793 protein-coding genes, 15 tRNA genes, 3 rRNA genes, 4 pseudogenes and 5 riboswitches (2 of these 820 cut by a window edge) are annotated in these 922,746 nt (G+C 62.5%); of the genes and pseudogenes, 312 read left to right on the top strand and 503 right to left on the bottom strand.

The window, feature by feature from the left end; genetic code table 11:
• Positions 1 to 683, bottom strand: partial view of a carbohydrate ABC transporter permease gene (locus ACZ5J0_RS08680; protein WP_142939411.1) — the 5' portion only. 286 nt of this gene lie to the left of the window's left edge; the window shows 683 of its 969 coding nt (coding positions 1-683); its start codon is at positions 681 to 683; the stop codon falls past the left edge of the window.
• A gap of 20 nt (positions 684 to 703) precedes the next feature.
• Positions 704 to 2,056, bottom strand: coding sequence for an ABC transporter substrate-binding protein (locus ACZ5J0_RS08675; protein WP_142939412.1), 1,353 nt, complete (start codon positions 2,054 to 2,056; stop codon positions 704 to 706).
• Positions 2,057 to 2,261: 205 nt separating this feature from the next.
• Here ACZ5J0_RS08675 and ACZ5J0_RS08670 point away from each other — a divergent pair, with 205 nt between their 5' ends.
• Positions 2,262 to 3,182, top strand: coding sequence for a helix-turn-helix domain-containing protein (locus ACZ5J0_RS08670; RefSeq protein ID WP_142939413.1), 921 nt, complete (start codon positions 2,262 to 2,264; stop codon positions 3,180 to 3,182).
• A gap of 1,038 nt (positions 3,183 to 4,220) precedes the next feature.
• Here the strand turns inward: ACZ5J0_RS08670 and ACZ5J0_RS08665 are convergent.
• From ACZ5J0_RS08665 to ACZ5J0_RS08650, 4 genes are all read right to left on the bottom strand, one after another.
• Entirely contained in the window at positions 4,221 to 4,889 is a 669-nt protein-coding gene (locus ACZ5J0_RS08665; protein ID WP_464094596.1) for an MBL fold metallo-hydrolase, read from the bottom strand.
• A gap of 104 nt (positions 4,890 to 4,993) precedes the next feature.
• Entirely contained in the window at positions 4,994 to 5,779 is a 786-nt protein-coding gene (locus tag ACZ5J0_RS08660) for an amino acid ABC transporter ATP-binding protein (protein WP_284705570.1), read from the bottom strand.
• Between the two features lies 1 nt (position 5,780).
• Positions 5,781 to 6,515 (bottom strand): amino acid ABC transporter permease, encoded by a 735-nt coding sequence (locus ACZ5J0_RS08655; protein WP_464094595.1) that lies wholly within the window; start codon positions 6,513 to 6,515, stop codon positions 5,781 to 5,783.
• 109 nt (positions 6,516 to 6,624) lie between these two features.
• Positions 6,625 to 7,362, bottom strand: a complete 738-nt coding sequence (locus ACZ5J0_RS08650; protein ID WP_250821627.1) for a transporter substrate-binding domain-containing protein — start codon at positions 7,360 to 7,362, stop codon at positions 6,625 to 6,627.
• 221 nt (positions 7,363 to 7,583) lie between these two features.
• Here ACZ5J0_RS08650 and ACZ5J0_RS08645 point away from each other — a divergent pair, with 221 nt between their 5' ends.
• Positions 7,584 to 8,453, top strand: a complete 870-nt coding sequence (locus ACZ5J0_RS08645; protein WP_179017327.1) for an Lrp/AsnC family transcriptional regulator — start codon at positions 7,584 to 7,586, stop codon at positions 8,451 to 8,453.
• Positions 8,454 to 8,539: 86 nt separating this feature from the next.
• Here ACZ5J0_RS08645 and ACZ5J0_RS08640 read toward each other — a convergent pair whose 3' ends face one another.
• Both ACZ5J0_RS08640 and ACZ5J0_RS08635 read right to left on the bottom strand, forming a co-directional pair.
• Positions 8,540 to 8,764, bottom strand: coding sequence for a hypothetical protein (locus tag ACZ5J0_RS08640; RefSeq protein WP_250821626.1), 225 nt, complete (start codon positions 8,762 to 8,764; stop codon positions 8,540 to 8,542).
• 138 nt (positions 8,765 to 8,902) lie between these two features.
• Positions 8,903 to 9,490, bottom strand: a complete 588-nt coding sequence (locus ACZ5J0_RS08635; protein WP_464094594.1) for a hypothetical protein — start codon at positions 9,488 to 9,490, stop codon at positions 8,903 to 8,905.
• A gap of 218 nt (positions 9,491 to 9,708) precedes the next feature.
• Between ACZ5J0_RS08635 and ACZ5J0_RS08630 the strand changes: the two genes are divergently transcribed.
• Positions 9,709 to 10,578, top strand: a complete 870-nt coding sequence (locus ACZ5J0_RS08630) for a carbohydrate kinase family protein (RefSeq protein WP_464094593.1) — start codon at positions 9,709 to 9,711, stop codon at positions 10,576 to 10,578.
• Here ACZ5J0_RS08630 and ACZ5J0_RS08625 read toward each other — a convergent pair.
• Positions 10,575 to 11,804 carry an ROK family protein gene (locus ACZ5J0_RS08625; RefSeq protein ID WP_179017330.1) on the bottom strand — a complete coding sequence of 410 codons (1,230 nt, stop codon included), beginning with the start codon at positions 11,802 to 11,804 and terminating at the stop codon, positions 10,575 to 10,577. The genes ACZ5J0_RS08630 and ACZ5J0_RS08625 overlap by 4 nt on opposite strands.
• Positions 11,805 to 12,375: 571 nt before the next feature.
• Here ACZ5J0_RS08625 and ACZ5J0_RS08620 point away from each other — a divergent pair.
• Together ACZ5J0_RS08620 and ACZ5J0_RS08615 are read left to right on the top strand one after the other, a co-directional pair.
• Positions 12,376 to 14,424 carry a carbohydrate binding domain-containing protein gene (locus tag ACZ5J0_RS08620; RefSeq protein WP_250821622.1) on the top strand — a complete coding sequence of 683 codons (2,049 nt, stop codon included), beginning with the start codon at positions 12,376 to 12,378 and terminating at the stop codon, positions 14,422 to 14,424.
• A gap of 696 nt (positions 14,425 to 15,120) precedes the next feature.
• A complete protein-coding gene (locus ACZ5J0_RS08615; RefSeq protein ID WP_464094592.1) occupies positions 15,121 to 16,152 on the top strand; it encodes a DUF4192 domain-containing protein in 1,032 nt (343 codons plus the stop codon).
• Positions 16,153 to 16,361: 209 nt separating this feature from the next.
• Here the strand turns inward: ACZ5J0_RS08615 and ACZ5J0_RS08610 are convergent, their stop codons facing one another.
• Positions 16,362 to 17,351, bottom strand: a complete 990-nt coding sequence (locus tag ACZ5J0_RS08610; protein WP_464094591.1) for an NAD(P)-dependent oxidoreductase — start codon at positions 17,349 to 17,351, stop codon at positions 16,362 to 16,364.
• A gap of 117 nt (positions 17,352 to 17,468) precedes the next feature.
• The gene (locus ACZ5J0_RS08605; protein ID WP_464094590.1) at positions 17,469 to 18,539 is read right to left on the bottom strand and encodes an isocitrate/isopropylmalate dehydrogenase family protein; all 1,071 of its coding nucleotides are present in this window, start codon (positions 18,537 to 18,539) and stop codon (positions 17,469 to 17,471) included.
• A 331-nt stretch (positions 18,540 to 18,870) separates the two neighbouring features.
• On the opposite strand from ACZ5J0_RS08605, the gene ACZ5J0_RS08600 reads away from it, so the two are divergent.
• The 6 genes from ACZ5J0_RS08600 (at position 18,871) to ACZ5J0_RS08575 (ending at position 27,218) form a co-directional block, all read left to right on the top strand.
• Entirely contained in the window at positions 18,871 to 20,103 is a 1,233-nt protein-coding gene (locus tag ACZ5J0_RS08600) for a CaiB/BaiF CoA transferase family protein (protein WP_464097220.1), read from the top strand.
• A complete protein-coding gene (locus ACZ5J0_RS08595; protein WP_464094588.1) occupies positions 20,103 to 20,975 on the top strand; it encodes a hydroxymethylglutaryl-CoA lyase in 873 nt (290 codons plus the stop codon). Before ACZ5J0_RS08600 ends, ACZ5J0_RS08595 begins: the two co-directional genes overlap by 1 nt.
• Positions 20,976 to 21,110: 135 nt before the next feature.
• Positions 21,111 to 22,490 (top strand): 2-hydroxycarboxylate transporter family protein, encoded by a 1,380-nt coding sequence (locus ACZ5J0_RS08590; protein WP_464094587.1) that lies wholly within the window; start codon positions 21,111 to 21,113, stop codon positions 22,488 to 22,490.
• A 91-nt stretch (positions 22,491 to 22,581) separates the two neighbouring features.
• Positions 22,582 to 24,267 (top strand): thiamine pyrophosphate-binding protein, encoded by a 1,686-nt coding sequence (locus ACZ5J0_RS08585; protein ID WP_464094586.1) that lies wholly within the window; start codon positions 22,582 to 22,584, stop codon positions 24,265 to 24,267.
• A 21-nt stretch (positions 24,268 to 24,288) separates the two neighbouring features.
• On the top strand, positions 24,289 to 24,951 hold the full coding sequence (locus ACZ5J0_RS08580) for an IclR family transcriptional regulator (RefSeq protein WP_464094585.1): 663 nt from the start codon (positions 24,289 to 24,291) through the stop codon (positions 24,949 to 24,951).
• 197 nt (positions 24,952 to 25,148) lie between these two features.
• Entirely contained in the window at positions 25,149 to 27,218 is a 2,070-nt protein-coding gene (locus ACZ5J0_RS08575; protein WP_464094584.1) for a glycosyl hydrolase, read from the top strand.
• 5 nt (positions 27,219 to 27,223) lie between these two features.
• Here ACZ5J0_RS08575 and ACZ5J0_RS08570 read toward each other — a convergent pair whose 3' ends face one another.
• Complete coding sequence (locus tag ACZ5J0_RS08570; RefSeq protein WP_464094583.1) at positions 27,224 to 28,429, bottom strand: ROK family transcriptional regulator; 1,206 nt, start codon at positions 28,427 to 28,429, stop codon at positions 27,224 to 27,226.
• Between the two features lie 59 nt (positions 28,430 to 28,488).
• Between ACZ5J0_RS08570 and ACZ5J0_RS08565 the strand changes: the two genes are divergently transcribed.
• Positions 28,489 to 29,397 (top strand): LacI family DNA-binding transcriptional regulator, encoded by a 909-nt coding sequence (locus ACZ5J0_RS08565; RefSeq protein WP_464094582.1) that lies wholly within the window; start codon positions 28,489 to 28,491, stop codon positions 29,395 to 29,397.
• On the opposite strand, the gene ACZ5J0_RS08560 is transcribed toward ACZ5J0_RS08565, so the two are convergent.
• Positions 29,394 to 31,565 (bottom strand): alpha-galactosidase, encoded by a 2,172-nt coding sequence (locus tag ACZ5J0_RS08560; RefSeq protein ID WP_464094581.1) that lies wholly within the window; start codon positions 31,563 to 31,565, stop codon positions 29,394 to 29,396. The genes ACZ5J0_RS08565 and ACZ5J0_RS08560 overlap by 4 nt on opposite strands.
• Before the next feature lie 17 nt (positions 31,566 to 31,582).
• Positions 31,583 to 32,854, bottom strand: a complete 1,272-nt coding sequence (locus ACZ5J0_RS08555; RefSeq protein WP_464094580.1) for an ROK family transcriptional regulator — start codon at positions 32,852 to 32,854, stop codon at positions 31,583 to 31,585.
• Positions 32,855 to 33,004: 150 nt separating this feature from the next.
• Here ACZ5J0_RS08555 and ACZ5J0_RS08550 point away from each other — a divergent pair, with 150 nt between their 5' ends.
• From ACZ5J0_RS08550 to manA (ACZ5J0_RS08510), 9 genes are read left to right on the top strand one after another with little or no spacing between them, the layout of a single operon-like run.
• Positions 33,005 to 34,705 carry an ABC transporter substrate-binding protein gene (locus ACZ5J0_RS08550; RefSeq protein ID WP_464094579.1) on the top strand — a complete coding sequence of 567 codons (1,701 nt, stop codon included), beginning with the start codon at positions 33,005 to 33,007 and terminating at the stop codon, positions 34,703 to 34,705.
• A gap of 3 nt (positions 34,706 to 34,708) precedes the next feature.
• Positions 34,709 to 35,698, top strand: a complete 990-nt coding sequence (locus tag ACZ5J0_RS08545) for an ABC transporter permease (RefSeq protein WP_178995636.1) — start codon at positions 34,709 to 34,711, stop codon at positions 35,696 to 35,698.
• 13 nt (positions 35,699 to 35,711) lie between these two features.
• Positions 35,712 to 36,707, top strand: coding sequence for an ABC transporter permease (locus ACZ5J0_RS08540; RefSeq protein ID WP_464094578.1), 996 nt, complete (start codon positions 35,712 to 35,714; stop codon positions 36,705 to 36,707).
• Entirely contained in the window at positions 36,704 to 37,621 is a 918-nt protein-coding gene (locus ACZ5J0_RS08535) for an ABC transporter ATP-binding protein (RefSeq protein ID WP_178995633.1), read from the top strand. Before ACZ5J0_RS08540 ends, ACZ5J0_RS08535 begins: the two co-directional genes overlap by 4 nt.
• Positions 37,618 to 38,532, top strand: a complete 915-nt coding sequence (locus ACZ5J0_RS08530; protein ID WP_464094577.1) for an ABC transporter ATP-binding protein — start codon at positions 37,618 to 37,620, stop codon at positions 38,530 to 38,532. The genes ACZ5J0_RS08535 and ACZ5J0_RS08530 overlap by 4 nt, the downstream gene beginning before the upstream one ends.
• 5 nt (positions 38,533 to 38,537) lie before the next feature.
• Positions 38,538 to 41,072, top strand: a complete 2,535-nt coding sequence (locus ACZ5J0_RS08525; protein ID WP_464094576.1) for a glycoside hydrolase family 2 protein — start codon at positions 38,538 to 38,540, stop codon at positions 41,070 to 41,072.
• Positions 41,073 to 41,081: 9 nt separating this feature from the next.
• Positions 41,082 to 41,567: a glycosyl hydrolase 2 galactose-binding domain-containing protein gene (locus tag ACZ5J0_RS08520; RefSeq protein ID WP_464094575.1), complete on the top strand. Its 486-nt coding sequence runs from the start codon at positions 41,082 to 41,084 to the stop codon at positions 41,565 to 41,567.
• A 15-nt stretch (positions 41,568 to 41,582) separates the two neighbouring features.
• Positions 41,583 to 42,524 (top strand): BadF/BadG/BcrA/BcrD ATPase family protein, encoded by a 942-nt coding sequence (locus ACZ5J0_RS08515; RefSeq protein ID WP_464094574.1) that lies wholly within the window; start codon positions 41,583 to 41,585, stop codon positions 42,522 to 42,524.
• Between the two features lie 36 nt (positions 42,525 to 42,560).
• The gene (manA, locus tag ACZ5J0_RS08510; RefSeq protein WP_464094573.1) at positions 42,561 to 43,751 is read left to right on the top strand and encodes a mannose-6-phosphate isomerase, class I; all 1,191 of its coding nucleotides are present in this window, start codon (positions 42,561 to 42,563) and stop codon (positions 43,749 to 43,751) included.
• A gap of 96 nt (positions 43,752 to 43,847) precedes the next feature.
• Here manA (ACZ5J0_RS08510) and ACZ5J0_RS08505 read toward each other — a convergent pair whose 3' ends face one another.
• Positions 43,848 to 44,861, bottom strand: coding sequence for an Lrp/AsnC family transcriptional regulator (locus ACZ5J0_RS08505; protein WP_197493610.1), 1,014 nt, complete (start codon positions 44,859 to 44,861; stop codon positions 43,848 to 43,850).
• A 142-nt stretch (positions 44,862 to 45,003) separates the two neighbouring features.
• Here ACZ5J0_RS08505 and ACZ5J0_RS08500 point away from each other — a divergent pair, with 142 nt between their 5' ends.
• The 11 genes and pseudogenes from ACZ5J0_RS08500 to ACZ5J0_RS08450 all read left to right on the top strand — a co-directional run bounded on the left by ACZ5J0_RS08500 (position 45,004) and on the right by ACZ5J0_RS08450 (position 57,758).
• Positions 45,004 to 46,560, top strand: coding sequence for an ABC transporter substrate-binding protein (locus tag ACZ5J0_RS08500; protein ID WP_464094572.1), 1,557 nt, complete (start codon positions 45,004 to 45,006; stop codon positions 46,558 to 46,560).
• A 32-nt stretch (positions 46,561 to 46,592) separates the two neighbouring features.
• Complete coding sequence (locus ACZ5J0_RS08495; RefSeq protein WP_464094571.1) at positions 46,593 to 47,660, top strand: ABC transporter permease; 1,068 nt, start codon at positions 46,593 to 46,595, stop codon at positions 47,658 to 47,660.
• Entirely contained in the window at positions 47,647 to 49,356 is a 1,710-nt protein-coding gene (locus ACZ5J0_RS08490; protein WP_464094570.1) for a dipeptide/oligopeptide/nickel ABC transporter permease/ATP-binding protein, read from the top strand. The genes ACZ5J0_RS08495 and ACZ5J0_RS08490 overlap by 14 nt, the downstream gene beginning before the upstream one ends.
• Positions 49,349 to 50,185 (top strand): ABC transporter ATP-binding protein, encoded by an 837-nt coding sequence (locus tag ACZ5J0_RS08485; RefSeq protein WP_464094569.1) that lies wholly within the window; start codon positions 49,349 to 49,351, stop codon positions 50,183 to 50,185. The genes ACZ5J0_RS08490 and ACZ5J0_RS08485 overlap by 8 nt, the downstream gene beginning before the upstream one ends.
• Entirely contained in the window at positions 50,182 to 51,411 is a 1,230-nt protein-coding gene (locus tag ACZ5J0_RS08480; RefSeq protein WP_082924722.1) for an amidohydrolase, read from the top strand. The genes ACZ5J0_RS08485 and ACZ5J0_RS08480 overlap by 4 nt, the downstream gene beginning before the upstream one ends.
• A gap of 164 nt (positions 51,412 to 51,575) precedes the next feature.
• Positions 51,576 to 53,261 carry an ATP-dependent acyl-CoA ligase gene (locus tag ACZ5J0_RS08475; protein WP_464094568.1) on the top strand — a complete coding sequence of 562 codons (1,686 nt, stop codon included), beginning with the start codon at positions 51,576 to 51,578 and terminating at the stop codon, positions 53,259 to 53,261.
• A 49-nt stretch (positions 53,262 to 53,310) separates the two neighbouring features.
• The gene (locus ACZ5J0_RS08470; RefSeq protein ID WP_464094567.1) at positions 53,311 to 54,483 is read left to right on the top strand and encodes a thiolase family protein; all 1,173 of its coding nucleotides are present in this window, start codon (positions 53,311 to 53,313) and stop codon (positions 54,481 to 54,483) included.
• A pseudogene (locus ACZ5J0_RS08465) lies at positions 54,483 to 54,602 on the top strand (hypothetical protein); the annotation flags it as partial. The gene ACZ5J0_RS08470 and the pseudogene ACZ5J0_RS08465, both read left to right, overlap by 1 nt.
• A gap of 381 nt (positions 54,603 to 54,983) precedes the next feature.
• Positions 54,984 to 55,226 (top strand): hypothetical protein, encoded by a 243-nt coding sequence (locus tag ACZ5J0_RS08460; RefSeq protein WP_464097223.1) that lies wholly within the window; start codon positions 54,984 to 54,986, stop codon positions 55,224 to 55,226.
• Between the two features lie 67 nt (positions 55,227 to 55,293).
• Complete coding sequence (locus ACZ5J0_RS08455; protein WP_464094565.1) at positions 55,294 to 56,085, top strand: cyclase family protein; 792 nt, start codon at positions 55,294 to 55,296, stop codon at positions 56,083 to 56,085.
• Positions 56,082 to 57,758, top strand: coding sequence for a thiamine pyrophosphate-binding protein (locus ACZ5J0_RS08450; protein ID WP_464094564.1), 1,677 nt, complete (start codon positions 56,082 to 56,084; stop codon positions 57,756 to 57,758). Before ACZ5J0_RS08455 ends, ACZ5J0_RS08450 begins: the two co-directional genes overlap by 4 nt.
• 204 nt (positions 57,759 to 57,962) lie before the next feature.
• On the opposite strand, the gene ACZ5J0_RS08445 is transcribed toward ACZ5J0_RS08450, so the two are convergent.
• From ACZ5J0_RS08445 to ACZ5J0_RS08430, 4 genes are read right to left on the bottom strand one after another with little or no spacing between them, the layout of a single operon-like run.
• On the bottom strand, positions 57,963 to 58,787 hold the full coding sequence (locus ACZ5J0_RS08445) for an SDR family NAD(P)-dependent oxidoreductase (protein ID WP_464094563.1): 825 nt from the start codon (positions 58,785 to 58,787) through the stop codon (positions 57,963 to 57,965).
• Entirely contained in the window at positions 58,784 to 60,016 is a 1,233-nt protein-coding gene (locus ACZ5J0_RS08440; RefSeq protein ID WP_464094562.1) for a glycoside hydrolase family 1 protein, read from the bottom strand. The genes ACZ5J0_RS08445 and ACZ5J0_RS08440 overlap by 4 nt, the downstream gene beginning before the upstream one ends.
• Before the next feature lie 59 nt (positions 60,017 to 60,075).
• Positions 60,076 to 62,799 carry a family 78 glycoside hydrolase catalytic domain gene (locus tag ACZ5J0_RS08435; protein WP_464094561.1) on the bottom strand — a complete coding sequence of 908 codons (2,724 nt, stop codon included), beginning with the start codon at positions 62,797 to 62,799 and terminating at the stop codon, positions 60,076 to 60,078.
• Positions 62,800 to 62,819: 20 nt separating this feature from the next.
• Entirely contained in the window at positions 62,820 to 64,169 is a 1,350-nt protein-coding gene (locus ACZ5J0_RS08430) for an MFS transporter (RefSeq protein ID WP_242703581.1), read from the bottom strand.
• Positions 64,170 to 64,353: 184 nt separating this feature from the next.
• Between ACZ5J0_RS08430 and ACZ5J0_RS08425 the strand changes: the two genes are divergently transcribed.
• Positions 64,354 to 64,980, top strand: a complete 627-nt coding sequence (locus ACZ5J0_RS08425) for a TetR/AcrR family transcriptional regulator (RefSeq protein ID WP_464094560.1) — start codon at positions 64,354 to 64,356, stop codon at positions 64,978 to 64,980.
• Positions 64,981 to 65,219: 239 nt separating this feature from the next.
• On the opposite strand, the gene ACZ5J0_RS08420 is transcribed toward ACZ5J0_RS08425, so the two are convergent.
• The 8 genes from ACZ5J0_RS08420 to ACZ5J0_RS08385 form a co-directional block, all read right to left on the bottom strand.
• Positions 65,220 to 66,506, bottom strand: coding sequence for an ATP-binding protein (locus ACZ5J0_RS08420; protein ID WP_464094559.1), 1,287 nt, complete (start codon positions 66,504 to 66,506; stop codon positions 65,220 to 65,222).
• Positions 66,507 to 66,536: 30 nt separating this feature from the next.
• Complete coding sequence (locus ACZ5J0_RS08415) at positions 66,537 to 70,004, bottom strand: NAD-glutamate dehydrogenase domain-containing protein (RefSeq protein WP_464094558.1); 3,468 nt, start codon at positions 70,002 to 70,004, stop codon at positions 66,537 to 66,539.
• Positions 70,005 to 70,048: 44 nt separating this feature from the next.
• Complete coding sequence (locus ACZ5J0_RS08410) at positions 70,049 to 71,101, bottom strand: DUF4392 domain-containing protein (protein WP_464094557.1); 1,053 nt, start codon at positions 71,099 to 71,101, stop codon at positions 70,049 to 70,051.
• Positions 71,102 to 71,105: 4 nt separating this feature from the next.
• Positions 71,106 to 72,392, bottom strand: a complete 1,287-nt coding sequence (locus ACZ5J0_RS08405) for a PLP-dependent aminotransferase family protein (protein ID WP_464094556.1) — start codon at positions 72,390 to 72,392, stop codon at positions 71,106 to 71,108.
• Positions 72,382 to 73,509, bottom strand: coding sequence for a glutamate cyclase domain-containing protein (locus tag ACZ5J0_RS08400; RefSeq protein WP_082924725.1), 1,128 nt, complete (start codon positions 73,507 to 73,509; stop codon positions 72,382 to 72,384). The genes ACZ5J0_RS08405 and ACZ5J0_RS08400 overlap by 11 nt, the downstream gene beginning before the upstream one ends.
• 2 nt (positions 73,510 to 73,511) lie before the next feature.
• Positions 73,512 to 74,825: an MFS transporter gene (locus ACZ5J0_RS08395; protein ID WP_464094555.1), complete on the bottom strand. Its 1,314-nt coding sequence runs from the start codon at positions 74,823 to 74,825 to the stop codon at positions 73,512 to 73,514.
• Positions 74,826 to 74,961: 136 nt separating this feature from the next.
• Positions 74,962 to 76,434 (bottom strand): aldehyde dehydrogenase family protein, encoded by a 1,473-nt coding sequence (locus tag ACZ5J0_RS08390; RefSeq protein WP_464094554.1) that lies wholly within the window; start codon positions 76,432 to 76,434, stop codon positions 74,962 to 74,964.
• Entirely contained in the window at positions 76,434 to 77,333 is a 900-nt protein-coding gene (locus tag ACZ5J0_RS08385) for an NAD(P)-dependent oxidoreductase (RefSeq protein ID WP_464094553.1), read from the bottom strand. The genes ACZ5J0_RS08390 and ACZ5J0_RS08385 overlap by 1 nt, the downstream gene beginning before the upstream one ends.
• A gap of 390 nt (positions 77,334 to 77,723) precedes the next feature.
• Between ACZ5J0_RS08385 and ACZ5J0_RS08380 the strand changes: the two genes are divergently transcribed.
• Positions 77,724 to 78,668, top strand: a complete 945-nt coding sequence (locus ACZ5J0_RS08380; RefSeq protein WP_464094552.1) for a LysR family transcriptional regulator — start codon at positions 77,724 to 77,726, stop codon at positions 78,666 to 78,668.
• Between the two features lie 417 nt (positions 78,669 to 79,085).
• Here ACZ5J0_RS08380 and ACZ5J0_RS08375 read toward each other — a convergent pair.
• A tRNA-Leu gene (locus ACZ5J0_RS08375) sits at positions 79,086 to 79,167 on the bottom strand.
• A 188-nt stretch (positions 79,168 to 79,355) separates the two neighbouring features.
• Between ACZ5J0_RS08375 and ACZ5J0_RS08370 the strand changes: the two genes are divergently transcribed.
• The gene (locus ACZ5J0_RS08370) at positions 79,356 to 79,961 is read left to right on the top strand and encodes an ANTAR domain-containing response regulator (protein WP_011774540.1); all 606 of its coding nucleotides are present in this window, start codon (positions 79,356 to 79,358) and stop codon (positions 79,959 to 79,961) included.
• 148 nt (positions 79,962 to 80,109) lie between these two features.
• Here the strand turns inward: ACZ5J0_RS08370 and pyk are convergent, their stop codons facing one another.
• The 11 genes from pyk to hisI all read right to left on the bottom strand — a co-directional run bounded on the left by pyk (position 80,110) and on the right by hisI (position 95,344).
• On the bottom strand, positions 80,110 to 81,603 hold the full coding sequence (pyk, locus tag ACZ5J0_RS08365) for a pyruvate kinase (protein ID WP_142939414.1): 1,494 nt from the start codon (positions 81,601 to 81,603) through the stop codon (positions 80,110 to 80,112).
• Positions 81,604 to 81,657: 54 nt separating this feature from the next.
• A complete protein-coding gene (locus ACZ5J0_RS08360) occupies positions 81,658 to 83,115 on the bottom strand; it encodes a glutamate synthase subunit beta (protein ID WP_223942335.1) in 1,458 nt (485 codons plus the stop codon).
• Positions 83,108 to 87,721, bottom strand: coding sequence for a glutamate synthase large subunit (gene gltB / locus ACZ5J0_RS08355; protein ID WP_223942334.1), 4,614 nt, complete (start codon positions 87,719 to 87,721; stop codon positions 83,108 to 83,110). Before gltB ends, ACZ5J0_RS08360 begins: the two co-directional genes overlap by 8 nt.
• Positions 87,722 to 87,980: 259 nt before the next feature.
• Positions 87,981 to 89,135 (bottom strand): prolipoprotein diacylglyceryl transferase, encoded by a 1,155-nt coding sequence (gene lgt / locus ACZ5J0_RS08350; protein WP_166842029.1) that lies wholly within the window; start codon positions 89,133 to 89,135, stop codon positions 87,981 to 87,983.
• Between the two features lie 21 nt (positions 89,136 to 89,156).
• Positions 89,157 to 89,969, bottom strand: coding sequence for a tryptophan synthase subunit alpha (gene trpA / locus ACZ5J0_RS08345; protein ID WP_166842028.1), 813 nt, complete (start codon positions 89,967 to 89,969; stop codon positions 89,157 to 89,159).
• Positions 89,969 to 91,345: a tryptophan synthase subunit beta gene (gene trpB / locus ACZ5J0_RS08340; protein ID WP_166842027.1), complete on the bottom strand. Its 1,377-nt coding sequence runs from the start codon at positions 91,343 to 91,345 to the stop codon at positions 89,969 to 89,971. The genes trpA and trpB overlap by 1 nt, the downstream gene beginning before the upstream one ends.
• Positions 91,346 to 91,458: 113 nt before the next feature.
• Complete coding sequence (gene trpC / locus ACZ5J0_RS08335; protein WP_187697230.1) at positions 91,459 to 92,277, bottom strand: indole-3-glycerol phosphate synthase TrpC; 819 nt, start codon at positions 92,275 to 92,277, stop codon at positions 91,459 to 91,461.
• Between the two features lie 2 nt (positions 92,278 to 92,279).
• The gene (locus tag ACZ5J0_RS08330; protein ID WP_142939421.1) at positions 92,280 to 92,552 is read right to left on the bottom strand and encodes an HGxxPAAW family protein; all 273 of its coding nucleotides are present in this window, start codon (positions 92,550 to 92,552) and stop codon (positions 92,280 to 92,282) included.
• 131 nt (positions 92,553 to 92,683) lie between these two features.
• On the bottom strand, positions 92,684 to 93,289 hold the full coding sequence (locus ACZ5J0_RS08325) for a Trp biosynthesis-associated membrane protein (protein WP_142939422.1): 606 nt from the start codon (positions 93,287 to 93,289) through the stop codon (positions 92,684 to 92,686).
• Complete coding sequence (locus ACZ5J0_RS08320) at positions 93,286 to 94,869, bottom strand: anthranilate synthase component I (RefSeq protein WP_464094551.1); 1,584 nt, start codon at positions 94,867 to 94,869, stop codon at positions 93,286 to 93,288. Before ACZ5J0_RS08320 ends, ACZ5J0_RS08325 begins: the two co-directional genes overlap by 4 nt.
• Positions 94,870 to 94,927: 58 nt before the next feature.
• On the bottom strand, positions 94,928 to 95,344 hold the full coding sequence (gene hisI, locus ACZ5J0_RS08315; protein ID WP_464094550.1) for a phosphoribosyl-AMP cyclohydrolase: 417 nt from the start codon (positions 95,342 to 95,344) through the stop codon (positions 94,928 to 94,930).
• Between the two features lie 89 nt (positions 95,345 to 95,433).
• Between hisI and ACZ5J0_RS08310 the strand changes: the two genes are divergently transcribed.
• On the top strand, positions 95,434 to 96,078 hold the full coding sequence (locus ACZ5J0_RS08310) for a TIGR03085 family metal-binding protein (RefSeq protein WP_223942616.1): 645 nt from the start codon (positions 95,434 to 95,436) through the stop codon (positions 96,076 to 96,078).
• A 58-nt stretch (positions 96,079 to 96,136) separates the two neighbouring features.
• On the opposite strand, the gene hisF is transcribed toward ACZ5J0_RS08310, so the two are convergent.
• The 16 genes from hisF to ACZ5J0_RS08230 all read right to left on the bottom strand — a co-directional run bounded on the left by hisF (position 96,137) and on the right by ACZ5J0_RS08230 (position 108,077).
• The gene (gene hisF, locus ACZ5J0_RS08305; RefSeq protein WP_166842024.1) at positions 96,137 to 96,913 is read right to left on the bottom strand and encodes an imidazole glycerol phosphate synthase subunit HisF; all 777 of its coding nucleotides are present in this window, start codon (positions 96,911 to 96,913) and stop codon (positions 96,137 to 96,139) included.
• Between the two features lie 39 nt (positions 96,914 to 96,952).
• Positions 96,953 to 97,813 (bottom strand): ATP phosphoribosyltransferase, encoded by an 861-nt coding sequence (gene hisG, locus ACZ5J0_RS08300; RefSeq protein ID WP_142939426.1) that lies wholly within the window; start codon positions 97,811 to 97,813, stop codon positions 96,953 to 96,955.
• 84 nt (positions 97,814 to 97,897) lie between these two features.
• The gene (locus ACZ5J0_RS08295) at positions 97,898 to 98,161 is read right to left on the bottom strand and encodes a phosphoribosyl-ATP diphosphatase (RefSeq protein ID WP_018778638.1); all 264 of its coding nucleotides are present in this window, start codon (positions 98,159 to 98,161) and stop codon (positions 97,898 to 97,900) included.
• 104 nt (positions 98,162 to 98,265) lie between these two features.
• Positions 98,266 to 98,751, bottom strand: a complete 486-nt coding sequence (ribH, locus tag ACZ5J0_RS08290; protein WP_223942331.1) for a 6,7-dimethyl-8-ribityllumazine synthase — start codon at positions 98,749 to 98,751, stop codon at positions 98,266 to 98,268.
• A gap of 17 nt (positions 98,752 to 98,768) precedes the next feature.
• Positions 98,769 to 99,473 carry a GTP cyclohydrolase II gene (gene ribA / locus ACZ5J0_RS08285; protein ID WP_142939428.1) on the bottom strand — a complete coding sequence of 235 codons (705 nt, stop codon included), beginning with the start codon at positions 99,471 to 99,473 and terminating at the stop codon, positions 98,769 to 98,771.
• Positions 99,470 to 100,165, bottom strand: a complete 696-nt coding sequence (ribB, locus tag ACZ5J0_RS08280) for a 3,4-dihydroxy-2-butanone-4-phosphate synthase (RefSeq protein WP_166842022.1) — start codon at positions 100,163 to 100,165, stop codon at positions 99,470 to 99,472. Before ribB ends, ribA begins: the two co-directional genes overlap by 4 nt.
• Complete coding sequence (locus ACZ5J0_RS08275; protein ID WP_166842021.1) at positions 100,165 to 100,791, bottom strand: riboflavin synthase; 627 nt, start codon at positions 100,789 to 100,791, stop codon at positions 100,165 to 100,167. The genes ribB and ACZ5J0_RS08275 overlap by 1 nt, the downstream gene beginning before the upstream one ends.
• Entirely contained in the window at positions 100,791 to 101,885 is a 1,095-nt protein-coding gene (gene ribD / locus ACZ5J0_RS08270; protein WP_208096814.1) for a bifunctional diaminohydroxyphosphoribosylaminopyrimidine deaminase/5-amino-6-(5-phosphoribosylamino)uracil reductase RibD, read from the bottom strand. Before ribD ends, ACZ5J0_RS08275 begins: the two co-directional genes overlap by 1 nt.
• Before the next feature lie 41 nt (positions 101,886 to 101,926).
• Positions 101,927 to 102,631: a nicotinamide riboside transporter PnuC gene (gene pnuC, locus ACZ5J0_RS08265; RefSeq protein ID WP_464094549.1), complete on the bottom strand. Its 705-nt coding sequence runs from the start codon at positions 102,629 to 102,631 to the stop codon at positions 101,927 to 101,929.
• Between the two features lie 89 nt (positions 102,632 to 102,720).
• A riboswitch (FMN riboswitch) is annotated at positions 102,721 to 102,876 on the bottom strand.
• A gap of 78 nt (positions 102,877 to 102,954) precedes the next feature.
• Positions 102,955 to 103,629 carry a ribulose-phosphate 3-epimerase gene (rpe, locus tag ACZ5J0_RS08260; protein ID WP_142939433.1) on the bottom strand — a complete coding sequence of 225 codons (675 nt, stop codon included), beginning with the start codon at positions 103,627 to 103,629 and terminating at the stop codon, positions 102,955 to 102,957.
• A 46-nt stretch (positions 103,630 to 103,675) separates the two neighbouring features.
• Positions 103,676 to 105,244 (bottom strand): RsmB/NOP family class I SAM-dependent RNA methyltransferase, encoded by a 1,569-nt coding sequence (locus ACZ5J0_RS08255; RefSeq protein ID WP_464094548.1) that lies wholly within the window; start codon positions 105,242 to 105,244, stop codon positions 103,676 to 103,678.
• Entirely contained in the window at positions 105,241 to 106,161 is a 921-nt protein-coding gene (gene fmt, locus ACZ5J0_RS08250) for a methionyl-tRNA formyltransferase (protein ID WP_464094547.1), read from the bottom strand. The genes ACZ5J0_RS08255 and fmt overlap by 4 nt, the downstream gene beginning before the upstream one ends.
• Positions 106,158 to 106,730, bottom strand: coding sequence for a peptide deformylase (gene def / locus ACZ5J0_RS08245; RefSeq protein ID WP_142939436.1), 573 nt, complete (start codon positions 106,728 to 106,730; stop codon positions 106,158 to 106,160). Before def ends, fmt begins: the two co-directional genes overlap by 4 nt.
• A 70-nt stretch (positions 106,731 to 106,800) precedes the next feature.
• Positions 106,801 to 107,673 carry a cytochrome gene (locus ACZ5J0_RS08240; protein ID WP_464094546.1) on the bottom strand — a complete coding sequence of 291 codons (873 nt, stop codon included), beginning with the start codon at positions 107,671 to 107,673 and terminating at the stop codon, positions 106,801 to 106,803.
• Between the two features lie 12 nt (positions 107,674 to 107,685).
• Positions 107,686 to 107,853 (bottom strand): hypothetical protein, encoded by a 168-nt coding sequence (locus tag ACZ5J0_RS08235; RefSeq protein ID WP_223942326.1) that lies wholly within the window; start codon positions 107,851 to 107,853, stop codon positions 107,686 to 107,688.
• A gap of 152 nt (positions 107,854 to 108,005) precedes the next feature.
• A tRNA-Val gene (locus ACZ5J0_RS08230) sits at positions 108,006 to 108,077 on the bottom strand.
• Positions 108,078 to 108,327: 250 nt separating this feature from the next.
• On the opposite strand from ACZ5J0_RS08230, the gene ACZ5J0_RS08225 reads away from it, so the two are divergent.
• The 9 genes from ACZ5J0_RS08225 (at position 108,328) to ACZ5J0_RS08185 (ending at position 112,358) form a co-directional block, all read left to right on the top strand.
• Positions 108,328 to 108,400 (top strand) — tRNA-Gly (locus ACZ5J0_RS08225).
• 46 nt (positions 108,401 to 108,446) lie between these two features.
• Positions 108,447 to 108,517: transfer RNA gene (locus tag ACZ5J0_RS08220), tRNA-Cys, on the top strand.
• Positions 108,518 to 108,556: 39 nt separating this feature from the next.
• Positions 108,557 to 108,631 (top strand) — tRNA-Val (locus ACZ5J0_RS08215).
• 57 nt (positions 108,632 to 108,688) lie between these two features.
• Positions 108,689 to 108,761: transfer RNA gene (locus tag ACZ5J0_RS08210), tRNA-Gly, on the top strand.
• 23 nt (positions 108,762 to 108,784) lie between these two features.
• Positions 108,785 to 108,859 (top strand) — tRNA-Val (locus ACZ5J0_RS08205).
• A 57-nt stretch (positions 108,860 to 108,916) separates the two neighbouring features.
• Positions 108,917 to 108,992, top strand: a tRNA-Gly gene (locus ACZ5J0_RS08200).
• A 179-nt stretch (positions 108,993 to 109,171) separates the two neighbouring features.
• Positions 109,172 to 110,626, top strand: a complete 1,455-nt coding sequence (locus tag ACZ5J0_RS08195) for an amino acid permease (RefSeq protein WP_166842016.1) — start codon at positions 109,172 to 109,174, stop codon at positions 110,624 to 110,626.
• A gap of 95 nt (positions 110,627 to 110,721) precedes the next feature.
• Positions 110,722 to 110,955 (top strand): antitoxin, encoded by a 234-nt coding sequence (locus tag ACZ5J0_RS08190; RefSeq protein ID WP_014921420.1) that lies wholly within the window; start codon positions 110,722 to 110,724, stop codon positions 110,953 to 110,955.
• Between the two features lie 185 nt (positions 110,956 to 111,140).
• Complete coding sequence (locus tag ACZ5J0_RS08185) at positions 111,141 to 112,358, top strand: benzoate/H(+) symporter BenE family transporter (RefSeq protein WP_464094545.1); 1,218 nt, start codon at positions 111,141 to 111,143, stop codon at positions 112,356 to 112,358.
• 19 nt (positions 112,359 to 112,377) lie between these two features.
• Here the strand turns inward: ACZ5J0_RS08185 and zapE are convergent, their stop codons facing one another.
• Positions 112,378 to 113,418, bottom strand: a complete 1,041-nt coding sequence (gene zapE / locus ACZ5J0_RS08180) for a cell division protein ZapE (RefSeq protein WP_142939458.1) — start codon at positions 113,416 to 113,418, stop codon at positions 112,378 to 112,380.
• A 209-nt stretch (positions 113,419 to 113,627) separates the two neighbouring features.
• On the opposite strand from zapE, the gene ACZ5J0_RS08175 reads away from it, so the two are divergent.
• The 3 genes from ACZ5J0_RS08175 (at position 113,628) to ybaK (ending at position 115,644) form a co-directional block, all read left to right on the top strand.
• A complete protein-coding gene (locus ACZ5J0_RS08175; RefSeq protein ID WP_464094544.1) occupies positions 113,628 to 114,554 on the top strand; it encodes a sulfurtransferase in 927 nt (308 codons plus the stop codon).
• An 89-nt stretch (positions 114,555 to 114,643) separates the two neighbouring features.
• Positions 114,644 to 115,105, top strand: coding sequence for a SufE family protein (locus ACZ5J0_RS08170; protein WP_187697232.1), 462 nt, complete (start codon positions 114,644 to 114,646; stop codon positions 115,103 to 115,105).
• Positions 115,106 to 115,137: 32 nt separating this feature from the next.
• Positions 115,138 to 115,644, top strand: a complete 507-nt coding sequence (ybaK, locus tag ACZ5J0_RS08165) for a Cys-tRNA(Pro) deacylase (RefSeq protein ID WP_166842014.1) — start codon at positions 115,138 to 115,140, stop codon at positions 115,642 to 115,644.
• Between the two features lie 73 nt (positions 115,645 to 115,717).
• On the opposite strand, the gene ACZ5J0_RS08160 is transcribed toward ybaK, so the two are convergent.
• Positions 115,718 to 116,992: an alpha/beta hydrolase family protein gene (locus ACZ5J0_RS08160; protein ID WP_142939443.1), complete on the bottom strand. Its 1,275-nt coding sequence runs from the start codon at positions 116,990 to 116,992 to the stop codon at positions 115,718 to 115,720.
• 134 nt (positions 116,993 to 117,126) lie between these two features.
• On the opposite strand from ACZ5J0_RS08160, the gene ACZ5J0_RS08155 reads away from it, so the two are divergent.
• The 9 genes from ACZ5J0_RS08155 (at position 117,127) to ACZ5J0_RS08115 (ending at position 127,308) form a co-directional block, all read left to right on the top strand.
• Positions 117,127 to 117,618: a hypothetical protein gene (locus ACZ5J0_RS08155; RefSeq protein ID WP_026005514.1), complete on the top strand. Its 492-nt coding sequence runs from the start codon at positions 117,127 to 117,129 to the stop codon at positions 117,616 to 117,618.
• A 14-nt stretch (positions 117,619 to 117,632) separates the two neighbouring features.
• Positions 117,633 to 118,091: a peptide-methionine (R)-S-oxide reductase MsrB gene (msrB, locus tag ACZ5J0_RS08150; protein WP_142939444.1), complete on the top strand. Its 459-nt coding sequence runs from the start codon at positions 117,633 to 117,635 to the stop codon at positions 118,089 to 118,091.
• Between the two features lie 129 nt (positions 118,092 to 118,220).
• The gene (locus ACZ5J0_RS08145; RefSeq protein ID WP_142939445.1) at positions 118,221 to 119,588 is read left to right on the top strand and encodes a DUF6421 family protein; all 1,368 of its coding nucleotides are present in this window, start codon (positions 118,221 to 118,223) and stop codon (positions 119,586 to 119,588) included.
• Positions 119,588 to 120,385, top strand: a complete 798-nt coding sequence (locus tag ACZ5J0_RS08140; RefSeq protein WP_464094543.1) for an SDR family NAD(P)-dependent oxidoreductase — start codon at positions 119,588 to 119,590, stop codon at positions 120,383 to 120,385. The genes ACZ5J0_RS08145 and ACZ5J0_RS08140 overlap by 1 nt, the downstream gene beginning before the upstream one ends.
• Positions 120,386 to 120,448: 63 nt before the next feature.
• Entirely contained in the window at positions 120,449 to 121,540 is a 1,092-nt protein-coding gene (locus tag ACZ5J0_RS08135; RefSeq protein ID WP_464094706.1) for a threonine aldolase family protein, read from the top strand.
• Between the two features lie 67 nt (positions 121,541 to 121,607).
• Positions 121,608 to 122,267, top strand: a complete 660-nt coding sequence (locus ACZ5J0_RS08130) for a DUF3000 domain-containing protein (protein WP_142939448.1) — start codon at positions 121,608 to 121,610, stop codon at positions 122,265 to 122,267.
• 80 nt (positions 122,268 to 122,347) lie between these two features.
• Complete coding sequence (locus tag ACZ5J0_RS08125) at positions 122,348 to 123,709, top strand: HRDC domain-containing protein (protein WP_166842008.1); 1,362 nt, start codon at positions 122,348 to 122,350, stop codon at positions 123,707 to 123,709.
• A gap of 186 nt (positions 123,710 to 123,895) precedes the next feature.
• A complete protein-coding gene (locus ACZ5J0_RS08120) occupies positions 123,896 to 125,167 on the top strand; it encodes a thiolase family protein (RefSeq protein WP_142939459.1) in 1,272 nt (423 codons plus the stop codon).
• The gene (locus ACZ5J0_RS08115) at positions 125,164 to 127,308 is read left to right on the top strand and encodes a 3-hydroxyacyl-CoA dehydrogenase NAD-binding domain-containing protein (RefSeq protein ID WP_223942321.1); all 2,145 of its coding nucleotides are present in this window, start codon (positions 125,164 to 125,166) and stop codon (positions 127,306 to 127,308) included. Before ACZ5J0_RS08120 ends, ACZ5J0_RS08115 begins: the two co-directional genes overlap by 4 nt.
• Before the next feature lie 136 nt (positions 127,309 to 127,444).
• Here ACZ5J0_RS08115 and ACZ5J0_RS08110 read toward each other — a convergent pair whose 3' ends face one another.
• From ACZ5J0_RS08110 to dxs, 5 genes are all read right to left on the bottom strand, one after another.
• Positions 127,445 to 128,422 (bottom strand): aldo/keto reductase, encoded by a 978-nt coding sequence (locus tag ACZ5J0_RS08110; RefSeq protein WP_142939461.1) that lies wholly within the window; start codon positions 128,420 to 128,422, stop codon positions 127,445 to 127,447.
• Positions 128,423 to 128,489: 67 nt separating this feature from the next.
• Positions 128,490 to 128,708, bottom strand: coding sequence for a helix-hairpin-helix domain-containing protein (locus ACZ5J0_RS08105; protein ID WP_062068055.1), 219 nt, complete (start codon positions 128,706 to 128,708; stop codon positions 128,490 to 128,492).
• A gap of 31 nt (positions 128,709 to 128,739) precedes the next feature.
• On the bottom strand, positions 128,740 to 129,300 hold the full coding sequence (locus tag ACZ5J0_RS08100) for a hypothetical protein (protein ID WP_464094542.1): 561 nt from the start codon (positions 129,298 to 129,300) through the stop codon (positions 128,740 to 128,742).
• Entirely contained in the window at positions 129,297 to 129,866 is a 570-nt protein-coding gene (locus tag ACZ5J0_RS08095) for a DUF402 domain-containing protein (protein ID WP_223942320.1), read from the bottom strand. Before ACZ5J0_RS08095 ends, ACZ5J0_RS08100 begins: the two co-directional genes overlap by 4 nt.
• Positions 129,863 to 131,836 carry a 1-deoxy-D-xylulose-5-phosphate synthase gene (dxs, locus tag ACZ5J0_RS08090; RefSeq protein WP_142939464.1) on the bottom strand — a complete coding sequence of 658 codons (1,974 nt, stop codon included), beginning with the start codon at positions 131,834 to 131,836 and terminating at the stop codon, positions 129,863 to 129,865. The genes ACZ5J0_RS08095 and dxs overlap by 4 nt, the downstream gene beginning before the upstream one ends.
• Positions 131,837 to 131,859: 23 nt before the next feature.
• Between dxs and ACZ5J0_RS08085 the strand changes: the two genes are divergently transcribed.
• On the top strand, positions 131,860 to 132,012 hold the full coding sequence (locus ACZ5J0_RS08085) for a hypothetical protein (protein WP_464094541.1): 153 nt from the start codon (positions 131,860 to 131,862) through the stop codon (positions 132,010 to 132,012).
• Positions 132,013 to 132,036: 24 nt separating this feature from the next.
• Here the strand turns inward: ACZ5J0_RS08085 and acnA are convergent, their stop codons facing one another.
• The 3 genes from acnA to ACZ5J0_RS08070 form a co-directional block, all read right to left on the bottom strand.
• Positions 132,037 to 134,844 carry an aconitate hydratase AcnA gene (acnA, locus tag ACZ5J0_RS08080; RefSeq protein ID WP_142939465.1) on the bottom strand — a complete coding sequence of 936 codons (2,808 nt, stop codon included), beginning with the start codon at positions 134,842 to 134,844 and terminating at the stop codon, positions 132,037 to 132,039.
• 243 nt (positions 134,845 to 135,087) lie between these two features.
• A complete protein-coding gene (locus ACZ5J0_RS08075; RefSeq protein ID WP_464094540.1) occupies positions 135,088 to 136,470 on the bottom strand; it encodes a class I SAM-dependent RNA methyltransferase in 1,383 nt (460 codons plus the stop codon).
• The gene (locus ACZ5J0_RS08070) at positions 136,471 to 138,444 is read right to left on the bottom strand and encodes an APC family permease (RefSeq protein WP_166842776.1); all 1,974 of its coding nucleotides are present in this window, start codon (positions 138,442 to 138,444) and stop codon (positions 136,471 to 136,473) included.
• Between the two features lie 114 nt (positions 138,445 to 138,558).
• On the opposite strand from ACZ5J0_RS08070, the gene ACZ5J0_RS08065 reads away from it, so the two are divergent.
• Together ACZ5J0_RS08065 and ACZ5J0_RS08060 are read left to right on the top strand one after the other, a co-directional pair.
• On the top strand, positions 138,559 to 139,230 hold the full coding sequence (locus ACZ5J0_RS08065) for a potassium channel family protein (protein WP_142939468.1): 672 nt from the start codon (positions 138,559 to 138,561) through the stop codon (positions 139,228 to 139,230).
• On the top strand, positions 139,230 to 139,967 hold the full coding sequence (locus ACZ5J0_RS08060) for an NAD-binding protein (RefSeq protein ID WP_166842775.1): 738 nt from the start codon (positions 139,230 to 139,232) through the stop codon (positions 139,965 to 139,967). Before ACZ5J0_RS08065 ends, ACZ5J0_RS08060 begins: the two co-directional genes overlap by 1 nt.
• On the opposite strand, the gene ACZ5J0_RS08055 is transcribed toward ACZ5J0_RS08060, so the two are convergent.
• The 4 genes from ACZ5J0_RS08055 to dut all read right to left on the bottom strand — a co-directional run bounded on the left by ACZ5J0_RS08055 (position 139,934) and on the right by dut (position 142,518).
• Positions 139,934 to 140,734 (bottom strand): DUF3159 domain-containing protein, encoded by an 801-nt coding sequence (locus ACZ5J0_RS08055; RefSeq protein WP_142939470.1) that lies wholly within the window; start codon positions 140,732 to 140,734, stop codon positions 139,934 to 139,936. The two genes, ACZ5J0_RS08060 and ACZ5J0_RS08055, sit on opposite strands and share 34 nt — an antisense overlap.
• A complete protein-coding gene (locus tag ACZ5J0_RS08050) occupies positions 140,731 to 141,111 on the bottom strand; it encodes a hypothetical protein (RefSeq protein WP_208097145.1) in 381 nt (126 codons plus the stop codon). Before ACZ5J0_RS08050 ends, ACZ5J0_RS08055 begins: the two co-directional genes overlap by 4 nt.
• Positions 141,104 to 141,862, bottom strand: coding sequence for a DUF3710 domain-containing protein (locus tag ACZ5J0_RS08045; RefSeq protein WP_142939471.1), 759 nt, complete (start codon positions 141,860 to 141,862; stop codon positions 141,104 to 141,106). Before ACZ5J0_RS08045 ends, ACZ5J0_RS08050 begins: the two co-directional genes overlap by 8 nt.
• A gap of 116 nt (positions 141,863 to 141,978) precedes the next feature.
• On the bottom strand, positions 141,979 to 142,518 hold the full coding sequence (gene dut / locus ACZ5J0_RS08040) for a dUTP diphosphatase (protein ID WP_464094539.1): 540 nt from the start codon (positions 142,516 to 142,518) through the stop codon (positions 141,979 to 141,981).
• Between the two features lie 142 nt (positions 142,519 to 142,660).
• Here dut and ACZ5J0_RS08035 point away from each other — a divergent pair, with 142 nt between their 5' ends.
• The gene (locus ACZ5J0_RS08035; RefSeq protein WP_142939474.1) at positions 142,661 to 143,158 is read left to right on the top strand and encodes a DUF3093 domain-containing protein; all 498 of its coding nucleotides are present in this window, start codon (positions 142,661 to 142,663) and stop codon (positions 143,156 to 143,158) included.
• On the opposite strand, the gene ACZ5J0_RS08030 is transcribed toward ACZ5J0_RS08035, so the two are convergent.
• Positions 143,155 to 143,454 (bottom strand): DUF4193 domain-containing protein, encoded by a 300-nt coding sequence (locus ACZ5J0_RS08030; RefSeq protein ID WP_024820531.1) that lies wholly within the window; start codon positions 143,452 to 143,454, stop codon positions 143,155 to 143,157. The genes ACZ5J0_RS08035 and ACZ5J0_RS08030 overlap by 4 nt on opposite strands.
• Positions 143,455 to 143,754: 300 nt before the next feature.
• Between ACZ5J0_RS08030 and sepH the strand changes: the two genes are divergently transcribed.
• On the top strand, positions 143,755 to 145,092 hold the full coding sequence (gene sepH, locus ACZ5J0_RS08025; RefSeq protein WP_223942312.1) for a septation protein SepH: 1,338 nt from the start codon (positions 143,755 to 143,757) through the stop codon (positions 145,090 to 145,092).
• Between the two features lie 69 nt (positions 145,093 to 145,161).
• Here sepH and ACZ5J0_RS08020 read toward each other — a convergent pair whose 3' ends face one another.
• The 4 genes from ACZ5J0_RS08020 to ACZ5J0_RS08005 are packed head-to-tail and all read right to left on the bottom strand — an operon-like array spanning position 145,162 to position 150,609.
• Positions 145,162 to 145,920 carry a thymidine kinase gene (locus ACZ5J0_RS08020; protein ID WP_142939476.1) on the bottom strand — a complete coding sequence of 253 codons (759 nt, stop codon included), beginning with the start codon at positions 145,918 to 145,920 and terminating at the stop codon, positions 145,162 to 145,164.
• Positions 145,913 to 147,142, bottom strand: coding sequence for an alkaline phosphatase family protein (locus ACZ5J0_RS08015; protein ID WP_142939477.1), 1,230 nt, complete (start codon positions 147,140 to 147,142; stop codon positions 145,913 to 145,915). The genes ACZ5J0_RS08020 and ACZ5J0_RS08015 overlap by 8 nt, the downstream gene beginning before the upstream one ends.
• Positions 147,139 to 147,864: a DUF5998 family protein gene (locus ACZ5J0_RS08010; protein WP_142939478.1), complete on the bottom strand. Its 726-nt coding sequence runs from the start codon at positions 147,862 to 147,864 to the stop codon at positions 147,139 to 147,141. The genes ACZ5J0_RS08015 and ACZ5J0_RS08010 overlap by 4 nt, the downstream gene beginning before the upstream one ends.
• A gap of 57 nt (positions 147,865 to 147,921) precedes the next feature.
• A complete protein-coding gene (locus ACZ5J0_RS08005) occupies positions 147,922 to 150,609 on the bottom strand; it encodes a bifunctional acetate--CoA ligase family protein/GNAT family N-acetyltransferase (RefSeq protein ID WP_250820934.1) in 2,688 nt (895 codons plus the stop codon).
• Positions 150,610 to 150,664: 55 nt separating this feature from the next.
• On the opposite strand from ACZ5J0_RS08005, the gene ACZ5J0_RS08000 reads away from it, so the two are divergent.
• Entirely contained in the window at positions 150,665 to 153,181 is a 2,517-nt protein-coding gene (locus ACZ5J0_RS08000; protein ID WP_142939480.1) for a DNA gyrase/topoisomerase IV subunit A, read from the top strand.
• Between the two features lie 109 nt (positions 153,182 to 153,290).
• On the opposite strand, the gene ACZ5J0_RS07995 is transcribed toward ACZ5J0_RS08000, so the two are convergent.
• Entirely contained in the window at positions 153,291 to 153,674 is a 384-nt protein-coding gene (locus tag ACZ5J0_RS07995) for a VOC family protein (protein ID WP_142939481.1), read from the bottom strand.
• Between the two features lie 128 nt (positions 153,675 to 153,802).
• Here ACZ5J0_RS07995 and ACZ5J0_RS07990 point away from each other — a divergent pair, with 128 nt between their 5' ends.
• Positions 153,803 to 154,321 (top strand): DinB family protein, encoded by a 519-nt coding sequence (locus ACZ5J0_RS07990; protein ID WP_166842766.1) that lies wholly within the window; start codon positions 153,803 to 153,805, stop codon positions 154,319 to 154,321.
• Positions 154,322 to 154,325: 4 nt separating this feature from the next.
• On the opposite strand, the gene ACZ5J0_RS07985 is transcribed toward ACZ5J0_RS07990, so the two are convergent.
• The 4 genes from ACZ5J0_RS07985 to ACZ5J0_RS07970 are packed head-to-tail and all read right to left on the bottom strand — an operon-like array spanning position 154,326 to position 161,499.
• Positions 154,326 to 155,336, bottom strand: a complete 1,011-nt coding sequence (locus tag ACZ5J0_RS07985; RefSeq protein WP_464094538.1) for a GNAT family N-acetyltransferase — start codon at positions 155,334 to 155,336, stop codon at positions 154,326 to 154,328.
• A 9-nt stretch (positions 155,337 to 155,345) separates the two neighbouring features.
• Positions 155,346 to 158,792: a thiol reductant ABC exporter subunit CydD gene (cydD, locus tag ACZ5J0_RS07980; protein ID WP_464094537.1), complete on the bottom strand. Its 3,447-nt coding sequence runs from the start codon at positions 158,790 to 158,792 to the stop codon at positions 155,346 to 155,348.
• 7 nt (positions 158,793 to 158,799) lie between these two features.
• Entirely contained in the window at positions 158,800 to 159,882 is a 1,083-nt protein-coding gene (gene cydB / locus ACZ5J0_RS07975; protein WP_166842763.1) for a cytochrome d ubiquinol oxidase subunit II, read from the bottom strand.
• A gap of 18 nt (positions 159,883 to 159,900) precedes the next feature.
• The gene (locus ACZ5J0_RS07970) at positions 159,901 to 161,499 is read right to left on the bottom strand and encodes a cytochrome ubiquinol oxidase subunit I (RefSeq protein ID WP_464094536.1); all 1,599 of its coding nucleotides are present in this window, start codon (positions 161,497 to 161,499) and stop codon (positions 159,901 to 159,903) included.
• A 281-nt stretch (positions 161,500 to 161,780) separates the two neighbouring features.
• Here ACZ5J0_RS07970 and ACZ5J0_RS07965 point away from each other — a divergent pair, with 281 nt between their 5' ends.
• Positions 161,781 to 162,167 carry a BlaI/MecI/CopY family transcriptional regulator gene (locus tag ACZ5J0_RS07965; RefSeq protein ID WP_142939487.1) on the top strand — a complete coding sequence of 129 codons (387 nt, stop codon included), beginning with the start codon at positions 161,781 to 161,783 and terminating at the stop codon, positions 162,165 to 162,167.
• A gap of 5 nt (positions 162,168 to 162,172) precedes the next feature.
• Positions 162,173 to 163,195: a M56 family metallopeptidase gene (locus ACZ5J0_RS07960; protein ID WP_142939488.1), complete on the top strand. Its 1,023-nt coding sequence runs from the start codon at positions 162,173 to 162,175 to the stop codon at positions 163,193 to 163,195.
• 49 nt (positions 163,196 to 163,244) lie between these two features.
• On the opposite strand, the gene ACZ5J0_RS07955 is transcribed toward ACZ5J0_RS07960, so the two are convergent.
• A complete protein-coding gene (locus tag ACZ5J0_RS07955; RefSeq protein WP_464094535.1) occupies positions 163,245 to 165,353 on the bottom strand; it encodes a DNA gyrase/topoisomerase IV subunit B in 2,109 nt (702 codons plus the stop codon).
• Between the two features lie 255 nt (positions 165,354 to 165,608).
• Between ACZ5J0_RS07955 and ACZ5J0_RS07950 the strand changes: the two genes are divergently transcribed.
• Positions 165,609 to 165,830, top strand: coding sequence for a DUF7455 domain-containing protein (locus ACZ5J0_RS07950; RefSeq protein ID WP_018778705.1), 222 nt, complete (start codon positions 165,609 to 165,611; stop codon positions 165,828 to 165,830).
• 214 nt (positions 165,831 to 166,044) lie between these two features.
• Here ACZ5J0_RS07950 and ACZ5J0_RS07945 read toward each other — a convergent pair whose 3' ends face one another.
• The 4 genes from ACZ5J0_RS07945 to ACZ5J0_RS07930 form a co-directional block, all read right to left on the bottom strand.
• Positions 166,045 to 167,358, bottom strand: a complete 1,314-nt coding sequence (locus ACZ5J0_RS07945; protein ID WP_142939490.1) for an RNA polymerase sigma factor — start codon at positions 167,356 to 167,358, stop codon at positions 166,045 to 166,047.
• A gap of 246 nt (positions 167,359 to 167,604) precedes the next feature.
• Positions 167,605 to 168,891 (bottom strand): DUF4192 domain-containing protein, encoded by a 1,287-nt coding sequence (locus ACZ5J0_RS07940; protein ID WP_464094534.1) that lies wholly within the window; start codon positions 168,889 to 168,891, stop codon positions 167,605 to 167,607.
• 89 nt (positions 168,892 to 168,980) lie between these two features.
• Positions 168,981 to 170,336, bottom strand: coding sequence for an MFS transporter (locus ACZ5J0_RS07935; RefSeq protein WP_464097219.1), 1,356 nt, complete (start codon positions 170,334 to 170,336; stop codon positions 168,981 to 168,983).
• A 35-nt stretch (positions 170,337 to 170,371) separates the two neighbouring features.
• Positions 170,372 to 171,310, bottom strand: coding sequence for a proteasome assembly chaperone family protein (locus ACZ5J0_RS07930; protein WP_250820927.1), 939 nt, complete (start codon positions 171,308 to 171,310; stop codon positions 170,372 to 170,374).
• A 273-nt stretch (positions 171,311 to 171,583) separates the two neighbouring features.
• Here ACZ5J0_RS07930 and ACZ5J0_RS07925 point away from each other — a divergent pair, with 273 nt between their 5' ends.
• From ACZ5J0_RS07925 to ACZ5J0_RS07905, 5 genes are all read left to right on the top strand, one after another.
• The gene (locus ACZ5J0_RS07925; RefSeq protein WP_166842757.1) at positions 171,584 to 173,107 is read left to right on the top strand and encodes a leucyl aminopeptidase; all 1,524 of its coding nucleotides are present in this window, start codon (positions 171,584 to 171,586) and stop codon (positions 173,105 to 173,107) included.
• A gap of 292 nt (positions 173,108 to 173,399) precedes the next feature.
• A complete protein-coding gene (lpdA, locus tag ACZ5J0_RS07920) occupies positions 173,400 to 174,782 on the top strand; it encodes a dihydrolipoyl dehydrogenase (RefSeq protein WP_166842756.1) in 1,383 nt (460 codons plus the stop codon).
• A gap of 111 nt (positions 174,783 to 174,893) precedes the next feature.
• Positions 174,894 to 176,648: a 2-oxoglutarate dehydrogenase, E2 component, dihydrolipoamide succinyltransferase gene (gene sucB, locus ACZ5J0_RS07915; RefSeq protein WP_464094533.1), complete on the top strand. Its 1,755-nt coding sequence runs from the start codon at positions 174,894 to 174,896 to the stop codon at positions 176,646 to 176,648.
• Between the two features lie 147 nt (positions 176,649 to 176,795).
• Positions 176,796 to 177,149 carry a hypothetical protein gene (locus tag ACZ5J0_RS07910; protein ID WP_142939497.1) on the top strand — a complete coding sequence of 118 codons (354 nt, stop codon included), beginning with the start codon at positions 176,796 to 176,798 and terminating at the stop codon, positions 177,147 to 177,149.
• A gap of 200 nt (positions 177,150 to 177,349) precedes the next feature.
• Positions 177,350 to 177,778 carry an OsmC family protein gene (locus ACZ5J0_RS07905; protein ID WP_142939498.1) on the top strand — a complete coding sequence of 143 codons (429 nt, stop codon included), beginning with the start codon at positions 177,350 to 177,352 and terminating at the stop codon, positions 177,776 to 177,778.
• Between the two features lie 87 nt (positions 177,779 to 177,865).
• Here the strand turns inward: ACZ5J0_RS07905 and ACZ5J0_RS07900 are convergent, their stop codons facing one another.
• On the bottom strand, positions 177,866 to 181,396 hold the full coding sequence (locus tag ACZ5J0_RS07900) for a S41 family peptidase (RefSeq protein WP_464094532.1): 3,531 nt from the start codon (positions 181,394 to 181,396) through the stop codon (positions 177,866 to 177,868).
• A gap of 85 nt (positions 181,397 to 181,481) precedes the next feature.
• Between ACZ5J0_RS07900 and ACZ5J0_RS07895 the strand changes: the two genes are divergently transcribed.
• Positions 181,482 to 182,381 carry a TIGR01777 family oxidoreductase gene (locus ACZ5J0_RS07895; RefSeq protein WP_223942300.1) on the top strand — a complete coding sequence of 300 codons (900 nt, stop codon included), beginning with the start codon at positions 181,482 to 181,484 and terminating at the stop codon, positions 182,379 to 182,381.
• 43 nt (positions 182,382 to 182,424) lie between these two features.
• Here ACZ5J0_RS07895 and ACZ5J0_RS07890 read toward each other — a convergent pair whose 3' ends face one another.
• The gene (locus ACZ5J0_RS07890) at positions 182,425 to 184,053 is read right to left on the bottom strand and encodes a serine/threonine-protein kinase (RefSeq protein ID WP_464094531.1); all 1,629 of its coding nucleotides are present in this window, start codon (positions 184,051 to 184,053) and stop codon (positions 182,425 to 182,427) included.
• A 149-nt stretch (positions 184,054 to 184,202) separates the two neighbouring features.
• Between ACZ5J0_RS07890 and lipB the strand changes: the two genes are divergently transcribed.
• From lipB to ACZ5J0_RS07875, 3 genes are all read left to right on the top strand, one after another.
• Entirely contained in the window at positions 184,203 to 184,871 is a 669-nt protein-coding gene (lipB, locus tag ACZ5J0_RS07885; protein WP_142939502.1) for a lipoyl(octanoyl) transferase LipB, read from the top strand.
• Positions 184,868 to 185,887: a lipoyl synthase gene (gene lipA, locus ACZ5J0_RS07880; protein ID WP_250820924.1), complete on the top strand. Its 1,020-nt coding sequence runs from the start codon at positions 184,868 to 184,870 to the stop codon at positions 185,885 to 185,887. The genes lipB and lipA overlap by 4 nt, the downstream gene beginning before the upstream one ends.
• A 101-nt stretch (positions 185,888 to 185,988) precedes the next feature.
• Complete coding sequence (locus ACZ5J0_RS07875) at positions 185,989 to 186,750, top strand: DUF4191 domain-containing protein (RefSeq protein ID WP_464094530.1); 762 nt, start codon at positions 185,989 to 185,991, stop codon at positions 186,748 to 186,750.
• 96 nt (positions 186,751 to 186,846) lie between these two features.
• Here ACZ5J0_RS07875 and ACZ5J0_RS07870 read toward each other — a convergent pair whose 3' ends face one another.
• Positions 186,847 to 187,284: an RDD family protein gene (locus tag ACZ5J0_RS07870; protein ID WP_142939505.1), complete on the bottom strand. Its 438-nt coding sequence runs from the start codon at positions 187,282 to 187,284 to the stop codon at positions 186,847 to 186,849.
• 311 nt (positions 187,285 to 187,595) lie between these two features.
• Between ACZ5J0_RS07870 and glnA (ACZ5J0_RS07865) the strand changes: the two genes are divergently transcribed.
• Positions 187,596 to 189,020 carry a type I glutamate--ammonia ligase gene (gene glnA, locus ACZ5J0_RS07865; protein WP_142939506.1) on the top strand — a complete coding sequence of 475 codons (1,425 nt, stop codon included), beginning with the start codon at positions 187,596 to 187,598 and terminating at the stop codon, positions 189,018 to 189,020.
• 80 nt (positions 189,021 to 189,100) lie between these two features.
• On the opposite strand, the gene ACZ5J0_RS07860 is transcribed toward glnA (ACZ5J0_RS07865), so the two are convergent.
• From ACZ5J0_RS07860 to glnA (ACZ5J0_RS07840), 5 genes are all read right to left on the bottom strand, one after another.
• Complete coding sequence (locus ACZ5J0_RS07860) at positions 189,101 to 189,451, bottom strand: hypothetical protein (protein WP_142939507.1); 351 nt, start codon at positions 189,449 to 189,451, stop codon at positions 189,101 to 189,103.
• A 103-nt stretch (positions 189,452 to 189,554) separates the two neighbouring features.
• Positions 189,555 to 189,770, bottom strand: coding sequence for a hypothetical protein (locus ACZ5J0_RS07855; protein WP_026542533.1), 216 nt, complete (start codon positions 189,768 to 189,770; stop codon positions 189,555 to 189,557).
• A gap of 78 nt (positions 189,771 to 189,848) precedes the next feature.
• Complete coding sequence (locus tag ACZ5J0_RS07850; protein WP_374206992.1) at positions 189,849 to 190,361, bottom strand: GNAT family N-acetyltransferase; 513 nt, start codon at positions 190,359 to 190,361, stop codon at positions 189,849 to 189,851.
• Positions 190,362 to 190,437: 76 nt separating this feature from the next.
• Entirely contained in the window at positions 190,438 to 193,449 is a 3,012-nt protein-coding gene (locus tag ACZ5J0_RS07845) for a bifunctional [glutamine synthetase] adenylyltransferase/[glutamine synthetase]-adenylyl-L-tyrosine phosphorylase (protein ID WP_250820921.1), read from the bottom strand.
• Between the two features lie 9 nt (positions 193,450 to 193,458).
• On the bottom strand, positions 193,459 to 194,799 hold the full coding sequence (gene glnA / locus ACZ5J0_RS07840; protein WP_142939511.1) for a type I glutamate--ammonia ligase: 1,341 nt from the start codon (positions 194,797 to 194,799) through the stop codon (positions 193,459 to 193,461).
• 190 nt (positions 194,800 to 194,989) lie between these two features.
• Here glnA (ACZ5J0_RS07840) and panB point away from each other — a divergent pair, with 190 nt between their 5' ends.
• Positions 194,990 to 195,895 (top strand): 3-methyl-2-oxobutanoate hydroxymethyltransferase, encoded by a 906-nt coding sequence (gene panB / locus ACZ5J0_RS07835; protein ID WP_142939512.1) that lies wholly within the window; start codon positions 194,990 to 194,992, stop codon positions 195,893 to 195,895.
• A gap of 3 nt (positions 195,896 to 195,898) precedes the next feature.
• Here the strand turns inward: panB and ACZ5J0_RS07830 are convergent, their stop codons facing one another.
• Entirely contained in the window at positions 195,899 to 196,063 is a 165-nt protein-coding gene (locus tag ACZ5J0_RS07830; protein WP_142939513.1) for an SPOR domain-containing protein, read from the bottom strand.
• Between the two features lie 108 nt (positions 196,064 to 196,171).
• On the opposite strand from ACZ5J0_RS07830, the gene map reads away from it, so the two are divergent.
• From map to ACZ5J0_RS07815, 3 genes are all read left to right on the top strand, one after another.
• Complete coding sequence (map, locus tag ACZ5J0_RS07825) at positions 196,172 to 197,050, top strand: type I methionyl aminopeptidase (RefSeq protein WP_142939514.1); 879 nt, start codon at positions 196,172 to 196,174, stop codon at positions 197,048 to 197,050.
• 71 nt (positions 197,051 to 197,121) lie between these two features.
• Entirely contained in the window at positions 197,122 to 197,925 is an 804-nt protein-coding gene (gene ppgK, locus ACZ5J0_RS07820) for a polyphosphate--glucose phosphotransferase (RefSeq protein WP_142939574.1), read from the top strand.
• A gap of 7 nt (positions 197,926 to 197,932) precedes the next feature.
• On the top strand, positions 197,933 to 198,712 hold the full coding sequence (locus tag ACZ5J0_RS07815; protein WP_464094529.1) for an SDR family oxidoreductase: 780 nt from the start codon (positions 197,933 to 197,935) through the stop codon (positions 198,710 to 198,712).
• Positions 198,713 to 198,787: 75 nt separating this feature from the next.
• Here the strand turns inward: ACZ5J0_RS07815 and nrdR are convergent, their stop codons facing one another.
• From nrdR to ACZ5J0_RS07800, 3 genes are all read right to left on the bottom strand, one after another.
• Positions 198,788 to 199,288 carry a transcriptional regulator NrdR gene (nrdR, locus tag ACZ5J0_RS07810; RefSeq protein ID WP_142939515.1) on the bottom strand — a complete coding sequence of 167 codons (501 nt, stop codon included), beginning with the start codon at positions 199,286 to 199,288 and terminating at the stop codon, positions 198,788 to 198,790.
• Between the two features lie 209 nt (positions 199,289 to 199,497).
• Positions 199,498 to 200,871 carry a histidinol dehydrogenase gene (gene hisD / locus ACZ5J0_RS07805; RefSeq protein WP_464094528.1) on the bottom strand — a complete coding sequence of 458 codons (1,374 nt, stop codon included), beginning with the start codon at positions 200,869 to 200,871 and terminating at the stop codon, positions 199,498 to 199,500.
• 4 nt (positions 200,872 to 200,875) lie between these two features.
• Positions 200,876 to 201,409 carry a hypothetical protein gene (locus tag ACZ5J0_RS07800; RefSeq protein WP_142939517.1) on the bottom strand — a complete coding sequence of 178 codons (534 nt, stop codon included), beginning with the start codon at positions 201,407 to 201,409 and terminating at the stop codon, positions 200,876 to 200,878.
• A 114-nt stretch (positions 201,410 to 201,523) separates the two neighbouring features.
• Between ACZ5J0_RS07800 and ACZ5J0_RS07795 the strand changes: the two genes are divergently transcribed.
• Entirely contained in the window at positions 201,524 to 202,024 is a 501-nt protein-coding gene (locus ACZ5J0_RS07795; RefSeq protein ID WP_142939576.1) for a flavin reductase family protein, read from the top strand.
• A gap of 79 nt (positions 202,025 to 202,103) precedes the next feature.
• On the opposite strand, the gene dnaE is transcribed toward ACZ5J0_RS07795, so the two are convergent.
• From dnaE to dinB, 23 genes are all read right to left on the bottom strand, one after another.
• Positions 202,104 to 205,661 (bottom strand): DNA polymerase III subunit alpha, encoded by a 3,558-nt coding sequence (gene dnaE, locus ACZ5J0_RS07790; protein WP_142939518.1) that lies wholly within the window; start codon positions 205,659 to 205,661, stop codon positions 202,104 to 202,106.
• A 57-nt stretch (positions 205,662 to 205,718) separates the two neighbouring features.
• Entirely contained in the window at positions 205,719 to 206,645 is a 927-nt protein-coding gene (locus tag ACZ5J0_RS07785; RefSeq protein ID WP_142939519.1) for an RluA family pseudouridine synthase, read from the bottom strand.
• Entirely contained in the window at positions 206,638 to 207,246 is a 609-nt protein-coding gene (lspA, locus tag ACZ5J0_RS07780) for a signal peptidase II (RefSeq protein WP_142939520.1), read from the bottom strand. Before lspA ends, ACZ5J0_RS07785 begins: the two co-directional genes overlap by 8 nt.
• Before the next feature lie 98 nt (positions 207,247 to 207,344).
• On the bottom strand, positions 207,345 to 208,043 hold the full coding sequence (locus ACZ5J0_RS07775) for a DivIVA domain-containing protein (protein ID WP_142939521.1): 699 nt from the start codon (positions 208,041 to 208,043) through the stop codon (positions 207,345 to 207,347).
• A 156-nt stretch (positions 208,044 to 208,199) separates the two neighbouring features.
• Positions 208,200 to 208,487 carry a YggT family protein gene (locus tag ACZ5J0_RS07770; RefSeq protein WP_024820479.1) on the bottom strand — a complete coding sequence of 96 codons (288 nt, stop codon included), beginning with the start codon at positions 208,485 to 208,487 and terminating at the stop codon, positions 208,200 to 208,202.
• A gap of 106 nt (positions 208,488 to 208,593) precedes the next feature.
• On the bottom strand, positions 208,594 to 209,130 hold the full coding sequence (locus ACZ5J0_RS07765; RefSeq protein ID WP_142939522.1) for a cell division protein SepF: 537 nt from the start codon (positions 209,128 to 209,130) through the stop codon (positions 208,594 to 208,596).
• Positions 209,131 to 209,215: 85 nt separating this feature from the next.
• Positions 209,216 to 209,974: a YggS family pyridoxal phosphate-dependent enzyme gene (locus ACZ5J0_RS07760; protein WP_464094527.1), complete on the bottom strand. Its 759-nt coding sequence runs from the start codon at positions 209,972 to 209,974 to the stop codon at positions 209,216 to 209,218.
• Complete coding sequence (locus ACZ5J0_RS07755) at positions 209,967 to 210,734, bottom strand: purine nucleoside phosphorylase YfiH/LACC1 family protein (RefSeq protein WP_464094526.1); 768 nt, start codon at positions 210,732 to 210,734, stop codon at positions 209,967 to 209,969. Before ACZ5J0_RS07755 ends, ACZ5J0_RS07760 begins: the two co-directional genes overlap by 8 nt.
• 27 nt (positions 210,735 to 210,761) lie before the next feature.
• Complete coding sequence (ftsZ, locus tag ACZ5J0_RS07750; protein ID WP_024820475.1) at positions 210,762 to 211,982, bottom strand: cell division protein FtsZ; 1,221 nt, start codon at positions 211,980 to 211,982, stop codon at positions 210,762 to 210,764.
• Between the two features lie 217 nt (positions 211,983 to 212,199).
• Positions 212,200 to 213,117 carry a cell division protein FtsQ/DivIB gene (locus ACZ5J0_RS07745; RefSeq protein ID WP_142939525.1) on the bottom strand — a complete coding sequence of 306 codons (918 nt, stop codon included), beginning with the start codon at positions 213,115 to 213,117 and terminating at the stop codon, positions 212,200 to 212,202.
• Entirely contained in the window at positions 213,110 to 214,480 is a 1,371-nt protein-coding gene (murC, locus tag ACZ5J0_RS07740; protein WP_142939526.1) for a UDP-N-acetylmuramate--L-alanine ligase, read from the bottom strand. Before murC ends, ACZ5J0_RS07745 begins: the two co-directional genes overlap by 8 nt.
• Positions 214,477 to 215,595, bottom strand: coding sequence for an undecaprenyldiphospho-muramoylpentapeptide beta-N-acetylglucosaminyltransferase (murG, locus tag ACZ5J0_RS07735; RefSeq protein ID WP_223942286.1), 1,119 nt, complete (start codon positions 215,593 to 215,595; stop codon positions 214,477 to 214,479). The genes murC and murG overlap by 4 nt, the downstream gene beginning before the upstream one ends.
• A gap of 6 nt (positions 215,596 to 215,601) precedes the next feature.
• Positions 215,602 to 216,903 carry a putative lipid II flippase FtsW gene (ftsW, locus tag ACZ5J0_RS07730; RefSeq protein WP_142939528.1) on the bottom strand — a complete coding sequence of 434 codons (1,302 nt, stop codon included), beginning with the start codon at positions 216,901 to 216,903 and terminating at the stop codon, positions 215,602 to 215,604.
• Positions 216,904 to 216,905: 2 nt separating this feature from the next.
• Positions 216,906 to 218,495 carry a UDP-N-acetylmuramoyl-L-alanine--D-glutamate ligase gene (gene murD, locus ACZ5J0_RS07725; RefSeq protein WP_142939529.1) on the bottom strand — a complete coding sequence of 530 codons (1,590 nt, stop codon included), beginning with the start codon at positions 218,493 to 218,495 and terminating at the stop codon, positions 216,906 to 216,908.
• On the bottom strand, positions 218,477 to 219,586 hold the full coding sequence (gene mraY / locus ACZ5J0_RS07720) for a phospho-N-acetylmuramoyl-pentapeptide-transferase (protein ID WP_142939530.1): 1,110 nt from the start codon (positions 219,584 to 219,586) through the stop codon (positions 218,477 to 218,479). Before mraY ends, murD begins: the two co-directional genes overlap by 19 nt.
• The gene (locus ACZ5J0_RS07715; RefSeq protein ID WP_464094525.1) at positions 219,583 to 221,073 is read right to left on the bottom strand and encodes a UDP-N-acetylmuramoyl-tripeptide--D-alanyl-D-alanine ligase; all 1,491 of its coding nucleotides are present in this window, start codon (positions 221,071 to 221,073) and stop codon (positions 219,583 to 219,585) included. The genes mraY and ACZ5J0_RS07715 overlap by 4 nt, the downstream gene beginning before the upstream one ends.
• A 6-nt stretch (positions 221,074 to 221,079) precedes the next feature.
• Positions 221,080 to 222,726, bottom strand: coding sequence for a UDP-N-acetylmuramoyl-L-alanyl-D-glutamate--2,6-diaminopimelate ligase (locus ACZ5J0_RS07710; RefSeq protein WP_250820916.1), 1,647 nt, complete (start codon positions 222,724 to 222,726; stop codon positions 221,080 to 221,082).
• 102 nt (positions 222,727 to 222,828) lie between these two features.
• Complete coding sequence (locus ACZ5J0_RS07705; protein ID WP_142939533.1) at positions 222,829 to 224,625, bottom strand: peptidoglycan D,D-transpeptidase FtsI family protein; 1,797 nt, start codon at positions 224,623 to 224,625, stop codon at positions 222,829 to 222,831.
• 42 nt (positions 224,626 to 224,667) lie between these two features.
• Positions 224,668 to 225,336 carry a cell division protein FtsL gene (gene ftsL, locus ACZ5J0_RS07700; protein WP_166842742.1) on the bottom strand — a complete coding sequence of 223 codons (669 nt, stop codon included), beginning with the start codon at positions 225,334 to 225,336 and terminating at the stop codon, positions 224,668 to 224,670.
• Entirely contained in the window at positions 225,333 to 226,331 is a 999-nt protein-coding gene (rsmH, locus tag ACZ5J0_RS07695) for a 16S rRNA (cytosine(1402)-N(4))-methyltransferase RsmH (RefSeq protein ID WP_166842741.1), read from the bottom strand. The genes ftsL and rsmH overlap by 4 nt, the downstream gene beginning before the upstream one ends.
• 168 nt (positions 226,332 to 226,499) lie before the next feature.
• The gene (mraZ, locus tag ACZ5J0_RS07690) at positions 226,500 to 226,931 is read right to left on the bottom strand and encodes a division/cell wall cluster transcriptional repressor MraZ (RefSeq protein WP_142939536.1); all 432 of its coding nucleotides are present in this window, start codon (positions 226,929 to 226,931) and stop codon (positions 226,500 to 226,502) included.
• 483 nt (positions 226,932 to 227,414) lie between these two features.
• Complete coding sequence (locus ACZ5J0_RS07685; protein WP_142939537.1) at positions 227,415 to 227,783, bottom strand: DUF3040 domain-containing protein; 369 nt, start codon at positions 227,781 to 227,783, stop codon at positions 227,415 to 227,417.
• A 240-nt stretch (positions 227,784 to 228,023) separates the two neighbouring features.
• A complete protein-coding gene (gene dinB, locus ACZ5J0_RS07680) occupies positions 228,024 to 229,286 on the bottom strand; it encodes a DNA polymerase IV (RefSeq protein WP_464094524.1) in 1,263 nt (420 codons plus the stop codon).
• A gap of 72 nt (positions 229,287 to 229,358) precedes the next feature.
• Here dinB and ACZ5J0_RS07675 point away from each other — a divergent pair, with 72 nt between their 5' ends.
• A complete protein-coding gene (locus tag ACZ5J0_RS07675) occupies positions 229,359 to 229,937 on the top strand; it encodes a hypothetical protein (RefSeq protein WP_166842738.1) in 579 nt (192 codons plus the stop codon).
• The gene (locus ACZ5J0_RS07670; protein ID WP_464094523.1) at positions 229,934 to 231,028 is read left to right on the top strand and encodes a polyprenyl synthetase family protein; all 1,095 of its coding nucleotides are present in this window, start codon (positions 229,934 to 229,936) and stop codon (positions 231,026 to 231,028) included. Before ACZ5J0_RS07675 ends, ACZ5J0_RS07670 begins: the two co-directional genes overlap by 4 nt.
• Before the next feature lie 180 nt (positions 231,029 to 231,208).
• On the opposite strand, the gene ACZ5J0_RS07665 is transcribed toward ACZ5J0_RS07670, so the two are convergent.
• Positions 231,209 to 231,562: an Rv2175c family DNA-binding protein gene (locus tag ACZ5J0_RS07665; protein ID WP_166842736.1), complete on the bottom strand. Its 354-nt coding sequence runs from the start codon at positions 231,560 to 231,562 to the stop codon at positions 231,209 to 231,211.
• 255 nt (positions 231,563 to 231,817) lie between these two features.
• Between ACZ5J0_RS07665 and ACZ5J0_RS07660 the strand changes: the two genes are divergently transcribed.
• Both ACZ5J0_RS07660 and pknB read left to right on the top strand, forming a co-directional pair.
• A complete protein-coding gene (locus ACZ5J0_RS07660; protein WP_464094522.1) occupies positions 231,818 to 233,155 on the top strand; it encodes a lytic transglycosylase in 1,338 nt (445 codons plus the stop codon).
• 75 nt (positions 233,156 to 233,230) lie between these two features.
• Positions 233,231 to 235,294, top strand: coding sequence for a Stk1 family PASTA domain-containing Ser/Thr kinase (gene pknB, locus ACZ5J0_RS07655; protein WP_464094521.1), 2,064 nt, complete (start codon positions 233,231 to 233,233; stop codon positions 235,292 to 235,294).
• A gap of 63 nt (positions 235,295 to 235,357) precedes the next feature.
• On the opposite strand, the gene ACZ5J0_RS07650 is transcribed toward pknB, so the two are convergent.
• Together ACZ5J0_RS07650 and ACZ5J0_RS07645 are read right to left on the bottom strand one after the other, a co-directional pair.
• Entirely contained in the window at positions 235,358 to 236,761 is a 1,404-nt protein-coding gene (locus ACZ5J0_RS07650) for a class II 3-deoxy-7-phosphoheptulonate synthase (protein WP_166842733.1), read from the bottom strand.
• Between the two features lie 66 nt (positions 236,762 to 236,827).
• Positions 236,828 to 237,619 (bottom strand): lysophospholipid acyltransferase family protein, encoded by a 792-nt coding sequence (locus ACZ5J0_RS07645; RefSeq protein WP_166842732.1) that lies wholly within the window; start codon positions 237,617 to 237,619, stop codon positions 236,828 to 236,830.
• A gap of 111 nt (positions 237,620 to 237,730) precedes the next feature.
• Between ACZ5J0_RS07645 and ACZ5J0_RS07640 the strand changes: the two genes are divergently transcribed.
• From ACZ5J0_RS07640 to ACZ5J0_RS07630, 3 genes are read left to right on the top strand one after another with little or no spacing between them, the layout of a single operon-like run.
• Positions 237,731 to 238,519: an alpha/beta hydrolase gene (locus ACZ5J0_RS07640; RefSeq protein WP_142939546.1), complete on the top strand. Its 789-nt coding sequence runs from the start codon at positions 237,731 to 237,733 to the stop codon at positions 238,517 to 238,519.
• Positions 238,516 to 239,319, top strand: coding sequence for an alpha/beta hydrolase (locus ACZ5J0_RS07635; RefSeq protein WP_166842731.1), 804 nt, complete (start codon positions 238,516 to 238,518; stop codon positions 239,317 to 239,319). Before ACZ5J0_RS07640 ends, ACZ5J0_RS07635 begins: the two co-directional genes overlap by 4 nt.
• Positions 239,306 to 239,860 carry a hypothetical protein gene (locus ACZ5J0_RS07630; protein WP_142939548.1) on the top strand — a complete coding sequence of 185 codons (555 nt, stop codon included), beginning with the start codon at positions 239,306 to 239,308 and terminating at the stop codon, positions 239,858 to 239,860. The genes ACZ5J0_RS07635 and ACZ5J0_RS07630 overlap by 14 nt, the downstream gene beginning before the upstream one ends.
• A 3-nt stretch (positions 239,861 to 239,863) precedes the next feature.
• Here the strand turns inward: ACZ5J0_RS07630 and ACZ5J0_RS07625 are convergent, their stop codons facing one another.
• The gene (locus ACZ5J0_RS07625; RefSeq protein ID WP_464094520.1) at positions 239,864 to 240,922 is read right to left on the bottom strand and encodes an ROK family protein; all 1,059 of its coding nucleotides are present in this window, start codon (positions 240,920 to 240,922) and stop codon (positions 239,864 to 239,866) included.
• A 187-nt stretch (positions 240,923 to 241,109) separates the two neighbouring features.
• Here ACZ5J0_RS07625 and ACZ5J0_RS07620 point away from each other — a divergent pair, with 187 nt between their 5' ends.
• Positions 241,110 to 242,921, top strand: a complete 1,812-nt coding sequence (locus ACZ5J0_RS07620; protein ID WP_464094519.1) for an AMP-dependent synthetase/ligase — start codon at positions 241,110 to 241,112, stop codon at positions 242,919 to 242,921.
• A 65-nt stretch (positions 242,922 to 242,986) separates the two neighbouring features.
• Here ACZ5J0_RS07620 and ACZ5J0_RS07615 read toward each other — a convergent pair whose 3' ends face one another.
• Complete coding sequence (locus tag ACZ5J0_RS07615; protein ID WP_464094518.1) at positions 242,987 to 246,382, bottom strand: pyruvate carboxylase; 3,396 nt, start codon at positions 246,380 to 246,382, stop codon at positions 242,987 to 242,989.
• A gap of 303 nt (positions 246,383 to 246,685) precedes the next feature.
• Here ACZ5J0_RS07615 and ACZ5J0_RS07610 point away from each other — a divergent pair, with 303 nt between their 5' ends.
• A complete protein-coding gene (locus tag ACZ5J0_RS07610) occupies positions 246,686 to 247,495 on the top strand; it encodes a ParA family protein (RefSeq protein WP_223942276.1) in 810 nt (269 codons plus the stop codon).
• A gap of 117 nt (positions 247,496 to 247,612) precedes the next feature.
• Here ACZ5J0_RS07610 and ACZ5J0_RS07605 read toward each other — a convergent pair whose 3' ends face one another.
• The 6 genes from ACZ5J0_RS07605 to ACZ5J0_RS07580 form a co-directional block, all read right to left on the bottom strand.
• On the bottom strand, positions 247,613 to 248,206 hold the full coding sequence (locus ACZ5J0_RS07605) for a MerR family transcriptional regulator (protein WP_142939553.1): 594 nt from the start codon (positions 248,204 to 248,206) through the stop codon (positions 247,613 to 247,615).
• Between the two features lie 234 nt (positions 248,207 to 248,440).
• Positions 248,441 to 248,944 (bottom strand): bifunctional nuclease family protein, encoded by a 504-nt coding sequence (locus tag ACZ5J0_RS07600; RefSeq protein ID WP_017200817.1) that lies wholly within the window; start codon positions 248,942 to 248,944, stop codon positions 248,441 to 248,443.
• On the bottom strand, positions 248,944 to 249,660 hold the full coding sequence (gene ftsR, locus ACZ5J0_RS07595; protein ID WP_166842729.1) for a transcriptional regulator FtsR: 717 nt from the start codon (positions 249,658 to 249,660) through the stop codon (positions 248,944 to 248,946). Before ftsR ends, ACZ5J0_RS07600 begins: the two co-directional genes overlap by 1 nt.
• 20 nt (positions 249,661 to 249,680) lie before the next feature.
• Complete coding sequence (locus ACZ5J0_RS07590) at positions 249,681 to 250,157, bottom strand: FHA domain-containing protein (RefSeq protein ID WP_464094517.1); 477 nt, start codon at positions 250,155 to 250,157, stop codon at positions 249,681 to 249,683.
• Between the two features lie 136 nt (positions 250,158 to 250,293).
• Positions 250,294 to 250,680 (bottom strand): glycine cleavage system protein GcvH, encoded by a 387-nt coding sequence (gcvH, locus tag ACZ5J0_RS07585; RefSeq protein WP_011774387.1) that lies wholly within the window; start codon positions 250,678 to 250,680, stop codon positions 250,294 to 250,296.
• A 291-nt stretch (positions 250,681 to 250,971) separates the two neighbouring features.
• A complete protein-coding gene (locus ACZ5J0_RS07580) occupies positions 250,972 to 252,180 on the bottom strand; it encodes an MFS transporter (protein ID WP_250821543.1) in 1,209 nt (402 codons plus the stop codon).
• 173 nt (positions 252,181 to 252,353) lie between these two features.
• On the opposite strand from ACZ5J0_RS07580, the gene ACZ5J0_RS07575 reads away from it, so the two are divergent.
• On the top strand, positions 252,354 to 252,800 hold the full coding sequence (locus tag ACZ5J0_RS07575) for a MarR family winged helix-turn-helix transcriptional regulator (protein WP_166842727.1): 447 nt from the start codon (positions 252,354 to 252,356) through the stop codon (positions 252,798 to 252,800).
• Positions 252,801 to 252,864: 64 nt separating this feature from the next.
• Here ACZ5J0_RS07575 and ACZ5J0_RS07570 read toward each other — a convergent pair.
• The 10 genes from ACZ5J0_RS07570 to ACZ5J0_RS07525 form a co-directional block, all read right to left on the bottom strand.
• Positions 252,865 to 252,941, bottom strand: a tRNA-Pro gene (locus ACZ5J0_RS07570).
• A gap of 141 nt (positions 252,942 to 253,082) precedes the next feature.
• Positions 253,083 to 254,633, bottom strand: a complete 1,551-nt coding sequence (gene der / locus ACZ5J0_RS07565) for a ribosome biogenesis GTPase Der (protein WP_024820440.1) — start codon at positions 254,631 to 254,633, stop codon at positions 253,083 to 253,085.
• Entirely contained in the window at positions 254,630 to 255,379 is a 750-nt protein-coding gene (locus ACZ5J0_RS07560) for a lysophospholipid acyltransferase family protein (RefSeq protein WP_464094516.1), read from the bottom strand. Before ACZ5J0_RS07560 ends, der begins: the two co-directional genes overlap by 4 nt.
• Positions 255,369 to 256,082, bottom strand: coding sequence for a (d)CMP kinase (cmk, locus tag ACZ5J0_RS07555; protein WP_464094515.1), 714 nt, complete (start codon positions 256,080 to 256,082; stop codon positions 255,369 to 255,371). The genes ACZ5J0_RS07560 and cmk overlap by 11 nt, the downstream gene beginning before the upstream one ends.
• Positions 256,082 to 257,188, bottom strand: coding sequence for a prephenate dehydrogenase (locus ACZ5J0_RS07550; protein WP_250821545.1), 1,107 nt, complete (start codon positions 257,186 to 257,188; stop codon positions 256,082 to 256,084). The genes cmk and ACZ5J0_RS07550 overlap by 1 nt, the downstream gene beginning before the upstream one ends.
• Positions 257,189 to 257,191: 3 nt before the next feature.
• Positions 257,192 to 258,406 (bottom strand): pseudouridine synthase, encoded by a 1,215-nt coding sequence (locus ACZ5J0_RS07545; RefSeq protein WP_062067812.1) that lies wholly within the window; start codon positions 258,404 to 258,406, stop codon positions 257,192 to 257,194.
• A gap of 151 nt (positions 258,407 to 258,557) precedes the next feature.
• Entirely contained in the window at positions 258,558 to 259,223 is a 666-nt protein-coding gene (gene scpB / locus ACZ5J0_RS07540; RefSeq protein ID WP_223942269.1) for an SMC-Scp complex subunit ScpB, read from the bottom strand.
• Positions 259,207 to 260,145, bottom strand: coding sequence for a segregation and condensation protein A (locus ACZ5J0_RS07535; RefSeq protein WP_464094514.1), 939 nt, complete (start codon positions 260,143 to 260,145; stop codon positions 259,207 to 259,209). The genes scpB and ACZ5J0_RS07535 overlap by 17 nt, the downstream gene beginning before the upstream one ends.
• A gap of 6 nt (positions 260,146 to 260,151) precedes the next feature.
• Positions 260,152 to 261,051 (bottom strand): ParA family protein, encoded by a 900-nt coding sequence (locus tag ACZ5J0_RS07530; protein ID WP_024820433.1) that lies wholly within the window; start codon positions 261,049 to 261,051, stop codon positions 260,152 to 260,154.
• 254 nt (positions 261,052 to 261,305) lie between these two features.
• Positions 261,306 to 262,652 carry a cation:dicarboxylate symporter family transporter gene (locus ACZ5J0_RS07525; protein WP_142939562.1) on the bottom strand — a complete coding sequence of 449 codons (1,347 nt, stop codon included), beginning with the start codon at positions 262,650 to 262,652 and terminating at the stop codon, positions 261,306 to 261,308.
• Positions 262,653 to 262,790: 138 nt separating this feature from the next.
• On the opposite strand from ACZ5J0_RS07525, the gene ACZ5J0_RS07520 reads away from it, so the two are divergent.
• The 6 genes from ACZ5J0_RS07520 (at position 262,791) to ACZ5J0_RS07495 (ending at position 269,530) form a co-directional block, all read left to right on the top strand.
• A complete protein-coding gene (locus tag ACZ5J0_RS07520; protein ID WP_464094513.1) occupies positions 262,791 to 264,437 on the top strand; it encodes a sensor histidine kinase in 1,647 nt (548 codons plus the stop codon).
• Positions 264,434 to 265,147 carry a response regulator gene (locus ACZ5J0_RS07515; RefSeq protein ID WP_223942267.1) on the top strand — a complete coding sequence of 238 codons (714 nt, stop codon included), beginning with the start codon at positions 264,434 to 264,436 and terminating at the stop codon, positions 265,145 to 265,147. Before ACZ5J0_RS07520 ends, ACZ5J0_RS07515 begins: the two co-directional genes overlap by 4 nt.
• A gap of 75 nt (positions 265,148 to 265,222) precedes the next feature.
• Complete coding sequence (locus tag ACZ5J0_RS07510; RefSeq protein ID WP_166842722.1) at positions 265,223 to 265,864, top strand: GntR family transcriptional regulator; 642 nt, start codon at positions 265,223 to 265,225, stop codon at positions 265,862 to 265,864.
• 23 nt (positions 265,865 to 265,887) lie between these two features.
• The gene (locus ACZ5J0_RS07505; RefSeq protein ID WP_464094512.1) at positions 265,888 to 267,408 is read left to right on the top strand and encodes an MmgE/PrpD family protein; all 1,521 of its coding nucleotides are present in this window, start codon (positions 265,888 to 265,890) and stop codon (positions 267,406 to 267,408) included.
• Positions 267,409 to 268,314, top strand: a complete 906-nt coding sequence (prpB, locus tag ACZ5J0_RS07500; RefSeq protein WP_464094511.1) for a methylisocitrate lyase — start codon at positions 267,409 to 267,411, stop codon at positions 268,312 to 268,314.
• 76 nt (positions 268,315 to 268,390) lie between these two features.
• Entirely contained in the window at positions 268,391 to 269,530 is a 1,140-nt protein-coding gene (locus ACZ5J0_RS07495; RefSeq protein WP_464094510.1) for a bifunctional 2-methylcitrate synthase/citrate synthase, read from the top strand.
• 85 nt (positions 269,531 to 269,615) lie between these two features.
• Here ACZ5J0_RS07495 and ACZ5J0_RS07490 read toward each other — a convergent pair whose 3' ends face one another.
• Positions 269,616 to 270,113, bottom strand: coding sequence for an 8-oxo-dGTP diphosphatase (locus tag ACZ5J0_RS07490; RefSeq protein ID WP_464094509.1), 498 nt, complete (start codon positions 270,111 to 270,113; stop codon positions 269,616 to 269,618).
• A 56-nt stretch (positions 270,114 to 270,169) separates the two neighbouring features.
• Between ACZ5J0_RS07490 and ACZ5J0_RS07485 the strand changes: the two genes are divergently transcribed.
• Positions 270,170 to 270,928: a hypothetical protein gene (locus ACZ5J0_RS07485; protein WP_464094508.1), complete on the top strand. Its 759-nt coding sequence runs from the start codon at positions 270,170 to 270,172 to the stop codon at positions 270,926 to 270,928.
• Positions 270,929 to 270,934: 6 nt separating this feature from the next.
• Here ACZ5J0_RS07485 and xerD read toward each other — a convergent pair whose 3' ends face one another.
• The 9 genes from xerD to ACZ5J0_RS07440 form a co-directional block, all read right to left on the bottom strand.
• Positions 270,935 to 271,894, bottom strand: coding sequence for a site-specific tyrosine recombinase XerD (gene xerD, locus ACZ5J0_RS07480; RefSeq protein ID WP_142939571.1), 960 nt, complete (start codon positions 271,892 to 271,894; stop codon positions 270,935 to 270,937).
• A gap of 2 nt (positions 271,895 to 271,896) precedes the next feature.
• The gene (locus tag ACZ5J0_RS07475; protein ID WP_142939572.1) at positions 271,897 to 272,559 is read right to left on the bottom strand and encodes an NUDIX domain-containing protein; all 663 of its coding nucleotides are present in this window, start codon (positions 272,557 to 272,559) and stop codon (positions 271,897 to 271,899) included.
• A 27-nt stretch (positions 272,560 to 272,586) separates the two neighbouring features.
• Positions 272,587 to 274,332 (bottom strand): CTP synthase, encoded by a 1,746-nt coding sequence (locus ACZ5J0_RS07470; protein WP_166842716.1) that lies wholly within the window; start codon positions 274,330 to 274,332, stop codon positions 272,587 to 272,589.
• Positions 274,333 to 274,480: 148 nt separating this feature from the next.
• Positions 274,481 to 276,220 (bottom strand): DNA repair protein RecN, encoded by a 1,740-nt coding sequence (gene recN / locus ACZ5J0_RS07465; protein ID WP_223942264.1) that lies wholly within the window; start codon positions 276,218 to 276,220, stop codon positions 274,481 to 274,483.
• 3 nt (positions 276,221 to 276,223) lie between these two features.
• Entirely contained in the window at positions 276,224 to 277,264 is a 1,041-nt protein-coding gene (locus ACZ5J0_RS07460; RefSeq protein ID WP_166842714.1) for an NAD kinase, read from the bottom strand.
• A 12-nt stretch (positions 277,265 to 277,276) separates the two neighbouring features.
• Positions 277,277 to 278,089: a TlyA family RNA methyltransferase gene (locus ACZ5J0_RS07455; RefSeq protein WP_464094507.1), complete on the bottom strand. Its 813-nt coding sequence runs from the start codon at positions 278,087 to 278,089 to the stop codon at positions 277,277 to 277,279.
• Between the two features lie 3 nt (positions 278,090 to 278,092).
• Positions 278,093 to 278,353, bottom strand: coding sequence for a hypothetical protein (locus ACZ5J0_RS07450; RefSeq protein ID WP_142939581.1), 261 nt, complete (start codon positions 278,351 to 278,353; stop codon positions 278,093 to 278,095).
• A gap of 9 nt (positions 278,354 to 278,362) precedes the next feature.
• On the bottom strand, positions 278,363 to 279,349 hold the full coding sequence (locus ACZ5J0_RS07445) for an HAD-IIA family hydrolase (RefSeq protein ID WP_464094506.1): 987 nt from the start codon (positions 279,347 to 279,349) through the stop codon (positions 278,363 to 278,365).
• Positions 279,342 to 280,157: a hypothetical protein gene (locus ACZ5J0_RS07440; RefSeq protein ID WP_464094505.1), complete on the bottom strand. Its 816-nt coding sequence runs from the start codon at positions 280,155 to 280,157 to the stop codon at positions 279,342 to 279,344. The genes ACZ5J0_RS07445 and ACZ5J0_RS07440 overlap by 8 nt, the downstream gene beginning before the upstream one ends.
• A 51-nt stretch (positions 280,158 to 280,208) precedes the next feature.
• On the opposite strand from ACZ5J0_RS07440, the gene ACZ5J0_RS07435 reads away from it, so the two are divergent.
• The gene (locus ACZ5J0_RS07435) at positions 280,209 to 281,405 is read left to right on the top strand and encodes a hypothetical protein (protein ID WP_464094504.1); all 1,197 of its coding nucleotides are present in this window, start codon (positions 280,209 to 280,211) and stop codon (positions 281,403 to 281,405) included.
• Positions 281,406 to 281,677: 272 nt separating this feature from the next.
• Here ACZ5J0_RS07435 and rrf read toward each other — a convergent pair.
• From rrf to ACZ5J0_RS07405, 6 genes are all read right to left on the bottom strand, one after another.
• Positions 281,678 to 281,794 (bottom strand): 5S ribosomal RNA (rrf, locus tag ACZ5J0_RS07430).
• Between the two features lie 161 nt (positions 281,795 to 281,955).
• Positions 281,956 to 285,096: ribosomal RNA gene (locus tag ACZ5J0_RS07425) — 23S ribosomal RNA — on the bottom strand.
• 563 nt (positions 285,097 to 285,659) lie between these two features.
• A 16S ribosomal RNA gene (locus ACZ5J0_RS07420) occupies positions 285,660 to 287,180 on the bottom strand.
• Together the 16S, 23S and 5S rRNA genes form the textbook arrangement of a ribosomal RNA operon.
• An 889-nt stretch (positions 287,181 to 288,069) precedes the next feature.
• Complete coding sequence (gene tyrS, locus ACZ5J0_RS07415; protein ID WP_142939583.1) at positions 288,070 to 289,380, bottom strand: tyrosine--tRNA ligase; 1,311 nt, start codon at positions 289,378 to 289,380, stop codon at positions 288,070 to 288,072.
• A 38-nt stretch (positions 289,381 to 289,418) separates the two neighbouring features.
• Complete coding sequence (locus ACZ5J0_RS07410) at positions 289,419 to 291,647, bottom strand: HelD family protein (protein ID WP_464094503.1); 2,229 nt, start codon at positions 291,645 to 291,647, stop codon at positions 289,419 to 289,421.
• Positions 291,648 to 291,778: 131 nt separating this feature from the next.
• Positions 291,779 to 292,447 (bottom strand): DNA-3-methyladenine glycosylase, encoded by a 669-nt coding sequence (locus ACZ5J0_RS07405; RefSeq protein ID WP_464094502.1) that lies wholly within the window; start codon positions 292,445 to 292,447, stop codon positions 291,779 to 291,781.
• An 83-nt stretch (positions 292,448 to 292,530) separates the two neighbouring features.
• Here ACZ5J0_RS07405 and ACZ5J0_RS07400 point away from each other — a divergent pair, with 83 nt between their 5' ends.
• A complete protein-coding gene (locus ACZ5J0_RS07400) occupies positions 292,531 to 294,021 on the top strand; it encodes an AlkA N-terminal domain-containing protein (protein WP_464097218.1) in 1,491 nt (496 codons plus the stop codon).
• 47 nt (positions 294,022 to 294,068) lie between these two features.
• Here ACZ5J0_RS07400 and ACZ5J0_RS07395 read toward each other — a convergent pair whose 3' ends face one another.
• The 9 genes from ACZ5J0_RS07395 to argC all read right to left on the bottom strand — a co-directional run bounded on the left by ACZ5J0_RS07395 (position 294,069) and on the right by argC (position 303,646).
• A complete protein-coding gene (locus ACZ5J0_RS07395; RefSeq protein ID WP_464094501.1) occupies positions 294,069 to 294,806 on the bottom strand; it encodes a maleylpyruvate isomerase family mycothiol-dependent enzyme in 738 nt (245 codons plus the stop codon).
• Between the two features lie 76 nt (positions 294,807 to 294,882).
• A complete protein-coding gene (gene argH, locus ACZ5J0_RS07390) occupies positions 294,883 to 296,298 on the bottom strand; it encodes an argininosuccinate lyase (RefSeq protein WP_166842790.1) in 1,416 nt (471 codons plus the stop codon).
• Positions 296,298 to 297,503 carry an argininosuccinate synthase gene (locus ACZ5J0_RS07385; RefSeq protein WP_166842791.1) on the bottom strand — a complete coding sequence of 402 codons (1,206 nt, stop codon included), beginning with the start codon at positions 297,501 to 297,503 and terminating at the stop codon, positions 296,298 to 296,300. The genes argH and ACZ5J0_RS07385 overlap by 1 nt, the downstream gene beginning before the upstream one ends.
• A 68-nt stretch (positions 297,504 to 297,571) precedes the next feature.
• A complete protein-coding gene (locus tag ACZ5J0_RS07380) occupies positions 297,572 to 298,111 on the bottom strand; it encodes an arginine repressor (protein ID WP_142939589.1) in 540 nt (179 codons plus the stop codon).
• Positions 298,111 to 299,136, bottom strand: a complete 1,026-nt coding sequence (gene argF / locus ACZ5J0_RS07375; RefSeq protein ID WP_166842792.1) for an ornithine carbamoyltransferase — start codon at positions 299,134 to 299,136, stop codon at positions 298,111 to 298,113. The genes ACZ5J0_RS07380 and argF overlap by 1 nt, the downstream gene beginning before the upstream one ends.
• Positions 299,133 to 300,473, bottom strand: a complete 1,341-nt coding sequence (locus ACZ5J0_RS07370) for an acetylornithine transaminase (protein ID WP_208097201.1) — start codon at positions 300,471 to 300,473, stop codon at positions 299,133 to 299,135. The genes argF and ACZ5J0_RS07370 overlap by 4 nt, the downstream gene beginning before the upstream one ends.
• The gene (argB, locus tag ACZ5J0_RS07365) at positions 300,470 to 301,429 is read right to left on the bottom strand and encodes an acetylglutamate kinase (RefSeq protein WP_250819926.1); all 960 of its coding nucleotides are present in this window, start codon (positions 301,427 to 301,429) and stop codon (positions 300,470 to 300,472) included. Before argB ends, ACZ5J0_RS07370 begins: the two co-directional genes overlap by 4 nt.
• A gap of 10 nt (positions 301,430 to 301,439) precedes the next feature.
• A complete protein-coding gene (gene argJ / locus ACZ5J0_RS07360) occupies positions 301,440 to 302,606 on the bottom strand; it encodes a bifunctional glutamate N-acetyltransferase/amino-acid acetyltransferase ArgJ (RefSeq protein ID WP_142939592.1) in 1,167 nt (388 codons plus the stop codon).
• The gene (gene argC, locus ACZ5J0_RS07355; protein WP_142939593.1) at positions 302,603 to 303,646 is read right to left on the bottom strand and encodes an N-acetyl-gamma-glutamyl-phosphate reductase; all 1,044 of its coding nucleotides are present in this window, start codon (positions 303,644 to 303,646) and stop codon (positions 302,603 to 302,605) included. Before argC ends, argJ begins: the two co-directional genes overlap by 4 nt.
• A 167-nt stretch (positions 303,647 to 303,813) precedes the next feature.
• On the opposite strand from argC, the gene ACZ5J0_RS07350 reads away from it, so the two are divergent.
• The 4 genes from ACZ5J0_RS07350 (at position 303,814) to ACZ5J0_RS07335 (ending at position 311,374) form a co-directional block, all read left to right on the top strand.
• A complete protein-coding gene (locus tag ACZ5J0_RS07350; protein WP_142939594.1) occupies positions 303,814 to 304,902 on the top strand; it encodes a fatty acid desaturase family protein in 1,089 nt (362 codons plus the stop codon).
• An 85-nt stretch (positions 304,903 to 304,987) separates the two neighbouring features.
• Positions 304,988 to 305,953 carry a quinone oxidoreductase family protein gene (locus ACZ5J0_RS07345; RefSeq protein ID WP_142939595.1) on the top strand — a complete coding sequence of 322 codons (966 nt, stop codon included), beginning with the start codon at positions 304,988 to 304,990 and terminating at the stop codon, positions 305,951 to 305,953.
• A gap of 118 nt (positions 305,954 to 306,071) precedes the next feature.
• On the top strand, positions 306,072 to 310,028 hold the full coding sequence (locus ACZ5J0_RS07340) for a Pls/PosA family non-ribosomal peptide synthetase (RefSeq protein ID WP_464094500.1): 3,957 nt from the start codon (positions 306,072 to 306,074) through the stop codon (positions 310,026 to 310,028).
• Between the two features lie 11 nt (positions 310,029 to 310,039).
• Positions 310,040 to 311,374, top strand: a complete 1,335-nt coding sequence (locus tag ACZ5J0_RS07335; RefSeq protein WP_223942252.1) for a M1 family metallopeptidase — start codon at positions 310,040 to 310,042, stop codon at positions 311,372 to 311,374.
• 3 nt (positions 311,375 to 311,377) lie between these two features.
• Here the strand turns inward: ACZ5J0_RS07335 and ACZ5J0_RS07330 are convergent, their stop codons facing one another.
• The 5 genes from ACZ5J0_RS07330 to ACZ5J0_RS07310 form a co-directional block, all read right to left on the bottom strand.
• On the bottom strand, positions 311,378 to 312,016 hold the full coding sequence (locus ACZ5J0_RS07330) for a 4'-phosphopantetheinyl transferase family protein (RefSeq protein ID WP_464094499.1): 639 nt from the start codon (positions 312,014 to 312,016) through the stop codon (positions 311,378 to 311,380).
• A 133-nt stretch (positions 312,017 to 312,149) separates the two neighbouring features.
• Positions 312,150 to 313,016, bottom strand: coding sequence for a trypsin-like serine peptidase (locus ACZ5J0_RS07325; protein WP_142939603.1), 867 nt, complete (start codon positions 313,014 to 313,016; stop codon positions 312,150 to 312,152).
• A 183-nt stretch (positions 313,017 to 313,199) separates the two neighbouring features.
• Positions 313,200 to 315,743, bottom strand: a complete 2,544-nt coding sequence (gene pheT / locus ACZ5J0_RS07320; RefSeq protein ID WP_464094498.1) for a phenylalanine--tRNA ligase subunit beta — start codon at positions 315,741 to 315,743, stop codon at positions 313,200 to 313,202.
• Positions 315,744 to 315,745: 2 nt separating this feature from the next.
• Complete coding sequence (gene pheS, locus ACZ5J0_RS07315; protein ID WP_464094497.1) at positions 315,746 to 316,807, bottom strand: phenylalanine--tRNA ligase subunit alpha; 1,062 nt, start codon at positions 316,805 to 316,807, stop codon at positions 315,746 to 315,748.
• A 203-nt stretch (positions 316,808 to 317,010) separates the two neighbouring features.
• The gene (locus ACZ5J0_RS07310; protein WP_166842799.1) at positions 317,011 to 317,958 is read right to left on the bottom strand and encodes an LppM family (lipo)protein; all 948 of its coding nucleotides are present in this window, start codon (positions 317,956 to 317,958) and stop codon (positions 317,011 to 317,013) included.
• Positions 317,959 to 318,059: 101 nt separating this feature from the next.
• On the opposite strand from ACZ5J0_RS07310, the gene ACZ5J0_RS07305 reads away from it, so the two are divergent.
• Together ACZ5J0_RS07305 and ACZ5J0_RS07300 are read left to right on the top strand one after the other, a co-directional pair.
• Positions 318,060 to 318,512 carry a hypothetical protein gene (locus ACZ5J0_RS07305; protein WP_166842800.1) on the top strand — a complete coding sequence of 151 codons (453 nt, stop codon included), beginning with the start codon at positions 318,060 to 318,062 and terminating at the stop codon, positions 318,510 to 318,512.
• Positions 318,509 to 319,138 carry an SIMPL domain-containing protein gene (locus ACZ5J0_RS07300; RefSeq protein WP_166842801.1) on the top strand — a complete coding sequence of 210 codons (630 nt, stop codon included), beginning with the start codon at positions 318,509 to 318,511 and terminating at the stop codon, positions 319,136 to 319,138. Before ACZ5J0_RS07305 ends, ACZ5J0_RS07300 begins: the two co-directional genes overlap by 4 nt.
• Here ACZ5J0_RS07300 and pcp read toward each other — a convergent pair.
• Positions 319,135 to 319,776 carry a pyroglutamyl-peptidase I gene (gene pcp, locus ACZ5J0_RS07295; RefSeq protein ID WP_464094496.1) on the bottom strand — a complete coding sequence of 214 codons (642 nt, stop codon included), beginning with the start codon at positions 319,774 to 319,776 and terminating at the stop codon, positions 319,135 to 319,137. The two genes, ACZ5J0_RS07300 and pcp, sit on opposite strands and share 4 nt — an antisense overlap.
• 91 nt (positions 319,777 to 319,867) lie before the next feature.
• Between pcp and ACZ5J0_RS07290 the strand changes: the two genes are divergently transcribed.
• Positions 319,868 to 320,959: an Rv2578c family radical SAM protein gene (locus ACZ5J0_RS07290; RefSeq protein ID WP_142939610.1), complete on the top strand. Its 1,092-nt coding sequence runs from the start codon at positions 319,868 to 319,870 to the stop codon at positions 320,957 to 320,959.
• A 10-nt stretch (positions 320,960 to 320,969) separates the two neighbouring features.
• Here ACZ5J0_RS07290 and ACZ5J0_RS07285 read toward each other — a convergent pair whose 3' ends face one another.
• Positions 320,970 to 321,404 carry a (deoxy)nucleoside triphosphate pyrophosphohydrolase gene (locus ACZ5J0_RS07285; protein ID WP_142939611.1) on the bottom strand — a complete coding sequence of 145 codons (435 nt, stop codon included), beginning with the start codon at positions 321,402 to 321,404 and terminating at the stop codon, positions 320,970 to 320,972.
• A gap of 134 nt (positions 321,405 to 321,538) precedes the next feature.
• Between ACZ5J0_RS07285 and ACZ5J0_RS07280 the strand changes: the two genes are divergently transcribed.
• Positions 321,539 to 322,783, top strand: coding sequence for an MFS transporter (locus ACZ5J0_RS07280; RefSeq protein WP_464094495.1), 1,245 nt, complete (start codon positions 321,539 to 321,541; stop codon positions 322,781 to 322,783).
• A gap of 131 nt (positions 322,784 to 322,914) precedes the next feature.
• On the opposite strand, the gene ACZ5J0_RS07275 is transcribed toward ACZ5J0_RS07280, so the two are convergent.
• The 4 genes from ACZ5J0_RS07275 to infC form a co-directional block, all read right to left on the bottom strand.
• Complete coding sequence (locus tag ACZ5J0_RS07275) at positions 322,915 to 323,826, bottom strand: TrmH family RNA methyltransferase (protein WP_142939613.1); 912 nt, start codon at positions 323,824 to 323,826, stop codon at positions 322,915 to 322,917.
• Between the two features lie 26 nt (positions 323,827 to 323,852).
• Positions 323,853 to 324,521, bottom strand: coding sequence for a 50S ribosomal protein L20, sunset domain variant (gene rplT, locus ACZ5J0_RS07270; RefSeq protein WP_011774325.1), 669 nt, complete (start codon positions 324,519 to 324,521; stop codon positions 323,853 to 323,855).
• Between the two features lie 119 nt (positions 324,522 to 324,640).
• Complete coding sequence (gene rpmI, locus ACZ5J0_RS07265; RefSeq protein ID WP_011774324.1) at positions 324,641 to 324,835, bottom strand: 50S ribosomal protein L35; 195 nt, start codon at positions 324,833 to 324,835, stop codon at positions 324,641 to 324,643.
• Positions 324,836 to 324,952: 117 nt separating this feature from the next.
• Positions 324,953 to 325,990 carry a translation initiation factor IF-3 gene (infC, locus tag ACZ5J0_RS07260; protein WP_464094494.1) on the bottom strand — a complete coding sequence of 346 codons (1,038 nt, stop codon included), beginning with the start codon at positions 325,988 to 325,990 and terminating at the stop codon, positions 324,953 to 324,955.
• Positions 325,991 to 326,384: 394 nt separating this feature from the next.
• Here infC and ACZ5J0_RS07255 point away from each other — a divergent pair, with 394 nt between their 5' ends.
• A complete protein-coding gene (locus tag ACZ5J0_RS07255; RefSeq protein ID WP_464094493.1) occupies positions 326,385 to 326,783 on the top strand; it encodes a DUF1844 domain-containing protein in 399 nt (132 codons plus the stop codon).
• 74 nt (positions 326,784 to 326,857) lie between these two features.
• Here ACZ5J0_RS07255 and ACZ5J0_RS07250 read toward each other — a convergent pair whose 3' ends face one another.
• The 7 genes from ACZ5J0_RS07250 to ACZ5J0_RS07220 form a co-directional block, all read right to left on the bottom strand.
• The gene (locus ACZ5J0_RS07250) at positions 326,858 to 328,162 is read right to left on the bottom strand and encodes an MFS transporter (RefSeq protein ID WP_464094492.1); all 1,305 of its coding nucleotides are present in this window, start codon (positions 328,160 to 328,162) and stop codon (positions 326,858 to 326,860) included.
• A 51-nt stretch (positions 328,163 to 328,213) separates the two neighbouring features.
• Positions 328,214 to 329,125 (bottom strand): SseB family protein, encoded by a 912-nt coding sequence (locus tag ACZ5J0_RS07245; RefSeq protein WP_464094491.1) that lies wholly within the window; start codon positions 329,123 to 329,125, stop codon positions 328,214 to 328,216.
• On the bottom strand, positions 329,125 to 329,868 hold the full coding sequence (gene priA / locus ACZ5J0_RS07240; RefSeq protein ID WP_142939619.1) for a bifunctional 1-(5-phosphoribosyl)-5-((5-phosphoribosylamino)methylideneamino)imidazole-4-carboxamide isomerase/phosphoribosylanthranilate isomerase PriA: 744 nt from the start codon (positions 329,866 to 329,868) through the stop codon (positions 329,125 to 329,127). Before priA ends, ACZ5J0_RS07245 begins: the two co-directional genes overlap by 1 nt.
• Before the next feature lie 209 nt (positions 329,869 to 330,077).
• Positions 330,078 to 330,821, bottom strand: coding sequence for an imidazole glycerol phosphate synthase subunit HisH (hisH, locus tag ACZ5J0_RS07235; protein WP_142939620.1), 744 nt, complete (start codon positions 330,819 to 330,821; stop codon positions 330,078 to 330,080).
• Complete coding sequence (gene hisB / locus ACZ5J0_RS07230; RefSeq protein WP_142939621.1) at positions 330,818 to 331,444, bottom strand: imidazoleglycerol-phosphate dehydratase HisB; 627 nt, start codon at positions 331,442 to 331,444, stop codon at positions 330,818 to 330,820. The genes hisH and hisB overlap by 4 nt, the downstream gene beginning before the upstream one ends.
• Before the next feature lie 47 nt (positions 331,445 to 331,491).
• On the bottom strand, positions 331,492 to 332,610 hold the full coding sequence (locus ACZ5J0_RS07225) for a histidinol-phosphate transaminase (protein ID WP_464094490.1): 1,119 nt from the start codon (positions 332,608 to 332,610) through the stop codon (positions 331,492 to 331,494).
• Positions 332,611 to 332,687: 77 nt separating this feature from the next.
• Positions 332,688 to 333,047 (bottom strand): LysM peptidoglycan-binding domain-containing protein, encoded by a 360-nt coding sequence (locus tag ACZ5J0_RS07220; protein WP_024820374.1) that lies wholly within the window; start codon positions 333,045 to 333,047, stop codon positions 332,688 to 332,690.
• A 348-nt stretch (positions 333,048 to 333,395) separates the two neighbouring features.
• Here ACZ5J0_RS07220 and lexA point away from each other — a divergent pair, with 348 nt between their 5' ends.
• The gene (gene lexA / locus ACZ5J0_RS07215) at positions 333,396 to 334,139 is read left to right on the top strand and encodes a transcriptional repressor LexA (RefSeq protein WP_142939623.1); all 744 of its coding nucleotides are present in this window, start codon (positions 333,396 to 333,398) and stop codon (positions 334,137 to 334,139) included.
• 64 nt (positions 334,140 to 334,203) lie between these two features.
• Here the strand turns inward: lexA and ACZ5J0_RS07210 are convergent, their stop codons facing one another.
• Complete coding sequence (locus tag ACZ5J0_RS07210) at positions 334,204 to 336,264, bottom strand: ATP-dependent DNA helicase (RefSeq protein WP_166842807.1); 2,061 nt, start codon at positions 336,262 to 336,264, stop codon at positions 334,204 to 334,206.
• Positions 336,257 to 337,819 carry a GTPase HflX gene (hflX, locus tag ACZ5J0_RS07205; protein ID WP_142939625.1) on the bottom strand — a complete coding sequence of 521 codons (1,563 nt, stop codon included), beginning with the start codon at positions 337,817 to 337,819 and terminating at the stop codon, positions 336,257 to 336,259. The genes ACZ5J0_RS07210 and hflX overlap by 8 nt, the downstream gene beginning before the upstream one ends.
• A 512-nt stretch (positions 337,820 to 338,331) precedes the next feature.
• On the opposite strand from hflX, the gene ACZ5J0_RS07200 reads away from it, so the two are divergent.
• Positions 338,332 to 338,946, top strand: a complete 615-nt coding sequence (locus ACZ5J0_RS07200) for a class I SAM-dependent methyltransferase (protein ID WP_142939626.1) — start codon at positions 338,332 to 338,334, stop codon at positions 338,944 to 338,946.
• Here ACZ5J0_RS07200 and dapF read toward each other — a convergent pair.
• The 6 genes from dapF to ACZ5J0_RS07170 form a co-directional block, all read right to left on the bottom strand.
• A complete protein-coding gene (dapF, locus tag ACZ5J0_RS07195; RefSeq protein WP_464094489.1) occupies positions 338,927 to 339,895 on the bottom strand; it encodes a diaminopimelate epimerase in 969 nt (322 codons plus the stop codon). The genes ACZ5J0_RS07200 and dapF overlap by 20 nt on opposite strands.
• 47 nt (positions 339,896 to 339,942) lie before the next feature.
• The gene (gene miaA, locus ACZ5J0_RS07190; RefSeq protein ID WP_464094488.1) at positions 339,943 to 340,869 is read right to left on the bottom strand and encodes a tRNA (adenosine(37)-N6)-dimethylallyltransferase MiaA; all 927 of its coding nucleotides are present in this window, start codon (positions 340,867 to 340,869) and stop codon (positions 339,943 to 339,945) included.
• An 18-nt stretch (positions 340,870 to 340,887) separates the two neighbouring features.
• Positions 340,888 to 342,453, bottom strand: a complete 1,566-nt coding sequence (miaB, locus tag ACZ5J0_RS07185; protein ID WP_464094487.1) for a tRNA (N6-isopentenyl adenosine(37)-C2)-methylthiotransferase MiaB — start codon at positions 342,451 to 342,453, stop codon at positions 340,888 to 340,890.
• A complete protein-coding gene (locus tag ACZ5J0_RS07180) occupies positions 342,453 to 342,995 on the bottom strand; it encodes a regulatory protein RecX (protein ID WP_142939630.1) in 543 nt (180 codons plus the stop codon). The genes miaB and ACZ5J0_RS07180 overlap by 1 nt, the downstream gene beginning before the upstream one ends.
• Complete coding sequence (gene recA / locus ACZ5J0_RS07175) at positions 342,985 to 344,028, bottom strand: recombinase RecA (protein ID WP_142939631.1); 1,044 nt, start codon at positions 344,026 to 344,028, stop codon at positions 342,985 to 342,987. Before recA ends, ACZ5J0_RS07180 begins: the two co-directional genes overlap by 11 nt.
• A gap of 257 nt (positions 344,029 to 344,285) precedes the next feature.
• Complete coding sequence (locus ACZ5J0_RS07170; protein ID WP_142939632.1) at positions 344,286 to 344,510, bottom strand: DUF3046 domain-containing protein; 225 nt, start codon at positions 344,508 to 344,510, stop codon at positions 344,286 to 344,288.
• Between the two features lie 41 nt (positions 344,511 to 344,551).
• On the opposite strand from ACZ5J0_RS07170, the gene ACZ5J0_RS07165 reads away from it, so the two are divergent.
• Complete coding sequence (locus tag ACZ5J0_RS07165) at positions 344,552 to 345,091, top strand: MarR family winged helix-turn-helix transcriptional regulator (protein ID WP_374206969.1); 540 nt, start codon at positions 344,552 to 344,554, stop codon at positions 345,089 to 345,091.
• Between the two features lie 91 nt (positions 345,092 to 345,182).
• Here ACZ5J0_RS07165 and ACZ5J0_RS07160 read toward each other — a convergent pair whose 3' ends face one another.
• From ACZ5J0_RS07160 to ACZ5J0_RS07125, 8 genes are all read right to left on the bottom strand, one after another.
• Positions 345,183 to 345,617, bottom strand: coding sequence for a helix-turn-helix domain-containing protein (locus ACZ5J0_RS07160; RefSeq protein WP_024820363.1), 435 nt, complete (start codon positions 345,615 to 345,617; stop codon positions 345,183 to 345,185).
• A 137-nt stretch (positions 345,618 to 345,754) separates the two neighbouring features.
• Positions 345,755 to 346,267 carry a CinA family protein gene (locus ACZ5J0_RS07155; protein WP_464094486.1) on the bottom strand — a complete coding sequence of 171 codons (513 nt, stop codon included), beginning with the start codon at positions 346,265 to 346,267 and terminating at the stop codon, positions 345,755 to 345,757.
• Positions 346,264 to 346,866 (bottom strand): CDP-diacylglycerol--glycerol-3-phosphate 3-phosphatidyltransferase, encoded by a 603-nt coding sequence (gene pgsA / locus ACZ5J0_RS07150; RefSeq protein WP_142939634.1) that lies wholly within the window; start codon positions 346,864 to 346,866, stop codon positions 346,264 to 346,266. Before pgsA ends, ACZ5J0_RS07155 begins: the two co-directional genes overlap by 4 nt.
• 24 nt (positions 346,867 to 346,890) lie before the next feature.
• On the bottom strand, positions 346,891 to 349,758 hold the full coding sequence (locus ACZ5J0_RS07145) for an FtsK/SpoIIIE family DNA translocase (RefSeq protein WP_464094485.1): 2,868 nt from the start codon (positions 349,756 to 349,758) through the stop codon (positions 346,891 to 346,893).
• Positions 349,759 to 349,832: 74 nt separating this feature from the next.
• Complete coding sequence (locus ACZ5J0_RS07140) at positions 349,833 to 351,524, bottom strand: ribonuclease J (protein ID WP_142939636.1); 1,692 nt, start codon at positions 351,522 to 351,524, stop codon at positions 349,833 to 349,835.
• 6 nt (positions 351,525 to 351,530) lie between these two features.
• On the bottom strand, positions 351,531 to 352,463 hold the full coding sequence (gene dapA, locus ACZ5J0_RS07135) for a 4-hydroxy-tetrahydrodipicolinate synthase (protein ID WP_142939637.1): 933 nt from the start codon (positions 352,461 to 352,463) through the stop codon (positions 351,531 to 351,533).
• 202 nt (positions 352,464 to 352,665) lie between these two features.
• Positions 352,666 to 353,001 carry a hypothetical protein gene (locus ACZ5J0_RS07130; protein ID WP_166842814.1) on the bottom strand — a complete coding sequence of 112 codons (336 nt, stop codon included), beginning with the start codon at positions 352,999 to 353,001 and terminating at the stop codon, positions 352,666 to 352,668.
• A gap of 112 nt (positions 353,002 to 353,113) precedes the next feature.
• Positions 353,114 to 354,097, bottom strand: coding sequence for a GDSL-type esterase/lipase family protein (locus ACZ5J0_RS07125; protein ID WP_223942235.1), 984 nt, complete (start codon positions 354,095 to 354,097; stop codon positions 353,114 to 353,116).
• Between the two features lie 50 nt (positions 354,098 to 354,147).
• Between ACZ5J0_RS07125 and ACZ5J0_RS07120 the strand changes: the two genes are divergently transcribed.
• Entirely contained in the window at positions 354,148 to 355,383 is a 1,236-nt protein-coding gene (locus tag ACZ5J0_RS07120) for a heparan-alpha-glucosaminide N-acetyltransferase domain-containing protein (protein WP_464094484.1), read from the top strand.
• Here the strand turns inward: ACZ5J0_RS07120 and ACZ5J0_RS07115 are convergent.
• From ACZ5J0_RS07115 to ACZ5J0_RS07075, 9 genes are read right to left on the bottom strand one after another with little or no spacing between them, the layout of a single operon-like run.
• On the bottom strand, positions 355,359 to 355,847 hold the full coding sequence (locus tag ACZ5J0_RS07115) for a hypothetical protein (RefSeq protein WP_014921283.1): 489 nt from the start codon (positions 355,845 to 355,847) through the stop codon (positions 355,359 to 355,361). The two genes, ACZ5J0_RS07120 and ACZ5J0_RS07115, sit on opposite strands and share 25 nt — an antisense overlap.
• A 4-nt stretch (positions 355,848 to 355,851) precedes the next feature.
• Positions 355,852 to 356,610: a 4-hydroxy-tetrahydrodipicolinate reductase gene (gene dapB, locus ACZ5J0_RS07110; RefSeq protein WP_464094483.1), complete on the bottom strand. Its 759-nt coding sequence runs from the start codon at positions 356,608 to 356,610 to the stop codon at positions 355,852 to 355,854.
• A gap of 51 nt (positions 356,611 to 356,661) precedes the next feature.
• Positions 356,662 to 357,117 (bottom strand): molybdenum cofactor biosynthesis protein MoaE, encoded by a 456-nt coding sequence (locus tag ACZ5J0_RS07105; RefSeq protein ID WP_142939642.1) that lies wholly within the window; start codon positions 357,115 to 357,117, stop codon positions 356,662 to 356,664.
• Positions 357,107 to 357,604 carry a MogA/MoaB family molybdenum cofactor biosynthesis protein gene (locus ACZ5J0_RS07100; RefSeq protein WP_464094482.1) on the bottom strand — a complete coding sequence of 166 codons (498 nt, stop codon included), beginning with the start codon at positions 357,602 to 357,604 and terminating at the stop codon, positions 357,107 to 357,109. Before ACZ5J0_RS07100 ends, ACZ5J0_RS07105 begins: the two co-directional genes overlap by 11 nt.
• Positions 357,601 to 358,131 (bottom strand): cyclic pyranopterin monophosphate synthase MoaC, encoded by a 531-nt coding sequence (moaC, locus tag ACZ5J0_RS07095; protein WP_142939644.1) that lies wholly within the window; start codon positions 358,129 to 358,131, stop codon positions 357,601 to 357,603. Before moaC ends, ACZ5J0_RS07100 begins: the two co-directional genes overlap by 4 nt.
• Positions 358,119 to 359,345, bottom strand: coding sequence for a molybdopterin molybdotransferase MoeA (locus ACZ5J0_RS07090; RefSeq protein WP_166842821.1), 1,227 nt, complete (start codon positions 359,343 to 359,345; stop codon positions 358,119 to 358,121). Before ACZ5J0_RS07090 ends, moaC begins: the two co-directional genes overlap by 13 nt.
• Positions 359,346 to 359,404: 59 nt before the next feature.
• Positions 359,405 to 360,985, bottom strand: a complete 1,581-nt coding sequence (locus tag ACZ5J0_RS07085; protein ID WP_223942228.1) for a molybdopterin-dependent oxidoreductase — start codon at positions 360,983 to 360,985, stop codon at positions 359,405 to 359,407.
• Positions 360,982 to 362,244 carry a sensor histidine kinase gene (locus ACZ5J0_RS07080; protein WP_464094481.1) on the bottom strand — a complete coding sequence of 421 codons (1,263 nt, stop codon included), beginning with the start codon at positions 362,242 to 362,244 and terminating at the stop codon, positions 360,982 to 360,984. Before ACZ5J0_RS07080 ends, ACZ5J0_RS07085 begins: the two co-directional genes overlap by 4 nt.
• A complete protein-coding gene (locus ACZ5J0_RS07075; protein ID WP_166842824.1) occupies positions 362,231 to 363,031 on the bottom strand; it encodes a response regulator in 801 nt (266 codons plus the stop codon). The genes ACZ5J0_RS07080 and ACZ5J0_RS07075 overlap by 14 nt, the downstream gene beginning before the upstream one ends.
• A gap of 150 nt (positions 363,032 to 363,181) precedes the next feature.
• Here ACZ5J0_RS07075 and moaA point away from each other — a divergent pair, with 150 nt between their 5' ends.
• Positions 363,182 to 364,321 carry a GTP 3',8-cyclase MoaA gene (moaA, locus tag ACZ5J0_RS07070; RefSeq protein ID WP_223942225.1) on the top strand — a complete coding sequence of 380 codons (1,140 nt, stop codon included), beginning with the start codon at positions 363,182 to 363,184 and terminating at the stop codon, positions 364,319 to 364,321.
• Positions 364,322 to 364,325: 4 nt separating this feature from the next.
• Positions 364,326 to 364,592, top strand: coding sequence for a MoaD/ThiS family protein (locus ACZ5J0_RS07065; protein ID WP_142939649.1), 267 nt, complete (start codon positions 364,326 to 364,328; stop codon positions 364,590 to 364,592).
• A gap of 30 nt (positions 364,593 to 364,622) precedes the next feature.
• Here the strand turns inward: ACZ5J0_RS07065 and ACZ5J0_RS07060 are convergent, their stop codons facing one another.
• From ACZ5J0_RS07060 to truB, 8 genes are all read right to left on the bottom strand, one after another.
• Positions 364,623 to 365,084 carry a DUF1579 family protein gene (locus ACZ5J0_RS07060; protein WP_142939650.1) on the bottom strand — a complete coding sequence of 154 codons (462 nt, stop codon included), beginning with the start codon at positions 365,082 to 365,084 and terminating at the stop codon, positions 364,623 to 364,625.
• 88 nt (positions 365,085 to 365,172) lie between these two features.
• Positions 365,173 to 366,516, bottom strand: coding sequence for a M16 family metallopeptidase (locus ACZ5J0_RS07055; protein WP_250819902.1), 1,344 nt, complete (start codon positions 366,514 to 366,516; stop codon positions 365,173 to 365,175).
• Positions 366,517 to 366,597: 81 nt separating this feature from the next.
• A complete protein-coding gene (locus ACZ5J0_RS07050; protein WP_464094480.1) occupies positions 366,598 to 368,850 on the bottom strand; it encodes a polyribonucleotide nucleotidyltransferase in 2,253 nt (750 codons plus the stop codon).
• A 243-nt stretch (positions 368,851 to 369,093) separates the two neighbouring features.
• Positions 369,094 to 369,363: a 30S ribosomal protein S15 gene (rpsO, locus tag ACZ5J0_RS07045; RefSeq protein ID WP_142939652.1), complete on the bottom strand. Its 270-nt coding sequence runs from the start codon at positions 369,361 to 369,363 to the stop codon at positions 369,094 to 369,096.
• Between the two features lie 120 nt (positions 369,364 to 369,483).
• Entirely contained in the window at positions 369,484 to 370,506 is a 1,023-nt protein-coding gene (locus tag ACZ5J0_RS07040; protein WP_142939653.1) for a bifunctional riboflavin kinase/FAD synthetase, read from the bottom strand.
• An 88-nt stretch (positions 370,507 to 370,594) separates the two neighbouring features.
• The gene (locus ACZ5J0_RS07035) at positions 370,595 to 371,029 is read right to left on the bottom strand and encodes a hypothetical protein (RefSeq protein WP_223942222.1); all 435 of its coding nucleotides are present in this window, start codon (positions 371,027 to 371,029) and stop codon (positions 370,595 to 370,597) included.
• 20 nt (positions 371,030 to 371,049) lie between these two features.
• Positions 371,050 to 371,403, bottom strand: coding sequence for a hypothetical protein (locus tag ACZ5J0_RS07030; protein ID WP_142939655.1), 354 nt, complete (start codon positions 371,401 to 371,403; stop codon positions 371,050 to 371,052).
• A 2-nt stretch (positions 371,404 to 371,405) separates the two neighbouring features.
• Positions 371,406 to 372,323, bottom strand: coding sequence for a tRNA pseudouridine(55) synthase TruB (gene truB, locus ACZ5J0_RS07025; RefSeq protein WP_223942221.1), 918 nt, complete (start codon positions 372,321 to 372,323; stop codon positions 371,406 to 371,408).
• A 34-nt stretch (positions 372,324 to 372,357) separates the two neighbouring features.
• On the opposite strand from truB, the gene ACZ5J0_RS07020 reads away from it, so the two are divergent.
• Entirely contained in the window at positions 372,358 to 373,518 is a 1,161-nt protein-coding gene (locus ACZ5J0_RS07020; protein ID WP_250819901.1) for a pyridoxal phosphate-dependent aminotransferase, read from the top strand.
• Positions 373,519 to 373,525: 7 nt separating this feature from the next.
• On the opposite strand, the gene ACZ5J0_RS07015 is transcribed toward ACZ5J0_RS07020, so the two are convergent.
• The 4 genes from ACZ5J0_RS07015 to ACZ5J0_RS07000 all read right to left on the bottom strand — a co-directional run bounded on the left by ACZ5J0_RS07015 (position 373,526) and on the right by ACZ5J0_RS07000 (position 377,969).
• Positions 373,526 to 374,008, bottom strand: a complete 483-nt coding sequence (locus ACZ5J0_RS07015; protein WP_464094479.1) for a nucleoside deaminase — start codon at positions 374,006 to 374,008, stop codon at positions 373,526 to 373,528.
• Positions 374,009 to 374,095: 87 nt separating this feature from the next.
• Positions 374,096 to 374,599, bottom strand: a complete 504-nt coding sequence (gene rbfA, locus ACZ5J0_RS07010; protein WP_024820333.1) for a 30S ribosome-binding factor RbfA — start codon at positions 374,597 to 374,599, stop codon at positions 374,096 to 374,098.
• A gap of 77 nt (positions 374,600 to 374,676) precedes the next feature.
• Positions 374,677 to 377,562, bottom strand: coding sequence for a translation initiation factor IF-2 (gene infB, locus ACZ5J0_RS07005; RefSeq protein WP_166842829.1), 2,886 nt, complete (start codon positions 377,560 to 377,562; stop codon positions 374,677 to 374,679).
• Positions 377,563 to 377,714: 152 nt separating this feature from the next.
• Positions 377,715 to 377,969: a YlxR family protein gene (locus tag ACZ5J0_RS07000; RefSeq protein WP_464094705.1), complete on the bottom strand. Its 255-nt coding sequence runs from the start codon at positions 377,967 to 377,969 to the stop codon at positions 377,715 to 377,717.
• Between ACZ5J0_RS07000 and ACZ5J0_RS06995 the strand changes: the two genes are divergently transcribed.
• Positions 377,958 to 378,152, top strand: a complete 195-nt coding sequence (locus tag ACZ5J0_RS06995; protein ID WP_243753398.1) for a hypothetical protein — start codon at positions 377,958 to 377,960, stop codon at positions 378,150 to 378,152. The two genes, ACZ5J0_RS07000 and ACZ5J0_RS06995, sit on opposite strands and share 12 nt — an antisense overlap.
• A 100-nt stretch (positions 378,153 to 378,252) precedes the next feature.
• Here the strand turns inward: ACZ5J0_RS06995 and nusA are convergent, their stop codons facing one another.
• Positions 378,253 to 379,233: a transcription termination factor NusA gene (gene nusA / locus ACZ5J0_RS06990; RefSeq protein WP_142939661.1), complete on the bottom strand. Its 981-nt coding sequence runs from the start codon at positions 379,231 to 379,233 to the stop codon at positions 378,253 to 378,255.
• On the bottom strand, positions 379,233 to 379,844 hold the full coding sequence (gene rimP / locus ACZ5J0_RS06985) for a ribosome maturation factor RimP (RefSeq protein ID WP_166842831.1): 612 nt from the start codon (positions 379,842 to 379,844) through the stop codon (positions 379,233 to 379,235). The genes nusA and rimP overlap by 1 nt, the downstream gene beginning before the upstream one ends.
• A gap of 30 nt (positions 379,845 to 379,874) precedes the next feature.
• Between rimP and ACZ5J0_RS06980 the strand changes: the two genes are divergently transcribed.
• From ACZ5J0_RS06980 to ACZ5J0_RS06965, 4 genes are read left to right on the top strand one after another with little or no spacing between them, the layout of a single operon-like run.
• Entirely contained in the window at positions 379,875 to 381,044 is a 1,170-nt protein-coding gene (locus ACZ5J0_RS06980) for a DUF4439 domain-containing protein (protein ID WP_464097217.1), read from the top strand.
• Between the two features lie 51 nt (positions 381,045 to 381,095).
• The gene (locus ACZ5J0_RS06975; RefSeq protein WP_250819898.1) at positions 381,096 to 381,824 is read left to right on the top strand and encodes a VIT1/CCC1 transporter family protein; all 729 of its coding nucleotides are present in this window, start codon (positions 381,096 to 381,098) and stop codon (positions 381,822 to 381,824) included.
• 34 nt (positions 381,825 to 381,858) lie between these two features.
• Positions 381,859 to 382,881 carry an aminoglycoside phosphotransferase family protein gene (locus ACZ5J0_RS06970; RefSeq protein ID WP_464094477.1) on the top strand — a complete coding sequence of 341 codons (1,023 nt, stop codon included), beginning with the start codon at positions 381,859 to 381,861 and terminating at the stop codon, positions 382,879 to 382,881.
• A 4-nt stretch (positions 382,882 to 382,885) separates the two neighbouring features.
• Positions 382,886 to 383,662, top strand: a complete 777-nt coding sequence (locus tag ACZ5J0_RS06965; protein ID WP_464094476.1) for an aspartate dehydrogenase domain-containing protein — start codon at positions 382,886 to 382,888, stop codon at positions 383,660 to 383,662.
• A gap of 17 nt (positions 383,663 to 383,679) precedes the next feature.
• On the opposite strand, the gene ACZ5J0_RS06960 is transcribed toward ACZ5J0_RS06965, so the two are convergent.
• Positions 383,680 to 384,477, bottom strand: coding sequence for a sulfite exporter TauE/SafE family protein (locus ACZ5J0_RS06960; protein WP_166842835.1), 798 nt, complete (start codon positions 384,475 to 384,477; stop codon positions 383,680 to 383,682).
• The gene (locus tag ACZ5J0_RS06955) at positions 384,474 to 386,285 is read right to left on the bottom strand and encodes a proline--tRNA ligase (RefSeq protein WP_464094475.1); all 1,812 of its coding nucleotides are present in this window, start codon (positions 386,283 to 386,285) and stop codon (positions 384,474 to 384,476) included. Before ACZ5J0_RS06955 ends, ACZ5J0_RS06960 begins: the two co-directional genes overlap by 4 nt.
• A gap of 507 nt (positions 386,286 to 386,792) precedes the next feature.
• Between ACZ5J0_RS06955 and ACZ5J0_RS06950 the strand changes: the two genes are divergently transcribed.
• Genes ACZ5J0_RS06950 through ACZ5J0_RS06940 form a run of 3 tightly spaced genes read left to right on the top strand, consistent with a single transcriptional unit; the run spans position 386,793 to position 388,911 of the window.
• Positions 386,793 to 387,542: an ABC transporter ATP-binding protein gene (locus ACZ5J0_RS06950; RefSeq protein WP_223942213.1), complete on the top strand. Its 750-nt coding sequence runs from the start codon at positions 386,793 to 386,795 to the stop codon at positions 387,540 to 387,542.
• A gap of 8 nt (positions 387,543 to 387,550) precedes the next feature.
• The gene (locus ACZ5J0_RS06945; RefSeq protein ID WP_142939669.1) at positions 387,551 to 388,294 is read left to right on the top strand and encodes an ABC transporter permease; all 744 of its coding nucleotides are present in this window, start codon (positions 387,551 to 387,553) and stop codon (positions 388,292 to 388,294) included.
• The gene (locus tag ACZ5J0_RS06940; protein WP_142939670.1) at positions 388,291 to 388,911 is read left to right on the top strand and encodes a TetR/AcrR family transcriptional regulator; all 621 of its coding nucleotides are present in this window, start codon (positions 388,291 to 388,293) and stop codon (positions 388,909 to 388,911) included. Before ACZ5J0_RS06945 ends, ACZ5J0_RS06940 begins: the two co-directional genes overlap by 4 nt.
• A 24-nt stretch (positions 388,912 to 388,935) precedes the next feature.
• On the opposite strand, the gene ACZ5J0_RS06935 is transcribed toward ACZ5J0_RS06940, so the two are convergent.
• The 6 genes from ACZ5J0_RS06935 to dxr form a co-directional block, all read right to left on the bottom strand.
• On the bottom strand, positions 388,936 to 389,667 hold the full coding sequence (locus ACZ5J0_RS06935; RefSeq protein ID WP_464094474.1) for a hypothetical protein: 732 nt from the start codon (positions 389,665 to 389,667) through the stop codon (positions 388,936 to 388,938).
• A gap of 78 nt (positions 389,668 to 389,745) precedes the next feature.
• Positions 389,746 to 390,624, bottom strand: coding sequence for a GNAT family N-acetyltransferase (locus ACZ5J0_RS06930; protein ID WP_142939696.1), 879 nt, complete (start codon positions 390,622 to 390,624; stop codon positions 389,746 to 389,748).
• Positions 390,587 to 391,753 carry a flavodoxin-dependent (E)-4-hydroxy-3-methylbut-2-enyl-diphosphate synthase gene (ispG, locus tag ACZ5J0_RS06925; RefSeq protein WP_011774258.1) on the bottom strand — a complete coding sequence of 389 codons (1,167 nt, stop codon included), beginning with the start codon at positions 391,751 to 391,753 and terminating at the stop codon, positions 390,587 to 390,589. Before ispG ends, ACZ5J0_RS06930 begins: the two co-directional genes overlap by 38 nt.
• Positions 391,754 to 391,800: 47 nt before the next feature.
• A complete protein-coding gene (locus ACZ5J0_RS06920) occupies positions 391,801 to 392,094 on the bottom strand; it encodes a YciI family protein (protein WP_142939672.1) in 294 nt (97 codons plus the stop codon).
• 85 nt (positions 392,095 to 392,179) lie between these two features.
• A complete protein-coding gene (locus ACZ5J0_RS06915; protein ID WP_142939673.1) occupies positions 392,180 to 393,511 on the bottom strand; it encodes a M50 family metallopeptidase in 1,332 nt (443 codons plus the stop codon).
• 32 nt (positions 393,512 to 393,543) lie between these two features.
• Complete coding sequence (dxr, locus tag ACZ5J0_RS06910; RefSeq protein ID WP_223942210.1) at positions 393,544 to 394,728, bottom strand: 1-deoxy-D-xylulose-5-phosphate reductoisomerase; 1,185 nt, start codon at positions 394,726 to 394,728, stop codon at positions 393,544 to 393,546.
• A 103-nt stretch (positions 394,729 to 394,831) separates the two neighbouring features.
• On the opposite strand from dxr, the gene ACZ5J0_RS06905 reads away from it, so the two are divergent.
• A complete protein-coding gene (locus tag ACZ5J0_RS06905; RefSeq protein WP_223942209.1) occupies positions 394,832 to 396,310 on the top strand; it encodes a lipase maturation factor family protein in 1,479 nt (492 codons plus the stop codon).
• Here the strand turns inward: ACZ5J0_RS06905 and ACZ5J0_RS06900 are convergent.
• On the bottom strand, positions 396,281 to 397,408 hold the full coding sequence (locus tag ACZ5J0_RS06900; protein ID WP_208097237.1) for a LacI family DNA-binding transcriptional regulator: 1,128 nt from the start codon (positions 397,406 to 397,408) through the stop codon (positions 396,281 to 396,283). The two genes, ACZ5J0_RS06905 and ACZ5J0_RS06900, sit on opposite strands and share 30 nt — an antisense overlap.
• Positions 397,409 to 397,646: 238 nt before the next feature.
• On the opposite strand from ACZ5J0_RS06900, the gene ACZ5J0_RS06895 reads away from it, so the two are divergent.
• From ACZ5J0_RS06895 to ACZ5J0_RS06870, 6 genes are read left to right on the top strand one after another with little or no spacing between them, the layout of a single operon-like run.
• On the top strand, positions 397,647 to 398,966 hold the full coding sequence (locus tag ACZ5J0_RS06895; RefSeq protein WP_142939677.1) for an ABC transporter substrate-binding protein: 1,320 nt from the start codon (positions 397,647 to 397,649) through the stop codon (positions 398,964 to 398,966).
• 4 nt (positions 398,967 to 398,970) lie between these two features.
• A complete protein-coding gene (locus ACZ5J0_RS06890) occupies positions 398,971 to 399,909 on the top strand; it encodes a carbohydrate ABC transporter permease (protein WP_142939678.1) in 939 nt (312 codons plus the stop codon).
• Positions 399,909 to 400,808 carry a carbohydrate ABC transporter permease gene (locus ACZ5J0_RS06885; RefSeq protein WP_464094473.1) on the top strand — a complete coding sequence of 300 codons (900 nt, stop codon included), beginning with the start codon at positions 399,909 to 399,911 and terminating at the stop codon, positions 400,806 to 400,808. The genes ACZ5J0_RS06890 and ACZ5J0_RS06885 overlap by 1 nt, the downstream gene beginning before the upstream one ends.
• A 30-nt stretch (positions 400,809 to 400,838) precedes the next feature.
• The gene (locus ACZ5J0_RS06880) at positions 400,839 to 402,059 is read left to right on the top strand and encodes a Gfo/Idh/MocA family protein (RefSeq protein ID WP_464094472.1); all 1,221 of its coding nucleotides are present in this window, start codon (positions 400,839 to 400,841) and stop codon (positions 402,057 to 402,059) included.
• 32 nt (positions 402,060 to 402,091) lie between these two features.
• Entirely contained in the window at positions 402,092 to 402,793 is a 702-nt protein-coding gene (locus ACZ5J0_RS06875; RefSeq protein WP_142939681.1) for a ThuA domain-containing protein, read from the top strand.
• Complete coding sequence (locus ACZ5J0_RS06870) at positions 402,778 to 403,917, top strand: Gfo/Idh/MocA family protein (RefSeq protein ID WP_464094471.1); 1,140 nt, start codon at positions 402,778 to 402,780, stop codon at positions 403,915 to 403,917. The genes ACZ5J0_RS06875 and ACZ5J0_RS06870 overlap by 16 nt, the downstream gene beginning before the upstream one ends.
• 105 nt (positions 403,918 to 404,022) lie before the next feature.
• Here ACZ5J0_RS06870 and ACZ5J0_RS06865 read toward each other — a convergent pair whose 3' ends face one another.
• The 7 genes from ACZ5J0_RS06865 to ACZ5J0_RS06835 are packed head-to-tail and all read right to left on the bottom strand — an operon-like array spanning position 404,023 to position 411,953.
• Entirely contained in the window at positions 404,023 to 404,892 is an 870-nt protein-coding gene (locus ACZ5J0_RS06865) for an HpcH/HpaI aldolase/citrate lyase family protein (protein ID WP_464094470.1), read from the bottom strand.
• 40 nt (positions 404,893 to 404,932) lie between these two features.
• Entirely contained in the window at positions 404,933 to 405,418 is a 486-nt protein-coding gene (locus ACZ5J0_RS06860; RefSeq protein ID WP_464094469.1) for a MaoC family dehydratase, read from the bottom strand.
• On the bottom strand, positions 405,415 to 406,167 hold the full coding sequence (locus ACZ5J0_RS06855; protein ID WP_142939685.1) for a CoA transferase subunit B: 753 nt from the start codon (positions 406,165 to 406,167) through the stop codon (positions 405,415 to 405,417). Before ACZ5J0_RS06855 ends, ACZ5J0_RS06860 begins: the two co-directional genes overlap by 4 nt.
• Complete coding sequence (locus tag ACZ5J0_RS06850; protein WP_142939686.1) at positions 406,164 to 406,982, bottom strand: CoA transferase subunit A; 819 nt, start codon at positions 406,980 to 406,982, stop codon at positions 406,164 to 406,166. Before ACZ5J0_RS06850 ends, ACZ5J0_RS06855 begins: the two co-directional genes overlap by 4 nt.
• Before the next feature lie 20 nt (positions 406,983 to 407,002).
• Positions 407,003 to 408,166: an acyl-CoA dehydrogenase family protein gene (locus tag ACZ5J0_RS06845; protein WP_142939687.1), complete on the bottom strand. Its 1,164-nt coding sequence runs from the start codon at positions 408,164 to 408,166 to the stop codon at positions 407,003 to 407,005.
• The gene (locus tag ACZ5J0_RS06840) at positions 408,163 to 410,340 is read right to left on the bottom strand and encodes an acetyl/propionyl/methylcrotonyl-CoA carboxylase subunit alpha (protein WP_464094468.1); all 2,178 of its coding nucleotides are present in this window, start codon (positions 410,338 to 410,340) and stop codon (positions 408,163 to 408,165) included. Before ACZ5J0_RS06840 ends, ACZ5J0_RS06845 begins: the two co-directional genes overlap by 4 nt.
• 2 nt (positions 410,341 to 410,342) lie before the next feature.
• Positions 410,343 to 411,953 carry a carboxyl transferase domain-containing protein gene (locus tag ACZ5J0_RS06835; protein WP_464094467.1) on the bottom strand — a complete coding sequence of 537 codons (1,611 nt, stop codon included), beginning with the start codon at positions 411,951 to 411,953 and terminating at the stop codon, positions 410,343 to 410,345.
• A gap of 139 nt (positions 411,954 to 412,092) precedes the next feature.
• On the opposite strand from ACZ5J0_RS06835, the gene ACZ5J0_RS06830 reads away from it, so the two are divergent.
• From ACZ5J0_RS06830 to ACZ5J0_RS06820, 3 genes are all read left to right on the top strand, one after another.
• The gene (locus ACZ5J0_RS06830; RefSeq protein WP_142939697.1) at positions 412,093 to 412,725 is read left to right on the top strand and encodes an SACE_7040 family transcriptional regulator; all 633 of its coding nucleotides are present in this window, start codon (positions 412,093 to 412,095) and stop codon (positions 412,723 to 412,725) included.
• Between the two features lie 72 nt (positions 412,726 to 412,797).
• On the top strand, positions 412,798 to 415,125 hold the full coding sequence (locus tag ACZ5J0_RS06825; protein WP_464094466.1) for an HNH endonuclease signature motif containing protein: 2,328 nt from the start codon (positions 412,798 to 412,800) through the stop codon (positions 415,123 to 415,125).
• Between the two features lie 479 nt (positions 415,126 to 415,604).
• Positions 415,605 to 416,477 carry an NAD-dependent epimerase/dehydratase family protein gene (locus ACZ5J0_RS06820; protein WP_223942195.1) on the top strand — a complete coding sequence of 291 codons (873 nt, stop codon included), beginning with the start codon at positions 415,605 to 415,607 and terminating at the stop codon, positions 416,475 to 416,477.
• Between the two features lie 147 nt (positions 416,478 to 416,624).
• On the opposite strand, the gene ACZ5J0_RS06815 is transcribed toward ACZ5J0_RS06820, so the two are convergent.
• From ACZ5J0_RS06815 to pdhA, 3 genes are read right to left on the bottom strand one after another with little or no spacing between them, the layout of a single operon-like run.
• The gene (locus ACZ5J0_RS06815; RefSeq protein WP_142939699.1) at positions 416,625 to 418,094 is read right to left on the bottom strand and encodes a dihydrolipoamide acetyltransferase family protein; all 1,470 of its coding nucleotides are present in this window, start codon (positions 418,092 to 418,094) and stop codon (positions 416,625 to 416,627) included.
• Complete coding sequence (locus ACZ5J0_RS06810) at positions 418,091 to 419,101, bottom strand: alpha-ketoacid dehydrogenase subunit beta (protein WP_464094465.1); 1,011 nt, start codon at positions 419,099 to 419,101, stop codon at positions 418,091 to 418,093. Before ACZ5J0_RS06810 ends, ACZ5J0_RS06815 begins: the two co-directional genes overlap by 4 nt.
• Complete coding sequence (pdhA, locus tag ACZ5J0_RS06805) at positions 419,101 to 420,270, bottom strand: pyruvate dehydrogenase (acetyl-transferring) E1 component subunit alpha (RefSeq protein WP_464094464.1); 1,170 nt, start codon at positions 420,268 to 420,270, stop codon at positions 419,101 to 419,103. The genes ACZ5J0_RS06810 and pdhA overlap by 1 nt, the downstream gene beginning before the upstream one ends.
• Before the next feature lie 195 nt (positions 420,271 to 420,465).
• On the opposite strand from pdhA, the gene ACZ5J0_RS06800 reads away from it, so the two are divergent.
• From ACZ5J0_RS06800 to ACZ5J0_RS06780, 5 genes are all read left to right on the top strand, one after another.
• Complete coding sequence (locus tag ACZ5J0_RS06800; RefSeq protein WP_024820292.1) at positions 420,466 to 420,936, top strand: Lrp/AsnC family transcriptional regulator; 471 nt, start codon at positions 420,466 to 420,468, stop codon at positions 420,934 to 420,936.
• 148 nt (positions 420,937 to 421,084) lie between these two features.
• A complete protein-coding gene (locus tag ACZ5J0_RS06795; protein ID WP_238703456.1) occupies positions 421,085 to 421,813 on the top strand; it encodes a hypothetical protein in 729 nt (242 codons plus the stop codon).
• A 128-nt stretch (positions 421,814 to 421,941) separates the two neighbouring features.
• On the top strand, positions 421,942 to 422,349 hold the full coding sequence (locus ACZ5J0_RS06790; protein ID WP_062067466.1) for a DUF4383 domain-containing protein: 408 nt from the start codon (positions 421,942 to 421,944) through the stop codon (positions 422,347 to 422,349).
• 64 nt (positions 422,350 to 422,413) lie between these two features.
• Entirely contained in the window at positions 422,414 to 423,019 is a 606-nt protein-coding gene (locus ACZ5J0_RS06785) for a hypothetical protein (protein ID WP_142939701.1), read from the top strand.
• Between the two features lie 76 nt (positions 423,020 to 423,095).
• Positions 423,096 to 424,115, top strand: a complete 1,020-nt coding sequence (locus tag ACZ5J0_RS06780) for a PHP domain-containing protein (RefSeq protein WP_464094463.1) — start codon at positions 423,096 to 423,098, stop codon at positions 424,113 to 424,115.
• 79 nt (positions 424,116 to 424,194) lie between these two features.
• On the opposite strand, the gene ACZ5J0_RS06775 is transcribed toward ACZ5J0_RS06780, so the two are convergent.
• Together ACZ5J0_RS06775 and ACZ5J0_RS06770 are read right to left on the bottom strand one after the other, a co-directional pair.
• Positions 424,195 to 425,814 carry a solute symporter family protein gene (locus tag ACZ5J0_RS06775; protein ID WP_142939703.1) on the bottom strand — a complete coding sequence of 540 codons (1,620 nt, stop codon included), beginning with the start codon at positions 425,812 to 425,814 and terminating at the stop codon, positions 424,195 to 424,197.
• The gene (locus ACZ5J0_RS06770; protein ID WP_142939704.1) at positions 425,811 to 426,191 is read right to left on the bottom strand and encodes a DUF485 domain-containing protein; all 381 of its coding nucleotides are present in this window, start codon (positions 426,189 to 426,191) and stop codon (positions 425,811 to 425,813) included. Before ACZ5J0_RS06770 ends, ACZ5J0_RS06775 begins: the two co-directional genes overlap by 4 nt.
• Positions 426,192 to 426,399: 208 nt before the next feature.
• Between ACZ5J0_RS06770 and ACZ5J0_RS06765 the strand changes: the two genes are divergently transcribed.
• The 5 genes from ACZ5J0_RS06765 to ACZ5J0_RS06745 are packed head-to-tail and all read left to right on the top strand — an operon-like array spanning position 426,400 to position 430,904.
• Positions 426,400 to 427,596 carry a sensor histidine kinase gene (locus ACZ5J0_RS06765; RefSeq protein ID WP_142939705.1) on the top strand — a complete coding sequence of 399 codons (1,197 nt, stop codon included), beginning with the start codon at positions 426,400 to 426,402 and terminating at the stop codon, positions 427,594 to 427,596.
• A gap of 21 nt (positions 427,597 to 427,617) precedes the next feature.
• Complete coding sequence (locus tag ACZ5J0_RS06760) at positions 427,618 to 428,337, top strand: LytR/AlgR family response regulator transcription factor (protein WP_142939706.1); 720 nt, start codon at positions 427,618 to 427,620, stop codon at positions 428,335 to 428,337.
• A complete protein-coding gene (locus tag ACZ5J0_RS06755) occupies positions 428,334 to 428,696 on the top strand; it encodes a hypothetical protein (RefSeq protein ID WP_464094462.1) in 363 nt (120 codons plus the stop codon). The genes ACZ5J0_RS06760 and ACZ5J0_RS06755 overlap by 4 nt, the downstream gene beginning before the upstream one ends.
• Entirely contained in the window at positions 428,693 to 430,159 is a 1,467-nt protein-coding gene (locus ACZ5J0_RS06750) for a sodium/solute symporter (protein ID WP_464094461.1), read from the top strand. Before ACZ5J0_RS06755 ends, ACZ5J0_RS06750 begins: the two co-directional genes overlap by 4 nt.
• Before the next feature lie 49 nt (positions 430,160 to 430,208).
• Positions 430,209 to 430,904 (top strand): hypothetical protein, encoded by a 696-nt coding sequence (locus ACZ5J0_RS06745; protein WP_142939709.1) that lies wholly within the window; start codon positions 430,209 to 430,211, stop codon positions 430,902 to 430,904.
• A gap of 19 nt (positions 430,905 to 430,923) precedes the next feature.
• On the opposite strand, the gene ACZ5J0_RS06740 is transcribed toward ACZ5J0_RS06745, so the two are convergent.
• The 6 genes from ACZ5J0_RS06740 to rpsB all read right to left on the bottom strand — a co-directional run bounded on the left by ACZ5J0_RS06740 (position 430,924) and on the right by rpsB (position 435,829).
• Entirely contained in the window at positions 430,924 to 431,508 is a 585-nt protein-coding gene (locus tag ACZ5J0_RS06740; protein ID WP_142939710.1) for a DivIVA domain-containing protein, read from the bottom strand.
• A gap of 21 nt (positions 431,509 to 431,529) precedes the next feature.
• On the bottom strand, positions 431,530 to 432,465 hold the full coding sequence (locus tag ACZ5J0_RS06735; protein WP_142939711.1) for a phosphatidate cytidylyltransferase: 936 nt from the start codon (positions 432,463 to 432,465) through the stop codon (positions 431,530 to 431,532).
• The gene (gene frr, locus ACZ5J0_RS06730; RefSeq protein WP_011774219.1) at positions 432,465 to 433,022 is read right to left on the bottom strand and encodes a ribosome recycling factor; all 558 of its coding nucleotides are present in this window, start codon (positions 433,020 to 433,022) and stop codon (positions 432,465 to 432,467) included. Before frr ends, ACZ5J0_RS06735 begins: the two co-directional genes overlap by 1 nt.
• Before the next feature lie 116 nt (positions 433,023 to 433,138).
• Positions 433,139 to 433,876, bottom strand: a complete 738-nt coding sequence (pyrH, locus tag ACZ5J0_RS06725) for a UMP kinase (RefSeq protein ID WP_014921238.1) — start codon at positions 433,874 to 433,876, stop codon at positions 433,139 to 433,141.
• 121 nt (positions 433,877 to 433,997) lie between these two features.
• A complete protein-coding gene (gene tsf, locus ACZ5J0_RS06720; protein ID WP_062067427.1) occupies positions 433,998 to 434,834 on the bottom strand; it encodes a translation elongation factor Ts in 837 nt (278 codons plus the stop codon).
• Positions 434,835 to 434,956: 122 nt separating this feature from the next.
• On the bottom strand, positions 434,957 to 435,829 hold the full coding sequence (gene rpsB / locus ACZ5J0_RS06715; protein ID WP_142939713.1) for a 30S ribosomal protein S2: 873 nt from the start codon (positions 435,827 to 435,829) through the stop codon (positions 434,957 to 434,959).
• A gap of 407 nt (positions 435,830 to 436,236) precedes the next feature.
• On the opposite strand from rpsB, the gene ACZ5J0_RS06710 reads away from it, so the two are divergent.
• Positions 436,237 to 436,731, top strand: coding sequence for a M23 family metallopeptidase (locus ACZ5J0_RS06710; protein WP_464094460.1), 495 nt, complete (start codon positions 436,237 to 436,239; stop codon positions 436,729 to 436,731).
• Positions 436,732 to 436,770: 39 nt separating this feature from the next.
• Here the strand turns inward: ACZ5J0_RS06710 and ACZ5J0_RS06705 are convergent, their stop codons facing one another.
• Entirely contained in the window at positions 436,771 to 437,961 is a 1,191-nt protein-coding gene (locus ACZ5J0_RS06705) for an acyl-CoA dehydrogenase family protein (RefSeq protein WP_464094459.1), read from the bottom strand.
• Positions 437,962 to 438,203: 242 nt separating this feature from the next.
• Here ACZ5J0_RS06705 and ACZ5J0_RS06700 point away from each other — a divergent pair, with 242 nt between their 5' ends.
• Positions 438,204 to 440,978: an AAA domain-containing protein gene (locus tag ACZ5J0_RS06700; protein ID WP_464094458.1), complete on the top strand. Its 2,775-nt coding sequence runs from the start codon at positions 438,204 to 438,206 to the stop codon at positions 440,976 to 440,978.
• 54 nt (positions 440,979 to 441,032) lie between these two features.
• On the opposite strand, the gene ACZ5J0_RS06695 is transcribed toward ACZ5J0_RS06700, so the two are convergent.
• From ACZ5J0_RS06695 to ACZ5J0_RS06675, 5 genes are all read right to left on the bottom strand, one after another.
• Positions 441,033 to 441,106: transfer RNA gene (locus ACZ5J0_RS06695), tRNA-Ile, on the bottom strand.
• 84 nt (positions 441,107 to 441,190) lie between these two features.
• Positions 441,191 to 442,387, bottom strand: a complete 1,197-nt coding sequence (locus tag ACZ5J0_RS06690) for a glycosyltransferase (protein ID WP_142939717.1) — start codon at positions 442,385 to 442,387, stop codon at positions 441,191 to 441,193.
• 95 nt (positions 442,388 to 442,482) lie between these two features.
• On the bottom strand, positions 442,483 to 443,400 hold the full coding sequence (locus ACZ5J0_RS06685) for a DMT family transporter (RefSeq protein ID WP_142939718.1): 918 nt from the start codon (positions 443,398 to 443,400) through the stop codon (positions 442,483 to 442,485).
• Complete coding sequence (locus ACZ5J0_RS06680; protein WP_142939719.1) at positions 443,400 to 444,023, bottom strand: CDP-alcohol phosphatidyltransferase family protein; 624 nt, start codon at positions 444,021 to 444,023, stop codon at positions 443,400 to 443,402. The genes ACZ5J0_RS06685 and ACZ5J0_RS06680 overlap by 1 nt, the downstream gene beginning before the upstream one ends.
• A gap of 45 nt (positions 444,024 to 444,068) precedes the next feature.
• Positions 444,069 to 444,917 (bottom strand): phage holin family protein, encoded by an 849-nt coding sequence (locus tag ACZ5J0_RS06675; protein ID WP_142939720.1) that lies wholly within the window; start codon positions 444,915 to 444,917, stop codon positions 444,069 to 444,071.
• 172 nt (positions 444,918 to 445,089) lie between these two features.
• Here ACZ5J0_RS06675 and ACZ5J0_RS06670 point away from each other — a divergent pair, with 172 nt between their 5' ends.
• From ACZ5J0_RS06670 to ACZ5J0_RS06650, 5 genes are all read left to right on the top strand, one after another.
• Positions 445,090 to 446,319 carry a multidrug effflux MFS transporter gene (locus ACZ5J0_RS06670; protein WP_142939721.1) on the top strand — a complete coding sequence of 410 codons (1,230 nt, stop codon included), beginning with the start codon at positions 445,090 to 445,092 and terminating at the stop codon, positions 446,317 to 446,319.
• 50 nt (positions 446,320 to 446,369) lie between these two features.
• The gene (locus tag ACZ5J0_RS06665; protein ID WP_464094457.1) at positions 446,370 to 446,549 is read left to right on the top strand and encodes a hypothetical protein; all 180 of its coding nucleotides are present in this window, start codon (positions 446,370 to 446,372) and stop codon (positions 446,547 to 446,549) included.
• Positions 446,550 to 446,692: 143 nt separating this feature from the next.
• Positions 446,693 to 449,191 (top strand): bifunctional lysylphosphatidylglycerol flippase/synthetase MprF, encoded by a 2,499-nt coding sequence (locus ACZ5J0_RS06660; protein ID WP_142939723.1) that lies wholly within the window; start codon positions 446,693 to 446,695, stop codon positions 449,189 to 449,191.
• 22 nt (positions 449,192 to 449,213) lie between these two features.
• Positions 449,214 to 450,497, top strand: a complete 1,284-nt coding sequence (locus tag ACZ5J0_RS06655; protein WP_464094456.1) for an alpha/beta hydrolase — start codon at positions 449,214 to 449,216, stop codon at positions 450,495 to 450,497.
• 44 nt (positions 450,498 to 450,541) lie between these two features.
• Positions 450,542 to 450,949: a hypothetical protein gene (locus ACZ5J0_RS06650; RefSeq protein ID WP_464094455.1), complete on the top strand. Its 408-nt coding sequence runs from the start codon at positions 450,542 to 450,544 to the stop codon at positions 450,947 to 450,949.
• 50 nt (positions 450,950 to 450,999) lie between these two features.
• Here ACZ5J0_RS06650 and ACZ5J0_RS06645 read toward each other — a convergent pair.
• The 9 genes from ACZ5J0_RS06645 to ACZ5J0_RS06605 form a co-directional block, all read right to left on the bottom strand.
• Positions 451,000 to 451,072, bottom strand: a tRNA-Asn gene (locus ACZ5J0_RS06645).
• A 116-nt stretch (positions 451,073 to 451,188) separates the two neighbouring features.
• Positions 451,189 to 451,261: transfer RNA gene (locus ACZ5J0_RS06640), tRNA-Asn, on the bottom strand.
• A gap of 53 nt (positions 451,262 to 451,314) precedes the next feature.
• Entirely contained in the window at positions 451,315 to 453,177 is a 1,863-nt protein-coding gene (gene dnaG / locus ACZ5J0_RS06635; protein WP_142939726.1) for a DNA primase, read from the bottom strand.
• Between the two features lie 59 nt (positions 453,178 to 453,236).
• Complete coding sequence (locus tag ACZ5J0_RS06630) at positions 453,237 to 454,553, bottom strand: deoxyguanosinetriphosphate triphosphohydrolase (protein WP_142939727.1); 1,317 nt, start codon at positions 454,551 to 454,553, stop codon at positions 453,237 to 453,239.
• Between the two features lie 64 nt (positions 454,554 to 454,617).
• On the bottom strand, positions 454,618 to 455,799 hold the full coding sequence (gene dusB, locus ACZ5J0_RS06625) for a tRNA dihydrouridine synthase DusB (protein ID WP_464094454.1): 1,182 nt from the start codon (positions 455,797 to 455,799) through the stop codon (positions 454,618 to 454,620).
• Positions 455,800 to 455,912: 113 nt separating this feature from the next.
• A complete protein-coding gene (locus tag ACZ5J0_RS06620) occupies positions 455,913 to 457,418 on the bottom strand; it encodes a YibE/F family protein (protein WP_464094704.1) in 1,506 nt (501 codons plus the stop codon).
• A gap of 115 nt (positions 457,419 to 457,533) precedes the next feature.
• Entirely contained in the window at positions 457,534 to 458,496 is a 963-nt protein-coding gene (locus ACZ5J0_RS06615; RefSeq protein WP_464094453.1) for a GNAT family N-acetyltransferase, read from the bottom strand.
• 2 nt (positions 458,497 to 458,498) lie between these two features.
• A complete protein-coding gene (locus ACZ5J0_RS06610; RefSeq protein WP_142939731.1) occupies positions 458,499 to 459,884 on the bottom strand; it encodes a glycine--tRNA ligase in 1,386 nt (461 codons plus the stop codon).
• 111 nt (positions 459,885 to 459,995) lie between these two features.
• Positions 459,996 to 461,000: a DMT family transporter gene (locus ACZ5J0_RS06605; RefSeq protein ID WP_142939732.1), complete on the bottom strand. Its 1,005-nt coding sequence runs from the start codon at positions 460,998 to 461,000 to the stop codon at positions 459,996 to 459,998.
• Between the two features lie 23 nt (positions 461,001 to 461,023).
• Between ACZ5J0_RS06605 and ACZ5J0_RS06600 the strand changes: the two genes are divergently transcribed.
• Positions 461,024 to 461,251 (top strand): RNA-binding S4 domain-containing protein, encoded by a 228-nt coding sequence (locus ACZ5J0_RS06600; RefSeq protein ID WP_062067368.1) that lies wholly within the window; start codon positions 461,024 to 461,026, stop codon positions 461,249 to 461,251.
• Positions 461,252 to 461,318: 67 nt separating this feature from the next.
• On the opposite strand, the gene ACZ5J0_RS06595 is transcribed toward ACZ5J0_RS06600, so the two are convergent.
• On the bottom strand, positions 461,319 to 461,969 hold the full coding sequence (locus ACZ5J0_RS06595; RefSeq protein ID WP_142939733.1) for an alpha/beta hydrolase: 651 nt from the start codon (positions 461,967 to 461,969) through the stop codon (positions 461,319 to 461,321).
• Positions 461,970 to 462,039: 70 nt separating this feature from the next.
• On the opposite strand from ACZ5J0_RS06595, the gene ACZ5J0_RS06590 reads away from it, so the two are divergent.
• The 3 genes from ACZ5J0_RS06590 (at position 462,040) to ACZ5J0_RS06580 (ending at position 464,639) form a co-directional block, all read left to right on the top strand.
• A complete protein-coding gene (locus ACZ5J0_RS06590) occupies positions 462,040 to 462,903 on the top strand; it encodes an SGNH/GDSL hydrolase family protein (protein WP_464094452.1) in 864 nt (287 codons plus the stop codon).
• A gap of 29 nt (positions 462,904 to 462,932) precedes the next feature.
• Entirely contained in the window at positions 462,933 to 464,108 is a 1,176-nt protein-coding gene (locus tag ACZ5J0_RS06585) for a winged helix DNA-binding domain-containing protein (protein WP_464094451.1), read from the top strand.
• 81 nt (positions 464,109 to 464,189) lie between these two features.
• Positions 464,190 to 464,639, top strand: coding sequence for a hypothetical protein (locus ACZ5J0_RS06580; protein ID WP_464094450.1), 450 nt, complete (start codon positions 464,190 to 464,192; stop codon positions 464,637 to 464,639).
• Between the two features lie 54 nt (positions 464,640 to 464,693).
• Here ACZ5J0_RS06580 and metX read toward each other — a convergent pair whose 3' ends face one another.
• Positions 464,694 to 465,815, bottom strand: a complete 1,122-nt coding sequence (gene metX / locus ACZ5J0_RS06575; protein WP_223942153.1) for a homoserine O-acetyltransferase MetX — start codon at positions 465,813 to 465,815, stop codon at positions 464,694 to 464,696.
• Positions 465,816 to 465,830: 15 nt separating this feature from the next.
• A riboswitch (SAM riboswitch) is annotated at positions 465,831 to 465,947 on the bottom strand.
• Positions 465,948 to 466,109: 162 nt separating this feature from the next.
• Positions 466,110 to 467,426, bottom strand: a complete 1,317-nt coding sequence (locus ACZ5J0_RS06570; RefSeq protein WP_223942152.1) for a bifunctional o-acetylhomoserine/o-acetylserine sulfhydrylase — start codon at positions 467,424 to 467,426, stop codon at positions 466,110 to 466,112.
• Positions 467,427 to 467,650: 224 nt separating this feature from the next.
• Here ACZ5J0_RS06570 and ACZ5J0_RS06565 point away from each other — a divergent pair, with 224 nt between their 5' ends.
• Positions 467,651 to 468,289 (top strand): VOC family protein, encoded by a 639-nt coding sequence (locus ACZ5J0_RS06565; RefSeq protein WP_043469963.1) that lies wholly within the window; start codon positions 467,651 to 467,653, stop codon positions 468,287 to 468,289.
• Between the two features lie 85 nt (positions 468,290 to 468,374).
• Here the strand turns inward: ACZ5J0_RS06565 and ACZ5J0_RS06560 are convergent, their stop codons facing one another.
• The gene (locus tag ACZ5J0_RS06560; protein ID WP_166843058.1) at positions 468,375 to 469,148 is read right to left on the bottom strand and encodes a CPBP family intramembrane glutamic endopeptidase; all 774 of its coding nucleotides are present in this window, start codon (positions 469,146 to 469,148) and stop codon (positions 468,375 to 468,377) included.
• A gap of 89 nt (positions 469,149 to 469,237) precedes the next feature.
• Here ACZ5J0_RS06560 and ACZ5J0_RS06555 point away from each other — a divergent pair, with 89 nt between their 5' ends.
• Positions 469,238 to 469,918, top strand: coding sequence for a histidine phosphatase family protein (locus tag ACZ5J0_RS06555; RefSeq protein WP_142939740.1), 681 nt, complete (start codon positions 469,238 to 469,240; stop codon positions 469,916 to 469,918).
• A gap of 20 nt (positions 469,919 to 469,938) precedes the next feature.
• On the opposite strand, the gene ACZ5J0_RS06550 is transcribed toward ACZ5J0_RS06555, so the two are convergent.
• The 5 genes from ACZ5J0_RS06550 to ACZ5J0_RS06530 are packed head-to-tail and all read right to left on the bottom strand — an operon-like array spanning position 469,939 to position 474,419.
• Positions 469,939 to 470,730, bottom strand: a complete 792-nt coding sequence (locus tag ACZ5J0_RS06550) for a DeoR/GlpR family DNA-binding transcription regulator (RefSeq protein WP_166843056.1) — start codon at positions 470,728 to 470,730, stop codon at positions 469,939 to 469,941.
• A gap of 24 nt (positions 470,731 to 470,754) precedes the next feature.
• Positions 470,755 to 471,609, bottom strand: coding sequence for a class II fructose-bisphosphate aldolase (locus ACZ5J0_RS06545; protein WP_142939742.1), 855 nt, complete (start codon positions 471,607 to 471,609; stop codon positions 470,755 to 470,757).
• A complete protein-coding gene (locus ACZ5J0_RS06540) occupies positions 471,591 to 472,559 on the bottom strand; it encodes a 1-phosphofructokinase family hexose kinase (protein WP_464094449.1) in 969 nt (322 codons plus the stop codon). Before ACZ5J0_RS06540 ends, ACZ5J0_RS06545 begins: the two co-directional genes overlap by 19 nt.
• Positions 472,556 to 473,491, bottom strand: a complete 936-nt coding sequence (locus ACZ5J0_RS06535) for an ROK family protein (RefSeq protein ID WP_142939744.1) — start codon at positions 473,489 to 473,491, stop codon at positions 472,556 to 472,558. Before ACZ5J0_RS06535 ends, ACZ5J0_RS06540 begins: the two co-directional genes overlap by 4 nt.
• A gap of 10 nt (positions 473,492 to 473,501) precedes the next feature.
• Complete coding sequence (locus tag ACZ5J0_RS06530) at positions 473,502 to 474,419, bottom strand: SIS domain-containing protein (protein ID WP_142939745.1); 918 nt, start codon at positions 474,417 to 474,419, stop codon at positions 473,502 to 473,504.
• A 275-nt stretch (positions 474,420 to 474,694) separates the two neighbouring features.
• On the opposite strand from ACZ5J0_RS06530, the gene ACZ5J0_RS06525 reads away from it, so the two are divergent.
• Positions 474,695 to 479,083 carry an endo-alpha-N-acetylgalactosaminidase family protein gene (locus ACZ5J0_RS06525; RefSeq protein ID WP_464094448.1) on the top strand — a complete coding sequence of 1,463 codons (4,389 nt, stop codon included), beginning with the start codon at positions 474,695 to 474,697 and terminating at the stop codon, positions 479,081 to 479,083.
• A gap of 67 nt (positions 479,084 to 479,150) precedes the next feature.
• On the opposite strand, the gene hutI is transcribed toward ACZ5J0_RS06525, so the two are convergent.
• The 4 genes from hutI to tdh form a co-directional block, all read right to left on the bottom strand.
• Positions 479,151 to 480,380, bottom strand: a complete 1,230-nt coding sequence (gene hutI / locus ACZ5J0_RS06520) for an imidazolonepropionase (protein ID WP_464094447.1) — start codon at positions 480,378 to 480,380, stop codon at positions 479,151 to 479,153.
• Positions 480,381 to 480,391: 11 nt separating this feature from the next.
• Complete coding sequence (locus ACZ5J0_RS06515) at positions 480,392 to 481,489, bottom strand: NAD(P)/FAD-dependent oxidoreductase (RefSeq protein WP_464094446.1); 1,098 nt, start codon at positions 481,487 to 481,489, stop codon at positions 480,392 to 480,394.
• 202 nt (positions 481,490 to 481,691) lie between these two features.
• The gene (locus tag ACZ5J0_RS06510; RefSeq protein ID WP_142939751.1) at positions 481,692 to 482,885 is read right to left on the bottom strand and encodes a glycine C-acetyltransferase; all 1,194 of its coding nucleotides are present in this window, start codon (positions 482,883 to 482,885) and stop codon (positions 481,692 to 481,694) included.
• A 36-nt stretch (positions 482,886 to 482,921) separates the two neighbouring features.
• Positions 482,922 to 483,968 (bottom strand): L-threonine 3-dehydrogenase, encoded by a 1,047-nt coding sequence (tdh, locus tag ACZ5J0_RS06505; RefSeq protein WP_142939752.1) that lies wholly within the window; start codon positions 483,966 to 483,968, stop codon positions 482,922 to 482,924.
• Between the two features lie 107 nt (positions 483,969 to 484,075).
• Between tdh and ACZ5J0_RS06500 the strand changes: the two genes are divergently transcribed.
• Entirely contained in the window at positions 484,076 to 485,005 is a 930-nt protein-coding gene (locus ACZ5J0_RS06500) for a LysR family transcriptional regulator (RefSeq protein ID WP_250820966.1), read from the top strand.
• 11 nt (positions 485,006 to 485,016) lie between these two features.
• On the opposite strand, the gene ACZ5J0_RS06495 is transcribed toward ACZ5J0_RS06500, so the two are convergent.
• From ACZ5J0_RS06495 to gatC, 11 genes are all read right to left on the bottom strand, one after another.
• Positions 485,017 to 486,210, bottom strand: a complete 1,194-nt coding sequence (locus tag ACZ5J0_RS06495; protein WP_250820967.1) for a Gfo/Idh/MocA family protein — start codon at positions 486,208 to 486,210, stop codon at positions 485,017 to 485,019.
• Between the two features lie 16 nt (positions 486,211 to 486,226).
• A complete protein-coding gene (locus ACZ5J0_RS06490) occupies positions 486,227 to 487,279 on the bottom strand; it encodes a LacI family DNA-binding transcriptional regulator (RefSeq protein WP_142939755.1) in 1,053 nt (350 codons plus the stop codon).
• Positions 487,280 to 487,337: 58 nt separating this feature from the next.
• Positions 487,338 to 488,996: a type 2 periplasmic-binding domain-containing protein gene (locus ACZ5J0_RS06485; protein ID WP_464094445.1), complete on the bottom strand. Its 1,659-nt coding sequence runs from the start codon at positions 488,994 to 488,996 to the stop codon at positions 487,338 to 487,340.
• A gap of 69 nt (positions 488,997 to 489,065) precedes the next feature.
• Positions 489,066 to 489,989 (bottom strand): carbohydrate ABC transporter permease, encoded by a 924-nt coding sequence (locus ACZ5J0_RS06480; protein ID WP_464094444.1) that lies wholly within the window; start codon positions 489,987 to 489,989, stop codon positions 489,066 to 489,068.
• Positions 489,990 to 490,031: 42 nt separating this feature from the next.
• The gene (locus ACZ5J0_RS06475) at positions 490,032 to 491,066 is read right to left on the bottom strand and encodes an ABC transporter permease (protein ID WP_166843046.1); all 1,035 of its coding nucleotides are present in this window, start codon (positions 491,064 to 491,066) and stop codon (positions 490,032 to 490,034) included.
• A 280-nt stretch (positions 491,067 to 491,346) separates the two neighbouring features.
• Complete coding sequence (locus ACZ5J0_RS06470) at positions 491,347 to 492,348, bottom strand: IS3 family transposase (RefSeq protein ID WP_464093937.1); 1,002 nt, start codon at positions 492,346 to 492,348, stop codon at positions 491,347 to 491,349.
• Positions 492,348 to 492,578: a hypothetical protein gene (locus ACZ5J0_RS06465; protein WP_464094443.1), complete on the bottom strand. Its 231-nt coding sequence runs from the start codon at positions 492,576 to 492,578 to the stop codon at positions 492,348 to 492,350. Before ACZ5J0_RS06465 ends, ACZ5J0_RS06470 begins: the two co-directional genes overlap by 1 nt.
• Before the next feature lie 366 nt (positions 492,579 to 492,944).
• A complete protein-coding gene (locus ACZ5J0_RS06460) occupies positions 492,945 to 493,502 on the bottom strand; it encodes a DUF5666 domain-containing protein (protein ID WP_464094442.1) in 558 nt (185 codons plus the stop codon).
• 79 nt (positions 493,503 to 493,581) lie between these two features.
• Positions 493,582 to 495,090 carry an Asp-tRNA(Asn)/Glu-tRNA(Gln) amidotransferase subunit GatB gene (gene gatB, locus ACZ5J0_RS06455; RefSeq protein ID WP_091323187.1) on the bottom strand — a complete coding sequence of 503 codons (1,509 nt, stop codon included), beginning with the start codon at positions 495,088 to 495,090 and terminating at the stop codon, positions 493,582 to 493,584.
• Positions 495,090 to 496,658, bottom strand: a complete 1,569-nt coding sequence (gatA, locus tag ACZ5J0_RS06450) for an Asp-tRNA(Asn)/Glu-tRNA(Gln) amidotransferase subunit GatA (RefSeq protein WP_166843044.1) — start codon at positions 496,656 to 496,658, stop codon at positions 495,090 to 495,092. Before gatA ends, gatB begins: the two co-directional genes overlap by 1 nt.
• A gap of 5 nt (positions 496,659 to 496,663) precedes the next feature.
• On the bottom strand, positions 496,664 to 496,960 hold the full coding sequence (gene gatC, locus ACZ5J0_RS06445; protein ID WP_017199363.1) for an Asp-tRNA(Asn)/Glu-tRNA(Gln) amidotransferase subunit GatC: 297 nt from the start codon (positions 496,958 to 496,960) through the stop codon (positions 496,664 to 496,666).
• A 176-nt stretch (positions 496,961 to 497,136) separates the two neighbouring features.
• On the opposite strand from gatC, the gene ACZ5J0_RS06440 reads away from it, so the two are divergent.
• Complete coding sequence (locus ACZ5J0_RS06440) at positions 497,137 to 497,532, top strand: DUF6507 family protein (protein WP_464094441.1); 396 nt, start codon at positions 497,137 to 497,139, stop codon at positions 497,530 to 497,532.
• 11 nt (positions 497,533 to 497,543) lie between these two features.
• On the top strand, positions 497,544 to 497,933 hold the full coding sequence (locus ACZ5J0_RS06435) for a hypothetical protein (RefSeq protein WP_464094440.1): 390 nt from the start codon (positions 497,544 to 497,546) through the stop codon (positions 497,931 to 497,933).
• Here ACZ5J0_RS06435 and ACZ5J0_RS06430 read toward each other — a convergent pair.
• Positions 497,912 to 498,133: a hypothetical protein gene (locus ACZ5J0_RS06430; protein ID WP_464094439.1), complete on the bottom strand. Its 222-nt coding sequence runs from the start codon at positions 498,131 to 498,133 to the stop codon at positions 497,912 to 497,914. The two genes, ACZ5J0_RS06435 and ACZ5J0_RS06430, sit on opposite strands and share 22 nt — an antisense overlap.
• Here ACZ5J0_RS06430 and ACZ5J0_RS06425 point away from each other — a divergent pair.
• Positions 498,132 to 498,470, top strand: coding sequence for a hypothetical protein (locus ACZ5J0_RS06425; protein ID WP_464094438.1), 339 nt, complete (start codon positions 498,132 to 498,134; stop codon positions 498,468 to 498,470). The two genes, ACZ5J0_RS06430 and ACZ5J0_RS06425, sit on opposite strands and share 2 nt — an antisense overlap.
• A gap of 311 nt (positions 498,471 to 498,781) precedes the next feature.
• On the opposite strand, the gene ACZ5J0_RS06420 is transcribed toward ACZ5J0_RS06425, so the two are convergent.
• Entirely contained in the window at positions 498,782 to 500,284 is a 1,503-nt protein-coding gene (locus ACZ5J0_RS06420) for a CitMHS family transporter (RefSeq protein ID WP_464094437.1), read from the bottom strand.
• Positions 500,285 to 500,482: 198 nt separating this feature from the next.
• On the opposite strand from ACZ5J0_RS06420, the gene ACZ5J0_RS06415 reads away from it, so the two are divergent.
• Together ACZ5J0_RS06415 and ACZ5J0_RS06410 are read left to right on the top strand one after the other, a co-directional pair.
• On the top strand, positions 500,483 to 502,183 hold the full coding sequence (locus ACZ5J0_RS06415) for a sensor histidine kinase (protein ID WP_464094703.1): 1,701 nt from the start codon (positions 500,483 to 500,485) through the stop codon (positions 502,181 to 502,183).
• On the top strand, positions 502,176 to 502,835 hold the full coding sequence (locus ACZ5J0_RS06410) for a response regulator (RefSeq protein ID WP_250820971.1): 660 nt from the start codon (positions 502,176 to 502,178) through the stop codon (positions 502,833 to 502,835). Before ACZ5J0_RS06415 ends, ACZ5J0_RS06410 begins: the two co-directional genes overlap by 8 nt.
• A gap of 70 nt (positions 502,836 to 502,905) precedes the next feature.
• Here ACZ5J0_RS06410 and ACZ5J0_RS06405 read toward each other — a convergent pair whose 3' ends face one another.
• Together ACZ5J0_RS06405 and ACZ5J0_RS06400 are read right to left on the bottom strand one after the other, a co-directional pair.
• A complete protein-coding gene (locus ACZ5J0_RS06405; RefSeq protein ID WP_144652068.1) occupies positions 502,906 to 503,286 on the bottom strand; it encodes a RidA family protein in 381 nt (126 codons plus the stop codon).
• Between the two features lie 57 nt (positions 503,287 to 503,343).
• Positions 503,344 to 503,856: a GNAT family N-acetyltransferase gene (locus ACZ5J0_RS06400; protein ID WP_142939765.1), complete on the bottom strand. Its 513-nt coding sequence runs from the start codon at positions 503,854 to 503,856 to the stop codon at positions 503,344 to 503,346.
• Positions 503,857 to 504,152: 296 nt separating this feature from the next.
• Here ACZ5J0_RS06400 and ACZ5J0_RS06395 point away from each other — a divergent pair, with 296 nt between their 5' ends.
• Complete coding sequence (locus tag ACZ5J0_RS06395; RefSeq protein WP_464094436.1) at positions 504,153 to 505,520, top strand: LLM class flavin-dependent oxidoreductase; 1,368 nt, start codon at positions 504,153 to 504,155, stop codon at positions 505,518 to 505,520.
• A 48-nt stretch (positions 505,521 to 505,568) separates the two neighbouring features.
• Here the strand turns inward: ACZ5J0_RS06395 and ACZ5J0_RS06390 are convergent, their stop codons facing one another.
• The 18 genes from ACZ5J0_RS06390 to ACZ5J0_RS06305 all read right to left on the bottom strand — a co-directional run bounded on the left by ACZ5J0_RS06390 (position 505,569) and on the right by ACZ5J0_RS06305 (position 542,968).
• Positions 505,569 to 506,777 (bottom strand): AAA family ATPase, encoded by a 1,209-nt coding sequence (locus ACZ5J0_RS06390; protein ID WP_142939767.1) that lies wholly within the window; start codon positions 506,775 to 506,777, stop codon positions 505,569 to 505,571.
• A 6-nt stretch (positions 506,778 to 506,783) separates the two neighbouring features.
• Complete coding sequence (locus ACZ5J0_RS06385; protein ID WP_142939768.1) at positions 506,784 to 507,608, bottom strand: inositol monophosphatase family protein; 825 nt, start codon at positions 507,606 to 507,608, stop codon at positions 506,784 to 506,786.
• A complete protein-coding gene (gene ligA, locus ACZ5J0_RS06380; protein ID WP_464094435.1) occupies positions 507,605 to 509,896 on the bottom strand; it encodes an NAD-dependent DNA ligase LigA in 2,292 nt (763 codons plus the stop codon). The genes ACZ5J0_RS06385 and ligA overlap by 4 nt, the downstream gene beginning before the upstream one ends.
• Before the next feature lie 46 nt (positions 509,897 to 509,942).
• Positions 509,943 to 514,397 carry an FtsK/SpoIIIE domain-containing protein gene (locus ACZ5J0_RS06375; protein ID WP_464094434.1) on the bottom strand — a complete coding sequence of 1,485 codons (4,455 nt, stop codon included), beginning with the start codon at positions 514,395 to 514,397 and terminating at the stop codon, positions 509,943 to 509,945.
• The gene (locus tag ACZ5J0_RS06370) at positions 514,394 to 515,098 is read right to left on the bottom strand and encodes a hypothetical protein (protein WP_141283662.1); all 705 of its coding nucleotides are present in this window, start codon (positions 515,096 to 515,098) and stop codon (positions 514,394 to 514,396) included. Before ACZ5J0_RS06370 ends, ACZ5J0_RS06375 begins: the two co-directional genes overlap by 4 nt.
• Positions 515,099 to 515,143: 45 nt before the next feature.
• Entirely contained in the window at positions 515,144 to 516,931 is a 1,788-nt protein-coding gene (locus ACZ5J0_RS06365; protein ID WP_464094433.1) for a serine/threonine-protein kinase, read from the bottom strand.
• Positions 516,928 to 518,898, bottom strand: a complete 1,971-nt coding sequence (locus tag ACZ5J0_RS06360) for an FHA domain-containing protein (RefSeq protein WP_464094432.1) — start codon at positions 518,896 to 518,898, stop codon at positions 516,928 to 516,930. Before ACZ5J0_RS06360 ends, ACZ5J0_RS06365 begins: the two co-directional genes overlap by 4 nt.
• Positions 518,885 to 519,811, bottom strand: a complete 927-nt coding sequence (locus tag ACZ5J0_RS06355) for a PP2C family protein-serine/threonine phosphatase (protein WP_250820979.1) — start codon at positions 519,809 to 519,811, stop codon at positions 518,885 to 518,887. Before ACZ5J0_RS06355 ends, ACZ5J0_RS06360 begins: the two co-directional genes overlap by 14 nt.
• On the bottom strand, positions 519,808 to 521,487 hold the full coding sequence (locus ACZ5J0_RS06350; RefSeq protein WP_464094431.1) for an RDD family protein: 1,680 nt from the start codon (positions 521,485 to 521,487) through the stop codon (positions 519,808 to 519,810). The genes ACZ5J0_RS06355 and ACZ5J0_RS06350 overlap by 4 nt, the downstream gene beginning before the upstream one ends.
• Positions 521,477 to 523,981, bottom strand: a complete 2,505-nt coding sequence (locus ACZ5J0_RS06345; protein WP_464094430.1) for a transglutaminase TgpA family protein — start codon at positions 523,979 to 523,981, stop codon at positions 521,477 to 521,479. The genes ACZ5J0_RS06350 and ACZ5J0_RS06345 overlap by 11 nt, the downstream gene beginning before the upstream one ends.
• Complete coding sequence (locus ACZ5J0_RS06340; RefSeq protein ID WP_223942132.1) at positions 523,978 to 525,381, bottom strand: DUF58 domain-containing protein; 1,404 nt, start codon at positions 525,379 to 525,381, stop codon at positions 523,978 to 523,980. The genes ACZ5J0_RS06345 and ACZ5J0_RS06340 overlap by 4 nt, the downstream gene beginning before the upstream one ends.
• 71 nt (positions 525,382 to 525,452) lie before the next feature.
• Positions 525,453 to 526,424 carry an AAA family ATPase gene (locus ACZ5J0_RS06335; protein WP_142939779.1) on the bottom strand — a complete coding sequence of 324 codons (972 nt, stop codon included), beginning with the start codon at positions 526,422 to 526,424 and terminating at the stop codon, positions 525,453 to 525,455.
• Between the two features lie 77 nt (positions 526,425 to 526,501).
• Positions 526,502 to 532,606, bottom strand: a complete 6,105-nt coding sequence (locus tag ACZ5J0_RS06330) for an Ig-like domain-containing protein (protein ID WP_464094429.1) — start codon at positions 532,604 to 532,606, stop codon at positions 526,502 to 526,504.
• A gap of 250 nt (positions 532,607 to 532,856) precedes the next feature.
• Complete coding sequence (locus ACZ5J0_RS06325) at positions 532,857 to 538,991, bottom strand: Ig-like domain-containing protein (RefSeq protein WP_464094428.1); 6,135 nt, start codon at positions 538,989 to 538,991, stop codon at positions 532,857 to 532,859.
• A gap of 286 nt (positions 538,992 to 539,277) precedes the next feature.
• Complete coding sequence (locus ACZ5J0_RS06320) at positions 539,278 to 540,456, bottom strand: adenylate/guanylate cyclase domain-containing protein (protein WP_464094427.1); 1,179 nt, start codon at positions 540,454 to 540,456, stop codon at positions 539,278 to 539,280.
• Complete coding sequence (locus ACZ5J0_RS06315; protein ID WP_166841385.1) at positions 540,446 to 541,039, bottom strand: PH domain-containing protein; 594 nt, start codon at positions 541,037 to 541,039, stop codon at positions 540,446 to 540,448. The genes ACZ5J0_RS06320 and ACZ5J0_RS06315 overlap by 11 nt, the downstream gene beginning before the upstream one ends.
• The gene (locus tag ACZ5J0_RS06310) at positions 541,032 to 541,997 is read right to left on the bottom strand and encodes a biotin--[acetyl-CoA-carboxylase] ligase (protein ID WP_464094426.1); all 966 of its coding nucleotides are present in this window, start codon (positions 541,995 to 541,997) and stop codon (positions 541,032 to 541,034) included. The genes ACZ5J0_RS06315 and ACZ5J0_RS06310 overlap by 8 nt, the downstream gene beginning before the upstream one ends.
• Positions 541,998 to 542,077: 80 nt before the next feature.
• Positions 542,078 to 542,968 carry an SDR family oxidoreductase gene (locus ACZ5J0_RS06305; protein ID WP_166841387.1) on the bottom strand — a complete coding sequence of 297 codons (891 nt, stop codon included), beginning with the start codon at positions 542,966 to 542,968 and terminating at the stop codon, positions 542,078 to 542,080.
• A gap of 216 nt (positions 542,969 to 543,184) precedes the next feature.
• Here ACZ5J0_RS06305 and ACZ5J0_RS06300 point away from each other — a divergent pair, with 216 nt between their 5' ends.
• The 7 genes from ACZ5J0_RS06300 to ACZ5J0_RS06270 all read left to right on the top strand — a co-directional run bounded on the left by ACZ5J0_RS06300 (position 543,185) and on the right by ACZ5J0_RS06270 (position 552,420).
• Positions 543,185 to 544,768, top strand: a complete 1,584-nt coding sequence (locus tag ACZ5J0_RS06300; RefSeq protein WP_464094425.1) for an acyl-CoA carboxylase subunit beta — start codon at positions 543,185 to 543,187, stop codon at positions 544,766 to 544,768.
• A complete protein-coding gene (locus ACZ5J0_RS06295) occupies positions 544,765 to 545,010 on the top strand; it encodes an acyl-CoA carboxylase epsilon subunit (protein ID WP_166841389.1) in 246 nt (81 codons plus the stop codon). The genes ACZ5J0_RS06300 and ACZ5J0_RS06295 overlap by 4 nt, the downstream gene beginning before the upstream one ends.
• A 66-nt stretch (positions 545,011 to 545,076) precedes the next feature.
• A complete protein-coding gene (locus ACZ5J0_RS06290) occupies positions 545,077 to 546,759 on the top strand; it encodes a DUF885 domain-containing protein (RefSeq protein ID WP_464094424.1) in 1,683 nt (560 codons plus the stop codon).
• A gap of 288 nt (positions 546,760 to 547,047) precedes the next feature.
• Entirely contained in the window at positions 547,048 to 548,481 is a 1,434-nt protein-coding gene (locus ACZ5J0_RS06285; protein ID WP_464094423.1) for a dicarboxylate/amino acid:cation symporter, read from the top strand.
• Between the two features lie 92 nt (positions 548,482 to 548,573).
• Complete coding sequence (locus ACZ5J0_RS06280) at positions 548,574 to 549,032, top strand: YbjQ family protein (RefSeq protein WP_464094422.1); 459 nt, start codon at positions 548,574 to 548,576, stop codon at positions 549,030 to 549,032.
• Positions 549,033 to 549,167: 135 nt separating this feature from the next.
• A complete protein-coding gene (locus tag ACZ5J0_RS06275) occupies positions 549,168 to 549,893 on the top strand; it encodes a TetR/AcrR family transcriptional regulator (RefSeq protein WP_464094421.1) in 726 nt (241 codons plus the stop codon).
• A gap of 1 nt (position 549,894) precedes the next feature.
• Positions 549,895 to 552,420, top strand: coding sequence for an MMPL family transporter (locus ACZ5J0_RS06270; protein ID WP_464094420.1), 2,526 nt, complete (start codon positions 549,895 to 549,897; stop codon positions 552,418 to 552,420).
• Positions 552,421 to 552,495: 75 nt separating this feature from the next.
• On the opposite strand, the gene ACZ5J0_RS06265 is transcribed toward ACZ5J0_RS06270, so the two are convergent.
• Positions 552,496 to 553,712 (bottom strand): IS3 family transposase gene (locus ACZ5J0_RS06265; RefSeq protein ID WP_464094185.1). Its coding sequence is split into 2 segments (ribosomal slippage): positions 552,496 to 553,448 and positions 553,448 to 553,712, totalling 1,218 coding nucleotides; the frame shifts between segments, so codons are not numbered across the junction.
• A gap of 171 nt (positions 553,713 to 553,883) precedes the next feature.
• Here ACZ5J0_RS06265 and ACZ5J0_RS06260 point away from each other — a divergent pair.
• Complete coding sequence (locus tag ACZ5J0_RS06260; protein WP_464094419.1) at positions 553,884 to 554,567, top strand: Maf family protein; 684 nt, start codon at positions 553,884 to 553,886, stop codon at positions 554,565 to 554,567.
• Between the two features lie 60 nt (positions 554,568 to 554,627).
• Complete coding sequence (locus tag ACZ5J0_RS06255; RefSeq protein ID WP_464094418.1) at positions 554,628 to 556,499, top strand: acetyl/propionyl/methylcrotonyl-CoA carboxylase subunit alpha; 1,872 nt, start codon at positions 554,628 to 554,630, stop codon at positions 556,497 to 556,499.
• 68 nt (positions 556,500 to 556,567) lie between these two features.
• On the opposite strand, the gene ACZ5J0_RS06250 is transcribed toward ACZ5J0_RS06255, so the two are convergent.
• Positions 556,568 to 557,977 (bottom strand): MFS transporter, encoded by a 1,410-nt coding sequence (locus ACZ5J0_RS06250; protein WP_223942121.1) that lies wholly within the window; start codon positions 557,975 to 557,977, stop codon positions 556,568 to 556,570.
• 293 nt (positions 557,978 to 558,270) lie between these two features.
• Here ACZ5J0_RS06250 and ACZ5J0_RS06245 point away from each other — a divergent pair, with 293 nt between their 5' ends.
• Genes ACZ5J0_RS06245 through ACZ5J0_RS06235 form a run of 3 tightly spaced genes read left to right on the top strand, consistent with a single transcriptional unit; the run spans position 558,271 to position 563,441 of the window.
• Positions 558,271 to 559,683 carry an MFS transporter gene (locus ACZ5J0_RS06245; protein WP_464094417.1) on the top strand — a complete coding sequence of 471 codons (1,413 nt, stop codon included), beginning with the start codon at positions 558,271 to 558,273 and terminating at the stop codon, positions 559,681 to 559,683.
• Complete coding sequence (locus tag ACZ5J0_RS06240) at positions 559,684 to 561,882, top strand: molybdopterin oxidoreductase family protein (protein WP_464094416.1); 2,199 nt, start codon at positions 559,684 to 559,686, stop codon at positions 561,880 to 561,882.
• Positions 561,879 to 563,441 (top strand): FAD-dependent oxidoreductase, encoded by a 1,563-nt coding sequence (locus ACZ5J0_RS06235; protein ID WP_142939797.1) that lies wholly within the window; start codon positions 561,879 to 561,881, stop codon positions 563,439 to 563,441. The genes ACZ5J0_RS06240 and ACZ5J0_RS06235 overlap by 4 nt, the downstream gene beginning before the upstream one ends.
• 134 nt (positions 563,442 to 563,575) lie before the next feature.
• Here the strand turns inward: ACZ5J0_RS06235 and ACZ5J0_RS06230 are convergent, their stop codons facing one another.
• Positions 563,576 to 564,985, bottom strand: coding sequence for an NAD(P)H-quinone dehydrogenase (locus ACZ5J0_RS06230; protein ID WP_142939798.1), 1,410 nt, complete (start codon positions 564,983 to 564,985; stop codon positions 563,576 to 563,578).
• Positions 564,986 to 565,107: 122 nt separating this feature from the next.
• Between ACZ5J0_RS06230 and ACZ5J0_RS06225 the strand changes: the two genes are divergently transcribed.
• The 5 genes from ACZ5J0_RS06225 (at position 565,108) to ACZ5J0_RS06205 (ending at position 571,529) form a co-directional block, all read left to right on the top strand.
• Positions 565,108 to 565,908, top strand: a complete 801-nt coding sequence (locus ACZ5J0_RS06225) for a purine-nucleoside phosphorylase (protein ID WP_187697247.1) — start codon at positions 565,108 to 565,110, stop codon at positions 565,906 to 565,908.
• A gap of 253 nt (positions 565,909 to 566,161) precedes the next feature.
• Positions 566,162 to 566,293: a hypothetical protein gene (locus ACZ5J0_RS06220; protein ID WP_274595841.1), complete on the top strand. Its 132-nt coding sequence runs from the start codon at positions 566,162 to 566,164 to the stop codon at positions 566,291 to 566,293.
• Positions 566,294 to 566,369: 76 nt separating this feature from the next.
• Complete coding sequence (locus tag ACZ5J0_RS06215) at positions 566,370 to 567,968, top strand: glycoside hydrolase family 68 protein (protein WP_142939800.1); 1,599 nt, start codon at positions 566,370 to 566,372, stop codon at positions 567,966 to 567,968.
• Between the two features lie 93 nt (positions 567,969 to 568,061).
• Positions 568,062 to 569,681, top strand: coding sequence for a glycoside hydrolase family 32 protein (locus tag ACZ5J0_RS06210; protein WP_464094415.1), 1,620 nt, complete (start codon positions 568,062 to 568,064; stop codon positions 569,679 to 569,681).
• A 102-nt stretch (positions 569,682 to 569,783) separates the two neighbouring features.
• On the top strand, positions 569,784 to 571,529 hold the full coding sequence (locus ACZ5J0_RS06205; protein ID WP_464094414.1) for a phospho-sugar mutase: 1,746 nt from the start codon (positions 569,784 to 569,786) through the stop codon (positions 571,527 to 571,529).
• Between the two features lie 5 nt (positions 571,530 to 571,534).
• On the opposite strand, the gene nirD is transcribed toward ACZ5J0_RS06205, so the two are convergent.
• The gene (gene nirD / locus ACZ5J0_RS06200; protein ID WP_166841400.1) at positions 571,535 to 571,897 is read right to left on the bottom strand and encodes a nitrite reductase small subunit NirD; all 363 of its coding nucleotides are present in this window, start codon (positions 571,895 to 571,897) and stop codon (positions 571,535 to 571,537) included.
• Positions 571,898 to 572,179: 282 nt separating this feature from the next.
• On the opposite strand from nirD, the gene nirB reads away from it, so the two are divergent.
• The 3 genes from nirB to ACZ5J0_RS06185 are packed head-to-tail and all read left to right on the top strand — an operon-like array spanning position 572,180 to position 577,024.
• Positions 572,180 to 574,810 carry a nitrite reductase large subunit NirB gene (gene nirB, locus ACZ5J0_RS06195; protein WP_464094413.1) on the top strand — a complete coding sequence of 877 codons (2,631 nt, stop codon included), beginning with the start codon at positions 572,180 to 572,182 and terminating at the stop codon, positions 574,808 to 574,810.
• A gap of 9 nt (positions 574,811 to 574,819) precedes the next feature.
• Positions 574,820 to 575,854: a uroporphyrinogen-III C-methyltransferase gene (gene cobA, locus ACZ5J0_RS06190; protein ID WP_166841402.1), complete on the top strand. Its 1,035-nt coding sequence runs from the start codon at positions 574,820 to 574,822 to the stop codon at positions 575,852 to 575,854.
• A gap of 12 nt (positions 575,855 to 575,866) precedes the next feature.
• Entirely contained in the window at positions 575,867 to 577,024 is a 1,158-nt protein-coding gene (locus ACZ5J0_RS06185; RefSeq protein WP_142939807.1) for a uroporphyrinogen-III synthase, read from the top strand.
• A 28-nt stretch (positions 577,025 to 577,052) separates the two neighbouring features.
• On the opposite strand, the gene ACZ5J0_RS06180 is transcribed toward ACZ5J0_RS06185, so the two are convergent.
• Entirely contained in the window at positions 577,053 to 578,351 is a 1,299-nt protein-coding gene (locus tag ACZ5J0_RS06180; protein WP_208096494.1) for a Y-family DNA polymerase, read from the bottom strand.
• 290 nt (positions 578,352 to 578,641) lie between these two features.
• Positions 578,642 to 579,073, bottom strand: a complete 432-nt coding sequence (locus ACZ5J0_RS06175) for a LexA family protein (RefSeq protein WP_223942112.1) — start codon at positions 579,071 to 579,073, stop codon at positions 578,642 to 578,644.
• A gap of 177 nt (positions 579,074 to 579,250) precedes the next feature.
• Here ACZ5J0_RS06175 and ACZ5J0_RS06170 point away from each other — a divergent pair, with 177 nt between their 5' ends.
• Positions 579,251 to 579,682 (top strand): hypothetical protein, encoded by a 432-nt coding sequence (locus tag ACZ5J0_RS06170; protein WP_166841405.1) that lies wholly within the window; start codon positions 579,251 to 579,253, stop codon positions 579,680 to 579,682.
• A 102-nt stretch (positions 579,683 to 579,784) separates the two neighbouring features.
• On the opposite strand, the gene ACZ5J0_RS06165 is transcribed toward ACZ5J0_RS06170, so the two are convergent.
• Both ACZ5J0_RS06165 and ACZ5J0_RS06160 read right to left on the bottom strand, forming a co-directional pair.
• A complete protein-coding gene (locus ACZ5J0_RS06165) occupies positions 579,785 to 580,381 on the bottom strand; it encodes a hypothetical protein (protein WP_464094412.1) in 597 nt (198 codons plus the stop codon).
• A complete protein-coding gene (locus ACZ5J0_RS06160) occupies positions 580,378 to 580,983 on the bottom strand; it encodes a dihydrofolate reductase family protein (protein WP_166841407.1) in 606 nt (201 codons plus the stop codon). The genes ACZ5J0_RS06165 and ACZ5J0_RS06160 overlap by 4 nt, the downstream gene beginning before the upstream one ends.
• Positions 580,984 to 581,190: 207 nt before the next feature.
• Between ACZ5J0_RS06160 and ACZ5J0_RS06155 the strand changes: the two genes are divergently transcribed.
• The 4 genes from ACZ5J0_RS06155 (at position 581,191) to ACZ5J0_RS06140 (ending at position 584,330) form a co-directional block, all read left to right on the top strand.
• Entirely contained in the window at positions 581,191 to 582,096 is a 906-nt protein-coding gene (locus ACZ5J0_RS06155) for an FAD-dependent oxidoreductase (protein ID WP_464094411.1), read from the top strand.
• Between the two features lie 115 nt (positions 582,097 to 582,211).
• On the top strand, positions 582,212 to 582,904 hold the full coding sequence (gene deoC / locus ACZ5J0_RS06150; protein WP_166841409.1) for a deoxyribose-phosphate aldolase: 693 nt from the start codon (positions 582,212 to 582,214) through the stop codon (positions 582,902 to 582,904).
• Positions 582,905 to 582,956: 52 nt separating this feature from the next.
• Positions 582,957 to 583,184, top strand: coding sequence for a hypothetical protein (locus tag ACZ5J0_RS06145; protein ID WP_142939818.1), 228 nt, complete (start codon positions 582,957 to 582,959; stop codon positions 583,182 to 583,184).
• Positions 583,185 to 583,382: 198 nt separating this feature from the next.
• On the top strand, positions 583,383 to 584,330 hold the full coding sequence (locus ACZ5J0_RS06140) for a right-handed parallel beta-helix repeat-containing protein (protein ID WP_464094410.1): 948 nt from the start codon (positions 583,383 to 583,385) through the stop codon (positions 584,328 to 584,330).
• A 12-nt stretch (positions 584,331 to 584,342) separates the two neighbouring features.
• Here ACZ5J0_RS06140 and ACZ5J0_RS06135 read toward each other — a convergent pair whose 3' ends face one another.
• Both ACZ5J0_RS06135 and mfd read right to left on the bottom strand, forming a co-directional pair.
• A complete protein-coding gene (locus ACZ5J0_RS06135; RefSeq protein ID WP_142939820.1) occupies positions 584,343 to 585,152 on the bottom strand; it encodes a metal-dependent hydrolase in 810 nt (269 codons plus the stop codon).
• A 4-nt stretch (positions 585,153 to 585,156) separates the two neighbouring features.
• Complete coding sequence (mfd, locus tag ACZ5J0_RS06130) at positions 585,157 to 588,789, bottom strand: transcription-repair coupling factor (RefSeq protein ID WP_464094409.1); 3,633 nt, start codon at positions 588,787 to 588,789, stop codon at positions 585,157 to 585,159.
• Between the two features lie 109 nt (positions 588,790 to 588,898).
• Between mfd and ACZ5J0_RS06125 the strand changes: the two genes are divergently transcribed.
• The 4 genes from ACZ5J0_RS06125 (at position 588,899) to nhaA (ending at position 592,682) form a co-directional block, all read left to right on the top strand.
• Positions 588,899 to 590,425, top strand: coding sequence for an SDR family oxidoreductase (locus ACZ5J0_RS06125; protein WP_464094408.1), 1,527 nt, complete (start codon positions 588,899 to 588,901; stop codon positions 590,423 to 590,425).
• Between the two features lie 47 nt (positions 590,426 to 590,472).
• Positions 590,473 to 590,970 carry a DUF2505 domain-containing protein gene (locus ACZ5J0_RS06120; RefSeq protein WP_142939823.1) on the top strand — a complete coding sequence of 166 codons (498 nt, stop codon included), beginning with the start codon at positions 590,473 to 590,475 and terminating at the stop codon, positions 590,968 to 590,970.
• 1 nt (position 590,971) lies between these two features.
• Positions 590,972 to 591,193 (top strand): SCO4848 family membrane protein, encoded by a 222-nt coding sequence (locus ACZ5J0_RS06115; protein WP_142939824.1) that lies wholly within the window; start codon positions 590,972 to 590,974, stop codon positions 591,191 to 591,193.
• A gap of 157 nt (positions 591,194 to 591,350) precedes the next feature.
• Entirely contained in the window at positions 591,351 to 592,682 is a 1,332-nt protein-coding gene (gene nhaA / locus ACZ5J0_RS06110) for a Na+/H+ antiporter NhaA (protein WP_464094407.1), read from the top strand.
• A 22-nt stretch (positions 592,683 to 592,704) separates the two neighbouring features.
• Here nhaA and sufU read toward each other — a convergent pair whose 3' ends face one another.
• The 10 genes from sufU to ACZ5J0_RS06060 all read right to left on the bottom strand — a co-directional run bounded on the left by sufU (position 592,705) and on the right by ACZ5J0_RS06060 (position 607,512).
• The gene (gene sufU / locus ACZ5J0_RS06105) at positions 592,705 to 593,157 is read right to left on the bottom strand and encodes a Fe-S cluster assembly sulfur transfer protein SufU (protein WP_142939826.1); all 453 of its coding nucleotides are present in this window, start codon (positions 593,155 to 593,157) and stop codon (positions 592,705 to 592,707) included.
• A 69-nt stretch (positions 593,158 to 593,226) separates the two neighbouring features.
• Entirely contained in the window at positions 593,227 to 594,552 is a 1,326-nt protein-coding gene (locus ACZ5J0_RS06100; RefSeq protein ID WP_464094406.1) for an aminotransferase class V-fold PLP-dependent enzyme, read from the bottom strand.
• Between the two features lie 89 nt (positions 594,553 to 594,641).
• Positions 594,642 to 597,194: an ATP-binding protein gene (locus ACZ5J0_RS06095; protein WP_464094405.1), complete on the bottom strand. Its 2,553-nt coding sequence runs from the start codon at positions 597,192 to 597,194 to the stop codon at positions 594,642 to 594,644.
• A 471-nt stretch (positions 597,195 to 597,665) separates the two neighbouring features.
• Entirely contained in the window at positions 597,666 to 600,326 is a 2,661-nt protein-coding gene (locus tag ACZ5J0_RS06090) for an AAA family ATPase (protein ID WP_250821494.1), read from the bottom strand.
• Between the two features lie 41 nt (positions 600,327 to 600,367).
• On the bottom strand, positions 600,368 to 603,100 hold the full coding sequence (locus ACZ5J0_RS06085) for a helix-turn-helix transcriptional regulator (protein ID WP_250821495.1): 2,733 nt from the start codon (positions 603,098 to 603,100) through the stop codon (positions 600,368 to 600,370).
• 141 nt (positions 603,101 to 603,241) lie between these two features.
• Positions 603,242 to 603,826, bottom strand: a complete 585-nt coding sequence (pth, locus tag ACZ5J0_RS06080; protein WP_142939831.1) for an aminoacyl-tRNA hydrolase — start codon at positions 603,824 to 603,826, stop codon at positions 603,242 to 603,244.
• A gap of 119 nt (positions 603,827 to 603,945) precedes the next feature.
• Positions 603,946 to 604,521: a 50S ribosomal protein L25/general stress protein Ctc gene (locus tag ACZ5J0_RS06075; RefSeq protein ID WP_142939832.1), complete on the bottom strand. Its 576-nt coding sequence runs from the start codon at positions 604,519 to 604,521 to the stop codon at positions 603,946 to 603,948.
• 319 nt (positions 604,522 to 604,840) lie between these two features.
• Positions 604,841 to 605,821: a ribose-phosphate diphosphokinase gene (locus ACZ5J0_RS06070; RefSeq protein WP_011774071.1), complete on the bottom strand. Its 981-nt coding sequence runs from the start codon at positions 605,819 to 605,821 to the stop codon at positions 604,841 to 604,843.
• 2 nt (positions 605,822 to 605,823) lie between these two features.
• Positions 605,824 to 607,317, bottom strand: a complete 1,494-nt coding sequence (gene glmU / locus ACZ5J0_RS06065; RefSeq protein WP_464094404.1) for a bifunctional UDP-N-acetylglucosamine diphosphorylase/glucosamine-1-phosphate N-acetyltransferase GlmU — start codon at positions 607,315 to 607,317, stop codon at positions 605,824 to 605,826.
• Positions 607,318 to 607,440: 123 nt separating this feature from the next.
• Positions 607,441 to 607,512, bottom strand: a tRNA-Gln gene (locus ACZ5J0_RS06060).
• Positions 607,513 to 607,801: 289 nt separating this feature from the next.
• On the opposite strand from ACZ5J0_RS06060, the gene ACZ5J0_RS06055 reads away from it, so the two are divergent.
• On the top strand, positions 607,802 to 608,401 hold the full coding sequence (locus ACZ5J0_RS06055; RefSeq protein ID WP_464094702.1) for a TetR/AcrR family transcriptional regulator: 600 nt from the start codon (positions 607,802 to 607,804) through the stop codon (positions 608,399 to 608,401).
• Positions 608,402 to 608,601: 200 nt separating this feature from the next.
• Positions 608,602 to 609,018, top strand: a complete 417-nt coding sequence (locus tag ACZ5J0_RS06050) for a VOC family protein (RefSeq protein WP_223942099.1) — start codon at positions 608,602 to 608,604, stop codon at positions 609,016 to 609,018.
• 179 nt (positions 609,019 to 609,197) lie between these two features.
• Here the strand turns inward: ACZ5J0_RS06050 and ACZ5J0_RS06045 are convergent, their stop codons facing one another.
• From ACZ5J0_RS06045 to ACZ5J0_RS06025, 5 genes are all read right to left on the bottom strand, one after another.
• Positions 609,198 to 611,027, bottom strand: a complete 1,830-nt coding sequence (locus ACZ5J0_RS06045) for an ABC-F family ATP-binding cassette domain-containing protein (protein ID WP_464094403.1) — start codon at positions 611,025 to 611,027, stop codon at positions 609,198 to 609,200.
• A gap of 51 nt (positions 611,028 to 611,078) precedes the next feature.
• A complete protein-coding gene (locus tag ACZ5J0_RS06040) occupies positions 611,079 to 612,071 on the bottom strand; it encodes a 4-(cytidine 5'-diphospho)-2-C-methyl-D-erythritol kinase (protein WP_464094402.1) in 993 nt (330 codons plus the stop codon).
• On the bottom strand, positions 612,068 to 612,949 hold the full coding sequence (rsmA, locus tag ACZ5J0_RS06035) for a 16S rRNA (adenine(1518)-N(6)/adenine(1519)-N(6))-dimethyltransferase RsmA (RefSeq protein ID WP_464094401.1): 882 nt from the start codon (positions 612,947 to 612,949) through the stop codon (positions 612,068 to 612,070). The genes ACZ5J0_RS06040 and rsmA overlap by 4 nt, the downstream gene beginning before the upstream one ends.
• Before the next feature lie 26 nt (positions 612,950 to 612,975).
• Positions 612,976 to 614,145, bottom strand: a complete 1,170-nt coding sequence (locus ACZ5J0_RS06030) for a resuscitation-promoting factor (protein WP_142939838.1) — start codon at positions 614,143 to 614,145, stop codon at positions 612,976 to 612,978.
• A gap of 291 nt (positions 614,146 to 614,436) precedes the next feature.
• Positions 614,437 to 615,333 (bottom strand): TatD family hydrolase, encoded by an 897-nt coding sequence (locus ACZ5J0_RS06025; RefSeq protein WP_142939839.1) that lies wholly within the window; start codon positions 615,331 to 615,333, stop codon positions 614,437 to 614,439.
• A gap of 197 nt (positions 615,334 to 615,530) precedes the next feature.
• Between ACZ5J0_RS06025 and ACZ5J0_RS06020 the strand changes: the two genes are divergently transcribed.
• The 3 genes from ACZ5J0_RS06020 to ACZ5J0_RS06010 are packed head-to-tail and all read left to right on the top strand — an operon-like array spanning position 615,531 to position 620,603.
• Positions 615,531 to 616,619 (top strand): AAA family ATPase, encoded by a 1,089-nt coding sequence (locus tag ACZ5J0_RS06020; RefSeq protein ID WP_464094400.1) that lies wholly within the window; start codon positions 615,531 to 615,533, stop codon positions 616,617 to 616,619.
• 13 nt (positions 616,620 to 616,632) lie between these two features.
• Positions 616,633 to 618,096 carry a DUF58 domain-containing protein gene (locus ACZ5J0_RS06015; RefSeq protein ID WP_464094399.1) on the top strand — a complete coding sequence of 488 codons (1,464 nt, stop codon included), beginning with the start codon at positions 616,633 to 616,635 and terminating at the stop codon, positions 618,094 to 618,096.
• Complete coding sequence (locus ACZ5J0_RS06010) at positions 618,093 to 620,603, top strand: transglutaminase TgpA family protein (RefSeq protein WP_464094398.1); 2,511 nt, start codon at positions 618,093 to 618,095, stop codon at positions 620,601 to 620,603. The genes ACZ5J0_RS06015 and ACZ5J0_RS06010 overlap by 4 nt, the downstream gene beginning before the upstream one ends.
• A gap of 137 nt (positions 620,604 to 620,740) precedes the next feature.
• Here ACZ5J0_RS06010 and ACZ5J0_RS06005 read toward each other — a convergent pair whose 3' ends face one another.
• On the bottom strand, positions 620,741 to 622,222 hold the full coding sequence (locus ACZ5J0_RS06005) for an NAD-dependent succinate-semialdehyde dehydrogenase (protein ID WP_464094397.1): 1,482 nt from the start codon (positions 622,220 to 622,222) through the stop codon (positions 620,741 to 620,743).
• Positions 622,223 to 622,382: 160 nt separating this feature from the next.
• Entirely contained in the window at positions 622,383 to 623,252 is an 870-nt protein-coding gene (gene rsmI, locus ACZ5J0_RS06000; protein ID WP_208096577.1) for a 16S rRNA (cytidine(1402)-2'-O)-methyltransferase, read from the bottom strand.
• 133 nt (positions 623,253 to 623,385) lie between these two features.
• On the opposite strand from rsmI, the gene ACZ5J0_RS05995 reads away from it, so the two are divergent.
• Complete coding sequence (locus ACZ5J0_RS05995; RefSeq protein WP_464094396.1) at positions 623,386 to 625,239, top strand: phospholipid carrier-dependent glycosyltransferase; 1,854 nt, start codon at positions 623,386 to 623,388, stop codon at positions 625,237 to 625,239.
• 13 nt (positions 625,240 to 625,252) lie between these two features.
• Positions 625,253 to 627,085 (top strand): AMP-dependent synthetase/ligase, encoded by a 1,833-nt coding sequence (locus tag ACZ5J0_RS05990; protein ID WP_464094395.1) that lies wholly within the window; start codon positions 625,253 to 625,255, stop codon positions 627,083 to 627,085.
• Positions 627,086 to 627,138: 53 nt separating this feature from the next.
• Here ACZ5J0_RS05990 and ACZ5J0_RS05985 read toward each other — a convergent pair whose 3' ends face one another.
• Both ACZ5J0_RS05985 and ACZ5J0_RS05980 read right to left on the bottom strand, forming a co-directional pair.
• On the bottom strand, positions 627,139 to 628,305 hold the full coding sequence (locus tag ACZ5J0_RS05985) for a TIGR01906 family membrane protein (protein ID WP_250821461.1): 1,167 nt from the start codon (positions 628,303 to 628,305) through the stop codon (positions 627,139 to 627,141).
• 139 nt (positions 628,306 to 628,444) lie between these two features.
• Positions 628,445 to 629,440, bottom strand: coding sequence for a stage II sporulation protein M (locus ACZ5J0_RS05980; protein ID WP_464094394.1), 996 nt, complete (start codon positions 629,438 to 629,440; stop codon positions 628,445 to 628,447).
• A gap of 106 nt (positions 629,441 to 629,546) precedes the next feature.
• On the opposite strand from ACZ5J0_RS05980, the gene ACZ5J0_RS05975 reads away from it, so the two are divergent.
• Positions 629,547 to 630,350, top strand: a complete 804-nt coding sequence (locus tag ACZ5J0_RS05975; protein WP_464094393.1) for an RDD family protein — start codon at positions 629,547 to 629,549, stop codon at positions 630,348 to 630,350.
• Between the two features lie 45 nt (positions 630,351 to 630,395).
• On the opposite strand, the gene ACZ5J0_RS05970 is transcribed toward ACZ5J0_RS05975, so the two are convergent.
• From ACZ5J0_RS05970 to ACZ5J0_RS05950, 5 genes are all read right to left on the bottom strand, one after another.
• On the bottom strand, positions 630,396 to 631,217 hold the full coding sequence (locus tag ACZ5J0_RS05970) for a pentapeptide repeat-containing protein (RefSeq protein ID WP_464094392.1): 822 nt from the start codon (positions 631,215 to 631,217) through the stop codon (positions 630,396 to 630,398).
• A 187-nt stretch (positions 631,218 to 631,404) separates the two neighbouring features.
• Entirely contained in the window at positions 631,405 to 632,625 is a 1,221-nt protein-coding gene (locus tag ACZ5J0_RS05965) for a L,D-transpeptidase (protein WP_464094391.1), read from the bottom strand.
• Between the two features lie 131 nt (positions 632,626 to 632,756).
• The gene (gene ahcY, locus ACZ5J0_RS05960; RefSeq protein ID WP_166841427.1) at positions 632,757 to 634,235 is read right to left on the bottom strand and encodes an adenosylhomocysteinase; all 1,479 of its coding nucleotides are present in this window, start codon (positions 634,233 to 634,235) and stop codon (positions 632,757 to 632,759) included.
• 42 nt (positions 634,236 to 634,277) lie between these two features.
• On the bottom strand, positions 634,278 to 634,496 hold the full coding sequence (locus ACZ5J0_RS05955) for a Trm112 family protein (protein WP_142939858.1): 219 nt from the start codon (positions 634,494 to 634,496) through the stop codon (positions 634,278 to 634,280).
• Between the two features lie 154 nt (positions 634,497 to 634,650).
• A complete protein-coding gene (locus tag ACZ5J0_RS05950) occupies positions 634,651 to 635,028 on the bottom strand; it encodes a DUF3499 domain-containing protein (protein WP_250821481.1) in 378 nt (125 codons plus the stop codon).
• A 164-nt stretch (positions 635,029 to 635,192) separates the two neighbouring features.
• Between ACZ5J0_RS05950 and ACZ5J0_RS05945 the strand changes: the two genes are divergently transcribed.
• Positions 635,193 to 635,711, top strand: coding sequence for a metallopeptidase family protein (locus tag ACZ5J0_RS05945; protein WP_142939859.1), 519 nt, complete (start codon positions 635,193 to 635,195; stop codon positions 635,709 to 635,711).
• Between the two features lie 116 nt (positions 635,712 to 635,827).
• On the opposite strand, the gene ACZ5J0_RS05940 is transcribed toward ACZ5J0_RS05945, so the two are convergent.
• Genes ACZ5J0_RS05940 through ACZ5J0_RS05930 form a run of 3 tightly spaced genes read right to left on the bottom strand, consistent with a single transcriptional unit; the run spans position 635,828 to position 641,458 of the window.
• The gene (locus ACZ5J0_RS05940; RefSeq protein ID WP_464094390.1) at positions 635,828 to 637,516 is read right to left on the bottom strand and encodes a DUF5719 family protein; all 1,689 of its coding nucleotides are present in this window, start codon (positions 637,514 to 637,516) and stop codon (positions 635,828 to 635,830) included.
• Positions 637,509 to 640,904, bottom strand: coding sequence for a glycosyltransferase family 2 protein (locus tag ACZ5J0_RS05935; RefSeq protein WP_223942087.1), 3,396 nt, complete (start codon positions 640,902 to 640,904; stop codon positions 637,509 to 637,511). The genes ACZ5J0_RS05940 and ACZ5J0_RS05935 overlap by 8 nt, the downstream gene beginning before the upstream one ends.
• Before the next feature lie 11 nt (positions 640,905 to 640,915).
• A complete protein-coding gene (locus ACZ5J0_RS05930) occupies positions 640,916 to 641,458 on the bottom strand; it encodes a WhiB family transcriptional regulator (protein ID WP_250821467.1) in 543 nt (180 codons plus the stop codon).
• 376 nt (positions 641,459 to 641,834) lie between these two features.
• Between ACZ5J0_RS05930 and ACZ5J0_RS05925 the strand changes: the two genes are divergently transcribed.
• Complete coding sequence (locus ACZ5J0_RS05925) at positions 641,835 to 642,530, top strand: TIGR03089 family protein (RefSeq protein ID WP_223942086.1); 696 nt, start codon at positions 641,835 to 641,837, stop codon at positions 642,528 to 642,530.
• 2 nt (positions 642,531 to 642,532) lie between these two features.
• Here the strand turns inward: ACZ5J0_RS05925 and ACZ5J0_RS05920 are convergent, their stop codons facing one another.
• Positions 642,533 to 643,099, bottom strand: coding sequence for a GtrA family protein (locus ACZ5J0_RS05920; RefSeq protein WP_166841431.1), 567 nt, complete (start codon positions 643,097 to 643,099; stop codon positions 642,533 to 642,535).
• A 180-nt stretch (positions 643,100 to 643,279) separates the two neighbouring features.
• Between ACZ5J0_RS05920 and ACZ5J0_RS05915 the strand changes: the two genes are divergently transcribed.
• From ACZ5J0_RS05915 to ACZ5J0_RS05895, 5 genes are read left to right on the top strand one after another with little or no spacing between them, the layout of a single operon-like run.
• Positions 643,280 to 644,467 (top strand): 5-(carboxyamino)imidazole ribonucleotide synthase, encoded by a 1,188-nt coding sequence (locus tag ACZ5J0_RS05915; protein WP_223942085.1) that lies wholly within the window; start codon positions 643,280 to 643,282, stop codon positions 644,465 to 644,467.
• The gene (gene purE, locus ACZ5J0_RS05910) at positions 644,464 to 645,027 is read left to right on the top strand and encodes a 5-(carboxyamino)imidazole ribonucleotide mutase (protein ID WP_166841433.1); all 564 of its coding nucleotides are present in this window, start codon (positions 644,464 to 644,466) and stop codon (positions 645,025 to 645,027) included. The genes ACZ5J0_RS05915 and purE overlap by 4 nt, the downstream gene beginning before the upstream one ends.
• 14 nt (positions 645,028 to 645,041) lie before the next feature.
• The gene (locus tag ACZ5J0_RS05905; protein WP_166841434.1) at positions 645,042 to 646,664 is read left to right on the top strand and encodes an LCP family protein; all 1,623 of its coding nucleotides are present in this window, start codon (positions 645,042 to 645,044) and stop codon (positions 646,662 to 646,664) included.
• Positions 646,665 to 646,717: 53 nt separating this feature from the next.
• The gene (manA, locus tag ACZ5J0_RS05900) at positions 646,718 to 647,968 is read left to right on the top strand and encodes a mannose-6-phosphate isomerase, class I (protein ID WP_250821472.1); all 1,251 of its coding nucleotides are present in this window, start codon (positions 646,718 to 646,720) and stop codon (positions 647,966 to 647,968) included.
• Positions 647,969 to 647,971: 3 nt separating this feature from the next.
• Positions 647,972 to 648,907 (top strand): lipid II:glycine glycyltransferase FemX, encoded by a 936-nt coding sequence (locus tag ACZ5J0_RS05895; protein ID WP_464094389.1) that lies wholly within the window; start codon positions 647,972 to 647,974, stop codon positions 648,905 to 648,907.
• A 171-nt stretch (positions 648,908 to 649,078) separates the two neighbouring features.
• On the opposite strand, the gene glpX is transcribed toward ACZ5J0_RS05895, so the two are convergent.
• Positions 649,079 to 650,101, bottom strand: coding sequence for a class II fructose-bisphosphatase (gene glpX / locus ACZ5J0_RS05890; protein WP_187697249.1), 1,023 nt, complete (start codon positions 650,099 to 650,101; stop codon positions 649,079 to 649,081).
• A gap of 200 nt (positions 650,102 to 650,301) precedes the next feature.
• Here glpX and ACZ5J0_RS05885 point away from each other — a divergent pair, with 200 nt between their 5' ends.
• The 5 genes from ACZ5J0_RS05885 to ACZ5J0_RS05865 all read left to right on the top strand — a co-directional run bounded on the left by ACZ5J0_RS05885 (position 650,302) and on the right by ACZ5J0_RS05865 (position 655,740).
• Positions 650,302 to 651,003, top strand: a complete 702-nt coding sequence (locus ACZ5J0_RS05885) for a DUF4245 domain-containing protein (protein ID WP_464094388.1) — start codon at positions 650,302 to 650,304, stop codon at positions 651,001 to 651,003.
• Positions 651,004 to 651,071: 68 nt separating this feature from the next.
• Entirely contained in the window at positions 651,072 to 651,686 is a 615-nt protein-coding gene (locus ACZ5J0_RS05880; protein ID WP_464094387.1) for a carbonic anhydrase, read from the top strand.
• A gap of 87 nt (positions 651,687 to 651,773) precedes the next feature.
• On the top strand, positions 651,774 to 653,201 hold the full coding sequence (locus tag ACZ5J0_RS05875; RefSeq protein WP_464094386.1) for a class II fumarate hydratase: 1,428 nt from the start codon (positions 651,774 to 651,776) through the stop codon (positions 653,199 to 653,201).
• Between the two features lie 185 nt (positions 653,202 to 653,386).
• Entirely contained in the window at positions 653,387 to 654,073 is a 687-nt protein-coding gene (locus ACZ5J0_RS05870; RefSeq protein ID WP_142939874.1) for a TetR/AcrR family transcriptional regulator, read from the top strand.
• Positions 654,070 to 655,740, top strand: a complete 1,671-nt coding sequence (locus ACZ5J0_RS05865; protein ID WP_142939875.1) for an MDR family MFS transporter — start codon at positions 654,070 to 654,072, stop codon at positions 655,738 to 655,740. The genes ACZ5J0_RS05870 and ACZ5J0_RS05865 overlap by 4 nt, the downstream gene beginning before the upstream one ends.
• 2 nt (positions 655,741 to 655,742) lie before the next feature.
• Here ACZ5J0_RS05865 and ACZ5J0_RS05860 read toward each other — a convergent pair whose 3' ends face one another.
• Together ACZ5J0_RS05860 and ACZ5J0_RS05855 are read right to left on the bottom strand one after the other, a co-directional pair.
• Complete coding sequence (locus ACZ5J0_RS05860; protein WP_142939876.1) at positions 655,743 to 656,219, bottom strand: NUDIX hydrolase; 477 nt, start codon at positions 656,217 to 656,219, stop codon at positions 655,743 to 655,745.
• A 126-nt stretch (positions 656,220 to 656,345) separates the two neighbouring features.
• Entirely contained in the window at positions 656,346 to 656,897 is a 552-nt protein-coding gene (locus tag ACZ5J0_RS05855; RefSeq protein ID WP_142939877.1) for a prepilin peptidase, read from the bottom strand.
• A 61-nt stretch (positions 656,898 to 656,958) separates the two neighbouring features.
• On the opposite strand from ACZ5J0_RS05855, the gene ACZ5J0_RS05850 reads away from it, so the two are divergent.
• Both ACZ5J0_RS05850 and ACZ5J0_RS05845 read left to right on the top strand, forming a co-directional pair.
• Positions 656,959 to 657,720 (top strand): hypothetical protein, encoded by a 762-nt coding sequence (locus ACZ5J0_RS05850; RefSeq protein WP_142939878.1) that lies wholly within the window; start codon positions 656,959 to 656,961, stop codon positions 657,718 to 657,720.
• A 32-nt stretch (positions 657,721 to 657,752) separates the two neighbouring features.
• Complete coding sequence (locus ACZ5J0_RS05845; RefSeq protein WP_464094385.1) at positions 657,753 to 658,397, top strand: GNAT family N-acetyltransferase; 645 nt, start codon at positions 657,753 to 657,755, stop codon at positions 658,395 to 658,397.
• Positions 658,398 to 658,524: 127 nt separating this feature from the next.
• On the opposite strand, the gene ACZ5J0_RS05840 is transcribed toward ACZ5J0_RS05845, so the two are convergent.
• Positions 658,525 to 659,919, bottom strand: a complete 1,395-nt coding sequence (locus ACZ5J0_RS05840) for a PhoH family protein (protein ID WP_142939880.1) — start codon at positions 659,917 to 659,919, stop codon at positions 658,525 to 658,527.
• Positions 659,920 to 660,156: 237 nt separating this feature from the next.
• A complete protein-coding gene (locus ACZ5J0_RS05835) occupies positions 660,157 to 660,918 on the bottom strand; it encodes an isoprenyl transferase (RefSeq protein ID WP_142939972.1) in 762 nt (253 codons plus the stop codon).
• 150 nt (positions 660,919 to 661,068) lie between these two features.
• On the opposite strand from ACZ5J0_RS05835, the gene trhA reads away from it, so the two are divergent.
• Positions 661,069 to 661,710 (top strand): PAQR family membrane homeostasis protein TrhA, encoded by a 642-nt coding sequence (gene trhA / locus ACZ5J0_RS05830; protein ID WP_223942080.1) that lies wholly within the window; start codon positions 661,069 to 661,071, stop codon positions 661,708 to 661,710.
• A gap of 47 nt (positions 661,711 to 661,757) precedes the next feature.
• Here the strand turns inward: trhA and ACZ5J0_RS05825 are convergent, their stop codons facing one another.
• Together ACZ5J0_RS05825 and mca are read right to left on the bottom strand one after the other, a co-directional pair.
• Positions 661,758 to 662,042, bottom strand: a complete 285-nt coding sequence (locus ACZ5J0_RS05825; protein WP_464094384.1) for a hypothetical protein — start codon at positions 662,040 to 662,042, stop codon at positions 661,758 to 661,760.
• 106 nt (positions 662,043 to 662,148) lie between these two features.
• Positions 662,149 to 663,054 (bottom strand): mycothiol conjugate amidase Mca, encoded by a 906-nt coding sequence (gene mca / locus ACZ5J0_RS05820; RefSeq protein WP_464094383.1) that lies wholly within the window; start codon positions 663,052 to 663,054, stop codon positions 662,149 to 662,151.
• Positions 663,055 to 663,127: 73 nt separating this feature from the next.
• Here mca and ACZ5J0_RS05815 point away from each other — a divergent pair, with 73 nt between their 5' ends.
• The gene (locus tag ACZ5J0_RS05815; protein ID WP_142939884.1) at positions 663,128 to 663,586 is read left to right on the top strand and encodes a DUF4307 domain-containing protein; all 459 of its coding nucleotides are present in this window, start codon (positions 663,128 to 663,130) and stop codon (positions 663,584 to 663,586) included.
• Between the two features lie 154 nt (positions 663,587 to 663,740).
• Positions 663,741 to 664,235 (top strand): transcription elongation factor GreA, encoded by a 495-nt coding sequence (gene greA / locus ACZ5J0_RS05810; RefSeq protein WP_142939885.1) that lies wholly within the window; start codon positions 663,741 to 663,743, stop codon positions 664,233 to 664,235.
• Positions 664,236 to 664,388: 153 nt separating this feature from the next.
• On the opposite strand, the gene ACZ5J0_RS05805 is transcribed toward greA, so the two are convergent.
• The 4 genes from ACZ5J0_RS05805 to ACZ5J0_RS05790 all read right to left on the bottom strand — a co-directional run bounded on the left by ACZ5J0_RS05805 (position 664,389) and on the right by ACZ5J0_RS05790 (position 668,599).
• A complete protein-coding gene (locus ACZ5J0_RS05805; protein ID WP_142939886.1) occupies positions 664,389 to 665,006 on the bottom strand; it encodes a rhomboid family intramembrane serine protease in 618 nt (205 codons plus the stop codon).
• A gap of 14 nt (positions 665,007 to 665,020) precedes the next feature.
• Positions 665,021 to 666,259, bottom strand: a complete 1,239-nt coding sequence (gene ilvA / locus ACZ5J0_RS05800) for a threonine ammonia-lyase (protein WP_142939887.1) — start codon at positions 666,257 to 666,259, stop codon at positions 665,021 to 665,023.
• 3 nt (positions 666,260 to 666,262) lie between these two features.
• Positions 666,263 to 667,543 (bottom strand): AI-2E family transporter, encoded by a 1,281-nt coding sequence (locus ACZ5J0_RS05795; protein WP_464094382.1) that lies wholly within the window; start codon positions 667,541 to 667,543, stop codon positions 666,263 to 666,265.
• 105 nt (positions 667,544 to 667,648) lie between these two features.
• Entirely contained in the window at positions 667,649 to 668,599 is a 951-nt protein-coding gene (locus ACZ5J0_RS05790; protein ID WP_464094381.1) for an aldose 1-epimerase family protein, read from the bottom strand.
• A 98-nt stretch (positions 668,600 to 668,697) separates the two neighbouring features.
• Here ACZ5J0_RS05790 and galT point away from each other — a divergent pair, with 98 nt between their 5' ends.
• The 3 genes from galT (at position 668,698) to ACZ5J0_RS05775 (ending at position 672,305) form a co-directional block, all read left to right on the top strand.
• The gene (galT, locus tag ACZ5J0_RS05785; RefSeq protein ID WP_464094380.1) at positions 668,698 to 669,846 is read left to right on the top strand and encodes a galactose-1-phosphate uridylyltransferase; all 1,149 of its coding nucleotides are present in this window, start codon (positions 668,698 to 668,700) and stop codon (positions 669,844 to 669,846) included.
• Positions 669,843 to 671,003: a galactokinase gene (gene galK, locus ACZ5J0_RS05780; protein ID WP_166841448.1), complete on the top strand. Its 1,161-nt coding sequence runs from the start codon at positions 669,843 to 669,845 to the stop codon at positions 671,001 to 671,003. The genes galT and galK overlap by 4 nt, the downstream gene beginning before the upstream one ends.
• Before the next feature lie 63 nt (positions 671,004 to 671,066).
• Positions 671,067 to 672,305 carry an acetyl-CoA C-acetyltransferase gene (locus ACZ5J0_RS05775; protein ID WP_464094379.1) on the top strand — a complete coding sequence of 413 codons (1,239 nt, stop codon included), beginning with the start codon at positions 671,067 to 671,069 and terminating at the stop codon, positions 672,303 to 672,305.
• 103 nt (positions 672,306 to 672,408) lie between these two features.
• Here the strand turns inward: ACZ5J0_RS05775 and ACZ5J0_RS05770 are convergent, their stop codons facing one another.
• Positions 672,409 to 673,320: a Bax inhibitor-1/YccA family protein gene (locus ACZ5J0_RS05770; protein ID WP_250821302.1), complete on the bottom strand. Its 912-nt coding sequence runs from the start codon at positions 673,318 to 673,320 to the stop codon at positions 672,409 to 672,411.
• 312 nt (positions 673,321 to 673,632) lie between these two features.
• On the opposite strand from ACZ5J0_RS05770, the gene ACZ5J0_RS05765 reads away from it, so the two are divergent.
• Genes ACZ5J0_RS05765 through ACZ5J0_RS05750 form a run of 4 tightly spaced genes read left to right on the top strand, consistent with a single transcriptional unit; the run spans position 673,633 to position 677,758 of the window.
• On the top strand, positions 673,633 to 675,030 hold the full coding sequence (locus ACZ5J0_RS05765) for a branched-chain amino acid ABC transporter permease (protein WP_142939894.1): 1,398 nt from the start codon (positions 673,633 to 673,635) through the stop codon (positions 675,028 to 675,030).
• A 9-nt stretch (positions 675,031 to 675,039) separates the two neighbouring features.
• Positions 675,040 to 676,008: a branched-chain amino acid ABC transporter permease gene (locus ACZ5J0_RS05760; protein ID WP_142939895.1), complete on the top strand. Its 969-nt coding sequence runs from the start codon at positions 675,040 to 675,042 to the stop codon at positions 676,006 to 676,008.
• Complete coding sequence (locus ACZ5J0_RS05755) at positions 676,005 to 676,988, top strand: ABC transporter ATP-binding protein (RefSeq protein ID WP_142939896.1); 984 nt, start codon at positions 676,005 to 676,007, stop codon at positions 676,986 to 676,988. The genes ACZ5J0_RS05760 and ACZ5J0_RS05755 overlap by 4 nt, the downstream gene beginning before the upstream one ends.
• Entirely contained in the window at positions 676,985 to 677,758 is a 774-nt protein-coding gene (locus tag ACZ5J0_RS05750; protein WP_017198706.1) for an ABC transporter ATP-binding protein, read from the top strand. Before ACZ5J0_RS05755 ends, ACZ5J0_RS05750 begins: the two co-directional genes overlap by 4 nt.
• A 79-nt stretch (positions 677,759 to 677,837) precedes the next feature.
• On the opposite strand, the gene ACZ5J0_RS05745 is transcribed toward ACZ5J0_RS05750, so the two are convergent.
• The 25 genes from ACZ5J0_RS05745 to ACZ5J0_RS05625 form a co-directional block, all read right to left on the bottom strand.
• On the bottom strand, positions 677,838 to 678,776 hold the full coding sequence (locus tag ACZ5J0_RS05745) for a lipid kinase (protein WP_464094378.1): 939 nt from the start codon (positions 678,774 to 678,776) through the stop codon (positions 677,838 to 677,840).
• Positions 678,777 to 678,899: 123 nt separating this feature from the next.
• Complete coding sequence (locus ACZ5J0_RS05740) at positions 678,900 to 680,255, bottom strand: ABC transporter substrate-binding protein (RefSeq protein ID WP_142939898.1); 1,356 nt, start codon at positions 680,253 to 680,255, stop codon at positions 678,900 to 678,902.
• Between the two features lie 223 nt (positions 680,256 to 680,478).
• Positions 680,479 to 680,552, bottom strand: a tRNA-Leu gene (locus tag ACZ5J0_RS05735).
• Between the two features lie 21 nt (positions 680,553 to 680,573).
• The gene (locus tag ACZ5J0_RS05730) at positions 680,574 to 681,494 is read right to left on the bottom strand and encodes an N-acetyltransferase (protein WP_464094377.1); all 921 of its coding nucleotides are present in this window, start codon (positions 681,492 to 681,494) and stop codon (positions 680,574 to 680,576) included.
• Positions 681,495 to 681,599: 105 nt separating this feature from the next.
• The gene (locus ACZ5J0_RS05725) at positions 681,600 to 683,054 is read right to left on the bottom strand and encodes an NAD(P)/FAD-dependent oxidoreductase (RefSeq protein WP_142939900.1); all 1,455 of its coding nucleotides are present in this window, start codon (positions 683,052 to 683,054) and stop codon (positions 681,600 to 681,602) included.
• Between the two features lie 38 nt (positions 683,055 to 683,092).
• Positions 683,093 to 684,499 carry a S8 family serine peptidase gene (locus ACZ5J0_RS05720; RefSeq protein ID WP_464094376.1) on the bottom strand — a complete coding sequence of 469 codons (1,407 nt, stop codon included), beginning with the start codon at positions 684,497 to 684,499 and terminating at the stop codon, positions 683,093 to 683,095.
• Positions 684,496 to 685,461, bottom strand: a complete 966-nt coding sequence (locus tag ACZ5J0_RS05715) for a Ppx/GppA phosphatase family protein (protein WP_250821300.1) — start codon at positions 685,459 to 685,461, stop codon at positions 684,496 to 684,498. The genes ACZ5J0_RS05720 and ACZ5J0_RS05715 overlap by 4 nt, the downstream gene beginning before the upstream one ends.
• On the bottom strand, positions 685,458 to 686,141 hold the full coding sequence (locus ACZ5J0_RS05710; protein ID WP_223942070.1) for a DUF501 domain-containing protein: 684 nt from the start codon (positions 686,139 to 686,141) through the stop codon (positions 685,458 to 685,460). The genes ACZ5J0_RS05715 and ACZ5J0_RS05710 overlap by 4 nt, the downstream gene beginning before the upstream one ends.
• Positions 686,142 to 686,210: 69 nt before the next feature.
• The gene (locus ACZ5J0_RS05705) at positions 686,211 to 687,017 is read right to left on the bottom strand and encodes an FtsB family cell division protein (protein WP_464094375.1); all 807 of its coding nucleotides are present in this window, start codon (positions 687,015 to 687,017) and stop codon (positions 686,211 to 686,213) included.
• Positions 687,018 to 687,165: 148 nt separating this feature from the next.
• A complete protein-coding gene (gene eno / locus ACZ5J0_RS05700) occupies positions 687,166 to 688,446 on the bottom strand; it encodes a phosphopyruvate hydratase (protein WP_142939905.1) in 1,281 nt (426 codons plus the stop codon).
• Between the two features lie 116 nt (positions 688,447 to 688,562).
• Complete coding sequence (locus ACZ5J0_RS05695) at positions 688,563 to 689,252, bottom strand: MazG nucleotide pyrophosphohydrolase domain-containing protein (protein ID WP_464094374.1); 690 nt, start codon at positions 689,250 to 689,252, stop codon at positions 688,563 to 688,565.
• The gene (locus tag ACZ5J0_RS05690; RefSeq protein WP_142939907.1) at positions 689,230 to 690,372 is read right to left on the bottom strand and encodes an adenosine deaminase; all 1,143 of its coding nucleotides are present in this window, start codon (positions 690,370 to 690,372) and stop codon (positions 689,230 to 689,232) included. Before ACZ5J0_RS05690 ends, ACZ5J0_RS05695 begins: the two co-directional genes overlap by 23 nt.
• Before the next feature lie 28 nt (positions 690,373 to 690,400).
• The gene (locus tag ACZ5J0_RS05685; protein ID WP_142939973.1) at positions 690,401 to 691,093 is read right to left on the bottom strand and encodes a DedA family protein; all 693 of its coding nucleotides are present in this window, start codon (positions 691,091 to 691,093) and stop codon (positions 690,401 to 690,403) included.
• A 192-nt stretch (positions 691,094 to 691,285) separates the two neighbouring features.
• Positions 691,286 to 691,936 carry a DedA family protein gene (locus ACZ5J0_RS05680; RefSeq protein ID WP_142939908.1) on the bottom strand — a complete coding sequence of 217 codons (651 nt, stop codon included), beginning with the start codon at positions 691,934 to 691,936 and terminating at the stop codon, positions 691,286 to 691,288.
• 89 nt (positions 691,937 to 692,025) lie between these two features.
• Positions 692,026 to 693,336, bottom strand: a complete 1,311-nt coding sequence (locus ACZ5J0_RS05675) for a thymidine phosphorylase (protein ID WP_464094373.1) — start codon at positions 693,334 to 693,336, stop codon at positions 692,026 to 692,028.
• Positions 693,333 to 693,737: a cytidine deaminase gene (locus ACZ5J0_RS05670; protein ID WP_142939910.1), complete on the bottom strand. Its 405-nt coding sequence runs from the start codon at positions 693,735 to 693,737 to the stop codon at positions 693,333 to 693,335. The genes ACZ5J0_RS05675 and ACZ5J0_RS05670 overlap by 4 nt, the downstream gene beginning before the upstream one ends.
• A gap of 2 nt (positions 693,738 to 693,739) precedes the next feature.
• Positions 693,740 to 695,029 (bottom strand): ABC transporter permease, encoded by a 1,290-nt coding sequence (locus tag ACZ5J0_RS05665; protein ID WP_166841456.1) that lies wholly within the window; start codon positions 695,027 to 695,029, stop codon positions 693,740 to 693,742.
• Positions 695,026 to 696,381, bottom strand: coding sequence for an ABC transporter permease (locus ACZ5J0_RS05660; RefSeq protein WP_166841457.1), 1,356 nt, complete (start codon positions 696,379 to 696,381; stop codon positions 695,026 to 695,028). Before ACZ5J0_RS05660 ends, ACZ5J0_RS05665 begins: the two co-directional genes overlap by 4 nt.
• On the bottom strand, positions 696,374 to 697,891 hold the full coding sequence (locus ACZ5J0_RS05655; RefSeq protein WP_142939913.1) for an ABC transporter ATP-binding protein: 1,518 nt from the start codon (positions 697,889 to 697,891) through the stop codon (positions 696,374 to 696,376). The genes ACZ5J0_RS05660 and ACZ5J0_RS05655 overlap by 8 nt, the downstream gene beginning before the upstream one ends.
• A 134-nt stretch (positions 697,892 to 698,025) precedes the next feature.
• Positions 698,026 to 699,132: a BMP family lipoprotein gene (locus ACZ5J0_RS05650; RefSeq protein WP_446698065.1), complete on the bottom strand. Its 1,107-nt coding sequence runs from the start codon at positions 699,130 to 699,132 to the stop codon at positions 698,026 to 698,028.
• A gap of 244 nt (positions 699,133 to 699,376) precedes the next feature.
• Positions 699,377 to 700,396 carry an NADP-dependent oxidoreductase gene (locus ACZ5J0_RS05645; RefSeq protein WP_464094372.1) on the bottom strand — a complete coding sequence of 340 codons (1,020 nt, stop codon included), beginning with the start codon at positions 700,394 to 700,396 and terminating at the stop codon, positions 699,377 to 699,379.
• The gene (locus tag ACZ5J0_RS05640; protein WP_142939915.1) at positions 700,393 to 700,824 is read right to left on the bottom strand and encodes an organic hydroperoxide resistance protein; all 432 of its coding nucleotides are present in this window, start codon (positions 700,822 to 700,824) and stop codon (positions 700,393 to 700,395) included. The genes ACZ5J0_RS05645 and ACZ5J0_RS05640 overlap by 4 nt, the downstream gene beginning before the upstream one ends.
• Positions 700,825 to 700,878: 54 nt before the next feature.
• Positions 700,879 to 701,313, bottom strand: a complete 435-nt coding sequence (locus ACZ5J0_RS05635; protein WP_464094371.1) for a MarR family winged helix-turn-helix transcriptional regulator — start codon at positions 701,311 to 701,313, stop codon at positions 700,879 to 700,881.
• A 123-nt stretch (positions 701,314 to 701,436) separates the two neighbouring features.
• Positions 701,437 to 702,642 (bottom strand): amidohydrolase, encoded by a 1,206-nt coding sequence (locus ACZ5J0_RS05630; protein ID WP_166841459.1) that lies wholly within the window; start codon positions 702,640 to 702,642, stop codon positions 701,437 to 701,439.
• Between the two features lie 110 nt (positions 702,643 to 702,752).
• Complete coding sequence (locus ACZ5J0_RS05625; protein ID WP_142939918.1) at positions 702,753 to 703,886, bottom strand: mannose-1-phosphate guanylyltransferase; 1,134 nt, start codon at positions 703,884 to 703,886, stop codon at positions 702,753 to 702,755.
• 299 nt (positions 703,887 to 704,185) lie between these two features.
• Here ACZ5J0_RS05625 and sdhC point away from each other — a divergent pair, with 299 nt between their 5' ends.
• The 5 genes from sdhC to ACZ5J0_RS05600 all read left to right on the top strand — a co-directional run bounded on the left by sdhC (position 704,186) and on the right by ACZ5J0_RS05600 (position 708,607).
• A complete protein-coding gene (gene sdhC, locus ACZ5J0_RS05620) occupies positions 704,186 to 704,521 on the top strand; it encodes a succinate dehydrogenase, cytochrome b556 subunit (RefSeq protein ID WP_014921082.1) in 336 nt (111 codons plus the stop codon).
• Between the two features lie 3 nt (positions 704,522 to 704,524).
• A complete protein-coding gene (locus ACZ5J0_RS05615) occupies positions 704,525 to 705,001 on the top strand; it encodes a succinate dehydrogenase hydrophobic membrane anchor subunit (RefSeq protein WP_142939919.1) in 477 nt (158 codons plus the stop codon).
• Between the two features lie 100 nt (positions 705,002 to 705,101).
• Entirely contained in the window at positions 705,102 to 706,901 is a 1,800-nt protein-coding gene (gene sdhA / locus ACZ5J0_RS05610) for a succinate dehydrogenase flavoprotein subunit (RefSeq protein WP_142939920.1), read from the top strand.
• On the top strand, positions 706,901 to 707,683 hold the full coding sequence (locus tag ACZ5J0_RS05605) for a succinate dehydrogenase iron-sulfur subunit (protein ID WP_142939921.1): 783 nt from the start codon (positions 706,901 to 706,903) through the stop codon (positions 707,681 to 707,683). The genes sdhA and ACZ5J0_RS05605 overlap by 1 nt, the downstream gene beginning before the upstream one ends.
• Before the next feature lie 147 nt (positions 707,684 to 707,830).
• Positions 707,831 to 708,607: an alpha/beta hydrolase family protein gene (locus tag ACZ5J0_RS05600; RefSeq protein ID WP_142939922.1), complete on the top strand. Its 777-nt coding sequence runs from the start codon at positions 707,831 to 707,833 to the stop codon at positions 708,605 to 708,607.
• An 81-nt stretch (positions 708,608 to 708,688) separates the two neighbouring features.
• Here the strand turns inward: ACZ5J0_RS05600 and ACZ5J0_RS05595 are convergent, their stop codons facing one another.
• Entirely contained in the window at positions 708,689 to 709,990 is a 1,302-nt protein-coding gene (locus ACZ5J0_RS05595) for an ABC transporter substrate-binding protein (RefSeq protein ID WP_464094370.1), read from the bottom strand.
• A 112-nt stretch (positions 709,991 to 710,102) separates the two neighbouring features.
• Between ACZ5J0_RS05595 and ACZ5J0_RS05590 the strand changes: the two genes are divergently transcribed.
• The 3 genes from ACZ5J0_RS05590 to ACZ5J0_RS05580 all read left to right on the top strand — a co-directional run bounded on the left by ACZ5J0_RS05590 (position 710,103) and on the right by ACZ5J0_RS05580 (position 714,793).
• The gene (locus ACZ5J0_RS05590; RefSeq protein WP_250821291.1) at positions 710,103 to 710,999 is read left to right on the top strand and encodes a glycoside hydrolase family 43 protein; all 897 of its coding nucleotides are present in this window, start codon (positions 710,103 to 710,105) and stop codon (positions 710,997 to 710,999) included.
• A gap of 324 nt (positions 711,000 to 711,323) precedes the next feature.
• On the top strand, positions 711,324 to 713,420 hold the full coding sequence (locus ACZ5J0_RS05585) for a hypothetical protein (RefSeq protein WP_464094701.1): 2,097 nt from the start codon (positions 711,324 to 711,326) through the stop codon (positions 713,418 to 713,420).
• Positions 713,417 to 714,793 carry a Gfo/Idh/MocA family protein gene (locus ACZ5J0_RS05580; protein WP_464094369.1) on the top strand — a complete coding sequence of 459 codons (1,377 nt, stop codon included), beginning with the start codon at positions 713,417 to 713,419 and terminating at the stop codon, positions 714,791 to 714,793. The genes ACZ5J0_RS05585 and ACZ5J0_RS05580 overlap by 4 nt, the downstream gene beginning before the upstream one ends.
• Positions 714,794 to 714,883: 90 nt before the next feature.
• Here ACZ5J0_RS05580 and ACZ5J0_RS05575 read toward each other — a convergent pair whose 3' ends face one another.
• From ACZ5J0_RS05575 to ACZ5J0_RS05530, 10 genes are all read right to left on the bottom strand, one after another.
• Positions 714,884 to 716,527, bottom strand: coding sequence for a type 2 periplasmic-binding domain-containing protein (locus ACZ5J0_RS05575; RefSeq protein WP_250821288.1), 1,644 nt, complete (start codon positions 716,525 to 716,527; stop codon positions 714,884 to 714,886).
• A gap of 13 nt (positions 716,528 to 716,540) precedes the next feature.
• Complete coding sequence (locus ACZ5J0_RS05570; protein WP_250821287.1) at positions 716,541 to 717,512, bottom strand: carbohydrate ABC transporter permease; 972 nt, start codon at positions 717,510 to 717,512, stop codon at positions 716,541 to 716,543.
• The gene (locus ACZ5J0_RS05565) at positions 717,509 to 718,489 is read right to left on the bottom strand and encodes an ABC transporter permease (RefSeq protein ID WP_165450211.1); all 981 of its coding nucleotides are present in this window, start codon (positions 718,487 to 718,489) and stop codon (positions 717,509 to 717,511) included. The genes ACZ5J0_RS05570 and ACZ5J0_RS05565 overlap by 4 nt, the downstream gene beginning before the upstream one ends.
• Before the next feature lie 153 nt (positions 718,490 to 718,642).
• Entirely contained in the window at positions 718,643 to 720,568 is a 1,926-nt protein-coding gene (locus ACZ5J0_RS05560; RefSeq protein ID WP_464094368.1) for a polysaccharide lyase family protein, read from the bottom strand.
• Between the two features lie 257 nt (positions 720,569 to 720,825).
• A complete protein-coding gene (locus ACZ5J0_RS05555; RefSeq protein ID WP_142939928.1) occupies positions 720,826 to 720,978 on the bottom strand; it encodes a glycine zipper domain-containing protein in 153 nt (50 codons plus the stop codon).
• Positions 720,979 to 720,991: 13 nt separating this feature from the next.
• Positions 720,992 to 722,077, bottom strand: coding sequence for a YihY/virulence factor BrkB family protein (locus ACZ5J0_RS05550; protein WP_464094367.1), 1,086 nt, complete (start codon positions 722,075 to 722,077; stop codon positions 720,992 to 720,994).
• On the bottom strand, positions 722,004 to 722,681 hold the full coding sequence (locus ACZ5J0_RS05545) for a 2'-5' RNA ligase family protein (protein ID WP_166841463.1): 678 nt from the start codon (positions 722,679 to 722,681) through the stop codon (positions 722,004 to 722,006). The genes ACZ5J0_RS05550 and ACZ5J0_RS05545 overlap by 74 nt, the downstream gene beginning before the upstream one ends.
• A 4-nt stretch (positions 722,682 to 722,685) precedes the next feature.
• On the bottom strand, positions 722,686 to 723,810 hold the full coding sequence (trpS, locus tag ACZ5J0_RS05540; RefSeq protein WP_223942061.1) for a tryptophan--tRNA ligase: 1,125 nt from the start codon (positions 723,808 to 723,810) through the stop codon (positions 722,686 to 722,688).
• Between the two features lie 20 nt (positions 723,811 to 723,830).
• Positions 723,831 to 724,664: an exodeoxyribonuclease III gene (locus ACZ5J0_RS05535; protein WP_142939932.1), complete on the bottom strand. Its 834-nt coding sequence runs from the start codon at positions 724,662 to 724,664 to the stop codon at positions 723,831 to 723,833.
• 10 nt (positions 724,665 to 724,674) lie between these two features.
• A complete protein-coding gene (locus ACZ5J0_RS05530; RefSeq protein ID WP_142939933.1) occupies positions 724,675 to 725,241 on the bottom strand; it encodes a hypothetical protein in 567 nt (188 codons plus the stop codon).
• A 130-nt stretch (positions 725,242 to 725,371) separates the two neighbouring features.
• Between ACZ5J0_RS05530 and ACZ5J0_RS05525 the strand changes: the two genes are divergently transcribed.
• Positions 725,372 to 725,821 (top strand): pyridoxamine 5'-phosphate oxidase family protein, encoded by a 450-nt coding sequence (locus tag ACZ5J0_RS05525; RefSeq protein ID WP_142939934.1) that lies wholly within the window; start codon positions 725,372 to 725,374, stop codon positions 725,819 to 725,821.
• A gap of 52 nt (positions 725,822 to 725,873) precedes the next feature.
• On the top strand, positions 725,874 to 726,362 hold the full coding sequence (locus ACZ5J0_RS05520; RefSeq protein WP_142939935.1) for a pyridoxamine 5'-phosphate oxidase family protein: 489 nt from the start codon (positions 725,874 to 725,876) through the stop codon (positions 726,360 to 726,362).
• Between the two features lie 5 nt (positions 726,363 to 726,367).
• On the opposite strand, the gene ACZ5J0_RS05515 is transcribed toward ACZ5J0_RS05520, so the two are convergent.
• The 5 genes from ACZ5J0_RS05515 to glyA all read right to left on the bottom strand — a co-directional run bounded on the left by ACZ5J0_RS05515 (position 726,368) and on the right by glyA (position 731,480).
• On the bottom strand, positions 726,368 to 727,201 hold the full coding sequence (locus tag ACZ5J0_RS05515; RefSeq protein WP_464094366.1) for an ABC transporter permease: 834 nt from the start codon (positions 727,199 to 727,201) through the stop codon (positions 726,368 to 726,370).
• Complete coding sequence (locus ACZ5J0_RS05510) at positions 727,198 to 728,037, bottom strand: ABC transporter permease (RefSeq protein WP_464094700.1); 840 nt, start codon at positions 728,035 to 728,037, stop codon at positions 727,198 to 727,200. Before ACZ5J0_RS05510 ends, ACZ5J0_RS05515 begins: the two co-directional genes overlap by 4 nt.
• Before the next feature lie 16 nt (positions 728,038 to 728,053).
• Positions 728,054 to 728,983 carry an ABC transporter ATP-binding protein gene (locus ACZ5J0_RS05505; RefSeq protein ID WP_464094365.1) on the bottom strand — a complete coding sequence of 310 codons (930 nt, stop codon included), beginning with the start codon at positions 728,981 to 728,983 and terminating at the stop codon, positions 728,054 to 728,056.
• Between the two features lie 158 nt (positions 728,984 to 729,141).
• Positions 729,142 to 730,035, bottom strand: a complete 894-nt coding sequence (locus ACZ5J0_RS05500; protein WP_250821281.1) for a bifunctional methylenetetrahydrofolate dehydrogenase/methenyltetrahydrofolate cyclohydrolase — start codon at positions 730,033 to 730,035, stop codon at positions 729,142 to 729,144.
• 149 nt (positions 730,036 to 730,184) lie between these two features.
• Positions 730,185 to 731,480, bottom strand: coding sequence for a serine hydroxymethyltransferase (gene glyA / locus ACZ5J0_RS05495; RefSeq protein ID WP_142939938.1), 1,296 nt, complete (start codon positions 731,478 to 731,480; stop codon positions 730,185 to 730,187).
• Between the two features lie 116 nt (positions 731,481 to 731,596).
• A riboswitch (ZMP/ZTP riboswitch) is annotated at positions 731,597 to 731,682 on the bottom strand.
• A gap of 35 nt (positions 731,683 to 731,717) precedes the next feature.
• Between glyA and purU the strand changes: the two genes are divergently transcribed.
• From purU to ACZ5J0_RS05480, 3 genes are all read left to right on the top strand, one after another.
• Positions 731,718 to 732,569, top strand: coding sequence for a formyltetrahydrofolate deformylase (purU, locus tag ACZ5J0_RS05490; RefSeq protein ID WP_223942057.1), 852 nt, complete (start codon positions 731,718 to 731,720; stop codon positions 732,567 to 732,569).
• 21 nt (positions 732,570 to 732,590) lie between these two features.
• Complete coding sequence (locus tag ACZ5J0_RS05485) at positions 732,591 to 733,256, top strand: class I SAM-dependent methyltransferase (RefSeq protein WP_464094364.1); 666 nt, start codon at positions 732,591 to 732,593, stop codon at positions 733,254 to 733,256.
• A gap of 82 nt (positions 733,257 to 733,338) precedes the next feature.
• On the top strand, positions 733,339 to 733,857 hold the full coding sequence (locus tag ACZ5J0_RS05480; protein WP_089594121.1) for a gamma carbonic anhydrase family protein: 519 nt from the start codon (positions 733,339 to 733,341) through the stop codon (positions 733,855 to 733,857).
• A gap of 75 nt (positions 733,858 to 733,932) precedes the next feature.
• Here the strand turns inward: ACZ5J0_RS05480 and ACZ5J0_RS05475 are convergent, their stop codons facing one another.
• Positions 733,933 to 735,633: a flavin monoamine oxidase family protein gene (locus ACZ5J0_RS05475; RefSeq protein ID WP_464094363.1), complete on the bottom strand. Its 1,701-nt coding sequence runs from the start codon at positions 735,631 to 735,633 to the stop codon at positions 733,933 to 733,935.
• Positions 735,630 to 737,060, bottom strand: a complete 1,431-nt coding sequence (locus ACZ5J0_RS05470; RefSeq protein WP_464094699.1) for an amino acid permease — start codon at positions 737,058 to 737,060, stop codon at positions 735,630 to 735,632. The genes ACZ5J0_RS05475 and ACZ5J0_RS05470 overlap by 4 nt, the downstream gene beginning before the upstream one ends.
• A 194-nt stretch (positions 737,061 to 737,254) precedes the next feature.
• Between ACZ5J0_RS05470 and alr the strand changes: the two genes are divergently transcribed.
• The 3 genes from alr to ACZ5J0_RS05455 all read left to right on the top strand — a co-directional run bounded on the left by alr (position 737,255) and on the right by ACZ5J0_RS05455 (position 740,509).
• The gene (alr, locus tag ACZ5J0_RS05465; protein WP_464094362.1) at positions 737,255 to 738,487 is read left to right on the top strand and encodes an alanine racemase; all 1,233 of its coding nucleotides are present in this window, start codon (positions 737,255 to 737,257) and stop codon (positions 738,485 to 738,487) included.
• On the top strand, positions 738,477 to 740,093 hold the full coding sequence (locus ACZ5J0_RS05460; protein ID WP_464094361.1) for a PucR family transcriptional regulator: 1,617 nt from the start codon (positions 738,477 to 738,479) through the stop codon (positions 740,091 to 740,093). The genes alr and ACZ5J0_RS05460 overlap by 11 nt, the downstream gene beginning before the upstream one ends.
• 149 nt (positions 740,094 to 740,242) lie before the next feature.
• Entirely contained in the window at positions 740,243 to 740,509 is a 267-nt protein-coding gene (locus tag ACZ5J0_RS05455) for a hypothetical protein (protein WP_464094360.1), read from the top strand.
• On the opposite strand, the gene ACZ5J0_RS05450 is transcribed toward ACZ5J0_RS05455, so the two are convergent.
• Positions 740,506 to 741,345 carry a carbon-nitrogen hydrolase family protein gene (locus ACZ5J0_RS05450; protein WP_166841473.1) on the bottom strand — a complete coding sequence of 280 codons (840 nt, stop codon included), beginning with the start codon at positions 741,343 to 741,345 and terminating at the stop codon, positions 740,506 to 740,508. The genes ACZ5J0_RS05455 and ACZ5J0_RS05450 overlap by 4 nt on opposite strands.
• A 305-nt stretch (positions 741,346 to 741,650) precedes the next feature.
• On the opposite strand from ACZ5J0_RS05450, the gene ACZ5J0_RS05445 reads away from it, so the two are divergent.
• The 6 genes from ACZ5J0_RS05445 to ACZ5J0_RS05420 all read left to right on the top strand — a co-directional run bounded on the left by ACZ5J0_RS05445 (position 741,651) and on the right by ACZ5J0_RS05420 (position 749,318).
• On the top strand, positions 741,651 to 742,841 hold the full coding sequence (locus tag ACZ5J0_RS05445; protein ID WP_142939947.1) for an ROK family transcriptional regulator: 1,191 nt from the start codon (positions 741,651 to 741,653) through the stop codon (positions 742,839 to 742,841).
• 129 nt (positions 742,842 to 742,970) lie between these two features.
• Positions 742,971 to 744,527 carry a multiple monosaccharide ABC transporter ATP-binding protein gene (gene mmsA / locus ACZ5J0_RS05440; protein ID WP_142939948.1) on the top strand — a complete coding sequence of 519 codons (1,557 nt, stop codon included), beginning with the start codon at positions 742,971 to 742,973 and terminating at the stop codon, positions 744,525 to 744,527.
• Between the two features lie 44 nt (positions 744,528 to 744,571).
• Entirely contained in the window at positions 744,572 to 745,843 is a 1,272-nt protein-coding gene (mmsB, locus tag ACZ5J0_RS05435; protein ID WP_024820035.1) for a multiple monosaccharide ABC transporter permease, read from the top strand.
• 53 nt (positions 745,844 to 745,896) lie between these two features.
• Complete coding sequence (locus tag ACZ5J0_RS05430; RefSeq protein WP_142939949.1) at positions 745,897 to 746,994, top strand: substrate-binding domain-containing protein; 1,098 nt, start codon at positions 745,897 to 745,899, stop codon at positions 746,992 to 746,994.
• A 192-nt stretch (positions 746,995 to 747,186) separates the two neighbouring features.
• The gene (locus ACZ5J0_RS05425; RefSeq protein WP_464094359.1) at positions 747,187 to 748,623 is read left to right on the top strand and encodes an ABC transporter permease; all 1,437 of its coding nucleotides are present in this window, start codon (positions 747,187 to 747,189) and stop codon (positions 748,621 to 748,623) included.
• A 2-nt stretch (positions 748,624 to 748,625) separates the two neighbouring features.
• A complete protein-coding gene (locus tag ACZ5J0_RS05420; RefSeq protein WP_464094358.1) occupies positions 748,626 to 749,318 on the top strand; it encodes an ABC transporter ATP-binding protein in 693 nt (230 codons plus the stop codon).
• Here ACZ5J0_RS05420 and ACZ5J0_RS05415 read toward each other — a convergent pair.
• Positions 749,296 to 749,436: pseudogene (locus ACZ5J0_RS05415) on the bottom strand (ABC transporter permease); the annotation flags it as partial. The gene ACZ5J0_RS05420 and the pseudogene ACZ5J0_RS05415 overlap by 23 nt on opposite strands.
• Positions 749,437 to 749,564: 128 nt before the next feature.
• Here ACZ5J0_RS05415 and ACZ5J0_RS05410 point away from each other — a divergent pair.
• Positions 749,565 to 750,635: a Gfo/Idh/MocA family protein gene (locus ACZ5J0_RS05410; RefSeq protein ID WP_464094357.1), complete on the top strand. Its 1,071-nt coding sequence runs from the start codon at positions 749,565 to 749,567 to the stop codon at positions 750,633 to 750,635.
• 135 nt (positions 750,636 to 750,770) lie between these two features.
• Here the strand turns inward: ACZ5J0_RS05410 and ACZ5J0_RS05405 are convergent, their stop codons facing one another.
• Positions 750,771 to 751,211 carry a DoxX family membrane protein gene (locus ACZ5J0_RS05405; protein ID WP_166841477.1) on the bottom strand — a complete coding sequence of 147 codons (441 nt, stop codon included), beginning with the start codon at positions 751,209 to 751,211 and terminating at the stop codon, positions 750,771 to 750,773.
• 197 nt (positions 751,212 to 751,408) lie between these two features.
• Between ACZ5J0_RS05405 and ACZ5J0_RS05400 the strand changes: the two genes are divergently transcribed.
• Positions 751,409 to 752,518 carry an FAD-dependent oxidoreductase gene (locus tag ACZ5J0_RS05400; RefSeq protein ID WP_142939954.1) on the top strand — a complete coding sequence of 370 codons (1,110 nt, stop codon included), beginning with the start codon at positions 751,409 to 751,411 and terminating at the stop codon, positions 752,516 to 752,518.
• A gap of 103 nt (positions 752,519 to 752,621) precedes the next feature.
• On the opposite strand, the gene ACZ5J0_RS05395 is transcribed toward ACZ5J0_RS05400, so the two are convergent.
• The gene (locus ACZ5J0_RS05395) at positions 752,622 to 754,841 is read right to left on the bottom strand and encodes an NADP-dependent isocitrate dehydrogenase (RefSeq protein ID WP_464094356.1); all 2,220 of its coding nucleotides are present in this window, start codon (positions 754,839 to 754,841) and stop codon (positions 752,622 to 752,624) included.
• Positions 754,842 to 755,057: 216 nt separating this feature from the next.
• On the opposite strand from ACZ5J0_RS05395, the gene ACZ5J0_RS05390 reads away from it, so the two are divergent.
• Entirely contained in the window at positions 755,058 to 756,167 is a 1,110-nt protein-coding gene (locus tag ACZ5J0_RS05390) for a trypsin-like serine peptidase (RefSeq protein WP_464094355.1), read from the top strand.
• A 107-nt stretch (positions 756,168 to 756,274) separates the two neighbouring features.
• On the opposite strand, the gene purH is transcribed toward ACZ5J0_RS05390, so the two are convergent.
• Positions 756,275 to 757,945, bottom strand: coding sequence for a bifunctional phosphoribosylaminoimidazolecarboxamide formyltransferase/IMP cyclohydrolase (purH, locus tag ACZ5J0_RS05385; RefSeq protein ID WP_464094354.1), 1,671 nt, complete (start codon positions 757,943 to 757,945; stop codon positions 756,275 to 756,277).
• Between the two features lie 409 nt (positions 757,946 to 758,354).
• The gene (locus tag ACZ5J0_RS05380) at positions 758,355 to 758,894 is read right to left on the bottom strand and encodes an endonuclease domain-containing protein (RefSeq protein WP_223942046.1); all 540 of its coding nucleotides are present in this window, start codon (positions 758,892 to 758,894) and stop codon (positions 758,355 to 758,357) included.
• 627 nt (positions 758,895 to 759,521) lie between these two features.
• Between ACZ5J0_RS05380 and ACZ5J0_RS05375 the strand changes: the two genes are divergently transcribed.
• The 3 genes from ACZ5J0_RS05375 to ACZ5J0_RS05365 are packed head-to-tail and all read left to right on the top strand — an operon-like array spanning position 759,522 to position 762,792.
• A complete protein-coding gene (locus tag ACZ5J0_RS05375) occupies positions 759,522 to 760,466 on the top strand; it encodes an N-acetylglucosamine kinase (RefSeq protein WP_166841483.1) in 945 nt (314 codons plus the stop codon).
• Entirely contained in the window at positions 760,441 to 761,388 is a 948-nt protein-coding gene (gene murQ / locus ACZ5J0_RS05370) for an N-acetylmuramic acid 6-phosphate etherase (RefSeq protein WP_464094353.1), read from the top strand. The genes ACZ5J0_RS05375 and murQ overlap by 26 nt, the downstream gene beginning before the upstream one ends.
• A gap of 51 nt (positions 761,389 to 761,439) precedes the next feature.
• Positions 761,440 to 762,792: an MFS transporter gene (locus tag ACZ5J0_RS05365; protein WP_464094352.1), complete on the top strand. Its 1,353-nt coding sequence runs from the start codon at positions 761,440 to 761,442 to the stop codon at positions 762,790 to 762,792.
• Between the two features lie 70 nt (positions 762,793 to 762,862).
• Here ACZ5J0_RS05365 and ACZ5J0_RS05360 read toward each other — a convergent pair whose 3' ends face one another.
• Together ACZ5J0_RS05360 and purN are read right to left on the bottom strand one after the other, a co-directional pair.
• A complete protein-coding gene (locus tag ACZ5J0_RS05360; protein ID WP_464094351.1) occupies positions 762,863 to 763,798 on the bottom strand; it encodes a hypothetical protein in 936 nt (311 codons plus the stop codon).
• 153 nt (positions 763,799 to 763,951) lie between these two features.
• Entirely contained in the window at positions 763,952 to 764,521 is a 570-nt protein-coding gene (purN, locus tag ACZ5J0_RS05355; protein ID WP_166841486.1) for a phosphoribosylglycinamide formyltransferase, read from the bottom strand.
• 11 nt (positions 764,522 to 764,532) lie between these two features.
• On the opposite strand from purN, the gene ACZ5J0_RS05350 reads away from it, so the two are divergent.
• Positions 764,533 to 764,982, top strand: a complete 450-nt coding sequence (locus ACZ5J0_RS05350; protein ID WP_142939963.1) for a hypothetical protein — start codon at positions 764,533 to 764,535, stop codon at positions 764,980 to 764,982.
• Between the two features lie 28 nt (positions 764,983 to 765,010).
• On the opposite strand, the gene ACZ5J0_RS05345 is transcribed toward ACZ5J0_RS05350, so the two are convergent.
• The 4 genes from ACZ5J0_RS05345 to ACZ5J0_RS05330 form a co-directional block, all read right to left on the bottom strand.
• Positions 765,011 to 766,342: a cell division protein PerM gene (locus ACZ5J0_RS05345; protein ID WP_464094350.1), complete on the bottom strand. Its 1,332-nt coding sequence runs from the start codon at positions 766,340 to 766,342 to the stop codon at positions 765,011 to 765,013.
• 328 nt (positions 766,343 to 766,670) lie between these two features.
• Positions 766,671 to 767,048 carry a hypothetical protein gene (locus ACZ5J0_RS05340; RefSeq protein WP_142939965.1) on the bottom strand — a complete coding sequence of 126 codons (378 nt, stop codon included), beginning with the start codon at positions 767,046 to 767,048 and terminating at the stop codon, positions 766,671 to 766,673.
• Positions 767,045 to 767,434, bottom strand: coding sequence for a J domain-containing protein (locus ACZ5J0_RS05335; RefSeq protein ID WP_464094349.1), 390 nt, complete (start codon positions 767,432 to 767,434; stop codon positions 767,045 to 767,047). Before ACZ5J0_RS05335 ends, ACZ5J0_RS05340 begins: the two co-directional genes overlap by 4 nt.
• Before the next feature lie 228 nt (positions 767,435 to 767,662).
• Positions 767,663 to 768,085 carry an Hsp20/alpha crystallin family protein gene (locus tag ACZ5J0_RS05330; RefSeq protein WP_142939967.1) on the bottom strand — a complete coding sequence of 141 codons (423 nt, stop codon included), beginning with the start codon at positions 768,083 to 768,085 and terminating at the stop codon, positions 767,663 to 767,665.
• Between the two features lie 143 nt (positions 768,086 to 768,228).
• On the opposite strand from ACZ5J0_RS05330, the gene ACZ5J0_RS05325 reads away from it, so the two are divergent.
• Positions 768,229 to 768,690, top strand: coding sequence for a MerR family transcriptional regulator (locus ACZ5J0_RS05325; protein ID WP_464094348.1), 462 nt, complete (start codon positions 768,229 to 768,231; stop codon positions 768,688 to 768,690).
• A gap of 78 nt (positions 768,691 to 768,768) precedes the next feature.
• Here ACZ5J0_RS05325 and ACZ5J0_RS05320 read toward each other — a convergent pair whose 3' ends face one another.
• Positions 768,769 to 769,317: an excalibur calcium-binding domain-containing protein gene (locus ACZ5J0_RS05320; RefSeq protein ID WP_223942040.1), complete on the bottom strand. Its 549-nt coding sequence runs from the start codon at positions 769,315 to 769,317 to the stop codon at positions 768,769 to 768,771.
• A 335-nt stretch (positions 769,318 to 769,652) separates the two neighbouring features.
• Between ACZ5J0_RS05320 and ACZ5J0_RS05315 the strand changes: the two genes are divergently transcribed.
• Both ACZ5J0_RS05315 and ACZ5J0_RS05310 read left to right on the top strand, forming a co-directional pair.
• Complete coding sequence (locus tag ACZ5J0_RS05315) at positions 769,653 to 770,822, top strand: glycosyltransferase family 4 protein (RefSeq protein ID WP_142939980.1); 1,170 nt, start codon at positions 769,653 to 769,655, stop codon at positions 770,820 to 770,822.
• Positions 770,819 to 772,204, top strand: a complete 1,386-nt coding sequence (locus ACZ5J0_RS05310; protein ID WP_464094347.1) for a UDP-glucose dehydrogenase family protein — start codon at positions 770,819 to 770,821, stop codon at positions 772,202 to 772,204. The genes ACZ5J0_RS05315 and ACZ5J0_RS05310 overlap by 4 nt, the downstream gene beginning before the upstream one ends.
• 9 nt (positions 772,205 to 772,213) lie before the next feature.
• Here the strand turns inward: ACZ5J0_RS05310 and ACZ5J0_RS05305 are convergent, their stop codons facing one another.
• Positions 772,214 to 773,467 carry a plasmid pRiA4b ORF-3 family protein gene (locus tag ACZ5J0_RS05305; RefSeq protein ID WP_464094346.1) on the bottom strand — a complete coding sequence of 418 codons (1,254 nt, stop codon included), beginning with the start codon at positions 773,465 to 773,467 and terminating at the stop codon, positions 772,214 to 772,216.
• Positions 773,468 to 773,573: 106 nt separating this feature from the next.
• Between ACZ5J0_RS05305 and ACZ5J0_RS05300 the strand changes: the two genes are divergently transcribed.
• On the top strand, positions 773,574 to 773,987 hold the full coding sequence (locus ACZ5J0_RS05300; RefSeq protein WP_142939983.1) for a hypothetical protein: 414 nt from the start codon (positions 773,574 to 773,576) through the stop codon (positions 773,985 to 773,987).
• Between the two features lie 229 nt (positions 773,988 to 774,216).
• On the opposite strand, the gene ACZ5J0_RS05295 is transcribed toward ACZ5J0_RS05300, so the two are convergent.
• From ACZ5J0_RS05295 to ACZ5J0_RS05280, 4 genes are all read right to left on the bottom strand, one after another.
• Positions 774,217 to 775,479 (bottom strand): APC family permease, encoded by a 1,263-nt coding sequence (locus tag ACZ5J0_RS05295; protein ID WP_464094345.1) that lies wholly within the window; start codon positions 775,477 to 775,479, stop codon positions 774,217 to 774,219.
• Positions 775,480 to 775,500: 21 nt separating this feature from the next.
• The gene (locus tag ACZ5J0_RS05290; RefSeq protein ID WP_464094344.1) at positions 775,501 to 778,056 is read right to left on the bottom strand and encodes a helix-turn-helix transcriptional regulator; all 2,556 of its coding nucleotides are present in this window, start codon (positions 778,054 to 778,056) and stop codon (positions 775,501 to 775,503) included.
• Positions 778,057 to 778,445: 389 nt separating this feature from the next.
• Positions 778,446 to 778,649: a transcription antiterminator/RNA stability regulator CspE gene (gene cspE / locus ACZ5J0_RS05285; RefSeq protein ID WP_011773907.1), complete on the bottom strand. Its 204-nt coding sequence runs from the start codon at positions 778,647 to 778,649 to the stop codon at positions 778,446 to 778,448.
• 302 nt (positions 778,650 to 778,951) lie between these two features.
• Entirely contained in the window at positions 778,952 to 779,152 is a 201-nt protein-coding gene (locus ACZ5J0_RS05280; protein ID WP_464094343.1) for a hypothetical protein, read from the bottom strand.
• A gap of 135 nt (positions 779,153 to 779,287) precedes the next feature.
• Between ACZ5J0_RS05280 and ACZ5J0_RS05275 the strand changes: the two genes are divergently transcribed.
• Positions 779,288 to 779,611, top strand: coding sequence for a hypothetical protein (locus tag ACZ5J0_RS05275; protein ID WP_464094342.1), 324 nt, complete (start codon positions 779,288 to 779,290; stop codon positions 779,609 to 779,611).
• On the opposite strand, the gene ACZ5J0_RS05270 is transcribed toward ACZ5J0_RS05275, so the two are convergent.
• Positions 779,598 to 779,777 carry a hypothetical protein gene (locus tag ACZ5J0_RS05270; RefSeq protein WP_238703472.1) on the bottom strand — a complete coding sequence of 60 codons (180 nt, stop codon included), beginning with the start codon at positions 779,775 to 779,777 and terminating at the stop codon, positions 779,598 to 779,600. The genes ACZ5J0_RS05275 and ACZ5J0_RS05270 overlap by 14 nt on opposite strands.
• Positions 779,778 to 780,015: 238 nt before the next feature.
• The gene (locus tag ACZ5J0_RS05265; RefSeq protein ID WP_464094698.1) at positions 780,016 to 783,132 is read right to left on the bottom strand and encodes a DEAD/DEAH box helicase; all 3,117 of its coding nucleotides are present in this window, start codon (positions 783,130 to 783,132) and stop codon (positions 780,016 to 780,018) included.
• A gap of 304 nt (positions 783,133 to 783,436) precedes the next feature.
• Here ACZ5J0_RS05265 and ACZ5J0_RS05260 point away from each other — a divergent pair, with 304 nt between their 5' ends.
• A complete protein-coding gene (locus ACZ5J0_RS05260; protein WP_250821517.1) occupies positions 783,437 to 783,769 on the top strand; it encodes a hypothetical protein in 333 nt (110 codons plus the stop codon).
• 57 nt (positions 783,770 to 783,826) lie between these two features.
• On the opposite strand, the gene ACZ5J0_RS05255 is transcribed toward ACZ5J0_RS05260, so the two are convergent.
• Entirely contained in the window at positions 783,827 to 784,204 is a 378-nt protein-coding gene (locus tag ACZ5J0_RS05255) for an EamA family transporter (RefSeq protein WP_250821533.1), read from the bottom strand.
• A gap of 440 nt (positions 784,205 to 784,644) precedes the next feature.
• Between ACZ5J0_RS05255 and ACZ5J0_RS05250 the strand changes: the two genes are divergently transcribed.
• Both ACZ5J0_RS05250 and ACZ5J0_RS05245 read left to right on the top strand, forming a co-directional pair.
• Positions 784,645 to 784,911 carry a MarR family winged helix-turn-helix transcriptional regulator gene (locus ACZ5J0_RS05250; RefSeq protein WP_250821516.1) on the top strand — a complete coding sequence of 89 codons (267 nt, stop codon included), beginning with the start codon at positions 784,645 to 784,647 and terminating at the stop codon, positions 784,909 to 784,911.
• Between the two features lie 3 nt (positions 784,912 to 784,914).
• Entirely contained in the window at positions 784,915 to 785,505 is a 591-nt protein-coding gene (locus ACZ5J0_RS05245; protein WP_464094341.1) for a hypothetical protein, read from the top strand.
• Positions 785,506 to 785,544: 39 nt separating this feature from the next.
• Here the strand turns inward: ACZ5J0_RS05245 and ACZ5J0_RS05240 are convergent, their stop codons facing one another.
• Both ACZ5J0_RS05240 and ACZ5J0_RS05235 read right to left on the bottom strand, forming a co-directional pair.
• Complete coding sequence (locus ACZ5J0_RS05240) at positions 785,545 to 785,739, bottom strand: hypothetical protein (RefSeq protein ID WP_464094340.1); 195 nt, start codon at positions 785,737 to 785,739, stop codon at positions 785,545 to 785,547.
• 592 nt (positions 785,740 to 786,331) lie between these two features.
• A pseudogene (locus ACZ5J0_RS05235) lies at positions 786,332 to 787,204 on the bottom strand (IS3 family transposase); the annotation flags it as partial.
• A gap of 256 nt (positions 787,205 to 787,460) precedes the next feature.
• On the opposite strand from ACZ5J0_RS05235, the gene ACZ5J0_RS05230 reads away from it, so the two are divergent.
• Entirely contained in the window at positions 787,461 to 788,510 is a 1,050-nt protein-coding gene (locus ACZ5J0_RS05230) for an IS110 family RNA-guided transposase (RefSeq protein WP_464094339.1), read from the top strand.
• A gap of 20 nt (positions 788,511 to 788,530) precedes the next feature.
• Here ACZ5J0_RS05230 and ACZ5J0_RS05225 read toward each other — a convergent pair.
• Positions 788,531 to 788,806, bottom strand: a pseudogene (locus tag ACZ5J0_RS05225) (transposase); the annotation flags it as partial.
• Positions 788,807 to 789,005: 199 nt separating this feature from the next.
• Here ACZ5J0_RS05225 and ACZ5J0_RS05220 point away from each other — a divergent pair.
• A complete protein-coding gene (locus ACZ5J0_RS05220) occupies positions 789,006 to 789,524 on the top strand; it encodes a hypothetical protein (RefSeq protein ID WP_464094338.1) in 519 nt (172 codons plus the stop codon).
• 174 nt (positions 789,525 to 789,698) lie between these two features.
• Here the strand turns inward: ACZ5J0_RS05220 and ACZ5J0_RS05215 are convergent, their stop codons facing one another.
• The gene (locus tag ACZ5J0_RS05215; RefSeq protein WP_464094337.1) at positions 789,699 to 790,004 is read right to left on the bottom strand and encodes a winged helix-turn-helix domain-containing protein; all 306 of its coding nucleotides are present in this window, start codon (positions 790,002 to 790,004) and stop codon (positions 789,699 to 789,701) included.
• Entirely contained in the window at positions 790,001 to 790,444 is a 444-nt protein-coding gene (locus ACZ5J0_RS05210; protein WP_464094336.1) for a hypothetical protein, read from the bottom strand. Before ACZ5J0_RS05210 ends, ACZ5J0_RS05215 begins: the two co-directional genes overlap by 4 nt.
• 181 nt (positions 790,445 to 790,625) lie before the next feature.
• On the opposite strand from ACZ5J0_RS05210, the gene ACZ5J0_RS05205 reads away from it, so the two are divergent.
• On the top strand, positions 790,626 to 791,813 hold the full coding sequence (locus ACZ5J0_RS05205; RefSeq protein WP_464094335.1) for a TerC family protein: 1,188 nt from the start codon (positions 790,626 to 790,628) through the stop codon (positions 791,811 to 791,813).
• A 20-nt stretch (positions 791,814 to 791,833) separates the two neighbouring features.
• Here ACZ5J0_RS05205 and ACZ5J0_RS05200 read toward each other — a convergent pair whose 3' ends face one another.
• Genes ACZ5J0_RS05200 through ACZ5J0_RS05190 form a run of 3 tightly spaced genes read right to left on the bottom strand, consistent with a single transcriptional unit; the run spans position 791,834 to position 794,350 of the window.
• A complete protein-coding gene (locus tag ACZ5J0_RS05200) occupies positions 791,834 to 792,436 on the bottom strand; it encodes a TetR/AcrR family transcriptional regulator (protein ID WP_142940000.1) in 603 nt (200 codons plus the stop codon).
• 45 nt (positions 792,437 to 792,481) lie between these two features.
• The gene (locus ACZ5J0_RS05195) at positions 792,482 to 793,327 is read right to left on the bottom strand and encodes an alpha/beta fold hydrolase (RefSeq protein ID WP_464094334.1); all 846 of its coding nucleotides are present in this window, start codon (positions 793,325 to 793,327) and stop codon (positions 792,482 to 792,484) included.
• A gap of 27 nt (positions 793,328 to 793,354) precedes the next feature.
• On the bottom strand, positions 793,355 to 794,350 hold the full coding sequence (locus ACZ5J0_RS05190) for an NADP-dependent oxidoreductase (protein WP_464094333.1): 996 nt from the start codon (positions 794,348 to 794,350) through the stop codon (positions 793,355 to 793,357).
• Positions 794,351 to 794,440: 90 nt separating this feature from the next.
• Between ACZ5J0_RS05190 and ACZ5J0_RS05185 the strand changes: the two genes are divergently transcribed.
• On the top strand, positions 794,441 to 795,643 hold the full coding sequence (locus tag ACZ5J0_RS05185; RefSeq protein ID WP_464094332.1) for a hypothetical protein: 1,203 nt from the start codon (positions 794,441 to 794,443) through the stop codon (positions 795,641 to 795,643).
• 38 nt (positions 795,644 to 795,681) lie between these two features.
• Here ACZ5J0_RS05185 and ACZ5J0_RS05180 read toward each other — a convergent pair whose 3' ends face one another.
• The 3 genes from ACZ5J0_RS05180 to ACZ5J0_RS05170 all read right to left on the bottom strand — a co-directional run bounded on the left by ACZ5J0_RS05180 (position 795,682) and on the right by ACZ5J0_RS05170 (position 798,277).
• Positions 795,682 to 797,046 carry an MFS transporter gene (locus tag ACZ5J0_RS05180; RefSeq protein WP_464094331.1) on the bottom strand — a complete coding sequence of 455 codons (1,365 nt, stop codon included), beginning with the start codon at positions 797,044 to 797,046 and terminating at the stop codon, positions 795,682 to 795,684.
• Positions 797,047 to 797,167: 121 nt separating this feature from the next.
• Positions 797,168 to 797,428 (bottom strand): SHOCT domain-containing protein, encoded by a 261-nt coding sequence (locus ACZ5J0_RS05175; RefSeq protein ID WP_142940005.1) that lies wholly within the window; start codon positions 797,426 to 797,428, stop codon positions 797,168 to 797,170.
• A 114-nt stretch (positions 797,429 to 797,542) separates the two neighbouring features.
• Positions 797,543 to 798,277: an ANTAR domain-containing protein gene (locus ACZ5J0_RS05170; RefSeq protein ID WP_464094330.1), complete on the bottom strand. Its 735-nt coding sequence runs from the start codon at positions 798,275 to 798,277 to the stop codon at positions 797,543 to 797,545.
• A 268-nt stretch (positions 798,278 to 798,545) separates the two neighbouring features.
• Between ACZ5J0_RS05170 and ACZ5J0_RS05165 the strand changes: the two genes are divergently transcribed.
• Positions 798,546 to 798,956: a hypothetical protein gene (locus ACZ5J0_RS05165; protein ID WP_464094329.1), complete on the top strand. Its 411-nt coding sequence runs from the start codon at positions 798,546 to 798,548 to the stop codon at positions 798,954 to 798,956.
• A gap of 140 nt (positions 798,957 to 799,096) precedes the next feature.
• The gene (locus ACZ5J0_RS05160; protein ID WP_464094328.1) at positions 799,097 to 799,597 is read left to right on the top strand and encodes a GNAT family N-acetyltransferase; all 501 of its coding nucleotides are present in this window, start codon (positions 799,097 to 799,099) and stop codon (positions 799,595 to 799,597) included.
• A 144-nt stretch (positions 799,598 to 799,741) separates the two neighbouring features.
• Here the strand turns inward: ACZ5J0_RS05160 and ACZ5J0_RS05155 are convergent, their stop codons facing one another.
• Together ACZ5J0_RS05155 and ACZ5J0_RS05150 are read right to left on the bottom strand one after the other, a co-directional pair.
• A complete protein-coding gene (locus tag ACZ5J0_RS05155) occupies positions 799,742 to 800,431 on the bottom strand; it encodes an SDR family NAD(P)-dependent oxidoreductase (protein ID WP_464094327.1) in 690 nt (229 codons plus the stop codon).
• Positions 800,428 to 801,117: a hypothetical protein gene (locus tag ACZ5J0_RS05150; RefSeq protein ID WP_223942008.1), complete on the bottom strand. Its 690-nt coding sequence runs from the start codon at positions 801,115 to 801,117 to the stop codon at positions 800,428 to 800,430. Before ACZ5J0_RS05150 ends, ACZ5J0_RS05155 begins: the two co-directional genes overlap by 4 nt.
• Before the next feature lie 81 nt (positions 801,118 to 801,198).
• On the opposite strand from ACZ5J0_RS05150, the gene ACZ5J0_RS05145 reads away from it, so the two are divergent.
• On the top strand, positions 801,199 to 801,630 hold the full coding sequence (locus ACZ5J0_RS05145) for a VOC family protein (RefSeq protein ID WP_464094326.1): 432 nt from the start codon (positions 801,199 to 801,201) through the stop codon (positions 801,628 to 801,630).
• Positions 801,627 to 802,142: a DinB family protein gene (locus tag ACZ5J0_RS05140; protein WP_464094325.1), complete on the top strand. Its 516-nt coding sequence runs from the start codon at positions 801,627 to 801,629 to the stop codon at positions 802,140 to 802,142. Before ACZ5J0_RS05145 ends, ACZ5J0_RS05140 begins: the two co-directional genes overlap by 4 nt.
• A 299-nt stretch (positions 802,143 to 802,441) precedes the next feature.
• Here the strand turns inward: ACZ5J0_RS05140 and ACZ5J0_RS05135 are convergent, their stop codons facing one another.
• The 3 genes from ACZ5J0_RS05135 to ACZ5J0_RS05125 all read right to left on the bottom strand — a co-directional run bounded on the left by ACZ5J0_RS05135 (position 802,442) and on the right by ACZ5J0_RS05125 (position 804,908).
• On the bottom strand, positions 802,442 to 802,726 hold the full coding sequence (locus ACZ5J0_RS05135; protein WP_464094324.1) for an acylphosphatase: 285 nt from the start codon (positions 802,724 to 802,726) through the stop codon (positions 802,442 to 802,444).
• Positions 802,727 to 802,819: 93 nt separating this feature from the next.
• Positions 802,820 to 803,731, bottom strand: coding sequence for a pullulanase X25 domain-containing protein (locus tag ACZ5J0_RS05130; RefSeq protein WP_464094323.1), 912 nt, complete (start codon positions 803,729 to 803,731; stop codon positions 802,820 to 802,822).
• A gap of 145 nt (positions 803,732 to 803,876) precedes the next feature.
• Positions 803,877 to 804,908: an adenosine deaminase gene (locus ACZ5J0_RS05125; RefSeq protein ID WP_464094322.1), complete on the bottom strand. Its 1,032-nt coding sequence runs from the start codon at positions 804,906 to 804,908 to the stop codon at positions 803,877 to 803,879.
• Positions 804,909 to 804,991: 83 nt separating this feature from the next.
• Between ACZ5J0_RS05125 and ACZ5J0_RS05120 the strand changes: the two genes are divergently transcribed.
• The 3 genes from ACZ5J0_RS05120 to ACZ5J0_RS05110 all read left to right on the top strand — a co-directional run bounded on the left by ACZ5J0_RS05120 (position 804,992) and on the right by ACZ5J0_RS05110 (position 807,394).
• Entirely contained in the window at positions 804,992 to 805,912 is a 921-nt protein-coding gene (locus tag ACZ5J0_RS05120) for an MSMEG_6728 family protein (protein ID WP_223942002.1), read from the top strand.
• A 136-nt stretch (positions 805,913 to 806,048) separates the two neighbouring features.
• A complete protein-coding gene (locus ACZ5J0_RS05115) occupies positions 806,049 to 806,411 on the top strand; it encodes a DUF1622 domain-containing protein (RefSeq protein ID WP_142940015.1) in 363 nt (120 codons plus the stop codon).
• Entirely contained in the window at positions 806,408 to 807,394 is a 987-nt protein-coding gene (locus ACZ5J0_RS05110) for an alpha/beta hydrolase (protein ID WP_464094321.1), read from the top strand. The genes ACZ5J0_RS05115 and ACZ5J0_RS05110 overlap by 4 nt, the downstream gene beginning before the upstream one ends.
• 48 nt (positions 807,395 to 807,442) lie before the next feature.
• On the opposite strand, the gene ACZ5J0_RS05105 is transcribed toward ACZ5J0_RS05110, so the two are convergent.
• From ACZ5J0_RS05105 to ACZ5J0_RS05095, 3 genes are all read right to left on the bottom strand, one after another.
• A complete protein-coding gene (locus ACZ5J0_RS05105) occupies positions 807,443 to 809,902 on the bottom strand; it encodes a Tex family protein (protein WP_464094320.1) in 2,460 nt (819 codons plus the stop codon).
• Positions 809,903 to 810,066: 164 nt separating this feature from the next.
• The gene (locus ACZ5J0_RS05100; RefSeq protein ID WP_142940018.1) at positions 810,067 to 810,501 is read right to left on the bottom strand and encodes a CBS domain-containing protein; all 435 of its coding nucleotides are present in this window, start codon (positions 810,499 to 810,501) and stop codon (positions 810,067 to 810,069) included.
• A gap of 131 nt (positions 810,502 to 810,632) precedes the next feature.
• Positions 810,633 to 811,085 carry a nucleoside deaminase gene (locus ACZ5J0_RS05095; RefSeq protein WP_142940019.1) on the bottom strand — a complete coding sequence of 151 codons (453 nt, stop codon included), beginning with the start codon at positions 811,083 to 811,085 and terminating at the stop codon, positions 810,633 to 810,635.
• 145 nt (positions 811,086 to 811,230) lie between these two features.
• Between ACZ5J0_RS05095 and ACZ5J0_RS05090 the strand changes: the two genes are divergently transcribed.
• On the top strand, positions 811,231 to 814,833 hold the full coding sequence (locus ACZ5J0_RS05090; protein WP_464097216.1) for a TM0106 family RecB-like putative nuclease: 3,603 nt from the start codon (positions 811,231 to 811,233) through the stop codon (positions 814,831 to 814,833).
• On the opposite strand, the gene ACZ5J0_RS05085 is transcribed toward ACZ5J0_RS05090, so the two are convergent.
• The 12 genes from ACZ5J0_RS05085 to ACZ5J0_RS05030 form a co-directional block, all read right to left on the bottom strand.
• The gene (locus tag ACZ5J0_RS05085) at positions 814,820 to 815,617 is read right to left on the bottom strand and encodes a triose-phosphate isomerase family protein (protein WP_464094319.1); all 798 of its coding nucleotides are present in this window, start codon (positions 815,615 to 815,617) and stop codon (positions 814,820 to 814,822) included. The two genes, ACZ5J0_RS05090 and ACZ5J0_RS05085, sit on opposite strands and share 14 nt — an antisense overlap.
• Positions 815,618 to 815,623: 6 nt before the next feature.
• On the bottom strand, positions 815,624 to 816,973 hold the full coding sequence (locus ACZ5J0_RS05080; RefSeq protein ID WP_464094318.1) for an MFS transporter: 1,350 nt from the start codon (positions 816,971 to 816,973) through the stop codon (positions 815,624 to 815,626).
• A gap of 156 nt (positions 816,974 to 817,129) precedes the next feature.
• The gene (locus tag ACZ5J0_RS05075) at positions 817,130 to 817,894 is read right to left on the bottom strand and encodes an SDR family NAD(P)-dependent oxidoreductase (protein WP_017197721.1); all 765 of its coding nucleotides are present in this window, start codon (positions 817,892 to 817,894) and stop codon (positions 817,130 to 817,132) included.
• A 19-nt stretch (positions 817,895 to 817,913) separates the two neighbouring features.
• Positions 817,914 to 818,903, bottom strand: coding sequence for a 3-hydroxyacyl-CoA dehydrogenase family protein (locus tag ACZ5J0_RS05070; RefSeq protein ID WP_142940023.1), 990 nt, complete (start codon positions 818,901 to 818,903; stop codon positions 817,914 to 817,916).
• A 2-nt stretch (positions 818,904 to 818,905) separates the two neighbouring features.
• Positions 818,906 to 819,388 (bottom strand): ribose-5-phosphate isomerase, encoded by a 483-nt coding sequence (locus tag ACZ5J0_RS05065; protein WP_223941996.1) that lies wholly within the window; start codon positions 819,386 to 819,388, stop codon positions 818,906 to 818,908.
• Entirely contained in the window at positions 819,385 to 821,139 is a 1,755-nt protein-coding gene (locus tag ACZ5J0_RS05060; protein ID WP_464094317.1) for a dihydroxyacetone kinase family protein, read from the bottom strand. Before ACZ5J0_RS05060 ends, ACZ5J0_RS05065 begins: the two co-directional genes overlap by 4 nt.
• Before the next feature lie 3 nt (positions 821,140 to 821,142).
• Positions 821,143 to 822,144: a sugar phosphate isomerase/epimerase family protein gene (locus tag ACZ5J0_RS05055; protein WP_464094316.1), complete on the bottom strand. Its 1,002-nt coding sequence runs from the start codon at positions 822,142 to 822,144 to the stop codon at positions 821,143 to 821,145.
• 279 nt (positions 822,145 to 822,423) lie between these two features.
• Positions 822,424 to 823,122, bottom strand: coding sequence for a GntR family transcriptional regulator (locus ACZ5J0_RS05050; protein WP_142940027.1), 699 nt, complete (start codon positions 823,120 to 823,122; stop codon positions 822,424 to 822,426).
• 153 nt (positions 823,123 to 823,275) lie between these two features.
• The gene (locus ACZ5J0_RS05045; RefSeq protein ID WP_166841556.1) at positions 823,276 to 824,346 is read right to left on the bottom strand and encodes an alkene reductase; all 1,071 of its coding nucleotides are present in this window, start codon (positions 824,344 to 824,346) and stop codon (positions 823,276 to 823,278) included.
• 108 nt (positions 824,347 to 824,454) lie between these two features.
• Positions 824,455 to 825,075 carry an SIS domain-containing protein gene (locus ACZ5J0_RS05040; protein ID WP_464094315.1) on the bottom strand — a complete coding sequence of 207 codons (621 nt, stop codon included), beginning with the start codon at positions 825,073 to 825,075 and terminating at the stop codon, positions 824,455 to 824,457.
• A 23-nt stretch (positions 825,076 to 825,098) separates the two neighbouring features.
• On the bottom strand, positions 825,099 to 825,614 hold the full coding sequence (locus ACZ5J0_RS05035) for a hypothetical protein (protein ID WP_142940029.1): 516 nt from the start codon (positions 825,612 to 825,614) through the stop codon (positions 825,099 to 825,101).
• Positions 825,615 to 825,751: 137 nt separating this feature from the next.
• Complete coding sequence (locus tag ACZ5J0_RS05030) at positions 825,752 to 826,009, bottom strand: hypothetical protein (RefSeq protein WP_446698067.1); 258 nt, start codon at positions 826,007 to 826,009, stop codon at positions 825,752 to 825,754.
• A gap of 236 nt (positions 826,010 to 826,245) precedes the next feature.
• Here ACZ5J0_RS05030 and ACZ5J0_RS05025 point away from each other — a divergent pair, with 236 nt between their 5' ends.
• Both ACZ5J0_RS05025 and ACZ5J0_RS05020 read left to right on the top strand, forming a co-directional pair.
• Entirely contained in the window at positions 826,246 to 827,421 is a 1,176-nt protein-coding gene (locus tag ACZ5J0_RS05025) for a zinc-dependent alcohol dehydrogenase (RefSeq protein ID WP_464094314.1), read from the top strand.
• Positions 827,422 to 827,534: 113 nt separating this feature from the next.
• The gene (locus ACZ5J0_RS05020; protein ID WP_142940032.1) at positions 827,535 to 827,720 is read left to right on the top strand and encodes a CsbD family protein; all 186 of its coding nucleotides are present in this window, start codon (positions 827,535 to 827,537) and stop codon (positions 827,718 to 827,720) included.
• A gap of 160 nt (positions 827,721 to 827,880) precedes the next feature.
• On the opposite strand, the gene ACZ5J0_RS05015 is transcribed toward ACZ5J0_RS05020, so the two are convergent.
• Entirely contained in the window at positions 827,881 to 829,608 is a 1,728-nt protein-coding gene (locus tag ACZ5J0_RS05015; RefSeq protein ID WP_464094313.1) for a purine-cytosine permease family protein, read from the bottom strand.
• Positions 829,609 to 829,803: 195 nt separating this feature from the next.
• On the opposite strand from ACZ5J0_RS05015, the gene bioB reads away from it, so the two are divergent.
• From bioB to ACZ5J0_RS05000, 3 genes are read left to right on the top strand one after another with little or no spacing between them, the layout of a single operon-like run.
• Positions 829,804 to 830,829: a biotin synthase BioB gene (gene bioB, locus ACZ5J0_RS05010; protein WP_142940034.1), complete on the top strand. Its 1,026-nt coding sequence runs from the start codon at positions 829,804 to 829,806 to the stop codon at positions 830,827 to 830,829.
• Positions 830,826 to 831,098, top strand: a complete 273-nt coding sequence (gene bsaP / locus ACZ5J0_RS05005; RefSeq protein WP_464094312.1) for a biotin synthase auxiliary protein BsaP — start codon at positions 830,826 to 830,828, stop codon at positions 831,096 to 831,098. The genes bioB and bsaP overlap by 4 nt, the downstream gene beginning before the upstream one ends.
• 41 nt (positions 831,099 to 831,139) lie before the next feature.
• Positions 831,140 to 831,580, top strand: coding sequence for a very short patch repair endonuclease (locus ACZ5J0_RS05000; RefSeq protein WP_223941988.1), 441 nt, complete (start codon positions 831,140 to 831,142; stop codon positions 831,578 to 831,580).
• Between the two features lie 69 nt (positions 831,581 to 831,649).
• Here the strand turns inward: ACZ5J0_RS05000 and ACZ5J0_RS04995 are convergent, their stop codons facing one another.
• A complete protein-coding gene (locus tag ACZ5J0_RS04995; RefSeq protein WP_165450215.1) occupies positions 831,650 to 831,826 on the bottom strand; it encodes a hypothetical protein in 177 nt (58 codons plus the stop codon).
• A gap of 188 nt (positions 831,827 to 832,014) precedes the next feature.
• Between ACZ5J0_RS04995 and ACZ5J0_RS04990 the strand changes: the two genes are divergently transcribed.
• Complete coding sequence (locus ACZ5J0_RS04990; protein ID WP_166841561.1) at positions 832,015 to 832,401, top strand: Hpt domain-containing protein; 387 nt, start codon at positions 832,015 to 832,017, stop codon at positions 832,399 to 832,401.
• A 49-nt stretch (positions 832,402 to 832,450) separates the two neighbouring features.
• Here ACZ5J0_RS04990 and ACZ5J0_RS04985 read toward each other — a convergent pair whose 3' ends face one another.
• Positions 832,451 to 833,194, bottom strand: coding sequence for a response regulator transcription factor (locus tag ACZ5J0_RS04985; protein ID WP_142940038.1), 744 nt, complete (start codon positions 833,192 to 833,194; stop codon positions 832,451 to 832,453).
• A 99-nt stretch (positions 833,195 to 833,293) separates the two neighbouring features.
• On the opposite strand from ACZ5J0_RS04985, the gene ACZ5J0_RS04980 reads away from it, so the two are divergent.
• A complete protein-coding gene (locus ACZ5J0_RS04980) occupies positions 833,294 to 834,964 on the top strand; it encodes a sensor histidine kinase (RefSeq protein WP_223941986.1) in 1,671 nt (556 codons plus the stop codon).
• A gap of 3 nt (positions 834,965 to 834,967) precedes the next feature.
• Here ACZ5J0_RS04980 and ACZ5J0_RS04975 read toward each other — a convergent pair whose 3' ends face one another.
• The 14 genes from ACZ5J0_RS04975 to speB all read right to left on the bottom strand — a co-directional run bounded on the left by ACZ5J0_RS04975 (position 834,968) and on the right by speB (position 855,869).
• Complete coding sequence (locus ACZ5J0_RS04975; RefSeq protein WP_464094311.1) at positions 834,968 to 835,219, bottom strand: PLDc N-terminal domain-containing protein; 252 nt, start codon at positions 835,217 to 835,219, stop codon at positions 834,968 to 834,970.
• 33 nt (positions 835,220 to 835,252) lie between these two features.
• The gene (locus ACZ5J0_RS04970) at positions 835,253 to 836,461 is read right to left on the bottom strand and encodes a 5-methylcytosine restriction system specificity protein McrC (protein WP_464094310.1); all 1,209 of its coding nucleotides are present in this window, start codon (positions 836,459 to 836,461) and stop codon (positions 835,253 to 835,255) included.
• Positions 836,462 to 836,612: 151 nt separating this feature from the next.
• The gene (locus tag ACZ5J0_RS04965; protein ID WP_142940042.1) at positions 836,613 to 838,847 is read right to left on the bottom strand and encodes an McrB family protein; all 2,235 of its coding nucleotides are present in this window, start codon (positions 838,845 to 838,847) and stop codon (positions 836,613 to 836,615) included.
• A gap of 96 nt (positions 838,848 to 838,943) precedes the next feature.
• The gene (locus ACZ5J0_RS04960) at positions 838,944 to 839,546 is read right to left on the bottom strand and encodes a DUF1349 domain-containing protein (RefSeq protein WP_464094309.1); all 603 of its coding nucleotides are present in this window, start codon (positions 839,544 to 839,546) and stop codon (positions 838,944 to 838,946) included.
• Positions 839,547 to 839,633: 87 nt separating this feature from the next.
• Positions 839,634 to 841,571, bottom strand: coding sequence for a DUF5107 domain-containing protein (locus ACZ5J0_RS04955; protein ID WP_464094308.1), 1,938 nt, complete (start codon positions 841,569 to 841,571; stop codon positions 839,634 to 839,636).
• Position 841,572: 1 nt separating this feature from the next.
• Complete coding sequence (locus ACZ5J0_RS04950; RefSeq protein WP_464094307.1) at positions 841,573 to 844,686, bottom strand: glycoside hydrolase domain-containing protein; 3,114 nt, start codon at positions 844,684 to 844,686, stop codon at positions 841,573 to 841,575.
• 185 nt (positions 844,687 to 844,871) lie between these two features.
• Positions 844,872 to 845,636, bottom strand: coding sequence for a copper homeostasis protein CutC (locus ACZ5J0_RS04945; protein WP_464094306.1), 765 nt, complete (start codon positions 845,634 to 845,636; stop codon positions 844,872 to 844,874).
• Positions 845,637 to 845,716: 80 nt separating this feature from the next.
• Positions 845,717 to 846,133, bottom strand: a complete 417-nt coding sequence (locus ACZ5J0_RS04940; protein ID WP_166841664.1) for an acyl-CoA thioesterase — start codon at positions 846,131 to 846,133, stop codon at positions 845,717 to 845,719.
• A gap of 56 nt (positions 846,134 to 846,189) precedes the next feature.
• Positions 846,190 to 848,268, bottom strand: a complete 2,079-nt coding sequence (locus ACZ5J0_RS04935) for an ABC transporter ATP-binding protein (RefSeq protein WP_464094305.1) — start codon at positions 848,266 to 848,268, stop codon at positions 846,190 to 846,192.
• The gene (locus ACZ5J0_RS04930) at positions 848,265 to 849,998 is read right to left on the bottom strand and encodes an ABC transporter ATP-binding protein (protein WP_250821011.1); all 1,734 of its coding nucleotides are present in this window, start codon (positions 849,996 to 849,998) and stop codon (positions 848,265 to 848,267) included. Before ACZ5J0_RS04930 ends, ACZ5J0_RS04935 begins: the two co-directional genes overlap by 4 nt.
• Before the next feature lie 307 nt (positions 849,999 to 850,305).
• A complete protein-coding gene (locus ACZ5J0_RS04925; RefSeq protein WP_464094304.1) occupies positions 850,306 to 852,405 on the bottom strand; it encodes an MFS transporter in 2,100 nt (699 codons plus the stop codon).
• An 8-nt stretch (positions 852,406 to 852,413) separates the two neighbouring features.
• Positions 852,414 to 852,896 carry a MarR family winged helix-turn-helix transcriptional regulator gene (locus ACZ5J0_RS04920; RefSeq protein WP_142940049.1) on the bottom strand — a complete coding sequence of 161 codons (483 nt, stop codon included), beginning with the start codon at positions 852,894 to 852,896 and terminating at the stop codon, positions 852,414 to 852,416.
• A 202-nt stretch (positions 852,897 to 853,098) separates the two neighbouring features.
• Complete coding sequence (locus ACZ5J0_RS04915) at positions 853,099 to 854,802, bottom strand: thiamine pyrophosphate-binding protein (RefSeq protein ID WP_464094303.1); 1,704 nt, start codon at positions 854,800 to 854,802, stop codon at positions 853,099 to 853,101.
• The gene (gene speB / locus ACZ5J0_RS04910; RefSeq protein ID WP_464094302.1) at positions 854,799 to 855,869 is read right to left on the bottom strand and encodes an agmatinase; all 1,071 of its coding nucleotides are present in this window, start codon (positions 855,867 to 855,869) and stop codon (positions 854,799 to 854,801) included. The genes ACZ5J0_RS04915 and speB overlap by 4 nt, the downstream gene beginning before the upstream one ends.
• A 217-nt stretch (positions 855,870 to 856,086) precedes the next feature.
• Here speB and ACZ5J0_RS04905 point away from each other — a divergent pair, with 217 nt between their 5' ends.
• Entirely contained in the window at positions 856,087 to 858,060 is a 1,974-nt protein-coding gene (locus tag ACZ5J0_RS04905; RefSeq protein ID WP_464094301.1) for an APC family permease, read from the top strand.
• A 153-nt stretch (positions 858,061 to 858,213) separates the two neighbouring features.
• On the opposite strand, the gene ACZ5J0_RS04900 is transcribed toward ACZ5J0_RS04905, so the two are convergent.
• Entirely contained in the window at positions 858,214 to 858,789 is a 576-nt protein-coding gene (locus tag ACZ5J0_RS04900; RefSeq protein ID WP_024819844.1) for a helix-turn-helix domain-containing protein, read from the bottom strand.
• A 266-nt stretch (positions 858,790 to 859,055) separates the two neighbouring features.
• On the opposite strand from ACZ5J0_RS04900, the gene ACZ5J0_RS04895 reads away from it, so the two are divergent.
• Both ACZ5J0_RS04895 and ACZ5J0_RS04890 read left to right on the top strand, forming a co-directional pair.
• The gene (locus ACZ5J0_RS04895; protein ID WP_187697267.1) at positions 859,056 to 860,573 is read left to right on the top strand and encodes a sodium:solute symporter family protein; all 1,518 of its coding nucleotides are present in this window, start codon (positions 859,056 to 859,058) and stop codon (positions 860,571 to 860,573) included.
• Between the two features lie 225 nt (positions 860,574 to 860,798).
• Positions 860,799 to 860,996, top strand: a complete 198-nt coding sequence (locus ACZ5J0_RS04890) for a hypothetical protein (RefSeq protein ID WP_250821017.1) — start codon at positions 860,799 to 860,801, stop codon at positions 860,994 to 860,996.
• Here ACZ5J0_RS04890 and ACZ5J0_RS04885 read toward each other — a convergent pair.
• The gene (locus ACZ5J0_RS04885) at positions 860,993 to 861,184 is read right to left on the bottom strand and encodes a hypothetical protein (protein WP_142940054.1); all 192 of its coding nucleotides are present in this window, start codon (positions 861,182 to 861,184) and stop codon (positions 860,993 to 860,995) included. The two genes, ACZ5J0_RS04890 and ACZ5J0_RS04885, sit on opposite strands and share 4 nt — an antisense overlap.
• 226 nt (positions 861,185 to 861,410) lie before the next feature.
• On the opposite strand from ACZ5J0_RS04885, the gene ACZ5J0_RS04880 reads away from it, so the two are divergent.
• From ACZ5J0_RS04880 to ACZ5J0_RS04870, 3 genes are all read left to right on the top strand, one after another.
• Positions 861,411 to 862,568 (top strand): VIT1/CCC1 transporter family protein, encoded by a 1,158-nt coding sequence (locus ACZ5J0_RS04880; protein WP_142940069.1) that lies wholly within the window; start codon positions 861,411 to 861,413, stop codon positions 862,566 to 862,568.
• 143 nt (positions 862,569 to 862,711) lie between these two features.
• Entirely contained in the window at positions 862,712 to 863,548 is an 837-nt protein-coding gene (locus ACZ5J0_RS04875) for a matrixin family metalloprotease (protein ID WP_223942601.1), read from the top strand.
• 66 nt (positions 863,549 to 863,614) lie between these two features.
• Entirely contained in the window at positions 863,615 to 864,616 is a 1,002-nt protein-coding gene (locus ACZ5J0_RS04870) for a matrixin family metalloprotease (RefSeq protein ID WP_142940055.1), read from the top strand.
• Positions 864,617 to 864,620: 4 nt separating this feature from the next.
• Here ACZ5J0_RS04870 and ACZ5J0_RS04865 read toward each other — a convergent pair whose 3' ends face one another.
• Positions 864,621 to 865,754, bottom strand: coding sequence for an LOG family protein (locus ACZ5J0_RS04865; RefSeq protein ID WP_464094299.1), 1,134 nt, complete (start codon positions 865,752 to 865,754; stop codon positions 864,621 to 864,623).
• 191 nt (positions 865,755 to 865,945) lie between these two features.
• On the opposite strand from ACZ5J0_RS04865, the gene ACZ5J0_RS04860 reads away from it, so the two are divergent.
• Positions 865,946 to 868,864: a chitobiase/beta-hexosaminidase C-terminal domain-containing protein gene (locus tag ACZ5J0_RS04860; protein WP_464094298.1), complete on the top strand. Its 2,919-nt coding sequence runs from the start codon at positions 865,946 to 865,948 to the stop codon at positions 868,862 to 868,864.
• Positions 868,865 to 869,002: 138 nt separating this feature from the next.
• Here ACZ5J0_RS04860 and sucD read toward each other — a convergent pair whose 3' ends face one another.
• From sucD to ACZ5J0_RS04835, 5 genes are all read right to left on the bottom strand, one after another.
• On the bottom strand, positions 869,003 to 869,905 hold the full coding sequence (gene sucD, locus ACZ5J0_RS04855; protein WP_062070672.1) for a succinate--CoA ligase subunit alpha: 903 nt from the start codon (positions 869,903 to 869,905) through the stop codon (positions 869,003 to 869,005).
• 12 nt (positions 869,906 to 869,917) lie between these two features.
• Positions 869,918 to 871,087: an ADP-forming succinate--CoA ligase subunit beta gene (gene sucC, locus ACZ5J0_RS04850; protein ID WP_011773779.1), complete on the bottom strand. Its 1,170-nt coding sequence runs from the start codon at positions 871,085 to 871,087 to the stop codon at positions 869,918 to 869,920.
• 264 nt (positions 871,088 to 871,351) lie between these two features.
• On the bottom strand, positions 871,352 to 872,050 hold the full coding sequence (locus ACZ5J0_RS04845) for a hypothetical protein (protein ID WP_464094297.1): 699 nt from the start codon (positions 872,048 to 872,050) through the stop codon (positions 871,352 to 871,354).
• 14 nt (positions 872,051 to 872,064) lie between these two features.
• Positions 872,065 to 874,611 carry a DNA helicase PcrA gene (gene pcrA, locus ACZ5J0_RS04840; RefSeq protein WP_464094296.1) on the bottom strand — a complete coding sequence of 849 codons (2,547 nt, stop codon included), beginning with the start codon at positions 874,609 to 874,611 and terminating at the stop codon, positions 872,065 to 872,067.
• Between the two features lie 78 nt (positions 874,612 to 874,689).
• A complete protein-coding gene (locus tag ACZ5J0_RS04835; RefSeq protein WP_464094295.1) occupies positions 874,690 to 875,535 on the bottom strand; it encodes an inositol monophosphatase family protein in 846 nt (281 codons plus the stop codon).
• Positions 875,536 to 875,568: 33 nt separating this feature from the next.
• Between ACZ5J0_RS04835 and ACZ5J0_RS04830 the strand changes: the two genes are divergently transcribed.
• Positions 875,569 to 876,195, top strand: coding sequence for a hypothetical protein (locus ACZ5J0_RS04830; protein WP_166841578.1), 627 nt, complete (start codon positions 875,569 to 875,571; stop codon positions 876,193 to 876,195).
• Positions 876,196 to 876,274: 79 nt separating this feature from the next.
• On the opposite strand, the gene ACZ5J0_RS04825 is transcribed toward ACZ5J0_RS04830, so the two are convergent.
• On the bottom strand, positions 876,275 to 877,072 hold the full coding sequence (locus ACZ5J0_RS04825; RefSeq protein ID WP_464094294.1) for a DUF998 domain-containing protein: 798 nt from the start codon (positions 877,070 to 877,072) through the stop codon (positions 876,275 to 876,277).
• Between the two features lie 108 nt (positions 877,073 to 877,180).
• Between ACZ5J0_RS04825 and ACZ5J0_RS04820 the strand changes: the two genes are divergently transcribed.
• From ACZ5J0_RS04820 to ACZ5J0_RS04810, 3 genes are all read left to right on the top strand, one after another.
• A tRNA-Arg gene (locus ACZ5J0_RS04820) sits at positions 877,181 to 877,253 on the top strand.
• A gap of 1 nt (position 877,254) precedes the next feature.
• Positions 877,255 to 877,713 carry a DUF6314 family protein gene (locus tag ACZ5J0_RS04815; RefSeq protein ID WP_464094293.1) on the top strand — a complete coding sequence of 153 codons (459 nt, stop codon included), beginning with the start codon at positions 877,255 to 877,257 and terminating at the stop codon, positions 877,711 to 877,713.
• Positions 877,710 to 878,123 (top strand): NUDIX hydrolase, encoded by a 414-nt coding sequence (locus ACZ5J0_RS04810; RefSeq protein WP_464094292.1) that lies wholly within the window; start codon positions 877,710 to 877,712, stop codon positions 878,121 to 878,123. The genes ACZ5J0_RS04815 and ACZ5J0_RS04810 overlap by 4 nt, the downstream gene beginning before the upstream one ends.
• Positions 878,124 to 878,132: 9 nt before the next feature.
• Here the strand turns inward: ACZ5J0_RS04810 and ACZ5J0_RS04805 are convergent, their stop codons facing one another.
• The gene (locus ACZ5J0_RS04805; RefSeq protein WP_464094291.1) at positions 878,133 to 880,046 is read right to left on the bottom strand and encodes an ABC transporter ATP-binding protein; all 1,914 of its coding nucleotides are present in this window, start codon (positions 880,044 to 880,046) and stop codon (positions 878,133 to 878,135) included.
• 3 nt (positions 880,047 to 880,049) lie between these two features.
• Positions 880,050 to 881,711, bottom strand: a complete 1,662-nt coding sequence (locus ACZ5J0_RS04800) for an ABC-F family ATP-binding cassette domain-containing protein (RefSeq protein ID WP_464094290.1) — start codon at positions 881,709 to 881,711, stop codon at positions 880,050 to 880,052.
• A gap of 209 nt (positions 881,712 to 881,920) precedes the next feature.
• On the opposite strand from ACZ5J0_RS04800, the gene ACZ5J0_RS04795 reads away from it, so the two are divergent.
• The 7 genes from ACZ5J0_RS04795 to ACZ5J0_RS04765 all read left to right on the top strand — a co-directional run bounded on the left by ACZ5J0_RS04795 (position 881,921) and on the right by ACZ5J0_RS04765 (position 887,817).
• Positions 881,921 to 882,643, top strand: coding sequence for a hypothetical protein (locus ACZ5J0_RS04795; RefSeq protein ID WP_464097215.1), 723 nt, complete (start codon positions 881,921 to 881,923; stop codon positions 882,641 to 882,643).
• Positions 882,640 to 883,347: a hypothetical protein gene (locus tag ACZ5J0_RS04790; RefSeq protein WP_223941968.1), complete on the top strand. Its 708-nt coding sequence runs from the start codon at positions 882,640 to 882,642 to the stop codon at positions 883,345 to 883,347. The genes ACZ5J0_RS04795 and ACZ5J0_RS04790 overlap by 4 nt, the downstream gene beginning before the upstream one ends.
• 228 nt (positions 883,348 to 883,575) lie before the next feature.
• Positions 883,576 to 884,391 (top strand): amino acid ABC transporter substrate-binding protein, encoded by an 816-nt coding sequence (locus tag ACZ5J0_RS04785; RefSeq protein WP_142940073.1) that lies wholly within the window; start codon positions 883,576 to 883,578, stop codon positions 884,389 to 884,391.
• On the top strand, positions 884,392 to 885,051 hold the full coding sequence (locus tag ACZ5J0_RS04780) for an amino acid ABC transporter permease (RefSeq protein WP_166841587.1): 660 nt from the start codon (positions 884,392 to 884,394) through the stop codon (positions 885,049 to 885,051).
• The gene (locus tag ACZ5J0_RS04775) at positions 885,038 to 885,844 is read left to right on the top strand and encodes an amino acid ABC transporter ATP-binding protein (RefSeq protein WP_142940075.1); all 807 of its coding nucleotides are present in this window, start codon (positions 885,038 to 885,040) and stop codon (positions 885,842 to 885,844) included. The genes ACZ5J0_RS04780 and ACZ5J0_RS04775 overlap by 14 nt, the downstream gene beginning before the upstream one ends.
• A 51-nt stretch (positions 885,845 to 885,895) precedes the next feature.
• Complete coding sequence (locus ACZ5J0_RS04770) at positions 885,896 to 886,807, top strand: hypothetical protein (protein ID WP_464094289.1); 912 nt, start codon at positions 885,896 to 885,898, stop codon at positions 886,805 to 886,807.
• Positions 886,808 to 886,809: 2 nt separating this feature from the next.
• Positions 886,810 to 887,817: a hypothetical protein gene (locus ACZ5J0_RS04765; RefSeq protein WP_464094288.1), complete on the top strand. Its 1,008-nt coding sequence runs from the start codon at positions 886,810 to 886,812 to the stop codon at positions 887,815 to 887,817.
• A 31-nt stretch (positions 887,818 to 887,848) separates the two neighbouring features.
• Here the strand turns inward: ACZ5J0_RS04765 and ACZ5J0_RS04760 are convergent, their stop codons facing one another.
• From ACZ5J0_RS04760 to ACZ5J0_RS04715, 10 genes are all read right to left on the bottom strand, one after another.
• On the bottom strand, positions 887,849 to 890,878 hold the full coding sequence (locus tag ACZ5J0_RS04760) for an alpha-mannosidase (RefSeq protein WP_464094287.1): 3,030 nt from the start codon (positions 890,876 to 890,878) through the stop codon (positions 887,849 to 887,851).
• 127 nt (positions 890,879 to 891,005) lie between these two features.
• Positions 891,006 to 891,917, bottom strand: a complete 912-nt coding sequence (fdhD, locus tag ACZ5J0_RS04755; RefSeq protein WP_166841591.1) for a formate dehydrogenase accessory sulfurtransferase FdhD — start codon at positions 891,915 to 891,917, stop codon at positions 891,006 to 891,008.
• Between the two features lies 1 nt (position 891,918).
• A complete protein-coding gene (locus ACZ5J0_RS04750) occupies positions 891,919 to 894,225 on the bottom strand; it encodes an FdhF/YdeP family oxidoreductase (protein ID WP_464094286.1) in 2,307 nt (768 codons plus the stop codon).
• 51 nt (positions 894,226 to 894,276) lie between these two features.
• Complete coding sequence (locus tag ACZ5J0_RS04745; RefSeq protein WP_464094285.1) at positions 894,277 to 895,635, bottom strand: molybdopterin molybdotransferase MoeA; 1,359 nt, start codon at positions 895,633 to 895,635, stop codon at positions 894,277 to 894,279.
• Positions 895,632 to 896,555: a DUF6457 domain-containing protein gene (locus tag ACZ5J0_RS04740; protein ID WP_142940081.1), complete on the bottom strand. Its 924-nt coding sequence runs from the start codon at positions 896,553 to 896,555 to the stop codon at positions 895,632 to 895,634. The genes ACZ5J0_RS04745 and ACZ5J0_RS04740 overlap by 4 nt, the downstream gene beginning before the upstream one ends.
• A gap of 42 nt (positions 896,556 to 896,597) precedes the next feature.
• Positions 896,598 to 897,098 (bottom strand): HNH endonuclease, encoded by a 501-nt coding sequence (locus ACZ5J0_RS04735; protein WP_142940082.1) that lies wholly within the window; start codon positions 897,096 to 897,098, stop codon positions 896,598 to 896,600.
• Between the two features lie 216 nt (positions 897,099 to 897,314).
• On the bottom strand, positions 897,315 to 898,100 hold the full coding sequence (locus tag ACZ5J0_RS04730; RefSeq protein WP_464094284.1) for an NlpC/P60 family protein: 786 nt from the start codon (positions 898,098 to 898,100) through the stop codon (positions 897,315 to 897,317).
• 98 nt (positions 898,101 to 898,198) lie between these two features.
• Positions 898,199 to 898,942 (bottom strand): C40 family peptidase, encoded by a 744-nt coding sequence (locus ACZ5J0_RS04725; RefSeq protein ID WP_238703480.1) that lies wholly within the window; start codon positions 898,940 to 898,942, stop codon positions 898,199 to 898,201.
• Positions 898,943 to 898,946: 4 nt separating this feature from the next.
• Positions 898,947 to 899,108: riboswitch (cyclic di-AMP (ydaO/yuaA leader) on the bottom strand.
• A gap of 145 nt (positions 899,109 to 899,253) precedes the next feature.
• Positions 899,254 to 900,090, bottom strand: coding sequence for a M23 family metallopeptidase (locus tag ACZ5J0_RS04720; RefSeq protein ID WP_142940085.1), 837 nt, complete (start codon positions 900,088 to 900,090; stop codon positions 899,254 to 899,256).
• A gap of 4 nt (positions 900,091 to 900,094) precedes the next feature.
• Positions 900,095 to 900,306: riboswitch (cyclic di-AMP (ydaO/yuaA leader) on the bottom strand.
• A gap of 211 nt (positions 900,307 to 900,517) precedes the next feature.
• The gene (locus ACZ5J0_RS04715; RefSeq protein WP_142940086.1) at positions 900,518 to 901,213 is read right to left on the bottom strand and encodes a metal-dependent transcriptional regulator; all 696 of its coding nucleotides are present in this window, start codon (positions 901,211 to 901,213) and stop codon (positions 900,518 to 900,520) included.
• Positions 901,214 to 901,506: 293 nt separating this feature from the next.
• Here ACZ5J0_RS04715 and serC point away from each other — a divergent pair, with 293 nt between their 5' ends.
• A complete protein-coding gene (serC, locus tag ACZ5J0_RS04710) occupies positions 901,507 to 902,637 on the top strand; it encodes a phosphoserine transaminase (protein WP_166841597.1) in 1,131 nt (376 codons plus the stop codon).
• 81 nt (positions 902,638 to 902,718) lie between these two features.
• On the opposite strand, the gene ACZ5J0_RS04705 is transcribed toward serC, so the two are convergent.
• The 3 genes from ACZ5J0_RS04705 to ACZ5J0_RS04695 are packed head-to-tail and all read right to left on the bottom strand — an operon-like array spanning position 902,719 to position 905,021.
• Positions 902,719 to 904,026, bottom strand: coding sequence for an MFS transporter (locus ACZ5J0_RS04705; protein ID WP_142940088.1), 1,308 nt, complete (start codon positions 904,024 to 904,026; stop codon positions 902,719 to 902,721).
• 43 nt (positions 904,027 to 904,069) lie between these two features.
• Complete coding sequence (locus ACZ5J0_RS04700; RefSeq protein WP_142940089.1) at positions 904,070 to 904,630, bottom strand: DUF3027 domain-containing protein; 561 nt, start codon at positions 904,628 to 904,630, stop codon at positions 904,070 to 904,072.
• A gap of 7 nt (positions 904,631 to 904,637) precedes the next feature.
• Positions 904,638 to 905,021 (bottom strand): cold-shock protein, encoded by a 384-nt coding sequence (locus ACZ5J0_RS04695; RefSeq protein WP_026543217.1) that lies wholly within the window; start codon positions 905,019 to 905,021, stop codon positions 904,638 to 904,640.
• Positions 905,022 to 905,281: 260 nt separating this feature from the next.
• Between ACZ5J0_RS04695 and ACZ5J0_RS04690 the strand changes: the two genes are divergently transcribed.
• From ACZ5J0_RS04690 to ACZ5J0_RS04670, 5 genes are all read left to right on the top strand, one after another.
• Positions 905,282 to 905,497, top strand: coding sequence for a hypothetical protein (locus ACZ5J0_RS04690; RefSeq protein ID WP_142940090.1), 216 nt, complete (start codon positions 905,282 to 905,284; stop codon positions 905,495 to 905,497).
• Positions 905,498 to 905,550: 53 nt separating this feature from the next.
• Positions 905,551 to 908,016, top strand: a complete 2,466-nt coding sequence (locus ACZ5J0_RS04685) for a helicase-associated domain-containing protein (RefSeq protein WP_464094283.1) — start codon at positions 905,551 to 905,553, stop codon at positions 908,014 to 908,016.
• Positions 908,017 to 908,029: 13 nt separating this feature from the next.
• Positions 908,030 to 909,688 carry a DNA repair helicase XPB gene (locus ACZ5J0_RS04680; RefSeq protein WP_166841601.1) on the top strand — a complete coding sequence of 553 codons (1,659 nt, stop codon included), beginning with the start codon at positions 908,030 to 908,032 and terminating at the stop codon, positions 909,686 to 909,688.
• Between the two features lie 209 nt (positions 909,689 to 909,897).
• Positions 909,898 to 910,371 carry a hypothetical protein gene (locus ACZ5J0_RS04675; RefSeq protein WP_142940093.1) on the top strand — a complete coding sequence of 158 codons (474 nt, stop codon included), beginning with the start codon at positions 909,898 to 909,900 and terminating at the stop codon, positions 910,369 to 910,371.
• A 12-nt stretch (positions 910,372 to 910,383) separates the two neighbouring features.
• On the top strand, positions 910,384 to 912,501 hold the full coding sequence (locus ACZ5J0_RS04670; protein ID WP_464094282.1) for a multicopper oxidase family protein: 2,118 nt from the start codon (positions 910,384 to 910,386) through the stop codon (positions 912,499 to 912,501).
• Between the two features lie 42 nt (positions 912,502 to 912,543).
• Here ACZ5J0_RS04670 and ACZ5J0_RS04665 read toward each other — a convergent pair whose 3' ends face one another.
• Both ACZ5J0_RS04665 and ACZ5J0_RS04660 read right to left on the bottom strand, forming a co-directional pair.
• Entirely contained in the window at positions 912,544 to 912,765 is a 222-nt protein-coding gene (locus ACZ5J0_RS04665; protein WP_142940095.1) for a hypothetical protein, read from the bottom strand.
• 68 nt (positions 912,766 to 912,833) lie between these two features.
• Complete coding sequence (locus ACZ5J0_RS04660; protein ID WP_464094281.1) at positions 912,834 to 913,817, bottom strand: LysR family transcriptional regulator ArgP; 984 nt, start codon at positions 913,815 to 913,817, stop codon at positions 912,834 to 912,836.
• A 68-nt stretch (positions 913,818 to 913,885) separates the two neighbouring features.
• Between ACZ5J0_RS04660 and ACZ5J0_RS04655 the strand changes: the two genes are divergently transcribed.
• The 4 genes from ACZ5J0_RS04655 to ACZ5J0_RS04640 all read left to right on the top strand — a co-directional run bounded on the left by ACZ5J0_RS04655 (position 913,886) and on the right by ACZ5J0_RS04640 (position 917,187).
• Entirely contained in the window at positions 913,886 to 914,521 is a 636-nt protein-coding gene (locus ACZ5J0_RS04655) for a LysE/ArgO family amino acid transporter (RefSeq protein ID WP_464094280.1), read from the top strand.
• 78 nt (positions 914,522 to 914,599) lie between these two features.
• The gene (locus ACZ5J0_RS04650; RefSeq protein ID WP_024819794.1) at positions 914,600 to 915,310 is read left to right on the top strand and encodes a response regulator transcription factor; all 711 of its coding nucleotides are present in this window, start codon (positions 914,600 to 914,602) and stop codon (positions 915,308 to 915,310) included.
• Positions 915,311 to 915,313: 3 nt separating this feature from the next.
• A complete protein-coding gene (locus ACZ5J0_RS04645; protein ID WP_464094279.1) occupies positions 915,314 to 916,777 on the top strand; it encodes a sensor histidine kinase in 1,464 nt (487 codons plus the stop codon).
• A 119-nt stretch (positions 916,778 to 916,896) separates the two neighbouring features.
• On the top strand, positions 916,897 to 917,187 hold the full coding sequence (locus ACZ5J0_RS04640) for a WXG100 family type VII secretion target (RefSeq protein ID WP_142940099.1): 291 nt from the start codon (positions 916,897 to 916,899) through the stop codon (positions 917,185 to 917,187).
• 131 nt (positions 917,188 to 917,318) lie between these two features.
• Here ACZ5J0_RS04640 and ACZ5J0_RS04635 read toward each other — a convergent pair whose 3' ends face one another.
• The 5 genes from ACZ5J0_RS04635 to ACZ5J0_RS04615 form a co-directional block, all read right to left on the bottom strand.
• Entirely contained in the window at positions 917,319 to 918,398 is a 1,080-nt protein-coding gene (locus ACZ5J0_RS04635; RefSeq protein WP_223941954.1) for a ribonuclease HI family protein, read from the bottom strand.
• 211 nt (positions 918,399 to 918,609) lie between these two features.
• Complete coding sequence (gene groL, locus ACZ5J0_RS04630) at positions 918,610 to 920,235, bottom strand: chaperonin GroEL (RefSeq protein WP_142940101.1); 1,626 nt, start codon at positions 920,233 to 920,235, stop codon at positions 918,610 to 918,612.
• Between the two features lie 297 nt (positions 920,236 to 920,532).
• Positions 920,533 to 920,736 (bottom strand): cold-shock protein, encoded by a 204-nt coding sequence (locus tag ACZ5J0_RS04625; RefSeq protein WP_011773737.1) that lies wholly within the window; start codon positions 920,734 to 920,736, stop codon positions 920,533 to 920,535.
• 171 nt (positions 920,737 to 920,907) lie between these two features.
• Positions 920,908 to 921,540, bottom strand: coding sequence for a LytR C-terminal domain-containing protein (locus ACZ5J0_RS04620; RefSeq protein ID WP_464094278.1), 633 nt, complete (start codon positions 921,538 to 921,540; stop codon positions 920,908 to 920,910).
• Positions 921,541 to 921,589: 49 nt separating this feature from the next.
• On the bottom strand, positions 921,590 to 921,925 hold the full coding sequence (locus tag ACZ5J0_RS04615; RefSeq protein WP_024819788.1) for a DUF3263 domain-containing protein: 336 nt from the start codon (positions 921,923 to 921,925) through the stop codon (positions 921,590 to 921,592).
• Positions 921,926 to 922,035: 110 nt separating this feature from the next.
• On the opposite strand from ACZ5J0_RS04615, the gene ACZ5J0_RS04610 reads away from it, so the two are divergent.
• Positions 922,036 to 922,746 carry the 5' portion of a uracil-DNA glycosylase gene (locus tag ACZ5J0_RS04610; protein ID WP_464094277.1) on the top strand. Its footprint extends 57 nt past the window's final position, so only the first 711 of its 768 coding nucleotides appear in the window; the start codon lies at positions 922,036 to 922,038; its stop codon lies off the right edge, out of view.

The following is a 922,746-nucleotide window of genomic DNA, read 5'->3' as shown; positions in this document are numbered from 1 at the left end:
GCCCACGGTGTAGCTCCGTCCATCTGGGCTGCCTCCACGGTATCCATGGGCCGGGACTGCAGCCCGGCCAGCAGGATGAGCATCATGAACGGAGTCCACTGCCACACCAGCGAGATGATGACCGCCATCAGCGGCGCTTGGGACAGCAGGTCCAACTGCGGAGGAGTGTCGCTGCCGAACAGGGACCAGATCCACGTCAGGACACCGTTGATCAATCCGTAGGTGGGGTTGAGCAGTGCGTGCTTCCAGATCAGGGCTGCGGCCACGGGCACCACAAGGAACGGGGCAATCAGCAGCGTCCTTGCCAATCCGCGTCCGATGAATTTCTTGTCCAGCAGCAGGGCCAGGCCTAGGCCGACGACCAGGCTGGCCAGGACCACGGCAACTGTGAGGAGGATGGTGGTGAAGATGGCTTGGCGGAGGTCGGGATCGGTGAGGACCGTGACGTAGTTCTCGAAGCCGGCGAAACCCGTGGTGCCGGGGCTCAGGCTGTTCCAGTTGAGGAACGAAATGATCAGTGTCACCACGAACGGGAGCTGCGTGACGATGATGAGGAAGATCAGGGCTGGAAGCAGCGGCGCACGCCGGGCCCAGGCCAGGGCGCGTTCCCGCGATGCTTTGCTTCGTGAAGGTTTTGGTGTGGCATGTCCCGGGCGGGAGATGCGCGCCGTTGCGGTAGTCATGATGTTCTCCTGCGGTTCGGTTATTGCTTGTTCTTGTACTTGTCGCCGACCTTTTGCGCGGCTTCCTGGCCCTTGGCCAAGGCATCAGCCACACTGCCTTGACCGGCAATGGCAGAGCTGACGCCCTGGGAGACGTTGGTGCCAAGAGCGGCGAACTCGGGGATGCCGACAAACTGGATGCCGACGGCGGGCCGCTCTTGGACGCCGGGGTTCTTAGGGTCTGCATTCTCGATGGCAAAACGTTCGGCTTCAAAGAACGGGGCAGCGTCCTGGAACTCGGCGTTCTCGTACGTGGAGATGCGCTTACCTGACGGCACCTTTGCCCAACCGAGCTTGGAGGCCACCAGTTCTTCGTATTCCTTGGAGCTGGCCCAAGCGATGAACTTTTCCGCCGAATCTGTCTTCTTCGACGCCGCCTGCAAAGCCCATGACCACGTCCACAACCAGCCGGCGGATGAGGTTTCCTTCACCGGAGCCTGCGCATAGCCAATCTTGCCCTTCACCGGGGAGGCCTCCGCCTCCAAGGCGCCGGCGGCCGAGGTGGCGTCGTACCACATGGCCACTTTGCTTTGCGTCAGGTTGTTCAGGCATTCGGTGAAGCCTGCCTGGGCTGCACCGGCCTGACCATGTTCCCGGACCAATTTGGTGTAGAACTCCGTTGCTTCCGTGAACTCGGGCGAATTGACCTTCGCGTTCCAGTCCTTATCGAACCAGGTACCGCCGAAGGTGTTGACCACGGTTGTCAGCGGCGCGAAGACCTGCCCCCAGCCCGGCTGGCCCCGAAGGCAGATGCCTTTCATCCCGGGTTCCGCCCCGTCCACCCTTGCGGCGAGCTCAGCCACTTCAGCCCAGGTGGGCTTCTCCGGCATGCTCAGGCCATTGGCGTCGAAGACGTCCTTGCGGTACATCAGGAAGGACGATTCACCATAGAACGGTTCGCCGTAGAGCTTGCCGTCGGTGCCAGTGAGGGACGCGGTGTAGGCCGGCAGAATATCGTCTTGCTTGAACTCAGGATCCTTGGCCACGTTGTCCAGTGGCGCCAACCAGCCATTGGCCGAGTAGAACGGGATCTCGTAGTTGGACAGCGAAGCGACGTCGTACTGGCCTGCCTGGCTGGAGAACTCCTGGCTGATCTTCGCCCGGACGTCGTTCTCCGGCAACACCGTGTAGTTCACGCGGATGCCCGTCTCCTTGGTGAAATTATCCGCAGTGAGCCTCTGCAGGTCTTCCATCTGCGGGTTGTTCACCATCAGGACGCTGATGCTGTTCTGGTCACCAGCTCCGGTTCCGCCCGCTCCGGCACAGGCCGTGGCGGATAGCGCGATGCACAGGGCGCCGGCTGCAAGGGCTGCCGCACGTGTTTTTGGGCGCATTGAGGACTCCTTCGTTCTTCATGGGGGTGCGCAGTCTCCGCACTCCTACTACTGCGTGGAAGTACAAGACCGGAGCGGGGCAATCGTCCGGGAATCCGGGGCGCCTCGCCGTCTTCGTCAACATTAGGCGTGTGGGGTGGGGCACAACTAGCGTCCTTGATGACGCATACTGATACTTATTTTCCCTCTCCCATCGGAGGCCCCCATGAGTTCCACCCCTCCGGGCGACGGCGCTGCGGCGCGGCTGGCCCAGCGGCTTATTGGGATGCGCGCCAACCGCGAAGTGATCCCCGAAGATCCGAACCATTCGGTCCGTTGGCACCAGCATGACTACCCCAGCCCGGTAGCTCGCTGGAATTATCACCCCGAGTACGAAATCCACCTCATCCGAGAAGGATCGGGAAAATTCATCGTCGGTGACCATATCGGCACCTTCGAAGCCGGGCACGTCTCCCTGATTGGGTCCGGGCTCCCCCATGATTGGGTCAGCGATCTCGAACCAGGGGAACTGCTTCAAAATCGCGATGCCGTGATCCAGTTCGACGGGAAGTGGGTGGAGCAGGCAGCCGTTCTCATGCCTGAACTGGCTGAAGTAAGGCCGTTGTTGGAACAGTCCGCCCGGGGCATCGAATTCTTTGGCCAGACGGCACAAGTGGCAGCCGACTCCATAGAAGCCATGGGCACCTCCACCGGATTGGAGCGTCTGCATCACCTGCTGGCATTGTTTGCCACGCTTTCCCGGGCGCCGGAGCATGATCGTAAATACCTCGCCGATGAATGGTTCCGACCTCAATTGGACGGCCAAGCAGAAGCAGTCGTGGACATCGTTCTCGAGTACGTCTTCACCAACCATGCCGGCAGCGTCGCCATGGCAGAAGCAGCAGCCATGGTGGGTATGGCCGAGCCCACATTCTCCAAATACTTCAAACGAGCCACCGGGCAGAACTTCACGGACCTGGTTCGGAAACTGCGACTGGCTCACGCACGGCGCCTGCTGGAACGCAGCGAGAAACCGGTCTCGGACATTTGCTACGAGGTGGGCTTCAGCAACCTTTCCAACTTCAACCGGCAGTTCCTCAGGGAAGTTGGTGAGACGCCACGGCAGTTCAGGCAGCGCGTCATGTAGCGAGGGCCACTCACATGCATGAGCAGACGTAAGCCGAGGGAAAGAAAGCCCATGGATGCAAGCAGCCCTGATAAAGGAGATTTAAGTCTGGACAGCGTCCACACTTAGTTTGGCCTGACAAAGCATCGGCCAGCCCGGTCTTCTCACGCCAAGAATATGCCGAAGCCAGACGTTATCTACGCAGTTTCTCGGCATCACGTCGCACTCACTCTCCCTACCCATAAGGAGGTGTAGGCCAACCAGGACCGACCGGACGCACCAAGAAGGGAACGAATAACCCCAGTGCAGAGCCAGCGGAGGGCCAACCAGCCACGACCCTGAACCCGCTCCCCCACAAGTTCACAGGTGACCCGCGGCGCCAGGCACACCCCGCGGCCAGTGTCAGAGGGACCTGACCAACCAGAATGTACACCCGTTAAAGCAAAAGCCCCCTCTGACGAGGGGGTTTGCTGTGCCCGAGGAGGGACTCGAAGGCGATTCCGGGCCTTGGGAACACTGGGAAGTGGCGGAAACATGCGGAATCCGGGGCAATCCGGAGGGAGTACGGGCCGGTCCGAGGCGGAAAGTGTGAACACTGTCCACACGCCTTTTTGCCCACGCTCCATCGACCCCTGCCCAAACGACACTGCCGTCCGTCGGGCAGTCATCCACCGTCGCCGCTACAGATTGGCCGTTCAGTATGAATCGAATCCTTTCACCGCGGCCGAATCGGGGAGGCGGTTCAGCTGAGGCGCCTGGGGCATTGAACGCCGGCACCCAAGAAATCTCTCCCGAAGCTTCGATGGCTATTCGTCTCATCCGCTGCTCGCCGTATGGAATGGTTGTTAATGGGCATATTCGCTTTCTGGGTGTCGCAGGTCATGGCTCCCGGTCAGGGCCGCCTCAGCTTGGGTGTTGGCGGGCGTCGCGTACTCAACACCTGTACGCGGGGTAGCAAGTCCCTTATTAGGGCACAGGAATGACGGGGTCGGCGGCGTCAGGAGCCGGCCAAGTTGATTCGGATCCGGCACATCATCACCACCCATGTCCGTTCCGCGGCTACGGGCGTGCCAGGTAGTCGATCGCAATGTCTTTCAGCGCTTGAAGGCTTAGCTCAGGTCCGTGGCCCGCGAAGATCGAGGCCGCTTCCAGATCCCGTAGCCGTTTCATGGTGTGTCGGTAGTCGTCCCGGTCAGCTCCGGTGATGGTGTCCAGCAGCTGTCCCTTATAAATGGTGTCTCCGGTAAAGAGCCAGTTTCTTTCAGGGTGGTAGATGCAGATGCTTCCCGGAGAGTGGCCTGGGGTGCCGATGACTTCCAGCGGGGTTCCGAGAGTGTCAATGACGTCTCCGTCCCTGAGGAGTCGTTGCGGGATAGCCCGTGAAATCTCGTATCGGCCGGGGTCGTAGTCAGGGTGCGGGACCTTCTGGAGCATGGAGTCCGCTTCTCCGTCTGGAACATCGATTCCGAGTATGCCGTAGAGGGTGCGGGTATCGAGGGAAACCGGTCCCGGGTTGATCAGCGCGTTGGCTTCGGCTTCGTGAACGGCGACGTCATCAAATTCGTACGCTCCGCCCACATGGTCCAGGTGAGTGTGCGTGATGATCAACTGGGGATCCCGTTCAAACATCTGGGGTATCTCCTGCCGCAACGGGACAATACCGAGGCCGGCATCAATGACCACATCCCGGTCTGGCCCCCGTAGCCACCAGATGTTGGACTGCAACATGTCATGAACGTACGGTTCGGTGACTTTTATGAGCCCTGGCCAGACTTCTTCGAGTTTGAACCATGCTTGCGAACGGGCAGCTTCTCTGCTCGGGATACGGCGGCTCAATGGATGTGCCTTAGGAAATCGCGGGTCCGCTCGTGCTGGGGGTTCTTGAAGAACTCTTCGGGAGGAGCCTGCTCGACGAGTACGCCTTGGTCAAAGAGGGCTACTTCCGTCCCGACCCTGCGCGCGAACTGCATTTCGTGGGTCACGACTACCATTGTCATTCCGTCCGCAGCAAGTTTCTCCATGACGGCGAGGACGTCGTTGACCAATTCCGGGTCTAGCGCTGATGTCGGTTCGTCGAAGAGCATTACTGACGGGTTCAGGACCAGAGCCCGGGCGATGGCCACCCTTTGTTGCTGTCCGCCGGAAAGCTCACTGGGGTAATGACGCAGGTGCGAGCCCAAGCCAACACGGTTCAAGATCTCCGCTGCCTGCTCTTTTGCTTGTGCGGCGTGCACCTTTCTGCTCAACCGCTGGGCCAGTGTCACGTTCTGGAGGACGTTGAGGTGGGCAAAGAGATTGAACCGCTGGAAGACCATACCGATCTCAGATCGTTGGTGGGCCAGGGTTCGCTCGCGTGCAGGTCGGTTGCGGGCGTCTACTCCGATGCGGTTGCCTTTGAAGATCACTTCTCCGGCGTCGAGGGGCTCCAGTAATGCCATCAGTCGGAGCATCGTTGACTTCCCGGATCCTGAACGGCCCAGAACAACTTTGACTTCACCGGAAGCAACGGAGAAATCCACTCCTTTGAGGACCTCTTGGTTTCCATACTTTTTGTGGAGGTTCCTGACCTCAAGCACGGTCTTTACGGTTGGACGCACAGGTGCGATGATCTCGGACATATTAGAGTCCTTTCAGCGTCGACGGGACAGGTTTGGACCAAACTTGGGACCTGTCTGGTTTGGAGACCCACCGGTATCGCTTTTCAACTTGGTGCTGCAACGCCATGACAGCACTGACGATGACCAGATAGTAGACCAGTGCCGCGGTGTAGTACTCGGCGTACCGGAACGTAGTTGCAACTTGGACCTGCGCCGTGGTCATCAACTCCTGAAGTGAGATGACTGAGGCCAGGGATGTGTACTTGATCATTCCAATGAATTCGTTGCCCGTGGGAGGCAGCGCGACCTTGATCGCTTGGGGAAGTTCTACCCTGAGGAAGGTCTGCGCCGGGGTAAGTCCCAGTGCCCTGGCTGCGAGCTTTTGTCCGCTATCAACACTGAGCAGCGCGGAACGGAGTATCTCTGCCATGAAGGCACCTTCGACCACCGAAAGCCCGATGAAGCCTGCCAGGAAGGGTGAGTACCAGCTGTCCCGAAGTGCCAGGATGATCTGGGGGGCCGCGTTCCAGACGATGAGAAGCAGCAACAGCGTCGGGACCGAGCGGAAGAACCACACGTAGGCCCACGCCAGGCTCCGCAAGGTCTTCTTCTTTGAGATCCCGGCCATGGCAACACCGAGGCCAATCAGCGTCGCGGCTATTTGGGAAACTATCGCCAGCTGAAGGGACAAAGCCGCCCCGGTCAGGAACTCCTTGGATGTCAGGGCCTGAAGGAAAATCCTCTGGTCAAAATCCATTATTTCCCCGCATCAGTGAGCCGGGTGGGGTCCAACCCGTACGTCTTGGCGATCTCGGCAAGCTTGCCTTCGTCGGAAAGCTTCTTGAGTCCGGTTCGGATCTCCTCAGTTAGAGCAGAACCTTCTTGGCGTACACGCCGAAGACAGCGTCGGTTTCGAAGATGCCGGGAACAGCTTGCAGTTTCCCGCCGGTCTTTTCCACGATTTCACCAACCGAGACGTCGGTATCAATGAGGGCATCAGCCTTGCCGTTCGTCACCGCAGCCGTGGTTTGGGTGTTCTGCGGGTAGGACTGCTGGACCAGGTCTGCCAGGCCTTTGCTCTTCAAGGTGTTCGACAAGTCTTTGAGGTTCGCCTCATAGGCTCCGCCGGCAAGAACGGCAATGGTCTTTCCGGCCAAGTCGTCCACGCTCTTGATGTCCGACCCCTGAGGGGCAATGATGACCGAACCTGTCTTCAGATATGGGACAGCATCGGCAACCTGCTGCCGCGCGTCGTTGACGTAGAGGCCGGACCAGACCACATCGCAGCGGCTGGCTTGCAGGGCGGGCATCAAACCGTCAAAGGCAACATCGGAAAACTTCGCCTTCACACCCCGCGACTCGGCCAAAGCGACTGCGGCATCAGCATCAAACCCGATCGGCTGACTGCCAGTGTTGCCATCTTTGTAGAATTCCAAAGGCTTGTACTGCGGCGTCATGCATACGCTGAACTCACCGGCTTTCAGAAGCGCCTTGGGACCACTGGCGGCTGACCCAGGCGCGGAAGCACCGGCGCCTCCGGAACACGCGCTCAACAGTACAGCCGCACCTACAGCAGCTGCGGAGCTGAGAAACATTCTTTTCATGATCTACCCTTTGCCTCGAACAAGTTCGCCATTGTGGCGCTTCTCACATGGTAGGCCCTTCATTTGGACAAAAAATTAGACAGACCGCCCACTTCTGCTGATATGCAAAGTACGATGTGATGATTGATTATCATCACATGTTTTTCCCCTTATTTTTCTGAAAATGAACGACTTGGGATTGACCGAAAAAACTTCTGTAACGAAAACACAGGTGCTGACTCATGGATGAAATCGACGAGCAAATACTGGCCGAGCTCCTGCGGAACGGGCGCATCACACTCACCGAACTCGCCACAACACTGGGCCTCAGCCGGGTGTCCGCCGCGCGACGCTTAAACGCACTCCTGACCGAATCCGGGCTCCGGGTCATAGGGCTGGCACACCCTGCTGTTGTCGGGCTTCCAGTCATGGCCCACGTCTCCATCGATGCCGCCGTTCCAGTCCAGGATCTGGCCGAGCAGATCGCCCAAGATCCTCGCGTGCCGTTCGTCTCCATCACCGCAGGCGTAATGTCCTTGATCGCCGAAATCCGGGCCAAAAACCATGAAGACCTTCAGGCCTGCATCGACGACATCCGCCGCATACCGGGAGTGACGTCCATGCGAACAAGCATCTACACCGAACTGCTGGTCGACATCCTGAGCCCTGCCCACATAAAGAACCCCATCCTCGACAAACTCGACCTCGCCCTCATCGACGTGCTCCGCCAGGATGGACGAGCCAGCTACGCAACCATGGCATCAACGCTTGGCGTATCAACCGGAACCGTACGCACACGCGTCATGCGCATCCTGGACAGCGAAATCGTCAAGATAGGTCTCAGTTGGCGACCCGCTTCGCAGGAACGCGTCACCCGCATGGGCTTGGGAATCAGGATCACGGGCACGGCCCTGGACCTCTCGAAATCCCTTGAAGGAATTCCAGGGTTCACCTTCCTGGCTTCAAGCATCGGTCAACACGACGTCATCGCAACCATCCACGGATCCGACGCAAACTCGGCGCTTATGGCTGTCGATCAAATCAGAGCACTCCCCGAGGTCCTAAACATCGAGTCGTGGATCCATCTCAAAGTCATCAAGGAAGAACACTAGAAGCCAGGCCATCCCAAGCAAGACGACATGAGCTGCACCCACTAGATGCAGCGCAAAAAAGACAGCCTCTTGTCCTCCTGTTGGGACTATGCAGTGTCGTCAGGCAAACGATGATTTTGACGCCGGAGGTGGAGGATTTGTCCTTGGGCTGCTGCGACGGCGGCTTCGAGTTCGGCGATCCTTTTCCGGTTGGTCGAACGTTCATGGGCGAGTTTGGCGATGAGTGTCCTGACGATGCTGCTCGTGTCGGGATATGGCGGTTCGCGCCGTGAAGCGGAGTGCGTTCGTGCGGTGGTGTTGGCATGGTCCACAAGGGCCGCCCTTCCGCTGATCGGCTCGGCGGCGGCCCGGAGCAGGTCAGGGTGGTGGCGCTTTCGGTCATCCAGGCGTGGGCACCTTGCGCGCCACCTCGGCCGCTTGCATCGAGCTTTTCTTTGCTGAATGGCAGCCTATTTCCGGGTCATGGTGACGCTGGCGTTGTGGCGACCATCGGGGCTGTCACCGACGCAAATCTCGGTCATGCTGTTGCTGTCGCGGTTCGTCATGCAGGTTTCGCCACCATATCCTTCGGCTTTGAACTCATCGATGTTCTTACCAAGGCGTGAGGCGATCTCGTCAACCGTTATCTCATGATCAACGGCCCACGCAACTTCCAGCCTGAGGCAGTGGCTGTCGATGGAAACGCAGCCGGGGTCAACCTTCCGCTCAAACCGATGAGTTTCAGTCCAGCCCTCCTCCCGTACGTTGTCAGCTGCAGCCCTCATGGCCGCAGCTTTCTCAGCCTGGCTTCCGCCGCCTCCGTTGATCTCGCTCACCAAGGCGGAGCAACCGGCGAACAGGAGTATTCCGCAGATCGTCAGGGAAAGAGCGATGATGCCGAGAATCCATCCAGCCTTGCTTTTCCTGGGTGGAGGCGGAGCCCACTGCTGGGGCTGGCCGTACTGGGGAAAGCGCTGAGGATTTTGTTCATAGTACTGCTGGTGCGGATAGGAAGGCTGATTTGGGTGCCCCGGTCCCTCACGTCTCTGCGGCTCCATACCGCTACCCCCAATATTCTCTTACCCGGTCTTTTGAAGGACGATGATGCGTTTCTCTCCGAGACGATCATGTCATGTCGAACCTGCCACACCGTGAGTAGGGTCGCCGTAACGACCTGTGGAGACCAGCGGACTCGAACGACCGACCAAGCACACGTTCTCCGGTCCGGGCTGTGGCGCTCTGGACCACTGCACTCACGGAATGGTTGGATATGGTCATGCCTGCGCCTCCCACTGTCGCTATCTGCGGCCCCGCGTCGTGGAACCACCTCATCCTCCTGAACCACCTTCCGGAGCCTGCCCCCCACATGCAATTTGCCCGCCGTTCGTGGGAGACGATAGGTGGGACATCCGCCGGTAAGGCCCTGCATCTCGCAGACCTAGGTGTCACCGTTCGGTTGAGTTCTCTACTCGGAACTGACATTGAAGGCCAGCGGGTCCGCAGCGCCCTCACCGCGGCCGGAGTCGCCGTCGAGGCCTTAACGACCGGGCAGACGGAACGCCACGTCAATTTGATGACCGACGGCGGCCAGCGGGTGTCGCTGTACGTTGCGGTCCCGACCACTCCTCTCCAGCACGAGCTCCGCATCACGGCTGAGGCGGTTGCCGCAGCAGATCTCGCCGTGATTGACCTCAGTGAACTCGGTGCGCTTCTGTTGCAGCGCCTGGACGCCCATCAGACGCCTATTTGGGCAGACCTTCACGACTATGACGGATCGTCCGAATTCCATGAACCATTCGTTCGCGCCGCCACTACAGTTTTCATGAGCAGTGATAGCACGGAGGACCCATGGGAACTTATGCGTTCCTGCCTCGAACGCGGTCCTCGCTTGGCCGTTTGCACCCTCGGAGCAGACGGGGCCATTGCGCTGGAGGCTTCCGGGGCGCGACATGAGGTCAGTGCCCCTCCCGCCGATGTGGTGGACACCAATGGTGCCGGTGACGCCTTCATGGTCGGATTCCTGGCAGCGACGCTCCACGGCGCCACAGTTGATGATGCTCTCAAGGCAGCAGTAGCACAGGCTCGCATTGCGATAGAAAGCGAGCATCTGCACCCGAAACTCTCCGAGGTGCTGACGGCTCCTTAGTACAGCTCGATGTCCAGGGTTTCCTCTTCAACAAAATCCAGAGCGCTCCTCACAGCACCCATGGTCACCACGGAATCACCTAAGGGTGAAACGGCCAGCCGCGGAGGAGTAGCGGTGAATTCAGGCAGGCGCTCAGCAATGGGATCCAGCAGCGCGCCCGCCGATTTGGCTACTGCGCCCCCTATCACCACAAGCTCCGGGTTGTGGATGGTGGCCACAGCCCCGATAACCCTCGCCATGCGATCGGCCAGCCGATCCAGAATCCGCCGTGCCACAGCGTCACCCCGGAGTGCGGCGGCGAAGACGTGTTTTGCTTCGATGGCCTCTGGAGGATATTCACGGAGTAGCGTTTCGTCATTTCCAGTGATGGCCTCGGCAGCCCAGGTGCGTGCCATGAGAGCTATCCCAAAGGTGTCCCCCACCCCCTCAACCTGCTTGAGGAACGCCAGCTCGCCGGCGCCTCCGCCGCAACCATGCAGAAGCCGGCCGTCGTCGATCACTCCGGAACCAAAGCGCTCACTGGCGAGGATAACCACGACGTCGTCCACCCCCACTGCTGAACCGCGCCAACGCTCGCCCAGGGCCGCCAAGTTTCCGTCGTTGGCCAGCAACACCGTCCACCCATGAAGATCCTTCAGAGCCGATTTCAAGCCAACGTCCAGAAGAGCCCAGAAGGGTTGAGTCGTCAGTACATTGCCGTTACGGCCCACCGGGGCCGCAATTCCGGCGCTGACTGCGAGAACCGCGTCGGAGGTGACGCCAGCCTTGCGAAGGGCATCACATGCCGTACTGTCAATGGCCGATACACGCTCGCGGGGACTGATATCAGAACCCGGAATACGGTCATCAGCCGTGATCTGAACTCCACGAAACTGCTGACTCGCCCTGCCCACAATTTCACCACGAAGGTTGGACGCCACGGCCGTCACCTTGGAGACCCCCACATCCAGGCCAATGACGTACCCGGCGTCCTGGTTTAGAACGAACCGTCGGGCAGGACGTCCTTTGAGGTACTCACCAAACTCGCGTTGGTTTTCAAGCTCCAGAATCCAGCCCCGGTCCATGATCTCTTCACATACAGAAATGGCAGTTGCACGGGCTAGCCCCGTGCCCTCCATAACGTCCGAGATTGTCACGATGGTGGAAGCCCTCATAAAGTCCAAGACCGATCTAAGGCTTGCCCGCCGAAGCATCTGCGGCGTCGGCGAGGATGAAGGGGCGCTCATCGGGTCTTGACCTCTCTGTAGCTCAGGTCACATAATACTTCAGGCACTAAATTTTGAATCCAAATTAACTTCGGAGACACAATGAATGCAGCCCCGGACCATTCAGAATCCCCCGCCCCCAGCAACTCCGCCCTGGATCGATGGAACACCCTCTGGGAGCCCGCCGCGCGCCGGTACCAGCCGATCCTCGATCATCCGACGCCGGCCTCCGCTTCCACAGCCACCCCGTCACCAGAGGCGACCGCCCAGCTTTAGCGCCGAGAGCCTCTCGTCCCGCCCCTTCGGAACTACCAGGCAACCATCTTTGTGCGCTTGGCTTTTTGAGGCCACAGTCGCGCCCGCTTCCATCTGCAAGCGCTTCCAGTTTATGCTCTTTTGCTCTTGTTTAATGTCTAGACTCCGCCTACCTTGATGGGTAGCCGTCATCGTGACGCGGCCGCCGATCAGTAGGGCGGCGTCAGTCGCTGCCTAGGACTCCCGGCCTGCAGCGGCTCCATCATCGAGGAGACTCACCTCCATGCCAGCACACGACGAGGACGTCGCAGTCCACTTTCCTCACAAAAGGAAACGCTTGCAATTCTTAGCCACGTTGGTCCTTCTTACCGTCTTCGGCACACTGTTTACCTCCACGCTTTCAGCTCCCCTGGCCCAAGCCGCGGCTCCCGGACCCAAAGACGCCACCGCGGTGATGTTCTCCTGGACATGGAACGCAATAGCCCGCGAATGCACAGAGAACCTCGGGCCAGCCGGATACGGATTCGTACAGACATCTCCCCCGCAAGAACACGTACAAGGCCCGGAATGGTGGACCCACTACCAGCCGGTCAGCTACAAGGTGGAGTCACGGCTGGGCACGCGTACGGAGTTCAAGCACATGGTGGACACCTGCCACACCGCGGGTGTGAAAGTGATCGCCGATGCCGTGATTAACCACATGTCCGGAAAGAGCACCGGGGGAACGGGTTGGGCAGGAACCACATTCCAGCACTACGACTATCCCGGAAACTACCAAGGGCAGGACTTTCACTCGTGCCGAAGGGACATCGCCAACTACCAAAACCGATGGGAAGTCCAGGAGTGCAATCTGGTCAACCTCTCCGACCTCAACACGTCCTCCCCCTACGTTCAGGGAAGAATTGCCGAATACCTCAACGATCTGGTGACCTTGGGAGTTGACGGGTTCCGGATTGACGCCGTCAAACATATTGCGGCCAGCGACATGCAAGGAATTCTCTCCAGGGTCAATGACCGTGCCAGGCTCTACGTAGTCCAGGAAGTTATCCGGGCCAACGAACCGGTACAGCCGGAGGAATACACCAGCAACGGTGATATCCACGAGTTTGCCTTCGCCCGCAAACTCAAAGAGGCCTTCAACGGCGGGAACATCAACTGGCTGATCACAGGTAATGGCATCGGCTCCACCTGGGCCGGTTTCCTTCCTCAACAGAACGCCGCAGTCTTCGTCGACAACCATGACACAGAACGAAACGGCGAAACGCTCACCTACAAGGACGGGGCAAACTACGATCTCGCCCAGATCTTCACAATGGCGTGGAACTACGGATCCCCCTCGATCCATTCAGGTTATTCCTTCTCCAACAATGAGACAGGACCGGCTGTTGCCTCGAACGGGGAAGTCATAGATCCCGTGTGCGGCCGGAATGGCTGGACTTGCAAGCATGCGCAAACCAACATCGAAAACATGGTGGGCTTCCGCAATACGACATATGGCGCCCCGATCGTCAACAAGTGGGACAACGGCTCGAACGCCATCGCCTTTGGTCGTGGCGATAAGGGCTATGTGGCGATCAACCGCGGCAATGCCATCACCAGGACTTTCCAGAGCTCCCTTCCCGCCGGCCGCTACTGCAACGTGGTGGCGGGACTGCCCACCGCTACCGGCTGCTCAGCGGGTGACGCGGTAACCGTGGACGCATCCGGGACTTTCCAGGCCACTGTCGACCAAAATGCCGCCCTCGCGTTGCACATCAACGCAAAAGCAGGCGGGCAAACAGAGCCGGGGGCAATCAACCTCAAGGTGTACTACTCCACCGCCAAGGGCTGGAGCGACTACAAAATGCACTACCGGGTGGGCGCCGGCGCCTGGACAACCGCACCGGGCGTCACCATGACCGCCGCCTGCCCTGGGTGGCTCTCGTACACCATCCCCGCCGGCTCAGCCGGTGCAACGGCTGCGTTCAACAACGGAAACGGCGTATGGGACAACAACAACACCAGCAATTACGCCTTGAGCGGTGGGATCGCAACCGTGAACGGCAATGTGGTTAGTCATACCGATCCTTGCAGCGGTTCATCTACCCCTGGACCGACAGACACCACAGTGCTGTTCTACTCAACCAACAAGAATTGGTCCGCCTATTACGCCCACTATCGGGTGGGGACCGGTGCATGGACCACGGCCCCGGGCATAACCATGACTGCCTCATGCCCTGGTTGGGTAACCACCTCCATCCCCCTCAACGGAGCTTCCGGAATTACCGCTGCATTCAATAACGCGGCGGGCACCTGGGACAACAACGGAGCAAACAACTACGCTGCTGGACCCGGTTATCACCAAGTGAAGGACGGAACAGTCAGACAAGGAAACCCTTGCGCCTGACACACAAAGACCTCACGTACCCGGGCCTTCCGGTCACGTGAGCCGGGAAGGAGGCGGCGCCGGATCCCGGCGTCGCCTCCGTTTGCAGCCTCATCGTCGAAGCCGCGGTGAGCAGGTCTCCAAAGGACCCACAGAAGTACCTGGCAAGCGAAACCGTTTCTTGCGCAGTCTGCATGGCTCGCAGTCCGAGAGTCGCCACGACCTCCAGGGCCGTCTCCCTCCGGCCGGTAGAACCGTGGTCTGGCCGGGGAGTCAGCCATCCGCCACGTCCAGAACTGTATGTCTGACTCCCTCTGGCCGATAACGGCGTATATGTCGGGACTGAAAGCAGTCCCCGGCCCGTCCGGCACAACCATCCCGCCAAGCGATGGCACATGCCGAAGACCAAGTCCGCTCACGTCATGACGCCCCACCCCCACCTGCCCATGAATAACCAGAAGCAACAACGCTTTTGTCATTCTGATATCCCGATCATCGCCGGATGGGGCCTCCGCGCAACCAGTGCACTGACATGCCTGTGCCAATCTGAAAACTCCGCTCGACGCGCCTACGCCACTTCTCCCCTTCCGATCTTTCCGGACCTGCCCCGTCCCCCTGAGTTGCACTCCAGCCCCTAACCAGCGAATTGGTCCCTAACAGAACGACCCACCAGACCAACGACCGCAGGACGACAGACAAGGGCAAAGGAACAGGACAATGAATGCGCTCACCATCAAAGACCCGGCAGACCTGCTCAGCTTCATCGGGCACACCCTAGGGTTCTGGCCCCAAGAGAGTCTGGTCTTCATCACCCTGGACAAAGGCAAGGTCGGCGCCACCCTCCGCATCGACCTCCCCCGATACCCCGGCACGGAACTTTCCTACGCCCGAACCGTCAGCAGCTACCTCACAAGCGACACCAGCGCCACAAGCATCGTCTTCGCCCTCTACACCTCAACCCACGGCGAACCAGGCCGGCCCAAACCACATGCAGCTACCATCGCCGCCCTTACCGGGGTCCTCGCAGAGAACGGCATCACCATACGCGACGGAATCTTCGTCAACGACGAAACCTACTCCCCCTACGACAGCGAACCCGGCCAAGACATCAGCCTGCCCATCAGCACCACTGAATACAGCCGAGTCAACGCCGAATTCATCTACCGCGGCAGCACCATCGAACCCACCAACCTCATCGTCCTCCCGACGCCGACCCACGAAGCAGACCACGCCACCGGCGTCGAAAACTGCATCAGCACCATCCGCGCGCAGGCACCTCATCAAGCCGCGGAACATGCCAGCCAGCTCTGGACAGCGATGCTCGACAGCAACGACTTCCCCACCGACGAGGACTGCGCCACGCTCATCGCGAACTTCCAATTCCCCCACATCCGCGACCGGCTTATGGCCGACATCCCCGGCATCGACGAACCACCCCAACACATACTTTTCGCGCTAACGGAGACTGCACCTCAGTGGTCGCGCGTCGAATGGGCAGAACAACTCCTCATCCACGCCTATACCAGAACCAGCTCACAACACGCAGCTCCCATCCTCACCACTATCGGCTACATCAATTGGTGGGAAGGCCGAGGATCCAAAGCACACCAATACCTCCAACTCGCCCTCGACACCGACCCCGGCTGCCGCTTCGCACGACTCACCGACCAAATGCTCGGAGCCGGCATCATCGCAGGCTGGAACACCATCAAAAACACCGCCTACAAAACCCAACTCGACATACCCTGAAAGAGGGGCAGACAATTTGTGCCCTGCTTCGTACCAATAGAGGGCGTCCTCATCGTGGCCGGCTGGAACACAAGTAGAGGCGACACCTACACCACGACCTCCGGCGCACAGAAAAGGAGGCGGTGGCCAGTAGTAGCCCGACGAGCGTCTACAAACGCCAAACAGCCTTCGAGCTGGTTGAGACTGCCCACGCGGGCCCTTGGACACCCCTACGCGGCGGTACAGGCAGCCCCCTTCTTCACCGTCGTAACAACGCCTAGAGGCGTGTCGCCGCGCAGGACCGCATCGAAGTTCTGCCACACGGTTTCGATTCTGCGCTGGACATTTTCCCAGCCGACACCTGCCATGTGGGGCGTGCAGACAACCTGTTCCATATTCAGTAGTTCACTGGCTGTGTCGAGCGGCTCCCTGTCGTAGACATCAAGCCCGGCTCCTGCGATGCGTCCCTCCCGAAGTGCGTCAATAAGGGCGTTCTGGTCTAGGACTTCGCCACGGCCGACGTTCACCAGAACGGCGTTCTGCTTCATCAGGGCAAGTTTGTTCCGGCCGATCAGCTTGTTTGATTCCGCATTCAGCGGCAGTGCCAAGCAGACGACGTCGGACACTTCCATCAGTTCTTCCAACGCGACGGGGCGCGCGGGAATGAGTTCCGAAACGGTGAGTGGAATTTCCCCGTTGTCGTAAAAGACTACGTTGGCGCCAAAACCATGGTGCACTATTTTCCCGATCCACCGTCCGATGTTTCCCAGCCCGACGATCCCGACTGTTTTGTTGTAGAGCTCCGAATAGGACGTCTCGTCCAGGTCTTCGCGCCACTTTCCCGCACGCAATAGCTGAGCGGAAGCCGGGATCCGCCGCATCACGGTTAGCAGGAGGGTGAGCGCGTGCTCGGCGACTGAGATGGAGTGGGTTTTCATTTGTGCGACCGGGACCCCGAGTTCGTTCAGGGTATCGATGGGAAGCTGACCGTAGCCGGAACTCATGTATTGGATGAAATGCACGTTCTTTGCGGAGCGGAAGACTTCTTCGGGCACATCAACTCCGGAGATGAGGAAGTCGGCATCCTCGGCTTCACGGCAAATCTCAGAAATATCCCCTGTCAGCGGCATCACTTTCACCTCGAACCCCTCGGGTGCCGACTCCAGAAGGCGGTCGATGTAATCCTTGAGTGGGTTAACGAACAGGACTTTGTAGGTCATGGGTGCGTATCTTTCTTGAGGACTGCCCTGTCGACGGTGACGTGGCAATGTATACGGGTTTGCGAAGGGTTGCTGGCGGGTACGGACGATGGGCCGGTTGCCCGGCTCCGCGCCGACCTACGCTGGCAGGGCTTTGATGATCGTCTCGAGTACTTGCTGTGTTCCTGCTGTTCCGCCGAGGTCGCGTGCCAGAGGTCCTGATGCCAGCGCTGCTTCGACGGCAGCCTGTATGTTCTGTGCTACGCGGATGCAGAGATCATCGTCGTGTTGCCCGCCAAGCCATTCGACCATCATGGCGGCCGACAGGATCATTGCGATTGGGTTTGCGATTCCCTTGCCTGCGATATCCGGCGCGCTGCCGTGGGATGGCTGGAACACGCCGTGTGTAAGGCTGACATCGGCGGAAGGTGCCACGCCCAGGCCGCCGACGAGGCCAGCTGCGATCTCGGAAATGATGTCTCCGAAGATGTTCTCTGAGACCACTACGTCGTAGCGTTCAGGGTCGGTCACCATGTACATGGAGCCGGCGTCAATGTAGTACTTCGCGCTTCCAACATCAGTGTTTCTTGCTGCAACCTCGTCGAACACCTTTTCCATCAGGACGTTGCTGCGGAGGGCATTGGACTTGTGCAGCAGGGTGACATGACCTGGGGTACCCCGCTTGCGACGTGCCCGTGCCTGGGAGAACGCGACATCGAACAGCTTCTCGCAGGTGGCCCGGGTGATCGTCATGCGATCGCTCGCACTCTCGTCACTGGGCTCATGATAATCCGACAATCCGGCGAACATCCCTTCAGAGGTCTCCCGGATGACGAGCATGTCGATGTCCTTCGCTTTCACGGGGCTCTCGACACCCGGAAAGAGCCGGACCGGGCGGAGACTTGAGAACAGTCCGTAGTGTGCACGCATCTCTACCTGGGCGCCAAGTTCGAGGCCTTCGGGTCCACGGACGTCTGGGAGCCCCATTGCGCCGAACAGCACTGCGTCCGCTTCGCCGATTTCATCCATGTCAGCGGCGGTAATTTTTCTTCCGGTGCGGCGGTACAGGTCAGCACTGAAGTCGTAGAACGCGTAGTTGATCGTAAGCCCGTATCGGGCTTGGCATTCCTTCAGGACGGACAAAGCCGCGTCAACGACTTCCGGCCCGATGCCGTCTCCCGGCATGACGGCGATGTCATAGTGAGCCATGGTTTACTGCCTTACTGGTCGTGGGGGGGGTCGTCGCACCGTCAGGCCTTCCAAGCCGCAGCCGTCGTTGGCCACGACCGGATTGGCCCTGATCCCACTGGGTGGGATGAGATGCTTGTTTGGTGGGAAGACGCTAGCAGGGCACGACGCGGGACGCAAGGTGCCGCCCGCGCCGGCGGGCCAGCGAGTCACCGCTGGGCGTCATCATTTGAGACTGTTGCGTGCGTCACATGAGGCTGCTATCGTCTATCCGCTTGATGACAAGGAATTCCCACTGGGTGGGAAACTTGATATCAGGTCCGGCATTCAAAGACGCAGGCAGGAAGAAATGATGAAGCAACCTCAACTGGAAGAGAACGCCCTCCCCCTACAAGGCATCCGCGTGTTGGAGCTTGGCAGCTTCATCGCCGGGCCATTTGCGGGACGCCTTTTCGGGGACTTTGGCGCCGAGGTCATCAAGATTGAAAAGCCCGACGGCGGGGACGAACTGCGTGATTGGCGGAAGACCCGTGGTGCCACGTCCATGCTGTTCCGCACTATCGGCCGAAACAAGAAATCCGTGGCCCTCGATCTACGTTCGGCAGTGGGACGCGAAGCAGTCAAGAAGATCGCTGCCCAGTGCGATGTGGTGATCGAGAACTTCCGACCCGGCACTCTCGAAAAATGGGGACTGGGCCCGGACGTCCTCCAGGAACTCAACCCCGACCTGGTGCTGGTGCGCATTTCCGGCTACGGACAGACAGGCCCCTACAAGAACCGTGCCGGTTTTGGCAGTTCGGCCGAGTCCTTTGCGGGTCTTAGGTATGTCACGGGCGAGCCGGACCGACCTGCAGGCCGCGCCGCTGCCAGCATGGGCGATACCGTGGCCGGACTCTATGGTGTGATCGGAGCGTTGATGCTCATGCTGCAGAGGGCCCGCGGCGTGAACACCGGGGCATCAAGGATCGTGGATGTTGCACTCTACGAAGGTATCTTCAGCCTTTTGGAGTCCCTCGTCCCCGACTACGACGCCTACGGCATTATCCGTAAACGCACCGGTGGCGCGCTTCCCGGCGTCGTTCCTACCGGCTCATACCTGTGCCAGGACGATCTGGAGGTGGTCATCGGGGGCAACTCGAACTCCGTCTTCATCCGCCTCATGAAGGCCATCGGCCGAGACGACCTTGCGGAGGATGAAACCCTTCTCACCACCGACGCCCGCGGGGCGCGCGAGGAAGAACTCAACGGCGCCATCGCAGCCTGGACCGGCAGCATGCCCCTCACAGACGTGCTCGACAAACTGGACGACGCCGGCGTCCCCGCCGGACCGGTCTACGACGCACCCAGCATCGCCGTGGACAAGCACTATCTGGCCCGCGACATGATTCAAACCCACGAGGTAGTGGTCGACGACGAACCCGAGCTCATCCGGTTCCCGGGGGTCGTCCCGAAGCTGCCCGGCCACCAGGGACAGGTCAACTGGATCGGTCCCGATCTTGGCCAGCACACCGAAGAGGTCCTGCGTGAGCTCGCCGGTATGGATAATGACGAGATCGCGGCACTGGGACCACAGGAGGTGCGCTGATGCAGGTCGAAATTACGGACGTCTTCCTGCGCGACGGACTACAGGATGAAGAGGTCATCGTCGCAACAGCGCACAAACTCGAGATAGCCGAAGCCCTGGTCGAAGCCGGAATCAAACGCATTGAGGCGGTTTCCTTCGTCAATCCCCGGCGGGTACCGCAAATGGCCGACGCGGCGGAGGTCATTGCCTCTTTGCCCACCATCGACACCGTTAGCTACACCAGCTTGGCCCTCAACGGAAAAGGCATCGAAAGAGCCGTGGATGCAGGAGCCAGGGATATCCAAGTCGTCGCCTCTGCCAGCCAGGCGCACAGTAACGCCAACGCAGGGCAAAGCATCGAGGATGCCCTGGCAGGAATCGCCGACACGGTGGCGCGTTTTCCGCAGATCCGCTTCTTCGCCGGCATCTCCACTGCCTTCACGTGCCCTTTCGAAGGCCCCGTCAACATCGACCATCTGCTTCGAGTCATCCGCGCTTTCAAGAGTATGGGCATCAACAATATCGGCCTGGCCGATACGTTGGGCACCACCTCCACGGAGCAGGTGATCGCCAGCCTGGCCCACGTGCGTGATTCGGAGCCGAACATGACCTACTATCTCCACCTGCACAATGCACACAGTCAAGCACTGGCGACTGTGGGCGCAGCGGTGACTGCCGGCGTCGTGCGTTTCGACGCTGCGCTGGGCGGCTTTGGCGGCTGCCCCTTCGCTCCGGGCGCCCATGGCAACATCGCCACTGAAGAGCTCGTCAAATATCTGCACGGTATCGGCCACGAAACCGGAGTCGACGAGGAGCGCCTCGCGGAAGCCGTCAGGCTCGCGCGGGATATCGTCACGCACTCTCCCGCAGCGATCCTCGATCCCGCCCGCTAACCACCCCACTGACAGCAAGAAGCCTCACCACCAGAGACCAAGCACTGATAACGATTCCTACTCACAGTTTTGGAGACGATGATGTCTACAAGCCCACGCACAACAGAACCCACCAGCGAACCAACGGACACGGTTATGAGCGAGAACAGTCCCGGCCCTGCCGGCGGCATCAAGCACCCCGTCACAAAAACGGCGGGGGCTCGCCCCGGAACGCACTACCCCGGTCGGCTCGGATCCAGCATTGCCAGCATTCCTGCTCCCTTGTACCTAGTCCTGGCGGCGTTGGTTGTCACCGCGTCGCTCACGGGCAACCTCCCCGACACCATGGTGGTCGGTTTCGCAACCACTATCCTTCTTGGCGGTCTTTTCATCTGGATCGGGAACCTCTTCCCGGTAGTCCGTGACTTCGGCCTTCCTACCATCCTGTGCACGTTCGCCCCCGCCACCTTGGCCTTCTTCGGCGTCATGCCCGGGAATCTGGTGACGGTGGTCCAAAACTTCATCGAAGGCCATGGCTTCCTGGACTTCTTTGTCATCGGCATCATCGCGGGATCCATTCTCGGCATGCCCAGAGCATTACTCCTCAAAGCAGGTCCGCGCTTCGCGGTGCCGGTGGTGGGCTGCCTCATTGCAACTTTCGTCCTCGTTGGATTGCTCGGCTTGGTGACGGGCTTCGGTTTCATCGAAGGCATCCTCTTCATCGCCGCCCCGATCATGGCCGGCGGCCTGGGAGTGGGGGCCTTGCCGATGTCCAAGATGTACGCCTCGGCGACCGGAAGCGACTCCGCCGCGTTTATGGGCGACCTGATGTCCGCCGTCGTGATGGCGAACGTGGTCTGCATCCTCATCGCAGGTATCTACAACGGCCTGGGCAAGCGTAAAAAGCAGCTCTTCGTTGGCTTCAACGGCCACGGACAGCTGATGCGGATCAAGGGCCGCTCTGACGAACTCACCCTGCCTCCCAAGCGCGACGCATCCTCTTTCATCGCCTTGGGCAAGGGTCTGCTCATCGCTGGCAGCCTCTTCGTTTTTGGCAACTTGATGGCAGCTTTCGCCCCGGGCCTGCACCCCTACGCCTGGGCCATCATCGCGGCGGCCGCCGTGAAGATCTTCGGCCTGCTTCCCAAGGACATCGAGGAATCCACAGCCGACTGGGGCGACTTGATCGGCGCAGTCCTGGTGCCGGCCCTCCTCGTCGGCGTCAGCCTGACCTACATCGACATCAAGGACGTCATCGCCTCACTGAGCAACCCGCTGTTCATCCTGCTCACCGTCTGCACAGTGGTCATCGCCACCGTGACCTCCGGCATCCTGGGATGGCTGGTGAAGTTCAACTTCGTCGAAGCCTCCATCACCCCTGGACTGGTCATGGCAGACACGGGTGGAAGCGGCGATGTGTCCGTGCTCAGCGCGGCCAACCGCATGCACCTGATGCCGTTCGCAGCACTCACCAACCGGCTCGGCGGCGCACTTGTCCTGTTTGTGACATCACTCATTGTGCCGCTGCTGGCCTGACAGGCGTCCGACGACAGCAATAATTGCGACGGCGGTGCCCCGCCCCCTTTTCGTGCAGGGCACCGCGCAACCCCACAGACTTGGAGAGAACATGACCAGTACCGACGCACCGCCTGTCGGGACGACCAAGCTTCCGGATGAAGGCAATGTAGCGGCGATCGTCGGCGACGTTGTGGCAGAGCGCGCCGGGCACCTGTTCGGCCTCATGGGCAACGGGAATGTCCACCTCATCAGCCGGCTCACACGTCGCGGTTTTCCCTTCACCTCCGCCCGCCATGAATCGGCGACAGTGGCCATGGCCGACGGATACTACCGGGCTACCGGGGACATCGCTGCTGCAACCACCACCTACGGCGCCGGCTTCACCAACGCCTACACCACTCTTGCCGAGGCACGCATCGCCCGTATCCCCCTGGTTCTGGTGGTCGGCGATGCACCCTCCACCGGCCCCCGGTTCTTCGACATCAAGCAATCCAAAGCAGCCGACGCTGTGGGAGTAGTGACGCTCGTCGCCACTCCAGACAACGCCGAAGCCATTACGCATCGTGCCTTCGACCTGGCCCTTCAAACCGTCCAGCCAGTGGTTCTGGCCATTCCGTACGACCTGGCGACAGCGCCGCCAGCGGAAGCAGCGACCTTGGAGCCTCTGCCGGTAAAGCCGGCGTGGCCTGCTGAGCCTGCCCATGTGGAACGCGTCGCTGGATTGCTCGCCACCGCGAAACGGCCACTGATCCTGGGCGGCCGCGGCGTGCTGTTGGCTGATGCCGTCGCTCCCTTACGTGACCTGGGTGACCGGCTCGGCGCACTCTTCATGACCTCAGTCATGGCAGTCAACGCTTTCGCCAGCCCTTGGGACCTCGGCATCGCAGGCGGTTTCACCAGGCGACACCGCCTCGAGGTCGCCCGACAGGCCGATGTGGTCTTGGTTGTCGGAGCCAGCCAGAACCTCTTCCAAACCCGTTACGGAAACCTGTTTCCTCCGACAACCACCATCATCCGCGTCGACAACGAGCCAGACCCCGGAAACCTGCCCTCAGCAGAGTACATCCGCGCAGACATCCGGCCATTTCTGGAAAGTCTCCTTTCACGCACCGTGGCTGCGACAACGCTGACCTGGCGCGATCAGGCTCCGGAAGTGGCAAGTCCCGCCTTCCGTTCGTCCCGGCCTAGCGAAGATCCCGCGGAGTTCGGTCCTGATGGTCGACTCAACCCACGGGCCGTCGTAGCAGCCCTGGACCGGATCCTACCCGCCGAACGCTCAGTAGTGATGGACGGCGGGCACTTCATCGGCTGGGCGCCGATGTACCTCTCCGTTCCCGACCCGCAGGCGATGATCCTCGTAGGCACCGCCTTCCAGGCCATCGGTATGGGCTTCGGTTCCGCAGCAGGCGTCTCGGTGGCACGCCCCGAGCGCACCACCGTGCTAGTCAGTGGCGACGGCGGCGGACTCATGGGTCTAGCCGACTTCGAGACATTCCTGCGGGCAACCCGGAGAGGCGTGATTGTGGTGCTCAACGACTCTGCCTACGGCGCAGAGCTCCACCAGTACGCCGTCAAGGGCCTGCACGAGGAGGCAATGCTGATTGACGAGGTCGACTTCGCTGCCCTCGGGCGTGCTCTGGGGTCATATGGCACCAAGGTCCGCACCCTAGCTGAGCTGCAGCAACTCCAAGACTGGCTTGCGCACCATGAGGAAGGCGTATTCGTCCTGGACATCGCCATCTCGCAGAAAGTGGTGGCCGACTACATGTCCGAGTCAGTGGCCGCCAAGGGCTAGCCAGCATCATAGGCTACTGACATGCCCTCATCTGAAACCAACGGAAGCAACCGCACCTTGGAGCGCGCCGCCGCCATCCTCGATGCCGTCGGCCGGTCCGCCGTGTCAGCCAGTGAACTGGCACGGCAGACCGGCCTATCGGCGTCCACTACACACCGGCTGGCCCTGCAGATGGTGGACTATGGTTTCCTGCGCCGCACCGACGGCGGCGCATTTCGGCTGGGAGACCGGTTCGTGAGATCCGCACTGGAAAACGCCGGTTTGCCAGTCCTCCGCGAGCTACGCGACCAAACCGGCGAAACCGCACAACTATGGGTGAAGCGAGGAGACGAACGCGTATGCCTGCTCAGCGCCGACAGCCAGCACGAACTCCGGGCAATCCTGCCAATAGGAGCGCGGCTTCCACTCCCCCAAGGCTCCAGCGGCAGGCTGTTAGCGGCCGACGAGGAAACTCTCACCGAACTTGCCGAAGTCGGTTGGATCGAGTCGGTCGGTATCCGAACCCCGGGTCTGGGGTCGATCAGTGCCCCGGTGCAAACCGAGGAAGGAATCATCGCAGCCGTCTGCTTGGCCATGCCCCTTGCCCGTGTGGTCAAATCACCCGGCCAAGACTACGGCGACCAAGTGATTAGCGCAGCACTAACAATCGCGGACGCCGTTGAGCGAAGAAGACAGACTCTATAAGTCGGTGGGCGCGCCCCCGACGCCAGCACGGCTGGTTTGATCCGTCATTTGGGAAGTACCGGCCTCGGCGCTCTAGAGGCTTGCAATGAGATAGCTCCAAATATTCCAGCCGGTGAATTACTTTACCAAGTTAATTTAATCACATACTGTGGTCCGATGGTGATGCATTGCAGCATCCCTGAGAAGACAGGACCACTTTGAAATCTTCACGTGAACCCCTTCGCCGCCTCCGTATGGGGGCCGCCATTGCCCTGATTTGCCTACTCGCGACGTCCACCGCCGTCACAGCAACGGCCGCACCACCGCTGGAATCAACCAGATCCGGCCCGCCAGAACGAGTGTCCATCGTGGACCCCCAAGCTACCTCCCGAACGGCCTCCCTTTTCTCTTATCTGCGATCCCAACAAGGCCAAGGGATACTCTTCGGGCATCAGCAGGACACCGAGTTCGGACTGACATTTGACCCGAATCAAGCAGATGGGTTGCAATCCGATGTGAAAGCCGGAACGGGACACCACCCTGCCGTGTTTGGTTGGGACTTTGGTCATGACGGCTTCGGATCCGCCCCCGGAAGCCCCGAGCCCGAGCAGAATTTCCAACACACCCTGAACCTCGTTAAGGCAGCTGACAGGATCGGCGGCATACAGACCTTCTCGGCCCACATGGACAATTTCGTCACCGGCGGGGCCTTCAACGATACCGACGGCGGCGTTGTCCCCCGCATCATGCCTGGCGGGGACAAACACCAACAGTTCACCGACTACCTTGACCGAGTGGCACGGCTTGCGAAGGCCGCAGTAGACGACGACGGTGATGCCATCCCCATGATTTTCCGGCCATTCCACGAGAATGCCGGCTCATGGTTCTGGTGGGGTGCAGCCCACACCTCGTCCTCACAGTACATCGAGCTGTTCCGGTACACCGTGGAGTACCTGCGCGATGTCAAAGGCGTGCACAACTTCCTCTATTCCTACTCCCCTGGCGGCGGGTTCGGTGGAACCAGCGATGTCTTCCTTCGAACCTATCCAGGAGACGCCTTTGTGGATGTCCTGGGCATCGACAACTATGACAGTTCCGGTGGTTCACGGCAGTGGCTCGATGGGCTCGTGGCGGATCTGGGCATGATTTCCCGAATCGCTGATGAGCGGGGAAAGGTTGCCGCCCTCACTGAAGTCGGCATCAGCGGAGCGCTGAAGGCCAACGGCCAGAATCCCAATCCGGAGTGGTACTCACAAGTCCTCAATGCCATCAAGGCTGATCCCGACGCACGCCGAATGGCGTGGATGCTGACATGGACCAACTACAGCACGGAACAGTTTTTTGTTCCCCATCCGGCGACAGGCCAACTCACCGAGCACGAAATGTTGGAGGACTTCCGTGCCTTCGAAGCTGATGACTTCACTGTGTTCAGCTCAGACTTGACCAAGAGCAACATGTGGAAGCGCAAAGTCAAGACTGAGGCTCACGCACCTGCTGTGCACGTAGTTTCACCAGTGGATGGAGCGCGCATCACAGGGACGGCCACCACCGTCCGTGTTCGGGTGAGCGACGTTAAACCGAAGGCCGTGTGGTTCACGCTCGGAGATGACTCCCGCAAGTATCCCCTGAATTTCGACGCCGCATCCGGCTACTACGTGGGGACTCTGGCTGTAGCCGAGGCCGTTTTAGTCAACCAACGTACCGCTCTCACAGTGACTGCTGAACTCCCAGGCAAGCACAGGCTCACGGCAGCTCAGCATGTGGTCCTCGGGCAGAAGCCAGCCAACGCCCCGGGCGTAGTCGACGACTTTGAAGCCTATGCGGACGACGACGAACTCAGGGCGAGCTACAGCACAGTAGGCGCCAATGCCATCTCATTGGCTGACGCGCCGGTCGGAAGCGGCCAACGATCCCTGAGTTTCAAATACGATTTCAGCCTCCAGAACTACACAGGTATCACTCGACGAATAGACGGAGACTGGTCCAGTTTCAGCGCGTTTTCGCTGTGGTTACAGCCGGACGGTTCGCAGCACAAGCTCGTGCTGCAACTGGTTTGCGGCGGCGTTGCTTACGAAGCCTACCCATCCCTTGCCAATACACAAGGCGACAACATCAGCATCCCGTTTACCGACTTCAGGCCAGCACCATGGGACACAGCCAACGCTGACCGGCGTATTACCCCCGAGGACCTTCAGGACCTTTCCCAGTTCAATATCTTCATCAACCAGACATCCGAGGGAACCTCCACCAGTGGCACCGTTTACCTGGACGACCTGAAAGCGCAGTAGGGCCGTCAGGTCATCGGCGGTTGATTGAAGTTCTGCTGCAACATCAGCGCTGCGGCCCCTACAGAGGCTGCATCAGTGACCTGCGTAGACAGCCGCACGGTTACTGGGTGTTTTGGGGATGCAAAAGCGTCCGCCCGGAGACGCCTGTCAACGAAGGGCAGGTAGAGGGAGCCTGCGGTGGTGAATGAGGGTCCAGCTAGGGTTACGGAGTCCAAATCGAGGATGTTCACCACCGCCAGAACCGCGTCGGCTATGTGGGTGGCCGACTCCTCGATGAGAGCCAGTGACAAAACATCACCGTGAACCGCCGCAGTGGCAACTGCGGCGAAATCGCTGAAAGGGTCGTTGTCGAGAGACAGCTTGGCCGTGGTTGACCGACCGGCGGCCACAGCCTTCCTGGCGCGTTCCGCCACGGCCCGCGGTCCGGCCACTTCCTCCAGATTCAGTCCGGACCGCTGACCCCCTTGGAAATGTACGTTTCCAAGGGGGCCAGCGTTCGAGCTTGCACCGCGGTACAAGGACCCGGAGAAGAGCAATCCGACACTAATGCTTGCCCCCATGTAGAGGGTGCAGTGAGCCGTGGCGTTGGGAATAGCTCCACTCCAGAAGTCTCCCATGGCAGCGGCCGTGGCTACGTTATCCAGCAGCGTCGGGATCCCGGTGGCCTCAGAGACGGCTTCCCGGACGGGAAATCCCTCCCACCGGGGCATGCTGGGCGAGGACAGGATGGATCCTTCATCCAGATCAAGTGCGCCCGGGGCGACCAGCCCGATGCCAGCCACAATTCCGGCATCAACGCTGGCCAGTCTCAGCAGCGCCTTAACGTGGTTTGACACCTCAGCAACAACCTCTGTGGGAGGCCTGGAGCGGGCACCGCGAACCCTTGTTCTCGCCATCACGGAGCCAGCCGCGTCAGTCACCAGAACCACAATCCAGTCTGCACCCAGCTGGATTCCCACACTGCATCGCGCACGGGGGTTCAGCCCAAGCAGGACACGGGGCTTCCCTTTGGCACCTGTGTAAGTGCGCTCACCCGTCTCCTGGAGGAGTCCCTCCTCCAGGAGAGACCGGACCAGATTGGAAATGGAAGCCTGCGTCAGACCGGTGCGCTCGGCAAGCTCGACGCGGCTGACAGGACCCTCAGCCCGGACTCGGTCCAGGATCACTGCCCTGCTTGTCGGCGTTATCTTGGGTGAAGGAATGACGGTCATGGACGCTTGGGGCCTCGGCTCATGTGCTAAGTATTGCTGGTCAACGCCATACTTAGCACATGGACAACGTCGCAACCCAAAGCTCCAGGCCGCCCCGATTCGGAGTCGCCGTGCAAAGCAGGAACGGACCACATGGAACCGATCCGTTCTTTGAGGACCTGTTGGCAGGCATGGAAGAAACACTGGATCCCCACGGGGCTTCGGTCTTCCTTCGCCGGTTCAGTTCATACCAGCAGGAACTGGACACGTATCCGTTGTGGGCAGAAAGCGGGGAGGTAGACGTGGTCGTCATCGTCGACTCCCAGGAGGCCGACGACCGGGCTGAACGGTGCAGGCAGCTTGGATTGCCAGTGGTCATCCTAGGAGGTCCCCGGCACGAGGGCGCGTCGTTGGTGGATGTCGACAATTCCGGCGCCATGGAGATGGCAGTGAAGTACCTTGCCGGCTTGGGTCACGCCATCATTGCCCGCGTGTCCGGTCCTGGGCATCTTCACCATACGAAGGCCCGAAGCATTGCCTATGAACAGGCCCTTGCCAGTCATAGCGTCGCAGGCTATTCCGTTGAGGGCGACTACTCCGCCGAATCCGGCTCCCAGCGAACACGCGAGATTCTGTCTGCGCATGTAATTCCTACGGCAGTCGTCTACGACAACAGCGTCATGGCCGTGGCAGGACTGGCGGCAGTCCACGACCTTGGTCTGGTGGTCCCCCGGGACTTATCGATCCTGGCTTGGGACGACGGTCCGGACTGCCGGCTTTCCACGCCTCCTATCTCCGTCGTCAGCCTGGATGTGTACGAATTGGGGCGAATACTGGCCGAGGTCCTGATGCGAACATTTGCCGGAGCGGTGCAGACTGTGGTTCATGTGCCGACCGGCCAGATCATCCAGCGTGGCAGCACGGCGAAGTGGCCGAGTGCGGGATCCGGGCAGTCGCCACCGGACCCCGCACTGACCTCGGCGGTCTAAACGCTTTGTACGTGGAGGACGAGAGCCTGCGCCGGCCACAGCACAGGGATCTGCAGTCCGTCCCTGGCTAGAATGCTGCCCGGAACGGTGATCTCTCCGGAAGAAAGCCATGGCGGTGTTATCCATCCATGACGGACGTCCCCCAGTTCCTTGCGTACGCGAACGCGGTACCGTTTGCCCTCGTCCAAGCCATGCAGGTGCACTTTTTCAGGCAGGGCATCTTCGAGAGTGGCCACCGAAGCAATGGTCCACACTCCTTCGGTCCGGTCTGGAAGAACTGCCCCCGTGACTCGCAGAGCCGGGTCGCCGACGTCGGCGTGAACCGCCGTTCCTGAATGGATAATGTGGCGCAACTCCTTGTAGAGGGCTGCGAATCCTGCCACCGCCTCAAGCTCTTGCGGGCTGCACTCCAGAATGTTCCATTCAAATCCGGCCGATCCCATCAGACTTGTGGCGGCACGGTAAGAGAAGTCCAAGGTCCGGCCGGAGCTGTGTGAGGTTGTGGGGCCAACATGGCCTCCCACCATCTCGGGCGGAAGCAGCAACTGTGTCCACCGTTGAATGTCCTGCCGTTCCACGGCGTCGTTGGAATCCGATGCCCACACCCTGTCAGCGAACTCGAGAATTCCCAGATCCGTGCGAGCGCCACCGCTGGAGCATGACTCGATCTCCAGACCGGGATGGGTCTCCTTCAGCTCACGGATCAGCCTGTACATGGCCAGGGTATGCTCGTGGACACCGGGGAGCCCCGAGTGCACGGATTCCACCAGGTCACGGTTGTGGTCCCATTTGATGAAGTCGATGCCAAGTTCCTTGATCAACGCACTCATTTGGTTCCGGACGTGCTCATAGGCCGCGGCGTTGGCCAGGTCCAGGACGTATTGCGTCCGCCAGGACAGTTCGTCAGGGGAAGACCAAACGTGGTCCGGATTGTGAAGCAGCCAGTCTGGATGCGCCCGAGCAAGGTCGGAGTCCAGGTTCACCATCTCAGGCTCGAACCACAGGCCGAATTGCATGCCAAGGTCATGGACGCGTTGCGCCAAAGGCCCCAGACCCTGGGGCCACACGGCAGGATCCACCGTCCAGTCCCCCAGCCCCTTGGTATCGTCGCGGCGTGCCATGAACCAGCCGTCATCCAAGACGAACCGCTCAACTCCCACCTGGGCTGCACGTTCTGCCAAGCGCGTCAGAGTAGCCGGGTCATGGTCGAAGTAGACCGCCTCCCAGGTATTGAGCACCAACGGCCTGGGGCTTCTGGGGTGTTGATCGCGTGAGCGCAGTGCCACATGGAACCGGGCAGACAAACCGTCGAGCCCCGTATCGGACCAGGCGAACCAGGCTTTGGGGGTGCTGTAACTTTCACCGGGCGAGAGCCTGATTTCACCGGCCCGCAGCAGCTCGCCGGCTCCCAGGAGCGTTACGGTGTCCGTCATCCGGTCCGTACGGTAGGTGCAGTCGGCACTCCAGCCCAAGTGGACGGACCACATTTCGCCGGCACGGTTCCGAGGCTTGCCGATGCTCGCAATTTCCAGGTGGGGCGCATCGTGTCCGCCCCTGCCGCGTCGTGTTTCGCGGCTGACCGCACCGCGGGGCATTTCCGTGGTGAAGGGAGCTTTTTCCCTGGTCCAACGCCCGGTAAAGGATGTCAGATAGTCAGCCGTCTTCGGCAGCGGCAGGGTCGCTTCCACCCAGTGGACGTCCAGCGGAGTTGTTCCTTGGTTGACCACGCGATGCGCCACCGTGAGGACACCGCCGGGCGTCAGCACGAATGAGCTGTGGATTTCCAGGCCGCTGCCGGCATCGGAGCCAGTAATAAAAGCCTCGTGTTCGTCGGCGGTGACCTCGCTGACGGTCCATCGCGGAAAGACCGGCCTTCCCTCTCGAGTCACTGCGAGCCCCGGACGCCCTGCCCAGCCATCGCCTTCCTGAGGAAGGATGCTGAGCTGCCATGCGGCGTCGAGCGTTCCGGGCGCCGTTTGGCGGCCACTGGCGAGGACCATCGCGTTGAGATCCTCAGTGGACAAGGGGCCGACGTCGGCGCCCCAGTGCAGCACGGAAGGAAGTCCTGTGGGCAGGTGGCGCAGGACGATGCTGACGCCGTCGCGGCGCAGCACCGTGAACGGCTGCACCTGCTGGATGGTGGCTGAGGGCTGAAGGGATTGGGACATGCTGTTCTCCGGATCTTTCAGGGGTTAAGGCTGGCAAGTTGGGGCTGGTTGGGTCGAGTAAGGAACGACGGCGGAACGGTTCTTCGGTCTTTGGTGTCACCAACCGTGCGGAGTACCTGTAAAGAACCTCCAATCGCTGCTGCGAGCGAACCATGTGAGGACAGGACGACGTTGATAGGTTGCAGCTCCCGGTTGAAGGCTGCGGCATTAACCGTCGCTGAGATGTGGTCCCGCAGGAGAGTACCCGCAGTGGAGAAGGCAGGCCCAGCCAGCACCACTGTGCTGAGATCGAAAAGGTTCACCAGGGTCACTGCGGCCTGCCCCAGACCGCGTGCCGCGTCCTCCAGCAGAAGCCGGGCGTCGAGGTCCCCGCCCACTGCGGCGGACGAAATGCGTTCAAAGTCGCTCAGCGTTTCCGCCCGGTTGTCTTTGAGGCCCAGCCTGTCGCGAAGCGGACCATCCCGGACAGCGCGGGCTACCACTGCTTCAGTACCGCAAATATTCTCCACGCAACCCCTATTGCCGCACTCGCAGGGCGGACCGGACGCGTCCAAGGAGATGTGTCCGATTTCTACCGTGTTGGAGCCTCCGCCTCGGTAAACCTCCTTGTTCACTACAGCCCCGCCACCGAGGCCACTTGCCATGTAGATCACTCCGAAGGACTCTGCGGAGACGTCCCCCAGCCATTGCTCACCCATGGCTGCGGCGGTGGCATCGTTCTCAAGAATGACAGGCAGCCCGGTCAGCCGCGACAGCGCGGGCACCAGCGGATAGCCGTACCACTGGGGAGTGGGACGTGGTGCCAGGAGAGTTCCTTCAATGCGGTTCTGGGGCCCATGTGTGACCAAGCTGATGCCAAGGACACTTTCGAACGGCACTTTCTGGTCTTCAAGCAGGTTGTGGATCTGGGCGGCGAGGATCTCCAGCATCGCCCCTGGGGCATGGCTTCCCGAACCTTGGAGTGTCTTCTGTGCCACGAGGCGACCGGTGAAATCGGCCAGGACCACCGAACTCGTACATCGGTCCATCTGAACTCCCATCGCGTAGTGGGCTTGGCCGCGGAGCCGGAGGAGCCGCCTCGGCTGCCCTCCAGTGGAGCGCGCCTGCCCGGCTTCCTGAACCAATCCGTCGTCGAGCAGTTCACGGATCACGTTGGTGATGGTTCCCGGCGTCAAGCCGGTAGCGCCAACAAGTTCCACCCTGCTGACTGTTCCGCGGGTGCGCATGATGTCCAGCAGCCTTGCCTTGGTGGAGGCCGTGGGCGGTGGATGCGTCGTGATGGTGGTCACCGTTTTCCTTTTCGGTTGGTCATCCTGGATTCTTATTTAATAATAACTTGACTCACTTAATTTAATCACCTAACTTTTTCATAGGTCGTGATCCACGGCACACAAACCCCAGCCGGTCACAGCGGTCCGGCTAGATGAAAGGGACCAGAGATGCTCCTCACCTCTCGAAACCGGGCTGTCAGCTTCCGGCGCAGCACCCTCGCTTTAGCCGCCGGTGCAACGGCTCTCGGCCTCCTCCTCAGTGGTTGCTCAGGCGGCGGAAACACTGCGGCAAACGACTCAACGCTGATCGCCTACACCGGCCAGGCCGGCGATTACCAAGTCAACTTCAACCCCTTCTCCCCCTCGCAGGTTGCGGGGCCTGGAGCGATCTTTGAGCCGCTCTTCTACCAGAACAAGGCCTCGGCAGATGCCAAGCCCGAGCCGCTGCTGGGCACGGAATTCGCTTGGAATGCGACCGGTACGCAGCTGTCGGTGACCCTCAGGGAGGGTGTGAAGTGGAGCGATGGCGAAGCTTTCACAGCGGATGACGTAGCCTTCACGTTCAATCTCCTCAAGCAGCATCCGGCGCTGAACAGCCTGGGCTTCAAGGGCACCGTGAACGTGGTGGACCAGAACCACATAACGTTCGTTTGGGACACTCCGGCCTTCGTCACCGGACCGGACATCCTTACCCAGGCCGTGATCGTTCCCGAACACATCTGGTCCAAGATCAACCCCGAAACCGATGTGGTGGAAAAGCCTGTGGGAACTGGCGCCTACCAGTTGGCCGATTTCAAGCCGCAAGCGTTCACCCTCAAAGCCAACCCCACGTACTGGGGCGGCGAACCAGCCGTCAAGAACGTCCGGTACATCGCACTTTCGGGCAACACCGCCGGCGCAGACGCCATCGCCTCGGGCACCATCGACTGGCAGACAGGGCCCGTTCCGGACATCCAAAACGTGTCCAAGAACTTCCCCAAGTATGAAAAACAAACAGTCGCCCAGAGCCAGCAGGTCCTCGCCGCCTGCGCCAACGTCCAGCTCGGCTGCACGGGGCCGCAAACGGACCCTGCCGTCCGCAAGGCCCTCTACCTGGCCATCGACCGGACCCAGCTCAACAAGCTGGCCTACGAAAACACGGCCTCACCCATCTCACCCTCCTTCGCCCTGACAGATACGCAGTCTGAATGGATCTCGACGGCTGTCAAACCCGCCATCGCGCCGGAAACGGCGGATGCGTCGTCTGCGCAGAAGACCCTGGAGGCAGCCGGCTGGGCCAAGGGCAGTGACGGAATCTACGCCAAGGACGGCCAGAAGCTGACTTTGACCGTTGAAGTTGTCACCGGCTGGACGGATTACATCACGGCGATTCAAACCATTTCAGAGCAGGCCAAGGCGGCAGGCATCGACGTTCAGGCTTCACAGTCGTCCTGGAACGAGTGGACTGACAAGCGAACCAAGGGCAAGTTCCAGTTGGCCATCGACTCCCTCTACCAAGGCCCTGCCGCGGATCCGTATTACGTCTACAACTACTTCTTCTCCTCCGCCACCTCCGCCCCTGTGGGGCAGTCGGCAGGAACCAACTACTCACGCTACTCGAACCCCTCCGTTGACGCGGCCCTGGAAACAGTCAAGAACCTCCCGTTCGACAACAAGGGGGAACGGCAGCAGCAGTTCGACATCATCCAATCGGCCATCGTTGAGGATATGCCGTACATCCCCGTTGTCACTGGCGGCACTACGAGCATTTGGAACAAGGCAAAGTTCAGCGGCTGGCCGAGCGAGGACAACATGTACGCCTTCCCTGCAGTGTGGTCCCGCTTGGACGCGGCCCAGGTCTTCAAGTCCCTCAAGCCCGCCGAAGGCTAAATCGTGAATTACGTCATCCGAAAACTGGGCTTCTACGCCGCTGCCCTGTGGGCGGCGCTGACCCTGAACTTCATCATTCCCCGGCTGCTGCCCGGAAACCCCGTAGACATTTTGTTGGCAAAGCTCCAGCAGCGGGGAGGCAGCATCACCGAAGAGACCCGAAAGTCCTACGCCATCCTCTTGGGCGGCGACGACACCCAGCCCATCCTGGCCCAGTACTGGACCTACTTGGTCAACATCTTCCAGGGTGACCTCGGCGTATCCATCAGCTACTTCCCGGCCAAGGTTACTGACGTGATCGGAGCATCGATGCCCTGGACCGTGATCCTGGTGGGTGTTTCCACCGTCATCGCGGCACTCCTGGGAATTGTGCTCGGAGCTTTGGTTGGCTGGAAGCCTGGCACCTGGTTGGACTCGTTGGTTCCAGCAACCACTCTCCTTGCAGCTGTTCCGTACTTCTGGTTGGCCCTGGTCCTCGTGTACATCCTTTCCCGCGGACTGGGACTGTTCCCGGGCCAGGGCGGCTACAACGTGGTCCTGGACCCCGGATTCAACGGACCCTTCATCCTGTCAGCCATAGAACACGCCATCCTCCCGGCACTAACCATCGTCATCGCTTCCCTCGGTGGATGGCTGCTCGGCATGCGCAACATGATGGTCTCCACGTTGTCCGAGGACTATGTCCTTACGGCGCGGGCCAAAGGGCTGCCAGATCGCTGGATCCTCCGTAACTATGCCGCCCGTAACGCAGTCCTCCCATCCGTAGCCGGCTTTGCCATCTCGTTGGGGTTCGTCGTCTCAGGCTCCGTGGTGACCGAACAGGTGTTTTCCTACCCGGGAATCGGATCCCGGTTGCTGGCAGCAGTAACCAACAACGATTACGCACTCATGCAGGGCGTGTTCCTCTACATCACCATCGCTGTCCTGGCAGCGAACCTCCTGGTCGACCTCCTCTACAGCCTGGTCGATCCCCGCACACGGGCCAGGGGCTAAGGAGCAGATTCACATGACCAACATTCAATCCATGACAGGGCAGACGCAAGCCAGTCCCACGGAGGAACTTGCGAACATTTCCCGCGGCCGGGGCCAGCGGCCCAAGCCGGCTTGGCGGCTCATGCTCCCCACTCCGACTCCCTGGCTGATCACGGGCCTCATCCTGATCGGATCAATCATAATTTTTGGAGCCGTCGGTCCGTTACTGGTGGGCGACCCCGCCGCCATCAGCAATACAGGGCTCAGCGGCCCCTCTGCTGACCACTGGCTGGGCACCACTCAAACCGGCCAGGACGTCCTGGCCCAACTTGCCCACGCAACCCGCGGTTCACTGCAGATCGGTTTCCTGGTGGGCGTCCTTGCCACCCTCCTGTCAGCGTTCTTCGGTATTTATGGCGCCTACATCGGCGGGTTCGCCGATGAAGCCTTCTCCCTGCTCTCCAACGTGTTCCTGGTGATCCCCGGCCTCCCCCTGGTCATCGTCATCTCCGGCTTCGTTCCCCGCGAAAGCCGCGGTCTGTGGACCATTGCAGTGGTGCTGGCGTTGACAAGTTGGGCGGCGTCGGCCCGCGTGCTGCGGGCACAAACACTGTCCGTGCGGAACAGGGATTACGTTGCAGCTTCCCGGGTGTCCGGCGAACGCGCCTGGCGTGTCATCGCCGTCGAAATCCTCCCGAATCTCTTGCCGGTGCTGGCTTCCCAGTTCGTGTTCGCGGTGATCGCCGCGATCCTTGGCGAAGCCGGATTGTCATTCCTGGGACTGGGCGCATCCAGTTCATCCACGCTCGGAACCATGCTGTTCTATGCGCAGAACGGCTTCGCCCTGCCGCTGGGAGCCTGGTGGTGGTTCCTGCCGCCAGGCCTGATGATCGCATTGTTCGGCATGGGACTCTCACTCATCAACTTCTCCATTGACGAGATCATCAATCCGAAGCTTAAGAATGCCCGCTTGGTGCGTAAACGCGCACGCCAAGCAGCCCGGATCCAGAAGAAAGCAGTGACGTCATGAGCGCCGATCTCTCCTTGGAACACGCACCCGTGGTGACGTCCCGCGGGCCTGTCCTGACGGTCCGGAACCTAAGTGTCGTGTACGAAACGGAGCATCCTGTCCCCGCGGTCAGGAACGCAAACTTCCAGCTTGGCCGCGGTGAAATTCTGGGCCTTGCAGGAGAATCGGGCTGCGGCAAAACCACCCTGGCCTATGCCATCAACCGCTTGCATCAGCCGCCGGCCCGCATTTCGGCCGGCCAGGTCACCTTTCACGACCGCGACGGCCAGGACATCGACCTCCTTGCCCTTGAGGACGAAGCACTCCGCCGCTTCCGCTGGTCCAAGCTGTCCATGGTCTTCCAAGGTGCCATGAATGCCCTGAACCCCGTCCGCACTATTGGCGATCAATTGGATGACACCTTGCGGGCGCATCACCAAAGCCTCCGGAAGGCAGCCCGCCAAGACCGGTGCGCAGAGGTCCTCACGCTGGTGGGGGTAGACCCGAAGCGCGTGCGTTCATACCCGCATGAGCTGTCAGGTGGAATGCGGCAACGGGTGATGATCGCCATGGCCATGCTGCTGGAACCACAGGTCATGATCATGGACGAACCCACCACAGCTCTTGACGTGGTGGTTCAACGGGACATCCTCCGGGAAATCGTGCGGCTGAAGGAAGAACTGAACTTTGCCGTCATATTCATCACCCATGACCTGCCATTGCTCTTGGAAATCAGCGACCGAATCGCAGTGATGCTACGCGGGGAAATTGTGGAACTGGATACGGCCGAGGCCCTTTACCGTTCCGCAGCCCACCCTTACACGCGCAAGCTGCTCGCCTCATTTCCCAGCCTCAGTGGCGGCAGAGGGGCATTTATCCGTTCCGGCGAGGACTCTGACTTTGACCGGGACAATAACTTTGAGGAGCAGCCATGACGTCTGTCTCAGTGACCAACCTGACCAAGGACTACGCACTGCGGGAAGGCATCCGACGACGGAACCTGCGGGCGGTGGATCGCGTCAGCTTCGATCTGTTGCCGGGCAAAACGGTGGCCCTCGTAGGGGAATCAGGATCAGGTAAGTCAACCATTGCCAAGCTGCTGACAAAGATGGAGAAACCGTCCTCCGGCACCGTCTCCGTGAAGCTGGATGACAAGACGCCAGTTCTTGGATCGGTCTATCGCCGGCATGTTCAGATGGTGTTCCAGGACCCATTTGCGTCGTTGAATCCGTTCCACTCGATCGAGCACCATATTGCCCGCCCCCTGAAGATCCACGGCAGGCCGCGAACGGCGTCCGAAACGCATCAGCGTGTCCTGGAAATGCTGGAACGCGTCAATCTGACCCCTGCGCAGGTCATCGCAGCCAAGCGGCCCCATGAGCTTTCGGGCGGACAACGCCAACGCGTCGCCATTGCCCGGGCGCTGGCCCCCGGAGCCCAAGTCCTGATAGCCGATGAGCCGGTATCCATGCTGGACGTGTCCATCCGCTTGGGCGTATTGAATCTCCTGGGCAGGCTGCAGCGGGAGGACAATCTTGCCGTTCTCTACATCACGCACGACCTTGCCACGGCCCGGCACTTCTCCGACGAAATCCTGGTCCTTTACCGGGGAAGGGTGGTGGAGCGAGGGCCATCAGATGATGTCATCCTCAACCCGCAACACCCCTATACCCAGCTCTTGGCCCAAGCTGCCCCTGATCCGGAACGACTCGGGAAGGTAGCCGCCAGCGAGCTCCCCCCGGATCGTGACGCCATAGACAACACCGTGTGCTTCAACCACTTCAGCAAACGGTGGGTGCACATGGATGAAATCAGCGCAGACCTTTCAACTCTCGAACACCGCTAGGAAACATGATGATCTCCACGCCATTGAACGCAGGATGGACCGTATCGCCCGTTGCAGGCCCGGTACCCGCCCACATTCCGGCACGAATCCCGGCCGAAGTGCCCGGTTCAGCACACACTGACCTGCTCCGAGCCGGGCTCATCCCGGATCCCTACCTGGATGACAATGAAAAGAAGCTGCAGTGGATGCACCACGTCGACTGGCGCTACGAACTCCCCTTGACGCTGCCTGTTCCGGCTCCGGAAGAGCGCGTCGACCTGGTCTTCGACGGCGTGGACACCGTCAGCAGCATTGCCCTGGGAACGCACGAGCTGGGGCGTACGGCCAACATGCACCGCTCCTACCGTTTTGATGTCCGGTCCGCTTCGAACGGCACCGAGCAGTCCTTGGCTGTGACCCTCCGATCCGCCACCGCCTACGCCGAGGAACTCCGCGAGCGCTTGGGTGACCGTCCCAGCGCATACCACCCTGTGCCCTTCAACTTCGTCCGGAAGATGGCCTGCAGCTTCGGCTGGGACTGGGGTCCTGACCTTAGGACTGCAGGGCTGTGGAAGGAGGCAAGGATCGAGCGCTGGTCCGTGGCGCGGCTCGCCCAGGTCACTCCTTTGGTGACGGTCACCACCGAGGGCACTGGGCAGGTGGAGCTTCGAATATCTGTTGAGCGTTCGGGCTTGGGCCAAGCAGGCGTACTCACCTTGGCTGCCACCGTACTGGGGCAGGCAGTCACAGCGACCCTTGCTGCCGATAGTGATTCCACAGTCCTCACGCTGGACGCGCCCAACGCTCCGCTGTGGTGGCCTGCAGGGTACGGCGATCAGCCATTGGCGTCCCTGCAACTCAGCCTGCAAGGACCAGGCGGCGAAGAGCTGGATGCCTGGGAACGGCGGATTGGTTTCCGCACCGTGCAGGTGGACACCAGCGAGGACGAAAACGGAACTGCATTTACCCTGATCGTCAATGGGAAAGCTGTTTTTGTTAAGGGCGCGAATTGGATCCCGGATGATCACCTGCTGACGCGGATCACACGCGACCGGATCAACCGCCGCCTGGGTCAGGCCCTCGGCGCCAACATGAACCTTCTACGCGTGTGGGGTGGAGGCATCTATGAAACCGAGGACTTCTACTCGGCCTGTGATGAGCGCGGAATCCTGGTGTGGCAGGACTTCCTGCTCGCCTGCGCCGCTTACCCGGAAGAGTCACCGCTCTGGGAGGAGATCGAGGCCGAGGCACGCGAAAACGTTGTGCGGCTCGCTCCCCACCCCTCCTTGGTGATCTGGAATGGCGGGAACGAAAACGTGTGGGGACACGAGGATTGGGGGTGGAAGGAAGAGTTGGCAGGCCGCAGCTGGGGAGATCGCTACGCCCATGAGCTCCTAGGTGCCATTGTGGCCGAACTCGATCCTACGCGCCCGTACTGCGATAACAGCCCCTACTCCCCCGATCGGAAGCCGGAGGACATCCACCCCAACCACCCTGACCATGGAACACATCACCAGTGGGAAGTCTGGAACAGGATTGACTACTCCGAGTACCGAAACGAAGTGCCGAGGTTCTGTTCGGAATTCGGCTTCCAGGGCCCGCCTACTTGGCGGACGCTGAGCGACTTCGTGCACGCGAACGACGGCGGGCCGCTGGCTGACGCTGTCAGCCCCAAAGAAGACCCCGTCTTCCTGGTGCACCAAAAAGCCGACGACGGCAACGGCAAGCTCGACCGAGGCCTTGCCCCGCACCTGGGCATCCCGGCCGATTTCGAGGACTGGCACTGGGCTACACAGCTCAACCAGGCCCGCGCTGTTCGCTACGCCATTGAGCACTATCGCTCCTGGTGGCCGCGCACCGCCGGCGCCATCGTCTGGCAGCTCAATGACTGCTGGCCAGTGACCTCGTGGGCAGCAGTGGACTCCGAGGAACGCCCCAAGCCGCTCTGGCATGCGCTTCGCCTTGCCTACGCACCACGGATCATTTCCCTTGGAGAGCGCGATGGGCACCTGTCCGTGTCCCTGGTGAACGACACGGACCAGCCGTGGGCCGGAGTGCTTGCCTTCTCCTTGCAGACCCTGGGTGGCGAGGTGCGGAACCACCACGAAGAACAGGTTGAGGTCCCTGCCCGTAGCGTCCTCACCTTGCCGGTTGGGCAGGCACTCCAGACACCGCAGGACCCGTCCAACGAAGCCCTCACCGTGGGCTTGGGGCCGGAACTGGTTGTCCACACTTTCGTGGAGGACATCGATCTGCAACTCAACCCGGCCCCGCTGGAAGCCTCGGCCAAAGCCGTAACCGGTGGCTACGAGGTCACCGTGAAGGCTCACTCGCTGGTCCGCGACATCACCGTTCACGTCGACCGTGTGGATCCGGCTGCCAGCATCGATCATGCCTTGGTCAGTTTGCCCGCGGGAGCGGAATGGACCTTCACGGTAATGTCCGACGTCGAAGGTTTGGACCCTGCTGAGTTCATTTCTTCCGGGGTGCTGAGGACGGCCAACGAACTGCGGGCCGTAACCACCCAGTCGCTCGCCTCAACTGCTTCAAGCAGCGCATAGAGGCCAGCAATGACACATCAATTTAGGGCAGAACTTGCAACGGGCAGCCGCAACCGGGCACTCAGCTCCGGATGGCACATGCGCCTCGTTGAGGGACCAGCGCCCCGCGGCGTATCGGGGCAATTGATCCCTGCGTCGCGGCCTGGAGCCATTTCCCAGGACCTCTCATCAGTGGGACTCCTGTCCAAGGCATCCGAGTCCGGGGCTTACGGGTCGGTTCAATCTGCGGATTGGGTGGCGCACTGTGGATGGGAATACAGCGTGGACTTCCCCTGGCGGTCGTCAGGGGAAGGCAGGGCCAAGCTGATCTTCCACGGCCTTGCCCCTACCGCCTCGGCAAGCATCAACGGCCATGCCCTGCAACCCGGCCCCGGTCAGGATCCGGCATTCCACGACGTTGACGCATTGCTCCTGAACGGCATCAATACCCTCAAAGTCACCCTCACTCCGGAAGCTCCACCCGTGCCCGCGGGCGCGAACAACCCCACCAGCTGACCGAAAGCAACTCCTGTGATCTCTCCTTCCACCGTCGTCGCCATTGACGGCGGTCAGTCTTCCATCCGCGCCAGGCTCCTGGCCGGGACAACCACCGAGTTGGAGCGGGAGTTTCCGCCGCTCCTTACCAGCGCGCCGCTGATGCCCCAGCTCGAACGCGTTATCCGCTCGGTCCTCACCAACCGACCGAGACAAAAAGTGCACGTTGCTGCGGCGCTTTCCGGGCTAACCCCGGATAACGTCGACGCCGTAGGAGTATTGCAGGCCTGCGAAGATCTCGGCGTCACGGCAATCCGCCTGGCGCATGACTCCATCTCGGGTTACCTCGGCTGCCTCGGCGGGCGCGGTGGTGCAGCGTTGGCCGCTGGCACCGGCGTCGTGACCCTCGCTACCGGCCCGGCCGGGTACTCGCGCGTCGACGGCTGGGGAAACATCATGGGTGACGCCGGAAGCGGGTACTGGATTGGGCGGGCTGGCCTGGACGCCGCCATGCGGGCACATGACGGCCGTGGCCGTCGCACCGCGATCCTGGACATCCTTCGCCGGGACTTTCCCGACGTGGAGACGGCGTACATCGACATCCAGTCCAATCCCGAACGAATTTCCTTTGTTGCTTCCTATGCCCGGGCAATCATAGATCTCTCGGACCACGACGAAGTCTCGGCCCGGATTGTTGCCCATGCCACCGATGAGCTGGCCCTTTCCGTAGGAGCCAGCCTGCGCAATACCGGGTGGGCTCCCGAGGACAGTCCTGCGATCAGCTGGGTGGGAAAGATCCTGTCCAACCCCAAGGTTGCCTTGCCCCTGAAACACAAACTCAAACAGGCTTGGCCATCTGCGGAAATACTTGCACCCTTGGGTGGCCCCTTGGACGGAGTTGCCCAGCTCGCCACTCTTCCGCCGGACCACCCGCTCCACCCACAGTTACACTCGGCGACTCTTCAGGGCCTGTCGTAGCAGGACCTCCACCCCTACATCTGTTAGGACCATTACGTGCATTTACTGACCGGAGCCCGGCGCTCCTATGACTGGGGATCCACCACGTCCATGCCCGAATTTCTTGGCACGGATCCTGATGGCAAACCCTTTGCCGAGCTATGGCTGGGAGCGCATCCGACAGGGCCATCTACTATCACCGGGCCCAAAGGAACGGAGGGCTTGGACGAGCGGGTGGCCCAGGACCGGCTCGGGAATCTCGGGCAAAGGGTTGATGCTGCCTTCGGACGCCTGCCGTATCTTGTGAAGCTACTGGCACCCGCCAAGCCCCTGTCCATTCAGGTGCATCCCACGCGCGAGCTGGCAGCGAAGGGTTTCCTGGAGGAGGAACGGCAGGGCATCCCCCTGGACGATCCCCACCGCACTTTCAAAGACACGAACAACAAGCCTGAAATGGTTTACGCCATCTCACATTTCGAGGGGTTGGCGGGATTCCGTCCGCGACAGGAGATAGCCCTGCTCCTTGAGGAAATCGCCGGACCGCTGGAACCAGCACGGGATCGGCTCAGCATCGGTCCGGGTGAACATGGCATGAGGCTGATGCTGGAGACACTGGTGGGATTGTCCCAGGCTGACATCCAGTCAGTGCTGGAAATCGCTGCGTCATTAGCCCCGGCGCATCCACATCCAGTGGTCCGGGCCGCCTGTGGAACAGTAGCTGACCTCGCCACGGAATACCCAGGCGATGTTGGTGCCGTGGTTTCCTTGGTCCTGAACAGGGTGCACCTGGCACCTGGCGAGTCGATGTTCCTCGCTGACGGAGTTCCGCATGCATATTTACGTGGTTTCGGCCTCGAAGTCATGGCCAACTCCGATAACGTCCTCAGGCTGGGACTGACAAGCAAACACATCGACATCGAGGCAATGCTGGGGGCTGTGGACTTCTCCTCCAGCGGCGTCGACGTCGACTCCACGCCGAAAGATGCCGCCGCCCACACCTTCCGGCCACCAGTCCCCGATTTCGCGTTGAGCATTGCCCGTCCCGGGGAGACCGGCAATGACAGCATCACTTTGCCGGGCAACGGTCCACGCATTCTGGTGTGCCTCGATGGCAGGATCACGGCTGCGACTGACCACTGCCCTGAAGAGCAGACCATCACCAGGGGACAATCGCTCTTCGTCCCGACCTCCGACGGGAACATCACCGTCCATGGCACAGGGATTGTGGCGCAGGCTTTTGTCCCTTAAAGTTCGGCGCCGGTCTCCTGCTGGACAGCGGCGCCAGCACAACCCAGGGAGTTTTCGCCAAGTATTGCTTGGGTTCATGCGTGGCATCCCGGCAGATCAATCCTCAAGAACGTTGTCGCCTCCATCCAACGGCACAAACCTCAAGTGGCTGCTGTCGACGTCGAGAATATGACCCAGCCTCTTGGCAATCCGCGGAACGATCCAGCGGTCGTGAATTTCGATATGCGGGTAGGCGGACGTGATCCTGTGCTCAATGTTGTCCAACTCTTCCAAGTCGTGCAGCCACAGGAGGACGGCCAAGTTCGCCTTACCTGTCACCAAAGCGCAGAATCTGGCTTGATTCAGCCTCGTCAGGGAATCCACCACACGATCCTGGTCCGTTCGGTTCACATTGAGCCACAGTACAGCCGCAGCGGACCATCCCATGAGCTGCTGAGCGAAGTCGACCTGCCAACGCACCCAGTCGGCAGAAAGTACCGCATCAATGTCCCTCGCCACCACAGCAATTGACCGGCCAGTTTCGGCTTGGACGTCGGCCGCTGTTCGGCGGGCATCTGTCTGGAGTGCCCTGATGATCTCCTCGTAGGCCGCTTTCCGCTCCACATTCTTCGCCGAAGGCCTCAGATTCTCGAGCGATTTCACCTGCGCCTGGCTAAGTGCCTGGAGACGCCAGCTCGAACCCTCAAAGAACACTTTGCGCAGATAGTGGGTCTGCGTCGCGATGATTCCAGGGATCGACGCTATGTGCTCATCAACGTAGCGATCAGTTTCAACAAGACTGGGAGTCGATATCAGCACGAAGAGATCCCTCGAACCAGAGGTGCAATTGACGCTGAAGATCGGGGGTTTGCTGGCCAGCTCCTCAATGACCTCGCTGCGACGGCCGGACACGCAGCGGACTTCAACGAGCGCGGACACCCCACCATTCCTCGTCTTCGGCGCTCCGCTGTCGTAGCACGTCATCCATGCTCTCCTCTCGGAAATCAGGGCGCTCCATCGCCGGGAGATCGTGGAAGCATCTACCGCCAAGACCTTGCTGAGCTGGGCCCACGAGACTCGGGGGTGGATCTGCAGGGCATTGATAATTTGGAAATCCAGAGCATCTGCCATGAACAGGATCATGCGCCATAGACGTCATAATTGGCAATGCCGTGCACCTATGTGACAGAAAACACCCCATACTCGGCATCTCACCTAGGCTTGAAAGCACATTCCTTGGGCCTCGGCTTAAGACCCCCACCTAGGAGATCGAATGCACCACCGCGCGTATATTTCAGTCGCCGCCGTAACAGCGGCGGCCTTCGTGGTTTCCGGCTGCAGCGGCGGCGCCAATGACGGCACCGCACCCTTGACGGACACCGTGAATGTTTCGCTCGCGACGGACCCTTCGTCCTTTGACCCCGCGCTGGCCCGCAGCCAGGACGACTACACAGTTGCGCCACTTCTTTTCGATACTCTCCTTCGCAAGGACGATGATGGAGCCTTGGTCGGAGGCCTGGCAAGCGAGTGGGACGCAATCGATGCATCCAACTACACACTCCAGATCCGGGACGATGCTAAGTGTGCCGATGGAACACCCATCACCCCGACTGTGGTCGCGGCTTCCCTCAGCCGATTCGCAGCGCCCGAAACCGGCTCTTCCGGCCGGTCCCTCGCATTTGGAGCCGCCAAAGCCATCTTCGCCGCGGACGATGCCTCCGGTACCGTTACGGCATCATTGTCGGCCGGCTGGTCTGATTTCCTCACAGGACTGGCTCTGCCTCAATCAGGCATCGTTTGTCCCGCCGGTCTCGCTGATCTCAAGGGCTTGTCAGCTGGTACGGTGCAGGGCGCCTTCTCAGGGCCCTACACTTTGGAATCTGCCCAACCGGCCGTGACATACAAGCTGGCACTGCGGGGCGACTACAGTGCGTGGCCCAAGTTCAGCAAACCCCTGGAAGGGTCCGCGGCTAACAAAGTGGTCTTCACGCCGATCAGCGAATACTCCACGATCGCCACCCAATTGCTCGCTGGAAGCTTAGACATCGGAGGTGTGGCCGATGAAAACGTAGCCCGCTTCAAAGACAACGATGGATTTACCCAGCAAAGCGCCTCCAACAACACTACGTACATACTTTTCAACGAACGCCCTGGCACAGTCTTCGCGGACAGGCCCGACCTCCGAAAGGCAGTCGCTCAGGCAATCGATCCGAAGGCCTTCAGCGACATCATCAGCGACTCAAGGGGAAAGCCGACCCTCTCCGTCGGATCGGAAAACATTAAGTGCGTGAACACCGACACTTCTCTGATCACGCCCCTTGACCCTGGCGCGGCAGCCAAGGTCTTGGCCGGCGTCAAGATCCGTATTGTGGGCACCACCTTCCTCACAGAAGGAAACGAGTACGTTGCCGAAGCCCTTCGCAAAGCGGGAGCAGATGTGGACGTGAAGTCGCTGGACAATGCTGCGTGGTCCGCTCTGACAGGCAAGGGTGGCACTGAGTGGGATATCAACGTCCAAGGCGACAACAACCTCATGGGCACCCTCGCTTCTTCACTGCTCCGGGTAATGGGCCCTCCTGCTGAGTCCGGCGGCCGCAACAAGACCGGGGCCATCAACGACGAAGGATACTCTGCCCTTGTTGCAGGTATGAATGCCATTGACGCAACCGAACAATGCGCCGCGTTCAAAGGAGCACAGGCTTCCTTCCTGGAGCGTGTTGACGCGGTCCCGTTGGCCACGCTTCCGTATGTCACAGTCGCTGCTAAAGGTTTCAGCATCCGTAAGTTCGGCGAGTACATGGATCCGGCCACGATCCGGATCAACAAATAGCAGTTCCATCCCAGTTTGAAAGCAGCTTTCCGATGACTGAATTCCCAACCCGGGCGGTGCATGTCCCCGAGATCACCGTCCGCGAATCATCTCCAACGCCCAACGCTGCGCTCCAACCACCAAGGGCAATGTCTCCTTGGCTGTCCTTCGCCATCCGGCGCGGAGCGAGCCTCATCGTCACCTTCCTCGCATTAGTGGTGGTGTCCTTCATGATCGTCCAACTCATTCCTGGCGATCCGGCATTTGCCATCGCCGGAGCCAACGCCGACCTTGCCGATGTTGAACGGGTTCGGCGGGAATTGGGCCTCGACCTTCCCCTCGGCCAGCAGTTCCTGACGTACATAGGCCAAGTCCTGTCGGGTGATCTCGGCACATCATTCATCTACCGCCAGCCAGTGGCCACCGTCATCATGAGCCGTTTGCCATTCACAGCAACCATCGCCGTTGCGGGCATCATCACTGTTTTATTGATTTCCATCCCACTGGGCATGGTTGTAGGACTCCTCACCCGAGCTGGACGGCGAGGCTGGTTGGATACCGCATTCGGTGTCATCACAGGCTTCCTCGATTCCATCCCGGGTTACATAGTGGCGACGTTCCTCGTGATTCTCTTCGCTTTGGGCATTGGGTTCTTCCCGATGCTTCCACCCGCTTACTCCACCAGGATGGTGGCTGAATCCTTCGTGCTCCCCGTGGCAGCTCTCGTCATCGGTCCCATTTGTACGGTGTCCAGAGTTGTCCGGCGCGAAACTGCGGTGGTACTGGAAAACGACTACATGCGGACTGCCCGCGGATGGCGGCTTCCGGCATCCAAGCAGTACGTGAAGTGGGCGCTTCCTAACCTGCTGACCACAACCCTCACACTGAGCGGCCTGATCTTCAGCGGAATGATTGGCGGAGCCATTGTTATCGAGTCCGTTTTCGCACTTCCGGGACTCGGGACAGGAATCATCAAAGCAATTCTTGACCGCGACTACCCGGTCATTCAAGGCATGGTCATTGTCATTGGCATGATCGCCGCCACGATCAATCTGCTGGTGGACGTCGTGCTTGGCCTCATCGACTCCCGGAATCTTGGAGGTAGCCATGCAAACACGTAGCAGACGCACTCAATGGAACGCGGGATTGGTTTCCGGCCTACTTCTCTTCCTGGCCATAGTCCTGATCGCTGTCGTTGCACCCATCGCATTCGGAAGTGCGGCAGAAGAGTCCGGAACACGCCAGGGACCTTCGGCAGAACATTGGCTGGGAACCGACACCGCTGGCCACGACATGCTGCTCCGCAGCTTGGTCGCAACCCGGTTGACGCTGCTCATGACTATTGGTGCGACGGCGATCGCCGTCGTGGCGGGTGTACTGTTGGGGACCGGAGTCTGGCTCATGAGGGGCCGAACCCGGGAGGTCTGCCTGCGCGTGATCGACGGCATGGTGGCATTTCCCGCCCTGCTTTTGGCCCTCGTAGTGGCTGCAGTCTTGGGCGCCGGAGGCATATCCGCCGTCGTAGCGATCGGCGTAGCCGGCATCCCCTACTTCGCGCGCCTGACCGGCAACTTGGCGGCCAAAGTGTCCCAGCAGGACTACATCACCACTGCCCGCCTGCTCGGAGTAAAGAACACCCGCATCGTGTTGAAACACATGCTGCCGAACATGGCCGAGCCCCTGCTGGTACTTTCTGCATCGACGTTCGCACAATCACTCACGGCGATCTCTGCACTTTCCTTCGTAGGCTTGGGCGTGCAGTCACCCGCCTACGACTGGGGCAAGCTCCTCAACGAGGCACTCCCATCCCTTTTGGCTGGCCGCCCCTACCAGATGGTGGGACCGGCCTCCCTGATCATCATCACCGGGATCGCAGCAATCCTCATTGGCGACGGTCTTGCCGCCATGGCGAATCCGCGGTCCTCGACAAAGCGTGCACCTGCAATGACCGTTCCCAGCGGAAGTGTCCGCCTGCAAGACGACGACAGTGGATTCGTGGCCACCATCAAGGACCTGAAGATCTCCGCGGGGGACGTGCCCCTGGTCAAGGGTGTTTCCTTGCGGATCAAAGAGGGCGAGATACTCGGGATCGTCGGCGAAAGCGGCTCAGGCAAAACCCTGACAGCCATGGCCCTGGCAAGGTTGCTCCCGGACGGACTCTCATCACAGGCTTCCCGCTTGTCCGTCGATGGCTTAGACCTGCTTGGGCCAGTCCCTGCCCGTCGCATGGCCGAGACTGTTGCGCTCATCTATCAGGACCCAGGGTCAACCTTCAATCCATCCCTACGTATGGGAACGCAGCTTACCGAGGTACTGACAACGCACAAGAGACTGACCAAGGCGAAGGCCGAACAGCGCGTTCTCGAAGCACTCCGCATGGTCAGAATGACATTGCCCGAACTCAGGATGAAACAGCACCCCCATGAGCTGTCGGGTGGTATGCGGCAGCGGGCGATGATCGCCTCCGCCCTCGCCAATGAACCCCGATTGATCATCGCTGACGAACCCACCACCGCTTTGGACGTCACCGTGCAAGCGGACATTCTCCGCGAGCTCAAGCGCATCAACCGGGACTACAAGACGTCCATGATGTTCATTTCACACGACATCGGAGTCGTCCGGGCCCTTTGCGATCGCATTCTCGTCATGTATCGCGGTGAGATAGTGGAAACCATCGACGCGGCCGACCTCACCGTGGACCGCGTTCACCATGCGTATACCAAGTCCCTTTTGGCTGCTACGCCGGACATCAACGATCCTTTGCCTGCGCACCAGCAGACCTACACAGGTACCACCGCGGGAGTTCTCCATGTCTGAGTCCCAGAATGTCATCGAAATCAAGGACCTCGACGTGAGGTACGGCTGGGGAAGGCACTCGGTCCAGGTCCTTCACGGCGTCTCCCTCAACGTTGCCGCCGGGTGCACTGTAGGAATTGTGGGCGAGTCAGGATCAGGCAAGTCCACACTGGCCAAGACTCTGGTGGGGACGCTGAAACCAACCCGCGGGACCGTCATGATCGACGGCGTCAATGTCTCGTCCGTGCGTGGTGCTGATCGCCTGAAGCTGCGCAGAAAAGTCCTGCAGATGATCCCGCAGGATCCCTTCTCCTCCCTCAACCCCCGGCACACTATCGGGCAGGCTCTGGCCGAAGCCCTGGACCCCCGCCATGCTGACGTGAAAAAGCACCGCAGTGTGATCGCGGAATGGCTGGAGCGAGTCAAAATGCCAGCCGAAGCTATGAGTCGATACCCACACGAATTCTCGGGAGGGCAACGACAACGCGTAGCCATCGCCCGCGGCTTGATTCCCGAGCCTACCGTGGTGATTGCCGATGAAATCACGTCGGCCCTCGACGTATCCGTCCAAGCCGAGATCCTGAGCTTGATCGCCGGTCTTCGACAGGAGCTGAACCTGACAATGGTCTTTATTTCCCACAACCTCGCGGTAGTTCGGCAAGTCAGCGACGAGGTTGCCGTCATGTACCAAGGCAAGGTGGTGGAACATAGCCCTACGGCGGAGCTGTTCAATAACCCACAGCATCCCTACACGCAATCCCTGCTCAGGGCAGTTCCTGGAACCCCGGGATTCTCCATTGATCCTGGGATCACGGAGCATATATCGCACGAGAATCGAGCAATCGCATGACCAACGCATCCAATGTCCACCGGGCCCTGCCGGACTCTGGCCACAGCGACGAATACCATTTGCGTGCTGAACTTGAGGAGATCGAGGACGCCTTGCTGGGCATAAGCCATGCCATTCATGCCCGTCCTGAGACAAGGTTTGAGGAGTACTTCGCCGCCAAACTCTTGGTGGACAAGCTCAGCTCGGAGGGATTTCTAGTAACGCAGAACCTGGCGGACCTGCCTACGGCTTTTCGTGCAGAGTACGCAGCCGGTAAAGACGGCCCTACGATTGCGTTCTTTTGTGAGTACGACGCCTTGGAAGAGATTGGGCACGGTTGCGGACACAACATCGTGGCAGCGGCCGGTCTCGGCGCGGCGTTGCTCACCAAGAGTTGGATGACGAAAAACCCGCAGTGGACAGGCCGGATAGTTGTCATCGGCAGCCCGGGCGAGGAGGGCGGAGGAGGAAAGGCCCTGCTTCTGGACAGCGACTGCCTGGATGATATCGATGCTGCAATGTTGATCCACCCGGAGGGCTATACGTTGTCGGCCATGACCACGCTGGCCCGTTCCATGCTGGACTTCAACTTCAAGGGCAAAGCCGCACACGCAGCCGTAAGCCCGGAAAAGGGCGTCAACGCCCTTGACGCCTCAGTCCTGACTCTCACGGCCATAGGTCTGCTGCGCCAACAACTCCCCCCAGACGTCCGGGTGCATGCAATCGTCACTCACGGTGGGGACGTGCCCAACATCATTCCTGAGACCGCCTCCATTCGCGCGTTCGTCCGGGCGCCAGACACCAAACTACTCATGGAAAACCTCGTGCCCCGAGTTACCAATTGCGCCAGGGGCGCCGCATTGGCCACAGGAGCAACTGTGGAAATCACGTCGTCGGCGCCGCCGTATGCCGCCATGCAGCCGAATCCTGTCCTTGCACGTTTGGTCGAGTCAAGCTTCGTTCGCGTCGGTCGGACACCCGAGCCTCCCCTCAACGAAGTCTTGCCTGGTTCAACAGACATGGGAAACGTCAGCCAACTCATACCGTCGATTCACCCGGTCATCGAGTTGGAGCCGGGGATCGGCCTCCACAGCCGGGAAGCTTCGGCTCTTGCAGGCGGTCCCCAGGGAGATCGGGCCGTTCTTGACGGTGCCCTGGTCCTGGCCATGACAGCTGTGCAGTTGTTTACTTCCCCGGATCTTGTCCACGAAATGAAGCTCGCCTTCACGGAAGGGCATCGGTCGTGAAACGCAGGGCCTGATTCCTTGGATTCCGATATCGGGAGCGGCCCGGTCCTGTTACTTCACTGACGTGGGGAACCCCGCCGTGAGATCCTCCCTGCCCAAAAACTCCTCGAAAAAGCCGCCATCATCTTCTTTGAAGGCGCGGTAACTACCAAAAGGTGCAAGCAATGAAACTCCCGGAACCACAAACAGAAAACCACGAAACAGGCCAGACGATGACATCACAGCTGGAACGGGTCGACGCTGAACCGTGGAACGGCCTGATCTACACATTTCCCCCCGACGAGCGAACGGTACCGGCGATGCTGCTGGCCCAAGCAGCCCTCTATGGCGAACGACCGTTGTGTTCGTTTGACTCGGCAGACGTTTCCTTCAATCAGGCAGTCTCATTGGCCCAACGCGGAGCTGCAGCTCTCGAACACGCCGGTGTTCAAAAGGGTGACCGCATCGCACTTTTCTGCGGAAATCGTCCGGAATTCCTCGAAGTATTCCTCGGGGCAGCCTGGCTTGGCGCCATCACAGTCCCTTTGAACACAGCGTCCAAGGGGGCACAACTTCAACACATACTGGGAAACTCCGAAGCCCGCCTCCTCATCAGCGAGACCGAGTTCCTTAACCGCCTGGCGGTCACCTCCCTCACCGGCACCAAACTTGAGCGCATCCTCACTATTCCCAGCAAAGGGGACCATCCCGCGCCAGACACGTCGCTTGTAACAGCCCAGTGGACAATTCCGCCGAAGTTCGTTTCCGGCCCGTCCGAAATACGCCCAAGTGATCCCTTGGCCATCCTCTATACCTCGGGAACCACCGGCCCGTCCAAGGGCGTTCTCTGCCCACACGCGCAATATTTCTGGTGGGCCGCGAACAGTGCCAAGGTCCTGGAGTTGGAGGAAGGGGACGTACTGCTGACAACCCTCCCGCTGTTCCATGTCAACGCGCTCAGCGCCTTCTTTCAGGCGCTGATCACAGGCACAACGCTCGTCATCAAGAATCGCTTTTCAGCATCCGGATTCCTCGAATCGCTGCTGACCAGCAAGGCAACAGTCACCTATTTGCTGGGCGCAATGGTTCCTATTTTGCTATCGACCCCTGGCACGGACTGTGACAAAAGCCATCACTTGCGCACAGTTCTCGCACCTGGAGTACCGGCAGCGGCTTCCACCGCTTTCACTAGCAGGTTTGGAGTCGAACTCATCGATGGTTTTGCATCCACTGAGAGCAACTTCGTCATAGGCTCACCACCAAGTCAGAAGCGACTGGGAACCATGGGACAGGTCCGGCCGGGTTTCCACGCGAAAGTCGTAGATGAGCTGGACAACGAGCTTCAGCCCGGTACGCCGGGCGAGTTGGTTCTCCGGGCCGAGGATCCTTTTGCCTTCGCGACCGGCTACTTCGGCACGCCGGACAAGACGGTGGAAGCGTGGCGAAACCTCTGGCTCCACACTGGAGACCGGGTTGTCTGCGACGAGGACGGATACTTCCGCTTTATTGACCGGATCAAGGACGTTATCCGCAGACGAGGTGAGAACATCTCCTCCTACGAAGTCGAACAGGCCATAGCCCTCCACCCATCAGTGAAGACGGCCGCAGTGTTCCCCGTCCAGTCGGAGCTCGCCGAAGATGACGTGATGTGTGCTGTGGTTCTTCGCGACAACGCGCACCTCTCTGAGCAGGAATTGTTGGACCATTGCCAAGACTTGATCTCGTACTTTTCTGTTCCACGCTATGTCGACTTTGTTGAGTCACTGCCTGTCACCGAGAACGGCAAGATCAAGAAATTCCAGCTGCGCGAATCCGGAGTTACCCCGACCACATGGGACAGGGAACACCACGGATACGTCGTCAAACGATGATGTCCTGGCCTGGTCCCCGATTGGTCCCCCATACAAGAAGGTTGCAGCAATGACGTCCCCGCGAATGAAGTACGACGGCGTCGCCGTCGCAGTGCCGGTCACAGTGCCGTACGAGAGATTCTCGGACAAGTCCGCGCAATGGTGGATCGCCCGCGCACTCAAGATGCTGCTGGACGGCTCGGGACTGGCAAAAGAACAGATCGATGGTTTGGCCCTATCGAGCTTCACACTTGCCCCGGACAACCCTGTCAGTGTCACCCAACACTTTGGCTTGTCCCCGCGTTGGCTTGACGGAATCGCTTTGGGCGGAGCTTCGGGCGTGGTCGCATTGCGGAGGGCAGCCCGGGCTGTCCAAACAGGCGATGCCAGCATAGTGGCCTGCATCGCCGCCGATACCAATCGTCCGGGATCCTTCCGAAGCCTGGTGACCAGCTTCAGCAAGTTCGCCCAAGACGCTTCATATCCCTACGGGGGCGCCGGACCCAATGCCAGCTTCGCCCTGCTCACGGACTACTACATGCGTACCTACAGTGCGACGGCCGAGGACTTTGGGAAACTGGCTGTCTCACAGAGGGCGAATGCCTCCTCTACACCGTGGGCTCTGCTTCAGAAACCACTGACGATGCAAAACTACCTCGATGCACGACCCATATCCGATCCTCTCCGCCTTTTCGACTGTGTAATGCCTTGTGCGGGCGCCGAGGCATTCCTGGTTATGCGGGACGACATGGCCCAGGAATTGGGCATTCCTTTCGCCCGAATCATGGGCACCATTGAACGCCACAACGCATTCTCCGAAGACGTGATTCAACACAGGGGCGGCTGGTCAGTGGACGCTGCTGAGTTGTGGTCCAGTGCGGGCGTTCGCCCGGAAGATACCGACTTCGTCCAGACCTACGATGATTACCCCGTCATCTCTATGCTCCAGTTTGAGGATCTTGGCTTCTGCGCCAAAGGCGAAGGTCCGGACTTTGTGCGGACTCATGAGTTCGGGGTGGCCGGCAACTTCCCTCACAACACCTCTGGCGGACAACTTTCCACAGGGCAGGCCGGAGCAGCTGGAGGGCACTTGGGATTGGTAGAAGGCATCCGGCAGCTCACCGATTCTGCCCCAAACCCCGTCCGCGGTGGGAACGGAATCGGGTTGGTGTCAGGATTCGGGATGATCAACTACGACCGCGGCCTCTGCTCCGCGGCCGCCATCCTCTCAGGGTGGAACTAATGTCGATATTCAGCGGTCCGCACCCGCCACTGGCACGCAGCGCGGCAGCAGCAGGCCTGATCCGCGGAGCCGCGGCCGGGCGATTCATCCTTCAACGATGCCCGGGCTGCAGCAAAGTTCAATACCCTCCCCGGGATGCCTGCCATAACTGCTTAGGCACCGAATTGAGCTGGGAAGTCGCTGATCGCCGGGGCCTTCTGTCCGCGAAAACCACAATCCACTCAAGCAACGAACCGTACTTCCAGGAACGACTGCCTTGGACCATTGGAAGTGTGGCCTCGATGGAGGGGCCCACCATCGTGGCTCATCTCTTGCCAGGCTGCGTCACAGGCGAGCCTGTGGTCATGGAACTGCGACTGGATGCAGCCGGACGTGGCGTTGTCGTCGCCCGCCCAGCAACCGAACACCCCGACTCTATCGAGCCGAGCGCCAGACCAAGCGAGAACGACTTTCTTTCAGACCCAAAAAGTAAGCGACTTCTGGTCACTGATGGTTGCTCAATGCTCGGCCACTTCGTCATCGCCACCCTCTTGGGGCGGGGCGCCACTGCCGTGACAGCCGGCTGTCCCAGAACCGACGGCATCTGCCCGGAACACGATTCGAGCGAACGACTGACCTGGTTCAATGTAGCGGCAGACAGCTCGTGGCCATCCCGGGAGTGGTATCGGGCGGCCCAACTCCCGGACCCGGAAAGCACCGGCGACAGTAGCGTTTTCGACGCTGTGTTCGATACGAGCAATTGAAATTGCCGCTCCTCTTTCATGAAGTCGTCTTTCATGCCAACTCAATCCAGCAAGCGATAGGAGAACAATGTCTGTTCTGGCCGGGCTCACTGCAGCCCTTTCGAGTGGTTCCGTGGAGATCATCGATCTCACCACGCCGCTCAGTTCCGAGACCCCCATCCTGAACCTGCCCCAGCCGTTCGCGAACACCGTGGGCTTGTCCGTTTCACCGGTAAGTAATTTCGACGACGCCGGTCCGGCCTGGGCGTGGAACGACGTCACCGTGGGCGAGCACGCCGGGACGCACCTGGACGCGCCGGTGCACTGGATCACGGGCAAGGACGGCAAGTCCGTGGACCAGATCGAACCGCACCGGCTGGTGGGCCCGGTTGTGGTCATCGACAAGACCACCGAGGCGGCGGAGGACCCGGACTTCCTGCTGGAGCCTGAGCATTTTGAGCAGTGGCAGTCTGAGCATGGGTTGTTCCCGGAGAACTGCTGGGTGATCTTCCGGACCGGCTGGGCGGCCCGCGGTGCTGACGCTGCGGCTTTCGTCAACGCGGACGACGCCGGACCCCACACTCCCGGGGTCTCCGCGGCAGGTGCCAAGTGGCTCGCCGGTAACGCTTCGATCAGCGGCTTCGGTGTGGAGACCGTGGGCATCGACGCCGGGCAGGCCGGAGCGCTGGATCCGATGTTCCCCGTCCACTCGTTCCTGCTCGGAGCGGACAAGTACGGCGTGACCTCACTGCGGAACGTGGACCGGCTCCCCGTCACCGGTGCGACGTTGGTGGTTGCTCCGTTGCCGATCGTCGGCGGGACGGGCAGCCCGAGCCGCGTGTACGCGCTGGTGGAAAAGGGTGCGGTGGAGAAGGCATGAACGGGCAAGTGCGGGTCTCCACACTGGTGGGCAGGACGCTGGCGAAGCTCGGCGTCGGGCACGTCTTTGGGGTGGTGGGCAGCGGCAACTTCGATGTCACCGGAACACTGATGGCCGAGGGCATTCAGTTCACTGCCACGCGGCATGAGGGCGGGGCGGCGACCATGGCGGACGCGTATTCGCGGATGTCCGGGAAGGTGGGAGTGGTCACCACGCACCAGGGCTGCGGGCTGAGCAATGCCATCACCGGCATCGGTGAGGCAGCGAAGAGCCGGACGCCGATGATCGTGCTGACCGCCGACACCCAGGCCGCGGCCATCCGGTCCAACTTCAAGATCGACCAGGACGCCCTGGCACGCAGCGTCGGAGCTGTCGCCGAGCGGATTCACTCCCCCGCCACCGCCGTGGCAGACACCGTCAGGGCGTTCCGGACCGCCGTGAACGAGCGCCGCACGGTGGTGCTGAGCCTGCCGCTGGACATCCAAAGTGGCACTGCGGCAGATGAGGTGAGTGCCGTCGTCGTGCCTGAACCGTTGAAGGTCCGCCCTGACGCTGCCGCCGTTGAGCAACTGGTGGCACTCGTGGCCGCCGCGGAACGGCCCGTGTTCGTTGCCGGACGCGGCGGGCGGGGTGCCCGGGACGAGATCCTGGCACTGGCGCAGCATGCCGGGGCGTTGGTGGCCACCTCGGCAGTGGCGAGCGGACTGTTCAACGGCGACTCGCACAACCTGGGCATCTCGGGTGGTTTTTCGTCGCCCACCACGGCGGAGTTCATCAGCGGCGCGGACCTGATCGTGGGCTGGGGTTGCGCACTGAACATGTGGACCATGCGCCACGGACGACTGATCTCCACTGGCACCACAGTGGTGCAGATCGACGTCGAAGATCCCGCCCTGGGTGCCAACCGGCCCATCACCCTGGGCGTGCTGGGCGATTCGGCGCTCACCGCTGGGGATGCTTTGGCCGTGCTCCGGTCTGCGCAGCCGGAACCCGTGGAGAAGTACCGCACCGAAGCCAACGCCCTGGCCATCAAACAGAGCTCACGGTGGCGGGACGTTTCCACAGCGGATCTGTCCACGGCAACCTCCATCGATCCCCGCGTCCTCACCCGCGAACTCGACACCCTGCTCCCATCCGAGCGGATCGTCGCGGTCGATTCGGGCAACTTCATGGGCTACCCCAGCCAATACCTTGCTGTGCCGGACGAGTTCGGTTTCTGCTTCACCCAGGCCTTCCAAGCGATCGGGCTGGGCCTTTACACCGCGATTGGTGCTGCCCTCGCGCAGCCACACCGCCTGCCCGTCCTGGGCGCCGGCGACGGTGGATTCCTCATGGGAATCAGCGAGTTGGAGACCGCCGCGAGGCTGAAACTACCCCTAGTGTGCATCGTCTACAACGACGCCGCCTACGGGGCCGAGGTCCACCACTTCGCTTCGGAGCACTCGGAGGCCGAGCTCTCCAGCGTCGTCTTCCCGGAAACGGACATCGCCGCGATCGCGCGCGGATTCGGCGCCGAAGGGGTGACCGTCCGGACCGTGGGCGACCTCGATGATGTGCGCCCATGGATCGCCGCCTACCAAGCCGGAACGCAGAACCGGCCCCTGGTGATCGACGCGAAAATAGCCTCCGACGGCGGCGCGTGGTGGCTCGCCGAAGCATTCCAAGGCCACTAAGTAGTAGCCAAATCTACGTCGACGCAGTGAAGCGTACTTGAGCGTGCACACTCGAGGTTCCAGTCATGCGGTGGCCCGCCCCGAAGAATATGCAGATCATTATGTATCCCGACCATGTCCGCGGCCGAAGGTTGGATCAAGTCGAAGGCCCGGGCTATGTTGCCCGGGCCTTCGTTCCCTGACGGAAGTGCTGACCAAGGACTCTTAGATCGTTTTGCCGGCGTCGGCCAGGAGGGTGCTGCCGGTCATGACGGTGGACAAGTCACTGGCGCAAAACAAGACCACTCGTGCAATGTCGTCCGGGGTTCCCAGCCGCCCCATAAGACTGCCGGTCATCACCGCGTTAGTCCGGGACTCCGACGTCAGACCAGCGTCCCCGGTGTGCATTGCGGCGGCAGCCGCCATGGTGCCCTCGGTGGGTACGAAGGTGGGCGCTACTCCCAGCACCCTGATTCCCAAGGATGCAAACTCCAGCGCCATCTGCTTGGTCATGCCGCGGACGGCGTGCTTGGATCCCACATAGGAGGCAAGGCCGGGGGCTGTTCCCTCAAAGCCTGCGGTGGAGATGATGTTAATGATCACTCCGCTGCCGTTCATGTGTCGTGCGGCTTCCCGGGAGCCGTTGAAGACCCCTCTGGTATTAACGGCGAACACCTGCTCCCACTCTTCGTCCTGCGTTTCCAGGACCGGGATGCTGGGAAAGACGCCCGCGTTATTGACCCAGATGTCGATGCCTCCCAGCTCAGCTGCCGCAAACGAGGCGGCCTTTCGCACTGATTCCGAGGCTGTCACGTCCATATCGATCCCCAGCGATCGGGCTGGGAAGCGTGCAGCGATTTCTGCGGCAGCTTCCCGGGCGCGTTCGCCGTCGATGTCTGCCAGAAGAACGTCCGCCCCGGCTTCGGCCAACCGGGACGCGATGGCTTTGCCCAGGCCTTGGGCGGCACCGGTGATGACAGCCGTGCGGCCGGTCAGGGAAAGCAGGTCCCGGACTGGGGTAAGGGAAGCGTCGGCGAATGCGGTGGTCACGCGGGAACCTCGACGTCGAGTTGGTTGCTTCGGGCGACACTTCCTAGCCAGGCGAGGCTCGGTTTGGGTATGCGTGTGAACGTGTCTCTGTCCACGGCAATCAGACCAAAGGTTGGTTCCCAGTGTCCCCATTCGAAGTTGTCCAGCAGGGACCAGTGGAGGTAGCCGCGAACGTCAATGCCGTCAGCCATGGCATGCTGCAAACCTTGCAGGGCCTCTGAGGTGTAGCGGATGCGCTGGTTGTCGTCGGCGGTCGCGATGCCGTTTTCGGTGACCATCACCGGGACTCCGCCGGTTACTGACCAGGCGTGCCGCACCGCCATGGCGAGGGCGTCGGGGCGGTAGGCGGTGCCCACCAGCGTATTGTCCGGGTTGGCAGGGTGAGGTACCAAGCCGTTGGCGTCCACTTCCTGACTTGAGTAGGCCTGCACTCCAACAAAGTCATCGCCGCGGCTGCCTTCCCAGTAGACGTCTTCCTTGCCGTAGCGGATTTCGAGGAGTTTCTCCTCCCCGCCGGGAGCCGCGGTGAGAGCCCCTGCGGCGATGGTCCACCCGACTTTCGCGGTGGTGCGGGCTCGGACAATGTCGCGGGCAGCGTGGTGGATGGCGGTGAATGCCCGCCCGATCTCCGGATCAGCGTAGGTGAGGAAGTCGCTGTGTGTTTGTTTGGTCTCTTCGGTTCCCTCGACGGTGGGGCTCTGCCACTCGCCACCATCGTGTTGTTGCATGCGGCGCATGGCCGTCATGATCGCCGCCTGCATATTGGGTTCATTCATGGTCACCACCCAGTCCACGCCTTCCAGGATGGTGGTTGCCGCCGTGACGTACCGCTGGAACTTTTCCGAAGCGTCCGGAGCCAACCAGCCGCCGTCGTTCGCGAACCACTGCGGAGTGGTGAAGTGCTGCAAAGTGACCACCGGGGTGACGTTCCGGGCGAAGCAGTGCTCGATCATGCGGCGGTAATGGGCCAGTTCGGCCTTGGAGAAGGCTCCCGGGGCGGGTTCAATACGTGACCATTCGAGGCTGAAACGGTAGGACGTAAGGCCGGCATCGGCCAGGAGATCGATGTCTTCACGGTAGCGGTGGTAGCTGTCGCAGGCGTCTCCGGAGAGTTCCATGCCTGGCATGGTCAGTTCACGAGCCCACCAGTCGCTGTTGACGTTGTTGCCTTCGATCTGGTGGCCGGCGGTTGCCGCGCCCCAGAGAAAGTCGGCGGGGAAAGTGGTCATGGGTGTTCTCTTCTTTCGTTAAGTCAGTGTGTTTCTGAGCGGTTTGGAGAGGTGTCCCGTCAGGTCGCGGGAACGGCCTCGGGTTCGTGCATGGATACGGGTGCGCTGGCCCGGAAGCGACCTGGTCCTGCGTGGTGCTCGGAGCCGTCCGGGAAGACGATGCGCGCTTCTGTTTCGGCAGGGATATCGGCATCGATCCGCAGGGTTTCGCCGTCGAACTGCCAGTGGACACGGATGGTGCCGTACGGGGACTCATGGGTTCCCTTGGCCCAAGTGATACCCGGGGCCAACGTTGGAGCGATCACTATGGAGCGCCAAGCAATGGATCCTGTCGCCTGCCTCAGTCCCAGAGTGTGCTCATGCAGGAACCGGAGGACAGTGGCTTTGCTGTAGTGGTTGAGGGAATCCTGCGCATGACCGTGTTCGTCGATCCCTTCCCAGGACTCCCAAATGGTTGTTGCGCCTTTGTCCACCATGGACAGCCAGGACGGTGCCGTGCGCTGGAAAAGGAGCTCATGGGCAACGTCCAATCGTCCGGCTTCAACGAGCACAGGAAGCAGATCGCCAGTGGACAGGAAGCCCGTACCAAGGTGGGTTCCAGCCTCGCGGATCAACTCAACCAGGCGGTCCGCCGCACGGCTGCGCGACTCCATGGGAAGCAGTCCGAAGGACAACGCCCTGACGTAGCTTGCCTGAGTGTCGGCCGCTGTAGTGCCATCGTCCCGGAGGTACGCAAGACGCCAGGCGTCACGGACTGACTCGGCAATGTCGCCGTATTTCGCTGCATCCTCCGGCTGCCCCAGAACCTCAGCGATGCGCCCAAGAGTCGCGGCCGAGCGGTACAGATACGCTGTCCCGACCTCTCCCTTGTCCTCCATGAACCAGGCCATGGGGTTGTCCTGGACGGGGTCGATCAGGCGCCCGTCGACGTCGCGCTTTTTGGGCTCCGTCCATTCGCCCCAATGGAAAGTGCCATCCCACAGGTACTGCTCGTAAGGCTCGGGCGTGGCTGATGCTTTCACGCGCTCGTGGTGCCGGGTCGTCCGTGCCATCTCCAGTGCCCATTGGACCCACCGGACCATGGCGTCCCAGTTCTCAGCAAGAACTGCTTCATCTCCATAAGCCTCGTAGAGCTCCCACGGCACCGCGACTATTGCGTCTCCCCAACCAGCCGAACCGGTCATCATGGCGAACTGATCATCCACGTGATTCTTGATCATGCGACCATCAGGAGAAAAGTTGGCGATGCGCCCGTCCTCGAGTTGATCGTCACGGACGGACCGCAACCATTTGCGGCTGAACCCCAGCACATCCCGCAGCCGCGTGGCAGTGGAAATGAAGACCTGGTAGTCACCCGTCCATGCCAGGCGTTCACGCGTGGGGCAATCCGTGGGGACGTCCACTGCGTTGCCGAGGAAGCTCCACTCCCCGATTCGGTGCAGGACATTCAGGTCTTCATCGCTGCAGGAGAAATCACCGGTTTGTGGCAGGTCAGTGTGAACCACCTGCATGGTGACGCCGGCGGGATCCAACGGGGCCAGGTCTATGCCTGCCGCCTCGCGGGAGATGCGGGCGTACTGGAATCCGTGGACCGTGTGCCGTGGTTCAAAAACAGCACGCTCCTCCCCTGCCGTGACTTCGTCCCGTTGTGAGAAGATCCGGGCGGGTTCACCTGGCCGATGTGAATCAAGATGCGAGGTTGACAGGTCCCCGTCAGGGCCAAGGTGCTCGCCATAGTCAATGACGGTACGCGTGCCGGCAGGTCCAAGATCGTGGAGCCGGATCCAACCGGAGGCATTCTGGCCAAAGTCTGCGATCCAGACACCGGGCCGCAGTTCATGAAGACTCTCAGCTGGGCGCGAAGCGATCACTTTGACCGGCGGCGCGGGTGACCATTCGATTCCCGGTGCGGTCACTTCGTCCACCAAAACCACGGACGGAGCCGCGGACGGAACCGTGAAGTCGACCGTTTGACCTTCCATGAGATCCGCACGGGTCGTGGGCGATGGTGCGCTTGTCCACGTGCCGTCCGTTCCGATAACGCGGTGGGAACCATCAGCGAATTCAAGGTGTAGTTCTGCCCGGGCTCCTAGCTGGGTTCCCCATTGGGCAGGGTGCCGGAAGGCTCCCACCTGTCCCCGGTACCAGCCGTCCGACAGTTCGATTTCCATGCGGTTCCCGCCCGACCGAACCAGCGACGTCACGTCGGACGCCTGGGCGTAGAGAGTACGGTCGTACGACGTCGACCCGGGTGACAGTTCCGCTGTACCGGCACGTTGACCATTGATCGCGGCAGTGTAAACGCCCAGTGCTGTGGCGTAAAGTCGGGCCGAGGTCACGGCCTGGGAGCCGGTCAGGTCTCCCAGATCAAACTCCGTAGCAAGCACGTGAGCTGGACGCTGGCCGTACGGCCTGTCTTCCCCCTCAACTGGTGAAATCCACGAAGCCGTCCAATCGGCGTCGAAAAGACCCGCCTCAAAAGGGGACCATGCCGACCAACTGGCCGCTGGTTCCGCGGCGCGCACGCGCCAGGCTATCCGCTGCCTGCTGCGCAGTTCAGCCCAAGGCCAGGGAACAAAGAGGTGAGTGGTAGTGGACGCAAGTGGCTGCGCCACGCCGTCGACCGTCGCCTCCAGCTCGAAGGCCTTTGCCGGGATCCCTGCGTTGACTTTCCAAGACAACCGAGGGGCCGGCCCCGTGACAGGGAACTGATCCCCGCCGCTGTCCACGGTATGCCCGAATGGCATGTGGTCCATGGTGGTTGGTTCTACTTTCGTCGGCATTGATTCGAACGGTGTTTCCATTAGCGAACGGACTTAACCTTGAGAGCGATGACGGAGCCGCCAAGGAGCGCAAGGACAGCGCCGGCCAGATAGAGGAAGGTGTAGTTCTTGTCCGTTCCCGTAATGCCGATGGTGATGATCACCGATGCGATCAGGGGTGCCACTGCACTGGGGATCTTTTGCGCGAAGGCCACCACCGCCATGTAGCGCGCCGTTTCCGTGCGGTTGGGCAGGATGGCGAAGATGATGGCTTGGTCAACGGTCGCGAATACGGCGATGGCAGTCTGCATGAGGACTGCACCGATGATCAGCTGCGGAAGCGACCAGGCGAAAGCCTCAGCCAAGGCCCCTGCCACGAAGATCAAAGCAGCGATGATGACGAACAGCCTGCGCCGCCTGAGCTTGTCCGAGAGGAAGCCACCCAGCAGGGCACCTGCTGCTGCCGCGACGACACCCAACATGCCGATCGTGGCCACAACTCCCGCCACCTCTCGGACGGGAAGTCCAAGGCGCTGCGCGTAAAAGAACGTGCCGAAGGTGGTGTTGAAGTACAGGCCCATGAAGAAGACGAAGCGGCCCAACCAGTTCCACGCGAAATCGGGGTACTTCCGGACGCTGAAACCGTAGCTGGCAACCACCGAGCGGAACGTTACCTGCGAATCAATGACGACGTCTTTGGAGCTGCCCTCCGGCTTGATGAGCGGGAACAGCGCCAAAAGTATTGCACCGATGACGCCCGGGACCACGAAGACCAGGAGAGTGTTTGAGGAGACAGCGTAGGCAACACCAATGCCCAAAACAGGCGCGATTTGGGTCATGAGGCCTGTTAGCGCTGAGACCCGTCCGCGCTGCGCTTCCGGCAGTTTGTCCGCCATCAGGTTCTGAATGGCAGCGCCGGAGATCGACCAACCGGACATACCAAGGATCCATCCGGCTCCTACCAGGAGCAGGTTGGGCGCCAGACCCATGACTACCAGGCCGGCCAGACCGATGGCCGTACCCAGGAAGATGAACGGGCTGCGGCGACCAAAGCGGGACCTCGTCCGGTCGCTCCAGATCCCCACGATCGGGCTGATGATCAGGTAGACCAGCTGGGCTATGCCCGTGATGAAGCCCAGTACCTGTTCCTGGCCGGGGGCGAGCTCCGTGATCCTCACAGCGATGCCGTACGAAAGCGGCACCATCATGGCAATGGACGCTCCGAAGCTGGCGAGCATCAGCCAAAAGATGTAACTCCTGCTGACGGGACTCTGAGGTTCCTCCATCAGTTGAGTGCTCGGATCCGCGGTTGGCGGCTGGTTGCCAGGGACCGGCTGTGCGGCAGCGACGCCCCCGGCGAGGCTGGGGGCCTCGTGATTGTTCGTAGTCACCAATGACTCCTTCAAGAAAGTGGTCGCCCGCTGCCGGCATCCGCAGCGTGGCCCTGCGACGACATCGTCGAACCAAGTAAAGAGTAACCATCGTGGTTACTATTCGTGAATAGTAGTCATGGTGGTTACAATTGACAAGACCCCCGGAGAAATTGCCCGTAGCTTAGGAAAGAAGGTTTGGCCAGTGACCACAACTACCGAGCAGGCAACCTCACCAAGTCCAGCCTCCCGCCGTCGCGGCCCGTACGCCACCACTCCGGCAAGGCGGGCTGAAATAGTCCGGGCAGCCTCTGCCAGCTTCGCTGAGCACGGCTACGAACGCGCCAGCCTCCGCGACATCGCGGCACGCGCCAACGTCACCCACGCCGCCCTTCTCCGCCACTTCGCCACCAAGGACGACCTCCTCCTTGCCGCCCTGGCCCAGCGCGACCTCGACGACGCCGAACTCGCCAACCGCATCATGGAATCAAAAGTCCCCCGCGAGAAGGTCCTGAGCAGCATCCTCCAAGAAGAGTTCGCCCACCCCGAGCACCTCCGGAACTGGCTCGCCATCACCATCGCCGCCACCAACCCCAACCACCCGGCTCACGACTTCTTCATTTCCCGGCGCGCAAAGATGCGCGAACACTTCACCAGCAAGAAACTGTCCACCACCGAAGACAGCCAAGAACTGACCGCCGACGACAAAGTCACCATGGTGATGGCCATGGTGGACGGACTCCGCATCCAATTCCTGCTCGACCCCGAACGGGAGACCCTGCACCTCATGGAAACGCTCATGCGGTTCATCGCATCTCCAGACGGGGATTAAAGCTGGAGGATGAGCGTGCGACCCGCGAAGATCGGCAGAGCGCGGGCGCCAGCGACGACACCTTCCCCTAACCGTATATCTGTGGCGATTATCTGTGGCGATGAGAGACCTTCGCCGACTGCAGCCGGAGGACAATCCATGGTGCCAGGCGGCACAGGACGCGGGAAGCGCAGTCCTGATCACGCTGATCTTATTTTCGTGGTTGTGGCTGGTTCTTTGGGTTTAGGGCCGGTTAAGGGTTAAGTACGTCCCAGCCGGCGGATGTCCTCGAGGAAGTCGGTGACTGTTTTCTCACTAGCGGTTGCCCGGGTCTGGGCAATGGCTTCGAGGTAAATCCGGGTTTGTAGTGCGGTGTCTGCGTCTTCTCCGGAGGTGCCGTACACCTCTTCTTCCAGGGCGCGCTGGGAGGCTTTGCGGGCTGCGAACTCGATGTCGGCTGGGGAGAACCGCTCGGTGCTTTTGGCGAGGACTTCGATGTCGACGTGCTCGCTGGCGCGGTCGGGGATGTACCGTTCCCAGATGGCCCTGCGGGCATCGAAGTCAGGCAGGCCGATGGGAATGACATAGTCAAACCGGCCGTGACGAAGGAAGGCTTGGTCCAGGGAGCGGATGAAGTTTGTTGCACAGATCAGCAGCCGGCCTTCTTTGGCACGGAAGGCCGGAATCGTTTTGAGGAGTTCGTTGGTGACCCCTTGTAGGGGCGATGGTTGACCTTCACTTCGTTGGGCGGCAATTTCCTCGACTTCATCGATGAACACCACAGCGTGTTCCAGGTGCGAGATGTCTTGGAAGGTCTGACGGAGAGCGGCAGCGAGTCCGTTGGGGTCCGAGGCCAGGCGCGAGGGGAAGACTTCAACAAAAGGCCATCCGAGCCGTGAGGCTACGGCTTTTGCGAACGTCGTCTTTCCGGTGCCGGGTGGGCCGAACAGCACAACGGAGCGGGGCGGCACGACACCGAGGGAGCGGGCGAGTTCTTCCTTGGCCAGAGGCAGGATGAGCCTACGTTCGATCAGTTCCTTCTCGTGTTGCATCCCTCCCATGTCTTCCCACAGCCCTCGCGGGGATGGTGTTCCGCCGAGGCGTTCCAGGGTTTGGATTTCCTTGGGCTGGACGGGGACGCCGCGTTCGAAGTAGACGAGTTCTTCCTGGGGTCCGAATCCGCTGTTATGGAAGGCCTGGACCCGGGTTTCCTTTGCGGGCAGGAGCGCGGAGATCTTGACGACTTGGGTCTCGGCGAGGCTTTCCTCCAGCGCCGAGATCAGCGAGCTGCCCAGACCTTGATTGCGCCACTCGGGGGCTTGGCCGAGCATGAGGATCCATGCCCGGTCTGCCTGAATGCGGAACACTACGGCTCCGACGAGGTCAGCGCCGATGAATGCCCCAACGCTGTTGCCGTCTGCGGCTGCGGCGAGGATGTCCGAGATGCTGTAGACCGAGTGAAGGTGCCCGTCCCGGGAGGAGTGCCAGAGCGTGATTAATTGGTCAAGGTCTTCGCGTTGCAATTCTCGGATGCGCCAGGAGTGCATGTGGTGTGTCCTTCGGAGATGGTCTGGTGGTTAGCGGGGCGCAAAGGCTGCCGCACGCATGCTTCTGAGGGTACGCAGCACGATGGTGAGGATTTCAAAGTCACGGTTCGTCGAGGGTTCCCGACTTGTAAGTTCAGCGATGGCATCCGTGATGAGCCCGAGCCGACTTTCGACGACGGGGTTCGGTACCTGCGCGGAGCGTCCGTATTGTGGGGCGGCTAGGGCGGTGGAGGCGCTGGAGAGTACGTCGTAGAAGTCTTCGCGCAGTGCCGCCCGGGCTATGGTTTCCCATGGATCGTTTCGGGGCAGGGAATCGATACGCCCCAGCAGACGGCTGCCTTCGATTTGTTCGAATAGGTCGAAGTAAGTGGTGGCCAGCTGCGCGGCTGGGGTGCCTGTGTTGGCCGCGGCTTCGACGACGTCCAGCAGGGGGTACTGATACAGCAGGGCGGCGGACTTCTCTGCGAAGTTGCGTGGGACTCCAATGTTTGTCAGCTCCGCCGCTTTGTCATTGATTCCTTGGAGCTGGCCCGGACGCAGCAGCGTCTGCAACTGTGCGGACAGTTTTTCGACGGGCCGTTTGTACTTGGCTACTTCTGCTGTGACATCCAGGGTTCCTGTCTGGTGCTTGAGGAACCACCGGCTGGACCTGTCCAGCAAGCGGCGCATGATCCGGTCCATTCTTTCCTGCGTGGAGGCAGGGACTTTGCCGTCCAGGCTGCGCATATAGCGGAAGAATTCGGGCTGGTCCCAGATCCTGGCCGAAATGAAGTAGGCCTTGATAGCATCGATTTCGGTGGCGCGGGTCTCTTCGCAGAGGCGAAACACGAAAGTGACGCCTGAGTGGTTCAGGATACGGTTGGCCAGGGACGTGGCGATGATTTCCCGTTTCAGGGGATGTGCTTGAACGTGGTGCCGCGCCATCTCCAGGAGCTGGTCAGGGAAGTAGTCGTCCAGTTCCTGCTGAGCCCAGGCTTCGTCGGGGATGTCACTGGCAAGGATTTCCTGGCTCAGGGAGGACTTCATGTGGGCAAGAAGAATGCAGATTTCCGGGCGGGCAAGACTCTGCCCTTCATCAAGACGGCGCAGGATTTCCTCGTCGCTGGGCATCGAGTCCAGGCCGCGGTGGAGCCGGCCTTTGTCCTCCATGAATTTCATCGCCCGCAGGTAGACCCGGGTCATTGACGAGGTGTGGGCGGCAGTCGTTCCGAGTGCGAAGTTCTGTTCGTAATTGTTGGCCAGCACGGCTTGTGCGACGTCGTTGGTCATGGCCCGCAGGATCTCTGCCCTGTCGGCCGCAGGGATGTCTCCTGCAGCTACAGCGGCGTCAAGGAGGATCTTGATATTGACCTCGTGGTCGGAACAGTCGACACCGGCGGAATTATCGACGGCGTCGGTGTTGATCCGGACACCGGACAGGGATGCCTGGACACGGCCTCGGGCCGTGACGCCGAGGTTTCCGCCTTCACCGATGATCTGGGCTCTGATTTGGTCCGCGTCGATCCGTACGGCGTCGTTTGCCTTGTCCATGACATCGGCATGGGATTCGAGGCTGTGCTTGATGTACGTGCCAACGCCCCCGTTGAACAGCAGGGTTGCCGGGGCTTTGAGGATGACCCGGATGAGATCTTCAGGCGTGAGCGTTACGGGGCCTTCGTAGCGCAGGGCATGAGCGGCCTCGGCCGAGATTCGGATGAGCTTGGCTTGTCGGGAGAAAACCCCTCCACCGCCGGATAGCTTGCCCCGGTCGTAGTCGTCCCAGGAGGAGCGTTCCAGTCCGAACAGACGGGAACGTTCCTCGTACGACACGGCCGGGTCCGGGGTGGGGTCGAGGAAGATGTGGCGGTGATCGAAGGCGGCTTTGAGCGCGATTTTGTCGGTGTAAAGCATGCCGTTGCCGAACACGTCACCGCTCATGTCACCGATCCCGACGGTGTCGATGGTCCCGGAGTTCCAAGGGAAATCCGCCTCCATGAGGTGCCGCTTGACCGATTCCCAAGTGCCATGGGCTGTGATGCCCATGGCCTTGTGGTCGTATCCCACAGTGCCGCCGGAGGCGAAGGCATCGCGGAGCCAGAAGCCACGGGTTGCCGCTACCTCGTTGGCAAGATCCGAGAATCGGGCCGTTCCCTTGTCGGCGGCGACCACCAGGTAGGGGTCATCGGCGTCGTGGCGAACGACGTTGGCCGGGGCTTCGATGATTGTCCCGTTCACGCCCGCAATAACGTTGTCGGTCAGGTCAAGGAGTCCGTTGATGAAGGTCCTGTAAGCCTCACGGCCTGCCGTGCCGGGATCCCCCGTTCCGGTGTTTTTGACGTAGAAGCAGCCTTTGGCTCCGGTGGGGACGATGACGGCGTTTTTGACGACTTGAGCTTTGACGAGGTCGAGAGCTTCCGTGCGGAAATCTTCGCGGCGATCACTCCAGCGAAGACCGCCCCGGGCGATGGATCCGAACCGGAGGTGGATACCTTCAACGGTGGGCGCGTAAACCCAGATTTCGTGTTCCGGTCGTGGTTCGGGGAGCAGCCCAAGTTCGGCTGCAGCGATCTTCAAGGAGATGTAGGCATGCAGTTCCCCGTCGGGGCCCGTTTGGAAGAAATTGGTCCTGACGGTGGCTTTCATTGCGTCCAGGTACGCGCGGATGATCTTGTCATCGTCCCTGGCGGAGATGTCATCCAAGGTTTCGAGAAGATCCTCGAGGATTCCGTGGCCGCGATCATCGGTCGACCCGGTGTCGGGAGCGAACCGGGCGTGAAAGTAGCCGATCAGCTGGGCTGCGATGTGCCCGTGTCCGGACAGTACATGGGCGACTCTTTCCAGCGAGAAGCCCAGCCCGCTTTGGCGCAGGTAGCGGAAGTAGGCTCGTAGCAATAGCGCGTCACGGTGTGAGAGCCCAGCGGTGGTGATGAGCCCGTGGAAGGCATCTGTTTCAGTCGCCCCTGTCCAGACTGCCCGGATCGATTCTTCGATTCGGTCACGGGTTGAATCGTCAACTGGTATTTGGCTGGTTCCGTCAATGCCAAGGTCGTAGATCCACGCGACAGGATGCTCGTCGGGGGCGATACGGTAAGGGCGTTCGTCCCGGATCGTGATGCCCATGTCCCGGAACGGAGGGACCAGATCTCCAAGGGAAAGCTCAGCGGGGCTAATGATTTTCAGGCGCTGCTGCCCGGCCGTTTCCGACAAGTAGAACCGCAGAGTGTGTCCCCATGCCGCCCCTGTGCCGGCCTCGATGTCCAGGAAATCCTGGAGGGCGTCCTTGGCCGTGAACGACTCACGATAGGACAGCGGCAGAGCGCTGATCCAGCGGCGGATCAGGGCGTCAGCTTGACCAGTTCCGAGTGAGCGTCGTGCTTCGTTCGCAAACGTCGTGTCCCACTCTGTGATCCAGTCGGCGAAGTTTGGGGCGGTGCCGTGCGGACCAGCGGAGAGGCGGGACGTGGTGTCGCGGGTTCCGTGGCTGTGCTTCCGGGACTGGTCTTCGGTCAGGTGCGGCATGGGGAGCTTCTTCGATCCTTGAGTGGGCCTGCGCGGTTGGGTTTCTAATTCAGGGACAAGCCCGGGCGGATGATGGCGGAGAGAAGTTCCACGACGGCAAGGTGCGTGGAAACGTCGATGTTGTCGACCTTGGGGTCGACGATGCCGACGACGGAGTTGATGAGTCCAACATCCACGCCCCGGCGCAGCAGGGCTGCTTCCAGTTCGGGGGTGTGGAGAATTTTCGGATCGGCCAAACGGGCTGCGAGGGCGGCGGTGATCGCGTAGCAGCCCCAGTTGGAGCAGGCGGCCGTTACGAGGGCTTGGACCTGGGTGGTGGCTCCCAGTCCTCTGCCGCAAGCGGTGGATCCGTCGGCGCCGTGCGGGATGTGGGCTGCGACGGCTTCGGCGACGTTGCCCATGCCGATTTCGTTGCCCCCGTCGCCTACTGCGACGGTGGGGATGCCGCGTTCGAAGGCGAGGTCGAAGACGTGGTCCACGCGGGCGCGGTCCTGGCCGAAGTTGATTCCTCGCATGTTGTAGTAGAAACCGTTCTTGTTCCGTCCGACGCGTTCGGTGGAGAACAGCAAGGAGGGCTTATATTGTTCGAGAACCTGCTGCGCGGCTGACGGTGCTTCGTCGTCGCTGGTGGTGAACGGTACGAGCGCGACGGCCAGCAGCGTTCCTCCGGTGTTGGCCTCGATGGCCTTTTCCGGTGGCAGGACAGTAAGCCCGGCGGTTTCGAAAATCGGGCCCAGTGATGGGATGAGGGTTTCTTCGGCCAACACGATGGGGGTGGCGCGCTTGCCCAGGGCCAGGGCGCGGGCGATGACGGCCGCGCCGGCGGGTCCGTCGTTTTCGCCGATGGTCGGTGAGATCCATGCCCGGGAAACTGAACCGGTGGTCATCAGGACGGTGGATTTCTCGGGGACAGCGGCGAGCAGTTCCGCGGCGCGGCCGACCAGGGACCAGCCTTCCTGCCGTTTCAGGGCTGCCTCGTAGAGGTGCTCGACTCCACGGCCGCCGAAGTCGATGTTGACGATGCGGTCGAGTCGGTTGTCTTTGGCGGCAAGGGAGCGGCTCAGTGCGCTGGGTTCGTAGGTGGTCAGTTCGGTCATGGTGTCAGCTCCCAAGGATCAGGGTGGAAATGGCGTCGGTGTCGTGGAGTTGGGCGGCAAGAGCGTCCAGGGATTCGTCGACGGCGGCAGCGACTTTCAGCGGTCCGCCTGTACGGCGCAACGCGTCAAGGGTGGGTTTGAGGCGAAGGGAGACCCGGGCGCCGGGCTGGCCGTGGGTGTTGACGGTCAGGATGCCGTGGTCCCGGAGCAGGAGTGCGCCGAGCGCGGATGCCGTTTCGGAGGGCACCAGGGTAGTTCTGTCCTGACCGGCCCGTTGCAGGGCGATGGCGTGGATATCGTCTTCGTGGACCATGGGGCCCAGGTCGCTGCGTTCGACGACCGCGCCGAGGCGGGCTTCGAGGGCGTCGGAGATCTGCTGCCCGGACTGGGATTCGGTCAGTAGGTCCTGCGGGTCAAAGCTTTGCAGGGACCGCAGGGCTCCGGCGGCGATCGGTGCACGTGCTTCGGCGCCGACTTCTGAGGCCTTTGCCGAGGCTGCGGCAACCAGCGGAGGTCGACCGACCAGGATGCCGGCGCGGGGTCCTGCGAGGCCGGCTTTGTCGCAGTTGGTGATGCTGAGGTCAGCTCCGAGTTGCAGCGACGGTGCGCCGCCATGCAGGACGGTCCGAAGGCGTGCACCGTAGGCTTCGTCGAGCAGGACGACGGCACCGTTGGCTTGGGCGAATTTCGCAGCTGCGATGGTGTCCTCATCCTTGAGGCGTTCAAGGCTTGAGGTGACAGTGGTGACAACCACAAGGGCTGGCTGGTGCATTTCGATAAGGTTCCGCCAGTCACCGTCGATGCCGGATTCGAGGCACTGGACCCCGGCGAGCCGGGATCCCCGGGGCAGGGAGGCGTGGGAACGGGCGTTGACGGGAACAATCGAAACCACGGGCTTCCCGGCCGAGAGTGCGCCGATCACGGCGATGATGCCGGCGGTGGTGCGGTTGAATACGGCGGCGGCGTCTTCGGGCCGTCCGCCGAGGTGGCCGATCGCTGCCTGGCGGAGTTCTTCGGCGAACAGGCCAGGACCGACCCATTCCTCGGCGTAGGTTGCCAGGTCTTCGACCCGCAAAGGCAGGTCCCTTTGGTTGCCGGTGTAGACAGCTACGGCGTCGGCCCCGGCAGCCCGGACACGTTCGGCGGCGATGGCCTGTCCGTGGCGGAGGCGGCGGCCTTCGGCGATGCTGGAATCGATGATGGCGCCGCGGGCGTAGCCGACTACCGGGTCGATGGGGTTACCGAACCGGTCGGACTTGGCCGTGGGTGCCGTGGACTGGCTAGCTAACAAAGCGGGGGCCTTTCGTTGCTGCTGGTGTGAAGATGTGGCTGGGTTGGGGTTCGACGGTCAAGGAACGGGTCGCGGTGGTTGCCGCGACGGTTTCCATCAGGGCAATGACGTGCTGGTGGGTGGCCAAGGGGATTCCGTCGGTCTGCAATGCCGATGTTCCTGTGGCGCCGTCCCGGGCACCTGCTTCCAGGCAGGCTTTCAGGAGAACTTCCTCGGCTGCTGCGCTGTGGCAGGCCTCGGGGAGCCGGAAACTTGCTCCCAGCGCTGCGGCCAGGGCGTAGGCGCCCCAGTTGGAGACCGAGGCACTGATGGTTACTTGGGTTTTGGTGACGGTGTAGATGCCCGAGTCGCATCCGGCGCGGCAGGTCCCGTCCCCGGGGAGCCGTTGGGTGATGCGGCGACGGTGGGCGCCGAAGCCGATTTCGTTGCCGCCATCGCCGATGCCGATGGTCAGGATGGACGAGCGGGCGGCAAGGTTGGCCAGGTGGTGGAGCTGGGCGACGTCATCTGCGGAGCGGCAGTCACCCCGTACTCCGTGGAACCGTCCCTGGGTGCCGGGGCCGTCGCGTTCGATGAAGATCGCGGCAGTGGGGTGGTAGAGGGTGATTAGGCGCTGGGCTGCCTGCCGGCCTTCGCGCTCCCCTGGTTCGACCAGTTCAACTTCCGGTTCAAAACCTGGCGGATAGTTCAGTGCCTTGATCGCGGCCCGGACGGCGGGTGCGTGGCGGGCCTCTGTGACCATGACCACCTTGGCGCGGAGGGTCCGGGTGATCGCCCGGGCGAGTGCGGCTGCGCCCATCGGTCCGTCCGTCTCGCCTTGGGGCAACCACGGGCCGATGCCTGCTCCCGTGGCGATCAGGACTGTTGAGTTCGTCGCTACGGATTCGCGTAGTTTCCGTTCGGCGAGTCCGGTCAGGGCCTCCCCGAAAGCATCCCGGCAGGCGCCGTAGAGTCCTGAGACAATCCCAGCTGGTAGCTTGCCATCCGCTGGTCGGATCTCAATAGTCATGATCCGGTCCAGGCTTTCCATGACTGCGGCCAGGTGCCGGTCGTCGGCCACAGGGGCGGCTGTGGGTGCTTCTGCGTGTTGGTGGGATGCTTTCGGGGAGTTACTCATGGTTAGACGTCGATCCGGCTCTTGTAGGTTTCTTTCAGCATGAACGTGCAGGTGACGCTGACTGCCGCAGCGATGATGACGTAGACGGCGACGAACTTCGACTGGCCGGTGGTGCTGACGAGCCAGGCCGCGACCAGCGGTGTGGGGGCGCTGGAGATGATGCCTGAGAGCTGGTAAGCCAGTGAGGATCCGGTGTAGCGGTAACGTGCCGGGTACTGTTCGGCGTAGATGACCGCGTGCAGGGAACCTGTGGATGCGTGGCCGATGCCTAGGCCCAGGATCAGCGCCAGCCAAACCAGCGGTTCGGTGGCGGATTCAAGAAGCCAGAAGAACGGGAAGGCGTAGAGGCCCAGGAACAGCGAACCGGCGCCGTAGACCTTCTTGCGGCCGAAGCGGTCCGAGAGCCAGCCAAAGACGGGCTGGAGGCAGAGGTCCACGGCAGCACCGAGCAGTAGACCGGTCACGGCCCAGGTGCGGGGCAGTTTCAGGGTTTCGGTGACGTAGACCAGGGAGTAGACGGTGATGAGGAAGTAGCCGACGTTCGCTGCGCTCTGCAGGAAGACAAGGTTCAGGGTACGGCGCTTATCGTTGGCGAGGACTTCGCGGATCGGGAGTTTGGCGACCTTGCCTTCTTCCTGGACCTTCTTGAAGGCATCCGGTTCAGTAACGGCAAGGCGAATGTACATGCCCACGACCAGCAACAGAAAGCTCGCCAGGAACGGGATACGCCAGCCCCAGCTGAAGAACGCATCATCGGGCAGGGTGGATACGGCGGCGAACGCGCCGGTGGAAAGCAGCAAGCCTGCGGGAACGCCCATCTGCATGGTGGCTCCAAAGAGGCCGCGGCGTCCGGCCGGTGCGTGCTCGACCGACATCAGTGCAGCACCACCCCATTCACCTCCGAGGGCGAAGCCCTGGAAGACGCGCAGGACAATCAGCAGGATCGGGGCCCAAATGCCGATGGTCTGTTCCTCGGGGATCAAACCGATCAGTCCTGTACACAGTCCCATGATGAGCAGGGTCAGGATCAGCATCTTTTTGCGGCCGAGTTTGTCACCGAAGTGTCCGATGACCACGCCACCGACGGGGCGCAGGAGGAAGGCAACAGCGAAGGTTGCCAGGGAGCTCAGTGTTGCAATGGCTGGCTCCATGTCCGAGAAGAACACCCTCGGAAAGATCAGGGAAGCGGCAGTGCCGTAAAGGAAGTAGTCGTACCATTCGATGGTGGTTCCGATGAAGGAACTGGCTGCTGCCCTGACCGAAACTTTCCCCTTGGTATTGACCGGAACCGGTTCAATGACACCTTGACTGCTCATGGTGGGTCCTTTCGAGTCCAGCCCGGTTGGCCGGATGCTGGGGTTATGCCTGTCCGGCGTCATTGCCGGCCAGATGGGGGGTGGTGCGGCGGGAGAAGGTTGTTGCCGAGTTCTGGGTCCTTCTCCCGCCGGTCTTTCAGAGAGCGATAGTGACGCTCTTGCGCTGGGTGTAGCTTTCGAGGGCTCCCTCGATGGAGTACTCAGCGCCGATACCGCTTTGTTTGCGGCCGCCGTAGGACATGCCCGGGAGCTGTCCGCCAGCGCGGTTGATCTGGACCCATCCGGCGTCGATGTTCTCTGCCATCCGCAGGGCGGTGTTGAGGTCCTGGGTGAAGACATATGCGGCGAGGCCGTAGTGGGTATCATTGGCCCAGGTCACGACCTCTTCTTCGGTCTGCCAGGGGATGGCAACCAAGACGGGACCGAAGACTTCCTCGCGGGCGATCCTCCAGTTGTTGTCCACGCCGGCGATGACCGTCGGGGTCAGCCTCAACGGAGTGTCACCCTCAAGCTTGGTCGAAGGGCCACCGGTGAGGAACTGAGCTCCCTGGTCCGCTGCCTGCTGAACGAAGTCGGAGATTTCTTCGTAGCGGGTGGTGTTGATGACCGCACCCATGTCCGTGGCTTCATCGAGAGCATCCCCGATAACGAGGTCTTCGACGGCGGCGATGACCTTGGGCATGAAGTCATCCCAGATGTCGGCGTGGACGAAGAGCCGGGATCCGGCGGTGCAGGATTGACCCTGGCGTGCGAAGCGCATGGCCGCGACGACGTTCTTGGCCGTTTCCTCGTTGTTGCTGTCAGGGAAGACAACGGCCGGGCTCTTGCCGCCCAGTTCCAGGGTTGCGTGGCCGATGCGGTCGGCGACGGCGTGAAGGACACCGCGCCCGACTTCGCTGGATCCAGTAAAGGAGACCTTGGCGACGTCCGGGTGCTTGGACAGTGCGGCCCCGGCATCCGAGCCGCGGCCGGTGACAACGTTGAGCACACCCGGCGGAAGGATTTCGGCGGCCAGTTCGCAGACTCGGATCACCGCGAGGGGCGCATCTTCTGCCGGCTTGAGGATCAACGTGTTGCCGGTGGCCAAAGCCATGCCGATCTTCACGGCGCCCAGAACCAGTGGTGAGTTCCACGGGATGATCGCAGCGACGACACCGAGCGGGTCGCGGGTGGAGTAACTGAACAGGCCCTGTCCCAGGGGCAAGGTTTCGCCCTTTTGTTCCGAGGCGGTGCCGCCGTAGTAGCGGAGAACCTCAACGGTGGAGGCCACTTCGCCGCGGGACTGGGTGCGGATGGCGTTGCCGGTTTCGGCTGCCAGCAGGCGGGCGATGTCATCGGCGTTTTCAGCAATTGCGTCACCGAGACGGGTCAGGAAGGCGCCACGTTCACGGGCGGGGCGCTGGCGCCAGGTGCGAAAGGCTTCTTGGGCAGAGGAGACGGCACGGTCGACATCCGCTGCGGTGCTGCGTCCGATCACGGCGACGGTGGACCGGTTGCTCGGGTTCTGCACCTCAAGGGTGCCGCCGTCCTTCGGGTCGATCCAATGTCCGTCGATCAGGAGTCCTGTGGTGCCCTTGCTGGGAAGGACGAGGGTGGCCTGGGCATTCATTAGTTGCTCTCCTTGGTGTTCTTGCGCAGCTGCAGACCGAACAGTTCTTCATAGATTTCGTTGACCCCCGTGGAGTCCTGCCCGCCGAGCCCCTTTGCTCGGGCAGCGTTGTAGGTCTGCATGACGAGCTGGCTCACAGGCATCGGGAACTGCCCGAATTCCTTCAGACAGAGGCTGATGTCCTTGTGCATAAGGTCAAGGGCGAACAGCGGCGGTCGTTCCTCGGTGAAGAGCGTCTTGCCGAAGTGGTCCAGCATCTTGCTGCCTGCCAAACCTGCTGTGTACACCTCGGTCAGTGTTTCGAGGTTGCCGCCGGCTTTCACCGCTGCTGCCAGGACTTCACCGGCGGCCACCGTGTTGATGGCAACGAGCATGTTGTGGCTGAGCTTGGTCAACTGGCCGGCTCCGACGGGGCCGCAGTGCACGATCCGCGCTGCCAGCTGCTCGAGGTAAGGACGGACGTTCTCCAAGTCCTGAGAATCCGCGCCGACCATGAGCAAGAGCGTCCCTGCAGCTGCCCCGGCTACACCGCCGCTGACGGGTGAATCGACGAAGCGGCCCCCGTGAGCTTCAACGGTCGCGGCAAGGGAACGTGCGGTTTCGGGATCAACAGTACTGACGTCGACGATCGTCACACCGAAGATCTCGGATGCTAGGACACCGTCCGGGCCCTCGATGGCATCACGGAGGATTGCCGGGTTCGGGAGACTGGTGAAGACGGCCTCCGCGCCTTGGGCTGCTTTGGCAGGCGACGAGGTCGCGATGGCGCCCTGCTGGACAAGGGCCTCAACGGCCTCAGTATTTGGGTCGAAGATTTGAACGGTGTGTCCTGCTTCGAGAAGCCGCGCTGCCATGCCAGATCCCATGCGGCCGACGCCGATAAATGAAAGTGTGGCCATTTTGTGTCTCTTTTCTCGTCCGTACCCTCAGCCGATGGCTGGAGACAACAGATGCTTATGTTTCGACTTCGCCTTCCAAGCGTGCCAAAGCCACGCCGTTTCCAAGCGATAGAGGAAAGTGATGCTTACTTTTCGCGACATTCAATGAGTTGATGCAGATCACATCTTTGCCGCCTGAAAAAAGAGTACGCATCCTCAATAGTCGGCACAAGCTTCTTTTTATTGCAGTAATAGTTAGAAAAACTTTCCTTTTGCCTGCAGCCATACTGCCCATCCGAGGCCGGAGCCGGGCCCGCCGGGTTCTCAACGCGTAAGATAAGGCGGAACATGGGAGGCTGCGTGCGATAGCCAAGGTTTCCCTACCTCCCTACGTCGAGGACCGACCCATACATGATCAACGTCCAGCGTCTACGCCTGCTTCGGGAACTGTCATTTCTGGGGACCATCTCTGCGGTCGCTGACTCGTTGGGCTTGACCAGACCTGCCGTTTCCCAGCAACTTTCCCAACTCGAAAAAGATACTGGGCTGGTACTCGTTGAACGTGCCGGACGCAGCGTCCAACTCACGGGCGCAGGACTGCGCCTCGTCGAACAAAGCCACGAAGTCTTTGAATCACTCGAGCGCATAGACGCCGAAATAGCCGTCTCACGGAACTCCATCTCAGGAGACCTGCGCATCTCAGCTTTTCCATCTTTTGCCTCGACGGTTCTGCCCACGACCATCTCACTCCTGCGTTCCTCGCACCCGCAGCTGAAAGTCTTCATGTTCGAGCACGAACCAGCTGAAGGCATGGTGGACCTCATGACCAAAAGGGCTGACGTTGCAGTCCTGGACAATCTGTCCAGACAAGATCCACGCAACGAAGCAGTGAGCTACCAACCACTGTTCGGAGATGACTTTTATGTTGTCATGTCCGAGAAGCACCCCTTCCGCAAGCTCGATACCGTTCCGTTGGCCCATCTAGCCGAAGAGGAATGGGCGCTGAACAGATCAGCCAGGATCTACCACTCCTCAATCGTGGATGCGTGCCTGGCCGAGGGCTTCAGCCCCAACATCACCTGTGACTGCCGAGATACCACAACAGTGCTGCAGATGGTTCGCGCCGGCCTAGCGATTTCAGTCCTTCCCGGCCTGGCACTCACTGGCCACCAGCAAGGACTCTCAGTCCGACCACTAACACCACTTCTGAAACGCGAAGTCCTATTCGCCACCCTGAAAGGTCGCTCAAGCCACCCTGCGATCCAAGAGTGTTTCCGAGCTATGAGATCGGCATACGCCCGGCGAGTCCAGTCCAGCTTCCGCGGGTTCGCCTTGGATCAAGAAGACGATTCATAGGCAACAGTTTGGCCATGAAGATGCGGCTGCACCCCTGAGGCTTCAGGCCCGTTCTGGAGGGTCATCGCAATACAAGGCTCCTAACTCCACCAACGAGCCGAAACCAAGAACTTTGACGCAGGATCCCGAAGTCATGTTGCGCTCAGTCCCCCAACCATGAAGAGATGTAGGCCAACGACGACCTACCGGACGAACCACGAGAGGAACCCATAGCCCCAGTTCAGAGCAGGCGGAGGGCTCACCAGCCACGACCCTGACCCCGCTCCCCCACAAGAAAACAGGCGACCCGCGGCGCCAGGCTCCCCCCCCCCCCCCCCCCCCCCCCCCCCCCCCCCCGCGGCCAGTGTCAGAGGAACCTGACCACCCAGAATGAACACACGTTAAAGCAAAAACCCCCTCTGACGAGGGGGTTTGCTGTGCCCGAGGTGGGACTCGAACCCACACACCTTTCGATACTGCATTTTGAGTGCAGCGCGTCTGCCAATTCCGCCACTCGGGCGCGGATTACCGGGAAGTTCGCGGTTCACATTCCTGTGAGCAACGCGATCCGTTCCCAGCACGCGGAATTACTCTACATGCAGATAGGCTGTTTCAAAGAATCGGGCGCGCTGATGCAACAAGAACCAGCCATCAATGAGTCCACACTAAGATGGACATGAACCCGCCGAACCTTTTCAAGGAGATCCCGTGACCGAACAGACGGAGTCCACGTCCACAGCCCAGCCGGCCCGACGCGTTGTCGTTGCCGAGGATGAGACCCTCATCCGCCTGGACATTATCGAGATTTTGAAGGGCGAGGGGTACGACGTCGTCGGCGAGGCAGACAATGGCGAGAAAGCGGTGCAGCTGGCCGAGGAATTGAAGCCGGACCTTGTCCTCATGGACGTCAAGATGCCTGTCATGGACGGTATTTCGGCTGCTGAGAAGATCGTCAAGGCACGCATTGCACCTGTTGTCCTTCTGACTGCCTTCAGCCAGAAGGAACTGGTGGAGCGCGCACGCGACGCCGGCGCCATGGCGTACGTCGTCAAGCCGTTCTCCCCCGCGGACCTGATCCCGGCCATCGAGATCGCACTGTCCCGCCATGAGGAGATCAAGGCGCTTGAGAACGAGGTTTCCGACCTCCAGGAGCAGTTCGCTACGCGCAAGCTTGTAGAGCGCGCCAAGAGCCTCCTGACCACCAAGATGGGCTTGACGGAGCCGGAAGCTTTCCGCTGGATCCAGAAGACTTCTATGGACCGTCGCCTCAGCATGCGTGAGGTTGCCGAAACCATCATCAACCAGGTCAACTAACACAAAGCAACGCACGACGGCGGCCGCTCACCTCACCCGAGGTGGGCGGCCGCCGTCGTACTCCCCACAAGCAGTGGTAGTCACCGAGAAACAAAAAAATGCGGGCCCCACCAAAAAGCGGGGCCCGCATTCACATAAGACCGGAAGACTACGCCTTGGTCTTGGACTTCTTCTCAGGCCACGGGCCAACGGGTTCCTTGCGGGAGCCGTCGTCGGTCTTGGAGGTGTCGGCGAGGTCGCCTACCTTGTGGACCTTCAGCGAGTTGGTGGAACCGGCCTGTCCGGGAGGGGAACCGGCAGCGATGACAACCAGGTCGCCTTCGTCCACGAGGTCCATTTCCAGCAGGCTCTTGTCCACCTGTGCGGTCATCTCGTCGGTGTGGCCCACGGAGGGCACCAGGACCGGCTGGATGCCCCAAGTGAGGGCCAGCTGGTTCCAGACGTGCTCAACGGGTGTGAACGCGAAGACCGGCTTGACGGGGCGCAGGCGCGAGAGGCGTCGTGCCGAGTCGCCGGACTGGGTGAAAGTACAGATGTACTTGGCGTCCAGCTGGTCGGCGATTTCGACGGCGGCACGGGTGATGGCGCCACCGCGGGTCTTGGGCTTGGTGCCCAGCGGGGGGACGCGCTCAAGACCGTGGACCTCGGTGGATTCGATGATCCGCGCCATGACCTTGACGGTCTCAATGGGGTACTGGCCCACGGAGGTTTCGCCGGAGAGCATGACTGCGTCGGCGCCGTCGAGAACTGCGTTGGCGCAGTCGGAAGCCTCGGCGCGGGTCGGGCGCGGGTTGTCGATCATGGATTCGAGGACCTGGGTGGCCACGATGACCGGCTTGGCCCAGCGACGTGCCAGTTCGATGGCGCGCTTCTGGACGATCGGGACCTCTTCGAGCGGCAGCTCGACGCCGAGGTCGCCACGGGCAACCATGATGGCATCGAACGCGTCGATGATTTCGTGGAGCTGCTCTACTGCCTGTGGCTTTTCGATCTTGGCGATCACCGGCACGCGGCGGCCTTCTTCGTCCATGATCTCGTGAACGCGCTTGATGTCTGAGGCATCACGGACGAACGAGAGGGCGATCAGGTCTGCGCCGCGCTTGAGGGCCCAACGGAGGTCGTCCTCGTCCTTTTCGCTCAAGGCGGGGACGTTGACGGCTACACCGGGCAGGTTGATGCCCTTGTTGTTGGAAACCTTGCCGCCAACCGTCACGGTGGCAACAACCTTCACGTCGTCAACCTCGATGGCACGCAGTGCCACCTTGCCGTCGTCAATGAGCAGGGCATCGCCTACGTTGACGTCCTCGGTGAGGCTCTTGAGCGTGGTGGAGCAGATGTCCTTGGTACCGGGGACGTCCTCGGTGGTGATGGTGAAGGTATCGCCGACAGCCAGTTCGTGGGGGCCGTCGACAAAGCGGCCCAGGCGGATCTTGGGTCCCTGGAGGTCAGCCATGATGGCAACCGGCTTGCCCAGCTGTGCCGCAGCCTTGCGGACGTTCTCGTAGGTGTTGTCGTGCACGGAGTAGTCGCCGTGGCTCATGTTCATGCGAGCAACGTCGACGCCGGCCTCCAGCACCGCGAGGGTGTTCTCGAAGCTGGAGATAGCCGGGCCGAAAGTTGCCACAATTTTCGCGCGTCTCATATACCTACCCTAAGTAGTCATGCTGATTGAGTAAAAGAAACGTTCCTGCCGGCGCTATAAGACCGCTATCGCCCGGTCGGTGGGGGCGACCGGTGCCGGGAGAATGGTGCTTCCCATCAGGAACCTGTCCACTGCGGCCGCGCAAGCACGGCCTTCCGCAATGGCCCACACAATCAGTGACTGGCCACGTCCGGCATCGCCGGCAACAAACACTCCCTCGGTGTTCGTCATGTAGTAGCCGTCGCGGGCAACGTTGCCCCGACTGTCGAACTCTGCGCTGACCTGCTCAGTGATACCTGCCGGCTCAGCACCGGTAAAGCCCAGGCTCAAGAACACAAGGTCAGCTGGAATGATGCGTTCTGTACCGGCTTTGGGCAGGCGCTTGCCGTCCACAAACTCGGTTTCAGCAACTTTAACGCCGGTGAGTTTGCCGTTTTCGCCAACGAACTCAACGGTTGATGCAAGGTAGGTACGCTCTCCACCTTCTTCGTGGGCGCTGGCGACCTCGAACAGGGTGGGGAACGTCGGCCACGGCTGGTGGGCGGCTCGTTCGGCCGGCGGCTGCTGGCCGATGGCGAGCGTGGTCACCGATGCTGCCTGATGGCGGTGTGCGGTGCCGATGCAGTCAGCACCGGTATCGCCACCACCCAGGATGACAACGTGCTTGCCACGGGCGTCGATGTGGTTTTCGGGGCTCTCCCCCGCGACGACTCGGTTAGAAGGGACCAGGTAGTCCATGGCGAAGTGCACGCCGTCAAGGTCGCGGCCCGGGATGGGGAGGTCGCGCGGGACGGTGGCCCCGGTTGCGACCACCACGGCGTCATACCGGCGGCGCAGCTGCTCCCACGTGACATCCGTACCAACGGCAACGCCGGTCCGGAAGCGGGTGCCTTCGGCCTTCATCTGCTCAAGGCGGCGGTCAACCTGTTCCTTCTCCATCTTGAAGTCGGGGATGCCGTAGCGGAGCAAGCCGCCAATCTTGTCGTCGCGTTCGTACACAGCAACGGTGTGGCCCACACGGGTCAGCTGCTGCGCCACAGCCAGGCCTGCAGGGCCGGAACCCACCACAGCCACCGTCTTGCCGGTGAGGCGAGTCGGCGGAAGGGGCTGGACCCAGTCGTTATCGAAGGCTTGGTCGATGATGGAGACCTCGACCTGCTTGATGGTCACGGCAGGCTGGTTGATGCCCAGCACACAGGACGCTTCGCAGGGTGCAGGGCACAGGCGGCCGGTGAACTCCGGGAAGTTGTTGGTGGCGTGAAGGCGCTCAATCGCTTCTTCACCCTTGTCCCGCCACACGAGGTCGTTCCACTCGGGAATGAGGTTACCCAGCGGGCAGCCCTGGTGGCAGAACGGAACACCGCAGTCCATGCAGCGGCCGGCCTGGCTCTTCAGGACGCCCTTTTCCTGGGCTTCGTACACTTCTTTCCAGTCCATGATGCGGACGGGAACGGGACGGCGTGGCTGCGTCTCGCGCTGCCGGACTTTCAGAAATCCGCGTGGATCAGCCACCGGTTACCTCCAGGATTCGAGACCATACTTCTTCGCCATCGGGGTCAAGGCCCTCTTCGATGGCGTCAAGACGGGTTTGCAGGACTGCGGCGTAATCGCGCGGCAGCACTTTGGTGATGCGGGCGGCGGTGTCGTCGAAGTTTTCGAGCAGACGGCCGGCCAGGACGGATTCGGTTTCTTCAAGGTGCTTGGTGAGCAGACCATGGACAATGTCGCGGTCCTCGGCATCGAGCTCCAGGAGCTGAAGTTCACCGGTATCGAGGGCCATCTTGTTGACGCGCTCAGGCTGCAGGTCCAGCACGTAGGCGGTTCCACCGGACATGCCGGCACCGAAGTTACGGCCCGTGCGGCCGATAATCAGCGTCTGGCCACCGGTCATGTATTCGCAACCGTGATCGCCAATGCCTTCGACGACGGCGGTGGCACCGGAGTTACGCACCAGGAAGCGTTCACCAACCTGGCCCCGCAGGAACATTTCACCGCTGGTAGCGCCGTAACCTATGACGTTGCCGGCAATGACATTCCGCTCTGCCTGGAACACGTTGGTGCGGTCCGGGCGGACGATGATTCGGCCGCCGGAGAGACCCTTGCCAACGTAGTCGTTGGAATCGCCGAACATACGCAGGGTAATGCCCGCGGGGAGGAACGCTCCGAGTGACTGGCCTGCGGTGCCGTTGAGCGTGACGTCGATGGTGTCGGTCGCCAGGACATCGATGCCGAAGGTCTTGGTCACCACGTGGCCGAGCATCGTTCCCACGGAACGGTCCGTGTTGATGACGTCCAGGGTGATCTTGACGGGCATGCGGTCGCTGAGCGCTTCCTGGGCCATGGTGATCAGCCGCTGGTCGAAGTGCTTGTCCAGCTCGTGGTTCTGGCCGGTCATGTTGCGCAGCGGCACGTCGTCGTCGAACTCCAACCCGTGCAGGATGGGGTCCAGGTCCAGCCCTTCGGCCTTCCAGTGGTTGATCGCTTCGCGGGTATCCAGGACCTCGGCGTGGCCAATGGCCTCTTCCAGGCTGCGGAAACCAAGCTCGGCAAGGATTTCGCGGACTTCTTCTGCGAGGAACTCGAAAAAGTTGACCACGAACTCGGGCTTGCCGTTGAACCGGGAGCGAAGCTCGGGGTTCTGCGTGGCAACACCAACAGGACAGGTATCCAGGTGGCAGACGCGCATCATGATGCAGCCCGAAACCACCAACGGAGCAGTCGCGAAGCCATACTCTTCGCCGCCCAGAAGGGCCGCAATGACAACGTCGCGGCCGGTCTTGAGCTGCCCGTCAACCTGAACCACCACGCGGTCGCGGAGACCGTTGAGCATCAAGGTCTGCTGGGTCTCGGCGAGGCCAAGTTCCCACGGCACGCCCGCGTGCTTGAGCGAGTTCAGCGGCGAGGCGCCGGTACCGCCGTCGTGACCTGAAACAAGCACGACGTCGGCCTTCGCCTTGGTGACGCCGGACGCCACCGTGCCGATCCCGACTTCCGAAACCAGCTTGACGTGAACACGGGCCGAAGGGTTGGCGCGCTTGGCATCGTAGATGAGCTGCGCGAGGTCTTCGATCGAGTAGATGTCGTGGTGCGGGGGCGGCGAAATGAGTCCAACGCCGGGAGTGGAGTGCCGTGTCCGGGCTACCCAGGGGTAGACCTTCTGCGCCATCAGCTGGCCGCCTTCGCCGGGCTTTGCACCCTGGGCCATCTTGATCTGGATGTCCTCGGCGTTGGTCAGGTACAAGCTGGTGACGCCGAAGCGACCAGAGGCAATCTGCTTGATGGCCGAGCGCCGCTCAGGATCCAGCAGGCGATCAACGTCCTCGCCACCCTCGCCCGTGTTGGACTTGCCACCCAAACGGTTCATGGCGATAGCAAGTGTCTCGTGGGCTTCCTGCGAGATGGAGCCATAGCTCATGGCACCCGTGGAGAAACGCTTGACGATGCTGGAGACAGGCTCCACTTCCTCCAGCGGAACTGCCGGACGGACACCGTCCTTGAACTTGAGGAGCCCGCGGAGGGTCATCAGGTTCTCGGACTGATCGTCAATGCCCTTGGTGTAGGACTTGAAGATGTCGTAGCGGCGTTCGCGGGTGGCGTGCTGCAGGCGGAAAACCGTCTCCGGGTTGAAGAGGTGCGGTTCGCCGTCGCGGCGCCACTGGTACTCGCCGCCGCCCAGCAACGGCTGGTGCGGGTGCTCGATGCCACCTTCGGGGTACGCCATCTGGTGACGTGCCGAAACTTCGGCTGCGATGACATCCAGGCCGACGCCGCCCAGCTGGGAGTGCGTACCTGAGAAGAATTCGTCCACGAGTTCCTGGGACAGGCCCAGTGCTTCGAAGGTCTGGGCGCCCGTGTAGGAAGCCACAGTGGAAATGCCCATCTTGGACATAATCTTCAAGACGCCCTTGCCCAGGCCCTTGATGAGGTTGTAGACACCATCTTCGGCGGTGACGCCAGTGACGTCACCATTGGAGATCAGCTGCTCCACCGATTCCATGGCCAGGTACGGGTTGACGGCGGATGCGCCGTAACCGATGAGAACTGCCACATGGTGTGTCTCGCGAACGTCTCCGGCCTCAACGACCAGGGCGGTCTTGGTGCGGTTCGCGCTGCGGAGCAGGTGGTGGTGAACGGCGCTGACCAGCAGGAGCGAAGGAATCGGGGCCCATTGCGCGTTCGAGTCGCGGTCGGACAGCACAACGTACTGCACGCCGCGGTTGATCGCGCCGGAAACCTGTTCGCAGATCTCCGTCAGACGTGCACGCAGTGCCGCTTCTCCACCCTCGGGGCGGTAAAGGCCACGAACCTTCATGGCGATGCGATCGCCGTCGGGGGTTTCGATGTTCGCGATCTTGGCGAGCTGATCGTTGTTGATCACCGGGAACGGCAGCGAGATCTGCGGCTGGCGGACCTGCTTGCCGTCCAGGAGGTTGCCGTTGGGACCAATGGCACATTTCAGCGAGGTGACCAGCTCTTCGCGGATAGCATCCAGCGGCGGGTTGGTGACCTGGGCGAAGGACTGCACGAAGTAGTCGAACAGCAGGCGTGGGCGCTTGGAGAGCACAGCCACCGGGGTGTCCGAGCCCATGGCACCCAAGGGCTCGGCGCCGGTGCGGGACATCGGTCCGAGCAGGATCTTCAGCTCTTCGGTGGTGTAGCCAAAGGTCCGCTGGCGGATGTTTACCGAAGCGGCCGTGTGGACCACGTGCTCACGCTCGGGAAGCTCGTTGATGTCGATCAGGTTGTCCTTGAGCCAATCGGCCCAGGGGTTGGCCCCGGCAATTTCAGCCTTGACCTCGGTGTCGTCAATGATGCGTCCGGCTTCGGTGTCCACCAGGAACATCTTGCCCGGGGCTACGCGGCCTTTCTTGACCACGTTGGAAGGCTCAACCTCAATGACACCAACTTCGGAAGCGAAGATGATGAGGCCGTCTTCGGTGATCCAGTACCGTCCCGGGCGCAGGCCATTGCGGTCCAGTGTTGCGCCAACGAGGCTGCCGTCGGTGAAGGACACAGCGGCAGGACCGTCCCACGGCTCCATGAGCAGGGAGTGGTATTCGTAGAACGCACGGCGCGCGGGATCCATGGTGGCGTGGTTCTCCCATGCCTCCGGGATCATCATCATGATCGAGTGCGTGATCGGACGGCCGGAGAGCCAGAGGAGCTCGGCCACCTCATCGAAGGAGGCAGAGTCCGAGGCGCCCGGGGTACAAATCGGGTAAAGCTCCTCGGGCACCGAACCCAGCAGGGGGCTGGCCAACTGCGACTGGCGGGCACGCATCCAGTTGCGGTTGCCCTTGACCGTGTTGATCTCACCGTTGTGGGCGATGGTGCGGAACGGCTGCGCCAACGGCCAGGACGGGAACGTGTTGGTGGAGAAGCGTGAGTGGACGATCGCAAGCTTCGTCTTGAACCGCTTGTCCGAAAGGTCCGGGTAGAACGGCTCCAGCTGTGCGGTGGTCAGCATGCCCTTGTACACAATGGTGCGCGAGGACAGCGACGGGAAGTAGACACCGAACTTGTTCTGGGCGCGCTTTCGGATACGCCAGGCACGGGAGTCCAGTTCATTGGGCTCAAGGCTTTCACCGGTGGCCGAAGCGAAGAACGGCTGCGAGAAGTACGGCATGCAGGCCCGCGCCATGGCGCCGACCAGGTCTGCAACCACCGGGACCTCACGCCATCCGAGGACTGTGAGCCCCTCATCAGCGGCGAGGGCTTCGATACCGGCTTTGGCGTTGTCAGCTTCACGGGACTCAGCTGGAAGGAAGGCGGTGCCCACCACATACTGGCCCGGAGCAGGCAGTTCGAATTCGGTGACGGCCCGGAAGAACTCGTCCGGGACCTGCATCAGCAAGCCCGCACCGTCGCCGGTACCTTCGTCGGCGCCCACGGCGCCGCGGTGTTCGAGATTGCGGAGGGCGGTCAGCGCCGCTTCCACGATGTCGTATCCCGGTTCCCCGCGGAGCGTGGCAATAATAGCCAGGCCGCAGGCGTCCTTCTCCTTATCAGGGTTGTAAAGACCCTGAGCCTCCGGGAGCGCGGCAAAGCGCTTGAACGGAGACATGGCACCCTGAGGTTCGATATTTTCGGACCAACCGGGGTTATGAAGATGGGTCATGGGAGACGTCCTTCCTCGAGATCGTGCGTATGGAAGGGACAACGTTGGCCCCACCTTGCCTGCCCTGTGACGGGCACAACAAAGCGCTAGTAATTGGAATTGTAGGCCAGCCGATCCAGCGCAACGAACAGTTACGCAGACCTCTGGCCCCGGCTTGACCAGTGAACATCGGTATGCTGCGATCCGGTTTCCGGGGTGCCACGACGCTGTGGACTGGGCCCTACGAGCGGTGACTCTGTTGCCCCTTTACCGAACGCGACTACTTGGTGTCGTCTGCCTTCGGCGTGGATCCGGGGGCCTTCCTTGCGGCAGTAGCAGCAGACGTGGAACCGGTGCCGGACGTGATGTCCTTTCCCGCCTCCCCTGCTGATTCCTGCGGCTCGTCAACGTGGCCCGGATCGCTTTGGTTATCTGGGAGATTACCACGCGAACCAGTATCTGAGACAGATGCGTCCACATCATGACTGGTGACACTGGTCACCGCAGCCGGCTCCTTTTCCGCCGTTTTTTCGGGCTCGCGGCCCGGCAAATAAGGTGTATCGGGCACCGGCCGGCCCTTACGGCCCAGGACGAAGAAGACCGCCAGAGCGGCGATAAAGACAAAGATGCTGGTCCACACATTAAGCCTGGTGGTAATCCCGAAAAGGCTGATCTGCTCAGCATCGTCAATGCGCAGCGCTTCAATCCACACGCGGCCCAAGGTGTAGTACACGGCGTACAACCAGAAGAGCCGACCCCACCGGAAATTAAACTTCCTGTCCAGCAGCAGAAGGATGGCGACACCCACCAGGTTCCACAGCATCTCGTAAAGGAACGTCGGGTGGAACAGAGTGCCCGCAGCCATGTCCGGCGGGAAGTTGGCATTGGCGGGGTCAATCTCGAGTCCCCACGGCAACGTGGTGGGCGCGCCGAAAAGTTCCTGGTTGAACCAGTTTCCCAAGCGTCCGATGGCCTGGGCCAGGAGCAGGCCCGGAGCTGCTGCATCCAGGAATGCCGTCAACTTAACGCCTGCCCGTCGGCAACCGATCCATGCACCTACCGCACCGAGGATCACAGCACCCCAAATGCCCAAACCACCCCGCTGGATCTGCGGAATCAGCGAGAGGTCCCCTGTGCCGTCAAACCCGGGCCCGAAGTAAGCGTCCGGGGAAGAGAAGACATGGTAGAGGCGGCCACCGATAATGCCGAAGGGGATCGCCCAGATGGCGATGTCCCACAGACTGCCCTCAGGCGCCCCGCGGCGCTTCCAACGTGCCGAGGTCAGCCACAAGCCAACGATGATGCCCGCCAGGATGCAGAGGGCGTATGCGTGGATGCGCAACGTCCCCCACGGTAGCGGAATGTCGAAACCGGACCACGATGGGCTCGGGATACTCAAGGGGACCATTGCCGCAGCGTGGAGGACGGTCTGCATTCGCTTCGCTGTTTCCTTTTTCTAGGCTTCTGCAGCTGCGCGGCCCAGGCCGGCGCTGAGGTTCTTGGTGAGTTGTCCGACGGCGTCCACGCCGCCGTCGCGGAGGGCCGCCACCAAAGCGGTGCCGACGATCACCCCGTCCGCATAGGCAGCGATCTCACGCACGTGATCCGGGTTGGAGACGCCCAATCCGACACAAACACGCTCGGCGCCGGCCTCGTGGGCACGAGCCACCACGCTTTCTGCACTACTGCTGACGGAGGTTCGTGTTCCGGTAACGCCCATGATGGAGACAGCGTAGACGAATCCACGGCTAGCCTTGACCGTCATGTCCAGTCGCTCCGGAGTGGAAGAGGGCGCCACAAGGAACACCCTGTCCAGGCCGTACTTGTTGGAGGCTTCGATCCACTCATGAGCCTCGTCAGGAACCAGGTCAGGGGTAATGAGTCCTGCTCCCCCGGCTTCGGCCAGGCGGCGGGCGAACTCGTCCACGCCCATGCGCATGACCGGGTTCCAATACGTCATGACCAAAACTGCTGCATCGGTGGCGGCAGTAATGCCTGCAACCACGTCAAAGACGTCTGCGACGCGGAATCCGTTGGAGATCGCTTCAGTGGTAGCGGCTTGGATCACGGGACCGTCCATCACGGGATCGGAGTACGGAATGCCGATTTCGATGAGGTCAGCACCGTTCCGGGCCAAGGCTATGCCGGCCTCGATGCTCTCCTTGACCGTGGGGTAGCCGGCGGGAAGGTACCCCACCAACGCGGCCCGGCCTTCTGCTTTGGCCCGGTCAATGACGGCGGCGGATTTGCTGGCGAATTCTTCAGTCATCAGTTCTGGTCCTCGTTGACATCCACGGCTGCTTCGTTGGTGCGCTCGGTGGGCCCCTTAGGCTTCCGCGTGGACAGTGTGGTGCCCTTGACGTGCCCTTCCTCGTCCAACATGTTGAACCAGGCGGCAGCAGTCTCCACATCCTTATCGCCACGCCCGGACAGGTTCACGATCACTGTCACGTCCGAGGGATTTTCCTTGCCCTCCGTGAGACGCTGGCCGATCTTGATGGCACCGGCCAATGCGTGGGAGGACTCGATAGCAGGGATGATGCCTTCAGTCCGGCACAGGAGGCTGAACGCATCCATGGCTTCGGTGTCCGTCACGGCCTCGTAGGTGACACGCCCGATGTCTGCGAGGTAGGAGTGCTCCGGGCCGACGCTCGGGTAATCCAGCCCGGCAGAAATGGAGTGGGACTCAATAGTCTGACCGTCTTCATCCTGCATCAGGTACGAGCGGGCGCCGTGAAGTACGCCCGGGCGGCCCAGCGAGATGGCTGCAGCGTGGCGACCTGTCTCCACCCCTTCACCGCCGGCTTCAAAGCCGTAGATCTTGACTGATGCGTCGTCAAGGAATGCGTGGAAGAGGCCGATTGCATTGGATCCTCCACCGATACATGCAGCGATAGCGTCGGGAAGCTTCCCGGTTTGCTCCAGGATCTGGCTGCGCGCCTCTTCACCGATGACTTCGTGGAAGTAGCGGACCATGGCAGGGAAAGGATGCGCTCCGGCGGCGGTACCCAGCAGGTAGTGGGTGTGCTCCACGTTGGAGACCCAATCCCGAAGGGCATCGTTGATGGCGTCCTTGAGTGTCTGCGAACCGTTGGTCACGGGAACCACTGTGGCGCCCAGGAGCTGCATGCGCGCCACGTTCAAGGCCTGCCGGCGGCAATCCTCGGCACCCATGTAGACCACGCACTCAAGGCCCAGCAGTGCTGCGGCGGTTGCGCTGGCCACGCCGTGCTGGCCTGCGCCGGTCTCGGCGATGACGCGGGTCTTGCCCATCCGCTTTGCGAGCAGTGCCTGGCCCAGGACGTTGTTGATCTTGTGGGAGCCGGTGTGGTTGAGGTCCTCGCGTTTGAGGAAGATGCGCGCCCCGCCTGCGTGCTCCGAGAAGCGCTTGGCCTCGGTCAGCAAAGACGGCCTGCCGGAGTAGTTCTTGTTGAGGTCCTTGAGCTGGGCGATGAAATCAGGATCAGCTTTGGCCTTCTCAAAGGTGTCCTGAACTTCGTCAAGGGCGGCAATGAGCGACTCGGGCATCCAGCGTCCGCCATAGCTGCCAAAGTAGGGCCCCGATGCATTCCGCAGCGAAGGGCCACCTTGGAGGAATGCATCCGCTGCATTCTCGTCTGAGCCGGCTGTTGGCGCGTCGACCATCAGTCTCACCGTCCTGTTCCAGTTAGTTCTTTGGTAGTTCCACGTGCCACAAGGCAGCCGCAGGCTGATGCCCGGGCTGCCTTGCAACTATTCGCCGTGATTCAGGTGCTGCCTCAGTTCCTGACGGCGATTGCGGCAGCTCCCGCTGCCTTGAATTCAGTGATGCGTTCGCGCGGTGTGGAGTCGCTGACCAGCGCCTCCCCCACCAGGATGGCGTTGGCGCCGCCCGCGGCGTAATGAGAGACGTCCTCGGGACCCCTGACGCCGGATTCGGCCACGATGACGGACTCAGCCGGAATCAAACCGGCCAATGATCCGAAAACGGAACGGTCGACGTCGAGCGTTTTGAGGTTGCGCACATTGATGCCAATGATCTTGGCCTGCGCCGCGACAGCTCGCTCGATTTCCTCTTCGGTGTGCGTCTCCACCAGGACGTTCATGCCGAGCTCGTGGCTCAGAGCACTGAAGTCAGCAAGCTCCGAGTCGGACAGCGCCGCAACGATCAACAGGATGAGATCGGCACCGTGTGCACGGGCTTCCCAGATCTGGTACTCGTCAACGGTGAAGTCCTTGCGCAGCAACGGCGTTTCGACGGCGGCACGTACGGCGTCGAGGTCCGCCAGGGAACCGCCGAAGCGGCGCTGTTCGGTGAGGACGCTGATCACGGAAGCCCCGCCGTCGGCATACTGCGCCGCAAGCGACGCAGGATCGGCGATGGACGCGAGATCACCTTTGGAAGGGCTGCGACGCTTGATTTCGGCGATGACTTTGAGGTCGTTGCGGATGGATGACGGGCCACCCAAGGCGGCCCATGCATCACGGGCCGGAGCAGCGTTAGCGGCGCGCTCCTTCAGCTCCGCGAGGGACACGAGACCACGCCGGGCCTCCATGTCCTCCTTGACGCCAACAATGATGTCATCAAGAACGGTCACGATTAGTGACCGTTGTTCTGCAGCTTGCTGCCGCCAACTCCGTAGCCTGCCTTGCGCATGACGAAGCCCACGATCAGGCCGATAACCATGACCACCAGTCCGCCGACGAAGATCGGGGTGTTGGCGATGACAAATGCGATGGAAGAAATCAGGGCGCCCACCAGCATCACAAGTACGCAGGTCCAGGCAGCCGGGCTGTTCCCATGGCCAATGGCGTCAGCGTGGCTGGCCATTTTGGATTCAGCTTGGTTTGCGGACACTGTGGTTTTGCTCATGTGAAATCTCCTCAGGATGAATACTGCTTACATTCTGCCATTTATTGACGACGGCCGGGACATCGCCGGACGTCATCGCAGGTGTGGTCGGCTTTGTTGCGCCGGGGAACCCGAAAGTACGATGCGACTGCTTACGTGGGGTCTTCTCCGCGCGAGAGGCTGTCCCAGCTGTCGATCTCGTCAACGGGTTCGTTGTTGCTCTTCTTGCTTCTCGTCCCGGCGTCATATTTGGTCCGTGAGGTCCAGTGACGAGCCGCAAGCGGCAAGAGAACAGCGCAGACCGCCAGAAGGGAACCGGCAATGATGGCAAGCACGGGGAACACAGTAACTGCTGCATCGGCCTGCCCGCCCGATACTCCCGTGGCTGCAGCTATGGAACCTTGCGCGGCTCCCAACGGATCCAGCATGACGGTCACTGCCGCGAGGATGATCCCCGCAGCTGACAAAACAATGAGGACTGCAATGATCCAGCGCGCTATCTTTCCGGCGATGGATGCAGCCAAGCCGCCCGCCAGAGCGACGACAGCCAGTGCTGTGACCGCGGTAGCCGCTTTGCTTCCTTGGACATGGAGGTCACTGTTGGAGGCACCAGTGGGGTCCAGCCGGACCTCGATCCAGGTCTGAGTGGTGGCTCCAAAAACGGCCAGCGCAAGGATGGTGGTGGCCAGAACCAGAGTGGATTTTCGCGCCCACCGCGGAGACTGCCTCACAGAAGGTGCTGAAGATGCCGCGCTCATGAAATCGACGTCCCGGTGTCGGATTCATCTGCGCTCCGCACAGACCTTGCGGAAATGTTCTGCAACGAACCGGCTGTGTGCACCGCACGGAGAGGTGCGGCAGCTTTGTTCACCGTTTCAAGGGCTTCCGAAGGCTTGTGCGAATCGGCCACGATCCCACCGCCGGCCTGGACGTAGGCGCGTCCCTCACGGAGCAGTGCGGACCGGATGGCAATGGCCATGTCCATGTCTCCGGCGAAGTCCAAGTAGCCCACCACGCCGCCGTAGATACCACGCCGGTGCGGTTCGAGTTCGTCCAGCAGCCTGAGCGCGCGCGGCTTGGGAGCACCGGAAAGAGTGCCCGCCGGAAAAGTCGCTTTGAGGACGTCGTAGGCCTTTGCGTGCGGGGCGAGCTCGCCGACCACGGTGGACACCAGGTGCATGATGTGGCTGAACCGCTCCACTTCCATGAACTGCGTAACGTCCACGGTTCCGGCCACACAGACCTTGGAGAGGTCGTTGCGTGAGAGATCCACCAGCATCAGGTGCTCTGCGCGCTCTTTCTGGTCAGCCAGAAGCTCAGTAGCCAATGCCTTGTCGGCCTCCACCGTCTTGCCACGGGGGCGCGAGCCGGCGATGGGGTGGGTAATGACTTCCTGTCCGGTCACCGTGACCAAGGCCTCCGGTGAGGAGCCCACAATCGAGTACTCGCGGCCGTCCGCGTCCTCCAGGCTGAAGAGGTACATATACGGGCTGGGGTTGGTGTTGCGCAGGACGCGATAAACATCCAGGGGGTCCGCGGCGCATTCCATTTCGAATCGCCGCGAGATCACTACCTGGAAAACCTCACCGTCAACAATGGCTTCCTTGCCGCGGTCGATTGCTTCCAGGTATTTGGCCTCGTCCCAGCGTTCCTGGACGCTCGAGGCGAAGTCCAGGGCAGCCGTTTGAAGCACGGACACGGGCTGGGCAACCGGTGTGCTGATCTGCTCCAGCAGCGCCTTCACCCGGGCTACGGCGTCGTGCCAGGCATCATCCACCCGCTCGGAGCTGTCATCGAAATTAATGGCGTTGGCAATCAGGAGGACGGTGCCGTCCATATTGTCGTGCACCGCCATGTCGGTGACCAGGTTCAGTGCCATCTCGGGCAGCTGCAGATCATCTTCGGGCGGGGACGTCAGCCGCTCCCAATGGCGCACAGCTTCCCACCCGAGGAAGCCCACCAAACCGGACGTGAACGGCGGCAACCCATCAAAGCGGTCAGTTTGAAGTGCTGCGACGGTGTCCCGCACAGCGTCAACGGGGTTGCCCGAGACAGGAACTCCCACGGGTGGCTCACCAATCCAGTGCGCCTGGCCGTCTTTGGTGGTCAGCGTGGCACGGGACTTGGAACCGATGAAGGAGTAGCGCGACCACGCGCCGCCAACCGCAGCGGATTCCAAGAGGAAGGTTCCCGGTTGCCCCTTGGCCAGCTTTCGGTACAGGCCAATGGGAGTCTCGGCATCCGCCAAGACCTTGAGTCGGACAGGGATGACACGGCTGTGGACGGCGAGTTCGCGGAACTCTTCCAGGCCCGGGCTGATGATTCCAAGGTCCTGCATGGCTATGTTTTCCGCCTTATTGTCTGAGGTGGTGCGTCAGTGGAAAGTGGTGGGTGCCTTAGTCGCGGTGGCCCGAAACAACTGTGAAGTCGCGACCATCGAAGCAGGTCCGGGTTCCGGTGTGGCAGGCTGCGCCGATCTGGTCCACGCGGATCAGGAGGGCATCGCCGTCGCAGTCAAGGGCGACAGACTTCACGAACTGTACGTGTCCGGAGGTGTCGCCCTTACGCCAGTACTCCTGACGGGAGCGGGAGTAGAACGTGACCCTGCCGGAGGTCATGGTGCGGTGGAGAGCCTCATCATCCATCCAGCCGAGCATGAGGACCTCATGGGTGTCGTGCTGCTGCACGATAGCTGCGACGAGGCCGGAAGAATCCCGTTTCAGGGCGCTGGCGATCTCCTGCGGCAAAGGGCTCGCGGGCTCGCTTGAGGGCTCCGCGGCAGGAGTTGGGCTGGGGGCGGACTGCTCTGACATCAGATCAAGTCTAGTGCCTTTGGCGGGAGCCGGATTCTGCGGCGGTTCCACTGCGCAAGAGTGCTCCGATCGTGCTAGTTTCACAAGTGATGCATTTCGTCGATCCTTCCCGAGAAGTACTGGCCGAAACCCTTCTGGCGGCCGGACCTGACTCCCCCACGCTCTGCGAAGGGTGGCAGACGCGGGATCTTGCTGCGCATTTGTATCTGCGCGAACGGAAGATTGCAGTGGGTTTGGGCCTGCTGATTCCCAGTTTGGGCAAGGCCTCGGAGAAGGCCACCTCCAAACTCGCTGCCAAGCTCCAGAGCCCTGAAGCCTATGCGGACCTCATCAAGACGTTCCGCGCCGGCCCTCCGGCCCTCTCCCCCTTGAAGATCAAAGCCTTGGATGAGACGTCCAATCTCATTGAGTACTTTGTTCACACCGAGGACATTCGCCGCGCCGGCGACCGTTGGGCACCCCGGGCACTCGACGAAGCCTATTCGGATGCCCTCTGGGACGACCTCATCAAGCGCGCTGCCTTCCTTTACCGCGGTGTAGACCTCGGTATTGTGCTTGTGCGACCCACCGGTCCCCGACACGTAGCCAAGCGAGCCCCCGTTTCAGTAGCAATCGTCGGCGAGCCCGGCGAACTGCTTATGCACGCTCATGGACGTACCAGCCAGGCGCTCGTCACCTTCGAAGGCCAGCCGGACGCCGTCGCGCTCTTGCAGTCAGCCGACATCGGCCTCTAAATGCGCAATGGAGGGTCACCTGCACGGTGACCCTCCATTGCCTTTTAAGCTCTACTGATCAGCGAACCTCGAAGCCTGCCTCACGAATCGCGGTCTTCACCTGGGCGATCATGTCATCCGGGCCAAAGTGGAACACCGAGGCCGCCAGCACGGCGTCCGCGCCAGCCTCCACGGCGGGCGGGAAATGGGCAGGCACGCCGGCCCCGCCCGAAGCAATGATGGGGATGTTCACCGCAGCACGGACCAAGCGGATCAGTTCAAGGTCGAAGCCGTCCTTCGTGCCATCGGCGTCGATCGAGTTGAGCAGGATCTCTCCCACGCCCCTGTCGGCGGCTTCCTTGGCCCAGGCGATCGCATCGATTCCGGTACCGGTGCGGCCACCGTGGGTGGTCACTTCAAAACCGGACGACGTCGGGACGTCACCGTCACGGGTACGGCGCGCGTCCACCGAGAGCACCAGGACCTGCGAGCCGAAGTGACGGGTGATCTCATCGATCACATCGGGGCGGGCGACAGCCGCGGTGTTGATGGACGCCTTGTCCGCACCGAAGCGCAGGAGCTTGTCCACCTCTGCCACGCCACGAACACCACCACCCACGGTCAAGGGAATGAAGACTTCCTCAGCCGTGCGGCGGACCACGTCGAACGTGGTTTCGCGGTTGCCGGACGACGCAGTGACGTCCAGGAACGTCAATTCGTCGGCCCCGCCGTTATCGTACCGGTGCGCGAGTTCCACTGGATCTCCGGCATCTCGGAGTCCTTCAAAATTGACGCCCTTGACCACCCGGCCTGCATCGACATCCAGGCATGGGATGACGCGTACGGCTACAGCCATGTGCTGCTCCTAAGTTCTACTGGGCTTGCTGTCCGTGGATCAGATGCGGCAAGCGTGGATGCTGCTGACCAGGATGGCGCGTGCTCCGAGGTCGTAGAGCTCGTCCATGATGCGGTTGGTTTCCTTCTTGGGAACCATGGACCGCACAGCAACCCACTCCGAATCCCGCAGCGGTGAGACCGTGGGCGATTCCAGGCCGGGAGTCAGTGCAGCCGCGTCCTCCACCAGGTCTTTGCGGATGTCGTAATCCATCAGGACGTACTGGCGGGCTACGAGGACTCCCTGGAGTCGACGGATGAGAATCTCGATTTCCTTGGCTGTCCCGTTGGCGGCTCCGCCCGAACCGGACCGGCGGATCAGCACGGCCTCGGACTTCAGGATGGGATCGCCAAAGATCTCCATGCCGGCAGCTTTGAGCGTGTTACCTGTTTCAACGACGTCGGCGATTGCGTCCGCGACGCCCAGACGCACGGAAGACTCAACGGCTCCGTCCAGCCGGACCACGGTGGCGTTCACGCCGCGCTCGGAAAGGTAATCGCGCAAAAGTCCGTCGTAACTGGTTGCCAGGCGCTTGCCTTCGAGCTGCTCGACGCCGGTGAAGTCACCTACCGGTCCAGCGAACCGGAACGTGGACGGCGCGAAGCCCAAAGGAAGCAGTTCTTCGGCTTCGACTTTTGCGTCCAGCAACAGGTCGCGGCCGGTGATGCCGACGTCCAGGGTTCCCTGGCCGACGTAAACGGCGATGTCGCGGGGACGGAGGAAGAAGAACTCAATGTCATTGTCGGGATCAACCATGACCAGTTCGCGGGTGTCGCGGCGCTGGCGGTAACCAGCCTCGGACAACATTGCCGAGGCGGCTTCGGACAGGGATCCCTTGTTGGGGACTGCTACACGGAGCATTGGGAGACTTTCTTTTTGGAATGGAGGTTTTCAGGCACCTTGGCCACGCAGGGGGCTCCGCAACAGGCAAGCGGAGTGGCGTGGCTAGAGATGCTTGTAAACGTCTTCCAGGCTGAGGCCCTTGGCGAGCATGAGGACCTGCAGGTGGTACAGCAACTGGGAGATTTCCTCAGCGGCGGCTTCGTCCGATTCGTACTCCGCGGCCATCCAGACTTCGGCGGCCTCTTCGACCACCTTTTTACCGATGCCATGGATTCCGGAGTCCAGTTCGGCAACCGTGCGCGAACCTGCCGGGCGGGTCGCTGCTTTCTCACTCAGTTCTGCGAACAGCGTCTCGAAATTCTTCACGCCCTCCAGACTACTTGCTCAGGGGCAACCACCGCTTGTTGGGGCGTTGCATGACGAAGGGGATGTGAGTGAAGACACACTCACATCCCCTTCGATCCAGGCGTTTAGCTGTACTGCTTGAGTGTCACAGCCGTGGCCAAGGCAGCGGTCACTGCTTCGTGTCCCTTGTCCTCCTTGGAACCCGGAAGGCCGGCACGGTCGATGCCCTGCTGCTCGGTGTCGCAAGTGAGGACGCCGAAGCCAACAGGCACTCCGGTGCGGACGCTGACGTCGGTGAGGCCCGACGTCGCGGCCTGGCAGACGTAGTCGAAGTGTGGGGTCCCGCCGCGGATCACTACGCCGAGGGCTACCACAGCGTCGAAGTGGGGCGCGAGCCTGGCCGCGGCAACCGGAAGTTCAAAGCTGCCCGGAACCCGCAGGAGCGTGGGTTCGGCGATGCCGGCTTCCTTGGCTGCGCGGAGGGCACCGTCAACCAGCCCGTCCATGATCTGTGTGTGCCAGCTCGCGGCCACAATGGCCAACTTCAGCTGTGAGGTTTCCTCGGGGTTGAGGGTGGTGAGGTCGATAGTTGGTGCGCCGTGGCCGCTCATAGTTGCTGGGGATCCGTTCAGTCTTGGTTGTTGTCAAAGGGCAGGGATGCCGGCGTCTTGCCGTTGCTGACGGGCTGGACGTCCAGCGCCAGTCGGTGGTCCATCCGGTCTTTCTTGGTCTGCAGGTAGCGGAGGTTCTGTTCGCGGGAGGGAACCTCGGTGGGCACCATCTCCACCACCGTGACACCGGCTTGGGCGAGGCGGTTCTGCTTATCGGGGTTGTTGCTCAGCAACCTGACCTCGTGCAGTCCCATTTCCGCTAGGATCTGGCCCGCGGCAGTGTAGGAGCGCGCATCTACAGGCAGGCCGAGCTGTTCGTTGGCTTCCACTGTGTCAAAGCCGGCTTCCTGCAGCGCATATGCCTTGATTTTGTTGGCCAACCCGATGCCCCGGCCCTCTTGGCCGCGCAGGTACAGCAAGGTCCCGCCCTCTGCGTGGATGAGCTCCAGGGCAAAGGCCAACTGTTCTCCGCAGTCGCAGCGGTAGGAACCAAACACATCACCGGTGAGGCACTCCGAATGCAGCCTTACCAATGGTGCACGGCCGCCCTTGGGCGGGTTGGGGGAACTCACGGCGAGGTGCTCGTGGCCGGTCTCATGGTCAGTCCACGCCTGTGCCACAAAGTCACCAAAAGCCGTAGGCAATTGCACGATCGGCCCACCACTGACGGGGTGCGTCCCGGGGCCGGTGTGGTCGCTGCTGCGTGTGGTCGATGCGGTCATCGCTTCTCCTCGTCCTCCTGTGAAACATGTGCTTTCCGGGACTCTACCGCCTCAACATACGACACCAGGTCCTCGATGGAGATGAGGGGGCATCCATGTTCAGCGGCAAAATCACGGAGACTGTCCAGCCGCATCATTTCACCGTCGTCATGTACCAACTCTGCGATCACACCCACCGGAGCGAGCCCGGCAAGCCGACACAGGTCCACGGCAGCTTCCGTGTGACCTGGGCGTTCACGCACTCCCCCGTTAACCGCACGCAGCGGGAAAATATGCCCGGGGCGTGTGATCGATGCCGGAGTGCTGTTTGGATCCGCCAAAATTCGGGCAGTCAAAGCGCGGTCAGTAGCTGAGATTCCGGTGCTGACTCCGATCGCAGCATCGCAGGAAACGGTGTAGGCGGTTCCCTTTGCGTCCTCGTTGATCTCCACCATAGGCGGCAGGATCAGGGCGTCCGCGCGCTCTGAATCCAAGGGAACACAGATGACTCCGGATGAATAACGGATGGTCCAGCCCATGAGCGCCGGCGTTGCGTGCTCGGCGGCGAAAATGATGTCGCCTTCGTTTTCCCGGTCTTCGTTGTCCACCACGATCACTGCCCTGCCGGCGGCCATGGCGGCGATGGCGGATTCGACAGGATCCAGGCCTGTACGTCCCGTTCCGGCCGGAGTTGTTTTGGCGGGAGCGCTCATCAGTTGCCTCCCTGCCGGGGCGCGAAGGACAGGAGGCGTTCGGTGTACTTGGCCAACACATCAACTTCGATGTTCACCCGGCCACCCACCGCTTTGGCGCCCAAGCCGGTTTCCTCCAGCGTAGTGGGAATCAGACCTACTTCAAACCACGGCGCCGTTTCTGCGGCGGGGCTGACCGCGGTCACGGTCAATGAAACACCGTCGACGGCGATCGAACCCTTTTCGGCGATGTACCGTGCCAGCGTGGCCGGCACTCCAAACCTCAGCCGGTCCCAGTTCCCCAGCGGCTCGCGTTCCAGCAGTTCACCTACACCGTCCACATGGCCTTGGACAACGTGCCCGTCCAGCCGTCCGCCGGCCGGAACGCAGCGTTCCAGGTTTACGGCATCTCCCGCCGTCAGCTCGCCAATGGTTGTCCGGACGAGGGTCTCCCCCATGACGTCCACGCTGAAGTCCTGGCCCTCGATCTGCGTGGCGGTCAGGCACACCCCGTTGACGGCAATGGAGCCACCCAAGGGCAAGCCGTCTGCCGTGGTAGGCGCTTTCAGCCTCAATGTTGCGCTGGCATCGCCATCATGCTCAATGCCAAGCACAGTGCCTTGCTCGGCAACGATTCCCGTAAACATCAGTTTCCTCCTGTGAGATGTTCCGCAGCTTCTCCGTGAAGAACCACATTTTTCTGCGAAACCGAATTCTTGATAGTGCTGGCGGCGCCCCGTGGTGACCGCAGGTGTAGCCGAAGGTCGTTGCCCAGAATCCGGACAGCGCCGCCACCGGCGTCGTCCCAGGACCAGTGCTGGGCGTCCGCAAGTGTGGTGATACCGAGGTCGTGAAGTGCCGGGGTACCGGATCCGAGCAACGTGGGAGCGAGGTAGACGATCAGTTCGTCCACCAGGTCCGCGGCAAGGAAAGTGCTCAAAATGGAGGAGCCTCCTTCCACCATGAGGTGGCGGACCCCCTGTTCGAACAGCAGGCCCAAGGCTTCCGCCGGATCCCGCGTGGGCAGGTGAAGGAAACGCCCGTCGGTTCCCCGGACTGCAGCATCTTCAGGGACTTCCCGCAAACCCATGACTGCACGGAGGGGCTGGTGGGCCGAGAGCCCGCCCTCCGGTGTCCGCGCCGTCAATCGCGGGTTGTCGATCAGCACCGTCCCGGTTCCTACCAGGATCGCGTCGATCAGACCCCGCAGTCCGTGGTTGTCAGCAAGCGACTCCGGACAGGAGATCCATTGGCTGGTGCCGTCCACAGCGGCAATTCTGCTGTCCAGGGTCTGGGCTATATGCAAGGTGACGAAGGGACGCTTCGCCGCAACGGCGTCGAACCAGTCACGGTTCAGGTCCAGTGCCCTGCTACCTTCCAGCCCGGACCTGACGTCAATGCCGGCGGCAGTGAGCGTGCGCGCACCCCCCGCGGCGGGGTCATGGGGATCGTCGACGGCGTAGATCACCCTTGCGATGCCTGCGTCAATGATGGCCTGGGCGCAGGGCCCGGTTCTGCCCACATGGTTGCAGGGCTCCAACGTGACAACCATGGTGGTTCCTGCAGTCTCGACGCCGTTCTTCCGGGCTTCGGAGATCGCGTCGGCTTCGGCATGGGCCGTTCCGGCCCCTCGGTGATAACCGGTTGCCAGTTGCTTTCCCTCCGGACTGAGGATGACCGCCCCTACCAACGGGTTGGCTCCCCGCGGTCCGGCAAGTGCAGCTTTTAATGCGGCTTCCATGGCCGCATTTTCTGCTGCCGTGTAAAACGTATTGGCTAAGCTCACTGGCGGGCCCCCGCGGACACAGCAGCGACTACGGGCTCGGCGTCGCGGCCGGCACGTTCGCGCTTTTCGGCCCGCCACCACACGAAGAACCCGGTGAGGGTAAAGAAGCCGTAGAACAGGTACATCACCGCGCTGGCGTAATAGCCTGCGCTGAACAGCAGCGGCACTCCCACAATGTCAACGGCCACCCAAACCAACCAAAATTCAGTCCATCCACGTGCCATGCCGTAGGTTGCCAGCAGGGATCCCATGAAGGTCCATGCGTCTGCCCAAACGGGCGGATAGGAGCCAAGGGCGTCGAACACGGGCGTCAGTGCAGCCGTGCCCGCCACCATCGCACCAATCAGCGCGAAGCGGACCTTGTTACTGGCCCAACCGGGGACAATGGCACGCCCTTGGGTACCCGACTGCCGGCCTTGCTGCCACCGGTACCAGCCATAAACAGCCACTGCGATGAACATGATCTGGCGGGCGGCCTGTCCCCACAGCGTGGCCGGTGCTGCGGCACCGAATACGTTGCCCAGGAAGACCGTGAGCAAGAGGATGTTACCCACGATGCCGATTGGCCAAGCCCAGACTTTTCGGCGCATACCGCCGAGGGCGCTGAGTAGCCCAAAGATGTTTCCAAGCACTTCGCGTAAGACAAGAGCAGATCCTCCAACGGGGATCTGTGCTTCGAAGAGCCATCGCAGAAAGTCCATGCCGTTCCTTCCCAGTAAGCCGCGATGACTCCGGGGGTGTACGACAGCGCAATGCCGGGCGTCGCGAAAGGGACGCCCAAGGCATGACTGTACGTGCTTCTCCCATCCAGACTTTAACTGTCGGTACTGGAATTTCACCAGTTCAACCGTCTGCCACCGAACGTCCAATTTCTTGGACTCCAGTGGCTCGCGGGTCGCGGACTATAACCGCCGGTTCGGACTTACACCGACCCCGGAGCACGTATGTGTGTTGTTATTCTGCCACAACTACAAAGATGTCCGGGCTATTCCCGGGCCATTTTCGTAACATGTGGTGAGGGTCGTCAGCCGTTTGTCCAAGCAGCGGCTTGACCTGCTGCACGAAGCTTCTCGATCGCCTCCGCGGGATCTGGATGCCCGTACACGGCCGAGCCTGCAACAAAGACGTTCGCACCGGCTTCAGCCGCGCGCGCAATGGTCTCCTCAGTGATACCACCGTCCACCTGGATGGCGACGCCGATCCCCGACCCCTCAATTGCTGCCCGCGCACGCCGGATCTTGGGCAACGTAATGTCCAGGAATGCCTGACCCCCGAATCCGGGCTCCACGGTCATGATCAACAGCATGTCCAGTTCGCTGAGCATGTCCAGGTAAGGCTCCACGGGTGAAGCGGGACGTAAGGCCATGCCGGCCTTGGACCCCCTGGCGCGCAGTTCGCGGGCCAGCTTGACCGGCGCCATGGCAGCTTCGGCGTGGAACGTCACCGAAGCGACGCCGGCGTCCGCGTAGGCAGGCGCCCAGCGGTCGGCGTCGGAGATCATCAAGTGTGCGTCCAGCGGAACCGGGCTGACTGCTTGGATCCTTTGCACCACGGGCAGGCCCAGCGTCAGGTTGGGAACAAAATGGTTGTCCATAACGTCCACGTGGACGGCATCGGCATTGCTGATCCGTTGCAGTTCCGCCTCAAGGTTGACGAAATCCGCTGACAGGATGCTCGGGTTGATACAGCACTGAGACAAAGCAGCCCCTTCGGGTGGGTGGGAATGGGAAACCGAGTTACGGCAGCTACGGCTTTTTGCGGATGAGCGCCATAAACATGGCATCCGTTTGGTGAACGTGCGGCCACAGCTGGGCCGTGAGGTCATGACCTGCACCAAGATTTCCGGTAAGGCTGGCATCGTCCAACGCCTGCCCGGCGTCCAGCAGTTCAAGGTCCTCACGCTTGGCAAGCACGTCCGTAACAACGGCTGTGGTCTCGGCCGGATGCGGCGAGCACGTCACATACGCCACCACGCCACCGGGCCTGACGGCATCAAGCGCGGATTTCAACAGGTCACGCTGCAACGGACCCAGGTCACCGATGTCCGCGGGAGAGCGGCGCCACCGGGATTCCGGCCGCCTTCGCAGGGCACCAAGTCCACTGCAAGGCACGTCCACCAACACGCGGTCAAAAGTTTCGGGCTGCTCCGCACCCACGTCGCGGCCGTCGCCGGTCCGCACTGTCCACGCCTCATGCGGCACAGCTGAGAGTGCCTGCTGAACAAGTTTGGCCCGGTGCGGTGCCGGCTCATTGGCCAGGAGGGTAGCGCCGTCGCGGTGCGCCAAGGCAGCAAGGAGCGCAGCCTTGCCACCCGGCCCCGCGCACAAGTCCAACCACCGTTCACTCTGTGCAGGAGAATTGCCCAGCTCAACTCCAGCCAAAGCACGGGCAACCAGCTGGGATCCCACGTCCTGGACGCGCGTAGTACCGCGGCGGACCGATTCAAAACGGCCCAGGTCCCCGCCGGCTGAAAGAGCTGAATCTTCCACCAGCTCACCTGCAGTAGCTCCATGATCGAAAGCTTCATCCAGGTTTCCAAGACCGGGCAACGCCACCAGGTTAACCACCGGGGCCGCGTTATCGGCCTCCAAGAGCGCATCAATCTCGGATTTGGGGCGACCGTGGTTCACCAGGGATTGGCGGAGTGCACGGACAATCCATTCCGGGTGGGCGTGGCGCAGGGCAGCAATTTTGGTCTCGTCGGATTCGTCATCCAGCACGATCTCCAGCCACTCGCCCATGGTGTGGGCAGTGACCTTGCGAAGTACGGCGTTGATGAGGGCCGATGGTCCGGCTCCGATGACGGCGCGTGCCAGGCCGACGGTCTGATCCAGCGCTGCGTGCGCCGGAACACGCATGGAGAGCAGCTGGTGGGCGCCGATTCGCAGCGCATCCAGGATGGCCGGATCCAGTTGCTCCAAGGGACGGTCCACACAACGGGCCAGGATGGCATCGTAGGTACCCTGCCCGCGCAAAGCCCCGTAGCTCAATTCAGTGGCGAAGCCAGCATCGCGCCGGTCCAGGCGGTGCTCGCGGATACGTGCCGGCAGCACCAAGTTTGCGTAGGCGTCTTCGGAGGCAACCGCCCGAAGAACTTCAAAGGCCACGAGCCGGGCTGGATCAGCGCGACGTGTGCGTTGCGAAGGAGCGTTATTGGTAAAACCCCTTTGCGGTCCCCTGTTCCGTTCCCGGCCCTGCGCGTTGCGTTTGCTTTCGCTGCGGGCGCCACGGTTACCCTGTGAGTCCCGGTTGCCCGCCCCGCCGCCGTCCCGGCTCCCGCTGTTGTTGGGGCCTCGCCGGCCGGACTCGCTCATTCGAATACCACTCTCTCGGGTGTTGCCAGGCCGCGCGCCCAATCGGCAGGCGACATCATTTTCTTACCGGCCGGTTGGATCCGGCCAAGCTCCACTGCATGGGAACCGGTACCTACCAGAACCGACTTGCCGTCCACCTTGATGCTCCCCGGCGGAAGATCCTTGATATCGGGCCGGAGAGTCACGGGTTCAAGTTTGACCCTCTGGCCGTCCAAGGTTGTCCATGCTCCGGGTTCAGGGGTAACTCCTCGCGCCCGGCGGTTCAAGGCAAGGGCCGGCTGCTGCCAGTCGAGACGACCGTCGTCGAGCGTCAGCTTGGGGGCGAGGGAGATCTCCCCGGTCTGCGGCTGAGGAGCAGCCTGCCCGGCATCAATGGCGGAAAGGGTCTGGCTCAGCAGTACCGCGCCACTGATGGACAGGCGCTCGAGCAGATCACCCGCGGTATCTTCAGGACGAACTGTTTCTGTGAGTGTGCCAAATACAGGCCCGGTATCCAGGCCTTCTTCAAGCTGGAAAGTAGCCGCCCCGCTGACGTCATCGCCCGCGATGATGGATCTTTGCACGGGCGCCGCACCGCGCCATGCAGGGAGGAGCGAGAAGTGCAGGTTGACCCAGCCGTGGGTGGGTACACCCAGCGCGGCCTTGGGAACAATGCCGCCGTAAGCAACGATTGCGGCGACGTCGGGAGCGAATTCCGCGATTCTCTGTGTGGTTTCCGCGTCGACCTTTGCCGCTCGAATGACCTCGATACCAAGTTCCATGGCTCGTGCAGCAACCGGCGAAGGCGTCAGAACGCGCTTGCGGCCCACGGGCGCATCAGGCCGGGTGAGGACCGCAACTATCTGGAAGCCAGCCTTATCCAAGGCATCCAACGACGGCACAGCCACAGCGGGCGTTCCTGCGAAGAGGACCCTCACTCGGGAGCTCCGAAACTACCGCCGCCGAAACTGGAGCCCACGGAGTTGGCGCGTTGGGAGGTTGTTTGCTCCGTGATGGCGTGATAGTTGGCGTTCCGGATGGCACGGAGGGCGGCCTTTCGGTCGTCTCCTTCCAACCTGTCGGTATAGAGGACGCCGTCAAGGTGATCTGTCTCGTGTTGGAAACAACGGGCCAACATGCCCTCCGCCTCCACCGACACCGGATTCCCGTTCAAGTCCACGCCAGTAGCCCTGGTAGCCCGGTAACGGCGCACGGGAAAGCCCAAACCGGGAATGGAGAGGCAACCCTCTACTTCGTCCGGCTGGAAATCCTCACTGTTTTCCAGGACCGGATTGATGATGTGTCCTTCCACTCCCCCAATGCGGTACGTAAACACCCGCTGGCTTACCCCCACTTGAGGAGCGGCGAGGCCGGCACCTTCAACGTCTTCCATGGTTTCGGTCATATCAGCTACCAGCTTGGCGAGCTCCGGACCGAAATCGGTGACGGGGTCAGCTACGGTGCGCAGCACCGGATCCCCGATGATTCGGATACTCAAAATTGCCATCTGCTGTCAGTCCTCACGATCGTCAAACCAGGCTCCGGTTGTTACGGGGCCTAGGCCAGTTTAGTTGAGGTCATGTTGCTGCAGGTGCGGCGCCTGCTGAAGCGAAGACGGGCGGAGCAATAGGGAGCAACGGCTGTCCGGCCGCGACAACGTCCGCTGACATCTCCCACACGCGCCGCAAGGCGCAGAACTTCCACCAGTGGTGCTTGAGGATGTCCGGATTGGCCCGTTGCGGCCTGACTTCGGTCTCGCCGATAGCTACTGCCAGCAACATGGGGTTATCGCCGTACTTCCACGGCTCCCATTCACCTGCAACAGGATCCACCAGACTTTCCTCTGCCTTCATCCCGGCCGCGAGCTGCATGACCACTTTGTCATCCAAGGCTTTGACCGTACCGTCGCGGGTAGTGCCTTTGGTTTTGTAGTCAATCAGGCAGATGCGGCCGTTGATCCGGGCCACGAGGTCCAACGTTCCGGCATAACCCACCGTTTTGTTCCACACCGTGATCTCGGGCGCGAGGGGCTCTACCCGGTAGAGTTCCCACCACTCATCAAAGCGGGCAGCAAAGGCCTGTTCTCCATGGGCGGCGAGGTCTTCCCGGCATTCTTCCAGACGGTGCGGCCGCCCCATGGCCCGCAAAGCCACCTGTTCGCAGTATGTATGAACACGATCCCCGCGTGCTGCAGCTGCATGCCGATAAACCTCAGCGGCCTTGGAGGCTTTGTTGATGGCCTGACGAATCCTGGCAGGACTTCCGAGGATGGCCGGAAGCTCAGGATCTGCAGCCAGGCTGCTTGCGCCCATGTAACTGAACCAACCGTCCAAAGCATGCGCCTGTTGTCCGATCACTGTGGTGATGGACGGCACAGAAAATTGCTCAGTTGTGGAGCGGGCGTACATCCGGCCGTAGTCAGTAGCGTGGGCAAGCAGTGGAGCAGTCATATAAAGACTGTGTCACAGAGGACCGACAGAATTCATCCGCGGAAAGATCACGGCAAGCTGCTCTGGAGGCAGCCTGGCCAGCTTGCCGGCGAGGATCGGCGCGGTCACTGAGAGATCTACAAGGCGGGAGGCAGTTTCCGTGACGGCCGGGAGCGGTTCCGGCTCTTCTTGTTCGCGCATGCTGATGGGTGTCGGGTGCACGTGAATCGTGACGCAGAAACCCGAAATCAGGCAGCCCGCGAGTTGCACTGGAAAACAAGCTGAACAAGGAAAAACCCCGTTTGGACCGACTCGGTCAGTCAAAACGGGGTTTAACCATTGCATACAGGCTGTGGGCGATACTGGGTTCGAACCAGTGACCTCTTCGGTGTGAACGAAGCGCGCTACCACTGCGCCAATCGCCCGGGTGCATAGAAAACACTAACGGACCATCGCCGGAATGCAAAACGGATCCTGATGTTCAGACCGCCCTCGAACTACAACAGTGAAATTACAGCGGTGAAATTCGCCTAAATCCGCGTGAATACAAGGATCCAGCCGCCACTGCGATCAAAAGCAAGCTACCGATTTGGAGTTTGCAGGAACCTCCTATAGAGTTTTTACTCGTCGGAAAGCGACGGAATGCCTGCAAGGCTGCCCGCCGATAACGACACTGCGGACGTAGCTCAGCTGGTAGAGCACCACCTTGCCAAGGTGGATGTCGCGAGTTCGAATCTCGTCGTCCGCTCGCAAGGCACTGTCAAGGCAAGACTTCTTCGGAAATCTGCTTACACGGTGGGTTGGCCGAGAGGCGAGGCAGCGGCCTGCAAAGCCGTATACACGGGTTCGAATCCCGTACCCACCTCGGTGAAAACTATGTCTTCCAGCAGCTGGCTGGATGCATGGGCGATTGGCGCAGCGGTAGCGCGCTTCCCTGACACGGAAGAGGTCACTGGTTCGATCCCAGTATCGCCCACCAGAACAAGGAAACTTGTTTGTTGTTGAAGGCCGGGCATCAACCCGGCAAGCAGCATGTGCGGACGTAGCTCAGCTGGTAGAGCACCACCTTGCCAAGGTGGATGTCGCGAGTTCGAATCTCGTCGTCCGCTCTCCTATTGAAGGACCCGGTAACGGGCGATTGGCGCAGCGGTAGCGCGCTTCCCTGACACGGAAGAGGTCACTGGTTCGATCCCAGTATCGCCCACCAAAACAAGGCAACTTGTTTGTTGTTGACAGCCAGGCTTATACCCGGCAGGCAGCATGTGCGGACGTAGCTCAGCTGGTAGAGCACCACCTTGCCAAGGTGGATGTCGCGAGTTCGAATCTCGTCGTCCGCTCCAGAATAAAGAAAGCAGCTCCCAGGAGCTGCTTTTTTTATGCCCGGATTTTGCGGATATCCAATTCATTAATGGAAGTAACCGATACCCCTCAGAAGAAGTCGCTTTATCTAATGTGATTCGGCTCGCATAATGTACTGCGAGCTCATCACCGTTCCACGCCCACCGGCAGGAGTACCCCCATGAACCAACAGACGGCTTCACAGTCCGTCCTGAGGCGCAAGCCGATCGACGACATCGAGGAAGAAAACAAACACAGCGGGCTTTTCAAAAGTCTTGGCCTCTGGCAGCTGACAGCCATTGGCGTCGGCGGAATTATCGGCGTCGGCATCTTCTCGCTGGCCGGGCTGGTAGCCCATGGCAGCGAGAGCAACCCCGGCGTTGGCCCTGCCGTGCTCTTCTCGTTCCTCATCGCCGGCCTCGCTTCCGGCGCAGCAGCACTGTCCTACGCCGAGTTTGCCGGCATGATCCCCCGCGCCGGCTCGGCCTACACCTACGGCTATGTAGCTCTGGGAGAGATCATCGGCTGGTTCATCGGCTGGGACCTCCTGCTGGAGTACATCGCCATTGTGGCTGTGGTGGCTATCGGCATTTCCGGCTACTTCGATGCTTTCCTTTCAGGCATCGGAATCCATATGCCCACCTGGATGACGTCCACGGCCGATGAGGGCAAGGGCGGAATCATCAACCTTCCGGCCATCCTTGTCTGCCTCCTGGTCACCTGGATCCTGAGCCGTGGCACCAAGGCGTTTGGCCGGTTTGAACTGGTGGCAGTCGCCATCAAGGTCATCCTGATTCTGTTCATTATCGGGCTGGGTATTTTCTACATCAACACCGAGAACTACAACCCGTTTATGCCCAGCGGCTTTGGGCCCGTCCTGGCCGGTGCCGCCACCGTCTTCTTCGCCGTCTTCGGCTATGACGCCATGAGCACAGCTGCGGAAGAGGCCAAGGACGGCAAAAAGCACATGCCCAAGGCCATCATCCTGTCGCTGATCGTCGCAATGCTTCTGTACGTTGCCGCAACCCTCGTACTCACCGGCATGCAGAACTACAAGGACATTGATCCCACGGCCGGCTTCGCATCTGCATTCACCGGCGTCGGATTGCCTGTGATCGCCACTATCATTTCGGTGTTCGCGGTCCTGTCCATCCTCACCGTGATGCTGACCTTCCTGCTGGGTGTCACCCGCGTATGGTTCTCCATGAGCCGTGACGGCCTGCTCCCGGGCTGGTTCGCCAAGACTGACAAGCACGGAACCCCGCAGCGCGTCACATGGATCGCCGGTGTTGCCTCGGCATTCCTCGCCGGAGTCTTCCCCATCAAGGAAGTTGCCGATCTCACCAACATCGGCATTCTGGCTGCCTTCGTGGTGGTCTGCATTTCCGTGATCGTGTTCCGCTACACCAAGCCCAACGCCCCGCGCACCTTCCGCCTGCCGTTCATGCCGGCAGTCCCCGCCTTCGGCGTCCTGGCATCGGCGTTCCTCATGTTCCAGCTCCACTGGGAAACCTGGGTCCGGTTCGGCGCATGGCTGGTCATCGGCTTGATCATCTACTTCGCCTATGGCCGCAGGCACTCCCTCATGAACCCGAACAGCCCGCGCCACAAGGTTGAAAGTAAGCCGTTGGCGTAGTTCGTCCACAGGCCTCCGCAGAACCCTTGGCACCCCGCAGAACTGGTGTTAGGGTCGGACGCGGAGGAGCGAACTGGCTCCGCGATGGAAGGGAGGTGCCCGTGGGTTTAATTGACGACCTGAAGGGCAAGGCTCAGGGTCTCATTCAAGGCAACGAAGAAGCCATCAAGAATGGCATCGAAAAGGCCGGGGATTTTGTGGATCAGAAGACGGGCGGCAAGTACGCCGGTCACGTCGACAAAGTCCAGAATGCCGCTTCCGACTTCGTGGCCAAGAACGACGGTCAGCCTGGACAGGCTCCCGTCACGGATGAGCCGAAGCAGCCGTAGCTGCCTGAGCCGCCGTACCAGATACGTCAAGGGGGCACCGGTCCCGCCGAGAGGCGCCACCGGTGCCCTTGGCGTTTAAGCGGCGCCCTTGGCGTCTAAGCGATGCCCCTAGCGTTGGGCGTTTCCCAGGCGGCAGCCACGAAACCGGTCGGGAGACTTCCACCAGGTCAGGTACTTTGGACCTTATGCCTTCAGCTTCAACCCGTGCCGTCCAAAGCCGCGCCCCTAAGGAGACGCTGGGCCCGCCTGTCACCGCAGGTGTTGTCACCGCTTTAGTCGGTTTCACGTCCTCGTTCGCAGTGGTCATTGCGGGTTTGAAGGCCGTAGGCGCCAATCAAGCGCAAGCATCCAGCGGCCTGCTGGCGCTGACCCTCACCTTTGGACTGGGCATCTTGTGGTTGTCGTGGCGGTCCCGGATGCCGGTAACACTCGCGTGGTCCACACCAGGTGCCGCGCTGCTCGCCTCTGCCGGAATGGTCGACGGGGGGTGGCCGGCTGCTGTGGGTGCGTTCCTGATGGTGGGGGTACTGATTCTCCTCACGGGACTGTTGCCCGTCTTGGGGAGGATCATGGCAAAGATCCCTACGGCTTTGGCGCAGGCGATGCTCGCCGGGGTGCTGCTGCCCTTGTGCCTTGCACCCTTCAAATCTTTGGGATCAGCGCCCCTGTTCATCGCGCCGGTGGTGTTGTGCTGGGTGATCCTGATGAAATTCGCACCACGGTGGTCGGTTCCGGCATCGCTGCTGGTCGCCCTGGCTGTCATCGGCATCCACATCTCAACCACCGGTGTTCAGGTATCCGGTGGCAGTCTTCTACCAAGATTGGAGTGGACCACGCCTGCATTTACCGTCGGAGCCGCGGTAGGACTGGCGCTCCCGCTCTTCATCGTGACCATGGCGTCACAGAACATTCCCGGCGTCGCGGTCCTCAAATCCTTTGGGTACACCACGCCGTGGCGGCCGTCCATGCTCGTGACGGGAGCTGGAACGATCGCCGGAGCACCTTTCGGTGGCCATGCGATCAACCTGGCCGCCCTCAGCGCAGCCCTGGCTGCTGGTGAAGAGGCCGGAAAGGACCATGGCAGGCGCTGGATCGCCGCGTTCGTCTCAGGCATCGCTTATCTGGTGCTGGCCGCTGCCTCCGCCGCCCTGGTCACCCTGGTGGCTGCCGCCCCGCCCGGACTCCTGGAAACCGTTGCAGGGCTCGCTCTTTTGGGAACGCTGGCTTCGTCCATCTCATCAGCACTGGCGGTAGCCGAGGAACGCATCCCGGCCTGCATCACTTTCCTGCTGGCAGCCTCAGGGTTGAGCGTTGCCGGGATCGGCGCTGCTTTCTGGGCCTTGGCAGGCGGCATAGCGGTTCGCTGGATGCTGAAGAGCCGCGAACCTGTTCAGAAGGGTTGAATCGCGCAGCAGGCCTGAATCAGGCAGGCTCGTGGTTTTGGGCTTCGCGTGCCAAAGCCGTCAGCCTGGACACGGCACGGAAGTACTTCTTCATGTAACCACCGGTCATCATCTCTTCGGTGAACAGTTGGTCGAACGGTACCCCACTGGCCAGGATCGGCACATCTTTGTCGTAGAGCCTGTCCGCCAGTACCACGAAGCGGAGCGCAACAGCCTGTTCGGTGATCGTTTCGACGTCGCTCCACACCACGGCCTCCACGCCGGAAATGAGCTGGCGGTAGCGGCTGGGGTGGACTGCGGCCAGGTGGTTGACGAGCGTACGGAAATCATCAACGGCCACGGTCTTTCCGTCGAACTCGGCACGCATCCGGTGCTTGAGCTCTTCGGTCTTGAGCGGCGCGGGGGCCGCGGGCAAGCCTCGGTGACGGAAGTCTTCGCCGTCGATTCTGACTACGTCAAACTGATCCGCAAGAACCTGTATTTCGCGCTGGAAGTCCACGGCAGCGAAGCGTCCCTCCCCCAGTGATCCGGGGAGGGTGTTGGACGTCGCTGCCAGCTTCACGCCGGCGTCGGCCAGTTCACGCATCAGCCTGGACATGAGCACGGTGTCGCCCGGATCATCAAGTTCGAATTCGTCGATGCACACCAGCTTGTAGCTGCTGAGGGCTTCCACTGTCTTGCGGAAGGACAGCGCACCCACAAGGTTGGTGTATTCCACGAACGTACCGAACGCCTTGGGCCCCGGCGACCTGTGCCAGAGGGAGGCCAGAAGGTGTGTCTTTCCCACGCCAAAGCCGCCGTCAAGGTAGATTCCTGCCCTCGCTGCCGGGGCCTTCTTGGCAAACAACTTCTTGAAAAGCCCGCCACCGTCCTCGGATCCCACGGCGTCGGCGAATCCGGAAAGCAGCTTCACCGCGTTAGCCTGGCTCGGTTGGGACGGATCCGGCCGGTAGCTGTCGAACGATACCTCTCCAAATCGAGGAGACGGGTAGAAACCCTTGAGGAGTTCTTCCACAGAGACTGCCGGTGTGCGGGCAGCCAGTTGTTCGATCTTTACCACGGTGGTCCGTTCCTTCGGTGTTGGGTCCCCAGCAAGAATACCGGCATCGGACACTGGCCAAACCGTCACGTGACCAAGCCCATGTTTCACCGTGTGACCGCTGGGAAGCATTCCTGGCTGCCCGTGGTTAGTGTTGGAGCACGCCCGGCCGGCACCTGCACCACCTCCCACGGCCTGGCTCCGACCGTTGTCAGTGAAAGGCCATCACCATGTCCTACCCAGTTGAACAGAACGAAAAGTTTGCAGCATACGCAAACCCTGAACGCCTCGTGTCCACTGAGTGGCTCGCGGCAGCCATCGCCGACGGCGCCATTGCCGACGGCAAGCTTGTTGTTGTCGAGTCCGACGAAGACGTTCTCCTCTACGAAACAGGCCACATCCCGGGCGCCGTCAAAATCGATTGGCACACGGACCTGAATGACGAGGTCACCCGCGACTACGTTGATGGCGCCGCTTTTGCCGCCCTCGCTGCTTCCAAGGGCATCTCCCGCGACAGCACCGTGGTCATCTACGGCGACAAGTCCAACTGGTGGGCTGCCTACGCACTCTGGGTCTTTACGTTGTTCGGCCACGAGGACGTCCGCCTTCTTGATGGCGGCCGGGACAAGTGGGTCGCCGAAGGCCGCGAAGTGACCACCGACGTTCCCCAGCCCGCCGCTGGTGGATACCCGGAGGTGGAGCGCAACGATGCTCCCATCCGGGCATTCAAGGAAGATGTCCTGGCACACCTGGGCAACCCCCTCATTGATGTCCGCTCCCCTGAGGAATACACGGGACAGCGCACGCACATGCCGGCATACCCGGAGGAGGGCGCCCTGCGCGGCGGCCACATTCCCACGGCCGCATCCATCCCTTGGGCACGCGCCGCGGCTGAAGACGGAACCTACCGGAGCCGCGAAGAACTGGAGGCCCTGTACCTTGGCGAGGCTGGCCTGGAGGCCGGGGATGACGTGGTGGCTTACTGCCGGATCGGCGAACGTTCCAGCCACACGTGGTTCGCGCTGAAATACTTGCTGGGATTCGACTCCGTCCGTAACTACGACGGCTCCTGGACTGAGTGGGGCAATGCTGTGCGGGTTCCCATCGTCAAGGGTGCTGAGCGTGGCTCGGTACCTTCCTCCTTGGTCCGCAACTAGCCACCTCTGCAATTGATCCTCGGTGAAGGCATCCGTAGTGTTCCGGCACACACGATGCATTGCCCCTTGTTGTGCGTAAGCTGGAAGTGATGAGTACCAACACATTGCCCACCGCCCTGGCGGAAATCGTCGATGACTTCCAGGCGCTGACGGAGCCTGACCGCCTGCAACTCCTTCTCGAATTTTCGAGGGGCTTGCCGGACCTTCCGGAGCGCTTGAAGGACCACCCTGAGCTGCTGGAACAGGTTGTGGAGTGCCAGTCACCGTTGTTTCTCACTATCGAGTCCGAGAAAAACCCCGACGGCGGCGCCCGCGCCTACCGGCTCTTCTTCAAAGCTCCTCAGGAAGCACCCACAACCAGGGGCTTCGCAGGGGTTCTGCACGAGGGCTTGGATGGATTGACGGCTGAGGAAATTCTTGCCGTTCCCGACGATATGCCTGAGTTGCTGGGCCTGACCCGGGCCATCACTCCCCTGCGTATGCGGGGAATGACCGCCATGCTGGGGCGCATCAAGCGGAAAGTAGCAGCTGCCAGCCGGTTGGAAAGCTGACCGGCTGGAAATCTGAGGGACACAACCACGCGATGGCCAAGAAAACGGCTTCACAGGGAACGCCGGCAACTGCAGCACTTGCAGCGGCCGGCGTTCCGTATGTGCTGCACCCCTACGCCCACGATCCCGGGACAGCCAGTTACGGTCTGGAGGCCGCTGAAGTTCTGGGCATCGATCCGGACCGGGTTTTCAAGACTCTCATGGTCGAGGTTGAGGGCCGCTTGGCAGTGGCCATCGTTCCGGTATCCGGGAACCTGGACTTGAAGGCGGTAGCTGCAGCTCTCGGTTCCAAGAAGGCCGTCATGGCGGACCCTCGCACGGCGGAACGACGCACGGGATATGTTCTGGGAGGCATCTCGCCACTGGGGCAGCGGCAGAGCTCTCCCACGGTGGTTGACGAGTCCGCCTTGGCTTTCACCACCGTCCTCGTCTCAGGAGGCCGCCGCGGACTGGATATTGAGCTGGGCCCGGCGGACCTGATCCGGCTCACCGAGGCCATCACCGCTCCCATTGGCACCAGCGAGAAACATCGAGGCTGACCCCTCACCGCCAAAAGCCCGCCCCTGAGCCGGACTACCCCGCCCCTGAGCCGAACTACCCAGTGGTGCCGGACTATCCAGTGGCGCCGGGCTGTCCCGGGTTGTTCCGGGGAGCCAGTTGCCTCTGCAGCCACGCCCGGACCAGGCGCTCCCACCGTTCGGGATCGACGTTCCACTCCTTGGTGTGCCGGGCGCCGTCGAAGGGTTCAAACGTGACCATCTCGGGGTTCTTTTCCGCGAGACTGGCGGACGGGCCAAAGGGCACGTAGTCGTCGTCCACGCTATGGATCAGCAGGGTGGGAGTCCGCAGCTCAACTGCGCGGGCTTCCCAGTCCATGGCTTTCAAGTCCACAGGTGCCGATAGCCCGGTCAGCCTGCGCCCCAGGGGGTGGCTTAGCATCATCTGCCCGTAGCGGCCCACGTTGTAGGGAATTTTGTTCATCTCAGCGTGATGGGCCATCACGTTGACCCAATTAATGACCGGCGCGTCCAGCACCAGGGCACGGATGAGGTGGCGGTGCTTGGACAGGTCCGCTGTTTGCAGGCTGATGGCCCCACCCATGGACCAGCCGAACAGAACGATCTCCTGGGCACCCCGGTCCAGCGCGTACTCGATGGCGGCCTCAACGTCGCGCCATTCCGTAGAGCCCAAGCCATACCGCCCGTCCGGCGCGGAAGGAGCCAGGCCGTCGTTGCGGTAGGAGATCAGCAGGCTGTCCATGCCGAGTTCGCGCGCGGTGCGGACGGCACGGAGGCCCTCAAGGCGCGTTGCTCCGCGACCATGGACCATGATGGCGCAGACCGGCGCCGCTGCCGACGCTTCGGCGCGGATCAGCCAGGCAGGTGCCGCCCCGCCGTCGATCTCTATGTCCACATCCTCGGCCGCCAGACCGATCGCGGCAGGATCCGGATACGTAGCCCCGCTCCACCATGCACGGCGCGCCTCCGAGATGTTGCCGCTGTAAACTTCCTCAACCTCGCGCAGCACGGTCTGTTCGGCGGGCGAATAGGACACGATCCGGCCTATCCTGGCGTGGCCTTTGCCACCGGAGAAGAACAGGCTGAACACGCCGTCAATAGTGCTGTCCGGCGTGGCGGCCAGGATAACCTGTTGTCCTTTGTCGCCTTGCCCCTTGTCGCCACGGATCACGGCCAGGACTTCCTGGTCTTCGTGCCGGGCGGCAGGGGTGATGACGCGGCGGGCGAAGTACACCGCGAGCGCCGAGGACCCCGCCCCCACCAGGCTGGCGAGGGTGCCGCCCGCCAGGAAGCCGGCGATGGCCCATTTGGTGCGGAGAGAAAGTTTCTTGTCTGCAGCGTCGCTCGCTGGCGGGGTAGTCGATGCCATGGTTCCATTGTTGCTGGTCCCCGGCGCGGCGTGGTGCAGGTGTGGGTAGCGCGGCGTTCCGTGAGGGGATTGATTCGCGCGAGTCAGCGTTGCAAAGTCTGCGGTCTGCGGTTCGCCGGGACTACGCTGTAGTCATGAGTGATCCCATCGTCATCCTGACTGAAGAGCCCCTCGGCCCCGACGACCGCGTTAATATCGCCAAACTGCTCGACGGCGGTGATGCGCCTCTTATTGTCTTGGTTCCCTCCAATACTGAACGGCACCTTCTGGTGGATTTCCTGGAAAATCTGTCGCTGCTGGATATTGCCAAGGCGTTCCGGGAGCTCACTGCGCAGCACCCGGATCCTGAGGCTGAACGTGCGGAGGCCTCCGAGACACTGGCAGCATCGCTTGCGGCGCTGGCCGGCTTGGGTGGAGGCGTTACCGGCGAGGTCGTCGACGGCGGTGCCGTGGCCGGCTTGGTGGCAAAAGTCCGGGCGGTGGATGCTGCCCAGGCTGTGGTCATTACCCGGCCCCATGCGATTGCGGACACGTTCCACACTGACTGGGCCAATAAGGCACAGGACCAGCTGGGCCTTCCGGTCCTGCACTTGTATGCGGGCTCGGGATTTATCGGCGACTCGTAAGCGTTGCATTAGACATGAACACTCCTGAGAACACCAGCAACACAACTTCCGCGCCCGAGGGGGCTGCCGTTCCCGTGGAAAAGAGCGATGCCCAGTGGCGCGAGGAGTTGACGCCCGAAGAGTACCGGGTGCTTCGGCAGGCAGGCACCGAGCGGCCGTACACGGGTGAGTACTGGGATACCCACACCGAAGGGGTCTACCAGTGTCGCGCCTGTGGCAGCCGGTTGTTTACCAGCCGGGAGAAGTTTGATTCCCATTGCGGCTGGCCGTCGTTCTGGGCCCCACTGGCAGAGGGCACCGTCCGGTATCTTCACGACCGCACTATGGGTATGGATCGGGTGGAAGTGCGCTGCGCTAATTGTGATTCACACTTGGGACACGTTTTCGAGGGTGAGGGCTATGGAACGCCTACGGACCAGCGATTCTGCATCAACTCCGTCTCGTTGCGTCTGGTGACGCCGGAAGAGAACTAGGCCTCAACCGGCCCCGACCCACCCAATGGCCAAGAGTTTCTTACGCTCACGCCATTCTTGGATTAGCAACGCTTCCCGCTTGCTACGCTCGGCCCAGAAGCAATTACCTCTTCGAAAGGGCCGAGCTCCATGACCACTATCACCACCGTTATCGCCCAGCGCGTCACCGCCGACGACGCTGAGTGGATGTCCTTGAAGGCAGCAGCCACCGCCCTTCAGGCGCTCCAGGAACAGGACGGCTCCATCGCCGATTCCGCAGTGCACCCCGAGGCGGCAAGCCTGGTGTCCACTATTACAGACTCCATCTCGGCCCTGGCACCGCATTTCCCTCACGATGCCCGCTACCTGGAGCTCCTGGTGGAAGACTTCGGCCGCTGGGTTCAAGGAGGCTTCGGGGTACCGGACTTCCTGGACTCCCTTCAGGCGTTCCAGCCCCAGGAGCAGCGCGTTGACGGCCTGCAACACCTGGTTGTTTTCCCCATGTACACACAGAACGGCAGCACCAACAGGTTGGTCGAAGCAGTCCTGATCGAGGTCATCTGGCCCGAGTTCATTGGCGGCCTGGAAGCAGGCGAATACTCCAACAGGCTCTTCGTCCCCATCCGCTTTGTGGACTTCACTCCGGGCTACGACACCAACTCGGCCGTGCTCTTCCCGGAGACGGTGGCAGTCCGTGAGACGCCTACGTTCACGTGGGGTGCCATCTTCGCCGATCGTGAAGCCGCCCGGTTCCGCCGCGTACTCAAGGCCGCTGCGGCAACCACGTCCTTGGAACTTCCCGAGGACGCAGCGGAGCTGATCGAGGATCAGGAACTGACCCAGCGTACGTTCGTCATGTGGGACCTGATCCACGACCGCACCCATATGCGCGGCGACCTCCCCTTCGATCCGTTCATGATCAAGCAGCGCATGCCGTTCTTCCTGTACTCCCTCGAGGAGCTGCGCTGCGACCTGACCGCGTTCCGTGAATCCGTGCGCATTGAAAAGGACGAAGAGGCCGATCCCGATGCCCGCAAGCATGCGAAGCTGGTCCAGTATGCAGTGATCTTCGACCGCATCTTCCGGTTTGCCATCACCGGCAGCCGTGTGCGCAACTACGACGGCCTGGGCGGCCAGCTCCTTTTCGCTTGGATGCACCAGCACCACGTTCTCCACTGGACGGACAGCAAACTCTCCATCGACTGGGACGAAGCTGCCGCGGTGGTGGTGGAACTCGGCGCCAAAATCGAAGAGCTGTACTGGCGCTCCATCGACCGCCCGAAGGCTGCCCACTGGCTTGCGGCATACGAGCTCATTTCGAGCACTGTGACTCCCCACCCGGCGTCCGTATGGGCCAAGGGTCCGGAAGCACTTCCTTTGGATGGCCCGCCCCGCGGCCTCACGGACCAGGTGCTGGACGACGAATTCCCCCTGTCCATGTTCTATGAAGCACTGGAGAAGAAAATGCGCCCCATCATTGACTCCACCACGGGCATCACGGGCGCGACTGCGGCCTGATGACCACACTGACTATCCTTGTGACCGGCGGAAGCAGCGCTTCCGGCATCGCCGTGACGCGCGCTTTGGGGGCCGCCGGTCACAGGGTGCTCACTGTGGGCTCGGACGAAGCCCGGATCAAGGCCGCTGCCGCCCAAGCAGGCAATGCGGCGCTACCTTTGGTCTGCGATCTCGCCAACCTGGAGTCCGTAAGGGACCTCGCGGCCACTCTCACCGGGCTCGGTGTTGAAGGCGTCGACGGCGTCATCCACTTGGTGGGCGGTTGGCGCGGAGCAAAGGGCATCGAAGACCAAACCGACGAGGATTGGGAGGCCATGGAGCGCAGCGCTGTAACCACGCTGCGGAACGTCTCCCGGGTCTTCTATAGCCAACTCGAAGCATCTGCACACGGCCGGCTGGCCATGGTGTCATCAACTACCGCGGCTTCCCCCACAGCTGCGGCCGCAAGCTACGCTGCGGCAAAGGCAGCCGCGGAAGCCTGGACCCTGGCCGTAGCCGACGGCTTCGGGCGGGCGCAAAGCGGCAACACCGGAAATACTGATGCTCCCACCGAGCAGCACAGCACCGAGCAGCACAGCACCGAGCAGCACAGCACCGAGCAGCACAGTACCGAGCAGCACAGTGCAGCGGTGATTTTTGTGGTGAAAGCCCTCGTTGACGCCGCCATGCGGCAGGCCCATCCCGAAAGGCGGTTCCCGGGCTTCACTGATGTTGAAGAACTGGCGACTGCCGCCGTCGAACTCTTTGAACAACCGGCCGCAGCCCTCAACGGCCAGCGCATCCTGCTGGCCACATAGAATCCTGCCGGCCCAAATAGACTTGAAAGCGTGAATGAACAAGTGACGAGCACAACAGAGGCAATCCACGGCGCCACGGACACCCCGGGCCCGGTTCAACTGCATGATCCTGCTCAACTGCATGATCCTGCGGTTCGCGGATTCGCATCCGACAACTATTCCGGCGTGCACCCGGAGATCCTCGCAGCGCTGGCAACCGCCAACGGCGGACATCAGGTCTCCTACGGCGAGGATGTGTACACGGCACGGCTGCAGGAGGTGCTGGAGCAGCAGTTCGGCCCCGGCATCGAGACGTTCCCGGTCTTCAACGGCACCGGTGCCAACGTCCTTGCCCTGCAATCCCTCCTCCCCCGTTGGGGTGCAGTGATCTGCGCCTCCACAGCGCACATCAACATGGATGAAAACGGTGCACCGGAGCGGGTGGGCGGCATCAAGCTCCTGCAGGTTCCCACCGGCGACGGCAAACTCACTCCTGAGCTGATCGACCGTGAGGCCTGGGGCTGGGGCGACGAACACCGCGCCCAGCCGCTGGTGGTCTCCATCACCCAAACCACTGAACTCGGGACCTGCTATACGCCGGATGAAGTGCGGGCCATCGCCGACCATGCGCACTCGAAGGGCATGAAGCTTCACATGGACGGTGCCCGGCTGGCGAACGCTGCCGCCCACCTGGATGTCCCCCTTCGCGCTTTCACCCGCGATGCCGGCGTGGACATCCTCTCTTTCGGCGGCACCAAGAACGGCCTGCTTTTCGGCGAAGTGGTGGTGGCACTGAACCCGGAAGCCGCCGACGGATTGAAGTTCCTGCGCAAAATGAACATGCAGCTGGCCTCGAAGATGCGCTTCATCTCAGCCCAGTTCATCGCCCTCCTGGAGGATGGCCTGTGGTTGCGTTCCGCCGCCCACGCCAACGCCATGGCCGCCCGCCTAAGGACAGCCGTTGAGGAAATCGACGGCGTGGAGCCAACCCAGGCAACACAGTCCAACGGGGTCTTCGCCATACTTCCCGAAGGCGTGGCGGACAAGCTGCGGGAGTCCTTCGCCTTCTACGACTGGGACGCTGCCCGCCGCGAAGTGCGGTGGATGTGTTCGTTCGACACCACGGAGGCGGACATCGATGCCTTCGTAGCGGCGATCCGACGCGAGCTGGCCTAACACATAACACCTGCAACCCGGGGCGGCGAGCCTGCACAGATTCGCCGTCCCGGACACATAATCTGCGATGGTGAACGCCCTCGCACAGGTTCCCTCGGAGTTTCTCTTCGCCTTGGGATCACTACGAAAAGCACAATGCCGTAGCGAGCTGCGGCTTGACGAGATCCCCGCTCCTGCCCGGCTGGCTCCCTACGCAGTTGCACTGGGAGCTGAGGTATTCAGCCCTACTGCCGCCACCCGCCGGGTTCCCGTGCACGGACCAGCAGCCAAGGCCTTCGCTGCGAGCCAGGGCACCAGCCCCTCAAGCGAAGAGGACGACGAACTCGCTACCGGCCGCTTCATCCTCCTCTACGACCCCGACGGTTCCGCCGTTTGGGAAGGGGAGTTCCGCATCGTCACGTACATTCGGGCCCAAATGGACGCTGAGATGGGAAACGACTCCATGCTTGGCTCCGTTGCCTGGACGTGGCTGGTGGACGCCTTGGAGAACCACGCCGCGCCCTACCGCGCTGCCGGTGGCACGGCGACAAGAATTCTTTCCGAAAGCTTCGGCACCCTGGCTGAGCGGCCGGACACCATAGACATTGAACTGCGGGCATCCTGGACACCCGCCAGCCAGGATGTCCAAGCCCACCTCGAAGCCTGGTCCGACATGGTCTGCACCTTCGCGGGCTTGCCACCCCTGCCACCAGGGGTCACCGGATTACCCAACAGGAGACTCAATTGACTGTGACAAACGCATCATCGGGTACCCCCAATGGACCGGCAACGCCCTACTGCGGCCGGAATCGGTAAGCTTAAGCCACCATGACCCCTGAATATCCGGAAAACACCACGGCCGGCGATCCGGTTGCTGATCCCACCACCCACATAAAGGTAGACGGCTTCGACAGCCACGTCCCTGAAATTATCGATCTCGATACTCCCCGCGAAGGGGTACCCGTGGTCATCGACACCCTGTCAGGGCTGGAGCGGTGCGCAGCCGCCATCGCGGCCGGAACGGGTCCTGCCGGAGTGGACGCGGAACGCGCATCCGGGTTCCGTTACGGCCAGCGGGCTTTCCTGGTACAGATCCGTCGCGAAGGTGCCGGAACCTGGCTCATAGATCCAGAGCCCTTCGAGAACCTGAACATCATCAATGACGCCCTCCGCGGCGTCGAATGGATCCTGCACGCGGCCTCCCAGGATCTCCCTTGCCTCTCGGAACTCGGCATGTGGCCTGACAAACTCTTCGATACCGAACTAGCCGCCCGCCTTGCGGGACTCCCCCGGGTTGGACTTGCCGCAGTTATTGAACAACTCCTCGGCTTTGGCCTGGCCAAGGAACACTCCGCGGCCGATTGGTCCACGCGCCCCTTGCCGGAGCCCTGGCTGCGTTACGCAGCCCTCGACGTCGAAGTCCTCGCGGAGCTCCGGGAGGAACTCATCGAGTTACTGGAAGCCGACGGCAAGCTCGAATACGCCGAACAGGAGTTCGCAGGAATACTTGCCGCTGGCCTGTCGGCCCCGCGCGTGGATCCTTGGCGGAAAACCTCCGGTCTCCACCAGATACGCGACCGCAGGCAACTGGCCGCTGTCCGTGAATTGTGGCTGGAGCGGGACCAACTGGCGCGCAAACGCGACGTAGCGCCCGGCCGCCTCATCCCGGACTCCGCACTGGTGGCCGCAGCCAAGGCCATGCCCACCACGGTGCCTCAACTGCTGGCCACCAAGGGCTTCCACGGACGCTCAGCTCAAAGGGAAGCCCCACGCTGGCTGCGCTGCATCACCAATGCCCGGACACTCACTGACCTCCCGCCCCTCCACCTGCCCACCAACGCTCCGCCCCCACCCAGGGTCTGGGTGGATCGGGATCCCGAGGCTGCGGCTCGTCTTGCCACCGCCAGGCCGGCCCTTCAGGCCAAGGCCGATGAGCTGAAGCTGCCGGTGGAGAACCTGCTGACACCGGATTATTTGCGGCGGGTCACCTGGCGTCCTCCGGCCGACATCTCCCTGGAATCCGTCGCTGAGGAACTGCGGTCCCTGGGCGCCCGGGAATGGCAGATCTCCTTCGCGGCTCCCATACTCACTGAAGCGTGCTTGAACCCCGCCCCGCTTCCCGCCAAAGAGAGCAAGGCCAAGGAAGCCAAAGCGCCCACGGACGCGCACTCTTCCGGCAATGCCGGCTAAGCTCCTTCCCGATGTGAGGCCTGCCCCCGCGAACCGTGGTTCGTGGCGGCAGGCCTTTCGCGTCCCAAGGACACGGACCCGGGCGGACCTTGCATGCTAAGTTACCCACGAGTAACATTGCATCAATGCCAGCCGAAGGGCCCGCGATGCGGGATTCGGCGCCATGTCTCAACGAGGAGTTAATACATGAGTCCATCCCGCAGTGCTCAGAGAAACGTCCGCGATGTCGTCTTCGTCGATGGCGTGCGTACACCCTTCGGCAAAGCCGGCGAGAAAGGCATCTACGCGGGTACCCGCGCCGATGACCTCGTGGTGAAGTGCATCCGCGAGCTGATGCGACGCAATCCCTCTCTTCCCGCGGACCGGATCGACGAGGTCGCCATCGCCGCCACCACCCAGACCGGGGACCAGGGCCTCACCATCGGCCGCACAGCGGCACTCTTGGCCGGACTCCCCCGCTCAGTACCCGGATTCGCGATCGACCGCATGTGCGCAGGTGCCATGACGGCAGTAACGACGACGGCGAGCGGCATCGGCTTCGGCGCTTACGACGTCGTCATCGCAGGCGGCGTGGAACACATGGGCAACCACCCCATGGGCGCAGGCGCCGATCCCAATCCTCGGTTCATGTCCGAGCGCCTGGTGGATCCCGCGGCGCTGAACATGGGTAACACCGCGGAGAACCTGCATGACCGCTTCCCGGCCATCACCAAAGACCGCACAGACGCCTACGCCGCCGCCTCCCAGGCCAAGCTCGCCGCCGCGTACTCCAATGAGCAGATCCAGCAAGACCTCGTCCCCGTAGCCACCATGAAGCCCGGCCAGGGCTGGGCCCTGCACACCACGGACGAACCACCCCGTCCGGGCACCACCGTTGCGGACCTGGCCGAATTGCGCACGCCCTTCCGCGCCCACGGCCGGGTCACCGCAGGCAATGCCGCTGGCTTGAACGACGGCGCTACAGCGGCTGTTCTTGCTTCCGCCGACGCCGCTGAGGAACTGGGGCTCCCGGTCAAAATGCGCCTCGTCTCTTACGCCTTCGCCGGTGTTGAACCCGAGGTCATGGGAATCGGTCCGGTACCGGCCACCGAAAAGGCGCTGAAAAACGCAGGACTTGGCATCGAGGACATTGGGCTCTTCGAAATCAACGAAGCCTTCGCCGTCCAGGTCCTGAGCTTCCTGGACCACTTCGGCATCGCCGATGACGATCCCCGGGTCAACCGCTATGGCGGGGCGATCGCCGTCGGACATCCACTTGCTTCCTCGGGCGTCCGTTTGATGAACCAGCTCGCTCGGCAGTTTGAGGAAGACCACTCGGTTCGCTATGGCATCACCACCATGTGCATCGGATTGGGCATGGGTGCCACCGTCATCTGGGAAAACCCCCACCACGCCGCATACCAATCTTTCACTGCTGACCAGGCCACCACGGCCATCACCGAAGGAGCCGCCGCATGAGCGCCGCCGAATTCCAGAAACTCGCCGCTCTCTTCCCCGATGAAGTGGTGACCCACTCCTACGTGCAAGACATCTCCCTCCCGGGCGGTGCCGGCACCTTCGCACTGATCACCTTGGACAACGGCTTGGACCACTCCAAGCCCACAACTCTGGGGCCCAACACGTTGGTGGAACTCGGAGGGGTGTTGGACAACCTCAAGGAGCGGGCCTCACGGGGAGAAATCGTTGGCGTCGGCGTCACGGGCAAGCCCTACTTCCTGGTGGCCGGGGCAGACCTCTCAGCTGTTAAGACTCTCAAGGAACGCGAGCACGGGCTTTGGATGGCACAGCTTGGCCATGCCGTCTACAGCACCCTCGCGAACCTGGGCGTTCCTAGCTTTGCCTTCATCAACGGGCTGGCTTTGGGCGGTGGCTTGGAGATCGCCCTGCAGTCCACCTACCGAACCGTCTCGACGGGTGCCGGCGCCCTGGCCCTGCCGGAAGCGTTCATTGGCCTGGTGCCCGGATGGGGCGGCGTCTACATCCTGCCGCGCCTGATCGGCCCGGAGAATGCCGTCAAGGTCATGATCGAGAACCCCCTCAGCAACAATCGGACTCTCACCGGCCCGCAGGCGTTCGAGCTCGGCGTGGCCGATGCCATGTTCGAACCCGCCGATTTCGTGGAACAGTCGCTGGCGTGGGCGGCACGGGTTATCTCCGGCGACGTCACGCCGGAGAGGAAGAACGCCGTTGATGCCGCCGATGACGCAGTCTCCGGCCGGTGGGCTGCGGCGGTCACCGCGGGACGAGCCTTTGTGGAGTCCAAGACCTCCAACGCCTCTCCCGCCCCGGCCAAGGTCCTGGACGTCATGGAGGCCAACCGCACCATGACCCAAGCCGAGTCGGCTGAACTCGAGTGCGAGACCCTCGCGGGGCTCATGCAAACCGACGAGTTCCGCTCCACGGTGTACGCGTTCCTGGACCTCGTCCAGAAACGCTCCAAGCGTCCTGCAGGCGCGCCTGACCGTAAGCTTGCCCGCCCGGTCACCAAAATCGGCGTGGTGGGTGCAGGGCTCATGGCCAGCCAGCTGGCACTGCTGTTCGCCCGGCAGCTGAAAGTTCCCGTCGTTATGACGGACATTGATCAGGCACGGGTGGACAAGGGCGTCGCCTACGTCCACGCCGAAGTCGACAAGATGCTGGCCAAGAAGCGGATCAAGCCCGACGCCGCCAACAGGACCAAGGCGCTCATTACCGGATCCGTCTCCAAGGAAGCCTTTGCCGACGCCGACTTCGTGATCGAGGCCGTCTTCGAAGAACTGCACATCAAGAAGCAGGTCTTCGCCGAGGTTGAAGCCATTGTTTCTCCCGAATGCATTCTGGCCACCAACACTTCATCGTTGTCGGTGACAGCCATGGCAGAGGATCTGAAGCACCCGGAACGCCTGGTGGGCTTCCACTTCTTCAACCCCGTAGCCGTCATGCCACTCCTGGAGATCGTTAGGGCGCCCAAGACCGACGACGCCGTCCTGGCCACGGCATTCGAACTGGCTAAGGGGCTCAAGAAGACTGCCGTGCTGGTCAAGGATGCTGCCGCCTTCGTCGTCAACCGCATCCTGCTCCGCCTCATGGGGGAAGTCATCGCCGCGTTCGACGAAGGCACCCCGGCAGAGGTGGCTGACAGTGCACTGCGTCCCATGGGCCTGCCAATGTCGCCGTTCACCCTGAGCGCCATGGTCGGCCTGCCGGTGGCACAACACGTCCAGGAGTCCTTGCATGCCGCGTTCGGCGAGCGGTTCCCGGTCTCGCAAAACCTGCAGAAACTCATCGACAACGGCGTGAAGAGCCTCTGGGCTCCGGGACCGGATGGAACCCCTGTCATCCCTGCCGAGACGCTGGCCCTCATGTCCTTCGGCGACACCCCGTCCACTGGCGAGGAAGTTCTGCGGCGTACGCAGGACGCTCTGGCCGAAGAAATCGGGCTCATGCTGGAAGAAGGCGTCGTAGCGGGCCCTGAGGACATTGACCTTTGCGTCATTATGGGCGCCGGATGGCCAATGTTCCTGGGCGGCATCACGCCGTACCTGGATAGGGTGGGCGCTTCCGAGCGGGTGAACGGCAAGCGATTCCTTGCCCCCGGCGTCGCATCAGCACCTGCCTGATCCGTCCCTCTCTCACATCCCGCGCCTTAAACCGGAACGCTCTCCCACTTGCCTCAAGCAAGTGAGAGAGCGTTCCGGTTTAAGGGCTGTTTTGTGAGAGAGGGACGCCTGTAGCTGGGCGGGATGGCAGAGCGAGCTAGAAGAGTGCAACCTTCGGCGCCCGCGGGAAGATCTCGTCCAACTCCGCGCGATCCTCCTGGTCAGGTACCCAGCGCACGGCCTCGGCGTTTTCGCGGATCTGCTCCGGACGGGTGGCGCCTGCGATCACGCTGCTGACCCCGGGCTGGGCAGCCAACCAGGAGAACGCCAACTGCAGCTCGCTGATATCCCGTTCCTTGGCAAACTGGCCGAAGCGGCCCAACTGCTCCCAATCGGCGTCGTGCACCAGGTTGGTGCGCGTGTGGCTCAACCGGGAACCTTCAGGGGCCTTGCCCGCTGAGTATTTTCCGGTGAGAAGCCCGTTAGCCAAAGGGAAGTAAGGAAGGACGCCCAAGGAGAAAGCTCCTGCCGCCGGGAGCACTTCGAGTTCGGCACGACGGTCCAGGAGGTTGTAGTGGTTCTGAGTGGAAATGAAACGGACGCCACCTGACTGCCGCCCCACATATTCGGCTTCAGCGATCTGCCATCCGGCAAAATTGGAATGGCCGATGTACCGCACCTTGCCGCTGGACACCAGGTCATCCAAGGCGCCCAGCGTCTCTTCAATGGGCGTCCGCGGGTCCGGGGTGTGGAACTGGTAGAGATCGATCCAGTCTGTGTCCAAGCGTCGCAGGGAAGCTTCCACGGCTTTGACGATGTAACGGCGCGAACCACGGGCATCGAAGTCGTTGCCGTTGACTCCACGCATGTCCATGCCGAACTTGGTGCCGATGACCACGTCATCACGGCGCCCCTTCAGCGCCTTGCCCAGCATGACTTCGCTCAGCCCCGGCTCCCGACCGTAAACATCGGCGACGTCAAAGAAAGTGACCCCGGCATCGAGTGCGGCGTGGACAACAGCGTCCGTGCCTTCCTGGGACTCGGTGGGAGTATTGGCGCGGCCCAGGTTGTTGCAGCCCAGCCCTACAGCTGAGACAGTGAGTCCGGAATGGCCAAGGCGTCGGTATTCAGTCATGAATTCAGCCTAATACGCGTCCCGGCGCTGATTGTCACCCAAGGCAACAAACTCCTCGGCAGAACAGTTAGCCGGTTCCGTACGAGATCCCGGATTCCTCCATGGCATCCTCAAGCTGCGCTACAGCCACCGGCCCCATCCCGTGGAGCTTGGACAGCCCGGCCTCGCCGAACTCGGCCAACTGCTCCAACGTCTCTATCCCCTCATGCGCTAGCGCCCGTCTGGCCGGCGCGGCCAGCCCTTTGGGCAGGGGCGTATGTCCGGGCCAGTTGCTCTTGGACGCCATGGGGATACCTCCTGGTGCGTTGGGGTGCTACTTAGAGAGTAAAGCCCACACCCTGCTTGGGCGAGTGCTTCACACGGAATGCCGTGGGGTCACTGCGGGGAGCTGCCGCAACCGTGAGCTTGGTGAAGTCCAGGTCCTCACCACGGACGCAGATTTTGATGGCGTTCACGGCCTTGTTGACGTCCGGGCAAAGGCAGAAGATGTTCAGGTGGCCGTTGCCGATTTCCGAACGGTCCACTACTCCCAGCCCGCGCCACGCCAATTCACCGGTGAGGGCAGCTTTGGCTTTACGCTCAAGGTGACGGTCGCGTTCAGTGCCGTCCTTTGACTTCAACGCAATCTGGGCAACTACCCAAAACTGTTCAGACTCAGGGATCTCGGCATAGCCGTCTTCCTCGCATTGCGCAGCAAAGGCAGCCATCAGGCCATCCACGGCAGATTCGTCGTCAACGTCTGCCTCGTCGGTCTTGCTCTGGTGACCCACTACACCGTGATTAACAACGAACTGCTGGTCTTCGTCGTCATACCAGGCCTCACGGAAGTGAAGTACTCCGTCGTCGTCGCGCTTGTACGCGCGGATAATGCCGCTCATGCTCGTCCTTTCCTGAACCACTCGGCGCTGGTGCTGGTGGCTCCGTTGACGTCGAAAGGCGCTTTCATGGTGTCCACTGCCTCAAAGAGCGCTGCGCATTCTGTGAGCATTGAGTCCACCGTCTGTTGCGGATAGCCCATGGCCATCCGATGATGCTCAAATTCGTCCTCATCGTCTACGAACACCCCATGCTTAGTGGAACGGATCACGTCCAGATCCATATCAATCATGTGAAATTCCCAAACGCCCGGCTTGATGGGATTCCAGTCATGACCGGTGGCCAGGTCAACATAGATCCTGAAGTCCCCCGGATAACTGTCGTCGTAGAAGGTTGCCACAAACTCGCCTGCCCGCGGGACCAGCAACAAGGCGTCCGATGCTGTGTAGAAAGCTGCTCCCGGGCGGGCACAGAACTCCCCTGCCCCCTGAAATATCCACCAACCGTGGATGTCTTCACCAAGGTAACGTCCAGGCACCACCCAGTGGGCCTTGCCGTCCCATTTCCTGTTCCTCGACACCACGAGGTCACCGGGCTGCACTGCGCCCGGCGCGCGCTCGTCCGTCACAGCGTTGGCAGGCTGCCGGTGGTGGGGTGCTCCTGGCCCGGGAGAGGCCTGGCGAAGGGGACCTTCGTCCCCAAAACCTGGGCTACGACGTCGTGCGTTATCTTCTGAGCCGTCAGGCCAACGCGCTCCAGGACCTGGCTGCGGGAGCCGTGCACCAGGAACTCCACCGGCAGGCCCACTTCGTTCAGCGCGGTGTCCACGCCAGCGGCGCGCATTTCCTGTCGGATACGGGACCCCACGCCACCTGCGCGGACGCCGTCTTCTATGCAGATCACCAGGCGGTGACGGGCAGCAAGGGCAATGATGGATTTACGGACGGGAAGGACCCACCGCGGATCCACCACCGTGGAACTGATGCCTTGGGCGCCCAGTCGGGAAGCAACATCCAGAGCGAGTTCGGACATAGCGCCGACGCTGACAATCAGGACATCGTTCTCGGTGGAGCCTTCCGGACGCCGTGCGAGGATGTCCACGCCGTCGTGAAGCCTGTCTATCGCTTCAATTTCGGAACCAACGCTGCCCTTCGAGAATCGGACCACCGTGGGGGCATCGTTGATGGCGACTGCTTCACGCAGTTCTTCGCGGAGCCTGGTGGCGTCACGGGGAGCCGCCAAATGGAGACCGGGCACGATCTGAACCATCGCCATGTCCCACATGCCGTGGTGGCTGGGGCCATCCGGGCCGGTCACGCCGGCACGGTCCAGGACGATGGTCACACCGGCTTTATGCAGTGCAACATCCATTAGGAGTTGGTCAAAGGCGCGATTCAGGAACGTGGCGTAAACCGCCACCACGGGGTGAAGCCCACCGAAGGCCATACCAGCGGCGGACGTCAGCGCGTGCTGCTCGGCAATACCGACATCGATCACCCGTTCGGGGTGGCGCTCAGCAAACTTGTGCAATCCCACGGGGATCAGCATGGCGCCGGTAATACCGACGATATCCGGGCGCTCATCCGCGATATCCGCGATCTCTTCAGCGAAAACGGAGGTCCAGGACCTTGCTCCCGGCATTTCCGTGGGCTCACCCGTTTCGGGGTCAATGATGCCTACCGCGTGGAACTGGTCTGCTTCATTGGCCAAAGCCGGCGCATAGCCGTGGCCCTTCTCCGTCATGGCATGCACAATGACGGGTCCACCGTAGGCCTTTGCGGTGTTGAGCGCATGTTCCATGGCTTGGAGGTTGTGTCCGTCAACCGGGCCGATGTACTTCATGCCAAGGTCCTCGAACATACCCTGCGGGGCCCACCAGTCCTTGATGCCCTTCTTCATGGCATGCAGGCTCTTATAAGTGAACTGACCCGCCGGGCCGCCGTCCTGGAGCTTCTTCTTCCACCAGTCCAGCATGCGCTCGTAAGCCGGCGTGGTGCGCAGGGAATCAATGGTGGGACGCAGCGAGGCAAGGTAATCGGCAAAACCGCCAACAGTGGGGGCATACGAGCGTCCGTTGTCATTGACCACGATCACCACGCGGCGCCGTTTGTCGGCGGCAATGTTGTTGATGGCTTCCCACGCCATGCCACCGGTCAGCGCGCCATCGCCAACGACGGCGACGACGAACCGGTCGCCTTCACCGGTCAGCTGGCGGGCACGCGAGATGCCGTCAGCCCAGGACAGTGAGGAAGATGCGTGTGAACTCTCCACGATGTCGTGCTCGGACTCGGCACGGTCAGGGTAGCCGGATAGCCCTCCCTGCTGGCGGAGCGTGGTGAAGTCCTGACGTCCTGTGAGCAGCTTGTGCACATAGGACTGGTGCCCCGTATCGAAGACGATGCTGTCCCGCGGTGACTCAAAGTTCCGGTGCACGGCGAGGGTGAGCTCTACGACGCCCAGATTGGGCCCGAGGTGTCCACCCGTCGCGGCTACGTTGGTGATCAGGAACGCCCTGATTTCGCCGGCCAGTTGTTCCAGCTCGGTGCCGGATAATGTGGCCAGGTCCCGTGGATCCTTGACGGTTTCCAAAAGTCCCAACGGCCCTCCTTAGGGTGAATGACGTGCTTGTTAACTCTAGCGCGTGCCCGGGCAAGCATGGTGCGCCTCGGCCTCAAGCCTTGGCATTGTTCTCCCGGTCCGGTCCCCTGACTGATGCCCGGGACGCCAACAGCCCCGGCTGGTCGGGCGACCAGCCGGGGCTGTCCGGCTACTGAATCAGCTGGGAACCAGCCGCTTCCTTATGCCGAGATCTGGCGCAGAACGTACTGCAGGATGCCGCCGTTGCGGTAGTAGTCCGCTTCACCCGGGGTATCGATGCGCAGAACGGCGTCGAAGGACTTGGCGGTACCGTCTTCAGCCGTGGCCGTGACCTTGAGCGTCTTCGGCGTGGTGCCGTTGTTGAGCTCGGTGACGCCTTCCACCGCGAAGGTTTCGGTGCCCGTCAGGCCCAGCGTTGCTGCCGACTCGCCGGCCGGGTACTGCAACGGAAGGACTCCCATGCCGATGAGGTTGGAGCGGTGGATGCGCTCGTAGCTCTCAGCGACGACGGCCTTGACGCCCAGAAGCGCCGTACCCTTGGCTGCCCAGTCACGGGACGAGCCGGAGCCGTATTCCTTGCCGGCCAGGACAACCAGGGGCGTTCCTGCTGCCTGGTAGTTCTGTGCTGCGTCGTAGACGTAAGCCTGGGGCGCACCTTCCTGGCTGAAGTCGCGGGTGAAGCCACCCTCAACGTTGTCCAGGAGCTGGTTCTTGATGCGGATGTTGGCAAATGTACCGCGAATCATGACTTCGTGGTTGCCACGGCGTGAGCCGTAGGAGTTGAAGTCCTTGCGCTCCACACCGTTGGCCAGAAGGTACTGGCCCGCAGGAGTGTCCGACTTGAAGGAACCGGCCGGGGAGATGTGGTCCGTGGTGACGGAATCGCCAAGCTTCAGGAGCACGCGGGCGCCCGAAATGTCCTTGACGGGATCCGGCTGGGCCTTCATGCCTTCGAAGTAAGGGGGCTTCCGCACGTAGGTGGAGTCCTCGGCCCAAGCGAAAGTGTCGCCTGCGGGCGTGTCCAGTGCCTTCCAGCGGTCGTCGCCGTCAAAGACGCCCTCGTAACCCTTGGCGAACATTGCCTCGTCAATGGAGGAGTCAATGACTTCCTGCACCTCAGTGGGGTTCGGCCAGATGTCCTTCAGGAAGACCTCGTTGCCCTCGGAGTCCGTGCCCAGGGCATCGGTTTCGAAGTCGAAGTCCATGCTGCCTGCCAGGGCGTAGGCGATGACCAGTGGCGGCGAGGCCAGGTAGTTCATCTTCACGTCCGGGTTGATGCGGCCTTCGAAGTTGCGGTTGCCGGAGAGGACGGCGGTGACGGAGAGGTCGTTGGCCTGGATTGCCTCGGAGATTTCCGGCTCAAGCGGGCCGGAGTTACCGATGCAGGTGGCGCAGCCATAGCCCACAATGTAGAAGCCGAGCTTCTCCAGGTAGGGGGTGAGGCCGGACTTCTCGTAGTAGTCAGTGACAACCTTTGAGCCCGGTGCCACAGAGGTCTTGACCCACGGCTTGGAGGTCAGGCCCTTGTCCACGGCGTTGCGTGCAAGGAGGGCCGCAGCCAGCATGACGGACGGGTTGGACGTGTTGGTGCAGGACGTGATCGAAGCGATCGACACTGCGCCGTGGTCCAGCTCGAACTCGCGGCCATCGGCGGTCTTGACCTTGACCGGCGACGACGGGCGGCCGTGGGCACCGTTGGCGGCAGAGTAAACGCGGTCCGTTTCCGTGGTGTGCGAATCGGCGTGCGTGAAGGACGGTGCATCCGAAGCCGGGAACGATTCGTCCAGGGACTCGTCAACGCTGCCGTCTTCAATGGCGACGTAGTTGTGGATGTCCTTGCGGAACTGCTCCTTGGCGTCCGTGAGCTCAATGCGGTCCTGGGGACGTTTGGGGCCGGAGATGGAAGGAACAACGGTGGACAGGTCCAGCTCCAGGAACTCGGAGAAGCGCAGTTCGCGGGAAGGATCGTGCCAGAGGCCCTGTTCCTTGCTGTAGGCCTCAACCAAGGCAACATTTGCTTCGGAGCGGCCGGTCAGGCGCAGGTAGTCCAGGGTGACGTCGTCGATCGGGAACATCGCAGCCGTGGAACCGAATTCCGGGCTCATGTTGCCGATGGTGGCGCGGTTGGCCAGCGGCACGGCGGCAACGCCTTCGCCGTAGAACTCAACGAACTTGCCAACAACGCCGTGCTTGCGCAGCATTTCGGTGATGGTCAGCACGACGTCGGTAGCGGTGGCGCCGGCGGGGATGCTGCCCTTGAGCTTGAAGCCCACAACGCGGGGAATCAGCATGGAGACGGGCTGGCCGAGCATTGCAGCTTCGGCTTCGATGCCGCCAACGCCCCAACCCAGGATGCCCAGGCCGTTGACCATGGTGGTGTGCGAGTCGGTGCCAACACAGGTGTCGGGGTAGGCGCGGACAACGCCGTCTACCTCGCGGGTCATGACCGTGCGTGCCAGGTATTCGATGTTGACCTGGTGGACGATGCCGGTTCCCGGGGGGACAACCTTGAAGTCGTCGAACGCGGTCTGGCCCCAGCGAAGGAACTGGTAGCGCTCACCGTTGCGCTGGTATTCGATCTCCATGTTGCGCTCCAGTGCGCCGGAGTTACCGAAGGCATCGATCTGGACGGAGTGGTCGATCACCATTTCTGCAGGCGCCAACGGGTTGACGCGCTTGGGGTCACCGCCGAGCTCCTTGACGGCTTCACGCATGGTAGCCAGGTCAACGACGCAGGGAACGCCGGTGAAGTCCTGCATGATGACGCGGGCGGGGGTGAACTGGATTTCCGTGTCGGGCTCCGCATTGGGATCCCAACCGGCCAGCGCGCGGACATGGTCAGCCGTTATATTGGCGCCATCCTCAGTCCGCAGGAGGTTTTCAAGCAATACCTTAAGGCTGAACGGAAGGCTGTCTGCGCCCTCTACGGAGTTCAACCGGAAAATTTCATAGTCGGTGCCGGCTACATTCAGTACGCCTTTGGAACCGAAGCTGTCCACAGTGCTCATGGCAGGACTCCTCTCGCAACAGTTTCATCTTTGTCGCGTGGTTGGCCGCTAGCCAGTTAGGCGCACCTTACTTAGCCGGGCGGCATCTCTCTTGGTCACCCCGGTCAGCGGCTTTGATTTCCGTTGACCGGGGCTACTACTGCCATCGTAATGGCATACTTCGGTGTTGCGTCACTGATCAGGTGCCTCCGGGGAAACAGGCAGTTTCACCAATGGCACCACGGAACGCGGACTGCGCCGCAGTTACGGTCCGGGGACGATCAATCCCACCGTTTCCAGGTGATGGGTGTTCGGGTAAAGATCGAAGGCCCGCAGCGACTCAAGCCGCCAGCCGCCTTGATGGAAGTAACCCAGATCACGCGCAAAGGATGCGGGATCGCATGACACATAGGCGATTGCGCGGGGTCCGGTGGCCATCAATTGCTTGACCACGGCCTTGCCCGCCCCTGCACGCGGTGGATCCAGCACCAGCGAGTCGAAGCTGCGGGCGCGTTGGTGCAGCACCTTCTCCACACGCCCCTGCACGATTTCCACCTGGGATTGACCATGCAGGTTTTTTCGGGCGTCACGGCTGGTGCCCGGCGCGCCTTCAACGGACAGTACCGAACCGGTCACTCCGACGGCGTCCGCCAAAGGTGCCGTAAACAGGCCGGCGCCGGCGTAGAGGTCGGCCACCGTCGCACCGGGCTGTAAGTACCCACCGCGGGAAAGATAGCCCGCTACAGCGTCCACCAGCGTGTCCGGGGCGTCCTTGTGGATCTGCCAGAAACCCTCACCGGTTACACGGTACTCATGGCCTGCTGCGGTTTCCTGCACCCAGGTCCTCCCCCGAAGCTGCAGGACTTCGCCCTTGCCGGGATCGAAACTGGCAACCGAGACATCGTGCGGCAGCTGCGAAAGGATGCTGTGCAATCTCTTGGGGCTGGTGGACTCTTCCGGGGCCAGCAGGATCAGGGGCCGCGAACCGTTGGCGGGCACGGCAACTTCCACACGGGCGATGCCGGACAGGTCAAGGTCCCACAGCTTCAGCTCATTGACGCCCGCAAGCGCCAACGGCATCTCCTTGATGGGAAGCACCACATCTGAACGGTGTGCGTGCATGCCCAACCGGCCTTTGGGAGTCACCGCGAAGCTGGCCCGCGTCCGCCAGCCGAGTCCGCCGTCGTGGTTTTCTCCCACGGCTTCCACCTCGGTGGCGAGGTCCAGGCCGGCAAGGCGCTTGAGCTGCTCCGCCAGCACTTCGGCTTTCAGTGCACGCTGGCGCTGCAAGGAAATGTGTCCAAGCTCCGCGCCGCCCACCGGCGGTGTCCCGCGGCTCCAGGAACTCAGTGAATCCGCCTGCTTCCAGAAGTGCGGAACGCGGTCGGGTGAGGCTTCAAGGACCTCGACGACGTCGGCACGCCAGAAGCGCGACGAGTCACCGGATTCGGTCAACCGGATCCGGACTTTCTCTCCCGGGATGCCGTGCCGGACGAAGATGACGCGGCCTTCGTGCCGGGCGACGAAGTGCCCTCCATGGGCGATGGGGCCGATGTCCACCACCAGTTCAGCACCGGGCGTGGCCTGGTCCGCGGAATGGTGGTCACCGGTGTGATGGTGTTGGGGGGAATTGCTGTGGGAGGTCATTTAGGTATCCTGCAAGGCCTTTGCTTCTTCGGACGATTTCAACTGCCACGGGACGCTGGCAACCATGACTCCAGGTTCAAAGTGGAGCCTCGTCTTGATTCTGAGTGCTGTTTGGTTATGGACGAGTTGCTCCCACCATTTGCCCACCACATATTCGGGGATGTACACCACGATCAGGTCCCGCGGTGAGTCCCGGCGCATGTTCTTGATGTAGTCCATGATGGGCGTCACGGTTTCACGGTAGGGACTGGCCAGGACGGTCAGGGGAACCGGAATTTCCAGCTTCTCCCAATCGCGGACGGTCTGGGCCGTTTCTTCGGCGCTGATGTCCACGGTCACGGCGTCCAGGCGCGAAGGCCTCGACGCCCGCGCATAGGCCAGTGCGCGAAGGACCGGCTTGCGGACATGTGAGACCAGGAGAACAGCGTGGACCCTGGTGGGCAATGCACGGGGCGAGGAGTCCTCATCCACCGCCAACTCCCTGGCCACGTTGTCATAGTGCGCGCGGATGCTCCACATAATGAGGAAGAGGACGAACATGGCGAGCAAGGCTATCCAGGCGCCTTGCTCGAACTTGGTGATGAGGACAATGACAAGGACCAGGGCCGTCATCCCGAAGCCCAGCATATTGATGGTCCGGGACTTGATGATGCGACGCCGGACAGCTTTGTCCCGCGCGAGTTTCAGTTCACGGCCCCAGTGCCTGATCATTCCCAGTTGACTTGCGGTGAAGGAGATGAAGACGCCCACAATGTAGAGCTGGATCAGCTTGGTGACATCGGCGTTGAAGGCGAGAATCAGGACCAGAGCCCCCGCTGCCAGCGCAAGGACACCATTACTGAAAGCAAGCCTGTCGCCTCGAGTACGCAGCTGCCTGGGCAGGTAGCCGTCCTGGGCCAGAATCGAACCCAGCACGGGGAAGCCGTTGAACGCCGTGTTGGAAGCAAACACCAGGATGACGCCGGTGGCAGCAACTACTACGTAGAAGAGGATGGAGCCGGAGCCGAAAATGGTGTCGGCTATCTGGCTGATGGCCGGAGTCTGGATGTAGCCCTCAGGCAGCGGCTTGCCGTCCACCAGGAACTCGCGGGCCGGGTCAAGGACAATGTGCACCTTGGTGGCGTTGGCCAAGTAGAGGATGCCTGCCAGCATGGAAGCGGCTATGACGCCCAGCAGGAGCAGGGTTGTTGCCGCATTCTTGCTCTTGGGCTTCTGGAAATTGGGCACCCCGTTGCTGATGGCTTCAACACCTGTCAGAGCAGCGGCTCCCGAGGAGAAGGCACGCAGAAGCAGGAAGGCTCCGGCCAGCCCCACCAGGCCCTCATCAAATCCAGGCTCGGGAACAATGGTGAAATTGGCCGAAGGCGCCTCTCCCAACGTGCCGGTGGCGGCCTGGAAGATGCCCACGGCGGTCATCCCAAGAATGGATGCCATGAAGATGTACGTCGGTACTGCGAACAGCGTCCCGGCCTCCTTGACACCGCGGAGGTTGACCAGCGCGAGGATGATCACGCCTACAGTGGCTATCAGCGCCTGCTGGCCATGCAGTGCCGGGATGGCCGTGGTGAGGTACGTCGCCGCCGAGGACATGGACACGGCAACCGTGAGCACGTAGTCCACCAGCAAGGCAGAAGCCACGGTCAACCCGGCATACTTGCCGAGGTTGACGTTGGCAATCTCATAGTCGCCGCCCCCGGAGGGATAGGCGTGGACGTTCTGACGATAGGAAGCCACAACTGTGAGCAACACCACCATGACCGCAAGGCCAACCAGCGGAGAGAAAGCCACGGCACTGACGCCGGCAAGGGCGAGCGTCAGCAGGATTTCGTCCGGGGCGTAAGCCACTGAGGACAGGGCATCCGAGGCGAAGATCGGCAAAGCGATGCGTTTGGGCAACAACGTGTGGGACAGGCGGTCATTCCTGACCGGCCGGCCCACCAACACCCGCTTGGCGGCATTCAGAATTGTCAGCACTCCGCAAAGCTACTCTGAATCCCCAGGGATGTCATGACGGTTGTCACCGGCATACCCCCGCTGCACCGGTAAAGTCATACCGAGCGGGACGGACTACACACATAAGGAGACACGGTGGCTCACTTCGTGATCATGGGTTGCGGCCGTGTTGGCGCAACCTTGGCACACACTTTGGAGGATGCCGGTCACTCCGTGGCCATCATCGACCAGGACGAGCGGGCCTTCCGCCGATTGCGCAACACTTTCACGGGGCGCAAGGTCACCGGTGTCGGCTTCGACCGTGACACCCTCAAGCAGGCCGGCGTCGAAGAGGCCTACGCCTTCGCCGCTGTCTCCAGCGGCGACAATTCAAACATCCTGGCCACGCGCGTTGCCCGTGAGACCTTCCATGTCTCCCATGTGGTGGCACGGATCTACGACCCCGGCCGCGCCGAAATCTACCAGCGGCTCGGTATCCCCACAGTGGCAGCCGTGCGCTGGAGTGCCGACCAGGTTCTCCGGCGGATACTTCCGGAGCAGCACCTGGCCGGCGACTACCGCGAACCTTCGGGCCGCTTGGTGCTGGCCGAAGTGGATCTGCACGAGGCATGGATCGGACACAGCATGGATTCCATCGAGTCCGCGGCCGGAATCCGCATCGCTTTCCTCACCAGGTTCGGCGAGGGCCTGTTGCCCCAGGCCGGGACCGCATATCAGGAAGGTGATACCGTCCACGCGATGGTGAGCCTTGACAGAACATCCGAGATCAGCCGAATTCTCGCCAAAGCACCCGCCAAGGAGTCTTAGTGAAAGTTGTCATTGTTGGCGCGGGCAGCGTCGGCTCGTCCATTGCACGTGAGCTCCTGGCTCACAAGCACCAGATTCTCCTGATTGATTTGAAGCCTGAAGTGATTGGGCGCAGCGGGCTGCGAGGGGCACGCTGGCTGGTGGGCGATGCCTGCGAACTCAGCACCCTGCAGGACGCGAAACTTGAGGATGCGGACGTGGTGGTTTCTGCCACCGGCGACGACAAAGTGAATCTGGTGGTGTCCTTGCTCGCCAAGACCGAGTTCGGAGTAGGCCGCACCGTGGGGCGCGTGAACAATCCCAAGAACGACTGGATGTTCAATGACTCCTGGGGGGTGGACGTTGCCGTCAACACACCGCAGCTTATGACAGCGTTGGTGGAAGAAGCGGTGGAAATCGGCGACATCGTGCGCCTGTTGACCCTCCAGACGGGCGTGGCCTCGATCGTGGAATTCACCGTTCCTCACGACTCCCACGTCATTGGCAGCACAGTGGGGGGCATTGAGTGGCCCGAAGACGCCACCCTGGTTGCCATCCTGCGTGATCAAGCACCCATTACGCCCACGCGTGATGATGTTCTGGACGGCGGTGACGAGCTCTTTTTCGTCACCACCATCGCAGCTGAGGACGGCTTGCGGGCTCTGTTGTCACCAGCGTCCGATGACGCCAAGGAACCCCGCGAGGGAACGTCAGAACCGGCAGATCAGTCCGCTGAGGACGACGGCTTCGACGGCTGAGGTGCCGGCTTGGTAACCAACCAGGCCACCCAAAGGCCCAGAATGTACAGCGGGGCGCCCATCAGAAGCCTGGTGGTAGCCAACGCTGTCAGTCCGGCTTCGCCCATGAAGTACAAGGGAACCTGAACCACCAAGCGCAGGGTCAGCACCGCAACCACAATCCACGTGCCCAAGGAGTAGGCCCGGAGCCGCTCCGGATCCTTGCGCCACTCCAGTCCTTCATTGCGCACGAAGCCGAAGAGAAGTCCGGCTACCGGCCACTTGAAGACGATGGACAGCACCATGGCCGCGATGTAAGCGATGTTGGTGAAGAAGCCGAGCACGTAGAAGTCCTCGGCCTTGCCTGTGGTGTTCGCCAGCCAGGCAGAAATGCCCACCCCCACCACTCCCGCCAATGCCTGCGTTAACGGACGGCGCTGGATCAAACGAACCACTGTGAAGACGGCGGCTGCAGCCAACGCTGCGATGAGGGCCGGAGTGAGGTCGCGCGTGACGGTAAAAGCCACAAGGAACACCAAACCCGGAAGGATGCTTTCGGCAATGCCCTGCACGCCGCCGGCGGACTTGAGCATATCCACGTGGCCGGCGCTGTTACGGTGGAGTCCGGCCTTCTGGGCATACCCTGCAGCGAGGTCGGACACAGTGGGCCCTTCCGCACCGGACTGTGGGGCGTCCGCCTGCGGTTCATCGTTTACGTGGGACGAAACGTTCTCGCCGGGCGTCTGACGCCCTGCGTCCTTCGGTTCGGAACCGTTGGCCACGGTCATAGGTGCTCCTGACGGGAAAGTATTTCGTAGCGGGGATTGAACATGGCCGGAAGGCCATCAACCTGGGTGACCATGCCCTTCAAGCGGAGTTCCACGCCGGCTTCAATGCCTGGAACCCGGGTCCTGCCCAGCCAAATCACACGGAGGCGCTCATAGGGCTTCCGGACTCCGCCGGCTCCCATGTTCGGCACACCTCCGCCGGGCCGCACGGAATCAACCACCACGGCAGAGAAGAATGGCTGCTCGCTGGGCGGCTGGTGCGTGACGGACTCAATGAAGCCCGTGCACACTGCGCGGCCCCGGACAGGGAGGTCACGTACTCCCTGCCCTTCGGGACCTTGGCCGGCAACCCCATAGCGGCCCGATGCATCAGCCAATCTGGGTGATCTCCGGCCCTCGCTCCGGTTGCCGCATGGCGGGGTCCGCGGGGGGAACCGCACCTTGGGGCGCGCCGGCCTGGCCCGGCACTGCAGCATCCTTGGGCAGGCGCAGCTGCAGCAGTTCGCGCGGTGGCATCGGGTTATCACCGCGGACCACAACAACCTTACGGAAGAGCTCTTCCAGTCCTGCTGCGGCATCACGTTCGAGGGCGGCCTGTCCGCCCAAGACACCGCGCAGGAACCATCGCGGCCCATCCACACCCATGAAACGGGCTGCCCGGAAACCTCTGCTGCCGTCTGCCGCTTCAGCGGGAAGTTTGGCTACCAGCTCCGTGCCGAAACTTCCGGAAACTTCTTCGGTTTCCCCGCCTTGGCTCGCTACGGACTGGGTGATCTGTTCACGGATCTCATCCCAAAGTCCCTCGGAACGCGGCGCAGCAAAGGCCTGAAGCTGCAAGCTGGAACCGTTGAGGTCCATGGTCACCGCAACCACGCGTTGCGTGGCTTCCTCGACCTCAAGCCGCAGCTGGAGACCCTCGGCTGGTGCGATCAGCAGTGCACCGAGGTCCACGTAGCCATCGCGGTTCTCGATTTCGTCGATGTCCAAGGGACCCTTGCCGAGCCGGAAATCTCCGGGGGTGCCGGACCCGCCTGGCTCGGAAGTTGATGCCCCGGTACCGGACTCCTCGACGGTGCCGGCGGTTTCCGGCTTCTCGTCCTTGGACTTTTTGCCGCGCCCAAAAAGCATTGGGTTTTCTCCTTAGTAGTGGTCTATCCCCAAGTAAACCGCAACCACGTTAAACCTCACTAAACCGCTCCAATGCGTCAGGCGTGGGAGGCCGGTAAACAAGGTTCAGTAGTTTCTCAGGCCTTCGGTGCGTTGAAGCCGCCCGTGGACCCGAAGCCGCCGGTTCCCCGAACGGAATCCGATAGTTGGTCAACAGCAATGAACTGCGCGTATTCGACGCGCTGAATCACCATTTGTGCAATTCTATCGCCGCGTTTGAGGTCAATGGCAGTGTTTTGGTCGGTGTTCAGGAGCGTGACAGCGATTTCGCCACGGTAGCCGGCGTCCACAGTACCGGGGGCATTGACCACCGTCAGTCCGTGCTTGGTGGCCAGTCCGGAGCGGGGATGGATCAGGGCGACGAATCCGTTCGGCAACGCAATGGAGACACCAGTTGGAACGAGTTTCCGCTCACCGGGGGCGAGATGCACATCTTCGCGGGCGCGGAGATCGGCACCCGCGTCTCCAGGGTGCGCATAAGAGGGAGCTTCCAAGCCGGCGTCGAGCATTTTCAACTGCACCTCCAAAGTGGGGGCGCCGTACGCTGCGGTGGTTTCGCTGCTGTCCGCAACTGCGGAAGCGGCGTCTGGACTGAATACTGCGGTCTCATTGCTCACAGTGGTTCATTCTACCGGGACCCGGTTCACCCGAGTCGTTCAGCCCGGCGGGCCTGGCTGGCGGGGCCGGGCAGGTGGGGCAGGCTGTGGCCATCCATGAAGGAGGGCGGAGCCCGGTGCCGATGCCCGATAAGCTGGATCCATGCCTACGCCTGACCAGTCCTCCCCCGTTCCTGCCCGGAACACCCCTTCGGCCTCCGAGGTCCTGTATACCGAGAAGCTATGGCCGTCCGTCTGGATCTGGATTGTGGTTGTTGGATTGTCCGGCGCGGGCGTTCTGATGTTTGGGCCCATCAGCGCCGCCACGGGCATCATCGCCGCTTTGGTCCTGCTGGCGATCATGACCATCATGTTGGTGCTTTCCACGCCCACCATCACGGTCACTGCCGACACCGTACGGGTTGGGCGGGCGAGCATAGACCGCGCATTCGTAGGTTCTGTCCAGGCGTTCAGAAAAGAGGAGGCCACTGCTGAACGTGGCCCGCGCCTGAACGGACTGGCTTATATGTGCTTCCGCGGCTGGATCGACGCCGTGGTCAAGATTGAGATCACCGACCCCGCAGACCGCACTCCTTACTGGCTGGCGTCCTCGCGTCGTCCGGATGAACTCGTTGCAGCATTGACCGCTTCCCGGAGCTAGCTCTCACACTCCTTGCAGTATTGGTGCCCGCCCCTTTCCGCGGCGATCTGGGACTTGTGCTTGACCAGGAAACAGTTGAAGCACGTAAATTCGTCAGGCTGCGGCGGCATGACCTGAATGAGGAGTTCTTCACCGGAGAGATCCGCCCCCGGCAACTCAAAGCCATCGGCGAGGTCGGTCTCGTCCACATCCACCGCCGAGGACTGCTTCCCCGACTGACGGGTCTTGAGTTCTTCCAGGGAATCCTCGCTGACATCTTCCTCGGTTTTTCGAGGGGCATCATAGTCCGTGGCCATGGTCCTTTTGTCCTCCATACCTGTTCCGGGTGGAATACCGGATCGCAGGAACTCCCTGCCACCGGATTAAGGGTTCAAACGCCGGAAGCCCCGGATTTGTGCCCGATCTCGGCCAGATTGTCCTCCCCCTGGCCCTCAATGTCCATAGGCCCTCTTTCTTGAGTGCCCGTTGGCCCACAGCCCTCCGGACGTAACCTGTTTTCTGCGGAATATCACGGCACGCCCTTTGTCCTAGTAGGAAAAGACCCCCGCGGGTGGCAGAGTTTCGAATGTCAGTTATGCCATGTGGTGGAGGGTGTTATGCAGGATCTACGACTGGTAGGCGTCCACGACGACGGCGGGCATCTGCTCTTGAGCGGGCCCGGTGGTGCGATGTTCCAGCTTCCGATCGACGAAGCCTTAAGGGCCGCGGCGAGCCGCACCCCTGCCCAGGTGGCCGCACGCGCGTCCAACACAGCTATTGCCATGTCGCCCCGCGACATCCAGGCCAGGATCCGCAGCGGTGCCACGGCTACCGAGGTGGCCGAGCTTTCCGGCCTCCCCCTTGCCAACGTCCAACGCTACGAGGGCCCTGTGCTTGCCGAGCGTGAGTACGTGGTGCGCCAGGCCCGCAATATCGAAGTCGCCTCCCCTGCTCCCGGACATGACATCTACCGCTCGGCGTTTGGCGACACCCCGGCCACTCTGGGCGACATGGTTGACTACAGGCTCTCGGCGCACGGTATTGATTCCTCTACGGTGGACTGGGATTCATGGCGACGTCCGGACGGCACCTGGACGGTGGTCGCACGCTTCGAAACTGTTCCCGGCGCTCACGGAAGCATCGGCGAGGAACCGCCGGCCATGTGGACCTTCAGCCCCCAACGCAAATCGCTGCAGAACGCCAACCGTTGGGCCCAGCAGCTCAGCGAACTTGAGCCCATGGACGGTCCGGTCCCCGCCCGGCGGCTTGCTGCCGTCTCGGACAGGCCGTTCGACTTCGAGACCGACGCCGAAACTGCGGCGCGTGCGTCCGCGAAGGAATCAGACAGCCTTTTGGAAATGCTCCGTTCACGGCGCGGCCAACGCCTGGGCGTGGACGAAGACGGCGACGACGCCTTGGCCGTACTGCTGAGCAACGTTCCCGCAGCCCACCCCCGGCCCGGTGAAGAAGTGGACCAGGCAGCCGCGGATACCAGCCTCGCAGACGCTGAGCCCCTGGCCACCGGCGTGGAAGAGCCCACCCGTAAAGACGGCCGCCCTTCGATGTTGTCCCGGCTCAGCCTTGCTCCGCGGCACGTCGAGTCCCACGACGACGATGACTCCCTCAAGCTCCACAATGGGGTCAGCACCGACACCCGTGAAATAACGGTGGTAGCCAGTCCGCTGCGGCCGGTGACGCCGCTGACGGGGCGGAAGCCCGCAGGGCTGGACGAACTTCTGGGTGGCGGCGGCACCCCGCAACCACACGCGGAAGACCAGTCCGCCGGCGCACCCTCTGCCCGGGACCTCCATCAGGACGTGGCGCCGCCGGAGGAACAGGTAGATGCGGAAGCGCGCAAGGACGTTGATGCACCTGCCGAACGGCAGCCGTCCCGCCCCAAGCGTTCCAGCATCCCGAGCTGGGACGAGATCGTCTTCGGGGCCCGCGGCGACTAGCTCCAGGAGCTGGTGGACACGCCGGTTGGTAGGAACCTTGCCAGGCTGTTTCCTGGCCGGTCGAATCGCTTAGCTCTGCCGAAGGGCCCCTGCGCCGGGCCAGAGGCAGGCATCAATGTCGAACGGCAGTGTCTGGTCCGCCCCGGCCATCACATTGGCGCCATGGGCCGTGACACGCCGCATGTAGTGGCGACGGCACAAAGTCTCGTACCCCACCACCTGTGCGGGCAGCGTCTCCATCGGTAGTGCCTCCTGGACGTGCACCGTCTCCGTATGCGCAGCGTCGCCACTGTTTTGCGGCGCGACGTCGCCCACCATCACCTGGTCACCCTCCACCACCATAATGCCGTCCACGGTGCGGGCGTTTTGCGTTGCACGGCGGCCGCACCAGCACAAAGCTTCAACCTGGAGTACCTGGACTTTGTCGGCCAGTTCAATGAGCCGCTGAGAGCCTGGGAACAAGCGGGTGCGGAAGTCTGAGGTGATGCCGAAAGCGAAGACATCCACGTCCATCTCATCTACAACCCTTGCCAGTTGCTCCACTTGGAGCGGCGAGTAGAACTGGGCCTCGTCACAGATGAGGTAGTCCACGCGGAGCCCGGTGGTTCGCCGGGCTACCACTTCGTCCCAGAAGTCGGTGCCGTCCACAACTTCCACGGCATCGGTTTGAAGGCCAAGCCTGCTGGAGATTGTTGAATCACCGGCGCGGTCGTTACAGCTGAACCGCACGCCTCCGCGTCCCCGCGCCCGGTGGTTGTGGTCCATTTGGAGGGCAAGCGTGGACTTGCCGCAGTCCATGGTGCCCGAGAAGAAGACCAGCTCAGCCACGTTTGCCCTTTCTACCTGCAGCTGTGAAGCACAGCAACGGTACTTCGCGTTCGGCTTTGGTCAGGGATCCGTGTTGCCCCACCACTTCCATCGAGGACGGGCGTGCCCTTCGCGTGTCGTAAAGGGCCAAGGTGTCCCGCGCCGCGATCATGACGTCGCCAATCCGGGGAGCGACCTCGGGCCGTACCGGGCCGAACAACCCTGCATTAACGGCCTGCTCCCGTGTAAAGGCCCAGATCCTTTCACCAAAGCGCGAACGCCAGGCCGCAATCAGGGATTCCCGATGGGCCGGGGTGGTGTCCGGTTCAAGGTAGAGATGCACCATGCGGGGTTCCCCGGCAGTATGGCGGACTCCGGCCACCAGGGCGTCGTCAGCGGAGTAGTCGATCCTCTGGGATTCAGGGACGTCCAGCATGCCGTGGTCACCGGTTACCAGGATGGTGGTGCCGGCTGGCAGGGTTGCTGAGAGCCTCTTGACGGTGGAGTCGAGTTCTTCGAGTTGGTGCTCCCAGCGGTCCGACTGGCAGCCGTAGCGGTGACCCGCCTTGTCCAGCTCGTTGGCGTAGAAGTACATCAGGGAACGGCCACCGCCGGACATTGCCTCGGCGGCCGCGGCGGTCCGGGCATGGAGCGTGGTGCCACCAACAAAGCGGCTGCCGCGGAGTGCTGCCTGGGTCATCGGGGAATTTCCGAACTGCGGCAGGCTGACGGTTACGACGTCCAGTTCTCCGGCCAGCCGTTCGAAGACCGTCGTGTGAGGCTGCCACTGTGCAGGATCCACGTTGGCATCCCAATTACCCAAGAGGTTGACTACTTTGTCCTGGGCGGGATCGAGGACGTCGTACCCCACCATGCCGTGCTGCCCTGCCGGTAAGCCGGTGCCGAGGCTCGCCAAGGACGCCGCCGTAGTGCTGGGGAAGGCGGCGTCGATCCACGTGGGGATGTTGCCTTGTCCCGCAGCCATAACCGTGCGAAGGAAAGGCGTGTGTGAGGACTTCTGCTTCAAGAGGTTGCGGCCGAGGCCATCGGCAAGGACCACGCAAACACGCTGCGCTGATGGCAGCTGTAAGTGGTTGGTAAATCCGGACACGCCCAGGGATGCGGCAGAGCTGGTGAGGACTTCTGCAATGGATTTGCTGCCGAAAAGCGGGGGCGATGGGAGGTCAACGGCCGGAGCGCCGATCATGGAGGTATTTACCGGGTTCTGTGCGGTTTCCTTCAACGCTGGTGTCCGCGGCTGAGGCGGTTGCTGAAGACGCCCGAGCGCGGCCTTGGTGCCGGGATGCCGGCATGTTGGGCCGGTGACGGGTTGCCCGTATTGACCGCACGCAGTGCACGGGCAAAGATCTTGGCGTCCTGAACTGCCTGGAGCCCGTCTGCCTCTGCGCTGATCCGCAGGACGATGTCTTCCTGGGCGATGGTTCCGCTGTAACCGTGATCGGCTTCGCACTGGGGATCCCCGCAACTTGCCGGCCCCATGTCCAGGCGTTGGCCGCCCGACCAGGCAATGGACAACGTCATTTCACGGACAGGATCAGAGGGCTTGTAGTCCTGGGGTTGGGCATACATGTAGCTGAGGACCACTGAGCGGATCTGTGCCACCGGCACCGACTCCGTGGAAACCTGGGCAACGATCTGCTCTCCGGCTTCATCCAGCTGCTGGTCGTCCACGTGGGTAATCACCAGCATGTCTTCGGTGAGAACCAGCACAGTGATGTGCCTACGGACCTCGGCCCGATCAAAATGGGTCTCCAGGTGGACCAAGTGGGAGAGGCACTCCCGGCCGTCCAGGGCGTCATCAACGACGTCGGCCACCAACCGCGGGTAGAAAGCTGCCTGCTGCAGCGCCTGGTCCAGGCTCTGTCCCTGCGAGCTGTGATGGTGGGCGGTGTGGGGCCCGGCATTGGACGGGCGGGATTGAGGCGTCGGAGACTGGGTGCTCATTCCCCCATTTTCACAGATCGCTTGGTGAGTACCTAACTGTGCGGCGCGCTCCTGTGGCTAACTCCGCATCGCGCGGCGGGCACTGTCAGTGCGCTGCGCTGCGTTGCCGATCCACACATCCGCCCCCAGGATGGTGGCCCCGGTGGGACCCGCCAGGACGGGGTTGAACTCCACCAGAGCGATCCCGGGGTGGTCGTCCTTGAGCTTGGCAAGCCGGGCCGCGATGTCCTCCAGTGCTGCCACATCAACGGCAGGGAGTCCTTGGTACCCAAAGAGCTTCCTGGACGCCCGGGGTGAACGGATGACGTCATGGAGGTCGGCAGCGGCCAGCGGCGGCACCCGATGCGCCCAGTCATCGAGCAGGTTGACGGCATCGCCGGCCAGCCCAAAGGACAATACCGGCCCCAGGAGGGGGTCTTCCATGGCTCGGAAGGTGCAGGCCTGCCCAACCGGCGCCATTGCCTGGACTTCGAGCGACGGCGATCCATAAGGCTCCAAGGCGCGGCGCATTTGGGCGACGTTCTGCCGCAGGGATTCGGCGTCCTGAATATCCAGTCGCACCCCGCCGAGATCCAGTCGGTGCCTCAGCGCGGGGTCGGTGGTTTTGAGGACCACCGGCCAACCCACAGTTTCCGCGGCCTGCACGGCCTCATCAGCGGTTCCAAATCCGAGCGTCGGCACCACATGGATTCCGTAGCCTGACAGCAGCGCCGCGGCAGCATCGGCGTCGAGCTTCCTGATCTTCTCGCCGGTAACACCGGCCAACATCGAGGTCAGCATGTCCTTGGTGCCGTCGACGTCGCAGTCCTCGGGCTCCACAAAGAGCCCTTGGTCCCGGTCGCGCCACTGCGCGTACCGCACGATCGCCGCAAGGGCGGCCACGGCGGCACCGGCATTGGAGTAGCACGGCAGCACGGGGGTACCTGCAGCGCCCACCATGCCCTCAACCTGCACGGAGGGATCCAGAATCCCGGTGAACGCCGCAACGACGGGTTTGCCGGCCTCGGCAGCACACTCGGCAAAAACGCCGGCGAGCGACTCCACGGTCAGCCCGCGCGCCGGGAGAAGTGCGGCCACCACAGCATGCACGGACTCGTCCGCGAGGCTTTCCTTGAGGCTGGCCCTCAATGCCGGAAGTGCCACAGACATTCCGGCATCGAGGTCGATGTCCGTCACCTGCTTGATCACCTCCAGCCCGTACGGCACGGCGGTATCGGCAACCACTTTGGCCAGCGCCACGGAATTGGAGTAGACGGCTACACCCGGTCCCTTGGGCAGCGCCTGCGAGGACGCTATTTGGGCGATATCCATGAGTTGTTCGATCGTCTCAACACGGATCACGCCAGCCTGGCGCATCATCGCGTCCACTGCCGCTGCCGGCGCCTGGGTGGTGCGGACCTCGTGCCCGGGAGGCAGGCTCAGGCCCGTGACGTCGGACTTGGCGACGATCACGGGTTTACTGCGCGACAACCTTCGGGCCAGTCGGGAGAACTTGCGGGGATTGCCGATGGACTCAAGATAGAGGCCAACGGCGGAAGTATCGGCGTCGTCTTCCCAATACTGCATGGCATCGTTGCCGGATACATCCGCGCGGTTTCCAGCCGACATGAACGAGGACAATCCGAGCCGGCGGCGGCTGGCAGCCGCGTAAACCGCCACACCCACGGCAGCGGACTGGCTGAACAAGCCCAGGCTGCCCCTGGGCGGCATGGTGGGGGCCATGGAAGCGTTCAGGGACACCGCCGGGTGCGTATTGAGGATGCCGAGGGACTCGGGCCCAATGACGCGCATCCCGTTTGCCCTGGCCCGCCGTACCAACTCATGTTGACGCGCGAGTCCCCGCTCGCCGTCGTCGGCAAATCCGGCCGTGGCCACCACGATCCCCTTGACGCCGGCGGCGGCGCAGTCGTCCACCACCTTGGGTACTTCTTCATAGGGAACAGCGATGATGGCCAGCTGCACCGGTCCCGGGATCTCGGACAACTTTCCGAAGGAGACCATTCCGGCGAGTTCGAACGCTTCCGGGTTGACGGCGTAGACCGGCCCCTTGAAGCCGCCTTCAATGATGTGTTCCAGAAGTTGGTAGCCCACGGTCCCCCACTTGCGGCTGGCACCGATGACGGCCACCGACGACGGCGACAAGAGGTCGCGCACGCTGCGCGCCTCCGCGCGGTGTTCGCGTGACTCCATGACGGCCCGCGATTTCTCCGTGGGATCGATATTGAATTCAACACTCACCACGCCGTCGTCGAATTGGCGTTTGACGTCATAGCCGGCGTCGGCGAAGACCATCAGCATCTTCCGGTTGTCCGGCAGGACTTCCGCCGTGAAGCGGCGAATGCCGTTTTCCCGAGCAGCAACGGCCAGGTGTTCCAGGAGGATGGACCCGATCCCGCGCCCTTGATGGGCGTCGGAAATGTTGAAGGCCACCTCGGCCTCTGTTGGATCGTCAAGACGGTCGTAGCGGCCGATCCCCATGATTTCGCCGCCGATGGTAATGACGAACGCGACGCGGTTGATGTGGTCCACTTCCGTGAAACGCCGGACTTCCTTACCGGAGAGCTTGGGTTTGAATGAGAAAAACCGCATATAGATGGATGCCTGCGACTGGCCGGCATGGAACGCCTGCAAAGCGTCCGCATCTTCAGGTCGTATTGGGCGAAGGTGGGCTGTCCCGCCGTCGCGCAGCACGACATCAGCTTCCCAATATTCCGGATAAATGCCGACGCCGGGCTGATCCACCATAGGCTTAGCCTAGCTAAAACATCCGCAGTACAACTTTCGAGGATTTACCGACCCCATGGCCCGCAGCCAAAAATCAGCACGCACAGCCGAACCCCTCGGCGATTTCACCGAGAACATCGTGGACATCGACGTCACGTCAGAGATGGAAGGCTCCTTCCTGGAGTACGCCTACTCGGTGATTTATTCGCGTGCTCTCCCGGACGCCCGCGACGGACTGAAGCCTGTTCAACGGCGCATCCTGTACATGATGTCCGACATGGGCCTCCGCCCGGATCGCGGACACGTCAAGAGCGCGCGCGTGGTGGGCGAAGTCATGGGCAAACTCCACCCGCACGGCGACACCGCGATCTATGACGCCATGGTGCGCATGGCGCAGGATTTTTCCCTCCGCCTTCCGCTGATTGATGGCCACGGCAACTTCGGATCGCTCGACGACGGACCGGCAGCACCGCGGTACACAGAGGCACGGTTGGCGGCAGCCGCCCTGACCATGACAGACCACTTGGACGAAGACGTAGTGGACTTCGTCCCCAACTACGACAACCAGCTGACGCAACCCGATGTCCTCCCTGCCGCTTTCCCCAACCTGCTGGTTAACGGCACCACTGGCATCGCAGTGGGCATGGCGACGAACATGCCTCCACACAACCTCGTTGAGGTAATTGCCGCTGCGCGTCACCTGATCGCCAGCCCCGACGCCACGTTGGATGACATTATGAGGTTCATCCCGGGGCCCGACCTTCCCACCGGTGGCCGGATCGTGGGCTTGGATGGAATTCGCGACGCCTACGCCACAGGTCGCGGATCCTTCAAGACCCGCGCCAAGGTGGAAGTGGAGCAGCTTTCGGCCCGACGCACCGGGCTGGTAGTGACCGAACTGCCCTACATGGTGGGTCCGGAGAAGGTGATCGAGAAGATCAAGGACGCCGTCAACGCCAAGAAGCTCACGGGCATCAGCGATGTGGTTGACCTCACGGACCGTAATCATGGCCTACGCCTGGTCATCGAACTGAAGAACGGCTTCAATCCCAACGCCGTGCTGCAGCAGCTGTACCGCTACTCGCCCATGGAAGATTCCTTCGGCATCAACAATGTCACCCTGGTGGACGGCCAGCCGCAGACGCTGGGCCTGCTGCAGTTGCTGCAGGTGTACGTCGAACACCGCCTCAATGTGGTGCGCCGCCGTACCTCCTTCCGCCTTGGCAAGAAGAAGGATCGTCTCCACCTGGTGGAGGGCTTGCTGATCGCAATCGTCGACATCGACGAAGTCATCCAGATCATTCGTTCCTCCGACGAAGCCTCAGCAGCGCGGGAACGCCTCATGTCCATCTACGACCTCACCGAGATCCAGGCCAATTACATCCTGGAACTGCGCCTGCGGCAGTTGACCAAATACTCACGTCTTGAACTGGAGAAGGAGCAGGACGAACTCCGCCGCGAGATCGAGGCACTGGAAGCCATCCTTGCCTCTGATGCGTTGCTCCGCGATCTCGTCTCCGGCGAGTTGGCCGTGATAGCGGACAAGTACGGCACACCCCGGCGCACTGTGCTCCTGGAGTCGGAAGCAGTCTCACCCACCGTTGCCGCAGCATTGGCAGCATCAGCACCCGGCCCCAAGGGCAAAGCCGCAGCCCTGCCCCTGGAAATCCCCGACGACCCCTGCTGGGCCTTACTCAGTGCCTCGGGCCAAATCGCCAGGACTTCCAACCAGGAACCGCTGGCCGAAGCGGGCCCCCGGACCAAGCATGATGTATTCCGCTCGGTGGTGAAGACCACCGCGCGGGGCGAAATCGGTGCGGTCACGTCCCAGGGACGCATGCTGCGGCTCCAAGTGATGGACATGCCCGTGTTGCCACCGATGTCAGGCCTGCCCAACCTGGCCGGTGGCGTACCGGCCAAGGACTTCATCACGTTGCTTAAGGGCGAAACCCTGGTGGCGTTTGTGCCTCTGGACGCCGTCCTGGCCATTGGCACGGTTCAGGGCGTCGTGAAGCGTGTTCAGCCGGATTATCCCCTGAACCGTGAAGACTGGGAGATCATCGCCCTGAAGGACAAAGACTCGGTCCTGGCGGTGGAACCGGCGCAGGAAGAGAACGTCGATCTGGTGTTCGTGACACGGCAGGGACAGTTGCTTCGATTCAGTGCATCGAACGTTCGCCCGCAGGGACGCACAGCCGGTGGCATGGCCGGCATCAAGCTGGCTGCCGGCGACGAAGTGATCCACTTCGGTACCGTTCGCGCGGACGATCCTGCCGCCGTCGTGGTGACTATTGCCGGAACCACCGGCGCCCTTCCCGGCACGGCCCCCGGAACCGCAAAGGTAACCGCTTTTGAGGAGTATCCCGCGAAAGGCCGGGCCACCGGCGGCGTCCGGGTCCACCGCTTCCTCAAGGGCGAAGACACCCTGCTTCTGGCCTGGGCCGGGCACGGTCCGGCCAAGGCTTCATCCGCCGCAGGCGTGGCCCGGGCACTCCCCCACGAGCATGGTCGCAGGGATGGATCCGGCGTCCCGCTGTCCCAGCCCGTGGAAGCAATCGGCCCGAGCATGGCATGGGCTGACGCAGCAGAATAACCGGAGGGACTCTCCGCCGGGCGCAACAAATCTGCCAGGCACATCAAAGGCCGGGGGTCATCAAACCCCCGGCCTTTGCGATGCCGTGGCGTTAGGGCCACCGCGTGGGCTAGCCGCTTTGGTTAAGGCTCAGTATGTTTCCCTCGCTGTCCAGGAACCAGGCCGCGGCGCTACCGTCGGGCATGGTGGCCACTCCGTCCTCGGTCTTTAAACCGGGGAAGTCGTAGTCCTCAAACACAACTCCCTTGCCCCGGAGCTCCTGCACGGCGGCTTTTAGGTCACTGACCATCCAGCCGATCTGGGTGTTCTTGGCAGTCCCTGCATTCGGTGTCTGATAGATGAAGAATCCCGTTCCGTCGCCGCATTTGTACTGAAGGTTGTCCTCATCATCCGGATTTTCGGGTTCCAGACCGAGTTTTTCGCTGTAATACGCGCGTGCCCGGGCTATGTCGTGTGCCGGTAGGACGGCACCAACCTGCTGATCCTTGAGCATTGCTTTCTCTTTCCGGCTCTCCCCCCGGAACGAACTTTACTCCCGGGAGAGTCCATCCGTAATCCAAAAATGACACCAACTTTCCCGGCCTGTTCGAAGGTGTTTGCCGGGCGGCTTAGACTAGCCGCATGCCGATCATCCCTGATGAAAAAGACTGGACCTGGGTGCTCTCTGAGCCCTGCCCCGAGTGCGGCTTCGACCCCGTAACGGTGACGCCTTCCACGGTGCCCGGCATCGTCCTGAACATGCTCCCGCGGTGGCGGGCCGTGCTGCGCAGGGAGGACGTGGCCACCCGCCCCAATGACCACACCTGGTCCAACCTTGAGTACGCATGCCACGTCCGCGACGTCTTCAGCCTGTTCGACCAGCGCCTGAACCTCATGCTCACAGAGGATGACGCCCGGTTCGCCAACTGGGACCAGGACCAGGCCGCGATAGATGGCGAGTACGGCTCGGCGGACCCACGGACGGTGGCCGATCAACTCGAAGCCGAGGGGAAGGAGATTGCGGAATCCTTCGCCAGAGTCACCGAGGATGACTGGCAGCGGACCGGAACGCGCAGCAATGGATCCTCATTTACCGTGCTGACGTTCTCCCAGTATTTCCTCCACGATGTTGTTCACCATCTTCATGATGTGGACGGCTAGGAAGCTAGAGCATTTTCTCCCACGTCATGCTGCGGTTCACGGGCGTGTAGCCCATGCCCAGGTAGAGTTCCAGCGCCCCGGTGGGATTGGCTGAGTCCACGTCCAGTGATGCCACCTCCATTCCGGCTGAGGCGTAGCGCTGCATGGCATCGGCGAGCAGTGCTTGGGCTATGCCCCGGCCCCGGTAGGCACGCCGCACGCCAAGGAGCTCGGTGTAGCCTTCCTTGAAGCCGCGCTCCGCAGCAGAGTCGGGATCGAAGCTGGTGAGCTGATACCCGGCCACCTCGCCGGTGGACGAATCAATGACCACTGCACTGAGATCGGGCCGGGCAGTGGGTTCCTCGATGGTGAAGCGCCACGATTCTTCGTCCCGTGGCTCGCTCCCCCAATGGTCCCTGAACGCGTCGTTGTGGGCCTGGCGTACGGGTTCAAAAAGCGAAGAGTCCAGCGTCCTAAGCTCAAGCCCTGCTCTCAGGGCGGCCCGGGGCAGCTCGTCCGAAAGAGGCCGGTGCATTTCGTTGAACCAGCGCACAGCACCGTAGCCATGGCCCATCAGAAGCTTCGCCTGGTGCTCGTGCTGTTCCTCGGTCTGGATCCGGAGGCGGGGCGGCGCACTGGTGTGACCGGCCGCCTCATCGGCGTGAAACCTGTTGCGCACTTGTCCTTCCTGCCACATCAGGATTGCGGAGCCGATCCCCCGTTGCTGCCATTCCGGGTCAACGCACGCAATGCCGGTGGCTTTGTCCCCGTCCGGGTTCTTGGCGATGCGTCCATAGGCACGGGCTACTCCGCCTGCGTCCAGGCCCAGGAGCGTGCTTGTCTCAGCCGGGTTCTTGGAGGACTCCATGACGTGGAGCAGGTCGCCACGCTTTTCGTACCAGACGGGATGTTCGACGGCGGCCGTACGGGCGATCAGGCCCGCCCAGTTATCGAGGTCCTCCATAGTGGCTGGCCGCCAGCTCAGACCGGTGGCAACGGCATCAGGCAGGGCTTGGCTTGAGGATTCAAACGGCATGCCAACAGGCTACTGAGGAGTAGGCCTTCCCACCAGTTCCGCCGCGCCCTGCGCCGTGAGTCCGTCACGTTGCTCCGCGGAAACCTGACCCCCAGGCAATTCCAGCCGCGAGTCTGAGGGATCAATGTCCTCCGGATTGTGGGTAACCAGCACAACGGTGACGTCCTTGAGTCCGTTGCGCAGGATGGCCATCATTTCCCGCGCCGAGCCCGCATCCAAATGCGCAGTCGGTTCGTCAAGCAGCAGCACGGAGGCTCCGGTCAGGAGTGTCCTGGCCATGGCCAGGCGCTGGCGTTCACCGCCGCTGAGGAAAGAGCCGCCTGGTCCGATCCGGGCGTCGAGTCCGTCCGGCAACGCTTCAACCACGGAATCAAGCCCGACGTCGGCCAGTGCCTTGTGCATTTCGGCCTCGCTGGGCTTTGCGGCAGCTGGCCGGCTCAGGAGGAGGTTGCCTCGGATTGTGGAGTCGAACAGGTGTGCTTCCTGGGGGCACCATGCCGCCGTGCCGGAAAGCTTCACAGTGCCTTCCGCCAGGGGTAGGAATCCCAGTAGCACCGAAAGCAGGGTGGACTTACCGGCCCCGGAGGGGCCGGTCACGGCAAGCCAACGGCCGGGTTCTGCCTCAGCGTTGACGCCGGCGAACACTTTCGGGCCACCTGGCCACGCCGCCGAGGCGCCCTTCAGCTCCAGTCCAGCCTTATCCGGACGATCAGGCAGTTGCCGCGTGCCGCCGTCGTGTTCTTTCGCAAGGTTCGCTTCTGCAGGGTCGGTGGTGCCAGGGGTATCCAAAGCACCGGATGATGCCACCCGGTCCAGGACGGCCGCGAGCGCCGGGGCTTGGCGCACAGCTGAGACGATTCCACCGAAGGGTTCCACCAGGGCCAGTTGCATCAGGACAATGACGGCCGCGAGTTCGGGAGCAATAGTGCCATTGAGCACGGCGGGTGCGCTCAGGGCTCCGGCCCAGAGGGCGGCCAGAGAGCACGCAAGGACGATCACGGCCTGCCCGAGTCCTTCGGCCCACGCAGAGCGCTGGGCAGAGAGGGTGGCGCTGCGGTCCTTGGCACGCAGTGCTTCAAGGACCGGCTCCCCCACCCCGTTGGCGTTGAGTTCGGCACGGGCGTCAAGGGCGGCAGCCACTCCCCGCAGCACCACTGACCGCAGCTTTTGTTCGGCACTGGCGGCGTTCCTGTCAGCCAGGACGGCCAGGATCGGCGCTGCGAGCAGGCCTGCCACGGCGGCCACAACAATCGCCGGCAATGCATCGGGTAAAACGATGGAAGTGGCGAGGATGGCCGCAGCTCCGACTCCGACGGCGGTCACGGGCGGTAGGACAACCCGGGGAAGAAGGTCCCGGAGGGTGTCTACGTCGTCCACGATTGAGCCCAACACGTTGCCGCCTTGGAGGAGGCGCCGGAGGGAAAGGGCCCTGCGGCTTAGCGATGCCCAGAGTGCGCCGCGGAGGCGGGTCATGGCGGCGAAGACTGCATCATGGGTCAAAAGCCGCTCGCAGTAGCGCAGAACGGCCCTTCCGATGCCGAAGAACCTCACTCCGACGATCGCGCCGAGCAGGTAGAGAATGGGCGGCTGCTCGCTGGCCCGGATGATGAGCCATCCGGACAGGCCGGACAACGCGACTGCGAAGAGGGCGGCCAGGACGGCCACCGCGCCGGCGGCGGCGAACTTCCAGCGCACGGGTTTCAGGGTCCGGAGAAGAGCCCGCAGGCTGCTGGTGGAGGGAGGTGTTGGGAGGTCTTGGTGTTGGGCGGCGCCCTTCAGGGGGACCACAACTGCCCCTGCAGTTGCAGCATCTCCGCTCGGACTGATCGTTCCGGGAACTGAGGACGCTGAGTGTTGGTGCTGATGCCGGCTTCCTACCGGTACCACGTGGTCGGCGAGCGCCCGGGTGGCGGCGTCGTGGGCCACCAGGATCACGGTCACGTTGCCGCGGACCGCCTCTATGGCGCGGCGGACCACGCTTGCCGAGTATTGGTCCAGATGGGCGGTTGGTTCGTCGAGCAGCAGGGTGGTAGCCCCGGCTTCCACCCGTGCCAATCCGCGGGCAAGTGCTATTCGGCGCAGTTCGCCTGGGCTCAGTTCCGCGGGATGCTTGGCCGCCAGGTGGCCGGCTGAGGCTTGCCGGAGAACACGGGTGGCTGCCTCGGCTGTGTTCCCCGCGTATCCGTGCAGATAGAGCTCAATTTCCTGCTGCACCGTTTCGTTGGTCATGACCGGGTGTTGCGGAACCCACGCGATTGTCCCTGGCGACGCACCGTTAACCGTCCCGGTAACCTCCGCGCCTGGCCCTGAACCGATAAGCCCGGCAAGGACGCCCAGGACTGTGCTCTTCCCGGAGCCGCTGACGCCGTCGAGGGCTGTGACACGTCCCGGCTCCGCTGTGAAGCTGAGGGGCCCGACGGCGGCGGCGGACCGTCCGTTGTAGTTCACCGACAAGTCGGTCACCACCACGCCCGCCGGGGCTGCGTCGGACGTCCTCCCACGCTGGAGGTGCTCATGCGAGGGAGCGTCCAGCACGGCGTTGGTGGTCTCAAGGGCCGCCCTGCCGTCATCGCTGGCGTGGTGGGCGGTGCCAAGCTCCCTGAGGGGAAGGTAGCAGTCCGGCGCCAGGATCAAGGCCAGGAGTCCGGCTTCGAGGGGCATGTCGCCATGCACCAGCCGGACACCAATGAAGACCGCCACCACGGCCACTGAGATGGTTGCGATGAGTTCCAATGCCAGGGCGGAGAGGAACGCCGTGCGGAGGGTGCCCATGGTCCGGGTGCGGTATTGCTCGGAGATATCTTCCAGTGCTGCGCGCTGTTCGGTGGCGCGTCCCAGGCCCACCAGGACGGGAAGACCTTTAGCGAGCTCGAGGATGTGGCCGGACAGTTTCCGGAGCGTGCTTTGCGCCTCCCTGACAGTGTCTTCGGTGTGCCGTCCTATCAGCACCATGAACAGTGGCACCAAAGGAACCGTCAGGACGATCACCACGGCGCTTACCCAGTCGGCGAAGAGTATCCGGGCTCCGATCAGCAGCGGTACCGTTGCGCAGTTCACTATTGCCGGCAGGTACTGGGTGTAGTAGTCGTCCAGCGCGTCCAGTCCGCGCGTCGCGAGGATCGCCAGCCCGCCGTCGTTCATTCCCGCCACGGGCGATGACCCGGCGTCGGACAGTGAGCGCCTCAGCAGCCGCGCCCGCAGTTCCTCTTTCACGCCCAGGGCCGCCCGCCTCGAGGCGATGCCTTGGCCCCACACTGTCAGCGATCGCAGAACGGCGCCGGCCGCACCCCAGACAAGTCCGTTGTGCCACTCCCCAGATCCGGAGGCGAGCCCTGCCAGCATTCCCGCTACGGCTTGCGCCATGAGCACCAGGGACAGTGCCTTGAGGGCGGACATGAGGCCGATACCGTACAGCGCCGATCGCGTTGCCGGGCCGGAGGGGAACACGGGTTTCATGGAGCGACTAATCTCCCGTTTGGTTTCGTGTGGCGGAGGGGCTTTCCTTGGATACCATCACTTTCGCAGCAATGGCGGGCAGGAACCCGTGGGCTTCCGGGATGTGGGCTGCGCTGACGCGCCGGCGGAACACCCAGTAAGTCCATGACTGGTAAGCAATCACAAGTGGCAGTCCAACGGCTGCGACGATGCTCATGAGGCCCAGTGTGTAGTCCGAGGACGAGGCGTTGGAGATGGTCAGATTGAAGGCAGGATCGATCGTGGAGGGGATGACTACCGGGAAGGCCGCTCCAAAGATGGCCGCTGTGGCGCAGACAATGAAGGCACCCAAGGCACTGAAGGCCCGCCCTTCGGACCCCGTACGGGCCAGTCGCCACGCCAGGACGACGGCGACTACCGCCGCTGCCACCAATGCCCAGGTCCAGGGCTTGCCGCTTAGGAACTGGACGGCCACCATCCAGCCGAACATCGGAAGTACCGCGAACGGCACCCATCGCACGAACCAGCGGCGGGCGCGGTGCCGCACGTCGCCGTCGGTCTTCAGGGCCAGGAACGCCAGGGCGTGAACCAGCGCGAACGCCACCACGCCGAAACCACCCAGGAGTGCATAGCCGCTGAACCAGGACATGGGGCCACCGACGCGATCCCCGTTCTCATTCAGGGGCAGTCCCGTGGTGGTGAGGGCCAGCGCTGCGCCGATGCCGAAAGCAGCCACGAAGGATCCGACGGCGATCGCCCAGTCCCAGCGGTTACGCCAGCTCTCGGAGTCCACCTTGCCGCGGTATTCGAAGGCGACAGCCCGGAAGATCAGCGCAGCCAGGACCGCCAGGAGCGGGAGGTAGAGGCTGGAGAACAGCGAGGCGTACCAGAGGGGGAAGGCAGCGAAGGTGGCACCGGCGGCGGTGAGCAGCCACACCTCATTGCCGTCCCATACCGGGCCGATGGTGTTCAGCAGGACGCGGCGGTCGGTGTTGTTGCGCGCGAACAGCTTCATGAGCATTCCCACCCCGAGGTCAAAGCCTTCCAGGAAGAGATAACCGGTCCACAACACCGCGATGGCCACGAACCAGATGGTTGGCAACAGTTCCATTGTCAGTACCCCTTGGCTTTAGTAGGCGAATGCCAGGACGTCGTCGCCGGACTTGTCCAGGCCGGCGCCGTCGTCGTTCTTGTCGTGTTGGTTATCTGTGTCTTTGGCGTGGGCCAGTTCAGGCATCGCCGAGGCCACGCCCCCGCGGATGTACTTGACCAGGAGCTTCACTTCAACCACCAACAGCACGGCATAGATGGCGGTGAGGACCACCAGGGAGGTCATGAGTTCTCCCGCGCTGACGCCCGGGGATACCGCGGCAGCTGTGAACATGAAGACCTGGTCAATACCGTTCATGTCCGGGTTGGGCGCCACCACGAATGGCTGCCGGCCCATTTCGGTGAAGATCCAGCCTGCGGCGTTGGCGCCGAAGGGAGCCAGAATCCCAAAGACAGCAAGGCGCATCAGCCACTTGGATTCGGGAACTACGCCCTTGCGCGTCACCCAAAGCGCGAGCAGGGCGGCGAAGGCTGCGATGCCACCGAAGCCGATCATCATGCGGAAGCCCCAGTAGGTGACTTCCATGACGGGCACGTATTGGATTTCCTGTCCGGCGCGCTCACCGTAGAGCGGGTTGTCCGGCAGGTGGGTGCCGTACTTTTCCTTATACTCACCCAGCAGGCTGTTCACGCCCTTCACTTCAGTGGTGAAGTCGCCCTTGGCCAGGAAGGAGAGGATGCCGGGGACTTCGATAACTGCAACGATGTCCTCGCAGTTGGTCGCTCCCAGGTTGCCAACGCTCAGCACCGAGAAGCCCGTGCCGTCGTGGCAGGCAGCTTCAGCGGCGGCCATCTTCATGGGCTGCTGTTCGAACATGAGCTTGCCTTGGAGATCACCGGTGATGGCGGTTCCGGCGAAGGAGATCATGGCCACCACAGCGCCGATCCGCAGGGATTTCATCCAGACCGTGTAGTCAGCCTTGTCACGGCCCGGGATGGCTGCTTCGCCGGGAATCAGTTTTCCGTCTTTGCCAACGACGTCAATGCCGTCGTGGCGCCGACGCCACAGGTGGTACCAGGCGATCCCCAGCAGGAAGGCGCCGGCAACAGCCAGTGCGCCAAAGAGGGTGTGGGGCACGGCAACCAGCGCCGTGTTGTTGGTAAACACTGCCCAGGCGTCCGTCATCACGGGCCGGCCATCCACCATCTCAACGCCTACGGGGTGCTGCATCCAGGAGTTGGCCACAATGATGAAGTAGGCGGAGAAGACGGAGCCGATGACGGCGATCCACAAGCAGGCCAGGTGCACGCCGCGTTTGAGCTGCTTCCAGCCGAAGATCCACAATCCCAGGAAGGTTGATTCGACGAAGAAGGCCAACAGGGCTTCGAGCGCCAGTGGTGCGCCGAAGACGTCTCCAACGAACCGGCTGTACTCACTCCATGCCATGCCGAACTGGAATTCCTGCACGATGCCGGTGGCTACACCCATGATGAAGTTGATGAGGAAGAGTTTTCCCCAGAACTTGGTCATGCGAAGGTACTCCGGCTTGCCGGTGCGGTACCAGATGGTCTGGATGATGGCCACCACCAGGCCGAGGCCGATAGTGAGCGGCACCATCATGAAGTGGTAGACGGTAGTGATACCGAATTGCCAGCGTGCGATTTCCAAGGCGTCCATGGCTGTCCTTTGTGCGGTGGACCGAAGTACGATGACCTTACTTCTACGTCACGTAGAAAACTTCTCTTCTACACAGTGTAGAACAAATGGAGATCGCCAAAACCCATTCTTCAAGTGGCGTTACCCACGCGCAAGGGTCCGCTCGGCGGCGCGGCGCGCGGATAGTTCTACCTCACGTAGAATGAAGGCCTGAAAAGCGGTAAATTTATTGTGGAATGTTGGATCATCGCTCCCCGGCAGCAGCCACCCTGCACCGGGAAGCTGAAGGTAGGGACGTATAGATGGCAAGTCTTGGGGAACTGGAACGGGCAGTGATGGATCTGCTCTGGGCAGGCCAGGAGGCTGCAACCGCCAATACACTGCGTGATCTTTTGGCGCAGGATTCCGCGGCCGGCGACGGCACCGCCGGTCATCAGGGCAAGGACCTGGCAGTCACTACGGTCCTCACTGTGCTCTCACGCTTGGAGAAGAAGGGTCTGGTTGAACGCGAACGCGGAACCCGGCCGCACCGCTACCAGGCAGTCTCGAGCCGCGCTGACCACACCGCCGAACTCATGCACGAGGTCCTTGGCTCCGCACCGGACCGCGAGGCCGTGCTTGCCCGCTTCATTGGTTCCGTCACCGAAAGTGAAGCCGCTACCCTGCGCAAACTGCTCGGCTACAATTAGCCACTATGTTCTGGACCTCATACCTGCTTGCGGTCCTGGCATTGATTCTGGCGTGGCCGGTACCCGTGTTGCTGTCCCGTGCACAGTGGCCGGCACGATCCCCTTTCACCGCCATGGTGCTGTGGCAGGCGATCGCTCTTGCCGGTGGCTTGTCCATGATCGGGGCCATGCTCGTCTACGGACTGGAACCAATCGGGGACAATCTCATAGCAGGGCTCAAGAGCCTTGCCGGGATGGTCTTCAACAACGAACCCACCACCGCCCTGGGCTTTTGGCACCTCTTTGCGCTCTCGGCGGCAGCACTGCTGACCGCGCACCTGGTCTTCACCCTGCTGCTGACCTACTACAAGATTGAACGCCAACGGAGACGCCACCGCGAGCTACTCGCCCTGCTGGCATCACCGTCCGACGACGGCCCGGGCACCGTGGTGATCAACCACGACTCTCCTGTGGCCTACTGCCTGCCCGGCGGCGCCCGATCCGTAACGGTGCTATCCGACGGCCTCATGGCAGCACTGGAACCGGCAGAGCTCAGGGCTGTCCTCATTCACGAAAATGCCCACCTGTCCCAGCGCCACGATCTCCTGCTGTGGGCCTTTGCTGCCTGGCGTCAGGCACTGCCCTGGTTCCCCACCACCCGGCTGGCGCAGACGGCCGTGAACTCACTGATCGAAATGCTGGCCGATGACGTGGCCCTGCGCACTGAAAGCAAAGGCACACTGATCAAGGCCATCGCCATTGTTGCCAGCGGCACCTCGCAGCCGGGCATCAGCACGCCGGCGCTCAGTGGCGGCCAGGCGCTCAGTGGCAGCCCGGCACTCAGCGCTGGCGGCGCCGTCGTGGAAGGCAATGCCGTCAGCGCTACCGGCGGTGCCGACTCGCCCCGCACGACGGCGTCCCGCGTCAGCCGCCTGCTCTCACCCAAGCCGCCGCTCACCAAGCCCGTGCGTGTGCTGGTCCTCTTGGCCTCGGCCCTGCTGCTTGCAGTGCCCACGGCGCTGCTCATTGTTCCAGGATTGCTGGGCTAACGTCCCCAGCATCAACCCCTGACGATGCCCCCGGTCCCGCGGGGCCGGGCTACGCGTCGATGCGCTCCCGGTCAAGCGTGGCAGCGCCGGCAATAATGAATTCCTTGCGTGGTGCGACGTCGGAGCCCATCAGGAGGTCAAAAACTTCCTCGGCGCGCTGGGCGCTTTCGATGCCCACCTTACGAAGAGTCCGGTGGCGCGGGTCCATGGTGGTCTCAGCCAGCTGCTGCGCATCCATTTCCCCCAAGCCCTTGTACCGCTGGATGGGCTCCTTGTACCGCTTGCCTTCCTTGGCCAGGTTGGACAGAAGCACGTGGAGCTCGGCTTCCGAGTACGTGTAGATCATCTCATTGGGCTTTTGGCCCGGGTTGATGACCTCAACGCGGTGCAGAGGGGGAACAGCTGCAAACACGCGTCCTGCCTCGACCATGGGCCGCATGTAACGGAAGAAAAGGGTTAGCAGCAAAGTCCGGATGTGCGCGCCGTCAACGTCGGCGTCAGTCATCAGGATCACTTTGCCGTACCGCGCAACGTCAAGGTCGAAGCTGCGACCCGAGCCTGCCCCAACCACTTGGATCAACGCCGCGCATTCCGCGTTGGACAACATGTCGCCCACGGATGCCTTCTGGACATTGAGGATCTTTCCCCGGATGGGCAGCAGAGCCTGGAAATCCGAGGACCGTGCAAGCTTTGCGGTTCCAAGTGCCGAGTCGCCCTCCACGATGAACAGTTCGGAGCGGGCAACGTCATCCGTTCGGCAGTCGGCAAGCTTGGTGGGCATCGATGACGTTTCCAGTGCGTTCTTGCGGCGCTGGGTTTCCTTGTGCACACGCGCCGAGATACGCGATTTCATCTCGGCCACCATCTTCTCCAAGAGGAGCGCAGACTGGGCTTTATCGTTGCGGTTGGCCGAACTCAACCTCGCCGATATTTCCTTCTCAACCACCTTGGCAACAATGGCCCGGACGGCAGAGGTACCGAGGATCTCCTTGGTTTGCCCCTCGAATTGCGGCTCAGCAAGACGAACAGTCAAGACGGCTGTCAGGCCGGCGAGGATATCGTCCTTCTCGATCTTGTCGTTCCCGGCTTTGAGCTTGCGGGCATTCGTCTCCACCGCTTTACGGAACGTCTTGAGCAGGGCAGCTTCAAAACCGGACTGGTGTGTGCCGCCCTTGGGTGTGGCGATGATGTTGACGAAGCTACGCATGGTGGTCTCATAACCAATACCCCAGCGCAGTGCGATGTCCACTTCGCAATCGCGTTCGACTTCCGCGATCTGGCTGTGGCCGTTCTCGTCAAGGACGGGGACGGTTTCCTTAAACTTCCCGGAGCCATGGAGGCGCCAAACGTCCGTTACTCCGGAATCGGCCGCGAGGAACTCAACAAACTCGGAGATGCCGCCGTCGTGGTGGAACACCTCCTCATGGACACCGGACTCCCCCGGCGTACCAGCCAGCTTGCGTTCGTCGCGCACGGTGATTTTCAGGCCCGGTACAAGGAAGGACGTCTGACGCGCCCTTGAGGCAAGGTCATCATAGGAGAATTTGGCATCGGGGGTGAAGATCTGGCGGTCGGCCCAGTAACGTACGCGGGTTCCCGTAACACCACGCTTTGCCTTGCCCACAACATCAAGCACCGAATTCTCCACGAACGGCTCAAATGGCGCGTTGGGACTTGGCTTGGCCCCGGAATCCACGAAACGTCCCGGCTCTCCACGCCGGAAAGACATCTGGTACGTCTTGCTGCCCCGGTCCACCTGGACATCCAGCCGGCTGGACAGCGCGTTCACCACAGAGGCGCCCACGCCATGCAACCCACCCGAGGCAGTGTAGGAACCGCCGCCGAATTTGCCGCCGGCGTGCAGTTTGGTGAAGACCACTTCAACGCCGGAAAGACCGGTCTTGGGTTCGACGTCCACAGGAATGCCGCGCCCGTCGTCGTGGATTTCCACCGAGTTGTCCGCGTGCAGGATGACCTTGATGTCATGTCCAAAGCCCGCCAAGGCCTCATCGACTGCGTTATCGATGATCTCCCAAAGACAGTGCATAAGACCGCGTGAGTCCGTGGAGCCGATGTACATGCCCGGGCGCTTGCGGACTGCTTCCAGGCCCTCAAGGACGGACAAATGCCGGGCGTTGTATTCAGAACTCGGTGCCACTCGCGGTGTGCTCCTTCGGGGTATATCTCAGGGGTGCTTCCCAGCCGCGTTTGGCTGGTAATTCAAGGCAAACACTGCCCGTACCAGCCTAGCCGGGGAAGGCACGAAGCACCGTTTGCCACTCCAGTATCGGTGCAGCCTTCCCGCTGACGTTACGGACATGTGATACGCGGACAGCGAAAGTGACCCATCCTTGCCATGGATCTGCATCGAATGCTGGTTATATGGATGTACAGAACTACTAAGGAGGCCGACATGACAACAGCAGTTGCAGACCGCACGCTGAACGCAGCTGATCGCTGTGACCGTTGCGGAGCCCAAGCGTACGTCCGCGTTGTACTCGAGTCCTCCGGCGGTGAGCTGCTCTTCTGCGGCCACCATGCCCGTGCAGTTGAAGCCACGCTCCGGCCCATGACTTCCGACTGGCACGATGAGACCGAGCGCCTCAACGAGAAGGCTCCCGTCCCCGTCGACTAGGCAGTCCGGCTCACCGGAAACCCTTTTTGATCAGATAACAAGGCTCCTCCCATCCGGGAGGGGCCTTGTTGCGTACAACTGGTTGCACCGAGGAAAGTCAGCCCACCTTCTCCTCCAGAGGACTCACACCTCCAAGCGAATGCCCATGCTGGGCGTACAGAAAAAGTGGCCCGGCCGGATATCCGGCCGGGCCACTTTCCCTGACTCTGCTTGTTTAGTCCAGGTAGTCCCGGAGGACCTGCGAGCGGGACGGGTGCCGCAGCTTGGACATGGTCTTGCTTTCGATCTGGCGGATGCGCTCACGCGTGACACCGTAGACCTTGCCGATTTCGTCTAAAGTCTTCGGCTGGCCGTCGGTCAGGCCAAAGCGCATCGCCACAACTCCGGCCTCGCGCTCGGACAGCGTGTCCAGGACGGAGTGCAGCTGTTCCTGCAGGAGTGTGAAGCTGACGGCGTCAGCGGGAACAACAGCCTCCGAGTCCTCAATGAGGTCACCGAACTCCGAGTCACCGTCTTCACCCAGCGGGGTGTGCAGTGAAATTGGCTCGCGTCCGTACTTCTGGACTTCAACAACCTTCTCAGGGGTCATGTCCAGCTCGAGTGCCAGCTCTTCAGGTGTCGGTTCACGGCCGAGGTCCTGCAGCATTTGGCGCTGTACGCGGGCCAGCTTGTTGATGACTTCCACCATGTGCACCGGAATACGGATGGTGCGGGCCTGGTCTGCCATGGCGCGGGTAATTGCCTGACGGATCCACCAGGTTGCGTACGTGGAGAACTTGAAGCCCTTGGTGTAATCGAACTTCTCCACTGCACGGATAAGGCCCAGGTTGCCTTCCTGAATCAGGTCCAGGAAGAGCATGCCACGGCCGGTATAGCGCTTTGCCAAGGAAACGACGAGGCGCAGGTTGGCTTCGAGCAGGTGGTTCTTGGCGCGCTTGCCGTCGTGGATGACGAATTCAAGCTCACGCTTGAGCTTGGGATCCATGGATCCGTCGTCAGCGTTGATCTTTTCCTCAGCAAAGAGGCCGGCCTCGATCCGAAGCGCGAGATCAACTTCCTGCTCCGCATTCAGCAGCGCGACCTTGCCGATCTGCTTGAGGTAGTCCTTGACGGGGTCGGCTGTAGCGCCGGCCGACATGACCTGCTGGACCGGCGCGTCGTCGTCGTCGGCATCCGAGTAAACGAATCCCGTTCCGGACGGCGCAGCCTTGTCCTTGGTGGCCGTGGCGCCGTCCTCGACGTCGTCGTCTCCGACTTCGACTTCCTCGGCAGCTGCGGGATCAAAGTCTTCATCCTCGCCGCTGGCGTCCTCAGCATCGGAGCCTGAGGACTTGCTCGCGGCCTCAGCGGCGGCCTTCGCACCTGGCTTGGGTCCACGCTTCTTGGGTGCCGGCTTGTCAGAGTCGCCCTCTGAGGCCTTGTTGGCAGCACGTGTCGCTGCGCGCTTTGCCGATGTTGCCGCCTTCTTTTCCTCAGCGGACAGTTCGGCCTGGGCGGCGGGTTCCTTCTCGACGGAAGACGGGGTCACAGAAAACCTTTCTAGCGGCGGTCTGTGGAATCACCATACGGGCAACACCACTATGACCCTGTCAAGTCCGCGATCAATTTCAAATGCGATCGCCGTCTGCAGAGTCTCTATAGAGAACTCCCAACGACACTGTATTGTTCCCGGCAAGGGGACCAATACAGGCATTCGAACGCGGACCCAACCGGGTCTCGGCATCCATTGTCTCACGGTTTTGCGAAACGCACTTCGGATGAATGTTCAAACCCTCTATGCGACCGTGCCCCGGACCCCGCGCCAAGCGGTGCTGGAACTTCGCGCCCATGGGCAAATGGTCCCTTGTCCCAGCAGACCCATGAGTAGTTCGGCAAGACGATAGCCCGGCTGGGCGGCCTCCGCCCCACTGAGGCAGGCGTGGGCAATTGATCCGCGCCCCTTGCACCATGCGATCCAGCCTTGCAGGGTCAGTACTGCTGCAGGCACTACGCCCGATTCGGCCTCGACGCACAACCCGGCCAAAACTTTCTGCAGTGCATCGAGGGCGCTCCAGCACGGCATGGATGGTTGCATCCCAAGCAGGACATCTCCGTAGGTGAAGACGTCTCCGTTGGCATTTCGTTCCGATGAACCCTTGGCAGCAGGGAGAACCGGACCCGCCACTCCCAGTTCCTGAGGGTCGAACGGCGTGTCGCGGCCGTTTATGTCGGTGTCGTTGTCGTTGTAGTTGCCGTCGTCATCGAAGAGACCGAACGCCAACGCGCCGGACTTCGCAGATTCCACGCCTGCAGCCGCCATGACCACCACAGCGTCCCGCCACGCCGGGATCCGCAGCGTTGCCCTGAGGAAGCCCATGATGTGTGCATCGGCGCCGGGCTGCAACGGGTGGCCGGCTTCGACCCGCTTCAACACATTGCGCCACACGGCAAGCACGGAGTCCAGACAATACTCGCTCCTCCATCTACCAAGGATCTGCTTGCCGTAGCGTGACTCAGCGGCTAGCACCAAAGGATCAAGCGCCCCGGGACAAGCGGTCCGGGATTTTCCAGGCTCGCTTCCGGGCGAAGGCCCTATGAAGCTCCCCCTGTACACCAGTTCTGTGCTGAGTCTGCTGTTCTTGATCCGATCAACGGACAATCCCGGTACCGGACAACATTCAATGTCCGTGCAGTAGGCGCTTCGCCAGTACTCGGAACCCACAAGCCACGCGTCCCGAACCGATAAGTCAACCTCGTCAAGGCTCACCTGCAGCGCTTCGAGCAGGGGAATTGCCTGCCGGACCACCATGCCGTCTTCCCATCCGGAGTCGGTGTAAACAGCCAGCACTACTCCGTTGGCGTCCTCGTCGGCAATCAGGAAGCTGCGGATCTGGTCCGCGAAATCTTTGTTGGCCTGCCGGGATCCCAGGCGTGGCAGGTCCACGCGAAGCGTGGCTCCGAGGACTTTCCCTTGCATGGTGATGGCCACGAGGCTGTCCTCGGGCCAGTAACCCAGCATGTGGGGAATGTAGCCAAGAATATCTTCGGGTTGGTGGATGCTGAGCGTTCTGTTGGAAGTCATGGTTCCACCCTGCTCAACGCCGGCCGGAGGAGACAGTGACCATCGTACCTATGTGGATAAGCGACGCAGGAAACCGGCGAGGGATTGGCCTACTCGTTGTCCTTCGACGCGGGCCGCGCGGCCCGGCGTCGTTCAATCCGTTCCCGGCGCTGCCTGGCGAGGGCAGCCAGCAACGGCTGCACGTGAATACCTTGGGTTGCCATTTGCCGGCGCACCTTCCGCCGCGTCACCAGGATGAGCACCGTACCAAGGGCCAGCAGTACGAACTGAACGCTGAGGGCGATGCGGAACGGCGCGAGACCGTAGAGATCACCGCCGGAAAAACCACTGGCGTACAGAAGGTCAAGCGCAAGGCCGATGAGGTAGATGGCAATGAGCGCCGCAATGAAGCCGCCGACGTTGACAATACCCGTGGCTGTACCGATCCGGTGCGAGGGATTGAAGGTCCGGGCAAAGTCGAATCCGATCATGGATCCGGGCCCGCCCACAGCCAGCACCACCACCAAAAGCACCAGGAGCCACAAGGGCGCGCGGTCGGGAAGAATGAGCACAGCAGCCCAGGCCAGGGCCGTCCCCAGCGCAATGAGCAGGACCATGGCGGATCTACGCATGGGGTGTTTGGAAACGAATCGGCCGAACCCTGGCCCGGCAACTATTGCGGTGGCCACGAACAGCGCCATGAGGCCGGAAACGGTTGCAGCATCCAGTCCCTGGGCGGACAACAGGAAGGGGTACCCCCAGGTCATCGCAAACAGGTTCCCGCTGAACTGAACGGTGAAGTGGCTCCAGAGGCCCAGACGGGTTCCGGGTTGTTTCCAAGCCCGGGACAGGGAGATGCCGGTGGCCCGCAGGCCCTGACCGGCTTCCCGCGGTGGGTGTCCGGGCGGGGCGTCGCGGAGCACCGCCAGGACCAGGACCACTGCCAGCACGGACATCGCTGCCAAAGTGAGGAAAGCCGGGGTCCATCCGGCGGTATGGAGAAGCAGCGCGAACGGCACAACACTGAAGAGCTGACCAAGCTGACCACACATGCCCGTCAGCTGGGTGACCAGTGGAACCTTGGCGGGGGCAAACCACAAAGGGACCAGACGGATCACCGAAATAAAGGTCATCGCGTCCCCTGCCCCCACCAGGACCCGGCCCAGCACGCCCCCGGGAACACTGTCCGCAAAAGCCAGCTGCAGCTGTCCCAAGCCCATGAGCACGGCACCACCGGCAATCATGGCCCGCGAACCAAACCTGTCCACCAGGACGCCCACGGGAATCTGCAAGCCGGCGTACACCAGAAGTTGCAGCACCGTGAAAAACGAGATGGCGGAGGCACTGGCGTGGAATCTGTCAGTGGCCTCCAAGCCTGCGACGCCAAACGAGGTTCGCTGCGCCACGGCCACTAGGTAGGCGAATACGCCGATCGTCCAAATCAGCCAGGCACGGGGAGCATTCACCCCACAATTATGCCTGCCGGCAGCTCAAAGCTGATTTATTGAGGCGAGTCTTTACGAGCCAGGTAGGCCTCCACCGCAGCCCCAATGTCTTCAGCGTTGGGGAGCTCATCATTCTCATCAGCCAGCAGCGATCGGCGGACAATGCCTTCGGATTTCTCGTCGTAGCGCGTCTCCAGATTGGTCACTACTGCCTGCACTTCCTCGGAAGCTTCGATCTGTTCGGCGATCTGGCGGCCCACTTCACGGCCGGCTTCCCGGAGCCTGTCCGTCGGCAGCATGAGGGACGTTGCCGCCCCCAGGTATTCCAAGCCGGCGACTGCGGCCGGCGGGTACTCAGCTTCGGAAAGGTAATGCGGGACGTGGATAACGTAGCCGGCTACGTTGCGCTCCGCTTCGGTGAGCCGGAGTTCCAGGATGTGCCCAATGGCGGCAGGAACATCTACGGTGGGCTTCCAACTCGATATTCCCTCAATGAGGTCGGGCATGTTGCCGTGGACCGTCACCCCGACAGGCCGCGTGTGCGGAACGGGCATGGGGATGGAATGGATCCAGGTCACCAGGTTGATGTCCAGCTCTTCCACGATTCCGACGACCGCGCGCGAGAAGCGCTCCCACTGCAGGTCGGGCTCGAAGCCGGCAAGCAAGAGAAAGGGTTGGCCGAGACCGTCGTTTAGCTTGTACAGGCCGAGCTTTGGTGCCTGGTAGTCCTGCAGATGGTCTTCCACAAAGCTGATGTGCGGCCGCCGCGAGCGGTAGTCGATGAGTTGGTCGGCGTCGAACATGGCCACCACCTCAGCGTCCAGTTCATCCAGAAGTTCCGCGTTGATCTGCCGAACTACCTGACCGGCATCGGCAAAGCCCGTGAATCCCATGACCATATTCAGCCCGCGGAGCTCAGGGCTGTAAAAGGTCTCAATGTTTCGCGCATACAGCGATTCGGGGTCCAGGAGAGAGCCGGATATCCGTTCAAACACGGCGTGTTCCTTTCGCAAAGATATAAATTCTGGAGCTATTCCATACAACGCTGCACGGTCAACAGGCATTCCTGCCCCCGATGTGCCGCAGCTCTCATTTAATTGCTGTCCGCGGCCTTCCAGAGACTACGATCGAAGCGGGCCGACGTCCTGTGCGACGTTGGGCCCGAAGACCAAGGCCGCCGTCGTAGAAGACGTCGGGCGCGTACCGGGGCGGGCCGCCAAACATGTGGCCCCGCCATGCAATGCAGAGAGAAGTGAGGACACATCCTCGTGGTCAAGACTACTGACATCATCCTGGGCATCATCGCCAAGGACCTGAAAAAGTCCCCTAGCGACGCACTTGTGATTGGCGTTGCCCAAGGCTCGGACGGACCGGTATTACTGTCCAACCCGTTGAGCGCGAAAGCCGCGGAGTCCGTTGCAGGATCACTGCAGCTTTTGGGGATCACCGGCGCTGCCGATCAGGCACACCGGCTTCCAGGCCTGCCGGAGACGGGCTCAGGGATTCTTGTCCTTGCAGGAGTAGGCAAGCTCTCCGATGACGGCGGCCTGAGCGAAGAGGCCCTGCGACGCGCTGCGGGATCCGCCGTGCGCCAGCTCGCCGGTACCGCTTCGGTGACCTTGGCGTTCCCGACGGCGACACTTGCGGATGTCACGGCTGTCGCCGAAGGAGCTGCCTTGGGTGCGTACTCCTATACGGAGCACCGTTCCAGCAAGGATGGGCTGAAGGCCCCCGTGGCCAAGGCACTGATTTTCACGGATGTCGATGCCAAGTCCGCCCAGCCGGCGTTGGACCGGGCCATTGTGCTTGCTCGTGCCGTCAACTCAACCCGCACGTTGGTCAACCAACCGCCGAGCCACCTGTTCCCCGAGTCTTTTGCGGAGTCCGCTAAGGAACTGGCAAAGGGCCTGCCGGTCAAGATCACAGTCTGGGACGAAAAGCGCCTGGAAAAGGAAGGCTTCGGGGGTATTCTCGGCGTTGGCAAGGGCTCCACCCGCCAGCCGCGCCTCGTCAAAGTCGAATACGCCCCCGCGAAGGCCACGAAGAAGATTGCCCTCGTCGGCAAGGGCATCACATTCGACACGGGTGGCATTTCCATCAAGCCTGCCCTCGGCATGGGCGACATGAAGAGCGACATGGCCGGTGCCGCCGTCGTACTTAACACCGTCCTGGCCATCGCATCGCTCGGGCTTCCCCTCAAGGCGACCGCCTGGCTCTGCATCGCGGAGAACATGCCCTCGGGCGCTGCAGCCCGTCCCGCTGACGTGTTCACCATCTACGGCGGCAAGACAGTTGAAGTTCTGAACACGGATGCTGAAGGGCGCCTGGTGATGGCTGACGGCATCGTCGCTGCCAGCCTGGAGAAGCCGGATGCCATCATCGACGTAGCTACCCTTACAGGTGCGCAGCTGATCGCCCTGGGCCTGCGGACTGCAGGCGTCATGGGTTCCGACTCGGTAACTGCTGCCTTGAAGAGTGCCGCGGACCGTGCCGGGGAACTCGTGTGGCCCATGCCCCTGCCTGAGGAGCTTCGCCCCAGCCTGGACTCCCAGGTGGCCGACCTTGCGAACATCGGTGAGCGCAACGGCGGCATGATGACAGCAGCGGTCTTCCTCCGCGAATTCGTGGGAAAGAACGACGCCGGCCAGCAGATCCCGTGGGCCCACGTGGACATCGCGGGACCGTCGTTCAACAACGGAGCCCCCTACGGTTACACGCCCAAGCAGGGTACCGGATGCACTGTTCGCACCCTGGTTGCCTACGCCGAGGATCTCCTGGCCGCCTCCGCATAGCACCCCTCTGCACCTCCGGATTGCGCGAGCCCCTGCCTGATCCCCGGCGAGGGCCGCGCAACCCCGGAATTATGCGGGGTGTAGCGCTGTGTCACAAGTGAACGTGAGTCTGGACACAAGCGCTCCCCAAAACGCCCGCAGAGGGTGGAGCATGGGTAGGTGGTTCGCTAAGGTGAACTCGATAGTCACAAATGCAAGAGAACTTAGGTGCTGGCATAATCACGGCAGAACAAGTTCCAAAGACCAGATGGCACGCAGTCCCGTGTCATCATTCACGCGAGGGAGCGTTTTAGTGGCCGATCAGGCAACTGCGCAAGAATTCGACATCCTGGTACTCGGTGGCGGCAGCGGCGGCTACGCCACTGCCCTGCGGGCCGTTCAGCTTGGGTTCACCGTTGGCCTTGTGGAAAAGGCAAAGCTCGGCGGAACCTGCCTGCACAACGGTTGCATTCCCACCAAGGCACTCCTGCACTCGGCCGAACTTGCCGACCATGCACGCGATTCCGCCAAGTACGGCGTGAACGTCACGCTCGACAGCATCGACATGTCGGCCGTGAACGCGTACAAGGACGGCATCATTGCCGGTAAGTTCAAGGGCCTCCAGGGACTCATCAAGTCCAAGGGCATCACCGTCATTGAGGGTGAAGGCAAGCTCCAGGGCAACAACACAGTCGTCGTGAACGGCACCTCCTACTCGGGCAAGAACATCGTCCTGGCCACGGGGTCATACTCCCGTTCGCTGCCCGGCCTTGAAATCGGCGGCAAGGTCATCACCTCCGACCAGGCCCTCACCATGGACTACATCCCCAAGAGCGCCATCGTTCTGGGCGGCGGCGTCATCGGAGTCGAATTCGCTTCCGTCTGGAAGTCCTTCGGCGTGGATGTCACCATCATCGAAGGCCTCCCCTCCTTGGTCCCCAACGAGGACGCCTCGATCGTCAAGAACCTTGAGCGTGCTTTCAAGAAGCGCGGCATTAAGTTCACCACCGGCATCTTCTTCCAGGGTGTCGAGCAGAACGACGACGGCGTCAAGGTCACCTTGGTTGACGGCCAGACGTTCGAAGCCGACCTCCTCCTGGTTGCCGTCGGCCGTGGTCCCGTCACCGCCAACCTCGGCTACGAAGAGGCCGGCATCACCATCGACCGCGGCTTCGTCATCACCAACGAACGCCTCCACACTGGCGTCGGCAACATCTACGCCGTTGGCGACATCGTCCCCGGTGTTCAGCTCGCGCACCGTGGCTACCAGCAGGGTATCTTCGTCGCCGAGGAAATCGCCGGCCTGAACCCGGCAATCGTCGAGGACATCAACATCCCCAAGGTCACCTACTGCGAGCCCGAAATTGCCACAGTCGGTTACACCGAGAAGGCTGCCAAGGAAAAGTTCGGCGACGACCAGGTCCAGACCCAGGAATACAACCTGGCCGGCAACGGCAAGAGCTCCATCCTCGGGACCGGCGGCATCGTCAAGCTCGTACGCCAGAAAGATGGCCCCGTTGTGGGCATCCACATGATCGGCTCCCGCATGGGCGAGCAGATCGGTGAAGCCCAGCTGATCGTGAACTGGGAAGCCTACCCGGAGGACGTGGCACAGTTGGTCCACGCCCACCCCACCCAGAACGAAAGCCTGGGCGAAGCCCACCTTGCCCTCGCGGGCAAAGCTCTCCACGGCTAAGTCTTACCAAGACCCGCGGGTCAGGTGCATGCAGCGCAATATGCCGCATGCACCTGACCCGGACCAGCAGAATTCATCCGCACAAAGATCAATAAGGAGAACGGGGACGACATGTCTGAATCCGTTAACTTGCCCGCCCTCGGTGAGAGTGTCACCGAAGGAACCGTCACCCGCTGGCTCAAGCAGGTTGGTGACCGGGTGGAGATCGACGAGCCGTTGCTCGAGGTTTCAACCGACAAAGTAGACACCGAAATCCCTTCTCCGATCTCTGGCGTCATCGAAGAAATCCTCGTCGCTGAAGACGAGACGGCCGAAGTAGGCGCCCCCTTGGTCCGCATCGGCGACGGCTCCGGTTCGGCCGCTCCTGCAGCCGAGGCTGCACCGGCTGAGGAAGCCCCGGCTGAGCAGGCTGCACCGGCAGAAGAAGCTCCCGCCGCTCCTGCCGCTGAAGAGGCCCCGGCCGCTGAAGCCCCCGCGGCTTCCGGCGAAGGCCACGAAGTCACCCTCCCCGCATTGGGCGAGAGTGTCACCGAAGGTACCGTCACCCGTTGGCTGAAGGCCGTAGGCGACACCGTTGAGGTGGACGAGCCCCTCCTCGAGGTTTCCACCGACAAGGTAGACACCGAGATCCCGTCCCCCGTTGCCGGCACCCTGCAGGAAATCCGCGTCAGCGAGGATGAGACAGCAGAGGTTGGCTCCGTCCTTGCCGTCATCGGCTCCGGCGCTGCCCCCGCTTCGGCTCCCGCACCGTCTGCCGCGCCCGCCGCTGAGGCCCCGGCTGCACCCGCAGCCGCCCCGGCACCCGCAGCACCCGCTGCCGCCCCGGCACCCGCAGCACCTGCCGCTGCTCCGGCGGCACCCGCAGCCGCCCCGGCACCGGCAGCCCCTGCCGCTGCATCTGCTCAGGCTGCTCCGGCAGAAGGTTCTTCGGAATCCGGTTACGTCACTCCGCTGGTTCGCAAGCTTGCCAACCAGCACGGTGTAGACATCGCATCGGTCTCCGGCACCGGCGTCGGTGGCCGCATCCGCAAGCAGGACGTCCTGGCTGCCGCCGAAGCGAAGCAAGCAGCCGCAGCTCCCGCTGCAGCTGCCCCCGCTGCAGCTCCGGCTGCGAAGGCCGCTGCCCCCGTGGTTGCCTCCTCCCTGCGAGGCACCACTGAGAAGGCCCCGCGTATCCGCCAGGTTATTGCCCGCCGCATGCGCGAGTCCCTTGAGGTCTCCACTCAGCTGACCCAGGTGCACGAGGTCGACATGACCAAGATCGCCAAGCTCCGGCTCAAGGCCAAGAACTCCTTCCAGGCCCAGAATGGCGTCAAGCTGACGTTCCTGCCCTTCATCGCCAAGGCAGTGGCCGAGGCCCTGAAGCAGCACCCGAAGCTGAACGCTGCTTACGATGAGTCCAAGCAGGAAATCACCTACCACAACGCCGAGCACCTGGCGATCGCCGTGGACACAGACAAGGGCCTTTTGGTTCCCGTCATTTCCGACGCCGGTAACCTCAACCTTGCCGGCCTGGCCAGCAAGATCGCCGACGTCGCAGGCCGTACCCGCGACGGCAAGATCGGCCCGGACGAGCTCTCCGGTGGCACGTTCAGCATCACCAACATCGGTTCCGTTGGTGCACTGTTTGATACCCCCATCATCAACCAGCCACAGGTAGGCATCCTCGGAACCGGCGCGATCGTCAAGCGCGCCGTCGTGGTTGCCGACGAAAACGGCGACGACTCCATCGCCATCCGCTCCATGATGTACCTGTCCCTCACGTACGACCACCGCCTGGTGGACGGTGCGGATGCCGGACGCTTCCTGCAGACCCTCAAGGCCCGCCTTGAAGACGGTGCTTTCGAAGCAGACCTCGGCCTCTAAGACCGTGCTGAACTAAGCAGCGTTTGTAAGAATCAGAAGGGCGGGTTCCCGGGACAACCGGTAACCTGCCCTTCTGCTTTCGATGCACCTGACGGCGTCCGCGTGGCTTTGCTACGGGACGTAGAACCAACTGGATAAGCTGGGGCCATGAGTATTCTCTTCAGCATTCTGGTGTTCTTGCACATCGTCGGCGCGGCCATGATCGTGGGCTACTGGATCGCCACTCTCAAGACCCCCACCGTCCACCCGCGCCAGCGTGACGGCGCCTTCCTTCAGCTGCTCACGGGCATCGCCATGATGGGTGTGATTCCCCTGCTGCCGGACGCCGACCCCAGCTACTTCAAGCTTGGCATCAAGTTTGCCATCGGCGTTGCCGTCGCCGTCCTCGCCGTCATAGGAGCCCGCAAGGTCAAGAACGGCGAGCCTGTGTCCACCGGACTGGCACATGGCGTAGGCGGTTTGGCCTTGATCAACATCGCCATCGCCACCCTCTGGAACTAGGCCCGGGCTACACAAAACTTCCGGGGCCCCTGTGCCGGCCGGACTGTGTCAGTTGTTAGGTATCCATGACGCCAGTCCGGGGGTCACAATCCACCGTCAGCAGAATGCCCGTGCGGTCCGGCGGGCAAATCCATAGGATTGATCCCGGTGGCACCTGCCAAAGGCTGGTTGCCGACTCACAACGATCCCAAGGAGTGGACATGGCAGCAACACGCACCGCACACACGGTTTGGAACGGAACCCTGATCGAGGGCGCCGGCAACACAACTCTGGATAGCTCGGGTCTGGGCACGTTCGATGTCACTTGGAAGGCGCGCACCGAGCAGTCCGGCGGCAAGACGAGTCCCGAAGAGCTGATTGCCGCTGCCCACTCCGCATGCTTCTCCATGGCCTTCAGCCACGCTTTGGCCGGCGAAGGTTTCACCGCAGAGGAAGTGAACACCAAGGCTGACGTCACGTTTGTTCCCGGCACCGGCATCACGGGAAGCCACTTGACCATGACCGCAAAGGTTCCCGGCCTCTCCGAGGAAGACTTCCGTCGCATCTCCGAAGACGCGAAGACCGGCTGCCCCGTTTCCGGCGCTCTGGCCAGCATCGAGATCACCTTGGATGCCACCCTCACGGCGTAGCACCGAACAGCATCGCGCGAAAACCAGGAAGAGCCCCGTCGCTCCCCCTCAGGGAAGCGGCGGGGCTCTTCTGCGCCTGGTTGCCTATCAGCCCTTCCGGGGACGTGACGGCAGCGGTGCCGGCCGGAGCTTTCGGTAGCCCTCACGCAACGGAGGACGGTCGGTGGGCAGTTCCTGGATCATTTCCTTAAGTGCACCGATTCCGTATTCCAACTGGGGATCCGTCCCGGCCGCATACGCATGCGGCGGGAACAGTACCTCAATGTCCGGCTCCACACCACGGTTTTCGACGTCCCAACCGATCCCGCCACTGAACCACGTGGCGTATCTTGGCTGGGTAACACCGGTTCCATCGGCGAGTGAGAAGCGGTTGTCGATGCCCACCACGCCACCCCACGTCCGCGTACCAATGACGGGGCCTATGCCCCGCAGCTTGGATACTTGGGTGATGATGTCACCGTCGGATCCGGCAAATTCATCGGCGAGGATGATCACGGGTCCGCGCGGCGCATGGTGCGGGTAGGTCCGAGGCTTTTCACCGCGCGGCATACTCCACCCCGTGACCTTGCGCCCGATCAGTTCGGCTACCAGCTGGGAAGTGTGTCCTCCGCGGTTACGCCGCACATCCACAATGAGGCCGTCCAAGGCCGTCTCCGTGTCGAGATCGCGGTGGAGCTGCGCCCAGCCGTTGGCCATCATGTCCGGGACATGCAGGTAGCCGAATGTTCCGTCCGAGGCCTCACGGACTGTACGCCGGTTGGCCCTGACCCAATCCTGGTATCGCAGCCGCTCCTCATCACGGACGGGAACCACTGCAACGCGTCGCTGGGCACCGGCAGCTCCTCCATGGCCATCACCATTGAGGAGCGTCAGCTCAACAGTCCTACCCGCCGAACCCACCAACTGCATCGCCGGGGTTAGGGCCGCCGAAAGCTCGACGCCGTCAATCGCCAGAAGGACGTCGCCCACCTTGGCATCCACCCCGGGACGAGTCAGGGGGGAGGTGGCCAGCGGGTCGGAGGACTCTCCGGCGAGGATCCTGGTGATTTCCCACCCCTTGGCACCGAGTTGGAACTCTGCTCCAAGCCTGCCCTGGCCGTTTCGCCCGGGCTCAGTGACAGCCGTCGGTTTGACGTAGGCATGTGATGTGCCCAGCTCACCATGAATCTCCCACAGAAGGTCCACCAGGTCATCGTGGGATCCGAGCCTGTCCACGATCGGACGGTAGCGCTTGTACACGGAGTCCCAATCCTGGCCCGCCATGTCGGCGGTCCAGAAGAAGTCCCTTTGCAGCCGCCAGGCCTCGTCGAACGCCTGTCCCCACGCCGCCACCGGGTCTATGATGGCCCGAACCCTGTTGAGCTCCACCTTGACAAGATCGGCAGAGTCCTCTTCCACCTTGTTCTCAGCAGGAACGGACGTAACCTGCTTGTCCAGCACGTAAACGATCCGGCTCAGGTCACCCGACAGCCGGTAGCTGTCCACTGCCTTGACGAGCGTGACCGGCTTGCGCTTGGCGAGGTCGTAACGGACCAGGGACGGCGCCGACTTTTTGTCTTGGAGGGTTCCCCGCCCATCGCCCATGACTCCCGAAAGTTCGGTGTCGAGCCACAACAGGGCACCCTCGCCAACACCCAGCTCGGAGTAGTTCCCTTGAGGTACCGGCACAGCAATCACTCTGTGGGCGAGCCCGTCCGGGTCCACGCGCACGGCGGCAGCTTCGCCGTCGTCGGTCTTGTCCTTATCGGACGGGACCGCGGTAGCCGAGGCATCCTCAAGCGTGTCTACGGAAGGGCCAAAGGGCGACGGCGTATCCGCGGCCAAAGCCACCATATACGGCTTGATGGGACTCGGGAAGGAGAGGTCGAAGGAGTGACCGTCGTACACGGGGTCGAAGCTCCTGTTGGACAGGAATGCCAGGAACTTTCCGTCCGGGGTGAACCTGGGAGACTCGTCGCGGAAGCGCCCGTCCGTGACATCGATGATGCCTGCACCAGGCTCTGCCGGCCGGGCAATCCGGAGCTTGCTCCGCGAACCGAAGGACGTCACCGGCTCGGACCAGGCAAGCCACTGGGAGTCGCTGGACCACGAGAATTGATCAATGCTGCCTTCACCAACGCTGACAAGCCGCACCAATGTTCCTGCAGCGGTATCGGCAATAAAGACGTCGCCGAAGGACGTGCCGACAGCTATCCAGCGTCCATCCGGGCTGGCTTCCAGCGCGCTCGTCCGCGTAGGGGCAGGGAATTCAACCCGAAGATCCGCAGAGTCTTCCGATGCCACGGGAGCCTCGTTGGCCGCGGTACCGCCCGCGGTGTCCGGGGATGGTACAACGTTGCTTGCCTCAGCCGTTCCGGAGTGTGTTTGCTCGGCCGATGCCTGTGCGGGCTGCTTCACCGCCTGGGCGTTTGCGTGCCCCAACACATTGGATGCGGCAACGGGCTTTGGCAGAGGTGCTGACTCTTCTGCAGCAGGGGCGGCTTGTTCGGTAGTGGGTGCGGGAACCTCCACCACAGCAGCCAGGCGGGCGGCGATGCGCTTGATGTACAACGCTTCCACTCCCCCGTGGTCTGCGACGTACGCTATCCGTCCATCCGTAAGAGGCCGGGGAAGCCGGGCGCGGACTCCCGGGGTTGCCTCAACTACCCGCGAGGGTCCGTCCTTGTGACGAAGCCAGTGGATGGTGCCGTGCGATTCCACGGCGCTGGCAGTTCCGGTGAAGTTGGGGAAGACGTCCCCCAAGTGGGCGGAAGTCTTCAGCGGCGCGGGGCGGCGACCCGGTGATGCCGAGCCAAGGGTGACGTCCACTTTGACGGGCTCTGCTTCTGCAGCCAACGACGGCAACATCCAAAGCTCGCCTGCCGATTCAAAGACCACCCTGGTGCCATCCGTGCTGGCGTGCCGAACGTAGAAGTCCTCATGGTCCGTGTGGCGGCGCAGGTCGGAACCATCCGGAAGCACCGAGTAGAGGTTTCCATATCCCTCGTGGTCCGAAAGAAACGCAATCCGCCCTTGAATCCACAGGGGGTCGGTGAGGTTCCCGTCGAGCTCCTTCACCAACCGCTCAAACTCGCCGTTACCGTCAGCGTCGATCCAGAGCTTCCCGGCTGTGCCACCACGGTAGCGCTTCCACCAAGCGGGCTCGCGTGAAAGCACGCTTGCCAGGACAACAGGCTTCTCGTCACCAATTTCGGGTCCGAAGGCAACAGCCTCCACCGGGCCGAAAGGAAGCTCGACGGCGGCGCCGCCGTCCAGCGGGAGGCTGTAAGCGTGCGTGTGGCGGCTTTCGGCCTGTTGGAAGGCGCTCGTCACCACCACATTCCCTGCCGGTGTGAATCCCTTAACCTTCGTAGTGCTGTGCCCGAAGTACGACAACTGCCTGTACCCGCCGCCGTCGACGTTTGCGGTGACCACCTCCGGTGACGTACCCACAACAGTGGTCCACACCAGCTTCTTGCCGTCCGGAGTAAACCTGGGGTTCCTGGCTGGCAGTTGCTGGGAGGAAATCCGCCAGGCGCGGCCGCCTGAAAGGGGTGCGATCCAGATGTCGTCTTCGGCCACGAAGGTGACCAGATCGCCGTGCACATGCGGGAAACGGAGGTAGCTGGAGGAGGTCATTGTTCGATCATAGTCAAGAGGCATCACTGAACTGCGGCATCCACCGCCGTTTCCACCACAAGCGTTCGCCATGGTGAGATGGGTCATGAGAATCGTGATGTCCGGAGCTTCGGGAATGATCGGGTCGGCCCTGGCCGAGCAGTTGACCGCTGAAGGCAACGAGGTAGTACGGCTGGTGCGGCGCCCAGCCGAAACGGCACGTGAATGGGCGTGGGACCCGGACAAGGGCGAACTTGATGAGTCTGTCCTGGAGGGAGCCGATGCCGTAGTCAACCTATCGGGCGCCGGCATCGGAGACCGCCCGTGGACAAAACGCCGGATTCAGGTCCTCACCGAATCCCGCCTCCGACCAACACAGACACTGACCGCGGCAATGCGGCGGCTCAGCAACCCCCCTTCCACCTTTGTCAGCCAATCAGCGTCCGGCTATTACGGCGCCTCACGCGAAGGGGTGCTGCGGGAAGATTCAGGCCAGGGTACCGGCGTGCTGGGGCATCTTTCCTTTGAATGGGAGCGAATGGCAAGAACAGCACCATCCGGGGTGCGCGTGGTAACCCCCCGGACCGGCGTGGTGCTGAGTACCTCCGGTGGCGCGCTCGGGCCGCTGCTTCCCTTGCTGAAACTTGGGCTGGGAGGACCGTTCGGCAATGGCCGCCAGTACTGGCCATGGATCACATTGGCCGACGAAGCCCGCGCCCTCGCCTACCTCCTTACCGCAAACCTTGAGGGACCGGTGAACGTCTGCGCCCCGGAGAGTGCTGACGTCAACACGATCGTTGCTGAACTCGCCAAGGCCTTTCACAGGCCAGCTTTCCTGCGCGTTCCCCGACCAGCCCTGAAACTGGTTCTGGGAGGGCTGGCAGACGAACTCGTCATGGCCAACCAGCGAATGGAGCCGTCGCGGCTGCAGGAAGCCGGCTTCCATTGGTTGCATCCGACCCTCCCCGATGCCATGGAATGGCTGAAGCAGCAAGAGGCCCGCTGACACGGGCCCCTGGCATGTTCGGGCGATCATCCAGTGGTTGGCATCACTTAGCGGGCGCGGCGCTCAGGATTCCCGAAATCTGCCAGCGCCCGCCTGTTCGAACCATGTCCAGCCGGAGTTGCTGCGGCGCCCCTGGGCCCTCGGTCCTGACAATCTCTCCCGAGACCAGGCGTTCCTCATATCCTGAGGTCATGGCCGTTACCGCCACCAGCACACGATCTCCCTGCGGGGGTCCGTCCAGGGTCAGGGCTGTCAGCGTTGTGTGGAGACCGGCAAACGCCGTCCCGGCGCCCCGAAGATAATCTTCCAACTGCTGATCGGCGGCCTCAGCCTGCGAACCTGGCGCGTTCACGGCCTCCAAAAGGTCCAGGCGCCGGTCTCCCAAGGCAATGTCGCGCAGTGCCGACAACGCCGGCACGGCGATCAAGGGGTCCTGGGATTGAAGCCCTTCCGAGAGCGCCTGCGGAAGATCCTGGCGGTTCCGAGGATCTGCGGCATGGCTGGGATCGGCAACGCCGGTTTCGGCCGCTGCTTGGTGGACGATCGCCGTCGTCGGTCCAAACTGCTGCCAGGTGATCCATGAAGCGACAGCAATTAACGCCACCATCGCCGTCACGAGCAGCGGCCGGCCGCCACCTTCACGGCCGGGGCGGCTCAGTGGGTTGCGCGCGCGGTGTGGCACAGGAAGCGCCACGCCGTGCACGAACGGCAGCCATCTCCACAACGCCTGCCACCAGCGGGTGGCCCGGCGGGGCGAACGCCCCATGGCCTCGCGTCTGGTCAGCAATTCAGGAATGACGGAGGCATGCACGGCGCCGGAGAGATCGAGCGACTCGGGAGCAGCACTTCTGAAGATTGCCGTGCCAAGTTCCCTGGCCGAGGGGCGATTTTGTGGGTTAGGGTCCAGGGCGGCCTCCAAAGCCGCCGCCATTGCCTTGGGCACCTCGGGCACCAGAAGGGACAACGGCGGACGATCCTGTTCCGGGCCAGGCGTTGTCCCCGTCAGGCAGTACCAGCCCACCGCTCCCAGCGAATAGACGTCGCGTTGGGGCTGGAGATTGTTCCGGGAAAGACCGCCGTTCGCGGACCCTGGGGCCGGTGGTTCCATGAAGCCGGGCGTTCCGACACTTGGCCCCTGTGGAGTGTCGCCCACCATGGCGGCAACGCCAAGATCAGCCAGCAGCGGCATCCCTTCCGCAGTCAACAGGACGTTGCCCGGTGACACATCTCCATGTTCGGTGCCGTTGACGTGCAAGTATTCCAATGCCTGGGCAAGGGGCGTCAGGATCGTCACGGCTTCTCCGATCCTGAGCTTTCCCCTTGCTGATATCAGGTTGCCCAGCGAGCCTCCCGCTGCGTAGTCCATGACGATCCCCAGCGTCCCCTCGCCAACCGCACCCACGTGGAGGACCTCGTGGACACCGATGAGGTGCTTGTGCTTGAGGCCGGAGAGGAGCCTCATCTCGCGGACCAGGTCCCGGGAAACCTTGGCCAATGCCTTTGAACCACCACCGGAGGCATCAGGCGTGGCGCACTTGACCGCAAACCGCGCACCGTCCTTATCCCTCGTGACCAGCCAAACGGTGGCGCTGCTGCCGCGGCCCAGCGGGCGGGATATCGAATAGCCAGGAACGTGGGGAGCCACGGCCCCGGGAGCGTCAAGAGTTTCCATAGACAAGGTGTACCGGACCTCAGGAATTTCCGCAGAAGTTATCCACAGGCACTGACATTGCCAGCTGCACGTTCCCACTACCCTGGATGCGACTGAGAGCTTCACCACAAAACCATGGCTCGTCTCCTGCGGGGTCTAAGCTTGAACCCATGACTCTTGAGTTTTCACAACTGGGTCTTGCCCCTGATTTCGTTGATTACATGCAGGGCTGGGACCTGCAACGCGAAGTCCACAACAAAGTTGTTGCGGGCGAGAAGAACAGCACCGTCTTGATCCTTGAGCACGCCGCCGTCTACACGGCCGGCAAACTCACCGAGGACCACGAACGCCCCTTTGACGGCACTCCCGTAGTTCCCGTGGATCGCGGCGGGAAACTGACGTGGCACGGCCCGGGGCAGCTCATTGCATATCCCATCCTCAAGCTAAAGAACCGTGCCGGTATCCGCGATTACGTGGAACGGCTCGAGGCCATCATGATTGCCGTGATGCACGACTACGGCATTAACGCCGTCACGGTGAAGGGCCGGGCCGGCGTCTGGATCCTTGCCGACGACAAAGGACCTGACCGCAAGATCGCCGCGATCGGCATTCGGGTCCTGGACGGCGTCACCATGCACGGCGTGGCCATCAACTGCAGCAATGACCTGGCACCCTATGCGCAGATCATCGCTTGTGGTATCACCGACGCCAGCGTCACCACCATGTCGCTGGAAACCGGCCGGACCATCAACCCTGCCGACATCGTTGACCGCTTTGTTGAAGAATTCAACAAGCATGAAGAAGCACTCGTTTCCACACCCGAAGGAGCACTCCAGTGACCTTGGCACCTGAAGGCCGTAAGTTGCTGCGCGTTGAGCAGCGTAACTCGGCGGTCCCGGTTGAACGTAAGCCTGAGTGGATCAAGGCCAAGGTCCAGATGGGTCCGGAGTTTGTCCAGCTCAAGAACCTGGTGAAGAAGGAAGGCCTGCACACGGTGTGTGAAGAGGCCGGGTGCCCGAACATTTTTGAGTGCTGGGAAGACAAGGAAGCGACGTTCCTGATCGGCGGGTCCGAGTGCACCCGGCGCTGTGATTTCTGCCAGATCGATACCGGCAAGCCCTCCCCGGTGGACATGTTCGAACCCACCAAGGTGGCCCGCTCGGTGCAGGCGATGCAGTTGCGGTACGCCACGGTGACCGGGGTGGCCCGTGATGACCTGGCCGATGAAGGTGTGTGGTTGTACGCCGAAACGGTCCGGAAGATCCATGAACTGAACCCGGGTACGGGGGTGGAGTTGCTGATCCCTGATTTCTCCGGCAAGCCCGAGCACATCGCGGCGATCTGTGATTCCAGGCCCGAGGTGTTCGCGCATAATGTGGAGACGGTGCCGAGGATTTTCAAGCGCATCCGTCCGGCGTTCCGGTACGAGAGGTCCCTGGATGTGATCACGCAGGGCCGGGATTTGGGCATGGTGACCAAGTCCAACCTGATCCTGGGCATGGGCGAGACCCGCGAGGAAATCTCCGAAGCCCTGAGGGACTTGCACGCGGCCGGCTGTGACCTGATCACGATCACCCAGTACCTGCGCCCGTCCGAGCGTCACTTGCCGGTGGACCGGTGGGTCAAGCCGCAGGAGTTCGTGGACCTCCAGCACGAGGCCGAAGAGATCGGGTTCCTGGGCGTCATGTCCGGTCCGTTGGTGCGGTCCTCGTACCGGGCCGGGCGCCTCTGGGCAACCGCGATGCGGAAGAAGGGCCGGGACATCCCCGACGAGCTCGCCCACATCGCCGAGGGCATCCAGGACTCCGGCACCACCCGCCAGGAAGCCTCCACCATCCTCGCCGCCCACAGCTAGACACCAAAAAACGCGGCCAAGAACCACACAACAGTGAAGGACCGGATGCCACCATCTTGGCGTCCGGTCCTTTTGCGTCCATCACGTAGAATTAAGGCACTATGGCGAACTCCTCTGATTCCAGCAATTCGACCCCCTCGGCCGACGCACCCAAGCGTGGGCTGTTCCAGCGCAAGCCTAAGGAAGCCAAGGCCAAGAAGCCGAGCCAGCTGAAGCAGATCGCTGAAGTCTTCAAAATGACCCGGCGAAATGACCCGCAGGTTGTATGGGTCATGCTGCTGGCATTCCTTGCAGTGGTTGCCGTGGCCCTTCTCATCGGCTTCCTGCTGGAGAACTGGGTTACCGGCCTGATCATTGGTATCCCACTGGGCCTGCTTGCGGCCGTCTTCATACTGTCCCGCAGGGCCGAGAAGGCTGCTTTCGCGCAAATTGAGAACCAGCCAGGCGCTTCCGGCGCGGCACTGGGGACTCTCCGCCGCGGATGGGTAACCCAGGACCAGCCTGTTGCTGTCAACCCCCGCACTCAAGACGCTGTGTTCATGGCAATTGGCCGCCCCGGCGTCGTCCTGGTCAGCGAAGGCCCCGCCCACCGCGTCAAGCCGTTGGTGGACGCCGAGCGTAAGCGCCTCGCGCGCATCCTGCCCAACGTGACCATCCACGTGTTGGAATCCGGTCGCGGAGAAGGCCAGGTACCACTGAACAAATTGGCCAAGACCATGGGCAAACTGAAGAACGAACTCACCAAGGTGGAAGTCAACGCGGTTTCAAAGCGCATCAACTCCCTTGGAAACCGGCTGCCGATCCCTAAGGGCATTGACCCTTACAAGGCCCGTCCGGACCGCAAGGCCGCCCGCGGACGCTGATCCACTCAACGAAGAACCGCCCCCGTCTCTACTACGAGACGGGGGCGGTTCTTCGTTGGGTTGCTTTATCGCAGGCCCGGCTGAAGTCAGGTGCGCTTACATCCTGATGAGGATCGTGTTCATCGCCTTGTCGTGCAGCCCGCGATGATCGGGGTCGAACACCACTGCGGGGATGACAAGACACAGAAGGAGGGTGCGCACCACGGCGGCCAAAGGTCCAGCAGGTCCGCCGCCCAGGCGGACCACGTGGATCCCGGCGATTCTGTGACCGATGCTGTACCCCAGCGTTCCGATCAGGAGGATCTGCTCCGCAGCGAAGATGGCCAAGGTTGCCCACGCATCACCGCCGAAGGCAAAGTTGCTGATCACCAGTGCGATCGCCCAGTCCACCACGATTCCCAGGATGCGGCGTCCTGCCCGCGCCATGGAGCCGGGGCCGGACTCTGGCAAGCCAAGCCGTTCACCGGGATATTTGGAGATTCCGGAAGTGTCCGGACCGCTCAACCATGAGCCAATGTCTTTTCGATCTACCACACTCCAAGCCTAACGGCTGGCATGACTGGCGACCGACCCGAGGGAGCCCTGATCGGTATGCAATGCCCGGGGTGTTCGCCTGCCGGACCCGGATGGACCGGACACAGGACAGCCGACTACCGTTTACACAACAGATGATTCTGTAACCTGCCGGAAACAATACTGACACCCCCGGGAAATCCCATCTCCCTATGGTGGTATGAGTTGCCAGCCACCATGGCACGGGGAACTTTTTGTGTCTCCGGACCCTTGGAATGGGCTGCACCACGCGGCCTTCCGGGCCTGTTACTTGATATGCATAAGGAGCATAGATGTTCAAGACTGCGGACGAAGTCCTCAAGTTCATCAAAGACGAAGACGTCAAATTCGTCGATATCCGCTTCACCGACCTCCCTGGTGTCCAGCAGCACTTCAACGTGCCGGCCAAGAGCGTCGACCTCGATTTCTTCGTCCACGGCCAGCTCTTCGACGGATCTTCCATCCGCGGCTTCCAGGGCATCGCCGAGTCCGACATGCAGCTCATCCCGGATGTGACCTCGGCTTTCATCGACACCTTCCGCATCGAGAAGACGCTCGCGCTGAACTTCTCCATCGTCAACCCCCGCACGGGTGACCCGTACCACCGCGACCCCCGCGGCGTGGCTGAGAAGGCTGAAGCCTACCTGGCCTCCACCGGCATCGCCGACACCGCGTTCTTCGCTCCTGAGGCCGAGTTCTTCGTCTTCGACAACATCCAGTACCAGTCCTCCCCGCAGGGCAGCTTCTACAAGATCGACTCCGAAGAAGCACACTGGAACACCGGACGTAAGGAAGAGGGCGGAAACCTCGGTTACAAGACCCCCGTCAAGGGCGGCTACTTCCCGGTCTCCCCCACTGACAAGCAGGCCGACCTTCGCGACGCCATGTGCATCGAGCTGGACAAGGCCGGCCTTGAGGTTGAGCGCTCCCACCACGAAGTTGGATCCGCCGGTCAGGCTGAGATCAACTACAAGTTCACCACGCTGACCGCAGCTGCTGATGACTTGCAGAAGTTCAAGTACATCATCAAGAACACTGCCGATGCCTGGGGTAAGTCGGTCACCTTCATGCCGAAGCCTGTCTTCGGTGACAACGGCTCGGGCATGCACTGTCACCAGTCGCTGTGGAGCAACGGCGATCCGCTGTTCTACGACGAAAAGGGTTACGCAGGCCTCTCGGACACGGCTCGCTGGTACATCGGAGGCCTGCTGAAGCACTCTTCCGCTGTCCTGGCTTTCACCAACCCGACGGTCAACTCCTACCGCCGCCTGGTCAAGGGCTTCGAAGCTCCCGTGAACATGGTTTACTCGCAGGGCAACCGCTCCGCCGGTATCCGTATCCCCATCACGGGCACCAACCCGAAGGCCAAGCGCATCGAGTTCCGCGCTCCGGATCCCTCCTCCAACCCGTACCTGGCGTTCGCTGCCCAGCTGATGGCCGGCATTGACGGCATCCGTAACCGCATTGAACCCCCGGCTCCCATCGACAAGGACCTCTACGAGCTCCCGGCCGAAGAAGCCAAGGACATCCCCAAGGCTCCGGGCACCCTGGAAGAAGCCCTTGAGGCCCTGCGCGAGGACAACGAGTTCCTCCAGGCCGGCGGCGTCTTCACCCAGGACCTGATCGATACTTGGATCGACTACAAGTACGAGAATGAGATCCGCCCGCTGTCACTGCGCCCGAACCCCTACGAGTTCGAGCTCTACTACGGCGTCTAGCATTTACGTGCACTCGCTGTAACCAGCAAAAAGGCCAGCGTCAGTCCGGAAGGACTGGCGCTGGCCTTTGCTTTAACGGCCTATTCAGACTTGCCCTGATCCCGCTCCTTGATGTTCCTGGTGATCTCGTCAAGCTTGTCCTTGACGAACGAGGCTGCCTCTGAAAGGCCCTTCTCGGCGCTACCTAACGGGTCCAACTGAAGGTACACGTTCTTATCGATGGGAAGATCGTATTCGTCCTTCAGATGGGTACCGCCGGCAACTCCGTCGAGGGACAGGTACACAAGTGCTTCGGTCCTGGCGATGCCCGCAATCGTGCCGAAGACGACGGTGAAGTCATTGGGCTGAAAGCTCACAGAATGGCCCACGTGACGCCGGTCCAGCTCTCCGGCAGGAATGGCCTTCTCGGACGGATTTCCGTTGTATTCCATGTACTTCCCCTATGCTTTGAGATCAGATACATAAGAAGTCTATAAGGACACTTAGCTTTTGGGGCCAGCGCACGTCATCGGGCTCCACCGGAAAACCGGCCGACTACTGCTTTCCGTACTTCTTGTGCACGGCCTGCTTACTGACGCCCAGGCAAAGTGCGATCGCTTCCCAGGACAAGCCCGATTGCCGGGCGGCCCGCACCAGCGAAGCCTCCCTGCGACCCACTTCCTTTTGCAACTCCGCAACAGCGTAAAGAGCCTCAGCCGGGCCCATCCCATCCATTGATCCCACCAGGGTTTTCATTCGGTCCACCTCCATGCCGTCAACCATAATTGACGAAATGGCGATCGTCAACCTTAGTTGACTTCGATATAGAAGGAGGGTGCTGAACCCTGATCACGCGAAGGCTTTGTACATGGTCCGCTGCGGTCCGGCACCGCCGCCCAGATAACGACCCGAGTCCACGAAACCGGCCTTCGCATAAGCGGCCAGCCCTGCGCGGTTGCGCTCGTTGACGGAAAGCACGACGCCGGCCTGTCCGCCACCCAGCCTCGAGGTCAGTTTGCGCGCCTCCTCCGCAGCGGCCCGCGCAGCCGAAGTACCGAGTCCGCGCCCCTGGCTTTTTGTGTCGATGAGGAATCCCCGCAGCAACCACACCGACTCGTCATCGGGCCAGCCTGCGAGCGTGGCAGCTCCGGTCTGGAGTGTCAGCACACCAACAGCGGCTCCCCCGGCCTCAATGACGTACGGGAAACGGGATTCTTCTTCCAAGGAGATCAGCATCATGCGCAGTGGATCTCCAACGAACTCCCGCTGGCCCGGTTCCACCGCCAACTCCGCGACCGCGCCAAGCTGAATGGCGCGGGCGTCGTCGTCGAGCATTTTGAGGGGAATCAACCAAACGTCCATACGCTCGTGAGGATCAGCGTGTATCAAAAAATCGTCCTCTGGTTCGCCTTCAAGCATTAACTGGATTTCTCATCCTTCAGTTGCCGTAGAACTCTTTTTCGAAGACACCCCGGGCCCGGCGACTAAGCCGCAGATAATCCTCCTCGAAGTGACCCGCGTTCCCTGGTTCATAGCCACACCAGCGCGCCACTGCCTCCAGGTCCTTCCGTGATGACGGCAGGAGATCCGAGGCCCGGCCCGTCACAATGACGTTGGCGGAGCGGATGCGGCTGGCGAGTCGCCACGCCTCCCGCAGGAGCGCGGCATCCTCCTCAGCAATGAACTCCAACTGTTCCGCAGCAGCCAATGCGTCCAGGGTTGACGATGTTCGCAGCTCCGGGTGCTCTCCGGCGTGCTGGAGCTGAATCAGCTGAACCAGCCATTCAACATCGCTCAAGCCGCCACGGCCAAGCTTGACGTGCCGTGCGGGATCAGCGCCACGGGGCAAACGCTCGGACTCCACCCTGGCCTTGACACGGCGGATCTCACGGACGTCCTGCTCCGCAAGGTGCTCGGGGTACCGTATGGGATCAATGAGGCGTAAGAAGTCAGTGGCAAGCTCGTCCGAGCCTGCCATCGGGCGGGCCCGCAGGAGGGCTTGCGCCTCCCAGATAAGGGACCACCGCCGGTAGTACTCCGCATACGACTCCAAGGACCGCACCATAGCGCCGTTCTTGCCCTCCGGACGGAGATCTGCGTCCACCATGAGCACCCGTTCGGCCATGATCGCGGGCTTCAGCGGCTGGGTGAGGAAGCTGGATACCTTGGCAACTATGGTGGCCGCTTGCTCCTGAGCCTCGGCATCGGAGAATCCGGCACGGGCACGGTGAACGTAGATGACGTCAGCGTCCGAGCCGTAGCCAATCTCCCGGCCACCCTGCCGCCCCATCGCCACCACCAGGACGTCAGTTTTCAGCGGACCCGTCGCCGCGACGACGGACTCCGCTACATGCAATGCACCAAGAACCGCAGCCCGATCAGTTTCGGACAAGGCCAAGCCCACGGCATCCTGATCGAGCAATCCGGCGCTATCGGCGATCGCGGTACGCAGGATCTCGCGACGTCGGATCAGCCGGATCAGCCTCATAGCGCTCTCGGGATCCGCATGGCGGGAGAGCTTGGAACGGATTTCCTGCCACTGGGCTTCAAAAGGTATTGGTGCCAGTTCTTTGTCGCTGCCCAGCCAGGCAACGGACTCCGGAGATACTTCCAACAGGTCCGAAATTAGCCGGGAATTGGCCAGCACCTGGCAAAGCCGCTCGGCGGCCGCTTGGGAATCGCGGAGCAGCCCCAAGTACCAATGGGTTGTGCCGAGGGCTTCACTGACCCTGCGGAAAGCGAGCAGTCCGGCGTCGGGGTCTACACCTTCGGCAAGCCATCCCAAAAGGATCGGCAAGAGCTGCCTCTGCAGCGCAGCGCGTCGGCTGACACCCGCGGTAAGTGCTTCAATATGCCGCATGGCACCCTGGGGGTCCGCATAGCCAAGTGCGGCAAGACGGCCTTGGGCAGCCTCCGGGCTGAGCTTCGCGTCTTCGCTGCTCAGCTTTGCCGCTGTGTTGAGCAACGGCCTGTAAAAAATTCGTTCATGGAGTTCGCGGACGGCCTTCTTGGTCTTTTGCCACGTGGCCATCAGCTGGTCCGGATGCGGCCGCTCCAGGGCGAACGGACCCAGGACGGCCTTGGCCAGGAATCGCTGGGCGTCCTCGGACACAGGCATGAGGTGGGTCCGACGCAGCTGGAAGAGCTGGATTCTATGCTCCAGCAGGCGCAGGTAGCGGTATGCGTTGTCAAAAGCCGCGGCGTCAGCGCGGCCTATGTAACCCCCGGCAGACAGAGCGGCTATGGCAGAAGTGGTGTCCCTGCGACGAAGGGACTCGTCAGACTTCCCGTGCACCAACTGCAGCAGCTGAACCGTGAATTCAACGTCCCGGAGGCCGCCGCGCCCCAGCTTGATCTGACGCTGCTCCTCGGCTGCCGGGATATAGTCGGTCACCCTTCGGCGCATTGCCTGGACCGACTCCACAAAACCTTCCCGGCCCGCGGATGCCCAGACAAGGGGCTCTACGGCCTTCTCATAGCGCTGCCCCAGCTCTCTATCACCGGCAATGGTCCTTGCCTTGAGCAGTGCTTGGAACTCCCAGCTTTCGGCCCACCGTGCGTAGTAGCTCAAGTGCGAGGGCAGAGTCCGCACCAACGGGCCGGATTTCCCTTCCGGACGAAGATTGGCATCGACTTCCCACAGCCCCGGTTCCGGCGCTGAGGAAGAGATGGCCCTGGAAATGCCGGAGGCAAGGGCAGTACCGATGGTGGACGCGCGGGCGTCGTCCAACTCCGCTGATTCAATGACGTAGATGACATCGACGTCGGATATGTAGTTCAGCTCCCGGGCGCCGCATTTGCCCATGCCAATGACAGCAAGCCCGACGTCAGCGATCTCGGCCGCGGTGAACTGTGCCGCAGCTTCGGCCCGGGACACCGCGAGGGCAGCTTCGATGGCCGCCCCGGCAAGATCGGCCAGCTCCGCCCCGACCGATGGCATGAAGTCTGTTGGCGATGCAGCGCAGATGTCCTTGATGGCCAGCTCAGTCAGACCACGGCGGTACGCACTCCGTAGGGCCGCGTAGGCTGGCAGCCCGGTCATTCCGGCCACCGGGCGCTGTGCGCCGGGCTCGGCTTTCACGGAACGCAGCAGCCCTGCCCGGAGCTCTTCATGGGAGGCCTGCACCGGTTCCGGACTGACCCGGACATTGAACACATCCAAATGCTCCGGCCGCCGCATGAGAAACTCCCCCAGAGCCTCCGAGGCACCCAGGAGCCGATACATGGGCTCGCTGGTGTCCTGGTCAGCCGCGGCAAGCTTCCTGAGCTCCGGATTCTTCTCGATGAGCCGGACCAGTGATTGGAGTGCAGTATCCGGGCTTGCTGACAGAGAGAGCCCGGCGAACAGGGCATCCTCATCTATTCCCTCAAGTTCCGGGGCAGCGAGAAACCGTTCGCCTTTTTCCAGGTCACTGAATCCGGCTGAAATGAGCCGACGCGCTAGGCTCATTGGCCCGGCCTAGAGGATGCCGAGGTTGCGCTGCAACTCGTACGGCGTGACTTGGAGGCGGTAGTCCTGCCATTCTGCACGCTTGTTGCGCAGGAAGTGTTCGAACACCTGCTCCCCCAGGATCTCGGCCACCAACTCGGATTCCTCCATGGCCCGGATGGCGTCATGGAGGCTGGCCGGCAACGGCGCATGTCCCATGGCCCTGCGTTCCGCGGTGGTCAAGGACCACACATCGTCTTCGGCTGCCGCTGGAAGTTCGTAGCCTTCCTCGATGCCTTTCAAACCGGCACCCAGCAGCACGGCGTAGGCCAAGTAGGGGTTGGTTGCGCTATCGATCCCCCGGTACTCGATGCGTGCCGACTGGCCCTTGCCCGGCTTGTACAGCGGAACGCGCACCAATGCCGAGCGATTGTTGTGGCCCCAGCTCAGGTAGCTCGGGGCTTCGCCGCCGCCCCAGAGGCGCTTGTAGGAATTGACGAACTGATTGGTGACAGCCGTGAATTCAGGAGCGTGCTTGAGGATTCCGGCGATGAACTGGCGTGCGGTCTTTGAGAGCTGGAACTCGGCACCGGCTTCGAAGAACGCGTTGGTGTCGCCCTCGAAGAGCGAGAAGTGGGTGTGCATGCCTGAACCGGGGTGGTCCGTGAACGGCTTGGGCATGAAGGTGGCGTACGTACCCTGCTGAAGGGCCACTTCCTTGATGACCGTCCGGAACGTCATGATGTTATCCGCGGTCTGAAGCGCGTCCGCATAGCGGAGGTCGATCTCGTTCTGGCCCGGCCCGGCCTCGTGGTGGCTGAACTCCACCGAGATGCCGACGGATTCGAGCATGGTGACTGCGGTGCGGCGGAAGTCCTGTGCTACGCCACCCGGCACGTGGTCAAAGTAGCCGCCCTCGTCCACGGGAACTGGAGCGCTGTCCGGGCCCAGGTCCTTTGACTTCAACAAGTAGAACTCAATCTCGGGGTGGGTGTAGCAGGTAAAGCCCATGTCAGCGGCCTTCGCAAGGGTCCTCTTCAGGACGTTGCGGGGGTCCGCGGCGGACGGCTCGCCATCGGGGGTAAGGACGTCACAGAACATGCGCGACGTCTGTTCCGTCTCTCCACGCCACGGCAGGATCTGGAAGGTGGACGGGTCCGGCTGGGCGAGCATGTCGGACTCGAACACGCGGGCCAGGCCTTCAATGGCGGAACCGTCAAAACCCAGGCCTTCTTCAAAGGCGCCCTCAACCTCAGCCGGCGCAAGCGCCACCGATTTGAGCGAACCCACGACGTCGGTGAACCACAAGCGTACGAAGCGCACGTCACGCTCTTCGATTGTCCGCAGAACGAACTCTTGCTGGCGGTCCATAGGGCCTCTTTTCCGATTCAGTGTCCATGCCGCTGGTTTCAAGGAGTAGAAGCCACGGCAGCTCAGCCTTCACTCTACTAACAGTTCCGTGCTAATGCCGCAGCAGTAGCTGCGCGTAACACAGCGTTTACAAAAGGTGACGCCGGGCACACTGGTGGCAGCCGCCGTCGGCACCGCTTAGGCTCTATCCATGGCCCCGAGCAACCTTCCTGAGTCCACCACGCCCGCCGAAGTTCCCGCACCTTACGGCACGGGGCCTGCAGCGGCCGCCGACGTGCCGTCGGCGGCGGGCAGGAAGCCCATCGGCAGGGTCCGGATCCACCACCTTCAGCAAGCCAAGGACAACGGCGAGCACTTCGCCATGCTGACGGCATATGAGCAGTACACCGCCGAGATTTTTGACCAGGCCGGGATTGAAGTCCTCCTGGTGGGCGACTCCGCTTCGAACAACGTGTTCGGCAATGAGACGAGCCTTCCCGTCACTGTGGAGGAGCTCCTGCCCTTGACGCGGGCTGTAGCCAGGGCGGCCAAGCGGGCGCTGGTGGTGGCTGACCTGCCCTTCGGCAGCTACGAAGTGTCCCCAGCCCAGGCGGTTGCCACCGGCGTCCGGTTCCTCAAGGAAGGACTGGCACACGCCGTCAAAATTGAAGGAACCGCTTACTACGCCGAAACCGTCAAGGCCATGGTCCAGGCAGGAATTCCCGTCATGGCCCACATCGGCTTCACTCCCCAAAGTGAACATTCCCTAGGGGGATACCGCGTCCAGGGCCGTGGCGATGACGCCCAGCGGCTCGTGGACGACGCCATCGCCCTGCAGGACGCTGGCGCCTTCAGTGTCCTGATGGAAATGGTGCCTGCCGAGACTGCAGCCGTTGTGGATGCAGCCCTGCGGGTGCCCACCGTCGGTATCGGCGCCGGCAAGAGCACCACCGGGCAGGTCCTTGTGTGGCAGGACATGGCAGGTTTGCGGGGTGGCAAGATGGCAAAGTTCGTCAAGCAATACGCAGATCTTCGCACCACATTGAGCGATGCCGCGGTCGCCTACGCGGAGGATGTCCGATCCGGACAGTTCCCCGGACCGGAGCACTCCTTCTAACCGCTAATCGTCATCCTGGGCGTCCCAGGCGTCATTGCGGGCTTTAACCTTCTCCAAGGCGTGCTCAGCTTCTTCCCTGGTTTTGTAGGGGCCAATCAGCTGGGACCAATCAGACATAGCGTCTTCTTCGATCTCGTGCGTCTTGACGTTGTACCAGTACTCCGTCACGTCTCCTCCTCGATCCAGGGGCTATTGGACGCGTAACGTTGGCGGGGTCACAGGAACCCGGCCACGCTTTGTTACTTACGTCTCTTGTGTGCCTTATATGATCAATCTATGCCTTCTCTTGCCTCGACTGCACCCATCGGCGCCCTCACCCCGGGAACCATCAGCCCTGAACGACCCGTGCCGGCGTCGATTCCCAGGCCGGAGTATGTAGGCAAGAAGGCGCCAGCCAAGTTCACCGGATCCGAGGTGAAGTCCCCGGAGACCATAGAGAAGATCCGGATTGCGGGGAAGATTGCCGCGCAAGCAATCGTCGAGGTGGGCAAGCACATCCAGCCCGGCGTCACCACGGACCAGCTGGACCAAATAGGGCACGAGTTCCTTCTGGATCACCATGCCTACCCCTCCACGCTCGGTTACCGCGGGTTCCCCAAATCTCTGTGTTCCTCCCTCAACGAGGTCATTTGCCACGGAATCCCCGACTCGACCGTGCTCCAGGATGGCGACATCCTGAATATTGACATCACAGCCTTCATCAACGGAGTGCATGGGGATACCAATTACACTTTCCTGGTTGGCGACGTGGACGAAGAATCCCGTTTGCTGGTTGAGCGTACGCAGGAGTCGCTCAACCGGGCCATCAAGGCCGTGGCCCCAGGCCGCGAAATCAACGTAATCGGCCGAGCTATCCAGTCCTACGCCAAACGCTTCGGCTACGGCGTAGTGCGGGATTTCACCGGCCACGGCGTGGGCGAGGCCTTTCACACAGGCCTCATCATTCCGCATTACGACGCAGCCCCGGCGTACAACACCGTGATCGAGGCGGGCATGGTTTTCACCATCGAACCCATGCTGACGCTCGGCACTATCGACTGGGAAATGTGGGCCGATGACTGGACGGTCGTCACCAAGGACCACAAACGCACAGCCCAGTTCGAACACACCCTGCTGGTCACCGAGACCGGCGCGGAAATCCTTACCCTTCCCTAAGCTCTCCGGAAGGTCCCGCAGCCCGGGCGGCTGCGCCATGCCCATCCCCTCCTGCCATGATCGGAAATGCATTGTCCAAGAAGGATGAGAAGAACCACAAGAACGCCCCTTTGATCGGTATCGACATCGGCGGCACCGGCATCAAGGGCGGCATTGTCGACCTGAAGAAGGGCAAACTGATTGGCGACCGCTTCCGCGTTCCCACTCCGCAGCCCGCCACTCCGGAGGCCGTGGCCGAGGTTGTCGCCCACATCGTCGAGGAACTCTCCAGCCGCCCCGACGCTCCTGCGGCCGACTCACCGGTGGGTGTCACTTTCCCCGGCATCATCCAGCACGGAGTGGTCAACTCTGCGGCCAACGTGGACAAGACCTGGCTCAGCACCGACATCGATGCCACGTTCACCAAGCGCCTCGGCCGCCCCGTAGAGGTCATCAATGATGCCGACGCAGCGGGCCTCGCCGAAGCCCGCTACGGAGCCGGCGAGGGCGTGGACGGCACAGTCCTGGTGATCACGCTGGGCACCGGCATCGGATCGGCCTTCATCTTCAACGGACAGTTGGTCCCCAATGCCGAGCTCGGCCACCTGGAGGTTGACGGACACGACGCCGAGACCAAGGCATCCGCCGTGGCACGGGAACGCGATGGGCTCAGCTGGGACGAATACGGGGTCCTTCTCAACCGCTACCTTCAGCACGTTGAGTTCCTTTTCTCCCCCGAACTCTTCATTGTGGGCGGAGGCATTTCCAAGCGCTCCGACGAGTACTTCCCGCATCTTGACCTGCGGACCAAAATCGTCACGGCAAAGTTGAAGAACGACGCCGGGATCGTGGGTGCTGCGCTCGAAGTCGCCTTGCACCACAAACTCGCAAAGTAGTTCCAGCGTGGCAGAACAGCTGCCGGCTGCCCGGCCCACCGAACGCGGAGTGGCGATTGTCACTGGCGCCAGCCGCGGGATCGGTGCCGCCGTGGCCCGGGCCGCGGCGGCCGTCGGCTACCTCGTAGTGGTTAATTACTCTGCAGACAGCGAAGGCGCAGAGTCAGTGGTCAACGACATCCTGGCTCAAGGCGGCAAGGCAGTCAGCGTGCCGGCCGATATCAGCCAGCCCGCCGACGTCGGGCGTTTGTTCGACGTCGCCGGCAGCTTCGGTGCGCTCACCGCCGTCGTCAACAACGCTGCCATCACCGGCAACCTGATTGGTCCACTGGCTGACGTCCCTGCAGCAGTAGTGCAGCGCGTTGTTGATGTGAATATCTCCGGAATGATGTTCATGTGCCAGGAAGCCGTCCGGAGGCTCACAACGCACAACGGCGGCAGTGGCGGATCCATCATCAATATCTCGTCCACCGCCACCAAAGCCGGTTCACCGGGGACCTGGGTCCACTACGCGGCCACCAAGGGCGCCGTTGACGTCCTGACGGTGGGTCTGGCAGCAGAAGTGGCCAAGCAGGGCATCCGTGTCAACGCCGTTGCCCCCGGCAGCACGAACACCGGGCTCCACGCAGCGGCCGGAATGCCGGACCGGGTGGAAAGGCTCAACCCAACCATTCCCATGGGTCGCGGAGCCGAACCGGAAGAGGTGGCTGCGGCCGTCATGTGGCTGATGTCGGATGGGGCTGGCTACATTACAGGTGCTGTGCTCCCCGTATCTGGCGGACGCTAGCGCCTGACCGGGACAGCCCGGCCCGGATTGGTGCCGGTGGCGGCTGCGGCTTCCCCTCCGCTGCCGCCACCGGAGTTAGAGCGGGCTCTTTTCCGAACCCGTGGCTTCTTTGGCGCCTGCCTTGGCTTCGTCTGCCTCATGGCGCAGCAGGGAGATGGCCGACTCAAAGTCTTCCAAGGACTCGAACGCCTGATAGACGCTCGCGAAACGAAGGTACGCCACTTCATCCAGCTTCCGCAGCGGGCCCAGAATCGCCAAGCCCACCTCATGGGCATCGATCTCCGCCGCGCCCGAGGAACGAATATTTTCCTCGACTTCCTGAGCCAGCATCGCCAGATCGTCTTCAGTGACCGGACGCCCTTGGCATGCTTTGCGGACTCCGCTGATGACCTTGATCCGGCTGAATGGTTCACCAACGCCGGACCGCTTGATGACGGACAAGCTGGTGGTCTCCACAGTGGTGAAGCGGCGTCCGCACTCAGGGCATTGGCGGCGGCGGCGAATAGCGGAGCCATCGTCAGCCATGCGGCTGTCAACGACGCGGGAGTCGGGATTCCGGCAGAACGGACAATACACGCTGGGCCTCCCCTGACAGCTCCGGCACGGACTCGGAAACGGCAGGACGCCGGATACGCAAAAGTGCCGGAAGATTCTCTTCCGGCACCAGTTTACGGGCCGCCCCACCGTAATGACAAGCGTGTAACTACTACATGTAGTACGGGGTACCCATATATGTAGTGGTCAGTTAGGTGCTGGTCAGGACTTCTCAGGACTTCTCAGACTGCTTACGACCCCTCAGTGAAGCGGATCCGGACGGCGTCTCCGTGGCCGGGAAGGTCTTCGGCACCTGACAAGCTCACAATATGTCCGCTGACCTGCTCCAATGCGGCGCGGTCATAATTGATGACCTGAACTGCACGGAGGAACGTCGTGACATTGAGTCCTGATGAGAAAGCCGCCGTCCCGCTGGTGGGCAGTACGTGATTGGAACCGGCGCAATAGTCCCCCAGGCTTACCGGGCTGAAGTCGCCCACGAAGATCGCCCCCGCGTTACGGATCCGCGATGCGACTGCCGCCGCATCTGCCGTCATGATTTCCAGGTGCTCAGCGGCGTACGCGTTGCAGACTGCGATCCCCTGCTCAAGATCGTCCACCAGCACCACACCGGACTGCGGTCCGGACAACGCCTCGAGGACCCGGGAACTGTGCTTGGTTGCAGAGGCTTGCCGGGCCAGTTCACGCACGACGGCGTCGGCCAGCTCCGGGGAGTCCGTCACCAGGACGGAAGCTGCTTTGGGATCATGCTCGGCCTGGCTAATGAGATCAGCGGCCACCAAGGGGGCCTGCGCAGTGGAGTCGGCGAGGATGGCGATCTCGGTAGTTCCGGCCTCCGAGTCAATGCCCACCACGCCCTTCACGAGCCGCTTGGCTGTGGCCACAAAGATGTTGCCGGGTCCAGTGACCACGTCAACGGGCTCAATGGGCAACTCGCCTCCGGTACCCGGAACGCCGTAAGCAAACGAAACAATTGCCTGTGCACCACCGATGGCGTAGACCTCATCGATGCCCAGGAGCTTCGCGGCGGCCAGGATGGTGGGGTGCGGAAGTCCGTCGAAGTCTTTCTGCGGCGGGGATGCCAATGCAATGGACTCGACGCCCGCCGCAACCGCGGGGACCACGTTCATGATCACCGATGACGCCAGAGGGGCCAGTCCGCCGGGAACGTACAGCCCTACGCGCCCCACCGGAATCCAGTTCTGGCTGACAACAGCGCCGTCGCCAAGCTGAACGTCAACGTTGGCAGGGCGCTGCTGGTCAGCAAACTGCCGTGCACGGTTGATGGATTCTTCCAAGGCGGCCCGAACCTTCGGATCAAGTTCGTTCAGGGCCTTGGAGAGCGCCTCTGCCGGGACCCGCGGGTGGGACTGTTCCACACCGTCGAATTTCCTGGCCAGTTCACCCAAGGCGGCAAAGCCACGGCTTCGGACATCGGAAATGATGTTTAGGACCTTCTGCTCCGCATCCGCCACGGTCTGATGCTGCGCCCTGGGAACCGCTGCACGCAGCTCCGCCAGGGAGAGGTGGCGGCCCCGGAAATCGATGCTCCGAAAGGCAAGGGCGTCAGTGGAAGGGGCGGAAGTATCCGGAGAAGTGGTCACCCGGCTATTTTACGGGCTTCTTTGACAGAACCCCGAACAGGGCCAGGACGAACGTGATGAAGGCAATGGCAGCAGGCCACAGGACCAGCACAGCATAGGAGCGAAGCGTGAAACCAAACCCGGAGCCAAGTGCCGGATCCGGGGCCGGACCCAGTAGCTGGCCCGTCAGTAGCCCGACCAACCAGGCGATAAGAGCCCCTAAAGCACCGCCAACAAGGGCAAAGGTCAAGCGTCTGCCCGAACCCTCCCCCTGCAGCTTCCCGTCAAGCATGACGCCGGTGAGGCAGCCTGCCAGCAACATCAGGGCTCCGAGGACCAAGTCCCGCGGAAGCCAGGAATCAGGATTGGCCGCATTGGCCAGATCCGGATTGCCCGAGACCAGGTTCAACCCGCCCGGAGCCAACAGCCACCAGACCACCCCGGCCACCACGCCCAAAGCAGCCGGAAGTACCAGCCACAGCACATCCTTCGGCCGCCGGGGTTTCGTGGCGGGCAACGGTTCTGAAACGGGTGGGACGTGCGCGGTGGGCTCGGTCATGCAACTCACCTTAACAAAGGCTCACGCCTACCCAACAAAATGTGGGGCTCGCCGGATGGGAGGAATACCCTGAAGGTGAGAAGTACAACCGCCACAGCCCAGGAGAACACCCACGTGTCCAGCGAACCATCCGGCTACGATCAGACCTTCCGGGAAATGTTCCGTCGGCATGCCGCCGGAGTGGCAATCATCACGGCGAACCTGAACGGAAGCCCGTTTGGATTCACTGCCACGTCCGTGGCCTCCCTGTCAGCCGAACCGCCCCGCTTCACCTTCAATATGGCCAGAAGCTCCAGTTCCTGGCCGGCTGTGGCCAACGCGGAGTACATCGGAGTTCACATGTTGGGGCTGGAAAACCAAGCCCTCGCCAATCGCTTCGCTCGGACCCGCGATCGGTTCGACGGCGACCACTGGGAGCCGGGCCCCCACGACGTCCCCATTCTCAAGGACGTCAGCGGCTGGCTCGTGGGCAGAATCCAAATGCGCCTGTCCTTCGAGAACAACGCAGTAGTGGTGGTGGAGGTGGTTGATGGGCAAGTGGGCCAGGACGGCACTCCCCTGCTCTACCACGGCGGCGCCTACAGCAAGCCCGCCCCGCTCGACTACGAAATCTAAGGGCTGAGGATTCCAGCGGCGGCCAGCCTTGCCAGGACCTCTGTATCAGTTATCCAGGTGTATCAGTTGTGCAGGTGTATCAGTTGTCCAGGCAGGCCGGACCCAGCAGCACCTTGAGGTCCCCGAACAGTGATGGGCTGGGGTTGACCCTCATATGGACCGGCAAGCCCATGACCTCCACCTTCGTATCGCCCATCAGTTTGAGACGGACTTCCGAGTTTCCGCGGTGAGTGCGCAGCACATCCCGCAGGTCTGTCACAACTGCTTCGGTGGCCTTGAACGTAGGAATGGTGATAACCACCGGACCGTTCACGCTTTCGCTGAGGTCCGGGACGGAAAGCTCCATGCAATTCAGGGTGACCGCACCGTCATCGCGGCGCTGCAACCGTCCCTTGACAACAACAATCAAGTCCTCGGCCAGGACCGAGGCAATGGGCCCGTACACCTGGCCGAAGAACATGACCTCCATGGAAGCGCCGAGGTCCTCGATCTCTGCCCGGGCGTACGCGTTTCCGCTGGCCTTGGCGATCCTGCGGCTCAGCGAGGTGATCATGCCCGCAATGGTGACAATGGCGCCGTCGTGCGGTCCGTCCTCAGCGATGATCGAGGTGATGGACTGTTCCGCGTGCTGGCTGAGGACGCCCTCCAATCCCTGCAGGGGATGGTCTGAGACATAAAGGCCCAGCATGTCCCGTTCGAAGGACAGCTTGTCCTTCTTTTCCCACTCGGGCAGATCCGGGATTTCCGTTGTCAGCGACGCCTCGGGCTCCTGGTCTTCAAAGCCGGCGAAAAGATCGAACTGGCCAATGGCCTCATTGCGCTTGAGCGTGATCACGGAATCTATGGCTTCTTCATGGATCATCGCCAGAGCCCGCCGGTGATGGCCGAGCGAGTCGAAGGCCCCGGCTTTGATCAGCGATTCGATGGTGCGCTTGTTGCACACCACGGCCGGCACCTTCAGGAGGAAGTCCTTGAAGGACGTGTACTTTCCTTCGGAAGTGCGGGCGGCCACCATGGCATCCACCACGTTGACACCCACGTTGCGAATGGCGCCCATACCGAAGCGGATGTCCGTGCCCACAGGGGTGAAGTTCAGCGATGATTCGTTGACATCCGGCGGCAGGACCGTGATGCCCATTCGACGACACTCGTTGAGGTAGATGGCGGATTTGTCCTTGTCATCACCCACCGACGTCAGAAGTGCCGCCATGTACTCCGGCGCGTAGTGCGCCTTCAGGTAGGCCGTCCAGTAGGAGATCACGCCGTACGCGGCCGAGTGGGCCTTGTTGAAGGCGTAGTCGGAGAACGGGAGCAGAATGTCCCAGAGCGTCTTGACAGCGGCCATGGAGTAGCCGTTGTCCTGCATACCTTGGGAGAAGCCGGCGAACTGCTTGTCCAGCTCGGACTTCTTCTTCTTGCCCATGGCACGACGGAGGATGTCTGCTTGGCCGAGAGAGTAGCCGGCCAGCTTCTGCGCCACAGCCATGACCTGTTCCTGGTACACGATCAGGCCAAAGGTTCCACCCAGGATTTCCTTGAGCGGTTCTTCCAGTTCCGGGTGGATGGGGATTACTTCCTGAATCCCGTTCTTGCGCAGAGCATAGTCGGTGTGGGCGTTGGCACCCATGGGACCAGGCCGGTACAGCGCAAGGACTGCGGAGATATCTTCGAAGTTGTCAGGCTTCATCAGCTTGAGCAGGGACCGCATGGGTCCACCGTCGAGCTGGAACACACCAAGGGTGTCACCGCGGGCCAGCAGCTCGTAGGACGGAGCGTCATCGAGTTCCAGGTTTTCCAGGTCCAGGTCAACGCCGCGGTTCATCTTGATGTTTTCCAGGGCATCGGAAATGATCGTCAGGTTCCTCAGGCCCAGGAAGTCCATCTTGATCAGTCCGAGGCCCTCGGAGGTCGGATAGTCGAACTGGGTGATGACTTGGCCGTCCTGGAAACGGCGCATGATGGGGATGACGTCGATGATGGGGTCCGAGGACATGATGACGCCGGCGGCGTGAACACCCCACTGGCGTTTCAGGCCCTCGATGCCCAGCGCGGTCTCGAAGACCTTGGCGGCCTCGGGATCGGTAGCGATCAGCTGGCGGAAGTCCCCTGCCTCGCTGTAGCGCTTGGACTCCGGGTTCTGGATGTCGGCCAGCGGAATGTCCTTGGCCATGACGGCAGGCGGAAGGGCCTTGGTGAGTGTCTCGCCCATGCTGAACGGATAGCCGAGCACACGGGAAGAGTCCTTGAGCGCCTGCTTGGTCTTGATGGTTCCGTACGTGACGATCATGGCCACGCGCTCGTCGCCGTACTTCTTGGTGACGTAGTCGATCACCTCGGAGCGGCGGCGATCATCGAAGTCGACGTCGAAGTCAGGCATGGAAACGCGGTCCGGGTTGAGGAAGCGTTCAAAGATCAGGCCGTGCTGCAGCGGGTCGAGGTCGGTGATGCGCATGGCGTAGGCCACCATGGATCCTGCACCGGAACCACGGCCGGGACCTACCCGGATGCCATTGTTCTTGGCCCAGTTGATGAAGTCGGCAACCACCAGGAAGTACCCGGGGAATCCCATGGAGGTGATGACACCGAGCTCATAGTCAGCTTGCTTGCGGACCTTGTCCGGAATGCCCTGGGGATAGCGGTACTTCAGACCGGCGTCCACTTCCTTGACCAACCAGGAGGTCTCGTCTTCACCGGGAGGACAAGGGAAGCGCGGCATGTAGTTGGCGCCGGTGTTGAAGGAAACTTCGCAACGCTCGGCGATGAGCAGCGTGTTGTCGCAGGCTTCAGGGTGATCGCGGAACAATTCCCGCATTTCCTGCGGAGATTTCAGGTAATAGCCACTACCGGAGAACGCAAAGCGGGAACCGCCGTTATCGTACGTCGGTTCCAGGAGCGTGGAACCGGACTGAATCGCCAGCAACGCTTCATGGGCCTTGGCATCGTGCTCATGGGTGTAATGGAGGTCATTTGTGGCCACGAGTGGCAGGTTGAGTTCCTTGGCCAAGCGCAGGAGGTCGCCGGTGACGCGCCGTTCAATGTCCAGCCCGTGGTCCATCAGTTCGCAGAAATAGTTCTCCGCTCCGAAGATGTCGCGGAACTCTGCTGCAGCCTCCACGGCTTCGCGGTACTGCCCCAGGCGCAACTTGGTCTGGACCTCTCCGGACGGGCATCCGGTGGTGGCGATCAGGCCTTCGGAGTAGGTGTTGAGCAGTTCCCGGTCCAGCCGCGGCCACTTACCAAAGACAGAGTCCAGGGAAGCAATCGAAGAAGCCCTGAAGAGGTTCCTCATGCCCACGTTGTTGTAGCTCAGCAGCGTCATATGGGTGTACGAGCCACCGCCGGAGACATCGTCCTTACGCTGGCTTTCGTCGCCCCAGCGCACACGCTCCTTGTCCCCGCGGGCGGTGCCGGGTGTTACATAGGCTTCGACGCCGATGATCGGCTTGATGCCCTTGTCTGTGGCTTTGCGCCAGAAGTCGAACGCCCCGAACAAATATCCGTGGTCAGTCGTGGCCAGGGCCGGCATGCCCAGCCGTTCGGTTTCATCGAAAAGCTCACCGAGCCGGGCAGCTCCATCCAGCATGGAGTACTCAGTGTGGGTGTGCAGGTGGACAAACGAATCATTGCTGGAAGTCACCACGACAGTCTACCGTCCCGTGTCATACAGAAATCGGACCCGGGCAGTGAAGTCCGTCTATGCGGAGCCAGTGGCCAGCAGATCCAGAGCGTACTGGAGGTCCGCCGGATATTCGCTGCTGACTTCCACCCAATCGCCGGAGCGGGGATGGGTAAATCCAAGTTGACGGGCGTGCAGCCACTGACGGGTGAGACCAAGGGTGGCAGCCAGGCGGGGGTCCGCTCCGTAGGTGAGGTCGCCGGCACAAGGATGCCGCAGCGCTGAGAAGTGGACGCGGATCTGGTGGGTGCGCCCCGTTTCCAGATGCACTTCCACCAGGGTCGCCTTACCAAAAGCTTCCAGGACCTCATAGTGGGTCACTGAGGGTCGGCCGTCCTCGATGACGGCGAACCGCCAGTCGTGGCCGGGATGCCGTCCGATGGGGGCGTCAATGGTCCCCTGAAGAGGATCGGGCAGTCCCTGAACAACTGCGTGATACACCTTGTCCACGGTGCGTTCCTTGAAGGCCTTCTTCAGCACCGTGTAAGCGTTCTCGGTCTTAGCCACCACCATGACACCGGATGTCCCCACATCCAGCCGGTGAACAATCCCCGCACGCTCGGGCGCTCCCGACGTAGAAATCCTGTAACCTGCTCCGGCAAGGCCTCCCACTACTGTGGGGCCCACCCAGCCTGGTGAAGGGTGGGCTGCGACCCCCACCGGTTTGTCGATGACAACGAATTCGTCGTCGTCCAACAGGATCTTCAGGCCTTCCACAACTTCCTCCACGACTTCCAGGGGATCCGGCCGCTCGGGAACCGTGACATCAAGCAATGTACCGGCAACGAGCTTCGCCGATTTACCCAGCGCAACTCCGCCGCTGGTGACGTTTCCTTCTGAAATCAGCAGCGCGGCAGCAGAGCGGGAAATGTCCAGAAGCTGTGCCAGTCCGGCATCAACTCGCGCCCCGGCCAGTTCCTCGGGAACCACTATGGATTTACTCACCAGCGGGCTCCCCGTTGGTGCCGCCGGCGGATTTGGCATCTTTGGCCGGCTTTGGCGCTGCCACATGACGGGTTCCGTCCATGCCAACCCCCCGCAAGGTCAGGAGGCAGATAATGACGACGCCGGACACCACCGCCGAGTCTGCGATGTTGAAGATGGCGAAGTTCGGCAGCTGAATGAAATCCACCACATGTCCCATGGCGAAAGACGGCTCGCGGAACAAGCGGTCGGTCAGGTTGCCGAGGGCACCGCCAAAGAGCAGTCCCAGGGATAGCGCCCACCAGACCGAGCCCACCTTTCGCAGCTGAAAGAGAATCGCCACAGAGACCACAGCCATGACGATCGTGAAAACCCACGTCACATTCTCGCCGATGGAAAATGCCGCCCCGGAGTTGCGGATGTAGTACCAGTGCAGCAGCGGAGGCAGCACCGGAATGCGCTCACCCTCCGTCATGGTGCTGGTGACCCAAAGTTTGGTGAGTTGGTCAAAAACGTAGGCGAACACGGCGAAGCCGGCAAAAAGCCAGAGCATGGCAGGACGCCACTTACGGCGTCCGGCAGGCGTCGGCTGTGTGGCCTCAGCGGTGAAGTCGTCGGTCATAGTGCTTTCATTCGGGAAGCGTGCGGGCTGCTGTCGGTCTCTTAACAGAGAAAGCCGGCGGCCGAGGAGTCCTCAGCCACCGGCTTTCAGAATACTTGCTAAACGTCAGCGGTTGCTTCGCCAACCTCAGGGGCAGCGACGGAACCACGGGCGTCAAGGTCGCGGAGCTGACCTTCGATGTAAGCCTTCAGGCGTGAACGGTAGTCGCGCTCGAAACCACGGAGCTGCTCAACCTTACGCTCAAGAACGGAGCGCTGCTGCTCAAGGGCACCAAGGATCTTGCGGGACTTCTCCTGGGCGTCGTTGACGAGGCTGGAAGCCTCGATCTGAGCCTCGGCAATGATCTTTTCCTTCTGCTGCGCACCGTCGGAAACGTGCTTGTCGTGCATCTGCTGCGCCATGGCCAGCAGACCTGCAGCGGACTCAGCGGACGTGGTGACGCCATTGCTTGCAGCAGGTGCCTTCGGAGCTGCAGCAGCAGCTGCTGCCTTCTCGGCTTCCTTCTTCTTGGCATCTTCTGCGGCCTTGGCTTCGGCTTCCGCCTTCGCCTCAGCTTCCTTGTCAACCTTGACCGGGGCCGGAACCTTCTCGACGACCGGAGCCGCAGCAGTTGCAGCGGGAACGGCCGAACCGGCCTCGCCGAGCTTCTTGCGAAGTTCGTCGTTTTCCTGGTTCAAGCGGCGAAGTTCCACCACGATCTCGTCGAGGAAGTCGTCAACCTCGTCCTGGTCGTAGCCTTCGCGGAACTTGGTCGGCTGAAAGCGCTTGTTGACAACGTCTTCTGGCGTCAAAGCCATCTGGTCACCTCGTTGGTCTAGTTAGTCAGTAGGCCTTCCGGCCGTTCAAAACTACGGTACCTAAATATCATCTTGTTCCTCCAATTCAACACCATCGTGTTGATTTGGAGAATTTGCGGCCTATGGACCATCGGTGGCCCGGGTTCCGCGGAGCAACTACGCCAGGCTGTTGGTCACTGCCATGGCTATGCTGACGGCAATAATCAGGATCAAGAACCCAAGATCCAAGGAGATTCCGCCAAGTTGGAGGGGCGGGATCAGCTTCCTGAGCCTGCTAAGGGGAGGATCAGTGACGGAGTAGACCACATGGGCTGTAACCAACGCCACACCCCTGGGCCGCCACTGGCGGGCGAACATCTGGACCCATTCGAAGATGAGTCGGATGATCAGGGCGATGAAGAACAGCAACAACACAATATAGATAAGGCCGAAAACAATGCCCACGAGTTAGCTCAGATCTCCCACTTGTTCCGGAATGCCGATCGGTCCCTACTATTGCAACACAGATGCCAGGCGGGTTGACCCGCCTGGCATCTGCAAAAGACTGTTGTCAGCTCTGGTTGAAGAAGCTGGCCTGCGTCTCGCTGGCCTTTTTGTCGTCCCCGATGACCTCAACGTACGACGGCGACAACAGGAAGACCTTGTTGGTCACCCGCTCGATGCTGCCGTGCAAGCCGAAGACGAGGCCGGCGGAAAAGTCCACAAGCCGCTTGGCATCGGACTCACCCATGTCAGTGACATTCATGATGACCGGAATGCCATCCCGGAAGCTCTCGCCAATGACCTTTGCGTCGTTGTACGAACGAGGATGGACGGTGGTGATCTGCCTCAGGCCCGAGGCATCTTCGCGGCTGGATGCCGCACGCTTGATGGGTGTCACGGGTGCGCGGTATTCCTCTTCGGCATCTACAGTGGGCATTTCACGGACAACTTCCCGGACGGGAGCGGGCGCACGGCGCTCTTCCCGTTCCTGTGCCTGGGGGCGTTCTTCATCGTGCTGCGTGGCGACGGACTGCTCAGATTCGTAGTGTTCATCGCCGTCGGCGAGCCCAAGATAGATCATTGTCTTGCGCAGAGCGCCAGCCATGGTGCACTCCTATCGTTTCTGCAGTAGGCGGGCCGCCATGACTTGACATATTGGAACCCCGGCCCGTCATTCCAATACTTTGACGCTACCCCACGGCCGGACGGGAACCGAGAATATCGGAGCCAATTCTCAGGTGTGTCGCTCCGAACTTCACGGCGGCTTCCAAGTCCTGACTCATGCCGGCGGATATACCTGTTGCGGCCGGATGCACTGCGCAGAGCGCTTTGGAAATCCCCGCGAGTCGCTCGAAGGCCACATTCGGATCAGCCCCCAAAGGCGCCACGGCCATCAGTCCGGACAACACCAGACCGTCCGCCAGCTCGATTCTTTCCGCGAGCATCTCAACATCGGAGGGCGTGGCGCCGCCCCGGTGTGCGCCGGCGTCGTCATCCAGGCTGACTTGGATGAAACAGTCAAGATCGCTGCGCCCCGTGGCATCCTTCTCCCTGGCGACGGCCTTGGCCAGAGCATCAACCAGCTGCACGCGGTCAACAGACTGGACCGAAGCAGCATACTTGACCACCGACTTTGCCTTATTGCTCTGAAGCTGGCCGATGAAATGCCATCGGACGTTAATCCCGGAGAGTTCAGCAGTCTTGGAGGCCGCTTCCTGGTCGCGGTTCTCGCCGACATCCTCGACACCAAGTGTCACCAGGCGGCGAACATCGGCCGCCGGATGGAATTTAGTCACCACCACCAACCGCGGCAGGTCAAGCCGTCCTGCAGTGCGGGTAGCGACGTCAATCCGCTGCCGCACCACCTCCAGCCGGGCCGACAGCTCAGCCGTGCGGGGATCACTTGATGATTCTTCCCGTTGTTGGTTGCCGTCTTTGAGGCTAGTCATGCGTCCACACCAAACCTGCAAATCGACCGGTCCGGGAGTCCCGCCGGTAAGAGAAAAGGGAGTCGTTTTCACGGGTGCATTCCCCCGAGTACTCCACGGGGACATCCAGTGAGTGCAACTGCGCGCGTACACCCGCCGGAAGGTCAAGGGCAGGTGTACCCCACGAGGTGGAGGACCACGCTTCAGGTATTTTTTCTGCCACCTCGGCACGCAGCTGTTCGGGGACCTCGTAACACGAGCCACAAATGGACGGTCCGAGCCAAGCGCTGATATCAACAGCTCCCCGACGCCGCATTTCAGCGACAGTTGCGGGCACCACGGCTGACGCGACCCCGGGACGCCCGGCATGGGCAGCAGCCAGGACGGGGCTGTTGTTGGAGTCGCTACCAACCAGCAGAACCGGGACACAATCGGCCACCATCACGGCCAAAGGCTGTGCTGATCGCCCGGGGGTTGCAGGCGGGTGGGCGACTGCATGCTGTCCAGACGGTACAGGGGCAGCGGAGACCATGGCATCAGCGGTTGGTCCAGGTCCATGAGCTGCAACGAACTCCACATGATTTCCATGGACCTGGTTCATGTACTGGAACTGGCGCGTACGCGAACCGTCCGGGCGCAAGCCGAGAGTGTGTTCCACCCGGGCACGACGAACCATCACTTCCGTGGGGTCGTCCTGTACGTGGAGAGCCAGGTTCCCGGCGCCTGTATCCGTGAAGGCTACAGAAACGCCGGGTCGTACTTCATTTCGCCACCAAAACACCTGGTACTGACTCTTTCGAACCGCGGCTTACTTCAGGAAGTCAGGAACGTCGAGATCATCGGAGCGGCTGCCCGAAAGGTCGGGTTCAACAACTGCAGGGAGGTCGACGTCAAAGCCGGAGTCCGCAGGCAAGGCCGACGGACGCTGCTGGCCCCAGTTGCTCAGGCCTGCAGCACCGATACCTGCCGTGGCGTGCTGCGGGGCTGCAGCGTTGGACGGCGCACTGCTCGGAGCAGCAGGCCTTTCCGAAGGCACCGGGTTCTGGGCCGGACGGGACTGATCCATGGAAGGCGAGGTTGCTTTGACGTCGTCGAAGCCCGCTGCGATGACTGTCACGCGAGCCTCATCTCCCAAGGCGTCGTCAATGACGGCACCAAAGATGATGTTCGCTTCGGGGTGGGCCACTTCCTGCACCAGGCGCGCGGCTTCATTGATTTCGAACAGGCCCAGATCGGAGCCGCCCTGAATGGACAGCAGGACACCGTGGGCGCCGTCAATGGAGGCCTCCAGGAGCGGCGAGGCGATGGCCAGTTCCGCAGCCTTGACGGCTCGGTCTTCACCACGGGCGGAACCGATGCCCATGAGGGCAGACCCCGCGCCCTGCATGACTGACTTGACGTCAGCAAAGTCAAGGTTGATCAGGCCGGGAGTGGTAATGAGGTCAGTGATGCCTTGGACACCGGACAGGAGTACCTGGTCCGCAGAGCGGAAGGCGTCCAGGACGGAGACATTGCGGTCGCTGATGGACAGAAGGCGATCGTTCGGGATCACAATCAGGGTGTCGACTTCGTCGCGGAGGGCGTCAATTCCAGCCTCGGCAGAGCCTGCACGGCGCCGGCCTTCGAAGGTGAAGGGTCGGGTCACGACGCCGATGGTCAGCGCACCGAGGGAGCGGGCGATGCGCGCGACCACGGGAGCACCACCGGTACCGGTGCCACCGCCCTCGCCTGCCGTGACGAAGACCATGTCAGCACCGCGGAGAACTTCTTCGATCTCGTCGGCGTGGTCTTCTGCTGCCTGCTTTCCGACCTCCGGGTTCGCTCCTGCACCCAAGCCACGGGTGAGCTCACGTCCGACGTCGAGCTTGACGTCGGCGTCGCTCATGAGCAGCGCCTGCGCGTCGGTGTTGATGGCGATGAACTCGACGCCCCGAAGGCCGACCTCGATCATACGGTTGACTGCGTTCACGCCACCGCCGCCGATGCCGACGACCTTGATGACGGCCAAGTAATTCTGCGGTGCTGCCACGTTTCGTGCCCCTTGCTTGTGTCCTATAGCGAAACTGATCGAGTCCAACTTGAATCCTTGGACCTTAACCCTCTAGTTGAAGGTTATAGTTATGTCAAGTAACTCTACTGCGACGGTATTTCCTCTGGTTCCCACATGCAATCTCCGCTTGCGCGTGTCGTGTGATTGCCGTGAAATAAGGCCACCGCCGGCCCGCAGGTTACGTTCTCAATACTGCCTATTTTGTGAATGGATGCCGGGGAACACTGACGTCGTAGATACTGACCGGGACCTTTGGGTCCGCCGGCATCCTCAGCAACGCCTCGAGTGCCTTGGCCTTCAGTTCCCTGTCCTCGGCATTGCCCCAGACTACCGTCTTTCCGTCCACCAGTTTCAGCTCAACGGCGTCGGGCGAGGCTGCAGAGGCGGTAGACATCCTGGCAAGGATGTCCGCGGGCAGGGTGTCCAGAACAGCGGCAATCGCCTTGAACAACTCCGTGTTGGTGGTGCCCACGCCAGCGTCGATCAACGGCAGGGCTACGGCGGCCAAATCCTGCGTCGCTCCGAGTTGAACGCCATCTACATCCACCATCACGTAGCTGTCACCCTGCTTGAGCAGTGCCACAGGAACGCGCTCGTCCACATGCACCAGCAACTCGGACGGCGGCCGTGCTTCCATGGTTGCCGAACGGACCTGGACAAGTGGTTTCAGGAGCTCGTTGATCTCCTGTTCGCTGACTTGCGGCAACGGCTTGCCTTCCAAGCCTGAGAGCGCCTTTTGCACCGCATCCGGCGTCACAAGCGATGTTCCGTCCACGGTTATGGTGCGCACTGCCAACACGGGAGAAAAGATGGCCCCTGCGATCAAGGATCCGACCACCAAAGCCACCATCGAGAGCGTCCAGAGCACCAGTCTCCGCTGACGTCGGTTCCTGGGCTCAGGAAAAGCAATGACGTTGTCAGTCCCTGGCGCCTTGCCGGCCTTCGCGGCACCGCCAGGCTTCGAGGGGCGACCCGACGCCACCGGGGCCTTGAGGTCAGTGTCAACAGATCGTTGTGCACTGATGACCTCCATTGGGTCACCTCCGGACCTCTCCGCCTTGCCGGGGCGCGGCTCCGTGGCCGGTTTGAAGGTGGGTTTCCGGGTGTTAGCCATCCAATGCCGCCACGATGGCAGGCCCGTAGGCAGTGACGTCTCCGGCCCCGACCGTCAGGACCACGTCGCCGTCGCTTGCAGCGTCCACCACGGCGTCCACGGCTTCACCGGCTGAAACGAGCCGGCCGTTCACCAAGTGATCGGTGATCAGCGTGCTCGTGACCCCCGGGATGGGATCTTCGCGGGCAGGATAGATGTCCAAAATCAATGCGGTGTCCGCCAGGTCCAAAGCAGCGGCGAACTCCGTGGCGAACTCACGGGTCCGCGAAAACAGGTGCGGCTGGAATAGGACGTGCACCTTCTTGCCGGCGGCCACTGAGCGCGCTGCCGATAATGCTGCGCGGACCTCGGTGGGATGGTGGGCGTAGTCGTCATAGACCCGCACTCCCCTGCCCTGGCCTTTGAACTCAAAGCGACGTGAAGCACCGGTAAAGTGGCCCAGCGCAGCCGCGGCAGCGCCCGGTTCCACGCCGAGTTCGACGGCGACTGCGAACGCCGCTGCGGCGTTCAGGGCGTTGTGCCGTCCCGGCACTTGCAGTTCAAGGCCATGGACGGCTCCGCCCAGGGCAACGGATACATCGCCCGGACCGCCGTCATGAAGCCGGACATCGGCAGCAGATGATGTTCCGTACGTCAGGACGCGCGTTATCCCCTTTGAGGCTGTCCGTTCCGCCAAGGCCAGGGCACCGGCGTCGTCGGCGCATGCCAGCAGGACGCCGTTGGAAGGCAGGAGCGCGGCGAACTCATCAAAGGACGCGAAGACGGCCTCCGGTGTTCCGTAGTGATCCAAGTGATCCGCTTCGACATTGGTAACCACCGCAATCAACGGACGGTAGTTGAGGAATGACCCATCCGACTCATCGGCCTCTGCCACGAAAATATCGGATTCACCGTGGGCTGCGTTGACGCCCAGTGCCGGCACGTTCGCGCCGATCGCGAAGGAGGGATCCAGACCGGCTTCCTTGAGGAGTACCGCAACCATCGACGTAGTAGTGGATTTGCCGTGGGTACCTGCCACGGTGACAACCCGGTGCCCGGCCATGGTGGCGGCCAAAGCTTCCGAACGGTGAAGCACGGGCAACCCGGTCTGACGCGCCGCCACCAACTCCGGGTTGTCGTCCCGGATGGCTGAACCAGCCACGACCGTCTGGGCATCGCCCAGGTTTCCGGCGTCGTAGCCGACCGCAATACGCGCACCTGCCACGGCGAGGTCACGCATCACGGGCAGGTCTTTGACATCGCTGCCGCTGACGGGGATGCCCCGCGCCACCATAATGCGCGCGACGGCGGACATTCCCACTCCGCCGATTCCAATGAAGTGGACGCGTCCGAGAGACTCGAGCCGGGCGATGCTGGTGGTCATGCGGATACCGCTTCCAAGACAAGATCAGCCATCCGCTGATCGGCGTTTCTGATACCAAGTGCTTCGGATTTCCGAGCCATGTCATTGAGTTTGCTGCGGTTTGTCAGCAGCGGAATCAGTTCGGTCCGGAGCCACTCCGGGCTGAGATCCTTGTCATCGATCATCAGTGCACCGCCTGCGGCAACCAAGGGGGCGGCGTTCAGCGCCTGCTCTCCGTTCCCGATGGGCAAGGGCACGAACACTGCGGGGACTCCCACAGCCGCTACCTCGCTGACGGTGCCGGCACCGGCACGGGCCAGAATGACGTCGGCAGCGGCGTAGACGTTCTCCATGCCGTCCACGTACTCAACCTGCCTGTAGCCGTCGGCGGCGAGAAGTCCGCCGTCGTCATCCTTGACGGCTTTGCCTTTGCCCGTGATGTGGAGGGTCTGAATACCGGCAGCGGCCAGTGCGGGGAGAGCTGCGGTGATGGCACGATTGATGCTCAACGCCCCTGAGGAGCCGCCTGTGACGATCAAGGCCGGACGGTGGGCATCAAGCCCCAGCGCGGCCTTTGCCGCAGGCGCCGCAACAGCCCTGTCCACTTGCGAGATAGCCCGGCGCATGGGCATTCCCACGTGGCGGGCCCCCCTCAAGCGCGTCCCGGCAAATGCCACGGCAACATGCTTGCTGAACCGGGCGCCGACGCGATTAGCCAGGCCGGCCTTCATGTTGGCCTCGTGGATGACGATGGGGATCCGGAGTTTGCGTGCAGCAAGGTACATGGGCGTGCAGACGTACCCGCCCACACCCACCAGAACATCCGCGCCGGAGGCCTCCAAAATGTGCCGGGCCTGCCGGACCGCGCCGCTCAAGCGGGCGGGCAGCTTCAGGAGGTCCGCTGACGGCCGCCGCGGAAAGGGAACACGGTCGATGGTTGCGAGCTGGTACCCGGCCGCCGGGACGAGACGGGTTTCCATGCCCGACGGCGTCCCTACAGCCATGATGGCGGCCTCCGGACGTTTGTCCTTGATGGCGTCGGCAATCGCCAACAGCGGGCTGACGTGACCGGCTGTCCCGCCGCCGGCAAGGACGACGGACAACGGCTTGGGCGCGTTTGCGGAGTCAAAAGTCATGAAGTGCTAGGTACGCTTTCGTGCAGTCTTGGACATGAGGCGCGGGAAGAATCCTGAACGCTGCTGCGCCGGCAATTGGCCGCGGGCCAAAGACAACACTACGCCCACACCGCAGAGGGACATGATCAGCGCGGAGCCACCATAGGAGATGAACGGAAGGGGCACCCCCACCACAGGAAGAAGTTGGGTCACCACCGCCATATTCATGCTCGCCTGGCCGAGCAGCCACACCATGATTCCACCAGCCAGCGTGCGTTGGAACGGGTCGGTCTGCCTCACGACTACACGGAAGATGGCGATACCCAGGATGGCGAACAGGACCAGGACCACGATGGTTCCAACAAGTCCCAGCTCCTCGCCAATAATGGCAAAGATGAAGTCGTTGTGCGCCTCCGGCAGCCAGTTGTACTTCTGCCGGCTTTGGCCAAGGCCCAATCCGGTCCAGCTCCCCTGTGCGAGGCCGTACATGCCATTGGTTGACTGGAAATCGAAGTCAAACTGCTCGGTGCACTGCGTGGAGGCTGTTCCCAACCACGAGGTGATCCGGCAGATCCGGTTTTGGCTGCTGATGGTCCCCAGGACGGCGCCTAGGGCGCCAACCGCGCCGGCAATGGCCAGCATGCGGCCGGGAACGCCGGCGAAATACAGCCCGGCAGCGGTAATGGCCGCGATGACGATCACAGTTCCGAGGTCGTTGCCCAACATCACCAAGGCAATGACGAGTCCTGCACCGGGAACCACCGGAATGATGACGTGCATCCAACGGTTAAGGAGTTTCTGCTTCCGCGCCAGAACGGCAGCGATCCACACGCAGAGGATCAGCTTGGCCATCTCCGAGGGCTGGAGGGTGATACCTCCAATGTCGATCCAGTTCTTGTTGCCGTTGACGGTGTTGCCCATGACCTGGACCAAGGCAAGGAGCACAATGACGGCCCCCAGCGCCCACCAGGAGAGTTTCTTCATCCAGTTCACGTTGGTCCGCGAAATGACGTACATGGCGATGAGTCCAACCACACCGAAGAGCGCCTGTTTGAGGGCATCAGCATAGGGCGACTTGCCCTCGGAAATGGCTTCAACGCTTGACGCGGACAACACCATCATGATCCCGATCGCCGTCAACGCGAGGGCGCAGCCGAGAATCAGATAGTAGGTGGAGCTGTTAGGTGCCTTGCTCTTTCCTTCAAGGCTCTCCCAAAAGCCACGCAGGTGTCCGCGGAGCCCTGAGGGGCGGCTGCCGTCACCTGATGCCGGCTTGGGCTTCCCGTCCCGGGGTTCTTTGCCGCGGGTGCGGGTGGGCGTGCTGACCATTGTTACTCCTCGGTGGTCGGTGCCTGCCCTTCCACAAGCTCGCGAACTGCCAGGACGAAAGCGTCGCCACGGTGAGCGTAGGAAGAGAACTGATCCATGGATGCAGCCGCCGGTGCCATCAGCACGGTATCGCCAGAGGCAGCCACCTCGGCCGCCGATGCCACTGCCCGGGCCATGATGGTCTCACCGTAGATAGGCGAAGCTGCGTCTCCGGCTGCGGTCTGCACTCCTTCAGTGTCGCCCTTTGAAGGCGCGATCACGGGGACATCGGGTGCGTGTCGCTGGAGGGCCCCCTCCAGTGCCTCAGTATCAGTTCCGATAAGGACTACGGCTTTGAGCCTGGGCGCGTGCTCTTTGACGAGGTCGTCGTAGTTGACGCCCTTGGACAACCCGCCGGCAATCCATACAACCTTCTGGAAAGCCGAGAGTGCCGCGGAGGCTGCGTGCGGGTTGGTTGCTTTGGAGTCGTTGATCCACAAGACGTCTTTGTGGTTCGCCACCAACTGGATGCGGTGGGCACCTGGCAGGTAATTGAGGATGCCTTGTTTCACGGATGCGGCATCAACTCCGTAGGCCCGCACCAGGGCCGCCGCCGCAAGGGCATTGGCCACCATGTGGCGGGGTGCCACCGGGCCAAGATCGGACATTGAGGCAAGTTCCGCGGCAGAGTCTTTGCGTTCGGCAATAAAGGCCCGGTCAACAAGGAGGCCATCCACCACGCCCACCATGCTGATGGCCGGCGTGTTGGTGGTGAAACCGATGGCCCGGCATCCCTCAACGACGTCGGCGTTTTCCACCATACGTTCAGTTTCAATCTGTTCGGCGTTGTAGATCGCCGCCTTTTGGGTGTTCTCGTACACCTTGGCTTTGTCCGCGAGGTAGGAGGCGTAGGATCCATGCCAATCAACATGGTCCTCGGCAACGTTCAGGCAGACGCTCGCTACAGGAGACAACGAGTGGCTCCAATGCAGCTGGAAGCTGGAGAGCTCAACAGCGAAAGCATCGTAGTCCACCGGATCCCGGAGTGCGTCAAGAATAGGGGTGCCGACGTTTCCCACGGCGATTGCTTTGAGCCCGGCCGCCTGCAGCATGGATTCGGCCATGCCAACCGTGGTGGTCTTGCCGTTGGTACCGGTAATCGTCAGCCAGTCCGCGGTCTTGCGCCCTGCCCGCTCCCTCAGCCTCCAAGCGAGTTCGACGTCGCCCCAGACTTGGATGTGCTTGCGCTTGGCCGCGGCAAGCAGGGCCTGATCCGGGCGCCATCCTGGCGACGTGACCACGAGGTCCGGCAAACTTCCGTCGATCAACGGGAGAGCCGTCACGGCTTCCTCCCCCAACAGCACATCAACGGCACCCACGATCTTGAGGGTGTCGGCCTGGGCCTTGGCCTTGGCGCTGGTGGCTGCGTCAACCACAACAACTTTTGCGCCGAGTTCGATGAGTGTGTCGGCTGCAGCGAAGCCAGAGACACCTATTCCTGTCACCACAACGCGCAGACCTGACCAGTCGGCATCCCAGCTGGTCAGTGTGCTGAGCCTCTCAGCGTTCGATGACAGAGTTTCCGGGCTTTCGTTCACAGCAGCACCACCCATTCAGCGTAGAAAATTCCAAGGCCCGCAGCCACAAAGAGCCCGGCGAGAATCCAGAACCGGACCACCACCGTAACTTCTGCCCAGCCCTTCAATTCAAAGTGGTGTTGCAGCGGAGCCATCTTGAAGACGCGTTTCCCGCCGCTCAGCTTGAAGAAGCCCACTTGGATGATGACGGACAAGGTAATGAGTACAAAGAGCCCGCCAATGAACGCAAGCAGGAGTTCGGTGCGTGAGAGGATAGCGAACGCCGCAACGGCACCACCAATGGCCAAGGAACCTGTGTCACCCATGAAGATCTTGGCAGGTGAGGTATTCCACCACAGGAATCCCACCAAGGCGGCACTCAGAATCGCGGCCAACAGGGCGAGGTCCATGGGGTCCCGGACCTGATAGCAACCGCTGCCGGCTTCCCGTGGTGAGCCGCAGGCCTGGTTGTTCTGCCAAATTCCCATGATGGTGTAAGCGCCGAAGACCATGATGGACGCTCCGGCAGCCAGGCCGTCCAGGCCGTCGGTCAGGTTAACGCCGTTGGTAGCTGCGGTGATGATCAAGTTGGACCAGAGCACAAACAGGATGGCGCCCACTACTGTCCCGCCGAACGCGAGGTCCAGCCACGGAATGTCGCGCACCAGGGAAATTTGCGTGGATGCGGGCCGCAGGCCGTCCTCGTTGGGGAACTGAAGGACCAACACCGCAAAGATGATGCCCACAGCTGCCTGCAGGATCAATTTGGCGCGTGCGTTCAGGCCAAGGCTGCGCTTGTTGGAAATCTTGATGAAGTCATCGAGGAAGCCAACAAAACCCATACCCACCATGAGGAACAGCAGCAGCAGTCCAGATGCCGAGGGGCCGGCGGAGGCCGGATTCATGATCCACATGATCAGGTGTGTCACGAAGTAACTAATCAGTACCGCGGCCACCACTACGGTTCCGCCCATGGTGGGCGTGCCGCGCTTGGTGTGGTGGGACGTCGGTCCGTCGTCCCGGATGAATTGTCCGTAGCTCTTGGCCACAAGGAACTTGATAAACAGGGGCGTCCCGATCAGGGCCACCAGAAGGGCGACGCCAGCGCCGATCAAAAGTGCAATCACAGCAGCTCGTTCCCTTCGCTTGCGGCAGCTTCATCCGCGTTGTCTCCGGTGGGCTCGGCCCGTGGAGGTAATGCTATCCGATCACCCAAATGCCGAAGGCCCACACCGTTGGAGGACTTGAAGAGCACCAGGTCGCCGGGCTCCAGCTCATTTTGAAGGAGCTCGTAGGCTTCTTCCACTGTCTCGGTGAAGGAACATTCGTCACCCCAGGAGCCTTCCTGGATGGCGGAGACGTAGAGCGCACGGGCTTCACGCCCCACCACCACCAGCCTGGAAATGTTCAGGCGGACCACTTGGGTGCCCACTGCAGTGTGTTCCCGGATGGAGTCCTCGCCCAGCTCGAGCATGGCTCCCAGAACAGCCCAGGTCCTTCTGCCTTGTCCCAGGTCCGCCAGGGTGCGCAGGGCAGCCCGCATCGATTCGGGGTTGGCGTTATAAGCATCGTTGATGATGGTCACGCCGTCTTCACGTTCAGTCCGTTCCATCCGCCAGCGGCTGGCTGCGGACTGGGAGCTGAGCGAGGATGCGATGTCAGCGGCCGGGATGCCTGCGGCGAACGCGGCGGCGGCTGCTGCCAACAGATTGGTGACATGGTGACCACCGATCAGGCGGCTTCGCACCTCAACGGCCGGGCCGCCGTCGGGCAGTACCAAATCAAAATCAGGGAAGCCTTGCTCATTGACCACAACGTTGCGCGCTTCCACTTCTTCAGTGGTGGCCGGCGAGGCCGTGAAGCCCAACACTTTGGCCTTGGTCCGGGTGCGCATGGCAGCGACGCGGCCATCATCGAGGTTGATCACAGCCGTGCCGCGCTCCCCCAGTGCTTCCACCAATTCGCCCTTGGTCTTGGCGATGTTCTCAACGCCTCCGAATTCACCAGCGTGGGCCGTGCCAACCACCAGAACCACACCGATGTCCGGCTTGACCATCTCGGCCAGGTACTTGATGTGGCCCAGGCCGGTAGCGCCCATCTCGATCACCAGGAAGCGGGTTCCGGCGTCCGCGGCAAAGACCGTCAGCGGCACACCTACCTCGCCGTTGTAGGAGCCTTGCGGCGCCACCGTGGCTCCGGCGGTGGACAATACACCGGCAAGGAGGTCCTTGGTGGTGGTTTTGCCCGCAGAACCGGTGATCCCTATGACGGTGAAGTCCTCGCCGCGGCTCTTACGCTCAGCACGGATGCGGCTGACAGATTCCGCTGCCAGCTCGCCCATGGCCACCACAGCGTCGTTAACCACGACGGCGGGATAAGGGCGGCCGTCGGCGTCGGTCACTTCACGTTCGGCGAGAACCAGGACGGCACCGCGTTCGAATGCGGCATCGACGAAGTCATGCCCATCAGCGTGCTCGCCGGGTTTGGCCACGTACAACGATCCGGGCGTCGCTTCCCGGGAATCAGTGACGACGGAGGTGGGGACGATGTCCGGATCTCCGGTCAATCGGCCATGGGTGATGTCGGCGATCTCCGCCGCAGTAAGTGCAATCATCTCGGTTTAGGACTCTATCCGCTGGTCCGTTGAAACGCTGAATCCCTTGGATGTCAAGGCGGCCCGCAACTCCACCCTGTCGTCCAAGGCAAGATTCACGCCCTTGACCTCCTGCCACACCTCGTGGCCACGCCCGGCGATGAGGATGGTGTCGTCTTTGGTGGCCACGTTGACGGCCAGTCTGATGGCGGCATCCCTTGGATAAGACTCGATGATTTCGCTACTCAGGTCCTCGGAGTCCCGTGCAGCGTAGGCGCCCTGGAGGACCTCGGCCCGGATGGCTGCTGCGTCTTCGTCGTGGGGATCGTCATCGCTGATGATCACGACGTCGGCCAGGCGGGCAGCGATTGCCCCCATGGTGGGCCGCTTGCCTTGGTCGCGCTGGCCCGTTGCACCGAAGACCACGATGACCCGCGATCCCTCTTTCGGAGAACGAACGGCTTCCAGGGCACGGGACAGAGCGTCCGGATTGTGGGCAAAATCAACAACCGAGGCAGGCTCTGCTGAAACGAGCTGCATGCGTCCGGGGACCGCAACAGTGAAGGGGTCATGCGCATCCAAGGCAGTCTGGAGCGTCTTTTCGTCGACGCCGGATGCCAGGACCATGATCGTAGCCAGGGCTGCATTGGCCACATTGAAGTCTCCCGGCAGGCCGGTGTGGACGTGAAGGGTTCGGCCGTCGACGTGCCTGAGCTCAAATTCCGACCCCAGCCCCCGCGCCGTGATGGACCCAACGCTCCAGTCGGCGTCGGCGCTGCCCTCAACGGGGGGCTTGGTTGCGAGGGTGGTTACCGGGATGTCGGCTGAATCGGCCAGCTTGCGGCCCCAGTGATCGTCCACTGTGACCACCGCGCGCCTGGCCCTTCCGGCAGTGAAGAGTTCCGCCTTGGTTCGGAAGTATTCGTCCATGCTGCCATGAAGGTCCAGATGGTCCTGGGTGAGATTGGTGAAGCCGGCAACGTCGAACATCACTCCGTCCACCCGGCGGAAGGAGATCGCGTGGGATGAAACTTCCATGGATGCCGCGTCCAAGCCCCGTTCGCGCATCAGAGCCAGCAACGCATGGACATCCGTGGACTCCGGGGTCGTGAGGAGGCTGGGGATCGCCGCCCCGCCCGCAAGGATCTCGATGGTCCCGATCAGGCCGGGCTTCTTCTTCAAGGCGCTCAGCAAGGAGTTGATGAAATAGGTGGTGGTGGTCTTTCCGTTGGTACCCGTAACCCCGTACAGAGTCGGGAACCCGCCATCCGCCGGCTGGCTGCGATAGATCAAGGCGGCCAGGCGTCCGACGGCGGTACGCGGCTCGGCGACAATGAGTACCGGTACGGGCTGGTCACCTGCAAGCGCCAGCTGGCGCGCTCCGGCGTCGTCCGTCACGACCGCAACCGCACCTGCGTCAATAGCCTGCGGAACGAAGTCCGCACCATGGCGGGAGGCTCCGGGCAGGGCCATATAGAGGTCGCCGGCTTCGACAGCCCGCGAGTTGAGGGAAATGCCCGTCACTCCCCTGTCCTGGCTGGCGGCAGGAACGGCAACACCGAGTGTTTCCGCGATGGTGGCCAACGGTACTGCAGCCACGGATGCGGGACGAAAGCCGCTCTGGCCGGCGTCCGGGGTCGTGGCGTTGGTAGCTGCCTCATGGTGCTCTGACACGTGGTTCTCCGTTGGTGCTCGTGGAACGACCGGCTTGGGGCCGGCGGCGCCCAGGCCGTTGGTGGTGGATCGCTATTTAGCCGAAACAGACGCCCAAGAAGCTTACTTGACGAACTGCGGCAACCGCGCGGGCGTCCCGGTGGACGGGGCCACGTTGTAGGTCCGGAGGACCTGGGACATCACGGACCGGAACACCGGCCCATTCGTGACGCCATAGATGTTTCCTTTGGGCCGTTGGAGGACGACTTCCACGATGAACCTCGGGTCATCCATGGGGGCCATGCCCACCATGGAGGCCGTGAAACCGTCAAAGCCGGGCAGCCCATCCTCGCGGGGCGCCTGGGACGTTCCCGTCTTGGCCCCCACCCTATAACCGTCGATGGCTGCATCCTTGATCTGCCCCTCGGTCACGGCGCTTTCCAGGATGTCCCGGACCTGCTGGGCAGTTTCCTTGGAAACCACCTGGCGTGAGTCCTTCGCGGGAACTTTCTGTTCCTCACCCTCCGGAGTGATGTAGCTGTCAATAAGCCTGGGCTGCAGCATCACGCCATCATTGGCAATACTTTGGAAAGCACGCACTGTCTGGAGTGTCGACTGGGAAACGCCTTGACCGAAAAGCACCGTGTACTGCTGGCGGTCATCCCACTGCTCGGGCTTGGCCAGTATGCCGGTAGCTTCCGCTGGAAGCCCAATATCCGTTTGCTCTCCAATACCGAATTTCTTCAGCCAGTCGTACCGTTGTTCCTTGGTGAGCCGGCTACCCGCCATCACCGTTCCGGTGTTCATGGACCACCCCAGGATTCCGGCAAGGGTGCGCTCTTCAGTGCCGTGCTCAAAAGCATCGGTGAACGTCTGCCCGTCAATGGTGTAGGCCGAAGGGATGGTGAAGTGGTCCAGGGGAAATGACTTCCCCTCCTCGATCACGGCCGCGGCGGTCATCATCTTCTGCACGGAACCGGGCTCATAGGCGGCTGTTACGGACCTGACGCCGCGATCCTTGGCATCGACTTTCCCGGGGTCGTTGGGGTCCGGCGCATTGGTATCGGCCAAGGCAATGAGATTGCCCGTTTTGGTGTCGATCACAATGATGGAACCCCACTCGGCGTTCATCTTGTTGACTTGGCTCTGGATGGCCTGCTGGGCAAAGTACTGGATATCAGTGTTGATGGTCAGTTTGACGTCGCTGCCATCGACGGCCGGAGTGAGTTCATCTGTCGCCACCGGAATCCTGAGTCCGTCAGCACCTATTTCGAAGACACGTTTACCTTCAACACCACGAAGAATCTCGTCCTGCGTTTGCTCTATACCAGCCTGGCCGCTGGTTCCGTCCTTGAGGAAACCGACCACACCTCCGGCGACGCTGCCGTTGGGATAAACGCGCTTGCTGACGCCTTCCGCGCTGAGTCCGGGGATATACAGCTTTGAGATCCGGTCTTCCAGCTCCGGCTTCACGTCCTTTGCCACCATGAAGTACTTCTTGTCTCCGGTCAGTGACGTTCGGATGGTGCTTTCGTCTGCCCCCAGAAGCCCGGCGAGGTCGGCAATCCCTTGATCTCGGGTGATCTCGTCCAGCTTCTCGGTCTTCTCATTGAAGCGATGGAAGGTTTCTGTCCCGGTGTTGACCGTCTGGTCCACCACGATGTTGTACCGGATCACACTACTGGCCAGCACTGTGCCGTTTGCGTCCACGATCTGTCCCCGCTCGGCAGGGAGTACCTGCGGAGTCAGGCGGCTCGCCAAGGCGGCTTCAGCCATGCCGCCCATGTCCAGGCCCTGGACCATGAAAAGCTTGCCGCCCACCACCAGCAGCAGGGTCAGCATGATGCCAAGGCCAACGCGCAACCGCTTTCTTGCCGCCGGCGTCTTCGTTTTTGTCGATGTGCCGGGGTTCTTTGCCACGTTGATTCCTTGCTGCTGGCCCTGCTTCGGTGGTCTGACGGTCTACTGCCCTGGTGCCTTCTGCCGGGGTGCCGGTACCGATCCCCCGTGGAGTTCAACAGGCGGGGCAGCGGCAGGGGACGCGGTGGGTGCTGCCGGGGTGGACGGCGTTGCTGCCGGAGCCACCGGAGCTGCTTCCGTAGTGCGGCTTTCCAAGGGGTCTTTGGTTGTCACCGACGGAACCACATCAATCAACCCCTCAACGGCCGGGGCTGCAAGCAGGGCACCGGGGTTGTCTCCCTTGACCGCCGGTGATGCCTTGCCGGTCACTGCCATGGTGTTCAGATCGATCTGACCCTTGACCGTGGAAGCAACCATTCCCAATTCTGCTGCCTTCGCAGCCAGGTTCTGCGGAGCTTCGTAGTTCTGCTTCTTCTGTGTCAGGTCCTGGTTTTCCTTATTCAGCGTTGCAGCTTCGGCTTTCAGCTGCACCAATTGGTACTGCGCCGTGGACACGGAGATGTTCAACACCAGAACCGTCAGGAGTGCGGCCGCCATCGCCACAAAGCAAAGGACGACGAACGGCGTCCTCCGCTTGCCCGGGGCACTGCGTACCACCGACAAGGGCGTGCGGGCTTTGCGACCGGTTTCGGCCTTTTCCGACGGCGCGGAAAGGCTGCCGGCAGAGCTACCCACTGTGGAGGGCAAAATCTTCGCTGCGGCGTTGCTCATGCGTCTCTCCTCGGTTTGATACGCTCCACTGCCCTCAGCCGGGCAGACGCCGCACGGGGATTTTCAGCGATTTCAGCTGCCGTAGGCACTTCCGTGCCCTTGGTGATGGTCTTTAGTTCGGGTTTATGTTCTTCAAGCTCCACCGGGAAACCGAGCGGCGCAGATGATTTGGAACCAGACTGGAAAACTGACTTCACGATCTTGTCCTCCAGCGAGTGGTAAGACATCACCACGATCCGACCCCCCATGGCAGTCGCGGACACAGCTGCCGGAACTGCCCGTTCCAGGACATCGAGTTCTTCGTTGACCTCAATCCGCAAAGCCTGGAAGGTGCGCTTGGCGGGGTGTCCGCCACTTTTGGCGGCTGCAGCAGGGACAACGCTACGGATCTGCTCTACGAGCTCCCCCGTGGTTGCAAAAGGTTTGTCCGTGCGGGCATTGACGATCCTGTTGGCTATCCGCCCGGCGAACTTCTCTTCGCCCCATTTGCGGATGATGCGCACCAATTCGTCTTCACTGTAGTTGTTGACTACATCAGCCGCTGTTTGCCCGCGGCTGGTATCCATCCGCATATCCAAGGGTGCGTCGTACGAGTAGGCGAAGCCCCGCTCACGCTCATCGAGCTGCAATGAGGAGACCCCGAGGTCCATCAGAATGCCGTGGACTTCTGCTATGCCGAGGTCCAGAAGGACGTCCTCGATCTCGTCGTAGACCGCGTGGACGAGGTCGGTCCTGTCGGAGAAGGGTTCCAATCGGGCACCGGCCAGAGCCAAGGCTTCCTCGTCACGGTCGATGCCCACGAGGTGGAGATCCGGGAAACGCTGCAGCATTGCCTCCGAGTGTCCGCCCATACCCAAGGTGGCATCGATGGCCACGGGGGTATCACCGCGTTTTCTGGCAGCTTCAAATCCGGGAGCGAGCAGGTTGATGCAGCGGTCTTTCAGGACGGGCACGTGGCGCTCCGATGTGGGCTTTGCCGCGTCCTGCTCTTCCACGCTGCCTCCTCTTTCCTCAATCGCTTACATGCTGTTTCTTGAATCGGATCCCCATCCGCGCCTATCGGCCGCCGGCCTGGCTCAGGGGAAGTTGAGCCAGGAAGACAGTTCGATGGGCGGCTGGAGATCCCATTCAAGAAGCTGGACTGCGGCTTCATCCAACCGGGGTCAGATGAACCCGGGCAGATTCTCGTCATCCGTTTCCGAGAAGGCTGCTTCCTTCTCGTTGAGGTATTCATTCCAAGCTTCGGCGTCCCAGATCTCGGCCCGGGTACCGGCTCCAATGACCGCCAGCTCCCGACCAAGCCCTGCGTAAGCCCGGAGCGCCGGCGGAATCGTCACGCGCCCCTGCTTGTCAGGTACCTCATCAGAGGCTCCAGACAGGAAAACCCGAATGTAGTCACGCGCCTGTTTGGAAGACAGTGGTGCCTCCCGCATCGACTCGTGAATGCGCTCGAATTCTTTCTGGCTGAAGACGTAGATGCAGCGTTCCTGGCCCCTGGTGAGAACCAGTCCATCGGCAAGCTCCTCGCGGAACTTGGCTGGAAGGATGATTCGACCCTTTTCATCGAGACGCGGCGAGTGAGTACCCAGAAACACTGGCCCCACCGCCCCTCAATCAAGGTGCCCGCACATGCCCAACACTGCCACTACCCTCTTATGTTCTCCACTTTACTCCACAACGCCCCACAGTCAACGCACCAGGGAGCGTTTCTCCACCACTTTGAGATTCTTCCGCCCTGAACTCACGCGGTTTTCCGGGTGGTGGCGGAAAGTGGAGGAACCATGCGGAGGCAGAGAGTCGCCCGGGCCCCGCTTCCGAATTTTGCACACGAAAACCGGCAAATACGGCACTGATCGGAGGCACGGGGAGCAATGTGGAGAAAAGGGTGGAATGTGGAGCGAGCCTTGGAACGTCCGTGGATGGGGAAACGGACTGGCATTTCCTGGCTGAAGGATGTTCGGCCTTAAATGCGAAAAGACCCGCAGCGCGGGTCTTTCGTTATTTGTCCCCTGGCACCTCAGGGACAAGACTGACTCAGGTAAGGCCGTGGCAACCTAACGCCGATTCGAAGCGGACTGTCAGTTGTCGTCGCGACGCCGTTCGTCCCATCGCTCTTCCAGGCTGCTCATGAACGAGCTCTTTGGTTTGCTCTTACCGGGCTTCCCTTTGCTGGCTTTGCCGAAGGCCGCGCCACGCAACGTAGCGAAATAGACGCCAGCACCCATGACAACGAAGCCGAGGACACCCACAGGTATCGCCTGCAGTGATACTCCAACAAGCAGGAGCAGGATACCGGCAATGGCACCAAGCACACCTATGATCACATGCCGGGTAGACCAGCTGCGGATGGGATCCGACCCCATGGTGTTGGCAAACTTCGGATCGTCCTCATGAAGTTGCTTTTCAAGTTGCTCAAGCAGCTTCTGTTCGTGCTCCGAGAGGGGCATCGCGACCTCCTTTAGTCAGCCAGCGTCTGGACATAACGCTTCCTGTGCGTCTGTTTCCATAACGATCGGACCAAGAAAATCGTTCCCCGAAAATCCCCTCTTGGTTCAGCGGGCATCTCGGGGCCGACTGTTCAGGAAACAGTTTGTCCAGACGATCTAAATCTCTGTAATAAATAGGATAGTTTGTCGGACGCCGTTCTGAAAGACGCCCGGAGTCCTGCCGCAAAACCCCTTCGTTCCTCAGGTGTCCGTTGCGGGCTTGCCGGGTTCCAGTAACCGGGCCGGAAGAAGGGTTTTGGACCCGAAACGCTCGGAGACACGGTCCAATGCCTGTTCGGCCGCCCGCCAGTTGTCATCCCGTCGATCAAGGCTTAACTGCAGAGACGTCTGACCTGCCGGCTCCAATTGCTCGGCACGCACCCCTACCAATCGAACGCTCATGGACCGGGTGCCCAAGGATTCAAGGAGTTGCACGGCCACTTGGTAGATCAGTTGGGCGCTGTCCACGGGGGTCTGCATGGTGCGGCTGCGTGTGACCGTTGAGAAGTCCGCGTAGCGAAGCTTCAGCGCCACGGTCCTGGCCAGCATGCCTGAGCTCCTCAGCCGGATGGCAGTGCGGTGCGACAGGCGCAGCAATTCCCTGTGCAGCAAGGCCTCGTCTGACGTATCCACGGAGAACGTCTCCTCCGCTCCGATGCTCTTCTCAAGCCTGGTTGGAGTTACCGGGCGCGGGTCAATACCCATGGACAAGCGGTGAACGTGCTCACCGCTGGCTCCCAGAACTTTTTTGAGCGACGCCAGCGGGGTTGCGGCGACATCGGCCACCGTGCGGATGCCCAGACGCGACAACACTTCGGCCGTCTTTCCTCCAACACCCCACAATGCGCCGACAGGAAGACTATGCAGATAACGGATGGAATCCTCGGCATCGATCTGGAGGATGCCGTCAGGTTTGCACCTCGTTGATGCGATCTTGGCAACGAACTTGGTGCTGGCGATTCCTACGGATGCCGTGATGCCAAGTTCGGACTGGACCCTGCGGCGGATGAGGTGGCCGATGTCCATCGGTGACCCAAGGCGACGAATTGCCCCGCTCACATCCAGAAATGCCTCGTCTACACTCAGCGGCTCCACAAGGTCTGTGATGGAAGCGAAGATCTCCATGAGCCGGGCTGAGACCTCGTAATACTCCTTGTGCCGGGGGTTGATGATCACCGCAGAAGGACACCGCCTCATGGCGATGGACATCGGCATGGCCGACTTCACGCCCGTGGCACGGGCCTCATAGGAAGCGGAAAGTACTACCGATCGTTCCGCGGGGAATCCTACGATCACAGGCTTGCCTCGAAGCTCCGGACGGCTACGCAGTTCGACGGAGACAAAGAAGGCGTCCATATCCACGTGAAGTATGCTGGTTCGCCGCATTTCCCGCAGAGCATCTCCGGCGCTGCGGGCGGGATTGCTACCGGCGCTTTGAGCGCCACCGAATGCTTCCTGCCTCACATCGGCAATACTATGCCCGGCCACTGACTAAACTGGAGGCACAGTCCGGCTCAGCCCCAGGAAGGATACCCTGTGAAGCTCTTTGGAACTCCTCAATCGCGAGGGTTTGCCCTGCTCGCAGTCAGTGTCGCTTTGGCGGCGTCAGCATGCACACCATCGCCCGGCGGTACGGCAGCGCCGTCCACATCTGGTGCCGCTTCGGCATCCACCCAGGCGACGTCAACACCATCCCCGTCCGTTTCGGGGTCCACAGCCTCACCTGAAACTACGACGTTCACCGAATCGCCCGCGCCGGCACCGGACACCACAGCAACGGTAAATGCGCTGGTTCCTGGTTTTCCTGCGCAACTTATTCCGGTCATGCCCAACACTTCCATTCGTTCAAGCAGCGTGGATAAGAGCGAGGCAGTAGCCACCGTGGCTCTGGTTGGAACGGTCAAAGCCCCACCCGAGGGTGTTGTGGACTACTACAAGACCTCCATGGAAGCTCAGGGCTTCAAACTTGTCCCGGGACCGTCCGCTGTTGGGAACGTCACGTCCTTGGATTTCATTCGTGGTGACGGCGAAACGGTGAATGTCTCGGTGAGGCAAAAAGAAGGCGTCTCTACGTTCACTATCGGTGCGAACGTGGCGGCCGGGTCCGTCAAGTGACGGCCGCTTCACTTGTCAGCTCGGAGCAGGCACAGTTCATTGGCGGTGTCGCCGGCAGGTTGAACGGGTTCCTGTCCTCCCAACAGGAACTCATGGCGTCGGTTTCTCCGGACGCCGAACCACTCATCGGATCCATTTCGGCCCTCGTTACCGGCGGCAAACGCCTCAGGGCACTGATGTGCTACTGGGGTTGGAGGGGCGCCGGAGGCGCTGCCGACGACCAGGATATTGTCACCGCCGGGTGCGCCTTGGAACTCTTCCAGGCGGCCGCCCTGATCCACGACGACATCATTGACCGATCCGACACCCGCCGCGGCGGTCCCAGCGTGCATAAACGGTTCAGCCAGCTCCATGAAGTCAATGGCTGGGCGCTGGACAGCGGGCGGTTTGGGGATGCGGCTGCCATCCTGACCGGCGACCTCTGCCTTTCCTTCAGCGAGGAATCGTTTACGGAAATCGGCCCCCGGGCAGCAGCTGGAAGCCCTGCACGCCGGATCTTCAACGTGATGCGGGCTGAAGTGATGGCAGGTCAGTACCTGGACATCCTGGAGGAAGTGGCCGGCCCCGTGCGTGACCGGGCGGGATCTGTGGCGCGGGCACAATCCATCATTCGGTACAAGTCCGCCAAATATTCAACTGAGCACCCGTTGGCGTTGGGCGGTGCACTTGCCGGCGCACCGGCCAGCCTGATGACTGGGTATTCGGAGTTCTCCTTGCCCTTAGGCGAAGCATTCCAAATGCGCGATGACGTCCTGGGTGTCTTTGGAGATCCCGAAACTACCGGCAAGCCCGCCGGGGACGATCTCCGGGAAGGCAAAAGGACCGTGTTGGTTGGGTTTGCCATCAACCAGGCATCTCGCGCCGAGGCAGATTACCTTGACCGCATGCTCGGCAACCCTCTCCTGATGGAGGACGAAGTAGCTGAGATTCGGCGCATCATGGTCCAATGCGGTGCTTTGGAAGCCACGGAAGCGTTGATCGGCGAGCTAAGCGATAGAGCCTTCGAAGCTCTTGAACGCCTGCCCCTTGAGGAACTGCCGCTGGTGGCATTGCGCCAGCTGGCAGAAGCAGCTGTCAGCCGTGCGGCCTGACGCGGATCCCTTGCCCGACGCGGATACCTTGGACGGTCCGAATTCAAAGCACTTGTGAAGCGCCCCCAACGAATGGAGGGGCCTAATACACATGCGACGACGACGGCGGTGAGAGTCACCGCCGTCGTCGGCATTTTAACCGGCCTCCTCGTGAGGAGGCCGGTTGGAAAGTCGAAGGCGTTACCAGGCCAAAGACTGGGCGCGACGCCGGATCTCTGTCTTGCGCCCCTCGCGCAGGGCGTCAATGGGACGCCCCCGCAATGACTCATCCGGCGTGAAAAGCCAGATAATCAATTCTTCGTCGTTGTAGCCGGCGTCGCTGAGAACCGCAACGGTCCCCTTCAAGCTGTCTACAACATGCCCGTCCTGGACAAAAAGGGCCGGGATGGAGCGGATGTTCCGCTCTCCCCGCCTGATGGCGACCAGCGCACGCTCATCCAGAAGTCCGTGGACTTTGGTGATGGAAACTTCTAATAAATCGGCGACATCCGGCAGCGGCAGCCAGTCGGAAACAAGGCTTTCTACATTACTCACGGAATAAGGTTGCCACGCCGCCCCGCCCCGCGCCTAGCTGACGTTCGACGACGATGGTGTGCCGACGCTTTACAGGGGCCGTTCATCTGCGTGAATTGTGGCTGTTTGTTCGGTTTGACAGGAATTGTTGTGCTGATCGACTAAGTATGAGAGATTCACACTGATCACATTTGCATCATTGATAACATCAGCCCCGTTGGTAACACTGACAACAGCAGTAACAATCCCCCGCTGTTTGAGATGAGGACACATTCCATGACGACGCCCCGTTCGCCGAAACGAACCATGAGCATGCCGGTTATCGCGGCAACCACGGCTGCGCTTCCCGCCGTGGTTTTGTCCTCACTTGCCCTGGCCCAACCGTCCATGGCCACACCGGCGCCGCAACCACGAAAGCTCCCGGCAACGCTTGCCGCCGCCATGAAGGCGCAAGCAGTCAACGTGGGCACTGTCATTCCTGCCAATGCGGTGGCGGCCACCCTTCCGGCCGCCCTGCGCCCCATGGCCCCGTCCGTACCGGACACCTACACGATTGTCCGCGGCGATACCATCAGCGCCATCGCGCGCCGCTTCAACCTGGACACCACGGCCGTTCTTCAGCTGAACAAGCTTTCTGCCACCACGCTGATCTACCCGGGACAGACCATCAAGCTCACTGGCACCGCCCCGGCAGCACCGACGCGGCCGGCCCCTTCCGCCCCGAGTGCACCCAGCGCCCCCACCACCGCCACCGTCTACACCGTGGTCCCCGGAGACACCTTGGGTGCCATAGCAGCCAAGCACAACGTTCCCCTGTCCAGCATCTTCAGCTGGAACGGGCTGAACGGAAGCTCCATCATTTACCCCGGCCAGAAGATCAAGGTCAGTGGAGGATCGGCGCCATCAGCGCCGGCAGCTCCTGCGCCTGCTCCCGCCCCGCTGGCCGGTACAGGTTCCTACACCATCAAGGCAGGCGACACCCTCAGTTCCATCGCTTCCCGCCACGGGGTTACCCTGGCTGCATTGATGGCCGCCAATAACAACGTAACGGCCACCACCGTTATTTACCCGGGCCAAAAGCTCACCATCCCGGGCGCCGGCCTGCAGCCTGCGGGAGAGACCAAGCCGCTGGTACCCAGCACGTTCCTGGGTTTCACCTACCCGCCGGCAGTAGTCAGCTCAGCAAACGAGAACAAGGCACTACTGAATGCTTCGCCGGTGCCCAGCCGCGCTGAGATGAAGAGCATCGTTGCCGACACCGCACGGCGCATGGGTGTGAGCCCGTCCCTGGCTTTGGCCTTCGCCGAACAGGAGTCCGGCTTTGACCAGCGCGCCGTCTCCCCCGCAAATGCCATCGGCACCATGCAGGTTATCCCCTCCTCCGGGCAGTGGGCTTCGGATCTGGTGGGCCGCAAGCTCAACCTTCTGGACCCTTACGACAATGCCACCGCAGGTGTGGCGATCATTCGGACGCTCATTGCCACCAGCAAGGACCTGGACACGGCAATCGCCGGGTACTACCAGGGCCAGTATTCAGTCAGCAAATACGGCATGTACGACGACACCAAGCGCTACGTCGAGTCGATCAAGGCACGCCAGCGCACTTTCGGCTAGACCGTCAGCTGCACCTTGGAAGGGGCCCGCATCCCTTGTGGATTCGGGCCCCTTCCCTGCCTCGTTTAGGATCGTATGGTGCAAGAACCAATGCAGGACCACCTCATCGGGACCACTGTGGACGGCCGATACACTGTCCGTTCCCGCCTGGCGAGGGGCGGAATGTCCACTGTCTACCTGGCCACGGACCAGCGCTTGGAGCGCGACGTGGCCCTCAAAGTCCTGCACCCGCATCTGGCCAATGACCCCACGTTCCTGGAGCGACTAAGCCGCGAAGCCAAGGCGGCCGCGAGCCTCTCGCACCCGCACATCGTCGGCGTGCTCGACCAAGGCGAGGACGGCCATATTGCCTACTTGGTGATGGAGTACGTCAAGGGACACACCCTCCGCGACACCCTTGGCGAACAAGGCCCGTTGCCGCCGCGCCTTGCCCTGGCATTGATCGATCCTGTGATCGAAGGCCTTGCAGCCGCGCACCGCTCAGGGCTCATCCATCGCGACGTCAAGCCGGAAAACGTTCTCATTGCAGACGACGGACGCATCAAAGTGGGAGACTTCGGCCTGGCTAGGGCCATCTCCGCCAATACCAGCACCGGCGCCCTCATCGGAACAGTGGCCTACTTGGCCCCCGAACTTGTGCTCGGCCAGCCCGCAGATGCCAGAAGCGACATCTACTCGGCCGGCATCATGCTGTATGAGATGTTGACGGGCAAACAGCCCTATGTGGGAGACTCCCCCATTCAGGTCGCCTACCAGCACGTCAATGCGGTGGTGGGACGCCCCTCGGATGCTGCTCCGGGCCTTGCAGAGGACCTTGATGAGCTGGTGCAGTGGTGTACCTCCGTTGATGCGGAGAACAGGCCGGTGGATGGCGCTGCGCTGCTGACGGAGCTCCGTCACATCCGCACCACCCTGTCGGACGAGGAACTGGACCGCAGGCAAACAGCCTTCCGGCCGTCAGGCTCCCCCGCAGCCGCTGCGGCAACCACTCAACCTGGCAGTTCGGGAAGCAACCCCACAGAAGCGTTAGCCGCCACTGTGTCGCCCACGGAATTCATTTCCCAGCAAAGCAACCCCACCACCGTTATGGCTGCGGGTGGTCCCGGCAGGCCAAGCGCCGTCGTTGCTCCCGGGAACCAGATGGACGCGCGCCAACCGGGCAAGCGGGAGCTGAAGCGAATCGAACGGCAGGAGAGCAAGGACCGCGCCAGGGCCGCAGCAACACCGAGCCGGCCCCTGCGCGAGGGCAACCCCCGGCGCCGTGGCATCATCTGGACCATCGTGATTGTCATCCTCGCGACGCTGGCGGCATCGGCCGGATGGTTCTTCGGTATGGGACCCGGATCGCCGGGGACCGTACCGGATGTCAAAAACAAAACCGTTGCCGAAGCCCAGCAGCTTCTCCGCACCGCCGGATTCCAATCGGAACCGCAGGACGTTTTCGACGACGATATCCTTGCCGGCCTTGCGGTGGGGACCGAACCCAAATCCGGTGCCGAAGTGCGGAAATTTCAGCCCATCACGTTGTTCGTTTCCAAAGGTGCCCAGCTTTTCCCCTTGCCCGATCTGACCGGTGGAACTCTGGACGAGGCCAAGATTGCGCTGAATGCTGCCGAGATGGCTCTCGGCAACGTCACGGAGACTTTCGATGAGAAAGTGCCCGCCGGCGTCGTGCTTTCCCAGGACCCGGTCAAGGGCACGGAAGTCAGGCATGGCACCCCGGTGGCCCTGACGGTCTCCAAGGGGCCCCAGCCCATCCCCGTGCCCGACGTGCGCCGGCTGGCGCAGGATGCAGCAGTCAAGGCTCTTCAGGACGCTGGCCTAAAAGCAGTCATCGCCCCTGAGACGGTCAATGACAAGGCGGTCCCGAAGGGCGCGGTGGTCTCCCAGGTGCCGGCCAACGGTACCCTCATCCGGGGCGAAGCCGTGACGCTCACCGTGTCCAAGGGGCCCAAGTTGGTCAAGGTCCCCAGTTTCATCGGAAAGCAGGCCGCTGAAGCTGAAAAGGAATTGAAGAAACTCGGTTTTAAGGTTGAGGTCAACAAAGTCCTCGGTGGGTTCTTCGGCACCGTCCGGGACCAGAATCCCGTCAACACCGAGGTACCGGAAGACTCCGTGGTGACGCTGACAGTCGTCTGATAGCTTCCAGCCATAAACAAAAGGCGCGGCCCGGATAATCCGGACCGCGCCTTTGTTACATCCCTACTTCTTGGAGAGGGCTCCGGCTACGAGGAAGGCCATCTCAAGGGACTGCATGTGGTTCAGGCGGGGATCGCACACCGACTCATAGCGGTCCAGGAAAGCGTCCTGGTCGATAGGATCAGCACCACCCAGGCACTCAGCAACGTCATCGCCGGTCATTTCAACGTGGAGTCCGCCGGGGACCGTTCCCAGGGCCTGGTGGACCTCGAAGAAGCCGCGCACCTCATCAATGACGTCATCGAAGTTGCGCGTCTTGTAACCGTTCGGCGAGGTGACCGTATTGCCGTGCATCGGGTCAGTCACCCACAGCACCTGCGCGCCGGATGCAGTGACGCGTTCGACGACGGCAGGCAGCTTCTCGCGGATGTTGCCGGCGCCCATGCGGGTGATGAACGTGAGGCGGCCCGGTTCGCGGTTGGGGTCCAGTTTGTCGATGAGGCGCAGGGCGTCATCACCGCTGGTGGTGGGGCCAAGCTTAACGCCGATGGGGTTCCGCACCCGGGACAGGAAGTCCACGTGGGCGTGGTCCAGTTCGCGGGTCCTCTCGCCGATCCACAGGAAGTGCGCGGAAGTGTCATAAGGCAGTCCGGTCCGCGAATCGATGCGTGTCAGTGCGCGCTCATAGTCGAGCAGCAATGCTTCGTGGCTGGCAAAGAACTCAACGCGCTTCAGTGCTTCGAAGTCGGCGCCACAGGAGTCCATGAAGCTGATGGCACGGTCGATGTCCCGCGCCAACGATTCGTAGCGTGCATGTGCCGGGTTCTCGGTGAACCCCTTGTTCCACTGGTGAACGAGGCGAAGATCAGCGAAACCGCCCTGGGTGAAGGCCCGGATCAGGTTCAGTGTGGAAGCGGACGTGTGGTACGCCTGAAGCATCCTGCCAGCGTCGTGAGCACGGGATTCGGGGGTGAAATCATAGCCGTTGACGATGTCCCCACGGTAAGCGGGAAGCGTTACGCCGTCGCGGGTCTCGTCATTGGAGGAGCGGGGCTTCGCGAACTGTCCGGCCATCCGCCCCATCTTGATCACGGGCATGGCAGCGCCGTACGTGAGGACAACTGCCATCTGGAGAATCGTCTTGACCCTGGCACTGATTTTGTCTGCAGTTGCAGCCTCAAAAGTCTCAGCACAGTCGCCACCCTGCAGGAGGAAAGCCTTGCCCTGGGCAGCAGCGGCCAAGCGCTCCCTCAGAACGTCCACTTCACCGGCGAAGACCAAGGGCGGCACTGCGGAGAGTTCCTTGACGGAAGCCTTGAAGACGTCAGTGTTCGACCACGTGGGCTGCTGGGAAATCGGCAGGTCCCGCCAGGCGTCAAGCCCGGGGTAGTTTGCCGCCCCGCTTTGGGCGGTGCTGGCGAGGGGATCTGCTGCGGAGGGTGCGGTGTTCGCGGTTAGCTCAGTCACCCTTCAAGAGTAGTAGCCCGCAGCAAGGTTGCGGGACTGCAGACGTAACCGATGCCGCCGCATGCGTCACAGTCCCGGCGTTGATCCGGTCCCGTCGCTGCGGGGAACATCGATGTTTTCGGCAATGTCCGCGGCAGCCTCTTCTGCAACCTCAATCTTGTGGACCGGTTCGGGGCCCTTACCGGCCAGCTGGGCCTTAACAACTGCTGCGTACTCGTCCACGTACTCCTGCCCGGAGAGCCGCATCAATTCGTACATGATCTCATCGGTCACGGCCCTCTGGATCAGGCGGTCATCCTCCATGCCGTAATAACGGCTGAAATCCAAGGGCTGCCCAAAAATGAGCCCGATCCGGCGGATGTTCGGGAGACGTTTACCGATGGGCTGGACCTTCTCCGTGCCGATCATGGCCACCGGCACCACAGGTACGCGTGTCTGCAGGGCCAGCTTGGCTACGCCCACTTTCCCACGGTAAAGCCTGGCGTCCGGGCTGCGTGTGCCTTCCGGATAAATCCCCAGCAGGCCCCCGGAGTTCAGGACGTCCTTGCCGGCTTGCAGCGACATTTCCGAGGCCGCGCCTCCCGAACGGTCCATGGGCAATTGGTTGCTCAGACGGAAAAACAGCGCAGTGAGCCGGCCTTTGAGCCCTTTTCCCGTGAAGTACTCGGACTTGGCCAGGAAGATCACAGGGCGGTGAACCATCAGGGGCAGGAAGATGGAATCCGAGAAGGACAAGTGGTTGGACGCCAGGATGGCGGCGCCGCTTTCAGGAACGTTGTCCAGTCCCTTGACCCAGGGACGGAACAGGAGCTTGAGGATGGGACCAAGAAAGATCCTCTTCATGACCCAATAGAACACGTTTGTCCTCTCACGGCCGAATGGTTGGCATGCATCCGGGCAATCCGGCCGGCACTCAACAGCAACCCTACTCCAGTGAGAAATGTCCGGAGAAGTGACACGATGGGACACATGACGGAACGCTCTCTACCCGCTGCGCCGCTCGCATTCCACCATGAGGGGCATGGACCCAATGCCTCCACAGGCGTGGCGATTTGCCATGGATTCACAGGAAGCCCGCTCAGCATGCTCCCTTGGGCTGAGTACTTGGCCTCCCAGGGATTTGCTGTTTCCGTGCCTCTGCTCCCCGGCCACGGAACCAGTTGGCAGGACCTGGCCACCACGCGTTGGCAGGACTGGTACCGGACCTTCGAGCAGAGCTATGTGGACCTCGCCTCCAAGACGGAGAGCTGTTTTGTGGCAGGGCTGTCCATGGGAGGCGCACTTGCCCTTCGGGTAGCCTCACTGCACGATGTTTCCGGGCTGGTTCTGGTCAACCCGGGCCTCAGCTTTTATGACCGCAGGGTGAAGTACGTGGGCGCCCTCAAGTACGTCATGAGGACCACCACTCCCATAGAGGAGGACTCACCAGCACCGGCCACCGCTGAAACCGGCGACTATTCCAAGACATCACTGCAGTCGGTGCATGAACTCAAGAAGCTTTTCCGCGCGGCCACCCGGGGTTTGCCCCATGTTGAGGCCCCCGCCCTGGTGTTCAAATCCTCGGTAGATGGCGTCATCCCGCCCAGTTCAGTGGCCACCATCAGCAAGTACATTTCATCCTCGCGCCTGAGAGTAGTCACCCTCCCCCACAGCGGGCATGTGGCCACCTTGGATGTTGACGCACCCACCATTTTTGAAGAATCGGCCCACTTTTTCCGTCAGCACGCCGGTGACAGAGTAGCCTCAGAGTCATCATGAAAATGCTCCCGGATTTCTCGCCGTTCCATAGCAGCTGGAATGGGGTTGGGCCGCGCGTTGGCGTAGTCCTGTCCCACGGGTTCACGGGGAGCCCCCACAGCGTCAGGCCGTGGGCCCAACACCTTGCTGAGGCGGGCTATGCCGTGAGGCTGCCTTTGCTGCCCGGGCACGGCACGTCGTGGCAGGATATGGCCACCCGCTCATGGCGGGAGTGGCATCGTGCCGTGGACGATGCTTATCTCGAGCTGGCTTCCGAGTGCGACTACGTTTTCTCTGCGGGACTGTCCATGGGTGGAACGTTGGCATTGCGGATCGCGGCCACCCGTCCTGTCGCAGGGACGGTGGTGGTGAACCCCGGGCTGGTCCTGGACGATCCCCGGGCTGTGATCGTAGCCGCGCTCAAGTACGTGGTGAAAACCACTCCGGCGATCGCCAACGACATCCTCAAACCGGATCAGGACGAGGGCGCCTACACCAGAACACCAGTCGCGGCCGCGCATCAGCTCAAGAAGATGTACAAAGATACGGCGGCCATCCTGCCCCGCATCAGCTCACCCGTCCTGGTCTATAAGTCAACGGTGGACAACGTGATTTCGAACGCGAGCCTGGAACTCCTCCGTTCCCGGGTTCAGGCACCAGTGGACGTCAGCTACCTCCATAACAGCCGCCATGTGGCCACCCTTGATAATGATGCGCCGGAAATTTTTGCCGGGTCTGTCGAGTTCATGCAAAAGACCGTAGCGGCCTTGGCAGGTCCCGGGCTTTTCTCCGAAAAGGACACAACCCATGAACAGGCCTGACCCCAATTCCGCTGATCAAAGCGCCAATAAGGACGACGACGCCGTGTGGCAGGATCTGGTGGCCCGGTTGGAGGCCACAGAGTCCGGCCCGGCAGGGGCACCTCCCGCGGACAGCTACGGGATCCAGGACGCAGATCCCCGGCAGTTAATGCCAGGGCACGGGAAGTCTTTCAAGGACTTCGATCCGCTGGGCCTCTCCACCCCGGCGCAGCAACCGATACCCGATCCGGCAGCGGCGCGCACAGACGCCGAGGCACCCGGCAGACCGCCCGGGCCCCGGGACTTCGAGGTGGAGGACGAGGACCATACGTTCGTTCCCGAAGAGCCCCCAAGCCTGGCGGGAACTGAGCCACTGGTCATGCTGGCATGGGTTGGTGCTGTGGGCGGGCCGCTCGCGCTGCTCTTCACTGCCATGTTCTGGAGGTCTGCCCCGCTGACGGCCACTTTGGGCATCGTGGCAGTTTTTGTGGCGTCGGTGATTTACCTGATTACGCGGCTTCCGCAGGAGAAGAATGAGGACGACGACGGCGCCCGCCTCTAGTTGCTAGCTCCGCGCCCGGCCGCTGACCCGGGAAAGGTCTGCCGCACCGATCATGCCGGCGCGCGGACCGAGTGCCGCCAGCTCTATCCTGGCCATGGGCCGGAAACCCCGCCCGGTCAGGTTTTTAGCGAACGATTCCCTGGCCGGCCCTGCGAGCAACTCCCCCGCATCGCAGAGCCCGCCGCCGATGACGAACATTCCGGGGTCCAGCGCTGCGGCGAGGTTGGCCAACCCCAAACCCAGCCATTCGCCTTGGTCGGCAATGAGCTCACGCGAGGTGGCATCACCCTCCAGCGCCAGCGCGGTCACGGCCGCCCCGGACAGGTTTTCTGCGGTGCCGCCCGCCTTTTCCAAGAGCGCGCAACCTGCCGGGGAGTTGGTTCGCACCAGTTGCCTGGCTTCCCGCCCCAGGGCGTTTCCGGAGGCGTACTGTTCCCAGCATCCGCGGTTGCCGCATTCGCAGCGGTGTCCCCCCGGGAAAATGATCTGGTGCCCGAATTCCCCGGCCACGCCGTAGCGCCCCCGTTCCACGCGGCCATCCATGACCATGGCTCCGCCGATGCCCGTGCCCAAGGTGATGCACACCAGGCGACTTTCGCCCTGACCTGCACCAAACCGCCATTCCGCCCACGCGGCGGCGTCGGCGTCGTTGGTCAGCAGGACCGGACGCCTCAACAATTTCTGGAGGCTGTCCCTCAGGGGCTCGTTACGCCAGGCGAGATGCGGGCTGAACAGCACCGTGCCGCCGTCGAGGTCCATCCAACCGGCGGCGCCGATTCCCACCGTGGCGATCCGGTGGCCTGCGCTGAGTTCTTCTACAAGTTCCACGATGGTCCGCTCGACTGCACGGGGGTCCGCGCCGGGCGTGGACCTGCGGGCCTCGGCGAGGACCCGACCCTCGGCATCCACGACGCCCGCGGCCACTTTAGTGCCGCCGATGTCAATCCCGATCGCCAGGCCACGGCGACCTAAATGGGTCCGGCGGGCGGCCCAGGGCGCATCCCTCCATGCCGAGGCCGGGGGCTTGGGTCTGACCAGGGAAGTGGACCGTAGTGCGGGCATCCCATCATCTTATTCCGCAGGGCATGGCCGCATTCGCATTCCACGGGCCCGAAGGCTCCCATTTGCTTGAAATGACTGCCGATCCGTAAAGTTACTCGCCAGTAGGTGAAATAGAACACACCACCGCGAGCGGGCATACTAGAGTGAAAGCAGCCCCTCGTGGCCCGTGGATATCAAAGGAGCTACCGTGCGTGAAATAAGTGTTCCTCCCCTCGTGAATATTGCCCCGGAAACCAACATCACGGACTTCGTGATCCGCGAGGCAGCGAAAGCGTCCAACCCTGCCCTCTTCTCCAAGCTGGATAAGGCTGGACAGTGGCAGGACATCCGTGCCAAGGACTTCCTTGCAGACGTCAGGGCCCTGGCAAAGGGACTCATCGCCAGCGGCGTTGCTGTGGGCGACCGCGTGGGCATCATGTCCCGTACGCGCTACGAGTGGTCCCTTGTGGACTTCGCCATTTGGTTTGCCGGAGCTGTTTCCGTACCGATCTACGAAACGTCCTCTCCCTCACAGGTGGCATGGAACCTCGGCGACTCCGGGGCTGTTGCCGCCTTCGGCGAAGCGGCCCACCACGAGGACATCATTCGCCAGGCTGTTGCCGCGGAGGACATTACGTCCGTGGCCAATGTCTGGCAGCTTGAAGGCGCCGGACTCGACGCCCTACGCGCTGCAGGCGCCGGCGTCCCCGACGACGAACTCGAGTCCCGCCGTTCATCGGCCGGCCTCAAGGATCTCGCAACGATCATCTACACCTCCGGCACGACGGGCAGGCCCAAAGGCTGCGAGTTGACGCACGGCAACTTTGTGGAACTGTCCGAAAACGCCCGCGCTTCCTTGCCTGAGATCATCAACGAGTCCGGCAAGACCATCATGTTCCTCCCCCTCGCCCACGTCTTCGCCCGTTTTATTTCCGTGCTGGCTGTGGCCGGCGGCGTCCAGGTGGCACATACCCCGGATATCAAGAATCTGCTGGCTGACCTGCAGAGCTTCCAGCCGACGTTCATCCTGGCTGTACCCAGGGTCTTTGAGAAGGTGTACAACTCGGCACTGACCAAGGCGGAGGACGGCGGCAAGGGTGCCATCTTCCACCGCGCAGTGGATACGGCAATCGCCTATTCCAAGGCACGCGAAGCCGGTTCGCTGGGTCTTGGACTGAAGCTCAAGCATGCCGTCTTCGACAAACTCGTGTATGGGAAGCTCCGCGCCGCCATGGGCGGTAATGTCGCGCACGCCGTCTCAGGCGGCGGCCCCTTGGGTGAACGCCTGGGCCACTTCTTCCAAGGCATCGGCCTGCAGATCCTGGAGGGCTACGGCCTGACGGAGACCACCGCCCCGATCTCGGTGAACACGCCGTCCATGATCAGGATCGGCACCGTCGGCGCCCCGTTGCCGGGCAACTCCGTGAAGATTGCCGACGACGGCGAAATCCTTGCCAAGGGCGTTTGCGTCATGCGGGGCTACTACAACCGCGAAGACCTGACGGCCGAAACGTTCACCGACGGCTGGTTCCGTACCGGTGACATTGGAGAACTGGACAACAACGGCTTCCTCAAGATCACTGGCCGCAAGAAGGAAATCATCGTTACCGCCAGCGGGAAGAACGTGGTTCCTGCCCTGCTGGAAGATCAGATCCGCGCGGATGCTTTGGTTTCCCAGGTTCTGGTGGTGGGCGACAATCGACCGTTCATCGGCGCCTTGGTCACCCTGGATGAGGAAGCGCTCCCGGGCTGGCTGGACCGTCACGGACTGCCCGCAAGCACCACTCTTGCAGAAGCCACTGACCACGCAGTAGTGAAGGCCGCAGTCCAGGAGCTCATCAGCAAGGCCAACCAGTCCGTTTCCCAGGCCGAGGCCATCAAGTCCTTCAGGATCGTCCCGGCAGACTTCACTGAAGCCTCAGGGCACCTGACGCCGTCCCTCAAGGTCAAGCGTGCACAGGTCATGAAGGACTTCGACGCCGTCATTGAGGAAATGTACACAACGCCCCGCGCTTCGTAGCCACAACGAATCATAAAAAAGTACCCCGTCCGGATTCCGGACGGGGTACTTTTTGGTGCTGATTGCTAGCCGATCACCAGCAGCAAGTCCCCACCCTGGACCTGCTCTACCGAGGAGATGGCAAGGCGCGAGACCGTGCCGGCAACCGGCGCCGTGATGGAAGCTTCCATCTTCATGGCTTCAATGGTGGCAACGGTATCGCCGACGTTGACGGCATCGCCCACCTTGACGGTGACGGTAACTGCGCCGGCAAACGGGGCGGCAACCTGACCAGGCTGTGCCGGATCCGCCTTCTCAGCTGCCTTGACATTGCTGACCACTGAACGGTCACGCACAACCACCGGTCGGGACTGCCCGTTGAGCGTGCACATCACGGTGCGCATGCCCTTCTCGTCAGCTTCCGAGACAGCCTCAAGCTGGGCAATGAGGCGAACGCCCTTCTCCAACTCGATGACGTGCTCTGCGCCCTGCTGGAGGCCGTACAGGTAGTCACGGGTATCCAGCACGGAGATGTTCCCGTAGGTGTCCACGCTCTTCAGGTAATCCTTGGTGGGTCCGGCGAAGAGCAAACGGTTCAGCGTGTGCTGTCGCGTCTTGGAGTCGCCCTTCAGCGCTGCACTGTCCTCGGCACTGATCTCGACGTCGCGCACCTTGACGCTGCGGCCTTGAAGGGCCTTGGTGCGGAACGGCTCGGGCCAGCCTCCGGGAGGATCACCGAGTTCGCCGGAGAGGAACCCAATGACAGAATCCGGGATGTCGTAGTTCTGCGGGTTCTCGTTGAAATCCGCGGGATCGGCGTTGAGTCCGACGAGGTGCAACGCGAGATCGCCCACCACCTTGGAGGACGGTGTGACCTTCACCAAGCGGCCAAGGATGCGGTCGGCCGCCGTGTACATGTCCTCGATGGCCTCAAACTGCTCACCAAGACCAAGGGCGATGGCCTGTTGGCGAAGGTTGGAGAGCTGGCCACCGGGGATTTCGTGCTGGTAGACGCGTCCTGTGGGACCCGGAAGACCGGACTCGAAGGGGGCGTAGACGCGGCGTACAGCTTCCCAGTAGGGCTCGAGCGCGCCAACGTTGGCCAGGCTCAGCCCGGTGTCGCGGGGCGTATTGGCCAAGGCAGCAACCAAGGCAGACGCCGCGGGCTGGCTGGTGGTGCCGGCCAGGGAAGCCGCTGCCACGTCAACGGCGTCCACACCAGCGTCAACAGCTGCCAGCAACGTGGCAAGCTGACCGCCCGCGGTGTCGTGCGTGTGCAGGTGCACGGGCAGGTCGAAGCGCTCACGCAGGGCTGTCACCAGCTTCGCTGCGGCGGCCGGACGCAGGAGTCCAGCCATGTCCTTGATGGCAAGGATGTGGGCACCGGCGTCAACGATCTTCTGGGCGAGGTCCAGGTAGTAGTCGAGGGTGTACAGGTCCTCGTTCGGATCCAGGAGGTTGCCCGTGTAGCAGAGGGCAACTTCTGCGACGGCAGTCCCGGTTGCACGCACGGCCCGGATGGCGGGGGCCATCTGGTTGACGTCGTTGAGGGCGTCAAAGATGCGGAAGATGTCGATGCCCGTAGCGGCGGCCTCGTTGACGAAAGCCTCCGTCACTTCTTCCGGGTACGGGGTGTAGCCCACCGTGTTGCGGCCGCGGAGCAGCATCTGGATACAAGTGTTCGGCAAAGCCTTGCGCAAAGCAGCCAAACGGTCCCACGGGTCCTCACCGAGGAAGCGGAGCGCGACGTCGTACGTTGCGCCGCCCCAGGCCTCCACGGAAAGCAGCTCCGGCATCAGCGCCGTCACTGCCGGGCCTGCTGCCACGAGATCGCGGGTACGGACGCGCGTTGCCAGCAGGGACTGGTGGGCGTCACGGAAAGTGGTGTCCGTGACGGCCAGTGCCTGCTGCTCCCGCAGCGCCTTGGCGAAGCCCTCCGGTCCCAGTTCGATCAGCTTCTGGCGCGAACCCGAGGTGGGAACCGGGCCATCGATCGCGGGCAGCTTGCTGGCAGGGTCCGAATGAACCGTGAGTTCACCGTTTGGCTTGTTCACGGTAACCTCGGCAAGCCACGTCAGCAGCTTGGTTCCGCGGTCCGCAGAGATGTGTGACTTGAGCAGCTCAGGGCGCTTGTCGATGAAGTCTGTGGCCACGTTTCCGGCGTTGAAGTCCGGGTCCGCAAGAACCGCCTGCAGGAACGGGATGTTGGTGGACACGCCACGGATACGGAACTCAGCCAAACCACGACGTGCGCGGGCTACGGCTGCAGGATAATCACGGCCACGGCAGGTCAGCTTCACCAGCATGGAGTCGAAGTGCGGGCTGATCTCGGCACCCGAGTAGACCGTACCGCCGTCGAGCCTGACCCCGGCGCCACCGGCAGAACGGTAGCCGGTGATCTTTCCAACGTCAGGACGGAAGCCGTTGGAGGGATCCTCTGTGGTGATACGGCACTGCAGCGCAGCACCCTTGATGAACACCGAGTCCTGGCTCAGCCCCAGGTCCGCGAGGGTTTCCCCTGAAGCGATGCGCATCTGTGCCTGGACGAGGTCCACATCGGTGATTTCCTCAGTGACGGTGTGCTCAACCTGGATGCGGGGGTTCATTTCAATGAAGACGTGCTGTCCGGCCCGCTCCCCTTCGGTGTCCACGAGGAACTCGACGGTTCCGGCGTTGACATAGTTCAGGGCCTTGGCGAAGGCCACAGCATCCCGGTACAGAGCCTGGCGGATGTTCTCATCCAGGTTGGGTGCAGGCGCGATTTCCACCACTTTCTGGTGACGGCGCTGTAGCGAACAATCACGCTCGAAGAGATGCATGACGTTGCCTTCAGCATCCGCCAGGATCTGCACTTCAATGTGGCGGGGACGCAGGACTGCCTGCTCAAGGAACATGGTGGGATCACCAAAAGCCGCATCAGCTTCGCGCATGGCGGACTGCAAAGCTTCGGGGAGGGCCTCGCGCGTCTCCACGCGCCGCATTCCGCGGCCGCCACCGCCGGCGACGGCCTTGGCGAAGATCGGGAAGCCGATCTCGTCAGCTGCGGCGATGAGCTCCTCCAGGTCCTTGGAGGGCTTGCTCGACTTTAGGACAGGGACGCCGGCCTTGCGGGCGGCCTCCAAAGCGGCAACCTTGTTACCTGCCAGCTCCAGTACCTCCGCCGGCGGACCCACAAAAGTAATTCCTGCCGCCTTGGCAGCACGGGCGAGGTCCGGGTTCTCGGAGAGGAAGCCGTAGCCGGGGTAAATGGCGTCAGCGCCGGCTTCTTTGGCGACGCGGACAACCTCCTCTACGTCCAGGTAGGCGCGGACGGGATGACCCACCTCGCCGATCAGGTAAGCTTCGTCGGCCTTCTGCCGGTGGATCGAGTTACGGTCCTCATGCGGAAAGACTGCTACGGTCTTGGCGCCCAGTTCATAACCAGCGCGAAACGCCCTGATCGCGATTTCGCCGCGATTGGCCACCAGAATTTTCGAAAACATACTTCTCCTGCATCATTGCGGGTGGATCGGTCGGTGGTCACAGTGTGTAGTGCCGCCAGCATCAAACACAAATCTTTGTGGCAACCATCACAAAGGATTCGTCATGTGGGCTGTATATGCGTGCGCGCGATCCGACGGCGTGCTAGTGGCGAACCTGATCCCTGGGCGGTCGGGCGCGTAGAAAGCGGGAATCAGACGCGATGCACCATATGATGTTGAGGGGGCTTCGGCAAGCCCCGGCTCCGGCGCTTCCGGAGCGAATCAGCGCGATACGGCAACCGGCGTTAGGTTTTGGGTTTTCAAGTGCAAGTAGTCAGCATCAGCAGCCTCAAGGGTGGAGTGGGAAAGACGTCCGTAACCACCGGTCTGGCGTCCGCGGCCCTCGCAGCAGGAATATCCACATTGGTGGTGGATCTCGATCCGCACGCCGATGCCACCACCGCACTTGGCGTTCAGCCAGGCGGACAATTGGACATTGGCCGGATGCTGAAAAGCCCCCGGAAAGCCAACTTGCCGGGCAATGTGGCCGGTAGCAGCTGGGTTTCCAACGGCTCAAGCAACGGCACCTTGGACGTCGCAGTCGGTTCGGCCTTCACAGGTATCTACGACCGCCCGGATTTGGGCAGGCGCGATCTCCGCAGGCTTTCCGCGGTGCTGGCAGGTGCCAGCAACTACGAGCTCGTCCTGATTGACTGCCCGCCCTCCCTTAACGGACTGACCCGCATGGCGTGGAGCGCCAGCGACCGGGTAGTCCTCGTGGCCGAGCCTGGGCTTTTTTCAGTTGCCGGCACGGAGCGTACCATGCGCGCCATTCAGCTCTTCCGGCAGGAGTTCGCTCCCAACCTGGCCCCGGCAGGGATTGTGGCGAACCGGGTTCGGACCGGCTCCGTGGAGCACACCTTCCGCTTGGCTGAAATGGAATCCATGTTCGGCGAACTGCTGCTGACACCCCACATTCCGGAACAAGCCAACTGGCAGCAGATCCAGGGTGCAGCGCACTCCGTTCATCACTGGCCCGGGGACTCGGCAAAGAACGCAGCCAAGCTCTTCGATGGCTTGCTCGAAAACCTCCTGGCCGATCAATCCGCAGTGCGGGACCGTCGCCAGCGCTAGCCGGCAGCGTTTGCCGCCACCATGAGGCGCCGCCACCAGCACGTTTAAGCATCGAAAAGGCCTCGTCCCTGCAGGGACGAGGCCTTCGATCGCTAATTCTGATTCCCGGGCAAGCTGTTAGCTGATGCGCCGCGCGACGCGTCGCTTGCCCAGTTCGTCGTCGGGAAAGGACTGCTCACCAGCGTGCTCACTGGGCAACGCGGCCAGGCTTCCTTCTACTTCCCGCCATACACGTCCCACCGCTATGCCGAAGACGCCTTGTCCGCCCTGGACGAGGTCGATGACCTCATCAGCAGATGTACATTCGTACACGCTGGCACCGTCGCTCATCAGCGTTATTTGCGCGAGGTCCTCAACGCCCCGCTCGCGGAGGTGTTCGACCGCGGTGCGGATCTGTTGGAGTGACACGCCGGTATCAAGGAGGCGCTTGACCACCTTGAGCACCAGGATGTCGCGGAAGCCGTAGAGCCGCTGCGAACCGGAGCCGGCAGCACCGCGGACAGCGGGCTCAACCAAGCCCGTACGCGCCCAGTAGTCCAATTGGCGGTAGGTGATGCCTGCCGCTTTGCAGGCAGTGGGACCGCGATAGCCCGCGTCCTCGTCCAGCACAGGAAGGTCCTCGGTGAAGAGCAGACCCTGGGCGCCGGATGCGGGCGCAGCAATGCCGGCAGAGGACTGCTTCAGCTCGCCTGCTTCGCCTTTCGGACTCACGTGACCTCCTTGTTCTCAGTTCCCTTGGGGACGGTGCATACCTGTTACAACGGCGAAATGCAGCAGTGTAATTCCCGCAAGTCCGCACCTTCCAGTGTGACTTGCGCAGGCAGTGTATGCAACGGGAACTTGATAACTTCGACGTTAGGCCTGTGGAGCGCCGAGGTCAAAGACCTTCGCCGCAAAATCCGGTCGTGTCGAAAGTTTCACCCTCAACTTTAGGCTTAGGGTGGATCAGCCTTCGAAATCTTCCGGTTCAACGTCGTCCAGGAACTCCCGGAACCGGCGCATTTCGCGCTCTTCGTCCACCGCGGGATCCGGCTCCGAATCCTCGCCTTCATCGTGTTCAGTGATACGAACGCCGGCTTCCTCCATCACAGCATCTGCGCACCAGATGCGGCACTTGGCACGCAGCGCCAAGGCCAACGCGTCAGAAGCGCGCGAACTGACCACCGTGCCGTCGTCGAACTGCAGTTGCCCATAGAAGATGTTGTCCTCCACGGCCACAATGTTCACGCTGATGATGGAGTGCCCCAAGGACTCCACAACGTCCACCAGGAGATCGTGGGTCATGGGCCGGGGCGGGACAACGCCCTGCTGCGCCAGGGCGATGGCGCTGGCTTCAGGAGTTCCAATCCAGATGGGAACGTGGCGTTCTCCGTTGATCTCTCGAAGCAGCACCAACGGCTGATTGGAAGGCAGCTCGATCCGGACCCCGACGATTTCGACTTCGATCATCAGCTGTCCATCCGTGAGATACGGTCGTGCACCAAGGCCCTGTGCAGGGTCAGGCAGAGATCACTGATCTCCCGGGCAGCCTCAGCTGCCCGGGCCTGGGACGCGGCATCCCGTCGAGAGGTCAAGGGGGCAACAGCCCTCTCCACCAGGCCGAACTCCCGCTCAGCGGCAGCTTGGAAGGGCCTGAGGTGCCGGGGCTCCAGTCCGTGGCCTTCCAACTGCACACAGGCTCGCGCCACCTGGAGGGCGTGTTCGTCAAACTTGCCACCCACGTGACTGATCAACCCGAAGCTCAGCAATGATTCGAGCATCGGCACGCTTGCGCCCGACTCGGCACGCAGCTGCTCTTCCGTGAGGGCACGGGCGCGCCCCTGCACTTCCGCTGCCATTTCCGCAGAGACCACCCGGGGCGACACTGTGACACCGGGAGGGAGATTCTCCGGCCTCTCGCCGCGATCGATTGCGTCGAGATAGTCCTTGATGACCTTCAGCGGCAGATACTGATCACGCTGAAGGGCCAGGACGAAGCGGAGTCTCTCAACATCGCTGTCTGCATACTGACGGTAGCCGGCAGGAGTCCTCCTGGGATTGATGAGTCCCTTTTCCTCAAGGAACCGGATCTTGGACGCCGTCATACCGGGAAAGTCTTCACTCAGCTGGGCAAGGACTTCCCCGATATTCAGGACCTGCGGTCCGCGACGGTCCTGCTGGGCCATAGCCACAGGCAGATACCCCGTCAGACTTGGCCTGCTGCGCGAACAGGGCTCAGGTAGTAGGTCAACCGGAACTTGCCGATCTGTACCTCGCTGCCGGTCTTCAGCTGCACGCGGTCCACGCGGTCGTGATTGACGTATGTACCGTTCAGGCTTCCCATATCCACCAGCTCGAAACCGGACTCAGACCTAATGAACTGAACGTGCTTGCGCGATACCGTGACGTCGTCCAGGAAGATGTCAGCATCCGGGTGACGTCCCGCCGTGGTGGTGTCCGCATCCAACAGGAAACGAGCACCGGCATTGGGGCCGCTGTGCGCTATGAGCAGGGCTGAGTTCGGCGGAAGCGCGTCTACGGACGCACGCTCTTCAGGTGCCAACTTGGGCGCAATGCTCGGCTCGTCCCACGTAGGCGTAATGCTGATCGAGGTGGTCTCCGACGACGGCTGTTCCTCCGCGCCGTTCCCGACATTGGCTTCATTCTGTTCGTCGCCAACCATGGAATTTCCTCCTCATCCGCCGGCAGTTCCAAACCCTGCCGGCACTTCCGCCTCCCGGTACCGCCGGGCAAATCGGTTGCTGGCCCGCCGTCCCGCTTTCCGGTTTATGGAAAGCAGCCTGACGGGCCAGATAACTTTAGCCTACCTGTTGTTCGTACTCCGATGCACTGAGCAGGGAATCCACTGCATCAGCTTCTGCGAGCTTTACTTCAATGAGCCATCCCTCGCCGTACGGGTCGGAGTTAATCAACGCCGGATCAGTGTCCAGGGCGTCATTTCGATTGGTGACTTCGCCGGTCACCGGAGCGTAGATGTCACTGACGCTTTTGGTGGACTCCACCTCGCCAACAACCTCATTGCCGGTGATTTTTGTGCCAGGCTCGGGCATCTGGGCGTAGACGACGTCGCCCAATGCGTCCTGCGCGAAATCGGTGATGCCAATGCGCACAACGCCGTCGGCATCTGGAGCGGTCACCCATTCGTGTTCTGCGGTGTAGGAAAGTTCTTCCGGAATATTGCTCACTGGTGGCCTTTCATCGGGACATTTACGAACCTCGACGGCGGCCTGTGCTGATGGCCACCGCTGAAAGTATAGGCACATTTCCCCTGTACCTATTGGGGGTCTCTGCCATGATTGACCCATGACCGAGCAAGTACAAGTACCAGCTCGGAAAAAGCGCAATTGGGGCGTAAAAATAATCCAGGTCACCACGCCTCACACCGCTTGAGACGCATTGAAGCCCGCCACGGATTGTCCGTGGCGGGCTTCTTTGTTTCCCGGCCGGGCCTTGGAGCCCGAAACCAAACCCCGGCGTCAGGCGATGGTGGCCCCATGCGGTTCGCGTTCGACGTCGGGAGTTACAGCAGGTGCCGCAGGTCCCCCGCGCCGTGCTGCTGCAGCCGCGGACAGCATGACCAGCAGGGCGGCAACGGTAATGCCGGCGCCGGCCCAGATGGGCGATGTGTAGCCGAGACCCGCGGTAATGGTCACGCCACCGAGCCATGCTCCGAGCGCGTTCCCCAGGTTGAAGGCTCCGATATTTGCACCCGATGCCAGCGTGGGTGCCGTGGAGGCGAAGTGCATCACGCGCATCTGGAGACCCGGAACGGTAGCAAAGCCGAATCCACCCATGAGCGCCAGTGAGACCAGTGTTGCGATGCTGCTCGAAGCGGTGAGGGCGAAGAAGATCAACACCGCCACAAGTCCGGAAAGGATCACGATCAGCGACTTGTCCAACGCTTTGTCCGCGGCCTTGCCGCCCAGGAAGTTGCCAACGAACAGACCGCCACCAAAGAGCACCAGGAGCCACGGCACGGCCCCCGATTCGAAGCCGGACACCTCGGTAAGAGTGAAGGCAATGTAGGTGAACGCCCCGAACATGCCGCCAAATCCAAGGATGGTCACGATGATGGAGAGCCATACTTGTCCTGACCTGAAGGCGCCCAACTCGCTGCGGAGCCCCTTGGTGGGTTCCGTGGTGGCTTTAGGAACCATCAGCGCGATGCCGAGCAGGGCTACAACTCCGATGGCGGTGATCGCCCAGAAAGTTGAGCGCCAGCCGAAGTTCTGACCAAGCAACGTGCCGAAGGGAACGCCGAGGACGTTGGCCGCGGTGAGGCCCGTGAACATGATGGCGATGGCTCCGGCCTTCTTGTGGGACGGCACCAGGCTCGCTGCTACCACCGAACCGATACCGAAGAACGCGCCGTGGCACAGCGCAGCGACCACACGGCCAATCATCATGGCCGCGTAGCTGTCAGCAACGGCGGAGAAGAAGTTGCCGGCGATGAACAAGACGAGCAAGCCAATGAGAACCGGCTTGCGCGGCAGCCTGGTCACAGCAGCCGTCACCAGGAGCGCACCAACTGTAACGCTGAGGGCATAGCCGGAGATGAACCAGCCGGCAGAAGCCTCGCTGACCTGGAAGTCGGCAGCAACTTCCGGCAAGAGGCCCATGATCACGAATTCGGTCAGTCCGATGCCGAATCCGCCGAGGGCAAGGGCAATCAACCCTGCGGGCATGTGGAGCTCCTTAAATGATCGGTTCCGGCCAAAAGTGGAAGTGCGTCGACGGGAACCGTAGAATAATAGTTGCAGACGCTTCATATATAGTTGCATACGCTAGATACTTGCGCAAGCAACTACTTTGCCATGCGTCGCGATTCACAGGACATCGAGTCAGGAGCACAGGACACATGGGCATCAAGGATGACGCCGTCGAAGTACGGGCACAGGGATGGCGCACCCTTGCGGCCCTGCACGGGAGCATCGAAACGGAGCTCGAGAAGGCCCTCCAGGCGTCGAGCGACCTGTCGGTAGTGGAGTACACAGTGCTGGACGCGCTCAGCCGCCAGGACGGCTGGCACATGCGGATGCAGCAACTGGCCCGGGCCACAGCGCTCTCCAGCAGCGCCACCACCCGCTTGGTCAACCGGCTTGAGGACCGCGGCCTGCTCACCCGCATCCTGTGTGCGGACGACCGCCGCGGCATCTATACCGAGCTAACACTTCCCGGCCAGAAGCTCCTGGAAGCAGCAAAGCCCGTGCATGACCAGACCCTTGCCTCCGCTCTTGAGGCCGCCGCCACCGTGCCCGAACTTGAGCCCCTGGTGCGGGCACTGGGCGCATTGCAGGCGGTCTAGCCCAACTCCCCCATTAACGACCAAAGGCCGGAATCATCGTGTTTCCACGTGATTCCGGCCTTTATGGTCGGGCTGACAGGATTTGAACCTGCGACCCCTTGACCCCCAGTCAAGTGCGCTACCAAGCTGCGCTACAGCCCGCTGGTTCCACCGTTCTCCGCCTAAGTTTTCCTCCGAAGAGTCTCACCTAAGCAGTCCGGCCGAACCACCTCCAAAAGCTTACACGAAGTTGGAGGTCGGAGACGCCATCACAGCCAAAGTGGGCTGTGATGCCCGTCTCATTTAGCGCTTCTTGCCACGCTTTTCGCGCACGCGCATGTTGACCTCGATGGGCGTGCCCTCAAAGCCGAACGTTTCGCGGAGGCGGCGGGTGATGAAGCGACGGTATCCGGGGTCCAGGAAGCCGGTGGTGAACAGCACGAACTTCGGCGGGCGGCTGGATGCCTGGGTGCCAAAGAGGATGCGCGGCTGCTTGCCGCCACGGACCGGGTGCGGGTGCGCTGCCACGAGCTCGCCCAGGAACGCGTTCAGGCGTCCAGTGGGAATGCGGCGGTCCCAGCTCTCCAGTGCGATATCCAGCGCAGGGACCAGGCGGTCCTTGTGCCAGCCGGTCTTGGCCGAAATGTTCACGCGGGGAGCCCATTCAACGTGGGCAAGGTCCTGCTCGATTTCGCGTTCGAGGTAACGACGGCGTTCATCGTCCAGCAGGTCCCACTTATTGAAGGCCAGAACCAGGGCACGGCCGGACTCGATGGCCAACTGCAGGATGCGGACATCCTGCTCGCTGAGGACCTCATCGACGGCAAGAAGCACGACGGCGACCTCCGCCTTCTCGAGCGCTGCCTGCGTGCGCAGGGAGGCGTAGAAATCTGCGCCCTGTGCCATGTGCTGGCGGCGGCGGATACCCGCGGTGTCTACGAAGCGCCACGTGCGGTCGCCAAGTTCGATGAACTCGTCAACCGGGTCACGCGTAGTACCGGCCAGCGGATCCACCACGACGCGCTCGGAGCCCGCGAGCTTATTGAGCAGGGAGGACTTACCCACGTTCGGGCGACCAATCAGGGCGATGCGGCGAGGACCGCCTGAACGCTCCACACCGTCCACCAGGGAGAACTCGGGAAGGGTGTCCATGACGTGGTCCAGGAGGTCTGCGACACCGCGGCCGTGCAGGGCCGACACCGGGTACGGCTGGCCAAAGCCCAATCCCCACAGTGCAGCAGAATCAGCTTCCTGGGCGAAGTCGTCCACCTTGTTGGCCACCATGATGACCGGCTTCTTGCTCTTGCGGAGCATCTTCATGACGCCCTCGTCCGTGGCCGTAGCGCCAACGGCGGAGTCCACGACGAACAGTACGGCGTCGGCAAGCTCCACGGCCATTTCGGCCTGTTCAGCTACGCGGGCGTGGATGCCCTTGGCGTCGTGCTCCCAACCGCCGGTGTCCACCAGGGTGAAGTTGCGGCCGTTCCAACGGGCCGAGTACATGACGCGGTCGCGGGTTACACCCGGGGTGTCCTCAACAACGGCTTCGCGGCGGCCAAGGATGCGGTTAACCAAGGTGGACTTACCCACGTTCGGGCGTCCGATGATGGCCAGGACCGGGTCCAGCTTGAGGGGACCTTCGTCGCCCTCATCGCCATATTCACCGCTGAGCAGCGCGGCGTCTTCTTCGTCGAGCTCGTAGTCCTCCAGGCCTGCCCGGAGGGTGGCCGCGCGGAGCTCTGCCTCGTCGTCGTCCAGGGCCGCCAGGTTTTCCGCCACCTGGTCGGTGCCGGTGGGCGTGTATTCGTCGTCGCCGGCTCCGTGGAGGCCGGATTTTTGAGTCGTATCGCTCATTGCACTTTCCTTAGTGGTTGGTCTGCCGGCGTCCCGGCTACTGCTGAGTGGCGGTGCTGCGAAGTGGGTTTACCGGGCGCAGGTTCCAGGGGAAGGCCCTGGCCTGTGGCCCGGATGGCGTCCTGGACGTGACCGGCCAGGGCTTCACGGATCTCCGTAGCCGCCCTGTCCATTGAAACACGCCCCGGTTCGCCCTTCCGGCGCTTCACCGTGATGGGTTCGCCGAAGCTCACATGGAGCTTACGGCGTGGTTTGGGGATATGGTCGCGATGCTCATCATCCTGACGGGTTCCGAGGATGGCAACCGGTATAACAGTGGCTCCCGTGGTGAGGGCGAGCCACGCAACTCCGTTGCTGATGTTTTCTGCCGAGCCGCTCCCCCGGGTTCCTTCGGGAAGAATCCCTACGCAACGACCGGCGTCGAGCAGTTTCTTGCCGACATGCAGGGCGGTGCGGTCGCCGGCCCGGTCCACGGGGATCTGTCCGGATCCTCGCAAAACCTTGCCCAGGAAGCCCTTGAACATCTCTTTCTTAACCAGGATGTGCATGGGACGCGGCGACGCGCCGAACATCACCGGCCCGTCCAGGAAGCTGATGTGGTTCGCGGCGAATACCACCGGTCCGGCCGCAGGGACGTTGCTTTTGCCCGCCACGATGGTCCGATAAATGACGTGGTCCAGGAGCCAGCCAACGGGTCGGCTCCACAACCTGCTCCCGGCGGAGGGCAGCTGAGTCTCAGTCGCCATAAATAACCTTGCTCACGATCGCCAGCGCGGTCTCCACCGTTTCCTCAAAGTTCAGATCGGAGGAATCGAGCGTCACCACTCCGTCGGCGGCTTGGGTGAAGTTCACCACCGTTGAGTCCTTGGCGTCACGCTGGATCACCTGGGCTTTGAGCTGCTCCTTGGTTTGCGTGCCGCCCAACTGGATCCCACGACGCCGCAGCCTGGCTTCCTCACTGGCGGTCAAGAGCATGCGAACCTCAGCGTTAGGGACGACGACGGTGGTGATGTCGCGTCCTTCCACCACCATGCGGCGGTGGTGCTGGTCGATCAGATCACGCTGGCGACGGATCAGCTCGGCGCGGGCACCAAGCGTGGTGGCCACAGCACTGACCGACGAGGAGATCAAAGGATCCCGGATCTCGTCCGTGATGTCCGTGCCATCAACCGCCACATATTCCGTGGCGGTAGTGGTACTGATCTCCAACGGCATGATCTTGGAAGCCTGTTCCACCGCGGCACCGTCCTGAAGGTCAACGCCGGTCTTAAGGCAGAACCAGGTCAGGGCACGGTACATGGCACCGGTATCGAGGTACGCCAGCTTCAAGCGCCGGGCGACTTCCTTGCTGACGCTGGACTTGCCGGACCCCGATGGGCCGTCGATCGCGATCACGAGCGGCTTGCCGGGGCGGGCAACTGTCTCCGGGCCAAAGAATTCACGCGTCATTACTGGAGTACCCGCCATCCACGGTCAGTCAAAGCTTCAACAAGGAGGTCATGCTTGCTCGGAAGCACGGAAAGTTCCACCATGCCCACGTTTTGTCCGGAGGAATGGTCCAGCCGAAGGTCTTCGAGGTTCACACCGATCTCACCGATTTCCGTGAGGAGGTGCGCGATCTGGCCCGGTTTATCATCCACCAGGATGGTGAGCCACGAGTACGCCTGGGGAGGTCCGCCGTGCTTTCCCGGGATCCGGGCCTGGCCTGCATTGCCCTCACTGATCAGTTGGGCGAGGTCCAGCCGCGCGCCGGGGGCGAGGGGTTCTTCCAAGGTGCCGATCAGACGGTTCAGGTCCTCACGCACACCATGCAGGATGGAAACCACCTTTTCCGCGTTGCCGCCCAGGATCTGCACCCAGAGGGTGGGATCGCTGGCTGCAATGCGGGTGGTGTCCCGGAGTCCGTTGCCCGCCAAGGACAGGGCATGCAACGGCGTACCCTGCAGACGGCTCGCCAGAAGGGAGGACATGATCTGCGGCAAGTGAGACACCAAGGCCACGGCTTCATCGTGCTCGTCGGCGGTGAATTGGGAAACAATTGCTCCCAGATCTCCCGCCAGCGAACGTGCGGTTTGGAGTGCAGCGTCCGACGTTTCTTCGGAGGGGCAGAGTACCCACGGCATGGACGTGAAAAGCTCTCCCCTGGCCGCAACCGGACCGGACTTCTCCCTACCTGCCATGGGGTGGGTACCCACGTAGCGGGCGAGGTCAACGCCGCGTTCCCGCAACTGCGCCTGGATGGTGGCCTTGACGCTGGCAATATCAACCACCACCGCTGAAGCGTAATCCGCCAGTGCCTTCTGTACGACGTCGGCGGTAACGTCCGGCGGGGCCGCGACAACTACCAGTTGGGGTTGTTCATCCAGCTCCCCCAGTGGCCGTCCCGCACCGATGTCCACCGCCACCGCCTGGTTGGTGGGCGAGGGATCAAACAGGAAAACGGGGACTCCGCGTCCGCGCAGGCCGAGGCCAATGCTGGCCCCGAGCAAGCCTGTACCGAGAACGACGACCGGGCCATCAAGATGGCCCCGGCCGTGCGTACCGAATGCCGACATGCCTTAGAGTCCCACCGATGCCAGGAGGTGTCCGACTTCCTGCCTGCCGAGGTTGCGGATGCTGCCCTGGCGCTGGTCTCCCAAGCCGATGGGCCCCACCTTGACGCGGACAAGTCGCTCCACCGGGAAGCCGACGGCGTCGAACATGCGGCGCACAATACGGTTCTTGCCGGAGTGGAGCACAACCTCAATGAGGACGTGGCCGGGGGTGGAGTCAACCAAACGGAACGAGTCCACCGCAGCTACGCCGTCTTCGAGCTCGACGCCGTTCTTCAGCTTTGCGCCCACGCCTTGCGGGAAGGGGCCACGCACCTGGACCAGGTACGTCTTAGGCACCTCGTACGAAGGGTGCGTCAATCGGTTGGCCAGTTCGCCGTCGTTGGTCAGGAGCAGCAGCCCCTCAGTGGCGACGTCCAAGCGGCCGACGTGGAACAGGCGTTCGCCCTTGTTCTTGTTGTTCTTGAGGAAGTCGCTGATGCAGGGACGGCCTTCGGGGTCCTCCATGGTGGAAACAACGCCCTTGGGCTTGTTGAAGACCATGTAGACCAGGGTGTCGTCGAGCTGGATCCGGATGCCATCAACGTGGATCACAGCCGCCGTAGGATCAACGCGCATACCAAGTTCGGTGGTGACCACACCGTCAACCTCGACGCGGCCTTCGAGGATCATTTCCTCGCACACGCGGCGTGAGGCCACGCCTGCCTGCGCCATGACCTTCTGCAGGCGTACGCCGTCAGCATCGTGGAGATCGGACTGGGGCACTTCCTGGCGCGGGCCGCGGTTGCGGGCCGGCTTGCGGATGGGGCCCAGGTTCTGGCCGAAGCGTTCGCTGCCGAAGGCCTTGGAGCCATACTGCCGTGCCGGCTTTGCCTTGGGCTTGATGGCACCGGGAGTGCCGGGTGCCTTGCCAAAGCCGGGCTTGTTGGAGCCGGGCTTGCGGAAGGGCTTAGCGGGCCTTGCTGCCTGGCCGCGGTCGTAATCGCCCGCTGATGTGGGGTTGTCGGGATCGAAAGGTGCCGCTTCACGCGGCTTCGGAGCCTTAAAGGGGCGGCCCTCGCCCTGTGAGAAGTTGCGCTTTCCAGCGCCGGCGCTGCCGCCGCGGCCTGAGAAGCCGCCGGCGTTGGAGCGGCCGGTGCCGCCTCCCTTGGCCTCATTGCGTCCGGAACTGTTTCGTCCCGAACCGTTACGTGGTGAACTCTGGCGTCCCGCCTGTGTCATGACCCGTCCTTGTGTAGTAATGGCCGGCAATAGGTGTTGAAATCAACACTAGCCAGCCGGGCAGACATCGTCTGCCCCTTGTCGCTGTGCACCTTGATATGGCGCCGTGAATCAGTATGAAGTTCTCTTGCAGTACCGGTGTTGGCCGTGGCTACATCCGGCTGGCGTCGTAGTACTCGTCGATGCCTTCCAAGCCAGGAAGGTGCGGCGAGAGCTGTGGCAGTTCAGCCACCGAGCCGATTCCCATCCGTTCCAGGAAGTACGAGGTTGTCCTGTAGAGGACAGCCCCCGATTCGGGATCGTTTCCGGAGTCCTCGATCAAACCCCGCTGGGTAAGAGTCCGGACCACGGAATCTACGTTGACGCCGCGAATGGCGGACACCCGGGCCCTTGAGACCGGTTGCCGGTAAGCAATGACCGCCAGTGTCTCAAGCGCTGCCTGAGTCAGCCTGGTGGTCTGCCCTTCGAGGACGAATCTCCCCACGACGTCGGCGAATTCCGCCCGTGAATAAATCCGCCACCCACCGGCGACGTTCCGCAATTCAAAACCCCGGGGTGCAGTGCTGGCATCGGCAAAGCCGACAGCATCCACGTCCGGGGCTTTAACAGTATAGCCGCTATACTCCCGCTGCAGGTCCTGCAGCAAATCCTCGACGACGGCCACCGTCACGTTGAGCCCGGCGGCCAGCTCCTCCGAAGTGGCCGGCTCATCGATCACCATGAGGACAGCTTCCAACGCTGCACGCGCACCGCCGGGCAAAGCTTCCAGCTCTGCCAGCCCGTCCTGCACCGTTTCCTGCTCATTCACTGGCGCCATCCCCGCTTCCTGTTCCTGCTTCAGGCCCGTACTCCTCGCTCAGGCTGGAACTGTCCCAGCCGGCGTCATCGCCTGTCCATCGAACCGTCAACTCAGCCAACGGCTCGGGCTGCTCGAAGGCCACCACCCTGTCACGGAACATTTCCAGCAACGCCAGGAAGCGCGCCACCACCACTAAGGTGGTCTCGGCATCTGCGATCAAGGTTTTGAAAGACAAGGGCGCGCCAAGCTTCAAGCGGTAGCCCATGATCTCGGCCTGCTCCTTGACGCTGACCGGCGGAGCGTGGAGGTGTTCCAAGCCAACTTCGGCCGACGCGGAATCCTTGGGTTTGAGTGCTTTAGCGGCAAGTTCGGCGAATTGCTCCGGGGTGTGCCGCCACACCAGTTCCGGGAGCAACGCGGCGAAATGGCCTTCAAGGGCAACCTGGCGGGGATACCTCCGGGCTTCCTGCTCCAGCGTCTCTCCCAGGATCCCGGCGATCTGCTTGAATGCCTTGTACTGCAGGAGGCGGGCGAACAGCAGGTCCCTTGCTTCCAGAAGGGCAATGTCCTCAGCGTCCTCCACTTCACCGGCCGGCAGAAGGCGCGCCGCCTTCAAGTCGAGCAGTGTTGCGGCAATCACCAGGAACTCGCTGGCTTCATCCAGCGCCCAGTCCTCCCCCAGCTCCTGGAGACGCCTGATGTACTTGATGAACTCATCAGTGACCGTGGCTAGCGCCACCTCGGTGATATCCAGCTTGTGCTTGGAAATAAGGCCGAGCAGTAAATCAAAGGGTCCCGTGAAGTTAGTGAGCCGTACCTCAAAGCCGGCTTTGCGGGCTTCGGAGGTGCCGGCGTCGGGCGTTTCTGCCGGTACGGGCGTTTCCGTAGCAGAGGGCGAGGCCAGGTCCGCTTCCGCAGTATGAGCGATTGACGGTCCCACCGTCCGCTAGGGCGCGCCGCCGCGCGAGATCAGTTCTTTGGCAAGGCGGCGATAAGCGTCAGCACCGATGTGGTTGCCGGCGTAGCTGGTGATGGGCTCGGCCGCCACGGTGGCATCAGCAAACTTGATGGACCGCTTAATGACGGTCTCGAAGACTTTGTCTCCGAACGCCTCCACCAAACGGGAGATGACTTCGCGGCTGTGCAGGGTGCGGGCGTCGTACATGGTTGCCAGGACGCCATCCACCTGCAGGCGCGGATTCAGGCGGTCCTGTACCTTCTCGATGGTCTCCACCAGGAGCGCCACGGCGCGCAAGGCGAAGAACTCGCAAATCAACGGAATGATGACGCCGTGGGCGGCAGTCAGCGCATTCACTGTCAACAGGCCCAGAGACGGCTGGCAGTCGATCAAGACGACGTCGTAATCGTCCTCAACGCTTTTGAGGGCGCGGTCCAGGACTTGCTCACGGGCAACCTCGTTGACCAGCTGGACTTCGGCAGCCGAGAGGTCGATGTTGGCGGGCAGGAGGTCAACGCCTTCAACACCGGTCTGCTGGATGGCATCGCGGATGTTCACCTTGCGGTCCATCAGGACGTTATAGACGGTGAGATCGAGCTCGTGCGGATTGGCCCCGAGGCCGGCGGAAAGAGCGCCTTGGGGATCAAAGTCCACCAGCAGGACACGCCGACCGTACTCGGCGAGCGCTGCGGCCAAGTTGATGGTGGAGGTGGTCTTACCCACTCCACCCTTTTGGTTGACCATGGCGATGACTCTCGCCGGGCCGTGGGAGGCCAGTGGAGCAGGTTCAGGGAATTCGCGATAAGGACGGCCCGTGGGCCCCATGATGGCGTCTTCCAGATCGAGCTCGGTGCCTTCCAGCGTAGCTGTTCCCCGTTCGATGCTCACGTATCTAACCACTCTTTCGACGACGATCTTCCCTGCCGCTGCGCCCCTGGACGACAGCGCTGCTACCCCTTTAGGCTACAGCGCCCGACACGGTTATTTGGGGAACTTGACTTTGGCCGATTCTTGAGCCTTGACCCTCTGGTTGAGGTCGAAGGTTGAGGCGCGTCATCGGTCGCTCAGGGGAAACAGCAAAGGCCGGCACCTGGTGGGGTGCCGGCCTTCGCCTGACTGCATCGCGTTTGGTGGCGGTCCGCTTAGACCGTAACCTTCTCGCGGTTCTCAGCTTCGGGAGCTGCCTCTTCTTCGCCGCCGTGGGCGATCATGGTCTGCTCGTCGAAGGGTTCGCTGCCGGAGAGGACACGCTCTACCTGGCCGTTGTCGATTTCCTTCACCCAGGTGCCGATCAGGACCGTGGCAACTGCATTGCCGGTGAAGTTGGTCAGTGCGCGGGCCTCGGACATGAAGCGGTCGATTCCTACGATCATGCCCACGCCTCCCAACAGCTCCGGCTTGTGTGCCTGGAGGCCAGCGGCCAGGGTTGCGAGCCCGGCACCGGTGACGCCTGCAGCGCCCTTGGAAGCGATGATCATGAAGACCAGCAGGGAGACCTGGGCGCCAAGATCAAGAGGAGTTCCCATGGCGTTGGCAACGAACAAGGAGGCCATGGTCAGGTAGATTGCCGTGCCATCAAGGTTGAAGGAGTAACCGGTGGGCACTGTGACGCCGACAACCGGCTTGGAGACACCCAGGTGCTCCATCTTGGCGATCAGGCGGGGCAGGGCTGCTTCGGAGGAAGAGGTGGAGAAAATCAGGAGGTACTCGCGGCCCAGGTACTTCATGAGCTTGAAGATGTTGACGCCGGCCACTGCGCGGAGCAGCGTTCCGAGAATGACCACAATGAACAGTGCGCAGGTGATGTAGAAGGCCACCATCAGGGTGAACATGCTGAGGATCGCCTGGGCGCCGGTGGCACCAACGACGGCGGCGATGGCACCGAATGCGCCAACCGGAGCCAGCCACATGATCATGATGAGGATACGGAAGACGAGGCGCTGTCCGTGCCCGATGGCGGCGAGGATGGGAGCTCCCTGCTTGCCCATCTTCTGCAGGGCGAAACCGACCAGAATCGCCGCAAGCAGGGTGGGCAGGACCGGAATGTCACCGGGAATGATACCCAGGAGGAAGTCCACCGTGCTGTTGGTGTCGGCCTTCTTGGTGGGATCGTAGGGGGTCAGCTTGAGTCCCTCACCGGGGTGGATGAGGTTTCCGACTACCAGGCCGATGGCCAGGGCGAAGGTGGACATCGCCACGAAGTAGCCCAGTGCAAGACCGCCCACCTTGCCGACGGTGGCCGCCTTGGCGATGGAACCGATGCCCAGGACGATGGTGCAGAAGATGACCGGAGCGATCATCATTTTGATGAGTTTGATAAAGCCATCCCCGAGGGGCTTGAGGGACTTTCCAACTTCAGGGAACACCAGGCCGACGACGGCGCCGAGCACTACGGCCAGGATGACCGCGATGTACAAGTAATGCGACTTGTCGAGCCCCTTGCGTCCAGTTTTGGCAGCTACTGCCGACTCTCCTCGTTGAGAGGTCATGGGATTCTCCTTTGGATACTGTGTAAGGCGCTGCGGTCCTGCACTGATGTCCAATCCGCTGCCCTTGTGTGATATCCATCATTGAGCCGTTGGTGACACACATCACCGTTGCGGTCATATTGGTCATGGGAGGCCCTCGTGTTTCACAGCTGGAGCATCGCCCGCCGTTTGTTCGTGGCGAATTTGTTGTTCGTCCTGGTGCTGACGGCTGTATTCGGCGCGTTCTCGGTGGTGGAAGCCAGGGACAGGGGGTACGACGAAGCCGGCGGCAGGATGCTCGCCATCGCCGCCTCCCTGGCCGACAATCCCCTGGTGGTGGAGGCGGCCTCAACAGCAGATCCTTCAGCGGTCCTGCAGCCCTACGCGTTGGAGGTCATGGATCACGCCGACGCCGACTTCATCACCATCATGGCTCCCGACCGGACCCGTTGGACGCATCCGCGCACAGAGGAGCTTGGCAAGCCCTACATTGGGACCATCGAGCCTGCGTTGCGGGGCGAAACCTTCACCGAAGTGACCGCCGGAACGTTGGGGCCGTCGGTCCGCACCATTGCTCCCGTCCTGGATCCCAACGGCGACGTCAAGGCTCTGGTGGCTGCCGGGGTGACGGTCCGCACCGTGGACACAGACGTCGCTGAGAGATTGGGGGTGATTGGCATCATCGCCCTGGTGGTCCTGTTCTTCGGATCGGTGGCCTCATGGCTGTTGGGCCGCTACTTGCGCTCCGTCACCCGGGGGTGGGGCCCGGAACAGCTGGCGCAGCTCTTCGCCTATTACGAATCGGTCCTGCACTCGGTTCGCGAAGGCGTGATATTGATTGATACGCACGGCAAGGCTGTGATGTACAACGACCAGGCCGCGGAACTTCTCGGATTGGAACCTTCAGACGCCGACCGGTCCCCCGACGACGCCCCGAAACTCGCAGATCTTCCCTTCGACGGCAGCCTGCGAGCGCTGTTCGAGTCGGGGAGGCCAGCTCACGACGAAATCCACCTCACGGGTTCGCGGATTTTGGTGGTCAACCAGGCCCCTGCAGTAGGGCCATTGCCTGAGCGGAGCCGACAGAAACCCGCCATCTACGGCACGGTGGCCACCATCCGCGACCGTACCGAAATCGAATCCCTGGGCACCGAACTGCAAACCATGAAGACGCTCTCTGATGCCCTGCGAGCCCAGACGCATGAGCATGCAAACCGCCTTCACATGATCGTTTCACTCCTGGAGTTGGGCCGCACGCCCCAGGCCCTGGACTTTGCCACCAAGGACCTTGAACTCAGCCAGCAACTCACGGATGACATGGTGGCCTCCGTGGACGAACCCGTCATGAGCGCGCTGGTGATGGGCAAGGCTGCCGAAGCCCACGAACGCGGGGTGGACTTGGTGGTGCGGACATCGGGGAGTTCCGGCGTCCGGGGCCTGGAAATTCAGGACCTGGTGACCATCTTGGGGAACCTGCTGGACAATGCGATTGACGCTGCCGCTGCCGGTGATTTCCCCCGAAAGGTGGAGCTGGACGTTCAAGCCGGGCCGTCCGCCGTGGAATTCTCGGTGCGGGACTCGGGCAGAGGAATCGATCCGGACTCCATTGATGACGTCCTGCAGTACGGTTTCAGCACGAAGTCCCCGGGAGAGAACCCTCGCGGCGCTCATGGCCGGGGAGTTGGCCTGGCGTTGGTTCGCCAAGCCGTGGACCGACTCAACGGTACGATGACCATCAGCAATCCCGGCGGAGCACAGTTCCATGTTCTGCTCCCCGCGCCGGTTCCCGAGGAAGAGAAGGCATGACAGACATCCGCGTCCTGGTGGTGGAAGACGAGCCAATTGCCTCGGACGCCCACTCTGTCTATGTTGGCCGCCTGGACGGCTTCACCTTGGTGGGGACGGCGCCGGATGGGCAGTCGGCCTTGCGCATCCTGGGCGAATTCGCAGCCTCCGGCTCCCCTGTGGATTTGGTCCTGTTGGACATGAACCTCCCGGATCTGCACGGATTGGACGTCGCCCGCCGGATGCGTTCCGCGGGAGTCTTTGCGGACATCATCGCCATCACTGCCGTCCGGGAACTGAACATCGTGCGCAGCGCCGTGTCCATCGGCGTCGTGCAGTACCTCATCAAGCCCTTCACCTACGCCACGTTCGCCGACAAGCTCCGCAGCTACCGGACGTTCCGTGAACAGTTGGCAGGCTCCATGTCCGGGATTTCCAAAGCAGGAGCCTCGCAGAGCGACGTAGACCAAGCGTTTGCGAGCCTTCGCGCTCCCACCGAACTACCGCTGCCCAAGGGCCTGTCCGGGTCCACCTTGGAGGCAGTGAAGGACTTGGTGCGCGCGGGACATCGGCCCGTGTCCGCGAGCGAAGTGATGGACGCGCTGGGCATGTCCCGGGTGACCGCCCGGCGCTATCTGGAGTACTTGGCCGACGCCGGAACGGTCACCCGGGCGCCCCGGTATGGCACTCCCGGCCGGCCGGAGAACGAGTACGGCTGGAACCACGCCTAGCCACGGATGTATACAAATTTGCTGAATTTCGCGGTTTTGATGACTCCTAGCTAGTCCTGTGTATACACTGAGGTCATGCGCGCCAGTGATCGGGCTTACTCGGCCCTCCGTGAAGACATCATTGAGTGGCGCCTCCAACCAGGCACGGTCCTCGCGGAGGTGGAGCAGTCCGAACGCTTGGGCGTGTCCCGCACGCCGGTCCGGGAGGCGCTGAGCCGGCTCACCGCAGAAGGATTGACGACGGCGGCAGGCGGCCGCGGCGTCGTCGTCACCGATATCTCGCTGGAGAGCATCGACGAACTGTTCGAGTTACGCGAAACGCTTGAAGTGAGAGCCGCTGCCCTTGCTGCCGAACGCGGCGAGCCGGGCGTGTTCGCCGAGCTGCACTCCCAACTGCTGCTGGCCCCCGAGCTGCTCAGCGACCAGGATCCCGCACGACACGAGTACTACGCCCTGGTCAGTCGCCTGGACGATGCCATCGATGCCGCGATCTCCAACGCGTATCTGGCGAACGCCATGCGGAGCCTGCGTGTCCATTTGGTGCGGGTCCGGCGTCTGGCCGCCGACGACACCGCCAGGCTCCACGCGGCAGCCGCGGAACACGCCGCAATCGCCGAAGCCATCGCCGCGGGCAACCCCCGGTTGGCAGAAGCGGCCACCACAGTCCACCTGCACCGCAGCCTCACCCACGTCAAAGCCACCCACACGGCCCGGTAGAACGTCCCACCAGAAGGAGCACCATGGTTAAGAACCACCACGTCCGCGTCTACAAGAGCGAAGAGAACCTCCAGCGCGAGGAGCAGTTGGCGCACAAGATCGCCGTGGTCGCCGCAGACCCCGTTGACGTCACCCCGGAGGTCACCGACATGGTGATCAACCGGATCATCGACAACGCCTCGGTGGCCATCGCGTCGTTGAACCGTGGCCCCATTGTTGCCGCCCGCGCGCAGGCGCTGACCCACGCACCCTCGGCCAATGGCAAGGGCGCGCACGTCTTCGGCATCAGCGATCAGGTCTCCCCGGAATGGGCCGCCTGGGCCAACGGCGTAGCCGTCCGCGAACTCGATTACCACGACACGTTCCTGGCCGCGGACTACTCCCACCCGGGAGATAACATCCCCCCGATCCTGGCCGTCGCCCAGCACGTGGGCTCCAACGGCGCCGACTTGGTCCGTGCCATCGCCACCGGCTACGAAATCCAGGTGAACCTGGTCAAAGCCATCTGCCTGCACAAACACAAGATCGACCACGTAGCCCACCTCGGCCCCTCCGCCGCGGCAGGCATCGGCACGTTGTTGGGTTTGGACGTGGAGACGATCTTCCAGTCCGTGGGCCAGGCCCTCCACACCACCACCGCCACCCGACAGTCCCGCAAGGGCGAAATCTCCACCTGGAAGGCCCACGCCCCGGCTTTCGCGGGCAAGATGGCGGTCGAAGCCGTGGACCGCTCCATGCGCGGCCAGACCTCCCCTGTGCCCATCTACGAAGGCGAAGACGGCGTGATCGCCTGGATGCTCGACGGCCCCGACGCCTCCTACGAAGTACCCCTGCCCCTGCCCGGCGAAGCCAAACGCGCCATCCTGGACACCTACACCAAGGAACACTCCGCCGAATATCAGGCACAGGCCTGGATCGACCTCGCCCGCAAGCTCAACCGCGAGCACCCGGAAACCACGGACCCGGCCAACGTAGCCTCCGTGCTGATCAAGACCAGCCACCACACGCACTACGTGATCGGTTCCGGAGCGAACGATCCCCAGAAGTACTCCCCCACCGCATCCCGCGAAACCCTGGACCACTCCATCCCCTACATCTTCACTGTGGCCCTGCAGGACGGCTCCTGGCACCACGTGGACTCCTACGCCCCCGAACGCGCCGCCCGCCCGGACACCGTGGAACTCTGGCACAAAGTCACCACCGTAGAAGACCCGGAATGGACCCGCCGCTACCACTCACTGGACATCGCGGAGAAGGCCTTCGGCGGTTCCGTGGAGATCACCCTCAACGACGGCACAGTGATTACCGACGAGATCGCCGTGGCCGATGCCCACCCGCTCGGCGCCCGGCCGTTCGCCCGCGAGCAATACATCAACAAGTTCCGCACCCTCGCTGCTGGTTTGGTGGAGGAAGCCGAAATTGAAAGGTTCCTCACCGCCGTCGAACGCGTCACCGAACTGGGCGAAGGCGAACTGGACCAGCTCAACATCACCGCAGCACCCGGCGTGATCGACCTCAATGCTGCACCCAAGGGACTGTTCTAAATGCTGTACTCCAAAGTCACCCCTGAACAGAAGCGCGTAAAGCTGCGCGAGCTGCTGGCCTCCGGGACCGTGCAGCAGTTCCCGGGCGCGTTCAACCCGCTCTCTGCACGGCTGATCGAGGAAAAAGGCTTCGCCGGCGTCTACATCTCCGGCGCCGTCCTGGCCAACGACCTCGGCCTGCCCGACATCGGCCTCACCACCCTCACCGAAGTAGCAACGAGGGCCGGGCAGATCGCCCGCATGACGGACCTGCCCTCCCTGGTGGACGCGGACACCGGATTCGGTGAACCCATGAACGTGGCCCGGACCATCCAGGAACTCGAAAACGCGGGCCTGGCAGGCTGCCACATCGAGGACCAGTTCAACCCGAAACGCTGCGGCCACCTGGACGGCAAAAACGTGGTGGACATCGACACCGCCACCAAACGCATCCGAGCCGCAGCAGACGCCCGCCGCGACCCGAACTTCCTCATCATGGCCCGCACCGACATCCGGGCCGTCGAGGGACTCCAAGCCGCGCAAGACCGCGCACGAGCTCTCGTGGATGCAGGTGCCGACGCGATCTTCCCGGAAGCCATGCGTGATCTGAGCGAGTTCCAAGCCATCCGCGACGCCGTGGACGTGCCCATCCTGGCCAACATGACAGAGTTCGGCAAAAGCGACCTCTTCACCGTGGACCAGCTCCAAGGGGTAGGAGTGAACATGGTCATCTACCCCGTTACCCTCCTGCGCATTGCCATGGGCGCTGCAGAGCGTACTCTGGAATCGATCAAGGCTGCGGGGACCCAGGAAGCGGACGTGGAGAACATGCTCACGCGTGCACGCCTCTACGAACTCGTGGACTACGAGGCATACAACCAGTTCGATACCGGCGTTTTCAACTTCCAGGTTCCCGGCATTCGCTAGGACCGGGATTCATTCAGGGGAAAGCAGGCAGTCCGGGGCTTCCGGACCGCTTGCATTATGAACGAAGGAGTTCAGCATGACAGCTGAAGACATCAAAAAGGGCCTGGCCGGCGTCGTGGTGGACTACACCGCCGTCTCGAAGGTCAACCCGGAGACCAACTCGCTGCTCTACCGCGGGTACCCGGTCCAGGAACTGGCCGCCAAATGCAGCTTCGAAGAAGTGGCCTACCTGCTGTGGAACGGCGAACTGCCCAACGAAACAGAACTGGCGGAATTCACTGCCCGGGAACGTGCGGGCCGTGCCCTTGACCCCGTGGTCAAGACGGTAGTGGACGCGTTACCCACCACCGCCCACCCCATGGATGTCTGCCGCACGGCCGCCTCCGTCCTGGGTGCCCGGCACGAACTGGCTGAGGACTCATCACCAGAAGCCAACATGAAAAAGGCAATCGACCTCTGGGCCGCCATGCCCGCCGTCGTGGCCTACGATCAACGTCGCCGCCGCGGCCAGGATGCGGTTGAGCCCCGCGATGACCTGGACTACTCGGCGAACTTCCTCTGGATGACCTTCGGCGAAGAACAGGTGCCCGAAGTGGTGGAGGCATTTAACGTCTCCATGATCCTGTACGCGGAACACTCCTTCAACGCCTCCACCTTTACCGCCCGAGTGGTCACCTCCACCCTCTCGGACCTGCACTCCGCTGTCACCGCAGCCATCGGTGCCCTTAAGGGTCCCCTGCACGGCGGAGCCAACGAAGCCGTGATGCACACCTTTGACGAGATCGGCATCCGCAGCGAAGAATCCCTCGAAGAAGCCGCCACCCGTGCCCGTGCATGGATGGAAGACGCCCTGGCCCAGAAGAAAAAGGTCATGGGCTTCGGACACCGTGTCTACAAGCACGGCGACTCCCGCGTGCCCACCATGAAAGCCGCCCTAGACAAAATGATCGCCCACTACGGACGACCCGAACTCTTGGGCCTCTACAACGGACTCGAGCAAGCCATGGACGAAGCCAAGGCCATCAAGCCCAACCTCGACTACCCGGCCGGACCCACCTACCACCTCATGGGCTTCGACACCCAGACTTTCACGCCGCTGTTCGTCGCAAGCCGCATCACCGGCTGGACAGCACACGTCATGGAACAGGTAGCGTCCAACTCCCTGATCCGCCCGCTCAGCGAATACAACGGGCCCGAAGAGCGGCACGTTCCGTAACGCTTCCGGTTCTTAAGCAAGAAGCACGACGCCGGGCCGGTCACCGAAAGGCGACCGGCCCGGCGTCGTTCTTCACTCGCTCCTGCTACAGCTGAGGATCCACCCACTCAAGGGTTCGGACGTCAGCCACATTCTCGTTATCGGCCGCCAGAGCCACCCGCACGGCGATGCGCCGGCCGGCGATCATCGCCGGCAGCCAATGCTCGGCGTCGGCCCACATCCTGTCCACGGGAAGTTCCGCCACAGGGAACCATGCGGGGGCAATCTCGTCGCTTTCGGACGGCTCGCCCTCCCACTCGCGGGTCAAGAACACAGTGGTGGCCATGTTCCACTCCGGCTTTGCCGGGAAAACAAAGTCCACAGTGCCCGCCGGAATCAGGTCCTTCGCCGTGACCACCACGTTGATTTCCTCCATGACCTCCCGGCACGCAGCCTGCGAGGCGGTTTCCCCCAGCTCCACGTGGCCGCCCACCCCCACTACCTTGCCCCTGCCGAAACCTGTCTTTTTGGTTCCGAGCAGGACATGCTCGCCGTCCGCGCCGTCGCGGAGGAGGAAGCACAAGGTCACATGGGCTGCAGTCATGCTGCCTACCTTAACCTGATCTCCCCTGCCACTGCCGCCATTGCTACAGTGAGCCCATGACAGAAGGTGGGGGTAACCGGCCAACCAAGGTGGCCGCCGTCGACGACGTTGCAGAACCGCCGTCCGACAACGCTGCAGGGCCCGCAGAAAGAGCTCCCAAAGCCAAACCGGAACGGGACACGTGGTTGCCCCGATGGCTGGTGGCACACCCCCTTTATGCAGGCTGGGCGTGGACCGTGGTGTGGGCAGGGCTGATCGTCCTGGACGAGGTGGTGGACCTGGCCGGATGGACTTGGTACCTGCTGGTACTCGTGGCCGCGCTTCCTACCCTGATCTCCACGCTGGGTGTGCTGCACGCCACGCCCCGCAGCCATCTCCGGGCCGTAGATGCAACAGTCCTCGGCCACTTCTTCGTCCGGTTCCTCGCCTTGGTGGCAGCGTTCATGGTGTGGGCAGCCTCCGTGGTGATGAGTGCCTCCATCTCCACCACCGTCCAGACCGTCATTGGCGATTCCGAGAAGGAAGTCACCGCCCTGGGGTTCAACCTCATGCTGGCCGCAGTTCCGCTGGTCCTCTCCGTCCTTTGGATGGCCTTCATTATCCGCTGCGCATGGTTCCTGCGGCGGTTGCGGGGTTGGCGGCAGGTACCGCAGAAGACACGCGTACCAAAGAAGTTCCTCCGTGGACGCCCGCGGCTCAAGCGGGTGGTGGTGGGGCTTGCACACCCCGGGCTGTTGCTCGTAGCTGGCTTGGGGACGTCGCTGTTGGCATTGTTCGTGGACGCCGTGGAGCTGACGCTCAACGTGCTTGACTAGACTTGGCTATCCGAGCGCCCTCGGATGCGCGGCGGCGTAGACCTCGCGCAAGGTATCCGCGGTGACCAATGTATAGACCTGTGTTGTGGTTACTGATGCGTGTCCCAGGAGCTCCTGCACCACCCTGACATCTGCTCCACCTTCCAACAGGTGGGTGGCAAAGGAATGGCGCAAGGTGTGCGGCGAAACATCCTTGGTGATGTTGGCCTTCTCGGCCGCCGTCTTCAGGATGGTCCAAGCACTCTGCCGGCTGATCCGGCCACCCCGGGCATTGAGGAACAGCGCGGGAGTGCCTTTGCCCTTGGACGCCAGGAGCGGCCTGCCGCGGACAACATAGGCCCCGACGGCACGGGCACCGTAGGAGCCCAGAGGCACCAGACGCTCCTTGGACCCCTTGCCGAACAGCCGCACAATTGCGGGGTCGCCACCGGTGTCTTCGAGGGAGACGTCATCGACGTCCAGTCCCACGGCCTCGCTGATGCGGGCCCCTGTGGAGTACAGGAACTCAAGCAGGGCACGGTCCCGGAGGCCAGTGGCGCTATCCGAGCCGGCAGCTTCCAGGATGCGCGTCACTTCGCCAACACTGATGGCTTTGGGAAGCCGTTTGCCTGGCATGGGCGGGTGGACATCGCTGGCGGGGTCCGCCGTCGTGGTTCCTTCCAGCGCCCAAAACTTATGGAGCCCACGGACGGCCACCACTGTCCGCGCGGCGGAGCGGACGCCCAGTACCGCGCCGCCATCGGAACCGTCGGACAACGCCTGGACGAAAGCCGTCACATGATGCCGGGTGATGTTTCCCGGCTGATCTACACCTTGGGCTGCCAGAAAGTTCGAATACCGGGACAAGTCCCTGCGGTAGGCGGATAAGGTATTGGCCGCCAAACCGCGTTCCACGCCGACGTGCTGCAGATAGTCAGTTACCGCACGGTCAACGCCATTTGCGGTTCGAGTGGCGGCCTCGGCCATGCTCAGCGCTGGCTCGGGTGAGCCGGCCAGGGCGCGTTGGCGGGGCGAAGGCTGGTGAAGCCATCGGCCTTTGCGGCAGCGGCAGCCAGAATCCCCAACACGGCTGAGGGATTGTGCAGACGGCCGTCCATCACTGCCTTCACGGCGTCTTCAAGCGGCACCCAATGGAGTTCAATTTCAGCTTCTTCATCGGTCCGGACGTGCCGGTCCGCCAAGGCGACATCGCTGAGGCCGCGTGCCAAGTAGATGCGGACAGCCTCGCTGGATGAGCCCGGGGAGTTGAAGAAGTCCACAAGGACGTTCCAGGTAGCGGCAACCAGATCAGCTTCCTCAGCCAGCTCCCGGGCCGCACCCACCACAAAGTCCTCGCCCTCGACGTCCAGCAGGCCAGCGGGGATCTCCCACAAATCCATGCCCACCGGATGACGGTACTGCTTCAGCAACAGGATTTCGCCGTCCACGTTCATGGGCAGCACCGCAACCGCACCCGGGTGGTCGATGTAGTCACGAACCAGGGTGTCCGTGCCGTCACTCAGTTGGAACGAGTCGCTGACCACGTCCCAAATGCGCCCTTCGTACACCTTGCTGGTAGACAAAAGACGGCGCGGGCTCGGCATGTCCGAAACCTGCCTTGATGTGCGGGGGGTTTCAGAAATGCCGGGCATCGCGCCGTCCTTCGTTAGTACTTGCGTTTACTTGGCAGCTACTGTGCGGGCGCCGGTCTTGGTGGCCGCGGGGGCACCTTCACGACGCTCCAAAGCAGCCTTGACCAAACCTGCGAACAGCGGGTGCGGGCGCGTGGGGCGGGAGCTGAGCTCCGGGTGCGCCTGCGTTGCCACGTAGTACGGGTGGACTTCGCGGGGAAGCTCCACATATTCCACGAGCTTGCCGTCAGGGGAAGTACCGGAGAACACCAGGCCCTCGGCAGCGATCTGGTCGCGGTACTTGTTGTTGACCTCGTAGCGGTGGCGGTGGCGTTCGCTGACAGTGGTGGTGCCGTAGGTCTCGGCAATGACCGAGCCCTCGTCAAGCTTGGCTTCGTAGAGGCCCAGACGCATGGTGCCGCCGAGGTCTCCCTTGCCGTCCACGATGTCCAGCTGTTCTTCCATGGTGGCGATAACCGGGTACTTCGAATCCGGCTCGAACTCGCTGGAGGAAGCCCCTTCAAGGCCGACCACGTTGCGGGCGTACTCGATCACCATGCACTGCAGGCCCAGGCAAAGGCCCAGGACCGGGAGCTTGGTTTCGCGAGCGAACTTCAGAGCGCCAAGCTTGCCTTCAAGGCCGCGGATACCAAAGCCACCGGGAACGCAGATTGCGTCCACGCCAGCCAGGGACTTGGTTGCCCCTGCCAAAGTTTCACACTCGTCCGACGGGACCCAGCGGATCTTGACCTTGGCTTCGTTGGCGAAACCGCCGGCGCGGAGTGCCTCGGTGACCGAGAGGTAGGCGTCCGGAAGGTCGATGTACTTGCCCACCAGGGCTACCTCGACCTCGTGCTTGGGGTTGTGAACAGCTTCAAGCAGCTTGTCCCACTTGCTCCAGTCAACGTCCTTGAACGGCAGATCCAGCGCACGGACGATGTAGGAGTCCAGGCCCTGGGAGTGCAGGGTCTTGGGGATGTCATAGATGCTGGGTGCGTCAGCGGCGTTGACCACGGCGTCGATGTCGACGTCGCACATGCGGCCGATCTTCTCGCGCATGGCTTCGGGCACTTCGCGGTCTGAGCGGATCACGATTGCTTCAGGCTGGATGCCAATGGAGCGAAGGGCTGCCACGGAGTGCTGCGTGGGCTTGGTCTTCAGTTCCTGGGAAGGACCGATGTACGGGACCAGCGAAACGTGAAGGAAGAAGACGTTGTTGCGGCCCACATCCTGACGGACCTGGCGCGCGGACTCAAGGAAGGGCTGCGACTCGATGTCGCCCACGGTGCCACCGATTTCGGTGATGATGACGTCCGGAGCGTTCTTGCCTTCAGCAGGCAGGCGCATGCGGCGCTTGATTTCATCGGTGATGTGGGGAATGACCTGAACGGTGTCCCCGAGGTATTCGCCACGACGTTCCTTGGCGATAACGGTGGAGTAGATCTGGCCCGTTGTGACGTTGGCCGAACCTTCGAGGTTTTCGTCGAGGAAGCGCTCGTAGTGACCAATATCGAGGTCAGTTTCGGCGCCGTCATCGGTCACGAATACTTCGCCGTGCTGGAAGGGGTTCATCGTGCCCGGATCCACATTCAGATAAGGATCGAGCTTCTGCATAGTTACAGACAAACCACGTGCCCGCAGCAGGTGACCGAGGCTTGAAGCCGTCAGACCCTTACCGAGCGAGGACGCCACACCACCGGTGACGAAGATGTGTTTGGTCGTCTTGGACGAGCCCGGGAACCGGGAATTTACACGGGAATTTGATCGCTGCACCACGGAATTCGAGCTTATCATCAATTACGCCTTCCAAGCGTCCGTTCGGATTCCCCAAATGGTCAATAGTTGCTCACCACCGCGGTCCAAGCAAGACCCGGGCGGGATTAAGTGCACCGATGTGATGGTGGTCGCACTCCACCAAAACACCCGCACTCCCCCAAAGACACTAGGCGCGCTGCGGTAAAAGCTTTGCGTCATCCAGCAGTTCCTGGGCATGCGCCTGCGCACTCTCGGAATCCTCCTGGCCGGCCAGCATGCGGGCAAGCTCCTTGACCCGCTCATCGTCGCTGAGAAGCTGCACGTCGCTGGAGGTGAAGCCGGTGGTGGTCTTCCCGTCAGCGCCGCGCACGGACGTTTTGGTCACGCGGATATGTTGATCCGCGAAGGCAGCCACCTGCGGCAGGTGGGTCACCACCAGCACCTGGACGTGCCGGGCGAGCATCGCCAGCCTGCGTCCAATTTCGACGGCGGCCCGCCCACCCACCCCGGCGTCCACCTCATCGAAGACGAACGTCGGGACGGGATCCACTGCGGCGAGCACTACCTCAATGGCCAACATGACCCTGGACAGTTCACCGCCGGAGGCCCCCTTGCCCAGGGGCCTCGCCGGAGCACCGGAGTGGGGCTGGAGGAGAAAAGCGATCTCATCAGTGCCCCAGGGGCCCAGCGGGCCGCTCCCGTCCACCTCGATGACCAAGGTGGCGTCAGCCATCGCCAGAGCCTTCAGCTCGGCACTGACCCGGGCTGAGAGGTCCTTCGACGCCTTGAGCCGGGCCTTGGTGATGCCCGCCGCCAGCTTGCGCAGCGTTGCCTCCGCAGAAGCAACCTCGGCGTCCAAGGATTCGATGCGAGTGGAGTCATCCTGCAACTCATCAAGGCGGGTCCTCGCAGTAGCCGCCCACTCAAGCACTTCATCAATGCTCGGGGCATACTTGCGGATCAGCTTGGCAAGGGCAGCCCGGCGTTCCTCTATTTCGGAGAGCCGCTCAGGGCCTTCGGTGTCCAGGGCCGCCTGGTAACTGGAGAGCTCGGCGGCGATGTCATTGAGGAGGAAGCCCACCTCCGCCAGCCGGGCTGCTGCCGAACGGAGTTCCTCGTCATGCTCAGCCACATGCTCCAACGTCCGCTTGGCCGCATCCACCATGGTGGTTGCGTCGCCGGCGTCCCCGAATTCCTCGGCAATGAGGGACTCATGGGCAGCAGCTGCCGCTAAACGCAGTTCTTCAACGTTGGCCAGTTTTACGGCCTCGGCCTTGAGCGTTTCGTCTTCACCCGGCTGGGGATCCACCTCATCAATTTCCTTGAGGGCGGCGTCCAGCGATTCAGCCTCGCGCAGACGCTCGCGGGCTTCCCTGCGCAACGAATCAAGTTCAGACTGGATAGCCTTCCAGTGGTTGAACAGGTCCTGGTACTCCCCCAGAGTCTTCGCCAGGGACGTTCCGGCAAACCTGTCCAACGCGTGCCGCTGCGCGGTAGCGCTCTTGAGCCGGATCTGGTCCGACTGCCCATGGACTACCACCAGACTTTCGCCCAGCTCGGCCAACACTCCCACTGGTGCCGCTCGCCCGCCAACATAAGCACGGCTACGTCCGTCAGCACCAACGGTGCGGGCCAGCAGGAGTTCAGCAACGCCGTCGAACTCTTCCGCCTCGCCGCCGGCTTCCTTGGCTCGCTCCACCGCGCTGTGCCCCGGATCAAGCTTCAACACAGCTTCGGCCGAGGCGGATTTGGCCCCGCTTCGAACGGCACCGGCGTCAGATCTCGCACCAAGAAGAAGTCCGACGGCGGTCACCACCATGGTCTTGCCGGCACCGGTTTCGCCGGTGACGACACTGAGGCCCGGGCCTAGCGGCAGGGCTGCGTCTGTGATGACGCCGAGGTCACGGATTCGGAGTTCTTCAAGCATGGTTCACTTCGCATTCGTGGGATCTGATGGCTCACCTTGCCCCAGGTCCTGGGACGTTGCAGAGTCCCGGGGACTGGGCAAAGGAGCCGGTGACAGGGTCCGGATGACGGGGATGGGACCGGTGTGGACTTCGCCGCTCCGAGGGGCCGGGCCACGCCAGCCGTGGATGGGAAGCTGGAACTTGCGGACAAGCCGGGCAGAGAACGGCGTCTTGTGGGTCCGGGCCAGGCGCACCGGGGTGGCCGAGCGCGTTACTTCAACACGGGCTCCAGGCGGCAGATCCACCGAACGACGGCCATCGCACCAGAGAACTCCGGTGGCGTCGGTCCGGTTCATGATTTCCACGGCCAGCTTGGAACGCGGGGACACCACCAAGGGCTTGGCAAAAAGCGCATGTGCACTGATGGGAACAATGACCAATGCTTCGACCTCAGGCCACACTACGGGCCCTCCTGAAGAGAAAGCATAGGCTGTGGAACCGGTGGGCGTAGCGAGGACAACACCATCACAGCCGAACGACGTCAAAGGACGCTCGTCCACCTCGGTGACAACTTCCAGCATCCGTTCCCGGTTGGCCTTCTCGATGGCAGCTTCGTTCAAAGCCCACGTGTGCCAAATCTTCTGGCCCTTGACCCACACCTGGACATCGATTGTCATGCGTTCTTCCACCGTGTACTGGCGGCTGGCGATCCACTCCACGGTCTGGGCCAGATCGGCGCGTTCACTTTCCGCCAGGAAGCCCACATGCCCCAGGTTGACGCCCAGCAGCGGGACGTCAACCTCGCGCACCAGTTCGGCAGCCCTCAGGATGGTGCCATCCCCGCCGAGAACCATCACCAGCTCCACGTCCTCAAGATTGACGTGATCGTTGAGGATCTCGATAGGCGTATCAAGGGCGCCGAAGAATCGTTCAATATCTGCAAGTTCGGATTTCTGCAGCACGGGAACCAGGCCGGAGGAATGCAGTTGCGTACAGGCATCCCACGCTGCGCGGAGCGATTCCTCCCGCCCTGTGTGGGCAAGGACAAGTACACGCCTGCTCATCGGATCTGCTTTCTAGTGGTTCGGCCAGAGTTTCTTGATCAACGCAGCAACGTCCTCGTCCCGCTCTTCGATCTTAGGCAACACCGCTGACATACTGCGCTTCATCCACAGGAAGTATTCAACATTTCCGTCCTGGCCCGGCAGCGGACTGGCCGCAAGGTCTTGAAGTTCCAGGCCTGCGTCCACTGCAGCGCGGGCAACCTGGGCCACCGCCCGCCGGCGTTCATTCTCGGAGGACACCACACCGGTTCGGCTTAGGCGTTCCTTGCCAACCTCGAACTGTGGTTTGACCATGAGGACCATGTCACCGCCCGGCTCGGTGCATTGTGCAAGTGGCCACAGGACCAGCGTCAAGGAAATGAACGACAAGTCAGCCACCGTCAACGTCGCCGGGCCACCGATCTGCTCCGGTGTCATGTACCTGACGTTGAGGCCTTCATGGACCTCCACCCTGGGGTCCTCCCGAAGGTGCGGCACCAGCTGGCCGTGCCCCACATCCACCGCCACCACCTGGGCGGCACCTTGCCGGAGCAGAACGTCAGTGAAACCGCCTGTGGAGGCACCGGCGTCGAGACACCGCTTACCGGCAACCACGACGGCGGGGAACGCCTTCAGCGCGCCGGCCAGCTTGTGCCCGGCACGGCTCACGTAAATGTCCTCCAGATGGGATTCGACATCCAGCTCCGTCTCCGCATCCACCTGATGTGCGGCTTTGACGAGGACGTGACCGTTCGAGCTGACCTTGCCATCACTGATGAGTTTGGCGGCATGCGTACGCGACCTCGCCAGCCCACGGGTGACGAGTTCCTGATCAAGTCTTGGCATTCGTTAACTGTCGCCTTCCGGGCGCGAGCCGCTCTTCGGGGTTGCCGGAAGCCCGGGTTCCGCGTCCAAAGCTTCCAACAAGGCGTCATGGATGCCGGTGTACAGCTCCCCATGGTCCGGCACGGGTGACTCCGCTACGCCGTCCAGCAGGCCGAGGGCCCTGTCCACCAGGGGATCCCCCGTGGGGCTCGCCGTGTCAGGCCACTGGACTGCGGGTGGTTCCGGATCGGGATGTTCCGCATCGGACTGTTGGGGGTCGGTCATCGCACCAGTCTAGTGATTTCGCCACACCAGCTGCGGCGTTTGCGCCACGTCCGTGTCCGGAACAGCTGCCCACCACGCCGCGCATGCCGCCCGCCAAGCGTCGAGATCGGCCTCGTCTCCTGTGACGGTCACGGTGCCATCCCCGGCAACTGCAGATGCCGCACCACAACGGAACGTACCGGCGTCGCTGACAACCTCCGGATACGGCGCGTACAGGCCCTCCAAGTCCGCCAGGAGGTAGTCCGGACGTTCATCCGTTCGTGCAGCAATGATGGTGTGGGTGGTGTCCACCCCGGTGAGGACGGCCGCCGTCGCAAATCCTGCACGGTTGCCGCCCAGGATGTCGGTGTCCAAACGGTCGCCCACAACCAGCGGACGGTCGGCCTTAAGCCGTTTGGCCGCTGCATGGAACAGAGGGGCTTCCGGCTTGCCGGCCACCACAGGTGTCTTTCCCGTGGCAGCCGCCACAGCGGCAACAAGCGTTCCATTCCCAGGGGCCATGCCGCGGGCCTGCGGGATGGACATGTCCGTGTTGGTGGCAAACCACATGGCTCCCCCGGCCACAACATACGACGCCTCCGCGAGATCCTTCCAGCCGATCTCCGGGTTGAAACCCTGGACGACGGCTACCGGAGATTCGGCGGCACTGTGCACGGGCTTGAGTCCCGCCAATTCGATCTCATGAGCCAAAGCTGCGCTGCCGGTGATGAGGACATGCGCCCCCGCAGGCAGCATGGAAGCCAAAAGCTCCCCTGCTGCCTGGGAGGAACTGACCACTTGATGGTCCTCAGCCGGCGCGCCAAGCTCCCGCAGATGCGCCGCAACCTGAGCCGGAGTGCGGGAGGCATTGTTGGTCACATAACCAAGGCCAACGCCTACAGTTTCGAGACGCCGCAATGACTCCACGGCCCCAGGGATGGCATGCGGTCCCGCATAGACCACCCCGTCCAGATCTGAAAGGACAGCATCAAACAGTGAGATCAGTGAATCAGCCATGCTGGGAGTCGGAGCCCTCGTTCTCGGTATCTTGGTCTTTTGCCTCTACGTCGTCTTCAGCTGAATCGATGTCAGATTCTGCGTCATCCGACTCGAAGTAGTCAGACTCCGCATCATCAAGCTCAACCTCATCGTGCTCAACGTCAGCGGCTGCGGCCTCAACAATGACCGTTTCTGTTTCAGGCTTCACGACGTCGGTGTCCCGCACCGGCTTCTCGAAGCGCGGCTTCCGCGCGGCTGCTTCTTCCTGCTCGTCCCAGCCAAGGTCAAGAATTTCGGGCTCAGCGAAGTCGCCAACACCCAAGGCGCTCTCAGCAACGAGCGCCTGGCGGGCCCACTTATCGGCTTCCTCGGTACGACCCACTGCGCTCAAAGCCTCAGCGTATGCGCGGAAGAGGCGCGGGCTGTAAGAGAAGGCTCGGTTGATGTCCAGCTGTGGGATCTCGAGCTCGCTGACAGCAGCATCCAGCTGATTGAGGTCCGCACGTGCGCCGGAGGCAACGATAGCGAGCTCAACCTTGCCCGGAGCGTCAAGATCCTGGGCTTCGGGAGAGCGCACCATGTCCAGTGCACGATCAGCGCGGCCAAGGCCACGCTCGCAGTCGGCCATCACCGGCAAATGCACGTTGGACCCACTGATGCGGCGGTAGGTACGGAATTCACGCAGCGCCTCGCCGTAATGGCCGGCGGCGTAAGCGGTCAGACCTACCGCTTCGCGTACTACTGAGAGGCGTCCACCGCGGCGGCTTGCAGCAAGGGCGTGCTGGAAGGCGAGCTCGGGCTCAATGTCAATCAAACGTCCCGCCATGACCAGGTGCTTTGCGACCCAACCTGCGCTCTGCTCCTCGAGGGTCTTGATTTGGTGACCCGTAGCGCGGTCGAGTTCCTTGCCCGTGACGTCCTCGTCAATTTCGGGGGAACGCTCACGGTCGGGACGGTTGGCGCTGCGGATGTCCTTGGCGTTAGGAACGCGTGCGGGACGCTCTTCCCGTGCGCCACCGCGTTCGTTGCGGTCGCCACCAAAGGAACGACGCTCGCCGCCGCGTTCGGGCCGGTCTCCGTAGGGCTTGCGGTCGCCACGGTCACCGAACGGCTTGCGGTCGCGGTCGCCGCCGAAGGAGCGACGGTCATCGTTGTCGCGGCGGGGGCCATCAAAGTTCCGCGGTCCACGCTCGGGCCGGTCGCCGAAGGGCTTACGGTCGCCACGGTCATTATTGAACGGACGACGCTCACCATCACGAGCCGGACGATCACTACGATCGCCAAAGGGCTTGCGGTCGCGGTCGCCGCCGAAGGAGCGACGGTCATCGTTGTCGCGGCGGGGGCCATCAAAGTTCCGCGGTCCACGCTCGGGCCGGTCGCCGAAGGGCTTACGGTCGCCACGGTCATTATTGAACGGACGACGCTCACCATCACGAGCCGGACGATCACTACGATCGCCAAAGGGCTTGCGGTCGCGGTCGCCGCCGAAGGAGCGACGGTCATCGTTGTCGCGGCGGGGGCCATCAAAGTTCCGCGGTCCACGCTCGGGCCGGTCGCCGAAGGGCTTACGGTCGCCACGGTCATTATTGAACGGACGACGCTCACCATCACGAGCCGGACGATCGCCACGGTCACCGAAAGGCTTACGGTCACGGTCGCCACCAAAGGAGCGACGCTCACCATCACGAGCCGGACGATCGCCGCGGTCATTGTTAAAGGGGCGTCGCTCGCCATCACGGGCCGGACGATCACTACGATCGCCAAAGGGCTTACGGTCACGGTCGCCACCGAAGGAGCGACGCTCACCATCACGGGCAGGCCGCTCCCCGCGGTCACTGTTAAAGGGACGACGCTCACCGTCACGGGCCGGACGATCATTACCGTCCCGGTTCTCCCTGGAACGGAACCCGCGCGGGTCTCCGCCGGAATTGTTGTTGGGGCGGTACGAACCGCGGTCGTCGCGGTTCCCTCCGAAGTTTCCGCGATTGCCGCCGCGATTGCCGCCGTTGTGCTCAGCCATGGTGGATTCCTCCTGTTGCGAGCCGACCACTGGCGCGTGCGTAGTCGCTCATAACCCTTATTTCGTTGTCACGCCGCCAGTAGCGCTCGGCTACCGACTCGTATATCTGGTTCAATTCTATTCGACCCCGCCACAGCCACCGAACGCCGGAAGGACCTTTAGGCCGTCCCGTGGCAAGTCTCACAAGCGCGACGCTACCAAGCCGTCTCGCACCACCGGCGCTCATCCGCCATGGGAGACAGCACCCCAGGCAGAGAGCTGTGGGGTGGTTTGGGTTAAATGCGGGGAGCCCCGACCGTGTGGTCGGGGCTCCTCCGTGAATGGTTGTCCGGCGGTGTCCTACTCTCCCACACCCTCCCGGGTGCAGTACCATCGGCGCTGTGGGTCTTAGCTTCCGGGTTCGGAATGGGACCGGGCGTTTCCCCCACGCTATGACCGCCGTAACTCTGTTACCCGTCCCGGGTGTGCGGGCCCTTGTGGGGTCTGCTTTCCCGGGTGGGAAGACTGTGGTTACAACTGTGGTGTTGTGTATTTAGTTGTTGGTTCCTGGTTCGAACGGTTGTTGTTCGGGAACCACATAGTGGACGCGTGCAGTGTGTGTTGTGTGGTGTAAGTTGTTGGCCTATTAGTACCGGTCAGCTTCACGAGTCTTTAGTCCTCGCTTCCACATCCGGCCTATCAACCCAGTGGTCTGGCTGGGGGCCTCTCACACATAATGTGTATGGAAATCTCATCTTGAAGCGAGCTTCCCGCTTAGATGCTTTCAGCGGTTATCCCATCCGAACGTAGCTAATCAGCGATGCACTTGGCAGTACAACTGACACACCAGAGGTTCGTCCGTCCCGGTCCTCTCGTACTAAGGACAGCCCTTCTCAAATTTCCTGCGCGCGCAGCGGATAGGGACCGAACTGTCTCACGACGTTCTAAACCCAGCTCGCGTACCGCTTTAATGGGCGAACAGCCCAACCCTTGGGACCTACTCCAGCCCCAGGATGCGACGAGCCGACATCGAGGTGCCAAACCATGCCGTCGATATGGACTCTTGGGCAAGATCAGCCTGTTATCCCCGAGGTACCTTTTATCCGTTGAGCGACGGCCATTCCACAATGTACCGCCGGATCACTAGTCCCGACTTTCGTCCCTGCTTGAGATGTCTCTCTCACAGTCAAGCTCCCTTGTGCACTTACACTCGACACCTGATTGCCAACCAGGCTGAGGGAACCTTTGGGCGCCTCCGTTACTTTTTAGGAGGCAACCGCCCCAGTTAAACTACCCATCAGGCACTGTCCCTGACCCGGATCACGGGCCGAAGTTAGATGTCCAAAGTGACCAGAGTGGTATTTCAACGATGACTCCACCCGAACTGGCGTCCGGGTTTCAACGTCTCCCACCTATCCTACACAAGCCACTCCGAACACCAATACCAAACTATAGTAAAGGTCTCGGGGTCTTTCCGTCCTGCTGCGCGTAACGAGCATCTTTACTCGTACTGCAATTTCGCCGAGTTTATGGTTGAGACAGCGGGGAAGTCGTTACTCCATTCGTGCAGGTCGGAACTTACCCGACAAGGAATTTCGCTACCTTAGGATGGTTATAGTTACCACCGCCGTTTACTGGGGCTTAAATTCTCAGCTTCGCCCGTAAGGGCTAACCGGTCCTCTTAACCTTCCAGCACCGGGCAGGAGTCAGTCCGTATACATCGTCTTGCGACTTCGCACGGACCTGTGTTTTTAGTAAACAGTCGCTTCCCCCTGGTCTCTGCGGCCCACACCCGCTCACGGAGAGCAAGTCTCCATCACGGGGCAGGCCCCCCTTCTCCCGAAGTTACGGGGGCATTTTGCCGAGTTCCTTAACCATAATTCTCTCGATCGCCTTGGTATTCTCTACCTGATCACCTGTGTCGGTTTGGGGTACGGGCGGCTAAAACCTCGCGTCGATGCTTTTCTTGGCAGCATAGGATCACCGGATCCCCCCGAACGGGGGTCCCATCAGATCTCAGGATCGTGCTCGAAACACACAGGAACGGATTTGCCTATCCCTGACCCTACATCCTTAGACCGGGGCAACCATCGCCCGGCCCGGCTACCTTCCTGCGTCACACCTGTTAATACGCTTACCTCCCGGGATCAGATCCCGCGCTCGGCCAAAACCCACACACCACAAGGGTGATAGGGCAGGCTCCGGGCGGTTAGTATCCCCCGCTTGGCATGGACGGTTTTTCGCCGGTACGGGAATATCAACCCGTTGTCCATCGACTACGCCTGTCGGCCTCGCCTTAGGTCCCGACTTACCCAGGGCAGATTAGCTTGACCCTGGAACCCTTGATCATTCGGCGGACGGGTTTCTCACCCGTCTTTCGCTACTCATGCCTGCATTCTCACTCGTGTAGGCTCCACCGCTGGTTTCCACCGCGACTTCACTGCCCACACGACGCTCCCCTACCACTCCACACCCCTGAACCACGAAGGCTAGGGCAATATGTGAAATCCACAACTTCGGCGGTGTACTTGAGCCCCGCTACATTGTCGGCGCGGAATCACTTGACCAGTGAGCTATTACGCACTCTTTCAAGGATGGCTGCTTCTAAGCCAACCTCCTGGTTGTCTTCGCAACTCCACATCCTTTCCCACTTAGCACACGCTTAGGGGCCTTAGTTGGTGGTCTGGGCTGTTTCCCTCTCGACTATGAAGCTTATCCCCCACAGTCTCACTGCTGCGCTCTGACTTACCGGCATTCGGAGTTTGGCTGACGTCAGTAACCTTGTAGGGCCCATCGGCCATCCAGTAGCTCTACCTCCGGCAAGAAACACGCAACGCTGCACCTAAATGCATTTCGGGGAGAACCAGCTATCACGGAGTTTGATTGGCCTTTCACCCCTACCCACAGCTCATCCCCTCCATTTTCAACTGAAGTGGGTTCGGTCCTCCACGACGTCTTACCGTCGCTTCAACCTGGCCATGGGTAGATCACTCCGCTTCGGGTCTAGATCACGCCACTACACTCGCCCTATTCAGACTCGCTTTCGCTACGGCTACCCCACACGGGTTAACCTCGCGACGTAACACTAACTCGCAGGCTCATTCTTCAAAAGGCACGCCGTCACAGTAACAAGACTGCTCCGACGGATTGTAAGCACACGGTTTCAGGTACTGTTTCACTCCCCTCCCGGGGTACTTTTCACCTTTCCCTCACGGTACTGGTCCGCTATCGGTCATTAGGAAGTATTTAGGCTTATCAGGTGGTCCTGACAGATTCGCACGGGATTTCTCGGGCCCCGTGCTACTTGGGATACTCCCCAGGCCGTGCACAACATTACGGTTACGGGGCTCACACCCTCTCTGGCCGGCCTTTCAAGACCGTTCACCTATGCCTGCACCTCACCTCACTGGTCCGGCAGAACCAGAACGGAAAGTCCCACAACCCCGCCCATGCAACGCCCGCCGGCTATCACACATGAAACGGTTTAGCCTGATCCGCGTTCGCTCGCCACTACTAACGGAATCACTATTGTTTTCTCTTCCTGCGGGTACTGAGATGTTTCACTTCCCCGCGTTCCCCCCACGCACCCTATGTGTTCAGATGCGGGTCACACAATCACCATGACAGCGTTGTGCGGGGTTTCCCCATTCGGACATCCTGGGATCAACGCTCGGTTATCAACTCCCCCAGGCTTATCGCAGATTCCTACGTCCTTCTTCGGCTCCTAATGCCAAGGCATCCACCGTGTGCCCTTAAAAACTTGACCACACAAAGACCGGACTCTCATCCGGTCATGCATCATCTACTCGAGAGAACCACGACCACAAGGGCCAGGTTCATTCATAAGAAATTGCTGTAAGAACACACACACCAAAGCGTGTGTGTTCCAGATGCTCGCGTCCACTATGTAGTTCTCAAACAACAACCCCGTCAACCAGACCACCACCCACCACAACCCCCACCAAAAAAGGGGAGCCATGCACACGAGCGGCCGTACCGGAAGCAGGAACAAAAGAAACACCAGAAGTGCCCCCTATGCATTGCTGCAAAAAGGTCCTGTTGCCTCAGGACCCAACAGTGCGCCAAACACAACCCCACACCAACCACGCCCCAGCCACGTTCCACACAACCCACACCCCCACAAAAGGGACACAGACCGCCGTACTAGCACCAGGACACAACCAGGAAAGGCCATGCCAAAAAAATTTGATTCGTTGATATTCCACCCATGAGCACCCACCGCAGAACAGACGCCTGCGCAATGGGCAACACTGACAACCACCACCACACCCATGCAGGCACAGCAACCAGTTGTTAGCAGCTCCTTAGAAAGGAGGTGATCCAGCCGCACCTTCCGGTACGGCTACCTTGTTACGACTTAGTCCCAATCGCCGGTCCCACCTTCGACGGCTCCCCCCACAAGGGTTAGGCCACCGGCTTCGGGTGTTACCAACTTTCGTGACTTGACGGGCGGTGTGTACAAGGCCCGGGAACGTATTCACCGCAGCGTTGCTGATCTGCGATTACTAGCGACTCCGACTTCATGGGGTCGAGTTGCAGACCCCAATCCGAACTGAGACCGGCTTTTTGGGATTAGCTCCACCTCACAGTATCGCAACCCTTTGTACCGGCCATTGTAGCATGCGTGAAGCCCAAGACATAAGGGGCATGATGATTTGACGTCGTCCCCACCTTCCTCCGAGTTGACCCCGGCAGTCTCCTATGAGTCCCCGCCATCACGCGCTGGCAACATAGAACGAGGGTTGCGCTCGTTGCGGGACTTAACCCAACATCTCACGACACGAGCTGACGACAACCATGCACCACCTGTAAACCGACCGCAAGCGGGGCACCTGTTTCCAGGTCTTTCCGGTTCATGTCAAGCCTTGGTAAGGTTCTTCGCGTTGCATCGAATTAATCCGCATGCTCCGCCGCTTGTGCGGGCCCCCGTCAATTCCTTTGAGTTTTAGCCTTGCGGCCGTACTCCCCAGGCGGGGCACTTAATGCGTTAGCTACGGCGCGGAAAACGTGGAATGTCCCCCACACCTAGTGCCCAACGTTTACGGCATGGACTACCAGGGTATCTAATCCTGTTCGCTCCCCATGCTTTCGCTCCTCAGCGTCAGTTACAGCCCAGAGACCTGCCTTCGCCATCGGTGTTCCTCCTGATATCTGCGCATTTCACCGCTACACCAGGAATTCCAGTCTCCCCTACTGCACTCTAGTCTGCCCGTACCCACTGCAGAACCGGAGTTGAGCCCCGGTCTTTCACAGCAGACGCGACAAACCGCCTACGAGCTCTTTACGCCCAATAATTCCGGATAACGCTTGCGCCCTACGTATTACCGCGGCTGCTGGCACGTAGTTAGCCGGCGCTTCTTCTGCAGGTACCGTCACTTACGCTTCTTCCCTACTGAAAGAGGTTTACAACCCGAAGGCCGTCATCCCTCACGCGGCGTCGCTGCATCAGGCTTGCGCCCATTGTGCAATATTCCCCACTGCTGCCTCCCGTAGGAGTCTGGGCCGTGTCTCAGTCCCAGTGTGGCCGGTCACCCTCTCAGGCCGGCTACCCGTCGTCGCCTTGGTAGGCCATTACCCCACCAACAAGCTGATAGGCCGCGAGTCCATCCAAAACCACAAAAGCTTTCCACCACCACCACATGCGTGGAATGGTCGTATCCGGTATTAGACCCAGTTTCCCAGGCTTATCCCAGAGTCAAGGGCAGGTTACTCACGTGTTACTCACCCGTTCGCCACTAATCCCCCAGCAAGCTGGGATCATCGTTCGACTTGCATGTGTTAAGCACGCCGCCAGCGTTCATCCTGAGCCAGGATCAAACTCTCCGTTGAAGAAAAACAAATCAAACAGACACAACCACACCCACCGGAAATAACGGCGAACACGGCTGCACAAAATTCGAAACCAGCTGAAAACCAGACCACCACACACGGGGGTGCGCAATGATCCAGCCATAATTTCAACCAATCAATAAAACAATCGGTATCAACAAACTTGGCACACTATTGAGTTCTCAAACAACAGACACTAACCGGCACCACCCAAACCCCCACAGGGGCCCGGGATCGCTCCGGAGCAACTTTTCAAACTTACCCGAACCAGCCGCACAAAGCAAACCACAATCCAGGCCTCCCCACCAACCAGAAGCACACAAAAGCACAACCGGAACCGGTAATTTGAAAGGGAGTCGGTCGCTATCTTTCCGCATCAGCGGCGGCGACTCGAATAACTTTACACGCGCCCAACCCCCACACCAAATCCACCCCAACACCACCCAAAAACCCCGCCAACACAAAGAAAACAACCCCAAACCACCCCCCAACCCCAACAAAAACCTCCCGTGAAGCCCATCACACCCCCCACCACGCCAACCAAACACCAAAACCCAAGCACCGCCGTCGAACACCCACCCAACCCGCAAAACCTGAGAGAGCGACGCCCCCAAACCCGCCGGACGTGAGCGAGCGACGCCCAAAAACAGCAAATAAGTGAGAGAGCGACCGAAGGAGGCCGCGGTTATCCGGCAGCGCGCGTCCAAGGGAGGAACGACCGAGCGCACAGAGGATGACCGCCGCCACCGACCCAACCCCACTCACCGACCCAACCGCCACGCACCACCCCAGCGAAGCCGCTCACCCGCAAACAATTCCGCTGACACGCGAAAAGGGCCGGCAACCATAACGGTTGCCGGCCCTTTCGTGACGCGATTGAAACGAGGACCTAGGCCGAAACCTCGATGGTTGCCAGGTTCTTCTTGCCCCGGCGGAGGAGCAAGTACCGGCCATGAAGCAGTTCGTCCTGGCCAATGATGGCGTCGGGATCGGACACTTTGGTGTTGTTCACGTAGGCACCGCCCTCGCCCACGGTCCGGCGGGCGGCCGACTTGCTGTCTGACAGACCCGAAGCAACCAGGAGGTCAATGATGCCCAGGCCGTCGGCACTAATCGTCGCGGAGGGAAGTTCCGCCGTGGCTGCTTCAAGGGTCCGCTCATCCAGTACGGTGAGGTCGCCGTTCCCGAACAAGGCAGCCGAAGCGGCGATGACTTTCTCGGTTGCGTCGACGCCGTGCACCAAGGAGGTCACCTCGAAGGCAAGCTTCTTCTGACCTTCACGGGCAAACGGACGCTCCTCCACGGCCTGGCCGAGCGCCTCAATCTCCGCGCGCGAAAGGAACGTGAACACCTTGAGGCGATCCACCACATCGGCATCGGCCGTGTTGAGCCAGAACTGGTAGAACGTGTACGGGCTGCACATGTCCGGGTCCAGCCAGATGGCGTTGCCTTCGCTCTTGCCGAACTTGGTGCCGTCGGAGTTGGTGATGAGCGGCGTGCCAAGTGCGTGGACGCTCTTGCCTTCCACCTTGCGGATGAGTTCGGTTCCGCTGGTGAGGTTGCCCCACTGATCCGAGCCGCCGGTCTGCAGTGCGCAGCCGTAGTCGCGGAAGAGCTGGAGGTAGTCCATGCCCTGCAGGATCTGGTAGCTGAACTCGGTGTAGCTGATGCCTTCGTCCGAGCTGAGGCGCGACGCCACGGCATCCTTGCGGAGCATGGTGCCAACACGGAAGTGCTTGCCGATCTCGCGGAGGAAGTCGATGGCACTCAAAGGCGCCGTCCAGTCCAGGTTGTTGACCATGCGGGCTGGGTTGTCGCCATCGAAGCTGAGGAAGCGGCGCACCTGGCCCTGAAGGTAGCCAACCCACTCCGCCACGGTGTCCTTGGTGTTCAAGGTGCGTTCCGCCGTCGGACGCGGGTCGCCGATCAGGCCGGTGGACCCACCCACCAAGCCGAGCGGCTTGTGGCCGGCCAACTGCAGGCGTCGCATTACCAGCAACTGCACCAGGTTGCCCAAGTGCAGCGACGGCGCGGTGGGATCGAAGCCACAGTAATACGTGATCGGGTCCCCGGCGAGCAGTTTTTCCAGTTCAGTTTCATCAGTGGAAACGTGAACCAGACCGCGCCATTTGAGCTCCTGCCAGACGTTGGCAAAGGCGGGATCGTTGTGCTGGGACTCGAGGTTGTTTACGTGTGACACGAGATCTAAGTTAGCACCGGTTGCGGGGTCCGTTTTTCCTAGCGCTCGATGCCGGCGGGTACCGGTGCGGCTGCGATGAGGCGTAGACGCTGCGTGGCCCGGGTCATGGCGACGTAGAGGTCGCCCACCTTGCCGTGCTCGTGGTTCAACATGGCAGCTGGTTCCAGGACCACAACGCCGTCGAATTCCAGGCCCTTGGCTTCCTTGGGACTGATCACCACGATGTCTTGCTGGTAACTGCCTGCGCCGCTGCCGATGCGGCGTCCGTAGACCTCGCGCAGCGCAGCAGTGGCCTGCGGCAGCAAGGGACCGTCGGCAATAACAGCCAGCAGGCCGCCGTCGATCGCTTCCACTTCCTCCGGCAGGACTTCAACCAAGCGCTTCACGATGCCGTCCGCTTCGACGTGGTCCACGATGGGTGACCATTTGCCTTCGCGGACGGCCTTGGGTGCCGAGACAACCAAGCCTGCGCGGTTGGCCATGCGAACGGCAGCTTCTGCAATCTGCGATGGTGTGCGGTAGTTGACGGTCAGTTCTTCCAGCGTCCAGCGGTCACCGAACGACGGCGCCAGCGCGCTTTGCCACGAATTGGCACCTGCTGCTGCACTCGTTTGGGCGATGTCGCCCACAATCGTGAAGGACTTCAGCGGGCAGCGCCGCACCAGGAGGCGCCACTGCATGGGCGAGAGTTCCTGGGCCTCGTCAACAACGATGTGGCCGAAAGCCCACGACCTATCGCTCGTGGCACGTTCGGCAGCGGTCAGCCGCCCCTCGCGTTCCTGGTTCTGTTCAGCGAGCTCTTCAGCCGTCACCAGGACGTCCACGCCCATCGCTTCCATGTTGGCCAGGGTCTGCTTGGCGTTGGCGAGATCGCGTGCACGGTCCGCCTCCTGTTGGGCCAGTCCCCTGCCGGCGGCCGGGTCCAGCTCACCGAGCAACTCTGCAGCCTCGTCCAACAGCGGAACGTCCGCCTCGGTCCACGGGGCATCCACGGGGCGCTCAAGCAGCGAACGCTGTGCGGGTGTCAGGTGCGGCGTGCAGGCTTCGAGGATGGCCGGCTTGCTGAAGAGCTCGGAAATGAGCTTCTCGGGGGTCATCGGCATCCAGCAAAGGTTGAGCGCGATGCGAACGTCGCGGGCCGACCTTACGTCTTCGGCCAGATAGGCGCGATCGGCGTTGTTGCCGATGTTGCCTTCCTCTACGAGGTCCGTCAGCTGCTCCGTGAGCTCGCGCAGGAGGATCTTGACGAACGTGAGCCGCGCTTCGTTATGCGGCTTTCCTGTGGCGCGGGCTTTCTCGCGGGCACGGCGGACCTGCCGAACCGTCAGTGTCAGCTTCCGCGAATCAACTTCGAGGATGCGGTCTTCTGCAGGTGTCCGTTGCCGGTTTGCCACGGCGTTTGCCACCACGGTGGCCATGTCCAGCTTGCCTTTGAGGGCCGCGACGTCCGCATCTTCCTCGGGAATGGCATGTATGCCGGGCATGAGGCGGCCGAGGCTGGCCATGACCACACCGGTCTCACCGAGCGACGGCAGAACACGTTCGATGTAATGCATGAAGGACGACGACGGTCCAACGAGCAGAACACCGGCGCTCTTGAGCCGCTCGCGGTGCGTGTAGAGCAGGTAGGCGGCACGGTGCAGGGCTACGGCGGTCTTGCCCGTTCCGGGGCCGCCCTGGACTACCAGCGCACCGGAAATGGAGGAACGGATGATCCGGTCCTGCTCGGACTGGATGGTGCCCACGATGTCCGACATGCGGCCCGTACGCTTGGAATTGAGCGCGGCCAGCAGCGCGCCTTCACCCTGGAGTGAGTCGTTGTCAGCGAGCATCCCGGCGTCCAGGACGTCGTCTTCAATCGCCTTAACGTCGCGTCCCTGAAGGATCAGGTGGCGACGACGGCGGACACCTTGGCGATCGAACGCGGTGGCTTGGTAAAAATGACCGGCTTCCGGGGCACGCCAGTCGACCATCAGCCGCTGGAGATCGGCCGTGGAAAGACCAATACGGCCGATGTACTGCGCCTCACCGGAATCAAGGTCCAGGCGGCCAAAGACCAAGCGGTCGTCGACGGCGTCCAGCTGGGCCAGGCGGTCTTCGTACAGTGCCGCGAACGCATCACGTTCTGAGACGTTCTGCATGGTTCCCACCGCGCCGGCCTTGCGCACCTGCGCCAGCTGGGCGCGTTTTTCGGCGCGCAGCTCATCGAGCCGGGCATAGAGCCCGGCAACATATTCCTGCTCATGGACCAAATCAGCGTCGTGCATCGAACCGTAACCCCTATCGCAAAAGACAGACCTACCATTCTACAGCGATTTTGGTAAACGTGGGGGTGCACGTCATACGCCGGACTGCGTCACAAAAAGTCGAAGGTTCTGCCGAGCCGCCAGCGCTGAGGTCAGTTGGTGGCGCTCCGGTTTCGCGGCCGTGCTGCCTTGTAGCGGGACACCGTAGGATCGTCCTCGATCCAGAAGCGCCAGGGGTATTCAGTGCTTCCGCCCGGACCCGCTACGCCCACCCGCGGTCCGCTGGCAACGGCAGCTGCCGGCGTCCTGGGCAACCACAAACTGAACGGTTCCGCGAGCGCGTCACGGCCAGTGTCCGCCGTCGTAAGTCCCAGTGCGGAGGCTAGCCTGGCGGGTCCGCTGGCCAGGTCCTTGTGCGCTTTGGATGCCGGCCGTCGTAGGGCGGCGAGCCCCTCCCCCTCGACGATCTCGCCGGCACGCAGGAGAAGGGCTGACGCCGTGCCGTCGGGACCGCAGACAATGTTGGCGCAGTAGTGCATGCCGTAGGTGAAGTAGACGTACAGGAATCCCGGTGGCCCGAACATGGGCGCATTCCGGGCGGTAGGACCACCGAAGGTGTGGGAGCCGGGGTCGGGGTGCTCTGAATCGCGCGGCCCAAGGTAGGCCTCTACTTCGGTGAGCCTGACGGAGACCGGACCGGCTTCCGAGTGGTGGGTCAGTACCGCGCCGAGTATCTGCGGAGCGATGACACGGGGGTCACCTTCGAGGAACGCGCGCACCGCGGCCGGGTCGCTGACCTCGTTGTCCATGGACGAACTCATGACCAGACCCTAGCAACAATGCGGCGAACGGTTATGTCCGATTTCCGCTAGCAGCAGCTTCCGGCGGGTGTCAGGATTAGGCCATGGACTTCTGGCAGCGCTACAGGGCGATCGACGCCCGCGACACCCGCTTTGACGGTCAGTTTTTCACCGCCGTCAGCTCCACCGGCATCTATTGCCGGCCGTCGTGCCCCGCGCGCACCCCTAAGGCAGCGAACGTCACGTTTTATGAAACGTCCGCGGCCGCTCACGAAGCGGGATACCGCGCCTGCAAGCGATGCCTGCCTGAGGCAGTCCCTGGAACGCCCGCGTGGAACATCCGTTCCGACGTCGCCGGCCGCGCCATGAGGCTCATCAACGACGGCGTGATCAACCGCGAGGGCGTCGACGGCCTCGCGAGCCGTCTGGGGTACTCCGCCCGGCAGCTCAACCGCATCCTCAGCAACGAACTCGGCGCGGGTCCTCTCTCACTGGCGCGGGCAAGCAGGGCACAGACCGCCAGGACGCTGCTGGTCTCCACCGACATGCTCCTGGCCGACGTTGCGTTCGCGTCAGGGTTTAACAGTGTGCGGCAATTCAACGACACCATCGGCGAGGTTTTCGCGATGACCCCGACGGCGGTGCGTGCCACTGCGGCGAAGTCCGGCCCGCACAGGGGCACCGGGGTTTCGGGGGCGGCGCCTGCCGCTCTGACGCTGAACCTTCCATACAGGGAACCGTTTGATCCGGGAATCTTCGACTTCCTGGCAGTTCGGGCGGTTCCAGGCATCGAGGCAGCAAGTACCTCGGCGGATGGAACCAGGACCTATGCCCGCACGCTGCGCCTGCCGCGGGGCAGCGCGTCGTTGTCTGTCTCGTACAACCCTTCAGCTCCCGGCAGGCCGCTGCAACTCACAGCTGCGGTGCGGGATCTCCACGATCTCCAGGCACTTCTGAGCCGGGTCCGGAGGCTGTTTGACTTAGACGCGGATCCTCAGGCAATCGATAACGCACTGGCAAGGGATCCGAGGCTTTCGGCGAGCGTCGCTGCAATTCCGGGGGTGCGGGTGCCGGGCGCTGTGGATCCACACGAGCTGTTGATCCGAGCCATGATCGGACAACAAATCACCGTAGCTGCCGCCAGAACCGCCCTCACTCAGTTGTCAGTGGCCGGGTCCGCTGTTGATGGCACCTCCCCCGGCTTGGAGCGATTGTTCCCGACGACGGCCGAACTCGCCGAACACGGCCGGGGACTCCTCCGTGGACCACAGCGCCGGATCGACTCCATTGTTGCTGCCGCCGAAGCAATGGCCAGTGGGGCCCTCGACTTCGGGTACGGCGACGACCTCGACAGCCTCGCCCGGAAGCTTCTCCCGATGCCCGGCGTGGGACCGTGGACGGTGGGCTATGTCGCTATGCGGGTGCTTGGAGCTCCCGACGTCTTCCTGGCCAATGATGCCGCAGTACGAAACGGGTTGAAGGTCCTGCCCGCCGCAGCAGGGCTCAGTACCGACTTCCGCGAAGTGAGCCCCTGGCGCTCCTATGCCACCATGCACTTGTGGCGGGCAGCAGCGGCAAAGACACGACGGACGTGAGAGAGCGACCGCCCAAGACACGACGGACGTGAGAGAGCGACTGGGATTTAGCGGGCCCCGGGCTGCGCTGCTGGCCAGGGCAGGAGCTCCGGCAGGTCCACTCCATCAGCGGCTGCAGTGGCCCTGAGGCTTCCGAGGCTGGGTTCGCGGCCTGCAAGCCACGCGGCGATGTCGGTCAGCATGCCGGTGATGGCTATGGAAGTGCCTCCGGTGCCGACGCTCCTTGGGGGAAGACCCGTGGGCTGCAGGACAAATTTGTAGGACTCCGGGACACGTGCGGCGAGGAACCCGATGAGGTGTTCGCAGAAAGGCCTGCTCCACGTTTCCGGTCCGAACCCCACGCTTAGGTCCGAAGCATGGATGGTCAGTTCGCGCCACAGCGCCAGCCCGCCGTCGAACACTGTCCCGTCCCTGTAGGCGATCCGCGCCTGCCAATCGTCCGGACCCAAGGCATCAAACGCGTCGATGGCGGCCCCGATCGCAGCGGTGACAGACTCGGTGTGTTGCGCGAGACTGTGCCCTGCCGCCAGGTTGATCGCCTTCGTACGGCCGTCCATGCCGCCGTCGTACAGTTCCACCGTTTCGCCGCGGCGCGCGTACTCCAGCTGCCGGGTCATTGCCTTGGAAATTCCCGCAAGGTGAGCGAGGACGTGGCCACGGGTCCACCCCGGCAGTTCCGACGGTTCAGCGACCGAGGATTCTTCCATCTTTGATAGGAGGCGGATGGCGGTGTCAGCGGCTTTGTGAAGCTCTGCGGGCAGCGCCTCAGGGGTGATCTGAGTCATAGCGCCATGCTAGCCCACCCGCTTAAACACCCGTGGGATGACACCGAAGTGCCATCCCACAGTAGTCGCGAACCGATTAGCCTGCGTAGGAGCGTGCTGCGTCCAGTTCCGCTTCCAGGGCCGCCAGTTGGCGCTCGACGGCGGCTGGTGCCGTTCCGCCCTGCGAGTTGCGGCTGTTGAGCGAACCTTCAGTACTGAGAACGCTACGAACCTCGGGAGTCAGGTGCTCCGAGATTGCTGCATATTCCTCGTCCGTCAGATCCCACAACTCCACGCCGCGACCTTCGGCCTGCTTCACAGCAGCACCGGAGAGCTCGTGGGCCTCCCGGAACGGAACGCCCTGGCGGACGAGCCACTCGGCAATGTCCGTGGCCAACGCGAAGCCCTGCGGAGCCAGTGATTCCATGCGCTCCGTGTTGAACTTCAGGGTGGCGATCATGCCGGACACTGCCGGAAGCAGGAGCTCCAGGGTGTCGGCGGCGTCGAAGACCGGCTCTTTGTCCTCTTGCAGATCGCGGTTGTACGCGAGTGGCAGTCCCTTGAGCGTCGCGAGGAGGCCGGTCAGGTTGCCGATGAGGCGTCCCGCCTTGCCGCGGGCCAGCTCAGCAACGTCCGGGTTCTTCTTTTGCGGCATGATGGAGGACCCCGTGGAGTACGAGTCATGCAGCGTGACGAAGGAGAACTCCTTGGTGGCCCAGAAGATGACTTCCTCGGAGATCCTGGACAGGTCCACGCCGATCATGGAGCAAACCCACGCGAACTCGGCGAAGACATCGCGCGAAGCGGTGCCATCAATCGAGTTGTGCACAGCCGAGAAGAAGCCAAGGTCAGCGGCAACAGCTTCAGGGTCAAGGCCCAGGGACGAACCCGCCAGCGCACCCGAACCATAGGGCGAAACACCAGCGCGCTTGTCCCAATCCTGGAGTCGCTGCACATCGCGCAGCAGTGCCCAGGCGTGAGCCAGCAGGTGGTGGCTCAGCAACACCGGCTGTGCATGCTGCAAGTGCGTCCGTCCGGGCATCGCTACGCCGTGGTGGGCCTTGGCCTGCTCCACGAGGGCATCGATGGTGGCAAGGACACCGCGGGCGATGATGCGGGCGTGGTCACGCAGGAACATACGGCCGAGGGTGGCCACTTGGTCGTTGCGGGAACGGCCAGCGCGGAGCTTGCCGCCCAGTTGGGTACCGGCACGTTCGATCAAGCCACGTTCAAGGGACCCGTGAACGTCCTCATCGCTCTCAGCCGGAAGGTAGGCGCCGCTCGCGACGTCCTCGTCCAGCTGGGTGAGAGCGGCCAGCATGCCTTCTAGTTCGGCATTGTCCAACAGCCCGGCCTTAGCCAGCACGCGGGCGTGGGCCTTGGAACCGGCGATGTCGTAGCGGGCGAGCCGCCAGTCAAAGTGTGTGGACTTGCTCAGAGCGGCCAGCGCATCCGCGGGCCCGCCGGCGAACCGGCCGCCCCACAGTGCACCTTCGTTTGTAGCCGACGTCATTACTGCCCTGCGACGCGGAGGTCGCGGCCGGAAGCAACCTTGGAGGACATGCCCCACAGTTCGATGAAGCCACGTGCCATTGACTGATCGAAGGTATCGCCGGTGTCGTAGGTGGCGAGGTCGAAGTCGTACAGGGAGGTCTCGGAGCGACGACCGTTGACGATTGCCTGGCCACCGTGCAGGACCATGCGGATGTCACCGGAGACGTACTGCTGGGTGTCCTCGATGAAAGCGTCCAAGGAGCGCTTCAGCGGGGAGAACCACTGTCCGTCGTACACCAGCTCGGCCCAGCGCTGGCCAACGGTGGCCTTGAAGCGGGCCTGCTCGCGCTCGATGGTGATGTCCTCGAGGTGCTTGTGGGCCGTGATCAGCGCCATGGCACCCGGGGCTTCGTAGATTTCGCGGGACTTGATGCCCACCAGGCGGTCCTCGACGACGTCGATGCGGCCTACGCCCTGCGCGCCTGCACGGCGGTTCAGTTCCTGGATGGCCTGCAACGGGGTGACCTTGACGCCGTCGATGGCCACCGGCACGCCGGCCTGGAAGGAAATGGTGACCTCATCCGGTGCCGGCGGGAATTCCGGGGTTGCGGTGTAGTCGTAGATGTCCTTGGTGGGAGCGTTCCAGATGTCCTCGAGGTAACCGGTTTCGACGGCGCGTCCCCAGACGTTCTGGTCGATCGAGTACGGGTTCTTCTTGGTGGTCTCGATCGGCAGACCCTTTTCCTCGGCGAAGGCGATGGCCTTATCGCGGGTCAGGGCGAGGTCGCGGACCGGTGCGATGCACTTCAGGTCCGGGCCGAGGGTCTGGATGCCAACTTCGAAGCGGACCTGGTCGTTGCCCTTGCCGGTGCAGCCGTGCGCAACGGTGGTAGCGCCGAATTCGCGGGCAGCCTTCACGAGGTGCTTCACGATGACCGGACGCGAGATAGCCGAAACCAACGGGTAGTGGCCCTGGTAGAGGGCGTTGGCCTTCAGGGTGGGCATGGCGTACTCGTTGGCGAACTCGTCACGGGCGTCGGCCACGTAAGCCTCCACGGCGCCGCAACCGAGGGCGCGCTGACGGATGGTCTCCAGGGACTCGCCACCCTGTCCGACGTCGACGGCCACAGCGATGACCTCGGCGCCGGTGGCTTCACCGATCCAGCCGATGGCTACGGACGTATCAAGGCCACCGGAGTAGGCCAGAACAATGCGCTCAGTCACGAGAGTGCTCCTTTGTTGTTGCTTGGTTCATTCGAATCAATGCTGGTGTGAATCAATGCTTGGAAAATCTATTGGTTGCCAGGCCCGGCTTCTTCGGCCATGCGCAGGAAACGCGCCGCCAGTTCAGCACCGCCATCAGGATCCCGTGCGACCAGCAGCAAAGTGTCGTCGCCTGCGATCGTACCCAATACTGACGGCATCACGGAGTGATCCACGGCCAGTGCCAGGAAGTTCGCTGCTCCTGGCGGAGTGCGGAGGACCACGATGTTGCCCGAGGCCTCCGCGGTCACCAGGAGTTCCCCGCACAGGCGGGTCAGCCGTGCATCCAGGATTTCCTGGGTCACGCCGCTCTTGGCATTGCGGTCGCCGCCCTCCCCCGGGACGGCGTAAACGAGGGCTCCCTCTTTGCCCCGGACCCGGACTGCGCCCAGTTCCACGAGGTCGCGCGACAACGTGGCCTGGGTGACCTGGACGCCGTCGTCTGCCAGCAGAGCTGCAAGCTCTGCCTGCGAACGCACGGACTCACCCGTCAGGATCGCGGTGATACGCGCCTGGCGGGCAGTCTTGGTGGCCGGACTGGCGCCCGGCACGGACGGGTTGGTGGACACTAGAACGTGCTCTCCACAGTGTTTTCCAGGACGGAGATACCCTCAACGGGTGAAAGTCCCTCAACGATCGCGAGTCCGGAGCGGTGCATCAGCCATGCCATCAATGCCTTCTGCGCGTGGAGGCGGTTCTCCGCTTCATCCCAGACGATCGACTGCGGGCCGTCGATGACCCCGGCGGAAATTTCGTAGCCGCGGTATGCCGGAAGGCAGTGAAGAACGACGGCGTCCGGCGCGGCCTGCTCCATGGCGGCCTCATCCACGGAATAGTCGCGGAAGAGCTGCATCCGGGCTTCCTTTTCGGCCTCCTGACCCATGGACACCCACGTGTCCGTTGCCACAACGTCTGCGCCCTTGAGGGCTTCGACGGCGTCGCTGGTGATGAGCACTGAGCCGCCGGTCTCGGCAGCACGTTCCTCCGCAGCAGCCACGATCTCCGGCGCGGGCAGGTAACCTTCGGGACCGGCGATGCGCACATGCATTCCGGCAGTCACGCCAGCGAGGAGGTACGAGTTGGCCATGTTGTTCGCGGCGTCACCCAGGTAGGCCATGCTCAAGCCGGCCAGTTCCCCTTTGTGCTCCTTGACAGCCAGAAGATCGGCCAAGAGCTGGCAGGGGTGGTAGTCATCGCACAATGCATTGATAACCGGGACCTTGGAGTTCTCCGCCATGGCCACCAGGCCCGAGTGGGCACCCGTTCGCCACACGATGGTGGAGACCATGCGCTCCAGGACTTTCGCCGTGTCCTCCACGGATTCCTTGTGGCCAATCTGCGCTTCACCCGGGTTGATGATGAGGGCATTGCCACCCATGTCCGCAATGCCGGTGGCAAATGAAACACGCGTGCGGGTGGAGGTCTTGTCAAAGATCACGGCCACCGTCTTACGGCCATTGCCCTCAGCGGCGAAAGGCTGCACGCTGTACGGCGCGGCCTTCATCCGGACTGCGAGTTCCAGAACCTCAGCCTGTTCGGCAGGACTGAGGTCCGTGTCTTTGAGGAAGTGACGGGTGGCGGTGGAAGAAGTCACTGTGCGTCCTTAGCGGTGTTGGCTGTAGCCGTAGCGATCAGGGTGGGAAGAGCGTCCAGGAAACGGTCCGCTTGATCAAGGGTCAGGATCAGCGGCGGCGCGAGGCGGATGGTCCGCGGGCCCGGGCTGTTGATGATGAAGCCTGCGTCCAAAGCTGCGCTCACCATGGCGGGTGCGACGTCGGCGTTCACATCGAAGCCGATCAGCAGGCCCTCGCCGCGGACTTCAGTGACAGGCTCAATGGCGGCCAGTCCTTCACGAAGGTGGGCACCGACGGTCAGCACGTTCTGCAGGACACCCTGGCTTTCGATGGCGTGCAGTGTGGCCAGTGCAGCGGCCGTGGCCACCGGGTTGCCGCCGAACGTGGTGCCATGCTGTCCGGCGGTGAGCAGGGCCGACGTCGTACTTCCGAAAGTGATCAAGGCACCAACCGGGAAGCCGCCGCCAAGGCCCTTGGCGAGGGTGACGGCGTCGGGAACAATTCCGGCATCTTCGCTGGCCAACCACTTGCCGGTCCGGCCAATACCGGTCTGGACCTCGTCAAGAATCAACAGCGCACCGGCAGCTGTGGTCACCTCGCGAGCTGCCTGCAGGTATTCGGTGCTGAGCGGCCGGACGCCCGCTTCACCCTGGATAGGTTCCAGGAAAACGGCTGCGGTGGAATCATCGACGGCGGCACGCAGGGCTTCGATGTCACCGAACGGGATGTGAACCACGCCACCGGGCAGTGGTTCGAACGGCGCACGGTAAGCCTCTTTGGCGGTGAGCGCCAAGGCCCCCATGGTGCGGCCGTGGAAGGCCCCCTCCAGCGCGATGATCTTGGTGCGCTTCCCGTCACTGTTGTTACGGCGCGCCAACTTGAACGCGGCCTCATTGGCCTCGGTACCGGAGTTGGCAAAGAACACCTTGGAACCGGCCGGAGCATTGCTGATAGCCAGGAGCTTCTCAGCCAGCGCGATCTGCGTGGGGCTGGTGAAGAAGTTGGACACATGCCCCAGCGTGGCCAGCTGGCTGGAAATCACGGAAGTGACGAAGGGGTGCGCATGACCCAGAGCGTTCACTGCGATGCCGCCTAGAAGGTCCAGGTACTCCTTGCCGTCGGCGTCCCACACAAGACAGCCGGCGCCCCGCACCAACACGCGCTGCGGCGTGCCAAAGACACCCATCAGCGAGGACGAGTAACGGGCCAGCCAGTCAGCACCTGAGCTCTGGGAAACGAGCGTGGTTGCGGCAGCCTCCGCAGCGATGGGGGCCCCGCCCGCTCCGCGGTGGCCGACCACGCCCGGCCCCCCATCGCTGCTGCGGCTTTCGGCGGTATGGCTCAGTTCGGTGCTCATGCGTTCACTTCCTCGTCGGGAACTACCTGCGTGCCGATGCCCGCGGTGGTGAAGGTTTCCAGCAGCATCGAGTGCGGGAGACGCCCGTCTACGATGTGCGCGCGTTCCACTCCTTCGTCGATGGCTTTGAGGCAGGCGGCCATTTTTGGAATCATTCCGGACTCTAGGCGAGGCAGCATGTCGCGGAGTTCCGATGCGGTCAGTGACGAGATCAGCGAGGATTTGTCCGGCCAGTTGGCGTACAGGCCTTCGACGTCGGTCAGGATGACGAGCTTGGTGGCGCCAAGTGCAGACGCGACGGCGGCCGCTGCAGTGTCCGCATTGACGTTCAGGACCTGACCCGTGGTCTGGCCAGTGCCATCTCCTCCGTCAACGATCTCCGGGGCGACCGTTGAGATCACCGGGATGCGGCCGGCGTCGAGGATGTCCTTGATACCCGCGGGGTCCACACCCACCACTTCGCCCACCAGGCCAAGATCTACCTCTTCGCCGTCAACAACCGTGCCCGTGCGGACAGCGCGCAGCAGGCCGCCGTCTTCGCCCGACATGCCGACGGCGTAGGGACCGTGGGAGTTGATCAGGCCCACAAGCTCGCGGCCCACCTGGCCGGTGAGGACCATGCGGACCACGTCCATGGCCTCAGGGGTGGTGACGCGGAGTCCGCCCTTGAATTCGGATTCGATGCCGAGGCGGCCGAGCATGGAGTTGATCTGGGGGCCGCCGCCGTGGACCACCACAGGGTGGATGCCCACGTGGTGGAGGAACACGATGTCCTCGGCGAAGGCACGGCGGAGGTCGTCGTTGACCATGGCGTTGCCACCGTACTTGATCACCATGGTGGTGCCGGCAAAACGCTGGATCCAGGGCAGGGCCTCGATCAGCGTGCCGGCCTTGTCCTGGGCTGTTTTGGCCGAGACGTGGCTCGTTGATGTTGTTTCCCGGGTGTGCGCAGTCATCGTCATCCGCTCAGCTCGAGTAGGCGCTGTTCTCGTGCACGTAATCGTGCGTGAGGTCGTTGGTCCAAATGGTTGCCTCGGCGTCGCCGGCCTGCAGGTCGATTTCGACCAATACTTCGCGGGGCTCCAAGTCCACAAGATTCCGATCATCACCGATTGCGCCGTTGCGGCAAATCTGCACGCCGTTCATGGCGACGTTGATTTGGTCCGGCTCGAACGCGGCATCCGTTGTTCCCACCGCTGAGAGAACGCGACCCCAGTTAGGATCCTTGCCGAAGATGGCTGCCTTGAAAAGGTTGGAGCGGGCAACACTGCGGCTGACGATTTCAGCATCGCGTTCGCTGGCGGCGTTGAAGGTCCGGATAGCGATGTCGTGGCTGGCGCCCTCGGCATCACCGATGAGCTTGCGAGCCAGTTCGGCGCAGACGTGGGTGACCGCTTCACTCAACTGCTCCGCAGAGGGCAGAGCTTCCGACGCCCCGGATGCCAGCAGCACCACGGTGTCGTTGGTGGACATGCAGCCGTCCGAGTCAGCCCGGTCGAAGGTGACGCGTGTGGCGTCGCGGAGGACGACGTCCAGCTCATTTGCCGGAACTTCGGCGTCGGTGGTGAGGACCACCAGCATGGTGGCCAGGCCCGGTGCCAACATACCGGCACCCTTGGCAATGCCGCCGACCGTGAACGGCTTGCCCTGGGCATCAGTGCCGTTGAAGACTGCTTCCTTGGACACACTGTCCGTGGTCATAATCGCTGTGGCGGCAGCGGAGCCGCCATCTTCGGACAGTTCACGGAAAGCCGCCTCCACACCGGGAAGGATCTTGTCCATGGGCAGTTGCTCACCGATCAGGCCCGTTGAGCACACCACGACGTCGGAAGCTGAGACTCCCAGCACCTCTGCCACTTTCTCGGCGGTGGCGTGGGTGTTCTGGAAACCCTGGGGACCGGTGCAGGCGTTGGCTCCACCGGAGTTCAGGACCACTGCATCCACGCGTCCGTCGCTGACCACCTGGCGTGACCAGTGAACCGGCGCAGCAGCCACGCGGTTGGAGGTGAAAACGGCGGCGGCGGACTTTTGCGGCCCGTCGTTGACTACCAGAGCGAAATCCGGGTTGCCCGAGGCCTTGATGCCGGCTTTGATGCCTGCGGCGCGGAATCCCTTGGGGGCGGTAATGGTCACGGTGCAACTCCCTGCAGGTTCAGGCCGGCGGTTTCGTCCAGGCCGAGGGCAATGTTCATGGACTGCACGGCTCCGCCGGCGGTCCCCTTGGTGAGGTTGTCAATGGCGCACGTGACAATCACGCGGCCCGTGTGGGAGTCGAAGGCCAACTGCATCACAGCGTGATTGGAGCCTTGAACGGACTTTGTGGTGGGCCACTGGCCTTCGGGGAGGAGGTGCACGAACGGTTCGTCGTCGTAAGCGTCCGCCCAGGCTTGGCGTAGCTCGGCCTCAGTGACACTGCGTCCAGCCTGCGGCCGCACCTTGGCCGTTGCCGTGGTGAGGATACCGCGACTCATCGGAACCAGCGTGGGCGTGAACGATACCGTCACCGGCTCACCGGCCGCATTGGACAGTCCCTGTTCGATCTCCGGGGTGTGCCGATGTCCGCCGCCAACGCCGTAGGGGCTCATGGACCCCATGACCTCGGCGCCGATGAGGTTGACCTTGGCTGCCTTGCCGGCGCCCGAGGTTCCCGAGGCGGAGACAATCACGACGTCGTCCGTCAGGAGGAGATTGTTGGCGAACCCCGGCGTCAAAGCCAGCAGGGCGGACGTCGGGTAGCAGCCGGGCACGGCAATGCGTGTGGCACCTTTAAGTGCTTCACGCTGCCCGGGGAGCTCAGGGAGGCCGTACGGCCAGGTGCCCGCGTGAGCGGAGCCATAGAACTTTTCCCACGCTGCGGCGTCCTGCAAGCGGTGGTCAGCACCGGCGTCGATCACTACCGTCCCCTCAGGCAACTGGGCAGCGATCTCGGCGGAGGCGCCGTGCGGCAGGGCCAGGAACACGACGTCATGCCCGGAAAGGTTCTCCACTGTGGTGTCTTCCAGAATCCGGCTGGCCAAACCATGGAGATGCGGCTGTAACTCCCCTAGTCTGGAACCGGCGTTGCTGTGAGCGGTGATGGCCCCGATGGTGACGTTCGGATGGCCAGCCAGCAAGCGCAGCACTTCTCCCCCGGCGTAGCCGCTGGCACCGGAGACGGCAACAGAAATAGTCATGACTCCACTGTACAGCAAGAATATTCATGCTGTCCGATATTTATACATGCGGATGTGAGCAGTCTCATTATTTTGGAGAATGGACGTATGCTTAGTGGAGGGTGATCCAGACCGTGCAGTCCGAACGTCGGCTGCAGCGTTGCCCGTTAGCGATACGGGGCACATTTATGTCACCCACGTCCACCGCTGAGCGCCCCAAAGCTCGCGCAATCCAACCCAATCCCGTTGTCCAGAGCTACTCAGAGCTCCTTAAAACCGTCAAGTCGGCTGGACTCCTCGAACGCCGTAGCGGCTTCTACATCTGGGTCTTCGTGGCCCTGGTCCTCCTTATGGCCGGCACCTGGCTTGGCTTCGCCCTCATTGGCGATTCCTGGTACCAGCTCCTGATCGCCGCTGCTGTCGGCATCCTCTGCACGCAGCTTAGCTTCCTTGCCCACGAGGCAGGTCACAAGCAGATCTTCGCTTCGCGCCGCGCCAACGATTGGTCAGCCCGACTCTTGGCAACCGGCGTTGCCGGCATCAGCTACTCCTGGTGGGAACAGAAGCACGGAGCCCACCACAACCACCCCAACGTCATCTCCAAAGACCCGGACATCAGGAACAACGCCTTGGTGTTCTACGAAGACGCAGCAGCTGAGCGTAAGGGCCGCCTTGCTTTCCTCACCAAGAAGCAGGGCTGGTTCTTCTTCCCACTCCTGACGCTCCTGGGCTTGAGCCTGCAGTTCGACTCCCTCCGTTTTGTCTTCGGTAAGCAGAAAGTACGCCACCGCTGGGTAGAGACGCCCATCCTTGTGGCCAGGCTTGCCGCCCTCCCCGTACTGGCCTTCACGTTCCTGCCCATCGGCATGGCTTTCGCCTTCCTCGGCGTGCAGATCATGGTTTACGGCTTTTACATGGGTGCCTCTTTCGCCCCGAACCACAAAGGCATGCCCGTCCTTCCCAAGGACAGCCGCGTGGACTTCCTCAACCGCCAGATCCTGACCTCGCGGAATATCCGCGGTGGCCTCTTCATGGACTTCCTCCTGGGTGGGCTCAACCGTCAAGTGGAGCACCATTTGTTCCCGGACATGGCTCGGCCCCATTTGTACAAGGCCACAAAAATCGTGCGCGAGTTCTGCGCCAAGCACTCCATTTCCTACACCGAGACCAGTCTGATGCAGTCCTATGGCATCGTGGTCAGATACCTCAACGAGGTAGGCCTGGCAGCAGGCCGCGGCTTCGACTGCCCGGTAGCTTCGACGCACGGACGCTTCTAGGCGTTCCACAAGGGAAGCCCCACCTTCCCTAGGATGGAATCTGAAACCGGGCACCGGAAGGACCGCCCCGGATTAAGGAGCCACCATGACGCACGCCATCGTTGCACAGCAGCCCGGAGGACCTGAGGTCCTTGAGTACGCATCTGTGGAAATACCGAAGCCTGGCCCCGGCCAGCTGTTGATCAAGGTCGCAGCTGCCGGGGTCAACTTCATTGAGACCTACCAACGCAGCGGCGCCTATAAAGTGGACTACCCCTTTACCCCGGGTGCGGAGGCCGCCGGTACGGTGGAGGCCGTTGGCGATGGGGTGGAGGAATTCTCCATTGGTGACCGCATTGCCACCGCGGAGGGGTCCAGAACCTACGCGGAGTACGCCATCGTGGAGGCGAGCAAGGCACTTCCGGTACCTGACGGCGTCGACGATCACACGGCAGCAGCCCTGCCGCTGCAGGGCATCACCGCGCACTACCTGATGAACTCATCGTTCCGTGTAGAGCCGGGCCACACCGTTCTGCTTCACGCCGGCGCAGGTGGCGTTGGCCTGCTGTTGACGCAACTCCTGAAGGCCCGCGGAGCCCGCGTCATCACCACCGTCTCCTCGGACGAAAAAGCGGAGCTGTCCTCACTGGCCGGCGCCGATGAAGTGCTCCGTTACGAGGGCTTCGCTGACAAGGTCCGCGAACTCACCGATGGCCAGGGCGTCAACGTGGTGTACGACGGAGTCGGCAAGGACACGTTCGACGACTCCCTGAAGAGCCTGCGGATCCGAGGCGCCATGGTGCTCTTCGGCGCAGCCTCCGGCCCGGTACCGCCATTTGATCCCCAGCGATTGAACGCCGCGGGTTCGCTAACGCTCACTAGGCCCACCATGGCGCACTTCGTCCAGAATGCCCAGGAACGCCGGTGGCGCTCAGCGGAAATTTTCGACGCCGCTGCCAACGGCACCCTCGCAGTCAGGGTGGGCGCTACGTACCCACTGGCAGAGGCAGCCCAGGCACACAGGGACCTTGAAGGCCGCCGCACCACCGGCAAAGTGCTCTTGGTGCCCTGACTGCCATGCCCGGCTCCCTAACAACCGGTTATCTACAGGCGAACAGCAGTACAACACCATGTGACGTGCAGGAAACGTCTGACACCTGTTGTTCACCTTCCTGCGAAAAGCTGTGCCCGTGAGTACAGAACATCCCGTGGGAGCCGGGCAGACGCCTGCCTTGACCACTTACCGCCCCCAGTTCCCGGGCGGCACCGCAGCACCCGCCGGGCGGACCCTCGTGGACATCCTGGAAGAGACCACTGAGTCCTTCCCCGAGGCCTCGGCGCTGGATGACGGCCATAAGTCTTTGAGCTATACCGAGCTGCTGAAGGCAGTCAAGGCTTTCGCCGCACGGTTGAACACTTTAGGGCTTGGACGGGGAGACAAGATCGGCGTCCGGATCCCCTCCGGAACCAACGAACTCTACATCGCCATCTTGGGAATCCTGATGGCCGGCGCCGCCTACGTTCCCGTGGATGCCGACGACCCCGATGAGCGTGCCCGCCTGGTGTTCGGAGAGGCCAAGGTGGGGGCAGTCATCGCCGCCGGCTTGGAGATCCAGCTATCCGGAAGGGCACAGGAGCCTGTTTCCACAGCGACCAAGCCCGGGCTGGACGACGATTCCTGGATTATCTTCACCTCCGGATCTACCGGCACTCCCAAGGGCGTGGCCGTTAAGCACCGTTCCTCGGCCGCGTTCGTCGATGCCGAAGCCCGGATCTTCCTCCAGGCTGAACCCATTGGACCCCAGGACCGGGTGCTTGCCGGCCTGTCCGTAGCCTTCGATGCCTCGTGCGAAGAGATGTGGTTGGCGTGGCGTCACGGAGCTTGCCTGGTACCCGCACCACGAGCCCTGGTTCGGACCGGCATGGATCTGGGGCCGTGGCTCATCAACCATGGGATCACCATCGTGTCCACGGTGCCCACCCTTGCGGCTCTGTGGCCGGCTGAAGCGCTGGAAAACGTCCGACTCCTCATCTTCGGCGGCGAAGCGTGCCCGCCCGAGCTGGCCGAACGCCTCGCCGTGGACGGCCGCGAGGTCTGGAACACCTACGGCCCAACTGAGGCGACTGTCGTTGCCTGCGCTGCTCCCCTTGGCGGACCTGGCCCCGTGCGGATCGGCTTGCCCCTGGATGGTTGGGACCTCGCCGTCGTCGATCCGCAGGGCGTTCCGGTGGCTGAAGGCGAGATCGGGGAACTGATCATAGGCGGCGTGGGACTGGCCCGCTACCTCGATCCCGCCAAGGACGCAGAGAAGTACGCTCCCATGACCTCGCTGGGATGGGACCGCGCTTACCGCTCCGGTGACCTGGTGCGTTTCGAAGCGGAAGGCTTGATCTTCATGGGCCGGGCCGATGAACAGGTCAAGCTAGGCGGGCGACGGATCGAACTGGGCGAAGTAGATGCAGCGCTTCAGTCCTTGCCTGGCGTTGCCGGTGCCGCTGCGGCCGTGCAGACTACGGCGGCCGGTAATCAGATCCTTGTTGGATACCTGGCCCCCGCTGACGGTCATGAAGTGTCCATGGAGGAGGCACGCCGGCTCCTGGGCGAGAGCCTCCCTGCCGCGTTGATCCCGTTGCTGACCGTGGTGGATTCGCTCCCCACCAAGACCAGCGGCAAAGTTGACCGCCACGCACTCCCCTGGCCACTTGCAGGAGCGGGCGCCACCGAGGCCGGCAACGCGCCGCTGAACCTTCCAGATGACGCACGCTGGGTTGTAGAACAGTGGGAGGCGGTACTGGGCACCCCGGTCAGCTCGCTCGACGCTGACTTCTTCGTCTACGGGGGCGGATCCCTGGCTGCAGCCCAACTCGTTTCCGCCCTTCGCGTCCGCTACCCCACCATCACCGTGGCTGATATCTATGCCACGCCGCGCGTCGGCGCGCTGATCGAGGCCGCACGGCAATCACTCCCCGACGGCGGCCTGCCGGGGCCCGCTGCTGAGCGCACCGTCCGCCCTACTGCGTTGAAGTCGCAAATATTCCAGGTGCTGATGGGCGTGCCATTGCACATCCTGGTGGGCATGCGGTGGCTGACCTACCTGATGGCTGCAAACAAGCTGCTGGCGGACTTTGCCGGCTTTGCTGCAGCACCCGTGGTGTCCTGGTGGTGGATCGCAGTATCCTGGCTCATCTTTGTCAGCCCCTTGGGACGGATGACAATCTCAGTGGTTGCAGCCAAGGTGCTGCTTGGCAAGATCCAGCCCGGCACCTATCCGCGTTCCGGGAAGACTCACCTGCGGCTCTGGCTCGCCGAGCAAATTCAAGACCTTTCCGGTGCCATAGGCCTGGCCAGTGCTCCCTTCGTCCCCTACTACGCACGCGCTCTTGGTGCCAAGATCGGCAAGGACGTCCACCTGCACTCTTTGCCCCCGGTCACCGGCCTGTTGTCTTTGGGCAGCGGAGCCAACATTGAGCCCGAAGTGGACCTTTCCGGCTGGTGGGTGGACGGGGATTCCGTCCACATCGGACAAATCCATGTGGGAGCTGGTGCCGTTGTGGGAGCACGAAGCACCCTGATGCCCGGAGCGACCATTGGGGCCGGTGCCCACGTCGATGCTGGATCGGCCGTGCTGGGCAAAGTGAAAGCCGGACATCTCGTGGCCGGCTCCCCCGCGGAGCGCCGCGGTAAAGCCAAGCACGAATGGCCGGAAACCGTCAGCCGGCGGTCCGTGGTTGACCGGTTCTGGTTGATCGCCTTCGCCAGCGCTTCGGCTCTGCTGGCCCTCATTCCCTATATCTCCGCATTCGCCGGCGCGCTGGTGATCCTGGCCTTTATCCAAGGCAACGAATCGCTGCAAACAGCACTTCCACAGATTGCCCTGGCTGTCCCGCTGGCCGCCCTGGTGTGGTTCTTCGGCAACCTGATTCTCATCCTGGTAGTTGCCCGGCTCCTGGGCTTGGGCCTACAAGAGGGCTACTACCGGGTCCGCAGCCGCGTTGGCTGGCAGGTTTGGGCCACGGAACGCCTTCTGGACATGGCCCGGGACCTTCTCTTCCCGGTCTACGCCAGCCTTTTCACACCGATGTGGCTGCGCCTCCTCGGGGCCAAAGTTGGGAAAAACGTGGAAGCCTCCACGGTGCTGCTTGTTCCGAAAATGACCACCATCGGCGACGGCGCCTTCCTGGCTGACGACACCATGGTGGCCTCCTACGAGCTCGGTGGAGGCTGGATGAAGATTGCTCCAGCCAAAATAGGGAAACGCTCCTTCCTTGGCAACTCGGGCATGACCGCTGCGGGACGAAACGTGCCCAAGAACTCCCTTGTTGCGGTACTGTCCGCCACCCCGGCCAAAGCAAAGTCAGGCACCTCCTGGCTGGGCAGCCCGCCCGTCAGGCTGCGCCGCACCGCGGTGGCCGCTGACCAAACCCGCACGTTCCAGCCTCCCCGCAGGCTCAAGATTGCGCGGGCCTTGTGGGAACTGTGCCGTTTGGTGCCTGTCATCCTGACGGTCGCCATCGCCCTCAGTGTCATGCTGGTGCTGGACTGGATAGCGAGCGGATGGGGCTACTGGCTGGCAGCCGTCCTTGGTGGTGTGGTGATGCTGGCAGCAGGGGCCGTAGCTGCACTGAGTTCGATCGTGGCCAAATGGGTTCTGGTGGGGACCATCCGGGCCGGCGAGCACCCGTTGTGGAGCTCCTTCATTTGGCGCAACGAGGTGGTGGATACTTTCATCGAGATGGTGAGCGCCCCGTGGTTTGCGCGCTCTGCTGCAGGAACTCCTGCCTTGGTGTGGTGGTTGCGCGGACTTGGCGCGAAAATCGGCCGCGGCACCTGGTGCGAAAGTTACTGGCTCCCCGAAGCCGACCTCGTGACCCTCGGTGAGAATTCCACCGTCAACCGTGGTTGCGTGGTCCAAACACACCTCTTCCACGACCGTGTCATGAGCCTTGACACCGTCACGCTCGGTAACGGAGCCACCATGGGTCCGCATGGCGTCATCCTCCCCGCGGCCAGTATCGGCAACGGCGGAACCGTTGGCCCGGCGTCGTTGGTCATGCGCGGCGAAACCGTCCCGGCCGGTTCGTATTGGATGGGCAACCCGGTGAGCCCCTGGGTGGGTCCGTCGGCACAAGCGCCGCGCCTGAAGTAGATTGGACGGATATGGCCGCACCAATCACCACTCCCACGACCGAAGCCGACCCCTACGCCTTGAACCACGGCAGCAGCGCCTACCGCGTGGACAGGTACGAGTTGGACCTCGATGTCAGGCTGGGCAGCAACAAGCTGATCGGCAAGGCGGTCCTGCGTTGCACAGCCTTGGAAGCTACGCCGCAGATTGTTCTTGACCTGGTGGGCCTGCGGGCCAGCAAGGTTCAGCTGGACGGCAAGAAGCTGCAGAAGTTCAGCCACCGGGCCGAACACCTGGTGCTTAACCCCGCGTCACCGCTCAAGGCGGGCCAGCAGTTCTCCCTCGAGATCCGCTACGACGGCAATCCGCAGCCGCGCCGCGGCCTCTGGGGCGATGTGGGTTGGGAGGAACTCAACGACGGCGTCCTGGTGGCCGGACAGCCCAACGGCGCGGCGTCCTGGTTCCCCTGCAATGATCATCCGCGCTACAAATCAAGCTTCTTCATCTCCGTGACCACTGACGACAACTACCGTCCCGTGTGCAACGGCAGGCTGATCTCCCACTCGCGCAAGTCGAGCAGGGAAACCTGGGTCTACGAGCAGGCTGAGCCCATGGCGACGTACCTGGCCACAGTGCAGATCGGGCGCTACGCCAAGGTTCCGCTGCACGTGGACGACACCCATCACAGGGTGCCGCAGTTCGTCGCAGTCACGCCCGAGTTGGCCGTGGATGCTCTTCAAGGCCTGCGGCGCCAGCCGGACATGATGCGCACCTTTGAGGATTGCTTCGGGCCGTACCCATTCGCCGACTACACCTCAGTGGTGACCGAGGACGAACTGGAAATTCCTCTCGAAGCCCAAACCGTCTCCATCTTCGGCCGAAACCATATGCGTGATACCTGGGATGCCCAGCGTCTGATCGCCCACGAGCTTTCCCACCAGTGGTTTGGTAATTCCCTCACGGTCACCAGCTGGAAGGATATCTGGCTGCACGAGGGCTTTGCCTGCTACGCGGAGTGGTTGTGGTCAGAAGAATCCCGCACCATGACGGTGTCCGCGCGGGCAACGGCCGCGTGGAAGAGGCTTAGCGCCGGTCCCCAGGATCTGCTGGTAGGCGATCCCGGTCCCGAGCTGATGTTCGATGACCGCGTCTACAAGCGGGGTGCCCTGGCCGTTCACGCTGTGCGGATGGCAGCCGGGGACGAGGCGTTCTTTGGTTTCCTTCAGCACTGGACTGCCTTGAACAGGCACGGATCAGTATCAACAGAATCCTTTGTAGTAGCTGCAGATTCGTTCATACCGGGTTTCGATGCTGCCTCGATTCTTCGGCCGTGGCTCTACCAGTCCGCGCTGCCCGCGCTTCCGTAATCCTCAGCCGATAGCCAGGGCTGCGACGAGCCCGTCAGGAATTTCAGCGCCCGTAATGTCCCGCAGGCCAGGACGGTCCAGCACATCCAGCTCCGCGGGATTGTGCCTCAAACCTTCACCGGTCATTTTCAGCCAGGCTTCTTTGCGCGCCCACAGCCGGGCGCGTTGGCTGGATCGATCCCGGGGCGGGGTGGACGCTATAAAGTTTCTCTCGTTTACGGTCAATGCGACATCGTCAAAACCTTCGAACGCTGCTTGGCCGACCACTTCAAGGTCCACTCCCAGCCGGAGGCCATCCGCTGGATGTACGACGCCGGCCAGCAGCACCCAGCCCGACGCCCGGGACGCGCTCAGCGCCAAAGGTGCCGGACCGCCGTCGAGCATGAACCCAGGGCGACCGTGGTCCTGGCGGGGGCCGCACTGCGGGCAGTGATAGTTCGGCACCAGCCGGGCAGGGTCCAAGTCGAGGAGCGCGGCGGCGAAGCGCTGGAGAGCGAGCCGGCCGGCAACGAATTCTTCCCGGTCCTTGGCGTTGGCGAAACGGAGTGCGCGTTTCTGGGCTGGTTCACCGAGACCCATAAAGCTGGCACCAGGGGTAGGCACAAGATGGAGCTCGCGCAGCTCAAGCACCGGGCTGTCCATCCCGACCTCCTCTCCGGTTTTCTCCCCAGCAAACTGTAGCCGCTTCTCCCGCGCCCCACCCTCGGACGTACGTGTTCCCCGCAGTCAGGATCACACTGCGGGGAACACTTGTTGGCGGGTTAACTCAGCTGGGCTATTTCACCGAGGTCAGGTAGTTCGCCAGCGTAGGCGTGATGCGGGTGCCTGAGTTGGAGCTACCACCGTTGGTGTGGATCGCCACGATGGTGTTGGAGCTGTTATAGACAGGGGCGCCACTTTGTCCGCCGTAGGTGTCCATCTTGTAAAAGACCTTCTCAGTGGTGGTGCTCTCAATGGGTCCGGTCATGGTCCACATGGTGCCAAAGGCCTTATCCCCCGGGTATCCCCGCACTGTGGTGCTGGTGCCGTTCAGGCTCGCGGTGGTACCGGTGTAGTTGAGCCAGCCGGTGGTGTTGCCGATAGTGCAGTCGAGCTTGATGACGCCCCAGTCGGCGTTGGTGTTCGCCGAGTCGATCCAGCGCTGGTCCGTGAAGATCTCCGTTGCACCGCATGTGCCGTAGGGGTCGGTTGAACCATTACGGCCTGGGGCAACTTTGACGCCCCAGGAGTAGTCGGCCTCGGAGCCGGTGCCGCCCTCATGGACACAGTGTCCAGCCGTCAGCACGGTGTCATCGGAGATCAGCGCGCCGGAGCAGATGTAGCCGCCGTTGAACTCAATCTGCACGATGGAGCGATTGGGGGCTGCCGTGGTGTTGGTGATTCTTACCCGGCCATCGGCGCCGATGACTGAGTCCGTGGAAGCGCCGCCATTCTTGGTGGGTGCGGCAATGGTGTACTTGTCGGCCAGAGGGGATGCGGCTGAGCCCGACGTCTTCGTCTTGTCCACCGTGTGCCCTACGGGCTGAACCTCGGCAGCGGTTACTTGGGGCGTCGACCCTGACGCCACTGCAGCTCCACCAAACGAGGACGTCAGGACCATTACTGCTGCCCCGACAAGCAAAGCAACGTTCTGCTTCTTCATGGGTACCTTTCAAAGGACGGCTCTTATGGAACCGTGCGAGGGATGTGATACACATGTTTCACATGTGCATGACAAAACTGTCATACACGCATGAATAGCCTGTCAAGATGCTGGGAGTTCAATCTCGATAAAAGAAAATCCCCGGAACCATATGGTTCCGGGGATGATCAATCGCGAGCAATATCAGCGCTGCACAGCTCCGAAGCGCTCGGCTGCAACAGCAACGGCTGCAGCGCGGGCTTCGGATGCCTCATCCGCAGTCAGAGTACGGTCATCGGCGCGGAAACGCAGGCCAAAGGCGAGCGACTTCTTGCCCTCCTCAATGCCGGGACCCGCGTAGACATCGAACAGCGCAACGTCTTCGAGGAGCTCGCCTGCGCCTTCACGCAGCGCTGCCAGAACCTGGTCTGCCGGCACATCCTGCGGGACAACCAAGGCGACGTCCTGCGTCGCAACAGGGAATCCGGAGATGTGCTTGGCCACGATCACGTCAGCAGCAGCTTCGAACAACGCTTCCACATTCACCTCAAGCGCCACGGAGCGGGCAGGCATGTCGTGCGCAGCCAGCAACTTCGGGTGGAGCTCGCCGGCGTAGCCCACTACGTCGCCGTTGCGCAGCGAGAGCTGAGCTGCACGGCCAGGGTGGAACGCCTGGTGGCTTCCCTGGCTGACAACCAATTCCACGCCCAGAACATCGGCGATCAGGCGTGCCACGTCAACAGCGTCTGCCCAATCCCACGCCCGAGGCGTGTGCGTCGCAGCGGCCGGTGAATCATGTCCGGTCAGGACAGCGGCGATGTGCAATGGCTGGTGCGGGACGCCGTCGTACAGTGCATCCAGAACCTCATCGGAAGGCTTGACGCCCAGCGGCGGGATGGAATCCGTGCCCAGGGTTTCGCCCGGGAGGAACACCAAACCTGCCTCGTACACAGCCAAATCGCGGAAACCACGTGAGTGGTTGCGGCGGGCTACCTCTATAAGGCCCGGCAAGATGGACGTCCGGAGGTATCCCTGTTCCTCGCTAATGGGGTTCGCCAGCTTGAGGGCCGGCCGGGCTTCACCTTCAGCTGGAACGCCAAAGGTGTCGTTGGCGGCCTTGGAGACAAACGGGTAGGACAACACCTCTGTGAGTCCTGCATCAGCCAAAGCCTGGACTACCCGGCGCTTTTGCTGCTGGCTGCGGCTCAAACCACGGCCCGGAGGCGCCACCGGAAGCGTTGAAGGGATGTTGTCGTAGCCCACCAGCCGGGCGATTTCCTCGGAGAGGTCTTCCTTGGTTTCGAGGTCATTGCGCCAGCTCGGAGCGGTCACAACGTAACCCGACGACGTCTTCTCCACAGTTGCACCCAGGTCCACCAAGGATGTGGTGATCTGCTCTTCGGTGAAATCGATGCCGATCCGGGCGGCGGCGAACTCGGCGGGCAGTTCAATGGTGACAGCCTCAGGAGGGGTTCCGACGTCGGTCCCGGCCTCGTCTGCCGTACCCCCGGCAAGTTCCACCAAGAGGTCAACGACGCGCTGCGCAGCGATGTTGGCAACGTGCCAATCAACACCGCGCTCGAAGCGCTTGGAAGCTTCGGACGGCAGCTTGTGCCGGCGACGGGACCGGGCGATGGAGACCTCATCGAAGTGCGCGGCTTCCACCAGGATGTTCGTGGTGGAATCGGACACCTCAGTGTGGGCACCGCCCATGACGCCTGCAATGCCGATGGCGCCGGAGTCGTCAGTGATCAGGAGGTCCTCGACGTCGAGCGTGCGCTCTTTGTCATCGAGGGTGGTGATCTTCTCACCGGCCACCGCACGACGAACCACGATGTCGCCCGAGAGCTTGTCCAGGTCGTAGCAGTGGTTGGGCTGGCCCAACTCAAGCATCACGTAGTTGGAAATATCCACCGGCAGCGAGATGGAGCGGACCCCGGCCAGGCGAAGGCGGGAGGACATCCACGGCGGTGTGGGACGGGAAGCATCCACGCCACGGACTGTGCGGGACACAAAGCGGTCGCATCCGGGCTTGCCGTAGATGGGCGCGTCGTCGTTGAGCTTGACGCCGTAGCCGCCCTGCAGGGAAGCCGGTGCGTTGACCTTGGACGCGGGGTCCGTGAACGACGTTCCGGTAGCGTGGGCGTACTCGCGGGCCACACCGCGGATGGAGAAGGCATACCCGCGGTCCGGGGTGACGTTGATTTCGGCTGCTTGGTCGTACAGACCCAGCAGTTCCATCGCGTCTGAGCCGATTTCCGGGTCCAGTCCGATGCGCGAGAGCACCAGGATGCCGTCGTGATCGTCGCCGATACCCAGCTCACGGACGGAAGCGATCATGCCCGCGGACAGGTGACCGTAGGTCTTCCGCGCCGAGATCTGGAAGTTTCCGGGCAGAACGGCGCCCGGCAGGGTGACAACAACCTTGTCGCCCTCAACAAAGTTGTGGGCACCGCAAATGATGCCCTGCACGCCGGAAGGATCAATGCCCTCGCCGGTAAGGGTCTGCTCCTGGCCCTCGGGAACCACGCGGACCTGGCACCAGTTGATGGTCTTGCCATTGGTCTGCGGCTCCTTGACCAGGCTCAGAACCTGGCCAACCACAACGGGACCCGTCAGCTCATCCGTGGGACGGTGGACTTCTTCTTCTTCGAAACCAACCTTGACCAGGTCAGCCATGACGTCTTCGGCCGTTGCATCGGCCGGAACCTGCGCGAATTCACGCAGCCAGGAAAGTGGGATACGCACTGTTAGATCTCCATCCCGAAGTGCTCGCTGAAACGTACGTCGCCTTCGATCATGTCGCGCATATCGCCGACCTCATTGCGGAACATGAGCGTGCGCTCTATGCCCATACCGAAGGCAAAACCTGAATAGATGTCCGGATCGATGCCGGCTGCCCGGAGGACGTTGGGGTTGACCATGCCGCAGCCGCCCCACTCGATCCACCGCGGACCGCCCTTGGCACCCGGGTGCCAGATGTCGAGCTCCGCGGACGGCTCGGTGAACGGGAAGTAGTTGGGCCGCAGGCGGATGGAGGCGTCGTCGCCGAACATTTGGCGGGCGAAGTGCTCCAGCGTTCCACGGAGGTCCGCCATGCTGAGGTTCTTGTCGATCGCCAGCCCTTCGAACTGGTGGAAGACAGGCGTGTGCGTGGCATCGAGTTCATCGGTGCGGAACACCTTGCCCGGGCACAGAACATAGATGGGCACTTCGCGTTCCAGCATGGAACGAACCTGCACCGGGGACGTGTGCGTGCGCATCAGCAAGTGGGCTTCGGGTGGCTCCACGAAGAACGTGTCCTGCATTTCGCGCGCCGGGTGGTCCGGCTTGAAGTTCAGGGCATCAAAGTTGAACCACTCGGACTCCACCTCGGGGCCTTCGGCGATTTCCCAACCCATGCCAACAAAGATGTCCGAGACGCGATCCTGCAGCGTGGACAGTGGGTGCCGTGCACCGGCACGCCGACGACGCGGACCCGCCGTGACATCCACAGTTTCCTCCACCAGAATGAGGGCGTCGTTCTCGGCTTCGAGAACCTGGGTCCGGGCTGCGAGCGCCTGGTTGACCCGGCCACGGGATGAACCCATGAGCTTGCCGGCGGCAGCCTTGTGTTCCTTGGCGAGGCCACCGATTTCACGGTTGGCCAAGCTCAGCGGCGACTTCTCACCGGTGTGGGCGAGGCGGACAGCCTTGAGTTCTTCAAGGGAGGAAGCAGCCGCAATAGCAGCAATGGCGTCCTCGACGGCGGCGGTGATGGCGGCTTCATCCAGCGGATTCGGGATGGCAGCGCCTGGCAAAGTGTCAGTCATCTACTGTTCTTAGCTACGAGTAGGGAACGGCCTGGCAAGGCAGGCCTGCAAAACGAAAGGGTAGTGCTCGCCGCGGACGGCAGGCACTACCCTTCAGTCTAGTTGAACCTCACAGTCGGGATTTAACCGCCGCGAATTTGTACAGCCCATGACCCGGCGGGAACCGCTGAGGGGCAGTAGCTGTCCCAGAAATCCGGCAGCGCCTAGGCGCCGGAAGCGGGCGGTGCCGGCGGCGGCGGAGGTACCGGGCCGTCGTCGTGCGTTTGGCCCGGCGGTGGGGCGGGCTGCTGAGCCGGCGCACCCGGAGTGTAACCTTGCCCTGCCCAGTCCTGCTGGGGGCGCTGGGCCGGCGGTTGGGGCTGGGACTGGTAGCCCTCCTGGCCCGGCTGGACCGGATGGTCCTGCTGTGCCTGATAACCCGGCTGGGCTGCATAACCCGGCTGTCCGTACGGAGCTGCACCGGCGAGCGCCGGTTCCTGCCGGGAAGACCTCTTGCGCAACAGGACGAACAGAAGGACAAGCGCGGCGGCAATGACAAGGACTGCCACGAGGATCCAGATGATCCACATCGGAATTCCAGCGTTGGCCTCTGCCTTGGCTTGGACCACTGACTCATTGACGGAAAGCATGTCAAACGTGGCCGTGTTGCCATCAACTGTGGCACCTTTAGCCTCCACCACTTTGCCCGGGAAAGTGAATTTCACAGACGCTTCGTCGAACATGGACTTCGCCATGGCGGATGATGAGGAGTCGCCGCTTTCACCGCCGGTCACTCCGCCCATGGAGATGACGTAGAAGTCCCCGTCCCTTTTCAGTTCGAAGGGGCTCTCGGAGCTGGATGACTCCGCCAGCTTGGCTGGGTCCAGGTTGGCAGCGGTGATCCGCTTGCCTTTGTACTTCTCATCCTCGTAATCCACCACGGTGGCACCGTCGGGGACGTCCATGCCTTGGCCCCCTGTACCGTTCGACTCCATGAATTCGTCGAAGGACTTATCTCCCAGCACGGATTTTTGGATGGCGTAGACCACCTCGTAGTCCACGCTCTTTTCATTGTTGACCTTCACGGACATGTTGATCTTGACGCAACCTGTCAATGCCAGCATGAGTGCGATCAATACACCGACGACGCCCACGGCGCGCTTCGCGTTCATTTTCCCTCTTCCCCCAATGTAAGTGCGGCACCGGCGGGTGCCCGATTAGCGTATCTCCGCCACCCGTGCCGCGCCATACACCACCGGGTTAGCATGGCTTCATGACTCCCGCGCAGCGCGTACGGCAGATCGCAAACGTCCTCAACCTCTCCACGCCGTTGGGATTGGTGGTGGCAGCTGCGTCCCGGTGTGCCGTGTCCAGCGGCCCCCGCGGGCTTCTGATCGCTGCCGGATATCACTGGAAACTCCCACACGCCGGCGCTTTTACCCTGGGCAACGTCATCTTGTACCGGGCGCCGCAGGGCGTGGCCGGAAGCAACACAGTGCTCTTGGGCCATGAGGAACGGCACAGTACCCAGTACGCGTACTGTCTCGGCCTTCCCTTCCTGGCCCTTTACGGCATCGCCGCTGGTTGGTCCATGCTTCGAAGCGGGAATCCGGCGTCGAGGAATTTCTTTGAACGGCAGGCCGGCCTTGCAGCTGGCGGCTACGTTGACACTCACCCCCGCCGGCAGGGCAGCCCTGCGGGCCAGCGAATCGAGGCCGAAGCATGAACCGAACCATCACTGTCACGGGAACCGCGAGCGCGAAGGCTGTTCCGGATTTGGTGACCTTGACGCTCGGTGTGGAAACGCGCCGCGGCACGGCCGCTGAAGCCTATGACGACGCCGGCAAGACGGCCAACGCTGTTGCAGCCAGTTTGCGGGGTGCGGGTGTTTCCGCCGTGGATCTTCGAACGAGCGGATTGAACCTTCGCGCAGACCTTGTCTGGGTGGAGGGGCAAGGTCAGAAAGTGACAGCCTACGTGGCTTCCACCGATCTGCAGGTGGGCATCCGTTCCCAGGCGGACGCTCCAGCTGCGATCGCTGCCGCTGTTGCTGCCGGCGGAGACGAGATCCGGATTAACGGGATAGAACAAGGCTTTGCAGATTCTTCTTCCGTCACTGCCCAGGCGCAGGAGGCGGCGTGGCAGGATGCTGTGGCCCGAGCCGAACAGTACGCATCGCTGGCTTCGTCCCGGCTTGGGAAGGTGGTCTCCATCTCCCAGGAGCCGCTGCACGGCGGCCCCATACCCTTGGGTGGAATGGTGAGGGCATCCTTCACTGCGGAGTCCATGCCCGTGGAAGCTGGAGAGTCCTCGGTTTCGGCGAGCATCCGGGTTGAATGGGAGCTTGTTTAGCGGATAGCCCCGGCCGAATATTTCACATCGGCCTGCGTGTGCAGTGCAGTCCTGACAATATCGGCGATTCCTTCTGCCATCGTCTCCAACGGCATGGACGGCGTTGCGCTGCCTTCCGGAAGCTGCTCCGGCAGATAGGGGACGTGGACGAATCCGCCGCGGATACCGGGCTTGGCTGCCAACGAGTGCATCAGCGCATAGAAGATGTGGTTGCACACGTAAGTGCCGGCAGATTGTGAGACTTCTCCCTTGATTCCCGCGATCTGGAGGTTTCGGAGCGCAGCTTTTATGGGCAAGCTGGAGAAGTATGCCGCAGGCCCGCCCGGAACGACCTCTTCATCAATGGGGCGCTTCCCTTTGTTGTCCGGTATCCGGGCGTCATCGCAGTTGATGGCGACGCGTTCCAGGGAAATCCGTCCACGTCCTCCGGCAAGGCCAGTGCAGACCACAATGTCAGGGTTCAGACGGGCTATGGCATCGGTGAGAACCTTTGCCGACTCGCCAAAGACGCACGGCAGCTCCACCGCTTCAACGGTGATGCCTTCCGCGGCGAGCAACTCCCTCGCCCGCCGCGCTGCCAGCCACGAAGGATTCACAGTGTCCTCAGCAAAAGGTTCGAAGCCGGTCAGCAGAATCATGGGCCAACCTTAGCAATGCGCCAGCCCCTGTGATCCGGACATTGGTCTCAAGGCCTTGACATTCATTCGAACATACCTTCGAATAGAGTCCATGAGATGGGACGCACAAGCATTGTCACCTTCGCGTGGACCGGCGTCAGAAACCAGTGACACTCAGGCTCCGGGCCCTGCCCCGGCACTGGATGCCTTGTTGCCACTGGCCGGGCTTGTGCGTTCCATCTCAACACCCGAGTTCTCGGGCGTCACCTTCCATGAGGTCACCGCAAAGTCAGTGCTCAACAAGGTGCCAACCGGATCCAACATGCCGTTTGAGTGGACCGTTAATCCGTACCGCGGTTGCAGCCATGCCTGCGTGTACTGCTTTGCCCGCAAGAGCCACACGTACTTGGAATTCGACGCCGGCCGGGATTTCGATTCGCAAGTGGTGGTCAAAATCAACGCCGCCGAAGTTCTCCGCAAAGAACTGGCTAGACCCTCCTGGCAACGTCCGCAAGTGGCCCTGGGTACCAACACAGACCCCTACCAGCGCGCAGAAGGCCGCTACGCCCTCATGCCAGGAATCATCCGAGCCCTTGCCGATTCAGGAACACCATTCTCCATTCTGACCAAAGGCACACTGCTGGCGCGGGACATTCCGCTGCTCAAGCACGCAGCTACGCAAGTGCCTGTGGACCTGGGCATCTCTCTGGCCATGACCAACGAAGATCTGGCTGCACTGATCGAGCCCGGCACTCCTTCTCCCAGGGCGCGCTTGAAGCTCATCGCCCGCCTTCGAGACGCCGGCCTAGGATGCGGCGTTATGGCCATGCCGATTCTCCCGTGGCTCACGGACTCGGACGAAGCACTCGACTCCCTCTTCACTGAACTGACCAAGGCTGGAGCCACCGGAGTCACCGCGGGCGCTTTGTACCTCAAGCCCGGAACACGCGAGTGGTACATGCAATGGCTGGCCGCCCAGCATCCGCAACTTGTGGGTAAGTACCGGCGGCTCTATGGCCAGGGATCCTATGCCTCCAAGGAGTACCGCACCTGGCTCACAGGAAGGATCACCTTTTTCAAGGCGAAGTACGGCTTCACTGGGACGTCTGGATTCAGCCATCGGAATGCCCGCGGCGCTTCCGGTCCCACAGCGGCCCCCGCGCGAGTCAGTGCTCCCCTCCCGGGGCAACAGCCGCTCTTCTAAGCGTTTGTGCTCACGCTGGAGCGGCAACCCTATCCAGCAAAGCCCGGACTATGGGCAGGTCCGCCGGTATCCACGGAAGACCGAGTAGTTGGTCACTGTCAGCTAACGACACCCAGCGCAGTTCATCGTGATCTTCCAGGGGCCGAGGCTCCCCCGCTGTCAGTTCGGCAAACCACACCCGCATGGCAGCGCGCTCGTTGAGCGTCCACCCGACGATGTTGCCGGACTCCAGCTCCGGTCCCAGGTTCACTTGAACTCCCAGTTCTTCGGCGAGCTCCCGGTGCAGGGCATCCTCCGCTGTTTCTCCGGTTTCCACCTTGCCACCCGGAAATTCCCACATCCCTGCAAACTGGGGTGGTGCTGTGCGGCGTGCGGCCAGCAGGCGGGTCGGGGCCTCCAGGGAGTCGACGACGGCGGCGCCCACGACATTTATCAATCCAGTCACCGCAACAGTCTATGGTGGTCCGGACCATGGGCATCGTCACAAACCGGCCCCAAGTCACTGGCCCGGGACTAAACTTGTTATCGGATTTTTCTCCGCATTCCCCAGCCCACAAGGCACCCTCAAGAAGCAGGCTTATGACTACCACCGTGTCCCCGTCCGCCACCGCCAAAGCAGCAAGGAACCACCTTGGCCTGGCAATCCTGGCCCTGGCCATGGGCGGATTCGCCATCGGAACCACCGAGTTCGCCATGATGGGCCTGTTGAAGGAGATCGAGGAAGGGCTGGGCATCAGCACCCCCGAGGCCGGCAACCTCATCTCGGCTTACGCCCTGGGTGTGGTCATTGGCGCTCCCGTCTTCGCAGCGTTCGGGGCAAAGCTCCCCCGAAAGCACCTTGCCCTGGGGCTCATGCTGTTCCTGTCCGTGGCGAACCTGACGTCTTTCATCGCACCCGACTACGGCTTCATGCTGCTCTCGCGCTTTGCTTCGGGCCTTCCCCACGGAGCCTTCTTCGGAGTGGCAGCCGTCATCGCTGCCGGCCTCGTCGCCCCTACCAAGAGGGGATGGGCAATCTCCATGGTGATGGCAGGACTCACGGTCTCCAACGTCATCGGCGTCCCTGTGGCCACGTGGGTGGGTCAGACCTTCGGCTGGCGGCTGCTCTTTGTCATTGTCGGCGCAATCGGACTCTTGACCGTTGCCATGGTGTGGAAGTTCGTCCCCTTCGAAGCAGCCCACCCGGAGGCGAGCATCCGGCGCGAGCTCGGAGCACTCAAGCGGCTTCAGGTTTGGCTGGCATTGCTGATCGGCGTCATTGGATTTGGCGGCTTCTTTGCCGTGTACACATACATCGCACACACCATGACATCCGTGGCTGGAATACCCGAAAACCTGATCCCCGCCGTCGTGGCCCTCTACGGACTAGGCATGGTGGTGGGCAATATCTTTGGCGGACGCCTTGCCGACAAGTCCGTGATGGGCACCATTTACTGGGTCATGCCGGGAATCGCCGTAGCGCTGGTGGTTTACGCCATCGCTGCGCACTGGGCTTGGGCCGCTTTCATCATGGCGTTCGTAGTGGGCGGCATCGGCTCCATGCTGACCCCTGCCCTGCAGACCCGACTCCTGGACGCTTCACCGGGCGCCGCGTCGTTGGCATCCTCTCTGAATCACTCAGCCCTTAACATCGCCAACGCTCTCGGCGCGTTCCTTGGCGGAACCGTTATTGCCTGGGGTTGGGGCTACGTTGCTCCGGCGTTGGTGGGCGCTGTGCTGGCCATCCTCGGCCTCGGAGTAGCTTTGCTCAGCGGCCTGCTGGAGCGCAGAAAGCCCCTGGTCACGCCCCCGCCCACAGTCGCCGCGGAACCGTCGCGCCCCTGAACAGACGCCGCGAAACCGACGCGCCGCCCAACACCTAGCGACGAGACAAAGCGCAGGAACAAAAAGATGGGCTCCGCCGTAGCGGAGCCCATCTTTTGCGTTAAATCTACGTGGTCAAAGCCTAGAGCTGCTTACACATTCCCCGCCCTGGCGCTCTGCTGGGAACGCGCACTGGCATAAAGGCACACGGTGGCGGCCGTGCCCAAGTTCAAGCTTTCAGCTGCCCCGTAAACGGGTACGGCCACCCGGTGATCAGCCAGTGCCAGCTCGGCGTCCGACAACCCCTGTGCCTCGTTACCGAAAAGCCATGCCGTAGGAGACTCGAGGGCATAGTCCGAAGCTACGGAATCATTCCCGAGTCTCCGCGCCGCATTCTCGTCCTGCAGCTGGTCCAGGTTGACGGATCCATAGCCATCAGCGGCCAGAATGCCGATCCCGCGCTCCCGGCACTGCGCTACGAGCTGGTCAACATCGGCGCCGAGTACAACCGGCAGGTGGAAGAGGGAACCCGCAGTAGAGCGGACAGCTTTGGGGTTGTAGATGTCCACGCTCGAGCCGGTGAGGACAACAGCATCGGCGCCGGCAGCATCGGCCGCGCGCAGCACAGTTCCGGCGTTGCCGGGGTCGCGCACCTGGCACATCACCGCGATCAGGCGGGGACCGGCGTCGAGTACCGACTCAAGGCTGACATCCACGAAGCTGCACACGGCAACAATGCCCTGGGGGTTTACAGTGTCAGCCATGGCCGCAAGGACTTCGTCACTGGCAAGCCGGAGCAGGGTTCCCTGTGCGAGGTCGGCAAGCTCAGGAAGGCGCTCCAAGCACGCTTCACTGGCAAAAACTTCATGCACGACGGCGGGACCTCCGGCCGCGGTGCGCTCTCGGTGCAAGGTCAACGCCTCACGCACCGCTTGCGGTCCTTCTGCAAGGAAGCGACCGCGCTTTAAACGGGCCGGGCGCCCGGCAAGCTTGGCGACGTCCCTCACCCGATCAGCTCGGGGGTTGGTCATCGGAAAGTCTTGCGGGCGCCCGGTTTCGTTCATATAAAGAACTTTAGTGGCAGTTGCGACTAGTTCTTGATCTGCTGGCGGGCTTCGCCGCCTGCAGGCTCAAAGCCGGCAGCCTTTGCAGCCTCAACCGTGGAGAACCAGTATTCAGCAGCGGTGGTGTTGTACCAAGTGGAACCCGGAACGTGGTACTTCTTGGACTCAGCGTTGCCCTTGATGGCGTAGCCTTCCGGAGCCTCGTCGCCATCAGCAGCAACTGCGCCGTCGATGGCCGGCTTCTCGGAAACGACAGCCTTGACAGCGGTTGCAGTGGCAGCGGCCGGAGCAACCTTGGCAGCCTTGGGAGCAGCAGCAGCGGCTGGAGCGGACGTGTCAGCCGGAAGTGCTGCCTTGGCGATGTTCACCAGAGCGGCGAAAGCGTTGGCGTCGGATACAGCCAGCTCGGCCAGCATGCGGCGGTCAACCTCGACCTCAGCGGCCTTGAGGCCCTGGATCAGACGGTTGTAGGTGAGGCCGTTGGCGCGGGATGCAGCGTTGATGCGCTGGATCCAGAGGCGACGGAAATCGCCCTTCTTCTTGCGGCGGTCACCGTAGCTGTACACAAACGAGTGCAGCAGCTGCTCTTTGGCCTTACGGTACAGGCGCGAACGCTGACCGCGGTAACCCTTTGCGCGTTCGAGGACAACCCTGCGCTTCTTGTGGGCGTTTACCGCCCGCTTCACACGTGCCACGTGCGTACTCCTTCAGAAATCTTTATCCCAAGCTGCTACTGCCGGAAACCCGGCCGGCCTGAGAAGGCTTTTGGTGTAGTCGGTCCCTGCCGGATGGCAGTAACCAAAGAACTTGGAACTTAGACGCCGAGCATCTTCTTGATGACCTTGGCGTCGCCCTTGAAGACGAGCTTGTCGCCGGCGAGGCGACGGGTCAGCCTGGAGGACTTGTGCTCCAGGTAGTGACGGCGGTTGGCCTGCTGACGCTTCAGCTTGCCGGTACCGGTCAGCTTGAAGCGCTTCTTAGCACCGCTGTGGGTCTTCATCTTCGGCATGGGAACCGATCTCCTTACGTATCCACGGACAAGTCCGCGATTCTATCGTGCAGCCGGCCTACGAGGGTCGGCGTGCTGGTTGCTTGCCGATGGAGGCGGAGCCTCCACGGCGTTGAACTAGTTGGTCTTGCGTGATGCTGGCTTGGGCGCAGCCTTGGGAGCTGCGGGCCGAGCTGCCGGCTTGGGAGCTGCCGGCTTGGCGACGGGCTTCGGAGCCGAAGGAACTGCGGGCTTCGGGGCGGCTGCCGGAACCACTGGCTTCGGAGCTGCTTCAGCTGGTGCAGCCTTGGCGGCGGGGGCTGCCTTCGCAGGTGCCGGTGCTGCCTTGGCGGGAGCTGCTTTAGCCGGTGCCGGCGCTGCCTTTACTGCAGGCGCCTCCACGACGGGTGCTTCTTCAACAACCGGAGCAGGTGCTTCTTCAGCAACCGGGGCCTCTTCAGCAACCACTGCTTCCTCAGCAGCGGGAGCTTCTTCAGTAACCGATGCCTGGGCCTCGGGGGCTTCGGCCGCTTCCTGCGTGGTCTCCTCTTCGGTGACCTTGAAACCCTCGGGCAGAAGGTCAGCGAGGCTCTGAGTCATCGGAGCCTGCTCGCCCTTGGTGTCAACACGTCCGGACGCCTTGGCTTCATTCTGCGCCTTGGCTTCAGCACGCTGCGTAGCGCGGCGCGCTTCAGCCTTGGCTTCAGCCTTGTTCTTCAGGGGGCCGATCACCATGACCATGTTGCGTCCGTCAATGCGCGGGCTGGACTCGATGATGCCAACCTCAGCAACATCTTCAGCGAAGCGCTGCAGCAGGCGGATACCCATCTCGGGGCGCTGCTGCTCACGGCCGCGGAACTGGATCATGGCCTTGACTTTGTCGCCGGCACCGAGGAACCGAAGTGCGTGTCCGCGCTTGGTTTCGTAGTCGTGCTTGTCGATCTTCAGGCGGAAGCGGATTTCCTTCAGAACCGTGTTGGTCTGGTTCTTGCGGGCCTCGCGGGCCTTCACTGCGGCTTCGTACTTGTACTTACCGAAGTCCATCAACTTGCAAACAGGAGGCTTAGCCTGCGGGGCAACTTCAACGAGATCGAGATCGGACTCGGCAGCAAGACGCAGGGCGTCCTCGATGCGGACAATTCCTACCTGTTCGCCGGCAGGACCGACCAACCGCACCTCGGGGACGCGGATACGCTCATTGATTCTTGGCTCGCTAATGTTAAAGCTCCTGTGGTTGTGGTGATGTCACCGGCAAATAGAGAAGGCCCCCAATTGCTGGTGCAATCGAAGGCCTCGAAGATCGGTAGCACTTCCTCCAGGGAAGCACACGCATCCGGAGGCAGTGCCTCCAAAAGCGTCCGACCAGGTACCCGGCAACCTCTTGTCCCGAAAAGGGATCCTGTCCCCGAAGGGAGCGGCTGACGCGGGTGGGAGAGAACTCCGCTTGCAAACTGAAAACCAATTCTACAGAAACAACCCGCCAAGCGCACATTGCGTGAGGCGGGAGCATGTATTGCGCATGTTGCCTGTGAATAACGACTTCCAGTCGGTCTGTGACAAGCTTACCAGTATGAGCACTGAAGACAGCAATTCCCGTAACTCCTATAGCGAATACGCCGCCCCCGCCGTTGATGCCGGGGTGTCCCAGCAGATCCGTGACATCGCTGAAGTTCCGGCCGTGGAAGTTATTACTACCGGCGCCGTCCACCTCATGAGTGCGGCGGCCGTCAAGGTTGGCCTGGCAGATGACCCCAATGCCGAGGACCTCAAGGACTTGGACGAGGCCCGCAAGCTGATCACCGCCCTCGCCGGCCTGGTGTCGGCAGCCGCCCCGGAGATCGGTTCACAGCACGCAGGTCCGTTGCGCGATGGCCTGCGCTCACTGCAACTGGCCTTCCGGGAAGCGTCACTCATTCCCGACGCACCGGGCAAGGGCCCGGGCGAAAAGTTCACCGGACCGGTGAACTAGCACCAACTACGGCAAGAAACTACGACGGCGGGTCGACCAGGTGGTCGACCCGCCGCCGTCGTCAGGTGAGCTTTTCAGACCCGTGCTGCCCGGCGACGCATGGACGTCAGGACGAGTCCCGCCGCACACAGGACGACGCCGGCGATTCCCACGGCCGCGAACCCGCCGGAAGGTCCAACGGTGTCGATGAAGACTCCGGCCAGAGGTGCGCCGAGCGCGACTCCTGCGGTCAGCGCGGAGCCGTACCAGCCCATGGCTTCACCCCGGCGCTCTTCCTCAACGAGGTCAGCCACCTTCTCGGAAGAGGCAGACAAGACCGGGGCGCACAACAGGCCAGGCAGGAGCGAGAGGAACGCCAGAGTCCAGGTGCCCTGGGCAAATCCCATCGGAATAGTAAATGCGGCCATGCCCAACAGCAGGAGCATGGGCGAGATGGACCGCTTCATGGACCCGTAAATGAGGCCACCAACCACCGACGCGGCGCACCAGAAGAAGAACACAATACCGATTTCATTCTGGTGCCCGCCGCGTTCCAACAGACCCACGATGCTGACATCGGAACCGCTCAACACCATGCCCGATCCCGCAGCAACAGTGAAGAGTGCACCAACAGAGACGGTGAACCACGTAAAGTTCCTGGCCACACGATTTCTAAGGCCTGCAGTTCGGGATGTCGACGACGCCATTTCCGACGCCGCCTCCTGGACGTGGGCAGGCGCTGACGCCACCATCGCTGCCTCGGCAGCAACCAGGTCAGCTGCAGCCCGGTCCGCGGACTCCTGCGGAGTACAGACCGCTTCGCTGCGGGTGGGCGGGTTGAACCACATCAGGAACAGCCCGGCCACGGACACGGAGACGCCCACGGCCGTGAGCCCAATAGCCGAAAAACCGCTGGTGGCGACGATTGCCCCCACAGCTGGCCCGATCATGAAGACCAGCTCGGTGGCGATGGAGTCGAGGGCGAACGCCGAACGCCGCTGCTCGCCGTCGACCATGACGCCCAGAGACTGCCGGACGACACTGAAGATCGGCAGCGTGAAAAGGCCGCCGACGAACACCAGCGGCAGCAACCACTCGTAGGAAACATGCGGGACGATCGACCAGATGACAGTCTCCGACACGACTGAAGGGATCAGCGCCTTGCGGAGGCCCACCATGTCTACGCGGCGGCCGCGCCAAGGAGCGCCCAGCGCAATGCCAATGGTCATCACAGCAGCTGCTGCACCGGCGGCGGCATAACCCTGGCCAAGTGTGAGCACGATGTGCAGCGTGAGCAGCACGCCGGCAGCCGAGTGCGGAATGCGGGCAATCATGCCCACTATCAGCAAACGCCGGACAGGTCGGATGGACAGCATCTCTTTATAGAGAGCGAAGTTCACTGGCTAAATCCTCTTGTTCCCCAGGGCAGCCCCGGGGAACCGGTACTGCCGTTAATACTGCGTGGGCTCCTGTGCTGCACGCTGCAGTTTTACTTCCATGGAATCAACGCTTTCGGCAAAGGAATCCATTTGCGCCCACGCCTCGTTCAATTGGGCAACGAGAGTTTGCACTGCTACGGCGTCGAGTCCATCCTCAAGGAAAAGAACAACGCGTAGTTCCGGCCCCGCACCGCCTCCTGAGACCTGGCGGCCATCGGCCGTCAGCGACGCAACACCGCCGCCGGGTTGCGTCTCAAGGCGACGGACCGTTTGAAAGGCCGAGACCGTTGAAGCGAGAGCTGACTCCAGTTGATCATCAAGGTATGACGGCGTCCAGTCCTTCTGCTGGGCAAGGGCCCACACGGCCGGGCGCCGCACAACAAAGGCAAAGTCGGAACCGGCATCCAGCACCAACAGCTGCGCGCCCTCAGATACTGCCGAAAGCGCCGCGCGCGCGGCGTAAACGGCAACCGGCCGGGCCTCCGAGTGCCATGCCTCGAGAGCGGCTGCGGAGGTAAAGACCGGCATGGCCGTGCGGCCATCAGGAGCCTTCAGTGTGACCAAAGCCATATCCGCTTGCTTGTCAGCGTGCAGGCCGTCAACGCCTTCTGCTTCTTCAGCCAACTGAGCAACTACCGGAACGAAAACCCGTGCCGTCGCCAAGGAGGCCACAACGTCTGCCTCGGTGCCGGTTCCGTTGATCAGAGCCGCGACGGCGGCTACGTACCCGGGGTCCGCTGAGCCGTCGTCGTCTTCGAAATTGTGGATCTTGGCGTCGTCACCGCTGAGGCTCCTACCGGCCCAGGGCTGGCCTGCAGAGTCCGTAGCTCCCCCGGCGCCGGCCAACGCAGCCGCGATGTGGCCGGGTAGCTCGCGCCTGGCCTGACCTTGATCCCCGTGCTGGTGACCTGCGTTATGAGGCATCAGCGGCGGCCGGCAACGTCCAGTGCTTCGGGCAGAGTAAAGGCACCGGCGTAGAGAGCCTTGCCAACAATCGCACCTTCAACACCCAGCGGGACCAGTTCGCGCAGGACACGGAGGTCTTCCAGGCTGGAGATACCGCCGGAGGCGACCACAGGCTTACCGGTCTTCTCAACCATCTGGCGCAGAAGTTCCACGTTCGGCCCCTGAAGGGTTCCATCCTTGGTGACGTCGGTGACTACATAACGCGCACAGCCGGCATCCTCGAGGCGGGCAAGAACCTCCCAGAGGTCGCCGCCCTCCTTGGTCCAACCGCGTCCGGCAAGCGTTGTGCCGCGGACATCAAGGCCGACGGCGATCTTGTCACCAAAGCGGTCGATCGCACGGCGGGTCCACTCGGGGTTCTCCAACGCCGCGGTTCCAAGGTTCACGCGGGCGACACCCAGTTCCAGTGCACGCTCAAGAGACTCGTCATCCCGCAGTCCGCCGGAGAGCTCCACCTTGACGGCGAGCTGCGACACCACCTCGCTGATGAGCGCGGCGTTGTCTCCACGTCCGAAAGCTGCATCGAGGTCCACCATGTGCACCCATTCGGCACCGGCGTTCTGCCAGTTCAGTGCTGCTTCCAGCGGGGTCCCGTAGCTGGTTTCCGAGCCTGCTTCTCCTTGGAGGAGTCGGACCGCTTGGCCGTCAACAATGTCAACGGCCGGCAGGAGTTCCAGAACGGACTGGGCGGAGGAGGTCATGTGTGTCCTTGAAGTTCGAAAAGGGTGATGCGGCTAGTTGAACGACTGGTTCAGTTTCCCAGCGTCAGGAGATAGGCGGCCAGGAGGGACATCCCTGCCAGCACGTAGAAAGAAATAGAAACCCAACGCGGCTTTTTCTGCTGATGGAAGGAGATCCCCCCACCTACCAGCAGGCCGGCGAGGCCCATAAGTAATACCGACCACCACATCTAGGCGGCACCGCTTCCGGATTCTTTCGAAGCGGGCTTACGGAGGCTATCCACCCAGTTTCGCAGGAGCCGGGCCCCGGCATCCCCTGACTTCTCCGGGTGGAACTGCGTGGCGCAGAGCGGGCCGTTTTCCACTGCGGCAATGAAGCGTGCACCGTGCTCGGACCACGTCACCATGGGAGGAGCCATACGGGGCTGAACGACGTCGAAGTTCCACTCCTGGACTCCGTAAGAGTGCACAAAATAGAAGCGTTCCTGTTCAACACCTTCGAACAGCTTTGAGCCTTCGGGGACGTCCACGGTGTTCCAACCCATGTGCGGCACCACTGGAGCGGGAAGGAGCTCAACCTTGCCGGGCCACTCAGCCATGCCTTCGGACTCGGTGCCGTGCTCAACTCCGGCTTCGAAGAGAACCTGCAAACCCACGCAGATGGCCAGCACAGGACGGCCACCGGCAACCCGACGTCCGATCATGCGGATGGCATCAACGGACTTGAGTTCCTTCATCACGGTCTCGTAGGCACCAACTCCGGGCACCACCAGACCATCAGCGTTGAGCACGTCCTCAGGCTTGGAGCTCAACACCACGTGCGCGCCCGCACGTTCGAGGGCGCGGACGGCAGAGCGAACGTTGCCCGATCCATAGTCCAACACGGTGACGGTTGGCTTGCCTTCAGGCGACTCCGGCTTTACGGACGCTATGGCGTCGGCCACGGCTCCATTGTTCAGAATCTGGCCGCTCATAGTGCGCCCTTAGTGGAGGGAATGCCCTCCACACGGGGATCGGACTCAACAGCTGCACGCAACGCGCGGGCAAAGGCTTTGAACTGGGCCTCAACGATGTGGTGGGGGTCGCGGCCGGCCAGGACGTTCATGTGGAGGCAGATTCCGGCGTGAAGCGTAATTGCTTCAAAAACGTGACGGGTCAACGATCCCGTGAAGTGTCCGCCGATCAGGTGGTATTCCTGTCCGGCCGGCTCGCCACCGTGCACCAGGTAGGGTCGTCCGGAAACATCAACGACGGCGTGCGCCAAGGCTTCGTCCAAAGGAACCGTGGCTTCACCAAAGCGACGAATACCGGCTTTATTGCCCAGTGCCGTTCGGAGGACCTCGCCGAAGGTAATGGCGACGTCTTCCACCGTGTGGTGGGCGTCAATGTGGGTGTCGCCAGTAGCTTTGACGGTCATGTCAATCAGGGAATGCTTGCACAGAGCCGTCAGCATGTGGTCGTAGAACGGAACCGAAGTGCTGATATCCGAGACGCCTGAACCATCCAGGTTAATCTCCACCAGGACCGAAGACTCACTGGTGGTGCGCTCCATGCGCGCGGTGCGGGCAGCGGTCGGCGCGGCGCCGGTTTCGCTCATTGGGACATCCTTATACACGGAGGGGTGGGTTAGGTCTAGGAACAAGTTTAGGCGTGGTGCGGAGCGGTGCCGTCCAGCAGGGCTTCCAAGGCCTCCAGGAACGCAGTAGTTTCCGGCTCGGTTCCAGCGGTGACACGCAAATGCCCCGGGATACCGACGTCGCGAATCAACACGCCGGCGTCCAACAGGCCCTGCCAGATAGTGTGTGGATCCTCCAGTCCCCCAAAGAAGACGTAGTTGGAGTCCGAAGCAGCAGGCTGGAGGCCCATGCGGAGCAGTTCAGTCACAATCCTGTCGCGCTGGACCTTGATGTCCTCGACGTCGGCCATGAGGGCTTCGCGGTGATTCAGCGCAGCGAGGGCCGTTGCCTGCGTCACGGCAGAGAGGTGGTATGGGAGACGGACCAGCCTGATGGCGTCCGTGACTTCCGGGGCTGACGCCATGTATCCGAGCCTGGCGCCCGCCAAAGCGAATGCTTTGCTCATGGTGCGCGAGACGATCAGACGCTCGCGTCCGGGCAACAGGGTCAGGGCGCTCGGCGTGTTGTCGTGTGCGAACTCGTGGTAGGCCTCATCCACGATCACCATGGCCTGGCTGGCTTCGCCGGCCTCGTAAACAGCCTCCACGACGTCCAATCCCAAGCCCGTACCTGTGGGGTTGTTGGGCGAGCACAGGAAAACGATGTTGGCGCCCGCTTCCCGGACCTGAGCAGCGGCCGATTCGGCGTCCAGCCCGTAGTCGTCCGCGCGGACTCCGCGGACATACTCGGTGTCAGTGCCACTCGCGAGCAGGGGGTACATGGAGTACGTGGGAGGAAAGCCCAATGCCTTGCGGCCGGGTCCACCAAAGGCTTGGAGGATCTGCTGCAGGACCTCGTTGGATCCGTTGGCCGCCCAGATGTTGTCCGGGGAAAGCCCGTGGCCAAGGTACTCGGCCAAGGCTTCACGAAGTTCGGTGAACTCCCGGTCCGGATAGCGGTTCAGCCCGGTGGCCGCAGCGGCCACGGCCTCAGTGATGGCGGCTTGGACATCTGCGGGGACGCCATGAGTGTTTTCGTTGACGTTGAGCAAGATAGGGACATCGAGCTGCGGTGCGCCATAGGGGCTCAATCCACGCAGGTTGGTCCGAAGGGGAAGTCGGTCAAGTCGCTCAAGCTGGTCACTCACCAACCCAGTTTAAGGGGCGGCCGGGACTGCCGACTAACTGTGACGCCCGACCCTTGATTTCTGCGGGTGCCGAGGGATCAGTTTGCAGGGACGAACAGCTGCTGGCCGGGCAGGATGCGGCCGCCCCGGAGGTCGTTGAGCTGGATGATCTCGGCGATGACGTCGCGGGGGTCACGCTCGGGAGCGGCAGCGCCGGCGATGCCCCAGAGGGACTGACCTGGCTGGACTGTAACAGTGACGGCAACAGGCGGACGCAGTTGGGACTGCGAGTCGGCTGCCTTGGCCGGGGAGTTGATAAATCCGGCAAGACTCAGCAACGCTGCAACCAACAGCATGGCCGGGATGCCGAAGAAGACGATCCGTCCCCTTCGGGTCAGGCGCAGGCGAGCGGGCGCCTGGGTAGTACGGAAATCAGCGAACGTAGTGACTGCGGACATGAGCTGAGCCCTTCTGAGCTATTGCCACGCTCCGGGATGCCCGGTGCCTGGCTGCCAATTCTTTGTGTTCCCCTGGGCCTGCCCCGGATGTTCGAACGCTTTGTTCGAACATCCAGCTTCAGCATCAGGTTTATAGAACACATATTCGAACCTTGCTATGACATTTTTAGCACTTATCAACGAACGGTGTCGAGACTCGCTAGAACAAATGTTTGATAAACGCCTGTGCCTGCCCTACGTTTGAGTGAAGAAGCAGCACTGTTTCAGTGGAACAGGAGGGTCTGACATTTTTTGCAGACCTGACACCCCTGGCCCTCATCAGGGCGGAATGGAAAGGCATTGGCGAACATGGCAGCGAAAGCCACAGGCGGAGGGGCACCCCTGCGGAGCCAACAGCCTCAAAAGAGTCCCAAAAGCCTGACCGTCCGGCAGAAAAAGATCCTGGAGACCATCCAGAGGTCAGTCAATGACAACGGCTACCCTCCCAGCATGCGCGAAATCGGCGACACCGTGGGTCTGGCCAGTTTGTCCAGCGTCACGCACCAGTTGTCCCAATTGGAGAAGCTCGGCTACCTCCGCCGGGACCCCAAGCGTCCCCGCGCCATGGAAGTGCTGATGCCCCTAACCCTTGATGGCGGGCCCATCCCCGGTGTGGACGCTCCGACCACCCTTCGCAGCGCCGGTGGCCTGGCCGTTACCGAGCTAGCCAGCGCCAGTGATACCGCCATGGTCCCCTTGGTGGGGCGCATCGCGGCAGGTGGACCGATCCTGGCTGACCAGACGGTGGAAGACGTGCTTGCACTCCCACGGCAACTCGTGGGGCATGGCGAACTGTTCATGCTGAAGGTGGCCGGCGATTCCATGATCGATGCTGCTATCTGTGACGGCGACTGGGTGGTGGTCCGGCGACAGAATGATGCCATCAACGGCGACATCGTTGCCGCCCTGCTGGATGATGAAGCAACCGTGAAGACTTTCCGGCAGCGGGACGGTCACACGTGGCTGCTCCCCCAAAACACCCAGTACGAGCCCATCCTCGGAGATCAGGCCACCATCATGGGCAAGGTCGTCTCGGTACTGCGCTCTCTTTAAGCGCTCACGCCCTTTAAACGCAGCTTCCCGTGGACACCGGCAGGTGTTCACGGGAAGCTGTGCATTACGGGGCTTTAGCCGAGCCCAGACGTTCCAGAACGCCTCGAACCACCGACCGGTCCGTGGTGGCCCAGAACGGCGGCAGGGCGGCACGTAGAAAGCCCCCGTAGCGCTCGGTCGAAAGCCTGGAGTCGAGTACCGCGACCACCCCTTTGTCTCCCGTCGAGCGGATCAGTCGGCCAGCGCCCTGCGCCAGCCGAATGGCAGCGTGCGTGGCTGACACGGCCATGAAACCGTTCCCGCCCGATTGGGCAACCGCCCGGGAACGGGCAGTCATCAGGGGATCGTCAGGACGTGGGAAGGGAATGCGGTCAATAACCACCAGTCGGCATGAGCCACCCGGAACGTCTACCCCCTGCCACAGGGACATGGTTCCGAAGAGGCACGTATCTGGCTCGTCCGCGAATTGCTTCACCAGGGCCGCCATGGTGGATTCTCCCTGACAGAGAATGTCCACATCCAGCCGGAGCCGCATGGCATCGGCGGCTTCTTCGGCAGCACGCCGCGAGGAGAACAGGCAAAGCGCTCCGCCCCCGGACGCCCGGATGAGGTCTTCCAATTCGTCCAGCGCCTCCGGCGAAGTACCGCGGCCCGGTTTGGGCAGGTGCTTTGCCACGTATAGAACACCCTGTTTGGGATAGTCGAAGGGCGATCCCACATCAATGCCCGTCCAGCTCGGCGCGCCGTCTCCAATCAGGCCAAGACCACCCGCGGCGGGCTCGAAGGCCGAGCCGATGGCCAGGGTCGCAGAGGTCAGCACCACAGTATGGCCGGCAAAGAGCCCCTCTCGAAGCCGCCCTGCCACACTGAGCGGGGCAATATTAATCAATGCAGGAGCTGTCTCGTCCGGCGGAGAATATCCCTGCTGGGGGTCGAACGTGCTGTTCCGCGAGAACCAGACCACTTCGCGGTTCTCCTTCGCGGCGAGCATCCGCTCGCACAGTTCCAGGATGAGCATGAGCCGTGAGCGCGCAAGCTGCCGTCCGCCGTCGACCGCGTTTGAAGAATCCGTCTTCGAGTCCGAGAGCGCGGCGCGCGTGGCGTCCCGCAATTGGTCAAGGCAATCCAGCTGTTCGTCGTTGAGGCCGTTGGGCAACAGACCGTTGGGTACGCCAGCTATGGCCATATCCAAGCTGTCCGCAGCTGCGTTGAGGGCGTCCACGGTGATGGCCGTATGCTTGCGGGCACTTGATGCCGCCGCGTGGACCATGGCCACGGATAACTGTCCTGAAACGGCTCCGGTTACCCGGTCCTGAAGCTCGTGCGCCTCATCAACCACCACGACGTCGTACTCGGGCAAGACAGCCAGGCCTTCAAAGGCGCTGACGGCCAACATGGCATGGTTGGTGACTACGACGTCGGCCTCACCAGCCCTTGAACGGGCCAGCTCACTGAAGCACTCTTCTGCCACGGGGCACTTCTGGGCACCCAGGCACTCCATGGACGTGACGGAAACCTGCCGCCAAGCCCTGTCGGTGACGCCGGGCATGAGTTCGTCGCGGTCTCCGGTAGTGGTCTTCTCCGCCCATTCCCTGAGGCGGACCACTTCCTTGCCCAGCTGCGATTGGGGTCCACCCATGGAGGCAGCAAAGTGAGGGACGCTGGTGTCCTCCCCCAGGGAGAACAGCTGCCCTTCGGAGGGCTCCTCGCTGGGGAACCCGCCTTCAAGCTTCTGCAGGCATACATAATTGGCCCTGCCCTTGACCAACGCCACGTTGACGGGGCGCTCAAGGGCAGGGTTGATGGTCTCCAGCAGCCGGGGAAGATCACGGCCGACAATCTGGGTCTGGAGTGCCAGGGTGGCGGTGGACACCAGCGTCGGTTTGTTGCTGTCCATGGAGTGAGCGATCAACGGAATAAGGTAAGCCAAAGACTTGCCCGTTCCCGTTCCCGCTTGAACCAGCAAATGCTCCCCGGTTTCAATAGCCCGGGTCACATGCTTGGCCATTTCATGCTGACCCGCACGGCTTTGTCCGCCCATGCCGGCAACAGCCCGGTCCAACAACTCGAGGGTGGCTTTCTCCCCCACCGACTTGACGGCGTCCGCCGCCACCTTCTCAACCATTGCTGACGAATGACTCCAGTTCGGCGGCCAGGCCTTCGCGCACCATGACCACTACGCGGGTCCCGTTCTCCTCGTGCTCAAGGCTGAGGATTTCCGAGTCGGAATTGTGCAGTTTGTTGATCATTTCCCCGCGGTCGTAGGGAATGAGCAGTTCAAGGCGCACGCCCGGCCGGGGAATGGATCGGCTGATGTCTTCCAACAGTTCGGCAATGCCCTGGCCCGTACGGGTGGACACCACTGCGTGGCGGGGTTCCTTCTGCTTGAGGCGCTCCACCACAAAAGGATCCGCGACATCGACCTTGTTGAGGACGATGATTTCAGGAACCTTACGGGCATCCACTTCGGTGAAAACGGTCCTTACAGCAGCGATCTGGCCCTCAGGATCGGGGTGTGATGCATCCACCACATGGAGGATCAGGTCTGCGTCCGCCACTTCCTCCAATGTAGACCGGAAAGCCTCAATCAGCTGGGTGGGCAATGAACGAACGAACCCAACGGTATCTGCCAGGGTGTAGCCGATGCCATCCGGAGTTTGCGCCTTGCGGACCGTGGGATCCAAGGTGGCGAACAGGGCGTTCTCCACCAGGACACCGGCGTCCGTGAGGCGGTTCAGGAGGGACGACTTGCCGGCGTTCGTGTACCCGGCGATGGCGACGGACGGAACAGCATTACGACGGCGGTTGGCGCGCTTAGTTTCGCGCGCCGGCTTCATCGCGGCTATTTCGCGACGCAGCTTGGCCATGCGGGTGCGGATTCGCCGCCTATCGAGTTCGATCTTGGTTTCACCAGGACCGCGCGAGCCCATGCCGGCGCCTGCTCCACCCACCTGGCCACCGGCCTGACGGGACATGGAGTCACCCCAACCACGAAGCCTCGGGAGCAGGTATTCGAGCTGTGCGAGCTCAACCTGGGCCTTGCCTTCGCGGCTCTTGGCGTGCTGGGCGAAGATGTCCAGGATCAGTGTGGTCCGGTCGACTACCTTGACCTTCACGATGTCCTCAAGGCCGCGTCGCTGTGACGGGGCAAGCTCCGTGTCCACTACTACGGTGTCTGCGCCGGTGGCGGCGACGATGTCCTTGAGCTCCTGGGCCTTGCCGGATCCGAGGAAGGTCCCGGGGTCCGGCTTCTGCCGGCGCTGAACAATACCGTCCAGCACCTCGGATCCAGCCGTTTCGGCAAGGGCGGCGAGCTCACGGAGGGAGTTCTCCGCATCAGCAAGAGTCCCCTCCGTCCACAGGCCGGCCAGGACAACGCGCTCCAGGCGCAGCTGCCGGTATTCGACCTCTGTGACGTCCTCGAGTTCGGTGGACAGTCCCGCGGTACGCCGAAGGGCGCGGCGTTCGGCCAGGTCTTCCTGGTCGCCGTCATAAATACTGTGTTCCTGGTCCAGTGTGGAAATCGCCTGCGCCTTGCCGAACACACCGTTGGCGTCGTTGTCGTCGGATGCCTGCGCAGGTACATCCTTGGAAAGAATCCGGTCGATCACGGCCTGGATTTGTTCAGGACTCATGTCCTGGGCGTCGGAATCGGATCCGGAGTGCTTCTGGGTGGTCATGGTCTCCTTAGACTGTTCGGCAATTCCAGAATAGTGCTGTTTGCTGCTCGATGGGGCGCTATTCGCGCTGGGCTGACGGGCATCGGCCAAAAGGGCCTCCTGTGTCCTGAACGGCCACCCCTCTTGCGGAGGGCGGCTGTTGTAAAAGTGGCGTGATGGAATCCGCAGGAGGGTCCTTGGGCCGAGGTGAGGATGTTCCGCCGGCTGCAACACAGGGCCGCGTTACACCACGGTCCACTGCACAAACGAGCGGGGATCTTCAGAGTGTCCGGCCCCACATGAGGAGCAAACGGACAAAGCCTTAAGGACCTGCCGGGCGGAAAGGCCGGCATGGGCAAAATGCCGAACCGGGCCTGCGTCGCGGGCGGTACCATGAACGCCTGATGACTTGGCGTTGTGGGCTGATTACTCAAAGATCAAGAACATGCGTTTCACTTTAGCAGCCGCTGTCAAGCCAACGACGGACGGATGCGGTTTCCCAAGCCGCCATTAGCCAACTAATCTGGCAAATTATGGAGTCTGCACACTATTTCACCGCCCAACCGGCCGGACCATTCACGCGCAAGCCACTAACCGTGGAACTTGCTGGAGCCACGCGCCGGCTGCAGACCTCGTCGGGTATCTTCAGCCCCGACGGCGTGGACAAAGGCACGGCAGTACTTTTCTCCGAAGTTCCACCGCCGTCACCCACGGGTCACCTTCTGGACATTGGCTGCGGCTGGGGTCCGATTGCGCTCACGTTGGGCCTGATGGCGCCACATGCTCACGTGCACGCCGTTGACGTCAACGAGCGTTGCATCACTTTGACCAATGAGAACGCCGCGGCGCTCGGCCTCGGCAACGTCACCGCCAGCCTCCCGCACGAGGTGGATCCCGCCGTCGAATTCGACACCATCTGGTCCAACCCGCCCATCCGCATCGGCAAGGACGAGCTTCACTCGCTGCTGCTGACGTGGCTGCCCCGGCTGGCGCCGGGAGGCAACGCCTGGTTGGTTGTGCAGAAGAACCTGGGCTCGGACTCCCTCCAGCGGTGGCTCGCCGCCGAACTGGACAGTTCTTACACGGTCTCCCGTGAAAGCACGTCCAAAACGTTCAGGATCATCCGGGTCAGGAAAGCGTCCCAGTAGCCACAATCACGGCCGGGCCGCTGAGTTCCACATGCTCACGGCCGCCTGCACCGGGGAAGAACTTCACACCCACGACGCCGCCCGGCACCTTGACGTGCCAGTCGTTCGGGGCCGTATCCCCCGCCCAGTGACGGATAGCGACCGCGGCGGCACACGCGCCGGTGCCGCAGGACTGTGTCTCCCCCACGCCACGCTCGTGAACGCGCATGGTGATGGTCCCTATACCGTCTTCTACCAACGGCTCAGCGGGGACCACAAACTCGACGTTGGTTCCATTGGCGGGCTTGGGATCAACCACGGGCGCCTTGAACAGTTGTGTGGCTGAAAGCTCGCTAAGTTCCGCAAGGGCAACTACCGTGTGGGGATTGCCCATGCTGACGGAGAGTCCGGGCCTTGGCACTTCCAGGCCCTCGGCGCTGACCAGTGCATCCATGGCCTTGCTGGTGGCTTCCTCGGGGAAAATGAACTCCCACGGGCCCATATCCACGGCATAGCCGTTGACCGTGCGTACAACTTTTTTTACGCCGCCGCGGGTGCCGATAGTGAGGGTCTGACCGGGCCCCAGGTCCACCAAACCCTCCGCGATCAGGAAATGAACGAAGACGCGCACGCCATTGCCACACATTTCGGAGAGCGACCCATCACCGTTGCGGTAATCCATGAACCACTCAGCGTCCGGATCCTCTTCCAGGGCGACGCGGCCTTCGGGCAGAAAGCGGGAAGGCACCGCTCGGATGAGGCCATCGCCGCCGATGCCCACATGACGGTCGCACAACTGCGCCACGTGCTCGGCGGTGATCTCATGCGCGTCGCCAGGATCGGCAATCAGGACAAAGTCGTTGCCTGTTCCGTGGCCCTTTGAAAACGTCAAACCGGTGAGGCTGGAAAGTGTCACCGGAGCATCCGCATCTGCGGGCTGCCGGGCGGGAATTGCGGCGGTTTCATCCATGGACCTAGGCTACCCGCCACGCGCGTTCGCCCAGAAATTGCGTGGCCCTAATATCCGGCCGCCAGGACTGCCTCGACTGCCTTCTCCACGAGCTCCTGGTCCTGCCAGTCGAGCCACGTGATGCGTGGATCTCCCCTGAACCACGTCAGCTGGCGCCGCGCAAACTGCCGGGTAGCCACGATGGTTTCTTCGGCGGCAGCATCCGTGCTCAGCTCCCCGTCCAGAACCTTCAGGAATTGGGAATAACCCAAAGCTCGCGAAGCCGTCTTGCCTTTCCGCAAGCCGATTGCCTCGAGCCGTTCAACTTCCTGCCGGAGGCCTCCCTCCACCATCCGGTGCACCCTCAGTGCCAGACGATGCCGCAGTTGCTCCCGATCAACCTCCAGCCCGATCTGGAGAGCCGGCTGGAAGTACTCGCGCTGCGGCATGAATGAACTAAAGGGGCGCCCAGTGAGACCGTGCACCTCCAAGGCACGGATTACTCGCCTGGCATCGCCAAGGCGGGCCGCCGACACGGGATCAACTTCCTCAAGCCGGGCACGCAACGGCGCAAGCCCCTGCGTTTCGTACTCCTCTTCCAGATGCCTGCGGAGCTCGGGATCCGTGCCCGGGAATTCCAGGACGTCCAGGGCGGCGCGTACATACAGGCCGGAACCGCCCACCAGGATGGCGCGCTTCCCCCGCGAGTGAATGTCAGTGATGGCAGCGCGGCATTCGATTTGGAAGTCCGCCACGCTGGCTTCCTCTGTGACGTCCATGGTGTCAAGCAAGTGGTGAGGCACACCCCTGCGTTCCTCCATGGTGATCTTGGCGGTTCCGATATCCATGCCACGGTAAAACTGCAAAGCGTCGGCATTGATGACTTCCCCGTTCAAGGCCAGGGCCAAGTTAACGCCCAGGTCCGACTTCCCTGAACCCGTGGGACCAACAACTGCAATGACCGGCTGAGGAAGTTCATGGCTGGAGAGCGACATTCGAACTTCTGGTCCGCCCTACGCGCGCCGAACAGGCAGCGACGGCATGCCCAAGGACACACCTGCCTTGCCTGACGCCGCTCCTGCGGCAGGAACGCCACAGGAATCAGCCTGAGAACGATCCCAGGCGTAGCCTGCACGGGAGCGGCGCAAGATGTAATCCTCCGGACTTGCCGGATCAGCCACTAGGTGGAAAGCAGCGGCCTCGGTGATGGTGACTGTGACAAAGTCGCCCGGGCGCGGGGTCTCGGCACCGGCCGGTACAGAGAAGTGCACCAGCCTTTGGTCCTTGGATCGACCGGACAGGCGGTGTGTTTCGCCTGCCTTGCGTCCTGATTGCGCGGTGACCAGGACCTCCACCTGACGACCCAACTGCTTGGCGTTCTCCTCTGCGGCAATACGGTCCTGCAACGCTGTGAGGCGTTCGTAGCGTTCCTGCACCACCGCTTTGGGAAGCTGCTCAGGGAGGTCAGCAGCCGGCGTCCCTGGCCGCTTTGAGTACTGGAACGTAAAGGCGGAGGCAAACCGGGACTTCTCCACAACATCCAGGGTGGCTTGGAAATCTTCCTCGGTTTCACCGGGGAAACCAACAATGATGTCCGTGGTGATGGCTGCGTGGGGAATGCGTTCGCGCACTTTGTCCAGGATTCCGAGGAACTTGCTGGAACGGTAAGAACGGCGCATGTCCTTGAGCACCTTGTCCGAGCCGGATTGCAGCGGCATATGCAACTGGGGCATGGCGTTGGGTGTCTCAGCCATGGCATCAATGACATCGTCGGTGAAAGCTGCGGGGTGCGGGCTGGTGAAACGAACGCGTTCCAGCCCTTCAATCTCACCGCAGGCACGCAGGAGTTTGGAGAAGGCCTGACGGTCACCGAATTCCACACCGTAGGAATTAACGTTCTGGCCGAGCAAAGTGACCTCAACTGCACCGTCATCCACCAGCGCCTGGATTTCTGCCAGAATTTCGCCGGGGCGCCGGTCTTTCTCTTTGCCACGAAGCGAAGGCACAATGCAGAACGTGCACGTGTTGTTGCATCCCACGGAGATCGAAACCCAGCCCGCGTACACGGAGTCACGCTTGGTGGGGAGCGTTGACGGGAACACATCCAAGGATTCGAGGATCTCCAGTTGCGCCTCATTGTTGTGCCGGGCGCGGTTCAACAGGGCCGGAAGCGCCCCCACGTTGTGTGTCCCGAACACGGCGTCAACCCACGGCGCCTTCTTGACGATGGTCTCGCGATCCTTCTGGGCCAGACAGCCGCCAACGGCAATCTGCATGGACGGGTTCGCCTCCTTGACCTGCCGCAGCTGGCCGAGGTTTCCATAGAGTTTGTTGTCTGCATTCTCACGGACAGCACATGTGTTGAAGACCACGACGTCCGCTACGTCGCCCTCAGCAGGCACATACCCGGCTTCTTCGAGAAGTCCCGCCATGCGCTCTGAATCATGGACGTTCATTTGGCAGCCGAAAGTCCGAACCTGATAAGTCCGGGGCTCTGCAGCCGGCCGGGGTTCTGCAGCAGTCCGGGGATCAACAGAGGGAGGGTTGGCAGCTGATGGGGAGGGAATGGTCAAACTCACTACTCAAGGGTACCGGCTTCCGCCAGAACCTCACCGACGATCCTGAATGCCATGGAGGGGGCGTAACCTTTGCGGGCCAGCATCGACGCCAGCCTGCGCGTGTACTTGTCCCGCTCTGCCCGATCGGTCAGATCCATGCTGGGCCGTAGCTTGCGCTGGACCAGCTCCCGAGCAGCCGATTCCTCATCCTGATCGCTGAGCTGGGATAAGGCTTCTTCGGCCGCATCAAGCTCTATGCCTTTGTCTGCCAGTTCGCGACGGATGGCGCCCTTTGCAAGCTTTTTGCTTTGCGAGCGGCTACGGACCCACATCCTGGCGAACTCAGCATCATCGATCAGCTGAACTTCTTCGAAGCGGTCCAAGACTGCCTCAGCCACGTCATCGGGAACATTCCGCTCCGCAAGCTTCCGGGACAACTGCAGCCGGCTCCGCGGCGCCATCGTCAGCTGTCGCAGGACGATGGCACGCGCCACGGATTCGGGGTCAGGCTCAGGATCGGCCGCTACGGACGAATCCGGATCCGGCCCTCTCCTAGCCGTCAACGGCCTTCAGCTTCGGGGATTCCTCTTCAGCCTTGGCCATACCAACGCCGAGCTTTTCCTTGATCAGGCGCTCCAGTTCCTGAGCGAGTTCCGGATTGTCGCGCAGGAAGCGACGCGAGTTCTCCATGCCCTGACCCAGCTGATCGCCGTCATAAGTGAACCAGGAGCCGGACTTCTTGATGATGCCGTGCTCCACACCCATGTCAATGATGCCGCCTTCGCGGGAGATGCCCTGACCGTAGATGATGTCGAACTCGGCGATCTTGAAGGGCGGAGCCATCTTGTTCTTGACGATCTTTGCCTTGGTGCGGTTACCGACGGAGTCCGCACCTTCCTTCAGGGTTTGGATGCGGCGAACGTCGATTCGAACTGACGCGTAGAACTTCAGAGCCTTACCACCCGTTGTGGTCTCCGGGGAACCAAAGAACACGCCGATCTTTTCACGCAACTGGTTAATGAAGATGGCGGTGGTCTTGGTCTGGCTCAAGCGACCGGTGATCTTACGAAGCGCCTGGCTCATGAGCCTGGCCTGGAGGCCAACGTGGGAGTCGCCCATTTCGCCTTCGATTTCAGCACGAGGTACCAAGGCGGCCACGGAGTCGATGACCACGATGTCCAGCGAGCCGGACCCCACCAGCATGTCCATGATTTCGAGGGCTTGCTCGCCGGTATCCGGCTGTGAGACCAGGAGTGCATCCGTGTCCACGCCCAACTTGGCAGCGTAGTCCGGATCAAGGGCGTGCTCGGCGTCGATGAAGGCAGCGATGCCGCCTGCGCGCTGTGCATTGGCTACGGCGTGAAGTGCCACGGTGGTCTTACCCGAGGATTCCGGGCCGTAGATTTCCACGACGCGGCCTCGGGGCAGGCCACCAATGCCAAGGGCGACATCCAACGCAATGGAGCCGGTGGGGATGACCTCAATCGGTGCCCGGGTGTCATCACCCAGACGCATGATAGAGCCTTTACCGAACTGCTTGTCGATCTGGGCAAGCGCTGCTTCGAGCGCCTTCTCACGATCCGGGGCTGCCGCCATGGTTCACACCTCTGATGCTTTCTCGCTGTGGAGTGGCCTGAAAGGCCGCTTTCCTGTCATGTCAGACGCTATTACGGTGCCCTGACATTCTTACCAGCCGGCAATGGCTATGTGGATAAACCGGGTCTGCCGGATGTTTTGGAACGCGTCCTTCGGGATCTATTTTCCTCTCACAGGAGCATATCCCCATCCGAACAGATATTCGAACAAAGCCTCGGCGTGTCCCAACCCAGGCGGTTGCCGGCACGTGCCGGAGCTTAGGTGGAAGCCGGTTTGATGTCCTTGCCAAGCCGTCGTTCGGGAGGAACGTCCTGAACTTCGCAGACCGCCAACCACACCTCGCGAGGGTGATATCCGGAGGCCAAGGCCTCGACGGCGGTCCGCCCACCCACACCGGCGAGCACCAGGGAACCGGCCAAGACCCGGGAGTAGCCTGCCCCGAATTCGTCGTCCATCAATCGCCAAAAGTCACTAGCCCTCACGGATAGAGTCTCTCATGTCGCTGGACTCTAGAATGGTTGCCATGAGCAATCCTCTCCAGAGCACGCCCGGCCCGGCCGTGCCAGGCGATTCCGTGGACGACGCCCTCCAGCAGGTGGAACACCAGCTGAGCCTGCTCTGGCGCCGCGCACGTTCGATCTCCCACCAGTTGTCACGCCAGGTCCATCCGGACATGGAGCCTGCCGCCTACGGCCTCCTGACCATCATCCGCAGGGAGGGTCCCATCCGGCTCACGGACCTTGCTACCTGCATTGGGGTTGGCAAGCCTTCCGTGAGCCGTCAGATCGCGTTCCTTGAGAGCATCGGGCTCGTCTATAAGGAGGCCGACCCCCAGGACGGTAGGGCCCAATCCATCCGGCTGACGGACAAGGGCGAAGAGAAGATGCACCAGGTTCAGGATGCGCGGAGGCAGGTATTCCGTGAACGACTCGGCGAATGGCCGTTGGAGGATGTCCAGATATTGGCTGACTACATGGGCCGCCTCAACGCCATTTACGGCGATGGCGCCCTCAATGTAAAGGAACCAGGACTCGACGTCGAGGACAAAACCGGGGCCGCGTAGCAGTTCGCTCGTTCAAGCACATCCCGCGATCTCAACGAAAAAGGTCCCCAGCCTGAGGCTGGGGACCTTTTCCATATTTCTGACGGAACGTTTACCGGGCTCCGGAGAGCATTCCCTGCGGGAAGTCGTCCGTGAGGTCCAGATCGCGTCCGTAACGCTGGGAGAATTCCTGCGGAACAGTGTCCGGAACTGCGACACCTTCTGCGACGGCCACGCGATCGCTGACTTCGCGAAGCATGTGGGACAACGGAACATCCAGGGCTGTGCAGATAGAAGACAGGAGCTCGGAAGAAGCCTCCTTTTGGCCGCGTTCAACTTCACTCAAGTAACCGAGTGAAACGCGGGCGCTGTGCGAAACCTCGCGGAGGGTGCGGCCCTGACGCTGGCGGACATCGCGCAGTACATCACCGATCTCGTGGCGTAGTACAACCATTTTGCGCTCCTTCTGTTCGCTCTGTGTCTGATCAGCCAAGCCCACATCCTTCCAGCGGACAACGCCGTTCACGGATACGGGCTGCTTTACCATCTGTATCGCCTTGCTCCCTCAGTCATCCGGTTCGCTGGCTGGCGGACCGGGTTGGTTTTTACATCCTAGGCGCCCCGGCTCTTCCGAAGCGACACAATGACACAACTATTGGCAATCAGTTTTTGTTCCCGACTACTTTACGAACGGTAACCAACGTCACTCAGCGCAGCAAGCAGACGCGCCAACGCGGCCTCACAGGCCTGTTCCCTGATGGAATGCCTGTCCCCCGAAAAACTATATTCAAACGACTCGGTACCGGATTCTCCGGCAATGCCGATGAACACGGTGCCTACTGCTTTGCCATCGTGCGGATCAGGTCCCGCCACACCCGTGGAGGAAATTCCGAGGTCGGCCCCGCAGACCCGCCGGACGCCGTCGGCCATTGCTTCGGCCACTTGCCCGTCAACGGAGCCCACCGCTACAAGCAGTTCCTGCGAAACACCCAGGACACCGGCCTTCACCGAGTTTTGGTAGGCAACCACCCCGCCTTGCAGCATCCCGGACGCGCCCGGAGTATTGGCCAGCGTGGCGGCAACCATTCCGGCTGTCAGAGACTCAGCCGTAGCCACGGTAAGTTTGTTCCCGATTGCTATGGCAACGGCAGCCGTGGAGGCCTGGGCGGCTGCGGATACGCCTTCAGGGGGCATCATGCGCGCCGTCCGGCTGCCCGCAGCTTCAGTGCCTGGACCACATATTCCGCTCCGGTCCACAGCGTGATGGCGAGAGCCACCATCATGACCCAGAAGGCGACGTCACCCAGCCACGGTGCGATCGCCTTCAGCGGAAGGATGTAGAGGAAGATGGCCACGGTTTGAACGACTGTTTTCAGCTTGCCGCCCCGGGAAGCCGGCATCACGCCGTATCGGATAACAACGAAGCGAAGGGCTGTAATTCCCCACTCCCGCACAAGGATGAGGATGGTCACCCACCACGGCAAGTCCCCCAGGATGGACAGGAGTACCAGCGCCGAACCGATCAGCAGCTTGTCGGCAATGGGGTCGGCGATCTTGCCGAAATTAGTGATCAGGCCACGCGCCCGGGCGATGTCGCCGTCGAGCTTGTCCGTATAGATGGCAACAGCGAAGGTCACAACGGCCGCCCACCGCCAGATTCCGTACTCGCCGTCGTCGGCCAGAAGAAACCATACGAAGAACGGAACCAGTGCGATGCGGAGCATGGTGAGGATGTTGGGCAGGTTCCAGACATCGGAGCTGCTGGAAGTCGCGTTATCACCCTCGGCTTTAGTCACCCCACAAGGCTACCCTCTTGAGGGCTATCTTCCAGTGAGCGACCAGGCGTCCTCGCCGCCCTCTTCGTCATCGTTCGGGACATCCGCGCCGTCGTAATATTCGATGGCCTGCGTCCGGTTGTCCAGGTCCGCCTGAACAAGGTCTTCGGCATAACCGCCGACGGCGATGTTCGAGTTCGCGTTATCGCTCAGTGCCGCTGTGTGGGCGTCCGGCGCAGCGGGTGACTCCTGACCCTTCATCGCGGCAAGAACGGCAGCGAGGTCGTCAGGCTTTACCAGGACGTCGCGCGCCTTGGAGCCCTCGGACGGGCCCACCACCCCGCGGGATTCCAGGAGGTCCATGAGGCGGCCGGCCTTGGCAAAGCCCACACGAAGCTTCCGCTGGAGCATGGACGTTGAACCGAACTGCGTGGTCACCACAAGTTCCGTTGCCTGAAGCAGGACCTCGAGATCATCTCCGATGTCGTCGTCGATCTGCTTCTTCGGTGCCTCGGCGGCGACGTCGTCGCGGTAGACAGCCTGCAGCTGCCCCTTGACGTGTTCCACCACTTTATGAATCTCTGATTCGGTCACCCAGGCACCCTGGACACGCATTGCCTTGGATGCACCCATCGGCAGGAACAGCGCGTCACCTTGGCCAATGAGCTTCTCGGCGCCCGGCTGGTCCAGGACCACGCGGGAGTCTGTGACGGACGACGTCGCGAAGGCCATTCGGGACGGCACATTGGCTTTGATCAAGCCGGTCACGACATCGACGGAGGGTCGCTGGGTTGCGAGCACCAAGTGGATGCCGGCCGCACGGGCCAGTTGGGTGATGCGGACAATTGAGTCTTCGACGTCGCGTGGGGCCACCATCATGAGGTCGGCGAGCTCGTCCACGATCACCAGCAGATAGGGGTAAGGCTTGATGATGCGCTTGGAGTCCACAGGAGGCACTACTTTGCCTGCCCTGACCGCCTTATTGAAGTCGTCAATGTGCTTATAACCGTAGTTGGCGAGGTCGTCGTAGCGGGCGTCCATCTCGCGAACAACCCACTGCAGTGCCTCGGCAGCTTTTTTGGGATTGGTGATGATGGGCGTGATCAGGTGCGGGACGCCTTCGTAGGCCGTGAGTTCCACGCGCTTGGGATCCACCATGACCATGCGGACCTCATCCGGCGTTGCACGCATCAGGATGGAAGTGATCATGGAGTTGACGAAACTGGATTTACCGGCGCCCGTGGCACCGGCCACCAACAGGTGGGGCATCTTGGCGAGGTTGGCCACGACGTAGCCGCCCTCGACGTCCTTGCCCACACCCATCACCATGGGGTGGTCCGTGCGGCGGGCGTTCTGGCTGCGCAGGACGTCGCCCAGGGACACCGTTTCGCGGTCCGTGTTGGGGATCTCGATGCCGATGGCTGACTTGCCGGGGATAGGGCTCAAAATTCGTACGTCGCTGGACGCCACGGCATAGGAAATGTTCTTTGACAAAGCGGTGACGCGCTCCACCTTGGTACCAGGTGACAGCTCGATCTCATAGCGGGTCACCGTGGGACCACGGCTGAAGCCGGTCACCGCAGCCTCCACGTTGAACTGCGTGAGGGTATCCGTCAGGGCGGCGACGACGGCGTCGTTGGCTTCCGTGCGTTCCTTCGGGATGGAGCCTGGTGTCAGGTAGTCCGAGGCCGGCAAGGTGTAAGTGACGTCGCCGGCCAAGGACAGTTGCTCGGTGCGTTGTGGGATGGGCGTCTGCGGAAGGGGTGCTCCTGCAGGCTTGGCCGGCACCTGCGCAACCGGAGACGCGGGTACAGGCATCTCCGGAGTAAGAATCGGAATGGCTTCGGTGGGGTTCTCTATTCCAGGGTTGGCCCCCAAGCCTTGGGCAGCCTTGATCTTCCCGACGGCGATCTCCGCCTGTGTTGGACGACGCACGCCCGGCGGAACCCGCGGCGCAGACGTCTCCGGATCTTCGTCGTCGTCCACTATGGCGTGCTCGAACGCCTCGTCCCCGACGTAGCCTTCCAAGCTGGTGTCAGTTTCCTCGTCCTTGCCGAAGAAGCGCATGCGCTTCTTCTTTTTGGGCTTGGTGACAGTCTCATTTTCATAGAGGTAGCTGCGGTCGTGGGCGTCCTTACCGGAGCCGTCCATGAGGTCGACGCCCATGAGGTGCTCGTAGGCGCCCCGGATGCGGGATGGGATGGCACCAAACGGCGTGGCTGTGACGATCAACAGGGAGACAAACGCCAGCAATCCGAAGAGAACAATCGGTACAGCCACATGGATTGCAGCCAAAGGAGCCGCTGCGAGGAAACCCAGCATTCCGCCGGCTTTGCGCAAGCCGTCGAAACCGTCTGCAACAGTGGGCAAGCCGCCAATGACATGGGCCAAACCGGAGCCTGCCAGCGTCATGATCATGAAGCCGATGCCCACACGGTTATTGCCGCGTCCGTCCTGGGGCTTGCGGAAGAGGCGGAAAGCACAGACGAACAACATCAAGGGCAGAAGGAGGGACATCCATCCAAAGGTGCCGTTGACGACGCTGTAGACCATGTCCGGAAGCCAGCCGGTCAGACCCCACCACGCAAAGGTGGCGATGGTGATGCCCAACACCAAATTGAAAAGTGCCGCGCCGTCCCTGCGGTCTGCGGGGTCGAGATCGCTGACGTCATAGCCGATTCGCCGAACCCCGGCGCCGACAACGTGGCCGATCCCCTGCCAGAAACCTGACAGCATGCGCAGGGGCAGCGGCGCTTGGGGCTCGACGGCGGCCGCTTGCTTGGTGCGGGCAGTGCTGCCACGCCCGCTTTTGGTGCCGGCTGCGCTGGTTTTGGATGCGGCAGTGCTCCGGCCTGTGCCGCCGGGTTTGCTGCTGGAGCTGCCTCGTGGCGTGGAGGTAGTACGGGTCGCCATAAGTGCCACGCTACCCCAAGGGGGCCTGAAATCCGCGGATTTCAGGCCCCCTTGGCATTCATGTTGCTGGCTGGCTACGCTTCCAGGATTACCGGGATAATCATGGGGCGGCGGCGAAGCTTCCGGTTGACCCACGTACCGATGATCCTGCGGACCACCTGCTGCAACTGATGGTTGGTGTGATCTGCGTGGTTAAGCACAGCTTCTTCGAGCGCGGCGTTGATCTTGGGAATGATCTCGTCGAACACTGAGTCATCCTCGGCCACCCCGCGGGCGTGAATCTCAGGGCCGGACACGATCTTGCCAGTAGTGCGGCTGATGACCGTGATGATGGAAATGAAGCCCTCGTCCCCCAGGACTCGTCGGTCCTTGAGATCGGCGTCGGTGATTTCGCCCACGCTGGAGCCGTCCACGTAGACGAACCCGACCTCTACTTGGCCGACGATGTTCGCCATGTGGTCCTTGAGGTCAATCACCGTGCCGTTGTCGCTCAGAATGATGCTGTCCGAAGGAACTCCGGACTCGGCAGCAATGTTGCCGTTGGCAATCAAATGGCGTGTTTCACCGTGGACGGGCATCGCATTGAGGGGCTCAAGGATGTTGTAGCAGTAGAGCAGTTCCCCAGCGGCAGCATGCCCGGATACGTGAACTTTGGCTGTGCCCTTGTGGATCACATCGGCGCCGAGTTTCAGGAGGCCGTTGATGATACGGAACACGGCGTTCTCATTGCCCGGGATGAGACTGGAGGCAAGGATGACGGTATCGCCCTTGCCAACAATCACACGGTGGTCACCGTTGGCCATGCGGGAAAGCGCTGCCATCGGCTCACCCTGCGAGCCTGTGGACATGAGGACCACGCGGTCATCCGGCATGGTGTCGATGTTCTTGATGTCCACCAGGATGCCTTGCGGGACATCGAGATACCCGAGTTTGGCGGCGATAGCCATGTTGCGGACCATTGAACGGCCAACGAAGGCCACTTTGCGGCCATGTTTGGCGGCCGCATCCAGAACTTGCTGGACACGGTGAACGTGGGACGAGAACGAAGCCACGATGATGCGCTTCTTGGCCTGGCCGAACAGCCGGTCCAGCGTGGGGCCGATTTCCTTCTCGGCAGTGGTGAAGCCCGGCACGTCCGCGTTAGTGGAGTCTGCCATGAAGAGGTCCACGCCCTCTTCACCAAGGCGCGCGAAGTGCCGAAGATCGGTGATACGGCCATCCAGCGGCAATTGATCCATCTTGAAGTCGCCTGTGTGAAGCACAGTGCCGCCCTCGGTGCGGATGAAAACTGCCAAAGCGTCCGGAATGGAGTGGTTGACTGCAACGAACTCGCACTCGAACGGGCCGAACTGTTCCACCTGCCCTTCAGTGACGGTCAGCGTGTACGGCTTGATCCGGTGTTCCTGAAGCTTGGCTTCCACCAACGCAAGAGTCAGCTGGGATCCGATCAGCGGGATATCGGCTTTGAGGCGCAGGAGGTAGGGAACCGCGCCAATATGGTCCTCGTGGCCGTGAGTCAGCACAACGCCCACCACGTCCTGCAGCCGGTCTTCGATGTACGAGAAGTCAGGAAGGATCAAGTCGACGCCCGGCTGGGTCTCCTCGGGGAAGAGCACACCGCAGTCAACGATCAGCAATTTGCCATCGATTTCGAAGACCGCCATGTTGCGGCCAATCTCTCCCAGTCCACCGAGCGGGACAATCCGTAGCGTGCCTTTGGGCAGTTTGGGCGGAGTAACCAGTCCGGGAAGGGCGGTTTGGGTCATGTTTTGCTACTTTCCGGCGGAACCGTCCTGGACGTCGAAGTCCATTCCGGCTTCCGCCAAATCCCCGCGGATGATGTCGATCTCGGCCACGTCCGGCTCCACGAGGGGCAAACGGACAACCGAGTTGGGCAGGACTCCCTGCCACTTGAGAATCTGTTTGGCGGCTACTGCGCCTTGGACCCGCGTCATGGTTGCACGTATGACGGGTTCCAGTTCAAAATTAATGGCCCTGGCCTTGGCGAGGTCGTTGGCGTTGACGGCGTCGATCAGCTCACGGAAGCGGCGCGTGGCTACATGCGTGGTAACGCCCACCAGGCCGACGGCTCCGAGGGCCATCCACTGCAGCGTCAATCCGTCATCGCCGGAGTAGAAGAGCAGGTCCGTCTCAGCCATGACGCGTGTCGCGGCGGCGAAGTCGGCCTTGGCGTCCTTGACGGCCACAATGTTCTGGTGCTTCGCCAGCGCGATCATGGTCTCCGGAGCGATCGCAATGGAGGAACGGCCCGGAATGTCGTAGAGCATAACAGGCAGGTCAGTGGCAGAGGCAATCGTCTCAAAGTGTGCGCGAACGCCCGCCTGGCTGGGCTTGTTGTAGTACGGGGTGACGATCAGGAGACCATCAACGCCCAGTTCAGCCGCACGCTGCGAGAGGTGCACCGAGTGGGCGGTGTCGTTAGTGCCGGTGCCGGCAATGATGGCAGCCTTGCCGCCAACGGCCTCTTTGACCGCCCGGAACATGCCGAGATTCTCGTCGTCTGTCAGGGTTGAGGTTTCTCCAGTGGTGCCGGTGACCACGAGTCCATCGCAACCATCCTGAACAAGCTTTTCCGCCAGTGCCGCGGCTTGGTCATAATCCACCTTGCCGTCCTCAGTGAACGGGGTGACCATGGCGGTCAGCAGGGTACCAAGGGCGGGAACGTTAGCGCGCAAGTCAGACATATGAAAAACGTTACCCTGTGACGGGCTTGTTGGAAGAATGGATCCCGCCTAATGGTCCCCATTAACCGCGATGGTCCTCAATAACCGCGGCTACCTGTAGTGCGCGGCTACCTGTAGTGATCGAGGCGCGGGGGCTCCAACCGCGGCATGAGAGCTTCCGTGCAGGTGCGACTCCCGCGCCGCCGCGAGTGGCACCTTCCAGTCATGCTGGCTTAGGCGCCCGCGTTGGCTCTTCTGCGCAATACCGAGCAACGGCCCGCTCCTTAAGTTGCTCCGCCCAAGCCACCAGGCGCTGCGAGGCGCGAACGTACTCGAAGAGTTCCAGGGGCGTCAGTGAAGCCAAATCCGTCTCGGACAGGCGTCGGGCGAGCTCGGCCCCCGGTTGCTGCTCAGCCAGGACAGTACCTTCACGCCGCCACTGGGTGTCTTCCGGAGGCTCGCCGGCCACGAGCTGCCTGAACAGGAAATCGACGACCCCGGGGCTCATCGCTTTCATGGGTCCTTGAATACCTTCTGGCGGCTTGGGAGCATCGTTCATGCAGCCATATTATTCGAACATATATTCGAACACAAGAGCTTCGTTTTACAGTTGTGGCCACAAACCCCAACAGTGACGTGCGTTTGGTGAGCACTCACTCCAGCAAAACGGCTCAGCCGGTGGCTACTGCGGCCAGGCGCGGCCCCAGCCGCTCAGCCATCAGCCGGTAGCCCTCGTTGTTGGGATGCAACGTATCGGGCATCAAAGCAACGGCTTCCTCCATCGCGAAGACGCTGGCACCGTCGAGCAGGTGAACGTTTGCATCCCCGCGTTCTCGGACCGTCCGGACGACGTCGGCTACTGCTTTCCTGTAGTCAGCCAGCGTCCAGCCTGCAGAGTTGGGCACATTTTCCCGGGGAACCGACAACACAGGAGAAATGACCGCAATGGGCACGCCAGGGTGTGCCCGACGAACATTGCTGACAAACCCCAGGACCTGGCTTGCGAACGTCCTTCCCGAGAAGGCGGCGACGTTGTAACTGTTGATGCCCAGGCACAGGGAAATGATATCTGCCGGAAGTTGCGAGATCGTGCTCTCGACCGCGGGGTCCAGCTGACATTCGCCCCCGAAGCCCAAGGACTGCAATCGCCAGCCGAGTTCCCTGGCCACCAACGCCGGCCACGCCTCGGAGGGACCATTTGCCGTCCGGCATTGGGTGATGGAACTTCCGTAGGCGATCCACCTCCTACCCGTTTCCGCGGCAACCTTCACGTCCTGACCTTTCAGGGAAACCTCCAGCACCCTCAGGAAACCATAGTGCGGCAGCCACACCTGAACTCTGGAGTGAGGCGGCATATTATCAAGGTCAAGGTCATGACTGACACGTCCAGCCCCAGGGACCCGATGCCGGAGAACTCCATTTACCAGGACGTCGAAGGGAGATCCGTCCTCCGGACCTTCGGCTTCAATCACCACATGCCCCGACGTTGCCGTCCACGTCGCGTGGATTCCGGCGCACATCCTGGCACGCTCCTCCAGCCCATTCGTGGCTGGGGGCATGAACAGCGCCGAATCAAGGCGTCTGAACTGCTGCCATCCATCGGAGTCGTGAACGACCTCGAAAGCTCCGGCCCACTGGGCGTTCACAGATTCCATGGCATGGAACTCTACCGCCAGCGCGCGGTTGATTATGAGACGATCGCTGAATGACTTCGCAAGAGACGGCGCCTCCGCGAAATGCCCCCGGCAAACGCACGGTCTCCTCTCGGCTCTCGGGAATCGATGCCGCAAGAGGCGCGGCTTTGCTGGGAATGATGGCCACGCACTTGATGCCCACGTTCGGACCGTCCCCGCAGTGGGAACCGACCTTTGTGGGATTGGTGTTCTCAGGCAGGTCGGCGGCGCTGTTCGCAGTCCTCGCCGGCATCGGGCTGGCGCTCAGTACGGGCAAACAGGAGCCCCGCAGCGGCACGGAATTGTGGGCTGCCCGGCGAGGAGTTGCCATGCGCGCCTTGGTGATTGCCGTCGTCGGCCTGATGTTGGGAGGCCTTGACGTCAACGTCGCAGTGATCCTGGTTCACTACGCCGTCCTTTTCCTGTGCATCCTGCCGTTTCTGGGCCTCCGACTCAAGGCACTTTGCTTCTGGGCCCTCGGCTGGGTCTTTTTCTCTCCGCTGCTTGCGTTTCTGGTCCGGCCGCTGCTGCTGGACGCCGCACCTCCCCTGACGTTGGGCCATAACCCCAATTGGGAGGATTTCGGGACTCCTGCACGCCTCCTCGCCGACCTCTTTTTCACCGGCTATTACCCTGTGTTCCAGTGGATCTCCTACTTGTTGATCGGACTGGTGATAGGCCGTTTGGCGCTGACCACCGCGAGGATCCAATTGCTGCTGGTGACGTGCGGGATCGCGGTGGCCGGCGTGGCGAAAGTCGTCGGGATCCTGGCCATGGAGGCATGGGGTGGCCGCACTGCCTTGTCAGCCCTCCCTGTCACCAGGGGCTATCCCTTGGAAAGCATGCTTCAGGTGAACGTTACCGGCTTGGAACAGACCGGCTCCTGGTGGTGGCTGGCAACGGCAGCCCCGCATGCCGGGACCACCTTGGACCTGCTGCACAGCGGCGGCGTTGCTGCGGCCGTAGTGGGGTTGTTCCTGCTGCTTGGCACGTTGGCGGAGCGGATCAGGATCAATTTCCTGGTCCTGCTGAGCGGGCCGGGTGCCATGACCCTGAGCCTCTACTCTGCCCACGTCTGGGTGGTGTCCGCCTTCACCAACCAGCCTTTGCCTTCGGGGTGGACGGACGAAGGGATGTACTGGGCCCAAGCCCTCACTGCCGTTGCGATTGGCGTTTGTTTCGCGGTGCTGCAGCACCGCGGACCATTGGAATGGGTAGCCCACACCGCATCACGCCTTGGCAGTCACCGGCCTGCGGCAGTGGGCTGAGAGCGGAAGAGTTTCACGGCATCGCGCATGGACGCGCGGGCACGTTTGCGGTCCCCGGAGGCATCGTACGCGCAGCTCAATCGGAACCAGGACCGCCAGTCCTCGGGTGCGGCTTCTGCTTCGGCGCGGTACTTCTCAAACTCTGCGTCAGCGGCCGCTCGGACAATGCGCCCGCCCGGGGTGCGCGGAAGGTCATCAACGGGCAAACCGCCCTCGGCTTCCAGGACCTTGGCCATCTGCTCGGTGCGTGCACCGAAAAGCAGCTCGCGGATGAGTGCCCACGCGCCAACAACCGGCAGGACCAAGTAAGCGGCCCCGATTCCCTTGGCAACCAGATTGGGGTCACCGAGCAACAGGAAGGAGCGTTGCACCGAAACCACCAGGTATAGGACCAACAGTAAGGTGATGGCACCTACCCAGATTTTGGTGCGGTTCTTCTTCAGGGACGTCCAGAAATTACCCATGGCTTTAGAGACCCAAGTCCAGGTAGCCATCCAAGCCCACGGTAAGGCCGGGGTTGGCTGCAACTTTACGAAGCCCCAGAAGGACTCCGGGCATGAAGGAGGCTCGGTCGAAGGAGTCGTGGCGCAACGTCAGCTGCTCACCGGGACCACCGAAAAGCACTTCCTGGTGAGCAACCAAACCGCGCAGGCGCACGCTGTGGACTCGAACCCCGTCCACGTCGCAGCCTCTTGCACCGTCCAGTGATGTTTCCGTGGCGTCAGGGCTCGCCGCGACGCCGGCTTCCTGGCGCGCTTCAGCTATCAGCTGCGCCGTGCGCACTGCCGTTCCGGATGGGGCGTCCACCTTGTTGGGGTGGTGCAGTTCGATAATTTCCACGGACTCGAAGTATTGCGAAGCCTTGGCCGCGAAAGCGGTGGCGAGCACAGATCCCAGGGCGAAGTTCGGGGCGATCAGAACACCGGTGTCCGGCTTTTGCTCCAAGAGGCTTCGCAAGGAATCGAGCCGGCGGGCGTCCCAGCCGGTGGTACCCACAACTGCGTGGATGCCGTGCTCTACGGCGAACCGGACGTTGGCCTCCGTGGTGTCCGGAACGGTGAGGTCAACAACATACTGTGCACCGGCGTCGAGCAGTTTCTCCAAGGAATCGCCGCGGCCCAAAGCGGCCACCAGCTTCATGTCTCCGGCTGCCTCAACAGCCTTGACGGCTTCCATTCCCATACGCCCGTGGGCACCCAGCACTGCAACAGCAAGTTGTTCGGTCATGCCGTTAACCCTACCGCCGGGTCGGAGCCCGGGAGGAACCGTGACTCGGGCCTACTCCCCTGCCCCGACCCATTCCACAGTGCCATCAGTGAAGAACTGTTCCTTCCAAATGGGGACCTGCTCCTTGACCCGGTCCACAAGCTCGGCACACACAGCGAACGCCTGGCCGCGGTGGGCAGCAGCCACCGCACATACCAGCGCGGGGTCCCCGATCTCCAACATGCCGATCCTGTGGGCAGCCCAGATCCGAACCGGTTGTGCAGCTTCTCCGGAGTGCTCTGCCACCAGCTGCGCCACGACCTCTGACATCACCTGGTGGGCTGTGGGATGCGCGCTGTAGCTCAGCCGGTCCACAGCCTTGCCGCTGTCGTGGTTTCGGACGACGCCACTGAAGCTGACAACGGCTCCCGCGGTATCCGATTCGACCGCCTTGATGGCTTGGTCCACGGAAATCGGCTCGGCGCTGAGAACGGCGCTGACCACTTCAAAGTTTGTTTCAGTGCCCATGATTTCCTTCCAACTGTTCACAAAGGTGCCCGATCACAGGGTCCAGGACAGCCAAGCCGTCCATGACGCCTTTCGGGGATCCAGGCAGGTTGATGATAAACGTCTTCCCTACTGTTCCGGCGTGGCCACGGCTGAGCATGGCCATGGGGGTTTTGGCAGCGCCGGCGCGGCGAATGCCTTCCATGATGCCCGGAATCTCGCGCTCAAGCAGCGGCAGCGTCATTTCCGGTGTGCGGTCATCCGGGCTAAGGCCCGTGCCGCCGCTGGTGATCACTACGGCTGGATCCTGGGTCAGGAGAGCCCTTAGGGCAGCGCCAACTGGCTCACCGTCCGGCACCACCATGGTAGGGAAAGCATCGAAACCGTGTTCGGTGAGCCAATCGAGGATGATCGGACCTGTCTCATCGGCGTAGACTCCAGCGGCCGCGCGGGTTGACGCGATCACGATGCCGGCTTTCCGCAGCGTGTTCGGCTCGCACGCACTCACGCGCCGGCCTCACGTGGCGTTGATACTCCAGAGACGTCCCAGTCCCCGCTTTTTCCGCCGCTCTTGGCCAAGACCCGTATATCGGTCAGCACTGCATGCTTGTCCACGGCCTTGATCATGTCGTAGACGCTCAAGGCCGCCACCGAGGCCGCCGTCAGGGCTTCCATTTCGACGCCGGTCACGCCTTTGGTCTTGACCGTTGCCAGGATGCCAATCGAGTCGGTGTCCAGCTCAAAGTCCACGGTGACCTTGGAGATCGGCAATGGATGGCACAACGGAATCAGATCGGGGGTCTTCTTTGCCGCCATGATCCCTGCGACGCGCGCCACGGCGAGGGCATCGCCCTTGGGCAGCTCGCCGGCACCCAGCAGGGCCAGCACCGCGGGCGTGCTGCGGACAGTGGCCGTGGCAGTCGCAACACGAGTAGTGACGGCTTTTTGGGAGACGTCCACCATCTGCGCGGTGCCGTCCTGCCTGAGGTGGGTCAGGCCACCGGAATTTTCGGGAGTGTGGTTCACAGCATCCATACTTCCACTTCGTCCCCTTCGGCGAGTTCCGTGACGTCGCCGGGGATCTGCACCAGGGCGTTTGCCCGGGCCAGGGCATGGACCAGGTGGGAACCTGCGCCACCTTCCATCCGGACCGTGCCATCGGTGCCCATGGTTCCGCGGCGAACCTGGTGTTTTCCTTCCGGGGAGGTCAGCGATTCGCTCAGGCGTGCCCTGACCACCGGCCTCGGGGCAGGGGTTCCCTGTACCTGCGAAAGGGCGGGCCGGAGAAACATTTCGAAGGAGACCAGGCAACTGACCGGGTTCCCCGGAAAGCCCAGGAAGGGCACGCCCTCAAAGGTGCCCAATCCTTGCGGTCCGCCTGGCTGCATGGCGACCGGCTGGAATTCCACCGGCTGGTTCGCCATGGCTTGCCGGACTACCTCGTAGGCGCCCTTGCTCACTCCCCCGGTGGTGACGATGAGATCTACCCGGTCCTCCGCCGGCCCGGTATGACGACGAAGGACCGCCAGCAGTTTGGAGGGATCGTCTTCGGAAATCCCGGTGCGGACCACGTCCAGGCCGGCCTGTCGCATGGACGCTTCGAGCAGTGTCCCGTTGGAATCGAAGATCTTGCCTGCTGTGAGTTCGGACCCCGGCTCCACTACCTCATCTCCGGTGGTGACCAGGAGGACACGGCAGGGTTGGCGGACCTGAACGGTTGTCAGGCCCAGGGCGGCCAGCAAGCCCAATTGTGCAGGCCCCATCCGCGTACTGGCGGCCAACGCCAGCGCACCCTTGCCGATGTCGCTGCCGCTGTCCCGGACGTAGGTGCCGGAGGCGACTGAAGGCAGGACCACGGTAGCCTCGCCCGCTGCAGGGTCCGGGAAAGTGTTCGGCGTGGCCTTTTCAATGGGCACGACGGCGTCGGCCCCCTCGGGGATCACGGCTCCGGTCATGATGGGGGCGGCAAAGCCGGGCTTGAGAGCTGCCGGCGCGGCACCTGCCGGAACCGGCTCCGCTACCCGGAGCTCCGCACCGCCGTCGGGGATATCTGCTGAGCGGACGGCGAATCCGTCCATTTGGGAGTTGGCGAACGGGGGCAGTGACAGTGGCGCGTGGACGTCGACGGCGAGCGCCCTACCCAGTGCCTCCAGTAATGGCATGCGGAGGTGCCCTTTGTCGGCTAGGACACCGGTCAGCAGTTCCACCACTGCCTGGCGGTGGGCTGCAACAGATCTGGGCACGGACATCCTCCTGTGTGGACACGCTGGCTTCCGGCGAAACCTCCGGACGTACCCAGACTAGGGCCTCAGCCCACTTTGACGTTGATGGTGTGATAGCCGGTGGCACCATCCGGGGCTACCGGCGCTTTGTCTTCAGTCTGAGGAACACCGGTGGAATCGGTTGCCCGGACCTGCACTTCGTAGTCCCCTGGCGTGAGATCGAGGCCCAACTGCCACTGATACCAGGTGTCTGAGGAGATCGGGCTGGCCAGCGCTGCCTGCTGCCATGGTCCGCGGTTGACGCGGAGCTCTACGCGGTTGACTCCCCTGTGCTGGGCCCAGGCTACGCCGCCGAACTGCACCTTGCCTGCTTGGACGCTCCGGCCGCTGCGGGGTACATCGATGCGCGATTGCGTCTTGATGGGACCTCGATCGCTCCAACCACGGGGCGTCCAGTACGCGGTGTCGTCGGCGAAGCGTGTGACCTTGAGTTCAGTGAGCCATTTGGTGGCCGAGACGAAGCCATAAAGTCCCGGCACGATCATCCGCACGGGGAATCCGTGTTCCAGCGGGAGCGGCTCTCCGTTCATGCCTACGGCCAGGAGCGCGTCACGGTCATCTGTGAGGGCCTCCAAGGGAGTGCTGGCCGTCCAGCCGTCGTTACTGGTGGAGAGGACCATGTCCGCGCCGGCCTTGGGTCCTGCCATGGCCAGGAGTTCCCGTACGGGCCAGCCCAGCCAGAGGGCATTGCCGATGAGGTCGCCACCTACATTGTTTGACACGCAGGCGATGGTGATGTGGCGTTCTGTCATGGGCTTGGCCAGGAGGGTGGCGAAGTCCATTTCAACTTCGCGTTCCACCATTCCGGTGACCTTCAGTTTCCAGGCAGGAGGATCGATGGCCGGCACCGTCAAGGCGGTGTCGATCCTGTAGAAATCCGCGTTCGGGGTGACCAGGGGGCTGATGCCATCCACGGGAAGGGACGCACCTGCAGGAATGGCTTGCGCCGGCGTGGCGGGTTCCGGGAGCGTCATGGAACCGCGGAAACCTGACGCCACTGCTGTAGCCCTGGTGAGGACAGTGGTCACTGTTCCGGCCACGACGGCGGCGAGTGAGGTTCCAGCCAAGGCGTTCAGAAAGCTCCGCCGAGCCAGTGGTGCCTCCTCACGGCCGGGGGTTTCTTCGGAGGGAGCCCAGGTTGCGAGCCGACGTATGAGCGTTCGCAGCAGCAGCATGGTGACAATGGCGGCAACGATCGGTGCAAGGGCCGCTTGGGGGCTCGCTTGGGCTCGGGTCACGACGGCGGTCAGTCCGGCTGCGCCCGCCAGTCCAGCCAGTGCCAGGCCCCAGCCGGTGCGGCGACGTTCCAGGATGCCAGCAAGCGCCGCCAGAATTCCTGCGACGCTCACAATGCAGGCCACCAGCACGATCTTGTCTGCAGTACCGAACAACTGCACCGCCAGATCCTTGACCCCGGGCGGTACGGCATCGATCACCGCACCACCGAGGGCTGTAACAGGCGATACCAGGGGGCTCAGGAGACCGGCAGCCAGTTCGCCCGCCGCGATCCCCGCGGCGCCGGCTGCTACGCCGGCGGCTGCCGCCCACAGCGCGGGCCTGCCCATGGTGCCTCGCTGCTGGGTGGTACCGGGTGCGAGCGTACTCATGAGATGCCTCCATGGCGGTGTTCTCTGGCGATGGGTTGATGGGTGGGAGTCATTGATGTCATGGACGGCATCCGCGATTCCGATGAGGGTGCCTTGGCCGGAAGTGACAGCGCAAAGCGGCAACCGCCGTCGACGTTATCCACGGTGACCGCTCCCCCATGCGCCTTGACGATGCCAGCCACCATGCTCAGGCCGATGCCTGCCCCGCTGTAGCTGCCTTGCATCTCTTCCGTAGTGCGACGGGCGGGGTCTTTCTGCCATCCCGTTTCGAACAGGTGCGGAAGGTCCTCGTCCGGGATGCCGCCGCACTGGTCCTCCACAGCGATCACGGCGTTCCCGCCGGAACCTCCAACGCGTTCGCCGCCGACGCTGATGTGGACGTCGCTGCCGGGTTCGCTGTAGATGATGGCGTTGAGAAGTATGTTCCGCACGGCCCGGGCGAGGCTTGGTCCGTCGGCGACGGCCATGCACTCACGGTCACCGCCGCCGTCGAGCCTGATGCCTTTCCTGGCGGCTAGCGGCGCCAGGTCAGAGATCGCGTCGCTGACGAGGTCGTACAAGTCCAGCGGTTCGGCACGCAGGCGGAGGGTGCCGGCCTGAATCTTGGACAGCTCCAGGAGGTCGTTGACCATGGCCGTCATCTGCTCTGTCTGCCCGATGATCTTCCGGTAATAGCCCTGCACATCTGATGCCATACCGTCTTCAAGGGCCTCGGTCATGGCGCGCATGCTGGCCAATGGTGTACGGAGGTCATGGGATATCCATGACACCAGCTCCCGGCGGGCGGCCTCAATAGCAGCTTCGCGTTCCCGCGATTCGACCAGGCTGCGGCTGCTGGCCTCAAGTTCCTGGGCCAATTCGGCGAGTTCGGATGTCATGGCGGGAGCGCTCCCCCGACCCTCGGCCACGGTATGTTCCAGTGTTTCGCCACGACCAAGGCGTCGGGCAGCGTCAACAAGGTGGGCCGCATTGCGTGAGACGCCGGCACCGAGCATCAGAGACAGAGCCACGGCGACGGCTGAGGCAGTGGCCAGGATGTACCACATGACCTCAAGGTCCCGCGCGGAAATGAACATCGCGTTGAAGGCACTGACCATTCCTGCCACCAGCACAGCTACAGTGGCAACCACCACCAGGCAGATCTGGGCGAGTACCGAGGCCCGGCGGAGCAGCCTGAGAAGCGCCCACGTGGCGGTCCCAATGACCACAGCCCAGAACAGGACCCATGCCAGGATGATCCACAGCTCACTGCCTTCCATGGTCACCCCCTGAAACGTTGGGCCCCGACACGTCGGGCCCTGACACGTCGGGCCGCACAGTTTCGGTCTCAGACCGCTTGCCATCGAAGCGGTAGCCAACGCCCCAAACTGTCTTAAGCAGTTCGGGTTTGGTGGGGTTGGCTTCTATCTTCTCCCGTAGGCGCCGGACGTGAACGGTGACGGTAGACAGATCACCGAAGTCCCAGCCCCATACGGCCTTGATGAGTTCTTCCCGGCTGAAGACCTGGTTGGGCCTTCGCATCAGGAAAGCCAGGAGGTCGAATTCACGGACCGTCAGAGCCAGCGGAACTCCGTGGTGCGTCACGGTCCGGGAGGCAGGATCCAGTTCCAGTCCTGCGGCTTCCACCGGCGGTTCCGGAGTGAACTCCTTGATACTCCGGCGCAGTACCGACTTCACCCGGAGGACCAGTTCACGCGGGGAAAAGGGTTTGGTGACGTAGTCATCCGCGCCCATCTCCAGGCCCAAAATCCGGTCATCTTCGGTTCCCAAGGCTGTGACCATGATGACGGGAACGCTCATGCTTAGACGAAGCCGGCGGCACACCTCCACGCCGTCCAGTCCTGGCAGCATACGATCCAGGATGACAAGATCGGGTTGCCGCGTGGCCGCAAGGTCGAGTGCGGTGAAACCATCCCCCGCCATGTCCACCTGGAAACCGGCTTTGAGCAGGTAGTCACGTACGACGTCGGCAATGGTCTGTTCATCCTCCACCAGGAGGATCCGACGATTCCCCGGCTCCGCTGCTGATGCCGCATTTGTGGTCACGCTTTCAGCATAGGTTTGCTGACGGTGGCCGGCACGCGTTCCTGGCCCAAAGTGCACAAGCGTTTGGAATCCGTAAGAACTGTGTGGGTAAAGGACTCTGCGACTGTAACGGGTGTCACTGATCCAGCCACGGTGGCGTAGCCTGAATTTATGAGTGTTCAGCTAGGCATGCCGGTGCCCCCTCCGGGCGGCGCGGCAGGCAGCCCGGAAAGCGGCGTTGCAGTTCCGCCACCACGTCCAGCCGGCACGCCCACCGGGCTGTGGGATCGTTATGGCCGCCGCGCAACGGATATGCGCCTTTCCTTGACGGACAAGTGCAACCTGCGCTGCACCTACTGCATGCCTGCCGAGGGACTGGAATGGCTCTCGAAACAGGCAGTGATGACCAGGGACGAGATAGTCCGAATCGTCCGTGTCGGCGTCAACGCCCTGGGCGTGCGGGAACTCCGCCTGACTGGTGGCGAGCCCCTGGTCCGCGCCGACTTGGTGGACATCATTGCCGGCATCCGCGCGGACCACCCGGACCTCCCCATCTCCATGACCACCAATGGCGTGGGACTGGATAAGAAGGCCGCAGCACTGAAAGCCGCGGGCCTTACCCGCATCAATGTCTCGCTCGATTCCCTCCATGAGGAGACCTTCACCAAACTTACCCGTCGCCCCTTCCTGGATCGCGTCCTGGCCGGCGTGGATGCCGCTTGGGCGGCCGGGTTGGGCCCGGTAAAACTGAACGCTGTGCTGATGCGCGGCATCAACGACGCCGAGTCGCCGGATCTTCTGGAATGGGCCCTGGGCCGCGGCTACGAACTCCGCTTCATCGAACAAATGCCCTTGGACGCGGACCACGGCTGGACCCGACGCAACATGATCACGGCCGCCGAGATTCGTGGACTGCTCTCCCGAGACTTCGTGCTGGACAACGACCCCCGCGAGCGGGACGGCGCACCGGCCGAACGGTTTGAAGTACGACGCCGGGACGCGGCAACGGGCGTCGCCACAGGGCCGGTCCTCGGTACAGTCGGCATCATCGCATCAGTCACTGAGCCGTTCTGCTCCGACTGCCGCCGTACCCGCATCACCGCGGAGGGCAAGATCATGAGCTGTCTTTTCTCCCGCGAAGAATTCGACCTGTTGGGCCTCCTTCGTGAAGGTGCCACGGATGACCAATTGGCGTCGCGGTGGCAGGACGCCATGTGGGTCAAACCCAAAGCCCACGGCATGGACCACACAGGTCTCGGCGCAGCGGACTTCGTCCAGCCGGACCGCAGCATGAGCGCAATCGGAGGCTGAACCTTTGCTTGTCCGTTACTTCGCTGCCGCACGCGCGGCCGCCGGGGTGGAAGAAGAACTTCACTCCCTCCCGGAAGGAACCAGCCTGGAGGCGCTGCTGGAAGCTGCCCTCGCCGTCGAACGTCCGCTTCCCCCCGAAGGCACGCCGCCGCTCGCCAGGATCGTGGCACGCAGCAGTTTCCTTCGCAACGAGGTGGCCGTCCGCGACCGTACAGCTCCCTTGGGAAGCGACGACGTCATCGACGTATTGCCGCCGTTCGCCGGAGGCTAGGACCGCACAGGGCGCCAGCGCTGCGCGGGTTCACGCTTTCCGGAACACGCTCTTCAACAACGGGCTGAACTCAGCGGATCCTTCAAGCCTCAAGTCTGCGGTGTGTACCAGGACGCCATCGTCCACGCGGAATGTGTGCCGGGCTACGCCGTCGGCTGTCCGCCGGTCCAGGGTCAACGTGCCTGCATTCCATGTCCCACGGACCGGGCTCGCCGGTGGCCGTCCCATGCTGTCCACGTAGTACCACAGCGTGTCGCCGTGGTCCCGGTCAACAGTGAACATGCCATGACCTTCGAAATGCGTGCCGTCGGCTTCGCGGTGCCTATAGCTCTGAACCACGGCATATCCGCCCGCAGCCTTGGTAAACACCGCCTCGGCTTCTGCAGTCCGAGCAGTTCCCCAAGGAGACGCTGCGATCTCCGTAATGCCGCGCCAATGACCAAGGAAATCCCGCAGCATCTCCGCGGCTTGGCCGCTTGAGGGCGCATCCATCAGGGCTCCAAAGTAGTCAGGGCAGCATCATCGTGTGATCATGCTGCCCTGTTTACAGTGCGGGAGTCCAGAGGTTCCGGACGGGAACCTAGAGCCCGAAAGTTTCGGTTTCCTCAAAAGGACCAACAACAGTGATGGTCCGGGGCGCCGCTGCGAGTTCACGGGCGAGGTCCTGGACATCCTCTACGGTGACGGCCTTGATGCGTGCCAGGGTCTCGTCGATGTCCTGGAACTCCCCGGACACCAATTCCGCCCGGCCAAGACGCGACATCCGGGAGCCCGTGTCTTCGAGCGCGAGGACAATCCCGCCGCTAAGCTGCCCCACAGCCTTCCGGAGCTCTTCTTCGGTGATACCTTCCTTGGCGAGCTTGTCCAGCTCAAGGCCCAGGAGTTCCAACACCTGGCGGACCTTGGAAGGCGTGCAGCCGGCATACATTCCGAAGTAGCCAGCGTCCGCATACGCGGCAGTGAAAGAGTAGGTGGAGTACACCAGGCCGCGCTTTTCACGAATTTCCTGGAACAGGCGTGAGGACATGCCTCCGCCCAGTACGGCATTGAGCACGCTCATGACAAACCGGCGGTCATCGGTGGCAACGATCGTTGGGCAACCCATGATGATGTTGGCTTGCTCCACAGGACGCTTTACTACGTGCAGTCCGGCCGTGCCCGTGATGACGGCACGGTTCGTGCCCCGGCGGTCTACCGGCGCGGCGTCGGCGTCCAGCTGCCATCCAGCAGCTGTCAGGGCATCCACAACCAGCTGGCAGACGACGTCGTGATCCAGTCCGCCGGCTGCGGTGATGACCAGTTCCTCCGGTCGGTAGTAGCGCTGGTAGTGCGCCCACACCGAATCCCTTGCCACGGCTCTAATAGCATCCGGCGTTCCCCCGATAGGCCGTGCCAGCGCGTGGTTGCCCAGGACAGCGGCCACGAACTTCTCATGGGCGACGTCCGTGGGGTCGTCGCTGTCCATGGCGATCTCCTCAAGGATGACGTCGCGTTCCTGCTCCAATTCGGCAGGATCCAAGACCGCACCGGTGATCATGTCCGCGATGACGTCGATGGCCATGGGGAGGTCTGTATCCAGGACCCTGGCGAAGTAGCAGGTGCTTTCCTTGGCTGTGGCCGCGTTGGATTCACCGCCCACCTCGTCGAAGGCGGACGCGATTTCCAAGGCTGTGCGCCGTTTGGTGCCCTTGAACAACAGGTGCTCAAGAAAGTGTGTGGAACCATGCTGGCCGTCCGCTTCATCACGCGAACCCACTGCCACCCAGAACCCTATGGTGGCCGAACGCTGACCGGGCATTGCCTCGGTGAGGACGCGCACGCCGCCGGGCAGGACCGAGCGCCGCACGACGGAACCGCCCTCGGCACCATGGATCAATTCGCCGCCGGGAAGGGTCTGTTCCAGTGGCAAGGGTACGACAGTCATTAAGGCCTTTCAGGTTAAGGCCGGAAGGGCCGGTGGAGCTTTTTCAAGCCCACCGGCCCTGCCGGGTGTACTGCTTACAGACTACTCTGCGGACTCTTCAGCGGCCTCGGCCGGAGCGTCCTCTGAGGCTGCTCCTTCTTCCTCGGCAACAACCGGGGAGAGGGAAAGCTTTCCGCGGTCATCGATCTTGGTGATCTCGACCTGGACCTTCTGGCCCACGGAGACGACGTCATCCACGTTGTCCACGCGCTTGCCATTGGCCAGCTTGCGGAGCTCGGAGATGTGCAGCAGGCCGTCCTTGCCCGGGGTGAGGGAAACGAAAGCGCCGAAGGTGGTGGTCTTGACGACCGTACCCAGGTAGCGCTCACCGATTTCCGGTACCTGCGGGTTGGCGATGGCGTTGATGGCGGAGCGTGCTGCGTCGGCAGACGGTCCGTTGGTGGCGCCGATGTAGACAGTGCCGTCATCCTCGATTGAGATGTCCGCGCCCGTGTCTTCCTGGATCTGGTTGATCATCTTGCCCTTGGGGCCGATGACCTCGCCGATCTTGTCCACGGGGATCTTGACGGCGATAACGCGCGGCGCGAACTCGGAGAGCTCGTCCGGGGTGTCGATCGCTGCGTTGATGACCTCGAGGATGTGGAGGCGGGCTTCGCGGGCCTGCTTCAGTGCTGCTGCCAGCACGGAAGCGGGGATGCCGTCGAGCTTGGTGTCCAGCTGGATAGCTGTGACGAACTCGGAAGTACCTGCCACCTTGAAGTCCATGTCACCGAAAGCGTCTTCGGCGCCGAGGATGTCCGTCAGGGCTGCGTAGCGGGTCTGGCCGTCAACCTGGTCGGAAACCAGGCCCATGGCGATACCGGCAACAGCTGCCTTCAGCGGCACACCTGCGTTAAGCATGGAGAGTGTGGAAGCACAGACGGAACCCATGGAGGTCGAACCGTTGGAACCGAGGGCCTCGGATACCTGGCGGATCGCGTAGGGGAACTCTTCACGGGTGGGCAGAACCGGCACCAGAGCGCGCTCTGCCAGGGCACCGTGGCCGATTTCGCGGCGCTTCGGGGAACCGACGCGGCCGGTTTCACCGGTGGAGTAAGGCGGGAAGTTGTAGTTGTGCATGTAGCGCTTGCGCGTTACCGGCGACAACGAGTCGATCTGCTGCTCCATCTTGAGCATGTTCAACGTGGTGACGCCCATGATCTGGGTTTCGCCGCGCTCGAAGATTGCAGAACCGTGAACGCGGGGCAGAACCTCTACCTCGGCAGTCAGCTGGCGGATGTCCGTCAGGCCACGGCCGTCGATGCGGACCTGGTCCTTGAGGATTCGCTGGCGCACAACGTGCTTGGTGACCGAGCGGAAAGCTGCGGACAGTTCTTTCTCGCGGCCCTCGAACTGGCCGGCAAGTGCACCCAGGACTTCGTCCTTGAGCTCGTCCGAGGCGTTGTCGCGGTCCTGCTTGTCAGCGATCTGGAAGACAGCGGCCAGCTTGTCGGCAGCAGCGGCTTCAACAGCGGCGTAGACGTCGTCCTGGTAATCCAGGAAGACCGGGAACTCAATCGTGGGCTTGGCAGCGCGTGCTGCCAGGTCAGCCTGTGCTTCACAGAGTGCCTTGATGAACGGCTTGGCAGCCTCGAGGCCCTCGGAAACAACCTCTTCGGTAGGAGCGGTTGCGCCCTGTTCCTTGATGAGGTTCCAGGAGTTGTCCGTGGCTTCGGCTTCAACCATCATGATGGCGACGTCGTCACCTGCAATGCGGCCGGCAACAACCATGTTGAACACGGCGTTCTCGAGCTGGGAGTGCTTGGGGAAAGCGACCCACTGCGAACCCTGTTCGTCGGCGATGAGGGCGACGCGGACGCCACCGATCGGGCCGGAGAACGGGAGGCCGGAAAGCTGCGTGGACATCGAGGACGCGTTGATGGCGACGACGTCGTAGAGCTCATCGGGGTTGATGGCCAGAACGGTCACCACGATCTGGACCTCGTTGCGCAGGCCCTTCACGAAGGCGGGGCGCAGCGGGCGGTCCATGAGGCGGCAAGCCAGGATGGCTTCGGTGGACGGGCGTCCTTCGCGGCGGAAGAACGAGCCCGGGATACGGCCGGCAGCGTACATGCGCTCCTCGACGTCAACCGTCAGCGGGAAGAAGTCGAAACCTTCGCGCGGCTGCTTGCCTGCCGTGGTTGCCGAGAGCAGTGCGGTGTCTTCGTCGATGTAGACCATCGAGGCGCCAGCTGCCTGCTTGGCAAGGCGGCCGGTTTCGAAGCGAATGACGCGCTTGCCAAAACGGCCGTTGTCGATAATGGCTTCGGAGAACTGGATTTCGGGACCCTCCATAGAGAGTCACCTCCGTTTCTGTTAGCGGAAGTCCGCCGCATCAACCCAGGCCTCTTCTTTTTTCCTGGCCTGTACTACACCCGGTCATCGATCGAGATCCACGGGCGTTGGCATCGTCACAGATGATGTTCCCGGGAATCACTACCGAGGACCGCGAATGCGCGATGCGGTTGATTCCTGTTTTTAGTTGTTGGTGAAAAAGGCGGCCCGTTCCGCTGGGGACCGGGCCGCCCCTAAGTCAGACTAGCGGCGCAGGCCGAGACGCTCGATGAGCGCACGGTAGCGGGCGATGTCAGTGTTCTTCAGGTAGGTAAGCATGCGCTTGCGACGACCAACCATGGCCAGCAGACCGCGCTGGGTGTGGAAGTCGTGCTTGTGCTCCTTCATGTGCTCAGTCAGATCTTTGATCCGCTGAGTCAGGACTGCAACCTGGACCTCGGGTGAACCGGTGTCGCCTTCAGTGGTTGCGTATTCCTTGATGATGGACTGCTTTACAGCGGCGTCAAGTGCCACGTGAACTCCTAGAGTTGTGCCGTGCCTCCCGCAACAGCGCCTCGCTGACGGGTTGTCCCTGGTACGTTGCCGCACACAAAAACAGGTCCAGCCGCCACGGACTGCAGCCGGATCCACTGATCAGTTTACCGGCACGTCAGCAGTGTTGTCGAAATGCCCCTGGCGCCGGGTCAACAGTTCGTGCGCCTGGGCTACGTCGAGGCACATTTGTTCGACCAAAGCCTCCGGCCCACGGTAGGCCACCATGCCGCGCAGGCGCTGCGTAAATTCGACGGCAACATTCTGCCCGTAGAGGTCGAAGTCTTCCACGTTCTCTTCGGGGCGGTCGATCACGTGCGCTTCCACCTGCCGGCTGACGCCGTCGAAGGTGGGGTTCGAACCAACGGAGATTGCGGCGGGCCAGCGCGTGCCGGCTTGGTCGATCAGCCACCCCGCGTAAATGCCGTCAGCTGGTACGTATCCGGTGGAATCATGGGAAAGGTTTGCCGTCGGAAAGCCGAGATCCCGTCCCCGGGCCGCTCCGTGCACCACTTCACCGCGCATGCGGTGGGGGCGGCCCAACACCGCGGCAGCTGTAACTACATCGCCTTCGCTCAAGGCCTCCCTCACCCAGGTGGAGGAACAGCGGCGGTCGGCATCGCCGTCGTCATGGACCGGGAAGCCTCCTGCGCCGTATTCATGGACAACCTGCACCCCGAAACCGAGCTGGTCGCCCAGTTCCTGCATAGTGAGAACGTCGCCGGAATTGCCGGCGCCGAAGCGGAGGTCGTGACCAACAACGACGTGCGCGGCGTGAAGTCCCTCAACCAGGATTTCACGGACAAACTCCAAGGGCGTCATGGCGGCGAGGTCGAGGGTGTACTTCATCACCAACACAGCGTCCACCCCGGTGTCGCCCAGGGCGTCCAGTTTGTCCCGGAGCCCCATGATCAGCTCAGGAGCAGAATCCGGCCTGTGGACCTGAGCGGGATGGGGATCGAAGGTCACGGCAACCGAGGGGATGTTGTGCCGCTTGGCTGTGTCGGTCACTTGCGACAGAACATGCTGATGACCCCGATGGACGCCGTCAAAGTTCCCGATGGTAACGACAGTAGGTCCGAAGTCCTTGGGGACTTCAGTGGGATCGTTCCAGATGTGGACCATCAACCTCGCCTTTTACTGCAGATGTTCGTTCCGCCCGGCAACCTCCCGGCGCCGGAACAATCTAAGGTTACCCGCTAGGGTGTTTGACTCAGGACGGTCGGCGTTTGTTGAGCCACAAAAGGCCCAGGATCGGCAGGACCAGCGGAACAAAGCCGTATCCACGTCCGAACAGGGACCACACGGTGTCATGCGGGAAAGCAATTGGATCAAAGAGGCTGATCGCTCCTACCACCAGCACACCCACAAGCTCAGTGAGCACGGCAGCCAGGGAAACCTTGAACCAAGTGCGGCCCGGCTTGGCAAGCGAGACAGTCGCCACTATGTAGACGACGGCGGCGAACGCCGACAAGATGTGCGCCAAGGGAGCTTCGGCGAACTTGGTGGCGATCTGGTAACCGGCACGAGCTGTGGCCGACAACGCAAATATTGCGTAGACCGCGATCAGCAGGCGTCCGGGGCCGGTGTTGCGTGTGTCCTTCCGCTGCGGCTGCCGGTTGGCCGGGTTGGTCTCGGTTCCAGTCACGTTGTGTTCTTTCTTCAAGGTCAGTACCAGATCTGATTCATGCGGGCGGCCATCACCAGGGCAGTAACGCCCACTGCAGCCAGGACAAAGTTGCTCCAGCGGGTCCGTTCAAGGATGGCCCAATAGACAGCTCCCAGGGGAATCATCATGGCAACGATGAGGTAGCCCCAGAACTCCCAGGCTTCACCGGCCATCTGTTCGCCCATGGCCACCCGGACGATCGAGCCCACCAGATACACCACCAGAACCAGCTCAACGGCGAGTACGGAAAAGATGGTGGGGTCGTTCGGGGCCTTCTTCATCAAACCAGCCACGATGCACATGACCGTGGACACCAATCCGACGATCAGGATGGCGTAAAAGTATCCGTCCATGGTTACTTTGCCTGCCCGGTTCCCGGCGCAAAGACCAGCACGGGTTTCGCGAAGTTGCCTGTATCTGCAAGCAACGCCACCAGCTCTCCCGACGGCGCGAAGGCTGCGGCAGGCTTTTCGGCCGTGGCGGCGTCGGGCGTTCCTGCTCCCGGACCGGCAGCGATGCGGCGGCCGAAGGAAATTTCGGTGGTTTCGTCCTCGCTGAGCTCCCGGTTGGGCATGAGTGCACGTGCCGCCAAGGACATCTCCAGAACCTCAAGCTCTTCTGCCAGCTGCTCCAACGTGCGGGCCTGGTCCAGGGAGTATGGGCCAACCTGGGTCCTCCGCAAGGCTGTGAGGTGTCCCCCGACGCCCAAGGCACCGCCGAGGTCCCGGGCCAACGCCCTGATGTACGTTCCGGAGGAGCACTCCACGGTGACCTCGACGTCGACTACCCTGCCGCCGTCGATCCTGGTGATGGAGTGGACATCAAAGCGGTGGATGGTGACCGGGCGGGCCGCGAGCTTAACCTCTTCACCCGAGCGGACGCGGGCATAGGAGCGTTCGCCGTTGACTTTGATGGCACTCACGCTGCTCGGAACCTGTTGAATCGGCCCGGTGAGGGCAGCGACGCCGGCAGCTATGGCGTCGTCGGTAATGGCCGCTGCGCTGCGGGCCTCCGTGACCTCGCCCTCGGCGTCGTCAGTGATGGTGGTTTCGCCCAGCCGGATGGTGGCCGTATACGTCTTGGAGGTGCCCACGATGTAGGTCAGAAGACGCGTCGCCTTGTTAATGCCCAGCACCAGCACACCGGTTGCCATGGGATCCAGCGTGCCCGCATGCCCCACTTTTCGGGTGCCGGCCAGCCGCCGCATCCGGCCAACCACATCATGGCTGGTCCATCCCTGCGGTTTGTCAACGATTACCAGTCCAGAAAGCACGCTTACCAGTATATGGGTGGCTAGGATGGCTCCCATGCCTGAGCTTGCCGCACACGTCCGCGACGTCCCCGTGAACCAGATCCGTGAGATCACCGAAGCTGCCTGGTCCACTCCCGGAGCTATCGTCCTCAGCATCGGCGAGCCGGGCTTTGCCCTCCCCCGCCACGTCCTGAACGCCGGCATTGCCTGCCTGGACCGGGATGAGACCAACTACACACCCAACGCCGGGATCCCTGCCCTCCGCGAGGCCTTCGCCGCTCGCTTCCGGGAGCAACAAGAGGTCACTATTGGTGCGGAGCGGGTCTATGTGGTGGACGGCGCCCAGCAGGGACTGCACTTTGCCATGAGCCTTCTCCTCTCCCCCGGTGACGAGATCCTGATTCCCAACCCCGGCTACCCCACCTTCGCCATGACCAGCCGGCTGCTGCACGCCGTGCCTGTGCAGTATCCGTTGTATCCACAGAACGACTTCCAGCCGCACATTGAGGACATCGAGGCCCTGATCACGCCACGGACCCGCGTGATGGTGCTGAACTCCCCGTCCAATCCCCTGGGCGCCGTGATCAGTGAGAAAGCCACGCGCGAGCTGGTGGAACTGGCAGTCCGGCACGACCTCTGGATCATCTCGGACGAGTGCTATGAAGCCTTCACTTTCGATGTGCCCCATGTGAGTCCCGCCCGCTTCGACAGCGATGTCCCCGGCGAAGCCCGGGTCTTCACGTCCCTGACCTTATCCAAGACCTACGGACTGACTGGCCTCCGGATCGGGGCGCTGATCTGTCCTCCGGGTTTGGAGCAAAAAATGAACAACGTGATGGAATCAATCGTGTCCTGCGTCGCGTCTCCTTCGCAGTACGCCGCTTTGGCCGCGCTGACGGGGCCGCAGGACTACGTTTCGCAGGCTCGCGACCATTACCGGAGCAACCGGGATGCGGCGTCGGCGGTGCTGACCGAAAAAGGGATCCGGTTCCTGGGAGCTCAAGGAGCGTTCTATTTATGGGCCGACGTCTCGCATGTGAGTGGCGGGGACGTCCGGACCTGGGTGCGTAAATTCCTTGCGGAATCGGGCGTGTCGTTCGCGCCGGGCACTGCGTTTGGGTCGATTGGCGAGGGATGGATCAGGATTGCCCTGTGCGGCGGGCAGCAGGACCTGCTCGACGGCGTCACCCGCCTCCCGGCCAAGGTCCAGTTGTAGCGGGTCTTCAGTAGGCGGTGCGGCGCGCGTGGTTCCGCCAAGCATCAAACGGCTCATCGGAGGTGTCCAATTCGGCATGCTCCACCGGCAGCAGCTCCGGCCGGGTGCCGGCAAAGTACTCATAGAACACGGCGTCGTCGAAGCCGGCCCTGGCCGCACCGTGCCGATCGGCCGCGAAATACACACGCCCGATCCTGGCCCAGAGCGTGGCGGACAAGCAGAGCGGGCATGGCTCGCAGCTTGTGTAGAGAACGGAACCCTTCAGGTCGAAGCTCTTGGTTGCTGCTGCGGCGCGCCGTATGGCCACCACTTCGGCATGTGCCGTGGGATCGTGGTCCAGCGTTACCCGGTTCACTCCCTCATGGACAGTTCCGTCCGGGGTGACCACAACGGCACCGAAAGGGCCGCCGCCGTCGGAAACGTTACGCACGGCCAGCTGGATGGCCAGGTTCAGGTATTCATCACGTTGCTGGGGACTGTGCGCCGACATGCTCTGATCCTAACGAGTTTTTGTACAGCAAATGCCCCTAAGAAGGCTTCTTAAGGGCATGAGCTGTACAAAAACTCGAAGAGTGGTCTAGCGGTTGGAGTCTTCGTCGAGCTCGTTGTCGCCGGAGAGGTCTGTGTCCTCTTCGTCGAAGTCGTCCTCGTCGATGTCCTCCGGAGCATCGCCCTTGTAGGGGTCTGCTTCGCCTGCGTGCTTGGCGCTGGCAGCCAACGCGGCTACCTCAGCGTCGCGACGCTTGGCTTCACGGAGCAGCTCCTCAAGATTGGAGGCATTGACCGGAATCTGATCAGCCACGAACTCAAGGGTGGGAGTCAGGCGAACAGTGATGTTGCGGCCCACTTCCTGCCGCAGCACACCCTTGGCCTTCTCCAATGCCCTGGCGGCATCTGCCTGGGCTACATCATCACCGAAAACGGTGTAGTAGATGGTGGCGTGCTGAAGGTCATTGGTGACGCGGGCGTCAGTGACCGTGATGGACTCGACGCGCGGATCCTTGACCCGGCGTCCGAGGGCCTCAGCAACAACCACCTTTATCCGCTGTGCCAGCTTGGCGGCGCGTGCGGGATCAGCCATGACTTCCTCCTGGAAAGTAGAAACGGGAACGGAACGGGTCCGCCGGGGTTACCCGACGGACCCGTCCCATACGGAACCTAGTTACGCGGCTTTTCGCGCATTTCGAAGGTCTCGATGATGTCGCCTTCAGTGATGTCATTGAAGGAGCCAAGACCGATACCACACTCGAAGTCGGTACGGACTTCGGTGGCGTCATCCTTGAAGCGCTTGAGCGTCTCAACGGTGAGGTTGTCACCGATGACCTTGCCGTCGCGGCTGACACGTGCCTTGGAGTTACGGCGGATGATGCCAGTGCGGACGATCGAACCGGCGATGTTTCCGAACTTGGAAGAACGGAAGACTTCGCGAACCTCGGCGGTACCGAGCTGGACCTCTTCGTATTCCGGCTTGAGCATGCCCTTGAGAGCCATCTCGATGTCATCGATTGCTGCGTAGATGACCGAGTAGAAGCGCATGTCCACGCCTTCACGATCGGCCAGTTCAGCAACACGCTCGGCCGGCTTGACGTTGAAGCCAATGATGATGGCGTTGTCAACCGTGGCCAGGTTGACGTCGTTCTGCGTGATGGCACCCACACCGCGGTGGATGACACGAAGCTGAACGTCGTCGTCTCCGACGTCGATCTTGAGCAAGGCGTCTTCGAGGGCTTCAACGGCACCGGACACGTCACCCTTGAGAATGAGGTTAAGGGTGTCGATCTTGCCTTCGGCAACGGCCTGGTCAAAGTCTTCCAGGCTGATGCGCTTGCGGCGCTTGGCCAGTGCGGCGTTGCGGTCGGCAGCTTCACGCTTCTCAGCGATCTGGCGGGCCGTACGCTCGTCAGGTGTCACCAGGAAGGTGTCACCTGCACGCGGCACGTTGGACAGACCGAGGACCTGAACCGGGCGGGACGGCAGTGCGACATCGAGTGCCTCGCCGTTCTCGTCGAACATGGCGCGGACGCGGCCGTGAGCCGTACCGGCAACGATCGTGTCGCCCACTGCCAAGGTACCGGACTGAACCAGGACGGTGGCAACAGCACCGCGGCCCTTGTCCAGGTTCGCTTCGATGGCAATGCCTCGAGCGTCCTTGTCCGGGTTGGCGCGCAGGTCCAGGGCAGCGTCGGCCGTCAGCAGAACGGCGTCGATCAGTTCGTCGATGTTCAGGTTCTGGCGGGCAGAGACCTCAACGAACATGGTGTCGCCACCATATTCTTCCGGAACCAGGCCGTACTCGGTCAGCTGGCCCTTGACCTTGTCAGGGTTGGCGCCTTCCTTGTCGATCTTGTTCACTGCGACGACGATCGGCACGTTGGCTGCCTGGGCGTGGTTGAGTGCTTCCACCGTCTGCGGCATAACGCCGTCGTCGGCTGCAACAACCAGGATGGCGATGTCAGTGACCTTGGCACCACGTGCACGCATGGCCGTGAAGGCCTCGTGACCGGGGGTGTCAATGAAGGTGATGTCGCGGGCCGTGCCCTCGTGGACGTGGCTGATCTGGTAAGCACCGATGTGCTGAGTGATTCCACCGTGCTCGCCGGCCACAACGTTCGAGTTGCGGATGGCGTCCAACAGGCGGGTCTTACCGTGGTCAACGTGGCCCATGACGGTAACAACCGGTGCGCGGGCCTCGAGAACGTCGTCACCTTCGGCGTCGAGTTCGTCCTGGATGTTGATGTCGAACTGATCGAGCAGCTCGCGCTCTTCATCCTCAGGGGAAACAACCTGGAGCTTGTAGCCAAGTTCGGCGCCAAGCAGGCCAAAGGTGTCTTCGTCGAGGGACTGCGTCGCCGTTGCCATTTCACCGAGGTGGAACAGCACGGTCACCAGCGACGCGGGGTTTGCATCGATCTTCTCGGCAAAGTCCGTGATGGACGAGCCACGACGCAGGCGGATGATGGTCTCGCCATCACCGCGGGGTACCGATACGCCGCCCAGCGACGGAGCACTCATCTGCTCCAGTTCCTGGCGCTTTGCACGCTTGGACTTGCGCTGCTTGCCACGACCGGCGCCGCCCTTGCCGAACGCGCCCTGGGTGCCACCGCGACCGCGGCCACCCTTGCCGAAGCCACCGCCGGCGGGAGCTCCGCCACCGGTACCTGCACCAGGTGCGCCACCGGGACGGCCGGGTCCGCCACCGGGACGGCCTGCGCCACCCGGACGGCCTGCGCCACCGGGAGCCGGACGCTCAGTGCGGTTGGGCATCATGCCCGGAGTAGGACGGTTTCCTGCACCGGGACCGCCAGCGGGACGCGGAGCGCCCGGACGGGGTGCACCGGGACGCGGAGCGCCCGGACGGGGACCACCGGTACCTGCTGCGGGACGGGGTCCACCCGTACCAGCTGCGGGACGGGGACCGCCGGGGCGTTCGCCGTCGTTACGGCGTTCGCCTCGGGGCATGCCCTGGGACGGTGCGAACGGGTTGTTGCCCGGACGCGGCGGACGGTCTCCGTCGCCACCACGGCCGCGGGGCATGCCCTGGGACGTAGCGAACGGGTTGTTGCCCGGACGGGGACCGCCGGGACGCGGAGCCTGGCCACCTTGACGTGCCGGAGCCGGAGTCTCTGCCTTGGGGGCAGGACGGGCGCCAGGCTTGGCCGAAACCGGAGTGGACGCAGCAGGAGCTGCAGGTGCTGCCGGGGCAGGTGCTGACGGTGTTGCAGGAGCTGCCGGTGCAGCAGCCGCAGGGGCTGCCGGAGCGGGGGCTGCAGGGGCCGGGGCCGGAGCCTTCGGAGCTGCAGGACCCGGTGCCGGAGCGGCCGGACGGGATGCTGCTGGGCGGTTTGCCGCCGGAGCTGCTGCGGGAGCGGCGGCCTTGGCAGCGCCGGCACCCGGGTATGCGTCGCGAAGCTTCTTCACGACGGGGGCCTCAATTGTTGACGAGGCGGAGCGAACGAATTCGCCCAATTCCTGCAGTTTGGTTACTGCATCTTTGGAAGTAATACCGAGCTCTTTGGCGAGCTCATGTACGCGGACCTTGGCCACATTTCTCCTGTCTCGGTCCGCACCGAGCCAGGCACGAACCGTCTACTTCTTACTGCGGGCCTTCGCCGCTTGCGCGATTGAAAGGCCCATTGCAGAGCGCAACAAAGTTGTCATCGTTACGCACTCATCGCTGGGAACTCATCGGGTTTCCATCAGTTTTCTGACCCGCTTTCAGGTTTGGACGGTTTTCCTGCGGCGGCCTGGGCCTCCACAAGGGGCGCACCGGACATCAGGTATCGTTCCACGGCGCCTGCATCGGAAGCACCCGCAAGGGCCCTTCCGAAAGCTCGCCGCTTGATTGCCAATGTCAAGCACTTTTCGCTGGGGTGAAGCCATGCACCCCTGCCAGCCATCCGGCGTCGAACGTCGACCAGGACTGCGGAAGAACCGCTGCCTTGGGCGACCAGCCGGACAAGCTCGGACCGGGAGCCTTGCTTCCGGCATCCGATGCACGTGCGAACAGGCCCATGGCCATGTTCAAGCAGTTCAGCCACGACGTGTCCAACCTGCCTTACGCTACTGGCACCCGACGGGCCCCGGTCCTGCGCATGCAGCTGAGGCACGCCAAAGCGCGCGGATACCGGACGTAAGCCCGGTTCCATCTAGTCTAGCCCCCCTGCCCCGGTCTCCCGAAACCAAGGATGCCGCCAGGGCGGCGCTAAACCGGCGGCACAACCGCCGGTTCAAGAGCTAGTCAGCCTTAGCGGGAGCGGCATCGGAGATGATATCGATGCGCCAGCCAGTCAGCTTGGCTGCGAGCCGCGCGTTCTGGCCCTCTTTGCCGATCGCCAGGGAAAGCTGGTAGTCGGGCACTACTACGCGGGCCGAGCGGGTTGCTTCGTCCGTGATAGTGACGGAATTCACTCGCGACGGCGACAAGGAGTTGGCAATGAAGGTTGCGGGGTCGTCGCTGAAGTCAACGATGTCGATCTTTTCGTCGTTGAGTTCGGTCATGACTGCCCGGACGCGGGAACCCATTTCGCCGATGCATGCACCCTTGGCGTTGATGCCGGCAGTGTTGGCCTTGACCGCGATCTTGGTACGGTGGCCGGCTTCACGGGCCAGTGCGACGATCTCCACAGAGTGATCCGCAATTTCCGGAACTTCCATTTCGAACAACTTGCGGACCAGCCCGGGGTGCGAACGGGACAAAGTGATGGACGGACCCTTGGCGCCGCGGTGGACGTCCACCACAAAAGCACGCAAGCGGCTTCCGTGGAGGTACTTCTCACCGGGGACTTGCTCGGGCGGGGGCAGCAATGCTTCCACGGATCCGAGGTTGACCTGAATCATGTGCGGGTTGTTGCCCTGCTGGATCATGCCGGCCACAAGTTCGCCTTCACGGCCTTTGAACTCGCCCAGCACGTTGTCGTCTTCCACGTCGCGAAGACGCTGCAGAATGATCTGGCGGGCCGTGCTGGCGGCGATGCGGCCAAAACCGGCAGGGGTGTCTTCGAACTCGCCGATGGGCTCACCGTCGTCGTCGATTTCCGTAGCCCAAATGGTCACGTGACCGCTCTTGCGGTCCAACTCGGCACGGGCCTTTTCGAAGGCGCCGGGCGTCTTGTGGTACGCCACCAGCAGCGCTTGTTCGATGGTGGGAATCAGGAGATCCAGCGGGATTTCACGCTCACGCTCCAGGAGTCTCAGTGCGCTCATGTCAATATCCATTAGGCCTCCTCGGAAGGTCCGTTGTGCTCGTCTTCCAGCGCAGCCTCGTGGAGGTGGCTGAATTCAATCTCGACTTTTCCTTGGCGGATCCTGTCGAAAGGAATAGTGATGGGTTCGCCCTGCTTGGGCTTCATGCCCTTCTTGACCTCATGCTCGGGGATGAGCGTCACAGCATCTTCCCCCACGGAGGTAATGCGGCCCAGAAGGTTTTCTCCCTGGATGACGTTGACCCTGACCATACGGCCGCGGGCGCGGTGCCAGTGACGCGGTTCGGTCAAAGGACGGCTTACTCCAGGGGATGAAACCTCAAGGTCGTAGGGACGGCCGTCGTCATGGGGATCGTTGTCCAGAATATCGGACAGTCCGCGTGAGACCTCTGCGATGGCGTCAAGGCTGACGCCTCCGGTCTCTTCCTGGGGAAGGTCCACCACGACGTGGACCGTGCGGTGTGAACCGGCAACGTGGATGGAAACATCCTCGAGGTAGAGCCTGTTGGCAAGGACAGCCGGTTCAAGCAGCGCCCTAAGCCTGCTCTCTTCCGGGTTGTGGATGGTGGCCGTTGAGTTCGATTCAGAACGGTCTGTTGAAGTCGTGGCTTCCGAGTCACTCACGTTGCCCGCCGCCTCCCGATAGATGTTGTTGTGACTACTAGCCTAACGATTTTCCCGGGAACATGGTGCACGGACTTCCTCATCCACGTGACACCATGGTCTGTTGTGAACGGGGAAACAAGCGAAAAACGACGAACACCACCTTGGGGCCGGGTTTTACTGGTTGCCGTGGTGGCACTGCTTGTTGCAGGCACCGGAATGGTCCTTCTTCCGCGTGATTCCGGCACTCCCCCGGCTGTCTCGTTCACCGAAACAGCACGTTTGACGGCGTTGGAGGACACGCTGCTGCTGCGGGAATCGGCCACGACGCTGGCGGAGTCCGCGGCTCCCGAGGCCGGAAAGCCCATGTCCGGCAGCGCTGTGACTTTGCTGACAACCCACGCTCAGGCCTTATTCGACCCTCGCGGAACGACATCCAGTGCCACCCTGTCAGGGGCAGCCCCCTCACCCCGTCAGTCCTCGGCTGCAGCGGAACAAAGCAGCCGTGCGTCCTTCCTGGCCGGGCTGGCCGGCAGCGGCTGGAAGCGCTTGGACGACGCGCGCAAGGCCGACGGCGGGATCGCCCGGCTGCTCGCCGCCGTCGGAACCGCGCAGGTGCTGCAGGCCGAAAAGTTGGCTGCCGAATGGCAGTTGCCCCTGCCGGAGCAGACACGGGCGTCGGAGACCAAGGCCCCCACGGCGACACCTTTGGCTGCCTCATGCCCCTCTGCAAACCCCACCCCGGAGCCGATGTCCGCGACCACTGACACAGCCCTGGCTGCGGTTGTTCGCTCACAGCAGGAGGCGATCTACGTATACCAAGTGGCCTTGAAGAGGCTGGACGAGACGAAGTCGGCGGCCGCTGCCAAGCACTTGCAAGTTCACCAGGCGCTCCTCCGGGAGGCTGAAGCAGTCACCAGCGCCAACTGCGCGGATGCACCCACGGGCGAGGCGGGCTACCGGCTGCCGGATACTTTCACTCAGGATCCCGCTACATTCCTTGGCTCGGTAGAGCTTGCCTCGCTGCCTCGATTCGGTGACCTTGTTGCCCTGTCCACGGGCGAGACCCGCACATGGGCCCTGGACAGCCTGGTGGCAGCCGCCCGCAGGAGCCTCGCTTGGGGCGCGCAGCTGCCTGCGCTGCCGGGACTCATGCTCGACGCCGGCGAACTGCCTTCGTTGCCTACGCCCACTAGCACGCCAGCTTCCCAGGGCGGATAGGCGAGCCTATCCATGCTGGTCAGGACCGCCTGCCGGTGCTTGGCTTGATGCATGGCTTCCACGGAAACTGCCACCACGCATGAAAATGAACCCCACCGGGACGATCTGGCACATCGGCTGAACTGGCTGCGGGCGGGCGTCCTGGGCGCCAATGACGGCATCGTGTCCGTCGCGGCAATCGTGGTGGGCGTTGCCGGTGCCACCACCAACACCGGCCTGATTCTCTCCGCGGGTGCCGCTGGCCTGGTGGGTGGCGCCATCTCCATGGCTTTGGGCGAGTACGTGTCTGTCAGCAGCCAAAGTGACACCCAGAAAGCCCTCATTGAAAAAGAAAAACGTGAGCTGGCGGAGCAGCCGGAAGATGAGCTCAACGAGTTGGCCGCGATCTACGAGTCCAAAGGGCTCAGTGCAGAGACCGCCCGGACCGTTGCACAGGAGCTGACCGAGCACGACGCCTTGGCCGCACACCTCTCGGCCGAGCTCAATATCCATGAAGATGACATCGTCAGCCCTTGGAACGCAGCCTTTGCTTCGGCCGTAGCGTTCACTTTGGGAGCGATTCTTCCCATGCTGGCCATCTTGCTGCCGCCACCCGGGATGCGGGTTCCCCTAACGTTCGTCGCAGTCCTGCTTGCCTTGGCGATCACTGGCGCGGTTGGTGCGTGGCTCGGCGGTGCTTCCCGCGTCCGTGCAGCGGTCCGGGTGGTGCTGGGCGGGGCCCTCGCGCTGGCTGCCACGTTCTCCATCGGTACCCTGTTGGGGGCCAGCGGCGTTTTCTAAGGGACGCGTGGCAGTGCGGAGTTAGGCTGTTGCCGTGAACCTTCACGCGATGATTCCCATACCGGGCGACCTCCACGCCCGGTACAACCGCGACTCCGCGGGCAGGGATTGGCTCGCAAGCCTCCCGGGGCTCATCTCCGAGGCATTGGACCGTTGGGGGCTCTCAGTGGATTTGGTGCCAGGCGATGGGCCTTGGAATGGCCACGGAGCCTTGGTGGTGCCAGTTGTTCAAGGCTCCACCCCTGCAGCGCTAAAGATCGCTTATCCCCACGAAGAAGCACTGGTGGAGCGCTATGCACTGGCCCTCTGGAGTGGCCGGGGCGCTGTCCGCCTCCTGGCCTCGGACGATGCCAGTTGCACCATGCTGCTCGAACGCCTGGACGCCTCCCGTTGGCTCCAGGACGCCCCTCTGGACGAAGCCAGGGACGCATGGGGGGCCATTATGCGCGAGCTCTCGATCCAACCGGACGAAAGGGTGGAGTGGCGGGTTTTGGACCACGTCGCCGCAACCGCCGAGCGATGGAGCGATGAACTGCCTGCCGAATGGGACCGCCTGGACCGTCCCTTCCCTCGATGGTTGCTGGAAGCGGCACTGGAGGTCTGCCAGACGCGTGGGGCCGTAGGGCGCCGTTCAGGCAAGGATGTCCTGGTGCACACTGACCTGCATTTCATGAATATTCTTGCCACTACCAGCGCCGAAAAGCTGTCCCTGCGCGGCGACTATCTGGCTATTGATCCGCAACCACAGATTGGGGAGGCCGAGTTCGCCGTCGCCCCGATCCTGTGGAACCGCATCCGCGATCTTTCGCGGACGGATCCGGAGGCCGGGCTGCTGGAGCGGTGCCAGGACTTCAGCCGTGCCGCTGGATTGGATCCCGACGTTGCACGGCAATGGAGCATAGCCCGTGAGGTGCAGAACGCTTTATGGTATGCAGCAAAACCGCGGCACTCCGGTGATCTTGCCCGTTCCCTGTGGGTCGCAAGCACCCTGGCCGGCCACAGGCTCGACGCCCTTCCCCGGGCACACGATCTCCCCGACCCCGGCGAAGCAGCCTGACACCGTGGTCCTGAAAGTTGCTCTCATTGGTTCGGGCGCCATTGGATCGCGGGTGGCGGAACTGCTCGACGCCGGGACCGCCCCAGGCATCGAACTCGCCGGTGTTGTTCCCCACGGGAAACCCAGGACAGGTTTCAGCTTCGAAGAAGCCATGGACGTAGCTGACGTGGTGGTGGAGTGCGCCGGTGTCGCAGCAGTCGCCGAGTTCGGTCCCCGGAGTATTTCGGCCGGGAAGGACTTTCTGGTCACGTCGATCGGAGCCTTATGTGAGGCCTCGCTGAGGAAAACACTGCTCGACGACGGTCCAGGCCGAACGTTCCTGACAACCGGTGCGCTAGGCGGCCTGGATGCGATCACAGCGGCCTCCGCGGGCGGAACCATTTATCGCATCACCGTGGAATCGCGAAAACTTCCTGCTGCTTTGATCCAGCCATGGATGGACGGGGAAACGAAAGAATCACTCCTGGAAGCCACCGGGCCGGTTGAACTCCTGAGGGGCGGACCGGCCGAGCTGATCAAGGCCTTCCCCAAGTCAACCAACGTGGTGTCCGCGTTGGCGCTGGCAGCCGGTGACTGGGATGTGGTGGAAGCTGTGTTGATTGCTGACCCCGCAGCCAAGCAGACAACCCACCATGTCCTGGCCGAGACGAGCCTGGGGCTCTTCGACTCACGTGTCACCAACCAGGCTTCCCTCGGCAACCCGGCGTCGAGCGCTTTGGTGCCGCACGCCGTCGTCCGCGGTTTGAGGACGCTTGCCAACGCCAACGGCAGTTTTATCTGACTTAGGCCGCGGCGGCCCTACCCTGCGAAGTTCTCGTTCCAGACGTCAATGCCAAGTTTGATGATCAGCGCAGCCACCACGATCAGGAAGACAAGGCGCACAAACTTACTTCCCTTGGCCACAGCGGTCCTGGCACCGAGGTAGCCGCCTGCCATATTGGCCAGGCCAAGGATGAGGCCTACGCCCCACAGCAGGGAGCCGTGGGGGAGGAAGAAAATCAGCGCGCCGGCATTGGTGGCCATGTTGACGATCTTCGCTTTGGCGCTGGCTTCCAGGAACGCATAACCCATGGCCGAAACGAGCGCTATGACCAGGAACGAGCCCGTACCCGGACCGATCAGGCCGTCGTAAAAGCCGATCACGGCACCGATCATGCACGCCACCACGTAATGCTTATGGCCGTCGTGGCGCAGGGCGGTCAGTTCACCGGCGCTGGGACGCAGGGCTGTGAAGATGGCGACTGCGATCAGCGCCAACACGATGATGGGCTTGAAAACGCTGGCAGGCAGGGAGGCAGCGAGAATGGCCCCGCCGAAACTCCCAGCCAGCGCGATCACCGCCATGGGAATTGCGGTCTTCAGATCCGGCCCGACGCGGCGATAATACGTGACCGCGCTGGTGGTGGTCCCGAAAATGGACCCCATTTTGTTCGTGGCCAAAGCCTGGACGGGCGTGATACCTGGAACCAGCAGCAGGGCGGGGAGCTGGATCAGTCCCCCGCCCCCGACTACGGCGTCCACCCAGCCTGCTGCGAATCCAGCCACCACAATCAGGATGAGGGTGGTGAGCTGGATCGATTCGAAGCCGGAAATCACCGGGTTCGTACAGCGTTGACCACGTAGTCCACGGCCTTGTCCACCGCGATATTCTCGGCTTCGCCACTGCGGCGGTCCTTGATCTCAACCACACCGTCCACGAGCCCTCGGCCAACGGCCAGGATGGTGGGGACGCCCACCAGTTCGGCGTCGCCGAACTTCACACCGGGCGAAACCTTGGGACGGTCATCGAAAATGACGTCCAGGCCTGCAGCTTCGAGTTCAAGGGAAAGCTTTTCTGCTGCTTCGAAGATCTCATCGCCGCGACCGACAGCCACGACGTGAACATCGGCCGGAGCCACCGAGCGCGGCCACACGAGACCACGGTCGTCATGGTTGGCTTCAGCCAACGCTGCGACGGCACGCGTTACGCCAACGCCGTAGGAGCCCATGGTGACAACCTGCTGCTTGCCGTTCTGGTCCAGGACCTTCAGGTCCAAGGCCTCAGCGTACTTGCGGCCGAGCTGGAAGATGTGGCCCATTTCGATGCCCCGCGCAGTTTCCAGCGGTCCTGAACCGTCCGGGGCGGGGTCGCCCGCACGGACATCGGTGCTTTCGATAACGCCGTCCCACGCGAAATCACGACCCGCTACCAGCCCAAAGACGTGCTTGCCATCAGCGTTGGCACCGGTAACCCAGCTGGTGCCGGAGACGACGCGGGGATCCACAAGGAAGAGAACCTTGGAGGATCCTTCCAGGCCCAGAACGGGCTCGTCGAGGGACAGGCCGGGTCCGATGTAACCCTTGACCAGCCACGGCAGCTTCTTGAGGTCCTCTTCGTTGGCGGCCTCGAGGCCGATTTCACCGGCGATGGGCAGGTGGGAGCCAATGTTGGCTTCCACGCGCTTGAGGTCCACTCCGCGGTCTCCTGGAACGCCGATCACCACGATCTGGCGCTCCCCCGTGGGCAGCGTGACGGCGAGGACAACATTCTTGAGCGTGTCAGCGGCAGTCCATGCGCCGCCGTCGGACTTGCTGCGCGGAGCCAGCTGGTTGGCGGCCTCCACAAGAGTCTCGATGGTGGGAGTGTTCGGCGTGTCCAGGACCTGTGCGGCCGGAGCGTTGCTGAAGTCGACCTCGTCCGGGACAACCGTGGTCACGGCTTCGACGTTGGCGTAGTAGCCGCCGGCCGAGCGCACGAACGTGTCCTCGCCGATCTCGGTGGGGAACAGGAATTCCTCACTCTTGGAACCACCCATGGCCCCCGCCGTGGCTGCAACGGGAATGACTTCCAAGCCGAGGCGCTCAAAGATCTTCAGGTAGGCCGCGCGGTGTGCGGCGTAGCTGGCATCCAGGCCGGCGTCATCGATGTCGAAGGAGTAAGAGTCCTTCATGATGAACTCGCGCCCACGGAGGAGGCCCGCCCTGGGACGTGCTTCATCACGGTACTTGTTCTGGATCTGGTACAGGCTCAACGGCAGGTCCTTGTATGAGGAGTACAGGTCCTTGACCAGGAGCGTGAACATTTCCTCATGCGTGGGGGCCAGAAGGTAGTCCGCCCCCTTACGGTCCTGGAGGCGGAACAGGCCGTCGCCATATTCGGTCCAACGGTTGGTGGCCTCGTAGGGTTCGCGGGGTAGCAGCGCCGGGAAGTGGACTTCCTGTGCTCCGATGGCGGACATTTCCTGGCGGATGATGTCCTCCACCTTGCGCAGGACGCTCAGCCCCAGCGGCAACCACGTGTAGATACCGGGCGCGGCGCGGCGGATGTAGCCGGCGCGGACCAGGAGCTTGTGGCTGGCGACCTCGGCGTCGACGGGATCTTCACGCAGGGTGCGCAGGAACAGCTGGGAAAGGCGAAGGACCACGGGTACGTATCCGTTTCTATGGCAGATGTGGCAAAAACAACTGTCTACTAATCTACCGGCTGACTGCGCGGCCACTTGAACAGGCCCGGATTGGCGTCCGGTCCGCTGGCACACAGAAGAGCCACGCCGTCGCGTGTGGAAGCCCCTGGCCGCAACCGGCTGGTCATCCTGCGATGGCGTGGCTCAGCGGCCGGCCGGCCGCAGACTCTGTCCTGAGACTAGATCGCCGTTCCCTCCAGCGGAACGGGATCAGCTGCGGCTGGGAAGCATTGGTCACTGCCGAGCTCACGGATGGCTTGGCCGCCGATGGCGCCCGTCAAGGTCTTGATCATGATTCCCCCTGTACCACCCGCACCCCAACGACACGGCTTGGGAAAAACCTATGTGATCGTAGACACATTTTCAAGGCGGGCCACAGCGCCACGCAGTGCCCTTGACCGCCCTGCCCACCCGTCTTAGGTTTAATTCATCATCCGATGAATTAAGTGTGCCCAATCGGAGGCTCGCATGACACCCCTTACAGCAGCCATAAAGGCAACGGGGCTTCATATAAACCGCGCCCGCAGCAAGATCATCAAGGGCCTGGACTTCACCGTTGACGCCGGCCGGATCACAGGACTCCTGGGCCCTTCCGGCAGCGGCAAGACAACACTCATGCGGGCAATCGTCGGAGTCCAACGGATCACCCAGGGAACCGTGACCGTCCTCGGCAGGCCCGCAGGCAGCGCATCGCTCAGGCACGACGTCGGATACGTCACCCAGGGTGCCAGCGTCTACCCGGACCTCAGCGTGCACGCGAACGTGCGCTACTTTGGCGCCATGCACGGCGCTACCGCCGCGGACACCGCGGAGGCAATTGCCGCCGTCGGGCTCGAACCACTTGCCCGCCATAAGGCAGCTGACCTGTCCGGCGGGCAATTCAGCCGGGTCTCCCTGGCATGCGCCTTGGTGGCCCACCCGAAACTGTTGGTTCTGGATGAGCCCACTGTCGGGCTCGACCCTGTACTGAGGGCCGAGCTATGGGAGCGCTTTGCGGCCATGGCGGCTGCCGGAACAACCCTGCTGGTCTCCAGTCACGTGATGGAGGAAGCCTCCCACTGCTCCTCGCTTCTGCTCCTGCGTGATGGCCTCCTCCTGGCCCAGCTAACTCCCGCCGAACTGGCCGAACGTGGACAGAGCGAAGATCTGGAGCGGGCGTTCCTCACCATCATCAGAGCCGCTGACCGCGACCGGCAAGAACGTCAGGTGTCGTCATGAATGTCCGCATGACCCTTGCCACCACCGTCCGGGTCCTGGGGCAGTTGCGGCACGATCACCGGAGCGTTGCACTGATCCTCGTGGTCCCTGCACTACTGCTGACCGCCGTCTATTTCCTCTTCGAAAACGAAACGCTCCCCCCGGGGTTCCCCCGAACCTTTGACCGCGTCGGCCTGATGATGTTGGCCATCTTCCCCTTTGTGGTCATGTTCCTGGTCACATCGATCACCATGCTTAGGGAACGCACCTCCGGGACTCTGGAGCGCCTCCTGACCACGCCCATCCACAAGGCCGACCTACTCTTCGGTTATGGTCTGGCCTTCTCCATCATGGCGGCCCTGCAGTCCCTGGTGGCGACAGCTGTGGCCTACTGGGTTTTTGACCTCGATATCAAGGGAAGCCCCGGCCTGGTGGTGATGATTGCCGTCATCAACGCCGTCCTGGGCGTCGCCCTCGGACTCCTGTGTTCCGCCTTTGCCCGCACCGAGTTCCAAGCCGTGCAGTTCATGCCGGTGGTGGTGGTCCCGCAGATCCTGTTGTGCGGACTGTTCGTGGCGCGGGAGGACATGAACGAGGTCCTCGAAGCAATATCCGGTGCTCTGCCGCTCACCTTCTCCGTGGATGCGTTGAAGGAGGTTGCGGAGAATGCGGACGCAACAGCCACCATGTGGCAGGACGCCCTGATCATGGGCGGGATTGTTCTGGGAGTTCTGGTCCTGGCATCCCTGACCCTCCGACGACAAACCCGATGAGCGTCCCCCAGGCGCGCAGGGGCCGCCGCAGCTCAGGAGACCATTCACGCGAAGCCATCCTCACCGCCGCGCGGAGACTGTTTGCCGAGCAAGGCTTCGAAGGGACAAGCCTGCGGCAAGTAGCCCGCGAGTCATCCGTGGATCCGGCCATGGTGCACCACTTCTTCGGGGGCAAGGATGAGCTCTTTGCCGCCAGCGTGGAATTGCCCGCCGACCCCGCGGAGGTTCTTGCCGGCGTCGAAACCCTGGACCCTGCAGTGAGGGCGGAGGCGATTGTCCGGGCTGTACTGCGGTTGTGGGAAAGCCCCGCTCAGCACGGATTGGTGGCCTACGTCCGGGGAACCCTGGGCTCCAAGTCCAAGACGGCGCTCATGCGCGAGATGGTCAACCGGGTCATCTTGTCCCGGGTGGTTGCAGGCTTGCCGGGCACGCCGGAAGAACGGCATCTGCGAAGCAATCTGGTGGCCAGTCAGGTCATTGGCCTGATGCTGGTCCGCTACGTCATCAAGCTCGAGCCGCTGGCCGGCGCAGCGAAGGAGGACGTCATAAAGATGGTGGCCCCCACCATCCAGCGCTACCTTACGGGAGAGCTGGACGGCCCGGGAGCCACCACCTGACGATGTCCTTGGCGCCTGTGAGGGCTACTTGACCAGTGCCGCGGCCTGGTCCATCAGGGTGCCGGCCTCAGCTGCCCCGTCTGTGCCGCCGTTCTGGCCCGATGCCGTAGCGGAAATCAGCACGCCGCCCTTGACGGCGAAAGCCATCACGGTGGACTGCGCCTGGCCACCGGGGAGGGTCATGGTGGTTTTAAGTCCCACAGTGCCGGGGACCGAACCAACCCCATCAAGCTTCTCGGTTTTCATGCTCAAGGCTGTGCCGCCCATGGTCATCTTCATGGAGGAGCACGTGGTGATCTGGGACTCACTCCCCTCGAGGCTCTTCTGCAGGGTTTCCGCCGGAACGCCGGACACCAACGCTACGCTGGAGACGCTTCCGGTTGCGGTATCAACCTTCGCCCCGGTGGCGCCGGTGGAGCCTTCAATGGACTGCGAGGCGCCGGACATGGCCAGATCCTTGCACTCGGCCGGTTCGATGTTCATGGAACCCATGAGTTCCTTGAGCGGATTCGCTTGGGCAGCGAGGTCGTCAATGGCGGTAACAGTCAGTTCCGAGCCATCAGCTGGCTTGATCTGCTTGACCAGGTCTGTAAGTTCAGCCGAGGTGTACTGCTTTGCCGCAGTGGGCGTAGGAGCCGAGGTTTCATTTGCCGGTGCGGGACCGGCATCCGTGGAGGAGCCGGAGCCACCGCAAGCGGTAAGACCCATGACCAGCAGCCCCGACACGGCGAAACCGCGCAGCGTATTCTTGTTCATTCGTTTCCCCAATGGAGTCAAGTGTTCCGGTGCTGGCGGTCGCCAACATGGACAAGAATACTGGATTCCCCATCGACTTTAGAAAAGCACGGTGGCGAAGGTCCCCACTTGTTCGAAGCCCACCCGCTCATAGGTGGCCCGGGCTTTGGTGTTGTAGTCATTGACGTAAAGGCTCGTCACGGGCGCGAAGGTTCTGGAGAGATTTACGACGGCGGCCATGTAACCCCCGCTGTGGCCGCGGCCCCGCAGCTCGGGATTCATCCACACGCCCTGGACCTGGGTGACCTCCCGCGTGACCGCCCCCAGCTCGGCTTTGAAGACCACAGTGCCGTTGGCATCAATGTGGACCAGCGAGTGGCCCTCCCGAATGAGTCCAGCAACGCGCCTGCTGTAGAACTCCTGCCCTCCAAGGAAGGGAGAGTAACCCACTTCTTCTTCGAACATGGCCGCGCACGCCGGCAGGATGCGATCAAAGTCCGCCATGGTGCCGAAGGCCAGGGCCGGGTTGGCGACGATAACGGGAGGACCTGAAATGGTGAGCAATGGTTGCTGGGCGCGTACCTCGTGGGCACTATGCCCCAGTTGCTCGAATCGCGCATAGAGGGCCATCACGGTTTCGGCCGGACCGAAAATGGACGCGTAACGGCGCCCCGTTTCGTGGGCAGCTGTGGCCACATACCCTGCAAGGCCGGGATCGAGCTGCACAGGGACAAGATTGGCGCCGGCCCAACACGCACCGAGGAGCGTTTGGCCTTCAAAAACTCCGAAAATGCTGGCACCGCCGCTGGTGGGCGCCGCTGAACCGGTACTTTCCAAGTGCGCGAGGATAAATACGTTGGCCACCGCATCCTCGCTTGCAAGCGCGCGAAGGGCCAGGGTGTCGGCACTGCCGAGCACCCTGACTCCCAAGCCGTTCTCGTTACGAGACGCTAACCACGGGGCTACCCTTGACAGCATCTTCGCCATCGGCCTCCCCCATCTCTTCGGCGATGCGCATGGCCTCTTCGATCAGTGTCTCAACAATTTCGCTCTCAGGCACAGTCTTAATGACTTCGCCCTTCACGAAAATCTGGCCCTTGCCGTTTCCGGAGGCCACACCGAGGTCCGCTTCACGGGCTTCGCCGGGTCCATTGACGACGCAACCCATCACGGCAACGCGCAGCGGAATCTCCATGCCTTCCAACCCTGCGGTCACCTGTTCGGCCAGCGTGTACACATCCACCTGGGCGCGGCCACAGGACGGGCAGGAGACGATCTCGAGCTTGCGCGGGCGCAGGTTCAGGGATTGCAGGATCTGGTTGCCCACCTTGATTTCCTCCACCGGCGGAGCCGAGAGGGAAACACGGATGGTGTCACCAATGCCGCGCGACAGGAGCGCACCGAAGGCCGTGGCCGACTTGATGGTGCCCTGGAATGCCGGACCGGCCTCGGTCACACCGAGGTGCAGGGGCCAGTCGCCCTTCTCCGCGAGCATCTCATATGCGGCCACCATGATCACGGGGTCGTTGTGCTTGACGGAAATCTTGAAGTCGTGGAAACCGTGCTCTTCGAAGAGGGAAGCTTCCCACACAGCGGACTCAACCAAAGCCTCCGGGGTGGCCTTGCCGTACTTCTTCATGATGCCGGGTTCGAGGGAGCCTGCGTTGACGCCGATCCGGATGGATGTTCCATGGTCACGGGCCGCAGCAGCGATCTCTTTGACCTGGTCATCGAACTTGCGGATGTTGCCCGGGTTGACCCGGACTGCAGCGCAGCCGGCCTCGATTGCGGCAAAGACATACTTCGGCTGGAAGTGGATGTCCGCGATCACGGGAATCTGGGACTTACGGGCGATGATGGGCAGCGCCTCGGCGTCGTCGGCAGACGGGCAGGCAACGCGTACGATGTCGCATCCGGAAGCCGTCAGTTCAGCGATCTGCTGGAGGGTGGCGTTGATATCCGTGGTGGGGGTAGTTGTCATGGACTGAACGCTGATGGGCGAGTCAGATCCGACGCCAACGGACCCTACCTTGATCTGCCGGGTCTTCCGGCGGGGGGCAAGGACGGGGGGTGGGGCTGCTGGCATTCCCAGGCTGACCGAGGTCACGTGGACTCCTTGGGTTGGGTGAATCGTTGTGGTGGAGGACGTCCGGGCTAGGACGCGTGGGCAGCCAGGACACCGATGATTGGCGCCCATTCCGTGGTGCGGATGCCGGCGATGACGCCGGCTTCAGCGAACGGATCCTGCTTGAGGAGGTCATTGAGTTCGGCTTCGTCGGCCGACTTGAAGATCAGCAGGGCGCCGGCGCCGTCACCATAGGGGCCACTGGCAAGAAGTTTGCCTTGCTCGGCCAGTTCCCCGAGCCAAGCACGGTGTGCTGGGCGGGCTTCGTCGCGGAGGGCGCCTGAATCGGCGACGTATACGTACTCAACAGCGAAAACAGTCATGGAGCTAGCCTATCCCGCCGGTTGCGCAGAATATGTTCACAGCTTTGCCTGCATTGTTCACAGATCTGTCCGCATTGTTCACAGCTCAGCCGAAAATGTTCACGGGCTTAACGATGTCGGCATAGATCAAGAGCGCCCCCATGGCCATGAGCAACGCCGCCACCACATAGGTCACCGGCAGGAGTTTCGCGATGTCGAAGGCTCCCGGATCCGGTTTGCCACGCAGTTTGGCCAGTTGGCGGCGCGCGCCTTCGTACAAGGCGCCAGCGACATGGCCGCCGTCGAGCGGCAGGAGCGGGATGAGGTTGAAGATGGCCAACGCGAAGTTGAGTCCTGCGAGCAACCCGATCAGGGTGCCGATCCGTGCCTGCATGGGTACTTGTTCCATGGCCGCTACCTCGCCGGCAACCCTGCCGACGCCCACCACGCTGATAGGCCCGTTGGGGTCACGGGGCTCCTCGCTGAAGGCTGCTTTCGCCACCCCCACCACCCTGGCCGGCAGGTTGAAGATCACACCGGAAATCTGTTTGATGTTCTCCCCTGCCATGGGCAGAACGGCCGACGCCGGTTGGGGAACCAAAGCGCTTTGGGCTCCGATACCCAGGAAGCCGACTTCCTGGTACTGCAAAACTCCGTTGGCGTCCTGTGCCTGCCGCCCATCGGGGCCCACCACGGGCCGGGACGAGAGAACCGGAGTCACCGTGGTCTCCACTGACGCCCCGTTGCGCGTCACAATGACAGGAACTTCCTTGCCGGCGGAGGCCCGGATCCAGCTGGTGAGCTCGTCCCAGCTGGTGACGGATTTTCCGTCGAAGGAAGTGATGGTGTCATTTGGCTGCAGGCCCGCGGCTGCGGCCGGGGTCAGTTTGCAATCCGCCGAATCGGGGTCCACGGTCTCCCCCGCGGCAACCTGGCATTTGGAAACGTCAGCGATGGTGGTGGTTGCCTGGGCTGTTCCGAAGCCCATGAGCAGGACTGCCAGAAGTATCAAGCCGATCAGCATGTTCATGGCCGGTCCGCCGAGCATGACGATGATCTTTTTCCAGACGGGGAGCTTGTAGAAGACGCGCTTCTCGTCCCCGGGACCCACTTCCTCGTGCGCCATTGAACGCGCCTCGGTGGCGAGGGTCTGGAACATGCCAGTACTGGAGGGGCGAACGGCGCCGTCTTCCTTGTTCGGCGGGTACATGCCGATCATGGACACGTAGCCACCCAGCGGAAGCGCCTTGAAGCCGTACTCTGTTTCGCCTTTTTTCCTGGACCACAGCGTTGGTCCAAAACCGATCATGTACTTGGTGACGCGCACTTTGAAGAGCTTTGCGGGCACCAGGTGGCCTACCTCGTGCAGCGCGATGGAAACGGCCACGCCGATGGCGACGAAGACGACTCCGAGGATGAAGAGAAGGACAGGACTCATGCCGGTGGGACTGCTTCCGTAAGGGTTGTGAGCTAGAGGGCGCTGCTGGCTAAACGATCAAGGGTTCGGGCGCGTGCCCACCTCTCAGCATCCAGCACCGACTCCACCGTTAGCTCGGAAGAGCCTGAATGTTCGCTGAGGACGGATTCGACGGTATCCACAATGTCGGTGAAGCGGATTCGTCCGGCGTGGAAGGCCTCCACTGCTTCCTCATTGGCGGCATTGAACACGGCCGGGAACGTGCTGCCCTGCTTAGCTGCGTCCTTGGCGAGGTCCACGGCCGGGAATGCCACGGTATCCAAGGGCTCGAAGGTCCAACTGGTGGCTTGGGTCCAGTCGCAAGCGCGTGCAGCCTGCGGGACACGATCCGGCCAACCCAGTCCCAGCGCGATCGGCAGCCGCATGTCCGGAGGTGATGCCTGGGCGATGATGGAGCCATCCACGAACTGGACCATGGAATGCACCACCGACTGCGGGTGGACCACAACGTCGATCCTGTCCAGCGGGACATCGAATAACAGGTGTGCCTCAATGACTTCCAGGCCTTTGTTGACCAGGCTGGCCGAGTTTGTGGTGACCATGAGGCCCATGTCCCAGGTGGGGTGGGCAAGGGCCTCCTGCGGTGTCACGTTGTGAAGTTGCTCCCGGGTGCGGCCGCGGAAGGGCCCGCCGGACGCGGTCAGGATCAGCTTTTCGACTTCCTGATCCGTGCCCGAGCGCAGGCACTGGGCGATGGCTGAGTGTTCAGAATCAACGGGAACGATCTGGCCGGGGCCAGCGGCAGCTTTGACCAGGGCGCCGCCGACGATCAGCGACTCCTTATTGGCCAGAGCCAGTGTGGCTCCTGTAGCCAGCGCGGCCAAAGTGGGCGCCAACCCGATGGAACCGGTAATGCCGTTGAGGACGACGTCGCACTCAATGGCGGCGATCCGGGTGGATGCGTCCGGTCCGGCAAAGACCTCCGGAGCGAAATTCCGCACGCCCTCAGCCGTGGCCGCGGCGTCAATCAACCGCCGAAGGACTTCCGAATCTCCCTTGGCGATTCCCACGGCTTGGGCCCTGGTGTGGACCGCCTGTTGTGCAATGAGTTCGAGGTTCCCGCCGCCCGCGCTTAGTGCCACCACTTCGAAACGGTGTGGTGCGGCATCGACGACGTCAATCGCTTGTGTGCCGATGGAACCGGTGGACCCGAGGATGACGATCTTGCGCGGCTGCATGACTTAAGTATCCCTGCCACTGCCGGGGCCCGCGAACGGATGGCGGCGTATGTGGAAAATCGATGCCGCTTGACCAGCGCCGTCCGCTGCGTACCGTGGAATCGTGGAGTGGTTCTCCTGGTTTGATGCGCGGGACTATTTTGATGCGCGGGACTATGAATTTGCCCGGCAGGTGTTGCAGCGTGGCACAGCGGCGCTTTATGCCCTTGCCTTCTTCTCCACGGTGAACCAGTTCCCGGCGCTCCTCGGCGAGCGCGGACTGTTGCCGGTACCGGCCTTCCTGGCTATGGCCCGTCGCCTTGGCCGGCCTACCCTGTTCCGGTGGCGCTACTCCGACCCGCTTCTCCGGGCGGTGTGCTGGACGGGTATTGGCGTGTCCATTCTGCTGGTCATTGGCCTGCCACAAACGGGGCCGCCCTGGCTGCCCATGCTGGCCTTTCTCACGTTGTGGTTCCTCTACATGTCAATCGTGAACGTTGGCCAGACGTTCTATGGTTTTGGTTGGGAGATCCTTCTTCTTGAGGCCGGTTTCACGGTGGCCTTCCTTGGTTCGGACCAGACTCCCCCACCGGCAACCATCCTCATTCTCATTTTGTGGCTGGTGTTTCGGCTTGAGTTCGGGGCCGGCATGATCAAGATCCGCGGCGGCCGTGAGTGGCGGGACATGACGGCGATGTTCTATCACCACCAGACACAGCCGATGCCCGGCCCGCTCAGCAGGCAGGCACATCTCCTGCCGCGTCCGCTGCACAAGGTGGAAGTGGTGGGCAATCATGGTGCGCAGCTGGTGGTGCCGTTCTTCCTCTTCGCCCCTCAACCGCTGGCCAGCATCGCAGCGGGCATCATCATCGTGACGCAGCTGTGGCTGGTGGGCACCGGTAATTTCGCCTGGCTGAACTGGGCGGCGATCGTCCTGGCGTTCGCCGCCGTCAGCGACCCGGTGGCCCATGCGGTTTTTCCGTTCATCCCCCTTGAGTGGCACGCAAGTGCCGATACCCCGGCGTGGTGGCTCGTCGTCGTCGTACTTGTCACCGTTCTGCTGGTGGTGTTCAGCTACCGCCCGCTCCTCAACCTCTTCTCCAGCCAGCAACTGATGAATGCCAGCTTTAACCGTTGGCGCCTGGTCAACGCCTATGGTGCTTTCGGGACGGTGACCAAGCAGCGCATTGAGATCGTGGTTGAGGGAACCTTGGACGAGGATCCCCACGCGCCGGATGAGCGATGGTTGGAGTATGGATTCAAGGGCAAGCCCGGCGATGTTCGTCGACTCCCCCGGCAATGGGCGCCGTACCATCTGCGCCTGGATTGGCTCATGTGGTTCCTGCCGCTGAGGACCGTCCATGAGGAATGGTTTTATGCCTTCCTGGACCGGCTGCTGGAGGCTGACAAGGCTACGCTTAGGCTGCTTCGACAAGACCCGTTCGACGGCGAACGCCCCCGTTGGGTGCGGGCGCGCAGCTACCTGTACCGCTTCGCCAGCCGTGCAGAGTTCCGCGGGACGGGCGAACGTTGGGTCCGGGTGCTGCTGTATGACGCCGTTCCGCCGGTGCAGTTAAGACCGGGACGCCGGCTTTCCGGATGAGGCTGGTTCCCGGGGTGAGGCTGGTTCCCGGGGTGACGCCGTGGATTCACGAACCACCAGGTGGGTTGCGAGTTCCACGCGCCTGGAGTCAATCTCTTCACCGTGCATTTGGCGAAGGATGAAGTTCAGCGCGGAACGCCCTATTTCCTGAAGAGGCTGGCTCACCGAGGTCAGTGGGGGCGTGGATTCTTCCGCCTGATAGGTTCCGTCGAACCCAACGAGGCTCATTTCCTCGGGGATTCGGATGTCCTGCCTCCGCGCCTCGGCCAGAACGCCCATAGCAATACTGTCGCTTGCGGCAAAGACTGCCGTGGGCGGATCTTCCAGGGCCACCAGGGACTTGAAAGCCGCCGCTCCGGTCTCGGGCCGGAACGGGCCCGCGGAAACATATTCATGTTCAACGGTGATGCCTTCGGCCATCAGTGCGGCCATGTAGCCGTGGAGCCTGGCCTGGCTGCATTCGGCGGTGGCGGGACCCCCGATGTAGGCAATGCGTCGATGCCCGAGCTCCAAGAGGTGCGTGGCGGCAGCTTTCCCCCCTGCCCAGTTGCTGGAGCCCACGCTGAACAGATCAGCAGGTGGCGGATTCAGGGGGTCGATCACCACGATGGGAATCTGACGCCTCTGGAAGGCTTCCAGCTGAGCGGCTCCGAACGCCGAGGTCACCACGATCATGCCGCTGCGGCCCTCATCGACCATGCGCTGCGCGCGTTCCTCAGGGCCCAGCGGCGGTGCTGCCTGCAGTCCGGTGACGGAGAGGATTACTTCCATGTCCGAAACGTTGGCCTGCTCCATGATCCCCTTGAGGACTTCCATGTTGTAGGCCGAGTTCAGAGAATCGAACACCGCCTCGACGGTCCGCTGGACGGGGTTGCCCTTGCGCTGAAGGGGTGATTTGTATCCGGTACGTTGCAGGGCTGCCAGGACACGGGCCCGGGTGCCTTGGGCCACGTCTCCACGCCCGTTGACCACTTTGGACACGGTGGGAACTGACACTCCGACCTCCTGCGCTACTGCAGAAAGGGTCAGCTTGGAGGGTCGGACTTCTGAGCTCACAGGTACCGCTTTCGAAAAGTTTCGGTTGCTCACAGTCTGCATCGGGAGGGGCGCACTCGTCAAACCGTGAGCCAGCACAACGGATTGATTGTCCAGCAGGCCTTGACGGTGATGTGCGTCACCGCTAAGTTTGGTGGGCACTTCCGAAAGGACTTCCGAAACATTTCGAAAAGTTGCTGGTGCTGGTGATCGAAGTTGATCCCCAGACCCGCGAAGTGCGGCTTTTACACGCACAACCGGGCGATCAGCGTCGAGCCCGAAGGACGAATGGAAACTGCACATGAATAATCTCAAGTTGCGCACCGCCGGAATGGCCGTTTCTGCAGCCGCATTGTCAATCTCCCTGGTCGCCTGCGGATCCTCAGGTCCGGCCGGGACAGGAGCCTCCGCGGACTCGGCAACCATGTGGGGACTGACCGGTGGTGACCAGCCTGTGTTCCAGGCATCCGTGGACTCGTGGAACAAGTCGCACCCCGACTCCGCCATCAAGCTCGACTTCTTCGCCAACGATGCATACAAGACCAAGGTCCGCACCGCTGTGGGCGCCGGCCAGGGCCCCACGCTCGTTTACGGGTGGGGCGGCGGTGTCCTCAAGTCCTACGTCGATGCCGGCCAAGTGGACGACCTGACCGGATTCCTCAAAGAGAACCCTGACGTCCAAAGCCGCTACCTTCCCTCCATCCTCGAGAGCGGCGTGATCGACGGCAAGACCTACGCGCTCCCCAACAACAAGGTCCAGCCCGTAGTGCTCTACTACAACAAGGAAGTCTTCGAGAAGATCGGGGCAGAACCGCCCAAGACCTGGGACGAGCTGATGGCGTTGGTCCCCAAGTTCAAGGATGCCGGCGTGGCACCCTTTTCCCTGGGTGGTCAGTCCAAATGGCCGGATCTGATGTGGCTTGAATACCTGGTGGACCGGATCGGCGGTCCTGAAGTCTTTGCAAACATTGCAGCCAACAAGCCGGACGCCTGGTCAGACCCGGCAGTGATCGAGGCGCTGACCAAGATCCAGGAACTGGTGGATGCCGGCGGCTTCATCAACGGCTTCTCCTCCATTGCCGCTGACAGCAACGCAGACCAAGCCCTGCTGTACACGGGCAAGGCCGCCATGATCCTGCAGGGCAGCTGGATCTACCAAGGCATGAAGAAGGACGCGGCCGACTTCGTTTCGAGCGGAAAGCTCGGATACACCCCCTTCCCCACTGTTGAGGGCGGCAAGGGTGACCCGGCGAACGTTGTGGGAAACCCGTCCAACTTCTGGTCCGTCTCTTCCAAGGCCACGGAAGAGCAAAAGAAGACCGCGCTGGAGTACGTCAAGGACGGAATGTTCAACGAAGAAAACGTCCAGGGCCTGATCAACTCAGGAGCAGTACCTGTGGTCACCGGCATTGAAGACAAGCTCGCGGCGTCCCCTGACAAGGACTTCCTGACTTACGTGTACGGCATGGCCAAGGATGCCCCGGACTTCACGCTCTCCTGGGATCAGGCACTCAGCCCCGCACAAGGAGACGCCATGCTGGCCAACCTGGACCAGATTTTCCTGAAGAAGATCACCCCTGAGCAGTTCGCATCCACCATGAACGCGACGATCGGGAAGTAATACGGTGTCCGCAACTACCACCACTCCACCACGGGAGTTAGTCGCAGGAGGCACCCCGGGTACCCGACGGACTCTTGAAAAGGGTCCGTCGGGGTGGCTCGCCGTCCCCGCGCTCGCCTTCTTCATGCTCTTCGCCATCCTCCCGCTTCTGGGAGTACTGTTCCTAAGCTTCACCCGCTGGGACGGCCTGGGCGAAATCAAACTGGACGGACTGTCCAGCTGGAACACCGTCCTGGCCGATCCTGTGACGGGCAACGCGTTGCTGGTGACGGCCAAGATCATGTTTTTCTCCTTCATAGTCCAGGCACCCATCAGTCTGCTGCTCGGCGTCTTCACAGCAGCAAGCCAGAAGTATCGCGCCGCACTGGCCGTCCTATACTTCGTGCCGCTGCTGCTCTCTTCGGCAGCCGTAGCCATCGCTTTCAAAGCGCTGCTGGACCCCAACTTCGGCCTCGGCCCCGGCCTGGGCCTGCCCTTCCTTGCCCAGGACTGGCTGGGCAACTCTGATCTGGTGCTGTTCGTAGTGGTTTTCGTGATCGCCTGGCAGTTCGTGCCCTTCCACACCCTGATCTACCAAGGCGGCGTGCGACAGATTCCCGCTTCACTGTACGAAGCTGCGCAAATTGACGGCGCCGGCCGTGTCCAGCAGTTCTTCAACATCACGTTGCCGCAGCTGAAGTACACCATGATCACGTCCTCCACGCTCATGGTGGTGGGTTCCCTGGCCTACTTCGACTTGGTCTTCGTGCTGACAGCCGGTGGGCCCGGCTACTCCACCAGGCTCCTGCCGCTGCACATGTACCTCACCGGCTTCAAAGCGAACGACATGGGAGCGGCGAGCGCCTTGGGAGTCATCCTCGTTGTTATCGGCCTGGCCCTGGCACTGCTCCTGCAACGACTCGGCGGCAAGAACCGCAACGCCAGCCAACTGGAAGGTGCGTAATGGCTTCCACCACCCAACTCCCCACAGCCCCGGCAGCGGTCCCCGAAAAGGTGACCACCCGCCGTCGGCACCCAAAAATTGGCCGTTCGCGGCCAAACTTCCTGGGCGGCCTGGGCGGCTGGCTCTGGCTGGCCGTCATCATTGTGCCCGTGTACTACGTGGTGATCACCAGTTTGAAGAACCAGGCGGGATTCTTCACGTCCAACCCGATGCTGCCACCGGTAGAGCCAACCTTGGACAACTACAAGCTTGTCCTGGAGAACGACTTCGCAAAGTACTTCGCCAACAGCCTCATCGTCACCCTGGGCAGTGTTGTTCCGGCGCTGTTCGTTGCCTTTATGGCTGCTTACGCCATTGTGCGCGGCAAGGGCCGGTTCCTGAGCTGGACCAACAATCTCTTCCTCCTGGGCCTGGCCATTCCGCTGCACGCAACCATCATCCCCATCTACTGGATGATCACCAAGGCCCACATGTACGACACCTTGTTGGCACTGATCCTGCCCTCCATTGCGTTCGCGATCCCCGTATCGGTGCTCATTCTCTCCAACTTCATGCGGGATGTTCCCAACGAGCTTTTTGAGTCGATGCGACTGGACGGCTGTTCTGACTGGGCCATGATGTGGCGACTGGCGTTGCCCATGACCAAGCCCGCTGTCATCACGGTTGGTATCTACAACGCACTCCATGTGTGGAACGGATTCCTGTTCCCGCTGATCCTCACGCAAAGTCCGGACACCAGGGTTCTGCCGTTGTCGCTGTGGACCTTCCAGGGTGAATTCAGCGTCAACATCCCGGCGGTGCTCGCCTCCGTGGTACTGGCAACGCTTCCGTTACTGGTGATCTACGTGGTGGCGCGCCGGCAGTTGCTCAGTGGCCTCACCGCAGGCTTCAGCAAATAGCCGGCTACCACCAACCAGAAAGGACTTCCCATGACAGAAACCCGACCCCTTCGTGTGGGCATGGTGGGCTACGCCTTCATGGGCGCCGCCCACTCCCACGCCTGGCGTACCGCGCCACGCTTTTTTGACCTACCCCTTATTCCTGAACTGACCGCCGTGGCGGGCAGGAACGAGGAAGGCGTGCGGGCAGCGGCCGGCAAATACGGATGGTCGTCCGTAGAGACTGATTGGCGCCGCCTCATTGAGCGTGACGACATCGATCTCATCGACATCTGCACTCCCGGCAACACCCACGCGGAGATAGCGATCGCAGCGCTCGAGGCCGGCAAGCATGTCCTCTGCGAGAAGCCCTTGGCCAACTCGGTGGAAGAAGCCGAAAAAATGACACAGGTGGCCCGTGCCGCGGGCGAACGCGGCGTGTTATCCATGTGTGGCTTCAGTTATCGGCGCACCCCTGCCTTGGCACTGGCCAGGCGAATGGTGGACGACGGCCGCCTGGGCGAGATCCGGCACGTCCGCGCACAGTACCTTCAGGACTGGCTCAGTGACGCTGACGCTCCACTGACCTGGCGACTGGACAAGTCCAAGTCCGGGTCCGGTTCACTTGGGGACATCGGCGCGCACAGCATCGATGCCGCGCAATGGATCACCGGACTGAACATCACCGGGGTCTCCGCCCTGTTGGAGACGTTCGTGAAGGAACGCCCGGCAGGCGGCGACTTTGTGGGCCTGGGTGGTCATGGCGGCACAGATGGGCCGCGGGGTCCGGTCACGGTTGATGACGCTGCGCTGTTCACCGCCCGGTTTCAGGCCAAGCACGACGGCGGCGCTGACGCCAACTCGAGTGGCCGCACCGCCGCCGGGCCCATCGGCATCTTCGAAGCAACCCGTTTCGCCCTGGGACGCAAGAACGCCATGCGCCTGGAACTGAACGGCACCAAGGGCTCACTCGCCTTTGACTTCGAAGACATGAACTCCCTCCAGTTCTACGATTCCGCACTGGAACCGGATGCAGGCTTCCGCAAGATCATGGTCACCGAACCGTCCCACCCCTACACCGCCAACTGGTGGCCCACCGGCCACGGCCTCGGCTACGAGCACGGCTTTACGCACCAGGTGGTTGACCTCGTCACTGCCATCGACGCAGGCGAGCAGCCTACGCCGTCGTTCGATGACGCTTTGCAGGTGCAAAAAGTGCTGGCCGCCGTCGAGGCGAGCGCAGAGAACGCAAGCCGCTGGCAGAACGTGTGAGCCATATGAATACGCCCGATACGAAGGAAACCATGACAAGCAACAACAAGACAGCGCTGGTGGTCCGCGGCGGATGGGACGGACACCAGCCGGTGGAAGCCACAGAGCTGTTCATCCCATTCTTGAAGGACAACGGCTACGACGTCCGGGTGGAGGAATCCCCCAAGATCTACGCAGACCCCGATTACATGTCCGGCGTGGACCTGATCGTGCAATGCATGACCATGACCACCATCGAAAAAGATGAATTCGAGGGCCTGCGCTCTGCTGTTGAAAACGGTACCGGCTTGGCTGGCTGGCACGGCGGCATCGCTGATTCCTACCGCAACAACTCGGACTACCTGCACCTGATCGGCGGCCAGTTCGCCTGCCACCCGGGCAAGCATGCCGACGAGCTGATCGGCGAACAATCGGACAACTACGTCCCCTACACCGTCAACATGCTTCCCGCGGCCTCCGTACACCCCATCACCCAGGGAATCGCTGACTTCGACCTCGTCACCGAACAGTACTGGGTCTTGTCCGATGACTACATCGACGTCCTGGCCACCACTACCCAAAAAGTCCGCGCATGGGACCCGTGGAACCGCGAAGTGACCTCGCCGGCCATCTGGACCCGCCAATGGGGCAAAGGCAAAATCTTCGTCTGCACCCCCGGCCACCGCGTGGAAATCCTCCAGGACAGCAACGTCCGTACCATCATTGAAAGGGGCATGCTGTGGGCGTCTCGATAACCCCTGCCAAGCCGCTAAACGTCGGAGTCATCGGCTGTGGCGCCATCATTGCCCAGTACTTGAGCAACTTCCGTCGGCTCGATTCCCTCAGCCTGGTAGCCGTCGCGGACCTTGACCCGGCGCGGGCGCAGGCCGTGGCCGACTCCTACGATGGTGTCCGGGCACTAACAGTGGACGGGCTCCTGGCAGCCGATGATGTGGACCTCGTCCTCAACCTCACCATCCCTGCCGCTCATGCCGACATCGCGCTACGAGCCATCGCAGCCGGAAAATCCGTGTACGGCGAAAAGCCACTGGCTGCCACCACCGCTGAGGCGCAGGAAGTACTGGTTGCGGCCGCGGCGGCGGGGGTTGTGGTTGGCTGCGCACCGGACACCGTGCTGGGAACCGGAATCCAGACAGCCCGCAAGGCGATCGACGACGGACTAATCGGAGCGCCGATTTCGGCAACAGCCACCATGGCCACGCCAGGCCACGAACGCTGGCACCCGAACCCCGATTTCTACTATCAGCCCGGCGGCGGACCACTGCTGGACATGGGCCCCTACTACGTCTCGGCGCTGGTCACACTGCTCGGTCCTGTGGTGTCAGTGGTGGGTGCTGCCAGCCACACGCGAAGCGAACGCACCATTGGTTCGGGCCCTCGTGAGGGACAGGTGGTCCCGGTGGATATCGACTCACATGTCACCGGGGTTCTGGTCCATGAGTCCGGTGCCTTGTCCACCCTGTTCATGAGCTTCGACGCCGTGAAAACAAAGAGCCCCAACATTGAGATCCACGGCGAGACGGGCTCGCTGATCGTCCCTGACCCCAATCATTTCGACGGCGATGTGCAGCTGTTCGCGCTTGGTGCCGAGGATTGGGAAACACTGCCCGTCTCAGCTGGTTATGTGGACTCGGGACGTGGCTTCGGCATCGCCGACCTCGCCAACACACCGTCCGGCCAGGAACCACGTGCCGGCGGTCAGTTGGCCTTCCATGCCTTGGACGTTATGGAATCAGTGCTGGAATCAGCCAAGAGTGGGAAAGCGGTCGCCATCAAGAGCACGGCCTCGCGGCCCGCTGTGGTGGAACTGACGGAACTGGTCAAACAGAAGGAACTCTCGACGCCGGTACGCGCCTAGCGCTCCGGCCGCCCCAACGAATCCGGTCACCCCAACGAATCCGGTCACTGTTCGCTCACTTCGCCGTTCTACGGTGCGTGGGACGATCAGAGGCCGGATTCGTCGTTAGTGCTTTGCGCGGCGGAGGGTCGCTTCGGCGTGCTTGAGGATGGGGCCATCGATCATCTTCCCCTTGAACTGGAACACACCAGTGCCTGCCGCGGCTGCCGCTTCCAGGAGTTCTTTGGCTTGGGCTACGGCTTCGTCGGTGGGAGCGTAGGCCTCCCGGACCACGGCCACCTGGTTCGGGTGGATGCAGGCTTTCGCTCCGAAGCCACTGGCCACGGCATCCCGGGACTCAGCGGACAAACCGTCAAGATCCGGGATATTTACGTACACGGAATCGATGGCTTCCTTACCCGCAGCCTTGGCGGCAAGCAGGACAGCGGACCGCGAGTGAAGAGCGACAGCCCGGTACCCGCCGTCGTCGTTCCTGCTGGAAAGGCCACCGAGGGAGGCCAGCAGGTCCTCGGCTCCCCACATCAGAGCCACGACGTTCGGCTCGGCGGCGATCGAAGCCGCGTTGACGATGCCTGACGCGGTTTCACACAGCGCGATCACCTGATAGCCAGCCAAGGCCCTCAGCTGCTCCGCGCTCTCCGCCTTGGCCAACATGACCGTGCGGTAGGGCGTCTGGGCCAGGATCTGAAGGTCGAGCTCGAACTCCGGAGTCCCCACGGGATTCACCCGAACAATAGTGCGGCTTGGCTCAAGACCGCCGGTGCCGGATTGCCCTGAACCCGCCAGTTCAAGGATCGCGTCGCGGGCGCCCGGCTTGTCCGCAGGAGCCACAGCGTCCTCGAGGTCAAGGATGACGGCGTCGGACCGCTCAGCAGCCTTCCCGAAGCGCTCAGGCCTGTCGGCAGGGCAGAACAGGAGGGCCGGTCCCATGGTGAACGGGAGAACCGCCGTGGTTGACGAGTGGGTGGAAGGCATGCGGATTCCTTGCTGCTGATGTGCTGACACGAACGGAGAACTATGACTGCGCGGCGTGAGCTTCCTTGGTCCACATCAGGCAGGTCCGGGTTGCCAAAGCCACCACTGCCCCATCCTGGTTTCGGCCGGTGTGTTGCATGGTCACCACGCCTTGACCGGGCCGCGAAGACGACAACCGTTTCCCCGTAATCACTGTTTCCGTGTACAAGGTATCGCCATGAAACAGCGGATGCGGAAACGTGACATCCGTCAGCCCCAGCTGCGCGATGATGGTGCCCTGCGTCAGCTGTGTCACGGACTGCCCCACCATGGTGGACAGAGTAAACATTGAGTTCATGAGCCTCTGCCCGAACGGCTGCCCGGAACTCCAGGCCGAGTCCAGATGCAACGCCTGCGTGTTCATGGTCAGGGTGGTGAAGAGGACATTGTCCGTTTCGGTGACAGTGCGGCCAGGCTTGTGCGCGTAAATCACGTCCTCTTCGAGCTCGTCGAAATAGAGCCCGCGCTGCTCCACCACCCGCGTCATACAGTGAGCTCCTGGTCTTCTTCGAACAGCTCGGCACCGGTGGCGGCCAAGACGTCCTCAAGGGTGACGTTGGGGGCAAGCTCACGGAGGACCAGACGCGGATCACCTTCATCCTTGACCACATCGATCACCGCCAAATCCGTGATGATCCGGTCCACGCAGCCCTTACCTGTCAATGGCAACGTGCAGTCCTGGACGATCTTGGGCCTGCCGTTGCGGTCCACGTGTTCCATCATGACAATGACTTTCTTGGCACCGAACACCAGGTCCATTGCCCCTCCCATGCCCTTGACCATCTTGCCGGGAATCATCCAATTGGCCAGGTCACCGTTCGCGGCCACCTCCATGGCACCCAAAACTGCTACGTCCACGTGCCCGCCACGGATCATGCCGAAGGACGCCGCCGAATCAAAGAATGCAGCCCCGGCATTGGTGGTGACCGTTTCCTTGCCCGCGTTGATGAGGTCCGGATCAATGTTTTCCTCAGCCGGGTATGGACCCACGCCCAGGATCCCGTTCTCCGAATGAAGGATGACCTCCACGCCCTCCGGAATGTAGTTGGGGATCAGCGTGGGCATCCCGATGCCCAGGTTCACGTATTGCCCGTTGGTGAGTTCCTTGGCCACCCGGGCGGCCAGTTCGTTGCGGGTCCAGCCTTTGGCCTCGTGATGTTCGACGTCGGCGCGGCGGTACTCGTGCCGGACGGCTTCGGGACGGGGTGGGATGTCCTGGTACGTGTTGTCGGTCATCGTTCCGCTCCTGACTGGGCTGTTCCGGACTGGCCTGGTGCTGACTGGCTGGGCCCGGTATTAGGGGCCAGGGCCACCGTCCGCTTTTCTATGCGCTTCTCGCTCGTGGTGGCCACCACCACCCGTTGGACGAAAATCCCCGGCGTATGGATATGCTCCGGGTCCAGCTCGCCGGGTTCCACCAACTCCTCCACTTCGGCAATGGTGGTCCTTGCCGCCATGGCGCAGAGTGGGTTGAAGTTCATGGCCGTCGCGTGGAAAACCAGGTTCCCGTGCCGGTCGCCCTTCCAGGCATGGACCAGGCCGAAGTCCGGTGTCAGGGACTCTTCCAGCACGTAGTCCGCGTCATTGAAGGTGCGTACCTCCTTGGGCGAGGAGGCGAGCGCAACGTTCCCCTCGGCGTCGTACTTCTGCGGGAGGCCGCCCTCGGACACTTGGGTTCCCACACCTGCTTTGGTGTAGAACGCAGGAATGCCGGCACCACCGGCGCGGAGCTTCTCAGCCAGGGTGCCCTGCGGGGTGAGGACTACTTCCAGCTCGCCCGCCAAGTACTGCCGGGCAAATTCCTTGTTCTCGCCGACGTAGGAGCTGATGGTGCGCCGGATACGACCATCCTTGAGGAGGATGCCCAGGCCCCAGTCGTCCACACCGCAGTTGTTGCTGACTGTCTCAAGATCCGTGGTGCCTTGGCTGTACAGGGCGTCGATCAGGGAAACGGGGATGCCGCATAAACCGAAACCTCCCACCGCCAGCGAGGCTCCGTCCGGGATGTCCTTCACCGCTTCCGCGGCGCTGGCAACAACCTTGTCAATCATCCTTGATCCTTCCCTTACGGTTACAGACCCAGCTCGCGGGCGATGAGCATCAACTGGACTTCGGTGGTGCCCTCCCCGATTTCAAGGATCTTGGAATCGCGGTAATGGCGCGCCACCGTGAATTCGTTGATGAAGCCATAGCCGCCGAACACCTGGGTGGCGTCCCGCGCGTTGTCCATGGCTGCCTCGCCTGCGACCATCTTAGCGATGGCCGCTTCGGTCTTGAACGGCTTGCCGGCCAGCATCCTGGAAGCGGCGTCGTAGTACGCAAGACGTGCAGTGTGGGCCCTTGCCTGCATCCGGGCGATCTTGAACTGGATGGCCTGGTACTTGCCGATGTTATGCCCAAACGCGCTGCGTTCCTTGGCGTACTTCACGGACAAGTCCACGCAACCTTGAGCAGCGCCGGTGGCCAGCGCAGCGATCGCGATGCGGCCCTCGTCCAGGATGGAAAGGAAGTTCGCGTAGCCCCGGCCGCGCTCGCCCAGAAGGTTCACTTCCGGGACGCGGACATTGTCCAGGGTGAGCGGGTGAGTATCCGATGCGTTCCAACCCACCTTGTTGTACGGTTTCTCTGCCCGGAAACCGGGTGTGTCCGTAGGGACAAGGATGGTGGAGATTTCCTTCTTGGTGCTGCCGTCGGCGTTCTCTTTTTTTCCTGTGACTGCCGTGACGGTGACCAGCGTGGTGATGTCCGTACCGGAGTTGGTGATGAACTCCTTGTTGCCGTTGATGACCCATTCGCCGTTGTCCAGGTGGGCGTTGGTCTTGGTACCGCCGGCGTCCGAACCGGCTTCGCGCTCGGTCAGGCCGAAACCAGCCAGAGAACGTCCGGACGCCAACTGTGGCAGCCACTCTTGCTTCTGTTCCTCCGTGCCGAAACGGAACACCGGCATGGCGCCCAGGGAGACTCCGGCTTCGAGGGTGATGGCCACCGACTGGTCCACACGTCCCAGCTGCTCCAATGCCAAGGCAAGGGCGAAGTAGTCTCCGCCCATCCCGCCAAACTCTTCCGGGAACGGCAGACCAAACAGGCCCATCTCCCCCATCTGCTTCACAACCTCGTAGGGAAAGCTGTGCTCCTCATCGTGCTTGGCGGATACCGGTGCCACAACTTCGTCGGCGAACTCGCGGACGGAATCGCTGAGGTCCTGGTACTCCTCATTCAGGTCAAACGTGCTCATGGCTGGACTTCCTTGTCTGTGTTCGTGTCTGTGGTGGCCGTGGCGTCAGCGGCGTCGGCCACGTGAATGGTGGCGAGCACCTGGTCGGCTTTGACCAAATCCCCGGTCTTGCTGGTGAGGTGGACGGTTCCAGCAACGGAGGCCACCAGTTGGTGCTCCATCTTCATCGCTTCCACGGCAAGGAGGACTTGGCCTTCCTCCACGGTGTCTCCGTCGGCTACAGACACGGAAACCACCGTCCCGGGCATGGGTGAGCGCACCTCCGGATCCACCGCGCCTTCTTCGCGCTGGATCCCGGCGAGCATCCGCCGCAGTCGCTCGGCCCGGTTCAAGACTTCAAGCCGGCAGGACCAGCCGTCGTTGCCCACAAAGAGTTCCTGCACCCCGGTGCGCCCGCCCGACGCAACACCAACCGCGAAGGTGACCGGACCGTCGTCGAACTCCACCGCGAGCCTGTTGTCACCGCGGTCCGCCACCCTGACGTCCACCGGGCTCCCGCCGTCGACGCTAGCCCTGACGGTACCGCCCTCCTCAGTGATTGACACCGTCGCGATTGCACCCCCCGGAACACCGAAAGTGGCTGTCCACGCGCCGCGGCCGCCGACGCGCCAAGCATCGGGAGTCCGCCACGCGTCACCAGCGAGCACCGATCCTGTGCGCTCCAGCCACAGAGTGAGAGCGGCGGCGATCAATTCCCTGGGACCAGCATGCCGGAACTCCATGGACGGCAGCCTGCGCTCAATCAGCCCGGTGTCGAGGCGCCCGGCCCGGACGTCAGGATCGTTGATCAGCAGGCGCAGGTACTCCACATTCGTGTCCACGCCCAGCAGCGTGTAACGGCCAAGGGCAGCGTTAAGGGTATCCAGCGCTGACGCCCTGTCCTCGCCCCACGCGATGACCTTGGCCAGCATGGGATCGTAGTCCCCGGTGATCTCCAGGTTGTGGCGCATGGCGGAATCGATCCGCACCTTGGCGTGGGTGCGTTGCTGACCGGTCACGGTTGAATCCGACTCGCCCTGCTCAGCGAGCGCCACGATCCGCCCCATGGACGGCATGAAGTTCCGCTCCGGCACCTCGGCGTAAACGCGCGCTTCCACGGCGTGGCCGTTAAGTTCGACGTCGGACTGCGCCACGGTGAGCACCTCACCGGCGGCGATCCTCACCTGCCATTCCACGAGGTCGATACCCGTGACCATCTCCGTGACGGGATGCTCCACCTGCAGCCGGGTGTTCATCTCCATGAAGAAAAACTCATCGGGGTGCTCATCGGACACCAGGAACTCGACAGTTCCCGCACCGCTGTAATTGACCGAACGCGCTGCATTGCAGGCCGCCTCGCCAATGCGGGCCCGCTCCTCCGCGCCGTCCGGCAACGATCCGAACAGGGCCGACGGCGCTTCCTCAATGACCTTCTGGTGCCGGCGTTGGAGAGAACACTCGCGCTCGCCGAGGTGGATCACGTTGCCATGGTTATCGGCCAGGACCTGGACCTCGATGTGACGGGGTGCGCGGATGAGTCTTTCCAGGAAGAGGGTGTCGTCACCGAAAGCGGACGCTGCCACGCGCCTTGCGGTTGCGAGCGTGGAGGCCATGTCTTCGGGTCTTTCCACCACATGCATGCCTTTGCCCCCGCCACCTGCGGACGGTTTGATCAGCAAGGGAAACCCAACTTCGGGGGCGGCCTGGATCAAGTCCTGATCGCTGAGTCCGGGCTGCGCGATGCCCGGTACGCAGGGGACGTCGTACGCCATCACGTGGTTTTTGGAGCGGATTTTGTCGCCCATCACCTCAATGGCACCGATACCGGGACCTATGAAGGTAATGCCCGCCGCATCCAGAGCCTTGGCGAACTCCACATTTTCAGACAGGAAGCCGTAGCCCGGGTGGACTGCCTCCGCGCCGCTTCGATGGCACGCGTCGATGATGGCGTCAATCTTCAAATAGCTCTCGGCAGGTGCTGTGCCGCCGATGCCGACAGCGGTATCGGCGAGGGCCACGTGCTTGGCATCTTTGTCCGCGTCCGAGTACACAGCGATGGAGCGGATGCCCATCTCCTTTAGTGTCCGGATGACACGGCAGGCGATCTCACCACGGTTGGCAACGAGGACGGCGTTGAAGGTTCGGGCTTCGACTGCCGTGGTGGTTGTTGCTGTGGTTGTTGTTGGCAGGGTCATGGTCACATCCTGAAGAGACCGAAGGAGGTCTCGGGCAGTTGTTGGCGGGAGACGACGTCCAAGGCCATGCCCAGGACACGCCGTGTGTCAGCGGGATCGATGATTCCGTCATCCCACAGCCTTGCGGTGGAGTAGTAGGGGCTTCCCTGATCTTCGTACTGTTGCTTGATGGGAGCTTTGAAGGCTTCTTCGTCTTCGGCTGACCATTCCTGTCCGGCTGCCTCGTACTGGTCCCTTTTGACCGTGGCGAGGACGCTGGAGGCTTGATTTCCCCCCATCACTGAAATGCGGGCCGCAGGCCACATCCACAGGAAACGCGGCGAGTAGGCCCGGCCGCACATGGAGTAGTTGCCGGCACCGAAGGACCCACCGATCACCACTGTCAGCTTGGGCACGCGGGCCGTAGCCACAGCAGTAACCATCTTGGCGCCGTTCTTGGCGATGCCGCCTTGTTCGACGTCTTTGCCCACCATGAAGCCGGAGAGGTTCTGCAGGAAGATCAACGGAATGCCGCGCTGATCGCAGAGCTCGATGAAGTGCGCTCCTTTGAGGGACGATTCGCTGAAGAGGACGCCGTTGTTGGCAACGATGCCCACGGGGTGGCCGTGCAGGTGCGCGAATCCGGTCACCAGCGTGGTGCCGTAGTTCCTCTTGAACTCGTGGAATTCTGAGCCGTCCACCAGCCTCGCGATGACTTCTCGGACGTCGTATTGGGCGTTGACGTCCGTGGGAACCACACCGTAGATCTCTGAAGGATCGACGACGGGCGGCAGGACGACGTCGGATACGTCCCAGGCCGGCTGCGCCGGCTTCGGCAACGTCGCCACGATGTCCCGCACAATTTCCAGCGCGTGCTGGTCGTTTTCGGCCAAATGGTCCGTGACCCCGGAAATCCTTGAATGGACGTCGCCGCCGCCAAGTTCCTCTGCGGTGACGATCTCGCCGATGGCTGCCTTAACCAGCGGCGGGCCACCCAGGAAGATGGTGCCCTGGTTCCGGACAATGACTGTCTCATCGCTCATTGCAGGAACGTAGGCGCCGCCTGCCGTGCACGAGCCCATGACGGATGCGATCTGCGGGATCTTGGCCGCGGACATTTTGGCTTGGTTGTAGAAGATCCGGCCAAAGTGCTCCCGGTCGGGGAAAACTTCGTCCTGCTTGGGCAGGAATGCCCCTCCTGAATCCACGAGGTAGATGCACGGGAGCTTGTTCTCCAGAGCAATTTCCTGGGCCCGGAGGTGCTTCTTCACGGTCATGGGATAGTAGGTGCCGCCTTTGACTGTGGCGTCATTGGAGATCACCAGAACATGGCGGCCATGGACCAGGCCGATGCCCGCAATAACCCCAGCACCCGGGGAATCGTCGTTGTACATGCCGTTGGCAGCCAAAGGTGCGATCTCCAGGAAAGGACTGCCGTCATCAAGCAAGTAGTCGATCCGTTCGCGCGGTAGAAGTTTCCCGCGGGCGATATGCCGCTCCCGGGACTTTGCCGGGCCGCCGAGGGCCGCCGTCGCCAGACGCTCCTTCAGCTCGGCCACCAAGGCCACTTGCGCGTCGTGGTTAGCTTCGAAGGTGCCGCCCGCGGTTCCCATCAGACTGGAAATTGTCTCCATTGACCCCTGTTCCATTCCCGGCCACAGGCCATTTCGGTTAGTGCCACGTAACTGAAATTTAGGTTAGTCTTTATTAACTGTGATGTCCAGCACAGTAGGTCCCGCAAGTACAGGGACTGAACTGGCCAAGGAGGAAAACGTGACCGGAGGTCAGGAAGCAAGTATCAACAGCACTCGGACCCCCGCCACCCAACGCGGTCAGGCGAAGGAGCTCCGAAGGCTGGCCTTATTGTCTGCAGCCGCCGGACTGTTTGCCGAGAACGGCTTCACCCGGGTGTCCCTTGAAGACCTCGGAGCAGCAGCGGGAGTCAGTGGACCCGCCGTCTACCGGCATTTTCCGGGCAAGCAAGCGGTCCTTGGCGAACTTCTCCTCAGTGTCAGCCGCGACCTCCTGGACGGCGGATTGCAGGTGGTATCGGAGTCGGACGATCCCCGGTCCGCACTGAAGGGCCTGATCCGGTTCCAGGTTGATTTCGCGCTCAGCAATCCAGACGTCATCCGTGTCCAGGACCGGGACTTCGGAAGTCTCAGCGATGCCGACCAAGCAGAAGTCAGATCCCTCCAGCGCAGTTACGTTGAAACGTGGGTTGACGTCCTGGCCCGTATTCACACCGACGCAGATGTCGCCGGCCTCCGGGTTCGGGCACACGCAGCCTTTGGATTGATCAATTCCACACCCCACTCGGTGCGCCACCACGGCAGGAAAATTGCTGTGAAGTCCGCCAGGCCCATCCTGGAACAGATGGCTTTCGCTGCTCTGACGTCTGCCTGATTTTTTCCGTCGGGTGGGGCTGTCTTTGAACGTTGCGCTAAAAATGTCAGACCCCAATGATTTGATTTATTCATGGAGAACTTGGCGCAGTCGACGGCATCATGGGCGGAATCGTCCCCTGCTGTTGCTGCCCTGGCCGCGGTGCGGTCACAGCGCAGTGGGGGGACGCCGCACTTGATCAAGGCCGGGCGTACCGATTCGACGGCGCACATCACGGTGATCGAACATTTCCACGGCGTTGGAATGGCCAACGATACTGGTCGGCTGTACGGCGACAGACTGCACAAGGACGCTGGGCGACTCCACGGAACTGCGCCGGTCAAGGCTCCCGGCGGGCTCAACAGCCCACAGCATCTCAGCGGCGAGGCTAACTTTGCCCGGATTTCGAAGTCCAACTCCGCGCCGATTTTAGAGTCCACCGCCGCCCCCACCACACGTGCACAGGTCGACAACACGGCCTTGACGCTCGACCCACGGCGGAAGGCCTGGGCCCACTCCAGCCTGGACTCTGATCGGCCGATTCAACGCCAGCACGGGCAGATTCCTGAACCCACTGCCGTTTCGGGATCGGACTTCTCTACGCTCCTTGACGAGGGCGCTGCGCTTCTTGACTCCGCACGCTTGTCCGCGGCAGATGAGGTGCGGTTGTTGGGATTCGTTGAGGCGGCTGATTTCGCGGGCAGGGTCGAGGAGATCTCGCGGTCGGTGGAGTATTTGCAGGTGGTCGCTGCTCAGGCGGTGGAACGGACCCGAAAGGAAGCTCTGCAAGCTCGGCCGGGAGCGTCAGCGGCAGCGCCGGAATGGCGAACGGGTTGGACCGAGCCGGCAGGGGCTTCGGCGGTTCCCGCAGCCGCAGTCTCAAGGGGAACTGCCCCGGCGGGGGCTAGCCAGGCGGAACCGGACCCAACACGAGCTAGCCCCGCCGAACCGGCCCACACAAGAACCGCCCCGGTTGGCAGTTTCTTGGATGATGGGTACCGGAACACGGCGGAGTTCCTTCGGGCCAGGTTGCGGATCGGTATCGCTGAGGCCCGGCGCAGGCTCGCCCTCGCCACCGACGCCCTCCCCCACACCGGGATGACCGGCCAGGACGTCCCGGCCCGCCGCGAAGCCCTCGCCGACGCCCTCGCCTCCGGAGAGCTGCCCTCACGCTCGGCGTCGATCATCAGCACCGCCCTGGACAAAGTCCGGCACCTCGCCGATGAAGAAATGCTCACTCGGATGGAACACGCCCTCACCGCCACCGCGGTGGAATCCGATCCCGACTTTGTGTCCAAGATGGCCCGACGCTGGACCGACCTGATAGACCACGACGGCCCCGAACCCACCGAAGAAGCACTCCGCCAACACCAAGGCGCGTTCCTACGCCGCCGACGCCGCTACGGACTCCACCACATCGAAATCTTCGCCACCGACGAACAATACGAAACCCTCACCACCACCATGAACACCGCCACCAACCCACGCCTCACCACCGCACCACCCGACACAGCACCCGCCAGCTCCCCCATTACCGGTGCCGGTCACGGACGAGCCAACGAAACCTCGCACGGTCACGGACCACACGCATCACCCATGCACGCATCAACACCGCACGCATCACCCGTGCACGCATCACCCGTGCACGCATCAGCAGTCTTCAGCCCGGCTTCCACACACTCAGCTGGTAAGGACACCGCTGACGGCCCGGACCTGGACCGGCGTTCGAGGGCCCAGAAACTCCTCAACGGCCTCGTCGGTGCGTGCAGTGTCGCGATGAGCACCGGCAAGCTGCCCTCCAACGGCGGCCTCCGACCCCAACTCACCGTCACCATCGACCACCGCGACCTCTTCACCCAGCTCACCGGGCCCGGCCACGCAGCCCAAAATAGAACAACCCGCCAAGCCGACCAATCCAGCGGCTCCGCCACGGCCCCGAACCAGCCAAACACGCCCAACCAACCCGGCACCGGCGCTCCGCGGTACCGGCCCAGCACAGGGACAGCGACGTACCTGGGCCCGATCCGCCCCACCACCATCCGCAAAATCGCCTGCGACGCCGACATCATCCCCGTCCTACTCGGCAGCGACTCCCGAATCCTGGACATCGGCCGCACCACCCGGATCTTCCCACCCCACATCCGCAAAGCCATCACCGCCCGCGACCAAGGCTGCACCTTCCCCGACTGCACCATGCCCGCACCCTGGTGCGAAGCCCACCACACCACCTACTGGTCCCACGGCGGCACCACAGGCACAGACAACGGCACCCTGCTCTGCAGCCACCACCACCACATCATCCACAAAGAACAATGGCGCATCGACATGACAACCGGCGCCCCCTGGTTCATCCCCCCACCCCACATCGACCCCCACCAAAAACCCCGACGCAACCACCACCACACACCCCAACGAACATAAACCCAACCCACAACAACCCCACGCGGGTCTGTCTGAATGGGCTCATTGGGACTGCCTGAACGGGATTGCCTGAAAACGGTGTGCGGGGCCTGACCCGAGGGGACGGGCGCCTGACGCGGACTTTGGGGAGGGCGATCGGTGCATAGCCTGTACCGGGCCCTCATTTCATCATCGCCGCTAGCAGCTGACTACCGCCTACTGCTCGCTGCCCACTGCCCGCCGCCCGCCGCCCGATGACTGCACCTTTGATTTGACGTGGGTTCTCCGGCAACACGCACGCCCGCGGGTTGTTCCGGTTTTCCTAGGACTCACAGGGCCTGCCTTAAGGGCTGCACTCAACAGATGTGCCACCTAGGCTGGAAAACCTAAGCCTTGCTGAACCGGCGAGGAATCGCGGGTTAGGTCCGGCCCCATAGCCAGGAGCACAAAATGTCCAGGAGCACCAAAAGTCTAGGAGCACAAATGTCGAGGAGCGGTAAATGAGGATTGCTGTCACGGGCGGAAGCGGGAAACTGGGCAGAAGCGTGGTTCGGCGGCTCACGCAGGACGGCCACCAGGTGCTCAACATGGACCGAGCCGGCATCCGCGGGAAGGGCTACGTAAGCGTTGATCTGCGCAACTATGGGCAGGTCGTGGATGTCATCCTGGGCTTGGACGACCAGCACCATGGCTTGGACGCAATTGTTCACTTGGCCGCCATCCCCGCTCCGGGTCTCGCCCCCGACGCCGCGATTTTCGAGAACAACATGGTGTCCACGTACAACGTGTTTCAAGCGGCACGAAGGGCAGGCATCAAGAAGGTGGTTTATGCCTCCAGCGAGACAGTCCTGGGGCTCCCTTTCGACATCGCACCTCCCTACATTCCCGTGGATGAGGAGTACGCGGCCCGTCCGGAAAGCACCTACTCACTGGTCAAGCATCTTGAGGAGCAGATGGCCATCCAGCTCACACGATGGGATCCGGAACTGAGCATCACGGCGCTGCGCTTCTCCAACGTCATGGACCCCGAGGACTACGATGCCTTCCCGTCCTTCGACTCTGACGCAAACCTTAGGAAATGGAATCTGTGGGGCTACATTGATGCCCGCGACGGTGCCCTGGCTGTGGTCAGGGCCTTGGAACATGGTGAACCGGGCTTTGAAACTTTCATCATTGCCGCGGCCGATACTGTGATGAGCCGGAGCAGCGCTGATCTGGCTGCGGAAGTCTTTCCCGGCGTCGAGGTCCTCAAAGAACTGGGCGAGCACGAAACCATGCTGTCCATTGACAAGGCGCGCAGGCTGCTGAGTTTTGAACCGGAGCACAGCTGGCGCACGTACCACTCCAACCGGACGACCCCCACGGAAGACTGAGCCACCGAAGACCGAGCCAGCGAAGAACCGACCCTCCGAAGACTGACGCGGGCTTTAGTTCAGGCTTAATGCGCGACGGCCCACCCCTTAGCTGCAGTTTCCTGCAAGCACTCGTAAAGGGATGGGCCGGCGCAGCTTCGGTTACCGCTAGATCATGGTCATCACCATTGCGGGGTCGGCAAGGATCGCCCCGAGGTCGGCAAGGAATCGCGATCCCTGTTCCCCGTCCACCAGGCGGTGGTCGAAGGACAGGCTAAGTGACATGACCTGCCGGACAGCGAGTTGGTCATTCACCACCCACGGCGCCTTCCGCACAGCACCCAACGCCACAATGGCAGCCTCTCCCGGGTTCAGGATGGGGGTGCCGGCGTCGATTCCGAACACGCCGATGTTGGTGATGGAGATGGTGCCGCCGGACAGTTCCGACGGCGACGTCTTGCCTGCACGCGCGGTATCCGTCAGTTCAGTCAGCGCCGTGGAAAGCTCACGAAGGGTAAGCCGGTCCGCATCCTTGATGTTCGGGACCGTCAGGCCTCGGGGCGTGGCGGCCGCTATGCCCAGGTTGACGTAGTTGAACTGGACAATTTCCTGGCTGGCGTCATCCCACCGCGAGTTCAGCGACGGGTTGTTCCGCAGCGCCACCAGGACCGCCTTGGCCGCAAGGGTCAGCGGAGTGAGCTTGTAGCCTTCGAACGCCTTGTTGCCCTTCAACCTTGCCAGCAACTCCATGGTGGCCGTGACGTCCACCGTGAGGAACTCGGTAACGTGCGGCGCAGTGAAAGCGCTCTGCACCATGGCCGCGGCCGTGAACTTCCGGACTCCCTTTATGGGAGTGCGGGTTTCGCGCTCAGCCCCTGCCTCAGAAACCCGGCCTTCGGCCGGGGCTGCGGCTGCCGTTGCACCGGAGAAGTTCTGAACATCCTCGCGGGTAATGAGCCCGCCCATGCCGGTTCCGGGAACGAGTTTCAGATCAATGCCAAGATCGCGCGCCAGTTTTCTCACCGGCGGGGTTGATCGCGGACGTTCGGAAGTGTCCCCCTCTGCCAGACGAGCTACCGCAGGCTCGATTGGCGCCGGAGCCGCGGGCGGTGCGGAATGCGCGGGCGGTGCGGAATGCGCGGCCAGAACGTGACCGCGGGCACGGCGGGCCGGGCGGCCGCTGTGCTCGACGACGGCGCCGTACCCCACCAGGTTCGGCTCACGTTTCGCCGGGGTCCCCACTGCTTCAACGCCGGCGGTTGCCGCCGAACCATTGGCAGATGTTTCGACGGCGACGCTGACTCCAGCGGATGGAGCGCCAGCAGATCCAGCACCAGCAGACCGGTCACCGCTGTCCGGCAAGCTACGCCCGCTGGAGGACCCGGCGTCGTCAACCTCGAACGACACGATGGGCTTGCCAACTTCCACCACCGTGCCGGGCTGCTCATGAAGTTCTGCTACCACTCCCGCGAACGGAGAGGGTAACTCCACAACTGCCTTGGCGGTTTCAACTTCGGCGATGACCTGGTTCAGTGTGACGGTGTCCCCCACCGCTACCTTCCAACTCAGGATTTCCGATTCGGTCAGGCCCTCGCCAAGGTCCGGCAGCCTGAATTCCTTGATCATGGTGGCGGTCATCCTTCCAGTCCACTCAACGAGTTGCGCCGACCCAGGGCGCGGTCCACGCCGTCGAGAATCCTGTCCAGATCCGGCAGGTGGTGCATCTCGAGTTTCGAGTAGGGGTACGGAACATCGAAACCGGTGATGCGGACCGGGGCGGACTCCAGATAGTGGAAGCAGCGCTCCGTGATGCTGGCGGCGATCTCGGCGCCCAGGCCACCGGACTGCCCCGCCTCGTGGGTGATCACCAAGCGTCCGGTCTTGCGGACAGAGGCTTCCACTACCGGGTAATCCACGGGGGCCAGCGAGCGCAGATCGATGACTTCCACCGAGATGCCTTCGTCGGCGGCAGCCATGGCAGCATCCTTGGCTGTCTTCACGAGGGGACCGTAGGCCACCAGCGTGACATCCGAGCCGGCGGTCACCACGGCAGCCTTGTCCAGGGGAAGGGCGGTGGAGAGGTCAAGGGTCTCGTCCACATCGCCCTTGTCGTGATAGCGGCGCTTGGGCTCGAAGTAGAGCACGGGATCATCGGAGGCAATGGCCTGCTGAATCATCGCGTACGCATCCTGCGGGTTGGAAACCGCCACCACACGCAAGCCGGAAGTGTGCGTGAAATACGCTTCGGGTGATTCGGAGTGGTGTTCCGGCGATCCGATTCCGCCAGCAAAAGGAACACGAATGGTGATGGGCATCTTCACCCGTCCCTGCGTGCGGTAGTGCATCTTGGCTACCTGGCTGACAATCTGGTCGAACGCCGGGTAGATGAAACCATCGAACTGGATCTCGCACACCGGCCGGTAGCCGCGGTAGGCCAAGCCAACCGCGGTGCCGATAATGCCTGACTCGGCCAGAGGGGAATCGATGACCCGGTGCTTCCCGAAATCTTTCTGCAGCCCGTCCGTGACGCGGAAGACGCCACCGAGCGAGCCGATGTCTTCTCCCATGAGGACCACTTTGGGGTCGTTTTCGAGGGACTTCCGGAGACCGGCGTTGATGGCCCGGGCAAAAGTGAGCTTGGACATCAGAGTGCACCTTCCTCGGCGGGCTGGTTGAAGCTGTTCAGGTAGCGCGAATAGTGGTCCCTCTGGCGTTCAATCCAAGGGTTTGGGGTGCTGTAAACGTGGTTGAAAACGTCCAGCGGTTCAGGGTCCGGCATATCAATACAGCTGGATCGCAGTTCCGCGGCCACAGCATCGGCCTTGGACTTCACCCTGGCTTCCACGTCGTCAGTCAGCAAGCCCTTGGCTTCGAGCAGCTTGCGCAGCCTCAGAATGGGGTCCTTGGCAGCCCAGTCCTCCAATTCGATGGGGTCACGGTACCGGGTGGGATCATCGGCGGTAGTGTGCGGACCCATGCGGTATGTCACAGCCTCGATAAATGTAGGTCCGCCACCCTTGCAGGCCCGGTCCAACGCCACACGGGTTGCAGCCATGACAGCCAGCACATCATTGCCATCAACCCTCATACTGGGGATGCCGAAGCCGGTGGGCCTGTCAGCCAACTGGACGTGGGACTGCACGCGGACGGGCTCGGAGATGGCCCAATGGTTGTTCTGGCAGAAGAACACCACGGGAGCCTGGTAGCTCGCTGCGAAGACCATGGCCTCGTTGACGTCGCCTTCACTCGTGGCGCCATCGCCAAAGTAGGCAAGTACCGCGGTATTGGCACCATCCAACTGAACGCCCATGGCATAGCCGGTGGCGTGGAGACTTTGCGAACCAATAATGATCTGGGGCGTCGCTAGGTTGATGCGCATTGGATCCCACCCATAGGAGGCGTTTCCGCGCCATACCCGGGCAATCTCGGACAGGTGGGCGCCACGTACGTAGGCCACCCCGCTTTCGCGGTAGCTGGGGAAAACGAAGTCATCGTCCCGGAGCGAGCGGCTTGAGCCGATCTGCGCTGCTTCCTGACCCAGCAACGGCGGCCACAGTGCGAGCTCTCCCTGACGCTGGAGGGCCGTGGCCTCCGCATCGATACGGCGAATGACTGTCATGTCCTCGTACAAGGAGCACAGGTGTTCGTCGCCAATGTCCTTGACCCAGATATCGAATTCTGGATGGCTGATGCGTTCGCCCTCGGGCGACACCAACTGGAGCAGCTCTCCGCCAGTCCTCAAGGGAATTTGTGCACTATGTTCCGGGCTTGGAGTGTGGTGGTGCACTCCCTTGCCTGCCTGATCCGTCAACACAGGTGATCGCAACCTTCCGGCTCGTTTTTGTCGGCGCTGGCTGGACTTGTGATCCTGCCGCAGACCGGCCCTCCGGCACCTTCGCCGGAGTTAAGTGTGACCCTACTCACAACGGGCATCGGGTACAACTACCCTCGCCGAAGTTGAGCATTATGCCCTGTTTAGAGAAGCTCGGCCGTGCTAATCTTGCGCATTATGCAACCCTTGGATGGCACTGATACCCGTCTCCTTTCGGCCATGGCCAAGGATCCCCGAGGTACTGTAGTGGCCTTGGCGCAGAAGCTGGGCCTGTCCAGGAACACTGTCCAAGCCCGGATGGCACAACTGGAGAAGAAACACGCCTTTCTCTCCTTCGAGCGGCGCATCAATCCCGCGGCGCTGGGGTACCCGCTCACCGCCTTCATTACTGTCCATGTGCAACAACAAAAACTGGCCTCGCTCTCCGAAGACCTCGCAGACATCCCTGAAATCCTTGAAGGCTTCGGCCTGACCGGCTCCGCGGACTTGCTATTGCGCGTGGTTGCCCTGGACGCGGAGGACCTCTACCGCATCAACGGAAAGATCCTCGGCTGTGATGGGGTGGAACGGACAGACACGGCACTGGCTATGCGGGAGATGATCCCGTACCGGGTGCAACCGCTGCTGGGGAGACGCTCCGGCGAATGAAAATGACTCTTCACCTGCAGTAATGGGCGGTGCATCACTTGCCCGCAGAACCGGCATGCGATTTGATGCAAGTGGACGCATCGGGGGCCGGCCAGAGGTCCCCGGCCAGGTGGTGGCGCTGCCGAAGGCTACCGAAAGGGGCACTACCGTGAGCAACCCGCAACAACCCAACCAACCCGAGCCGAACAACCATGGCCAGAACCCGCCGCCGGTTCCCCCTGGCCCCGGGTATCCCCCGCAGACAGGCGGCCCGTATCCCCCACAGCCCGGGGCGTCGCCGCAGTGGCAACAGCCGCCGTCGTCCGCTTCTCCCCAAGGCGGCCCCCACTACGCTGCACCCGGCCACGAACCGTACGCCCAAAACCCCTACCCCCAAGGACAGAATGCGTATACCCAAGGCCAAACCCAGCCCGGGCAGTACCAACCCGGCCCGTACGGTCAGCAGCCCCCGAAGAAGAGCCGGAAAGTATTGTGGATTGTCCTCGGCATCGTCGCGGGAGTGATCGTCCTGGCAGTGGTGGGTGTACTGCTGTTGGTCAACCTGGTAGGGAATGCGACGTCCAAAGCCAGATCACTGGCGGACGAGTTCACTAATCTGGTGGTCTCGGGCCAAACAGAGCAGGCCTATGACACCTACCTGAGCCAGCCCTTGAAAGACGAGCTGGACAAGCAGTCCTTCCTAGACGGCATCGAAAGCCTGAACCTGGATAGCTCGTGCAAGCCGAACTACAACTCAGTCAACGTGAACTCGGAAAACGGAAACAACAAAGCCAACCTCGGGGGCACGTTGCAATGCGACGGCAAGACAATCGACCTCCAGTACGTTTTCGAAGGCACCGACGACCTCAAAATGACCAGCATCCGCCTCCGCCCCTGAACGTCCGGGAATTTATCCGGTCCACCACCCATCCGCCTGCGCATATGGTCCGAATCACTGCTTGAGAGCCCCAACCGGGGCTCAGCAGGACGGCCGGATTTTCCGGCCATCACCGGAAGGTTCGGACCATGCGTACTTCGCCCAATCGCCTGATCGCCACCATCTTCGGAGCCGTCTACCTCCTGGTAGGCGTCCTCGGATTCTTTGTCACCTCGGGAATCGGCTTCTTCGCCACTGAGGGCGCCAACCTGATCATCTTCGCCGTCAACCCGCTTCACAACATCATCCACCTGGCCATCGGCGCCGCACTGCTCTACGCCGGAATGAACAGCGTCACGCTGTCCAAGGGCGTCAATACTGCCGTGGGTGGCGTCTACCTCCTGGTGGGTATCCTTGGACTCTTCCTAGTGGGTTCCTCGCTGAACATCATTGCTCTCAACGGTGCGGACAACGTCCTGCACCTTGCCAGCGCCGTAGTCCTGTTGGGCGTTGCCCTGTCGCAGGACAAGGCCGCCGTAGCGTCCGCCCGCGCCTGATCAGCTTCTGAATCGTCTGAACATCATCTGATCACCGCTTGTTAAGCGAGAGGACTGCACAGCCATGGAACGCAAAAATCACCCCACGCTCAGCGCAGCGACCCTGCTGTTCGTGTACTTCGCAGCAATGGCCGCCGGGATGGTGGAGCTTTCCCTGGCAGCCGGATATCTCACCGGAACTGAAGCGGTGACACCCGGCCTGATTGTTGCCGGCGTGGCAACCCTCACAGGCGGCCTGGCATTTTTGGCTTGGTCCCTGTGGGGGCTGCACCGCAACACCTTGGTCCTTGCCCGCTATGCACTTCCTGTCCTCGCCCTGACTGCTGCTGCACACCTTGCAGTGACGGTGGCCGGGGTCAGCACCCAGCGCTCACTGAATGTGAGTCACTTTGCCGCTCTCGGCCTGACGCTCATGGCAGTTGCCGGGGCCGGCTGGCTGAGGCGGCAGCACAAGACCAACGACGGCGGCGCCCACGGCCAGCCAAGGACCGGGCGGCTTCTGGCAGCCGCGTTCGGAGCCGCCGTCGTTGTTGCCTCGGTAGCAACACCGGGCCTGGCCGCCTCGATGGCAGGGCAGCATGCTGTCCCGCACGGGGAGCACGGCCAGTCGCCCCACGAAGAAAACGGCCAGGGCTCCAATCCCGCCCTGGAACCGGGTCACCACCACTAGCTGGCAGTGACCGAACCGGCGCACCATCAACACTGCCCACTGTTGATGGTGCGCCTTGTTCGTGGATCATGGAGCCATGGATCCCCTTGAGGCGCTCGACGAAATCTCTTTCTGGCTTGAACGAAGCCAAGCCCCCACTTTCAAGGTCCAGGCGTTTCGGAAAGCAGCCGACGCCGCACGGCAGCTTTCGCCCGAGGACTTAAGGAAACTCGTGGGCTCAGGACGCATCACCAGTCTCAAAGGCGTAGGCAACCGCAGCGCCGAAGTCATCACCCAGGCCTTGGAAGGCCGGGTTCCCGACTATCTGGCTGATTTACGTGAGCGCGGCACTGAAGCGCTGGCCGCCGGAGGTGACACGCTGCGGGCAGCACTACGCGGGGACCTGCACAGCCACAGCAATTGGTCCGACGGCGGCTCCCCCATTTTGGCCATGGTTGCCGCCGCACGCACCCTCGGCCGCGAGTATCTTGCCTTGACGGACCACTCCCCCAACCTCACCATCGCCAACGGCCTCAGCGTGGAACGGCTGGAGAAGCAATTGGATGTGGTGGACGGCATCAACGCCTCCCAGGATGGCTTCCGACTGCTCAAAGGAATTGAAGTGGACATCCTTGAAGACGGCACCCTGGACCAGACCCCGGACATGCTGGACCGTCTGGACGTGGTGGTGGCCAGCGTTCATTCAAAACTTCGATCAGACAAAAAGACCATGACCACACGAATGTTGGGTGGCATCAGTGATCCGCACACCAATGTGCTGGGGCATTGCACGGGCCGTCTGGTCCAAGGCTCACGGGGCACCCGGCCCGAATCCGAATTCGATGCCCCCAAAATCTTCAAGGAATGCGCGGAGTGGGGTGTCGCCGTCGAAATTAACTCCAGGCCCGAGCGCCAGGACCCACCGGACAACCTCATCACCATGGCCTTGGACGCCGGCTGCCTGTTCAGCATTGACAGCGACGCTCATGCACCCGGCCAGCTCGATTTCCTCCAGTACGGGGCCGAGCGGGCCGAAGCCATGGGTGTGCCCAAGGAACGGATCGTCACCACCTGGCCGCTGGAGCAATTGAAGGAATGGCTGAGCCTGAAAAAGTAGGTCTTCGGCCCACAACAAAGGGCTCCCCTGCAATGCTTTGCAGAGGAGCCCTTCGTGTGATGGCGTTTTCGTGACGAGGCTAGTGGTCTACCGCCTTCTCAGCTCCAATGCCGGTCAGTGAGCGCACTTCCATCTCCGCCTGCTTGGCGGGATCTTCGCGCCGCTTGTCCAGGACCGTTCCGAGCCAGCCGAGGAAGAAGGCCAGCGGGATGGACACAATGCCTGGGTTGCTCAACGGGAAGAGGGCGAAGTTCGCTCCCGGGATCATGGAGGTCTTGGCACCGGAAACCACAGGTGAGAACGTGATCAGCAAGATGGCAGCAGCAAGGCCGCCGTACATGCTCCACACCGCGCCCTGGGTGGTGAACTTCCTCCAGAACAGGGAGTAGACAATGGTGGGCAGGTTGGCCGATGCTGCTACCGCGAAGGCCAGGGCCACCAGGAAAGCCACATTCTGACCGTTGGCGAAGATTCCTCCCAAGATGGCCAGTACTCCAATCACCACCACGGTGCGTCGGGCTACCTTGACCTCAGTAACCGCGTCGGCTTTGCCCTTGGCAATGACATTTGCGTAGATGTCGTGCGCGAAGGATGCCGCCGCAGTGATAGTCAGGCCGGCCACCACCGCCAGGATGGTGGCGAAGGCGACTGCGGAAATGAAGCCCAGGAGCAGCGGGCCACCCAAGTGGAAGGCCAGCAGGGGTGCTGCGGAGTTGACGCCGCCGGGTGCGGACTTGATGGTTTCTGCACCTACCAGGGCTGCGGCACCGTAGCCCAGTACCAGGGTGAACAAGTAGAAGAGGCCGATCAGCCAAATGGCCCAGACCACGGACTTGCGGGCTTCCTTGGCGGTGGGGACGGTGTAGAAGCGCATCAGCACGTGCGGGAGCGCCGCCGTTCCCAGGACCAGGGCGAGGCCAAGTGACATGAAGTCGAGCTTGGACGTTTCGGTCTTGCCGTACTGCAGTCCCGGGTTCAGGATGGCCGGGTTGTTGGCGGCCTCGGCTGCAGAGCCAAGCAGGCTGGACAGGTTGAAGCCGTAGATGGCGAGCACCATGGCCGTCATGACTGCGGCACCGGCGATCAGCAGGATTGCCTTGATGATCTGTACCCAGGTGGTGCCCTTCATGCCGCCAATCAGAACGTACATGATCATCAGGGCGCCGACGACCATGATCACCAGGGCTTGTCCGCCCCAGTCGCTGATGCCCAGCAGGAGCGAAATTAGGCTGCCCGCGCCCGCCATTTGGGCGAGGAGATAGAAGAAGCAAACCGCCAGCGTGGACAGTGCTGCCGCAATGCGCACAGGGCGCTGGCGGAGCCGGAAGGACAGCACATCGGCCATGGTGAACTTGCCGGTGTTGCGGAGCAGTTCAGCCACCAGCAGCAGCGCGACGAGCCAAGCAACCAGAAAGCCTATGGAGTAAAGGAAACCGTCGTAGCCGTTGATGGCAATGGCGCCGGTGATACCTAGGAACGAGGCGGCGGAGAGGTAGTCGCCGGCAATTGCCGTGCCGTTTTGGGAGCCGGTGAATGAGCGCCCGGCAGCGTAGTAGTCCGCCGCGGTTTTATTGTTCCGGCTGGCTCGGAAGACGATCACCATGGTGACCGCCACGAACAGGGCGAAAATGCCCATATTCAACAGGGTGGTGTCTTTGAGGGCTTCGACGTTCACTGCCGCCGGGACCATGGTGTTCATTTGGTTACCCCGCTGTTCACATTGCCGTCCTTATCGAATTCGTGGCCCTCGATCTCGTTGCGGATTTCAGCAGCGATGGGGTCCAGCTTCCTGTTGGAGTAACTCACGTACCAAGCCGTAATGCCGAAGGTGGTGGCGAACTGCAGCAGGCCCAGAATCAGGCCGACGTTGATATTGCCCCACACTTTGATGGACATGAAGTCCACTGCGTAGGCGGCCAAGAGGACGTAAGCGAAATACCAAAGCAGGAATACAACTGCCATCGGGAAGACAAAGCTCCGGTGCCGCTTGCGCAGTGTCTTGAACCGTTCCGTCTGCTGGACTTCCTGGAAGTCCACGGACGCTGTTGCGTCCTGGGGTTGGGCCTCATTACCCATGGTTCCTCCTGATTGTGATGTGTCCACATCAGCTCCACGCGCCTTGCCAATGTGACTGCAATCACTATCGAACGCGGTGCTGTACCTGATCCAGAGGATCGCCGACCGCCGTCGCTCAGCGGTTATGATGCTGCGCCAAACGGCACCCGGGAGTGACCAACCGGGGCAACCGGCCGGCCGCGGAGGCGCATCCGGCTACGCTGGCCTCATGCCTGATTCCCCGCTCTTCACCGCAGCCGCGATCGCCGTGATCGCCCTGGCAGTCGCCGTCGTGGTCGGCGTTGGCCTCAAGGTGATCCGTTCCTTCAGGGATCTGGGCACGGACGCCGAGCGCGCAACCTACACCACACTCCATGCAGCTTCCCGGGCCGGGCAGCACCTTCGCGGCGGCCTCCACCCCGCCGGAGCAGCCAAGGCGAGCAAGCAACTGCGGGTCCTTCTGGGCTGCGACGCGTTGGCCATCACGGACACGGACTCAGTGCTCGCCTGGGACGGCGCCGCCGAGGAACTCCGGCCCACACTGATGCGGCTCGCGGCGGAAGTTCTGACCACGGGGCGCACGGTAGTGGTTCCCCGGGCCGGTTACCCTGCCACCTCCGACCATGGACACCACGACTTCAGCGCTGTGATCGCACCCATCCGGGCCGGATCCAAGGTGGTTGGCTCCGTGGCCGCACTGGCCCCTGCGGCGGGGGCCGGGCTGGTGAGGGCCACCAGCGAAGTGGCCGACTGGATTGCCGCGCAGTTGGAGCTGGCAGAGCTGGAATCTTCGCGCACCCTCCTCATGGAAGCCGAGGTCCGGGCACTTCGCGCGCAGATCAGTCCGCACTTCATCTACAACTCGTTGAACGCCATAGCCTCTTTCATCAACACCGATCCAGCAAGGGCCAGGGAACTCGTGGTGGAGTTCGCCGATTTCACCCGGTACTCGTTCCGGCGGCACGGGGACTTCACCACCGTAGCGGAGGAACTACGCTGCATAGATCGCTACCTGCTGTTGGAACGGGCCAGGTTTGGCGAGCGCGTTCAAGTGAGCCTTCGGATCGCTCCCGAAGTCCTCAGCACCGTCATCCCGTTCCTCAGCCTCCAACCCCTGGTGGAAAACGCCGTCCGGCACGGCTTGGAGGCCAAGGAAGGGCCGGGACACATCACCATTTGCGCGAATGACTCCGGCGCGTTCGCCGAAGTGACCATCGAAGACGACGGCGTGGGCATGGACCCGGAACATCTGCGGTCAGTGCTCGCCGGACATACAGACGGTGACCACGTGGGACTCCGCAATGTGGACGCCCGCCTCAGGCAGGTCTACGGCGACGAGCACGGGCTTGTCATCGACACGGCGCCGGGCGAAGGCACCATGATCACAATGCGGGTGCCCAAATCCCAGCCCGACCACGACGCCTGACGCTGCGGTTAGTCTTTAAACATGATCAACGTGCTCGTCGCCGATGACGAACTACCCGCAGTGGAAGAGCTCGCCTTCCTGTTGGGCCGGGATGACCGCATCGGCGTCATCCACCGTGCATCATCCGGCGCCCAGGCGCTGCGGACCCTGGAAACAGAGTCCGTGGATGCTGTCTTCCTCGATATCCACATGCCCGCGCTCTCAGGCCTGGACATCGCACGCGTCATTTCCCGCAGCGCCCGGCCGCCCGCCGTCGTATTCGTCACCGCAGATGAAGACTGCGCGCTCGAAGCGTTCGACCTCGCCGCCGTCGACTACCTGCTGAAGCCGCTCCGGGCGGAACGGCTTTCGCGTTCCGTGGACAGGATCAGCGATCTCATCAAGGATGGAACTCCAGCGCCGGAAATGATCACGGTGGACCTCGGCAGCACCACCCGCATGATCCGCCGCGACGACGTCACCTACGTGCAGGCCCAAGGGGACTACGCAAGACTGCACACCGCCGAAGCCAGTTACCTGATCCGGGTTCCCCTCAGCGATCTCGAACAAAAATGGGCGGGAGCCGGGTTCATCCGGATCCATCGCTCCTATCTCATCGCCCTGAACCACGTACAGCACCTCAAGCTGTCCGCCACAGGGCCGAGCGTCGCGGTGGCCGGCGCTGAACTGCCCATCAGTCGCAGGCACCTGCCCTCGGTCAGGGAAAAGCTGCACTCCACCCGCATCCGGCCGCAAGGATGACACGCGTCCGTGTCACGGCGCCACGACAGTCGGCCACAGCTGCGCCGGGCAGGTTGCACTATCCCCGGGAGGTCAGCGAAGACTCCGACGCCGGACGTCTTTTCATCCGCTCCCTGATCCGGTCCCAACTACTGTTGGCTCTGGTGGTGGCCTGCGGGTTCCTGATTATCCTCGCCGTGCTCGCACTCTTTCTGGTCTACGGCCCCGGGGTGGCGGAGACAAGAATCGCAGGGATTCCCTTGGATTGGCTGGTACTGGGCGCCGGCATCTACCCCGTGATCGGGCTCAGCGCCTGGCTTTACAATCGTGCAGCAGCCCGCAATGAGGCACGCTACAGGGACCTTGTGGAGGACAAGTGAACCCAGCCGTGGGCCTCTTCGCTTTCCTCGCCGTTTCCATCGCAACGGCCGTCATTGGCTTCTACGGCCTGCGCATTTCACGGACCACCGGCGATTTCTATGTGGCCTCACGAACCGTTCCGCCCTGGTGGAACGCTTCTGCAATCGGCGGCGAATACCTCTCAGCCGCCAGCTTCCTGGGCGTCGCCGGGCTGATCCTCCTTTCAGGAACCGACGCTCTGTGGTTCCCTGTGGGTTACACGGCTGGCTACCTCATGCTGCTGCTCTTCGTGGCCGCTCCCCTGCGTCGCTCCGGCGCCTACACCATTCCGGATTTCACCGAAGCACGGTTGGACTCACAGCTGGTCCGTCGGGTGACCAGCCTGATGGTAGTGGCCGTCGGCTGGCTATACATCGTGCCCCAGCTCCACGGCGCTGCGCTCGCTATCCGGATCACCACCGGACTGCCGTCCTGGGTAGGTTCGACGGCGGTAGTGGTGGTGGTGTGCTTGACGGTGGCTGCCGGTGGCATGCGCTCGATCACTTTCGTCCAGGCTTTCCAGTACTGGCTGAAACTGACTGCGCTGGCGGTGCCCGTCATGTTCGTCCTACTGGTGCTGGCAGGTAACGGCACGCAACCACAAGCACCTCTGCCCGTCAATCCCACCGGCCAAGGGGCTGCCGGGGCGTACCAGCACATATCACTTCTGGTGGCGCTACTCTTCGGAACCCTGGGCCTCCCCCACGTCCTGGTGAGGTTCTACACCAACCCGGACGGCCAATCGGCCCGCCGGACAACCCTCATTGTGCTGGGGCTGCTCTCCGTCTTCTACCTCTTTCCTACCCTGTCCGGGGCCTTGGGCAGGATGTTCGCGCCGGAACTGGCACAGTCCGGGCAAGCCGACGCCCTGGTCTTGTTGCTGCCCGGCAAACTCGTGGGAGGCATGGCCGGTGACCTCCTGTCCGCCTTGGTAGTCGCCGGTGCGTTCGCCGCCTTCCTGTCCACGACGTGCGGGCTGGTTGTTTCACTGTCCGGCGTCATCAGCCAGGACCTCTTTGGAGGAAGCGTGAGGGGCTTCCGCCTCGCTGCGGTGCTGGCCGCCGTCGTACCTTTGGGTTTTGCGTTGATGACAGACACTCTTGCGCTGGCAGGAAGCGTTGGCTTGGTCTTTGCTTTCACAGCGTCCACCATCTGCCCGCTGTTGTTGCTGGGGATCTGGTGGCGCGGACTGACCGACGCCGGCGCCATCGCGGGCATGCTGACAGGGGCGCTCCTTTGCGGGGGCGCCATGGTGGTGGGCACCCTCATGGGCCCCGGGAATGCGCCGGCGTGGTTGGCTCAGCCTGCGGCGTGGAGCGTGCCTGCAGCATTCGCGGTGACCGTGACGGTGTCGATTATCACCAAGAACCGTGTTCCGGCGTCAGTGAACCGGGTGATGTCGCGGCTGCATGTGCCGGAGAGGCCCGTAGCGACCGAAAGGTAGCGGCGTCAAGCCGTTGTCCGCTGCCCCCCGCAGGGTGGACAATGGCGCCATGTCCGAGGAACCGGGCGCCGCCGGTCCAGAACCGCCGCCCACACCGGAGTTATCTCCCAGCGTTCGCGCGCAGTTGTTGGCCACGGAACACTGGAGCCTGCTGGCATCAAGGAGCACCACCCAAGGTGAAGTCCTCACCCGCATCAGCATGTTCCTGACTTTCACCTCGGCAAGCCTGCTCAGTGTGGCACTGGTGGGCAATGCCACCCAGTTTTCAGACGCATTCAGGGCCTTCGCGCTGACCATCCTGTGCATCGACGTCATGGTCGGTTTTCTGACTCAGGTTCGCGTACTGAACGTCGGCATGGAAGACCTGATGTATGTGATCGCCATGAACAGGCTGCGGGCTGCGTATGTGGAACTCGATCCGGGGATGGCCCGCTATCTTATGGCGGCGTACCACGACGATTTGGCCGGCTCCGACCAGACCTACTACTTTCTGGGCCCGCGGAGCTCGTTGAGCCAACTGGCCGGCAGCAGCATGATCTTCATGATCACAGCCAACTCGGCCTTGATGGCGTTGTGGTCGGGGTCCGCGCTCCTGGCAATGGGACTCCCCATACCAGTCTTCGTCTCAATCGCGGTCTTTGTAGCCTTGGCCTTCTTCACCGGGTCCATGCTTGTGGGCAAGCGCGCCTACGACCAGGCTTACAAGAACAACCCGCCAATCTCGCCGACTCCCCGCAAGGCCTAAACCAACCCCGTGTTACTGATCAGTCGATGGCCGCCATGAGCTCCACAACCCGGGCGAGAAAAGCGTCCACCTGGGCTTCCTCATACCCCTCGGCACCCTTGGCTGCCCGGAAAACAGCCCGGCGCACAGTGTCTACGCTCAGGGCCTGATCGTGTTCCAGGTACCCGATGAGCTCGGCGCACAGGGCATCAACATCCTCGACGTTGTAGCTGCGGGTCCGCTTCCCCGACGGGCGACGGAACCGCTCGCCGTCGGGCCTGTGAAGCCTGCCGCGGAGAATGCCGGAGAGTTTGCCGATCTGCCGCAGCCAGGCTTCTTCGCCCTGCTGGCTGATGAGGTCGTCCCTCTCCCTGCGCGCAAACGCGTCCTCCAACCGGTCCAGTGCGGCATCGACGCTGTTGGCATCGTAGCCGCCCTTGACGGGATCAAAAGCCACGGCCCTGACGTCCACGCTGGCCACTTGGTCCGCCGTGCCTACCGGGTTCTCAAACGATGTCCGGGCGCGCTGGAGGAACTGGTCCACCTGTTTGGCGTTATAGCCGTACTTGCTGCGCTCCACGCGCTCAAACGTTGCGGGGATCTGGCGTCGAATATCCAAGGCCACTAGTTTTCCTTCATTGGGTTGTCAGACGCCGCTCAGCAGCGCGAACAGAACATAGGCTACGGGGGCTGCGAACACGATGGAGTCCAGGCGGTCCATGATGCCGCCATGGCCGGGCAGGATGCTGCTCATGTCCTTGACGCCAAGTTCGCGTTTGACCATGGACTCGGCGAGATCACCGGCGGTTGATGCGGCTACCATTCCCACGGCCAGCACAAGACCCACCCACCAAGGCCTGTCAAGCAGGAAGATGCACGCAAGGACGCCAATCAGCATGGCCCCGGCGACGGACCCCGCGAAGCCCTCCCACGACTTCTTGGGGCTGATCTTTGGCGCCATGGGGTGCTTCCCGAAGGAGGCGCCAACAATGTACCCGAACGTGTCATTGGATACCACCAACAACAGCATGGACGCGATCTGCCAGGCGCCTTCGGGAATTCCGTCGGGCCAGAAACCCACAGGAGTGGGCCCGCCGGCGGTGTGCAGGGAAAGCGAGGCGAAACTGATGAGGAAAGGAATCCACGCCAGGGTGAAGACACCGGCGAACACGCTCCGCGGCGCCCCTGCAGCGCTCTCTATGGAGCGCCACAACAAGACGGCCACAGAACTCGCCGTCATAGTGAAAAGCAAACCTTCAAGTCCGCCGAAGTAGGCAGACACCGGCATAACCAAGCTGCCGATCATCACGGGGATGACCGGCATCCGGGTGCCCTGCGCCTCAAGGGCCCTATAAACCTCCCAGACACCCAGCACCGCAAAAGCGGTAGTGAGGAGGACGAATCCCAGCGGGAGGAACAGCAAGCCGCCCAAAACGGCCAAAAGCATGGCAAGCCCGACGCCGATGGCGGCCGGAAGATTCCGGCCCGCCTTGGGTGTGGGGTTCTTGCGCACGCGCCTGGCGCGCTTGGGGGTATCGCGTGTCGGGACCCGCTCAGCGGGCGCCGGCTCAGCCTGGTTCATCAGACCTCGAGCAGCTCGGCTTCCTTGCGCTTGAGCAGTTCGTCGATGCTGTCAACGTGCTGCTTGGTCAGGGCGTCGAGTTCCTTCTCAGCGCGTGCACCCTCGTCTTCGCCGGCTTCGCCGTCCTTGACGAGCTTGTCCAGCGAATCCTTGGCTTTGCGGCGGATGCTACGGATGGAAACCTTGGCGTCCTCACCCTTGCCCTTGACGATCTTCACGTACTCTTTGCGGCGCTCTTTGGTGAGTTCCGGGATGGTCACGCGAATGACGTTGCCATCATTGGAGGGGTTGGCGCCAACCTCGGAGTCGCTCAGGGCCTTCTCGATGTCACGCAGGGCGGTTTTATCGTAAGGGGTAATCAGGATGGTGCGGGCATCCGGCACCCCGAAAGAGGCCAGCTGCTGCAGCGGAGTAGGCGTGCCGTAATACTCGACGATCACCTTGTTGTAGAGGGCGGGGTTGGCCCGGCCCGTACGGATCGAGGCGAAATCGTCCTTGGCTACCTCCACCGCCTTGTCCATCTTCTCGCCGGCTTCGAGCAAGGTCTCTTCGATCACGGGTTTCTCCTCAGAAATAGTTGCTGCCCAACTGCAGGCGGCAATGCACAGTAAAGCAATGCACAGTAAAGATCCGCCACCAGGGGCGGACGGTCCTAGAAATATCCTAGCCCTTGCTAGGGAGTAACCAGGGTTCCCAGCGTTTCGCCTAGGATGGCGCGGGTAACGTTGCCCTCGCCTTCCATGCCAAAGACCACCATGGACAGGCTGTTGTCCTTGCACATGGTCATTGCGGTCTGGTCCATGACGCGGATGTCACGGCGGAGGGCGTCGTCGTAACTGAGGACATCCAGCTTCTCGGCAGTGGGGTCCTTCTTGGGATCGGCGGTGTAAACGCCGTCCACGCCGCTCTTGGCCATGAGGACCACGTCGGCGTGCACTTCAAGGGCGCGCTGCGCCGCGACAGTATCAGTGGAGAAGTAAGGCAGTCCTGCACCCGCACCGAAAATGACCACACGGCCCTTTTCCATATGGCGGATAGCGCGGCGCGGAATGTAGGCCTCTGCAACCTGTCCCATGGTGATGGCGCTCTGGACGCGGGTTTCCACTCCGGCTTGCTCCAGGAAGTCCTGCAGGGCCAGGCAGTTCATCACGGTGCCCAGCATGCCCATGTAATCGGCGCGGGAGCGGTCCATGCCGCTTTGCGACAGTTCGGCGCCGCGGAAGAAGTTACCCCCGCCTACGACGATTGCCACTTCGACTTCAGTGACCGCGGCTGCGATCTGCTTGGCGATGGCGCGCACTGTCTCGGGATCGACGCCGAGCTTGCCTCCGCCGATGACCTCGCCGGAGAGCTTCAGAAGTACACGGCGGCGGGTCTTCTCGGGCTGGATAGCAGTGTTGACGGTTTCCATGGTGCCTTCCCGTTGGTGGACTTTGGCTAGATTATCGTGCTGTGGGTCCGCGCAGGTACTACCCGGACGGGTGCATGAAAAAGGGGCGGCCACCGAAGTGACCACCCCTTTTCATGTAGTACTAGTTTCCGACGCGGAAACGGGTTACTGCGGTTGCCTTGACGCCGGCTTCTTCGAGGACCTGTGCAACGGTCTTCTTGGAATCCTTGGCGAATGCCTGGTCAACCAGAACTTCGCCCTTGTAGAAGCCCGTCACGCGGCCTTCCACGATCTTGGAGAGCGCAGCTTCGGGCTTGCCTTCAGCCTTTGCGGTCTCTTCGGCGATGCGACGCTCGGACTCGACCAATTCGGCCGGGACATCCTCGCGGGTCAGGTAGTTCGGAGCCATGGCTGCAACGTGGACAGCGATGTCGTGTGCGGCGGTGGAAGCGGCTTCGCCTTCACCGTCAACAGCAAACAGGACGCCGACCTGGGCCGGGAGGTCCTTGGAGGTCTTGTGCAGGTAAGCGTCAACCGTGGTGCCCTCAACGCGGGAGATACGGCGGACAACAACCTTTTCGCCGAGGACTGCGCCCTCTTCGACAACAACCTCGGACAACGGCTTGCCGTCAACCTCGGTGGCCAGCAGGGTTTCGAGATCGGCTGCGCCGGACTCGACTGCAACGTTGAGGACCTTGTCAGCCAGCTGGATGAACTTGTCAGCCTTGGCAACGAAGTCAGTTTCGCAGTTGACCTCGATCATTACGCCAACGCCACCGTTGACCTTGGCAGCAACCAGGCCTTCAGCAGTGGAACGGCCTTCGCGCTTGGTAGCACCCTTGAGGCCCTTGATGCGGATGATTTCGATGGCCTTCTCGGCGTCACCGTTGGCTTCGTCAAGAGCCTTCTTGACGTCCATCATGCCGGCGCCGGTGCGCTCGCGCAGGGCCTTGATGTCAGCAGCAGTGTAGTTCGCCATGTGAACCCCTCTGTCTAGAAATTTGTGTGTTTACATAACTGACAGGACGGCAGCCCACCGTGTGAGCCGCCATCCTGTCAGTTGCCCCTGGTGCCGTTTCGGGTATCAGGGAAGGTCCAGATTTACTTGGCTTCTTCGGCTTCGCCGGCTGCAGCTTCAGTTGCCTCGGGAGCCTCAGCTGCGGGAGCTTCTGCTGCCGGAGCCTCGGTTGCCGCTGCTTCTTCGGCCTTGCTGCCTTCGAGGAGCTCGCGCTCCCACTCAGCCAGCGGCTCTTCCGGAGCTTCGGTGGTGCCGGTTGCGCGCTGGTTGCGGGCGATGAGGCCCTCAGCCACGGCGTCGGCAACAACGCGGGTCAGCAGGTTGACGGAGCGGATGGCGTCGTCGTTGCCCGGGATCGGGAAGTCAACTTCGTCGGGATCGCAGTTGGTGTCCAGGATGGCAACAACCGGGATGTTCAGCTTCTTGGCTTCGTCAACAGCAAGGTGTTCCTTCTTGGTGTCAACAACCCAGAGGACCGAGGGAGCCTTGGTCAGGTTGCGGATACCACCGAGGTTGGACTCAAGCTTGGTGAGTTCACGCTTGAGGAGCAGGAGCTCCTTCTTGGTGTAAGCCGAACCGGCGACGTCATCGAAGTTGATCTCTTCGAGTTCCTTCATGCGCTGGATACGCTTGGCGACGGTCTGGAAGTTGGTGAGCATACCGCCCAACCAACGCTGGTTGACGTACGGCTGGCCGACGCGCGTAGCCTGCTCGGCAATTGCTTCCTGAGCCTGCTTCTTGGTGCCGACGAACAGGACGGTGCCGCCGTGGGCAACAGTAGCCTTGACGAACTCGTAAGCGCGGTCGATGTAGGACAGCGACTGCTGAAGGTCAATGATGTAGATGCCGTTGCGCTCCGTGAAGATGAAGCGCTTCATCTTCGGGTTCCAACGACGGGTCTGGTGTCCAAAGTGGACGCCGCTGTCAAGCAGCTGGCGCATAGTTACGACGGGCATGCCGACGCTCCTTCCGGCAGGTCATTCATGAGAGAGCCCATGGGACTGCTCTTACCCTGCCAATAGTTGACGGTTGTTTAGCCTTTGCCCGGATGGGCGCGGCTCCTGGCATCCATTGCGCTTCTCATCCGGCATGGAGCCTAAGCTCTGCCGGACCGCAAGAGGCACAATCCTCCGCAGCACAAAACCGTGAGGCTTCGCTGGTGGAGGGCTGGATACGCGTAGTCAGCCTGGGACCCCCGCACATCTGAATGAGACATGCTCCTGAACAAGCTCGAGGGCACAGCAAACTGCTCCACCAAGTGTACTACAGCGACCCCACCGTTTTGACCGTAGGAAACCACGCGTTATCCACATACGGAAGCCCGGGGATCGATCCAGGGGGCGTTCGGCAGAAGGCTTGGTCCATGACGTTTTTGAAGGCCCTGATGGCCGCTGTTGCCGCCCTGACCGTCGTGGCGACCACTGCCATGACGCCTGCGCCGGTCAACCCACGCTGGAGTTGGCCCCTCTCCCCCAAACCTACCGTGCTGCGAACGTTCGACCCGCCGGACAAGCCCTGGCTCAGCGGGCATCGGGGTGTTGATTTAGGGCCAACGCCCGACGGCGGCCCGGTCACCGCGCCGTCGGATGGCGTGGTGACCTTTGTCGGCGTCGTGGTTGACCGTCCTGTAGTGACCATCGATCACGGCGATGGCCTCAAGAGCAGCTTCGAGCCGGTGAGCAGTGAACTCAAAGCCGGTGACACCGTGCGCAAGGGTCAGGTTATGGGCACCGTAGAGCCCGGTCACTGCAACAGCGCCGCATGCCTTCATTGGGGCGTGCGGCGCGGCGAGGACTATGTCAATCCCCTAGGTCTCGTGGAGGACATGCGGCCATCCGTTCTGTTGCCGCTGCACTGACCGCCGCCGAAGATGGGTCCCCGCCACGCAGCAAGCGTCTTAGACGATGGCAGAAACGCCCGTAATGGCACGGCCGGTCACCAAAGTGTTGATCTCATGCGTGCCCTCGTAGGAGTAGATGGCCTCCGCATCGGAGAAGATCTTGGCCATTCCGTAGTCCGTAACGATTCCGTTGCCGCCCAGGATGCTGCGTCCCAGCGCAACGCTTTCGCGCATGCGTGCCGTAGTGAAGGCCTTCGCCAGAGCCGACTGCTCGTCCTTGGCCACACCCGCGTCTTCGAGTTGGGCCAGGCGAACCATCATGCCCATGGAGGCTACGGTGTTTCCGAGAATCTGGACCAACTGGTTCTGCACCAACTGGAACGCCGCCAGCGGCCGCCCGAATTGCTGACGCTCCACGGCGTAACTGCGGGCGACATCGAAGGCAGCCATCTGCAGCCCCACGGCCTGCCAGGCCACAGCCAGACGGGTCACCTTGAGCACCTTGTTGGTATCACGGAAGCTGTTGCCGTTGGCAAGCTTGAAGAAGTCCGGCACCACCACGTTGTCCAGAACGATATCCGCGTTCTGGACCGTACGCAGGGAGATCTTGTTCTCGATCTTGCTGGCCGAGTAGCCCGGAAGTGCGGTGTCCACCAGGAACGCCTTGACCTGGTTGTCCTCCACGTCCTTGGCGTAGATGACCGCCCAGTCGGAGAACGTGGCATTGCCGATCCACCGCTTGGCGCCATTGAGAATCCAGGTGTCGCCGTCCCGCTTGGCGGTGGTGCGCGTTCCACCCGCCACGTCCGAGCCACCCAGGGGCTCGGTCAGTCCGAAGGCGCCGATCTTCTTCAGGGAGTAAATGTCCGGCAGCCATGCGTCCTTCTGCTCCTGCGACGCCAGGGCCTCAATCGAGCCCGTGAAGAGCCCGTCGTGGACACCCATGAACGTGGCGATCGAAGCGTCAGCACGGGTCACTTCTGCGTGGAGCATGCCGGCGAACAGGTTGGAGTACCCCTGGCGCCGAACCGGGCTGACAAGATCCAGTTCGCCAAGCTTGGGGATGAGGTCCATGGGGAACTCGCCACGGTTCCAGCAATCCACGGCAATGGGTTTGACTTCGCGGGCGAGGAATTCGCGGACTTCCGCCAGACGGTCCTGCTCTTTTCCTGTCAGCATCTGCTCGAAGGCGTAGAAGTCGCCGTCGGCATACGGGAGGTTGGTGGCGTCGAATGCAGCGTTGGACATATTCGCTCCTTCAAGGGTGGTCGCCTGCGACCACATCAGGTCCGGAAGAACTGCACAGCCTCGATGGGAAACGGTGCAGCCAAGGTACCGGCAGGTAGTAAGTTACTGCTCAGTAACATACCGCAGGTTCTACGGTCCCCGCAATGGAGGGCATCCCATTCCCGGTCACCAATGCACTGTTCCCAGGCGACCGTTCTGTAACGTCGGTTGTGATGCGCCGCACTCAACTGGGGGACTTTCCGATGATCAATCCACGACGCGAGGCGATTCTGGTCCGTAGCCGCCACCACAAAGGCCTTGATGACAAGACCGCTGAGGTGGTGGAGTACCGTGCCGACGGCGCCTTCGTGCGGCTGACCTTTGGTTCCGGAAAGAGCTACAAGTACTCAGCGGAAAACGTCATCATCCTGCGGAATCCGGCGTCGACAAACCTTGGGCGCCAGGACACGGTGACCATTCGGGGCAGGGTGCTTGACGGCGTTACAGAGGTTCTCCGCTTCGAGTCGCCCCAGGGAACATGGTGGCGTGTTTTTCACGCGGCTGGTTCGGGAATCGGGTATCAAAGTTGTCAGGACACTGAGATAGCCATCGCCCGGCCGTCCGATGAAGAACTAAAGGCCCAAGCAGTCCTTGATTACTGGCGGGATGTGTCGTCGAAGCTGCGGGAGGATGACCCACTCCGCCGGCAGTATGAGAATTTTCGGAACATCCCGAAAGGAAGCGCGCTGGAACTTTACCTCCAGGGTCAGTCCATTGATTCCGCAGGGCAGGATCAACAGCACCCCATCCTGCCCTTCCCCTCTAACATCAGCCAACGTGAGGCCCTGCTGAAGGGCTTCAGCCACCGAATCTCCGTGATCGACGGTCCGCCCGGAACAGGAAAGACGCAAACCATACTCAACGTCGTCGCCAACATTGTCGCCGTTCCGGGCAAGACGGTTGGAGTCGTCTCCTTCAATAACGCCGCAGTTGAGAACGTTCGCGACAAACTCGTGCAAGAAGGTGTGGGCTACATCGTGGCGGACCTTCGACGCAAGGAGAAAATGGACGAATTCTTCGCCCGTCAGGAAAGCAGAAATGCCGATGTCGATCGCTTCCTCAGCAGACCCCGCCACGAAGCGCCTCCAGCGGAGCAGGTAGCTGCCCTCGACAAACGCTTGCGCGGCTTACAGGAGACGGCCCTGCAGCTGGCGCAGTGGAAGCAGGAGTTGGAAGCGTTCAAACTCGAGAGGCGCCATTTCTTCCTTCACGCGACCCACCCTGACTCCGATGGACTGAGCGCAGTACCGACCCTGCCCGGCTCGTCCCGCCGCATCCTCGAATTTCTGGCCGAGACGTCCTCCGTCCCTCAGGATGAGGGTCCGCTGCGCAGGTTCTTCAGACGCATGGGACTTCGACTGCGATACGGGGCACTGGGCAAAGCGAACAGCAGCGACACTGATGTTGTCCTGGGTCTGCAGGGCGCCTATTACCATAAGAAAATCGCAGAGCTGGGGCGCCTCATTGATAGAGGGAATGAGATTCTGGCTGCCGAGGACTACCCGGCTCTGGAAGAGGACCATCAGCTGGCCTCCAGGCAAGGGCTCGACGCGGCACTCCATCTTCGATATGCCCGGAAGCGGAGAAGGACCTACACGGAAAGCAGTTACGAGACTGCCTTCGCAGAATTCACCTCCGACTATCCGGTAGTACTCAGCACCTGCCACTCCTTGCGAAGAAACGTTCCCACGGGAACGCTCCTGGATTACTTGATCATCGACGAAGCGTCCCAGGTTGATCTGCTCGCTGCCGGTCTGGCGCTCTCATGTGCCCGGAACGTCATCGTTGTGGGCGACCTGCAGCAGCTCCAACACATCACCGACGAAAAAGCCTCAAGAAACGCCTTGAAAGCACCGTCACCAAACGTCGATTACACGCTGCACAACATTCTGTCCTCGATGATCGGGCAATTCGGGGCCGACCTTCCGCGCACCATGCTCCGGGAGCACTACCGGTGCGATCCTGCGATCATCGACTATTGCAACAGGAAGTTCTACGGCGGGCAACTCGTTGCCTATACCACCGGCGACGCTGAGGGCCGGCCTCTCGTCGTAGTCCGTACTGCTGCCGGGAACCACATGCGTCAGCACCTCAGTGGTGGCCGAACCAACCAGCGCGAGGCAGACGTCATTGCCAAGGAAGTACTCGACCAGTTCTGTTCAGGCATTCCTGACCACGACATCGGCGTGGTCACACCCTATCGGCGGCAAGTGGACAAGGTCACAGAGGCACTGCTCAATAACATCCAGGCCGATACAGTCCACAAGTTTCAGGGGCGGCAAAAGTCCGTAATCATCATGAGCACTGTCCTGGACGAAACGAACAGCGGGCAATCTGGCATTGGCTTTGTGGACGACCCCCATTTGGTCAATGTCGCAGTTTCCCGCGCAGTGAAGCGGTTCGTGCTGGTAACCAACCATGAGATGCTTCCAACAAGTCGCCACCTTCGGGATCTGGTTCACTTCATCCGATACCGAAACCCGGACGATGGTGTTTTTGACAGCAGTGTGTTGTCTGTCTTCGACCTCTTGTACACGGAGTATTCGACTCTTTTGAGGCCCTTTGCCAGCAGGGTCCGGGGCACCTCACAGTTCCCCTCGGAAAACATCGTATGGACGCTGCTGACTGAACTGATCGGGGATGAGCCTTTCAGCGACTTGGCCATAGCTCCGCAGGTCGTGCTGAGGAGCCTGCTGCCGGACCTGTCGATGCTCACGCCCGACCAGCATTCCTACGTCCAAAACCGCGCAACTTTGGACTTTGTGGTCTACAACCGCATCAGCAACATTCCCGTTCTTGCCGTTGAGGTGGATGGTTATGCGTTCCATGAGAACAATCCGATGCAGCGCGCGCGGGATGCACTCAAAGACGCCATCTGCCGCGCCCACAAGATCCGCCTCGTGCGTTTGCCCACCACGGGCAGTGGCGAGGAAGCACGCCTTCGCCACGAGTTGTCAGCCGCTCTTAGCGACCAGTGACAGCAAGAGCCGTGGCCGACGATGGATCATCGGCCACGGCTCCTGCATGAAATGTAGGGCTACTCGGACTTGAACCGAGGACCTTAGGATTATGAGTCCCGCGCTCTAACCAGCTGAGCTATAGCCCCTTGATGCCCGGTCCGGCCACCGCAAAGCAGCAGTTCCGGGCAAAGCACTCCAGCAATTCTAATAGGTCCTGGAGAGTGCTTTTGTCACACCACCATGTCCTCGTACGTAGCGCCCCGGTAGAGGTCCTCGAAGGTCTGAAGGGTGCTGTTGATGCTGTGCGGCTCCACCATCTCGCGGCTCAACTTGCCCATGGCCTCAAGCTCGTCCCGGGGAAGTTCCACCAGTTGGGTGATCCTTGCCGCCAACTCGTTGCTGTCGTTGGGGGTGAAGAGGTAACCGTTCTCCCCGTCGCGAACCAAATGCGGCAGCGCCATGGCGTTGGCCAGCAGCACAGGAGTGGAAGCAGACATGGCCTCCAGCGTCACCAGTGACTGAAGCTCGGCTGTCCCGGGCATGCAGAAAATGTCGGCCTTGATGTAGGCCTCACGCAAGTCCTCGTCGCTGGCCAGCCCGAGGAACCTCACCCGGTCCCCCAGCCCAAGCTTAGCTACCTGGGCTTCAAGGGCTGGGCGAACTTCGCCGCCACCCACGATTTCGAGGTTCACGTTCAGTTCCCGTGGAGTCTTGGCCACGGCATCGATCAGCACGTTGATGTGCTTTTCTTCGGCAAGCCGGCCCACGAACAGGACGGTGGGGTTGGCATGCGGCTCAATGACTTCACCTGGCTGCAGCTCGTACGCGGACGAGTCGATGCCGTTGGAAAGGGGCAGGACCTTCCGCAGGAAAGCGTGCTGGTGCATGGCCTTGGCAGCGAGCGGTGTGGGTGTGGTGACCACGTCGGCCTGGCCCATGACCTTGCCCATGTCTTTCCACGAAACTCGTCCCACAATGTCCTTGAACCACTGCGGGAAGGGCAGGAACGGGTTGAGGTTCTCGGGCATGAAGTGGTTGGTGGCCACAACCCTGATGCCGCGTTTCACGGCCTCGTAGAGGACGTGTTCACCGATCATATAGTGGCTCTGGATGTGAACGACGTCAGGCTGGACTTTGTCGAAGAGGAGGCTGATTTCCTTCTTGATTTCCCACGGGAAGCAAATACGGAAGTACTCATGGGTGAAAACGCCATGCGAGCGGAGCCGGTGAACGGTGGCTTCATCGCGGAACTCGGTATAGCTCTTGCCTGTGTCCGGACGGCAGGCCAATACGTGCACGTTGTGTCCGCGTGCCGTCATCCCCTTGGCCAGGCGGTAGCCGAACTGGGCGGCACCGTTGACATGCGGCGGGTAGGTATCCGCGGCAATCAGAATAGTGAGGGGCTTGTTGGTGTCGGGAATGGTCACGTGGAGAACTCCTGATGGTCACGGTGCGGACAGCACTGCTTGTGGCAATGCTGCGGTGTCGCCGGGTTGCCGCCCGCAACAGCGGTGGCGCAAGGTCAAGCTTTGCCCTGGGCTTTCCGGTTGGCAGCCGCCTTTGCATCCTTCTTGCGTTTGGTGACTTCCGGATGGTGCCGGCTTAGGGCAATAACCCCCACGATAGCAAGCGTAGCGGCCGCCGCCATGGCGATGGCCATCACGGCGTGGACATCGGGACGAAGCTCACCCAGAATCACAATGCCAATTGCGATGCCCACCATGGGGTCGATCACGGTCAGGCCGGCAATGACCAGGTCCGGTGGGCCGCCGGAATAAGCGCTCTGAACGAACCATGACCCCAGTCCCCCGGCGGCCACGATCGCTATCAGCGTGTACCACTGAACGTTCAGCAGGAACAAGCCGTTGGGGTCCAGCAGGTGCTTGCCGATGATGCGGGTCAAAACGGCGACGAAGCCGAACAGGACACCGGCTCCCAAAATGTAGATGAAGGCACTCATCCGGTGTTTGAACAGAACCGCAAGTGTCCCAAAAATGCCCACCGCAAGGGCCAGGAGGAGAACGATTGTCAGTTCGTCGTCGCTGTTGACGTGATGGTTCTCCTGCGTGACGTTGACGGCCAGGAGCACGAACAGCGCCGAACCAGTCACACAGGCACTGATGGCCACCACGGTTGCACGGTTGATGCTCAAACCTTGGTCCTTGGCATTGACCACTGTGGTGATCACCAGCGCAATGGCACCAATAGGCTGCACCACCGTGAGAGGTGCTGAGACCAAGGCGATGGCGTTCATCACCATTCCGAGGGCGAGGAACAGCAGGCCCAGCATCCATCGGGGATTCCGCAGGAGCCGCAGGAAACCGTTGGAGCTTAGCGCCAAGCCGCCGGTGTCGGCTTTCACGGCGCTGCCCTGCCGCTGGGCGCCGATGGCGAGGAAGAAGGCACCAAGTACCGCGAGAAAAACCGCCAGCCAGACCATCAGCCTCGTCCGCCGTCGTCGGTTTTCAATTCTTTTCCTTTGCGCAGGATGGCCCAGTAGTAGTTGTAAGCGGCTATCCAGTGGCCGATCAGGCCCAGGCCCAGGAACGTCCAGGCGGCCACGAAGTAGACGTCGGTGAAAGCAATGGGCAACTTGGACAGGACCAGCAACGGCGTACCAATCAGCAGCAGCCCCGTGCGGATCTTGCCGATGATGCTCACCGGAAGGTCCGGGTGGCTCCGGAAGTAAATCAGGGATGCAACAGCCAGGACGGCGTCCGGCACCAGTAGCGCGGCCAGGTACCACCACTGCACGACGCCGGCAATCGCCAGTGTGAAGGCGACCGCCAGCAGTGCGGCCCGGTCTGCCATGGGATCCAGGATCCGGCCAAGCTTGGAAGTCTGGTCGAAGCGTCTGGCGATGTAGCCATCCACCCAGTCGGTACTGCCCATGATGACGAGCACCAGGACCGCGAAACCGTACTCCTGTTCGGACAGGACGAGCCAGACGAACAGTGGCACACCCATGAAGCGAAGTACCGTGAGGATGTTGGGGACAGTGAAGATGAGGTCGTGATCAACCTGCGGCCGGTCAGGGTGCGACCCAGCTCCGATCAATCTCATCTTCTCCCCCTTCCTCGTCTTCAGTGTTGGTGGCGCCGCTGGCTGCTACTTCTTCAGTAACTTCCGCAGTGCAACAACGAACACCACTGCAGCCGTGGCAAACGCAGCAAGGTCCTTCCACCGGGCGGCAAGCCGTTCGGTGAGACTCTCAGGGACGGAGTCTCCAAGGTCGGCAAACTTCGCCGCAGCGAATTCCCTGCTCTCCTGGAACTTTCCATTGGCGCTCTGCAGCAGGGCCTGGCCCTGTTTCTTGACGTCCAGCTGCTCACCGAGCTCGTCGCGAACGCCCGTGAGGTGTTCGCGGCGGCGCTTCAGGCGCGAGCGAAGCTCGGCTTCGGTGGGCGCCTTGACGGCATCGGCTTCCTTGGCGGCTTCCTTTGCAGCCTTCTCTGCCTTGGCCTTCTGCGCAGCCGCTTCCTTTTCGGCCTTGGCTGCCTTGGCGGCGGGCGAGTTGGGGTCGAGGATGGACTCGTCGAAGTCAGAGCCTTCCTTGGCGATTCCCAGATCATGTTTGATCCCCCGGATGGTGTCCTCGGGGACCAAGGGCATGGCCTTCTTGAACTTGGCAATACCAATCAGGGACGCGATGGCCACAATCACCAGGAAAAAGGCGGCAACAATCAGAGCCGCCAGCCAGCCGGGCATAATGGTGGCCAATCCCAGGATCGCCGCGACAACCAGTGCAATGACCAGGAGCGCCATGAACACAAGCGCTACTCCGAAGAAGGCACCGGCGATGCCAACCTGCGTGGCTTTTCGCTTAAGTTCAACCTTCGCCAAGGCTATTTCGTCGTTGAGTTGCCTCGGAGCCAGCCTTGCTACGAGCTTGAGGGTCTTCGGCAAAGTACGAATGGCTGGTCCTTGACTGGGCCGGCCGGTGTGACGTCCACTCATGGGTTCCGCCTAACTGCTTCCTCTGGGCATCGTGTAAGGCGAACGCGGCGAAAAACCATCCCCGCGGACACCTGTCCTCAAAGCTATCATTCAGGTTCCTGCTGAACTTTCGGCATCATGCCCCGGCGCGCCCGTCATACGTCCAATAAATATGATCCGGGCCATAGGATAGATGATCGTGACCTCTCCCATTGCTCCGGGCGATTCTCTGAGCCGACGCGAAAAACTCGTCTACATTCTCTTGTTGGGTGCACTGACCGCCCTCGGTCCTTTCACGATCGACCTCTATCTTCCGGCGTTCCCCGCTTTGGAAGAGAGTTTTGATGTCTCGGCGGCGGCGATCCAGCTCACTCTGACCGGTACCACGGTTGGCTTCGGGCTCGGCCAACTGCTGGTGGGACCCTTCAGTGACAAGGTGGGGCGTCGGCTTCCGCTCATTCTGGCCACAGCCGTGCATATCGGCTCATCGCTGGGTGCGGCGCTTGCCACAGACATCGGGATGTTGTCGTTATTCCGCGTGCTCATGGGGATCGGTGCTGCCGGAGGTGGCGTGGTGGCCATGGCCATGGTCCGGGATCTCTTCCACGGCTACTCCATGGTCCGGATGTTCTCGCGGATGTCGCTGGTTAACGGATTGGCCCCCATCCTGGCGCCGGTCATCGGCTCCCAGCTGCTGTTGGCTTTCCCTTGGCCGGGCATCTTTTTCTTCCTGGCCGCTTATGGACTGCTGGTCATCCTTGCTTCGATCTTCTTCATCCGGGAAACACTTCCGGCTGAGCAGCGGGGAAAATCCACTGTCACCGTGCGCCAGCGCTACAAGACCGTCCTGACGGACAGGATCTTTGTGGGCATGGTGCTGGTGGGAAGCCTGAATTTCGGTGGACTTTTCGCTTATCTATCAGCATCGACCTTTCTTTTCCAAAACGTCTACGGCTTTTCGCCGCAGGAATACGGCATCCTGTTCGGTATCAACTCCTTGGGCATCGTGGCAGGCGTACAGATCAGCTCCCGACTGATCCGACGGGTGGCTCCGCAGTGGATCGTGGCCGGTGCTACGGCCTTCATGCTGTTCATCGCCCTGCTGATCGTGGTGCTTGACCTGTTCCATGTGGGTTTGTGGGGCATCCTCATCCCTCTGTGGTTCTACATTTGCGCCACTGGCTTCATGTTCCCGTGCGTTCAGGTCCTGTCCCTGGCCAACCACGGCGCGCAAGCGGGCACCGCTGCATCGCTCCTGGGCGCATCCCAATTCATGATGGCCGGTATTGTCCCGCCGGTGGTGGGTTGGCTGGGCGTCAGCTCCGCTGTACCCATGGGCGCGGTCATGGCCGTCTGCATCACTGGCGCTATTGCGGCGCTTTGGCTGGTTGTGCGGCCGCGGTCGGTTCCGTCTATTCATTAGGCCGACTCCTGAGGACCGGCTCTTGAGAACCGGCCCCGTAGGCTGTGACCATGACTAATAAACCGCACCGCAACGGCAGGGGCCTCTTCCTTGGCGCCTTGCTTGGAGCCCTGGCCGGTGCTCTTCTCGGTCGCACCGCGGGAAGCGCACTGTTCGGCGCCATCCTGGGCGCCGTGATCGGCGCCGCTGTGCTCTACCGCGTGAACCCCGGCCCTTGGAAGCGGGACTAAGCCAGCTGCAAGCATGACTAAGCCGGCCCCGCAGGCGACCCGCCGACGTCGGGAACCACCAACCCCTCCCCTAACCGCGTACCGCAGGGCAGAATGGTGGCCAGCCGGGTAACCGGTGCTTGAACCGGTGAAGGGGACATCACATGAGCACGGCTGTTGTATTCCGGGGCAGTGTTCGCGGCTTGGCAACCTTACGGAGGTTGCCGCTGACGCTGGCGCTGGTGGTGCTCCTTTGGGTGCTGGGCGCTATCTCCGGCAGCCTCGTCAACGGCCCCGGACAAGATCTGCTGGATCAAGTGGGAATTGGCTTGGCAGTGGAGCCAGGACCGTGGTGGTCAATCTTCACCTCGGGGTTCTTCGCCTCCTCCTTGCTCGACTACCTGGCCTGCACAGCGGCGATCCTGGTGGGTGTGGGCATCGCCGAACGCGTTATGGGGCCTTGGCTGGCCCTGGCTGCTTTCATTGCCGGTTCAGCCCTCAGTGCCCTGGTACTTGTGGTGCTGGTGACCTTCGGAACGGATGCCAGCGACCAATGGCTCAGTTTCCTGGGCGGCGAATATGTAGTGGGCGCCTATGGTGGCGCCGCCGCAGCGCTGGGATGTTCGACGGCGGCGCTTGATGCACTGTGGCGTCGGCGCCTGCGGACGTGGTTGCTGGCCGCCACGCTGATGTTTGCCTTGTTCGTTGGGGTCGCCCAAACCCTGCAGGCGCTTGCCGGGGCCGTGATCGGCATCCTGGCAGGTTGGGCCATCCAGTCGCTGGTCCTGCGCCGCAGGGCAGGCTCGTTGCACTCCTCAAGCCTTCGCGAAACACGGTTCCTGGTGGGCACCGTGGTGGGTGTCTTCGCGGTGGGACCTTTGCTGACGCAACTGACCGGAACGTGGGAAGTCGGCCCCCTGTCGGTGGTTTCCGAGGTGATGCTTCAGGCAAGTCCCGACGCCGATGAGGTTCAGGAAGCCTGCAATAACGACAACAACTGTGTCACCCTGCAAAGCATCGTGGGTGTCCAGAGCTTCGGCGCGGCCATTCTGACGCTGATTCCTGTGCTGCTGTTGCTGGTCTGCGCTGAGGGTCTGAGGCGCGGCCGGCGGCTCGCATACCGGCTGACCCTTGTGATCCAGCTGTATCTGGCAGCCGTAACTGTCCTCTCCATCCTTCAGTACGTGACCGATCCGGGGGTCACACTAGGCGATGACGACTTCGCCTACCTCCTGCTGTACGCGGTCCCCGCAGTCCTCGCGCCTGTCATCATCGCGGTGCTGCTTCTGGTGAACCGGCATAAGTTCCGCGTCGAATCCAGCGACGCCGGGTACCGGGTTCTTGGCCGGACCTCGCTCGTTCTGGCTGTGGCCGCTGTGATCTTCTATGTGATCTTCTGGTTCCTCGAAGGCAACCCGGGCCGCTCCACCCTGTTGGACCTTGCCGGGCAACTGACCCACATCCTGGTACCTTTCCCGGTCCCCTTCGTGGTGGCCCTGCCCCAGGGCCTGCTCAGCACAGTGCTGTACGGCCTGGGCGGGGACATCATCTGGCTCTGCATCCTGGTGCTGGTCCTGAACAACTTCCGGCGGTTCAGGATGCTGGCCACCGATCCGGCGGCGGATCTGGGACACGCCAGGGAACTGCTGCATGATGGCGGCGGCACGTTGTCCTGGATGGCTCTCTGGGACAACAACCAGTACTGGTTCACCCCGGACAGGAAAGCTGGAATCGCCTATCAGGTCCATAACGGGGTGGCCCTCACCGTTGCCGGCCCTTTCGGCGCTGAGGAGCACCATGCCGAGGCAGCGACGGGTTTCGTCAAGCACTGCGCCAACCTGGGCCTGATCCCGTGCTTCTATTCGGCAACGGCAGAGCTGGATGTCCCACTGCTCCCCCACGGCTTCAGGAAATTGGAAGTAGCTGAAGAGACACTCCTCAACGTCCAGGCCATGACCTTCAAGGGGAAAGAGTGGCAGAACGTCCGGACCGCACTCAACCGCGCAGACAAACTTGCCATCAAGGATCACTGGTACCCCTACCCTGAGATGCCTCCGGGAATCAGGGCGCAGCTGGCTGAGATCTCCGAAGAATGGGTGGCCGATAAGGCCCTTCCGGAGATGGGCTTCACCCTGGGCGGCTTGAACGAGCTCAAAGATCCCGAGGTGCTCTGCTGCGTGGCGGTGGATGACGACGGATTGGTCCACGGGGTAACCAGCTGGCTCCCGGTCTTCACCCACGGGGTCATCTCAGGGTGGACCTTGGACTTCATGCGCCGCCGCACCACAGGTTTCAAGGGCGTCATGGAATTCCTGATCGCCTCTGCCGTGACCCACTTCAAAGAAGAAGTACCCCAAATCTCCCTATCCGGCTCACCGCTCGCCACTGCAGGGGCCGGTGCCGGCGATGGAGACCGCAGCGCTTTGGACCGCGTCCTTGCGCTCCTGGGAAACGCCCTGGAACCCATGTACGGTTTCAAATCCTTGGCCGCTTTCAAATCAAGGTTCCAGCCCGAACACAGGACGCTATACATGTACTACCAGGACCCGTTGGCCTTGCCTTCCATCGGCATCGCGGTGGGTTCGGCCTACCTGCCGGGGCTGTCCCCCACGCAGAGCGCCGGGCTGTTGCGGCAAATGGTAGCCAAGGAGCCAGCCGCATGAGGCACGAGCGGACCTCCCGGTCATGAACGAGCTCTTGAAGCTCGAGATCAGCGGCCCCGTCGTCATGATCATCGCCGGGGTGATCGGCGTCGGCTTTTTCCTGCTGTTGTTCCTGAGGCCGTCAGCGCGTTGGGCCCGTACCGCGATCACGGCGATTGTGGTGGCGGGACTGTTCGGGTGGTTGACCGTGTGGCTCGTGGAGGACGTCATGGACGTCTTTCATGTGGGGCTGACGCCGCGGGTGTGGTTCTGGGCGATTTCCTGCTTTGCCGCCGTGGGTCTGGCCGTGGTCAGTTTCCGCCATAGCCAGCGCTGGCGGAAGGTAGTGGCGGCTCTCTCGATTCCTGTGTTCGTGGTGGTGGCCGGTCTGGGCATCAACACCGAGTTCGGGCTCAACAAAACCTTGGGCTCAGCGCTGGGAATCTCCACGGAGGACGCCATTCAACTGGCCAAACCTGACCCGGACGCCCCTGTCCCGGCCGGTCCGCTATGGCAGAGCTGGAAGCCCCCTGCCGACCAGCCGGCGAAGGGCGAAGCAGGAACCCAGGTCATACCAGCCACCGTCTCCGGTTTTGTCGCCAGGCCGGCGGGCATCTACCTGCCCCCTGCCGCCCTCACGGCACATCCGCCCAAGCTGCCCTTGTTCGTCCTCATGATGGGCCAGCCGGGACTCCCTGATCCGCAATACGTGTCGGCCGCCCTGGACGAGTTCGCAGCCAGGAACAACGGCCTTGCCCCCATCGCAATCGTGGCAGACCAGATCGGCCCCGACCAGAATGACACCCTCTGCCTGGACACCGCCAAGTACGGCAACGTTGAGAAGTACATCAACCAGGACGTGGTGAATTGGGCAAAAGCGAACTTGAACATCCTCGAGGACCGCGAACACTGGACCATAGCCGGCTACTCCAATGGCGGCCAATGCGCAATCTCGTTCGCGGTCAAATACCCGCAGATGTGGGGCAACGTGGTGGACATCTCCGGCGAGGAATTTCCCGGCGCGGAGGACCCGGCCGGCAACCTTGCATCGATCTTCGATGGCAACCAGGCTGCCTACGATGCCCAGAAGCCCATCAACAACATGAAAGGCAAGCAGTTCCCTAACACAACGGCAGTTTTCACCGTAGGCTCGGACGACACCACGTACGTGGCAGCCGCCAAGGCAGTCTCCGCTGCCGCCCGGGATGCTGGGATGACCGTGACGTACTACGAAGTGCCTAACGGCGGTCACGTTGGCTTGGCGTTGAACGCAGGCCTGACCAAGGGTTTCGACGTACTGTACCCAAGGCTTGGACTCTCAAAATAGCCTTTGCCCTTTTGCCAGCCCGGGACCGGCGATAAAGTTGAGCTGTGCCACATGGGCAAGAGCTGCAGCCGCTTCCGGCACCGTGGCAGCGTCGGGATGAACGCATCCTGCCGCTGTGGTGGGACCGCCTGTGCTCGGTGACCAGCCCTCAGTCGGCTGCATTATACGCCGCCGGGCTCTTTACCGATGACCGTCGCAGACCCATTGCCCAGTGGTACAATCCCGAAACCGACGCCGCGCTGTTGGTCGCATCGGAGACCTCGCCGGAATGGCCGGTCCAACGCTTTGGCATCTTCTATGCCCCGCCAGGAGGCGGCTTTACCCGCGTTTACTCGGCGCCCCACGAATGGCATCCCCGCGAACCCCGGACTCCGCCCACCGAGCAGGATTCGTTCCTGGCGGCGGTGGTCGAGGCGGCCCGGTTCCTGCAAGTGGAGATGGATTTTGTGTGATCAAAAAGCAGACCCCGCACCAGCTGAAAAGCCGGTACGGGGTCCCGTTGCTCCTCCGACTGGACTTGAACCAGTAACCCTTCGATTAACAGTCGAATGCTCTGCCAATTGAGCTACGGAGGAATGAAGCGGTTATGACTTTAGCAAAGGTTCTACCGGAATGCGAAATCGACTCACCATACCCCTCGGGGGTATAAAAATACCCCCGTTTCGAAGGCTCGAAACGGGGGTATTGCGCGCTCCTCCGACTGGACTTGAACCAGTAACCCTTCGATTAACAGTCGAATGCTCTGCCAATTGAGCTACGGAGGAATGAAGCGGTTACTAGCTTAACAGGGGCCCGCCGGAAAGTGAAATCGGCGCTTTCAACCGTCCGAACGCAGCGACCTGCGCTCCATTTCGAGTTGCATCAGCTCCCGGTTCAGCCGCTGGAACTCCTCCGGATTGGCACCTGCATCCAAGCGCTGCAGCTGACCCATCTTGTCTGCCTTGATCCTGGTGATCTGCAATTCGAAAAGACGGGCCAGGATGTCACGGCAGTACCGCTGCATGGCCTCCGCAGTGCTCGCCGGCAGGGGCGTCACTGCCAACTCCGAGACCAGTGGCCTCAAGGGCTCGGGAACTTCCTGACGGACCTGCTCCACCCACGCCACGGGGTCATCCGAGTGTGCCAGACCGGCAGCCCGCACGGCAGTGTGGACGGCGGCGTAAGCAGGAGTGGTGAACTGCGAGGCCTCGAAACGCTCCCAGGCTCCCCCGCCCAGCACTGATGGCTCCTGGAGGACCACTTCAAGCGCTTGGCGTTCCATACCGGCTATGGGGTCCCGGGGATCGGGCCGTTGGAAGACGGGACCGCTCGACGCCGGTGCCGTCGACTGTTCTCCCGCGCCGCCCGCGGCGGCGCGCTTGGCAGCTCCGCCAACGAATCGACTGACCTCTTCGATGGGCATGCCCAGCCACCCGGCAAGTTCGCGGGTGTAGCCCGGCCGCGCGGCAGAGTCCCTGATTTGCGCCACCACGGGGGCGGCTTCGCGCAAGGCGGCCACACGCCCTTCCACGGTGTCGAGGTTGTGCCTGCGGAGCGAGGCCTTGATGGCGAACTCAAAGAGGGGTTTCCGGCTGCTAATCAGATCCCGCACCGCGGAATCGCCCTTGAGTTGACGAAGATCACAGGGATCGGCGCCGCTGGGTTCAACAGCGACATACGTCTGGGCTTGGAACCGCTGGTCTTCTTCGAATGCCCGCAGGGCAGCTTTTTGGCCGGCGGCATCGCCGTCGAAGGTGAAGATGACCTCTCCCCCGCTGCCGTCGTCCGAGAGCAGCCGCCGGGCCACCTTGATGTGCTCGGTACCGAAAGCAGTACCACAGGTGGCCACCGCCGTCGTAACTCCGGCGAGGTGGCAGGCCATGACGTCCGTGTACCCCTCGACCACTACCAATTGACGTTCCTTGGCGATGTTCCGTTTGGCGATGTCGATCCCGTAGAGGACTTGGGATTTCTTGTACAGCGTGGTTTCAGGAGTGTTCAGGTATTTGGGGCCTTGGTCGTCCTCGTAGAGCTTCCGCGCGCCGAAGCCGATGGTGTCGCCTGCGATGTCCCTGATGGGCCAGATCAGCCTTCCACGGAAACGATCGTAGATTCCCCGGTTTCCTTCCGAGAACATGCCTGTGAGCTTCAACTCAGCATCAGTGAACCCACGGCCGCGGAGATGCTTCAACAGTGCGTCCCAGCCCTGGGGCGCGTATCCGACGCCAAAATGTTCGGCGGCGGCGCGGTCGAAACCGCGGCCGTCCAGGAAGTTCCGCCCCTCGGCAGCTCCCGGCGTCAGCAACTGCGCACGGAAGAACTCATCGGCGATCTTGTGAGCGTCCAACAGGCGTTGGCGCTTGCCCACCTCTTCACGGCTGGGACCGGTGCCGCCGTCCTCGTAGCGCAGCTCGTAGCCGATTCTGGCAGCCAGTTTCTCTACGGCCTCGTGGAACGAGCTATGGTCCATTTTCTGGACAAAGGAGATGGCATCGCCGTCTTCCCCGCACCCGAAACAGTGGTACCGGCCCACTTGCGGGCGGACAGTGAACGAGGGTGAGCGTTCGTCGTGGAACGGGCACAGGCCCTTAAAACTGCCTAGCCCGGCGCCCTTGAGGGTGACGTAACCGTCAACGACTTCCTTGATATCCGTGCGCTGGCGTACTTCGTCTATATCTTCACGTTTGATCAGGCCAGCCACGTCACCATCCTAGTCGCTCGCCCCGGGCGTCCCCGCCGTTAACGGCAGGGTTCCGCGGGCTACCAGAGCGAGGGAAGGCTTCCCACAAGCCGCTCATACATGGCCAACGCGGAGACGTCCGTCAGCGAAGCGACTTGGTCGATCACCACGCGCAGCCGCGCACCGTCGTCGACGGCGTCGCGCCAGTCAGAGGCAAACATCGGCTCCAGGTGACGGTCACCTGTGGCGTTCAAGACGCCGACCAGTGCGTGCAGCACTTCGCGTTGACGCTCGTACACCGGCTGGCGATGGTCGGTGGAGATCACGAACGTGGTGGCCAGGCCCTTGAGGACCGCAATCTCAGTGACAGTTTCCTCAGGAACCATGAGCTCGGCGTCGTACCGGGTCAGGTTGGCCGGGCCGAAGTGCGCACGGGTTGTCTCCATGGCGCTCTGGCAGAACCGGCCGATCAACTGGCTGGTCATATCCTTCAGCGCAGCCATGGATTTCCGGCTGCCGTCAGCTTCGCGCACCCAAACTTTGGTGGCTTCCAGGCGGGCAAGGGCAGCATCAATCTCGGCGGGATCGTTATGCGGCAAATACCACTGCTTCGTGTAGCCCACCACGCGCGCCCGGTGGTCCGGGTTCTCCATCCATTTGAGCTGGAAATGACCGGCGACGATCGCATCCTCAACATCGTGGACCGAGTAGGAAATATCGTCTGCAAGGTCCATCACCTGGGCCTCGATGCAGGAACGGTTACCCGGAGCGCCTTCACGCAGCCATTCAAAGACGGGAAGATCGTCCTCGTAGGCGCCGAATTTGCTGGTGCGGTGCCCATGAATGACAGGAGCATCGACGGCGGACCACGGGTACTTGGACGCGGCGTCCAGGCTGGCACGGGTCAGGTTGAGTCCTGCAGGCCTGCCGTCCTCTGCCAGTACCTTGGGTTCCAGGCGGGTCAGGAGCCGCAGGGTTTGGGCGTTGCCTTCGAAGCCGCCAATGGTGTGCGCAACTTCATTGAGCGCGGACTCACCGTTGTGGCCGAAGGGCGGATGGCCGAGATCGTGGCTTAGGCATGCAGTGTCCACCACATCAGGATCACAGCCGAGGGACCGGCCCAGTTCGCGGCCTACCTGCGCCACCTCCAGGCTGTGGGTCAACCTGGTTCGGACAAAGTCATCCGTGTCCGGGGCAACTACCTGCGTTTTTGCGCCGAGCCTGCGCAACGCCGAGGAGTGCAGGACCCTGGCGCGGTCCCGTTCAAAGTCGGAGCGATAGTTGCTCTTGCGGGGCTCTTCGACCCACCGCGCGGAATCTGCCTCGGCGTATCCGGGGATGGCCAGCACAAAATCGTGGGCCGTCCCGTCGTGGCCAAGAATCGCTTCGGTTCCCATGGGTATCTGCCTCCTTCAAGCGCCGGGGTGTGGAGCTTCTTGAGTCAGTCTTACACGTGTGAGGCTAGCCGCCCGAAACGTCCAGCTCTGCGGCCGAGATATCCGCGCTCTGTTCAGCGTTCAGCTGACGGCTCTCCAGCCAGTCCTTGGGCAACGCAGGCTTCTTGGGCGAACCAGCGCGGCCGCGGGGGCCCTCGGAATCGACTCCCGGGTAGGGCGAGTCCATATCCAGTTCATCAAGGTATTCGCGCAGCACCTCGAGGGTGGGAACGGTGGCCAGTTTGGCGCGGAGTTCGCCACCCACAACATAGCCCTTGAAGTACCAGGCCATGTGCTTGCGGATCTCACGGAGTGCCTTGTACTCATCGTTGCCGAAGGTCTCCACCATCAGCTCAGCATGGCGGTAGACGCCCTCCGCCACTTCCCGGAGCCCGGGGCGGTGCCGCTGGTCGCTGCCCTCAAACGCTGCCTGGAGGTCGCCGAACAACCAGGGGCGGCCCTGGCAACCGCGGCCCACTACGACACCGTCCACACCGGTTTCCCGGACCATGCGAACTGCATCCTCGGCAGACCAAATGTCGCCGTTGCCCAGCACCGGGATGTCCGGCAGAGCTTCGCGGAGGCGGGCAATGGCGGACCAGTCGGCCTGGCCGGAATAGAACTGCGCGGCAGTCCTGCCGTGAAGTGCGACGGCGGCTACTCCGGCGTCGCGGGCGATCCGGCCGGCGTCTAGGTACGTCAGGTGATCATCATCAATGCCTTTGCGCATTTTGATGGTGAGCGGGATATCGCCCTTGGCGGCTTCCTTGACTGCTGTATTGACGATTGAGGTGAACAGATCGATCTTCCAAGGAAGCGCTGAACCGCCACCGCGCCGGGTGACCTTGGGCACGGGGCAGCCGAAGTTGAGGTCGATGTGATCGGCCCGGTCCTCTTCCACCAGCATCCGCACCGCGGCGCCCACCGTCACAGGATCCACACCGTAGAGCTGCACGGAACGGACTTTCTCGTCCTCATCATGGGAGATGATGCGCAACGATTCCGGCGTCCGCTCCACAAGGGCACGGGACGTCACCATCTCGGCCACGTACATGCCGCCGCCGTATTCACGGCAGAGCCTGCGGAAGGCCGAGTTGGTGATGCCGGCCATCGGGGCAAGGATCACGGGTGTGTCCACGGTGATCCTGCCAAGCTTCAATGGCGGGAGCTCAAGCTTTGGTGCGGGGGGCGTTGCTACAACAGTCACCTAACCATTGTTGCAAATCCGGGCAAATCGGCGGACAGCCCGCCGAATCGCCTGCTTGATCGTCCAGCACACCGTAGTCAGGCGGGCCCTGGGGGCAAGATCCAGACCCGGCGTCAGGTGGTGTTGTCGTTGCTTCCGCCGCGGCGCTCCGCTTCCCGTTGTGCACGGCGGCTACCCGGGCGTGCCGGCTTGCCGTGAGCGTCAAGGCGCGTGTCGGCGTCGTGCGTGTCCTCCGACCCTGAACCCGCGACGACGGCGGCTGCTGCCAGCGAACCGGTGTCCTTAAGCTCATCGGGACTCACCGAGGCCCCGCCTGCGGCGGCAAGGCGCTTTATGCCGGTGGCCTTCACCACCAGGACAGCGATCAGGGTGGTGACGGGGATGGCAAGAACCAGGCCGATGGAGCCCACCAAGGTGCGGATGACTTCCTCGGACAGCTCGGCACTGGTCAGTGCTTCCGCGAGCGGGCGGTCATAGAGCATCACAATGATGAGGATGGGAAGTGCGGCGCCGGCGTAGGCAAAGGCGATGGTGTAGACGGTGGAAGCGATGTGGTCCCGCCCGATCCGCATAGCCGAGGAGAACAGCTTGCGGGCACTGGTGTTGGGCGCCAGTTCGTAAAGTTCCCACACTGCGGAGGACTGCGTGATTGTCACATCGTTGAGAACGCCCAGGCCGGAAATGATGAGGCCGCAGAGGATGATCCCGGAGATCGAGATCTGCGGGGACATGTTCACCAGCGTTGAAGCGTCGTGGTTCCCCACTCCGGCCAAATTAGCCGCGTCCGTAGCCCACGCCGCCAACAGCGCAGTGATGCTGAGCCCAAAGATCGTGCCCAGCAGAGCCGTAGACGTTCGCGCCGAGAACCCGTGCGCAAAGTACAGGACCCCGATCATGATCACCGTAGAGCCCACCAGAGCCAGCAGGAGCGGCGGTTTTCCTTCCACCAAACCCGGCAGAATGAAGCTCACCAGGACAAAATAGGCACCCACCAGGCCAAGAAGCGCCCGGAAGCCGCGCCAACGGGCCACCGCGATGACCACCGCTGCGTACAGGACAGCCAGGAGGGCGATGGGAATGCTGCGGACAAAGTCCACAAATACATAAGCCGGGGCGCCGCTTCCAGCACTTGCCCCCTGGACGGCGGACAGGTTGAGGTACCGGATGGAGTCCCCCACATCCACGCCGTGGGACATGGCCACGTCAGGGTTGATGACAACCTTCACCACGTCCCCGCCCTTATCCGGCTCCGTGAAGGCGAACGTGCACTGGGATCCGCCGGACTGGCTGTTCTGGCCCGTGTCAGTTTGGCCCGTGTTGCTTTGGCCGGTGTTGCCCTGGCCCGTGTTGCTTTGACCCGTCTGCGTGCAGCTTTCCACCACCACGCTCTGAATCTTGCCAGTGTCGAACGTGACTCCGGGGGCGGGTTGGTATGGGCTTGAAAACGTGATGCCCTCGCGGCTGCCGGAAGGCCACAGGACCATCATGGCCACGAGCGTCAGGACGCCCACCGGAACAAGAATGGCCGCGAGAATCCAGTTGGCCCGCTTCCGCGACGCAATGGCCTGCGGGGTTGGCTCGGAATTTTCAGAATGACCGTGGGAGTGACCGTGGCCCATCAGCAGCAAAACCTCATGCCTTAACCCTACGCGGGCACAGCTGCATTTAAACGCAGGATCCCACGCGGCCCGCGGGATGCGGGCAACGTGGGATCCGGGCGTGCCGAAGATGTGGTCAGTCGCTGACAATCAGGGTGTCTGCGCCCCGCACATGGGCTTTTCCGGATTCCAACAGCGGATCAAGAACCGTGCGAAGCGCCGTCATGGACTCGTCAACTTCCAGCAAGACCGGATGCTGGTAGGCAATGAGTGCCAGCAGGTCCCGGACCGCGGCCGCTGCTTCCTCGGCGGACAGCAGGGGATCGTGTCCAAGGAAGACATCAGACGGCTCGTCGGAATTGCCTTGGGCGTAGCTGATGGCGAACGCCTGGATCTTACCTTTCCGGCTGGCAGGAACGCCGCGGCCGAACGCACTCGCTTTGGGTGCGCGCAGGACGATTGCCCCGTGCGCGCCGGTCAGGTCATGCAGGAACAAACGCTGCACTGTGGCAATGCTCAGCTCTCCGGGGCTGTCCCAGTGGTGGACGTGGGAGTAGTACTTGCCCACCACGTCGCTCAGTTCCACCGAACCTGTAGCCAGGTCTTCCACGCGCTCTGAGGCGGCTTCCTCGGAACCGTCGCCAAAACGCGGCAGGGACAACGGCTCTGGCTTCACCACCACCAGTTGCGAGCGCTGAATGGGCGAAAGTCCCGCTGCCGCAGCAAATGCAGCACCGGCAGTGTCCGGCTCCACCTTGCTGCGCAATTTGGAAACGCCCGACGGCGAGTTCCCGGCTTCCCGGCGGAGCATGGTCAGCAGGGTTGCACCAACGCCTTCACGGCGGTGGTCCTTGGCAACCTCGACGTACGCCCAGAGCCGTTCCGGGTGCAGTGAAGCCTCATGGACAACACCTGCAGCGACGGGAATCCGTACGCCATCCACCACGTCTTCGGCCACGATGCAGCGGCGCCAGGGCTGGTTGCTGGAAGGTGCCAGGGCTGCACGGAACTGCTCTGCGGGGAGTGTTTCCGGGCCGCCCCAGATCTCCAGGAGGGCGAGGTCATCGCCTTCCTTCCATTCGCGGTAATCCAAAGCCACGGCTAGGCGCCGATCAGGCGTGCTGCAAGGTAGCCCTCAACCTTGTCCAGGGACACACGTTCCTGGCTCATGGTGTCGCGCTCACGAATGGTGACGGCCTGGTCTTCCAGGGTGTCGAAGTCCACGGTGATACAGAAGGGAGTACCGATTTCGTCCTGGCGACGGTAGCGGCGGCCGATGGCACCGGCGTCGTCAAAGTCGATGTTCCAGTTCTTACGCAGCTGGGCGCCCAGTGCCTTTGCCTTCGGAGACAGGTCCTCGTTACGGCTCAGCGGGAGCACGGCGGCCTTGACCGGAGCCAGGCGCGGATCCAGTTTCAGCACGGTGCGGACGTCGACGCCGCCCTTGGCGTTGGGTGCCTCGTCCTCGGTGTAAGCGTCGATCAGGAAGGCCATGAAGGAGCGGGTCAGGCCGGCGGCGGGCTCGATCACGTACGGGGTGTAACGCTCGTTGGTGGCCTGGTTGAAGTAGCTCAGGTCCGTGCCGGAGGCCTTGGCGTGGGTGGAGAGATCGAAGTCCGTGCGGTTGGCGATGCCCTCAAGCTCGCCCCACTCGGAGCCCTGGAAACCAAAGCGGTATTCGATGTCCGTGGTGCCCTTGGAGTAGTGGCTGAGCTTCTCCAGCGGGTGCTCAAAGAATCGGAGGTTGTCTTCACGGATGCCCAGGCCCGTGTACCAGGACATGCGTTCCTTCATCCAGTACTGGTGCCATTCTTCGTCCGTGCCGGGCTCGACGAAGAATTCCATTTCCATCTGCTCGAATTCGCGGGTACGGAAAATGAAGTTGCCCGGCGTGATTTCGTTACGGAACGACTTACCGATCTGGCCGATGCCGAACGGCGGCTTCTTCCGGGATGTGGTCAGGACGTTGTTGAAGTTCACAAAAATGCCCTGGGCCGTTTCGGGACGAAGGTAGTGCATGCCTTCGTCGCTGGCCACCGGGCCGAGGAAGGTCTTCAGCAGACCGGAGAATTCCTGGGGCTCTGTCCACTGTCCGCGGGTGCCGCAGTTTGCGCAGACGATGTCCGCCAGGCCATTTTCTGCCGGGCGGCCCTTCTTTTCCTCGTACTCTTCCTCGAGGTGGTCGGCACGGTAGCGCTTGTGACAGGAAAGGCACTCAACCAGGGGGTCGGAGAAAACCTCCACGTGGCCGGATGCTTCCCATACCTGGCGGGGAAGGATGACCGAGGAGTCCAGGCCTACAACATCTTCGCGGCCGCGAACCATGCTCTGCCACCACTGGCGCTTGATGTTTTCCTTCAGCTCCGCACCGAGGGGACCGTAGTCCCACGCAGAACGGGAGCCACCATAGATTTCACCGGCCTGGAAGACAAAGCCCCTCCGCTTGGAGAGTGAAATGACCTGGTCAAGGACGGATTTTGCTGCCATGGGTAACTCCATTTGTTCTACAGGGCCGCTGGGTGCGGTCCGCGGTGGTTTGCCCCGGAATCCGGACGAGGTTGTCCGGCGGGGTGCTGGGGGAAAGTTGTTCCTCTAACCCTACCGGCCTTTGGCCGTTGATCTTCGTGCGAATGCTCCCTTGGGCCAGGGCAACGTGGCCACGATGATCGCAATGAGCGTCAGCACCGTACCCAGCACCGTGGGCAAGGCGACCACCGCTCCGGGACTGGGGATCACGACGTCGAGCACCAACGATCCCACCAGTTGCCCGGCGATCATGCCCAAACCCGTGATCAGGACGCCCAAGCTGCGGACCAGCAGGGCCGCCAGTCCAATGAAGAGGCAGCCCATGGGGCCACCAAGGTAGTACCACCACTCACCGGGCAGCGGATTACCCGGCCCGGCCACGGACAGCTTGATGATCCACGCGATCCACAAGATGGCTGACCCGGCAATGAAGTTCACCAGGGTGGCGGCGATGGGCGTCCCATAATGCACTGTGGCAGTGCCGTTCATAGCCTGCTGGAAGCTCATGAAGAAACCGGCGGCCAACGGCAGGAGGACCGGCAAAACGAGCGAGGCGACGTCGGCGTCGCCGCCGAACCGCGGTGAAACAGCCCATGCGACGGCGGCCACGGTCAGGACACTGCCAAGGACCCGAACTCCGGTGATGGCGCGTTTTCCTCCCGGGCCGATTCCCATGCGGTCCACGAGCAAGCCACTGAGCGTTTGTCCCGTAACGGCCGCGACCGTGAACAACGCAACGCCCAACAGGGCAACCGTGAACGACTGGGCAAAGACGAACAGAGCGCCAATGGCACCGGCCATGACATAGAAGCGGGGAAAACTGCGGTTCCGGACAGCAGGAATGATCCGCTGCAGGCCGGCCCTGCCCCTGGGCGTGGCAAGGGAGATGGCGCTGATGAGCAGGAGCCCTGTGGTGAAGCTCACCACAGATGCGGCGATGCCGTCGTCCAGTTTCGCGCCGAGGGCCCCGTTGATCCTTGCTTGAAGCGGGATGACCAGGCCTGTCGCTACGGCAATAGGGAGGCCAATGACCAGCGGGAGGGTGGGACGGGGAGAAGGCTGCGGCACCGTCACCACACTACTTCAGGCATCATTGCTCTATGAGCAACCCCGAAATTGAAGAGATCCCCATCCGCGACGACATGATCCGCCTGGGCCAGCTGTTGAAGCTCGCCAATCTGGTGGAGGACGGCGTTGAAGCCACGGAGCTCATCAAGAACGGGTTGGTTAAGGTCAACAACGAAATTGATGACCGCCGCGGACGCCAACTCCACGTCGGAGATACCGTCACCGTCAACGGCCAGACGGTCCGGATCACCGCAGCCTGACGCACTGAGATTTTGTACAGATAACGCCCTCCAGAATGGCTCTTAGGGGCGTTATCTGTACAAAAACTCAATCAGTGAGGACCTTATGGGTGAGGAACTCGCCCACGTGTCCGATCTCCTGCTGGTTGATGCCGTGCCACATCCCCGTGTAGAGCACTTTGGTGAGGTCAACGTGCTTGCGCACCCAACCCATGGTGTATTCGATCTTGTCTTGGGTGATGACGGGATCCTGCTGGTCACGGCCCCAGAACATGGGCAACGATCCGTCCAGTTCACTGTCCCGGAAGGCGGCGTCAGCGCCGGCGTCGATCACGAAGCCTGAAAGCCCGACGACGGCGGCGAAGTCCGCGGGACGGTAGCGGAGCATGGTGGTGGCCATGGCCATGCCCATGGAGAAGCCCAGCAATGTCACCGACGAGTGGTTCGCTTTGACCGTGTCCAGCCATTCGAGCGCATACTCGGCTGCGTGCTTCACGGCGTCCAGCGAGTAGTCGATGGATGCTGTCAGGGGGAACCACGTAAAGCCCGGCCCCATGGGCATCGGCGCGCGAAGGGCAGCCACTACGAAGCCTTCGGGAAGCAACCCGGCCAAGCTGAAGAGGTCCTCCTCGTTGGAGCCGTAGCCGTGCAGCAGGACCAACAGCGGCTTGCCTGCGCGCTCGGCTTCATCGTGGGACCACAGGACAACGGGGGCTGGAAAGGCGGGTGCTTCAGTCATGGCTCCATTCTTGCAGTTACCCACAAGTAACAACCTACGGTGGCGTAGGGTCGACGTCACGGGGCAGGATATGAGCGTGAGTGAGAACAATCCATTACTGAAGCCGGGCGAGCCCGTCCCGGAGCCCCACGAACCCGTTCAAAACCACCCGTGGACCCGATACGTGGCCCTGGGTGACTCCTTCACCGAGGGCATCGGCGATCCCGAACCCCGGAACCCGGGCGGCCACCGTGGTTGGGCGGATCGAGTGGCCGAGGAATTGGGCCGCGGTCAAGAGGACTTCGCCTATGCCAACCTTGCCATCCGTGGCAGGCTGCTGCAGCAGATCATCGATGAACAAGTGGGCCCGTGTTTGGAACTGCAGCCGGACCTGGTGTCCATTTCGGCTGGCGGCAACGACCTCATCCGCCCAGGCGGGGATCCCGACCTATTGGCCGAAAAGCTCGACGCCGCTGTGGCTGAGCTGAGCTCCGGCGGCGCTACCGTGGTCCTTTTCAACGGCCCGGACACGGCAGCATCGGTTCTGGGGCGTATCCGCGGCAAGGTTGCCATTTACAACGAGAACCTCCGGACCGTGGCTGCACGCCACGACGCCATCATCGCGGACATGTGGTCCTTGCGGCAGCTGGCAGACCCCCAAATGTGGGATGCCGACCGCCTGCATTTCTCCCCGCTGGGCCACCACACCATCGCCATGATGGTGCTGGACGCACTGAACGTCCACCACACTCTTGAGCCCCTGATGCCAAAGTCCCTGCCGCCGCGCACGTGGCGTGAGGCGAGGTCTTCGGACCTCGTCTGGGCCCGCGAGTACTTTGTCCCATGGGTGATCCGGAGGCTTCGGCATCGGTCCTCCGGCGATGGCATCAGTCCAAAACGTCCGACGCCGGGTCCCGTCTTCGGTTCCACCGGCACCCTGTTGCCACGCCGCTGACGTGACGCTTCTTCGCCGCGAGGTCCGCCATGCCGGGTGGTAGCTCCCTGTCCGCGGAGAGCGTCCGGCGGATACGGCTCCGGCGGCAACAACTGCGGGCCCCCCACGCCGGAGGCCCCGCGGACGTGGTCCGTAACCTCCTGGCCGTCCAGTCACAGGAGTTCGCTTATGCGAGGTGGACCCTTGCGCAGAGAAGCTCCGCCGGCTCGCCACCGGTGGTCACGGCCGCGGACGTGGAGCAGGCCGTAGCGGACGGAACCATCCTGCGGACACACATCCTCCGCCCCACCTGGCACTTCGTGCACCGGGACGACCTCGGCTGGTTGATGGGATTGTCCGCAGAGCGCCTCCACCAAGGCAACAAAGGCATGTACCGCCAGACGGGAATCGATGAGGACGCTGCTACCGCAAGCGGCCGGATCCTGGCCGCGGCCGTGGCGGACGGGGCCCACAAAACGCGGGAGGAACTGGCCGCAGTCCTGGGACAAGCCGGCTTCCCCAGCAAGGGCCTGGGCTTCATCTATCACCTCATGCACGCAGAAATCAGCCGTGTCCTGGTCAGCGGCTCCCCCGTCCGTTCCGCCGGCGGCGCCCTGAAACAAACGTATGCCTTGTTCGAGGAACGCGTTCCCGGGTTCCTAACCTCACCGTTGGCCGGGGAGGATCGTGAACAGGCACTTGGGCAATTGGCGCTGCGATACTTCAGCAGCCGGGGCCCCGCAACAGTCAAAGACTGTGCGGTGTGGTCCGGGTTGACCATGAAAGACGTGAAGCGGGGAATCGATGTGGCTGAGGAGATCTCCCCCGGGAGCCTGGGCACTGTTCACTTTGATGGCCTGGAGTTTTATCTGGCATCTGAAGAAGTGGGGGCTCTCACCAACGGCCACCATTCTTCAGCGATCCAGGACGGCGGGCTCCCCCGCCTGGACCTCATCCAGTGCTACGACGAATACGTGATGGGCTACTCACAGTCCCGGCACTTCCTTGGTGGAACGGCTCCCTACTTCCCCGAGGACAACGGACCCATGCACGTGGTCCTGGTGGACGGCAGGCTGGCCGGATGGTGGCGCCACGGTTTCTCCGGAGGGGCCTGCGAACTCGATGTCCGCATGAACCGGCCGGCAACTGCGGAAGAGCAGGACGCCTTGCAGGCCGAGGCGGATCGTTACGGCCTGTTCCTGGGCATGGAGACCAAGCTGGTGTGAAATAGCCGGGGCTTGTTCCGGGAGACGGGCCGCGTCCAGGTGGCAGGACTAAGCTGGGTTAAGACCTAGGAGGCCTGCACTGTGAACAATCTGATCTTCTGGATCATCGTCTGCTCGTGGCTGATTCCCCTCGGAATCCGCATGTACAACCGCTCCCGGGCGCGCCGGATCCAGAACGACACCTTCCGCGGCCCGGGGTACCCGCCGCAGAACCTGCCGGGCCCGGGGTATCCGCCGCAGAATTACCAGCAGCAGGAGTACCCGGGACAGGGCTACCCCGGGCAAAGGTACCCTTCGCCGGGCTACCCGGGCTACCCGTCCGAGCCCACCGTCATCCGCCCTGTGGATGACGCGCCGCAGTCCGTGCCGCCGTCGAACCCGTCCTCCCCCACCCCGTTCGCCTCGACGAGCGGGTCCGAGCCGCAAGGATACCGGGCTCGCAAGCTGGCCGAGCTGGATACAAAATTCAGCAACGGCGAGATCGCCATGGAGGATTACATGCGGCAGCGCGGCGAGATCATGAATGGCTGAACTGCCTGGCATCGGACGTTCCTTGCCGTTTAAGCAGGGTCAGCACACCAGCGTTTAGGCGAAAAACGCTTCGCGGAGCTGGGCTGAGAGCTGGCCGATTTCGGTGAGGAAGCCATCATGGCCGATCGGCGCTTCAATGACGTGGACCGGCACCTCGCCAGGCAGCGCAGCGGCCAGTTCCCGGGACTGGGCCGGGAAGTAGAGCCTGTCACTGTCCACTGCCGCCACGAAGAACTCCGCCGTGGCACCCGAAAGCGCCGCTTCCAACGATCCGCGCCCCCTGGTGACGTCGTGGGACATCAGTGCCTCGGTGATGGCGATGTAGCTGTTGGCGTCAAAGCGGCGGACCAGTTTGGTTCCTTGGTGGTCCAGGTAGCTTTCCACCTGATACCGGCCCCGCTCGCCCAATGCTGCGGCGGCGAGCGGAGTCTCCTGGTGCTGGGCTTGCCGGCCAAAGCGGACGTCCAGCTCCAGTGCCGAGCGGTAGGTGATGTGGGCGATGCGCCGGGCCAAAGCCAAACCGTGCTCAGGCGCGGGGCCACCGTAGTAGTCGCCGTTGTTGAAATTCGGGTCCTGCCTGATGGCCAGGGTTTGTGCTTGGGCAAAAGCAATCTGCTCGGCCGTGCTGTAGGCGCCTACTGCGATGACTGCGCAGCGTTTGACCCGATGGGGGTATGTCACAGCCCACTCAAGGGCGCGTGCGCCGCCCATGGATCCGCCCAATACGGCGTGCCAGGCGTCGATTCCCAGGGTATCGGCGAGGCGCGACTCTGCCTCTGTGCTGTCGCGCAGGGTGACCAGCGGGAATCGCGAGCCCCACGGGCGTCCGTCCGGGGCTTCGGATGATGGACCGGTGCTGCCGTAACAGCCGCCCACGATGTTGATGGAGATGACAAAGAACTTGTTGGTGTCGATGGTGGCACCCGGACCAACGAGTTGCTCCCACCATCCTTCCTCGTCCGTGGCTCCGCGGGCTACGTGCGTACTGCCGGTGAGTGCGTGCTGGATGAGCACCGCGTTGGAGGCATCCGCGTTCAGCTGCCCCCAGGTCTCATAGGCGAGTACGACGTCGGGGAGGAATCCGCCGGCTTCAAGTTCCAGTGGGCCTATGCCGGCGTACTTGACGGTTCCATCTTCTTCTCCGGATTTTGGAAGGGCTGTAGCAGTAATGGTCATTCCTTTGACACCTTAACCTCGCGCTTGCCCGTCGCCTTGCGTGCGAACAGGCCAGGTCTTCACCCGGGGCACCCCACCGCGGAGGAGGGTTGCCGGCCAGCAAGCCGGGGCTGTGTGCTGGCACTCATGACCTAATACGAAGAGTCTAGGAAACACAGGGGGGTTCTGGCGAAGAATGTGACAACAGTGTGACGGTCAAAGGTCATTTCGTTCGCCTACGAGCACCGCCACTGCCGCCCGGCGAATTTTCGTCGGCGCGGGCGGCAGTCGGTCTGGTGCGTTGGGCCGTGGGCGTCAGGCGCCCTTGGCAGCCCGGAATCCGGCTTCGAGGTCCGCGATGATGTCATCTACGTGCTCGATACCGACGGACAAGCGCACCAGGCCCGGGTTGACGCCCGCAACAAGTTGCTGCTCCGCGGTCAGCTGACTGTGCGTCGTCGACGCCGGGTGGATGACCAGCGAGCGGACGTCACCTATGTTGGCAACGTGCGAGTGCAGTTCCAGACCATCCACAAAACGCTTGCCCGCTTCCACGCCACCCTTGATGTTGAAGGCAACGATTGCCCCCGTGCCCTTGGGTCCGTACTTCCGGCCACGGTCATACCACGGGCTGGATGGCAGGCCCGCGTAGGCGACCGATTCGACGTCGTCGTGGCTTTCAAGCCACTCAGCCACCTTGGTGGCGTTCGCTACGTGACGCTCCACGCGCAGGCTCAAGGTCTCCAACCCCTGGGCAATGAGGAAGGCGTTGAACGGAGACACGGCCGAGCCGAGATCACGAAGCAACTGGACGCGGGCCTTGAGGATGTAGGAGAGGTTGGCACCCAACGCACCGTCCTTGCCGAGGTCCCTGGCGTAAACCAGCCCGTTGTAGCTGGGGTCCGGGGTGTTGAAGCCGGGGAAGCGTTCCGGGTCCTTGCCGAAGTCGAAGTTGCCGGAGTCCACAATCACACCGGCAATTGCGGAACCGTGACCGCCCAGATACTTGGTTGCCGAGTGGACCACAATGTCAGCGCCCCACTCGATGGGACGAATGAGGTACGGCGTTGACAGGGTGTTGTCCACGATCAGGGGCACGCCGGCCTCGTGGGCGACGCGTGCGATGCCCTCGATGTCCAGCACGTCCTGCCGAGGGTTGGAGACAACCTCGCCGAAGAACAGCTTGGTGTTCGGCTGGACGGCGTCACGCCACTGATCCAGGTTGTCCGGGTCCTCCACGAAGGTGACTGAGATGCCGAATTTCTTCAGAGTGTGTGCAAGCAAGTTGTAGGTGCCGCCGTACAGGCTGGGGCTCGCCACGATGTGGTCGCCGGCCTCAGCGATGTTCAGGATGGCGAACGTCTCCGCGGCTTGTCCTGAGCTAAGCAGGAGTGCTCCCAGGCCACCTTCCAGGCTCGCGATCCGCTGCTCCACGGCATCCTGCGTCGGGTTGCCGATCCGGGTGTAGATGGGTGCGAGCTCCGCCAGGGCGAAGCGGTTGGCAGCGCTCTCGGCACTGGGGAACACGAAGGACGTGGTCTGGTAGATGGGAAGCGAGCGCGCTCCGGTGGCTGAGTCCGGCTCCTGGCCTGCGTGGATTTGGCGGGTTTCGAAAGACCATCCTTGGGACATGGAGTTCTCCTGTTCGTGACGCATGGGTTTGGCAGCAGTGTGGTGCAGCTGAACTGGGGCCAGTCTAGGAACTGTCCGGAAGTCAGAACAGCTTTATGACGCCGATGGAATCTTTCGGTCTCTTCGCGTCCTCGCATGACGCCCATAGCGAAAATTACACAGATCCCACCTTAGTTAGGCTTGACTTAGCTGAGACACTGATCACAAAGTGCCAAGATGAAGCCATGCGCATGGATCACGTCTCTTACGCCTGTGAACGAGATGGCCTTTTGGCCACTACCGAACGAATTTCCGCGGCATTGGGAGTGGACGCTGTCCGGGGCGGAGTGCACCCGCGCTTCGGTACCCGGAACATGATCATTCCCCTCGCGGATAACAAATACCTGGAAGTTGTGGAGGTCCTGGACCACCCTGCTTCCGACAAAGCACCCTTTGGCCAAGCCGTCCGTGCACGGTCGGCTGCCGGTGGAGGTTGGATGGGCTGGTGCGTCGCCGTTGATGACCTCGCCCCGTTCGAGGACCGCCTTGGCCGCTCCGCCGTTCCGGGCAACCGCAAGTTCCCTGACGGCCGCGAATTGGTGTGGCAGCAGATTGGTATCCTCGGCTTGATCGCCGATCCCCAGGTGCCGTACCTGCTCAAGTGGGAGGGCGACCCCTCACTTCACCCGTCCAGGATTTACGAGAGCGACGTCAAGATGTCCAGCCTCACCATTGCGGGCTCGGCTGAACGCGTCACCGAGTGGTTGGGTGAGCCGGTGGAAAAGCCGCTTGAGGATGTCGCAGTCCAGTGGATGGCACCGCACGGCACCCCCGGCATCCTGGCTGTCACTTTCGAAACCGCTACTGGAGCCGTCACCATCTAAAGCAGTTCCATCCAAACTTCGGCCGCCATCAGCGGGTGCCAATGACGTCACCCAGCGATGGCGGCCGAATACCTTTAACACCCCTCTAACCGAGGCCTATCGCCTTGCCGAACAGGCTGAAACCTACGAACGCTACGATGTCCAGCAATGCATGGGCAATCACCAAAGGCATGACCCGCTTGGTCTTGGTATAGATCCACGCGAACACCAACCCCATGACCACGTTGCCGATGAACGGCCCAAAACCTTGGTACAGGTGGTAGCTCCCCCGCAGGAGGGCACTGACCACAATGGCTACCGGCATGCTCCATCCGAACTTGCCAAAACGGTCCATGAGGTAGCCCACCACGATCACTTCTTCCACGATCGCGTGGCGCATGGCCGAGAGGATCAGCACTGGCACCGTCCACCAATAGGCGTCCAGGCCGCTGGGCACAATCGCCGTGGTGATGCCCAGGGCGCGGCCGGCGGCGTACAGGCCGAGCGAGGGGATTCCAATCACAGCCGCCAGGCCAAGACCCTGAAGAAGGTCCTTGCCGGGACGGGCAAAGTTGAAGCCGAGCCGTGCGAACGCTGAGCCACCGCCACCGTCCTTGTGTCCGGGTGCGTGGGTGGACAGAAAGTAGAACACCAAGGCCACCGGCACCAGAGCGAACACGATGTCCAGGAGTTGGTACGTGAGGTCAAAGTACTCGCGCGTGCTCTGGGAGCGGTTCAGCGTTGATGTGGCATCTGCCAACGGTGCCCGGGACATTTTGTCCAGCAGCTGCACTACGGAGTAAACGGCCGACTGGCCCAGGGACAAACCCAGCACAATAAGTACTTCGGCTCGCAGCCGTCGACGGGAAGCAAGGAACATGTTCCTATCTTGCCCTTACTCCCTGCCACTTTGCCGGGAACAGCGCACCTTGCCGGACCTGGCACGGCAGCCACCCTATGCTTGGTGGGATGGGCGCCCCTGAGAGAATCTTCATGATCCGGCATGGACAGTCTGCCGCTAATGCCGACACCTCCATCTACAACCGTGTGCCGGACTACCGCATCCCGCTGACGGACTTAGGCGTGGAGCAGGCGAGGATTGCCGGGGAACATTTGCGCCGAAAGCTCGATGGTGAGCAGGTCTGCGTCTACGTCTCCCCCTACCTGCGTGCCTATCAGACCCTTGAAGCCATGAACCTCGGCTCCCTGGTGGAGAGGGTCATAGAGGAACCCAGGCTTCGCGAACAGGACTGGGCAAACTTTCAAATCGCCGGGGAGATCGAGGACCAAAAGGAACTGCGCAACCTCTACGGCCACTTCTTCTACCGGTTCCGCGAGGGCGAGTCCGGCTCGGATGTGTACGACCGGGTGTCATCGTTCATGGAGACGCTGTACCGGCACTGGCAGAAGCCTACGTACGCCCCCAACACCCTCCTGGTGACTCACGGGCTGACCATGCGCCTGTTCTGCATGCGATGGTTCCACTGGACCGTGGAATACTTCGAATCGCTCAACAACCCGGACAACGCCGAGCTACGCACCTTGATAAAGAACGACGACGACCAGTACAGCCTGGATATACCGTTCAGCCAGTGGGTGCCCAGGGAGGTAGACGACTCGGTCCTGCACGCACCAAGGATGCGCTTCTAGCTTCTCCTTGCGGCCAAATATCAGCTGGCTGGCGCGACGATGACTTCCGTTCCCTTGGCTTCAAACGCCGCTTTGTTTTCGGCGCTGATGCCGGAGTCCGTGATGAGGTGCCTAAAATCGTAGCCGGCCATGGCGGCGAAGGAACGGCGGCCCACTTTTGAGGAATCGGCCACCACATAGGACTCTGTTGCCCGGCGTGCCATCACGGTGTTGACCATGGCTTCGCCTTCGTCCGTAATGGTGGGGCCAAGATCCGGGTCCACGCCGTTGACGCCAATGAACGCAATATCCAGGGCAACTTTCTGCATGATGACGTCCGTGTACGGACCCACCAGTTCATAGGAGCGCGGATTGAGGATCCCACCGGTGACCATGATTTTGATGTTCGGCCGGACAGCCAACTGTGAGGCGATGTTGATCGCATTGGTGACCACGGTAAGGGTGGGTGTGTGGGATGGCGCGTTGAGGTCTTCCCGTGTGGAGAGCACCTGAGCCAATGCCGTGTTGGTGGTACCGCCGCTGAGGCCAATGACTGCACCGGGACGGATCAACGCTGAAGCGGCCAAAGCAATCTCCTGCTTGGCCTCGGCGTGGTCGTCCCGGTTGTACCGGCCGGGAAGGTCGTAGGCGACGGACCCGGTGGTTGCACCGCCGCGGGTGCGGCTCAGCAGCCGCTGCTTGGCAAGGCTGTCAAGATCCCTACGGGCCGTGGCAGGTGACACGCCCAGGCGGGTCACGATGTCCTCGACTTCCACGTGGCCGGACTCGGCCAGGAGGTCGAGTATGGCAGTCAGCCGATCGGTGCGGGTCATGACAAGCCTTTCGCGGGTTCGGCGCTAATTCGCTTTGGCGAACAGCGTCAGCATACGTGCAGACTCCAGCACAAGGGCTTCACGGCCGGCCTTGATGTATTTCCGGGAATCCACCACTGCAGGATTGGCATCGAGATACTCACGGACGGCGCGGGTAAAGAACCCGTTCAAATGTGTGGATACGTTGATCTTAGTCATACCCGCGCGGATAGCGGCTATGAGCATGTCATCTGACACACCGGATGAGCCGTGGAGGACCAGTGGTTTTCCCACCGCTGTCTTCAGCCTGGTGATGAGGTGCAGATCCAGGGCGGCACTGCGTTCGGTCATGGCGTGGGATGAGCCAACCGCCACGGCCAGGGCGTCCACGCCTGTTGCCTCGACGAACGCCCGGGCTTCGTCGGGGTCTGTTCTGACACCGGGAGCGTGTGCTCCGTCTTTACCACCCACTTTTCCCAGCTCGGCCTCCACGTAAACACCGCGTTTGTGGGCGTAGGCGGCAACCCTTCGCGTGACTTCCACATTCGAACCGTAGGGCAGATGCGCGCCGTCGTACATGACGGAACCGAAACCGAGGTCCACAGCGGCCAGCGCAAGGTCTTCGGATTCTGCATGGTCCAGGTGGAGGGCAACAGGGACAGCGGCTGAGCGGGCGATGGCCAGTGCTGCCGATGCGATGGGCTCAAGTCCACCATGGTACTTGGCGCAGTTCTCGGAAATCTGCAGGATCAACGGCACGCCGGCTGCCTCAGCCCCTGCCACCAGGCCTTCGGCGGTTTCGATGTGAATGATGTTGAAGGCGCCCTGGCCCGCGCCAGCTGACGCGGCCCTGTCCATGAGTTCCCGTGTATTGACCAGGGTCACCGGGTCTCCTTCCATGTGACGATCAATTGCTCTTGAAGTTCCTGGTACCGCGGTGAGATTTCGCCTGCGGCGGGCATGAGAACGGCCGCGGCCGACCATGCGGTGGCACGGCGAAGAATGTCGCGGGGCTCGGTAACGCCTTCGGCGAGTGCGACGGCGGCAGCCGCCACACCGGCGTCGCCCGCCCCTGTGGGGTTGCCGCTGAGCGCTTCCGGCAGCCGTGCGCTCCAGTAGCCGCCCGGGGCGGCGTGGTCGAAGGCGAGCATGCCGTCCGCGCCGGCGCTGACCAGGACCGTGCGGGCACCCATATCGATGAGCGCGAGGGCCGCTGCTTCCAGGCTGGACTCCCCCGTCGCCTCAGCGAGCTCGTGATGGTTCGGTTTGAGGATGTCGGCGCCGGCTTTGGCTGCGGCGATGATCCCGGGACCGGAGGTGTCTATGATGGCCGGGATACCGGCGTCGTGGGCCAAGCGAACCAGTTCCGGGTAGAAATCCGCGGGAGCGCCCGGTGGCAGGCTTCCCGAACCGACCAGGACAGAGGCCTGCAGGTTTCTATTTCCGCTGACCGCCTCAACTACGGCGATCCGAAGTGAGCGCCAATCGTCCGGCAGGAGCGACTGTCCCTCCTCATTGAAAATGGACGTTTCTCCGGCAACGGTGTCCACCAGCGCTATGCTGCGACGGGTCTCGGCGGCCACACCCACCAGGGTGTGCGGCACGCCGCTGGTCCACAGCTCGGCTGCCAGGGTCTGTCCTGCCGCGCCGCCCGTAGGGGCAATGGCGAGGACGGGGTAGCCGAGTTGGTGGGTGACCCGGGCTACGTTGATGCCCTTGCCGCCGGCACGGCTCAAAGGGGTGGGTACGCGGTGGCTTGAGCCCTCGGTGATCCCGTGGACGGTGTAGGTCATGTCGATCGCCGGATTGGCAGTGACGGTGATGATGCGGTTCACGTTGGCTCGCTTCATTGTGCACCTCCTAACACTGCCCTGGCGTTCATGGCCGCACCAAGCAAGCCTGCGTCCTGTCCCAGCTGGGCACGGATGAGCTGGGGCCGACGCTGAAAGTCCAGGATCCCGTCAACCCGCTTGCGGAGCGGCTCCAGCAGTTCGTCGCCGGCTTCGGCGAGTCCGCCGCCAATCACCACGGCTTCAGTTCCAATGATGTTCACGCATTGGCAGATGGTGAAAGCAAGGGCATCAACGGCATCGTCCCAAACGCGTGCAGCGACTGTGTCTCCTGCGCTCGCCCTAAGCAGGACCCCGCGTGCACCGTTCACCCGGTTTCCCGATGCCCGGTGGTACCGCTTGGCAATGGCGCCGGCCGAGCCTACTGCTTCCAGGATGGTGGAACCGGTGGCGCCGGGGGCGGCGTCGGGGTCCGGTACCTGGGCATGGCCGAGTTCGCCGGCGAAACCGCCGGCGGTGACAGCCTTGCCGCCGGAGAACACGGCTGCGGCGATGCCGGTACCTACCACCATCACCACAACATCGTTGAACTCTTTGGACCCGCCGAAGCTGTGTTCAACAGCTGCAGCGGAACGGACATCGTGGTCGAATGCGACGGGGATGCCGAGCCGCTTTTCGGCTTCAGCTTTGAACGGGAAGTTCCGCCATCCGAGGTTGGCGGAGTAGATACCCACTCCGGCCACGGAGTCCACAATCCCGGGGACAATGATGCCTGCTGCCTCGGCGGGGGCTTCGGGAAACTCCGAGGCCAACTCGGCTTTAAGCTCGGCCAGCCTGTCCAGGACGGCTTCGCCGGGGCGGGCCGGATCAAGGGGCGTGGGGACGCGGCGCATGCCCAGGACAGCACCCCTGGCGTCCACCAAACCTGCCTTGATGTCCGTCCCGCCAACGTCGAAGGACAGGACCGGTGAATTTGCGGCTCCGAGAACCATGATGGGATGCCTAGGCGGAGGCGTCGAGAATAACGGAGCGCGTCAGGTTGCGGGGCAGGTCCGGATTCAGGCCACGGACGCGTGCACGCTCCAGGGTTACCTTATGGACACGTGCCAGTTCAGCCAACGGGTGCTTAGCCGTGGTGATGTAGAGCGCGCCCGTGACGGCCATGTCAGCGTCCAAGCCCTCGGGCTGGTTTCCGAACAACCAGGTGACGCGGCCGGGGGCGGCGATGGAGATAGGGCCGTGACGGTATTCCTTGGCCGGGTAGGACTCGGTCCACCCTTGGACTGCCTCGCGCATTTTCAGTCCGGCTTCATGGGCCAGCCCAACCGTCCAACCGGTACCGAGGAAGGTGAATTGCTCAGCATCGAGCAGTTCCCGGGAGACCTCTGCCGTCACTGCGTCACGGGCATCCTCGATTGCCTGCTGTACGTCAATGTTCAGGCTGGTCAGCAAATAAACCAGCGCCGTGGTGGCGAAGCGGGTTTGCACCACTGAACGCTCATCGGCATATGGGAGGCCAACCACGACGTCCGCCAGCTCGACGATCGGTGAGGAGGTGTCGCCGATGATCGCAACGGTGGGGACGATCCCCCTCAGCTCAGCCAGAATCTCCAGCACCTCAGTGGTGGTACCTGAGCGCGTGATGGCCACAACGGCGTCGTACTGGCGGTCGGCACTGTTGCTGTTCAGGAAGGCCTCGGACGCTGCGAACGCATCCGTGACCCCTTTACCAGCGGATTCGCGTGCAGCGGCGTAGCTCTGGGCCATGAACCAGGACGTGCCACAACCGATCACGGCGATGCGCTTGCCGTCGGCGGGAAGCAATTGCTCCGCACGGGCTTGCTCCACGGCGCGCTGCCAAACTTCGGGCTGGGATACCAGCTCTTCTTCCATGAAGGCGCCCAGTGTGTTCTCGCTCATCGTGTATCCCGCTCCCGCTCAGCCAAATGACGTTTTCTGATCTATAGAAACACTAAACGATCATTTTCGATCTCACAAGGATCACCTGAGTGCAAGGACCACGCAATCAGCGAGCACGTGACAGAGGGGTATCAAAACGGGGAAAACGTGTTCTCTGATGTGCACTTAAGTTAACCGGCTGTTAACTATTGTCAATTCCTGTCTCATGCAGCAGTGTTGGTCAGGTCCGAAAGAACATGATTGTAAATCGCTTGGAAAAATCAAGAAGGAGCATAATGCCCCGCTTGTCATCCCCTGGACGCCTCGCCTCATTGAGTTTGGCCTGCGTCGTCGCCTCATCCTCTTTAGGTCTGCTGGCCATCCCGCCCGCTGCCGCAGCCCCCACCACCCAACCAGCAGATATCGTCAGCGCTGCCGACACTGCCACCATCACCTCAGGCGAACTCCACGTTGACGTCGCCACCACTTTCCCTCAAGTCCTCGGCTACACGGACGCTGCAAGCAAAGCCCGCCTCGACGGCACCACCACCCGACTCACCACCATCACGCTCAATGGCACGGAGTACACAGTCTCCGGAACATCCTCCGCCTCCGGGGAAGAGGCAAGGGACTACGTCCTTACGGTTCCCGAGTTCGGCAACACCGTGCTCAAGGCCCGGCTTTCAGTGAAGAAGAACGTGGTCTCCTTCAACATCACGGAAATCAAGGACTCCGCGGAACACCAAGTCAGAACCCTGCAACTCCCCCGGATGAACCTGGTGACCGTAAGCTCCACGCAGCAAGGATCCCAGGTGTCCACGGCAAACCTTTCCGTGGACCGGAGCGTGACGGGAGACGAGTTCACGCCCATCACGGCGTCCACTCCTTTGGATGCCGCTGCCAAGAGTTCGGCCTACGCGCTGGCCAACACTGCTTCCTTGGGTGCCGCCGTCGAATCCAACGCTTTATATGACACGTCCTCCGGGCCCGGTTCGAAGGACCGCGGCCGCTTTTGGCGCCAAGCCATCAGCGACGGGGCAGGCGGAGTGTCCATGGGCGTGGCCAGCGGCCAGTGGCTCTACCGGGCCGAGGGCTCCACCACTACCGAGGAACTCCCCTGGACCCGCGTCGCCATCACCTCTGACGCCAACAACGACGGCGGCGTGGACTGGCAGGACGCCGCAATCGCCATGAGGTCCATCCAGGTCAGCCCCAACAAGGGTGAACAGACCCCGGACAATGTGATCACCCACATCCCGTTCAACTTCGCCTCGCAGGCAACCCACCCGTTCCTGCGCACCCTTGATGACGTGAAGCGCATCTCCCTGGCCACCGACGGGCTCGGACAAGTAGCCATGCTCAAGGGCTACACCAGCGAAGGCCACGACTCTGCCAACACGGATTACGGCAACAACTTCAACACCCGCGCAGGCGGCCTCGGGGACTTGAACACGTTGGTCAAGGAAGGCAAGGAATGGAACGCCAGTTTCGGCGTCCACATCAACGCCACTGAGATCTACCCTGAAGCGAAGTCCTTCAGCGAAGACCTCCTGCGGGCAGATAAGGGCCTGGGCTGGAACTGGCTGGACCAGTCGTACTACATGAACCAGCGCCAGGACATTAACTCCGGCAAGCTCGCCCAGCGCATCAAGGAACTTCGCGAGGCCACAGACAAGAACCTGGACTTCGTGTACGTGGACGTCTACTACGAGTTCGGCTGGCTCGCCGAACGGCTTCAGCAGGAACTCGTCAAGAACGGGTTCCGTGTGGGCTCCGAATGGACCGACCACCTGTCCCGGAACAACACCTGGTCCCACTGGGCCAACGACGAAAAATACGGTGGCTCCACCAACAAGGGCATCAATTCCCAAATCCTGCGCTTCATCAACAACACCCAGTCAGACGTCTGGAACCCCGATCCCAAGCTCGGCGTAAGCCACATCGTGGAGTTCGAAGGCTGGACGGGACAGAACGACTTCAACGCCTTCAGCGAGAACGTCTGGACCGCCAACGTGCCGGCGAAGTTCCTCCAGCACCACCCCATCACCAAGTGGACTGCAGAGCGGATCGACCTCGCCGATGGTGTGGCCGTCACTGGAAACACCGCCGAGGAACGCAACATCACCGTGGGCGGCGCATCCGTATTGCAGGGTGGAACCTACCTCTTGCCGTGGTCCTCCAAGGAGAACGGCAAGGCTGACAAGCTCTACCACTACAACCCCGCCGGTGGCGCCAGCACCTGGACCCTTACTCAGGACTTCGCCAAGTCCAGTTCGCTGGAACTGTTCAAGCTGACCGACAACGGACGTGTGAAAGTGGCCGACGTCCCCGTGGTCAACGGACAGGTTACCGTCACGGCCGACCCCAAGCAGGCCTACGTCCTTGCCCCGAAGAACAACAAGGCCGACCTGCCCAAGAACGCCGACTTCGGCGAGGGCACCGCTTTCAACGATCCCGGCTTCAACGGCGCAGACCTCTCCCCATGGACCCCCACGGGCACTGTCACCCAGGTCCGCGACGACAAAGGCCGCCGTTTCGCCGAGATGGGGGCATCGCCGTCGTCGATCAGCCAGGAAGTAAAACTGGACGCAGGAACCCAATCCGTCAGCGCCTGGATTGAAATCCAGCCGGGCAAGAACCGTCCCACCACGCTCTCCGTCAGCGTCGACGGCAAGACCGAAAGCGTCACTATCGATTCGTCCAACGCGGAAAACTACGTGGCCGGCGACGAAAAGCACGGGACCGCATTCCAGCGTGTGCGGGTGTTGGTGGACGTGCCGCGGAACAACACCAAAGCCACAGTTTCAGTGAAAGCGGCCGACGGCGATGCCACGGTACGCGTCGATGACTTCCGGGCGGTGAAAACCACCCGGGTGGCCACCACCGGTGTGCTCAGCGAAGACTTCGAAAACGTGGACCAAGGCTGGGGGCCGTTCGTCAAGGGCGACGCCGGAGGTTCCACGGATCCACGCACCCACATCACCGAACGCCACGAACCCTTCACCCAAAAGGGCTGGGACACCAACGTGATCGACGAAGTACTGGACGGCACGTGGTCGCTGATCGCCCATGACGAAAACCTCGCTCCCAACGGCGGCCCGGGCCTGGTCTACCGCACCACCGAGGCATCCGTGCCGTTCCAAGCGGGCCACAAATACAGGGTGTCCTTCGACTACCAGAACTCCAAAGCCGGGCAGTACGCCTGGGTTTCCGGTTATGACTCGCAGGCAGGCCCGGCCGTGACGGCCAGCCAGCCCATCGACGCGAAGACGTCCACCGCGCGGTTCGAGCAGATCCTGGACACGGGCTTCTGTGGAGACTACTTTGTGGGGCTGCAGCGCACGGGCAGCTCGAACGGTTCTGATTTCACGTTGGACAACTTCCTGGTGGAAGACCTGGGCGCCTCGGAAGCCGTCCCGGCCTGTGCCCAACTCTCGGCAGAACTTCAGAGCGACGTAGTCCAGCAAGGCAAGGCCCAGGAGTTCGTCACCACATTTGTGTCCGACGAACCGGCAGCCATCAGTGACCTCGCCGTTGCTTTGGAACTGCCTGAAGGCTGGACGGCAACTCCTTCCACACCGTCTTCCGCGGACACCCTCCCCGCCGGCGGTACGCTCACCACCACATGGAAGATCACCGCACCCGCTTCTGCTGATGGCGACTACCCCATCACGGCCAAGGCAAGCTACACCACTACTGCTTCGCCCGCGGGAGGCCGAACCATCAGCACCACCACCACCGTGCGGACACTGCCCAAGCCGCCCCAGGCCACCGTGTTCGCCAGCGACCACCCTTGGGTCAGCTCCACCAACGGCTGGGGACCTGTTGAAAAGGACCAATCCAACGGCGGAACCGGGGCCGGCGACGGAACGCCACTCACCCTGAACGGAACCGTCTACGCCAAAGGCCTGGGAGCCCACGCCAACGGTACTGTCCGCTACTATCTCGGCGGCTACTGCACCGCCTTCACAGCAACAGTGGGAATTGATGACGCCCAACCGACGCGGGGCAGCGTGAAGTTCTCCGTGGTAGCCGACGGCACCACCAAGGTCACCACACCCATACTTGGAGCCACCAGCGCTCCCCTGCCACTGACCGTGGACGTCACCGGCGCCCAATACGTTGAACTGGTAGCCAACGACGCCGGCGACTCCAACGGCAACGACCACGCAGACTGGGCCGATGCCAAGTTCACCTGTTCGACCACCCCGCAGGAACCTCCGGCCCCCGTCCTCTCCGGCAGCGTCTTCGCATCGGACCTCCCATGGATCGGCAGCACCAACGGCTGGGGCCCCGCCGAACGGGACCGGGCCAATGGCGAGCAAAACGCCGGTGACGGACCAGCATTGCGGCTGGACGGCGTCGAATATGCCAAAGGCATTGGAGTCCACGCCGACTCGAAAATCAGCATCGCCACCGAAGCCAAATGCAACGCCTTCACCGCCTCGGTGGGAGTGGACGACGCCAAGCTGAACAAAGGCCTGCACGGATCAGTGGTGTTCATCGTCAAGGGCGATGGCCGCGAACTCCTCCGCACGCCCGTCCTCAGCGCCGATTCCGCAGCACTACCCCTCAACGTGGACATCACAGGTGTCCAGAACGTCGAGTTGATCGCCGACAAGAACGGCGACGACGCTGGCGACGACTGGGGCGACTGGGCGGACGCGAAGTTCAGCTGCGCATAGTCCATCTTTCCCTCAGTAAAGAAGGGCGGCGTTCCCACCGGAACGCCGCCCCTGTCTTGTGGTTGTGCTAGACAGCCCGGACGCCCGCCCGCCACACCGAATGAGTCAGGGGAATCCCGGGACGGTAGGCCAAGTGCGTGGCCGACGGCGCCTTCAGCATATGCAGGTCTGCGCGATGTCCGACGACCAGCGAACCCACCGCCCGTTCGCCGTCGACGTCGTTCCCCGACTCCCTGCCCAGCGCCAAGGCGCCGCCGTACGTCGCCGCCCGGACGGCCTCGTGAACACTCAAACGCATCTGGAGCACCGCAGTGGTCACGCAGAACGCCATTGAACTGGTGTACGAGGTCCCCGGATTGCAGTTGGCAGCCAGAGCGATCTGCACGCCGGCGTCAATCAGTGCACGGCCCGGGGCAAAGGGCTGGCGGGTGGACAGATCGCATGCGGGAAGGCACGTAGCAACCGTGCCTCTGGTGCCGCTCCCCGTTGCCGGATCCCAGCCAGCCCACGATTCCGCGAGCGCCAGGACGTCCTTATCCGACAGGTAATTCACATGGTCCACGCTCGCAGCCGCGAACTCCACAGCCAGGGCCACACCGGGCCCCTCGCCCAACTGGTTGCCGTGGACCCGCAGCCCCAGGCCAGCGTCGCGCGCAGCCGTCAGGACCCGACGCGACTGATCCTCCGTGAAGGCCCCGCGCTCGCAGAAGACGTCCGCCCAGCGGACGTGCGGCAGGACGGCGTCGAGCATGGGGCCGCACACCAGATCGGTGTACTCCTCCGGATCGGAGCCGTTGGGGACCAGGTGTGCACCAAGGTAGGTGACCTCGTCCACTTCAGCTGCAGCGATGCGGGCGCTGCGGGCCTCGTTCTCCACGTCCAAGCCGTAGCCGGTCTTGCTCTCCAAATACGTGGTTCCCTGCGAGACCGCCTCAGCCACGCGGTCGCGCACCAGGCGGGTCAGTTCGTCGTCGCTGACGCTGCGCGTGGCACCCGTGGTGACGGCGATGCCGCCGGCACTGTAGCTTTCACCAGCCATGCGGGCTTCGAACTCCGCCGTGCGGTCCCCGGCGAAGACAAGGTGCGAGTGCGAATCAACCCAACCGGGCAGGACGGCTCGGCCCTGGGCGTCGATCTTTTCGTCAGCCGCGGGGGCGTCCTTACTGGTCCCCAACCACGCGATGCGCTCTCCTTCGATCACCATCGCCGCATCCTTGAGGACCCGATGCTCCAGGTCCTGGGTCATCAATTCGCCGATGTTGGTGATGAGGGTGGTGGTTGGATTGGTTGCGCTCATGACCCTATTGTTCAGCGCCGAATGGACCAACGTGCGGCCGCGAGCTGCTCCGCTGTCCGGGATTCCGGACTGTCGGGCGTGACGTCGCCGAGGATGAGTGCTGCGGCCAGCTCCGCGATGGCGGAGGATGTCTGGAAACCGTAGCCACCTTGTCCGGCGAGCCAGAAGAAGCCGGATGCTTCGGCGTCGAACCCCACCACAGGGATTCCGTCCGCGGCTTCTGTCCTGAGGCCCGTCCATGCGCGGTCCACAGAACGGATGCCCAGCGATGTTACAGCGTTGAGCTTGCCGATCAACGCCTCCACGTCACCGGGGTAGGGTTTCGCGTCCTCCGCGCCGCTGGGCACGGTTTCCGACGGCGATATCAGCACTTGGTTGCCCTCGGCGCGGAAGTAGAACGAATCGTCAGCTGCACAAACCATGGGTGTTTCCGGCGTCAACGGGTTCTGGACGTTTACGATCGCGGCGGTCCGCCGATAGGGTTGCAGGCCCAGCTTCTCCACGCCGCTGATGACAGCCAGTTCATCGGCCCACGCACCTGCCGCATTAACCACGACGCCGGACTGAAAGCCTTCGGTGCCCGCCCCCACTTGCCAGCCGCTCCCCAGACGCTGGGCCGAGTGAACTTTGGCCCCGGTGATAATGTCCACGCCCGCAGCTTCTGCGGTCCGGCGGTGATCGTCCAGCAACAACGGGGCGTTGCAGCCGAAGGAACCGTTGTCCAACCCTGCGGCTGTGAACGAATCCGGGTTGAGGGCCGGGCACAGCTGCATGGCTTCTTCGTGGGTGATGGTGTGCATGTTGCCGCTAGCCTCTGCACGCACGGTTTCCTCGTCGCCCACCAGCATGAAGCCGCGCGGATTGAGAATTGGTTCTGCTGCCTCCGCGTCCCGTTCTGCCAGCATTTCGAGTGTGCGGATGGTCAGGTCCTGAACCACTGCCGGACCATAACTGGGGATCAGCTGCCGGGCCGAGCGCGAGGAAGTGTGGAAGGCCAGGGTTTGCTCCGCCTCTACAAGGGCCACAGTGCACTTGCCTGCCAGGGCTGCTGCCAAGGACAGTCCCCCGATGCCGCCGCCAACGATTACCACGTCATAATTCGAAGCCATAGCTCCATCCTGTCAGACCGTAGCCGGGCGTGGACATCTTGGCCCACGGCAATCCCGCCAACCCCACGCTCTCTCACTTGCCACAAGGAAGTGAGAGAGCGATCGGCTGGAACCCGCGGGACATGAGAGAGCGTCCGGCCCAAACACGCGGGACGTGAGAGAGCGATCGGCTGGAACCCGCGGGACGTGAGAGAGCGACTGCCTAGGCGACCGCGGCGCGACTCTTGACGAACGCCTGAACGCAGGCTTCGACGTCGTCCGCGCTGTGCGCGGCCGAGAGCTGCACGCGGATCCGGGCCACGCCCTTGGGAACCACCGGGAAGCTGAAGGCAGTGACGAAGACGCCGTTGTTGAGCATCTCGTCAGCGACCCTGGCAGCTACAACGGCATCGCCGAACATGACGGGGATGATGGCGTGCTCGCCGTCGAGGAGCTCGAAGCCTTCCTCGCTCATGCGGCGCCGGAACAGCGCTGCGTTCTCGAACAAGCGGGTCCGCAGCTCGCCGGATTCCTGCACGAGCTCGATCGCCTTGATGGTGGCCGCAACAATGGCCGGGGCAAGCGAGTTGGAGAACAGGTAGGGGCGGGCCTTCTGGCGAAGCATTGCCACGATCTCGCCACGGCCGGAGACGTAACCACCCGAGGCGCCACCGAGGGCCTTGCCGAAGGTACCGGTGTAGATGTCCACGCGTTCAGAAACACCGGCGTGCTCCGGAGTGCCGGCGCCGGTGGGGCCCATGAAGCCGACGGCGTGGGAGTCGTCCACCATGACCAAGGCGTCGTGCTTCTCCGCGAGATCGCAAATAGCTTCGAGCGGTGCGAGGTAGCCGTCCATGGAAAAGACACCATCGGTGACGATGATTTTCCGGCGGGACCCCTCGGCCTCAACCAGCTTGGCTTCGAGATCTGCCATGTCCTGGTTGGCGTAGCGGAAGCGCTTGGCCTTGCTGAGGCGGATGCCGTCGATGATGGAGGCGTGGTTCAGGGAGTCGGAGATGATGGCGTCTTCAGGGCCAAAGAGCGACTCAAACACGCCGCCGTTGGCATCGAAGCAGCTGGAGAACAGGATAGTGTCCTCGGTGCCCAGGAACTTGGAGACGCGGGTTTCGAGTTCCAGGTGCAGGTCCTGGGTTCCGCAGATGAACCGAACGGACGCCATACCAAAACCGCGCTCATCCATGGCGGACTTGGCTGCGGCGATGATCTCCGGGTGGTCGGCCAGGCCCAGGTAGTTGTTTGCGCAGAAGTTCAGGACCTTGTTGGCCGGCTGGCCAAGCTGGCCGGCTGCGATGTGGCTGGCCTGCGGGGAATCGATGTGGCGTTCGGTCTTGAAGAGGCCGGCGCTCCGGATCTCGTCGAGTTCGCCCTGGAGTTGGTCTTTGATGGCTGAATACATGGTGCTCCTCAGTACGTCTGAAAGTCGGGGGATCTCTTAGAGTTCAGTCCAGTCAAGGACCACTTTGCCGCCCGTACCGTTGCGGGCAATTTCGAAGCCCTTTTCCCAGTCCTTGGCGGACAGCTTGTCCGTCACGACAGCGGAAATGCTGCGGTGCAGCACGGGGTTGGAGGACAGCATGGCGCTCATGGCGTACCAGGTTTCGAACATCTCGCGACCGTAGATGCCCTTGAGCGTCAGCATGTGCGTGACTACCTTGCCCCAGTCGATGTCGATGGACTGGCTGGGAAGGCCCAGCATGGCGATCCGGCCACCGTGGTTCATGTTGTCGATCATCTCAGGCAGCGCGGTGGGGTGTCCCGACATTTCCAGACCGATGTCGAAACCTTCGCGCATGCCCAGTTCCTGCTGTGCTTCACGGACCCGCATCTTGGACACGTCCACGGCGAGGTCAACGCCCATCTGGCGCGCGAGCTCCAGGCGCGGAGCTGAGACGTCCGTGATGGCGATCTTTCGTGCACCTGCGTGGCGGGCGACAGCGATTGCCATCAGGCCGATAGGTCCGGCGCCCGTGATGAGCACATCCTCGCCGACCAGCGGGAAGCTGAGGGCAGTATGGACTGCGTTGCCGAAGGGATCGAAGATGGCGCCAAGTTCCGGGGTGACAGATTCGTCCTGGTGGACCCAGGCGTTGGTCTCCGGGATGACGACGTATTCGGCAAACGCACCATCGCGCTGCACGCCAACGGATACCGTGTGGATGCACATCTGACGGCGACCGGCACGGCAGTTGCGGCAGATTCCGCACACTACGTGACCTTCGCCGGAGACTCTGTCCCCAACTTTGACGTCGCGGACGTCCTCGCCGATTTCCACTACTTCGCCATAGAACTCGTGGCCGGCAATGAGGGGCGCTTCGATGATGCCCTGGGCCCAGGCGTCCCAGCTTTGAATGTGGAGGTCCGTGCCGCAGATGCCGGTGGTCATCACGCGGATCTTGACGTCGCCGGAGCCCGCTTCAGGCTCGGGACGTTCGACCAGTTCGAACCCTTCGTGGGGTCCGGATTTGTAGAGAGCCTTCATGGGATTCCTCACTGCCAGGGCCGCTTCGCTGCTGCTGCATCCATTAGAGCGCCGCCGACGATTTAGCACAACTAGATTCTTCTCAATCAACGATTTAGGATTTGCTAATGGAAATCCATCAGCTGCAGATGCTCCGGGAACTCGGCGACCTGGGCAGCGTGAAGGCCGTTGCTGAAACACTCATGGTCACGCCGTCGGCCGTTTCCCAACAGCTCGCCCTGCTCCAGAAGTCCGTGGACGTGCCGTTGACGCGCAAAGAAGGCCGGGCGCTAGTTCTCACCGATGCGGGCCGCGTCCTCGCGGAGGCGGGTGCCGCCGTCGTGAACGCCATGGCAGATGCGCGGGCTGCTATTGGCGCTTATCACGATGCTCCTGACGCGCCAGTAAGCGTGAGTGCATTCCACAGCGCGGGTCAAGCGCTGTTCGCCCCGTTAGCGGCGCATTTGGCATCCGGGACGGCGTCCGACGGCGGGAAGTCGCCACGGCTTCGACTCTCCGATGAGGACGTGGCCCAGGAGGATTTCCCGGGGTTGGCTGCCCGATATGACCTGGTGTTGGCACACAGGATGGACAACAGCCCGTCCTGGCCGGAGGACAAGGTCGCAGTGATACCCCTGGCCGACGAGCCGCTGGATATTGCCCTCCCCGCGGATCACCCCTTGGCGGCCCGAAGCGAACTGAAACCGTCCGACGTCGTGGATGAACCCTGGGTGACCAGCCGCGACGGCTACTCCCCCGCAGACGTGCTGGCCGCCGTCGTCGCCGTGAGTGGGCGACCAGCCGAGGTACTGCACCGCATCAACGACTATTCCACCGTGGCGGCGCTGGTCTCGGCCGGTGGCGCGATCGGGCTGCTGCCTCGCTTCACCGCGCGCCGTGTTTTGGACGCCGGTGTGGTTTTGCGTCCACTGTCAGGGGTGAACTCAGTGCGCAAGATCGACATCCTTGCCCGGCCCGAGACACTCAAACGGAAATCGGTCATGACGGTTTGCGAGTCACTTCAAACCGTCATGACCGAGCTTTCCTCACCCACCTGACCCGCAAACAGTCAGTCGCGAACCAAGGCGGGCTGACCGGCGTCGAAGTACTCCACCAGTTCAACCGGGAGCTCCGGTACCTCACGTGCGGAGCCGTCGCCGCGCAGTGATTCAGCGGCAAGAATGCCCGCCACCACGGCTTGGCGAGCGGCAATCGGGCTGGTCTGCGTCCTGCCGCCCTCCGACGCGAAGCGGAGGAACTCCTCGATCAGGCGCGGGTCGGCGCCGCCGTGGCCGCCTTCGCCGTCCTCAATGGTGATGACCTCATCCGGCGCCGCGTAGCCCGAGGACCTGCTGGTCCACACGTTGATGGTCTCTCCGGGCCCATCGCCCAGGTTTTCGATCCGGCCCTTGGTACCGATGACGGTGTAGTTGCGCCAGTAGTCGGGCGTGAAATGGCACTGCTGGTATGAGGCGAGCACGCCGTTATCCAACACCATGTTCATCATGGAGATGTCCTCCACATCGATCACCTCCGCCAGGTCCTTCTGCTCGGTGGGCGGCCAGTTGTCCATGGAGAACCAATCCCCCATGCGCTTGCCGGCGTTGTTGCTCCGGTTCGCGACGTCGCCATAAACCGCAAGATCGCCGACGGCGGCAACGCGCTTGGTATACCCGCCCGCCAACCAGTGGATCACGTCGATGTCGTGGGCACCTTTTTGGAGCAGGAGCGAGGTGACGTTGGCGCGCTGGGAGTGCCAGTCCTTGAAGTAGTAGTCACCGCCGTGTCCTACGAAGTGTCGGCACCAGACAGCCTTGATCTCGCCGATCCTGCCTTCTTCAATGAGCTGGCGCATCTGTACCACAACCGGCATGTGGCGCATATTGTGGCCAACATAGAGGCGGGTGCCGGTTTGGTAGGCCGTGGTGAGGATCAAGTCCGCAGCCTCAACCGTGATGTCCAGCGGCTTCTCGCAGAAGGTGGGAATACCCGCCTGGAGAGTACGGACTGCGACGGCGGCGTGCTGGTTGTCGGGGGTCAGAACCAGGACTGCATCCAGGCCACTGGCCAGCAGTTCCTCGAGATCATCCGTGATCCGGGCGGTGGGGATGCGTTCGGCGGCGTCAGCCCGGCCGCGCTCACTCAGGTCACAAACAACGGTGACCGCCGAGCCCTGGCCCGGCTTGTGGGCGTGCTTCCACAGCCCCGACCGCAGGCCGAAACCCACAATGCCGACCTTCAAATCCTTTTCCATGGTGTGCAATTTCCTTCTGCTGTTCTTAGTAAAGTCTGGTTGCGGCACTGCGGTGCGGCGCCGATTCGCGCACGAACAAATGCCAGGGGAAGTCAAGGACGGCGGGTGCAGTCGGCTTGTCCGGGCTGGACTGGCCGGTTGCCCGCCGGAGGAGCAACCGCGCAAGTTTGTCGAAGAAATCCACGGGACCCACCGTGCTCAGGGAAGGCGACATTCGTTCGCCCTCCACGGTGTTACCCACGCCGATGATGTCCACGTCCGTGCCAACAGCGAGGCCGAGACGCTGGGCCGCATTGATGGCGCTGACTGCTGCATAATCCGTGGTGGCGTAGATGGCTGTGGGACGGTCCGGCATGCTGAGCAGCCGGGTTGCCGTGGCGTACGCCCCTGCACTGGTGCCATCGAACAAGCCCACATAATCCTCGCGTTCCGTGACGCCGGCATGCTCCAGCGCCTCGGAATACGCCCGGTACCGGGCGCCGCCGGACGTGCCGGCCGCCGTAGCGGGAGTCAGGCAAGCAATCCGGCGGTGGCCGTGGAGCAGGTGCTCCACGGCCATGCGGCACCCTGGCCCGGCAATGGAACGGATGACATCGAAGCCTTCCGCGTCCAGGTTCTCGTCAAAAACCACCAGGGTGGTTCCGTGCTCGGCGAGCTTCCGCAAGGCGTCCCGTTGCTCGTCACGGACAGCGTCCACAAACACGGCGTCGGCATTATGTGTACCGAGCACCTTCACCCAGTCCGCGTCACCCAGGATCATCGGCGTGATGCCCAACGGACCTGCCACCTTCTGCACGGACTCAATGACGGACAGGGACCAGGGATCGGACAGCATGGTCAGCGACAGGATCACAGTGTTTGTCCGGCCTGTGCGGATGGCCCGGGCCGCCTGATTGGGGCGGTAGCCAAGCCGCTCCGCAGCGGCCTTGACCTTTTCCGCCGTGGGATCCGACACCCCTGGTCCCCCATCGCCACGGCGACCTGACAGGACATAGGAAACCGTGGCCGTAGAAACGCCCGCTAGTTCGGCCACCATGCGAATGGTGGGTCGGACTCCGGTGTTACTCGCTTTTTCCATGGTTCCCCCTGCTGGTGCTTGCTTTGTACGTTTGCGTTGCGTGGTTGTTGGTTTGAGGCTAGCTCCTGAAGACCGGCACGTTGGGGTCCAACGCGGCCTGGTACTCATCGCGCATCTTGTCGCCGCCCTCGCTCTTCCAGCGTTTGACCGCATCCTTGAGTTCGTCGATCTTGGCGCGGCCGGTGATGATGTCCACCACCTTGTCGCGCAACTGCTTGGTGATTTTTGCGCCCACCTTGGCGTTGGTGTCCGAGTAGGAACCGTTGGTGGGGTTGCGCCAGGCCAGTTCCAGGAGTTTCTCTTCCTGCTGGCTGACGTAGCGGGTGTCGTCGTCGAAGCCCGGGTTGAAGATGACGTTCTCCGGGCTGGACATGATGTTCAACGCCGAGACCAAACCAGGGGCGTTGGTGGTTCCGGTCTCGGTACGGGCCGGGTTGCCGGAGGCGTCGATGGTGTAGTCCTGGCCGAGTTCACCGAAGTTCTTCTGCATGTATTCCACAGTGCCGAACGGGGCCGACAAGTAATTGATAAGCGCGAGCAGTTCGCGGATCTTACCCTCTTCGGCCTTCTTGAACGGCGTGAAGCCCACGGTTCCATAGCCCATGTCGTAGACGGGCTTGACCTTGCCGTCTGCGCTGAACGGAACCAGGATGTCGAACTGGGTGTCCTTGCTCAGCGCGCGGTAGCTGCGGATGTCGTGGGGACCGGAGACCACCTGGGCGGCAACACTACCGTTGGCCACACGCGAGCGGATATCCGTGGCCTTGGAGTCCGGGTAGAAGACGCCGGCTGCGAACATCTTGGCCGTGAACTCTACGCCGGCCATGTACTCGTCGGTTTCGTAGAGGTGGGTGAGGCTGCGGTCCTTGTTGACGGCCCAGCTGTTGGGGGCACCGAACCACTCTGTCACCATATGAAGGGCATTGATGTACGCCGGCTCCAAGGCATACTGCTGATCACCGGGCCGGGTCAGCTCCTTGGCCTTGTCCAGGAATTCGTCGGCGCTGGCTGCTTCGAAGCCACCCACCTTCCCCCACATATCGTGGTTTCCGAGATACACCTGCCCGAACGGGGTACTGGGGATGGGGGCTCCCCAGATCTTTCCGTTGACGACGGCGGTCTTCCAGGAATCGGGCTTAAGTGCGGCCAGGTTGGGGTACTCCAGGACGGCGTCACCGGAGAGGTACGGCGTCAGGTCCTGGAATTTGGCTTCCAACATTGGCCCGACATTGGGGATGCCCTGGTTCGGCGGAACCCACATCATGTCCGGAAGGTCGTTGCTTGCAAGGACAGTGGCGAATTTGGCCGGGTAGCCGTCTCCAATGTCTTCTGCGATCTGCAGTTCCAGGTCGCCGCCGAGCTTGGTGTTGAGCCGCTGCCAGAAAGGGTTGTCCTTCAGGCCCGGGCTCATGGTGTCGAAGGTTTCGGTCAGGCCGGTCACTTTGCCCTTGAGCGGAGGCGTCTTCACGGACTGCACAGCGGTGGGCAGTTTGAAGTAGCCGGCCTGGAGCCCCTTGGCGTTGCCCGCGATGTCCGGGGTGACGCCGGTGAATTCCTTATACGTGGGCAGTTTGACCGAAGCGGAGGCAGCGGCGCCTCCGTTGCTTGCGGCTCCGCCACCACCGCAGGCGGACAAGCCGGCGGCGGTCACGGCCAGGCCTGCGAGGCCAAGGAAACCGCGGCGGCTGAATCCAGCCTGTGAGGTAGTGCTCGTCATGGCATATCCCTTTCTGGTTACTTGCTTAATTTCTGCGGATTTGGGTGTTTGACTGTTGGCTGGCTTGGGCTATCCCTTGACGGCGCCGGTGATAACGCCCTTGGCAAAGTGCTTCTGAAGGAAGGGATACACCATCAGGATGGGGACCAGCGCCACCACCACAACGGCCATCTGGATGGACTGGGGCGGGGGCGTGGTGGTGATTCCAAGCTGATCGGCCGCACCGCTCCCCTGGACAACAAAATTGCGGAGCAGCAATTGAATGGGCCATTTGCTGTGGTCGTTGATGTAAAGGAGGGCGTTGAAGAACGAGTTCCAGAAGCCCACCGCGTAGAACAGCCCGACGACGGCGATCACGGCTTTGGATAACGGCATCACGATGCGCCACAGGATTTGCCAGTCGTTGGCGCCGTCGATTCTGGCGCTTTCAATCAGCTCCCCGGGGATGTTCATGAAGAACGAGCGCATCACCACAAAGTTGAAGGCTCCAAAGATGCCCGGGAGGATCAGGGACCACAAAGAGTCCAGAAGACCGAGCTGGCGGATCATGAGGAAGGACGGGATGAGACCCGGAGCAAAAAGGAGCGTGAACAGGACTGCGAGGATCACTGGCCGGCCAAACAGCACCGTGCGGCTGGTGGCGTAAGCCATGGTGATGGTGACGAACAACGCCAGGATGGTCCCTACGGCGGTGACCAGCACGCTAACACCTAGTGACTGCAGGACCATGGGGCCCTTGAAGATGGTTACGTAGGCCTCCAAGGTGGGACGTTCGGGCCAGAGGACGAACCCGCCGGCTTCGATCAGCTGCTCCGTGTCAGCCAAGGACGTGGATACCACCAACAGGATGGGTGTCATGATGGACAGGCTAAAGACAATCAAGACCACGGCTTTGACCGTTTGGTACAGCGCGGAAGGCTTTTCCTTCCACACCGGGCGCTTGGGGTTGTAGCTCAGTTCCCGGGGTTTCTTGGTGAAAAGTGTTGTTGCCATGGGTTTCTCCTTGTGCGGCAGGCGCGCGGGTCAGCGTGGCTTTCAGCGCACTTGTTTTGCGAAGATGCCGTCTTCGCCGAAGCGGTGGGCAAGTTTGTTGGCGCCGTAGATCAACAAGGCGCTGACTACGCCCTTGGCAAGGCCTGCTGCCGCGCCAGAGCTCCAGCCTCCTCCCACTACGCCCGTGTAGTAGGTGAAGGTATCCAGCACTTCCGCAGCTCCGGCTCCCACCGCGTCGCGTTGCAGGATGAACTGCTCGAAGCCGACTGAGAGGATGTCGCCGATGCGCAGAATCAGAAGCAGGACGATCACAGGACGCAGCCCGGGGAGGGTGATGTGCCACATCCTGCGCCAGCGCCCGGCCCCGTCTGCCGCGGCGGCTTCGTAGAGAGAGGCATCGATGCTGGCAAGGGCGGCCAGGAAGATGATCATGGCCCAGCCGGCATCCTTCCAGATCATCTGGACCACCACCATGACCGGGAAGGTCTCGGGATTGGTCATGAAGGGAATCGGATCCATACCCCAGTCCCGGAGGAGGTTGTTGACGAATCCTGCGCCACCCAACATTTGTTGGAAGAACGCGATCACCAGAACCCAGGACAAGAAGTGGGGCAGGTAGGCGATGCTCTGGAAGATCCGCCGGACACGGGTGCTGATGAGTGAATCCACGATCAATGCCAGCACCAGTGGTACCGGGAAGAGGAAAACCAACTGCCAGGCGGCCAGGTACAGCGTGTTCCAGAAGGCGTGAACAAAATCCGGGTTACCGAACAGGTCCACAAAATTCTGCCAGCCAACCCACAAGCTGTCCCCGATGCCCAGATACGGCTGGTAGTCCTGGAATGCGATGACGTTGCCCAGGATGGGGATGTAGAAGAAGAGAAGCAGGAATACCACACCGGGCAGCATCATGAGCAGCATCTGCTTGTCGCGTCGCAGGCGTGAACGGAAACTCTGCTGTGGGACCTGGCTTCTCTTCCGCTTCTTCGAACCGGATCCGGGGGCGTTGCTGCCAGGCGGCCCGGGGACTCGGCGAGCTTCGGGCAATGCCGGAGCCTGTTTCGTCGTCGAGTTCATACTGTCTCCTCAAGTGCTGAGCCCAAGCCACCAATGTGATTCAAGCCACGCTCGTTAACCGTTTAACAAACCATAAGTGACCAGCATCTCTTTTTGCAAGATCATGATCGAAACTGATCCCAGAAATCACTTTTCATCACGAAGGCGGCACAGAGAGGTGCCATGGAGTGCGCGTATTGCTTAAGGCCCGGGTCGGTTTGGACCACAAATGTGATGAGGGCTGGGTCTAGAGGTGCCCTCGCGCCCGTTCCCGCCACCTGCCCCCGAAATTCGGTATTTATCAAGCTGTGTGTGACAGCTGTTGGTTGGGTTTGTTGATCCAGACGTTGCTGGGGGTGGGTTTGACGCGCGGCCTGCGGGCGTAGCGTTTGGGGTTCTGGTTGTGGTGGGTATCGAGTATTTCTTGTCGGAGTGTTTGGACTGTGGTCCAGTACCCTCGGTGCACGGAGTCCGGGGTGTATCCATTCAGTCCGGAATGGCGGTGGTTTTCGTTGTAGTCGTCGAAAAACTCGCTTACGTAGTTTCGGGCATGGTCGAGTGAATCGAACCGTGCAGGGAAGGCCAGGGAGTACTTGACGGTCTTGAATAGCGATTCGATGAATGGGTTGTCATTTGAAGTCCGGGGCCGTGAGTGCGAAGGACTGATCCCGAGCATTCGCAGAACGTCATAGGTTGGCCGTGCCCGCATGGCGGCGCCGTTATCAGAATGCATGATCTCCGGTGCACGCCAGTTATCGACCACGCAGTGCTCCATGAGTTCCGCGGCCTGGACCGAGGACTCCTGTTGTTCGACCCGATGGCCAACGACTCGGCGGGAGAAGACATCCATGACCGTGTAAAGCTTCAGACGTTGTTTCCCGGGGCCGTGGAGGTCGGTGATGTCCCAGCACCAGAGTTGGTTAGGCCCGGTTGCTTCCAGGACCGGCTTGGACCTCTTGGTTCCGGTGCCAGCGGGGTGCTGCGGGCGTCTGTCACCATTCTGGCCGGCCCGCTTCACGATCCTGTGTGTGGACGACATTGAGGCATAGTATTCACCGTTATCCAGCAGTCGATACCAGGCTTGGGTGATGGAGAGGTCTTCGTAGTCCTTGGAGTTCAGCCTGTCTAAGAGTTGCTCGCAGACTTCGGGTTCGATCCGGTTTGGGTATGCCCTTTCCGTGTGCGGGATCCGGTTTCCGCGGCACGCTTCCGGTTTCAGGGACCGGTACCAGAACATGTGGGACACTCCGGCCACACTGCAGGCAGCCCGGACAGACCACTTCGCGGCGATCAGCAAGGACACTATTCCGAGGACGATTCCTCGTCGTGTTTGTCCTCCAGCCAATCCGGTCGTCCCGGATTCTTCTCTTCCAAGTGGGGATCCGTCGCTGCCGCGCTCCTGGCCAAGGCCTCCAGAAGCGCGGACGCTTTTCCCAGGATGTCAACGGCTGCCTCTGACTTCTCCAGTTTGGCTTTGAGCTTTTCGTTCTCTTTGCGCAGACGGTTCAACTCGTCACGGTCTCGGGCATTCATCCACCGCTTCCCTTCTGTTTCCACGGGACCGGCTCCCTCCGGAGGAGGCACCATACGACCCTGTTCGCGGGCGGCAGCCCAGTCCCGCATGGTTCTGGGCTGAACACCGACCGCCTGCAGAACGCCGCCTTGGCACCTCTATCAAGGCACCTGTCGTACTCAACGAGCAACTGCCATTTCTGGGCTCGCGAGAAGCGGTGGTTCCGCGATGGGCGTTGAGGAACTTCAAACATGGCCTATCCATTCCCCGCTCCACGCATCACACACAACTGCAAACACTATGTAACAGCCGAGCCTGACACATGGGGAATTACCTGCGCGCACGGCGGAAACGGGAGCGACACCGGCACACAGCGGTACTCCCAGCTACTTCGGGCCGTGCCCGCGCTTATGCCCGTGGCCCTTGACGCCCGCTGGCAGCCCGCCGGACACCACCCTGGTAGCCGTCACGGTGTCGCCATTCCTTGAGCCACTGACCCGCACTGTGTCGCCTGCCTTGAGATCAGCTGCCGTCGCCGACGGCAATGACGGCCTGCCCTTGCCGTTCCGAAGCTCCGACAGGTTGGCTGGGACTTTCGCGATGCGGGTCTCTGCAGTGATTGCGTAGCGCTGGGTGAAGCCGTCTTCGCTCTTGACGGTCACCTCGGAGCCGCTCACCGATTCGATGGTTCCGGTCTGCGTGAGAACAGTACGGTAGCTCCCGTCCTGTTGCTTGACCACGTGCTCGCCATGGATCGCTCGCCCATGGCCCTCCGTGGACTTGGCTGTTCCGGGCCCCGATGGGCTGGGCGAGGCAGAAGGGCTCGACGGCGAAGGGCTGGGTTGGGTGCCCGCCCAGACAGCAGCAGCCCCGCCACCGGTCAATGCAACGGCGATAGCACCGGCAAGCAGGCCCTGACGAAAACTCGGTTTCAGAGAGGCCATGCATCCATTGTGCACCCGCCCACAGCAAAGTAGGCCGCAGTAATAACTACGGCCTACTTTGACGGGAAGGAGCTGGTACTTAGCCCTCGACGCCGAGCTTCTCCAGAATGAGTTCACGGACACGGCCCGCGTCAGCCTGGCCACGGGTGGCCTTCATGACGCCGCCAACAATTGCGCCAATGGCCTGGACCTTGCCGCCACGGATCTTCTCTGCGACATCCGGCTGTGCGGCAAGCGCGGCGTCGATGGCCTCCAGCAGGGGCCCGTCGTCGGATACAACCGCGAGGCCGCGCTTCTCAACGATTTCAGCCGGAGTGCCTTCGCCGGCGAGTACGCCGTCCAGGACCTGGGTTGCCATCTTGTTGTTGATCTTGCCGTCTTCAACCAGCTTGTTCAGCTCAACGATGACCTGCGGGGTGACACCGAGTTCGGAAGGATCGACGTCGGCAACCTTAGCGCGGCCAACAATCTCACCCATCCACCACTTACGGGCAACGTCAGCGGAGGCACCGGCTGCGATGGTCTCTTCGATGGAGTCCATGACGCCGGCGTTCACCACGTCGCGGAATTCCAGATCCGAGTAGCCCCAGGCTTCCTTGAGGCGCTTGCGGCGCTCGGCCGGCGGTTCGGGGAGGGTGGCGCGGAGTTCTTCCACCCACTCGCGGGAGGCGACGACGGGAACCAGGTCCGGCTCCGGGAAGTAGCGGTAGTCGTCAGCATCAGACTTGGGCCGGCCCGACGTCGTCGAACGCGTGTCCTCGTGCCAGTGACGCGTCTCCTGGATAACCGGCTCGCCGGAATCCAGAACGGCGGCATGCCGCTGGATTTCGTAACGAACAGCGTGCTCCACGGCGCGCAGGGAGTTCACGTTCTTGGTCTCCGAACGGATACCGAAGCGCTCACGTCCGTGTGGTCGCAGGGAAACGTTGGCATCGCAACGGACGTTGCCGCGTTCCATCTTGGCGTCGGAAACGCCCAGGTTCTTCACGATCTCGCGGACTGCTGCGACGTATGCCTTGGCCAGCTCGGGTGCACGGCTGCCGGCGCCCTCGATCGGCTTGGTGACGATTTCCACCAGGGGAACGCCGGAACGGTTGTAATCCACCAACGAGTAGTCGGCACCTTGGATACGGCCCGCCGCGCCACCCATGTGGGTCAACTTGCCGGCGTCTTCTTCCATGTGGGCGCGCTCGATCTCCACACGGAACACCGTGCCGTCCTCCAGCTCAATGTCGAGGTAACCGTCGTAGGCGATCGGCTCGTCGTACTGGGAGGTCTGGAAGTTCTTGGGGGTGTCCGGGTAGAAATAGTTCTTCCGGGCGAAGCGGCAGGTCTCGGCGATCTTGCAGTTCAGGGCAAGGCCGATCTTGATGGAGGACTCCACTGCGGTCTTGTTCACCACGGGCAAGACGCCGGGCATGCCCAGGTCAACCTCGTTGACGTTGGTGTTCGGTTCATCACCGAAGACGTTGGGAGCGGAGGAGAACATCTTGGTCTTGGTATTGAGCTCCACGTGGACCTCGAACCCCAGAACGGGATCGTACTTCTCCATGGCCTCTTCGAAGCTCAGGGTTGCGTCGACGGACATTAGTTGGAACCTCCGGCGGTGTTGGATACTGCACCGAGCACAGCAGTTTTCAGCTCAGGCGCCTGCGAAAGCATCGGACCGCCCCATTTCTCTTCAAGCATGGATTCGAGGACCGCACCCACGCGGTACAGGCGGGCATCCTTGCGAGCAGGAGCCAGCAGCTGGATACCAACAGGCAGGCCGTCTTCGTCGGCCAGGCCACCCGGCAGAGACAGGCCCGGAATGCCGGCGAGGTTGGCCGGGATCGTGGCGACGTCGTTCAGGTACATCGCCAGCGGATCGTCCAGCTTCTCCCCCAACTTGAACGCCGTGGTGGGCGCGGTCGGGGAAATCAGAACATCAGCCTTCGCGAAGGCGGCGTCGAAGTCACGCTGGATCAGCGTACGGACCTTCTGTGCAGAGCCGTAGTAAGCGTCGTAGTAGCCCGCGCTCAACGCGTAAGTGCCCAGGATGATGCGTCGCTTCACTTCGTCACCGAAGCCCGCGGCACGGGTAGCACCCATAACTCGCTCGATGGTCATGGGCCCGTCCTTGGGCAGGACGCGCAAGCCGAAGCGGACGCCGTCGAACTTTGCCAGGTTGCTGGACACCTCGGACGGCATGATCAGGTAGTAAGCGCCCAAGGCGTACTTCAGGTTGGGGCAGGAAACTTCAACGATTTCGGCGCCGGCATCCTTCAGCAGCTCAAGGGACTCGTTGAAACGGTTCTCGACGCCAGCCTGGTAGCCCTCGCCGTGAAGTTCCTTGACGATGCCAATCTTCATGCCCGCCACGTTGCCGACGCGGGCGGCTGCAACAAGATCGTTGAAAGGATCCGTCAGCGAGGTGGAGTCGAACGGATCGTGGCCGCCGATGACTTCCTGCAGCAGTGCGGAGTCCAACACCGTACGGGAGACAGGGCCGATCTGGTCCAGTGACGACGCCATGGCAATGGCACCGTAACGGGACACAGCACCGTAGGTGGGCTTCACGCCCACGGTTCCAGTGACGGCGCCGGGCTGGCGGATGGAGCCACCGGTGTCCGTGCCGAGGGCCAGCGGCGCTTCGAAAGCGGCGACGGCGGCAGCGGAGCCACCACCCGAACCACCAGGAATACGGTCCAAATCCCACGGGTTGCGGGTGGGGCCGTAGGCCGAGTGCTCCGTGGAGGAACCCATGGCGAACTCATCCAGGTTTGTTTTACCCAAGATCGGCATCTTGGCCGCGCGCAGCTTCTTCACCACGGTGGCGTCGTACGGGCTGTGCCAGCCCTCAAGGATCTTCGAACCAGCCGTCGTCGGTTGCCCGATGGTGACAATGAGGTCCTTCACCGCGATCGGCACACCGGCGAGGGCATGCAGCTCATCAGCAGCGGAACCGCCGGCGGCGCGGGCAGCATCGACCTCGGCCGCGACGGCCAAAGCCTCTTGGCCATTAACGTGCAGGAACGCGTTAACCTGACCGTCGACGTCGGCAATACGGTCAAGGTGCGCCTGCGTGACCTCGACGGCGGTAACCTCGCGGGCAGTCAACTTGGCAGCGAGATCGGCAGCGGAATGGCGGATGAGTTCGTTCTTCAGCTCAGTCATAATGATTAGTCCTCATCCAGGATTGCCGGGACCTTGAAACGGTTCTCGTAAGCATCCGGTGCGCCGGAAAGCGCCTGCTCAGCCGTAAACGTGTGACCCACAACGTCCTCCCGGAACACATTGGTCAACGGAATCGGGTGCGACGTCGCCGGGACGTCCTCCCCCGCAGCTTCGCTCACGCTCTTGACCGAATCCACGATGACAGCAAGCTCAACAGCCATCCTGTCCAGTTCTTCGGCACTCATTTCAATGTGAGCCAGACGCGCAAGATGCGCGACGTCGTCACGGTTGATCGCAGCCATGGATCTCCCCTGCAAAGTTCAAATGGTTTTCCGAACCAGTCTACTTGGGTTGGGTGTGCCGGTCAGACGAAGGGGTGGTGCCCCAACTTTTTGATTCTTCATCACGTTTGAGCCCTCAGGTGCACTCCTAGATATATGTTCATGCCCGAATTTGTCATTTCGATCGATTTTTTGGGGTGCGGGGCAACGTTTTGGAGGCAGCTGTTGTGGTGTACGACATTGATACCGGCAGGGCGCTGGCGGTGGTAACTGCGGCAAAGCAACGCACTGGCGGGCTGGGGCCAGCGCAGGCCAGGCTTCGGCAGGTCTGTGATGAGGTCAGCGGGGCTCTCCGTGAGGGCCCGGTTTATGTGGCCCTCCAGCTTTACGGCGACACCGTGCTGATGCCTGGACTGCAGGCCTTGGCGCAACGAACGGCCAATATTTTTGGTGGTGCACAGGCTGCTATTGCCGCCTATGTTGGCGGTGATGAGCAGATGGCCACCACGTCCTTGGCGCAGACCAAAAGTTTGGACGGCTGGCCCGGCGCGGGTTTGCGGGTGGAACGGTTCCGTCCCGTGCCGGTGCGTTAGGGGGCCGGGCCATGTATGAGATTGATGCGTCGGTGTTGGACGGGTGGCCGGATCCTGGGGCGTTGGAGGAAGCAGCGGTTCCGTTGTTGGAGCAGGCAACCGCGGCCAGCGAGGACCGGGTCGCCCCGTTGGGGATCGTCGGCAGTGGGCTGAGAGGCCGGGAAGGTCGGTGGGATCCAGCCGATGACTGGTTCGGGGGCAAAATCTTTTCCTCAGAGGGCGGCTACGACCCCGACACGGGCAAGGTTTACAAGAGAACGGCAGGCCACGACGCCAAGGCTGGGCGGCCGACGGTAGCGGCGACACCGTCTTCGCCGCCACGACCGGTCACGGCTACCTGGATCCGAGGACCGAGTCCGGTCACAACATTGCCCTCACCTCAACCGGGCGCGGCCATCTGATCAAGGAACTGATCCCGCTCCGCCACGAAGAGAAGCCCGGCTACGGCGGCATGAGCTTCCCCACCGGGCCCCTGATCGAACGCGATCTCACCCCGGAAGAACTCGCCGAGGAGCAGAGCAGATGACGACGACAAACCCAATCGCAAAACGTGGTTGGCATGGATATTGACGGGGTGCTTGGTGATGACGGGATGCGGCATGAACTCAGCGAATGATGGTCAGCACGGCGAGCCAGGACCCGGCGAGCGAAGCGCCGAAGAGGTGTTCACAGAGTTCATGGATGCCATGGATGACACAGTCAAGCAGTCGGGCACAACATGGCCCGGGTGGGACCGTAACGACACTGCGGATTGTGTGTCAGAACCTTGCGGGGTGCACGCACGTGCCGACGGCCGGCAGTATCAGCGCCAGATAAAGGGCGGGCCCATTGACGATCCGCAGGCAGCCGTGGACAGGATGCAAGCCCACTGGGAGTCCAAGGGCTACAAGATTGAGAATATCTTTGACAACAGGGGCCCGGATACTACCCGGTATTGAAATCATTGCCTCGGCTCCTAGAGGCGTCGTGCTGATCTTCACACCAACGAAGAGCGTTAGCTTCATTATGGTGATGGGTGAATGCACTTTGGACCCGGCTGCTCGAAAGAAGACCACCTAGGTGGCTACCTCATTCTCACCTCGACCACGTGGTCGGGGGCGTCAGCTCGGCAGCACGGCGAGCCAGGACCCGGTGAGCGCAGCGCCGAGGCGGTGTTCACGCCAAATCGCGGGTCCGCCGCACAATACGCCGTTGCTGAACGGCGAATTGAAGGCGAACCCGCGAACTCGACACCTGAAGCGGTGGCTCGTTAGCCGATGCCGATGGCTCCAGTCAGTACTCCGACTGCCAGCATGACCACCGAGATCACGGCCGTGCGCCAGAGGACCTTCTTGTGGTGGTCACCCAGATCGACCTTGGCGAGTGAAACCAGCAGGAGGATGGCCGGCACCAGGGGGCTCTGCAGGTGGAAGGGCTGCCCGGTGATGGAGGCGCGGGCCATGTCCACTGCATCCACGCCGTAGTGTGCGGCGGTTTCGGAAAGGACCGGCAGGACCCCGAAGTAGAAGGCGTCGTTGCTCATGAAGAACGTCATCGGGATGCTCAAAAGGCCGGTGATGACTGCCATGAACGGGCCCATTTCGGCGGGAATGATCTGGACGAGCCACTCTGACATTGCCTTGACCATGCCGGTGCCGTTGAGGACACCGGTGAGGACTGCGGCGGCCATGACCATGCTGACGACCGCGACGATGGACGGTGCGTGGGCGATCAACTGGGCGCCCTGGTCCTTGACCTTGGGGAAGTTGACCAGCAGGGCGATCGCGGAGCCCACCATGAACACGAACGGCAGCGGGACAACGTTGGCCACCAGGACCACCATGACGGCGACGGTCAGGCCAAGGTTGAACCAGAACAGCTTGGGACGCAGCGTAGTGCGGTTGGGGTCCAGGGCAGTGTCTGCCATGGCGGTGTCGTGATCGTCCACCAGCGTGGCCGGGTCTTCAAGAACCGCGACGCCGGAACCTCCGCCGGTTCCCGGCTTGCCGGCAGTTGTAGAGACGGAGTTGCGGCCGAAGCCGAAGCGGCCAGCACCGAAGCCTGAACCCGAACCCGCGGCAACCGAACCGCCGCGGCCCGCGCCGCCGTCGAACGCTTCCGAAGGATCGGCGACGTCGCCCCAGATCTCCGAAGCGGTGGTGCGGAGACGGTTGCGTTCCTGCAGGCCGAGCAACCATGCGAACACCAGAACCACCAGGAGCCCAACGATGAGCGAGGGGACCATGGGCACGAAGACGTCGTTGACATCGAGCTTGAGCGCGGTTGCTGCGCGGGCTGTGGGACCACCCCACGGCAGGATGTTCATGGTGCCGTTCGCAAGGCCGGCCACACAGGTCAGGACCACTGGACTCATTTTAAGCCGCAGGTACACCGGGAGCATGGCGGCCGTGGTGAGGATGAAGGTGGTGGAGCCGTCGCCGTCCAGGGAGACTGCGGCCGCCAGAATGGCGGTGCCGAGGACCACTTTGGCGGGGTCGTTGCCCAGCTTGCGCAGGATGAACTTCACCAGGGGGTCGAACAGTCCGACGTCGATCATCAGGCCGAAGTAGATGATGGCGAACATGAGGAGCGCGGCCGTGGACGTCATGGACTTCATGGAGTCCATCACCATGTCGCCGATGCCGAGGCCCGCCCCGGCGAAGAGGCCGAAGACGGTGGGGACGATGATCAGCGCCAGTACTGGCGTCAATTTTTTGGTCATGATCAGGACCATGAATACCGCAATCATTGCGAATCCAAGCAAAACCAGCACGGCCGGCTCCTTACTACTGTGAATGGCGCCACGTCGGTGTGATGCGCACTACAGACAATATGGTGGCCTCCGTCACGGGCAGGGGTTTCGGGGAATTGTTGGGAATACTGCTCGTTGCGAACGTTTTGCGCATTATGCTCAGTGATTCAATGGTTCAGGAGGAAAGGAGCGAAGGTGCCGCGCAATAGCCGGGTCAGCATGCGTTTCTCCACCCAAACCCTTCTCCTTCAGCTAGGGGTTGTGCTGTTGGTGGTCCTGCTCAGCGGGACTGTCCATGCGTGGCTGGTATACGAACGCATCGGCACTGAAGCTGAAAACCAAGCACTAACCCTCGCCAGGACGGTCGCCGCAGATCCCGATATCAGGTCCGGCGTGCAAACCATCAGCAAGGAAGAGGGAACCCCTCCCCCGGATGTCCTCGCGTCCGGTCCCCTGCAGGCTGCGGCCGAGGCTGTGCGGTTGCGGACCGGGGCCTTGTTCGTGGTGATCACGGACGAAACCGGCCTGCGCCTGGCTCACCCTGAGACGGCGCGGCTGGGCGAACGCGTCAGCACAGACCCTTCAGTGGCGCTGGGCGGGCAGGAAATCACCACCCGCAACACAGGAACGTTGGGGCCCTCGGCCGGTGCAAAGGTGCCGGTGTACGCGCCGGGACGTTCGGAGACGATCGTGGGTGAAGTCAGCGTGGGCTATTCGGTTGAGTCGCTCAGCAACAGCCTTGCCCGGGACATCGTGCCCATCGCACTCACCGCTGGCGGCGCCCTGCTTGCCGGGGTCCTGGCGTCCTTCCTGCTCCGGCGCAGGCTACAACGGCTCACGCTCGGTTTGGAACCGGAGGAAATCAGCAGCTTGGTCCACGACCAAGTGGCAGTGCTCCAGGGCGTTGATGATGGCGTGATCGGGATATCCGCGGACGGACGCATCTCCGTATTCAATGCCGCGGCCGCCCGGCTCCTGGACATGCCCGATGCCACTGGCCAGGATTGGGCTTCCGCCACGGTTCCTCAACAGCTCAAAAAGCTCACCCAACCGGCAGCCCGGGACGCCGAAGCCGTCGAAATCGTGGCCGGCGCACGCGTTCTTGTGGCCAGCGCCCGCAAAGCCTGGCATCGGCAGGAGGACCTGGGGTGGGTGGTCATGCTGCGGGATCGTACGGAATTGCAGCAACTGACCCGCCAGCTCGACGCCGTGGGGACCATGTCCACGGCCCTCCGCGCCCAACGCCACGAGTTCGCCAACCAACTTCACACCATTGCCGGTTTCATGAGCATCGGCCAGCACGAAGCCGCCAAGGAGTACCTGGCCCGGATCTCAGCCACTGGTCCGCTGAAGTTCCCCGTAGAGCAGGCTGAACTGCTCCAGGACGCGTATCTTCAGGCCTTCGTTGGTGCGAAAGGCGTGGAGGCTTCGGAACGCGGAGTGGCCCTCCGCATCGGTCCCGAAACACTGGTCCGTGGGCACGTGGCCGATCCGCAAGACGTCACCACCGTGCTCGGCAACCTGATCGACAACGCGGTGAGTGCCGCCGTCGCCGGCTCTTCAGCGGAACGTTGGGTGGAAGTCGAGCTCCTGGACGATGTCACCGAAAACGGTGGGACCCTGCACATCCTGGTGGGCGATTCCGGTGACGGTTTGGGGAGCCTGGAACCGGAGGAGGTTTTCGCCGAAGGATTTACGACGTCGGAACAACCGGTACGCTCGGGGGCTGGACAAGGTTTGGGGCTGGCGCTGGTGCGGCAGCTGGCGCGACGGCGCGGCGGCGATGTCCGCGTCTTGGAGCCCGGCGGTCACGGCGGTCCGGGGGCTGTGTTCATGGCAACCATCCCCGGCGTCATGGATTCCGCGGAGCATGCGGGCACAGCAGCCGACTCAACGTTGAGGAAGGACAGCAATGGCTGAGGATTTACGGGTGTTGATCGTGGACGATGATTTCCACGTGGCAAGGCTCCATGCCGCCTATGTGGATTCTGTGGCAGGATTCATGGCCTTGGCGCCGGCGGGATCTGTTTCACAGGCCCTGCAAGCGATCCACAGCCTCCGTCCGGACCTGGTGCTGCTGGACGTGTATCTGCCGGACGGCTCTGGTTTGGACCTGTTGGGGCAGTTGGACGTCGATGCCATCATGCTGACTGCTGCCTCTGATGCGCAGTCCATCAAGGTTGCCCTGCGCCGCGGCGCGCTGGGATACATGCTCAAGCCCTTCACCGCGGAGTCCCTGTCCCAACAGCTCAGGTCCTATGCCAGGTACCGGCGGATTCTGGGCCAACAGGCCGCCGTGGACCAGATCACCATTGAACGCGCCAAACGGTCTTTGATTCCCGGCGACGTCGCACCGGCCGCGAAACCCCGCTCGGCAACCGAGCTGGCCGTCCTGGAATCGTTGCTTCCCGGCGAGCAGTATTCAGCTGCCGAGGTGGCAGAACGGGTTGGCGTTTCCCGGGCCACGGCGCAAAGGTACCTGTCCTCGCTGGCGGACGATGGCGCCGTCGAGATCCAACTGCGCTACGGAAGCACAGGCCGCCCGGAACACCGCTACGGCGTCCCCGGCTAACCCAAGTAGGTCGCATTTGTGCGCGTTTTGAGGGCTCAAAACGCGCACAAATGCGACTCGGTTGGGTGCGCTAGGCGGACTTTTGCGCCACGAGCTCGATTTCCACCAGCATCTCGGGATCAAGGAACGGCAGCACGTGCACCAAGGCGAGCGTGGGGCGGATCTCACCGAAGACCTCACCGTGGGCGCGGCCGGCGTCCTCCCACTTGCTGATGTCCGTCAGGTACAACTTGGACTGCACAACGTCCTCGTAGGAGAAGCCGGCGTCTTCCAGGACAGCACCGAGCTTCTCAAGGATGTACTTGGTCTGGGAGTAGAAGTCGTCACCAACGATGCCGTCGGGCCCGGAAGCTGCCGTGGCGGAGATGAAAAGAGTGTTGTCCACCTGGACTGCACGGGAGTAGCCAAGGGTCTGTTCCCAGACCGAGCCCGTGCCGAATGTCTTGCGCATGCCGCGCCTTTCCTGTCGTTTCGCCCGGTCCGGTGACCGGCGTTTACGAAGGAAACTTTATGACTGCGGGAGGTCCAGCCGGTAAACGAACAGCTTTATGTCGGTGCCTGGGACAAACCAGTCACGGTGCGGGGCACGGTCAAAGCCTGTCCTCGCGTAGAGGGCGTTGGCGCTTTCCCACGTGGCGCCGGTGGTCAAGGATACGGCTTTAATTCCGTCCATGGCCTTGGCTTGGTCGACGACGGCCTGCACCAAGGCGCGGCCCGCACCTGAGCGCTGGACTGCCGGATCCACTACGAGGGTACGGAGTTCCAGTTCGTCCTCGAGGCCGATGTCCGAAAAGCCGCCGCCTGCCGGTGCCGCAGTTACCGAGCCGATGACCTCGCCGTTGCGCTCAGCCACCAGGATCTCTGCGTGTTCCGCGCGTCCTGCCACGTCCTGGAGCTTCTGCAGGTACGGGTGATCGGCGTCGCCGTAGTACCCCGCGGTGACGTAGGACTCCTGCGTAATGCGGGCAACGGCGTCGTAGTCTTCGGGCAGGGCGGGACGGACGGTAATCGGCGAAAGCACCTACCAATGGTAGTGGTGCTTCACGTGCCAAAGGCACCAAATGCCCCTTTCCGTGATGGAACTATCAGTCATGGTGTGAAGGCACGACGCCGGATGGGCGGTTTGCGATGCGCCAGCCACTGGCCGTCGGGCTGCTTTCGTGTTGCCTCCCGTGGCGTCGAATTGAGCTGCGTTGCGCGCGGTGAACCCCGGTTTCGTGCTGTTGCGCAGACATGTCGGGCTGCTGGCGGAGGTCTTTGTACGCGTGCTTAAGTTGCCACACCGCCAGCCAAACGTCCCGATCCCAAGGAGCAACCATGACCCCGCCAGACCGCCAACTCCACCTGAACGCGTTCCTCATGAGCACCGGACATCACGAAGCATCATGGCGTCTACCTGAAAGCGATCCCTTTGCCCCTACCAAGGTGGAGCATTATCAGCACCTCGCCCGCACAGCCGAGCGAGGAAAGCTGGACTCCATCTTCTTCGCCGACTCGCCTGTCCTGTTCGGTGAAGTGGGCCGGCGCCCTGCCGGAAAGTTGGAGCCGACGGTGCTGCTGACGGCCCTCGCCGCAGCGACCCAAAAGATAGGCCTGATCGCCACCGCATCCACTACGTACAACGATCCCTTCAATCTTGCCCGCCGCTTCGCGTCCGTTGATTGGGTCAGCGGGGGCCGTGCAGGCTGGAACGTCGTGACCACCGCCGGGCCAGATGCCGCGCGGAACTTCGGCGTGGACGACCAGCCGGCACACGCTGTCCGGTATGAACGGGCTGCCGAATTCATTGACGTTGCCCAAAAGCTGTGGGATAGCTGGGAAGACGACGCCATCCTGGCTGACAAAGCCGAGGGCGTGTGGGGTGACGACACCAAGATCCGCACGGTGGACCACGAAGGGAAGCATTTCCGGGTCCGTGGTCCGCTGAACGTTCCCCGCTCCCCACAGGGCCATCCACTGATTGTGCAGGCTGGATCATCCGAGAATGGCAAAAACCTGGCCGCACAGTACGCAGAAGCCGTCTTCACGGCACACCAGACCCTGGCCGACGCGCAGGCTTTCTACGCAGACCTGAAGTCGCGCACCGCAGCCGTGGGTCGTGATCCGGAGGGCATCAAGATCCTGCCCGGGATCGTCCCTGTGATCGGCTCCACCGAGGCTGAAGCCCTCAAACTGGAGCGTGAACTGGATCAGCTCATCAAACCCGAGTATGCCCGTGAGCAGCTGGCCAAGACTCTCCGTTTGTCCCCTGAGGACCTTCCCTTGGACCGCCAACTGCCTGCCGACCTGCCCTCAGAGGACGAGATCGAAGGAGCCAAGAGCCGCTACACGCTGATTGTGGAGCTGGCCAGGCGTGAACAGCTCACGGTCCGGCAGTTGATCGGACGACTGGGTGGCGGGCGAGGTCACCGAACCTTCTCCGGGACTCCGGAGCAGGTTGCCGATGCCATTCAGGACTGGTTCTTCGCAGGGGCAGCGGACGGCTTCAACATCATGCCGCCGGTGCTTCCTTCCGGCTTGGAGATCTTCGTGGACCATGTGGTGCCGATCCTTCAGCAGCGCGGCCTGTTCCGCACCGAATACACAGCGTCCACCCTGCGTGGGCACTACGGACTGGCTCGTCCTGAGAACCGCTACGCCGGTTCGGCGGAACAGCAGCTCACGTCCATCGGATCGGCGTTCTGAGCCTGCAACATTGAGCGATCATCGCCCGTCCGATCATCGCTTGCCGCTTCAACGCTTCGGCCAGCTCCACAAAGGGCCTTCCAGCTGCCCCAAGCCCTTGATCCTGGTTTCGCCCAGGTCCTTGTAGAGCTCATGCTCATGGGCTGCACCGCTATCACGCAGTGCCTTGAGCAAGGCATCGGAGTGGGTCACCACAATCATCTGGCTGTTGGCACTGGCCTGGACAATCAGTCCGGCCAGTGCCGGCATCAGGTCCACGTGGAGGCTGGTCTCGGGCTCGTTCAGGACCATGAGCTCTGGTGGCCGTGGCGTCAGTAATGCCGCGGTGAGCAGGAGGAAGCGCAGGGTACCGTCCGAGAGTTCAGCAGCTTTCATGGGGCGCAGCATGCCGGGCTGACGGAGTTCCACGCTGAACCGACCATCGCTAACGGCGATTTCCAAGCGGCTTCCGGGAAAAGCATGATCGACGGCGGCATCCAGCTGCCGCTCGAAACCCACCTCCCGCAGTGTCTGCAGTGCGGCCGCGAGATCCTTGCCGCTGTGATGAAGCACGGGGGTTCGCGTTCCCAGCTGCGCCTGACGAGCGGGCGCCTCGGCGTCTGTGCGGAAATGGTCGTAGAACCGCCATGAGCGGACCGAGTCCCGAACCCGCAGAACTTCCGGTGCCCGGTCCTGGTCCGAGACCTCCGTCAGCATGCTCTGGAAAGTGTCCAACCTCCGTGATAGCTCAGTCCAATCGCCGTCCGGTCCGCGCAGCTTGGCGAGGCTCCCCTTGCGGTCCACCAACAACGATCCCGGCCGCGCCACGGGGCCGGAGAAGATCTGTTCCCGTTTGATTTCAGGATCCAGACTGAACGCTGAGGGGCGCGAACGGCCGGTCTCCTGGTCAAAACCGGCCCCGCTGGATGCTGGCATGCCAAGATCCACCAAGTAACCGAAGTCATCACCGGAGTAGCCCAATTTCAGGTTCACGGACTCCCGGCGGACCGTTCCCTGGACGGGGACTTCACCACGCCTCATGGCCTCGCTGATTGACTCAGGCCCGGCCCAGAGCGTCGAGGCCAACCCGCCATCCCGGGCCAAGGAGCCCACCACGTTTCCGGAATCTCCGCCGGCACACTCGGCCAACAGCCGAAGCGCCCGGTAGAGGGAGGACTTTCCACTGCCGTTGGCCCCTGTCACGATGTCCAGTCCATGCAGCTCCATGGCGAGGTCCCGGATGGAACGGTAGTTGGCGATGGCCAGTGTGCTGATCACCGGCGGTCACAAAGGGAACTTGCCGGATAGTTCAAGGGCCCCGGCGCACATCCATGATGCCAAGCGGTCTTCCGCGCTGGGGCCGCCATCAAGGGGGCTTTCCAATCGCGGCCGCCGAACCCAGCAACCTGCTTCTTCCGCAATGAGGGCCCCGGCGGCGAAGTCGTGCTCGTTGAGGCCGCGTTCGCCGTAGGCATCAAAGGTACCGTCGGCCACGAGGCAGAGGTCCAAGGCTGCCGACCCGAGACGCCGGACATCGGCAAAACCATCCATGAGCCCGGCGAGGCCTTCCGATTGGCTGGCTCGTGTGGCGGGGTCGTAACTGAAGCCTGTGGCCAAAATGAGCCCTGTGCGCCCGGGGACAGGACCGGCAAGAGGCGTCGCCTCTCCCCCGGCCTCCATCCAGGCGCCGAGCCCGCGGGCTGCGAAGTAGATGCGGCCCAGCGCCGGCGCGTGAACGACGCCGGCCTGCCAGACGCCGTCGGAATCCGCCACCGCTACGGAGGTGGCGTAGTAGACGATGTTGCGGATGAAGTTGGTGGTCCCGTCCAGAGGATCAATGGACCAGCGGTACCCGGAGGGTTGCTCCGGCCGGGTAGTGCCATGTTCCTCCCCAGTGATGGTGTCGTGCGGCCGCTCGGCAATAATCGCCTCGCGCACCGCGTTCTCCGCCGCGACATCGAAGGCCGTGACCCAGTCCCCGGCTTCACCCTTGTTAGTGGTCTCCAAACCGTCACCACCCGTACCAGTGGCCGACCGCTGCGCAAGCACAGCAGCTCCGGCTGCCGCAGCACGTTTGGCCACAGCAAGCAGCTCCTTGGCGTCCGTCATTCTGAAGCCGCTTCCGCTGATGCTTCATCCGCAGGGGTTGCTTCCGATCCAGTTTCCGCCTGTGCCGGACCCTTGGCCAGGAGCTCGCGGAAGCCGTCCTCGTCCAGCACCGGGACGCCGAGTTGCTCCGCCTTGTCCAGCTTGGTGCCGGCGCTTTCACCGGCCACCAAATAGCTGGTGTTCTTGGAGACAGATCCGGAGGCCTTGCCGCCACGGATGATGATGGCTTCCTTGGCCTCGTCGCGGCTGAAGTTGGGCAGCGTACCGGTGACCACCACAGTCAGCCCTTCAAGGGTTCGCGGCATTGAGGTGTCGCGTTCGTCCTCCATCCGCACCCCGGCAGCGGCCCAGCTGTCCACGATCTCGTTGTGCCAGTCCACGGCGAACCATTCCTTGAGCGCCACCGCAATGGTGGGGCCTACGCCATCAACATGAGCCATTTGCTCTTCCGTGGCGTTGCGGATGGCGTCCATGCTGCCAAACGCGGTGGCAAGGGCGCGTGATGCCGTGGGCCCAACATGCCTGATGGAGAGCGCCACCAGAACGCGCCACAGAGGCTGCGTCTTCGCCTTCTCCAGCTCCACGAACAGCTTCTCCGTGGTTGCCGTTGGTTTGGACGGAGACTTGGCCGTTCCCTTGGTGTAGAAGTACGGGACGAGCTCGTAGTCGCCCGTTCCCACACCCTTGGAACGCTTTTCCCTACGGATTTTGACCTCTGCCAGGTCCTCGCGGGTCAGGCTGAAAAGGCCTGCCTCACTGGTGAGGGGCGGTGTTTCCGGTTCTGCCGGTTGCGTCAGGGCGATGGCTGCTTCCCAGCCAAGTGCTTCGATGTCGAACGCCCCACGGCCCGCGAGGTGGAAGACCCGCTCCCGCAGCTGAGAGGGGCATGACTTGGCATTGGGGCAACGGATATCCACGTCGCCTTCCTTCGATGGCGCCAGCGGCGTCCCACAGGACGGACATTCGGTGGGCATCACAAATTCGCGCACCGGTGGATCCTGCTTCTCACGCAGCGCCAGCACGGGTCCAACGATCTCCGGAATGACGTCTCCTGCCTTGCGGAGAATCACGATGTCGCCGATCATGACGCCCTTGGCCTTAACCACGTCCTGATTGTGCAAGGTGGCCATGCCAACTGTGGAACCGGCAACTTTCACCGGCTCCATCAGGCCAAAGGGAGTTACCCGCCCGGTGCGGCCCACATTGACTGCAATGTCCAGAAGCTTGGTGTGGACCTCTTCTGGCGGGTACTTGTAGGCAGCAGCCCATCTGGGAACCCGGGAGGTGTAACCAAGTGCCCGCTGGGTGGCGAAGTCGTCAATCTTGACCACGATGCCATCGATCTCGTGCAGGAGCTTGTGCCGGCGCTCACCGTAGTCGGCAATGTATTTCAGGACGTCCTCGAACGTATCCAGCACCTTGAGGTACGGGCTGACAGGGAGCCCCCACTCCTCGAGGAGCTTGTAGGTGTCGGATTGGCTCTTGGCTTCCAGCCCTTCGCGGGCTCCGATGCCGTGGACGAACATGCTGAGGGGGCGCTTGGCGGTCTCCGCGGGGTCCTTTTGGCGAAGTGAACCAGCGGCAGCGTTACGGGGGTTCGCAAGCGGTGCCTTACCGGCCGCGACCAGCGTTTCGTTGAACGCCACAAACGCTTTGGACGGGATGAACACCTCGCCACGGATTTCCACTTCCGAGGGGTATCCCGATCCACTGAGCTGCCGTGGGATCTCCTTGATGGTGAGGACGTTATGCGTGATGTCTTCGCCCGTGGTGCCGTCGCCGCGCGTTGCGGCGCGGACCAGTTTGCCGTCCCGGTACAGCAGATTTACGGCAAGGCCATCGATCTTCAGCTCAGTCAGCCACGCGATGGGCGGGACGGAATCGCCTAGCTTGGCAACGGAAGCTTCGGCCTTCCGGACCCACGCCTCCAGCTCGTCCAAGGAGAAGACGTCGTCAAGGCTGTACATCCGCTGCAGGTGCTCCACTGCCGCGAAAGCAGACGACACTTCGCCGCCAACCTCCTGCGTGGGCGAGTCATTGGAGACAAGCTCCGGATGAAGTGCTTCCAGTTCCTCCAACCGGCGGTAGAGTTCATCGAACTCGGCGTCGGAAACCGTGGGCGCGTCTTCCTGGTAGTAGGCGTAACGGTACTTACGGACGAGGTCCGCTAATTCCTCGTACTCATCGCGCAGGGTCTCCGATGGCGGAGTCCCCTCCTCTGCGACGATCGCCGCGGCGACTTGCTGGCTTGTGGTCTCTACCGGATCCGGATTCTCTGGTGTGCTCACAGGTCTATCTTGCCGTAACCCTCAGACATCCTCGATCCCAACCCGGCTAGCTACGGTTTTCCGGCGGCATGGCGATCTGGAGCTTGCGTACCTTTCCACGACCCACAATGTAGCCGCGGCCCGGGATGAAGTCCTTACTGATCCGGCCAAGGGAAGTGTTGAGGAGGGTGTCGCCTTCCACGTCCCCGGGGTTGAGCAGGAGCCCGCGACGCCCGGATTTGAACGGCTGGGCCAGGGACCAGGCCTGGGACCAGGTGGACGTTTCCGACTCGCCGACCACCCACTGGTCAGCCTTGATCGCGGCGGTCACCAGGCGACCCACGCCAGATTCCGCCAACGTGTCCGTGAACTCTGTCAGGCCCTCGATGAAGATGGCCATGGTGCCAGGGTTGTCCGCGGCTTTGTCGATCAGGTCATCCACCACATCCGAGACTTCGTCCGGACCCACCAGCGACCTGCTCCAGATGTTCAGTGACGCCACGGCGGAGCGCCGGGACCCAATGTAGATGAGGTCAGTTCGCGGGTTCGAGCGCCGCAGGGCGTAGGCCAAGGTGACCAGTGCCACCGTACGTCCGGCACCTGGAGGGCCGGCCAGCAGAAGGGATCCCTTGGCAGCGATGGCCGCCGAACCCAGCGTTTCGTCGTCGACACCAATGACGGGGTTGTCCGGAGCTCCGTTGGGCAGGATGTCCAAGTCCACCAGTTCCGGGAGCCGCTGGATCTGAGGCGCCTGCTCCAGGCCCTGGCGCAACATCGCCTGGCTGAGCTTGGCCACCTCGCGGGCTTGGAGCGCGAGGTTCGAGTTGCCTCCCAGTACAGCGAGCTGAACTTCAAGCCCGTCCAACAAGCCACGTCCCGGAGGTGAGGCTGCGTTGAGGACATCCTTGGGAACATCAAGGGTCATGTAGTCATCTTCGGAACTAAGACGCAGGACCAGCCTCTTCTGGATGGAAGCCAGGAGCGACGCCGGTACGGAGTTGGTGCGGTCACCGCTGACTACCAGGTGGATGCCCAGGGGGCGTCCGTCAGTTGCCAGCGTCAGGAAGATGTCCCATAGTGCGGACAAGTTGCTGTACTCGTAGGACTCACGGAAGGAAGACATGCCGTCCACCAGGATGAAGATGCGCTTTTCTTCGGGCCGGTTGGCCAGCTGCCGGTATTCGACGATGGTGGAGGCCCGGACCTCGGCAAACCGTGCTGCGCGATCATCCGCCACTTCCTTGAGCCAACGCAGCAGTCGCCCAACGCGCTCCACATCGTCGCCGTTGATGATTTCACCAACATGGGGAAGTCCATCAAGCATCTTGAGCCCTGACGAACCACAGTCCACGCCGTAGACGTGCACGGGCCCTCCGCGCGGCGTGACTGCTGCTGCGATGGCAATGCTGCGCAACGCCGCCGACTTTCCTGATCCGCCCGTGCCGTAGACGGCCATGTTGCCATCTTTGTCCGGCTCGTAGAACACGGTGGGCTGGTCTTGGTGCGCGGGGTCATCCGCCACTCCAAGCAGGAGGCGTTCATCGGTCCGGGGATTGGGAAGCTTGGAGAAATCGTAGGTGGTGGCGAGCTCGTTCAGCCACGGCTTGCGCGGCGGTTCAATAGACAGGACGTCAGCTGCCCGGATGATGTTCCCGGTCATCCGCGCGATGTCGTTGGGACCGGCAGGTTCCTCTTCCACTTGTGACACCAAGGGCGGTTCCCACGTGGGTCCGGAACCGAACGCCATCTCCACAATGTCGATCCTGGGACGCTGCGGCTTTTCGGTGGTCCATCCGCCGGCATAACCGGTCTGGAAGCCCTGGATGCGTCCCGGACCGGTCTTCGCAGCGCCACGGCCCGGAATGGAAGGATCGAAGTAGGCCGCGGTGGGAACGCCCAGAATGTCTGTTGCGTCCACTTCGTCAGCCATGCGCAGCGCGACGCGAAGGTTGGTGTTGGCACGCAGGTTGTCTTTGATGACGCCGGCCGGGCGTTGCGTGGCCAGGATCAGGTGCAGGCCCAGGGAACGGCCACGGGCGGCCACGTCCACCACACCATCAACGAACTCGGGAACTTCCGTAGCCAAGGCAGCGAATTCGTCCACGATGATGATGAGGTAAGGGGGCGCCTCAGGATCGGCTTCCCGTTGCAGCGCCAGAAGGTCCTTGGCTTTCTTCCGGTTCAGCAGCCGCTCACGGTAGTGCAGCTCAGCGCGGAGCGAGGTCAGCGCGCGGCGCACCAGGTGCGGGGACAGGTCAGTCACCAGACCAACGGTGTGCGGCAAGTGCAGGCAGTCGGCAAAGGCAGCACCGCCTTTGTAGTCCACGAACAGGAAGCTGACGCGGTCCGGGCTGTAGGCGGCGGCCATGCCCATCACCCAGGACTGCAGGAACTCGGACTTACCGGCACCCGTGGTTCCACCCACCAGTGCGTGCGGACCCTCGTTCTTGAGGTCCAGGTAGAAGGGCTCCACACCTTTGGAACCAACCAGTGCGCGGAGGCTGCCGTTGTCCTTGCGGTTAGGCACGGCAGTGGCGTGGACGGAGTTGTTTTCCTGCCAACGCTCAGCCACGGCCTGTGGGTTGTCCATCAGTTCTTTGCCGATCAACGTGGCGTAGGAGACGGCGCGTGGGAGGTCGGAGTCGTCGTCGAGCGGGTTTCCAACATCCACCAGAGGCGACATCATGCGCGCCAACTGTGTGGCGAGGTCCGCATCAAGGCTTTCGCAGCTGACCGGGTAGGTGTGGCGGCCCAAGCGGACCTGGCCGGTGGTGGTGCCGTGGTCGCCGTCAACGGAGAGGAAGTCACGGCACGCGGCGGGCAGGGACTGCACATTGGCGGCAACCCACATGATGTGCACCCCGTAGTCGGGTCCACGTTCCACCAAGCGTGTGAGCCGGCCGCGGTCCACCGGGGCGTCGTCCTCAACGATCACCAGAACGGCCGGGACCACCGGACCCGGAAGTTCCTCGTGCTCATTCTTGAGTCCAGGACGGGGTTGCGGTCCAGGCTCCTTGGCCATGGACTCGCGCTCTTCCACGAGGCTTTCGAGTTTGGACAACAACGCGGCGCCGGCGCCGGGGCCGGCAGCCAGATGATCGCCGGAGATGGGGCTGTGGCCCGAACCAACGTGCGGGAGCCACTGCAACCAGTCCCAGCGCTCACGCGAGCGTGCCGAGGTCAGTGATGTGAGGACAACTTCGGCCGGCGAGTGGAGCCCCACCAGCTGGAGCACCATGCCGCGGGCTACGTCATCCACCACGCTGCGGTCCCCGGCGACGCCAAAGGAGCCCGAGGTACGCAGCTGCGAGACGATTGGGACGCCCTCAATGACACGGACCTGCGTCAGGCACTCCTGGATTTCCCGCATGTACTGCGGTTCAGTTTCGTTGGCGCTTGGTTCATCGAACTGGATGCGCGACGGTGCCGAACCCAGCCCGAAGCGGACGCCCAGGAAGTGCTGGTGCTCGGGCCTGTGGGTCCAGAGCAGGGGTCCGAGTTTGTAGATGGCGTCCACCGTATCGCTCACGGACGGCGCTTCCTGTAGCCGGACAGCACGCTCAATGTTCTGCTGCTTGTCAATGTCCTCGCGGAAGGCAAGCATGGCGGCTTTGAACTGTTTGTGGCCTTCCTTGGCCTGCCGCTTGCTCTGCATCTTGTGGTCCACATAGTGCCCCACGATGAACAACGGCATCATGGCCATGAACAGCACGGACAGCAGGTTCTGGGTGACGGCGAAGAGCACGCCACCCATCAGCAGCGGGGCCACCAGCATGATGTACGGGAAAGGCTGGTGTTCCGGGCGCTTGGGGCCGGCAGGCGGTACCCGCTTGGGCGACTCGAACCTGGGCAGTACCCGCGGCGATCGGTTGAAATCCACCAGAGGCGACGACGGACCACCACCATGATTCCGTGACAGGGCAACGACGCCCACGGATGTGTCGCCCAACGTGACAGTGTCCGAGGACTCAAGCGTCGCGCGGGTCACCGGCAGCCCGTCCATGAGGAGTCCGTTGGCGGAGTTCGTATCCACGATTTCCACGGTTTCGCCCACCGTGATGCGGGCATGGCGCTTGGAGGTCAGCGGGTCCGACAACCGGATGTCGGCGTCCCGGTCCCGGCCGATGTAGCTGGTGCCGAAAGGCAGCGAAAATTCCCGTCCGACGTCGGGCCCTGACATCACGCGCAACGTCGCCGCTGCCGGTCCCCGGCTATTGCCGTTCGCGTGGCCGTTGGACGCGAACTGCTCGCTGACCTGCGCGAGGGAGACCTTGGACCCGGGCCGCAACCCGGACTCCAGCAGGTTGTCCGTAGGCCGCAGCACGTGCCCGGAGAGCCCGCCGCCGACGAAAGCCTCGTCCACGCTGATGGACAGGTTCGACGGCGGTTCGGTCCCCTTTCGTGCGGGGTCGGCGGCCCACAATTCTGTAGCAATGTCAGCCACGGTGGCACGACCATCCACCGTTACGGCGAGGTCTTTTGCTTCCGCAGGGTCACGCCGCAAGGTCAGGCGGAACTTCATCCTTCGTCGACTCCACTCATTTTCTCAAGAAGATGCAGGTCAGCCGGGGTCACAAGGTGCGAGGTCACGGCGTGTTCCACCAAGCGCGCGCGGCGGTTGGTGGCAAGTTTTCCAACCCCGCCGCGCAAGCCCACTACGCCCACCCGGTCAAGTTTGTCGCAGACGTTGTCCAGTTTCCGATTGAAGCGGGTCAGTGCCCAGCCCAGTCGCTTCGCGGCCTCGGCAGAGGATGGAATGGCGCTGAAACCGGTGCCGTCGCGCCGCAACATGGGCTCGGCCAGGGCAACGATGAGCGCCTTTTGCGAATCGGTGAAGACCACGGGCCCAATGGTGGTGTCCCCCGCCTGGTCTTCGTCGCGTGCTTCATGCCGGAAAGACGGCGTCTTCAAGTGCACCGCGAACTCGTAGGTGGTGGGTCCGGCCGTGAAAATCACGTTGGTGTGGCTGAACACCAAGGGGATCCGCGCGCCGGGCGCCAACCAGGCCTGCATGCCGCCTGAACCGTCAGCCACAGTGGCGGACAGCATGCTGCCCACGTTACTGAGCCACCACATGCCGTCGTATCGGGCTATTTGCAGGAAGCGTCGGTGCAAGTACGGGTTGTCATCAACTTCCAAGTCGCCTTCGCGTCCAATATCGAAGATGTCCTCATCGGATGGTTCGTACCATTCACCACAGAAATCTATTGCTAGATCCCCCATGATCTGTGCCTCCTTGGTCGGCGGTAGTTTGATCGCATGTGCCGGCTACTCGTCCAGGCAGGCGATGGAGTCCGGCCCGCCGGGTGACGCGGAACCGTCGGAGCGAACAATGATGGCCTGCACGCAGATGGGTGGCTCGTCAAACCCGGAGAGGAACGCTTTTCCGGTTGCGGTGTTCTCGTAGACGCCTTCAGACTTGGCAGATTTGACGCGCCATTTGAACGTATCGCCGGGCATCGGCTGCGGGTTGGTCCAGGAGAAGACGATGATGTTCCGGTCCGCGGTGTCCCGTGCTGCCGTCAACCCCGCTACTTCCGGAACACTGCCGTCGCTCAAAGCATCGGCAGGCGGCTTGCTGGATGTTTCCGTGGGTGCGACCTTTGGCTGCGCCTGCGCACCCAGGACCACGCCAACCACAATGGCAACTACCAGTACCGCAGCACCTGCTGCTGCAAGCCAGAGATTGCGCTTGCTGTGGTCTGCCGGCGGAGCGTCCTCCTGGGCCACCGGCGGGGCACCTGCGCTCGATCGGCTGACTGTTGACCCAAGATCGTCCTGCGGTTGCGAGGGCTGCCAGCCGCGCAGGACCGTGGACTCAGCAGTGTCAGGCTCGGCCGGAGCTGCGTAGGCTCCGGGCGGCGTGTATCCAGGCGTCGCCGGAGCATGGAACCGGGGCGGGGCGGCCGGACCGGCCTGTGACTGGACAGGTTGTGAGGGGTCGCTGGAGTGCGAGGGGGTGGCGGGCTGGGGTTCGCTGGCGGGCCGGGCAAACGGCGGCGCCGGCCGCTGGGTCGGGTGCTGGGTCCCGCCCGGAACCGTGGACGGGAAAGTTCGCGCAGGGAAAGTGGGTGCCGACCCTGTGGTGGCCGTTCCCGAAGCGTCGGGATCGATCGAAGCGATGCTCCGGACCCGGGTTTCCTCAAAGTTGTCGTCCGGATGCTGATCGTCACCGTGCCCGGGTTCTTCAAGAACCTCAAAGGGCGTCACGGACAGGTTCAGTTCCGCTTGGATCCGCTGAAGTGCCAACGCGAAAGCGTGCGCTGACGAATATCGCGATTCCGGTGACTTGGCCATGGATGTGGCCAGCACCAGCTCCAGGGACTCGGGAACGTCGGCGCGTCCCAGCCTGGGCAGCGGAGAATTGGTGATGCGGGAGATCAATTCCCGCTGGGAGTTGTCCTGTCCCGGAAGGACAAATGGCGAGCGACCCGCCAGGAGCGTGTACAACGTAGCGCCCAGCGCCCAAACATCCACGGGAACGCCATCCACGGCACCACCGCGGAACTGCTCCGGCGGGGACCACGGTATGGACATTCCGGCGTCGTCTTCAGTGTCGGCGCCGATGGTGCCAGAGATGCCGAAGTCGGTCAGGGCAGGCCGATTGTAATCGGTCACCAGGATGTTGGCTGGCTTAATGTCCCGGTGAACAATGCCTGCCCGGTGGGCTGTCTCGACGGCGGAGGCCACCTGGATGCCGACGGCCAGGACTTCGTCCACGCTGAATCGCTGACGACGATAGCGGACGTCAAGGCTCGGCCTGGAGCAATACTCCATGGCCAAGTACGAGTGCCCGTTTTCAGTGATCTCGGCTTCGAAGATCGTCACGATGTAAGGGTGCGACGACAACTGCGCCATGAGGTTCGCTTCGGACTCGAAACGGCGGCGTGCCCCTTCGGTCTTCAGATCGGACAACAGCACCTTGACCGCTACTTTTCGGCGCGGGCGGTCCTGCTCATAAAGATAAACATCCGAGAAGCCACCAGAGCCCAGCAGGCTGATGTACTTGAAACCCGGAATGGGTGGAGGCGGCGCAGGGGGCCTCTTGGAACTCAAAGAATCTCCTCGAAACGCAGTGAAATGTTGTCACCCAACTCGGCGATATCGCCGTCCAGCAGGATTGCCATTTCGTTTTGGGCAAGCCGGCGCGGTGCCTGGCCCTCCCGGATAAGCACGGTTCCGTTGGTCGCTTTCAGGTCGCACAGCATGACGTGCCAACCCTCCAGCCGGACCTCCACGTGGGAGCGGGAAATATCTCCTCCGGGGCTGTCCACTTGGACCAGGCGCGGCATGGTGCCGCCTTGAACGCGGGAGACCGACGGTTGCCGGCCGATGATGAGCGACTGGTCCAAATCCACCAGCTCACCAGTGGAAACCCGCATCCGGCCCAGTCGTGGACGCGGTACATGGACGGCGTCTCCTGTCACGGGAACCCCGCATACCGAGCACTGCGGATAGGTGGGCGGGTTGGCGTGACCTTGGGAGCACATGCGCGCCAGGACGCTCGGCCCTACGACGGCAGGCGCATCAGCGCCACCCGGAGCAGCCATGGGTCCCTGTTCGCTCGCAGAGGGAAGACTGCTCTTCATGATGGTTTGGCCGTCATGATCCGAGTCCTCGTCCGCTGGGCTATCGTCGGGGGCCGAGAGCCACGCCGCCGGTATTTGGGGCGCGGGTACCTGGGGTGCGGGCGAGGCGGCGGGACCGGGCTGAGCAGCTGGCTGACTGGATCCGGACGTGGAAGAGCCGCTGCGCAGCCATGGGACCGAGTCAATCAGTCCGGTAGTGGTCCCTGCTGAGGACACACTCTCGTCGTCAACCTGCGGGGCGGAAGCAGGCGCGAGGGGAACGGATCCGACGCCGCCCCCTCCTGGCGGGTGGTCCTCGCCTGTCGCTTCGGTTGAGGATTTCAGGTCCAGCGGCGTTGAGGCTTCCGGTGCCGTGGCAGCCGGTGAACTGTGGTCTTCGGACTCATTGTCCGTTCGAACAGCGGCATCCTCGATGTTCCGCATCACCGTTTTGTCCCACAAATGGTCATAGTTCGTGGTGTTCTCCAGTGACGGAACCAAGAGATCGGTGGTGCTCGTATGGCCAGGCACACCGGATGTATCCAAGTCCGCCGCAGAAGCTGACTCCTGCTCCTCAGCCTGGTCCGCAACCTGGTCTGCAGGGGGTGCGGCTTCTTCAGTAAGTGCAGCTTCTTCAGGCCGCACGGTTTCGCCAGGCAGTACGGGTTCTTCCGACACTCCCGGTTCCTCAGCCACTGCGGCGTCTTGGAATGCGCGCGGTTCTGCAGGCACCGCAGTTTTCACAGGCACCTCGGAGGCCGACGACTCCTCGGCAGCAGCATCCTCCTCAGATGTGGAAGAACCCACGGAACTGATCATGTGGCCGGGTGCGATGGTCAGGCCAAGGTCCACCTCCGTGTAACCGATCATGGTCTCATCGGACACCATTGCGGGCTTGACCTCGGGCTCACTAGCCGCGGGCCCGGCCGACCCGGCAGCGGCGTCGAGCGCTGCAAGGAGGACCACGCCTTCTCCCACAGGGAGACTGTTCACCGGCGAGGCGTTCAGCGGGAGGCTCCCTCCCGCCGTCGGAATTCCTGCAGACACAGCAGTGCCATTCCCGATCCGGACGCTGTAGGCCGTAGCATCCACGAGCCGGCGTTCGGTCCACGTGGTGACGTCACGGCCCGTCAGGCGTTCCTCGCCACCACCCAACTGCACGCCTCCGCCCAACTGCACCACCAGTTCAAGGTCTCCCCGGAGGAACACACGGAGCGCGTCTTTGGAATCAATGATCCCGAACGGTGGAATACGGCTGAGGGAAACACCAAAGGCCTCCGTCACCTCATGGAGGACTTCGTGGGCCTCCGGTGCCGATGCCAGCAACTCCCAGACGGTGTCGATCAGTGCGTGCGGTGTGTCGGGGCCAAGAAGCACCACGGTTCCGTTCCGCACAACGCCAAACCACTCACCCTGCTGGTAGCGGGTTAGTAAAAGGGGGTTACTGCTTGCCATCAACGCCTTCCTCCTGATTAGCCCCGACGGCCTCATCCGTGCCATTGACCCAGGCCCGGGGAAGGGTGTCTTCTTCAACCTCGGACGGAACCTCGGGGCGGGGCGCTGTGATAGCGATTCCGGCATCGTTCAAGACGTTTTTGGCGTCCACCACAATGACGGTGACGTTGTCCCTGCCACCGCTCCGCAAAGCAGCTTGGATCAGTGCGTCCACGGCGTCCTGCGGATGGGCGACGGTGCTGAGGATGCGGAACATGTGGTCATCCCCCAGTTCACCGTTGAGACCATCCGAGCAGATCATGATCCGGTCACCTTCCTGAATGGGAAGCAACCAAAAGTCAGCCTCAGTCTCATCGCCGGTGCCCAAGGCACGGGTCACCACGTGACGGCGGGGGTGGACTGTTGCCTGCTCGGCAGTGATGTCTCCGGAATCCACCAGTTCCTGGACTTCGGAATGGTCAACGCTGACCTGTGCGAACTCGCCTTGGCTGAGGCGGTACGTCCTGGAATCGCCGATGTTCATCACCAGCCAGTAAGGCAGGCCCATCTGTTCCACCACCACTACCCCGGACAGCGTGGTCCCGGCACGGGCGCCCGTCGCGTCGCGGATCGCGGCATCGGCCTTCAACAGGCAGGACTGAAGGTCAGCTGCTGTTGCAGTGCGCACGCCGGTGGCCAATTCGGGAGCGCTGCCCAAGGCCCGCACGCACATGCCGCTGGCAATCTCCCCCGCTTCGTGCCCGCCCATGCCGTCGGCAACAGCAAAGACCGGGTCAGAGGCGATGAACGAGTCCTCGTTCAGTTCGCGCCGAAGACCGCGGTCCGTACCGTACCCATAGCTGAGACGAAAAGCCGTTCCGCTTGCAGCGGGACCCGCTTCGGCGTTGGCGGGAGTGGCCGGCTGTGAATTCATGCTTGTCCTAGGTGGAAGGAACGGTCCCCAAAGTGAACGGTGGAACCGGGACGGACAAAGCTTGCTTCGCCCGGGTTGAGCCTGGTCTGCAAACCGTCCGGCGTGGTGACGGCGCTGCCGTTGGTGGAATTGCGGTCCGTGACCCAGACTCCGTCGCCATCAACGCGCAGATGCAGATGCGTTTTGGAAATGGACCGGCCCGGATCTGTCACAGGCAGCAGTTGCTCCACGGACTCCCCGGGCTGCGGTGCCGGATTGCGGCCGAGGAGAACTGACCCGCCCAGCTGGATGTCCTGGCCGTCGTCGACCCGGATCCGCAGGACGGCTTGGGCACGGGCAGCACCCGGGCGCATCTGGGTGCGCTCCACGTCGTCGTCCGGGTGGGCGGTGGCCGCGGGAGTGTCGTGAGGCGGGATTGTTACGGCCGGCGGTGCTGCCGCGGTCTGCGGTGCTGCCGGGGCCTGCGCGGAAGGAACCGCCGCTGGCGCCGCGGCCGGCACGGAAGAAGCCGGGGATTGCGGCGCCATGGTGGTGCGCGATGCCGGCGCGAAAGGCGCCGACGGCGGACGCCATTGGTTCGGATCATGCGAAGGTTGCACGGAAGGGGCCACCGGTGTCGCAGGGGCGGGAGTTGCTTGCGCTGGCGAAGTCTGGGTGGGCGCTGCCAGCGCAGGCGAGATCCGGGCGGGAGCAGCCTGGCCGGGGACAGCCTGTGCGGTGGCACCTTGACGGGAACCCGGCACGGGGCCTGACGGTACCGGCGAAGCTACGGGTTGAACCGGTGGGAGATCCATGGGGGCGAAACTATACGGGCCCTGGATGCCTCCGGTGGTCACCGGGTTACGACCCTGCTTGACGTCAAACACCAAGGACTTTGCCGCTTTGTCCTGCCAGCCGCGCAGTTTGCCGTTTTTGTCCCAGGCGTTGGAGATGACCACAAGGACAGCCCACACAACACCCAGGAACATCAACGGCAGGGCGATCCACAGGACCAGCCCGATCAGTCCGAGCGCGGACAAGATGACGGCAACAATGGAACCCAGCAGCAGAAGTCCGCCGGTGAGAATCCCCCGGACAAAAACAACCCCGGCACCCGGCGCGTAGCCATCAGAATCCGCACTGCGGATGCCCATGAGCTGGTTACCGATGGTGTTTCCGGACTTCGCCTCAAGACCAAGAATGACAAAGGTATACACCACGGTCACGCCCAAGCCGATGCTGCCCAGCAGAACCAGCAGGCCCGTGTCATAGACAATGAAGCCGTTCCTGCGGGTCTGCGTGATGCCGGCAATACCAATAGCGAACGTGGTGGCAAGCACGGCAAAGGGACCCAGCCAGTCCAACACGGCTGCGCCCAGGCGTTTCCCTGTAGTGGCGGGCGCCAACTCGAGCTTGGTGGTCATTGTGGTCCCTCCCCCTGGCCCCGGCATACCATCCGGCATGGTTTTTGTTCCGTGCGGCATCGGCGACTCCGGCGCCGACACTACCGAGATACTACCGGGATCGGAGAACCCGTGCCGGTTGGCGAACTCCAACGCCGCCTTTTGGGCATGGTTGATATTGCCTTCCTTGCGGGCACCACGGTTACTCAGGGGTGAACCGCACTGCGTGCAGAACGTCGCACCCGGGCGTACCCCGTGCCGGCAGGCCGGGCAAAGTTCTGTCTCATTGCTCATCGGTGGTGTCCTTCTTGAACGGCAAGGTGAAGCCGCGCTTCGCAGGATCGGAGGTGCCCTGTTGACGGCGACGAAGGGCAGCGCGGCCATCGGACAGCAACGAGCGCGGCGAGAATCGTGCCTGCTGCCGTTTCCAGAAACCAACGCTTCCGGTGATGTCGGTCAGCGACGTATCAACGATCTCCCAGTACTCCTTGACCTCCTTCTCACTGGGCTGGCCCGCACCGAACACAGCGGCGTCCGCACGGTGGGCAAGCAGGGTGGTGGTAGTTCCGGTGGTGGGGAACGCGTCAGCGATGACTGTGGCCGATTCGCGCCTGGTGGACTTGGTGTCGATCGAAGCACCCATATCGGTGACCAGGCTCAGCACTTCATTCCAGCCGGCGCCAACCCGCTGCGCGGGGTGGCCATCACGGAAACGCGCCTTCCGGCGTCGTGATTTCAACAGAAGGATGAGCAACAACGGCAAGGCGAGGATCCCCAGCGGAATCAGTGCCATGCCGATGGCCGCCAGCAGCGGACCCCAGAAAAGCCAGGGGTTGTTCTTCTTCTCGTCAGCGTCCAGGGCATCCGGTGTGGAATCCGGCGGCAGGTCCGCGGGCTCCTGCGGCGGGGGCGGCGGCTGCAGCACCTGCGGCTTGGGTTTGGACTTGTTCTCAGGGTCCGGCGGGATGGGCACGTTGTCCTTGGGCGGCGTGGGATCGAACGTCACCCAGCCCACGCGGTCGAACGCCACTTCCACCCAGGCGTGGACATCCTTACCCGTGATCTTGATGTCTCCAGCGCCGTTCTCGGGGCTCTTGGGGTCCGGGTAGAACCCCATCACCACACGGGACGGTATGCCAAGGTGACGGAGCATGAGGGACATGGATACGGCGTACTGTTCGTCGTCGCCCAGCATTTGCTTGGCCGAGAGCATGTTGCGGACGCGTGCAGCGCTGTGACCGGGGAGGCTTGGGAGCTGTCCCTCGGCTACCAGCCCGTTGCTGAACGCACCACTCTTCTGGAAGTGCGCCTCAATCTGCCGGACACGGTCAATGGCCGTCGGTGCGTCTTCCGAAAGCTGGTTCGCCTGCGACGCCACAATCGGCGGAACTTCCTCCGCCTCAGGCAGCGTGAGCTTCGCAAAGTCGTACTGCGTGAGCTGTCCGTGCTCCAGCGTCCCGGGGTCCGAGACCTGCACAGTGTAGTTATCGCCCCTTGCCAAGCCTTTGGTGGTCACGGCGGTATCGGTGCCGGCGTTGAAATACAGCCCTGATGCTGCGCCGGACGTGTCTGCAAAACTCATCCCCGTAGTGTGCCGTCCACCAGGAACAAAGTAGCCCTGGTAGTCCTCCACAGTGATGTCCAGCGTGTAGTTGGTGCCCTGCACCGGGCTCCCGGAGTCGGCCAGCGTATTGAGCGAACGGGCGTCGCCTACCTTGCTGAAGTTGCCGGAACTGTTGGGGTCCATGGTGTAGTTCAGGCCGTTGAAGGCGTCCAGCGCCGCCAGCCGGACGCGGGCGTCTTTGGGCAGCCCCTTGACCGTGAACAGCGTCTTGTCCTTCTCATCCTTGACGAAGCTGCGGAAGCTCGCCAAGGGGGTGATGTAATCCCGGGGATCGAAAGGCGGAACGATCGTGTTGCGGAGGACCTTGCGGTCATCACTGGCTGTGACCAACGGCGAAGCGATTGCAGTAACACCCACCGCAACGGCGATCACTGCTGCAGCAGTCCCCAGCCGGCGGAGCTGCCCTCGGCGGGCCGTAGCGGCGTCGGAATCCGGCCTGTTGGCCGAAACCGCTTTGGTGCTGTTCCGGCGGAGTACATCGCGGCGGAACGTCGCCCACACAATGGACACAATAGTCAGGGAGACGCCACGCTCCACGTTGAGGAAACCCGCACTGGTACTGAAGGCAATGCCCGTAACAAAGAGAACCAGCACGGGAAGCAAAGGCCAGTAGGGGCTCTTCAGACGCCACGTGAGCAGACCGGCAGCCAGCGCAGTGACCAAGGAACTCAGGAACGGCACAATAAGCATGCCGTTCGCGGTCCCTACAGGCACGCCAACAGTCAGCATGTCCTTCCAAGCGAAGACAACGCCCAGCAGGAGCGTGCGCAACGAGTCGAGGCTGGGAAGGAATCCGAAAACTGCCGAGTCCGGCACTGCCAGGGCCGACCCGAAAACCATGTACGCACCGAACGCCACCGCTGTGGTGATCAGCAGCCCCAAACGGAGGTGCGCGTTGAGGACGGCGATACCCAACCCCAGCAGCACGCCGCCCAAGCCTGCGATGAGGTAATGGGGGTCTCCCCCAAAGCTCAAAGCGAAACCGAGCACGCCAAGGAGCAGCAGCACCATCAGCGCCCCGCAGTCAATGGCAAAATGCCACAGAGGCCTGCCGTCGCTGAAGATGGATGCGCCCGGGGCGCGCGCCGCGGACCGGGACCCCTGGGCAGCGCGGGAGCCCTTCGCTTCCTTCGCGCGGGGACGGAGATTGGGCGCGGTGCTCATGCTGCCGCCTTTCGAAGAACAATGGCCAAGTCGTCCAGGTCGCCCACCGTCAGGACCGTCAGGTCCGCGATATTAGCCCTCGACGGCGCCGCGCCGGGTTGAACCCGCACCGCCAGGCTCCGCACGCCGGGAGGAACGGAGGCAGCGCAGGTGCGCAGCTGGGTTGCCGTCACGTGGCTGCCTACCACAAAGAACACCACTGAGGCATTCGGGACGGCGTCAGACAGGTTCCGCGCGAGGTCGACGGCGGTCTTCCGCATGGGTGCCCCGACAACCCGGGTCATGTCGTCCAGCATGTTACGGCCCGTCTCGCAGCGGAGCGGCCCCTTCTGGGTTAGGACGTCCAGGTCACGTTGTTCACTGATCGCTTGGCGTCCGATGGATGCCGCCACGGAGATGGCCATTTCGAACTCCGCCTCGGAATCATACTCATCGGTGTTGATGGACAAAGAAATGGCAAGGTGCGCGCGCCGGGTTTCCTCGAACTGGCGGACCATGAGCTTATTGGTCCGGGCTGTGGTCTTCCAGTGGATGTGGCGCCGATCGTCACCAGGGACATAGTCGCGCAAAGCATGGAAAGAAACATCCGCACTGGACAGCTCCGTGGTGGGCATGCCCTCAAGGTCACGGATAAACCCTGCTGCCGAGCTGCCCAGGGAGACCGTGCGGGGGTGCACGAACAGGTCCACCGGCTCAGTCCACATGACGCGACGGCGCAGCAAGTGAAGGGGGTCAGCGCGCACAGAACGGACCGGACCCACCACAATCACTGCACGGCGGGCCGTGGGAATCGTGAAAAGATCCTCATGAACCTGGGCGGGCTTCATCCGTGGCAAATGGAAAACGGCAGTATTTGAACCCACCGGGAGCTCCAGCGCCGCAGGCAACAACGGCCTGGTGGAAACGTTGGATACCGCAATACTGCCCACAGCGTCATCCCCCACAGCCACCCGGGTGCGGGCGAGGTCGAGGACCACGCCATACGCCGAACGGCCCACAATGAAGCCGATGGCCAGAAGGAACAACAGGAAAGCCACCATCGAGGCAGACTTGGCCTCCTGCCACCCCCACGCCTGCCCTGCCCACCAGAGCGCGATTGAGGCAGCCAACACCACCCAGCCGAGCAGGCTCACCACTGCAAGGACAGGCCAAACGAACCTCAGCCACACAGCACGGATCCTGTCCCACGCCGGTGCCAGGAAATCGCCGGCAGTTCCAGCGGCTTCCGACCATACGGCTGCGGGGTGGAGCTTGCTGGTGGTGCCGCGTTTACCTGGCTTGCCGGGGCGCTTGCCCGGTTCGTTGCCAGTGCCGCGCAGGGAGCGCAACTTATCGCCAAGTGCAGATGCGGTGCGCTTGAACGAATCAGCAGCCCTGTTCAGGGGTGTGCTGGAGGACATGTGGGTGCCTTTGTTTGAGCTAGGGTGCGGTGGAGAAACGCATGGTACCGGGTTGATGCCCGGTACCGGGTTTATGCGCTGGCGCGTTGCTGCGGGGCGGCGACGTCGGCGAGGACGCGGTTAAGGACCACTTCGGGCGTTGCCCCGGAGAATTCAGCTTCCGGGTCCATCACCAAACGGTGGGTCCACACCACGGGAGCGAGTTCCTTGATGTCATCCGGCAGCACAAAGTTGCGGCCCTGGCTGGCTGCCCACACCTTGGCGGCACGAACCATGGCCAATGCCCCACGGACCGAAACACCAAGACGGGTTTCGCCGGCATTACGGGTTTCTTCGCAGAGACGCGAAATGTACTCCAGCACAGCGGTATCCACGTGGGTTGTGGCTGCCAGGTCCGCCATATCAGCCACAGCCTGGGTGGTGATCAACGGCGTGAGGTCCTTCGAACGATCCTTCAGGTTGGCCCCGCCCAGCAGCCGAACCGTGGAAGCGTGATCCGGGTAGCCGATGGAGGTCTTAATGAGGAAGCGGTCGAGCTGGGCCTCGGGCAGACGGTAGGTACCCGCCTGCTCGATGGGGTTCTGGGTAGCCAGAACCATGAACGGGCGGCCAGCCTCGTAGGTGGTGCCATCCACGGTGACCCGGGATTCCTCCATGACCTCCAGCAATGCGGACTGTGTCTTGGGGGAAGCACGGTTGATTTCGTCAGCCAGGACGATGTTGTTGAACACCGGACCCTTATGGAACTCGAACTTCTGGGTCTTCTGATCGTAAATGGTCACACCCGTCACGTCAGAGGGCAGAAGGTCAGGCGTGAACTGGATGCGGTTGTGCGAACCCTGGACCGTCGCGGCCAAGGCACGCGCCAGTGAAGTCTTACCCGTGCCCGGTGCGTCTTCAAACAACACGTGGCCTTCGGCCATCATGGCGGTGAAGGTCAGCCGGATGACGTGTTCCTTGCCCAACACGGCCTTGCCCACGTTGGCAACGAGCTTCTCGAACGTCTCTGCAAACCAGGCGGCCTGCTCGTTTGTCATGGTCATCGGTAGATCCTGTTCCTTGGGTATGGAGGTGTTGGGTTGTAGTTGTTGCTTCGGCTGTTCGGCTGGCCGGCCAGGAGTCAGCAGGGTGGCGGCACACCATTGCGGACGTCCACGGTGGTTGACTTCACGAACCAGCCGCTCTTCGGCGAGCCGTTGAGCTTGTACCAGGGCGTGCCATTGTTGTAGATGTCATCCCTGCAGGTGACATCAATCCAGCCCCAAGAGCGCTCCACCCAGCCGACTCCACACGTGGGGCCACTCGGGTTGTACGAGTCCGGCCTTCCTGGTTGGCCGGGACAAGTGCTGTTGTGGGCCTGGATCTGCGATGGCGCGGGCGGGTTAGGCGGTGGCGGCGGAGGCGGTTCGGCTCCACTGCGGGATGTATCACTGCCCACCCGGCCAGCTTGGCCGCCGCTGATCGCACGGACCTGAAGTGTAACGGTCTGGCTGTAACCCACACTTCGTGAGAGCGACCTCTGATCCGTGTTTGTCCATGCTCCGCCATCAAGGCTGTACTGATACCCCGTTACAGGGCGGCCATTACCGCTGGGGGCGTTCCAGGTCCAGGACACCGTCTTGTCGCCGACGCCGCTGCTCTTGCTACCTGTCACCACCGGCGCAGCTGCAAGCCCATAGGGATTGACAGTGTTTGATGCCGGGCTTCGGTCCCCGGCTGTGGAGTTTCGTGCAGATACTGCCCACACAACAACGGCTGTATCGGTGCCATTGGCGGCCGCCACAACAGCACCGCCGGAAGGAATCGAGCCGCTGCCGCCACCGGAAGTCAGCGCGTACCGGTAGCTGATCTCGTTGACGTTTGCTCCGTTTCGCTCCCCAGCTGTCAAGGGATTGAAGGTGACTTGAATCTTGCCACCATCACCGTTGGTCTCAACCAAGGCAGCCGATGGAGCACCCACCATTCCGGGCTTACCAGCAGCACGGATAGGCGCAGACTGTTGGCTGACACCACTGACGCCGGCTTTGTTTGTAGCCGACACTGTGAACGAGTAGTCAGCTTCGGAGTTGTCTACCGTCACATTTTGTGACGTCGCAGCCACGGGTTGCGACGCTACCACGGCGCCACCTCGGTAGGTCGTCAGGGTGTAAGTAGACACGGCATCACCATTGTTATTCGGCGCTGCCCAGCTGACCTGCAGTTGGCTTCTTGAATCTACAGATCCTGCACCTACCACCGAGGGAGCCGCAGGAGTTGCCGGCACGCCGGCAGGAACCTCGGCTGCGGAGTACGTACTCCATTCCGAGGGCTCCTTGGCGTCATTTCTTGCCAGGACGCGTACCTTGTAGGCCACCCCATTGGTCAGACCGGTCCACACGTGACTGTTGCCTGTGAGGTTCTGGATCTGCGGATTCTGGCCGGCAGGAGCAGGAGAGATCTCCAGATCGTAGGACTTGATGGGCGAACCCTTGCTCGCAGGAGGAACCCACGCCACGGAGAGTTGCTTATCGCCAAACTTCAGCGTCGGTGCCACAGGGGTGTCCGGCTTAACGTCCGGACGGACCTCGGCGGATACCGGAGAGCGTTCGGATTCATCAATCGCATTCGTGGCGGTGACGGCGAAGTGGTACTTCACGTTGTTGGTCAGCCCTGTCAACGTACACGTGTTCGCGGGGCAGTCCTGCGTGAAGCCGTTTTCCCCGTACACCGTGTACTTGGTGATGGGTGAGCCACGATCAGGCGGCGCGTTCCACGTCAGGAGCGCGGTCTGGTCCCCCACGCTTTGAGCCAAGGGTGTGGTGGGCGCGGCCGGCTTGTCCTTGACGGTCAACCGGATGCGGGCAGTGGCGTAACGGGAAATCTCGCCGGTCTTATCCTGCACCGTGTAGGCCACCACCATGGTGCCGGTGAAGCCGCCTGCAGGGGTGACGGTGACACTGTCTCCCCCGACGTCAGCCGTTCCCTGGCCCGTTTCGGTGACGGCCGAGACGATCTTCAGCGCAGTATCCGGGAACGGATTGGAGTCATTTGCCAACACGTTGACGGTCACTGGCTTTCCGGATTGGGCATCCGGCTCGGCGTCGTCGTTGGCCACGGGTTTGGGCCTGTTGGACGCCGACAAGGACAGCTTGTAGGTGGCCACGGCTTCGAGCCCGCGGCGGTCCTTTGCCTTCACTTGGACGGTGCCTGTCTGCCCGATCTGCACGGAATCGTCCGCGGAGACCTTGAGCGTCTTGCCATCCACGTTCACCTTGAAGCCGCCCTGGGCGTCGCCCACCAGCTCGTAGTTCATGTTCTGCACGTCATCCGAGTCCGGATCCGACGTCAGCTTCTCCAGGTCCAGGCTGGCAGAGTCTCCCTTGGGAACTTCCACGTCACTGCCGAGCAGCACCGGTGGATTGTTCTTGTTGGGGTCGGGCAGCACCTTGGTTCGGATGCTGAGCGTCGATTTCAAACCATTGGGGTCGTCCGGGCCTGTCCCATCGGTAACTTCGAAGCTGATGGAACCTGGGCCTACGTACTCGGCGCCGGCGGTGTACTTCAGCGCGGTACCACCGTTGGCTATGGGATCGCTGCCGTCGGCTCCGATGAGCTTGATGCGGTCGGTTTGGGTCAGGCGCGGCGACTTTCCTTCGCGGACCTTCACCCACTCCGCGAGGTTCACCGTGACGGACTGACCTGAGACAAGTTCCACCACCTCGTCCTTAGCGAGCGTGGGCACCTGCTGGCCAATCCCGGGAACCCAGATGATGGCTGTGGACTTCTGGCCATCAACGTCCTCCACCGTGTAGGGCACCAGTTGCGGCTGCTCGGTCAGGTCAACAATGACGTTGCCTTCGGGTCCGGGGCGTGCTGTGTCCAAGCCTGTTGCGACCTTGAGGTTCTCCCCCACGCCGTCCGGGTCCTCATCGTTCTTCAGGACAGGAACGTCCACAGCCGTCTTGCCGAGCGTCTGGGCCGAGGTCACGCGGTCGTCGCGGGCAATCGGTGCCTGCAACGGCAGGTCATTCTGGACCACCACACGAATACTGGCCTGGCCCACCGCATCGCGGTCATCGGCCACTGAGTAGCGGACGTTGACGGTGCCCTCCGCTGCCGGAGCTGTTACCAGGATCCGGCCACTGGTCTGGCTGACCTTGGCGTCAAGTCCGGGGGCGTCAATGCTGTCCGTCAGGATACGGATGAGGTCGCCGTCGGGGTCGGTGTCATTGGCCGTCGCGTCGATGGCGATCTGGCGCCCGGGACGAACCTTGACCTCGTCATCCACGGGTGCGGGTTTCTGGTTGTCTTCGCCACGTGGCGCAACGCCAACCGTCACGGTTCCCGTGTTCACCGCGCCTTGGCGGTCGATCACCTTGTACCTGAACGTATCCGTACCCGCACCGTCACCGGCGGCGACGAAATCGATGAAGCTGCTTCCCGCCGTCGCGGTTCCCATAGTGGGAGTGCTGTCGATGCCGGTGAGCTGCACCGAGTCGCCATCTGGGTCGATGCCGTCCAGCGGGACCGGAATGCGGACGCTGCCGCCCGCTACCACGCGTGCCGTGAGGTTCTGCGGCTGCGGGCGCGAGTTCTGCGTGCCCTCCAGCGGAAGGATGTGGATGGTCACCGCGGCGGCGCTCTTCTGCCCTTGCGGATCCACGGCGTTGTAGATGGCGCGCACGGTTTTTGGAGTGGGGCCGGCGATAAAGCGAAGGGTCTTCTCGGAAATGAACGCTTTACCGTCCTCCTCCGGAATGCTCTGCGCCAGTACCGGATCCACGGACAGTTCCTCACCCTGCGGGTGGGTGTCATTGTCCAAGACCGGGATGGTCACGACGTCGTTCACGCGCACGTTGACTTCGTCAGGTTTTGGCTGGGGAGCCTCGACGACGGCGGGAGCCGGCACCGGGACCACACCCACTGTCCCGGTGGCCGAGGCACGGCCGTTGGACATGGTGTAGCTGAAAACGAACGGTTCTTTGGCACCGAGGACATCCGTGACGCGAAGGACGCTGTGGTCGATCACGCTGACGGATGCCGACGAGCCGTCGGGCACGGTGACGGACTGGAGGACCAGCACGCCACCGGAAGGATCGGAATCGTTGGCCAGCGGATCAACCAGGACGCTTCCACCCACAGGGAGCAGGGCAACGTCATGAACGGCAACCGGCGCGCCGGGATCCTTACCGGACTCCACGTCCACGCGGATCAGTCCCTGGCTGCTCTGGGGTCCGTTGCTGGCAATGTACGTCAGGTAGATCGGGCCAGGCGTGGTGCTCCGGAAGGTAAAGGTGCCGCCGTCCGTCACCGGGCCCAGCTCAGCCGGGCCGGCGGCCTCAACGTGGGCCACACGAAGTGCGCCACCGTTGGGGTCCACATCGTTTTTCAACGGCGCGATCACCAGGTCCTGGCCAACCACAGCCGTGACGTGGTCCGCATTGACTACAGGGGCCAGGGCACCCGGTGGCTGCACGTTGACCACGATGCGGCCGGTGGTGGTGGCCCGGCCGTCCCACACGGTGATGGTGACGTTCTTCTTGCCCGGCGCTGCACCCGAATCCTGGTACGTCAGTAGGCCATCGCGGCGAACCTTCACCTGGTCCTGGTCGTTGTCCGACTTCGCATCCAGCAGGACGAGGTCATCGCCGTCAGGGTCCATCCAGTCAGTCAGAATGTTCTGGCTGACGGACTTGCCCTGCTCCACCAACATGGTGGTGGGTTCGCCTCGCTTGAAAATCGGCGGTTTGTTCTCTTCAGGAGCTACTACCCGCAGGGTGACCTTGCCGCCGGCGGACAAGTCACGGCCATCGGCAGCGTTGTAGTCAAAGACTTCAGTTCCCGGCTTGGCGTCGGCCGGGACCTTGATCTGGAAAGCAGAGCCTCCGTAGATGTTCTCCAACGCACCCATCTTTGGCCCATTGGCGCCTACCGAGGCGGTGAGGACATCGCCGTCGGGGTCTGAGTCGTTATCCAGCACGCTCAGAATTGAGGTCCGCCCGGGGCGGACACCGAACTCGTCAGGTTTTGTCTCAGGCGGACGGTTGGGCTTGGTGCGGTCCGGGAGGACGTTGATGGTGTTGTTGTCCGCAGACTCCTGGTCCTGGTCATCGGACTGGTTCTTGGGCGGGACAACGTCGTCCCAGTTGTTCACCAGCTGCATATTCTGGTTGACCAGCCACACGCTGCCTGAATTGACGTCATTGAGGACCACAAGGTCCCGGTTCACCCGGAAAACGTAGCTGGGCGAGGCGCTTGCTTTGGGGACGTCATTCTTCTTGTCGTCGGCATCGTTGTCGCAGTCCCGGACATACTTGTTGGCGCCCGACCATGCCGAGTGAACACACTTACTGACCTGAACGGGCGCAGCGGGGACGCCTTCGCCGTCAGCACTGACAGTTGCCGCCGTGGACCCGTCAAGGGGCTGTTTCAGCAGGGCCTTCTGCGTGGCAATGGCAACGTAATTGCTCCCTTCGCTGTTCTGCTGCAGCTTTGCTTCCCGGGCATCGGCCAGTTGGAGCTTCCGGCCTCCTGGCAGGAAGAGGTTTCCGGAGGCGGCGTCCAAAACCACCGGCTTGTCACCCACCACGGCCAGTTGGAGATCGCCGGCACCCTTGAGCTCGTCCACCTTGGTAACCTGCGAGTCGGTTCGTTCACCGTTCGCATCCACAGTAGTGACGGTGATTTCACCCTTGCCAGGGTCCGCCGTGTAGATCCTGTTGTCGGATCCCACTGCCGAAACCACGCCCGGGGAGCCCGTCAAGACTGGCTCGGTTCCTTCTTCATCGAAGCCGTTAACCGTGGACGGAGACAACGCCCAGACTTTTCCGCGGGCGGGATCGGTCACCGAGAGCACGGTGGAGCCGTAGCTGACTTGCGACGACGACGGCAGCTGCTTGTCGCCGCCCAGCTTCAGGTTCGCGGCAGAGACCTGGTTGATGGTGGAGCCGGACTCATCGTCCACAAAGACGTTGCCGTCATGCTGCAGCACGTCAAAGGTAGTAGTTGCGGGTGTCACAGCACCATCAAGAACGCGGGACGGGTAGTTCAACCGGCCCACGGCGTTCTTGGTTTTGCTCACCACCCACACGCCGCCGTCGTTCAAGTCCACCTCGGTGGTCTTGAAGCCCGGGTACAGAATTGCCCCGGTGATCAGCAAAGCGCCCGCTGCGGTAACAGCAGTACCCGCTATTAGCTTTTTGTTTTGACGCCTTTTCAGCCCCAGCTTGCCGAAGAAAGTTCTCACAGCCCCAGAATTCCCTTTGTGTCCAGCCGCTCCCCAGTGGCTTCCGGGCCAACCGGCAGATGCCGGCAGCCGTACATTCCGCAGTTACCCCGTACGGCGGCGGAATTTTCAGTCCCTAAGACTATCCCACGCTCCCTGCGGTCAACCAAGGAAACCCGAGATCGGGCTATCCATTGGCTTTGACAGCGTACTGTCTCCCTGGCCCGGGGCGCGATGGGGACTACTGCCCGACGCCCCGGCTTCACATGCCTCAACATTTCGGGATTTGGTGCGGTCCGGGGTCACCCAGGGTGGTGTTGCCCTGGGCGATGAAGCGGCCAGCATTGGGGCCGCTAGTCAGCTTGTACCACGCCGCGTAGTTCAAGTAGGGCGTGCTGCGGTTGATGTAGCAGTTGACCGTGAATCCGCCGTTGAACTCGTACTGCCATGGCGGACCATTGACCTTTCCGTCACAGCGGTGCCCTGGAGTATTTGGATCCCACGATGTTTGGCCGGAGGGCGCGGTATCCGTGCAAGTACGGTAGCTGCCGGGAGGCAGCGTGGCATCCCATGACGTCTTCTGCGGGCCGCTCTGTGCACTCGCAGAAGCCACGCCACCGCCTGTGCCCACGGAGTTGAACGTCTGGACCTCAATGGTGCGCGTCTGGTTATAGCCACCGGTGTTGACCACGCGGCTGCCGGACGCGGATTCGTTGATCCACCCGGTATCAGTTCCACCGCCGGTGATCCTGATCTTGGTCACTGCGACGTCGTTGCTGTTGGTGGACGGCGAGGACCAGTTCAGCGTCAGCGTGGTCTGGTTTTGCCCACCGTTGGCGCCCGAAGCAGATGGTGTACCGGGGGAACCGTACGGGGTGGTGGTTGCCGGTGCACTGGCATTGGAACTCGGCGCCACTGAGGACACTGCGGTGACTGTGATGGAGGTTGCCTGCCCGTTGGCAAAACCGCTGACCGTCTGGCCAGGCGTGATGGGGCCCGATTGCCCGGTACTGGCGATGTAGCGGTAGCTGACCTCGTTTTGAGTAGAACCGTTGCGTTGTGTCTGGTCCAGGACCGAGAAGTTGATGGTGACGGCCTTGCCCGCTCCCCCGGTGTTGGCCGGGGTGGCAGAGACGTTCTCTACGGCCCCCAGCTTGCCGGTGGCGCGACGCGGCGCCGAAGGTGCGCTGACGCCGCCCTTCCCAGCCTTATTTTCTGCTTGAACGGTGAAGGTGTAGCCTGCTTCGTTGTTCTGGGCAGTGAAGGTTGCTGATCGGACATTTCCCGGGACGGTCTGCGTCTGCGGAACGCCGTTTCCGCCGCTCATAGTGACGTAGTAGGTCTTGATGGGGTCACCGTTGATATCCGGCTCAGCCCAATCCGCACGAATCTGGTTGTTGGTTCCCACGGACTGCACCACTGCGGTGGTGGGAGCCGCCGGGGCTGCCGGAAGACCAGCAGGGTTGTCCTCCAGGGAGTACATGCCCCAGTCCGATGGACCGAGCTCATTGACGGCCTGGGCACGGACCTTGTACTTCACGCCATTTGTCAGTCCCGGCCAGGTATAGCTCAGGCCGGTGACCTCGTTCTTCACGGCAATGCCGTTGGCTGGCGGCGGAGAAATCTCCAAGTTGTAGTGCTTCACCGGAGAGCCCTCGGTCTTGGCCGGGGTCCAGGTGATGGCCATGTTCTTGTCACCGGCTTTGACTGTGGGGGCGTCCGGCGGCGACGGCTTCTCATCCGGCCGGATCTCGTTGGAGGCAATGGACGCCGGTGAGTCCCCTACCTCGTTGGTGGCGGACACGGTGAAGACGTACTTCACGTTGTTGGTCAGTCCGGAGAGTGTGCAGGTTGTAGTGGGACACACCTGTTCAAAACCGGCGGCCTTGACCGTGTACTTGGTGATGGCTGCGCCATTGTCCGACGGCGGCGCCCACTTGAGCACAGCGGTGCGGCTGCGGACGTCGGTCGCTACCGGTGCCGATGGAGCGTCTGGTTTGTCACGGACCGTGATCCGTACGCGTCCCACTGCCTGCCGTGAGGGGTCTTTGGTCTTGTCCAGCACTGTGTACCGAACCACCATGACGCCCTTGAAGCCATCAGCAGGAGTGACCGTGATCGATTCCCCTGAGACCGTCGGCTGGCCGGCGGCGGAACCAGTCTCCACTGCGGCGCCTTCGATCGTCAGAGGCGAGTCATTGAAGGGGTTGAAGTCGTTGGCCAACACATTGATGGTTTCCGAGCGTCCGGCATTGGCTTTCTCAACGGAGTCGTCGTTGGCTACGGGCTTGGGCCTGTTGGACGAGACCACCGTAGCCGTTACCGTTGCCCGGACAGCATCAGACCTGCCGTCTGTGACCTTCAAGGGGAAGGTGCCCACAACACCGGGAGTGACGGAGAGGTCCGGGGTGACTTTGAGGACCGTTCCCTCCACTTTGGTTTGGAAACCCGCGGGCTGCTGTCCGTCCAGCTCGAATTTCAGGTTTCCCTGGTCCCTCTCGTCCACGTCCTTGGCAAGGTTGGCCAACTCTAACTCGGTGGTTTCACCCTTGGGAGCCTCGATGGAAGCACCGCTGAAGGTCGGGACGTGGTTGGCGTTGGGGTCCGGGATCACCTTGGTGATGATGGTCAGCGTGGACTTCAGCCCTTGCGAGTCGTCCGGGCCGGATCCGTCGGTCACCTCGAAGGTGATGGATCCCGGACCAACATAGTCCGTCTGCGCTGCATATCTCAGGGCATTTCCGTCGCCGGCAATAACGTTGTTGGGATCGGCTCCCTGAACGCGGATCTTGTCCGCTACGGTGAGCCGGGGTTGGCGGCCTTCCCGCACGCGGACATACTCCTGGAGCGAAACCGTGACTTCCTTGCCGGACATGACCTCCACGGGCTCGGTTTTAGCCAAGGTGGGGTACTGCAGGCCTTGGCCTGGGATCCACATCACGGCCGTGGCTGATTGCCCGTCCATGTCTGTCACCGTGTACGGGATCAGCTGGTCCTGGGGGGCGAGTGTCACCACAACGTTCCCCGCAGTCCCCACCCGGGCGTTCGGATTCGCGTCGGGCAAGGTGATGGTCAGATCTTCGGCGACGCCGTCCGGATCAGAGTCGTTCTTCAACACCGGGACGTCAACGGCGGTCTTGCCCAGCGTCTCAGCCAGCGTGATGCGGTCGTCCACGGCAATCGGAACGTGAAGGGCCGCCGTCGGGCTTGTTTGCACCCTGACCACGGCGCTGGCTTCAGCCTTTTTGTCGTCCTGAATCCGGTAGCTGATGCTTTCATTTCCAGTGACGCCCGGCGCAGTCAGGAGGATCTTTCCGGAGGACGCTTCAACCTGCAGTTCCGGGTTGGCTTCGAAGGAATTCACCAAAGCAATAGGATCGCCATCAGGGTCTGAGTCGTTCTTCAAGGCATCCACTGCAATCCGGCGCCCTGGCCGGACCTCAATGGCATCGTCAACGGCGATCGGCTTTTGGTTGTTCGCTTCTGCCGGCGCAATACCCACAATCACAGTGCCGGTGTTCTCGGCTCCGATCCGGTCCCGCACGCGATAGCTGAACGTGTCAGTGCCGGCGGAGGTGGCGGCAGCGGTGAACTCCATGTAGCCGTCCCGCACCACGGCTGTGCCGAGGGCCGGCGCTTTGTCCACGCCGATGAGTTGAACGGAGTCGCCGTCCGCATCAATGCCGTCCAGGGGAACGGGGATTTTGACGGTCATGCCAGCTACCACCCGGGCCGTGAGGTTCCGCGGCTCAGGGCGGGTATTGGTGGCGTCGTCCCGGGCCCGGATACGGATAGTGACTTGCTGGGAGTCAGTTTGGCCGGACGCGTTGCTGACCTTGTAGATGGCATAAACGGTTTTGGGAATCTCCCCTGCGATAAAGCGCAGAGTATTGCCCGCAACGAACATCCTGCCGTCAGCGGCATCGGGCTGTTGCGCCAGCTCCGGGTCGAGCGTCAGCTCTCCGCCGTTAGGGTCCGAATCGTTGTCCAGGACAGGTATGGTCACCACGTCTCCGACACGCACCGACACTTCGTCCGGCTTGGCCTGCGGGGCCTGCAGCTTGCTGGGCGCAGGTACTACCTGTACTGAGATGTCTCCGGTGGCCGAGGCTTTGCCGTTGGAAATGGTGTATTTCAGCGACAGTTGGCCGGTGGCGCGAACGTCCGTGACCTTGACCACCGAATGGTCCAAAACCGCCACCGTGACCGGAAGGCCATCCTCCGCGGTGACGGACTGGACTACCAGGACGCCTCCGGCCGGGTCCGAGTCATTGCCGAGCACGTCCACCACGGTGCTGCCGCCACTGGGCAGCAGAGCAATGTCGCGGACGGCAACGGGAGCGCCGTCGTTGTTGCCGGACACGACGTCTACGCGCACCAGCTGCTGCGCACTCGCCGGGCCGTTGGTGACCATGTAGGTGACGTAGTGGGGGCCCGTGGACGTCGAGTTGAAAGTAAACGTTTGCTGGTCTGGACCTATCACGGCCGTGGACTGCTCATCCGGCTGGGCCTGTGCCAGCCGAAGCGTGCCGCCTTGCGGATCAGTGTCGTTCTTGAGCGGTGCGATCACCGTGTCCTGGCCTGCCACTGCAACCACGTGATCGGCGTTCGCAATGGGCGGCAAGGCCCCGGGTGCGCGAACGTCCACACTGATACGCCCCTCAGCACTGAGGGTGCCGTCGGAGACCGAAACGGCGATTGTCTTCTTTCCCGGCCCGGCTCCGGAATCCTGGAACGTCAATAGCCCGTCTGGCCTGATGCGGACTTGATCGGCGGGATCGCTGCTGACGGCAGCCACAGCAAAGATGTCGTCACCGTCGGGGTCAATCCAGTCATTGAGGATGTACTGGTTGGCGATCTTCCCCGTCTGCACCACCAAGGCATTGTTCCTGTTGGGCTTCTGCTGGGGTGCGTTGTTCTCTCCGGGCGGGACAATCCGGAGGTCGACGTTGGCCGCTGCGGTTCCACCGCGGCCATCATCCACGGAGTACTTGAACGTCTCCGCCCCGGTCTGATCCGCGGGGACAGAAATTTGGAAGCCCGTCCCGCCATAAACAGGAGCCAACGCACCCGATCTAACGGTTTGGTCGGCCGCAACCGTCAGGACATCACCGTCAGTGTCGGCGTCGTTGTCCAGAACCGGCAGGAGGGTCGTCTTGCCGGCGCGCACTCCAAAGGAGTCCGGCTTCGCCACCGGCGGCGTGTTCGGTTTGCTTCGGTCCGGGAGGACAGTCTGCTGGACTTCGTCCGCAGAGTCCTTGTCGGCGTCGTCCGATGTCTGTTGGGGCGGAATAACGTCGTCCCAGTTGTTGACCAACTGCATGTTCTGGTTGACCATCCAGACATTGCCGGAGTTGACGTCGTTCAGAACCACGAGATCGCGGTTGACCCGGAAGACGTACGACGGCGACGCACTCGCCTTGGGAACATCGGCGCGGCGGTTATCAGCCTCGTTGCTGCATTCGCGGACATACTTGTTGGCACCGGACCACGCCGCGTAGGTGCATGTTCCCAGCTGAACGGGCGCTGCGGGAATGCCTTCCCCGTCGGCTCGGACAGTCTTGGCGGTTCCACCGTCCAATGGTTGAAGGAGGAGCGCTTTGGTAGTGGCGATAGCTACGAAGTCGGCAGTCGGTCCTGTTTGTTGCAGCTTGGCGTCGCGGGCGTCGTCCAGGTGAACGGTTGCGCCGCCCGGGAGAACAATGTTTCCCGTGGCCTCGTTGAGGACCACTGCTTTGTCGCCCACAGCCGTCAACTGCAGGTCCCCTGCGCCCTTGAGCGCCTCGTCCGTGCGGACCTGCGAATCCACTGATTTGCCGTTGGCGTCCACCTTGGTGGCGGTGACGCTACCGGACTCGGGATCCACGGTGTGGATGGTGTCGTCCACGCCTACAACAGAAACAATTCCGGGCGATTGCTCGAACAGTGGTTCGGACTCATCACTGAACCCACCCACGGATCCGGCGGACAATGCCCAGACCTTGCCCTTGGAAGGATCGGTAACGGCCAGTACTTTGTGGCCGAAGCTCACATCCGCTGATCCGGGCAGCTTTTGGTCCCCGCCCAAACGCATGTTCGCGGCGCTGACAGGGTTGATCGTGGCGCCCTCGGGGTCATCAATGAAAACGTCGCCGGCCTGCTGGAGGACGTCGAAATCCTTACTCGCCGGAGTCACTGCCCCGTCCAGGGACTTCGAGGGGTAGTTGAGCCTTCCGGCGGCATTCTTGGACTTGCTGACTACCCAAACGCCGCCGTCATTGAGGTCCACTTCGGTGGTCTTGAACCCCGGGTAGAGGATGGCACCGGTCACCAGGACCGCGGCTGCAACTGAAAATGCAGTTGCCGCCATGACCTTCCGCCGGCGATTCCTGGCACGGCGGTTTCCGGACCCGTCAGGCAGAGCCATCCACATTCCCCCACAATTTAGGCAGCACAAGGCGGCCGACGCCGCACCCCACGGCCATTCACGTCACACAAACAACGCTAAGACTACCGGGTTAATCCAACGTTTTGCTAAGTCGTGACGCAGTTCTCCTCAACTGCAGACACCCTCCACGCTCTCTCACATAACAGCCCTAAACGCCGATCGCTCTCTCACTTTCTTGAAGAAAGTGAGAGAGCGATCGGCTGGAACCCGAGGGACGTGAGAGAGCGTGCGGCTCGGACGGGCCGTGGGCGAGTCGGCAGGGTGCCTAGTCCAGCACCAGTCCCTTGCCCCGGCCGCGGGCCAGCATCACAGGATGGATCTCGCCGAAGCCACGGACGTTCTCCGACTTCTGGGGAACCAGGACGAAGCGGTCATCCTGGCCCAAGGCGGCGGCCGTCATGGCGTCCACAAGGACCGTCCCGGGCTGCGCCAGCGTGGTGAGCCGTGCAGCAAGGTTGACTGTGGGTCCATAGATATCGCCAAGTCTGGAGAGAATCCGGCCCCAGACCATGGAGACGCGGCACTGTGGAAGGATCTCGTCCTCCGTGAACGCCTGGGCAAGGGCCAGGGAAATTTCGGCTCCCGCCGCGGGAGTCTCCGCGATGTAAAGGACTTCGTCACCCACTGTTTTGACCAGTCGCCCGCCACCCACGGAGATAATTTCCGCGCATTTGTTTTCAAAACGCTGCACCAATTGAGCGAGCGTTTTCTCGTTCATACGCCGGGACAGGCTGGTGTAAGAGACAAGGTCAGCGAATCCTACGGCCCGGGCCAACGGCAACGGCGAATCGTCTTCGTCGCCCTCCCGCCCTTCCTCGCTGGCCTGGAGTCCGGCTTCGGCCCGAACGGCAAGACGCTGGACGCCGGCGTTGAGTTGGCGGCGGTAGGAGTACACCAGGATCTCTTCGAGGGAGTCCACCAGCGCAGGCAGCTGCGCCACCAGTTGTTTGCGCGCCACGGCATCAGGGATTCCCTGCTCGGACACCATGTCCTCAACCAGCGCTTCGATCTGCCACACCACCATGCGGTCCGTCATTTGACCGATGGAACGGGTCACGGAGATAGCGGCTTCTTCCGTCAGGAGGCCGGCCCGGACCAGATCCAGGATGCTGGACAAGGCAGCTTGGTCGCGTTCCGTGAACGCAACATCCTCGTCACCAAAGTTGGGGAACCCCAGCGCGCGCCAGATCTTCCGTGCGGACAGGATGGACACGCCCGCACCGGCAGCAACTTCACGACGCCGGAGCTTGCGTTCTCCGCCAAGGAGCTTCGCCTCGAGCGCCTTAATAGCCAGGCGCTCCGCGGACATCACACCAGTGGGTGGGCCGGCTGGTACCGACGCCGGAGCAGGCCCGGCCTCAGTGTCCTCGTCCACGGAAGGCTCCGGAACGGCGTCGAACTCCTGGTCCAGGTCCTCGCCGGACTGCTGATCCTCAACGCTCATCTCTTCCACCATCTCTGAACTCCCACGGCAATTCTTCAAAATCTCTCAGTACTTCACCCTCAAAAACCTCACCTTGCGGGAGTTCATCCATCGCGTCAAGAATGAAACCCCGGAACTTTCCCACTTCAGGAACGTCGTTCATCACGGCTATTCCGGAGTGCCCGGTATCCAAGGATATATTCCCCGAGTGCAATGTCCGCTGGAGCATGCTCTGGTGGACACCTACATTGCGGATGGCCATCAGCGATACCTGCCAGTCATTTCGCCTAAACATTCCATTCCGGGCAAGTACGCGCCTGCTCGTCAGGATGTATTTGACCGAACGCCACCGCAACACCCGCCTGAGGCTGTATGCGGCAAGGAACCACCCGGCGAGTACCACCACGGTACCCATAAGCCACGGTGTCCATTCCGCCGTGATGAAAGGCGCAAGGCGCTGCGGGTTTTCCCTGACGATCCAAGCACAAGCAAAACCTGCAGCTGCTGGAACCGCAATGAAGGCCAGCACCGGAAAGAAGAGTGAGCGGGCCTGTTGGCGTGTGATGGTAATGACCTGCTCCCCCGGGAGTAACTCTTTACGCATAACCGCTTTCTGTGGCGCGCAAGTGCACCACATCACCGGCTGTCACAACGTGTTCCCTGCCACCATGGTCCACCACCAGCAACGAGCCGTGCTCGTCCAGGCGCGAGGCATGCCCCACGAGCTCGTGATCCCCAGGCAAATGCGCGCGCACTTCGCGGCCCAACGTCACCATGGCCGACTCAACACGCTTGTGCAGGGATGGGCCACCCACCAAACCGGCGGCGGGGTCCCCTTCGGAATTGCAGAAGCTGCGGTAGAGCCGCGCGAACCGTGACAGGTAGCTTTTCAGCAGCGCGGTGCGGTCCGTCGTCGTAGCCCCCTCCAAAGCAAGCGAGGTTGCCGTGGGTACCGGAAGCTCTTCCTCGGCCAAGGACACATTGAGTCCAACGCCAAGGATGACCGCAGGAACGGAACCGTCGCCCAGAGGAGTCATCTGCGCCAGGATGCCGGCCACTTTCCGGCCGTTGACCAGGACGTCGTTGGGCCACTTGATCTCAGCGGTGACGCCTGCCGTTTCCTGCAGGGCTTCCCGCAGGGCAACAGCAGCAAGCAGCGAAAGCCAGGAGTAGCTCTGCGTCGGGACCGGCATGCCTTCAGCCGTGACAGGCCGCAGCACCACGGAGACCGAAACCGCCGATCGCTCGGGTGATTCCCAGTGGCGGTCGAGCCGTCCACGCGCCGCTGTCTGGTGCTCGGCAGTCAACACGGACAGGTCGGCCCACTTTTTGGGCTCCACCGTCACAGCCCGGACCAGGTCCTGGTTGGTGGAACCCGTGGACTGGACAATGTCCAGACGCGAGATGCCTGTAGCCGAGAGGAAGTCCGGCTGCAGGAGCGACTCACGGTTCAGAGCCTCACGATCCAACGGGGCATGCGACTGCCCGGACGGAACCTCTCCGGACGGAACCTCTCCGGTCAAGGCCTGGGGTTCGCTGCTCTCTGGCTGTTCGGCATCCATAGCTGAATCCTATCCAGTTGCGAGGTCCCCGGAGGGTGGCTGCCCCGAAATGCGCCTGGGAATCCGCCCATAGAATCTACTCAGAGGAAGATGTCCGGCACCAAGCGGTCTTCAGGCGCGCCGAGACTATAAGGACTGAAGTCCGACACTCCGGCTGCGCGCAGCACCTGCTCGTCGGTGTAGAAGTTCCCGCTAGATGCCGAACCCGTCAACACAGCATGGGCGGCATCAGCCATGATTTCCGGTCCGCGTGCGGCCTGCACGATCTGCTGGCCACCGGGCATATTCCGGATCGCGGCCGTGTCGATCAAGGTGCACGGCCAGAGCGAGTTGACCGAGACGCCGTCGTGCTTGAGCTCTTCGGCGAGACCCAGGGTGGTGAGGCTCATCCCGTACTTGGCCATGGTGTAGGCCAAATGCATCCCGGCCCATTTGGGGTCCAGGTTCAAGGGTGGGGACAGGGTGAGGATGTGGCCGTGGCTTGATTCCCGCAGGGCGGGCAGCGCCAGTTTTGAGAGCAGGAACGTGCCGCGGACGTTGATGTCCTGCATGAGGTCGTAACGCTTCATGTCCACGGCGTCGGTGCGGGACAGGTCGATTGCGGAGGCGTTGTTCACCACTACGTCGATGCCCCCGAAACGCTCGACGGCGGCGGCGACTGCTGCGGCGACGTCGTCATCATTGCGGACGTCCCCCACAAGCGGCAGCGCCTGTCCGCCTGCTTCGGTCAGCTGTTGCGCGGCGGTAAAGACAGTGCCCTCAAGTTTGGGGTGGGGGTCGCCTGTTTTGGCCATGAGCACAATGTTGGCGCCGTCGCGGGCTGCACGGGTGGCGATGGCCAGGCCTATGCCGCGGCTGCCGCCGGACATGAGGATGGTCTTGCCCTTGAGCGAAGCAGTGGCCACGTAAGGGGTGGTGCGTTGCGTTTGACCCTCTGTGGAGGCGGAGGAAGCGCCGTTGCTTGAAGTCATGCAGACACTCTAGCCCAACTATGTTACTGACGGGTAACATAGTGATGGCTTTGGCTTGGACGCGGAAAATTGTAGGGTTTCTACAGCGGTTCGCGGCAAAGGCGTCACTAGACTGGCCTGCGGGGCCTGTTCTTTGTACGGAAGCTACTTAAGTTAGCTACTTACCGAACCCGGGATTGCGCCAGCGAATATCAGCTACAGAGCCGGAGACACTTGATGAGCCACGATCTGACAACGACAGCGGGAAAGATTGCAGACTTCCGCGACCGCCAGGCCCGTGCAGAACAGCCTTCCGGCCCGGAAGCGATCGAAAAGCAGCACGCCCGCGGCAAGAACACCGCCCGTGAACGCATCGACCTCCTGGTTGACCCGGGATCCTTCGTCGAGTTCGACGCCCTCGCAGTGCACCGCTCCACTGCTTTCGGCATGGAAAAGAAGAAGCCGCTTGGTGACGGCGTTGTTTCCGGCTACGGAACAGTGGACGGCCGCCTGATCGCCATCTACAGCCAGGACTTCAGTGTCTACGGCGGCTCGCTGAGCCAGGTCAACGGCGAAAAGATCGTCAAGGTCCAGGAATTCGCCCTCCGGAACGGTTGCCCGGTTGTGGGTATTAACGACGGCGGCGGCGCGCGTATTCAGGAAGGCGTGGCCTCGTTGGCCATGTTCGCGGACATTTTCCGCAACAACGTCCATGCTTCCGGCGTGGTCCCCCAGATCTCCCTCATCATGGGCCCGTGCGCCGGCGGTGCCGCCTACTCCCCCGCCCTGACCGACTATGTGGTCATGGTGGACAAGACGTCCCACATGTTCATCACCGGACCGGACGTCATCAAGACCGTCACGGGCGAAGACGTGGACATGGAAACCCTCGGTGGCGCCCGGCAGCACAATGCCACCACCGGCACCTCCACCTACCTCGCGTCCGATGAAGCTGACGCCATTGAGTTCGTCCGCGAGCTCCTGGACTTCCTCCCCTCCAACAACCTGTCTGAGGCCCCCGTGGTGGAACACGACCAGGAACTGGAACTCATCGACGACGACCTCTCGCTTGACGGCCTGATTCCCGATTCCGCCAACCAGCCGTACGACATGCGCAAGGTCATCGAGCAGATCGTGGACGACGCTCACTTCCTCGAAATGCAGTCCCTGTACGCCCCCAACGTGATGATCGGCTATGGCCGCGTTGAGGGACATACCGTGGGTATCGTGGCCAACCAGCCCATGCAATTCGCGGGAACGCTGGACATCTCCGCCTCCGAGAAAGCCGCCCGCTTCGTTCGCCACTGCGACGCCTTCAACGTTCCGATCATCACGCTGGTTGACGTTCCCGGCTTCCTGCCCGGCAAGGACCAGGAATTCCAGGGCATCATTCGCCGCGGCGCCAAGCTCCTCTACGCCTACGCCGAAGCGACGGTCCCCAAGCTCACGGTCATCACCCGCAAGGCCTACGGTGGCGCGTACATCGTGATGGGCTCCAAGAAGCTCGGAGCCGACCTCAACCTGGCATGGCCCACCGCCCAGATTGGCGTCATGGGCGCCCAGGGTGCAGTGAATATCCTTTACCGTCGCGATCTCGCAGCGGTGGCCGAAGCCGGCGGTGACGTCGAAGCCAAGCGCGCGGAGATCATCCAGGGGTACGAGGAAGAACTCCTCAACCCGTACCAGGCAGCCGAGCTGGGTTATGTTGACGCTGTCATTGCTCCGTCGGATACGCGCCTGCAGATCATCCGCGGGCTCCGCGCCCTCCGCGACAAGCGCGCGAGCCTGCCCACCAAGAAGCATGGGAACATCCCGCTGTGAGCGCGCCTAAGCACCGTGCCGATCCTGCGCCTGACCAGGAACCGGCCACTCCCCTGTTCTCGGTGGTCAAGGGCGAACCGACAGCCGAAGAGCTCGCGGCGCTTGCCGCCGTCGTGGTTTCTCTCGGAGGCCAGCAGGAAGCGGCGCCGTCCAAGCCGAACGTCCGGCACTGGGTGCGCCGCCAGCAACTGCGCCTTGACCCCACGCCGGGTCCTGGTGCTTGGAAGCGCAGCCGGGGCTAGTTCTCCGCGCTGTAGAAAAGTTCAACAACCCTTTCACGTACGCGGAAGCGCGGTTAGGCTCTGTGGGTGACTACTGCAAACGCCCCCGTACGCCCCAAGTCCGCCATCGATGCCGTCGCTGACGCGTACACAGAAAAGCTGATCGAACTCAACCCCAGCTTCGCCACCACTCTGGGCTTGCCGGGACACGAAACCGAGTATCAGGACTACTCCCCTGCCGGTCTTGCGTCCCACGCACAGGCAACCAGATTGGCCTTGGACGCCCTGGCAGGCCTCGAGCCTTCCGATGACGTGGACGCCGTCACCTTGGACGCCATGCGCGAGCGCCTCGGCTTGGAACTGGAGATCCACGAGTCCGGCTGGGATGCGGCCGACCTGAACAACATCGCCTCCCCCGCGCAGGACATCCGCGCCATCTTCGACCTCATGCCCACGGACACGGTTGAACACTGGGAGCACATTGCAGGCCGTGCTGCCAACGTTCCGGGCGCGATTGAGGGCTACATGGTGTCACTTCGATCGGCTGCTGAGGCCGGCAAAGTAGCCGCCGCGCGCCAGGTGCAGATCGTCATCGAGCAGACCGGCCGGTACGCCGCTGAGGATGGCTTCTTCGCCAAAATGGCTGCCACCGCTGCCGCAGGGGGCACACCGCTGCCCGCGGACGTTCAATCAAAGCTCGACGCCGGGACTGCGGCTGCGCGTTCTGCGTACAGCGCCTTGGGCGACTTCCTTAGGGACGAACTCCTCCCCGCGGCCCCGGAAAAGGATGCGGTGGGCCGCGAACGGTACGCCCTGGCCTCCCGCTCCTTTGTTGGCGCGGAAGTCGATTTGGAAGAGACGTACGCTTGGGGCGTTCAGGAGCTCGAGAGGCTTATTGGCGAGCAGGAAAAGGTCGCGGCGCAGATCAAGCCCGGCGCATCCATCGAAGAAGCCAAGGCGATCCTGAACAGCGACCCTGCCCGCCAGATCAAGGGCACCGACGCCTTGAAAGCCTGGATGCAGGAACTCTCCGATCGAGCGGTGTCCGAGCTGGCCGACGTCCACTTCGACATCCCGGACGTCATGCGGACCCTCGAATGCATGATTGCCCCTACCGACGAAGGCGGCATCTACTACACCGGACCTTCCGACGATTTCTCCAGGCCCGGACGCATGTGGTGGTCCGTGCCCGCCGGCGAAGACACCTTCACCACATGGTCCGAAACCACCACCGTGTTCCATGAAGGAGTCCCCGGGCACCACCTCCAGGTAGCCACAGCCACCTACCGCCGCGAACTCCTGAACAACTGGAGGCGCAACGTCTGCTGGGTTTCCGGCCACGGCGAAGGCTGGGCACTTTACGCCGAGCAACTCATGCTGGAACTCGGGTACCTGAAAGATCCGGGCGATCACATGGGCATGCTCGATGGTCAGCGGATGCGGGCAGCACGCGTGGTTTTCGACATCGGTGTGCACCTGGAACTCCCCGTCCCCGAGCGCTGGGGCAGCGGAGCCTGGACCCCAGAAAAGGGCTTCGACTTCCTCAAAGCCAACCTCGACATCAGCGAAGGGCAGCTCCAGTTCGAGTTCACCCGCTACCTCGGCTGGCCCGGACAAGCGCCGTCCTACAAGGTGGGGCAGCGTTTGTGGGAACAGATCCGCGCTGAGCTTGAATCCCGGGAAGGCTTTGACCTGAAGTCGTTCCACAGCAAGGCGCTGAACATAGGTTCGGTTGGGTTGGACGTGCTTCGCCGGGCGCTGCTGGGCTGATCTGCTCCAGTTCCCTCCTCGCGCACCCCTTCGGCGCCAGGAGCGCACCCTTTCCCCCATTGCGCACCAGAGGTTACGGGTGCGATCGGCGGAAAGTGGTGCGCTAGCGGGTGAAAGGATCGCAGCGCACTCGGAGATCATCGCCACACTGTTTCCGGGAATAACTTCACAAAAGCCCGCGCCGGGCCCGCGAATTAGCGGTTCACGATGGAGGGCAGCAGAGGGGTGGACGTAACATTTCTCAACGTTCGTTCGCTATGTTATTTGCGATGCACCTAACGTGTTCCGGTGAGCACCTCAACCAACACTTCACCAGCAGCTGGCAAGTCCGGCTTCCGGCTCCCCAAATGGGCCGGATCCTTCGGCGTCCAGATCATCGCAGCCCTCATCGTCGGCCTGATCCTCGGCCTCATCGCCAAGTACACGGGCAGCACCAAGACTGCGCCCAACGGCCTCGGCGCGACGCTGCAGACGATCGGCTCCAGCTACGTCTCGTTGCTGCAAACCGCCGTCGTTCCTTTGATTTTTACCGCCGTGGTCAGCTCCATCGCCAACCTGCGTCAGGTGTCCAACGCAGCGCGCCTGGCATGGAACACTCTGCTCTGGTTCGCTATCACGTCGCTGGTCTCGGTGCTGATCGGCATCGGCTTGGGTGTACTCCTGCAGCCGGGCGCGGCCACCGGCATCACCGAAGAAGCTAAGTACGCTGGCAAGACCGGCGACTGGTGGGCGTTCCTGATTGGCTTGTTCCCCAAGAACTTCCTGGGTCTCGGAGCCAGCTCCACCGTCACCGAAAGTGCCAACGCCGCAACCACAGTCAGCACTGCCGTCAACTTCAACGTGTTGCAGATTTTGGTTATCGCGATCGCGGTCGGCGTTGCCGCACTCAAGGTTGGCAAGCAGGCCGAAGCTTTCCTGACATTCAACGCTTCCGCACTGGCAGTCATTCAAAAGGTCCTCTGGTGGATCATCCGCCTGGCCCCGCTGGGCACCATAGGCCTGATCGGTAACGCTGTAGCCATCTACGGCTGGGACACCATCGGATCCCTGGGCAAGTTCACGGCCGCCATCTACATCGGCCTGGCGTTGGTGCTCTTCGTGCTCTACCCCATCTTGGTACGCATTCACGGGCTGTCCATCAAGCAGTACTTCTCCGGTGTTTGGCCGGCCGTGCAGCTGGCGTTTGTGTCCCGTTCCTCCATCGGCACGCTGCCGCTGACGCAGCGCGTCACTGAGCGGAACCTGGGCGTCCCCTCCGGCTACGCTTCCTTCGCAGTGCCGCTGGGCGCCACCACCAAGATGGACGGCTGCGCAGCAATTTATCCGGCCATCGCGGCGATCTTCGTGGCACAGTTCTTCGGCATCAACCTGGACTTCAGCCAGTACCTGCTGATCGTGCTGGTCTCGGTCCTCGGTTCCGCTGCCACTGCAGGTACCACCGGCGCCGTCGTGATGCTCACACTGACCCTGTCCACGCTGGGACTGCCGCTTGCCGGCGTCGGCCTGCTGTTGGCGATCGACCCCATCCTGGACATGGGCCGCACTGCAGTCAACGTGGCGGGCCAAGCGCTCGTCCCGGCCATCGTGGCCAAGCGTCAGGGAATCCTGGACGAGACCCTCTACAACGCACCCCGCAACGGTGCCGCGTTCGCTGATGAGTTCGCAGCCGACAAGGCAGCAGCAGAAAGCAACGAGCGCGAACTGGCTGATTCAAAGGCCTGAAACCCGCCCTTGTGAACAGACGGAAATCCCCCGGGGAGTTCTCCCCGGGGGATTTCCCTGATTAAGGGGCCAAGTCTGGATAGGCTCTGACCATGTTGATCGTCACCTCCAACGAAATCCCGGGTCACCGGATCGACGCCGTCTTCGGCGAAGTCATGGGCCTCACTGTCCGTTCGCGCGATATCGGCTCCCAGATGCTGGCCGGCTTTCGCTCCCTGGGCGGCGGAGAGCTGCCCGAAATGACCAAGGCACTGTACGAAAGCCGTCAGGAAGTCATGGCACGCATGGTCAATGAAGCGCAGCAGCGTGGAGCGAACGCCATTGTGGCCATGCGGTTCGACACCTCGGAAATGGGCACCAACTGGACCGAAGTGTGCGCCTACGGCACTGCCGTGTACGTCCTGCCGCTGGGTGAGGGCGAGCCTGGAGCGACGGGACAGTCGGTCTACCTAACCAAGACGGCCGCTCAGCAGCCGGCCCAACCGCAGCAACCGGCACAGCCGCAGCAGTTCACCCCACCCACTCCCCCGGCCGAGCCTCACCAGTTCTAATCTGAGATTCCACGTCCCGCTCTGGTTCGCCACCCCGCCCTCCGCAGGCGAGGGCGACGAACCGGGGCGGGACTTTTCTTTGCCCATTTCCGGGTCAAATTGCGCAGAGTGCAAACTTGCACTTAGTGTAAGTATGTGACCCAAACCAATAGCCAGGAAGCGATTGCGGAGTCGCCCAACACTGCTGAGCAATCGACGCCCTCACGGCGCGAACTCAACAAGGCGGCCACCCGCAGCTCCATTGCGTCCGCAGCCCTGGACCTTTTGCGCAGCAACGGGCCCGGCAACTTCACAGTGGAGGACATCGCCGCCAGCGCAGGTGTCTCGCGGCGAACTTTCTTCAACTACTTCCCCAGCCTCGAAGCAGCACTGGCCTCCGTAGCCGATGGCTTCATGGACCGCGCACTGGAGCAGTTCCGGCTGCGCCCTGCAGAGGAGTCGATCCTCGAATCCGCCCAGGCGGCCCTCATGGCGCTGGCCGATCCAATGTCCGTGGCGCCCATGGCTGAACTGTTCAGTCTGACCCAGGACAACCGACAGCTTGCACGCTCCGAGCTTGAAGCCTGGGAGCACTGCACAGCGCAGATCATTGACGCCGCCCGCGGCAGGCTCGGCGCCGGGATCAGCGAACTCTACCTTCACGCCCTGGCGGGATCCGTCATCTCCTGCGGCAAAGCAGCCATGACCGTCTGGTTCATCGAACGCGGACCCGACCTCTCACAGGAATCCCTGGCGGTCCTTCGCCAGCACCTCATCGATGCGATGGGTCTTCTCGGTGCCGGCTTCGCGCCGCCGTCGAACGCTTTCTCCACCGTCACTACGGCTCCCCCTTCCGTTCCAACCACCAAAGATCGGTTCTGACATGGCCTCGTTCCTCTACCGCCTCGGCAAGTTTTCGTATCGCCGCCGCTGGCTCGTCATCTCCATTTGGCTGGCCGTCATGGTAGCTGTAGGCGGCTCGGCCGCAGCATTCCACGGCACCATGTCCAACAACTTCACCATCCCGGGCACCGAAACCCAGCAGATGGCGGACAAGCTCAAGGAAGCCCTGCCTGAATCATCGGGCGGCTCGGCCAGCGTGGTGTTCGACGCCGGAGATGCCGGTTTCGACCAAGCCAAGAAGGACGCGGTTGCAGCCGCGCTCACCAAACTGGAAGCCATGCCTGACGTGCAGGGGACGGTCAACCCGTTCACCACCCAGGAGCAACTGGACAAGTCCGCAGGCGAGATCGCCGCCGGCGAGGCCAAAGCCGCAGAAGGCAAGGCCCAGCTGGACGCCGCCCGTGCGCAGTTGGAAGCGGGCGAGGCGCAACTCACCGGCGTTGAACAGCAGCTCGCTGCATCAGGCCTCACCCCCGCCCAGATTGACGCCCAACTGGCGCCGCAGCGCGCTGAACTTGCTGCCACCAAGGAAAGGCTCGACGCCGGAGCGAAGGACGCTGCCGACGGCGCCGCCACGCTGGCGCTCGGCAAGCGACAGCTCGAAGCATCCCAGGGGCTCCGCTTTGTTTCCAGCGACAACAAAGCCGCAGTAGCGCAAGTCCAGTTCAAGACCTCCATCAATGCCGTTGACCCGGCTGTCCGCGAGGAAGTCCAGGAGATCGTCCACGGAGTCTCCTCGGCCGGCGTCACTGCCTACGCCAGTAAGGAAATCACCGAGGACGTCTCGGAGATCTTCGGCATCGCTGAAATTGTGGGCGTCGCAGTCGCAGCTCTGGTCCTGATACTCATGCTCGGCACCTTGATCGCTGCCGGACTGCCACTGGTCATGGCCCTTATCGGTGTTGCTGTGGGTGTTGGCGGTACGTTCGCCCTGACCAGCGTGATCGACATGAGCTCCATCTCGCCCATGCTGGCCCTGATGCTCGGACTTGCGGTGGGTATTGATTACTCCCTGTTCATCGTCAACCGCCACCGGACACAGCTTCTGGCCGGCATGGACGCCGAAGAATCCGCAGCACTGGCCACCGGCACCTCGGGCAACGCCGTGCTGTTTGCCGGTCTGACAGTCATCATCGCCCTGGCTGCCCTCGTAGTTCCGGGTCTGCCGTTCCTAGCCGTCATGGGTGTTGCAGCCGCAGCGACAGTGGGTGTCGCCGTCGTCGTCGCCTTGACCCTGACGCCCGCGGTCCTGGCGCTGATCGGCCCCAGACTCATCTCCAAGCGCGCTTGGGCCAAGGCCGCCAAGCACAACGCCGAACCCGGGCACGAAGCTGCCGATCGCGAACGCGAGGAGAAGCGCAGCAGCGGCGGCTGGGGCGGTATGGTCACCCGTCATCCGTGGGTTGCACTAGTGGCAAGCATCGCCCTGCTGGGCGCTTTGGCTCTCCCGGCTTCACAGTTGCGGCTGGCACTTCCCGACGGCGGCTCGGAGCCGGTGGATTCGCAAGCCTTCAAGGCCTACGACCTCACGCGCAGCAGCTTCGGCGAAGGTGTGACGGGACCAATCATCGTGGTAGGCGAATTCCCTGAGGGCCTCAGCGAGAATGACGCCAAAAACAAGCAGTTCGACGTAGCGGACCAGCTTCGTAGTGTTGAGAATGTAGTCGCAGCCGTGCCGGTGGCGCTGAGCGAGGACCGCCGCACCACCGTCTTCCAGGTCGTCCCCAAAGAAGGCCCGGCCAGCGCCGGCACCGTGCAGGTGGTGTCCGATCTCCGTGCCAAGGGAACCGCGATCAGCGAAGACCTTGATGTGCAGATCGGCCTGACCGGTCAGACGGCGGGCAACATCGATGTTTCCAACAAGCTGGGCGCCGCATTGCCGCCCTACTTGGCGATTGTGGTAGGACTCTCCCTGCTGCTGTTGCTGTTGGTCTTCCGCTCGATCGTGGTGCCGTTGCTGGCTACCGGTGGATTCCTGCTCTCGCTTGCCGCAGCGTTCGGTGCCGTGGTTGCCGTCTACCAGTGGGGCTGGCTGGGAGGCATCTTTGACGTCGCCAATCCCGGCGCTGTCTTGAGCTTCCTGCCCATTATCCTGATCGGCGTGCTGTTCGGACTCGCCATGGACTACCAGGTGTTCATCACCTCCGGGATGCGGGAATCGTTCATGCACGGCGAATCTGCCAAGCATGCCGTCCGCTCCGGGTTCAGTCACGCCGCAGCTGTGGTCACCGCGGCCGCGATCATCATGGTGAGCGTATTCTCCGGCTTCATCTTCAGCCACCTCACCATGGTCCGGCCGCTTGGCTTCGCCATGGCATTCGGTGTGCTGATCGATGCCTTCGTAGTGCGCATGACCATCGTCCCCGCCGTCATGTACCTCCTGGGCGAGAAGGCCTGGTGGCTGCCCAAGTGGTTGGAGCGCATCCTCCCGGACGTGGATGTTGAAGGCGCCAAGCTGGAGCGGAGCGACCGTTCAAAGGCCGGCTCCGAGGAACTGGTCCACTAACGCTCACTCACATAACAACCAACAATCACGATGCGGTCGTCAAGTTTTTGAGACAGGTCTCGTTGTTGTTTTTGGTTAGGCGGCCAGGGGTTGCTGGGCGCGGGTTTGGTAGTTGGTGTGGGCTTTGGCTGGTGGTATGCCGCCGGCTCGGCGGTTGGGCCGGCGGCGGTTGTACCAGCCCTCGATGTATTCCATGACACCGGTTCGGGCGGCGAGTCGGGAGCCGTAGCGTTGGTGGTGGTAGAACTCGGTTTTGAGGTGGGAGAAGAAGTTCTCCGCGACGGCGTTGTCCCAGCAGACCCCGACTTTCCCCATGGACTGCGTCACCGAGTTATCGCCGCACCATTTCTGGAATTCATCCGAGGTGTATTGGGTGCCCCGGTCCGAATGGAACACCACCGAGGCCCCGGTCAGGTGGCCGTGGTTGCGGGCCATTTGCAGCGCCGCGGTGCACAGGCTCGCGCGCATGTGCCCGGCCATGGACCAGCCGATGACCATGCCGGAGAAAAGATCGATCACCGTAGCCAGGTAGAGCCAGCCCTCACCCGTGCGCAGGTAGGTGATGTCACCGACCAGGCGGGTTCCGGGCACTGTTGAGGTGAAGTCCCGCTTGCCCTCTGCATCGAGCATGTGGTTCTCGATGTGGGCTGTTTTGGCCTGCGGATCCTGGACGGTAGTTGCCTTCCAGGCCTGGGTGCGGACGGCCCGCAGCCCGTGCTCACGCATGATCGCCCCGACAGTGGGGGCCGAGACCCGCACTCCCTTCTCGTTCAAAAGCAGGGTCAGTTGGTCCCGGCCGGCACGGCCCTTCTCCTCCTTATACAGCTCGGTAACCGCGGCGGCGAGATCCTGATGCCGTACTGCCCGCGGGGATGGCCCGGCCGGGTTGCGCCATCGGTAGAACGAGGCCCTGGAAACCTTCAACGCCCGGCATAGCCAGGCCACGGAATGGTTGGCCTTCTCCGCTTCGATGAACTCGTAGAAGTCCTCTACTTTTGCTTCGCGGCAAAGAAGGCGCTGACTTTTCCCAAGAACTCGACCTCGGCCTTCAATCTCTCGTTCTCAGCCAAGGCTTTCCGGTGTTCATCCCAGGACACCGGGCCCGGGTCCACAGGCTCTAGAGCAGGACCGTCCTGATGTTTTCCCCGGTGCCGATGAAGCCAGTTCCCCAACGTGCTCTCCTTAACCCCGAGCTCGTCAGCGACTTGCTTCACTGAACGATCCGAGGACAACACCAGCTGCACAGCTTCCTTACGGAAAGCCGCATCATATTTTCTTCTAGGACCAGTCATTCTGAAGTCGATCTCCCATCAACCTGTCTCAGAAAACCATACGGCCGCACGATCGCTCTCACACTTGCTTGAGGCAAGTGAGAGAGCGATCGGTTTAAGGGCGCGGGATGTGAGAGAGCGATCGGCTTAAGGGCGCGGGATGTGAGAGACGGTTGGTATTAGGCTGGGGGCGTGACCCGATTGATTCTCGCCTCCCAGTCCCCTGCCCGCACCAAGCTGCTCACCGAAGCCGGGGTCCGGCACGACGTCCTGGTCTCGGACGTGGACGAGGACGCGGTCCAGGCGAAATACGGCGTGACCGATGCCCACGACACCGCCCTGCTCCTGGCCCGCGCCAAGGCTGAGGCTGTTGCTTCGCTCCCCGAGGCTGAGGGCGCGCTGGTGATCGGTTGCGACTCCGTCTTTGAGTTCGACGGCGAGTCCCATGGCAAGCCCTACACGGCGGAGGTGGCGCGGGAGCGAATGCTTCGTATGAGCGGCTCGCAGGGGGTGCTTCACACGGGACACTGGTTGGTTGACTGCCGGGACACCGCCGCTGATGCCGACGACGACGAGGTAGCGGACGGTTCAGACGCCGGAACTCCGGAAGGCACCGGAGCCACCGTCGGAGCGGTATCCAGCGCCGAGGTCCACTTCGCCCAGATGAGCACCAGCGACATCGACGCCTACATCGCCACCGGCGAACCCCTTCACTGCGCCGGCTCCTTCACGATCGACGGCTTGGGCGGGGCCTTCATCCGCAAGGTGGACGGCGACCCGCACGCCGTCGTCGGGCTTTCCATCTCTACTCTCAGGGACCTGCTGGTCCACGCAAACGTGGGCATCACGGAGCTGTGGGACACGAACAAGCAGTAGAGGTGATTTGTAGCAACCCTACAAAGGAACATCGCCTCACACACGGAATCCCCCATCAATATGGGCGGAACCCTCACAATCGCGCTAGGCTCCTCAAGGACAGAAGGAGTCAACAACTTGTCAGCTAACCCGGCGCAGCCCATTTCCAGCCCTCTTACCAAGGTCTTGATTGCCAACCGCGGCGAAATCGCGGTCCGAATCATCCGAGCCGCCCGGGACGAAGGTATTGCCTCCGTAGCCGTTTACGCAGACCCTGACCGTGATGCCCTCCACGTCCGCCTTGCCGACGAAGCCTATGCGCTGGGCGGCAACACGGCGGCCGAGTCGTACTTGGTGATGGACAAGATCATCGACGTCGCCAAGCAGTCAGGCGCCGACGGCATCCACCCCGGCTACGGGTTCCTTGCCGAGAACGCCGAGTTCGCGGCCAAGGTCATTGACGCCGGCATCACCTGGATCGGCCCCTCTCCGGAAGCCATCTCCGCTTTGGGTGACAAGGTGCAGGCCCGTCACATCGCCGAGAAAGTGGGCGCTCCCCTGGTCCCCGGCACGGCTGACCCTGTGGAGTCTGCTGACGAAATCCTGAAGTTTGCTGAAGAATTCGGCCTCCCTATCGCCATTAAAGCCGCTTTCGGCGGCGGCGGCCGCGGCATCAAAGTCGCCCGCACCATGGAAGAAATCCCGGAGCTGTACGAATCCGCAGTCCGCGAAGCCGTCGCAGCTTTCGGTCGCGGCGAGTGCTTTATCGAGCGGTTCCTCGATGCTCCGCGCCACGTGGAAACACAGTGCCTGGCCGATGCTTTCGGCAACGTCGTGGTGGTCTCCACCCGCGACTGCTCGCTGCAGCGCCGCAACCAGAAGCTTGTTGAGGAAGCCCCCGCTCCGTACCTCAGCGAAGAGCAGAACAAGCGTCTCTACGAATCCTCCAAGGCCATCCTGAAGGAAGCCAACTACCTCGGTGCTGGCACCTGTGAGTTCCTGGTGGGCCAGGACGGCACCATTTCCTTCCTCGAGGTCAACACCCGCCTCCAGGTGGAGCACTGCGTGTCCGAGGAAGTCACGGGCATCGACCTCGTCCGGGAGCAGTTCCGCATTGCCCGCGGCGAAGCACTTGGCTATGACGACCCCGAGGTCCGCGGCCACTCCTTCGAGTTCCGCATCACCGGCGAGGACCCGGGCCGCAACTTCATGCCCGCCCCCGGTACCATCACCACGCTGAAGAACCCCACGGGACCCGGCGTCCGGATCGACTCCGGCGTGGAGCAGGGCGACGTCATCAGCGGCAACTTTGACTCCATGCTTTCCAAGCTGATCATCACCGGAGCCACCCGCGAGCAAGCGCTTCAGCGTTCACGCCGGGCCTTGGAGGAGATGGTGGTTGAGGGTATCCCCACTGTCATCCCGTTCGACCTCGCAGTGGTCACCGATCCCGATTTCGCTCCGGCCGAAGGCCCGTTCAAGGTTCACACCCGCTGGATCGAGACCGAGTTCGTCAACAGCATCCCGGCGTGGTCGGCCAACGTAGCCGGCGCTGAGACGCCCGACGCCGGTGAGCGCCAGCGCGTGGTGGTGGAGGTTGGCGGCAAGCGCCTTGAGGTGGTCCTGCCGTCCGGCCTGGGTGGCAGCATCGCCGCAGTTTCCAGCGGTTCGGGCACCAAGTCCGGCAAGTCCAAGAAGCGCTCCCGTTCGGCTGGCGCCACGGCTGCAGCTGCCGGCGGCAACGCACTGACCTCCCCCATGCAGGGCACCATCGTGAAGGTGGCAGCCTCGGACGGTGACGTTGTGGCCGAGGGCGACCTGATCGTGGTCCTTGAAGCCATGAAAATGGAGCAGCCGCTCACAGCCCACAAGGCCGGTACAGTACGTGGCCTCTCCGCCACCGCTGGTGAGACCGTTGCCGCCGGCGCGGTCATCGCCACCATCGAGGACTAACGCAAAGAACCTCTAACGACGCCGGCCCCGCACCGTTTGGTGCGGGGCCGGCGTCGTACTTGAGCTACCTAGGCGACGTTGTTCTCGTAGTCCATGTCCTTGGTCTCGCGTGTCAGCCAGAGGGCGATGAACGTCACCACGGCGGCGGCGGCCATGTAGGCGCCCACCAGCCAGGTGCTGCCGTTGGCTGCGGACCAGAGCGCAATAGCCACGAACGAAGCGGGTGCTGCGCCGATCATTGAGGACAGGTTGTACGCCACAGCCGAGCCGGTGTAGCGGACGTTGGCCGGGAACAGTTCCGGAAGGATCGCTGCCATGGGTCCGAAGGTGAGGCCCATGAGTGTGAAGCCCACGATAAGACCAACCATCGCCGCTGCCTGGCCGGGACCAAACATGGTGAACCAGAGCGCACCGAACACGAAGATGCCCGCAGTGACTCCCAACAGGAACTTGCGGCGGCCCCACTTCTCGGCGAGCGGTCCGGAGACCACGGTGAAGATGCCAAAGAAGACGACGCCGATGATCAGCATCCAGAGGAAGTCGGACCGGGTGATTCCCAGGCCGGGAACAAACGCCGCCACTTGCTCCGGCGTCATGGGCGTACCGGCCTTCTCGGCCGCCGCCTGGGCGCCGGCAAGGGTGGGCTTGGTGCCGTAGGACAGGGTGAACGTGGTCATGATGTAGAAGAGCACGTAGGTGGCAAACATGATGAAGGTACCGGCCACCACGGGGCGCCAGTGGCTCTTGAGTGTAGCCGCGAGGGGCAGCTTCTGGACCTTTTCCTGCTCGATCACCTTGGTGAAGGATGCGCTCTCCACCAGCTTCAAACGAACGTAAAGGCCCACGATCACCAGCACGGCGCTGAGGATGAACGGAACCCTCCAGCCCCAGGCCAGGAACTCTTCGGCGCTCAGGGAGACGTTCATCCAGATGAAGATGACGTTGGCGATGATGAAGCCGATGGGAGCACCCAGCTGCGGGAACGTTCCGTAGATGGCGCGCTTGCCTTCGGGCGCGTTCTCGGTGGCCAGCAACGCTGCGCCTGACCATTCTCCGCCCAAAGCGAGGCCTTGGAAGAAGCGGAGGATCACCAGCATGATCGGGGCCAGGATGGCCCACCCCGGCATGGAGGCCGTGGGCAGGAGACCGATAAGGAAGGTTGCAATACCCATGGTCAGCAACGAGGCCACCAGGGTGCCCTTGCGGCCGATCTTGTCACCAAAGTGGCCGAAGACCACGGCGCCGATGGGCCGTGCGAAGAAAGCGACACCGAAGATGGCGAACGCACTGAGCAGTGCATTGATGTCAGTGGCGTCGGGGAAGAAGAGCTTGGGGAAGACGAGTACTGACGCGGTGGCGTAGGCGTAGAAATCGTAGAACTCGATCGTCGTGCCGATCAGGCTCGCGAAGATCACCTTGCCCCGTGAGTTCACTGGCTTAGTGGACTCACCTTCCTTGGATGGTGCGGTGGAAGACATGTATTTGCAGCTTTCTTTTGCGCCGGCCGGTCCCCCAGGAGCCTGCTGGCGACGGATTATTCGAGAGTTCAATAATAGTTCCCGCTGTCCATTGACTGGACAACCAAGTCCAACATGCAGACAGACAAGAAAATCTCACCTTGTGGTCCGCGCCACACTACCTCACCATCGCCTCACGCGCCGGTGACCCCGCCGATAGGGAAATGTCACAGGGCGTTTACAAACGGCGACCGTCCACGAAATGCGCCAAACCTACCTTGGAAGAACAACGTCCCCACCAAGGAGGCACTTCCGTGACAGTTGACCGCACCGCAGATGCACTGGCTCCCGCCCAGTCCACTGCCACCGCCACTTCCGCCCTTGAACACCGTCCCGGCCGCTGGATCGCCAACTGGGATGCCGAAGACAAGGGCCAATGGGAGTCCGAAGGCCGGTCCATCGCCAAGCGCAATCTCAATTGGTCCATCTTCGCCGAATTCCTCGGTTTCGTCGTCTGGCAGTTGTGGTCCATTGTGGTGGTCCAGCTGCCCGCGGCCGGATTTCAGTTCGACACCAACCAGATCTTCTGGCTCATCTCCATTCCCAGCCTGGTAGGCGCCACGCTCCGGATTCCCTATACCTTCATGGTCCCCAAGTTCGGTGGCAGGAACTGGACCATCGTCTCGGCCCTGCTCCTGCTGATCCCCACAACAGGACTGGCCATCTGCGTCTCCAATCCGGAGACACCGTTCGGCATCATGCTCCTCATGGCTGCACTTGCCGGCTTCGGTGGCGGCAACTTCGCCAGCTCCATGGCCAACATCACCTTCTTCTACCCCGCCCGCGAAAAGGGCTGGGCGCTGGGCCTGAACGCAGCAGGCGGAAACCTCGGTGCCGCCGTCGCGCAGCTTGTTGTGCCCATCGCCATCACCCTTCTTGCTGCCGGAACCGTCAACTTGCCCATGGCTGGCATCATCTGGATCCCGCTGATCATCATCGCCGCCTTTGGCGCCTACAAGTACATGAACAACCTCACCAGCGCCAAGGGTGATGTGGCCGGTTCCCTGGCCGCCCTGAAGGAACCGCACCTGTGGATCATGGCCTTCCTCTACATTGGAACGTTCGGTTCGTTCATCGGCTTTGCCGGCGTCTTCCCCAAGCTGATCAAGGACTACTTCCCGGACTTCTCCTCCATTCATGTTGGCGCTGTGGCGCTCTCGCTGGCCTTCCTCGGCCCGCTGGTTGGTTCCCTGGCCCGCCCTTATGGCGGACGCATGGCCGACCGCATGGGTGGCGCGCGGATGACCATCGCCTCGTTCGCTTCCATGGCCGTCATCACGCTGACCATGATCTGGACGCTGCCCCTGAAGAACTTCTGGCTCTTCCTCACCTTGTTCCTGCTGCTCTTCCTGGCCAGTGGCTTCGGTAACGGCGCAACGTACCGCATGATCCCGGTCATCTTCGCAACGTCCAGCCGCGCAGCTCGAGCAGGAGCCCCGAGCGCCACCACGGCACGCCTGGCTTCTTCCTCGCTGGGCCTGATCTCCGCGATCGGCGCCTACGGTGGCTTCGTCATCCCGCAGGTACTCAACGCCTCCAACTCGGCCAGCGGCTCGTACACCGCGGCGTTTTATGGATTCGTTGGAGCCTACGTCCTGATGCTCACCGTCTGCTGGGTCTGCTACATCCGCCCCGCCCAGAAGCGCAACACGATCGGACACATCTAGATGCCCAACGGCGCCGATACCCACTGCCCCTACTGCGCGCTCCAGTGCGCCATGAGGCTGACCCCCGCCGCACCCGCGGCGGGGGCAGTCCCCGCGCCGGACGCAGCACCCGCCGTGCCCCTGGAAGTTTCAGGACGCGACTTCCCCACCAACCGGGGCGGGCTGTGCCGCAAAGGCTGGACATCGGCGTCGTTGTTGAATCACAACGGGCGCGTCACGGAGCCGATGCTCAAGGGCTCGGACGGCGTACACCAGCCCATCTCCTGGGACCAGGCGCTCATGCTCATCACGGCCGCCGTCAAGGACACCCAGCAGCAGCACGGGAACGACGCCGTGGGAGTCTTCGGAGGCGGCGGCCTCACCAACGAGAAGGCGTACATGCTGGGCAAGTTCGCCCGGCTGGCCCTCCGCACCTCCCGCATCGATTACAACGGCCGGTTCTGCATGTCATCCGCAGCAGCTGCCGGAAACCGGGCCTTTGGCGTGGACCGCGGCCTCCCCTTCCCCGTCACGGACCTGGACACCGCCTCCGTGATCCTCATGCTCGGCTCCAACGTTGCCGAGACCATGCCTCCGTTCGTCCAGCACCTGCAAGGCGCACGGGATGCCGGCGGACTGATTGTGGTGGACCCCCGACGCTCGGCTACTGCTGCGTTTACGTCCGACGGCGGCGGCCTCCACTTGCAGCCGACGCCCGGCACCGATTTGGCACTCCTTTTGGGCATCAGCCACGTGGTGGTGCACGAGGGACTCACCGACGCCTCGTACATCGAGAAGAACACCAGCGGTTACGCAGCCGTGGTGCGCAGCCTCAACGCTTTCTGGCCGGAGCGCGTCCAGTCCATCACCGGTGTACCGGCCACCCTCATCCGCGAAACCGCACGCCGGCTCGCCCAAGGCGCCCGTGCTGGCGGCAGCTACATCCTCAGCGGCCGTGGCGTGGAACAGCACGTTGACGGCACCGACACCGCCACCGCCGCCATCAACCTCAGCCTCCTGCTCGGACTGCCCGGCTCGGCCCGCAGCGGCTACGGCACCCTCACCGGCCAGGGCAACGGCCAGGGCGGCCGCGAACACGGCCAGAAGGCCGACCAGCTTCCCGGTTACCGCAAAATCACCGATCCTGCCGCCCGGGCCCACGTCGCTGGAGTGTGGGGCGTGGACGAGTCGCTGATCCCCGGACCCGGCCTCCCCGCCGTCGAACTTCTCAAGTCTCTGGGAAAGCCCGACGGCGTCCGTTGCCTTTTCGTCCACGGCGCCAATGTGGTGGTCTCGGCTCCTGATACCAACGCAGTGATCAAGGGATTGCGCAGCCTGGACTTCCTGGTGGTGTGCGACTTCTTCATGTCAGAGACCGCTGCCGAAGCTGACCTGGTCCTGCCGGTCACTCAGTGGGCCGAGGAAGAAGGAACGCTGACCAACTTGGAGGGCCGCGTGATCCGTCGCCGCCGCGCACTGACGCCTCCCCCGGGTGTTCGCAGCGAGTTGTGGCTCATGGCCAGGCTGGCTGAGCTCCTTGAAGCGCCCTCGACATTCAGCGACGACCCCGAGACCGTTTTCGAAGAGCTGCGACTGGCCTCTGCCGGTGGTTTGGCCGATTACTCGGGCATCGACTACGCCATGCTGGACCGCGGCGAGGCAGCCTACTGGCCGTATCCCGTGGGCAGCACCGGAACACCACGGCTCTTCTCCGACGGCTTCGCCCACGCTGACCGCAGGGCCGTCATGGTCCCGGTGACCCCGTCCAAGCGGGCTGTCCGTTCCTTTGCCGACGATTCGCTGGCCTTGGCAACCGGCCGGCTGTTGGAGCACTACCAATCCGGCGCCCAGACGCGCCGGGTGAGCGAACTCCTGGCATCGCAGCCGCAAGCCAGGCTCCTTATTCACCCGGGTACGGCGGCTTCGCGCGGCATTGCCGACGGCGACTACGCCACCGTCACCAACGAGCGCGGCGAAGTGCTTTGCCGTGCCGAGCTCAGCAACTCGGTCCGCCCGGACACCGTCTTCCTGCCGTTCCACTTCCCCGGCCAGGAAAACGCCAACCGCCTCACGGAGGCGGCCACAGATCCCATCTCCGGCATGCCGGAGTTCAAGACCAGCCGGGTATGGGTCCGGCGCGCAGTTTCCACCCAGGACCCGCCCTCCTACACCGTCCCGGAGGACACGCGGCTGCCACTGCACGTCAAGGAGGCGTCATGAGCGAGCGCATTGTTGTTGTTGGATTCGGGCCTGTCGCTGCCCGGCTCGTGGACGAACTGCTCCCCGCCGTCCGCACCGGGCTGGTGCAGTTGCTGGTAGTGGGCCAGGAAACCGAGGCCGCGTATAACCGCGTGATGATCGCCGAACTGGGAGTCGGCCGCACCAGCGCCCAGGCTTTGACCATGGCTGATGCATCCGACTTGGAGTCCGACGGCGTGGAGGTGCGGTTGGGCGTCACAGTCAAAAGAATCGACCGTGCCCGCCAGCACGTAGCGCTGTCCGATGGCAGCACTGAACACTACGACCGGCTGGTGTTCGCAACCGGATCCCGTCCCGTGATTCCCAACCTGACCGGCCTCAACCCGGATCCCTCCGGGCCTGTGCTCCCGGCGGGGGTGACTACCCTGCGTGATCTGCGCGATGCTGCCGTGCTTCGCGCTGCGGTTACCGGTGGAAAACGCGTGGTGGTCCTGGGTGGTGGCGTGCTCGGCTTGGAAACTGCCTTGGCCGCCTCGGAAGAAGGCGCCCGGACCACGGTGGTTCACAACGGTCCATTCCCACTGGGCAGGAGCATCGACCGCGGCAGCGGATCAGTGCTTACCAACAGCTTGCGGGCCAGTGGAGTCCGGATGGCAGGCAACGCACGGTCAACCGGCGTGGAGACAGCCGGCCCCGGAGGCAGCTTCTCCGCATTGCTCCTCGACGACGGCTCGGCGATCGACGGCGACCTACTGGTGTTGTCCTGTGGTGTGCGCCCCCGTATCGAGTTGGCGGAGGGCTGTGGCCTCCCTACCGGCGCCGGTATCCTTGTGGACCATCATCTCCGGACTTATCACGAGCCCCACATGTTCGCGATCGGCGACTGCGCCGAAGTTCGCTGCCCTGACGCCGCGTGCGTTGATTGCCGGACTGCTTCCGGCCCCTCGGGCCTCGTCGGTCCGGGCTGGCGGCAGGCCGAATGGTTGGCCGAGTACCTCGTGGTCCTGGCCCGTGATGGCCAGATTGCCGCAGATGCTTTGGAAGCACTACCGAAGGAGAAGCCCGGCGTCATTGTCCTCAAGGCCCGCGGCGTCAACCTGGCAGTGGCAGGAGACAACCAGGCCGATCCCTGGGACGAGGAGTTGCTGGAAGCCGGGGCCGCGTCCGGGCGCGCCCGCAGGCAGATTTCCCAATGGGCTGATCCGGAACACGGCCGCTACGTCAAGATGACCACACGCGGCGGAGTGCTTGAAGGCCTGGTTGCCGTGGGCATGCCCCGGACAGCCGCTGAGCTGGTGGTTCTGTTCGAGCGCTCCTCGGAGCTGCCCGCTGACCGGTCCTTGCTGCTCAGGCTCGACGGACCAGACCAGCTGGATTCCGGGGCCACCAGCAACGATCCCCAGCGGACCGTCTGCCGTTGTGCCGGAGTGAGCGCGGCCAGCATCGAGGACTCCGTGGTGGAGGGCTGCTCTTCCGTGGCCGAGGTATCGAAGGCAACCCGCGCAGGAACAGGCTGCGGAGGGTGCCACGAGGACATCAAGGGGATCATCGAAAAACACTTCCAAGCGGCTGCCGCATAACTCCTTATACGCCGAACAGCCGCCAGCACCCTGAAAAGCTGCGAAATCGCCGGTTCGGAACCGCGGTCTCGCAGCTTTCCGGCGCGCTCGCGTCCACCCGCACCTGGGCAGGCCAACGGGCGCCGGCGTTGGAGCTACATGTGCACGTGCAGGCGCCGGGCGGCCTCGGAAATGGAGCCGGTCAGCGACGGATAGACAGTGAATGCACTGGCCACATCGTCCACGTGGAGTTTCTGCGTCACGGCCACGGAGATCGGGAAGATGAGTTCGGATGCGTTCGGACCCACCACCACGCCACCGATCACGGTGCCGGACCCCTTGCGGGCAATGATCTTGACGAAGCCATCCTTGGTGTTGCGCATCTTGGCGCGGGCGTTGCTGAGCAGGGACAACATCACCACGTCGCCCTGGTACTTGCCGGATGCGAGGTCGGCTTCGGAGACGCCCACGGAGGCGATTTCGGGGGACGTGAAGATGTTGGAGGCCACCTGGTTGAGCTTCAGCGGCTTCACGCCATCACCCATGAAGTGTGCAATCGCGATGCGGCCCTGCATGGCTGCAACGGATGCCAGGGCGAAGACACCAGTGCAGTCGCCGGCAGCGTAAATGTTGGGGGCGGTGGTGCGGGAAACGCCGTCCACCTTGATGTGCCCGGACTCCGTGAGGGTCACGCCTGCTTCTTCAAGGCCGATGCCGGCAGTGTTGGGGATGGAACCAACACACACCAGGCAGTGCGTACCTGTCACGATCGATCCGTCACCCAGGGTGACCTTAACGCCGTCGTCCGTCCGCTCCACTGCGTTGGCGCGGGACTTGGACAGCACCCGCACGCCGCGACGCTCGAAGACGCCTTCCAGCAGCTTCGCGGCGTCCGTGTCCTCGCCGGGGAGAACCTGGTCACGGCTGGAAATCAGCGTCACCTTGGAGCCCAAACCGTTGTAGGCGGAGGCGAATTCGGCACCAGTGACGCCCGAACCCACAACAATCAATTCTTCGGGGAGCTCGTCCAGGTTGTAGATCTGGGCCCAGTTCAGGATGCGTTCGCCGTCGGGCTTTGCAGTGGGCAGTTCACGCGGGTGGGCGCCAACGGCCAGCAGGATAGCGTCGGCATCAATAGTGCGGGTGCCATCAATGGTGAGGACCTCGATGGTGTTGTTGTCCAGAAGTTTGCCCGAACCGATGACAATCTCCACGCCCAGGCGCTCGAGGCCGGCACGAATGTCCTCGGACTGCCCATGGGCAAGGTTCAGGACGCGATCGTTGATGTGCTTGAGGTCGGCGCGGGGCTTCGAAGCCGTGCCGTCGCCGTCGAACTTCACTCCCAGCTCATCCGCCTCACCGACGCGGGTCATGAGGTCGGCGGTGGCAATCAGGGTCTTGGAAGGCACGACGTCGGTCAGCACGGCCGAGCCGCCGAGGCCCGCCCGCTCTACGATAGTGACGTGGGCGCCGAGCGAGGCAGCCACCATGGCAGCTTCATATCCGCCGGGACCACCTCCCAGGATCGCGATACGGGGGGCACTGAAGTCAACTTGGGTGGTCACAATCCTCAATTCTCGCTCATCGCGACGTCGGCTGCCACTCAGCACACCCTCACCCGCTTTGGTATCCCTACCAAAGACCTGCGGCCACAGGGTAGCTTGTACCAGTGAGTAACACTGAGCTGATGAACACTGACCCCTTTGAGGCCGCGAAGGCTGCCGCGGACTTCATCGCCGCGGAGACCGGCGTCGAATCCCATGACGTAGCACTGGTGCTCGGATCCGGGTGGGCGGAAGCCGCCGATCTGATCGGCGAAACCACGGCCACCCTGAACGCATCCGAGGTTCCCGGTTTCCACAAGCCAGCAGTGGTGGGCCATGTTGGCACCATCCGCTCCGTCCTCACCAAGGAAGGCAAACGCGCCCTCGTTCTAGGGGCACGAACGCACTATTACGAAGGCCGCGGCGTACGATCCGTGGTGCACGGCGTTCGCACAGCCGCAGCTGCCGGCTGCAAAACTCTGGTGCTGACCAACGGTTGCGGCGGGCTCAATGAGGACTGGACCCCGGGTACGCCGGTACTGATCAGCGACCACATCAACCTCACCGCCACTTCCCCGCTTGAAGGCGCAACGTTCGTTGACCTCACGGACCTCTACTCCTCACGGATCCGTGACCTCGCCCGCGAGGTTGACCCCTCCCTCCAGGAAGGCGTGTACGCGCAGTTCACAGGCCCCCACTACGAGACGCCGGCGGAGGTCCAGTACGCCAAGCGGATCGGCGCAGACCTGGTGGGCATGTCCACCGCTTTGGAAGCCATTGCCGGCCGGCACGCGGGCATGGAAGTTTTCGGTATCTCCCTGGTCACCAACCTGGCAGCCGGCATCAGCCCGGTTCCTTTGAGCCACGCGGAAGTCCTTGAAGCCGGCCAAGCAGCGGGCAAGCGCATATCCAAACTGCTGGCGGAGATCATCGCCAAGCTCTAGCAGTCCAGCCGGATCGCGGGGCCGCCACTTCATGGCGGCCCCGCTTTTTTGTTTGCCATGGCAGGTCCCGGCCACCTCGGCGGGAAGGTAAACGCACAGTAAATTCACAGAATAAATCTGATGTGTGACGAAACATTTGATTCCCGCCCGGCTATTGTGACACGCGCGCATGTTGGCAATGTAAGCGCTTGCGCACATACCTGCCGGTAACTGAAAGGTCGGGCGAAACGCCCTTTGATTTCGGACCTAACACGTGTCTAGCGTGGAGAGTGTTCCGGTAAGTCGACGTGCCGGAACCACCGCGGCGGACATCTCCATGGCTCCGCCGCTCCTCGAAACGATGGCGTCCCTCGGTGACGCCTCCAGCGGATCGACGGACGCCTGAGTACAGAAACCCCCAACCGGGGGTCAGGGCATGCGCCCCACTCCACGAAGTCCAACACTCCGCGAGAAGAGTAAGCATGAACACGCACTCAACCCCTCCACGGCCGCGCCGCCGGTTACGGCAGGCAGTAGCCGTCGCAGCAGCGGCCGGTGTGGCCGGCAGCATCCTGTTGGTAGCGCCAGCCGCGCAGGCCAACCTCCCGGCGGATCCGCCCTCGAGCACCATGCCGGCGCCAACGCCCGGCTTCCCACTGCCGACCACCCATACACAGCAGGCATATGATCCAGCGGCAGATTTCACGTCCAAGTGGACCCGAGCCGACGCCAAGCAGATCATGGCCCAGAGCAACCCCAACGTTGCCCCCGGGCAGAACTCCATGAGCCCCAACGTCACCATGCCGGAAATCCCCAAGGACTTCCCGGCCATGAACGAGGACGTGTGGGTTTGGGACACGTGGTCCCTGACGGACGAGAACGCCAACCAGATCAGCTACAAGGGCTGGGACGTCATCTTCTCCCTGGTTGCTGACCGGAACGCCGGCTACGGCTTCGACCAGCGCCACTGGAACGCCAGGATCGGCTACTTCTTCCGCAAGACCAACGCCGATCCTGCCAAGGATAAATGGAACTACGGCGGACACCTGTTCCTGGACAACACGTCCATCGGGAATACGGAGTGGTCCGGTTCCACCCGCCTCATGCAGGGCAACAAGATCAACGTCTTCTACACGGCCACCACGTTCTACGACGTCGCCGAACGGAACGCCGGCGGTGGCGGTATCGCTCCGGACGCAGCGATCGCCAAGGCACTGGGTACCATCCATGCCACCAAGGACGGCGTGAGCTTCGACGGCTTCCAGCACACCAAGCTGCTGGAACCGGACGGAAAGCTGTACCAGAACAAAGCCCAGAACCCCGGCTTCGCATTCCGTGACCCGTACACCTTCGCGGACCCCGCCCACCCGGGCAAGACTTTCATGGTCTTCGAAGGCAACACCGGCGGCACCCGCGGCTCCTACAAGTGCAAGCAGGAAGACCTTGGCTACCAACCGGGCGATCCCAACGCCGAAACCGTGGCCCAGGTCAACAGCACCGGGGCCTGGTACCAGACTGCCAACGTGGGACTCGCCGTTGCGGACAACAAGGACCTCACCAAGTGGAGCTTCCTGCCTCCCATCCTTTCCGCCAACTGCGTGAACGATCAGACTGAGCGTCCGCAGATCTTCATCCAGAACGAGAACGGCAAGAACAAGTACTATCTGTTCACCATCAGCCACCAGTTCACGTACGCAGATGGAATGCGCGGACCGGACGGCGTCTACGGCTTTGTCGGCAACGGTATCCGCTCCGACTACCAGCCGGTCAACAACAGCGGCCTGGCCCTGGGCTCCCCCACGGACCTGAACATGCCGGCCAACGCACCGGAGGGTCCGGACCCTCGCCAGAACGGCCGTCAGTTCCAGGCCTACTCGCACTACGTCCAGCCCGGCGGGCTCGTCCAGTCGTTCATTGACAATGTGGACGGCGTCCGCGGCGGCTCCCTGTCACCCACCGTGAAGATGAATTTCAAGGCCGGCGTGACCCAGGTTGATCGCAGCTTCGGCAAGAACGGTCTTGGGCCGTTCGGCTACCTTCCCACCAACGTCCGTGTTGGCGGCGAAGGCCTCTACAAGTAAGCAGTAACACCTCGGCCCTCAGGCCACGGCAGGGGTGACTGGTCCCGCGGGGACCGGCACCCCTGCCACCCCCAAACCCCCAGGATCTCCCCCATGACTTTTCCCAGCCCCCACCTTTCGCGTCGCCAAATGCTGGCCGCAAGTGCCGCCGTCGTGGTCGCCTTCTCCGCAGCGTCCTGCACACAGGCTGAAGGCCCGACGCCGGTCCCCGCCCCGGGCGGGCCCCGCCCGTCCGCGTCGGATCCGTGGCGGCCCGTGGCCCACCTGACGGCTGAAAAGAACTGGCTCAACGACCCCAACGGCCTCGTTTATCACGACGGTACCTATCACGCGTTTTACCAGTACAACCCCCGCGGAAACTCGTGGGGCAATATGTCCTGGGGCCACTCCACCAGCACTGATCTGGTCCATTGGGAGCAGCAACCCGTAGCCATGGAGGCAAGCCCGGAGGAAGAGATCTTCTCCGGCTCCATCGTGATGGACAAGAACAACGCCTCGGGACTCGGGTCGGCGGAGAATCCACCCATGGTGGCCCTCTACACCAGCGCCTACGGCAAGAACGGCGTGCTGCCCCAAGGCGCGCAGGCCCAGTCGGTGGCGTTCAGCGTGGACAACGGCATGACCTGGCAGAAGTACCAGGGAAACCCGGTCCTGAACCTGACACCCACCAACAACAACTTCCGTGACCCCAAAATCACTTGGTACGAGCCAGGCCGCTACTGGGTGATGACCACCGTGGTGGCCGACGCCCAGGTAGTGAAATTGTTCAAGTCCACCAACCTCCTCCGCTGGGAGTACCTGAGCGATTTCTCCGGCGTCGGCGCACAGGGAGGGCTCTGGGAAGTACCCGAACTCCTGCACATGGATGTGGAGGACTCCACTGCCAAGAAGTGGGTCATGCTGCTGAGCATCAACCCCGGCGGCATTGCAGGCGGCTCGGGCATGCAGTACTTCGTGGGCGAATTCGATGGGACACGCTTTACCGCCGAGGATGCGGCCGCTCCCGACGCGCCGCTCGACGAATCCCAGTGGCTGGACCACGGCGCCGACTACTATGCCGCAAACTCCATTTCCGGGGCACCCGGGGACAAACCCGTACTCCTGGGGTGGATGGGCAACTGGGACTATGCCCAGGACGTGCCCACCACACCGTGGCGCGGTTCCATGGCGATTCCCCGTGAACTCACCCTGGTTCGGGGCGGGAAGAGGTTTGAGTTGCGATCCTCCATAGCCGGAGTGGCCCGGGGAACGATGGAACGCGCCGGTGAAGTGAAGAGCAAAAACCTCACCGTCGGCTCCGCAATCAAGGACCTCGGCCAGGACTTCCACCGGCGCACCCAGTTGATCGAGCTGGACATGGACCTGACGTCGGCGCGCGAGGCAGGCGTTCTCCTCCGGCACTCACCAGGCTCCGAGTCCGGGCTGCGCGTCTCCTATAACAAGGAGAGTGGGACTGTGAGGGTGGACCGTTCACAGGCCGGGACCACTAACTTCTCCCCTAAGTTCAGCCCGTTTCATGAAGTGGCGCTGCCCTCCCCCGGCACCAAGGTCCATCTCACCATCCTCCTGGACTCATCCTCCGTGGAAGTCTTCGCCGAGGGTGGCGACGTGGCTCTTTCTGACACGTTCTTCCCGGACTGGGATAGTGCGGCCTCCTCGGTGTTCAGCACGGGCGGCGACACGGACTTCACCATTACTTCCCGATCTCTTTGAACTCCTCTGAGGGGCGGGATCTCACCCTTTACGACCACTCATTGGGGCGGGATCCTGCACCTCGTTGCCCGCTAAGGTCTCATTGAGGATAGTTTTGACCCTATGACATCCAGCGATGCCGCATTCGAACAGCTGATCACCGACGCCCGCCAATGGGCTTCCCAAGACCCGGACCCGGCGACGGCGGCTGCTCTCGTCGAGCTGGCCGAGCTCGCCGAGAGCGGTGATGCGGGAGCAGCGCAGGAACTGGGCGACAGCTTCAACGGCACCCTGCAGTTCGGCACAGCCGGCCTTCGGGCAGCGCTCGGTCCCGGCCCCAACCGGATGAACCGCGTCGTCGTTCGCCGGGCAGCGGCAGGCCTCGCCGCTTTCCTCACCGAGACGGTAGCCGCAGCGGCGCCAGGCACCCGGCCTCGCGCCGTCGTCGGCTTCGATGCCCGCTACAACTCGGACATCTTCGCCCAGGAAACCGCGGCAATCTTTACAGCAGCCGGCATCGAGACCTTCCTCATGCCGGCAGCACTTCCGACGCCGTTGCTCGCCTACGCGGTCCGGTCACTGAAGTGCGACGGCGGCGTGATGGTCACCGCCAGTCACAACCCGCCGCAAGACAACGGTTACAAGGTCTACCTCGGACGGCACGCCGTGACCGAAAGCGGACGCGGTTCGCAGATCGTGGCGCCATACGACGCGGAGATCGCAGCCAAGATCGAGGCTGTAGGTGCATTGGATTCGATCACGCTGGCAGAAGACGGCTGGACCGTGCTGCCCACGTCCATCGTCGCCGAGTACGAAGACGCCGTGGCCGCTTTGGTGGATCGGGACCATTTCCCGGCCCGGGACCTCAAAATCGTCCTCACACCCATGCACGGTGTTGGCGGTGAAACGGCTGTTTCCGTCCTCCACGCCGCGGGGTTCACCCACGTCACGCTGGTGGCCGAGCAAGCTGAGCCGGACCCGGACTTCCCCACCGTCGCGTTCCCCAATCCGGAGGAGCCCGGCGCCCTGGACCTGGCCCTCGCCGCGGCTGCAGAATCAGGTGCAGATATTGTTTTGGCCAACGACCCCGACGCCGATCGGGCCGCTGTTGCTGCGCTGGATCCCTCCACGGGAGCCTGGCGGATGCTCCGCGGCGACGAAGTGGGAGCGCTGCTGGGCGCGCACGTGGTGGCGCGCATGGCTGCCGCTGCCGGCGATGAGCCGCAGACGGGCGTGTTCGCTAACTCGATCGTGTCCTCCCGGCTACTCTCCCGCATCGCGGCCGCAGCAGGATATGCCCATGAGGAGACGCTCACCGGCTTCAAGTGGATTTCAAGGGTTCCCGGACTCAGCTACGGGTACGAGGAAGCCCTGGGATACTGCGTGGCGCCGGATTTGGTGCGCGACAAGGACGGCATCTCGGCGGCGGTGTTGATTGCGGAACTGGCAGCAGCAGCTAAGGCCGAGGGCAAAACGATCTTCGACACGCTGGACGACCTCTACTTGGTCCACGGACTGCATGCGAGCGACCAACTGAGCATACGAGTGGCTGACCTGGGTCTGCTCGATGCCATGATGAACCGTCTGCGGGTCAACCCGCCCGAAGCGTTCGGGGGCTCCGCCGTCGAGGTTTTCACCGATCTTGCCGAAGGAAGCGAAGCCCTGCCTCCCACGGACGGGCTGCTGTACCTCACAAGGGACCAGAGCCGCGTCATTATTCGTCCCAGCGGCACGGAGCCCAAGCTCAAGTGTTACCTGGAAGTCATCCAGGCTGTGGAGTCCGCGGCGGAACTTGCCGCCGCGCGCCAAGCAGCGCGAACGTCCCTGGATGATGTTCTCAGGGACGTCAGCGAAGCATTGGGTTTGTAAAACTCCTAGAGTTCAACCTCAATAAAACCATCCACCAAACGGGTGGCGAACGCGTCGAGCTTGAGTTCGGGGTTGGTGAAGCATTCGCCGGTTTCGAGGTCGTAGACCTCTTTGTGCAGCGGCGATGCGATGGTGGGCCGGGTTCCGCGGGATCCGATGATTCCGCGGGCCATAACGTTGGCGAGCGTCGCCGGATCCTGCTGCGCTACGGCGAAGACTTCGGTGGGTGCTGTGCGGAATAAGGCAACCTGACGTCCGGCGATCAGCGCGGCTTCGCCCCAAGCCAGTTCGAGTTCGTCCACCGCGCAAATACGGTGCCAGGCGGCGGTGGTGGTCAGGTCCTCGGCACGGTCCAGAATTACGGTCATTTCAGCCCCTCTCACAGTGTCCGGGTGCTGGTATTTTCACCGTCATTCCCCCGGACCGGGCCACACTTGCGGCCACTCCTCCAAGCTAAGACCACGGTGTTTCATCGGTTGTCCGTGTATGTGTCCAATGCGTAAAAGAGACCTCACACCTGATGAAATGCGTTCGTGATGCAGAAGTTAAGATCACGAAACATAAGGGAAACTGAAGCGAAACTGCCCGTCCCTAGGCTGGAAGCACAAGTTGCGACAGATCCGTATGCAACATCTGCGAAAGGCCCACCAGTGACCGGACACACTTCAAGTACAGAGAACCCGCGCCGCATCGTCGTCGTCGGCGGCGGCCCCGCTGCCCACCGTTTCGCCGATGCCATGTTCAATCGCGGTCTTGAAGGTTGGCAGGTTACGGTGCTGACCGAAGAGGCGCACCTCCCCTACGACCGTGTGGCGCTGAGCAAGGCCCTGACGGAAACCGATGTAGACCTCACCCTGGGCAATGCGTCCATGTGGGACCACGAGGCCCTGACCCTGGTCACCGGCGAGCGCGCCGTGAAGATCGATTCGGTCGCCAAGAGTGTCCTCACAGCCGCCGGCAACAAGTATGAGTACGACCACCTGGTGGTGGCTACAGGTTCTGACGCAGCCCGACTCCCTATCCCGGGCGCAGAGCACACGCACGTTTACCGGACACTTGAGGACGTGTGGGCCATCAATAAGGCCATCGCCGAACTGAGCGGGAAGCTGGGCCGTAAGGTCAACGCCGTGACCATCGGCGGCGGTCTCCTGGGCCTGGAATCTGCGGCTGGCACGGAGCAGCTCGGCGCCACTCCCATTGTCATCAACGGCTCGCCCTGGCTCATGAACACCCAGCTGGATGAAGGTGCGGGGCAGGCACTGGGCCGGTTGATCGAAGCGAAGGGCTTTGAAGTCCACGGCGGCGTCTTCCCCTCCGAGGTATTGACGGACGACGACGGCAATGTCACCGGCGTCTTGATGGCTGACGGCCGCACCATTGAGGCGGATCTGGTAATCGTGGCTATCGGCGTCAAGCCTCGCGACGATCTCTTCCGCGCAGCAGAAGGCGAAGAGCAGCTGTTCAGCCTGGGCCAGCGCGGTGGCGTTGTCATCAATGATTTCTGTGCCACCGAAGTGGCCGGCATTTGGGCCATCGGTGAAGTAGCCAACTTTGAGGGCATGTGCCTGGGACTTGTTGCTCCGGCCAACACCATGGCTGAGATCGTGGCCGACCGCCTGCACGGTGGCGAAGCAACGTTCCCCGGCTTTGATACCGCCACCAAGCTCAAATTGTCCGGCGTTGACGTGGCCAGCTTCGGCGACGCGTTTGCCCGGACCGAGCACTCCCTGGAAATCGTGTACGCGGACCCCGCTCGTGGCGTTTACCAGAAGATTGTCACCACCGATGATGCAAAGACGCTCCTGGGCGGCATCTTCGTGGGCGATGCTTCCCCGTACATGAGTCTTCGCCCGCTTCTGGGCCGCGAACTGTCCGCCGAGCCGGGCGCCTACCTGAGCGCTGCCGGTGGTGGCGAGGCTCCGGAGACCGAGCTTCCGGACGATGCCATCCTCTGCTCCTGCAACAACGTGGCCGCCGGAACCATTCGCGACACCATCAATGGCTGCGGTGCCTGCGAGGGCAACTCCCCCGTACAGGAACTCGGTGAGTTGAAGGGCTGCACCCGGGCCGGAACGCAGTGTGGCTCGTGCGTTCCCATGCTCAAGAAGCTCCTTGAAGGCGAACTGAAGAAGTCCGGCATCGAGGTCTCCAAGGCCCTCTGTGAGCACATCAGCCTCTCCCGCCAGGAACTCTTCGACGCCATCCGCGTCCTGGAGCTCACGTCCTTCGAAGACATCATGGCCAAGTACGGCACGGGCGCCGGTTGCGATATCTGCAAGCCCACCATCGCCTCCATCCTGGCCAGCCAGCACTCCGCGTACGTTTTGGATGCCGGCCGCGGTGCACTGCAGGACACCAATGACCGCGCCTTGGCGAACATGCAGAAGGACGGCACCTATTCGGTGGTCCCCCGCATCGCCGGTGGCGAGATCACGCCGAAGGGCCTGGGCGTCATCGCAGCCGTCGCTGAGAAGTACAACCTCTACACCAAGATCACCGGCGGCCAGCGAATCGACATGTTCGGTGCCCGCCTTGAGCAGCTCCCGGACATTTGGAAAGAACTGGTGGATGCCGGTTTCGAATCCGGTCAGGCCTACGGCAAGAGTCTTCGCACGGTTAAGTCCTGTGTCGGATCCACCTGGTGCCGGTTCGGTGTGCAGGATTCGGTGGCCATGGCCATCGCGCTGGAGCTGCGCTACCGTGGCCTCCGCAGCCCTCACAAGCTGAAGATGGGCGTCTCCGGTTGCGCCCGTGAATGTGCAGAAGCCCGTGGCAAGGATGTTGGTGTCATTGCCACGGCCGATGGGTGGAACCTGTATGTAGGCGGTAACGGTGGCGCCACCCCGGCCCACGCCCAGCTGTTGGCCAAGGACCTGGACGACGAAACCCTGCTGAAGTACATCGACCGCTACCTCATGTACTACATCCGCACCGCAGACCGACTCCAGCGCACCGCACGCTGGCAGGAAGAACTGGACGGCGGCATCAAGCACGTCGAAGAAGTAGTGGTCAACGACTCCCTGGGCATCGCTGAAGAGCTTGAGGCGGCGATGGCCAAGCACATCGACACCTATGAGGACGAGTGGGCCGAGACCCTGAAGGACCCGGAGCGCCTCCGCCGTTTCCGTTCCTTCGTCAACGCCCCCAACCAGAAGGACGAGTCCATTTCCTTCGTACCGGAGCGCGGCCAGATCCGTCCGGCCACCAACGAGGAAAAGGGCGGCGTGCTCATCGCTTCCACCATCCCGGTCCGCAGCGAAACCGTCGGCGTAGAAAACTAGGGGTTCACCATGCAGCTCACCATTGATCTCACCGGCCGCGACGTCCTGGTTACGGGAAATGAACAATCTGCCCGTCAAGCAGTCCGCCGCTACCAAAAGGCCGGCGCCAACGTGTACCGGCTCAGCTCCCCCGAAGGCATGCCAGGTGACGGCCAGCTGCCCGAGCGCCCTTTCCTGGTGGCCGTAGTGGACGACGGCGGGGCCGGCTGGCTGCCGCTGGTGGAACGCTGCCGCGACGCGGGAGTTCCCGTTGCGTTTGAGCCTGCTCCCGGAGCCGAAGGCCATGTGACCCTGGTGGGTGGGGGCCCTGGGGCCTTGGACCTGCTCACCGTGGGTGCCGTGGACGCACTGCGCGATGCCGACGTCGTCTTTTATGACCGGCTCGCTCCCTACCAGGAGCTGGCCGATCTGACCTCTGCAGAACTCGTGGACGTGGGAAAGCAGCCCGGGCTCCATAAAGTAACTCAGCGGGACATTGAAAAGCTCATGGTGGACGCTGCCCTGCTGGGCAAGAACGTTGTCCGGCTCAAGGGCGGGGACCCGTACGTTTTTGGCCGTGGTGGCGAGGAAGTGGCGGCCTGTGTTGCAGCCGGTGTTCCCGTCCGGGTCATCTCCGGCGTCACCAGCGCGATCTCCGTGCCCGCCGCAGCCGGCATTCCAGTGACACACCGCGAAGTGAGCCACATGTTCACCGTGGTCTCCGGCCATGCCCCCTTGACCGAGAAGGAACACACCCATCTTGCCGGCCTCGGCGGGACGATCGTGGTCCTCATGGGCATCGGTACCCTGCCGCAGCTGGCCGCTGGTCTTCGCCGGGCAGGGATGAGGCCGGACATGCCCATGGCGGTGGTGGAACGTGGCTACCGCCCGGGACAGCGCACCACCATCGCGGACCTCGGTACCATCGAAACGGCGGCCACCGGCTGCAGCAACCCGGCCGTACTGGTCATCGGCGAGGTGGTCCGCGTTGCTGAAGCCAACCGGAACCATGCCGAAGCATCCGCTGAACTGAGCCGACTCGCGGCTTCGCTCCTTGAAGCCTGAAGGTAAGAACCCATGACTGTTGCACATGCCATCGAAGTCCAGGACGCTACGGCCGCGCCGGAAGCTTCCGAAGCCGTAGAAGCGCCGCTGGACGGTTTCCGCATTGGCGTCACCTCGCACCGCCGCTCCCGGGACCTCATTGAGGCCCTGGAGCGTCGCGGTGCGAGCGTGTTGCACGCCCCGGCGTTGAAGATCGCCCCGGTTCAGGAGGATATGGTCCTCATTGAGGACACCCGCACCATCATCGCGGCTAAACCGGACATCTGCATCGCCACCACGGCATACGGGATGCGCCGCTGGTGTGAAGCCGCAGATTCTTTCGGCATCGGCGAGCAACTCCTGGAAACGCTGTCCGCATGCCGCATGTTCGTCCGTGGCCCCAAAGCCCGCGGCGCCGTGCGGGCGGCCGGTCTTGCCGACGTCGGAATCAGCAGTGACGAAACCACCGCGACCCTGGTGGACATGCTGCTGGCCGAAGGCGTTCGCAACAAGACCGTCGCTGTGCAGCTGCACGGGTACACCGACGTCCGCCAGTTGGAACGGCTCCGCATGTCCGGTGCAACGGTCCTGACCGTGACCCCGTACCGCTGGGTGAAGCCCGACGGCGAAGACAAACTGCCGCGGCTGATCGAAGCCGTGGTGGGTGGCAACCTCGACGTCCTGACGTTCACCAGCGCCCCCGCCGTGGATGCGATGTGGAGCACCGCCCACGAAATGGGCCTCTACCGCCAGCTCATCGAAGCCCTGAAGGGTCCGGTAACTGTTGCGGCCGTTGGGCCGGTCACCGCACAACCGCTGGTCGACGCCGGGCTGACGCCACTGATTCCCGACCGGTACCGCATGGGTGCGCTGATCAGGCTGGTCACCGAACATCTCTCGTTGAACCACGTACGGCGTTTGGAAACAAAGAGCGCCACCATCGAATTGCGCGGACGCTGCTTGCGGATTAACGGCGAGGTGGTGGACCTTGCACCGGCTCCCCTGCTGCTGTTGCGAGCGCTGCTGGGTGCGGGTGGAGCTGTACTGTCCCGGGAGGCTCTCTCTGACTTGTTGGACTTGCGCGGCTCTGTGCACGCCCTGGACATGACGGTGAGCCGGCTGCGGTCCTCCCTTCCGGACGGCAAGCTCGTGGAAACCGTGGTGAAGCGGGGTTACCGGCTGCGGGCTTAGGTCTCCTGCCACGGTTTTCCCTGCCACGCTAGGCCGCCTTCACCAGGGGAAGTTCGTCCCAGTTGGTGGTGTAGCGGGGGCTGAGCATGTCCCGTTTCATGGACCAGTCCGGGCCGCCCTTGATGCCCGCATGGCCCAAACCAATGGAGCCCCGGCCATACCGCTTGCTGACTTGCTCCAGCAAGGGGCCAATGCCCCGCTCTTCATGCGGGTTCTCGAAGATTTCCAATGGTTTCTGGTTGCCGCTGGGGCGAAGGTCAGTGACCATGATCCCGGCTTTGGCGTACCTGACGCCTTCCTGGATCCTGGGAACCAGAGCGTGTGCGGCCTTGGTCAGCAGAACGGGGTCCGAGGTTGGCATAGGTAGTTTGACGTTGACAGTGGGGAACGATTTGTCGTTGGGGTTGTAGACCGATGTTGCAGCAAAGGCAGTCAGCAACTTGGCCTGAAGATCGTGCTTGGCCAGCCTGGCACTGGCCATCTGACCGTAAACGCTGAGCACCTGACGTAACTCCGCGGCCGTGGTGATCGGCGTGGAGAAAGACCGGGAGAAAATCAGTTGGTCCCGCCCGATTCGTTCTTCCTCCATGGGGATGCAGGGCGTGCCTTGCAGTTCCAAGACAGTGCGCATCATGACGATGGAGAATTTATCCCTCAACGCCACAGGGTCGGCCCGGACCAGGTCCAGGATGGAGAAGATCCCCATCGCGTTCAGGCGTCTTGTGAGCCGGGTGGCGACGCCCCAGATCTCGATCACGGAGAGCCGCGCCATGAGTGCCTCGCGTTGGGCCTGCGGGACGGAGTCCCAACGGCACACACCGTTGAAGGCCGGATTATGCTTGGCCCACTTATTGGCGAGCTTGGCGAGAGTCTTAGTGCGCGCGATCCCTACGCAAACGGGAACCCCCACATGCCGTTGGCAGGCAACCTTGATGGTTCGCCCCAATTCCAGCAGGTCATCCGGTTGCCCCTTCACTCCCAGGAACGCCTCATCAATGGAGTACACCTCCTGCCATGCTGAGTACCGGGCCAGGAGCTCCATGACGCGCGAGCTGATGTCTCCATACAGTTCGTAGTTGCTCGACAGGGCTATCAATCCCCATTCCTCGGCCCGTGGCGCGAGCTTGAACCATGGCTCCCCCAGGCCGATTCCCAGCTTTTTTGCCTCGGGCGACCGGGTCACGGCGCAACCGTCGTTGTTGGACAGCACTATCAAAGGCTTGCCCTCCAGCGCAGGGTTGAAGGCCCTCTCCGCCGAGGCGTAGAAGCAGTTGATATCCACATGGGCAATCTCCTGCATGCGGTGCATGAGCGCTGGCTTGGACATTTCCATCCCTAAATCGGCATTAGCACGCGAGCCGCCGTTTCAGTGCAGGACACGCCGCGCATTCGAACATATATTCGAATACTTCTACTGTACCTTCGGGCCCCGACAAGAAAACATCCCGCCCACCGGATTGTGGAAAAGTCCGGGCAGACGGGATGCCGGTGGTACGGAAATCCAGGTAGATGGCCCCCGTGGCCAAGCCTTCCCCGAGGGCCGCCAGCGTGGGGAAGAGGATGCCCAGGAGGGCGTCGGCGACCCAGAGGGTGCGAAGCCCTACCGGCTGGATTCAATCAAATGTGATGCAGGCACGTTGTGGCTACGCCCCAAATGGTCAGCTCCGACATCGCGGGCACTCGAATGTCCGGATACTTGGGATTGTCCGCCTGCAGCACCACTCCCGACGGCGTGACGCGCAGCCTTTTGATGGTCAACTCACCATCAAGGACAGCAACGACGACGGACCCATCCTTGGGCTCCAGTGCCCGGTTAACGATCAACTCATCCCCGTCACTGATCCCGGCACCCTCCATGGACTGACCCGTCACCCTCACCACGAACGTGCTGGTGACATCCTTGATCAGATGCTCATTGAGATCAATCCGACCATCAAAATAGTCCTGCGCAGGCGAGGGATATCCCGCCGCCACAGGAATAGGTGCCAACAGTACTGACATCAGGGAAAAGCCCGCATCTACCACGCGGGGGCCGACTATCACGCCCACAACACACCTTTATTCGAATATATGTTCGATAATTCAGTGTACAGCGGACCCCAGACATCCTGTCCATTCCGCTTCGCTCGGCACCTCAGGGCGATGGTTTCTCGCGGTGAGACGAATGACGAGTATTTTGAGGGAAGATCAAGCGAACAACTTCTGGCACGAACACATAGGAGAGCAATGACCGACCGGACCAGGCAACTCGGTGGCGCGCTTAGCGCCGACATCACACGCATGGTCAAGGAACGCTACCCGGATGAGCTGGCCCACGCCCAGGCCGTACACGCACACTCCGAGAAGTTGGTTCTCGGGTTTATGGTGTCCTCTGTCGCGCTGTGGTTCCTCGGTCCGGCCCTGCTTCTGAACGGTCTCATCAGCCCGGCGATCGCCATCGTGGTGCCCGGACTGCTGACCCTCGCGTTCCTCACGATCGTGCTCATCGCCATCGCCCGGAACAGGGCTGCCTCGCGACCCGTGGTTGAGTACGCCAAGCAGCTGGGTCATAAGGTCACCAGTGTCACCAAAAAGGGAATAACGGTTGCTGTTCCGAAGGGCGTTGTCAACGTGCCCGAGGAGTTCCGCCAGACACGCAAGGTCACGCGCCAGCGGTAAGGCAAGTGTCAGCGGCGCCGACCTTAGCGTCCTCGACGCCCTGTACTCAGGCAAACCACGGCCGTGGGGGCCGCTAACGCGCGGAGCGGCTGTCGCGTGGGATCAGCCACTCTTGACGGTGACGTCATAGGAGAAAGGCTTCGGTATGACGCCCGGCCAGGAACCGTCTTTCTTGAACAGGGAGAGGTTCCGTGCCCCCTCCGGGTCCTCAGCACTGAGCGGGATAATCACGGTGTTGTGCTCCGAGGGCGTGGAAGTTTGCGGGCTGAGCCAGGCCGAGCCCACGGCTGCGGCTGTGAGGTCGAAGAATGGCTCGCCGTCGGCGGTGCTCGCAGAGATCTGGATCTGCGTGTTGGGCATATAGCCCTCGCCCACAGCCCACACGTTGCGGACGATGTAGTCGATGAGCAAGTCGCCGTAGGTGACGGTGTACCCGGGCTCAATGTCGAACGCCACCGCGTAACCGGTGTTGCCCTTCACATTAGGTGGGCCTCCGCCCGCAAAGTCGGTAACGGAAATCCCGGGAATAGCGTCGATGGCCTCGCGGGCTTCAGCAATGGTCTGCCCGGTGTCCGCGTCGTGCGGAATGGATCGGGGGTCCTGTTCGGGCAGTGGCGCCGGCGCGTTGCATGCCGTCATGAAAGAAACGATCACGGCCACCATGGCAGCCCTGGCCACAGCTCGGAGGGAACGGGTCATGACCCTATTATGTTGGGTCGATACCGTACGTGCGTGACCAACCCGGTCCCGCGCACCCCGGTCTGCTCAAGCGTCAGGTTCCCTACGTCGTCGAGCAATCGCTCCCCGCCACCAAGAATCATGGGTGAAATGTGCAGCCGCAACTCGTCCATGAGCCCGGCTGAAAGGTACTGGCGGGCTGTCTGCGCTCCCCCGGCAATCGCTACATCTTTGTCCGCAGCCGCTTCCCGGGCCTGCGCCAACGCCGATTCAATGCCGTCGGTCACAAAGTAAAAAGTTGTGCCGCCCTCCATCTCCAGCGGCTCGCGACGGTGGTGGGTCAGAACGAATACGGGGGCGTGATACGGAGGTTCATCGCCCCACCAACCCCGCCATTCCTTATCCCACGCCGCCGGTCCGGGTCCTGCGAACATGTTGCGTCCCATGATGAAGGCCCCTGCCGCCAGGATCGCCTCAATCTCGGGTGCGTTCGCCTCCGGCTCCTCGAACATCCATCTGTGCAGGAGCTCTGCGCCGTCGCCCAACGGTTCCTCCAGCCGCTGGTTGGGACCGGCAACATATCCGTCCAGGGAAACAGTCAGATCGCACGTGACGTGGCTCATGCGTCCATCATGACATCTGCACTATCACCGCTCCAGACGGGCATTGAAGCCGGCCCGGCGGGACCCACATGTGACGCACGTTATTACCGGCCGGTAAACACCACGCTACGGATAGGCCCTAGATGGCAACAGCGGCGAAACACCCGCGAAAAACCGGCCCCCTACGCTGATGAACAACAGCAGGTCACATGAGCGAAAGGGCCAAACATGTCCGCCATCCCGTCCGCACCTTCCCACCACATCGTCATTGCAGGCGCAGGCCCAGCGGCCCAGGCCTTGGTGCGGCGACTCGCCGGCGGGTCCGACTCCCGGCAGCGCGCCTTCCGGGGAACCATCACGGTACTCAGCAACCGCGACGAGTGCCCTGAGGCCCTGTTGGAACTCGCCGAACTCCCCCAGGTCTCGGTCCGCTTCGGCCAGGCGGCCAGCTTCATTGACGCCGATGCAAGGATCGTCACTACCGTGGACGGCATGGAGTTCTCCTACGACCAGTTGGTCATCGCCACAGGCTCGGCCCCGGCCCTTCCGCCGGTGGCAGGCGCCGAATCAGGCCTAAGCTACTCCACCATCGATGACGCCGTTTCCATCGGCGAAGCGGTCAAAGACGTCACCCGGTTGGTGGGCCGCCGCCCGCTGGGAATCCTGGTGGGTAACGGTCCTGCAGCGGGCCAGGCTGAGGCCGTGTTGCGGGCCCGCGGAGTCCGTCCCGTCCGCACAACCCTCCGCCCCACCGCCGTCGTGCCTTTCCCGGGCACTGACGCCGGAACCGGACCCGACGCCCGTCCTCAAGGTTCCACACTGCCGGCAACCGGCATCCTCTTCGAAGATGGCAGCAGCATGAAGGGCGACTTGGTGGTCCTGGCCGAGGAACGCACTGCCCGCAACGACCTCGCCGAAAGCGCCGGACTCACAATAGCTTCCGACGGCGGCATTTCAGTGGGGCGCGACCTCACCACCTCCGTCCCGGGCATTTGGGCGATCGGCGATGCCGCGTCCTGCGACGGGCTCCGCTTGGGCCTGCTTCTCTCCGCCGATTCCTCTGCAATGCTGTGCGCCTCGGGCTTGCTGCTCGGTGCAGGGAAAGAGGATCAGCAGGCACTGCTGGCCGCATGAGCTGCTGCTGGCGGGGGCCGGAGAGGCCCCCGGCGCATGTGGCAAGATGGTCCTTTGACGGGCAGTGACAACCCTGCGGCCACCGGGCCGGCCACGCCCTGCACGGAAGGATCCCATGAGCAACGAAGCCGTCGCCCCTGCAAATATCGCCTCCTACATTGACCACACACTGTTGAAGCCTGAGGCCAGTGAGGCTGACGTCCTCAAGGTGTGCGCGGAGGCCGTCGACTACAAGTTCAAGTCAGTCTGCGTCAACCCGGTGTGGGTCAAAACCGTCACCAAGGCCCTCAAGGGTTCCGGTGTGCTCACGTGCTCGGTGATCGGTTTCCCGCTGGGCGCCACGCCGAGTGACGTGAAGGCTTTTGAGGCCCGGGGTGCCGTGCTGGACGGCGCGGATGAAATCGATATGGTGATCAACATGGCCTCCGCCCGCGCCAATGACAAAGGCGCGCTGGTGGAGGACATCCGGGCTGTGTCCGAGGTAGTCCACGCCGGCCAGGCCATCTTGAAGGTCATCATTGAAACATCCATGCTGAGCGATGAGCAGAAGGTGATCGCGTGCGAAGCCGCTGTGGAAGCGGGGGCGGACTTCGTCAAGACTTCCACCGGATTCAATGGCGGCGGCGCAACCGTTGAAGACGTTGCACTGATGCGCAAGACCGTGGGACCGGACCTGGGCGTCAAAGCCTCCGGTGGCGTGCGGTCCCTGGCTGATGCACAGGCTATGATTGCTGCTGGTGCAACACGTATCGGAGCGAGTTCCGGAATTGCCATTGTCAAAGGTGAACAGGGTTCATCTGCCTACTAAGGCTTCCGCTGCCGTCAGAGATTTTGAGCCCTGCGGGGCCGAGGAGGAATGAATGTCCAAGAACGCCACAAGCGCCCCCATTGAAAAAGAGAATAGTCTCGTCCAGAGCATTGTGCTGTTCGTGGTCATGATCGCGCTCTTCCTGGGCGCCATTTACTCCCTGTCCTTCCTGACGCTGGATAACCCGTGGCCGATGGCTGTGTGCCTCGGCCTGTTTGCCCTGGCTTTCTGGATCCCGCAGACCGTTTTTGGCCGCTCTGACTCCGCAGGCGAAAGCTAAGCGCTGCTCATGACGTTGAATGGCCCAGGCTCCTGCCTGGGCCATTCCTTTTTGCTGGCCCTTTCCCTGGCTGCCACACTGCTTCTCACAGGCTGCGGTGGGCCCATACCGCCGGGTCAGTCAGATGCACCCCGGGGAGCAGAACCCGGGCCCTGCCATACCAACGGAAGCAAGGCCGGCAGCGTCCAAGAATGGAGGGTGGACGGCTACCTGAACCCGCAGGACACGTCCACGTCCCTGCAGCAGGCCATAGACACCGCGTCCAAGAGCGGCGGAGCGATCGTCCAACTCCCCGAAGGTGTCTTCACCCTGGAGCGCCCCCTCATTCTCAAGAGCAACGTAACCCTCCGTGGAGCAGGACCGGCAACCGTCCTGAAAGCGGGCCCGGAATTTCTGGAATTCGAGGGACCATTCGGTGGGCACCCCCTGATCACCACCAACGGCGCACAGAACGTAACCATCGCCCAACTCACCGCAGACCAAAATGGTGACGAGTTGGAGGGCAACCTCCCGGGACGCCTGCACGAGTACCTGGTGGATGTCCGTCACTCCACCAACGCCGTGGTGGAGGGCGTCACCACCCGCAATCCCTACACCTATTCAATCGCGGTGGTGGCCAGCAGCGATTTCTGCGTCCGGAACAACAACACTCTGGTGACCAGCAGCGGCCGCTACGATCAGCTGGACGGCATTCACATCACCGATTCCCATCATGGCCTGGTTGAGGGCAACACCGTTGACCAGAGGCAGGGGACGGATGGCGACGACGGCCTCGTGGCCCAGGCCCTCGGCGCACCCGTTCATGATGTGACGTATCGAAACAACGACGTCCGCGGCGGATCGCACGGCTCCGGCCTGCAATTGGCCGTTGGGACGCATGAGATCTACAACATCACCGTGGACGGCAACCGATTCTGGGGTTCTCCGGACGGAATCAAAACCGGATACTACGACGACGGCGCCGCTGCGGTCCGCGACGTTGCGGTAAAGAACAACGAGTTCTTCAACCTTCAAGGCCCGTGGCTCAACTTCCACGGCGATTTGGAGAACATCGTGGTGACGGACAACGTCACCTGCCACGCCGGCTCCATCATGCTTGAGGATGCGCCCGGGAACGTTCTGGCCAACAATGGGACACGCTGCTGATTTAGCGGCCTGTCACGGCAATTGCACTACCCCGCCCAGAGCCGCCAGCACGCCGGGCCAGTGCTGTTGAGCCAGAGTCCATGCGGCCACGCCCATGCCCACCATGGCGTAGCCACTGACTGGTATCAGGACCAACCACTCCCGTCGGGAACCAGCCCGTCCCAGCAACGGGATGGAGAAGGCCCCATTCGGCCGCCAAATACCCCGGATCACGGATTTGCGCAGGAACTTCGGTGGTTTGATGACAATGGGCCATAGGAGTGGCACCCCGCCAACGGTGATCATGTCCCCCACGATGTGCACCACCACCCCGGTGAGCATGGACAGCGGCAGCCAGCCCCATTGATCCGGCGCGAACCAGGTCACCAGGCCGGCCATCACCACAGCGAAGAGCCAGTTGGTGATCCAGCCTGACTTCGGGAACAAGTTCAGGGCTTTGGCTGCCAGGTTGATCATGAACATGCAGAGCAACCCCGCGCCGATGGAAAGCTTGCCTACAGGGGTCACCATCTGGAACTGGGCCGCCATGGCTGCGAGCACCACAAACGCGGAAGCTCCCAACAACGAATGAGTACCCTGTCGGTGCCCGCCGCTGGCTTTTTCTATCCCCACCGCAATCACATTGGACAGCGGCGGCAGCGAGTTGGCGATGGTGCTGTGCCGGTGGTCCCAGTCCACCACCAAAGCAGTTCCCGCCGTCGCCATGGCGCCAATCAAAATTCCGGTGGAATCCAAGGGGTACCAGCCCAAGGCGTACGGGCCTGTTGAGGCAATGGCAATCCACGCCGCGGCTCCCGACGCGGCGTGATGTCCTCCCATCATGCAGTTAGCCAGCCTTCACGGGTACATCAGCGAAAATCGCTTCAATGACGTTGTTGGCCCACTGAAGGATCTCGGCGTCCTGGAGGTCCCGTCCGCCGATCCTCGCGGTCTTGGGCTTGGGAATCAGCACCGCGTCCAAGGCAGGCTTCACCTGCGAGCCCGGATACATGCGGTTGAGGCGCATGGTTTTGGACTCGGGCAGTTGCGCCGGCGAGAAGCGGATGAAGTTGCCTTGAAGTGCGACGTCGGACAGGCCGGCTTCGCGGGCACCTACCCGGAAGCGCGCCACGGCAATGAGGTTTTGGGCAGGCAGCGGCGGCTCGCCGTAGCGGTCCACAAGCTCCGCCAGGACTTCCTCGATGGCCTCGTACGTGATGGCGGAAGCCAGCTTCCGGTACGCCTCCAGGCGCAACCTTTCGCCGGGTACGTAGTCGTGCGGCAGGTGGGCGTTGACAGGCAGCTCGATTTTCATCTCCGCGGCCTTCTCTTCGGCCTCGCCGCGGTACTCGGCAACAGCCTCACCCACCAGGCGAATATAGAGGTCGAAGCCCACGCCCTGGATGTGGCCGGACTGTTCGCCACCCAGCAGGTTGCCCGCTCCACGGATTTCCAAGTCCTTCATGGCCAACTGCATGCCCGCACCGAGCTCGTTGTGCGCGGCCACCGCTTTGAGGCGCTCCAACGCCACCTCGCCCAAGGGTTTCTCCGAGGGGTACAGGAAGTAGGCGTAGGCACGTTCCCGGCCACGGCCAACACGGCCGCGGAGCTGGTGGAGCTGCGAGAGGCCGTACTTGTCAGCACCGTCCACAATCAAGGTGTTGGCGTTGGAGATATCCAAGCCGGTCTCAATGATGGTGGTGCAGACCAGGACGTCGAAACGCTTTTCCCAGAAGTCCACGATGATCTTCTCAAGGCGGCTCTCCGACATCTGCCCGTGGGCTACTTCCACACGGGCTTCGGGCACCAGTTCGCGGATCTGGGCGGCGATGCGTTCAATGGACGAGACGCGGTTGTGGACAAAGAACACCTGGCCTTCGCGCATGAGTTCACGGCGGATCGCGGCGGAGGTCTGCTTGTTGGTGTACGGGCCCACGTAGGTCAGCACGGGGTGGCGTTCCTCCGGCGGGGTGGCCAGCGTGGAAGTTTCGCGAATACCGGTCAGCGACATTTCCAGGGTTCGCGGGATCGGCGTGGCACTCATGGCCAGTACATCCACGTTGGTGCGCATTTTCTTGAGCGCTTCCTTGTGCTCCACACCGAAGCGCTGCTCCTCGTCAACAATCACCAGGCCCAGGTCCTTGAACTGAAAATCCTTGGACAGAAGCCGGTGGGTGCCGATCACCACATCCACGGCGCCGCTCTTGACGCCCTCAGCTGTTTCCTTCGCTTCCTTGCTGCTTTGGAAGCGGGACAGCGGCTTTACCCTCAGGGGGAAGCCGGAAAAGCGCTCGGTAAACGTTTCGTAGTGCTGCTGCGCCAGCAGGGTGGTCGGCACCAGAACCGCCACCTGCTTGCCGTCCTGGACGGCTTTGAAGGCTGCCCGTACGGCGATTTCGGTCTTGCCGTAGCCCACATCGCCGGAAACCAGACGGTCCATGGGGATCTCCCGCTCCATGTCCGCCTTGACCTCATTGATGGTGGTCAACTGGTCCGGCGTTTCCACATAGGGGAACGCCTCCTCAAGCTCGCGTTGCCAAGGAGTATCGGCCGCGAACGCGTGACCCCGGGAGGCCATGCGGGCCGAGTACAAGCGGATCAGCTCACCGGCGATTTCCTTGACGGCCTTGCGTGCCTTGGACTTGGTGCTGGCCCAGTCCGCGCCACCCATCTTGCTCAACGCCGGCGCATCTCCGCCAACGTAACGGGTCACTTGATCCAGCTGATCGGTGGGGACGAAGAGCCGGTCACCCGGCGCTCCGCGCTTGGACGGCGCGTACTCCAGCACCAGGTACTCACGCAGCCCGGCGTCCGAGGACGACGTTCCGGCCACCTTGCGCTGGATCAGTTCCACGAACCGGCCAATTCCGTGCTGCTCATGCACCACGAAGTCGCCGGCGTGCAGCTGCAACGGGTCCACGGCATTCCGCCGCTTGGACGGCATACGGCGCATGTCCTTGGTGGAACTGGCCGTGGCACGGCCCAACAAATCAGCTTCGGTCAACAGGCCAAGTTTGAGGCCGTCCAGGACAAAACCGCGTCCGACGGCGGCGGTGGTCACCTCGATGATGCCCGGCTGGGGTTCCTTATCCAGGGAATCAACGCGGGAACAGGGAATCTCGGCATCGTGGAACAGCTCCGCCAAACGCTGGGCGGGCCCGGGACCATCGGTCACCACCACCACACGCCACTGCTCACGCACACGGGAGCCGATGAACTCCAGCATCTCGGCCACGTCCCCCTGGTAGCCACGAGGTTCGCGGGCACGCATGTTGAGCACATCGATGTCCAGGACCAGGTCCTCGTCCGAGGCAAGCGATGTGATGGACCACCAGGACACGCCATGTTCCAAGGCGGCCGAGCGGGTGTCGGTGAGCGAGCGGAAACTGGCGGCGTGCAAGTCAGTGGAGGCCTGGGACGAGAGATCAAGGGGCGCCGCACCGCCGTCGGACGCTGTTGACCAGGCAGCTTCCAGGAATTCCTCGTTGGTGGCTGCGAGGTCGTGCGCGCGGGTGCGCACCTTCTCCGGTTCGATGACCACCGACAGCGAGCCGGCCGGAAGCTGGTCCACGAACGGAACCATGGCATCCACCAAAACAGGTGCCAACGATTCCATGCCTTCAACAGCGATTCCGCCGGCGATCTTCTCCAGCATGTCAGCCGCGGCAGGCATGTCAGCCTTGAGTTTGGCTGCACGGGACATCACGGACGCGGTAATCAAGATCTCCCGGCACGGGGGCGCGTGGAGCTCAGTGGGGTGGTGAATTCCAGGTGCTGACAGCGAGCGCTGGTCTGCCACGGCGAACCAGCGCATCTGGTCCACTTCATCTCCGAAGAACTCCACGCGGATGGGGTGGTCCTCGGTAGGTGGGAAGACGTCAAGGATGCCGCCACGGACAGCGAACTCGCCGCGGTGCGTCACCATGTCAACGCGGGCATACGCGGCATCGGACAGGGCACGGACAACTTCCGTGAAGGAACGTTCCTGCCCCACCTGCAAGGTGACGGGGACCAAGTCACCCAGGCCGGCCACAATCGGCTGGACCACGGCGCGAACCGGGGCTACCACCACACGCAAGGGGGCCGCCGTCGAGCTTTCCGGGTGCGTCAGGCGGCGCAGGACCGAGAGGCGGCGGCCAACGGTGTCCGAGCGTGGCGAAAGCCGTTCGTGCGGGAGGGTTTCCCAGCTGGGGAAGGTGGCCACGGACTCTGCCGGGAGGTAGGAGGCGAGCGCCGCGGTGAGGTCCTCGGCTTCACGGCCGGTTGCGGTGACTGCCAGGACCACAGGAGCGCCGTCTTTTTCGACGCCAGCGGAAGCCAGGGCGTCGGCCATTTCGGCCAGCAACACCGCGCGCATCCCTTGGGGGGCGCTGATCTGGTAGTCGGCGTTCCGGTCGCTGAAGGACCGCTGCGCCTCCGTGCGAACGCGCGCAAAAGTCTTGTCCTCCGCCAGTGCGCGGCGCAGACCGTTGAGGCTCATGGCAGAAACTCCTAGGGTGGGTCCAAGGGCAGGCAACACAAATGCCCGGAAATTCAGATGAATGCCGGGTCATTCCAGCCTACCTCTACCCCCAGCCACAGGAGTTCCATTGCAGCCTTCGGAAGCTACGCATTCCAATACCCCGCAGGAGACCAAGACAGTACTGGTCACAGGCGCCACCGGCTACATCGGCGGGCGACTGGTCCCCCGGCTCCTTGAAGCCGGCCACAAGGTCAAGGTCCTTGTCCGCACGCCACAGAAGATTGCCGATGTTCCGTGGCATGACGACGTTGAGATCATCCAGGACAGCCTTTCCGATGCCGATAGCTTGGCCGCTGCCCTGACCGGCGTGGATGTGCTCTATTACCTGGTGCACTCCATGGCTTCCGGCAGCGGATTTGAAGCCAAGGAAGAATCCATGGCGAAGCTCGTGGCAGGAGCGGCCGCGGATGCGGGTGTGGACAGGATTGTCTACCTGGGCGGACTGCACCCGGAGAACGAGGATCTTTCCATCCATATGCGTTCCCGGGAGACCGTAGGCCGGGTTTTCCTTGAATCGGCGGTTGACTCCATCGTGTTCCAGGCCGGTGTGGTCATCGGTTCGGGTTCGGCCTCTTTCGAGATGATCCGGCACCTGGCAGAGACGCTCCCGGTCATGCCGGCGCCCAGCTGGGTCAATAACAGGGTTGAGGCGATCGCCGTCCGCGACGTCCTGCATTACCTTGTAGCTGCGGCTGCCATCCCGGAGAAACTGAACCGATCCTTCGACATTGGGTCCCGGGATGTCCTGAAATACAAGGACATGATGAACAAGTACGCCGTGGAGCGTGGGCTCCCGCGGCGACTGGTGATCGCCCTCCCCGTGCCCGCGCCCAAGCTCGCTGGCCTGTGGGTTGCGCTGGTGACTCCCATTCCGTTGTCCATGTCCCTGCCCTTGGTGCAGTCGCTGCAGCATGACGCGGTGTCGCGGGAGCACGACGTCGACCGTTACATTCCACAGCCCGACGGCGGCCTGACGCCCTACCGGCGTGCCGTCGCTTTGGCTCTGGGCAAGGAACGGGACGGACAGGTGGAGACCACGTGGGCCAACGCCGGCATTGACGCTGATCCCCTGCCGAGCGACCCCGACTGGGCCGGGTACAAAGTGTTCCTGGACGAACGGACCTTCCACAGCGAAGCCAAGCCTGAACACGTTTGGACCATTATTGAGGGAATCGGCGGCAAGAACGGCTGGTATTCCCTTCCCTTGGCGTGGCGGGTCCGGGGCTGGCTGGACAAGTTGCAGGGCGGTGCGGGGCTCTTGCGCGGACGCAGGCATCCCAAGACCCTGAACACGGGCGAGGTAGTGGACTGGTGGCGGGTGGAGGCGATTGACCGTGGACACCTGCTGCGCTTACGGGCCGAGATGCGGGCTCCCGGCGGTGCTTGGCTTGAGTTGTCGGTAGAGCCCGACGGCAGCGGCAGCCTCTACAAACAACGGGCCATCTTCTTCCCCCGCGGTTTGGCAGGAAGGCTCTACTGGTTGGGCGTTTATCCTTTCCATGGGTTCATCTTCCCTTCCATGGCCCGCAACATTTCCGCGGCGGCCACCACCCTTCAGGAGGCCGGTTCCGGGGTGTCCACCGAGACACCGTAGGATGTTGGGAGCTAAAAAGCTTCACCACAACCATCCACGGAGGACCCATGGCCCTGAGTGCATCCACCACCCTGCCCCACAGCGTTGACCGCGTAGCCGCAGTCTTTGTCAACGAGGATTTCCTGCGTCACACCAGCGAATACGTGGGCGGCTCCTTGGAATCGTTCACCGTTGACGGCGACACCGCCGGCGCTTTCACCACCACCACGGTTCGTACGCTGCCCACCACGCGCCTGCCGGACATCGCACGCAAGTTCGTTGGCGAAACGCTCAAGGTCACCCAGACCGAGAAGTGGGAAGCCCCGGCTGCCGACGGTTCACGGTCCAGCACCATTGACCTGAAGATCGCCGGCGCTCCGCTCGATGTCTCTGCGGTGCAGCGTCTGGTGGCCGAAGGCGGCAGCACCCGGATCGAGCTTGAAGGCAACGTGACCTCCTCGGTTCCGTTCCTCGGTGGCAAGATCGCCGATGCCGCAGAGCCCATGGTTGGCAAGGCCCTGGGAATCCAGTCGCAGCAGGCCCAGGCCTGGCTCGAAAGCCACTAGCGTGGAGATCCCCGCAATCCTGGCGATCGTCCTGATCGTTGCCGGCGTCTGGTCCTTGGTGGTGTGGCCGCAGTTCCTCAAGCGCGTCATGAAGGACCCCCGCGCCCGCGATGCAGCCGGGAAAGCCACCAAGTTCCTCACGGTCCACGTTGTGCTGGTCACCATCTCCATGGTGCTCGGACTCGCGACGGCGGGCATAGGGATCGCGGGCCTGATCGCCTAATCCTCACCCAACTGAGTCGCAGTAGTGCGCGTTCTGAGAGCTCACAACGCGCACTACTGCGACTCAGTTGGGTAGGATGGGTAGTGGTGTGCCGGGAAGTCTGGTCGGCGGTTCTTTTGCCGTACCGCGAATGCCCGCCCACTCTTGAGGAGCCCCAGTGCCCCACCCATCGAGCCAGCCCGCAGCACCCGAGCCCGACTCCAGCAGCTCCAGCAAAGTCTTCTCGCGCTCCACATACCCCGAATATCGCCGGATCCTCTCCATTCTCCGTACGGAAACGGTGGGCGGCGCACTCCTTCTGGCAGCTACCGTGGTGGCGCTCATCTGGGCGAACTCCCCTGCAGCAGACGGCTATTTCGCACTCCGAGACGTCAAGATCGGCTACGAACCCTGGCATCTTGAATTGAGCCTTGGCCACTGGGCTTCGGATGGCCTGCTGGCGGTGTTCTTCTTCCTGGCAGGACTTGAACTCAAACGCGAATTCGTGGCCGGGGAACTCCGTAAACCTTCCAAAGCCGTTGTCCCCGTCGCTGCTGCTGTTGGTGGCGTGGTGGTGCCGGCCCTGATCTACGTCCTCTTCAACCTGGGAACAGCCGGAGAGACGCTCAAAGGCTGGGCTATTCCCACAGCCACGGACATCGCCTTCGCCCTCGCGGTGCTGGCCGTCATCAACACGCACCTGCCCGCCGCACTACGGACGTTCCTGCTGACGCTCGCCGTGGTGGACGACCTCATCGCCATCGGCATCATCGCCTTCTTCTACTCCACGGGGCTCCAGCCGCTCATGCTTTTGGCCGCCCTGGTGCCGCTTGCCCTCTTCACGTTCCTGGTGCAGAAGCGGATCCGCAGCTGGTACCTCTTGCTGCCCCTCGCTTTGGCCACGTGGGGCTTCGTCCACGCCTCCGGTATCCACGCCACCGTGGCCGGAGTGCTGTTGGGCTTCGCCGTTCCCGTCCTGGCCAGCGGCAAAAAGGGAGAACCGGCAGAGGGCCTGGCCGAGCACCTCGAACACAAACTACGCCCCTTCTCGGCAGGCTTTGCCGTACCTGTTTTCGCGTTCTTCTCCGCAGGCGTGGCCTTGGGCGGACTGGACGGCATGGGAGCCGCCCTCAGGGACCCCGTGGCGCTCGGGATTGTTGCAGCATTGGTGGTGGGCAAGGCCGTGGGTGTCTTCGGCACCACGTTCCTGGTCACCAAAACCACGCGCGCAAGCCTGGACTCCAGCATCGCCTGGATCGACCTCTTCGGGCTGGCACTGCTGGCCGGCATCGGCTTCACGGTCTCATTGCTGATCGGCGAATTGAGCTTCGGCGCCGGCTCCGCCCATAACGACCACGCCAAAGTGGCCATCCTGGCAGGCTCCTTGATCTCGGCGCTGCTGGCCGCCGTCGTGCTTAAGGCCCGCAACCGGCGCTACCGCCAAGTGCAGGCAGACGAAGAACGGGACGACGACGGCGACGGCGTACCTGACGCTTTTGCCCGCGCCTAAGGCGGAGGTGCTCCGCCAGAGGCTAGGCGGTGGCCTGGTTGAGCGCGTCCTCAGCGGCAACCCAGGAGATCATGGCGCATTTCACGCGGGCCGCGTAACGGGCCACGCCTTCGAAGGCGGCGGCATCGCCCAGAATCTCCGGGTCTGCCTGTACTTTTCCGCGGGACCGGAGCACCTCCCGGAAATTATCGATGACCGAGTGGAGCTCCTCCACGGACATGCCCTCGCCAAGTTCGCTAAGCACAGAAGCTGAGGCCATGGAGATGGAGCAGCCCGCACCGTCCCAGCGGATCTGCTGAACGGTTCCGTCGGAGACTGCGAGCCGCAGCGTCACTTCATCCCCGCACACAGGGTTCAGCTGGTGCGATTGCCCGGTGGATGTACCGTCCGGCGCACCCGTTTCCGCAAGGCCGCTGCCGTGCCGCTGCTTGGAGTGGTCCAGGATGATCTGTTGGTACAGCTGGTCAAGACTCATGATGCTTGGTGCCTCTTCTGGGGAAAATCGTTGGTTGACGGCTGTGCGGCCAAAGGCCTGTGCCGCGTGTCAGGCCTGGAAGTAGGCCCGGACACCCGAAACTGCGTCCAGGAAAGCGTCGACGTCGTCCGTGGTGTTGTAGAGGTAGGTGCTGGCGCGGGTGGTTGCCGTCAGGCCCAGGCGCCGGTGCAGCGGCTGGGCGCAGTGGTGACCGACGCGAACGGCGATGCCGCGGTCATCAAGGAACTGTCCGACGTCGTGCGCGTGGACGCCAGCGACGTCGAAAGCTGCCAGGCCGATCCTTTCAGACCCTGAGGCCGGACCGACGACGCGGATGCCCTCGATTGCCTCAAGCCCCTTCACCAGACGCTGGCCCAGCGTCGACTCCCATGCATGGATGCGGTCGATCCCGGTCTCGGTGAGGTAGTTCACGGCGGTTGCGAGCGCAACAGCCTGGGAGATGCGCTGGGTTCCGGCTTCGAACCGCTGAGGTGCCGGCAGGTACTCGGCCCGTTCCATGGTGACCGTTGTAATCATGGATCCACCCGTCAGGAACGGCGGCAACACATCCAGAAGTTCCTGCTTGCCGTACAGCACCCCTACCCCGGTGGGGGCCAGCATCTTGTGGCCGGAGAACACGGCGAAATCGACATCCAGTCCTTTGACGTCCACAGCCATGTGCGGAACGGACTGGCAAGCGTCCAGGACCACCAAAGCACCGACGCGGCGGGCCATGGCTACGAGCTCGGCGACGGGGTTGATGGTGCCCAGGACGTTGGAGGCGTGGCTGAAGGCAAGGAGCTTGGTCCGCTCCCCCACCATTTCCGCGGCGGCATCAAGCTGCAAGGTGCCGTCGTCCGCAATCGGGATGTACTTCAGGGTGGCGCCGGTCCGGAACGCCAGTTCCTGCCAGGGAATCAGGTTGGCGTGGTGTTCCATTTCGGTGACCACGATCTCATCGCCAGGACCGATGGCCAGGTCCTTCAGCGCGGACCCACCCCTTCCCTGTGCTGCCCAGAGAGCGGCGTTGGACAGGGCGTAGCTGATGAGGTTCAGGCCCTCGGTGGCGTTGGAGGTCCACACTGTTTCCTCGTACTGCGCACCGATGAAATCCGCCACGGTCTGGCGGGCATCCTCGAAGACCTCCGTGGCTTCCACGGCAAGGTGGTGGGCGCCACGATGAACAGCGGCGTTGCGTTGCTCGTAGTACTCCTGCTCGGCTTCGATGACACTGAGCGGATTTTGCGATGTAGCGCCGGAGTCCAGGTAGATCAAGGGTTTGCCGTTGACCAGCTGGTCCAGCACCGGGAAATCATTCCGGATCCGCAACACCTCCGCGTTGTCCATGGCATGCATGGATCGCTGCAGTGAGGCGGGAGTTGATACGGCAGTCAAGGGACGCTCCTTGGAAATCCTTCAGGGACTCCTCATTATCCCACGGTGGCCCCTGCCGTGCGGTGCCGCGGGTGTGCCGTACAGCACGTTCAGCCGCCGGCCCTCCCGGGCACCCAGCCCAGCGGTGGAACCATCCCGCTATCAAAGGCGGCCCGGAGCCTCCCAAGGAGCACCGAGGCCCGGCGGCTGGCGGCAGCCCGGGTCCTGGCCTCGTAACCCGCTGCGGCCCGGGAATAGCACAGGGCGGCGTGGGCAAACTGCCGGTCCGCGGACAGGCTCCGGCCCGCCGCTTCAAGTGCTTTGGGGTCGTTGCCCACCAGGGCGGCTGCAAACGTCCCCCATGCGGCCCCGCCCGGACCATGAACAGTTGCTGCCAGCGCGCCAAGGCGTTTCTGGATCGCGGGATCGTCGACGGCGGCACTGGCCGGGTTGAGTGTCAGGAGGGAGAACACCTCTGCCTCCATCAGGATGCTGCCTCGGGCGTGCACATGTTCCGCCAGAGCCATCAGGTGTGTTGACGTCCCGGCAACCTGGTCCTGCGCCGCTGCGACGTACACGGCAGCGAGTTGCGTCAACAGACCAGGCTGCGCCCCCAGTGCATGTTGAGTGAAGAGTCCGGACGGATCCGCTGAATGTCCTGCTGCTTGGTCGGAGGCATGCTGAACGGACACCCCGGCGGCTTCCTGCGCAGTCATGCTCTGCCGGGCCTTGGCCAAAGCCTGCCGGGTGTTCCCGCACAGCGCCTCGGAGTAGGCCAGCAGGGCCGCAGCCAGAGCAAGGACTGGCGGCAGACCGGCGTCGTGCAGTTCTGCCAGGACCGGTTCCAAGGTGGCCCGGGCTGCACGCGGGAGTCCCTGGCTGAGCTGGACGTAACCGCGGGCGACGTCCAGGCACGCCGAGAGGTGCATCGGCAGGGTGTAATGGGCGGGAGTATCCACCAGCGGATCCGCCGGTTCCCAGGCCAGGTTGTACCGCAGGCCCATCACGTGCCGGAGCAGTACGCCCGGCAAGAACATGTTCAAGGTGGGATCGGCGTTGATGGCTTCCATGGCTGCTGTTGACCTTTTCAAGGCTTCCGGGGCGGCCCCGGACAGCAGCAGACGCTCGGCTTCGTGCACATTGTTCATGATCAATAGGGCGGCATCAGTTGGCTCCCCCGGCCGCTGATGGGTGAACTCAGACCCGGCAGGTAGGGATGCAGCACCCAGCAGCCCCAGAGCCAGCAACCGGTGCGCGGCATCGATCTTCACTTCAGGGAGTCCGCCCGCGGTTGCCAGCTGCCGAAGTTCCGGACCTGCTTCCCGGAGGTGGCCCTCGGCGATCAATGCCCGCGCCCTGACCAGCCTGGCCTCGTCCAGGTGATCCTCGCCCGTCACTGCCGAGGCGGCCCTCAGAGCAAGCTCGGCGGTGGACGGCCTGTCAGCGGCGGGTGCGGCAGCAAGGAGAAGTTCGTCGGAGAGGCTCAACCCGCAGTCCAGGGTCCACGTGATCCATCGCAGCAGGGCAGGCGCCGTCTCCGTAGTCAGCTCAGGTTCCTCCACGCCCAGCCGAAGGGCCATGCTCCGCGAGCGCGGCACGGACAGTCTGGTCCCCTCCCCGCGCAGCCAGGAACTTGTGCTGAGCAGCGGGGGCGAGCCCGGCAGCAGCCTGATGTGATGATTGGTGAGGAGATGTTCAATGGCTTTCTGACCGAAGTGACGCTCCACCACCTCAAGCGCCACGGGCTCTGAGAGCGCGATGAGTTCGAGCGCTTGGCGCTCTTCAGGGGGGCGCGAAATGTTCTCCGCCCGGACATGCTCAACCACGCCGGGCCATTCACAGCGGGCCCGGACATCGATGGTCCAGTAACCATCAACCCGGACCAGGAACCCGGAGCGGCGCGCGTCGTCGACCGCCAGGCACAGCAATCCCACGTTGAAACCGCTCATTGCGGCAAGGAGGCTGCTCGCGCGTCGCTGGACATGCCCGCCAAGGATGGACTGGCACAAAGCGTGTGCCTCACTGAAGGTAAAGGGTGGGAGGAAGTACTGCTCCAGGAAGCCGTCTTCCCAGAGCTGGTATAGATCAGGCGGGAGGGGGTGTCGGCTTTCCGCCGTGGCCACCAAGGTGGCACCGAAGCCCGGAATGAGTTGCAGCAGGACCGCCAGTGAGGCCGGATCGATGTAGTGGATGTCGTCCACCAACAGGACCAGCTGCGGCCGTGCCGGTTGAACGTGCCGCTTGTTCCGGCGTCGTCCGCGTGAGGGTGTGTACAAGTAGTCGGCCGGCCCCAGAGTACTGGTCAGGGCCCGGAGAACGTGCAGGCCCGGCGCCACGGCCTCGTCGGCCGCTGCCGCTCCCGCCGCCGTTGCCGCTGCCGCGGCCCCTGCCGAAACGGCGCCTAAAGCGCCGAATTGAAGGGCCCGGCGTTCCGGTTTTCCGCTGAAGATGCGGACGTCGACGGTCTCGGGAAGTCCCTCTTTGACGGAAAGCAGAAGGTGGCTCTTTCCGGAGCCCCGCTCTCCCACCACCACGATGCCGCTGGTGGACGGGGACGGGACTGCCGAGAGGATGAGATTTAGAAGTTGTGTTCTATCGGGAAATGTTGATGGCCTCAGACCGGCCGTGACGGTGTCTTCGTCCAGCCAAGGGTCCGGCAACATGCACACTCCAATAGCAGCAGTCCCATGATCCGGGAAGGGTTTTTGGGTTCCGCGGTGCGCGGATCCCTGTCCTAGAAGCCGGCGGCGGCTGGGGGGAGAGTCTCGGTCTCAGAAGACTCTGTCGCCGCCGGCTTCGTACAGGGCCGGACCACCTTTCGATGGCCGGAGCATCGGCTCAAGAGACCTCCGATGCGGGTGATGCGATTTCCGGAATCCCGGTGATGCTTGGGGCTGAACCGTTCTTCCAAGATCAATACTGCCGGGGCGCAACATGCCGTACATCAGTAGTTGGTACTCGAAAAGTGGGCCGCTTTTTTCCCGCCGGTACTCTGTTGTACTCAGTCCCCGGACAGGGCACTACTTGGTTGCGACACGAAATACCCGCGCATTACTCCATTGATTGGTTAAATCCCGCGCGATTCCAAGGGCAGCTGCTTTAACGGCGATTTTGCAGGTACTCAGGCGGCGTCGTCAGTGACGGACGGCAGCACCCAGGTCTTCCCGCCTGCGGATACCCAGTTTGGCGTAGCTCCGGTACAAGTGGCCTTCCACGGTCCGGACCGAAACCATGAGTTTCTCGGCAATTTGACGGTCGGTCAGGCCCGAAACAGCCAATGCCACAATGTCCTGCTCGCGTCGGGTCAGTGGCACAGACCGGTCCGCCTCGGTTTGGGGGTCGTGGACCAGGGCGTCGCCCAGGGTTGCCTCATTGACATCCCGCAGTACCGCAGCTTGTCGCGCTTCCGGGCGTTTGCCTTCGGCGTCGAAAGTCACAGCCGCTTTGTCGAACGCTACGGCGGCCGGCCCGGGCATCCCGGATGCTGCCAGGAGGTTGCCTGCGTTCACCAGCCCTTGGCCCTCACCGCGCAACTGCGCCGCCGCCAGGGACTGCCAGCCGGTTGCCCAGCTTCCTGCCATCGACGACGCCGTTTCCTGGATTGACTCCAAGGCCTGGACGTCCCCGGCTTCAGCCCTGAGGACCAGGTTTTGGAGCAGAATGCCCGGCAGCCGATGAAGATGACCCGATTCCGGTAGACCACTAAGTTTCGGCAGCCCGGTGCCCTTGCTGAGAAGTTCCTCGCCAGCAAGGCGGAACAGCTCCGCAAGGGCCTCAACGTAGGCACCACCGGCGGCAGCACCACACTGCTCGCTCTCCAGTCGGCTGGCCAGCGATGCGTTGCCGGACCTGGCCGCCGCGTAGAAGGCAAGGGCCGTTCCAAGGCTTCGCAGCTGCAGCGGGTCCCTGACGCGGAGAGCCTCGACGGCGGGCGTCAGCAGTTCCTCGGCCTTCTCCAATCGGCCCTGACGCAGCAATGACAAGCCTTTGAGCGCCTCAAGATCACCGCCAAAATAGATCAGCCCCCTGGCCGTGGCAGCACCGTACCGGTCCAGGGCAGTCCCGGCTGCCTCCCAGTCTCCAGCCTCCAAGGCGGCAAGCGTGTAGCGCAGCAGCACGAAGTCGCTGATGTAGAGAATCTCATGGTGGTGCTCGTCCAACAGCAGCAAAGCTTCACGCCCGGCGTCCAGCGCCTCCACGGCTTGGCCCTCCACCGTCAACAGCTCGCACTGCATCGCACGAAGGAATATCCGGTTCAGGGCAAGATCGGGGCCATCCGTTGCAAACTTCTCGGCAAACCGGTCCAGGCCCTCGCGGAGTTCCTCGTAGTGGCCGTCACTGGCCAGGACCGCCAATTCCACTGCCCGGACGTGCCCTTCGACCCGTTGGAGCACAGAATCCGACGACTCCCGCTCACCCATCAGGGCTTTTGCCGCGGCCCAGGCATCAGCCACAATGTCAGCCGGCGAGTCTCCCGCGGCGGCGCGCGCGGCAGCCCACAGCAGGCCTGCGCCCACGGGGCCGGCCGCGTCAGCATCCAGGAACCCGGAGCCTTCCTCCAACAGTCGGACGGCACCGCGGTAGTCGCCGTCGTTGTATTTGACCATGGCCATGACGGCGCGTGCCCGCGGGCGCAACTCCTCCGAGCGGACCTTGGCAGCCGCCGCTAATGCCAGCGGGTACTGGAGCGTCTTGGCGGCCAGGAAGGCTGCCTGCAGCAGCCGTTCATCATCGACGTCGGCACCACAGTCCAGGGCCCAGCCCACCATGCGCAGCAGGCCCTCCTCCGTGGACGATTCTCCTGGAAATTGCTGCACCATGCGCTGGCGGATCTGCAGGCTGCGGGCGGGCGAAACGATCTGCCGGAGCGCCTCACCGTACATGGGGTGCCACATCCTGAGGGGCCCGCCGGGTCCGTTGGCAGAGACCACAAGCCGGTTATCCATCAACGCCCGTACGGTGTCCCTGCCTACCAGCGTATCCAGCACCGCGGCAGGGACGGGCTCGGATAAGGCAATGACGTACATCGCCTCCCGTTCGGCTTCGCTGGTACGCAGGACCCTGTTTCGGACTACATCGGCAAGGTTTTCCCCGCCCCCGGAAAGTGCACGGGTCAGGAGCCACACTCCGTTTCGACGGACCAGGTTTCCATCAGTCCTGGAGTCCTCCAGGAGGCAGTGAAGCAGCAACGGGTTGCCCTCGGACATGGCGTGCAGGGCTTCGGCCGCACTGGACATGACCGCTCCCCCAAGGGTCTTTTCCGCCAGCTCCGTAACAGTGACCTGATCCAGCGGATGGAGCTCCAAGCGCTCTGCCAATCCGTCATACCAGAGTTGCAGCAACGCCGCAGGCAAGCCGGGCCTGGGCCTGCTGGTGGCTACCAGCCGCGCCCATCCGGCGGTGACCAGCTCGGCCAAAATCTGGGTGCTACCTTCATCGAGATCGTGGGCATCGTCCACGATCAGCAGCAGGCGGGCACCTTCCCCGCCACGCCGTTGCTCGAACTGGGACCAGAACTCGCGCAGGATCGCCACAGGCGAGGTTGCCTGCTCCACGGGAAGATCCAGCAGATAGGGAGCCAGGACTCCATAGGGAACCGCGGACAAAGCAGGGCTCCCGTGAACCTGCATCACCACCATCTCCCCAGCCAGGCGGGCGGCGATTTCGGCTGCCAGGGCGGTCTTGCCAATTCCGGAATCGGCAACCAGAAGCACAGCCCCGGCGCCTTCCTGCCTCAGGATCTCCATGGCCAGTTCGAGTTCCGCGTCCCGGCCTACAAGGTGCTCAGCCCTCATGGGCAACCCGCGCCGGGGCTACGGAAGTTGCACGCCGCAGTTCACAGCAGCCCATTGAGCTCGCCCCGAGACGATACGCCGAGCTTGGTGAACACCTGGTACAGATGACCTTCTACAGTTCGCACAGACACCCCAATATCCATCGCGATTTCGCGGTTGCTGACACCCTTTCCCGCGAGTTTAGCAATCTGGCGTTCCCGTTCGGTCAATACCGGCGCGTCGCTGCGTGGCTGGATCGGTAACGCCGGGACGGAATGCTCCAACCTTTCGAGCCGCAGCTGTGCCGTTCGGGCCGCCGTGGTCTCGCCGGCGTCCCTGGCGAAGTCAAGCGCCATGGCCACGCAGCGGGCTTCAACCACCAGCAGATCCAGTGCCGCTGCGGCGTCTGCTGCCGCAAGCAGCGAGCGCGAGCTCTTCGTCAGGGCGCCGCGTGCAAGGTCACCGGAGATCTTGGCCAACGGTCCTTGGCGTCGGCCGGCAATGTCTTCCAGCAGCCGGTATTCCTCATCCGTGCCTTCCACTGTGGCCCCAAAAAGGTTGATGCCGGCGGTGGTGAACCGCTGCTGCTCCATGTCGTTCCGCACCCGGGCCAACAGACGTTGCTTCACGTCCGGGTCTCCCATCCAGCGCCCGGCCATCTCTGCACAAAACTCAGCCACGGATTCGGAGAAGAAGGTCCCCACTCCCCTGCAGGTGCGGAACAAGTCAAGGTATCGGCCGGCCTCCACGGAATTGCCCAATTGAGCATAGGCAAAAGCGGTGGCTGCGTAAGCAACCTTGTTCATGTTCATACTGGGCCGCAGTTCGAGCTGGGCGACGGCCGATCGCAGGGGTTCAATTGCGCTGGCTGGCTTACCTGCGTATGCGAATGCGAGCCCAATTCCCAGTTCGGTGAGCGCGCCCCTGTATTGGAGGCGTGAGGAGCCCGAGGGCGTGCGGCGCATCAGTTCGATACATTTGCGCCATTGGCCGGACAGCAGGAGCACCAGGAACGCATGCTTGGCGAAGGATTCCTCCAACTGTGCCGGGCGGTCCACGTCCCCCAAGTGCCGTGAAACGGTTCGAGCAAGTTGTTGCGCCTCCAGTTCCCTGCCCAGCATGCAGCGGGCCTCAATCAGGAAGAAGGAGGATTTGAGCCAGTGTTCAGGGTCCTCCGAGGAATCCTTGGCCTGCTCGGCTTCCAAGTCCTCAATCATGGCGGCGTACTCACCAGTGAAGGTTTTGTACTCGTAATTACATAGCTGCAGGCGGTTACGCGCCTTTGCCATGGCCTGCGCGGGATAGTCCTTGGCCTTGGATTCGAGCGTCTCCAAGCAGGCGGCGATCACTCCCGGCACCATACCGGACCGTCCGTCGATCCACGTCATTGCCTGGCATTTTGCTGCGGTGACTTCAGCGAACTCCAAGGGGTCCAAGGCACTCATGCGGGATTCGGGCACTTCATCCAGGGCCTGGGCCGCATGCAGTGGCAGGTCCAGCATAAGGTAGGCCGCAGCCTTCAGACGCTGTCCGGGCACCCATTCACTGTCCTGAGGGTCCAACGACAGGGTGCATTGGATAGCGAAGTTGGGATCGTAGTCATCCAACGCCGCCCGCCCGGCCGCAAGCGCATGCGCGGGCGACGGCGCCGGCTCATCCTCGGACGCGTGCATCCATGCCGCATAGCTCAAGAGATCCTGCGGCGCCAAGGCCTGCAGCTCGGGTTCTTTGGGACCGTGCAGCATCAGGCGCAGCTCACGCATGCGGCGGGTGCTCAGCCAACCCCGGACAACTTCTCCTACATACGGGTCCCGGAGCGAGACCCAGTGCTCACCGGTCTTTTCTATCGTCAGCAGTGCCGCCTCTTCCATGTCCACCAGGACGTCGGCGCCGAAGATCGCTGCAAGATCCAGTAACGTTGCGCGCTGCGCGCAGGCCAGGATTTCGACGACGGTCCTGCTGGCTTGCGGTTCGCGCGCCAGCCTGGAACGGACAAAGTCCTCCACCACCGTGGCACCCTCAAGATTGATCCGATCACGCAGTGTCCAGACGGAGTCGTTGAGGACCAGGTTGCCCGAATGCCGCTGCTCCTCAAGAAGAGCATGCAGGAGCATGGGGTTGCCGCCCACTGCCGAGTGCAGTGAACCCACCAGGGTTGAAGAAACGTAATGGCCAAGAACCGAGCCGAGGACCTGTTTGGTCTGTTCCTCGCTGAGGGTGTTCAGATGAACCTCGCCCAGCACTCCTTCAAGGACCAGCCGGTGGAAATCGGCGGGGAGGTCACTGGCGCGTTGGACGGTGGCGATGACTTTTGCGGTGCCGGTAGCCATAAGGTTCAGCAGCACCCCGGTGCTCATGGGATCCATGCCGCCGGCGTTGTCCACGATGAACACGGTCTCCCGGCCGGCGGCCTCTGACCTGATCAGGTTGGTGACCGCGTGCAGTATGCCGGTGGGCGAACCCACGGCCTCCGAAGGCAGCCGGGCAAGCAGGAAGCCAAGGCATCCGTAGGGGGTCTGACCGCTGGCTACAGTGTTACGCAGCTGGAGGCTGTGGACTTTGGGGCCGAGTGAGGACACCACGGCCCTCGCCAGGCCCGACTTTCCGATCCCCCGCTCCCCCGTGAGGACCACGCCGTAGGAATCGGGTGATTCCAGATGCTTGCTCGCCTTGGACAAATCGTGGCTCCGGGCCAACAGCGACCATGTTTGACGGTCTGTTGGGCCGCCCAACAGATCGGGAGCCGCAGCCCTCGCTGCGCCTCCACCGCTCCTGTTTAGCAACTCCGCCGACATCCGCATCCTTAGCTACACATTCGCGGTAGTCCCCCACCGCTTACCTGCGTACCATGCACACTACCGTCGGGCGCCCGCAGTTTGTAGGGCTAAAGGTCCTCGGGACCGTCAGGCTTTCCTCAGGCTTTCCTCAAGATTTGCTCAAGCTTTGGCGGGGTGGTGCTTCTGTTGCGCCGCGAGCAGGCCCTGGTCCATGAGCAGTTCCACGGCGTCAGCTGCCTCGTCCAGGAGAAACGGCAGTTCCTTCTTCTCCGCGGTAGCGAAATCGCGGAGAACGTAATCGGCTGTCTCCATCCGTCCTGGTGGCCGGCCAACGCCTACTCGGACGCGCAGATAATCCTTGGTGGCGAGTGCTTTTGAAATGTCCCGCAGGCCATTGTGGCCGCCCTCGCCACCGCCAAGTTTTAGCTTGACTGTGTTAAAAGGGATATCAATCTCATCGTGGACTGCGATGACATGGTCCGGGGCAATGTCAAAAAAGTTGCACAGTCCTGCAACGGGTCCACCAGAGACGTTCATGTACGTCATGGGCTTGGCAAGCACCACGCGAGGACCCCCGATACCGAGTCGCCCCTCAACCACCTGGGCCCGGGCTTTGTGCACCTTGAACTTCCCACCCATGCGGGAAGCAAGTTCATCCAGCACCATCTGGCCAACATTGTGCCGATTGTTGCTGTACTCACTGCCGGGGTTGCCGAGGCCAACAATCAGCCAAGTGTCAGTCATGGTCTCATCCTAGGAGTGTGTGCGGGTTCAGCCGAAACGGTGGACGGCAAAGAAGAAAGTGGCCGGGAACCCAAGGGTGCCCGGCCACTGAACGGCGTAAGCCTCAAACAGTCAGAAGACTACTCGGCAGCAGCTTCCGTGTCTTCTTCTTCTTCCGAGCCAGCGGCTTCAGCGATGCGGACAACCAGGGTGTCGCCTTCGGTGAGCAGGGTGGAACCCTTCGGCAGGACCAGGTCAGAGGCGTGGATGCTCTCGCCGGCCTTGAGGCCTTCGATGCTGACCTCGACGGCGGTGGGAACGTGGGTTGCTTCTGCTTCGAGGGAAACCGTGGTGGCTTCGAGGCTGGCAACGGCACCCGGAGCAACTTCACCGGAAACGTGGACGGCGATGTCGACGGTAACCTTCTCGCCGGCCTTCACGGTCTGGAGGTCAACGTGCTCGATGATCTGCTTTACGGGATCGCGCTGGATGTCCTTGACGAGCGTGAGGTGCTGCTCGCCGTCGACGTCGATCGCGAGGAGGGCGTTGGAAACGCGCACTGCCAGCGTGGTGGCACGGCCCGGCAGGTTGATGTGGATCGGCTCTGCGCCGTGACCGTAGATGACAGCCGGGATCTGGCCGGCCATACGTGCACGGCGGGCGAAACCCTTGCCGAATTCGGTGCGCAGTTCTGCGGTGAGCTTCTGCTCAGACATGTGTACTCCTTGATTACTGTGTCACCCGGAAAGTCCGGGCTGGTCTATCAGCAAGGGCGGAGGTCTGGAGATCTTCTACGCCCGGCTGAGATCGGCCGCCGAGCAGCCGTTCCGCCTGTGTTGAAGGAGATGCAGACCCAGTCGATAACGGAGACCCGCAACCCTGATCCACATAATGCGGACCGGATGTGCTCTCCCTCGCCAAGGTATCCCCAGAAGTTTAGCAGCGGATCGCACTCTTTCTGAAAACGACCAAAGAAAACGGGCCACCCGCACGCCCGAAGGCGGCAGATGGCCCGCTTAAGTCAGCAGTCCGGCGTTAGGCTTTGCCGTCGAACAGGCTGGTGACCGAACCGTCGTCGAACACTTCACGAATGGCGCGCGCAATCAAGGGAGCGATCGACAACACCGTCAGCGACGGGAAGCGCTTCTCAGCCGGGATGGGCAGGGTGTTGGTAACCACAACTTCACGGGCACCGGAGTCGGCAAGGCGCTGGGCTGCGGGATCGGAGAAGACAGCGTGGGTGCAGGCAATGATGACGTCCTTGGCACCGGCGTTCTTCAGGACCTGGACGGCACCGGAGATAGTTCCACCGGTGTCGATCATGTCGTCGATCAGCACGCAGGTGCGTCCCTCAACCTGGCCAACAACGGTCTTGGAAACGGCCTGGTTGGGGACGGTGAGGTCGCGGCTCTTGTGAACAAACGCGAGCGGGGCGCCGCCCAGGCGCTCTGCCCACTGCTCTGCAACCCGGACTCGGCCGGTGTCCGGGGAAACAACAGTGATGTTGTCAGCTTCCACCTTGGTGCGGATGTAGTCAGCCAGCAGCGGGATGGCCATCAGGTGGTCCACGGGGCCGTCGAAGAAGCCCTGGATCTGCGAGGTGTGCAGATCAACGGACATGATGCGGTCCGCGCCGGCAGTCTTGTAGAGGTCGGCAACCAAGCGGGCGGAGATGGGCTCGCGGCCACGGCCCTTCTTGTCCTGGCGGGAGTAAGGGTAGAACGGGGAAACTACCGTGATCCTCTTGGCCGAGGCCCGCTTGAGGGAGTCGATCATGATCAACTGCTCCATCAGCCAGTTGTTCAACGGAGCCGGGTGGGCCTGGATGACGAAGGCATCAGTGCCACGGACGCTCTCGGCCGAACGGACGTAGATTTCCCCGTTGGCGAAGTCGTAGGCGTCGATCGGCAGGAGCTCGGTCTCCAGCTCCTTCGCGATTTCCTGCGCCAGCTCCGGATGCGCCCTTCCGGCGGCGAGAATCAGTTTCTTCTCGCCGTGTGCGGTAATTTCGCTCATGCCTATTTGCCCTCTTCTGTGGTTGCCGGGGATTGTGAGGATGTGGAGGCGGACGTCAACTCGTGCGCAGCCTCAGCCAGCTTTGCGGAGTCAGTGCCCGGACGGTTGGCAACGACCCAACCTTCAGCGTTCCGCTGTGCGGCCAGGCTCAGGGCCAGTGCGCCCGCGGGAACATCCTTGCGGATGACGGCCCCGGCGCCGCTGTAGGCTCCGTCGCCCACGGTCACGGGAGCTACGAAGACCGTGTTGGAACCTGTACGGACGCCCGAGCCGATCACCGTGCGGTGCTTCTTCTCGCCGTCGTAATTGGCCGTGATGTTGCCGCAGCCGATGTTGGTGTCTTCGCCGATCTCGGCATCACCGGCATAGCCCAAGTGGGACAGCTTGGAGCCACGGCCAATGGTGACGTTCTTGGTTTCGTAGAACGCACCGATCTTCCCGGTCTCGCCAAGGACAGTGCCGGGGCGCAGGTAGGTGAAAGGCCCCACGCTCGCCTTGGCGCCAATCGTGGAACCGGATCCGTGCGTGCGGATCACCTTCGCACCCTCACCCACGTTCACGTCGGTCAGCGTCGTATCGGGACCCACGACGGCGTCACGCGCCACTGTCGTTGAACCGTGCAGTTGCGTGTTGGGCAGCAGGCGGACGTCTTCGTCAAGGGTGACGGTGGCGTCGATCCACGTGGTGGCGGGGTCCACCACGGTTACCCCTGCGCGCATCCAGGACTCGATGATGCGGCGGTTGTGCTCGGCACCCAGGGCAGAGAGCTGGATGCGGTCGTTCGCCCCTTCAACCTGCCAGCGGTCTTCAGTGACGACGGCGGCCACCCGGCCGCCTGCGTCGCGGGCCAAGCCCAGGACGTCAGTTAGGTACATCTCGCCCTGCGCGTTGTCTGTGGTGACCTTCGCCAGCGCAGTGCGCAAAACGGCGGCATCAAAAGCGTAGATGCCCGAGTTGACTTCGCGGATGGTCCGTTCGGTTTCGCTGGCATCCTTGTGTTCGCGGATACCGGTGACGGTTCCGTCGTCGGCGCGCAGGATCCGGCCGTAACCGGTGGCGTCGTCCAGCACTGCGGTCAGCACTGTGACAGCGTTGCCCTCAGCCTCGTGGGTTGCCACCAGTTCGCCAAGGAGCTGGCCAGTCAGCAGCGGAACATCGCCGTAGGTGACCACTACCGTGCCGGAAAGCTCGGCGTCGGCATCCAAGGCCTTGAGCGCTACTTCCACTGCGCGGCCGGTGCCGGGAACGTCGTCCTGGTCAACAATCAGCGCTTCCGGGTCAAGCCCTGTGACATGCTCGGCTACGCGGTCACGCTCATGGCGGACCACCAAGGCCAGCTTCAGGGGATTAATGGCACGTGCGGCAAGAAGAGCGTGGCCCACCATGGAGCGGCCGCCGATTTCGTGAAGGATCTTGGGAGTCCGCGACTTCATGCGCGTTCCGGCACCTGCGGCCAAAACGATCACCGCTGCGGGACCGATGGTTTCGGGGCTCACGTACTGGCTCTCCTTGCTCGGTATGTCCCGGGTAACCCGGCTTCGGAATGCTGCAATCCAACAATGGACCCAGGCACCGTGAGAGCCGCTACAGGTACAGAGAAGGAGCGCATTTTCCGACCGTTCCGCCCATAGGATTCGAACCTATACTCCACGGCTCCAAAGGCCGGGGTGCTGCCATTACACCAGAGCGGACCGTGCATGCTTTCGTCCCCCGAATCTTGCGGCCCGGAGGGTTTCCCGGATCACCGGGATGCACACACAAGAAACTAGTTTGCCATGACCACCCTGTGCTTCGCGACTTGACCGCCCCGCGTCTGCTCCGTGACTGGTTCCTCCACCCTCAGGCAGCCCGCCCATCAGCCCTTCCCCAGCCTACTTAGGGCATGATGGTCAGGTGAGCAACCGCACTGAACTCCCCCGGCCGGCTGCTGTGTCCGAGGCCGCAGCACGCGCCACCATTGCTCCGGCAGCGCGCGTACGAATGACCGGGCAGCAGCGCAAATCACAGCTCATACGCATAGGACGCGCACTCTTCGCCGCCCGGGGCCTGGACGGCACCACCATCGAGGAAATCGCCGCCTCAGCCGGCGTTTCAAAACCCGTGATCTACGAGCACTTCGGGTCCAAGGAAGGCCTGTACCGGCAGGTGGTGGAGACCGAGTTCCGGATCCTTTTGGATTCCATCACCGAGGCCCTCAGCACTGAAGCCAAGCCCCGGGTACTGGTTGAACGCGCCGCCCTGGCCCTTCTGGGATACATCGAAGACCGCACGGATGGTTTCCGGATCCTCATGCGTGATGCCCCGCCCTCGCAGCCCGAGGGCGCCTTCTCCACTCTGCTCTCCCACGTCACCGCCCGCGTGGAACATCTTCTCTCCGACGAATTCGCGCGCCGTGGATTCAGCGCTTCAGACGGAGCAATGTATGCGCAGATGCTTGTCGGTATGGTGGCGATGACCGGCCAGTGGTGGCTCGACAGCCGTACGCCGGACAAGCGCGCCGTTGCCGCGCACCTGGTCAACCTGGCTTGGAACGGCCTGACCGGGCTGCAAAAAGAACCCGGGCTCCGCAGCGAAGGCTAGGTCTATTCCGCGCCCCTTACACCCAACCGTCTCTCACATCCCACCCCCAAAAACCCAACCGTCTCTCACATCCCACCCCCTTCCGGCCATCCCTCTCTCACATCCCACCCCCAAAACCAAACCGTCTCTCACATCCCACCCACAAAAACCCAACCGTCTCTCACATCCCTCGCGCCCTGGCACTTTTGTAAGCTTGGTTCATGACGGCGCCCCACCTCTACATCAGTTTTCCCGGCTCAGCTCGAGATGCTCTTGGCTTTTACGCCGAAGTCTTCGGTGGTGAACTGTCCCTGCATTCGTACCGGGACTTTGGACGCACGGACGGGCCACCGGAAGCGATTGCCCACGGAGTCCTCAGCGGAGTCGTCTCCCTCAGCGGATCTGACGCAGCGGCTGGCGAGAAGACCGTACAGATCGAAGGGGCCATGCTCTCGTTGCTTGGAGCAGCCGATCCCCACGTTCTCCACGAATGGTTCGACAAACTCGCCGAGGGCGGCCGGATCGTGGACCCGCTCGCGCCAAAACCGTGGGGTGCATCAGACGGCCAGGTTGTGGACCGCCACGGCCTGCGCTGGCTCATAGGCTACGAGCCGGCGTCGTCAACCGACGGGATGTGAGAGAGGGATCGCCCCAAACCCGCGGGATGTGAGAGAGCGTTGGTAATCGGCGGTCAGTGGCGTTTCGCGAAGGAGCGCATCGCGGCGCATCGGGAACCGTAGGTCGCCCCGCGACCGCAGGAGCCCCTATGCGTCGTGTCTAAGCGACGGCGAAACGGCACTGACAGGCCGCAGCACCCCTACTCGCCGAGGATTTCGGCGGCCTCCAGCCACTCCAGCTCCAGGCCCTCTTTCTCCTCGAGCAGCTCCTGCAGCTTGGCGTTGAGCTCCCCCAGGGCATCGAAGTCGCCGGATTCGGACTTAGCGGCCATCTGGGTGTGGAGCTTTTCTTCCTGCTGTGAGATCTTGCTGAGCTGACGGTCGATCCTGTTGAGGTCCTTGCGGGCTTCGCGCTTTTCGGCTTCGCTGGCACCGGAAGAGGCGGCAGTGGACGAGGACCCGGTAGCGGCGGTCGGAGCACCGGAGCCGCCCCCAACGGCGCCCGAGGCCAGTGCGGCTTCACGCAGTTCCAGGTATTGATCCACGCCGCCGGGCAGCCCACGGAGTTTGCCGTCGCCCAGCAAGGCCATCTGATTGTCGGTGACGCGTTCCAGCAGGTAGCGGTCGTGGCTGACCACCACCAGCGTTCCCGGCCAACCATCCAGAACGTCCTCGACGGCGGCAAGGGTGTCGGTATCAAGGTCGTTGGTGGGCTCGTCGAGCATCAGTACGTTGGGCTCCCCCACCAGCAGGCGCAGGAGTTGAAGCCGCCGGCGCTCACCGCCGGAAAGGTCCGAAACGGGGGTCCACTGCTTCTCCTTGGTAAACCCGAGTTGGTCCACCAGCTGGCCGGCGGTGAATTCCTTGCCGCCCACACTGAAGGACCGCTTCTCGCGCTCGATGACCTCAATGACGCGAAGATCGGAGACGTCGTCCAGTTCCTTAACGTCCTGGGTCAATACGGCCGTGACCACAGTCTTACCGCGCTTGACCTTGCCCGAGCTCGGTTGGATTTCGCCATTAAGCAGTTTCAGCAGGGTGGATTTGCCGGCGCCGTTGACGCCCACCAGCCCCAGCCGTTCGCCCGGGGCCAGACGCAACGTGATGTTGTCAAAGAGCTTCTGCCCCACGTTGCCGTCCAGGAAGTCCAGCGTCACGTTCTCAAGGTCAAGCACATCCTTGCCCAGGCGTGCGGTGGCCATTTTACTGAGGGCAACGGAGTCGCGGGGGTCGGGAACATCGGCAATGAGGTCATTGGCAGCCTCGATGCGGAACTTGGGCTTGGCGGTTCGGGCGGGAGCGCCGCGCCTCAACCACGCAAGTTCCTTCTTGACAAGCTGCTGGCGTTTGCTTTCGACGACGGCGGCGGTGCGGTCGCGCTCGGCGCGCGCCAAGACGTAGGCGGCGTATCCGCCGTCGAACATGTCCACCATGGCGTCGTGGACTTCCCAGGTGTAATTGCAGACTTCGTCCAGGAACCAGCGGTCGTGGGTGACTACGAGGAAGGCGCCCTGGTTGGCGCGCCAGCGTGTCTTGAGGTGCCGGGCCAGCCAGGCGACGCCTTCGACGTCGAGGTGGTTGGTGGGTTCGTCCAGCATGATGACGTCGTGGTCTTCGATGAGGAGCTTGGCCAGCGCGACGCGGCGCTTCTGGCCACCGGAGAGGGCGTGGACGTTGGCGTGCCAGTCCACATCGCCCACCAGTCCGCCCATGACTTCGCGGATCTTGGGATTGGCCGCCCATTCGTGGTCCGCGCGGTCGCCGACGATCGCAGCGCCCACTGTCAGGTCGCCGTCGAGCACGTCGCCCTGGTCCAGGTAGCCGACGTTGACGTCCCCGCGCTTGGTGACGCGACCGGAGTCCGGCGTCGAGCGGGAGGCGAGCAGGCGCATGAGCGTCGATTTACCGTCGCCGTTGCGGCCCACCATGCCGATGCGGTCGCCGTCTTCCAAGCCTAGGGTGACGCCGTCGAGGACAGTGCGGGTCGCGAACGAAACGGTGAGGTTTTCGCCGCCAAGCAGGTGGGCCAATGGGTACTACTTTCTACTGCTGGAATGCGGGGGTACGGGAGCTGGAGGGTACTAAAGGAGGGTATCGGAGATGATCCGGGCGCCGGGAACCGGACCGTGTACGGCCAGGGCATTGTGTCCACGGTGGCCAAGCTCTTCAGCAAGAACCGCGGCTGCGACGGAATCCCGGGCAAGCAGCGCGATGGTGGGACCGGAGCCTGACACCATGCCGGCGAGGGCGCCTCGCGCTTCGCCCAGTCCAATGGTGTCGCGAAGTTGGGGGGCGAGCGTGATGGAGGCCCGCTGGAGGTCGTTGATGAGCACGCGGCTGAGGGTTTCGGGGTCGCCGTTCCGCAGGGCCTGGAGGATGGTGGGGTCAACATCAACGGGCTCCGGAATCTCGGCGCCTTCGGAATCCCGGAGACCGTCAAGGGTGCGGAATACGTCAGGTGTGGACAGCCCGTAGTCGGCAAAAACCAGCACCCAGTCCATTTGTGCCTTGGCCAGTGCGGGTGAGAGTTCGTCTCCCACGCCAAGCCCGACGGCGGTGCCGCCCAGGAGCGAAAACGGAACGTCCGCGCCCAGCTCGGCCGCCAAATGCGCGAGTTCATCGCGTGAGAGGCCGCTGTTCCACAGTGCGTCGCACGCCAACAGGGTGGCTGCGGCATCTGCGGAGCCGCCGCCCATTCCACCGGCCACGGGCACACGTTTGGTGATTTCCAAGTGCACGCCTGTTGGCTTTTCAGACACTTCGGCCATGATGGCTGCCGCTTTGTAGGCGAGGTTGCGTTCGTCCAAGGGGATATCCACACCGTCAAGGTCCAGTGTGCTGTCCGGGCTGATGCTGACGGTGATTCCTGGAGTCTCTGTACTTGTGGCAGCCACTTCCTCATACAGAGAGACGGCCAAGTACACGCTGGCAACCGAGTGGTAGCCATCAGGCCGCAACGGGCCCACGCTCAGGGAGACGTTGACTTTGCCCGGGGCTTTGACCCGAACTGTGCGAGCGTGGAAGCGCTCCCCCACGAACGGGAGGCTGCTGGGTTTGCGGCCGCCCGGGTTCATGCGCTCACAGGGTGGCGGGCTTCGGCGATCTTGACGTAGGCGTTGATGTCCAGGACCTCGCCGCGTGCGGTGGGGTCAACACCGGCGGCAACGAGGCACCGTTCGGCTTCGGAGGCGCTCCCGGCCCAACCGGCAAGTGCTGCTCGCAGTGTCTTCCGCCGCTGCGCGAAGGCTGCGTCAATGACAGCGAACACTTGTTCACGGGTTGCATGCGTTTCCGGGGGGTCGTGCCGGGTGAAAGCCACCAATCCTGAATGGATTTTCGGTGCCGGCCAAAACACGTTCATTCCGATCACACCCGCCTTGCGCATGTGCCCGTACCAGGCAGCCTTGACCGACGGAACACCGTAGATCTTGGAACCCGGCGTGGCGGCAAGACGGTCGGCAACCTCGTCCTGCACCATGACCAGGCCGTGCTGGAGGCTAGGGAAATGCTGCAGCAGGTGAAGCACCACGGGCACAGCCACGTTGTAGGGCAGGTTGGCCACCAACGCGGTGGGAGGCAGGGGCAATTCGGTGACCTTCATGGCGTCCGAGAGCACCAGGTGGAAGTTCTCTTCCGCCTCGGGACGCCAGGCCCGCACGGTCTCGGGCAGTTTTTCCGCCAAGACGGGGTCGATTTCGACGGCGACCACGGCCTTGGCTGCGTCCAGCAAGCCGAGCGTCAGGGAGCCAAGGCCGGGGCCAACCTCCAGCACGGTCTCACCATCGGCTATGTTGGCAGCGGCCACGATCCTGCGGATCGTGTTGCCGTCGATCACAAAGTTCTGCCCCAGCGTTTTGGTGGGGCGTACACCGATTTCTTCGGCGAGCCGTCGGATATCTGTGGCACCCATCAAAGGCGCGACGGCGGCGGGTTCGGAATTCGGTTCAGTCACCTAGGTATCGTATCGCCTGTGCGGGGTCAGGCCGCGTGGGCGCATCCCCAGTCGCTGAGGCCGTTCTTTGCGTAGAGGCGGTTTGCGATGTCAATCTGCTGCGCTTTGGTGGCCAGGCTGGCGTTGGGAGCGTAGGCTCCACCACCGTTTGCCAACCAGGTGGGGCTGGAGAACTGCAGTCCGCCGTAGTAGCCGTTGCCGGTGTTGATGGACCAGTTTCCGCCCGATTCGCACTGCGCAATCCTGTCCCACATGGCTTCGTTCGGGGCGCCGGTGGGGCCGCTGGCTGCGGGTGCCGCTGCGGCGGCTGCTGCCTGGGGAGCAGGAGTGGCAACGGGACGGGCCTTGGTGCCGACGCTGATCTTCTCGGGAACCGGCTGGGTGGCGACGTTGCTGGAGACCAGGGTGCGGGAAGCTTCACGGCCGTCGACGAGGACAAGCTTGAAAGTCTTGACCAACGATCCTGCCACGCCTTCCTGGGTCACCTTCTCTTCGCCTTTGAAGAGCTCCGCGCTGTCGCTCTTCACGCTTTCGAAGGGAACTTCTTCTGTGGCTTCGGCGGTCTTGCTGGTGTCCACGCGGGAGACCTTGATTACCATGTCCTGGACGATCGGAGCATTGCCGGGCTGGGAGATGTGGTCGTTGGCGCCCACAGTAATTCCGGTCTCCTTGAGCACGGTGGCGACGTCGGCCGCCGTCGTGGTGGTGCTGGTGTCCTTGCCGTCAGCTACGACGCTGATGGTCTTGGGCGTGGAGATGGAAACGAACGAGCCGGTCACTTCCAAGGAAGCTTCCTTGGGCTGGGAGATTTCGGAGGAGCTGGCTACGCCGAGCTCGCTCACAAGGCCTGCAACATCAGGGGCCGTGGTGTTCACGGTCTTCCGGGCGCCGTCCAGTTCGATGGACACGGCCTTGGCCAGGTTGACGTTCACTACTGAACCGTTGTCGACCTTCGCGTCGAGGGCCGGCGAAACGCGGTCCGCGTCCTTCAGCTCGACCTTGGCTGCCTTGACCACTTGGTCAACAGTGCCGCCAAAGGTCTGGATGGAGCTCACTTTGCCGTCCACGTTGAGGGTGACAGTCTTGTTGTTGCCCACGAAGGCCACAACACCAACCACCAGCGCCGCGACTACCAGCAACTGGGTACCTACTTTGAGGAAGCTGAACTTGCCATCCGTTGTGAAGAACTTGATCACGATCGCCCATTACTCTCAGACCATCCGGGCACGGGGAAAAGCGCAAAAGTAATGCCGACCGCAAAACATCAGGGCCAGGCAATACGCCTGGTCCTGCTCTTGCTGCCGGCATCTGCGCCGCCAAAAAACATTCAACTGATTGCCCCGGAATGAACCGACGCAGTTGTCCGAAGGCCTTCCCCGACCCCGGCTACTTGTTTAACACAGTAACCGATCCGTTATAAACGAACCAAGAAACGTGCATACCGGGTATCCAGCCGGGCTGCTGAACCTGGACACCAGAAGGGCCGTTTATGCCCAGGATCCGTAGGCATTCAAGGTATTTTCGGCCAGGCGGGAACAAAGTTCGGACAAGTCATCTCCTGTCACGTCCGCCATGGACCGGACCGTGTAGGGCACCATATAGCTGGCATTTGGCTTGCCACGGTGGGGATGGGGTGTGAGGAACGGTGCATCGGTTTCCACCAGAATCCTGCTTGGCTCGGCGATGGCGAGGGCGGCGCGGAGGTTCCCGGCATTCTTGAACGTCATTGTCCCGGCGAACGACATGTACCATCCGTTCCGGTTGCATATCCGGGCGAGTTCTTCATCTCCGGAGAAGCAGTGGAAAACCACACGCTCGGGAGCGCCTTCTTCGCGCAGAACCTGGACGACGTCGTCGTGGGCGTCGCGGTCGTGAATCTGCAGCGTCAGGTCAAGCCGTTTGGCGATGTCGATGTGGCGGCGGAACGAGTACCGCTGATGCGCCAGTCCTTCACCGTGGGTCCGGAAGAAATCCAACCCTGTCTCACCGATGGCCCGTATCCGCGGATGCCGGGCCAACTCCTCGATCTCGGCGAGCGCGGATTCCAGCTCCCCGCGGGCCGCGTATTCGGGGGCGTCGTTGGGGTGGATGGCCACGGCGCCCAGTAGCCGGGGATCAGCGTCCACGGCCTGCACTGTGAATCGTGACGATTCGAGGTCGCAACCTACCTGCACGGCTCCCTGCACGCCCACCGCTTCTGCGGAGTCCATGGCATCCCTGACGGAGACCTCGATCAGGCCGTGCCTGAAGTCCAGATGTGTGTGGTTATCCATGACGGCTACGGGGAGGGGCTCCGGTGCCGGCGGGTATTCCCGGCGGGAATCTTTTTCTTCTGCTGCATCGGATGGCGCCCTGTAGGGTGCTGGGGCGAGGGAGTTGCACATGCTTCCACCTTAATCGGACTGCGGTCCTCCTTGGGCAACCACCAAGTTGTACACACTAAATTCCACATGGCACATAAATTCCGGAGCACTATGTCAGCGGCGGCCAATGTCTAGGTAGTCTGGAACGGACAAGCGGTCAACAACAACAGCGTTTAGCGAAGATTGCTGTTGCCGAGGCCACGGCTGAAGGGCGATTCATGGAGTCCAAGCAACAAGTCACCGTTGAGCCTCCGCCCGTCCAGGGCGAGGCTTACAGCACCCTGCCACAGGATGGTTCCGGGCTCAACGGGCATAGGCCGCAGGTCATGGACGCGGAACGGTTCCACGATGCCAGCCAGCGCATCCTGGGTTCCATCAATAAGGTCATAGACGGCAAGGCGGACGCGGCAAAGCTCGCCCTGACGGTCCTCCTGGCCCAGGGTCACCTTCTTTTGGAGGACGTCCCGGGCGTGGGCAAGACCCTGTTGGCCAAGACGTTGGCGAGGAGTGTGGACTGTACGGTCTCCCGAATACAGTTCACCCCTGACCTGCTTCCCTCCGATGTCACTGGCGTGTCCATCTACAACCAGTCTTCCCGGCACTTCGAGTTCCGCCCCGGCGCCGTGTTCGCGAACATCGTCATCGGTGACGAAATCAACCGCGCTTCGGCCAAAACCCAGTCCGCGCTGCTGGAATGCATGGAGGAGCACCAGGTAACCGTGGACGGCCATTCCTACCAGCTGGGATTGCCCTTCATGGTGGTGGCCACACAGAATCCCATCGAAATGGAAGGCACCTACCCGCTTCCTGAAGCCCAGCGTGACCGCTTCATGGCTCGGATTTCCATGGGCTACCCGGACAAGGACGCCGAAATCGAGATGCTGGAGACGCATCAGGCGTCCTCGCCCTTGGTAAACGTGACTCCCGTGGTGACCGCTGCCGATGTTGCTGCCATGATTTCCACGGTCCAGCAGGTCTACGTCTCCACGGCCATCAAGGAGTACACGGTGGCCATTGGACGGGCCACCCGGGACAGCGCACGCCTTCGCCTGGGCGCCAGCCCTCGGTCTTTGCTGCAATTGTTGCGTGCTGCCAAGGCCACGGCAGCTTTGGATGGCCGCGATTTTGTCCTCCCTGATGACGTGGTGGACGTTGCCGAATCGGTGCTGGCCCACCGGATCATCCTGGATCGCAAGGCCGCGAGTTCGGGCGATACTCCACAGAGTATTCTTCGGGGCATCTTCGCTTCCCTGCCCGTTGCCCAGGAACCGCCCGGCGCATGGCGCAGGGACAGGCATAGCGTTTAGGAGACACGCCCCAATGGCGCTCATGGATCGGCTTCCCAAGCATTTATTCACCAACCGTGGCTGGGGACTCCTGGCAGCCGGGGCCCTTTCCCTGGGGTGCGCCTACGTCATGGGAAGGCGCGATCTCCTGTCCTTGGCGGTCTTGCTGATTCTCCTGCCATTGGTGGCGCTTGCCGGCGTCCGGGTACTCAAACCAAAGTTCCAGGTGTACCGCGAGTTCAACCCGTCCACGGTGGAGACCTCAAGCACCACCACTGTTCGCCTGGCCATTGCCCGTTCTTCATCTGCCACGGGGCAGGTCATCATGGAGGAGCAGTTGCCTCAGCGTTTCGGGGAGCCTCCCGCTTTCCGTTTTCCGGCCAGGTCAGCGTCAGGTGGCACCAGCCGCTACGAGTATCACCTTCGCTCGGGCAAGCGTGGACAGTTCCGGATCGGTCCGGTCACGGCAGAGTTCAGTGACCCGTTTGGTTTGTCTTTGCGCAGGCACGCAATTGACGACGGCGACCTCCTGACCGTGACGCCTGCCGCCGTCGAACTTCCCGTCACGGGCCTGGCCGGAGCGCGGGGCAATGACGGCGTGACGGCAACCCGCATCCGGGCCAATCCCAGCGACGACGACATTATGACCCGCGAGTATAGGCATGGGGACCCCATGCGACGCGTTCACTGGGCCGCCACGGCCCGCCATGGCCAGCTCATGGTCCGCCAGGAGGAGTCGGTAACCACACCGGAAGCGACTCTCATCCTTGACCAGAGGTTCACCGCCTTTGCCTCCGGAAACGGCTCCGTGTTCGGAAGCCGTGACGAAGATTCGGATTTGGTCACCAGTACCAACTTTGAGTGGACAGTTACGGCAGCGATGTCGATCGCCGCACACTTGGCGGAACGAAGTTATTCGTTGCGGCTCCTTGACTCGTTCGGTGGGCCGGCGTTCCACCGTTCGAGGTCGGCCGCGGATCCTGATGCGGAGGAGTTCTCGGGTGCGGGCGGCCTTCAGGCAATCGCCGAGGCTTTGGCGGCTGTGGAGCTGAGCGGCCCCCGGCACGTCAGGCCGGATCACCACCGGGCCGAGAACGGGGACCACAAATCCGGTCCGGAACATAAAGAGGGCACCTCCGGCGCAGCGGGCGCGGAGACTGCGGATTCTCCGTTCAACGACCACCTGATGGACAAACTCTCGGCGCATCGCCTGCGCGGCCCCCTGCTGGCCTTGGTGGGCAACCTGACACTCGCAGAAGCACGGGCGCTCGCTCCCGCGGCCGGGTATGGCGCCAATGCTTTCGCCATGGTGGTGACCGATGCTTCGCGTAACACCGACCAAGTATTGGAGATCCTGCGCCTGGCAGGTTGGAGAGCGGCGGCAGTCACCTCAAAGACCCGGCTGACCGCAGCCTGGTCTGCCTTCGACGAGGGCGGAATCGTGGCGGCGGCCGATGCCGCCATGGATGTCCGGCGTGGAGCGGCGGTGCCCCGATGACAGCTACATCACACCAAGGCTCCCCCAACGCGCCGACTCAACCCGGCGGTCCTTCCGGCACGCCCGATTCCGGCACGCCCGCACCCGGCAAGCCGCTACGGCCACGGGCCCCGGGGGCCGGACCATACCCGTGGGTCATGGCGGGATCAGTCTCAGTGGCCGTTCTTGGCGCTGCCCTGTCCCTGAATGGAGTCCTGAGGGGCTGGGCCTGGTTCATGCCGCTGATCACCACCGTGGTGGTGGTCGCACTGACGCTTGCTGTACTCCGAGCGCTCCGTGCCCAGCCGTTGTTGGTCACTTTGGCCTCATTTGCCTCGTTGGCCGGCATCCTCAGCTTCATTTTCTGCCGCCAGGAAAGCCTGGCGGGGTTCATCCCCACCACCGGAACCTTCACCGCCGTCGGACGCCTTATCAAACGGGCTGCAGAGACAGTGGTGTCCGAAAGTGCGCCTGTGGCACCCAACGCGGGGATCGTCTTTGTCCTCTGCGCTTGCCTGGGCCTCTTGGTGATCTTGATCGATGCCCTTGCCGTTCCCCTGTCCATGCCGGCCGCCAGCGGCATTGGTCTCCTGGCTGTCATGGTGGTCCCGGCAACCATCAAACCCCAGAGCGTGGGCGTCGCCGGATTCATGGGCGCGGCCGTGGGCTACCTGCTCATCCTCGGGTGCAGCCACTGGTTCGCCCCGGATGCGAAGTTGCAGTCGGGTTCAGGACGCGGAGCCGGGCAGTTCAGGCGCTCGGTGGTTACAGGCGGCCTGGCACTGGCCTTGACCATGACCGTTCCTGTGGTGATTCCCGGTTTCGAGACCGGGACCTTTCCGCAGGGCTCCCGGCTGAGCCCCTGGGGAACCTCCAATGGGCTCAACCCCATGATCACTTTGGGCAACAGCCTCCGCAGCCCCACCGGTTCGGGACGCATCACCTATGCCACCAGTGCCAGCGCTCCCCTGTACCTCCGCTCCGTGACGGTGGAGAACTTCGACGGCGAAACCTGGGCCCCTGATGATCGGGGGGCGGGTCGCCGGGCGGGCGTGGACAGGATCGAGACCGGATATGCGATCCAAGGCGAGGTGGTCAACGCAGTCACGTCGGTCAATGCGGGCCTGTTTTCCAGCCCTTACCTTCCTGCTCCATTTGCCCCTGCCTCCGTAAACGGCCTCAACGGACGATGGACGTGGGATCCATCAACCTTGAGCATCATGAGCACGGAGACCACCACCCGCGCGCAACGGTATGTGGTTTTCTCCGCAGCTCCCAAGATCACTGCGCAGTCCCTCTCCCAGGCCAATGCCGTTCCGCAGGATATCTCCGAGGACTTCCTGAGGGTCCCCGGGAACCTTCCGGATATCGTGCGCCAAACGGCTGATACCGTCACAGCATCGGCTGGCAGCAATTACGCCAAGGCGCTGGCCATCCAGAAGTACTTGCGTTCAGGCGAGTTCACTTATTCACTCCAGGCTCCCGTCCAGAACGGCTATGACGGCAATGGCCTCTCGGTCCTGGCCGACTTCCTTGCAGTGAAGAGCGGCTATTGCGTCCATTTCTCCTCCGCCATGGCGGTCATGGCACGGGCTGAAGGCATCCCCAGCAGGATTGCGGTGGGCTACGCGCCGGGCCGCCTCACGGGGGAATCGGTGGCCTTGGTGGGTCAGGGATCCTTCCCCGAGTACGAGGTTGACGCCCGGGACGCGCACGCGTGGCCTGAGCTGTACTTCGAGGGCCTGGGCTGGGTCCCCTTCGAGCCGACACCGTCCCGCGGCGTTCCTCCGGACTACGCGACGGAAAGTTCGGTAGCCGGCAACTTGAGCACCAACGCCGATGAGAAAGAGGTGCTTACCACCCCCGCCCCCGCTCCCACCCCAGCTGCCCCACTCCCTGGCTTGAATACGCCTGCCGCAAGTTCGGCCGCAGTGAACCCGTGGCCAGCGATCGGCGCCGCAGTGGCCGGGGTCCTGGTGCTTGGTGGATTCCTGTGGTCGCCGAGGCTGAGCCGGACGGTGCTCCGGCGACGCCGGCTCAGCCAAAAGCCTCCGGCCGATTCCGACTTCCCGGGCTATAAGGATCCTGCCCCTGAACTGGCCTGGGCGGAGTTGCAGGATCTCTCCACCGACTACGGCGTGCCGTCAACGCCCAGCGAGACGCCGAGGCATTTCTCCGCCCGGCTGCGCTCCAGCTCCGCCTTGGGGGTCGCGGGAGGACTCGACGACGCCGCACATGAGGCAGTCGCGTCCCTCACCTCGGACTTCGAACGGCAACGGTACGGCCGAACCATGACGATTGCGCCGTCAGCGGCCGCCCGGATCGCTGTCGTTCGCGAATCGTTGCGGAACAATGCCCGCTGGTTGGTCCGCTTCCGCGCGGACTGGCTGCCGCCGTCGATGATGCAGCGTTGGGTGCATGCCCTCGGCGCACCGTTCCGGGCTGTTGGAAGGTTCGGCACGGCAACGGGGCGGGCGATCGCTTTTTCCTGGCGCAGGCTCAAAGGATTGCTCCCCCAGCGCCGCTAGGTCCGGGACCACTGATCCGGATTCAGACGCAAAGGGCCCGACGCCGGAACTTGTGGTTCCGGGGCCGGGCCCCTGCATGTGTCAACCGTTCTTGTTGCGAGAGCGGCGGACCGGGCTCCTTGGTGGAAAGAGCAGCATTAGTCGGCGTACGGGTCCGCGATACCTACGTACTGGGTGTAGAGGTACTCTTCGATGCCTTCGGAGCCGCCTTCGCGGCCCAAGCCGGACTGCTTGACTCCACCGAACGGCGCGGCGGCGTTGGAGATCACACCGGCGTTGAGGCCGAGCATGCCGGTCTCGATCCTTTCGCTGATGCGCAGGCCGCGGTTGAGGTCCTTGGTGAAGACGTAGGCAACCAGGCCGTATTCGGTGTTGTTGGCCAGGCGGACAGCGTCGTCTTCGGTGGAGAAGGTGATGATGGGCGCTACCGGTCCGAAGATCTCTTCCTGCAGAATGCGGGCATCGGCGGCAACGTTCTTCAGCACGGTGGGCTGGTAGAAGTAACCGGGACCGTCGACGGCGGCACCACCGGTGACTGCTGTGGCACCTCCTGCTACGGCTTCGGAAACCAGGGCGTGAACGCCGTCGCGGGCCTTGCCGTCGATCAGCGGGCCAACCTTGGACTCCGGCTCGGTGCCGCGGGCGGTGGTGAGTGCGCCGATCTTGGCGGCGAACTTCTCCGCGAAGGAATCGGCGATGGACTCGTGCACAATGAAGCGGTTTGCTGCGGTGCAGGCCTCGCCCATGTTGCGCATCTTCGCGGCGATGGCACCTTCAACAGCCTTGTCCAGGTCCGCGTCCTCGAAGACCACGAACGGGGCGTTGCCACCCAGTTCCATGGAGGTGCGCAGGACCTTGTCCGCGGCTTCACGGATCAGGGCCTGGCCCACCGGGGTGGAGCCGGTGAAGGAGATCTTGCGGAGACGGTCATCCTTGATCAGCGGGCCAGTGACAGCGCCTGCCGTGGAGGTCTGGATGACGTTCAGGACACCGGCGGGAAGGCCGGCTTCCTGCATGACCTGGGCGAACAGGAGGCTGGTCAGCGGGGTCAGGTTTGCGGGCTTGAGCACCATGGTGCAGCCGGCTGCGACAGCTGGGGCTACCTTGCGGGTGGCCATGGCCAGCGGGAAGTTCCACGGGGTGATCAGCAGGCAGGGGCCCACCGGCTTCTTCTGCACCAGCAGGCGGTTCTTGCCATCAGGTGCTGCGGAATAGCGGCCGGACACGCGGACAGCTTCTTCCGAGAACCAGCGCAGGAATTCGGCACCGTAGGTCACTTCACCACGGGCTTCGGCCAGGGGCTTGCCCATTTCCAAGGTCATCAGCAGCGCGAAGTCTTCGGCACGCTCAGTGACCAGCTCGAAGGCACGGCGCAGAATTTCGCCGCGTTCGCGCGGTGCGGTGCGTGCCCAGTCAGCCTGGGCGGCAGCAGCGGCGTCGAGGGCGGCAGCGCCGTCTTCAGCACCGGCATCGGAGATGCTGAGCAGGACCTTGCCCGTTGCCGGGTCCTCAACATCAAAGGTCTTTCCGGAACCAGCCGGGCGCCACTGACCGTTGATCAGCAGGCCGGTAGGGACGGAAGCCAGCAGTTTGCTTTCGCGTTCAACCGTGACAGTCATGGCGACTCCTTCGTCTCGGGTGCTTTGGAGAATTGCACCACAGGGGTTCGTTGCCGGAAGTGGCTTGAATTACTGCCACGGTACTGCCCCACGAGAAGCAGTGTCTACGCCTTCACGCACTGCCACATGGTCGTCGATTTGTGCAGGTGCACAGCATAGGTCAGCGCGCTGCTAGTACCGCTGAGTAGAGCTCCCGCTTGCTGACCCGGGCCTCCTCGGCCACTGCGGCTACGGCCTCCTTCAACCGGATGCCTTGCGAAATGAGCTCGTTGACCGCTGCGACGTGGTCCTCCGGCTTGCCGGGTTCCTGTTCGGGCGCACCGGCCACCACAACCGCGATCTCGCCACGGACCTCGTTGTTCTCTGCCCACTGGAGCAGTTCACGCAACGTGCCGCGAATGACTTCTTCATACGTCTTTGTCAGCTCACGGCAGACTGCCACGCGGCGATCGGCCCCGAAACGCTCATGAAGTGCCCGCAACATGACCTCAAGCCTGTGCGGGGCCTCAAAGAAGACCATGGTGCGGCGTTCGTCGGCCAGGTCTGCAAGGCGTGAGTTCCTGTCCCCCGACTTTCGCGGCAGGAATCCTTCAAAGCAGAAACGGTCGGTGGGCAAACCGGATAGCGCCAGCGCCGTCAGGACCGCGGAAGGGCCAGGAACCGCCGTGACCGTCAGCCCGGCAGCAACCGCACCCTCCACCAGACGGAAGCCGGGGTCCGAAACTGCGGGCATCCCGGCGTCGCTGACCATCAGGATGGTCTTGCCAGCGCGGACGTGGTCCAACAGTTCACCGGTCTTGGCTACCTCATTGTGCTCGTGGTAGCTGATGACGCGTCCCTTGACTTCAACCCCAAGGGCAGTGACCAGCCGGTGCAAACGGCGGGTATCCTCTGCGGCCACGATGTCCGAGGTGCCAAGGAGTTCAACCAAACGCGCGGAAGCGTCCCCGACGTTGCCTATGGGTGTTGCCGCCAGGACAATCCTGCCCACGCCGGGAGTTGCGCCCGAGGCAGTAGCCGCCTCTTCCAGGTTCTCGTTGAAGGGAGCTTCGTCAGGGGTGCCGCGTTGTTCGTCCACCTGCCAAGCCTAATACCGCGCGGGGTTCAGGGTTGCAGGCGCGGGGTTCAGGGTTGCAGCAAGGATGGAAAGGTAGCATGGGCGGGTGAACCAGTCGCCCGTTCCTGCCACCGCTTCCGGATCCCCGGCAGCGTCCCCAGCGAGCCCGGAACCTGAAGACTCCAAGGCCGCGGAGAACAACGGGCAGTCGGACACACCGAAACCCGCAGGCACGTCGCGCGCCCATCCGGAAGAAGCCCCGCCCGCTGAGACCGGGCCCGCCGAGACCCGGCCCAGCCGAGGACTGCCCGGCCGGGGTGTGCCCGGCCGAGGCCTGGAGGGGCACCGCTGGATCGCACGGCCGTCCGAGGCCTACACTGCCGCGGCGCTGAAGGAACGTCTGATCGGCGCAACCCAAAGCTGGCGGGACTACCCGGCGTCCCTGCGCTTATGGTTTTGGCTGATCCCTACCCTCACGGCATTCCTGGGCGGCATTCTCCGCTTCTTCCGCCTTGATGCCCCGCACAGCCTGGTTTTCGATGAAACGTACTACGTCAAGGACGCCTACTCCTATGTGGTGAGCGGCTACGAACGCAGTTGGCCGGCCAACGCCAATGACTCCTTCATCGCCGGCAACCCGGATGTTCTCCTCAACACTCCCGAGTACGTTGTCCACCCACCAGTGGGCAAATGGATGATCGCGTTCGGGATGTGGCTGTTTGGCGGCGATAACCCCTTCGGCTGGCGGTTCAGCGCAGCTCTGGCGGGCACGGTGACGGTCTTCCTCGTTTCGCTCATTGCACTGAAGCTGTTCCGCTCACACACCCTCGGGGCGGTTGCCGGTCTCCTGCTGGCCATCGACGGCCATCACCTGGTGCTTTCCCGGACGTCCCTGCTGGACGTGTTCCTGGCCCTGTGGATCCTGGCCGCTTTCGGCGCCTTGCTCATGGACCGCGACGACGGCCGACGCCGTTTGGCGTCACGGCTTGCCGCGCAAGCGGCTGCTTCGCCGGGCGGCCTACCCACACCCACCCAGCTGGTCACCGGTCCCTGGCTGGGCATGCGGTGGTGGCGGCTGGTTGCAGGGCTTTGCCTCGGCCTTGCCGTGGGCACCAAATGGTCTGCCCTGTTCTTCGTCGCGGCTTTCGGCATCATGACCGTGCTGTGGGACCTGAACGCCCGCCGTGTCGCCGGGATCCGGAGCTGGTTCAGTGCCGGCATCATCAAGGACGGCCTGCCGGCATTCGTGACCATCATTCCCATCGCTGCAGTCACCTACGTGGCCACGTGGACGGGCTGGTTCCTCTCGAAAGACGCCTATTACCGGCAATGGGCTGCCACCAACCCTGCCCCGGGCTGGGATTGGCTGCCCAACTCCGTGCGCTCCCTGGCGCACTACCACCTTGAAGCTTACAAATTCCATCAGGGCCTGAGCTCGGACCATCCGTATGAGTCCAGCCCCTGGACGTGGCTCATCATGGGCCGTCCCACCTCGTTCTACTACCAGACTCCCAAACCGGGCACTCCCGGCTGCCTGGCTGAGACATGCTCTTCGGCCATTCTGCCCGTGGGTAATCCGGTGGTTTGGTGGGGTGGAACCATCGCGTTGGTGATCCTCTTGTTTTGGTGGGCGGGCCGCCGCGACTGGCGGGCCGGTGCCATCCTCGCCGGCGTGGCAGCCGGGTACCTTCCATGGTTCATGTACCCGGAACGCACCATGTTCATCTTCTACGCCGTGTCCTTCGAACCCTTCCTGGTTCTGGGCCTGACATATGTGTTGGGGTTGGTGCTGGGACGCAGCAGCGACCCCGTCTGGCGGCGACGGTCCGGCCTCTACATTGTGGCTCTGGTCATGGTGTTGGCCGTGCTGGCAACGGCATTCTTCTATCCGGTGCTCACGGCGGAGGTCATCAGCTACCAGGAGTGGCGGATGAGAATGTGGATGCCATCATGGATCTAGGAGGAGTCAAGCAGTGAGGGAAGCAAGCACGGACCTTCTGGTCGAGGCGGACCCGGATACCAACGTGACGGACCTTCTTCTGGAACGCTGCCATAAGGATCCGTTCGGAAACCTGTACGCGCATAACACTGCGAACGGTTGGTTGAACGTCTCCGCTGCGAGGTTCCTTGGCGATGTTACCGCCCTGGCCAAAGGCTTGATCGCAGGAGGACTCAACCCTGGAGATCCTGTGGCGGTGTTGTCCCGCTCAAGCTTTGAATGGACTTTGGTGGACTTCGCCATCTGGATGGCCGGCGGAGTCACGGTGCCCATTTATGAGACGTCGTCGGCAAGCCAGATCGAGTGGATCCTGGCCGATTCCGGAGCCCGACGCATCTTTGTGGAGGACGCCGCCAAAGCAGATCTCGTCCATACACTGGTGGAGCACTCTGCCGTCCTGGGCGAGGACCCCGTGGCCATCATTCGGATGGAGCACGACGGCGACGCACCCAACCTGACCAGCGTCTCCGCCGTCGGGATCGGCATAACGGACGCCGAGCTTGAACGCCAGCGCAGCGCAGCGAACCTGGCCAGTGTCGCCTCCATCGTCTACACCTCCGGAACAACGGGCAAGCCCAAGGGCTGCGAAATCACCCACGGAAACTTTGTCCTCGTGGCGCGGAACGTCATCCCGTTCCTCCCCGAGCTCCTCATGCAGCAAGGCGCGCGGACATTGATGTTCCTGCCCTTGGCGCACGTCCTCGCCCGCGCAGTCCAGGTAGTCTGCCTCACTGCCGGCATTACTCTGGGACACAGCGCCGGCGCCAATGGACTGATGGCAGACCTGGGATCCTTCAAGCCCACTTTCCTGCTCGCCGTACCGCGCATTTTCGAGAAGGTCTACGCCGGCGCCAGCCACAAAGCGGCCATGAGCGGAAAATCCGCGCTCTTCTCGGCAGCGTCCGCCACCGCGGTTGAGTATTCGACGGCGGTGGACCTCGCCGCCCGTGGCGAGGGGCAGGGGCCGGGTTGGCTTCTGGGCATGAAGCATTCGTTGTTCAACAAACTCCTCTACCCCAAGGTGAGGGAGCTGTTCGGCGGCAATGTAGGTTACACAGTTTCCGGTGCCAGTCCCCTGAGCCTGCGGGACAACCACTTCTTCCATGGAGCCGGTGTTCCGGTTCTTGAGGGCTATGGGTTGACGGAGACTACTGCGCCCTGCACGGTCAACACACCCGCTATGTCCCGGATCGGGACCGTGGGGATTCCGCTTCCGGGGACCACCATCAGGGTGGCCCGGGACGGGGAGGTGCTGGTCAAGGGCATTGGTGTCTTCAAGGGCTATCACAACAATGACGAGGCCACCCGGGCTGCCTTCGTTGACGGGTTCTTCCGCACGGGAGATCTGGGCGAACTCGACGCCGACGGCTTTCTGACCATCACCGGACGCAAAAAGGACCTCTTAGTGACCGCCGGAGGAAAGAATGTGGCGCCGGCTCCGCTGGAGGAGATACTGCGCGAACACCCCTTGGTGGGGCAGGCCGTGGTGGTGGGCGATGGCCGGCCGTTCGTCGCAGCATTGCTTGGCCTGGACCCTGAAGGGATTGCTGACTGGTGCGCGGAGAACAAGGTGGCAGCCATGTCCCCCGACGAAGCCGCCGCTGATGACCGGGTGAAGGCAGCGGTTCAGTCTGCAGTGGACGAGGCCAACAAACTCGTCTCAGCTGCTGAATCCATTAAGAAGTTCGCCTTCATCACGGCGGAGCTCAGCGTCGAGTCCGGGCACCTGACGCCCTCGCTCAAACTGAAGCGGGCTGCGGTGCTCAGCGACTTCTCGACGGCAGTGGAGAAGCTGTACGAGAAGTAGCGCACCACCTAGGCTGCTTTCAGCCCAGGTGGTGCGCTGGCGGCTAAAAGCCCCTAGCGTGTGGCGTCCGTTGTTTCCTTGGACCGGCTTGCAGCCTCAGGTTCTTCGTCCAGTGCCTCAGCGTTCTCGTCCGCGGCCTCCTGCTTGTCCGCAACGCCGCGGCGCCGCTTGGTGGGCCATGTCAGGATGAACGTGACCGTAGCCGCCAGGAATACCAGAGCGCCGATCACAATGCCCGCGTCAATCCAGAACTGGCCCGGGAAAAGCCGGATGAGGGTGTCTTCCAGCGCGAAGGTCCATGTTCCGTTGGCAAAGAAAATCCGGTGGAATTCCGTGAAGAACTGCTGCCAGCTCAGGGCGGCCAGGACAGCTAGACCAATGATGATGACCAGCGTGACAATGGATCCGGCAAAGAGACCTCGACGGATCCCGCCATTGCTCCGCTTACGCAAATACAGGATGGCGATGATGCTGAGGATGATGAGCAGGAGCCCTGCCCCGAAGGAGGACAGGATGACCAGCTTCACGTCGGCCATATGGGAAACTTCGCTGTCCGTGAAGAGCTTCTCCCCGTCCTGATTAACCAAGCCTCCCAGATACCGGGGGCCGGCCCAGTTACTGAGGTAGTCCACAGCGTACGAGCCGTACGTCATTCGGTCGTCAGTGCTGAAGCCGTATCCGTCGCCGGGGAAACCCGGACGGTTGTACTCCACCCACAGGAACAACGGACTGGTGACTGCCCGGACGGCGAGCACCAGGAGAATGATCGGGTACGAAATGGCCAGCAGCACCTGAAAAACCCGAGGCCCTATTGGCTTCACCTTTGCCGCTTGCTCGCGTTCGGCGTTCCGTCGCGCCACTTCGTCTTCCGGCGGGCGGACCTGAAGGGCCGACGTTGGCAACGGTTCAGAATAGTGCGCCGGCGCCTTGCTGGTGGAGGCTTCGGCAAGGGTGTCCGCGAACAACGGGGTTTCAGTACCGGCGTCGGCAGCTTCAGCAGCTTTGCGGTCCGCGCGGCTACCGGGCTGGCCCTTAGCTGGCGTCGCAGTTGAATCAGCTGAAGATTTTGCTGCCACGGTGGTGGCTCCAGTGGTGGCTGCAGGAGTGGCCTCGGTGGCGCCGCCGGACGTTTTTGGCTTCATCCAGTCGAAGGCCGGTTCGTTGGGGTCCTCGTGGACGGCCGTGTCCGGTTCTTGTGGTTTTTGGCTCTTGTCGCTCACAGCGGGTTCACTTCCGTAGGCATCCACCGGCGATTGCTTGCTGCCGGCTCTCTTGTCTGCATTCGAGCCTACCGCCCGGCCTTACACAGACACGCGGTGCCACCCCGGCTGCGACCAGATTGAAACGCAACTGTAAGCTCTACGCTGCGATGCTGCGATATCCAGCGTCATTGGCATCCAGGTCTCCCGTGACACCCGCGCGGACCGCTTTCCCGCCAAGGACCAGGGTGTACACCCAGTAGCCGGCCAAAACCAACGCACCGATAGTGATCTTGGCCCATACCGGGAGCGGGCTCGGCGTGACAAAGCCTTCCACTATGCCGGAAACCAGCAGGACGAGGACCAACCCCATGGCAATGGTGATGAGGGAACGGCCCTCATCAGCCACGGCCTGCAGCCTCGTCCTCGGGCCCGGCCGCACCATGGCCCAAAAAATCTTGAGCCCCGCAGCACAGGCGATGAAAACGGCCGTAAGTTCCATGAGACCGTGCGGAAGGATGTAGCTGAAGAAAATGTCCATCTTCCCCGTCGCAAGGAAAAGTCCCGCAGCGATTCCCAGCCCCTGTGCGTTCATGAACAGGATGAAGGGAACCCAGAATCCGGTAACGCCGAAAGCCACGGCCTGAGCTGAGATCCAAGCGTTGTTGGTCCACACTGCGCCGGCAAAGGAGGCTGCCGGATTCTCGGAGTAGTAGTCAATGAAGTCTTCCTCCACGTACTGCTGCACTCTGGCGTCACTGGAGGCCACAGCCCTCAATGCCTCCGGTGAGGTGCCAATCCACAGTGCATAAGCACCCGCCACCAGGACAAAGGCCAGCCCGCACCACAGGGTCAGCCACCGGATGCGGTAAAACGCCGCAGGAAGTGAAATGACGAAAAACCGCGCCAGATCCTCCATGAAATTCGAGCGGGCCCCGGTGAAACGCGTCCGGGCCTGGGCCAGCGCTGCGGACAAGGATGCGGACAATCCCGTCTCCGGTGCCACAGAACGGATCAAGGAAAGATGCCCGGACACCGTCTGGTAAAGGCGCAGAAGTTCGTCCGCCTCGGCACCCGTCAGCCTGCCCTTGTGCGCCAGGAAATGAAGCCGCGACCATTTGTCCTCATGTACGGCCGAGAAGGCATCAATGTCCACGCCACCACCCTAGCGCCTGTATCCACCGTGCGGTCAGCCCCGCCGCTAGACTCGTTGATGCGGGCGATCACAGCGCCCACAGAATTGGCAAAACTTGGGGGCAGGCATGAGTTCAATCATCACAGGCGAGGCAGTAGTCCTCGAGCTTCGCCCCGCCTCCTTTGCCGCGCGGGCCCTGGGCCTCATCCTGGATGTCATCTCCCAGGTGGTCCTCGCAATACTCCTGATCATCCTCATCGCCTCAGCCTCCCGGGACCTTGACGATGCCGCCATCCGAGCACTGATCCTCAGCAGCGTTGTGTTCTCCGTGGTCATCGTCCCCGTCACGGTGGAGACCCTGACCCGCGGGCGTTCCTTGGGAAAGCTCGCAACAGGGCTACGAATAGTCCGCGACGACGGCGGGTCCATCCGCTTCCGGCACGCCCTCATCCGCGGGCTCCTTGGATTCCTGGAGATCTACCTGACCTTCGGCGGCCTCGCAATCGGTGTGGCACTCTTCAACGACAAATCCAAGCGCCTCGGGGACATTGTTGCAGGCACCTACTCCCTCCGGCAGCGAGTACCCTCAAAGCCCCGGATCATGCCCGTAGCCCCGCATCATCTTCAATCATGGGTGGCCATGGCTGACATCGGCAGGGTACCGGACGCCACCGCCCGACGGGCTGGAACTTTTGTACAGCAGGCTTATCTCATGGCCCCGGCCTCGCGCGTCAACATGGCGGCATCGCTCGCATCCGAACTCGCAAGGTACGTGGCACCGCCCCCGCCAGCGGGCACCATCCCCGAAGACTACATAGGCGCAGTCCTCGGGGAACGGCGCAACCGCGAACTCATCCGCCTGCGGCAAGCGGAACAGCGGAACGCAACCATAGGCGAGCGACTCAGGAAACTGCCGTTCACTGACAGTTAGCGCCCCGCTACCGGCTGACGCCGGGCGGCCGCCACCCCGTTTAGCTCACCAGTGATCCGGTTTTGTGAGTCTTGGGGGTAGGAGGGTGTGGGGGTCGCCTTCGGCGGCGTTGATCTGCGGTTGGGTCACATAGAGCGCCCTGGAGAGGTCCGCTCCGTGAAGCTGTGCTCCGCGAAGGTCAGCTCCCAGGAGGTCTACGGCGGTGAGGTCTGACTTCCTCAGATTGGCTCCGATCAGGTACGCGCCGCGGAGATCTGATCCGCAGAGGCGCTGGTTGGCAAGGTTGGCGCCCATCAGGTCGGCACCTGGCTGGAGGCCGCCGTCGGGCGTTTGCTGGTCTTCTGCGCCGTAAGAGGCGCGGGCGTCTTCGCTGACCTCCACCAAGAGCGCCCGGACCTCCCCGTGGAGTGTCTCGACGTCGGTGGCAAGGACCGTTGACGCGTCACCTTGGGCGGCGGCTACTACGCCCTCTGACAGGTGGTCCGCCGCGGCCGCGAGCTCGGGATCGAAGGTCCGTTGCCGGGCCTCAGCCAGGTACCAGAGCATCTCGTGGAGTTGCCTGACTACTTTGAACACCGCGAACATCGAGGACATGGATGAGGGATCCTGTGTCCAACTGGTCCCGGCGAAAGTGTGTTGGGAGACTACTTGGCCGGCACCGAAACAATCAAAGACCGTGCAGCCGCGGAAGCCCCGGGGCCGTAAGCGTTGGTGAATGGTGCAGGAAAAGTCGTCCGCCATGTTCGGGCACGGCGAAGCGGCAGGTTTGTCGATCGCAAAGTCAGCCGACCGGGCAAATCCGAGCGCGGTACAGCACAGGGCGAAGCAGTTGCCGCAGTCCGGGGTGAGGTTTGGTGAAGGTCTCATGCATACTCCAGGTGAAGAGAATAGGTCCGGTGGAAGGAGCCGGGGAACCCATCAACGGGTTCCCTAGGGGGACACCCGCAATCACCATGGAGGGCAGCGCAAAGAGCAGGGCCGACGAACCGTCAGCGCTGGAGAAATGGGTCAAAGCGCGCAGGAAAGAATCACTGCAATGATGTTAACAGCTGTACTAGCGTTGAGCGTAGATCGCCCAGGGTATGTTCCAGTCTCCAAACCCTTCCAGCGGTTCCACTGCCGGTGCTCCGGTGTTGAGGATCTGAACGACGTCTCCGGTCTTCATGTTGTTGAAGAACCATGCAGCGTCCGCAGGCAACAGACCGACGCAGCCGTGCGATACGTTGGCCACACCAATAGAGCTCCACGCGGCTTCGAGAGCCTGGTGAACGTAGACACCGGACCACGTCAGGCGGTTGGCGTATTCAACCACGAGCGGCGGGTAGTATCCCTTGTCTCCAGGCTTCAGGCCGATGGTGCCGGCGTTGAAGTTGGAGTGGCGTTCTTGCTCCATGATGACCGCGTAGCCGGTGGGCGAAAGCCAGTCTTCCCCGCCCAGTGAGACGGGGGCGGTGTGGACCAGCTGGCCGTCGGAGTACACGTTCATGGTCTTGGTTTTGTCGTCTACTACGGCCACACGCTGCGGGCCCGTAGTGAACGTTGAGACGACGTCCGCGTTGCCGATCATGTTGTTACCGAAATCGACGCCCAGGAGTTTCATGTCCACGGTGACGGTGGTGCCTGAAGCCCAGAAGGCCTCCGGACGGATCCTGACTTTCTTGTCTGAGTACCAGTGCCAGGCCACAGGCTGACCGGATGAGACGGTAATGGCAACCCGCTTTTCCATGGCCGCTTTGTCCACTACGGGCTCGCTGAAGTTGATTTCAATAGGCTGCCCGGAGCCAGCCGTGGTGCCGTTGCGGGGGTAGATGGACGCGTCGGCCTCGTAAGCTGCGGAAACAGTGGTGAAGGTCTGTGACTTTTTGGTCTCTTTCCCCGCAGTATCAACCACGGTGAAGGAGTAGTTGTATTGGGTTTTGAACTTCAGGACTTCCAGAGTGGTCCAGGTGCTGCCATCAGGGCTGGTCTTGCCTTGCACAGGTGCCCCGCCGCTAACCGGCGCCAGCACCACGTCCTTCAGCTTGCCGTTGACTGCTTTGATCTGGGGGCCAACAACGGGATTCCACTCCACAGCCCCATCCAGGGGGGTGATGCCCAACTCCACGGGCTTGGCCTCCACAGTGGGGGCAGGCGACGGTGCAACGGCCGTTTCCTGGGGAGATCCGGCCAGCAGTCCGGGTATCGTGACCACGCCAATTCCGCCCACCACAATAGCTGCGCAGACTCCAACAATGGCAAGGATCTTACCCTTTTTCCGTGTGGCGACTTCCGTCATGGTTCCCGTCATCCTGTCCCCCGCAAGCACTACTGAACACCCAATTCTAGCCGAAAGGCCGGACACGCTGGTCGCGTGCCCGGCCTTTCGCCATCGATTTGGGTATCACCGGCTTCGGCGATGGGTGCTGCCTAGTAGCGGTAATGCTCCGGCTTGTAAGGCCCTGCAACATCAAGATCGAGGTAGTCGGCCTGATCCTTGCTCAGTTCGGTCAGCTCCACGCCCAGAGCATCCAGGTGGAGTCGCGCAACCTTCTCATCCAGGATCTTGGGGAGGACGTAGACCTGATTCTGGTACTCGCGCTCTCCGGCCGGCTGGTCCTTCTTCGTCCAGAGTTCAATCTGCGCAATGGTCTGGTTGGCGAAGGAGTTACTCATCACGAACGACGGGTGGCCAGTGGCATTGCCAAGGTTAAGCAACCTACCCTCGGACAGCACAATGATGGAACGCTCCGAATCCGTGCCGGCCTCGAACACCCATTCGTGCACCTGCGGCTTGATCTCAACCTTCTTGACGCCCGGAATCCTTGCAAGCCCGGCGATGTCGATCTCGTTGTCGAAGTGGCCGATGTTTCCAACGATTGCCTTGTTCTTCATGCCCAGCATGTGCTCGGCCATGATGACGTCCTTGTTGCCCGTGGTGGTGATGAAGATGTCACCTTGGGCGAGCACCGTCTCCAGCTTGGCCACCTGGTAGCCGTCCATTGCAGCCTGGAGGGCACAAATGGGATCAATCTCTGTGACAATGACCCGGGAACCCTGGCCGCGCAACGCCTCGGCGGCGCCCTTGCCGACGTCGCCATAGCCGCAGACAACCGCAACCTTGCCGCCCATGAGGACGTCCGTAGCCCTGTTGATGCCGTCCGGCAGGGAGTGACGGATCCCGTACTTGTTATCGAACTTGCTCTTGGTGACGGAGTCGTTGACGTTGATGGCCGGGAACAGCAGCTTGCCCTGCTCCGCGAGCTGGTAGAGGCGGTGCACACCGGTGGTGGTTTCCTCGGTGACGCCCTCAATACGGGCTGCCAGGCGGGTCCACTTCTGCGGATCAGCGGCAAGGGTCCTGCGCAGAAGATCCAGGATGAGGACGTATTCCTCCGGATCATCTTCAGCGGCAGTGGGGACGGCACCTGCAGCTTCGAAGTCGACGCCCTTGTGCAGCAGCAGCGTGGCGTCGCCGCCGTCGTCGAGGATCATGTTGGGACCCAACTCCGGGTTGGCGTCAGCGCCGGGCCAGGTGAGGATCTGCTCGGCAGTCCACCAGTACTCCTCAAGGGTTTCGCCCTTCCAAGCGAAAACCGGGACGCCCTGCGGGTCCTCGGGCGTGCCCTTACCAACCACGACGGCGGCCGCGGCTTCGTCCTGGGTGGAGAAGATGTTGCAGGAGGCCCAGCGAACTTCCGCACCCAGGGCCGTGAGGGTTTCTATGAGCACCGCGGTCTGGACCGTCATGTGGAGGGAACCGGCGATCCTTGCGCCCTTGAGTGGCTGGGAGGCACCGAACTCCGCGCGGAGCGACATAAGGCCCGGCATTTCGTGCTCGGCTAGACGGATCTGGTGGCGGCCGGCCTCGGCAAGAGTGATGTCAGCCACTTTGAAGTCAAAAGTCATGAAAGTCCTTAGGGGTACCGTGCGGATGTGGAAGAAGGCGCGTCAGGCCTTGGAATCGTGCTGGCCCGACGTTGCCGCATTGGCGGCGGCCAGCAGTTCCGGTGGCAGGAGCAACGGGATGCCGTCCTCAATGGTGTAGCGGAGCTTTACGCCGTCCGCAGCGGCGTCGGTGGAAACCAACTCATCGCCCTCCTGGACCAGCGGTGACCCCGTCACGGGGCAGCGCAGGATGGACAACAGTTCAGGACTGACCTTTGGCATGAATGATGCTCCCTGGGTGGCGCCGGCATGGCGCCGCTGGCGGATATATCTGCAGATTCCAGACTACCGCGCAGGGAGATCGTGTTTTGATCCCGACGACGAATTGCGTCCAGAGCCCGGGAAGCGTGGCACGGAAAGCGGGTGGCGTGAACGATTAAGTCGGTTCCCGGAGGATCCGCAAGTGCCCGCGGCGGGTGCCCTCGGCGCCGGCGGGCGGCTCCATCTGGGCGTGGTTTTGCCGGGCAGGAGTTTCCGCAGGGGCTGAGGCCGCCTCCCGGACCGCGTTGGCAAGTGCCAGCAAATCATCCGGACCCGGTTCCTGCGGCGTTGTGGGCATGGCCAGACGCAGGACTTCCCAGCCACGCGGAACCGTCAGGGACTCTGCATGTTGGGAGCAGAGATCGTAGGCGTGCGGTTCTGCGTAGGTGGCCAGAGGCCCCAGGACTGCGGTTGACTCTGCGTACACGTACGTCAAAGTAGCCACCGCGGACTGGCGGCAGGCTGATCTGGAACACTGACGAATGGCACCCACAACATCCCAGATTAGCGCCAATGGGCGGCTATATTCCGCATTGATGGTCCGTGCCCCGCCAACTGTGCCGAGCATCAAGTGAGAAGTCTCCGGCGTATCACCCGACGCGGCGCGGTGCGGGCCATGAGGTCGCGCTGGCGGTTCCTCGGGACTAAAGTCGATATATGCAGTCACAGCCACATGTTCCCGGGTTCAATATCCGGTGGACTGACGCCGATGGCGATCAGGCCCAGGAACACGCCGGTTCGGAAGTTCGGGGCTTCCGGCGACGCCGGCGCAACCGGCACGGACGGGGACTGCGCGGAGAACTGATGCTCCCCAACCTCCCTGGGTTCCGCACCCGCGCGGAGCGATTCGATGACATGGTGCTGGACTCCGCGGAGCGGCTCCAGGACATGTGGGGCAAGCAACTGGACGGTGTGCTCTTTGCCGTGGACGAAATCCCGCCCAACCTTGAACAGCTTGTCGCCCTGGGGAATACGGCCCCATTGGGCTCCTACACGCCCGGTGGCCGTGGCGAGGCACCCATGATCACGGTGTACCGTCGCGTGGTTGAACAGGGCGTTTCCACCCGTGAGGAACTACAGGACCTCGTCCACGACGTCGTGGTGGAGTACACGGCCGAGATGCTCGGCGTGCCGCCTGAGACCCTGGACCCGGTCTACCGGCGTCGATACCAGTGACGACGGAATAACACCGACGCCGGCAGGCGGGTCATGCTGTCAGCTGGGTCGTGCTGTCGGGCGATTCACATTGTCGGGCGGCTCATGCGATAAGTGCTGTTGCCTGCAAGGTGTGCCTAGTAGCCGACCGAGACCGGCACCTTCTGTAGCCCTGAGGCCGCATCCTGAATTGCCACGACCGAAACGTCTGTGCGTCCTTGTTTTCCGAGTACCAGCGCGCCGTACACCGGATCACCCGACGCGGACACCACATAACCGGCCACCACGGAGTTGCCGGACTTCTCTGGTAGCTCGATCATGGAGGTGGTCCCGCCGGACATATCCACGTCAACGGACTTGCCAACCTTTCCGTCGGCAGTCACCGGAGCGTAGCTGACTGTGCCTCGCCCTTCAGGGACACCAAAGCTCAGGAACTTCTGCCCGCCCCTGGGAACGGCCACCAAGTGCTGGCTACCGAGGCGGGCCGACGACGGAGACCAGGCTAAGTCCGTTGCATCTTCGGCTTTGGTTCCACGGGTGACCCTCGCTGATGCCAGGAAAGAGACATCCGAGCTGGCCCTGACGGTATAGCTGCCGGCTGGGACGCCGTCAAGGTTGAGGGTGGCCACCGTCCCGCCTTTGACCGTCACCACTCCCCCGTTGGGAATTTTGCGTTCTCCGTTGGCACCGTAAAGGCTGACCTGCACCACGGCGTCAGTAGAACCGGGTACGGCGATCTGAAGCGCCGGAACGGCATCCGCGAACCCCGGCTTCGCGGCCAGGGTTTTGACGCCAGACGGGTCTTGAATATCGACGCCGGACATGACCTGAAGGTTCGATGGACCAGCACCCGGCGAAAGGTACTCCACACCACCCGGAGCGATTCCGCGCAACACGCTCTGTTGGATAGTGGCGGCAACGGGGCCTCCCGTGCTGCGCACGTGCACGGCAAGTTGCGATTCACCGGGCGCCAGGCCGGCCAGGTTAACCGAACGGGTGGTGCCGGGAGCTACCAGGAGACCACGGGCCCCGGGCGCCTGGATCTGTCCCTCGTATCCATACAGTTCAAGGTTGACCGTGGCCGGAGTCTCGGAGGCGTTACTCACGTTCAGAACGGCAGTCCGACCAACAGCAGTGTCGGCGCCCAATAACCACGCGTCATTGCCCGGTGGCTGGCATTGAGTTGCCGCCAGGCCCCGGAGATCGCCGTCAGTGGCTGAGTAACTGAGGTTGGCAGCCAGGGACGCCTGCTCGTTTCCCATGGCATCGGCACCCACCACGGCCGGTGACGTCACCGGGCTGATGGACGCTACGCCGGCGGCTAGAACAGGCGGGCCAGCTGTGGGCGGAGGCGTACTGCTGGGTGCCTCTGCGATCCGGGCCACCAGGTCACCACCCAACGCTGCCACACTGCTCCCTGGCACTGTTCCGGCCGGGTTACTGAGCACCACTGCATTCAGGGCGCTGGTGGCCGTGGTGGATACAGGGCTGAAGTCAGCGTCCGTGCCCACCACGGTTCCGTTCACAAGCCGCGCGGGTTCGGGACACACCGCCAGGGCGCGGCCAGCAGGTACGTCAGCCTGGCGGATGTCCACGGAGGTCCCGCCTGAGGGTTCAGGCACCATGGATGTGGCGGCTACTGCCCCTCCGCCGGCGGCAAGGATGACCACTGCTGACAGGACGCCGGTGATGGCTCCCCTATTGGAGCTGCGGCTGTTGGAGCTGCGGCTGGAGCCGGCGCTGCGGCTGGAGCTGGCGCTGCGGGATTTCTTGGGCTCCTGGGCTTCAGTGCTTTCGCCGGACACGTTCTTCTGGTCCTCAGACACTGCTGTACTCCTTACGGAGGGAGACTTCGTCCCTCGACATGCCGGTTCGGCTACGGCGTGCGGGCATCGGCACAGCCAACAGGACCGTGAGACCGATGACCACCGCTTGCAGGATCCCGAACCACAGGGCCCAGGGGTTTGCGTACCGGATCTCAAGGTCGCCTCCGCTGGCAGGCAGCTCGAACGCCTGTGACCAACCTGATGTTGTGGCCTGCAGTTGGCGACCATCCATCCACGCGGTCCAGCCGGGATCGGAGCGTTCGGCGAGGACGATCTTTCGACCCTCATCCCCGGAGGGCACAGTGGCGTCTACGTTTACTTCTTCGGATGGAAGCGTACTCACAAGAGCACCTTCGGAGTCCACGATTCGTACCCTATGCGCTGTATCGGCGGCAGTAGCGGCTTCCTGGTTCCGGGGCGTCACCCGCCACAGCCATCCGGCGTCGGTCTGGCCTACGGCCACCAGTCCCGGGACTGCGTCGATTCTGCTGGCCGTGAGTTGCGCGGCGTTGTCCTCGGCCTTGAGGACGATGAATCCGGCGCCAAGCTGTTCAAGGTCTGCGCGCGGATCCACGCCCGTGCCCGCCACGATGGTGGCGACGGCCCGACGCAAGGATGTGGTGGCAGCGTCATCGTCCGCGATCTCTTCACGTCCTGGTGCGCCAATGATGGTCCGAGCGGAGGCTATGGTGGACAAACTGTCCAACGTGGTCCCGGCTCCACGCATCAGTGACGAGGAGAAGGCCCCCTGTTCACCGCTGGTGATGACCAGGGTTCGCGTGCGCTCAGGCCCCTGTCCGCGGTCTACGGCAGTAGCAGGCAACGTGCCCGTATCTTCCGGCCAAACCTGACGGCGGGCGCCGAGGGACGACGCCTGTTCGGCAGCCCCGGCCGCCACGCTGGATCCAGCAGTCGGAGTGGGCTGGAGGACGTTTTGGGCAGCCCAGGCCGCCATGCCGGCAAGGGGGCCGGCAACCAGGAGTGCCATGGCGACAGCCGAAGCAACGCGCCGCACCTGGACTGGACGCCGGGAACCCTTGGGCATCCTCCGAGGTGCAGCAAAAAGCTTCTCAGCGCCAAGCACGGCAGCACCCAGGAGTAGCATGCCCGAAGCCGACACCGCAGGGCCGGTGAATGGGCCAACAATCACGTTGTTGTTAACCCCGGTGGCCACGTGACCCACCAACCAACTGCTGGCAAGGGTAGCCAAAGCAACCAACCAGAACACCCGGGCCAGTGCGGCGCGTTTTCCGGGAAGGAACAAGGCGGCAACTGCAAGGATCAGAACTGGTGCGACAACAAGCAGAGCCAGCAGTAGTGCCCATGGCACAACGCCCGGACCGAAGACCGCCAAACCGGTCAAACCGCCGTCGATGTCAAAACCGAGCGGCTGGCCGAGAAGCTGCTGCCACAGGGGAGCTGCCTCAAAAGTCAGTGGCAACCCGGGATCGGCCAACAAGGAGCGCGGCCTGTCCAGCACAGATACTCCATACGGCAGGAACAGGGCGACTGTGGGCAGGAGCGACCACCACAGCGTCTTGCCCCGTTGCCCGAGGACCACCGCAGCCAGAACCACCACAACAATGGCAGGTCCCAACAGCGACGGCGCAGAGGCAGTGACCACGGCCATGGCCAGACCGGCAGCGGCGGCAGCAGTCCACGATGGCGTCCCATTAATTCCGGGCTTGCCGGAGAGCAGGGCAGGACGACGGCTCAGCTGTGTGCCCGCAAGGGCAGGGCCTTGGGCTACGGCGGATCCCGAGGCGCGCAACAGTGCCAGCAGCAACAGCGGCATCATGACATGCGCCACCAGGGACCCGACCCTGCCCTCGTTGATGGAAATCAGCAGTGCAGGAGCACCGGACCACGCCAAGGCGGCCGCAACCCGGAAACGGCGCTTGGTAGTGAGCGCGCCTGCCGCGAACCAGGCGCCAACGGCAGAGAACGGCATGGCAAGGATCAGCAGCCACACCATGGCGGCGTTGCCGTCCCCGCCGCCAAAGAGCGAGAGCAGCCACAACACATAGCCGAACGGATCGCCATGTCCGGGCAGACCTGCTCCCAACGTGATCCACCATGTGGACGCATTGGCCCAAATATCTCCTGGTGAGGCTGAAAGAGGGAGGAGTCCGCCGCCGGTAACAGCGCCTGAGCGCAGCAACCCCAGCAATCCCACGAGCGCGGCGCTGAGTGCCACCAGTGCGGCAACCACGGCACCTGTGCCCACCCAGCCCCGCTCATTGGTGGCCAGAGCGGCGAAGTCATCGGCAGCATCCCCGCTGGGTTCCGGGGCAAGAAGATCGGAGATAGCCGGCGTTTCGTCGGCGGGGCGTATCGCTTCGAGCAACGAGCGCCTGTTGGCACGCACCTCCCGTGAGGGCGTCTGCAGCCCGCGCACAACCGATCTGTGCACCCGTCGCGTCCTGGCCGCAACGCGGCGGCCTTTGGCAATGGCAACGGGCCGAACAAGGGCAGCGATGGTGGCCGTGAACTGCGAGAGGCCATAGCCCGGTTCTTTGACCAAAATGCTCAGCACGAGTCGGATCATGGCGCCGAACAACGCGCCCATCGCCTGGAACGGCACATTCCACCACGGGGTGTGCTTGAGGCGCATGTGGATCTGGGCTTTACGTGCCGCGGAGGATGTACCCAGGCCATGCGGGCGGTGTTCCACATGGAACATGCGGGCACCTGGGACTACAACTACGCGATTGCCCGCGAGCCAGTTCCGCCAGCAGAAGTCCACGTCATCGCCACTGCCCGGCAACGCGGGGTCGAATCCTTCCAACAGCTCCCAGACATCGCGGCGGATCAACATACCTGCGGAGTTCACAGCGAAAGTGTCAGTACGGGCATCGTATTGACCTTGATCAACTTCATCGGCGTCGATCAGTGTGAGGCGTTCCGCCCAGCGACTCGTCGAAAGTCCTACATCCACCAGGTGCCGCTTGTTGTCCCAGCCGAGCTGCTTACACCCCGCCACTGTCACTGAGGGCGCGCGTTCAACCGCATGGAGAAGCTCCGCAAGCGCATCAGGCGCGGGGGCGGCGTCATCGTGCAGGAGCCAGATCCATTCGACGGACGTGGTCTTGGCGTCGTTGCCGGCCGGTGCGTCACCGCCATCGGCAGCGTGTGCGGTGTGTCCCGAGGGGGCCAGCTCCTGCAGACCAGCCTGGACAGCGGCCCCAAAACCCGACTTTGCATGGTGGAACGAGGTCACCTTGTTGTGGCCGAAGGCCTCGCTGAGTAATTCCAGTGAGTTATCCGTGGAACCTGTATCAACGCCAATGGCGGCATCCGCCGACCGCGTTTGGTCCGACAATGCCGCCAATGTTCTGGGCAGATAGTTGCCGCCGTCGTGGGAAACCACGACGGCGGTAACATGCACTTCCTTGAGAATTAGACCGCTCGCTTCCTTAGCCGACGACGCTCCCGCTCGGAGAGCCCGCCCCAAATACCGAACCGCTCATCATTGGCGAGAGCATATTCCAAGCACTGCGAGCGGACGTTGCACGCTCCGCAGACCTTCTTGGCGTCCCTCGTCGATCCACCCTTTTCAGGGAAGAAGGCTTCAGGATCGGTCTGTGCGCACAGCGCATCAGTCTGCCAGCCAAGTTCGCCTTCGTCATCGAAGTCCCCCTGGGGAAGGCCGATCCACACGGGTTGCCCCGGCGTCTCAACGGGACGACGCAGCTCCATGGGAGGGTCGTCCAGGTCTTCATCCGGCCCAGCCGGAAGGTCACCAATCAGTGCCTCATGAGCAGCGAGGAGGGCGGTAGCCTGATCCTCCAAAGACTGCTGGACATTCTGGTTGTATCGATCTGCCGCTTCCGGGTCCGCCGGGTCAACGTACCAATCCCCCGGTACTTCCCTCGAACGGTATTTCACCGACGCATGTTCTGCGACGACTGCATCTTCCTGGATACGCAACGCTTGCCCCATGGCGTCCCTCCTGATTTTGCAGCTGCTGCTTGGATGTGTTTCCGATTCCCGGCGACGTTCCGGGTATCTGTGCAGCGGCGTTGATTACTAATTACACGCGTGTAACTACCCACCAGTCAAGCCGCGCCGGGATAATAATCAAGAATCTCTAGAAACGTGGGATGCGCCACGCCCAACATTTTTGTCGAGCCGCCGCGTGTCGTGGCGCAAAATGACAGCCTTGGATCGGCCCGGATGAACTTTCATTGAATTTCCGCGGAAAATTGCATCAGCTTCCGCGGGAGGCCAACGACTGGAGAAAATAGGGTGTGTTGCATTTCACATTAACGATGGCCGGCCCTAAGGAACCTGCCTAACGCCGTGGCAAGATTGACGCATGAGCATCCCGGCAGCGAACCTGATGACCGCCCTACGATCCGGTCACTCAACCTCACCACGACTCACTTGGTATGGCCCCGACTCCGAGCGGGTTGAGCTATCGGGGCGCGTTCTGGACAACTGGGTAGCAAAAACCAGCAACCTGCTGCAGGACGAACTTGACGCCGAACCAGGGATGTCCATCAGGTTGGATCTGCCGGCGCACTGGAAATCCGTCGTCTGGGCCCTGGCTGCCTGGCAGCTGGGCATGGAGGTGGTCTTCGACCACACCTCAGCCGACCTCCTGGCGACGGACAAGCCCGACGACGGCGCCGGGGCCGGCTTCGAGGCGGTGGTCGCCGTGCCGCTCGCGGCACTTGCGATGCGCTGGCCCGGCGAGCTGCCATCCGGCGTCGTGGACTACGCCGCTGAAGTCCGTTCCCACGGTGACGTCTTCATGGCACACAACGAACCCGAGGCAAGCTTGCCCGCCGTGCGCGGAACCACCGGACTGCCCCATGAAGAACTTATTGATGGCTTTGCTACTCCACAAGAGCCAGGCGTCCGCCTGCTGGTCCGCGCCACCGAAGGCTTGGAGCACTGCCTGGCAGCATCCTTGGGCGCTTGGAAGGAGGACGGCTCAGTAGTACTGGTGCATCCGGACTTGGACGTGACAGAACACCTGCTCGAGAACGAGCGCGTCAGCCGTTCGTAGCGTTAGAGATTCTTGACGGAAGGAAATTCGCCCGTTGCAGGGTTCGTCCCTGCCTCGGAACCCGCCTTCGCCTTATGGTGAAGCTCAATGATCTCGTGGTCATGCGAGAACTCGGGTTCGGCGTCCAGCTCTTCGTTGAAGACCCAGAAGCGGTACGCAAAGAAGCGGAAGATGGTGCCCAGGATGAGGCCCACCACGCTGCCTGCGATGAACAGCGAAGGTTTGTCGTTGAGGTCCAGAATGTACTTGGCGAACCACACACAGCCGGATGCAATCAGGAGACCTACAAGGTTCATGATGGCAAACAAAACGGCCTCACGAACAACGTTGGCCTGCTTGCGGTGCCGGAACGTCCAGAAGCGGTTTGCCACCCAGGAGAAAATACTTGCAACAATCGTCGCAATGGCCTTCGCCCACACTTCGCTGCCGTGCATCGGGCCGGAAAACAGCCAGATGAAAACGGCCGAGTCAATGACAAAAGCAACACCGCCGACGGCGCCGAACTTTGCTACCTCACGCCAAAAAAGTGAGGCAAGTCCGCGGATGCGATCTGCAAGTGTGGTGATCATGACCCTCCATGGCCGTTGAAATGTGGGCCGATGGGCCAAGCCCATTTTAGCGCCGATTTCCTTGCGCTGCCTTTGAGGGGGCTGTGAGAAGGCCGATACTGACACCCCACACCGGTAGAAATCCGTCCCATGGGGCGGCAGAATCAGTGATCCTGGCGCCGGTTCGGTAGGCTGAACCTTGTGACTTTTCCAGTAATTGGCGTAGTTGGCGGCGGCCAACTCGCACGAATGATGGCTCCGCCCGCTACCGCACTGGGCTTCGAACTCCGCGTTTTGGCTGAAGGTGAGGACGTTTCTGCCGTGGCTGCAGTAGCCACCGCACCCATTGGCGACTACAAGGACCTGGATGCTCTCCTTGAGTTCGCCAAGGGGCTGGACGTCATGACCTTCGATCACGAACACGTCCCCACACAACACCTCCAGGCCCTTCTTGACGCTGGTGTCAACGTCCAGCCGGGCCCGGATGCCCTGGTCAACGCCCAGGACAAATTGGTGATGCGTGCTGCCATTGATCGTCTTGGATTGCCCAACCCGGAGTGGTCGGCTGTCTCCACCGTTGAGGAGCTGGTGGCCTTCGGCGATAGGATCGGCTGGCCCGTAGTCCTGAAGACACCCCGCGGCGGTTACGACGGCAAGGGTGTCAGGATTGTTGACACCCCGGACGAAGCCTTGGACACGGCAGACTGGTTCCAGGCCATGAGCCCGCTCCTGGCCGAAGCCAAGGTTGATTTCAGCCGCGAGCTCTCTGCCCTTGTGGCACGCAGCCCCAGTGGCGAATCGCGTGCCTGGCCCGTTGTGCACACCATCCAGGTGGATGGAGTCTGCGACGAAGTAATCGCTCCTGCCCAGAACATCTCTGTTGAAGTGGCGGCCGCTGCCGAGGAAGCTGCCTTGCGAATTGCCAACGAACTTGGCGTCACCGGGGTCATGGCTGCAGAACTCTTCGAAACGCCAGGAGTCGGAGCCGGCTTCCTCATCAACGAACTCGCCATGCGCCCGCACAACACCGGTCACTGGACGCAGGACGGCTCCATCACCAGCCAGTTCGAGCAGCACCTGCGTGCCGTGTTGGACCTTCCTTTGGGCGCTACCGATGCTTTGGCGCCGGTGGTAGTCATGAAGAACTTCCTGGGTGGCGACAACCAGGACCTCTTCAAAGCCTTCCCCATGGCGTTGGCCTTCGAGCCAGCAGCCAAGGTTCACTCCTATGGCAAGTCCGTCCGGCCAGGCCGCAAGATCGGCCACGTGAACCTCGTTGGCAGCTCGGTTTCCGACGTCGACTCCGTCCGCCAGCGCGCCACCGCGGTGGCCAACATCATCCGTGACGGCCGCAAACCGGAACAGACCACCCTTGAGGAGACTGCATGACTTCCGAAAAAACGGCCCCGTTGGTAGGACTTGTGATGGGCTCGGATTCCGATTGGCCGGTCATGGAAGCCGCGGCGGATGCCCTGGCCGAGTTCGGCATACCCTTTGAGGCAGACGTGGTCTCGGCCCACCGGATGCCCACCGAGATGATCCGCTACGGACAGACGGCCCACGAACGCGGCCTGCGCGTCATCATTGCCGGTGCGGGCGGCGCAGCCCACCTCCCCGGCATGCTGGCTTCGGTGACGCCCCTTCCGGTCATAGGTGTCCCGGTCCCCCTCAAAACCCTGGACGGCATGGACTCCCTCCTGTCCATCGTGCAAATGCCTGCCGGCGTTCCCGTGGCCACGGTATCCATCGCAGGAGCACGCAACGCGGGACTTCTTGCCGTTCGCATGCTCGCCTCAGGAACGGATGAACTCGCGTCCAAGCTCCGCGAAGACCTCCTTACCTTTGCCCAGGAACTGAACGACGTCGCTACCAAGAAGGGCGAAAACCTGCGCCACAAGGTGGAACAAGTCTTCTCCCCTGCCAATGCCTCCGCCCGGAGCTCCCGCTAGGAAGGCAGCGGTTGATGACCATGCACAAGTCCACGAATCAGCCCGGTTCCGCCCTGACTGATCCCGTCCGCTATCCGTCCAGCGCGAGTGCGCCGGTGCGGACCAAACGCGCCTTCGTGCTGGTACTCCTCACTCTCTTTGTTCCCGGCAGTGCCCAAATCGTTGCCGGAGACCGCAAACTTGGCCGCATGGCTTTGCGCGTCACCATCACGGTGTGGGCCCTTGCCCTGCTCACGCTCATCGTTGCGCTGGTGAATCGAAGCCTGCTGCTCAGCCTTGCCACCCATCCCGTGGGCTCGTTGTTCATCATTGTGATCCTGGTGGCGTTGGCCTTGGGGTGGGCCTTCCTGTTCCTCAATACTCTGCGGATCATCAGGCCGGCACTCCTGGCACCGGGAATGCGGCCCATCATCGCCGTCGTTTTGGCGGTAAGCACCGTCATCGCCAGCGGATCCCTGGGCTACCTCGCCTACGTGCTGAACGTGAGCCGGAATGCGATCGGCAGCATCTTCAACGCCGGTCCCGCCATCGATCCCGTGGACGGGCGTTATAACTTCCTCATGATGGGAGGCGACGCCGGCGACGACAGGACAGGCCGGCGACCGGACAGCCTCTCCGTCATCAGCGTCGATGCCAAAACCGGAGAGAGCGCCATCATCTCCGTCCCCCGCAACCTGCAAAATGCGCAGTTCAGCGAGGGCTCGCCCATGCGCGAGATTTACCCGGACGGCTACAACTGCGGCGACGAATGCCTCATCAACGCCGTCAACACCGAAGTCACCAACAACCACCAGGATCTCTACCCGGGGGTTGCCGATCCCGGCGCTCAGGCCACGCTCGAAGCGGTGTCCGGCACCTTGGGCATCACCGTCCAAGCTTATGTCTTGGTGGATATGGACGGCTTTGCCAAACTCATCGATGCCATGGGTGGAATCCGTATCAAGGCCGGCGGTTGGGTGCCTATCAGTGGTCCGGTCACTGACGAGGCGAACGGAATCCACGGCATGCCTGACGGCTGGATCCCGGCCGGTGATCAGCACCTGAATGGTTTCCAGGCCTTGTGGTACGGACGTTCCCGCGAGTTCGTGGATGACTACGCCCGCATCGCGCGCCAGCAGTGTGTGCAGCAGGCCATGCTCAAGCAACTCGATCCCGCCACCCTGCTGACCAAGTTCGAGGACATCGCCAACGCCGGCACCAAGGTGGTGGATTCGAACATTTCCTCCACCCAACTGGGCAGTTTCGTTGACTTGGCCTTGAAGTCCAAGAACCAGCCGGTCAAGCGCCTCACCATCGGGCCCCCGGACTTTGACGCGTCCTTCTCCACGGTGCCTGACTTTGACCTGATCCATGCCAAGGTCCAGGAAGTCCTGGCGTCGTCCAACACCCCCAAGGCGGAAGACGCCGTCGTATCCCACGACGACGCCAGTGCCGGTACCGTTGTGGCCGCGGGTCCAACAGCCGGGCTCCTGCCCGCAAGTCAGCTGCCCTCGCCGTCGGCCGATTTCACCCCCGTAACCACCACACCGGACGGCACGCCAATCACCATCGAGTTGCTGAACGGCCTCAAGGCGCAAGGCGATGAGCAAGGCATCCGTAATCTCGTGGCCACCAATGGACAGTGCGCGCCCCTGTAGGCTTGTTCGTCCGCTCCACCCCACGTCCAGCGCAACGATAAGGACCTTCTTTCGTGTACAAGATTGAGAATGTTTTGCGACCCTACGCGTGGGGTTCGACGACGGCCATCGCCGAACTGCTGGGTCGTCCCGCGTCGGGTGGACCCGAGGCCGAGATGTGGATCGGGGCCCACCAGGACTCGCCCTCCACAGCCGTTCACCCCAACGGTGTTACCCAGCCCCTCGATGCCCTGATCGGCTCGGACCCGGTGCGCTGCCTGGGTTCCGAGAGCATCGCCGAGTTCGGGCCCCGGCTCCCCTTCCTCACCAAGCTCCTGGCTGCCGAGCAGCCTTTGTCCTTGCAAGTGCACCCCAGCCTGGAGCAGGCACGGGAAGGATTTGCCAGGGAGAATGAAGCCGGGATCCCGGCGGATGCCGCGAACCGCAACTACCGCGATGACAACCACAAACCGGAGATGATTTTCGCCCTGACTCCGTTCAAGGCACTGTGCGGTTTCCGTTCGCCGGCTGCGTCCAAGGACATCTTTGAGCACTTGGCCTCTGTCCTTGATTCGGCAGCAGTCGATACTCCCGATGTCATCAGCGGCGTCATCGCAGACCTCGGCCATTCCGATGAGTCCGCAGCGCTGAAGGCCGCCTTCAGCCGGCTGATCCAGGGTGGCAGCGACGTCTCCGACGTGATCCATGAGGTGGTTGCCGTCCTGTCCGCCGGTGCACCGTTGGAGCCGCACCGCGAAGCCCTGACCGCAATGCTGGACATCAATGAGGCCTTCCCCGGAGATCCCGGCGTCCTCATTTCCCTCCTTCTCAACCACCTGTCCCTGGAGCCCGGCGACGTGGTCTACCTGCCTGCCGGCAACATCCACGCTTACCTCCACGGATTGGGCGTGGAGGTCATGGCGTCCTCTGACAACGTGCTCCGCGGCGGACTCACGCCCAAATACGTGGACGTCCCCGAGCTGCTGAAGACTGTCCGTTTCGAAGCACTGGGCGTGCCGCGCGTCGAGGCCAGCGGTACGGAATTCGGGCAGGAACTGTACCGCCCGCCCTTCAGGGAATTCCAGCTCCAGCGCATCGAGCTTGCCCCGGGGGCCGAGCCGGTGCCGCTGGCGCAAACCGGGCCCGCCGTCGTCGTGGTGGTGTCCGGTTCGGTGATGCTCGACTCCCCCAAGAGCGACCTCCGGCTTGAGCGCGGCGCCGCCGCGTTCATCCCCGATATCGAAGCGCCCGTCAATGTTCACCCAGTGCAAGGTGCCACCGACGTCAGTGTTGCCTTCGCAGTGACCACGGGCCTGGGGAACTGATCCATGGAGTTTTTCCTGCAAACGCCCGCATGGGCGGCAGTCCAGCGTTCCCTGGGACGCCGTGTCCACGAGCAGTCCGGGCCCGGCTGGAGTTTCCTCGCCATTGAGGAAAAGAACCCTGCCGGCAAGGTTATCTATGCTCCCTATGGCCCCGTGGCGGAGTCCGTGGAGGCTTTCGACGCCGCCACGGCGGCCCTGGTTGCCCTGGCTAAGACCGAGAGTGCGGTGTTCGTGCGGATGGAACCCGCTGCGGCGGGGTTTACAGCGTCCGACGCCGGACCTCTCCTGCGCGCCCGCGGCTTGCAGCCGGCGCCGGTCAACCAGCAGCCGGAGCTGAGTTGGGTCGTAGATCTGGAAGGCGACTTCAAGGACGTGTTGGCCGGGATGAAGCCCACCAACCGGAACCTTTACAGGAACATCCACAAGAAGGGCGTGACGTTCCGCGCATCCCAGGATCCGGCGGACATCAAGATCCTTCTGCACTTCCTCCACCTGACGGCTGCCCGGAACGGCTTCAAACCGCAGAGCGACGAGTATCTCACCCAGGTAGCCGCTTCCCTGTTGCCCAATGGGGCGGGAACGCTGTTCATTGCCGAGCTTGAGGGCGAGCCGATCGCGGCTGCCTTCGCCTACGACTCCGCTGATACCCGTGTCTACGCCCACGCTGCCCTGGACGATACCCATCGCAAGCTCAGTGCGGGCATTCCCCTCCTGGTGACCCTGATGGCCGATGCCAAGGAGAAGGGCCTCAAACACGTGGACCTTTGGGGCGTGGCTCCCGAGGACCAGCCGGACCACAAATGGGCGGGCTTCACGGCATTCAAGAAGTCATTTGGAGGACGCGAGGTGTCCTACCCCGGCACCTGGGACCTCCCGGTCAACAAACTGCGCTATGGCGCCTACCAGCTGGCCAGAAAACTCCGCGACAAGCTCCGCTAGGCCCACATCAGCCTCTCAACAGCGCGAAGCCGGGAGCCGCTGCCCCCACCGCATCCAAACAGCGAAAAGCGCCCCATCGCGGGAGCGGCATCAAATCGACGAGGTACGAGGAGATAGCCGCAGAGCGATGGGGCGCTTTTCGCGTCAAAGACGCGACCTGCAATGGAGGGGTTACGGCTTGCGCGCGTACGTCTCCCACTTGGATGCGTGGTGCTCGGCCTCCACGAAGCGGACCGTTCCGGACTTGGAGCGCATCACGATCGACTGGGTCAGCACGCGGTCCTTCTGGTAGCGGACCCCGTGCAGGAGGTCGCCGTCGGTGATGCCGGTTGCTGCGAAGTAACAGTTGTCGGAGGTGACGAGGTCGTTGGTGGAGAGGACGCGGTCGAGGTCGTGTCCGGCGTCGATGGCCTTCTGCTTTTCGTCGTCCGAGGTGGGCCACAGACGGCCCTGGATGACGCCGCCGAGGGACTTGATGGCGCAGGCGGTGACAATGCCTTCCGGGGTACCGCCAATGCCCATGAGGGCGTCGACGCCGGTGCCGGAGCGTGCTGCCGCGATGGCGCCCGCAACGTCACCGTCCATGATGAACTTGGTGCGTGCACCGGCTTCGCGGATTTCTTCCACGAGGGGGCGGTGGCGGTCGCGGTCCAGGATCATGACGTTGAGCTGGTTGACCTTGACGCCCTTGGCTTTGGCGATGAGGTGCAGGTTTTGCTTGACGGGCAGGCGAAGATCCACCATGTCGGCGGCTTCGGGGCCGGTAACGAGCTTCTCCATGTAGAACACGGCGGAGGGATCGAACATGGAGCCACGCTCAGCTACTGCCAGCACCGCGAGGGCGTTGTTGATGCCGAGGGCGGTCAGGCGGGTACCGTCGATGGGGTCGACGGCGACGTCACATTCGGGACCGGTGCCGTCGCCAACCTGCTCGCCGTTGAACAGCATGGGGGCTTCATCTTTTTCGCCTTCACCGATGACCACGACGCCGTTGAAGTGGACGGTTTGAAGGAATGAACGCATGGCATCAACGGCGGCGCCGTCGGCCTTGTTTTTGTCACCGAAACCTACCCAGTGGCCGCCGGCAATTGCCGCAGCTTCGGTAACGCGGACGAGTTCAAGCGCAAGGTTGCGGTCGGGTTCGTCGAGGCCGACGGCGAGCGACGGCGAAATCGTGGAATACTGCTGGGTCATTGGTGCAGGAGACACTTGAACCTCTTCTTCGAGTGACGATTCACGGGACCGGACATGGTTGCACGGGGCAACCCGGGGTTCCTCTATCAACGATCATAGTCGCCGAGTGGTCAGTGAGTCGTTGGATGACCACCGCCCCCGGCACCTGTGGTGAGGTTACCGGATGTGTGTTCCCTGCCCGGATAAGGGATCATGGAGGGGTGAGTGAAACGCAGGACAGGCCCGCAGCAGAGAACCCATCCGAGGCTGCAGCGGCCAATCCCACCGATGCCCAGGTAGCCCCGGATGCCCCCTATAAACCCGTCATTGCGGCGAAAGCTGCCAAGCGGGCCAACGCTTCTGTCATCGGCATGGTCATTGCGTTGTTGGTTTGTGTCCTGGCTTTTCTTCCCATCGTTTTGATGAACCCGGCGCCCAAGGGCGAGGGATTCCGCCCTGATGTTGACGTCGCGGCCATCGCCCGCAACGCCACAGGTGTGGCGGGATTCACACCCGTCACCCCGGACGTCGGCGACACATTCAAACCCAATTACGCCCGGTGGGAGTCCGGCACTGGAAGCGGCGTACCTACCTGGGAGATCGGGTTCCTCACTCCCAAGGAAAATTTCATTGGCCTCACCCAGACCAATCAGGCGAACCCCACGTGGGTTTTGCAGCAGACAGAGAACCTCCCTGTGACCGGAACCCGTAACGCTGGTGGCCAGGAGTGGGAACTGCGGGACTCCGGCAAAGAAAAGCGGAGCATGGTCTTGGAGTATCGCGGCACCACCATCGTCCTGAGCGGCACGGCTAAGCTCGATGAGTTCGCAACCCTGGCCGCCGCCGTCGTGAAGTCCGCAGAGCAGGCACCGCCTGCCAGCGTTCCGGCTACCGCAACGTCGTCTCCGCAGCCCTCCGCCTGAGAAGCCGTCCGGTTTATCACGCGCAACACTTTCACGGACTGCGGTGTCCGCGTCGTAAAGTAAGGCTCGTGCCTACTTACCTGACTCCAGCCCTGGCGTGGCGCCGTCTCCGCGAGGGCAACGAACGTTTTGTTTCCGGCGAATCCCTGCACCCCAACCAGGATGCTTCGCGACGCTCTTCTCTGATTGAGACCCAGAACCCGTTTGCCGTGATCTTCGGCTGCTCGGATTCCCGGCTCGCTGCAGAGATCATTTTTGACCTTGGCCTCGGTGACGCCTTCGTGGTGCGCACCGCCGGCCAGGTTATTGACGATGCCGTCCTGGGTTCACTCGAATACAGCATCAGCGAACTCCGTGTTCCATTGATCGTCATCCTCGGCCATGACAGCTGCGGTGCGGTCAAGGCCACCAAGTCGGCCGTGGAAACGGGCGAGATGCCTCCGGGCTTTATCCGCGACCTCGTGGAGCGCATTACACCGTCGGTCCTGACGGCCAGGCGCAATAACCAGGACGACGTTAACGACATGGTGGTGGAGCACGTGAAGCAGACCGCTGCCCGCCTGGCTGACAGCTCACGTGTGATTTCGGACGCCATCGACGACGGCCGCGTTGCCGTGATCGGCCTGTCCTACAAGCTGGACGAAGGCCGCGCGGCCCTCGTTTCCGGGATCGGCAAGCTCTAGGAGGACGTGCTCCGGCCTCAGGGCCGGAGCACGTAGCACTCCCCTCCGGGTTTTCTGTGAGGCGTCCAATCGCCATAAGCTAGCCCCATGACTTCCACCACTGAGTTCCGTATTGAACATGACACGATGGGCGAAGTTCGCGTCCCCGTGAACGCCCTGTACCGCGCCCAGACGCAGCGTGCTGTGGAGAACTTCCCGATCTCCGGCAAGACGCTTGAGCGCACACACATTGAGGCCCTGGCCCGCGTGAAGAAGGCAGCTGCACTGGCGAACGCCGAACTGGGGGTGCTCGATGGTGAGCTCGCCGAGGCTATCGCTGCCGCTGCCGATGAGGTTGCCACCGGTAAGTACGACGGCGACTTCCCGATTGACGTCTTCCAGACCGGCTCGGGCACTTCTTCGAATATGAACACCAACGAGGTCATCGCCGAGCTTGCATCGCGCGCCCTCGCGTCCGCCGGGAGCGACAAAGTTGTCCACCCGAACGACCATGTGAATGCCTCACAGTCCTCCAACGACGTCTTCCCCACGTCCGTGCACGTTGCCGCCACCTCGGCCCTGATCAACGACCTCATCCCGGCCCTGGAATACCTGGCAGCGTCCTTGGACCGCAAGGCAGTTGAGTTCAAGGACGTCGTGAAGTCCGGCCGCACGCACCTCATGGACGCCACGCCGGTCATGCTGGGCCAGGAGTTCGGCGGCTACGCCGCCCAGGTCCGCTACGGCATTGAGCGCATCAACGCAGCACTCCCCCGCGTTGCTGAGGTCCCCCTCGGCGGAACCGCCGTGGGCACGGGCATCAACACCCCGGCCGGGTTCCCGGAACGTGTGATCGAACTGCTGGCAGCTGACACCGGCCTGCCGCTGACCGAGGCCCGCGACCACTTCGAAGCACAGGCTAACCGCGATGGCCTGATCGAGGGTTCCAGCCAGCTGCGCAACATCGCGATCTCTTTCATGAAGATCAACAACGACCTCCGCTGGATGGGCTCCGGCCCCAATACCGGCCTTGGCGAAATCGCCATTCCGGACCTCCAGCCGGGCTCGTCCATCATGCCGGGCAAGGTCAACCCGGTCATCTGCGAAGCGTCCATCATGGTCTGCGCGCAGGTGATCGGCAACGACACCGCCATCGCCTGGTCCGGCACCAACGGCGCCTTTGAGCTCAACGTCGGCATCCCCGTCATGGCCGCCAACCTGCTCGAGTCCATCCGCCTGCTGGCCAACACCAGCCGTGTCATGGCCGACAAGATGATCGATGGCATCACCGCCAACGTTGAGCGCGCACGCTTCCTGGCCGAGGCTTCCCCGTCCATCGTGACCCCGCTGAACAAGTACATCGGGTACGAGAACGCTGCCAAGATCGCCAAGATCGCCGTCAAGGAAGGCCTCACCATCCGCCAGGCCACCGACAAGCTCGGCTTCGTCGGCGAGGGCGAAGGTAAGGTCACCGAAGCAGAGCTCGACAAAGCCCTGGACGTCACCACCATGACGGCCCCGGCCCACAAGGCCTAGCCCTAAGGTTCAATACCTGAAGCACGACGACGGCCGGTACCTTCCGCACGGAAGGTGCCGGCCGTCGTCGCACCCGGAGTTTTTGTACAGCTAACGCCCCTAAGGCGCCCCCTAAGGGTCATTAGCTGTACAAAAACTCCACTGTCTTTTTGCACTATTGAAATAAGAGTGCAAAACTTTACTTTGTGAGCAATAGTGCAAATATCGACGGCGGCCTCCGCGAGCGCAAGCGGGCTGCCACGCGGACGGCGATCACCGCCGTCGCGCGTTCCATGACCGCTGAGCATGGCCTCAACGGTTTTACGGTTGAGGAAGTCTGCGAGGCGGCGGGGATTTCGCGCCGGACCTTCTTCAACTACTTCCATTCCAAAGAAGACGCCGTGATCGGCTCATTTTCGGATGAGTTGCCGACGGATGCGCTCGAAGTATTCAACCAGAACACTTCCCGCACGCCGGACAGCATTTCCGGAACCCTTCTTGCTGCGCTGCATGTCCTCACAGTGACCCTGATGGAGCGCTCCTCCATCAGCCGCGCAGAGGTTCAGCAGTTCATCGCGGCCATCACTGCCGAGCCGCAGCTCCTGGCGCGGCTCACTCTTGAAGGTGAGGCCCGCGAGCGCCAATTTGCGGAGCTGGTCGCCGCCCGTGAGGGCCTGGACCCTGATCATCCCGAAGTCATGACGGCAACGGTGTTATTCGGGGCAGTATCCAAGAAGACCGCGCAGCAGTTCTTCTCGGAGGACAACGAGCGCCCCTACCGCGGGATCCTCGAACAGAACCTCAACGCCGCACGCAAACTCTTTGCCCAGCCGCTGGCCACGAACCACCAACTGGGCCCCAACCCCCTTGAATCCTCGAAGGACCCCGCATGAGTACACTCTCCAAGGCAGCTGAACCTCTGCTGTTGACCCAGAAGCGAATCTGGATCATCTTCTCGGCACTGATTGCAGGCATGCTGCTGTCCAGCCTCGACCAGACCATCGTCTCCACTGCCATGCCGACGATCGTGGGCAAGCTGGGCGGCGTTGAGCACCAGGCGTGGATCACCACGGCCTATCTCCTGGCAACCACCATCGTGATGCCCATTTACGGCAAGTTCGGTGACATCCTGGGCCGGCGAAACCTGTTCCTTGTAGCTATTGCCCTGTTTACGCTTGCGTCCGTAGGCTGCGCGTTTGCCACCGATTTTTGGGGCTTTGTCATCTTCCGCGCCATTCAGGGCCTGGGCGGCGGCGGACTCATGATCCTTTCGCAGGCCATCATCGCCGACATCGTTCCTGCCAAAGAACGCGGCAAGTACATGGGCCCGTTGGGCGCCATCTTTGGTCTCTCCGCCGTGGCCGGACCCCTGCTGGGTGGGTTCTTCGTTGACCACCTGACCTGGGAATGGGCTTTCTACATCAACATCCCCATCGGCATCGCCGCGTTCATCACCGCCTGGTTCACCCTGACGCTGCCTAACAAGAAGGCCGAGAAGAAGATCGACATCCTCGGCGTCCTGTTCCTCTCCGCTGCCACCACGTGCCTCATTTTCTTCACCGACTTTGGTGGCAAGAAGGATGAGGGCTGGGACTCGCCCCTTACATGGGCGTTTGGCGCCGGCATGGTCCTGGCTGCGGTTCTCTTTGTGATGGTCGAGCGTCGCGCCGAGGACCCCATCATTCCGCTGAGCCTGTTCAAGAACCCCATCTTCATTAACGCAACGGCCATTGGCTTCACGCTGGGCCTGGGCATGTTCGCGGCCATCGCCTTCGTTCCTACGTTCCTGCAGATGTCGTCCGGAACCTCCGCTGCCGAATCAGGCCTGCTGATGCTGCCCATGATGGTTGGCCTGATGGGCACGTCCATCTACTCCGGTATCCGCATTTCCAAAACCGGCAAGTACAAGATGTACCCCATCCTGGGTGCAGCGCTCACCATCGCTGCCATGCTGTGGCTGACCACGCTCACGGCGGCAACCCCTATCTGGGTTATCTGCGTTCAGCTCTTCATCTTCGGCGCGGGCCTTGGACTGATCATGCAGGTCATCGTCCTGGTAGTGCAGAACTCTGTTCCGGCGGACCAGATCGGTACGGCTACCAGTACCAACAACTACTTCCGTGAAGTAGGCGCTTCACTGGGCGTGGCCGTCTTCGGAGCAATCTTCACCAACCGCTTGGCGGAGTCCCTCACTGAGGCCTTCACTGGGGCCGGGGCCTCTGCCGAGCAGGCCTCGCAGTCCACCAGCACGCTGGACCCCCAGGCCTTGGCACAGATGCCTGAACAGCTGCGCGATGCGATCGTCAACGCCTATGCCAATTCACTGGCACCGGTGTTCTGGTACCTGGTTCCGTTCATCGCCATCGCGCTGATCCTGGCCATTACTCTGAAGCAGATCCCGCTCTCCGATACCGCCGGCATGGTGGCACGCGGCGAGGCTGTGGGCGGGGACGAAGCTGACCGTCTGGAGGCAGAGCGACTGGAGACTGCGCGTTTGGAAGCCGATCTGGCGGCGTCGGAGGGATTCGACAAGGATCGTGCTGACGCGGGACGCCAGTAACGCTAGTCCTCCACTTGGTACGCCACGGGGCCTTCGGGCTCCGTGGCGAGCCTGATGGCCTCAAGGTTTCCGGCGCTCATGTCCGGAAGCTCGTCCAACGCGAACCACCCCACTGCCAGTGATTCGTCATCGTTGACCTGCGCCTCGCCGGAGATGTACCGGCACCGGAACGTGATGTCCAGGAAGTCGCACACGTCGCCGTTGGGGAAGGTCACCGGCCCCACAACTCCGACGCCGATGATGCGCTCAGTCTCGGCCACCACCGCTGTTTCCTCGAAGATTTCCCGCACGAGCCCGGGTGCAGGATGCTCTCCCGGTTCCAGCATTCCGGTGATGAGCGTCCAATGGCCGTTGTCGGCGCGTTGACCCAACAACACCCTGCCATCGTCATCAAACACCACTCCCCGCACGGCCGGCAGCCAGAGGGGGTCGTTACCGATCTTCTCCCGTAATCTGAGCACGAACTCGGGTGCACCCATGGTGTCAGTTTTCCTTCAATTCGATGGTGGCCTTGCCTAAAGCATGACCCAGCACGGTTAACACCGAGAAGACGGGGAGCGTTGCAATTTGGCCGCAGTTAGCCCGGAACGAGCGCTTGCATGGTTTCACGCTGGAAGGATCAGCATTGCGGCAGCCGCGCCTGCCAGCATGAACGGGCCGAACGGGATGGCCGAGCTCAGCGTGCCTCGCCGGGCCACCAGGATACCCAGGCTCCACAGCCCTCCCAACAGGAAGGCCGCGAACGTCCCCGCAAAAATGTGGCTCCATCCCAGGTAGCCCAGATAGAGGCCCAGCACTCCGGCCAGCTTCACGTCGCCGAAGCCCATCCCCGGCGGGTGAACGAGCCGCAGCACGAAGTAGAAGAGCCAGAGCACGGCACCGCCAGCAATCACACCCAGGCCGGGCACACCAAAGAGCACAGCCGCCGATGCGCCCTCCGTGGGTGCATCGGCGAAGTACGCCAGTAGGGCCGCCGCCAGCAAGAGCGTCCCGGCGACCGCATAGGCCGGGAACACGATGCGATCGGGCAACAGGTGGCTCCGGACATCTATCACCGTCAACCGCACTGCCGTGACCACGAAGTACACGCATGCGGCCACTACCAGCCAAAAGCCGATCGGGCTGTCCGTCCAGAGGTCTGAGAGTCGTCGAATCACCTTCGGATGCTATCCCGCTTTGACCGTCCGACCCGCTTGAACGCTTGGGTAAACTGTGGATATGGGGCGCTATAGTGCAGCAGGACCGGGTTTTGACTTGTCCTCCACATTCCGCAATCTTTGCCGTTCTTCGCCGTGGAAGTGGACCAGCCTCCGCTTCGAGTACCTTGAACGGTCCGCGCCCAAGGCCACCTTGGTCCGGGCATGGCTCAGGCGCCCGGGTGCACTGCGCCTCGAAACCCCGGACGGCCAACTTCTGCACAGCACCACCGGCATCAACGACTCCCGGGATGATCTTTACGTCAGTTCCACGCGCCGTTCGTGGCTTCTGCCGGCTCATCTTGTGACGCCCGTTTATGACGACGCCGGCCTCGTCCGCCGGCGTCCCGAGGCCGCCTACGGGGAACCCTCCTTTGGGAATGGCCGCCTCGCCGCCGCGCTGGATCCCGTGGAACTTGCCGGCAAGGCACCGGTCCCCCTGGAATTCCCGGACACCAACCCCGTCTTCCTCGAGCAACCCCGCGAGGTGGACCATGAGGGCCGGCTGGCCCTGGAAACCATCGTCACGCCCAGCCGCACGTACGTCCCCTCGGACCCAACGGAACCCTTGGCACACCCCGGCCGGACCATGATCAGGATCGACACCGCCACCGGCGTTTGCGTCGCCAGTGAAAGCCTGGACGGAGACTCCGCAGGCAAGGGCCACTGGCTCAGGATCCTTGCCGTGGACGAGTACATGCTGGACGACCTTTTCCTGGCGGAATCGATGAACCTCACGGACGTCCGGCGCCACATCTCTTGGGACATAGGCCCCGCCGCCTAAGAGCCACACGCCATCCGCGCTAAGCTACGGCGATGACATCGCTGGCAGAAATATGGCCCCCGTTCGGACTCACCCTCACCACCCCGAGGCTGACCCTCCGTCCCGTTCTGGACGACGACATCCCGGCCGCCGTGGCTGCGGCCCGCTCCGGCGTGCACCGACCCGGCAAGAGCCCATTCAGCGTGCCGTGGGCAGAACTTCCAGAGGACGAGCTCGCCCCGAACATGGCCCAGTGGTACTGGCGCTGCCGGGCCAATTTCACCCCCGCCTCATGGACTCTCCTCCTAGGAGTCTGGAACGACGATGAGCTTCTGGGCGTCCAAGACATCGGTGCCAAGAACTTCAACACCCTCAAAACGGTCAGCACGGGCTCATGGCTCAAGCAGTCCGCACAGGGCCAGGGCTTCGGCAAGGAGATGCGTGCCGCCGTCGTCAGCTACGCCTTCGATTACCTGAATGCGGAAGTAGCCGCCTCCGAGGCAGCCGTCTGGAACCAACAATCTCTGGGCGTCTCCACCGCCCTGGGCTACGAACTCAACGGCATCTTCCGCGATGGCTGGGGCGAAAAAGTGGAAGAAGTCCAAAGGGTCCGCCTCACCCCCACCACCTTCAAACGCCCCACCTGGACCCTCACAGTACAAGGCCACGAAGCCTTTTCCCAATATATAGCCATCTAGCAACTTCCGGCGGGGCGCCTGACAAGGCGAAGGCCAGGCATCCGGCAGCGTGCGTCAAAAGCGAGGAACGAGCTAGCACGCAGAGGATGTCTGGCCTTCGCCGTAGGTGGGCAAAGCGTCGATGGGGTTAGATTTCAGCCCCTTCGAGCAACTCCGTCACCAGGGCCGCAATAGGCGACCTCTCGGACCGGGTCAGCGTGATGTGCCCGAACAGCGGGTGGCCCTTGAGCGTCTCCACTACAGCTGCGACGCCGTCATGCCGCCCTACGCGGAGGTTATCGCGCTGGGCGACGTCATGGGTGAGGACAATTTTGGAGTTTTGTCCGATGCGGCTCATGACGGTCAGGAGCACATTCTTCTCGAGTGATTGCGCTTCATCCACAATCACGAAGGCATCGTGCAGGGATCGTCCGCGGATGTGGGTCAAGGGCAGGACTTCGAGCATGCCGCGGTCCATGACTTCTTCCACGACTTCCTGGCTGACCAATGCCCCGAGGGTGTCGAACACGGCCTGCGCCCACGGGTTCATCTTTTCCGATTCGGAGCCAGGGAGGTAGCCGAGTTCCTGGCCGCCTACCGCGTAAAGGGGGCGGAACACCACCACTTTGCGGTGTTCCTGGCGTTCCAGGACGGCTTCCAGGCCCGCGCAGAGGGCTAGTGCGGACTTGCCGGTGCCTGCGCGGCCACCGATGGAGACGATGCCCACGGCGGGGTCCATGAGGAGATCGATGGCCAACCGTTGTTCTGCTGAACGTCCGTGGAGTCCGAAGACGTCACGGTCGCCTTTGACGAGCCGGACCTGCTTGTCTGCCCCAACCCGGCCCAGCGCGGAGCCGCGGTTGGAGAGGAGAACGAGTCCTGTGTTGACGGGCAGTTCCGCGGCTGCGGGGATAAAAGCTGGTTCGTGGCCGTAGAGGGTAGTGATTTCTTCCTCGGTGGCGTCCACTTCGGCCATGCCCGTCCAGCCGGAGTCTTTGACGAGTTCGTTGCGGTACTCGTCAGCTTGAAGTCCCATGGCAGAGGCTTTGACGCGCATGGGGAGGTCTTTGGACACGACGGTTACGTTGTGGCCCTCGTTGGCCAGGTTCTTGGCGACAGCCAGGATGCGGCTGTCGTTGTCTCCCCCACGGAATCCTGCGGGCAACACTTCCGGGGAGATGTGGTTCATTTCCACCCTGAGCATTCCGCCGTCTTTGCCGATGGGGATGGAATGGTCCAGTCCGCCGTGTTCGATTCTGAGGTCATCCAGGAGCCTCAGCGCTTTCCGGGCAAAGTAGCCCAGTTCGGGGTCGTGGCGTTTCCCTTCCAGTTCGCTGATGACCACGATGGGGACAATCACCTCGTGTTCGGCGAAGCGCAACAGTGCGTGTGGATCGGATAGCAGGACGGACGTATCGATCACGTAGCTGCGGCCTGTGGCGGATGGTGTGGTCCGCCCTTGTGGTGAGACCCGCTTGGCGCGAGAGGTAGCTGCACTTTCCCCGTCGGAAACCATTGCGGGCAGTTGCTCAGAAATAGCCACATCGACTCCAGCCCCGGGCAGTTCGCCCGGCCTAATGGTGAAGCGGCTCGGCCGGAAGGCCGGGCGTGGCCTCCCATGTAACTGGTGCGATAGTCCGCTCCATATACTGGCCTCCCCGATCAGCGGGCGGTTTTGCCTGCTGATGGGATTAACGTAATCCTCAGCACATTCATTTCCGCAATCCACGCCCGGCAAGTCGCATGTCCGACTCGTTAAATTCTGGTAAACCGGGGTCGCTTACGCGCCGAACCGCCGCTGGCGCCCGGCATAGTCCCTGAGCGCACGGAGAAAATCGACCTTCCGGAAGGCCGGCCAGAGAGCTTCGCAGAAGTAAAACTCGCTGTAGGCGCTTTGCCACATGAGGAAGCCTGAGAGCCGCTGCTCGCCTGAGGTTCGGATCACGAGGTCCGGATCGGGTTGGCCGCGGGTGTAGAGGAACCTGGAGATGTCGTCCACCGAAAGTTCATTTGCGACGTCGGACATGCTGCGTCCTTTGGCGTCGGCGTCGTGCAGGAGTTCGCGTACGGCGTCGACGATTTCGCGGCGGCCGCCGTAGCCCACGGCCACGTTCACGTGGATTTTTTCGTGGACGGGGGTGCGGGCGGTGAGTTTGTTGAGGCGCTCGGCCAGGTAATCCGGGAGGAGTTCCGGTGCGCCCATGGCGTGGACGGAGACGTCTTCGTCTTCGTCAAGGCGGTCCATGGTGTTGGCGATGATGCCCATGAGCAGGTCCAGTTCTTCGCCGGAGCGGCTCATGTTGTCCGTGGAGAGCATGTAGAGGGTGACTACCTTGACGCCGAGTTCCTGGCACCAGCCGAGGAACTCGTGGATCTTGTCGGCCCCAGCCTGGTGTCCTTGGCTGGTGGGCGCATTGAACTGCCGGGCCCACCGACGGTTTCCATCCACCATGACGCCGATATGCCGCGGGATTCTGTCTTGCTTGAGGGAACGCAGTAGCTTGCGCTCGTAGAAGCCATAGAGGAAACCGGGCAGCTCCACCGGACTCACCTGACTTCCTTACTTGTACGACGACGGCGCACATCCAAGGCTACCGTCCCCAGCTGCCGCCCCGGTGCAGTCGCCAGTCAAATTCGGCCCGCTCTTTGTTACCAGTGGGTAACTTACCGAAACGTAAGTTATTCTTGTCCCATGGCTGAGATCCTCGAAACCAAGCCCCTTTGGCGTGGCTGGATCCACGCCGTCGCCGCTCCCTTCGCACTCGCTGCAGGGATAATCCTGGTGACCGTCGCCCCTACCCCGGACCGCAAGATCACGTCAGCCATTTACGCGTTGACGGGCTTTCTGCTGTTTGGCGTCAGCGCCGTTTACCACCGCGGAAACTGGTCACCCAAGGTCCGGATGCTGCTCAAGCGACTGGACCACACCAACATCATGCTGGTGATCGCTGGTAGCTACACGCCTCTAGCGTGGTCCCTCCTGGAACGCTCACAGGCCGTGACCCTGCTGTGGCTGGTGTGGTCCGGAGCCATAGTTGGCGTTCTTTTCCGCATTCTGTGGACGCACGCTCCCCGCTGGCTCTATGTTCCGGTCTATATTGCCTTGGGCTGCGGAGCTTTGTTCTATCTGCCCCAGTTCTTCACTGCCAACGCCCCTGCAGCGATTCTCATTTGCGTGGGCGGCGCGCTGTACATTGCCGGCGCTGTCTTTTACGCCATCAAGAGACCGAACTTCAGTGCCCGGCACTTCGGCTTCCACGAGCTCTTCCATGCCTTCACGGTGCTGGCATTCGCCGCGCACTTCGTGGCGATCATGATGGCAGTGCTGAGCTAGGCCTGCTGCGCGCCCTGGCTCGCTGCTTCAGTCCCCTGGAGCCGGATTCAGCGGCCTCGAGGGCCGCTTTCGCCGCCCTCCTCAGCCGAGCTGCCGGCGTCGTCTCCAGCTTCGGCAGCCAGGCGCGCTTCCTCAACCTGTGCGCGGTAGCGGACCCGCCGAATCCTGCGAACCATGTCCACAATCAAAAACGTGGTCAGAATCACAATGAAGGCCGTGAGGACGAAGCCCCACGTACCGGGCGTCACCTGATCCTCGGACAGGCCAGGCCGCAGCGTGCCCGTGGGATCAGGCGACGGAGTGACGGTCAGGGCAAGAATCAAGTGATGCACTTTCAAACCTTCTATGGGAGCTGATGCGTGCCGACTGGCAGCGCGTGGCCGGTAAGCCGGCTGGTCACACAGTAATTTCTACGAGCGATAGAAACTTCTGGCTTTCCTATCTTATCCCCGCGAACAGGTCCTTTTCCGGCAGCTCTGAAGGGACCCGGGACTTGATCAGGGTGTAGTCCTCCCATGGCCACGTCGACCGCTGCAGATCCGGTGACACTGCGAAGAAGAAGCCGAGGGGGTCGATCTGGGTCCTGTGTGCACGCAGCGCATCATCCCGGGCCTCAAAGAAATCACCGCATTCAACCTGGGTGGTGGTCCGGCGCCCTGCCTCCGGTGCAGTGTGGCCTTCTGCGTCGGTCTCCAGCCACGCAGCCAGCCGCTCGGCATAGGGAGATTGCAGACCCGCTGCTTCCAACGCAAAATGCAGCGCACGGAACCGATCCGGGCTGAAGGCGCGGTCGTAGTAGAGCTTGCTGGGCGCCCATGGCTCACCCATGCCGGGATAGCGCCCGGCATCGCCAGCGGCCTCAAAAGCTTCCACGGCAACCTTGTGGGCCATGATGTGGTCCGGGTGCGGGTAACCACCGTTTTCGTCATAGCTGAGGATGACGTGCGGCTTGAAGTTACGCACCAGCCGCACCAAGGGCGCAGTGGCGCGCTCCAGCGGCTGCAAGGCAAAGCAACCGGGCGGCAGCGGCGGGAGGGGGTCACCTTCGGGAAGGCCCGAGTCCACAAAGCCCAGCCAACGCTGCTGGATTCCCAGTACGGCGGCTGCGTTTGCCATCTCGATGCGACGGGCGCCGGCCATGTCCCGCTTGGGGTGGGGGGCCTCTTCCATGGCGGGGTTCTGGATGTCTCCGCGCGAGCCATCCGTGCAGGTGGCAACCATGACGTCCACTCCGGCAGCGGCGTACATCGCCATGGTTGCAGCGCCCTTGCTGGACTCATCGTCCGGGTGGGCGTGGACGGCGAGCAGCCGGAGCTGCTGGTCGGAACTGCTGGACGCTGTCACGTGACGGCTCCTCTTTCATGGATCGAGCTTGGGGGCGGTGATGGGGCGCCGGGATCGGCACTAAACTGGATGGGTGACTTCAGAGGACCTATCGGCCACCCGAGTACCGGCAAGCTCCAGCCTAGCCAATCGTTACGGCGGTCAAAAGCGCGCCATGACGCGCAAGACCAAGCGGAACATCGTCATCGCCGCCTTGGTCCTGGGGATTGGGTTCGCCGCCTACGTGGCAACGGGCTCCGCGCAGGCCCCGGTCACGTTCAAGGACATTGGGTACAGCACGGTGGACGACACCCAGGCAGAGGTTGATTACCAGGTCACAAAGTACCCCGGAGCTACCGCTAAATGTGCCATCAAGGCCTTGGATTCGAAGTTCGCGGTGGTGGGCTGGAAGGTAGTGGAAATCGGGCCCAACGATCCCCAGGATGATCCCGACGGCGGCAGCACCACCGCGCAGCGAACTGTCCTAAGGACCGAGTCCCCGGCTGTCTCGGGAGTGGTGGACAACTGCTGGATCGTGGACAGCGGCAAATAGCATCTCGTGTGAGCCAGGACTCAACCGGTTTGGGTTCGTCCAAAGGATTTACTACAATGGATGAAACCTTCACCCCGTTAAGTTGGTTACTGAGTATCACGAGTGGCCACCTCGGCGGGGTCTTTTTGCATTGTCAGATCTAGAGGAGAAATCCGTGTCTACCACCAACAGCGCCACTGCAGCTTGGCTCACCCAGGAAGCATTCGATCGCTTGACGGCTGAGCTGGACCACCTTTCCGGCGCTGGCCGGGCGGATATTGTCCAGAAGATCGAAGCTGCCCGCCAGGAAGGCGACCTCAAGGAAAACGGCGGCTACCACGCAGCCAAAGAGGAGCAGGGCAAGATCGAGGCACGTATCCGCCAGCTCACCGCCCTTCTGCGCGACGCCCATGTGGGCGAGGCCCCAGCAGATGACGGAATCGTTGAGCCCGGCATGCTGGTCATTGCCCGCATCGCCGGTGACGAAGAGAAGTTCCTTTTGGGTTCGCGTGAAATCGCCGGTGACTCGGACATTGACGTCTTCAGCGAGAAATCGCCCCTGGGCGCAGCGATCATCGGACACAAGGAGGGCGACAAGCTCAGCTACATCGCTCCCAACGGTAAGGAAATTCCGGTGGAGATCGTTTCGGCCAAGCCGTACGCAGGCTAAGCGGCGGCTCACCCGGCCTGAAAACACGACGCCGGCCCACCCCTTTTCGGGGCGGGCCGGCGTTTTTCGTGTGCTCACCCAACTGGTCGTCGTGCGCTCACCCAACTGAGTAGGGGCACACGGGTGGGGGCGGTTGGGTTAGTGGCGGTTGGGTTAGAGTACGGCGGGCTTGGGCTTGGGACGCAGCAGGATAGCAGCAACGACGCCGCCTATTGCCCCGCCGAGGTGCGCCTGCCACGAGATGTAACCCATGACCGTGGGCAGCACGCCGAAGAGGATGCTGCCGTAGGCCATGAACAGCACCACGGAGAGCAGGATTTGCCACCAGCTGCGGTTGAAGAATCCCCGCACCAGCAAGAACGCGAAGAACCCGAACACCAGTCCGGATGCCCCCACGGTCACCCCTCCCCCGCCGATCAGCCACACCGCCAGCCCTGACCCGAGCCAGCTGAATGCCAACGCCGTGATGAACACGCGGATGCCGGACAGGAACACCAGGAAGCCGAAGATGATCAGCGGCAGCGTGTTGGACAGAAGGTGGTTGAAGTTGGCGTGCAGCAGCGGAAAGGTCAGGATGTCCAGTACCCCGTCAATGGAGCGGGAGCGCAGACCAAAGGTGGAGTTCAGTCCGTGGCGCATCAAGGTATTGAGGATCTCTATGACGTAGAGCAGGACAACGAAGCCGCCCATAAAGAGCAGGCCGCCTTTCGCCCGCCCGGCCAAAGATTCGCGCGCCTCTTCCTTTGATTCCTCAGGCATTCCAAGCACCATGGGCGCCCCTTCCGTCAGTGCACCACGATCGGCTGGAAGCCCTCGGCCCGCAGTGCACCGAGAACCTGCTCGCCGTGTTCGTGGCCTTTGGTTTCCAGGTTGATAGTGATGGAGACGTCCCCCATGCTGATGGAACCACCCAAACGGGTGTGGTCCAGGCCGGTGACGTTGGCATCGTTTTCAGCGATGATGCGGGCTATGGTGGCCAACGAACCCGGCCGGTCATCGAGCATCATGCGGACCGTCATGAAACGGCCTGCGGCCGAGAGACCGCGCTGGATGACTTTGAGCATGAGCATGGGATCGATGTTGCCGCCGGAAAGCACGACGGCGGTGTTCCCCGGGTTGTCGATCTTGCCGTCCATCAGTGCGGCTACTCCGACCGCCCCGGCTGGCTCCACCACCATCTTGGCGCGCTCGAGGAGGAAGATCAGGGCACGGGCGAGCGAGTCCTCGCTCACGGTGACTACGTCGTCAACAAGCTCGCGGATGATGCTGAAGGGCAGTTGCCCCGGACGTCCTACCGCAATGCCGTCGGCCATGGTGGTGACCTTTTTCAGTGGCACCAAGGCATCGGCGGCAAGGGAGGGCGGGTAGGCGGCGGCGTTTTCTGCCTGTACGCCGATCACCCTGATCTCGCGGCCAAGTTCCTTGGCCCTGGCCTTGATGGCCACAGCTACGCCTGCCAGCAGCCCGCCGCCGCCAACACCCATGAGGATGGTGTCTACGTTGGGGATCTGGTCCAAAATTTCGAGCCCGATGGTGCCCTGTCCGGCAACAACATCCACGTTGTCAAAGGGGTGGACAAACACTGCGCCTGTCTCGTTGGCGTAGCGTTGCGCTTCCGCCAAGGCCTCATCCACGTTGTGGCCGTGCAGGACCACCTCGGCGCCGTGGCTCCTGGTGGCCGCCAGCTTGGGCAGGGCCACACCCAGGGGCATGTAAATGCGGGCATTGATGCCCAGGCTCTTGGCCGCCACTGCTACACCTTGGGCGTGGTTACCGGCTGAGGCCGCCACGACGCCGCGCTTCTTTTCCTCGTCCGTCAGGCGCGCCATGCGCACGTAGGCGCCGCGAACCTTGAAGGAGCCTGCGCGCTGCAGGTTCTCACACTTGAAAAAGACGTTGCCGCCCACGAGGCTGCCCAGCGCACGGGACGACTCCACAGGAGTCTTGGTAATAATGCCCTCGAGGAGCTCCTGCGCCTTGAGGACATCGTCCAGCGTGACGGGCAGGGTTTCGAGGGTATTCACTGACTATTCTCCTTTGTTGGTGTCGGCTTGAGGCTCCTCAACAGAGGCGCTCCCCGAAGCCTTGGTCTTGCCGGTGACGCCTTTGGCGAGGCGCGATTCGGGCCGTGGGAGGTGGACCTCCTTGAAGTTGGCATCACTGTCCGGCCCCGCCGAAGCGGCAGCCGGCTGGAGTTCCACACCGCCCAATCCTTCATCATGTTCCCACGTCCGGCCCGCAATGTAGCGAACTGCCGTGTTTACTACGGCGAGCAACGGAACCGCGAACAGGGCTCCGGGGATGCCGGCCAGGTACGATCCGGCGGCAACTGAGAGGATCACTGCCACCGGATGAAGTGCCACGGCCTTGCCCATCACCAGGGGCTGCAGGATGTGGCTTTCAAGCTGCTGCACCACCAGCACGATTGCCAGCATGATCATTGCGTTGATGGGCCCGTTGGCCACGAGGGCGAGCAGGACCGCGATGGCACCGGTCACCAAGGCACCCACCACCGGAATGAACGAGCCGATGAACACCAGCACCGCCAAGGGCAGGGCCAACGGGACCTGGATGATGGCTGCGCCGACGCCGATGCCCACAGCATCCACGAACGCGACGAACATTTGAATTCGCACGTAGCTGACCATGGACGTCCAGCCCCGGCGCCCGGCGCCGTCAGTGGCCCTCCGTGCGCTCCTGGGCAGGAGCCGGACCATGAAGGCCCAGATCCGGGGTCCCTCCAGGAGGAAGAAGATAAGTATGAACAGTGCAAGGACAAGACCGGCCGCGAAGTGACCGGCAGTGCTGCCGAAGGACAACGCGCCGCTGAGGATGCTGCTGCTGTTGTTCTGGAGGGCGTCCGCGCCGTCGGAAATGTACTGGTCAATCTGGTCTGCGGTCAGGTGCAGCGGCCCATCGGCCAACCACGTCTGAATCTGCTGGATGCCTGCCAGCGCCTCCTGCCAGAGGGCGCCAAAGCCTGTCACCAGTTGCCTGCCAACCAGCGCGAGGGCACCGCCGATCACGCCAATGAAGCCCAGCACTGTGATGGCAACCGCTCCCCCGTTGGGTACCTTGCGGTTGCGCAGCCACTTCACTACCGGGTGCAGCAAGCCGGCCAACAGCGCAGCAACCATCACCGGGATAATGAGGAAGCTAACTTTGCCCAGCAGCCAGACAAGGGCGCCGATCATGAGCAGGATCAGGCCGGCCCGCCAGGACCAGGCTGCTGCAATGCGCACCCCATACGGGATGTCTTCGGCAATTTGGCGGTCAGAACGTGTTTTGGCGTCCGGTGTTGGCGTCATGAACCCATAATTCCGTAGGGCGCGCCGTATGGGAAACCGGCTCTCACTTCCGGGACATTTCCAAGCCCGTCGGAGCCATTCCCAGGCTTTTCCGAGTCCAGGGAGCTATAGGGAGGCTGCGATTCCCCAACGCATGGTGAATGCCTCGCCCGGCGCCAACCACCGGAGGCCATCACCGCTGTTGAAGGCGTTGGCCGGCCCGGTCATGGGTTCAAGGGCAACGGCTTTGGAACGGCCTGGGAAGGTGTCGGTGACGAAGACGTGAACATATTGGCAGTTTTCGTCCTGCTCCAGGCTCACACTGCGGCCATCCGGTGCGGTCAGCGTATGGCGCGCCGAGCCGCCGTCGAACGCCAGGTCAGTCAAGGCGACGTCCACCAGCAGGCCGCCTACTCGGGCACCACCGGAGAGGTCGTACTCACCGTCCGCAGGCGCGGTGCTGCGCGGAATGAGGCGCTCGTCCGCCACCAGCCGGGTGGCAGCCCGGACGGTCAGGACCAGGTCCTCGGGGGCTACATCGCCGATCCGCAGGTACGGGTGCGCGCCCAGGACGAAGGGGGCATTGCTTTGGGAATCGTTGATCAGCGTCTGGGAGACGCGGAGATCAAGGTTCTGGTCCAGTTCGTAGCGCACCTGGTGCCGCACCAGGAACGGGTAGCCGTGCTGGGGAAATACTGTGGCTTCCAGCGTCACGGAGAACTCGGATTCGTCCACCAGCACGTACCCGGTGTTGCGCAAGAGTCCGTGGCTGGCGTTGTTGCGTGAGGCCTCGGTGATGTCCAGTTGCTGCTTCTTGCCGTCCAGGTACCAGATCCCGTCCTCTACCCTGTTGGCCCACGGCGCCAGGGTGATACCCGTGGCACCGGGGGCAATGTGGTCGTCGCCGTAGCTTTCAGTCAGCTCGACGCCGCCACGGGAGTAGAGTCGCAGGCCGGCGGCGAGCTCGGTAATGACGGCGAGCGCATCGCCCCGGCGGAGCTCGAACTGGCGGCCCGTGGCGAAGCGGCGGGACTCGGACTGATGGGCGTTATCGGCTGGCGGGGGGGAGACAGACATGGCAATACCGTACTGCATTGCCTGACCTTCACGGCGAGATGAATGTTAGCTTTTGTTAGAAACTATGCGTTTTTGGTCACTTGTGAAATACTGAACCTATGAGCCGCATCACCAGCACCCGCCTCGCGGACAGCCGAGAGCTGATCTACTTCGACGACCCCGGAACGCCGGAGCGAACACCGGATTCCCTGGTGGACCACCGCGAGCTTCCTGCCCGTGGCGAGCCAGGCGAGGTGCGCTACGACGCTTTGTCCGGTGACTGGGTGGCGGTAGCTGCCCACCGCCAAACCCGTACGCACCTTCCCCCTGCTGATCAGTGCCCCATCTGCCCCACCACGGCTGCTAACCCTTCGGAAATCCCGGCATCGGACTATGACGTGGTGGTGTTCGAGAACCGCTTCCCTTCATTGGGTCCGGCCGTGGGTGATATCCCCCCGCTTCCTGCACCCTGGCACTCCGGCCACAGCCTCAAGGGCCCGGCGTACGGCCGCTGCGAGGTTGTCGCCTTCACACCTCAGCACACCGGCTCCTTCGCTGAACTGGGCGAAACACGTGCGCGTACGGTCATCGAAGCGTGGGCCCAACGCACTGAAACTCTGAGCGCCCTCCCCGGCATCAAGCAGGTGTTCCCGTTCGAGAACCGCGGCGCGGACATCGGCGTCACCTTGCACCACCCGCACGGCCAAATTTACGCTTACCCCTACGTGACCCCCCGCGCCGCCCAGCTCGGTGCGGTAGCGCGAAAGTACTACGACGACGTCGACGCGAAGGAAACGCTCGGGGCCTCCCTCCTCAAGGCCGAACGTGAGGACGGCAGCCGCATGGTCCTGGAGGCCAAGCACTTCAGCGCCTATGTGCCGTTCGCTGCGCGCTGGCCTTTGGAAGTCCACCTCGTTCCGCACCGCAGCGTCCCGGATCTTGCCGCGTTGACGGGCGAAGAACGCGATGAGCTCTCGCACGTCTACTTGGACCTGTTGAAGCGGCTCGACGCCCTCTACCCCACCCCCATGCCGTACATCTCTGCCTGGCACCAGGCACCCTTGGACCCTGCCCTTCGCCCTGCAGGCCAACTGCACTTGCAGCTCACCTCTCCCCGCCGTGCTGCCGATAAGCTGAAGTACCTGGCCGGTTCCGAGGCCGCCATGGGCGCGTTCATCAACGACACCACCCCCGAGGCAGTGGCGGAACGGCTGCGTAGCGTCGCCGCACAACCTTCGACTATGACTCTGGAAGGCACACGAGCATGACCACCACTACCGAGACCAGCGTCCTCGCCGCCCGCTTCCAGGAAACGTTCGGCGCAGCTGCCGACGGCGTGTGGCAGGCACCGGGACGGGTTAACCTCATCGGCGAACATACGGACTACAACGAGGGCTTTGTGCTGCCCTTCGCTATCGACAAGACAGCAAAGGTGGCCTTGCGCGTCCGAGACGACTCGAAGGTGCGCATGCTGTCCACCTTCGGCGGCCACGGAATCGTGGAAGCCGACCTGGCGGACTCGGAACCCGGGTCAGGTGAAGGGTGGTCACGCTACCCCCTCGGCGTCGCTTGGGCGCTTAAGGAACGTGGCGTCACGGTGCCTGGCTTTGACCTCCTGCTCGACTCCGATGTTCCCTCCGGCGCTGGTTTGTCTTCCTCCCACGCAATCGAGTGCGCCGTCATCTCGGCCCTCAACGAGTTGACTGGCGCCGGTCTGGCTGCCGAAGACCTGGTGCTCGTTACCCAGCGCGCCGAAAATGTGTTCGTAGGCGCGCCTACGGGCATCATGGACCAGTCGGCTTCCCTGCGTGGCGCCAAGGGGCACGCCGTTTTCCTGGACTGCCGCGACCAGCATGTGGAGCTGGTCCGGTTCGACGCAGAAGCGTCCGGCCTGGTCCTGTTGGTCATTGACACCAAGGTGTCGCATTCACACGCCGACGGCGGTTACGCCTCCCGGCGCGCGTCCTGCGAGTTGGGTGCCGAGATCCTTGGCGTCAAGGCACTGCGCGACGTCGGCGTGGAGCGTTTGGAGGAAGCCTCCGGGTTGCTGGACGAGACGACCCTCCGGAGAGTCCGCCACGTGGTCACCGAAAATGATCGCGTACTTCAGACAGTGGAAACCCTGGACTCCCAGGGCCCTGCCGCGATTGGTGCACTGCTGGATGCCAGCCATGTCTCCATGCGCGACGATTTTGAGATCTCATGCCCGGAACTCGACCTCGCCGTGGACACATCCCGGGCCAACGGCGCCATCGGTGCACGCATGACCGGCGGCGGCTTTGGCGGATCAGCCATCGCACTGACTCCGGTGGGCCAAGAGCAGCAGGTTCGCGACGCCGTCGTGCGTTCTTTCGCGGAGGCGGGCTTCACCGCACCTGACATCTTCACCGTTACCCCGGCAGAAGGCGCCCTGCGCCTCGCCTGACGCGTTCAGTTCCACCGTGCTAGCGCCCGGCGTCCCAGCGGATGCCGGGCGTAAGCTGGGGCCATGACTGAGGCTGTCATCGTTGCTACTGCCAGAAGCCCTATTGGCCGGGCCTTCAAGGGTTCCCTCAAAGACGAACGTCCGGATGACCTGGCCGCCGCCATGGTGCAGGCCGCCCTCGCAAAGGTTCCGGGCTTCGATCCCGCCGCCGAGGACGGGCAGGGCCTGGACGACATCCTGCTGGGCTGCGCTGAACCCAGCGGTGAGGCCGGATCCAACATGGCACGGGTGGTTGCCGTCCTGGCGGGTTTGGACCGCGTACCCGCAGCAACTATCAACCGCTTCTGTGCCTCCAGCCTGCAAACCCTGCGGATGGGCTTCCATGCCATCAAATCCGGGGAGGCGCACGCGATCGTGTCCGCCGGGGTGGAGAGTGTGTCCAGGTACCAGAACTGGGCAGGGGCCGGCGAAACGGATTCCTCTAACCACAACCCTCTTTTCGAGGCAGCGGCCCAGCGTACTGCGGCGCGCGCGGCCTCCAACATCCCGTGGACCGACCCGCGTCTCGGCGGGCGGCTACCCGATATCTATATCTCCATGGGCCAGACCGCCGAAAACGTGGCCACAAGCTATGGAATCAGCCGGGCCGAGCAGGACGAGTGGGGTGTCCTGAGCCAGAATCGTGCCGAAGCCGCCATTGCCTCAGGGTTTTATGCCCGGGACATCACGCCCTACACGCGCAAGGACGGAATTGTGGTGGAACGGGATGACTCACCCCGGGCCGGGGTCACCTTGGACGCCGTCTCCGCGTTACAGCCTGCGTTCCGTACGGAGGGGACCGTGACTGCAGGTAATGCCTGCCCCCTGAACGACGGTGCCGCGGCTGTGGTGGTCATGAGTGACGCGCGCGCCCGCGAATTGGGCCTGCAACCGCTGGCGCGGGTGGTGTCAACCGGCGTCAGCGCCCTCTCCCCGGAGCTTATGGGCATGGGTCCCGTGGAATCGACCCGGCGGGCCCTCGCCCTGGCAGGACTGACCATGGACGACATCGACCTCGTGGAGCTCAACGAAGCCTTCGCCGTGCAGGTGGTGGCGAGCGCCCGCGAGCTGGGAATTGATCCATCGAAGCTGAACGTCCATGGTGGCGCCATCGCTTTGGGCCATCCCTTCGGCATGACCGGGGCCCGGATGACCAGCACGCTCCTCAATGGGCTCAAAGAACGCGACGGAACCCTGGGCCTGGCCACACTGTGCGTCGGCGGAGGCCAGGGCATGGCCGTGGTTTTTGAGCGCTTGAGCTAGCCGACAGATCTTCAGGTGGCGAGTGGTTGGATCTGCCCCCTCAGCGACACAAAAATGCCCCCGAAGACTCTTCGGGGGCATTTCGCGTTGGAGCTGTTGGTAACTAGTCGTCGCCTCGAAGGATTGCCAGCAGGCGGATGATTTCAACGTAGAGCCACACCAAGGTGACCGTCAGGCCGAATGCCGCAACCCAGGAGTACCGCTCCGGGGCGCCTGCACGGACGCCTTCCTCGATGCTGGTGAAGTCCATGATCAGCGAGAATGCGGCCAGGCCGATGGCCAGGATACCGATGAAAACGCCCAGCGGGATGCCGAAGATCTCGACGCTTGTGCGCAGACCGAAGGGCTCCTGCACAACACCGGTCCACGACATCACCAGGTTGATCAGTGCGAAGACCGCGTAACCGATAGTGGCGATCATGAAGAAGCGCACCATCTTGGGGGTGGCGCGGACCTTGCCGCTCTTGAAGAGCACCAGGGTGACGCCGAAAACTGCCAGGGTACCGATGACAGCCTGAAGGCCGACACCGGGGTACATGCCATCCAGAACGCGAGTAAGTCCGCCCAGGAACAGGCCTTCAAGGCCGGCATAGGCGAGGATCAGGGCCGGTGAAGGCTGCTTCTTGAAGGTGTTGACCAGGGCAAGGACGAAGCCGCCCAGTGCACCAACGATCATCAGCATGGTGGAGAGGCCGGGAGCAACGAAGAGAGTGACGCCGGCACCGATGATCAGCACAACGAGGCAGGCGACCGTCTTCATGATGACGTCGTCATAGGTCATGCGGCCGGTGTCGGCCGGGCCTGCAGCAGGCTGGTTGTACATCTGCTGCAGCTGCTCGTTGGTCATGTTCTGCTGCTGGGCGGACCATGCTGCGTGGCCGTCCATGACCTGGCTCGGTGCACGGCCGGGTGCTTGGTTGAACTGCTGGCCGTACGGGTTCTGCGGTACAGGCGGGGCCTGCTTTGCTCCACGGAAATTCTTTCCGTTGAAGACTGGGTTTCCGCCAAGTGCCATTGCGGGTGTCCTCCTGAAAAAGGGCTAGTGATAATTCACGGTACCAATTACCACGTGCGCGCGGCAGGGAAAGTTCCCTTGTTCACCCAGACGAAACTCAACCGTGACAAGAAAAGGACCAGCGGCTGCTCCCGGAGGTTTGCGAGCATTGGTGCATCACAAGTTGCCTATAGCTTCACAGTTGTTATCTGATCGCGATCTTCCCAGCCCCGAACTGGGCGTTTATTGCCTCCACCGGGCGGTAACATAGGCCACACATGGGTGACTTAGATCACAAACGAGGCAGCTAGGCAAGAACAATTCACAAGCCCCATGACCGTTCGCACCGGCTGCAATGGCGCAGCCGGGACCACCCCCACTGTGGAGGTTTCCATTTTGAGAAGCACACTGCGCGACCCGTCCATGAGACGGTCCAAGGGACTGCAGAGAGTTGTGGGGGCGCTGTTCGCAGCCCTCATTACCGCTCTGTTGATCGCCGCCCCTTCGGCACAGGCAACCACCCCCTCGCCTTCGCCGTCACCGACGTCGTTCCAAAACAACATCAGCGGGTTCCTCCGCGACGATGCCCGGGCCCCCATATCCGGAGTCAAGATCAAAGCCACGGGCAACGGATTCGAAGGTGAAGCCACCTCCGGTGCAAACGGAGCCTGGACCATCGGCGTTCCCGTCCAAGGTACTTACACCATTGAGCTGGATACCTCCACGTTGCCGGAGGGAATCGCACTGGCCGAGGGACAGGACAATCCCCGTGATGTCACCTTCAGCCAAACATCCAACTTGTCGGTGATCTTCGCCTTTGGCGAGGGCATTGTGGTGCAGCAACAGGACTTCGGCCAAAACCTCCTCAATCGCCTCGTTGCGGGTCTTAGCTTTGGCCTCCTCCTTGCACTCGCCTCGGTTGGCCTTTCCCTGATCTTCGGAACCACCGGCTTGACCAACTTCGCCCACGGTGAGATGGTGACGCTGGGCGCGGTACTGGTGTTCATGTTCAATGCCTTCGGGCTTCCCTTCTGGCTGGCGATCCTGCTTGCCCTGGTGGGCGGCGGTCTCTTCGGATACGTCCAGGACGCAGGGCTTTGGCGGCCCTTGAGGAAGCGTGGCTCCGGCCTGGTCCCTATGATGATCGTCAGCATCGGCCTGGCACTGGCAATTCGCTACGTCATTCAGTTCTTCTTCGGCGGCGCAACACAACAGCTACCCGGCGCGCAGAGTGCTGAGATCCAAATCGGACCTGTTTCCATTTCTCCGAATAATCTGTGGTCCCTGATTATCAGTGCCGTGGTGATCGCCTTGATCGGCATCGTCCTGCTCAAGACCCGCCTCGGCAAGGCGACCCGCGCCGTAGCGGACAACCCCGCACTGGCAGCTGCCTCCGGCATCGACGTTGACTCTGTGATCCGCATTGTCTGGATTGTGGGCGGCGTCCTCGCTTCCCTCGGCGGCATCCTGTGGGCGTACTACCGTCCAGGTGTCACCTTCGACATGGGCTCGCAGATCCTGCTGCTCATCTTCGCCGGCGTGACCCTGGGTGGTTTGGGAACCGTCTTCGGCGCCCTGATCGGCTCCATCGTCGTAGGTATCTTCGTGGAACTGACTACCGTGTTCGGCCTGCCCGCCGACCTCAAGTACGTCGGTGCGCTGTTCATCATGATTGTTGTTCTTCTGTTCCGACCGCAGGGTATCCTCGGCCGGCGTGAGCGTGTGGGTTAGGAGCGGGCCATGGACTTCGGATTTATTCTCTCCAGCGCCCTTGGCGAATTGTTCAGCCCAACGACGGCGGCTTACGCACTTGCCGCTCTGGGCCTCGCGGTGCACTTTGGCTACTCAGGGCTGTTGAACTTCGGCCAAGCCGGCTTCATGGCCGTGGGTGCCTACGGTTTCGCCATTTCCACCCTGACGTTCGACGCACCGTTCTTCCTGGCTTTGATCATTTCTATTCTCTGCTCGGTCATCTTCGCGTTCATCCTGGGTATACCTACTCTGCGGCTCAGGGCGGACTACCTGGCCATTGTCACCATTGCAGCGGCAGAAATTGTCCGCTACGTAGTCACCACCAATCAGCTCACCAGCGTCACAGGCTCCGCCAACGGCCTGGCAGCGTTCGAGAACACCTTCTATGCCATGAACCCCTTCCCCGAGGGTTCCTATATGGGCATGAACAACCGCGACTTCTTTATCCGCGTGGTGGGTTGGGGACTGGTCATTGTGTGCTGCGTCCTGGTGTGGCTCCTCATGCGCAGCCCATGGGGCCGTGTCCTAAAGGGCATCCGCGAGGACGAGAACGCCGTCCGCTCCCTGGGCAAGAACGTCTACGCCTACAAGATGCAGGCCCTGGTCATTGGTGGCGTGCTGGGTGCCTTGGCGGGCATGATCTTCACGCTCCCCCGCGGTGCCGTCCAACCGTCCAACTACGGCACGGAACTGACGTTCTTCCTGTGGACCTGCCTCCTGCTCGGCGGTATGGCCACTGTCCTGGGGCCGGTTATTGGAGCCATGATCTTCTGGGTTGTGCTCTCACTGACGCAGAGCTTGCTCTACGGCCTCATCGAATCAGGAATCATTACCTGGCTGACCACCGTCCAAGCTGGCCAGTTGCGCTACATCCTGGTGGGTGTTGCGCTGATGCTGCTGATGATCTTCCGCCCGCAAGGCGTCTTCGGCAATAAGAAGGAGCTTGCTTTCGCATGAGTGAGACCAACGAAAACAACATTGACTACATGACCGATTCGCGGCCTATCGCCGTCGGGGAAAACACCCCCGGTTGCAAGAAGCGCGATCCCATTGTGGTGGCTGAGGACGTCACCCGTTCCTTCGGCGGCATCAACGCCGTGGACGTTGAATACCTCGAGATCCCGCGCCACAAGATCACCGCTTTGATCGGTCCCAATGGCGCAGGGAAGACCACGCTGTTCAACCTGCTCACTGGCTTTGACACTCCCAATACAGGTAAGTGGCAGTTTGAAGGCAACAGCCTGGCAGGGGTCTCCTCTTACAAGGTGGCCCGCATGGGCATGGTCCGCACCTTCCAGCTGACCAAGGTGATGGGCAAGCTGACCGTTATGGAGAACATGCGGCTCGGCGCGGCGAACCAGCCCGGCGAGCGACTCTCCAAAGCCCTGTTCAAGGGCATGTGGGGTGGACGCGAAAAGGAAATTACGGCCCAAGCCAACCTGCTGCTGGAAAAGTTCAAATTGGACGCCAAGAAGGACGACTACGCAGCATCCCTCTCCGGTGGCCAGCGGAAGCTCCTGGAGATGGCGCGTTCCTTGATGGTCAAGCCCAAACTGGTGATGCTCGATGAGCCCATGGCCGGCGTGAACCCGGCCCTGACGCAGTCGTTGCTGGACCACATCAAGAACCTCAAGGCGGAGGGCATGACCGTTCTGTTCGTCGAGCACGACATGAACATGGTCCGCCACATCGCCGACTGGGTAGTGGTCATGGCCGAAGGCAAGGTTGTTGCCGAAGGACCTCCGGGCGAGGTCATGAAGAACCCCGCTGTCATCGATGCCTACCTTGGTGCGCACCACGATGTGGACCTGGGCGACGCCGAAGGCATCAAGGAACTCGAGGCTGAACTGGAAGCTGACGAAGAGTCCGTGGTGGGAACCGAAGATGCAGGCATCCTGTCCGAAATCGAAGAAACCAAGAAGGAGGACGGGAAATGAGCAGCAGCATCAGCGAAATGCCCGCCTCGGCGGCCGCTCCGGCCGGTGATTCCGTAGTCAAGGTCACTAATCTCGTGGCCGGTTACATTCCCGGCGTCAACATCCTTAACGGCTGCAGCATTGAGGCCCGCAAGGGCGAACTCATTGGCATCATCGGGCCTAACGGCGCCGGTAAGTCCACGCTCCTGAAAGCCATGTTCGGTTTGGTGAAGGTCCACTCCGGCACAGTGGTGGTCCGGGGCCAGGACCTCACCGGGTTGAAGGCCAACAAGCTGGTTACCCAGGGCGTGGGCTTCGTGCCGCAAACCAACAATGTTTTTGCCACGCTGACCATTGAAGAGAACCTGCAGATGGGCATGTTCCAACGGCCCAAGGACTTCTCCGAACGCTTCGACTTTGTGACCAGCCTCTTCCCTGAACTGGGAAAGCGACGCGCCCAGCGTGCAGGGTCCTTATCCGGTGGTGAGCGCCAGATGGTGGCCATGGGCAGGGCACTGATGATGGACCCGGCCGTGCTGCTCCTTGACGAGCCGTCGGCGGGCCTCTCCCCCGTCAAACAGGACGAGACCTTCCTGCGTGTCCACGAGATCAACCGCGCCGGTGTTTCAGTGATCATGGTGGAACAGAATGCCCGCCGTTGCTTGCAGATTTGCGACCGCGGATACGTCCTGGACCAGGGCAAGGACGCGTACACCGGTACGGGGCGCGAGCTCATGAAGGACCCCAAGGTCATCCAGCTTTACTTGGGTACTCTGGCGGACGAGGTCTAGCTGCGTCAGCCCCGAAGGCCTGGTTCCGGTGTCGCTCCGGAGCCGGGCCTTCGGCGCGTCCAGGGACGTTCAGGAAAGCTCAGGGGCGTCCCTCAAATGTGGCGCTGGTGCTGTCCTTCGGCACCACCACATGCACCGCGTTGCGTTGAACAGTGAAGTCGGTGGGTGTCCCGGTGGTGATCTCGCCGTCGAGGTTCACCGGCAGTGGCGGGGTGGTCACCAGCCTGACACTCCGGCTGGTGACATGGTGCACTCGCTCGTTCTCCACAAATTTGCCGTTCTTGAGCGAGCGAGCGATTTTTGCTTGCTCGCGCAGCGGAGCCATCAGGATTGCGTAGATGTCCAGGGTGTGGTCATCAATCCCTGCGGTGGGAGAAACTGCATTGCCGCCGCCGTAGTAGCGTCCGTTCCCCACGGCCACCTGTAACAGGTTCTCCAGCTCCACAGGCTGATGGTCCCCTTCCGGGAACTCCAAACGGGCGTGGAATGGCTTGTGCTTGGCGTAGGAGCGCACCGTAGCCACTCCGTAGGCCATGGGTCCAATGAGCCGCTTGAGACGCGGACTGAGGGCTTGGGTAACGGCTACGGACAGGCCGGCTGAAGCCACGTTGAGGAAGGGCTGCCCATTAGCCCGGCCGAGGTCTATGTCCACTATTTTTCCCTCGGCGAGGGCTTTGCAGGCCTCGCCAAGGTCCTTGGGGATCTCCAGCGTCCGGGCAAGGTCATTGGCGGTACCCAGTGGAAGCACACCCAACGCCACGTCCGTACCCGCCACCAGTCCTGCGGCGGAAGCAACCGTTCCGTCTCCTCCCCCCACCACCACAAGGTCATTCCCTCCAGTGACCGCCCGTTCCAAAGTCCGGTTGAGGTCCCCGGCCTCGTCCACCGTATACATGGCCGAAACCGGAAGCCCTGCCGCGTCCAGGCTCCGGACCACCAGCTCCCGGGCAGCAGAGCCTTTGCGTGAACCGGTATTGATGACCACCGCGATGGAGCGGGCTTCCCGGGTTAGCTTCATGTGGACATGGTAGGTCCACCGCCTGTGTGAAAGCTTTATTGAAGCTTGGGGAGACGCACAACGGGCCCCCTTCCTGGTGAGGAAGGGGGCCCGTCGCTAAAAGCGGCCTAGTTGGCGTTCAGCTTAGAGCTTGCCGAACTCTTCGCGGACCGGCTTGTAGGTGTTGTCGTCCTGGTATTCGTAGATACCGATGTATGCCTCGGTGGGGTCACCGGCATCGGAGAAGGTTACCGGACCGGACTGTCCGTCGTAGTCAATATCCTTGCCCTCGCGGAGCAAGGTGACACAGGACGGGAAGTTCGTGCACTTCTCGCCACCTTCAGAGACTTCCTTGAGCTTGGCTGCGATGTCCGTGCCCTTGGTGCTCTTGGCTGCCTCAGAGGCCAGCGCGATCAGGTTCACGGCGTCGTAGGACTCACCTGCGTAGCTGTAATCCTTCAGCGCGGGATCGATTGCGAGGAGCTTCTTCTTGAAGTCGTCCTTGGCGAACGTACCGGGGATGGTTCCCTGTGCGCCCTTCATGGTTCCGGCTTGGAAGTCCTTGCTGTAGTCCGAGGTGTTGCCGTCAACCATGAACAGCTGCGTGGGCTTGACGCCCTTGCCGGTCATCAGCGGGACGATGCTCTTGGCTTGGTCGAAGGTAATCAGTGCGATTGCATCCGGCTTGGCTGCGAGGACCTTGTCCACCTGGCTGCTGAACTGCGAATCGCCCTCGTTGAAGAGCTCTTCAGCAACAACCTTGCCGCCGGCTGCCTCGAAGGCTTCCTTGACGTTCTTCTGCAGGCCGGTTCCGTAAGCGTCGTTGAGAACGATCATGCCAACGGTCTGGGCGCCACAGGTGGCCATGTAGTTGCCCAGGACCTTGCCCTGGAGCACATCGGAGGGTGCGGTGCGCCAGTAGAGGCCCTTGTCATCCCATGTGGTGAAGTCAGGCGAGGTGTTTGCCGGAGAGAAGTGGATGACGCCGGCGCCGGTGATCTGGTTGATGACCGTCTTGGAAACGCCGGACGAGGCCGCACCGATCACTGCGCTCACACCTTGGCCCAGCAGGGCCGTGGTGGACTGCGTGGCGATGTCCGTCTTGGTGTCGCCGGAGTCGCGGTGGGTTACTTCCACCGGCGCACCCAGAACGCCACCGGCGTCGTTGACTTCCTTGATACCGAGGTTGACGCCGGCAATTTCGGGCGGGCCAAGGAACGCCAGCGACCCCGTTGTCGGCAGGAGCGATCCAAGCTTAAGCGGCGTAGCCGTCGTTGTGGTCGAGGGAGGTACTGGTCCCGTGTTGGTGGCAGCCTGGCTGTTGCCGGCTCCCGCCCCGCCGCTCGGTGCCGGGCAGGCGATACCTGCCGCGGCGGCGGAAGAAGACCCAGTCTGGGTGGGCGTCGAAGACCCACCACAAGCTGTGGCCAAGAGAGCGACCCCAATGCCAAGCGCTGTTAGCTTGGCGGCTCGGGGCGCCGCTGGGGAAAGATCAAACATGCGTTGTCTCCTCGATCGAAAGGTGCGAACTGCCTTTGATGCGATTACTCAGGTGTTCCTGATTAGGACTCAAACTAGTGCAATTACCCCCGGAACATAAGTGATTCAGGTCACATCCCTATAACACTCGTTGCCTGTGGGGAATCTCCGAGGTGGCTGGGAAAATGCGCTGAGGAGAAGAACGATGCACTGGAAGGGAGAAAGAGCTCTCACCTTGCCGCTGTGCCCCAGGTGGGACTCGAACCCACAACACGCGGATTTTAAGTCCGCTGCCTCTGCCAATTGGGCTACTGGGGCGCCCGGACCATGGTATCTCAGCTAGAGCCTGTTGAATGGCGCGGCGTAGCGGAAGGTGCCGCTGGCGTCGTCGGGCCACCCCGGAAGGGCCAACAACTGGAAGTGGTCTCCCCACGCAGCCTCGGGCGGTTCAACGCCTAACGACGTAGCCGGAACATAGCCGAAACGCGGGTAATACAGTGGGCTGCCAAGCAAAGCGATCCCGGGCTCTCCAAGGGCCGTGGCGCGTGCCGCCGTTTCGCGCATCAACGCAGAACCCACTCCACGCCGCTGGAACGGTGGAAGCACGCCTATAGGGCCCAGTGCAAGGAGCTCCAGCTGGTCCACCCAGCCCCTGGTGCTGATGGCGTGCCCCACTATCTCCCCACCCATCTCAGCTACGATGCTGAGCTCCGGAATGTATTCGCTGCACTCAAAGAGCTCCCTCAGGAGCCCCACCTCAATGGGCGTACCTTCAACAGGTTCGCCGGTCACCGGTGAGACGGAAAAGGCCCGCGCAGTGAGTTCCAGGATCTCGGCCCGGTCCTCGGGCTGTTCGGAGCGCAGGACCACGCCGCGTGCCAGAAGCCTCAGCACATCCATGGCCCTGCCCGCGTCCGCCGATGGCACCAGGAGGTGATCGTGGTGGAACCCGGCAAGGACATTGCAGCTGATGCCCGCGTGCGTCAGCGCCGCGCTGACCGCTGCGGTCAGGCCCACGGCCTCCAGTGCCGAATGGACCTGCAGTGTGATCCAGGTGGCCACGAAATCGTAGCTAAGGCCCAACGAGTCCGCTTCGTCGCGGTGAAGGACAACAGTCAGGCCCTCAGCCTCCCGAACGGCCGCCTCGATGCCGCCCTCCAATGGCCGGCCGTGCGGCCACAGGGCGTACACGTACTCGCCGTCACGGGCTACGGGATGAAGGGATTCCAGGAGGGTCTTCAGATCGGTTTCACCGGACATGAAGACAGTCTAGGGGCAGCCGTGCAGCGGCACTTCTCAAAACGCAGACGGTTAAAAGCCGACGGCGGCCACCCCCTTAAGGGGACAGCCGCCGTCGAGCGTGTACTACTTGGCGTCAGCAGTTACCGGAGTCTTGACTTCCTGGGCAACCGGCTTAGCTTCCACCGGTGCCGGAGCGGCAGCGGGCTTGGGAGCCGGAGTAGCCGCAGCCACGAAGGCACCGCGCGGGTTGTCCAGGTCCATCAGCTGCGTGGTGTCGCGGCCTGCGAAGAAGGCCAGGATCCAACCGAAGATCACACGGAACTTGCGCTCCACCGTGGGCATGGCCATGCCGTGGTAACCACGGTGTGCCAGCCAGGCGAGGCCGCCCTTGAGGCCGATGCGGCCGAGCAGGTTGATGTTGGCAACACCCTTCCACTCGCCGAATCCGGCTACGGCACCGAGGTTCTTGTGCTTGTAGTCGTGCAGCGGCTTGTCCCAGCGGGAAGCCCAGAGGTTCTTTGCGAGCTTCTTTGCCTGACGAAGTGCGTGCTGGGCGTTGGGGACGCAGGTGCCGTCCGGCAGGCCCTTGCCCGTGAGGTCCGGAACGGCGGCGATGTCGCCGGCGGCCCAGGCGTTCTCCACAATGCCTTCATCGCCGGCGATGCGGAGGTCCGGGAGGACGCGAACGCGGCCACGCGGTTCCAGCGGGAAGTCGGTGGAACGGATCATCGGGTTGGCCTGCACACCGGCAGCCCACACCAGGGTGTCTGCTTCAACTTCGCCGGCAGAGGTCTTGTCCGGGAGGTTGATCAGCTTGAGGTTGCCCTCAGCGCTGTCCAGGGAAGTGTTCAGGAGTACTTCGATGCCGCGGCTGCGGAGGTGCTCCACAACCCATTCGGCCTGCGAAGCGGTGACCTCGGGCATGATGCGGCCCATGGCTTCGACCAGGATGAAGCGGACTTCCTCCTGGCGGATGCGCGGATTGTTCCGCACAGCTGCGCGGGCGAGGTCTTCCATTTCGGTGAGGCATTCGATGCCGGCAAAACCGCCACCGACAACTACGAAGGTCAGTGCCTTGGCGCGTTCTGCGGGGTCAGTCATGGTGGAAGCGGATTCAATACGCTCCAGCACCTTGTTGCGCAGTGCAACGGCTTCTTCGATGGTCTTCAGGCCGATGCCCTTGTCCGCGAGGCCCTTGATGGGGAACGTGCGGGTGATGGCGCCGGCTGCGATCACGACGTCGAAGTACGGGATCTCGAAGTTTTCGCCGCCATCGGAGGGGGCGATCACCGCGGTGCGGTTTGCGTGGTCGATGCTGGTGACGCGGCCCTGGATGAGCTCAGTCTGCTTGAGGTGCTGACGGTGGGAGACGACGGCGTGGCGTGCCTCGATGTTGCCGCCGGCAACTTCCGGAAGGAAGGGCTGGTAGGTCATGTACGGCAGCGGATCAACGACGGTGACGATTCCGCCTGCGTTCGCGATCTTCTTCTGCAGTTTGAGTGCTACGTACAGGCCGACGTAACCGCCGCCGACGACGAGAACCCGGGGACGGTCAATGAGCTCTGGGGTGGTTGCCATGATTCCAGAGTACAGCACTTTGTGAAAATCTTCACTAACTACGTCCGGGTGGGTGGATCCACCTTCGCAAGGGCACCCGTTTCGGCCTCTTCGGGCACTGCGGGCGGGTTCTTTGAGACCCTTCGCAACTGGATCGCCGCGCCTGAGACCAAGGCAATGAACAGGGCGCCAAAACCAAGCACGACGGCGGCAGGTAGGGCGTCGTCCATGGTGGCCGGTGTCTTCGCTACGGGAACAGTCGGATCGGCGAGCGTGGGGGCGGCGCTGGTGGGGCTTGCCACGGGCGCCGGCTCGGGCTCGCTGAAGACACCACGCCGGTGGACGCGGATCCAGTCCCCGATGGAACCCAGCGGGTTAGTGCTGGTGACGGGTACGTCATTCTTCAACGCGGCTTCGGCGTTAAGGATGCCGTAGCCGTAAATTGGGTCCTTGCCGGGAGCGCCGGCGTCCTTGGCAGTGCTGACGATCCTGTTGATGACCTGGGTAGCGCTCATTTCCGGCCACTTGGAACGGATCAGTGCCGCCACACCCGACACGATGGGGGCCGCTCCGGACGTCCCAGCCCACTCGGCATAGGAACCTCCGGGGATGCCGCCCACCAGCTTTTCGGCCGGGGCAGCCACTCCAATGCTGATGCCCTGGGACGAGGAGTCAACGCTGGCGCGGCCCTCGCCATCAAGGCCTGCCACGGTGAGGACACCAGGAATGGTGGCCGGGGCGCCAACTTGAATATTGCCTCCAACGCGGTTTCCGGCGGCGGCAACAATCACCACGTCCTTCTGCTCCGCGTAAAGGAACGCTGCATCCCAGCTCTGCGGCCAATCCGGCGAGGTACTGCCCAGGGAAATGTTGATGACCTTGGCACCGTTGTCCACGGCCCAGCGGACGGCCTCCGGTATCTGCTCCTGGTCTGTCTTGCCGCCGGGGTTGGGTGAACCCAGCCAGGTTGAGATGGCCAGAATCTCCGCTTCGGGCGCAACCCCGGTGATGCCGTCCGGTCCCCCGGCAGGCGGAGTGGTTGGCGGCGGAGGCGGTGGGGCAGGTGACGCCGAAGCGGACGCTGAGGGCGACGGGGGCGGCGTGGGTGTTGTGTGGCCCCGCCCGGCTAGCATGGTGGCTACCAATGTGCCGTGCTCGGTGTTGGCACCGATGCTTTTTTGTCCGTTCGGAGCCCCGGCATTGGAGACGTCCGTTCCCCCGACCACAACTCCCTTGAGGTCCGGGTGGCTTCCGTCAACACCGCTATCGATGATGGCTACCTTGACTCCAGCACCCTTGGACACCTGCCAGGCGTTGATGACTCCAGATTCCTTGAGCCAGTACTCCTTGTCCCGCCACGCGTCAGCGTTGGCCGCCGGAGCCGACAACAGCGCACCCGCCAGCGTCGCACCGGCCAGGATGGTGGCAAGCGCAGCTGACAGGGCGCGCCGGTGCCGCTGTGTCATCGGCTGTCCCGGATACTCAGGGCGATGCCGTCCAGGATGTCATGTTCGCTGGAGACGGCCGCTTGGATGGCTCCTTGGCTGACAGTCGCCAAGCGGTCCAGGATCCGGCGCCACACCAACGCTCCGGCGCCGATAACGTCCACGCGGCCCGGATGCATGTAGGGAAGCGCCGCGCGCTCGTCCCGGGTCATTTCCAGCAGGTTGGTGCACGCATCGGTGATGGTTTCGAGGTCCAGCGACGCACCGTGGATCCGGTTGGGCTGGTATTCGTCCAGGCCCAGCGCGTGCGCGGTGATGGTGGTGATGGAACCGGCAACGCCCACCACTGCCGTGGCGCGGGCCAGCGGTACCGTCTGCGCGGCAAGATCAAGCGCGGCATCGACGTCGGCCTCCGCTGCGGCGATTTGCGCAGCGGTGGGCGGATCGCTGCGAAGGTGACGTTCGGTGAGCCGCACGCAGCCGATGTCCACGGAGCGTGCTGCGATGACGCCAGTGGAGTCGCCCAGAACGAACTCAGTGCTGCCGCCACCGAGGTCCACCACCAAGATTGGGTCCGCCCCCGTGGCCGGCAGAACACTGCTGGCCCCGGCGAAGGACAGCGCAGCTTCCTCGTCACCGGAAATGACCTCCGGCTCAACGCCCAGGAGCTCCCGTATGCCGTCCACAAAGACCTGCCGGTTGCGGGCGTCACGGGTGGCGGACGTCGCTGCGAAGCGGATACGCCCTGCACCGTGCTCCGTGATGAGTTCCGCGTAGTCACGTGTCGCAGCGAAGGTGCGTTCCAGGGCCTCAGGGGCCAGTTCACCCGTAGCATCGACGCCTTGGCCCAGCCTGACCACCCGCATTTCACGCACGACGTCCGTCAGGGGACCCGTCGCAGCGTTCTCTGATGCCGCAGAAGCATCAGCAATGAGGAGGCGGATGGAGTTGGTTCCGCAGTCAATGGCAGCAACGCGGCTCATGCAGTACCTTCCTGCTCGCCGTGGGATTCGCTCTTGGATTTCCGCACGGGCGCGGGACGCCCCACGATGTCCGGCAGTCCTTGCGGACCATGGCGGCTCAAGTCCCGCGAAGGAGCCTCGCCGGCTGTGTCCCAGGCGCCATCGCAATAACAGCGGTCCTTGGTCCACCACTCGGTGATCGAGGCCAGTGCCTCGTCCCCCAGCGGGTTGACGCCCGGTCCGGCAGCCAACGAGTGACCCACCAGGACATGGAGGCATTTCACGCGGGTGGGCATGCCGCCCGCGGAAATGCCGTCGATCTCCGGCACCGCTCCGGTGCCGGAGCGGCCGGCGATCTCGTTGCGGGCCTGGAGGTAAGCATCATGGGCGCCACGGTAGGCACCGGCCAGTTCCTGATCCGCGGTCAAGCGCTCATTCATCTCGTTCATCAGCCCACCAGCTTCAAGCCGCGACACCGCGGAAGTAATGACGGGGTGGGTGAGGTAGAACGTTGTGGGGAAAGGTGTTCCGTTGCTGAGCCTGGGAGCCGTAGCCGCCACCAAGGGGTTCCCGCAGACGCACCTGGCCGGGATCTCCACAACGTCCCGGACCGGCCTGCCCAATTGGCGGCTCAGGACCTCGAGATCGTGTGCTGATGGCTGGCGGGATTCATGCGGCACGGCTGCCGTGTTCTGTTCCACTTGCGCTGCCAACCTTCCTGCCCCTTTTTGTCACGTCCCATGCGGACACGACGGCGGCGGGCACCGCGTCTAGTCAGTTGCCGATCGTCTGATTGACTCCCAGAGAGCATCCACCCAGGGCAGATTCTCCGGGTTGGCCGACGATCCGGAGCCGGTGCGGCCACCCGGTGTGCCGGCGGCTTCTTCTCCCCCAAACACCCAGTAACCTGTTTCACCCGGCATAACCATGTTAATGCGGTCCCGGGCCTGTTGTTTCACGTAGTTGGGGTCCTGCCACCGGGATAGCTGTTTGTTCAGCTCAGTTTGTTCAGCTTTCCGCCCGGCAATTTCTGCCTCCAGCGCGGAAATTTCGGCACGTTTCTCCAGGAAAATCTTCACGGTGGGGGCCAGCAGGATAGTGATGGCAATCATCACCACGGCCAGCGCAAGCATCCGGCCGGAGAATGCTTTTGCCGGTACGGGATCGAGGTCGCGGTCTTCCTTGGCAGGGCCCGACTTTCCGGAGCCCTGGTCCTTGCCCGGAGATTTAGTGTCCACACCTTTGGATGTAGTCCCCGTTGGCTTCCTGCCGGCGGAGTTCTTGCCGGCGCCGGGGGCTTTGCTCCCCACCGCGGGAGTCGATGCGTGCGACGGTGCACGCTCGCCGCCAAACTCGGCCTTGATGACCTCCGCGCCCTTGGATCCAGCCTGGGATCCCTTGCCGGAGGCGACGTGGGAGCTTGCGCCTTCCCCGGACGGGCGGGAACCACTGGCGGGTTGGCTACCACCGGAAGGTTGGCTACCACCGGGAGGTTGGCTGCCACCGGCGGTGCGGCTGCGGCTGGGCGTGCTGCCAAGGGCGTCGGCCCTGGGTACCTTTGGACGACGGGTGGCCATGACACTCCTGTAATGCCCGGTGCTTGCCTGGCGGGTTGCTGCGCTTGCTGTTGCTGACCTGGCCCGCGTTAAGCAGAACCGGAGTTAAACAGAACCGGCGGCCATGGTCTTTCCACCATAGCCACCGGTTAGCTGTTTTCGCTGAAGGCTAGCCCTTGAAACGCGGGAACGCGCTGCGGCCGGCGTAGCGTGCGGCGTCGTCGAGTTCTTCTTCGATGCGCAGCAGCTGGTTGTACTTGGCCACGCGCTCGGAGCGGGCCGGGGCACCGGTCTTGATCTGGCCCGCGTTGGTGGCAACCGCGATGTCAGCAATGGTGGTGTCCTCGGTTTCGCCGGAGCGGTGCGAGGTGATGGTGGTGTAACCGGAGCGCTGGGCCAGGGACACGGCGTCGAGCGTTTCGGTCAGGGAACCGATCTGGTTGACCTTGACCAGCAGGGAGTTGGCCGTGGCGGCGTCGATGCCCTGCTGCAGGCGGACCGGGTTGGTGACGAAGAGGTCGTCGCCCACCAGCTGAACCTTGTCACCGATGGTGTCGGTGAGGGTCTTCCAGCCTTCCCAGTCGTTCTCATCCAGCGGGTCTTCGATGGAAACGAGCGGATAGTCGGCAACGAGTTCAGCGTAGTAGGCGCTCATCTCGGTGGCGGAAAGTGCCTTGCCTTCGAATTGGTAGGCGCCGTCCTTGTAGAACTCGGAGGATGCAACATCCAACGCAAGGGCGATGTCCGTGCCCGGGGTGTAGCCGGCATTCTTGATGGCTTCGGTGATCAGGTCCAGTGCAGCGCGGTTGGACGGCAGGTTGGGGGCGAATCCACCTTCGTCGCCGAGGCCGGTGGAGAGGCCCTTTTCCTGAAGGACAGCCTTGAGGTTGTGGTAAACCTCAACGCCCCAGCGCAGGCCTTCGGAGAAGGTCTCGGCACCGATCGGGGCGATCATGAATTCCTGGATGTCCACATCGGAGTCGGCGTGCGAGCCGCCGTTGAGGATGTTCATCAGCGGAACGGGCAGCACGTGGGCGTTCGGGCCGCCCAGGTACTTGTACAGCGGAAGGTCAGCAGAAGCTGCAGCAGCGTTGGCAACGGCCAGGGAGACACCCAGGATGGCGTTGGCGCCGAGCTTGCCCTTGTTGGGGGTGCCGTCCAGGTCGATCATGGCCTGGTCGATGCTGCGCTGGTCGGTGGCGTCGAAACCAATCAGGGCCGGGGAGATCTCGTCGATGACGGCGTCAACAGCCTTCTGGACACCCTTGCCGAGGTAACGGCCTTTGTCGCCATCGCGGAGTTCAACGGCTTCGTGCTCGCCGGTGGAGGCACCGGAAGGAACTGCTGCGCGGCCGATCTGGCCGTCGGAGAGCAGGACCTCAACTTCTACGGTCGGGTTTCCGCGGGAATCAAGGATCTCGCGTGCGTGGATGGCATCGATAAGCGCCATGGATGTGCTCCTTATGGGCAAATTACAGGAATGAGGAGGGAAATTCTCAACGTCCTCGTCGCTACTAGCGTAGTCCAGAGTGGCTTAGGTTACGGCACGGCTTCCAACTGTTCACGTCATGAAGGCCGCGCCTGGGTGTTCTGAAACGATCGAACAGCGGCACGGAGGGCCCGTTCGGCGTCGAGCCCTTGCTCCCGGGCGCCGGCGACAACTGCAAGCAGCAACGCGCCAAGCTCCTCTTCCGAGTCCGGGATGACAGGAACTACGACGTCGGCCGCGCGGGTTCTGGTCTCAACCGGCAGACCTGCGTGGGCCGCCCGGTCCAGGGACTTCTGCGCCGCTGCCAACGCAGGAAGGTGCGGCGGGATGCCTTCGAAGGGATCTTTCCGCTCCGGCTTCTCGGCGCGTTTGGCGGCGTCCCACTTGATGATGATTTCCTCCACGCTGGCCGGAAAACTGTCCTGCAAGGATCCGTCGGCTTTGAAGACGTGCTGATTTCGCCGGACCATCTTGGCGTTGATTTCCCGGGCTACGTCCTCGAAGTCAAAACTGCCGCGCTCCTCGGCGAGCCGGGCGTGAAGTACTACTTGAAGCAGCACATCGCCCAGCTCGCCGCGGAGCTCGTGGTCCCTGTCGAGGGAGTCGCCGGCCTCAATCGAGTCCACCACTTCATAGGCTTCCTCGATCAAGTACTCAACCAGCGATTCGTGGGTCAGCGCACCCATCCAAGGGCAGTGCTCACGCAGGGCGGCAACGGTCCCCAGCAGTTCCGCCAGGCGGTTGTTAGCCGAGATTGGCGTAGGCATCGTTGATGTACTCAACCAAGGCTTCGCGCTCGTCCAAGGGCAGGAAAGCTGCTTCAGCGGCGTTGAGCGTCAGTTCGAGCAGGTCATCGAGGTCGTAATCGAAAGTTTCCACCAGGAGCTCAAACTCATCCGTTAGGGTCACACCGCTCATGAGCCGGTTGTCCGTGTTGATGGTGACGTTGAAGCCCAGCTGGAAGAGCATGTCCACCGGGTGGCTTTCAATGCCCTCGCCAAAGCCGGAAATGGCACCGGTCTGGAGGTTGGAGGAAGGGCAAATTTCCAAGGCGATTCCGCGGTCACGGACCCAAGCGGCCACGCTGCCGATAGTCACCATGCCGATGGTGTCCTCGCCGTCGTCGTCGGAGTTGTCCTCGAACTCCACCGAGATGTCCTCGGCGATCCGCACACCGTGGCCCAGGCGCAAGGCGCGCCCATCCACCAGGGCGGACTGGATGCTGTCCAATCCGGCGGCCTCACCGGCGTGGACTGTGGCCGGGAAGTTGTTCTCTGCCAGGTAGGTGAACGCGTCCTTGAAGCGGGAGGGCAGGAAGCCGTCCTCAGCGCCTGCAATGTCGAAGCCGACGGCGCCGTTGGCGCGGTGGCGGACAGCGAGCTCGGCGATTTCCTGACCGCGGTCGGCGTGCCGCATGGCAGTGATGAGCTGCCCTACCTGGATCTGCTGGCCGCGTTCTTCAGCGGATTCCATGCCTGCCTCGAGGCCGGTCTGCACCGCTTCCACAACCTCGTCCAAGGTCAGGCCCTGCTGCAGGTGCTGTTCAGGTGCCCAGCGGACTTCGCCGTACACCACGCCGTCCTCGGCCAGGTCTTCCACGAACTCCTTGGCGACCCGGAACAGGCCTTCCTTGGTCTGCATGACGGCCACGGTGTGGTCGAACGTTTCGAGGTAGCGAACCAGCGAACCGGAGTCGGCGGATTCACGGAACCATTCGCCCAGTGCCACGGGATCGGTGGAGGGCAGGGTGTGGCCGGCGGCTTCGGCCAGCTCGATGATGGTGGCCGGGCGAAGTCCTCCGTCCAGGTGATCGTGGAGGGAAACCTTGGGCAGGGACTTCAAATCGAAATCAAGGGCAGGGGCAGCGTCAAGAATAGGCTCAGTCACGTACTAACTGTAGGGGGACGGCAGATGCTTAGCCAGCGGGTTTGGAGAGGTCGACGCCGGCGGCTGCCTTTTGCGACAAATCCGACGGTTCTGCTGCGGGTACCGCAGCCTCTGCAGCCGCTTCACGGGCGGCATCCTTCTTCTCAAGGTACTTGTGCCACCAACGCAGGGCGTGATCGACCACAATTCCCAGGATCACGGCAAACGCGACGGCGATCCCCACGCCCAGCAATGGATTGTTGTGGACCCATTGACCCGCCAGCAAGCCAATGCCGATGGAATACGCAACCCAGGTGATGCACGCGAAAGCGTCCAGCCAGAAGAAAGTGCGGTGGCGGAAACCGGTTTGTCCGGCAACGTAGTTCACAGCTACGCGACCCCAAGGGATGTACCGGGCCGTGAAGATAAGTACCGCGCCGCGCTTGTCCAACTCGTACTGCGCCCAGGCAAACATCTTCTGGACCTTGGGCCTGCGCATCCACTTCCAGCGGGTGAGGCCGATTTTCCGGCCCAGCATGTAGGCCATATTGTCCCCGGCCATGGCGCCCACCAGGGCGGTGGCTCCCAGAATCCAGAGGTTGGGTTCTCCGCTGTGAAGGGACAGCGCCGAGAGGCCAACAATGGCTGTTTCGCTGGGAAGGATGGTGGCAAATCCGTCAATGAAGAAGAAGACCAGGAGTACCGGGTATATCCAGGGCTGCCCGGCTGCATGCTCGAGCATTTGGTTCAAAAACTCCACGCGACGGTAGCTCCTAGACGAATATGACTTGACGATGTGACCGAAGTCGCTCTAGTGTCCCACGGCCGGGACGTCGTTCGCTACGTCCCAGCCAAGGGATCACACGCTTAACGCTATAGGTGCTGATAAGGTGCCGTCGTCAACCGCCGGGCTGATCTTCGAGGTGCTGAAGCGTCATACCGTGGGTGGAGTCGGGGCGTCTTCCTCCGGGATGTTTTTGCCGTCCAAGGGAACCGATCCCCGGACTTTACTGATGATCCGATCAATGATGATTCCCAGGATCACGGCCACAACGATCGCTATGACGGCGCCCAGCAGATGGTTGTCCTCGAACCAGACACCAAAGAAGTAGCCAAGGATCACCGAATACGTGGCCCAGAGGACGGCGGACATGGCCGTGAGGGCCACGAAGCGTCGATGGTGGAAATGCGTGGCGCCGGCTGTCAGGTTCACAGCCACCCTGCCAATGGGGATAAAGCGGGCCACCATGATGAGCGAGGCCGACCGCCGTCGAAGTTCCTTGCCTGCCCAACGGAAGGCGCCCTGCATCCGCTGCGTGCGCATCCAACGCCAGCGCTGGATGCCGATGCGTCGGCCGATGATATACGCAATGTTGTCGCCGGAGAACGCTCCCAGGGCTGCCATCAAACCCAGCAGCCACACGTTGGGCGAGCCGCTGCTTCCGGAGACGGCGCTCAGGCCCACCACCACGGATTCGCTGGGGATGGGCGGGAAGAAGCCATCGATCACGCAGCAGGCCAGCACCAGGAACAACACCCATGGCTGCTCGGCTGCTGCGAGGATGAAATCGTTGATGCCCTGCACGGTTTCCTTACGGTAGCCGGCTCCCCCACAGGCGCCGGATGACTGGTGTTCCGGGCTGTTCCGTGGGGAACAGCCCGGAACACTTAAGCCTAGGCGATGCGGTCGATGATGAGCTGATGCGCCGGGCGTGAACCCTCGGGCGCGATCACCACGGCGTCCTGCAGCGCTTCCTTGGCCCGTGCGAACTTCTCCGGGGTGTCCGTCAGGAGCGTCATCAAGGGCCCTCCCGCACGGACCAGCGCACCGGGCTTGGCGTGCATCCGCACTCCCGCGCCGGCCTGCACCTGGTCTTCCTTGCGGGCACGGCCGGCGCCGAGGCGCCAGGCGGCGACACCGACGGAAAGCGCATCCAGTTCCACCAGGACACCGTCTGCGGGTGCGTAAATAACCTCGGATTCCCTGGCCACGGGCAGAGCGGCCCGGGGATCTCCCCCTTGTGCTTCGATCATCCGGTTCCAGACGTCCATGGCACGGCCGTCCTTCAAAGCAGCTGCGGGGTCGGCGTCGTGGATGCCGGCACCGGCCAGCATCTCCTCGGCCAAGCGGACGGTCAGTTCGACGACATCTTCCGGACCCCCGCCGGCAAGGACCTCCACCGATTCCTCCACTTCGATCGCGTTTCCCGCGGTCAATCCCAACGGCGTGGACATATCCGTCATCAGAGCGACAGTGTGCACACCTGCGTCCTTGCCCAGGGCCACCATGGTCTCGGCAAGTTCCCGGGCACGGGCTTCGTCCTTCATGAACGCTCCCGAACCCACCTTGACGTCCAGCACCAGGGAGCCCGTTCCTTCGGCGATCTTCTTGCTCATGATCGAGGAAGCGATGAGCGGGATGGCTTCAACAGTTCCGGTGACATCACGCAAGGCATAGAGCTTCTTGTCCGCCGGAGCGAGCCCGGAGCCTGCGGCGCAAATGACCGCACCCACGTCCTGGAGCTGGGCCATGATTTCGTCGTTGCTCAGGTTGGCCCGCCACCCGGGAATGGCTTCAAGCTTGTCCAGTGTGCCGCCCGTGTGGCCCAGTCCGCGGCCCGAGAGCTGCGGGACCGCCACGCCAAAAACGGCTACCAGCGGGGCCAGCGGAAGGGTGATCTTATCCCCCACCCCACCGGTGGAGTGTTTGTCGCTGGTAGCCTTCCGGCCGCCGTCGGGCGTTGTCAGCGACGAAAAGTCCATCCGCTCGCCCGAGGCGATCATGGCGGAAGTCCAGCGGGAAATCTCAGCACGGTCCATGCCGTTGAGCAGAATGGCCATGTTCAGTGCCGCCATCTGTTCCTCGGCGATCACCCCGCGGGTGTAAGCGTCTATGGTCCAGTCGATCTGCTCGGGAGTGAGCGTGCCCTTGTCGCGCTTGATGGAAATGATCTGGACGGCGTCGAAGGCTTCGGTGCTGGTCACGTGGTTTCCTCCAGATGTTCAGGACCAAACGCATCAGGCAGCACCTGGTCCATGGATTTGATTCCCTGAGTTGTCATGAGCTGCATTCCGGGTGCCCTGAATTCGTAGAGCAACTGGCGGCAGCGCCCGCACGGCATGAGGATATTTCCTTGGCCGTCCACGCAATAAAACGCGGCGATCCTGCCACCGCCGGTCATGTGAAGCTGGCCCACCAGTGCGCATTCGGCACACAGGGTCAGGCCGTAGCTGGCGTTCTCCACGTTGCAGCCACTGACGATCCGGCCATCCTCGGTGAGGGCCGCAGCCCCCACCGGGAACTTCGAGTAGGGCGCGTAGGCGTTCTTCATGGCCTGCTGGGCTGCCGCCTCCAGCGTCTGCCAGTCAATATCATTTGCCGGCATCGTCAACCCTTCACGTACGGTATGCCGCTCGCGGCCGGTGGCCGCGACTTACCCACCAAACCCGCGACGGCGAAGATGGTCACCAAGTACGGCAGCATGGCCATGAACTGGCTCGGAACCGGGGTACCAATGATGCCAAGGATCGACTGCAGGTTGTAGGCGAAGCCGAACAACAGCGAGGCCAGGAAGGCGCCGATCGGATTCCAACGGCCAAAGATCAGGGCCGCCAAGGCAATGAAGCCGCGGCCACCGGAGATGTCCTTGGTGAAAGAGTCGATGGTCACCAGGGTGAAAACAGCGCCACCGATACCCGCGATGGCACCACCCAAGGTGACGTTCCAGAAGCGGGTGGCGTTGACGTTGATACCCAGGGTGTCAGCAGCCTGCGGGTGCTCGCCGACGGCGCGGACACGCAGTCCCCAGCGGGTCTTGAACAAACCGAACCACACCACGGCCACGGCAATGTACATGAGGTAACCAGCGATGGACTGCTCGAACAGGATGGGCCCGATAATGGGGATGTCCGAAAGCAGCGGGATCGGCAGGATATCCAGACGTCCCGGGGTGTTGAACTGTTCCTTGTTGGGCACCATCAAGGTCCCATACAGGAAGCCGGTCAGGCCCGAGACCAGCACATTGAGGACCACGCCCACGATGATCTGGTTGACCAGGTACTTGATGCTGAAAACAGCAAGGACCATGGACACGGCAGCACCGGCAGCAGCTGCTGCGATCAGCCCGATGTAAGGGCTTCCCGTCATGGTGGCCACCAGCGCGGCGGTGAAGGCACCACCCAAAAGCTGGCCCTCAATGGCGATGTTCACCACGCCCACGCGCTCACACAACACGCCGGAGAGGGAACCGAAAACCAAAGGCACCGCCAGCGTTACTGAACCGGCAACGAGGCCGGCCAACGAGATGGAGGGTTGGCGTGCGCCTGCCACGATCCAGACGAGCAGTGCAAAGACAAAGACCACGGCGAACGCTATGGGCAGCCACTTGGGTGACCGCTCCCCCTGGGTCCAGAGGTAAATCGAGTAGGCGGCCATGGCCAGGAGCAGAATGCCGAACACGATCCCGCCCACCTGGCCGGGAATCATGAGAGCCGGCACAGCGACGGCGTCCCCGGCGTCGCTGATTTTCATCTCGGCGGTTTGGTCCGAGCCCAGGAAGCCGAAGAAGACCAGGGCTACAAGGGCCAGGATGCCCAAGGACAGGGGGACCTTCATGGAAGGCCTGAAGGCGGGCAAAGTGGTGGATCCCGGCTTCGGAGCGGTGGTTGTCGCGCTCATTTGGCACCTCCGGAGGCGTTGGCGAGGGCAGCCTTGGGAGCCGCTTTGGATGTCTTGGCCTTCTTCTTGGGCTCAAGGCGGAAGATGGACCTGATCAGTGGCGGTGCTGCGATGAAGAGGACAATCAGGGACTGGACCACCAGCACGATGTCGATGGGCGTTCCGGTCTGGATCTGCATCTGCACCGCGCCCGCACGGAAGGCACCGAACAGCAGGCCGGCGAAGAATGTCCCCCACGGTGTACTGCGGCCCAGCAACGCAACAGTGATCGCGTCAAAACCGATCTGGGCAGCGACGCCACCGGTCAGCACCTTCTCGGTACCGGCCACCTGGGCGATGCCACCAAACGCGGCAAGCGCACCTGCCATGGCCATGACAAGGATGGTGGCGCGGGATACCTTCACGCCAGCCGTCCGCGCTGCGATGGGGTTCGCCCCCACGGCGCGGAATTCGAAGCCGATGGTGGAGCGGTTCAGCAGCCACCACACGCCAAAGGTCAGTGCAATGGCTATCAGGAAGCCAAGGTGGAGCCGGGATCCCGGAATGAGGACGGGGTAGGTGGCGGACTCGTCCAGGCGGGGCGAGATGGGGCTGTTGTCCCCGGGCCGCCGGAACGCAGCCGTGTTCAGGAGGAAGTCCAGCAGGAACAGGGCCACGTAGTTCAGCATGATGGTCACGATCACCTCGTGCGCACCGGTCCTGGCCTTGAGGATTCCGACGATTGCGCCCCAGAGTGCACCGCCCAGGACGCCCATAATGATGACCACCAGCAGGTGCAGCCCGAACGGCAGGTGCCAGGCGAACCCGACATACGCCGCGAGGGTTGCACTGATGATGATCTGGCCTTGGGCGCCGATGTTGAACAGGCCGGCACGGAAGGCCAGGGCAACACCCAGCCCCGCGCAAATGAGGGGTGTAGCCACCGTCATGGTTTCGAGCAGGGGCTGCAGTCCCTGCCGGGGGTTGAAGACCGAGCCCTGGAAGAGCGCAACGTAGCTCTCGGTCATGGCTGACCACAACGCACTGAGGAAGTCCGTGGGCCTCGCGAACAAGTAGCCTGCAGTCTTGGCGACCTGCGCATCCGTGCTGGCGATCAGCAGGCCACCCAGGAACAGCGCCACGATGACCGCAAGGACGGAGACGAATCCGTTCCCCATGACGATCCGGCGGACTACGCTGCCCTGGTGCGTACCAGCGTCCCCGCTTTGAGAAGACACCGGCACGATGGAGGGCTCCATCGCGCCCCCTGCAGTATCGAGTGAGACATCTGCGGCCCGGAGATCAGCGGTGGATTGGTCCTCAGCTGGCTGGGCCGGATTTTGCTCGTTGTTGGACTGGTTGTTCTCAGTCATCGGAGCCTCCTTCAGGGCCGACGCCGGCCATCATCAAGCCAAGGGTGTCGCGGGGCGTTCCACCCGGGACGATGCCCACGAGTTTGCCCTTGTAGAGCACTGCAATCCGGTCGGCGAGTTCAACCACTTCATCAAGCTCAGTGGAGACGATCATGACCGGCGTTCCGACGTCGCGCTCGGCCACGATGCGCTTATGCAGGAATTCGATGGACCCTACGTCCACGCCGCGGGTCGGTTGACTGGCAATGAACAACCGCAGTGGCCTGGACAATTCACGGGCCATCACCACTTTCTGCTGGTTGCCACCGGACAACGTTCCCGCAGCAGCCCCGGCAGAGGGAGTGCGGATGTCGAACTCGTCGATTTTTGCCTTGGCGTTTTCCATCACCTTGGCAGGTTTCATGCCAATTCCGCTGGCAAAAGGTGCCTGGTCGTAGAGGTCCAGGATCAGGTTCTCTGCCACCGAGAAAGGACCCACCAGTCCATCGACGGTTCGGTCTTCCGGGACGAAACCCACGCCCGAGCGCAGGACATCCTTGACCGGGAGGCCCAGCAATTGCTTGCCGTCAAGCGTCACTGAACCCGTGACGTGCTCCTGCACGCCAAGGATGGCTTCGGTGAGTTCGGTTTGCCCGTTGCCCTGGACACCGGCGACGGCGAGAATCTCGCCTTGGGCGATGGAGAAACTGATTCCGTCCACCACATTGGTTCCGTTGGCGGCACGGACCGTGAGGTTTTCGACCACAAAGGTGGTTTCCTTCGGCTGTGCCGGGGCCTTGTTCAGGCTCAGGCTCACCGGGCGGCCCACCATCATGGAGGCCAGTTCAGTGGCTGATGCCGTGGGTGGCGCGTCACCCACCACTTTGCCGCGGCGGACCACGGTAATGACGTCGGAGACAGCTTTTACTTCGCGCAGTTTGTGCGAGATGAACACGATCGATGTGCCGCCGGCCTTGAGCTGACGCATGATGTCCAGGAGTTCATCGGTTTCCTGAGGCGTCAGCACAGCAGTGGGTTCGTCCAGAATCAGGACCTTGGCTTCGCGCACCAGTGCTTTGATGATTTCCACGCGCTGCTGGACGCCCACTGGCAGTTCCTCCACCAAGGCATCGGGATCGACGTCGAACCCGTATTTATCGGAGATCTCCCGGATTTTCTTGCGGGTCTCCTCAATGCTCAGCACACCGCCGAACGTGGTTGGTTCGGCTCCGAGTGCCACATTTTCTGCCACGGTGAAGACGGGAACCAGCATGAAGTGCTGGTGCACCATGCCGATGCCGGCTGCCATGGCGTCGCCGGGTCCACGGAAGGTGACCGGTTGGTCGTCCACCAGGATCTGGCCTGCTGTGGGCTCATACAGCCCGTAAAGCACGTTCATGAGGGTTGACTTGCCGGCACCGTTTTCACCGAGGAGGCAATGGATCTGGCCGGATTCGACCACGAGGTCGATGTCTTGGTTGGCGTAGAAGGTCCCGAAGGCTTTCGAGATCCCCTTCAATTCGAGTTTCACAACTCCCACCGTTCTGTGAGTCCGAGGGACAGCCGAACAGCTCCAAAGCCACGAGCTTTGGGTTCAGCCTAGTCAGGGCAAAAACGCGCCGCCAGTACCGGGCCTCGGTACTGGCGGCGCGTCCAGGAATTGAATTACTTCTTGGGGCTCGCTGCCGATTCGACAACCAGCTTGCCGGAGACGATGTCCGCCTTGAGAGCATCGAGCTCGGACTTGGTCTCTGCGGTGACAGCGGAGTCGAAGTCGTGGAACGGAGCGATGGCAACGCCATCGTTCTCCAGGGTGCCCACGTAGGCTGCGTTGTTGAACTTGCCTTCGGTATCGTCCTTGACCACTGCTTCGACGGCTTCGCCCATCTGCTTGACCACGGAGGTCAGCATCAGGTCCTTGTACTCAGGAGCGGTCAGGTAGCCATCGGAGTCAACCCAGATGAGCTTGACGTCCTTGCCGGCAGCCTTGGCTTCCTTCAGCGCAGCACCGGCACCCTTGCCCACCGGTCCGGCCACGGGCATGATGATGTCCGCGCCCTGGTCCAACAGGTTGATGGTGACCTGCTTGCCGGTGTCCTGCTTCTCGAAGTCGCCCGTGAAGGAGCCATCCTGGGTGGTCTTGTCCCAGCCGACTACCTGGACGGTCTTGTTTTTGGCCTTGTTGTAGGCCTGAACACCGTCGTAGAAGCCATCCATGAAGATGGTGACCGTGGGGATCTTAATACCGCCGAAGGTACCTACCTTGCCGGTCTTGGTGGTGGCCGCGGCCGCATATCCTGCGAGGTAGGCCGCCTGTGCCGTGTCATAGACAATCGGCTTGACGTTGGCGATCGGGGTCTCGTACGTGTAGTCCACGATCGCGAAGTGCTTGTCCGTGTTCTTCTCCGCGGCGGCCTTGGTGGCGTCGCCCAGGAGGAAGCCGACCGTCACGGTGAGGTTGCAACCGGCCGAGATCATGCCGTTCAGGTTGGTCTCGAAATCGCTGTTGGCCTTGGATTCGGCCGACTTTACGGTGATGCCGAGGTCGGTTTCAGCCTTCTTGAGGCCCTCGAAGGAGGACTGGTTGAAGGACTGGTCATCGAATCCGCCGGAGTCAGAGACGATGCAACCCACAAAGTCGCTCTTGGTGGCCGCGCCGGATCCGGCGTCGGGAGCCTGGCCACAGCTGGTCAGCAGGAGCGCGGCTGCACCGAGGGTGGCAACACCGGCCATTGAACCGCGCTTCAGGGTGGCACGCAGTGGTTTCTTCAATTTTCCTCCAGGAAGAAAGTGATGGCGCTACGACGGATGGTCAATGAGTGTCCGTTTCCTATACCTGAGGCAGAAACTCTGTTTTCACTGATGCTCGCAGCTGCGCCGAAGCGCATTGATGAAACCAACACTAGTGGCCTGGAACACACCCAGCTACCACAAATGATCCCTCCAGGTCAGATTGTTGACCTTTTGTTACCAAGCAGTAGCCGGGTGCGCAAGTCACGTGGCGCTGGGCTCTAAATTAGAGCCGGACCAGCATCTTGCCGGTGTTGGCACCGTCCAGAAGGTCCATGAATGCCTGCGGCGCATTCTCCAGACCGTCAACGATCGTCTCGTCATAGCTCACTGAGCCATCGGCCAACCAGCCGGCCATCTTCTGGGCGAACTCGGCAGCGTGCTGACGCTGGACGCCCACCAGGAATCCGCGCATGGTCAGCTGCTTGCCGATTGCCTGCATGAGGTTGCGGGGAGCTGCGGGAGGCTCGGTGGAGTTGTACTGTGCGATCGCACCGCACATGGCAATGCGCCCGCCCACAGTCAAGGTTGCCAACGCAGCCTCAAGGTGCTCGCCACCAACGTTGTCGAAGTACACGTCGATCCCGCGCTCCCCTGCTGCTTCACGCAGCTGGTCAAGGACCGGACCATCGTTGTAGTTGAAGGCGGCGTCGAAGCCGAGCTCCAGCAGGCGGGCAACCTTTTCCGGCGATCCGGCACTGCCGATGACCCTGGAAGCGCCCATGGCCTTGGCAATCTGGCCCACCATGGAACCCACGGCACCTGCGGCGCCGGAGACGAACACAACTTCGCCTTCCTTGAACTCCGCCACTTTGAGCAGACCGGAGTAGGCAGTGAGGCCGGTCATGCCCAAGGCGCCAAGGAACGCGGAGGTGGGAGCAAGCCCACTGGGGACCGGGGTGGTGGCTGCGGCATCCACTACTGCGTGCTCGCGCCATCCGAGTGAATGCACGACGACGTCACCCACCTCGTGCGCGTCCGAACGGGACGCGATCACCTCGCCCACCGCACCGCCGTCGAGCGCTGCATCGATCTGGAACGGAGCCGAGTACGACTTGACGTCGTTCATGCGCCCACGCATGTAGGGGTCAACGGACATGAATTGGTTCTTGACCAGGATCTGTCCGTCGCCGAGCTCAGGCAGCTGGGCCTGGGTGAGCCGGAAGTTATCTGCCACCGGGCGGCCCTTGGGGCGGGAAGCGAGCTGGATTTCGCGGGTTTCTACGGGCATGGAAACGGCGCTCATGCTGCGAACTCCACGAGCTTGAGGTCTACGGCCATGTTGCCGCGGGTGGCGTTGGAGTAAGGGCACACCTGGTGCGCTTTGTGCATGAGTTGCTCAGCCGTTTCGCGGTCCAGGGCAGGCAGGGCGATTTCCAGTTCGGCAGCGAGGCCGAAGCCTTCGCTGTCGGTCAGCGGGCCGATGTGGATCCTGGCGGCGACGGCCGAATCGGTCAGGTCAACGCGCTCCTTGCGCCCTACCAACCGCAAGGCGGAGTGGAAGCAGGCTGCGTAACCGGCGGCGAAGAGCTGCTCCGGATTGGTGCCTTCGCCGTTTCCGCCGAGCTCCTTGGGGCTGGCAAGTGCGACATCCAGCTTGCCATCATTGGTGCGGGCGTTGCCGTCGCGGCCTTCGCCGGAGGCCAGTGCCTCAGCAGTGTAGAGAGTCTTCATGGTGTTTCCGTTCTCTTAGGGAAGGGATGTCCCGGGATTTTCCGGGAGGTCTGTTCAGAGTGAGCTGTTCAGCGCTGCCGTGAGCTTGCCGAGCGTGGCGTGCAGCTGCCCGATTTCCTCGGCCGAGAGGCCGGCAGCGTCAGCGAGGCGCAGGGGTACAGCCTGGGCGTTGGCGCTCAAGGCGGTGCCTGCGTCGGTCAGGACTACATCCACCCGGCGCTCATCCTCGGCCGAGCGGTGGCGTTCCACCAGTCCCATGGCCTCCAGGCGCTTGAGCAGGGGGGACAACGTTCCGGAATCCAAGCCCAGTTCCGAACCAAGGTCACGGACACTCCGTGGCTCCTGCTCCCAGAGGACCAGCATCACCAGGTACTGCGGATAGGTCAGGCCGAGCTCCTCCAGCACGGGGCGGTAGACCGCCGTCGCCGCTTTGGACGCCGAGTACAGCGCAAAGCAGACCTGGTGGCGGAGGCGGGGTGCATCACTCATGACTAAAACGATAGTGCACAATTCAATTGTGCACAACTCATCCCATCCACAAGAACCCAACTGAGTCGCAGTTAAGCGCGTTTTGAGGGGTCAAAACGCGCTTAACTGCGGACTTAGTTGGGTTTACTGCTCGAGGTCGCGGATGGTGCGGAGGGCGGCGGCGGTCAGGACGCGGATGGCGTATCCGAGGGCGCGCTCGTCAACAATGAAGTCACCGCGGTGGAGGTCGTACTCTTCGCCGCCAGGAGTGTGCGTGCCCAGGCGCATCATGGCACCCGGAATGTCGGCAAGGAACCAGGCGAAGTCCTCGCCACCCATGGACTGCGGCGTGAGGACCACTGCGTTCTCACCCAGCTCAGCGCGGGCAGAGGCTTCAATGAGGGCGGTCTCATGCTCAGAGTTCACCACGGGCGGCACACCGCGGGTGTGTTCCAGGTGCACATCAACGCCGTAGGGCGCGGCAACCTGCCGGACCACGTCGTCCAGCAACTCCCCCGCGCTATGCCAGGCATCACGGTCCAGGCAGCGCATGGTCCCGGCCATATAGCCGGAGCCCGGTATGGCATTCGGCGCGGAACCAGCGGAAATTTGGCCCCACACCACCGACACACCGCTGCGGACATCCACCCGGCGGGAAAGCACTGCCGGCACATTGACCGCAATCTGGGCCAACGCGAACACAAGGTCCTCGGTCAGATGCGGCCGTGATGTGTGGCCGCCGCGGCCGGAAAGCTCAATTTTGATGGTGTCCGAGGCCGAAGTGATGGCACCAATGCGGGTGCCGATCTGCCCCACATTAATCCTCGGATCGCAGTGCAGCGCAAGGATGCGCGGCACGCCCTCAAGCACACCCTGCTCAATGCAGGACAGGGCGCCGCCCGGCATGGTTTCCTCGGCCGGCTGGAAGATGATCCGTACCGTGCCACCCAGCGGGTTGTTCTTGTGCATCCGCTGCAGCGTCAAGGCGATGCCCAGCATGGCGGTGGTGTGGACGTCATGCCCGCACGCATGCGTAACGCCATGGTTCTTCGACGCGAAGGGCAGGCCGGTTTCCTCAATGATCGGCAATGCGTCGATGTCCCCGCGAAGGGCAGTGGCAATGGGGCCCTCACCCACGTCAACCGTCAGTCCGGTCTCATCCAGACGCCGCGGCTTCAGCCCGGCTGCTTCCAGCCGCTCCACGAGCTTGTCCGTGGTGCGGAATTCCTTGAAGGACAACTCCGGGTGCGCGTGGAGGTCCCTCCTGAACTCGATCAGTCCGGGGAGCAGTTCATCAACCCAAGGACTCACAACGGGAGCGGGCTCGGTTTCAGTCGTGTAATTGCGCACGTCACAACTCTAGCCATGCGCGGCACCTGAAGAACGAAAGCCACCTCTTGGTTACGCTGCGTTCAGACGCAGGACAACCAAAGAGGTGGCTCACGGTATAAGCAGATGTACTACAGCACGTCCGTATCGCCGCTGGCCTTCAGGGCGTCAACAGTGCCCTTGACCAGTTGCGCGTGTTCCTTGGTGGTGACAAGGAGCGCGTCCGGCGTGTCCACAATGACCACGTCCTTGATGCCAATCAAAGCAATAACGCGCTTGGTATCGGAGACCACCACGCCGCTGGCGTTCTCGGCAAACACACGGGCACCCTCACCCAGCACCGTCACTTCGTCGACGTCGCCTGCGTTGTTAAGGCGGCCGATCGCGGCGAAGTCGCCAACGTCGTCCCATCGGAAAGTACCAGGCACGACGGCGACATCGCCGGCTTCCGCTGCTGGCTCCGCCACGGCGTAGTCAATGGCGATTTTCGGCAGTGTTGGCCACACGCGCGAGGTCACTTCGGCGCGCTGCGGCGTATCCCAGGCCTCAGCGATTTCCTGAAGGCCCTTGAACAGTTCAGGCTGATTGGCCTCAAGGTGCCGGAGCATGAGCGCCACGGGGGCAACGAACATGCCTGCATTCCAGACGTAGTCCCCTGCCTCGACGTACTTGTTGGCAACTTCCTGGCTGGGCTTTTCCACGAATTCCGCAACAGCAAGCGCGTTCGGGGCGCCTTCCACGTTCAGGGCCGCACCGGAGCGGATGTAACCGAATCCGGTAGAGGGGTGGGTGGGCTTGATGCCGATGGTGACGATCTTGCCAGTGGCCGCGGTAAAGATTGCCTCGCGCACGGTCTCCAGGAAGAGATCGTCCGGGCTGATGACCTGGTCTGCAGCGAACGAACCCATGATGGTGTCAGGATCGCGGCGGTAAAGGATGGCGGCGGCAAGGCCGATTGCAGCGCCGGAGTCCTTGGGCTCGCTCTCCAGCACCAGTTCGTCGTCACCTATTTCGGGGAGTTGGCGGCACACGGCGGCGCGGTGCGCCTCACCGGTAACAACAAGGACCCGTTCACCGGCCAGCGGTTCCAGGCGGTCATAGGTAGCCCTCAACAACGTGCTGCCGGAACCGGTCAGATCGTGGAGGAACTTGGGCGCAGCGGCACGCGAGAGTGGCCATAGCCGGGTCCCCACACCGCCCGCCGGAATAACCGCATGGAAGCGGTTCAATGGCGATTCCGGGTATTTCGCGTCTTCTGTACTCACCGCAACACTTTATCCTGTGCCGGCGGGAAGCCCTGCAGCAGGACACACGTGTGGCGTTCGTCTCAGCCAGTTCCCAAAAATCGCCTGAATATCGGCAGGAAACATGGAATTAACAAGGAGAGAAGCCCGTCCTAAATTGAATATGCTGTTAGCGAAGCCTAGATTTAGGCGTGAGCTACGAGTGCTCTCGCAGCAGGCGTTCCCCCCGCGTGGATCCCATGCCAGCGCCGCTGTGTTGCAGGAAGGTTTAATCAGTGCCGACAAAACCAGCTGGCACCTTGTACCGCGGCCGTGAAGGCATGTGGTCCTGGGTTGGACACCGCATTACAGGTGTAGTGATCTTTTTCTTCTTGTTGGTCCATGTGCTGGACACCTCATTGGTGCGCGTGTCCCCTGAGGCCTACACCGCCGTCATTGGCGCCTACAAGAACCCCCTCATGGCCCTGGGTGAAACGGGCCTGGTCGCCGCGATCATCTTCCACGCCTTCAACGGCCTGCGTGTGATTGCCATCGACTTCTGGAAGAAGGGCGCGAAGTACCAGCGCCAGCTGCTGTGGGTCGTGCTTGCACTGTGGCTTGTCACGTTCGCAGGCTTCGCTATCCGCCACCTTTCCCTCGCGCTGGGAGGCCACTAAGCCATGACAACCATCGAATCCCCACGCAGTGGAAAAATCGGGAGCGGCAAGATCGCACCGAAGTACAACCGCACCGGCACCAGCCGTGGCAACTTCGAAATGATCGCCTGGCTCTTCATGCGCCTCTCCGGCATCGTCCTGGTGGTGCTGATCTTCGGCCACCTGTTCGTGAACCTGCTGGTAGGCGAGGGCATCCATGCGATCGACTTCGGTTTCGTAGCCGGCAAGTGGGCCGATCCTTTCTGGCAGTTCTGGGACCTGGCCATGCTGTGGCTTGCCATGCTGCACGGCACCAACGGTGTCCGCACCATCATCAACGACTACGCCGAGAAGGATTCCACGCGCTTCTGGCTGAAGATGGTCCTCTACGCGGCCACCTTGGTCATCATCATCCTTGGCACGCTGGTGATCTTCACCTTCAACCCGTGCCCCGTCGTCGACGGCGTTCAGTTGCCTGGCGGTTTCTGCCCGGCCCCGTAGCGGCGCCTTCCGGGTTACTCCCCCGAGTGAACCGGTTCGCCTGACGTAGCGGAGCAGCCTCCGCCGACCATCTGAATTTTTGAAAGAGAGAGCATCTGGTATGCAGGTCCATAAGTACGACGTCGTCATTGTCGGTGCAGGTGGCGCCGGCATGCGCGCCGCGATCGAATCCGGTCAGCGAGCACGCACCGCGGTACTGACCAAGCTCTATCCCACCCGCTCGCACACAGGTGCAGCCCAGGGTGGAATGTGCGCAGCACTGGCCAACGTCGAAGAGGACAACTGGGAGTGGCACACCTTTGACACCATCAAGGGTGGCGACTACCTGGTTGACCAGGATGCCGCCGAGGTCATGGCGAAGGAAGCCATTGACGCCGTGTTGGACCTGGAAAAGATGGGCCTTCCGTTCAACCGCACGCCCGAGGGCCGGATTGACCAGCGCCGCTTCGGTGGCCACACCCGTGACCACGGCAAGGCTCCAGTCCGCCGTGCATGTTACGCAGCTGACCGTACCGGTCACATGATCCTTCAGACGCTGTACCAAAACTGCGTCAAGCACAACGTTGAGTTCTACAACGAGTACTACGTCCTTGACCTGCTGATCGTCGAAGAAGACGCAGTGCGCGAAGACGGTACCCCGTACAAGCAGAAGCGTGTTGCCGGCGTTGTCTCCTATGACCTCGCCTCCGGTGAACTGCACGTCTTCCAGGCCAAGTCCGTAGTGTTCGCCTCGGGTGGCGCCGGCAAGGTCTTCAAGACCACGTCCAACGCCCACACCCTCACGGGCGACGGCATGGGCATTGCGTTCCGCCGCGGTATCCCCCTGGAAGACATGGAGTTCTTCCAGTTCCACCCGACCGGCCTTGCCGGCCTGGGCATCCTCCTGACAGAGGGTGCACGTGGTGAAGGTGCCATCCTGCGTAACTCCGAGGGTGAGCGCTTCATGGAGCGCTACGCCCCCACCATCAAGGACCTTGCACCCCGTGACATCGTGGCCCGCGCCATGGCCAACGAAGTGCGTGAAGGCCGCGGTTGTGGTCCTAACAAGGACTACGTCCTCCTGGACCTGACGCACCTTGAGCCTGCCCACATCGAGGCCAAACTTCCGGACATTACGGAGTTCGCCCGCACCTACCTTGGTGTGGAACCGTTCACGGATCCCGTCCCCGTGTTCCCCACCGCGCACTACGCCATGGGCGGCATCCCCACCAACATCACCACTGAGGTGCTCCAGGACAACGACACCATCGTCCCGGGCCTCTACGCAGCCGGTGAAGTTGCTTGTGTCTCCGTACACGGTTCCAACCGCCTCGGCACCAACTCGCTCCTGGACATCAACGTCTTCGGTAAGCGCGCCGGTATCGCCGCTGCGGAGTACTCCAAGACAGCTGACTTTGTTGAGCTCCCCGAGGACCCCGAGGCAATGACCCGTGGCATCCTCAGCGGCTTGCTGGAAGGCAACGGCACCGAGCGTGTGGCGCAGATCCGCAAGGAACTGCAGGACACCATGGACGCCAACATGCAGGTGTTCCGCACCAAGGAATCCCTGGAGCAGGTCCTCCGCGACATCGCTTCCTTCGAAGAGCGGTACAAGCACGTCACGGTTCAGGACAAGGGCAAGCGCTTCAACCTGGATCTCCTGGAAGCAGTGGAGCTGGGCTTCCTCCTGGACATGGCCAAGGTCATGACCGTTGGTGCACTGCACCGTGAAGAGTCACGTGGTGGCCACTACCGCGAGGACTTCCCGGACCGCAATGACGAAAAGTTCATGAAGCACTCCATGGCTTACCTGGACACTTCCGTCACCGTCGACTCCTCGGCGGAATCTGTTGCGGGCATCCGTCTTGAGACGAAGCCCGTGATCTTTACCCGTTACGAGCCGATGGAGCGTAAGTACTAATGACCACCGAAATGGCAGAGCCCGCTTCCAAGATCGAGCTCCCGGCAAGCGTTGCCGGCGACGGTGAAATCCCCACATTCCACATCACGCTCCGCGTGCGTCGCTACGATCCCGAAATCTCGGAAGAGGCACGCTGGGATGATTACAAGCTGACCATGTACGGCACGGACCGCGTGTTGGATGCCCTCCACAAGGTCAAGTGGGAGATTGACGGCAGCGTTTCCTTCCGCCGTTCCTGCGCCCACGGCGTGTGTGGCTCGGATGCCATGCGCATCAATGGCCGCAACCGCCTCGCCTGCAAGACGCTGCTGAAGGACCTGGACACCTCCAAGCCCATCACCGTCGAGCCGATCAAGGGCCTCCCCGTGGAGAAGGACCTGATCGTGGACATGGAACCCTTCTTCCAGTCCTTCCGCGAAGTCATGCCGTTCCTGATCAACAAGGGCCACGAGCCCACCAAGGAACGTCTGCAGTCCGTTGAGGACCGTGAGCGCTTTGATGACACCACCAAGTGCATCCTTTGCGCTGCCTGCACCTCGTCCTGCCCGGTCTTCTGGACCGACGGCCAGTACTTTGGTCCGGCCGCGATCGTCAACGCCCACCGCTTCATCTTTGATTCGCGCGATGACGCTGGCGACATGCGCCTTGAGATCCTGAACGACAAAGAAGGCGTGTGGCGTTGCCGCACCACCTTCAACTGCTCGGAAGCATGCCCCCGCGGCATCCAGGTGACCCAGGCAATCGCCGAGGTCAAGCAGGCCATCCTGGCCCGCAAGATCTAGTTCAGCAGTTTCTTTCAAGAACAGCACGACGACGGCGCCGCTCACCACTGATGGTGAGTGGCGCCGTCGTCGTTAATCCAGTGCCGTACCAGTCCACAGACGCCCATCCACCACCGCAACCGGTGCTGGCAAGACAAGGAGACCAGCGTGTCACGCTCTGAGAAGATCAGCTTCACGGGAAGCACCGGCGACACCCTGGCCGGCATCATCGACGTCCCGGAAGGTCCTGTCCGCGGCTGGGGCTTGTACTCGCATGGCCTGACCCTTGGCAAGGACAGCCCTGCAGCATCGCGCATCTGCAAGGGCCTGGCGGACCAGGGAATCGGCATGCTTCGCTTTGACAACCTGGGGCTGGGTGGCTCTGCCGGTGAGTGGTCGGCTGGATCCTTCAGCGTCAAGGTGGCCGACACCATCCTCGCTGCCGGGTTCATGCAGGAGCAGGGCCGGGGCATTTCTTTGCTGGTGGGCCACTCATTCGGGGGTGCCGCTGTATTGGCCGCAGCGCGCGACATTCCCGGACTCAATGCCGTGGTGACGGTTGCCGCGCCCTACGAACCCAAGCATGTGGAGCACATGTTCGACACCGAGATCGAGGACATCCTCCGGGATGGCAGCGCCGTGGTGGACCTTGGTGGACGCCCCATGGAGGTTCGGCGCCACTTTGTGGAGGACGTGGAACGCGCTGACCTGCGTGACTGCATCCGCACCCTGCACAAGCCCTTGATGGTGATGCACTCCCCCACTGACAACACCGTGGGGATCGATAACGCCAGCGAAATTTTCCAGACTGCCCGCCATCCCCGGAGTTTCATCTCCCTCGAGGGAAGCGAGCACCTCCTGACCGGTAGGGGCCAGGCAGCACGGGTAGCGCGCATCATCGGTGCGTGGGCAGACCCCTACATGGAAGTCCGCGACTCCAACTAAAGGCCCGTACCCGTCCAAGTAGGTAGCAGCAGAGCGCGTTCTGAGCCCTCAAAACGCGCTCTGCTGCGACTGAGTTGGGTGCTACTTGCCGATGGCTGCCTTGCTCTCGCTGAGCCATTGGTCGGCAGCCTTTTCCGGGGAAAGCCGCTTGAAGAGAACTTCGGTATTGATGCGGGCCGTGATCTCCGATACGGCGGTGGAACCCGTAGGACCAATGAAGGTGGGAGCGAAGTCCATCTTGCCGATCTGGTCAATGTAGGCAGCTTCAACCTTTCCCTGCGGTGTCAGCAGATCCTGGATCGCCATGCGCATTCCGGCGTTGCTGGGTACGCCACGGTCACTCTGGATGATCTTGGCCGCGGCCTCGTTGTTCACCATGAAGCTGACCAGCTTGGCGGCGGCCTCCGTGTGCTTGCTGCGGGCTGAGATCGTGTAGAACTGCGAGGACTGCAGCCAGATGCCGGGGGTCGGTTTTTCACCGGGAAGCTTAAGCAGCTTCAGCTCGGCCCCGGAAGCTTTGCTGAGGGCCGTCAGGGAGTTGGTCCACGTGAGCATCATGCCCGCCTGCCCCATACCCATGAGGGTTTGTTCAGTGCTGACATTGAGCTTCTCAACTGTCTCGGAGGCGCTGGGGGCTGCGCCTGATTCACTGAGCCTCAGCGAGAAGTCGAAATATTCCTTGACGGTGTCCTTGTCCAGCCCCAGCTGACCGTCCTGGGTGTACAAGGACTTGCCGCGTTGTCGGGCGAAGGCATCCAGGGAGTCGTGCGTGAGGACGGTGGCTGTCCCATAGGTGCCCTTGGGGCTTTTTGCCGTGATGTCCGCGGCGGTCCGGGCGAAGTCGTCCCATGACCAGGTGCTGTCATCGGGAAGGGCAACACCGGCGGCCTGGAACACTGCTGGGTTTACAACGATCGCCAATGCATTGGCCCCCGTGGACACACCGTACTGCTTGCCTTGGACCTGCCCGTTTTCCAGCGCTCCCTGGTCCATGTGGGAGAGGTCCAGTGCGCCCTCCACCGTAGACAGATCCAGGAGTGCGCCACGGTTGGCGTATTCGGCAGGGTACGCACCACCCATGGTGATGACGTCGGGAGCATCGTTGGCAGCCACTTGGGTGGCCAGTTTGTCGAAGTAGCCGCCAATATCACCGTATTCCGGCTTGACCTTGATGTTGGGGTTGGCGGCCTCGAATTCCTTGATGGCCTTGTTGGTCAGTTCGGCCCGGGTGGCGTTGCCCCACCAGGAGAACCGGATCTCCACAGGGCCGTCTTCGGACTGGTTGGAGGAGGGACCCGAGCAGGCCACAGTCATGCCGAGCATGCCGACGGTGGCCAGGATAGCTATGGACTTTCGCATACGACGGAGAGATTTACGCGCCATTGGGTAAGCTTCTTTCAAATCATGAGAAAACGGTTCCTGAAACGTATCAAGGGTCATAGGAGCCGTCAATAGTTTTGATCATGAACTATTTCGTAGCCCCAAGGAGTACGCCATGTCCCCACGCCTGGACGACATCCAGATCCGCGACCCGTTTGTCCTCACCCAAGCGGACTCAGGGCAATACCTCCTCTTCGGCAGCACTGATAAGAACATCTGGTCCGGACAGGCCACCGGATTCGACTGCTACCGCAGCACTGATTTGTTGAACTGGGAGGGCCCCATCGAAGCCTTCCGCCCCGCCGCCGACTTCTGGAGCCAGGAGCAGTACTGGGCACCCGAGGTCCACGAGTACCATGGCCGCTTTTACCTGTTTGCCACCTTCACTGCCCCGGGACGCCTTCGTGGAACGCAGATACTCTCCGCCGAAAAACCGGAAGGACCCTACACGCCGTGGAGCGATGGCCCCGTCACTCCAGCCCATTGGCAATGCCTGGACGGCACCCTCCACGTGGACGCGGAAGGAAACCCCTGGATGGTTTTCTGCCATGAGTGGAAGCAGGTGCACGACGGCGCCATGCTGGCCCAGCGGCTCAGCCCGGACCTTCGCACGGCCGTGGGCGTGCCGGTCTTCCTCTTCAGCGCCTCGGAGGCACCGTGGTCGCGTGCGCTGGACGCCCCCTCCGCCAGTGACCGCGAGTTCCCCGTCTACGTCACCGATGGGCCCTTCCTGTTCCGCCTCGCTAGCGGAAACCTCATCATGCTGTGGTCCAGTTTTGGCGACCATGGCTATTCCATGGGCATCGCCCGCAGTGAATCAGGAACCGTGCTTGGCCCGTGGGCCCAGGAAGCCGAACCACTGTGGGGCACTGACGGCGGCCACGGAATGATCGGACGGCACTTGGATGGCAGCCTCTTCCTAACCCTCCATCAGCCCAACAAAAGCCCCCATGAGCGCGCATCCTTCTTTCGGCTGATCGAGCGTGAGGACACGGTGACCCTGGCCCCTTGAGAGCAGGACATCCCGGACTCCGCCATGTGGGGGGGGTTGACAGCCACGTACACCACGACAAGGATTGAATCGTTTCGGAAAACGGTTTCTCATGTCGGCTGACCGCTGACGGAGACCTGCACCGGACACCATTTGACCGGATTGTCCCCAGCAGCAGTCAAAGCAGACAGCATCAGGAGGGCGTGCAGAGTGCACAGCCACAGCAAGAGTCCGCAATCCCCCGCCATCGACCGCAAAGCGCTGGTCCAACGGCACAACGTCCGCCAGCACCAGTTGGACCCGCGCAGTCCGGTGTCCGTTGGCAATGGCGAGTTCGCGTTCACCATGGACCTCACCGGGCTGCAGTCGCTGCCCGCCGAGTACCCTGTGGGTGCGCGCGACGAACTGCCACCGGGAACACTCCTGGGAACGCAGTCGCAATGGGGCTGGCATTCCGTTCCACCGCCCCAGCCCTACGATCTGGCCGGCTCTACGGTCCTCTACGATTCACCGCGCGGCCCAGTCCCCTATGTGGACATGGTGGGCGGAATCGTCAACGACAGGGAAACCGGTACCTCCCGGGCCGAAACTTGGCTGCGGGCCAACGCACACCGACTTGATCTGGGACGCATCGGCTTCCGTTGGACCGAAGAGGGAACTGACCGCCCCCTCACCGCGGCAGACATCTCCGGAACCGCGCAGACACTGGACCTCTGGACTGGAACGGTCACCAGCCGTTTCGTCCTTGCCGGGCACCAGGTCACAGTGACGACGGCGTGCCACCCCTACCGTGATGAGCTAGGCTTCCGTATCGAGTCGACGGCGGTTGGCGCCGGCTTAAGTGTCAGCATCGGCTTTCCCTACGGATCCGAAGCCTGGCATGACGCGGCGGATTGGAACCGTCCAGAAGCCCACACCACCACCCTCACCGGGCCCTCCACCACCACAACATCTCCCGGAACAACGTCCTGGCAGGCCCACCGCTCGCTGGACGACTCCCGGTACCAGGTGGTGGTTACCGGGCAGGGCCTGGAGGTGGAACAGCCAGAGGAACACCGGCTGCGCATAGTTCCCGGCGCCACGGGTGATGCCGGCCCTGCAGGGGTGCTGGACTTCACCGTCGCCTTCCACCCTGCCGGCGACGGCGACTGCATCCCCCGCGGAACCACCAAGCCTGCCAGCCACGCGGACCAGGTGAGTGGACAGGCAGCGGCCACTGACGGCGTCGAACGTTCCACCGCGCAGTCCGTGATCACGGCCGCCGGGACCTACTGGCCCGCATTCTGGACCTCAGGCGGGGCGGTCGAACTGGACGCCACGGACGACCCCCGCGCCAAGGAGCTGGAACGCCGAATTGTGCTCTCCCAGTACCTCACGGCGGTCAATTGCTCGGGCTCGTTGCCACCCCAGGAAACCGGGCTCGTGTGCAATTCATGGCGAGGCCGCTTCCATCTGGAGATGCACTGGTGGCATGGGGCGCACTTTGCCCACTGGAACCGGGTGGAGCTGCTCCTGCCCTCATTGCGCTGGTACTCCAGCGTGCTGGAAACCTCCCGTCAAACTGCCAAAGCGCAGGGATTCGACGGCGTTCGCTGGCCCAAGCAGGTGGGACCGGACGGGCGGGAGAGCCCCAGCCCCATCGGGACCTTCCTGATCTGGCAGCAGCCGCACCCCATCCACATGGCCGAACTGGTGTACCGGGCCAACCCCAGCCGCGAAGTCCTGGCGGAATTCGCGGAAATCGTGTTCGAGTCAGCAGCCTTCATGGCCTCGTTCGCGCACCCCACCTCCCGCGGTTTCGAACTGGGGCCACCCTTGATTCCCGCCCAAGAAAGCTACGGGTCAATTCGCGCCAAGGTCACCAACCCCACCTTTGAGCTTGCCTATTGGCAATGGGGCCTGCGAACGGCAGCGACCTGGCGGGAACGCCTCGGGCTCGAACCTGTGGCGGAGTGGTCCGAGGTGGCAGAGGGCATGGTGCCGCCCCGTGTGGTGGATGGGGTCTACGCAGCAATCGACGTGGAGCCTTTCACCATCCGCACTGACCACCCCTCCATGCTGTGTGCCCTCGGCGTTCTCCCCCTGACCGACATCATCGATCCGGAGATCATGCGCGCCACCTTGGCCGGTGTTCTGGCCGATTGGGACTGGGGCAGCACCTGGGGCTGGGACTACCCCGTGATGGCCATGACCGCAGCACGGCTCCAAGACCCGGAAACCGCGGTGGATGCCCTGCTGCTGAGCGCCGGCAAGAACACAGTCCTTGCCAACGGGCACAACCGCCAGACCAACTCGTTGCCCCTGTACCTCCCCGGCAACGGCGGTCTGCTCTCAGCGGTGGCCCTCATGGCATCAGGCTGGGACAACGGACCGGACCGCCACGCACCCGGCTTTCCGGCCGACTGGACCGTGGCGTGGGAAGGGCTGGTGCAGGCGCCATGAGCCACACTGCAGAATCTCCTCGCCGCTACGCCATTATCGGGACGGGCAGCCGCTCCGAAATGTACGTCAGGGCACTGCTGGGAAGCCATTCCGACGTCGGCACTCCGGTGGCGTGGGTCGATTCCAACCCGGTACGGATGGCTTACTACGACCGCCTCTTTGGCCAGTTCCGGCCAGGAGCCGCCCTGCCGTCGTCGTATGCACCCACAGAGTTGGAGCGCATGAGGGACGAGACGGGTGCCGACGCGGTGGTGATCACCACCCCGGACTTCACGCACCACGAGTACGTGATGGCTGCGCTGAAGCTGGGCATGGACGTCGTGGTGGAGAAGCCCCTGACCGTCAATGCGCAGAACGCCGCGGCGATCGCCGAGGCCGCCGCAGCCTCGTCCGCCAATGTCACCGTCACTTTCAATTACAGATACTCACCGAGGAACACCCTGGTCCGCCAACTGATCGACGCCGGCGAAATCGGCAGCGTGACCTCAGTCCATTTCGAGTGGCTTCTGGACACCGGACACGGCGCGGATTATTTCCGGCGCTGGCACCGGGAGAAAGAGAAGTCCGGCGGCCTCCTGGTCCATAAAGCCACCCACCATTTTGACTTGGTCAACTGGTGGACATCCGGCGTGCCGGAGACAGTTTTTGCTGTGGGAGGGCTGCGGTTCTACGGGGAAGGCAACGCCGGCGCTTCCTCCCCGGGAGCACGCGACGGACGATTCGACCTCGATCTTGGCAACGACCCCAGGATGCGGCAGTTGTTCAAGGATGCCGAGCACGTGGATGGCTACCGCCGCAACCAGGACGTGTTTGCCCCCGGGGTCACCATAGAGGACAACATGAGTGTCCTGGTGGGCTACCGGAGCGGGGCCAGCCTGGCCTACACGCTGCACGCACACGCGCCGTGGGAGGGGTATCGGGTGGCCATCAACGGAACACGTGGCCGGTTGGAACTGGACGTGGTGGAAAAGCCCCACCGTGCCCGGGGAGCGGACCAAACGGTGGACCCGAGCGCGCAAGACGATGGGACAGCTGACGGGGCGGCACGGGACTCGCTGCGCCCGCGATCCAGCAGGCTGCTCCTGCAGAAGCACTTTGAACGGCCCGTGGAGATTCCCATTCCCGAAGGCGTGGGCGGACACGGTGGCGGCGACCTGAAACTGCTCGACGACGTCTTCCGTGGTGGGGTGACTCCGGGCACGCATGGATCCCTCGCCGGCGAAGAAAAGCTTTCACGCCGCGCCGGTTACCTGGACGGATTGCGGAGCATCGCGGTCGGGATCGCAGCCAACGCGTCCATTGCCACCGGCGAGGTGACACGCATCAGCGAGTTGGGCTTCCCCATCGACCAGCCCGCCCTTCACGACTCCTGACACCAGGAAGGCCCGCTGTGACGCCCTGGGTCAGGGGCTGTCACAGCGGGCCTGCCTCGTTCCCGAGCCGGGAACCGTGCTGATGGGTCCTCAGGCCTTGCTGGCCGCGAGCGCTTCTTCAAGCTCCGAGCGGATCTTGTCACCACCGCCGGATCGCCATTCCTTGACGGCGTCGTCCCAGGCGGCGACCGGCTGGCGGCCCTGGAGGATGTCATCGCGGACGGAGCGGAGCTTCTTCTCCAGCTGGCTTCCCTTCCTGACCTCGGTCTCGGAATACAAGCCCTCCACCGGGCTTGCCGAACCATCGGGCAGGACGCGGTTCATTTGCTCATACTGGGCTTTCACCACGTCTTCCTCACCGGGGAGGTACAGCACCGTGGGGGCGTCTGCCAGGTATTGCTGGCCCAACTGGGTTTGCCCTACTCCGGAGTCCAGGGGCACAGGATCGGTCCCTGAGAGTTGATAGTGGACTCCCTTCACTCCGTATTTGCGGAACAGATACTCTTCAGTGCCGAACGGAGCCGCCAGCCAGTTGGCCACCTGCAGGAATGTCTCCAGCCTGTCCCCGGCGTTCTTGTTGAAAGCCACCACACTGTGGGTGGGTGAGCCGATCCATAGCGAGCCCTTGCCGCCGTCGAACCCTGGAACGTCCAAAGCGGAGATCTTGAAGCCCTCCTGCCCTGCGGCCTGTTGGTAGTACGCCGGCCAGGCGCTGTAGGAGTCGCCGGTGAAGTATGCAGTCCCGGCCAGGAACCACTGTTTGTACTGGCCCGCGTTGGCTGCGAAGGCGTCCGGATTTACCACGCCTTCAGCAAACATTCTCCGCCCGGCTTCCAATGCTTCCTTCATCTCGGGTGTTTCATCCTTGTTGGTGAGCTGCCCGTTTTCCTCACGCCAGCCGTTGGGCACGTTGAGGGTCTGGGCGATGAAGTTGATGGGAACCTGGGTCAGCGCCCAGGTGTTGGCCTTAGGGTCGCTGAGCTCTTTGCAGAGTGAGAGGTAGTCCTGGAAGCTGGCCGGTTGGGCTGTGATGCCTTTGGCTGCCAGCAGGTCCTCCCGGCGGTATTGGATGGTGCTCTGAAGGACACCGCGGGGAATGGGGATGGCAAAGATTTCGCCCCCGAACATGGCCGCAGACCATGACTCCGACGGGATGTTGGCCAGGAAGGGGTAGTCCTTGATGGCATTGCCGGAGAGGTGTTCGGTGAGGTTTGCAGCTTTGGCCCGGAGTAGTTGCGGGACGGAGTTTGCACCGCGTGCCACTTGGAAGATGTCCGGCAGGGTGTCTCCTGCCACCACGGTGGCGAACTTACTGGGATAGTCGGTGGCCGGCGTCATGGAGATCTGGAGGTCCGAGCCCAACCGTCGGTTCAGTTCCTGCCAGTAGGCGTTCTTATCCACCCCCGGCGGAATGGGCGAGGACGTCTGCACCATGGAGGTGATGGCCTTCCCGTCACCGGGAGCCTGGGCCAGTGCTTTCACGGGCTGCGCCGGGTAGCGGTAAAAGACGTCAGGGATGCCAAGGTCGGTGCCTTTGAGGTCCGGGGTCACTCCCTCATAGCGGATGAAGTCCGGCAGTGCACCTTTGCCCTGGGCGCCTGCGGCTCCCCCTTGGGCACCGGGTGAGCAGGCGGCCAGCAGGGGGCTGCCCAACGCCGCGAGGGCCAATATTCCCAGGGAACCGCGAGCAAAACTCCTGCGGCTGAACTGTTTCTGTGAGACGGCTTCGTGCATGACCGTGACCTTTCTAACCTTTGACGGCGCCGGTGAGGACGCCCTTGGCGAAGTGCTTTTGGAGGAAGGGAAAGACAATGAGGATCGGGACAAGCGAGAGGACCAGGATGGCCATTTGGATGGAGGGCTGCGGTGGCATGCTCTCCATGACCCCGCTCAGGTCTCCTTGATCCAGTTGCGCGTTGTTGACCACGTAGGTTCGCAGCACCAGTTGGAGCGGCCATTTGGCACTGTCATTGAGATACAGCAGGGCATTGAAGAAGGCGTTCCAGTAGCTGACTGCATAGAAGAGGCCGATCACGGCGAGCACTGCTTTGGAGAGTGGCAGGCAGATCCGGCTGAAGATCTGCCACTCCCCTGCGCCGTCGATCCTCGCCGATTCCAGCAGCTCTGAAGGGATCTGACTGAAGAACGCACGGATCACGATCACGTTGAAGCCGCTCACCATGGACGGAACGATCAGGGCCCACAGGGAGTCGATGAGGCCCACTTCCTTGACCACCAGATAGGAGGGAATCATGCCCGGGGAGAACAGCAGGCTGAAGAGCACTAACAGCAGCATGGTCTTCATCCCGAAGGCCCCGGGCCGCGCCAGGGCGTATCCGAGCAGGCTTGTCACCAGGAGGGATAACAACGTCCCGGCGATGGTGACAAAACCAGAGACGGCCAAGGCCTGGGTGACCACGCCGCCGGACAGGATGGACTGGTAGGCGCCGAAGTTCAGGGTGTCGGGCAGGATCACGAACCCGCCGTTGCGGGTCACGTGTTCGGGACTGGAGATGCTGGTGGACAGGATTCCAAGGAAGGGAAGCACGACGGCGGTACACGCCACTGTGAGGAGCACACCTTTGAACGCACGCATCATCAGCCCTGGCGGTTCGACTCCGTTAACGGTCCTGCGTTTCCTGCGCTCGGCGGGTATCCCCCTTTCGGCAACGCTGGTTCCGGACGTGCTTTGACGAGTGGCGTCCTGAGTGGTGGTCATGCTTTGTACACTCCGTTCTCGCCGAAAGCGTGGGCGATCTTGTTGGCTGCCAGGACAAGGACCACGCCGATGAGTCCTTTGACCAGTCCGACGGCTGTGGAGACACCCCAACTGCCTCCGACGATTCCGTTGTTGTAGACGTAGGTGTCCAGCACCTCTGAGGCCTGGACGCCCACGGCGGCCTGCTGCAGGATGATCTGTTCGAATCCCACACTGAGCGAGTCACCGAGCTTCAGGATGAGGAGCAGGATGATGATGCCCCGCAAGCCGGGGAGCGTTATGTGCCATAGCTGGCGCCATCGTCCTGCACCGTCCACCGCGGTGGCTTCGTACAGTGACGAATCGATCTGGGACAGTGCAGCCAGGAACAGAATGGTTCCCCAGCCGGTGTCCTTCCAGATCACCTGTGACGTCAGGAGTGCGAAGAAGGTATCCGGGTTGCCCAGGATGTCCAGGGCAGCCCAACCATTGGATCTGAGGAAGTTGTTGACCATTCCCGAGCCACCGAACATCTGCTGGAAGATGGCCACCACGATCACCCACGAGAGGAAATGGGGAAGGTACAGGATGGACTGGACGAGTCTCTTCACCCGCTCTGAAAGCAGGCTGTTGAGGAGAAGCGCCAGGACGATGGGCACCGGAAAGACGAAGACCGTCTGGATCAAGGTCAGGACCAACGTGTTCCGGAGTGCGTTCAGGAAATCGGGATCGCCATTGAACAGCACCTGGAAATTCTCCAGGCCGGTCCACATCGACTCCCAGATCCCCAGGAACGGCTGGTAGTCCTTGAAGGCTATGACATTGCCCAGGAGGGCAACGTAGTGGAACAGCAGCAGAAGGATCATTCCGGGTAAGGCGAACGCCAAGAGCATCCGGTCCCGCCACATCCGCTGCCACCAAGGCTGTTTCCGACGCCCTTCCGGCGCTTGGGCCACAGCCGGCGATCCGGGCGGTTTCCTGCTGGTTTCGATCGTCATGCAACACCTTTCACGGGCTCGTTGGATGGGAAGGCGAGCAGTTGTTGATACGTTTCAGAAATGGTGTGACCGGAGCGGACACCAGCGTCGGCAAGTTCCCAGCAACCCCGACGCGGCCGGTAAGGAGCCCTGCCCGTGCCCGCTCCGGAGCTTTTAGTCCAGCTCGAGCCTGATGGCGTCGTAGGCGGCCTGATTGACGGCCACCGGGTCCGCCCCCTCGTTGATGGTGAACGTCACCGTATTGACTCCACGCTTGAGCAAAGCGGCGTCAAAGCGGAACTCACGGGAGTAGTTCCGCCCGGCATGGGAGCTGCGGTACGTGGCGCCCTTGGCATCGGATGGCTGAAATTCCCACACGAAGGGTTGCCCATTGATCCGGATGGTGAGGTTGGTGGTCACATTCGGAACAGGAACAGCGGACCCCATGGCCCACGCAGCCAAGGCCACCGTCAGCGTGGCCTGCTGCCCTTTCCGTGAGGCTTTTTCCGCGTCGAAGGTATCAAGGGTGAACGACACCGACCACGGAGCCTGCGTTTTTCCGTCCAGGACCTGGTGCTGGATGTAACCCCAGTCCTCAGGGCCGCTTTCGCCCACCACATAGTGCACACCGTCCGGGAAGTCGCCGGCGAAGAAGGTGAAGGCATCATAGCGCCGGGATTCCTGGCCCCGCCGGAATTCAGCCGACGTCCTGTCCGGGGTGCCGAGCTGCCATACGGTCCTGCCGTGGGCAACGGGCTTCCACACCATGTTGGCGAGCCTGACGACACCCTGGTCCACCACAACGTCGTCGATGACGTGCTCACCCCAGACTCCGGGCTTGACCACGGTCACGCGGTAGATGCCGGGACGGACATTCTTGAGCTCGAAAGACCCGTTGCGATCCACCTCGGCCCAGTACTGGAAGCCTTCGGTGGTGTCCTGTGCCGGCACCCGGTTATCCGACAGGATCACCAGCGCGCCCTCCATGCTCTTTTGCCCTGGCACCTTTGCCTTGCCGGACACTGTGACGCGGGCAGCGGTAGGAACCCATCCTTCCAGCGCCACCCGATCATAGAATGCGGCATGTTTGTCGAAGCGGGCATACGAGACCGCTTCTTCGCGCATGCGCTGCGGATCGCTTCCCCGGGTGAGCAGGACGAAGTATGGTCCGTAGGTTTTCGCCCAGTCGCCGTAGGTGTCCACGGGCATGGCCCCGAAGTGCGTGGCATGCGGCTCTACGAGCAACACGGGCGCTTCAGTGGTTTGATGCAGGGTGAGATCCTGCCGGAACGGACCACCGTTGAAGGACTCGCGGTTGGGCGTGACGGACCAGATTCCGTAGCCATTACCGTACAAGCCGTGCACCGAGTGATCCTTCATGGAAACAGCCCAGTCGTACTTGGTGTAGTACCGGCGGGCATAGGCGCTTCGGGTTCCCGCCAGATCATGCGTGGCGTCCATGACCATCGGACCGGCCTGGAGGTCCTGCGGTGTGGGCATCCGCGCCGCGTCAGCTCGCCACGGCTGGCCAAAGGTGTCCTCCTCCACGCTGGCGTGCGTGAAAATCTCCGGGTCCACCCATGCGACGAAGCGGTGTTGTTCCAGATGCACCCCCGCGTGCTTGGAACTGTGCGAGAAGCGGGGCGCCAGATGGAATCCTGGCTCTCCTGAGCGGAAGATGAAGTTCCATTGCCGCGCATAGGGACCCGAAGCCGAGGCATTGAGGACAGCCGATACCACCACAAAGTCCTGCTCCTGGCGCACGGCGAAAGTGGTTCCCGGCGTGTAGTCGCCACCGGGCGCCCCCAGGACGCTGGTTACCTGATCGAACCGGCCGCGACCGGTGGTGCCGAGCAGTTCCTGCCCGTCCAGCTTCAGGGAGACGAGGCGGGCGTTGCTGGCTTTGTCGAAAACGGCTTGGACACGGCCGTTATCCACGGTGATCTGGGCGGAGTTCTCGGTGAATGACGGGGCCGGGCCACTGGAGGGAGCCTCCTCAGCGGCTACGGCTACGGCTGGCGTTTGCACTGTAGCGACGGCGGCCAGTGCCAGTGCGGTTCCTGCGGCGCTGAAGGCGTGGAATTCCCTGCGGGAGATCATCGTCGATCCTTTCGAAGGCGGAGGGGTCAACAACATTCATCCACCGCATGACAAGACCGTCAAGATCTTTGACACGTTTCAGGATGCACTGAGAAACCGGTTTCCGCAGAATGACGCGTAAAAACTGACATCGGATGTTTAATTCTCTATCTCACGATGTGAGACGAAAAGCGTTGCCTGAAGGAAAATGGGAGCGCTTACATCCGATCAATTGGTCCTCAAGGTGACTCGCAGCTCCCTCATGGACGGAGGGGACTTCAGTTTTTCCGGGGACCCATCGACGCCCCGACGAGTGCGCCAAGCCCCACCCCGATGAGGATGCCCAAAAAGGGTGACTTGAACACCAACTGGCCAACGATGAGTCCGGCCGCAGCTCCGAGGAGGCAAGCGATCCACAGTGGGTTGTTCATGGCGGCCTCCAGATCAGGTGCGGGGCGCTACTCGACGCGAGCCGAGGACTTTCTTGCGCGGGGAATCCCCCGACTCCGTGTCAGCCTCGCGGATTGCTGACCATGACGCCGAGACGAGATACACCTGGCTCACAAGGTTGAACCAGATCAACAATCCGATGATGATGGCAAACGACGCCAGCACCGGATTGTTTCCGGAACGTGCCAGAAGTTCGGTGCTGAAGAACTGCAGGACCGTGGTGCCGACACCCGCCAGCACCACGCCCTCCAGGAACGCGCGGCGCCCCAGCTTCAGGCCACCGGCAATCCTGAACAGCACGGCCGCCGTCGCGCAGTTCAGCAGGAGCGGAACCACAATCTTGACGGTTGCCGCCATGGGCTCGGTGACGCCCTCGTCCAGGTTGAGCAAAGCGATGAACCAGTCGGCCGCCGTACCAAAGACGAGCGAGACGCCTGCGCTGATGACAAGGATGACGCCGAGGAGCAGCAAGGTGCTGGCATCAATGAGTTTTTGAAGGATGGGGTTGCGTACCAAAGGGTCAGCTTCCATGACCCCCCGGAGCCCTTCCCTGATGCTGGCGATCCAGCCCAGGGAGACGAATATCGTCACAACCGCTGCGATGAGGGCCGTCCATCCAAGTCCGGACGGGTTGAGCAAGGATTGTGGATCCACCAGTCCTTCGCCGCCGTCCACCTGCAGGAGTCCGGGGGCAGCCGCTGCAACACTGTCGATGACGGCGTCCTGCAGGGCAGGGTTGCCACCCAACACGATCCCTGCGATGGCGAAGCCGGTGGTGAGCAAACCAGTCACGGAGAAGAACATGTTGAAGCCGATACCGGCCGCCAGGAGTGGCCCGTGCTGGCGCGTGTAGTGCTGAAAGGAGCGCAGGGGACGGATCGTGTTAAGCCTGGCGAGGACGAGCGCAAAGAATGCGCCGGCTTTCTTTGGCAGTCCCCCGCCCGTGCGCTTCGCAGAGCCCCATTCCTGCCTCTTGCGGAGAAGCTGGAGTTTGAGTTTTGCCAGCTCAGTGGGCAGCGGAGGAACGTCCGCCTCTGTGGCTTGGATCCGTTTGCTGTTCCTCGTCAGTATCGCCGCCAAAGTCGAGCTCTTCCCGTAGCTGCCAAATTCCATTGGTGTCGTGCTCGTAAAGTCCCATGCTAACCACAGGGAAGGTCGCGCGGTAATCTCTGAGAACCGTTTCGGCCTCGTCAAGGTTTTCCTGGGCAACATCGTGAGCCACAGTGACGTGCGGGTGGTACGGGAAAGGGAGCATCCGTTCAAGCGGACCGCTTTGAAGTTTCTCGTGCAATTGCACGCACTCTTCGAAGCCTTCTTCCACGTTAACGAACACCACCGGCGAGATGGGACGGAAAGAACCCGTGCCGGAAATGGTGATGTTGAACGGCTCCTGAGTCCGCGCAACTTCCCTGACGTGTTCGCGGGTAGCGGCCCAGTCCTGGGTGGGTGTGGTGGTGATCAGGGTGATGTGCGCAGGAATGACCTCTGCCATCGGATCGCCGAAAGAGGCCCTCCATTCCTGGAGTTCACGGGCGATCTCGGGCGGGAACCCCAGGATGACACCGACACACATGGTGTCACCGGTGCCGCAATCGGTCCCGGTAGCAGCGGGCTGGCGGGAGTCGTCCGGACCGGCACCCTGACGGGTGCCGGTGGTGACATTGAGCTGGCCAGCGGAGCACATGGGCTTAGCGGACTCCCTGGATTCCGTGGGAGGCCTGGCCGCGGTACGGCAGGAATCCGACCTTGGAGTAGACGTCCGCGAGGGTTGCGGCAGCGATTTCACGGGCCTTGTCCGCGCCGAGGGCCAGGAGCCGATCCAGTTCCGCAGGATCAGCCAGGAGTTCGTTGGCACGCTCCCGGATGGGCGCCAGGTGACCGGAGACGAGTTCAGCCAGGTCGACCTTCAGGTGTCCGTACATCTTGCCCTGGTAGTCCGCCACGATCTTTTCCACCTGTGTGCCGCTGATGGCTGAGTAGATGGTCAGCAGATTGGAAACGCCCGGCTTGTTCTCGCGGTCGTACCGGATCTCCGTCTCGGTGTCCGTGACGGCTGACTTGATGCGCTTGGCGACGGTCTTGGGATCGTCCAGGAGGTTGATCAGGCCGGCCGGCGACTCCGCAGACTTGGACATCTTGGCGTTGGGATTCTGGAGATCGTAGATCTTGGCCGATTCCTTCTGGATGAAGGCCTCGGGCACTTGGAATGTCTCGCCGAAGCGGCTGTTGAAGCGGTTGGCAAGGTCCCGGCTGAGCTCAACGTGCTGACGCTGGTCCTCGCCCACCGGAACACCGTGCGGCTGGTAGAGGAGGATGTCTGCAGCCTGCAGGATGGGGTAGGTGAACAGGCCGACACTGGCGTGGTCCGAACCCTGCTTCTGGGCCTTGTCCTTGAACTGGGTCATGCGGGCGGCTTCACCCATGCCCGTGATGCAGTTCAGGACCCACGCCAGCTGGGCGTGCTCGGGAACCTGGGACTGGACGAAGAGGGTGCACTTATCCACGTCCACGCCACCGGCGATGTACTGGGCTGCGGTGACCCGGGTGCGCCGGGCGAGTTCTGCAGGGTCCTGCGGCACTGTGATGGCGTGCAGGTCAGGAATGAAGTAGACGGCGTCGTACTCTTCCTGCATCCGGACCCAGTTGACCAGGGCGCCGAGGTAGTTGCCAAGGTGCAGGGAGTCGGCGGAAGGCTGCATACCGGACAGGACCCGGTGCTTGGCGCCCACGGGGAGCTTGGTGGACGTTACGGGCTGCGGTTGGGCCGCAGCATCAGCCGATGCGCCGGTTTCAGTCGTGGTGGAACTAGTCATGGAGCAATACCTTAGGAAGCTTAGAGCCGGTAGTCGACTACCAGCGGTGCGTGGTCAGAGAAGCGGGTGTCCCACGAAGGCGCCCGGTCAACCACAGCCGAGAAGGCGGCTGCCGCGAGGTCCGGTGTGGCCAGGTGGTAGTCGATGCGCCAGCCCGTGTCGGTGTCAAAGGCCTTACCGCGCTGGGACCACCAGGTGTAGGGGCCGGCGACATTTCCTGCCAGGCCCCTGTGGACATCCCTCCATCCGATTTCTTCGCCGAGGAAGCGGTCGAAGTAGGCACGTTCCTCCGGGAGGAAGCCGGCACGTTTGACGTTGCCCTTCCAGTTCTTGATATCGAGTTCAGTGTGCCCGACGTTGAGGTCGCCAACAACCAAAGCATGGTCACTGTGTTTGGCGAGCTCAGGCAGTCGAACGGTCATGGCATCCAGGAAACGGAATTTGTCGTCCTGTTTGGGGGTTCCCACTTCACCGGAGTGCACATAGGCGCTGACAACGGAGAGAGTGGTGAACTCACCGGCAGCATTTTGCACGGTGTAGTCGGCTTCAACCCAGCGCCCGGACGTATCGAAGTAGTCGTCGCCAACGCCGATGCGGGTAGCGGTTGGCTCCTCACGGGATGCGATGGCCACGCCGGCACGGCCCTTGGCTTCGGCTTCGGTGTGGAGGATGTGCCACCCTTCACCGATGAGTTTCCTGACGATGTCATCGGGCGCCCGGACTTCCTGCAGGCAGAGAATGTCTACCTCGCGCGGCTCCAGCCATTCCGCCATGCCATTCTTGTAGGCAGCCCGGAGGCCATTGACGTTTACTGATGCGATGCGAAGGAAGTCCTTCTTCAATGCCGTACTCACCCGGTCCACTCTAGTCGATGATGGTGCCGGCCACGGGCTCGTCCGAGCCGCCGGAAGACTTGATCATGTCCCGCGCATTCGTCGCCGTAATGGCAATGGTTTCCAGCGCACGGTTGATGGTGTCCTGGTCCGCTGTTGCGCCCTTGGCCCGTTCCTCATCCACCACGCGGACCTGCACCTGGACAATCTTGAATGAATGGTCCAGTTTGAGGTCCCGCACCTCATCAGCTTTGCTGCGTTCGGCAACAACGCGCGTGCCTCCACTGTCAGCAGCGGACGACGACGGCGCGCGGCCGGCTGCGGCATTGAACGCATTTTGCGCTTCGGTCAACTTAGCGCCGGCCCGCTGCGCGGCCTTGCGAATACTCACCACCACAAACGTTGCCAAAGCCAGCCAGCCGAAAGCGATGACAGCAACAACCCAGCCCACCACGTCATTCTGGTTGGCCGCGAAGATGACGGCCACCAGGAAGGCAATGATGACAACTGTCATCCCCAGGCCACCGATGCGGAAGCCCTTGAAGATGCCTTTGCCGGCGGGAGACGTGGACGGGTGCGGGTCACCGAGAGATTGCATGTACCCATTCTCTCAAATGAGCAACGGTGCCCTGTCCGCTTCCACGGACGGCGAACAAGGGCTCCAAGGGCCACCAAACGCTGCGGGCGCCCCTCTATGGCTATGCCCTTCCTCTGGGTATGCTCGCCTCATGAGCACCGTTGAAGATCGCCCAGATGTACAAATCCTCAAGGTTCACGAGTGCTGGAGGCTGCTGCGTTCCTCGTCGTTGGGGCGCTTGGCTTTGACCACCGGGGACGGCCCCGAGATCTTTCCGGTCAACTATTTTCCGGAGGACGGCACTCTCATCCTCCGTACCGCTCCTGGGACAAAGATGGATGCATTGTTGGGCAATGAGCCTGTGGCTTTGGAAGCGGACGGCTTCAACGCCTATGGAACCATCGCGTGGAGCGTGATAGCCAAGGGGCTTGCGGAAGCGATTCCCGCGGATGACCCCAGCCAGCAAAGTGCGGCCCACGAGCTCACGCCCTGGGAACCCGGGACCAAGGATCACCTTTTCCGCATCACACCAACAGTGTTGTCAGGGCGGCGTTTTGTCATCAACGATTCACAACGATGGTGGCCTGCCCGGGAACCGTAAGAATGTGCCTCGTGCCAGTCCATACTTCAGCGACCGTACATGAGAGGAAACCATGACAGATTCCACGGAAACCACCGGTTCTCCCCAGCACCAAAGCGACCCGACCTTGGCATTCGATGACTGCTGGGACCTGCTGGCGGCTGCAACCATCGGCCGCATTGGTTTGGTGGTGGATGACCACCCGGAGATCTTCCCTGTAAATTACGTGCTGTTTCAAAGGCATCTCGTATTCCGCAGCAGCCCTGGCAGGAAGCTGTGGGGAGCATTGGCTTCCCGGCCGGGGGTTCTGGAAATCGATGGGTACGATGCCCCCAGCGGGGAAGCATGGAGCGTGGTTGCCCGGGGCGAAACGGAGCTCATGACAGACCCCGACGAGATCGCACAGGTGAACGCATTGGGTCTTGAACCCTGGCAACCCGGAGCCAAGGACAACTACATCCGGCTGGTGCCCCGGGCTTTGACGGGACGAAGGTTCAAAGTCAACGCACCGGATGTGTGGAAGACCAGGACCAACGACCCCCGGCGGGCCTCGTTCGAATAAGGTCCTCACTTGAGGAACAGCTGGCGCAGCCTTCCCGTGGTCAGCATGATGCCGAGGGCGATCATCACCACGTAATACCCCACATGAATGGCCGTGGCCGGGCTGAACGAGCCCACGCTGATCTGCCGCAGCAGCTCCACTCCGTGCCACAGGGGCATGGCCTGAATGAACCACTGGATGACCTGCGGGTACACGCTGAGCGGGTAAAAGGTGGCACTGAAAAGGAACATGGGCAGCAGGAAGAAGTTGATCCAGTCCATCTGCTGGAAGGTCTTCATGAAGCTGGTGATACCCATCCCGAAGCTCGCGAAGCCGAAGGCGATCAACACCGAGGCTGGAATGACCAGGATGGCCCACCAGGTGGTAATCAGTCCCATCACTCCCATGACAGCGGTGAATCCCGTGGCGTACAACAGCCCCCGAAGGAGGGCCAGGAAAATCTCGCCGATCGCCACGTCAAGTGGCCCCAGGGAGGTGTAGAGCATCCCTTGGTACAGCTTGGCGAAGTTCATCTTGAAGAAGACATTCCACGTCGAGTCGTAAATGGCCCCATTCATGGCGGAGACGGCCAACAGTGCCGGGGCAATGTAGGCGGCGTAGCTGATTTCCTCACCACCCGGGCCCTGAACCGTTCCCACAATCGAGCCCATGCCCACACCCATGGCAAGCAGGAACAGCACAGGTTCGAAGAATCCGGAGACCATCACCAGCCACGTACTGCTCTTGGCCGCCATGAGCCCACGACCCACAACAGCCTTCGCATTGCGCGAGTACAGCGAACCGAACTTACGTTCGCGGGCAAGGTCGGCGGCGCTGTGGCCACCTGTCAGGACACTCATGAACCCATCCTTTTCACAAACTGGCGGCGCACCAGAACCCAGCCCACCGTTGCCGTCGCCACCAGGTACACCACGTGGGTGATGGTCAACAGCGGGTTCTGGTCCATCCCGTAGGTGAATACCCTGCCCAGCTCAGTTCCATGCCATACCGGTGAAATCCAGCCGATCCAGCGGACCGCTACCGGCAGGGAATCCAGCGGAAAGAATGTCCCCGAGAACAGGAACAGCGGCATCACGATGAAGCGCTGCACCAAAGCGAACTGCCCTTTGTCCTGTTTGATGCTGGCCGCATAAGCCATGAGCGGGAGCCCGAAGGACAACGCCGCCACCGTGGCCACGATGGCTGCCACCCAACCCCATGGGCCGGGTGAAGCCCCAAACAGTGCCACCACCACGAAGTAGACCACCGACTGCAGCAGGAACCTCACCGTGCTGGCCATGATGTGGCCGCTGGCAATCTGCTGCGGAATCAGTGGCGAGGCATGTGGACCGTAGAACACGCGGCGCCATTTAAAGCCATCCATGATGGGGTAGGAAAATTCTCCGGACGCGGTCATCACTGCCGCTGAGACCAATAGGGCCGGAGCCACGAACTCCAGGTAGCTGACGCCACCGAACGCTGCCTCGCTGTTGGCATCCACCAAGCTGGCGAGACCGACTCCCATGGCGAAGAGGTACGCCACCGGCTGACCCACGCTATACAGGACGACGGACCAGCCGTAGTTCCGCATGACACGGAGGACCTGCTCCGCGTAGAAGAACGAACCCCAGCGTCGCGCCCTGGCAGCCGAAACCTCAGGTGAGTGGGCTCGCAAGGGACGCTCCGCCGTCGTGATCGGTTTGTCGGTGCCGCTAGTCAACAAGGCTCCTCCCCGTCAGCCGCAGGAACACGTCCTCCAGCGACGAGCGGCGCACCAACGATGTCAGTGGCCGCAGCCCACGCGCAGTGACCTGCTCCAGCGCGGCCTCGCCGTCATGCGCGTAGATAAGTACGCGGTCAGGCAGCGTCTCCAGCCGCTCACCGATGCCGTGAAGTTCGACGCCGATTGTCGCGTTCCGCTCGGACCCGAACCTAAGCTCCAGTACTTCGCGCGACGAGTGTTCACGGATGAGGTTGGCCGGGGAGCCTTCGGCCATGATGCGGCCTTTGTCCACCACGATCAGGCGGTCGCACAGTTGCTCGGCCTCATCCATGTAATGCGTAGTGAGGATGAGCGTCACACCACTTTCCTTGAGCCGGAACAGCCGGTCCCAGAGGATGTGGCGGGCTTGGGGATCCAGGCCGGTGGTGGGCTCATCCAGCAGGAGGATTCGTGGCTCGTTGATGAGGGAACGGGCGATGGTGAGGCGGCGCTTCATGCCACCGGAGAGGGCGTCCACCTTGGAATTGGCTTTGTCCGTCAGCTGCGCGAATTCCAGGAGCTCGTCCGCTTTGGGCCGCAGGTAGCTCAGTGAGAGGACGAAGTATCGCCCGTAGACGATCAGGTTTTCGCGGACTTTGAGTTCTTCATCCAGATTGTCCTGCTGCGGTACGACGCCCAAGTGCGCCCTCACTTCAGGGCCGTGGGATTCGGGGTCCAGGCCCATGATGGTGAGCGATCCTGAGGTGCGCTGGGAGACGCCGCCGATCATTTTCATGGTGGTGGACTTGCCCGCGCCGTTGGGGCCCAGCAGCCCGAAGGACTCCCCCGCCGGTACGTCGAAGGAGATGTTGTCCACGGCGGTGAGGTCACCGTAAGCCTTGGTGAGATTCCGCGCGCTGATGACGGTGGGGCGGTTCATGTCAAAGCTGACTTGCGACGATTCTGACGGTGTTGGCGACGGTGTAGGAGAGCGGGTTGCTTCATTGTGCACCCTCAGCAGACTAGTAGCACCCACTGACATGTGAAAGGGCTCTTGCAGATATTTTGCAAGAGCCCTCTCATTTAGAACGTATGAATTTAGGCGATGCCAGCCTGGCGCTCAGCGCTCTCCACAACATTCGCAAGCAGCATGGCACGGGTCATCGGACCCACACCACCCGGGTTCGGGGACAGCCAGGCGGCGACGTCGGCAGCTGCCGGGTCCACATCTCCGGTGACAACAGCCTTACCGTTGCCGTCGTCCACACGGCTGACGCCGACGTCGAGCACTACTGCGCCCGGCTTGAGGTCTTCAGCCTTGATCATGTGCGGCACTCCGGCGGCGGCAATCACGACGTCGGCCTGCTTGAGTTCCGCGGGCAGGTCCACCGTGCCGGTGTGGGCCAGGATCACCGTGGCGTTGACTTCCTTGCGGGTCAGCAGCAGACCGATGGGGCGGCCGATGGTGACGCCGCGGCCAACCACCAGGACACGCTTGCCCTTGAGTTCGATGTTGTGGCGCCGCAGCAACTCCACACAGCCCTTGGGCGTGCAGGGCAGCGGGGACTTCATCTCGCCGTTCACATTGGCCACCAGGCGGCCAAGGTTCATGGGGTGCAGTCCGTCGGCGTCCTTTTCCGGGTCCATGGCTTCCAGGATGACGTCCTGGTCAATGTGCTTGGGAAGGGGCAACTGGACGATGTAGCCGGTGCATTCCGGGTTGTCGTTGAGCTCACGGACAACCTCCAGGAGGTCCTCCTGGGAGATGTCTTCGGGGAGGTCTCGGCGGATGGACTGGATGCCAACCTCGGCGCAGTCCTTGTGCTTGCCGCCGACGTACCAGGTGCTGCCGGGGTCCGAGCCCACCAGGATGGTGCCCAGGCCGGGGACGATTCCCTTGGCGGCCAGGACGGAAACGCGAGTGGTCAGTTCTGCCTTGATGGCTGCGGCGGTGGCCTTGCCATCGAGGATCTGTGCGGTGGACTGTGTCATTCCATCTGCTCTTTCTGGTGGGTGACCTGTGTGGGGAAGCCTCATAGGTGGCTCATGCCAACGGGACCCGCCGCCGTAGGTGTGGCGGCGGATCCCGTCGGCTCCGGTTCAATGACCGGGTATTGCTTGTTGATCCGCGGGAGCGTGGGTTACCACTGCTCGTGCTGCGGGTACAGCGGGAAGTCAGCGGCCAGTTTGTCGACGCGGGCCTGGAGGCTTTCGACGTCGGCTGAGGAACCTGCCTTGAGCGCCGTAGCGATGATCTCGGCAACCTCGGTGAACTCGGTTGCACCGAATCCGCGGGTAGCCAGGGCAGGGGTGCCGATGCGGAGGCCGGAGGTGACCATCGGCGGGCGGGGGTCGAACGGAACAGCGTTGCGGTTCACGGTGATGCCCACCGAGTGCAGGAGGTCTTCTGCCTGCTGACCGTCCAGCTGCGAGTTGCGCAGGTCCACCAGGACCAGGTGAACGTCGGTACCGCCGGTGAGGACAGAGACGCCGGCCTCGGCAACATCGGACTGGTTCAGGCGGTCAGCGATGATCCTGGCACCTTCGAGGACACGCTCCTGGCGCTCCTTGAACTCTTCGCCGCCGGCGATCTTGAAAGCAACAGCCTTGGCGGCGATCACGTGCATGAGCGGCCCGCCCTGCTGGCCGGGGAAGACGCTGGAGTTGAGCTTCTTGGCCCACTCCTGCTTGCCAAGGATCACACCGGAACGGGGGCCGGCCAGGGTCTTGTGGACCGTGGAGGTGACGACGTCGGAGTACGGCACCGGGTTGGGGTGCAGTCCTGCTGCAACCAGGCCGGCAAAGTGCGCCATGTCCGTCCAGAGGAGCGCGCCGACTTCGTCAGCGATGGAGCGGAAGGCAGCGAAGTCCAGCTGGCGGGGGTATGCGGACCAACCGGCAATGATGACCTGCGGCTTCTCGGCAATGGCCTGCTCGCGCAGCTTGTCCATGTCGATCCGGAAGTTGTCCTCTTCAACCTGGTAGGCAGCTACGTTGTAGAGCTTGCCGGAGAAGTTGAGCTTCATGCCGTGGGTCAGGTGTCCACCGTGTGCAAGGGACAGGCCCAGGATCTTGTCGCCCGGGGTGATCATCGCGGACAGCGCAGCAGCGTTTGCCTGCGCACCGGAGTGCGGCTGGACGTTCGCGTACTCAGCGCCGAAGAGTTCCTTGACGCGGTCGATCGCAAGCTGCTCGGCGACGTCGACGTACTCACAACCGCCGTAGTAGCGGCGGCCCGGGTAGCCCTCGGCGTACTTGTTGGTCAGGACGGAGCCCTGGGCTTCCATGACGGCGCGGGGAGCGAAGTTCTCCGATGCGATCATTTCCAGGGTGCCGCGCTGGCGGCCAAGTTCCTGGTTGAGGACTGCTGCAATCTCGGGATCGAGATCGGCGAGCGACTGGTTGCTGACAGACGCGGAAGTGGTTGTGGTAGTCACGGAATTCTCCTGGCTAGGCAACGGGTGGTGCTACAGGTCAGGCTACCGGCAGCAGCATTCCCGCGTCCCCTTTTTTGACGGAGGGATCGGTCACGTGCGTGCAGCGGTAAGACATGACCCTCGGCCCAGGCGTACGATCCGTGGTCTTCATGATTGCCGCTCCCTGGTGGTAGTCCACCCAACGCCAGTTGCGACCCGTTAACAGTACAACAACGCGGCACAGGTAGGCTTGATCGTGTGACTGACTCCACCGCTTTCGTTGTAACACTCTCCTGCCCCGACCGCCCCGGCATCGTCCATGCCGTCGCGGGAGCATTGCTTGAGGCCGGCTGCAATATTGCCGACTCCCAGCAGTACGGAAGCCCCAGCACCGGCAACTTTTTCATGCGCGTGGAGGCAACGACGTCGAACTCCCAGGCGGAACTGACGGCCGCACTGAAGCCGGTGGCCGAATCCTTCGGAATGACCTGGCAGATCAACCCCGTGGGCGAAAAGGTCCGCACCATCATCCTGTGCTCCAAAGACGCACACTGCCTCAACGATCTGTTGTTCCAGCAGCGCACCGGCACCTTGCCTATTGACGTTCCGGCCATCGTGTCCAATCACCGTGACCTTGAGCCGCTGGCAGAGTTCTACGGCATCCCGTTCCACCACATTCCGGTGACCCCCGAAACCAAGCCACAGGCCGAGGCTCAGCTGCTGAAACTGATCGCTGAACACGATGCTGAACTCACCGTCCTGGCACGCTACATGCAGGTCCTCTCCAACGATCTGTGCACGGAACTCAACGGTAAGGCCATCAATATCCACCACTCGTTCCTCCCCTCATTCAAGGGCGCCAAGCCGTACCACCAAGCCCATGCGCGCGGCGTGAAGATCATCGGTGCGACGGCCCACTATGTGACCGCAGACCTCGACGAGGGTCCGATCATCGAGCAGGAAGTCATCCGCGTGGACCACGCCCGGACGGCAGCCCAGTTCGTCCAGATGGGCCGCGATGTGGAGGGCCGCACGCTGGCTCAGGCGGTCCAGTGGCACGCCGAACACCGGGTTCTCCTGGACGGCACCCGCACCGTGGTGTTCAACTAGCACCGCTCCTATGCTGGGTGTATGCGGGGCATCCATGACGCCGACCACGAGGCTGACCTGGCTGTCTTCTACGACCGGCAGGCGCCCGTCCGGAATACCCGCGCGCTGACCCCTCACAGGGTTGACTCCCGGGAGTGGTTCATTCGTCTCTTGAAGGCCGAGCACCGGCACTCGGTGTTCGAGTTGGGCTGCGGAACCGGTGTAGAGGGTGTGGAGTTTGTCCGCGCCGGGCTGCATTACACCGGAGTTGACCTGTCCCCGGAGAGTATTCGTCTTGCCCGCTCCCACGGTCTTGACGTGTCGGTTGCCAGTGGGCGGGACCTGCCCTTTGCCTCTTCCGTTTTCCCGGCGGCATGGTCCATGAGCACCCTGCTTCATGTGCCCAACACCCGGATACACGACGTCGTCCGTGAACTTGTGCGGGTCACCGCACCTGGTGCGCCGATCGCCGTCGGACTCTGGTCGGGGGAGGATTGCGAGGTCCTGAACCCCGAGGACTTGGAGGAACCGCGGCGTTTCTTCAGCCGCCGCAGCGACGAAACCGTGCAGCGGATTTTTGGCGAACACGGCGCGGTGGAGCACTTCCGGACCTGGCCCGAGGGTGCGGGCGTGGAGTCCGGTCCCGGCGCGGGCAACTGGGTGCAGCACTACCAGTTCCTGGTCCTCCGCACCCCCTCACCCAACTAGCTCGCAGCTGAGCGCGTTGTGAGCCCTCATAACGCGCTCTGCTGCGACTCAGTTGGGTGCGGGGGTGACTTAGGCTGGCTTTATGGCTCCCTCATACACTTTCGCCGGGGACACTCCGGCCATCCATGAATCCGCCTTCGTGGCGCCCACCGCATCCATCATCGGCAAGGCCACGTTGGCCCAGGACTCCAGCGCCTTCTATGGCGTCTCCGTCCGCGCAGATACAGCTGCGATCAGCGTGGGCGCGGGGTCCAACCTGCAGGACAACGTAGTCCTCCACGCCGACCCCGGTTTTCCCTGCACAGTCGGCGAGCGCGTTTCTGTAGGGCACAGCGCGGTGGTCCATGGGTGCACTGTGGAGGACGACTGCCTGATCGGCATGAGTGCAACCATCCTCAACGGCGCGGTGATCGGCACTGGCTCGCTCATTGCTGCCGGCGCCGTGGTGTTGGAGGGCACGGTCATTCCCCCGCGCTCCCTGGTAGCCGGCGTCCCCGCGAAGGTCCGCCGCGAACTCACTGATGAAGAGTTCGAGGGCGTGAAGCACAACGCCGCGCACTACAAGGAGCTCGCTGCTGCGCACCGGGACATGCACGCCTAAAGTCGAAATGCGGGGCCCGCTCTGCGCACTAACCCGGGGGTTTAGTGTGCAGAGCGGGCCCCGCAACGTAAGAGACTAGTCCAGGGAGATGGGGCCGAGCTCGTCCAGCAGGTCTCCCGGTCCGGGGTTGCCGGCAGCGGACGTGCCACCGAGGTGGTTCACCACTCCCCACACGGCGTTAAGGCCAGTGGTCACGGCGCCCTCTGCCCAGCCCGCGGTAAAGGACACGTCGTCGCCAGCGAGGAAGATGCCGCGCTGGTGCTCCGGCAGCTGGTCCTGCTTGAAGTGGGTGAAGAGCCTCTGCTGGTACCGGTAGTGGCCGGGCAGGTTTGCCTTGAAGGCGCCCATGAAGTTGGGGTCGGCTTCCCAAGACACGGTGATCGGCTGCCCCACAATGTGGCTGGCAATGTCCACGCCCGGGTAGATCTGCTCCAGCGAGTGCAGCATGAGCTTCACGCGTTCCTCGGCGCTCAGGGCCAACCACTTCAGGGCGTCATCATTCCATGTGTAGGACAGGAGCATCACGGCGGGCTTGTCCGGGCCGTCGTCGAGCAAATACGTCGCCCGGTTGAGGCGGTCGGTGAGCGTCATGGAGAGGACTTCGCGGCCCGTTTCCGGGTCGATGTCCTTCCAGAACGGGCGGTCCACCATGACGAATGTCTTGGAAGACTGCATGTAGTGCGAGCGCTCGATCGCCGTCCACAGTTCTGCAGGGAACAGCGCTTCCTCGGTGTGGATGCGTGTGGACAGCAGCCAGGACTGGCAGGTGGTCACTACGGCCGGGTACGTGGCCTCGCGCCCCCAGTTTTCGCGGACCAGGAGGTCGCCGTTCTCCGCCCGGCGGATGTTGTCCACGGCTCCGCGCGGCGAACCGGAGTGCAGGGACGCGAGCGAGGTGCCTTCCGGCCAGTATCTAAGGCCCGACGGCGCGTGGTTCCAGAGTGCCTCGGGGAGCCTTTGCGCCCCTCCCGCGATGGAGCGGTGCTGGTCGTCGGCGTCGGTGTACACGACGCGGAGGATTTCGAGGATGGAGTTGGGGAAGTCGGTGTCCCAGCCGCCGGTGCCGAACCCCACTTGGCCGAACGCCTCGCGGTGCGCAAAGCCGGCTTCCTTGAAGGACTTGCTGGCGGCAATGAAGCCATAGAAGGTCTGCTCATCCAACTCTGGAAGGAGTGCGTTCCACAGTTCCTTGATCCGCTTGGTGTCGCGGGCCTTGATGGCTTCCTGCATTTCGGCGAAGGCCGCGCCATCGTTCACGGCTGCCTTCCAGGCGTCGGCCACTTCGAGGAAGAACTCCGGCAGCTCATCAGCCGTGGTGGCGTAGTGCTTCTTGCCCGCGAGTTCAATCACGGTGGAAGAAGTTGCCGGCGCCATGGGATTGGGGAACTCGTTGGTATCCAGGCCCAGCAGGTCCACGTAGTGGTAGAAGGCCTTGCCGGACACCGGGAAGCGCATGCCGCCAAGGTCGGCCACAACACCGGGAGCAGACGGGAAGCTGGCAGTCCGCAGACGTCCACCGATCTGGTCGGCCTCGTAGATGACCGGCTTGAGGCCAAGCTTCATGAGTTCGTACGCGGTCACCAGCCCGGACAGTCCGGCGCCGATGATGGCCACTTCCGTTCCGTACAGCTCCTCGGGGACTGAGCCCAACCCGTCGGGGTGTGCCAGGTAATGGTCGTAGCTGAAAGGGAAGTCCGGGTTCAACATGGTGATGGGGGCAGCGGAGGCCTCACCCGAAGTGGCCTCGGCGAGAGGGAGTTCTGTGGCAATGGTCATGAGTTGTCTGCTTTCACAGGTTCCGGGCTCACGGCCCTGGCGGTTAGATCACGGTAGTCCTGCTCGCTGAGCGCGGCTACTTTGGAGTTTCGGCGTCCATAGCCGAAGTAGATGGCGATGCCCACGAGCATCCAGACCCCGAAGGTGATCCACGTGTCGGCGCCGAGGTTGAGCATCAGATACGCACACATCAGCGTGCCCAGGATCGGTGTGATCGGGTACAGCGGAACCCGGAAGCTCCGCTCAAGATCGGGGCGGTTGCGGCGCAGGTAGATGACGGCCACATTGACCAGGGCGAAGGCAAAGAGCGTGCCGATGCTGGTGGCGTCCGCCAGCGCACCAAGCGGCACCAGGCCTGCGGTGAGGGCGACGGCGGTACCTATGATCAGCGTGCCGGCCACCGGGGTGCCGGTTCGGCGGGAAACGCGGCCAAAGATTTTGGGCACCATTCCGTCGCGGGACATGGAGAGCATGATGCGCGTTTGGCCGTAAAGCACCGTAAGTACGATGCTTGCGATCGCCAGCACAGCGCCTACAGAGAACACCAAGGCGATCCAGGGCTGGCCGGTGATCTCGTGAAGGATCTGTACCAAGGCAGCTTCGGTACCGTCGAACCAGTTCCAGGGGCGGGCGCCGATGGCTGCTACAGCAACCAGGACGTAGATGCTGGTGACGATCACCATGGAGAGCATGATGGCCCGGGGCAGGTCACGCTTGGGGTTCCGGGCTTCCTCACCAGCTGTGGAGGCGGCGTCAAACCCGATGTAGGAGAAGAAGACGCTGGACGCTGCGGCGGAAACACCGGCAGCACCCATGGGCAGCAGCGGCTCGAAGTTGCCTGCGTTGAAAGCGGTGAAGGCGACGGCGCAGAAGAAGATCAGGATGCCCACCTTGATGATGACAATGGCGGTGTTGATCCATGCGCTCTCGCGGGCACCCCGGACCAGCAGAACCATCGCCAGGACTACGATCACCATGGCCGGTACGTTCACCAAGCCCCCGTCTCCTGGCGGCTGGCTCATGGCATCGGGCAGGACCTGACCGAACGCGGCGAGGGTCTCGTTCACGTATTGCCCGGCGCCGACAGCAACGGCCGCCACAGAAACGGCGTATTCCAGCACCAGGCACCAGCCGCAGATCCAGGCCATGCCTTCGCCCATGGTGGCGTAGGAGTAGGAGTAGGACGAGCCTGCCACCGGAACCAGCCCGGCCATTTCGGCGTAGGACACGGCGGAGAGCAGCGCAGCCACACCGGCGATCACGAAGGAAATCCAGATGGCAGGTCCTGCCAGCGGCACGGACTCGCCAAGGATCACCAGAATGCCGGTGCCCAGCGTGGCACCAACGCTGATCATGGTCAGCTGGAGAACTCCGAAGCTGCGGACCAGCGGTGTTCCGCCCTCGCCGCTTCCAGCCTCGCTGACCATCTGTCCGATCGGCTTGCGGCGCAGGAGCTGCGCACCCAGGCTCGGCCTGGCAGTGCTTGCCGCTGCCGGGTTTTTAGTGTTCACAGGCACAGTCACCCTTGACGTCCCTTCAAAGTAGTTTCGATTTCCCCTCCACAAGACTGGCATGTGAGCCACCTCTCACCGTGGTGCAAAATGACCTATAGTGTTCAACCATGAGACGTAATGCACACTATCAAGAGGTGGCTCCGGCGGCTTTGTCCGGACAGGTCAACGTTGACCTGACCGCCATTTCAGAGAATGTCAGAGCCCTGAAAAAGCGCAGCAAGGCGCCGTATTTCATGGCCGTGGTCAAGGGCAACGCCTACGGCCACGGACTAGTTGAAGTAGCACGAACAGCAATAGACGCAGGCGCGGACTGGCTTGGGACAGCCCAGCTCAGCGAGGCCATAACGCTGAGGCAGGCAGGCATCACAGTGCCTATACTCTCCTGGCTGTATCTGGCATCCCAGACAAGCGCCACCATCCTTGAAGCACTGGAAAACGACATCGATGTCTCCCTCGGAAGCGTCAGCCAACTGGAGGCGCTCGCAGGTATCGCCCAACGCCTGGGCCGCCCCGCCGTCGTTCATCTGGAACTGGACAGCGGACTAAGCCGCGGCGGTGCACGCAAGGAGGATTGGCCTGAACTCGTGGCGCAGGCCAGGCAGGCTGAGCTCGACGGCAACCTTTCCGTACGCGGCCTGTGGACGCACTTGGCCTGGGCCGATGTTCCTGCGCACCCGGGAAATGCCACGGCGGTAGCCGAGTTTGAGGACGCCGTCCGCCAGGCACACGAAGCCGGCCTTAACCCCGAACTCCGGCACGTCTCCAGCTCCGCGAACATCCTGGACCGCCCCGAATTCCACTTCGACATGGTCCGCGCCGGGCTGGCCATCTACGGACTCGCTCCGGCCGACCACCTGAACCCGGCCGATTTCGGCTTGCGTCCGGCACTGAGCGTGACGGCGCCCCTGGTGATGGTCAAGAAGGTCCCCGCCGGCACCGGCGTCAGCTACGAGCACCAAGCGATCACCTACGAACCGCGGTACCTCGGGCTCATTCCGCTCGGATACGCGGACGGCATCCCCAAGGGCATCAGCGGCCGTTCGGTGGTGAACATTGGGGGCCGACGGGTGCCGGTCATCGGCAAAGTGTGCATGGACCAGTTCATGGTGGATCTTGGCCCGGACGCTTTGGGAATCGGCGTGGGTGACACCGCGGTGTTGTTTGGCGATCCGGCAGACGGGGCGGCGAGTGCCGACGATTGGGGTGCCGCGATCGGCAGCCACGGCGACGAGATCATCAACAGGATCGCGCCCCGGCTCCCCCGCGCTTACGCAACTACCGCTTACCAGTGCCCCGACTACCAGGAGCCGGCCACCGCCGGGCAGGGCAATGTCGCCTGAGCCCGCCACCGCCCGCCTCAGTTTCGTCACGCTCGAACAGTTTCTGGAGCAGCTGCCGCCGGAGTTGACAATGCTTCACGACGGCGGCAGCGGCGCCTCGCTGTTGCGGTGGGTGGAACCCAGTGAGCTCGAAGACCCCACACCGTACCTGCCGGAGGGTGAGTTCCTCCTTACCGCCGGGTTGCCTTTCCTTGGGGAGGGCGGCTCGGCGGCCAAGGTGGATGCCTATGTCCAGCGGCTGGTGGATGCGAAGGTTGCGGCGCTGGGGTTCGGTATCAGGCCGTATTTCGACGCCGTCCCGGACGTCTTGCTCGACGCCTGTCGGAAGCACAACCTCACCCTGTTCGAAGTACCGGAGTCCTTGCCGTTCGCGGCGATCGGCCTGGAATTCTCACAACTCTTGGAGACCGACAACGCCAGGGTTTTCCGGCAGTTGGCAGAGACCAACCGGCAACTCATGCGGGCGGTTCTCTCCCCCAGGCCGGAACACGAACTGCTGGCCGCGCTGGTGCAGAGGGTGCCCGTGTGGGCTGTTCTGGTGGGCGCTGACGGGCGGGTCCGGGCGCGCGGGCATAATGCCGGCGGCAGCAACGGCGTCGAGCATTCTTTGCTCTCCCCCATGTTGGAGCGGTTACTGTCCGGCAGCGGTCCGCGGGTGGAGATGGACGGTTTTGAGCAGCCAGGTTCGGCACTGGTGTTCGGGCATCCGCTGCGCAGCACCAAGGACGCCAACCTGGGCGCACTGATTCTCGGCTCGGATGGGCCGCTGACGCCCGCCCAGAACAACGTGGTGCAGTCGGCCGTTGGGCTGTTGGAGCTGCTGTTTCGGCAAAGGACCAGTGGCTCGCTGGCCCCAAGTCAACTGGCTACCGCGGTCCTGCTGCATCCTGACTCGCTGGCCTCCGGCTCAACCAAGCACGTCAACGGTCTCAAGGACCTACTGGCCCAGAGCATATCCTCCACCAGGTCCGGGCAACTGAGGGTGGTCCTGGGCATCAGGGTGGACGGCGCCGCGGACGACGGGCCTGTTCGTGAGCTGCTGCAATGGCGCAGGCTTTTCGACACCAAACTGGTGGAGATCACCGACTACGGTTTCGCTGCGATCACGCGCTTCAAGGTGGACGATTCGCTAGTCTCCGATGTTGAGAAACTCGGCTGGCGGCTGGTAATTGGCGAAGCGACCGAACTTCTCGGGCTCCAGGCAGCCTACAAACGTGCGGACTCCCTGCGCAGCCGTGTGGTGACAACCGGCAAGAGCGCACGTGTTGACGAGGTGACTTGGTCCGTCGCCGGACTTTTGGGGCGCGAAGCCGGGACCCTCCTGGCCGAACGACTCTTGGCGCCCATACTCGCATTGGAAGCGGATCGGCGGGACCCACTGTTGACGGTGCTGCGGGGTTGGCTCAGTGAAAACGGCAGTTGGGACGGTTCTGCCAAGCTGCTGGGATTGCACAGGAACAGTGTGCGGCGGCAGATCGGCGTGCTGGGGGAACTTCTGGACATGGACCTCAATCAGGCGCAAGTGCGGGCCGAGCTCTGGTTCGCCCTGCAGTATGTGGACGAGTTGGTGGCGGCGCTTCCTGTTGATGCCGGCAGCACCACCTAGACGACAGAAGAGGCGTCTAGGTATCGGCATCCTCAGCACCTAATTTGGCCGCTTTCGGCACCTAGTTTGGATGCTTGGCTGCTGGGGAAGCCCCGTGACACATAGGCTTCAGGAACGCCGACCCCACCTAACTCAGAAGGAGCAACACAATGCCCACACTCATCACCGGACTTCGGGTGTCGATCGTCGCCGCGCTGGGAGTGGCTCTGCTCGCTTGGATTATGTCAGCCCCGTTCTCAGGCCAGGAAATCGCGGAAGCAGCGTATGTAGAGCAGCGGCACGATGTGTCGGACGGAAGTTTCCGGTTAGAGCTGGGCATCTCTAACAACGGCATTCTTGGCACGCTACTTATCGCAGGATTCATCGCCTCCTTCGTGCATCTTCTCAGAAACCGCCGGAAGCGGATCCTGAACTAGTGCTCCCACTCCTTATACAGTTCCGGCCGGCGTTCGCGCAGGTACGGGACCTCATCGCGAGCTGCCTTGACTGAGTCTGTACCCACCTCGGCGAACAGCAGGGCGGCCGACTCCCCCGCCGCCGCCAGCAAGGAACCATCCGGACCTGCCACCACACTGCCGCCCAGGAAGTTGTACACGTCCTCATGGCCGGAGTGGTTGGCGTAGGCCACGTTCAGCTGGCTTTCCAGCGCACGGGCGCGGATGAGCACCTGCGGAACGTTGTCGAATCCGGCAGAAAGGGCTGTTGGCACCAGGAGGAGTTCGGCGCCGCGGGTGGCCGCCGCGCGGACTGCCTCAGGGAACTCGACGTCGTAGCAGATCAGCATGGAGGTGCGGATCCCGTTGAAATCCACGACGGCGGGAGGTTCTTGGGCGGCCACGAACGCCTTGTGCTCCTCCGGGCCAAAGAGATGAACCTTTGCGTAGTTGAGGACTTCGTTGCCTGTGGCGTCCAGCAAAGTAGCCGTGATGTTCCAAGCGCCTTCAGCGCGAGGGGGCTGTGCGCCGTCGTCGTGACCTGGTGCATCCTGAGCCGGGGCCGGAAGGCTGTAGACCAATCCGATGTTGTGCCTGCGGGCGATGCCGGCCAAACGTTCACGTATGCCCGGGAGCGTGGCAGGGTCCAATTCGGTGTGCAGACGCAGAGGGGCATATCCCACGGGGAACAACTCTGGAGTCAAGAGCAACCCGGCCCCCGCGTGGGCGGCGCGCTGCGCGGCGTCGTCGATTGTGCGCAGGTTCGCCTCAACGTCCATGACGGAAGCGTTCGCCTGCAGGACTGAGAGCAGCATCATTACCACCTTGGTTTCGCCTGTTCCCGGCTACCTCACACAGGCCCGGGGTTTCTTCTTCAAGCGTAGGCCGCGCCCGGGTATCAAGGGCCGGGCGTTTGGACCCGCCGGTAGCAAAATCGGGACACATTGCCCCCAACCTCCCGTTGTGAGGCCCGCTCTGCGCCCAAAAGCGTGGTATTACCCTGCATAGCGGGCCTCACAACGGGTACATGTCAAGTGTTCTTGCGTTGGAGTATGTCGGCAATGATTGACTCCTTGTGTTCACTTCTTGACTACAAGCTCGCTTGTGGGGCAATCTTCTTGTCATGTCCGCAACGCAGCGCTCAACGAAGAGCCATCCAAGAAAACCCGGCTCGCAGTCCGCACTGCGCCACCTCAATCAGCAACGCATCATCGAATGCCTGCTGAGCGGGCCCTCCACGCAAGCAGAGCTCTCGCGGCAGACCGGGCTATCCACGGCAACGGTTTCCAACATCGTCAAAATCATGCAGGACGCCGGTCTGGTATCAACGGAGCCCACCACAAGCTCCGGCCGCCGGGCAACCAATGTGCGGTTGAACAGCAACGGTGCCGTCGCCGTCGGAATCGACTTCGGACGCCGCCACCTGCGGGTAGTCCTGGCCTCGCTGGGCTATCACGTCATTGCCGAGGATTACATCGAATTACCCCTTGGTCACCAGGCAGAAGAGGGCATTGCTGCTGCAGTCCTGCTGCTGGAAAAACTGCTGCAGGAAAACGGGATCGACCGTACCGCGGTAGTGGGCGCGGGCGCAGGCATCCCGGGCCCCATCGATCGGCGATCCGGCACGGTGGCCCAGGGAGCAATCCTCCCAGAATGGGTGGGCATCGACATCCTCCATCGGCTGGAGGAAGCACTGAACTGCCCCGTGTTTGTTGACAACGACGCGAACCTGGGCGCCCTGTCCGAAGTGACGTGGGGCCCCCACAGCGGAGTCTCAAACCTCATGTTCCTCAAGATCGGCTCGGGCATCGGCGCAGGCCTGATTCTCAATGGATTCCCCTATTACGGCAACGTGGGCATCACCGGGGAAATCGGCCATGCCACCATTCACGAACACGGCCTGGTGTGCCGCTGCGGCAACAGGGGTTGCCTGGAAACGATAGCGTCCACCACCACCATGATCGAGTTATTGGGGCGCGGCCAGGAGGCACTCCTGACGCCGCAGGACATTGTCCGTAATTGCCTCGCCGGCGACTCCGCAACCCAGCGCGTAGTGGATGACGCCGGACTGGCGGTGGGCCGCGCCTTGGGCAACGTCTCCAATCTGATCAACCCGGAAGTCATTGTGGTGGGCGGCCCGTTGGCGGGCCTGGGCGACCTCCTCCTGGACCCCATCCGGAGGGGCCTGGTGCGCCACGCTGTGCCCGTGGTAGGCGAGACGACGCACCTGGCCATGTCCTCCCTCGGGGCACGTGCAGAAGCGCTGGGAGCAGCTGCTTTGGTGTTCCAACACGCCGGCATTACCGGTAGGTAACGAAATCGTTAGCTGGATCATGCGTTCAAGTCTTGACGACAAGACGGGTGATCCAGTTTACTTTTTCATCAGACAGCCTCGCCATTGCGGGGCCGACAACGAAGTCATGCATTGGAGGCGTAAGGGCTGATGACATCCCTCGACACGCAAGGTGATCCCATCCTCTTGGAGATGCGCTCGATCACGAAGGAATTCCCAGGCGTGAAGGCCTTGTCGAATGTGAGCCTGCGCGTGATGGCCGGCGAAATCCACGCCATCTGCGGTGAGAACGGCGCCGGCAAATCCACGCTCATGAAGGTCCTGTCCGGCGTCTACCCCTACGGCAGCTACACAGGCGACATCGTGTACCAGGCCCAGACGCAGCAGTTCAAGGACATCCGCGCAAGCGAAGCCGCGGGCATCGTGATCATCCACCAGGAACTGGCGTTGATCCCGGAATTGTCCATCATGGAGAACATCTTCCTGGGCAACGAACCCACCAAGTGGGGTGTGATCGACTGGGCAGAAGCCCGCAAGCGTTCCCTCGAACTCCTGGCCCGCGTTGGCCTTCGTGAGGATCCCGATACCCCCATCAAGGAAATCGGCGTCGGCAAGCAGCAGCTGGTGGAGATCGCCAAGGCACTGAACAAATCCGTGAAGCTCCTGATCCTGGACGAGCCCACGGCGGCACTGAACGAATCCGACTCCCAGCACCTGCTGGACCTGATCCTTGGCCTGAAGGGCAAGGGCATCACCTCGATCATCATTTCCCACAAGCTCAACGAGATTGAACAGATCGCGGACGAGATCACCATCATCCGCGACGGCAAGTCGATCGAAACCCTGAACGTCAAGCGGGATGGTGTGGACGAGGACCGCATCATCAAGGGGATGGTGGGCCGGACGCTCGAGTCCCGCTTCCCGGATCACGAGCCAAAAATCGGTGAAGTCTTCTTCGAGGTCAAGGACTGGACCGTGGGTCACCCACAGATTCAGGACCGCCTGATCTGCAAAGGCTCCAACTTCTACGTCCGCCGCGGCGAAATCGTTGGCTTCGCAGGTCTCATGGGCGCCGGACGCACGGAACTTGCCCGTTCCCTGTTCGGCCACTCCTACGGACGCTTCATCAAGGGGCAGGTGTACAAGGACGGCAAGGCAGTCAACCTCCGCAGCGTCCGTTCAGCGATCGACGCCGGACTCGGTTACGTCACCGAGGACCGCAAGTCCTTGGGCCTGAACCTGCTGGATGACATCAAGACCACCACAGTGTCGGCAGCGCTGGACAAGATCAGCAACTACTCCGTGGTGGACACCCGCAAGGAATTCTCCGTTGCAGAGGAATACCGGAAATCCCTGCGGACAAAGACTCCCTCGGTTGAGGAAGGCGTTGCCAAGCTCTCCGGCGGTAATCAGCAAAAGGTGGTGCTGGCCAAGTGGATGTTCACTGATCCGGACCTCCTGATCCTGGATGAGCCCACCCGCGGTATCGATGTTGGTGCCAAGTACGAGATCTACGGCATCATCCAGAGGCTTGCCAACCAGGGCAAGGGAGTGATTGTCATTTCCTCGGAGCTTCCTGAGCTCCTGGGCCTGTCCGATCGGATCTACACCATTTTTGAAGGCGCCATCACCGGTGTCCTGGAAAAGAACGAAGCAACCCAGGAAAGCCTCATGAAGCTCATGACTTCCGCCCGCAAGACAGCCTGACCGTTGGCCCAGCCTTACCCCTTCCTGACACAAGGACCAAAACAATGAACGCGCTCAAGAAGCTATTTGGTGGCAATACCCGCCAGTTCGGCATGATCTTCGCCCTGGTGGCACTTATCGTCTTCTTCCAGATCTTCACCGGGGGCCGCACGTTGACCCCGGGCAACGTGATCAACCTGTTCAACGGCAACTCCTACATCCTGATCTTGGCTATTGGCATGGTGCTGGTCATCATCGCCGGCCACATCGACCTCTCGGTGGGTTCCGTGGCCGCATTCGTGGGCGTATCGGTTGCCCTCGCCATGCGGGACTGGGGCCTGCCTTGGTGGGCAGGGGTGCTCTTCGGCCTGCTTCTGGGCGCGGTGATCGGCGCCTGGCAGGGACTTTGGACAGCGTATGTGGGCATCCCGGCCTTCATCGTGACCTTGGCCGGCATGCTCCTGTTCCGTGGCTTCAACCAGTTCGTGGGCAAGTCCAACACCATCCCGGTGTCCAAGGAATTCCAGTTCATTGGTTCCGGTTACCTGCCCGAGATCGGCCCGAACACCGGATTCAACAACCTCACACTGCTCATTGGCATTGTGGCGGCAGCCTTCGTTGTGATCATGTCCCTGCGTGCCCGTGCAGCAGCAAAGGCCCTTGGTGCCGACGTTCCCGAGCTCTGGGTGGAGGTCACCAAGCTGGTCCTGATCTGCGGTGCCATCCTCTACGCAACGTACCTGTTCGCCACCGGTCGCCCCGGAACGTCCTTCCCCATCCCCGGCCTGATCCTGGCCGTTCTTGTGCTCATCTACGGATTCATCGCTGACAAGACGGTCCTTGGCCGTCACGTCTACGCCGTGGGTGGTAACCGCCACGCAGCCGAGCTGTCCGGCGTTCAGTCCAAGAAGGTCAACTTCATGGTGATGATGAACATGTCCATCCTGGCTGGCCTGGCAGGCATGATCTTCGTTGCCCGCTCCACTGCTTCCGGCCCGTTCGACGGCGTCGGTTGGGAACTGGATGCCATTGCAGCCGTCTTCATCGGTGGCGCCGCCGTTACCGGTGGTGTTGGCACCGTGATCGGCTCGATTGTAGGTGGCCTGGTCATGGCTGTCCTCAACAACGGCCTCCAGCTCTTGGGTGTTGGCGCCGACCTCACCCAGATCATCAAGGGCCTGGTGCTCCTGGCCGCAGTCGCCTTCGATGTCTACAACAAGTCCCAGGGCAAGCGGTCCATCACGGGCATGCTGATCAAGGGATTCCAGCGAAACAACAACGAGATCAAGCCGGACGAAACCACGTCCACCAAAGAGGTCATCTCCAAGGAAGCGTAAACCGCTTCCCCACGACTCGCTCCACCCCACCCACACAGAAAGTGAACCAAGATATGCGAATGTTTGGTAAAGCAGGAAAGGCAGCAGCAGTCGCTGCCATCGCGGCACTGGCGCTGACAGCCTGCGGCCGCACTGACAGCGGCTCAAGCACCAGCACGGCAGGCGGGGAAGCGTTCCCCAAGGACTCGCTGATCGGCGTCGCACTTCCGCAGAAGACCAGTGAAAACTGGGTCCTCGCGGAGAAGCTGTTCAATGATGGCCTCACCGGCGCCGGCTTCAAGGCCGACGTCCAGTTCGCCAACGGCGGCGTATCCGAGCAGCAGAACCAGATCAGCGCCATGGTCACGAAGGGTGCAAAGGTCATCATTGTGGGAGCCATCGACGGCGCCCAGCTGGGTACGCAGCTCCAGCAGGCCAAGGACTCCGGCGCCACAGTGATCGCTTACGACCGCCTGCTTCTCAACACCGAGAACGTGGACTACTACGTGGCGTACGACAACTTCAAGGTTGGTGTCCTTCAGGGCGAGGCCCTGTTGAACGGCATGAAGGCCAAGAAGGCGTCCGGTCCGTACAACATCGAGCTCTTTGCCGGCTCTCCCGATGACGCCAACGCGAAGGTCTTCTTTGACGGCGCCATGAGCGTCCTGAAGCCGAAGATCGACGACGGAACCCTCAAGGTCCTGTCCGGCCAGACCACGTTCGAGCAGGCTGTGACCCAGGGCTGGAAGGCTGAGAACGCCCAGCGTCGTGCTGACACGCTGCTCACCGGCAGCTACGGCAGCGCGTCCTTGGACGGCGTTCTCTCCCCGAACGACACCTTGGCCCGCGCAGTGCTGACGTCCGTCAAGGCCGCCGGCAAGCCGCTCCCCATCGTGACCGGCCAGGACTCCGAAGTTGAGTCTGTGAAGTCGATCATCGCCGGCGAGCAGTACTCCACCATCAACAAGGACACCCGCAAGCTCGTTGAGCACGCCATCACCATGGTGAAGGACCTCCAGGCCGGCAAGGAACTGGAGATCAACGACAAGGAATCCTACAACAACGGCGTCAAGACCGTCCCGGCTTACCTTCTCCCGCCGCAGATCGTGACTCTGGAGAACGTCAAGACGGCTTACGTTGACGATCCGGTACTTGGCCCGCTCACCAAGTAACTGATCACCAGGTAACACCTTTACAAGAAAGCCCCGGTCCGCCAGCAGGCGGGCCGGGGCTTTTGCTTGCCCTCCACCTTTCACAGCCCACGCATAGCTTCGGCAGGCTTGCCGCACAGCAGCACTTACGAGTCTTGGATCTGCAGCCCACGTCCAGTGGGCCCACCAAGTGTGCAGGTCAAGAGGAGAAATGTGAGCGTCCTTGCCCGAAGCGTAGGCAATGCCTTCCGCAACAAGATCAGAACGGCGGCGGTTGTTGCCGTCCTGGCCGTAGCCATCGGCCTGGCGTTGGCCATGCTCGTGGCCAACCAGGCCGTGGGTGCCAAGGTTCAGGAGCTCAATGCCTCCGTGGGCACCACCCTGACGGTGAATCCGGCTGGTGGCCAAGGCTTTGAAGGCGGCGGTGAACCACTCACGACGGCGGAGGCTGAGACTGCGGCTTCGGTCGCCAATGTGACATCGGTGGTTGGTACCAAGGCCCTTCGTCTGCAGACGGCGACCACGGCTACCACCGAAACCACGCAGCAGGCCGGCCCGGGCGGTGGCTTCGGTCCCGGCGGGCAGCAGGCGACGGTCAGCACCAACCTGACGGCCGCCGTCGACGCCGGTACGCTCGGCAACCGCAACGGGTCCACCGGAACAACAGGCAGCACCCAGCCAGCGCGAACGCTCCCGATCACCGCAACAGGCATCGGCGCCGAGGTGGACAGCACAGGCAAGGCCCTGGACATCACCAGCGGGACCGGCCTGGGAGACTACACGGCGTCGGAGGCGAAGGCCCTTGTGGGCACGTCGTTGGCTGAGAAGAACAGCCTGACGGTTGGCTCCACGTTCACCATCCAGGACAAGACGTTCACCGTGGCGGGCATCTTCGACGCCGGGACCACTTTTGGCAACAACGCCGTCTACGTAACCCTCCCGGAAGCCCAAACACTGGCCGAAACCCCGGATGAACTCTCCACCATGATCGTCACGGTCAACAGCATGGAAAACGTGGACAGCACCAAAACCGCCGTTCAGGCTGCGCTGGGCACGGACAAGGCCGACGTTACCCAGGGCCAGCGAAACCTCGAAACCGCTGTCAGCTCGCTGGACAGCGTCAAGAACATCTCGCTGATCGCGTTCATCGCAGCACTGGCCACTGCCGGGATCATCATCCTGCTCATCATGGTCATGTTGGTTCGCGAGCGCCGCCGCGAAATCGGCGTCCTGAAAGCCATCGGTGCCCGGAACCGCACCATCGGGTTGCAGTTCGTCCTTGAGTCGTTGGTCCTGGTGGCCCTGGGTAGTGTTGTGGGCGCCGTGATTGCTTCACTGGCCAGCGGCGGCATCGCCTCCGCGCTTATCAGTTCCAATACGAGCACGACGGCGGCGCCCACCACCCAGCGTGTCGGCGGGCTCGCAGGTGCCATGCCTAACGGAGGCGTCCCGGGTGGCGGCATGGGCGGTGGCCAGGGCGGGCCGTTCGGTGGAGCCTCACAGTTGCTGACCTCCGTGACAGCGAGCGTCTCCCCCGGGGTCCTCGCGGCAGGTATCGCAGCCGTGTTCGCAGTAGCCATCATCGGCGCGTTGGTCCCGGCGTTGCTGACCGCCCGCATCCGTCCCATCGAAGTACTCCGAGGAGAATAGCCGTGATTGTAGTCAAGGATCTGGTCCGTCAGTTCAAGTCCGGTGACCGGACCATCAAACCCGTCAACGGCGTGAATTTTGAGCTTGGAAAGGGCTCGCTGGCATCCATTGTGGGCAAGAGCGGCAGCGGCAAAAGCACACTGTTGTCCCTCCTGGGTGCGCTGGACAAACCCACCTCAGGGGACGTCGTCGTGGATGGCGTCAGCCTGGCCGGTCTGCCGGACGGCAAGCTGACCGAGTATCGCCGCCGGGACATCGGATTTGTTTTCCAGCAGTTCAACCTGATCCCCAACCTCAGCGCAGTGGACAACGTGATGCTGCCCATGGAGTTCGCCGGTGTCCGCAAAGCGGCCAGGCTGCAGCGGGCCAAAGAGCTGTTGGAGCAGGTGCAGTTGGATCCGGAGAAGCACTCACGCCGCACCAACCGATTGTCCGGTGGCGAGCAGCAGCGTGTGGCGATTGCCCGGGCTTTGGCCAACGAGCCCAAGCTGATCCTCGCCGATGAGCCCACCGGAAACCTGGATGAGCAAACCGGTGAGCACATCATTGAACTGTTGAGCTCCCTGAGCCGCGATCACAACACCACCATCCTGGTAGTCACGCACGACCGCAGCCTGGCCCGGAAAACCGAGCGTTGCTTCCGGCTTCAGCAGGGCAGGCTCACCGAGGAGGTCAGAACCGGATCGCGTCAATGACCTTGACACGCACCGCCACGAGCGCGGGAATGGCTCCGGCGAGTGCGCCCACAAGGACTGCTGCGCCGAACCCCATCAGGGCGGCCTCGATGGGGAAGGCCGGGCTGTGTCGGACCCCGCTCTGCCCTCTTCTGCGCTCCCGTTCCCGCCCGGCGCACCAGAGGTTACGGCAGCGAACGGCGCGAAAGGGTGCGCACCACGTCCCTGTCACCGCTAAGACCTGCCCGAAATGAGAGGATGAACGGCATGACACTTCCTATCGCCGTGCCGTGGCTCTTCACCCAGACCAACCAGGATCCCCGGGCAGCAACCGGTCGGCCGCTGCGGTGGGGTGTGGTGTCCACCGGCAACATTGCCAACAGTGTGTCTCAAGACTTGGCACTGCTTGAAGATGCGGAATTGTATGCAGTGAGCTCCCGCACCCAGGCGGCCGCAGATACGTTCGCCCGCGCGCTTGGCTTCACCAAAGGTTACGGGGACGACGGCGACGTACCCGGCTACCAGCGTCTGTTCGAGGATCCCGCCGTGGACGTCGTATACGTGGCGACGCCGCATGCCCAACATTTTCAGATTGCCTCGGCCGCTTTGCGGGCAGGGAAGCACGTCTTGTGCGAGAAAGCCCTCACCATCAACGCCCGCGAAGCCACCGAGCTGGTAAAGCTCGCTCGGGAGCAGAACGTGTTCTTCATGGAAGCCGTCTGGAGCCGTTTCCTGCCGAGTATGCAGCGGGCCTTTTCCATAGCTGCCTCCGGCGAACTCGGGCAAATCCAGTGGGTCAGCGCAGATCTTGGCTTCCCTGCACCCTACGATCCCGCCGCACGGATCTGGGCTCTGAACGACGGCGGCGGAGCGCTCCTGGACATCACCGTCTACCCGCTGCTGTGGGCGCTGGGAACACTGGGCTTCCCGCAGTCGGTCACCGCAATCGGCACTCTGAACGACGACGGCGTGGACAGCCAGAACGCCTTGACCCTCGGCTATGACACGGGTGCGCAGGCGCAACTGACGTCCTCCCTGATGGCACACGGACCCCGGACGGCCACGGTAGCCGGCGGCCTCGGTTTCCTGCAGGCAGTGGGTTCCGTGAACAACCCGCGCGAGCTGCTGATCCGGATTGGTTGGGACGAGCCGCGGCGCGAACAGTTTGACGTTGTAGGTATTGGCTACACGTACGAACTCCGTGAAGTGACCCGGTGCATCCAGCAAGGCCTGACAGAAAGCCCGGTGATGCCGCTGGAGGACTCTATCAACGTCATGCGTCTCTTTGATGGCGTGCGGTCCCAGCTTGGAATCCGGTACCCCAACGACGCGCGGTGAACTGACCTACGGGTGAATTGAGCACTCGCGGCTGCGTTGCGAGGCCCACTATGCGCCGTAAAACCCAGGGATACCCCGCAGAGGAGGCCTCGCAACGAAAGGCCAGTGCCGCCGTCGTGATTTAACCCAGGTGGGTTAACGGCCTTGGCGAGCTGGTTGCCGTGCCAGCTTACGGTCAAGCGACAGCGCACCCGGCCCGAGGAAAACGAACGCTGTGGATATAGCGACGTATACGATCAGGAGCTCGGCCGTGACGCCGGACTTGTCCGTGAGCAGGGGTTTGCCCGCCTCGGTCACGAACCAGATCCCCGCGAACATGATTGCCGCCAGAAAACCAGCCACGCGGGTCAGGGCACCGAGAACCAGGAGCAGCCCCAGGCCCAGTTCACCGGCGATCACCAGCCACGCCACAACCTCGGGCTTCTGCACACCCATGGCAGCCACGGACGCGGCAAAGGCGGCGTGCCCGGCCAGGAACTTCTGGAAGCCATGGACCATGAGGAGCGCACCGAACACCACCCGCAGGATGGTGACGCCGCGGGAGGAAGACTTGGGAGACGGGTGAAGGAATTTCACGGATTCCAATCTGTCATGCCTTCGTCCCCACCGCCAACCCGTACCCGCCACCAACCCAACTAGCTCGCAGCTGAGCGCGTTTTGACGGCTCAAAACGCGCTCTGCTGCGACCTAGTTGGGTGAGTGGGGGCAGAATGGGAGGTGGCCCTCTTTCGGGGGTCACGTTTTTCAAGAGGGCCATTGCGGATGGAGCAAGCATGCAGGTTGACGTTGTAGTTGTTGGCGGAGGAGCCATGGGATCGGCTGCGGCCTGGCAACTGGCCCGGGCGGGTCGCTCAGTAGTTCTGTTGGAGCAATTTGAGGCCGGCCACCACATCGGCGCTTCGCACGGCGCCACCCGCAACTTCAACACCGCCTACGCCGAGGCCGACTACCTGGACCTCCTCGCCGAGTCCAAGATCCTGTGGGACGAGCTGGCGGCAGAGCACGGCGCACCGCTTCTGGACATGGTGGGCCTCGTGAACCACGGAAACGTCCCCCGCCTTCAGGAGGTCCGGGAAGCCCACGAGGCACGGGGCATCGAGAGCTACTTCATCTCCCCCGACGAAGCTGCCAACCGGTGGCTGGGCATGAACTTCGCCACCGACGTCCTCTTTGTTCCAGGCTCCGGCCGGATCCGTTCGGCCGACGCCCTGGTGGCGCTACGGAAATCAGCGGAAGCACACGGTGCCGTCTTTAAATACTCGACGCCGGTCCATGACATCCGGATCGACGGCGGCGAATCCGTGGTGGTAGTGACCGAGGAGACCGAATACACCGCCAGCCGCGTGGTGGTCACGGCAGGTGCATGGACCAACAAGCTGGTCAGCAAGCACGTGAAACTGCCCGCCTTGGTGGTGACGCAGGAGCAACCGGCCCACTTCACTCCCAGGGACAACACGCTGGTGTGGCCGAGCTTCAACCACAGCCCGGACCCGGATCCGAACAACGAAGCCTACGAGTACTGGTATAGCCCCGTCTACGGCATGCTCACTCCCGGCGAAGGCGTCAAGGCCGGCTGGCACGGCGTCGGCCCGGTCATGGATCCGGACGAGCGCACGTTCGAGCCCATCCCCCACCAGATGGAAGCGTTGGTGCGGTACGCCGAAGAGTGGCTTCCCGGCGTCGACCCGTCCACAGCGGTTCCCATCAGCTGCACTTACACCACCACGCCCAACGAGGACTTTGTGTTGGACCGTTTCGGTCCGCTGGTTGTGGGTGCCGGCTTCTCGGGTCACGGTTTCAAGTTCACGCCCGCTATAGGCCGGGTGCTGAAGGACATCGTCGACGGCGGCTTGGCACCTGAGCGGTTCCGCGCGGACCGCTAGGAGTTTTTGTACAGATAATGCCCCCAAGACCGCGTCTTGGGGGCATTATCTGTACAAAAACTCGGAGCTCGGGCGCCCGTGAAAGGCACCCGAGCTCGAGGGACTACTTCAGGGTCGCGAGGACCTTGTTGAACGTAGCCGACGGGCGCATGATCTCAGCGGCCTTGGCAGCGTCCGGACGGTAGTAACCGCCGAGGTCGACGCCGGTACCCTGGACTGCAGCCAGCTCGCCGACGATTGCCTCTTCGTTGGAGGTCAGGGCGTCCGCGATTGCCGCGAAGTCCTTGGCCAACTCGGCGTCTTCGGTCTGCTTTGCCAGTTCCTGGGCCCAGTACGTGGCCAGGTAGAAGTGGCTTCCGCGGTTGTCCAGCTCGCCAACGCTGCGCTTCGGGGACTTGTTCTCCAGCAGGAACGTACCCGTGGCGCGGTCCAGCGTGTCAGCCAGGACCTGGGCGCGGGCGTTGCCAGTGGTGGTGGCAAGGTGCTCGAAGCTGACGGCCAGGGCAAGGAACTCGCCCAGGCTGTCCCAGCGGAGGTGGTTTTCCTTGACCAGCTGCTGGACGTGCTTGGGAGCGGAGCCACCGGCGCCGGTCTCGAACAGGCCGCCACCGTTGATCAGCGGAACGATGGAGAGCATCTTGGCGCTGGTGCCGAGCTCGAGGATCGGGAACAGGTCCGTGAGGTAGTCGCGGAGGACGTTACCGGTGACGGAGATGGTGTCCTCGCCCTTGCGGATGCGCTCCAGCGTGAAGGCCGTGGCCGCAACCGGGGAAAGGATTTTAATCTCCAGGCCCTCGGTGTCGTGGTCCTTGAGGTACTCGTTGACCTTGGCGATCAGGTTGGCGTCGTGGGCGCGGGTCTCGTCCAGCCAGAACACAGCCGGGGTCTGGGAAGCGCGGGCACGGGTGACGGCCAGCTTGACCCAGTCGCGGACCGGGACATCCTTGGTCTGGCAGGCGCGCCAGATGTCACCCGGGAAGACCTGGTGCTCGGTGAGGACGTTGCCCTTGCTGTCCACGAGCTGGACGGTGCCAGCTGCCTGGATCTCGAAGGTTTTGTCGTGGCTGCCGTATTCTTCGGCTGCCTGTGCCATGAGGCCCACGTTGGGAACGGTGCCCATGGTGGTGGGGTCGAACGCACCGTTGGCGCGGCAGTCGTCCAGGACAACCTGGTAAATGCCGGCGTAGGAGCTGTCCGGAATGACAGCCAGGGTGTCGGCTTCCTTACCGTCCGGGCCCCACATGTGGCCGGAGGAACGGATCATGGCCGGCATGGAAGCGTCAACGATGATGTCCGAGGGAACGTGCAGGCTGGTGATGCCCTTGTCCGAGTCCACCATGGCCAGTGCGGGACCGTCTTCGAGGCCCTTGGTGATGGCTGCCTTGACGCCTTCGCGGACGTCCTCCGGCAGGTCTTCCAAGCCGCTGAGGATCGCAGCGAGGCCGTTGTTCGGGCTGATGCCTGCGGCTGCGAGCTGCTTGCCGTAGGTCTCGAACAGCTCGGAGAAGTAAGCCTTGACCACGTGACCGAAGATGATGGGGTCAGAGACCTTCATCATGGTGGCCTTGAGGTGTGCCGAGAAGAGGACGCCCTCTTCCTTGGCGCGGGCAACCTGTGCCTTGAGGAACTCGTCCAGGGCGTCGGCGCGGAGCACGGTGGCGTCCACAACTTCGCCGGCCAAGACGGGGAAGTCCTTCTTGAGGACCTTGGTGGTGCCGTCTTCGCGGACCAACTGGATGGTCAGGGAATCGTCAGCCGTGAGGACAACGGACTTCTCGTTGGAGCGGAAGTCGTTCTCACCCATGGTGGCAACGTTGGTCTTGGACTCCGGGGTCCAGGCGCCCATGGAGTGGGGGTTCTGGCGGGCGTAGTTCTTCACCGACAGGGGCGCGCGGCGGTCAGAGTTGCCTTCACGCAGGACCGGGTTCACGGCGGAGCCCTTGATCTTGTCGTAACGCGAGCGGATGTCCGTCTCGGTGTCCGAGGAAGGGTTGTCCGGGTAGTCCGGGAGGGCGAAGCCCTGGGCCTGGAGCTCGGCGATGGCAGCCTTGAGCTGCGGCACGGAGGCGCTGATGTTGGGCAGCTTGATGATGTTGGCTTCCGGCTGCTTTGCCAGTTCACCAAGTTCAGCAAGGGCGTTGCCCGTGCGCTGTTCTTCTGTCAGGAAATCACCGAAGACGGCGATGATGCGGCCGGCCAGCGAGATGTCGCGGGTCTCCACCTCTACCCCTGCGGTGGAGGCGTACGCTTCCACGATCGGCAGGAATGAGTACGTTGCCAGCATCGGCGCTTCGTCTGTGTGGGTATAGATAATCTTGGCCATTGGCGGGGTTCTCCCTGAAAGTCTGCAGATTTCAACATCTCCTAACTTACCCGAGTAGACCGTTTTGACGGCTCTTCGTGTCCGGGATCACTCTCCGCATTACCGTCCGGGAAAGCGATTTACGTCCGACGGCGGCCTACCGCCGCCGCCGCCCCGCCGCCGTCGTGCGCCCCCTCCAGTAGCTCAACAAGAAGTGACAGCAAAATATCACAAAATGTGAAACATCTCTTTACAAACTTGTCATACGTTGGGTACCTTCGATCTCGTCAGTCGGCGGTCGCCATCACTGGCCGCCTCACTCCCTCGATAGGTAGGAACAACGTGACAAAAACCAAGACCCTGGCCACAAGCCTGCTGAGTCTGTCCGCTGCCGCAATCCTGGCGCTGGTTGGAACCACCAGCGCCAACGCGGCACCGGTCAACACCACAGACTCCGGCAGCGCTGCGGTCAGCAGCCATGTAGTGTCCGACGCCGGCGCTGCAGACTACTGGACCCCGGAACGCATGAAGAATGCCAAGTCCGGCGAAATCCTTGCCGCCAAAGCACTCGAGCGCGGCAAGCTCCTCAACCTCGGCAAAGCCCCGGTCACCGAAGCCCCGGGCGCCATCAGCAGCATCGCAGGCCAGCAGGCCTCTGCTGATTCCAAGACCATCGACCGCAAGGTGAACCAGAGCGAAACGCCGGTCAAGCACATCGGCAAGATCTTCTTCACCCTGGGCGGATCCAACTACGTCTGCTCAGGCAACTCCGTCACCGCGGCCAACAAGAGCACCGTCTCCACCGCCGGACACTGCCTCAACGAAGGCCCCGGCGCCTACGCCACCAACTTCGTCTTCGTCCCCGCCTACCTCAACGGCGCCGCACCTTACGGGAAGTGGACGGCAAAGGCGCTGTACGCCCCCACCCAGTGGGCCTCCAACGGAAACATGCAGTACGACACCGCATTCGCCGTCATGAACACCCTCAACGGCCAGCGCCTCGCCGACGTCGTCGGTTCCTCCGGCGTCCAGTTCAACGCCGCCCGCGGCCTGAGCTACAAGGCCTTCGGATACCCGGCCGGCTCGCCCTTCAACGGTGAATCGCTCAAGAGCTGCTCCGGCAAGGCCACCAACGATCCCTACAACCCGCAGTTCAACAGCCAGGGAATCCCCTGCAACATGACCGGTGGATCCTCGGGCGGCCCCTGGTTCATCGGCACCAGCTCCACCGGCTACCAGAACTCCGTGAACAGCTACGGATACGGCAGCAACTCCACCACCATGTACGGACCGTACTGGGGCACCGTGATCCAGTCCACCTACAACACTGCTGCAGCGGCTTCGTAGCGGACTCTCTAATGTAGGCACGTCCCTGTTAACTACGACGGCGGCCGTCCCCTTCCGGGGGCGGCCGCCGTTGCGTTGGGCTTCTTGGGCCCTAGCGGGTTCCTCTTCTAGTGGAAGAAGTGGCGTGCACCGGTGAAGTACATGGTGATGCCGGCAGCGTTGGCTGCGGCGATGACTTCCTCGTCACGAACGGAACCGCCCGGCTGGACGACGGCGCGGACACCGGCGTCGATCAGGATCTGCAGTCCATCAGCAAACGGGAAGAACGCGTCCGAGGAAGCAACGGCACCGCGTGCACGCTCAGGTGCGTCGCTCGCGTCGGCGTTGGACGCGCCGCCAGCACCTTCGACGTCGGATTCCACCGTCACGCCCAGCGTGTTGGCGCGCTCCACGGCCAGGCGGCACGAGTCCAGGCGGTTGACCTGGCCCATGCCGATGCCCACGGCAGCACCGTGGTTGGCGATCAGAATGGCGTTGGACTTTGCCGCGCGGCAAGCGGTCCAGGCGAAGGCGAGGTCCGCGAGAGTTGCTTCGTCGGCGGCTTCGCCGGCTGCGAGGGTCCAGTTGGCGGGGTTGTCGCCCTCGGCGTCCACCTTGTCGCTCATCTGGACCAGGACGCCGCCGGAGACCTGGCGCATCTCGGAGGGGTAGCGGCCGTAGCCCTCGGGCAGTGCGAGGAGGCGGATGTTCTTCTTCTTGGAAAGGATCTCCACAGCTTCCGGCTCGAAGTCCGGGGCGATGACAACCTCGGTGAAGATGTCGGCAACCGTGCGGGCCATGCCGGCGGTGACGGTGCGGTTCGCAGCAATCACGCCACCAAATGCGGAGACGGGGTCGCAAGCGTGGGCCTTGGCGTGAGCGTCAGCGATCGGATCGGCAGCGTCTGCGGAACCGACGGCCACACCGCACGGGTTGGCGTGCTTGATGATCGCGACCGCGGGCTCGGCGAAGTCGAAGGCAGCGCGGAGGGCGGCATCGGCGTCGACGAAGTTGTTGTAGCTCATGGCCTTGCCGTGCAACTGGTCGGCCTGAGCGATGCCGGCGGGTGCAGCCTTGTCCACGTAGAGCGCGGCCTGCTGGTGCGGGTTTTCGCCGTAGCGGAGGACCTCGGAACGCTCCAGGGCCAGGCCGGCGTAGGCGGGCCAGTCGATAATGCCGTCGCCGTCTTCGTCCAGGAACTGGCTGGCCGTCCAGGAAGCCACAGCGTTGTCGTAGCTGGCCGTGTGAGCGAACGCCTTGGCGGCCAGGCGACGACGGGTGTTCAGGTCGAAACCGCCGTGAGCGGCGGCGTCGACAACTGCACCGTAGAAGCTCGGGTCCGTGACGATGGCGACGGCGGCGTGGTTCTTCGCAGCCGAACGCACCATGGCGGGGCCTCCGATGTCGATCTGCTCAACCACGTCATCCTGGGCTGCGCCGGACTTCACGGTCTCCACGAACGGGTAAAGGTTCACCACCACGAGGTCGAAGGTTTCGATCTCCATGCCGGCCAGGGTGTCCATGTGCGCCGGGACGCGACGGTCAGCCAGGATGCCACCGTGAACACGCGGGTGCAGGGTTTTGACGCGGCCGTCCAGCATTTCCGGGGAGCCGGTGACTTCTTCCACTTCCTTCACCGGGATGCCTGCGGCGGCGATCTTCTTGGCGGTGGATCCGGTGGAGACGATTGCGACGCCTGCTGCGTGCAGGCCCTTCGCGAGCTCCTCCAGTCCCGTCTTGTCGTAAACCGAGATCAGTGCACGGCGGATGGGAACACGGTCAAGCTGCGTCAAGCTCACAAAAGTCTCCGTCTTAGTTCGCGTAGATGTCGCGGGTGGATTCGCGGGTGTGGGGATACGGAGAGTTTATCGTGTTTCGTTGCCGCCCCGGTTTTGCGTCGTTTCTGCCCTGCGTTGCAAGGCCCACCATGCGTGCCACCTCCCGCTCGCGGGAGGCACACCCGGCCCCACAAAAACACCCCTACGTTGCGAGGCCCACTCTGCGTGCCACATCCCGCTCGCGGGACGCACACCAGGCCCCACAAAAACACCCCCTACATTGCGAGGCCCACTCTGCGTCCCACCAAGGGCGCGAAAGGCGCACACCAGGCCCCACAAAAACACCCCCTACATTGCGAGGCCCACTCTGCGTCCCACCAAGGGCGCGAAAAGCGCACACCAGGCCCCACAACTCAGGGCAGACAAGACATTACGACGACGGCCCACGCCACCCGCGCGACACCAACGCATCGCGTATCTTACGTTCGGCATGAGCCCACCCGCCCTTCATCTGGACATCGGAGAATTTCAGGACGATCCACCCCAACGCGCGAAGCCTATCGTCACGTTCGATGTCCTTCCCCCACTGCACAGGGTCGGAGCGGTGATGGTCGCCCTCATATTCCATGGCAATTTTGTACTCCTTGTATTGGAGATCGGGCGTCGATATGTATCTCCCGCGCTCGTCGAAGATCGGCGCGGTAACCGCTGGCTCCGGCAGCCCGGCATCGACGATTTTCAGGCGTAGCCTCGACTCCTGCGGAGAATCAACCCCCAACCTCAGCAACGGTAAAATCTCCCGGGCCATTCTGATTCCCTTGACCTTGGGGCGTCTATTGATGACTTCCTGGATCGCCTCAAGCGAGGACAGGGGATTCTCCCGTGCCAACAGAAAATCCCCGGCAGCCACAAGCGACGACCTTCCCATGTGCCTGGCCAGATCCACCCATGTCCATTCCGGCGACGTCAATTGAACTCCGTTCAACATACGAACGTCCCGAGCAAGCAGTGGAGCCCGATGCCCGATTACGCCCCGACGCTTGACCCTCCCGATCTCTTGCCGTCGGGTCACATGGATTAGCCCGCTCCTGCCCTCTTCCTCGAGATAGATGGGGAGCGGCATGGACCACAACAGCGCTGCAGTGACATGGCTGACTGCACAGCGCTGTGTCACAGCGGTATGAAGTCGGCCCAGCAATGCGAGGTCCAATTCGCTTGCTCTTGCCAAGCGAATGCCACGACTCGGCGTCACAAGGTCTTTCGTCTGGAGTAGCCAGCGCGGCACTCCGGCAGCATAAGCATCGGCGACGAGAAAGCCCCTAGTGTCTACATTCGAGGGCAAAGGAGTGAGATTCCGCATGGATTCATGCTTGCCGGAAACGATGGCTCGCATTCGGTTATCCACAGAAATCGCCCTTCGCGGGGCTCTTGACTGTTCCTCCACACCCCTTGTGAGGCCCACTCTGCGGCCCAAACCACCAACCACACACGCAAAGCAGGCCCCGCAACCCAAAGCCCACCCCTTGTGAGGCCCACTCCGCGCCCCCAAACCACCAACCACACACGCAGAGCAGGCCTCACAACATAGGGTTGAGCCATGGAAGCCACCGGGGTTGTTCTTGTTGCCGATGTTGGGAAGAGCCGTTGCCGCGTGGAGTTGCGCAGCGGCAATGAGTTGCTTGGCGCCGCCGACCAGCATGGCTTCCCCGGTGTGCACGTGGACAACGGACCCACCGCCGCGTTCGAACTCCTCCTCGAGACCGTCAGGCTGCTCCCGCCCGGGCTTCCAGTTGGCAGCATCACCAGCATTGGCGCAGCCGTTGCCGGCGTCGAAGCATCCGCGGAGAAGTCGCAGGAACTCGCCAGCATGTTGTCCCAAAGATTCAGTGTCCCCTCGGCCGTGCTCTCGGACGCCACGGCCGCCCAACTCGGCGCTCTCCAAGGAGCCCCCGGCACCACGCTCATTGTGGGCACAGGCGCCGTGGCCTTCCGCTTCGACGAAGCCGGCGTCCTCCACCGGGCCGACGGCTGGGGTCCCTACCTTGGTGATCGCGGCAGCGGCAGGTGGATCGGCCAACAGGGTCTGCAGGCAGTTCTTGAAGCGCACGACGGCGGCCCGGCCACCTCGTTGTCGGCTGCGGCTGGCGCTCTGGTCGAGTCGCCCGAGCTGCTTCCAGGCTGGCTGGCCGAAACAGAGAACCCCTACCGGGCGATGGCCCGTTTCGCGCCGCTGGTTCTACAGGCAGCGGAGGCCGGTGACGCCGTCGCACATGACATTGTGGGCGAGGCGTGCCGCATCCTGACCAAAACCGTTAAGCGCGCGAGCGGCACCGAACCCGGCACACCCCGCGTGGCGCTCCTTGGCGGAGTGGTGGGATCGGACTTCTTCTCGGCGCTCTTGCGCAAGTCCCTCGCTTCGGCTGGGATTGAGGTGGTGGTCCCGCTGGGCGATGGCTTGGACGGGGCTGCCCTCGCTGCGACGCGCCGCGGGCTCATCCAGGAAAGGTATATCCACCGTGACGGAACAAACTGGCCCGACTGACGACAAACTTGCGGGCCTGCGCACGGAACTCGCCGGGTTGCAGACCGAGGCCACGGCCGAGGGCCTGGAAAACCTGGACATCCTGGGCACTGAAGAACTCGTAGCTGCGATGCTTGCCCACAGTGCAGGAGTACACGCGGCCGTTGAGGCTGCGAGCCCGGCAATTGTTCAAACGGTCGACGCCGTTGCGGAGCGACTCCAGCGCGGGGGCCGCCTTTTGTATGTGGGAGCCGGAACGGCCGGCCGACTTGGCGTGCTCGACGCAAGCGAGTGCCCGCCGACGTTCGGCACCCCGCCGGGACTCGTCGTCGGACTTATCGCCGGCGGAACCAAAGCGATTCAGCAGCCGGTGGAGTACGCCGAGGACAACGCAACTGCCGGCGCGCGCGACCTGCACGATATCAACGTGACTGAAGCTGACGCCGTCGTGGGTATTACGGCCTCGGGCCGGACGCCGTATGTGATCGGGGCGCTGGAAGAAGCACGGAAGCGCGGGGCGTTTACGGCGTCGCTGGCGTGCAACAAGGGCTCGGCCGTGAGTCATCTGGCCGATGCCGCCATTGAGGTTGTGGTGGGTCCGGAGTTCATCGCGGGCTCCACCAGGCTGAACTCCGGCACGGCCCAGAAACTTGTCCTCAACATGATCAGCACCTTGGTGATGGTGAAGCTCGGCAAGACGTACGGGAACCTCATGGTGGACCTGCGTGCCACGAACGAGAAATTGCTGGCCCGCTCGCAACGGACTGTTCAGCACGCAACCGGCGTGTCTGCTGCGGAGGCGTCTGCTGCTTTGGATTCTGTTGGCGGTTCGGTGAAGGCAGCTATTTTGGTACTTCTGACAGGCATCGACGCTGGTCAGGCCAAGGGTGCTTTGGAAGAAGCCGGTGGTTTCCTGCGGAGGGCCATCGAGAACCGGAAGTAACGCGGACGGCGGTGCCCGCCCCAGCGCATAAAGTTGCATGCAGGAGGGCAAATGAATACATACACAGCCGTGCCCAGCGGCGAACAAGTTGTGCAGGAACTGCCGTGGCGGTGGAAAGTCCAAGGGCGGATTTTCCTGATCGGCGGGCTCGGGTTCATGTTCGATGCCTGGGATGTCACGCTCAACGGCATCCTGATCCCTCTGCTGTCCAAGCACTGGTCCTTGCAACCGGCTGACGCCGCGTGGATCGGTACGGCCAACCTGATCGGCATGGCTGTGGGCGCGTTCGCGTGGGGAACCATAGCGGACACCATTGGGCGCAAGAAAGCCTTCACGGCCACCCTCCTGATTTTCAGCATCTTCACGGTTCTGGGTGCTTTCGCCCCGGACATCGTGTGGTTCTGCATCTTCCGCTTCATGGCCGGCTTCGGCTTGGGCGGCTGCATCCCCGTGGATTACGCGCTGGTGGGTGAGTTCACGCCCCGCAAGCAAAGGGGCAAGGTCCTGACGGCCATGGACGGCTGGTGGCCTGTTGGCGCAGCGCTGTGCGGTTTCATTTCCGCCGGGCTGGTTGCGGCCTTTGGCGACTGGCGGCTCACCATGCTGATCATGGTGCTGCCCGCGTTGTTGGTCTTCTGGGTTCGCCGATCTGTTCCTGAGTCGCCGCTGTTCCTGATTCGGGCGGGCCGCCGTGCCGAAGCTGCGGCGGTGATCGATGGTCTGGTCGAGGCAACCGGCGCTTCGCCGCGGGCGTACAGCTTGCCCGAACCGCAGGCGGCACCCCGGCTCTCCCCCGGCAGCGCTTGGGCCCAGTTGCGGGGGATCTGGCAGTTCAACTGGAAGATCACCACCGCGGCTTGGGCTCTGTTCTTCAGCATCTTGTTGGTCTATTACTTGTCGCTCACGTGGATGCCCCGCATTCTCATCGGCGCCGGATTCGAGGAGTACAAGGCGTTTGTCACGACGGCGAGCATGGCCGCCGTCGGACTTCTGGGCGTGGTGGTAGCGGCGCTCCTGGTGGAGCGTGTGGGCCGCAAATGGATCCTGGCCATCACCGGTCCCCTGTCCGCTCTGACGCTGGTGATCGTGGCCTTTGTGGTGGACGTGCCCTCGGCTGCCGTGTTCTGGCTGCTGGTGTTCGGGTTCGTGGTCCAGGTGGCCATTCCGGTGCTTTACGCCTACGTCTCCGAGCTGTACCCGACGGAACTTCGCGGCTCTGGCTTCGGCTGGGCTTCGACGTTCTCCCGCATTGGCGCCGGGTTCGGCCCCTTGGTGTTCGCCTCGTTCTTCTGGCCGGAGTTCGGGTTGGCGCAGTCGTTCGCGATGGCCGGTGGTCTGGTGCTGTTGTCTGTGCTGTGGATGGCGTTCTTCGCCCCGGAGACAAAGCAGCGCGAACTCTCCTAGCCCCTCCCCCTCACCCAACTGGGTAGCAGATCAGGTCGGTCCCAGCGCTGAGAATGACCTGATCTGCTACCTACTTGGGCGACCAGCCGCGTTGTTCCAGCGCCCGCCTCACCTTGGCCACCGCGGTCGTCGCGCCGGTGGACATGTAGCGTTTGGAGATCCTCACAAGAATCCATCCGGCACGGCTGAAATCCTCCTCGCGGGCGATGTCCTTTACGATCTGCTCGGGATCCGAATGCGCCTCACCTTCATATTCAACGGCAACGCGCTGCTCGCGGTAGGCCAGGTCCGGTTGACGCACGACGCCGGGAATCAGTTCCGTGGGCACGTTGACTTCCGCTGTGGGCAGCCCAGCCCACTTGAGCGCCAGCCTGAGTCGCGTTTCGGGGGCCGAGTCGGCACCCACGCATGCCTGTTCCAACGCGAGACGGGCCTTGCGAATACCCGGCGTACCCCAGTGCCGGTCCAGCATTTCCTCGAGCTCATCCATGGTGCAGTGCGGCGAACTGCGTCCCTCGAATTCAGGCCTGGGTATGCGCAGGAGATGGTCAGCCACAACCGTGATCTCGTCGATGTCCATCTTCCGGGCACAGTCCAGCCACGTCCGAGCCCGGCTGGTGATAAACAGGCCATTAAGAACCACGATCTCGTCATCGAAGAACTGCCCCCTGTGGCCCACCACTCCGGCGCGGCGGGGAATCGCCATGGTGTCTGGACGGGAAATGTGGATACCGGGCCTGTTACTTCCCGGCAGGAAACCTGGAAACTCCCATAGCAGGAATGCCGTTGCATGTGAGGCAGCGGAAAATGACGTGACGTGGGTCAGCGGACGAACCTTATGGACCATGCCATTTTCGGCGTCCTGCCGCGGTACCCGGATGCCGCGACTTGGCGAGACAAGGCTCGGGTGCCGTAGCCGCCGTCGGGATGCGCCGGCGTCGAGCGCCTGCTGCAAAGTAAAGGATGCTGCCAACAGGGACCCAGGTAGTGGGCTTGGATACTTCATGCCTCATGCTGACAAAATCAGGGAGGGTGCGGAGCGTTATCCACAGCCTTGGGCGTTGGAACGCAATCTGAGTAGCAGATCAGGTCGTTCCCAGCGCTGAGAACGACCTGATCTGCTACCTAGTTGGGGGGCTGCGCTAGTTGGGGCGGTGGGCTACTTAGCGACGGCGGCGAGGTCTGCGAGGGTCTGGACCAGCAGGCGGCGCTCCACTACCTTGATGCGCTCGTGCAGGGATTCCTCGGAGTCCTCGGGAAGAATAGTCACGGCTTCCTGGGCAATGATGGGGCCGGTGTCCACGCCGGCGTCGGCCCAGTGAACGGTGCAGCCGGTGACTTTCACGCCGTACGCGATGGCGTCGCGCACTCCGTGGGCGCCGGGGAATGAGGGCAGCAGCGCGGGGTGTGTGTTGACGTATTTGCCGCCGAAGGCATCGATGAAGTCGGCGCTGACGATCCTCATGAAACCGGAGGAAACCACCACGTCCGGCTTGTAGGACAGGACTTTGTCGCGCAGGGCTGTATCCCATTCGGCGCGGGTTTCGAACGAGTTGAAGTTGACCACAAAGGTCTCAATTCCGGCTTCGTCGGAGCGCTCCACACCGTAGGTATCGGGCCGGTCGGCGCCCACAGCGGCGATCTCGACATCCAGTTCACCCGACTTCACGGCGTCGATGACAGCCTGAAGATTTGAACCGGTACCGGAGACGAGGACAACAATGCGCATTGCACTAGCTTATGGGCGGCTCGCGTAGGCTGGAAAACATGAATCCCGACGTCGGTTCCAAGCCGAACCAACAACCCCGCTCCGAGGCCGAGAAATCTGCCCTTGGCGTGAGCCAGAACCTCTTCCGTGCCTTCCTCTTGGCGGCTTTGGGTGCGTTCTTCGTGTTCTCCCTGAACGTGGATTACGTGTGGTTGAGCGCCATCCTGACGCTTGCGGCGTTGGTGTTGGGCGTCGTGGTGTTGGTGCGGACGCTCAAGCACAAGCATCCGAAACTGATGCTGTTCGGGACAATTTCGGGCCTGGTTGTCACGGCAGTCATGTGCCTGCTGATCCTGACGTCCGCGCTGTTCTTCAACCAGGTCAGCACGTACCAGGACTGCTCACGCAGTGCGCTGACGGAATCCGCCAAGACGCAGTGCCTGACCCAGCTGGAGAACTCGATGCCGGGGCCGTTACGTTAAGAACCCCGGCGCTACTGAGCGGACCCGCTCAGGCGTGTTCGTCGTCGTACGCTGCTTCGTCCAGGTTCGCTTCGCGCTGCTTCTGGCTGCGTTCCAGCCACGGCCCCACTGCGTAGCCAATCACGACGCCGATGCCCACTTCGGCGGCCAGCCAGACTGCCATCCACAGCGGGTGCGGTCCGATTTCCGTGAGCCGTCCGACGCCCGCCGAACCGCGCGCGATCCATGCCAACGCCCCACCCAGGAGCCCCGCGACAGCGCCGATAAAGGCGCCCAGGAAAAGGGTGGAAACGGTGGCGGTGAACCAGCGGGCCTTGATCTTGATGGAGAGCCACTCGTCAAAGTGGTTCTCGCCTTCGCGCAGGAACCACCAACCCGCCAGAATTCCGGCGACCACCGGCAGCGCCAGGGCCATGGCTCCGGCGTCGAACTGTCCGGCGGGAAGGGCACCGAGAACCGGGACGGCAGGAAGAGGTCCGACGGCGGTGCCCAGCGGACCCGCTGCTGAACCGACGCCGAGCGAGAAGCCTGCGCCGGTGGACCAGGACAGCGCGAAAATGACGAGGTTGGGCAGGTAGCCGAGCTGCGCGATGGTGAGCACCGCACCGCCCAAGGCACCGGCTTTCAGACCTTCGTAGACGGCAATGATGTCCGTCCAATGCCACACAATAGTCACGGCCAAGAGCAGCGCGGCCAGGCAAACAGCGGCCATGGCAGCTACGAAGCCTGCCTTCAATGCCGAACCCACATAGGACCCCGCCCACCGGGAATGCTGGCTGGTCTTCGCGAGCCAAGCGACGGCGTCAACACCGATCAGCCGGCTCCACGAGCCTGCCTCGCGCCGGGCGCCCACGATCATGCCCAGCCCAAAGGAGATCAGCGGGATGGTCATGGCGAACCAAAGGTTGATGACAACTTCCGGGGTACGGCACACGAATCCGGTGGCCGTCCCGAAGGCCGCATACACCACGAACGCGCCAAGGAATGCCTGCCACAACTGGTCTGTGTAGGACGCCCGGGCAAGTCGACGGCCCGCCCGCCATGCGAGCAGGAACGGAATGAGCGTCAGACCAAGCGGAATGAGGGACAAGAGCCCGGAGCCGGGTTGGGCCGCGGTGCCGAGGTTGACGTGCGCCAGCTCCAGCGGAATACCGTGGATCAGCAGCCAGGCTTGGCCCGCCAATCGTGCCAGGGAGTCCACGTTCCGGTCCTGGAACCCGTCGGTGGCCCACACCCCCACCAAGGGAAGGATCACAACAATGGCAGAAATAAACGCCGCCTGAGCCGCTTCCAAACCACCCTGTAGCCAAAGGGGCATCGGGAGGCCACGGTTTCCGGTCTGATCAGCGCGCAGTTTCATCGTGATCTATCGTGCCACGGTACGCCGCACTCCCCCGGCAGGCTCCCCTGAAATACCGCGAATTCCAGCGCTTTTTCCAGAGGGCGGCCGTAAAATGGGAGGTGTTCTCCCGGGGACGGAGCCCTCAAAGACCACCTCAGCTCTTCCCCGCCCTGCACAGACTTTGAAAGGCCCGGAAACAATCGAAGCCGGGAACTAGGAGCGGCCAATGGATAGGTGTCACAACTCATAACAGAAAGTCGTACTAGCAGCTGGTGCAGCCGCCTTGGATTTCGTTCCCTAGGCTGCACCAGCCTTCTTTTGTTTCTAACCCCTCGCACACACCTGGCTAGAGCTGTGGCCCGTAGATGAACTCCTTGGCGTGGTTGACGGCCTTCTTGAAGGCGTCGTTGCGGAGTGTCACCTGCTCGCGGCTGGCTCCCGCACTGGGTTCCAGGAACGTCGTTGGTCCTGGGCGGAGCATCCAGATATCCCCGGCCGGCGGGAGGTAGAAGACGCCGAACGAGCGGTGCTCGGGATCGTCAGTCCAGATGGGGACCACGGCCACGGCAGCGCCGGTGTCCGGGTTGATCCATTGAGCGCGGGGCATGGGTTGTTCGTGGACTTCGGGGTCCAGGAACGGTGCCGTCCCTCTCCCCCAGCGTTTCTCGAACCGCTCGTAGAACGCGGGAATGATGTGGCCGTCGTAGGGACGCCAAGCGCTCATGGATTACTCCTGGGTGATCTCAGATTGCGGGGTGAAGGATCCCAACGTGACGGTCCGAACAACAGTGGGGACTGCTCGCGTTGGGGAGCCGTGGATCCGGACCGGTGGAAGCGCACTTTTACGGGCGTCCCGCCCGTACCGCCGGGTGTTCTGCGCGCACGATCGTAAGCCGCCCGCTTCCCTGGGTCCGACAAAACGACGTACGCCTGCATGATGGCGTGCAGTTCCTGAAGGTCGGCCGCGGAGGTGGTGTCGCCGTCGTCGACCCTTTGGCGTGTGTCAGGGTGGTGAGTCCGCAGCAGTGCACGGTAGGCGCGGGTGATCTCACGGGCCGTCGCGTCCGGCGACACGTGAAGCGTGGCGTAGTGGTCAGGTTGGGTGCTCACCTGCTGCTCCGATTCCTGCTGCGGACTGGGAGATGGCCCCCGGCGTGGGCCGGGGGCCATCAACTCGGGAGACGACGGGCGGGGGTCGCTTTCATGTGCGCTAAAAAACGCTGTGACGTGGCGCGAAGCCTGCGCCCAACTATTCCGATGCGGCCGCCTCCGTTGTTCCCGGCTGTCGCCCTGCCGGTCGGCTACCCCCGGGTGAGCCTTCCGGCAGGGCGGACGGGTTTAGGCGTTGATTTCCTGCCTCTGCCCATTGGATTGGATCTCGATGCGCCGCGGCTTGGCCTTCTCGGCGACGGGGATGCGGAGTGTGAGCACCCCTGCGTCGTAGCTTGCCTGGACGCCGTCGGTATCCAAGGTGTCACCGAGGATGAGTTGGCGGCTGAAGACGCCTTGGGGGCGTTCAGCGGCGATCATCTCGGTGTTCTCGCCTGCGGGCGACTTGCGTTCGGCCTTGACGGTGAGGACATTGCGCTCGACGTCGAGGTCAACGGTCTGCGGATCCACCCCTGGCAGATCGAAGGCAACAACGAATTGTCCGTCCTCCTGCCATGCATCCATCGGCATTCCGGCCGGGCGTGCTGTTGTGCCAAAAACCTGTTGGGCGAGCCTGTCGAAATCGCGGAACGGGTCAGTGCGCATCAGCATGTGGTTCTCACTCCTTTGGTCTTGATGCTGATTCTGTTGTTCGTACCAGCCTGTTGGATCTGTATTGGTTGGTATAGATTTTTTATAGCACCAGTGACAAAGTAGATGCAAGTGGTTTTCCGGAAGATTTTTGGAGGTTCTTGATGGCAGCTTCGGATGGTGAGACTGCCGCTGAAGAGTACGACGGCGGTCTGGCGGCTTCCGGTGCGAACGGCACCTCTGGTGGCGGCTCGGACTCGCGCGGCGTCTACGCGATCTCGGTGGCGGCGGAGCTGGTTGGCACCGGGCAGCAGAACATCCGGCAGTACGAGCGCAAGGGCCTGCTCACCCCGGACAGGACCGACGGCGGCACTCGCCGGTACAGCGAAAGCGACCTTGCGACACTGCGAAGGATCGGGGTGTTGCTGGATGAGGGGCTCAACCTGGCCGGGGTGAAACTGGTGCTGGAGCTGGAGGCTGAGAACCGGGGGCTGACGGAGGACAACCGGGGGTTGGTGGAGCATAACCGTGGGCTGACGGAGCACAACGAGGAGCTGCGGGCGGACAACCGCGGGTTGCGGAAGGATTTGAAGCGGGCGCGGGGGACTACCGGCGTCGACGAGTAACTTGCAGTCTGTTAGGCGCCACGCACAGCAATGGCCACCCCGAAACGGAGTGGCCATTGCTAAACGTGCTGCTGAGCTCTATTTGTCGCAGCCCCAGCCATCACCGTCTTTATCAAGGTGACGTCCATAACCTGGCTGGCTGCTATGAATCGGCGCCGCCCCTGCATTTCGGACGGCTGTGCAGTTCTGGTAGTAGACAGCTGCGGGCGGAGCCTCAACAGGCGGTGCCTCCACAACCGGCGGGGCCACAGGAGCCACGGGAGCCGGTTGCGCCTCAACCACGGGCGGGGCCGGCGGAGCCACCGGCGCCACCACGACTGGCGGCGCCTCCACTACCGGAGCCACTGGCGCAACCAAGGGAACCGGCGCCTGCGTCGGAGTGGGTGTCGGGGTGGGCGTCTCATCAGTGAGATGTTTGACCCCCAGCTTTATGGTCGACCCCTCGGCCACATTGGTCTTACCGACTGGATCTTCGCTGACCACCTGCCAGTTCTTCTTGACGATGATTGATTTGTCATCGTTTACATCTTTGGCTTCGGCCTTGAGTCCAAGAGCCTTGAGCTGATCGGTGGCCTTGTCGAGGGTTAGCCCGACGACGTCCGGCACCTCGACAGTTCGCTCAGCCACGGCAGATGCCGCCGCCGTCGCCGGCGTTTGACTTGAGGCCTGTTTTGTCGCGCAGCCCGTGAGCATAAGACCGGTGAGCACAACTAGTGCGAGTGTTCTTTTCAAAATGTCCCCTTTTTGAAGCGAGTCCGGGCATGCGGGAAGGGCGAACTTGCCAGATACTTCCCGAGGATTCGCTAAGAGTTCAAGATACCAGCGTGGTCGATGCAACTATTGTTCCGCCCAAGTATTACAAGCTTGCGCCGAGCAACCCAACCCACCTGTTAACCAACTCTTCCCCCACAAGCCACCCATTCGAACCCGCCAAGCCAACCGCTCAGATCACCGTTGGAGGCGTGAGGATCGCAATCGTCGCCGAATCATTCCTGCCACTGATGAATGGGGTAACCCATTCGATACTGCGGGTGCTGGAGCATCTTCAGGAGCGCGGGGATGAGGTGATGGTGATCGCGCCGTCGACGTCGGACACTGATGTTTCGAGCGTCGAGAAGGGTGCGTACGTGCACCGGCTTCCTTCTGTGCCGCTGGCCGGTTACACGAATGTGCGGGTTGCGTTGGGTGGTGTGAATCGGGTCAAGCGAATCCTTGCCGATTTCTCCCCCGACGTCGTTCATCTCGCCTCCCCTTTTGTCCTCGGCTGGCGCGCCGTGCAGGCCGCCCATCAGCTGGGCATCCCCACTGTGGCGATCTACCAGACCGAGGTTCCCAGCTACGCCGCCCGATACGGCGTGCCGTTCCTGGAGAACTGGGCCTGGAACCGCGTGGACAACATCCACCTCCTGGCCACCCGAACCCTGGTGCCGTCAACGTTCGCGCTGAACCAGTTGCGCGGGCGCGGCATCCTGCGCGTGGACATGTGGCGCCGCGGTGTGGATACCGCGCGCTTCAACCCCGCGAAACGTTCGACGGCGTGGCGCCGCTCAGTAGCGCCCGACGGTCACCGCATCATCGGCTACGTCGGCCGGCTCGCCGTCGAGAAGCAGGTTGAGGATCTTGCGGTGCTCGCGGACCTGCCGAACACGAAACTTGTCATCGTTGGTGACGGTCCCCAGAAAGAAGCACTGCAAGCCGCGCTCCCCGACGCCCACTTCGCAGGTTTCCTCGGCGGAGAGGGACTGGCGCAGGCCGTCGCAGGTTTCGACCTCTTCGTCCACCCCGGCGAGTTTGAGACTTTCTGCCAAACCATTCAGGAAGCCATGGCATCCGGCGTTCCCGTGGTGGCGACGGGCCGTGGCGGGCCCCTGGACCTCGTAGAGAACTCACGCACCGGCTGGCTCTACGAGCCCGGGAACCTCACCCAGCTGCGCGGCTACGTGCAGGATCTGATCGGCGACGACGCCAAGCGCCGCGCATTCGCAACGGCCGCAACCGCTTCGGTCCAGGGCAGGACGTGGCCTGTTCTCAGCGCGGACCTGGTGCGCCACTACGACGACGTCATTTCCGGTGTGCCCAGCGGAACGTCCGGGCCCAGCGAGTTCACCTCAAGCAAAGGACCCTCCTCATGAAGATCTCCGTGATCGGTTGCGGCTACCTCGGCGCAGTCCACGCCGCGACGCTCGCTTCGATGGGCCACACCGTGGTGGGTATCGACGTCGATTCCTCCAAAGTTGAGCAGCTCAACAAAGCACTGGCACCCTTTCACGAACCTGGCTTGGATGAGCTGCTCAAGGACGGTCGGACCACAGGCCGGCTCGTGTTCACCACTGATTTCGCTGCTGCCGCGGATGCGCAGGTCCATTTCCTGTGCGTTGGCACCCCGCAGTCCAAAACCTCCGACACGGCCGACCTCTCGTACCTGATGAGCGCCACGAAGAGCCTCCTGCCGCACCTGGCCAAGGGTGCCGCCGTCGTCGGTAAATCAACGGTGCCGGTAGGCACGGTGGAGACGCTCCGCGCGATCGTGGCCCGCCGCTCGGACGTGCTGCTCGGCTGGAACCCGGAGTTCCTTCGGCAGGGCACGGCAGTGAAGGATTCGTTGGTGCCCGATCGTCTGGTTTACGGCGTCCCGGGCGGCAAGGGTGCCGCTGCCGGCGCCCCGGTTACTGCGGTGCTGGATGCGGTCTACGAACCTCTAATCAGCGCCGGCATCCCGCGGTTGGTCTGCAATTTCGCGACGGCGGAACTCATCAAATCGGCGTCGAACGCCTTCTTGGCCACGAAGGTCAGCTTCATCAACGCGATGGCAGAACTGTGCGACGCGTCCGGCGCTGACGTGAGCGAGCTCAGCGAGGCGATGGGCCTGGATCCGCGCATCGGCAACCGCTACCTGCACGCCGGGCTCGGGTTCGGCGGCGGCTGCCTGCCCAAGGACATCAGGTCCTTCCGTGCACAGGCGCGCGATCTTTCCGTGCCGTCCGTAGATGCGTGGATGGGCTTGGTTGATTCGGTGAACCTGGACCAACGCTCCCGCGCCGTTGAGGTAGCCCGCGAGATGTGCCGTGGTTTCCTGTCCGGCCGGACGGTGACCATCCTTGGTGCGGCGTTCAAACCCGACACCGACGACATCCGCGACTCCCCCGCCCTGGACGTCGCCCAGCAACTAGCCGATGCCGGCGCGCACGTTACCGTCACCGACCCCAAGGCCATCAACAACGCCTGGATCCGCTACCCACAAATCCGCTTCGAGGCCTCCACCAAACGCGCCCTCGAAGGCGCCGAACTGGTGCTGCTGCTCACCGAATGGGACGAATACGTTTCGCTGTCGCCTGTTGTTGCAGGAGCATTGGTACGACGCCGGATGGTGCTGGACGCTCGGAACGTACTGGACGCTGAGGCCTGGCGGAGTGCGGGGTGGACGATCCGGGGACTGGGGACGGGCGCTTCGGTGGTTGGTGCGGAGGGCGGCGCTGCCAAGCACTCGGACAGGAAGAAGCACGCCGCGCGCTAAGTCATAGCGTTAGTCCCGCAGACGGCTCTGCACGTCGAGCAGGAACTTGATGCCGGCATCGGATAGTTCCAGCTCACCTGAACCCCACTTGGTGGAGCCCCAAAGCCTCAGGCAGATCAAGCTTTGATGGACATCTACCCTCAAGCCACGTGCCCAGTCCAGCGGAATATCGGCACCTGTCGTGGTTCGTAAGCCGCGATCGTGGAGCGCGAGCTGCACCACCTCGTCCACCAGTTTCCAAGGCGGTTTGCTTCCCGTAAGCTCCCAGTGCACCACGAGCTGAGTGGCGAGCTTTACGCCCTCGTGTCCGGGTGATGCTAATCGATCAGCCACATAGTGCCAAAGCATGGTCGGCCTTTTGATGAGCTTTCTGGCTGCCGGTGTTAGGAGCAGTCTGTCCTTATTCTTGCGAAGGAGTTTCCACTCCTGAAGCCGTTCGCGGACGACGCGGACAGGTGCTGCGTGGCTTTCTGTGGAGACGTTCGCATTCCAGGGTTCGATCCACTCGAGTTCCGTCATTGCACGCTTAACGACTGCGGGTTTGAGATAGCCCGCCCCTGTCAGAGGTAGTCCATCTGGGCCGGCCTGGTTGAGGAACCAAAGGACGGGGCCCAGGACGAACTCCACCTCTTCATCGGAAACGTTCCCCGGCCACAACCGACGAGCCAATAGTCGCAGTTGATCGTTCGCGTCGTTGATGTCAAAAGCGGTCGGATCGAACTTTGCCAGACTCTCCTGGGTCACAAACTCGAGCCACTCAACAGCTTCCTGGTGCTCAGGGTGCTTGGGGTTGGAAACCACTGCCACCACGTTGGCGTAGCCGTGGACTCCCCCGGAATCCTCCAGGGGTCCCCGCATTGCGCCGCCGGTGCACGTGATCGCATTGCCCTCAAGCACGGCAGGCCCAACCACGTCGATCTCGTGGGTCCAGTTGTCCCCGAAGTCATAGTCGTACTCGAGGTCCGACCGGCCGGGGACCTTCGCGTCAAAGAGCTCAAGTAGCCGCACGTCAGCCGCTATCTCGCTACCCGCGGGGAGATCGCCGTCGTCTACCGCCATGATGATGCGCTTCTTACCTGCGCGGTCATGGCCCGCAATGGCGTAGAGATGCGAATCCTTCCAGCCGAACGCGCACTGGATGGCCCCGTGAAGTTCAGCGACCGTGGCGGTTTCGGGGAGGACGAGCTGCCGCCAGATCAGCGGCTCAGTCTCACTGATGGAAATACGCAGCTCGACGGCCGGGACATTTGTGGATGATTCCATGACCGCCATTCTTCCAGTGCCCGGGACGCGTTTCGCGTCACGTGTCCTTGATTTGGCCTACTACACCTTTGGACGGGGCTAAATCGACGAAGACTAGGACTTCCCAGTGATCACACACTTCTACCCAGCGGTACTTCGCGTCGTCACATGCGTCATAGCTGTGTGTTCTGCTGTGTCCGCCACCCTGCTGGGGGCAGCACCGCCACCGGAAGGTTTGGACATCCTTGACCCCTCAGACGTGCGAACCACCACGGTGGTTCTCACAATGGCCTTGGGAGTTGTGGCGCCAGTAGGGATGTTGATTGCCGGCTCCCTCAAGTGCCTTCTTCTAAAAGCTGGGGTCTTCGCAGCGTCGGGTTTCGGCAATGCCATGATGCTGAGCCCGCTTGTGGTGGTTCCTTTTCAGGAAACATCCACCATGCTGGCGGTTATCTGCTCGGTAGCCCTGACTATTGCGAGCATCATTACGTACATGGAATCTGTTGAACGCAGAAACGCTCGACGGCGGGCCAACACCTAGGCGCTCGATTTCAGCACCTATTTTCGGTCCTTTCCACCCCTAATTTGCTCCAAATTGGCACCTATTTGCCTCTTTCGAACACCTAGTGCCGGAAATCGCCCATAGTCTCTTCTTGTGCCTTCGGGGCGGATCCCGATGTCCGGAGGGAGTCCCATCCGCCCTGGCGTAGGAGGCACGACGGCGCGGCTCCACCGACCACCCCCTGGTGGGGCCGTGCCCAGCCGGAATGTCAGCGGGCTGAACGGCTGAGCCGCAAACGCACCAAGCGATAGACGATCCCAACCGCAAACATCAGCACACCCACGCCGGCAGATATCGGCGGCAGCGTGGCAACGAGAACCACGCAGGCAACCGCGCCCGCAACCTGCAGGAACCTCGGATATCGGCGGTCTTCTGCTGGCTGGGTGTAGGCGGCGATGTTGGCCACCAAGTAGTACAGCAGAACTCCGAATGACGAGAAGCCGATGGCCCCGCGAAGATCGGCCACTGCGATGATGATGCAGATCACCGCGGCCAGCGCCATCTCCGCACGATGCGGGACCTTATACCGTGGGTGCACTGCGGAGAGCCAAGGGGGCAGGTCGTGTTCCCGGGCCATGGCCAGGCTCGTCCGTCCGAGGCCTGCGATGAGGGCCAATAGCGCACCCAGCGACGCCACGGCGGCACCGACGCGTACCACGGGTGCAGCCCATGCCAAGGTACCGGCATTCACAGCATCGGCCAACGGCGTTGGCGTGGCAGCCACCCCGTCGGGGCCAAGGGCCGCGAGCAAGGTCACTGCTATGACGGCGTAGATGAGGATGGTGATACCCAAGGCAATGCTGATCGCCCGTGGAATAGTGCGCTTGGGTTCGCGTACTTCTTCGCCCATCGTCGCAATCCGTGCGTACCCGGCAAACGCGAAGAACAGTAGCCCCGCCGATTGCAGAATCCCGTACCAGCCGCTGGCCAACAGTCCGTCGCCCAGAAAGCTGCCAAAGTCAGGACCTGAGCCACCCCACACAGCAGCGATTGCAATCGTCAGAGCAGCAAGCACAGCGACCACCAGCACACGCGTCAGCCCGGCGGTGCGGGTCACCCCGTGATAGTTCACCGCAGTTAAAACCACGACGGCGGCAATCGCCACCGGGCGCTCCCAACCTTGGGGCGCGGCATAGGCGGCGAAGGTCATGGCCATGGCTGCGGCACTCGCCGTCTTGCCAATGACGAATCCCCATCCGGCCAGGAACCCAGGCCACGGACCGAGCCGTTCACGACCATAGACGTACGTGCCGCCGGATGTCGGGTAGGCAGCAGCGAGCTGAGCCGACGACGTGGCGTTACAGAAGGCGACGAAGGCAGCCACCACCAAGCCTATGAGCAGCCCCGAGCCCGCGGCTGCGGCGGCTGGGGTGAAAGCCGCGAAAACACCTGCACCGATCATGGACCCCAGCCCAATCAGCGATGCGTCGAACGTGCCTAGTCGGCGCGCCAAAGCCCGAGAGTTGCTCACGATGATCCAGCCTATCCCGGGTCAACGTGGCGGAAGTGAATTACCCACCAGCATGAAGAGGCTATTGCGGGACGTTGCACCGGACTTCCGCAAGGCGTTGGAGATGTGGTTCTCCACTGTCCTGGCACTGATGCCCAGTTGTTCACCGATCTCCACATTGGTGAGGTGACCGGCCAAGATAGCTACCTCGATCTCCCTTTCGGTCAGCGGTGTTGCCCTGAAGGAATTGAAGGAGAGCTGCTCGTTTGCTGACGGGAACCGAACAGCAAAGACAGAGGACGCCTGTGCCATGGCATCAGCAGCGGCCGCGTCTCCTTCGATGACGTGGCGTTTGAGAGCTCCCCGGAGGAGCATCCCCACCTGGTACGTGTCGATGTCAGGTTCATAGTGTTTGAGGAGGAGACCAAGTAGCTTGTGGTCGCCCTCCACCACTGCGCATGCAATGGCGACGAGCTGGTGGTGAACTGTAAGGCCACTCTCCCGCAGGATCTTTTGCAATAGATCCAGGACCTGCCGGCCAGGAATCAAGCACGTACAAAGCAACGCTGTCATCATGGCCTCCAGGACGTAGCCGCTTTTCAACTGCTGCTTGATGAGTTTGGTGGCTTTCCGGTCGAAGGTGGAAGGCTGAGTGCTGTTGTGAGCAATGAGTTCGTAGGCTCCCTTGCCGATGCCGGGAAGGGGGCCAACGTCGGCCACGTCGGTTCGCGCCTGCGCGGCTATGGACAGCGTTGGCAGCAGTGCGGTGGTGGCGTGCCGGAGCCCCGCGAGCCTGAGCATGGCATCGTAGAGGGAATCCACAACGAACCCCGGACGGCCCATAGCGAACACGCTGCTCATGAGGTATTCAGCCTCTTCGAAGTGTCCACGGTATAGGAGGCCATGTGCAGCTACATAGCTGCTGGTGATCACACCGAACTGGTCCAGGTTCTTCCGGGACTCGGCTCGCCAGTCCAACGCCATCACCAGAGACTCCTCCACCCGGCCAGCCGCGAACAGGGCGAAACTGCGGACGAATGGGCGCAGATGCGGGATGGCGTCGTCGTCGCCTGCGCCTTCCACTGCGTCCAAAGCCGCCGCCGGCCTGCAGCGGTAGAGCTCCAAGAGTCCTTGAACCAAGCACCCCAATCCTGTCTTGTTGCTTTCAAAGGCCGCTGGCAAGTCGCCGGTGTCCAGTCGCCCCCTGCCATGGGAGACGTTGATGAATAAGATGGCGTCGCTAACTTCCGTCAGCAACTGCGGATTATCCCCTGCAAACTTTTGAAGGATCTCGACAGCGGCTCTCGGGCCGCGTCCGGTGTGGATCGCAAGCATGGCCTCAGTGACGGCGACAAACAGTAGGTCCTGGGGTTCGGCGTCGAAGTTTGTGGTTTCCGCGCAGATACTGCCGGCACGCTCCACGTCCACGGGCGCTCCCCAGTAGATGCGAAGGACTGCCGCGGCGTTGGCTGCTGACTTATTGGCCTGCCAGCGTTCGAAGCGGATCTGTTCACGGTCCGCGTTGTACTCGTGAATTTGTCTGGAGGTAATGGCGTCGTCGTCAGCCTTCTCAAGCCGGAGGGCTGATAGGGCACGGGAAAGGCGGTCTGCGGTGCGCTTTTCCGGGACCGCGTGAGGCGCGGCCTCAAGGACGCCGGCGATCTTCGTGCGGAGCAGTCTGCTATCGCGCAGCTTCTTGCTGTCGCGGAAGTAATCGGCGATGACTGGTGGGCTGATGGCGGCGATAGAGCCACCTTGATGATCGGCCAGTACGGAAAGGAATCCTCTGCGTTCCAGTCCTTCCAGGGCGTCCGGGTGAATGACCTTGAGGAGCACATCCACCCGTGCCGTGCCCAGAATCGCCATGATGTGCAGGGCTGTGAACTCATCAGCACTTAGTTCGGCCAGGAGCGCCTCCAGTGTGCCGCGTAGGTGCTCGTTCCATAGGGTCTCAGCAGACATGGTCCATTGCTTGTCCTCCATAACCAAGAGGTTGCTCAGGGCTGCGGTCTCTGCGATCCGTACTACCAGCCGCGGATTGCCGGCGGACTTGGTGAGAATGCGCGCAGTTGTGTCTGCGTCGGCCGGCGCACCCAGAACCTGTGCGATGAGGAGGTGAACTTGCTCGTAGTGAAGCGGATCCAATTGCAGATGCGCCTCCCGGCCAAGGTTGAGCACGGCCAACTGACCTCTGGAAAACGCCCACGTTTCGGGCGCCGTTGCCACCATAGGGCAATCCGACCTTCGCCTGACAGCCTCCAGTACAGCCAGCGACTCGCTGTCCAGGAGGTGGAGATCATCAACTACCAGCAAGTGCTTGCCGGGCTTGGCCAACTGACTGGAAAATACGTCGGCGATGTCCAACACACTGCTACGTCCTGGCCTCACATCAAGCCCCAGCCCGTTAATGGCCGAATACGGGATGGATCGATGTGTGCGGAGACCACTGACGAAGTGCACGGAAACTCCGGATTTCTCCAAGTTGCTCATGACGTTGCGCAATACGGTCGTTTTGCCGCCGCCCGGTCCGCCGACCACCCTCACTCCGATTCCGCGTGCGACGAAGTCCAGGATTCGTTGCACCTCTGAATCGAACACGTGACCTCGCCTCCTGTTCCTGTGGTTGTCCGACATACGGCTCACTCCGCAGGCTAGAACGTGAAAACGGCACTAGGTGGCAAAACTGCCTTGCACAGGCAGTTTCGGGACGGTCTAGGTGGTGATTTGGGCCAAATTAGGTGCTCGCGGGCCTCGTCTAGGTATACGAGGCCTTCGGAGGTTGACTGATACATGGGGTACTTCCTCAGCTCGCCGGGTGGATTACGTTCCACGCTACGGAGAACTGGAATCAAATTACATGGGTGTAATTCGCTATGTGGATATGTGTTCTACAGCCAACGGAAGCTGTAGAAGATATCTTCTATATGGGGGCAGACAAAAAAGCAGGGCCGGTCAGTGACCGGCCCTGCTCCTTAGTTATCCGAAGACTAGATAGCCTGGATGTTTACTGCCTGGGGACCCTTGGGGCCCTGCTCGACGTCGAAGGAAACCTTCTGGTTCTCTTCGAGGGAGCGGTAGCCCGAGGAGTTGATCGCAGAGTAGTGAGCGAAAACGTCCTGGCTGCCATCTTCAGGAGAGATGAAGCCGAAGCCCTTTTCGGAGTTGAACCATTTCACGGTACCTGTAGCCATTTTTTTCAGTCCTTACTGAAGGTGGAGATTGTCCCGACTTTCGGGTCTCCGGGTGTGGGGTGTTCTCCACCGTTACTTCAGAAGGTCACGATCCGGAAGGATCGTGGGGACTGCCTGAACTACCAAATGCCAAACACAACAACACCGTCAAGTCTACATACATCTGAGCAGATAGCTAGTGCTGGGAAATATTTATCCATCGGATGTGTCCCATGGAGGCAGTTCCAGGTCTTTAGCGCCCAGAGATCGTTGCGTCGCCACTGACATTTTTGGCGTCGGGAGACGCTATTTCGCCGTGGGCGCTACTGGGGTTCATCACCCTTGGCTGCGCCTTGGAGCCTGTCCTTGATCACCCAACTGGTGATTGCCGGAGCTGCAGTAGCTATAAGGCACACTGTTGCCCAGAAGTTGTCCAATAGTCCTGTTACCAACAGAACCAGGCTTAGTGCAGCCACCACCGGCGTTGCGATATCGAGCACCCGAAGCAAGGTTGCGGTCTTCATATCCAAATCCCCCCAGATTCTTTTCCCGAAAGCCTACGTCCTTTGAACACACGCAACATCCGCCGGCCGCACATCCCCGGACGCACGGCCGCGCCCAAATAAGGTGGTCTGAGCCGATCTGAAGGAGGCGCAGCCATGGCGGACGACGCCGCGTTTGAACCAATTCCCCAGCTGGACGGGCAGACGTCCGTCGTCCTGGCAACAGCCGCCTGCCAAGTCCCCAAGTGCCCACACCTGGCCGTCATGCTCCATGCCGACGCGACACAGCTGCATACCCATACAGACCGCAATCCGGTGCAGCTGCCCGAGGGGGCCGTACTCATCGTCGGAACCGGCCAGTCGAGCGGCCAGATCGCCGAGGAACTGCACACCACCGGCCGCGGCGTCCGACTCTCCGTCTCCATCGTTCCAGCAACACCCCCCGATATCGCAGCCAAGACCTCATCTACTGGATGCTGAAACCGGCAAACACGGCCCCGACCACGGCGTCAACGCCCTCACCTCCGAAGCGCTCCCCTCCCCCGCGCTGCGCTTCGCGCCCAACCCGCTGCTTTTGGGTGCCGACAGCGGCCACGCCATCCACCTCCGAGAACTCGGCCAGCGCGGCATGCACCTGCACGGGCACCTGGAGACACTCGACGACGGTGACATCACCTTCAGCGACGACCTCCCCAACCGCCTCACGACAGCTGATTCGACCTTTGTCAGCGGTCAGACTAAGCCGAACTCGCCCATTCCCCGACGATGTCGTCCACCAAGTAGTTCTTGTAAACGTGGGTATGTACCGGCACTGCTGGTTTCAATAACAACGAGGCGGCGAAGGTTCCGGGGTTGGCATCGACAGAGCCACTCCGAGTGTTTATCTACTGCGCAGCCGCGGCCACCCCGAATACATCTGCGGGCATGGGGCGTTGCAGCCTCCAAGTAATCGCGATCGGCTTATCGCCGGTATGTTGAACGTAGTCCACCTGTCCGAGACACGTGTAAGGAACCGTCAGGCCGGTCTCGTCCTCAGCGGATTCTCGCGTAAACAGCAGGATTCGCGAGCCGTTCGCCTTCCGGTCCAAGTAGCGCCTACCAACCGGGCTGGTGGGTGTCGTACTGTTCTGGGACTCCCAGTGGAACAGCTCAGAACTGATGGCGTAGTCCTTGTACATGGTCGTCGCGGAGTGTTTCTTTTCGTCTTTGTTCAGCGTGACGAAGAAGGCGTCGGTCGCCGTTGCTGGACACCAAGCGACTCCCTCGCGATGCTGCACATTCCTCCCGCGTTCGAGCGAGCCATATTCGAGCGCGGCAAGAATCTCCTCGCGCCGGTAGGTTGCATGAGAGAGCAGTGGAATGTGCTGGAGCCCGGCACCTAGACCCTTGGCCGTGTGTTTCGATGCCGCAACTCCCAGACTGACGATCTGCTTGATCTCGCTGCACACAAACGGGTAGCTGCGCAGGTGGTCGAGTCCGTCGTCGTACGTTTTGAAACCGCCGCCATCATCCCACAGCGTGTAAAACAGCATCCGCGCGAACGTTTGCTCCCGTGGGCCAAGATCCGCGTAGCGGAGCGCATCCTCCCCTACAAGCTTCGTGTACGCCTCAGCACGCTCGGGATCATCCACATGAATGAGAGCCGCCATGCGTCCCAGGAGTTTCTTCTCCTCCGTATCGGAACGATTGTGATGATCTCCCTTGAGCACCGACTCAAAGCCGGAAAACCCGCCAATCAATTGTGCTTGACGGAGGTAGCCAGTCCACGAATCCTTCGTTGAGCGGTAGATCGACTTGACGTCGCTCCCCGACTCTCGTAGATACGCGGCCAACTCAGTTTCCGCGTAGGAAGCTATATCCCGGACCAGCTGCGCACGGTTGAATCGCAACTGAGCCTTGACGTTCTCCAGGACCACGTTCTGCGCTACCCGGTCAAGCACAATCTGCGAGCCCGAGGGCAGAAACGGGAACTCGTCCTCAATTGCCTTCTTCAACTGCGTCCGCCCGTAGCCTGTCAGAGCCCGGTAACGGAGATCGAATCGGAATTCACGGCGCTGTTGGCCAATGAAATCCAGGACTGTGAGAACAGCCTTGTCATCCGCTCGGCGCAGGCCGCGTCCCAGTTGCTGGAGGAAGATCGTGGCACTCTGGGTGGGCCGCAGCATCAGTATGGTGTCCACCTGCGGGATATCCAGACCCTCATTGAACAAATCCACGGCAAATATGCAGTTGACTTCACGGTTACGCAACTGTTCAAGGGCGCGCGCTCGTTCGGCTTCGTCGGCGCCACCGTCCACGGCCGCTGCCGCAATGCCTGCCGCATTGAACACTTTGGCCATGTAATGCGCATGCTGGACTGAGACGCAGAAGCCCAGGGCGCGCATGTGTTCGGTACCAGTGACTTTGTCTCGGAGTTCGCGGATGACCTTGGCGGCGCGGGCATCATTACCCGTGTAGAGGCGATCCAACTGGCCTGTGTCGTAGTTTCCACGCTTCCATTCCAGTTGGCTCAGATCCACATCATCCGAAACCCCGAAATAGTGGAACGGAACCAAAAGGTCAGCATCCAATGCATCCCAAATTCGAAGTTCGCTGGCAGTGCGGCCGCCGAAATACTCATTGGCGACATTGCCGCCGTCACCCCGCTCTGGTGTAGCAGTGAGCCCAACAAACTGCTGGGGTTTCAAGTGGTCCAGGAGTTGGCGATATGTGGGCGCCATTGCGTGGTGGAACTCATCGATGACAACTACGTCGAATTGATCGGGCTCAAGCGTCTGCACGCCCCGCGATGCCAGCGACTGCACTGAGGCGAAGACATGGGTCCAATACTTTGGTTTGTGATCACCCACATAGAGCTCACCGAAAGAGCCATCCTGCATTACATTCCGGTACGTGCGGATGGACTGCTTCAATATCTCTTGCCGATGGGCCACGAAAAGCAGCGTCAGGGGCTTACCAGCCGCTTCTGAGAGACGCTTGTAGTCCATAGCTGCAATGACCGTTTTACCGGTACCGGTGGCCGCGACCAGCAGATTCCGGTTGTGCCCTTTCGATCGTTCCGCTTCCAGGTCTTCGAGCATTTCTTCCTGATGAAGAAATGGCACGACCTCCAAGCCGGTGAAAGCATCCGGGGCAGAAGTTCGTTTGCCACCGTTTCGTCGAAGGGCTGCGTCCAGCTTCTCGCCGTCACGATCCGGGTCATAACTCTGGAATGCGCGTTGTTCCCAGTAGCTGTCGAAAGTGACCTCAAACTTCTTGAGCAGGTCGGGCGTCGCTACAGAACTGAGCCGCACATTCCACTCAAGACCGTCCAGAAGAGCTGCCTGACTGAGATTGGAGCTACCCACGTACGCTGTGTCAAAGCCGGTGTCCCGCCGAAAAAGCCAAGCCTTTGCATGGAGCCGGGTGGCTTGGGTTTCGTAGCTGATTTTCACTTCAGCGTCGTAGCGACGCACCAGTTCATCGATGGCCCGGCGTTCAGTCGCCCCCATATACGTAGTGGTGATGACCCTGAATTTCACACCCCGCCCACGCAGCTGTTCAAGCGCTGGTTCAAGAAGCCGCAGACCGGTCCACCGCACGAATGCGCAGAGGAGGTCGACAGTGTTGGCTGACTCGATTTCTGTTCGAAGCTCGGCCGCCAGATTTGGCTCGTCCCTATTGTTTGTCAGAAGTGCCGAATCGCTGAGCTTGGTTGTGGGGCGCCTGAGCTGTCGCCGTTTCAGGGCATCCGGGCGATGCAGCGAAAGCAGTTGCTGGGGGCCTGGTGTGATCTGATCGTTGGTTTGTATCTCGGCGAGCAAACGGTTGGCCAGGTCAACTCGATCTTCAGGCTTCGCGTCCGCGAGCGCCTTTCGAACGGTGTCGGCGACGTGGCGGGAGAGAACTTCCGCAGTGTCCTCAGCCTCGACTGTGATCACTGAGGCTTGTAGCTCCGGAACCGCCTCGAGGTCGTTTGCGATGGCCGTTGTGTGAAGGAGTTCGTACAACCCTTCGGGCAGGTTAGTTCCTGCAGATCCCCCATTGAATGTGTTCACTGCGCCAGGGTATTGGGTGGGAGGGCCATACTCCAATAGCGAGTGGCCAGCTGCGGTAGCAAGTGCAGCATCTGATCCGGCGCAACTGCGCGCCATCACGAGTACCGTCGAGACGGCCAGGCCGCATTGCTCGACTCTGCTGCGAGCACTGCAAGGCAAAACCAGTTCTCGAATTGCTCTTGCTTTATGACCGAGCTCTTTGCATCTTGATAACAAGACATCAAGATATCTAGTTATCTAGGTTTCTTGTCAAAGAGAAAGGTACTCCATGCTTCAAATCAAGTTGGCTGAACAGCGTAAAGTTGACCCCACCGAGGATCCCCTTGGACGCTCAACGGTCGGAGCGACGCCTGGCATGTCCGAGCGAGAGGCTTGGGAAGCCGGGCGCGGATGCTGGGTCATGAAGGCCAGTCGTGCTATCGACGAAGACGAAGTACGCATTGTGAATCCGTCAGGCACCATCCTCGCCGTTGCCAAAATCCGAGGACTCATCAAGCACGGAAACCGCCTCGAAGTTGTCGGGGATCTCCTAACTGGCGATCCCCGGGTGGGGACGACAGTCGAGTTGAACCGGGCACAGAACCCAATTTCGTACGTTTAGCCATCGCCCCTTCAGGACGCTCCGAGCCCCAGCGAGATATAGGAACTCGGGGCGTCCCTACGGACTTCCGGCTCCTGGCCTAGAACACAGACCAAGAATAGGGTAGACCCTCCTCGGGAGAGCCCCAACTACGCTGTGGTCATAGCGAAAACTACGGGTTGGCGGCACCTCTGTTGAATACAAAGAAGCTTCAAGTCCGGTAATGACAGAGCTTCTACTTTCGACGGCGAATGTGACCGTCCGCGCCCTCCCCTGCACCAACCCCACCGCCCCCAACACCAACACCGCCCCCACAATCTGCCACCCCGACAACGACTCCCCCAGGAACACGAACCCCAGCACAGTAGCCACAAGCGGGCTCAGGAATCCCAGGAACGAGACCACCATTGTCGGTAGTCGCTGGATCCCCCGGAACCAGACCGCGTAAGCCGCCAACGCACCGATAACGCTGAGGTACGCAAAACCCGCAAGGTTAGGCAAAGGACCGACCCCGGCAGCCCCTCAACCACCAACGTCACGGGCAGCAGCATCACGCCACCCATCGCTAACTGCAGGCCGGTAAACCCAAGCAGCCCCACGCCGTCGGGCCTTCCCCAGCGTTTGGTGAGCACCATCCCAACCGCCATGCTCAGCGCACCGGCCACCCGGCGAGCACGCCCACAAAAGTCAGCGACGCGTCGGATCGCAGGACGAGCAAGCCGACACCCGCCGCACCCACCGCGCAGGCAACCACGTGCGTAAAGCGGATCTTCTACCCAGCAACAGCACTCCAAGGAAGAGCACGAACAGGGGCTGAATGGACATGACCAGTGCAGCGAGCCCACCCGGCAGTTGGTATGCGGTGAAGAACAGAAGGAAGCCGAACAGCCCAATGTATGACCAACCGCGTGGACCGACTCGTCAACCGCGGGCTGGTTCATCGCGAGACCAACCCGGACAACCGCAGGCAACTACTGATCAGCCTCACCCCTGAGGGACTAGCCCTGGTGGATGAGGTGGTGGAGCACCACGTAGAGAACCAACACAAGATGCTCGAAGGACTGTCCAAGACCGAGCGGACACAGCTCGCCAACCTTTTGCGCAAGTTCCTTCTGACAAACAACGACGGTGCCCCCCTCCTAAGCGGGCCCATGCAAGGATGAGGCGTGGACACTTCCTCTGAGCAGCTGGCGATCGCCATCGGGAAAGCGCTGGGCGGTGGGCAACCAAGCGCCTATAACGGCACAGCTTTCTGCCAAGGCCACAACCATCAGAAGAGCTACTCCGTCTCGGTGCACCCGAGGGCCTTCATGTGGTCTGCCAAGGAGTTGCCGGACGGACGCTCCCGAACCTTCAACCCCCGAAAACTCATCATCCAGACCGACGGCGTAGATGATCCCTACACTCTCTCCATTGAACGCATCCCGTTTTCCTTTCCTGAAGCAGTCCAGCTCTCCTTCCCTCTTTCCCTGCCCATCTGGGGCCGAGACCTGGACGACTATCACCCGGTCGCTTCCGAAGTACACGGCCCGGACACAACACTCCTGCTGAGGAACAGCGTGGACCCCACGATCTTTGGGTCCTTCACCTTTGACACGGCCAGTGGGATCGCGAGAACGATGTTCACGCCGACGACGGCACTGAAACTGGAGCGCGAGCTCCCTCCGGAGAACGGAAAGTACGACTTCGGTTTCGTGGCTGGCCAAGGGGACCCCGACTTGCAAAATCGCCCTCGCCCCAACGAAAACACCCATTGACAAAGAGATGGCCCGCAGACGTCACTCCACAGGCCATCATCAATCAGGCTCGCGAGGCTCCGGGCTGGACTCCTTACGCTTGCCCCGCCGCAACACATAAACGCCGTAGCAACCGAACCCCAGCATGAGAACCGCGGCACCGGCACGCCACCACACGAACGGCTGCCACAACGCGAAATTGACGGCCAGAAGAACAAACGCCACAACCTGAAATGGATGCGGAATTTTGCTCACTGCTCCTCCTGCCATTGAAGAAACGTCTTGCTGATGCGATTCCGAATCATGACTGCCCCTAGCGAAGAACCATCTTGCTTTGACTCGCACAGTCTGCGCCACGAATCTGGGACTAGGTGCCGAAAACCGCCAAACTAGGTGCCGCTTGAACAGAAATAGGTGCCAAAAACCCTAAAAATGAGTGGCCGCCAGCCTCATCTAGGTGCCGCCCCGTCCTCGACAGCTTCCCAGAAGAACCTCTGAGGGCGAACGCACCCGGGCGCCTGAAGCAAAGCCGTTCTACCTCGTCAGAAACACCGGCTGGCCCGGCTTCCTCGCTCTTATCGATCAAGTCTTGGTCAGCGTCAGCTAAGAAGTCGGCACCAAAGTCACCCTCCGCCGTCGTGATTCCGGTGAGAGCACGACGACGGCTGGCCGGCTGGCGTACAAAATCTCGGCTGCGTGGAGGGATGCCGGATTTGGCCACGCGTCCGCATCGGAGTACCTAGTCGGTTGTGGGGAGCACTCATTTTTGGTGTTTTCAGCACCTAGTAGTGCCCGAAACAGCACCTAGATGGGCCGGGACTGCCCCGGCTTTTGTTGACTCGGGGTCTTAGGCCGCTGTGAGCGCGGCCCGGTTGATTGTTTCATATTCGATGGGCGTGAGTTTGCCCAGCCGTCTCTGCCGACGCCGGCGGTGGTAGGTCCGTTCGATCCAGGTCGTGACGGCCAGCCGGAGGTCCTGCCTGGTGAGCCACCGCTGACGGTCCAGGACGTTCTTCTGCAGCAGCGAGAAGAACGATTCCATCGCGGCGTTGTCCGCGCACGCACCAACCCGGCCCATCGATCCTGTCAGGCCATGGTGCCGGAGCGATTCGACGAACCGGCGGGACCGGAACTGGGACCCACGATCCGAATGCACTACGGTACCTGCAGGGTTGCGTGCCAGCACCGCGTTCTCCAGTGCCGCCACGGCAAGCGAGGACTTCATCCGCGAATCCATCGAATACCCGACGATCCTGCCGGAATAGACGTCCTTCACCGCGCAGAGGTAGAGCTTGCCCTCGGCCGTGGGATGTTCGGTGATGTCCGTCAGCCACAGCTCGTTGGCAACCGCGGCGGTAAAGTCCCGCTCAACCAGATCGTCATGAACCGGTGGCCCGGGTCTGCGGTTCAGGCCACGCTTCTTCGAGAACACCGACCAGATACCGTGGTCACTGCACAGGCGCTGGACCCTGTTCTCGCCCGCCGCGATGCCCTTCTCCGGAAGTTCGTCGGCGATAAAACGGTACCCGAATGCCGGGTCGTCGGCGTGAATGTCCAAGGCGGCGTTGACCAGGTGCGCATCCAACCAGTCCCGTTCTGTCACCGGGCTGGTCTTCCACCGGTAATAGCCTTGCTTGCTGAAGCCCAACACCCTGCAGGTCACCGCCACTGGAACACCGTCGGCGGCAAGATCCGTGACCAGCGGGTAGATCTGTAATGGTCAGGTGCCGGCCGGAGGCTGGCTGGCAGGCTGGTCCCGGAGGACGGCGTGTGACTCAGGGTAAATCCGACCCGCGTATGCGGTGTCTTGAAAATGACGCGTCCGCTCCGTTCCCCGGGCACCGGTCTGCCCCGCCACGGATGACCTGATCAGAAGACTGTCCACCCCTGGGGTGTGACCCGTTACAGATGCGTCTCCGAAGCAACCCAGGCAGGCCCTGCCACCTGTCCGGTTCAACAGAAGAGGAGAACGCACCATGGCGACCATCGCCGAAGAATTCGATTTCGTCGTCGGAGTCGACACCCACGCCCGCACCCACACATTCACAGCCGTTCACTGCGCAACCGGTGCAGTGGTCGACACCGCGGTCTTCCCGGCTACCTCCGCGGGAATGGACCGAGCTATCACCTGGATCCGGCGCCGCACCGGCGGGGAGAGGGTCTTCGCAGCGGTCGAGGGCACGTCCTCCTACGGTGCCCGGCTCACACAAGCACTGCTGGCCGCCAGTATCGAGGTTGGCGAAGTCAGGCCACCTAACCGGTCATCGCGGGCCCTCACCGGCAAATCGGATCCGATCGACGCCGAAGCCGCCGCACGCTCTGTCCTCGGCCGCCCAAAAGACCAAGTGACAGAACCGCGTGCTGCAGGCACCCGCACCGCAATCAGGATTCTGCTGGCCTCCCGATCCCTGCTCGATCACCAACGCACCGCGAACCGCAACGCCCTCACCGCCCTTCTCCGCGGCACCGACCTCGGAATCGACGCCCGGTCATCCCTGCGGGACACCCAGATCACCGCCATCGCAGCCTGGCGGACCTCAAACAGCACCGAACCCGTGATCCGAATCGCGCGCGCTGAAGCCAAACGCCTGGCCCTAGCCGTCAAAGACCTCACCATCCAGCTCACCGAAAACCACAAGGCTCTGGCCCAGCTCACCGAAGAACTGGCTCCAGGACTCCAAACCACACCCGGAGTCGGTCCTGTAACAGGAGCGATCATCATTTGCGCCTACTCCCACCACGGCCGCATCCGTTCAGAAGCAGCCTTCGCCGCCCTCGGAGGAGTCGCGCCACGCCCTGCCTCCTCCGGCAACACCACCAGACATCGGCTCAACCGCTCCGGAGACCGCCAACTCAACCGGGCCTTCGACGTCATCGTCCGCACCCGCATGAGCTTCGACACCGAAACCAAGAACTACGTGACCCGCAGCCGGGCAACAGGGAAATCAAACCGCGAAATCCGCCGGAACCTCAAACGCTACGTCTGCCGCTCCATCTTCCGCCAACTCCAAACCACCATGGCTTGACAGAACCCATAGAAGAGTCATTTTGGGTTGATGTCCCTGGCCAGATAGGCAGCCGCCCGGCGCAGAATCTCACTCTCCTGCTCCAACAAGCGGTTTCGCTTCTTCAGCTCCCGCATCTCCGCAGACTCATCTGCCGCCGGCCGGCCGCCGGAATCTTTACGTTCAGCGATGGTAATCCAGCGCTTCAACGTCGTGACCGACACAAAATCCTTGGCAATCTGCGCCAGCGGCGCCTCGCCCTTGCGGGCCACATCAATAACATCCTGACGGAACTCCGCCCCATAAGCCGTGGGCATGGTCAACATCCTTCCACGAGCACAAGCTCGCTAGATCAAGGAGTCAACAAAACCGGGGGCAGTCCCCATTGCGACGAGGGTTTTGTCGACTTTGGACTGTTTGGAGGGTCTGGATAGCCGACCCATGGTGTGGCTCCACGTTAACTATTCAGACGAGCGAATGGGCCGCGACAATCGGCTCCCGCGAACCCACCGGGAAATGGCACTCAGCGTGGAGGACGGCGCTCGTAAAGATGACGTGGGGACCTTCCACCCGAACTGGGGCTACTACATCTCCATACTCGGATTCCTCGCTGGAAGTGATCGACGAGTGTGCCCCTTCGAAGTCTCCACGGCGGACGGTGACCAAGATGAGCGATCAAGCGACTCCTTCAACCTCAACTTTCTCGAAGCGGCGGTCCCCGGACGCGGCGCCCTCGTTGACTGCGCTGCCTCCCTCATTGATCTATGGGAGCCCACTCGGGGCGGGATTTTTAGCTCCGCAATAACCAAGAAAAACCGAGACCAGCCCATCTGGTACCCACCAGTTGGCGTTGTCACCTATTTCGCTAACGACAGCGGCTACGTCCTCTCAGAAGACCCACTCGTCGAACTGCGCCAGCTACAGAACGGCACCCTGGCGGTCCTCAAGGACTGGACCTTGGAGGCTGTACAGAGATACGAAGCCGCATTCAGAGCCGACAATAATGGCATCCCGAATGACCGTTCTGCGAGTTAAGTTCCCAGTTCAAGCTGTTGACTGGAAGAACCGGCGCCGTTCTGTCCTGACCGAGGACCCGACTTTACGATCGAGCTCCACCGTGATCGACCCTTCGCGAGATGAGCACAAGCAGCCGGAGTGGCTTAGGCAGAAACTCCACGAGGGCAGCTCGAACTGAGCTGGCCGAAGGACCTAGCCGCCCGCGATCTCCCGCAGCGTCTGCAAGTGCGCCGCCCACACGTCTCGTCCGCTACCCGTCAGGCTGGCCGACGTCCTGGGAAACTTCCCGGCGAAGCTCTTTTTGATCTTCACAAACTCGGCCTTCTCCAAAATCGAGAGCTGCTTGCTCAACACCGAATCGCTGACCTGTATGGCGTCCCTCAGGTCCTTGAAGTCCAACGACTCAGCCTTCGCGAGCGCAGCCATGATGGAGAACCGGACCGGTGAGTGGACGAGCTCGTTGAGCTTGTGACGCGGGTGTTCCGCCGGGGCGCTCATGCGCGCAGCTCACGGAAGGCAGCAGCAAGGCCAATGGCTGCCAGGGCAATGGCCGCGGGGATGTAGAACCAGAGGTTGCCGTCCCGGAAGAAGTAGGCGCCAACCACGAGCGCCACGACGTACAGCGCGAAGTACCCCAGAAGAGACGTCAGGAACCGTTTGGTGAAGCCGACCTTGGTGGACCGTTGGAACATTGGCCAGATGCTCGCGGTAATTGCGCCCCAGGCTCCCACAGAACAGGCCAACAATGCCGCGCCGTAGCCGCCGACCAGAACGATGTGCATCCCGATCATCAGCAGCGAACCCATAATCGCGAGGCTGGTGAACATTACAGCCACCGGCCAAGCTGCCGCGTTGATGGAGGAGGCGCCCAGCGAATCAGCCTTAGCAAGGAGTTCGCGTGCTTCAGCTGCTGACATGTTGCCGGTGGTCTCGTTCATGGTGTCCCCCAAGTTTGTGCGGATCGATACCCCCACCCTAAGAAAGTACTTTCCAAGTTGTCAAGTACTTTCCCACGGCAGTCGAGTTACCAACAACCCCGCCAACCCCGGTAAATTTAAACCCAAGAGTTTGACCCTCGGTGAGCAACACCACTCGCGCGCCTCACGAAAGCAGGATCATATGACCGTCTCTCCCCTCATCTGGGGCATCACCATCGTCGTCATTTTGGCGCTCTTGGCCTTTGACTACTTCTTCCACATCCGGAAAGCCCACGTCCCATCGCTGAAGGAAGCGGCCATCTGGTCCTCCATCTATGTGGGACTCGCGATAGTTTTCGGCATCCTTGTCCTGATTTTCGGCGGCGGCCAAATGGGGTCCGAATACTTCGCCGGTTACATCACGGAGAAGGCCCTCTCGGTAGATAACCTGTTCGTTTTCCTCATCATCATGGCAAGCTTCAGGGTGCCGCGGGAGGATCAGCAGAAGGTCCTGCTCTTCGGCATCGTGTTCTCCCTGATCGCCCGCACCGGTTTCATTTTCCTTGGTGCCGCGCTGATCAACTCGTTCGCCTGGGTGTTCTACATCTTCGGCCTCATCCTCCTGCTGACGGCAGGCAACCTGCTCAAGCCCGGCGACCACGGGGACGGTCAAGCCAACAACTTCATCATCCGGCTCGCCAAGAAGCTCTTCCACACTACGGATAAGTACGACGGCGACAAGCTCTTCACCGTGGTCAACGGCAAGAAAGCCCTGACTCCCATGCTGCTGGTAATGGTGGCCATCGGCGGCACGGACATCCTCTTCGCCCTGGACTCCATCCCGGCAATTTTCGGCCTCACGCAGAACGTCTTCATCGTCTTCACCGCCACCGCGTTCTCACTGATGGGCTTGCGCCAGCTCTACTTCCTGATCGACGGCCTGCTGGATCGCCTCATCTACCTCTCCTACGGCTTGGCCGCAATCCTCGCGTTCATCGGCGTGAAACTGATCCTGCACGCCCTGCACGAGAACAACCTGCCGTTCATCAACGATGGCGAGCACGTCAACGTCATTGAAATCACCACGGGCCTCTCGCTCAGCGTCATCATCGGCGTCCTGATCATCACCGTGGTGCTCTCACTGATCAGCCCAGCGGGCAAGGCCCAGACGGCCATCAACAACGCCCGCCGTCACGCCGTCGATTATCTGGACCTGGACTACACCGCCGATGCCAACGAGCGTGAGCGCATTTACCGCGCTTTGACCGCCGAGGAAGCGCAGATTGTGCAGATGCCGCTGAAGTACCGGAACAAGGCCAAGGACGTGGAGACCATCCGCGAGCAGGTGAAGGAAGCACACCGCCAGCACGAGGAATTCCTCAACCGATAGGACCCGCCAAAGCCCTAGAGTCAGGCGCCCAGGAGCACGCTGATCTGATCCCGGATCTCGTCGCCAACCTGGGCGTCTGTCATGTCAATAGTCGCTGAGGACGCCATGCTGACGAACATGATGGCGGAGACGATCCGAGCCAGTTTCGCCGGGTCGCGGGCCAACAACTGACCGTCGCGGCCCAGCACTCCGGCAATGGCCTCTTCCGTACGCATCGTGAGGGACAACGCCTCTGCATGGTGAGGTTCGGCAGGGTCACCGAAGACGATCTCCCGCAGGTAGGTTCGGCCGTTTTCGATCTGAACACGGTTGCACTCAATGATGGGCCGGATGATGGCCATCACCGCGTCCAGCACCGTGATTTCAGCGGCGGCCGCTTCGACTCCCGCGTCCAGCGCTTGGGCGTACTTGGCGTTGTGCACCAACAAAAGCAGCTCCGCCTTCGTCTTGGCATACAGGAACAAGGTTCCCGATCCGACGTCGGCCTTTTCCGCCACCTGCTGGGTGGTGACCTCATCCACTCCGTACTGGGTGAAAAGTTCACGTGCGGCCGCGGTGATGCGGTCAAGCTTTTCCTGCTTATTCCGCTCACGTCGGCCAAGTGTCTGGGGCGCAGGCTGCATTTAGCTACCGTATCAGCGGGCCGATGCATCAGCGGGCCGTCCGTATCAACGGCCCAGGAACTCGAGCGCTACCGGGACGAGCCTGTCATGGAACTGGAAGATGCCACCGTGCCCGGAGTCCGGGTAAATGACCAACTCGCTGCCCGGAATCCGGCGGTGCATGTCGCTGGAAAGCACCGAGGGCACCATGCGGTCGTTATCGCCGTTGGCGATGAGCGTCGGTTGGGTGATAACACCCAGATCGGCCGACGGCGACAGTCCCCACCGCCTGATGGCTTTCAGTTGCGTCTGGAACGCCTTGAGCGAGATGGGTGCCTCGCGGTTGGTGGTCCGTTGGTTGAGCCGATTCATGAATGCCCTCGCAGCGGGTTTTCCGGCGGCATTCCGGTTGAAGAACAGGAACTCCTTGGGGTCCTGCCGGGTGAGGGCGCCCCGAACTACGTCAAAGTACGTGGTTCCCATGATCTTCTGGATGCCCTCACCACCGGCAGGTCCCGTGCCAGCCAGGACGAGCTTGCGGACAAGGCCGGGGTGTTTGACCACCAGCGACTGGGCGATCATGCCGCCGAGCGAGAATCCAAAGAGATCCACTGCCGGATAGCCGAGGGCCTGAATAAAGGCGGCAGCATCATCCGCCATGGCTTCGATGCTGTCCGGAACAGACCCCGTGGTTGCACCGACTCCGCGGTTGCTAAAGGTGATCACGTGGTGTTTCTCAGCAATGGGGTCGATGATGCTCGGATCCCAGTTGTCCATGGTCCCGGCGAGGTGAATCAGGAAAACTACCGGAACCCCACCTTTAGGCCCCATTTCGCGGTATGCGTAGCTGACGCCGTTGGCTGTCAGCGTCTTCGCGGGTACCTGTAAATACGACTGCTGTTCACTGCTCATGATGTTCGTCCTGTCGGTATGGAGTGGTTAGAGATGGCTGACAACGGTCTTACCGCGGACGCCGCCGTTGTCGAGGGCCGCAAGTACATCGGCCGTCTGGTCGAAAGGCACCACACGTCCCACTACTGGCTTGATGTCACCGGCGTCGATGAGTGCTGCGATTTCCCTCAACTGGCCACCACTAGCGCGCATGAAGAGGAACTCGTACGTGACTCCCAGGCGGCGGGCTTTGCGCCGGATCCCAGAGCTGAGCAGGGTCATCAACCCCAGCAGAACCGGGTTTCCGCCCAGCTGTCGGGCGAAACCGGCATCCGGCGGCCCGGCGATACCAATGGCCTTGCCGCCCTTCTTCAGGACTTTCAGGGACCGCTCCAGGTTTTCGCCGCCGAGGCTATCCAGGACGAGGTCATAGTCACTGAGAATTTCCGTGAAATCCTCAGTCCGGTAGTCGATCACCACGTCCGCGCCAAGGTCCCGGACGAAGTCCTTGTTTCCGGCGCTGACAGTAGTGGCCACCGTCGCCCCGAGATACGTGGCCAGCTGGATGGCAATGGACCCCACTCCCCCGGCTCCAGCATGGATGAGTACCTTCTGCCCGGGGCCAACATTGCCCCGCTGCACCAGCGCTTGCCAGGCAGTCAACGCCACCAATGGAAGCGAGCCGGCCTCTTCCATGCTGATGGTGGCCGGTTTGATGGCAAGGTCTTCCTCGGCAACGGCGACCCGTTCCGCAAACGTGCCAATGCTGTCATTTCCGGGGCGTGCAAACACCTCGTCGCCGGGCTTGAAGGACCGCACCTTCGATCCGATCTTGAGGACCACACCGGCAACGTCGTGGCCCAGTATCTGCGGCAGTTTGTACGGGAGGATCTGCTTGAACTCCCCCTGCCTGATCTTCTCGTCCAGTTGGTTCAGGCCTGCCGCGTGAACCTCCACCAGAACATCGTGGTCTCCGAGCACGGGTTCGGGGACGTCCTGCTGCTGAAGGGGTTCCTTGTACTGGCTGAGGACGAAGGCTTTCATGGGGGTTCTCCTGGACTCCGATACTGACTTAACTCAATTATGAGTGCACTCAGTAAATTTAGCAAGAGTTCTCCGCTGGATAATGGTCGGATGGGACAGCGGAGCGATGACGGCGTGAACGAACCATGGCGGACCAGCACACGGCTGCCACTCATCCTGGACGCCCTCCTGGGATCCGAAGAAGAGCCAGCCGTGCGCCAGTTGATCGATGCCTTCGGCGGGCCCGCGGCAAGGGTCAAGGACCAGCTGGTGGGCGAACCCGCGTACCGATCGCGACGGCTGCAGTTCGCCTCGGGCGGCCAAATGATCATGCACGACGGCGTCACGGTGGCGGTCGTGCTGCACGCTGCACCTACTGGTTTTGCACCTGGCGGGTTTCACCTGCCCTCATGGATCCCCGGCCTGGATAAGGACGCTACCCTCAGCGACCTCAAGGGAGCCCTCGATGCTCCCCGCGCTCCCGGAGGTATGGGCTTCGTACTGGACGGTGCCTACGTGGAACCCCGCTTCAAGAACAACCGCGGCTGGAACGAGCCCGGCAATCTTCTCAGCCTTAGTTTCAGGGCGGAGGCTCCGCAGCATGCCTGCCGCCCCGAGGATGACGATTGTCCAACATGCAGCGATCTCTTGGTTCGCGGAGCCCACACCGGCGGGATGGACGTGGAACAAACCATCGCTGCACTCTCCTCAGCCGCAGCGGCGGGCCTGATCACTGAAAGCCCCAGCTGGGTCCCGCTCGCAGACCTCCAACAACTCCATGCGTCACAACTGATGGAACGGGTGGAGAGCCAGCTTAGCTGTTCGGCGTGCCTGCGCATCATCTGCCTGACGCTCTACCGCGAATCATCCCCGACGTTTGAATACACGGTGCTCAACGAAGCCCGGCAACGGCCACTCGAAGCGATTCCGCCGGTTGAGCAGTGGGGAGACCACCTGAGGATAGCCAAGGATCGCGATGCCATGCATTACGTGGACCACCAGCCGGGCTCATGGTTCCTGGTTGAACAGCAAGGATCTCTTTTTCTCGAAGCGAGGTACTGCATCAATACGATGGTGGACTCAACGGCCCTGCTTCGCCTGGACCAGACCGAAACCGATGCCTATAGGACCGGTGGCCACAACTACGTCTCCGACCTCGCCAAGCGAATCGATAAGAGCGGCCCCCACACTGAGGAATCTCCCTATTTTCGGAGAGACCTCTACCGCGGGCCTGACCGCGCCATGTTGTCCAAGAGCGTCGCGGCGGCCATTGTGAACCACACCTGGGCTGCGGAGCAGCGGCGCCGGAGCTGACGATACCGGGCCTTGTGGCGACCAGGGCCACGCCTCCCCTAGGCCGCGGGCTTCCGCCACATCACAGCCAGCACCAGCACCACAGCACTGAGCCCCAGCATCACCAGGACCATGATCCCCCAGTTGGCCTGATTCACGCCGGGGCCATAGAGCACGCCGATCAGGACAGTGGCGGTGATGGCCCCGAGGTAGCGGCATGTCTGGAAAATACCGGCCGCCACTCCCCTCTCTTCGGGCCGGGCCGAAACGTACAGGCCTTGGTTTGAGGCCGTACTCACCACGCCGTACGGAACACCCATCAACGCGGTGAGCACGAACACCAGTGGCGCCCACAAGCTCAGGGTCAGGAACCCAAGCGTGCCTGCCGCAATGATCAGGATTAACACCCCGGTGATCAGAACGGGTCGCACGCCGAACCGCTCAATGAACCGCACGGTCAGTGGCGTCACCACAACCGACAACGCCGCAAGGGGCAGCATCAGCAGGCCCACCACACCGGCGTCGTAATTCCCTGCCTCCTGCAGCAACTGCGGAAGGCCGAAGAACGCAAAGTAGTAGACGCCGCTGAACACCACAAACAGCAAGTACACCAACAGCAGCGGACGGTTCCGGCCCAGCAGGCGGAGGTCCAGGAACGGAGGCTGGAATCGCAGCTCACGCCAGGCGAACAGCGCTCCGATCACCGTGGCCGCACCCAGTAGATACCAGCGGTAGCCGGGCAGCACGTTGAGCAGCGCCATCATGGCGAGCATGAGGGATACCACGAAGGCGAGGATGCCGGGGATGTCGGAATCGCGGATCAGCTGGCCGAGTTTGCCGGTCTCGCGCCCGGCATCTGCGGGCGCGGTCTGGCGGACAACAATCAACGCCAACAAAGCAATGGGAACGTTGATCGCGAACAGCGCCTGCCACCCGACTAGACTCACCAGCAACCCGCCCACGACGGGTCCGACGGCAGCGGCCGAAGTGTTGGCCATCTGGATCCGGCCGAGCGGCCGCGTGGACGGCAAGTTGGCCAGCCGGCTGAGCTCGGTGACCATCACGACGGCGGACGGGTACGCCGTCGCGGTCCCTACAGCCATGAGCGCGCGGGCCACGCATACCAGCGCGAAGTTGGGCAGGAACGGCGCGATCGCACACGTCACCGCCACCAACGCCATACCGAACATAAACAGGCGCCGCGGGCCGAAGCGGTCAGCGAGCCGGCCCATCAGCGGTTGGCCGGCCGCGGACGCGAGATAGAACGAGGTGATCACCCAGGTGACGGTGGCGACGTCGAGCGCGAAATGCTCCCGCAAGACCACCAACGCTACGGCGATCATGGACGAGTTCAACGGGTTCAGCGCCGTCCCGAGGCTCAGCGCAGCAATCGCAAGGCCGGGGCGTGGTTTGTTGGCGGTCACCCGTCCAAGTCTGCTCCATGGTTGCCTCGGGTCACGAACCCGGGTGACCACACCGGGTCACAGAGCGGACGCCTCCGCCCAAACTCTGACCAACCATCCATGCCGGGTAGGGGCCAGGGGCTTAACCGAAGTTGCTCCGCCGCAGAGCATTCAGGCGGGCGTTGTACTCAGTATCGTCGATCTCACCGCGGGCAAACCTTTCCGCGAGAAGCTCCTCCGCTCCGCCCGTACGGTGCGGCCCGCCAGCGTACCTCCGGCTGCCGGCACCCATGGACCGGGCAAGAAAGACGATCGCTGTGATGATCGCTCCCCAAAACAGTATGAAACTCACAGCCATGAGTGCGTATCCCCAGACGCCCATGTTTCCGTCCCAATACATCATGGCTACTCCTTCAGACCAGCGGGCACGTCCGTGCTCCCGGCCTCCACTATCCCCCCGCAAGGAGCGGCGCGTCAGAGTCTTAAGTCCCCCGACGGCGGCAAACGTCGGAGGCGGCTACTCCTCGAAGTGCGTGGTGATCTTCCCGGACGAGACGGCAGAAATGATGGACTTGGCCAGGTGGCGCAGCTTGATGTTGCGGTTGCTGGACGCCGTGCGGAGGATGGTGAAGGCCTCCTCCTGGCTGCAGTGGTTCTGCGCCATGATGGCCCCCACAGCAAGGTCGATCACAGTGCGGGTCTGCATTGCTGCGGCAAGATCATTCCGGGCGTCGCTGAGCTGCGCGATCTTCAGGGCCAGGCGCAACGACTTGGAGGCGTGGGAGGCGAACTCCTCGGCACTCTCTACGTCGTCATCGCTGAACGCGTCCGGCTGCTCGGAGTAGAGGTTCAACGCTGCACGTGTATCGCCTTCAACCAGAAGGGGGACACTCAGGACGGATCGCAGGCCTTGGTGCGAAGCAGCCTGCACGTACTCGGGCCAACGATGTTCCTGGAGAAGATCCGGCACCATCACGGGGGTGAGCTGATCCATGGCAGTGAGGCAGGGACCATCAAAATCGTTTTGGAGTTCGTCCATTGCTCTGGCGCGATCATCACTGCTGGCAGTGGTGGCCGACTTCTTACGACGCAATACGGTGATGCCACAGAAGACGGGTTCCGGGCGCGAGAGGCTTTCGGCGGAGAAAGCCGCGAGCTCGCCGAGAAAAGCCTCGACGTCTTCGCTGCCCAGGACGAGATCCAAGAAAAAACCGTTCTTGAGAGCTTCCTGCTCGGGGCGGGGGTTGACCATGCACGTTCCTACTGACTGAAATGCGTCCCCAGCAGACAGCAAAGGAGCGAAAATTGCCGCCCTCTGCAAAACGGTCTGGCAATACCTTATCGCCCAACGATCACCGGTACAAAGTGCTGCGCGGAACGGCTTGACCTGCGGATACGCGACTCCGAATATGCCATTTTGTCAACTAAGGCAAGGGTTTCACGCGTCCCCAAAAGTAAGTAGGCTTACTAAAAGGATCTGAGATCCGTCATAAGGACTATGCATACAGAGGAGTCATCAGATGGGCGTTGAAGACAGCATCCGTAAGGCCACCGAAAACGCTATGGAAGACCTGGCCGGGACCTCCAAGCCGGTGAATGATCAGCAGGTTCCAGCGCCCGGCGAGAAGGACGACGATATCCAGGTCCACTCCTCCATAAGCGAGGGCTCAAACGCCATCGACGAAGATCACTCCCCCAGCACCAGGGCAAAGGGCCGCCACCGTGCGGATGGAGAACCCGACGGCGGAACCACCTCACCGAGGCCGGGAACCGACGGCGACACTCAGGGCCGCAAACCGCACGATGGCACTGCTGTCGGCTCAAGTGACGCAGCGGGACCGGCCGGCCTGCCCAGTGGAGACCCCGATGACCTGCGCGCAGATCCCTCGGAAAGCGGGGGCGACCCCTCAACGAGCATGGGCCGTGGCTAGGAAGACTCACCAGCTTGTACCGTCACGACCCACTTTGATTCTTGAAGGGCCAAAATTCAGCCGAAAATGGTTGTTTTTGGGACTTCTTGGGCCGAAAGTAGGTGAGGACGGTACATCTCAAGGGCAGATAGGCTTCGGGAATGCTCCCCAACTCGACCGCCCGGCTGCGCTTCCGGGAGATGACTCTCGCCGATCTCGATCTGATGAGTTCCATGCTGGGTGATCCCGAGGTCATGACGTACTACCCGGCGCCTAAGTCGCGGGGTGAATCAGCAGCCTGGATCAAGTGGAACCAGGACAACTACGCTCGCCACGGATACGGGTTGTGGATCGTAGAAACGCGCGACGGCGAGTTCGTCGGCGACTGCGGGCTGACGTGGCAATATGTCAACGGGCGGGCTGAACTTGAGGTGGGTTACCACGTTCGTCGGGACGTGCAGGGGCGCGGATATGCTTCGGAGGCAGCATTGGCGTCCCGGGACTTCGCACGCGATGTCCTGGGGGTCCCCCTCCTTGTTGCGATCATTCACCCGGGCAACGTGGCTTCACGGAGGGTTGCTGAGCGGATGGGAATGCAGCAGCTCGAGGACGACATGGGTGGATCCTTGGTGCGGACCGTGATGGGCATCGAACTGAGGTAGCCGCGGGCTAGTCAGGTGTGCCGCTACCACTGACCTTGGCTGCTAGGAGGCCTAGGATCAGCCAAAACTGGTTGTTTTGCGGGCTTTCCGGGTTCAAAGAAGGTGGTGAAGCGCCAGCCACGGGCTGTGAAGCGCACTGGAGTGCTACCAGCTGAGGTCGGCGGCTCCGAGCGAGACGAAGCGTGGCGAGGTACGGTCCGGAGAATCAACCAGTTCCCTTAGTTCGCGAGCCGCCTGCCGTGGATCTTTTGAAGCATCAGCCTGCCCCATCCCGGTGGCCATTTTCCCTGGGTGAACCGCCCAGCACCTCACCCGGCCTGCGAGGTCCTGAGCGAGGGAGATAGTCAACATGTTTTGTGCGGACTTGGAGATTTTGTATGCGTAGCTCGTGGAGAGATCCGAATAGTCGCCACGCGCTTGCACCGTCAAAGAGCCCAAGCGGGACGTGACATTGATGATCACCGGATCCGGCGCAGCCAACAATTGAGGCAAGAGTGCCTGCACCAGGCGCAGGGGTCCAGCGACATTAACGTCGACGGCGTTCATGACGCCCTCCGCAGCAATTTCGCCCAGCCAGGCGTGCGGAGCTCCCTGGGCTGCATTGTTAATGATCAGATCGACGGGGCGCCCATCTACGGCTGACATCAGCGCGGTCGATGGCTCGTTCCGGACGTCGTGTGTGGCCACAGTGACGTTCGCCCGATCAGTCGATGCTGTGGGTGAACGTGTGAGGGCAACTACCGCCCAACCGGCCTCGGAAAATTCGTCTACTAACGACCTTCCGAGTCCACGGCCGGCACCCGTAATGACTGCCAGCCTTCCGTTGGGAATCATGCGAATCGGACGTCCGTATCCGGGTCCTTCCGGCTGTCCAGCATGCTGATGATCTTGCTCTCGAGTGCGGCAACGGTTGCCTCCGGCAGGACGATCAAGCCATCAAGTTCCTTCCGGGCCCGCTTATAGGCCGTTTGACGTTCGGCGGGAGTGGCGGCTGTGTCCTCTGCGATGCGCAGGAGCTTCCTCGCAGTCGCCAGTCGTTGGCGCTCCGGGCCGGTGAAGTTGCCGTCCTTGATGCGCCTGGCTTCCCGTTCGGCAACATCAAAAGCGAGTTCGTAGCTGTGGACAGCCGCCCGATACTCAGCCAGCCTGGCCGGCGTCGAAATTTCTTCAGGTGTGGCGGGACGTAAGCTGTCGGCCTCTTTCTTGGCCCGCAGGAACGCGACCGTGAGCGGTTCGCGGACGTCCGTCATGAGCGGGAAATCGATGAGGTTACCCACGTCCAGCTCGTACTCGAGCCACCTGTGGTTCACGGAATCGTGCGCAGCAATGAGCGAGACTACCTCTGCCTGGTTGGCTTCCTCGTGCACCGCCAGCTGGTTCTGCAGCTTCAACAACTCCACCTTGCGCCGGTGCCGCTCTTCGCTGGCTTTGGACCACGACCTCGCCCAGCCACCAGCCATCCCGCCAATAGGGAAAATGAGCCACCAGTAACTGCCAAGGAAGTCGAAGAGGGGTTCCACTGCTCCATCCTCCCACCGGCGCGGACCGGGTCTCAACAAGACTGGCCAAGTCGGGCAACCATATCCCGTTAGGCTTCCCTCATGGACCAGCGACTACATTTCCTCACGTTCGCCACCAAGGATCTGGACGCCGCGCGCGCCTTCTATAAGGAAGGGCTTGGCTGGGATCCGGCCATGGACGTTCCCGGCGAGATCTTGTTCTTCCAGATTGCGCCGGGGCTGATGCTCGGCCTGTTCGACGCCGAAAAGTTCGATCAGGACCTCGGTGCCACTGCTCCTACACAGGGAGTCAGCGGTGTGACGCTCTCACACAACGTAGGCAGCTCGGCGGAGGTCGCCAGTACCATCGACGCCTTGGTCGCGGCCGGGGCCACTGTGCTGAAACCCGCCCAGGCCGGCGCGTTTGGCGGTATTTTCCACGGACACGTCAAGGACCCCAACGGCATCGTCTGGGAGATCGCGCACAATCCCGGCTGGCGCATTAACGACGACGGCACGGTGGTTTTCGGATGAGCGCACTCCCGCCGACGGTCGCCGACGACGTCATCAACCACAGCGGCCGGGTACAATTCGACACGTTTTTGGACGAGCACCGCAGAGCTCTGAGCGCCAGTTTGGATGGACTCACGGAAGAACAAGCACGACGCCGGCTGGTTCCGTCGCGGACCACGCTGCTGGGCTTGGTGAAGCACGCTACTTTCGTGGAGAAGGTGTGGTTCGACGAAGCCGTCACGCGAAGGTCCCGCGCAGAGATTGGTATCCCGGCGTCACCAGACGAATCGTTCATCCTGGACAGCAACGACACCATCGCCAGCATTCAGACGGCTTATCTGGAAGCTTGCGCGGCCTCCCGGCGCGCGGTTGCGGAGCTGAGCCTTGATGATCTCCTGCTGGGAAACCGCCGTGGCCCTCTGCCCCTCCGTTGGGTGTACCTCCACATGCTGCGGGAACTGGCGCAGCACTGCGGGCACGCGGAGATCCTGCGTGAACAAATCCTTGATGCAGACCGGCCCTGGAAAACGTGAGCACCGTGATCGCCCAGGGCGCGGTTGTGCGCTCCAACCTGTAGCACCGTGATCGCCCAGGTCGCGGGAAGGGTGCGTGATCGCCGGAGAGGGACGGCGAACTCGCAGCATTCCCGCGATTTCGCTGCGTGCGCGGCAGCACTTCCGGGACAGCTGAGAAGTGCGGATGCTATTCACCTAGCAACAGCCATTCGACTGCAAACCGACAGCTTGGTCGCCTACGATCACGGATTACTTCTGGCCGCCACCGAATCAGGGATAACCACCGCATCGCCCGGGGCTTAGCAGCGGCTCAAGCGCTAATCGATAATCCGGAAGTCGTCTAACGCCCCGGTGGCCTCGGAAACCTGGAAGTCAACGTCCGCCACCTGGCCCGGAACGCGCGACGAGTGAAGCCAGTCCGTGAAGTCGCTGACGTTCCCGACTTCCCCTTCGGCCACAAGCTCCACGGAACCGTCCGTGCTGTTGCGCACCGTCCCCTTCAAATCCAGCTCATCAGCTTTCCGGGCTGTCCAGTAGCGGAATCCCACCCCTTGGACCACGCCGGTGATACGGGCTGTCAGGCGAACGGTTTCGTCAGTCATGGAACCACCTTAAGCAGACCCGCCCTCGTCCGTCCCACTCCCCGTCGAACGGAGAGGCGAGCGAACAAGGGCGGGTTTCGTGCCTCGAACGAACTAGCCGATCACGATGTCCCGCGTGGCGTGGCTGTACGTGATGGTGACGGGGCCGCCGTCGTGGTTCAACTCGTGGTTCGCGCCGTCCCGGGCACCGAACGCACCATAATTCTCGTCCCACGAACGGTTCAGCGCGATCTTGTAGGTGTAGAAACCGGCAGGCAGTTCAGCCGTCAACGTCCACACTTGGACGATGGGATTGAACTCCATCTGGGCTTCGTCGTACTGCGGTGCCCAATCCTCGGGTGCTCCAAGGATCTTGTTGAAGTCGCCCGCGATCGCCACGGCGTCCGGCTGCGGCAGGGTCTCGACGGCGGAGGCCGCCTTCGTCTTGGCCGTCACCTTACGGGGGGACTTCTTCGCGGCGGGTTCAGCCGCCGCGGAGGAAGCCTTGGCTGTTGCAGCTTTGGCCCTCGGCGCGGAGACCTTGGCCGCAGCGACCTTCGGCTCAGCTACATCGGCTGCTGCCACTTTAGGCGCAGTGAGCTTCTTCGCAGCGGCCCGCTTGGTCGCCGCCGCCTTCTTGGCCTGGGGCTTCACGGGCGGGGCCGTCGGTACGGCGACGTCGGCAGGAACCGGAGTTCCGGCGTCGAGCGCTGCACCAAATGCCTCGGCATCCGCGAAGGCGACCGTGGCACGCAGACCATCTTCCGGAATGGTCCAGCCGGAACGGCCCTTGACCAACCAACCGGCCTTCACCAGTTTGGCCGAAGCCGACGTCAAGGTCTTGTGTCCGCGGGGGATGCCGCCACTGAGAAGCTCAGCCTCGTGGTCATTGAAAGGTACCCGGACGATCGCCTCGGCCAGCACCTCGCCGGCGTTCAGCGTTGCACCGGACCATACGCTTTCAGCGAGGATGTCCAGTACGGCCTTCAGACGAAGGTTGGTGTTTTCGGCGGTATTCGCGCCCATGCTTCTCCTTCAACGGTGGATACTCCATAGAAGTTTGCCAATGAATTGTTAATTCCCGCGACTGCGGAAGGTAAACACCGTGTGTCGTGACTGAGTGTGACATGCCGGACGCCGCAAGTGATGTGCGGGTCTCGGCTGCTGTGCTTTAGGCCGCCGAGACGGACGCCTTGACCCACTCCGTGACCTCGTCCAGCAGCACCGCTTTCCGGGCGTCGCTGGCGAAGGAGGAGCGGATGGAGTTCGCTGCCAAGGTGGCTTGTTCGGGAACTGAGAACTCCAGTACCTTCACCAGTTGCTCGAAGTTCTCGTCCACGTAACCACCAAAGTAGGCGGGGTCGTCAGAATTCACGCAAACGTTCAGGCCGATCGCCAGCATCTCCGGCAACGGGTGGTCCTCCAACTTATCCACCGCACGGAGACGCACGTTGGAGAGGGGACAAACCGTCAGGGGAACCTGCTCAGCAACGAGCCGCTGCACCACGTCTGTGTCTTCCATGCAGCGGATGCCGTGATCGATCCGTTCCACATGGAGGAGATCCAGCGCTTCGGTGATGTAGGAAGCCGGTCCTTCCTCGCCGGCATGGGCGATTCGTCGCAGCCCTGCCTCGCCGGCGCGCAGGTACAGTCGCTTAAATTTCGACGGCGGGTTGCCCACCTCTGCGGAGTCCAACCCGATGCCGGCGATCGGAGCGTGCATGTCCAGGAGCTGATCCAGCACCTCAAGCGCCGAATCCTCGGACATGTCGCGCAGGAATGCCGCGATGAGGAGGGTGGAGATGCCGAAGTCTTCCTCGGAGGTAGCCAGGGCGTTGGCTACGCCGTTGACGCAGGTTTCCAGCGCCACACCCCGGGAAGTGTGTGCCTGTGGATCCATCATGATTTCCGCGTGACGCACGCCCCCGGCGGCGGCCCGCTTCAGATAAGCACGAGTCATGTCGGTGAAATCCTGCTCGGTCTGCAGGACGGCCATATTGGCGTAGTAGAGGTCCAGGAAAGATTGCAGGTCAGTGAACTGGTACTTTTCCCGGAGTTCCTCAATGTCTTGGTACGGCAGGTCAATGCCGTTTCGTTCGGCTAGGGCAAAGATCAGCTCTGGCTGGAGAGTCCCTTCAATGTGCAGGTGCAGTTCGGCAACCGGGGGCGCCGTGGGTGTAGTTTTCTCGCCAAAAGTTTCCACCTGACAACTCTAGGCCCCAACACCTGCACGTGTCCCGGAGCACTCAACTTGGTTCTCAAGCCCGGCACCCTCAAACTGAAAGGATGCAGACTTTCCTCCCTTTCGCCGATTTCCGTGAGAGTGCCGCGGCGCTCGACACTTCAAGGCTCGGCAAACAGCGCGTCGAAGCCCTCCAGGTTCTCCGCGCGTTGGTGATCCCGGAGTACGGTTGGCAGTCCCACCCCGCCGTGCGCATGTGGATGGGCCACGTCCCGGCGCTCACCATGTACGGCCTGGCCATGGCTGATGAGTGGATTGCGCGTGGGCACCCGGACAACACCCGCACCAACATCACGGAGTTCGCGCCTCAGGCTGCCCACCCGGATTACGCTTCCAGGATCATCATGCCGCCATGGCTTGGACACGAGGACCTGCACCTCAGCCACCGCTCCAAGCTGATCACCAAGGATCCCAAGCACTACTCCCAGCTCTTTCCCGGCACTGAGGAAAAGCTTGAGTATGTGTGGCCGGAACCCAAGCACGAGTTCCACCCGGAAGACCCGGAAGAGGATCGCCTGTTGATCCTGCGCGCCAACGTTGAAGACCTCCGCCCGGAGCAGCTCACCACCGTAGCCATGCCGCCGCATGGCAAAGCACGTGCCGCGGCCCCGGCAGACCCCGACGAGTACCAGTTTGTGTACGCCGAGGAGAAGTCCCGCCGACAAGTGGGTGGACCCAAGAAGCGCCCGGTGGTGCAGAAAGAAAAGAAGCCCACACGCAAGCGACAGGCACAGGAGCAGGCCTTCAACACCCTGCCTGGCAAGACCGAACTCGCTGTGCCTTTTGACGATGGCCAAATCTTCGCTGTTGGTCTGATTCAGGGCCGCCCCATCACTGTTGATGGCCGCTTCGCACGCAACTTCGAGGTCACCAACGTGATCAAGCGCACCGACTTCGACTACCCCGCACTGCTTCAGGATCCCCGGGTCTTCTTCCCGGTCCCGGCGCCTGCGCCTGCGCAGTAGCGGTACTTTTCACCAGCATACGACGGCGGCAGCCGGGTTCTGTATCCACGGAACCTGGCTGCCGCCGTCGTTTGTTTGCTGCATGCGGCGCCCGCTCTGTGAGACGGTAAGGGCACGCACCTAACCGGGGAGGGCCATGGATTTCCAGCACGTCATCGAAGAAGTCGGCCGGTACATGGACGTCGCCGGGGTGGCGGTGATGGTGATAGGTGCCGTGGTGTCCATCCCCATGGCCCTCCGGGGATACCAGCCAAAGCGGGCCCGCGGCCTGGCACCCTTCTCCCCGTACCGCTCCTACCGGCAACTGTTGGGCAGGTCCATCCTGTTGGGGCTCGAGCTCCTGGTGGCCGCCGACATCATCAGAACCGTGGCCGTCACTCCTACTTTTGAGAGCGTCGGGGTGCTGGCCATCATTGTGCTGATCCGGACGTTCCTCAGTTTCTCGCTGGAGCTGGAAATTACGGGCCGCTGGCCGTGGCAGAAGGAAAAAGACGCGTGACCCAGCAGTGGATCCCGGACATTCTTGGCGAAGGCTTTGAGCAGCAAACGTTAGAACTCGACGGCGGTGCTGAAGCCACCCTGGTGAGGTACCTCGGCACAGGCCCCGAGTGGCCGGAGGACTTGGACGGCGTTCCGGACCCCGCAGGAATCGATGCCGACGTCCTGTACGTCCACGGCTGGTCCGACTACTTCTTCCAAAAGCACGTAGCCGAGTTCTGGCACCGAACCGGCGCGCGCTTCCACGCCCTGGACCTTCACAACTACGGGCGCAGCCTGCGTCCCGGGATGGTTCCGGGTTTCGTCACCAACCTGTCCGCTTATGACGCCGACATCACCGCAGCGCTGACCGCCATGGGCCGCTCCGACGTCCCTGGCCATGACCGACCACTCATCCTGTTGGGCCATTCCACCGGTGGGCTCACCCTCAGTCTGTGGGCTGCCCGTCATTCTGGCGTGGCTTCTGCACTGATCCTCAACAGCCCGTGGCTGGAATTTCAAGCCACCGAGCTCGGTAGACGCGCGATCGCCCCGCTGGTGGGACTGCACGCCCGGCTCCACCCCCTGACACCGTTGCCCCCAGTGGATCCGGGCATCTACACCCGGGCCGTATCAGCCACCCTTGACGGTGAGTGGGACTACAACCTCCAGTGGCGGCCCGACCGGGGCTTTCCCATCACTCCGGCATTCCTCGACGCCGTGTTCCGCGGCCAGGCCACTGTTGCGGCCGGTTTAGGGATCGACGTTCCGGTACTCGTGCTGCTCTCGGACAAGAGCTACCTCCAGCCAAAATGGTCTGCCGACGCTCTCACGGCTGACGTCGCACTCAACGTGGATGCCGTGGCTCACCGCTCGTTGTCCTTGGCCGACACCGTCACGGTGAGCCGGCTCCCCAACGCGCTCCACGACATCTTCCTCTCACCGGAACCAATCCGGCGAGAGGCCTTCGCGCGGATCGGGCGCTGGCTTCCCACAGCTCTCTAGCCCTCGGATGCAGACGTGTGGGAAGCCAGGACCGCCGGTTTGTAGGGGTTACTTGCCGAGCCCGGCCCTTCGCAGCGCTTCCGCCATGGCTGTGTTGGCAGGAGCCGCCTGCTGATTACTTTGCCGCGCGCCTCCTTGGCGCCGATCGCCCTGACCCTGCCCCTGTCGCGGCGAACCCTGGCCTGATTGACCTGAACGCTGACCCGGCTGACCCGGCTGGCCGCCGCCACGCTGACCAGCAGCACCCTGGTTGCCCGGAGCACGCCCGCCTGAAGCACGCCCACCCGAGGTGCGGCCGCCGGCTGCGCCGGGTTCGTCGTCGAGCCTCAACGTCAGGGAGATGCGCTTGCGTTCGGGGTCGGCTTCCAACACTTTGACCCGTACCACTTGGCCGGATTTCACGATCTCGCGCGGATCCGAGACGAACTTGTTGGATAGTGCCGACACGTGGACCAGCCCGTCCTGGTGCACTCCGACGTCAACGAACGCACCGAAAGCGGCAACGTTGGTAACTGTGCCTTCCAGGATCATGCCGGGCTTGAGGTCGGAGATCTTCTCGATGCCCTCGGAGAACGACGCCGCCTTGAACGCAGGACGGGGGTCACGGCCGGGCTTCTCCAGTTCCGACATGATGTCCTTGACCGTGGGCAGGCCGAACGTGCCGTCAACGAAAGCCTGCGGATCCAACGCCGTAGCCGGACCGCCACCGGCTGCGACCAGGATCTTCCGGGCCACCGAGTATGCTTCCGGATGCACGCTGGAGGCATCCAATGGCTCCGCTCCCCCGGTGATCCGGAGGAAGCCTGCGCACTGTTCAAACGCCTTGGCACCCAGGCGGGGAACCTTCTTGAGGTCGCTGCGCTTCGCAAACGGCCCATTCTCGTTCCTGTAAGCCACGATGTTCTCACTCAGCAGCGGCCCGACGCCGGCCACACGGGAAAGCAGCGCCGGCGATGCTGTGTTCACGTCCACGCCCACGGCGTTCACGCAGTCCTCCACTACGGCATCCAGTGAGCGATCGAGCTTCGCGGCAGTGACGTCATGCTGGTACTGACCTACGCCGATGGACTTGGGCTCGATCTTGACCAGCTCCGCCAAGGGGTCCTGCAGGCGACGCGCGATGGACACAGCGCCACGCAGCGAAACATCCATTCCCGGAAGCTCAGAAGCGGCCAGTGCGGACGCGGAATACACCGACGCTCCAGCCTCGGACACCACCAGCTTCTGGATTCCCTTGGAACCGGCAGCTTCGAGGGACTTGATGAGTTCGGTGGCGAGCTTGTCCGTTTCGCGGGAGGCCGTTCCGTTTCCGATCGCCACCAGCTCTACGTTGTGCTGCTTGGCAAGGCGTCCGAGGGTGGCCAACGCTTCGTCCCACTTCTTCGCGGGTGCGTGCGGGTAGATGGTGTCCGTGGTGACAACTTTGCCGGTACCGTCCACCACAGCCACCTTCACGCCGGTCCGGAGTCCGGGGTCCAGGCCAAGCGTGGCGCGGTTGCCGGCAGGTGCGGCCAACAGGACATCGCGCAGGTTGGCGGCGAAAACTCGAACGGCTTCGTCCTCGGCGTCGGCGAACATGCGTCCGCGAAGGTCCGTGGTCAGCCGGTCCAGAATGCGGCCCCGCCAGGCCAGCTGTGCGGTCTGCATCAGCCAGGCATCGGCGGGCCGGCCCTGGTTGGCGACCCCAAGGCACTTGGCCACAGCGTTTTCGTAGCGGCCGCGAGCGGCGGCCAGGGCGTCGTCGTCGGCCGGGTCTGCTTCGGCGAGATCGAGCTCAAGGACGCCGTCCTTCTCGCCGCGCAGCAAAGCGAGCACGCGGTGCGACGGCATGCCGGACGGCACCTGCGTGAATTCGAAGTAGTCCTTGAACTTCTGACCCTCCGCCTCCATGCCCTTCTTGACCCGCGACACCATGCGTCCCTGCTTCCACAGGCGTTCGCGGAGATCCTCAGCCAGGTCCGGGTCCTGACCGACGCGCTCCACCAGGATGGCGCGGGCCCCTGCGAGCGCCGTGGCGGCGTCGTCAATGGAGTGCTCGGCGTTCATGTATTTGGCGGCTTCGGTTGCGGGGTCCAGGTGCGGGTTGGCCAGCAGGACGTCGGCCAGCGGCTCCAGCCCGGCTTCGCGGGCGATCTGGGCCTTGGTGCGGCGCTTGGATTTGAAGGGGAGGTAAATGTCCTCCAACCGGGCCTTGGTATCGGCCCCGACGACGGCGGCTTCCAGTTCCGGGGTCAGCTTGCCTTGGGCGGCAATCGCCTCCAGGACCGAGGTGCGTCCTTCTTCGAGCTCACGCAGGTATCTGAGGCGTTCTTCAAGGTCGCGGAGTTGGGTGTCATCGAGCGTCCCGGTGACTTCCTTACGATAGCGGGCGATGAAGGGAACGGTGGATCCGGCGTCGAGCAGTTCCACAGCGGCTTTGACCTGCCAGGTCTTGACGCCGAGTTCTTCGGCGATCTGGGCATGGATGGCAGAGGCAGCTGACTGGTGTTGGAGATTTGAAGTCACCATGACAGTTTGCCTCACGTGGCCGACAATTTCCGGTACACGCATCCTTGAGGACTATCCGGGCGGCTGTGTTAGTGCTGTAGTTGGACCAAGCAGGAACGGGCCGCGAGGCGTTCCTCTCTAGGGATGCCTCGCGGCGGCTGGGTTTGGATGATCAGAGCCATGGGTCAGTGGGACATGTGCTCCTTGGCGGAAATGTGCTCCACCATTTCACCTAGGCGCTGTTCTGCGTAGTGGTTCCGGGCAATATCGCCCTGGCTGATGATGCCTACCAACTTGTGATCACTGATGACGGGCAGGCGGCGCACCTGGTGCTCTTCCATCATGCTCACGGCTTCGTCGACGTTGGCGTCAGCGTCCACCCAGTAAGGCTTGCCGGTGGCGAGTTCACCGGCCCGGACTTCCCTGGCGTCCTTGCCTTCAGCCAAACACTTGACCACGATGTCGCGGTCGGTGATGAAGCCGGTGAGCTTGCCGTCGTGGCCGCAGATGGGAAGTGAACCGCAGTCCATGTCCCTCATCAGCCTGGCGGCGTCCTGAAGAGTTTTGTCCTCTTCGATGCACTGGGCGTTGGTTGTCATGAATTCACGTACGGCACTCATGGGTCCTCCTTCATCGATTGGGGTTATCGACGCGGGGCCTCTCGGCACCGACGCCGATGATGCCAGCCTACGCTCGGAGGGTACCGGTGGCTAGGCGATTTCGCGCCCGATCAAGTGGCTCTTTATGGTCCCTATTCGGCGATGTCTTCAGCCCACAATTCGGCGTGGTCCTTTTGGAAAGTGCGCATCATGTCCACGCACCGGGGATCGTCCAGCACCACCACCTCCACCCCGCGTGAGCGCAGGAGATCGAATTCACCGGGGAACGTTTCGGCTTCGCCAACCACTACCCGGGGAATTTTGAATTGGATGATGGTTCCCGTGCACATCGCGCAGGGCGCCAAGGTGGTGTAGAGCGTGGTGTCCCGGTATGTCTTCTGGCGGCCGGCAGCCCTGAGCGCTGACATCTCACCGTGGGCGATTGGGTCGCCGTGCTGTACGCGCTCGTTGTGGCCGCTGGCAATGACGTTCCCGCCACGGGCCAGTGCGGCTCCGATGGGGATGCCGCCCTCGCTGAGGCTTTTTTGCGCTGCTTGGTAGGCGGCCTCGAAAGCGGGGTCAAGGGCGGGGGCTGTTTCAGTCATGGGTGCAGTCTAGAGGGGCCGGAAGCTGTTTTGTCAGGAGTTATTTTGTCGAAGCTATTTTGTCGTGGCTCGCTGATAGCTTGGCTGCAAGGGTTTATTCACGGCACTGAGTTTATTTACGGCACGGAGAGGTAGGTGGGTTGCGGTGTTCTTCCTCGAGCCCGAGCACGCGGGCGCACCGAAGGACCTGGTGTTCTCAGCCAGCGACCTCGTCATTGCTGCCACCTGTGAGTACCAGGCGCTCCGCAAACTCGACGAAAAACTGGGCCGCACGCCAAAGCCTGACTTTGCCACGGATGCCATGTTGGAGCGCACGGCCAAACTGGGAGACGATCACGAGCATCGGGTCCTTGACGAGTTTGTGGCTGAGTTCGGGCTGTGGGATCCGGCTTCCGGGAAGGGCGTTTACGACGTCGTCCCCGCCACGGCGATGGACCGCGCCACCCTGTCGGCCAAGCATGCGGAATCCATCGAGGCCTTGCGGTCCGGCGCGGATGTCGTCTTTCAGGCAGCGTTTTTCGATGGTCAATTCCATGGCCGTTCCGATTTCCTGGTGAAACGCCCCGGCGGCCAGTACGCGGTCTTCGATACCAAGCTCGCTCGGCACGCCAAGGTTACGGCTCTCCTGCAGTTGGCCGCCTATGGAGATCAACTCATCCAGGCAGGGATCACACCGCACCCCACCGTCACCTTGGTGCTGGGCAACCGGGTTCACAGCGACCACCCTCTTGCGCAGATCCTTCCCGTCTTCAAGGAGCGTCGGGAGCGCTTCCTTGATATGACCCGGGCACATGGTGAAGCAGCCGGGCCCATTGAGTGGGGCGACCCCCGGTATTCCGCCTGTGGCCGCTGCGATTACTGTGCTGAACAGGTCCAATTACGCCGTGACCTCCTGATGGTGGCCGGTATGCGAATCAGCCGCCGTAAGAAGCTGATAGAGGCCGGCGTCACCACCATTGACCATCTTGCAGACCTCCCCGAATCGGGCGACCCCACGTTGTTGAGGCTCCGGGAGCAGGCCCGGTTACAGACCGGGGCAGGCACGCCGGACGGCACGGTCAAGTACACGGACAAGTCCGGAGAAGCCAAAGCCATCAGTTACAACGTTTTGCCGGACAACAACTTGGGAAGGTTGCCCGCTCCTGATCCGGGCGACATTTTCTTCGACTTCGAAGGTGATCCTCTCTGGCAGGACCCTGCCACCGGGAAGTGGGGGCTGGAGTATCTGTTCGGGGTGGTCGAGAACCCTGTGGAACCCGGAGCTGACCCGGTGTTCAGGCCATTCTGGGCGCACTCACGGGCCGAGGAAGGACAGGCTTTTGTGGACTTCCTTGAGTACGTGGCCAAGCGCCGCGCCATGTATCCCGGTATGCACATCTACCACTACGCCGCGTACGAGAAAACGGCCCTGCGTAACCTGTCCCTGACACATGTGGTGGGCGAATCCGCCGTCGACGACCTCCTGCGCCAAGGCGTCCTGGTGGATCTCTACGACACCGTCCGGCACAGCATCCGGATCTCTGAGAATTCTTACAGCATCAAGAAACTCGAACCGCTCTACATGGGGCAGCATCTCCGCTCCGGAGACGTAACGGATGCCGGAGCCTCCGTTGTTGCCTACGCGGACTACTGCACGGCCCGGGACAACGGGAACCCTGAGGACGCAGCCGTGATCCTCGAAGGCATCCGTGACTACAACGAGTACGACTGTTTGTCGACGCTGGAACTTCGCAACTGGCTCCTTGCCCGTGCTGCTGAACGCTCCATCCAGCCGGGTGGTGCAGGGGACGCGCCGCCACCTGATACCGAACCGGAGAAGTACGAGGCAGCACCGGAAGAAAGAGCGCTGTTCGACTACATTGCCGGGCTGTCCGAGGAAGAAAATGACACCGCGGATACGCGTGCAATAGGCATCGTGGCCGCTGGGGTGGGATATCACCGCCGCGAGGACAAACAACACTGGTGGGGTCACTTCGACCGCTTGGAAAAACCGACCTCGCAGTGGCCTGACGAGCGCGATCTGTTCATTGTTGACCACGCTGAACTGCTTGAGGACTGGGCCAAGCCCACACCCCGCAGCAACCCGGTGCGGACAGTGAAACTCTACGGCCGGTCCGGGGACGGCGCAGGGCTGGAACCTGGCAAGAAGTACTTCCGCATGTACGGCCCACCGCTGCCGGAATCGCTGCAAGGAAAAGAGTCCATTGCGCTGGGCCGTGCAGGCTGGAACGGAACCTTGGTCACCGAAGCGGGCGACTTCGAAGACTTCGAAACGGTCACCATCACGGAAGGCCTTCGCAAAGACTCCACGGCCTTCACCCACTTGCCCATGGCCCTGACACCGGATCCACCCATCGCCACCAAAGGCCAGCGCGCCGCCCTCGCTGCTTTGGCCACAAAGCTCAGGGGTACGCTTCCCGAGTGGCCGCAGGATCCCGCCCTGGACCTGGTGCGGAGGAGGCCGCCCAAGCTGCGCAGCCTTGACGCCCTCCCGCCCGTGAAGCCTGGCCCCGACGGGTACATCGACGCCATCACCGCAGCCCTCACTGACCTGGACCACTCCTATCTGGCTGTCCAAGGTCCGCCAGGGAGCGGCAAGACCCACGTGGGCGCCCACGTCCTGGCACGGCTCATCACAGCCGGGTGGAAGGTGGGCGTGGTGGCCCAGTCGCATGCCGTGGTGGAGAACATGCTCTGCGCTGCAGTGGATAAGGCCGGAGTGGATCCGCGACGGGTGGCCAAGGAAGTCAAACACGACGACCCCGTACCATGGACCCAATGCGGCAAAGGTGACGTGGAAGAACTCCTGTCCAAACCGGGCGGCGCATTGATTGGCGGCACAGCCTGGACCATGGTGGGTAGTTCGGTTCCGGCCGGATCCCTGGATCTTTTGGTCATCGATGAAGCAGGACAGTTCTCGCTGGCCAACACCATGGCCGTGAGCCGCGCAGCCAAACGACTTCTGCTTCTGGGCGATCCGCAGCAACTGCCTCAGGTCACGCAAGGCAAGCACCCTGAGCCGGTAGATGAATCAGCCTTGGGCTGGTTGTCAGACGGTTACAACACCTTGCCGCCCCATCTGGGCTACTTCCTGGCGTTATCGTGGCGCATGCATCCCGAACTCTGCAGCGCGGTTTCAGAACTTTCCTACGACAACCTGCTCGAGTCGGCATCCGCAGCAAAAGCACGCCATCTGGAGGGCGCCGCACCCGGTATCTCCTGCGTCTATGTTCCGCACACCGGCAACTCGACGAACTCACCCGAGGAAGCAGCGGAGGTGGTGCGGCAGGTCCGGGCCCACCTCGGCCTGGCGTGGCACAACCCGTCCACGTCGGCGGACCACACGTCAGCTCAACCCCAACCCATCGAAAGCCGGCCCCTGCGTGAGGCCGACATTCTGGTGGTTGCCGCTTACAACGCCCAGGTCCAACTGATCAAGCACCATCTCCGGGACGCCGGACTAAGCAAGGTCCGCGTTGGCACAGTGGATAAATTCCAAGGCCAGGAAGCCCCTGTCGTCATTGTTTCCATGGCCGCCTCGGCAGCCGGAGAAGTCCCCCGCGGGATGGAATTCCTGCTGTCCCGGAACCGGATCAATGTGGCGGTGTCGCGCGGTCAGTGGCGTGCCGTCGTCGTACGTTCGCCCGAGCTGACCAACTACCTGCCAACGCATCCCGAGGGCCTTAAGAACCTTGGTGGGTTCGTGGCACTCTGCCAGCGGAGTTTTTGTACAGCTAATGCCCTTTAGAAGGCGCTTTAAGGGCATCTGCTGTACAAAAACTCAGGGCTTCGTCCAAGACCCTGCCGAAGTTGGCAGCGTCGTGGGCAAAGCGACCGAGGAAAAGCCCGGACACCCCATCCAGCTGAGGCAAAAGTCCAGGCTTCGCCGAGCCGCCATAAATGATCGGGATCCTTGCAAGGCCGTGCTGCCCCAACGATCCCCGCAGCGCAGCCACCACGCGGGAAACATACTCGGCCGCGGCAGGCTCAGGAGCCCCTATCGCCCATACAGGTTCATACGCAACCACCAGTTGGGAGGCAACGGACCAATCCCCCGATACGGCTGCCTTGATCTGCAGAAACACCGCAGCTGCAGCCGCTTCGGGTTCCAGGACTTCCGACTCCCCCACGCACAACAGCGGCGTCAGCCCGGCGTCGACGGCGGCGCTCACCTTGAGCGCAATCATCGCCTCATCTTCTCCAAAGTGGCGGCGTCGTTCTGCGTGGCCGATCTCCACCCATCCCACGCCCATCTCCGAGAGCATGTTCGGAGAGACCTCCCCCGTCCACGGGCCATGGGACCATCCACAATTCTGGGCGCCCAAAATCAGGGGCGTACCCGCAATCAAGCGCGCCGCCTCGGGCAGCACCGGGAACGACGGGATCACAAACGGGACCACCCGCCCGGCCGCGAGGGCCGGACGGGCGTCCACTTCTGCCACCAACTGCTCCAACCACGCCAGGCTCTGCGCGTAGCCCATGTACATCTTGGTGCTGACGCCAATGAACACGCTGTCAGGAGCAGACGGCATCACGGTTTACTTCCCCAACAGTTCGTCAGCCTTGTTGCTGAAACGCTTGGTGCCGAACATCAGTAGCGCAGCCACGAACGGCAGGACACCCAGCGCGTAGACACCCATGGTGCCGGTGTCGGAGGCCGTGACCTGGTTGACCGTGGTGCGCAGGATCGGGGCGACGAAGCCACCCAGGTTTCCCAAGGAGTTGATCAGCCCGATGCCGGCAGCCGCGGCAGTTCCGGTGAGGAACGCCGTCGGATATGACCAGCAAATGGGGCCGGTGGAGAGGAAGCTGCACACCGCGAGCGTGATGAAGATAATGCCGATGGCTGGCATCTGGTTGGCACCAGCCCAGGCGGAACCGAAGATACACAGGCCCGTGGAGATGAACAACGCGGTGCCCCAGCGGCGGCGACGGGCCACAGTGTTGGCTGTTTTGCCAATGAAGTAGCAGGCGAAGATGCCGAAGAACCACGGGATGGCTGCCAGGAGCCCGACGGCGATGCCCACCTTTTGGCCGGTCAGCTGCGCCACCTGCTGTGGCAGGTAGAACGTGACGCCGTAGACCGCTACTTGCAGGCAGAAGTAGATGACGGTGAAGTACCAGACCCGGCCGTTGCGCATGGACGCCAGGACACCTCGCGGCCCGGTTTCCTCCTTGACCGTGTCTTCAAGTGCCATGACATCAGAGAGGGCCTGCTTCTCTTCCTTGGTCAGGAATTTGGCCTCCTGGGGGCTGTTGATGAGGAAGAAGTAGGCCGCAATACCTGCCAGGACGGCGAGCATACCCTCAACGAAGAACATGACCTGCCAGCCTGCGACTCCCGGAACCTGGTCGCCGATGTTGATGAGCCAGCCGGACAACGGTGCGCCCATCATCTGGGAGAACGGCTGGGCCAGGTAGAAGATGGCGAACATCTTCACGCGGACCTTGTTGGGGAACCACGCCGCCAGGAACATGATGACACCGGGGAACAGGCCGGCTTCGGTAACGCCCAGCAGGAACCTCAGGATGATGAAGGACGTCTCACCCTGTACGAAAGCGAAACAGGCCGAGACGATGCCCCAGGTGATGGCGATACGGGCCAACCACACTTTGGCGCCGAACTTGGTCAGCAGCAAGTTGCTGGGGATTTCAAACAGTGCGTAGCCGATGAAGAAGATACCGGCACCCAGCGCGTAAGCGCCGGCGGTGATGCCCCTGTCCACTTCCAGTGCAGCTTCGGCGAAGCCCACGTTGGTGCGGTCCAGGAAGGCCACCACGTACAAAATGACGAGCATTGGCATAAGCCGCCGCGACGCTTTGGAGATCGCCGATTTCAAGACCGGCGTATCCAGCAACTCCTTGGTGGAATTGGTGGCAACAGACATTGAAACTCCTCTTTGAGTGACAGGAAATGACTAGTGCAGCGCGATCAGCACGATCAGCGCGGGAAGAAGATGAGCACCATGCCCACTGCGCAGGCGAGGACGCCCACGGCAAGGTAGATCTTGCGTTCTCTCGTCCAGCTCTTCATGGCCAGGCGCCTAGTGCATGTACAGTCCGCCATCCACATTCAGCGTCTGCCCGGAAATGTAGCCGGAGTCCTCGCTGATGAGGAAGGCGATGGCGGCTGCGATGTCCCGGGTGGAGCCCACACGGTTCACTACAAGGTCCTTAGTGAGCTCATCTTTGCGTTCCTGGCTCAGCGTTCCGCCCATGATGTCGGTGTCGATGGGCCCCGGAGAGATGGCGTTGACGGTGATGTCGTACTCGCCAAGTTCGCGTGCCGTAGCGCGGGTCAATCCAATGACGCCTGCCTTTGCTACGGAGTACGGGGTTTTGGAGAACGTTCCGCCGCCGCGCTGGGCCGAAACGGAGGAGATATTCACGATCCGGCCGATGCGGTTCTTGACCATGGATTCGGCCACACGGCGGGTGGCGTAGTGGACTCCGTTGAGGTTGATGTTCAGGACGCGGTCCCACTCAGCGGGTTCGAGTTCCAGGTAGCCAACGGGTGAGCTGACGCCGGCCACATTAGCCAGGGCGACGATCTGCGGGAGTTCAGCTTCCAGTTCATCAATAGCGGCGCGGACCTCGGCTTCGCTGGCCACGTTGGCGCCAACGCCGTGGGCCTGGACACCGTATTCCGCGGCGATTTCCTTGGCTGCTATCTTGCAGGCAGCGTCATCAAGATCAATGATGCCGATGTTCCAGCCCTGTGCGGCCAGGTAGTTGACGGTGGCTCGGCCGATGCCGCGTTCGGAAACGGCGCCGGTGACAATTGCGGTGCGTTCTGCGGGGAAAGTCATGTGTTTTCTCCTGAAGGTCTTAGTTGATGGGAGCCGGGCCGAGCTCTTCAATGAGCTTCTGCATGGCGACGTAGGCCTTGTTGCGGTAGGCGATGAGTTCCGGGGTGCGTTCGGCGGGCACGTTGAGGAAGCCAGAGCCGGTCTTGGTGCCGAGCTTGCCCGCATCCACGAGGTCCGAGAGGATCTTCGGCGTCGCGAAGCGCTCCGGGAAGCCGGTCTGCAGCGACTTGTAGCAGAAGTTGTACACGTCCAAACCGGCCATATCCGCGATGGCAAACGGACCAAAGAACGGCAAGCGGAAGCCGAACGTCGTACGCACCAGGGTGTCGACGTCGTCCGCTGTTGCGATTCCCTGCTCCACCAGCTGCGCTGCCTCGTGGAACAGCGCATACTGCAGGCGGTTCAGCACGAAACCGGTAACGTCCTTGACGACGGCGGTCTGCTTGCCGGCAGCGTGCACCAGCTCGCGCGACGCTGCCACCGTCGCGGCAGAAGTCTCAGCGTGAGGGATGATCTCCACGCCGGGAATGAACGGCGACGGGTTGGAGAAGTGCACGCCGAGGAAGCGCTCCGGATGGGTGACGGCCTCGGCGAGGGCGGCGATGGAGATGGTGGACGTGTTGGAACCGATCACGGCGTCCGGGCGGGCTGCAGCGCTGATGCGGGCCAGGGACTGGTGCTTGATGTCCAGTACCTCGGGAACGCATTCCTCAATGAAGTCCGCATCCGAGACAGCTTCCTCAATGTCCTTGGCAGCCCACAGGTTCTGCTTCAGGATCTCGGTGGCACCTTCAGGGAAAAGCCCATCCGCGATGAACTGGTCCGACTCCACCAGCAGGCGGTCGTAGTTCTTCTGCGCCACCTCAGCGGACACGTCGGCCAGCGCAACGCGCGCTCCGCCGAGCGCCAGCACCTGGGCGATGCCACCGCCCATGTAGCCGGAGCCGACGACGGCGATCTTCCGGGCTGCGTTGGTGGCGTTGCCCTCGGTTGCTTCAGAAATGGTCATGTTCAGACTGCCTTCGTGTAGTCGGGCTCGTACGAGCAGATGGCGTCCACCTTGGCGGCGGAGGACGAGGTTTGGTCGAAGTGGTGGTCCAGCCACTCCCCTACGAGCTTTTTGGCCAGTTCCAAGCCAATCACCCGCTGGCCGAGCGTCAGTACCTGGGCGTTATTGCTGAGGACGGACCGTTCAACGGAGTAGCTGTCGTGGGCTGTGACGGCGCGGATTCCGGGAACCTTGTTGGCGGCAATGGCGACACCCAGTCCCGTACCGCAGATCAACAATGCCCGGTCAGCTTCGCCATCGGCCACCTTGCGCGCGGCATCGACGGCGACGTGTGGGTAGGCGGTGGAATCGTTGAAGCCAACACCGACGTCCGTGACGGACGCAACGCGAGGGTCCGCTTCAAGCAAGGCAAGGAGCGCCTGCTTGTACTCGACACCGGCTTCATCATTGCCGACGACGATGCGCCAGCCTTGGTTGTTGCTCATGCTCGTGCTCCGTTTCCGGCCGCTGCCGCTGAAGACGAGGTGGCCAGTTGTGAATCAATAAATTGCGAAATCCTGGCGGCGATCAGGCCAAAGGACACAGCACCCGGGTCAGGGTGACCCAGGCTCTTCTCCGCCAGCGGACGCGCCCGGCCCTTGAGCGGCCGGAGTTCAGCCGTCTTGGTTGCCGCGATTTCGGCTGCCCCAGCGGCAACCGCCAGGGCCCGGTCAACGGGAGTCCCGCCGTCGAGCTCTGTGAGGAAGGTGTCCCGGAACGGCAGGAGTGCGTCCACCATGGTTTTATCCCCGGGGTCGGCTTTGCCGAGTTCGGTGATGGCGCGGACGAAGGCGCTTACGGCGGCGGCCGCGTCCTCCGAGGTGTAGCTTTCGCGGTTTCCGAGCGACTGCCCGGCCGCGATGACTGCCGAACCCCACAGCGCTCCCGACGTTCCGCCGGCCCGCTCGCTCCAGGCTTCCCCCGCTGCTGTCAGGATGCTCGCCACCGAAGAACCGTTCGCAGCCTCGCCGGCGGCCGCGGCAGCATCGACGCCGCGACGCATGCCGATGCCGTGGTCACCGTCGCCGGCAATGGCGTCCAGCTTGCCGAGTTCCTCAACATGTTCGACCACGACGTCGCGCACCTGGGCGAGGATGGCCACGGCCTGCCGACCGAGTTCAGCCGCTGCCGGGGTGGGCTGTTCGACGTCGGCGGTTTCGGCGTCGTCGATTGCTGCCTCGGCGCGTAGTGCGCGGGGCGCCATGCTGCCCTTGCGGAACGCCGGGGTGTCAGCTGGCGCAGCCCAGTACTGCTCGAGTTCCTCGTCCAGCCACAGGAGCGTCAGCGAGAGCCCGGACATGTCCAGGCTGGTCACCAGCTCGCCGCACTCGGGTTCAACAACGGTGAGGCCTGCAGCCGTGAGGAGCTTCTCGATCTTGCCGAACAGCAGGAAAAGTTCGTCGTACTTCACCGTGCCAAGGCCGTTGACGATGGCGACGACGCGGTCCCCGGCGTCCTCCGGCTTGTCGTTGAGCAGCTTCGTGACCAGCAGATCCGCCAACTCGGACGCGGTGGGCATGGGGTGCTCGGAAATTCCTGGCTCGCCGTGGATCCCGAGACCGAGCGACATCTGCCCGTTCGGCACATGGAACAGTGGTTCCTTGGCGCCCGGGAGCGTGCAACCATCAAAGGCCACACCCAGCGAGCGCGTCCGGTAGTTGGTCTTGATGGCCAGACGCTCGACGTCGTCAAGGTTCAGTCCCGCTTCGGCTGCGGCACCGGCAATCTTGAAAACGGTGAGGTCCCCCGCAATGCCGCGGCGCTTCTCGAGTTGCTCGATCGGAGCGCTGGCGATGTCGTCCGTGACGGTGACAGTGCGCGTTTCGATGCCCTCAGCGTTGAGCCGGAGCTGCGCCTGGCCGAAGTGCAACACGTCGCCGGCGTAGTTGCCGTAACTGAGCAGCACTCCACCGCCGGCGTTGGCCGCCTTGGCTACACGGTAAACCTGGCCGGCCGCCGGGGAGGCGAACATGTTGCCGCAGGCGGAGCCGGTTGCCAGGCCTGGGCCAACCAGTCCGGCAAAGGCTGGGTAGTGTCCCGAGCCACCGCCCACCACCAGGGCAACCTGGCCGGAGGGGACCTCGGTGGACCGGACCACGCCGCCGTCAACTCGGGCGACGTAGCCACGGTTGGCAGCTACGAAGCCGTCCAGTGCGTCATCGGCAAAATCGGCTGGGTTGTCGAAAATCTGTGTCATTTTCTAGACTCCTGCGAGCTGCGTTGCCGGTACTTGGCGCCCCTGGGCTACCTGGCTCTTGCCGAGCTCATAGCCCTCGGTCTTGGGCAGGACGTGCCTGCGGAGGTAGTCCTGGTTGCTTGCCGTAACGCTGAGTCCGTCGCCGCCGTAGTGCTCGGTGCAGAGGATGCCTTGGAAGCCCACGGACAGTGCGAATTTGAATGCCTCGCGGTAGTTGATGAGACCGCTGTCCATCGGAGCCGGCATGGTGATGTAGCTGTCACGGGCCACGTCTTCGTCCCGGATGTAGTTCTTCATGTGCCAGTAGTTGGAGTACGGGAGGGTCTTTGCCACCATCTCGCGCCAGTCCTCGATGGGGCGGTGCAGGCGGATCAGGTTACCCAGGTCCGGGTTGAGGCCCACGTTGTCCAAGCCGATGTCCTGGACCAGCTGGACGGAGGAGTCGGCGGTGCCAAGGTAGGTGTCCTCGTACATTTCCAAGGAGATGAGGACACCTGCGTCTGCGGCGTGCTTTCCAAGCTCCCGGATGCGGGAGACGGCGTTCCCCCACGCCTCCTTGTCCCCCACGGGGTCCTTGTACCCCTCCACGGTCCAGAACCACAGCTGCTTCTGCTGCTCAGGAGTGATGGCTTGGTGAAGTCCGAAGGACACCACTTCGCAGTCCAGCTCCGCAGCAGCGTCGATGGTGCGGTGGCTGTAGGCGAGGTTGTCCGCCCAGTCCGTTTGGTGAATGACGCTGCGTCGAATGGCGGAGATCACCGGCACGCCAATGCCCACTTCGTTAGCCGTCTGCTTGAACTCGGCAAGGCGCTCTTTGCTGAGATCACCCGGACGGACCCAGCTGTCGGTGAGGTCAGCGTTGGCGAAACCTGCGTCCTTCACTTCCTGGAGGACATCCGCCCAAACGGAAGCATCGGCGTCGTTAATGTGTTGACCCGCAGCATCGGTGCCGGGGAACTGCAGGAGGGCCGCGGTGATGGGCCAATTCTCGGCGGTGTAGGCCATGATGATCACTCCTTCGTGGAATCCTGTTTCCTATAGGATTTACGAACCGAGCAAAGCTGTCAACCCTTTTCGCGAAACTTCCTGGCTGCGGCCGCGCGCACCACTACCCGCCGATCGCCCCCGCAACCTCTGGCGCATCCGGCGCGAAAGGCTGCGACACCAACCACCAACAGGTGCGCACGGCGGAAACGGGCGCGAGGCACGGACGGGTGGGAGCCGCCAACAGGTGCGCACGGCGGAAACGGGGCGGCGTGCGCGGCCCCGGCGAAAGGGTGGGCCTTAGTCCTCCGGCGCGTCCGCCATGGCGCGGCCGCGGACCTTCTCCACGTGATCCACCATCATCGCGGCTGCCTTCTCAGGGTCGCCGCTGGTCATGGCGTCCAGCACCGCTTGGTGCTCTGCGATCGCTTGCTCAGCGTCGGTGATGCCCACTCCCCCAAACAATCGGAAGCGTTGAATCTGGCCGCCTAGCGTGTTGTAGGCCGCCAGCAGAAATTGGTTGTTGGCCTGCGCAGCAATGAGTTGGTGGAATCGTTCGTCTGCTTCAAGGTAACTGCGATATTCGGCGAACGACCCACCCCTGGGAGCAGTTTTCAGGTCCTCCACGGCCTGTTTCAGCGCATCCAGACCGTCGGGCGTCATTCGCGAACAGGCCAATCGAGCGTTGACCGGCTCAATGGAAAGGCGGGCCTCCATGAGTTCAGCGAAGTCTTCCCTCGTGAAAACCGGAGCCACCCGGTACCCCTTTAGTGCCACGCGCCGCACCATGCCCGTATGTTCTAAACGGGCCAACGCTTCACGCACCGGGGTGGGCGATACGTCGAGTTCCCGGGCCATCCCGTCGATACTCACCGCTGCACCTGGCTCCAGCCGACCATCCATCAGCCACTCAAGGAGTGCCTCGTAGACGTGGTCCGCCAGCACTTGGCGACTGACGGGGAAGCCAGCGCGGGCAGCGGACGGTGAAGGATCAGCCATGCCACAAATCCTATAGGAACGCCGGCAGCTGGCCGGGCAGCGCCCCTGTCACAATCCGGGTGACCACACGTTAAACCACGACGTCGGCACCCGGGCGTGGGTGCCGACGTCGTGGTCTTGCTGAGGTACTTGCGCTAAAAGTGCGCGGGGTTCTTAGTTGGCGTAGAACGGGTAATCGGTGTAGCCCTCGGCACCGTCGGCGTAGAAGGTGGAAGCGTCCGGCTCATTGAGCGGCAGGCTTTCGCGCCAGCGACGGGCGAGATCGGGATTGGCTATGGCGGGGCGTCCCACCACCACGGCGTCGGCGAGTCCGTCTTCGATGATTGCATAGGCTTCATCGCGGGTGGTGATCTCGCTGAAGCCTGTGTTTACCAGGAACGTGCCGTTGAAGCGCTCGCGGAGGTCCTGCACCAAGGAGCTCTTAGGGTCATGGTGGAGGATGCTCAAGTACGCCAGGTTCAGCGGAGCGATGGTGTCAACCAGCACTTCGTATGTGGCCCGGACGTCGTCGGCGTCGATTTCGGCGATTCCCTGCACATTGTGCTCTGGGGAAATACGGATGCCCACCCGGTTGGCACCGAGAGCCTCGACCACGGCGTTGACGGTCTCGATCACGAAACGGGCCCGGTTCTCCGGGGAGCCGCCATAGCTGTCCGTGCGAACGTTCGAGTTCGGCGCAAGGAATTCGTGCAGCAGGTAACCGTTGGCGGAGTGGAGTTCAACGCCGTCGAATCCTGCCTCGATAGCGTTCTTGGACGCGGTAACAATTTCCTGAATAACCGCCGGAAGCTCGTCTGTGCGAAGTTCGCGCGGCACCGGGTAGGGCTGCTTGCCGTTGGGCGTGCGAACTTCGCCCTCGATGGCCACCGCACTGGGGCCCACGATCTCGTGGCCGTTGGTGATGTCGGCGTGTGAAACGCGGCCGCCATGCATGACCTGAGCAAAGATGCGGCCACCTTCGGCGTGGACTGCGTCGGTGACGTTCTTCCAGCCCGCAATTTGCTCCTCCGTGACAAGCCCCGGCTGCCCCGGGTACGACTGGCCTGCGAACGTCGGGTAGGTGCCTTCGCTGACGATCAGCCCAAGGGAAGCCCGCTGCCGGTAATGCTCAGCGATCAATGAACCAGGCACACCGTTCTGACCTGCGCGTAGACGCGTCAAGGGTGCCATCACCAGACGGTTGGAAAGTTCAAGCTCGCCGAGGGCCAGGGGGGTAAACAGCATGCGCAGTTCCTTTCAGAGTGAATCAGGTTCACCTTGGGCAACTGCATGGCGTCTGCAACTATTCCGAAGGAGTCGGACATCACACCGGCTGTGATGGAAAATCAGGACTCACTTCGGTCCGACTCGTTTCAAGGCATCTTCGAAGCACTCGCACAGGGCCAGTACCGCCACAAGGTGAGCTTCTTCTGCATGAGGAGGATCCGTGTCGATGCATATTGACTCGTTGACCGACTGGGCGAGGTCCTTGGACTCCTTGCCCGTGAGCGCCCAGACCCGTGCACCTCTTGATTTCGCCGCGGCTGCAGCTTCACGGAGCTCCTCGGTGATCCCCCTGGCAGCGAGAAGGACCACTATGTCACCCGCTCGCACCTGGGTGGATATCTGAGCTCCCATGCTTCCGCTGCCGTTAGAGCCGGCAGCGCTTTTGGTGATGGAGATGGCTTTGAAACCGGACCCCTCCACAGGATCGTGCGCGTTCAGCTCTGAGGTGAACCTCTGCGCCTCGTGCGAAGATCCGTCGCTGCCTGCGGCGAAGACGCACCCCCCGCGCAACCTGACACGCGCCAACTCCTCGCCCCATTCGGCGAGCCGCGAAGACTCGCGACGGAGGGCCGCCACAGCGGGGCCGATCTCACCCAGGTGTCCTAAGACCACGTCTACCGCATGCCGGTTCGGTTTCGACCCGGTAGAGCGTTCCGCCTGACCTGTTCGCCTCACCACAATGCTCACGCCCCTACCTCCGTCCCTTGAAGCTACAGGTTCCTGCCGCCCTCGCGCGTTGGACTGTCATTCGCCGAACCATCCCGGCCGCCGCGGTCCCGTGTAAGCCGCTCGCCCTCAGTTAGGTTGGACCGATCGTGGTCAGCCTCGCGGGAGTGGTCAGCGCCCTGCGTACGGTCAGTGTCACGGGAGCGGTCAGCGTCATGCGACCTCCCCGTGTTCGAAGCCGGATCCAGTTTGTCGGCGCGACGGAGATGTTCCTCGACGCGTTCGTGAGCTTCTCCGGCTTTGTGCGCTCGTTCTTCCGCTTCCTTCCGGAGCCGGTTGGCTTCGACTTCCGCCTGAAGCGCGGCGGCCTCTGCCTGCGCTGATTCGGCTTTTGCCTGGTGCGCACCGATGGCTTCCTCGGCCGCCTTCTCGCGCAGCTCCTCAGCACGGCGGCGATTGACCTCGGCCTTTTTGCGTCGCCCGATGACAACTGCGACGATCACAACGGCAATGACGACGACGGCCAGCACGATGATCAGTACCAGTGTTCCTGTATCCATGTGCGTTACCTCCCTGATGAGCGGCTTCTATGGGCGCCGCTCGTGGCCCGTGCTGGCTTAGTACGTGAAATGCTTGATGCCCGGGATGTGTACCTGGGGTGTACCCCAGGTACACATCTCGAAACGATTCCGGGTTCTCAGACGGGCAGCTCCATCCGGAAGCCGCACCTGCAATGGATGACACGGGTCGTGAAGTACACATCCAGTAGGCCATCGTCCACGTCTTCGGTGGTCATGGGCGCGTAGACGCTACGGGCGGAGGATTCGGCAAATGCCATGGGCTCACCGCAGTGGAAATAGTGACCACCGGATTGGAGCAGACCGGATACGTTTCCGCTGCGATTGGGGATTGCGGCAGCGTCTCCGGAAACTAGCGGGTTCTTCATGATGGACAACGCGATCACTCCTCGGTCGGCTCTGCCCGAAACTCTCTCCTTCGCACCATCTTAACACTAACAATCAGGATGCTTATTACTTTTGGGTTTCAGTGGCTTTCGATGTGTTCCCTGAGCGCTGATCTTCCGGCGATGTCGAGGCAAGGCGGCCTTGTGCGCTGATGCCATCTCTGCTTCGCTGGGAAGGTCTCCAGCAGCGAGGGACCTACCCAGCCTTAACGCAGGGAGCATCGATCGTGAAAGCAGTGACATGGCAAGGCCGGCGCTCAGTCAGCGTCGAAGACGTCCCCGATCCCTCCATCCAGGAGCCCACGGACGCGATTGTCCGGATCACGTCCACAGCCATTTGCGGCTCCGACCTTCACCTTTACGAAGTTCTGGGCCCGTACATGCATAAGGGCGATGTAATTGGTCACGAGCCCATGGGAATCGTGGAAGAAGTGGGCTCCGAGGTCCACCGACTCAAAAAGGGTGACCGCGTGGTGGTGCCCTTCAATATCTCCTGCGGTCATTGCTATATGTGCAATCAAGGCCTTCAGTCGCAATGTGAAACCACGCAGGTGACAGCCAAGGGGTCAGGGGCCGCACTTTTCGGCTACTCCGAACTTTATGGCTCAGTCCCCGGCGGACAGGCTCAATACCTGCGCGTTCCCTTCGCAGATTACGGCCCTGTCAAAATTGATTCCGATGCCCCGGATGAGCGGTATCTCTTCCTCTCAGACATCCTGCCCACAGCGTGGCAAGCAGTTGAGTATGCGAACGTGCCGGACGGTGGCACGCTGGCTGTACTCGGGCTCGGCCCCGTGGGCCAGTTCGCTGCAAGGATAGGCGTCCACCAAGGCTTCCGCGTGATTGGCGTCGATCCGGTCCCCGAACGCCGCGCGATGGCGGAGGCACATGGCGTAGAGACCATGGATTACAGCTCCCACGTGGCGGAGCAGATTCGTGAAGATACGCTCGGGCGAGGGCCCGACTCCGTGGTGGATGCGGTGGGTATGGAGGCTCATGGATCCCCCGTGGCATCCTTCCTTCACCGGGCCGTCTCGTTACTCCCGGACAAGCCCGCGCAGGTGGCCATGGAAACCATGAGCGTTGACCGGTTAGCCGCGCTCCATACAGCCGTGGATCTGGTCCGCCGTGGCGGAACCCTTTCGCTGAGCGGCGTCTATGGCGGTCAAGCAGATCCCATGCCCCTGATGACCATGTTCGACAAGCAAATCCAGCTCCGCATGGGGCAGTGCAATGTTCGCAGCTGGACTGACGCGCTGCTCCCCCTGGTAGAGGACGACGCCGATCCGCTGGGAGTCATGCATCTGGTCACCCACACCGGAGGGCTGGATGAGGCGCCCGCCCTCTATGAGAAGTTCCAGAAGAAGCAGGACGGCTGCATCAAGGTGGTGCTCAAGCCCTAGGCGGCGCTTCACAGTCGCGTGGTACCAATGCCATAGCGATGTGTTCAGGAAGTACCCAGAATTGCTCGTTAGCCTAGCGATTGTCAGCGTTGGATTACATCGAAGGAGGGCCCATGGGACTCGGAGACAAGATCAGCAACAAGGCACAGGAAGTCACCGGTAAGGCAAAGGAAGCCTTGGGTGACGCAACGAACAATGAGAAACTGCAGGCCGAGGGCGTCGCTGATCAAGCGGCTGCCAAGACCAAGCAGGCCGGCGAGAACGTCAAGGACACCGCGAAGGACGTCTTCGACAAGTAAGCCCCCACAGCAACAACCACAACTAAATAATTCACACAGCACAACGCCCCGGCGCTCGAAAGAAGGCCGGGGCGTTTGCGTGCACCCAAGTAAGTAGCATTCAAGCGCGTTTTGAGGGCTCTAAACGCGCTCTGCTGCGACTCAGTTGGGTCCGCGGGGGTTACTTTTGGGCCGGGAGTACCAGCGCGCCCGTCTTGTCCGTGGACAACGCCAGGGACGAGATGTACTGGGGTTCGCCGTCGGGCCCGTCCTGAGCGGAGCGGAGCATGTCCGGACGTTCGAATTCGATGCCTGTCACGTGGCACATCAGCTTGGCATCGCTGGGGTTGCCGTCGGCGTCAAACATCGGCAGGTCGATGCCGTCGTCGGTCCGGCGGAGGTAGTAGCGCCCCTTGGTGGCCAGAGCCAACAGGGGCGGCAGCACCAAGGCCAGGCCCACTGCGAAGATCGGCGAGAACGGCTGTACTGCGGAACCGAAGGCGCCAAAGAAGACGGCGATGGAAACCCCTGCGGAGACCAGCATGGACACGAAACCCACGGGATTGACGGCGTAGAGCATCCCGCGGCGGAACTCCGGAACCTTGGGCGAGATCTTCAGCAGGTACTTGTTGATGGCTATGTCCGAGGCCACCGTGACCACCCAGGCCATGGCGCAGTTGGCGTAGAAGCCCAGGATCGTGTTGAGGAACTCGAACATGTTCGATTCCATAAGCACCAGCGCAATCACCAGGTTCACCACAACAAACACCATGCGGCCCGGGTAGGTCTTGGTGATGCGCGTGAAGGAGTTGGTCCAGGCCAGCGAGCCGGAGTAGGCGTTGGTGACGTTGATCTTGATCTGCGAGATGACCACCAGCACCACGGCCAAAGTCATGGCGAGCCAGGCCGGCATCATCTCTTCGTAGACGCCCAGAAACTGGTGAACGGGCTCATTTGCATGCACCGCAGCCGCAGGATCCAGCTTGGCGATCAGGTAGATCGCGATGAACAGGCCGATGATCTGCTTGATGGCACCGAAGATGACCCAGCCCGGTCCGGCCAGGATCACTGCACGCCACCAAGCACCCTTGTTCTCAGCAGTCTTGGCCGGCATAAAGCGCAGGTAGTCGATCTGCTCCGCGATCTGTGCCATGAGTGACAGGCACACACCGGCCGCCAACATCACCGATGCCAGGTTAGGTCCACCCTGCCCGGAAGCGCCGGTGAACGCGAAGAAGGCGTCGATGCTCTCGGGGTGGGACAGTAGCAGATAGCCCACGGGAACCACCATGAGCAGCAGCCACAGTGGCGTGGTCCACACCTGCAAAGTAGCGAGCGTCTTCATTCCGTAGATCACCAGCGGAATGATGATGATGGTGGACACCGCATAGCCGATCCACTGCGGAATACCGAGGCCCAGCTGCAGCCCTTGGGCCATGATGGAGCCCTCAAGCGCGAAGAAGATGAACGTGAACGTGGCGAAAATGATGTTGGTGACCACTGAGCCATAGTAGCCGAACCCCGAGCCGCGGGTGATCAGGTCCAAATCGATGTTGTAGCGTGCTGCGTAATAGGCCAAGGGGAAGCCGGTGGCGAAGATGATCACCGCGGCCACGATGATGCCGAAGATCGCGTTCACTGTTCCATAGGCGATGCCGATGTTCGCGCCGATGGAGAAGTCGGCCAGGTAGGCGATGCCGCCCAACGCACTGGTGGCCACCACACCGGCGCTCCATTTCCGGTAGGACCGCGGAGCGAACCGGAGCGTGTAATCCTCCAGGCTCTCCTTCGCAGCACTCATCGCGTCGGCGTTGCCTTGCGCTATTGGAACAGAGCCGGCGGTTCCGACGGCGGTTCCAGCCGCCGTCGTCGGCTCCAATGTTGCGGTACTCGTCTTATCGTCACTCATTCGTGGTCGCTTTCGTCCGGGGAGGGTGCTTCGCCCACGACGCTAGTCACGCAGCGCGTCAATTCAGTCACGTCCATGTTTCACAGCTGTAACTTCTGCATCAGCCGCCCCGCGCGGCCAGCACCAAAATTCAGCTCCACGGTTTGTGCGCACCCCACAAAATTGCCCTCCACCTGCACCGATACCGTCAAGGACATGAGCACCCAAGCACCCCTTGAGACCACCACCTACGCCATTCTGGACACCGCCCGCGAGCAGGTCCTTGAACGCGGCGAAGGCCTGAACGAATCCCAACTCATCCAGATCCTGGAGCTCCCCGACCACGCCATCCCCGAAGCCCTGCAACTCGCGCATGAGGTTCGCCTCAAGCACTGTGGTGAGGATGTTGAGGTGGAAGGCATCATCTCCATCAAGACCGGTGGCTGCCCGGAAGACTGCCATTTCTGCAGCCAGTCGGGCTTGTTCGACTCCCCCGTCCGTGGCGTTTGGCTGGACATCCCGGAGCTGGTTAAGGCAGCCAAGGAAACCGCGGCCACCGGTGCCACCGAGTTCTGCATCGTGGCGGCTGTCCGGGGCCCGGACATCAAGCTCATGAACCAGATCAAGTTTGCGATCGACCGCATCAATGAAGAAGTGGACATCAACATCGCCTGCTCGCTGGGCATGCTCACGCAACGCCAAGTGGACCAGCTGGCCGAGTGGGGCGTCCACCGCTACAACCACAACCTTGAGACAGCGCGCAGCTACTTCCCCGAGGTCGTTACTACTCACAGCTATGAGGAACGTCTCGAGACGTGCGCCATGGTGAAGGCCGCCGGAATGGAACTATGCTGCGGTGCGCTGATCGGCATGGGTGAATCATTGGCCCAGCGGGCCGAACTCGCTGCCCAGCTTGCCGCCCTTGAACCGCACGAAGTCCCACTGAACTTCCTTAATCCCCGCCCCGGCACACCTTTGGAAAACCAGGGAATCATGGACGGCAAGGATGCCCTCCGTGCCATCGCCGCGTTCCGGCTGGCGATGCCGCGGACCGTGCTCCGATACGCCGGCGGCCGTGAACTGACCCTTGGCGACCTCGGCACCCGCGACGGTCTCCTGGGTGGTATCAACGCCGTCATTGTGGGCAACTACCTCACCACCCTGGGCCGACCCGCCAACGCCGACCTCAACCTCCTGGTGGAGCTGAACATGCCCATCAAGGAATTCCAGAAGTCGCTATGAAGGCTGCAGAGTCACAGAAATTCTGCGGCCACTGCGGCGGCGGCACTTTCAGCACCGACGGCGGCACGTTCGGCACCGATGGTGACGCTCCGACGTCGGACGCCCACCGCAGCTGCCAACAGCGCCTGGCGATGGAGCCGCCGCGCTTTTGCCCGGAGTGCCGGCGCCGCATGAAAGTGCAGGTCACTCCGTTGGGGTGGACCGCGGAGTGTTCACGCCACGGCCTGATGCGTTTTTGTACAGATACCGCCCCTAACAGCGCCTCATAAGGGCGGTATCTGTACAAAAACTCCCTGGGTAGGCTGGATGCATGACCGGGAGCCGGGACCTTCTGACGCGGGAGCAACGCAGCCGCAACATGTCGAAAATCCGCGGGAAGAACACCAAACCAGAGCTGCTGGTTCGTAAACTCCTGCACGCGAAAGGCTACCGGTACCGGTTGCACGGGCAGTCCGGAGCAGTGAAGCTGCCGGGCCGCCCGGATTTGGTGTTTGCGGGCAGGCGCAAGGTCATTTTCGTCAATGGCTGTTTCTGGCATGTCCATGATTGCAAAGCGGGACAGCATGCTCCGGCGGCAAATGCCGAGTTCTGGGAAGTCAAGAGAAGACGAACCCGCGAAAGGGACGCCCTGCAGCGGGAACAGTTGACAGCTGCCGGCTGGCAGGTGCTCACGGTCTGGGAGTGCCAACTTAAGAATATGTCCGTGCTCGAGGATCGGCTCACGGCATTCCTGGAGTCCGCTGAGGGTTAGGCCGGCTACGCACTACGCCCGCAAATTAACTCCGCACTATGCCAGCGATGAGGCTCCGCAAGTCAGCGGCTATCTAGGCGCGGTTGTGGTGGTTGGCGCGGAATTGACCGTGTTGTCCGTGACATTGGGCTGGGAACTCTGCTGCCAAAGCGAGAAGGCGGCCGAACCTCCAATGCCCAGCAGTACCGTCATGCAGACCACGATGATGAGCAGGAGGCCCGGTGACGGGCGAGCACCACTGTCCATGTTCTTCCCCGTTCCTGGTCCAGCCTGGAGACATCCAGATCTGCTTTCACTACTTTGTGGGGGCGAGATCAAGAGCGCCTCTGAGTCCGCTCAAGATTGGATCAATCTTTGGATATTTGGCGTTGCGCAACTTCCACGGGTCCTACTGTTGAATGGTGAATCTATTGTTTGGAGGCGGGAGGGGTTTGGTGTCTGAGTACGACGAGTGCACCGACGCCCTGGTGGATCGCACCGTTCTCACCGAACTCCAAGCAGAGTTGGGCGGCGACCACAGCATCATCAGCAGCTTCGTGCGCAACTATGTGGAGCTTCTGCCCTGGCGGGTGGGTCGGCTACACCGCGCACTGGAAAGGCAGGACATTGAGGACGCCATGGACGCGGTCCTCAGCCTCAAAACCTCCAGCCACATGGTGGGCGCCATCTGCATGAACCGCTTGGCGACCGAGCTGGAGATCAGCATCCGACTCCTGCCGAACGGAGACCACTTGGACCGCTTGGCCGCGCAGGTCCACGAAATCGAGAATTTTGTCTCCGGCACCATCCAGGAACTGGAAACGCCCCTGCAGCCTAACTAGCCGCTGCAGCCCAACTAGCCCCTGCAGCCCAGTTCATGGACGGCCGGGCTTAGTTGTTTGAGGCGGGCGCGAGCCTGTAGCCGACGCCGCGTACCGTCTCAAGCCAGCGGGGCGCCTGAATGCTGTCGCCGAGCTTCTTGCGCAGATTTCCCATGTGTACCTCAACGGCGCGCTCGTCCGCGTCGCTGACGTAACTGCCGACGTCGTAGGGTTCGTTGCGGAGGCGACGGGCGAGGTCTGCCTTGGTCCGCACAATCCGCCCGGTCTCCAACAGGGCGAGCAGGAGGTCGAACTCGGTGCGGGTCAGCTTGAGTTCGGTGCCGTTCAGGACCGCTGTGCGCGACCCGGCGGAAACGGCCAGACCGTTGTGGCTAACCTCGGGGTCCACCACTTCTTCCGGAGCGCTCTTGGATTCGGACGACGCCCGCGGACGCCGCATCATCGCTTCGACGCGCGCGCGCAGTTCCCGGGGACGGAAGGGCTTGGTGAGGTAGTCGTCGCCGCCGGCTTCCAGACCCATGAGGGTGTCCAGCTCTTCGGCGCGGGCGGTCAACATGATGATGTAGGCGTCCGAGGATTTCCGGATCTGGCGGGCAACCTCAAAACCGTCGATATCGGGAAGGCCCAAGTCCAGCGTAATGACATCCGGATTCAGCTCGCGGGCCGACGTCACACCTGCGGATCCGGTGGACGCGACGTGCACATCAAACCCCGCCTGGGATAGAACTACGCGTACCAATTCGCGGATATCCTGATCATCTTCAATGACCAGCCCCACACGTGCTTCACTCATCGCTGCCCCTCAGCCCCTTCGATAACCTCAGAAGTATATCCATTATGGTTAGGCTGATCTCATGAACCGACTTTCTTCCGCATTTTTGGTGGATGTGCCATGACCCCGCCGTCAACGTGGGACATTGGTGAAAAGAAGCAATTGTTGGTTTTTCGGCGCTCTTTCCACGAACATACCCTGCGTATGCGAGTAGTGCTCAGCCAATTGCCGTTATCCGTGTGTGTCTGTATTTCGGCCATCCTGGTTTGGCTGTATTTTCCTGCCACGCTCGAAAATCCGCTGTTCCTCATTTTCCTGCTGAGTCAGGCGCTCCTCCTGGCACTGTGCATCATTGTGCCCTGGCACCGGCTCCCGTTCGCCACCTTCCTCAGCATCCCCATCCTGGACATGGTCTCCATCGGCTTCGCCCGTGAAGGTGCGGTGGAGTCCATCACCGGCCTCAGCGTCCTGGTGGTGTTGCCCGTCATCTGGCTGTGTGCTTCAGGGTTGTACCCGAAACTGGCCATTGTCCTGTCCTTCCTGGGACCGTTAGGGATCGTCTGGGTTCCCTTGTTCGTGAGAGGGACCCTCAGCGAACAGGACCTCACCAAGCCACTGCTGTTCCCCATCCTCATGTTGGGCATCGGTGTTTCCGTGAGTGTTCTGACCCTGAGCATGGTGCGTCAGCAGCGTGCGTTGGAGCAGAAGGACGAGGCCCTTAAGGAAGCACTGAGCGTCAGCACCAAACAGGAACGGCTCCTGAACACCGTCATGGAAGCCCTTCCCCTGGGCGTGGTGGCCGTCGACGGCGATGGCCATGACATCCTCATGAACCGTCGCCAGCGCCAAACACACGCACTGGCAACTCCCCCGGACAATGACGATCCCAACGAATCACAGTTGCTCATCTTCGACACGGACCGGACCACGCCCCTGGATGCCGACCGCAGGCCGGTGCGCCGTGCAGTCCTGGGCGAAAGGTTCACCGACCAGTTGGTGTGGTTGGGTTCTGGGAGCGATCAACGTGCCTTCACCGCGAGCGCACGCCCCATGGTGGACGACTCCGGCAAGTTCGCCGGGTCCGTAGTGGTGTTCAGCGACGTCACGGACTTGGTGAACGCCCTCGCCGCCAAAGACGACTTTGTTGCCAACGTATCCCACGAGTTCCGTACGCCTCTAACGTCCATCCTTGGGTACGTTGAGCTGATCCTGGATGAGCCGGACACCCTCGACGCCAAGGCACGCAAACAGCTGGACATCGTCAGGCGGAACGCGGAGAGGCTCCTGACCCTCGTCTCGGACTTGCTGGCCATACGTTCGGGCCAGATCGTCATTCAACCTCACACAGTGGACGTTGCCGAGTTGGTGCGCGGGAGCGTCAACTCCGCAGAGCCCCGTGCCGCCAAGGCCGGCATCAGGCTCTCCGTGGATCTCCCCGACGCCTTGGAAGCCCGCATCGACTCCTCAAGGATCGCGCAGGTACTGGACAACTTGGTATCGAATGCCATCAAGTACTCCCCCGACGGCGGGGACGTTGAAGTGGCCGCTTGGGAGGATCAGGACTTCATCTTCTGCCGGGTCACCGATACCGGGATGGGGATGAACGAAGAGGAACAGGCCGAGGCTTTCACCAAGTTCTTCCGGGCCGGCGGCGTACGCAAAAGCGCCATTCCCGGCGTCGGGCTTGGACTGCCCATCAGCAAAGCCATTGTTGAGGCGCACGGCGGAACCATCACGTTGGAAAGCGAACCAGGCCGGGGCACCACGTTCACGGTGAAGATGCCCTCGTGAGCATCAGCGCTTAGGGGCGCCTGCACCCATCTCAGCGTCCCGACGGCGGCCGAACAGGAAGTAGCTGACCGGGCCGAAGAAGTTGATGAAGGAGACAGCGCGCCAGACCGCCTTCTTGCCTCTGATCTGACCGTCAGGAGTCTTGCCGATGCTCCGCTGCGCCGCGCCCAGCAAGGCCATGTTGATGGCGCCGCTGACCAACAGCATGATCCGTTGGCCTTTGGTCATATCGCGCCATGATTTCTTGCGGCCCATAGTGCCTCCTCCAGTGAAGATTTACTTATCAGGCTAGTCCGACGCCGGGCGGCCCGCCACAGCCTGGCGGACTACCTCGCCCCAGGATTGTTCCGCCAGGTCAGCCACTGCGGACAGGATTTCCGACGGCGGCAAGGACAGGTCCAGCGGGTACTCCACTATGTCGATGTCCGTGTTGAGGATCCTACGCAGCTTCATTTCCCCCGAACCCGCGTAGACGAGCCATGCGGTGGGTACCCTGAGGGCTGTGCAGTATGCCAGCAACTGGTAGTGGTCCGCGCTTAGGGACGCGCCGGCGTCGGAGGCTGCCTGGTATTTGGAGTCGTAGACCACCACGGGACGCCCACCCAGGAAATGCACGGCGTCCGGACGAACGGTAATGCGATCGGAGTCCCGGACTGCCTCATTGAGGAGCGCGCCGTACTGGAGGCGCATCTCTCCCGGGTGGGCACTCATGGCGCTGCGCAACGCGGTCCCCACGAATTCCTCGAACACCTGGCCCATGTCCACCACGAAGGACGCAGTTTGCTGCTTACCCTCACCGGCCTCGGCGGAAGCGTTGCGGAGGATCACCTCGGCCAGGCGCAGCACGGGGTGGTACCTGAGGTTCATCCGGGTGGCCCGCCACGGCGGCAGGGGCGCTCCGGACTGGAGCCGTGTGACGGCGTCGAGCTTTCCCTTGAGCTGCCGCAAACGGCTCAGGACAGTGGGCCGGACGCCGGGAACCTGACCCATGCGCTCCAAGGCAGCACGGAGGATACGGTTCTCCGCGATGTCCTCTGTGAATTCGTCGTAGGAGACTTCCAATGGCACCATCATCCCGGGACGTCGTGAAATCTGGTCCGAGATCCGGATGCGCCCTTTGACGGTGCGCAAGGACTCCTCCACGGTGAGGTAGCCCTGCAGGACGCCACGGCTCAGGGCTTTGTCCGCCAACTGAGCTAGTGATTCGGCCAGTGCGCTCCACAGGTCCGGGTGCTCCACGGCCTCCACTGAGTGATCACGGAAGCCCTGCTCTCCGGCGTAGCTGAGCAGGAAGAGGAGCCTGCTCAGGCCAAGCCGGTCCTTGGGACGGACTTCGAGCTGCACCGTGGTGGTCCGTACTGAGCCCACCTTGCCAACGGGTTCAATCCGGTAGAGGCCCATGCCCATGGGAGAGGCTTTGGCCAGCCCGCTGGAGTTGATGAATGCCGCCGATTGGGGATCGAGTTTTTCCACCACCCCGCGGGAGAGCTCGTCCATGACGATATGCCGGGGGCCGGAGTTGACCCGCCCCGCGCTGGCGGGCGCACGGCCGGTAGTGACCCGCCCCGCGCTGGCGGGCGCACTTCCCGCGCTGGCGGGCACACCCCCCGCGCTGGCGGGCGCACGGCCGGGCCTTGGCGGGATGCCTTTAGCGGGCTGCAAGACGTCCCAGCAGCTGGTCCAGGCCGAAGCGTTCCTCCAGCTGCGCCCGGTTCAGCTGCCCGTGATAGTGCTCCTCCAGCAACGGCATGAGCTCGTACTTCCAGATGCGGCGGAGTCCAGTGGGGTTCTGGGCCGCGTTCTTCATGAAATAGGACGGCCCGATCATCAGGTCCCGGTCCCAGTCGTCGATCGCGTCATTAAGCGCATCCAGCAGGTCCGCGTTGAGGGTGTCCAGACCGCGGGCTTCCAGGAAGCGACGCAGCGTGCCACGGATCGGCTCCTCTTTGGGGTGGAGCTCGATGAACGCAAACCGCCGGCGAATGGCGGCGTCCATCATGGCGATGGAACGGTCCGCGGTGTTCATGGTTCCGATGATGTAAAGGTTGTCCGGCAAGCTGAAGGGCTCATTGGGGCTGTACTGGAGGTAGATGCGGTCGTCCCGGTATTCCAGGAGGAAGTAGAGCTCGCCGAAGACCTTGGCCAGGTTGGCGCGGTTCATTTCATCGATGATCAGGAAGTACGGCTTGTGCGCATTCTCGGGTTTCGCGGCCTCCTCGGCGAGACGCCGCAGTGGACCGGCCACAAGCTTGAAGGACACTTGGCCATCATCAGTTTTGTCCGGCCGGTAGCCCTCGAAGAAATCCTCGTAGGCATACGAGGGATGGAACTGGACCAGCTTCACCCGTTCGTCGGTGTGGTCACCGGCCAACTCGGCGGCTAGATGCTTTGCAAGGTAGGTTTTGCCGGTTCCCGGCGGACCATAAAGAACCAGTTGGCGGTTTTCCTCGAGAAGTTCAGCGATCTCCTTGAGTGGTTCAACGTCCATGTGCAGGGACGCTGCAAACTCTTCGGTCAGCGGCCGGAACCCTTGCTGGACAACCTCGACGACGGTAGTGGGCGGGGCTTCGTCCTCGCCATCGGTTTCGGCTTCCACGGGGAGCAGCTCCTGCAGGGCCTGAATCACCCTGGTGACGTCCACGATGATGCCCGGTGTGGAAAGTTGACGCTGGGCGTGACGGGGAAGCTCGGGGATAGCGTAACTGTCATCGAACCAGCGGACCTTGCGGCGGATCCGCCGATTGTCTTCATGGTGTTCGGGTTCTCCGAGGACCACACCAACCCTTACCCGGCCGGCGTGCTGGTACAGCGTGAGGTCACCTGGCTTCATGACTGTCAGGAAAGCGAAAACAGCTGTTTTGGTGTCTTCGCGCTCCACGTAGCCCAGGTGCTTGTAATCCTCATCCACGGCATGCTGGACCACGCCTGCCGTGACCCCTGCGTTGAGGGCGCGCAGATGTTCCACATCCAAGGTGGCCTTCTCTTCGGCAACCCAGGCGGCCAGCAGGTCCGCATTGTCGTGATGGGTACGCAGGAGCCAGGAACGGCGCCCCGGATCTCCCACCTTGCGCCATTGGCTTACCAGTTGGCGTCCGTACCAGTCGATGCGCTGCCCGGCTTGCTCGTCCAGGTGCAGGCGGATGCGGTGGATGTCGGCGGTAATGTCCTCGTCTGTATCGCCCCCGGCCCCGCCGACGAGAGAAGCAAAGGCGTCCCGGATTTCCTGGCGTTCAACGTCGGCCACTACGGGCTCGAAGTAGCTCGGCCACACCAAGTACTCGATGCTGCGGCGCAGGGCAGGCTGGTCTTCGGGCGTTGCGGCGGCCAGTTCATGGAACTTCAGCGGGTCCGCGAGTGCCTCGTTGATGGTGGCTGTGCTTTGGCTGTCCACGTGGGCCACGAAGCGGCACAGCCATTTCAGGTGGTCCCAGATGGTCCAGTTGAACTCGGCGGTGCGGTCACGGATGACGCCGTGGTCCGTCATGCCCTCATATAGCTCTTCCGGCAGCTCGATGGGCGGCTCGACCCATGATGCGGCCTCGGTGACGCGGGCACGTTTGACCCGGAGGGACTTGACCTCGTGTGCGAGCGGCAGTGATTGCAGGAACAGCAGTTCCACGGCCAGCAGCTTGGCTTCCCGGGACGCGCCATGGAGGTTCTGCCGCAGGTTGGTCATCATGGGGGCTTTGGAGTCCTCCACCCCGCGTTCAAGCCTTTCCAGGAGCTCAGCGGCAGCATCTGCGGTCCACGTCAACGTCCTGCCGTCCAGCGCCGAGGGTCTCCCGTGGAGCGCCGGACCCAGCACATACCAAGCTGCGTCCTCGATCTCCTTGGAGACTCCGGGGGCGCGGTCAATGGCAGTTTTTACGGAGGGAATCACCATGCCAACTTACCTTGTTTGGTTTATCCAAGCATCTGGATATCCACAGGCTTGCTGCCCATCCCGGCGAAGCTGCGTTCAAACCCCGATTGACCAGCGCTAACTTCCGTCGCGGAGGTCAGCCGGAGGTTCGTCCTTCACTTCGATGGCGTCGAAACGTGCCTCACAGCTCTCGCCCATGGGCGCTTGCGACATGAACCCGACGTGCACTGCTTTCTCCGTATCCAGCCTGAACAGCCGCACGAAGGACCATTTCCGGCCGTCCGATGACCAGTGGAAAGCCCACGCTGGCCCTACCCGGCTCACGCGCAGGTAAACCCACGGGGCGTCCACCACGGGGCCGTTGGAATCGTCGGAGTAGTTGTTGGTCACCACGCTGACCACCATGGCTTCCCCTTGCGGAGAATACTCGAAGCAGAGCTTGGCCCAGTGCTCGCTATCCGCCCACAAAGTCAGCACACCGGCGTCGAACGTTGTCCGTGGTGAGGCCACCAACACCCGGGCTGAGAGTGAGAACGCGGCAGGTGCCCTGAAGCCCAACGCTGTGGCGCGGTGCTGCGGCTCGCCGCCCAGGGAATCGTTGGTCCAGTCGACGCCGGGGGCTGCCGTGAGCGTCAGCGTCCCCTCCGCCTGGTCGTAGCTGGCATGGCCGTCTGAGGAGGACCATTCCAAGGCTGGCAGTCCCGGTATCTCGGGGGGCATTACGTGCTCCGTTCGTTGCGTCTGCATGTTCCAGAACACGCTTTCAGAGATTACCCCCGATGTGCGGGAGGCCACACCGCGCGCCCGTCAGTGCATCCCGAACTGATAGGCCGCAGGGACGGGCTCGTCCGGGCACACTTCTTCCCACAAGGCCGCAATGGCGTCCTCGCCCTCGCGGAGGTCCGGAATCTCGACACCCTCACGCAGGATCGCGGCTGCTTCGGCGGCTTTCCCGGTTCGCGCGAGCGCCAGCGCCTTGAGGAACCGCAAACGTCCGACGCCGGCGCCCTCCTTGGGTGCCGACTCCACCAGTCCCAGTGCCATGGCGGGGTCCCCGTGCCGGATGCTGAGCGTGACGGCTTCCGTGAGCACGGCTGTGGTGAAGGGGTCAGCGTCAACGCCCCTCCGGAGCTCGGTAAGTCCATCAGCCTCCTGACCTGCGGCGAGCAGGGCCAAGCCCAAGCCGCGGTGCGCGAGCGCCCTGATGCCGGGAGCGGCCCCTCCGTCGGAAAGCACCCCGCGGTACCCCGCCGTCGCACCGTCCAGGTCCTGACGGGCGTGCTTCATGATGGCCAGGTGAAACCTCGATTCGGGGCTGGCCTGCCCACCAAGCAACTCTTCCCAGTCCGCCCCGGCGACGAAACCGGGCCCGCCGTCGAACGTTTTTCCCTCCAACAGACCGAGCCACGGTTCCTGCTCGGCCGTGACGCTCTCCACCCCGAAAGGTGTACCGCTCTCATCCACCCAGCCCTTCCCGGATTTCCGGCGCCGGGCGCGTTCAAGAACGCCCCAACCACTGCCGCGCAGCAGCATGGTGGACGGCGGGATGTCGGCGTCGTTGAGGGCTGCGGGAAGCATGGCCTCGAGTTCGTCATGGGGCAGGAGTTGCTCCAATCGCTGGCTGGCGTTGGCCACCGCAGCGTCCCAGTCGGCACCGTGCGAGGTTTCCGGATCGAGATGACCGTTACCGTAGGCCTCTACCCAGGCCCACTCCGCGTCGGCTGGCATGACAAGGTGTTCAAACTGCGTCTGCGCCAAACCCGCCTGGATTTCGGCATACGGTCCAGCTCCGGGGCTCAGCCATTCCTGCCACCGCTTGCCGCCCTGCCCCTGGCCCCATACGAAGAGCTTCTTGCCGCGGAGGAGTCCCGTGGAGAGCATCGCCAGCCCGTCGCCGTCGTCGTCGGCTGCAACAACCCAACGCCGTTCGGAAGGGTCGATGTCGAAGAAGAAATCCGCCGCGTGGGGGCTGTTGACCGGCCACGTGCCGTCATATCCTTCGTGGGCGGTGGGCCGGACGCGGGTGATGTCCGTGGTGTAGTCGCTGCCGAAAGCCTCATCCGCCGGGGCGATCACGCGGGTCCGCTCCGTCTCAGGGATGGCTGCGTTGCTCCACCAGTACATGGGGACCTCGTGGTCGCTTGGGTTGCGGATCCGCACCGCCGCGAAGACCACAGGCGAGTCGCCGGGCAGCCAGATGTCCACCTGGAAAACCACTTCCCGCAGCCGCTCGTATTCCCACATCCGCAGGATGTGCTTGCCGTCCGGGGTGCGGACAATCGCGGTGTGCAAAGGATCGCAGCTGGTGGGCGAATGGCCTCGGGTGCCGATGTTCCACTCCAGCCCACCGGCGAACCAGGCCTTGCGCAGCGCAACATTGGCCAGTTGCGGTGCCTGGTGGGTGTGGAGGAGCTGCTTGCCCGTCTTTTTGTCGAACAGTTCCCAGATGCGGCCACCCAGCGACGGGAGGACCGTCACCTTGAGTTTGCTGTTTTCAAGCACGACGGCGGGCACTTCCTTGGGTGCCGCGTCCCGGCTGTAGCCGTCCTGCATGAGGTACGGGTAAATGTTGGGCACCACACCGAACCGGGCCGAGGCCTGGAGTTCCTCCGGCACCCCCTCTCCCACGGTGTAGGGCTGGTCCAGCTCAGCCGCCACCACGGGCAAGGGGTTGAGCGGGCCGAGCTCGGCCATGGTCAGGGAAACGGTGGTGACTGTGAGGGTGGAGGTTGCTGTGTCTGCCACGTCAGTATCCGATCGTGAGAAGGAGGCCGCGCTGCGGCTCGATGGCTATGGCTTGGCCGGGCACGTAGCTCGCGGCAGATTGGAAGCCGGGGATGGTGGGGGCCTTGATGATTCTGGTGGCGGCAGCAGCGTCGTCGAAAATCAGCGTCACTTGTTCAGTGTCCGCGGCCCAGGAGGCCAGCGCTACAACCATTCCGTGCTCCGTGAGCCACGTGGTGGCCAGAACGTGGGGGTGACTTGTCTTTATGGGGGCCTGCGGGTCCCAAAACCCTTGCATATGCCCGTGCTCCAACCCGGTTTGGGCCCAGAACTCCCAGAGCGGGCGGTTGTCCACGGCAGGTGCCCGGCCTGTCATCCCGAACACCATGCCACGCCATGGGTTGCCACCGCCTTCCAGCATCTCGCCCATGAGGCCGAAGGGAATGCCGGAGAGCTCCACCAGCCAATAGTCGGGATCGGTGGTGTTGTAGTCGAAGTACTCCCCCAGCCATAGCCTGTCCACATACGGCAAGTGCTCCATGTACAGATTGGCGGAGGACGCGTAACCGTCGTGCGCAGTGAACTGGTTTGCTGAATGGAGGTCAATCTCAGGGCCGTCTACACCACGGGTTATGCAGGCCCGCTCCAAGACCTTGCGGACCCGCTGCATGGCGGAGCGGTCATAGGCGATGTCATCCAGGTAGATGCCGTCAATCCCGTCCTCCCCGCCGGCCAGTTCCTGAAGGCTCCGCACGTAGAAGTTCTCCCACCGCGATTCGCCGGTTGTCACCACGGCGATGTCCTCCACATTGGGTGCAAACCACGCTGAAACGTAGCCGCTGCCGGCATGTTCCTGCAGCCACATGTGGCCTGCCCCTGGACCGTCGCTGAAGACTTCGTGGTCCAGGTGCAGCAACGGCAGCAGCTCCGGGCTATGGAACGTGAGCTCGCGGACCGTGTTGTAAACCTTGGCTTTGAGCCCGTGCTGATGGCACTGGGCCACGTACTTCCGCAGCGAGTCCTGGGTCAGCAAGGGATCATTGATATAGGGCGCCGGCGCCGTGGCGTGATGGACGTTGACCACGGTGGCACCAGCGGCCTTGATGTCCGCAGGGTTTTCAGGAGCGTGGAAGTACCGTTTTCCAAGGTGTTTACCGGGATCGATCGGCTTGAACGGTGTCAGCAGCAGGCGGAAATCGAAGTCCAATGGCTCATCCGCCCTTAGGGTCCGGGCACCACTGAAGGCACGCAGCGTGGCTGTGTCCTCCGATGTCCGCAACGCGACACCGCCCCGGACTCCGCAATCACCGCCGGCCTGCTGCCGGTTGGCCCACGATCCCGGTTCCACCAACGGCTTCTCCCGGTAGAAGTTGGTGTTGAGCGGCCGTTCATAGCTGCCATCACGTAAGGAAAGCTGGACGCCTACATTCACACTCCCCAGCCACAACGCATCCTGGTTCTTCGCCGCCACGTCCCAAGTCCAGTCGATGGTGTCCGGCCGTCTTCCACCCGGGATGCCCAACCCCATGGCCAGCGGAACCGAAGCCTCATGGAGCGCCAGCTGCAGGCCGACGTCGTTCACCTCCAAGGTCCCCACCGGGCTGAGCCGCAGCGAGTACGAAACTGCCCCATCGGCGTCGAGAACGCCGTTCAGCTCCAGCGTCAGCGCCGCCTTGCCGTCCTTGCGACCTGTCCAGGCGCAGCGCCACGACATCCGCGCCGGGCCGTCCTCAGTGAAAACTAGCTGACCGTGCGTCCAATCAATTCCCTCAACGTCCAGCCGCATGGGAGCACTGAAAAGCTCGACGACGGGACCATCCGTTGCGGTCACCGCGGTGGTAAACGTTGACGTCACCTGCGCCGGAAGTCCGGACTCCGTCAGCTGCAAGGACCTGCCCAGAATCCCCAACGTCCTGCTCGTTTCGTCCAAAGTGATGGCCGTATATGGCCTAACGAGCTCCGCGTCCTGAGCCACTCGCGAATCCAGCCAGGCCAGGCGCCGAAGGGAACGTGCATCTCCGAAACCGCCCGCAAGGAGTGCCGGATCTGTTTCCGCGGCCACATCAAGCCTGACCACGACCTCCCGTGGTGGCTCCCCCGCTGCATGGATAGTCACCATCGCGGAGTGCGTGGTTCCCGCAGCTTCCTCAGGGATGGGAAGGACCACCAGCAAAGCCCGTACAGTGCCGGCAGGAATGTTGAGGGCTCTGTGCCATGGCTTGCCCAGCCTGTCCACGCCATCGGTGTTGATGCAGCGCCCGCTGGTACCTTCTCCTCCCGTTGAGTCTCCTCCCGTTGGCTCTTCCCCGGCTGATGGGGTGACCTGAACTGTCACGCCGTTGAGATCCTTCTGCGCATACAGTCCCAACTGGACCACATAGTCCTCGCCAGCCTGTGCAGTGCCGTGGAAAGCCTCCGAGGGCCCGTTGATCACCCAGTGCGCCGGTAGGTCATGCCGCATGGAGATGGGATTCAGGCGGTCCTCGGGAAACACCAGTAGGGCTTCTCCCGCGTGGAGTGCCCGGAACCGCTCCAGTTCGTCTGCGCGGGCGGTGAAGTTCATGGGTGCGAACGAGTCCCGTTCGCTTGCCGCCTCATATCGGATGACTTTGGCGGTGGGCAGCGCGGCTTGCGCCCCGCTTGCCCAGGCGGAACGTCCGACGGCGGCGGCCCAGGCCGGATCTGCGGCAGGACGACGCGGGAGGTACTGCGCCTGGGGATAGTGGGCTTTCCCCAGCATGGCGTACGGCAGGTAGAAGACGAAGTAGATGCCAGGGCCCTCTGTGGCTTCGAAGACAACCGTTCCGGACTCGCGGGTGGCCTCTTCCACCATCACGTTCCGGACCCTGATGCCGGTCTTCTCCGAGACGACCATGACATCAACCGTTGCGGGGTCCTTGTCCTGCCGCCGCCACGGGATGACAGCCCTGTGGGCCGCACCAACCCCGCCGCCCCTTCCGCTGAGCCCCGCTTCAGCCACATCCAGGACTTCCACAACGAATCGGTGATTGCCGTAGAGCAGTTTGTCCCACGCGCCGATGCCACAATCCACCTCCGGGTGGGCTGTCACTGAACCGATTCTGCTGGGATTTGGCGGGGTGATGAGGGCCGGTGAAACCGGCGCGGGCAGCGGCATCGCTGAGACTCCTGAAGGTAGCTTCCGGGGTTTCTCACCTGTTTGGTGAATCCTTACATCATCCCGGCGTTCCGTGGAGTCGTAAAGGGTTATTGCGATGCGCGATCACTGCAATTCCCGCCCCCGAATACTGGCCATGACGCTGCCAGGGCATTATGACGGTGCTAGTTGGAGGCGGCCAGGTGCTACTTGGAGGCAGCCAGGTTCAGTGCGTTGACTTTCGCCCTCGCCGCCCGGACGACGTCGCGGTTGGTAACTGTGTAAGCCGTGGGATCGCTGCCGTCCTGCGCACCGAGGGAGACCGCCCCATCGGCGAGGGTGGAGACCGTCTTCTTGGCCGAAAGGTGGACCGCAGCAAGGCCTGCCCGGTGCATCGCAGGGATGTCGTCAAGGGTTAGTCCTCCCCCGGCCATGATCTGCAGTGCACTCCCGGCACGTTCTGCCATGGTGGTCAACGTGGACAGCCCCGCCCCCGCGGTGGCTTCGTGGCCCGAGGTCAGGATCCGCGTGAAGCCAAGTTCCATCAGATGTTCAAGAGCGGCCACGGGGTCTCGTGACTGGTCTATGGCCCTGTGGAAGGTCAACTCTGCCTCCGGGTTGGCTTCCTTGGCGGAATCCATGAGGCGCCGGATCGCGTGAACGTCTACGTCTCCGGACGGGGTGAGCGCCCCGAGCACCACCCCGTGGGCCCCCTGGGCCAGCAGATGGCGGATCTCGTGGACCATGGTGTCCACGTCGGACGCAGAGTACCGGAAGTCGCCGGGCCTGGAGCGGATCAGTGGATGGATCGCCAGACGGCCGTCAACGTGCTCCATGCTGGCTTCCATGAGTCCTTGGCTTGGCGTGACGCCACCAAGTTCCAGGCTGCTGCACAGTTCGATGCGGTCGGCTCCCTCGGCGGCTGCCGTGCCTGCACCCGCGGCACTCACCACGGCAATTTCAAGTTTCATGGTGAAACTCTACGTGGAGTTTTTGTACAGCTCATGCCCCTAAGACGGCCATTTGAGGGCATCAGCTGTACAAAAACTCGTCAGCCCTGGTACTTCTGCAGCTTTTCCTTTTGCTCCGGCGTGAGCCTTAGGACCCGTCCTGTGGCCTCGGCGACGAAAGCCAGGTGAGTAGTTGCTTTCACGCAGTCTTCCCGCGTGACAGGATCTTTGATGACGTAATGGAGATCGAAGCTGGCGCCTTTGATGGCCCCCACCCAGATCTCCACCACAGCCGGGATGTTGCGGTAATCCAAAGTCCGGACGTACCGGACTTTGTGCTCCACAACCAGGGTCATTGTGCCTTCCTCGACGTCATTGAACAGGGCCGCCGGGGGCTCTACGCCCGGAAGGCCCGCTCCACGAGGGGGCCCGAAGGCTGCGATACGGGCTTCCTCCAGCATCCGCACAATCTGGACGTTGTTGATGTGGCCGTAGGCGTCCATGTCACCCCAGCGCATGGGTACGAGGACCTCTATGCGGCGGGGTGCCATGGACTCCTTCAGTGTTTCCGTGCTCAGCTGTGCACCGCCGTCGAGTCGTCCACAGCGGTCTCTTCCTCACCAGCGAACTGGGACATGTACAACCGGTAGTAGGCCCCCTGCAGTGTGAGCAGGTGGGCATGGTTGCCCTGCTCCACGATCTTGCCGTTCTCCATCACCAAAATGGTGTCGGCGTCGCGGATAGTGGACAGGCGGTGGGCGATCACGAAGCTCGTCCGGTCCGTCCGAAGGGCAGCCATGGCCTTTTGCAGCAACAGCTCCGTACGGGTGTCCACGGAGCTTGTAGCTTCGTCCAGGATCAGCAGCGACGGATCTGAAACGAAGGCACGGGCGATGGTGATGAGCTGCTTTTCACCGGCGCTGACGTTGTTGCCTTCTTCGTCGATGATCGTCTGGTAACCGTCCGGGAGGGCACGCACAAAGCGGTCCACGTAGGTTGCCTTGGCCGCTTCCATGATCTGGTCCTCGGTGGCGTCCAGCTTGCCGTACTTGATGTTGTCGTAGATGGTCCCGCCAAACAGCCAGGCATCCTGCAACACCATGCCCACCTTGGACCGCAGTTCTGCGCGGCTAAGGTCCTTGATGTCCACGCCATCCAAGGTGATCCGGCCTGCGTTGAGCTCGTAGAAACGCATCACCAGGTTCACCAGCGTGGTCTTCCCGGCCCCGGTGGGGCCCACAATCGCCACGGTATGGCCAGGTTCGGCAGCAAAGGACAGGTCCTCAATGAGCGGTTTGTCTTCTACATAGCTGAACGAGACGTGCTCGAACTCAACATGGCCGTCGGTCTTGGCGGGCAGATTGCGGGTCCCGGTCTCTTCAACTTCTTCCTCGGCATCAAGGAACTCGAAGACGCGCTCTGCCGAGGCAACACCGGACTGCAGCATGTTGGCCATGCCGGCAATCTGGCCCAGCGGCTGGGTGAATTCACGTGAGTACTGAATGAAGGCGGTGGCATCGCCCAGGCTCATGGAGCCCGAGGCAACGCGCAAGCCACCCACCACGGCAATGCCGACGTAGGACAGGTAGGACACGAAGTTCATGGCCGGGAAGATCACGCCGGACACGAACTGCGCACCAAAGGAGGCCTTGTAGAGTTCCTCGTTCTTCTCGTCGAAACGCTTCAGCATGTCGGCATCGCGACCGAAGACCTTCACGAGGTCGTGTCCGGAGAAGGACTCCTCGATCTGGCCGTTCAGTGCGCCGGTGTTCTTCCACTGTGCTGCGAAGAGCTTCTGGCTGCGCGCACCAATGACGCCCGCCACAATGCCGGACAACGGCAGAGCGATCAGGGCAATGAGCGCCAATTCCCAGGAGACGATGAACATCATCACCGTGATGCCCAGGACTGTGAGCACTGAGCTGACCAGTTGGGAGAACGCCTGCTGGAGGCCCTGCTGGACGTTGTCGACGTCGTTGGTCACGCGGGACAGGATGTCGCCGCGCTGGCGGGTGTCGAAGTAGTTCAGCGGGAGCCGGTTGAGCTTTGCCTGAACGTCGTTGCGCAGCTTCTTAATGACCCGCATGACGATCCTGTTGAGCAACCAACCCTGGGCCCACAGGAAGATGTTGGCCACAAAGTACATCAGGAGCACGATCGAAATCAGGAACGTCAGCTTGGGGAAGTCAATCCCGTTGGTGAGCTCCATCTTGGAGACCATATCCGCAAAGTTGCCTTGGCCTTGCTGGCGCATGAGCTCAACGAACTGCTCCTGCGAGACCCCCTCCGGGATCTGCCGGCCCACAACGCCACCGAAGATGACGTCCATGGCACTACCCAGGACCTTCGGAGCAATCACATTGAGGACTACCGAGACAATGACGAGCCCGATCACGATGTACACGCCAACGGCCTCGGGCTTCAGCAGGCTCATGAGTCGCTTGGCGGACGGCCAGAACTCTTTGGCCTTCTTTGCCGGGACGTCGCCGAACATACCGCCATCAGCTTCGGAGGGGACGTATTCTTCTTCAACAAAGTCGTCGTCATCGAGCACTTCGGTGGCTACCTCAGCTTCGGCTGTTGCCTTGGCATCCTTGGCGGCTTGAGCCTTGGCAGCCCAGCCACGCTTCTTCTGCTGGTCCTGCTCGGTCATGCCACTTCCTCCACGCTCAGCTGGGATTCAACGATTTCCTGGTAGGTGGGTGAGGTCTCCAGCAGTTCGTCGTGCGTTCCGCGGTCAACAATCCTTCCGTTATCCAGCACAAGGATCTCGTCCGCGTCCGCGATGGTAGAGACGCGCTGGGCCACGATGATGACTGTGGAATCCCGGGTCTTGGCCTTCAAGGCTTTGCGCAGACGGGCGTCGGTAGCAACATCGAGCGCGGAGAACGAATCATCAAACAGGTACACATTCGGTTTGGTAACCAACGCCCTGGCAATGGATAGCCTCTGGCGCTGGCCACCGGAGACATTGGTACCGCCTTGGGCGATGCGCCGGTTCAAACCGGATGACTTTTCTTCCACGAAGCCCTTGGCCTGTGCCGTTTCCAACGCGTCCCACAGCTCTTCGTCCGTGGCGTCAGGCTTGCCGAAACGAAGGTTATGCTCGATTGTTCCTGAGAACAAGTACGGCTTCTGCGGCACCGCAGATACGCGGCTGGTGATCTCCGATGCGTCCATCTTCGTGACGGGCACACCGTCCAGCAGGACGTCACCGGATGCGACGTCGTAAAGCCGCGGCAGCAGCGAGACCAAGGTGGTCTTGCCGGCGCCCGTGGAGCCGATGATGGCCAGGGTCTTGCCCGGCTCAGCAGTGAAGGAAATGTTGCTCAGCACCGGAGCCTCGGCACCGGGGTACTTGAAGGTGACGTCCCGGAACTCCACGCGTCCCTTCTTCTCAGCAGGCACTACTGGCGAGCTGGGGTTGTGGATGGAAGGCTCGACGTCCAGTACCTCACCTATGCGGTCTGCACAGACGGATGCGCGGGGAATCATCATGGCCATGAACGTGCCCATCATGACAGCCATCAGGATCTGCAGCAGGTACTGGAGGAAGGCCGTGAGCGCACCCACCTGCATCTCCCCGGAATCCACCCGCTGGCCGCCAAACCACAGCACGGCGGCCGTGGACAGGTGCAGGATCATGCCGATGGCCGGGAACATCAGGACGAACAGGTTGCCGATCTTTACCGACACTGCAGTGAGGTCATCATTGGCGTCCCCGAAGCGCCTGGCCTCGTGGGGCTCGCGAACAAAGGCCCGGACCACGCGAATACCGATGATCTGTTCGCGCAGCACGCCATTGATGGCGTCGATCTTGGTCTGCATGGAACGGAACAGCGGCATGAGACGGACTACAAGGTAGCCCACCACGGCCACCAGGACAGGAACGGAGACCCAGACCAACCAGGAAAGGCTAAGGTCCTCACGGAGCGCCATGATGATGCCGCCCACACACATGATGGGGGTTGAGACCATGAAGTTCAGGCCCATGAGCACCAGCATCTGTACCTGCTGGACATCGTTGGTACCGCGGGTAATCAGCGTGGGAGCACCGAAAGTGTTGACGTCCTGGGCTGAGAAGCTACTGACCTGCCGGAAGACGCTGCGGCGCAGGTCCCTGCCAATGGCCATTGCAACGCGGGACCCGAAGTACACAGCGATGATGGCAGTGACCACTTGTCCAAGGGCGACAGCGAGCATGAGGGCACCGGTCTGCCAGATGAAGTCGGTGTCTCCGCGGGAAACTCCCTCATCAATAATTCTGGCGTTGAGGCTGGGGAGGTACAGCGTAGCGATGGTGGATGCGAGCTGAAAAATCAGCACGGCCACGATCTGCGGCAAATACGGCTTGGAGTAGCGCCGTATAAGGGTGACAAGCATGCCCACGGGTCCTTAGAAAGAGTGCGTGAAAGAGGTAAGAGAAGTGTGGCAGCCGGGGCTGACAGTATTAGCCTCCCTACTCTACGAAATCCGTTGCCCCGGCGAAACATCTTTCGGGAAAGATCATCCCAGCGGAGTATCTGCCGGGTGGCGGGTGCTCCCGCTTCCGCAAGTCCGGTAGTCGGAGCAGACAAGAAAGCGCCGGCTGGTTTCCCAGCCGGCGCTCCCAATCCCGCCCTCGTTGGCCGTTCTGACCGGACTCCGCAAGGAGCCCTGGATCCCCGGACAGGGCCGGGACCCCAGTGAGTTAGCCTGCGTGCTTGCCGTGGTCCGAACGTGCTTCGACGCCTTGGAGGAGCAGCAGCGCCATGCGCTCCTGCTGCCTGCGCTCACGCTTGAGTTCTTTGCGGATCGCTGCAAGCTCTTCCGCGGTGTGGGCTTGCTGCTCGGCAATGGTCTGCTGCTCCCGCAACCGGGCCTGCAGCTCCACGTTGGCACGGCTCAGCTGAAGCTGTTGTTCCGCCAGGACGTACTGGGTACGGGACAACTGCTCCTGGACTTCCTTCACATCAACCGTGCCGTGAGGCCGTTCCTGCGTGAGGATCCGAGCGAACTCGAGGTCAAGATCGGTTCCGGACTCCGGGTTCGGAACCTGACGGTCCCCTACCGGAACCTGACGGTCCGCCCCTACCTGACGTCCGCCCACCGAAACCGCAGGATGGGCACTTGGGCGGCGGGCGCCGTCGTCGGACGCTTTCACTGCGTCCATGGACGCCGTGTCCAGTGACATTCCGGCGTCCCCTGAAGCCGTGGCAACCAGTTCTTTCTCAGGAGCTGCATCCACGGTGCGTCGCAGTGGACGCTCCTTGATGAACAGCACGGCGAGGAGGGCAACGACGCTGATGATCGCGGAGATCAGGAAGATCTGAGCAGTCGCGTCACCGTAGGCAGCGCGCATGATGTCCGCGATGGGGGCAGGCATGTCAGCCAGGTCCATGCTCGCTCCGGACGCTCCACCCTGGGCAGGGATCCCTGCGGCAGTCATGCCCTCAACAGCGAGTTCTTTCACGTGGTTGGACATGATGGCACCGAGAACGGATACGCCGATTGCGCCACCAACCGAGCGGAAGAACGCCACGGAGGCACTGGCGGTTCCGATGTCCTTGGCCTGGACGGTGTTCTGAACAGCGAGGACCAGATTCTGCATCAGCATGCCCAGGCCGAGCCCGAACACACCGGTGTAGATCGCCACAATCCACAGTTCAGTGGTGTGGTCCATGGTTCCGGCGAATGCGAGACCGCCAATGAGGAGGACGGAGCCTGCAATCAGGAACCTCTTCCACTTACCGAAGCGGCTGATCAGGATGCCCGAAGCGACCGAACCAATAAGGTTTCCGGCGATCATGGGCAGCGTCAGCAGCCCTGCCTCGGTGGGTGTGGCGCCGCGGGCAACCTGGAAGTACTGGCCCAGGAAGGTGGACGAACCGAACATGGCGATGCCCACCGCAACGGAGGCAACAATGGCCAGGGCCGTGGTGCGCTCGGAGATGATCTTGAGGGGGATGATGGGCTGGGCCACCTTGGTTTCCACGAACACGAGCACAGCCAGAAGAGCTACGCCGCCACCCACCATGAGGGCGGACTGCCAGGAGAACCAGTCGTAGTAGTCGGGGTTGCCGGCGAAGGAAACCCAGATCAGCAACAGGCTGACGCCGGAGGTCAGCAGGATGGAGCCGAGCCAGTCGATCTTGGCCGGACGCTTGATGTGCTCGATTTTCAGCGTCACCTGCAGCAGTATGAGCGCGACGACGGCCAGCGGCACGCAGACGAAGAACGTCCAGCGCCAGCCCAACGGGCTGTCAACGATGAAGCCACCCAACAGCGGTCCGCCAGCAGTGCCAACGGCCATGACGGCACCCATGTAACCGGAGTATTTACCGCGGTCGCGCGGCGGAATCATGGAGCCGATGATTGCCTGGGCCAAGGCTGTGAGGCCACCCATGGCCACGCCTTGGATGACGCGGGCGGTGAGCAGCAGCGGAATGGTTTCGGACAGTCCAGCCATGACTGAGCCGGCCACAAAGATGATGATGCTCAGCTGGACCAGGAGCTTTTTGTCGAAAAGGTCCGCGAGCTTGCCCCAGATGGGAGTGGTTGCAGCGTTGGCCAGCAACGCTGCCGTGATGACCCAGGCGAAGTCGGTTTGGGTGCCCTTGAGCTCGGACATGATGGTGGGCAATGCGTTGGCAACAATAGTGCTGCTGAGGATTGCGGTGAAGAAGGCGGCGAGGAGGCCGGTGAGGGCTTCCATGATCTGCCGGTGCGTCATGGGAGCTGCGGCTTTGCTGGCCGCGGGGCTGGCTGAGGCGTCCACCGCCTTGGTGTTCTGAACTGCTGGTGTGGCCATGGTGGCTCCTAAGCTGTCTGGTTGGTTGTGATGGAGCCGGCCGCCGTTGCCCGGATTGAGTCCTTGAGTGACTCGGTGAGTTTGTTGATGACCTGGGAGGCCTCGAGGGCGTCAGCCTCGCTCCAATCCGCCAGGTAATCGCGCAGTCTCACGCTGCGTTGTTCTTCGAATTCGCGCAGTTTCGCGGAGCCTTCCTCCGTCAGGGCAAGCAGTTGGGCCCTGCCGTCCGCGGGATCGGGCCGCCTGACCACGAAGCCCAGTTCCTCGAGTTCGGTGACGTGCCGGCTCAGGACCGGTGCACTGACACCGAGCCGCGTGGCCAGATGCGTAGCGCGGGTCTCCCCCTCGCCAATGAATCGCATCACCCCTTGAACAGCCATTCCGACGTCGGGAACACGCGCCATGTGGGCGGTCACCACACAGCGCAGTGTGCGCTGGAGGTCGAAGATTTGATGCACAAGATCGGTTGCTGTGGCGGAACCGACGGACATGGAAAACACCCCTCTTTTGCTTGCCTAAAGCAACTATAACTCAGATTGATTGCTTTGGGAAACTAAAGATGCGTTTCGGTTCAGTTGCGGGGCCCGCTCTGCACCTTATTTCGCGGGAATTGGGTGCAGAGTGGGCCTCGCAACGCAGAAAACCCCCGCACGAGGTTCCGTGCGGGGGCTTTCTGCGTTTACTAGGGTCTGCTTAGTCGTCCAAATGCGTGGGGCCGAACATCTTCAGCAGGGTCTCAACCACGACGACGTTGGGTCCGTCCGCTGCGAAGGACGCCTTGAGCGCGTCCCCCACTTCCTCCGGGGAAACCCGGCGCGCCGGGACGCCGAAGGACTCGGCAAGCTTCACGAAGTCCGGGCGGGCGAGCTCGGTGGCGGTGGCTTGGCCAAAGGCGCCCACCATGTACTCGCGCAGGATGCCGTAGCCGCCGTCGTCCACAATCAGCCAGGTGACCGGGACGTTGTGCTGCTTGGCGGTGGCGAGCTCGGAGATGGAGTACATGGAGGATCCGTCACCGGAAACGGCCAGCACCCTGCTCGGCTTGCCGGTGGTCTCCAGTCCCACGGCACCGCCGATTGCCGCAGGGAAGCCGTAGCCCAAGCCGCCGGCGCCTTGGGCGGAGTGGAACTGGCCCTGCCGGGCGTCCCAGCAGCTCCAGCCCCAGTACGCAGAGATGGTCATGTCCCAGAACGTCTGCATGTCAGCCGGAACAGCCTCGCGGATGTCGGCCATGAACTTCAGTTCCTTGGCCAGGTCCTGTGATTCCAGGCGGGCCTTGACCTTGGCCAGGGATTCCTTGACCACGTCCTCCGGGCTGGTGCCGTGCCAGTCACGCTTCACGGAGTCCGCGGCACCGGCAGCTGCGAGGGCTTCGTCCAGGGCCGCTAGGGCCTGGCCGGCGTCGGCACGGATGCCCAAACCGGGCCGGTTGGATTCCAGGACGCGGGGTTCGGCGTCGATCTGGATGATCCGTCCGCGTGGTTCGAACGTGAAGTAGTTCGAGGTCACTTCACCCAGGGAGGAGCCGATCACGATCAGCACATCGGCGTCTTCCAGGACGTCGGTCATATACCGGTCCTCGATCCACGACTGTAAGGACAGCTCGTGGGTCCACGGGAACGCGCCGTTGCCGCCCGGGGTGCAAATGACCGGAGCCCGTAATTGCTCGGCGATCGAGAGCAACGACTTCTCGGCCCGGCCACGACGGGTACCGCCGCCGGCGATGATGGCCGGACGTTCCGCCGTCGAAAGCCACTTCACGGCCTCGCGGATCAACTCGACGCGCGGCGGGTTGTCGAATGCTTCGGCGAGGGCGTCCTCCACCGGGGGAACCATGATCGGGTCCAGCAGGACGTTTTGCGGGATTTCGATCCACACAGGGCCCTGCGGTGAGGAGATCGCTTCGGTCCACGCGTCCTGGATGGCCGAGGGGATGCCCGAGGCGTGCTGGATCAGTCGCTGGCTCTTGGTGACGTTCGCGGCCGAGGCCTTCTGGTCATCGAGCTGGTGCAACATGCCCTTGCGGCGGGCACCCAGGCCATCGAGCGGAATCTGGCTGGCCACAACCACCATGGGAACACCCGTGGCATAGGCCTCCTGCAAACCGGCCAGGGACGTCAGCGCACCGGGCCCGGTGGACAGGAACAGCACACCCACCTCGCCGGTGGCACGTGAATACCCGTCGGCTGCGAAGGCCGAGTTGTTCTCCACACGGGAGGAAACGAAGTGCAGATTGCCGCGGCCCATCGCGTCAAAAAGACCCAGAGCATGCTGGCCCGGGATACCGAAGACGGTCTTCGCGCCCAGCGCTTCAAGGGTCTCGACGACGAGGTCCCCACCGTTGCGCTGGTTGGTTCCCTTGGTGGGGGCTGCTGTGCCCGGATCGAAATCGATCATCGCTGGTCTCCGGTTGCTCCGGTTGCCTGCGCGAGTTCCGCGATACGGGCGCCGAGGGCCTGCTGCGCGTAGCCGTTGGGGGCACCTTGGCGGTCACCTTCCACTGCATTGTCCGCCATGAGGGTCACGAGCTCGTAGGCTACGTGGCTGCCTGCAACACCGGTAATTTCCGCGTGGTCGTAGGCCGGAGCAACTTCAACGATGTCCGCACCAACGAGGTTCATGCCCCGGAAACCACGGATGATTTCCAGGAGCTCGCGGCTGGTGATGCCGCCGGCTTCAGGAGTGCCGGTGCCGGGCGCGTGCGCCGGATCAAGAACGTCAATGTCCACGGAGATGTACAGCGGACGGTTGCCGATGCGGTCGCGGATCTTAGCCACGGTCTCCAGGACGCCCTGGTAGTAGACGTCTGCGGAGGTGACGATTCCGAAGCCGAAGCGGTGGTCGTCGTCGAGGTCCTTCTTGCCATACAGCGGACCGCGGGTACCGACGTGGCTGATGGCCTCGGTGTCCAGGATGCCCTCTTCCACGGCCCGTCGGAACGGGGTGCCGTGCGTGTACTCGGCGCCAAAGTAGGTATCCCAGGTGTCCAGGTGTGCGTCGAAGTGGAGCATCGCGATGGGCTCACCGGCACGCTCAGCGGCAGCCCTCAACAGAGGCAGGGCGATGGTGTGGTCGCCACCGAGAGTGACCAGTTTGCTGCCGTTGGCCGAGAGATCCAAGGCGTTCTGCTGGATGGTCTCGATGGCCTCGTTGATGTTGAACGGGTTCACGGCCATGTCGCCGGCGTCGGCAACCTGGATGTTCTCGAACGGGCTGACGTCCCATGCCGGGTTGTAGGGACGGAGCAGGCGGCTGGCTTCACGCACATGGTTGGCACCGAAGCGCGCGCCAGGGCGGTAGGAAACGCCGGAGTCGAAGGGGACGCCAACAACGGTGACGTCAGCCTTGGAGACCTGGTCCAGGCGGGGCAGGCGGGCATAGGTGGCGGCACCGGCGTAGCGCGGGATGCGGGATGAATCGATGGGGCCGAGGTTCCCGTTGGCCTCAATGCGGAGCTCTTCCAAAATGCCTCTCCTTCGAGATAAGTCAGCGTCTGTGACACCCATCATACACTCAAAGTTGTCTAATAAGCATCACATGTTTACAAATTGGCTTACCGGGCGTGCGTCATGAGATGCCCGTCACAGCGGGCGTTAAGATTCCATAAAAACCGGGGTCCCGACGTCGAACGCGGCCATACGCTCCTAGCGGAAGCAGCACACTGCTGCACGAAAGGACACCGTGACCACCCTGTCGAGGCCTCCGGCCGATCCGGCCAACCGGCCAAAGAACTCCTTCAAGCTCAAGCCATGGCTACTGGAGGGAATGCCGGATACCTCAGGGAAGCGGCAGGGACCCCACGGACGCCCTGCGGACTCGCACAAGCCCCAAGCCTGGTGGAAAGTCATGTGCCTCACGGGCCTGGACTACTTCTCCACCCTCGGCTACCAGCCAGCCATCGCCGCCCTGGCCGCCGGGCTGTTGTCCCCGCTGGCCACCCTGCTCCTGGTGCTCGCAACCCTGGCCGGCGCCCTCCCCGTATACCGGCGCGTTGCGAAGGAAAGCCCCCGCGGCGAAGGATCCATCGCCATGCTGGAGCGCCTGCTACCGCGATGGGGAGGCAAGCTGTTCGTCCTGGCCCTCCTTGGTTTTGCTGCGACCGACTTCATGATCACCATCACGCTGTCCGCCGCCGACGCCACAGCCCACCTCATCGAGAACCCTTTCGCGCCGCATTTCCTCGAAGGCCAGCAAGTAGTCATCACCTTGGCTTTGATCGCAGGCCTGGGCGTCGTCTTCCTCCGCGGATTCAAAGAAGCCATCAACGTGGCCGTGGTGCTGGTGGCAGCATTCCTCGCGCTGAACCTTGTGGTGATCGTGGTGTCCATGACTCATCTCTTTACCGAAGCCGGCGTCATCACCAACTGGTGGAGTGCGCTCACCACGTCCCATGGCGACCCCATCATGATGATCGCCCTGGCACTTCTGGTCTTCCCCCGCCTGGCACTTGGGCTCTCCGGATTCGAAACCGGAGTTGCCGTCATGCCTCAGATCAAGGGCCACGCAACAGACACCGATGCCAAGCCCACTGGCCGGATCAAGGGTGCGCACAAGCTCCTCACCACCGCGGCCATCATCATGAGCTCATTCCTCATCACCTCCAGCTTCACCACCGTCATGCTGATCCCCGCCGCCGAATTCCAGGACGGCGGTAAAGCCGAAGGCCGCGCTCTCGCGTATCTGGCGCACAAATTCCTAGGAGACGGATTCGGAACCGTCTATGACGTGAGCACCATCGCCATCCTCTGGTTCGCAGGCGCGTCAGCCATGGCCGGGCTCTTGAACCTCGTCCCCCGTTACCTGCCCCGCTATGGCATGGCGCCGGCATGGGCACGCGCCCTCCGCCCGCTGGTCCTGGTGTTCACCGTCATCGCCTTCTTTGTCACCATCATCTTCAAGGCGGACGTCAACGCCCAAGGTGGCGCCTACGCCACTGGTGTGCTGGTCCTGATAACCTCGGCCTCCATTGCCGTCACACTGTCTGCACGGCGGAAGAAGCAGCGGGCACAGGTCATCGGCTTTGGTCTGATCTCCCTCGTCTTCGTCTACACCACCGTAGTCAACTCGATCGAGCGCCCCGACGGCCTGAAGATCGCCGCCCTCTTCATTCTGGGCATCATGGTAGTTAGCTTCATATCCCGCATGCGGCGCGCGTTCGAACTTCGGGCCACTCACATCAAGATGGACGAGAAAGCCCTCGAATTCACGGCCAACGCCGCCGAAGGTCCCGTCCGCATCATCGCCCACGAACCCAAACACCTCAGCGCAAGCCGATACAGGGAGAAGCTCCAGCACGCCCAGCAGGCAAGTCACCTGCCCGTTGACTGCGACGCCGTCTTCATTGAGGTCATTGTGGACGACAGCTCCGACTTTGAGCAGGAGCTCCAAGTGGTGGGCAAGGTCCGGCACGGGTTCAAGATCCTGGAGGTGCACAGCAACAACGTGCCCAACACCGTGGCCGCAGTACTCCTCCACATCCGCGACGTCACAGGATTCATGCCCCATATCTACTTCCGCTGGACCGAGGGCAATCCGATCTCCAACCTCAGCAAGTTCCTGTTCTTCGGCGAAGGAGAGATCGCCCCGGTAACCCGCGAGGTACTTCGCGAGGCCGAGCCTGACATCACCCGACGCCCGTGGGTGCACGTGGGCTAGCCCCGGTTCCGCGCGTTCCTCCCCGGTTGGTCCCCTCGCAGGCTGCGCTCCTCCCCGGTTGGTCCCCTCGCAGGCTGCGCTCCTCCCCAGATTTCGCGCGCTCCGCTTAGCCTGTGCGGAGATCCGGGAGGGAGCGCAGCGCAGGGAGTGAAGCTAGCGGCTCGCCGCCGGCACCAGGACCCACAGCACCTCAACGGTCTCGTCCGTGGGGTTGATCCAAGTGTGGGGTTCCCGGCCCGGGAAGGAGAGAGTGTCCCCTTCTTCGAGGTCGTACTCCTCGTTGGTGAGGATGAGCTTGATCCGTCCCTTGACCACGTGCAGGACATCGACGTCGCAGTCCACGGCGTAGAGCTCGTTTTCGCCGCGGCCACGTGGCTCGATGGTTGCCTGCAGGATCTGTAAGCGACGCTCGGAGCGGGCGGTCAATAAACGCTCCACGATGCCCTGGCCGCCCAGGGAAATGCGGGGGCCGTCGTCGCGCTTGGTCAGGTGTGTCTCCGGAGCTGCGAAGAGGTCGCCCACGGAGACGGACAGCACTTGGCACAGAGTGACCAGCGAGGCAACCGACGGCGATGTCAGGTCCCGCTCCACCCGGCTGAGGAAGCCCTTGGTCAGACCGGTAGCGTCCGCCACTTGCTCGATGGTGAGGCGCTGCGCTTGCCGGGCTGCGCGGATTCTGGAACCGATGGCAACGGGAACATTGCTCGGTTCAACGGGTAGAGCCTTCATTCACGAACCTTTCAGGCCTGTCATGTGGCCCTGTCATTGGAGCAATAGTAGCCGGGAGACAGGCCAAGAACGCCAGAATACGCGGAAGCATGACCAAAGGATCTTGACTGTTACTCCCATCACAACATATCCTCAGAGGCAACAAGTGTTGCCTGTGAGGCACACAACACCTCCCCAATCTCCAATCATCAGCACAGAGACTTCGACTCTTCGCAGGAGTATCGTCGAAAACCCCAACCTCAGTGCATCAGCTCCAAGGACCGTTCATGGAATCATCGGCTATAAACATCGCAATCGTGGTGGTGTACCTGCTCGCCATGCTGGCATTCGGCTGGTGGGGCAAGTCCCGCACCAAGAACAACAGCGACTTCCTGGTGGCAGGCCGCCGCCTGGGCCCCTTCCTTTACACCGGCACCATGGCCGCAGTGGTCCTCGGTGGCGCATCCACCGTGGGCGGCGTCGGCCTGGGCTACAAGTTCGGCATCTCCGGCATGTGGCTTGTTGTGGCCATCGGCTCGGGTGTGCTGCTGCTCAGCCTCCTGTTCGCCGGGACCATCCAGAAACTCAAGATCTACACGGTCTCCCAGATGCTGACCCTCCGTTACGGCAGCACCGCAACCCAGACCTCGGGCATCGTCATGCTGGCCTACACACTGATGCTGTGTGCCACGTCCACCGGCGCCTACGCCACCATTTTCGTGGTCCTCTTCGGCTGGGAGCGTTGGCTGGCCATCGCCATCGGCGGCGCAATTGTCCTGGTCTACTCCACCATCGGCGGCATGTGGTCCATCACTTTGGCAGACCAGGTCCAGTTCGTCATCAAGACGGTGGGCATCTTCTTCCTGATGCTCCCCTTCGCCCTGAACGCTGCTGGCGGCCTGGACGGCATCCGCGCCCGCGTCGATGAGAGCTTCTTCGATATCGGCGGCATCGGCCTCCAAACGATCATCACCTACTTCGTCGTTTACACACTGGGCCTGCTGATCGGCCAGGACATCTGGCAGCGCGTCTTTACGGCCAAGACCCCCACGGTTGCCCGCTGGGGTGGGGCCACCGCCGGCATCTACTGCATCCTTTACGGCTTTGCCGGTGCCCTGATCGGCATGGCTGCCAGCGTTGCCCTCTCCGGTGTGGAGATCGCCGCCAAGGATGACGTCTACGCTGAAGTTGCCACCCGCCTGCTGCCCATCGGCATTGGTGGCTTGGTGCTCGCTGCAGCTGTCGCAGCCATGATGTCCACGGCTTCCGGCGCGCTGATCGCTGCCGCCACCGTTGCCCGCGCAGACGTCATGCCTTTTGTTGCCAGCTGGTTCGGCAAGAAGGTGGACACCTCCGATTCCGACAACCCTGAGCACGACGTCAAGGCCAACCGCTACTGGGTCCTCGGACTGGGAATCGTGGCCATCATCATCGCCATCTCCACCAAGGACGTAGTGGCCGCTCTGACCATCGCCTACGACATCCTTGTGGGCGGCCTGCTGGTAGCCATCATCGGTGGCCTGGTGTGGAAGCGCGGAACGGGCATCGCTGCAGCATGGTCCATGGCGGCCGGTTCAGTGGTAACCCTGGGCACCATGATCATCCTCGAGATCAACGCCGAAGTTCCCCTGGACGGCATCTACGCCAACGAGCCCATCTACTATGGCCTGATCGCCTCGGCACTGGTCTATGTGGTGGTTTCGCTCGCCAGCAAGCCCACCGATCCGGCAGTCATGAAGGCTTGGACCGACCGCGTTGCGGGCACACGCGTGGCAGAGGAAGAGGTCACCACGCCCGCCTCGTAGGCAGGTACAAAGAAACAAGCAAAGTTCGACGGCGGCGCCTCCCCTTTCCGGGGCGGCGTCGCCGTTGTTGCGTCCCGGAGGAGGCGTTGCGTGGCCCGCTCTGCACGATAAGGCGCGAACAAAGGGCGCAGAACGGGCCGCGCAACGAAGACACCCGAAACCCCGGCGAAAACGGCCACACCCACGGTCCCGGTGATTCCCGCCGTCGACCTCTTCACAGGCATGGTGACCATCACGACAAAGGACCGGACCGGGCGCTTCAGGCATCCCCAGCCGCAGTTGATCGCGCAGGCGTTGGCCCAAGCCATCCGCCCAACGCGCTGGTGTGAGGCGTCAAAGACGGTGACGGTGACTGTTGCCGCCGTCGGGAAGCGGGCAGGCCTCCAACGTCACTTCACGCTGAGCTGCGACCACCCGGCCTAGAGTTCCTCGTCCTCCTCGCGGAATTCTTCGGTTTCGTCGATGGGGACCACGCGTTCGTCGTCCTCGGGGGCGTCTACTTCCTCAACCCAGGGCTGGTCCACTTCCTGGTCTTCGGCGTAGTCGTAGGCCGGGTCGGACTCGATGGTTGCCCGTTCCGGGTGGTTGGCGTGTGATTCGGTGGTGTTCATGGTGCAACCTCCGTCTCGTGGGCCGGTTGGCCGGTGTCCTTCCATCTGAGCACCGGCGCAAACAAGGGTCAAGGAATGGAAGGAAATTGCGGTGCACCGAACATTCCAGTTGAGGAATACCGGCCAAAAATCCGTGCGGATAAGCGGTAGTGTGGGGCGTGCAAAGGGGCGCAACTACCCCACCCAGCACAGGAGACAAGTGCCCAGCACAGGAGACGTAGTGCAGATGCACCAGGAATCCCACAGTTCGTCGAGCCCCGCTCCGGACCCCACCCCCGACTCAGCAGCCCCCGCATCAGCAGCCGCGCTTCCGTCGAACGCGGACATCCGCCGGTGGCGCCAGTACCTGGCCGATGAGCGTGCCGAAGCCGCCGTGTACCGCGAACTTGCCCAGCGGCGTGACGGCGAGGAGCGCCAAATCCTGCTCGCCCTGGCCGAAGCTGAAGGCCGCCACGAAGCCCACTGGCTCAAGCTCCTTGGCGAGCACGCCGGAATGCCCAAGGCAGCGTCCGCCCGGAGCCAGTTCCTGGGATTCCTTGCCCGCAATTTCGGCTCGGTCTTTGTGCTGGCGTTGGCCCAACGCGCCGAGGGCCGTTCCCCCTACGGCACCGAGCCTGCAGCAACGCCTGCCATGGTTGCCGATGAACAAATCCACGAGGAAGTTGTCCGGGGCCTGGCCACGCGCGGACGCAACAGGCTCTCCGGAACCTTCCGCGCCGCAGTCTTTGGCGCCAATGACGGACTGGTCAGCAACCTCTCGTTGGTGATGGGCATGGCAGCAACCGGTGTACCCAGCCCTGTAGTCCTGATGAGTGGCGTGGCAGGCTTGTTGGCCGGTGCGCTGTCCATGGGCGCGGGCGAATACGTCTCGGTCCGCTCGCAGCGCGAACTCCTTAACGCCACGCTTCCCACGCAGGCAACACTGACTGCCGCGCCTTCGTTGGATATTGAGCACAACGAACTGGTCCTGGTGTACCTTGCCAGGGGCATGACCCGTGAAGCTGCGGAGCACCGAGCGGCCGAACGTATGGGTTTGTTCAGCTGCGACTGCGATCCGAGCCTGTCCTTGCAACCGGAAAAACCGCCGGCGGACGAGCACGAGTCCGTAGGCTCCGCATGGGGCGCGGCATTGTCCAGCTTCTGCTTCTTCGCCTCAGGTGCAATAGTGCCCATCCTGCCCTTCATCTTCGGCATGACGGGCCTTGCAGCCTTGATGGTGGCCGGGGTCCTGGTGGGCATCGCGCTCCTGGCCACGGGCGCCGTCGTCGGCTTGCTGTCCGGAACCTCGCCGCTGAGCCGCGGGCTGCGTCAGCTGGCCATCGGCCTGGGAGCCGCAGCTGCAACCTATGGGCTGGGCCTGGTGTTCGGGGCAACCATCATCTAAGTTTGGACGGCTCGGCCCGCAGAACGTAATGTTGGTTCGTCCTCCGCGCTGCCCCGCGTGATCCAGGGCATCATGAACGGAGAACCGTGGACCCGGAGCGGGAAGCAACACGTGCGCCAAAACACCGACGCAGTTCAACAGCTGTGCGGGTTCTCCACGGTGTCCTCATGGCCGGAATCGCCGCAATCGTCGCTGTTCTGGTGAGTGGATATCTGCAGGGTGATCCCCGCATCACCGCACTGTTCCCGGGTGTCAGCGTTCCGGGTGCCCCGCAAAAGGGACCGGGCGTTGCAGAACCGGGGCGTGCCCCTGACGCGCCACCCCCGGGGCTTGAGGAGGCGGATGCCCCGCTGGCCTCCCCGTCAGCCCCCGGCACCACCAACGACTCGTACAAGTTCCTGGCCACCAACGACGACGGCACACCCGTAGGTTATTCGCCGTGCCGCCCGCTTCATTACGTTGTGAACAACGCCACCGCGCCTGTTGGCTCCGATGCCCTGCTGGCTACCGCGCTGGCCAATATTTCTGCGGCGTCGGGCATTCAGTTTATTGACGACGGCACCACGGACGAGTTGCCCGTGGACCGGCGCGAGCCCTACCAGCCGTCCAAATACGGTGACCGGTGGGCTCCGCTGCTGATCTCGTGGACCACCCCGGTGGAGGCCCCGGCGCTGGCGGACAATGTCATTGGCACCGGAGGCAGCACCATGTACTCCCTCAATAAGGGCCCCAAAAGTTACATCACCGGGAGCTTGGAGCTGGATACCCCGCAGGTCACGGAACTGCTTGCCAGCCCCGGCGGGGCCGACTACGTCCTGGCAGTCATGCAGCACGAACTGGGCCACGTGATGGGCCTGGATCACGTGGATGATCCCATCCAACTCATGTATCCGGAGATCGGGGCTCCCGACGGACTCGCGGCGGGAGACCTGAACGGCCTGCATCTTCTTGCCTCGGCGCCTTGCCGCAAGGACATCTGAGCGGCTTCGCGCCTCAAGCATTCGCGGCGTTGACTCCCGCCATGGACTCCCGGCGGAGTGGGACTTATGCTGGCCACTACGGTCGACGGCGGCGCCCCACCTCCCGTCGCGGCCTCCACGTCAGGGGGTTCCATGGAACCTTACGGGTCGCCCCAGTGGCCGGACCCCGATCCCCCTCGCCCGAAATACCTCCCGCATTCCCAGCGCCCGCCGGACCCTCCGCAGATCAGGCCGCCCATCAAGCACAGCAGCATCGCGGCCATCATGTTCCTCATCAGCGTCCTGGCGCTGGTGTGCGCGGGAGCCTACTTCAGCGGCGAACTCCGTCAGTTCCTGTATGGCCCGTCCGCAACGCAAAGCCAGGCTCCCCGGCCCGGATTGGTTCCTTTTGGCCAACGCCAGGACCCCGTCCCGGGACTCGAAGAAGCGGACGCGCCGCTGGGGACACCAGCCCCGCTCAACCGCACCAGTTCCTCATATAAGTTCCTGGCCGTCAAAGAAGACGGAACCCCGCTGGCCTATTCGCCGTGCAGGCCTATCCACTACGTGGTCAACTCGGACCTCGCGCCGGCCTCGTGGCAGCCTTTGGTGGTGGAGGCAGTGGAACAGGCCAGTTCAGCTACGGGACTGAGGTTCGTCTATGACGGCCCCAGTTCCGAAGTTCCCTCCCCCACCAGGTCCGGATACCAGCCGGAAAGGTACGGGGACCGCTGGGCACCGGTCCTCATTGCGTGGACCACCCCGGAGCAGGTGCCACGCCTGACCGGGCAGACTGTGGGGCTTGGCGGGAGTTCTTCCATTGGCCTCAGCGACGGCTACAAGGCGTACGTCACCGGGACGGTGTCCTTGGATGCTCCCCAGTTCGCTGAGATCGTGAACGCTCCCAACGGAGAGGAGATCGGCGTAGCTGTGATCATGCACGAGCTCGGTCATCTCCTGGGCCTGGACCACGTGGACGATCCCCGGCAGCTCATGTTCGATCAAGCTTCCTGGGTGCGCGGGTACGCTGCCGGCGACCTCACCGGCTTGGCCCAGCTGGGCAGGGGACCTTGCAGCAAGGATTTCTGAGGTCCTACGGGGCAAGCACCGCCAAGGCCTCCTCCACCGTGTCCACCAGGAAGATCTTCTCCGCCATCGGTTTCCCGGCCGCGAGGCTCTGCACCATGGGCCAGGCGGGAAATGTCCGTTCCCAGTGTTCGCGTCCCACCAGCACCATGGGCGTGATGGTCTCAGGGGCTCCGTAGTAGTTCTCGCACGCGTCCTGGAAGATCTCCTGTACCGTTCCGGCCGCGCCCGGCAGGAACACAATGCCGCCGTCGCAGAGCTCCAGCAGGATGGCTTCACGGATAGCGTTGGCGAAGTACTTGGCGATGTGGGTGGCGAAAAGATTGGGCGGCTCGTGGCCGTAAAACCATGTGGGAATACCGAGCGTTGGGGTACCGTCCGGATAGCGTTCGACGACGGCGGCTGCTTGCCGCGCCCAAGCCGTCACCGAGGGCCTGAATCCCGGCACCGCAGCGAGGGCCTCAAGCGCAGCGGTGGAGTCGGCGTCGGGGACTCCGCTCAGGTAGGCGCCAAGGTTGGCCGCTTCCATGGCGCCGGGGCCACCGCCCGTAGCTACTGTAAAGCCGGCTTGGGCCAGCAACCGTCCCAGGTGCGCGGCGTCGGCGAATTCCTTGGTCCCCCGCTGTGCCGCGTGACCGCCCATGACGCCCACCACCCTGGTGCCGGAGAGCGCGCCGTGCTCCAGCAACTCGTCCAAGGCATCGCCGATTGCGTGATCGTGTAGGGCTGCGGCGAGGGTGGCGTCCAGGCTGCCTCGTCGCCCGGGCAGGATGCTCCATTGGTAAATGCGGGCGTCCAGGGTGGACTCGTATTCCGTGGAGGAAATGTCCGCGTACAGTTCCCCGGCTGTGTAGACCCCGCTTCGGTAAGGGTTGAACGGCACATTGTGAAGCTTGGGAAAAATGAGCGCTCCCCGCCGTCGGAGGCTTTCCTCCACCCCATCATCAAAGGTGCAGCCCAGGAAGATCGCACCTTCAGGGTCCAAGGCTTTGAGGTCCCGTGCGTGGCCTCGCAGGTCCAGCGACTGAGCGTGCCAGCCGTGCATGGACCCGGCTCCTGCACTGACCAGGTGGCTGAAGTGGGCCACACTTTCGACGTCCAGTGTGCGGGGACTCGGGTTCAAGGATCCGGAGCGATTCATGGTTTCAGCGTAGTGCTGGCATGGAAGTTTGCCGGAACCCTACCCACGGCCCATCAGCGGGAGTACAGTAGCGCTCACTGCATCGTTTTCACGCGGGGAACCCGTGGGGCGGTGAATAACTCAATCCGACATGGCGTCCTGGGGGCGTCGTAAGTTTGCCGGCTGGGGGGCCCAACATCTGCTCAAGGAGCATGGTTGTGGACCGTCCAAAATACGTTCGTCGTCATACTCGACTACCACTGAATAACACCCGTTCATGTGCCCGGCGAATCCTGGGATTCCTGCTGGGCCTTTCTGTTGCCCTTTCCTCCCTGGTGTTCGGACTGGCCATGCCCGCCTCGGCGGCAGTGCCGCCCTGTCCGGGTACAGGCGGTGCCCACATGATCGTGGCGCACACCGACGATGACCTGATCTTCATCAGCCCGGACTTCATGCGGGACATCCAAGCCAAACGCTGCGTCCAGACCGTCTACATCACAGCGGGGGAAGCCGGTGAAGGGCAGTCCTATTGGGGTGGCCTGGAGGACGGCATCCGGTCGAGTTATGCCCTGATGGCCGGGGTAGCCAACGCCTGGACGGCTTCTGACGCCGGCGTTCCTGAGCGGCCACTGACCGTTCACACGCTCAATGCCGCCCCGAATATCTCAGTGGTTTTCCTGCGGCTTCCGGATGGCTTCCCCAACGGCAATGGCAGCAGCCGTTACAACGGCCAGAGCATCCTCAAACTGTGGGACGGCCGCATCTCCACCATCCGCCCCGTTGATGGATCTGCCACGTACACAAAAGCCCAACTGCAGAGTGTGCTGAACCGGCTCGTGGCCAACTACAAGCCCACCACGTTCCGGACCCAGGACTGGACCGGCAACTTCACCACCCCGTATGACCATAGCGACCATTGGGCTGCAGCCAAGTTCGGGCAGCTGGCCACCCGCGCCTACACGGGACCACATACTTCCTCCGCCTACGACGCGTACGTGATTGACGAGTACGCACAGAACGTCACAGGGGCCGAACTGACCAGCAAGGTCAACACTTTCAGGCGTTTCGCTGAGTTTGATGAGTACCTCTGCGGAGCCGTTTGCCCGGACACCCCTTACAGCGACTGGCTCAAGCGGCAGTACATCACGTCGATCGAGTGGACCGGGAACGCAGCAAAATCGGCGGGAACCACGGTGTCAGCGTCCTCTCAAAGGGCCTCCGCACAAAGTCCGGAGAAGGCGCGGGATGGATATGCCTGGGGCACTCCCATGGATGCCAACCGCGAGTGGGTCACCAACGGGGGCAAGGCCGGTAGCTGGATCCAGTACAACTTCTCCCCTGCCCGGACCATCAACGCAGTGACACTCTTTGACCGTCCCTTGCCCAGCGACCACGTCACCGGCGGCAATCTCACATTTTCTGACGGCACCACCGTCCCGGTTGCTGCCCTGCCCAACAACGGCTCAGGATTGACTACCAACTTTCCTGCCAGGACCGTCAGCTCCGTACGTTTTAACATCAGTTCTGTCAGCGGTACCACCACCAACGTGGGCCTGGCCGAATTCGAAGCGCATATCACCGCCGATGTTGTTGCCCCCGTGGTCACAGCCACACCGGCAGGCGGCACGTACGACGTCGGACAGAAGGTCACGCTTGCCGTGAACGAGCCGGCCACCATCTACTACACCGTGGACGGGTCCACACCCACCACGGCCAGCAGCAGATACGCCACCCCCCTCACGGTGAACGGGCCGCTGACCCTGAAGTACTTCGCTGTAGACACCGCGAACAACCCATCCGCAGTGGTCACCCAGGTCTATTCCACAGGCCCTGACGTCACCAAGCCCGTGGTCACGGCCAACCCTGCCGGCGGCGTGTACGCTCCCGGCACCACCATCACCCTCACGGTCAATGAAGCGAATTCGGTCATCAAATACACCAAAGACGGTACCGACCCCTTGGTCGCCGGCGTGGTGTACTCGGCACCGATCACCTTCGACGGCCCGGGCCCGATGACACTGAAGTACTCCGCCACGGATCCTGCCGGAAACGTCTCCGACGTCGTCACCCAGACGTACACGGTGCCGCCGGACACCACAGCCCCCGTGGTCACAGCCAACCCCACCAGCCGGGCACTGGCCAGCGGGGCAACCATCACCCTGACCGCAAATGAGCCGGGGGCTGCCATCTACTACACCACCGATGGCAGCACACCCACTGCGGTGGAATCGGCAACGAACATCAAATACTCGGCCCCGATTCTCATGGGCACCTCAACCCTGAACCTGAAGTACATCGGGGTGGACACTGCCGGTAACGCCTCAGCCGTGGGCAACCAGACGTACACCGTGCCCGCAGCCGGACCGCCGTCGGCCCATGACTTCAACGGTGACGGCAAAGCCGATGTCCTAGCCTCCGATACCGCTGGAAATCTGTACTTGTACCCCGGTGACGGTGCGGGCGGGCTATCGGAACGCCAGGTGGCCCTGGCGGCACCGGCGTGGTCCACCGTCAACGAAACCATCACCCCCGGCGACTTCAACAGGGACGGCAAGAATGACCTCCTGGCCCGCGCCGGAGACGTCGTGTGGTTCTACCCGGGCAACGGTGCCGGCAGTTTCGGAGCCCGGGTACAGGTCAGCACCGGCTGGAGCACCATGAGCCAGCTGTTCTCTCCCGGCGACTTCAGCGGCGACGGTATTCCGGACTTCATCGGCCGGCTGAGCTCCGGGGAGCTGCGGCTCTACGAAGGCAACGGAACCGGCGGCCAGCGGACTCCCACCACCATTGGATCCGGGTGGAATGTGATGAATGCAATTCTGAGCACGGGGGACTTTAATGGAGATGGAAAGGCAGATGTGCTGGCGCGCCGTTCGGACACGGGTGCACTCTGGCTCTACCCCGGAAACGGAACCCGCGGATGGCTCCAGTGGAAGCAAATCTCAACGGGTTGGGACAACCGAACATCGATAGCCGGGCCCCGCGACCTCAACGGCGATGGCAGCAATGACGTCGTAGGCCGCATCGGCGACACCCTGTGGCTGTACCCGGGCACAGGCAGTGGAGCGTTCAGCACTGTGCCGCCCATCAGCCTCGGCACCGGTTGGCAGGCCATGAAGATCATCGCCTAGCCAGCCCCCACGGACCTGGCGCGGGTCGGAGTTTTCCCCCAGACTCTTCGGCTCGCGTCAGCTACTTAGAGCACGACGACGGCCCGTCACCTTCCGCAGGGAAGGCGCCGGGCCGTCGTCGTGAGTTAGCTGTAGAACCTAGAGCGTTGCGTAAACTTCGCGCAGCAGCGTGGCGGTTTCGGACGGCGTCTTGCCGACCTTCACGCCTGCAGCTTCGAGAGCTTCCTTCTTGGCCTGTGCCGTTCCTGCAGAGCCGGAGACGATGGCGCCTGCGTGGCCCATGGTCTTGCCCTCCGGAGCGGTGAAGCCTGCAACGTAGCCAACAACCGGCTTGGTGACGTTGGCCTTGATGAAGTCGGCTGCGCGCTCTTCAGCGTCGCCACCGATTTCGCCGATCATGACGATTGCCTTGGTCTCCGGATCAGCCTCGAACGCAGCCAGGGCGTCGATGTGCGTGGTGCCGATGATGGGGTCGCCACCGATGCCGATCGCGGTGGAGAAGCCGAGGTCGCGGAGTTCGTACATCATCTGGTAGGTCAAGGTACCGGACTTGGACACTAGGCCGATGGGGCCCTTGCCCGTGATGTTCGCCGGGGTGATGCCAACCAGTGCTTCGCCGGGGGTGATGATGCCGGGGCAGTTCGGTCCGATGATGCGGGTGATCTGCTTGCCGTCAGCGTCAACCTTGGACTGGGCGAGAGCCCAGAATTCGGCGGAGTCCTGAACAGGAACGCCTTCGGTGATGACAACTACCAGGCCGATGCCGGCTTCGATGGCTTCAACTACGGCGTCCTTGGTGAATGCCGGGGGTACGAAGACGATGGAGACGTCAGCGCCGGTTTCAGCGATGGCTTCCTTGACGGTGCCGAAGACGTTGATTTCCTTATCGCCGTGCAGGACCGTGGTACCGGCCTTGCGGGCGTTGACGCCACCAACAATGTTGGTGCCGGCCTTGAGCATGAGGGCGGTGTGCTTGGTGCCCTCGCCGCCGGTGATGCCCTGAACGATGACTTTGGAGTCCTTGTTGAGGTAGATAGACATTGTCGCGTCCCTTTACTTAGCTGCGTTGGCGAGCTCGGCGGCCTTGTCGGCGCCCTCGTCCATGGTGGCGGCCAGGGTAACCAGCGGGTGGTTGGCCTCGGTCAGGATGCGGCGGCCTTCCTCAACGTTGTTGCCGTCGAGGCGAACTACCAGCGGCTTGTTCGCGGAGGAACCCAGCTCAGCCAGTGCGCCGACGATGCCCTTGGCAACGGCGTCACAGGCGGTGATGCCACCGAAGACGTTCACGAACACGCTCTTGACCTGGGAGTCGCCCAAGATGACGTCGAGGCCGTTGGCCATGACCTCGGCGGAAGCTCCACCGCCGATGTCCAGGAAGTTGGCGGGCTTGACGTTGCCGTGGTTCTCGCCAGCGTATGCAACGACGTCGAGGGTGGACATCACAAGACCGGCGCCGTTGCCGATGATGCCTACTTCGCCGTCCAGCTTGACGTAGTTGAGGTCCTGGGCCTTGGCCTTGGCCTCCAGCGGGTCAGCTGCATCCTTGTCTTCCAGGTGCGCGTGGTGCACGTGGCGGAAGTCAGCGTTCTCATCCAGGGAGACCTTGCCGTCGAGGGCAACGATCTCGCCGGCGCCGGTGCGGACCAGCGGGTTGACCTCAACCAGGGTTGCATCTTCCTTCTTGAAGACGTCCCAGAGCTTCAGAATGACGTCGGCCACTTTGCCGCGCAGTTCTTCAGCGAAACCTGCAGCTGCGACGATCTCGTCAGCCTTGGCCTGGTCGATGCCCACTGCGGGGTCGATGGCGATCTTGGCCAGGGCCTCGGGACGCTCCACGGCAAGCTGTTCGATCTCCATGCCGCCCTCAACCGAGCACATGGCCAGGTAGTTGCGGTTGGCGCGGTCCAGGAGGACCGAGAAGTAGAACTCTTCGGCGATGTCAGCACCCTGGGCGATCATCACCTTGTTGACGGTGTGGCCCTTGATGTCCATGCCCAGGATGTTGGTGGAGTGCTCAAGTGCCTCTTCGGCAGTCTTGGCAACCTTGACGCCGCCAGCCTTGCCGCGGCCACCAACCTTAACCTGTGCCTTGACGACAGTTACGCCGCCGATCTTCTCGGCAGCTGCCTTTGCTTCTTCAGGAGTGTGCGCCACGATGCCGGCGAGCACGGGTACACCGTGCGCTTCGAACATATCGCGCGCCTGATATTCAAACAGGTCCACGGTTTAGTGTCCTTCTACGTCGAAGTAGTTTTCTGTTCAGCCGGGAACCGCGATGACCGCGATAGCCAGCTGCGGAAAGTACGCGGTAACAACCAGGATTGAAGCCGGTCACATTGCGTAAGGTCCTCTCGGAACTTTAGCCCTTTGAGGAGTCCCGCCAGCTACACACTACCTGTTAAGTGAGTAACCTTACACTTCTATCGGCTGTAGAAAACCCGCAGAATGACGCGGTTTTTGGGCCGCCCGCCCACTATCCAAGAGCAGTCACGACGCAAGTTTCAGGTTCCCCGAGACCTTTTTCCCGCCGTCGGAAATCAACTGGTAGCCCTCGCGATCGACGAAGAACGCCACGCCCCCGGAGATATTTCCGCAAGCAACGCCGCCGTTATAGGCCGAACACCGCAGACCGTTGCGCTCAATGTTCTGCCCCTCCCCCAGCTCCCGGAGCTTGGAGATGGGACCTTCCCGGCTGCCCTTCGGACCGAACTCCGACTCCATTTGTGTTACGCCGGAACGACATGAGCCGTACACCGCCTTCTCCGGAGTCAGGAGCACCGTCCCGCCCAGGTATCCGAGGCCGATTCCCGCACAATCGTCAGCGACGTCATCGGGCTCCGGTGCGGCATACTTGGCCAGTTCACAGTGGACCACGGGAACAACGGCGAACTTGTTGTTGGCAGCATCCGAGTAAGAGTTGGCCTCATACGGGAGATTGAGGTGCCCACCCCGTGAGGACGTCATGGCGCAGACAATGTTCTTGTCAGCCGTGACAAAAGCAGTGACATCCTCGCCCGCGGACAAGGTGGTCTGCTCAGTGACGGGAACCTGCTGGAGCTGTTCAAGCGGCGGCAACGGGGCCGGCGGCACATAGTCAGGATCTTTGGTGGCGAAAGAGCATCCCGCCGCCAGCACCATGATCAGGGCGGCCAGGATCGGCCAGACAGTCCGTCGCATGCCCCTCATTATGCCGTGCGATTTCACGCATCCAACTTGGTCAGGGGCGCATACCGCAAGAGAAGTCGCTTTTCGCCGACGTCGAACTTCACCTTCGCCACCGTCTTGTCCCCCGAACCCTCGATGCCCAAGACCACTCCGTTGCCGAAGCTTGTGTGGTGGACCTTATCCCCCGCCACCACGGAAATAACTTCCTTTTGCGGCTGGACCCTGTTGCGTACGACGGCGGCCGGGACGTCGGCGTCGAACCCTGCGGTTGGGCTGGCGGCAGCACCGCGGGATGTGCCCGCACCCCAGAACGAACCACCGTAGCGGTTGGACCCGATGGGGGCGCTCCCCCAGCCACCTGCGGCCTGGCGACTCATTCCTTCGCGCTTCCACTCCACAAGTTCGGAGGGAATCTCTTCCAGGAACTGGCTGGCGGGGTTGTACTGGCTCTGGCCCCACATGCTGCGAACCTCAGAGCGCGTGACATAAAGGCGCTTGCGGGCACGGGTCAGGCCCACGTAGGCCAGGCGGCGTTCTTCCGCGAGTTCTTTGGGGTCCGTTGCCGAGCGTTGGTGCGGGAAGATTCCGTGCTCCATGCCGGTGAGGAAGACCACCGGGAACTCCAGGCCCTTGGCTGTGTGCAGGGTCATGAGCGTGACAACGCCCATCCTCTTGGCCTCAGCCACCGCGGCATCAATGTCCGCACCAGGGGCATCGGGAATCTGGTCGGCGTCTGCCACCAGGGAGACCTGCTCCAGGAACTCGCCGAGGGACCCGTCCGGATTATCGCGCTCGTACTCCCGGACCACGGCCACCAGTTCCGCGAGGTTCTCCACGCGGGATTCGTCCTGGGGGTCGTTGCTGGCGCGCAGGCCCGCCAGGTAACCGGTCTGTTCAAGGACGGCTTCGAGGGCAGCAGCGGCACCGGAGCCGGACGCCACCTCGGCGAGGTCATCCAGCAGCTTCACAAAGCCCAGGACGGCGTTGACCGAGCGGGTTGCCATTCCGGGAGCTTGGTCGGCGCGGCGTGCAGCGGCCATGAATGACGTGCGTTCCCGCTCCGCCAAAGCCGCAACTGCACCCTCGGCGCGATCACCGATCCCGCGCTTGGGTTCGTTCAATACGCGGCGGAGGTTGACGTCGTCGTCCGGGTTCACCAGGACGCGCAAGTACGCCAGGGCATCCTTGATTTCCTTGCGCTCATAGAACCGAGTACCGCCCACCACTTTGTAGGGCAAGCCCACACGGACCAGCACATCCTCAATGGAGCGTGACTGCGCGTTGGTGCGGTAGAAGATAGCGACGTCGCCGGGACGCAAGCCGTCCTCGTCCTGCAGGCGGTCGATTTCCTTGGCAATGAACTGGGCTTCGTCGTGCTCGTTCTCCCCCACGTAGCCAACGATTTTCTCGCCGTCTCCCTCCGCTGTCCACAAACGCTTTTCCTGGCGGTTCGGGTTACGGGAAATCACCGAGTTGGCGGCGCTGAGGATGTTCTGTGTGGAGCGGTAGTTCTGCTCAAGTTTGATGGTGCGGGCGTTCGGATAGTCGGCCTCGAACTCCACGATGTTGCGGATGTCCGCGCCGCGGAAGGCATAAATGGACTGATCGGAATCGCCCACCACAGTCAGTTCGCTGGGCGCAACGTCCGTATCCGTTCCCAAACCCACGATTTCCCTGACCAGTGCGTACTGGGCGTGGTTGGTGTCCTGGTACTCGTCAACCAACACGTGCCGGAAACGGCGCCGGTAGGATTCCGCGAGCGCCGGAAAGGCCCTGAACATGTACACGGTTTCGGCGATGAGGTCATCGAAGTCCATGGCGTTGGCTTGCCGGAGACGCTGCGTGTAGCCCTTGAAGACCTCTGCAACGGCGCTTTCAAAGGGGTCGTTATGGTTTGCCGAGGACACGTAGGAGTCGGCATCGATGAGCTCGTTCTTGAGCGCGGAAATCTTGTGTTGGATGGCCTTTGGCGCAAACTTCTTGGGATCGAGGTCCAGGTTCTTGGCCACCAGGGTGATCAGGCGCAATGAATCAGCGGAGTCGTAAATGGAGAAGTTGGAATTCAGGCCCACGTTGGCCGCTTCCCGGCGCAGGATACGTACGCAGGACGAGTGGAAGGTGGAGATCCACATGCCCTTGGCCCGGGGTCCCACCAGGGCTTCGATGCGTTCCCGCATTTCGGCCGCCGCTTTGTTAGTGAAGGTGATGGCCAGGATTTCGCCGTGATGGGCACGCTTGGTGGCAATGAGGTAGGCGATCCTGTTACTGAGCACACGGGTCTTGCCGGAGCCCGCGCCTGCAACGATCAGCAGGGGGCTTCCGGCGTGTTTCACAGCTTCTTCCTGCTGTGGATTCAGTCCCTGGAGCAGGGCATCGGCAGTGGGTAAGCCGTGGGTTCCGCGGTGGTCCCACCCTCCCGGTGCACCCTGGCCCGGAAGGTCTTTTGACTCGCCGGCGCCTTCCTGAAGGCGGGGCCCGGAGGAGCCACCGCCGGAGGGGGAAAGCTCCGGGGCAGCCTTGAGTGCGGCTTTGGTGCCTGCTTTGAAGGGTCCGTCTGCGTAGGGGTCAAACAACATATCCATGGTGCCTACCAGTCTAGGCGGTGCCTCTGACACTCTACGTCGCGCCGGATCCGGTGTGCTGGTGCCCTCCGAAACGCCCTACGCAAATTGGGGAACAGAGGTGAGGGCAGCGCTCAACTCACGGACCGCCGTCGGGCCTCCTGCCACGAACCAGTTCAGTCCGTTGACCTGCACGACGGCGGTGTCCCCGCCGGCCGCGCGGACGATCGCTTTGCCGGGAAGCCAGTCCCATTCCGGACAACTGTGCTGGAACCAGCAACCGAGCTCCCCGTCAGCAACCCTGCCGAGGTCGCAGGAACCTGAGCCGAACATGCGCAGTGATGCCGCGGAAACTGCAGCCGCGTGCCACGGCATTGCTGCGCGGGGGTCCGCCAGCCAGGTGGGATGGATGTAGGTGGCGGCGGAGATTTGGCTCACGGGGAGGTCACCGAACCCGGAAATCGGCTCGTCGTTCAGCGTGGAAGGGCGATCCTGGCCGCCAAGCCAGAGCTTGTCCAGTTCGGGCTGATAGATGGCCCCCAGCAGCACCTCGGGATCGGCAACCGGGTGACCGCCGTGGTCTGCATCATCGCGCTTAAGGGCGATGGCCGAGCACCAGTACGTGGAGCCGTGCAGGAAATTGTAGGTGCCGTCCACGGGGTCGATCACCCAGGTCCGGCCGCTCGTGCCGGCAACGGAGGCCCCCTCCTCGCCCAGAATGCCATCCTGGGGACGGCAGCGCCGCAACTGTTCCAGGACGTAAGCCTCAGCTGCGTGATCGGCCGCAGTAACGACGTCGGACACTGAGGTCTTGCGTTCACCCTGTAGCCCGCCCATCCGCATGAGCAGCGCCAGCTGGCCTGCTTCGCGAACCAGGGCGCTGGCCAGTTGGTAGTCATCCAGTGATGGATCGAGTTCAGTTGCTGTGTGCCTGCCAGTGGTCATGGATCCAGCTTATGTGGCGGGATAATGAATGACATGGCCAAGACACCCGCCCAGCGCATCAAGAAGCACGGAGCAAAGGCAGTGGTCCCCGACCACTCGCTGCCTCCCGTGATCAACAACACCACGCAGCGCACCCCGCAAAAGGCGCAGAGCAACTCCAAGCTCATTGTGATCGCGGGCGTGGTGGCCAGCCTGTTCCTGTTCTGGTACCTGCACCTGCTCACCTTGAACCAGATGACGCAGCTCTCCGGCGGCCTGGCCATGCCTGATTCGCTGATCGGTGGATTCTCGCAGGACTACATCGTCCAGCTCCGGGAGGCCATGGACGAGTCAGCCCGAGGCCAGCTCAACTACGTCCACAAGACCGCCGGCACTCTGTTTCCGCTGATCTTCGGCTTCAGCTGGCTCCTGTTGATTGGCACCAATGTGGCGCGAAAGTCATGGCGTTGGGCCCTGTGGGCTGCTCCCCTGCTGTTCGCGGTGGCTCACCTGTGGTCCAACGTGGCCATCGACTCGGTGCTCGCTGCCGAAGCGCCCGACGCCGGTTCGGTGGCGTTGGCGTCAGCAGTCACGGTTGCGTCCTGGGTACTGTTCCTTCTCAGCCTGGTGTGCGGCGTGGTAGCCGTGTTCCTTGGACGAAAGAGTGCGAAGCCCGCTTGACCACTCGTCCGCGGCGGCGCACCCGTTTCCGCCCAGCGCACCCGGCCCCGGCCCCGGCCCCGGCCCCGGCCAACAAGACTCAGCGCGCACCCGCCCCTGCCCGCGCCAGTTTCCGTTCCGTGTGCGTACGCTGGGCAATTACCAGGCCCGCAGCTGCCAGGCCAATGGTCACCGGGTAGCCCATGAACCTCTCCAGCAATCCCGGCTGCGGCACGTCCATTCCCGTGATTGCGCCGATCACGAGTGCCCCAATGCACGTCAGCCCGCACGCAGCGAGGAACCAACTGATCGGGGTTTGCCGGAACCACAGGACTCCCAACAGCAGGAGGGCAAAGCCGCCGGCGATGAAGTACATCAAAGCGCCGGCGAAATGCCAGGGAGAGCCCAAGTCCTCCGGAACCAGACCCACAATTACCGTTCCTACCCCCGCAACAGCGGTGAGAATCCGGATAGCAACGGCCAAGATCCAGGGCACGGTCAGGACGCGTGCAGGAAGGGAACCCTCCGAAACAGCCCGGAATCGCCGGGCTTGCACGCCGGGCCGCGCAGCTACGCTCAAGAGCCCGGCTGTCAGGAACAGCGAGCCAAGGACCAACGCCAAGCCCTGAACCACGAACGAGGCATTCATCAGCAGATGCAGCGGCGAGCACACGGCCCTGTCCTCATAAATGCCGCAAGAGACTGCCCCGAGGTCGCTGATGAATCCCGTGGCCCTGCTGTACGGCTCCGGGCCTGCCCAGGCATCGATCACAACGGCTTCAGCCACGAAGTACTGGACCACACTCAGTTGCGCCCACCCTCCGATGTTCGCCCTGATGCTGCGGGTATTCGGACGGAAGGATCCAGCTGTTGCCGGTGCAGTGACGTGCCCTTTCATGAACGTCAGCCTAGCGGTGTTCGGGCAGCGCCCCGGCAGCTTGTATGCTTGTAGTCGTGTCCGGGCCCTTGAGCTCCAGCAGTGGGATTCAGAGTCATGGACGCACAGGCCCTCGTAGCTCAGTGGATAGAGCACGGCTCTCCTAAAGCCGGTGTCGTTGGTTCGATTCCAATCGAGGGCACTTGAACCACCAGCAGCCCGCCCCGGACTTGCAGGCCTACCTGGCCGGCAGCTGGCGCGTGGAGCGGACCCTCCTGGACCGGACGTCCGGCACCAACGGAACCTTTACCGGCGTCGTGCGCTATACCCAGAACCCCGACGCCGGGCTGGACTACCGCGAAGACGGAACCATGAACTGGCCAACCCATTCGGGTCCGGCGTTCCGTGAGTATCTCCTGAAACCCGGAGCATGCCCGGATTCGATGGAAGTGTTCTTCCCCGACGGCAGGCCTTTCCACGTGATGAGCTTCTCCGAACAGGTCAACCAGGATAAGCACTGGTGCGACCCCGACGAATACCGTGTCAAGTACGTTGTGGAGGGACCTGACTCGTTCAGTTTCACTTGGGATGTTCGCGGGCCGGCGAAAAATCTGCTGCTGGAATCGCACTTAGTCCGAATCGAAGCCGGGAGGCAACCATGAGCGGAACCGGCACGGACCTGATTGTCGTCAGCGCCGTCTGCGTCTACAACAACGCCGGCCAACTGCTGACTGTCCGCAAGCGCGGCACAGATAAGTTCATGCACCCGGGCGGCAAGCCCGAGCCCGGCGAAACCGCTGCTGAAGCCGCTTCCCGGGAGCTCTTGGAGGAAGTAGGCATCGCGGTAGCACCGAAACTCCTGGAGCCGTTCGGCGTGTGGTTGGCTGAGGCAGCCAACGAGGCCGCGACCAATATCGAGGCAACGGTCTTCACGGCCCCCGGAACGTGGGACGCGCATCCTTCAGCGGAAATCGCGGAGATCCGCTGGCTGGACCTGGACGCGCCGCTGCCCACCGACCTGGCACCGCTGCTGACGGACCACGTCATCCCGCTGCTGACCCCGCCCACGTAGGGGCAGCGTTTACAGCTCCGGGACCGCTTCCTGCGCCACAGCGGTGGCCTCAGCGAACTGGGTTTGGTAGAGCTCCGCGTAGCGTCCATCCGCAGCAAGCAGCTCAGTGTGCGTGCCACGCTCCACGATCCTGCCGTCCTCAACCACCAGGATGGCGTCTGCGGCACGGATGGTGGACAAGCGGTGCGCAATCACGACGGCGGTGCGCCCCTCGAGTGCCTCGCCCAAGGCCGCTTGGACGGCGGCTTCATTGGTGGAGTCCAAGGCTGCCGTGGCTTCGTCGAGGATCACAACACGGGGCTGCTTGATGAGCAACCGTGCAATGGTGAGCCGTTGGCGTTCACCACCGGAGAGACGGTAGCCGCGCTCCCCCACCACTGTTTCCAAGCCATCGGGCAGAGACCGGATCATGGGCTCCAGGCGTGCCCGCCGGAGCACATCCCACATGTCGTCCTCGGTGGCATCCGGCCGGGCGAGGCGCAGGTTGGAGGCGATGGTTTCGTGGAAGAGGTGGCCGTCCTGGGTGACCATGCCCATGGTGTCGCGCAGGGAGTCGAAACTGAGGTCGCGAATGTCCACGCCTGTTCCAGGTGCCTGCCCCCCGAGGCGCACGGCGCCGGAGTCGACGTCATACAGGCGCGAGAGCAGCTGCGCCACCGTGGACTTGCCGGCACCTGAGGAACCCACCAAGGCAACAGTCTGCCCAGGTTCAACCCTGAAACTGACTCCGTGCAGGACTTCCTCCCCGCCCCGGGTATCCAAGGTGGCCACGTCCTCAAGGGAAGCCAGCGACACCTTTTCGGCCGAGGGATAGGAGAAACGGACGTCGTCGAATTCCACGGCAACGGGGCCTGCGGGCACGGAAACAGCGTCCGGTTTCTGGGTGATCAGCGGCTTTAGGTCCAGAATTTCGAACACCCGCTCGAAGCTGACCAAAGCACTCATGATTTCCACGCGGGCGTTGGAGAGCGCCGTCAGCGGAGCGTAGAGCCTTGTCAGAAGAAGTGCGAGCACCACAACATCGCCGGGTGCGAGCTGCCCACCGATTGCCAGCCAACCGCCCAAACCGTAGACCAAGGCGAGCGCCAGGGCAGAGACCAGCGTCAGGGCCGTCACGAAGGTGAACTGCAGCATGGCAGTCCGGACGCCAATATCCCGGACCCTGCCGGCACGCTCGGCGAACTCCCGGGATTCTTCATCCGGGCGGCCGAACAACTTCACCAACGTGGCTCCCGGGGCGGAGAACCGCTCCGTCATCTGGGTTCCCATGGCGGCGTTGTGCGCGGCAGCTTCGCGGCGGAGGTCCGCCAGTTTGGAGCCCATCCGCCTTGCTGGGATCAGGAAGATCGGCAGCAGCACCATGGCCAGCACAGTCACAAGCCAGGACGTGTTCAGCATGACCACCAGCGTGAGGACCAGGGCCACCACATTGCTGACCACACCTGACAAGGTGCCGGCGAAGGCGGACTGCGCCCCGATGACGTCGTTGTTCAAGCGGCTGACCAACGCACCGGTCCGTGTTCGGGTGAAAAACGCGATGGGCATGCGCTGCACGTGATCGAACACGCGCGTGCGAAGGTCAACAATGACGCCCTCGCCGATGATCGAGGACAACCACCGGGTCACCAAGCCCACACCCGCCTCGCCCACGGCGACGATGGCAATCAGGACCGCCAACCAGATCACCGTGCCCACGCCGGCGTTGGCAATGATGGCATCCACCACCTGGCCAGCCAGCACGGGAGTAGCCACAGCCAGGAAAGCACCCGCGATCGAAGCGATCACAAAGGCAATGAGCTTGCCCTTATGCGGCGCAGCAAAAGCCATGACCCGTTTCAGGGTTTCCTTGGAGAACGGCTTGGAACCGCTCTTGGCAGTGGTGATGTTGTACAGCGAGCTCCAGGCCACGCGGTCCATGCTCATGGGTTACTTCTCCTGGCTTGGGGTGTGATGAAGCTCTTGCACTTGGCCGTTTTCCAAGTGCCAGCGCGAATCGAGCCGAACGTTTTCCAATAAACGGCGATCATGGGTGACCAGCAGGAGTGCGCCCTCGTAGCTTTCCAGTGCCTCCTCCAATTGCTCAATGGCCGGAAGATCCAAATGGTTGGTGGGCTCGTCCAGCACCAGCAGGTTCACGCCGCGGGCCTGCAGCAACGCAAGCGCAGCACGGGTTCGCTCCCCCGGGGACAGTGAATCCACGGTCCGGGACGTGTGGTCGGCTTTGAGGCCGAATTTGGCCAACAGGGTGCGGACATCTGCACTGTTCCAGTCCACCAGCACAGCTTCAACGGCGTCGCCAAGGTGCCGCCCGCCGTCGAGCAGTCCGCGCGCCTGGTCGATTTCGCCAATGGCCACGGAGGCACCCATGGAGGCGTCGCCGTCGTCCGGTTCCTGGGTCCCCAGCAGCAGGCGCAACAGCGTTGATTTGCCGGCACCGTTCGGTCCGGTGATGCCGATCCGCTCGCCGCCGTTGAGTTGCAGGTTCACCGGACCCAGCGTGAAGTCGCCTTGGCGCGCGACGACGTTGCGCAAGGTGGCGACGACGGCACTTGAGCGGGGTGCCTGGCCGATGCTGAACTGCAGCTGCCACTCTTTGCGAGGTTCTTCCACCTCGGTGAGCCGGGCGATGCGGGACTCCATCTGGCGGACTTTCTGTGCCTGTTTCTCGGACGATTCACTGCTCGCTGCGCGCCGGATCTTGTCATTGTCCGGGTTCTTCTTCATCGCGTTCCGGACGCCTTGGGAGCTCCACTCGCGCTGGGTGCGTGCCCGGGAGACGAGGTCGGCCTTGGTGTTGGCGAACTCTTCGTACCGTTCCCGGGCGTGGCGCTTGGCCACGGCGCGTTCTTCGAGGAACGCTTCATAACCGCCGTCGTAGACGGCTACGGAGTTCTGGGCGAGGTCCAGCTCCACCACGGTGGTGACGCAGCGGGCCAGGAATTCGCGGTCGTGCGACACCAGGATGACACCACCCCGAAGGCCTTGGACGAAGGCCTCCAGCCGGGCGAGTCCGTCAAGGTCAAGATCGTTGGTGGGTTCGTCCAAAAGGACGACGTCGAAGCGGCTAAGCAGCAGAGCGGCCAAAGCCACGCGTGCAGCCTGCCCGCCGGAAAGCCCCGTCATCAGGGCATCGGCGCCGAGGTCCAGGCCGAGGTCCGCCAGCACGGCCGGGATCCGGTCCTCCAGGTCGGCAGCACCGGAAGCCATCCACCGATCGAAGGCCAACGAGTACGCGTCGTCAGCTCCGGGAGCTCCCGAGCCAAGGGCTTCGGCTGTGGATTCCATCTCGGTTGTCGCCTGGGCACAGCCGGTTCGCCTGGCAATGTAGGCGGCGATTGTTTCGCCGCCGGTGCGCTCATGTTCCTGCGGCAACCAGCCCACAAAAGCATCCGAGGGCGCAAGGCTGACGGTCCCAGCCTGCGGCTGGTCCACTCCTGCCAGGATGCGAAGCAGCGTGGATTTACCAGCACCATTAGCTCCCACCACGCCCACAACATCGCCCGGCGCAACGGTCAGGGAGAGGTCCGCGAAAAGCGTGCGGTGGCCATGACCACCGGCAAGATCCTTGGCCACCAAAGTTGCAGTCATTGTCTATCCTCCAGCAAGGGAACGCAGAAATTCAGGCCGCGATTCCCGCGGGCATGGAAAAACCCGCTGGTCCGGACTTGGGGGGTGTACGGACCAGCGGGTTCAATCATCAAGCATAATTCAATGTGGCGTCGGCGTAAAATCGTTTCGTACTCCCACTTAGGTCTCATCGTGTCTTTGCCTTCGCGGCCCATCCAGGAAAGTTCTCCATGCCCTTACAGTCCAAGGCGTTCCAGCGCTGGCTTCATGGTGTTGTACCCGATGCCAGCACCGCTGACGTCTGCAGGATCGCGGGCATCAAGCGGACAACGTTGGCCCAACAGCTGGTCCGCGGCAAGGTTGCCGAATCCACCTTGGTGAGTATCAGCCGCGGCTTCAACATCAATCCGGTACAGGCCCTGTCCACTTTTGACCTTTACGCCGATCTTCGGGGCGATCCCATTCCCCCCACGCCCTGCGAGCTCGTCAGCCAGGTGGCCACTATCGACCTGCTGCGAGCAGTAGTTGACCGCAGCGAACCCGGCTCCGCCCCCGCCCCGCGCCTCTCGGAACCACCCCACCCCACCTCCGTGCGGAACTGGGTGGACGCGATCGACGACGGCGAGTTGCGGCACCGGGTCAGCGACACCACTGGGATTGCGCCGCAGAACTTCTCCGCCCACCTGACCGCCAACAGGCTCCCGCCCGAATTGGCGATCGCCACCTCACGCGCCGCCGGGGTGGGACCTGCGGGCGGGCTGGTGGCTGGTGGGCTGATTACGGAGGCCGAAGCCGGATGGCCGCCCAATTCCCGGCAGGAAGCGCTGGATAAGTTGTCACAGGGCAGACTGGTGACGTTGGCCGGCGAACGTCTTTTGGCGCTCGGCAAAACACTGCGCCGGCAGGAACAAGACCAGGAACGAACTGAACGAATTTGGGAGAACCTCGGATGACGGCTGTCCTGCCCTGGGTCACGCTGGTGGTGTGCCTGGCGATAACCCTGGCCCGGGTTCCCAGCGCGTTACGGGGTGAAAACCGCGAGGTTTTCTACATTTTTGCACTGATCTCTTTGAGTATCTTCATCAGCATCGAGGCCCCCTACCTGGTCATTGACGGGTGGTTGGGCGGGATGAACATCTGCAATCTTGTCCTCCGTTTCCTGCTGTACGGAACCTTCTACTTCATGGGCATCAAGATCGCCACGGCTTTCGGCTCACCCGCTGCCGTGAAAGCAATCCGAGGACCCCTCGGCATCACCGCCGCCATCCTTGTGGGTGTTTTGACCATCTACTTCTTCCTCATCACGGATACAGCGGGATCATCGGCCGGTATGAGCGGCCTGCGCTGGGGGCCCTCATTGGAGGCTTACGCCTTCATGGGACGCCTCTACCCCGGCTTCGTTGCCGCCTGCCTGGTCCCCGCCATCTGGCGCACCGTAGTGAGCACAGCCCCAGTCCTGCTGCGGATCGCCTCGGCGGTGCTCCTGCTCGGCCTGTCGCTTCTCCTGCTGTCCCAGCTGTTCCCCCTGATCCCGTTCTCCGAGGCGTGGTTGCGGGTTCTTATCAACTACTCAGCGGCCACTTTCACGGCTACTGGGCTTGCCGGTATTTGGGTCTCCAAGGCATTCGCCCGCCGGAAGACGCGACTTTCGGCGTAAGACTTTCACAAAACCATTAGATCGTGGCACAATCATGAATGTGTGAACGCGGCTTGCAGCCTGACACCGGAATCAGAGAACGGGTTTCCGGTGGATGTGGCGCCCACGTGATCACAATTGGGGGGATGAGTGGTGGCGGGCTGTTGGGGACCGCCCCCACTCAGCCTTTTTAACGCGGCTTTGCACGCCGCCGCCACCCCCGCCCCGGGCGGTGACTAAGATGGCTCCATGAACAGCCTTCGTACCCGCCGCTCTGTCCTCGCAGCAACCGTGGCCGCGGCCGCCCTTGCACTTTCCGCGTGCGGCGGAGGGTCCGCGCCCGCCCAGTCCGGTGGCGATACCTCCCTTTCCGACGTCAAATCCAAGGGCGAACTCGTGATCGCCACCGAAGGTACGTACCGTCCCTTCAGCTTCCACGCTGACGGCGCAGGCGAGCTCACAGGTTTTGATGTGGAGATCGCCCAGGCGGTGGCCGGGAAACTCGGGGTGAAGGCCACCTTCCAGGAGACCCAGTTTGACGGCATCTTTGCAGGTTTGGAGTCAAAGCGCTTTGACACCATCGCCAACCAGATCTCCATCAATGACGAACGCAAGGCCAAGTACGATTTCTCCACCCCGTACACCATCTCCACCGGTGTTGTGGTCACGAAGTCGGACAACAACAGCATCAACAGCTTTGCGGACCTCAAGGGCAAGACCACCGCGCAGTCACTGACCAGCAACTTCTACAAAATGGCCGTTGAAGCCGGTGCCAACGTCCAGGCAGTGGAAGGCTGGGCACAGTCCGCCACGCTGGTGCAGCAGGGACGCGTGGATGCCACTGTGAACGACAAGCTCACCTACTTGGACTACGCCAAGAACACGCCCGACTCCGGCCTGAAGGTGGCGGCAGAGGCCCCGGAGAAGACCGAGAGCGCCATGGTGTTCCGCAAGGGCTCCACGGAGCTCACTGCAGCTGTGGACAAGGCACTGGCCGATCTCCAGGCTGATGGCACGCTGGCTAAGATCTCGGAGAAGTACTTCGGCGCGGACGTCACCAAATAGATGAACTGGGACCTCATCTGGAGTTCCTTCGGTCCGCTGATCACCGGCGCCGTCACGGGGACCATTCCCCTCACGTTGGCCTCCTTCGCCATCGGCCTCGTCCTCGCGCTGGTGGTTGCCCTGCTTCGGTTGAGCCCCAACATTGTCCTGTCGGGCATCGGCCGTTTCTACGTCTCGGTCATCCGCGGCACCCCGTTGCTGGTGCAGCTCTTTGTGATTTTCTACGGGCTCCCCAGCATCGGAGTGAAGCTTGACCCCTGGCCCAGCGCCATCATCGCCTTCTCACTGAATGTGGGCGGGTACGCCGCGGAGATCATCCGTGCGGCCATCCTGTCCGTGCCTAAGGGCCAATGGGAAGCCGGCCACACCATCGGCATGTCCCGGCCGCAGGCACTGGTGCGGATCATCCTTCCCCAAGCGGCACGGGTGTCCGTTCCACCGTTGTCCAACACCTTCATTTCACTGGTGAAGGACACCTCCCTCGCCTCACTCATCCTGGTCACCGAACTGTTCCGCAACGCCCAGCAAATCGCTGCGTTCAGCCAGGAGTTCATGGCCCTTTACCTCCAGGCTGCCCTGGTTTACTGGGTCATTTGCCTGGTCCTTTCCACGGCCCAATCCGCGGTGGAAAAGAGATTGGACCGCTATGTCGCCCACTAACGAATCCCTACAGCAGCCGCCCGTCGCCTCAGTCCTGAAGGCGCGGAGCCTGGCCAAGGCCTTCGGAAGCAACGTCGTTTTGCGCGACATCGACATCGACATCCGGCGCGGTCAGGTAGTGGCACTGATCGGGCCATCGGGCTCGGGCAAGACCACGGTCCTGCGTTCCCTCAACGGCCTGGAAATTCCCGACGCCGGAACGGTCACCTTTGGAAGCGGCGATGCCTCAGCAGAGCTCGCCATAGACTTCGGCGCCAAGGTCGGGAAGAAGGAGGTGGCTGCCCTCCGGGACCGCAGTGCCATGGTCTTCCAGCATTACAACCTGTTCCCTCACATGACCGTGTTGAAGAACATCATTGAAGGCCCCGTCCAGGTACAAAAACGGCCGCGCGCTGAGGCCATTGCCGACGCCGAACGCCTTCTGGAGCGCGTTGGCCTGGCCGATAAACGCGACGCCTACCCCTTTGAACTCTCCGGCGGCCAGCAGCAGCGCGTGGGGATCGTCCGGGCGTTGGCCCTCAAGCCCCAGCTGCTCCTCTTCGATGAGCCCACCTCGGCGCTGGACCCCGAGCTCGTGGGGGACGTGCTGGGCGTCATCAAAGAACTCGCCGAAGAGGGCTGGACCATGGTGATCGTTACCCATGAGTTGGCCTTTGCCCAGCATGTGGCGGATGAGGTAATTTTCATGGACGGCGGCGTCGTGGTGGAACGCGGGCCGGCAGCTGAGGTGTTGCGGGAACCGCGGCAGGAGCGGACCAAGCTCTTCGTGAAGCGGCTCCAGCACGACGTCTAGGTTGTTAGCCAGGATTTGTCAGGTTTCGCAGGATCCAAGCAGTTCGCAAATATGGGGGATAAATCCTTGGAAGAGACAGCCAGCGCGCCCGGCAGGGGTAGCTCCAAACGCACGGCAATCATTGCTGTTCTCCTCGTCGCGGCGTTGGTGGCCGTCGGGATTGGCACGTGGTTTGCCCTTTCCCGTCCGGCCGGAACAGACCGCGCAGACGTGCTCCGTTTGGACAAGCACCGCGTCATTGTGGACAACTCCATGAATCTGTACGATCCCCTCGTCCAACAGTTCTCCGGACGGTACTCGAACGCCATCTCCGAAAAAGCAGGACAGCCTGAAGAGGAGAAAGTCCTCAGCCTGGACCGTGAACGGATAGTACGCGAGTCCGCGGCAAACCGTGACCGGCTGGAGCAAATGTCAGAATCGCCGGCCCTGAAGGATCAAGAAGTCGCCGAATCCTTCAACCGCTTCAAGGATCAGTACACTGCGGTGATCGCGTACAACGATCAATTGCTGATCAACACTGCCAACATTTACCGGTCTGTAGGCGGTCCCTGCGCGGCCCTGCATTCATCACTGAACGTGGCCAGCGAGTCCTACTCCGAGGACTATGTCAAGAGTGCAGATGAGTGCCTGGCAGCCCTTGGCACAGCCAAGGACGGCGCCGACGCCGAGACTACTACCCTGCTCACGGAGGTGGAGTCCGTCATCCGTGGACAGCGGGACAAGCAACAGGAAGTGCTCAACAGCAAGGACCCCTTGGAGCGCCTCGCCAAGAGCACCGTTGCCGCCGTTGCACTATTGGATATCAATGAGGCATTCGGCAAGGCGCAGGCAACTTATGAAACTGCCAGCAAAGACAAATACACAAAAATCATTGAAAATGCCAACAGCTCAAACACCGAATTGGAAGGCGTCCTTAAGAAGAGCCTTGAGCAATTCGATGCCGCGTCCGGTGAGGGGAAATAGCCATGACCATTGAGCCTGTTCGCAAGAAGCGCCACCCGGTCCTGGTTGCCCTCACCCTCGCCGTCGTGCTGGCCTTGATTGCCTCGGCTGTGGTGATTTCCGTGAGCACCATGACCGCTCAGCAGCGCAGGGAAAGCCTGGTCCTCCTCAAGGATGAGCGCCTGACGGCACTCGATGAGGCCAGAGGCAAGATCCAGCCCGCCGTGAACACCTACCTGGCCGCGTACAAGAAGGCCCGCAATGCCCCCGCGTCACGTGAGGAAGCTGAGAAAGGCTCCGCCAAGGAACGGGACGACTTCCAGCAGGCCATCAACTCCGCCCGCACGGCCTTGAACGAAGTGCAGACCAGCGACACCGCCGGCGCAGAAGACAAAACGGTCTCCGGCGCAGTAGCTATGCTGGGCGATTCCTACCAGGCCTACCTCGACTCCATGGAAGGACTGGTGGAGTCCTACCCTCTGTTCGAAGGCCTCTTCAGGCAGGACGCCGGGTGCAGCGGACTCTTTGTGGGCTCCAAAGCAGCCAACCTCCGGGAACGCCAAACACTCCTGGCACAGGCAGCAGTCCAGTGCCGCGAAGCCGTAAACCAACTCAAACAATCGAAGAACGTGTCCTACGTAGAGTTTGCCCGCACACTGGACAACCAGATTGCCCAGTTGGAAACACATGCTGAAACAACGGCAAAGTCCGAGGAAAACTACAACGAATTTGTCCGGCTCAAGGACGAGTACGTCAAGAAGATCGATGACGCCACCGCCCGGAATGCCCCCGACGCGGAATACCGTACGATTGCCGACGAACTCAAAGCCCTCAACACCCGGATAAAAAACAACAGGTCAGAGTTCGACTTTGCAGCCAAGCGCTACGTCAACGGTGTGAGGGACATGCCCACTTTGGTTGAAGATGTGTTCACAAAAGACGTCGCAGACCAGATCAAACACCACGACGCCGTGATCCCCATCCGGGTGCAAGTGCTCAAAGATGCCCTCGACGCGGAACTGGCGGAGTAACCCAACAAACGCAGTAACTCCGCCAGCCACCTCAGCGAACGAGCCTGATCGTGACCAGCTGGAAGGGCCGTAGTACCAGTTTGACCACGGGGCCTTCCTCCACGGTCACGCCGGGGGTTTCGGTGGTGCGCTCCAGCAGGTCTGTGGCCATCGCATCCGAGCTCTCAAAGTTGGCCCTCAGGGTTCCCGTTGAACGCTCCCCTAACGATTCATAGAGCCGGACAATAACGTCACCGGAGCCATCCTCGGCTAGCTTCACCGCTTCCACCACAATGGCAGGGTTAGACACGGAGAGCAGGGGTTCCACCGATTGTCCGCCTGTGACGAACCTCGGCTTCAGGTTGGTGCGGTAGCCCTCTTCCACGGCATCAGCGATCGCAGCACCGGGCCTGATGGACAACTCGAGCGTGTGTTCGCCCCGATCTGCTTCCGGGTCCGGGAAACGCGCCGAACGCAGCAGCGAGGTGCGGACCGTCGTCGTGGTTCCGCCATCGGCACGGACCGCCCGGGTGACGTCGTGCCCGTAGCTGGAGGAGTTGCTCACTGCAACGCCGTAGCCGGGCTCGGCGACGTGGATCCAGCGGTGGGCGCAGATCTCGAACTTGGCAGCTTCCCAGGAAGTGTTGGTGTGCGTCGGGCGGAAGACATGGCCGAATTGGGTCTCCGACGCTGAACGGTCCGCCCTGACGTCCAGCGGGAACGCGATTTTGAGCATCTTTTCGCGTTCCTGCCAGTCCACCGTGGTGCTGATACCCAGCGACGCCGCACCGGCGTCGAGAGTCAGGCGTTGCGTGATGGTGGAGGCACCTACCGTGCGTTTGACCACCACGACGACGGCCTCCGCCGAACGCTCAACGTCGATCGCATCCGCGTGGGTCAACGGGGTGACGTTACGGCGGTAGAACTCCTCGATGTCCCAGGCATCCCACTCATTCGGGGTATCGCGGAACAGCTCCAGCAGGTTACCGGTGTGCCCGGGGGCGATGGCGTCCCTCCCGCTCGCGTGGTCCACCAGCGATGTCAGGAGTCCGTCACGGTTCAGGACGGCCCGGATGATGCCGTTGTCCAGGACGTAGGCGTCGTCGAGCTCGTCCACCTGGACGCCGGACTCCGGTGCTGTGGCCTCGGCCGCCCCCAGTGCTGGGACGCCGTCGCGCTGATGCGGAGCGGCGTTCAGCAGGAACTGCTGATCACCTTCCCCCACCAAGGCCTGGGTGGCGTGGCTGATGATGCCCTCAAGGTCCCGGGCTATGGCTTCATAGTTCCGTTCAGCGTCCTGGTGGACCCAGGCGATGGAGCTGCCGGGCAGGATGTCGTGGAATTGCTGGAGGAGGACCAGCCGCCAGAGTCGCTTGAGTTCGTCGGCGGGATAGGCGTAGGCCCCGCCCAGGCGGACGGCGGCCGTGGCGCACCAGAGCTCCGCTTCGCGAAGGAGATGTTCGCTCCGACGGTTGCCAAGCTTGGTCTTTGCCTGGCTGGTGTACGTGCCGCGGTGCATCTCCAGGTACATTTCACCCACCCAAACCGGCAGATTGGTGTACTCGGCCTCAGCTCGGATGAAGAAGTCCCGGGCTGCGCCCATCCGGACCTTCGGGGAGCCTTCCAAATCCGCCGTACGATGCGCAGCGGCGACCATTTCGCGAGTAGGTCCTCCACCGCCGTCGCCATAGCCGAACGGCACCAGCGACATGGTTCCGCGGCCGTGATCACGGTAATTGCGCTCCGCGTGGGCCAGTTCGCGTCCGTGCAGCTCAGCGTTGTACGTATCCACCGGCGGGAAGTGGGTAAACAGCCGGGTGCCGTCGATGCCTTCCCAAGCAAAGGTGTGGTGAGGCATCCTGTTGACTTTGTTCCAGGAAATCTTCTGGGTGAGGAACCACCGCGAGCCGGCTTCCTTGACGATCTGCGGGATGGCGCCGGAGTAACCGAAGGAATCGGGCAGCCAGGCTTCCTGGCACTCGACGTCGAACTCGTTGAGGAAAAAGCTCTTTCCTTCCACGAACTGGCGGGCCATGGCCTCGCCGCCTGGCATGTTGGTATCCGATTCCACCCACATGCCACCGACTGGAACGAACTGGCCGCCTTTTACCTTTTCCCTGATGCGCACAAAGAGCTCTGGGAAGAACTCCTTCATCCACGCCATTTGCTGGGCCGAGGAACAAGAGAACACGAAGTCGGGGTCCTCATCCATCAACGCCACCACGTTGGAGAAAGTGCGGGCACACTTACGAATGGTTTCGCGGACGGGCCACAGCCAGGCGGAGTCGATGTGTGCGTGGCCGGTAGCCAACAGTTCATGGGCCGAGGCATATGCGGGACGGCTAAGGACCTCGGCCAGCTCAGCACGGCCTGCGGCAGCGGTTCCGGCGACGTCGTCCGGGTCCATGACGTCCATCATGCGTTCAAGGGCGCGCAGGATCTCATGGCGACGCGGCATTTCCATGGGAAGTTCGTGCATCAGACCGCTGAGCGTCCAAATGTCCTGGTTGAGTTCCCACACGGTTTCGTTCAGTTCAGCGATGGCGATGCGGCCAAACCGGTATCGGGGCTCATCACCGGAGGTGGCTTTATCCCCCAGCAGGGTGGGGGCGAACGACCAGCCCTGGGCGACGTCTGGATTGGCTGCGGCCTCCACGTAGAAATCCACGGATTGACCTCCACCCAGAAGTTTGAGCGGCACATGGTAATTCCGTGGCGAAATTGCCTTAATGATGCTTCCATCAGCGCGCCACGCGGTGCCTTCACACTGGAACCCGGGGACATCGCTGTTGAATCCAAGATCAACAATGATCTCCACCGTTGTGGATTCAGCCATGCCCCAGTCCTGCGGTACCTCACCCTGCAGGCGCAGCCATTTGGTGCTCCACGCCTTACCCCATGCAACGCCGGGTTCCTGCGGTGCATAGACCTGGCGCAGCGCCTCGGCGGCCGGCACTGGCTCGCCAGGCGCATCCCAGCTGCTCAGCTGAAGCGGGATCGCCCTGCCATAAATGGCCGGAAGAATGCGTTCCCGAACAAATCGGTCGAGACGCTGTTCAGTGATCCGGCGGTCGTCGTGCAATGAGTTCCCCTTTGGGCGTTCGCTGGGTAGTTAGCTTGGTTACCGCGACCCGGTAGTGCTGGGTGCGGACGGCGAATGTGGCATCGCCACGCTTCCAATCGATGGATAAAATCTACGTTGTTCCAGCTTAATAGCCAAGTGACTGTGGGCTATCACCAACGGACAACGGGTCCGCATCCGGGGCTTCGGCAACCACTCTGTCCCGTCCGGCGTACACATTGAGGCTGAGCCCACGGCTGAAGCCGGCCAGCGTGATTCCCGTTTCCTCCGCCAGTTCCGCCGCGAGGCTGGACGGTGCGCTCACGGCGGCCAGCACAGGGATACCGGCCATGGCAGCTTTTTGGACGAGTTCGAACGAAGCCCTGCCGGACACCTGAAGCACCGTCCCTTTCAGCGGGAGCATACCGGCGCGCAAAGCCCAGCCCACCACCTTGTCCACGGCGTTGTGCCTGCCTACGTCCTCGCGGAGGCACAGCAACTCGGTGGTGCCGTCGTCGTGGATCCTGAAAAGTCCCGCGGCGTGAACGCCACCGGTCTTATCAAAAACAGCCTGTGCCTCGCGGAGGCGGTCCGGGAGGGCAGCCAAGGCCCGGACCGGGACCGTCACATTATCCTCGCGCGGGCTGTGGTGCGAAGACTTGCGGACGGCCTCGATGGAATCCGTACCGCAGATTCCGCACGAGCTGGAGGTGTACACATTGCGGCCGGTGTCGGGCCGTTCCACGTCCGGTCTGAGCTGGGCATCCACCACGTTGAAGGTCTGCACCCCGTTTTCGTCCTCCCCGGAGCAGAAGCGCTCCGAGATCAACTGTCCGGGCTCCCAGATGATCCCTTCGGACACCAGGAACCCCGCGACGAGATCGAAGTCGTCTCCGGGTGTTCGCATGGTCACGGAAAAGGACATCTCGCCCAAGCGGATCTCCAGCGGCTCCTCAACGGCCAGGACGTCTTCCTTGAACCGGACGGGATGCTCCAATGCCTGGGGCGAGCCGTCCAGGACAAATTTGTGCACCTTGCGGCGCTGGGTTACACGTCCCATATCAGGATCCGTTCTCCTCATGCTGGATAAAGCGCACGGTCATGGCTTTGTACCCGGGGGTGTTGGATTCCCGTGCCACCAGTTCGCGATGCACCAGGGCGTTGGCCTCCGGGAAATACGCTGCGGCACAGCCCTTGGCCGTGGGGTACCCGATCAGCCGGAACTTGTTGGCACGCCGTTCAGTTCCCGCGAAGGTGGAGATGACGTCCACCAGGTCCCTGTCCTCGAAGCCAAGTTCCAACAGGTCATCCGGGTGGACCAGGATTACACGACGCCCCTCCGAGACGCCCCGGTAGCGGTCATCCAAACCGTAGAAGGTGGTGTTGTATTGATCGTGGCTGCGAACCGTCTGGAGAATCAGGTGGCCCGCCGGCGCTTCAAGGTACTCCAGGGGCCGCACGGAGAAACGTCCTTTGCCGATGTCCGTGGCGAAGGTGCGGGTATCGCGCGGCGGGTTGGGTAGGACGAAGCCATTCTTGGTTCGAACCCGGGCGTTGAAGTCCTCAAAGCCGGGGATGACGCGTGAGATGTGGTCCCGGATGACGTCGTAGTCCTCGGCCATGGCACGCCAGTCCACACTATGGTTGTCCCCCAGCGTTGCTTGCGCCATGCGTGCCACGATCACCGGTTCGCTCAGCAGGTGCTCGGACACGGGCTCCAGCCGCCCCTGTGTTTTGTGGATGACGGACATGGAGTCCTCCACGGAGAGGAATTGTTTGCCCTTGGGGTGCTTGTCGTCTGTATCCGTCCGGCCCAGCGTGGGCAGGATCAGGGACGTTTTGCCGTGCACCACGTGGGCGCGGTTGGGCTTGGTGGAAATGTGGACCGTCAGTCCGGCTTTCTTCAAGCCTTGCTCCAAGGCAGCCGTGTCCGAACCCGCGGCTGCGAAGTTTCCGCCCATGGAGACGAAAACGTCCACCTCGCCCTTTTCCAGGGCGTGCTGGGTTTCCACGGAGTCATAGCCATGATCCCGGGGCATGTGGAAGCCGAATTCGGCATCCAGCGCGGCAAGGAAGGATTCCTTGGGTTTCTCCCAGATGCCCATGGTGCGGTCGCCTTGGACGTTCGAGTGGCCCCGCACGGGGCAGGCACCGGCTCCACGTTTGCCGAAGTTGCCCTGGAGCAGAAGGAGGTTAATGATCTCCCGGAGTGTATCCACCGAGTGCGGCTGCTGGGTCAAACCAAGGGCCCAGCAGATGATGGTTGCCTTCGAGGCCGCCAACATCGCAGCCGCCTTGGTAATCTCCTCCCGGCTCAGCCCTGTTGCCCGCTCCGTTTCGTCCCAGTCCAGAACCGAACGGGCTTCCTGGTAGGCGGCGAAACCTTCGGTCTGCCCGGCTATGAAGGAATGGTCGACGACCGTCCCCGGGTTCCGTTTCTCTTCCTCCAGGAGCAGGTGGCCGAGCGCCTGGAAGAGGGCGAGGTCGCCGCCGACCTTGATCTGCAGGAACTCATCGGCAATGGTGGTCCCACCGCCAATCATTCCGTTGAGGGACTGGGGGTCCTTGAAGTTCAGGAGGCCGGCTTCGGGAAGCGGGTTGACCGCAATGATTTTGCCGCCGTTGTTCTTGCAGTCGCGGAGGGCGGAGAGCATGCGCGGATGGTTGGTTCCGGGGTTTTGGCCCACTACCAGGACCAGCTCCGCGTGGTGGATGTCCTCCAACGACACAGTGCCTTTTCCGATCCCGATGGTGGGGTTGAGGGCACTACCGGATGACTCATGGCACATGTTGGAGCAGTCGGGGAGGTTGTTGGTTCCGAGGCTTCGGGCAAACAGCTGGTACATGAACGCTGTCTCGTTGGCCGTCCTGCCGGAGGTGTAGAACACGCACTTATCCGGGGTTGTGGCGTTGATGTGTTCGCCGATCAAGGCAAAGGCGTCGGCCCATGTGATGGCCGAATAGTGAGTGTCACCCGGTTTGATGACCACAGGCTCGGACAATCTTCCCTGGCTCCCCAGCCAGTACTCTGTTTTGTCCTCAAGTTCTGCCAGGGAATGCCTGGCCCAGAATTCGGCACCGACTGTCCTGGTGGTACTCTCTTCGGCGATCGCCTTGGCACCGTTTTCGCAAAACTCTGCGGGACTGCGTTTGCCCGTGATTGATTCCGGCCACGCACAGCCCGGACAATCGAACCCGTCATGCTGGTTGACCCTGAGCATGGAACGAACCGTGCGGCTCACGCCGGCCTGGGCATAACCTCGTTCGAGGGCAACCGTGACAGCTTTGAGGCCTGCCGCGGCTTGTTTGGGCGGGTGGATCTGCAGGTCATCTTCATTGATGTCCTGTTCGGGAGCAAGCCTGTTCATGTGTCCATCATTGCACTTTGTCAGCAGAGCCAAACCCCTTCATGACGCGCCTCAGGTGTCCAACGCACTCCAGTCCACAGGGCCGGAAGGAGCCTTCCTTTGTTGCCGAGGCACGGCCTTGCGGCTCTTCTCTTCCGGCGCCTTCGGCACGGGAAGCGCTTTTCCCCAGGGTACGGCGAAGGCGGGCACCGCTTCGCCCAGCTGGACACCATGCGGCGGCACCACCATGACCCCGTCGGCGCCGGCCAGGCCACGCATCATTCCAGGGCCTGCATGATTGGCTGGCGACGCCAACCCATACACCAGCTTGAACGGCATCAGGCGGGTGCGACCGGGCTCAGCATCAAGGGTGGTGCCACAGGGAACCTCGCCCACCTCCTCCAAACGGCCATGGCCCAAGGCCGCCAGCAGCGGTCCACCCACGGTGAACAAAGCCATCATGGCCGCCAGCGGATTTCCAGGCAGGCCCACCACAAACCGACCATCGGGCAACTCTGCCAACACCGCCGGATGTCCGGGACGCATGGCGATCCCATCAATCAGCAAATTCCCGCCAAGTTCAGCTACGGCTTTGCGTAGGTGGTCCGTTCCAGAGCGTCCCGTGCCGCCCGTGGTAATAACGACGTCGGCAGGAGGTTCCGCTTCACCGAAGTGGTCCCCGGGTCCCGGCTCGTCCAGCGTTGGCTCGGTGTCCTGGAGTGCGTCGATCCACTCCTCATAGCTGTCACCCACCCTGAGCTGCTCCCCGGCAATGCCGCCCAAAAGCTCCACCACGGCGCCCAGCTGCGGACCGAAGGTATCCCTGACCTGGCCGGGCAAGGGAACACCGTGAGCCACTACTTCCGAGCCCGTCAGGAGGAAACGGACCAAGGGTTTTCCGAGCACCACAAGATGGTCCAGGCCCGCAAGCGCTGCCAAGGCAATATGGGCCGGATTCAGCACCGTGCCGGCCTTGAGCAGGACATCACCCTCAGCGGCCTCTTCCGCAGCCTTTCGGATATGTTGGCCGTTGCGGGGCTCCCCCGGTTTGGCGCTGCCTCCCAGCGCAAGAACCGGCAGGCCATCCTCGTCAGTAGCTATCACGCCGCTTTCACTGCGCAGTACTGCCTTGGCACCGGGCGGAATAAGCCCGCCCGTAACTATGGGACTGGCCTGGTGCGGTGCAAGCCTCTGCCCCGGTTCGCTGAGGATCCACGGACCGCTGCCGTTAATGGCCCATCCATCCATGGCGGACGACGCATAATGGGGCATGTCCTGCACTGCCAGGGCATCCGAAGCCAGGGTGCGCCCGAGCGCTGAGCTGAGCGGCACGGGGCCCGACGGAATGGGTGTGGCGACGTCGAACGCACGCTGCCGGGCCTCATGCCATGTGTGCGCCGCGTGATGGCCCTCGTTGGGGGCCTCCGTCATTCCGGGCCGGTCCCGGACTCCGAGTACTCCCGGGCAATTTTGCGGGCCAGTTCCAAGGCAGCGTTCATGGATGCGTCATCGCTGGCCTGGCCAATTCCGCGGGCCATTCCGGCCGCGTAACCTGCAATAAACGTGGTCAGGGGTGCGGCGGGGCGCACCACGGAATGTGCTGCTACTCCAGCCACCGCGAGGACCTCGTTGATGTCCACTTCCACGCCCTCAAGCTCGAATGCCTGAAGCAGTGTCCGGCACCATTCCTCGAGCGTCTCTTCCTGGCTCTTCACGTCCGCCTCCAACTCGTAGTCAATGCCCAAGGCCGCAGCGTCCTCCCATGTATCCACGTCATCGGTGGACCCAGCGGGGACTTCAACGTCCAGCACGTTCAGCCTAGCAAGCAGGCGGAACACTGATGAGTTCGTTAACCCGGAACCTCCCGAAGCTACGGCCACTTCCCTTTCCAGGGCCTCTGTACTGTAGGCCCCCAGAAGTGGCTGCTTCCGGCCGTCGGCAGAGACGGCCATGGCTCCTTCCATTCCGGGACTGGACTCAAGAGCTGCCCAAAGGAGGCCAACACCGCGGGATGCATGCGGCATATCGCAGGCAAGCACCAACGTCCATGGAGTGCTCCTACCGCCATTCTTCAGCGCGCTCAAGCCGGCCGCGATGGCAGCTGCCGGCCCTGCGAATACAGGTTCTTCGCGTGTCCGCAGAACAGCGTCCGGTAGGTTCCCGGTGCCTCCTGGCTCGCCGCCGCCTGAGCCGGGCTCATCCGGCCCCACCACAACCACCGCCGAAGCACCCCGGGCAGCCTGAAGTGCGAGCGAAAGGAGGGTGTCGCCGTCGTACTTCAACCATGGCTTGGGCACGCCGCCGAGGCGGGTGGCCCTGCCACCCGCCAAAATCACGGCGTTGAACTCCATCCGCCCAGACTACCCGGGCGGCCGGAGGTCAGCAGAAATCGATCAGGCAGCGGATTCCGGCAAAAGGAACGGGTCCCAGTCCGGCGCAGGTTTCTCGAGTTCTTTGATCTGCCACATGGTTCCCTGGGGCACCCCGGGTTTGAAACGGAGCTTCCAACCCATTTCAGCCAGTGTGTGGTCGCTTTTGGCGTTGTTGCATTTCAAGCACGCCGCAACCAGGTTTTCCCAGGAATCCGCGCCGCCCCTGGATTTGGGGTGGACGTGGTCTATGGTGTGGGCTGTTTTGCCGCAATAGGCGCACCGGTGACCGTCGCGGCGAAGCACCCCGCGGCGGCTCACGGCGGTGACCTTGTTGTACTTGGGACGTATGTAGCGGTTAAGGAGAATCACGGACGGGCGTCCAAGAATTTCCTGTGGCCCGACGACAGGCTCGTCGCCTTCGGCCACTACGCTAGCTTTCCCAGTGAGCACAAGGACCAGCGCCCGGCGGAATGTTATTACCGCCAGCGGTTCATATCCAGCATTCAGAACGAGTGTGCGCATGCACGTACCTCTTCACGGCCGCACCCGTCAGGGGCACGAGGGCCGGCTGCCCTCTGCATGTACGGGCTGTGGATCGACAACATAAGGGTAAGCACTTATATGCCGTATCAACGAATTTTTCTGTCGTTTCGCTCACAGTGTCGGCAAGAGTTCATGCGCGGTTAAAGCAGAACACCCCGCCGGCCGGAGCCTGCGGGGTGTTCTGAAGAAAGTGAATCAGCCGTTGACGCGGATGAAAACCGGGCCGGAACCGACGTTGACGCTGAACAGTGCCGTGGTGGATCCGTTCCATCCACCGTGAACTGCCTGGCCGTTGCCCACGTATACAGCGATGTGCGCCTGTCCGGCCAAACCACCGTTTGCGTAGTAGGCGAGGTCGCCGGGCTGGGCTTCTGCTGCACTGACCGTGCGGCCCAAGGAGAGGTAACCTGCAGGCCAGTCGTGGAAGTTGATTCCCACGGCTGCAAGGGAGTTGGTGACCAGCATGGTGCAGTCCTGGGTGACGCCGAGCTGGGCGTAAGCAGCTGCAGCGATGGCTGCGCCGAGTCCGCTGGAAGCCGCCGGAGCTGCTGGAGCGGGGGTTGAGTTGCTGACGGCCACGGTGGCGTTGGCTGCAGGAGCGGCCTTGGCGGCAACCGCAGGTACTTCCTTGGCTTCAACCTTGGCCGGCGCTTCTTCCACCACAACGGGAGCCGGAGCTTCCACGGTGGTGACCACGGGACGCTCGTAAGAGATAGCCACAGTGGAGTCGGCCGCGATGGTGGCCTGCGCTACGGACTGGACGTCCAATGTGGACGTGGAGGTCGACTCACGATCAACGTTGGTCTCGGCTGCGTTGGCCGCGATGCCGCTGGTCAGGACCAGGCCTGAAGCTGCGGCGATCACTGCTGCCTGGCGGCCAACGCCGGCGGCGTTGGAGCTGACAGCTTTGGCAATGACGGCAAGCGAGCTGGTCTTGGGGGCCTCAGCGCGGTGCCGTGCAAGCTTGTTTGCACTGGTCATGATTTTCTCTTTTCGTATCCGAGCGCCGTTGGGTGCACACGGGTAGCGGGTAGGACCGGCATTGCGGGCATGCCGGCCCACCCCGAGCCGGATTGTTTCTAGCGGAGGGTGTAGAACGAGGAGGTGCCGGTGGACGCTACGGAGTGCAGCAGCGTTCCCTGGCCGGGGTTCAAAGCGCTGATCATCATGCCATTGCCGACGTAGATGCCCACATGGGCTCCGCCGTTCTGCATGACGAGGTCGCCGGGAGAAGGAGTGCTGGTGGGCGTCATAGCCGTCCAGGCGTTCACGCGGGGGATGCTGATGCCTGCCTGGGCGTAGACCCACTGGGTGAAGCCGGAGCAGTCCCAGCCGTTAGGTGTTGTTCCGCCCCAAACGTACGGGGAGCCGATGCCGGTGTAGGCAATAGCAGCAAGGCCGGAAGCAGCTGCGCTGGCAGCCGGGTCCTTGGCCTCGGAGGACTTCGCCGTCACGGCTTCAGGGGCTTCGTCCGTGGTGGCCGTTGCTCGTTCGGTAACCTGCGCTGCGCGCTGGACTACCTTGGGGGCTTCCTTGGTGGCCACGGTGGGGCTCTCGAAGGAAACGGTGGCTGTTGGCTCTGCGGTAACCACTGCCGTTACAACCAGCTGCTGGGTGCTGGAGGCTTCAGTCTTGGAAACATCGGCGTCGGCTGCCTGTGCGGGCAATCCGACGGTGAGGACGAGGCCTGAGGCTGCGGCCAGAACGATGGCCTGACGGCTCATGGTTCCGGCGTTGGTGGATACAGCCTTGGAAAGCGTGTTCAACGGGTTCGTGCGAACCGTTTGGGCGCGATGGCGCGCAGGGGTAGTGCGTGATGACACGTAGGTAGCCTCTCCCAATGCCTGCGAGGTGAGCTGTCGGATTCGGATGGGAGTCATCCGGCCGCGCCGCTTCCAAGGAAGATTTGCGACTTAACCCCAAGGCCTTCTCACGAAGACCAGAAGTGGTTCCCCCGCCCCTGCCAGACGATTTATGCGAACGGACCTTGAGAGGTGGCAGAGCTAGGCAATCCACTCAAGTGCACCGGCCCCCTAAAAAGCCGATGCGCTCTGTACGCTACAACAGTTGAACGCAAATGTCACATTCAGGTCACGGGGTGTCCCGCACATGCGAGAGGCGACCATCAGATTGGTTAGAGCCAGCCCATGGGGTCTACGACTTCACCGTTGACCTGAACCTCGAAGTGGAGGTGGCAGCCGGTTGAAGCGCCCGTGGTGCCGCTCAGCGCGACGGTATCGCCACGGTTGACGGTTTGTCCCACCTGGACGGTGAAGGACGACAGGTGGTTGTACGTGGTCTCGAGGCCGTTGCCGTGGTCGATCACCACACGGTTGCCTCCGCCATATTCGTGCCATCCGGCGAAAGTGACCTTGCCGGTTGCCGCTGCGTGGACAGCGGTGCCGCACTGGGCAACGAAGTCCTGGCCCCGGTGGAAGTCACCGGCGCCGCCCGTGAGGGGGCTGATGCGGTAGCCGAAGGGCGATGCCGTGGTAAGCGTGTCAAGGGGGCTGGCCATGGTGCCAACGGATGATGCGCGCTGGATGCTTCCGGCCGACTGGGCGCTGAGCAGTTGCTTCAACTTCCCATCGGGGTCAGCGGCAGTGGCGACTGCGGCTCGGCTGAAGTCGATCTTCGCCGACGCGGCCGCGGAAACCTCGGGCTGGCTGCCCGCGGGGGCTGCGACGGCGAGGGCGGACTCGGTCTGGCCCGATTCCGAGGTGGCCATGACCGGGCTGGTGGCCGGCAGGCCGACAGTCAGGGCAAGCCCGGTGGCGGCAAGCGCAACACCGGCCTTCTGCCCGACGCCGCTGGCAGCGGCGAAGTCGGCAACCTGGCGCAGGGGGCTCTTACGGCGGCGCACTTGACGCTCGGTGGCGCGGGGCCGGATCTCCGTGACGACGGTGGCTGGCCGCAGCTCAGCAGCGGGGCCGGACGCGCGGCGGCGACCCCTGACGTTCTGCGATGTCAAACTCTGTTCCTCTCTCAAAAGCCTGCGAAGTTAGCTGTCGGATTCGGGTCAGAGAGTACAAAGACCCGGTCCGCGCGAGGCGCTCACGGCACACAGGTATCCCAAGAGGGACTTGTATACGTGGGCACTTCTGCTGCGGACTTCACCCCAAGGCTGCTTCTTTAGACAGCCGCTTGTGGTTCCCCCGCCTCTGCCAGTGGTGGGTGACACACCTGATCCGCTGGCAGAGCTCGGCTCCGGATCAGGTAACGCTTTGGTATCAGCGCTAGTAAATAACTATAGGGGATTAAGGCCTTCGGTAATAAATTCGTTATCAACAGGATCGGGCTCAGAGCGAGAAGCCCTTATCACTATTTTCGGAAAACCGCAGGTCACGCACGCTAAAAAGTGACAGAAGTGAGGTTTGACACGGCGCTGCCGGCGACACTCAGTTGAGGGATACGAAGACGTGCGCGGCCACCTCGGGCGGCAGCTCCAAAGCGCCTTCGATGCCCGGAACACGGACGGAGATGTACTCGCCGACGCGCTCCAGCGAGACACTTGCGCCGGGACGGATTCCGCCTTCGTCCAATTGGGTCAGGAGCTCCGGCTCAACCTGGATGGGCTCCGCGAGGCGGCTGACCACCACGCGGGTAGCGGCGGCATATCCGTCCATTGCCTGGAGCAGGTTGACATCCAGCCGAGGGAAGGGCTGGCTGGCAAGGCCGCCAAGCGCTTCAAGTCCGGGGATGGGGTTGCCGTAGGGAGACTCCGTGGGGTGTTCCAAGAGCTCGTAGAGCCGACGCTCCACACGCTCGCTCATGACGTGCTCCCAGCGGCACGCTTCATCATGGACGTAGGCCCAATCGAGCCCAATGACGTCGGCCAGCAGGCGCTCCGCGAGGCGGTGCTTGCGCATGACTTCGGTGGCGCGCTTCCGGCCCGCTTCCGTCAGTTCCAGGTGGCGGTCGTTGGACACAATCACCAGGCCATCGCGCTCCATGCGTCCGATGGTCTGGGAAACAGTGGGGCCGGAGTGCCGCAGGCGCTCGGCGATGCGGGCCCGCAGGGCCACAATGTTTTCTTCTTCAAGCTCCAAAATGGTCCGAAGATACATCTCAGTGGTATCGATCAGATCCGTCATCCAGCTCAGCTCTCCTCGAACGCAGTTCCTTGCGTAATCTCCACCGTACCGCGTCCCTGGCAAGGGCGGACGGTGTGCACCGCCGCCCCCGGAACGCCAACCCCCAGCCTAGCTTATTTGGAATTACTCTGGATAATTCCGGTCGCATTCGGTGGGACCGCATTCCACGTGGCGGACTATGACGGTGGCAGGTTCCTGAGGCCGGGCCGTGTCAGGCAGAATTGGGGTGTCGAAGGGGCAGTTGATGCCCCATGCCACCTCCCATCTCTAGCCGACACCCATTGGAGCGCCACGTGAGCGACAACAGCATCACCATTCCCGCCGACCTTCTGCCCAAGGACGGACGCTTCGGCGCTGGACCGTCCAAGGTTCGCCCGGAACAGATCGAGGCGTTGTCTGCAGCATCGTCCACCATCCTGGGTACCTCCCACCGCCAGGCTCCAGTCAAGAACCTGGTGGGTTCGGTCCGTGAAGGACTCAGCCAGTTCTTCCGCGCTCCGGAAGGTTACGAGGTTGTCCTCGGCGTAGGCGGCTCAACGGCGTTCTGGGATGTGGCGGCGTTTGGCCTGGTGGAGAAGAAGGCACAGCACTTGTCCTTCGGTGAGTTCGGTTCCAAGTTCGCTGCCGCCACCAACAAGGCACCCTTCCTCGATGCTTCCTCCATCATCAAGGCCGAACCCGGAACCCGCCCGGTGGCACAGGCCGAAGCCGGCGTTGACGTCTACGCTTGGCCCCAGAATGAAACGTCAACGGGCGTGGCTGCGCCCGTCAAACGCGTCCAGGGTGCTGATGAAGGCTCCCTCGTCCTGGTGGATGCCACCTCGGCGGCCGGCGGGCTGGACGTTGACGTTGCCGAATCGGACGTCTACTACTTCGCCCCGCAAAAGAACTTCGCCTCCGACGGCGGCCTCTGGCTGGGCCTCTTCTCCCCCGCAGCCCTGGAGCGTGCTGCACGCATCAAGGCCAGCGACCGCTGGATCCCGGACTTCCTGGACCTGCAGACGGCCATTGATAACTCCAAGCTGAACCAGACCTACAACACCCCGTCGCTCTCCACCCTGGTGACCCTGGACGCACAGGTGCAGTGGCTCAACAGCAACGGCGGCCTGGACTTCGCCAGCAAGCGCACGGCAGATTCTGCCAACCGCATCTACTCCTGGGCTGAGGCCTCCGAGTACGCCACGCCTTTCGTCGCAAACGCCGAGGACCGCTCCAACGTCATCGCCACCATCGACTTTGACGACTCCATTGACGCCGCGGCCATCGCCAAGGTCCTGCGCGCCAACGGCGTGGTGGACACCGAACCGTACCGTAAGCTCGGCCGCAACCAGCTCCGCATCGCCACCTTCGTCGCCATCGAGCCGGACGACGTTTCCGCGCTGCTCGCCAGCATCGACTACGTGGTGGGAGAACTGAAGAAGTAGCACCACGGGCTTTGGCCGGCGTCGTGCGGGTAGCTCCCGTACGGCGCCGCTGCCATTTAAGCCGCCGCCATTTAAGGTGCGCTACCCGCCCTGCCTGCTTGCGCCGTCGTCGTCCGTATCCGGAGGGGCAAGCAGCGACTCCACCCGGAAGTGCCGCAGTCCGCGGGCCCGGCGGTCAAAACGGAGCCGCAGTTGTTTCGCACGGATGATCCACAGCAAACCCACGACGGCGGTGCTGACGCCGGCAACCGCGGCGACGCCCACGGCCCACCGTGGGCCACCGACGTTGGCCACCAACCCCACCAGCGGTGCCCCGATGGGGGTGCCGCCCATGAAGATGGCCATGTAGAGGGACATGACCCGCCCGCGCATCACGGCTTCCGTGGTGGATTGAACGTAGCCGTTGGCGCTGGTGATAAGGGTCAGGGCGAAGAGTCCGCACGGAATCAGGGCGAGCCCGAACAGCACGGCGTTGGGTGCCAATGCGGCCAGGGCGCTGGCAAGTCCGAACCCGCCGGCGGCCCCGAAGATCAACCTGAGGCGCGGCCTGCCTCGCCGGGCGGCCAACAGCGCACCGGTCACCGAGCCAATGGCCATGACCGAGTTCAAGGCCCCAAAGGCACCCGCATCCATGCCGAATTGGGTGCCCACCATGGCTGCGATGAACAGGGGGAAATTGAGCCCGAACGTGCCCACGATGAAGATCGCCACCAGGACCACCTGGATGTCGGGCCTGTTCCTGACATACTGCAATCCCTCCCTGATCCGCCCCTTGCCCGCGGCTGCCCGGGGTTGACTGCGGAGTGAGGACGCAGGAATAAGTTTCAGTGCCCACAGCATGGCAACGAAAGACACCGTGTTGATGAGGAACACCCAGCCGGGGCCCACCACCACCGTCAGAACACCGGAAACAGCGGGGCCGATCATCCGCGCCACGTTGAAGGAGGCGCTGTTGAGCGCAACCGCGTTGGGCAGGTAATCGTCGGTGACGAGTTCGGAGACGAAAGTCTGGCGGACGGGGGCGTCCACGGCAGTGACTATTCCAAGCATGAGGGCAAAGAGGTAGACGTGCCAGAGTTCAGCGACGCCCAGCAGTACCAACACGCCCAGGCCCGTACTGAGGAGGGCCATGGCCACCAAGGTGATGAGCAGGAGCTTCCGCCGGCTGTAACGATCGGCCAGCAGCCCCGCCCACGGAGCAAGGAAAAGCTGGGGACCGAGTTGGAGTGCCAGGGTAATGCCCATGGCCCCGGCGTCGTGCGCGGTCAAGTGGTCAAAGACCAACCAGTCCTGCGCCGTCCGCTGCATCCAGGTGCCGATGTTGGAGATCAGCGCACCGAAGAACCAGATGCGGTAGTTGAGGATTCCGAGTGACCTAAAGGTGGACATCAGCGTCCGCCTTCACTGTGGTCACCCCGGGTTTCCGCAATGCCTATTCAGCCCCGGTTTCGTCGTCGTCTTCAGCGTCGTCGGAATCCTCGGCTGCCTCGGTGGCCTCGTCTTCTGCGGCCTGCACGGACTCCTCCGTGACGTCCTCAACAGTCTCTTCCACCAACGGCGTCTCATCCTCGGGACGGACGCGCTTGGCCCACGGCACCCACTCCGGGGCCAGGATGGAATCCTCTGAGGGCAGCAAACCGAGCTCGCTCACCGTTACCACCTTGGAGCGGGAGTTCCGGGTGAGCACGGCGTACCACTGCCAGCCGCCGTAGCCGGCGAGGCGGGACTCGAACAGGTGGGTCACCACACGGTCGCCCTCCGACTTGGCGCCAAGGTGCGCCCCCACTTCACCCGGGCTGGCGATGCCTTCAACTGCAACACGAGCAGCATCGACGGCGGCAGCCAGAAACGCGTCAGGCTTGCCGGTGCGCCACACGGGTAACCCGGTGCGCGGTTTGGCCGCGACAGGCTTCCGCGCGGGGGCTTCCCCGTTTCCAGGAGCCTGGGCAGCTTCAGGGCCGGCCTTGGTGTCCTGTGCGGATTCCGAAGTCATGGCGGTCCTAAGCTTCCAGCTCGTCGGCAACCTTGCGCAGGGCCAGGCTGATGGCCTTTGCCTTGTTGCCGTCGGGGTACTTGCCTGAAGACAAGGAGCCGGAGAGGTTATCCAGTACCGTCACCAGGTCCTGCACCATGGGTGCAAGGTCCTTGGCGTTCATGCGCTTGGCTTTGGCGATGGACGGCGTTTTCTCCAGGACGCGCAGTCCCAGCGCCTGGGCGCCACGGCGGCCGTCGGCAACGCCGAACTCCACCCGGGTTCCGGCCTTGAGCTCAGTTACGCCCGCGGGCAGGGACGTTTTGGGCAGGAATACTTCCTGCCCGTCTTCTGCCGCGAGGAATCCGAAGCCTTTTTCCTTGTCATACCACTTGACCTTGCCGGTAGGCACGTAATCAACCTTCTTCGTTCTTGCTTTGGGAGACACGTCGGGCCAATCACCGCATCCGCAGGGATCTGCGGGATCGAGGGTGACAGCCCGGTCCGTGCTGGTCTGTTCCTTCAAGGTTATCCTGCCGGACCCCCTATTCCCGCTTTGCCGCGACCACGCAGCACCGGAACAAGACACAGGCAGTACGCGAACAGGACAAGAGCGGCAACAATGGTGCAGACAGAAGTCCCCGCTGCGGCCTAACTGCTAGCGTTGTGCCCATGACTTTCCCGGGTTACCGCCGCCCCCTCATGATCATCGCCGCCGTCATTGCAGTCCTCTCCCTGGCCGCAGTGGGCACGGTCATGGCTGTGGCTTTTAATGAGGGAGTTGCGCCGGTGTGGGTAACCTGGACGGCACTTTACGGACTGCCCGTGGCCTTCATGCTCGGCATATTCCTGGTAGTTGACTCCGTTCGCCAGCGGCGCCGGCAATAACCTGCGCCCCCGCTGACAGGCACCAGCGGCCCCGTAGCGGTAACGTTGGATTGATGTCCCTTATTCGCGCGCTCAGCAAGGAATTGGAAGCGCGCAGCGACGATTCGCTGCGGGCCTTGTTTGCCGCGCGGCCGGACCTGATCTCCCCCATGGCGCCCGACTTTGCGGCCCTGGCTGCGAGGGCGAGCGCCCGGGTCAGTGTCCAACGGGCCCTGGAACGCCTGAACAAACCGGAAATGCAGGTGCTGGAGACGCTGCACCTGTGTACCAATGCCGATACCGGCCACAGTATTTCCGCGGCCGGGCTGAAGAAGGTCATTGCCGGTTCCACCCTTTCGGCACTGGATCCCATCCTCGCAAAGCTGCAGGAACTGGCACTGGTCCACAGGGCGGATCCGCCCACCGGGTCACCAGCAACCTCGTCCCGTCAGCGCTTTTATCTTCCGGTGGGCAGCCTCAAGGACGTGATCGGCATCTACCCGGCGGGACTCGGGCGCAGCTACACCGAACTTGTCCGGTTACAACCGGCCTTTGCCCAGCGGGTAGTGCAGTTGGTGGCCGAGCTTCATCAAAGCGGCGCGGGCATCCACCCCGCCAGCACTCCCATGGACGCTGCGTTGGCATTGCAACGCTGGACATCCACCCCTGAGAACCTGCGCGCCATCCTGGCGACGGCGCCGGAGCGGACTGTGGGCTTGTTGGACAAATTCGGCAGCTGGGCCATGGGCGCAGTGCCCCAAGCGCAGCGCCGGGCCTCGGTCACCCACGAAAGTCACGACGTCGGCCCTATCGACTGGCTGTTGGCCCGCGGTTTGCTGGTCCCCCTGGATGCCGGCCACGTGGAGCTGCCCCACAGCGTGGGTCTTGCGTTGCGCGGAGGTGCGATCGTGGACGACTTCACGCTGACGCCACCTGTTCCGGAACTCGGCCATACCAGTGCTGCCCTGCGACGGAATGCGGCCATGGGGGCGATCGCGGAAATCCTGCGGCTGACTGCTGAGCTGTTGTTCGCGGTGCGGGAACAACCCCTGGCTACGCTGCGAAGCGGCGGTGTGGGTGTGCGCGAGTTGCGACGATTGGCCGAATCCATCCGCTTGGGTGTCCATGAAACGGCCGTCCTCCTGGAGTTGTGCGCCATGGCGGGATTGCTCCGTTTGGACGTGGACAGTTCCACGTGGGTCCAGCCGCCATCGCTCGAATGGCTCAACCTTCCCCGGCAGGAACAGTGGTTGTGGCTGGTCAATGCCTGGCTGGCCAGCGAGAGGGCACCTTCCCTGGTGGGGCAGCCCCTCACCGGCCCGACGTCGTCGGCCGCCCATCAAGGCACGGCCGGTACCACCATCAACGCTTTGTCCGCGGAAGCGCAACGGCCCGACGCCCCTGTTGTTCGCCGTCGGGTCCTTGAAATTCTCAATGAGCTCACAGCCGAAGCGGCCGCACCGGATGGCAAAGCGCCTGTTTTGGACGCCAGGGCTGTACTGCAGCGGGCCGAGTGGTCCCAGCCGCGGATGTCCCGCCGGTTCAGTTCACTGGTCCGAGGCATCCTTGAGGAAGCCACGCTTCTGGGCCTGATGGGATCAGGGGCGTTAACCCAATTGGGTGCGGCCATTGCCGATGCCCAGCCGGAAAAAGCCCTGACCATCCTTGGTGAGCATTTACCGGCCGCCGTGAACCATATTCTCCTCCAAGCCGATCTCACAGCAGTGGCGCCCGGGTACCTCGCGCCGGAGCTGGGCGATACGCTGCTGCTGATGGCCGACGCCGAGGGCCAGGGTCCGGCGTCGATCTACCGGTTCTCGGCCACCTCCATCCGGAGGGCCTTGGACGCCGGACAGGATGCGGAATCTCTGTTGGCGTTCCTCCGTGAGCATTCGGCCACGGACGTGCCCCAACCTTTGGAGTACCTTATCCAGGACACCGCTTCCCGGCACGGCCGCCTCCGAATCGGAACGAGTGCCAGCTTCATCCAGAGCGACGACGAGACCGCCATTACCGATCTTCTCCGCGAAGCCCGGACGTCGGCTTTGAGCTTGGTGCGCATCGCACCCACTGTCCTGACCTCCTCTGCCAGCCCGCGAGAGACTGCGCGCGTCCTTCGCGAGCTGGGACTATCGCCTGCAGTGCAGGAGGCCGAGACCGCCGTCGTGCGTTTCAAGCGAACCACGGCGCTGCCTGGCAGCGCCCGTCCGGTCTACACTGCGCCCCGAACGGCTCCGCCGGAGGACGACGTGGAGGCACAGCTTTCGGTGCTGCGCCAACACCGTGCCGTCCCGGCCGAAACCACCGGCGAGGCGTCCACCCAGCTCGGCCTGGAGACCCTGCAAACGGCTATCCGGCTCAAACAGGCGGTCACCATGAACGTGGTGGACAGCTTGGGGAATGCCAACACTGAAACCGTTGTTCCAGTATCTGTCTCAGGTGGGCGTGTGAGGGTGTTCGATCCCGCCAAGGACACCGAACGGGTGTTGTCCATCCACCGGATCATCGATGTGGAACCCGCAGGAGAGCTGCGCTCATGAAAAGGACTCAACAGTGACCGACGGTCCGCTGATCGTACAAAGTGACAAGACCATCCTCTTGGAAGTCGATCACGAGCTCGCCACCGAGGCCCGGCATGCAATCGCCGCCTTCGCCGAGTTGGAGCGCGCCCCGGAACACATGCACAGCTACCGGCTGACGCCGCTGGGTCTCTGGAACGCCCGGGCTGCAGGGCTGGATGCGGAGCAGGTGCTCGATACCCTCCTGAAGTACTCCCGTTTTCCTGTCCCGCACTCCCTGCTGATCGATATCGAAGAGACCATGTCCCGCTACGGCCGGCTACGGCTTGAAAAGGACGCCCAGCACGGACTGGTGATGCGCACCGATGACTACCCTGTGCTGGAGGAAGTCATCCGTGCAAAAAAGATTGCTCCCCTGCTGGGGCCCAGGATCGACGGCGAAACCGTGGTGGTGCACTCTTCCCAGCGCGGACAGTTGAAGCAGCTGCTCCTCAAACTGGGCTGGCCCGCGGAGGACCTGGCCGGCTACGTCGACGGGCAACCGCACCTCATCATGCTGGACGAAAGCGGCTGGCAGCTGCGCCCTTATCAGAAGTTGGCCACGGAGAACTTCTGGGCCGGCGGCAGCGGCGTCGTCGTGCTTCCCTGCGGTGCGGGAAAGACGCTGGTAGGCGCAGCAGCGATGGCTACATCCTCCACCACCACGCTCATCCTGGTCACCAATACCGTCTCCGCCCGGCAGTGGAAGGACGAACTGCTCAAGCGGACATCACTGACCGAAGACGAAATCGGCGAATACTCCGGTGCAATCAAGGAAGTCCGGCCGGTCACCATTGCCACCTACCAGGTCCTCACCACCAAGCGCGGTGGACTCTATCCGCACCTGGAACTCGTGGACGGGCACGACTGGGGACTCATTATCTATGACGAAGTCCACCTGCTGCCCGCCCCGATTTTCCGGATGACCGCCGACCTCCAGGCACGGCGTCGGCTAGGCCTCACAGCAACGCTGGTGCGGGAGGATGGGCGCGAAGGCGAGGTCTTCAGCCTGATCGGTCCCAAACGTTACGACGCACCATGGAAGGACATCGAGGCGCAGGGTTACATCGCGCCCGCCGACTGTGTTGAAGTCCGGGTAGACCTCCCCCGCGACGAACGGGTGGCCTATGCGATGGCCGACGATGCCGACAAATACCGGCTCTGCGCCACCTCGGAAACCAAAACCACACTGGTTGAAGAGCTCGTGGCAGTCCACAAGGGTGAACAGTTGCTGGTGATCGGCCAATACATTGACCAACTGGACGAGATCGCCGAGCGGTTGGACGCTCCCCTGATCAAGGGCGAAACCAGCGTCAAGGCACGGCAGAAGCTTTTTGATGCTTTCCGCAAAGGTGAGATTCACACGTTGGTGGTGTCCAAGGTGGCCAACTTCTCCATCGACCTGCCTGAGGCGTCGGTCGCCATCCAGGTCTCAGGTTCCTTTGGCTCACGGCAGGAAGAAGCCCAACGGTTGGGACGCCTCCTGCGTCCCAAGCAAGATGGCCGCGCAGCCCGGTTCTACTCCTTGGTTGCACGGGACACGCTGGACCAGGATTTCGCGGCAAAGCGCCAAAGGTTCCTGGCTGAGCAGGGCTACGCCTACAGAATCATGGACGCCAAAGACGTGGGCAAGGACGTTGGGCAGGAGCAGTAGGAAGCCAGCCGGAACAATGTTTCCCACGCCTCTTGCTATTCATTTCCATCAACTTTACGATTCCTAGAGAAGCTCTCCGCCCTTAATGGTTGCCCCTGGTCCAGGCAGCCTGGCGGCCAGCCATCGGCGGTGGGGGAAGCCCGCAGCCAGGGAGCCGATGGTTCGAAGGCCTTGAAGAATCTGTGAATTGATTACCAGAGGATTCCCCAATGCGTAAAGCCCTCTTGGTCCTCTCCGCGATTGTCCTGCTGTCAGCACTCGCACAGCTGTTCTTCGCCGGATACTTCCACTTCCAAAACACCATCGAAGCCCAGCGTGAAGCCGGCGTCTACCATGCCGTGAACGGCCAATATGTGCTTCGGTACTCAGCTTTGCTGGCCGCGATCGTAGCAGCCATTGCCAAAGCGGGATCCCGTACTATCTGGCTGGCGGCAGGTATTTTCCTGCTGACATGGCTTCAGCTGATCATCTTTATTGTCGGCGGCATGTTGACCGGATCCTCCCCGGAGTTCATCACTCCTTCGGGCTCGTGGGTGGTTTCCATCCACCCGATCGTGGGCGCGATGATGATCTTCATGTCCTATTGGTTGTTCAAGCGCGCACAAGCTGCCGCCCTCAACCCTCAACCCTTGCCTCCCAAGGCTGCATCTTCGGATGCTTCCACGTCCCCCAGCACAGCCTAAGCACCGGCAGCTGTGAACACCTCGCAGCTGCTGGCAGTAGATCTGCTGCTGTCTTTCGTGTCGGCCGGCGCCTGGATCGGCGCGGCGTGGATGAGCGCGTCCTTGAAGGACAAGTCCCGCCGGACTGACCTTGCATTGCTCCTATTGGGTACAGCCGTCGCAGTGACAGTGGGACGGTACGCATTGCTTCCCGCTTTGGTGGCGGGCAGTTGGTGGTTTGCCAGCGAACGCATAACCATCAACGTGCCTCTGACCGCCATCCCCGCGGCTTGGGCCGCGGCGGCCGGTGTTCCGTTCTTGCTGAGGAGGCGGAACACCGGCTCCAAACCTGTCACACCAGATCCTGGACGATCCCGCGAATGGGCCGTCCTGGCCATAGTGGCTGCTGCCGCTTCCGCCGTGGCATCGCTGGCGCTGACGTTCGTCCTGGGGCCATTCCCCTCACTTTGGAGCCTAGCGGTGGTGCTGTTCATGGTGGCGGCATCTGTGCTGACCGCAAAGCTCGCACTGTTTCCTCAGACAGGACAGGTCGCACCTCGGTCCGGCGCGGCTCCCGGCGGCGGCGCTTCTGCCGTTGTCCGGCGGCCGACGGCGGCTGCCGCGGTGGCCGGGCTTATGATCTGTACCGCTTTGGGATCGGGGGTCTTTGCCTGGCTTGGGAGCCGGTCGGTGGACGGCGCCACCATCACCGCCGCCGTCGGTCATCACGGCGGTGCTGGCGTTGCGGTGAAGGATCCGACGCCGGTGACCAGCCTGGTGGGCGATGCCTTCGCGGACGCTGTGGTCCGGCGCTACGAACTGACGGCGCGAATGGAACAGGTAACGCTTCCATCCGGACAGACCACGGAGGCCTGGACGTATGGCAGCCTCCCCGGGCCGGCCTTGGAAGCCCAACTGGGAGAAGTGATGGAGGTGGTGCTCCATAACCGCGATGTGGCTGCGGGGGTGACGTTGCACTGGCACGGGTACGACGTCCCCAACGCCATGGACGGGGTGGCAGGGGCTACCCAGAACGCCGTCATGCCCGGAGGGTCCATGACGTATCGCTTCGCCGCCGCCCAAACCGGCACCTACTGGTACCACACCCACCAGGATTCCGCCGAAGGGGTCCGCAAGGGCCTCTATGGCACGTTCGTCGTGCACCACCCCACATCCCCCCGGGCCGATACGGACATTGTGGTGGCGGGGCACGACCTCAGCGGTCTGGGGTTGCTGGGCTCCTCAGACCGCACCACCGTGCATACGGCCACACCTGGTTCGAGTGTGCGGATTCGTCTGATCAACACCGATTCCGTGCAGCAGCGGTACCTGATTCAAGGCGTGGCCTTCAAGGCCGTAGCCGTGGACGGATCCGAAGTGAACCAGCCCCAGGAAGTGACCGGCAAACTGGTACGCCTTGGCGCCGGTGGTCGGGTGGACGTCGCCTTCACCATGCCCGCCTCGCCCGTCACCGTGCGTTCGGACGCAGCAGCCAGCGCCGTCGTGGTCATTGCTCCGCCAGGTTCAGCAGACGCAGATTCCCAGGAACTGGCTCGGGAGAAGGCGCCGGCAGGGGTCTTCACCACCACGCCGGTGCTCGACCTTCTGGAATATGGCAAACCGCTGGATAGGGTCGAACCGCTGGATGGGGTCGAACCGCTGGGTGGGGTCGAACCGCTGGATAGGAGCCGTGATGGCTCGGGGCCCGTCGGTCCCATCACGCGGGAAGAAGTGATGGTGCTGGACCGGCAATTCCGATTTGTCGACGGGATTCCCCGGTACGCCTTCACCGTGAACGGGGCAGCGTATCCGCTGGTTCCGTCCATTGAAGTGGCTGAGGGCGACACCGTGAAAGTGACGGTAGTGAACCGCACCTCAGAGCCACATCCGATGCACCCGCACGGTCACCACGTGCAGGTCCTCAGCAGGAACGGTGTGGTCCCCAGCGGGTCACCACTCAACCTGGACACCGTGGACGTGCTGCCGGGCGAAGTGTGGGAACTACTACTCCATGCTGACAACCCTGGGATCTGGATAGATCATTGCCACAATCTGGACCACGCTGCCGAAGGAATGATGATGCTTCTGAAGTACCAAGGCGTGTCATCGCCGTTCGTGCACGGCGGCCAATCACACAACCGGCCTGAGTAAACGGACGGCCTGAGTAAACGGACGGCCTGAGAGGGGTGAACCTTAGGCGACCATTCTGCTGGTGACCTCAATCTTTACGTGATCCACCACGGCCCAGCCGTCCTCATCGCGGAGTTGGGCACTGGCGAACCGTTCGGCTGCGGCCAGGTCGTCAAAATCCTCGCGCCTAATACGGCCCGAATCGGTATCCAGATACGTCACATGGAACTCGACGTCCCTGGTGCGGTTCTGGTGGATGCTTGCGGGAGCTGCTGTGTTTGCCATGTTTTAAGTGTGGAACGGGGCACTGACATTATAGGAAGCATCCGCAGGCGTGTTGGGATTTCGTGGATTCAGGGCTTGGCCAGGTACTGGCCGGACACCTCACGGACCGTGTCGCTCAGGACGTCCAATACCCTTGACGCCGTCTTCCACCGTTGCCAGTAGAGCGGCACATCGAAGGGTCGGTCCGGGGCGAGTTCGATGAGCCGTCCGTCGGCGATGTCAGGCCCGCATTGAACTTCCGGGATCAAGCCCCAACCAAGGCCCAAACGGATCGCGTCGCCGAAGTCCTGGGAAGCCGGGACGTAATGCCGGGGTCCTTTCCGGTCCGGAACCGCGCCGCCCTCAGCTTTGAACGCCGACTGCACAAACGCCCACTGATAGGTGTCCTTGCGATCGAAGTCCACAGTGGGCGCCGCATTGAGTGCGGCTCCGTCCACGTGGCTGCGCGGGTGCTTGTCCGGGTGCTTGTCCGGGTGCTTGTCCGGGTGCTTGTCCAAACCCTTTTCACCTTTCTGGAACCACCGTTCCACGAACTGCGGGGCTGCAACCGCGCGGTAGCGCATCACGCCAAGACTCTCTACGCGGCACCCTTGCACGGGCTCTGGAGTTGCCGTCACGGCGGCCATCACTTTCCCGGAGCGAAGCAAGGATGTGGAGTGCTGCTCATCATCCCTGTGGAGGTCGAAGGTGACGTTGAGGTCTTCAGGCACGTGGGCCAGCGCTTGCAGGAACCACACCGCCAAGGAATCCGCGTTGACCACAATGGGTACAGCCAACTGGGCCCTGTCCCCATCCAGCCCTAGTTCGCGTCCGGCATCAGCTTCCAGTTGCGCTACCTGCCTCGCCAGACGAAGGACCACTTCGCCCGCTTCCGTGGCCTGGGCAGGGTTGCTGCGTTGAAGCAAGACCCTCCCGGCCGACTGTTCGAGTGCCTTCAGCCGTTGGGAGACGGCCGACGGCGTGATGTGAAGCATGCGGGCGGCAGCATCAAGAGTGCCTTCTGAAAGGACCGTGGCGAACGTAAGGAGCTGGTCAGAAGGAAATTGCGGCATAAGAATATCTTATGCCGTATGAGAATCTTTAGCTGGCCTAAAGGTTGTTGCGCCCGTAATTTCGAAGGGTGAACTTTACTGATTTCTTCCAATCCGCTGGCCTCGGCCTGGCCACAGGCCTCGCCCTGATCGTCGCTATCGGAGCCCAGAACGCTTTCGTCCTCCGGCAAGGAATCCGGGGCGAGCATATTGTGCCCATCGTGGCGGTCTGCGCCTTGTCCGACGCCGTCTTGATCGCGGCCGGTGTATTAGGCACGGGTGCGCTTGTTACGGCAGCCCCTGCCGCCGTCGTGGTTCTTCGCTATGTGGGCGCCGCCTTCCTGGTGACGTACGGCATTGTGGCCGCCCGGCGCGCCCTCCGTCCGCAGTCGTTGACAGCAAGTGAAGGGCGCGTCAACGACGCCGGCGCGAAGCGGGGTCTCGCTGCCGCCGTCACCACCGTCCTGGCGCTAACCTGGCTCAACCCGCACGTCTATCTGGACATAGCACTTCTGGGCTCGATAGCCAGCGCCCAGGGCGACCAGCTGCAGTGGTGGTTCGGGGCTGGCGCCATGTTGGGCAGCATCCTATGGTTCAGCTCATTGGGATTTGGAGCACGCTACCTCCGCGGCTTCTTTGCCCGGCCACTGTCCTGGCGATTCCTGGATGGCGGGATCGCCGCAACCATGGTGGCGCTGGGAGCGGGGTTGGTGCTGGGGGCCTGACCTGCCGCCCTTAGCCACGCAGGCGGCTCCCATGCGGCGTCCAGAAAACTCCCAGTTTCTGGGAGCATCATGGGTGTCATGAAAAAGAACGGTCCTGAAGCCAAGCTTCTCGTAGTCGACGACGAACCCAACATCCGCGAGCTGCTGTCCACGTCGCTGCGTTTTGCAGGCTTCGAGGTTGTTGCGGCCGCCAATGGTCGCGAAGCCCTCGCCGCGGCCGACCTCCACTCACCGGACCTGGCAGTTCTGGACGTCATGCTGCCGGACATGGACGGTTTCACGGTCACCCGTCGACTCCGCGCTGCAGGCAAGCACTTCCCGGTGCTGTTCCTCACAGCGAAGGATGATACCGAGGACAAAGTCACCGGCCTCACCGTCGGTGGCGACGACTACGTCACCAAACCCTTCAGCTTGGACGAAGTGGTGGCGCGCATCCGCGCGGTCCTTCGCCGCACCCAGCCGCTGGAAGACGACGACGCCGTGATCCGCGTGGACGATCTTGAACTCGACGACGACGCCCACGAGGTCCGTCGCGGGGGCACCGTGATCGAGCTCTCCCCCACCGAATTCAAGCTCCTGCGCTACCTCATGCTCAATCCCAACCGCGTCCTATCCAAGGCCCAGATCCTGGACCACGTGTGGGAGTACGACTTCAACGGCGATGCTTCGATCGTGGAGTCCTACATCTCCTACCTGCGCCGCAAGGTGGACATCGATCCCGATGCCGCAGCCCTCATTCAGACCAAGCGCGGCGTGGGTTACGTGCTGCGGACGGCAGAGAAGCGCTGACCCTTGCTGCTTCGCTGGAAGTCGGCGTCCCTGAGGTCCCAGCTCGTCGCCATCATCATGGGCCTGCTGCTGCTCGCCCTGGCGGCCACGGGCGCGGGAACGTTGACGCTCGTCAAGAGTTACCTGCAAGGCCAGGTGGACGACAAACTCAAAGCCGCCGTCGCCCTGGCCCAGGACCAGCAGTCTTTCGACAAGCTGGCCCAGCCCAACCCCTCAACGCCTACCGACACTGCCGTGCCCACGGACTACTCGCTAACGCTGTACGTTCCAGGTCTGGAGCCTTATCCTTTCGGCGGCAGTCAGAGTGATCGTCCGGCGATCGCCAATATCACCGCAGCTGAAGCCAAGCTTCGCGGCAACTCCCCCTTCCAAGTCAAAGGCACGGCCGGAACCAACTGGCGCGTGGTGGCCATCGGGGTCACCGCCAACGGCCAAAACGGCGTAGTGATCATCGGGCTGCCTCTCACCCCGGTGGACAAAGTGATGGAGCACGCCGTCCTGGTGGTTGTAGGCGTGGGCCTGTTGACGTTGGTCCTGGCGTTCTTCATCGCCACGTGGACTGTGGCGCGGTCCTTCCGTCCGCTTGCCAAGGTGGAGAAGACGGCTGCAGCCATCGCGGCCGGTGATCTGTCCCGCCGCGTGGAGGTGGATAACCCGCACACTGAGGTTGGCCGGCTGGGCGGTTCCCTCAATGCCATGCTTGCCCATATTGAAGCTTCCTTTGCTGCCCGCGCTGCTTCCGAGGGGCGCATGCGCCGCTTCGCAGCGGACGCCTCCCACGAGCTGCGCACACCTTTGGTGACCATCCGTGGCTTCTCCGAGCTTTATCGTCACGGAGCATTGGCCACCAAAGAAGACGTAGCCATGGCAATGGGCAGGATTGAAAGCGAAGCCAAGCGTATGGGGTCCATGGTGGAAGACCTGTTGATGCTTGCCCGGCTTGATGAGCAGCGGCCCCTTCAACTCAAGCCAGTGGATCTCCAGCTCCTTGCCCACGATGCCGTAGTGGACACCAAGGCCTCCTCCGGAGACCGAACCATCACGCTCACCGGGCTCGACGATGCCTCCCCCACTGCTGCACCCGTTCAAGGCGACGAAGCAAAACTCCGGCAGGTCATTGGGAACCTGGTGGGAAATGCGCTGCGGTACACCCCCGAAGGCAGCCCCATAGAACTCGCTGTCGGTGTTCGAAACACTCCGTCGGGTTCCGTTTCAGTCATAGAGATCCGCGATCACGGGCCAGGCATTCCGGAGACCGAAACCAATAAGATCTTCGAGCGCTTCTACCGTGCTGACACCTCACGGACCCGGGAAACAGGCGGCAGTGGTCTCGGCCTTGCAATTGTTGCGGCGATTGTTGGCTCGCACGGCGGTACGGTCCAGGTTGCAGAGACCGACGGCGGCGGCGCCACTTTGGTAGTCAGCCTCCCCTTCCACCAGGAATCAGCCGAGCTGTTGTCCACATAGCGCTGTTGTCCACATAGCGACGTATGCCTGTTCTGCGGCTGCGGGCGGCTGCCTAGGCTCAATGTTGTAGCCAAGCATCCCCGCACCACGCGGAACATCGTCGTCGAAAGGCATCACCCATGAGCGTTATCTCAGTCGATACCGAACTTCTCCAACTCAAGTCAGCCAACGTCAAAGGAACTGTGGATCGCATCAGTTCCGATGTCCACACCATGCGGCGCGGCCTTGAGGAACTCGAGGCGACCTGGCGGGGAACAGCAGCCACCAACTTCCAGGCGCTTGTCATGGAGTGGTCCCTGACCCAAAGCAAGGTGGAGGCGTCCTTGGCCTCCATCAATCTGGCTCTGTCAACAGCGGCCACAAGTTACCTGGAAGTGGAGCAGGGAAACACGCAGCGCTTCACCTATTAGCTCACACTGTCGAGTTACTTACGCTCCCATGAACTCCTGCGGGGCGTGCTGTCTTCCCCCTGTGCAGCCGCCTCGCAGGTCAGGAGTAACTTCCGTTCAGCGTCAGTTCTCCGGCCTAGCTTTCATCCGGCCTAGCTTTCAATAGTCCCCTGGTGGAAACGCAGTCGCCATTGGCCGCGGTCCAGCATCCAGACGGAACTGCGAAGTGCTGAGCCCGTGGTTGCGAAGCTTCGGTAATTCAACAGCATGGTGTTGTCGCTGAGCCGGTCTGCGCTGAGCAGTTCCAGTTCAGTCGGTTCTCCCGGGTCCTCTTCCAAAGCCACCATCATGGCGTCCCGCGTCCAGAACCTGCCCGAACTCCCGATCTCCGCGAAGTCCGGGTGGAGCAGCACAGCAATCCTGCCAATGTCCGCCCTCACATCGGGCCGAAGCAGTTCCCGCTCCAGCGCCAAGACGGTGTCCTCCGCCGACAACTGCTGGGACGAGGCGTCATCCTCCAGCTCACTGAAGAGATCGGCCTGGCCAAAGATGCCGGATTCGCCAAAGAGCGTCGGCTCAAAATGCGGTCGAAGGCTTCGGTCTGCCTTCGTGGCCGTGGAAGCAGCGCCCACAGCGGAGGCGCCGGCACCGGTGCTTGAAGAGACGGGCAGAGGAGCACTGTCTTGCATACGTGACTCAGCCTGCCGCTGCGACTCAGCCTGCTGCTGCGAGCCTTCCCGCTCTTGGCTCGGACCGCCCTCGTGGGCTCCAGGGAACCCAGGGCCTGCTCGGTGCGCAACGCCCTGCTGGTAGGCGGTAGCAACAGCGCGGGCGCGCTCGTCTGCTGCTTCATTGAGGGGGTGACCAGCATGGCCCTTGACCCATTCGAAGGAGTATTTACGGCCAACGATCACTTGATCAATGTCCTTGAGAAGGTCCACATTCAGCACGGGCTTGCCGTCGGCCTTGCGCCAACCCTTCCGCTTCCATCCCGGCATCCACTTGGTGATGCAGTTAATGACGTATTGGCTGTCGCAAAGGATCAGCAGTTCTTCCTGCGGCACGTGGGCCGTGGACCGGAACAGGTCCAGGACGGCCATTAGTTCGCCCTGATTGTTGGTACCGTGCGGCCAACCCCCTGCTCGCCAACAGGAGTCATCAACATACCAGGCCCAACCGGCCGGCCCAGGATTACCGAGGGCAGACCCATCGGCGGCAGCAATAATCGTCATGGGGTTAATCCTGCCAGACCCCACCGACACTGAAACCGTGCTAGCACCCAACTAGGTCGCATCAGTGCGCGTTCTGAGCCCTCTAAACGCGCACTTATGCGACCTAGTTGGGCTGGGACCGCAAAACGGCGGCCCCCACCAAATGGTGAGGACCGCCGTCGTAATGCTATTCAGCGTGATGCCGGGTGCTGTATCGCTACAGCAGGGAGACTTAGAAGCCGCCCATGCCGCCCATGTCGTCGCCGCCGGGAGCCGGAGCGTTCTTCTCAGGCTTGTCAGCAACTACGGCCTCGGTGGTCAGGAAGAGACCAGCGATGGAAGCAGCGTTCTGGAGAGCCGAGCGGGTGACCTTTACGGGGTCGTTGACGCCGGCAGCCAGAAGGTCTTCGTACTCGCCCGTGGCAGCGTTCAGGCCGTGGCCGGAAGGCAGGCCGCGAACCTTGTCCACCACAACGCCCGGCTCAAGGCCAGCGTTGAAGGCGATCTGCTTCAGCGGTGCATCGATGGCAACCTTGACGATGTTGGCACCGGTTGCCTCGTCACCCTGGAGGGTGAGGTTGGCGAATGCCTTGGCACCAGCCTGGATGAGGGCTACGCCACCACCGGCAACGATGCCTTCTTCAACAGCAGCCTTTGCGTTGCGGACTGCGTCCTCAATGCGGTGCTTGCGTTCCTTGAGCTCAACTTCGGTTGCGGCACCGGCCTTGATGACTGCAACGCCGCCGGCCAGCTTGGCCAGGCGTTCCTGCAGCTTCTCGCGGTCGTAGTCGGAGTCGGAGTTCTCGATCTCGGCGCGGATCTGGGCCACGCGGCCTGCGATCTGATCGGCGTCGCCGGCACCTTCAACGATGGTGGTCTCGTCCTTGGTGACAACAACCTTGCGGGCGGTGCCGAGGAGTTCCAGGCCAGCGTTTTCGAGCTTGAGGCCAACTTCTTCGGAGATGACCTGGCCACCGGTGAGGATGGCGATATCGGCCAGCTGTGCCTTGCGGCGGTCACCGAAGCCCGGAGCCTTGACGGCAACGGACTTGAAGGTGCCACGGATCTTGTTGACGATCAGGGTGGCCAAGGCCTCGCCCTCGATGTCTTCGGCGATGATCAGCAGCGGCTTGTTGGACTGCATGACCTTCTCCAGAACCGTGACGAGTTCCTTCACGTTGGAGATCTTGGAGTTGACGATGAGGATGTACGGGTCTTCGAGGACCGTTTCCTGGCGCTCTGCGTCGGTGACGAAGTAAGCGGAGATGTAACCCTTGTCGAAGCGCATGCCTTCGGTGAGTTCGAGCTCCAGGCCGAAGGTGTTGGATTCCTCGACCGTGATGACGCCTTCCTTGCCCACCTTGTCCAGGGCTTCGGCGATGAGGCTGCCGATTTCCGGGTCGCCGGCGGAGATGGAAGCGGTAGCTGCGATCTCTTCCTTGGTCTCGATTTCCTTGGCGGAGGCGAGCAGTTCGCTGATGACTGCCTCAACAGCCTTCTCGATACCGCGCTTGAGGGACAGCGGGTCGGCTCCGGCGGCAACGTTGCGCAGGCCTTCCTTCACCAGTGCCTGGGCGAGGACGGTTGCAGTGGTAGTACCGTCGCCAGCGACGTCATCCGTCTTCTTGGCAACTTCCTTGACCAGTTCTGCACCGATCTTCTCGTAGGGGTCGTCCAGTTCGATCTCCTTGGCGATGGAAACGCCATCGTTGGTGATCGTGGGGGCGCCCCACTTCTTTTCGAGGACGACGTTGCGTCCACGCGGGCCGAGGGTGACCTTGACGGCGTCTGCGAGGATGTTCAGGCCCCGCTCGAGGCCGCGGCGTGCCTCTTCATCAAATGCAATGATCTTGGCCATAACGGCGGTAGTCCTTTCGGGACAGTCGTTAAGAAGGTACCTGTCAGATGGGGTGCCCGCGACGGACGGTCCATTGCTTGCGGCCTCTGTATGCCACGCGCTCCGGACCTCACCCCACCAAGGTGTTTCTTGATCCTCCGCAGATTCGACGCCTGCCCGCCGCCGGGATGAGCCGGGCCGGACTTAGCAGTCGAACCGTAGGAGTGCTAACTCAATAATTAGCACTCGACCGGTGAGAGTGCAAGCAGGGATGCCACTTCCCGCTACAAATAGGAGGGCTTTCAGCCGTGGGCTGACCTACGCGACGCGGACGCCTTCGGCCTGCGGACCCTTCTGGCCCTCCCCAAGTTCGAACTCAACACGCTGACCTTCTTCGAGGGCGCGGAAGCCATCCATCTGAATGGCCGACCAATGCACAAAGACGTCGTCGCCGGATTCATCCACAGTGATGAATCCGTAGCCTTTTTCGGCGTTGAACCATTTGACGGTTCCCAAAGCCATAATGCCCACACTTTCGCAGTAGCCAAGACCGGTTGCCGGGATCTCCGTACCGGAATCAATCCACTGTAACCACTGTCACCATCACCGCGCTGCCCCAAAGAGCGAAGGCACCGCTTTTGTTATTGAGGCTTAACCGAGTTGGGCCTTATCGCTTCAAGCCGGGCGTGATTCTTATTGGAAACCGGGGCCGGCCACAACCACCAGGGGTTGTTGAACCTCAGGCGTTTCCACAATGGTTTGAATGCCCAGCAAGGTTCCCAGGGCCTCAGCGTTCGCCTTTTGCTCCGGGGTGTTGTAGAAGATCACGGACGTCTGCTGCGGCAGCCCACCCCAGTTCCCTACCGTGCTCAACGCCCAACCATCACCCTGAACGAGGCCGGCCACACGCCCGGCCAAGCCGGCTGTTCCAGCGCCGTTGTACACAGCTACCGGAGTGGTCTTGTCCACAGGAGCCGAGGAGGGAGTCGCAGAAGGAGAATCCGACGGCGCCGGTTCGGTGCTGGCTTGACTGCCGGGATCGCCGGAGGCGGACGGCGCGCTGCTCGCTTCAGTGGGTGCAGCTGACGGTGCTGTTGAAGTCTGCTGGGGTGCCGGCGTCGTGGCGTTTGATGCTGCGCCCGGTGATACCAGCCCAAGGTTGGGGAGGATCAGGAAGGCCACCAGTCCGAGCACCAAGGCCACTGCCCCAACGGTCAGGACCGGCCACAGGGTGGGGCGTGCGGTCTCTTGGGCGTCGCGGTGAACGCCTTGACGGGACGTGTTCTGCGGAACCCGGTCGAATTCGTCCTTGGCATATTTGGTCATGGTGAAGCGGTGTCCTTGCTGGTTGCTGCTGACTGATCAGCCTGGCGATTTACGCGTCGGACCCCAAGCGACGTGCAGTCCTCGCACGCTGGCGGGACGTACGTAGTCTACGCAGTCTCTTGACGAGCATGGGATCGTGGGCCAACGCGTCCTCGGTATCGATCAGCGCGTTCAGGATCTGATAATAGTGGGTGGCGGAGAGGTCGAACAGCTCGCGGATAGCCTGTTCTTTGGCCCCGGCGTACTTCCACCACTGCCGCTCCAGTGCCAGCATCTGCTGATCCCGTTCGCTCAACGGAGAGTCGCTGCGGGTCTCGGCTGCGAGGTCCTCGAGCGCGAAACCTGTGGCCTGCGACGCCATCGGTTCCGGTGCTGGTTCTGCCACGGCACACTCCTTCGACGCTTATTGGGGGGAAAATGTCCTACCCCCATGCTACGGGCGAATAACAAGGCTGTCATTCGCAGTGCGGGTGCCGCGCGGGAGACAATAGCGTGATGACTGGCGAGGATGCACTCTTTGATCTTGAACCTGCCGACTCGGCCGACCCGGGCTTCGCCGCGTTGTGTGAGGCGCCACTCGAAGACCTGATGGCTCCCGACTGGGCCGACGCCTTGCGCCCTGTGGAAGGCCAGCTCCGGGAGACCCTGAAGTACGTGGCCGGCCAATCCTCAAACGGCGCACAGGTTCTTCCTGCGGCCAAAAACCTGCTGCGGGCTTTCGAGCAACCGCTGGCCGATGTCAAAGTCTTGATTCTCGGCCAGGATCCCTACCCGACTCCCGGCCACGCCGTTGGACTTTCCTTCGCAGTGTCGCGGCAAACACGGCCCATCCCCCGAAGCCTGGTCAACATCTATCGCGAACTCCGCGACGACCTCGGACTTTCACCGCGTGTTCACGGCGACCTCGGCGCCTGGACCGAGCAAGGCGTCCTGCTCCTGAACCGAGTCCTCAGCGTCGAAGCCGGGAACGCCGGTTCCCACCGCGGCAAAGGTTGGGAGGCCATTACGACGGCGGCGGTCACCGCCGTCGTAAACCGTACAGACGGCGATGGGCGGCAAAGTCCGCTGGTGGCGATCTTGTGGGGCAAGGACGCCGAGGGCGTGGTGCCGCTGCTGGGCGGGGCGCCGTCCATCGTGTCCGTCCATCCGAGTCCGCTTTCGGCCTCGAGGGGTTTCTTCGGCTCAAAGCCCTTTAGCCGGACCAAC

It is taken from the genome of Arthrobacter sp. DualSoilB13 (genome assembly GCF_055389195.1).
The sequence above is the reverse complement of the archived record's forward strand: the minus strand, read 5'-3'. Positions and strand labels throughout refer to the sequence as shown.

What these genes read in the sequence shown, in the direction of transcription:
- ACZ5J0_RS04795 (WP_464097215.1), top strand. Translation starts at nt 881,921, where the DNA reads ATGCCCTTACAGTCCAAGGCGTTCCAGCGCTGGCTTCATGGTGTTGTA.
- ACZ5J0_RS07015 (WP_464094479.1), bottom strand. Translation starts at nt 374,008, where the DNA reads ATGTCGGCGCACAGTCCCCAGCAACGTGATGAATACCTGAACCTGGCC.
- ACZ5J0_RS08660 (WP_284705570.1), bottom strand. Translation starts at nt 5,779, where the DNA reads ATGTCCGAGATCATCGCACCTGTGCGTCCAACCGTAAAGACCGTGCTT.
- ACZ5J0_RS07775 (WP_142939521.1), bottom strand. Translation starts at nt 208,043, where the DNA reads ATGGCTTTGACGCCAGAAGACGTTGTCAACAAGCGCTTTCAGCCGACC.
- ACZ5J0_RS07310 (WP_166842799.1), bottom strand. Translation starts at nt 317,958, where the DNA reads ATGAACGCGAAGCGCGCCGTGGGCGTCGTCGGTGTATTGATCGCACTC.
- mmsA (WP_142939948.1), top strand. Translation starts at nt 742,971, where the DNA reads ATGACATCCCTCGACACGCAAGGTGATCCCATCCTCTTGGAGATGCGC.
- ACZ5J0_RS06680 (WP_142939719.1), bottom strand. Translation starts at nt 444,023, where the DNA reads ATGAGATTGATCGGAGCTGGGTCGCACCCTGACCGGCCGCAGGTTGAT.
- ACZ5J0_RS04925 (WP_464094304.1), bottom strand. Translation starts at nt 852,405, where the DNA reads ATGGCCACACCAGCAGTTCAGAACACCAAGGCGGTGGACGCCTCAGCC.
- ACZ5J0_RS08625 (WP_179017330.1), bottom strand. Translation starts at nt 11,804, where the DNA reads ATGAGCGCCCCTTCATCCTCGCCGACGCCGCAGATGCTTCGGCGGGCA.
- ACZ5J0_RS05520 (WP_142939935.1), top strand. Translation starts at nt 725,874, where the DNA reads ATGACAGATTCCACGGAAACCACCGGTTCTCCCCAGCACCAAAGCGAC.
- ACZ5J0_RS06775 (WP_142939703.1), bottom strand. Translation starts at nt 425,814, where the DNA reads ATGAACACCATGGTCCCGGCGGCAGTGAACGTCGAAGCCCTCAAAGAC.
- ACZ5J0_RS08110 (WP_142939461.1), bottom strand. Translation starts at nt 128,422, where the DNA reads ATGACTGAATACCGACGCCTTGGCCATTCCGGACTCACTGTCTCAGCT.
- ACZ5J0_RS06250 (WP_223942121.1), bottom strand. Translation starts at nt 557,977, where the DNA reads ATGTCTTCCACCGCACCATCCAAGGAAGGTGAGTCCACTAAGCCAGTG.
- hisG (WP_142939426.1), bottom strand. Translation starts at nt 97,813, where the DNA reads ATGCTCCGTGTAGCAGTCCCCAACAAGGGATCCCTGTCCGAAGCCGCC.
- ACZ5J0_RS04750 (WP_464094286.1), bottom strand. Translation starts at nt 894,225, where the DNA reads ATGAACAGGCTTGCTCCCGAACAGGACATCAATGAAGATGACCTGCAG.
- ACZ5J0_RS06590 (WP_464094452.1), top strand. Translation starts at nt 462,040, where the DNA reads ATGAGCGTGAGTGAGAACAATCCATTACTGAAGCCGGGCGAGCCCGTC.
- ACZ5J0_RS07560 (WP_464094516.1), bottom strand. Translation starts at nt 255,379, where the DNA reads ATGGCGACTGAGACTCAGCTGCCCTCCGCCGGGAGCAGGTTGTGGAGC.
- ACZ5J0_RS07345 (WP_142939595.1), top strand. Translation starts at nt 304,988, where the DNA reads ATGACGCACGCCATCGTTGCACAGCAGCCCGGAGGACCTGAGGTCCTT.
- ACZ5J0_RS05215 (WP_464094337.1), bottom strand. Translation starts at nt 790,004, where the DNA reads ATGAGCGCCCCGGCGGAACACCCGCGTCACAAGCTCAACGAGCTCGTC.
- ACZ5J0_RS05685 (WP_142939973.1), bottom strand. Translation starts at nt 691,093, where the DNA reads ATGCTCGAGCATGCAGCCGGGCAGCCCTGGATATACCCGGTACTCCTG.
- eno (WP_142939905.1), bottom strand. Translation starts at nt 688,446, where the DNA reads ATGGCGCTTATCGATGCCATCCACGCACGCGAGATCCTTGATTCCCGC.
- ACZ5J0_RS08275 (WP_166842021.1), bottom strand. Translation starts at nt 100,791, where the DNA reads ATGTTTACGGGAATCGTTGCCGAGCAAGGCACTGTGCTTGGCATTGAG.
- moaC (WP_142939644.1), bottom strand. Translation starts at nt 358,131, where the DNA reads ATGGATGCTGTGAACCACACTCCCGAAAATTCCGGTGGCCTGACCCAC.
- ACZ5J0_RS05200 (WP_142940000.1), bottom strand. Translation starts at nt 792,436, where the DNA reads ATGCAGCCTGCGCCCCAGACACTTGGCCGACGTGAGCGGAATAAGCAG.
- ACZ5J0_RS05175 (WP_142940005.1), bottom strand. Translation starts at nt 797,428, where the DNA reads ATGATGTATTGGGACGGAAACATGGGCGTCTGGGGATACGCACTCATG.
- ribA (WP_142939428.1), bottom strand. Translation starts at nt 99,473, where the DNA reads ATGACCGCATCGACCACACGCAGCAGCGACCACACCGGCCCCGGGACG.
- ACZ5J0_RS04690 (WP_142940090.1), top strand. Translation starts at nt 905,282, where the DNA reads ATGACTTTCCCGGGTTACCGCCGCCCCCTCATGATCATCGCCGCCGTC.
- ACZ5J0_RS04940 (WP_166841664.1), bottom strand. Translation starts at nt 846,133, where the DNA reads ATGCGCTGGGGTGACATGGACGCCTACGGCCACATCAACAACGTCCAG.
- ACZ5J0_RS04785 (WP_142940073.1), top strand. Translation starts at nt 883,576, where the DNA reads ATGAACAGCCTTCGTACCCGCCGCTCTGTCCTCGCAGCAACCGTGGCC.
- pcp (WP_464094496.1), bottom strand. Translation starts at nt 319,776, where the DNA reads ATGATTCTGCTGACCGGCTTCGAACCTTTTGCTGAGGACACTGTGAAT.
- ACZ5J0_RS08600 (WP_464097220.1), top strand. Translation starts at nt 18,871, where the DNA reads ATGAAGCAACCTCAACTGGAAGAGAACGCCCTCCCCCTACAAGGCATC.
- ACZ5J0_RS05970 (WP_464094392.1), bottom strand. Translation starts at nt 631,217, where the DNA reads ATGAGACCTTCACCAAACCTCACCCCGGACTGCGGCAACTGCTTCGCC.
- ACZ5J0_RS07660 (WP_464094522.1), top strand. Translation starts at nt 231,818, where the DNA reads ATGACGACGCCCCGTTCGCCGAAACGAACCATGAGCATGCCGGTTATC.
- ACZ5J0_RS08490 (WP_464094570.1), top strand. Translation starts at nt 47,647, where the DNA reads ATGCAAACACGTAGCAGACGCACTCAATGGAACGCGGGATTGGTTTCC.
- ftsW (WP_142939528.1), bottom strand. Translation starts at nt 216,903, where the DNA reads ATGGTCAGCACGCCCACCCGCACCCGCGGCAAAGAACCCCGGGACGGG.
- ACZ5J0_RS06810 (WP_464094465.1), bottom strand. Translation starts at nt 419,101, where the DNA reads ATGTCCAAGCTCACTTTTGCCCGGGCCATCAACGCCGGTCTCCGGAAG.
- ACZ5J0_RS08480 (WP_082924722.1), top strand. Translation starts at nt 50,182, where the DNA reads ATGACCAACGCATCCAATGTCCACCGGGCCCTGCCGGACTCTGGCCAC.
- ACZ5J0_RS08630 (WP_464094593.1), top strand. Translation starts at nt 9,709, where the DNA reads ATGCCTGCGCCTCCCACTGTCGCTATCTGCGGCCCCGCGTCGTGGAAC.
- ACZ5J0_RS08605 (WP_464094590.1), bottom strand. Translation starts at nt 18,539, where the DNA reads ATGGCTCACTATGACATCGCCGTCATGCCGGGAGACGGCATCGGGCCG.
- ACZ5J0_RS04825 (WP_464094294.1), bottom strand. Translation starts at nt 877,072, where the DNA reads ATGAAAGGGCACGTCACTGCACCGGCAACAGCTGGATCCTTCCGTCCG.
- ACZ5J0_RS06475 (WP_166843046.1), bottom strand. Translation starts at nt 491,066, where the DNA reads ATGAACTCGACGACGAAACAGGCTCCGGCATTGCCCGAAGCTCGCCGA.
- ACZ5J0_RS06765 (WP_142939705.1), top strand. Translation starts at nt 426,400, where the DNA reads ATGCCTGATTCCCCGCTCTTCACCGCAGCCGCGATCGCCGTGATCGCC.
- ACZ5J0_RS07715 (WP_464094525.1), bottom strand. Translation starts at nt 221,073, where the DNA reads ATGATTGCACTTACTGCGGCGGAGATCGCCGACATCACCCATGGCCGA.
- ACZ5J0_RS08005 (WP_250820934.1), bottom strand. Translation starts at nt 150,609, where the DNA reads ATGGTGGATCAGCCCGGCGTCGGCATTTATCCGGAATATTGGGAAGCT.
- ACZ5J0_RS05745 (WP_464094378.1), bottom strand. Translation starts at nt 678,776, where the DNA reads ATGAAGCTAACCCGGGAAGCCCGCTCCATCGCGGTGGTCATCAATACC.
- galK (WP_166841448.1), top strand. Translation starts at nt 669,843, where the DNA reads ATGACCACCACTACCGAGACCAGCGTCCTCGCCGCCCGCTTCCAGGAA.
- ACZ5J0_RS06550 (WP_166843056.1), bottom strand. Translation starts at nt 470,730, where the DNA reads ATGACCCGCACCGATCGGCTGACTGCCATACTCGACCTCCTGGCCGAG.
- ACZ5J0_RS05350 (WP_142939963.1), top strand. Translation starts at nt 764,533, where the DNA reads ATGGGCGGCTCGCGTAGGCTGGAAAACATGAATCCCGACGTCGGTTCC.
- ACZ5J0_RS06280 (WP_464094422.1), top strand. Translation starts at nt 548,574, where the DNA reads ATGTTGATCGTCACCTCCAACGAAATCCCGGGTCACCGGATCGACGCC.
- ACZ5J0_RS05365 (WP_464094352.1), top strand. Translation starts at nt 761,440, where the DNA reads ATGAATACATACACAGCCGTGCCCAGCGGCGAACAAGTTGTGCAGGAA.
- ACZ5J0_RS05100 (WP_142940018.1), bottom strand. Translation starts at nt 810,501, where the DNA reads ATGAGTGCCGTACGTGAATTCATGACAACCAACGCCCAGTGCATCGAA.
- pknB (WP_464094521.1), top strand. Translation starts at nt 233,231, where the DNA reads ATGGTGCAAGAACCAATGCAGGACCACCTCATCGGGACCACTGTGGAC.
- ACZ5J0_RS08475 (WP_464094568.1), top strand. Translation starts at nt 51,576, where the DNA reads ATGAAACTCCCGGAACCACAAACAGAAAACCACGAAACAGGCCAGACG.
- ACZ5J0_RS08195 (WP_166842016.1), top strand. Translation starts at nt 109,172, where the DNA reads ATGAACCAACAGACGGCTTCACAGTCCGTCCTGAGGCGCAAGCCGATC.
- ACZ5J0_RS06535 (WP_142939744.1), bottom strand. Translation starts at nt 473,491, where the DNA reads ATGGTTCTCGGAGCCGCAAATTCACCGGTCCTGTCCTTCGACGTTGGC.
- hutI (WP_464094447.1), bottom strand. Translation starts at nt 480,380, where the DNA reads ATGAGCGCAACCAATCCAACCACCACCCTCATCACCAACATCGGCGAA.
- ACZ5J0_RS05340 (WP_142939965.1), bottom strand. Translation starts at nt 767,048, where the DNA reads ATGAGCGCTTGGCGTCCCTACGACGGCCACATCATTCCCGCGTTCTAC.
- ACZ5J0_RS06165 (WP_464094412.1), bottom strand. Translation starts at nt 580,381, where the DNA reads ATGACCCGTTCCCTCCGAGCTGTGGCCAGGGCTGCCATGGTGGCCGTG.
- ACZ5J0_RS06215 (WP_142939800.1), top strand. Translation starts at nt 566,370, where the DNA reads ATGAACACGCACTCAACCCCTCCACGGCCGCGCCGCCGGTTACGGCAG.
- priA (WP_142939619.1), bottom strand. Translation starts at nt 329,868, where the DNA reads ATGACCTCCTCCGCCCAGTCCGTTCTGGAACTCCTGCCGGCCGTTGAC.
- ACZ5J0_RS05205 (WP_464094335.1), top strand. Translation starts at nt 790,626, where the DNA reads ATGACCGTCTCTCCCCTCATCTGGGGCATCACCATCGTCGTCATTTTG.
- ACZ5J0_RS05725 (WP_142939900.1), bottom strand. Translation starts at nt 683,054, where the DNA reads ATGGCAACCACCCCAGAGCTCATTGACCGTCCCCGGGTTCTCGTCGTC.
- ACZ5J0_RS07220 (WP_024820374.1), bottom strand. Translation starts at nt 333,047, where the DNA reads ATGTCCGCAGTCACTACGTTCGCTGATTTCCGTACTACCCAGGCGCCC.
- ACZ5J0_RS07765 (WP_142939522.1), bottom strand. Translation starts at nt 209,130, where the DNA reads ATGGCTGGCGCTCTGCGCAAGACAATGATCTATCTTGGGCTCGCCGAC.
- ACZ5J0_RS05480 (WP_089594121.1), top strand. Translation starts at nt 733,339, where the DNA reads ATGGCTCCCTCATACACTTTCGCCGGGGACACTCCGGCCATCCATGAA.
- ACZ5J0_RS08235 (WP_223942326.1), bottom strand. Translation starts at nt 107,853, where the DNA reads ATGCGCGAACAAGAAGAGCCGGAACCGCTCCCGGCCGTCACGGAAACT.
- ACZ5J0_RS06840 (WP_464094468.1), bottom strand. Translation starts at nt 410,340, where the DNA reads ATGACCCTGCCAACAACAACCACAGCAACAACCACCACGGCAGTCGAA.
- ACZ5J0_RS07085 (WP_223942228.1), bottom strand. Translation starts at nt 360,985, where the DNA reads ATGAGTACGCTCGCACCCGGTACCACCCAGCAGCGAGGCACCATGGGC.
- ACZ5J0_RS07970 (WP_464094536.1), bottom strand. Translation starts at nt 161,499, where the DNA reads ATGGACGCCTTGGAAATCGCACGCTGGCAATTCGGTATCACTACCGTC.
- ACZ5J0_RS05515 (WP_464094366.1), bottom strand. Translation starts at nt 727,201, where the DNA reads ATGAGTGTCCTGACAGGTGGCCACAGCGCCGCCGACCTTGCCCGCGAA.
- ACZ5J0_RS08565 (WP_464094582.1), top strand. Translation starts at nt 28,489, where the DNA reads ATGGACAACGTCGCAACCCAAAGCTCCAGGCCGCCCCGATTCGGAGTC.
- ACZ5J0_RS04675 (WP_142940093.1), top strand. Translation starts at nt 909,898, where the DNA reads ATGCGTAAAGCCCTCTTGGTCCTCTCCGCGATTGTCCTGCTGTCAGCA.
- hisF (WP_166842024.1), bottom strand. Translation starts at nt 96,913, where the DNA reads ATGGCTGTAGCCGTACGCGTCATCCCATGCCTGGATGTCGATGCAGGC.
- ACZ5J0_RS08155 (WP_026005514.1), top strand. Translation starts at nt 117,127, where the DNA reads ATGAGTGATCCCATCGTCATCCTGACTGAAGAGCCCCTCGGCCCCGAC.
- ACZ5J0_RS06560 (WP_166843058.1), bottom strand. Translation starts at nt 469,148, where the DNA reads ATGTTCCTTGCTTCCCGTCGACGGCTGCGAGCCGAAGTACTTATTGTG.
- ACZ5J0_RS06025 (WP_142939839.1), bottom strand. Translation starts at nt 615,333, where the DNA reads ATGTGCAACTCCCTCGCCCCAGCACCCTACAGGGCGCCATCCGATGCA.
- ACZ5J0_RS07890 (WP_464094531.1), bottom strand. Translation starts at nt 184,053, where the DNA reads ATGGAAACTCTTGACGCTCCCGGGGCCGTGGCTCCCCACGTTCCTGGC.
- mfd (WP_464094409.1), bottom strand. Translation starts at nt 588,789, where the DNA reads ATGAGCCTCAACGGTCTGCGCCGCGCACTGGCGGAGGACAAGACTTTT.
- ACZ5J0_RS05140 (WP_464094325.1), top strand. Translation starts at nt 801,627, where the DNA reads ATGAGCGCACTCCCGCCGACGGTCGCCGACGACGTCATCAACCACAGC.
- ACZ5J0_RS05055 (WP_464094316.1), bottom strand. Translation starts at nt 822,144, where the DNA reads ATGGCCTACACCGCCGAGAATTGGCCCATCACCGCGGCCCTCCTGCAG.
- ACZ5J0_RS07490 (WP_464094509.1), bottom strand. Translation starts at nt 270,113, where the DNA reads ATGACTGCAGCCCATGTGACCTTGTGCTTCCTCCTCCGCGACGGCGCG.
- ACZ5J0_RS07255 (WP_464094493.1), top strand. Translation starts at nt 326,385, where the DNA reads ATGAGCACTGAAGACAGCAATTCCCGTAACTCCTATAGCGAATACGCC.
- purE (WP_166841433.1), top strand. Translation starts at nt 644,464, where the DNA reads ATGACTTCCGAAAAAACGGCCCCGTTGGTAGGACTTGTGATGGGCTCG.
- ACZ5J0_RS06755 (WP_464094462.1), top strand. Translation starts at nt 428,334, where the DNA reads ATGACACGCGTCCGTGTCACGGCGCCACGACAGTCGGCCACAGCTGCG.
- ACZ5J0_RS08185 (WP_464094545.1), top strand. Translation starts at nt 111,141, where the DNA reads ATGCCTTCAGCTTCAACCCGTGCCGTCCAAAGCCGCGCCCCTAAGGAG.
- ACZ5J0_RS06855 (WP_142939685.1), bottom strand. Translation starts at nt 406,167, where the DNA reads ATGACCGACAACACGTACCAGGACATCCCACCCCGTCCCGAAGCCGTC.
- ACZ5J0_RS06670 (WP_142939721.1), top strand. Translation starts at nt 445,090, where the DNA reads ATGATCGTGACCTCTCCCATTGCTCCGGGCGATTCTCTGAGCCGACGC.
- ACZ5J0_RS07440 (WP_464094505.1), bottom strand. Translation starts at nt 280,157, where the DNA reads ATGGCGGGACGTTTGATTGACATTGAGCCCGAGCTCGCCTTCCAGCAC.
- ACZ5J0_RS05375 (WP_166841483.1), top strand. Translation starts at nt 759,522, where the DNA reads ATGGAAGCCACCGGGGTTGTTCTTGTTGCCGATGTTGGGAAGAGCCGT.
- ACZ5J0_RS07475 (WP_142939572.1), bottom strand. Translation starts at nt 272,559, where the DNA reads ATGCCCGGCATTTCTGAAACCCCCCGCACATCAAGGCAGGTTTCGGAC.
- trpS (WP_223942061.1), bottom strand. Translation starts at nt 723,810, where the DNA reads ATGACTAGTTCCACCACGACTGAAACCGGCGCATCGGCTGATGCTGCG.
- ACZ5J0_RS05485 (WP_464094364.1), top strand. Translation starts at nt 732,591, where the DNA reads ATGCGGGGCATCCATGACGCCGACCACGAGGCTGACCTGGCTGTCTTC.
- ACZ5J0_RS05470 (WP_464094699.1), bottom strand. Translation starts at nt 737,060, where the DNA reads ATGGTCAGCGAGGCTGGAAGCGGCGAGGGCGGAACACCGCTGGTCCGC.
- ACZ5J0_RS07165 (WP_374206969.1), top strand. Translation starts at nt 344,552, where the DNA reads ATGAGCAATCCTCTCCAGAGCACGCCCGGCCCGGCCGTGCCAGGCGAT.
- ACZ5J0_RS05450 (WP_166841473.1), bottom strand. Translation starts at nt 741,345, where the DNA reads ATGATGCTGCTCTCAGTCCTGCAGGCGAACGCTTCCGTCATGGACGTT.
- ACZ5J0_RS04975 (WP_464094311.1), bottom strand. Translation starts at nt 835,219, where the DNA reads ATGGGCCGCAAGAAATCATGGCGCGATATGACCAAAGGCCAACGGATC.
- ACZ5J0_RS05670 (WP_142939910.1), bottom strand. Translation starts at nt 693,737, where the DNA reads ATGCCGGCAAATGATATTGACTGGCAGACGCTGGAGGCGGCAGCCCAG.
- ACZ5J0_RS08115 (WP_223942321.1), top strand. Translation starts at nt 125,164, where the DNA reads ATGAGCGCCGCCGAATTCCAGAAACTCGCCGCTCTCTTCCCCGATGAA.
- ACZ5J0_RS05155 (WP_464094327.1), bottom strand. Translation starts at nt 800,431, where the DNA reads ATGATTCCCAACGGAAGGCTGGCAGTCATTACGGGTGCCGGCCGTGGA.
- sufU (WP_142939826.1), bottom strand. Translation starts at nt 593,157, where the DNA reads ATGAGTCTTGACCAGCTGTACCAACAGATCATCCTGGACCACTCCAAG.
- ACZ5J0_RS06005 (WP_464094397.1), bottom strand. Translation starts at nt 622,222, where the DNA reads ATGACTGTCACGGTTGAACGCGAAAGCAAACTGCTGGCTTCCGTCCCT.
- ACZ5J0_RS07515 (WP_223942267.1), top strand. Translation starts at nt 264,434, where the DNA reads ATGACAGACATCCGCGTCCTGGTGGTGGAAGACGAGCCAATTGCCTCG.
- ACZ5J0_RS07460 (WP_166842714.1), bottom strand. Translation starts at nt 277,264, where the DNA reads ATGAGCAGGCGTGTACTTGTCCTTGCCCACACAGGGCGGGAGGAATCG.
- ACZ5J0_RS06945 (WP_142939669.1), top strand. Translation starts at nt 387,551, where the DNA reads ATGACCCTTGCCACCACCGTCCGGGTCCTGGGGCAGTTGCGGCACGAT.
- ACZ5J0_RS08655 (WP_464094595.1), bottom strand. Translation starts at nt 6,515, where the DNA reads ATGGATTTTGACCAGAGGATTTTCCTTCAGGCCCTGACATCCAAGGAG.
- ACZ5J0_RS08500 (WP_464094572.1), top strand. Translation starts at nt 45,004, where the DNA reads ATGCACCACCGCGCGTATATTTCAGTCGCCGCCGTAACAGCGGCGGCC.
- ACZ5J0_RS05345 (WP_464094350.1), bottom strand. Translation starts at nt 766,342, where the DNA reads ATGAAACTGCGCGCTGATCAGACCGGAAACCGTGGCCTCCCGATGCCC.
- ACZ5J0_RS08675 (WP_142939412.1), bottom strand. Translation starts at nt 2,056, where the DNA reads ATGCGCCCAAAAACACGTGCGGCAGCCCTTGCAGCCGGCGCCCTGTGC.
- ACZ5J0_RS08665 (WP_464094596.1), bottom strand. Translation starts at nt 4,889, where the DNA reads ATGTTGCAGTCCAACATCTGGTGGCTACGGGGGCCAGACCGGGATGTG.
- recA (WP_142939631.1), bottom strand. Translation starts at nt 344,028, where the DNA reads ATGGCGGCAGCCCCGGATCGTGAGAAGGCGCTCGAAGCAGCGCTTGCC.
- ACZ5J0_RS07550 (WP_250821545.1), bottom strand. Translation starts at nt 257,188, where the DNA reads ATGTCGGCATTCGGTACGCACGGCCGGGGCCATCTTGATGGCCCGGTC.
- ACZ5J0_RS06360 (WP_464094432.1), bottom strand. Translation starts at nt 518,898, where the DNA reads ATGGCAAGCAGTAACCCCCTTTTACTAACCCGCTACCAGCAGGGTGAG.
- ACZ5J0_RS06515 (WP_464094446.1), bottom strand. Translation starts at nt 481,489, where the DNA reads ATGGCTTCGAATTATGACGTGGTAATCGTTGGCGGCGGCATCGGGGGA.
- pth (WP_142939831.1), bottom strand. Translation starts at nt 603,826, where the DNA reads ATGACTGACACTTGGCTGATTGTTGGCCTCGGCAACCCCGGCAGTGAG.
- ACZ5J0_RS07965 (WP_142939487.1), top strand. Translation starts at nt 161,781, where the DNA reads ATGGCAAGTCTTGGGGAACTGGAACGGGCAGTGATGGATCTGCTCTGG.
- ACZ5J0_RS08255 (WP_464094548.1), bottom strand. Translation starts at nt 105,244, where the DNA reads ATGAGCGAGTCCGGCCGGCGAGGCCCCAACAACAGCGGGAGCCGGGAC.
- ACZ5J0_RS06865 (WP_464094470.1), bottom strand. Translation starts at nt 404,892, where the DNA reads ATGCCTTCCACCCACTCGTCAACCACGGCGGTTCTCCCGTTCACCATG.
- ACZ5J0_RS07950 (WP_018778705.1), top strand. Translation starts at nt 165,609, where the DNA reads ATGACAACAGCAGTTGCAGACCGCACGCTGAACGCAGCTGATCGCTGT.
- ACZ5J0_RS05555 (WP_142939928.1), bottom strand. Translation starts at nt 720,978, where the DNA reads ATGAACAACCCACTGTGGATCGCTTGCCTCCTCGGAGCTGCGGCCGGA.
- ACZ5J0_RS07855 (WP_026542533.1), bottom strand. Translation starts at nt 189,770, where the DNA reads ATGGAGGTGGACCGAATGAAAACCCTGGTGGGATCAATGGATGGGATG.
- cydD (WP_464094537.1), bottom strand. Translation starts at nt 158,792, where the DNA reads ATGAAACCCGTGTTCCCCTCCGGCCCGGCAACGCGATCGGCGCTGTAC.
- ACZ5J0_RS05925 (WP_223942086.1), top strand. Translation starts at nt 641,835, where the DNA reads ATGAGCATCCCGGCAGCGAACCTGATGACCGCCCTACGATCCGGTCAC.
- der (WP_024820440.1), bottom strand. Translation starts at nt 254,633, where the DNA reads ATGAGCGATACGACTCAAAAATCCGGCCTCCACGGAGCCGGCGACGAC.
- ACZ5J0_RS05590 (WP_250821291.1), top strand. Translation starts at nt 710,103, where the DNA reads ATGTCCCCACGCCTGGACGACATCCAGATCCGCGACCCGTTTGTCCTC.
- ACZ5J0_RS05790 (WP_464094381.1), bottom strand. Translation starts at nt 668,599, where the DNA reads ATGTCTGTCTCCCCCCCGCCAGCCGATAACGCCCATCAGTCCGAGTCC.
- pcrA (WP_464094296.1), bottom strand. Translation starts at nt 874,611, where the DNA reads ATGGATATGTTGTTTGACCCCTACGCAGACGGACCCTTCAAAGCAGGC.
- ACZ5J0_RS08420 (WP_464094559.1), bottom strand. Translation starts at nt 66,506, where the DNA reads ATGCACTCCTGGCGCATCCGAGAATTGCAACGCGAAGACCTTGACCAA.
- ACZ5J0_RS08310 (WP_223942616.1), top strand. Translation starts at nt 95,434, where the DNA reads ATGCATTTCGTCGATCCTTCCCGAGAAGTACTGGCCGAAACCCTTCTG.
- ACZ5J0_RS05805 (WP_142939886.1), bottom strand. Translation starts at nt 665,006, where the DNA reads ATGGTGCTTGGAATGCCTGAGGAATCAAAGGAAGAGGCGCGCGAATCT.
- ACZ5J0_RS08385 (WP_464094553.1), bottom strand. Translation starts at nt 77,333, where the DNA reads ATGGCCACACTTTCATTTATCGGCGTCGGCCGCATGGGATCTGGCATG.
- ACZ5J0_RS06820 (WP_223942195.1), top strand. Translation starts at nt 415,605, where the DNA reads ATGAGGATTGCTGTCACGGGCGGAAGCGGGAAACTGGGCAGAAGCGTG.
- ACZ5J0_RS08240 (WP_464094546.1), bottom strand. Translation starts at nt 107,673, where the DNA reads ATGACTGCTCCACTGCTTGCCCACGCTACTGACTACGGCCGGATGTAC.
- ACZ5J0_RS06570 (WP_223942152.1), bottom strand. Translation starts at nt 467,426, where the DNA reads ATGTCCCAAGGATGGTCTTTCGAAACCCGCCAAATCCACGCAGGCCAG.
- ACZ5J0_RS05410 (WP_464094357.1), top strand. Translation starts at nt 749,565, where the DNA reads ATGACACTTCCTATCGCCGTGCCGTGGCTCTTCACCCAGACCAACCAG.
- ACZ5J0_RS04930 (WP_250821011.1), bottom strand. Translation starts at nt 849,998, where the DNA reads ATGCTTGTCACCCTTATACGGCGCTACTCCAAGCCGTATTTGCCGCAG.
- ACZ5J0_RS05945 (WP_142939859.1), top strand. Translation starts at nt 635,193, where the DNA reads ATGCAGTCACAGCCACATGTTCCCGGGTTCAATATCCGGTGGACTGAC.
- ACZ5J0_RS07455 (WP_464094507.1), bottom strand. Translation starts at nt 278,089, where the DNA reads ATGCCAAGACTTGATCAGGAACTCGTCACCCGTGGGCTGGCGAGGTCG.
- ACZ5J0_RS07850 (WP_374206992.1), bottom strand. Translation starts at nt 190,361, where the DNA reads ATGGACGTTTGGTTGATTCCCCTCAAAATGCTCGACGACGACGCCCGC.
- ACZ5J0_RS06895 (WP_142939677.1), top strand. Translation starts at nt 397,647, where the DNA reads ATGAATAATCTCAAGTTGCGCACCGCCGGAATGGCCGTTTCTGCAGCC.
- ACZ5J0_RS08580 (WP_464094585.1), top strand. Translation starts at nt 24,289, where the DNA reads ATGCCCTCATCTGAAACCAACGGAAGCAACCGCACCTTGGAGCGCGCC.
- ACZ5J0_RS04870 (WP_142940055.1), top strand. Translation starts at nt 863,615, where the DNA reads ATGCTGGCCACTACGGTCGACGGCGGCGCCCCACCTCCCGTCGCGGCC.
- ACZ5J0_RS08455 (WP_464094565.1), top strand. Translation starts at nt 55,294, where the DNA reads ATGTCTGTTCTGGCCGGGCTCACTGCAGCCCTTTCGAGTGGTTCCGTG.
- ACZ5J0_RS05165 (WP_464094329.1), top strand. Translation starts at nt 798,546, where the DNA reads ATGGGCGTTGAAGACAGCATCCGTAAGGCCACCGAAAACGCTATGGAA.
- ACZ5J0_RS05665 (WP_166841456.1), bottom strand. Translation starts at nt 695,029, where the DNA reads ATGAGCGCGACAACCACCGCTCCGAAGCCGGGATCCACCACTTTGCCC.
- ACZ5J0_RS07505 (WP_464094512.1), top strand. Translation starts at nt 265,888, where the DNA reads ATGGTTAAGAACCACCACGTCCGCGTCTACAAGAGCGAAGAGAACCTC.
- ACZ5J0_RS05760 (WP_142939895.1), top strand. Translation starts at nt 675,040, where the DNA reads ATGGACTTCGGATTTATTCTCTCCAGCGCCCTTGGCGAATTGTTCAGC.
- ACZ5J0_RS04805 (WP_464094291.1), bottom strand. Translation starts at nt 880,046, where the DNA reads ATGAGCATGGACCGCGTGGCCTGGAGCTCGCTGTACAACATCACCACT.
- ACZ5J0_RS08175 (WP_464094544.1), top strand. Translation starts at nt 113,628, where the DNA reads ATGTCCTACCCAGTTGAACAGAACGAAAAGTTTGCAGCATACGCAAAC.
- ACZ5J0_RS08485 (WP_464094569.1), top strand. Translation starts at nt 49,349, where the DNA reads ATGTCTGAGTCCCAGAATGTCATCGAAATCAAGGACCTCGACGTGAGG.
- ACZ5J0_RS07895 (WP_223942300.1), top strand. Translation starts at nt 181,482, where the DNA reads ATGAGAATCGTGATGTCCGGAGCTTCGGGAATGATCGGGTCGGCCCTG.
- ACZ5J0_RS07290 (WP_142939610.1), top strand. Translation starts at nt 319,868, where the DNA reads ATGAGATGGGACGCACAAGCATTGTCACCTTCGCGTGGACCGGCGTCA.
- sucD (WP_062070672.1), bottom strand. Translation starts at nt 869,905, where the DNA reads ATGTCTATCTACCTCAACAAGGACTCCAAAGTCATCGTTCAGGGCATC.
- ACZ5J0_RS04745 (WP_464094285.1), bottom strand. Translation starts at nt 895,635, where the DNA reads ATGACGGAGGCCCCCAACGAGGGCCATCACGCGGCGCACACATGGCAT.
- ACZ5J0_RS05640 (WP_142939915.1), bottom strand. Translation starts at nt 700,824, where the DNA reads ATGAAGACTCTCTACACTGCTGAGGCACTGGCCTCCGGCGAAGGCCGC.
- ACZ5J0_RS05660 (WP_166841457.1), bottom strand. Translation starts at nt 696,381, where the DNA reads ATGACTGAGAACAACCAGTCCAACAACGAGCAAAATCCGGCCCAGCCA.
- ACZ5J0_RS08610 (WP_464094591.1), bottom strand. Translation starts at nt 17,351, where the DNA reads ATGACCTACAAAGTCCTGTTCGTTAACCCACTCAAGGATTACATCGAC.
- ACZ5J0_RS07090 (WP_166842821.1), bottom strand. Translation starts at nt 359,345, where the DNA reads ATGTCCGTGCCCAGATCTGTTGCAGCCCACCGCCAGGCAGTGGTGGAA.
- ACZ5J0_RS04860 (WP_464094298.1), top strand. Translation starts at nt 865,946, where the DNA reads ATGGTTGTGGACCGTCCAAAATACGTTCGTCGTCATACTCGACTACCA.
- ACZ5J0_RS05570 (WP_250821287.1), bottom strand. Translation starts at nt 717,512, where the DNA reads ATGACCACCACTCAGGACGCCACTCGTCAAAGCACGTCCGGAACCAGC.
- ACZ5J0_RS05730 (WP_464094377.1), bottom strand. Translation starts at nt 681,494, where the DNA reads ATGTCCGGTGAAACCGATCTGAAGACCCTCCTGGAATCCCTTCATCCC.
- ACZ5J0_RS08615 (WP_464094592.1), top strand. Translation starts at nt 15,121, where the DNA reads ATGAATGCGCTCACCATCAAAGACCCGGCAGACCTGCTCAGCTTCATC.
- ACZ5J0_RS06525 (WP_464094448.1), top strand. Translation starts at nt 474,695, where the DNA reads ATGCCCCGCTTGTCATCCCCTGGACGCCTCGCCTCATTGAGTTTGGCC.
- ACZ5J0_RS05185 (WP_464094332.1), top strand. Translation starts at nt 794,441, where the DNA reads ATGGGACAGCGGAGCGATGACGGCGTGAACGAACCATGGCGGACCAGC.
- ACZ5J0_RS04665 (WP_142940095.1), bottom strand. Translation starts at nt 912,765, where the DNA reads ATGGCAAACACAGCAGCTCCCGCAAGCATCCACCAGAACCGCACCAGG.
- ACZ5J0_RS05860 (WP_142939876.1), bottom strand. Translation starts at nt 656,219, where the DNA reads ATGGGTGCACCCGAGTTCGTGCTCAGATTACGGGAGAAGATCGGTAAC.
- ACZ5J0_RS07960 (WP_142939488.1), top strand. Translation starts at nt 162,173, where the DNA reads ATGTTCTGGACCTCATACCTGCTTGCGGTCCTGGCATTGATTCTGGCG.
- ACZ5J0_RS05020 (WP_142940032.1), top strand. Translation starts at nt 827,535, where the DNA reads ATGGGACTCGGAGACAAGATCAGCAACAAGGCACAGGAAGTCACCGGT.
- ACZ5J0_RS06135 (WP_142939820.1), bottom strand. Translation starts at nt 585,152, where the DNA reads ATGATGGGAGGACATCACGCCGCGTCGGGAGCCGCGGCGTGGATTGCC.
- hisI (WP_464094550.1), bottom strand. Translation starts at nt 95,344, where the DNA reads ATGTCAGAGCAGTCCGCCCCCAGCCCAACTCCTGCCGCGGAGCCCTCA.
- ACZ5J0_RS06620 (WP_464094704.1), bottom strand. Translation starts at nt 457,418, where the DNA reads ATGGGCCACGGTCACTCCCACGGTCATTCTGAAAATTCCGAGCCAACC.
- sepH (WP_223942312.1), top strand. Translation starts at nt 143,755, where the DNA reads ATGCAGGATCTACGACTGGTAGGCGTCCACGACGACGGCGGGCATCTG.
- ACZ5J0_RS05210 (WP_464094336.1), bottom strand. Translation starts at nt 790,444, where the DNA reads ATGAACGAGACCACCGGCAACATGTCAGCAGCTGAAGCACGCGAACTC.
- ACZ5J0_RS04950 (WP_464094307.1), bottom strand. Translation starts at nt 844,686, where the DNA reads ATGCCGCTGCCCGCGCCGGTTTCACCGGCCCTCATCACCCCGCCAAAT.
- ACZ5J0_RS06920 (WP_142939672.1), bottom strand. Translation starts at nt 392,094, where the DNA reads ATGACTGTTTTCGCTGTTGAGTACGTATACGTCGCCGATTCAGGCGCC.
- ACZ5J0_RS08440 (WP_464094562.1), bottom strand. Translation starts at nt 60,016, where the DNA reads ATGACCACTTTCCCCGCCGACTTTCTCTGGGGCGCGGCAACCGCCGGC.
- ACZ5J0_RS08635 (WP_464094594.1), bottom strand. Translation starts at nt 9,490, where the DNA reads ATGGAGCCGCAGAGACGTGAGGGACCGGGGCACCCAAATCAGCCTTCC.
- hflX (WP_142939625.1), bottom strand. Translation starts at nt 337,819, where the DNA reads ATGACCACCCAGAAGCACTCCGGATCCGATTCCGACGCCCAGGACATG.
- ACZ5J0_RS05750 (WP_017198706.1), top strand. Translation starts at nt 676,985, where the DNA reads ATGAGCAGCAGCATCAGCGAAATGCCCGCCTCGGCGGCCGCTCCGGCC.
- ACZ5J0_RS08100 (WP_464094542.1), bottom strand. Translation starts at nt 129,300, where the DNA reads ATGAGCGGCATTATCCGCGCGTACAAGCGCGACGACGACGGAGTACTT.
- ACZ5J0_RS05250 (WP_250821516.1), top strand. Translation starts at nt 784,645, where the DNA reads ATGACCAACCGCGTGGACCGACTCGTCAACCGCGGGCTGGTTCATCGC.
- bsaP (WP_464094312.1), top strand. Translation starts at nt 830,826, where the DNA reads ATGAAGGCTGCAGAGTCACAGAAATTCTGCGGCCACTGCGGCGGCGGC.
- ACZ5J0_RS07160 (WP_024820363.1), bottom strand. Translation starts at nt 345,617, where the DNA reads ATGGTAAAGCAGCCCGTATCCGTGAACGGCGTTGTCCGCTGGAAGGAT.
- ACZ5J0_RS06370 (WP_141283662.1), bottom strand. Translation starts at nt 515,098, where the DNA reads ATGGGGGATCTAGCAATAGATTTCTGTGGTGAATGGTACGAACCATCC.
- ACZ5J0_RS05095 (WP_142940019.1), bottom strand. Translation starts at nt 811,085, where the DNA reads ATGACTGAAACAGCCCCCGCCCTTGACCCCGCTTTCGAGGCCGCCTAC.
- acnA (WP_142939465.1), bottom strand. Translation starts at nt 134,844, where the DNA reads ATGAGCACTGTGGACAGCTTCGGTTCCAAAGGCGTACTGAATGTAGCC.
- ACZ5J0_RS06705 (WP_464094459.1), bottom strand. Translation starts at nt 437,961, where the DNA reads ATGTCCAACGCTGCATTCGACGCCACCAACCTCCCGTATGCCGACGGC.
- ACZ5J0_RS06375 (WP_464094434.1), bottom strand. Translation starts at nt 514,397, where the DNA reads ATGAAGTTCCGCCTGACCTTGCGGCGTGACCCTGCGGAAGCAAAAGAC.
- ACZ5J0_RS05260 (WP_250821517.1), top strand. Translation starts at nt 783,437, where the DNA reads ATGCTTCAAATCAAGTTGGCTGAACAGCGTAAAGTTGACCCCACCGAG.
- msrB (WP_142939444.1), top strand. Translation starts at nt 117,633, where the DNA reads ATGAACACTCCTGAGAACACCAGCAACACAACTTCCGCGCCCGAGGGG.
- bioB (WP_142940034.1), top strand. Translation starts at nt 829,804, where the DNA reads ATGAGCACCCAAGCACCCCTTGAGACCACCACCTACGCCATTCTGGAC.
- ACZ5J0_RS06300 (WP_464094425.1), top strand. Translation starts at nt 543,185, where the DNA reads ATGAGCCACGATCTGACAACGACAGCGGGAAAGATTGCAGACTTCCGC.
- ACZ5J0_RS07325 (WP_142939603.1), bottom strand. Translation starts at nt 313,016, where the DNA reads ATGAAGAAGCAGAACGTTGCTTTGCTTGTCGGGGCAGCAGTAATGGTC.
- ACZ5J0_RS06210 (WP_464094415.1), top strand. Translation starts at nt 568,062, where the DNA reads ATGACTTTTCCCAGCCCCCACCTTTCGCGTCGCCAAATGCTGGCCGCA.
- ACZ5J0_RS06050 (WP_223942099.1), top strand. Translation starts at nt 608,602, where the DNA reads ATGACGGCGCCCCACCTCTACATCAGTTTTCCCGGCTCAGCTCGAGAT.
- ACZ5J0_RS07445 (WP_464094506.1), bottom strand. Translation starts at nt 279,349, where the DNA reads ATGGCTGATTCACTGATCTCACTGTTTGATGCTGTCCTTTCAGATCTG.
- ACZ5J0_RS08380 (WP_464094552.1), top strand. Translation starts at nt 77,724, where the DNA reads ATGATCAACGTCCAGCGTCTACGCCTGCTTCGGGAACTGTCATTTCTG.
- ACZ5J0_RS05505 (WP_464094365.1), bottom strand. Translation starts at nt 728,983, where the DNA reads ATGAACCGCCCCACCGTCATCAGCGCGCGGAATCTCACCAAGGCTTAC.
- panB (WP_142939512.1), top strand. Translation starts at nt 194,990, where the DNA reads ATGGCCCCGAGCAACCTTCCTGAGTCCACCACGCCCGCCGAAGTTCCC.
- ACZ5J0_RS06320 (WP_464094427.1), bottom strand. Translation starts at nt 540,456, where the DNA reads ATGAGCGTTGAGGATCAGCAGTCCGGCGAGGACCTGGACCAGGAGTTC.
- ACZ5J0_RS06145 (WP_142939818.1), top strand. Translation starts at nt 582,957, where the DNA reads ATGTCCAAGAACGCCACAAGCGCCCCCATTGAAAAAGAGAATAGTCTC.
- ACZ5J0_RS07910 (WP_142939497.1), top strand. Translation starts at nt 176,796, where the DNA reads ATGAGTATTCTCTTCAGCATTCTGGTGTTCTTGCACATCGTCGGCGCG.
- trhA (WP_223942080.1), top strand. Translation starts at nt 661,069, where the DNA reads ATGGCTGAGATCCTCGAAACCAAGCCCCTTTGGCGTGGCTGGATCCAC.
- ACZ5J0_RS04635 (WP_223941954.1), bottom strand. Translation starts at nt 918,398, where the DNA reads ATGACGATTATTGCTGCCGCCGATGGGTCTGCCCTCGGTAATCCTGGG.
- ACZ5J0_RS06315 (WP_166841385.1), bottom strand. Translation starts at nt 541,039, where the DNA reads ATGCGTAAAGAGTTACTCCCGGGGGAGCAGGTCATTACCATCACACGC.
- galT (WP_464094380.1), top strand. Translation starts at nt 668,698, where the DNA reads ATGAGCCGCATCACCAGCACCCGCCTCGCGGACAGCCGAGAGCTGATC.
- ACZ5J0_RS04790 (WP_223941968.1), top strand. Translation starts at nt 882,640, where the DNA reads ATGACGGCTGTCCTGCCCTGGGTCACGCTGGTGGTGTGCCTGGCGATA.
- ACZ5J0_RS08470 (WP_464094567.1), top strand. Translation starts at nt 53,311, where the DNA reads ATGACGTCCCCGCGAATGAAGTACGACGGCGTCGCCGTCGCAGTGCCG.
- ACZ5J0_RS07545 (WP_062067812.1), bottom strand. Translation starts at nt 258,406, where the DNA reads ATGACACAGGCGGGACGCCAGAGTTCACCACGTAACGGTTCGGGACGA.
- dapA (WP_142939637.1), bottom strand. Translation starts at nt 352,463, where the DNA reads ATGTCTGACTTGCGCGCTAACGTTCCCGCCCTTGGTACCCTGCTGACC.
- ACZ5J0_RS06785 (WP_142939701.1), top strand. Translation starts at nt 422,414, where the DNA reads ATGGAACGCAAAAATCACCCCACGCTCAGCGCAGCGACCCTGCTGTTC.
- ACZ5J0_RS07275 (WP_142939613.1), bottom strand. Translation starts at nt 323,826, where the DNA reads ATGAACGAAACCGGGCGCCCGCAAGACTTTCCGATGACCAACCCCCGA.
- sdhA (WP_142939920.1), top strand. Translation starts at nt 705,102, where the DNA reads ATGCAGGTCCATAAGTACGACGTCGTCATTGTCGGTGCAGGTGGCGCC.
- ACZ5J0_RS06530 (WP_142939745.1), bottom strand. Translation starts at nt 474,419, where the DNA reads ATGAGCGAGAACACACTGGGCGCCTTCATGGAAGAAGAGCTGGTATCC.
- ACZ5J0_RS06305 (WP_166841387.1), bottom strand. Translation starts at nt 542,968, where the DNA reads ATGACTTCAAGCAACGGCGCTTCCTCCGCCTCCACAGAGGGTCAAACG.
- ACZ5J0_RS06780 (WP_464094463.1), top strand. Translation starts at nt 423,096, where the DNA reads ATGGATCCCCTTGAGGCGCTCGACGAAATCTCTTTCTGGCTTGAACGA.
- ACZ5J0_RS07105 (WP_142939642.1), bottom strand. Translation starts at nt 357,117, where the DNA reads ATGGGCACTGAAACAAACTTTGAAGTGGTCAGCGCCGTTCTCAGCGCC.
- ACZ5J0_RS07335 (WP_223942252.1), top strand. Translation starts at nt 310,040, where the DNA reads ATGGCCGCACCAATCACCACTCCCACGACCGAAGCCGACCCCTACGCC.
- ACZ5J0_RS06565 (WP_043469963.1), top strand. Translation starts at nt 467,651, where the DNA reads ATGCGCATGGATCACGTCTCTTACGCCTGTGAACGAGATGGCCTTTTG.
- gltB (WP_223942334.1), bottom strand. Translation starts at nt 87,721, where the DNA reads ATGACCCATCTTCATAACCCCGGTTGGTCCGAAAATATCGAACCTCAG.
- ACZ5J0_RS07615 (WP_464094518.1), bottom strand. Translation starts at nt 246,382, where the DNA reads ATGTTTTCGAAAATTCTGGTGGCCAATCGCGGCGAAATCGCGATCAGG.
- ACZ5J0_RS05875 (WP_464094386.1), top strand. Translation starts at nt 651,774, where the DNA reads ATGACTTCCACCACTGAGTTCCGTATTGAACATGACACGATGGGCGAA.
- ACZ5J0_RS07875 (WP_464094530.1), top strand. Translation starts at nt 185,989, where the DNA reads ATGGCGAACTCCTCTGATTCCAGCAATTCGACCCCCTCGGCCGACGCA.
- ACZ5J0_RS06340 (WP_223942132.1), bottom strand. Translation starts at nt 525,381, where the DNA reads ATGTCCTCCAGCACACCCCTGAACAGGGCTGCTGATTCGTTCAAGCGC.
- tdh (WP_142939752.1), bottom strand. Translation starts at nt 483,968, where the DNA reads ATGAAGGCTCTCTACAAATCCGGACCCCACGAAGGGTTCGAACTGGTC.
- ACZ5J0_RS07995 (WP_142939481.1), bottom strand. Translation starts at nt 153,674, where the DNA reads ATGCTCAAGGATCAGCAGGTTGGTGCCGTCCTACCGGCACACGACATA.
- cmk (WP_464094515.1), bottom strand. Translation starts at nt 256,082, where the DNA reads ATGACGCGTGAATTCTTTGGCCCGGAGACAGTTGCCCGCCCCGGCAAG.
- ACZ5J0_RS06660 (WP_142939723.1), top strand. Translation starts at nt 446,693, where the DNA reads ATGAGCACGGCTGTTGTATTCCGGGGCAGTGTTCGCGGCTTGGCAACC.
- recN (WP_223942264.1), bottom strand. Translation starts at nt 276,220, where the DNA reads ATGCTTGAAGAACTCCGAATCCGTGACCTCGGCGTCATCACAGACGCA.
- ACZ5J0_RS08590 (WP_464094587.1), top strand. Translation starts at nt 21,111, where the DNA reads ATGAGCGAGAACAGTCCCGGCCCTGCCGGCGGCATCAAGCACCCCGTC.
- ACZ5J0_RS07245 (WP_464094491.1), bottom strand. Translation starts at nt 329,125, where the DNA reads ATGCCTCATAACGCAGGTCACCAGCACGGGGATCAAGGTCAGGCCAGG.
- ACZ5J0_RS05695 (WP_464094374.1), bottom strand. Translation starts at nt 689,252, where the DNA reads ATGCCTACGCCAATCTCGGCTAACAACCGCCTGGCGGAACTGCTGGGG.
- moaA (WP_223942225.1), top strand. Translation starts at nt 363,182, where the DNA reads ATGAGTGTTCAGCTAGGCATGCCGGTGCCCCCTCCGGGCGGCGCGGCA.
- ACZ5J0_RS05400 (WP_142939954.1), top strand. Translation starts at nt 751,409, where the DNA reads ATGCAGGTTGACGTTGTAGTTGTTGGCGGAGGAGCCATGGGATCGGCT.
- pheS (WP_464094497.1), bottom strand. Translation starts at nt 316,807, where the DNA reads ATGACTGACACTTTGCCAGGCGCTGCCATCCCGAATCCGCTGGATGAA.
- ACZ5J0_RS04715 (WP_142940086.1), bottom strand. Translation starts at nt 901,213, where the DNA reads ATGACGGATCTGATCGATACCACTGAGATGTATCTTCGGACCATTTTG.
- pyrH (WP_014921238.1), bottom strand. Translation starts at nt 433,876, where the DNA reads ATGGAAACCGTCAACACTGCTATCCAGCCCGAGAAGACCCGCCGCCGT.
- ACZ5J0_RS08525 (WP_464094576.1), top strand. Translation starts at nt 38,538, where the DNA reads ATGATGATCTCCACGCCATTGAACGCAGGATGGACCGTATCGCCCGTT.
- ACZ5J0_RS08585 (WP_464094586.1), top strand. Translation starts at nt 22,582, where the DNA reads ATGACCAGTACCGACGCACCGCCTGTCGGGACGACCAAGCTTCCGGAT.
- ACZ5J0_RS04915 (WP_464094303.1), bottom strand. Translation starts at nt 854,802, where the DNA reads ATGATCGATTTCGATCCGGGCACAGCAGCCCCCACCAAGGGAACCAAC.
- ACZ5J0_RS06205 (WP_464094414.1), top strand. Translation starts at nt 569,784, where the DNA reads ATGACATCCAGCGATGCCGCATTCGAACAGCTGATCACCGACGCCCGC.
- ACZ5J0_RS05280 (WP_464094343.1), bottom strand. Translation starts at nt 779,152, where the DNA reads ATGAAGACCGCAACCTTGCTTCGGGTGCTCGATATCGCAACGCCGGTG.
- nirD (WP_166841400.1), bottom strand. Translation starts at nt 571,897, where the DNA reads ATGACCGTAATTCTGGACCGTGCCGAGGACCTGACCACCACCGCCGCC.
- ACZ5J0_RS05475 (WP_464094363.1), bottom strand. Translation starts at nt 735,633, where the DNA reads ATGACCATTGCCACAGAACTCCCTCTCGCCGAGGCCACTTCGGGTGAG.
- ACZ5J0_RS04935 (WP_464094305.1), bottom strand. Translation starts at nt 848,268, where the DNA reads ATGACCGAGCAGGACCAGCAGAAGAAGCGTGGCTGGGCTGCCAAGGCT.
- ACZ5J0_RS06500 (WP_250820966.1), top strand. Translation starts at nt 484,076, where the DNA reads ATGGAAATCCATCAGCTGCAGATGCTCCGGGAACTCGGCGACCTGGGC.
- def (WP_142939436.1), bottom strand. Translation starts at nt 106,730, where the DNA reads ATGGCAATTTTGAGTATCCGAATCATCGGGGATCCGGTGCTGCGCACC.
- ACZ5J0_RS05070 (WP_142940023.1), bottom strand. Translation starts at nt 818,903, where the DNA reads ATGACCATTTCTGAAGCAACCGAGGGCAACGCCACCAACGCAGCCCGG.
- ACZ5J0_RS07200 (WP_142939626.1), top strand. Translation starts at nt 338,332, where the DNA reads ATGGAGTCTGCACACTATTTCACCGCCCAACCGGCCGGACCATTCACG.
- dxr (WP_223942210.1), bottom strand. Translation starts at nt 394,728, where the DNA reads ATGCAGCCGCGCAAGATCGTCATCCTCGGGTCCACCGGTTCCATCGGC.
- ACZ5J0_RS04865 (WP_464094299.1), bottom strand. Translation starts at nt 865,754, where the DNA reads ATGAATCGCTCCGGATCCTTGAACCCGAGTCCCCGCACACTGGACGTC.
- ACZ5J0_RS05330 (WP_142939967.1), bottom strand. Translation starts at nt 768,085, where the DNA reads ATGCTGATGCGCACTGACCCGTTCCGCGATTTCGACAGGCTCGCCCAA.
- ACZ5J0_RS07115 (WP_014921283.1), bottom strand. Translation starts at nt 355,847, where the DNA reads ATGGGTAATTTCTGGACGTCCCTGAAGAAGAACCGCACCAAAATCTGG.
- gatB (WP_091323187.1), bottom strand. Translation starts at nt 495,090, where the DNA reads ATGTCCGTCGACGCAACCCTGAGCTTCGAAGAGGCCATGGAGAAGTAC.
- gatC (WP_017199363.1), bottom strand. Translation starts at nt 496,960, where the DNA reads ATGGCTGCGATCAACCGTGACGACGTCGCGCATCTTGCGCGTCTGGCT.
- ACZ5J0_RS07685 (WP_142939537.1), bottom strand. Translation starts at nt 227,783, where the DNA reads ATGCCCCTCTCGGAGCACGAACAGAAGCTGCTTGAGCAACTTGAAAAG.
- xerD (WP_142939571.1), bottom strand. Translation starts at nt 271,894, where the DNA reads ATGGCCGAGGCCGCCACTCGAACCGCAAATGGCGTTGACCGTGCGGTA.
- ACZ5J0_RS05160 (WP_464094328.1), top strand. Translation starts at nt 799,097, where the DNA reads ATGCTCCCCAACTCGACCGCCCGGCTGCGCTTCCGGGAGATGACTCTC.
- ACZ5J0_RS05195 (WP_464094334.1), bottom strand. Translation starts at nt 793,327, where the DNA reads ATGAGCAGTGAACAGCAGTCGTATTTACAGGTACCCGCGAAGACGCTG.
- ACZ5J0_RS07020 (WP_250819901.1), top strand. Translation starts at nt 372,358, where the DNA reads ATGCCTGAGCTTGCCGCACACGTCCGCGACGTCCCCGTGAACCAGATC.
- ACZ5J0_RS06850 (WP_142939686.1), bottom strand. Translation starts at nt 406,982, where the DNA reads ATGATTGACAAGGTTGTTGCCAGCGCCGCGGAAGCGGTGAAGGACATC.
- ftsR (WP_166842729.1), bottom strand. Translation starts at nt 249,660, where the DNA reads ATGGCCCAGCAGGACCGTCGCGGACCGCAGGTCCTGAATATCGGGGAA.
- ACZ5J0_RS06835 (WP_464094467.1), bottom strand. Translation starts at nt 411,953, where the DNA reads ATGGAGACAATTTCCAGTCTGATGGGAACCGCGGGCGGCACCTTCGAA.
- ACZ5J0_RS06425 (WP_464094438.1), top strand. Translation starts at nt 498,132, where the DNA reads ATGAACTCAGCGAATGATGGTCAGCACGGCGAGCCAGGACCCGGCGAG.
- ACZ5J0_RS06710 (WP_464094460.1), top strand. Translation starts at nt 436,237, where the DNA reads ATGACGTTTTTGAAGGCCCTGATGGCCGCTGTTGCCGCCCTGACCGTC.
- ACZ5J0_RS06345 (WP_464094430.1), bottom strand. Translation starts at nt 523,981, where the DNA reads ATGAGCACCGCGCCCAATCTCCGTCCCCGCGCGAAGGAAGCGAAGGGC.
- ACZ5J0_RS07300 (WP_166842801.1), top strand. Translation starts at nt 318,509, where the DNA reads ATGAACCGAACCATCACTGTCACGGGAACCGCGAGCGCGAAGGCTGTT.
- miaA (WP_464094488.1), bottom strand. Translation starts at nt 340,869, where the DNA reads ATGTCGCTCTCCAGCCATGAACTTCCTCAGCCGGTCATTGCAGTTGTT.
- ACZ5J0_RS07590 (WP_464094517.1), bottom strand. Translation starts at nt 250,157, where the DNA reads ATGGTTGGCGACGAACAGAATGAAGCCAATGTCGGGAACGGCGCGGAG.
- ACZ5J0_RS06545 (WP_142939742.1), bottom strand. Translation starts at nt 471,609, where the DNA reads ATGGAAGGAGACCCGGTGACCCTGGTCAATACACGGGAACTCATGGAC.
- ACZ5J0_RS08645 (WP_179017327.1), top strand. Translation starts at nt 7,584, where the DNA reads ATGGATGAAATCGACGAGCAAATACTGGCCGAGCTCCTGCGGAACGGG.
- map (WP_142939514.1), top strand. Translation starts at nt 196,172, where the DNA reads ATGCCTTCTCTTGCCTCGACTGCACCCATCGGCGCCCTCACCCCGGGA.
- ACZ5J0_RS07130 (WP_166842814.1), bottom strand. Translation starts at nt 353,001, where the DNA reads ATGAACGATGCTCCCAAGCCGCCAGAAGGTATTCAAGGACCCATGAAA.
- glnA (WP_142939511.1), bottom strand. Translation starts at nt 194,799, where the DNA reads ATGGACCGCCAGCAAGAGTTCGTTCTGCGGACAATCGAAGAGCGTGAC.
- groL (WP_142940101.1), bottom strand. Translation starts at nt 920,235, where the DNA reads ATGGCCAAGATCATTGCATTTGATGAAGAGGCACGCCGCGGCCTCGAG.
- ACZ5J0_RS05220 (WP_464094338.1), top strand. Translation starts at nt 789,006, where the DNA reads ATGGCACTCAGCGTGGAGGACGGCGCTCGTAAAGATGACGTGGGGACC.
- ACZ5J0_RS04620 (WP_464094278.1), bottom strand. Translation starts at nt 921,540, where the DNA reads ATGACCAAATATGCCAAGGACGAATTCGACCGGGTTCCGCAGAACACG.
- ACZ5J0_RS05545 (WP_166841463.1), bottom strand. Translation starts at nt 722,681, where the DNA reads ATGTGCTCCGCTGGCCAGCTCAATGTCACCACCGGCACCCGTCAGGGT.
- ACZ5J0_RS04625 (WP_011773737.1), bottom strand. Translation starts at nt 920,736, where the DNA reads ATGGCTTTGGGAACCGTCAAATGGTTCAACGCCGAAAAAGGCTACGGA.
- ACZ5J0_RS07395 (WP_464094501.1), bottom strand. Translation starts at nt 294,806, where the DNA reads ATGACTCAGATCACCCCTGAGGCGCTGCCCGCAGAGCTTCACAAAGCC.
- ACZ5J0_RS05115 (WP_142940015.1), top strand. Translation starts at nt 806,049, where the DNA reads ATGGATTTCCAGCACGTCATCGAAGAAGTCGGCCGGTACATGGACGTC.
- ACZ5J0_RS07145 (WP_464094485.1), bottom strand. Translation starts at nt 349,758, where the DNA reads ATGGCGACCCGTACTACCTCCACGCCACGAGGCAGCTCCAGCAGCAAA.
- ACZ5J0_RS06885 (WP_464094473.1), top strand. Translation starts at nt 399,909, where the DNA reads ATGGCTTCCACCACCCAACTCCCCACAGCCCCGGCAGCGGTCCCCGAA.
- ACZ5J0_RS06950 (WP_223942213.1), top strand. Translation starts at nt 386,793, where the DNA reads ATGACACCCCTTACAGCAGCCATAAAGGCAACGGGGCTTCATATAAAC.
- ACZ5J0_RS07580 (WP_250821543.1), bottom strand. Translation starts at nt 252,180, where the DNA reads ATGCCCGCAGGGTTGATTGCCCTTGCCCTCGGCGGATTCGGCATCGGA.
- ACZ5J0_RS08075 (WP_464094540.1), bottom strand. Translation starts at nt 136,470, where the DNA reads ATGACCTCCCACAGCAATTCCCCCCAACACCATCACACCGGTGACCAC.
- ACZ5J0_RS04800 (WP_464094290.1), bottom strand. Translation starts at nt 881,711, where the DNA reads ATGACTGCAACTTTGGTGGCCAAGGATCTTGCCGGTGGTCATGGCCAC.
- ACZ5J0_RS07640 (WP_142939546.1), top strand. Translation starts at nt 237,731, where the DNA reads ATGACGGAACGCTCTCTACCCGCTGCGCCGCTCGCATTCCACCATGAG.
- ACZ5J0_RS06355 (WP_250820979.1), bottom strand. Translation starts at nt 519,811, where the DNA reads ATGAATTCACAGCCGGCCACTCCCGCCAACGCCGAAGCGGGTCCCGCT.
- ACZ5J0_RS06465 (WP_464094443.1), bottom strand. Translation starts at nt 492,578, where the DNA reads ATGAATGCCCGAGACCGTGACGAGTTGAACCGTCTGCGCAAAGAGAAC.
- ACZ5J0_RS04660 (WP_464094281.1), bottom strand. Translation starts at nt 913,817, where the DNA reads ATGCCGCAATTTCCTTCTGACCAGCTCCTTACGTTCGCCACGGTCCTT.
- ACZ5J0_RS05865 (WP_142939875.1), top strand. Translation starts at nt 654,070, where the DNA reads ATGAGTACACTCTCCAAGGCAGCTGAACCTCTGCTGTTGACCCAGAAG.
- ribD (WP_208096814.1), bottom strand. Translation starts at nt 101,885, where the DNA reads ATGGAAGCCGCATTAAAAGCTGCACTTGCCGGACCGCGGGGAGCCAAC.
- ACZ5J0_RS08160 (WP_142939443.1), bottom strand. Translation starts at nt 116,992, where the DNA reads ATGGCATCGACTACCCCGCCAGCGAGCGACGCTGCAGACAAGAAACTT.
- ACZ5J0_RS06385 (WP_142939768.1), bottom strand. Translation starts at nt 507,608, where the DNA reads ATGACGGACGCCAAGGAGCTGCTTGCTGTGGCCAAACGTGCTGCGGCA.
- ACZ5J0_RS06405 (WP_144652068.1), bottom strand. Translation starts at nt 503,286, where the DNA reads ATGCGCAAGACATTCGGCACGGGCTCGGTCTGGGAACAGACCCTTGGC.
- ACZ5J0_RS08055 (WP_142939470.1), bottom strand. Translation starts at nt 140,734, where the DNA reads ATGACCGTGGCCAACGGTTCCGAACCGAAGGACGCAGGGCGTCAGACG.
- ribB (WP_166842022.1), bottom strand. Translation starts at nt 100,165, where the DNA reads ATGAGCGCTCCCGCCAAAACAACTCCGGCCGGAACGGGACGTACAGGC.
- ACZ5J0_RS08540 (WP_464094578.1), top strand. Translation starts at nt 35,712, where the DNA reads ATGACCAACATTCAATCCATGACAGGGCAGACGCAAGCCAGTCCCACG.
- ACZ5J0_RS06085 (WP_250821495.1), bottom strand. Translation starts at nt 603,100, where the DNA reads ATGTCGGCGGAGTTGCTAAACAGGAGCGGTGGAGGCGCAGCGAGGGCT.
- ACZ5J0_RS04765 (WP_464094288.1), top strand. Translation starts at nt 886,810, where the DNA reads ATGACCATTGAGCCTGTTCGCAAGAAGCGCCACCCGGTCCTGGTTGCC.
- ACZ5J0_RS07985 (WP_464094538.1), bottom strand. Translation starts at nt 155,336, where the DNA reads ATGCCGTTTGAATCCTCAAGCCAAGCCCTGCCTGATGCCGTTGCCACC.
- ACZ5J0_RS07485 (WP_464094508.1), top strand. Translation starts at nt 270,170, where the DNA reads ATGACAGAAGGTGGGGGTAACCGGCCAACCAAGGTGGCCGCCGTCGAC.
- ACZ5J0_RS07125 (WP_223942235.1), bottom strand. Translation starts at nt 354,097, where the DNA reads ATGGAATCTGTGAACGCCCAGTGGGCCGGAGCTTTCGAGGTCGTTCAC.
- ACZ5J0_RS04995 (WP_165450215.1), bottom strand. Translation starts at nt 831,826, where the DNA reads ATGGACAGTGGTGCTCGCCCGTCACCGGGCCTCCTGCTCATCATCGTG.
- ACZ5J0_RS08520 (WP_464094575.1), top strand. Translation starts at nt 41,082, where the DNA reads ATGACACATCAATTTAGGGCAGAACTTGCAACGGGCAGCCGCAACCGG.
- rbfA (WP_024820333.1), bottom strand. Translation starts at nt 374,599, where the DNA reads ATGGCTGATCCCGCACGCGCCGCCAAGCTGGCACAGCGGATAAAGGTG.
- ACZ5J0_RS05845 (WP_464094385.1), top strand. Translation starts at nt 657,753, where the DNA reads ATGACATCGCTGGCAGAAATATGGCCCCCGTTCGGACTCACCCTCACC.
- ACZ5J0_RS05045 (WP_166841556.1), bottom strand. Translation starts at nt 824,346, where the DNA reads ATGCTGTTTACCCCCCTGGCCCTCGGCGAGCTTGAACTTTCCAACCGT.
- ACZ5J0_RS06655 (WP_464094456.1), top strand. Translation starts at nt 449,214, where the DNA reads ATGAACGAGCTCTTGAAGCTCGAGATCAGCGGCCCCGTCGTCATGATC.
- ACZ5J0_RS05065 (WP_223941996.1), bottom strand. Translation starts at nt 819,388, where the DNA reads ATGAGCAACAACCAAGGCTGGCGCATCGTCGTCGGCAATGATGAAGCC.
- ACZ5J0_RS05075 (WP_017197721.1), bottom strand. Translation starts at nt 817,894, where the DNA reads ATGACTTTCCCCGCAGAACGCACCGCAATTGTCACCGGCGCCGTTTCC.
- ACZ5J0_RS05955 (WP_142939858.1), bottom strand. Translation starts at nt 634,496, where the DNA reads ATGCCAAAGGTCAGTCCTGAACTGTTGTCCATCCTGCGCTGCCCCGTG.
- ACZ5J0_RS06410 (WP_250820971.1), top strand. Translation starts at nt 502,176, where the DNA reads ATGGCTGAGGATTTACGGGTGTTGATCGTGGACGATGATTTCCACGTG.
- ACZ5J0_RS05395 (WP_464094356.1), bottom strand. Translation starts at nt 754,841, where the DNA reads ATGGCCAAGATTATCTATACCCACACAGACGAAGCGCCGATGCTGGCA.
- lexA (WP_142939623.1), top strand. Translation starts at nt 333,396, where the DNA reads ATGGCAGCGAAAGCCACAGGCGGAGGGGCACCCCTGCGGAGCCAACAG.
- rpmI (WP_011774324.1), bottom strand. Translation starts at nt 324,835, where the DNA reads ATGCCGAAGATGAAGACCCACAGCGGTGCTAAGAAGCGCTTCAAGCTG.
- ACZ5J0_RS08595 (WP_464094588.1), top strand. Translation starts at nt 20,103, where the DNA reads ATGCAGGTCGAAATTACGGACGTCTTCCTGCGCGACGGACTACAGGAT.
- ACZ5J0_RS04730 (WP_464094284.1), bottom strand. Translation starts at nt 898,100, where the DNA reads ATGACCAGTGCAAACAAGCTTGCACGGCACCGCGCTGAGGCCCCCAAG.
- nusA (WP_142939661.1), bottom strand. Translation starts at nt 379,233, where the DNA reads ATGGATATTGACATGAGCGCACTGAGACTCCTGGAGCGTGAGCGTGAA.
- ACZ5J0_RS06510 (WP_142939751.1), bottom strand. Translation starts at nt 482,885, where the DNA reads ATGTATTCAGCCATCAAAGACCAACTCCAGGGCGAACTCGACGAGATC.
- ACZ5J0_RS06600 (WP_062067368.1), top strand. Translation starts at nt 461,024, where the DNA reads ATGAGCAACCCCGAAATTGAAGAGATCCCCATCCGCGACGACATGATC.
- ACZ5J0_RS07060 (WP_142939650.1), bottom strand. Translation starts at nt 365,084, where the DNA reads ATGGATGCGCCCTCAAGCGGCCAAGCCGCGGAGATGCTGCGGGATTTC.
- ACZ5J0_RS05755 (WP_142939896.1), top strand. Translation starts at nt 676,005, where the DNA reads ATGAGTGAGACCAACGAAAACAACATTGACTACATGACCGATTCGCGG.
- ACZ5J0_RS06480 (WP_464094444.1), bottom strand. Translation starts at nt 489,989, where the DNA reads ATGGCAACAACACTTTTCACCAAGAAACCCCGGGAACTGAGCTACAAC.
- ACZ5J0_RS05455 (WP_464094360.1), top strand. Translation starts at nt 740,243, where the DNA reads ATGCCCACACTCATCACCGGACTTCGGGTGTCGATCGTCGCCGCGCTG.
- ACZ5J0_RS06020 (WP_464094400.1), top strand. Translation starts at nt 615,531, where the DNA reads ATGGAGTCCAAGCAACAAGTCACCGTTGAGCCTCCGCCCGTCCAGGGC.
- ACZ5J0_RS05585 (WP_464094701.1), top strand. Translation starts at nt 711,324, where the DNA reads ATGGACCTCACCGGGCTGCAGTCGCTGCCCGCCGAGTACCCTGTGGGT.
- ACZ5J0_RS08120 (WP_142939459.1), top strand. Translation starts at nt 123,896, where the DNA reads ATGAGTCCATCCCGCAGTGCTCAGAGAAACGTCCGCGATGTCGTCTTC.
- ACZ5J0_RS05770 (WP_250821302.1), bottom strand. Translation starts at nt 673,320, where the DNA reads ATGGCACTTGGCGGAAACCCAGTCTTCAACGGAAAGAATTTCCGTGGA.
- gatA (WP_166843044.1), bottom strand. Translation starts at nt 496,658, where the DNA reads ATGACTGAGCTGAAGAACGAACTCATCCGCCATTCCGCTGCCGATCTC.
- ACZ5J0_RS05775 (WP_464094379.1), top strand. Translation starts at nt 671,067, where the DNA reads ATGACTGAGGCTGTCATCGTTGCTACTGCCAGAAGCCCTATTGGCCGG.
- ACZ5J0_RS06430 (WP_464094439.1), bottom strand. Translation starts at nt 498,133, where the DNA reads ATGCCGCATCCCGTCATCACCAAGCACCCCGTCAATATCCATGCCAAC.
- ACZ5J0_RS04945 (WP_464094306.1), bottom strand. Translation starts at nt 845,636, where the DNA reads ATGAAACTTGAAATTGCCGTGGTGAGTGCCGCGGGTGCAGGCACGGCA.
- ACZ5J0_RS08535 (WP_178995633.1), top strand. Translation starts at nt 36,704, where the DNA reads ATGAGCGCCGATCTCTCCTTGGAACACGCACCCGTGGTGACGTCCCGC.
- ACZ5J0_RS06155 (WP_464094411.1), top strand. Translation starts at nt 581,191, where the DNA reads ATGTCCGCCATCCCGTCCGCACCTTCCCACCACATCGTCATTGCAGGC.
- lspA (WP_142939520.1), bottom strand. Translation starts at nt 207,246, where the DNA reads ATGACCGACGACTTCACCGCTGAGGCCACACAGCCGACGCCTGCCGGA.
- ACZ5J0_RS05635 (WP_464094371.1), bottom strand. Translation starts at nt 701,313, where the DNA reads ATGAGTGATGCACCCCGCCTCCGCCACCAGGTCTGCTTTGCGCTGTAC.
- ACZ5J0_RS07470 (WP_166842716.1), bottom strand. Translation starts at nt 274,332, where the DNA reads ATGATAAGCTCGAATTCCGTGGTGCAGCGATCAAATTCCCGTGTAAAT.
- hisH (WP_142939620.1), bottom strand. Translation starts at nt 330,821, where the DNA reads ATGAGCGGCCAGATTCTGAACAATGGAGCCGTGGCCGACGCCATAGCG.
- ACZ5J0_RS06940 (WP_142939670.1), top strand. Translation starts at nt 388,291, where the DNA reads ATGAGCGTCCCCCAGGCGCGCAGGGGCCGCCGCAGCTCAGGAGACCAT.
- ACZ5J0_RS06015 (WP_464094399.1), top strand. Translation starts at nt 616,633, where the DNA reads ATGGCGCTCATGGATCGGCTTCCCAAGCATTTATTCACCAACCGTGGC.
- ACZ5J0_RS08550 (WP_464094579.1), top strand. Translation starts at nt 33,005, where the DNA reads ATGCTCCTCACCTCTCGAAACCGGGCTGTCAGCTTCCGGCGCAGCACC.
- ACZ5J0_RS07635 (WP_166842731.1), top strand. Translation starts at nt 238,516, where the DNA reads ATGAAAATGCTCCCGGATTTCTCGCCGTTCCATAGCAGCTGGAATGGG.
- ACZ5J0_RS04640 (WP_142940099.1), top strand. Translation starts at nt 916,897, where the DNA reads ATGAGCGTTATCTCAGTCGATACCGAACTTCTCCAACTCAAGTCAGCC.
- glpX (WP_187697249.1), bottom strand. Translation starts at nt 650,101, where the DNA reads ATGACCCAGCAGTATTCCACGATTTCGCCGTCGCTCGCCGTCGGCCTC.
- ACZ5J0_RS07140 (WP_142939636.1), bottom strand. Translation starts at nt 351,524, where the DNA reads ATGACCCAAACCGCCCTTCCCGGACTGGTTACTCCGCCCAAACTGCCC.
- ACZ5J0_RS05740 (WP_142939898.1), bottom strand. Translation starts at nt 680,255, where the DNA reads ATGTTTGATCTTTCCCCAGCGGCGCCCCGAGCCGCCAAGCTAACAGCG.
- ACZ5J0_RS08530 (WP_464094577.1), top strand. Translation starts at nt 37,618, where the DNA reads ATGACGTCTGTCTCAGTGACCAACCTGACCAAGGACTACGCACTGCGG.
- ACZ5J0_RS05000 (WP_223941988.1), top strand. Translation starts at nt 831,140, where the DNA reads ATGACCGGGAGCCGGGACCTTCTGACGCGGGAGCAACGCAGCCGCAAC.
- ACZ5J0_RS08495 (WP_464094571.1), top strand. Translation starts at nt 46,593, where the DNA reads ATGACTGAATTCCCAACCCGGGCGGTGCATGTCCCCGAGATCACCGTC.
- ACZ5J0_RS06090 (WP_250821494.1), bottom strand. Translation starts at nt 600,326, where the DNA reads ATGAGGGCTGAGCACCTTGTAGGCCGGGACGCGGAACTCGAACTGGCC.
- ACZ5J0_RS07450 (WP_142939581.1), bottom strand. Translation starts at nt 278,353, where the DNA reads ATGACCGACCCCCAACAGTCCGATGCGGAACATCCCGATCCGGAACCA.
- ACZ5J0_RS05605 (WP_142939921.1), top strand. Translation starts at nt 706,901, where the DNA reads ATGACCACCGAAATGGCAGAGCCCGCTTCCAAGATCGAGCTCCCGGCA.
- ACZ5J0_RS04960 (WP_464094309.1), bottom strand. Translation starts at nt 839,546, where the DNA reads ATGCCCCCCGAGATACCGGGACTGCCAGCCTTGGAATGGTCCTCCTCA.
- ACZ5J0_RS05580 (WP_464094369.1), top strand. Translation starts at nt 713,417, where the DNA reads ATGAGCCACACTGCAGAATCTCCTCGCCGCTACGCCATTATCGGGACG.
- ACZ5J0_RS06255 (WP_464094418.1), top strand. Translation starts at nt 554,628, where the DNA reads ATGGGCGGAACCCTCACAATCGCGCTAGGCTCCTCAAGGACAGAAGGA.
- ACZ5J0_RS07860 (WP_142939507.1), bottom strand. Translation starts at nt 189,451, where the DNA reads ATGGAATACAACGGAAATCCGTCCGAGAAGGCCATTCCTGCCGGAGAG.
- ACZ5J0_RS05565 (WP_165450211.1), bottom strand. Translation starts at nt 718,489, where the DNA reads ATGACGATCGAAACCAGCAGGAAACCGCCCGGATCGCCGGCTGTGGCC.
- ACZ5J0_RS06160 (WP_166841407.1), bottom strand. Translation starts at nt 580,983, where the DNA reads ATGAGCCACGTCACGTGCGATCTGACTGTTTCCCTGGACGGATATGTT.
- ACZ5J0_RS04920 (WP_142940049.1), bottom strand. Translation starts at nt 852,896, where the DNA reads ATGTCCGTCGGTTCCGCCACAGCAACCGATCTTGTGCATCAAATCTTC.
- ACZ5J0_RS05015 (WP_464094313.1), bottom strand. Translation starts at nt 829,608, where the DNA reads ATGAGTGACGATAAGACGAGTACCGCAACATTGGAGCCGACGACGGCG.
- ACZ5J0_RS06745 (WP_142939709.1), top strand. Translation starts at nt 430,209, where the DNA reads ATGTCCGAGGAACCGGGCGCCGCCGGTCCAGAACCGCCGCCCACACCG.
- ACZ5J0_RS08395 (WP_464094555.1), bottom strand. Translation starts at nt 74,825, where the DNA reads ATGAGCAGTCAAGGTGTCATTGAACCGGTTCCGGTCAATACCAAGGGG.
- ACZ5J0_RS07050 (WP_464094480.1), bottom strand. Translation starts at nt 368,850, where the DNA reads ATGGAGGGTCCCGAAATCCAGTTCTCCGAAGCCATTATCGACAACGGC.
- murG (WP_223942286.1), bottom strand. Translation starts at nt 215,595, where the DNA reads ATGACTTTTGACTCCGCAAACGCGCCCAAGCCGTTGTCCGTCGTCCTT.
- ACZ5J0_RS04775 (WP_142940075.1), top strand. Translation starts at nt 885,038, where the DNA reads ATGTCGCCCACTAACGAATCCCTACAGCAGCCGCCCGTCGCCTCAGTC.
- ACZ5J0_RS05035 (WP_142940029.1), bottom strand. Translation starts at nt 825,614, where the DNA reads ATGGATACAGGAACACTGGTACTGATCATCGTGCTGGCCGTCGTCGTC.
- sucB (WP_464094533.1), top strand. Translation starts at nt 174,894, where the DNA reads ATGTCTGAATCCGTTAACTTGCCCGCCCTCGGTGAGAGTGTCACCGAA.
- ACZ5J0_RS06685 (WP_142939718.1), bottom strand. Translation starts at nt 443,400, where the DNA reads ATGGTCTGGCTGGCGGTTTTTCTCGCGGTACTTGGTGCCTTCTTCCTC.
- ACZ5J0_RS07575 (WP_166842727.1), top strand. Translation starts at nt 252,354, where the DNA reads ATGGGCATCAAGGATGACGCCGTCGAAGTACGGGCACAGGGATGGCGC.
- ACZ5J0_RS08505 (WP_197493610.1), bottom strand. Translation starts at nt 44,861, where the DNA reads ATGGCAGATGCTCTGGATTTCCAAATTATCAATGCCCTGCAGATCCAC.
- ACZ5J0_RS06735 (WP_142939711.1), bottom strand. Translation starts at nt 432,465, where the DNA reads ATGAACCAGGCTGAGCCGGCGCCCGCTGAGCGGGTCCCGACACGCGAT.
- ACZ5J0_RS05145 (WP_464094326.1), top strand. Translation starts at nt 801,199, where the DNA reads ATGGACCAGCGACTACATTTCCTCACGTTCGCCACCAAGGATCTGGAC.
- dapB (WP_464094483.1), bottom strand. Translation starts at nt 356,610, where the DNA reads ATGACCGAACAACTTGCTGTTGCAGTGCTGGGTGCCCACGGGCGTATG.
- ACZ5J0_RS06435 (WP_464094440.1), top strand. Translation starts at nt 497,544, where the DNA reads ATGTATGAGATTGATGCGTCGGTGTTGGACGGGTGGCCGGATCCTGGG.
- ACZ5J0_RS08000 (WP_142939480.1), top strand. Translation starts at nt 150,665, where the DNA reads ATGGCCCGCAGCCAAAAATCAGCACGCACAGCCGAACCCCTCGGCGAT.
- ACZ5J0_RS05975 (WP_464094393.1), top strand. Translation starts at nt 629,547, where the DNA reads ATGAGTTCAATCATCACAGGCGAGGCAGTAGTCCTCGAGCTTCGCCCC.
- ACZ5J0_RS04700 (WP_142940089.1), bottom strand. Translation starts at nt 904,630, where the DNA reads ATGACTTCGGAATCCGCACAGGACACCAAGGCCGGCCCTGAAGCTGCC.
- ACZ5J0_RS06875 (WP_142939681.1), top strand. Translation starts at nt 402,092, where the DNA reads ATGACAAGCAACAACAAGACAGCGCTGGTGGTCCGCGGCGGATGGGAC.
- ACZ5J0_RS05530 (WP_142939933.1), bottom strand. Translation starts at nt 725,241, where the DNA reads ATGCAATCTCTCGGTGACCCGCACCCGTCCACGTCTCCCGCCGGCAAA.
- ACZ5J0_RS04705 (WP_142940088.1), bottom strand. Translation starts at nt 904,026, where the DNA reads ATGTCCACCTTTAGGTCACTCGGAATCCTCAACTACCGCATCTGGTTC.
- ACZ5J0_RS06975 (WP_250819898.1), top strand. Translation starts at nt 381,096, where the DNA reads ATGGCTTCCACGGAAACTGCCACCACGCATGAAAATGAACCCCACCGG.
- ACZ5J0_RS04650 (WP_024819794.1), top strand. Translation starts at nt 914,600, where the DNA reads ATGAAAAAGAACGGTCCTGAAGCCAAGCTTCTCGTAGTCGACGACGAA.
- ACZ5J0_RS04830 (WP_166841578.1), top strand. Translation starts at nt 875,569, where the DNA reads ATGGCCAAGACACCCGCCCAGCGCATCAAGAAGCACGGAGCAAAGGCA.
- ACZ5J0_RS05720 (WP_464094376.1), bottom strand. Translation starts at nt 684,499, where the DNA reads ATGACACAGCGGCACCGGCGCGCCCTGTCAGCTGCGCTTGCCACCATC.
- ACZ5J0_RS06800 (WP_024820292.1), top strand. Translation starts at nt 420,466, where the DNA reads ATGCAACCCTTGGATGGCACTGATACCCGTCTCCTTTCGGCCATGGCC.
- ACZ5J0_RS05895 (WP_464094389.1), top strand. Translation starts at nt 647,972, where the DNA reads ATGGAGTTTTTCCTGCAAACGCCCGCATGGGCGGCAGTCCAGCGTTCC.
- ACZ5J0_RS05120 (WP_223942002.1), top strand. Translation starts at nt 804,992, where the DNA reads ATGCAGACTTTCCTCCCTTTCGCCGATTTCCGTGAGAGTGCCGCGGCG.
- ACZ5J0_RS05060 (WP_464094317.1), bottom strand. Translation starts at nt 821,139, where the DNA reads ATGACACAGATTTTCGACAACCCAGCCGATTTTGCCGATGACGCACTG.
- ACZ5J0_RS06120 (WP_142939823.1), top strand. Translation starts at nt 590,473, where the DNA reads ATGGCCCTGAGTGCATCCACCACCCTGCCCCACAGCGTTGACCGCGTA.
- ACZ5J0_RS05430 (WP_142939949.1), top strand. Translation starts at nt 745,897, where the DNA reads ATGCGAATGTTTGGTAAAGCAGGAAAGGCAGCAGCAGTCGCTGCCATC.
- ACZ5J0_RS07760 (WP_464094527.1), bottom strand. Translation starts at nt 209,974, where the DNA reads ATGACTAGCCTCAAAGACGGCAACCAACAACGGGAAGAATCATCAAGT.
- ACZ5J0_RS08035 (WP_142939474.1), top strand. Translation starts at nt 142,661, where the DNA reads ATGCCTACGCCTGACCAGTCCTCCCCCGTTCCTGCCCGGAACACCCCT.
- ACZ5J0_RS05170 (WP_464094330.1), bottom strand. Translation starts at nt 798,277, where the DNA reads ATGGTCAACCCCCGCCCCGAGCAGGAAGCTCTCAAGAACGGTTTTTTC.
- ACZ5J0_RS04980 (WP_223941986.1), top strand. Translation starts at nt 833,294, where the DNA reads ATGACCCCGCCGTCAACGTGGGACATTGGTGAAAAGAAGCAATTGTTG.
- ACZ5J0_RS06040 (WP_464094402.1), bottom strand. Translation starts at nt 612,071, where the DNA reads ATGAACCCGGGCGGCCGCAAACCCAGCAGCCTCCCGTTCGTGGGGGAG.
- argC (WP_142939593.1), bottom strand. Translation starts at nt 303,646, where the DNA reads ATGACTATTTCTGTTGCCGTCTCCGGTGCCAGCGGCTACGCCGGGGGA.
- ACZ5J0_RS08330 (WP_142939421.1), bottom strand. Translation starts at nt 92,552, where the DNA reads ATGAGCAAAACCACAGTGTCCGCAAACCAAGCTGAATCCAAAATGGCC.
- ACZ5J0_RS08670 (WP_142939413.1), top strand. Translation starts at nt 2,262, where the DNA reads ATGAGTTCCACCCCTCCGGGCGACGGCGCTGCGGCGCGGCTGGCCCAG.
- pyk (WP_142939414.1), bottom strand. Translation starts at nt 81,603, where the DNA reads ATGAGACGCGCGAAAATTGTGGCAACTTTCGGCCCGGCTATCTCCAGC.
- ACZ5J0_RS05705 (WP_464094375.1), bottom strand. Translation starts at nt 687,017, where the DNA reads ATGGCCACCCGTCGTCCAAAGGTACCCAGGGCCGACGCCCTTGGCAGC.
- ACZ5J0_RS06540 (WP_464094449.1), bottom strand. Translation starts at nt 472,559, where the DNA reads ATGAAGCGAGCCAACGTGAACCGCATCATCACCGTCACTGCCAATCCG.
- ACZ5J0_RS05135 (WP_464094324.1), bottom strand. Translation starts at nt 802,726, where the DNA reads ATGACTGACGAAACCGTTCGCCTGACAGCCCGTATCACCGGCGTGGTC.
- ftsL (WP_166842742.1), bottom strand. Translation starts at nt 225,336, where the DNA reads ATGAGCAACGCCGCAGCGAAGATTTTGCCCTCCACAGTGGGTAGCTCT.
- ACZ5J0_RS04810 (WP_464094292.1), top strand. Translation starts at nt 877,710, where the DNA reads ATGAGCGGAACCGGCACGGACCTGATTGTCGTCAGCGCCGTCTGCGTC.
- ACZ5J0_RS05310 (WP_464094347.1), top strand. Translation starts at nt 770,819, where the DNA reads ATGAAGATCTCCGTGATCGGTTGCGGCTACCTCGGCGCAGTCCACGCC.
- ACZ5J0_RS07370 (WP_208097201.1), bottom strand. Translation starts at nt 300,473, where the DNA reads ATGAGCACCGAACTGAGCCATACCGCCGAAAGCCGCAGCAGCGATGGG.
- ACZ5J0_RS05275 (WP_464094342.1), top strand. Translation starts at nt 779,288, where the DNA reads ATGGCGGACGACGCCGCGTTTGAACCAATTCCCCAGCTGGACGGGCAG.
- ACZ5J0_RS06860 (WP_464094469.1), bottom strand. Translation starts at nt 405,418, where the DNA reads ATGACGCGGGTGGTGGAGCAGCGCGGGCTCTATTTCGACGAGCTCGAA.
- ACZ5J0_RS05190 (WP_464094333.1), bottom strand. Translation starts at nt 794,350, where the DNA reads ATGAAAGCCTTCGTCCTCAGCCAGTACAAGGAACCCCTTCAGCAGCAG.
- fdhD (WP_166841591.1), bottom strand. Translation starts at nt 891,917, where the DNA reads ATGGGACGTGTAACCCAGCGCCGCAAGGTGCACAAATTTGTCCTGGAC.
- sdhC (WP_014921082.1), top strand. Translation starts at nt 704,186, where the DNA reads ATGTGGTCCTGGGTTGGACACCGCATTACAGGTGTAGTGATCTTTTTC.
- rpsB (WP_142939713.1), bottom strand. Translation starts at nt 435,829, where the DNA reads ATGCCCGTCGTAACTATGCGCCAGCTGCTTGACAGCGGCGTCCACTTT.
- ACZ5J0_RS06630 (WP_142939727.1), bottom strand. Translation starts at nt 454,553, where the DNA reads ATGGGAACCGAAGCGATTCTTGGCCACGACGGGACGGCCCACGATTTT.
- ACZ5J0_RS08415 (WP_464094558.1), bottom strand. Translation starts at nt 70,004, where the DNA reads ATGCCGCACCTGACCGAAGACCAGTCCCGGAAGCACAGCCACGGAACC.
- ACZ5J0_RS04780 (WP_166841587.1), top strand. Translation starts at nt 884,392, where the DNA reads ATGAACTGGGACCTCATCTGGAGTTCCTTCGGTCCGCTGATCACCGGC.
- ACZ5J0_RS06825 (WP_464094466.1), top strand. Translation starts at nt 412,798, where the DNA reads ATGGAGAACTTGGCGCAGTCGACGGCATCATGGGCGGAATCGTCCCCT.
- ACZ5J0_RS07940 (WP_464094534.1), bottom strand. Translation starts at nt 168,891, where the DNA reads ATGACTTCCAACAGAACGCTCAGCATCCACCAACCCGAAGATATTCTT.
- pnuC (WP_464094549.1), bottom strand. Translation starts at nt 102,631, where the DNA reads ATGGACTTTCTGCGATGGCTCTTCGAAGCACAGATCCCCGTTGGAGGA.
- glnA (WP_142939506.1), top strand. Translation starts at nt 187,596, where the DNA reads ATGTTCAAGACTGCGGACGAAGTCCTCAAGTTCATCAAAGACGAAGAC.
- ACZ5J0_RS08030 (WP_024820531.1), bottom strand. Translation starts at nt 143,454, where the DNA reads ATGGCCACGGACTATGATGCCCCTCGAAAAACCGAGGAAGATGTCAGC.
- ACZ5J0_RS05965 (WP_464094391.1), bottom strand. Translation starts at nt 632,625, where the DNA reads ATGACGGAAGTCGCCACACGGAAAAAGGGTAAGATCCTTGCCATTGTT.
- cydB (WP_166842763.1), bottom strand. Translation starts at nt 159,882, where the DNA reads ATGGAACTGTTGCCAACCATCTGGTTCGTGGCCATCGCGGTGTTGTGG.
- ACZ5J0_RS05525 (WP_142939934.1), top strand. Translation starts at nt 725,372, where the DNA reads ATGAGCACCGTTGAAGATCGCCCAGATGTACAAATCCTCAAGGTTCAC.
- ACZ5J0_RS07055 (WP_250819902.1), bottom strand. Translation starts at nt 366,516, where the DNA reads ATGACTGTCGTACCCTTGCCACTGGAACAGACCCTTCCCGGCGGCGAA.
- ACZ5J0_RS06010 (WP_464094398.1), top strand. Translation starts at nt 618,093, where the DNA reads ATGACAGCTACATCACACCAAGGCTCCCCCAACGCGCCGACTCAACCC.
- ACZ5J0_RS06790 (WP_062067466.1), top strand. Translation starts at nt 421,942, where the DNA reads ATGCGTACTTCGCCCAATCGCCTGATCGCCACCATCTTCGGAGCCGTC.
- ACZ5J0_RS08320 (WP_464094551.1), bottom strand. Translation starts at nt 94,869, where the DNA reads ATGCAGGACCTTGGAATCATCAGCCCGGGCCTGGAAGAGTTCCGCGAA.
- ACZ5J0_RS05080 (WP_464094318.1), bottom strand. Translation starts at nt 816,973, where the DNA reads ATGTCTGTTGCCACCAATTCCACCAAGGAGTTGCTGGATACGCCGGTC.
- ACZ5J0_RS06900 (WP_208097237.1), bottom strand. Translation starts at nt 397,408, where the DNA reads ATGCAGACTGTGAGCAACCGAAACTTTTCGAAAGCGGTACCTGTGAGC.
- deoC (WP_166841409.1), top strand. Translation starts at nt 582,212, where the DNA reads ATGAGCAACGAAGCCGTCGCCCCTGCAAATATCGCCTCCTACATTGAC.
- ACZ5J0_RS06270 (WP_464094420.1), top strand. Translation starts at nt 549,895, where the DNA reads ATGGCCTCGTTCCTCTACCGCCTCGGCAAGTTTTCGTATCGCCGCCGC.
- ACZ5J0_RS06070 (WP_011774071.1), bottom strand. Translation starts at nt 605,821, where the DNA reads ATGAGCGAAATTACCGCACACGGCGAGAAGAAACTGATTCTCGCCGCC.
- ACZ5J0_RS06055 (WP_464094702.1), top strand. Translation starts at nt 607,802, where the DNA reads ATGACCGGGCAGCAGCGCAAATCACAGCTCATACGCATAGGACGCGCA.
- ACZ5J0_RS05360 (WP_464094351.1), bottom strand. Translation starts at nt 763,798, where the DNA reads ATGAAGTATCCAAGCCCACTACCTGGGTCCCTGTTGGCAGCATCCTTT.
- ACZ5J0_RS05920 (WP_166841431.1), bottom strand. Translation starts at nt 643,099, where the DNA reads ATGATCACCACACTTGCAGATCGCATCCGCGGACTTGCCTCACTTTTT.
- ACZ5J0_RS04845 (WP_464094297.1), bottom strand. Translation starts at nt 872,050, where the DNA reads ATGAGGGGCATGCGACGGACTGTCTGGCCGATCCTGGCCGCCCTGATC.
- ACZ5J0_RS08130 (WP_142939448.1), top strand. Translation starts at nt 121,608, where the DNA reads ATGGTGAACGCCCTCGCACAGGTTCCCTCGGAGTTTCTCTTCGCCTTG.
- ACZ5J0_RS07400 (WP_464097218.1), top strand. Translation starts at nt 292,531, where the DNA reads ATGGACTTCTGGCAGCGCTACAGGGCGATCGACGCCCGCGACACCCGC.
- ACZ5J0_RS05615 (WP_142939919.1), top strand. Translation starts at nt 704,525, where the DNA reads ATGACAACCATCGAATCCCCACGCAGTGGAAAAATCGGGAGCGGCAAG.
- ACZ5J0_RS06185 (WP_142939807.1), top strand. Translation starts at nt 575,867, where the DNA reads ATGACTGTTGCACATGCCATCGAAGTCCAGGACGCTACGGCCGCGCCG.
- ACZ5J0_RS06610 (WP_142939731.1), bottom strand. Translation starts at nt 459,884, where the DNA reads ATGGCAGCAAAATCCGTCCTTGACCAGGTCATTTCACTCTCCAAGCGG.
- ACZ5J0_RS07030 (WP_142939655.1), bottom strand. Translation starts at nt 371,403, where the DNA reads ATGGACGGATACTTTTACGCCATCCTGATCGTCGGATTGGTGTCCACG.
- ACZ5J0_RS08410 (WP_464094557.1), bottom strand. Translation starts at nt 71,101, where the DNA reads ATGACCGAACTGACCACCTACGAACCCAGCGCACTGAGCCGCTCCCTT.
- ACZ5J0_RS06180 (WP_208096494.1), bottom strand. Translation starts at nt 578,351, where the DNA reads ATGTCCAAGCCAGCGCTCATGCACCGCATGCAGGAGATTGCCCATGTG.
- ACZ5J0_RS06845 (WP_142939687.1), bottom strand. Translation starts at nt 408,166, where the DNA reads ATGAGCACGTTTGACCTGAATGAGGAGTACCAGGACCTCAGCGATTCC.
- ACZ5J0_RS05560 (WP_464094368.1), bottom strand. Translation starts at nt 720,568, where the DNA reads ATGATCTCCCGCAGGGAATTCCACGCCTTCAGCGCCGCAGGAACCGCA.
- ACZ5J0_RS06350 (WP_464094431.1), bottom strand. Translation starts at nt 521,487, where the DNA reads ATGAGCAATGAGACAGAACTTTGCCCGGCCTGCCGGCACGGGGTACGC.
- ACZ5J0_RS06490 (WP_142939755.1), bottom strand. Translation starts at nt 487,279, where the DNA reads ATGGAAAAAGCGAGTAACACCGGAGTCCGACCCACCATTCGCATGGTG.
- ACZ5J0_RS04895 (WP_187697267.1), top strand. Translation starts at nt 859,056, where the DNA reads ATGGAATCATCGGCTATAAACATCGCAATCGTGGTGGTGTACCTGCTC.
- ACZ5J0_RS08650 (WP_250821627.1), bottom strand. Translation starts at nt 7,362, where the DNA reads ATGAAAAGAATGTTTCTCAGCTCCGCAGCTGCTGTAGGTGCGGCTGTA.
- ACZ5J0_RS07120 (WP_464094484.1), top strand. Translation starts at nt 354,148, where the DNA reads ATGACTTCGCAAGAGACGGCGCCTCCGCGAAATGCCCCCGGCAAACGC.
- ACZ5J0_RS05305 (WP_464094346.1), bottom strand. Translation starts at nt 773,467, where the DNA reads ATGGAATCATCCACAAATGTCCCGGCCGTCGAGCTGCGTATTTCCATC.
- ACZ5J0_RS07800 (WP_142939517.1), bottom strand. Translation starts at nt 201,409, where the DNA reads ATGACCGAGCCCACCGCGCACGTCCCACCCGTTTCAGAACCGTTGCCC.
- ACZ5J0_RS07900 (WP_464094532.1), bottom strand. Translation starts at nt 181,396, where the DNA reads ATGACCTCCTCCAGCTACCTCCGTTTCCCGCATGTGCACGGCGATCTG.
- ACZ5J0_RS07350 (WP_142939594.1), top strand. Translation starts at nt 303,814, where the DNA reads ATGTCACCCACGTCCACCGCTGAGCGCCCCAAAGCTCGCGCAATCCAA.
- alr (WP_464094362.1), top strand. Translation starts at nt 737,255, where the DNA reads ATGAGACGTAATGCACACTATCAAGAGGTGGCTCCGGCGGCTTTGTCC.
- ACZ5J0_RS04835 (WP_464094295.1), bottom strand. Translation starts at nt 875,535, where the DNA reads ATGACCACTGGCAGGCACACAGCAACTGAACTCGATCCATCACTGGAT.
- lipB (WP_142939502.1), top strand. Translation starts at nt 184,203, where the DNA reads ATGACTCTTGAGTTTTCACAACTGGGTCTTGCCCCTGATTTCGTTGAT.
- ACZ5J0_RS04885 (WP_142940054.1), bottom strand. Translation starts at nt 861,184, where the DNA reads ATGAACACCACCGAATCACACGCCAACCACCCGGAACGGGCAACCATC.
- ACZ5J0_RS06935 (WP_464094474.1), bottom strand. Translation starts at nt 389,667, where the DNA reads ATGAACAAGAATACGCTGCGCGGTTTCGCCGTGTCGGGGCTGCTGGTC.
- ACZ5J0_RS05795 (WP_464094382.1), bottom strand. Translation starts at nt 667,543, where the DNA reads ATGACGCCAACACCGGACGCCAAAACACGTTCTGACCGCCAAATTGCC.
- ACZ5J0_RS08125 (WP_166842008.1), top strand. Translation starts at nt 122,348, where the DNA reads ATGACCCCTGAATATCCGGAAAACACCACGGCCGGCGATCCGGTTGCT.
- ACZ5J0_RS05445 (WP_142939947.1), top strand. Translation starts at nt 741,651, where the DNA reads ATGTCCGCAACGCAGCGCTCAACGAAGAGCCATCCAAGAAAACCCGGC.
- ACZ5J0_RS08400 (WP_082924725.1), bottom strand. Translation starts at nt 73,509, where the DNA reads ATGAGTAACTCCCCGAAAGCATCCCACCAACACGCAGAAGCACCCACA.
- ACZ5J0_RS06675 (WP_142939720.1), bottom strand. Translation starts at nt 444,917, where the DNA reads ATGAGTGGACGTCACACCGGCCGGCCCAGTCAAGGACCAGCCATTCGT.
- ACZ5J0_RS05595 (WP_464094370.1), bottom strand. Translation starts at nt 709,990, where the DNA reads ATGGCGCGTAAATCTCTCCGTCGTATGCGAAAGTCCATAGCTATCCTG.
- ACZ5J0_RS07210 (WP_166842807.1), bottom strand. Translation starts at nt 336,264, where the DNA reads ATGGTTGAGAAGGTGGCGGCGGACGCCGTCAAGTCGGTGGGGGAGAAA.
- metX (WP_223942153.1), bottom strand. Translation starts at nt 465,815, where the DNA reads ATGACCATTACTGCTACAGCCCTTCCAAAATCCGGAGAAGAAGATGGA.
- ACZ5J0_RS06485 (WP_464094445.1), bottom strand. Translation starts at nt 488,996, where the DNA reads ATGACGAGCACTACCTCACAGGCTGGATTCAGCCGCCGCGGTTTCCTT.
- ACZ5J0_RS07330 (WP_464094499.1), bottom strand. Translation starts at nt 312,016, where the DNA reads ATGGACAGCCCGGTGCTTGAGCTGCGCGAGCTCCATCTTGTGCCTACC.
- ACZ5J0_RS06395 (WP_464094436.1), top strand. Translation starts at nt 504,153, where the DNA reads ATGACCCCGCCAGACCGCCAACTCCACCTGAACGCGTTCCTCATGAGC.
- ACZ5J0_RS06075 (WP_142939832.1), bottom strand. Translation starts at nt 604,521, where the DNA reads ATGTCTGAGCAGAAGCTCACCGCAGAACTGCGCACCGAATTCGGCAAG.
- ACZ5J0_RS07510 (WP_166842722.1), top strand. Translation starts at nt 265,223, where the DNA reads ATGCGCGCCAGTGATCGGGCTTACTCGGCCCTCCGTGAAGACATCATT.
- cobA (WP_166841402.1), top strand. Translation starts at nt 574,820, where the DNA reads ATGCAGCTCACCATTGATCTCACCGGCCGCGACGTCCTGGTTACGGGA.
- ACZ5J0_RS05230 (WP_464094339.1), top strand. Translation starts at nt 787,461, where the DNA reads ATGGCGACCATCGCCGAAGAATTCGATTTCGTCGTCGGAGTCGACACC.
- ACZ5J0_RS07495 (WP_464094510.1), top strand. Translation starts at nt 268,391, where the DNA reads ATGACAGCTGAAGACATCAAAAAGGGCCTGGCCGGCGTCGTGGTGGAC.
- tsf (WP_062067427.1), bottom strand. Translation starts at nt 434,834, where the DNA reads ATGGCGAACTACACTGCTGCTGACATCAAGGCCCTGCGCGAGCGCACC.
- ACZ5J0_RS08460 (WP_464097223.1), top strand. Translation starts at nt 54,984, where the DNA reads ATGCTCGGCCACTTCGTCATCGCCACCCTCTTGGGGCGGGGCGCCACT.
- ACZ5J0_RS08140 (WP_464094543.1), top strand. Translation starts at nt 119,588, where the DNA reads ATGACCACACTGACTATCCTTGTGACCGGCGGAAGCAGCGCTTCCGGC.
- trpA (WP_166842028.1), bottom strand. Translation starts at nt 89,969, where the DNA reads ATGACTGAAGAATTCGCCAGCAAATCCGCCGCCGTCATTGACCGGGCC.
- ACZ5J0_RS06930 (WP_142939696.1), bottom strand. Translation starts at nt 390,624, where the DNA reads ATGCTGTCAAGGGTAGCCCCGTGGTTAGCGTCTCGTAACGAGAACGGC.
- ACZ5J0_RS06760 (WP_142939706.1), top strand. Translation starts at nt 427,618, where the DNA reads ATGATCAACGTGCTCGTCGCCGATGACGAACTACCCGCAGTGGAAGAG.
- ahcY (WP_166841427.1), bottom strand. Translation starts at nt 634,235, where the DNA reads ATGACTTTTGACTTCAAAGTGGCTGACATCACTCTTGCCGAGGCCGGC.
- ACZ5J0_RS06095 (WP_464094405.1), bottom strand. Translation starts at nt 597,194, where the DNA reads ATGTTGCCGGACCCTTGGCTGGACGAAGACACCGTCACGGCCGGTCTG.
- ACZ5J0_RS05500 (WP_250821281.1), bottom strand. Translation starts at nt 730,035, where the DNA reads ATGACACAGTCCACCGCACAGATCCTCGATGGCAAGGCCACCGCCGCA.
- ACZ5J0_RS04770 (WP_464094289.1), top strand. Translation starts at nt 885,896, where the DNA reads ATGGGGGATAAATCCTTGGAAGAGACAGCCAGCGCGCCCGGCAGGGGT.
- ACZ5J0_RS08450 (WP_464094564.1), top strand. Translation starts at nt 56,082, where the DNA reads ATGAACGGGCAAGTGCGGGTCTCCACACTGGTGGGCAGGACGCTGGCG.
- murC (WP_142939526.1), bottom strand. Translation starts at nt 214,480, where the DNA reads ATGACCACCAGCATCGCCCGGCTCGAGTCTCTCGGACGCGTCCACTTC.
- ACZ5J0_RS06240 (WP_464094416.1), top strand. Translation starts at nt 559,684, where the DNA reads ATGCCCAACGGCGCCGATACCCACTGCCCCTACTGCGCGCTCCAGTGC.
- lgt (WP_166842029.1), bottom strand. Translation starts at nt 89,135, where the DNA reads ATGCAGACCGTCCTCCACGCTGCGGCAATGGTCCCCTTGAGTATCCCG.
- murD (WP_142939529.1), bottom strand. Translation starts at nt 218,495, where the DNA reads ATGGGTGGTGCTGCTGTGAACGAAAGCCCGGAAACTCTGTCATCGAAC.
- hisB (WP_142939621.1), bottom strand. Translation starts at nt 331,444, where the DNA reads ATGAGCGAAACCGGCGCCGCGCCGACCGCTGCCCGCACCGCGCGCATG.
- argB (WP_250819926.1), bottom strand. Translation starts at nt 301,429, where the DNA reads ATGACTGCGCACACCCGGGAAACAACATCAACGAGCCACGTCTCGGCC.
- ACZ5J0_RS05105 (WP_464094320.1), bottom strand. Translation starts at nt 809,902, where the DNA reads ATGGTGACTTCAAATCTCCAACACCAGTCAGCTGCCTCTGCCATCCAT.
- ACZ5J0_RS06325 (WP_464094428.1), bottom strand. Translation starts at nt 538,991, where the DNA reads ATGGCTCTGCCTGACGGGTCCGGAAACCGCCGTGCCAGGAATCGCCGG.
- ACZ5J0_RS07280 (WP_464094495.1), top strand. Translation starts at nt 321,539, where the DNA reads ATGACTACCACCGTGTCCCCGTCCGCCACCGCCAAAGCAGCAAGGAAC.
- ACZ5J0_RS06225 (WP_187697247.1), top strand. Translation starts at nt 565,108, where the DNA reads ATGAACACTGACCCCTTTGAGGCCGCGAAGGCTGCCGCGGACTTCATC.
- ACZ5J0_RS06310 (WP_464094426.1), bottom strand. Translation starts at nt 541,997, where the DNA reads ATGGATGCCGAACAGCCAGAGAGCAGCGAACCCCAGGCCTTGACCGGA.
- ACZ5J0_RS07625 (WP_464094520.1), bottom strand. Translation starts at nt 240,922, where the DNA reads ATGCCCGCACTACGGTCCACTTCCCTGGTCAGACCCAAGCCCCCGGCC.
- ACZ5J0_RS08145 (WP_142939445.1), top strand. Translation starts at nt 118,221, where the DNA reads ATGACCACTATCACCACCGTTATCGCCCAGCGCGTCACCGCCGACGAC.
- ACZ5J0_RS06555 (WP_142939740.1), top strand. Translation starts at nt 469,238, where the DNA reads ATGGGCGCCCCTGAGAGAATCTTCATGATCCGGCATGGACAGTCTGCC.
- ACZ5J0_RS05930 (WP_250821467.1), bottom strand. Translation starts at nt 641,458, where the DNA reads ATGGGGCAAGCGTTGCGTATCCAGGAAGATGCAGTCGTCGCAGAACAT.
- ACZ5J0_RS07525 (WP_142939562.1), bottom strand. Translation starts at nt 262,652, where the DNA reads ATGACCTCTCAACGAGGAGAGTCGGCAGTAGCTGCCAAAACTGGACGC.
- ACZ5J0_RS06335 (WP_142939779.1), bottom strand. Translation starts at nt 526,424, where the DNA reads ATGACCATGACAAACGAGCAGGCCGCCTGGTTTGCAGAGACGTTCGAG.
- ACZ5J0_RS06170 (WP_166841405.1), top strand. Translation starts at nt 579,251, where the DNA reads ATGACCGACCGGACCAGGCAACTCGGTGGCGCGCTTAGCGCCGACATC.
- ACZ5J0_RS05130 (WP_464094323.1), bottom strand. Translation starts at nt 803,731, where the DNA reads ATGGGCGCGAATACCGCCGAAAACACCAACCTTCGTCTGAAGGCCGTA.
- ACZ5J0_RS07155 (WP_464094486.1), bottom strand. Translation starts at nt 346,267, where the DNA reads ATGATGCCCCCTGAAGGCGTATCCGCAGCCGCCCAGGCCTCCACGGCT.
- ACZ5J0_RS05765 (WP_142939894.1), top strand. Translation starts at nt 673,633, where the DNA reads ATGACCGTTCGCACCGGCTGCAATGGCGCAGCCGGGACCACCCCCACT.
- cspE (WP_011773907.1), bottom strand. Translation starts at nt 778,649, where the DNA reads ATGGCTACAGGTACCGTGAAATGGTTCAACTCCGAAAAGGGCTTCGGC.
- ACZ5J0_RS04685 (WP_464094283.1), top strand. Translation starts at nt 905,551, where the DNA reads ATGTCCCTTATTCGCGCGCTCAGCAAGGAATTGGAAGCGCGCAGCGAC.
- prpB (WP_464094511.1), top strand. Translation starts at nt 267,409, where the DNA reads ATGCTGTACTCCAAAGTCACCCCTGAACAGAAGCGCGTAAAGCTGCGC.
- scpB (WP_223942269.1), bottom strand. Translation starts at nt 259,223, where the DNA reads ATGGCGCCAGTGAATGAGCAGGAAACGGTGCAGGACGGGCTGGCAGAG.
- trpB (WP_166842027.1), bottom strand. Translation starts at nt 91,345, where the DNA reads ATGGTCGACGCGCCAACAGCCGGCTCAGACGAGAATGCAGCGGATGCA.
- ACZ5J0_RS04735 (WP_142940082.1), bottom strand. Translation starts at nt 897,098, where the DNA reads ATGCGCACACTCGTTCTGAATGCTGGATATGAACCGCTGGCGGTAATA.
- ACZ5J0_RS07040 (WP_142939653.1), bottom strand. Translation starts at nt 370,506, where the DNA reads ATGGTCCACATCTGGAACGATCCCACTGAAGTCCCCAAGGACTTCGGA.
- ACZ5J0_RS07405 (WP_464094502.1), bottom strand. Translation starts at nt 292,447, where the DNA reads ATGAGTTCGTCCATGGACAACGAGGTCAGCGACCCGGCCGCGGTGCGC.
- ACZ5J0_RS06585 (WP_464094451.1), top strand. Translation starts at nt 462,933, where the DNA reads ATGCCGGGTGGTAGCTCCCTGTCCGCGGAGAGCGTCCGGCGGATACGG.
- ACZ5J0_RS07305 (WP_166842800.1), top strand. Translation starts at nt 318,060, where the DNA reads ATGACTCCCGCGCAGCGCGTACGGCAGATCGCAAACGTCCTCAACCTC.
- ACZ5J0_RS08105 (WP_062068055.1), bottom strand. Translation starts at nt 128,708, where the DNA reads ATGGCGTCCAAGAGCAACTGGCCCGGACATACGCCCCTGCCCAAAGGG.
- ACZ5J0_RS07080 (WP_464094481.1), bottom strand. Translation starts at nt 362,244, where the DNA reads ATGGAAGGCAGTGAGCTGTGGATCATCCTGGCATGGGTCCTGTTCTGG.
- ribH (WP_223942331.1), bottom strand. Translation starts at nt 98,751, where the DNA reads ATGAGCGGCCACGGCGCACCAACTATCGACCTCACCACCCTCAACCCC.
- ACZ5J0_RS05905 (WP_166841434.1), top strand. Translation starts at nt 645,042, where the DNA reads ATGACCATGCACAAGTCCACGAATCAGCCCGGTTCCGCCCTGACTGAT.
- dapF (WP_464094489.1), bottom strand. Translation starts at nt 339,895, where the DNA reads ATGGATGAAACCGCCGCAATTCCCGCCCGGCAGCCCGCAGATGCGGAT.
- ACZ5J0_RS04985 (WP_142940038.1), bottom strand. Translation starts at nt 833,194, where the DNA reads ATGAGTGAAGCACGTGTGGGGCTGGTCATTGAAGATGATCAGGATATC.
- ACZ5J0_RS08170 (WP_187697232.1), top strand. Translation starts at nt 114,644, where the DNA reads ATGAGTACCAACACATTGCCCACCGCCCTGGCGGAAATCGTCGATGAC.
- ACZ5J0_RS05460 (WP_464094361.1), top strand. Translation starts at nt 738,477, where the DNA reads ATGTCGCCTGAGCCCGCCACCGCCCGCCTCAGTTTCGTCACGCTCGAA.
- ACZ5J0_RS05325 (WP_464094348.1), top strand. Translation starts at nt 768,229, where the DNA reads ATGGCAGCTTCGGATGGTGAGACTGCCGCTGAAGAGTACGACGGCGGT.
- ACZ5J0_RS04880 (WP_142940069.1), top strand. Translation starts at nt 861,411, where the DNA reads ATGCACCAGGAATCCCACAGTTCGTCGAGCCCCGCTCCGGACCCCACC.
- ACZ5J0_RS05050 (WP_142940027.1), bottom strand. Translation starts at nt 823,122, where the DNA reads ATGGCTGATCCTTCACCGTCCGCTGCCCGCGCTGGCTTCCCCGTCAGT.
- ybaK (WP_166842014.1), top strand. Translation starts at nt 115,138, where the DNA reads ATGGCCAAGAAAACGGCTTCACAGGGAACGCCGGCAACTGCAGCACTT.
- ACZ5J0_RS06915 (WP_142939673.1), bottom strand. Translation starts at nt 393,511, where the DNA reads ATGAGTCCTGTCCTTCTCTTCATCCTCGGAGTCGTCTTCGTCGCCATC.
- ACZ5J0_RS07630 (WP_142939548.1), top strand. Translation starts at nt 239,306, where the DNA reads ATGAACAGGCCTGACCCCAATTCCGCTGATCAAAGCGCCAATAAGGAC.
- ACZ5J0_RS07845 (WP_250820921.1), bottom strand. Translation starts at nt 193,449, where the DNA reads ATGAGCCTAGCGCGTCGGCTCATTTCAGCCGGATTCAGTGACCTGGAA.
- ACZ5J0_RS08570 (WP_464094583.1), bottom strand. Translation starts at nt 28,429, where the DNA reads ATGACCGTCATTCCTTCACCCAAGATAACGCCGACAAGCAGGGCAGTG.
- ACZ5J0_RS07990 (WP_166842766.1), top strand. Translation starts at nt 153,803, where the DNA reads ATGCCGATCATCCCTGATGAAAAAGACTGGACCTGGGTGCTCTCTGAG.
- ACZ5J0_RS08325 (WP_142939422.1), bottom strand. Translation starts at nt 93,289, where the DNA reads ATGAGCGCGGCATCTTCAGCACCTTCTGTGAGGCAGTCTCCGCGGTGG.
- ACZ5J0_RS08435 (WP_464094561.1), bottom strand. Translation starts at nt 62,799, where the DNA reads ATGCCGACGAAAGTAGAACCAACCACCATGGACCACATGCCATTCGGG.
- ACZ5J0_RS06415 (WP_464094703.1), top strand. Translation starts at nt 500,483, where the DNA reads ATGCGTTTCTCCACCCAAACCCTTCTCCTTCAGCTAGGGGTTGTGCTG.
- ACZ5J0_RS08390 (WP_464094554.1), bottom strand. Translation starts at nt 76,434, where the DNA reads ATGAATGCCCAGGCCACCCTCGTCCTTCCCAGCAAGGGCACCACAGGA.
- mmsB (WP_024820035.1), top strand. Translation starts at nt 744,572, where the DNA reads ATGAACGCGCTCAAGAAGCTATTTGGTGGCAATACCCGCCAGTTCGGC.
- ACZ5J0_RS05850 (WP_142939878.1), top strand. Translation starts at nt 656,959, where the DNA reads ATGGGGCGCTATAGTGCAGCAGGACCGGGTTTTGACTTGTCCTCCACA.
- ACZ5J0_RS06665 (WP_464094457.1), top strand. Translation starts at nt 446,370, where the DNA reads ATGACTAATAAACCGCACCGCAACGGCAGGGGCCTCTTCCTTGGCGCC.
- ACZ5J0_RS06460 (WP_464094442.1), bottom strand. Translation starts at nt 493,502, where the DNA reads ATGGCCTCTCTGAAACCGAGTTTTCGTCAGGGCCTGCTTGCCGGTGCT.
- ACZ5J0_RS05085 (WP_464094319.1), bottom strand. Translation starts at nt 815,617, where the DNA reads ATGCCGTCTGCTCCTGACAGCGTGTTCATTGGCGTCAGCACCAAGATG.
- ACZ5J0_RS04965 (WP_142940042.1), bottom strand. Translation starts at nt 838,847, where the DNA reads ATGGTGATTCCCTCCGTAAAAACTGCCATTGACCGCGCCCCCGGAGTC.
- purN (WP_166841486.1), bottom strand. Translation starts at nt 764,521, where the DNA reads ATGCGCATTGTTGTCCTCGTCTCCGGTACCGGTTCAAATCTTCAGGCT.
- ACZ5J0_RS06235 (WP_142939797.1), top strand. Translation starts at nt 561,879, where the DNA reads ATGAGCGAGCGCATTGTTGTTGTTGGATTCGGGCCTGTCGCTGCCCGG.
- ACZ5J0_RS08010 (WP_142939478.1), bottom strand. Translation starts at nt 147,864, where the DNA reads ATGAGCACCCAGTCTCCGACGCCTCAATCCCGCCCGTCCAATGCCGGG.
- ACZ5J0_RS07410 (WP_464094503.1), bottom strand. Translation starts at nt 291,647, where the DNA reads ATGCACGACGCTGATTTGGTCCATGAGCAGGAATATGTTGCCGGGCTC.
- ACZ5J0_RS06880 (WP_464094472.1), top strand. Translation starts at nt 400,839, where the DNA reads ATGACAGAAACCCGACCCCTTCGTGTGGGCATGGTGGGCTACGCCTTC.
- ACZ5J0_RS08045 (WP_142939471.1), bottom strand. Translation starts at nt 141,862, where the DNA reads ATGCTTTTTGGGCGCGGCAAAAAGTCCAAGGACGAGAAGCCGGAAACC.
- ACZ5J0_RS06770 (WP_142939704.1), bottom strand. Translation starts at nt 426,191, where the DNA reads ATGGGTAATGAGGCCCAACCCCAGGACGCAACAGCGTCCGTGGACTTC.
- ACZ5J0_RS07905 (WP_142939498.1), top strand. Translation starts at nt 177,350, where the DNA reads ATGGCAGCAACACGCACCGCACACACGGTTTGGAACGGAACCCTGATC.
- ACZ5J0_RS07600 (WP_017200817.1), bottom strand. Translation starts at nt 248,944, where the DNA reads ATGATCGAAGTCGAAATCGTCGGGGTCCGGATCGAGCTGCCTTCCAAT.
- ACZ5J0_RS06815 (WP_142939699.1), bottom strand. Translation starts at nt 418,094, where the DNA reads ATGACCGCCACCATGATCAAGGAATTCAGGCTGCCGGACCTTGGCGAG.
- ACZ5J0_RS05575 (WP_250821288.1), bottom strand. Translation starts at nt 716,527, where the DNA reads ATGCACGAAGCCGTCTCACAGAAACAGTTCAGCCGCAGGAGTTTTGCT.
- argH (WP_166842790.1), bottom strand. Translation starts at nt 296,298, where the DNA reads ATGACGTCGGCTACAAACGAAGGTGCACTGTGGGGCGGCCGGTTCGCC.
- ACZ5J0_RS05645 (WP_464094372.1), bottom strand. Translation starts at nt 700,396, where the DNA reads ATGAGCGCCGTTTCCATGCCCGTAGAAACCCGCGAAATCCAGCTCGCT.
- ACZ5J0_RS06595 (WP_142939733.1), bottom strand. Translation starts at nt 461,969, where the DNA reads ATGACTGAAGCACCCGCCTTTCCAGCCCCCGTTGTCCTGTGGTCCCAC.
- ACZ5J0_RS04740 (WP_142940081.1), bottom strand. Translation starts at nt 896,555, where the DNA reads ATGGAGTTCAACGCCGTGATTTTGGCGGGTGGCAGGGCCACCCGCCTC.
- ACZ5J0_RS04900 (WP_024819844.1), bottom strand. Translation starts at nt 858,789, where the DNA reads ATGAAGGCTCTACCCGTTGAACCGAGCAATGTTCCCGTTGCCATCGGT.
- ACZ5J0_RS06700 (WP_464094458.1), top strand. Translation starts at nt 438,204, where the DNA reads ATGATCAATCCACGACGCGAGGCGATTCTGGTCCGTAGCCGCCACCAC.
- ACZ5J0_RS07745 (WP_142939525.1), bottom strand. Translation starts at nt 213,117, where the DNA reads ATGGCTAACACCCGGAAACCCACCTTCAAACCGGCCACGGAGCCGCGC.
- ACZ5J0_RS04970 (WP_464094310.1), bottom strand. Translation starts at nt 836,461, where the DNA reads ATGGACGAGCTCTCCCGCGGGGTGGTGGAAAAACTCGATCCCCAATCG.
- ACZ5J0_RS08560 (WP_464094581.1), bottom strand. Translation starts at nt 31,565, where the DNA reads ATGTCCCAATCCCTTCAGCCCTCAGCCACCATCCAGCAGGTGCAGCCG.
- ACZ5J0_RS05715 (WP_250821300.1), bottom strand. Translation starts at nt 685,461, where the DNA reads ATGAGCCGCGTTGCTGCCATTGACTGCGGAACCAACTCCATCCGCCTC.